Below are 922,746 nucleotides of genomic sequence, written 5' to 3'. Positions count from 1 at the left end.
GGATCGGGGCTCTGAGCGGGCGCGGCGGCGTCCGGCGGGCCGCCGTGGGTCCACGGAGTGCTCTCCGCGTCGGGCAGCTCCGGGCCGCCGCGCGGGGCGTGCTCGAACAGCGTCCAGCACACCCGGTCGCCCTTCTCGGGCACCGAGCCCGGCTCCGGCTGCTTGCCCCGGCCCATCCCGCCGGTCAGCCGCACCACCAGCGCGCGGGCCGGGTCCTCCGCGGCGCCCGAGGCGTCCGCCCCGTCGACTCCGCCAACCTCGTCATCTCCATCAGCCTCGTCGGTCTCCGCGAAACCCGCGAACTCCCCGCTCTGCGCCTTGCCGTCGGCCATGACCCGGTGCAGCTTGACCCGCTCGGCCAGATGCGGACGGTCCTCGGTGCGGACCGTGACCAGCGGGCGCGGGCGTGGCACCTTCGCGTCCGACCAGGCCATCTCCACATCGATCACCTCGCCCGCGAACGCCTCACCGGCCAGCCGCCGCCCCGCCATGACCAGCGGATCGTCCAGCGCCTCATGGGCGTCAAGCTGGGCCTGCGCGGTCTCGCGCGCGGCGAGCTTCTGCGCGGCTGTCACCGCGTCGTCCCGCTTGGGCTGCGGCGGCTCCCCGGCCCGGACCCGGTCCCGGTGGCCGGTGTAGGACCAGCGGTCCCGCTTCCAGCGGTCCGCCACCCGCGCACCCTCCGGGAGGGAGCGCAGCAGATCCACCCCGTGCCACAGCGCGTCCCAGGTGGGCCGCAACTGCGACTCGATCAGCCCGCGCAGCTCCGCCTCGGCGAGCCGCAGCCGCGCCTCGCCCCCGGCGATGCCCTGGGACGTCTCGGCACGCGCCGCGTCGTAGCGGGACATCGCCGGTGCCAGCAGCTTGTTGTCGAAGGCGGGGTCGGTGGCCGGTCCGGCGGGCGGGCAGCGCAACTGGCCGTCCTCGTCCCGCTCCGACTCCGCCCGCAGTGCCGCCTCCGCCCCCGGCACGCCCTCCGGGGGGTCGATCCAGGCCAGCAGCGAGCCCAGGTGCTGATCCTCCAGATTGCTCTGCCCGGTCGCCCAGTGACGGCTCAGCAGCTCGGTGAGCGACAGCAGCAGAGACGAGCCGGGCACCCGCGACCGCTCCCCGTAGTGGGTCAGCCAGCGGCCGAGCAGCGGCACCCGCGCGGGCGCCGGGAAGGGCGTCTCCGGGTCCTGCTCGGCGGTCCGCCGGAACCGCATCGACCGGCCCAGCAGCCGGACGAACGCCACGCCCGCGGCGCTGGGCACCAGGAGCTGCGGCGCGTCCTCGCACAGCTCGACCTGGACCGGCACCTTCTTACCGGTCTCCGGATCGGTCTCCTTGCGCTCCTCCAGCTCGACCTGGTCCGCGTACGAGTCCAGATACGGCTGGATCTCCTCCGCGAGCGCGGCGAGGAACGCGAACCGCAGGTCGCGGTCGCGCGGCTGGGCCACGATCAGCAGCCGCGGCGCGTCCCGGTCGGTGCCCACCAGCGCCCCGAGCGGCGCCCCCGCCTCACCGGCGGTGGTGAGCGGGACGAACGCCAGCGGACGCGTCGACAGATGGCGGTGGCGCACGGTGGTCAGGGGCTGGGCCCGTCCCTCCCGGACCGCCTCCATCCGGGCCAGGGTGGTGATCAGCGACATGCCACCGCCTCGGGGCGGGACGCGAGCGCCTCGGCGCGCAGGGCCGCCGCGCGGCGCAGGGCGTCCACGGTGGGGTCGCCGGTGGGGGCGTCGTCGGCGGGGTGTTCCATGGCGGCCGTAAGGACGGCGTCCATGGTGGTGAGCCCGCCCAGCTCGCCCCGGACGCCACGGCCCAGGGCCTCGACCCGGCCCGCCGCGCGGGACCGCGTCCGGCAGTGGGCGGCCAGCTCGCAGGTGGACAGGCACTCCGGGGCGTACGCCGCGTCCACCGCCTCGACGGCGGCCGTCAGCTCCTCGACCGGCCGGGTCGGGGTCCGGCCGTCGTCGGTGAGCCGGAGGTCGAAGGTGGTGCCCTCGGGGAGGGCGGCGGCGATCTCCTCGATCCGGGTCAGCCGGTTGAGCTGCCGCCGGGTGACCGCGAGTTGCTTGCGCACGTCGACCATTTCGGCGGTCGGCAGGTTGGAGAAGTCCTTGGGGCAGACGAGCAGCACGTGATGCCGCACCCGGGCCCGTACGGAAGCGGCCTCCGCCAGGGACACCGAGCCCTCCCGCGACGCCGTCCCGGCCGGGTCCGCCGAGGCTGCCGCCTCCGCCGTCCCGGCCGGGTCCGCCGAGGCTGCCGCCTCCGCCGTCCCAGCCGGGGCCGCCGCGCCCGCCGGGCCTGCCGTTTCGGGCGCCCCGGCCGCCTCAGCCGTGCTCGCCGTGCTCGCCGTGCTCGCCGCGTCCACCGCGTCCACCGCGTCCGCCGTGTCGCCCCCGCCCCCCGGCGGTTGGCCGATCATCGACGCCACCCGCTCCAGCGCCAGGGCGTAGACCGCGGATTGCCGGGCGGCCGCGCCCACCTTGGCCGGGTCGGCGGAGCCGTCCACCATGGGGAAGGACTTGATCTCGACGACCGTCCACGACCCGTCGGGGTGGACCACGACCGCGTCCGGCTCCAGGAAGGCGGGCGAGCCCGCGACATCAAGGCTCACCATCGGATGGTCCAGCAGCGCCCAGCGCCCCGCCTCCGTGGCCTCGCGCAGCGCGAGCGCCGTACGGGCCGTGCGGCCCTGCGGGCCGGGCGCGGTCAGATCGGGGGTCGCGACGGCGCCGGGACCAGGCGGCTCCGAGCCGTCACGCAGCCGCTCATGCAGCAGCCGCACCAGATCGGCGCCGCCGTCCGCCTTGACCCGGGCCTCGAAGGAGTTGCCGCGCTGATGCGCGAACTGCGACTGCCCGAAGTTCGCGGGAGCCCCCAGCGCCGACGCCAGCGCGCCCTTGTCGACCCCGGCCCCGTCCAGCAGCGCGCGGCGGCGGCAGCCCGGGTTGGCGGCCAGCGCCGCCAGCGCGCGGGCGTCCATCGGATGCGGAACGGTGGCCGGGCCGCGCAGCTCAGCGAGCCGCTGCCGCAGCCTCGTCACCTGCCGCGGGGGCCGGACCGCCCGCAGTGGCTCCCCGGCCGCTTCCGGCACCGGCACCGGCCCCCCGGCCGCTGGTACCGGCACCGGCTCCCCGGCCGCCGTCATCCGCGGCACCGTCGGTGCGTTGCCTGTCCGCGCCCCTGCTCTGCTGTCGGGGGATCCGTTCCCGTTCACGCGCCGAAGTCTCGCACTTGTCACCGACATTCGCGGGCACACCCGCGTTTCGGGAGGCGGCGACGGTCTCGCGGGCCGGGCGCAGGCGGGTGCGCAGCGACTCCGTGAGTCGCAGCGCGGGGACCGTCAGCAGCGCCCCGAGCCCCATGGTGGCGGCGCCGGCGGCAGCGTCCAGGAAGTAGTGGTTGGCGGTGCCCATCACCACGAACGTGATCGTCAGCGGATAGCCGACCGCAGCGATCTTGGTCCACGTCCAGCGTCCGTGCCGCCACAGGGCGACCCCGCACCACAGCGCCCATCCCACGTGGAGGCTGGGCATCGCCGCGAACTGGTTGGTCAGCCCGCCCAGGCCGCGCGGTGCGCTGGCGTCCGCGCCCCACCAGCCGTACGAGCGGTACTGCGCCATGGTGTCGACGAAGCCGTGGCCCCCCTCCAGAAGCCGCGGCGGGCAGGTCGGCAGCAGCGTGAAGCCGATGAGTCCGATGATCGTGGAGACCAGCAGCCAGGTGCGCAGAAAGCGGTAGTCCGACGCCTTACGGCGCTTCCACATCCACATCAGGATCGTGGGGGTCAGGACGTAGTGCAGCGAGGCGTAGGCGAAGTCCGCCGGTATGCCTATCACCGCGTGGGCCGTGAACAGATCGTTCAGCGGCGACTCGAAGTCGATGTTCAGACGCTGTTCGAAATGGAGGATCGCCAGACCATGATCGACGGCGCTGGACACGTCGCCGCGGGCCAGCAGCCGACCGGCCGAGTAGGCGGCGTACACCACCGCTATGAGCGGCAGTTCGGTCCACCAACGGGGCCGACTGCCCTGTGCTGGTCCGGCACGGGGCACCGTATGGGGCATTCGGACGCTCTCCAAAGTTCAGACGGCCACGAAAAGGCGCGCGGTCAACCGTACGGTGTAGGCGAAGCGACCAACGCACCGCCCCCGTCCGCGAGCGGCGTCCACTGACGGAACCCCCCGGCGGACCCGCGCGCAGCCTGGAAGACGCCAGGAGTGACCCGGAGGTTGCCTGCCGATCACATGCGCGATGATGGAGGGATGGCGATCGGCCATGTGCCGGTCCCGAAGAGTGCATGAAACCGCAGGCAGCGGCGTGTAATGGCGCACGGCGGCGCAGCGGTGCGAAACCGGTGAAAGAAGGCAGTGCCCATGCCCCCACGCATCCTCCTGGCCCGGCACGGACAGACGCGGTGGTCGCTCTCCGGGAAGCACACCGGCCGTACGGACATCCCGCTGCTGGACGAGGGGCGGCGCGGCGCCAAGCTGCTCGGCGAGCGGCTGCACCACGGCCCCTGGGCGGGCCTTCCGGACGTCGAGGTGCGCACCAGCCCGCTGTCGCGGGCGAAGGAGACCTGTGAGCTGGCGGGCTTCGGCGACCGGGCGCGGGAGTGGGACGCGCTTGTGGAGTGGGACTACGGCGCGTACGAGGGGATGACCCCCGCCGAGATCAAGGCCATCCGGCCCGACTGGCTCATCTGGCGCGACGGGGTGCCCGAGGGCGAGTCGATCGCCTCGATCGCGGCGCGGGCCGACGAGGTCGTGGAGTGGGCGCGCTCGGCCGACCGCGATGTGCTGGTCTTCGCACACGGCCACATCCTGCGGACGCTGGGCGCCCGTTGGCTCGGCCATGACGCCTCCTTCGCCGCCCGTATCCGGCTCGATCCGACGTCCCTGTCGGTGCTCGGCTGGGCCTACGGCGAACCTGCCATCGAGCGCTGGAACGACACCGGCCATCTCGACTGAGAGCCGAACCGGCGTCAGACCGGGCAGGCGCGGCCGGCCGCGTCAGGGCGGGTGACGGTCGCCTCGGGACGGGTGACGGTCGCCTCGGGGCGGGTGACGGCCGCGTCATGGCGGTCGAGGAAGTCCGCGACCGCCTCATCGCGACCGTAAGGACGCAGTATCCGGGCCGTGTCGTCGAGCATCCGGCGGATCCGCGACGACTTGACCCGGTCCAGCAGGCCCAGGGCCCGGCCGGCCGCGGCGGCGGCCGCGTCCGGCGCGCCCCCGGCCACCAGGTTGCTCGCCAACTCCGTGGTGAACAGGGCGATATTGCGAGTGAAGTGCGGGTTCTGGAGGGCGACCGCGCGCCGGGCGTGCTCGACGGCGCGCTTCCAGTCGCCGAGCGCCGACCAGCACTGCGCCTCCAGGCCCTCCAGTTCGGCCTCCCCGAAGAAGCTCATCCACTCGGGGTCGGCGTCGCAGGGGCCGCGCCCGAACTGCGTCCGGGCGCGCAGCAGCGACCGCTCACAGCCGCCCCGGTCGGGCAGCCAGGCGAGCGCACCGGCCTCGCGCAGCGCGAGCAGCGACAGCAGCCGTGGCGAGGCGAGCCGCTCGGCGACCCGCTGGGCCGCCTGCGCCGCCCGTACGGCCTCGCGGGGGCGCCCGGCGTCGCGGGCGAGGAAGGCGGTGTTGCAGAACGCGTGCGTCTCCAGGGCGGCGTCGCCGGAGACCCGCGCGGTGGCCAGGGCCTCGGCGTAGTGGGATCGCGCATCGGACAGCCGTCCGGAGTCATGGGCCAGCCAGCCCACCGAGATGGCCAGTTCACCGGCGCCCGCGAAGAGTCGCTCGGCGATCGAGCGGCTGTAGCCGCCCGCGTCCAGCAGCGCGTAGGCGGCGCTCAGCGGTTTGGCGGTGTGCGCATAGAGGGGATCGGCGCCGTGCTGGTCGTCCAGCACCCGGATCCGCCGTACGGCCTCCTCCACGGCGGCGGCCTCGGCCTCCCCCACCCGCCGCCCGGCCCGCCGGGGCGGCGTCCCGGCCCGGGGTGCGGCGGCCACGGCGGCGGCCGCCGCCCCACCGGCCATGAACGAGCGCCGTAGCAGTTCGCTCTCCTCGAAGATGTCGACGGTCCCCTTGCCCTGGGGCTCGGGAGGCCCGGGGCGCGGGCCGGGAACGGATACGGGGACCGATACCGGGACGGTCACGGGTACGCGAGGGCCCGCGGGGCCGCGGGCCTGGTGGCCGCGTACCGACTCACGGGAGGCGAAGCCGAGATCCGTAAGGGTGCGGCCGGGGAACATATGGCGGAAGACCCGCTCGTAGGCGTAGTTGGGGCAGCGGATCGCCCCCGACTCGACACGGCCGATATAGCGGGCGTCGCAGGAGACCTGCTCGCCGATCTCGAGGGCCGCGCGGCGCACGGACGCCGCGAACTCGGAGGGCGAGAGCTGTCCGCGCAGTCGGCGGAACGCGGTGTTCGGCCGGGGAGGCGGGGGCTCCGGAAGCGGCGTCATGCTGTGCCTCTCCCTTGGTGATGCCAGGTGGGCGGGGGAGAACCGTACCGGCTGCGAGATCTCCGACACTCGGAGATTTCCGGCAAACGTTATATATCGCCCATGATCTGCCATGAACTGCCATCCTTTACGGCGGCATTCGGCCGTAGCCGTTGACACCGCCGCGCGTTGAATCAGGTGCGACCCGATGAAGAGGGAGGCCGGAGTGGACATCAGCCGCTCGCGGACTACTGCCCAGCACCCCCAGCGCCAGGACTGCGATCTCGTCACCGTGCCCGCCCGCCAGGGGCTGGAGGCGGTGGACATCCTGCGTCGTGCGTGCGACGGCCTCGGTCCCGTCCTGCATGACAACGCCTGCGACACCCTCGGCTTCCTGGTGCCGCCCGGAACGGCGGACGGCTGGGATCTGCCGGGCTCGGCGTGCACCCAGACATCCGGGCGTGGAATCCGGATAAATATCGGCTCCGGCACCGGCACCCCCGCCGAAGCCGGAGACACCCAGTCCGCAGAGACCCGAGCCGAGGAGATCCGAGCCTGGGACATCCCGTCCGCAGACGCCGCCTACGGAGACAGCGGAGCCGGAGACACCGAATCCGGAGCGGCCGGGGACGACGCGCCGCCCGGCATCGGCACCGGCTGGCTGGTGCCGCCCGACGCGGCGTACACGGTCGCCACCGACCCCGCCGAGCTCCGGGCGGCGCTCGGCGAGGCGGCCCGCACGATCGAGGCCGTCGACCGCTGCCAGTGAGGCGGTGACCATCCGCCCCTTCCGGCCGGCGACCGGCTGTCAGTGGTCCGCCGCATACTGGGACACATGGCGAAAGGCACGAACAAGCGAGCCGCGCGCGGGCGCGGAGCGGCGCGGGGGCGCAACCCCGAGCCGGTCACCGCATCCGTCGACGGGGGGCTCGCCGAGCTCGTGCCGGACCGGGACCGGCCGCGCGGCTGGACGCTGCTGCTCGACGGCAAGCCGCAGTCGCATGTGGATCTCGACGACCCCGCGTATCTCGACTTCGAGTACCAGCGACGATTCGGCCACCTCGCCGATCTCGTCGCCCCTCCCGGCCGTCCGCTGCACGCGGTCCATCTGGGCGGCGGCGCCTTCACGCTCGCCCGCTATATCGCGGCGACCCGCCCCCGCTCCACCCAGCAGATCATCGAGATCGACGCCCCGCTCATCCAGTTCGTCCGCGGTGAGCTGCCGCTGGACCCCGGTGACCGGATACGGGTGCGCGGCGCCGACGCCCGGGCCGGGCTCGCCAAGGTGCCCGACGGCTGGGCGGATCTGATCGTCGCGGATGTTTTCAGCGGGGCCCGTACGCCCGCCCATCTCACCAGTGCGGAGTTCCTTGCCGAGGTGCGGCGCGCCCTGCGCCCGGACGGGTGGTACGCCGCGAATCTCGCCGACGGTCCGCCGCTGGCCCATCTGAAGGCCCAGATCGCCACCGCCCGCGCCGCGTTCGCCGAGGTGTGTCTGACCGCCGACCCCGCCCTGCTGCGCGGTCGCCGCTTCGGGAACGCCGTGCTGCTGGCCGCCGACCGCGACCTGCCGCTGGCCGAGCTCACCCGCCTGGCCGCCGGAGATCCGCACCCCGCCCGGGTCGAACACGGGCGCGGGCTCGCGGACTTCACCGGTGGCGCGGCCCCGGTCACCGACGCGACCGCGGCCCCCTCCCCGGCCCCGCCGCCCGCCGTCTTCACCTGAGCGGAGCCGAGCGGACCGGCAGGCAGCCCCCTAAGCGGCCTCGATGAGGTCCGGTGCGGTTCGGGTGAGCCCCGAAGGGGCGCGGGGCTGTGTCGATATGCGGCTCCGCCGCGGCTGTGTCGATATGCGGCTCCGCCGCGTGGGCGACCAGCCACGAAACAGCCGCGGATGAACGACCGCACCTCGCGGCACTTCCCGCGGAGCGCTTAGTGCTCGTCGATACGGACCTGCGGCGGGCCGTCATGCCAGGTGCAGAAGATCGTGGTGGTGTCGGCCCCGGAGACGAAGTCCACCCGGATCCACTCGCTCTGCTTCCACACCTGCATCTGCCATCCGCCGTCCGGTGTCGCCGAGACCAGATCCGCCGACGCCGCCCGGATGTCGAAGACCGCCCGGCCGCCCTTGGCCGGATAGCTGCGCACCTCTCCGCTCTCCTCCGGCCGCGCCGTCTCCCGCCGGGTCGGCGCCTGCGTCGGCTTCCGGGTGCGCCCGGCAGAACCGGACCCCGTGTCCTTATCCCCATCGGCCCCCGCGTCCGCCCCCGGAAGCGAAGGCGAGGACGAGGAAGAGGGTGAAGTCGCCGAGGGCGAGGGCGGTTTGGGCCGGTGCGTCGAGGAGGACCAGGCCCCGGTCGCGGAACGGGAGCCGTCCGCGATCGGCAGCGCGCGCGGCGGTTCGTAGGCCGTCCCGGTCAGCACGGTCCGCACGCCGTACCACGACAGCGTGACCGCGGCGCCGGTCGCCAGGACCCACGCCAGACATTGGACCAGACCTCTTCGCATCTTCCCCATCCTGCCTCACCCGAATGGCGTACGGTGCCGCTCATGGCAAGTGTGCTCGTCGTGGAGGACGACCAGTTCGTACGCTCAGCCCTCATACGGCAGTTGACCGAGGCGTCCCATACCGTGCGCAGCGTCGGCACCGCCCTGGAGGCATTGCGCGAGGTGGCACAGATCGGATTCGACGTCGTCATTCTGGACCTCGGTCTGCCCGATCTGGACGGGGCGGAGGCGCTCAAGATGCTGCGCGGCATCACCGATGTGCCGGTCATCGTGGCCACCGCCCGTGACGACGAGGGCGAGATCGTCCGGCTGCTCAACGACGGCGCCGACGACTACCTGGTCAAGCCCTTCTCCGTGGCGCATCTCTCCGCCCGGATGACCGCCGTGCTGCGCCGCGTCCGCGGCGGCGGGGCGGGCGAGCCGGGCCGTGCGGCGGCGCCCCCGGCGGTGCTCCGGGTCGGCGGGCTGGCCGTCGATCCGCTGCGCCGCCAGGCCCGGTTGGACGGGGTGACGCTCGATCTGACCCGGCGGGAATTCGATCTGCTGGCCTATCTCGCCGGGCGGCCCGGCGTCGTGGTGCCGCGCCGGGAGCTCCTCGCCGAGGTCTGGCGGCAGGCGTACGGGGACGACCAGACGATAGACGTCCATCTGTCCTGGCTGCGCCGCAAGCTGGGCGAGACGGCCGCCCGGCCGCGCTATCTCCATACGCTGCGCGGGGTCGGCGTCAAACTGGAGCCCCCGGCGGAGCCCACGTGAGATGGGCCCTGGTCAAGGTCTGCCTGGCGGTCACCGCGATGGTGGTGGTCGCCTTCGCCGTACCGCTCGGCCTCGTCGTCAAGGAGCTGGCCCGGGACCGGGCGTTCGCCGACGCCGAGCGGCAGGCCGCCACCATCGGCCCGGCGCTCGCCATCACCACCGAGCGGGCGCGGCTGCAGCGCGCGGTGGCCAGCACCCAGGCGGGCGGGGACGGCCGGATGGCGGTGCACGTCCCCGATGAGCCGGGCGAGCCGGGGAGCGGCTACGACCTCGGCAAGAGCCGTGCCGCCAAGGGCGAGCTGGCCACCGCGCGGCGGCTCGGCCGCGCCTCGGTGTCCGCCGCCCCCGGGGGCTACGCACTGCTCCAGCCGACCGCGCTGAGCAGCGGTCAGGTCGCGGTCGTGGAGGTGTATGTCCCGCGTGGCGTGGTCACCAGCGGGGTGACGACGTCCTGGCTGGTGCTGGCGGGCGTCGGCCTCGCGTTGATCGTCGGCGCGGTCGCCCCCGCCGACCGGCTCGGCACCCGGCTGGTGCGTCCGGCCGGGCGGCTCGCCGAAGCCGCCCACGACCTGGGCCATGGCGAGCTCGGGGTGCGGGTCCCGGAGGACGGCCCGGCCGAACTCCGGGCGGCCGCCGCGGCGTTCAACTCCATGGCCGACCAGGTGGTCCAGTTGCTGGCCGGTGAGCGCGAGCTGGCCGCCGACCTCTCGCACCGGCTCCGTACGCCGCTCACCGTGCTGCGCCTGAACGCCGCCTCGCTGGGCGAGGGACCGGCGGCCGACCAGACCCGGGCCGCCGTCGCCCAGTTGGAGGGCGAGGTCGACCAGATCATCCGCACCGCGCGCCAGCAGAAGACGCACACCCCTTCCGGCTGCGACGCCTCCGAGGTGATCCGGGACCGGATGGAGTTCTGGTCCGCGCTCGCCGAGGACGAGGACCGTACGGTGCGGCTGGCCGGGGTCGACCGGACCGTACGGGTGCCGGTCGCCCGCCCCGAACTCGGCGCCGCGCTGGACGCCCTGCTCGGCAATGTCTTCCGGCACACGCCCGAGGGGACGGCGCTCGCGGTCGATGTCCACGATGGTGGGGACGCCAGCAACTCAGTGATCATCCTGGTCTCCGACGCGGGCCCCGGCATCGCCGACCCGGACGCGGCGCTCCGCCGTGGCCACGGCGACGGCGGCCCCGGCTCGACCGGCCTCGGCCTGGACATCGTGCGCCGGGTCGCGGAGTCCACGGGCGGCGATCTGCGGATCGGGCGGTCGGTGCTGGGCGGCACCGAGGTACGGGTGTGGCTCTCGCTGAACGGCGGCGGCTCGGCGGACCCGGGGCAGCGGCGGCGCGGCCGTAAGCGGAAGACCCGCGGCCGCACCCGGCCCAAGGAGCCCGCTGAGCATTAATCGCCGCCGATGGGTTCCTTAAGGCAGCCATAAGATCCATGGCCGGTGCACGGATCCTGCCGTTTGTCCGACTTCCCCTCGCTAGCGTGGCGCCCGCACCATCACCCCCCACATCCGCACAGCGAAGGCAGGGACCTGATGAGCAGCACGCACCGTCGCAAGGCGAGCCGGACCACCAAGGCGATCGGCGTGACCGTCGCCGCCGTCGTGGCCGGCGGCACGGCGTTCGCGCTCAGCGGGGCGGCGAACGCGGGCACCGTCTCCGACAAGCCCGCCGCCTCCGAGAAGGCCGCCGCGGCGGCGAGCGGCGGCTTCGCCCCGTACATCGACACCTCGCTCTACCCCGCCTACGACATGGTGGGCACCGCCGAGAAGACCGGCGTCAAGCAGTTCAACCTCGCCTTCATCACCTCCGGTGGCGGCTGTACCCCCAAGTGGGGCGGCGTCACCGAGGTCGGCGACGACGCGGTGGCCAAGCAGACCGAGCAACTGCGGGCGGCCGGCGGCGACGTCCGGGTCTCCTTCGGCGGGGCGTCCGGCTCCGAGCTGGGCCTGGCCTGCACCTCGGCGGACGAGCTCGCCGCGGCCTACGGCAAGGTCGTGGACACCCTCAAGCTCACCAAGGTCGACTTCGACATCGAGGGCAGCGCGCTTCCGAACAAGGAGGCCAACACCCGCCGCGCCCAGGCCATCGCCAAGCTGCAGCAGAACAACCCCGACCTGGACGTCTCCTTCACCCTGCCGGTGCTCCCGACCGGCCTCACCCAGGACGGTGTCGACCTCGTCGCCGACGCCAAGAAGAACGGGGTGAAGATCTCCGCCGTCAACATCATGGCGATGGACTACGGAGCCTCCTTCGACGGCGACATGGGCCAGTACGCCATCGACGCCGCCACGGCGACCCAGGGCCAGATCAAGGGCGCCCTCGAGCTGAGCGACGACGAGGCGTGGAAGGCCGTCGCGGTCACCCCGATGATCGGCGTCAACGACGTCAAGAACGAGATATTCAAGGTCGACGACGCCTCCCAGTTGGTGGAGTTCGCCAAGTCCAAGGGGCTGGCCTGGCTGTCGATGTGGTCCGCGACCCGCGACAAGCAGTGCCCCAGCCCGCAGGACACCGCGTCGCCGACCTGCAGCTCGATCGACCAGGAGGAGTTCGCCTTCGCCAAGGCGTTCGGCGCCTACAACGGCTGAACGGCTGAACTGCTGAACGGCTGACGTCGGCTGACACCGGGCGGCCCCGCACCGCCCGTCGGCCGCATGAGCCGCGGGGCCTGACAGCCCCAAGGGAGCCCCAAGGGCCCCACCATCACCACCCCCCACGGCACCCCCCACACGGCGGGGCGCGGACGGATCCCCCACCCGCCGCGCCCCGCCGTTTCCGTCGCCCTAGGGGCGCTGGGGCTCCTCGGCCCGCTCCGCCTCCTCATGCTCCTCGTGCTCCGCCGCCTGCTCCTGCGTGGGCTTGGCGATCTGGCCGTTGATCCCGAAGTAGCTGCGGGACAGCGAGACGCGCAGCCGCTCCATGAAGGAGAGCTTGCGGGCGACCCCGGCCTCGTCGACCGTCGGTGGCAGCTCCAGCGGCTCGTACTGTTCGTACGCGGTCAGCGTGTACTTCTCCGCCGGCGACAGCGGCTCGTGCACTTCGACGTACTCGCCGTGTGGCAGCCGCTCGATGATGCCGGTCTCGCGGCCGTGCAGCAGCAGCTCCCGGTCCTTGCGCTGGAGGCCGAGACAGATCCGCTTGGAGATGATGAAGACCACGACCGGCACCACGAAGAAGCCGACCCGGCAGGCCCAGGTGATCGCGTTGATCGACAGATCGAAGTGGGTGGCGATGAGGTCGTTGCCGCCGCCCAGCAGCAGGACCCCGTAGAGGGCGACCCAGGCGTTTCCGAAGGCGGTGCGGGTCGGGGCATTGCGCGGGCGCTGGTTCAGATGGTGCTCGCGTCGGTCCCCGGTGATCCATGCCTCCAGGAAGGGATAGAGCCAGATCACCAGCAGCACCGTGGGGAAGACCAGGAAGGGGATCAGCACCCCGAGCACCAGGGTGTGGCCCCAGAGATTGATCTCCCAGCCCGGCATCAGCCGGATCAGCCCTTCGGAATAGCCCATGTACCAGTCGGGCTGGGCGTCGGTGGACACCTGGTCGGGCCGGTAGGGGCCATAGGCCCACACCGGGTTGATCTGGGCGATGGCCGACATCAGCGTGGTGACGCCGAAGACCAGGAAGAAGAAACCGCCGGACTTGGCCACATAGACCGGCCAAAGAGGCGGCCCCACGATATTCATGTTCTTTCTTCCGGGCCCCGGGAGATGCGTGTGCTTGTGGTAGACGAGCAGGATCATATGGAGCGCCAGCAGCCCGACCATGATGCCCGGAATCAGCAGTACGTGCACGGTGAACAGCCGTGGCACGATGTCGGTCCCCGGGAATTGGCCGCCGAAGAAGAAGAACGACAGATAGGTGCCGACGATCGGGATCGACAGGATCGCGCCCTCCATGAAGCGCAGACCGGTGCCGGACAGCAGATCGTCGGGCAGTGAATAGCCCATGAAGCCGTCGAACATCCCGAGAATCAGCAGACCGGCGCCGGAGAGCCAGTTGATCTCGCGGGGTTTGCGGAAGACGCCGTTGTAGAACGTCCGCATCATATGGGCGAGCATGCTGGCGATGAAGATGATCGCCGCCCAGTGGTGGACCTGCCGCATCAGCAGTCCACCGCGCACATCGAAGCTGATGTCCAGGGTGGATTTGTACGCCTGCGACATGCGGATGCCGCTCAGCGGCGTCCATCGGCCGGCGTAGACCACCTCGTTCATCGCCGGTTTGAAGAACAGGGTCAGATAGACGCCGGTCAGAATGATGATGACGAAGGTGTAGAGCGCGATCTCGCCGATCAGGAAGGACCAGTGGTCGGGGAAGACCTTGCGCAGATTGGCCTTGGCCATCTTGTAGAGGCCCACCCGACCGTCGAACCAGTCGGCGAGGGCCTCACCTTTTCCGGCGGGCGCGCGCCGACCGGATCCCTCATTGCGGAACCTCTGTCGGCGCTCCGGAAATGCTCTCATGTCTCAATGGGTTTACCAGGCATTCTTCACGGATGACGGCGCTCTTCGGCCGGGTGGGTCAGGGTGTAACCCCTTTGAAGGAAGAACACCTCGGCCCGGTTGCGCCCCTGTGCGCCGCCTCGACTGCCATCCGCGGCGCCGCCCGCCCCCCAGCGGGCGGCGCCGCGGACGCGGGTCCCCTACGCCGCCGGGAGCTCTCCGGTACGGGCCACCTGGGCATACCAGCGGGCGCTGGACTTCGGCACCCGGGCTTGCGTCTGATAGTCGACGTAGACCGCGCCGAAGCGCTTGCTGTAGCCGTACGCCCATTCGAAGTTGTCCATCAGCGACCACAGGAAATAGCCGCGCAGATCGGCGCCGTCCGCGATGGCCTGGTGAGCGACGGCCAGATGGTCACGGAGGTAGTCGATCCGCCGCGGGTCGTGGACCGCGCCCTCCGCGTCCGGCTTGTCGTCGAACGCGGCGCCGTTCTCGGTGATGTACAGCGGTACGCCGGGCGCCTCACGGGTGTAGCGCATCAGCAGGTCGTGCAGTCCGGTCGGGTCGATCGTCCAGCCCATCTCGGTGCGCTCGCCCGGCGTCTGGTGGAAGGCCACCTGCTCCGAGCCCGGCCAGGGGGAGTGGGTGCTGGCGCCGTGGCCGTCGTGGCGGGCGGGCGAGCCGTCGTTGTCGGTGCCGGCTGCTACCAATGACGGTGTGTAGTAGTTGATGCCCAGCGCGTCGAGGGGGTGCTTGATGACGGCCAGATCGCCGTCCCGGACGAACGACCAGTCGGTGATCGAGGCGGTGTCCTTGATCAGGTCGGTGGGGTACGCACCGCGCAGCAGCGGCCCGGTGAAGACGCGATTGGCCAGCGCGTCGATACGCCGCGATGCGTCCAGGTCCTCGGGCTTGTCGCTGAGCGGCCGGACCACGGCCGGGTTGAGGCTGATGGCGATCTGGGCGCGGGCGGGGAGCGCGGCGCGCAGCGCCTGGGCGCCGAGGCCATGGGCGAGGTTCAGATGGTGGGCGGCGCGCAGCGGGGCCAGCCGCTCGGTGCGGCCCGGGGCGTGCACCCCCGAGCCATAGCCAAGGAAGGCGGTGCACCAGGGCTCGTTGAGGGTGGTCCAGAACTCGACGCGGTCGCCGAGCGCCTCGGCCACGATGCCCGCGTACTCGGCGAACCGCTCGGCGGTCTCGCGCTCCGGCCACCCGCCGGCGTTCTCCAGCTCTTGGGGGAGGTCCCAGTGGTAGAGCGTGAGCACCGGCTGGATGCCCGCGCCCAGCAGCTCGTCCACCAGCGAGCGGTAGAAGTCGAGCCCACGCTGGACGGCCGGTCCCCGGCCGGTGGGCTGCACCCGTGACCAGGACACCGAGAAGCGGTACGCCGCCAGGTTCAGCTCCGCCATCACCCGGACGTCCTCGCGGAAGCGGTGGTAGTGGTCGATGGCCACATCACCGGTGTCACCGGCGAGCACCTTGCCGGGGGTGTGGCTGAAGGTGTCCCAGATGGACGGGGTGCGGCCGTCCTCCTGGGCGGCGCCCTCGACCTGGTAGGCGGCCGAGGCAGCGCCCCACAGGAATCCGGGCGGGAAGGTCAGCGTCATGGAAGCGCTCCCATTCGAGGTCGTGGGGGAGGGGAAACGGGGAGGGAGGACGGAGTGGTGGTGGCGGGCCGCTCAGCCCTTGACCGCGCCCTGCATGATGCCCCCCACAATCTGCTTGCCGAAGAGGACGAAGGCGAGCAGCAGCGGCAGGGTGCCCAGCAGCGCCCCCGCCATGATCAGTGATTGATCCGGGGTGTACCCCCGGCTCAGACCGGTCAATGCCACCTGCATGGTCGGGTTGCCGTTCTGCGTGAGCGCGATGAACGGCCAGAAGAAGTCGTTCCACGATTGGACGAAGGTGAGCATTCCCAGTACCGCCATCGCCGGACGCGCCGCCGGGAAGACGACATGCCAGATGATCCGCAAGCTGCTCGCGCCGTCCATCCGCGCCGCCTCGATCAGCTCGGTCGGCAGTGCCTGGGAGAGGTACTGCCGCATGAAGAAGACCCCGAAGGCGCTGACGAGTGTCGGCACGATGACCGCCTGGAGCTGGTCGGTCCACTCCAGCTTGGCCACCATCATGTACAGCGGCACCACGCTGAGCTGGGGCGGCACCATCATCGTCCCGATGGTGAGCATCAGCAGGATGTTCTTGAAGCGGAAGCGCAGCTTGGCGAAGGCGAAGCCCGCGATGGTCGAGAACAGCACAGTCGACGCCGCGACCGTGCCCGCCACCACCGTCGTGTTGAGCAGCGCGGTGCCCATGTTGGCGCCGTTCCACGCCTTGTCCAGGTTGTTGAAGAGGTTGCTGCCGAACCACAGGGGCGGGGGCGTCTGGGCCAGCCGGGTGTTGGTGCGGGAGGCGGCGATGGCGGTCCACACCAGCGGGAAGAGCGAGCCGATGGTGAACAGGATCAGCACGGCGTAGGTGATCTTGCCTCCGTGCAGTTGCCTGCCCGCTCGGCTGCGGCTCATTCCGCCCCGCCGAGTGGTGTGCGCGGGAGCTGCCGGATCGAGTGTCTGCCGGGAAGAGACAGTGGCGCTCATGGTTCTCCTCGTCTCCCTCACTGGCTCTTTCGCAGCCGTCGCGCGAACAGCGCGTTGGCCGCGGCGATCAGCAGCAGGATCAGGAACATCGTCCAGGCGATGGCGGAGGCCCGGCCGAGGTGCAGGTTCACCCAGCCCTGCTCGTACATGTACAGGCCGAGCGTCTGGTACTGGTGATCGGCGCCGCCGGTGGCCGTCCCCGCGGTGTTGAACAGCAGCGGCTCACCGAAGAGCTGGGTGGCCCCGATCGTGGAGACGACGACCGTGAAGAGGATGGTGGGCCGCAGCGACGGGACGGTGACATGCAGGAACTGCTTCCAGCGCGAGGCCCCGTCCAGCGCCGCCGACTCGTACAGATCGTTCGGCACGGCCTGCATGGCGGCCAGGTAGATCAGCGCGTTGTAACCGGTCCACCGCCAGATGACGATCGTGGAGACCGCGAGCTGCGAGGTCCAGGTGCCGTTCTGCCAGTCGATGCCGTCCAGTCCGACCAGCCCCAGAGACCAGTTGACCATGCCGTAGTCATGCCCGAAGAGCAGCGCGAACACCAGCGTGGCGGCAGCGACGGAGGTGGCGTACGGGGTGAGGATCGCCACCCGGAAGAACATCGAGGCGCGCAGCCGGTAGTTGAGCAGATGCGCGATCCCGAGAGCCATCATGAGCTGGGGAACGGTGGAGATCACCCCGATGGTGAAGGTGTTCCGCAGCGCTTTCCAGAAGAACTCGTCTTCCCACAGCCTGGAGTAGTTGTGCCACCCCGCCCACTCCATATGGGTGGGGTTGGTGAGCTCCACTTGGTGCAGCGAGGCCCACCCGGTGTAGAGCAGGGGGAAGAGGCCGAAGGCGGCGAAGAAGACGAAGAAGGGGGCGACGAAGGCGTACGGGCTCCATCGCACATCCCAGCGGTAGCGGCGGCTGCGCCGGTCGCGACGCCGCTGCTCGGCCGGGTCGGGCGCCGGCGCGGTCGCGGCGCGCGGGGCCGCGCCCCCCTGCCCTGCGGGGGGCGCGGCCGTATCAGGGGTAAAACCGGAAGGTGCGGTCATGTCCGGGTCACTGGTCCAGCGCGTTGTCGTTCGTCTTGATCGCGGCCTTCCAGCCTTCGCCTGCGGACTTGCCCTGCTGCTCGACCTGGAGCAGGCCGACATCGGTGAAGTTCTGCTTGATGACGGCGTCCTTCGGGCCCAGGACCTGCGTCGGACTGTCCTTCGCGGCCTGGGAGAAGATCTTGCCGATGGGCGCGTTGTTGAAGTAGGGGAGCTTGGCGTCGGCCACCTGCGGCAGGTCGTACGCGGCCTGGGCGCTGGGGAAGCTCGCCTGCTTCTCGAAGAGCTTGGCCTGCTGCTCGGGCGCGGTCAGCCAGGTGGCGAGCTTGACCGCCTCGTCCTTGTTCTTCGCCGCCTGCGGCACGGAGAGGAAGGAGCCGCCCCAGTTGGCGGGCTTGGGGGCGGCGGCGACGTCCCATTTGCCCGTGTACTTGTCCCCGGCGTACTCCTTGATCTGGCCGAGCATCCAGGCCGGGCAGGAGGCGGTGGCGAACTTGCCGTTGGCGAGCGCCTGCTGCCAGGGCTTGGTGAACTCCTGCAGTCCTGCGGAGAGTTTGGCCGCGGACGCGTCGGTCGCCAGCTTCCACGCCTTCTTGACGGCGGGGCTGTCCTTGTAGATGGGCTTCCCGCTCTTGTCGTAGTAGACCTCCGAGCTGCCGGAGACCGCCGCGTTGAACAGTCCGCCGGCCGAGTCCAGGAACGCGGCTCCGCCCGGCGCCTTCTTCGCGTAGTCCTTGCCGGCGTCGAGGTACTTCTGCCAGTCGCCCGCCCAGAGCTCGGAGACCGCGTCACGGTCGGCCGGGAGCCCGGCCTGCTGGAAGAGGTCCTTGCGGTAGCAGATCGCCATCGGGCCCACGTCCGTGCCGAGGCCGATCGTCTTTCCGTCCTTGGCGGTGGCCTGCGACCACTTCCAGTCGAGGAAGTTCTCTTTTTTGACGCCGTCCGCCTTCGAAAGATCAACGAACTTGTCGGCCTGGGTGGTGGTGACCTCATTGATGTTGCCCACCTCGACCGCCTGGATATCGGCGAGCCCGCTGCCCGAGCCGAGATGGGTGAGCAACTGCGGGTAGTAGTTCGAGGCCGGGTCGATCACATTCTCTTCGATCTTGATATCCGGGTGCAGCTTTGTGTACTCGTCATAGAGCCCGGCCTGTTTGAAACCCATGACGCCGTACGTGCCGACGGTCACGACCGTCTTGCCCTTGCTGTCGCCGCCGCCGGACGAGCCGGCGGATCCGTCGTCGCCGTCATCGGCGCAGCCGCTGAGCAGCCCGGCTCCTAAAGCGGCGACGGCCGCGAGGACCACGGCTGTGCTGCGGTGACTACCAGTGTCTCTGCGCATTCCGTCCTCCTAGCGTCCCGCCCAACGGCTTCCGGCCAATATGTAGCGATACATGGGCCTTTGAGATGCATCGAGCCGGGTGGACATCGTGCGGGTTGTGTATGGCTCAGGTACTGTGGGAGCGCTCCCAGCGGTGATGTGTTGAAGGGTCGCGGCTCCCCGCTGGGGTGTCAAGGGAGTGCGCGAGACAACTTCCCGAAACCACACTGCTGTTGAATGACTCCGCAGCCGCCCATTGGGGGGTTGGAGCTGCTGGGTACGGACGGCTGGAGGCGCGATATGGCAGGAACGCGGCGGCATGGCGCGGGGCGGGGACGGCCGACCCTCGAGGAAGTGGCGGCCCGTGCCGGAGTCGGCCGCGGTACCGTCTCGCGCGTGATCAACGGTTCGCCGCGGGTCAGCGACCGCACCCGGACAGCCGTCGAGCAGGCCGTCGCCGAACTCGGCTATGTGCCCAACCGGGTGGCCCGCGCGCTCGCCGCCAACCGTGCCGACGCCGTCGCCCTGGTCATCCCCGAGCCCGAGACCCGGCTCTTCGCCGAACCGTACTTCTCCGACATCATCCGCGGTGTCGGCGCCGAGCTCGCCGACACCGATCTGCAACTGCTGCTGACCCTCATCCGCACCCCCAAGGAACGGCAGCGGCTCGCGGACTACCTCTCCGCGCACCGGGTCGACGGGGTGCTGCTGGTCTCCGTGCACGCGGACGACCCGCTGCCGGACCTGCTGGAGCAGATCGAGATGCCCGCGGTGCTCAGCGGCCGCCGCTCGGCGCATGAATCGGTCCCGTATGTCGACTCGGACAACACGGGGGGCGCCCAGTCCGCCGTGGAACACCTCATCGGCCGCGGCCGCTCGACGGTCGCCACCATCACCGGACCGCTCGACATGTATGTCGCCCAGTGCCGCCTGGAGGGCTACGGCGCCGCGGTCCGGGCGGCGGGCCGGGAGGTGGAGCCGGAGCTGGTGGCGTCCGCGGACTTCACCGAGGAGGGCGGCCGCCGGGCCATGCGCGAACTGCTCGACCAGCGCCCGGACCTGGACGGGGTCTTCGCCGCCTCGGACGTGATGGCCGCGGGCGCCCGGCAGGTGCTGCGCGAGAGCGGGCGGCGCGTCCCGGACGACGTGGCGCTGGTCGGCTTCGAGGACTCGGCCGTCGCCCGCCATATGGACCCTCCGCTCACCAGCGTCCGGCAGGCCACGGAGGAGATGGGCCGGGCGATGGTGCGGGTGCTGCTGGAGGAGATCGCGGGGCTGTCGGACCGCACCTCCAAGCGGCCGCAGATGATACTTCCTACCCAACTGGTGCGGCGGGAGTCGTCCTGAGGGCAACGGCTTACGCATCCGGGCGCTGGGGTCTTCCGGCCGGGGGCACCTCCCAGCGGTAGCCGGGGGCGAGCCGAAGGGGCGCGTCGCTGTCGAAAGGGAGAGCGCGCGCAGGGAGCGAGGGCTGCGATCGATATGCGGCTCCGCCTCGTGAGCGACCGAGCACGGTCGACCGCCGACAGGGGGCACCTCCCAGCGGTAGCCGGGGGAGGCTGAGGCGCCCCGGAGGCGAACCGAGCCCCGAAAAAAGGGGGGCCGGTGGACAGTGTCCACCGGCCCCCCGATCAGGGGACGGGCCAGGTGCTTACAGCGCCGGATAGGCGTTCTTCAGCAGCTCCTGGAACTGGGCCGAGAACCAGTGGCCCGACAGCGGAGCGTTCGCCAGCGCACCCGACATGTTGTTGCCGTTGCGCGGGTTGCCGGTGTACGTCGGGTCGCACATCCGGTCGAAGCCCTTGCCCTCGTCGTTCGGGATCGAGGAGCTCGAGCCGTCCGACTCGCCCGGGGGCTTCATCCACACATACGCGTCGATCCCGGACGCCGGTGCCGCCTTGGGCCGCTCACCGAGCCCGGCACCGGACTGGTTGCACCAGTTGCCGATGTGGATCCGGCGGTCGTAGCGCCCGCCGTTGACGTACGTGTCCACGTCCGACTTCGCGCCGGGGCCGCTGGGCCGGGCCGAGCCGCCCCAGCCGTTGCGGGAGGTGTCGATCAGCGCGCCGACGTTGCTCGGGAAGCCGACGTTGACCAGCTCCTGGCGGAACGCCTGGGCGAAGGAGAGCTCGTCCACGTAGCGGTTCCAGTCCACCCACTTCGACTGGCGCACGGTGGTCCCGTTGACCGAGTCGTCGATGGTGTAGTTGTTCTCCTTCAGCGCGCTGTAGTTGGCCGTGTTGACGATGATGCCGGCCACCTTGTCGACCGTGCTGCCCTCGGCCGTCGCCGCCTGCTTGAGCACCTGGGCGGTGGCGTTGAAGTTGTCGTCCCAGCCGATCCAGCCGTGGTGCCCGGCGTCCACGTAGTTGTAGACGTTGCCGATGGCGCCCAGCTTGTTGAGGGCGTAGCCGACGCCCTTCACATAGTTGCCGTTCGCCTTCATGGTGTCGCACTGCGGGGTCGCGGTGGGACGGCCGTTGGTGTTGGTGACCAGGTTGGGCAGCGAGTCGATCTCGATCGTGGTGACGATCCGCAGACTCGAGTTGGCGTACTTCGACTCGGAGAGGATCGCTGCGATCGGGTCGATGAACTGCGTCTTGTACTTGTCGATCTCGGTCGGGCCGAGCTCGCCGTTGGACGCCAGCGCGGCGCAGTCACGGCCGGGCAGGTCGTAGACCACTAACTGGACGACGGTCGGGCTGCCGGCCGACTGCTGCAGCGCCTTGTCGAGGTGGGCGCGCAGCCCCATCGCGCCGTTGGCGCCGTTGATCGCGGCGATGCGGTCCAGCCAGACGCCGGTCGGCTGGTTGGAGATCTTGCTGCCGCCCGGTTCGGCGGCGGCCTTCGCCGACCAGTCGGGGTTCACGTACACCTTGGCGCCCGCGTACGGGTTGTCGACCTTCGCGGCGGCCGCCCTGCCGCTGTCCACCTGGGCGGACGCCACGCCGGTCAGCGCCCCCATGGTCAGCGCGGAGGCGGCGAGCAGAGTGCCCGCCATTCGGATTCTGCGGCTCATTGCATTCCCTTCAGGTGATCACGGAGTCCCACGCCGAAGTTGGTCGGCGTGCCGTTGTAATCGCTGATCAGAGACGGGCCCGAGGAACAGTCCCAGGTGTTCCAGGTCCAGCCCAGATACGAGGCGCCCTTGGCGTCCAGCCAGGCCATGACCCGGTCGATATAGCCGTGGGAGCAGGTGTTCTCGCCGATCTCGCCCGCCACGAACGGGACCTGGGCGATGACCGGGGCGAGCTGTTCGTTGAAACAGCTCTCGCTCGAGCAGGTGTTGAAGTTGTAGGTGTGCCAGGCGGCGGCGAGGTTGCCCGCCGGGTCGCTCGGCTTGTACGTCAGCCACTGGCGCAGATCGTTGGAGTAGGCGACCCCCGGGATCAGGACCAGATTCTTGGCACCCGCTGTCCTTACGGCGTTCAGCAGGGTCTGCATCCCGGCGACCTGGAAGTCGATTCCGGGGCAGCTCCCGCCGTCGCGCCAGCACTTCCACGCTGCCGTGAGGTCGGAGGTGGCGCGGTCCGGGAACGGCTCGTTGAACAGGTCGAAGACCACGGCCTGGTCGCTCTTGAAGGTCTGGGCGACCGAGGTCCAGAAGGCCGGGGTGTACTGCGCGTTCGGCATCGGCTTCTGGCAGGTGGCGTACTCGGTGCCGGGGCAGTGGCTGTCCCCTCCGGTGTATCTGCCGTGGGACCAGTGGAGTTCGACGATGGGCGTGATGCCATGGGCCTCCAGCCGGGCGACGAGCGCCTTGACCGCCGCGATGTAGTTGGGCCCTCCGTAGGCCGGGTCGATATGGGAAAGGCCCAGCCAGCACTCCTCGTTGAGCGGGATCCGGACCGCGTTGACCTTCCAGTCCGCGATGGCCTTGACGGAGGCGTCGTCCACGGGGCCGTCGAAGATGCCGTATCCCTGGACGCACATGAACTCACCGCCGGAGCGGTTGACGCCGAGCAGCCGCCGGGTGGCGCCGTTCTCGTCGACCAGCTTGTTGCCCGAGGCGCGCAGCTTCGGCGGTGCGGCGTTCGGGCGGAGCGGCTTGGACGGCATCGATGGCTTCGGCGGTGCGTCGGCGGGGGCGGCCGACGCGGTGGTCATGGCCGGGCCGTTCGCCGCCGACGCGGCGGTGGGCACCAGGGCGGTGCCCACCACGGATAAGACCGCGGCGGCCACCAAGGCATAAAGGCGCGGGGGTGCTCGCATGGAGCGACTCCTTGAGGTCCAAGCGCCGTTCGATACGGCGCAGACTGCTGGAACCGCTCCCACTGGTTGAAGTGAAGGTAGCGCTCGACGGGCTCATGTCAACAGTTCCCGTTCACGGAATTATCGGTAGAAGACCTCTGAGCACCCGGTGTTGTTCAAAGACTTGACACCTCATCAGGCTGACACGAACCTTGGGAGCGCTCCCACTGGTTCGCACTTTCCCCCGCCACCCGCACGAACCGCGAGGAGGTCCCCCCGATGCGCGTACAGCGTGGCTCGCCCTTATCAGGCGCCCGACTTTCAGGCGCACGACTTTCAGGGGCACGACGACGCATGAGACGGCTGGTGACCGCCCTGGCCGCCGCGCTCTCGCTCCCCGTGGCCATGACCGCGGCGGGCGGCGCCGCCCCCGCGCACGCCGCGGCGGTCCAGTGCGGGGTTGGGAACTGCTGGGGACTGACTGCGCACAGGCGTGTTGTGGCGCACATGAGTGAGTGTTCGGGCTGCGGCACGTGCGACCCCATGAGCAGGAACGAAGGTTCCTTGGTCGAATGTGTGACCTTTGCCGGTGATGGTCGTTGAGCGTGGTGAGGGGTTTTTCGGCCAGCGCGGGGGCGGGGGTGAGGGGATGGGCGGGCTACGGGAGGTGGCGGCACCGTTTGTCGCCCTTGGCCCGTCCGGAGTCGCGGTCCGGGACCGGCTCAAGCGCCTGAGTGTTGAGGATGAGAGGGTTCTTCGTCTGATCGGTGACCTGCTCGGTACGCTCGCCTCCCTGGACCTGAAAGCACGGTGCGCGGCCGGGCTGGTCCACGACACCGGCCAGTGGGCCGAGCGCAAGAGGACCCTGACGCAGGGGTCCTCCTCCCGATGGGCCGGGTCGATCACCAAGGGCACCCATGATCAGTGGGCGCTGGCCAGGCGCGGGCAGTTCGCACACGTCCAGAGTCTGGAAGCGGGTGTGCGCACGATCGCGCACCGGCTGTCCCTGCCGATCGGGGAGAAGGGCGGCAAGCGCGCTCCGGGCGGCTACCGCAGCAGGCAGGAGTGGCATGCGAAGGCCCGCCGCGTGCACGTGCTCGAAGACCGGCTTCAGGCGGCGCGGGCCGATCGTGAGGCCGGAGTCGTCCGTGTGGTGCGGGGCGGGAAGGGGCTGCTGAACACCCGCCACCACCTGCGGGCCGCCGGGCTCACCGAGGAGCAGTGGCGCACGCGGTGGCAGGCCGTGCGCCGGTTCCTCCAAGCCGATGGCGAGTCCGGCAAGCGGTTCGGCAACGAGACCATCCGCGTCACCCCCGACGGCGAGGTCTCCCTCAAACTCCCCGCCCCGCTGGCGCATCTGGCCAACGCCCCGCACGGCCGGTACGTGCTCGCCGCGCGGGTGGCGTTCGCGCACCGGGGTGAGCAGTGGCGCGACCGGGTCACCGCCAACCGCGCCATCGCCTACCGCATCCACGAAGACACATCATGTGGGCGCTGGTACCTCACCGCATCGTGGACAGTCCCCCCGGTGAAGACCGTGCCCCTGGCCGCGGCCCGCACGAACGGCCTGGTTGGCATCGACACCAACGCCGACCACCTCGCAGCCTGGCGCCTGGACACACACGGCAACCCCGTCGGAGAACCGCTCCGGTTCGGCTTCGACCTGTCCGGCCCCGCCCCACACCGTGACGCCCAGGTCCGGCACGCCCTGATCCGCCTGCTGCACTGGGCCAAACGCCACGGCCTCGCAATCGCGATCGAGAACCTCGACCTCACCGCAGAGAAGACCCGCGAGAAGCACGGCAGGCGCAAGAAGTTCCGCAACCTCATCTCCGGCATGCCCGTCAGCAGACTGCGGGCCCGGCTCGTGAGCATGGCGGCCGAACTCGGCATCACCGTCATCGCCGTCGACCCGGCCTACACCAGCAAGTGGGGCGCCCAGCACTGGCAGAAACCCCTCACCAGCACCAACCGCACCACCACCCGCCACGACGCAGCCGCCGTGGCGATCGGCAGGCGCGCCCTGGGACATCCGATCCGGCGACGGACGGCACCGCCCCCACACGACCAGAGCGATCGTGTGGGGCATCGGACCGTCCAGGCCCGACCGGGCGCCCCGAGGCGTGAGGAACCCCGCCCCCGCATCCCCGGACCACGGACACGATCCATGCGCGCCGGATGCGGAGCGAACGCGGCAGACCAGTGTGCCCAGCACCGTTCGGGGCACGCGACTGAGCATGATTCCTGGCAACAGGACTCACTTCCGCTCAGTCTTCAGGAACGGTCGACTACAAGACCAATGACCGGGGCTCCGGCTTCACCGCCGATCTCACCATCACCAACCCCGGCACCGACGCCATCGACGGCTGGACCCTCACCTACACTTACGCGGGCAACCAGAAGCTGGTCAACGGCTGGAACGGCAGCTGGTCGCAGTCCGGCAGGACCGTCACCGTCACCAACGCCGGGCACAAGCGAAGATCGCGGCCGGGGGCAATGTCACCACCGGCGCCCAGTTCACCTACAGCGGCACCAACGCCGCCCCACCTCCTTCGCCGTCAACGGCGTGGCCTGCCCGGGCGCCCATCAGCCGCCCATCGCGGTGCTGAGCAGCCCGTCCCCCGGCGCCGTCTTCACCTCCGGCGGCACCGTCCCGATGACGGCCACGGCCGCGGCGGCCGACGGGGCGACGATCAGCAAGGTGGAGTTCTACAGCGACACCAAGCTCCTCGGCACCGACACCACCTCTCCGTACGCCCTCGATTACCAGGACGTCCCGGCGGGCGACTACTCGCTCTACGCCAAGGCGTACGAATGCCGACGGGGGTGGACTTGGCGGCGGCGCCCTGGCTGCAGCGCCTGACAGGCGGGGCTCCCGGGCGCGGGAGCCCCGCCGCTCACGCGAATTCGGCGCGCGCCCCGGTCCCGTACACCGCGCGGACATTGTCCGCCGGCCGTGGCTTGTCCCGGCCGGCGGGCCCCGCCGCGAAGGCGCGCAGCAGATTCTCCGTGGTGCGGGTGACGAAGGCCCTGGTGCGTGCGTCCATCCCGTGATCGCGCCCGTTCTCATGGGTCCCCGCCATCAGGGCCTCCACCCAGCGCATCGTCCCCGAGGCGAAGACTCCCGCCCCGCTCGCCACGGTGTAGTACGCGGAGTCCGAGTGGCTGTGCCGCCCCCGGCAGACCAGGGGGGAGTGGGCGATGATCCGCAGCGGCGCCGGGGTGGGATAGCCCGGGGTGACCCGGTCGTACTCCACACCCACCAGATGGTCGAAGGAGTCGCCGTCGTCCACCCCGGTCCCGGCGAACAGCCAGTGGCCGCTGTCCAGGACGACGTACGGGGCGTCGGTCGGGTAGCCCTCGTAGAGAATGCCGGTCAGCGAGGACTCGGGATCGGGCGCGGGGGGCTGACGGAAGTCGGTGGTCCCCAGGTCGCGATGGTTCACCAGATACGGGTCGTCCCGGTAGGCGGTCTTGTAGCAGACCACGGTGCGCGCGGGGGCACCGCCGGGGCCGGGCTCCAGCCGGATCCGGCGGAAGCAGGTATTGGCGCCGAGGAAGGCCAGATTGGTGCCGTCGTCCCGGGCCCGGGTCACGTACCGCCGCTGCTGCGGGGTCCAGTACTCGTCGTGGCCGAGCGACAGGGCGGCCGAGGCGCCCTTCAGCACGGCCGGTCGCAGATGGACGTCCACGCCCGTGGTGTACGCGAGCGGAAGGCCCAGCCGTTCGGCGAGGACCACCATGGCCCGCTCGTAGACCAAGAACTTCTCCGCCCCGCTTTTCGCGTACGGCCGGTCGAAGCTGACGGCCAGCGAGCGGCTCCCGTACGCACCGTCCCGGCCCTGGTAGAGGCTGTAGCCGCCCCAGGTGTTGTACGCCTGCCAGGTGGCCGGTGCGTGCATCAGCAGCGTCCGGCCCCGCGCCTGCCGTGAGCGCACGATCAGCGGCACATAGCGCTGATGGCCATGTGAGGCGTCCAGCCGCAGCAGATACGCGCCCTCCGGCCAGTTCCGGGCGCGTATGCGCAGTGAACGGTCCCAGTCGGCCCGCACCGTGCGGGTGGCGTCGAGAAACAGGGGCGCGCCTTGCTTCTTGCCGTCCACCCGGCCCGACTGCCACACCAGGCGCGCCTGCGCCCCGCCGTACCAGCCGATCCGGTAGGCCGATACGCGGAAGGCGGGGGCGGTGGTCGACACGTAGAGGCCGACCTCCTCGTCGGGCAGCACGCTCACCCGGTCGGTATAGCCCTCGATGGCGTCGGGCGGCCCCGTCGAGCGGATGCGCCAGTCGGCACTGCCCGGCCGGGCCCGTTCCGCCTCCTCCGCCCGGCGCGCGGCGTCGGCGCGACGGGAGGGGCGGGCGCGGTGGCCATCGCGTCCGGCAGAGTCGCAGCCCGTCGCGGCCACCCCGGCGGCCCCGGCACCGGCCGCCGCCGTGGCCCCGAGGAAGCCCCGGCGGCCCAGCCCGCCGGCTATGCGGCCCTGTTCTCCGTCCACCGGATCATCGTGGGCCGCGCCGCGGAGCCGGGCGAGCCGGTGCGGTCCGACGGGGTATCCGGCCGCGCGGTCCGGCGCCTCCGAGGTGCGGTGAGAGGGCGTGGGGAGCAGCCTGGGGCATATGACCGAATCCCAGGCCCCGCGCATTCACCGGCCTCCGATCGTGGTGCTCGGCGTGCAGCAGAACGATCCCCCCTTCCGTCTGGTCGAGATCGCCGGTGAGCTGGCGGGCAAGGCGCACTCGGTCCTGGACGTCATCGAGATCGCCCGGGAGGTCGGACTGGACGACGTCGATCTGGACGATCCGGATGTGGTCCGGTGGGTGGGCGGCGACAAGTTCACGTGGACGTCGTTCTGGCCCCCGCACCGGCCGCGCCACGAGCACCGCGGCTAGGCGGGCACGCGGGGCCGGGCTCTCGCCACTTGAATTCACTGTCAACCTGGCATTGACGCCTGCAGGGTGTCAACCTATGGTTGACGCATGACGAAACCAGTCGGACTCAGTCATCCCGTACGCCTCGACGATCTGATCGAGGCCATCAAGAAGGTCCACACCGACGCCCTCGAGCAGCTCACCGACGCGGTGATCGCCGCCGAGCACCTCGATGAGGTGGCCGACCACCTCATCGGCCACTTCGTGGACCAGGCCCGCCGCTCCGGCGCCTCCTGGACCGATATCGGCAAGAGCATGGGGGTGACGCGGCAGGCGGCCCAGAAGCGCTTCGTCCCCAAGGCGCCCGGTGAACCGTCGGACCTCGACCCCAACCAGGGCTTCAGCCGCTACACCCCACGGGCGCGGAACACCGTGATGGCGGCGGCGAACGAGGCCCGCGCGGCCTCCAACGGCGAGGTGCGCCCCGAGCACCTGGTCCTTGGCCTCCTCCAGGAGCCGGAGGGCCTCGCCGCGAAGGCGATCCTCGCCCAGGGCGTCCTGCTGGACACCGTCCGCCAGGCGGCCACCGAGGCCCTCCCTCCGGCCGCCGAGGAGGTGCCCGAGCTCATCCCGTACGACGCGGGCGCCCGCAAGGTCCTGGAGCTCACCTTCCGCGAGGCCCTGCGGCTGGGCCACAACTACATCGGCACCGAGCACATCCTCCTCGCCCTCCTCGAACACGAGGACGGCGCGGGCCTGTTGACCGGCCTCGGCATCGACAAGGCCACCGCCGTGGACAACATCACCCAGGCGCTGACCCGAATCGCCGAGGCCATCAAGGACGAGAAGGAGGCGTGACCGAGCGGCCCTCGGCGGCCCGACGGCAGGGGCGCGGGGGCAAGAACAGCGGTGATGTGCCGGTCAGGGTGAGGACTCGCCTGACCATGCGACTCGGGGAGCGGACGGTGACCGTCTTGCCGTGCGCGAGCGCCTCTCGGCGAAGCCTCAGCAGCGCGTTGAGGCCCGAACAGTCCCAGAACGCCACCCCGCTCAGGTCCACGTCGACGCCCTCGGCGGAGGCGCGGAGGGCTTCGTGCAGGACGGCGGACAAGGCGGGGGCGGTCTCGTAGTCCACTTCGCCCCATACCACGACAACCTTTCGGGGCCCCTCCTGGTAGCTGTCGGTGATGAGGGTGGCCGAGGCTGCGGGGGAGGGGCGCGACGGCGTCGCCCCGGCTGATGCCCCGGGTGCGGCCTCATGTATGGGCCGGTACGGCAAGCGATGTCCGGGCTCGGGTGACGAGACCTCTCGTGCGTGCATCTGTCCGTCTCCCTCCGAGTCGCCGGGCTACAATTACACGACTTGTCTTACACGAAGCGGGATTCATGTTTACAGATGCATCATCGCTTTGGCAATATCATGAGGCCATGGGAGGAGTGCCTGAATCGCATACCGGATGGACGTTCCTGACGAACCATGCCCGCGTGCTGGCCACGATCGCCGACGATCCGAACGTGCGGATCCGCGACATCGCCGCGCACTGCAGGCTGACGGAGCGCGCCGTCCAAAAGATCATCGCTGACCTGGAACAGGACGGGTATCTGTCCCACACCCGTGAGGGGCGTACGAACACGTACCGCATCGAGCCGGGGAAGGTCCTGCGCCACCCGGCCGAGGCCGGCCTCCCCGTGGCCTCGCTCCTCTCCCTGCTCCTCGAGGACGAGGCCCGGCGCGGCCGCGCCGACGGGTCCGTCGGCGGTGGGAACCCGACAGCGCACTGACGCTCCCGCCCACCGAGATCCGACCCCGCCGCACCACACCTCGACTACGCTGAAACGACCCTTGACGTCAGAGGTAGGAGTCACGGTGCGCATTGGCGAACTCGCCGCCCGGACCGGCGTCAGTGTGCGAGCGCTGCGCTACTACGAAGAGCAGCACCTGCTCACCTCGGAGCGCAGCCCCAGCGGCCAGCGCCACTACCCGGATACCGCGGTCGCCCGCGTCCTGCTGATCCAGTGCTTCTACGCCGCGGGCCTGTCCAGCAAGACCATCCGCGAACTCCTCCCCTGCATGCACACCGGCGTCGCCACCCCCGCCATGCGCGCCCGCCTCACCTCCGAACGCGACCGCATCAACGCCCAGATCGCCGACCTGGCCATGGCCCGCGACCACCTGGAGGCCCTCATGACCGCGGCCGACAGCATGGTCGATGGCGAGACCCGGTGCGCCCCGCTAAGCGCGTGATTTACCGCAGCGGCCAGGGCAGGCGGCCGGTCAGCGGCGGGCGCCGCTCCCGCCGTGATAGCCGAGTTCGAGGTAGCGGGTGCGGTTGCTCCAGGAGGCGAGGTCGGGCGTATCGGCCAGAACGTCGTGCCAGCGCGAGCCGCCGGAGGCCGCCTTACCGGAAGGGTCCCCTGGGTCATGCGCGGGCAGCGGATAGCCGGGGCGCACGCCGGGACGCCCGGCCCAGAGCCGCACCCCCGACCGCGCCTCAAACTCGCGGACCGGCTCCCACAAGCCCACCGAGAACATGCCGGCGAGCTGGTGCATGGCGATGAAGCTGGCTATGCCGCCCTCGGGGTCCGTGGAGTCCGGGCGCTCGGTGAGGGCGTGCCACAGGAAGTACGGGTTCGGTAGCCGCACGTCGGGCTGGAAACGGTAGACGAGCCGGTTCAGCCTGATCGAGCCGATGCGCGGCAGCTTGACCCGGGTGAGCGGGATGACCTCGCGCTTGCCGCCGGTCCAGGTCAGCCTCTGGTTGCGGCCCATGTAGCCGGGCTCGCTGTAGACCGTGACGTGAAGGCGTTCCCTGCGATCAGGCCGCCGGTTGTGCAGCAGGCCCGCGCCCACGACGGCGCCGCCCACGGAGGCCAGGCCCGCCAGGAGGATTCCGGTCTTGCGCTTCATCGGGACGCGACACCTCGCTTCTGACGGGACGACCGCCTTCATCATGTGCCACGCCGCGGAGGACCTCCATGGTTTCCCGCATCCCGCCGCCCGGCCCAACCTCAGCCACCTCTCTCTCCGGTGAGACGATCACGAGGACCGGAAGAACGAATGCAGGGGCCGGGAACATGGCTGTTCTGGTGCTGCTGGGCGTCTTGGCGCTTGCCACCGGCGGATGCGCGTGTGTGGTGTGGGCCGAGCGCGGCGGGCCTCGTTGGGCCCGCGTGGTGGCGACCGTGACGCTTGCCGCGGGGGAACTCCTGCGGCGCTCCCGGAAGAACCGACGCCGAAGCCTGAACCGGACCAGCGGTGATGGTGGCAGTGGCGATGACTAGGGTGCGTTCAGAAGCGGATCTGGCCGGGCAGGCATCCGCCTGTGGTCCGGTCCGCACGCTGATCCCCGAGAGAAGCCCTGGGCGGCGGCATCCCGGAGCGCCCTGGCCGCCCCGCCCGCACGCCACGGGGGTGGCGCAGGAGCGGGGGCTGGACTCACGCGGTCTCGGTCCGGCCGCACTCCAGCAAGCGCCGGAAGCGGCTGTTGCTCGGTTCCGCGCTCTTGTCGCCGACGGTCGCCGTCCAGTGGCGGCATGTCGCGTCGACGAACGCGCGGATCGCGGACGGCCTCGCCCGCCGCCAGCTTGCGAACTGCCCGAGCCACGCCAGGGCGTCCTCGGGCGGCTGCCCGCATTCCATGAGCCGGACCGCGGTGCAGGCGGGATCCACCCAGGCCGGGCCGATCGCGGGCATGGCCCAGTCCACGAGGTACGCCTCCCCGCCGCCGTCGCCGATCATGATGTTGTGGGGGTTGGTGTCGGTGTGCAGCAGGTGGCTCCCCTGGAGAATCTGCGCCTCGCCCGGCCGCAGGAACGTCCGGAGCCTGTCCGCGAACTGAGGCAGGGGGAAGTCCGGGACCGGGAGGTCGTGGGTCCGCCGCAGGGTGGCGGCCACGGCTGCCAGGTCCTGGGAGCCGGGCCCCAGGTCCGCGTGCCGACCGCTGATGCAGCCGAACGCCAGGGCCGTCCAGCCGCCCGCGTCGAACCGGTGGCGGATCGCGGGGCTGACGCCGCCGATGCCGCCGACGGTCGCGTTGATTCGCTCCTCACACCGGAGCGCCGCCATGCCGGGCTCGTCGGTGCGGCGCACGCCCTTGAGGAACAGCGGGCCGTTGTACGCCGTCTCGATGATCAGGGCCGTGGAGCAATTGAGCCCGTCCGCGATGCCCTCGGCCGCGACCACCTTTCCCGTACGGGCCTCCACGGCGCTGCGCAGGTCGGCCGGAAGGTCGTCCCATTCCACGCGCTCACTCACGTCACATCTCCCCTGGATACGAGGTCGGGATACCGGTCTCCCGACACCCCTTCCGGCGTGGGCCCCAGCGGCGCGGAGATCGCGCTGACTCACCAGGGTCCAGGTGAACGGTGCGGAAGGCGAGCAGCGCGGCCCGTGCGGCGGGGCCCTGGTGACGGCGCCTCATCCGACGCCTCCTGACCGGGCCTTGCGCGTGGCCTCCTCATGGGCGCGCACCAGCCGCTCGCCCTCCGAGCAGACGGCGCCGGGTGTCCGGCACGTCAGGCAGCCCGCAGCGTGCTCGATCGCCGTTCGCCACGCTTCGGTGGCGAACGGCTCGGCGGTCTGCTCGCCGCTCGTCATTAGGAGTGCTCCCCTGACCTGGTCCCGAACGCCGTGGTGAGGTCACGCGGGCGGCCGTGCGGCGGGTGGTCGGCGGTGTGGATGATCAATCGCACTTCATCTCACCCCAGACCTGCTTGCCCCAGCGGTACCGGTCCGTCCCCCATCGGTCCGTGAGGGCGTCGACCAACAGCAGCCCCCGGCCTCGGGTGTTGTCGCCGTTGGAGTCCGTCCGCAGATAGGGAACGTTGCGGGACCGATCCACGACGCCGAGGCGGACGAACTTCTCGGACGGTCGGGTGACGACGACCCGGATCGACTCCAGACGGGCATGGTCGACGGCGTTGGAGACCAGCTCGGTGATCACCAGCGCGGCGTCCTCGATCAGGTCCTCCTGGCTCCAGGCGGCCAGTGCGGTCCGCACCAGCTTGCGGGCGACTTCCGCGCTCGCCGGTACGCGGCCCATGGTCTGGGAGTATCCGGGGTGCCCCGTGGGGCGAGGTGTAGCGGTCACGGTCATCAGCGCTCCCCCATGGAGATGTCTCCACGGTCCGTGAATGTGGTGGGACGACTGAAGCGTGAGACATGCTGTCTGTACCAACCGTGACCCGACCTGTGCATACGGTTATGCGCTGTGCGCATGCGCTTGGCGGAATCACTTCGCGGCGAGGTACCAAGGTGCCGGGGGGAAAGAAAAGCAATGAACCGGTCAACTCAAGCGGTACGAGAGGCATCGCGCAGCGGTGACTACGGGCGGGTGGTCAAGCTCGTCCGGGTCGATGCGCAACTCTCCCAGAAGCAGTTGGGGCAGGCGTGTGGCCTGAGTCAGTCAGCGATCTCGCGACTGGAAGCGCACGGCGCCGCGACCTACAACATGACCCTCTTGGCGAGGGTGGCCACCCACCTGAACATCCCATTCCGGCTGGTCGGCCTCGCCGATCAATCTGCGGTCCAGGCCGCCAATGTGGACGGATCAGACGTGGAAAGGCGCACCTTCCTTCACGGGACGGCGGCGATAGTCGCTGCTCCGATACTCACCCCGGCCTCCATGACACACCGTCATCAAGGCAACGACGGAGGCCAGGCAGCCAGCCTCAGGCTCGCCACGACGGCGTTCCGGCGTCTCGACGGCACAACGCCCTCCAGGCAGCTTCAGGAGCCCGTACTCGCCCACCTTCGCCTCGCGCAGACCATCACCAGCGAGGCGGACCACCAGGACGCCAGGTATCGCCTTGCCGCGGTCGGGAGCGAGGTCGCGAGCTTGGCCGGATGGCTGGCCTGGGACATGGGTGACTACGGTTCCGCCAGGACCTGGTACGGGAACGCCATCAAGGCGGCCCGCAGCTCCGGAGACCGCCTCCTGGCCGCCTACCAACTCGGCTCCCTCGCCCAGTTCGAGGCCCATGTCGGCAACGCCGTGCAAAGCCTGAACCTCCTCAACCAGGCCCGTAGTCGGCTCGAAGAGCGACCCATCGCCACGGCCACCGCGTGGCTGAGCGCCTCCGAGGCCCTGGCGCATGCCGTAGCGGGTGATGCCCGAATGTCGGACCGGGCCCTGGCCCAGGCGGCCAAGGCTGCCGAGCAGGTGTCCACCGAGGATCCCGCGCCCTGGCCTTGGATGTTCACGTTCAACGGCGCCAAGGTCGCGGCCATGCGCCTGACCTGCGGAGCGCGACTCGGGCTCCCTGAATGGGTCAGAGCGGCCCAGGACGAGGCGGGCGAGGCCATGACCTCCGGACATGAGAAGCAGCGGGCCCTGCTCATGCTCGATCTCGCCTCCGCGCACATGGTCGCGGGACGGCTTGACGGGGCATTCTCCCTGGCGACCAGGGCATTGGAGACGGGCGTGCGCTATCGATCCGGACGGATCGTGGAGCGGTCCCGCGCAGTGCGCCGATCCTTCACCTCGGCTAACAAGCCGCAGGTGGTAAGGGAGTTCGACGAGCGCTTGCACGGAATCTATCTGTGAGCATTGAGCGGAAGGATGAGGCCATGCGACTGGGGATCACCGGCCATCGGGGGCTGCCCAAGCACAGCGAGAACCTGGTTCGTACCGCTCTCGCGGAAGTGGTCCGGAAGTACGGCAGCGATGATCTGATCGCGGTCTCGTGCATCGCGGACGGTCCGGACTCCTGGTTCGCCCAGTTCGTTCTGGACCACAGAGGTCGGATCGAAGTGGTGATCCCGGCAGACGAGTACCGCGCCGGCCTCCCCACCTGGCACCACCCCACCTACGACGCCCTGCTCATACGCGCTTCCGAGATCCATTCGACCGGCCTCAAGGAGTCCACCTCGGAGGCCCACCAAGCGGGCAGCGAGATCCTCGTGGGCGTGGTGGACAGGCTGATCGCCGTCTGGGACGGACAACCCGCTCGCGGATACGGCGGCACCGCGGACGTCGTGTCCTACGCGGAGAGGACAGGTGTGCCCGTGGAGAGAGTCTGGCCAGAGGGCGCGACACGGGACTGACGCGAACGCACGGGCCCGTCGGGCCAGGTACAACGGTGGGCCGTGAAGCCGCCCACCGGTGACTGACTGCGCCCCGCAGTCAGTCACCGTACGCCGGTCGGTGACTCAATCGCGCTCTGTTGCCTGCCGGGCCCGTTTCGTAGCGTCGTCAGTACGGTCGCATGCGCCAGCGCGATCCCTGGCCGAATGCGCTCACTTCTCGGTGACTACTACCGCGACTTGATCACTCTCGCTCCTGACGCGGGCATCGCCCGAGAGTGGGGAGACCGCTACCGATCCGAATGGAGTCGATCTTGAGTGCCGCTGGTCTGGACGTCCGCCACTTCACCCACGCGGACCTCCCGGAGATCCGCCAGACGCTGATCGACGTACACGCAGACGCCTATGCGAACGCGATGGACGACGAGTTCAACCAGCGCTTCTCCTGGTTCGTGGACCACTGGGGCGGCAACCCGGAGTTCTCCTGCGTGATCGCGTTCGACGGCGACAAGGCAGTGGGCTTCGCGTACGGCGCCCCGGCCAGCCCCGGTCGTGAGTGGTGGCGCGAGTACCTCGACCCGGCGCCGGAGAAGGACTTGACCTTCGCGTACTCCGAGCTGGCCGTGATCCCGGAGTGGCGCAAGCAGGGACTGGCCGAGCGGCTGACCCGGACGCTGATGGCAGGGCGGGACGAGGTCCTTGCGGTCCTGCTCGTGGACACCGAACATCCCCGGGTACAGGCCCTGTACGAGTCCTGGGGCTTCCGGAAGGTGGGGGAGCGCCAGCCCTTCCCGGACTCTCCGCTCTTCGCCGTGATGCTCGCGGAGCTTCCGCTGCCGAGCTGACGCCGGACACACATGGGCGGGGCTTGGTGGGGTCGTCAGTGCGTATTTCCGAACCCCGAAATGGCAGGTCAGTGCGATGGGACGGCAGGAGCTGGAGAGGGGCGTCGTTCGCTGAACGGTCACGGTGACCGAAACGCGAACGGAACCATCGGGGCAGGGGACAACGCCGGAAGTTCGGAAGCACGCACTGAGCTTGCTCTTCAACCTTGGGTTGGGCACCGGCCGTTTGGCCCGCTCGCGGGCCAGTGGCAGAGTGAGCCGGATGATCGGACGCCTGTACACCGTTGTCATCGACTGCCCCGACCCGGATGAACTCGCTGGCTTCTACGAGAAGCTGCTGTCGCTCTCACGGCAGGCGGACACCGGCGAATTCGTCGTGCTCCAGAACGCGGCGGGCGCCCCGGTGGTCGCCTTCCAGCGGGTAGACGACTTTCGCGCGCCGCGCTGGACGGATTCCGCGCGCCCTCAGCAAATGCACATCGACGTGATGGTCGCGGACCTCGATACGGCTGAGGCCCAGGTGCTCTCCCTCGGTGCGACGCTGCTGGATGGTTCGGACAAGCCGATCGGTTACCGCGTCTACGAGGACCCCGTCGGCCATCCCTTCTGCCTGATCACTCCCGAGGGAGCCTGACCTGAGCGTCGCCAGCCGCTGAGCAGGGTCGGGGATCGTGTCGAGGGCCCGACGCCAGTCAGGCCCTCGACGAGGGAGTGAGGCTAGAGCACGGCGACGGTGAACGGCCTGTCCGCGGGTTCGCCGCTGCTGTTGCTGGTCACGACTGTGATGGCATCCGTGGCGCGGCCGCAGTATGCATGTGGTGCGCCGATGGCGGTGATCTCGCCCCGGAAGTTGTTGAGCGTGGCGACGATCGCCGCGTCGGCCAGGTCCTCGACGACGTTGGGATCCGAGACCTTGACGCAGTAGACGCCCGCGGCGGTCGTCCCGGACCCCCGGGTGACCGACGCGACGTTCTTGGATGCGAGGACGGTGGCGTCCTGCGCCACCTTCGCGGCGGCACGGGCGTACGGGGCGTCCATGCCGTCGGCCGAAGCACTGCCGGACAAGGCGGTCAGTGTCGTTACAGCGCCCAGGATGAGTACGAGGACGCGACTGGTGCGGCGTGCTGAGGTTCGCATTGCCTGCTCTTTCTCGGCCACAGGCGCTGTGGAGACAGCGACCGGCCGGGGAATCCGATGGGATGGCGGTGTCACCGCCAGGGCAGAGCAGAGCAGGGCAGGGAAGTGCGCTCCTCAAGGGCTGGAGGGGGCAAGCGTGGGCCTCCTGTGAGTTCGCCCGCCCCACGCCTCGTCGGCGAACGGGTCGGCGGTCTGCTCGGCGGTCGTCATCGGGTCCTGCCCTGCTGCAGCGCGCGGCGCATGGCGGCGGCCTGGGCCACGGCATCGGCCGGGCAGTCCCGGGCGTGGGTGGGGCAGGCGTAGACGGTGTGGCCGGCGACACTGCCGCTGTGCTCGATCGCGACCGGGACGGGCTCGTCGGTGGGCAGTTGGCAGCGATAGCAGAGCTGCCGACCGTCCGGTGCGGGGCCGAGGACTTCGTCAACGGCCTGGCGCAGGGCGTGGGCCAGGTGATTGGTGTCGGTCAGATACCGGTCCGGGCCGAGCGGGATCCGCCAGTGCGTCCGGTGCTCGGGCCCCCAGGCGGCGGGCGGTACGCCAAGGAGGGTGCCTTCGTCGGTGAGCGTGGTGAGGACGCGGACTTGGCGGATGCACCAACTGCGGGCGGTGTCGATGCCGATCAGCCAGTACGTCTTGCCGTAGAGGCCGTCCTGGATGACGGCGCCGGATCGGCCGCCGAGCAATTCCAGGGCGCGGTCGGCGATAGGGGTGGGCGCGTCGATGGCGTCCCACCATGTGCCCACCGGTAACGCCTCGATGTCCTGTTTGTTCGGCGGTGTCCACGGGAGGGCTTGGGTCGTAGAGGTGGCCATGCTGCGCTCCTTGTGGCGTTGGCCGCGCCCCGGGAGGCTCCGCCGCCTCGCCGGGGTTTCGTCGTACCCGCTGACGCTACGAACCTGGGCCTTGCAGGCGCCATGAACTTGCAGCAGCTTGCACCCGAGTTTTCTCACGAGCTCCGATGCCACTGCGCGCCCTTGACGGTTTCTCTCGAAGAGCCCACGGTGGTGCAAGTCCGTGTAAGCATCAGAGCGTTGGAGGGCATCGTGGCGCTACGGTTCATCGGCATTGATCCGGACACCGACGAGAAGAACTGTCCCCGCGTGTGGGTGGACGACGAGAAGAAGGAACTCGTCTTCCAGGGATGGAAGGCAGGCGAGGAACTGGAGGACGAGGTGCGGTCCACCGGGCCGCTGCCCGACTACGAGGCAGTCGTGCGGATCCCCGTGCGCATGGTGCACATTCTGAGGGAGGCATGTGATGCCATCGAGCATCCCGACGTCGTTCGATGAGCAGTTGGCCAACGCCAAGCGGTCCGCCGTCCACCTGGAGATGCGGGACACGTACTACAGCAACCCGCGCTTCGAGGGATGGCAGAAAGGCGAGCGCGTCAACTGGGACGACCGCACCTCCTGGTGGCGTCCGTTCCACCAGGACATCGCGGACGCCGTAGCCCGTGGCGTGGTGGTACGCCGTGCCCGGGTCGTCTCCGAACCGGTCAGCGACTACATCCGCTGGGAGCACTACCAGACGCGCGCCAACGTGGAAGCGGGCGAACAAGTGCGGTGGCTGCCCCGTCGCCGAACCGCCGACCTCCTGATGCCCGGCTGCGACTTCTGGATCTTCGACAACCAGGTGATCCGAGTCCACGACTTCTCAGGGAACGGCGACTGGCTCGGCGAGGAATTCTTCGACGACAGGGCACTCGTCGAGCGCAACGCGGCCGCCTTTGAGAGCATCTGGGAGCACGCCGTGCCGCACGACCAGTATGAGATCCGCTAAGTACGACGACGACAGAAGAGCATGCCACCCAGTTCCCCCTCGTCCAGCGTGCAGGCCGCGCGTGAAGCGCTCGCCGCGCGGCTCCGCGAGATCCGACTGGACGCGGGGCTTACCAAACGAGAATTGGCAGTCCGGTGCGGGTGGAGCGAGGCGAAATCCTCGCGAATAGAGAACGCCCGCACCGCGCCCTCCGACGACGATCTCCGGGCCTGGTGCCGTGCCTGTGAGACCGAGGAGCAGGCGCCCGCCCTGGTCGCGGCAAATCGCCAGGCCGATTCCATGTACGTCCAGTGGAAGCGCCTCCAGCGCACCGGGCTCAAGCAGCTCCAGAAGGCAAATCTGCCACTGTTCGGGCGCACCAGGCACTTCAAGGTGTACTGCTCCAACGTGGTTCCCGGCTTCTTGCAGACCCCCGGCTACGCCACCGCGCTCCTCCGCGCCATCGCCACCTTCCGTGGCCTACCCGACGATGTGGACGACGCGGTCACTGCCCGCATGGACCGTTCCGCCATCATCCGGAAATCCGGGCGCACCTTCGCCATCCTCTTGGAAGAGACGGTGCTCCGATACCGGCTCGGAGACGCGGGCGTGATGGCCGGACAACTGGGATCGCTGCTCTCGGCGATGGACCTGCCCTCGGTGTCGCTGGGGATCATCCCGGCCTCTGCGGAGCGGATCATGTGGCCCATTGAGTCGTTCACGGTCTTTGACGACGAACGCGTGGACCATGAGCCGCTGTCGGCTTCCGTGAAGATCACAGCGCCTGACGAGGTGGTGCAGTACCTCAAGGCGTTCGGAGAGTTGCACCGACATGCCGTGTACGGGGCCGAGGCGCGGGCGTTGATCCTTAAGGCCATCGAGGCCCTGCACTGACTCCGGGCGCGGCCACGGGGAGGGACGAAAGTGGCCGCTGCCCCGTTTTCACAGGTCAGCGGCCACTTCGTAGAGGGTGAGTAACGGGACTCGAACCCGCGACATCCTGGACCACAACCAGGTGCTCTACCATCTGAGCTATACCCACCATGACCGGCGCTTTCCGCACCGGCCGAGAAAAAGTGTACAGGGTCCGAAGGGGTGCTCGCTCCCGGCTTTCGGGGTGTCGGGAGCGAGCACCGGGTCGGGCCGGCCCGGGTCAGGTCTGCCGGGCGGGCAGGACGTGCTTGGCCGCGATGGTCTTCGCCGTGTCCGAGTCCGGGCCGGGCGCGGGGACGAAGATCGCTTCACGGTAGTAGCGCAGCTCGGCGATGGACTCGTGGATGTCCGCGAGCGCGCGGTGGTTGCCGTTCTTCTTGGGGCTGTTGAAGTAGGCCCGCGGATACCAGCGGCGGGCCAGCTCCTTGATCGAGGAGACGTCGACGATCCGGTAGTGGAGGTAGCTCTCGAGCGTCGGCATGTCCCGGAGGAGGAAGCCTCGGTCGGTGCCGACCGAGTTTCCGCACAGCGGGGCCTTGCCGGCCTCGGGGACGTGCTTGCGGATGTAGGCCAGGACCTGGTCCTGGGCGTCCTCGAGCGTGGTCCCGCCCTCGAGCTCGGCGAGCAGGCCGGAGGTGGTGTGCATGTCGCGCACCACCTCGGGCATGGTGACCAGCGCTTCCGCGGGGGGCCGGACAACGATGTCCACTCCCTCGCCCTGGATGTTCAGCTCGGAGTCCGTGACCAGCGCGGCCACCTCGATAAGCGCGTCGTTCGCCAGCGAGAGCCCGGTCATCTCGCAGTCGATCCACACCATGCGATCGTTCATACGTCTCACCCTACGGGGCGTTCCCGCTGGCCGGGCAGGGACGGGCGGCCCGGAGCGCGGCCTGCGGCCTGTTCGGGCAGGCGTGGGGCGTAGGAGTCCGACTCCGGTTTGCCAGGGTCCGGATGCGGAGCGTGATGGTGGTGCGGAGGATGCCCCGAGTGACCGGTGGGACCGCCGGGCGGGCCCTGTCGCCGCAGCGGCAGGGAGTGGTCGCCCGAGCGGGGCTCGATCACCTCGGCGCGGTCGGGCCGGTCGGCCCGCTCCAGCCGGTCGGGGCGGTCCGTACGCTCCGCCGGCCCGCCCTGGGGCCTGCGGGCGCGGTACGCGGCCCGGTAGGCGGCCGGGGAGGACCCGAGCTGCCGCCGGAAGTGCCCGCGCAGCGCGACCGGCGAACGGAAGCCGCAGCGGCCGGCGACCTCGTCGACCGAGTAGTCGGAGGTCTCCAGGAGCCGCTGCGCCTGCAGCACCCGCTGGGTGATCAGCCACTGCAGTGGAGCGCTCCCAGTGAGCGAGCGGAACCTGCGGTCGAAGGTTCTGCGGCTCATATAGGCACGCGCCGCCAGGGCCTCGACGTCGAACTGCTCGTGCAGATGCTCGAGCGCCCACGCCACCACCTCGGCGAGCGGATCCGCCCCGATCTCCTCTGGTAACGACCTGTCCAGATAGCGCTCCTGCCCTCCGCTGCGGCGTGGCGGGACGACCAGGCGCCGGGCGAGGGCGCCGGCGGCGTCCGCGCCGTGGTCGGTGCGCACGATGTGCAGGCACAGATCGATCCCGGCGGCGGTGCCCGCCGAGGTCAGTACGTCGCCGTCGTCGACGAAGAGCTCGCGGGGGTCCACATGGACCGACGGATAGCGCTTGGCGAGCGTCGGCGCGTACATCCAGTGGGTGGTCGCCGGGCGGCCGTCCAGCAGCCCGGCGGCGGCCAGTACGAAGGCCCCGGTGCACAGGCCCACGATCCGCGCGCCCTCCTCGTGCGCGCGGCGCAGCGCGTCGAGCGCGGCGGCCGGTGGCGGCTGGGTTATCGACCGCCAGGCCGGTACGACGACGGTGCCGGCCCGGGAGAGTGCCTCCAGGCCGTATGGTGCGGTCAGTTCCAGTCCGCCAGTCGTTCGCAGTGGCACATCTTCGCCCGCGCACACCAGCAATCGGTACCGAGGGACTCCGGCGTCCTGCCGGTCGATACCGAAGACGGAGAGCGGGATGGAGCTTTCGAAGATGGGGCCGCCGCTGAACAGCAGCACCGCGACGATTTCTCGTCGCCGGCGTCCGGAGAGCTTGCGCGAGGTCTCCGGTACGGTCGTGGAGTCCTGGCTCATGGCACTAAGCCCCCCTCGGTGGTCGCGTCCTCTCGGTCCTGCACGTTTCCCCTCGGTCCTGAACGGTTCCCCCGCCGGTCATGGCCAAGATCGAATCTACTGTGTCGCGTGTGGTCGCCGTGACCAGTTCACCACCCGCCACTATGTCGACATGGGAACTTGGCGCGAAGCATTCGATCACGAAGCGTTGCACTCGTAGCCCTCGCTGTGAAGTACGCCTTGTGCGGACACCCACTTCCCGTAGGGGGTACGTGCGCCGCTGACCCCTTTCCACGCTGGCCGGACGGGTGTTGAGCACGGCGTTTGCCAAGGGAAGAAGTGTGGCCGGAAGTTGGCTCAAAACAAGCGGGCGCATGCGTACGGATGCGTCATGCGACCGGCGTACGGCCGGCTCGTACATCCTCCGGGCTCGAGCGACGCTCCAGCGGCGCTCCATCAGCGCTGAGTGTACGGAGCGCTACGGACCGCGTCCCCGGCCCCGGTCCCTTCGCGCGTCCTTCAGACGCGGCGGCCGCCCCGGTGCGCGCCGATCCCCGTACGGCCGTGGCGGCCCCGGTGCGGGCTGGCGCCGTCCGCGTCCAGCCGGGCCGCGGTGCGCTCGGAATGGCGCAGCAGGGCGCGGCTGGCGGCCGTCACGGCGGCGAGGCCCGCACCGGCCCCCAGGGCGCCGCCGACGGGTAATCCGCACATGAGCAGGACGACGGGGACCACGGCACAGCCGAAGGCCGCCCAGCGGATCACCTCGCTCACCGCGTCGCTAGCGGTGGGCTGGACCGGGGCTCGAGCGAGGCTTGGAATATGGGGCCGTCCGGGTGTCCCGGCCGTGTCGCCGGGGATGCCGCCGGGGGCGTCGTACTCGCGGGCGACGGACACGGGCAAGGCTCCTCTCGAGCGGCCGGCGAGATGTCGGCAGGGCGCTCCGCGCGGGGGTGGGGAGGGGCGCCGGGCCGGGGATCCGGGCAGGTGAGCGGGTCGGGCCGGGGCCGCCGCACCGGCTGCCGCTACTACAACGCCCGGCCCGCCCCCAGGTCACTGCCGGGCGGCGGCGCGGCGTACCGAGGCGGTCCGGCCGGCCCGGGCACCAGGCCGTGGCCCGGGCGTGGCGGGGACCACTTGGGGCATTGCGTTACGGGCCGCCCTCCGGCATGCTCCGGGGAACGCTTCGGGCGGCTCCGCTCCCGTGGCTACCTCTGGGCAGGTGGTGAATGCCGCCGTACCCTTGGGGGTAAGGGCTTGGAAAGATGAATCCCGGACGGATTTCGACCCCTCGAGATCGTCCCCGAGCTCCAGCGGAGCTCAAGTCCCCCGACAACCCCCAACCTGAGCCCCCGCCGATCCCTCCGCACGAGGACATCCTTCGCCGAGACACCGATGGCCGGTCACGAAATCCCCGAACCCGCGGACCGCAAGCGGGTCGCCGATCACATGGCGACCCCCGAAGCGGCGGAAGAAACACGTCATTCCTGCGATCCAGCGTTCCAGCACGGTGTTGTGGTGGGATTCGATGGCTCCATGTCCAGCGAACGCGCCCTCGCCTACGCCATCGGCATGGCCCGGCGCTCAGGCTCAGGGCTGATCATCGTCCACGTGGCCAACCGGCTGCCGACGACGGTGTGGGCGGGCTGCGAGCCGCCGGTCTTCGTCGACGTCCCCGATCACCGCACCGAGGTGCTGGGGCTCGAGCTGGCCTGCGCCGATCATCTCTCCGAGGTGCCCTGGATCCTCGTCGAGCGAGGCGGGGACATCTGCCATGAGCTGGAGGAGGTCGGCCGGGAGTACGCGGCCGACGCCATTGTGGTGGGCTCCACGCACGGGCTGGTGGGGCGGATCTTCGGCTCGGTCGCGGGGCGGCTCGCCCGGCGGGCGCAGCGGCCCGTCATCGTCATCCCCTGAGCATCGGCTGAGCCTCCCTTGGGCGTCTCTTGGGCGTCCCCTGACGTCCGCTGGGCACCCCTGAGCGTCCGCTGGGCATTCCCTGGGCGCCCCCTGGGCGTCCGTTGAGCATCTCCTGAGTGTCACCGGGTGCCTCCGTGCCTCCTGGTGTCTCAGGGCGCTCCAAGGCGCTCCACGTGTCCCCGAGCGCCGCTGAGCGCCCCTGAGCGGCTTCTCCGGGCCTTCCCGGCCCCTCCAAGTCCCCGTGCCCCCGTGCGCCGTGCCCCGGCGCCTGTTTCGTCAAGCGCGGTTGTTCAGCCCAAAACCTCTGCCGTCGGTGCGACTTGGCGCGGACGCCTGGAACCGGACACCCTCAACTCCCCTTGACCGCAGGTGAGATGGCGTCAAGTTCATCTTGACAACGGACAAACCTACCCGCGCGTAGAGGTGGATTGTGCGTTTGTGAGGGGTACAAAAGGTTCGATCGTGCCGGCGCGCGGGAAGTGACGGTTCCCGCGCGCCGGCCAGCCGCCGGCGTAATAGGGCGACGCCGGCGAAGGGGAGGCGGCCCCCGCGTGCGTGGTGGCACACGCGGGGGACCGCCAAGGGGTGCGCGGAGGGATTCGCCGAGGTCGCGCGGGTGCGCGGGGCTATTCGACCGTCACCGACTTGGCGAGGTTGCGGGGCTTGTCGATGTCCCGGCCGAGCGCCAGCGCCGTGTGATAGGCGAGCAGTTGGAGCGGGATGCCCATGAGGATCGGGTCGAGTTCCACCTCGTTGCGGGGTACCACGATCGTGTGGTCCGCCTTCTCCTGCTCGCGGTGGGCGACGGCCAGGATCCGGCCGCTGCGGGCCTTGATCTCCTCCAGCGTCGCGCGGTTCTTCTCCAGCAGGTCGTCGTCCGGCAGGACCGCCACGGTCGGCACCTCGGGCTCGATCAGCGCGAGCGGCCCGTGCTTGAGCTCGGAGGCCGGGTACGCCTCGGCGTGGACGTAGGAGACCTCCTTCAGCTTCAGGGACGCCTCGCGCGCCACCGGGTAGCCGCGGACCCGTCCGACGAACATCATGCTCTTTGCATTCGCATATTCCGCGGCGAGCTTTTTGATCTCTTCCTCGCCGCTCAGCACCTCGGCGATCTGCTCGGGCAGCTTGCGCAGCCCGGCGATGATCCGCTTGCCGTCGGCGACCGAGAGATCGCGGATCCGGCCCAGGTGGAGGGCGAGCAGCGCGAAGGCGACGGCGGTGTTGGTGAAGCACTTGGTGGAGACGACGCACACCTCCGGGCCCGCGTGGACGTACACCCCGCCGTCGGTCTCCCGGGCGATGGCGCTGCCCACGACGTTGACGACGCCGAGCACCCGCGCGCCCTTGCGCTTGAGCTCCTGGACGGCTGCCAGGGTGTCGTAGGTCTCGCCGGACTGGCTGACCGCGATGTAGAGGGTGTCCGGGTCCACGACCGGGTTGCGGTAGCGGAACTCGCTCGCTGGCTCCGCGTCCGCCGGGATCCGGGCCAGCTCCTCGATGAGCTGGGCCCCGATCAGGCCCGTGTGGTACGCCGAACCACAGCCGAGGATTTTGACCCGGCGCACCCCGCGCGCCTCGCGGGCGTCCAGGTTGAGCCCGCCCAGCCGGACGGTGGAGAAGCGGTCGTCGATCCGGCCGCGCAGCACCCGGTCCACGGCGTCGACCTGCTCGTGGATCTCCTTGTGCATATAGGTGTCGTGGCCGCCCATGTCGTACGACTCGGCCTCCCACTCCACGGTGGTGGGGGAGGGGGCGGTGCGGCTGCCCTCGGTGGTGTAGGTGCGGTAGTCGTCGGCCTTGAGGGTGGCCATCTCGCCGTCGTCCAGGGTGACCACCTGGCGGGTGTGGCTGACCAGCGCGGCGACGTCGGAGGCGACGAACATCTCCTTCTCGCCGATGCCCAGCACCACCGGCGAGCCGTTGCGGGCGACGACGATGCGGTCCGGGAAGTCGGCGTGCAGCACGGCGATGCCGTAGGTGCCCTCGACCATCGAGAGCGCGTGGCGGACCTTCTCCTCCAGGGTGGGCGCCTGGGAGCGGCCGATGAGATGGGCGAGCGCCTCGGAGTCGGTGTCGGAGGCCAGCTCGACGCCGTCGGCGGCCAGCTTGGCGCGCAGATCGGCGGCGTTGTCGATGATGCCGTTGTGGACGACGGCGACCTTGCCGTCCGCGTCCAGATGGGGATGCGCGTTGGTGTCGTTGGGCGCGCCATGGGTGGCCCAGCGGGTGTGGGCGATCCCGGTGGTGCCCGCGAACCGCTTGGGAAGCCTGGCCTCCAGCTCGCGGACCCGGCCCTTGGCCTTGGCGGTCTTCAGCCCGGCGCTCTGGGCACCCTTGGCGGGCTTGCCCTGGATCGCGATGCCCGCGGAGTCATAGCCGCGGTACTCCAGGCGCTGCAGCCCCTCCAGCAGCAGTGGTGCCACGTCGCGCTTGCCGATGTATCCGACGATTCCGCACATGGTGTTCAGGCCCTCCCATTGATCGGTTGTGCATGCTCGTGCTCGTGTCCGGCGGTGGCGGCCGCCATCGTGGACCGGCGTCGTGGACCGGTGCCGTGGACCGGTGCCGTGGACCGGCGTCGTCAGCCGTAGACGATGCGGCGCAACTGGCGCAGCGAGAGTTCGGGCGGGGCCACCGCGCGGTACGGCAGCTCGGCCGTGATCCGCTCGAAGATGTCCGCGTTGGTCAGCCCGCCGGACTGCAGCTCGCGGTGGCGGCGCCGGACGAACTCCTCCGTCGTCTCGTCGAAGTACGCCAGTACGTCCAGCACCACCCGACCCGCCTCGCCGCGGCTGAGCGGCGTACTGCGGACCAGGTGGTCGATCAGGTCATCGTGGGACATTCGGCGGTCGAGCATCCGTTGATACTGCGATGCGGCGAAGTGTTTCGCAACATTCCTGCCCGATATCGGGCAGGGCTGGGCCTCAATGGCGAGAAAACCGCTCTTCGGTGGTGCGAGCCCGCGCGCTCAGGCGCCGGAAAAGCGGCGGAGTACGGCCTGTTTGGCGGTGGTGAACTCCGCCTCGGTGAGGATCCCGCTCTGGTGAAGATCGCCGAGTTCGCGCAGCCGTCGCAGCAGGGCGTCGTGATCCACGTCACCCTCATCGCTTCCGGCGGGCGGAGCGTCCGCGGGCGGCTCGGGGGTGGGCGGCTGGGCGGGGAGCGTCTCCGCCGGGGCGCCCGGATGCGGCATCCGCGCTATGACGGCCGCCGCGACCAGCGCCATCAGTGGATCCTTCTTGAAGCCGTAGAGCACCACGGCATGCGGGTCGTACTTGGGCGCGGCCGTCGCCGTGGCCTTCGCCACGACGAAGCGGAGGTGGCCGTTCTCCAGCCCGGCGGCCGGGACCCACTCCACCAGCTCCAGGTCCGGCAGGAGGATGGTGCGGGGGCCGCCGGACTTCTTCGAGTCCTCGGTCTTCCAGTTCCAGTCCAGCCGGATCCGCTCACCGTCGAACGAGGCCGTGGCGTCGCCCGCTGAAGCCGAGACCGGCACCGAGGGGCCGGGCAGCACATAGTGGTCGCAGGGGCCGGACGGCACCTGATCCAGGGCCAGGCCCTGGCGGACCTCGTCGACCAGATACTCGGCGAGATCCCTGCGCTCCGGTTCCACCGAGAGCTGATACGGATCGGCGGCGTCCGGCAGCTTGCCGCCGGTGATCTGCAGCAGCGGGTCCGCCCCCTCGCGCAGCCGCAGCCGCAGCCGGCCCGACTTGCGCCCCGGCTCGTAGGCGACACCGGCCAAGGCCACCAGGGGGACCGTCAGTTCGCCGAGCGCCTGCCGTACGGCGTGCACGCTGCGGTCCCGCCCCGGGACGATCCGGATCGCTTCCCCGTCAAAGCTCCAGGCACCATCGGGCTGGGTTATTTCCGCCATGCGGGGAATTCTGACAGGCCCACAGCGACACATTGGTCTACACCTTGACCGCAACTGGGCGTCGCGGTAACCAAGATGCCACGTTTCGTTGAAGGGACCCCCTGTGAGACGACGTCGTGCCCGACTTCTGTGTTCCCTGCTGCTGACCGTGGTGGCCGGGGCGGGGACCGCAGCCTCCTCCGCCTCAGCCGCTCCGGCTTCCCTCTCGTCCTCCGTTCCGGGCGCCGCGGCCGCCCCGACCCCCCTGGACCGGGTCGTGCCCGCGCCCGCGTCCGTACGGCCCGCGGCGGGCTCGTACGCGATCCACCCCGACACCCCCATCCGGGTCTCCGGCTCCGACGGCTCGGCGCGCTCGGCGCGCCGGGTGGCCGACTACCTCGAGACGGTGCTGCGGCCCGCCACCGGCTATCGGCTGCCCGTCACCGCGCGGGCGGGCGCCGACGGCATCCGGCTGCGGCTGACGCCCAAGGCCGCCGCGGTGTCGAAGCTCGGCGCCGAGGGATACCGGCTGGAGGTGACCGGCCGCGCGATCACCGTCACCGCGCGCGGCTCCGCGGGGCTGTTCCACGGCGTCCAGACGCTGCGGCAGCTCCTGCCCGCGTCCATCGAGCGCACCACCCGGCAGGCGGGCCCCTGGCGGATCTCCGCCGGCACCATCACCGATGAGCCGCGCTATGCCTGGCGGGGCGCGATGCTCGATGTCTCCCGGCACTTCTTCGGCGTGGACCAGGTCAAGCGCTATATCGACCAGCTCGCCCTCTACAAGATCAACACGCTGCATCTGCACCTGTCGGACGACCAGGGGTGGCGGATCGCCATCGACTCCTGGCCGCGGCTGGCCACGCACGGCGGCTCCACCCAGGTCGGCGGCGGCCCCGGCGGCTACTACACCAAGGACGACTACCGCGAGATCGTGAGCTACGCGGCCGGCCGTGAGCTGACCGTCGTCCCCGAGATCGACATGCCGGGCCACACCAACGCGGCGCTCGCCTCCTACGCGGAGCTCAACTGCGACGGCGTCGCCCCGCCGCTCTACACCGGCACCGAGGTCGGTTTCAGCTCGCTGTGCGCGCCGAAGGACGTCACGTACGACTTCGTGGACGACGTCATCCGCGAGCTCGCCGCGCTCACCCCCGGCCCCTACCTCCACATCGGCGGGGACGAGGCCCACTCCACCAGCCATGAGGACTATGTGGCCTTCATGGACCGGGTGCAGCCGGTGGTCGCCAAGTACGGCAAGACGGCGATCGGCTGGCACCAGTTGACCGGTGCGCATCCCGCGAAGGGCGCGATCGCCCAGTACTGGGGGACGGACGGGAGTGAGAAGGAGGTCGCGGATGCGGCCAAGGCGGGCACCCGGCTGATCCTCTCACCGGCCAACCGCGCCTACCTGGACATGAAGTACGACGCCAACACGCCGCTGGGGCAGAACTGGGCCGGGTACGTCGAGGCGAAGCAGTCCTACGACTGGGACCCGGGCACCTACATCAAGGACGCCCCGGCGTCCTCGGTGCTCGGTGTCGAGGCGCCGCTGTGGTCGGAGACCCTCGAGACCAGCGAGCACATCGAGTACATGGCCTTCCCCCGCCTCCCCGGCATCGCCGAACTCGGCTGGTCCCCCGCGAGCGCACATGACTGGGACGGCTACCGGGTCCGGGTGGCGGCGCAGGGCCCCCGCTGGGACGCCATGGGCATCACGTACTACCACTCCCCGCAGATCCCCTGGCCCACCGTCGGGTGAACCAAGGGCACCGGTGCTCAGTTGCTGGTGATGGAGGGGATCGCCGTCGGCGCGCGGACCGGATCGAAGCGGAAGATCTGGCCCGTGTCGTCGGCGGCGCACGGCAGTTGGAGCACCGGATCGCCCTTCCGGGGCGAACCACCCGGCACCGAAACGCACTGGCCCGAGTGCACCGCCTTGATCCGGTAGCCGCTCACCGGCTTCGTGACCCGCTGGATGCGGAACCACTCGGCCGTGCCCCGGTGCTCGCAGTAGTCGTCCATCATCTGCGTGCCTCCTTTGGAGCTGCCCTGGCCCACGCCGAGACACCCGTAGCCCATGACGGGATGGAGGGACCGGAGCCGTACGGTGGCATCCTCCGACTCCTGAAGGGCGTACACCGGAATGCTGCGACGGCAGTCCGCCTGGAAGATATTGCCCCCGCCCTTGCTCTCCAGCTCGGAGAAGCACAGCGAGGAGACGACCGACCGGATGCGGTAGGTGCCTGGCGGGGGCGTGGGCGGGGCGTGGACGTGGGAGGAGCGGACGGCGCGGCGGACGCGGTCGGGCCGGTGCCCCGCGTCTCCGGCTCGCCGTCGTCGTTCGTCATCGCCACCGCGAGGGAGGCCGCGCCCACGACCAGCAGCGCCAACATCGCGCCGACCAGCCGACCACGCGGAATGCCCCGGCGGCCTTCCGGCGGCTGTTCTCTCCGCTCCGGCTCGTATGCGGGCGGACTCTTCGGTTCATCGGAATCCGGCTCGGCGATTTCCGTGCGAACGTCTGTGCGGCCGGCGGCTAAGTTGTCCCGGACTGCCAGCCATTCATCGACGTGGCGTTCCTCCCCGCAGGCGCGGAGGAATGCCATCAGCGTTTCGATGCGCGGTAAAGCGTCTTGGCGTAACGCATCGGCCAAGGTGCTCCGTGCCAGCACGTCGCCGCGCTCGGCGGCACGCTCCTCAAGCTGCCGATAGGTCAGTCCTGACCTTTCTTTCAGCTCCCGCAGCAGCGCGACGAATTCAGCGGCATTACGCGCCGAGCGCGGCCCCCATTCCCCCTGGCTCCCCATGGTCGCCATGCTGACGGACAAGGTGCGGAGTGGCAACGGGCTTTCACGCCTTTGTTCATGCCCCGCACCTGCGCCCGGACGCGGTCGGGCGATGTCCCGGACACGGCTCTGAGCAGGCCGGACAGCGGAAGGCTGTCCGGGACACCCTGACCTTGTTGCCCTGGCTTCGCCGCGTCAGCAAGCTCTTGTGCAGCGCCGAATAGATGGATGAATACACGGCGCATCCTCAGACGAACCAACTGAAAAGGGAGCAAGGAAATGGCTCGTACTCGCAACTTTGTGATGCCCTTCGCCGTGGCGATTGCCGCCGGAACTCTCGCCGCGGCCGGAGTGACTCCCGCGGTGGCCGCCGCCCCTTCGGCGACCGGAACCACTCAGGCCAGGCCGTTCGTCGGCTGCGCATCGCTCTACAGCAACAAGCCCGGCCGGGCGCAGATCAAGAACATCTGTAGTAGCAAGATCCTCGCCACCGTTTCCGTCGACTGGTCGTGGGATCCCGACTGCATTCAGATCAACCCGGGTCGCGTCATCGCCGTCACATGGAACGCGACCAAGGGCAAGGCGGACTACGCCTACGAATGCTGATCCCGTACGGCCGGCCACCGCTGTGAGACCGGTGCCGTCGGGGGCACGGTTCGGCTCCGGTCCCGGGGGGAGGGGGAGACAGTCACATGGCTGTCTCCCCCTCCCCGTCCGGGAGGCTCAGCTCGCGAAGCCCAGCTCCCGCGCGATCAGCATCCGCTGGACCTCGCTGGTGCCCTCGCCGATCTCCAGGATCTTGGAGTCGCGCCACATCCGGGCCACCGGGTACTCGTTCATGAAGCCGTAGCCACCGTGGATCTGGGTGGCCTCGCGGGCGTTGTCCACCGCGATCTCGGAGGAGTAGAGCTTCGCGATCGACGCCTCCTTCTTGAACGGCTCGCCGAGGACGAGGCGGGAGGCCGCGTCCCGCCAGGCCACCCGGGCCATATGGGCGCGCACCTCCATATCGGCCAGCTTGAACTGGATGGCCTGGTTGGCGCCGATGGGGCGGCCGAACGCCTCGCGGGTCCTGGCGTACGCCACCGACTCGTCCACACAGCCCTGGGCGAGCCCGGTGGCCAGGGCGGAGATCGCGATCCGGCCCTCGTCCAGTATCCGCAGGAACTGGGCGTAGCCCCGGGCCTCCGCGCCCAGCAGATTCGCGGCCGGGACCCGGCAGTCGGCGAAGGACAGCTCGCGGGTGTCCGACGCGTTCCACCCCACCTTGGAGTAGGGGGCGGCCACGGTGAAGCCGGGGGTGCCGGACGGCACGATGATCGAGGAGATCTCGGGCCGGCCGTCCTCCTTTCGGCCGGTGACGGCGGTGACGGTGACCAGCGCGGTGATGTCCGTACCGGAGTTGGTGATGAAGCACTTGGTGCCGTTGATCACCCATTCGCCGGTGGTCTCGTCCAGCCGGGCCGTGGTGCGGGTGGCGCCCGCGTCCGAACCGCCGCCGGGCTCGGTCAGGCCGAACGCGCCCAGGGTCTCCCCGGAGCAGAGCCCCGGCAGCCAGGTGCGCTTCTGCTCCTCGGTGCCGTAGAGGAAGATCGGCATCCCGCCGAGCGAGACCCCGGCCTCCAGGGTGATCGCGACCGAGGAGTCCACCCGGGCCAGCTCCTCCAGGGCGAGGCAGAGCGCGAAGTAGTCCCCGCCCATGCCGCCGTACTCCTCCGGGAAGGGCAGGCCGAACAGGCCCATCCGGCCCATCTCGCGGACGATCTCGTACGGGAACTCATGGTGCTCCCAGTACTCCCCGATCTTGGGGGCGACCACATCATGCGCGAACGCCTCGACGGTGCGGCGCAGTTCCTCGTGTTCGGGGGAGAGTCGGTGGTCGATCGACATGGCTCAGGTCTCCTTCTGGGAGAGGGCGCGAACGGTGCGGGACGGGCTGGGCCGGCCCAGATGCCGGGCCATCCACACGCTGGTGGCGGTGAGACGGCCGATGTCGACCCCGGTCTCTATGCCGAGGCCGTCGAGCATCCACACGAGGTCTTCGGTGGCGAGATTGCCGGTGGCGCTCTTGGCGTACGGACAGCCGCCGAGGCCACCGGCGGAGGCGTCGACGGTGGTCACGCCGTGCTGGAGCGCGGCGAGGGTGTTGGCGAGTGCCTGGCCGTAGGTGTCGTGGAAGTGCACGGCCAGCCGGTCGTTCGTGACGCCCGCCTCGGTGAGCGTGGCCAGCAGCTCCCGCACATGGCCGGGGGTGGCCACGCCGATGGTGTCGCCGAGGCTCAGCTCGTCGCATCCCATGTCCAGCAGGCGGCGGCTGACCGAGACGGTCTGGGAGATCGGGACCTGCCCCTCCCACGGGTCGCCGAAGCACATCGACAGATAGCCGCGCACGGCCACGCCCGCGTCCCTGGCCTTCGCGACGACCGGCTCGAACATCTCCAGCGCGCCGTCCACCGTACGGTTGAGATTGGCCTTGGCGAAGGACTCCGTGGCGCTGGCGAAGACGGCGATGTCGCGCGCGCCCAGCGCGAGGGCGCGGTCGAGACCGCGCTCATTGGGCACGAGCACGGGGAGCCGGGCGGCCACGTCGTCGATCAGCGGCATCAGCTCCTCGGCGTCGGCCAGTTGGGGCACCCACTTCGGATGGACGAAGCTGGTGGCCTCGATGGTGGTGAGACCGGCCTCGGCGAGCCGCCGGATGAACTCGGCCTTGATGGCCACCGGGACCAGCGCCTTCTCGTTCTGCAGCCCGTCCCGCGGGCCCACCTCATGGATCAGGATCCGGGTGGGCAGCCCGGGGGCCGGGACGGTCATGGGGAGGGTCATCACTCACGCTCCTCGCTCTCGTGCGGGGTGACGACGGCCAGTAGCTGGTCCATGGCGACCGTGCTGCCGGGGGTCACATCGAGCTCGGTGACGGTGCCGTCGTGCGGGGCGGAGATGAGGTGCTCCATCTTCATCGCCTCGACCACCAGCAGGCCCTGACCCGCGGTGACCTCGTCGCCGACGGCCGCCTTCACGACGGTGACGGTGCCGGGCATGGGCGCGGTCAGCTCCCCGGCGTGGGCGGTGGCGGCGCCTCCGCGCAGCGCCTCCTCCACGGGGTCGTGTCCGACCACGCGCCAGGTGTCCCCGTCCCGCCCCAGCCAGTGGCTCGCGCCGTGCGCGGCATGGCGGAAGCGGTGGGTGACCCCGCCGAGGTCCAGCAGCACGGTGCCCTCGTCGAGGGCGATGAGCCGCGCCCGCGTGCCCTCGCCCGCGTCGGTACCGGGGACGGGGGCGGCGGTGTCGTCGGGCTGCTCGATGCGCACCTCCGCGTCGTGTGCGCGGCCGCGCACACGGACCGTCACCGGGGGGTGGCCCGCCACGCGCAGCCGGTGGACCGTCCAGGCGGGTGCGCCGCCGAGCCGCCAGCCGGTGGGGACGGAGAACGGGTCGACCCAGCCTCCGGCGGCGCGGCCGGACGGCGGGGCGTCGGGGCCCGGCCCCGCGGCGGCCGCTGGGCCGCCGACTCGCGGTCCGGCGGCGGAGCCGTCACCGGGGGCCCCGGCGGGCTCCAGCGCCGCCTGACGCAGCAAGGCCGCCGCCGCGTAGATCTCCTCCGGTATGGCCGGCGGGATCAGCGAGGCCGCCGCGCGCTCGACCAGGCCCGTGTCGAGCTCGCCCGAGGCGACCGAGGGGTGGGCGGCCAGCCGGCGCAGAAAGCCGGTGTTGGTGTCCACGCCGAGGACGGTCAGGGAGCCGAGGGCGGCGCGCAGCCGGCGCAGGGCGGTGGGGCGGTCGGGGCCGTGGGCGATGACCTTGGCGAGCATCGGGTCGTAGACCGTGCCGACCTCGGTTCCCGTGCTGAGCCCGGAGTCGACCCGCACCCCCTCGCCCGCCGGCTCGTCCAGCGCCAGCACGGTGCCGGCCGAGGGAAGGAAGTCCACCCGGCCGTCGGCCGCCGCGCGGGCGGTCTCGGCGCAGATACGGGCCTCCACCGCATGGCCGCTGAAGCCGATCTCGTCCTGCTTGAACGGCAGCGGCTCGCCCGCGGCGACGCGCAACTGCCACTCCACCAGGTCCAGACCGGCCTGCCCGCCGACCGACACCGTCAGCTCGGTGACCGGATGCTCCACCTGGAGCCGGGTGTTCATCTCCATGAAGCAGTACGCGGACGGATCGTCGCCCGGCACGATGAACTCGACCGTGCCCGCGCCCACATAGCCGCACGACCGCGCCGCGGCCACCGCGGCCTCGCCCATCCGCGCCCGGGTGGCCTCGTCCAGCAGTGGGCTGGGCGCCTCTTCGATGATCTTCTGATGGCGGCGCTGCAGCGAGCACTCGCGCTCCCCGAGGTGCACGGCGTGCCCCTGGCCGTCCGCCAGCACCTGGATCTCGATATGCCGGGGCCGGTCGATCCAGCGCTCCACCAGCAGCGTGTCATCGCCGAACGCCCCGCGCGCCTCGCGCCGGGCGGCCGCGATCTCGTCGGCCAGCAGCGCCTCGTCGCGGACCAGCCGCATGCCCTTGCCGCCGCCGCCCGCCGAGGGCTTCAGCAGCACGGGCATGCCGATCTCCCGGGCGGCGGCGGTGAGCTGATCGTCCGTCAGCCCGCTGCCCGAGGAGCCCGGCACCACCGGCACTCCGGCCGTGTGCACGGTCTCCTTGGCGCGGATCTTGTCGCCCATCAGCTCGATGGCCCCGGCGGGCGGCCCGATGAAGGCGAGGCCCGCGTCGGCGCAGGCGCGGGCGAACGCCCCGTTCTCCGCGAGGAAGCCGTAGCCGGGGTGGACGGCCTGGGCGCCGGTGCGGGCCGCGGCGTCCAGCAGCCGCTCGATGGACAGATAGCTCTCCGCGGCGGGGGCGGGGCCGATCCGCACCGCCGTATCCGCCTCGCGCACATGGCGGGCGTCCGCGTCCGCGTCGCTGTAGACGGCGACCGAGCGCACGCCCAGCCGCCGCAGGGTGCGGAGGACGCGCACGGCGATCTCACCGCGGTTGGCCACCAGCACGGTGTCGAACATCGCGGGCGACGGGCTCGCCGCACGCTGACCACTTGTTGAGCTCACTGGGCTCATCGGGCTCATCTGGTGCATCCCCCTCACATCCGGAAGACGCCGTAGCCGGGCGCCGCGGGCTCGGTGGCCGTACGGCCGGGCAGCGGTGCGTTGGCGCAGGCCGTAAGGGCGAGGCCGAGGACCGTGCGGGTCTCCAGGGGGTCGATCACACCGTCGTCCCACAGCCGGGCGGTGGCGTAATACGCGTTTCCCTGCGCCTCGTACTGCTCGCGGACCGGGGCCCGGAACATCTCCTCCTCCTCGGCGCTCCACTCCTCCCCGCGTGCCTCCATCTGGTCGCGCTTGACGGTGGCGAGCACGGAGGCGGCCTGCTCACCGCCCATCACCGAGATCTTGGCGTTGGGCCACATCCACAGGAAGCGCGGCGAATAGGCGCGGCCGCACATCGAGTAGTTGCCCGCGCCGTAGGAACCGCCGATCACGACCGTCAGCTTGGGGACGCGGGTGCAGGCCACCGCGGTGACCATCTTGGCGCCGTGCTTGGCGATGCCGCCCGCCTCATAGCTGCGGCCCACCATGAATCCCGAGATGTTCTGCAGGAAGACCAGGGGGATGCCGCGCTGGTCGCACAGCTCGATGAAATGGGCGCCCTTCTGGGCCGATTCGGAGAACAGGATGCCGTTGTTGGCGACGATGCCCACCGGGTGGCCCATGATCCGCGCGAAGCCCGTGACCAGCGTGGTGCCGAACTCGGCCTTGAACTCGGCGAACCGCGAGCCGTCCACCAGCCGCGCGATGACCTCCCGCACGTCGTACGGCGTGCGCGAGTCGACCGGAACCGCCCCGTAGAGCCCCGCCGGGTCGACCGCGGGCTCCTGGGAGGGCTCCAGCGCCCACGGCGGCGACCCCTGCCGCATCGCGGACGGCGGCAGGGTGGCGACGATGGAGCGGACGATCCGCAGCGCGTGGGCGTCGTCCTCCGCCAGATGGTCGGTCACGCCCGAGACCCGGGAGTGGACCTCGCCGCCGCCCAGCTCCTCTGCCGAGACGACCTCCCCGGTGGCCGCCTTCACCAGCGGCGGCCCGCCCAGGAAGATCGTGCCCTGCCCGCGCACGATCACGGCCTCGTCGCTCATCGCCGGGACATACGCCCCGCCCGCCGTGCAGGACCCCATCACTGCCGCGACCTGCGGAATCCCGGAGCCGGACAGCCGCGCCTGGTTGTAGAAGATCCGCCCGAAGTGGTCGCGGTCCGGGAAGACCTCGTCCTGCATGGGGAGGAAGGCGCCGCCGGAGTCGACCAGATAGACGCACGGCAGGTGGTTCTCCAGCGCGACCTCCTGGGCGCGCAGATGCTTCTTCACCGTCATCGGGTAGTACGTGCCGCCCTTGACGGTGGCGTCATTGGCGACCACGACCACCTCACGGCCGGCCACCCGGCCGATCCCGGCGATCACCCCCGCCGCCGGGGCCTGGCCCTCGTACATCCCCTCGGCGGCGAGCGGGGCCAGCTCCAGGAACGGGGAGCCCGGATCCAGCAGTGTGTCCACCCGGTCGCGCGGCAGCAGCTTGCCGCGCGCGGTGTGCCGCGCCCGCGCCCTCTCCCCGCCGCCCAGCCGCGCCACGGCCAGCTTCTCGCGCAGCCGCGCGGCCAGCTCGCGGTGCGCTGCCTCATTGGCCTTCCAGGCGTCGGACGCCGGGTCGGCGCCGCTGTGCAGCGCCGGTGCCTGCTCCATGGCTGCGAGCCCCCTCGCTCGGTACCGTTAGTGAACGTTAACTAGTTACCACCAGGTTAACGACCACTAACCCGGCTGTCTAGAATCGATTTCATGAGCACGCAAGCAGCCGCCCCGACCCGTCGCGAGCAGATCCTCAAGGAGGCCGCCCGCCTCTTCGCCGAGCGCGGCTTCCATGGCGTCGGCGTCGATGAGATAGGCGCCGCGGTCGGCATCAGCGGTCCCGGTCTCTACCGCCACTTCCCCGGCAAGGAGGCGATGCTCGCCGAGCTGCTCGTCGGCATCAGCGGCCGGCTGCTGACGGGCGGCAAGCGGCGCGCCGCCGAGGGGGAGGGGGCCGGGCTCGCCCCGGCCGAGGTGCTGGACTCGCTGATCGAGGGCCATATCGACTTCGCCATCGACGACCGCCCGTTGATCATCCTCCACGACCGCGAGCTGGACCGGCTCCGGGACACCGACCGCAAGCTGGTGCGCTCGCTCCAGCGGCAGTACGTGGAGCTGTGGGTCGAGGTGGTGCGCGAGGTCTACCCCCGGCTCGCCGAGGCCGAGGCCCGCGCGTGTGTCCATGCCGTCTTCGGGCTGCTCAACTCCACGCCCCACCTCGGCCGCCCCGGCGCCCTCCCGGGGCGCGCGGCCACCGCCGCTCTGCTGCACCGCCTGGCCCTCGGCGCCTTCGGCGGCGCCCACGGTGTGGATGGCGGGGCGAACCGGGCCTCATGAAGCGACCCGGGCCTCTTGAGGCGAGCCACGCCTCATGAAGAAGAAGGGCGGGCAGAATAAGGAGGCTGGACAGCCCTGGTGACTCACGGGTAGCTTTCACTGAGCAAGCGCTTAGGTGAGTGTTGCCAAGCTATCAGTTGAGGAATCACGACGGCGGTCGGCCGGTCCGCGCAGCGGCGGCGGCTCAGCCGTAAGGAGGGCCGCGCCAATGCGCCGCACGGTGTTCAACGAGGACCACGAGGCGTTCCGGGAGACCATCCGCGACTTCATCGCGGCCGAGGTCGTGCCGTACTACGACCAGTGGCGGGAGGCCGGCCAGGCCCCGCGCGACTTCTACAAGAAGCTCGGCGAGCTGGGTGTCTTCGGTATCGAGGTGCCCGAGGAGTACGGCGGGGCGGGGGAGACCAGCTTCAAGTTCAACGCCGTCATCACCGAGGAGACCGCCCGCGCCGGGGTCAGCTTCGGCGGCAGCAGCGTCCACACCGCGCTGTGCCTGCCGTACCTCCTCAAGTACGCCAACGAGGAGCAGAAGCGGCGCTGGCTGCCCTCCTTCGTCACCGGCGACCTGATGACCGCCATCGCCATGACCGAGCCCGGCACCGGCTCCGACCTGGCGGGCATGAAGACCACCGCCAAGCTCTCCGAGGACGGCACCCACTACGTCCTCAACGGCGCCAAGACCTTCATCACCGGCGGCGTCCTGGCCGACCGGGTGCTGGTCTGCGCCCGCACCGCCCCGGCCACCCCCGAGGACCGCCGCAGCGGCATATCCATCCTCGTGGTCGACACCAAGAGCGAGGGCTACGCCGTCGGCCGCAAGCTGGAGAAGCTCGGCCTGAAGACCTCCGACACCGCCGAGCTCTCCTTCACCGACGTCAAGGTGCCGGTGGAGGACCTGCTGGGCGAGGAGGGCAAGGCGTTCGGCTACCTCACCCACAATCTGCCGCAGGAGCGCCTGGGTATCGCCGTCGGGGCGTACGCACAGGCCGCGGCGGCCGTCCGGTTCGCCACCGAGTACGTCCGGGACCGCACGGTCTTCGGCCAGGCGGTGGCGTCGTTCCAGAACACCAAGTTCGTGCTCGCCGACTGCCAGTCCGAGGTGGACGCGATGCAGGCGGTCGTGGACCGGGCCCTGGACGCGCATGACGCCGATGAGCTGACCGCCGCCGACGCCGCCTCCGCCAAGCTCTTCACCACCGAGCGCGCCGCCGTCGTCATCGACAAGTGCCTGCAGCTCCACGGCGGTTACGGCTACATGATGGAGTACCCCATAGCCCGGCTGTACGCGGACACCCGCGTCAACCGGATCTACGGCGGCACCAGCGAGGTCATGCGGTCCATGGTCGCCAAGTCGATGGGGCTGTGACGACCGTCATGAGCAGCGGCAACAGGACCGCAATCCAGGTCTGCAAGACTGCTTGAACCATGAATGACGCACTTCAGAGCCTTCTCGATCTGCTCGATCTCGAGCAGATCGAGGAGGACATCTTCCGTGGCACCAGCGACGCCGCCCCCCTCGTACCGCGGGTCTTCGGCGGTCAGGTCGCCGCCCAGGCCCTGGTCGCGGCGGGCCGCACCGTTCCCGAGGACCGCTCGGCGCATTCGCTGCACGCGTACTTCCTGCGGCCCGGCGACCCCGGGGCGCCCATCGTCTACACCGTCGACCGGATCCGGGACGGCCACTCCTTCACCACCCGCCGGGTGGTCGCCGTACAGCACGGGCAGCCGATCTTCCATCTCTCGGCCTCCTTCCAGCTCTACGAGGACGGCCTGGAGCACCAGGAGCCGATGCCGGACGTACCGGACCCGCTGACCCTGCCCACCGCCGATGAGCTGCTGCCCCGCTATGAGCACCTCTTCGGCCCCGGGGTGACCGAGCGGATGCTCCAGGCGCGGGCCTCGATCGATCTGCGGTACGTGGACGAGCCGCCCTTCGGCAGCGTCGGACGGCCGCGCGAGCCCAAGTCGCAGGTTTGGTTCCGGACCAACGGCAAACTGGACGGCGTCGCCGACCACCCCCTGCTCCACGTCTGCCTGGCGACCTATGTGTCCGATATGACGCTGCTGGACTCCATCCTGCTCGCCCATGGGCGCGGCGGCTGGGCGGTCGGAGACATCGTCGGGGCCAGCCTGGATCACGCCATGTGGTTCCACCGGCCGTTCCGGGTGGACGACTGGCTGCTGTACGACCAGGAGAGCCCCTCCGCCTCCGGCGGACGCGGTCTGGCCAAGGGCCGTATCTTCACCGCCGACGGGCGGCTGGCCGTCTCCGTGATCCAGGAGGGGGTCATGCGGGTGCCGCGCGCGAAGAAGAAGTGAGCGCGGCGGGCGGCGGGGCCGCCCGGGCTCGTCGGAGCCCGCAGGGTCGGCCCGGATCCACCGGAAGCCCGCAGGGTCGGCCCGGGCCCACCAGACGTCCGTAACGTCCGTAAGGACGGCCTGGGCCCGCCGGGCGCGCGCGGGGGCGGTCAGGGCCCGCCGGGCGCCTGCCGCGGCGGCCCGGCGCCGTCAGAACTGGGCCGACAGCCCCGCCGCGTCCAGCAGGTACGCCGTCATCGGGTCGTAGAACCTCGGGTTGGTGACGTGGTCGTCCAGCGGGACCACCACCGACAGCGTGCCCTCGGACTCGCCGAGGAAGAGCGCCGGGTCGTTGCAGTCCGCGTAGCCGACCGAGTCGATGCCCCGCTGCCCCGCGTAGCCCGCCCAGCCGTGATCGGCGACCACCAGATCGGGCAGCGGCCGCCCCTCGTGGGCCAGCCCGTCGAGGATCGCCGCCATGGGCGCGGGGGAGTGGGTGTGCCACAGCGTGGCGCCCCGCTCCAGCATCGCCACATCGCAGAACTGGAAGACATACCCCTCGTCCGCCTGCAGCCCGCCCGGGATCTCCACGATCTCGCAGCCGGCGGCCCGCAGCGCCGCCGCCGTGGCCCGGTGGACCTCCAGCAGCCCGCCCGGATGCCCGGTGGCGAACAGCACCCGCTCGTCCGCCTCCGCCGCCTTCCGCAGCACCGAGGCCATCCGGTCCAGCGCGCCGACCGTCAGCTCCGGGTCGATCGTGTCCTGCCCCGAGCGGTACTCCGGGTCGTCCACCACGCCGCACCGCTCCGCCATGACCGCCAGCACGTCCTGCTCATCGGTCCAGCGGTCGCCCAGCTCCAGGCCGAGCCAGTAGTGGCGGTCGCCGTTCGCGAGCTTGCGGTAGTGGGAGAGGTTGTTCTCGCGAGGAGTGGCGACATCGCCCGCGATGCGCGTACGGATGAGGTGGTCGATCAGTTCGGCACGGCTGGGCACGGCGCTGGGTATCGGCATGTGGCCCATTGTCGCCTCTCCGACGGGGGAATGGGGACATCCGCCGCCGGTCGGGCGTGATGCGACCATGGCGAAATTCCGGATGTCGGCCCGGACGGCCGCCGCCCGGGCCCCCGTATCGGGCCTAACGGCCGGGGCGACGGCTCCGGCCGGAGCGACGGGGGGCGCCGGAACGGCGCGCACGCTGCGGTTGGGGCTGGGGCGCGCTGATGATCACGGGCACGCCGGAGGGTTCCTGGGCGCCGGTGATCCGGGTGAGTTCGGGGTCGGCGGAGTGGACCTGGGCGGTCTGCGGGGTGATGCCCGCGTCGGCCATGAGACGGCCCATCTCCCGGCGCTGGTCCGGGGTGACCAGCGTGATGACGCTGCCGGATCCGCCCGCACGGGCCGTACGGCCGCCACGGTGCAGATAGTCCTTGTGGTCCGCGGGCGGGTCGACATTGACCACGAGGTCGAGATCGTCCACATGGATGCCCCGGGCCGCGACGTTCGTGGCCACCAGCGCGGTGACATGGCCGGACTTGAACTGGTCCAGGGTCCGGGTGCGCTGCGGCTGGGACTTGCCGCCGTGCAGTGCCGCCGCCCGTACGCCGCTGGTCAGCAGATGCCGGGTGAGCCGGTCGACGGCGCGCTTGGTGTCCAGGAAGAGGAGGACGCGGCCGTCCCGGGCGGCCACCCGGGTGACGACGGAGCGCTTGTCGGTGTCCGCGATGTGCAGGACGTGGTGCTCCATCGTGGTGACGGCACCGGCGGACGGGTCGACCGAGTGCACGGCCGGGTCGTCGAGGAACTGGCGCGTCAGCTTGCTGATGTCATGGTCGAGGGTGGCGGAGAACAGCAGGCGCTGGCCGTCGGCGGGGACCTGCCGCAGCAGCCGGGTCACCTGGGGCAGGAAGCCCATGTCGGCCATCTGGTCGGCCTCGTCGAGGACGGTGGTGCGCACCTGGTCCAGCCGGCAGTCGCCGCGTTCGATCAGGTCGTAGAGGCGCCCGGGGGTCGCGATGACCACCTCCGAGCCATTGCGCAGGGCATCGGCCTGGCGGTTGATCGACATGCCGCCGACCACCGTGGCCGCACGCAGCCCCAGCCGCCGGGCATAGGGGGTGAGCGCCTCGGTGACCTGCTGGGCCAGCTCCCGGGTGGGGACCAGCACCAGCGCGAGGGGGCGGCGGGGCTCCGCGCGCTGCCCGGCGGTGCGGGCCAGCAGGGCGAGGCCGAAGGCGAGGGTCTTGCCGGAGCCGGTCCGGCCACGGCCCAGTACGTCCCGGCCGGCGAGCGCGTTCGGGAGGGTGGCCGCCTGAATGGGGAACGGTACGGTGACGCCCTGCTGGGTCAGCTCCGTGATCAGCTCCTTCGGCATGTCGAGCTCGGCGAAGGAGGTGACGGCGGGCAGCACCGGGGTGGAGCCGGGCGCCAGGGCGAATTCGCTTGCGCCGGATGAGCGGGGGCGCTCACTGACGGCGGAACGGGAGGATACGGGTTTTTTGCGGCGGTGCGAGCGGGTGGATCGGGTCAACGCGGTGCCTTTCGGCTGGGCGTGGTCTGTGGAAATGCGTACGAGCCGGGGCTCGCACCCCTTCAGGTGCGGGCCCCGGCTCGTGACAGGCGCTGCTATCAGGCGGGAACGATGTTCTCGGCCTGCGGGCCCTTCTGGCCCTGCGTGACGTCGAAGGTCACCTTCTGGCCTTCCTGCAGCTCACGGAAGCCCTGGGTGGCAATGTTCGAGTAGTGGGCGAAGACGTCGGCGCCGCCGCCATCCTGCTCGATGAAGCCGAAGCCCTTTTCCGCGTTGAACCACTTCACGGTGCCAGTAGCCATGTCATTCTCCTTTTACCTGGGATCGGTCCGGAACGCGCAGGAAACACGTCCCGAGTCGCCGAAATGACCCCATCCGGAAATGACCGGCAGAAACAAAAAATGCGCCGGACGCTACATATCGTCAGGCGCACACAAGTCCATGGGTACCAAAACTGCAACTAGTAAGGACCCTATCACGTGCCACCTCGGAGCGGCGGGAACCACGTGGGCGTTTTTTGCCGCCGGGCTGTGCCATCCCGCTTCGAGGTGTGACACGCTGGTCATCCCCGCTCCCTTCTCTCCCGTTGAGGCACTATGCGCTGCATCATCGCCAATTTCGCCTTCGACCTGACCCCGCGCGAGGTGACGGACGCGATGAGCGGCGTCAGTCCGGAACCGATCACCGGCCCATCGGTCCAGATCGGCCGCCGTGCCTACCCGGTCAAGCAGGTCGGCGCCGTGATCACCCGCCAGGACCGCCGCGACTTCACGGCGGGCGAGGTCATCCGCGCCATGACGCGCCTCGGCTTCACCTGTCACCCGGCGCCCGCGGTCGCGGCTGCCGACCCCATCGAGACCGCCTCCGACCTCCTGGGGAAGCCGCTTGAGGGCTGACACCCACCGGCGCGGCGGGGCACGGTAAGGGCGTCGAGTCCGTGCTGACCTCCTGTGCTTCCGCGAGTGGGCGGAATCACGCGGTCGCCCATGGCGGCCATGAGTGAATTTAAGCGTTGACTTATATAAGCGGCGACTGGCATAGTCCTGGGGTGCACGCACTCGATGTCCTCGGAGACCCCGTTCGGCGCCGGATATTGGAGCTGCTGGCCGCGGAGGAGCGATCCTCCGGCGAGGTCAGCACCGTGATCCGGTCCGAGTTCGGCATCTCGCAGCCCGCCGTGTCACAGCATCTGCGGGTGTTGCGGGAAGGCGGATTCGCCTCCGTACGGGCCGAGGGCACACGGCGGTTATACGCCGTCGAGGCCGCGCCCCTGCGGGAGGTCGACCGGTGGCTGGATCAGTTCCGGGGTTTCTGGGAGCAGCGGCTGGACGCGCTGGGGACCGAACTGGCGCGAGGCAAGCGGCAGCGGCGGCTCGAGCAGGGGCGCGGCGGCGACAGTCGAACCGGTGAGGAAACATAAGTCATGAGCGAGATCGTCGACCAGATCAACGACGTCCACCGCGAGGTCGGCACCCGTGAGGTGCCCGACGGCGAGGCCCGTACCGTCCTGCTGCGGCGCACCTACGACGCCGCGATCGAGGACGTATGGGACGCGTGCACCGACCCGCGGCGGATCAGCCGCTGGTTCCTGCCGGTGAGCGGCGACCTGAAGCTCGGTGGCCACTACCAGCTCGAGGGCAACGCGGGCGGTGAGATCCTGCGCTGCGAACCCCCGCGGCTGCTCGCGGTGAGCTGGCTGTTCGGCGAGAACCCCGGCTTCAGCGAGGTCGAGGTGCGGCTGAACGCCGAGGGCGAGGAGCGGACCGTCTTCGAGCTGGAGCATGTCGCCGTCGTACCGCCCGAGATGTGGGACCAGTTCGGCCCCGGCGCGGTCGGCGTCGGCTGGGACGGCGGACTGCTCGGCCTTGCCCTGCATCTGGCGGGCCGGACGCCCGCCGACCCGGAGGCATGGCAGACCTCGGACGAGGCGCGGGAGTTCATGACCCGCTCCAGCGTGGCCTGGGGCGCGGCGTACGAAGCCTCGGGGGCGCCGGCGGAGGTCGCGGCCGCCACGATGCGGGCGACCACGGAGTTCTACGTACCCCAGGGGTAGCCGCCTGGGCTCGCCGCGGGGGCCTGGCGCGAGGGCCCGCCGTGAGGGTGTTCCGGGGCGGGTCATTAGCTTCAGCCGTGCCGCCACCGGCAGGTGATCGCTGTCGGTGGCGGGCAGCGTCCAGGACGAGCGCGGTTCCACGCCGCGGACGAGGATGTGGTCGATCCTCGCCACGGGAAACGACGCGGGCCAGGTGAGGCCGAACCCCGCGCCCGCCTCGCTCTGGGCCGAACGCAGTGCGGAAGTGACGGCGGACAGCGCCCGGTCGTCGAGGGTGCCGTTGAGATCCCCTAGGAGGACGGTGCGCTGCCGTGGTTCGGCGCGCAGGGCGGCGCTGAGGCGGTGCGCGGCGGCGTCGCGAGCGGCGGCGGTGAAGCCCGCAACGGGGCTGAACCGCACCGACAGCAGATGGGCGACGAAGACGGTGACCGGCCCCTTGGGCGTCCGCACGACGGCGCGCAGGGCGCGCGGCCAGGGCGCGATGTCCACCGTCCGGGACGCGTCGACGGGGTACCTGCTCCACAGCCCCACCGTGCCCCGCACCGTGTGATACGGGTACGTGTCGGCCAGCGCGCTCTCGTACTCCGCTGTCGCGGCGCCCAGTTCCTCGAGAGCCAGCACATCGGCGCCGGAAGCCGCGAGGGCGCGGGCGGTTCGGGCGGGGTGCGGGTTGTGCTCATCCACGTTGTGGGTCACGACGGTCAGGTCTCCGCCCTCCGCCCGCTTGTCGAGCAGCATCCCGCCGAAGAGCGAACACCAGATGAGCGCGGGCAGGACGACCGCCACGGCGGCGGTCGCGGACCGGCGGACGAGGGCGCACAGCAGCAACAGGGGCACGGCCAGGCCCGTCCAGGGCAGGAAGGTCTCGACGAGACTGCCGAGATGCCCGACCTGGTTGGGGACAGCGGCGTGGCCCAGCATCACCAACGCGGCCACCAGCGTGAGCCCGGCGATGGCCCGTCCGCGACGCCAGACGCCGGGACCGGCGGCGGCATGCGTGTTGGGCTCGGCCGGGGCGCTCGTGGCGGGCTCAGGCGGGGGAGCCCCGTCGGGCTTGGGCGCGGCGCCCGCGTCGCGCTCGGGCGGGCGACTCGGGTCGGGTTCGGGCGTGGCACCCGTGTCGGGCTTGGGCGGGGGAGTCGCGTTGGGCTCGGGCGGGGTATGCGTGTTGGGCTTGGGCGGGCGACTCGGGTCGGGTTCGGGCGTGGCACCCGTGTCGGGTTCGGGCGTGGCACCCGTGTCGGGTTCGGGCGGGGGAGTCGCGTTGGGCTCGGGCGGGGTATGCGTGTTGGGCTCGGGCGGGCGAGCCGCGTCGGGTTCGGGCGCGGCGCCCGTGTCGGCGTCGGGCGGGGGAGTCCCGTCGGGCTCGGGTGGGGGACTCGCGTTGGGCTTAGGCGGGGCACCCGTGTTGGGCTCGGGCGGGCGACTCGGGTCGGGTTCGGGCGTGGCACCCGTGTCGGGCTTGGGCAGGGGAGTCGCGTCGGGCTCGGGTTGGGGCGTGGGGGCCTGGTGTGCGGAAGGGGTGTCGAGAGGGGTTGCCATGGTGGCCTCACCGGGTCCCGGGTGTGGTCGTCGGCCGCCACCGTCGTACGGCCTCGATCGGCTGCGGCGTCCTCGCCGTACGTGGGCCGGGTATGCGGGGTGCGCGGAGTACGGGGGGAGGGCGGTCGGGGAACATGCGCAAGACACCTCCAAGGTGGTTGACGTGCTGCGGTCGCACGTCAACCACCTTGGCCAGGGCGGATCTCCGCACGGCCGTGGCCGTGGATCCGGAACGGCTCGGCCGGTCATCAGTCGTGTATCGAGTCGGGTACCGACTCCGTCGCGTCAGCCCGTCGGCGGCAGCCGCAGCGTGACGACGGCCCCGCCGTCGGCCGCGTTCGAGAAGAGCAGGGACGCGCCGATGACCCGGGCCTGGCCGGAGGCGACGGTCAGTCCGAGGCCATGACCGCGGCCACGCTCGGCCGCGCCGGTGCGGAAGCGCTGTGGCCCTTCCGCGAGGAGGCTGTCGGGGAAACCGGAGCCGTGGTCGCGGACGACGACCGTCGTTCCCTCCACCGTGACCTCGACCGGCGCGGCGCCGTGCCGGTGGGCGTTGCCGAGCAGGTTGGCGAGGATCCGGTCGAGCCGGCGCGGGTCCGTCTCGACCACCACGGGCGCGGCGCCGACCGCGAGACGCGCGTCGAGGCCGGTGCGGGCCAGCGAGCCTCGGACCAGGTCGGGGAGGGCGACGGGCCGCAGGTCGGCGCGTTCCACACCGGCGTCGAGACGGGAGATCTCCAGCAGGTCCTCGACAAGGGTGCGCAGCACCCGGACCCGGTCCCTCACAAGATCGGTGGCTTCGCTCTCCGGGAGCAGCTCGGTGGAGGTGACCAGGCCCATCAGCGGGGTGCGCAACTCGTGCGCGACATCGGCGGTGAAGCGCTGTTCGCTGCGCAGCCGGTCCCGCAGGCTGTCGGCCATGGAGTCGACCGTGGCCGAGATCTCGGTGATCTCGTCGCCCGCCCGGCCGCCCACCTCGGTCCTGGCGGCCAGGTCGCCCGAGGCGATGCGCCGTGCGGTGCGTGCCACCCGCCGCAGCCGTCGGTTGGGGAGTTCGGCGGCGAGGGCGGACAGCGGCACGATGACGGCCAGCGCGGCCAGCGAGTACTTCCACATATGCCGGTCCAGCGCGCGGCGGCTGAGCTGGTCGGGCGTCATGTCGATCGCGATCGCCGCCAGGCGGCCATCGGACAGCCGCCGCCCGGCCCACATCCGCGGCCGGTACGGGTCGCTCTCGTCGTATAGGGCGGCGCTTCCCCGGGCGCGGACCATCCGCACCAGCTTCGGCGGCATCTCGCCAGGCGTGTGCACGAGGGCGTCGGACCCGCCTCCACCGCCCGGGGCGAGGGCGGTGTCCAGGGCGGTGTACGCCTTGCCGCTGCCCTCGTTCATGGACCGCTCGTACGTGCTGTGGTGCACCAGAAGGCCGACCGTCAGCGCGATGCCGCAGCATGCCGCGGCCACCAGCAGGGCGATCTTCCAGCGCAGCGAGCGCCAGTTGAGCAGGGCGCCTGGCCGGGTGAGCAGGGCGCGTGGCCGGGTGAGCAGGGCGCGTGACGTTCCCACGTCAGCGCCTCAGCTTGTAGCCGAAGCCGCGGACCGTCTCGATCCGCCCGGCGCCGATCTTCTTGCGCAGTCGCTGCACACACAGGTCGACGACGCGGGTGTCGCCGTCCCAGTCGTAGTCCCAGACGTCGCGCAGCAGCGTCTCCCGGTCGAGGACGATGCCGGGGTGCGCGGCGAACTCCAGCAGCAGCCGCAGTTCGGTGGGTGCCAGCGCGATCGGCTCACCGGCCAGGAACACCTCCAGGCCGCCCGTGTCGATGGCCAGATCCCCGAAGCGGAGCCGGGCGCCGTGATGGTGGCGCGGGCCGGGCTGGGCGCCCGCGGATGCCCCGGCCGGTGAAGAGGTGGCCGGATCCCCTGACCCCCCGGCCGGCGGATACGTGGCCCGCCGCAGCAGCGACCGGATCCGGGCCACCAGCACCGCGGTGTCGACCGGCTTGACGACGTAGTCGTCGGCGCCCGCCTCCAGGCCGGATATGACGTCCAGATCGTCGCCGCGCGCCGACATCATCAGGATCGGATCCATGCTGGTCTCCCGGATCCGGCGGCACAGCCCGATGCCGTCGAGCCCGGGCAGCATCACGTCCAGCAGCAGCAGATCATGCCCGCCCGCCCGGAACAGTGCGAGACCGGTCAGCCCGTCACCGGCCGTGGACACGCGGTAGCCGTAGCGCTCCAGAGCCATCCCGACCGACCTGCGGATCACCTCGTCGTCCTCCACGAGGAGGACCGTGACGGGCAGGGGACCACCGCCACCGGTGGCTATCTGCGACATTTTCACCAACCTGTGCGAAGGGGGAGCCCCCCATCATGCCGTTATGTCACGAGCTCTTCGGCGGCTCCGGGGCCACCCAGTCCGGGTGGCCCGCCATGGGCGGAGTCTTCTCGTCGTAGAGCCAGCCGTTGACGTACGCGGTGAAGTCCCGGCCGCTGATCTCGTTCGCCACCGCGATGTAGTCCCGGGTGTCGGCGTTCCTGCCCCGGTACCGGTCGAAGAAGGTCCGCTCGATCTTCTTGAAGGTGGCGTCACCGACCTGGTGGCGCAGCCCGGCGAGCATCAGCACACCCGCGTTGTTGCCGCCGACCAGCGCGTCGATGGCCTCCTTGGGCCGGTTCGGGGGGCCGCTCGCGGCACGGCTCTCGGGGTCGAACTCGTACCGCGCCTTCAGCACGGTGGCCAGGTCCCGCCAGCCCTGATCCACGGTGTAGAGCAACTGGTAGTAGTCGGCGTGGCCCTCGCTGATCCAGTTGGTGTCCCAGTTCGAGACGGCGAGCGCGTCCCCGAAGTACTGATGCACCATCTCGTGGACCATGGTCGGTTCGAGCTGCTCCGCCGGCCCCTGGAGGTTCTCGACGGCGAACGTGGACAGGGTCGCCGATTCGAAGGCCACCCCCAGATAGCCCTCGGGCACCCCGAGCACTCCGTAGGTCTCCAGCGGGAACGGCCGGCCGAGCTCCTTCTCGAACCAGGAGAGCTGGTCCGGTATCCGGTCGACCAGCGGCTTGGCCGCCTCGTACGCGTCGGTGTCGACATAGCTGCGCAGCGGCAGCCCGTGGGGGCCGCGACCCCGGATCTCCTTGTAGTGCCCGACACCGACCTGGACGACCTGGGTGGAGATCTCGTCTGCGGTCGAGAAGACGGTGGTGGCGTCGTCGCCCGAGGTCGTCCGTGAGCGCAGCGTCCCGATGCCCACGGCCTGGAGGTCCTTCGGCGCGGTGAGGCGGAAGGTGAACCGGGCCTTGTCGGTGGGGTAGTCGTTGGCGGGGAAGAACATGTGGGCCCGGTCCGGCTGGCCGAACACCACGAAGCCGACCTTCTTGTTCACCCACGGGGTCAGGCGCGGCGCCGGGCTGGTCGGGTCGCCGGGCCGGGTCCGGTTGTCGTTCCGGTCGACGCGGTAGGCGATGTTCACATCGAACGGCCGGCCCTTGCCGAGCGCCCGCCGCGGCGTGATGTCCAGCTTCTCGCCCGCCTTGTCCACGGCGAAGCGGACCGGCTCGCCCTGGACGGTGACCGTCTTGATCTCGTCCACGGCCGCGTCGAGGCTGAACCGGGACAGCGCCTGGGTGGCGGTCGCCCGGATCCGTACGGAGGAGTCCATCAGCGTGGTCCCGGGCCGGTAGGTGTAGCCGACGTCGTACGAGCGGACGTCGTAACCGCCGTTGCCCGGATACGGCACCAGCCGGTCCCCGGCGCTCCGGGCGCCCGGGGAGGCCGGGTCGCCCGCGGGGGCACCGGCCCAGCCGGGCGGACCGGCCGCTACGGTCGCCATCGCCGCCGTAGAGGCAGCCATCGCCATGAGCACGGTACGGCGGCGGCGCGCCCGGTGGGTGGGGGCAGGGGACATCGTGACCTCCTACGGTGAGACCGGTGCGCCGCGTCGGCGCACCGGCGTCACCTTGGGCGAGAGAGATCTCCGCCCCGGCGGAGCGGGGCCTCCGGGGCCGCTCAGCCGTGCATCAACCGCGTATCAGCCGTCACCACGTATCAGCCGTCACCACGTATCAGCCGTAGCCGCGTATCAGCCGTCACCACGCATCGGTCGTGGACCCGGGCCCCACCGCGGTGCGGATCGCGACCACCGCACCGGCCCGACCCCCTACCCGTAGTACCTGGGGACTACCCCGCGGATGCACTCCCCGGTGGGACGCCAACCACACGGCCGACTCCATAACTTCCGTACTCACACAAGCTGTCGGTACGGAAGGAACAGCCATGGCGTCCCGTCTTCGCCGCGCCCTGCTCGCGGCGCTCGTCACCACCTCGGTGGTGGTGCCCCTGATGGGGGCCGCAGGGCCGAGCGAGGTGCCGGCGCCCGCACCCGTGGCGCTGGGGCCCGTGAGCGTCCAGGGGCTGGAGCACCGGTACGAGGCCAATCGGGAGGGGATCGCGGCGGCCGAGGCGATGGCGACCCGGCACGGCGACCGAGCGCGGGAGCGGGCGCTGCGGAAGATGCGGAAGCCGTCGCGGCACTTCCTGTCCTTCGACGGGCGGGAGGGCGGTCGTGCCGTCGAGGTGTACGGGGACCTGGGCCGGGCCACGCGCGTCGCCGTGCTGGTGCCGGGGTCGGACACCAACCTGGAGACGTACGACCGGTTCCGGGCCGGGGCCCTCGCGCTGAGCCATCAACTCGGCAGCCGTACGGCCGTCGTCGGCTGGCTCGGGTACAAGACGCCGGGCACCGTGGGACCCGAGGTGCTGACCACGAACCGGGCCGCCGGTGCGGCTCCCCGACTGGCCACATTCGTACGGGAGTTGAACGCGGCCAAGCCCCGGGCCCGGATCTCGCTCCTCTGCCACTCCTACGGTTCGGTGGTGTGCGCCCGGGCCGCGCGGGGGCTGAAGGCCGCGGACATCGTCCTGTACGGCAGCCCCGGTACGGGATTCGACGACGCCCGGCAACTGCACACCCGGGCCACCGTCTGGGCCGGGCGGGGCGGGAACGACTGGATCGGCGGGGTGCCGCATGTGCGGATCCGGCTACTGGGCACGACCGTCGGCTTCGGGACCGATCCCGTCTCCGGGCGGTTCGGCGCACGGAAGTTCGACGCGGGGGACGTCGGGCACAGCGACTATCTCAAGCCCGGGTCCGCCGCTTTGGCGAGCATGGGCCGGATCGTGGAGGGCCGCGATGCGTAACATCGTTCGGACGCGTGGCACATTCCGTACGCCTGACACGGTTCGTAGGCGTGACACATTCCGCATACGTGACCTCGTCCGGCGGATCGAGGCCGCCACCCCGCCCGACCGCGACCGCGCCGTGGACGCCCTGCGGGCCATCGCCATCCTCGGTGTGGTGCTCGGCCACTGGCTGGTGACCGCCCTGGTCGCCGACAGCGGCACCCTGCGCGCGGCCAGCCCGCTGCTGTACCAGCCCGAACTCACCCCCGTCTCCTGGGCGTTCCAGACCCTCGCGGTGTTCTTCCTGGTCGGCGGGCAGATGGGCGCCAAGAGCCATGCCTGCGCCCACGCCCGGGGCATCGGCTACCGGCGGTGGCTGCGCGCCCGGCTGGCCCGGCTGTTCCGGCCCGTCGCCGCCGTGCTCGCCGTGTGGACCGTGGCGGCGGGGGCGATGCTCGGCTCCGGGGTGAGCCTGCTGACCGTGCACACGCTGCTCAAACTCGTCCTGTCCCCGCTGTGGTTCCTGCTGGTCTACGCGGTGCTCACGGCCGCGACCCCGCTGGTGGCGCGGCTGCATCCGCTGTGGCCGCTGGCCATCGTGCTCCATGTCGACCTGATCCGGTTCGGCTTCGGCGGCCCGGCCTGGCTCGGCTGGATCAATCTGGCGGCTGGCTGGCTGGTCCCGTACTGCCTGGGCGCCACCTGGGGCCGGGGCCTGCTGCGCGGCCGGACGGCCGGGTGGGTGCTGCTGATCGGGGGCGCGACGGTCACCGCCGGGCTCGTCCTGTTCGGCGGCTATCCGGCGGCGATGGTCGGGGTGCCCGGCGCCCCGATATCCAACCTCAACCCGCCCACCCTGGCCGCCGTCACCTTCGGTCTCACCCAGTGCGGCGCGGCCCTGCTGCTGCGCGGCCCCCTGCGCCGGGTGCTGGCGCGGCCCGCCGCGTGGGCGGTGGTGGCGCTGGTCAACCTCTCCGCGATGACCGTGTTCCTGTGGCACCAGACCGCGATGATGGCGGTCAGCGTGACCACGCTGCGGCTGTACGGGCCGCTGCCGGGGCTGCACACCGTGCCCGACGGCCCCGGCTGGGTGCTGGCGCGGCTGTGCTGGCTGCCGGTGTTCGCGGGGGCGCTGCTGATCTGCTGGGCGGCCTTCCACGGGTACGAGGCGGGGCGGCGGAAGGGCGGTGGCGGCGTCGTCCGCGGTGGCGGCGGTGCCGTACGCGGTGGTGGCGGTGCCGTCCGCGGTGGGAGCCGCGTCGTTCGCGAGGGACGTTCGGTCCGGGCGGCCCGGCAGGTGGAGAAGCCCAGTGTCTAAAGTCAAGGCCATGACGGGCGGGCGGATGGCGGACCGGCTGGCGGAGGGCGCACGCGCCCTGCCGCGCACGATGGGCGAGGGACTGCGCGCGGCGCCGGGCATCCTCCGCGCGGACCTGTGGACGATCGCGCGCGACCCGCTGCCGCGGATGCGCTGGCTGGGCCGGCTGCCCCATGGCCATGTGGTGTTGCTCGCGGTGCTCATGGCCTGGTTCAGCATGGCGCAGTTCCAGGAGCCCGCCCGGCCGGGGACGTCCCAGGACCCGGTGCCCATGATCGGTTTCGTGGTGCTCGAAGCGCTGGCCGTCCAGGTGGCGCTGACCCGCCCGATACCGGCGTGGTGGCTCTCGACCGCCATGCTGTTGGTGACGGCGCTGGAGGCGGATGGCCGCCTCCCCGATTACGTGCCCTACCCCTGGAACTACGGCCAGATCGCGCTGCACACCATCGTGCTGCTCCTCCTCGCGCTGCGGGTCCGCCCCCGGATCGCCGCCGAGGCGCTGATACTGACCCTGCTGGTGGGGACGGCCACCTCCGCCTTCGCCACCCGGCCCCATACGGACGGCCTTTACGAGGCGTTCGTGTCCTTCACCACCGCCGTGGTGGTGGGCACCGCGCTGCGCGGCCGCCGGGTGGCGCGGACCCGGCTGGTCGAGCAGGAGGAGCTCACCGCGGAGGAACGGGCCCGGCGCACCCTGCTGGAGGAGCGCAACCGCATCGCCCGCGAGCTGCACGACGTGGTCGCCCACCACATGTCGGTGATCTCCATCCAGGCGCAGGTCGCCCCGCATTTGGCCGAGAACCCCTCCGACGACCTGAAGGAGAACCTCGCGGGCATCCGCCAGAACGCGGTCGAGGCGCTGGCCGAACTCCGTCGCGTGCTGGGCGTGCTGCGCTCCGAGGACGCCCTGGCCGACGGCGCCCGGCACGCCCCGCAGCCCACTCTGGACCGGCTGGACGAGCTGGTGGGCACGGTGCGCGGGACCGGAATCACGATCCTTACGGATGTCACCGGGGAGCGGCGGCCGCTGCCGCCGGGCGTCGAGCTGTCGGCGTTCCGCATCGTGCAGGAGGCGCTGAGCAATGTGATGCGGCACGCGCCGGGCGCTCAGGCGCGGGTGGAGCTGGGGTACCAGCGGCGCGGGCTCACCGTCCGGATCGTCAACACGACCCCGGACCGGCCCGCCCCGCCCTCGCCGGGCGCCGGGCACGGGCTGCTCGGGATGCGGGAGCGCGCTGCGATGCTAGGGGGTGAGCTGACCACCGGCCCGACGCCGGACGGCGGTTACGAGGTGACCGCGGTGCTGCCCACGCACCACCCCGACCCGTCCGCCGCCGCGCCCGAAACCGCCGAGGACCCCGTATGACGACGACCATCCGCGTTTTGATCGCCGACGACCAGATGATGGTCCGCCAGGGCTTCACGGTGCTCCTCAACGCCGAACCGGACATCGAGGTCGTCGGCCAGGCCGTGGACGGGGCCGACGCCATCGACCAGGTCGCCGAGCTGGCCCCGGACGTGGTCCTGATGGACATACGGATGCCGGGAGTCGGCGGTATCGAGGCCACCCGGCGGCTCACCGAACCCGCCGGGGCCACCGTCAAGATCCTGGTCCTCACCACCTTCGACCTCGACGAGTACGTCTATGAGGCGCTGCGCGCGGGCGCGTCCGGGTTTCTGCTGAAGGACGCCTCGGCGGATGAACTGGCCCATGCGGTGCGGGTGGTGGCGGCCGGTGACGCACTGCTGGCGCCGAACATCACCAAGCGCCTGATCGGTGAGTTCTCCCGGGTGAGCGCCGCCGCCCCGCGCGGTCCCCTCCGGGACCGGGTGGGCGATCTGACCGAGCGCGAGACCGAGGTGCTCACCCTGATCGCCCAGGGGCTGTCGAACGCGGAGATCGCCGCACGGCTGGTGGTGGCCGAGCAGACCGTGAAGACCCATGTGAGCCGGATCCTGTTCAAGCTGGGGCTGCGCGACCGGACCCAGGCGGCGGTCTTCGCCTACGAGACGGGGCTGGTGCGCCCGTCCGCGTTCTGACGGGCCCGGGGCGCCTCATCCTGAACGCGCCCGGCACGCCTATTGATCTTGTTTTCTCATCCGAACTCTCGTTCAGATATTGAAGACATCACGCGATCCATTGACCTGTCGTGTTCACCTCTTTATCGTCACCGGGACCGTCACCGGCCCACCACGACGGAGAACAATGACGTACTCCCCCCTCCGGCTGCCCCGGCCTGCCCGGCTGCTCGCCCCGCTCCTCGTCTGCGGGCTGATCGCCGCCGTGCCCCCGGCGTCGGCCGCTCCCGAACCCGACCCCACCGCGGCGGCCGACGCCACCGCCGGCGGGGACTGCACGCGCGGGCCGTCCGACGGCTGGGCGCTCTCGTCCGGCCGTATCGATCCCCAGGACAGCTCCCACGCGTATGTGGGCAACGGCTATCTCGGGCAGCGGGTGCCGCCCCAGGGGACCGGCTACTCCGGAGGGGGCGACAAGACCGGCTGGCCGCTGTTCACCCCCCGCTACGACGGCGCGTTCGTCTCGGGTCTCTACGCGCACAACGCGAAGACCACCGAGAACCGGCAGGTCGCCGCGGCCATCCCCACATGGTCCACGCTGAACGTGGCCACCGGGGGCGCGGGTTCGGAGACCTTCGGCTCCCAGACGTCCGCCGGGCGGATCTCCCACTACCGGCAGACGGTCTTCATGCGCTGCGGGCTGGTGCGGACCTCGCTCACCTGGACCGCGTCCGACGGGCGCGCCACCGACCTCACCTATGACATCGTCGCCGACCGCGCCAACGCGCACGTGGGCGCCGTAAGGATGCGGATGACCCCGCACTGGGGCGGGGACGCGACCGTCACCGATCTCCTCGACGGACGCGGTGCGCGGCGGATGAGCGGGACCAGCGGTGGCGCCCATAAGGGCGGCACGGTCGATGTCGGCTTCCGTACGGACGGCACGAAGACCGACGGAGCCGTGGCCTCCACGCTGCGGCCGGGCCCGGGGGTCCGGGCGGGCAAGGCGACGACGGAGGGGCCGGAGGGATCGGAGGCCGCGCGGAAGCTGTCCGCGCGCCAGGCCCTCCGCTTCCCCGTCCGCCCGGGCCGTTCCTACGAGTTCACCAAGTACGTGGGCGTGGACACCGCGCTGACCTCCCGCACCCCGCGCGCCGATGCCCGCGCCGCCTCCCGCCGCGCGGCGGACCAGGGCTGGGACGGGCTGTTCGCCGCGCACAGCGCGGCCTGGCGGCGGCTGTGGCGCTCGGATATCGAGGTGGCCGGGCGCGGCCGGAACGACCTCCAGGACTGGGTGCGCTCGACGCAGTACGGACTGCTGTCCGCCACCCGCGCCGGCTCCCGGAACAGCATCTCGCCGACCGGGCTGAGCAGTGACAACTACGGCGGGCTGATCTTCTGGGACGCCGAGACCTGGATGTACCCCGGGCTGCTCGCCACCCATCCCGAACTCGCCAAGTCGGTGGTGGAGTACCGCTACAAGACCCGTGCGGGCGCCCGCGCCAACGCCCGCAAGCTGGGCTACGCCGGCCTGTTCTATCCCTGGACCAGTGCGAGCAAGGGCGGGCTGTGGACCGAATGCCATAGCTGGGACCCGCCGCACTGCCGCACCCAGAACCACCTCCAGAGCGATATCGCCGTGGCGGCCTGGCAGTACTACGAGGCGACGGGCGACACCCGGTGGCTGCGCGGACGCGGCTGGCCGGTGCTCAAGGGGATCGCCGAGTTCTGGGCCGGACGCGTCACGCACAACACCGACGGCAGCTACTCGATCAAGAACGTGGCCGGTCCCGACGAGTACAGCAACGGCGTCGACGACGGTGTCTTCACCAACGCCGGAGCCGCCACCGCCCTGCGCGACGCCGCCCGCGCCGCCCGCGTCCTCGGCCGTGAGGCGCCCGCCTCCTGGACCCGGATCGCGGACAAGCTGCGGATTCCGTACGACAAGAAGAAGCAGGTTTTCCAGCAGTACGACGGCTATAAGGGCTCGACCATCAAGCAGGCGGACACCGTACTGCTGATGTATCCGCTGGAGTGGCCGATGTCCGGCACGTCGGCGGCCAAGACCCTCGACTACTACGCGGCCCGCACCGACCCGGACGGCCCGGCCATGACGGACTCGGTGCACGCCATCGACGCCGCCGCCATCGGCGAGCCCGGCTGCTCCACGTACACCTACCTCCAGCGCTCCATCAAGCCGTTCGTGCGCGGCCCCTTCGACACGTTCTCGGAGGCGCGGGGCGAGAAGGCGGGCGCGCAGGACCCCCTGTCCGGCTCCCCGGCGCATGACTTCCTCACCGGTAAGGGCGGCTTTCTGCAGGTCTTCACCCACGGTCTGACCGGGCTGCGGATGGGCGAGGACGGCGTGCGGCTCGACCCGACGCTGCCGCCGCAGCTCCACGACGGCGTCACCCTGCGGGGGCTGCGCTGGCGGGGCCGCACCTACGACGTCGCCATCGGCCCGCACCAGACGACCGTAAGGCTGACCGGAGGCGCGCCGATGCGGATCGAGACCCCGCGGGGCGGAGCCCAGCTCGTGAGCCGGGGCGCGCCCGCGGTGCTCAAGACCCGCCGCCCCGACCTCGAGCCGACCGACAACGTCGCGCGCTGCGGAAAGGCGACGGCGAGCACGGAGGAGCCCGGGATGTACGCGGGCGCCGCCGTGGACGGCAACGCGGCCACCGCCTGGGTCCCCGACGCGGCCCAGGGCACGCTCACGGCCGACCTCGGTCGCACGGTGCGCCTGGCGAAGGTCAGCCCGGAGTGGACCCGCACCCGGCCCGCCTCCCATGAGGTGCGGACCTCGCTCGACGGCCGCCACTGGCGTGAGGGGACGAGCGGCCCGGCCCGCTACGTCCGCGTCACCCTGCGCTCGGCGGACGACAAGAAGCGCGCAGGCATCGAGGAGTTGCGGGTGACCCGGGCCAAGTGACGGCCTGGCAGGCGGGATAGTGCGGTCCGTGCACAGAGCATCAAGGCACTGTGCACAGCAGGCCAACGACATCCCGGCCCCGCCGGGCCCATGCTGATCAGTGACGGGTGAGCAGGGTTACCACGGGGGGAGCCCCGCTCACCTGTTCGTCCACAGCGCCGTATGGCGGAAGTCCCGTGGGGGCACGCCATAGGCGCCGCGGAAGGCACGGCTGAAGTCCGCGGCGTGGCTGAAACCCCAGCGGGCGGCGATGACATGGATGGGGGTGTCGCCCAGGGCGGGATCGGCGAGGTCGCGGCGGCAGCGTTCCAGGCGCTGGGCGCGGATCCACGCGGAGACCGGGTGCCCCTGCTCCTCGAAGAGGCGGTAGAGGTACCGGAGCGAGATGTGATGGGCCGCGGCGATCGACGCCGGGGTGAGCCCCGGGCTGTGCAGGTTCTGCCGGACGAATTCCTCGATGCGTAACCGCAGGGTGCGCCGACGGCTCTCGGGGGTGAGCCGGTTCTCGGCGCGCGCCTCGGCACCGGCGTCCAGCTCATGCGCGAGCAGCGCGTTGAGCAGATCGACGGCGACGGTGCCGAGGCGCGGTGCGTCGGCCGGGCCGTAGCGGTCGGATTCGGCGGCCAGCCGGATGAGGAAGTCGGCGAGCATGGCCCCGATCCCGGAGCGCCCGGACAGCCGCTGCCCGAGCAGCCGGTTGAGCTCGGCCGCCGGGAACGGCAGCAGCGAGGGGTCGAGGGTGATCGTCATCCCGTCGACCCTGCCGCGCTCGCACACCGCCAGATACGGCGTGGAGGTCGAGGTGAGCATGAGCTGCCGGGCGCCGACCGTGGCTTCGGTGTCCCCGTGGCGCACATCGCTCTCACCGCGCAGGGTGAGCCGCAGATGGTAGAGCTCCGGGTCGGAGCGGCGGATATGGGCCGCCGTCCGCTCGTTCCGCAGTGACGGTACGGAGGTGGAGGTCAGCATCACCTCGCCGAGGCTCACTCCGCCCCGTACGCTCGCGCGGAAGTCGTGCTCATGGTCGCTGCGGAGCTCCATCGGTATCGCCGTCAGCTCGCACAGGGCGCGCCAGGCCGCGAATCGCTCCGCGGGCGGGATGTCGTCGATCTGGAGTCCCGTCACGATCATCACCCTTTCGCCGTACGGTGGTGAGCTTTTCGGTGGACGCGACCTTAGACGGCACCGCTAAGTGTTTGATGAACGGTCCGGTATTGAACAGTCCGCTTTTGGGCGATTCCGCGAACGCGTATCCGGGCGGGGCGGAGCGGGCCGAGGCGGCGGCCCGGCCGGAGGTGACCCGGTCCGATTGTTGCTGAAGGATGAAATCCGCACATCAGTGTGTTGGTTCTGTCCGGAAGCGTGTGCGGATCGGGAGGTCAACGGGTGGCGGGCGTAGGGACGGACATAACGGATGAAACGGGCAAAAAGGATACGGGCGGACCGGATGTGGACGGGTCGGATACCGGGCAGGGCTGGGTAAGGCGGCTGTTCGGCTATAGCTGGCTGTACCGCAAGGATGTGCTGCTCGCCCTGGGTGCCTCGCTCGCCGGAATGGCCGTCATGGCGCTCGTCCCGCTGGTGCCGAAGCTGATCATCGACGATGTGATCGTCCAGCACGACCGGTCCCTCGCCCCCTGGGCCACCCTGCTGATCGTCGCCGCCCTCGTGGTCTACGTCCTCACCTACATCCGCCGCTTCTACGGCGGACGGCTCGCCCTCGACGTCCAGCACGCCCTGCGCACCGAGATGTACGCGTCCATCGCCCGCTTCGACGGCCGACGGCAGGACAACCTCTCCACCGGCCAGATCATCGGCCGGGCCACCAGCGACCTCCAGCTCATCCAGGGCCTGCTCTTCATGGTGCCGATGATGATCGGCAACGTCCTCCTCTTCCTGGTCTCGCTCGTCGTGATGGCGACGCTGTCACCGCTGCTCACCGTCGTCGCCCTCGCCGTCGCCCCCGCCCTGTGGATCCTCGCCTCGCGCAGCCGCATCCGGCTCTTCCCGGCCACCTGGTACGCCCAGGGGCAGGCGGCCGCCGTCGCGGGTGTCGTCGACGGGGCCGTGACCGGTGTCCGGGTGGTCAAGGGGTTCGGGCAGGAGGCGCAGGAGACCGACAAGCTGCGGGCGGTCGGCCGCCGGCTGTTCGCCGCCCGGCTGCGGACCGTACGGCTGAACTCCCGCTACGCCCCCGCCCTCCAGGCCGTCCCCGCCCTCGGCCAGGTGGCCATGCTGGCGCTCGGCGGCTGGATGGCCACCCGCGGCCAGATCACCCTCGGCACCTTCGTGGCCTTCTCGACGTATCTCGCCCAGCTCGTGGGCCCGGTGCGGATGCTCACGATGATCCTGACCATCGGGCAGCAGGCGCGGGCCGGGGTCGAGCGGGTCTTCGAGCTCATCGACACCGAGCCGGTCATCGACGAGCGCCCCGGCGCCCGGGAGCTTCCCGAGGACGCCCCCGCGACGGTCGAGTTCGACCGGGTGAGCTTCGGCTACGACCCCGAGCGCCCGGTGCTCTCCGAGGTGTCCCTGCGGATCGAACCGGGCGAGACCCTGGCCGTCGTGGGCGCCTCCGGAAGCGGCAAGTCGACGCTGTCCATGCTGCTGCCGCGCTTCTACGACGTGTCGTCGGGCGCGGTGCGGATCGGCGGCCACGATGTGCGGGAGCTGACGTACGACTCGCTGCGCGGGGCGGTCGGGATGGTGCCGGAGGACAGCTTCCTCTTCTCCGACACCGTGCGCGCCAACCTCGCCTACGGGCGGCCCGACGCGAGCGAGGAGCGGATCCGGGCCGCCGCCCGCGCCGCCCAGGCCGACGGCTTCATCTCCGCACTGCCGAACGGCTATGACACCGAGGTCGGCGAGCAGGGGCTGACCCTCTCCGGCGGCCAGCGCCAGCGGCTGGCCCTGGCCCGCGCGATCCTCACCGACCCCCGGCTGCTCGTCCTCGACGACGCGACCTCGGCGGTGGACGCGCGCGTCGAGCACGAGATCCACGAGGCGCTCCGGGGCGTCATGGCGGGCCGTACGACCCTGCTGATCGCCCACCGCCCCTCCACGCTCGCCCTCGCCGACCGCATCGCGGTCCTGGACCGGGGCCGGGTCGTGGACGTGGGCACCGACGAGGAGCTGCGGGCGCGCAGCGCCGTGTACCGGCGGCTGCTGGCGGACGGGTCCGAGGCCGTCGCCGCCCCAGGCGGCGACGGCCCGGCCCCGGCCCATGCCGAGCCGCGCGGCGGCGACGCCTCCGCGCACGCGGTGGGCCTCGCCGGGGCGTTCGGCGGGGAGTCCGCCGCGACGGGGTTGGCCGAGCCGGGTATCGACGGCGGGCCGTCCGCGGACGGCGACGGCGCGGCGCATGGCGGCGAGGAGTGCCCGTGCCTGGCGGTGGGCCTACAGGCGCGTGGTGGCGACGATCCCGGGCATGCCGCCGGTGAGACGGCTCGCGACGGGGTGGCGACCGAGCCGTGGGCACGGTCGGACGGCGGTAACGGGCGGGGCCGGCCGCGCGGCGGGGACGACCCCGAGCACGCCGACGGCTGCCCCCGGCCCGGCGGGGTGACCCCGGAGCTATGGGTGCGGCCCGATGGTGACGGCCGTAAGGACGACACGGGAGCGGGACCGGGAGCCGCGGCCGTGGCCGGGCCCGGGATCGCCGGGGCGCTGTCCGGGATGCCCGCCACCCCCGAGCTGCTCGCCAAGGTCGCCGCCCTGCCGCCCGCCACCGACACCCCCGATATCGACGAGGAGCAGGCCACCCGCCCCGAGGAGACCTACGGGCTGCGGCTGCTGCTGCGCGGCTTCGGGGCGCCGCTGGCGGTCGCGCTGCTGCTCGTCGCCGTGGACGCGGTCGCCGGGCTGCTGCTGCCCGTGCTCATCCGGCACGGGATCGACCAGGGCGTCCAGCGGCTCGCGCTCGGGGCGGTGTGGGCCGCCTCCGGGCTCGCGCTCCTCGTCGTCCTCGTGCAGTGGGCCGCCCAGATCGGCGAGACGCGGATGACCGGGCGGACCGGTGAACGGGTGCTCTACGCACTGCGCGTCAAGATCTTCGCGCAACTGCAGCGGCTCGGCCTCGACTACTACGAGCGCGAGCTGAGCGGCAAGATCATGACGCGGATGACCACCGACGTCGACGCGCTGTCCACGTTCCTCCAGACCGGCCTGGTCACCGCCGTCGTCAGTCTGCTGACCTTCTTCGGCATCCTGGTCGCGCTGCTCATCATCGACGTGGGCCTCGCGCTGGTGGTCTTCCTGACCCTCCCGCCGCTCATCATCGGCACCATCGTCTTCCGGCGCCTCAGCGTCAAGGCGTACGAACTGGCCCGCGAGCGCGTGAGCGTGGTCAACGCGGATCTGCAGGAGAGCGTGGCGGGGCTGCGGATCGTGCAGGCGTTCCGGCGCGAGCGGTCCGGCCGGGAGCGGTTCGCGGCGCGCAGCGACGCCTACCGCCAGGCGCGGTTGCGCGGTCAGCGGCTGATCTCGGTGTACTTCCCGTTCGTGCAACTGCTGTCGTCCGTGGCCTCCGCGCTGGTGCTCATCGTGGGCGCCGGGCGGGTCGGGGACAACACGCTGTCGGCCGGCGCGCTGGTGGCCTATCTCCTCTACATCGACCTGTTCTTCGCCCCCGTCCAGCAGCTCTCCCAGGTCTTCGACGGCTATCAGCAGGCATCGGTGTCCCTGGGCCGCATCCAGGAGCTGCTGCGCGAGCCCACCACCACACCGGTCGCCGACGATCCGCGCGAGGTGCGCACCACGCGCGGCGAGATCGCCTTCGACGATGTGCGGTTCCGGTACGGGGACGACGAGGAGGCGCTGGCGGGCATCTCGCTCACGATCCCCGCGGGGCAGACCGTGGCGTTCGTCGGGGAGACCGGGGCCGGTAAGTCCACCCTGGTCAAGCTGGTGGCCCGGTTCTACGACCCGACCGGGGGCGCGGTGCGGGTGGACGGCGCGGATCTGCGCGAGCTCGACCTCACCGGGTACCGCGGCCACCTCGGGGTGGTCCCGCAGGAGCCGTATCTCTTCCCCGGGACGGTGCGCGACGCCATCGCCTACGGACGGCCCGGCGCGAGCGACGCGGAGGTGGAGGCGGCCGCGCGGGCGGTCGGCGCCCATGCCATGGTGGCGTCGCTCGACGGTGGCTATCTGCACGAGGTCTCCGAGCGCGGGCGCAATCTCTCCGGCGGGCAGCGGCAGTTGATCGCGCTGGCGCGCGCCGAGCTGGTGAACCCGGACATCCTGCTGCTCGACGAGGCCACGGCCGCGCTCGATCTGGCCACCGAGGCCCTGGTCAACCAGGCCACGGACCGCCTGACGGGACGGCGCACCACGCTGGTCGTCGCGCACCGGCTGACCACCGCCGCTCGTGCGGACCGGGTGGTGGTCCTGGACCATGGCCGGGTCGTCGAGGACGGCACTCATGAGGAGCTGGTGGCGCGGGGCGGCCGGTACGCCGCGCTGTGGCGCACGTTCATGGGCGAGACGGCCCCCGCGGCCGTCTGAGCGCGCCGCTGGAAGTGCCCCGACCCGGCGTCGACCGTCTGCGGCGCCGTCGTGGCCGGTCGTGCCCACGCGGCGGTGCCGCACATCGACACAGCCCCGCGCCCTTCAGGGCCTCCTGAGCCGCGGCCGGCTTACGGCGATCCGCTGAGAGCGCCACGTGGAGCCCGGCGGGAGCTCGCCGGTGGCCCCGCCGTCGCGTGGGCCCTTCGTCGCGTGGCAGCGCGCCGGATGGGCCCGCGTCGCGGGGGCGGTGTGGGTGGTGCGGTGGGGTGTGCACCGGTCATCCGCCGTACGGCGGTGACGCTCAGCGTTCGCCCGCTGTTACGTACGGTAACGTCACGGTTCCATGCCGCTGGCCCTCGCTATGGCCTCCACCTCCCGCCGGTCCTGCTCCCGCTGCTCCGCCTCGGCCGCCACCCGCTGCTTGTGGCGGTGCAGGAAATCGGGGTCCCCCGCCCGCTCCTGAGGCACCAGCACCTTCATGCCCTTGGCGTGCGGGGTGTCGCCGAGGTCGACCACCACCCGCTCGTCCTGGGAAGTGAGCAGGCCGAACAGCACCAGCAGCTCGGCCTGGAGGGCGGGGGTGAACAGCTCTTTCTCCTCCGGCCCCATACCGAGCTCGTACGTCCCCCCGCGGACGGCCGGTGAGGTGCTCAACTCGCGCAGCAGCCGCATCAGCAGCTCGAGCGAGCGGGGGTCGATTCGTTCCTGCAATTCGTTCAGATACCGCGTCAGCCGCTCGGCCCGTTCACTCCGGTCGTGCCGTTCGTCTCGGTCCATACAGGCAGCATGAGCCATCACAGCCCGCTACGAAAGAGGGCGACGGTAACAACTCTCCGTATTCGGCGTCGTGTTGGAGGAACGACGACCTCTGGCGACCCGAGTGTGTGCCCGGATAGGTTCTCGGCGGCCTGTGGGAATTCTCGGGCCGTAAGGGTCATCACGGCAACAAGGGGAGGGCGCATGCGCAAGATGCTCAGATGGCTGTTGGCGCTCGCGATACTGATGGGGGCGGTCGGTGCGGGCGCCGGAGGCGCGTCCGCGGAGCCGGCCGCCCCCGCTCAGCCGGATATCAAGGAGCGTGTCCTGGCGATTCCCGGGATGCGTTTCGTGGCGGAGCAGCCCTACGAGGGCTATCGCTTCCTCGTCTTCACCTACGCCCAGCCGGTGGACCACCGGCATCCCTCCAAGGGCACCTATCCGCAGCGGTTCACCCTGCTGCACAAGGCCACCGACCGGCCCACGGTCTTCTACACCTCGGGCTACAACGTCACCACCGCACCGCGCCGCAGTGAGCCGACGCAACTGGTGGACGGCAACCAGGTGTCCATGGAGTACCGTTTCTTCACTCCCTCCCGGCCCCAGCCCGCCGACTGGTCCAAGCTGGACATCCGGCAGGCCGCCGGCGACCAGCACCGCCTCTACCGGGCCCTGAAGCCCATCTACGGCAAGAAGTGGCTGGCCACCGGCGGCAGCAAGGGCGGTATGACGGCCACCTACTACCGCCGCTTCTACCCGCACGACATGGACGGCACCGTCGCGTATGTCGCGCCCAACGACGTGGCCAACAACGAGGACTCCTCCTACGACCGCTTCTTCGCGGGCGTCGGCACGGCCGAATGCCGCACCAAGCTCAACGCGGTGCAGCGCGAGGCGCTGGTGCGGCGCGACGAGATCGTGCGGCGCTACCAGAAGTGGGCGGACGACGAGAAGCAGACCTTCACCGTCGTCGGCAGCGCCGACAAGGCGTACGAGAACGTCGTCCTGGACCTGGTGTGGACCTTCTGGCAGTACCACCTGCTGAAGGACTGCGCGGACGTCCCCGCCCCGACCGCGTCGACCGACGAGCTGTACGGCTTCATCGACGAGATCTCGGGCTTCTCCGCCTACACCGACCAGGGCCTGGAAACCTACACGCCGTACTACTACCAGGCGGGCACCGAGCTCGGCTCGCCCACCTTCGAGACCCCGCACCTGGACGGGCTGCTGCGCTACCCCGGCATCTACGCCCCGCGCAACTACGTGCCGCGCGACATCCCGATGCGGTTCAAGCAGGGCGTGATGCGGGACGTCGACAACTGGGTGCGGCATGACGCACGGCGGATGCTCTTCGTCTACGGCCAGAACGACCCGTGGGGCGCCGAGCGCTTCCGGGTCGGCAAGGGCGCCAAGGACTCTCACGTCTACACGGTCGCCGGTGGCAACCACGGCTCCAGCATCGCCCAGCTCACGGGCGAGGAGAAGGCCGAGGCCACGGCGGAGGTGCAGCGGTGGGCGGGCGTCAGCCCGACCAGCGAGCCGCTCGCCCGGCATGACGCCAAGCTGGACCGCCGCGAGGTCGAGCGCGAACCGGCCTTGCGGCCGTAAGCGAGCCCATTCGTGGGCGAAGAGGGTGTCCGCCCCGGCGGGCACCCTCTTCGCGGGCAAACTGGATCATGTCTCCATCCGTCTCCGTATCCGTCTCCGTATCCGTCTCCGTATCCGTCTCCGTATCCGTGGACATGATCGAAGGACGCCACGATGGACCTGAAGCTGACGGGCCGCCGGGCCCTCGTGACCGGTTCCAGCTCCGGGCTAGGCGCGGCGATCGCCCGGCTGCTCGCCGCCGAGGGCGCCGATGTCGTGGTGCACGGCCGGGACGAGGCCCGGACCCACGGGGTGGCGGAGGAGATCGGCGCGGCCGCCGTGGCGGTCGGCGACCTCGCCACGGACCAGGGCGCCGACGCGGTGGCCGCTGTCGCCGGTGCGGCCGACATCCTGGTCAACAACGCCGGTGCGTACGGCCACCCGCACCGCTGGGCCGAGGCCACCCCGGACATGTGGGCCCTGTTGTACGAGATCAACGTGATCTCCGCCGTACGCATGATCCAGCGGCTGGTGCCGGGGATGCGCGAGCGCGGCTGGGGCCGGGTGATCCAGATCGGCGGCGGCCTCGCCTCGCAGCCGATGTCCGAGCAACCCCACTACAACGCCACGCTCGCGGCGCGTCACAACCTCGCCGTCTCGCTGGCGCGCGAGCTGAAGGACACCGGGGTGACGTCCAACGTGGTCTCTCCCGGGGCGATCCTCGTCGACTCGGTGAAGGAGCTGGTGACCGATCTCGCGCCGGAGCACGGCTGGGGCGAGTCCTGGGAGGAGATCGAGCCCAACGCCGCGCGCGACTTCGTGCCCAACGACATCGGCCGATTCGGCCGCCCCGAGGAGATCGCGGGTGCCGTCGCCTATCTGGCCGGTCCGTACGGCGCCTACGTCAGCGGCGCCACGCTCCGCGTGGACGGCGGCACGATCCGCTCGGTGATCTGACCGACGCTCAATACCCCAGCCCGTGCCCGATCGGGTACAGCTCCCGGGACGGGTCGTCCGCGCGCCGCACCGCGACCGGCAGTTTGCCGCGCGGGGTGACCCGCCCCGCGATCACCCGGGCGGCGGCGCGCAGCTCCACATCCGTCCAGCAGTACGTGGCCAGCGACGCCCCGGGCTCCGTGCCGCGTCCGCCCAGCCGCGCGATGTCGTACGGATCGCGCAGCGCCAGATGCACCACCGGCACCCCGGTAGCCACCAGCCGTGCGACCAGGGTGCGCTGGGCGGACCCGGCCGCGATGTCGTACGTCGCCACGATCACCGCGTCCCGCCCCCGCGCCGCCGCGACCGCCGCCTCGATCCGCTCGGGCGAGGGGCCGGGCGAGTCGCCGGTGCCGGTGGGCAGCGCCTCCGCCTTGAAGCCGAGGCCGGACAGGGCGCGGGCCAGGACGGCCGTCGGCGGGCCGCCGGTGCCCGAGGGCGCGGCGGCGTCCACCCCCACCACCAGCAGGTCGTGCCGGCGGCGCGGCGACAGCGGCAGCAGCCCGCCACGGTTGGTGATCAGCGTGGTGGTGCGCTCGGCGATCCGGTCGGCGGTGGCACGGTGCTCCCGGGTGCCCACCGTGCGGTTGACCGCGCGGTCGCTGGTGTACGGATCGTCGAACAGCCCCCGGCGCACCTTGAGTTCCAGGATGCGCCGCAGCGAGCGGTCGATCCGGTCCTCGTCGAGCTCGCCCGCCCGCACGGCCTTGCGCACGCCCTCGAAGGCGCGGGACAGGCTCGGCGGGTTCAGCAACTGGTCCACCCCCGCCTTGAGCGCGAGCACCGGCACCCGGTCGTCGCCGTACTTCTCCCGCACCCCCTGCATGCCCAGCGAGTCGGTGACCACCACCCCGTCGTAGCCCAGCTCCTCGCGGAGCACACCGGTAAGGATGGGGCGGGAGAGCGTGGCGGGGTCGTCGGCCGGGTCGAGCGCGGGGAAGAGCAGATGCGCCGTCATGATCGAGTCGATCCCGGCCGCGATCGCGGCCCGGAACGGCGGCGCGTCCAGCCGCTCCCACTCCTTGCGGGAGTGGGTGATCCGCGGCAGGCCGACATGGCTGTCCACGGAGGTGTCGCCGTGCCCGGGGAAGTGCTTGGCGGTGGCCGCGACCCCGGCGCTCTGGTAGCCCTCCACCTGGGCCGCCACCAGCCGCGCCACGGCCTTCGGATCGGCCCCGAAGGAGCGCACGCCGATCACCGGATTGGCTGGGTTGACGTTGACGTCCGCGATCGGGGCGTAGTCCTGCCGGATGCCGAGCGCGGCCAGCTCCGCCCCCGCGGTGCGGGCGGCCGTACGGGCGTCGGCCGCGCTGCCGCCCGCGCCGAGCGCCATGGCGCCCGGGAACAGCGTGGCGGGCGCGCCGACCCGGGCGACGGTGCCGTACTCCTGGTCGGTGGAGAGCAGGACGGGGACGGGCACGGAGGCCGCCAGCGCGGCCTTCTGGATGCCGTTGGAGAGCGCGGCGACCTGGTGGGGGTCGCGGATGTTGTGCGCCCAGCGGATGTACATCACCCCGCCCACGTGGTACTTCGCGATCAGCTCGGCGGCGTTGTCGACGCCGATGTCCTTGACGTTGGCCGCTACATCGGCGGGGTCGGGGTGGGTGGCCGAATGGCCGTACACCCGCATCACGAAGAGCTGGCCGATCTTCTGGTCCAGCGTCATCCGGCCGATGAGCTCGTCGATCCGCCGGCGGTCGCGCTCCTGGTCCCGGCCGGGCTGTGCGGTGGCTCGTGAGGGCGTCGCGGAAGGGCCGCCGGAACCGGCGGTGGTGCGGCGTGCGGGGGCCGCGGGCGCTGGGGAGCTGTTCGTCGGCGCACTGCAGGCACCGGCCGCGGCGGCGGCCAGAGTGGCGGTGAGCAGGGCGCGGCGAGACGTCGTCGTGTGCACCCGCACTCCTTCCATGGGACGTTCGGAGGGGGTGGCCGAAGGTGGTGCAGGACACGCTGGGACACAAAGCGCCACCGGGTCAAGGAGAGTTGGACTTCCTGACGGCCCGGAAGCGTAAAGGAAAAGACTCGTTAAAGACAGGGATCTGGTGCTCGTGCAAAACCGGCGCTAGTGTATCGATCGGGTATGCGCATTATTTGTTTGAGGCATCCGTTCTCGCTTAGGTTCCGTTTTCATGACCCCATCGACGGGTGCCAAGCCCCCCACACATATCGCCATGTTCGGCATCGCGGCGCACGGGCACGTCAACCCGAGCCTGGAGGTGATCCGCGAGCTGGTGGCCCGCGGCCACCGGGTGACCTACGCCATCCCCGAGTCGTTCGCCGAGAAGGTCGCCGAGACCGGCGCCGAGCCGAAGACCTACACCTCGGTCCTCCACGGTGAGAATGTGCCGGGCGCCACAGGCTCCGAGCTGATCGACTACATCGAGCCGTTTCTCGCCGAGGCGGAGCAGGCGCTTCCGCAGCATCTGGCGGCCTACGAGGGCGATGAGCCGGATCTGGTGATGTACGACGTCACGGCCTACCCGGCGCATGTCCTCGCCCATCGCTGGGGCGTGTCCGCCGTCGAGCTCGCGCCCAGCTTCGTGCCCTGGGACGGGTACCGCGAAGAGGTCTTCGAGCCGATGTACGCGCAGCTTCGGTGCTCGGAGCGCGGCCGGGCCTACTACGCGCGCTACCGCGCCTGGCTGGAGGACAACGGACTGGCCGGTACCGACCCCGACCGGCTCATCGGCCGCCCCAGCCGCTGTGTCGCCCTCATCCCCGAGCTGCTCCAGCCCAACGCCGACCGCGTCGACCCGTCCGTCTACAGCTTCGTCGGCGGCTGCCAGAGCGCCCGCCGCGAAGTGGCGGAGTGGCGCCGCCCGGAGCGGGCCGCCCAGACCGACCGGATCCTGCTGGTCTCGCTCGGCTCGACCTGGACCAAGGAGCCCGGTTTCTACCGCGCGTGCGTCGCGGCGTTCGGCGACCTGCCGGGGTGGTACGTGGTGCTGCAGATCGGCGAGTTCGTCGACCGGGCCGACCTCGGCGAGATCCCCGCCAATGCCGAAGTGCACAGTTGGATACCGCAGTTGAGCATCCTGCGGAAGGCCGACGCCTTCGTCACCCACGCAGGGGCGGGCGGCGCCCAGGAGGGGCTGGCCTGCGGGGTGCCGATGGTCGCCGTACCGCAGGCCGTCGACCAGTTCAGCAACGCGGACACCCTCGAAGCGCTCGGGGTCGGCCGCCATCTGCCCAAGGAGGAGGCCACCGCGTCGGCGTTGCGCAAGGCGGTGCTCGACCTGGTGGACGACCCCGAGGTGGCCGCCCGCTGCGCCGCGCTGAAGGCGCGGATGGCCGCCGAGGGGGGACCGGACCGCGCCGCGGACCTGATCGAGGCGGAGCTGCCCGTCTGACGGCTCCCCGTCCGACGGCCGCCGTAAGAGGCGGACCGTGCCCCCTGGGGTGCCTCTTGGATGCCCCTCGGTGTGCCCCTTGGGCGCCGCCGACGCTCTGGGAGGGGTGTCGCGTCGGCGGCGGGGTGCTGCTGGCCGCGGGCGGCGGAGAGGTGGCCAGCGTCGCAGCCAGCGGCGAGGCCGATTACCGCCATGCGGAGACTCCCCATCAGCACACCGCTTCGACGCGTGGCGGCCCCCGCCGGTTCCACACCGGGCGGGCGGTGCGCGGATCGGTGAGGAGGGACATACGAGCCTCAAGTGGCGGCACTGGACAGCCAGTTGAGCCAATGCTCAGACCGTGCGCCGCGGCCAGAGGCCGCCCAGCAGCCGTACCGTCTCGGTGATGGCGGGGCGGCGGGCCGCGCCGGTGCGCCACAGGGCGTACAGGCGCCGTACCGGGACCGGCTCCAGGGGCAGCGCCAGCACCCCGTCCGGCAGCGGACCGCGCCCCAGACGGGGCATGAGGGCGACGCCGAGACCGGCCGCCACCAGGGCGATCTGGGTGTGGTTCTCGGCCGCCTGGTACGCCAGGTCCGGCTCATGGCCCGAGGCGCGCAGCGTACGGACCAGCCAGTCGTGGCACACCGACCCGGGCGGTTGGCAGATCCACCGCCGGCCCGGCAGGTCCTCACGGCGCAGCGGCCGCCGTGCGGCCTGCTCGGCCAGCGGATGTCCGGCCGGGACGAGCAGATCGCACAGATCGTCGCCGATGACCGCCCGTTCCTGCCCCTCCGGGGCGGGCAGCGGGGCGATGTCCCAGTCATGGGCCACCGCCAGGTCGATGACCCCCTGCGCCACCAGGTCCACCGACAGATGCGGATCCACTTCGAGCAGCCGGGCGTCCAGGGAGGGGTGCTCGGCCATGAGCGCGGCCAGCACCACGGGCATCAGCCCGCGCGCCGCCGAGGCGAAGGCGCCGATCACCAGCCGGCCCGTCGGCTGTCCGCGCCGCTCCTCCAGGGTGGTCTCGGCCTCCTCGACGATGGCGAGCAACTGCTGGGCGGTGGCGGCCAGATGGCGGGCCGCGTCGGTCAGCGTGATGCCGCGGCCCTGCCGCTCCAGAAGGGCGGTCCGGGTCTCCCGCTCCAACTTGGCGATCTGCTGCGATACGGCGGACGGGGTGTAGCCGAGCGCGGTCGCGGCGGCGCTGACCGAGCCGTGTACGGACACCGCGTGCAGCGCCCGCAGCCGGGCCAGATCGAGCATGGGCGCTCCCCCTCACACCTTTGGCCGGTACCGCGTCGTCGACCGGTCCCGCATCTTTAACCGTTCCTGCATCCAAGCATGAAGACATCCGCGCTGGTGCTACAAGGTCCCGGCACCTGATCCTCGATCCATGCGACCTGTGCACATAGCCCTCGCCGTGCTGGTCACGGCCCTGTGGGGGGTCAACTTCGTGGTCATCGAGGTGGGCCTCGACCACTTCCCGCCCCTGCTCTTCTGCGCCCTGCGATTCCTGGTGGCCGCGCTGCCCGCCGTCTTCCTGGTCGGCCCGCCGAAGGTCGCCTGGCGATGGATCCTGGGGGTGGGGCTGGCCCTGGGCGTGGCCAAGTTCGGGCTGCTGTTCATCGGGATGCACGAGGGGATGCCCGCCGGGCTGTCCTCGCTGGTGCTGCAGATCCAGGCGGTGTTCACCGCGCTGTTCGCGGCCGTCGTGCTCGGCGAACGCCCCGGCCGGCGGCGGCTGCTGGGCATGGCGGTCGCCCTCGCCGGGATCGCGGTGGCCGCCGTGGACGAGGGCACCTCGGGGCCGCTCATCGGCTTCGTCCTCGTCGTCGCGGCGGCCGCGTTCTGGGGTGTCTCCAACGTCCTCACCCGCAAGGCGGCGCCGCCCGACGCCCTGAACTTCATGGTGTGGGTGAGCCTGGTGCCCGTACTGCCACTGCTCGGGCTCTCGCTGATGTTCGAGGGCGCGCGGCCCGACCTCGACGCGCTGAGCAGGCTCGACTGGGCCGGAGTGGGCGCCATCGTCTACGTCGCCTGGGTCACCACCGTCTTCGGCTTCGGGGTCTGGGGCTTGCTGCTGCGCACCTACGACGCCTCGACGGTCGCCCCCTTCTCGCTGCTGGTGCCCGTCTTCGGGATGTCCTCGGCGGCGCTGGCGCTGGGGGAGGGGATCAGCACACCGCGCTGGCTGGCGGCGGCGCTGCTGGTGGGCGGCGTGGCCCTGACCTCGCTCCCGCGCCCACCGCGCCTCCGGCGCGGGGCGCGCCGTCGGCCTGAGGTGTCTGGGGCGGGCGCCCGGCCTGAGGTGCCTGGGGCGGGCCTCCGCCCTGAGGTGTCTGGGGTGGGCCTCCGCCCTGAGGTGTCTGGGGCGGGCGCCCGCCCTGAGGTGCCCGGGGCGCGCCGTCGGCCTGAGGTGCCCGGGGTGGGCCCCCGACCTGAGGTGCCTGGGGTGGCCCCCCAACCCGATGCGGCCGGGTCGGACCGCCGCCGCGAGGTACCCGGGTCGGGCCGCCGACCTGAGGTGCCTGGGGTGGGCCCCCGGTCCGAGGCGGCCGGGTCGGAACCTCGCCCCGAGGCGAACGGGTCGGACCGCCGCCCCGGGCCGCTTCTGCCGGAGCTGGACGGCTCCGAGTTGGACGGCTCCGAGCTGGTCGGCTCCGAGTCGGTTGGCTCCGAGTCGGTTGGCTCCGAGCTGGACGGCTCCCAGCTGGTTGGCTCCGAGTCGGTTGGCTCCGAGCTGGACGGCTCCGAGCTGGTCGGCTCCGAGTCGGTTGGCCCCGAGTCGGTCGGCCCCGAGCCGGGGTCTGCCGGGGCCCCGGCGTGGTCAGACCGCGTCGGTCAGCAGACGTAGGAGGTGCTCCCGGCCCGGGGCCAGCAGCTCCGGGAACTCCCGGGCCTGCGGGTACCACCGCTTCTCGTACTCCCAGCACAGCCAGCCGTCCCAGCCCTCGCGGCTGAGCAGCTCCACGCACTCGGTCAGCGGCAGCACCCCCTCGCCCAGCGGCAGCGGGGTGGTGTCCTCGGCCGAGGCGATGTCCTTGACCTGGACGTAGCCCAGATGCGGGAAGAGCGCCGGATAGCTGGTGGCCGGGTCCTCACCGCCCAGCCAGGTGTGCATCACATCCCAGATCGCCCCGACGCTGCCATGGCCCACCAGCCCGAGGACCCGGGCCGCGTCCGCGCCCGTCCGATGCGAGTCGTGGGTTTCCAGCAGCAGCCGTACGCCGAGGTCGGCGGCGCGGGGCGCGGCCGCCGCGAGCCGCCGGGCGGCCGTGGCGTCGGCCTCCTCGGGGCTCTGCTCCCCGCCGCCGGGGAAGACCCGGACATGGCGGGCGCCCAGGTCGTGGGCGAGCTCCAGCAGCTCCCGCAGCCCGGCCAGCACCGGCTCGTCCGGCCCGGCCTGGGCGGCGCGCACGTACCCGGCGACGGTGAGGATCTCGATCCCGGCGTCCCGGAACTCCGCCGCCGCCCGGGCGCGCTCGTCCGCCCCGATCCCCGGGTGCACCGGCTCCTCGGGGTGGGCGCGCAGCTCCACGCCGTGGTACCCGGCCCCGGCGGCGAGCCGGGCGACGTCGGACAGGGGCATACCGGGGACGCCGAGAGTGGAGAAGGCGAGCTTCATGCGGGGGCTCCCTTGATGGGGGTCGTGCGGTACGTGGGGATCTTCCTGCCCTTCATCCGGGACGCTAAGCAGGGGCACGAGTCGGGTCAATCCTGACCTCACGCCTACGGCGTGTCTTGGCGGGTCGCCAGGCCGTGGCCCCACCAGCCGGTTCTGCGAGCGCCTGGTGCCCCGTACCGGCCGCCGGGCCCGGCGGGGCCGTGGTTGCTCAGCCCGCAGCGTCCGGGAGACGCCTCCCCCGATGGCGGAGAAGCGTGCGAGTGCGCAGGCCCGTCCTCTGGGGCTGCCCGGGGTGGCGTGGGTGGGGGGCGGCGCAGATGGCACTCGATAGGTGGCCAAGCCGTGGTGGCCCCTTGCGTCGTGGCCCGCCACCCGGGCCTGTGCGCGCCCGGTGCCTCGTGCGAGCGGCCGGGCCCGGCCGGGCCGTGGTCGCCCGCGTCAGGGAGACGCTTCCCGGTGGCGGAGGAGTGTGCGTGCCGTCGGGGCTGCCCCGGGGCTGCCCGGGGTGGCGTGGCTGAGGGACGGCGCCGACGGCCTCGGTAGTTGGCCACCGGGGCGGCCTCCGCTTTCAGCCTCCGGTTCCGGCCTCCGGCCGACGCGGACCCGCAAGTCGGCAACCCGGCAATCCTCCGGGTCCGGGACGGTCACTCCACCGACCGGACCGCCGAAAATGCCCAGCCGGTGCCCCGTGGGCCGACCGCTTCACCGGATGGGCGTGTCCGTCGACCCCGTGGGGAATTCCTCGATGCCGAGTACCTGAAGGAGCTGCAGCCGCTCGCGGGTCTCGGCGTCCGCCGGGGTGAGGACCAGCAGTAGCTGGCCCTGGTCGGGAGTGACCAGGGTCTCGCAGTCCATCACCAGGCGGCCCACCCGCGGATGCAGCAGGGTCTTGCGGTCGGCGCGCCGGACCGCCACCTCGTGCTCGGCCCAGAGCCGGCGGAAGTCGGCGCTCGCGGCCCGCAACCGGTCGATGAGTCCGGTGACGGTGGGGTCGCCGGACCGGCGGCCGGCGGCCGCGCGCAGGTCGGCCACGAGCTGGCGGGCGTGGTGCTCCTGCTCCTCGGGCGGGGCGACGGCACGGTCGGCGGGGTCGGTGAACCATCGGTAGGCGACGTAGCGCCGGTCGCCGGAGAAGCCGGTGTGGTCGCCGGTCAGCAGGACGGCCGCACGGTTCTGGGCGAGGACCTCGCCCAGGTCGGACAGGACCAGGGCCGGGTTGTCGCCGAGCAGGTCGAGCATGCGGATCAGGCCGGCGCGCGCCAGGCCGGCCACGCCGTCCGCGGGCGGGGGCTGGTGGCCGGCCAGGTGGAACAGGTGGTCGCGCTCGTCCTCGGAGAGGCGCAACGCCCGGGCCAGCGCGCCGAGCAACTGGGGCGAGGGCTGGCTGCTGCGGCCCTGTTCCAGGCGTACGACGTAGTCCACCGACATGCCCGCGAGCATGGCCACTTCTTCCCGGCGCAGTCCGCTGGTCCGGCGCCGGGGGCCGTCGGTGATGCCGACCTCGGCCGGGCGGATCGCCTCGCGGCGGCGGCGCAGGAAGTCGGCGAGCTGGTCACGTTCCATCTCCCCAGGGTCCCTCGCGGCGGGCGAACCATCCAGGGAGCGGCTCTCCCCCGATGAACGCTCCGCTCCCATGGGCCGCGGCGCGGGCGCAGGGTGGGTGACAGTTCGACGACGAAGGAGAACGCGATGCAGACGCGAACCCTGGGCAGCACCGGCCCGGCCGTTTCCACCGTGGGCCTGGGCGCCATGAGCATGTCGGGCGCTTACGGCGCCGCCGACCGCACGGAAAGTATCGCCACCGTGCACGCCGCGCTGGAGGCCGGCGTCACGCTGATCGACACCGCCGACTTCTACGCCATGGGCCACAACGAGCTGCTCCTCGCCGAGGCGCTGCGCGGCCGCGATCGCGACGGCTACACGCTGAGCGTCAAGTTCGGCATGCTGCGGGGGCCGGGCCCCGGGGCCGGCGGGCATGACGGCCGTCCCGAGGCGGTGAAGAACTTCCTGGCCTACTCGCTGACCCGGCTGGGCACCGACCACATCGACATCTACCGTCCCGCCCGGTTGGACCCGGCGGTACCGATCGAGGAGACGGTGGGCGCGATCAAGGAGATGATCGACGCCGGGTATGTGCGGCACCTCGGCCTCTCGGAGGTCGACGCGGCGACGATCCGCCGGGCGCACGCCGTGCACCCGGTCGCCGACCTGCAGATCGAGTACTCGCTGATCTCCCGCGCGGTGGAGGCGGACGTCCTGCCCACGCTCCGTGAGCTCGGCATCGGACTGACCGCGTACGGCGTCCTGGGCCGCGGCCTCATCTCCGGGCACTGGACCGCCGGCCGCACCGCCGGCCCCGGCGACGCCCGCGCGTTCAGCCCGCGGTTCGCGAGCGAGAACGTGGCACACAACCTCGCCCTCGTGGACGCGCTGCGCCGGGTGGCCGAGGCGAAGGGGTGCACCGTCGCCCAGCTTGCCATCGCCTGGGTCTGTGCACAGGGCGAGGACATCGTGCCGCTGGTCGGCGCCCGCACCCGCGAGCGGCTGGCCGAGGCGCTGCCCGCGACGGAGCTGACCTTCACCGCCGACGACCTCGCCGAGATCGAGAAGGCGATGCCACGGGGCGCGGCGCGCGGCGACCGCTACCCGTCCGCGTTCATGTCCGGCCTCGGCGTGGGGAACTGAGTCGGGCTCTCCGGCGCACGCGCTCCGGACGTCGCGGGCTCGCTGCGGCGCTAAGCGCTCCGCGGGAAGTGCCGCGAAGTGCAGTCGTTCATCCGCGGCTGTGTCGTGGCTGGTCGCCCACGCGGCGGAGCCGCATATCGACACAGCCGCGGCGGAGCCGCACATCGACGCAGCCCCGCGCCCCTTCGGGGCGCACCCGAACCGCACCGGACTTCATCGAGGCCGCTTGGCTCAGTCCGCCTTCAGACGCCACAGCGATGTGACCTCCGCCGCGCGGGCCGTGTGGAGGGGGTCGGTGGGGTCGACGGCTCGGGGGTGGGTCGGGCGGATGTCCAGGCGGGCCGTGACCGTCAGGCCCGCCGTGGCGAAGGCGGTCAGGAGTTCGGCGCGTGGCCGCAGGCCGAGGTGTTCGGCGAGGTCGGAGAGGATCAGCCAGCCCTCGCCGTCGGGGGTCAGATGCCCGGCCAGCCCGTTCAGGAAGCCGCGCAGCATACGGCTGGACGGGTCGTAGACCGCGTATTCGAGCGGTGAGGAGGGCCGGGCCGGGACCCAGGGCGGGTTGCAGACCACCAGCGGGGCGCGGCCCGGCGGGTAGAGGTCGGCCTCGACCACCTCGATCCGGTCGGACAGGCCCAGGCGGGCCGCGTTCTCCCGGGCGCACCCCAGCGCCCGTGCGTCCTGGTCGGTGGCCACCACCCGCCGGATGCCGCGCCGGGCGAGCACGGCCGCCAGGACCCCCGTCCCGGTGCCGATGTCGAAGGCCAGCTCCTGCGTGGGCAGCGGGGCCTCGGCCACCAGATCGACGTACTCGCCGCGCACCGGCGAGAAGACCCCGTAGTGCGGATGGACGCGGTCCCCGCCCAGCGCCGGCACCTTGACGCCCTTACGGCGCCACTCATGCGCGCCGATCAGCCCGAGTAACTCCGGCAGCGAGGTCACCGACGGGCGCCCGCTCGCCGGGCCGTACGCCTCGGTGCACGCCTGCCGTACGTCCGGCGCCCGGCGCAGCGGAATGCCGAAGTCCGCGTCCAGCGGCACCAGCAGCATCCCCAGCAGCCGGGCCCGCCGGGACTGAGCCTGGCGGTGCCGGTGGAACGCCTCGGCCGGTGACGCCGCCGGGGCCCGCCGCTCCTTGGCCCGGCGCGGTCCGCGGTCGATCCGGCGCGCCATCGCCGTCAGCAACTGGCGGGCGCCCTGGTAGTCGCCGCGCCACAGCAGCGCGGTGCCCTCGCAGGCGAGGCGGTGGGCGGTGCCGGCGCGCATCCGGTCGTCCGCCACCTCGATCCGCCGGGGCGGTGGCGTGCCGTTCTCGGAGCGCCAGTGGGCGGTCCGGGTCCGGCCGTCCTCGGTCCACTCGATGACCTGCTGGGTACTCAGGGGTATGCCCTTTGCTCTTGTGCCGTTCCGACGCGCTGCACGGGTGCGTCGTGCGGACGTTCCCCGTGCGATGCCCGCGCCCTGTACGGACGTGTGCGTATGCGCCGATCCTTCCCGTACGGGGCCCGCCCGCGCGAGCGGATTTCCGGTCGAGGTGACGCCCCGTCATCTGTGCGACCGGGAAGGCCGACCGCCGGGCGGACGCCCTTCAACGGCTTGACGGTCGGCTGGGGGCGGCTCAGGATGCGCCGGCCGCCGTCACCTTGCCCTTCTCATCGATGACGGTGGCGTCCAGGAGCGCGCTCGTGTCCGTGCCGAGGTAGGCCAGGCTCTTCGAGTCGAAGACCCAGTACTCGCTCGGGGTCTCGGAAGGCTTCTTGTGATCGGCGTATGTGAGGCCGATACCGGTCCGGCCCGCGCCGTCCTTGACGTTCTCCACGACGCGGACGTCCGGCAGCTTGGCCACGGCACGGTAGAGCGCGGCATGGAGATCGGGCAGCAGGGTGGCCTGATCGAGGATGGCTCCGACGCTCTCGAAGATCGTCTCGGCCAGCCGGGATTTCACCACCCCGCTGCCGCTCTTGAGCTTCTTCAGCAACGCGTCGGGGTCGGTGGGGAGGGCCTTGAGCTGCCGGAAGGTCAAAAATCCCGGCGACATGGCGATGTCCTCGGTCTGGGTGGGGTCGGGTTCGCCGTTGGGGGACAGCGCGGTGAGGCGCCGGAGACCGTCCCGCTTGCCGGACACGGGCTGCCACTCCTCACTCCGGACGTTCCCCTCGTACGTCTTGGTGCCCGTGACCTTCCCCTTGGAGTCCCGTACGAGCTTCGACGGACCGCCCCACATGGACGAGGGTCCCTGGGACCTGGTGTAGATGAACTGGTCGTCGCGGGCCCTGACCGCCGGGCGGTCGGCCGCCACCACGGCGATGCGGTCCAGCAGCTCCACGGCCTGCCGGTGCTCGGCCCTGGGGTCACCGCTGACGCCGGTGGCGGTGGCGCCGCCCTCGCCGTTCCGTACGCCGTCGACCGCCACCGCTCCCACGACCACGGCGGTGGCCAGCGCCAGCGGCGCCGCGATGAGGACGAGGCGCCGTCGGGGGCGCCGGGGTGGGGGAGGCGCGGATGGGGTGTCCGGCGCGGACGAGGCGTCCGGCGTACCCGACAGCTCGTAGACGGTCTCGTTGCCGATCTGCTCCATCAGATGTTCCTTCAGGACGCGGTGGCGGTCCTGCCGGAGCACCGGACGGCCCGGGGCGGGCAGCAACTCGGCCGACTCCTGGGGGTCGACCGGCTGATCGGCTCGTCGCGGGTTGGTGTTCATCGCCTCTCCTGCGTGGACCGGGCCGCCTGATGGCGGCTGACCGGTATCTGTCCGACCATGGCCGCGCGTTGCACCGCGCCCTGCCCGGTGCCGCCGTCCGCGCCCCGCGTACCGCTGCCGCTGTCCGTGCCGTGGCTGCCGCCGTCGCCGCCCGTGTCGTCGCCGCCGCTGTCGCCGCCCGTGCCGTCGCCTCCCCTGCCCCCTGTGCCATAGCCGCCGCCCGTGCCGCGGACGAGTTCGAGCTCCGTGAGCTTGCGCAGGCGCTTCCTCGCGCGCGAGAGCCGGGCCCGTACGGTGCCGGTGGCCACGCCCAGGGCCTCAGCCACCGTAGCGGCGTCCAGGCCCTCCCACACGCAGAGCGTGAACACCTCGCGCTCCCCACGACGCATCGTGCGCAACGCCTTCTGCGCGGCGGCCAGCTCCTCGATGTCGGCCAGGCGCTGGGTCACCTCGTCGGCGAAGTCCGGAACGGGGTCCGGGGGTGGGAGGTTGGCGAGCGCGGCCTGGTGTCTTCGCGCCGCGCGCGTGGTGTTGCGCGTGACGTTCGTCGCGATCCCCAGCAGCCACGGGCGGAGGCTGCCGTCCCCCGGAAGCAGCCGCTCGCGCAGCCGCCACGCCTCCAGGAAGGTGAGCGACACGATGTCGTCGGCCATGCCCCAGTCGCCGGTCAGCCGGACGGCATGCCGGTAGACCACCGAGGCGCACTCGTCGAAGAGCTGCCCGAAGGCATCCGGGTCTCCGGCTCGCACGCGAGTGCGCAGTGATGTCTCCACACTCCCCCCTGTCCACCGCGCGGACCGCGTTGCGGTGATCTGCGTCACATCGTGGTGGCGCTCGGCGCTCTGCCGGATGAGCCGTGATGTGCCGTCGTTCGTCCGCGGCGCCGTCGTGGCTGGTCGCGCAGTTCCCCGCGCCCCTTGGCGGCGCTGCTGAACCGCTGCCGACTTCACCAGGTCCGCTGAGCCGCGCACGGCGCATCACCCGGACCGCAGGCGGACCGCAGGCGGACCGCAGTCCGTCAGCCGTGCGCCGAGCCCCGGAGCGCGAGCCGCCAGTCCTGCCCGACCAGGGGCGAGCCGTAACCGCGGTGCGGCTTCTCGGCGATCAGCTCGAACCCGGCCCCCTCGTAGATCCGGCGGGCGGAGGTCAGGACGTCATTGGTCCACAGCACGAGATCGCGGTAGCCCGCCTCGCGCGCGAAGTCGACACATGTGCCGACCAGCCGCTCGCCGAGTCGCCGCCCGCGCGCCTCCGGTTCGACGAGCAGCAGCCGCAGCCGGGCCGTATCGGGCCGCTCGTCCCGGACGCACATCACCGAGCCGACGGGGCGGCCGTCGAGCTCCGCGATCCACGCCCGCTCCTGGGCCGGGTCATGGCCCGCGCTGAACTCCCCGACGATCCGGGCCACCAGGCCCTCGAACTCGGCGTTCCACCCGAACTCCCGGGCGTACACGGCGCCGTGGCGCTGCACGATCCAGCCCAGGTCGCCCGGCTCCAACCCGCGCAGCCGCACCTCGGGCTCGGCCGGGCCGGTGAGCGCGTGCCGCGCGGTGGCCAGCGCCTCCCGCAGCCGCCCCAGCTCGTTCCGGGGGACCGTGGCCAGCAGCCCGGTCACCGCGTCCCGCGACCGCCGGTCCAGATCGTCCGCCGCCGCCCGGCCCTCGGCGGTCAGCAGCACCTCCTGGAAGCGGGCGTCGCGGTGGTGGCGCTCGCGCGTCACCAGCCCCCGCTCCTCGAACCGGCTCAGCGTCCGGCTCAGATGCGCGGCGGTGATCCCGAGGTGCTCCCGCAGCGCTGAGACATGGGTGCGCTCCCGCCGCGCCAGCTCGTAGAGGATGCGGGCCTCGCTCAGCGTGTACGGGGTGTTGAGCTGCCCGGGGTAGTCGAGGACGCCGATCAGGCGGGTGTACATCCGGTTGAAGTCGCGGACCTCGTCCACGGCCAGATCGAGATTGTCGCGCGGGCCCATTCGGCACCCCTCCGTACCCCTGTGTCGATTTTGCTTGATCTTATAGTTGCGCCAGATCAAGTATGTGGGAAGAGGGGGTCCCCTCCCGGGCCCCGGGAGAGGGAGATATCGGCGGCGACCGTAACGCCAACGCGCCTCGACTCCGTCCCGGCCTGCGGGGCGGGCGCGAGGCTCCTTCGTGTGCCCGATGCCTGCTGGGCTCCCACGGCTCCCCCTCCGGGCGTACCGTGGCCAAAAGACCTTCTGGCGGTGGTGTATCAGATGACTGATCTGTCCGTTGGCAAGCGACTGGCCCGACTTCGCGACATTCGCGACCTCACGCAAGAGCAACTCGCCGACCGCGCCGGGGTGTCCGTCGACACCATCCGCAGGTTGGAGCAGGGCACCCAACGGGGAGCGAGAATCGCCACGTACCAGAAGCTCGCGGGCGCACTCGATATCGAGCTCGCCCGCCTGCTGGGCCAGCCCACCATGACGCGATCCCTCGCGCCCGACGGTGGAGTCATCGCGTTGCGGGCCGCCATTCAGGCCCCGAGCGATCTGCCAGGGCTGGACCTGTGCGGCGCGGACAGTGACGCGCCCGGCCCGGACGATCTCCGCCCGGTCATGGAGCAGGCCCAGAGGCACTATCGGCTCGGCCAGTTCACCGACCTGGTCGGCATGCTGCCCGGGCTCGTGACCGATCTGAAGGCGGCCACCCGCGAGGCCGAGGGCGGCCCCGACCACGACACGGTGTGGTCGATGTCCGCTGCCGCGCACATCATCGTCGCCGACGTGGCCGCGCAGTTGGGGCAGACCGATCTGGCCTACACCGCGGTGGAGCGAGCCATGCATGCCACGGCGCGCGCCGGCGACGAGCTGCGGCATGCTCTCGCCGTCTCGACGCTTTCGCTTGTGCTCCTGCGGCAAGGCCGATGGAGCGACGCCCAGCAGGTCGCGACCCGCAGGGCGGCCGAGATCGAGCCGCGGTTCTCCGAGCGCAATCCCGAGAAGTTCGCGATGTTCGGGATCCTGCTGCTGTCCGGTGCCGTCTCGGCAGCACGGGCGAACCGCGATGAGTCCGACAGCACAAAAGATGACGCGCTCACCTTCCTCAGGCAGGCGGAGGCGGCGGCCGCGCTGTCCGGTGCGGTACGGGTGCGAGGCACCGCCTTCGGCCCGGCGAGCGTGGGCATGCAGGCCACCACCGTTCAGGTGTCGCTCGGCCATCCGGACAAGGCTTTGGCCACAGCCGGTGGCGTCAATCTGGATGAGCTGCCGTGGAAGATCTCGCGCGCCAGGCACCGGCTGGATCTGGCGTTCGCCCGCTACCAGACGCATGACGACGAGGGAGCCCGCGATGTGCTGCTCACCCTCGACGAGGAGCATCCCGAGTGGCTGACCCATCAGATGCTCGCCGCCTCCACAGTGGGCGGACTGCTGGAGACGGAGCGGCGCCGCGACCGAGACCTGCGAAAGCTCGCGGTGCGGCTGGGCGTGGACCCGGCAGCATGAACAAGTGCCGTAGTCCCGCCGAAAACTGAGGCGGGACTACGGCACTTCATCCCAGAGCCTTACGGTGGGCATCGCCGCCCGCCACACGACGGCAGCGGACCTTGCCCGCTCGGCGTACCGTGACCGAAAGACCTTCCGGTGGGGGGACAGATGATGAGCAGCAAGTCCATCGGCGACCGCCTCGGCGAACTCCGGCGCTACCGCGACATCACGCAGGAAGAGCTGGCGGAACGGTCGGGCGTCCACGTCGACACCATCCGGAAGCTGGAGCAGAACGTCCGGCAGTCGGCGCGCCTGGGCACTCTCCGGATGTTGGCGAGGGCCCTCGATACCGAGCTGGATCGACTACTGGGGCAGCCCACCGTGACCACAGAACTCCCTGACGACGACGGCGGGCTGATCGCCTTGCGCGACGCCATCCAGGACATCAGCGCCCTGCCGGGTGTACCTGCCGACGATTTCGACGAGGATCCGCCTGCGGCGGACGACTGGATGCGTCAAGTCCGGGCGGCCACCACGCTCTACTGGGAAGGCGGGTACGGCGAGCTCGCCGGCTCGCTGCCGCTTCTCCTCCGCGACGGGCGTGCCGTGGCCCGGGAGGCGACCGGCTCGCTCGCCGAACAGGTCTGGAACCAGCTCGCGCTCTCCTACCAGCTTGCGGCCAGCCTCTCGACGCAGGCTGGTCATCTCGACTGGGCTTTCGAGGCCGTGGCGAAGCAGTTGCAGGCAGCCCAGCGCGCGTCCGATCCGCTGATGGAGGGGATGGGCGTCTCCACGCTGTCGTGGGTGCTGCTGCGGCAGGGGCGGTGGGAGGAAGCGCAGTCGGTTGCCGAGCGGAAGGCGGACGCGCTGGAGCCGTCCATGCGGAGGGGCACGAGCGCTCACTACGCGGTGTACGGGAACCTGCTGGTGGCGGCGGCCACGCCGGCCGCGCGCCAGGATCGCAAGGCCGACGCCGACCAGTACCTCAACTTCGCCGAGGCTGCGGCCGTCCGGTCTGGTGCCGTGCGCACCTACGGCACTGCCTTCTCTCCGGTCGACGTCAAAACGCAGATCGTCAACGTCGTCATGGCGGGCAGCGAGCCCGAGCCGGAGAAGGCGCTGGCAGCTTCCGAGGAGGTGCGCCGCGATTTGATCAAGCGTCCGGTGCACCTGGCCCGCCACCGCTTGGACGTGGCTCAGGCTCAGTATCAGATGGGTGACAGCGAGGGAGCGCTGGACACGCTGCTGGAAGTGGAAGCTGACCAGCCCGAATGGATCCGGTATCAGATGCTCGCGCGGGCCACGGTCTTGGAGATGCGTGAGGAGGAGAGGCGGCGGAACACTCGGCTCCGGGGGCTGGCCGCCCGACTGGGGGTTGAGCCCGCTCTCTGACTAGGACGTGACGTCGTACTCGCTCCGTCATCGGGTCAGCGTCTGATGCGCTTCGTCACTGGGGCGTAATCGCACGCACACTTAGCGTGATCCTTAACGAGGCGGCGTCGGCCCTTGCTCCCGCCAGGAACTTGTTCGGCGCCGCCCCTCGCAGATCAGCAGGGGAGCCCGACGTGACGACCAGAGCCTTAGCGTGGACACCGCCGCCTGCCACGGATGTCCAGGCGTTACCCGCAGGCAAGTGGTGGGATGCCGTACGCGCCGCGCCCCTCGTCGGAGAGCGCGCCCTGCAGCTCCTCGGAGACGAGAACGGCGCCGTCATCCAGGACAAGCACGGCACCCTGTACTGGCTCGTCGAGGTGGGCTCCGCCGCGAGCTGGCAGCTGCGGCAGGTCCGTGTCCTGACCGAGCTGGCGGACGAGTGCACGTACCTCGGCGTGCCGCCCAGCTCCTGGACCACGCCGCCCGGCACCCACTGGCGCGTTCCGCTCTCGGTCGACCACTACTTGACCGACGCCTGGAAGCTGTGGGGGGCGCTGGCCGAGGCCGACCGCGTCGAATACGGCCGCGCCCCGGAGGGCCGCCAACTCTGCCACCACTGCGGGCTGCCCACCGACGAACCGATCCCGATCGAGGTGGAGAACGGCGGCAGCGGCAGCGGCAACGGCAGCGCCGTCGGCAAGACCACGTATGCCTGCCCCACGCACGCGCCGCTCCACTCGAAGCACTCGCGCTCACGCGGGCTCACCTCGGCGGCCGTCGCGAAGCACGAAGGGCAGCGCGGATGACGACCTGCCCCCAGCCCTCGCTCCTGCCCGGCGTCGAGCTGCCGGACGCCGACACCCTGACCGGGCCGCAACTGCAAGGCTGGCACTGCGCCCTGTGCGAGCGGCGGCTGTTCGCCGACCAGTTGCTCGGCACGGTCGGGTGGACCTGCGGCGGCACCACCGAGGTGGTCGAGCTGTGGGTGTGCCGACCGCTCTGCGAGAAGGCCGCCGATACCGCGTAGAGCCGTCCGGTACGCCTTTCGTCCCGCCCGCGCCGGTGTGGTCCTCGGTGCGGGCGAGGCGCTGCTGGTGGGCGTCGTCGCACTCTGCGCCGGCCCCGCCCGTCCAGGCACCGGAACCGCCCATTCATGTCGCGGGGGTTGACAGGGATCGCTGGGCGACACAGCCTATGGCAACGTTGTCATCCTGGCTCGGTGCGAGGGCGTGCGGAGCCGGTTCGGCTTGCGCTTTTCTGATGGGACGTCACATACATGACAGAACAGTCGGGTTCGTCACGCCTTCCGTCGCGACGGACCGTCGTCGCCACGGGGACCACCCTGCTGGCCTCGCTCGGCCTCGGATCCGTGCTCCCCGTGCCGCCTGCTGCTGCCGCAGCCCCCACCGGCGCATCGGCCGAACCCTCCAGCTCCGGCCGACTGTCCCTGTACCGCCCCGTCTCGGCCTCCTCGACGGCCTACGCGGCCACGCCCGGCACCTTCGTGGTCGACCGGCTGTCCTCCCCGGGCGTCAGGGGCAGCGGATGGCGCGCCGAAGGCGGTGACCCGCAGTGGGTGGCCGTCGACCTCCAGTCGGCCTGCGAGGTCACCCACATCCGTCTGACCTTCGAGGCGGATTCCTCGGATCCGGTCTACACGCCGCCCACCTCGGGCAATGTGCACAGCGGCACCACCGGCAAGGAGATCCAGTCGAGCTACGCGCTGGTCTTCGTCGTGGAGACGTCCTTGGACAACGAGTCCTGGACCACCGCGTACCGCAGCACCGCGGGCACCGGTGGCGTCGTGGACATCCGGCTCGCCCGGCCGGTGCGGGCCCGCCACGTACGCCTGACCTCCCAGAAGCGCTCCAGCCCGCTGCCGCTCGGCCTCAACGGCTTCGAGGTGTACGGCACTGCCCGGGGCCACCGCCCCTCGGCCACCGGCTGGACCGACTGGGGCACCCACAAGGGCGAGGCGCCCCCGCTCGCGGTCGCCGACGACGGCACCGTGCCCGTGGAGTCGGGCTGGCGGCTCACCATGGACGACTGGGCCGACGGCGACGGCGCCCGGCTGTCGAAGGCGTCCGTGGACACCAGCGCCTGGCTGCCGGCGATCGTCCCCGGCACGGTGCTCGGTTCGCTCGTGGAGCAGGGCAAGCTGCCCGACCCGGTGGCGGGCCTGAACAACCTCCGCGTTCCGGAGGCCCTGTCGCGCCACTCCTGGTGGTACAAGCGGGACTTCGCGCTGCCCCGCGCTCTGCGCACCGGCGCCGGCCGGCGTGTGTGGCTGGAGTTCGACGGCGTCAACCACAAGGCCGACGTGTGGCTGAACGGCGAGCGGGTCGGCGACCTGACGTACCCGTTCGCCCGCGCCGCGTTCGACGTCACGCGGCAGCTCACGGGGGACGGCGAGAACGCGCTCGCCGTGCGGATCACCCCGATGCCGGTGCCCGGCAGCCCGGGGGACAAGGGTCCGAAGGGCGAGTCGTGGGTGGACGCCGGCGCGTCGTCGATGAACCTCAACTCCGCGACGTACCTGGCCTCGTCGGGCTGGGACTGGATGCCCGCGGTGCGTGACCGCGCGGCCGGCATCTGGAACCACGTCCGGCTGCGGTCGACCGGGCACGTCGTCATCGGCGACGCGCGCGTGGACACCGTGCTGCCGGAGCTGCCGGACGTCTCGGTCGCCGAGCTGACGATCGTCGTCCCGGTCCGCAACGCCGACTCCGCCGACCGCCGTACGACGGTCACCGCGTCCTTCGGCGGCGTCCGGGTGTCCAAGGCCGTCACCGTGCCGGCCGGCAAGAGCGTCGACGTCGTCTTCGCGCCCGACGCCTTCGGGCGGCTGCGGCTGCGCAACCCCAAGCTGTGGTGGCCGAACGGTCTCGGCGAGCCCAACCTGCACGACCTCACCCTCACCGCCTCCGTCGAAGGGCAGGAGAGCGACCGGCGCACCACCCGCTTCGGCATCCGCCAGTTCGGCTACGAGTACAAGGTGCCGTTGCCGTTCGCGGCGTCCGGCGACTCGTACACCCAGACGGTCACCTTCGACCGGCAGCAGGCGCGGTACGTCCGGATCAAGTGCGGGACGCGGGCGACCTCCTGGGGCAGCTCGCTGTGGACCCTGGCCGTGCGGGACAGCACCCGGCCGGCCCTCGACCTCGCCCTGCACGCGCCCGCCGAGTCGTCGAGCACGGACGGCGACGACCACGGTCCGGGCAACGCGACCGACGGCGATCCGGGCACCCGCTGGTCCTCGGCGTTCGAGGACGACCAGTGGATCCGTGTCGACCTGGGCTCGGCGCGCTCCGTCGACCAGGTCGACCTCACCTGGGAGCAGGCGTACGCCAAGACCTTCGTCGTGCAGGTCTCCACGGACGACGCCGAGTGGACCGATGTGAAGTCGGTGGACAACGGGGCCGTGCCGCTGCCGTTCAACAACGGCAACGCCAGCCTCCAGGTCGAGGACTTCGACCAGCGGGCCGCCCGCTATGTCCGGATAAGCTGCGGTCTGCGCAACACCAGCTATGGCAACTCGCTGTGGTCCCTCGGAGTCATCGACCGGGCCGAGCCCGGGACCGACCTCGCCCTGCGCAAGACGGTGACGGCGTCGACGCAGGAATCCGATCACCCCGCCTCGAACGCCACCGACGGCGACGCGGGCACCCGCTGGTCGTCGCAGTACGAGGACCACCAGTGGGTCCAGGTGGACCTGGGATCCGCGCAGAAGTTCGACCGGGTGGCGATCCTCTGGGAGTCGGCGTACCCCAAGACCTATGTGATCCAGGTGTCCGACGACGGTGAGCAGTGGACCGACGTCAAAACCGTGTCCAACACCCCGGACCCGCTGAAGATCAGCGTCAACGGGGTGCGCGTGCTGGCCCGCGGCGGCAACTGGGGCTGGGACGAACTGCTGCGCCGCATGCCCGCCGACCGCATGGACGCGGCGGTGCGCATGCACCGCGACATGAACTTCACCATGATCCGCAACTGGGTGGGCAGCAGCGACCGGGAGGAGTTCTTCGCCGCCTGCGACCAGCACGGCATCCTGGTCTGGAACGACTTCCCCAACGCCTGGGGCATGGACCCGCCGGACCACGAGGCGTTCATCTCGCTCGCCCGCGACACGGTGCTGCGCTACCGCCTCCACCCGTCCGTCGTGATCTGGTGCGGCGCCAACGAGGGCAACCCGCCCGCCGCCATCGACAAGGGGATGCGCGAGGCGGTGGAGCAGCAGGTGCCCGGCCTGCTCTACCAGAACAACTCGGCCGGCGGCATCATCACGGGCGGTGGCCCCTACGGCTGGGTCGAACCGGAGAAGTACTTCGACCCCATGACGTACGGCAGCAGGGACTTCGGCTTCCACACCGAGATCGGCATGCCCGTCGTCTCCACCGCGGCGAGCCTCCGCGCCATGACGGGTGACGAGCCGGAGTGGCCGATCAAGGGCGCCTGGTACCACCACGACTGGAGCGAGCGCGGCAACCAGGCGCCCCAGGTGTACAAGGCCGCCATCGAGGCGCGCCTCGGCGAGGCGGGCGATCTGGACGACTTCGCCCGCAAGGCGCAGTTCGTCAACTACGAGAACGCCCGCGCCATGTTCGAGGCGTGGAACGCCAACCTGTGGGACAACGCCTCCGGGCTGATGCTGTGGATGTCCCACCCGGCCTGGCACAGCACGGTCTGGCAGACGTACGACTACGACTTCGACGTCAACGGCACCTACTTCGGCGCCCGTTCGGCCTGCGAGCCGCTGCACGTGCAGGCCGACCCGGCGCACTGGCAGGTCATCGCGGTGAACCACACCGCGACCGATGTGCACGGCGCGACCGTCACGGCCGAGCTGTACGACCTGTCCGGCCGTCTGCTCGGCAAGCCCGCGGCGACCCGTGTGAACGTCGCACGGTCGACCACCACGAAGGCGTTCACCGCACCCTGGTCGGACGACCTTCCGCCCCTGCACCTGCTGCGCCTCACCCTGAAGGACGCGAAGGGCGGGCAGCTTTCGCGGAACACCTACTGGCGCTACCGCGATCCCGCGGCACTGCGGCAGCTCAACCAGGCGAAGCAGGTGAAGCTGACCGGCGAGGTCACCGAGGTGACCCGCGCCGCGGACCGCCACGGCCTGACGGCGAGGATCCGCAACCGGGGCTCCTCCGTGGCCGCCATGGTCCGCCTGTCCCTGCTGGAGCGGCCCGACGGGCCCCGGGTGCTCCCCACGCTCTACAGCGACAACTACCTGTGGCTGCTCCCCGGCGAATCCCGCACGGTCGAGCTGTCCTGGCCGTCCGCGGCCGGCTCGCCCCGGCACCCGGTGCTGACGGCACAGGCGTACAACAGCCCGGTCGCGACGCTGCGCGGGTGAACGTCCGTGCCCCGGTTCCGGAACCCGGGCCGGAAACCGGGGCACCGCGTCGGGCGAAGAGATCTCCGCGAGTCGGCCGGAGTCGGTGGACACGAACAGGGCTCAGCCGCCCGGTGGGTGCGGGGACTGGGGTCTAACCTCGCGGCGGCGCCGTGGAGGCGCGGGCCATCAGTTCGGCGCGGACCATCGCCACCCCGCCCGGCGGCTGCGGCTCGCGGCCCAGGGCCAGGCGCCCGGCCCGGGCGCCCGCCTCGTGCAGGGGCAGCCGCATCGTGGTGAGGGCCGGGACCGCGTCCGCGCTGAACGGAAGGTCGTCGAAGCCCGCGACCGAGACGTCCTCGGGGATCCGCAGGCCCTGGTCGCGCAGGGCCGCGCAGACGCCGAGCGCGATGGTGTCGTTGGCGGCGACTATGGCCGTCAACCCCCGGTCGCGGCGCAGGAGTTCGAGGGTCGCGTCGTAGCCGGAGGCGCGGTCGTACAGGCCGTGCACGGTCAGCCGCTCCAGGTCGGCGTCGAAACTGTTCACTTCGGCGGCGCCGAGCGCCGCCCGGTGGCCCTCCAGCCGGTGGCGGGTCGTGGTGCGCTCGGCGGGGCCCGCCACATAGCCGATCCGGCGGTGGCCGAGGGTCAGCAGATGTTCGGTGAGGCGGCGGGCGCCGCCGCGGTTGTCGAAGGTGAGGGTGGTCGCGTCCGCGATCGGCGGGCGGCCGCACAGCACCACCCGGGTGCCGGACGCGGCCAGCCGGGACGCCTTGGTGGCCACGGCGGCGGCGTGGTCGGGGTGCTCGACCGCGCCGCCGGTGAGCACGACGGCGGCGGCGCGCTGCCGCTGCAGCAGGGTGAGGTAGTTCAGCTCGCGCTCGGGCGAACCACCGGTGTTGCAGATGACCGCGAGCTTCTCGGCGCCGCGGCCCGGTTCGCCCGTCGGCGCGCCCATCTCGGCCTGTACGGCGCCCGCCATGATGCCGAAGAAGGGGTCCGCGATGTCGTTGACGAGCACCCCGACCAGATCGGAGGTGGCGGCGGCGAGGGCGCTGGCCGGTCCGTTGACCACGTACTCCAGCTCATCGACGGCGCGCAGCACTCGCGTCCGGGTCGACTCGGCGACGGGGTAGTTGCCGCTCAGGACGCGCGACACGGTGGCCGCCGAGACCCGAGCCCGTGCCGCCACATCGGCCAGGGTCACTGCCATGTTTCCTCCGTTGGATGGTCACCCGATGGTCACCTTCTGGGACGCCGTGCGCACTTGTCGGCGCCCCCATGCTCTCACTCCATGAGCGGCGCGATTCTGCCGTCCAGGGTCTTGTCCTGTCATCCGGACCATGCCTAGGGTCCTCCCCAGCAAGCGCTTACCCCCGGCGAGGAGCCTCAGCCCATGGCCGCAGCAGCCACCGCCCGTATCCGTGCCGCAGTCGTCGGCACCGGAGCCATCGTCACCGGCAGCCATCTCACCGCACTACGTGATCACGCCGACCGCGTGGACCTCGTCGCAGCCGTCGACGTGGCCGCCGACCGGCTCGACGCCTTCCGCGCCACCGCGGCCGAGGGCGGCACCTTCGCCGTCACCGGCTATACCGATGTGGCGGCCATGCTGGAGGCCGAGCGCCCCGACCTGGTCCTCATCGGCACCCCGCCCTCCCTGCACCGCGAACAGACGGTGGCCGCGCTGAAGGCCGGCGCCTGGGTGCTGTGCGAGAAGCCGCTGTGCCTCACGCTCGCCGAGTACGACGAGATAGCCGCGGCCGAGCGGGAGGCGGGCGGCCCGTACGCCTCGGTGGTCTTCCAGCACCGCTACGGCTCGGGCGCCGTCCACGCCCGCGAGCTGCTGGCCGAGGGCGCCCTGGGGCAGCCGCTGGTGGCCCACTGCCAGACCACCTGGCACCGCGACACCGCCTATTACGCGGTGCCGTGGCGCGGCCGCTGGGAGACCGAGGGCGGCGGCCCCTCGATGGGCCACGGCATCCACCAGATGGATCTGCTGCTCCATCTCCTTGGCGACTGGACCGAGATCCGCGGCATGGCCGGACGGCTGATCCACGCGGTGGAGAGCGAGGACGTGTCCACCGCGCTGGTGCGGTTCGGATGCGGCGCCATGGCCACCGTCGTCAACAGCGTGCTCTCCCCGGACGAGGTCAGCCGGATCCGTATCGACTGCGCGGACGCCACCGTCGAGCTGACCCATCTCTACGGCCACCGCAACGACGACTGGGTCTACACCCCCGCCCCGCACGTCCGCGACGAACCCGCCCGGCAGCAGCGCTGGCGCACCCCGGCCGCCGATCTGCCCAGCTCGCACGGGGCCCAACTGACCGGGCTGCTGGACGCGATGCGCGACGGCGTACGGCCCCCGGGCAGCGGCCAGGACGCCCGCCGCACCCTCGAGTTCATCGCCGCGCTCTACAAGGCGGCCTTCACCGGACAGCCCGTGCGCGCGGGCGAGATCGTGCCCGGGGACCCGTACTACGACGCCATGCACGGCGACCACCCCGCATGGGCGCCGAAGGCAGCGACCGCCACCACCAAGGAGAGCTGAGGCCGCCATGACCCAGCGCATCACCGTCACCCACACCCACGGCGAGCGGATCTCGGTCGCCTCCGGCGGCGTCGAGCTGATGGCCTACGTCTACCGGCCCGACCCGGAAGCCTTCGAGGCCCGTAAGCCCTACGCCCACCCGCTGCGCACCCTCGCCGGAAACCCGGTCTCCGGCTACCGGCCCAGCGACCACCGCTGGCACAAGGGCCTGCAGATGACCTCCAGCCATCTGTCCGGCCAGAACTTCTGGGGCGGCAACTCCTACCTCGGCCCCGAGCAGGGCTACCAGCACGTCGAGGAGCGCGTCGGCTCGATGCGCCACGACGGCTTCGAGGAGTTCGCGGTCGCCGACGACCGGCTGCGCTTCGTGGAGACGCTCACGTGGGTCGCCAATCCTTCTGTACAACACAGCGGCGGCCAGGAGTGGGCGCGCGAGGTGCGCACCATCGAACTCCACTCGGTGGAACCGGAGGAGGGCACCTGGGCCCTGGACTGGTCCATCCGCCTCACCAACATCCGCGGCGAGGCCCTGCACTTCGGCTCCCCGACCACCGCCGGCCGGGAGATGGCCGGGTACACCGGGCTCAACTGGCGCGGCCCGCGCGACTTCACCGGCGGCGACGTGATCGGCCCGGACGGGCGCGGCGGCGAGGGCGAGAAGGGCGCCTCGGACCTGATGGGCACCCCGGCCGCCGAGGCCCCCTGGGTCGCGTTCACCGGTGAGCACGACGGCGTCGACGGGCACTCCACGCTGCTGTTCGCACACGCGCCGGAAAACCTCGACCACACCGACGCGATCCACGCCTCCCACTGGTTCGTACGCTCCGAGCCGATCCCCTCGGTCGCCCCCTCCTGGGCGTTCTTCGAGGAGTTCGAGCTTCCGCCGGGGGAGTCCTTCGGCTACCGCTACCGGGTGGTGGTCGCGGACGGCGCCTGGGACCGGGCGCGCGCCGAGGGCTACCTCGAGAACCACGGGTGGTGAGCCGCATGAGCGAGATGTTCGCCCCGCTGCCGGGCGGTGTGGGGATGTCCCACATCAGCGCGTACGAGTGGGAGGCGGCCGACGGGGTGTGCGGCGGCAGCCCCCATCTCCATCTGGCCTGCACCGAGGCGTATGTGGTCACCGCGGGACGCGGCGCCGTGCAGACCCTGACCGTCGGGGACGGCTTCACCGAGACCCCGCTGGAGCCGGGCGCGGTGGTGTGGTTCACCCCCGGCACGGTGCACCGGATGGTGCAGGGCGGCGGCCTCAAGGTGACCGTGCTGATGCAGAACAGCGGGCTGCCGGAGGCCGGGGACGCCGTCTTCACCTTCCCGCCCGAGGTGCTGGCCGACCCCGAGCGGTACGCGGCGGCCGCCGCGCTGCCCGCCAAGGAGGGGCCGGAGGCCGACGCGGCCGCCCGGCGCCGCCGGGACCTGGCGATCGAGGGCTATCTGACGCTGCGGGCCGCCGCCGAGAAGGGCGACGACGGACCGCTGCGCGCCTTCCACGAGGCGGCGGTGCGGATCGCCGCGCCCAAGGTGAAGGAGTGGGAGCCGCGCTGGCGGGACGGGGCGCTCGCCGCCGCGCGGCGCACCGGAGAGCAGCTCACCGCGCTCGCCGCGGGCGACCCCTCGCATCTGGCCGAGGCGCGGGTCACCGCGACCGGGCCCAGCCGCCGGGGCGGCTACGGCATGTGCGGCCGCCGGGACGAGTACGAACTGCCCGGTGTCACGCTCCCGTACTACGGCGAATAGCAGCCGTAGCACACCACCACGCACGCTCATACGCTGGGCGGACAATTCAGGAGGGAGGTCGGCTCCGGTATGCGCAGAAACAGGACAAAGGCGTCCTGCGCCCTGGCTCTCGTGCTCACGCTCGGGGGGACCCTCACGGGCTGCGGCGGCGATGGCGGCGGCGGCTCGGGCGGCAAGGTCAGCCTGCGGTTCACCTGGTGGGGAAACCCCGACCGGGCCGCCCGCACCGAAGAGGCCGTGGGGCTCTTCGAGGAGCGCCACCCCGACATCGACATCAGCACGTCCTTCGCGGGCTTCGACACCTACAAGGCGAAGCTGGCCACGCAGGCGGCGGGCGGCGACGCCCCCGATGTGATGCAGCTCGACTACCGGCAGATCAACCAGTACGCCACCTCCGGCATCCTGCTGAACCTCGGCAAACACCCCGAGCTGCGCACCTCGGAGATCGACAAGGGGCTGCTGGCCACCGGAGTGGTGGACGGCGAGCAGTACGCGCTCCCGGTGGCCCGCGGCACCGAGACGATGGCGTACGACGCCACGCTGTGGCGCAAGGCGGGCGTCCCCGCACCCACCCTGACCTGGACCTGGGACGACTGGGCCGATGCGATGCGCAAGCTGGCGGCGTCCCCGGCGACACAGGGGCGGGTCGGCTCCACCGACCCGGGCCAGAGCGAGGACGTCTTCGAGATCTGGCTGCGCAGCCGGGGCAAGTCCCTCTACGCCAAGGACGAGAAGCTCGGCTTCACCGCCGACGATCTGACGCGTTACTGGGAGTGGTGCACGAAGCTCCGTAAGGAGGGCGCGGTCTCGTCCGCCGAGCAGACCACCCAGATGGACGGCACGGTGGAGAACACTCCGCTGGGCCGGCTGAAGTCCGTCGCCGACTTCAACTGGGACGCCCCCGTCAGCGGCTATTCGGCCATCGTCGGCGAGGGGCTGAAGCTGGCACCGTTCCCGGTCGGCGAGGACGGCACCCCCGGGCAGTACTTCAAACCGTCGATGTTCTTCGGCGCCTCGGCCAAGACCGGACACCCCAAGCAGGCGGCCCAGTTCATCGACTTCCTGCTCAACGACAAGGAGGCGGGCGCCATCCTCGGCGCCTCCCGCGGCATCCCGGCCAACGACGCCATCCGGCAGGGCGTCCTGCCCAAGCTGGAGGGCTTCGACCAGGTCATCTCCACCTACCAGAAGCAGTTCGAGGGCAAGCTGAAGGACCCGCCGCCCGCGCCGCCCAAGGGTGACACCTCACTGCAGGGCACCTTCTCGCGCGACTACGACCAGGTCAGTTACGAGCGCCTGTCGCCGCGCGAGGCGGCAAAGAACTACATCACCGAGGCGAAGGCGGAGCTGAGGCAATGACCGCGACCGCGACCCGCCCCCAGGACGCCGCGCCCCCCGCCACCGGCGGCAGGCGGGCGCCGAAGCGCGAGCGGCAGGGGGCCGCCTGGGTGTTCCTGTCCCCATGGGTGCTCGGCGCCGCCGTGCTGACGCTGCTGCCCATGGCCGTGTCCCTGTATCTGTCGTTCACCGACTACGACATGTTCGACGCGCCCCAGTGGATCGGCTTCCGCAACTACACGCAGATGTTCACCGAGGACCCCCGCTACTGGCGGTCGGTCATCACGACCCTGACGTATGTCGTGATCGCGGTGCCGCTGCAGCTCGCCATGGCGCTCGCCGTCGCCATCGCGCTGAAGTCGGTCAAGCGCGGCAAGGGCTTCTACCGCTCGGCGTTCTACGCGCCCTCGCTGCTCGGTGCGTCGATGTCCATCGCCCTGGTCTGGCGGGCGATCTTCAACGACGGCGGCTCGGTGGACAACCTGCTCTCCGGCATGGGCATCGACATCGGCGGCTGGATCAACAAGCCGGGCTGGGCCATCCTGTCGGTCGCGCTGCTGACCATCTGGCAGTTCGGCGCCCCCATGGTGATCTTCCTGGCCGGGCTCCAGCAGATACCCGTCGAGCTGTACGAGGCGGCGGCGGTCGACGGGGCCTCCTGGTGGCGGCAGTTCCGCTCCATCACCATCCCGATGCTCTCCCCGGTGCTCTTCTTCAACCTGGTGCTCCAGATGATCCAGGCGTTCCAGGTCTTCACCCCCGCCTTCGCGGTCAGCGCGGGCAAGGGCGGACCCGCCGACTCCACGCTGGTCTACACGCTCTACCTCTACGACCGCGGCTTCACCGCCTCCCATATGGGCTACGCCTCCGCCATGGCCTGGGCGCTGCTGCTGGCCATCGGGGTCGTCACCGCGGTCCTCTTCCGCACCTCCCGGGCCTGGGTCTTCTACGCCAACGACAACAACGAGGGGGCCCGATGACCACCGCCCCGATCTCCACCGCCCCGGCCGCCCCGGCGGCGCGGCGGCGGCCCGCCGGCCGGATCGCGCTGCACGCCTGCCTGATCGCCGTGCTGCTGGTGATGCTCTATCCGCTGGCCTGGCTGCTGGCGACCTCGTTCAAGCCCGCCGACGAGGTCATCGCCAGCCTCAAGCTGCTGCCCAGCCACTTCGAATGGAGCAACTACTCCACCGCCCTGGACGGGGTGAACGAGGTCAGCGTCGGACGGCTGCTGTGGAACTCGCTGCTCATCGCGTGCGGCGCGGTGCTCGGCAACGTCATAAGCTGCTCGCTCGCCGCGTACGCCTTCGCGCGGCTGCGGTTCAGGATGCGCGGTCCGCTCTTCGCGTTCATGATCGCGACGATCATGCTGCCGCACCACGCCATCCTCATTCCGCAGTACATCATCTTCAACCAGCTCGGCATGGTGAACACCTACTGGCCGATGATCCTGCCGAAGTTCCTGGCCACCGACGCCTTCTTCGTCTTCCTCATCGTGCAGTTCATGCGCGGACTGCCGCGTGAGCTGGAGGAGGCTGCGCGGATCGACGGCTGCGGGCCCTTCCGCTCGTTCTTCAGCGTCATCCTGCCGCTGACCCGGCCCGCCCTGATCACCACCGCGATCTTCACCTTCATCTGGACCTGGAACGACTTCTTCACCCAGCTCATCTATCTCTTCGAGCCGGAGAAGTTCACCCTGACCCTGGCCCTGCGGTCCTTCGTGGACGCCTCCAGCCAGTCGGCCTTCGGCCCGATGTTCGCGATGTCCGTGTTCGCCCTGCTGCCCATCGTGCTCTTCTTCCTCGCGTTCCAGCGATTCCTGGTCGAGGGCATGGCCAGCTCCGGACTGAAGGGGTGACCGGCCATGGACACCGCCACCAGACGTGAACCCGGCGAGCTGTTCGGCCCGCGCTTCGCGCTCTTCGCCGACGTCCTGGCGGTGGGCCTGGCCACGGCCGCCGCCTCGCTGCCGCTGATCACCGCCCCGGCCGCCATGTCCACGGCCTGCGCCGTCCTGGACCGGCGGGTGCGCCAGGACGCGCCCACCACGGCGGGCGGCTATCTCCGCGCGCTGCGGAGGCGGCTGCGCACCGGCGATCTGCTGGCCGGGGCGGGGCTGCTGGCCGGCGGCGCCCTGCTGCTGTTCAACGCGCTCGCGGCGGGCGCGGGGCTGCCGGGCGCGGTGCTCTTCCGGCCCGCGCTGCTCGCCGTGGCCGGACTGCTCGCCGTCGTCTATCTGCGGGCCTGCGCCCGCCCCGAGTCGGCGACGAGCTGGCGTACCGCGCTGCGCTCGGCGGCGTACGACAGCGTGCGCGGGCCCCGGGCGAGCGGCGTGCTGCTGCTGGCCGTCGCCACCGCCGCCGTCTGCGCCTGGGCCTATCCGCCGCTGCTCTTCCTCGTCCCCGGCCCCCTCGCGATCGCCGCCAGAGCCACGGAGCACCACCTTTGAGAGCCACGGAGCACCACCGATGACGCCCCTGCCCCGCCGTCACTTTCTCGCCGGGACCGCCGTCGCGGGCGGGCTGCTGTCCGTCGGCGCTCCGGGTGCCGCCTCGGCCGAGGGCCGGGCCTCCGCCGCGGGCCGGGTCGACAAGCCGTTCCTGGCCCTGCTCACCGAGGCGGCCGACGCCCGGGTGGCCGAGGTCGTGGACGGGCTCGACGCGGTCCTCGACCAGCTCAACAACCTCGGCCAGGCCCGCCCCGCCGCCCGGAGCCTGCGGCTGCTCACCTCCGTGCATGTGTGGGGCGACGCCGCCCACCACCACGACGGCGCGCTGATCGCGCCGATGACCCGGCTCGTGGACGCCCTGGCCGCCGCCCAGTTCGACGACGGCCTGTACGACCAGGGTGCGGTCCACTCGCCCCCGGACACCGCCTTCTCGATCGTCGATCTGGGCCTGGTGTACGGCCTGCTGGACGCGGACGGCCACAGCGGCACCCGCGCGATCCGCGCCACCTTGAAGACGATTCTGCTCAAGGCGGGCAAGGGCCTGTCCACCGGCGGGGTGCACACCCCCAACCACCGCTGGAAGGTGTGCGCCGCGCTGGCCAGGATCAACTCCTTCTGGCCCGACGCCCGCTACGCCCGCCGTATCGACGCCTGGCTGGCCGAGGGCATCGACCAGTACGACAGCGGCCAGTACAGCGAGCGCAGCGCCACCTACGCGCCCATCGTCACCAACCCCTCGCTGCTGACCCTGGCCCGGCTCACCGAGCGCCCGCGGCTGTACGACCCCGTGCGCCGCAATCTGGAAGCCACCCTGCACCTCCTGGAGCCGGGCGGCGAGGTGGAGACGGTGCATTCGCGCCGCCAGGACCAGAAGTCCCTCAAGCATCTGTCCGAGTACTGGCTGCAGTTCCGGGCGCTGGCGCTGCGGGAGCGGGACGGGCGGTTCGCGGCCGTCGCCGCCACCATCCAGCGGCGCGGGGCGGACCAGACCTTCGACGAGACCCCGCTGGGGGACTTCCTGGCCGAGGTGCTGGACCATCCGGAGCTGGCCGCGCCGCTGCCCAAGGCCACCGGGGTGCCCGGGGAGTTCACCTTCCACGACCGGGACTGCGGGCTGGTGCGGATCGCGAAGGGGAGGACGCGGACCACGATCTTCGGCGGCACCGACTTCCCCGACGTGCACGCGATCTCCTCGGGTCTGTCCACCAACCCGACGTTCTTCAAATGGCGCAAGGGCGCGGCCATCCTGGACTCGCTCCGGCTGTCCCCGCAGTTCTTCTCGCTCGGCCACTTCCGGGCCGAGGACGTGGAAGCCACGGCGGACGGCTGGCGGCTGTGGGCCGAGGTGCGGGCCGGATACCATCTGCCGCTGCCGCCCCAGCACCGCCGCCCCGACGGGCGGTATCCGCTGACCGACGACGGCCGGTTCTGGTCCGCGATGGACTTTCCACACCGCCCCAAGGAGTGGCGCACCCTGCGCACCGAGATACGGATCGCGGAGGCCGACGGCGGCTGGAACCTGGACCTCCACATCGGCGAGTCCGAGGTCCCGTTCGCCCTCGAACTGTGCTTCCGCAGCGGCGGAAAGCTGACCGGGGCCGACCCCGTGCCCGGCCAGAAGGACACGTATGCGCTGGTCAAGGGGTACGGGACATATACGGCGGGCGATGACGTGATCACCTTTGGGCCCGGCAACGGCAGCGGCCCGCGCCAGCCCGCCGTCGTGGACTCCGGCGAGCGCTATAGCTGGATGGGCGGCGATCTGACCCCGGCGGGACAGCGGGTCCTGATCACCGGGCGTTCGCCCCTGCGCTATCGGCTGACGCTGCGCTGAAGCGCTGACCGGCCCCTTCCCGCCCCTGTGTTCGGTCTGTACAGGGGTGGGGCGGGGCAGCTAGCGTTGAGCATTAGAAAGCGCTTACTGTCACGTGAGGAGAAGAACCCACTTGAACCCTCCCCCCAGCTGAAGCAGGGGGATTCCTGGCTCAGGAAGCCCCGCAAGTCAGCGACCTGAAAGGTCTTACTCCCTCAGCGCCAGCCGGGACGGAACCTGCCCGGCTGCCCGAAAGCGTTGGGTTGCGCTGGCTTGGTTCTCGCTCAGCACGTTGTGCGTGCTTGGTTCTCGCAACGCACGACACATACCTTACCCGATCGTATGGGTGGGATTTCGCCCCTGGAGGCGAATTCCCCTTCCTTGCCCCGATCTGCAGGGGTTCGATTCCTCCTCCGCCTGAAGGCGGGGGCATCTCTCGAAGGAGACCAGGTGACACGCAAGACAGTGCGGATCGCCATGAACGGTGTGACCGGCCGGATGGGCTACCGCCAGCACCTCGTCCGCTCTCTCCTCGCCCTTCGCGAACAGGGCGGCCTGGACCTCGGCGACGGCACCGTGCTGTGGCCCGAGCCGCTGCTCGTCGGCCGCCGGGAGCACGTGCTCAAGGAGATGGCCGAGCGCCATGGCCTCGACCCGGTCGCGGATGTCTCGACCGACCTGGACGCCGTGCTCGCGGACGACCGCGTCGACATCTACTTCGACGCCCAGGTCACCGCCGCCCGCGAGGAGGCCATCAAGAAGGCCGTCGCGGCCGGCAAGCACATCTACACCGAGAAGCCGACCGCCACCGGTCTGGCGGGCGCCCTGGAGCTGGCCCGGCTCGCCGAGGCGGCGGGCGTCAAGCACGGGGTCGTCCAGGACAAGATCTTCCTGCCGGGGCTGCTGAAGCTCAAGCGCCTCATCGACGGCGGCTTCTTCGGCAGAATCCTTTCGGTGCGCGGGGAGTTCGGCTACTGGGTCTTCGAGGGCGACTGGCAGAGCGCCCAGCGGCCCTCCTGGAACTACCGGTCCGAGGACGGCGGCGGCATCGTTGTCGACATGTTCCCGCACTGGGAGTACGTGCTCCACGAGCTGTTCGGCGCCGTGCGCACCGTCCAGGCGCAGGCCACCACCCACATCCCGACCCGCTGGGACGAGCAGGGCAAGCCGTACGAGGCCACCGCCGACGACGCGGCCTACGGCGTCTTCCAGCTCGAGGGCGGCGCCATCGCCCAGATCAACTCCTCCTGGGCGGTTCGGGTGAACCGCGACGAGCTGGTCGAGTTCCAGGTCGACGGCACCGAGGGCTCGGCCGTCGCGGGGCTGCGCAACTGCCGCGCCCAGCACCGCTCGGCCACCCCCAAGCCGGTCTGGAACCCCGACCTGCCCGCCACCGAGTCCTTCCGCGAGCAGTGGCAGGAGGTGCCGGACAACGAGGAGTTCGACAACGGCTTCAAGGCGCAGTGGGAGCTCTTCCTGCGCCATGTCGCGCTCGACGAGCCCTGGCGCTGGGACCTGCTGGCCGGTGCGCGCGGCGTCCAGCTCGCCGAGCTGGGCCTGAAGTCGTCGGCCGAGGGCCGCCGTCTCGACGTACCGGAGCTGAGCCTGTGACTCTCCACCTCCCCGTGCCGGGCGGCACGACCCGCCCCTACGAACCCCGCACCGAGCCGCTGTCGCTCACCCCCGGGGCCCCCTTCACCTCCCGCGTCGTCTTCTCGGCCGCCCATGTGGTGGCCGACCCGTACGCCGATGTGACCCCCGACAGCCCGGCCGCCGTCGACTGGGACGCCACTCTGGCCTTCCGCCGCCATCTGTGGTCGCACGGGCTGGGCGTGGCCGAGGCCATGGACACCGCCCAGCGCGGCATGGGCCTGGACTGGGCGGCCGCCGCCGAGCTGATCCGCCGCTCGGCGGCCGAGGCCAAGGCGGTCGGCGGCCGGATCGCCTGCGGCGTCGGCACCGACCAGCTCTCCGCCACCGAGATCGGCTACCCCTACAGCGTGGCCGAGGTCCGGGCCGCCTACGAGGAACAGCTCGCCGTCTGCGAGGAGTCCGGCGCCCGGGCCATCCTGATGGCCTCGCGCGCCCTGTGCGCGGTGGCCAAGGGCCCCGAGGACTTTTCCGAGGTCTACGGCCATCTGCTGCGCCAGTCCGCCGAGCCGGTGATCCTGCACTGGCTGGGCCCGATGTTCGACCCGGCCCTGGAGGGCTACTGGGGCAGCACCGACCTGGACGCCGCCACCCGCACCTTCCTCGACGTCATCGCCGCCCACCCCGACAAGGTCGACGGCATCAAGGTCTCCCTGCTGGACGCCCAGCGAGAGATCGACCTGCGGCGCAAACTGCCGGACGGGGTGCGCTGCTACACGGGCGACGACTTCCACTACCCCGAGCTGATCGAGGGCGACGACCAGGGCTTCAGCCACGCCCTGCTCGGCATCTTCGACCCGCTGGGCCCGCTGGCGGCCGAGGCCGTGCGCAGGCTGGACACCGGCGACGCCACCGCCTTCCGGGCCCTGCTGGACCCGACGGTGGAGCTCTCCCGCCACCTCTTCCAGACCCCGACCCGCTACTACAAGACGGGCGTGGTGCTGCTGGCCTGGCTGGCGGGCCACCAGTCGCACTTCACGATGGTCGGCGGCCTCCAGTCGGCCCGCTCGCTGCCGCATCTGGCGCGGGCGTACGAACTGGCGGACGGTCTCGGCCTGTTCCCGGACCCGGCGCTGGCCGAATCCCGGATGAAAGACCTGCTGTCCGTGTACGGAGTCGCCCGATGAGCGCCGTGTCCCGGCTGAGCCTCAACCAGGAAACGATCAAGCAGTGGTCGCTGCCCGAACTGACGGAGGGCTGCGTCAAGGCGGGCGTCACGGACGTGGGCCTGTGGCGCGAGCCGGTCCAGAAGTACGGCGTGGCGGCCGCCGCCGAACTGGTGCGGAACGCGGGCCTGACCGTCACCAGCCTGTGCCGGGGCGGCTTCTTCACCGCGATCGACCCCGAGGCACGCGCCACGGCCCTGGCCGACAACCGTAAGGCCATCGACGAGGCCGCGACCCTGGGCACCGACACCCTCGTCCTGGTCTCCGGCGGCCTCCCGCCCGGCAGCCGCGACCTCTTCGCCGCCCGCGAGCGCATCGCCGACGCGCTGGGGGAGCTGGCCCCGTACGCCGCCGACCACGGCGTCCGCCTGGCCATCGAGCCCCTGCACCCCATGTACGCCGCCGACCGCTGTGTGGTCTCCACCCTCGCCCAGGCCCTCGACCTGGCCGAGCGCTTCCCGGCGGACCGGGTGGGCGTGATCGTGGACACCTACCACCTGTGGTGGGACGACACCGTGGCCACCCAGATCGCCCGCGCGGGCGCGGGCGGCCGCATCGCCGCCTTCCAGCTCGCCGACTGGATCACGCCCCTCCCGGAGGGCGTCCTCCTGGGCCGGGGCCAACTGGGCGACGGATCGGTGGACTTCCGTTGGTTCCGCGAACAGGTCGACGCCGCGGGCTACACCGGCCCGATCGAGGTGGAGATCTTCAACCCGGACCTCTGGGCCCGGGACGGCGCGGAGGTCCTGGCGGAGGTCGCCGACCGCTATCGGGCGCTGGTGCTCTGAGTCCATCGCGCGGGCCGCGGTGTGGCGAACGTCCCCGCTGCGAGGCGCGCTGACCCGGAGCCGGTCGTGCCCGGCTCCGGGCCCGCCGATGTCCGCTGGGGCGACAGGCGTGACGTCCCGGGTCAGACCGTGGCCTGGAGAACCACGTCGATGTTGCCTCGGGTGGCATTGGAGTACGGGCACACCTCGTGCGTGGTCCGCACCAGTTGGTCGGCCGTGGTCTGGTCCAGGCCGGGCAGGTGCGCCGTCAGCGTGACGGCCAGGTTGAACCCGCCGCTGTCGAGGGCGAACAGGCTCACCGTGGACTGGACCGCCGACTCGGTCAGCCGCACCTTCTGCTGGCCCGCGATCAGCCGGAGTCCGTTGTGGAAGCAGGCGGCGTACCCGGCGGCGAAAAGCTGCTCGGGGTTGGTCTTGCTGCCGCCGGGGCCGCCCATCTCCTCCGGGATGGCGAGCATCTCGTCGAGTACTCCGTCGATGGAGCGGACTTCCCCGTTTCGGCCGTCACCGGTCGAGACGGCCTCAGTGGTGTAGAGCGCGGACATGGTGATTCCTTTCGTGTGTGCCACAGATCGTGGGCGGTTTCCGGTCGCCTGCCGCATCGCTGTCGCGGAGGGTTCCGGCAGGCGGAGACTCAGGTGAGGTGAGGGGCCGGCGGGCGGGCCGGGGTCACTTGACGGTGACCGGGCGCAGGGTGAATCCGTCGTTGGGCTTGCCCATCAGCAGTGCGGCCAGGCCACCGCTGAGCGCGTACGTCGAGCCTCGCGGGCCGGCCGAGACGCCGCTGGTGACCGGGTCGGTGACGGTGTCGGTGACGGTCACAGCGGCCGACGTCCAGTGGTCAACGGGACGCACCCGTTGCACCACGGCGGCCTTCCCGCTGAGCAGCCCACTGCTGACCGCGGCGAGCGAGCCGTCCGGCAGGACCCGAAGGCCCGCGGTGAGAGCGGCGAGCTTGCCGGAAAGCCGGACCGCACCGGCCTGCTCGGGGTGACGGGTGGGCACCCGCACCAGGGAGCCGTCCGCCTTGGCGATGATCAGGACGTCCCCCGGCATCCATGCCACGGCGGTCTGGCCCACACCGGTCAGGAAGTCCGGAATGTCCACCGTCCCGGCCAGGAGATCGTTCCGCAGCAGGACGGAGGCCCGCCCATGGCGGTCGATCCGGAACACCGTCGGGGTCAACTGGTCGACGGCGTACGCCGTGCCGTCCGGAGCCACCGTCACATCGGCCAGCAGGTGCTGCTTGCCGTCGTCTGCGACCTTGTTCAGGTCGACGTACCAGTGCCGGCGCCCCGTGGTCGCGTCGTAGCTCGCGACACCGGCGACACTCAGCTTGGTGGACGGTGCGGAGCGGTCGGCGAGTCCGTAGTCCACGTTGGTGGCCAGTACGCGGTGTCGCCTGGAGTCGACGCGGACCGCCTGGACGGACACCAGGTCCTTGTCGTCGACGAGGGTGCGCACGGTCCCGTCCCGGCCGACCGTGGAGATGGTGCTGTGCGCCAGCGAACCCACCACGAACTTCCCCGTCCGCGCGTCGTAGTCCACGGAGTGGGGGAACACCCTCGGGCCCTTGGCGTCGATGGTGTGCACCGGGCATGGCTGGATGTCGCCGGACACCCGGATGTGCTGGTGGCGGGGGGCATGGGCCGCGGTGGTGGTGGTCAGGGCCGTGCCGGCCGTCGTCACCGCGGCAACGACCACGGCGATCGCGGAAAGCGTCAGTCTCATGGGTATCCCTCTCTCGAAAAAGCCCTGGCTGAACGGCGATTGACAGCACGTACAAGCGAAGGCGAGCGCCTCGTGGAAACGACGACGACCACGTCGTCGAACCGGGGTGGGTGCCGTATGACGCGGGTCGGCTCCCATCCGTGATGGGGCCGGGTGCCGGGCTCGTGGCTTCGAGTGTGGCGGCTGCCGGATCGTCCTGCCTGCCCCTGCCAGGGGCAGGCAGTTGCGTGGCACTGACAGCGTCAGGCTGCGCGGCGCCGGGGCCTTCATACTCGGCCGCATGGACAAGAAGCTGCGGTTGGGTGAGTTCCTGCAGATGCGTCGGGCGCAGTTGCGGCCGGCGGATGTGGGACTCCCCGATTTCGGAGAACGACGGCGCGTGCCCGGGCTGCGACGGGATGAGCTGGCCCAGTTGGCGGGGGTGAGCCTGTCCTACTACACCCGGCTGGAGCAGGGGGTGTCGCTCAACGCGTCGCCCGAGGTGCTGGACGCTCTTGCCCGTGCCCTCGGTCTGGATGAGGTGGAACAGGCCCACCTGCACGATCTGGCTCACGCCACGCGGCGCGGCGGAAAGCGCCGCAGGCTGGCGCCCGAGCACGCGGGCGACACGACCCGGCAGTTGCTCGCGGCGTTCGGTGACGCACCCGCGCTCGTGCTGGGACGCCGCAGCGACGTGCTGGCCTGGAACCGTACGGGACACGCCTTGTTCGCCGGGCATCTGGACGCGCACATCCCCGATCAGCCGGACCGGCGACCGAACATGGCGCGGCTGGTCTTCCTGGACGCCCACACCCGGGAGCTGTTCGTGGACTGGCCGAAGAAGGCCAGGGCGGTCGTGGGGAAGCTGCGGCTCGCTGTCGGCCAGTATCCGGACGACCCGATGCTGGCCACGCTGATCGGCGAACTGGCGATGAAGAGTACGGAGTTCGCCGGTCTGTGGTCCGAGAACCGGGTCAGGAGCTGGGATATCGCGGCCTACCGCATGCGTCATCCCCTTGTCGGCCAGATGCAGCTCAATCTGCAGAGCCTGGTGCTGCCCCAGGAGCCCGGGCAGCGCGCCGTCGTGGCCACCGCCGAGGCCGGTTCGGCCTCACAGGCGGCGCTGCACCTGCTCGCCCAGGCCGGCGCCCCGGCCACCCGGCAGGGGCGGCGCGGCTCCGAGACCGCCGGGTCGGCGCGGGACCGGCGCTCCGAGACCACCGGATCCGCGCGGGACCGGCACTCCGAGACCGCCGGGTCGGCGCAGGACCGGACCAGCGCGGTCTGACAATCCCTCCCCGCGAGAGAGCCGCGAGAGCGGCCCACACGAAGGACGACATGGATTCCATCACCCTGGGCGACGTGCACGTGACGCGTGTCGTGGAGTTCGAGACCCCCACCCGCCCTCCGGGCACCATGTTCGAGGACATCCCCCCTCAGGTGTGGGACGGCAATCGCTCCTGGCTCGCTCCCGACCACTGGGACCATCAGGCGGGACTGCTGATGACCCGGATGCAGACCTTCGTCCTGCGCAGCGAAGGCGCGACGATCCTGGTGGACACCGGGGTCGGCAACGACAAGGCCCGTCCGTCCATGCCCCTCTTCGACCATCGGAGCACCGACTACCTGGTCGGACTGGCGGCGGCCGGCGTCGCGCCCGAGGACGTCGACGTGGTGGTCAACACCCATCTGCACGCCGACCACGTGGGCTGGAACACCCGGCTGGTGGGCGGCGCGTGGGAACCCACGTTCCCCAACGCCAGGTACCTGATGCCGCGTGCCGACTACGAGTTCCTGCGGCCGGGCAGCTCCCATACCTCGCGGACGCGAGAGGTCAACGAGAAAGCCTTCGCCGACAGCGTCGCGCCGGTCCTGCGCAGCGGTCAGGCCGTGTTGTGGGAGGACAGCCATGACATCGACGGCGCCCTGCGGCTGGAGTACGCGCCCGGACACACTCCCGGATCCTCGGTGCTGACGCTGCGGTCGGGCGATGAGCGGGCGGTGTTCGTCGGCGATCTGCTGCACAACCCGGTGCAGATCATCGAGCCGGACGCCAATAGCTGCTTCTGTGAGGATCCGGCCGCGGCGCGCGCTTCCCGGCGACGCGTACTCGACCAGGCGGCCGATCAGAACGCGCTGGTCTTCCCCGCACATCTGCGCGGCCGGTCGGCGGTGCGGATATCGCGTCGAGGCTCGTCGTACGACATCCAGTCGTGGGCCCCGTTCGCGGAGCGGGCGTGAGCGTCGCGCCGGTGGTCCGCACCACGGGTGGCCTGGTGCGCGGCACACTCGACGCGGGTGTCCGGACTTTCACCGCCATCCCCTATGCCGCTGCCGTGACGGGGCCCGGGAGGTTCGCCGCGCCCGCTCCGGCACCGCGCTGGGACGGCGTACGCGAGGCGACCGCACCCGGTGAGACCGCGCCGGCCCCGGCACGTGCGGAGTTCGGCGGCATGGATCTGTCTCCTGTGCTCGGACGGGGCTGGGCGCCCCGGCGGCCAGGGTCGGGCCCGGCCCCTGACGCCGGATATCTCACGGTGACCGTCACCACCCCGGAGATTCCCGCGGGCGGGCTTCCGGTGCTGGTCTTCGTGCACGGCGGGGGGCTCACCTCCGGAACGGGACAGGCACCGCTCTACGACGGGTCGTCCTTCGCCCGTAACGGCGTCATCGTCGTCACCCTCAACTACCGCATCGGGATCGCGGGGTGGCTCGATATTCCCGGCGCACCGGCCAACCGGGGACTGCTCGGCGTCATCGCCGCGCTCCGCTGGGTGGGCGAGAACATCGGCGCCTTCGGCGGCGCCTCCGACAAAGTGACCGTCGCGGGGCAGTCCGCCGGGGCGATGATCGTCGCCGCGCTGCTGGCCAACCGGGAGGCCGAGCGCGAGCGGCTGTTCAGCCGGGCGATCATCCAGAGCGGCGGCGGTTCGGCCGCGATCACCGCTGAGCAGGCGGCGCTCACCACCCGGGCGGTGGCCGAAGCACTGCAGGTGCGGGCCACACCCGAGGAACTGGGCGCGGTCGACGACCGGCGCCTGACCGAGGCGCTCCGGACGATCGGCCCGGTCGCCGTCCGGCCGGGCGACCCCCGTGACACCTCGCTCGGCAACAGCCCCTTCAGGTGCGTCATCGACGGCCGGACGCTGGAGTGCCAACCCGTCGCCGCCGTACGCGAGGGCCGGGGGGCCACCGTGGATCTGCTGATCGGCACCAACCGGGAGGAAGCCAACCTGTACACCGTCCCGTCCGGTGCCATCGCCACGATGAGCGAGACCGAGCTGCTGGCGGTCGCCGAGCGGCGCCTCACCAACCCCCGGCAGCAGCTCGCCGCCTACCGGGCGGCGGAACCGGAGTCCCGGCCCGGCGACGTGGCCGGCGATCTCATCACCGGGACCTTGGCGAACGCCAGTGCGCTCCTCACCGACGCCCACGCCCGCCACCGGCGGGCCCGCACTTTCGCCTATCGGTTCGCCTGGCGGTCCACCGCCTTCGACGGCGCTCTCGGCGCATGCCACTGCGTAGAGCTGCCGTTCGTCTTCCACCAGACCGGTCTGCCGGAACTGTACGGCGAAAACGCCCTGCTCGGCACGGGCCGCCCGCCTCCCGGCCTGGCCGACAGCACGCACACCGCCTGGGCCGCTTTCCTCCGCGACGGCGATCCGGGCTGGACACCGTACGACACCGATACCCGCACCGCCGCGGTGATCGATGAGCAGTGGAGCGAGATCGACCTGAGCCCGCACGGCGCCACGGCGCTTGTCGAGTCAGCGCCCCGGGGAGACGGTCTCGGGCCGGGCGGGCGGTGAGGTGGGGGAGGGCTTGAACGTGGGGGAGGTGTTCGACGAGGGCGTCGAGGTGGCCGGGGAGGAGGTGCGGGGGTCGCGGGCGGGCGGGGCCGGGCGGTTGTCCTCCGGGGAGCCGGACAGCAGCAGGAAGGCCACGGCCGCCGCCGCTGCCGCCGCCACGGCGACGGCGGATGCGACCCGCCGGATCCGCCGGGTGCCCCAGGCCGGGCCGGTGGGCGGCCGGTACGGGGACAGCTCGTGGGCGTCGATGAGCCGCGCACGGGCGTCGAGCGCGGCGCGCAACCGTTCCTCGACGGGTGGGGGGGTGCTCATCGGGCCGCCTCCAGCAGCTTTTCCAGAGTGACGAGCGCACGGCTCGCGGTCGACTTCACGGTGCCTCGGGAGACGCCCAGCGTTTCGGCTATCTGGGCCTCGGTCAGCTCCGACCAGTAGCGCAGCACCAGCACCTCGCGCTGGCGCGCGGTGAGTTCGGCCAGCGCGTCGAGGACCTGCCGGTGTTCCTCGGCGAGCAGCAGCGGCTCGTCCACGGGCGCTCCCGGCCCCTGGTACGGCGGGGTGTAGGCGCGTGCCGTACGCCGTCGGCGCAGCACCGAGCGGGCGGCGTTGACCACGGCGGTGTGCAGATAGGCGTGCGCGTCCTGGAGGCTGTCCAGCCGTGAACCGTGCCGGCGGCAGACGGCGGCGAAGGCGTCCTGGACGACGTCCTCGGCGGTGTGCAGGTCGTCCACCAGGAAGACCGCCAGCCGGATCATGTCCAGCCGCCGGGCCTGGTACAGATCGGCCAGGGTGGGGCCGGGCTCGCCGTCACCCCGGCCGCCCACCGGCCTCAGCGCCCGCAGCCGCCGCCCGGCGCGCTCCGTCTCCACCGGCGGCGTCGAGGCGGTCGTCCGGGCGCGGCGGAGCAGCCGGGTCCACCAGGGCAGGACAAGAGTGAGCTGCATCGTCCTCGTTCACCTCATCGGTGGGGCGGGGCCGGCTCCGGAACCGGCCCCGCCCCATCCGTGGTTGCGGCTAGCGACCGGCCTTGGTGGGGGCGGGCTTGGTGGGCTCGGGCTTGCTGGTGGGCGGCTGGGTCGGTGCGGGCTTGGTGGGCTTGGGCTTGCTGCTGGGCGGCTGGGTGGGCGCCGGCTTGGTGGGCTCGGGCTTGCTGCTGGGCGGCTGAGTCGGCGCGGGCTTGGTCGGCGCGGGCTTCGAGGACGCCGCCGGGGCCGGCTTGGCCGGGCCGGAGTGGTCGCCGGTGGCCGCCTGGGCGGCGATGCCCCCGCCCACGATCAGGGCTATACCGGCGGCCGACCCCAGGATCCAGGGGCGCAGGCGGCGGTTGGGCTTCTTGGCGCGGTCGTGCTGCATACGGAACGACTCCCGAAAGGATTGAGCGAACGCTGATGGGGAGGCGCGCACCGAGGGCCCGAAGGACCCGTTCCGGAACCCGCCTTCACCCCACCAGACGTGCGGCCACACCCGAGGTTGTCGCGCCCCGGAAAAAATTCCGCGACCGCTCCCGGGGGCCGACGCCCCCGTGCCCCGAGCTGACGTCCGGCCGTGCCCTGAGCCGACCGTCCCCGTGCCCTGAGCCGACGTCACATAACGGATCGATAACTACCGGAAACCGTGCAACCGTTCCTGCACCTGGCGGGTCGTATCTGGCATCGGGCTCCCTGGGGAGGATCCGGGGGGATTGAGAGGGAGCCCTGTGGAGGGGGAGACGAGGGGCTCGGCCAAGGCCGGGCCCCTCGAAGCGTCCCGCCCCGCGCTCCGGGGACGACCGTGCGTCGCACGCGTCAGAACGGCACCCCGCACCGCAGCAGCACATTCGCGTACGGCCGTGCCTCCCCCGTACGCACCACCAGCCTCGCCCGTCCCGTCATCGTCTTCAGCTCCTCGTGCGGGACCAGATCCAGCGCGGGAGCCGGGAAGAGGCGGTCGAGCAGGGCGGTCGCCCCGGGGTTGTGGTCGCGTACCTCCCGCGCCGCCGTGGCCCGTTCGACCACCAGCTCGTCCAGCAGCCCGGTGAGCACCCGCTCGAACGACGGCACCCCGGCCGTGAAGGCGAGGTCCACCACGAACGGCCCGTCGGGTATCGGAAGGCCCGCGTCGCACACCATCACCGTGTCGGTGTGGCCCAACAGGGCGATGCCCGCGCTCAGATGGCGGTTGAGAATCCCGGACCGCTTCACAGCGCCGCCACCTCCTCGGCGCTCGGGAAGGACGCCTGCGCCCCGGCCCGTGTCACCGCGGCGGCGCCCACGCGCACCGCGAACCGCACCGCCGTCGGCAGGTCGTCGCCGACGCCGAGGCGCCAGGCGAGCGCGCCGGTGAAGGCGTCCCCGGCGCCCGTGGTGTCCACGGCCGTCACCGCGGGACTGGGCACCAGCACCGTGCGGTCGCCGTCGGCGACCAGCGCGCCCTCGGCGCCCAGGGTCACCACGACCGAGCGCGGACCGCGCGACAGCAGGGCGTCGGCCCACTCCTCGGGGTCGTCGGAGGACCCCACCGGGGCGTCGCTCAGCAGGAACCGCGCCTCGTGCTCGTTGACCACCAGCGGATCGCAGGCGGCCAGCACATCGGTGGGCAGCGGCGCGGTCGGCGAGGGGTTGAGCACCACCCGCGGCCCGGGGCGGCCGCCGAAGCCCGCGCCCGCCGCGCGGACCACCTCGGCGACCGTCTCCAGGGGGATCTCCAGTTGCAGCGAGACCACCCGCGCCGCGGCCAGCAGGCTCGCCGCGGCCCGGACGTCGCCGGGGGTCAGCCGGGCGTTGGCCCCCTGGGAGACCACGATGCTGTTGTCACCCGAGGGGTCCACCGTGATCAGCGCGACCCCGGTGGGCGCGCCGCCGACGAGGACGCCGACGGTGTCGACCCCGGCCTTCGCTTGCGAATCCAGCAGCAGCCGGCCGTAGTCGTCGTCGCCGACCCGGGCCAGCAGCGCCGTCCGGGCCCCCAGCCGGGCGGCGGCGACGGCCTGGTTGGCCCCCTTGCCGCCCGGGTGGACCGCGAGGTCGGACCCGAGGACGGTCTCGCCGGCCCCGGGGCGGCGGTCGACTCCGATCACCAGATCGGCGTTGGCCGACCCCACGACCAGCAGGTCGTAGTCGTGCATCCGCACGTCCTTTCGTTTGTCACTTCGCAGTGACGACCTTCACCGGCACCTTCACCGTGCCGTCGATCTTCTGCCCCTTGGCCGCCTTGACGGCATTCCGCACCACCATCCGGCCCAACTCCTTCGGCTGCTGGGCGACGGTCGCGGCGAGGCTGCGGTTCTCGACGGCCTTGAGCCCGTCCGGGGTGCCGTCGAAGCCGACGACGTCGACGGACTTGCCCGCCTTGGAGCCGAGCGCCTTGACCGCGCCGAGCGCCATCTCGTCGTTCTCGGCGAAGATCCCGTCGATGCCGGGATGGCCCTGGAGCAGATTGGTGGTCACATCCAGCCCCTTGGCCCGGTCGAAGTCGGCGGTCTGCTTGCCGACGACCTTGATGTCCGGGTACGCCTTGAGGCCCTCCGCGAAGCCCTTACCGCGCTCACGCGAGGCGGAGGTGCCGGGCGTGCCTTGCAGCACCAGGATCGTGCCCTTCTTTCCGAGCCGCTCGGCGAGCGTCTTGGCGGCCAGCTTGCCGCCCGTGATGTTGTCCGAGGCCACCAGGGTCGCGATCTTCGCCTTGTTGACGCCGCGGTCGGCGGCCAGCACGGGGATGCCCGCCTTGTCGGCGGCCCGGACGGACGGGCCCGCGGCATCGGAGTCGACCGGGTTGATGATGATCGACTTCATGTTCTGGCTGGTGAAGTTCTGAATCTGATTGGCCTGCTGGGAGGCGTCGTTCTGGGCGTCGGTGACCGTAAGGCTGACCCCGGCGCGCTTGGCCTCCTCCTGGGCGCCCGCCTTCAACTCCACGAAGAAGGGGTTGTTGAGGGTGGAGACCGACAGCCCGACCTTGGTGGACGCGCCCCCGGAGGAGCCGGAGCGCCAGACGGAGGCGCCGACGGCGATGGCGGCCACGACCACGGCGGCCAGCGCGAACTTGCCCGCGTTGACGGCCTTCTTACGGCCGCCACCGGACGATCCGCCCGCCGCGGCCCCGGGCGCGCCCGGGCCGGCCCCGGCGCGTCGGCGCAGCGTGTCCAGCAGCACCGCGAGCGCGATGACGACACCGATGACGACCTGCTGCCAGAAGGGGGAGACCTCCAGCAGGTTGAGCCCGTTGCGCAGCACCGCGAGGATCAGCGCGCCGATGAGCGTGCCGGACGCCTTACCGACGCCACCGGACAGGCTCGCGCCGCCGATGACCACCGCGGCGATCGCGTCGAGTTCGTAGCCGACGGCCGCCTGCGGCTGCGCGGAGGACAGCCGGGAGGCGAGCACGATGCCCGCGACGGCCGCGAAACCGCCGGAGAGCGCGTAGATGACCAGCTTCTGGCGGGTCACCCGGATACCGGAGAGCCGGGCGGCCTCCTCGTTGCCGCCGATCGCGTACATCGCGCGGCCCGCGTACGTACGGCCCAGCACACCCGCGGTGATCAGCCCCATGCCGATCATCACGAGCACCGGGATGGGCAGCCAGCCGCCGATGGTGTCGCCGAGGCCGGACATCGAGTCGGGGATGGCTATCGGGCTGCCCTGGGAGATCACCAGGGCCAGGCCGCGGCCGATCGACAGCATCGCGAGCGTGGCGATGAACGGCGGCAGCTTCCCGAAGGAGACCAGCGCCCCGCTGACCAGACCGCAGGCGACACCGGTGGCGACGGCCAGGAGCGCGGCGATCCACACCGGCAGCCCCTGTGAGGTCGCCGACCAGGCGAGCACGGTGGCGGAGAGCGCGGCCACCGAGCCGACCGACAGATCGATCCCCGCGGAGACGATGACGAAGGTGACGCCGAAGGCGAGGATCGCGGTGACCGCCGCCTGGACGCCGACGTTGAGGAGATTGCCGGTGGTGAGGAAGTCGCCGGACAGCAGCGACATGGCCGCCACCAGCAGCACCAGGGCGCTCAGGGCGCCGTTGTCGAGCAGCAGGCGGCGCAGCACCGCCGAGCCCCCGGGGTCCTTCGTAAGCGTGTCAGTGGCCACGGGAGCCCTCCTTTTCGTTGCCGCCGACTCCTTCGTCGGCGCCCTTGACGTCCTTCACTGCCAGGGCCATCACGGCGTCCTGGGTCGCTTCCCGCGCGGTCAGCTCGCCCGAGATCCGGCCCTGGGCCATGACCAGGACCCGGTCGCTCATCCCCAGCACCTCGGGCAGATCGCTGGAGATCATCAAAACGGCGTGGCCGGACGCGGTGAGTTCGTTGATGAGCTGGTAGATCTCGACCTTGGCGCCCACGTCGATACCGCGGGTCGGCTCGTCGAGGATCAGCACCTTGCTGTCGGCGAGCAGCCACTTGCCGATGACGACCTTCTGCTGGTTGCCGCCCGAGAGGGTGCGCACCCGCTGGTCGAGCCCGGCCATCCGGACGGCCAGCCGCTCGGCGACACCGGCCGCCGCGCTCCGCTGGGCGGCCCGGTCGACGAGCCCCGCGCGGGTGGCGGCGCGCAGCGTGACCAGGCCCAGGTTCTCCTGGACGCTGCCGTCCAGGACCAGGCCCTGGCCCTTACGGTCCTCGGGGACGAGGCCGATCCCGGCCCGCATGGCGGCCACCACGTCATGGCGGGCCAGCGGGCGGCCGAGCACCTCGACGGAGCCGGAGTCGTACGGGTCGGCGCCGAAGAGCGCCCGGACGACCTCCGTACGGCCCGCGCCGACCAGCCCGGCCAGGCCCACCACCTCCCCGGCGCGCACGTCGAAGCCGATGTCCTGGAAGCTGCCGTTCCGGGTGAGCCCCCGGACCTTCAGCAGGGGGTCACCGGCGTCCGTGCGCTCCCGTGGGTACTGCTGCTCGATGGAGCGGCCCACCATCAGCCGCACCAGCTCGTCCTGCTCGGTGGTGGCCGGGACCTGGGCGACGCTGCGGCCGTCGCGCAGCACGGTGACGCGGTCGCCCAGGGCGGCGATCTCCTCCAGGTGATGGGTGATGAAGACGACGCCCACCCCGTCCGCGCGCAGCGTGCGCACGATCCGGAAGAGCTTGTCGACCTCCTCGGTGGTGAGCACGGCGGTCGGCTCGTCCATGATCAGGACGCGGGCGTCCAGGCTCAGCGCCTTGGCGATCTCCACCATCTGCAGCCGGGCGATGCCGAGATCCCGGACGCGGGTCCGGGGCGCGACGTCCACTCCGACGCGGGCCAGCAGCTCGGCGGCGCGCTCGTCCATGGCCTTGCGGTCGATCATGCCGAAGCGGCGCGGCTGGCGGCCCAGGAAGATGTTCTCGGCCACGGTGAGGTCCGGGACGAGGTTGAACTCCTGGTAGATGGTGGCGATTCCGAGCCGCTCGGCGTCCTGCGCGCTGTTGATGCGCACCGGGCCGCCGTCGACCAGGATCCGGCCCCCGTCGGGGCGGTGCGCGCCGGAGACCATCTTGATCAGCGTGGACTTGCCCGCGCCGTTCTCGCCCAGGAGCACGTGCACTTCGCCTCGGCGCAGATCGAAGTCCACCCCGTCCAGGGCGATCACCCCGGGGAAGGTCTTACGGACGCCCTCCATGCGCAGCAGCTCCGCCCCGTCGGGGGAGGACCGCTCGGACTCGGCACTCATGGTGTGCTCCCTTCGGGCTCGCCGCACGAGCGGCGGGTGACCAGACGGGCGGACAGGGTCACCGACTCGGCGGGCCGCCCCTCGACGAGGTCGATCAGCGCGCGTACGGCGGCATGGCCGAGCGCTCCGGTCGGCTGGGCGACGGCGGTGATCGGTGGATCGGTGTGGACGAACCAGGGGATGTCGTCGAACGCGGCGAGCGCCACATCGTCCGGCACCCGCAGCCCCCGCGCGCGGATCTCGTCCATCGCGCCGAGCGCCATCAGGTTGTCCGCGGCGAAGATCGCGTCCGGGGGCTGCGGCAGATCGAGGAAGCGGGCGGTCACCCGGCGGCCGCTGTCCGCCTGGAAGTCCCCCTGGCCGATGTGGTCCTCGGACAGTGCCAGACCGAACTCGCGCAGGGCGGAGCGGAAGGCGTCCACCCGTTCGCGGCCGGTTGTGGTGGCCGCCGGGCCCGCGATGATCGCGAGTTGGCGGTGCCCCAGGGCGCACAGATGGTCCACCAGATCGCGGATGGCGCTCCGCCCGTCGGTGCGGATCACCGGCACCGCGTCCAGGCCCTCGCCCTCGATCCAGCGGTCGACGAAGACCATGGGGGTGCCGGCGCGGGCGGCGGCCAGCATCATCGGGGAGCCGCCGTCGGTGGGGCTGACCAGCAGTCCGTCTATGCGGCGGTCCATCAGGGTGCGCACATGGTGGTCCTGGAGTTCGGGCCGCTCGTCGGCGTTGCCGATGATCACGCTGTAGTCCAGCTCGCGGGCGGCGTCCTCGACCGAACGGGCCAGCTCGGTGAAGAAGGGATTCAGCACATCGCTGATGACCAGCCCCAGGGTCCGGGTCTGATCGGTGCGCAGCGAGCGGGCCACCGCGTTGGGGCGATAGCCGAGGTCGGCGACCGCGGCGAGCACCCGTTCACGGGTGTCCAGGCGAACGGAGGGGTGGTCATTGAGCACCCGTGAGACCGTCGCGACGGAGACCCCGGCACGCCGCGCCACGTCCTTGATGGCCGGCATCGTCCACCTCCTTGTGGAATCGATTACATGGATTGGAATCGATTACATCGAAGGAGGCAAGGGGTCGGCCGCCGGTGAAACCGGATCGTGATATTCCGCCACGGGGTCGACGGCCCCGTTCTTCCCCCGGGTGTTGTCCAGGGGTTGTCCATAGGCGTTGTCCACAGGCGTTGTCCACAGGCCCGAACCGCCTGTCGCCTCCCGGCGGTACGGTCGAGGCATGCTCAAACTCGCGGTGGTCGAAGGGGTCCTGGAGCGGATCACCTACGCCAATGAGGAGAACGGCTATACGGTCGCGCGGGTCGACACCGGCCGTGGCTCCGGCGATCTGCTGACCGTGGTCGGCTCGCTGCTGGGCGCCCAGCCGGGCGAGTCACTGCGGATGGAGGGCCGCTGGGGTTCCCATCCGCAATATGGCAAACAGTTCACGGTCGAGAACTACCAGACCGTCCTCCCCGCCACCGTCCAGGGCATCCGGCGCTATCTCGGCTCGGGGCTGATCAAGGGCATCGGCCCCCGGATCGCCGACCGGATCACCGAGCACTTCGGCGTCGACACCCTCGATGTCATCGAGGAGCGGCCCGAGCGGCTGGTCGAGGTCCCGGGCCTCGGCCCCAAGCGCACCAAGATGATCGCCGCCGCCTGGGAGGAGCAGAAGGCCATCAAGGAGGTGATGGTCTTCCTCCAGGGGGTGGGCGTCTCCACCTCCATCGCGGTGCGGATCTACAAGAAGTACGGTGACGCGTCGATTTCGGTTGTGAAGAACGAGCCGTACCGGCTGGCGGCCGACGTCTGGGGCATCGGCTTCCTCACCGCCGACAAGATCGCCCAGTCGGTGGGCATTCCGCATGACAGCCCCGACCGGGTGAAGGCCGGTCTGCAGTACGCGCTGTCCCAGTCCGCCGACCAGGGCCACTGCTATCTCCCCGAGGAGCAACTCATCGCGGACGCGGTGAAGTTGCTCCAGGTGGATACCGGTCTGGTCATCGACTGTCTGGGGGAGCTGGCGGCCGAGGACGAGGGCGTGGTGCGCGAGCCGGTCCCGGGCCCGGAGGCCGGCGAGCCGGTCTCCGCCGTCTATCTGGTGCCCTTCCATCGCGCCGAGATCTCCCTCGCCGGCCAGGTGCTGCGGCTGCTGCGCACCCAGGAGGACCGGCTGCCCGCCTTCGGGGATGTGGACTGGGACAAGGCGCTGGGCTGGCTGGCGAGCCGCACCGGGGCCGATCTGGCGCCCGAGCAGAGCCAGGCGGTGCGGCTCGCGCTGACCGAGAAGGTCGCGGTGCTCACCGGCGGGCCGGGCTGCGGCAAGTCCTTCACCGTGCGGTCCGTGGTGGAGCTGGCCCGCGCCAAGAAGGCGAAGGTGGTGCTCGCGGCGCCCACCGGCCGGGCCGCCAAGCGGCTGTCCGAGCTGACCGGCGCCGAGGCGTCCACCGTCCACCGGCTGCTGGAGCTGAGGCCCGGCGGGGACGCGGCGTACGACAGGGACCGCCCGCTCGACGCGGATCTGGTGGTGGTCGACGAGGCGTCGATGCTCGATCTGCTGCTGGCCAACAAGCTGGTCAAGGCGGTCCCGCCCGGTGCCCATCTGCTTTTCGTCGGGGATGTGGACCAGTTGCCCAGCGTGGGCGCCGGGGAGGTGCTGCGCGATCTGCTGGCCCCCGGCAGCCCCGTCCCCGCGGTGCGGCTGACCCGGATCTTCCGCCAGGCCCAGCAGTCCGGGGTGGTCACCAACGCCCACCGGATCAACGAGGGGGTGCCGCCGGTCACCCAGGGCCTGTCGGATTTCTTTCTCTTCGTCGAGGACGACACCGAGGAGGCCGGGCGGCTCACGGTCGATGTCGCGGCCCGCCGCATCCCCGCCAAGTTCGGCCTCGACCCCCGCCGTGACGTGCAGGTTCTGGCCCCGATGCACCGCGGCCCGGCGGGCGCGGGCACGCTCAACGGACTGCTTCAGCAGGCCATCACCCCGGCCCGCCCGGACCTCCCGGAGCGCCGCCTCGGCGGCCGGGTCTTTCGAGTCGGCGACAAGGTGACCCAGATCCGTAACAATTATGAGAAAGGGGCCAACGGGGTCTTCAACGGCACGGTTGGCGTCGTCACCTCACTCGACACCGATGAGCAGCGGCTGATCGTGCGGACGGACGAGGACGAGGAGGTACCGTACGACTTCGACGAGCTGGACGAGCTGGCTCATGCCTATGCGGTGACCATCCACCGGTCACAGGGCAGTGAGTACCCGGCCGTCGTGATTCCGGTGACCACCGGGGCCTGGATGATGCTGCAGCGCAACCTCCTGTACACGGCGGTGACCCGTGCCAAGCGCCTTGTGGTGCTGGTCGGCTCGCGCCGTGCGCTGGGGCAGGCGGTGCGCACCGTCTCGGCGGGGAGGCGCTGTACCGCGCTGGATCACCGACTCGGCGGCGATGTGACAGTCGAGCGTGTCAAGAGGGTTTCCGAACGATGACGATCGGGGCAGGATGGCCGTGAAGGCGGCACTGAGTGCCGCCAAAAGGCTCTTCAGCCGACCCCGAGTGCACGTTCTCTACCCGAGTAGGGGAAGGTGGGGGGAGTCAGGGCACCTCGAGGAAGAGAACCAGACGTCGGTGAGGGATGACGTGAGCGACAACTCTGTAGTACTGCGGTACGGGGACGGCGAATACACCTACCCGGTGGTCGACAGCACCGTCGGCGACAAGGGCTTCGATATCGGCAAGCTGCGCGCCCAGACCGGTCTGGTGACCCTGGATTCCGGTTACGGCAACACCGCCGCGTACAAATCCGCGATCACCTATCTGGACGGTGAGCAGGGCATCCTGCGATACCGCGGCTACCCGATCGAGCAGCTTGCGGAGCGTGCCTCCTTCCTGGAGACCGCCTTCCTGCTGATCAACGGGGAGCTGCCGACCGTCGATGAACTGGCGGCCTTCCGTGGGGAGATCACCCGCCACACGCTCCTGCATGAAGACGTCAAGCGGTTCTATGACGGTTTCCCGCGGGACGCCCATCCGATGGCGATGCTGTCCTCCGTGGTCAGCGCGCTGTCGACCTTCTACCAGGACAGCCATAACCCGTTCGACGAGAAGCAGCGCAACCTCTCGACGATCCGGCTGCTGGCCAAGCTGCCGACCATTGCCGCGTATGCGTACAAGAAGTCGGTCGGCCACCCCTTTGTCTACCCGCGCAATGACCTGGGCTATGTCGAGAACTTCCTCCGGATGACCTTCTCGGTCCCCGCGCAGGAGTACGACCTCGACCCGACCGTGGTCTCCGCGCTCGACAAGCTGCTGATTCTGCACGCCGACCACGAGCAGAACTGTTCGACCTCCACGGTCCGGCTGGTCGGCTCCTCGCAGGCCAACATGTTCGCCTCCATCTCGGCGGGCATCAACGCGCTGTGGGGCCCCCTGCACGGCGGCGCCAACCAGTCCGTGCTGGAGATGCTCGAGGGCATCCAGGCTTCGGGCGGCGACGTCGACACCTTCATCCGCAAGGTGAAGAACAAGGAAGACGGCGTGAAGCTCATGGGCTTCGGGCACCGCGTCTACAAGAACTTCGACCCCCGGGCGAAGATCATCAAGTCGGCGGCGCACGACGTCCTCTCCGCGCTCGGCAAGTCCGACGAGCTGCTCGACATCGCGCTCAAGCTGGAAGAGCACGCCCTCGCGGACGACTACTTCGTCGAGCGCAAGCTCTACCCGAACGTGGACTTCTACACCGGTCTGATCTACCGGGCGATGGGCTTCCCGACCGAGATGTTCACCGTGCTGTTCGCGCTCGGCCGGCTGCCGGGCTGGATCGCCCAGTGGCACGAGATGATCAAGGAGCCGGGCTCCCGCATCGGCCGCCCGCGCCAGATCTACACGGGCGTCGTCGAGCGCGACTTCGTGCCGGTCGAGGAGCGCTGACCTTCGCTTCTCCGGTGCCCCCGTCCTGATAGGTCGGGGGCACTTGTATTTGAGCCGGGCACCTTCGCGCATCCGCCCCATGGGGTCTTCCGGCCGGGGGCACCTCCCAGCGGTAGCTGGGGGCGAGCCGAAGGGGCGCGCCTGTGTCGAAAGGGAGACGCGCGCAGGGAGCGAGGAACGAGCGACCGAGCACGTCGACCGTCGACACAGGCTTTTGCGCCCCGGAGGCGAACCGAGCCCCAAAAATGGGGGTGCCAGAAGCGCCCCGCTTCCGATCCCCCCACGGGCCGGAGCGGGGCGCTTCCCTTGCCCCGGAGCGGATTCCCCCCACGGGATCCGGCCGGGTGTCCACGGGCCCTTGCGGGCCGTATGGTCCGCGATCCGCCGGGACGCGTACCTACGGGAGGGCCGCTCAAAGCTCCCCGAGTACGTCGTCCCGGCTACGCGTAGCGGGATACGTCCCCCAAGACGAATCCCCACCGTCCCATTAGACTCGCGACCCCCCTCGATGGTTACGTTGGGTTGTATGTGATCTGCGTCTCTTGCCATATGGGCCATAAAAGGGCAAGAGCCTCGATTTGAAGATCGAGGCTCTGCTGTATGGGTGTTGTGCGGCTTATGGGGACTTGGTGAATCTATGTGGACGCTGTGAAGGCCCGCAGTCGCAGACTGTTCGTCACCACGAACACGGACGAGAACGCCATGGCCGCTCCCGCGATCATAGGGTTCAGCAGTCCGGCCGCCGCGAGCGGCAGCGCGGCGACGTTGTAGCCGAAGGCCCAGAAAAGGTTGCCCTTGATGGTGCCGAGCGTCCGGCGCGCCAGCCGGATCGCGTCCGCCGCCACCCGCAGGTCGCCCCGGACCAGTGTCAGATCCCCGGACTCGATGGCCGCGTCCGTACCCGTGCCCATCGCGAGCCCGAGGTCGGCGGTGGCGAGGGCGGCCGCGTCGTTGACCCCGTCGCCCACCATGGCGACCGTACGGCCCTCGCCCTGGAGCCGCTTCACGACGTCCACCTTGTCCTGTGGCAGCACCTCGGCGATGACATCGTCGATGCCGACCTCGCGGGCCACCGCCTCGGCGACGAGCCTGTTGTCGCCGGTCAGCAGTACCGGGGTGAGGCCGAGCGCCCGCAACTGGGCGACCGCCTCGGCGCTGGTCTCCTTGATGGCGTCGGCCACCAGGAGGACGCCGCGCGCCTTACCGTCCCAGGCCACCGCGACCGCCGTCCGCCCCTCCGACTCGGCCGCCGCCTTGGCGGCCGCCAGCTCCTCGGGCAGTTCGATGGCCCATGCGCCGAGCAGCTTCTCGCGGCCGACCAGGACCGCGTGACCGTCCACCGTGCCCCGGACGCCGAGGCCGGGCTCGGACCGGAAGTCCGCGGGCGTCGGGAGGTCGCCGATCCGCTCGGCCGCGCCGTCCGCGATGGCGCGCGCGATCGGGTGCTCCGAGGCATGCTCCAGGGCGCCCGCGAGCCGCAGCAGCTCCTCCTCGTCCACACCGGGCGCCGTGACGGCCCCGCGCAGCCGCATCTGTCCGGCCGTCACCGTGCCGGTCTTGTCCAGGACGACGGTGTCCACCCGGCGGGTCGACTCCAGCACCTCGGGGCCTTTGATGAGGATGCCGAGCTGGGCGCCGCGGCCGGTGCCGACCATGAGCGCGGTCGGCGTGGCCAGGCCCAGGGCGCAGGGGCAGGCGATGATCAGGACGGCCACGGCCGCGGTGAAGGCGGCGGCCGTCTCACCCGTGGTGAGCAGCCAGCCCAGCAGGGTGCCGACGGCGATCAGCAGCACGATGGGCACGAAGATCCCCGAGACCCGGTCGGCGAGCCGCTGCACCTCGGCCTTGCCGTTCTGCGCGTCCTCGACCAGCTTGGCCATGCGGGAGAGCTGGGTGTCCGCGCCCACGCGGGTGGCCTCGACCACGATCCGGCCCGCCGTGTTGACGGTCGCGCCCGCCACCGTGTCGCCGGCCACCACGTCCACCGGCACCGATTCGCCGGTCAGCATCGAGACGTCCACGGCGGAGGAGCCCTCGACCACCGTGCCGTCGGTGGCGATCTTCTCGCCGGGGCGCACCACGAAGCGGTCGCCGACCGCCAGCTCGGCGACCGGGATGCGCACCTCATGCCCAGCCCGTCGCCCAGCACCGCCCTCAACCGGGAGCGCTTCGCGCTCGCCCCCCTCGTACCGCAGTACGGCCACGTCCTTGGCGCCGAGCTCCAGCAGCGCGCGCAGCGCCGCGCCCGCCCGCCGCTTGGACTTCGCCTCGAGGAAGCGGCCCAGCAGGATGAGGGTGGTCACCCCGGCGGCCGCCTCCAGGTAGATCGAGGACGACCCGTCGGCCCGGGAGACGGTGAGATCGAAGCCGTGGCGCATTCCCGGCATGCCCGCGTCGCCGAAGAACAGCGCCCACAGGGACCAGCCGAGGGCCGCGAGAGTGCCGATGGAGACCAGGGTGTCCATGGTGGCCGCGCCGTGCCGGACGCCCGTCCAGGCGGCCTTGTGGAAGGGCGCGCCGCCCCAGACGACGACCGGCGCGGCGAGGGTGAGCGAGAGCCACTGCCAGTTGTCGAACTGCAGCGACGGCACCATCGCCAGCACCACGACGGGCAGGGACAGGGCGAGGGAGACGAGCATGCGGTGGCGCAGGGGGTCCGGTCCGGCCTCACCGTGCCGGTCGGTCCCCGGTGCGCCGGCGTCCCCGGGGATGCGGGGCTCGGGCACGGCGGGGCGCGGTTCCTCGGCGGTGTACCCGGTTTTGACGACGGTGGCGATCAGGTCGGCGACCTCGATCCCCGCGCCGTAGGACACCTTGGCCTTCTCGGTGGCGAAGTTCACCGTGGCGGTGACGCCGTCGAGGCGGTTGAGCTTCTTCTCGATGCGCGCGGCGCAGGACGCACAGGTCATACCGCCGATGGCGAGCTGGACCTGTGAGGGCCCGCCGGTCGTCGCCGTGGTGTCGGGGGCGGTCCCGGCGGGGGGTGCCGTGCTGGTCATGTCTGGTCTCCTGGGAGGAGGGCCGGACCGTACGGCGACTGTATGAGCAGGGCGGTACGGTCCGGCGGAGGTTTGGTGGGGGCTGGCTCAGGCCGCCCGGCCGGTGAGCTCGTAGCCCGCCTCGTCCACGGCGGCGCGGACGGTCTCGTCGTCCAGCGGAGCGGCCGAGATCACGGTGACCTGCCCGGTGGACGCCACGGCCTTGACGGAGGTGACGCCGTCGAGGGCGCCGATCTCCTCGGAGACCGCGCCTTCGCAGTGGCCGCAGGTCATGCCGGTCACCTGGTAGACGGTGGTGACAGCCTCGGAGCTCATGGGGTTTCTCCTGTGTGGGGTGAGCGTGACGGTCGGTGCGCAGGAGGCGCCGGAATGCTTCAGCGTCTCCTGACGATCCCCACTTTATACCCCTAGGGGGTATCGATGGAAGCCGGTGGTGCGCCGGTCCGTGACGGGTGGGCCGCGCCCGCGCGCACTCTTCCCCGGTCCGGGCGGGGTGAGGGGCGGGGGAGGGGTGGGTGGAGAGGGTGTGGCGCGGGGGTCAGGGGCGGGCGCTGACTCCCTCGGTGCCGAGCACCGGGGCCAGATAGCCGTACAGGGCGGTCTTCAACTCCACGACGTACGCCTCCCGTTCCGCGCCCTCATGACCGAGGATCAGCGCCAGTCCGGCCTTGAACAGGGCGAACGCCATGGTGGTGGTGTGGGCGCGGCGCTCGGGGGAGAGGTCGGGGTTGCGGACGCCGATCAGCTCGCTGATGCGGTCCTGGATCGAGTCGTGCAGTTCGGCGTGTTCTTCGAGGAGCCGGCCCGGTGCGTCGGAGGACTGGATCAGGGCCAGGAAGGCCGGATTCGCGCAATTGAACTCGATCATCGGGTCGAGGATCGTGTCGAGCAGCTCGCCGAGGGGCAGTCCGACGTTTTCGGGCGTGAAGACCGTCCCGTGGGTCTCCAGCATCCGGCGGTTGAGGCGCTCGCCGAGCTCGACGGCGATGGCCTCCTTGTTCGGGAAGAACTGGTACAGCGTGCCGGGGGAGACCCCGGCCTCGCGGGCGATGGCGTTGGTGCTCGCCGAGGTGTAGCCGGTGCGGCAGAAGACATGGGCGGCCGCGTCGAGCAACTGCTGGATCCGGCGCTCACCGCGCGCCTGTCTGCGGCGCGGCTTCGCCGTTTCGTCGCGTTCGTCCGCCTTGCTCTCGCTCACCTGTTTTCCCCGGCTCTCCGTGTTCGATTGACAAACGCGAGCGCCCGCTCGCATTCTTGAGGAACGCGAGCGGTCGCTCGTGTTTACCGCCCATGGTAATCAGCGACCCGTGCTGCCTTCGGACATGTGGGGCGGCATGGGGCACAGATGAAGGGGACACCGCGCCATGACCGATGTCAACCGCCCACCCGGGGACCGGATCGGGGGGTGGACGCGCCTGGTCACCGCGCGGCCGCGGCTGTCCCTCCTGATCGCTCTGCTCTTCACGGCGCTGGCCGTCGTGGCGGGGAGCGGGGTCGCCGACCGGCTGGGAAGCGGCGGCTGGGAGGACCCGGCGGCCGAGTCCTCGTATGCCACCAAGGCACTGGAGAAGCGCTTCCCCGCCTCCCAGCCCAATCTGATCCTGCTTGTCGACAGCGGCCCGAAGACCGTGGACGATCCGGCCGTCGCCGCCGAGGCCCGGGCCCTCGCCAAAAAGCTCTCGGGCGAGCAGACGGTCACCGGTGTCACCTCGTACTGGGCCACCGGCGCGCCCTCGCTGCGGGCCCATGACCGGGGCGAGGCGATCATCGCCGCGCGGATCGTGGGCGACGAGTCCGCCGCCGGCAAGACGCTGGAGCGCATAGCGCCCCATTACCGCGGCGCCCATGGCCCGGTCGAGGTGTCGGTCGGCGGGACGGTCGCGGTCCGCCATGAGCTGCAGACCACCATCCAGGAGGATCTGCTGCGGGCCGAGATGATCGCCCTGCCCATCACCCTGGTGCTGCTCGTGATGGTCTTCGGCAGCGCCGTGGCCGCCCTGCTTCCGCTCGGCGTCGGCATCATCGCCATCCTCGGCACCGACGCGGTGCTGCGCGGGCTCACCGAGTTCACCGATGTCTCGGTCTTCGCGCAGAACCTGACCACCGCGCTCGGCCTCGGACTCGCCATCGACTACGCCCTGTTCATCGTGCGCCGCTTCCGGGAGGAGCTGGGCCGGGGCGCCGAGAAGCTGCCCGCCGTCGCGACCACGCTGCGCACCGCCGGGCGCACCGTGCTCTTCTCGGCGCTGACCGTCGCCGCCTCGCTCTCCGCCATGCTCGTCTTCCCGCAGTACTTCCTGCGCTCCTTCGCCTATGCGGGGATCGCGGTGGTGCTGATCGCCGCCACCGCCGCCCTGGTGGTCCTGCCCGCGGCGCTCATCCTTCTGGGGGACCGGGTCAACGCACTCGACCTCACCCGGCTGCTGCGCCGTGGCCGCCCGGCCCGCGAGGGTGAGCCCGGAGCGGGCTGGGCGCGGCTCGCCCGGCTGGTGATGCGGCGCGCCCCGCTGTTCGCGCTGGCCACCGTCGCCGGTCTGGTCGCGCTGGGACTGCCGTTCCTGAGGGTGGAGTTCGGCACCGCGGACGACCGTCAATTGCCGTCGAGCGCCGAGTCCCATGTGGTGCAGCAGCACATCCGGGAGGGGTTCCCCGGCGGTCCCGGGGGCGCGGTGGAGGTCCTCGCCGAGGGCGGCACCGGCACCAAGGCCCTCGCCGACTACAGCGCCAAGGTCTCCGCCCTCCCCCAGGTGCTGCGGGTGGACAGCCCGGCGGGCCGGTTCACGGACGGGCGGCGGGTGGCCGAGCCGGGGCCGGCGGAGGCCGCGCGTCGGGCCGGTGGCTCGGCCGGCATCACCGTGCTGCCCAAGGGGGAGGCCGTGGACGCCGCCAGCCAGGACCTGGTGCGGACGATCCGCGCCCAGGAGTCGTCGTTCACCACCTCGGTCACCGGCACCGCCGCCGTCCTGGTGGACACCAAGGACTCCATAGGCGACCGGCTGCCCTGGGCCGCCGCCATCATCGTCGCCGTCACTCTGTTGCTGGTCTTCCTGCTCACCGGAAGCGTGCTGATACCGATTCAGGCGGTGCTGCTCAACGCGCTCAGTCTGACCGCGATGTTCGGCGCGGTGGTGTGGGTCTTCCAGGACGGGCATCTGTCCGGGCCGCTCTCCTTCACCACCTCCGGCGATATCGAGACCACCCTGCCCGTCCTGATGTTCTGCGTCGCCTTCGGGCTCTCCATGGACTACGGGGTCTTTCTGCTCTCCCGGATCAAGGAGGAGTACGACCGCACCGGGGACCATCAGGCGGCGGTCGAGTTCGGATTGCGGCGCACCGGCGGCCTGATCACGGCGGCGGCACTGATCCTCGCCGTGGTGATGGTGGGCATCGGCACCTCGCGGGTCACCAACACCAAGATGCTGGGCCTGGGTATCGCCCTGGCCGTGCTGATGGACGCGATGGTGGTGCGCGGTCTGCTGGTGCCGGCGGTGATGAAGCTGACCGGCCGGGCCACCTGGTGGGCCCCTGGCCCGCTGCGCCGACTGCACACCCGGTTCGGGCTGAGCGAGGGGGAGTCCACTCCCGCCGGAAGCCGCACGGACGCCGGGACCGGCATAGGCATAGGCGCCGGGACCGGCACGGATGCCGCCAGTGGCAGCGAGGCCGACGGCCGGTGCGGGGGCAAGCGCGGGCCTCGCGGTGAGAAGGGGGCTCACGGCGAGGACGGGTCTCACGGCGAGGACGGGATGTGCGGAGAGGGGGAGATGGCGCGGGACCGGGTGAGGACGGGCCGCTAGCGGATCATGGGGGTTGGCGACTGCCCGCCGGAGAGCGTGCATGAGGGCGGTTTAACTCGATCGCGTGATGGTCTACTTCCGGGCTTGCGCTGGCCTGGGCCGTTCGGGCTACGGTGATCGTGCGATCTGGGATGCCGGGTGGGGCGCCAGCGTGCGGGGCCCCTGCTCCACCGGAGTGATGGTTCGGGGCCTCCCCGTCGCCTCTGGCCGTATCCACATGGCCAGGTCGTGAGGGAACCGGCCTCCCGGGATCGGACCACGGACAGGATCCGTGTCGCTGCCCCGGGGTCGAGTACGCCGGGGACCAGTGCGCCCAAGACCGTTCGGGGCGTGGGGCTGAACAGGCTCACTCCTGCTCAGTCCACAGGAACGGTACGGCACCACGGCGCCCGCGCCGCTAATCCTTGGCGTCCCGCCGGGCGCGGCGGTTGCCGGGTCTGCGGGCCACCCAGGAGCGGATCGTATCCGCGTACCAGTACGGCTTGCCGCCCTCCACCAGATCGGGGGGCGGCAGTAGGCCGTGCTTGCGGTAGGACCGCACGGTGTCGGTCTGCACACCGATATGTGCGGCGATCTCCTTGTAGGACCACAGCCTCCGGTCGGTCATCTCTTATGCCCTTCCGCAGGTCGTCGCGGCCACGGCCCAGTGGGCCGTCGGGGGAGCCGCGGCGCGCCTGCTCACGCTCCATCAGCCTGTGTCCGGGTCAACGACGCTGAGCGACGGGCGGCCAGTGGCTGTTGAGCACCTGTGACGTAGACGTGTGGAGATGTGACGGCTGTGACGTACGAGTGACGCACCGGACGATGACTCCGCTGCCCAGGCGACAGCGGACCGGCCGTGGGGAAACGGCCGGTCCGCTGTGGGTCAGTTGGTGGGGCGTCAGCTATAGAACGCGGGGCGTTCGATCATCTCGACGGCCGTGCGCTCACCCGTGGCCTGGGCCCGGACACCGGCCTCGCTGACGGCGGTCGCGGCATAGCCGTCCCAGACGCTGGGGCCCTCGACCTCCCCGCGCCGGGTGGCGTCGACCCACGCCTGCACCTCGCGGTCGTACGCCTCCTCGAAGCGGGCCACGAAGTCGGGGGCGATCTCCCCGCCCCAGGTGCCGGGCCGGTTGACCAGCATGCCGTGGGCGTCGCCGACGCGGGCGGTGCCCCGTTCGCAGACCGCCTCCGCCTGGACCTGGTAGCCGAAGCCGCAGGTGGCGAAGATCTCCACATCGACGATCGCTCCGCCGGTGGTCTCGAAGACCACCAGTTGGGGGTCGCTGAGCGGCTCGGGGGACAGCGAGCTGGGGGTCGGCTTGAGCACGGTGACCGCGGTGATCTCCTGCTCCAGCAGCCAGCGCGACTGGTCCATCTCATGCACCACCGAGTCGGTGATCATCATCTCGTTGGTGAAGTACGAGTGCACCGAGGCGTTGCGGTGGCGGCAGTGCAGCAGCAGCGGGCGGCCCAGTTCACCACCGGCCAGCAGCGCCTTGAGCTTCATGAACTCGGTGTCGTAGCGGCGCATGAAGCCCACCTGGACCCGGCGGTGGCCCAGCTTCTGCTCGGCCTCCAGCACCCGCAGCGCGGACGCGGAGTCCGGGGTGAGCGGCTTCTCGCACAGCACCGGCAGATCGCGCTCGAACGCGCTGAGCAGCGCGGCCTCGTGCGCGGGTCCCGGCGAGGCGATCAGCACCGCGTCCACGCCGGGTGCGGCCATCGCGGCGGCCGGGTCGGTGAACGCCTGACAGCCGTCGGCGGTGTCGGCGACCGCCTTCGCCCGCGCCTCGTCGATGTCGACCACGGCGGCCACCCGGGCGCCGCTGATCACCTCGTTGATGCGGCGGACATGGTCGGCGCCCATCTTGCCGGTCCCGATGACGGCGACCCCGAGCGTTCCCTGCTGCGTCATAGGCTGATCTCTCTTCTCTCTCTGCTCTCTGGACGGTTCGACGGCCCCCGTGGGGGCGAAAGCGGCCCGTGGGGGCGGAAGGGAGGTCAGGCGCCGCAGGAGTGCAGGAAGCGCCGGGTGCGCTCGGCGATGGGGAAGGGCTGGTCGGGCGGGCAGGGGTACATGTCCTGCTCGACGATGGCGAACAGGTCCACATCCAGCTTCTGGGCCGCGGTCAGGACCGGCCCCAGCTCGGGTACGCCGTTCGGGGGTTCGCACATGACGCCGCGCTGCACGGCGGGGCCGAACGGCACCTGGTTCTTGACCACATCGGCGAGGATCTCCGGGTCGACCTGCTTGAGGTGGAGATAGCCGATGCGCTCGCCGTAGGTCTCGATCAGCTTGACGCTGTCGCCGCCGCAGTAGGCGTAGTGGCCGGTGTCCAGGCAGAGGTTGACCAGGTCGGAGTCGGTGGCGTCCAGGAAGCGGGCCACGTTCTCCTCGGTGTCGATATGGGTGTCGGCATGCGGGTGGACGACGATGTCGAGCCCGAAGCGCTCCCGCACCTCACGGCCGAGCCGCTCCATCCCGGTGGACAGATGGCGCCACTGCTCGGCGGTGAGCGTCGGGGGCTCGATCAGCTCGGCGGTCTTGTCGTCCCGCCAGAAGGAGGGGATGACCACGAGGTGCTTGGCGTTCATCGCCCGGGTCAGCTCGGCCACCTGGGAGACATGCTCCCAGGTGGCGTCCCAGACCTCGGGGCCCCGGTGCAGTGAGGTGAAGATGGTGCCCGCGGAGACGGTGAGGCCACGCCGGGCGGTCTCCTCGGTGAGCCGGGCCGGGTCGGTCGGCAGATAGCCGTACGGACCCAGCTCGATCCACTGGTAGCCGGCCTGCGTGACCTCGTCGAGGAAGCGCTGCCAGGGGACCTGCTGGTCGTCGTCGGGGAACCAGACCCCCCAGGAGTCGGGGGCCGAGCCGACCCGGATGCGGTCCAGGGCGGGTGCGGGGGAGGCGTCGGCAGTCATGGCAGAGGGTCTCCTCGGTGTGCTGGGGTGCCCGCGTCGTACTGTTTTGGGCAGCTTCACCGGCCGGGCGGGCGGCCGTCAAGAGTTCGTCAGGACATTCGGACGTCTTGTCAGTGGAAAGGCATCCGGAGGATGGCGTCCTGTCAGGGCGAAGGCGTTCGGTCAGGCGGAAGGGGCGGTCACCTCCTCGGGCAGCTCATCCACATCGACCCCGCGGACCTGGGCCAGCTCATGCTTGAGCGCGGCCAGTTCGGCGCCGCCCGCCATGTGGTTGGTGAGCTCTTCGAGGCTGACGTCCTCGCGCGCCGCGTTCAGCTCCAGGGCGCCGAGCCTCAGCACCGCGAAGTGATCGCCGACCATATAGGCGTGGTGCGGGTTGTGGGTGATGAAGATGACCCCGAGCCCGCGCTCGCGCGCCGCAGCGATGTACTTGAGCACGACACCGGACTGCTTGACGCCGAGCGCCGCGGTCGGCTCGTCCAGGATCAGCACCCGGGCGCCGAAGTGGACCGCCCGGGCGATGGCCACGGACTGCCGCTGGCCGCCGGAGAGGGTGCCGATGGGCTGTTCGAGGTTGTCGAGGTGGATGCCCATGGCGGACAGCTCCTCGTCGGTGATCTTCTTCATCCGCTCGATGTCCAGCCGGCGCACCGGCCAGGGGCCGCGGGTCAGCTCCGAGCCGAGGAAGAAGTTCCGCCACACCGGCAGCAGGGGCACGGTGGCCAGGTCCTGGTAGACGGTGGCGATGCCCAGGTTCAGGGCGTCACGCGGATTGTTCAGCCGCACCGGCTTGCCGTCGACGAGGTACTCGCCCTCGTCGTGCTGGTGCAGCCCCGAGATGATCTTGATCAGGGTGGACTTACCGGCGCCGTTGTCGCCGAGTACGCAGGTCACCCGGCCCGGCCGGACGGCCAGGTCGATGCCCTCCAGGGCGCGTACGTTCCCGTAGAGCTTGCCCACGCCCCGCAGCCGGACCACCGGCTCATCGGCCGGTGCGGTGGCCTGCGCGGCGCCGGCCGGGCTGTTCTTGGGTTCCTTCGTTGCCATGACGGTCACCTCCTGGCGGCCTGACGGCGCACCCACAGATTGACGAGGGTCGCGAGCAGCAGCATCACGCCGACGAAGAACTTGAACCAGTCGGGGTTCCAGTTGGCGTAGACGATGCCCTGGTTGACCATGCCGAAGATGAAGGCGCCGAGGACCGCGCCGATCGCCGAGCCATAGCCGCCGGTGAGCAGGCAGCCGCCGATCACGGCCGCGATGATGTAGTAGAACTCGTTGCCGACGCCCTCGCCGGCCTGCACGGTGTTGTACTCGAAGAGCAGATGCATGCCGACGAACCAGGCCGCGAAGCCCACCGTCATAAAGAGGGCGATCTTGGTGAGGTTCACCGGTACGCCCACGGCCCGGGCGCTCTCCTTCGAACCACCGGCCGCGAAGATCCAGTTGCCGAACTTGGTGCGCAGCAGCACCCAGGTGGCGATGGCGGCGAAGATCAGCCACCACAGCACGGTGCTCTTCACCTCGACGCCGAAGACGTCGATCTCGGAGGCGAAGAGCGACTTGGCCTGGTCGAAGCCGTCCATGTCGGTGATGGAGTCGGTGGCGACATTGTCGGTCAGCAGCTTGGTGATGGCCAGGTTGGCGCCCTGCAGCATCAGGAAGCTGGCGAGGGTGACCAGGAAGCTGGGCAGCCCGGTCTTGATCAGCAGCAGTCCGTTGATCAGCCCCACGGCGAGCGAGACCAGCAGAGCGACGATCACGCCCACCCACACATTGGCGGTGAGCTGGAAGCTGAGCATGCTCGCGGTCAGCGCCGAGCTGGTGACCGCGACCCCGGCCGACAGGTCGAACTCACCGCCGATCATCAGCAGGGAGACGGCGAGCGCCATGATCCCCATGGTGGACGCCTGGTAGAGGACGGTGGCGAAGGAGTCGGCCTGGCGGAAGGTGGGGGCGGCGACGAAGAAGAAGAGATAGACGCCGATGGCCGCGACCAGCGCCCCGATCTCGGGGCGGGCCAGCGCCCGCCGGGCCAGCGAGCGCTCGGCGGTGCGGCTCTTCGGCGGGGCCGCGGGGGAGGCGGGCGGGGTGGCGGCCGCCGGGGTGGCGGTATGGGTCATGGCCGGGTCACCGCGTTCCGTTCTTGGCGAACGTGGCGATGGTGTCCACGTTCTCCTTGGTGACGAACGCGGGCCCGGTCAGCACGGGCTTCTCCCCGCCGCCGCTGAAGTTGCCGTTGTTCTTGAAGAGCCACAGGGAGTCGATGGACAGATAGCCCTGGAGATAGGGCTGCTGGTCGACGGCGAACTGGACATCGCCGCTCTGGACGGCGGAGACGAGGTCCTTGTTGAGGTCGAAGGTGGCGACCTTGGCCTTGCCGCCCGCGTCCTTGGCGGACTGGACGGCGGTCAGGGCGAACGGGGCGCCCAGGGTGACGACGTAGTCGATGCTCGAATCCTGCTTGAGCTTCGCGGCGATGGTCGACTTGACCGACGGCATGTCGGTGCCGTTGACGTAGAGGGTGTCCGTCTTGCCCTTGAAGGTCTTCTTCACACCCGCGCAGCGGGCTTCGAGGGCGACATGGCCCTGTTCCTGGATCACGCAGATGTTGTGCTTGGCGCCGATCTCGTTGAGATGCTTGCCGAATGCCTGGCCCGCGATGTTCTCGTCCTGGCCGAAGTACTCCAGCAGGCCGAGGTCCTTCCACTGCTCGAGTCCGGCGTTGAAGGCGACGACCGGGATCCCGGCCTTCTTCGCCTTGGCTATCGCGCCCTTCATGGCGTCGGGCTTGGCGAGGGTGACGGCGATGCCGTCGACCTTCTGGTTGATCGCGTTCTGGATCAGGTTGGCCTGGTCGGCTCCGTTGGGGTTGCTGGAGTAGACGAGGTCGACATTGTCCTTGGCCGCCGCGGACTTGGCGCCCTTGCGCACGGTGTCCCAGAAGGTGTCGCCGGGGGCCGCGTGAGTGATCATCGCGATCCTCAGCCGCGGGGTGTCGGCCTTGCCGGCCGCGATGCCGGAGCCGGCTTCCTGGGCCTTCTTGCCGCCCTGGCTGCTGCAGCCCGCTGCCAGCAGGACGGCGGCGGTGGCGAGTGCGGCGAGGCCCGCTCTGCGGTGTCGATTGAGTCTGAGGTCCATCCGTTCCAGCACCTCTCAAGGCAGGTCCGTCGAGTTGGCACGGCCGTTGCAGAACGGGAGCCAACTCCCCGCGACTGCCCTCTGTCAAGGCTTTGTCATGACAACATTTCATCTGGACGTAACGACGCGATAACATCCCCCGTGGCCCCGGATGATTACGTCAGTATGTAAGGACAAAGCCTTGACAGTGGCTGGGGGACACGTCTAGACCTGAAGGGCCGGGGCACCTCCCGGAGCTCTGTGCACCAGACCCTGAGCTGCGTCTTTCCCGAAGGGGCAGGCATGAGTGAGCCGTACGACCTGATCACGATGGGCCGCATCGGAGTGGACCTGTATCCGCTGCAGACCGGTGTGCCACTGCCGCAGGTCGAATCGTTCGGAAAGTTTCTCGGCGGCTCGGCGACCAATGTCGCGGTCTCCGCGGCCCGCTTCGGCCGCCGCTCCGCGGTGATCAGCCGCACCGGGGCGGATCCGTTCGGCGACTACATCCACCAGGAGCTGCGGGCCTTCGGGGTGGACGACCGTTTCGTCACCCCCGTCGAGGAGTACCCCACTCCGGTCACCTTCTGCGAGATCTTCCCGCCCGACGACTTCCCGCTGTACTTCTACCGCCGCCCCAAGGCACCCGATCTGGAGATCCACTCCGATGAGCTGGACCTCGACGCCATCCGCGCCACCCGGATCTTCTGGATGACCGGCACCGGGCTCAGCGAGGAGCCCAGCCGCACCAGCACCCTCGCCGCGCTCGCCGCCCGGGCCAAGAGCGGCACCACCGTCTTCGACCTCGACTGGCGGCCGATGTTCTGGGCCGACCCGGACACCGCGCGGCCCTTCTACGCCGAGGCGCTGCGCCATGCGACCGTCGCCGTCGGCAACGTGGACGAATGCGAGATCGCCACCGGTGCGCGCGAGCCCAAGGCGTGTGCGCAGGCGCTGCTGGACGCGGGCGTGGAGCTGGCCATCGTCAAACAGGGCCCGCGCGGGGTGCTCGCCGTGCACCGCGACGGCACCACCGCGGAGGTCCCGCCCGTCCCGGTCGAGGTGGTCAACGGACTCGGCGCGGGCGACGCGTTCGGCGGCGCCCTGTGCCACGGACTGCTCTCCGGCTGGCCGGTGGAGCGCGTCATGCGGTACGCCAACGCGGCGGGCGCCATCGTCGCGTCCCGCCTCGCCTGCTCCTCCGCGATGCCCACGGAAGCGGAAGTCGAGGCCCTGCTGGGTGGGGGCTGACCCAGGGCCCAGCGGTAAGGCCGTTGGGCGCCCATCGTTACGGGGTGTCCCCGTGAACCGGCCGGGGGTACCTCCCAGCGGTAGCTGGGGGCGAGCCGAAGGGGCGCGTCGCTGTCGAAAGGGAGAGCGCGCGCAGGGAGCGAGGAACGAGCGACCGAGCACGGTCGACCGTCGACAGCGACTGGAGCGCCCCGGAGGCGAACCGAGCCTCGAAAAGGAGGAGCAACACCTTGAGTATCAGCATTTCGGACCTTGTGACGGTGCGGAGCCGCCACCCGGAGGCCATCGCCGAGGCGGCCGACCGCCGGGTCCGCCGCCCCCTCATCGGTGACAGCGGCCGTCTGATGATCGTGGCCGCCGATCACCCGGCGCGCGGCGCCCTCGCCGTCGGTGGCCACAAGCTGGCCATGGCCAACCGGGTCGAGCTGCTGGAGCGGCTGTGCGTGGCGCTGTCCCGTCCCGGGGTCGACGGGGTGCTCGCCACCGCCGACATCCTTGAGGACCTGCTGCTGCTCGGCGCCCTCGAGGGCAAGGTCGTCATGGGCTCGATGAACCGTGGCGGTCTCGCCGGGGCCTCGTTCGAGCTCGACGACCGGTTCACCGGGCACCGCCCCCAGGACCTGACCCGGCTGCGCTTCGACGCCGGCAAGCTGCTGCTGCGCATCGACTACGACGACGCCGGTTCGCTGACCACCATGGTCACCACGGCCCGCGCCATCGACGAGATGGCCGAGCGGCGGCTGCCCGTCTTCGTCGAGCCGTTCATCTCCCGGCGCACGGGCGGAAAGGTCGTCAACGACCTGAGCGCCGAGGCCGTCACCAAGTCCATAGCCATCGCCTCCGGGCTCGCCGGAACCTCCGCCTACACCTGGCTGAAGGTGCCGGTCACCGCGGACGCCGACGAGATGGCGGCGGTGATGGAGACGAGCACCCTGCCGGCGGTGTTGCTCGGCGGCGACGTGGGCAAGTCTCCGCAGGACCAGGAGGAGGCGTACGAGAAGTGGCGCAAGGCGCTGGGTCTGCCCACCGTGCAGGGGCTGGTCGTCGGGCGCTCGCTGCTCTATCCGGCGGAGGGCAGCGTCGAGACCGCCGTGGACACCGCCGTCGGCCTGTTGTGACGCTACGCAACGTGAGCTACGAAACGTGAGCTACGCAACGTGACGCTACGAGACGTGACGCTACGGAAGGCAGAGACTTCACGCCATGACCACCACTGATCCGTTCCCCGGCTTCCATGTGCAGGCCGGCAAGGCGGCCGATGGCCCCTACGCCGTGGACATCACCCCCGAGCGGGCCGGCTGGGGCTACTCCAGCCTGCGGGTTCTCGAGCTGCCGCCCGGCGGTTCGCACTCCCTGGCCACCGGTGACAGCGAGTGGATCGTGCTGCCGCTGAGCGGCGGCTGCACCGTGATCGCCGAGGGCGAGGCCTTCGAACTGCACGGCCGCGAGAGCGTGTTCAGCGGGGTGAGCGACTTCGTCTACCTGCCGCGCGACTCCCACGCCCAGATCGCCAGCGGTGCGGGCGGCCGCTTCGCGCTCACCGGCGCCCGCTGCGAGCGGCGGCTGCCCGCGCGCTACGGACCGGCCTCCGCCGTCCCCGTCGAGCTGCGCGGCAGCGGCAACTGCTCGCGTCAGGTGAACAACTTCGCCGCGGCCGCCCCCGCCGGAGGCGGAAAATCAGGTGGCAGTTTCGAATGCGACAAGCTCATCGCCGTCGAGGTGCTCACCCCGGGCGGCAACTGGTCCTCGTACCCGCCGCACAAGCACGACCAGTGCCGCCCCGGCGAGGAGAGCGAGCTGGAGGAGATCTACTACTTCGAGATCGCCGAGGCCCACGGCAACGAGGGCATCGGCTATCAGCGGGTCTCCCCGTCGGGCCACGGCCGCGGCACCGACGTGCTCGCCGAGGTCCGCTCCGGGGACACCGTCCTGATCCCCGACGGCTGGCACGGCCCCTCCATCGCCGCCCCCGGCCATGACATGTACTACCTCAACGTCATGGCGGGCCCGGAGGAGGAGCGCGCCTGGCTCATCTGCGACCACCCCGACCACGGCTGGATCCGCTCCACCTGGCCGGACCAGCCCGTCGACCCCCGGCTGCCCCTCTATCAAGCACCCGATTCCGCACCCGCTGGAGACCCACGATGACCGCTTCGGCAGTGCGCCGCCTGACCGTCGCCCAGGCGCTGGTGGAGTTCCTCGCCCACCAGTACACCGAGCGGGACGGGCAGCGGCATCGCCTGATCAACGCGACCTGGGGCATCTTCGGCCATGGCAATGTGGCCGGGCTCGGCCAGGCGCTGCTGGAGTCCGGGCCGGACACCATGCCATATCTCCAGGGCCGTAACGAGCAGGCGATGGTGCACGCCGCGGTCGGCTACGCCCGCCAGAACAACCGGCTCGCCGCCCAGGCCGTCACCACCTCCATCGGCCCTGGCGCCACCAACCTCGTCACCGGCGCGGCGCTCGCCACCGTCAACCGGCTGCCGGTGCTGCTGCTGCCCGGCGACATCTTCGCCACCCGGCCCGCCGATCCGGTGCTGCAGCAGCTCGAAGTCCCGTACGCGGGCGACATCTCGGTGAACGACGCGCTGCGCCCGGTCTCCCGCTACTTCGACCGGGTGATGCGCCCCGAGGCGCTGATCCCGGCCGCGCTGCAGGCCATGCGGGTGCTGGCCGACCCGGCCGAGACCGGCGCCGTCACCCTGGCCCTGCCGCAGGACGTCCAGGCCGAGGCGTTCGACTGGCCGGAGGAGTTCTTCGCCGACCGGGTCTGGCATGTCCGCCGCCCCGCCCCCGAAGCGGCCGAGGTGGCCGCCGCCGCGCGGGCGGTCCGCGCCGCCCGCCGGCCGCTGATCGTCGCGGGCGGCGGGGTCCACCACAGCGAGGCCGAGGACGCGCTGCGCGCGCTCGTCGACGCGACCGGCATCCCGGTGGCCTCCACCCAGGCCGGCAAGGGCTCGCTGCGTTACGACCACCCCGCCGACATCGGCGGGGTCGGCCACACCGGCACCGCCGTCGCCGACGACCTCGCCCGCACCGCCGACCTGGTCATCGGCGTGGGCACCCGCTACAGCGACTTCACCACCGCCTCCGCGACCCTGTTCGCGGACCCGGCCGTGCGTTTCCTCAACCTCAACATCACGCCGTTCGACGCCAACAAGCTGGGCGCCACCACCGTGGTCGCCGACGCCCGCGCCGCGCTCGAAGCGCTCACCGCCGAGCTGACAGGGCACCGGGTCGAGGAGACGTACGAGGCCGAGTACCGCACCGGCAAGGCCGCGTGGGAGCGCCGGGTGGACGCCGCGTACGCCGCCGGGGACGAGAGTGCCCGGCCGTCCCAGACCCAGGTGCTGGGCGCGCTGGACGCGGTCGTGGGCGACGAGGACGTGGTGATCAACGCGGCGGGCTCGCTGCCGGGCGACCTCCACAAGCTGTGGCGCGCCCGCTCCCCGCGCCAGTACCACCTCGAATACGGCTACTCCTGCATGGGCTACGAGATCCCCGGCGCCATCGGCGTACGGCTCGCGGCGCCCGGCACCCCGGTCTGGGCGCTGGTCGGCGACGGTACGTATCTGATGATGCCCACCGAGATCGTCACCGCGGTCCAGGAGGGCATCAACATCAACATCGTGCTGCTCCAGAACCACGGCTACGCCTCGATCGGCGGTCTTTCGGAGACCACCGGCGCCGAGCGCTTCGGCACCGCCTATCGCTACCGGGCTGCCGACGGGCAGTACACCGGCGATCCGCTCCCGGTCGATCTGGCCGCCAACGCCGCCTCGCTGGGCATGGGCGTGCTGCGCGCGAAGAGCGTGGGCGAGCTGCGCGAGGCGCTGGCCGCGGCGCGCGCCTCGGACCGGCCCACATGTGTCTATGTGGAGACCGAAACGGCCGACACAGTGTCCGGCGCACCCGAGGCACAGGCGTGGTGGGATGTGCCTGTCGCCCAGACCGCGACCCGTCCGGCCGCCGTGAAGGCCCGCGAGGACTACGACCGGCAGGCCGCCGCACGCCGCCGCCACCTCTGACGTTTCTGACGTTTTTCGAGAGAAAGGCTCACGCACCCATGAAGACCGTCAACCACTGGATCGGCGGAAAGACCGTCGAGGGCGCGACCGGCGCGTACGGCCCGGTCTACAACCCCGCCACCGGCGCTCAGGACACCCAGGTCGCCCTGGCCTCCGTGGAAGAGGTCGATGTGGCCGTGGCCGCGGCCAAGGAGGCGTTCCGCTCCTGGGGCACGGTGTCCCTGTCCAAGCGCACCGCGATCCTCTACAAGTACCGCGAGCTGCTGGACGCCCACCGCGACGAGATCGCCGAGCTGATCACCGCCGAGCACGGCAAGGTCCACTCGGACGCGCTGGGTGAGGTGGCCCGTGGTCTGGAGATCGTGGAGCTGGCCTGCGGGATCGCCGAGAAGCTGAAGGGCGAGCTGTCCACCCAGGTCTCCACCGGGGTCGATGTGTCCTCGATCCGCCAGCCGCTCGGTGTGGTCGCCGGCATCACGCCGTTCAACTTCCCGGCGATGGTGCCGATGTGGATGTTCCCGGTGGCCGTCGCCTGCGGCAACACCTTCGTCCTCAAGCCGAGCGAGAAGGACCCATCGGCCTCCCGCCGGCTGGCCGAGCTGGCCACCGAGGCGGGGCTGCCGGACGGGGTGCTCAATGTCGTCAACGGCGACAAGGTGGCCGTCGACCGGCTGCTGGAGCACCCGGACATCGCGGCCGTCAGCTTCGTAGGCTCCACGCCGATCGCGAAGTACATCCAGTCCCGGGCCATCGAGCACGGCAAGCGGGTGCAGGCGCTCGGCGGCGCCAAGAACCACATGCTGGTGCTGCCCGACGCGGACCTGGACTTCGCCGCGGACAACGCCATCAACGCGGCCTATGGCTCGGCCGGTGAGCGCTGCATGGCGGTCTCCGTCGTCGTCGCGGTCGGCGACATCGGCGACGACCTGGTGAAGAAGATCGCCGACCGGGCCGCCAAGCTGCGCATCGGCCCCGGGAACGACCCGGCCTCCGAGATGGGCCCGCTCATCACCAAGGAGCACCGCGACAAGGTCGCCGGTTATGTGCACGGGGCCGCGGCCCAGGGCGCCGAGGTGGTCGTGGACGGCACGGGGTACAGCGTCGAAGGCCATGAGGACGGCTTCTTCATCGGCGTCTCGCTGCTGGACAAGGTTCCGCCGACGGCCGACGCCTACCGTGACGAGATCTTCGGCCCGGTGCTGTGCGTGGTGCGCGCCGAGAGCTACGACGAGGCCGTCGAGCTGATCAACAGCTCCAAGTGGGGTAATGGCACGGCCATCTTCACCCGCGACGGCGGCGCCGCCCGCCGCTTCCAGCTCGAGGTGGAGGCGGGCATGGTCGGCGTCAATGTGCCGATCCCCGTGCCGGTGGGCTACCACTCCTTCGGCGGCTGGAAGGACTCGCTCTTCGGCGACCACCACATCTACGGCAACGACGGGGTGCACTTCTACACCCGCGGCAAGGTCGTCACCACCCGCTGGCCGGAGCCGTCGGAGGAGGTCGGCATCAACCTCGGGTTCCCGAAGAACCACTGAGGCGCGGGCGACGAACCACTGAGGCGCGGGCGACGAACCACTGAGGCGTAGATGAAGAACCACTGAGGCGTATGTGACGTGTGATTCGCACGTTTGAGTGGTTTCCCCCGCCCCCTGCCGGACCCGGTCCGGCCGGGGGTTTCGCCGTCTCGGGGGCCGGGGATCCCAGGCCCACGGAGAAAACGGGGGAAATCGGGGGTGGCGGCATGCCGGGGTTCACGGAGGGAGAAGGGGCCGAGGAGTTCATCGAGGCGCTCAAGGGCGCCGTGGTGCCTCGGGACCGGAAGGCCAAGGGGCGGGATCTGCTCCCGCCGGTGCTGCTGCTCGCCGACGGCGAGCGGGCGGCGGCCCACGCCCATCAGGCGATGCGGGGGCTGCGCCGGATGCTCTATCCCGACGGCGCCAAGCGGGTGCCGTACGCGGTGCTCGGCCCCGATGAGATCCGCGACGCCGCCGGTCGGCGGCCGCTGACGCTCGACCTCGGCCGCGAGCTGTGCGTCGATGTGCCCCGCCGCACCGGCCGTCTGCGGCTCACCGACTTCTTCCTGACGCGGGACATCGTCGAGCTGGCGCTGGATCCGCGGGCCCCCGAGCCGGATGGCCGCGCGCTGCGCGACCACTGCTACGCACAGCGGATCGCCCGAGGGCCACTGCTGCGGGCGTTATGGACGCTCGGCGGCGACAGCGCGGAGGGCGGCACGACGGGGCCGGGGTGGGTCGCGGAGCTGCGCCGGCTGCTGATGCGCCCCCTCTGCCAACTGCTGCCGCGCTGGTGGTGGGGGCGGCGCCGCACCCGCCTGCTGCTGCGCTCCACCCGGCGCGGCTGGTACGCCGACTGGCGGCGCATCAACCATGGCCGCACCGCCGATGACTTCTTCGAGATCGCCGCGAGGCTGCTGCGCACCGAGCGCGGACGGGACCGGGAGGCGGCGGTCGGCCGGTGGGAGGAGCTGCTGTTGCACGCGCTGCTGGCGGATCTGCGGCGCGCGGCCCGGCCGGGCCGGATCTCGCCCTGGCGGCGCCGGCGGCGCACCCGGTGTGTCTTTCTGCTGGAGCTGCCGGAGGACGCCGCCGGTGCGGCGGCCGGGGAGCGCTTCCTGGAGCGGTACGGAGAGGCCGCCCGGGACACCCGGTGCGCGGCGGTCGTGGTGGTGGCCGTGTCCCCGGCGGGCGGGGCGGGCGTGTCCCGGGCGGACGGGGCGGCCTCGTCCCCGGCGGGCGGGGCGGCCGCGGGGGAGAGCGGCGGGCTGGGCCGTGCGGCCGCCAGGCTGCGCGGCGCGAGCGGGATGCCGTCGCGGGCGCCCCGGCCGCTGCGGGCCGCGCTGCCCGCGCCCGTGCCGGAGTCGGAGTCGGAGGGGCTGGACCTCGACCCCGTCTCGCCGCGCACCTTCCGGCTCGGCCCGGCCGCCGAGCTGACCCTGACCGGGGTGGTGGTGGCGGCCCTGCTGAGCGCGCCGGGGGTGTGGCTGCTGGACCGGGTCACGGACGAGCCGGACCGCGGCTGTCTGGGCGGGGCGTCCAGCGAGGTCGTCGCGGGCCGGCCCGAGCTGAGCACGGACTCGCCCCGGAAGCAGTACGAGGACGCCCGGCGGCTGATCCGCGAGGAGAACGCACGGGTGGACCGCGAGGTCGGGGACGGCGACGGCACCGCCCGTACGGTGGTGCACATCGGCTCGGACGTGGCCGCCGACCCGGAGGGGCAGCGGTACAACGCGGCGGTGCCCGAGCTGCGCGGTATCGCACTGGCCCAGCGCGCGCTGAACGACGAGGCGCGCAACGACTCCCAGAAGGTGTGGCTGCGCGTCGACAGCCGTAACGCGGGGGGCGACTTCGGACACGCGCCGAGCATCGCCCGCCAGGTCGCCGAGGACGCCCGGAAGAAGGGCTCCGGGATCATCGGGGTGGTGGGCTTCTCCAAGAGCCTGATGCAGACCCAGGAGGCCGTGCGGATCCTGGGCGGCGCGCGGATCCCGGTCGTGGGCACCACGGCCACGGCGGATCTGATGCAGGTGAACGGGTACTACCGCAGGGTCGCGCCCACCGACAGCCGTGAGGCCGCGATCGAGGCCGACTTCGCCCGCCGGGGCAACATCATGGACGACGGCACCGGGAGCTGCTCCCCGGCCCGCGCCGCCGTGGTCGTCAAGGACCCCCGGGATCTGTACAGCGATGAGATAGGGACGCTGTTCGCCGGGCGGTTCGGCGCCCGGCCGTTCACCCTGGAGTACACCCCCGGCGGCCGGTCCGGTGGTATCGCCGAGGGGCCGGGGCAGGACGGTGTCGCCCGTAAGGACAGCATCGGGGAGCTGGCCGACGCGGTGTGCGAGCGGGTCATCGCCAACCCCCGTACGGTCGTCTACTGGGCCTCCCGCGCCCTCCAGTTCAGCGCGTTCCTCGACGACTTCGGGGACAACACCGCGTGCGAGGGCAGAAAGCTGACGGTGCTCGGCGGCAATGACCTCACCACCGCCGCCCTCGCCGGTGAGTACGCGGACCGGCCCTGGCTGCGGCTGTACCACACCGTCCATGTGCTGCCCGCGGGCCATCCGCGGCTGAGCGATATCGCCAAGAAGTTCAACGCCGACTACGCCAGGGACTTCGGATCCCATGACCTGTGGCGCGACGACGGGCGGGCCGCCCTGGCGTACGACGCGATGCAGTTGCTGGCCGAGGCGGCCAACCGGGCCTTCCGCAGCACCGACAACGTGGAGCGCTCCAATGTGCAGATCGGTCTCGACAACGGCATCCGGAAGCAGGGTGCCAGCGGCTATCTGGACGTCGGGCGGGGCCGCTCGGTGCCCCGGGACAAGCCGCTGGTGATCCTGCACCACACCGACCGGGGCTCGGAGCCGGTGCTCTACTGCGGCGCCTTCACCCAGAATCCGGCCGGGCGGGCGACGCACTGGGGGCCGCAGGGGAAGTTCTCATGTCCCAGGGACAGTTGAGGCAACCATTCGCGGGGCTGAAGGGTCTTCTTGTGTGCTCGCCCGTATAAGGGGCGAATCATCAACGCAAGACTGTATACAGGGGGATTTGTCATGTCTGTTGTGATGCGCTCACTTCGCTCCCGTGCCGCGGTGGCCGGCGGCTGTGTGGCCGCGCTCGGCCTCGGATTCGCGCTGGCCGCCGGGTCGCCCGCCTCGGCCGCCGCGCAGACCGACCCGAACGGCCGCTACACCGCCGAGGAGATCCACCACTTCCTGGAGGGCTTCTACGGAAACCACGGCCCGCGCGCCTGGGAGCGGGAGCACCTGGTCTCGGACCAGCTCAAGGAGCAGGCCGCCCAGACGCCCGACTTCGACCTGCTGCTGTGCGCGCAGAACCAGCCGAGGGACATCGAGGTCGGCGAGGTGACCACGGCCCAGTCCGCGCGGGTCGGCTGGGCGACCATCACCACCCGCTGGGGCCAGGCGCCGAAGACCCGCACCTTCACCGCGTATGTGGACCTCGACGGCAGCCGGCCGCTCCAGCTCCTCAAGGTGGACTGCGAGCCCGGGGACTGATCCCCGCCAGAGGCCGGACCCGGGGGAATCCACAGCGGAACGGTTGGTTCAGTTCTCCCGGGGCCACCCCGTAGTCTCGCCGTATGACCTGGTCGCACGCGTTGAAGGAGACCGCCCGGACCGGCCTTGCGATCGAGCGCACCAGGACGGAGCCGCTGGTCGCGATCCGTGCCGCATGCGGGGTCGCGCTCGTCATCGGGATGGCGCTGTGGCTCGGCTCGCCGACGCTCGCCGTCTCGGCGGCCTTCGGCGCCTTCTCCGCCGGGGTCGCCACCTTCCAGCGCAGTTGGCGCCCCCGCCCCTGGCTGGCGCTGGCCGCCGCGACCGGTCTCGCGGTGAGCACCTTCCTCGGCTATCTGGCCGCCGCCCACACCTTCACCTTCGTCATCATGCTCGCCGTCTGGACGCTGATGTCGGGCATGGCGTGGGCGGTCGGCCCGGTCTCCGGGCTGGTCTCCACCCAGATGGTGGCCGTCATGCTGATCACGGTCACCCTCCCGACCTCGATCCTGGGCGCCCTGGGGCACGCCCTGCTGGTCGGCCTCGGCGGCGTGGTGCAGGCCGCGCTGATCGTGCTCTTTCCGGTACGCCCGTGGGGCGTGCAGCGCGACGCCCTCGCGGACGCGCTCGCCGCCGTCGCGGACTACGCCCGCAGACTGCGCTACGAGCCGGTGGCGCATTTCGACCCCAAGCCGCTGATGGAGGCCCGCAGCGCCGCCGCCCTCAGCCCACGTCAGGCCCGGCGGCGGCCCCGGCAGCTACGCGGCTACCGGCTGCTGGCCGAGCGGATCCGCCCGGTGCTCGCCTCGCTCGCCGACCCGGTGGTCGGCGCCCCCGAGGAGGGGCCCGAGCGCGACCGGGTGCGGGAACTGCTGGCCGCTACGGGCACCGTGCTGGACGCGGTGGCCCACGCCATCCGCCACGGCACACCGGTGCGGGTGCCCTCCGACGCCATGTCCGTCCTGCGGATGCCGGAGGACGGGCCGAAGCTGAGCGGTGCCGCCCAACGTGCCGCGCTGCGGCTCATGTCGCTGGTGGCGGACGTGGTGGAGGCGTCCGATGAGCCGGTGGAGGAGGTGTCCGCCGAAGGCCGCACGGTCCACCGCTTCCTGCCCCGCCCCGGTATCCCGGGCACCGTGGCCATGGCGCTGCGCTCCATCCGCCGCGAGGCCCGCTGGTCCTCGCCGGTGCTGCGCCACGCGGTGCGCCTGTGCGCGGTCGACGTCAGCGGCTATCTGCTGAGCACGGCCCTGCCGCTGGGGCACTCCTACTGGGCGCCGCTGACCTCCACGATGGTCCTGCGGCCGGACTTCGCCCAGACGTACTCCCGCGGCGTCGCCCGCTTCCTGGGCACTCTGGCGGGTGTGCTGGTCGGCGGCGGGGTGGTGGCACTGGTCCACCCCGGCTCCTACCTGAGCGCCGGGCTGGCCGTGGTGTGCGTCCTGGCGATGTACCTGCTGCTGCGCACCGGTTTCATCGTGACCTCCGCGTGCGTGAGCGCGTATGTGGTCTTCCTGCTCAGCATCGCGGGTGAGGCATGGGATCAGACCGTGCAGGCGCGGGTGGCGCTGACCCTGCTCGGCGGGGTGCTGGCGATGGTCGCGTACGCGGTCTTCCCCGCCTGGGAGACACCGCGGCTGCGGGACCGGCTCGCGGACTGGCTGACCGCGAACGGCGCCTTCGCCACCGCCGTCTTCGACGCCTACGCCCGCCCCGCCGACCGCCGCCCCCGCCAGGTGCGGGACGCCCTGCTGGACGCCCGCGCGGCGCGGGCGGCCTGGGAGCAGAGCGAGTCACAGGCCCACCGGGAACCGGTGCGCCATCGCGGACTGTCGCGGCGCGCGGCGCGGGCGGCGCAGACGGCGCTGTCCACGATGGGACGAGTCGTCATGCTGCTGGAGGCGCATCTGCCGGAGCGCGACGCGGCGCCGTCCGAAGGGGCCGGGGACTTCGCCGCGGCACTGCGGCAGGCGATGCCGAAGGCGGTCGAGGCGGTACGAGAGCGGCGGCCGCTGAACTGGGAGCCGGTGCACCGGTCGCTGGAGCGGTGGCGGCAGAAGGCGGGGGACCGTCCAGGGGTGGCGCTGCGCGACGCCGAGCAACTCGTCGACGCCCTGGACGATCTGGCGGAGGCGCTCAGCAAGAGCGCGAGACAGTCACGCACGCCCCGGGATCCCGGTCAAGGAGAATCCCCCTAGACTAGGGGTGCCCCCTACATCAATGGGCGTGTTAATCATGGAGGGGCAGTGCTGTGCCGAGGTGCCCTGGATGCACGCCCGGTAGGCTCTGCCGTCTGTCCGCACGGATTGCCTGACGAGTGAAAGAACTTCCCTACGCATGGGTGCACAGCGAGAAGACAGCGTCTGGATACGACGTTTCCATCCGGCGCCCGAGAGCCGCGCCCGTCTGATTTGTCTGCCGCACGCCGGTGGTTCGGCGTCGTTCTTCTTCCCGATGTCACAAACGCTTTCGTCGTCCGCGGATGTCCTGTGCGTGCAGTATCCGGGGCGTCAGGACCGGCGGCAGGACCCGCTGATCGAGAACATCGACGAGTACGCGGACGCCATCGCCGCGGAGTTGAAGCCGTGGCTCGATCTCCCGGTCGTCTTCTTCGGGCACAGCATGGGCGCCGTTCTCGCGTTCGAGGTGACCCGGCGGCTGGAGGAGGCCGACGTGGAGTTCTCCGCGCTCGCCCTCTTCGCGTCGGGCCGCCGGGCGCCCTCCCGTTACCGCGATGAGAATGTGCACCGGCGCGATGACGACGGCGTCGTACGCGAGATGAAGCTGCTGAGCGGCACCGATTCCCGCGTCCTCGGAAATGAGGAGATTCTGCGCATGGCGATGCCGGCGATCCGCGGTGACTACAAGGCGATCGAGGCCTACCGCTCCGTGCCCGGCGCCGCCGTCCGTTCGCCGATCACCGTGCTGACCGGCGACAACGACCCCAGGACCAGCCTTGAAGAGGCGGAGGCATGGCGGTCGCACACCACCGGCGCGTTCGACATCCGGGTGTTCCCTGGTGGTCACTTCTTCTTGGCCGGGCATCAAGAGCCGATTATGAGTCTCGTCGCGGAGCGGCTTTCGGGGTCGAGACCCTGACCCGGGCGCTTCAGGAACCTGGCCGACGTACTGGAAAACACCACTCGTCACGCTTGTTGTCCCCGGCGGTCCGTCGGGGGTACCAGGTGGCGTTCATCGGGGGATGAATTCTTTGCCTGCAAACCTCTTCGAATGGGAGAACCACCTCTCCGCCCTGCGCGAAATGCTGCGCGGCGCGACCCAGGGCAGGGGTCGGCTGGCTCTGGTCAGCGGCGCGGTGGCCAGTGGGAAGACCACGCTGCTGAACACCTTTGCCGAACAGGCCATCGAAAGCGGCGCGTTGCTCCTGGAAGCGACCGGTTCGAGAGCCGAGAGAGACCTTCCGTTCGGGATTATCCGGAAGATTTTCGACAACGGCGCGATGCCCTCCGAAGTGCGCTCCGAAGTGATCGCACTGCTTGACGGAAACGGGCTGGAAAGCACCGCCGCGGGACGCATGCACGTGATGTCCCAGATTTCCTCGGTACTGCTGCGGATGGTCGACGATCGCACGCTTGTCGTCCTCGTCGACGATGTGCACTGTGGTGACGATCAGTCCCTGCAATTCCTGCTCCACCTGGCCCGCCGGGTGCGTCAGGCGAAGGTTCTCATCGTCCTCACCGAATCCCCCCGGCTTCGTCAGGAACAGTTCACCTTCCACGCCGAGCTGCTCCGCCAGCCCAACTGCGTCCGCATGCGGACGCACATGCTCACCGAGTCGGGCGTGGCCGAGGCGCTGTCCGGCTCCCTGTCCGCCACCGTCGCCGCCCGCCTCGCCCCCGAGTGCCACCGCGTCTCCGGTGGCAACCCGATGCTGCTGCGGGCCCTGCTGGAGGACTGGCGGACCGTTGGTGAGCACGGCGAGGCCCAGCAGCGCCCCGCGCCCGGCGAGGCGTTCGCCCACGCCGTCCTCGGCTGTGTGCACCGGGGTGAGCCCGAGGTGCTGGAGGTGGCCCGCGGGGTCGCCGTCCTCGGCGACGCCCGCTCCCCACGGCTGCTCGGCCAGCTCCTCGACCTGAGCCTCAGCACGGTCCAGCAGGGCGTCCAGGACCTGCACCAGTGCGCCATCCTGGAGCACAACGCCTTCCGCGACGAGGTGGCCCGTACCGCGGTGCTCGACGCGACCCCCGCGACCGCCCGCGGCGCCCTGCACGCCCGCGCCGCCCGGCTGCTGCACGCCGACGGCGCCTCCGCCCTCGACGTCGCCCGCCAGTTGGTCTCCGCCCGGCAGGACGGCGAGCGCTGGACCGTCCCCGTCCTGCGCGAGGCCGCCGAATTCGCCCTGGTCGAAGAGGAGTTGGAGTTCGCTCTCCGCTGCCTGGAGCACGCCCACCACGCCTGCGGGCCCGGCCCCGAGCGCACCGCGCTCAAGGCCCGGCTGGTCAGCGTCGCCTGGCGGATCGGCCCGGCCGCCGCCGAGAGCCATCTGCCGGAGCTCATCGAGGACGCGGAGCGGGGCAGGCTCGCCCCGCGCGATGTCGCCCCGATCACCTCCTACCTCGTCTGGTCGGGGCGGCTGGGCGCGGCGGCCGACGCCGTCGCCGCGCTGGCCCGCTCGGCCGGCACCGGCGACGACCCCGCGATGACCGCCGCCGTCTCCGCCTCCGCCCAGTGGCTGACGATGCTCAGCCCCCCGCTGCGCGACCGCCTCCCCACCGTCGGGACCGGCATCACGGCGGCCACCGGCGCCCCCCGCGACATGGCCTACCTGGCCTACGCCCACGCCGCCGCCACCATGTCCGCCGCGCTCACCGAGGGCCAGGCCGACCGGGCCGTCATCGAGGCCGAACGGGTCCTGCAGCGCCACCACCTGAGCGACAGCACCCTCCAGCCGCTGGTCATCGCGCTGCTGGCGCTGGTCCTGGCCGGCCGGCTCGACCTCGCCCTGTCCTGGTGCGAGCGGCTGCTGGGCGAATGCTCCGCCCGCCGCGTCCCCACCTGGCAGGCGCTGCTGTCCGCCGTACGGGCCGAGATAGCGCTGCGCCAGGGCGATCTGCAGGTCGCCGCGCACCAGGCGCGCACCGCGATGTCGCGGATATCGGTCCAGGGCTGGGGCGTGGGCATCGGGCTGCTGCTGTCCACCCTGATCCAGGCCGAGACCGGGATGGGGCACTACGACGAGGCCATGGCGCTGCTCGAACAGCCCCTGCCCGACGAGCTCTTCCAGACCCTCCCCGGGCTGTTCTACCTGCGGGCCAGGGGCCGCTGCCATCTGGCCACCGGCCGCTACCAGGCCGCGCTCGGCGACTTCACGGCCGCCGGTGAGGTGATGGACGCCTGGCGGATGGACATGCCCCTGCTGACCCCCTGGCGGTTGGACGCCGCCGAGACCTGGCTGGCCCTCGGCGACCCCAAGCGCGCCCGCGCGCTGGCCGAGGAGCAGTTGCGGCTGGGCCCGGAGGACGCCCGGCTGCGCGGCGCCCTGCTGGTGGTCCTGGCCCGCACCGACGAGCTCAAGCGCCGGGTGCCCCGGCTCAAGGAGGCCGTCGAGATCCTGGAGGGCGGCGACGACCGCATCCAGCTCGCCATCGCCCTCGGCGAACTCGGCCGCGCCTACCGCTCGCTGGGCGACTTCAACCGGGGCCGGGTGTTCGTCCGCAAGGCGTGGCATGTGGCCAAGACCTGCGGCGCCGATCCGCTGTGCCGTGAGCTGATGCCCCGGCACGCGGACACCGGTGAGCTCGCGGCGGCCGCCGCCCAGCCGGGCCAGGGCGCCGAGCAGCAGCGCGATGTGGAGGCGCTGACCGAGGCGGAGGTGCGGATCGCGGTGCTGGCCGCGCACGGCAACACCAACCGGGAGATCGCCTCCAAGCTGTTCGTCACCGTCAGCACCGTGGAGCAGCACCTGACCCGCATCTACCGCAAGCTGAACGTCAAGCGGCGCCGTGACCTGCCCGCGAAGCTCTCGGACAGCAGCCTGACGGGGACGGTGTAGCGGGTTTCAGCCTGACGGGGACGGTGTAGCGGGGCCACCCGCGGTCGTCACCCCGCGGTGGTAAGCCCCGTCACGGCCGCGCTAGCTCAAGAACCCGCGCTCCATCGCCTTCATCACCGCGGCCGTGCGGTCGGAGACGCCGAGCTTCCGATACGACCGCAGGAGATGCGTCTTGACCGTGGCCTCGCTGACGAACAGCTCGGTGCCGATCTCGGAGTTGGTCAGCCCCCGGCCGACCAGCCGCAGCACCTCGCGCTCACGGCCGGAGAGCGGGGACGGCTCGACCGTCCGGGAGCGGAAGAGCTTGCCCGCCAGCGACGGGGTGAGCACCGTTTCGCCACGCGCCGCGGTCTGCACCGCGTCGATCAGCTCCTGGCGTGAACTGCCCTTCAGCAGATAGCCCGCGGCGCCCGCCTCCACCGCGCGCAGGATGTCGGAGTCGTCCTCGTACGTGGTCACGATGACCACCTTGCAGCCCGGCACCTGCCGCAGGATCTGCCCGGTGGCCTCGACCCCGTCCATCCCGCCCATGCGCAGATCCAGCAGGGTGATGTCCGGCCGCAGCGCGACCGCCTGGACCACCGCCTCCTCACCGGAACCGGCCTGCCCGACCACCGTGATCCCCTCGGCGGACTCCAGCATGGCGCTCAGCCCCTCCCGTACCACGGGATGGTCATCGGCCAGCAAGACCCTGATGGGGCCGCTCGGATCGCCCGTACCCTCAGCCACTCACTGCCTCCCCGGTCAGCGCCGTCACCGGCACGCTCACCTCCACGGTGGTGCCCCGTCCGGGGCTGCTCGTCACGGACGCCACCCCGTCGATCTCCTCCACCCGGGCCTGCATCCCGCGCAGCCCGTAGCCTTCCTGGGTGCCGTCCGGGGTGAAACCCTCGCCGTCGTCACGGACCAGCAGGCGGACGCCGCCCTGGTCGAAGACCACGATCACATCCACCGTACGGGCCTGATGGGCGTGCTTGCGCACATTGGCGATGGCCTCCTGCACCGTGCGCAGCAACACCACGCTCACCGCCATCGGCAGCGGCTTCTCCTCGCCCATCACCGAACACCGCACCTCCAGGCCGGTCTCGGCGATCAGCCCCTCCGCCTGCCGGCGCACCGCCTGGGAGAGCGAACCGCCGCGCAGCGCGGGCGGGGTGAGGGCGGCCACGAAGTCACGGGCCTCGGCGAGCGACTCCTTGGCCACCCGCCCGGCCAGCGACAGATGGTTCACCGCCTGGTCCGGGGCGTCGCGCACCTCCGACTCGGCCGCCTGCACCAGGCTGATGATGCTGGTCAGGCCCTGCGCCAGGGTGTCGTGGATCTCCCGGGCCAGCCGCTCGCGTTCGGCCGAGATACCGGCCTCGTGGGAGAGCCTGGCCACCCGCTCCCGGCTGCGCTGCAACTCCTCGATGAGCTGCCCGCGCCCCTTGCTCTGCCGCACCACCCGCTTGATCCACAGCCCCAGCAGCATCGACAGCGCGATGCTCAGCAGCGAGATGGGCAGGACGCCCAGGACGCTCAGCCCCAGGTCCTCCCCGATGAACGCCACCACCAGCACGGGGCAGAGATTGGCCACCGTGGCCAGCACCACCGCCGAGACCATCGGCAGGCTCATGATCAGCATCGGGATGACGGCGAACAGCGCGAACGCGCCGATGAGGTTGAACGCCGTGGTGACACAGAACAGCGCCACCAGACCCGCCGCGAACACCAGGTTCCGCGGGCCGTGGGTGTCCTCGATCATCAGCGTCCGGCCCACCGCCGCGTACCACGGCACGCACAGCGTCAGCGCGGCGATCGGGATGGAGTGGCCGGCCTGGGAGCCGCTGGAGAGGAAGAGCAGGATCGCGGTGACGAGATAGGAGACGGCGAAGAAGCCGTCCCACAGGCCGAACCAGCGGGTGCCGGACTCGGGACCGTAGTACGCCCCGGTCTGCGAGCCCTCCCCCGGAGAGTGATTGCGCACGGGCTCAGTACTACCACGCGTGTCCACCGTGTCCACCGGACGGTTGACAGCCAGAACCCACCGTTCGGTCGTCTCGCGGCGGCCGGTCCGCTTCTAGCGTTGAGTCAGGTGGGACGGAGAGTCGTCACACCGCCTGCACATCACCCTTTTTGGCTTGGAGAACGTCCCGTATGCCACAGATGAGCCAGTTCCTGTCCGCACTGATCGCCAGTGGCACGATCCTGATCATCATCCTGGCGACCGACATCGGCCGCCGCCGCATCACCACGATGCGGATGGTGCGCTCGGTCATCGCCGTGGCGATCGTCATCGCGATCTTCGTCGATTCCTTCCCGACCAAGGGCAACGACCTCTCCCTGCAGCTCGTGGGCGTCGGCACCGGTGTCATCTGCGGTCTGATCGCCGGAGTGCTGCTGCCCGCCTACAAGGACGCCACGTCCGGTGACCTCTACACCATCGGTGGCATCGGCTACGCCCTGGTGTGGATCGTCCTCTCCAGCGGACGCATCCTCTTCGCCTACGGCGCCGAGCACTGGTTCACCATGGACCTGGTCAAGTTCTCCATCGACTACAAGATCAGCGGTCAGGACACCTACGCCAACGCCTTCGTCTTCATGTCGCTGGCCATGGTGCTGACCCGTACCGCCGTGCTGCTGGCCAAGATGCGCAAGCTGAAGGGCCAGGACATCGCGAGCGGCCGGCTTCCGCAGCAGACCACCACCGGTGCGTCGGTCTGAACCGCCTGATTTCATAGTCCACCAACCCCGCCGGGCCCGCCCCGGCACCCGCCAGACGCAAGAGCAGGGTGAAGCAGTGGAACGCCATGACAACCTGAGGCTCCGACCGCCTCGGCACCGGGTCGACCGCCGTGCGATCGGCTGGTGGACCGTGCAGTCCGCCGTCTTCGCCCTGCCTCTGCCGCTCGTCTTCGGGATCCTGTGGGCTTCCATTCCCCCCACGCGTGAGTTCTTCATGTGGGCCACGCTGATCTCGCTGGTCCCCGGGCTGCTCTACATGGCCGTCATGCCGGCCTGGCGCTACCGGGTCCACCGCTGGGAGGCCACCGGCGAGGCGGTCTACGCGGCCTCCGGGTGGCTCTGGCAGCAGTGGCGGGTCGTTCCGCTCTCCCGGGTCCAGACCGTGGACACCCTGCGCGGCCCGATCCAGCAGATGTTCGGGCTCTCCGGCGTCACCGTGACCACCGCCTCCGCCGCGGGCGCGGTGAAGATCAAGGGCATCGACCACAAGATGGCTGCGGACCTGGTCGAGCACCTGGCCAAGTCCACCCAGGCCGTCCCGGGAGACGCCACATGACGTCGGACACCACCGTGCGGCCGCCCGCCCACGAGGCCGGCCATGACTGGGGGCGGCTCAACAGCCGGCTGCTCCTGGTCAACCTGTCCATCCTCGCCGCACCGGTGGCGATGTTCCTGGTCAGCCTCGCGGTCACCGGCGGCGACACCAACCTCCAGGTCATCATCACCCTCGGCTCGCTGTTCGTGACCTTCCTGGTCATCAGCGGCATCGGGCTGATGCGGCTGTTCACCACCCGCTACCGGCTCACCGACGACCGCTTCGAGCTCCACACCGGTCTGCTCTTCCGCAGCGAGCGCTCGGTCCCGATCGGCCGCATCCGCGGTGTCGACCTCACCGCCAACCCGGTCCACCGGATCTTCGGCCTCACCACGCTGCGGATCGACAGCGGGGACCAGAGCGACGCCGCCGCGCGCAGGCTCGCCCTCGACGGCATCACCAAGGCCGAGGCCCTGGAGCTGCGCGGCCGGATCATCGCCCTGCGCGACGCAGGGCAGGCCCGGCCGGTGGCCGACAGCGACGGTGTGCTCAGCCGGCTGGACTGGTCCTGGCTGCGCTACGGCCCGCTGACCCTGTGGGGCGTGGGCGGTGTCTTCATCGCCGTGGCCAGTGCGTACCGCACCCTGAGCGAGCTCCAGGTCAACCCGCTCGACCTCGGCATCATCAAGGACCTCGAGGACCGCTTCGGCACCATTCCGCTCTGGTACGGACTCCTGCTGGCCGCCGTTCTCATCGTCGTCCTCGGCATGATCGGCTCGACCGCCACCTTCATCGAGAACTGGGCCGGTTACGAACTGCGCCGCGAGGACGGCGGGATCTTCCGCATCCGCCGCGGACTGCTGGCCACCCGCTCCGTGAGCATCGAGGAACGCCATCTGCGCGGCCTCGAACTCGTCGAGCCCATCCCGCTGCGCTGGGCCAAGGGCGCCAAGCTCAACGCCGTCGCCAGCGGCCTGGGCAACCAGGAGGACAACCGCAGGCGCCGCGCCCTGACCCCGCCCACCCCGCGCGGCGAGGCGCTGCGGGTCGCCGCCGAGGCGCTGCCGACCGGCTCCGGTCTGATCGAGCGCAAGGGTCTTCTCCCGCACCCCCGGGCGGCCCTGCGCCGCCGGATCAACCGCGCCCTCATCTGGTCGGTCCTGATCGCGGCCGTCCCGGTGGGCCTGGGCCTGTGGCTCGGCTCCTGGCTCGTCATCACCGGCGTGATCACCGGTGTGGTGCTGGTGCCGGTCCTGGTGGCGTTCGCCGTGGGCGCCTACCACAGCCTCGGCCATCTCCTGCGCGGCCGCTTCCTGGTGATGTGCTCCGGGGCGTTCGCCCGTCGCACCGTCGCCCATCAGCGTGAGGCGATCATCGGCTGGAAGTTCTCCCGGACGCCGTTCCAGCGGCGGGTCGGGCTGATCACCCTCGGCGCCACCACCGCCGCCGGTGAAGGCGTCTACCACGTGCACGACCTGACCGAAGGCCAGGGAATCGCCCTCGCAGAGACCGCGGTACCGGGGCTGCTCGCTCCGTTCATCGAGAGAGCCCCCGACCGCGGCTGACACCACCCCGAGACCAACTGGCGATCCCCCGAGAGGTGGAGGGGCGGACCGAAAGGCCGCCCCTCCACCTCTGAACCCCCTCCACCTCCGAAAAAATTGAATACTGGGCGCATTATTTGCTCGAGATCCTTGTCGCCACCGGAATTCTCATGCACTCTGGTGAATTAAGCGTGGCCATTGCCCGCTGCCCCCCGGATACGGGACCCCAAAGGGATGATAGGGGTCCATAGGGGGTTTGAAGGGGTTTCTAGCCGCCCTGCCCTGTGTAAAGCTGACGTACGGTCTTGGTGTTATGTCTGCGAGGGTAATGGGGCGCGCGATGGTGAGTGAGTCCGTGGATTTCACGCCCGAGCACACCGAAATGGGGGGCACGAGCCCCGAAGGAGCGTCCCCGTGGCGGGACCGGCTCGCCGGGATCCCCGAGGCCGAGCGCGCCGAGGCCCTCACCGCCTGGGTCGGCGAGATCGTCGAGCAGGCCCTCAAGGACAAGGCCCCGGACCTCCTCGACCCCGAGCGCCCCTTCCTCGACCTGGGCTTCGACTCCCTCGCCACGGTCGATCTGCACGCCCGGCTGACCGCCGCCACCGGACTGCGACTGCCGGTAACCCTCGCCTTCGACCACCCCACCCCCGCCGACCTCGCCCGCCATGTGCGCGCCGAACTGCTCGGTGAGAACGACGGCTCCGACGCGTCCGCTGCCGACGCCACAATGGGCCCGATCGCCGCCGACGAGCCCATCGCCATTGTCGGAATGAGCTGTCGATTCCCCGGTTCGGTCGGCTCTCCCGAAGAACTGTGGGAAATCGTCGCGGGCGGAAAAGACGTCATCTCCGAATTCCCGGTGACCCGGGGCTGGGATCTCGCCGGGCTTTACGACCCCGACCCGGACAAGGCAGGCAGCAGCTATACCCGCGAAGGCGGATTCCTGCACGACGCCGATGAGTTCGATCCGGCGTTCTTCGGCATTTCGCCGCGCGAGGCCCTCGCGATGGACCCGCAGCAGCGGCTGCTGATGGAGACCTCCTGGGAGGTCTTCGAACGCGCCGGTATCGACCCCGCGACCCTCCGGGGCGGCCGGGCCGGTGTGTTCGTCGGCGCCGAGACCCAGGACTACGGCCCCCGGCTGCACGAGGCCGAGCAGGGCTTCGAGGGCTATCTGGTCACCGGCAACGCCGCCAGCGTCGCCTCCGGCCGGATCGCCTACACCTTCGGCTTCGAAGGCCCCACCGTCACCGTCGACACCGCGTGCTCCTCCTCCCTGGTCGCGCTCCACCTGGCCGTCCAGGCGCTGCGCGCGGGCGAGTGCACCATGGCGCTCGCCGGTGGCGCGGCCGTCATGGCCAACCCCGGCTCGTTCATCGCCTTCAGCCGCCAGCGCGGCCTCGCCGCCGACGGACGCTGCAAGCCGTTCGCCGCCGCCGCCGACGGCACCGCCTGGGGCGAGGGCGTCGGCATGCTGCTCGTCGAACGGCTCTCGGACGCCCGGAGATGCGGCCACCGGGTCCTCGCCGTCGTCCGCGGCACCGCCATCAACCAGGACGGCGCCAGCAACGGCCTCACCGCCCCGAGCGGCCCCGCCCAGCAGCGCGTCATCCGCCAAGCCCTCGCCAACGCCGGACTGTCCTCCGGTGAGGTCGACGCGGTGGAGGCCCACGGCACCGGTACGACGCTGGGCGACCCCATCGAGGCCCAGGCGCTGCTCGCCACCTACGGCCAGGAGCGCGCGGCGGACCGGCCATTGTGGCTCGGCTCGCTCAAGTCCAACATCGGCCACACCCAGTCCGCGGCCGGGGTCGGCGGCATCATCAAGATGGTCATGGCGATACGCCACGGCGTCCTGCCGCGCAGCCTGCACATCGACGAGCCGACCCCGCATGTCGACTGGACCGCCGGTGACATCGAGCTGCTGACCGAGGCGCGGCCGTGGCCGGAGAGCGACCGCCCGCGCCGCGCGGCCGTCTCCTCGTTCGGCATGAGCGGCACCAACGCCCACGCCATCATCGAACAGCCCCCGGCCGACGGCGAGGATCGGAACGAAGCCGAGGACTCCGACGGCGAGGGCTCCGCGGAACCCGCCGTACTGCCCTGGACCCTGTCCGCGAAGACCACCGACGCCCTCCGTGGCCAGGCCGAGCGGCTGCACACGCTGCTGGAGGCCGACCCCGGGCTCGCCCTCACCGACATCGGCCACTCCCTGGCCACCACCCGCGCCACCTTCGAACAGCGCGCCGTGCTCCTCGCCGGCGACCGCGACGGCTTCCTCGCCGCCCTGCGCACCCTCGCCGAGGACGGCGACGCACCGACCGTCGTACGCGGCGCCCCCGCCGCCGGAAAGCTCGCCCTGCTCTTCACCGGACAGGGCAGCCAGCGCCTCGACATGGGCCGCGAGCTCTACGACGCCTACCCCGTCTTCGCCGAAGCCCTCGACGACGCCTGCTGGTACCTCGAGGAACAGCTCGAACACCCGCTGCTCGACGTGCTCTTCGCCGAGGAGGGCAGCCCCGAGGCCGCCCTCCTCGACCGCACCGACTACACCCAGCCCGCCCTGTTCGCGGTTGAGGTGGCGCTGTTCCGGTTGGTCGAGTCCTGGGGACTGCGCCCCGACCTGCTCGCCGGACACTCCATCGGCGAACTCGCCGCCGCCCATGCGGCGGGTGTGCTGTCCCTGGAGGACGCCGCCGCGCTGGTGGCGGCCCGTGGCCGGTTGATGCAGGAGCTTCCGGCCGGTGGCGCGATGATCGCGGTGCAGGCGTCGGAGGACGAGGTGCTGCCGCTGCTCGCCGGACGCGAGGACCGGATCGGTATCGCCGCCGTCAACGGCCCCCACTCCGTCGTCGTCTCGGGAGATGAGGACGCGGCGCTGGAGATCGCGGCGTCCTTCGAGGAGCGGGGCCGTAAGACGAAGCGGCTCACTGTGAGCCACGCGTTCCACTCCCCGCTCATGGACGGCATGCTCGCCGAATTCCGGCGCGTCGCCCAGGTGCTGGACTACGCACCGCCGCGCATCCCCGTGGTCTCCACCGTCACCGGGCGCGTCGCCACCGCCGAGGAGCTGTGCTCGCCCGAGTACTGGGTGCGCCATGTCCGCGAGGCCGTCCGCTTCCTGGACGGTGTGCGGACACTGGCCGACAAGGGCGCCACCACCTTCCTGGAACTCGGCCCCGACGCCGTGCTCACCGCCATGGCGCAGGACTGTCTGCCCGACGCCGACGCCGACGCCGACGGCACCGCGTACGCCGCCACGCTGCGCGGCGGGCGCCCGGAGGCCGAAACCCTGACGGCGGCCGTGGCACTGGCGTACGTCCGGGGCAAGAAGGCGGACTGGGCCGCCCCGTACGCCACCACCGGCGCCCGCACGATCGACCTGCCCACCTACGCCTTCCAGCGCCAGCGGTACTGGCTCAACGCCCCGGCCCCGGCCCTGACTCTGGCCGGGTCGGCGGAGGCTGCCGCGTCGGGCTCGGCCGTCGATGGGCGGTTCTGGGATGTGGTGGAGCGCGGGGATGTGGCCGCGTTGGCTGCGGAGTTGGCGGTGGATCCGGGGGTTTCGCTGGGTGAGGTGCTGCCTGCGTTGTCGTCGTGGCGGCGGCAGGAGTCGGTGCGTTCGGCGGTGGATGGTTGGCGTTACCGGGTGTCGTGGAAGCCGGTGACGGAGCGGTCGGCGGCCGGGGTTTTGGGTGGCTGCTGGGTGGTTGTGGTTCCGGTGGATGGGGCCGGGGGTGTGTGGGCCACGGGTGTGGTGCGGATGCTGGCCGGGCGTGGTGTGGATGTGCGCGTGGTCGAGTCGGACGCGGCGGACCGGGCCGGGATCGCGGATGAGCTGCGTGCGGCGGTGGGCGACGCCTCGGTGACGGGTGTGGTGTCGCTTCTGGCGGTGGGCGACGCCTCGGTGACGGATGTGCTGCGGACGGCTGCGTTGGTGCAGGCGTTGGGTGATGCGGGTGTGGGTGCGCCGCTGTGGGTGGCGACGCGGGGTGCGGTGTCGGTGGGGCGTTCGGACGGTGTGGTGAGTCCGGGTCAGGCCCTGGTGTGGGGGCTTGGTCGGGTGGCGGCGTTGGAGCTGCCGGAGCGGTGGGGTGGTCTGGTCGACCTGCCGGAGTCGGTGGATGAGCGGGTGCTGGGGCGGTTGGCGGGTGTGCTGGCCGGGGTCGGTGGCGAGGATCAGGTCGCGGTGCGTGGCTCAGGTGTCTTCGGACGCCGGCTGGTGCGGGCGGCCTCGTCGGGGTCGGCAACGGGTTCGGCCTCCGAGGGCTCGTGGTCGCCGGGCGCCGGTTCGGTGCTGGTGACCGGCGGTACGGGCGCGTTGGGTGCGTATCTGGCTCGCTGGTTGGTGGAGAACGGTGCCGAGCATGTGGTGCTCACCAGCCGCCGGGGGCTCGATGCCCCGGGCGCGGTGGAGCTGCGGGATGAGCTGGCCGCGTCGGGTGCTCGGGTGACCGTTGCCGCCTGCGATGTGGCGGACCGGGACGCGCTCGCGGAGCTGCTGGCCGGGCTTCCGGAGGAGCTTCCGCTGACCGCCGTCGTCCATGCGGCCGGTGTGCTCGACGACGGCGTACTGGACTCGCTCACGCCTGAGCGGTTCGCCTCGGTGCTCCGGGCGAAGGCCGACGCCGCCCGCCATCTGGACGAGCTGACGCGCGACCTGGACCTCACGGCGTTCGTACTCTTCTCCTCGATCACCGGGTCGGTGGGTGCCGCAGGGCAGGGCAACTACGCGGCGGCCAACGCCTACTTGGACGCGCTGGCGGAGCTGCGCCGGGCCGAGGGCCTGCCCGCCACCTCGATCGCCTGGGGCCCGTGGGCCGGCTCCGGCATGGCCGGTGACGACGCCATGGAGCGGCGGATGCGCCGCGAGGGCATGCCGCCGATGGCGCCCGAATCCGCAGTTGCCGCCCTGCGGCAGGCGCTGGACGTCGATGACACCGCCGTGACGGTCGCGGACATCGACTGGGAGAACTTCACCCGCACCCTCACCGCCGTACGGCCGAGCCCGCTGATCGCCGAGCTGGCGGCGGCGGAGGCCGGGCCGCGCGCCGCGACCGGCGCCGAGTCCGGAAAGGTCGTCACCGACGCCGACTCCGCCACCCCGCTCGGCGAGCGGCTGAGCGGCCTTCCCAAGGGCGAACAGGACCGTGCGCTGCTGGAGTTGGTGCGTACGCAGGTGGCGTCGGTGCTGGGACACGGTGGGGCCGAGGCGGTCGAGGCCGGGCGCGCGTTCAAGGAGCTGGGCTTCGACTCGCTGGCCGCGATCGAGCTGCGCAACCGGCTGAACGCGGCGACGGGCCTGCGGCTGGCCGCCACGCTCATCTACGACTACCCGAACGCCACCGCTCTCGCCGACCATCTCCGCACGGAGCTGGTGGGCGCGGATGCTGCGGTGAGTGGCGGTGTGGTTGCGCCTGCGGTCGCGGTGGCCGATGATCCGATCGCGATCGTGGCGATGAGCTGCCGTTTCCCGGGTGGGGTGCGGTCGCCGGAGGAGCTGTGGGAGCTGCTGACGGCGGGCGGGGACGCCATCGCGGAGTTCCCGTCGGACCGTGGCTGGGATCTGGCGGGGCTGTACGACCCGGACCCGGATCGTCAGGGGACGTCGTACACGCGTGAGGGCGGTTTCCTCTACGACGCCGGGGACTTCGACGCCTCGTTCTTCGGGATCTCGCCGCGTGAGGCCCTTGCCATGGATCCGCAGCAGCGGTTGCTGCTGGAGACGTCGTGGGAGGCATTCGAGCGCGCGGGCATCGACCCGGCCACGCTGCGCGGCAGCCGTACCGGTGTCTTCGCGGGCACCAACGGACAGGACTACGCCGACCTCGTCTCCACCCCGCCCGAGGGCCTGGAGGGCCATCTGGGCACGGGCAATGCGGCGAGCGTGGTGTCGGGGCGGGTGGCGTACACCTTCGGTCTCGAGGGTCCGGCGGTGACGGTGGACACCGCGTGTTCGTCGTCGCTGGTGGCCCTGCACATGGCCGTTCAGGCGCTGCGCGGCGGCGAGTGCACGATGGCGCTCGCGGGTGGCGTCACGGTGATGTCCACGCCGGAGGCGTTCGTCGACTTCAGCCGTCAGCGCGGGCTGGCGGAGGACGGCCGGATCAAGGCGTTCGCGGCCGGTGCGGACGGCACCGGCTGGGGCGAGGGTGTCGGCATGCTGCTGGTCGAGCGGCTGTCGGACGCGGAGAAGAACGGTCACCCGGTGCTGGCGGTCGTGCGGGGCAGCGCGATCAACCAGGACGGTGCGTCGAACGGCCTGACGGCGCCCAACGGCCCGTCGCAGCAGCGCGTCATCCGGCAGGCGCTGGCCGGTGCGGGGCTGTCGGCCGGTGATGTGGACGTGGTCGAGGCGCACGGTACGGGTACGACGCTGGGTGACCCGATCGAGGCGCAGGCGCTGCTGGCCACGTACGGCCAGGACCGGGATGGGGAGCGGCCGTTGTGGCTGGGGTCCATCAAGTCCAACATCGGTCATACGCAGGCGGCGGCGGGTGTCGCGGGCATCATCAAGATGGTGTTGGCGATGCGGCATGGTGTGTTGCCGCAGACGTTGCATGTGGATGGGCCGTCGCCGCATGTGGACTGGTCGGCGGGTGCGGTCTCGCTGCTGACGGAGCAGGTGGAGTGGCCGGAGACCGGCCGCCCGCGCCGTGCGGGTGTGTCGTCCTTCGGGCTCAGTGGCACCAACGCGCACACCATCATCGAGCAGGCCCCGGCCCCGGCCCTTCCGGCCGCCCCGGCCGAGGAGCCCGCGCCGCGTGATCTGCCCGCGCTGCCGTGGCTGCTGTCCGCGAAGGACGGCCAGGCGCTGCACGCCCAGGCCGCACAGCTCGCCACCCACCTCCGCACCCACCCCGAACTGAGCGCGACCGACCTCGCCTTCTCGCTCGCCACCAGCCGCACCGCGCTGGAACAGCGCGCGGCGCTCATCACCACTGACCGTGAGACGTTCCTCGCGGGCCTGGACGCGGTGGCGCGTGGCGAGTCCGCCTCGGGGGTGGTCGAGGGGGCGGTGGCCGGTGGCAAGGTGGCGTTCCTGTTCACGGGGCAGGGGAGCCAGCGGCTGGAGATGGGGCGTGAGCTCTATGACGCCTATCCGGTGTTCGCGGATGCGTTGGATGAGGTGTGTGCGCATCTGGAGCTGTATCTGGAGCGGCCGCTGCGGGATGTGCTGTTCGGGGATGATGCCGAGGCGCTGGATCAGACGGGATTCACTCAGCCCGCCTTGTTCGCGGTTGAGGTGGCGTTGTTCCGGCTGGTCGAGGCGTGGGGGCTGACGCCGGACTTCCTCTCCGGGCATTCGATCGGTGAGTTGGCCGCGGTGCATGTGGCGGGTGTGTTGTCGCTCGCGGACGCGGCGCAGTTGGTGGCGGCTCGTGGGCGGTTGATGCAGGAGCTGCCCGCCGGTGGCGCGATGATCGCCGTCCAGGCGTCGGAGGACGAGGTCACGCCGCTGCTCAACGAGCGGGTGTCGATCGCCGCGCTCAACGGGCCGACGTCGGTCGTGATCGCGGGTGACGAGGATGCGGCGCTGGAGATCGCGGCGTCGTTCGAGGCGCAGGGTCGGAAGACCAAGCGGCTCACGGTCAGCCATGCGTTCCACTCGCCGCGTATGGACGGGATGCTGGAGGCGTTCCGTGAGGTGGCCGAGGGGCTGACGTACGAGGCCCCGCGCATCCCGATCGTCTCCAACCTCACCGGCGCCATCGTCTCCGCCGAGGAGATCACCAGCCCCGATTTCTGGGTGCGCCATGTCCGCGAGGCCGTTCGTTTCCTCGATGGTGTGCGGACGTTGGAAGCGGAGGGTGTGACGACCTTCGTCGAGCTCGGCCCCGATGGCGTTCTCTCCGCGATGGCGCAGGAGTGCGTGACCGGCGACGAGGCCGCCTTCGCCGCCGCGCTGCGGAAGGGGCGTGCGGAGGCCGAGTCGGTGACCGCCGCCCTCGCCCTGCTGCACGTCCGGGGCCAGTCCCTGGACTGGGGCGGCTACTTCGAGGGCACCGGGGCCCGGCGGGTCGAGCTGCCGACGTACGCCTTCCAGCGCACCCGGTACTGGTGGGAGGAGACCCCGGCGGCGGAGGCTGCCGCGTCGGGCTCGGCCGTCGATGGGCGGTTCTGGGATGTGGTGGAGCGCGGGGATGTGGCCGCGTTGGCTGCGGAGTTGGCGGTGGATCCGGGGGTTTCGCTGGGTGAGGTGCTGCCTGCGTTGTCGTCGTGGCGGCGGCAGGAGTCGGTGCGTTCGGCGGTGGATGGTTGGCGTTACCGGGTGTCGTGGAAGCCGGTGACGGAGCGGTCGGCGGCCGGGGTTTTGGGTGGCTGCTGGGTGGTTGTGGTTCCGGTGGATGGGGCCGGGGTGTGTGGGCCACGGGTGTGGTGCGGATGCTGGCCGGGCGTGGTGTGGATGTGCGCGTGGTCGAGTCGGCTGCGGTGGACCGGGCCGGGATCGCGGAGGAGCTGCGTGCGGCCGTCGTGGGCGGTTCGGTGGCGGGGGTGTTCTCCCTGCTGGCGACGGTCGACGATGAGACGGGTCTGCTGCGGACGGCTGCGTTGGTGCAGGCGTTGGGTGATGCGGGTGTGGGTGCGCCGCTGTGGGTGGCGACGCGGGGTGCGGTGTCGGTGGGGCGTTCGGATGGTGCCGTGAGCCCGCGTCAGGCGCTGGTGTGGGGTCTGGGCCGGGTGGCGGCGCTGGAGCTGCCCGAGCGGTGGGGTGGTCTGGTCGACCTTCCCGGGACGGCCGACGAGCGTGCGCTCGGACGGTTGGCGGGTGTGCTGGCCGGGGCCGGTGGCGAGGATCAGGTCGCGGTGCGTGGCTCGGGCGTCTTCGGACGCCGGCTGACGGAGGCTTCCGGGATCCGGACGTCGGACGACGAGGGCTGGCGGCCCTCGGGTTCGGTGCTGGTGACCGGCGGTACGGGCGCGTTGGGTGCGTATCTGGCTCGCTGGTTGGTGGAGAACGGTGCCGAGCATGTGGTGCTCACCAGCCGCCGGGGGCTCGATGCCCCGGGCGCGGTGGAGCTGCGGGATGAGCTGGCCGCGTCGGGTGCTCGGGTGACCGTTGCCGCCTGCGATGTGGCGGACCGGGACGCGCTCGGGGAGCTGCTGGCGTCCATACCGGCCGAGTTCCCGCTGACCGCCGTCGTGCACGCGGCCGGTGTGCTGGACGACGGCCTTGTGGACACGCTGGACGCCGAGCGCCTGGAGCGCGTGGTGCGCGCCAAGGCCACCTCCGCGCGGAACCTCCATGAACTGACGCGCGACCTGCCCCTCTCGGCCTTCGTGCTCTTCTCCTCGTTCGCCGGGTCGGTGGGTGCCGCCGGGCAGGGCAACTACGCTGCGGCCAACGCCTACTTGGACGCGCTGGCGGAGCTGCGCCGCGCCGAGGGCCTGCCCGCCACCTCGATCGCCTGGGGCCCGTGGGCCGAGGGCGGGATGGCCGCCGACGAGGCGCTGGAGCGGCGGATGCGCCGCGACGGTGTGCCGCCCATGGCGCCCGAGTCGGCGCTCACCGCGCTGCGGCAGGCGCTGGACCTCGATGACACCGCCGTGACGGTCGCGGACATCGACTGGGACCGGTTCCTGGCCGAGTTCACCGCCGTACGGCCGAGCGCGCTGTTCGGCGAGGTGCGGGCCGCACGTCCGGCGCCGGCCGCCGAGGGCTCGCCGCGCGTGGCCGCCACCGCCGGGACCGGCACACTGGCGGAGCGGCTGTCCGGTCTGACGGACAACGAGCGCGCACAGACGCTGCTGGAGCTGGTGCGTACGCAGGTCGCGTCGGTGCTGGGGCACGGCGGGGCCGAGGCGGTCGAGGCCGGACGCGCCTTCAAGGAGCTGGGCTTCGACTCGCTCACCGCCGTCGAACTCCGCAACCGGCTGAACGCGGCGACGGGCCTGCGGCTGGCCGCCACGCTCATCTATGACTACCCGAACGCCACCGCCCTCGCGGACCATCTGCGCACGGAGCTGCTGGGCGCGGATGCTGCGGTGACCGGTGGCGTGGCCGCGCCGACGGTCGCAGTGGCCGACGATCCGATCGCGATCGTGGCGATGAGCTGCCGTTTCCCGGGTGGGGTGCGGTCGCCGGAAGAGCTGTGGCAGTTGCTGACGGCGGGTGGGGACGCCATCGCGGAGTTCCCGTCGGACCGTGGCTGGGATCTGGCGGGGCTGTACGACCCGGACCCGGACCGTCCGGGCACGTCGTACGCACGCGAGGGCGGTTTCCTCTACGACGTCGCCGACTTCGACGCCTCGTTCTTCGGGATCTCGCCGCGTGAGGCGCTCGCCATGGATCCGCAGCAGCGGTTGCTGCTGGAGACGTCGTGGGAGGCGTTCGAGCGCGCGGGCATCGACCCGGGCGCGCTGCGCGGTCAGCAGATCGGTGTCTTCGCCGGGACCAACGGCCAGGACTATCTGTCACTGCTGATGCAGGCGCCCGAGGGCCTGGAGGGCCATCTGGGCACGGGCAACGCGGCGAGCGTGGTGTCCGGCCGGGTGGCGTACACCTTCGGTCTGGAGGGCCCGGCCGTCACGGTCGACACGGCCTGCTCGTCGTCGCTGGTCGCGCTGCATCTGGCGGTGCAGGCGCTGCGGCAGGGCGAGTGCACGATGGCGCTCGCGGGCGGCGTCACGGTGATGTCCACCCCCGAGAACTTCATCGACTTCAGCCGTCAGCGCGGACTGGCCGCCGACGGCCGCATCAAGGCGTTCGCGGCCGGGGCCGATGGCACCGGCTGGGGCGAGGGCGCGGGCATGCTGCTCGTGGAGCGGCTGTCGGATGCCCGGCGCAACGGCCACCCGGTGCTGGCGGTCGTGCGGGGCTCCGCGATCAACCAGGACGGTGCGTCGAACGGTCTGACGGCGCCGAACGGTCCGTCCCAGCAGCGCGTCATCCGGCAGGCGCTGACCAGCGCCGGGCTGACGACCGGTGATGTGGACGTCGTCGAGGCGCACGGCACGGGTACGACGCTGGGTGACCCGATCGAGGCGCAGGCGCTGTTGGCCACGTACGGCCAGCAGCGGGACGCGGAGCGGCCGTTGTGGCTCGGCTCCATCAAGTCCAACATCGGTCATACGCAGGCCGCCGCCGGTGTCGCGGGCATCATCAAGATGGTGCTGGCGATGCGGCATGGGGTGCTCCCGCAGACGTTGCATGTGGATGAGCCGTCGCCGCATGTGGACTGGTCGGCGGGTGCGGTCTCGCTGCTGACGGAGCGGGTGGAGTGGCCGGAGACCGGCCGTCCGCGCCGCGCCGGTATCTCCTCGTTCGGCATCAGTGGCACCAACGCGCACACCATCATCGAGCAGGCCCCGGCCCCGGCCCCGGCCCCGGCTCTTCCGGCCGCCCCGGCCCAGGCGCCCGAGCGGGATGGCCTCGGCGGCTTCCTGCCGTTCGTCCTGTCGGCCAAGAATGCCGAAGCGCTGCGGGAGCAGGCCGCGCGGCTGCACGCCCACCTCGCGTCGCGGCCGGAGTCGGCGCCGCTCGACGTCGCCCACGCCCTGGCCATCGGCCGCGCCGCCCTGGAGCGGCGTGCGGTGCTGACCGCCGGCGACCGGGACGAGCTGCTGCGGTCGCTCGACGCGGTGGCGCGTGGCGAGTCCGCCCCGTCCGTGGTCGAGGGGGCGGTTGCCGAGGGCAAGGTGGCGTTCCTGTTCACGGGGCAGGGCAGCCAGCGGCTCGGCATGGGCCGTGAGCTGTACGACGCCTATCCGGTGTTCGCGGATGCGTTGGATGAGGTGTGTGCGCATCTGGAGCTGTATCTGGAGCGGCCGCTTCGGGATGTGCTCTTCGGGGATGACGCGGCCGTACTGGACCAGACCGGGTTCACCCAGCCTGCGTTGTTCGCGGTTGAGGTGGCGTTGTTCCGGCTGGTCGAGGCGTGGGGGCTGACGCCGGACTTCCTCTCCGGGCATTCGATCGGTGAGCTGGCCGCCGCGCATGTGGCGGGTGTGTTGTCGCTTGCCGATGCGGCGCAGTTGGTGGCGGCGCGTGGGCAGTTGATGCAGGAGCTTCCGGCCGGTGGCGCGATGGTCGCAGTGCAGGCGTCGGAGGATGAGGTCACACCGCTGCTCAACGAGCGCGTCTCGATTGCCGCGCTCAACGGGCCCACCTCCGTGGTCATCGCGGGTGACGAGGATGCGGCGCTGGAGATCGCGGCGGGCTTCGAGGCCCAGGGGCGCAAGACCAAGCGGCTCACCGTCAGCCACGCCTTCCACTCGCCTCGCATGGACGGCATGTTGGACGCGTTCCGCGAGGTGGCCGAGGGGCTGACGTACGAGACCCCGCGCATCCCGATCGTCTCCAACCTCACCGGCGCCATCGTCTCCGCCGACGAGATCGCGACCCCCGACTTCTGGGTGCGCCACGTCCGCGAAACCGTCCGCTTCCTCGATGGCGTCCGCACGTTGGAAGCCCAGGGTGTGACGACCTTCGTCGAGCTCGGCCCCGATGGCGTTCTCTCCGCGATGGCGCAGGAGTGCGTGACCGGCGACGAGGCCGCCTTCGCCGCCGCGCTGCGCAAGGACCGTCCGGAGGCCGAGGCGCTGCTCTCCGCCGTCGCGCGGGCGCATGTCCGTGGGGTGACGCCGGACTGGGCGGCCGTCTTCGCCGGTGCGGGCGCCGCCCCGGTGGACCCGGCCGAGCTGCCCACCTACGCCTTCCAGCGCCAGCGCTACTGGCCCAGCGCCGCCGCCCTCGCGGCGGGCGACCCGGAGTCGATCGGGCTGGGCGACATCGACCATCCGCTCCTCGGCGCCGCCGTCGCGCTCGCGGACGCCGATGGGCTCCTGCTCACCGGGGTGCTCTCCATCCGTACGCACCCCTGGCTGGCCGACCACGCGGTCATGGACACCGTGCTGCTGCCCGGTACGGCCTTCGTCGAGCTGGCCGGCGCCGCAGGCGCCCAGGTGGGCTGCGAGCGGCTGGACGAACTGACCCTGGAAGCCCCGCTCGTGCTGCCCGAGCACACCGGGGTGCGGGTGCAGCTCGTCGTGGACGGGCCGGACGAGTCCGGCCGCCGTTCCTTCAGCCTGCATTCGCGTCGGCAGGACGCGCTCGGGACCGAGCCGTGGACGCGCCACGCCACCGGTGTGCTCGCACCCGGCGCCCGGATCGCCGAGTCCGGCGAGCCCGATGAGCTGGCCGTATGGCCGCCGCAGGGCGCGACACCGATCGCGGTCGAGGGGCTGTACGAGGAGCTGGCCGGGGCGGGTCTCGGATACGGGCCGGTGTTCCAGGGGCTCAAGGGCGCCTGGCGGCTCGGCGAGAACCTCTACGCCGAGGTGGGCTTCCCCGAGGACGCGCCGCTGACGTCGGGCGCCGAGGCCGAGCGGTTCGGGCTGCACCCGGCCCTGCTGGACGCCGCGCTGCACGTCATCGGCCTCGACAGCGCCGACCGTGAGACGGCCCTGGCCGAGGGCGCGCTGCTGCCGTTCGCGTGGAACGGCGTTCAGCTATATGCGGCCGGGGCCGGTGCGCTCCGGGTGCGGCTGTCCGAGCGGCCGTCGAACGCGGTCTCGCTGCTGGTGGCCGACGGTACGGGCCGTCCGGTGGCCACGGTCGAGTCGGTGGCGCTGCGGGCGGCCTCCGCCGATCAGGTCCGCGCGGCGCGCGGCGGGCTGCACGAGTCGCTGTTCCGGCTGGACTGGACGGCGGTTCCGGCGCCCGCGACGGGCGCGGCCACGGGCGACTGGGCGATGCTCGGCGCGGACGCCGGTCAACTGGCCCTGATGGAAGGCGCGTTCGGGCCCGGGATCCGGATCGCCGCGTATCGCGATCTGTCGGCGCTGCGGACGGCCGTGGCGGCCGGGGCATCCGCGCCCGACACCGTCCTGCTGGCCGGTGCCGGTGCCGGTGCCGGTGTCGGTGCTGGTGTCGGTGCCGGTGTTGGTGACGGCGCGGCGGCCGTGTACGAGGCCACCCAGACCACCCTCGCCCTGCTCCAGGAGTGGCTGGCCGATGAGCGGTTCGCCGCCTCGCGGCTGGTGCTGCTGACCCGGGGCGCGGTGGAGACCGAGCCGGGGGCGGGCGTGGCGGAGCTGCCGTACGCCGCCGTGCGCGGTCTGTTCCGCTCCGCGCAGTCGGAGAACCCCGGCCGTCTGGTGCTGCTGGACGTGGACGGCGAGGAGGGCTCGTACCGTACGGTGCCCGCCGCGCTCGGCGTGGACGAGGCGGAGCTGGCGCTGCGCGCGGGCGTGGCGCTCGCGCCCCGGCTGGCCCGGGTGCCGGTCACCGAGAACGCCGCTGACACCGACGCGGATACCGCCACCGCCCCGTCGTACGACCCCAACGGCACCGTACTGATCACCGGCGCCACCGGAACCCTCGGCGGCCTCTTCGCCCGCCACCTCGTCTCCGCCCACGGCGTACGGCAGCTTCTGCTGGTCAGCCGCCGTGGCGCCGACGCCGACGGCGCCGAGGAGCTGGCCGCCGATCTCACGGCGGCCGGTGCCACCGTGACCTGGGCGGCCTGCGATGTGGCCGACCGCGAGGCGCTCGCCGCGACCCTGGCCGCCATCCCGGCCGAGTATCCGCTGACCGCCGTGGTGCACACGGCGGGCGTCCTGGACGACGGCATCCTCGGCTCGCTGACGCCCGAGCGGGTGGCGCGGGTGCTGCGTCCCAAGGTGGACGCGGCGCTCAACCTGCACGAGCTGACCCGCGGCCACGAGCTGTCCGCGTTCGTGCTGTTCTCCGGTGCCGCCGCCGTGTTCGGTGCGCCCGGACAGGCGAGCTACGCCGCCGCCAACTCCTTCCTGGAGGCGCTCGCCCAGCACCGCGTGGCCCAGGGGCTTCCGGCCACCGCGCTGGCCTGGGGCCTGTGGGGCGACGCGGGCATGGGCAGCGGTCTTGACGAGGTGGACCGGCGACGCATCGCGCGTGGCGGGGTCGCCCCGATCGCCGCCGACGAGGGGCTCGCGCTCTTCGACGCGGCCCGCGCCGACGGTGCCGCCGTGCTGTTCCCGATGCGGCTCGACTACGCGGGGCTGCGCACCGAGGCCACGGCGACCGGCAGCGTCCCGGCGCTGTTCCGCGGCCTGGTGCGGACCCCGGTCCGGCGGGCCGCCGCCGCGGCCGCCACCGCCGACGGCTCCTCGCTCCCCCAGCGGCTGGCCGGGCTCGCCCGGCCCGAACAGGACCGTGAACTGCTGGAGTTGGTGTGCGGCCGGGTCGCCGCGGTGCTCGGATACGCGGGCCCGGAGGCGGTCGAGACCGGGCGGGCGTTCAAGGAGCTGGGCTTCGACTCGCTCACCGCCGTCGAACTCCGCAACGACCTCAAGACCGTCACCGGGCTGCGGCTCCCGGCCACGCTCGTCTTCGACTACCCGACCCCCACCGCCCTGGCCGGTCATCTGCGCGAGGAGCTGCTGGGCGCCGAGGAGACCACGGCGCCGCTCGTCCCCGTACGGACGGGTGCGGCCCCGGCGGTCGACGACGACCCGATCGTCATCGTCGGCATGAGCTGCCGCTACCCCGGCGGGGTGCGCACCCCCGAGGAGCTGTGGGAGCTCGTCGCCACCGGCGGCGACGGCATCTCCGGCTTCCCCGTGGACCGTGGCTGGGACCTCGACGGTCTGTACCACCCGGACCCCGACCACGCGGGCACCTCGTACACCCGCGAGGGCGGCTTCCTGCACGACGCCGCCGACTTCGACCCGGACTTCTTCGGCATCTCGCCGCGTGAGGCCCTTGCCATGGACCCGCAGCAGCGGCTGCTGCTGGAGACGTCGTGGGAGGCGTTCGAGCGGGCCGGGATCGACCCGGCGACCGTGCGCGGCAGCAAGACCGGTGTGTTCGCGGGCGTCATGTACCACGACTACGTGACCGGGCTCGACGGCATCCCCGACGGTGTCGAGGGCTACATCGGCACCGGCAACGCGGGCTCCATCGCGTCCGGCCGGGTGGCCTACACCTTCGGTCTTGAGGGCCCTGCGGTCACGGTCGACACGGCGTGCTCGTCGTCGCTGGTGGCGCTGCACTGGGCGATCCAGGCGCTGCGCGCGGGCGAGTGCACCATGGCGCTGGCCGGTGGTGTCGCGGTCATGGCCACCCCCGAGACGTTCATCGACTTCAGCCGTCAGCGCGGCCTGGCCACGGACGGCCGGTGCAAGTCCTTCGCGGCGTCGGCGGACGGCACCGGCTGGGGCGAGGGCGCGGGCATGCTGCTCGTGGAGCGGCTGTCGGACGCGCGGCGCAACGGCCACCCGGTGCTGGCGGTCGTGCGGGGCTCCGCGATCAACCAGGACGGTGCGTCGAACGGTCTGACGGCGCCGAACGGCCCGTCCCAGCAGCGCGTCATCCGGCAGGCGCTGGCCGCCGCCGGGCTGTCGGCGGGCGATGTGGACGCGGTCGAGGCGCACGGTACGGGCACGACGCTGGGTGACCCGATCGAGGCGCAGGCGCTGCTGGCCACGTATGGGCAGCAGCGGGACGCGGAGCGGCCGTTGTGGCTCGGCTCCATCAAGTCCAACATCGGTCATACGCAGGCCGCCGCCGGTGTCGCGGGCATCATCAAGATGGTGCTGGCGATGCGCCACGGTGTGCTGCCGCGGACATTGCACGTGGACGCGCCCTCGACCAACGTCGACTGGGAGGACGGCGCGGTCTCGCTGCTGACGGAGCGGGTGGAGTGGCCGGAGACCGGCCGTCCGCGCCGCGCCGGTGTGTCGTCGTTCGGCATCAGTGGCACCAACGCGCACACCATCATCGAGCAGCCGCCGGCCGCCGAGGACCACGAGGACGGGGCGGCGCGGCCCTCCGCCGTTCCGCCGGTGCTGCCGTGGCCGCTGTCGGCCGTGGGCCGGGACGCGCTGCGCGACCAGGCCCGCCACCTGCGCGACCGGCTGCGCGCCCACTCCACTGACGAGGACGTGGACCTGGCCGCCATCGGCTACACCCTGGCCGCCGGGCGCACCACCTTCGAGGACCGCGCGGTGCTGGTGGCCGACGGCCGCGACGGCTTCCTGCGCGCCCTGGAGGCACTGGCCTCCGGCGAACCGGCCACGGGCCTGGTGCAGGGCTCGCCGGTGGCCGGGAAGCTGGCCTTCCTGTTCACCGGGCAGGGCAGCCAGCGGCTGGGGATGGGGCGTGAGCTGTACGACGCCTATCCGGTGTTCGCGCAGGCGCTGGACGAGGTGTGCGCTCACCTGGACGCGCATCTCGAACGGCCGCTGCGGGATGTGCTGTTCGGGGACGACGCCACGACTCTGGACCGGACCGGATTCACCCAGCCCGCGCTGTTCGCGGTCGAGGTGGCGTTGTTCCGGCTGGTGGAGGCGTGGGGGCTGCGGCCCGACTTCCTCTCCGGGCATTCGATCGGTGAGCTGGCCGCCGCGCATGTGGCGGGGGTGCTCTCGCTCGCGGACGCGGCGAAGCTGGTGGCCGCGCGTGGCCGTCTGATGCAGGAGCTGCCTGCCGGTGGCGCGATGATCGCCGTCCAGGCGTCCGAGGATGAGGTCACACCGCTGCTCAACGAGCGCGTCTCGATTGCCGCGCTCAACGGGCCCACCTCCGTGGTCATCGCGGGTGATGAGGACGCGGCTGTCTCGATCGCGGCGACCTTCGAGGCACAGGGTCGGAAGACCAAGCGGCTCACCGTCAGCCACGCCTTCCACTCGCCGCGCATGGACGGCATGGTGGACGCGTTCCGCGAGGTCGCGGAGGGGTTGACCTACGAGGCCCCCCGCATCCCGATCGTCTCCAACCTCACCGGTGGCGTCGTCTCCGCCGAGGAGATCACGACCCCCGACTTCTGGGTGCGCCACGTGCGCGAGGCGGTCCGTTTCCTCGACGGCGTCCGGACGATGGAAGCCCACGGCGTCACCACTTACCTCGAACTCGGCCCCGACGGCGTCCTGTCCGCCATGGGCCAGGACTGCCTCGCCGAGGGCGACGCGGCGGCGGCCTTCGTCGCCGCCCTGCGCGGTGGCCGCCCCGAGGCCGAGACCGTCAGCTCCGCCCTCGCCGCGCTGCAGGTCCGGGGCGTGGCCCTGGACTGGGAGGCGTTCTACGCCGGAACCGGCGCGCGGCGCGTGGAGTTGCCGACGTACGCCTTCCAGCGGCGGCGCTACTGGCTGGACGTGCGGACCTCCGCCGCCACCCCCGACGCCATGGCTCAGGACACGGTCGACGCCCGCTTCTGGGAGGCCGTCGAGCGCGCGGACCTGGCCTCGCTCGCCGAGACCCTGAACCTCGGCACCGAGGACAACGGCGCGCTGGAGGCCCTGCTGCCCTCGCTGTCGTCGTGGCGGCGGCAGCAATCGAAGCGTTCGACGGTGGACGGCTGGCGCTACCGGGTGTCGTGGAAGCCGGTCACCGACCGCTCCGCGGCGTCCCCGAGCGGCCGTTGGCTCGTGGTGGTACCGGCCGAGGCGGCCAAGGACGCCTGGGTCGCGGGTGCCGTACGGATGCTGAACGAGCGCGGTGCCGACGTACGCCGCATCGAGCTGACCGCCGCCGACGACGACCGCGCCGCGGTGGTCGAACGGCTGGCCGGAGTCATCGGCGACGAGCCCGTGACCGGTGGCGTGCTGTCCCTGCTGGGCCTCGCGGACGGTCTGGCCGCCGCGGACGGTCTGGCCGCCGCGGATGGTCCGGCCGCCGCGGATGGTCCGGCACCCGTGGACGGTCCAGCACCCGCGGATGGTCCGGCCCTCGCGGACGGTCCGGCTTCCGCCGACGGCGACGCGCTGCTGCGGACGGCCGCGCTGACGCAGGCCCTGGGCGACGCGGGTATCGGCGCGCCGCTGTGGGTGGCCACGCGGGGCGCGGTGGCCGTGGGCCGTTCGGACGGAGCGGTCAGCCCGGACGGGGCGCGGCTGTGGGGTCTGGGCCGGGTGGCGGCGCTGGAGCTGCCCGAGCGCTGGGGCGGTCTGGTCGACCTCCCGGCGACGGCCGATGAGCGTGCGCTGGGGCGGCTGGCCGAGGTGCTGGCCGGTGCCGGTGGCGAGGACCAGGTCGCGGTGCGGGCGTCGGGCGTGTTCGGACGTCGGCTCGTACGGGCCACCGCGTCCTCCGGCGACACGTGGACGCCGGGCACCGGTACGACCCTGGTCACCGGCGGTACGGGCGCGCTGGGCGCGCAGGTGGCCCGCTGGCTGGTCGCGGGCGGCGCCGAGCATGTGGTGCTCACCAGCCGCCGCGGCCTGGACGCCCCCGGTGCCGTCGAGCTGCGCGACGAACTCGCCGCCTCGGGCGCCCGGGTGACCGTCGCCGCGTGCGATGTGTCCGACCGGGACGCGCTCGCGCGGCTCCTCGACGGTCTTCCCGCCGAGCTGCCGCTGACCGCCGTGGTGCACACGGCCGGGGTGCTGGACGACGGCGTACTGGACTCGCTCACCCCCGAGCGCTTCACATCCGTACTGCGTGCCAAGGCCGCCGCCGCGGCCCATCTCGACGAGCTGACGCGCGACCGGGAGCTGTCGGCCTTCGTTCTCTTCTCCTCGATCAGCGGCACGTTCGGCGCCGCGGGCCAGGGCAACTACGCCGCCGCCAACGCCTATCTGGACGCGCTGGCCGAGCGGCGCCGCGCCCAGGGCCTGCCCGCCACCTCGATCGCCTGGGGCCCGTGGGCCGAGGGCGGCATGGCCACGGACGGAACGCTGGAGCAGCGCCTGCGCCGGGGCGGACTGCCGCCGATGGACGCCGAGTTGGCGATCGGCGCGCTCCAGCGGGCGCTGGACCTCGATGACACCGTGGTCACCGTCGCGGACATCGCCTGGGACCGGTTCGCACCCGACTTCACCGCCGCACGGCCCAGCCGCCTGTTCGCGGACCTCCCGGAGACCCGCGCGGCGGCGGAGGACACCGCCACCGAGACCGCGGCCGACGGCTCCTCGCTCACCGCCCGGCTGGCCGGGCTGGGCGAGGCGGAGCGCGACCGGCTGCTGCTGGACCTGGTCCGTACGCAGGTGGCCGCGGTGCTCGGACACGACGGCTCGGGGTCCATCGGCGCCGACCGCGCCTTCGGCGAGCTGGGCTTCGACTCGCTGACCGCCGTCGAGCTGCGCAACCGGCTCGGCGCCGCCAGCGGTGTCCAACTGCCCGCGACCCTGGTCTTCGACTACCCGACGGCCGCCGCCCTCGCGGGCTATCTGCGCGGCGAACTCATCGGCGCCGGCACCGACATCGCCACCGCCGGGACCTTTCGGCCTGCGGTCGTGACGGCGCCGGCCGACGACGACCCGATCGCGATCGTCGCGATGAGCTGCCGCTTCCCGGGCGGGGTGCGTACGCCCGAGGAGCTGTGGCAACTGCTCACCGCGGGCGGGGACGCGATCGCCGAGTTCCCGGCCGACCGCGGCTGGGACCTGGACGCGCTCTACGACCCGGACCCCGACCGGCGGGGCACCTTCTACGCACGCGAGGGCGGTTTCCTCTACGACGCGGGCCACTTCGACGCCCCGTTCTTCGGGATCTCGCCCCGTGAGGCGCTCGCCATGGACCCGCAGCAGCGGCTGCTGCTGGAGACGTCGTGGGAGGCGTTCGAGCGCGCGGGCATCGACCCGGCGACGCTGCGCGGCACCTCCGCCGGTGTCTTCGTCGGCTCCAACGGACAGGACTACGACGCCTCGCTGCACACCGTCCCCGAGGAGGTCGAGGGCTACCTGGGCACGGGCAACGCGGCCAGCGTGGTCTCCGGCCGGCTCGCGTACACCTTCGGTCTGGAGGGCCCGGCGGTCACCGTCGACACGGCCTGCTCGTCCTCGCTGGTGGCGCTGCACTGGGCGATCCAGGCGCTGCGCCAGGGCGAGTGCTCGCTCGCGCTCGCGGGCGGTGTGACGGTCATGTCCAGCCCCGGCGCGTACATCGAGTTCAGCCGCCAGCGCGGGCTGGCTCCGGACGGCCGCTGCAAGGCGTTCGCGGCGGGTGCGGACGGCACCGGCTGGGGCGAGGGCGTCGGCATGCTGCTCGTGGAGCGGCTGGGGGACGCCCGGCGCCACGGCCACCCGGTGCTGGCGATCGTCCGTGGCTCGGCCATCAACCAGGACGGCGCCTCCAACGGTCTGACCGCGCCCAACGGCCCCGCCCAGCAGCGCGTCATCCGCCAGGCGCTGGCCGGTGCGGGCCTGTCCGCCGCCGAGGTGGACGCGGTCGAGGCCCACGGCACCGGCACCCGGCTCGGCGACCCGATCGAGGCGCAGGCGCTGCTGGCCACCTACGGCCAGGAGCGGGACGCGGACCGGCCGCTGTGGCTGGGCGCCATCAAGTCCAACATCGGCCACACCCAGGCCGCGGCCGGTGTCGCGGGCATCATCAAGATGGTGCTGGCCATGCGCCACGGTGTGCTGCCGCGCACCCTGCACGTGGACGACCCGTCGCCGCATGTGGACTGGTCGGCGGGCGCGGTGTCGCTGCTCACCGAGCAGGTGGAGTGGCCGGAGACCGGCCGTCCGCGCCGCGCGGGCGTCTCCTCGTTCGGCTTCAGCGGCACCAACGCCCATACGGTCCTGGAGCAGGCCCCCGTCCACGAGGAGCCGGCCGACAGCACACCGCAGAGCCCCCTCGTACGGCCCGATGTGGTGGCCTGGCCGCTGTCGGCCAAGGGCGAGGACGCGCTGCGGGCCCAGGCCGAGCGGCTGCGCGCCCACATCGAGGCCGACACCGGGCTCGGCGCCGTGGACGTGGCGTACTCCCTGGCCACCACCAGGTCCGCCCTGGAGCACCGCGCGGTGGTCCTCGGCCCGGACCGGGACCGGCTGCTCGCGGGCCTCACCGCCCTCACGCGCGGCGAGTCCGCCGCGCAGTTGGTCCGGGGCGTGCCCGCCGAGGGTCGTACGGCCGTGCTCTTCACCGGGCAGGGCAGCCAGCGGCTCGGTATGGGCCGTGAGCTGTACGAGGCCAGCCCCGTCTTCGCGGAGGCGCTGGACGCGGTCTGCGCCGAGCTGGACCGGCATCTCGAACGGCCGCTGTACGACGTGCTGTTCGGGGCCGACAAGGAGTCGCTGGACCGGACCGGCTTCACCCAGCCCGCGCTGTTCGCGATCGAGGTGGCGCTGTTCCGGCTGGCCGAGGCCGCTGGGCTGCGGCCGGACGTCCTGGCCGGGCACTCCATCGGCGAGCTGGCCGCGGCGCATGTGTCCGGGGTGCTGTCGCTGGAGGACGCCGCCACGCTGGTGGCCGCGCGCGGCCGGCTGATGCAGCAACTGCCCGCCCGTGGCGCGATGGTCGCGCTGCAGGCGGCGGAGGACGAGGTCGCGCCGCTGCTGACCGAGCGCGTCGGCATCGCCGCGCTCAACGGGCCGGCCTCGGTGGTCATCGCAGGCGACGAGGACGTGGCGCTGGAGATCGCGGCGTCGTTCGAGACGCGGGGCCGCAAGACCAAGCGGCTCACCGTGAGCCACGCGTTCCACTCCCCGCTGATGGAGGGCATGCTCGCCGACTTCCGCAAGGTCGCCGAGGGGCTGACGTACCGCGCGCCGCGCATCCCGATCGTCTCCACGGTCACCGGGCAGCCGGTCGCCGACGAGCTGGGCATGGCCGCCGACTACTGGGTGCGCCATGTCCGCCACGCCGTCCGCTTCCTCGACGGTGTCCGCGCCCTGGAGGCCCAAGGCGTCACCACCTACGTCGAACTCGGCCCGGACGGGGTGCTGTCCGCCATGGCGCAGGAGTGCGTCACCACCGGAGGCGAAGGCGCCGAAGAGGTGGCCTTCGTGCCCGTGCTGCGTGCCGGGCGCCCCGAGACGGAGACGCTGACCGGCGCCCTCGCCACGCTGCACGTCCGGGGCGCGGCCGTGGACTGGGAGGCGCTGTTCGCCGGGACCGGCGCCCACCGCGTCGAGCTGCCCACGTACGCCTTCCAGCGGCGGCGCTACTGGCTGGACGGCACCCCGCGGCAGACGTCCGGCGAGGCGGCCACGGCCGTCGACACGGCCGGTGCCCGGTTCTGGGAGGCCGTCGAGAGCGACGACCTCGCCTCGCTGTCGGAGGCGGTGGGCATCGACGTGGACCAGCCGCTCAGCGCGCTGCTCCCGGCGCTGTCCGCATGGCGGCGCCGCGAACGCGAGCAGTCCGCGCTCGACGGCCGGCGCTACCGCGTCACCTGGAAGCCGCTGGAGGAGCCGCGGCTCGCCGCCGCCCCCGGCGTCTGGCTGGTCGCCGAACCGGCCGCAGCCGCGGGCCATGCCGACACCGTGCGGCGCGTCGTGGCCGCGCTGGCCGACCGGGGCGCCGACATCCGGCGCGTCGGCATCACCCCGTCCGCAGACGGCGGGGACCTCGACCGGGACGCGCTGGCCGACCGGATCCGCAAGGCGGCGGCAGAGGAGCCCGTGCACGGTGTGCTGTCGCTGCTCGCGCTGGACGAGCGCCCGCACCCCGACCACCCCGCCGTGCCCACCGGGCTGCTGCGCACCGGAGTGCTGGTGCAGGCGCTCGGGGACGCGGGCCTGGACGCCCCGCTGTGGTGCGCCACCACCGGCGCCGTCTCCACCGCCGCCTCGGAACCGACCGGCAGCGCCGCACAGGCGCAGCTCTGGGGCCTGGGCCGGGTGGTCGCGCTGGAGCACCCCGAGCGCTGGGGCGGTCTGATCGACCTGCCCGCGACGCTCGACGAACGGGCCGCCGACCGCCTGGCCGGTGTGCTCGGCGGACACGGCGACGACCACGAGGACCAGTTGGCGATCCGTACGGCCGGAATCCTGGCCCGCCGCCTCGCCCACGCCGAGTCCACCCCGGCCACCGGCGCGCCCTGGCGGCCGCGTGGCACGGTCCTGGTCACCGGCGGCACCGGCGCGCTGGGCGCCCATGTGGCCCGCTGGCTGGCGGAGAACGGCGCCGAGCATCTGGTGCTCACCAGCCGCCGGGGCCCCGACGCCCCCGGCGCCGACGTACTCGCGGCCGAGCTGATCGCGAAGGGCGCCCGGGTGACCGTCGCCGCCTGCGATGTCACCGACCGGGACGCGGTCGCCGGGCTGCTGGCCCGGATCCGCGACGAACACCCGGGGCAGCCGCTCACCGCCGTCGTGCACACGGCGGGCGCCGGGCAGTTCGCACCGCTCGCGGAGACCACCCCGGCCGATGTCGCCGACGTGGTCGCCGCCAAGGTCGCGGGCGCCGCCCATCTGGACGCGCTGCTCGGCGACACCGAGCTGGACGCCTTCGTGCTCTTCTCCTCGATCGCCGGGGTGTGGGGCAGTGGTGGCCAGGGCGCCTACGCGGCCGGAAACGCCTTCCTCGACGCGCTGGCCGAACAGCGCCGGGCCCGCGGGCTCACCGCCACCTCCGTGGCCTGGGGCCCGTGGGCGGACGGCGGACTCGTCGCCGACGACGAGGCGGCCGAGCAACTGCGCCGCCTGGGCCTGCCGGTGATGGCCCCGCAGTCCGCCATCGCCGCCCTCCAGCAGGCGCTGGACCGGAACGAGACCGTGCTGACGGTGGCCGATGTCGACTGGGACCGCTTCGCCCCCACCTTCACGGCGGCCCGCCCCCGCCCGCTCATCGCCGATCTACCCGAGGTCCGCGCCGCCCTGGCACCGGACCCGGCGGAGGGCGCGGACGGCGGCACGGCCGAGGCATCGGCGGAGTCCCTGCGGCAGCGGCTCACCGGGCTCACCGGGTCCGAGGCCGACAAGGTCCTGCTCGACCTCGTCCGTACGGAGGTCGCCGCCGTCCTCGGACACGACGACACCACGGCCGTCCAGGCGGGCCGGGCCTTCAAGGAGCTGGGCTTCGACTCCCTCACCGCCGTCGAACTCCGCAACCGGCTCAATGCGGCCACCGGGCTCCAGCTCACCGCCACCCTGGTCTTCGACCACCCGACGCCCGGCGCGCTCGCCGATGTGCTGCGCGCCGACCTGCTCGGCGAGGACACCACCCCCGAACTTCCGGCCCTCGCCGAAATCGACAAGCTGGAATTCACCCTTTCCCACGTCTCCGACGACGCGACGGAACGCGAACGGGTCACGGCCCGACTCGAAGCGCTGCTGCGGACATGGAACGAGACCGAGAGCGCGGCGGGCGTCGACGGCGGCGAGGACGATGAACTCGCCCTCGACGCCGCCTCCGCCGAAGACATCTTCGACATCATCAACAATGAATTCGGAAGGTCCTGACGTGATGACCGCCCACAATTCAACTGACCTCAGGAGGTGACGTTTCCGTGGCTAGCGCGAACGAAGAGAAGCTTCTCGACAATCTGAAGTGGCTGACCACTGAGCTGCGCCGGGCCCGTCGCCGCCTGACCGAGGTGGAGGCGGACGCGCAGGAACCGATCGCGATCACCGCGATGAGCTGCCGGTTCCCCGGTGGCGTCGGTTCGCCCGAGGATCTGTGGCAATTGGTCGCGGAGGGCGGTGACGCCATTTCCGGATTCCCCGCCGACCGCGGCTGGGACATCGAGGGGCTGGCCGATCCGGACCCCGACCGCAAGGGCACCTTCTACAACAGCGGCGGCGGATTCCTCGACGGCGCCGCCGAATTCGACCCCGCGTTCTTCGGCATTTCACCGCGCGAGGCCCTCGCGATGGACCCGCAGCAGCGGCTGCTGCTGGAAACCTCCTGGGAGGTTTTCGAACGCGCGGGAATCGACCCGACCTCCGTCAAGGGCAGCCGCACCGGCGTTTACGTGGGCGCCTCGGCCATGGGCTATGGCTCGGACGTTTCGGGCGCGCCGGAGGAACTGGAGGGGCTGCTGCTCACCGGCGGCGCCACCAGCGTGCTGTCCGGCCGTATCGCCTACACCTTCGGCCTGGAAGGCCCGGCCGCGACGATCGACACGGCGTGCTCGTCGTCGCTGGTCGCCCTGCACTGGGCGGCCCAGGCGCTGCGGCAGCGCGAATGCTCGCTCGCCCTCGTCGGCGGCGTCACCGTGATGCCCAACCCGGACGTCTTCGTGGAGTTCAGCCGCCAGCGCGGCCTCGCCCCCGACGGCCGCTGCAAGTCCTTCGCCGCCTCGGCGGACGGCACCGGCTGGGCCGAGGGCGTCGGCGTGCTGCTGGTCGAGCGGCTGTCGGACGCGCGGAAGAACGGTCACCCGGTGCTGGCCGTGGTGCGCGGCAGCGCGGTGAACCAGGACGGCGCGTCCAACGGTCTGACGGCGCCGAACGGCCCGTCGCAGCGGCGCGTCATCCGCCAGGCCCTGGAGAACGCCCGGCTGTCCGCCGCCGAGATCGACGTCGTCGAGGCGCACGGTACGGGCACGACGCTGGGCGACCCGATCGAGGCGCAGGCGCTGCTGGCCACCTACGGCCAGGAGCGGCCCGAAGGCCGGCCGCTGTGGCTGGGCTCGCTCAAGTCCAACCTGGGCCACGCCCAGGCGGCGGCGGGTGTCGCGGGCGTCATCAAGATGGTCATGGCGATACGCCACGGCATCTTGCCCAAGACCCTCCACGTCGACCAGCCGTCCCCGACCGTCGACTGGTCGGCGGGCGAGGTGTCCCTGCTGACCGAGGCCCGCCCGTGGGACGAGACCGGCAGGCCGCGCCGGGCCGGTGTCTCGGCCTTCGGCGTGAGCGGCACCAACGCCCACACCATCCTGGAGCAGGCCCCCGAGCCGGAGGCCGAGGAGCCGTCGGCCACGGCCACGGACGAGGACGCCACCCCGGCTCCGGTGGTCACCGCCGCCGTGCTGCCGTGGCCCCTGTCCGCCGGGAACGCGGCGGCGCTGCGCGACAACGCCCGCCGCCTCGCCTCCCACCTCGACCGCGAACCCGCCCTCGGCACCGCCGATGTGGCCTACTCGCTGGCCACCGGCCGGGCGGCGCTGGAGCGCCGCGCGGTGGTCGTGGGCGAGGACCGCGCCGGGCTGCTGTCCGGGCTGGAGGCGCTGGCGCGGGGGGAGTCCGCGCCGGGGCTGGTCGAGGGCGTGGTCGGCGAGGGTGAGCTGGCGTTCCTGTTCACGGGGCAGGGGAGCCAGCGGCTGGGGCTGGGGCGTGAGCTCTACCAGGCGTTTCCGGTGTTCGCCGAGACGCTCGATGCGGTGTGTTCGGAGTTGGACCGGCATCTTGAGCGGCCGTTGAAGGGCGTCCTGTTCGGGGACGATGCTGAGGCGCTCGACCAGACCGGTTTCACCCAGCCCGCGTTGTTCGCGGTTGAGGTGGCGCTGTTCCGTCTCGTTGAGGCGTGGGGTCTGAAGCCCGACTATCTGTCGGGGCATTCGATCGGCGAGCTGGCCGCCGCGCATGCGGCGGGTGTGTTGTCGCTCGCGGATGCGGCGAAGCTGGTGGCGGCGCGTGGCCGTCTGATGCAGGAGCTTCCGGCCGGTGGCGCGATGATCGCGGTGCAGGCGTCGGAGGACGAGGTGCTGCCGCTGCTGACCGAGCGGGTCAGCATCGCCGCGCTGAACGGGCCCACTTCGGTCGTCATCGCGGGCGATGAGGACGAGGCTGTCGCGATTGCGGCGGGCTTCGAGGCGCAGGGTCGTAAGACCAAGCGGCTCACGGTCAGCCACGCGTTCCACTCGCCGCGTATGGACGGCATGTTGGACGCGTTCCGGCAGGTGGCGCAGGGGCTGACGTATGAGGCTCCGAAGATTCCGATCGTGTCGAACCTGACCGGCGGCGTGGTGGCCGCCGAGGAGATCACGACCGCCGACTTCTGGGTGCGCCACGTCCGCGCGGCCGTCCGCTTCCTCGACGGGGTACGGACCCTTGAGGCCAAGGGCGTCACCACGTTCGTCGAGCTGGGTCCGGACGGTGTGCTCACCGCGATGGCGCAGGAGTGTGTGACCGACTCCGCGTCGGACGCCGCGTTCATCTCCGCGCTGCGCAAGGACCGTCCCGAAGCCGAGGCGCTGACCACCGCTGTCGCCCGGGCGCATGTGCGTGGTGTGGCCGTGGACTGGGCCGGGTTCTTCGCCGGTCGGGGCGCGGACCAGGTGGATCTGCCGACGTATGCCTTCCAGCATGAGCGGTTCTGGCTGGAGCCGGGTGCGGCATCCGTGGGTGATGTGGCCTCCATCGGGCTGGAGTTGGCCGGGCATCCGCTGCTGGGCGCTGCGGTGCCGCTGGCGGAGACCGATGGGCTGGTGTTCACAGGTCGGCTGGGTGTGGATACGCATCCGTGGCTGGCCGACCATGTGGTGCGGGACACGGTGGTGCTGCCCGGCACGGCGTTCGTGGAGCTTGCCGTGCGCGCCGGTGACCAGGTCGGCTGCGATCTGCTCGACGAGCTGACCCTGCACGCGCCGCTGGTGCTGCCCGCACGCGGTGGCGTCCGGCTGCAGCTCACGGTGGGCTCGCCCGACGGCGCCGGACGGCGGTCCCTGACCGTGCTGTCCCGCGCGGAGGACGCCCCGGCCGAGGAGCCGTGGACGCGGCACGCCGACGGTGTGCTCGCCTCGGGCGCGCCCCGGCCGTCGTTCGCGCTGACCGCGTGGCCGCCGCAGGGCGCCGAGGCGGCCCGTACCGAGGAGCTGTACGCGGCCCTCGCCGACGGCGGTCTGCGGTACGGCCCGGTGTTCCAGGGGCTGACGGCCGCCTGGCGGCGCGGGGACGAACTCTTCGCCGAGGTGCGGCTGGACGAGTCCGCCGCCTCCGACGCGCAGGCGTACGGACTGCACCCGGCGCTGCTCGACTCGGCGCTGCACGCGCTCGGCATGGACGGCCTGGGCGACGGCGAGAGCCAGGGCGGGCGGCTGCCGTTCGCCTGGAGCGGTGTGTCGCTGTACGCGAGCGGCGCCTCGGCGCTGCGGGTGCGGCTGGTGCTGCGGGGCACGGACGGGGTCCGGCTGGAGATCGCGGACTCGGCCGGTGCGCCGGTCGCCGCCGTGGACTCGCTGGTCCTGCGCGCCGTGTCGGCGGAGCAGGTGCGGGCCGCGCGGGCGGCGTACCACGAGTCGCTGTTCCGCGTGGAGTGGACCGAACTCCCGGCCGGAGCGGGCGCCGGCGCGCCCGGCGGCAGCCAGTGGGCGGTGCTCGGCGCGGACGCCCTCGGGCTCGCCGCCGCCGGTGCCGGTGCGTACGCGGACTTCACGGCGCTGGGCGAGGCCGTGGCGTCCGGGGCGGCCGTACCGGAGCACGTGTTCGTGACGCCGTCCACGCAGGGCGGCGAGGGGGTACCTGACGCGGTGCGCCGGGCCACGGCCGAGGCGCTGGGCCTGGCCCAGGCGTGGCTGGCCGATGAGCGGTTCGCCACCTCGCGGCTGGTGTTCTTGACCCTCGGCGAGGGCGAGCCGGTGCGCGATCCGGCGCAGTCCGCGGTGTGGGGTCTGCTGCGCACGGCGCAGGCCGAGAACCCGGACCGCTTCGTCCTCCTGGACATCGACGGCCAGGACGCGTCGCTCGCGGCGCTTCCGGCCGCGCTGGCGGCGGGCGAGGAGCAGCTCACCGTCCGTACGGGCGTCGCCCGCATCCCGCGCCTGGCCAGGGTGCCGATCGCGGACGAGACGGCGGCCACCGAGGGCACCTTCGACTCCGAGGGCACCTTCGACTCCGAGGGCACGGTGCTGGTCACCGGCGCCTCCGGTTCGCTGGGCGGGCTCGTGGCCCGGCATCTGGTGGCCGAGCGCGGCGTACGGCAGCTCCTGCTGGTGAGCCGCCGTGGTGGCGAGGCCCCGGGTGCGGCCGAACTCACGGCTGAGCTGGGCGAGTTGGGTGCCGACGTGGCCTGGGCGGCGTGTGATGTGGCGGACCGGGACGCGCTCGCCGCGACCCTCGCCACCGTTCCCGCCGAGCATCCGCTGACCGCCGTCGTGCACACGGCCGGTGTGCTGGACGACGGTGTGATCGGCTCCCTCACCCCCGAGCGCGTCGACCACGTCATGCGCCCGAAGGTGGACGCGGCCTGGAACCTCCACGAGCTGACCCGCGACCTGGATCTGACGGCCTTCGTGCTGTTCTCCTCCGCCTCGGGCGTCTTCGGCACCCCCGGTCAGGGCAACTACGCGGCCGCCAACGCCTTCCTGGACGCCCTCGCCGCACACCGCCGCACCGAGGGCCTTCCGGCCGTCTCGCTGGCCTGGGGCCCCTGGGCGGGCGCCGGTATGGCCGGTGGCCTGGACGAGGCCGACATCAGCCGGATGCGGCGCGCCGGACTGCCGCCGCTCTCCCCGGCGGAGGGCCTTGCCCTCCTGGACGCCGCGCTCACCACGGACGAGGCGGTACCGGTCCCGATGCGCGTGGACGCCGTGGCGCTGCGCGCCCAGGCCGCGGCGGGCGCGCTCGCGCCGCTGCTGCGCGGGCTGGTGCGGGTCCCGGTGCGCCGCGCGGTGGACACGGCCGCGGGCGGCGGTTCCGCGCTGGCGGGGCGGCTGGCCGGGCTGAGCGCGGCCGAGCAGGACCGGCTGCTGCTGGACCTGGTCCGTACGCAGGTGGCGGCCGTCCTCGGCTATGCGGGCCCGCAGGCCGTCGAGGAGGGCCGGGCCTTCAAGGACCTGGGCTTCGACTCCCTGACCGCCGTCGAACTGCGCAATCTGCTGCGCGAGGCGACCGGGCTGCGGCTGCCGCCCACGCTCGTCTTCGACTACCCCACCTCGACCAGCCTGGCGGGCCATCTGCGCGAGGAGATCGTCGGGGACGTGGCCGGCGGAAACGTCCCCGACCGGGTGATCAGCGCGGTGGACCGCGACGACCCGATCGCGATCGTCGCGATGAGCTGCCGCTTCCCAGGCGGCGTGCGGTCGCCCGAGGAGTTGTGGCAGCTCCTGGCCGCCGGTGACGACGCCATCACCCCGTTCCCCGCCGACCGCGGCTGGGACCTCGCCACCCTCTACAGCGACGACCCCGACATCGAGGGCACCAGCTACACCCGCGAGGGCGGCTTCCTGCACGACGTGGCCGACTTCGACGCCTCGTTCTTCGGCATCTCGCCCCGCGAGGCCCTCGCCATGGACCCGCAGCAGCGGCTGCTGCTGGAGACCACCTGGGAGGCGTTCGAGCGGGCCGGGGTCGACCCCGCGTCCCTGCGCGGCAGCCGGACCGGTGTCTACATCGGCTCCAACGACCAGGACTATCTGACGCTGTGGCTGAACGAGCCGCAGGGCCTCGAAGGACACCTCGGCACCGGCAACTCCTCCAGCGTGGCCTCCGGCCGGCTCTCCTACGCCTTCGGGCTCGAAGGCCCGGCGGTCACCATCGACACGGCCTGCTCGTCGTCGGTGGTGGCGCTGCACCTGGCCGCGCAGGCGCTGCGCAACGGCGAATGCTCGCTCGCGCTGGCCGGAGCCGTCACGGTCATGTCGACCCCGGGCGCCTTCCTGGAGTTCAGCCGGCAGCGCGGACTGGCCGCCGACGGCCGGATCAAGGCGTTCTCGGATGACGCGGACGGCACCAACTGGGCCGAAGGCGTGGGCATCTTCCTGGTGGAGCGGCTCTCCGACGCGCGCGAGAACGGCCATCCGGTGCTCGCCGTCCTGCGCTCCACCGCCATCAACCAGGACGGCGCGTCGAACGGCCTGACGGCGCCCAACGGCCCGTCCCAGCAGCGCGTCATCCGGCAGGCCCTCGCCAACGCCGGGCTCGCGCCTACGGACATCGACGTCGTGGAGGCCCACGGCACCGGTACGACGCTGGGCGACCCGATCGAGGCGCAGGCGCTGCTCGCCACCTACGGCCAGGACCGGCCGGAGGACCGGCCGCTGTGGCTGGGCTCGGTGAAGTCCAACATCGGCCACACCCAGGCCGTGGCGGGCGCCGCCGGCATCATGAAGATGGTCATGGCGATGCGGCACGGTGTGCTGCCGCGGACCCTGCACGTCAGCGAGCCGACCCCGCATGTGGACTGGACCGCGGGTGACATCGAGCTGCTGACCGAGGCCCGGCCCTGGCCGGAGACCGGCCGCCCGCGCCGCGCGGGTGTGTCCTCGTTCGGCTTCAGCGGCACCAACTCGCACGCGATCATCGAGCAGGCCCCGGCCATGGACGCGGTCTCCGCGCCCGCTCCGGAGCGGTCCCTGCCCGTCCTCGCCTGGCCGGTCTCGGGCCGTACCGAGGACGCGCTACGGGCCCAGGCGGCGCGGCTGCGGACCGCCGTGGACGACTTCGCGGACACCTTCGTGGACGCCTCCCTGCACGGGTACGGCGAAGCCGACGGGCCGCGCCCGCTCGACCTCGCCTATTCCCTGGCCACCTCCCGCGCCGCCCTGGAACACCGGGCCGTGGCGCTCGGCCGGGACGGCGGCCTTCTCGGCGAGCAGCTCGCGGCACTGGCCGACGGGAGCGGCGCGACAGGGCTCGTCGAGGGCTCGGTGACCGGCGGCAAGCTGGCCTTCCTCTTCACCGGGCAGGGCAGCCAGCGGCTGGGGATGGGGCGTGAGCTGTACGACGCCTACCCGGTGTTCGCGGAGGCGCTGGACGCGGTGTGTGCGGAGCTGGACGCGCACCTCGAACGACCCCTGCGGGATGTGCTCTTCGGCGACGATGCCGAGGCGTTGGACCAGACCGGTTTCACTCAGCCTGCGTTGTTCGCGGTCGAGGTGGCGCTGTTCCGGCTGGTGGAGGCGTGGGGTCTGAAGGCGGACTTCCTGTCCGGTCACTCGATCGGTGAGCTGGCTGCCGTCCATGTGGCCGGTGTGCTGTCCCTCGCGGACGCGTGCACGCTGGTGGCCGCGCGGGGCCGGCTGATGCAGGAGCTGCCCGCCGGTGGCGCGATGATCGCCATCCAGGCGTCGGAGGACGAGGTGACACCGCTGCTCACCGAGCGCGTCTCGATCGCCGCGCTGAACGGGCCGACGTCGGTGGTCATCGCGGGTGACGAGGACGCGGCGCTGGAGATTGCGGCCTCGTTCGAGGCACAGGGTCGTAAGACCAAGCGGCTCACGGTCAGCCACGCGTTCCACTCGCCGCGTATGGACGGCATGTTGGACGCGTTCCGTGAGGTGGCGCAGGGGCTGTCGTACGAGGCCCCGCGCATTCCGCTCGTGTCCAACCTGACGGGCGAGCTGGTCTCCGCAGAGGAGATCACCAGCCCCGACTTCTGGGTGCGCCACGTCCGCGAGGCCGTCCGCTTCCTCGACGGCGTACGGGCGTTGGAAGCCCAGGGCGTCACCACCTACGTCGAGCTGGGCCCCGACGGCGTTCTGACCGCCATGGCCCAGGAGTGCGTCACCGACGCCGACGTGGCGGGCTTCACCGCCGCGCTGCGCAAGGACCGCCCCGAGGCCGAGACCGTCACCACCGCGCTCGCCCAGGCGTATGTCCGGGGCGCCCAGGTGGACTGGGGCGGGTACTTCGCCGGGACCGGCGCCCACCGCGTCGACCTGCCGACGTACGCGTTCCAGCGCCGCCGCTACTGGCCGGAGTTCGCCCTGGAGGCCGGGACCTCGGCCGAGGCCGCCGTGGACGCGGTGGACGCGCGGTTCTGGGAGGCCGTGGAGCGCGAGGACTGGGAGTCGCTCGCCACCGAGCTGCGGGTCGAGGGCGACCAGCCGCTCAGCGCGGTGCTGCCCGCCCTGTCGACGTGGCGCCGCGCCCAGCGCGAGCGATCCGCCGCCGATGGACACCTCTACAACGTGGTGTGGAAGCCGCGTCCGCAGGACCCGTCGGGCTCTCCGGCCCCGGCCGGCACCTGGCTGACCGTCGTCCCCGCGCACCACGCCGACGACCCGCGGATCACCGCGGTGGCCGACGACCTGACGCGGCGCGGGGTGCGGGTCGTCCGCGTCGAACTGGACGCCGCGGACACCGACCCAGCGGCCGTGGCCGACCGCCTCGCCCAGGCGTCGGCCGACGGCCCGGTGGCCGGAGTGCTGTCCCTGCTGGCGCTGGACGAGCGGCCGCACCCGGCGCATCCGGCGGTGCCGGTCGGCCTCGCGCTGACCGGTGCGCTGGCCGAGGCGCTGGCGCGGCCCGAGGCGCTCGCCCTGCGGGGCGAGGAGGCACCGGCGCGGCTGTGGTGCGCCACCCGGGGCGCGGTCGCGACCGGCGGCGCCGACCGGCTGGAGAGCGCCATCCAGGCCCAGATCTGGGGCTACGGCCGGGTCGTCGCCCTGGAGCAGCCCGAGCGCTGGGGCGGTCTGGTCGACCTGCCGGAGACCGTGGACGAGCGGGCGCTGGACCGGCTCGCGGCGGTGCTCGCCGGGGCCGACGACGAGGACCAGGTGGCGATCCGCGCCACCGGGGTCTTCGTACGCCGCCTCGTCCCGGCCCCGCGCGACGCGGCCACCGCCGCCGCCGAACCCTGGACGCCGCGCGGCACCGTGCTGGTGACCGGTGGCACCGGCGCCCTGGGGCGGCATGTCGCCCGCTGGCTGGCCCACAACGGCGCGGAGCGGCTGGTACTGCTCAGCCGCCGGGGCCCCGACGCGCCCGGCGCGGCCGAGATCGTGGCCGAACTCTCCGGCACCGACACCGCCGTGACCGTCGAGGCATGCGATGTGGCCGACCGCGACGCGCTCGCCGCGCTCGTGGAGAAGCTGGCCGTGGGCGGCACCCCGGTACGTGCCGTGGTGCACTCGGCCGGGATCTCGCAGGAGCCCGGCACCGGCACCGAACTCCCCGAGTTCGCCGGGATCGTGGCGGCCAAGACGACCGGGGCGGTCCACCTCGACGCCCTCTTCGGCGAGGACGCCGAGCTGGACGCCTTCGTGCTCTTCTCCTCGATCGCCGGGGTGTGGGGCAGCGGTGGCCAGGGGGCGTACGCGGCCGGAAACGCCTTCCTCGACGCGCTGGCCGAACAGCGCCGGGCGCGCGGTCTCGCCGCCACCTCCGTGGCCTGGGGCCCGTGGGCGGAGGGCGGTATGGCCGCCGAGGGCGACGCGGAGGAGCAGTTGCGCCGCCGTGGACTGCCGCCGATGGCACCGGAGCTGAACATGGTCGCCTTCCAGCGGGTGCTCTCCCGCGAGGAGACCGCCGTGACGGTGGCCGATGTCGACTGGAAGCGGTTCGCCCCGGCCTTCACCGCCGCCCGCCCCCGCCCGCTGATCGACGATCTGCCGCAGGTCGCCAAGGCCTTGCGGGGCGGCGGCGAGGGCGAATCGGCGGACCCGGCGGCGGCCGACGGCGCCTCCGCGCTGCGCGAGCGGCTGGCCCAACTGGCCGTGGCCGACCGTAAGGACGCGGTGCTGGAGGTGGTCCGCACCCATGTGGCCAGCGCCCTCGGCCATGCCTCAGCCGACGAGGTCGAGGCCGGACGCGCCTTCAGCGAGCTGGGCTTCGACTCGCTCACCGCGGTCGAACTGCGCACCCGGCTCGGCGCGACCACCGGCCTGAGGCTCCCCGCGAGCCTGGTCTACGACTACCCGACACCGGCCGCGCTCGCCGAGCATCTGCTGACCGAGCTGATCCCGGACGGACCGGGCCACGGCCCCGGCAACGCCCAGGCCCATGTGGACACCGATCCGCAGGACGCCGAGCTGCGCCGCACCCTGGCCACCATCCCGATGGGCCGGATCCGGGAGGCGGGGCTGTTGGACACGCTGCTCCGGCTGGCCGATCCACAAGCAGCCACTTCCGATCCCAGCCGCGTCGAGGACGAGGCGGAGTCCATCGACGAGATGGACGTCCAGCACCTCATCGACATGGCGCTCGACCTCGACAGCCTCGACGGCAACGATTCCTGACGCGGGCCCAAGCACGGAGTACACGATGACAACCCCCAACGAAAAGCTCGTTGACGCGCTGCGGGCCTCGCTGAAGGAAACCGAGCGGCTGCGGAAGCAGAACCAGCAGCTCACCGACGCGTCCCGGGAACCGATCGCGATCGTCGGCATGAGCTGCCGGTTCCCCGGCGGCGTCGGCAGCCCCGAGGAGCTGTGGCGGCTCGTCGCGGACGGCCAGGACGCCATCTCCGGCTTCCCCACCGACCGCGGCTGGGACATCGAGGCGCTGTACGACCCGGACCCGGAGCGCGAGGGCACGTTCTACGCCCGCGGGGGCGGCTTCCTGTACGACGCGAGCCGGTTCGACCCGGGCTTCTTCGGGATCTCGCCGCGTGAAGCGCTCGCGATGGACCCGCAGCAGCGGCTGCTGCTGGAGACCTCCTGGGAGGCGTTCGAGCGGGCCGGGATCGACCCGGACACGATGCGGGGCTCGCGCACCGGCGTGTTCGTCGGCGCGTCCACGCAGGCGTACGGGGCGGGGGAGTACGACCTCCCGGAGGGTGTCGAGGGCCATCTGCTCACCGGCACCGCCTCCAGCGTCGCGTCCGGTCGGCTCTCGTACGCCTTCGGCCTGGAGGGTCCGGCGGCCACCATCGACACCGCCTGCTCGTCCTCCTCGGTCGCGCTGCACCTGGCGGTCCAGGCGCTGCGCCAGAGCGAGTGCTCGCTGGCCCTTGCGGCGGGCGCGACCGTGCTGTCCTCCCCGGATGTGTTCGTGGAGTTCAGCCGTCAGCGCGGCCTCTCCGCCGACGGCCGCTGCAAGTCCTTCGCGGCCTCGGCGGACGGCACCGGCTGGTCCGAGGGTGTCGCGGTGCTGCTGGTCGAGCGGCTGTCGGACGCGCGGCGCAACGGCCACCCGGTGCTCGCGGTGGTGCGCGGCAGCGCCGTGAACCAGGACGGCGCGTCCAACGGCCTGACCGCGCCGAACGGCCCCTCACAGCGGCGCGTCATCCGGCAGGCCCTGGAGAACGCCCGTCTCACCCCCGCCGACGTGGACGCGGTGGAGGCCCATGGCACGGGCACCACGCTGGGCGACCCCATCGAGGCACAGGCCCTCCTGTCCACCTACGGCAAGGAGCGGCCGGACGGACGGCCGCTCTGGCTCGGCTCGCTGAAGTCGAACCTCGGTCACACCCAGAACGTCGCCGGTATCGGCGGCGTCATCAAGATGGTCATGGCGATGCGGCACGGGGTGCTGCCGCAGACGCTGCACGTGGACGAGCCCACCCCGCATGTCGACTGGTCGGCGGGAGAGGTGTCCCTGCTGACCGAGGCGCGGCCGTGGCCCGAGACCGGCCGGCCGCGCCGGGCGGGCGTCTCGTCCTTCGGGGTGAGCGGGACCAACGTCCACACCGTCATCGAGCAGGCGCCGGAGGCCGAAGCGGCGGAGGCTGCTTCGGCTCCTGTGACGGCTCCGGCTGTGGTGCCGTGGGTGCTGTCGGGGCGGGGTGCGGGCGCGCTGCGGGACCAGGCCGAGCGGCTGGTGGCGCATGTGGAGGCGCGTGGCGAGCTGCGTCCGGTGGATGTGGGGTTCTCGCTGGCGACCGGGCGGTCCGCCTTTGAACACCGTGCGGTGGTGGTGGCCGAGGACCGGGACGGGCTGCTGGCCTGTTTGGGTGCGTTGGTCGAGGGTCGTGGTGCGCCGGGTGTGGTCGAGGGCTCGGTGGCCGGTGGCAAGGTGGCGTTCCTGTTCACGGGGCAGGGCAGCCAGCGGCTGGGGCTGGGGCGTGAGCTCTGCCAGGCGTATCCGGTGTTCGCCGAGGCGCTGGACGCGGTGTGTGCGGAGCTGGACGGGCATCTGGAGCGGCCGCTGCGGGATGTGTTGTTCGGGGACGACGCTGCGGCGCTGGACCAGACGGGGGTCACTCAGCCCGCTTTGTTCGCGGTCGAGGTGGCGCTGTTCCGTCTCGTTGAGGCGTGGGGTCTGAAGCCGGACTTCCTGTCGGGTCACTCGATTGGTGAGTTGGCTGCGGCGCATGTGGCGGGTGTGTTGTCGCTGGCGGATGCGGCGAAGCTGGTGGCGGCTCGTGGGCGGTTGATGCAGGAGCTTCCGGCCGGTGGCGCGATGGTCGCGGTGCAGGCGTCGGAGGACGAGGTGACGCCGCTGCTCACCGAGCGGGTGTCGATTGCCGCACTCAACGGCCCGACGTCGGTGGTCATCGCTGGTGACGAGGACGCGGCGCTGGAGATTGCCGCCTCGTTCGAGGCGCAGGGTCGCAAGACCAAGCGGCTCACGGTCAGCCACGCGTTCCACTCGCCGCGTATGGACGGCATGGTGGACGCGTTCCGCGAGGTCGCGCAGGGGCTGACGTACGAGGCCCCGCGCATCCCGATCGTCTCCAACCTCACCGGGAACGTGGTCTCCCCCGAGGAGATCACGAGCCCCGACTTCTGGGTCCGCCACGTCCGCGAGGCCGTCCGCTTCCTCGATGGCATACGGACGCTCGAGGCGCAGAACGTCTCCACCTTCGTCGAGCTGGGCCCCGACGGTGTTCTCACCGCCATGGCCCAGGACTGCGCGACCGGCGAGGACGCCGCGTTCATCTCCGCGCTGCGCAAGGACCGCCCCGAGGCCGAGGCGCTGACCACGGCCATCGCCCGGGCCCACGTCCGTGGTGTGGCGCCGGACTGGGCCGCGTACTTCGCCGGGACCGGCGCGGTTCGGGTCGACCTGCCGACGTACGCCTTCCAGCATGAGCGGTTCTGGCTGGAGCCGGGTGCGGCATCCGTCGGTGATGTGGCCTCCGTGGGACTGGAGTTGGCCGGGCATCCGCTGCTGGGTGCGGCGGTGCCGCTGGCGGAGTCCGATGGACTCGTCTTCACGGGACGACTTGGCCTCGACACCCATCCGTGGCTGGCCGATCACACGGTCCGGGATGCGGTGGTGGTCCCGGGCCCGGCGTTCGTGGAGCTTGCCGTCCGGGCCGGTGACCAGGTCGGTTGCGATCTGCTCGACGAGCTGACCCTGCACGCCCCGCTGGTGCTGCCCGCACGCGGTGGCGTCCGGCTGCAGCTCACGGTCGGTGTCCCGGACGACGCCGGGCGTCGTTCGTTCACCGTCTCCTCCCGTCCGGAGGACGCCGCCGCCGACACGGCGTGGGTGCGGAACGCGAGCGGTGTGCTCGCCTCCGGCGCCCCCGGCCCGTCGTTCGACCTGGCCGAGTGGCCGCCGACCGCCGCCGAGGCCATCGAGCCCGAGGGGCTCTACGCCCGGCTGGCCGAGGCCGGGCTGCGGCACGGCCCGGGGTTCCAGGGGCTCACGGCCGCCTGGCGGCGCGGGGACGAACTCTTCGCCGAGGTCCGGCTGGACGACGACGTCAAGCCCGGCGCCGGAGAGTTCGCCGTACACCCGGCGCTGCTGGACGCCGCCCTGCACGCTCTCCACGGCCGCGAGGGTGCCCAACTGACCGATGTCTGGCAGGGCGTCCGCCTGTACGCGGAGGGCGCGTCCGCGCTGCGCGTACGGATCGCGCCCGCCGGAGCCGACACCGTGACCCTGGCGCTCGCCGACGCCACGGGCGAGCCGGTCGCCGCCATCGACGGACTGCGCTGCCGTCCACTCCCCGACGACCTCACCGGCGACGCGGACGTGGCGCGGCAGAGCCTGTTCCGGCTCGACTGGGTGGCCCCGCAGACCACCTCCGCCGGTCCGGATGCCGCCACCCGCCGTGTCGTCCTGGGCGAGGACCCGTTCGGTCTCGTCCCGGCCGCGGTGGCCGCCGCCTCCGTCGCCGAGCTGGCCGCGCTGGGTGCGTCCGTCGAGGTGGGCGACACCGCCGCCCCGGAACTCGTCCTCGCGTCCTTCGCTCCCGCACCCAGCGGCCCGGACGAGGACGTGGCCGGGGCCGCGCACCGGGAGGCACGGCGTGCGCTGGCCCTGGTGCAGGGCTGGCTGGCCGATGAGCGGTTCGCCGACGCGCGCCTGGTGGTCGTCACCCGGGGCGCGATGGCCGCCGACGCCGAGGAGGGCGTCACCGATCTGGTGCACGCGCCCCTGTGGGGTCTGGTGCGCTCCGCCGAGACCGAGAACCCCGGCCGCTTCGTCCTGGTCGACCTCGAAGAGACCGTCGACACCTCCGTCGACGCGCTCTCCGACGCCCTCGCCACCGGGGAGCCGGAGCTCGCCCTGCGCGCGGGCCGGGCCCTCGCGCCCCGGCTGGCCCGCGCCTCGGCGCCGGCCCCGGGCTCCGGTTCGGCCCCGGGCTCGGCCCTGACTCCGGGCTCCGGTTCGGCCCCGGGCTCGGCCCAGGCCCGGGACGACGGCTCCGTGGCCGCCGCCCCGGCGTTCGACGCCGACGGCACCGTGCTCATCACCGGCGGCACCGGCGCCCTGGGCCGTCTGCTCGCCCGCCACCTGGTCGCCGAGCACGGCGTACGCCACCTCCTGCTGACCAGCCGCCGTGGCGCGGACGCCGACGGCGCCACCGAGCTGGCCGCCGAACTCCGCGAGCACGGCGCCGAGATCACCCTCGCCGCCTGCGACGCCGCGGACCGCGACGCCCTCGCCGCGACCCTGGCCGCCATCCCGGCCGAGCATCCGCTGACGGCCGTCGTGCACACCGCCGGTGTGCTGGACGACGGCACGGCCGCCGCCCTGACGCCCGAGCAGCTCGAGCGGGTGCTGCGTCCGAAGGTGGACGCGGCCTGGAATCTGCACGAGCTGACCCGCGGTCTCGACCTGTCCGCGTTCGTGCTGTTCTCCGCCATCGCGGGCACGCTGGGCGGTGCGGGCCAGGCCAACTACGCCGCGGCCAACGTCTTCCTCGACGCGCTCGCCGCCCACCGCCACGCGACGGGCCTGCCCGCCACCTCGCTGGTGTGGGGCCTGTGGGCCCAGTCCGGCGGTATCACCGGCGAGCTGACCGAGACCGATCTGCTGCGGCTCGCCCGCAGCGGCATGGGCGCCCTCACCGACGACGAGGGCATGGCGCTCTTCGACGCCGCCCGCCGCACCGGCCGGACCCTGCTGATCCCGGCCCGGCTCGACCTCGCGGCGCTGCGTTCCGCCGCCGGATCCGGCCCGGTCCCGGCGCTGCTGCGCGGGCTGATCCGCACGACCGGCCGGCGCACCGCCGCGGGCGCGCCCGCCGCCGGTTCGTCCCTCGCCCAGCGGCTGCGCACGCTCTCCCCGAACGAGCGCCGCCGGACGCTGCTCGACCTCGTCCGCGGCCATGTGGCCACGGCCCTCGGCCACGCCTCCGCCGACGCCATCGAGGCCCGCCGCGCCTTCAAGGAGCTGGGCTTCGACTCGCTCACCGCCGTCGAACTGCGCAACCGGCTCTCCGCCGCCACCGGGCTCAAGCTGCCCTCCACGATCGTCTTCGACCACCCGAACCCCACCGTCCTCGCCGACCATCTGCGCGCCGAACTCCTCGGCCCGGACGACCACGAGGCCGCGGCCGAGCAGGCGGACCCGGCGTTCCCCGCGACCGCCGCCTCCCTCGCCGACGACCCGATCGCCATCGTCGCGATGGGCTGCCGCTACCCCGGCGACGTCCGCTCGCCCGAGGACCTGTGGCAGCTCGTGGCCACCGGCTCGGACGCCATCACCGGCTTCCCCGTCAACCGCAACTGGGAGAGCCAGTGGGCGGCGGAAGGCGACGAGGCCGACGCGGCCCCGTCCGACTACGCCCGCGCCGGTGGCTTCCTGCACGACGCGGACCTCTTCGACGCCTCGTTCTTCGGCATCTCGCCGCGTGAGGCGCTCGCGATGGACCCGCAGCAGCGGCTGCTGCTGGAGACGTCCTGGGAGGTGTTCGAGCGCGCCGGGATCGACCCGGACTCGCTCCGTGGCCGCTCGGTCGGCGTGTTCGTGGGCGCGGCCTACAGCGGCTACGACGCGGGCCTGGAGCAGGCCGGCGCGGAGGTCGCGGGCCATGTGATGACGGGCAACGCGGGCAGCGTCATGTCCGGCCGTATCGCCTACGCCCTCGGTCTGGAGGGCCCGGCGGTCACCGTCGACACGGCCTGCTCGTCGTCGCTGGTGGCGCTGCACTGGGCGATCCAGGCGCTGCGCCAGGGCGAGTGCACGATGGCGCTCGCGGGCGGTGTCACCGTGATGACGACGCCCGGCCACTTCACCGAGTTCGGCCGCCAGGGCGGCCTGGCCGCCGACGGCCGCTGCAAGGCGTTCGCGGCGGGTGCGGACGGCACCGGCTGGGGCGAGGGCGTCGGCATGCTGCTCGTGGAGCGGCTGTCGGACGCGCGGCGCCACGGCCACCAGGTGCTGGCCGTCGTGCGCGGCTCGGCCGTCAACCAGGATGGTGCGAGCAATGGACTGACGGCGCCGAACGGCCCGTCCCAGCAGCGCGTCATCCGCAAGGCGCTGACCAGCGCCGGGCTGACCAGCGGCGATGTGGATGTCGTCGAGGCGCACGGCACGGGTACGACGCTGGGCGATCCGATCGAGGCGCAGGCGCTGCTGGCCACCTACGGTCAGGAGCGGGACGCGGACCGGCCGTTGTGGCTCGGCTCCATCAAGTCCAACATCGGCCACTCCCAGGCGGCGGCCGGTGTCGCCGGAATCATCAAGATGGTGATGGCGATGCGGCACGGTGTGCTGCCGCAGACGCTGCATGTGGACGAGCCGTCGCCGCACGTCGACTGGACGGCCGGTGATATCGCGCTGCTGACGCGGGCGCAGGAGTGGCCCGAGACCGGCCGGGCGCGCCGCGCCGCCGTGTCCTCGTTCGGTATCAGCGGCACCAACGCCCACACCATCATCGAGCAGGCCCCGGCCGACACGGCCGAACCGGTGGCGGAGGCCGCGCCGGGCGGCTCCGATGTGCTGCCGTACGCGCTCTCCGCCAAGGGCAGCGACGCCCTGCGGGCCCAGGCCGAGCGGCTCTACGCCCATCTGACCGCGCACCCCGACCTCGCACCGGCCGACGTCGCCCACACCCTGGTCACCGGCCGCGCCGCGCTCGACCACCGCGCGGTGCTGGTCGCGGACGGTCGGGACGACCTGCTGCGCGGCCTCGACGCGCTGGCGCGGGGCGAGTCCGCGCCGGGGCTGGTCGAGGGGGCGGTCGCCGAGGGTGAGCTGGCGTTCCTGTTCACGGGGCAGGGGAGTCAGCGGCTGGGGATGGGGCGTGAGCTGTACGACGCCTATCCGGTGTTCGCGGAGGCGCTGGACGCGGTGTGCGCGGAGCTGGACGCGTATCTGGAACGGCCGTTGAAGACGGTGGTGTTCGGCGAGGACGCCGAGGCGCTGGATCAGACCGGCTTCACTCAGCCCGCTTTGTTCGCGGTCGAGGTGGCGTTGTTCCGGCTGGTCGAGGCGTGCGGACTGCGGCCCGGCTATCTGTCGGGACACTCGATCGGTGAGTTGGCCGCCGCGCATGTGGCGGGTGTGTTGTCGCTCGCGGATGCGGCGAAGCTGGTGGCGGCGCGTGGCCGTCTGATGCAGGAGCTGCCCGCTGGCGGCGCGATGATCGCTGTCCAGGCGTCGGAGGACGAGGTCACGCCGCTGCTGACCGAGCGGGTGTCGATCGCCGCGCTCAACGGGCCCACTTCGGTCGTCATCGCGGGTGATGAGGACGAGGCTGTCGCGATTGCGGCGGGCTTCGAGGCGCAGGGTCGTAAGACCAAGCGGCTCACGGTCAGCCACGCCTTCCATTCGCCGCGCATGGACGGGATGTTGGACGCGTTCCGCGAGGTTGCGGAGGGGCTGACGTACGAGGCCCCGCGTATCCCGATCGTCTCCAACCTCACCGGCGCGGTCGCCTCCGCCGAGGAGATCACCAGCGCCGACTTCTGGGTGCGCCACGTCCGCGAGGCCGTTCGCTTCCTCGATGGTGTGCGGACGTTGGAAGCCCGGGGCGTGACGACCTTCGTCGAGCTGGGCCCCGATGGCGTCCTCACCGCGATGGCGCAGGAGTGCGTCACCGGTGGCAATGCCGCGTTCGTCTCCGCGCTGCGCAAGGACCGGCCCGAGGCCGAGGCGCTGACCAAGGCCGTGGCCCGCGCGTATGTGCGGGGCGTGGCGCCGGACTGGGCCGCGTACTTCGCCGGGACCGGCGCCCACCGCGTCGACCTGCCGACGTACGCCTTCCAGCACCGTCGCTACTGGCCCGAGGAGCCGGTGGCGAGCCGGGCAGCCGCCGGTGTCGACGGCTGGCGCTACCAGGTGGCGTGGAAGCCGCTGTCGCTGGGCTCCGCGGCCCGGCTGTCCGGGGTGTGGCTGGTCGCCGCCCCCGCCGAGGACGCCGCCGCCGACGCGTGGACGGACGGTGTTGTCCGTACGCTGACCGAGCGGGGCGCCGAGGTGCGGCGGCTCGACCTGGCCGCCGAGGACCGCGCGGGCATCGCCGAGCGGCTGCGTACGGCGGCCGACGGTGGCGCCGTGTCCGGTGTGCTCTCGCTGCTGGCCACCGGGGACGCCGACGCCCTGCTGCCCACGGCCGCCCTCGTGCAGGCCATGGGCGACGCCGCGATCGACGCGCCGCTGTGGTGTGCCACCCGGGGCGCGGTCTCGACGGGGCGTCAGGGCGAGCTGGTGGAACCGGCCCGCGCCCAGGTGTGGGGTCTTGGCCGGGTGGCGGCCCTGGAGCTGCCCGACCGCTGGGGCGGTCTGATCGACCTCCCCGAGACCCTGACCGACCGGGTGCTGTCGCGGCTCGCGGTGGTGCTCGCCGGGGCCGGGGACGAGGACCAGATCGCCGTCCGCGCCTCCGGGGTGTTCGGCCGCCGGCTGGCGCGGGCGACCGCACGGCAGGTGGCGGAGGCCGAGGGCTGGAGCGCTCGCGGCACGGTGCTGGTGACGGGCGGTACGGGCGCGCTGGGCGGCCAGGTGGCCCGTTGGCTGATCGACAAGGGCGCCGAGCACGTGGTGCTCACGAGCCGCCGGGGCCTCGACGCCCCGGGCGCGGCCGAGCTGCGCGATGAACTCGCCGCCTCCGGCGCCCGGATCACGGTCGCCGCCTGCGATGTGGCCGACCGGGAGGCGCTGGCCGGGCTGCTGGCCGACCTCCCCGCCGAGCTGCCGTTGACGGCCGTGGTGCACGCGGCCGGGGTGCTGGACGACGGCATTCTGGAGTCGCTGACCCCCGAGCGCTTCGCCTCCGTGCTGCGTGCGAAGGCCGACGCCGCGCTCGCTCTGGACGAGCTGACGCGCGATCTTGACCTGTCCGCGTTCGTGCTGTTCTCCTCGACCAGCGGCACCGTGGGCGCCGCGGGCCAGGCCAACTACGCCGCCGCGAACGCCTTCCTGGACGCGCTCGCCCAGCGGCGGCGCGCCGAGGGGCTGCCCGCCACCTCGATCGCCTGGGGCCCGTGGGCCGCGGGCGGCATGGCCGCCGACGAGGCGCTGGAGCAGCGCATGCGCCGCGCCGGGATGCCGCCGATGGACGCCGATCTCGCGATCGACGCCCTGCAGCGCGCCCTCGACCTGGGCGACGCGGCCGTGACCGTGGCGGATGTCGACTGGGACCGGTTCGCCCCGGGCTTCACCGCGGGCCGCCCCAGCCCCCTGCTGGCCGACCTGCCCGAGGTGCGCCAGGCCGCCACGCGCGCCGCCGCCGCCACCGCGACCGGCGAGACCGCGCCGGTCGAGACGGCCTCCGCGCTCGCGCGACGGCTCCTCGGCCTGCCCGAGGCGGAGCGCCACCGGGCGCTGCTGGATCTCGTACGGACCCATGTGGCGGAGGTCCTCGGCCACGCCGATGTGTCCGACATCAGCGCCGAACGGGCCTTCCGTGAGATCGGCTTCGACTCCCTCACCGCCGTCGAACTGCGCAACGGCCTGGGCGCCGCCACCGATCTGCGGCTCCCCGCCACCCTCATCTACGACTACCCGACGCCGCTCGCCCTCGCCGACCACCTCTTCGCCGAACTGCTCGGCGGACAGGTGGCGGCCGTCACGGGCGGCGCGTCGCCGGTGGCGGGCGCGGCGGACGCCGACGATCCGATCGCGATCGTCGCGATGAGCTGCCGCTTCCCGGGCGGTGTCCGCACCCCCGAGGAGCTGTGGCAACTGCTGGTGTCCGGCACGGACGCCATCGTGGACATGCCCGCCGACCGCGGCTGGGACCTCCGGACGCTCTACAACCCGGACCCGGACGTCGAGGGCACCTCATACGCCCGCGAGGGCGGATTCCTGCGCGACGCGGCCGACTTCGACCCCGCGTTCTTCGGCATCTCGCCCCGCGAGGCACTTGCCATGGACCCGCAGCAGCGGCTGCTGCTGGAAACCTCCTGGGAGGCGTTCGAGCGGGCCGGGATCGACCCCGCTTCCCTGCGCGGCTCCACCGCCGGTGTCTTCGTCGGCACCAACGGCCAGGACTATCTGTCCCTCCTGCTGAGCGACTCGCAGGGCCTCGAAGGCCATATGGGCACGGGCAACGCGGCCAGCGTGATCTCGGGCCGGCTCGCCTACACCTTCGGTCTCGAAGGCCCCGCGGTCACCATCGACACCGCCTGCTCCTCCTCGCTGGTCGCCCTCCACTCGGCGATCCAGGCGCTGCGCGGCGGTGAGTGCTCGATCGCGCTCGCGGGCGGTGTGACCGTAATGTCGACGCCCGGTGTGTTCGTGGACTTCAGCCGTCAGCGCGGGCTCGCGGAGGACGGCCGGATCAAGGCGTTCGCGGCCGGTGCGGACGGCACCGGCTGGGGCGAGGGCGTCGGCATGCTGCTCGTGGAGCGGCTGTCGGATGCCCGGCGTAACGGCCACCCGGTGCTCGCGCTCGTGCGCGGCACGGCCGTCAACCAGGACGGTGCGTCGAACGGTCTGACGGCGCCGAACGGCCCGTCACAGCAGCGGGTGATCCGGCAGGCGCTGGCGGGTGCGGGTCTTTCGGCGTCCGAGGTGGACGCGGTCGAGGCACACGGCACGGGCACCCGGCTGGGCGACCCGATCGAGGCACAGGCGCTGCTCGCCACGTACGGCCAGGACCGGACGGAAGGGCAGCCACTGCTGCTCGGCTCCATCAAGTCCAACATCGGGCACACGCAGGCCGCGGCCGGTGTCGCCGGTGTGATGAAGATGGTCCTCGCCATGCGGCACGGGGTGCTCCCGCGCACACTGCACGTGGACGAGCCCACCCCGCATGTCGACTGGTCGGCGGGCGACATCAGCCTGCTGACGGAGCAGGTGGCATGGCCGGAGACCGGCCATCCGCGCCGCGCGGGCATCTCCTCCTTCGGCTTCAGCGGCACCAATGCCCACGCCGTGGTGGAAGAGGCCCCGGCGGCTGAGGTTGTTGAGACCGTTGAGTCCGCTGATGAGGGCGGGGCGGCCCTGCCGCTGCTGCTCTCGGCCCGGACGGCGGACGGGCTGCGCGAGCAGGCCCAGCAGCTCCACGGCCACCTGACCGAGCGGACCGAGCTGCGGACGGCTGACCTCGGCTATGCGCTCGCCGTGGGCCGCTCGGCGTTCGAGGAGCGCGCGGCGCTGGTCGCCGAGGACCGGGACGGGCTGCTGTCCGGCCTGGCGGCGCTCGCCGAGGGGCGGACGGCGGCGGGGCTCGTTCAGGGTTCGGTGGCCGGTGGCCGGGTGGCGTTCCTGTTCACGGGGCAGGGCAGCCAGCGGCTCGGCATGGGCCGTGAGCTGTACGACGCCTACCCGGCCTTCGCGGAGGCGCTGGACGCGGTCTGCGATGAGCTGGACGCGCATCTGGAACGGCCGTTGAAGACGGTGCTGTTCGGGGAGGACGCGGACGCGCTGGATCAGACGGGGTTCACTCAGCCTGCGTTGTTCGCGGTTGAGGTGGCGTTGTTCCGGTTGGTGGAGGCGTGGGGTCTGCGTGCGGACTTCGTGTCGGGGCATTCGATTGGTGAGTTGGCTGCCGCGCATGTGGCGGGTGTGTTGTCGCTGGCGGATGTGTCGAAGCTGGTGGCGGCGCGTGGGCGGTTGATGCAGGAGCTTCCGGCCGGTGGCGCGATGATCGCGGTGCAGGCTTCGGAGGACGAGGTCGCACCGCTGCTGACCGAGCGGGTGTCGATCGCCGCGCTCAACGGGCCGACGTCGGTCGTGATCGCCGGTGATGAGGATGCGGCGCTGGAGATCGCGGCCGGTTTCGAGGCGCAGGGTCGGAAGACCAAGCGGCTCACGGTCAGCCACGCGTTCCATTCCCCGCGTATGGACGGGATGCTGGAGGCGTTCCGCGAGGTGGCGGAGGGGCTGACGTACGAGGCCCCGCGCATCCCGATCGTCTCCAACCTGACCGGGAACGTGGTCTCCGCGGAGGAGATCACGACCGCCGACTTCTGGGTGCGCCACGTCCGCGAGGCCGTCCGCTTCCTGGACGGCATCCGCACTCTCGAAGCGCGCAACGTCACCACCTTCATCGAGCTGGGCCCCGACGGTGTCCTGACCGCGATGGCGCAGGAGTGTGTGACCGACGCCGCGTCGGACACCGCGTTCGTCTCCGTGCTGCGCAAGGACCGTCCCGAGGCCGAGGCGCTGACCACGGCCATCGCCCGGGCGCACGTGCGCGGTGTGGCGGTGGACTGGGCGGCCTTCTACGCCGGGACCGGCGCCACCCGACTGGCGCCGGACGAGCTGGCCGAGCTGCCCACGTATGCCTTCCAGCGGCAGCGCTACTGGCCGAAGGTCTCGTCGCTGTTCCTCGGCGATGTGGCCGCGGTCGGGCTGGGCGAGGCCGGGCATCCGCTGCTCGGCGCCAGTGCCGAACTGCCCAGCGCGGACGGGATGTTGTTCACCGGGCGGCTGGCGCTGTCCACGCACCCGTGGCTCGCCGATCACACGATCATGGACACCGTGCTGCTGCCGGGCACCGCGTTCGTGGAGCTGGCGGTCCGGGCCGGTGACCAGGTCGGCTGCGAGGTGCTGGAGGAGCTGACCCTCGAAGCGCCGCTGGTGCTGGCCGAGGACGGGGGCGTCCAGCTACGGCTGTGGGTCGGCGCGGCCGATGACACCGGCCGCCGCCCGCTGGAGCTGCACTCCCGGGCCGAGCATCTGCCGGCCGAGGAGCCGTGGACCCGGCATGCGTCCGGTGTCCTGGCGTCCGGCGATGCGCCGGAGGCGTCGTTCGAGCTGACCGCATGGCCTCCGGCGGACGCCGCCGAGGTGGAGGTCGGCGACCGTTACGCCGAGCTGCGGGACGTCGGCTTCGCGTACGGCCCCGCGTTCCAGGGGCTGCGCAAGGCATGGCGGCGCGGCGGCGAGGTGTTCGCCGAGGTGGCGCTGGACGAGGGCACGGCCGAGGAGGCCGCCGCGTTCGGGCTGCACCCGGCGCTGCTGGACGCCGCGCTGCACGCGCTCGGCCTGGCCGGGCTCGGCGGCACCGAGACCGAGGGGCGGCTGCCGTTCGCCTGGACCGGGGTGTCGCTGTACGCGAGCGGCGCGGCCACGCTGCGGGTGCGGATGGCCGCCGTGGGCGGCGACGGCGTCCGGCTGGAGATCGCGGACGCCACGGGCGCCCCGGTCGCGGCCGTGGACTCGCTGGTGCTGCGCCCGGTCTCGGCCGAGCAGTTGCAGAGCGCGCGGACGGCCTACCACGAGTCGCTGTACCGCGTGGAGTGGACGACGGCCGGGCTGGTGGACGCAGCCACGATCGACGGCCGCTGGGCGGCACTGGGCACGGACACCCTGGGCCTCGCCGCATACCCGGACCTGGCCGCGCTGAGCGAGGCCGTCGATTCCGGAACGGCGCTGCCGGAGTACGTCGTGGTCGACCTGGCAAATCAAGCCCATGTAGACGCGGCACTTGAAGGCCGAGGTGCGGCAAATCAAGCCCGTCCGGCGATTGAGGACACGCCCGAAGGGCGTCCGGGCGCGGCAGACCCAGCTCGTCCGGCGTTTGAGGACCGGGGTCCAGGGGCGGAGCCCATGGTTGCGGGAAGGGGCGGGATAGGGGAAACCCCCACCCGAGCCGCACACCACGCCACCACCCAAGCCCTCCACCTCCTCCAGTCCTGGCTGGCGGATGACCGCTTCATGGACTCACGTCTGGTCCTGCTGACCTCAGGGACCGTGGCCACCGAGGCCGCCGAACCGGTGACGGACCTCGCGGGCGCCGCCGTACGCGGTCTGGTGCGTTCCGCGCAGTCCGAGAACCCGGACAGGCTCCTCCTGATCGACGTCGACAGCCCCGACGACTCGCAGACCGCGCTGCCCGCACTGTCCGCAGCCCTCGCAAGCGGCGAGCCCGAGGTCGCGGTGCGCCAGGGCGTCCTCAAGACGCCACGCCTGGCCCGCGCCGCGTCGTCGGCCGACAGCGAGGCCCCGGAGTGGAACCCGGACGGCATGGTGCTGGTCACCGGTGCGTCCGGCTCGCTGGGCGGCCTGTTCGCCCGCCACCTGGTGGCAGAGCGTGGCGTGCGGCATCTGCTGCTGGTGAGCCGCCGTGGCGACCAGGCGCCGGGAGCGGCCGAACTCGGCGCCGAACTGGCCGAGTTGGGCGCGAGCGTGCGCTGGGCGGCGTGTGATGTGGCGGACCGGGACGCGCTCGCCGCGACCCTCGCCGCCATCCCCGCCGACCATCCGCTCACGGCCGTCGTGCATACCGCCGGTGTGCTGGACGACGGTGTGATCGGCTCGCTGACACCCGAGCGCGTCGAAAACGTCATGCGCCCGAAGGCGGACGCCGCCTGGAACCTGCACGAGCTGACCCGAGACCAGGACCTCTCGGCGTTCGTGCTCTTCTCCTCCGCCGCCGGCGTCTTCGGCGGCCCCGGCCAGGGCAACTACGCGGCGGCCAACGTCTTCCTGGACGCCCTTGCCCAGCACCGCGCCGCCCAGGGCCTGCCGGCCACCTCGCTGGCGTGGGGCCTGTGGGCCGGTGGCGGTATGGGCGACACCCTGGACGAGGCCGACCTCACCCGGATGCGGCGGGCCGGAGTGCCCCCGCTGCCGGTGGCGGAGGGGCTGCGGCTCTTCGACGCCGCGCTGACCGTCGACGAGGCGTCGCTGGTGCCGATGCGGCTGGACCTCGCGGCGCTGCGCAACCAGCCCGCGATCTCGCCGCTGCTGCGCGGTCTGGTGCGGGTCCCGGCGCGGCGCGCGGTGGACGCGGTCGCGGCGGGCGGCGAGACCGGTCTGGCCGGGCGGCTCGCCGGGCTGAGCACGGCGGAGCAGGAGCGGCTGCTGCTGGACCTGGTCCGGGCGCAGGTGGCGACCGTACTCGGCTACGCGGGTGCGGAGACCATCGGCTCCGGGCGGGCGTTCAAGGACCTGGGCTTCGACTCGCTCACGGCCGTGGAGCTGCGCAATCAGCTCAACTCCGTTACCGGGCTACGGCTGCCCGCGACCCTCATCTTCGACTATCCGGACCCGCAGGTCCTGGCCCGCCATCTGCGGACCGAGCTGGTGGGCGAGGAGCAGGCGGAGGTGCACACGCCGGTGCCGGTCACGGCCGCCACCGACGACGACCCGATCGTCATCGTCGGGATGAGCTGCCGTTACCCGGGCGGGGTCACCACCCCCGAGGAGTTGTGGCAGCTCGTCACGGGTGCCACCGACGCCATCTCCCCGTTCCCCGCCGACCGTGGCTGGGACCTCGACGCGCTCTACAGCGACGACCCCGACCAGGTGGGCACCAGCTACACCCGCGAGGGCGGCTTCCTGCACGACGCCGCCGACTTCGACCCGGACTTCTTCGGGATCAACCCGCGCGAGGCCATGGCGATGGATCCGCAGCAGCGGTTGCTGCTGGAGACGTCGTGGGAGGCGTTCGAGCGCGCGGGCATCGACCCGGCGGCCGTACGCGGCAGCAAGACCGGTGTCTTCGCGGGCGTCATGTACCACGACTATCTGACCCGGCTGACCGCCGTCCCCGAGGGACTCGAGGGCTACCTCGGCACGGGCGGCGCGGGGTCCATCGCCTCGGGCCGGGTGGCGTACACCTTCGGGCTCGAGGGCCCGGCGGTCACCATCGACACGGCGTGCTCGTCGTCGCTGGTGGCACTGCACCTGGCCGCGCAGGCGCTGCGCAACGGCGAGTGCTCGCTGGCGCTGGCCGGTGGTGTGACCGTCATGGCCACCCCGGACACGTTCATCGACTTCAGCCGCCAGCAGGGCCTGTCCACCGACGGCCGCTGCAAGTCCTTCGCGGCGTCGGCGGACGGCACCGGCTGGGGCGAGGGCGCGGGCATGCTGCTCGTCGAGCGGCTCTCGGACGCGCGGCGCAACGGACACCGCGTCCTGGCGATCGTGCGGGGCTCGGCCATCAACCAGGACGGTGCTTCCAACGGTCTGACGGCGCCCAACGGCCCGTCCCAGCAGCGCGTCATCCGCGACGCGCTGACCAGCGCCCGGCTCACCACCGCCGATGTCGATGTGGTGGAGGCGCACGGCACGGGCACGACGCTGGGCGACCCGATCGAGGCCCAGGCCCTGCTCGCCACCTACGGCCGCAGCCGGCCGGAGGGGCAGCCCCTGTGGCTCGGCTCGCTGAAGTCCAACATCGGCCACACCCAGGCCGCCGCGGGTGTCGCGGGCATCATCAAGATGATCATGGCGATGCGGCACGGCGTGCTCCCGCAGACGCTGCACATCGACGAGCCCACCCCGCATGTGGACTGGTCGGCGGGCGACCTCGAGCTGCTGACCGAGGCCCGGCCGTGGCCGGAGCTCGGCCGGCCGCGCCGGGCGGGCATCTCGTCGTTCGGCGTGAGCGGTACCAACGCGCACACGATCATCGAGCAGCCCCCGGCCCCCGAGGAGATCCCCGCGACCGGTCCGGTGGCGGAGCTGCCGACGGTGCCGTGGGTGCTCTCGGGCAAGTCCGAGGCCGCCCTCCGCGGCCAGGCCGAACGGCTCCTCGCCCACCTCGGCACCCACCCCGACCTGGACGCCACGGACGTCGGTCACGCCCTGGCGACGGGCCGGGCGGCGCTGGAGCGGCGCGCGGTCGTCGTCGGCGAGGACCGGGACGGGCTGCTGTCCGGCCTGGAGGCGCTGGCGCGCGGCGAGTCGGCCGCGGGGCTGGTCCAGGGGACGGTGGCCGAGGGCGGCAAGGTGGCGTTCCTGTTCACGGGGCAGGGGAGCCAGCGGCTGAGGATGGGGCGTGAGCTGTACGACGCCTATCCGGTGTTCGCGGAGGCGCTGGACGCGGTGTGCGCGGAGCTGGACGCGCACCTTGAGCGTCCTTTGAAGGACGTGCTGTTCGGGGCCGATGCGGAGGCGCTGGACCGGACGGGGTTCACTCAGCCCGCGTTGTTCGCGGTTGAGGTGGCGTTGTTCCGGCTGGTGGAGGCGTGGGGGCTGCGGCCCGACTTCCTCTCCGGGCATTCGATCGGTGAGCTGGCCGCCGCGCATGTGGCGGGGGTGCTCTCGCTCGCCGACGCGGCGAAGCTGGTGGCCGCGCGTGGCCGTTTGATGCAGGAGCTTCCGGCCGGTGGCGCGATGATCGCCGTCCAGGCGTCGGAGGAGGAGGTGCTGCCGCTGCTGACCGAGCGGGCCGGCATCGCCGCCCTCAATGGGCCCACTTCCGTGGTCATCGCGGGCGACGAGGACGCGGCCCTGGAGATCGCGGCGTCGTTCGAGGCGCAGGGCCGGAAGACCAGGCGCCTCACGGTCAGTCACGCGTTCCACTCGCCGCGTATGGACGGGATGCTGGAGGCGTTCCGTGAGGTTGTGGAGGGGCTGACCTACGAGGCCCCCCGCATCCCGATCGTCTCCAACCTCACCGGTGGCGTCGTCTCCGCCGAGGAGATCGCGACCGCCGGCTTCTGGGTGCGCCACGTCCGCGAAGCGGTCCGTTTCCTCAATGGCGTCCGGACGCTGGAAGCCCAGGGCGTCACCACCTACGTCGAGTTGGGCCCCGACGGTGTCCTCACCGCCATGGCCCAGGAGTGCGTCACCGGCGATGCCGCCGCCTTCGTCTCGGCGCTCCGTAAGGGACGTACCGAGCCGGGGGCGCTGACGGCGGCCCTCGCCGCGCTGCACACCCGGGGGCTCGCCCTGGACTGGTCGGCGTTCTTCGCCGGTACGGGAGCCCGCGCCATCGAGCTGCCGACCTACGCCTTCCAGCGGCAGCGCTTCTGGGTGGAGGACCCGGAGGAGGTCCGCGAGGCCGTCGCGGCCATGGATTCCGTGGACGCGCGGTTCTGGGAGGCCGTCGAGCGCGAGGACCTGGAGGCCCTGGCCGGGACGCTGCAGTCCGAGGACGCCGACGCGCTCTCCTCGCTGGGCGCCGTTCTGCCGATGCTGTCCTCGTGGCGCCGCCGCCAGGGCGAGCGGTCCACCGTGGACGCCTGGCGCTACCAGGTGACCTGGAAGCCGGTGGCCGCCCGTGCCGAGGGGGCGCTGACCGGCCGCTGGCTGGTCGTCACCACCGCTGACGAGGCGGACGGCACGCTGGCCGAGGGTGTCGTACGGACGCTGTCCGCACGCGGCGCCGAGGTTCAGCGGGTCGAGCTGGCCGCCACGGACCGTACGGGCATGGCCGAGCGGCTGCGTGAGGCGGTCGCCGACGCTCCGCCGGCCGGGGTGTTCGCACTCCCGGCCCTCGCCGAAGGCACCGAAAGCACCGAAAGCACCGAGGGCGCCGACGGGCTGGTCCGCACGGCCGCCCTGGCGCAGGCGCTGGGCGATCTGGGCGTGGACGCGCCGCTGTGGGTCGCCACGCGCGGCGCGGTCTCGACCGGCCGGGCGGACGGGCCGGTGGACCCGTGGCAGGCCCGGGTCTGGGGCCTGGGCCGGGTCGCGGCCCTGGAACTGGCCGAGCGGTGGGGCGGTCTCGTCGATCTGCCGGAGACGGTGGACGACCGGGCGCTGTCGCGGCTGGCGGGCGTGCTGGCCGGTGGCGCGGGCGAGGACCAGGTGGCGGTGCGCGCCTCCGGCGTCTTCGGCCGCCGGCTGACCCGGTCCGCCACCACCGAGCGTGGCCGCGACTGGCGGCCGGGCGCGGGCTCGGTCCTGGTGACCGGCGGTACGGGCGCGCTGGGCGCGCAGGTGGCCCGCTGGCTGATCGACAAGGGCGCCGAACACGTGGTGCTCACCAGTCGCCGGGGCCTCGACGCCCCCGGTGCGGCCGAGCTGCGGGACGAACTCGCCGCCTCGGGCGCCCGGGTCACCGTCGCGGCCTGCGACGCCGCCGACCGCGAGGCGATGGCCGCCCTGGTGGCGGGGCTTCCGGCCGAACTGCCGCTGACGGCGGTGGTGCACGCGGCCGGGGTGCTGGACGACGGCGTTCTGGAGTCGCTGACCCCCGAGCGCTTCGCCTCCGTCCTGCGCGCCAAGGCCGACGCCGCGGCCAACCTGCACGAGCTGACACGGGACCTGGACCTGACGGCCTTCATCCTGTTCTCCTCGTTCGCGGGCTCGATCGGCGCCGCCGGTCAGGCCAACTACGCGGCCGCGAACGCCTTCCTGGACGCGCTCGCCGAGCGCCGCCGGGCCGAGGGCCTGCCCGCCACCTCGGTGGCCTGGGGCCCGTGGGCCGAGGGCGGGATGGCCGCGGACGACGCGCTGGCGCAGCGCATGCGCCGCGCCGGTGTGCCGCCGATGGCGGCGGACCTGGCCATCGCCGCGCTGCAGCGCGCGCTGGATCTGGACGAGGCCGCGGTGACGGTCGCGGACATCGACTGGGAGCGGCTGGCCCCCGGTTTCACCGCCTCCCGGCCGAGCCCGCTGCTGCTGGAGCTGCCCGAGGTGCGTACCGCGCTGGAGGCCGAGGGCGGGCGGACGGCCCGTGCGGCCGGTGGCGGCGCGGACGAGTCCTCGCCGGCCCAGTGGCTCGCGGGGGTCCCGGCGGCCGAGCGCGAGCGGATGCTGCTGGACCTGGTGCGCTCGGCCGTGGCCGATGTGCTGGGCCACTCCGACGCGGAGGCGGTGGAGGCGGACCGGGCGTTCCGGGATCTGGGCTTCGACTCGCTGACGGCCGTCGAACTGCGCAACCGCATGAACACCGTGACCGGGCTGCGGCTGCCGCCCACGCTGGTGTACGACTACCCGTCGTCCTCGGCGCTCGCCGCCCACCTCCGTACGGAGATCCTGGGCGAGGAGAGCGCGGCCGAGACGGTCGCGGGTGTGCCGTCCACGACGGTGGCCGTAGCCGACGATCCGATCGCGATCGTCGGCATGAGCTGCCGCTTCCCGGGCGGCGTGCGCTCGCCGGAGGAGCTGTGGCGGCTGCTGGTCTCCGGGCAGGACGCGGTGACGGGCTTCCCGGCCGACCGTGGCTGGGACCTGGAGGCGCTGTACGACCCGGACTCCGCCACCGAGAACACCAGCTATGTCCGCGAGGGCGGATTCCTGGCGGACGCCGGGGACTTCGACGCCTCGTTCTTCGGCATCTCGCCGCGTGAGGCCCTCGCGATGGATCCGCAGCAGCGGTTGCTGCTGGAGACGTCGTGGGAGGCGTTCGAGCGGGCCGGGATCGACCCGACGACGCTGCGCGGCCGGCAGGTCGGCGTGTTCGCGGGCACCAACGGCCAGGACTACATGTCGCTCGTCCTCCACTCGCCGGACGGCGGCGATGGCTTCATGGGGACGGGTAACGCGGCCAGTGTGATGTCGGGTCGGGTGTCGTATGCGCTGGGTCTTGAGGGCCCGGCGGTGACGGTGGATACGGCCTGTTCGTCGTCGTTGGTGGCGTTGCACTGGGCGATTCAGGCGTTGCGGGCGGGTGAGTGCGCGTTGGCGTTGGCCGGTGGTGTGACGGTGATGTCGACGCCGGGTTCGTTCGTGGACTTCAGTCGTCAGCGTGGGCTGGCGGAGGACGGGCGGATCAAGGCGTTCGCGGCCGGTGCGGATGGCACCGGTTGGGGCGAGGGCGTGGGCATGCTGCTCGTGGAGCGGCTGTCGGACGCCCAGCGCCATGGCCATGAGGTGCTGGCGGTCGTCCGCGGCTCCGCGATCAACCAGGACGGTGCGTCCAACGGTCTGACGGCGCCGAATGGTCCCTCGCAGCAGCGGGTGATCCGGCAGGCGCTGGCCGGTGCGGGTCTGTCCGCCTCCGAGGTGGACGCGGTCGAGGCGCACGGCACCGGTACGACGCTGGGCGACCCGATCGAGGCGCAGGCGCTGCTGGCCACCTACGGGCAGGAGCGGGACCCCGAGCGGCCCCTGCTGCTCGGCTCCATCAAGTCCAACATCGGGCATACGCAGGCCGCGGCCGGTGTCGCCGGAGTGATGAAGATGGTGCTGGCGCTGCGGCACGGTGTGCTGCCGCCGACCCTGCACGTGGACGAGCCGACGCCGCATGTCGACTGGTCCGGCGGGGAGCTGGAGCTGCTGACCGAGGCGCGGGAGTGGCCGGAGACCGGCCGTCCGCGCCGGGCGGCGGTCTCCGCGTTCGGCATCAGCGGCACCAACGCGCACACCCTGCTGGAGCAGGCCCCGCAGCCTGCGGAGACCCCCGTCGTCGCTCCGGCGGTGGAGCTGCCGACGGTGCCGTGGGTGCTGTCGGCCAAGTCCCCGGCCGCCGTACGCGGCCAGGCCGAACGGCTCCTGGCCCACCTCCGCGGCGAGACCGCACCGGCCGCCACCGATGTGGCCTACTCGCTCGCCACGACCCGCGCCGCCCTGGACCACCGGGCCGTGCTCACCGCGGACAGCGGGGACGGGCTGTCGGCCGGTCTCGCGGCGCTGGCGCGGGGCGAGTCCGAGGTGCCGGGCCTGGTCGAGGGCTCGGTGGCCGGTGGCAAGGTGGCGTTCCTGTTCACCGGGCAGGGCAGCCAGCGGCTCGGCATGGGCCGTGAGCTGTATGACACCTTCCCGGTGTTCGCGGACGCGCTGGACGAGGTGTGCGCCCACCTGGACGCGCATCTGGAGCGGCCGCTGCGGGATGTGCTGTTCGGCGACGACGCCACCGCACTGGACCGGACCGGGTTCACCCAGCCCGCGCTGTTCGCCATCGAGGTGGCGCTGTTCCGGCTGGTGGAGACCTGGGGTCTGAAGGCGGACTTCCTGTCGGGCCATTCGATTGGTGAGCTGGCCGCCGCGCATGTGGCGGGCGTGTTCTCGCTCGCGGACGCGGCGAAGCTGGTGGCCGCCCGCGGACGGTTGATGCAGGAGCTTCCGGCCGGTGGCGTGATGATCGCAGTCCAGGCGTCCGAGGACGAGGTGGCGCCGCTGCTGACCGAGCGGGTGTCGATCGCCGCGCTCAACGGGCCGACGTCGGTCGTGGTCGCGGGTGATGAGGACGCGGCTCTGGAGATCGCCGCGGCGTTCGAGGCGCAGGGCCGTAAGACCAAGCGCCTCACCGTCAGCCACGCGTTCCACTCGCCGCGTATGGACGGCATGGTGGAGGCGTTCCGCGACATCGCGCAGGGGCTGACCTACGAGGCCCCGCGCATCCCCGTCGTGTCCAACCTGACGGGCGAGCTGGTCTCCGCCGAGGAGATCACCAGCCCCGACTTCTGGGTGCGCCACGTCCGGGAGGCCGTGCGCTTCCTCGATGGTGTCCGCACCCTCGAAGCCCGGGGCGTGACCACCTTCGTGGAGCTGGGCCCCGACGGTGTCCTCACCGCCATGGCGCAGGACTGCCTGGCCGAGCCCGACGCGGCCGAGCTGCTGCCCGCGCTGCGCAAGGGCAGGCCGGAGGCCGAGGCGCTGACCGGCGCGCTGGCCGGGCTGTACGTCCGTGGCCTGGCCCCGGACTGGGAGGCGTTCTTCGCCGGTACGGGCGCGCGGAAGGTCGCGCTGCCGACGTACGCCTTCCAGCGCAGCCGCTACTGGGTCGAGGCCCTGCTGAGCCTGGACGAGGTCGCCTCGGCGGGGCTCGGCTCGGCGGATCACCCGCTGCTGGGCGCGGCGGTGGAACTGCCCGACGCGGACGCCTATGTGTTCTCCGGGCGGCTGTCGCTCGCCTCGCACACGTGGCTGGCGGACCACACGGTCGCGGACACGGCCGTGCTGCCGGGCTCCGCGTTCGTGGAGCTGGCGGTGCGGGCCGGGGACCATGTGGGCTGTGCGCTGCTGGAGGAGCTGACCCTGGACGAGCCGCTGATCCTGCCGGAGCGCGGCGGGGTGCGGCTGCGGGTGTCGGTCGGCGAGCCGGACACCGACGGGCGTCGCCCGCTGGGCGTGTACGCGCGGGACGAGCGCGCGGAGGCCGACCGGCCGTGGACCCGGCACGCCGCCGGTGTGCTCGCCTCGGGCGAGGCCCTGGCGGGCGCTGCCCCGGCGGGTGAGGCCCTGGCGGGTGGCGGTGCCGAGGCGCTGTCCGTGTGGCCGCCCGCCGACGCGGAAGCGGTCGACACCGACGAGCTGTACGCGAGCATGGCGCGCGCCGGGCTGCTGCACGGTCCCGCGTTCCAGGGCCTGCGCCGCGTCTGGCGGCGTGGCGAGGAGTTGTTCGCCGAGGTCCGGGTCGCGGCGGAGCGGCAGCCCGAGGCCGCCCGCTTCGCCCTGCACCCGGCCCTGCTGGACGGTGCGCTGCAGCCGCTCGCGCTGGGCGCGGGCGGTGCCGCGGTGGCGCGCTCCTGGCGCGGGGTGAGCCTGTACGCGGTCGGCGCCGAGGCGCTGCGCGTACGGCTGGCGCTGACCGAGGACGGCGCGGTGTCGATGGTGGCGGCCGATGAGACGGGTGCGCTCGTCGCGTCGGTCGACGCGCTGGAGACCGGGGCGCTGGAGGTGGACCGGATCGCCGGTGCGACCGCCTCCGACCGCCATGAGTCGCTGTTCCGCATCGACTGGGCACCGGTGGCGGCACCCTCGAAGGAGCCCTCAACGGCGTCCTCGCAGACCGCGTCGGCGGGCTTCGCCGTCATCGGCGGCGATGAGCTCAAGCTGAGCGTGGCCTTGGAGACGGCCGGGTTCCGCGCCACGGTCCACGACGACCTCGTCTCGCTGAACGCGGCGGTCGAGGCGGGCGAGGCCGCGCCGGACACCGTGCTGGTGCCGTTCCCGCCGGAGCCGGGCGCCGAGGGCGGCCTCGCCGCCGGTGCGCACACGGCCACCCACCGCGTCCTGGGCCTGCTCCAGGAGTGGCTGAACGGCGGCCGGCCCGGCTCGGCCCGGCTGGTGGTGGTCACGCGTGGCGCGGTCGCGGCCGCCGCTGACCCGGCGGTGTCGGACCTGGTGCACGCGCCGGTGTGGGGTCTGCTGCGCTCGGCGCAGACGGAGAACCCGGGCCAGTTCGTGCTGCTGGACGTGGACGGCGAGGTGTCCTACCCGGCGCTCGCGGCGGCGCTGGACTCGGGCGAGCCCGAGCTGGCGCTGCGCGCCGGGGCGGCGTACGCGCCGCGCCTGGCCAGGGTCGAGACGCCCCAGGCAGCCGAGACGTCGGGGAAGAAGGCCATCGACCCGACCGGCACGGCCACCGACCCGACCCGCACGGCCACCGGGCCCACCGGCAAGGCCATCGACCCGGACGGCACGGTGCTGATCACCGGCGCCACCGGCGGTCTGGGCAGGCTGTTCGCCCGCCATCTGGCCACCGCCTACGGCGTCCGCCATCTGCTGCTGACCAGCCGCAGCGGCCCCGCCGCCGACGGTATGGCCGAACTGGTCGCGGAACTTGGCGAGTTGGGCGCAGAGGCCACCGTCGCCGCATGCGACGCGGCCGACCGGGAGGCGCTGGCCGGGCTGCTGGCCACGATTCCGGCCGACCGTCCGCTGACGGCCGTGGTACACACCGCGGGCGTCCTCGACGACGGTGTCATCGACATGCTGACGCCCGAGCGGGTGGACACGGCGCTGCGGCCCAAGGTCGACGCGGCGGTCAACCTGCACGAGCTGACCCGCGAGCTGGACCTGTCCGCCTTCGTGCTCTTCTCGGCCGCGGCCGGCACGCTGGGCGGCGCGGGTCAGGGTGGCTACGCGGCGGCGAACGTCTTCCTGGACGCCCTCGCCGGCCACCGCCGCGCCACCGGCCGTACCGCACTGTCCCTGGTGTGGGGCATGTGGGCCGAGGAGCGGGGCATGGGCGGCCGGCTCGGCGAGGCCGACCAGCAGCGGGCGGCGCGCGGCGGGGTGCTGCCGCTGTCCGCCGAGGAGGGGCTCGCCCTGTTCGACGCGGCCCACGCCGTGGCCGACGAGGCGGTACTCGTGCCCGTACGGCTGGAGATGGCGACGCTGCGCGCCGCCGCCGCCACCGGGGAGCTGCTGCCGCTCTACCGCGGCCTGGTGCGCACGCCCGTGCGCCGCGCCGCGACCGGCGGCCCCGCCGCCCCGGAGGCGGTGGCGGACACCGGGGACGGCACGCTGGCTCAGCGGCTGGCCGGACAGTCGGAGGCCCAGCAGCAGTTGACCGCGCTGGACCTGGTCCGCCGTCAGGTGGCGGCCGTGCTGGGCTACGCCTCGAAGGACCAGGTGGGCGCCGAGCAGGCGTTCAAGGAGCTGGGCTTCGACTCGCTGACGGCCGTGGAACTGCGGAACCGGCTGAACGCGGCCACCGGGCTGCGGCTGACGGCCACGCTGGTCTACGACTACCCGACACCGGTGGCGCTCGCGCGGCATCTGCGTCAGGAAGTGGCGCCGGAGGCCGACGGCCCCGGAGTGTCCGTACTGGAGGAACTGGAGCGGCTGGAGAACAGCCTGTCCTCGCTGACGCCGGAGGATCTGGCATCGGTGACGGAGGACGAGGCCGCGCATGCGAACATCGCGGTGCGCCTCCAGACGCTGCTCGCGAAGTGGAACGACGTGCGTCGCACCGCGGACGACGCCGGGGCGGACGCCGAGGCGGACGCGTTCGAAGAGGTCAGTGACGACGACCTCTTCGACTTCATCGACAAGAGGTTCGGCAACGGCTGAAGCGCGGCAGCACACCCATCCGAACCCCCCGACGAACCAGAGCATTGCGAATAGGTGAACGTCCATGGCGACTGCGAACGAAGCCAAGCTCCGCGAATATCTGAAGAAGGTCACCACCGACCTCACCGCCGCCCACCGGCGGCTGCAGGAGGTCGACGACCAGGCCCATGAGCCGATCGCCATCGTGGGCATGAGCTGCCGCTTTCCCGGGGGTGTGCGCACCCCCGAGGAGCTGTGGCAGCTCATGGCCTCCGGCGGTGAGGCGCAGACGGAGTTCCCGGCCGACCGCGGCTGGGACCTGGGGAACCTGTTCGACCCGGACCCGGACACCCCGGACACCACCTACACCCGCGAGGGCGGGTTCCTGGGCGATGCCACCCGGTTCGACGCGGCGTTCTTCGGGATCTCGCCGCGTGAGGCCATGGCGATGGACCCGCAGCAGCGGCTGCTGCTGGAGACGTCCTGGGAGGCGTTCGAGCGGGCCGGGATCGACCCCGCGTCCCTGCGCGGCAGCCGGACCGGTGTCTTCGCGGGCATGAACGCCTCCGACTATCTGTCGGTGGCGCTCGACGCCGAGGACGACTTCGGCGGACACCTCGGCACGGGCAACGCCGGCAGTGTCGTCTCCGGCCGGCTCTCCTACGTCTTCGGTCTCGAGGGCCCGGCCGTCACGGTGGACACGGCCTGCTCGGCGTCGCTGGTGGCGCTGCACCTGGCCGTCCAGTCGCTGCGGCTGGGCGAATGCTCGCTCGCCCTGGCGGGCGGCGTCCATGTGATGTCCACCCCCGGTCTGTTCATCGAGTTCAGCCGCCAGCGCGGGCTGTCGCAGGACGGCCGCTGCAGGGCGTTCGCGGCGGACGCCGACGGCTTCGGCCCGGCCGAGGGCGTGGGCGTCCTGCTGCTGGAGCGGCTCTCGGAGGCCCGTCGCCGGGGCCACAAGGTGCTGGCCGTGGTGCGCGGCTCCGCCGTCAACCAGGACGGCGCGTCCAACGGCCTGACCGCGCCCAACGGCCCTTCCCAGCGGCGCGTCATCCAGCAGGCGCTGGCCAACGCCCGGCTGTCCGGCGGCGATGTGGACGTCGTCGAGGCGCATGGCACGGGCACCTCGCTGGGCGACCCGATCGAGGCGCAGGCGCTGCTGGCCACCTACGGCCAGGAGCGGCCCGAGGAACTGCCCCTGCTGCTCGGATCGGTGAAGTCCAACATCGGCCACACCCAGGGCGCCGCGGGCATCGCCGGGGTGATGAAGATGGTGCTGGCGATGGAGCACGGGGTGGTGCCCGAGTCGCTGCACATCGCCGAGCCGTCCCCGCACATCGACTGGGCGGCGGGCAAGGTCGCGCTGGTCAGGTCGGCCACGCCGTGGCCCGAGACCGGCCGCCCGCGCCGTGCGGCCATCTCCTCCTTCGGCTTCAGCGGCACCAACGCGCACACCATCATCGAGCAGGCCCCCGCCGAGGAGCCGGGCCCGGTGGAGCTGGTGTCCAAGCAGCCGGGTGTGCTGCCGTGGGTGCTCTCCGGCAAGAGCGAGGCGGCGCTGCGCGCCCAGGCGCGGCGGCTGCTGGACCGGCTCCACGACGAACCGGCGCTGCGCCCGGTGGACATCGGCCTGTCGCTGGCCACCACCCGCTCCGCGCTGGACCACCGCGGCGTGGTCCAGGGCCGGGACCGCGAGGAGCTGATGGCCGGGCTGAACGCCCTCGCCGACGGTGGCATGGCGGCCGGTGTGGAGCGGGGCACGGTGGTCGCCGGGCAGACGGCGTTCGTCTTCCCCGGGCAGGGGTCCCAGTGGGTGCGGATGGGCGTGGGGCTGATGGACGCCTCGCCCGTCTTCGCGGCCCATATCGAGGAGTGCGCCGCGGCGCTCGCGGAGTTCACCGACTGGTCGCTGGTGGATGTGCTGCGCGGCGCCGAGGGCGCGCCGTCGCTGGACCGGGTGGATGTGGTCCAGCCGGTGCTGTTCGCGGTGATGGTGTCCCTCGCCGAGCTGTGGCGTTCGCTGGGGGTCGTTCCGGCCGCGGTGATCGGCCACTCGCAGGGCGAGATCGCCGCCGCGTATGTGGCGGGGATTCTGTCGCTGAAGGACGCGGCGCGTGTGGTGGCGCTGCGCAGCCAGGCGATCGGCCGGGTGCTGGCGGGCAAGGGCGGCATGGTGTCGGTGGCGCTGCCGGTGGCGGACGTGCGCGAGCGCATCGAGCCCTGGGGCGAGGAGCGCGTCTCCATCGCGGCGGTCAACGGGCCGTCCTCGGTGGTCGTCTCCGGTGAGCCGACCGCGCTGGACGAGCTGCTGGCGTCCTGCGAGGCCGATGAGGTGCGGGCGCGCCGGGTGCCGGTGGACTACGCCTCGCACTCCGCCCAGGTCGAGCTGCTCCGCGAGGAGCTGCTGGAGCTGCTGGCCCCCGTACAGCCGAAGAGCGCCCAGGTGCCGTTCCTGTCCACGGTGACGGGGGAGTGGGCCGAGGGTTCCGAGCTGGACGCCGAGTACTGGTTCACCAACCTGCGTCGCACGGTTGAGCTGGAGGGCGCGGTCCGGCGGTTGCTGGACGAGGGCTTCGGGGTGTTCATCGAATCCAGCGCCCACCCCGTGCTGACGATGGGAGTGCAGGAGACGGCCGAGGACGCCGGTGTGGACGCGGCCGCGATCGGGTCGCTGCGCCGTGACGAGGGCGGACAGGACCGCTTCTGGGCCTCGGTCGGCGAGGCGTGGTCGCGCGGGGTGAGCGTCGACTGGGAGGCCGTGTTCGACGGCACCGGCGCCCGCCGTATCGAGCTGCCCACGTACGCCTTCCAGCAGCAGCGCTACTGGCCCGAGGCCGCGCCCGAGCGGGCCGCCGGGGAGAGGGGGCACGACCCCGTGGAGGCGAAGTTCTGGGCCGCCGTGGAGGCCGAGGACTGGCAGACCCTGGCCACCGAGCTGACGGTCGACGGCGATCAGCCGATGAGCGCCGTGCTGCCCGCCCTGGCCACCTGGCGCAAGCAGGCCCGTGAGCAGTCCACGGTGGACGGCTGGCGCTACCGCGTGACGTGGAAGCCGCTCGCCGAGGAGCGGTCCGCGCGGCTGTCCGGCGGCTGGCTCGTCGTCGCCCCGGCCGCCGAGGACAGCTGGACCGAGGCCGTGGCCGGTGTGCTCGCCGAACGTGGCGCCGACGTACGGCGGATCGCCGTGGACACCGGCACCGTTGGCCGGGACGAACTGGCCGAGCGGCTGCGCACCGCACTCGCCGAAGCCGACGGCGGCTCGTTCGCCGGGGTCGTCTCGCTGCTGGCCCCGGCCGAGGGCGCGCGCCCCGGGCACGCCTCGCTGCCCGCCGGAACCGCCGCCCAGCTCGCGCTGATCCAGGCCCTCGGCGACGCCGGAATCGGCGCCCCGCTGTGGTGCCTGACGCACGGCGCCGTCTCCGTCGGCGGCACGGACCGGCCGGCCGCCCCCGAGCAGGCGCTCGTCTGGGGTCTTGGCCGGGTGGCCGCGCTGGAGCACCTGGAGCGCTGGGGCGGTCTGATCGACCTGCCCGCCACGCCCGACGAGCGCGCCCTGACCCGGCTGGTGGGCCTCCTCGCCTCCGACGGCGACGACGACCAGGCCGCGATCCGCGCCACCGGCGTCTTCGGGCCCCGCCTGGTGCGCGCCCCGCTGGCCGACACCTCCGCCGTACGGTCCTGGAAGCCGACCGGCACCACGCTGGTCACCGGCGGTACGGGACGGCTCGGCGCGCAGGTCGCCCGGTGGCTGGCCCGTAACGGCGCCGACCACCTGGTGCTGGCGAGCCTCAGGGGCCCGGACGCCCCCGGGGCGGTCGGGCTGGAGGCCGAGCTGACCGAGCTCGGCGCCAAGGTCACCCTCGCCGCCTGCGATGTGACCGACCGTGCCGCGCTCGCCGAGACCCTCGCGGCCATCCCGGCCGGCCAGCCGCTGACGGCCGTCGTGCACACCGCCGCGGTCATCGAGGACGGCGTGATCGAGGGGCTGACCCCGGATCAGGTCGAGCGGGTGCTGCGGCTCAAGGTGGACGCCACGCGCCATCTGCACGAGCTCACCCGGGACCTGGACCTGACCGCGTTCGTGCTCTGCTCGCACTTCTCCGCCACCTTCGGCGCACCCGGCCAGGGCAACCAGGCGCCCGGCAACGCCTTCCTGCACTCCTTCGCCGAACAGCGCCGCGCTGACGGACTGCCCGCCACCACGCTCACCTTCGGCCCGTGGGGCGACGGCGGCACGGTGGACGGCGCCGTCGGCGACCGGATGCGCCGCCACGGCATCAACGAGATGGCGCCGGAACCGGCCACCGCCACCCTCCAGCACGCGCTGGACCGGGACGAGACCGCGCTGACCGTCATCGACATGGACTGGCGGCGCTTCACCCTCGCCTTCACCGCCGACCGGTCGCGTCCACTGCTGCACGACCTGCCCGAGGCCCGCGAGGTCGTCGAGGAGATGGCCACCGCCGAGGCCGACGGCGGCGGCGCGGCCGCCGGGGCGGCCCTGGCCGGGCAGCTCGCGGCGCTGCCGGAGACCGAGCGGGAGCGGGTGCTGCTGGATCTGGTGCGCAGCGCGGTGGCCGCCGTGCTCGGCCACTCCGGCGCCCAGGCGATCGAGGCGGGCCGGGCCTTCAAGGAGCTGGGCTTCGACTCGCTGACCGCCGTCGAACTCCGCAACCGGCTCGGCGCCGCGAGCGGGCTGAAGCTGCCGCCGAGCCTGATCTTCGACCACCCGACCCCGGCCGCCGTGGCCGCCTATCTGCGGGCCGGGATCGCGCCCGACGAGGCGGCCGACGGCACCGCGGTGCTCGAAGAACTCGACAAGCTGGAGACCGCGCTCACCGGCACCGCGCCCGACAACATCACCCGGGCCCGGATCACCATGCGCCTGCAGTCGTTGATGGCGAAGTGGAACCAGTCGGACGGCACGGCGGTCACCGCCGAACCCGCCACCACGGCGGCGCCGGAGCGCCCGGCGAAGGAAACGGTCGACGCCGAGCAGCTCCAGTCGGCCAGTGACGAAGAGCTCTTCGCATTCATCAACAAGGGTCTCGGAAGGGCGTAACAGGAATTCTGCTATTGACGTCGTTCTCGATGTCGGCCAGGATTTTCCCTACCCTTCAATAGAGTTGCCGAATACCGGTTGCCCCCTATCGCTCCTTGGGTCTCCAGGGGGTCATAGGGGGCATCTAGGGGTTGTTGTGAGGGTTAGTTCGCATATAGCCTCTCAGCGAGAAGTCGACTGATTTGGTTGTTGGTTACCGGCTCCCCTGTTGAGGATCTGTGGAGCATTTCCGATGCCGTCTGCCGTAATTGGATTGCGTAAATGGCGAATGAAGAGACGCTGCGGGACTACCTCAAGCTGGTAACGGCGGATCTGCACCAGACTCGCCTCCGCCTGCAAGAGGCCGAGGCGAAGAACCACGACCCCATCGCGATCGTGGGGATCGGCTGCCGTTATCCCGGGGGCGTCTCGTCGCCCGAGGACCTGTGGCGCATCGTCAGCGAGGGCGTCGACGCGGTCAGCGAGTTCCCGCTGGACCGTGGGTGGAATGTCGACACGATGTACCACCCGGACCCGGACCACCCCGGCACCAGCTATGTGCACGAGGGTGGATTCGTCGACGGCATAGCCGATTTCGACCCGTCGCTGTTCGGCATCAGTCCGCGAGAAGCGCTCGGCATGGACCCGCAGCAGCGGATGCTGCTGGAGACGTCCTGGGAGGCGTTCGAGCGGGCCGGAATCGACCCGGTCGCGGTGCGCGGCCGGCAGATCGGCGTCTTCGTCGGCACCAGCAATCACGATTACCTGGGCGCGATCCTCAGTTCCAACGAGAACTTCGAGGGCTATTTCGGCACCGGTAACGCCGCGAGCGTCGCCTCCGGCCGCCTTTCCTACACCTTCGGTTTCGAAGGCCCGGCCGTCACCGTCGACACCGCCTGCTCCTCCTCGCTGGTGGCGCTCCACCTTGCCGTCCAGGCCCTGCGCAACGGCGAATGCTCGCTCGCGCTCGCGGGCGGCGCGACCCTGATGTGCGCGCCCGGCGTCTTCGTCGACTACAGCAAGATGCGCGGACTGGCCCTCGACGGCCGCTCCAAGCCCTTCGCCCCGGAGGCCGACGGCTTCTGCCTGGGCGAGGGCGTCGGCATGCTGCTCGTCGAGCGGCTGTCGGACGCCCAGCGCAAGGGCCACCCGGTCCTCGCCGTGGTGCGCGGCTCCGCCGTCAACCAGGACGGCGCCAGCAACGGCCTCACCTCGCCCAACGGCCCCTCGCAGCAGCGCGTCATCCTCCAGGCGCTGGCCAACGCCCGCCTCAGCCCCGACCAGGTCGACGCCGTCGAGGCCCATGGCACCGGCACCGCCCTCGGCGACCCCATCGAGGCCCAGGCGCTGCTCGCCACCTACGGCCAGGACCGGCCCGACGGCAAACCGCTGCTCATCGGCTCCATCAAGTCCAACATCGGCCACGCCCAGGCGGGCGCCGGTGTCGGCGGCGTCATCAAGATGGTCATGGCGATGCGGCACGGTGTGCTGCCCAAGACCCTCCACCTCACCGAGCCCACCCCGCATGTCGACTGGACGGCCGGGGACGTCGAACTGCTCACCGCCACCACCGAGTGGCCCCAGGACCCCGAGGGCGCGACCCCGCGCCGCGCGGGCGTCTCGTCGTTCGGCATGAGCGGCACCAATGTGCACACCATCCTCGAGGAGCCCCCGGCCCTCGCCGCCCCCGCCCAGAGCGGTGAGCCGGAGCCGGAGCGGGCCGAGGTGCCCCTGGTCCCGGTCGTGCTCTCCGGCAAGGACGAGCAGGCGCTGCGGGCCCAGGCCCTCCGGCTGCGGACCCATCTGACCGCCCGCCCCGGCCACCGCCTCGCCGACCTCGGCTACTCCCAGGCCGTCACCCGCGCCGCCCTCGACCGCCGCGCCGTGGTCCTCGCGGCCGATCACGACGAGCTTCTCGCGGGCCTCGACGCGCTCGCCGAAGGCCGCCACCACCCCGAACTGGCCGAGGGGCTGGCCGCCGAGGGCAAGGTCGCGTTCCTCTTCACCGGACAGGGCAGCCAGCGCCTCGGCATGGGCCGTGAGCTGTACGAGACCTACCCGGTGTTCGCCGAGGCGCTGGACGCGGTCTGCGCCCAGCTCGACCGCTTCCTCGACCGGCCGCTGAAGGACGTGCTGTTCGGCGACGATGCCGCCACGCTCGACCGGACCGGATTCACCCAGCCCGCGCTGTTCGCCGTCGAGGTGGCCCTCTTCCGCCTCGTCGAATCCTGGGGACTGCGCCCCGACTTCCTCGCCGGCCACTCCATCGGCGAGCTCACCGCCGCCCATGTCGCCGGAGTGCTGTCGCTCACCCACGCCTCCGCCCTGGTGGCCGCGCGCAGCCAGCTCATGCAGCAACTCCCCGCCGGTGGCGCGATGATCGCGGTGCAGGCGTCGGAGGACGAGGTGACGCCGCTGCTCACCGAGCGGGTCTCCATCGCCGCCCTCAACGGGCCCACCTCGGTCGTCATCGCGGGTGACGAGGACGCGGCGCTGGAGATCGCGGCGTCGTTCGAGGCGCAGGGTCGGAAGACCAAGCGGCTCACGGTCAGCCACGCGTTCCACTCCCCGCACATGGACGGGATGCTGGAGAACTTCCGTCAGGTCGCCGAGCGGCTGACCTACGAGGCTCCGAAGATCCCGATCGTCTCCAACCTCACCGGTGCCATCGTCTCCGCCGACGAGATCACCACGCCCGACTTCTGGGTGCGCCACGTCCGCGAGGCCGTCCGCTTCCTCGACGGCGTTCGCCGCCTCGAGGACCACGGCGTGACCACCTTCGTCGAACTGGGCCCCGACGGGGTGCTCTCCGCCATGGCCCAGGAGTGCGTGACCGGCGGCAGGAACCGCACGTTCGCGTTCCTGCCCGCCCTGCGCTCCGGCCGCCCCGAGGCCCGCACCCTCGGCCACGCGCTCGCCCAGGCCCAGGTCCGCGGCGTGCCCGTGGACTGGGCCACGTACTACGCGGGCACCGGCGCCCGCCGCGTCGAGCTGCCCACCTACGCCTTCCAGCGGCAGCGCTACTGGCCCGCCAACCCCTTCTCGTACGGCCCCGACCCCGCCGAAGCCGAAGCCGCCGCCCCGGCCGTGGCCGACGCCCGGTTCTGGGAGGTCGTGCACAGCGAGGACCTGGCCGCCCTGGTCGACGCCCTCGGCCTCGACGGCGACCAGCCCCTCAGCGAGGTGCTGCCCGTCCTGTCCGCGTGGCGCCGGCGCAGCCACGTCGACACCACCGTCGACGGCTGGCGCTACCGCATCACCTGGACACCGCTGCCGCAGACCCCGGACAAGCCGCTCACCGGCACCTGGCTCGTGGTCACCCCCGAGGGGCGCGCGGAGGACCCCTGGGTGGCCGAGTCGCTGCGGCTGCTGGCCGAACGCGGCGTCACGGTCCACGAGATCGCGGTCGACGGCACCACCGCCGACCGCGCCGCCCTCGCCGAGCGCATCCGCACGGCCCTGACGCAGGACCCGGCGCGGGAGACCGGCGGGGCCCCGCACGTCGACGGTGTGCTCTCCCTGCTCGGCCTGGACGAGCGCCCGCACGACCGGCACCCCTCCCTCACCGCCGGGCTCGCGGGGACCCTCACCCTCGTCCAGGCCCTCGGTGACGCCGAGGTCGACGCCCCGCTGTGGGCCGCCACCCGCGGCGCGGTCTCCGTCGGCCGCTCCGACCGGCTCACCAGCCCCGACCAGGCCCAGATCTGGGGCCTGGGCCGCACCGCCGCCCTCGAACACCCCGAGCGCTGGGGCGGTCTGATCGACCTGCCCGCGACCGCCGACGACCGCGCCCTCGGGCGGCTCGCCGACATCCTCGCCGGACCCGAGGGCATCAGCGGCGAGGACCACGTCGCGATCCGCCCGCAGGGCATCCACGTCCGCAGGCTGGCCCGCGCACCGCACCACGAGACCACCGGCGACGGCTGGAGCACCCACGGCACCGCGCTGATCACCGGCGGCACCGGAGCTCTCGGCGGCCACGTCGGCCGCTGGCTCGTGGCCCACGGCGCCCAGCACATCCTGCTGACCAGCCGCCGCGGCCCCGACGCCCCCGGCGCCGCCGAGCTGCGCGACGAACTCACCGCCCTCGGCGCCCAGGTGACCATCGCCGCCTGCGACGTCGCCGACCGCGACGCCCTCGCCGGGCTGCTGGCGACCGTCCCCGCGGACCTTCCGCTGACCACGGTCGTGCACGCCGCCGGAGTGCTGGACGACGGTGTCCTGGACGCCCAGACCCCGCGGCGGATGGCCGAGGTGCTGCGCGCCAAGGCCGACGCCGCCCGCCACCTGCACGAGCTCACCCGCGGCCTCGACCTGTCCGCCTTCGTGCTCTTCTCCTCCATGGCCGCCACCTTCGGCGCCGCCGGACAGGCCAACTACGTGGCCGCCAACGCCTACCTCGACGCGCTCGCCGAACAGCGCCGCGGCGAGGGGCTGCCCGCCACCTCGATGGCCTGGGGCGCCTGGGCCGACGGCGGCATGGCCACCGACGAGCTGGTGGCCGAGCGGCTCCGGCAGTCCGGGCTGCCCGCCCTCGCCCCCGAACCGGCGACCGCCGCCCTGGGCGCCGCGCTCGACCTGGACGAGACGTTCTCCCTCGTCGTCGACATCGAATGGGACCGCTTCGCGCCCGGCCTCTCCGGCCACCGCCCGAACCCGCTGCTCGCCGAGCTTTCCGAGGCGCGCCGCGCGATCGAGGCGGCGCGCACCGCCACCGGCGGCCCCGCCATCCCCGGCCAGCCCACCTCGCTGGCCCAGCGGCTGACCGATGCCGGGACGGACGAGGAACGCGACCAGATCGCCCTGGACTTCGTCCGCACCCAGGTGGCCGTCGTCCTCGGCCACCCCGGACCGGACTCGGTGGAGCCCAGCCGCGCCTTCCGCGACCTCGGCTTCGACTCCCTGACCGCCGTCGAGATCCGCAACCTGCTGTCCACCCTCACCGGGCTGAAGCTGCCCGCCACCATCATCTTCGACTACCCCACCCCGATCGCCCTCGCCGACCATCTGCAGGCCGAACTCATCGGCTCCCGCCCGGCGGTGACGGGTGCGTCGTCGGTGGGCGTGGCGCTGGACGACGACCCGATCGCGATCGTCGGCATGAGCTGCCGCTTCCCGGGTGGTGTGCGCTCGCCCGAGGAGCTGTGGCGGCTGCTGGCGTCCGGACAGGACGCGGTGGTCGACTTCCCCGCCGACCGCGGCTGGGACCTGGAGACGCTGTACGACCCGGAGGGCACGGGCGAGCACACCAGCTACGTCCGCGAGGGCGGATTCCTCGCCGACGCCGCCGAGTTCGACCCCGTCTTCTTCGGCATCTCGCCGCGCGAGGCCCTTGCCATGGATCCGCAGCAGCGGTTGCTGCTGGAGACGTCGTGGGAGGCGTTCGAGCGGGCCGGGATCGACCCGACGACGCTGCGCGGCCGGCAGGTCGGCGTGTTCGCCGGTACCAACGGCCAGGACTATCTGCCCGTCATCCTGTCCGCCCCCGATGGCTCCGAAGGCTTCATGGGGACGGGCAACGCGGCCAGTGTGATGTCGGGCCGGGTGTCGTATGCGCTGGGGCTTGAGGGCCCGGCGGTGACGGTGGATACGGCCTGTTCGTCGTCGTTGGTGGCGTTGCACTGGGCGATTCAGGCGTTGCGGGCGGGTGAGTGCTCGTTGGCGTTGGCCGGTGGTGTGACGGTGATGTCGACGCCGGGTTCGTTCGTGGACTTCAGTCGTCAGCGTGGGCTGGCGGAGGACGGGCGGATCAAGGCGTTCGCGGCGGGTGCGGATGGCACCGGCTGGGGCGAGGGCGTCGGCATGCTGCTCGTGGAGCGGCTGTCCGATGCCCGGAAGAACGGCCACCCGGTGCTGGCGGTCGTGCGCGGCTCCGCGATCAACCAGGACGGTGCGTCCAACGGTCTGACGGCGCCGAATGGTCCCTCGCAGCAGCGGGTGATCCGGCAGGCGCTGGCCGGTGCGGGTCTGTCCGCGTCCGAGGTGGACGCGGTCGAGGCCCACGGCACCGGCACCAAGCTGGGCGACCCGATCGAGGCCCAGGCCCTGCTGGCCACCTACGGCCAGGAGCGCGACGCCGACCAGCCGCTGTGGCTCGGCTCCATCAAGTCCAACTTCGGCCACACCCAGGCCGCCGCCGGTGTCGCCGGTGTGATGAAGATGGTGCTGGCCATCGAGCACGGACTGCTGCCGCAGACCCTCAACGTCGATGAGCCCACCCCGCATGTGGACTGGTCGGCGGGCGCGGTGTCGCTGCTGACCGAGGCGCGGGAGTGGCCGGAGACCGGCCGTCCGCGCCGGGCCGCGGTGTCCTCGTTCGGCATCAGTGGCACCAACGCGCACACCATCATCGAGCAGGCCCCCGCGTACGCGGACGAGACCGACGACCCGGCGCCCGCCGCCGCGCCCCGGTCCGGCGTCCCGGCCGCCTGGGTGCTCTCCGCCAAGTCCCCCGAGGGCCTGCGCGACCAGGCCGTACGGCTGCGCGCCCACCTGGACGAGCGCCCCGGGCTGGACCTCACCGACGTGGCGTTCACCCTCGCCACGCGCCGTACCGCCTTCGAGGAGCGCGCGGCGCTCGTTGCCGAGGACCGGCACGGGCTGCTGTCCGGCCTGGCGGCGCTCGCCGAGGGACGTACTGCGGCCGGGCTCGTTCAGGACGCGGTGGCCGGCGGCAAGGTGGCGTTCCTGTTCACCGGGCAGGGCAGCCAGCGGCTCGGCATGGGCCGTGAGCTGTACGACACCTTCCCGGTGTTCGCGGACGCGCTGGACGAGGTGTGCGCCCACCTGGACGCGCATCTCGAACGGCCGCTGCGGGACGTGCTGTTCGGCGAGGACGCCGAGGCGCTGGACCGGACCGGGTTCACCCAGCCCGCGCTGTTCGCGGTCGAGGTGGCGCTGTTCCGGCTGGTCGAGGCGTGGGGTCTGAAGGCGGACTTCCTGTCCGGTCACTCGATTGGTGAGCTGGCCGCCGCGCATGTGGCGGGTGTGTTCTCGCTCGCGGACGCGGCGAAGCTGGTGGCCGCGCGTGGCCGTCTGATGCAGGCGCTTCCGGCCGGTGGCGCGATGATCGCCGTCCAGGCGTCCGAGGACGAGGTGCTGCCGCTGCTGACCGAGCGGGTCAGCATCGCCGCGCTCAATGGGCCCACTTCGGTCGTCATCGCGGGTGATGAGGACGCGGCGGCGGAGATTGCGGCGGGCTTCGAGGCGCAGGGTCGTAAGACCAAGCGGCTCACGGTCAGCCACGCGTTCCACTCGCCTCGCATGGACGGCATGCTGGACGCGTTCCGCGAGGTCGCGCAGGGGCTGACCTACGAGGCCCCGCGCATTCCGATCGTCTCCAACCTGACCGGGAACGTCGTCTCCACCCAGGAGATCACCAGCCCCGACTTCTGGGTGCGCCACGTCCGCGAGGCCGTCCGTTTCCTCGACGGTGTCCGCACGTTGGAGGCCCAGGACGTCACCACGTACGTCGAACTCGGCCCCGACGGTGTCCTCACCGCCATGGCCCAGGACTGTGTGACCGGCGAGGACGCCGCCTTCGCCGCCGTGCTGCGCAAGGACCGCCCCGAGGCCGAGGCGCTGCTGTCCGCCGTCGCGCGGGCGCATGTGCGTGGGGCGGCGGTGGACTGGGCGGCGTACTACGCCCGAACGGGCGCCGCGCAGGTCGAGCTACCCACGTATGCCTTCCAGCGGCAGCGCTACTGGCCGAAGGTCTCCTCGCTGTTCCTCGGTGACGTGGCCGCGGTCGGGATGGGCGAGGCCGGGCATCCGCTGCTCGGCGCCAGCGCCGAACTGCCGGACGCGGACGGGATGTTGTTCACCGGGCGGCTGGCGCTCTCGACCCATCCGTGGCTCGCGGGCCACACCATCCTGGACACCGTGCTGCTGCCCGGCACCGCGTTCGTGGAGCTGGCGATCCGCGCCGGTGACCAGGTCGGCTGTGACTATCTCGAAGAGCTGACCCTCGAAGCGCCGCTGGTCCTGCCCGCGCAGGGCGGTGTCCAGCTCCGGCTGTCGGTCGGCGCGGCCGACGAGACGGGCCGCCGTCCGCTGTCGCTGCACTCCCGGCTGGAGAGCCTGCCCGCCGAGGAGCCGTGGACCCGGCACGCCGCCGGTGTCCTGGCGTCCGGCGGCCGTCCGGAGGCGTCGTTCGAGCTGACCGCATGGCCCCCGGCGGACGCGGCCGAGGTGGAGCTGGACGGCCGCTACGAGGGCCTGCTGGACATCGGTTTCGCCTACGGCCCCGCGTTCCAGGGGCTGCGCAAGGCGTGGCAGCGCGGCGGCGAGGTGTTCGCCGAGGTGGCGCTGGACGAGGACACGGCCGAGGAGGCCGCCGCGTTCGGGCTGCACCCGGCGCTGCTGGACGCCGCCCTGCACGCCATCGGCCTGGCCGGTCTGGGCAACACGGGCGGGGAAGGGCGGCTGCCGTTCGCCTGGACCGGTGTGTCGCTGTACGCGAGCGGCGCCTCGGCGCTGCGCGTGCGGCTGGCCCCCGCGGGCGCCGAGGGCGTCCGGCTGGAGATCGCCGACACCACCGGTGCGCCGGTCGCGGCCGTCGAGACGCTCGGGCTGCGCCCGGTCTCGGCCGAGCAGTTGCGAAGCGCGCGCACGTCCTACCACAAGTCGCTGTTCCACCTGGAGTGGACGACGCCGTCCGGGCTCGCCGACGCGGCCGGGGCGGAGGTGCCGGCCGACGGCCGGTGGGCGGTGCTGGGCGCCGATCCGCTCGGGCTCGGGGCCACGGCGTACGGGGACCTCGCGACGCTGGCCGATGCGGTCGCCGCGGGCACGGCGCCCGCGCCCGAGTACGTGGTCGTGTCGCCGTCCGCCGAGACCGGTGAGCAGGTGGCCCGCGCGGCGCACCGCGCCGCCGCCGCGGCGCTCGACGCCGTCCAGCGGTGGCTGGACGAGGAGCGGTTCGGGGACGCCCCGCTGGTCGTGGCGACCCGTGGCGCGGTGGCCGTCGAGGCCGACGAGCCGGTGGCGGATCTGGCCGGTGCGGCCGTGTGGGGTCTGCTGCGCTCGGCGCAGTCGGAGAACCCGGGCCGGTTCGTGCTGGTGGACACCGACGGCCGGGACGAGTCGCTGCGGGCGCTGCCCGCCGCCCTGGCCTCGGACGAGCCGCAGGTGGCGATCCGCGCGGGCGCGGTGTCCGTGCCCCGGCTGGCGCGGGTGGCCGTGGAGCCGGAGCGGGACGACGCCCGGGGCCTGGACCCCGAGGGCACGGTGCTGGTGACCGGTGCGTCCGGTTCGCTGGGCGGTCTGGTGGCCCGGCATCTGGTGGCGGAGCGTGGCGTACGGCAGCTCCTGCTGGTGAGCCGACGTGGCGACCAGGCGCCCGGTGCTGCCGAACTCGGCGCCGAACTGGCCGAGTTGGGCGCGAGCGTGGCCTGGGCGGCGTGTGATGTGGCGGACCGGGACGCGCTCGCCGCGACCCTCGCCACCGTTCCCGCCGAGCATCCGCTGACCGCCGTCGTGCACACGGCCGGTGTGCTGGACGACGGTGTGATCGGCTCCCTCACCCCCGAGCGCGTCGACCACGTCATGCGCCCGAAGGTGGACGCGGCGTGGAACCTCCACGAGCTGACCCGCGAGCTGGACCTGACGGCCTTCGTGCTGTTCTCGTCCTCCTCCGGCGTGTTCGGCGGCCCGGGCCAGGGCAACTACGCCGCGGCCAACGTCTTCCTGGACGCCCTCGCCCAGCACCGCGCCGCCCAGGGCCTGCCCGCCACCGCGCTGGCGTGGGGCCTGTGGGCCGGGGCCGGTATGGGCAGCACCCTGGACGAGGCCGACATCACCCGGATGCGGCGCGCCGGACTGCCGCCGCTGCCGGTGGCGGAGGGCCTCGCGCTGCTCGACACCGCGCTGACCGTCCGCGAGGCGTCGCTGGTGCCGATGCGGGTGGACATCGCGGCGCTGCGCACCCTGGCCAGCAGTGGCGCGGTCTCGCCCCTGTTCCGCGGTCTGGTGCGGATCCCGGCGCGGCGCGCGGTGGACGCGGTCGCGGCGGGCGGCGAGACCGGTCTTGCCGGGCGGCTCACCGGGCTGTCCGAGCCCGAGCAGGAGCGGCTGCTGCTGGACCTGGTCCGTGGCCAGGTGGCCACCGTGCTCGGCTACGCCGGTGCGGAGACCATCGGTTCGGGCCGGGCGTTCAAGGAGCTGGGCTTCGACTCGCTGACCGCCGTCGAGCTGCGCAACCAGCTCAACACGGTCACCGGGCTGCGGCTGCCCGCCACGCTCATCTTCGACTACCCGGACCCGCAGGTCCTGGCCCGCCATCTGCGCACCGAGCTCGTCGGCACGCGGACCCCGGCGGTGCACACCCCGGTGCCGGTCGTGGCCGCCACCGACGACGAGCCGATCGCCATTGTGGCGATGAGCTGCCGCTACCCCGGCGGGGTCACCACCCCCGAGGAGCTGTGGCAACTGCTCGCCGCGGGCGAGGACGGCATCTCCCGCTTCCCCGACAACCGAGGCTGGGACCTCGAGGCGCTCTACGACCCGGACCCGGAGACCCAGGGCACCTCCTACGCCCGCGAGGGCGGCTTCCTGCACGACGCCGCCGACTTCGACCCGGCGTTCTTCGGGATCTCGCCGCGTGAGGCGCTGGCCATGGACCCGCAGCAGCGGCTGCTGCTGGAGACCTCCTGGGAGGCGTTCGAGCGCGCCGGTATCGACCCGCTGTCCGTGCGCGGCAGCAGGACCGGTGTGTTCGCGGGCGTCATGTACCACGACTACGGGTCCCGGCTGCACGCCGTCCCGAACGAGGTCGAGGGCTATCTCGGCACCGGCAGCTCCAGCAGTGTGGTGTCCGGCCGGGTGGCGTACACCTTCGGTCTGGAGGGCCCGGCCGTCACGGTCGACACGGCCTGCTCGTCGTCGCTGGTCGCGCTGCACCTCGCGGCGCAGGCGCTGCGGCAGGGCGAATGCTCGCTGGCGCTGGCCGGCGGTGTCACGGTGATGTTCACCCCGGGTACGTTCATCGACTTCAGCCGCCAGCGCGGACTGGCCAGGGACGGCCGCTGCAAGTCCTTCGCGGCCGCCGCCGACGGCACCGGCTGGGGCGAGGGCGCGGGCATGCTGCTGCTGGAGCGGCTGTCGGACGCCCGCCGCAACGGCCATGAGGTGCTGGCGATCGTGCGCGGCTCGGCCGTCAACCAGGACGGCGCGTCCAACGGTCTGACCGCGCCCAACGGCCCGTCCCAGCAGCGCGTCATCCGCCAGGCGCTGGCCAACGCCCGTCTGACCACCGGTGAGGTGGACGTGGTCGAGGCGCACGGCACGGGCACGACGCTGGGCGACCCGATCGAGGCGCAGGCGCTGCTGGCCACCTACGGCCAGGAGCGGGACGCGGAGCGGCCGCTGTGGCTGGGCTCCGTCAAGTCCAACCTGGGCCACACCCAGGCGGCCTCCGGTGTCGCCGGAATCATCAAGATGGTGCTGTCGATGCGGCACGGTGTGCTGCCGCGCACCCTGCATGTGGACGAGCCGTCGCCGCACGTGGACTGGTCGGCGGGCGCGGTGTCGCTGCTCACCGAGCAGTTGGAGTGGCCGGAGACCGGCCGTCCGCGCCGGGCCGCGGTGTCCTCGTTCGGCATCAGCGGCACCAACGCCCACGCCATCATCGAGCAGCCGCCCGCCCCCGAGGCGAGCGAGCCCGCGCCGGAGCCCGAGGCCCTGCCGTATGTGCCCGTGCTGCTGTCGGCCCGCACCGAGGACGGTGTCCGGGCGCAGGCGCGGCGGCTGCGGTCGCGGATCGCCGCCGAACCCCGGGCCGCCCTCACCGACCTGGGCTTCTCGCTCGCGACCACCCGCGCCGCGCTCGAACACCGCGTGGCCCTGGTTGCCGAGGGCCACGACGACGCCCTGGGCGCACTCGACGCGCTGGCGCGCGGTGACCACCCGGCGCAGGCGCTGCGCGGTGTCGCCACCGAGGGAAAGGTGGCGTTCCTCTTCACCGGCCAGGGCAGCCAGCGGCTCGGCATGGGCCGCGAGCTGTACCGGACGTTCCCGCGCTTCGCGCAGGCGCTGGACGAGGTGTGCGCGCATCTGGACGGGCATCTCGAACGGCCGCTGCGGGACGTGCTGTTCGGCGACGACGCCGAGGCGCTGGACCGGACCGGTTTCACCCAGCCCGCGCTGTTCGCCATCGAGGTGGCGCTGTTCCGGCTGGTCGAGGCGTGGGGCCTGAAGGCGGACTACGTGTCCGGCCACTCCATCGGCGAACTGGCCGCCGCGCATGTGGCCGGTGTGTTCTCGCTCGCCGACGCCTCCGTGCTGGTCGCGGCCCGTGGCCGCCTCATGCAGGAGCTGCCCGCCGGTGGCGCGATGATCGCTCTCCAGGCGTCCGAGGACGAGGTGGCGCCGCTGCTCACCGACCGCGTGAGCATCGCCGCCCTCAACGGCCCGAACTCCGTGGTCATCGCGGGTGACGAGGACGCGGCGACGCAGATCGCGGCGGACTTCGAGGCGCGGGGTCGCAAGACCAAGCGGCTCACCGTCAGCCACGCCTTCCACTCGCCGCATATGGACCCGATGCTCGCGGACTTCCGCAAGCTGGCCGCGTGCCTGACCTACAACGCCCCGAAGATCCCGCTGGTGTCCTGCCTCACCGGCACCGTGGTCTCCGCCGACGAGATCCGCCTGCCGGAGTTCTGGGTGCGCCATGTCCGGGAGTCCGTGCGCTTCGCCGACGGGGTCCGCACCCTGCGCGACCGGGGCGTGACCACCTTCGTGGAGCTCGGCCCGGACGGGGTGCTCTCCGCGATGGGCGAGGACTGCCTTGCCGAGACGGAGACCGGGACCGGGACCGAAGGGGAGGCCGGCACCGACGCGGTGTTCGTCCCCACCCTGCGCAGTGGCCGCCCCGAGGCCCAGGCGCTCGCCACCGCCCTTTCCCACGCCCATGTCCGCGGCGCGGTCCCGGACTGGGCGGCGGTCTACGCCGGGCGCGGCGCCCGCCGCGTGGAGCTGCCCACCTACGCCTTCCAGCGCCAGCGCTACTGGCTCGACGTGGGCATCTCCGTCGAGGACGTGATCTCCGCGGGCCTCGACACGGCCGACCACCCGCTGCTGGGCGCGGCGGTGGAACTCCCCGACACCGGTGGCTTCGTGTTCACCGGGCGGCTGTCGCTGCTGACCCACCCATGGCTGGCCGACCACGCCGTCATGGACACCGTGCTGCTGCCCGGCACCGCCTTCGTCGAACTCGCGCTGCGGGCCGGCCATGAGGCGGGCTGCGACACGGTCGAGGAGCTGACCCTCCAGGCGCCGCTGGTCCTGCCCGAACAGGGCGCCGTCCAACTGCGGCTGGAGCTCGCGGCGGCCGACGAGACCGGGCGCCGTTCGCTGACCCTGCACTCCCGCCGGGAGGACGTCCCCGCCGGCGAGCCGTGGATCCGCCACGCCACCGGCTTCCTCGCCCCGGGCGAGCAGGCGACCGACGCCGAGCGGCTGGACCTGGGCGTATGGCCCCCGGCCGACGCGACGGCCCTCGCCACCGAGGAGTTCTACGAGGGCGCGGCCGCCGCCGGACTCGGCTACGGCCCGGTCTTCCAGGGGCTGCACACCGCCTGGCGGCGCGGCGACGAACTGTTCGCCGAGATCCGGCTGCCCCAGGGCTTCGAGCCCGAGGCCGCCGCGTACGGGGTGCATCCGGCGCTGCTGGACGCCGCCCTGCATACGCTCGGCCTCGACCCGGAGGGCGAGGAGAACGAAGGGGCGCGGCTGCCGTTCGCCTGGACCGGCGTACGGCTGTACGCCGAGGGCGCCGCATCGCTGCGCGTACGGCTGCGGCCCGGCGCCGACGGGGTGTCGCTGCACCTCGCCGACGGCACCGGCGCCGCCGTCGCCACCATCGACGGCCTGGTGCTGCGGCCGCTGTCGACCGAGCAGCTCGACGCCTCGCGCGCGGCACACCACGAGTCGCTGTTCCGCCCCGAGTGGACCGCCCTTACGACGTCCACCACCGACATCCCGCTCGGCGAGCGCTGGGTGACCCTCGGCGCCGCCACCGGCTTCCCGGCCACCGGCACCCCGGCCACCGGCTCCACGGCCACCGGCACCCCGGCCACCGGCTTCACCGTCGCGGGCGAGCGGCTGGACGACTACGCGGACCTCGCGGCACTCGCCACCTCCCTCGACGGCGGCGCCTCCGCCCCCGACGTGGTCGTGGCACCCCTCACCGCCACCGGCGGCGCGGCGTCCCTGCCCGCCGCCGCGCGGGCCGTCGCCCGGAACACCCTGGACCTGGTCCAGAACTGGCTGGCCGACCAGCGGTTCGCCGACACCCGCCTCGTCCTCGTCACCCGTGGCGCGGTCGCGGCGGCCCCCGGCGAGGACATCGCCGACCTGGCCCACACCACCGCCTGGGGCCTGGTCAAGTCCGCGCAGTCGGAGAACCCCGGCCGCTTCGTCCTGGTCGACCTCGACGGCACCGACGCCTCCCAGCGGGCCCTGCCGTCGGTGCTCGCCACCGACGAGCCGCAGCTCGCCCTGCGCTCCGGCACCGGCCACGCCTACCGGCTCGCCCGGGTCCCGGCCCGGCCGGAGACCCCCGAGCCGACTGGGCTCGGCGACCCGGACGGCACCGTGCTGCTGAGCGGCGCCACCGGCGCGCTCGGCGGACTCTTCGCCCGCCACCTGGTGGCGGAGCGCGGGGTGCGGCGTCTGCTGCTGGTGAGCCGCCGTGGTGGCGAGGCACCGGGCGCGGCCGAACTCGCCGCCGAACTGGGCGAGATGGGCGCCGAGGCCACCTGGGCGGCCTGTGACACCGCCGACCGGGACGCCCTGGCCGCCACCCTCTCGGCGATCCCGGCAGCACATCCGCTGACCGCCGTGGTGCACACCGCGGGCGTCCTGGACGACGGTGTGATCAGCTCGCTGACCGGTGAGCGGATCGACACCGTACTGCGCCCCAAGGTGGACGCGGCGTGGAACCTCCACGAGCTGACCCGCGAGCTGGACCTGGCCGCGTTCGTGCTCTTCTCGTCGGCCGCCGGTGCCTTCGGCAGCTCGGGACAGGGAAACTACGCCGCGGCCAACACCTTCCTGGACGCGCTAGCCCAGCACCGCCACGCCCAGGGCCTGCCCGCGAGCTCCCTCGCCTGGGGCCTGTGGGCGGCGGCCGACGGCATGGCCGGAAGTCTCGACGCCTCCGACGTGACCCGCATCTCGCGCGGTGGCTTCGCGGCGCTCCCGCAGGACGAGGGCCTGGCCCTGTTCGACCTGTCGGGCACCCTGCCCGAGGCCGTACTCGTCCCGATCCGCATCGACACCGGCGCACTGCGCGGCCAGGCCGCCGCAGGGCTGCTGCCGCCGCTGCTGCGCGGCCTGGTCCGCACCCCCGTACGGCGCTCCGCCGACACCGGGACCACCGGTGCCGGGGCCCTCGCCGACTCCGGTGCGGGCTCGCTCGCCGAACGGCTCTCCGGGCTCTCGGAGACCGAACGCGACCGGGAGCTGCTGGAGGTCGTCCGCAGCCATGTGGCGGCCGTCCTCGGCTACGCCACCCCGGACGACGTGGACGCCGGGCGCGGCTTCCTCGACCTCGGCTTCGACTCGCTCACCGCCGTGGATCTGCGCAACCGACTGGGCGCCGCAGCCGGGCTGCGCCTGCCGGTCACGCTGATCTTCGACTACCCGACGCCCACCGCGCTCGCCGGGTATCTGCGCGAAGAACTGGGTTTGGACGGCGCGGCCAGTGCGGCCGGACACCCGCCCGTACACGCGGAGCTCGACAAGCTCGAGGCGATCCTCGCCACGATCGCCCCGGACGACATCGATCGCCCCGGCATCACCACCCGCCTGCGCGACCTCCTGTCGAAGTGGAATGAAACGCAAAGTGCTACGGACAGCACCGCAGAAGACCGTGAAATCCAGTCCGCTACGGCAGACGAGATCTTCGATCTCCTCGACGACGAGCTCGGGCTCTCCTGACCTGCTCCACAAGAGCTCATCGACTCATCTCAGCACCGCGGGGACGGCGTAATGGCGACGGCGAACGAAGAGAAGTACCTCGATTACCTCAAGCGGGCCACCACCGACCTGCGCGAGGCGCGGCGGCGGCTGCGCGAGGTCGAGGAGCGTGAGCAGGAGCCGATCGCCATCGTGGCGATGAGCTGCCGCTACCCCGGCGGGGTCAGCACCCCCGAGGAGCTGTGGGAGCTCGTCGCCCGCGGCGGCGACGCGGCCACGCCGTACCCCACCAACCGTGGCTGGGCCACCGACGTCCTCTTCGAGCCGGACCCGGACAGCGGCCAGGAGCCGTACGTCCACGAGGGCGGCTTCCTGCACGACGCGGCCGACTTCGACCCCGCGTTCTTCGGCATCTCGCCGCGTGAGGCGCTGGCCATGGACCCGCAGCAGCGGCTGCTGCTGGAGACCTCCTGGGAGGCGTTCGAGCGCGCGGGCATCGACCCGACCTCGCTCCAGGGCAGCCAGACCGGCGTGTTCGCGGGCGTGATGTACCACGACTACGCCTCCCGGCTGTTCTCCGCGCCCGAGGACGTCGAGGGCTTCCTCGGCAACGGCAGCTCCGGCTCCATCGCCTCCGGCCGCGTCGCCTACACCTTCGGCCTGGAAGGGCCGGCCGTCACCATCGACACGGCCTGCTCCTCCTCCCTGGTCGCCCTGCACTTCGCCGCCCAGGCGCTGCGCCGCCGGGAGTGCTCGCTGGCCCTGGCCGGCGGTGTCACGGTGATGTCCACCCCCGGCACCTTCACCGAGTTCAGCCGCCAGCGCGGACTCGCCGCCGACGGCCGCTGCAAGTCCTTCGCGTCGGCCGCTGACGGCACCGGCTGGGGCGAAGGCGCCGGCATGCTGCTGCTGGAGCGGCTCTCCGACGCCCGCGCCAACGGCCACCAGGTGCTCGCCCTCGTCCGCGGCAGCGCCATCAACCAGGACGGCGCCAGCAGCGGGCTGACCGCGCCGAACGGCCCCTCGCAGCAGCGCGTCATCCGCCAGGCCCTGGCCTCCGCCCGGCTCTCCGCCGGGCAGATCGACGTGGTCGAGGCCCACGGCACCGGCACCACGCTCGGCGACCCCATCGAGGCGCAGGCCCTGCTCGCCACGTACGGGCGCAACCACACCGAGGACCAGCCGCTCTGGCTGGGCTCCATCAAGTCCAACATCGGCCACACCCAGGCCGCCGCGGGTGTCGCCGGCATCATCAAAATGGTCATGGCGATGCGCCACGGGACGCTTCCGCGGACCCTGCATGTCGACCAGCCCACCCCCAACGTCGACTGGTCGGCCGGGGCCGTCTCGCTGCTGACCGAGGGACGCGCCTGGCCCGACACCGACCAGCCGCGCCGGGCCGCGGTGTCCTCGTTCGGCATCAGCGGCACCAACGCGCACACCATCCTGGAGCAGGCGCCCGAGCCGGACGCCGAGGAGCCGCAGACCGCGAAGACGGCCGACGACGGCGCCCCCGCCGAGGCCCGCGCCGCCGCCGCGCTGCCGCTGTGGACCGTGGCGGCCAAGAGCCGCCCCGCGTTGCGCGCCCAGGCCGCGAACCTGCGCGCCCACCTCGACGCCCACCCCGAACTGCGCCTCACCGACGTCGGCTTCTCGCTGGCCATCGGCCGGGCGGCCTTCGACCACCGGGCGGCGATCGTCGCCGACGACCGCGAGGGCCTGATACGAGCCCTCGACGCACTCTCCCGCGAGGAGCCCGCGACCGGGCTGGTCGAGGGCAAGGTCACCGGTGGCAAGGTGGCGTTCCTGTTCACGGGGCAGGGGAGCCAGCGGCTGGGGATGGGGCGTGAGCTGTACGACGCCTATCCGGTGTTCGCGGAGGCGCTGGACGCGGTGTGCGCGGAGCTGGACGCGCACCTTGAGCGTCCTTTGAAGGACGTGCTGTTCGGGGCCGATGCGGAGGCGCTGGACCGGACGGGGTTCACTCAGCCCGCGTTGTTCGCGGTTGAGGTGGCGTTGTTCCGGCTGGTGGAGGCGTGGGGGCTGCGGCCCGACTTCCTCTCCGGGCATTCGATCGGTGAGCTGGCCGCCGCGCATGTGGCGGGTGTGTTGTCGCTCGCGGACGCGGCGAAGCTGGTGGCCGCGCGTGGCCGTCTGATGCAGGCGCTTCCGGCCGGTGGCGCGATGGTCGCGGTGCAGGCGTCGGAGGACGAGGTGACGCCGCTGCTCACCGAGCGCGTCTCGATCGCCGCCCTCAACGGCCCGACCTCGGTGGTCATCGCGGGCGATGAGGACGCGGCGCTGGAGATTGCGGCCTCGTTCGAGGCGCAGGGTCGGAAGACGAAGCGGCTCACGGTCAGCCACGCGTTCCACTCGCCGCGTATGGACGGCATGTTGGACGCGTTCCGTGAGGTGGCGCGGGGGCTGTCGTACGAGGCTCCGAAGATTCCGATCGTGTCGAACCTGACCGGTGGCGTGGTGTCCGCCGACGAGATCACGAGCCCCGACTTCTGGGTGCGCCACGTCCGCGAGGCCGTCCGCTTCCTCGACGGCGTACGGACGCTGGAGGAGCGCAACGTCACGAAGTTCGTGGAACTGGGCCCGGACGGTGTGCTCACCGCCATGGCCCAGGACTGCCTGACCCGCGACGACGCCACCCTTGTGTCCGCGCTGCGCTCCGGCCGCCCGGAGCTCCAGAGCCTGGCCGCCGCCGTCGCCGGGGCCCATGTCCACGGTGTCTCCCCGGACTGGGCCGCGGTGTTCGCCGGGGCGGACACGGCCCGCACGGACCTTCCGCTCTACCCCTTCCAGCGCGACACCTACTGGCTCGACACCGGCTACTGGGCGGGCGACATGGTGTCCGCCGGGCTCGGCGCGGCCGACCATCCGCTGCTCGGTGCCGCAGTGGCGCTCGCCGACTCCGACGGTTTCCTCTACACCGGCCGTCTCGCCCTGGACACCCATCCGTGGCTGGCCGATCACGCGGTGGCGGGCTCGGTGCTGCTGCCCGGCACGGCCTTCGTGGAGCTGGCGATCCGCGCCGGTGACCAGGTCGGTTGCGATCTGCTGGAGGAGCTGACGCTGGAGGCGCCGCTGGTGCTTCCCGAGGTGGGCGGTGTCCAGCTCCAACTGTCGGTGGGCGCGCCCGATGCTTCGGGACGCCGCTCGCTGACGGTGTACTCACGGTTCGAGGACGCGGCCGTCGACGAGCCGTGGGTGCGGCATGCGTCGGGTGTGCTGGGCTCGGGCGCGCGCGCGGCGTCGTTCGACCTGGCGGCCTGGCCTCCGGCGGGGGCCTCGGAGCTGCCCGTCGAGGGTCTGTACGAGGGTCTGGCCGAGGCGGGGTTGGCGTACGGCCCGGTGTTCCGGGGGCTGACGTCTGCGTGGCGGGTCGGTGGCGAGGTCTTCGCGGAGCTGGAGCTGCCGGAGGAGGCGCGGGCGGAGGCGGGTGCGTTCGGTCTGCATCCGGCGTTGCTGGATTCGGCGCTGCATGCGGTGGGTCTTGGTGGTCTGATCGAGGGTGCGGACGGGGCGCGGCTGCCGTTCGCGTGGGCTGGTGTGTCGTTGCACGCGGTGGGTGCTTCGGTGCTGCGGGTGCGGTTGTCGTCGGCTGGTGCGGATGCGGTGTCGTTGGCGGTGGCCGATGGCGCGGGGCGTGCGGTGCTGTCGGTGGATTCGCTGGTGCTGCGGCCGGTGTCCGTCGAGCAGATCCAGGGCGCGCGGGGTGGCCGTCAGGAGTCGCTGTTCCGGCTCGACTGGGCCGAGGTGTCCGCCCAGGGCCCGGCGGGACGCTGGGCGCTGCTGGGATCCGACGCGCTCGACCTGGCGTCGACCGGGCAGCGGTTCGACACCTACGCCGACCTGGACGCGCTGGCCACGGCGGTCGAGTCCGGCGCGGCGCTGCCGGATGACGTGGTGGTCGGCCTGCCCTTGAACCTTGCGGCACCGCACGCCGCCGCGGCTTCCCAAGCCGGTCCGACGGGTGCGGCAATTCAAGCCCGTCCGGCGTTTGAGGACACGCCCGAAGGGCGTCTGGGGTCCTGGGGCTTGCCCCGCCACGCGGCGGAGCCGCATATCGATGCTGCGGGAAGGGGCGGGACAGGGGAAAGCTCCTCACCCGCCGACGCGGTGCACCGCGCCACCGCCCAGGCGCTGAGCCTGCTGCAACAGTGGCTGAATGACGACCGCTTCACGAACTCGCGCCTGGTCCTGCTGACCTCGGGTGCCGTGGCCGCCGGTGCCGACGAGCCGGTGGCCGATCCGACCCATGCCGCCGTCTGGGGCCTGGTGCGCTCCGCCGAGTCGGAGAACCCCGGCCGGTTCGTCCTGGTCGACGTCGACGGCGTGGCCGATTCGCTGAGGGCGGTGCCGGACGCGCTGGCGTCGGGTGAACCGCAGGTGGCCGTACGGGACGGGGTGCTGCGGGCACCGCGGCTGGCGCGGGCCGCCGTCGCGAGCCCGGGCTCCGGGGACGACGCGCCGGAGTTCGACGCCGACGGCACGGTGCTGGTCACCGGTGCGAGCGGCACGCTGGGCGCTCTGTTCGCCCGCCACCTGGTGGCCGAGCGTGGCGTGCGGCGTCTGCTGCTGGTGAGCCGCCGTGGTGGCGAGGCTCCGGGCGCGGCCGAACTCGGCACGGAACTGGCCGAGTCGGGTGCCGAGGTGCGGTGGGCGGCGTGTGATGTCGCCGACCGTGGCGCGCTGGCCGAGGTGCTGGAGGCGATCCCGGCCGGACATCCGCTGACGGCCGTGGTGCACACGGCCGGTGTGCTGGATGACGGTGTGATCGGTTCGCTGACGCCGGAGCGGCTGGCGCGGGTGCTGCGCCCGAAGGTGGACGCGGCCTGGAACCTGCATGAGCTGACCCGCGACCTCGACCTGTCCGCGTTCGTTCTCTTCTCCTCCGCCGCCGGTGTCTTCGGCGCCGCCGGACAGGGCAACTACGCCGCCGCCAACGCCTATCTGGACGCACTCGCCCAGCACCGTACGGCGCTCGGCCTGCCCGGAACGTCCCTGGCCTGGGGCCTGTGGGCCACCGAATCCGGTGGTATGGCCGGTGAGCTGGACCAGGCCGATGTGTCCCGGATGAGCCGGGGCGGCGTCGCCGCGCTCGCCACCGATGAGGGCAAGGAACTGTTCGACGCGGCCGGACGGGCGGGCGAGGCCCTGCTCGTCCCGGTGCGGCTGGACCTGGCCGCGGCACGGGCCGAGGCGGCGTCCACCGGTGTGGTGGCCCCGCTGATGTCCGGGCTGGTGCGCGTCCCGGCACGGCGTACGGCGGAGGGCTCCGCCGGAACGGGCGCCCTGGCGCAGCGGCTGGCCCGCTTGAACGAGACCGAGCAGTTGGAGACGCTGCTGGAGCTGGTCCGTACCCAGGTCGCCGCTGTCCTGGGCTATGGCACCGCCGACTCCGTCGACCCCGACCGCGCCTTCCGCGACCTGGGCTTCGACTCGCTGACCGCCGTCGAACTGCGCAACCGCCTGAACGCGGTCACCGGGATGCGGCTCCCCGCCACCCTGGTCTTCGACTATCCGACCTCCCTCGTCCTGGCCGAACACCTCCGGGACGAACTGGCGGGCACCGGCGCCCAGTCGGGCCTGCCCGTCCGGGCCGTGGGCGCCATCGACGACGAGCCGATCGCCATCGTCGGCATGAGCTGCCGCTTCCCGGGCGGGGTGCGCACCCCCGACGACCTGTGGCGGCTGCTCTCCGCCGGCCAGGACGCGATCTCCGGCTTCCCCGTCGACCGTGGCTGGGACCTGGACGCGCTCTACCACCCGGACCCGGAGCACCCCGGCACCTCGTACACCCGCGAGGGCGGTTTCCTCCACGACGCCGCCGACTTCGACCCCACCTTCTTCGGGATCTCGCCCCGCGAGGCGCTGGCGACGGACCCGCAGCAGCGGCTGCTGCTGGAGACGTCGTGGGAGGCGTTCGAGCGCGCGGGCATCGACCCGGCCACGCTGCGCGGCAGCCGTACCGGTGTGTTCGCGGGCGTCATGTACCACGACTACGCCACGCTGGTGGAGCAGGCCCCGGACGGCGGCGGTGAGGGCGCGATCGGCTCCGGCAGCACGGGCTCCATCGCCTCTGGCCGCGTCGCCTACGCCCTCGGCCTGGAAGGCCCGGCCGTCACGGTCGACACGGCGTGCTCGTCGTCGCTGGTGGCGCTGCACTGGGCGATGCAGGCGCTGCGCTCGGGCGAGTGCACGATGGCGCTGGCCGGTGGCGTCACGGTGATGGCGACGCCCGGCACGTTCGTCGGCTTCAGCCGCCAGGGCGGCCTGTCCGCCGACGGCCGCTGCAAGGCGTTCTCGGCGGACGCGGACGGCACGGGCTGGGCCGAGGGCGCGGGCATGCTGCTGGTCGAGCGGCTGTCGGACGCGCGGAAGAACGGTCACCCGGTGCTGGCCGTGGTGCGCGGCAGCGCGGTGAACCAGGACGGTGCGTCCAATGGTCTGACGGCGCCGAACGGCCCGTCCCAGCAGCGCGTGATCCGGCAGGCGCTGGCCACCGCCGGGCTGTCGGTCGGCGATGTGGACGCGGTCGAGGCGCACGGTACGGGCACGACGCTGGGCGACCCGATCGAGGCGCAGGCGCTGCTCGCCACGTACGGCCAGGAGCGGGACGCGGAGCGGCCGTTGCTGCTCGGCTCCATCAAGTCCAACATGGGCCACACTCAGGCCGCCGCCGGTGTCGCGGGTGTGATGAAGATGATCCTCGCCATGCGGCACGGGGTGCTTCCCAAGACCCTGCACACGGCCGAGCCGTCGCCGCATGTGGACTGGTCGGCGGGCGCGGTCTCGCTGCTGACGGATGAGGTGGAATGGCCGGAGACCGGCCGCCCGCGTCGCGCGGGTGTGTCGTCGTTCGGCATCAGTGGCACCAATGTGCACACCATCATCGAGCAGGCGCCGGAGGTGGAGGCGGCGGAGGCTCCGGCGGCTCCCACTGTCCCGCCCGCCGTGGTGCCGTGGGTGCTGTCGGGGCGGGATGCGGCCGCCCTGCGGGATCAGGCCGGGCGGCTGGTGGCGCATGCGACGGACCGGCCCGAGCTGGACGCGGTCGACCTGGGCTACTCGCTGGCGACCGGCCGATCGGCGTTCGACCACCGTGCGGTGGTGGTGGCCGAGGACCGGGATGGGCTGCTGAAGGCTCTGGGGGCGCTGGCCGAGGGACGTCGCGCTGCGGCGCTCGTTCAGGGTTCGGTGGCCGGTGGCAAGGTGGCGTTCCTGTTCACGGGGCAGGGGAGTCAGCGGCTGGGGATGGGTCGTGAGCTGTATGACGCCTATCCGGTGTTCGCGGAGGCGCTGGATGCCGTCTGCGATGAGCTGGACCAGCACCTTGAACGGCCGCTGAAGGACGTCCTGTTCGGGGATGATGCTGACGCGCTGCATCAGACGGGGTTCACTCAGCCTGCGCTGTTCGCGGTTGAGGTGGCGCTGTTCCGGTTGGTGGAGGCGTGGGGGCTGCGTGCGGACTTCCTGTCGGGGCACTCGATCGGTGAGCTGGCCGCCGCGCATGTGGCAGGTGTGTTGTCGCTGGCGGACGCGTGCCGGTTGGTGGCTGCGCGTGGCCGTTTGATGCAGGAGCTTCCGGCCGGTGGCGCGATGATCGCGGTGCAGGCGTCGGAGGACGAGGTGACGCCGCTGCTGACCGAGCGGGTGTCGATCGCCGCGCTCAACGGGCCGACGGCGGTCGTGATCGCGGGTGATGAGGACGCGGCGGTGGGGATCGCGGCGTCGTTCGAGGCGCAGGGTCGGAAGACCAAGCGGCTCACGGTCAGCCATGCGTTCCACTCGCCTCGCATGGACGGGATGCTGGACGCGTTCCGTGAGGTGGCGCAGGGGCTGACGTACGAGGCTCCGCGCATCCCGATCGTGTCGAATCTGACCGGTGGCGTGGTGGCCGCCGAGGAGATCACGACGGCCGACTTCTGGGTGCGCCACGTCCGCGAGGCCGTCCGCTTCCTCGACGGTGTGCGGACCCTTGAGGCGCAGGGCGTGTCCACGTTCGTCGAGCTGGGTCCGGACGGTGTGCTCACCGCCATGGCCCAGCAGTGTGTGACCGGCGAGGACGCCGCGTTCGCCGCCGTGCTGCGCAAGGACCGTCCCGAGGCCAAGACGCTGACCACCGCCGTCGCCCGGGCGCATGTCCGTGGTGTGGCGGTCGACTGGGACGCCGTCTTCGGCGGTACCGGCGCGGCTCGGGTCGAGCTGCCGACGTACGCCTTCCAGTACGCGCGCTACTGGCCCGAGCTCCCGGCCGCTGCCCTCGGCGGTACGGCCGGGCTGGGGCTGGCGACCGTCGACCATCCGCTGGTCGGGGCCGCCGTGCCGCTGGCCGGTGGCGAGGGGCTGCTGCTCACGGGCCGACTGGGGCTCGACACGCATCCGTGGCTGGCGGACCACGCCGTGATGGGTTCGGTGCTGCTGCCGGGAACGGCCTTTGTGGAGCTTGCGGTTCGCGCGGGTGACCAGGTCGGTTGTGATCAGGTCGAGGAGTTGACGCTGGCGGCGCCGTTGGTGCTTCCGGAGGTGGGAGGCGTTCAGCTTCAGCTCTCGGTGGGTGCGCCGGATGGGTCCGGTCGTCGTGGGTTCGAGGTGTACTCGCGGTTGGAGGACGCGCCCGCCGATGAGCCGTGGCTGCGCCATGCCTCGGGTGCGCTCGTGGAGGGCGCCCCGACGCCGTCGTTCGACCTGAGCGCATGGCCGCCGGCGGGTGCGACGCCGGTTGCGCTCGATGGTCTGTATGAGGGCATGGCGGGCCTGGGGCTGGTGTACGGCCCGGTGTTCCGGGGGCTGACGTCCGCGTGGCGGGTCGGTGGCGAGGTCTTCGCGGAGCTGGAGCTGCCGGAGGAGGCGCGGGCGGAGGCGGGTGCGTTCGGTCTGCATCCGGCGTTGCTGGATTCGGCGCTGCATGCGGTGGGTCTTGGTGGTGTGATCGAGGGTGCGGACGGGGCGCGGCTGCCGTTCGCGTGGGCTGGTGTGTCGTTGCACGCGGTGGGTGCTTCGGTGCTGCGGGTGCGGTTGTCGTCGGCTGGTGCGGATGCGGTGTCGTTGGCGGTGGCCGATGGCGCGGGGCGTGCGGTGTTGTCGGTGGATTCGCTGGTGTTGCGTCCGGTGTCGGCCGAGCAGATCAGCGGTGCGCGGGGCGGTCGTCGGGACTCCCTCTTCCGCCTGGAGTGGGTCGGCCTGCCCGCGACCGTGTCCTCCGCCCCCGTGCCGACTGCCCGCTGGGCGGCGCTCGGTTCGGGCGACCTCGGGCTCGGGGCGGTTGGTGCCGAGATCGCGACGTACGCGGATCTGGCCGCGCTGACCGAGGCGGTCGCGGCGGGTGGTGAAGCGCCTGAGCTGGTGTTCGTCTCGCCGTCCGCCGAGGGCGGCGAGGGCGGCGAGGATGTGGCGGGTGCGGCGCACCGGGCCACCGCCGAGGCGCTGTCGCTGGTCCAGGCGTGGCTGGCCGATGAGCGGTTCGCGGATGCGCGTCTGGTGGTGCTGACCTCGGGCGCCGTGGCCGCCGGCGCGGAGGAGTCGCTGGACGATCCGGCCCGGGCGGCGGTGTGGGGTCTGCTGCGCTCGGCGCAGTCGGAGAACCCGGAACGCCTTGTGCTCGTCGACCTCGACGGCCAGGACGCGTCGTTCCGTACGCTGCCCGCCGCGCTCGCCTCGGGCGAGTCGCAGCTTGCGCTGCGTGCGGGCGAGGTGCGGGTGCCGCGCCTGGCGCGGGCCGACGCTGCGGGCTCGGGCTCCGGGGACGATGCGCCGGAGTTCGATGCCGAGGGCACGGTCCTGGTGACCGGTGCGAGTGGCACGCTGGGCGGTCTGCTGGCCCGCCACCTGGTCGTGGAGCGTGAGGTTCGGCATCTGGTGCTGGTGAGCCGCCGTGGCGGCGAGGCTCCGGGTGCGGCCGAACTCGGCACGGAATTGTTCGAGTTGGGTGCCGAGGTGCGGTGGGCGGCGTGTGATGTCGCCGACCGTGACCAGTTGGCCGAGGTGCTCGGGGCGATTCCGGCCGAGCGTCCGCTGACGGCCGTGGTGCATACGGCCGGTGTGCTGGATGACGGTGTGATCGGTTCGCTGACGCCGGAGCGGTTGGCGCGGGTGCTGCGTCCGAAGGTGGACGCGGCGTGGAATCTGCATGAGCTGACCCGCGATCTCGACCTGTCGGCGTTTGTGCTCTTCTCGTCCGCTGCTGGTGTCTTCGGCAATGCGGGGCAGGGCAACTACGCCGCCGCCAACGCCTTCCTGGACGCCCTCGCCCAGCACCGCCGGGCACACGGCCTGGCCGGTACCTCGCTGGCCTGGGGCCTGTGGGCCGACTCCAGCGGGATGACCGGTGAGTTGGACGACGCGGATGTGTCCCGGATGAGCCGGGGCGGTGTCCTCGCGCTGTCCGCCACCGAGGGTCTGGAGCTGTTCGACGTCGCGGGCCGCCTCGGTGAGGCGCTGCTGGTGCCGATGTCGCTGGACATGGCCGCGCTTCGGGCGCAGGCGGCCGGCGGTGCGCTGGCGCCGCTGTTCCGTGGGCTGGTGCGGGTTCCGGCGCGGCGTGCGGCGGAGGGTGCGGCGGCGTCGGGTGCGCTGGCGCGGCGGCTCGCCGGGCTGGACGCGGCCGAGCAGCTCGATGTGCTGCTGGACCTGGTCCGTACGAACGTCGCGACGGTGCTCGGATACGCCGGTCCGGAGACGGTTGACCCCGACCGCTCCTTCCGTGAGCTGGGCTTTGACTCGCTGACGGCGGTGGAGTTGCGGAATGCGCTGGGTGCGGTGAGTGAGCTGCGGCTGCCCGCGACGCTGGTCTTCGACTACCCGACGCCGATGGTGTTGGCGGAGTTCCTGCGTGCTGAGGTGGTCGGTGCGGCTGCCGCTGTGTCGGGGCCGGTTGTGGTGGCGGCTGCGGATGATGAGCCGATCGCGATTGTGGGGCTGGGCTGTCGTTATCCGGGTGGGGTGGAGACTCCGGAGGATCTGTGGCGGCTGGTCATGGAGGGCCGGGACGCGATCTCGGAATTTCCGACCGACCGTGGCTGGGACCTCGGGGCGCTCTACCACGCGGACCCGGACCACAGCGGTACGAGCTACGCCCGTGAGGGCGGCTTCGTGGAGGACGCCGGCCACTTCGACCCGAGCTTCTTCGGTATCTCGCCGCGTGAGGCCCTTGCGATGGATCCGCAGCAGCGGTTGCTGCTGGAGACGTCGTGGGAGGCGTTCGAGCGGGCCGGAATCGATCCGGGTGTGCTGCGCGGCAGCCGTACCGGTGTCTTCGCGGGCGTCATGTACCACGACTACGCCTCGCTGCTGGAGCGGGTGCCGGAGGGCGTCGAAGGCTTCCTCGGTACGGGTAATGCGGGGAGTGTGATTTCGGGGCGGTTGGCGTACACGTTCGGTCTTGAGGGGCCGACGATTACGGTGGATACGGCGTGTTCGTCGTCGTTGGTGGCGTTGCATCTGGCGGTTCAGGCGCTGCGGAACGGTGAGTGTTCGCTGGCGCTCGCGGGCGGTGTGACGGTGATGGCGACTCCGTCGCCGTTTGTGGAGTTCAGTCGTCAGCGTGGGCTTGCGGGGGATGGTCGGTGCAAGGCGTTCTCTGCTGATGCGGATGGCACGGGGTGGTCCGAGGGTGCGGGCATGCTGCTGGTGGAGCGGCTGTCGGATGCGCGGAAGAACGGGCATCCGGTGCTGGCGGTGGTGCGTGGTTCCGCGATCAACCAGGATGGTGCGTCCAATGGTCTGACGGCGCCGAACGGCCCGTCGCAGCAGCGGGTGATCCGTCAGGCGTTGGCGAATGCGGGTCTGTCGACTGGTGATGTGGACGCGGTGGAGGCGCACGGCACGGGTACGTCACTGGGTGATCCGATCGAGGCGCAGGCGCTGATGGCCACGTATGGCCAGGGGCGGGATGCGGAGCGGCCGTTGCTGCTCGGTTCCATCAAGTCGAACATGGGTCATACGCAGGCTGCTGCCGGTGTCGCGGGGATCATCAAGATCGTGATGGCGATGCGGCATGGTGTGTTGCCGCGGACGTTGCACGCGCAGGAGCCGTCGCCGCATATCGACTGGTCGGCGGGTGCGGTGTCGTTGTTGCAGGAGTCGGTGGAGTGGCCGGAGGCTGGTCGTCCCCGGCGGGCGGCGGTCTCGTCGTTCGGCTTCAGCGGCACCAACGCACACACGATCATCGAGCAGGCCCCGGCCATCGAGGACGAGGCCCCGGGCGAGGTGGCGACCGCGCCTGGCGTGACGTCGTGGCCGCTGTCGGCGAAGACGGCCGACGCGCTGCGTGCGCAGGCCGTGCGGCTCCGTTCCTACCTGGACGAGCGGCCGGAGATCGCACCGGCCGACCTCGGCTACTCGCTCGCGACCACGCGCGCCGCGCTGGACCACCGTGCGGTGCTGGTGGCCGACGACCGCGAGGGTTTCCTGCGCGGTCTGGACGCCCTGGCACGCGGCGAGTCCGGCGCGGAGGCGATCCAGGGCTCGGGCGCCGCTGTCGGCAAGGTGGCGTTCCTGTTCACCGGGCAGGGCAGCCAGCGGCTCGGCATGGGCCGTGAGCTGTACGACGCCTACCCGGCGTTCGCCGAGGCGTTGGACGCGGTCTGCGACGCGCTGGACGCGCATCTCGAGCAGCCGCTGAAGACGGTGCTGTTCGGCGACGATGCGGAGGCGCTGGACCAGACCGGGGTCACCCAGCCCGCGCTGTTCGCGGTCGAGGTGGCGCTGTTCCGGCTGGTGGAGACCTGGGGGCTGAAGGCGGACTTCCTCTCCGGTCACTCGATTGGTGAGTTGGCCGCCGCGCATGTGGCGGGTGTGTTCTCGCTCGCGGACGCGGCGAAGCTGGTGGCCGCGCGTGGTCGTCTGATGCAGGAGCTTCCGGCCGGTGGCGCGATGATCGCGGTGCAGGCTTCGGAGGACGAGGTCACGCCGCTGCTCACCGAGCGGGTCAGTATCGCCGCGCTCAACGGACCCACCTCCGTGGTCATCGCTGGTGACGAGGACGCGGCTCAGGAGATCGCCGCGTCGTTCGAGGCGCAGGGGCGTAAGACCAAGCGGCTCACGGTCAGCCATGCGTTCCACTCGCCGCGTATGGACGGCATGTTGGACGCGTTCCGCGAGGTCGCGGAGGGGCTGACCTACGAGGCCCCGCGCATCCCGATCGTCTCCAACCTCACCGGGACCGTCGTCTCCACCGAGGAGATCACGACCCCCGACTTCTGGGTGCGCCACGTCCGCGAGGCCGTCCGTTTCCTCGACGGTGTCCGCACGATGGAGGCCCAGGGCGTCACCACGTACGTCGAACTCGGCCCTGACGGTGTCCTCACCGCCATGGCCCAGGACTGTGTGACCGGCGAGGACGCCGGATTCGCCGCCGTGTTGCGGGCCGGCCGGCCCGAGGCGCGGGCGGTCCACGCCGCCATCGCCCGGGCGCATGTCCGTGGTGCGGCGGTGGACTGGGAGGCGGTCTTCGCCGGTACGGGTGCGGCTCGGGTCGAGCTGACCGACCTGCCGACGTACGCCTTCCAGCGCCGCCGGTACTGGCCCCAGGCGTCGGCGTACGGCGTCGGCGGCACGGCGGGGCTCGGACTGGCCGCCGCCGACCACCCGCTCGTGGGCGCCGTCGTACCGCTCGCGGGCGGCGATGGGCTGCTGCTGACCGGGCGGATCTCGGCGCAGACGCATCCGTGGCTGCTCGACCACGCCGTGATGGGTTCGGTGCTGCTGCCGGGAACGGCCTTTGTGGAGCTTGCGGTTCGCGCGGGTGACCAGGTCGGTTGTGATCAGGTCGAGGAGTTGACGCTGGCGGCGCCGTTGGTGCTTCCGGAGGTGGGAGGCGTTCAGCTTCAGCTCTCGGTGGGTGCGCCGGACGATTCCGGTCGTCGTGGGTTCGAGGTGTACTCGCGGTTGGAGGACGCGCCCGCCGATGAGCCGTGGCTGCGCCATGCCTCGGGTGCGCTCGTGGAGGGCGCCCCGACGCCGTCGTTCGACCTGAGCGCATGGCCGCCGGCCGGTGCGACGCCGGTTGCGCTCGATGGTCTGTATGAGGGCATGGCGGGCCTGGGGTTGGCGTACGGCCCGGTGTTCCGGGGGCTGACGTCCGCGTGGCGGGTCGGTGACGAGGTCTTCGCGGAGCTGGAGCTGCCGGAGGACGGGCAGTCCGAGGCGGGTGCGTTCGGTCTGCATCCGGCGTTGCTGGATTCGGCGCTGCATGCGGTGGGTCTTGGTGGTCTGATCGAGGGTGCGGACGGGGCGCGGCTGCCGTTCGCGTGGGCTGGTGTGTCGTTGCACGCGGTGGGTGCTTCGGTGCTGCGGGTGCGGTTGTCGTCGGCTGGTGCGGATGCGGTGTCGTTGGCGGTGGCCGATGGCGCGGGGCGTGCGGTGTTGTCGGTGGATTCGCTGGTGTTGCGTCCGGTGTCGGCCGAGCAGATCAGCGGTGCGCGGGGCGGCCGTCAGGACTCCCTCTTCCGCCTGGAGTGGACCGAGTTCGCGGCCGAGACGGATGCGCGGATCGGCAGCGGCTGGGTGGTGCTCGGCTCCGAGGCGCTGGAGCGCGGTCTCTCCGGCTCGGACGTGGCCGCGTACGCGGATCTGGCTGCGCTGGGCGCGGCGATCGAGTCGGACGCGGCAGTGGCCGATGAGGTGCTCGTCGACTTCTCGTCCGACGGGGACGGCGGCCCGGCCGCCGTGCACCAGGCCACGGCCAGGGCGCTGGAGCTGATCCAGACCTGGCTGGCCGATGAGCGGTTCGCGGATGCGCGGCTGGTCGTGCTGACCTCGGGCGCGGTGGCCACCGAGGCCGCCGAGCCGGTGGCGGACCTTGCGGGTGCCGCCGTATGGGGTCTGCTGCGCTCGGCGCAGTCGGAGAACCCGGGCCGGTTCGTCCTGGTCGACGTCGATGGTGCGGCCGATTCGCTGTCGGCGGTCGCGGGTGCGCTGGAGTCCGGCGAACCGCAGGTGGCCGTACGGGACGGGGCGCTGCGGGCGCCGCGTCTGGCGCGGGCCGCCGTGGACACCGAGCAGCCGCTCGATGTCGATGCCGAGGGCACGGTGCTGGTCACGGGTGCGAGTGGCACGCTGGGCGGTCTGCTGGCCCGCCACCTGGTGGCCGAGCGTGGCGTGCGGCGTCTGCTGCTGGTGAGCCGTCGTGGCGACCAGGCACCGGGCGCGGCCGAACTCAGCTCTGAGCTTGCCGAGTTGGGCGCGAGCGTGCGTTGGGCGGCGTGTGATGTGGCGGACCGGGACGCGCTCTCCGCGACCCTGGCCGCCATTCCCGCCGACCATCCGCTCACGGCGGTCGTCCACACGGCCGGTGTGCTGGATGACGGTGTGATCGGTTCGCTGACGCCGGAGCGGTTGGCGCGGGTGCTCCGTCCGAAGGTGGACGCGGCGTGGAACCTGCATGAGCTGACCCGCGAACTCGACCTGTCGGCGTTCCTGCTCTTCTCGTCCGCCGCCGGTGTCTTCGGCAACGCGGGGCAGGGCAACTACGCCGCCGCCAACGCCTACCTGGACGCCCTCGCCCAGCACCGCCGGGCACACAGCCTGGCCGGTACCTCGCTGGCCTGGGGCCTGTGGGCCGACTCCAGCGCGATGACCGGTGAGTTGGACGACGCGGATGTGTCCCGGATGAGCCGGGGTGGCGTCGTCGGGCTCTCCGCCACCGAGGGCCTGGAGCTGTTCGACGCCGCGTACCGCACGGACGAGGCGCTGCTCGTGCCCGTCCGGTTGGACCTGGCCGTGCTGCGTGCCGAGGCGGCGTCGGCCGGTGTGGTCGCGCCGCTGCTGCGTGGGCTGGTGCGGGTTCCGGCGCGGCGTGCGGCGGAGGGTGCGGCGGCGTCGGGTGCGCTGGCGCGGCGGCTGGCCGGTCTGAGCGAGGCCGAGCAACTCGACGCCCTGCTGGAGCTGGTCCGTACGCAGGTCGCCGCCGTACTCGGCCATGACTCGCTGGACACCGTCGAACCGCATCGCTCCTTCCGTGAGCTGGGCTTTGACTCGCTGACGGCGGTGGAGTTGCGGAATGCGCTGGGTGCGGTGAGTGAGCTGCGGCTGCCCGCGACGCTGGTCTTCGACTACCCGACGCCGATGGTGCTGGCGGAGTTCCTGCGCGCTGAGGTGGTGGGTGCGGCGGCTGCCGTGGCGGGGCCGGTTGTGGTGGCGGCTGCGGATGATGAGCCGATCGCGATTGTGGGGTTGGGTTGCCGTTATCCGGGTGGGGTGGAGACTCCGGAGGATCTGTGGCGGCTGGTCATGGAGGGCCGGGACGCGATCTCCGAGTTCCCCACCGACCGTGGCTGGGATCTGGATGGGCTCTACCACCCGGACCCCGACCACCCGGGCACCTCGTACTCCCGCGAGGGTGGGTTCGTCGACCGGGCGGGCCACTTCGACCCGGCGTTCTTCGGTATCTCGCCGCGTGAGGCCCTTGCGATGGATCCGCAGCAGCGGTTGCTGCTGGAGACATCGTGGGAGGCGTTCGAGCGAGCCGGAATCGCCCCGGGTGTGCTGCGCGGCAGCCGTACCGGTGTCTTCGCCGGTGTGATGTACCACGACTACGCCTCCTCGCTTCCGGCGCTTCCGGAGGGCGTGGAGGGATTCGTCGGTACGGGTAATGCGGGGAGTGTGATTTCGGGGCGGTTGGCGTACACGTTCGGTCTTGAGGGGCCGACGATTACGGTGGATACGGCGTGTTCGTCGTCGTTGGTGGCGTTGCATCTGGCGGTTCAGGCGCTGCGGAACGGTGAGTGTTCGCTGGCGCTCGCGGGCGGTGTGACGGTGATGGCGACTCCGTCGCCGTTTGTGGAGTTCAGTCGGCAGCGTGGGCTTGCGGGGGATGGTCGGTGCAAGGCGTTCTCGGCTGATGCGGATGGCACGGGGTGGTCCGAGGGTGCGGGCATGCTGCTGGTGGAGCGGCTGTCGGATGCGCGGAAGAACGGGCATCCGGTGCTGGCGGTGGTGCGTGGTTCCGCGATCAACCAGGATGGTGCGTCCAATGGTCTGACGGCGCCGAACGGCCCGTCGCAGCAGCGGGTGATCCGTCAGGCGTTGGCGAATGCGGGTCTGTCGACTGGTGATGTGGACGCGGTGGAGGCGCATGGCACGGGCACCAGTCTTGGTGATCCGATCGAGGCGCAGGCGCTGATGGCCACGTATGGCCAGGGGCGGGATGCGGAGCGGCCGTTGCTGCTCGGTTCCATCAAGTCGAACATGGGTCATACGCAGGCTGCTGCCGGTGTCGCGGGGATCATCAAGATCGTGATGGCGATGCGGCATGGTGTGTTGCCGCGGACGTTGCACGCGCAGGAGCCGTCGCCGCATATCGACTGGTCGGCGGGTGCGGTGTCGTTGTTGCAGGAGTCGGTGGAGTGGCCGGAGGCTGGTCGTCCCCGGCGGGCGGCGGTCTCCTCGTTCGGCTTCAGCGGCACCAACGCACACACGATCATCGAGCAGGCCCCTGGGCTCGAACCGGCCGAGGCTCCCACCGCCCCGGTCGCCCAGCCGTCCGTTCTGCCGTGGGTGCTCTCCGGAAAGAGCACCGACGCGCTGCGCGCCCAGGCCGGGCGGCTGCTCGCCGATGTCGAGGGGCGGCCGGAGCTGTCGCTGACCGACCTGGCGTACTCGCTCGCGACCACGCGCGCCGCGCTGGACCACCGTGCGGTGGTCGTCGGCGGGGACAGGGCCGGGCTGGTCTCGGGTCTGGAGGCGCTGGCACATGGCGAGTCGGCGCCCGGGCTCACCGAAGGCGCGGTGGCGGACGGCAAGGTGGCGTTCCTGTTCACCGGGCAGGGCAGCCAGCGGCTCGGCATGGGCCGTGAGCTGTACGACGCCTACCCGGTGTTCGCCGAGGCGTTCGACGCGGTCTGCGATGAGCTGGACGGGCACCTTGAACGGCCGCTGAAGACGGTGCTGTTCGGCGAGGACGCCGAGGCGCTCGACCAGACCGGGGTCACTCAGCCCGCGCTGTTCGCGATCGAGGTGGCACTGTTCCGGCTGGTCGCGACCTGGGGGCTGAAGGCGGACTTCCTCTCCGGCCACTCCATCGGTGAGCTGGCCGCCGCCCATGTGGCGGGTGTCCTCTCCCTCGCGGACGCGGCGAAGCTGGTGGCGGCGCGTGGCCGCCTGATGCAGGAACTGCCTGCCGGTGGCGCGATGATCGCCATCCAGGCGTCGGAGGACGAGGTCACACCGCTGCTCACCGACCGCGTGAGCGTCGCCGCGCTCAATGGGCCCACCTCCGTCGTCATCGCGGGCGACGAGGACGCGGCCGAGCGGATCGCGGCGGACTTCGAGGCGCAGGGGCGTAAGACCAAGCGCCTCACCGTCAGCCACGCGTTCCACTCCCCGCGCATGGACGGGATGCTGGACGCGTTCCGCGAGGTGGCCGAGGGCCTGACCTACGAGGCGCCCCGCATTCCGATCGTCTCCAACCTCACCGGGACCGTCGTCTCCGCCGAAGAGGTCACGACCCCCGACTTCTGGGTGCGCCACGTCCGGGAAGCCGTCCGCTTCCTCGACGGTGTCCGCACCCTCGAAGCCCAGGGCGTCACCACCTACCTCGAACTGGGCCCCGACGGTGTCCTTACCGCCATGGCCCAGGACTGTAGGACCGGCGAGGACGCCGCGTTCGCCGCCGCGCTGCGCAAGGACCGCACCGAGGCCGAGACCCTGACGGCCGCCATCGCCCGGGCCCATGTCCGTGGTGTGGCAGTCGACTGGGCTGCGTTCTTCGCGGGGACCGGCGCCCAGCGCACCGAGCTGCCGACGTACCCCTTCCAGCGCGAGCGCTACTGGCTGGAGGCTCCCGCCGGAGCCGTGGGCGACGTGGTCTCGGCCGGTCTCGGCGCGGCCGATCACCCGCTGCTGGGCGCGGCGGTGGATCTGCCCGACTCCGAGGGCTTCCTCTTCACGGGCCGGCTCTCGCTCCGTACGCACCCCTGGCTCGCCGACCACGCCGTCATGGACACCGTGATGCTGCCCGGTACGGCCCTGGTCGAGCTGGCGGTCCGCGCCGGTGACCAGGTCGGTTGCGATCTGCTGGACGAGCTGACCCTCGAAGCGCCGCTGATCCTTCCGGAGCGCGGCGGGGTGCAGCTTCGGGTCGCCGTGGACGAGCCCGACGGCCCCGACGGGCGGCGCGCGCTGACCGTCTACTCGCGGCTGGAGGACGCCGCCGACGAGCCGTGGATCCGGCATGCCTCCGGTGTGCTCACGGTCTCCGGCTCTTCCTCCGCCGACACCGTGGAATGGCCCCCGGCCGTCGCCACGACCACCGACCTCGAACCGCTCGACGTGGACGGGCTGTACGACGGCTTCGCCGCGCTCGGCCTTGCCTACGGGCCGGTGTTCCAGGGGCTGCGGGCCGCCTGGCGGCGCGGGGACGAGGTGTTCGCCGAGGTGGCGCTCGACGAGGACCGGCAGGGCGAGGCCCGTGCGTACGGGCTGCACCCGGCGCTGCTGGACGCCGCGCTGCACACGGTGGCGCTCGGCGGGTTCTTCCCGGCCGAGGAGGCGGGCCGGGCCCGGTTGCCGTTCTCGTGGGATGCCGTACGGCTGCACGCGGTCGGCGCGACCGCGCTGCGGGTGCGGGTCTCCCCGGCCGGGCAGGGCGCGGTGGCGCTGGAGATCACCGACGAGGCCGGTGCCCCCGTGGTGTCGGTCGGCTCGCTGGCGCTGCGGCCGCTGGACGCCGAGCAGTTCACGGCTGCCCGTACCGCACACCACGAGGCGCTGTTCCGTCTCGACTGGGCCGCGCTGCCCGCGCCCGCCGAGCCGCAGCGGCCGGAGGACACCGCCCTGTGGGCCGTCCTGGACGGCACCGGCGGCGATCTGAAGATCACGGCCGCGCTGACGGACGCGGACACCGGTATCGAGGCCGAGACCTACGCGGGGCTCTCCGCGCTCGCCGAGGCGGTCGAGGCCGAGGGGATCGCGCCCGACGTGGTCCTCGTGCCGTGCCTGCCCGACCTGGGCACGCCCGGGGACACCGCGGGCGCCGCGCACACCGTCGTCCGGCGGACGCTGGCGCTGGTCCAGGAGTGGATCGCCGACGAACGGTTCGCCGACTCCCGGCTGGTCCTCCTCACCCGTGGCGCCGTGGCCGTGACCACCGGCGACGGCACCGGAGCCGAAGGGGCACAAGGGCCCGAAGGGGCCGAGGGTGTGGACGACCTGACCCACGCCGCCGCCTGGGGCCTGGTGCGGTCGGCGCAGGCCGAGCACCCGGGCCGGTTCGTTCTGGCAGATGTCCACGGCGACCCGGCCACCGCCACCGGCACCGCCACCGGAGCCGCCAACGGCTGGCTCCCCGCCCTGGTGGCGGGATTGCGCACGGACGAGCCCCAGCTTGCCGTACGCGCCGGGACCGTCCACGCACCCCGCCTCGCGCGGGTGGCGGCCCTGGACGAGGCGGCCGTGCCCGGTCTCGACCCGACGGGCACCGTGCTGATCACCGGCGCGTCCGGCACCCTGGGCGGGCAGCTCGCCCGCCATCTGGTGACCGAGCGCGGCGCCCGTCACCTGCTGCTGACCAGCCGCCGTGGCGCGGAGGCGGCGGGCGCCGCCGAACTGGCCGCCGAGCTGGGCTCGTTGGGTGCCGAGGTCACCTGGGCGGCGTGCGACGCGGCCGACCGGGACGCGCTCGCCGGCCTCCTGGCGGACATCCCCGCCGACCACCCCCTCACCGCCGTGATCCACGCGGCGGGCGTCCTGGACGACGGGATCATCGAATCCCTCACCCCGGAGCGTGTCGAGCGGGTGCTGCGGCCCAAGGTGGACGCGGCGTGGAACCTCCACGAGCTGACCAGCGACAGCGACCTCTCCGCCTTCGTCCTGTTCTCCTCGGCGGCCGGAGTCTTCGGCAACCCGGGGCAGGGCAACTACGCGGCGGCCAACACCTTCCTGGACGCCCTCGCCCAGCACCGCCGCGCCCAGGGCCTGCCCGCGGTCTCCCTGGCCTTCGGCCTGTGGGAGGACGACGGCGGCATGGCCGCGACCCTCGCCGACGCCGACCGGCAGCGGATGAGCCGCGGCAGCATGGGCGCGCTGAGCAACGCCGAGGGCCTGGCCCTGTTCGACGTGGCCGCCCTCGCCGGACACGCGGTGCTGATCCCGGCCGCCCTGGACATCGCCGCCCTGCGCGCCCAGTCCACGGGCGGGGTCGCCCCGCTGCTGCGCGGGCTGATCCGCACCCCCGTACGGCGGGCCGCGGCCGGTGGCGGCGGGGCGGACGAGGCGGCGGGCATCGCCGAGCGGCTCGCGGGCATGTCCGCGGCCGAACGGGACCGCTTCCTGCTCAACCTGGTCTGCGGCCAGGTGGCCACCGTGCTCGGCTACGGCAGCGCGGCGGCGATCGAACCCGGCGCGGCCTTCAAGGAGCTGGGCTTCGACTCGCTCACCGCCGTCGAACTCCGCAACCGGCTGGGCGCGGCCACCGGGCTCCGGCTGCCCGCCACGCTGATCTTCGACTACCCGACCCCCGACGCCCTGACCGACCATCTGCGCGCGGAACTCCCGCATGGGGACGGCGGCGGCCCGTCGGTGTTCGGCGAACTCGACCGTCTGGAAGCCGCCCTGGCGGTGGCCGCCGACGACAGCGTCACCCGCTCCAGGATCACCATGCGTCTCCAGGCGCTCCTGGCGAAGTGGAACGACGCCCAGGAAGCGACCGCAGACGGCGACACCGACGACCACGACCTCGAATCCGCGACCGACGATGAGCTCTTCGATCTGCTCGACGACGAACTCGGCTCCTCCTGAACGGGAGCGTTCTGAACACATGAGCACCCCCTCCCTCTTCGCAAGGAGCCGACGCAATGGTGAATAACGAGGACAAGCTCCGGGATTACCTCAAGCGGGCCACCGCCGACCTGCGTCAGGCCCGCCGACAGCTTCGCGAGGTCGAGGAGCGGCACCAGGAGCCGATCGCGATCGTCGCGATGAGCTGCCGCTACCCGGGCGGTGTCCGCACCCCCGAGGAGCTGTGGCGGCTCGTCCTGGGCGGCGAGGACGCGATCTCCGGCTTCCCCACGGACCGCGGCTGGGACATCGAGTCGCTCTATGACGCCGACCCCGACCAGGCGGGCGCCAGCTATGTGAACGAGGGCGGATTCCTCTACGACGCGGGCGGCTTCGACCCCACGCTCTTCGGGATCTCGCCGCGCGAGGCCATGGCGATGGACCCGCAGCAGCGGCTGCTGCTGGAGACGTCCTGGGAGGCGTTCGAGCGGGCCGGGGTCGACCCGACCGGGCTGCGCGGCAGCCGGACCGGTGTCTTCGCGGGCGTGATGTACCACGACTACACCTCGCGGCTCGACTCCGTGCCCGAGGGCGTCGAGGGCTTCCTCGGCACCGGAAGCTCCGGCTCCATCGCCTCCGGCCGGGTCTCGTACACCTTCGGTCTTGAGGGCCCGGCGGTCACTGTCGACACGGCGTGCTCGTCGTCGCTGGTCACGCTGCACATGGCGGTGCAGGCGCTGCGCAGCGGCGAATGCTCGCTGGCGCTCGCGGGCGGTGTCACGGTGATGGCCACCCCCTCGACGTTCACCGAGTTCAGCCGGCAGCGCGGACTCGCCGCCGACGGCCGCTGCAAGCCCTTCGCCGCCGCCGCGGACGGCACCGGCTGGGGCGAGGGCGTCGGCATGCTGCTGGTCGAGCGGCTGTCGGACGCGCGCAAGAACGGCCATCCGGTGCTGGCGATCGTCCGGGGCTCGGCCATCAACCAGGACGGCGCGTCCAACGGTCTGACCGCGCCCAACGGCCCGTCCCAGCAGCGCGTCATCCACCAGGCGCTCACCAACGGCCGCCTCTCGGCGGCCGATGTCGACGCGGTCGAAGCACACGGCACCGGTACGACGCTGGGCGACCCCATCGAGGCACAGGCGCTGCTGGCCACCTACGGCCAGGAGCACACCGAGGACCAGCCGCTGCTGCTCGGCTCGATCAAGTCCAACATCGGGCACACCCAGGCGGCGGCCGGTGTCGCCGGAATCATCAAGATGGTCATGGCCATCCGCCATGGCGTCCTGCCCAGGACCCTGCACATCGACGAGCCGACCCCGCATGTCGACTGGTCGGCGGGCGCGGTGTCGCTGCTCGCCGAGACCACCCCCTGGCCGGAGACCGACCACCCGCGCCGGGCCGCCGTGTCCTCCTTCGGCTTCAGCGGCACCAACGCGCACACCATCCTGGAGCAGGCCCCCGCAGAGGAGGCCGAGGAGGCCGAGGAAGCCACCGAGCGACCGGCTCCGTCGTCCAAGCGGCTGGACGTGGTGCCGTGGGCGGTGTCGGGCAAGAGCGCGGCGGCACTGCGCGACCAGGCGCAGCGGCTGCTGGCGCACCTCGAGGCCGACCCCGGGCCGAGCCCGGTCGACGTGGGCCTCTCGCTGACCACCACCCGGGCCCAGCTCGACCACCGCGCCGTGGTGCGCGGCCACGACCGCGCCGACCTGCTGGCCGGGCTCACCGCCCTGGCCGAGGGCGGTATGGCGGCGGGCGTCTCACAGGGCTCCGTCGTCGGCGGCCGGACGGCGTTCGTGTTTCCGGGGCAGGGGTCGCAGTGGGCAGGTATGGCGGTGGGGCTGATGGACGCCTCGCCCGTGTTCGCCGCGCGGATCGAGGAGTGTGCCGCGGCGCTGGCGGAGTTCACCGACTGGTCGTTGGTGGAGGTGCTGCGCGGCGCCGAGGGTGCGCCGTCGCTGGAGCGCGTGGACGTGGTCCAGCCGGTGCTGTTCGCGGTGATGGTGTCTCTCGCCGAGCTGTGGCGTTCGCTGGGTGTCCGGCCGGCGGCTGTGGTCGGCCACTCGCAGGGTGAGATCGCCGCCGCCTGTGTGGCGGGGATTCTGTCGCTTCAGGATGCGGCGCGTGTGGTGGCGTTGCGGAGTCAGGCGATTGGCCGGGTGCTGGCGGGTGAGGGCGGCATGGTGTCGGTGGCGCTGCCGGTGGCGGATGTACGGGAGCGGATCGCGGCGTGGGGCGAGGAGCGCATCTCCGTCGCGGCCGTCAACGGTCCCTCCTCGGCGGTGGTTTCGGGTGAGCCGGAGGCGCTGGACGAGCTGTTGGCCTCCTGTGAGGCCGATGAGGTGCGGGCGCGCCGGGTGCCGGTGGATTACGCCTCGCACTCCGCGCAGGTCGAGTTGCTCCGTGAGGAGCTGCTGGAGTTGCTGGCTCCCGTGGAGCCCAGGACGGCCGAGGTGCCGTTCTTGTCGACGGTGACGGGGGAGTGGGTCGAGGGTCCGGAGCTGGACGCGGAGTACTGGTTCACCAACCTCCGCCGTACCGTCGAGCTGGAGGGTGCGGTCCGCCGTCTGCTGGACGAGGGCTTCGGTGCCTTCATCGAGTCCAGCGCCCACCCCGTGCTCACGATGGGTGTGCAGGAGACCGCCGAGAGCGCGGGCCGTGAGGCTGCCGCGATCGGTTCGCTGCGCCGTGACGAGGGCGGCCTGGACCGCTTCTGGGCCTCTCTGGGCGAGGCGTGGACGCGTGGCGTCGGCGTGGACTGGGAGGCGGTGTTCGACGGTACGGGCGCGGAGCGCGTCGAGCTGCCCACGTACGCCTTCCAGCACCAGCACTACTGGCTGGAGGCGGGCACCTCCGCCGCTGCCGCCACCGCCGCCGACCCCGTCGAGGCCCGTTTCTGGGAGGCCGTGGAGCGCGAGGACTGGCAGGCGCTCGCCGCCGAGCTGGACGTCGACGGCGATGAGCGGGTCAGCGCGCTGCTGCCCGCCCTGGCCACCTGGCGCAAGCAGAGCCGTGAGCAGTCCACGGTGGACGGCTGGCGCTACCGCGTGACGTGGAAACCGCTCGCCGATGGACAGCCCGCCCGGCTGTCCGGCGCGTGGCTCGTCGTCGCCCCGGCCGCCGAGGACATCTGGACCGACGCCGTGGCCGGGGTGCTCGCCGAACGCGGCGCCGACGTACGGCGGATCGCCGTGGACACCGACGCCGACGGCCGGGACGAGCTGATCGAGCGGCTGCGGGCCGCGCTCACCGAAACCGATGGCATCCCGTTCGCCGGAGTGCTGTCGCTGCTGGCCCTCGACGGCCACCCGCACCCCAGGCACCCCTCCGTCCCCGCCGGAGTGGCGGCGCAGCTCGCGCTGGTGCAGGCGCTGGGCGACGCGGAGATCGGCGCGCCGCTGTGGTCCGCCACCCGTGGCGCGGTCTCCGTCGGCCGTACGGACACCCTCGAATCCCCCGAGCAGGCGCTGGTCTGGGGGCTCGGCCGGGTGGCCGCGCTGGAGCACGGTGAGCGCTGGGGCGGTCTGGTCGACCTGCCCGGGGCGCCCGACGAGCGGGCGCTGGCCCGGCTGGTGACCGTGCTCGCCGGGGCCGAGGAGGACCAGGTCGCGATCCGCGCCACCGGGCTGCTCGTACGCCGTCTGGTGCGCGCCCCGCTGGCCGCCACGCCCGCCGTACGGTCCTGGGAGCCGGCCGGTACGACGCTGGTCACCGGCGGTACGGGGGCGCTGGGCGCCCATGTGGCGCGCTGGCTGGCCACCAACGGGGCCGAGCACCTGGTGCTCACCAGCCGCCGTGGCCTGGAGGCCCCGGGCGCGGCGGATCTGCGCTCCGAACTGACCGAACTGGGCGCGAAGGTCACCATCGCCGCATGCGATGTGGCCGACCGTGCCCAGGTCGAGGCGCTGCTCGCGGGCATCCCGGCCGAACATCCGCTGACGGCCGTCGTCCACACGGCCGCCGTGCTGGACGACGGGGTGATCGAGGGCCTGACCCCGGACCAGGTGGACCGGGTGCTGAAGGTCAAGGTCGACGCCACCCGCCATCTGCACGAGCTGACCCGGGAGCTGGACCTCTCGGCGTTCGTGCTGTTCTCGTCCTTCGCGGCCACCTTCGGCGCTCCCGGCCAGGGCAACTACGCCCCGGGCAACGCCTTCCTCGACGCCTTCGCCGAGCACCGGCGCGCCCAGGGCCTGCCCGCCACCTCGCTGGCCTGGGGGCCGTGGGGCGAGGGCGGGATGGCCGAGGGCGGCGTCGGTGACCGGATGCGCCGCCACGGCGTCATCGAGATGGCGCCGCGGTCGGCCGTCACCGCGCTCCAGCACGCGCTGGACCGCGACGAGTCGGTGCTCACCGTCGTCGACATGGAGTGGAAGCGCTTCGTTCTCGCCTTCACCTCCGGCCGCTCCCGTCCGCTGCTGTACGACCTGCCCGAGGCGCGGGACGTCATCCAGGACATGGCCGGGGACGCCGAGGCGGACGGCGCGGGCGCGGTCGCGCTGGCGCAGCAGCTCGCCGGGGTGCCGGAGGCCGAGCAGGAGCGGCTGGTGATGGAGCTGGTCCGCACCGCCGTCGCGGCCGTCCTCGGCTACGCCGGCGCGGACGACGTCGAGGCGGGCCGGGCCTTCAAGGATCTTGGCTTCGACTCGCTGACCGCCGTTGAGCTGCGCAACCGGCTCAGCGCCGCCAGCGGGCTGAAGCTGCCGCCGACGCTGATCTTCGACTACCCCACCCCGACGGTGCTCGCGCGCCATCTGCGCACCGAGATCGCGGGCGGGCAGCGGGCGGCCGTGGCCGCGCTGCCGACCGCGGCGGCGCTCGCCGACGACGAGCCCATCGCCATCGTCTCCATGAGCTGCCGCTTCCCGGGCGGTGTGCGCACCCCCGAGGAGCTGTGGCAGTTGCTCACCTCCGGCGGCGACGCGCTGTCGGAGTTCCCGGGCGACCGCGGCTGGGACATCGAGTCCCTGTACAACCCGGACCCGGACGCGCAGGGCACCAGCTACACCCGCGAGGGCGGATTCCTCACCGGGGCCGCCGACTTCGACCCCACCTTCTTCGGGATCTCGCCGCGTGAGGCCATGGCGATGGACCCGCAGCAGCGGCTGCTGCTGGAGACGTCGTGGGAGGCGTTCGAGCGGGCGGGCATCGACCCGGCCACGCTGCACGGCACCCCGTCCGGTGTCTTCGTCGGCACCAACGGCTCCGACTACTCCATCGTCATGCGCAGCAACACCGAGGGCTACGAGGGTCACCTGGCCACCGGCAGCGCCGCGAGCGTCGTCTCCGGCCGCCTCTCGTACACCTTCGGTCTGGAGGGCCCTGCGGTCACCGTCGACACCGCGTGCTCGGCGTCGCTGGTGGCGCTGCACCTGGCCGTCCAGTCGCTGCGCCAGGGCGAGTGCACGATCGCGCTCGCGGGCGGGGTGACCGTGATGGCCACCCCGGGCACCTTCATCGAGTTCAGCCGCCAGCGGGGACTGTCCTCCGACGGCCGCAGCAAGGCGTTCTCCTCGGACGCGGACGGCTTCAGCCCGGCCGAGGGTGTGGGCATGCTGCTGGTCGAGCGGCTGTCGGACGCCCGCGAGAAGGGTCACCCGGTGCTGGCGGTCGTGCGGGGTTCCGCGATCAACCAGGACGGTGCGTCCAACGGTCTGACGGCGCCCAACGGCCCGTCCCAGCAGCGCGTCATCCGGCAGGCCCTCGCCAACGCCCGGCTGTCGCCCGCCGAGGTGGACGTCGTCGAGGCACACGGCACCGGTACGACGCTGGGTGACCCGATCGAGGCGCAGGCGCTGCTGGCCACCTACGGCCAGGAGCGGCCCGAGGGGCAGCCCCTGCTGCTCGGCTCCATCAAGTCCAACATCGGCCACGCCCAGGCGGCCGCCGGTGTCGCGGGTGTGATGAAGCTCGTGCTCGCGCTGCGCCACGGCGTCCTGCCGGAGTCGCTGCACATCGTCGAGCCCACCCCGCATGTGGACTGGTCGGCGGGCGAGGTCGAGCTGCTGACGGAGGCGCGGGAGTGGCCGGAGACCGGCCGTCCGCGCCGGGCCGCGGTGTCCTCGTTCGGCTTCAGTGGCACCAACGCGCACGCCATCATCGAGCAGGCCCCGGCCGAGGAGCCGGACGAGACCGAGCCGGCGGCCCGGCGGCCCGGCGCGCTGCCGTGGACGGTGTCCGGCAAGAGCGAGGCGGCGCTGCGCGCCCAGGCCGCCAAGCTGCTGGCCCACCTCGACGCCGACCCGGCCCTGCGCCCCCTGGACATCGGCCACTCACTGGCCACCACCCGCGCCGCCTTCGAGCAGCGCGCGGTGCTGGTGGGCACGGACCGGGACGAATTCGCCGGTGGTTTGGACGCCCTCGCTAGGGGGCAGGTCCTGCCCAACCTGGTGCAGGGGGCCTCAATCGGGGGCAAGGCCGCATTCGTGTTCCCAGGACAGGGGTCACAATGGGTAGGCATGGCCGTGGAGCTGTTGGATGCTTCACCGGTGTTCGCTGCCCGTATTGATGAGTGTGCCGCCGCGCTCGCAGAGTTCACCGACTGGTCGTTGGTGGATGTGCTGCGCGAGGCGGAGGGCGCACCGTCACTGGAGCGGGTGGACGTTGTTCAGCCGGTGTTGTTCTCCGTGATGGTTTCGCTCGCGGAGCTGTGGCGTTCGCTGGGTGTCGTCCCGTCGGCTGTGGTCGGCCACTCGCAGGGTGAGATCGCCGCCGCGTGTGTGGCCGGTGCCCTGTCGCTTCAGGACGCGGCGCGTGTGGTGGCGCTGCGCAGCCAGGCGATCGGCCGGGTGCTGGCGGGCGAGGGCGGCATGGTGTCGGTGGCGCTGCCGGTGGCGGACGTACGGGAGCGGATCGCGCCCTGGGGCGAGGAGCGCATCTCGGTGGCGGCCGTCAACGGACCGTCCTCGGTGGTCGTCTCCGGCGAGCCGACCGCGCTCGATGAGCTGGTCGCCGCGTGCGAGGCCGATGAGGTGCGGGCGCGCCGGGTGCCGGTGGACTACGCCTCGCACTCCGCGCAGGTCGAACTGCTCCGTGACGAGCTGCTGGAGCTGCTGGCTCCCGTAGAGCCCAAGACGGCCGAGGTGCCGTTCCTGTCCACCGTCACGGGGGAGTGGGTCGACGGTTCCGAGCTGGACGCCGAGTACTGGTTCACCAACCTGCGTCGCACCGTCGAGCTGGAGGGCGCCATCCGCCGCCTGCTGGACGAGGGCTTCGGGGTCTTCATCGAGTCCAGCGCCCATCCGGTGCTGACGATGGGTGTGCAGGAGACCGCCGAGGACGCGGGCCGTGAGGCCGCCGCGATCGGGTCGCTGCGCCGTGACGAGGGTGGCCTGGACCGCTTCTGGATCTCTGTCGGCGAGGCGTGGACGCGTGGCGTGAGCGTGGACTGGGAGGCCGTGTACGAGGAGACGGGCGCGGAGCGCGTCGAGCTGCCCACGTACGCCTTCCAGCACCAGAGCTACTGGCCGCAGGCGGCCGACACCCCGGCCGACGAGTCGGGCGCGCCGTCCGACGCCGTCGACGCCCGCTTCTGGGAGGCCGTCGAGCGCGAGGACCTGGCGTCGCTGGCCGACACCCTCGCGTTCGAGGACGACGGTGAGCGGTCCTCGCTCGGCGCCGTCCTGCCCGCCCTGGCCACCTGGCGCAAGCAGGCCCGTGAGCAGTCCACGGTGGACGGCTGGCGCTACCGCGCGACCTGGACCTCCCTGACCGAGGCGCAGGCCCCGCGGCTGTCCGGGACCTGGCTGCTGGCCGTGCCCGAGTCCGCCGCCATCGACGACTGGACGCTCGGCGCGGTCCGGATGCTCACCGAACGCGGCGCCGAGGTACGGCAGATCACCCCGACCGTCGTGGAGTCGGACCGCGCGTCGCTGACCCGCCTGGTGCGCGAGGAGCTGGCCGACACCGCGACCGTCGCGGGTGTGCTGTCGCTGCTCGCCTTCGACCAGGGCACCGCGCCCGGCACCGATGGTGTCAACGCCGGGCTGACCGGCACCGCCGTGCTGATCCAGGCGCTGGGCGACGCCGGGGTGGACGCGCCGCTGTGGTGCGCCACCCGGGGCGCGGTCGCCGTCGGGCAGACGGACACCGTGGAATCCCCCGATCAGGCGCTCGTCTGGGGCCTGGGCCGGACCGCGGCGCTGGAGTACCCGGAGCGCTGGGGCGGTCTGGTCGACCTGCCCGGATCGCCCGACGAGCGGGCGCTGGCCCGGCTCGCCGGAGTGCTCGCCGGGACCGACGGCGAGGACCAGCTCGCGGTGCGCGCGGCCGGGGTGTTCGCCCGCAGGCTCGCGCACGCCCCGCTGGCCGGTGCCCCCGCCGTACGGACGTGGAAGCCGGCCGGTACGACGCTGGTCACCGGCGGTACGGGCGCCCTGGGCGCTCATGTGGCGCGCTGGCTTGCCACCAACGGTGCCGAGCATCTGGTGCTCACCAGCCGCCGTGGTCCGGAGGCGCCGGGCGCGGCCGAGCTGCGGGACGAGCTGGCCGAGCTGGGCACCAAGGTGACCGTCGCCGCGTGCGATGTGGCCGACCGCAAGGCCGTCGAGACGCTGCTGGCCGCCATCCCGGCCGACCAGCCGCTCACGGCGGTCATGCACGCCGCGGGCGTCCTGGACGACGGTGTCCTGGACGCGCTCACCCCGGAGCGGTTCGCCACCGTCCTCGGCCCCAAGGCCGACGCGGCGCGCCATCTGCACGAGCTGACCCGCGACCTGGAGCTGTCCGCGTTCGTGCTGTTCTCCGGTATCGCGGGCACCCTCGGCGACGCCGGACAGGGCAACTACGCGGCGGCCAACGCCTATCTCGACGCGCTGGCCGAACAGCGCCGCGCCCAGGGCCTGCCCGCCACCTCGGTGGCCTGGGGCCGCTGGGGCGAGACGGGTCTGGCCGCCGACGGTGCCATCGGCGAGCGGCTCGACCGGGGCGGTGTCCCGGCGATGGCGCCGCACGCCGCCATCACGGCGCTGCAGCGGGCCCTGGACCACGCCGACACGGTCGTGGCCGTCGCCGACATCCAGTGGGACCGCTTCGCCTACGGCTACACGGCGGTCCGCCCGAGCCCGCTCATCGGCGAACTGCCCGAGGTCCGGCGGCTGCGGGAGACCGGCGCCACGGCCGGTGAGCCCGGCACGGCCTCGGACGGATCCCCGGCGGACACGCTGCGCAAGCGGCTGGCCGGGATCTCCCGGGCCGAACAGTCCGTGGTCGTCCTGGAGGTCGTGCGCACCAACGCGGCCGCCGCGCTCGGCCACCTCTCGACCGACGAGGTCGGCGCGGGGCGGGCGTTCAAGGAGCTCGGCTTCGACTCGCTCATCGCGCTGGAGCTGCGCAACCGGCTGACCGCCGCCACCGGGCAGAAGCTGCCCGCCACGCTGGTCTTCGACTACCCGACCCCGGCGGTCCTCGCCGAGTTCCTGTGCGGCCGGATCGTGGGCGACGGCGGTACGGCCGCCGCCCCCGGGCTGGCGGAGCTCGAGGCGCTGGAGTCCGCGCTGTCCGTCCTCGACCCCGGCAGCGCGGCACGGGACGACATCGCGGCCCGGCTGCGGGATCTCGCGGCGAAGTGGGCGGAGCCCCGTACGGCCGAGGCCGAGGCGGCGGACGGCGAGAGCGGGACCGTGACGGAGAAGTTGCAGGAGGCGACGCCCGACGAGGTCTTCGCCTTCATCGACAAAGAACTCGGAATCTGAGGATCTGAAGGTCCCCGGGCGCAAGGTTTGTGACGAGAAGCATGGGTGAGACTCCAATGGCGGATCAGGACAAGATCCTCGACTACCTCAAGCGGGTAACTGCCGATCTGCACCAGACGCGGCAGCGTCTTCGCGAGGTCGAGTCGCAGGAGCCTGAGCCGATCGCGATCGTCGGCATGAGCTGCCGGTTCCCCGGAGGCGTCACGTCTCCGGAGCAGCTTTGGGAGCTCGTGGCCGCGGGCGGTGACGCCATCGTGGACTTCCCCACGGACCGCGGCTGGGACACCGACGCGCTCTTCGCCGACGACCCCGACCAGCAGGGCACCAGCTACACCGACAAGGGCGGATTCCTGGCGGGCGCGGGCGAGTTCGACGCCGCGTTCTTCGGGATCAGCCCGCGCGAGACCCTCGGCATGGACCCGCAGCAGCGGCTGCTGCTGGAGACGTCCTGGGAGGCGTTCGAGCGGGCGGGGATCGACCCGGCCACGCTCCGCGGCAGCAAGGCCGGTGTCTTCGTCGGCACCAACGGCCAGGACTACCCGGAGCTGATGCACACGCTGCCGCAGGGCGTCGAGCAGTATCTGCTCACCGGCAACGCGGCCAGCGTCATCTCCGGCCGGATCTCCTACACCTTCGGTCTGGAGGGCCCGGCGCTCACCGTCGACACCGCGTGCTCGGCGTCGCTGGTGGCGCTGCACCTGGCCATCCAGGCGCTGCGCAACGACGAGTGCTCGCTGGCGCTCACCGGTGGTGTCACGGTGATGAACAGCCCGCGCGCGTTCATCAACTTCAGCCGCCAGCGGGGCCTGGCACCCGACGGCCGCTGCAAGGCATTCGCCGACGGCGCGGACGGCACCGGCTGGGGCGAGGGCGTCGGCATGCTGCTCGTCGAGCGGCTGTCGGACGCCCGCAAGAACGGCCACCCGGTGCTGGCGATCGTCCGTGGCTCGGCCATCAACCAGGACGGCGCGTCCAACGGTCTGACCGCGCCCAACGGCCCGTCCCAGCAGCGCGTCATCCGCCAGGCGCTCACCGACGCCCGGCTCACCCCGGCCCAGGTGGACGCCGTCGAGGCACACGGCACCGGCACCAGCCTCGGCGACCCCATCGAGGCGCAGGCCCTGCTCGCCACGTACGGGCAGAACCGGGCCGAGGGCCGCCCGCTGTGGCTCGGCTCGATCAAGTCCAACTTCGGGCACACCCAGGCCGCGGCCGGTGTCGCGGGCATCATCAAGATGGTCAAGGCCATCGAGCACGGTGTGCTGCCCAGGACCCTGCATGTCGACGCGCCCTCCCGGGACGTGGACTGGACGGCCGGTGCCGTCTCCCTGCTCACCGAGAACACCCCGTGGCCGGAGACCGGCCAGCCGCGCCGCGCGGGCATCTCCTCCTTCGGCGTGAGCGGCACCAACGCGCACACCGTCATCGAGCAGGCGCCCGCCGAGGACCGCGAGACCCCCGGCGACGACGCGACGCCTTCGGAGTGGACCGGCGTCGGCGGTCTGGTGCCGGTGCTCGTCTCCGCGCAGAGCGCGGCGGCGCTGCGCGCCCAGGCCGAGCGGCTCACCGCCCATGTGCGGGACGAGCCGGGCCTCGGCCTGGTCGACCTGGCCCATTCGCTGGCCACCACCCGCGCCGCGCTGGACCACCGGGCCGTGGTCCTCGCGGGCGAGGGCGGCCGCGAGGAACTGCTGCGCGGGCTTACCGAGCTGGCCGAGGACGCCCCCGCGGGCGGCGTCGTGCGCGGCGAGGTCGGCGAGGGCAAGGTCGCGTTCCTCTTCACCGGCCAGGGCAGCCAGCGCACCGGAATGGGCCGTGAGCTGTACGCGGCCGTCCCGGCCTTCGCCCGCGCCCTGGACGAGGTGTGCGCCGAGCTCGACCAGCACCTTCAACGGCCGCTGCGCGAGGTGATGTTCGGCGACGACAGCGGACTGCTGGACCGCACCGGCTACACCCAGCCCGCGCTGTTCGCCCTCGAAGTGGCGCTGTTCCGGCTGCTGGAAACCTGGGGTGTGAAGCCCGACTTCCTCGTCGGCCACTCCATCGGCGAACTGGCCGCCGCCCATGTGGCGGGCGTGCTGTCGCTCGCGGACGCGGCGAAGCTGGTGGCCGCCCGTGGCCGACTGATGGAGGAACTGCCCGCCGGTGGCGCGATGATCGCGATCCAGGCGGCCGAGGACGAGGTGGCGCCGCTGCTCACCGAGCGCGTGTCGATCGCCGCGCTCAACGGGCCCACCTCGGTCGTCATCGCCGGTGACGAGGAGACGGCCCTCGCGATCGCCGCGTCGTTCGAGGCGGAGGGCCGCAAGACCAAGCGGCTCACCGTCAGCCACGCGTTCCACTCGCCCCGCATGGACGGCATGCTGGACGCCTTCCGCGAGGTCGCCCGGCAGGTGACCTACGCCCCGCCGGTCATCCCCCTCATCTCCAACCTGACCGGCGGCTCGGTCTCCGCCGACGAGATCTGCTCGCCCGACTACTGGGTCCGGCACGTCCGTGAGGCGGTCCGCTTCACCGACGGCATCCGCCGGCTCGAGGAGTACGACGTCGGCGCCTACGTGGAGCTCGGCCCCGACGGGGTGCTCTCCGCCATGGCGCAGGACTGCGTCACCTCCGACGGCGCCGTGTTCGTCCCCCTGCTGCGCGGCGACCGCCCCGAGGCCACCGCCCTGGCCGGTGCGCTCGCCCGCGCCCACGTCCACGGCGTGGCCGTCGACTGGGCCGCGGTCTTCGAGGGCTCCGGCGCCCGCCGCGTCGAACTGCCCACCTACGCCTTCCAGCGCGAGCTGTACTGGCCCGAGCCGCCCGGCCCCTGGACCGGCGACGTCACCGCCGCCGGACTCGGCTCCGCCGACCATCCGCTGCTCGGCGCCGCCGTGTCGCTCGCCGACGCCGCCGGATTCCTCTTCACCGGCCGGCTGTCCCTCCAGACCCACCCGTGGCTGGCCGACCACGCCGTCATGGACACCGTGCTGCTGCCCGGCACCGCCTTCGTGGAGCTGGCCATCCGCGCCGGTGACCACGTCGGCGCGGACGTCCTGGAGGAGCTCACCCTCGAAGCCCCGCTGGTCCTGCCCCCGCAGGGCGGCGTCCAGCTCCAGGTGTCCGTGGGCGCGCCGGACGAGACCGGCCGCCGCTCGCTGACCCTGCACTCCCGCCTGGAGGACGCCGCCGACGGCACCTGGGGCGAGGGCGAGTGGACCCGCCACGCCACCGGTGTGCTCGGCACCGGCGCCACCACCCCGGACGAGACCCTCACCGCCTGGCCGCCGGCCGGTGCCACCGAGGTCCCCGTGGACGGCCTCTACGACTGGCTCGCCGAGACCGGATTCGCCTACGGCCCGGTCTTCCAGGGTCTCCAGGGCGCCTGGCAGCACGAGGACCAGGTGTACGCCGAGGTGCGGCTGCCGGAGAGCGCCCGCGCCGAGGCCGAGCTGTTCGGACTGCACCCCGCGCTGCTGGACGCGGCCCTGCACGCCGTGGGCATCGGCTCCCTCCTGGAGGACACCGAACACGGCCGCCTCCCCTTCTCCTGGAGCGGCGTCCGGCTCCACGCCGTCGGCGCCGCCACGCTCCGCGTCCGGCTCTCGCCCGCCGGTCAGGACGCCGTGGCCGTGCTGGTCACGGACGAGAGCGGCGCACCCGTCGCCTCCGTCGACTCGCTGCTGCTGCGCCCCGTCTCGCCCGACCAGGTGCACGCCGCCCGCGCCGCCTTCCACGAGGCGCTGTTCCGCGTCGAGTGGACCCCCGCCCCGGTGCCCGCCGCCACCACCGTCGTGGCCGGGCAGTGGGCGCTGCTGGGCGCCGGGCACCCCGAGCTCGCCGCCGCGCTGCCCACCGCCGCCGGCTACGCCGACCTGGCCGCGCTCGGCGAGGCCGTGGACGCCGGGACACCGGTGCCGCAGGCCGTCGTCGCGCCGTTCTTCGCGGACGGCACGGACCGTCCCGTCGAGGCCGCCGTACGCGAGGCCCTGCACCGCGCGCTGGAGCTGGTCCAAAGCTGGCTCGCCGACGCCCGCTTCGAGGGCTCCCGGCTGGTCATCGCCACCCGTGGCGCCGTCGCCACCTCCGCCGACGCCGACACCGAGGACCTGGTCCACGCCCCGCTGTGGGGTCTGCTGCGCTCCGCGCAGTCCGAGAACCCGGACCGCTTCACCCTGGTCGACATCGAGGGCGGCGACGCCTCGTACCGCGCGCTCGCCCCTGCCCTGGCCACCGGCGAATCGCAGCTCGCGGTCCGCGCCGGGACCGTGGTCGTCCCGCGGCTGGCCAAGGTCGCCTCCGACCCCGACCGGACCGCGCCCGCGCTCGACCCCGAGGGCACCGCCCTGGTCACCGGCGCCACCGGCACCCTCGGCGGGCTCGTCGCCCGCCATCTGGTCACCGAGCACGGCGTGCGCCACCTGCTGCTGCTCAGCAGGCGCGGGGCCGACGCCCACGGCGCCGCCGAACTCGTCGCCGAACTGCGCGCGTCGGGCGCCGAGGTCACCCTCACCGCCTGCGACGTGGCCGACCGCACCGCCCTCGCCGGGGCGCTCGAAGCCATCCCGGCCGAGCACCCGCTGACCGCCGTGGTGCACACGGCGGGCGTGCTCGACGACGGTGTGATCGGCTCGCTGACCGCCGAGCGCGTCGACCGCGTCCTGCCGCCCAAGGTCGACGCCGCGTGGCATCTGCACGAGCTGACCCGCGACCTCGACCTGTCCGCGTTCGTGCTGTTCTCCGCCGCCGCCGGCACCCTCGGCGGCCCCGGCCAGGCCAACTACGCGGCCGCCAACGCCTTCCTGGACGCCCTCGCCCACCGGCGCCGCGCCCAGGGGCTGCCCGCCACCGCCCTCGCCTGGGGCCTGTGGGCCGAGCGCAGCGGGATGACCGGCGACCTGGACGACACCGACATCCAGCGCATCACCCGCGCCGGAGTGGCAGCGCTCTCCTCCGAGGAGGGCCTCGCCCTCCTGGACACCGCGCTCGCCGTGGGCGACCCCACGCTCGTCCCCATGCACCTGGACCTGGCGCCGCTGCGCCACGCCGACGCACGCCTGGTGCCCGCGCTGCTGCGCGGCCTGGTGCGGGCCCCCGGCCGCCGCGTGGTGGAATCGGGCGATGGCGCGGCCCCCGGCGGGCTCGCGGAGCGGCTCCTCGGGCTGTCCGTCCCCGAGCGTGACCGGCTGCTGCTGGAGATCGTCTGCGGTCAGGTCGCCGCCGTCCTCGGCTACGCGGGCCCCGAAGCCGTCGGCGCCGGGCGCGCGTTCAAGGAGCTGGGCTTCGACTCGCTCACCGCGGTCGAGCTGCGCAACCGCCTCGGCGCCGTGACGGGCGTACGGCTCCCGGCCACCCTTGTCTTCGACTACCCGACGCCCACCTCGCTCGCCGGTTTCCTGCGCACCGAGATCCTCGGCGACCAGGCCGACGAGGCCGCGGCGGCCCCCGCCGCCACCGTGGCCGTCGCCGACGACGAGCCCATCGCCATTGTCGGCATGAGCTGCCGTTACCCGGGCGGGGTCACCAGCCCCGAGGAGCTGTGGCAGCTCGTCACCGGCTCGGTGGACGCCATCTCCGGCTTCCCGACCGACCGCGGCTGGCAACTGGACGGGCTGCTGGGCGACGACCCCGAGCAGACCGGCACCAGCGCCACCATCGAGGGCGGATTCCTCTACGACGCGGGCGAGTTCGACCCCGACTTCTTCGGGATCAACCCGCGCGAGGCCCTTGCCATGGACCCGCACCAGCGGCTGCTGCTGGAGAGTTCCTGGGAGGCGTTCGAGCGGGCCGGGATCGACCCGGCGACCGTGCGCGGCAGCAAGACCGGCGTCTTCGCGGGCGTCATGTACCACGACTACCTCTCCCGGCTGACCGCCCTGCCGGAGGGCCTGGAGGGCTACCTCGGCACCGGCACGGCGGGCAGTGTCGCCTCCGGCCGGGTGGCGTACACCTTCGGTCTCGAAGGCCCCGCCGTCACCATCGACACGGCGTGTTCGTCGTCGCTGGTGGCGCTGCATCTGGCGGCGCAGGCGCTGCGCAGCGGCGAGTGCACCATGGCCCTCGCGGGCGGTGTCACCGTCATGTCCACCCCGGACACCTTCATCGACTTCAGCCGTCAGGGCGGGCTCTCGGCCAGCGGCCGCTGCAAGTCCTTCTCGGGCGACGCGGACGGCACCGGCTGGGCCGAGGGTGTCGGCATGCTGCTGGTGGAGCGGCTGTCGGACGCGGAGAAGAACGGTCACCGGGTGCTGGCGGTCGTGCGGGGCACGGCGGTCAACCAGGACGGTGCGTCCAACGGTCTGACGGCGCCGAACGGCCCCTCCCAGCAGCGGGTGATCCGTCAGGCGCTGGCCAACGCACGGCTGTCCGCGTCCGAGGTCGACGCGGTCGAGGCACACGGCACCGGTACGACGCTGGGCGACCCGATCGAGGCGCAGGCGCTGCTCGCCACCTATGGCAAGGAGAAGACCGAGGACCAGCCGCTGTGGCTGGGCTCCATCAAGTCCAACTTCGGCCACACGCAGGCGGCTGCCGGTGTCGCGGGCATCATCAAGATGGTGCAGGCGATGGACCACGGCGTCCTGCCCCCGTCGCTGCACATCAACGAGCCCTCGCCGCATGTGGACTGGGAGTCGGGTGCGGTCTCGCTGCTGAGCGAGGCGCGGGAGTGGCCGGAGACCGGGCGTCCGCGCCGGGCCGGTATCTCCTCCTTCGGCGTCAGCGGCACCAACGCGCACGCCATCATCGAGCAGGCGCCGGAGCCCGAACCGGCCGAGGGGTCCGCGCTTCCGGCCGCCCGGCCGTCCGTGCTGCCGTGGATCGTGTCCGGGAAGAGCGCCGTCGCGCTGCGGGCGCAGGCCGAGCGGCTGCTCGCCGACCTGGAGCGGCGGCCGGAGCTGTCGCCGACCGACCTGGCGTACTCGCTCGCGACCACCCGTGCCGCGCTGGACCACCGTGCCGTCGTGGTCGGCGGTGACCGCGCTGCGCTGGTCTCGGGCCTGGCGGCGCTGGCGCGCGGCGAGTCGGCGTCGGGGCTGGGCCAGGGCTCGGTGGCGGACGGCAAGGTGGCCTTCCTGTTCACCGGCCAGGGCAGCCAGCGGCTCGGCATGGGCCATGAGCTGTACGACGCCTATCCGGCGTTCGCCGAGGCGCTGGACGCGGTCTGCGACGAGCTGGACCGGTACCTCGAACGGCCGCTGAAGACCGTGATGTTCGGGAACGACGCGGCGGAGCTGGACCAGACCGGGTTCACCCAGCCCGCGCTGTTCGCCATCGAGGTCGCGCTGTTCCACCTGGCCAGGGCGTGGGGCCTGCGGCCCGACTTCCTCTCCGGCCACTCCATCGGTGAGCTGGCCGCCGCGCATGTGGCCGGTGTGCTCTCGCTGGCGGATGCGGCGAAGCTGGTGGCCGCCCGTGGCCGCCTGATGCAGGCGCTTCCGGCCGGTGGCGCGATGATCGCCGTCCAGGCGTCCGAGGACGAGGTGCTGCCGCTGCTCACCGAGCGGGTCAGCATCGCCGCGCTCAACGGCCCGACCTCGGTCGTGGTCGCGGGCGACGAGGACGCGGCGCTGGAGATCGCGGCGGCCTTCGAGGAGCGGGGCCGCAAGACCAAGCGGCTGACCGTCAGCCACGCGTTCCACTCGCCGCGCATGGACGAGATGCTGGAGGCGTTCCGCGAGGTGGCCGAGGGCCTCACGTACGAGGCCCCGCGCATCCCGATCGTCTCCAACCTGACCGGGACCGTCGTCTCCGCCGAGGAGATCACCAGCCCGGACTTCTGGGTGCGCCACGTCCGGGAGGCCGTGCGCTTCCTCGACGGTGTCCGCACCCTGGAGGCCCAGGGTGTCACCACGTACCTCGAACTCGGCCCCGACGGCGTGCTGTCCGCCATGGGCCAGGACTGCCTCACCGACGCCGACGCGGCCGGTTTCGCCGCCACCCTGCGCGGCGGCCGCCCCGAGGCCGAGACCGTCGCCACCGCTCTGGCCGCCCTCCAGGTCCGTGGGGTGACGCCGGACTGGTCCGCGTACTTCGCCGGGACCGGCGCCCACCGCGTCGACCTGCCGACCTACGCCTTCCAGCACCGCCGCTTCTGGCTGACGTCCCCCGCGGGCTTCGTGGGCGACGTGGAGTCGGCGGGCCTGGACCGGGCCGACCATCCGCTGCTGGGCGCGGCCGTGCCGCTGGCGGACTCCGACGGCTTCCTGTTCACCGGCAGGCTCTCCCTCGAAAGCCACCCGTGGCTGGCCGACCACGCCGTCATGGGCACCGTCCTGCTGCCCGGCACCGCCTTCGTGGAGCTGGCCATCCGCGCCGGTGACCAGGTGGGCTGCGACCGGCTGGACGAGCTGACCATCGAGGCGCCGCTGGTGCTGCCCGAGCGTGGCGCGGTCCAGTTGCAGATCCTCGTCGGCGCCCCGCAGCAGGCCGGGCACCGCACGCTGGAGCTGTACTCGCGGGCGCAGGACGCGCCCGCCGAGATGCCGTGGATCCGCCATGCGAGCGGTGTGCTGGTGGCCGCCGCCCCGCGGCCCTCGTTCGATCTGACCGCATGGCCGCCGCCGGGCGCCGAGCCCGCCGAGGTCGAGGGGCTCTACGAGCACCTGGCGCAGGGCGGCTTCGCGTACGGGCCGATGTTCCAGGGGCTGAGCGCGGCCTGGCTGCGCGGCGACGAGGTGTTCGCCGAGGTGCGGCTGCCGGAGGACCGCACGTCCGAGGCCACCGCGTTCGGGCTGCACCCGGCGCTGCTGGACGCCGCGCTGCACAGCACGTTCGCCCGTGCGGGCGGCGATGAGCAGGGGCGGCTGCCGTTCTCCTGGAGCGGGGTGTCGCTGCACGCGGTCGGCGCCGACGCGCTCCGGGTCCGGCTGACCCCGGCCGGGGCCGACGGGGTGGCGCTGGAGCTGGCCGACGGCACCGGTGCCCCGGTGGCCTCGGTCGAGCAGCTCGCGCTGCGGCCGGTCTCGGCCGGACAGCTCGCGGACGGCAGGTCCGCCGCGTACCACGAGTCGCTGTACCGGCTGGACTGGGCCACCGTGCCACTGGCCACCGAAGGGGCGGCCACCGCGGCCTGGACGGTGCTCGGCGAGGGCGCGCCCGCCGCGCTGACGTCGGGTGCGACGATCCACGCCGATCTGGACGCGCTGGCCGCGGCCGGGGACGCGCCCGAGTACGTCCTGACCTACCTCGACCCGCGCGGCGCCACCGATGACGAGGTGACCGCCGCCGTCCACACCGCGACCCGGCGGACACTGGCGCTCGTACGGGCGTGGCTGGCCGACGACCGGTTCGCGGCGTCCCAGCTCGTGCTCGTCACCCGGGGCGCGGTGGCCACCGCGGGCGACGCCGGTACCCACGACCTGGCCCACGCCCCCGCGTGGGGTCTGGTGCGCTCGGCGCAGTCGGAGAACCCGGACCGGCTGGTGCTGGTGGACCTCGACGGCACCGACGCCTCCTACGAGGCGCTGGGCACCGCGATCGCCTCCGGCGAGCCGCAGTTCGTGCTGCGCCGTGGCGCCGTACACGCCCCCCGGCTGGCGCGCACCGCCGCCAGTGGGCCCATGGTGCCGCCGCCCGGCGAGCCGGCCTGGCGCCTGGACATCCAGGACAAGGGCACCCTGGAGAACCTCACCCTGCTGCCCAGCCCGGAGGCCGCCGCGCCGCTGGAGACGGGGCAGGTGCGGGTGGCGGTCCGGGCCGCCGGTGTGAACTTCCGCGATGTGCTCAACGCGCTCGGCATGTACCCCGGTGACGCGGGCCTGATGGGCAGCGAGGGCGCCGGTGTCGTCCTCGAAACCGGCCCGGGCGTCACCGATCTGGCGCCCGGCGACCGGGTGATGGGCATGCTGCCCGGTGGCTTCGGGCCGCTGGTGGTCGTGGACCGCCGCATGATCGCGCCGATGCCCGAGGGCTGGTCGTTCGCCCAGGCCGCGTCCGTGCCGATCGTCTTCATGACGGCCTACTACGCGCTGCGCGACCTGGCCGACCTCCAGGGCGGCGAGTCGCTGCTGGTGCACGCCGCCGCCGGTGGTGTCGGCATGGCCGCCGTGCAACTCGCCCGCCACTGGGGCGTGGACGTCTATGCCACCGCCAGCCAGGGCAAGTGGGACACACTGCGCTCGCTGGGGCTGGCCGACGACCGCATCGCCTCCTCCCGCGACCTGGCCTTCGAGGAGACGTTCCGCGAGGCCAGCGGCGGTCGCGGCGTCGATGTGGTGCTGGACTCGCTGGCCCGGGAGTTCGTGGACGCCTCGCTGCGGCTGCTGCCGCGCGGCGGCCGGTTCGTCGAGATGGGCAAGACCGACGTCCGGCTGCCCGAGGAGGTCGCCGCCGCCTACCCCGGCGTCTCCTACCAGGCGTTCGACCTGACCGAGGCGGGCCTGGACCGCATCCAGGAGATGCTGTGCGAGCTGCTGGAGCTGTTCCGGCGGGGCGCGCTGCGGGCGCTGCCGATCACCGCATGGGATCTGCGGCAGGCCCCGGACGCGTTCCGCTACCTCAGCCAGGCCCGCCACATCGGCAAGGTAGTGCTCACCGTGCCCGCCCCGTGGAACCCGGACGGCACGGTGCTGATCACCGGCGGCACCGGCACCCTGGGCGGCCTGGTCGCCCGGCACGCGGTGACCGAACGCGGCGCCCGCCGTCTGGTGCTCACCAGCCGGCGCGGTGAGCAGGCCGCGGGCGCGGCCGAACTCGCCGCCGAACTGCGCGAGTTGGGCGCCGAAGTCACCATCGCCGCCTGCGACGCCGCCGACAGGGACGCGCTCGCCGCCGTCCTGGCCGACATCCCCGCCGGGCATCCGCTGACCGCAGTCGTGCACACCGCCGGTGTGCTGGACGACGGTGTGATCGACTCGCTGACACCGGAGCGGCTGGAGAAGGTGCTGCGCCCCAAGGTGGACGCGGCCGTGAACCTGCACGAGCTGACCCGCGACCAGGACCTCGCCGCCTTCGTCCTGTTCTCCTCCGCCGCCGGTACGTTCGGCGGCCCCGGGCAGGCCAACTACGCGGCGGCCAACTCCTTCCTGGACGCCCTGGCCCGACACCGCCAGGCCCAGGGCCTCGCCGCCACCTCGCTGGCCTGGGGCCTGTGGGCCGAGGCCAGCGGGATGACCGGTGAGCTGGAGGCCACCGACAAGTCGCGGATGACCCGCTCCGGTGTGCTCGGCCTGTCCTCCGACGAGGGCCTGGCGCTGTTCGACGCCGCCCAGGAGGTGGGCGACGCCTTCCTGGTGCCCATGCAGCTCGACCTGGCGCCGCTCACCGGGGCGCCCATCGAGATGGTGCCGCCGCTGCTGCGCGGTCTGGTGCGCGGCGGTACGACCCGCCGCACCGCCGAATCGGGCGCGGCCCAGGACGGCTCCTCGCTGGTGGAGCGGCTGGTCCGGCTGGACGCGGCCGAGCGCGAGCGGACCCTGCTCGACCTGGTGCGCGCCCAGGTGGCCGTGGTGCTCGGCCATGACTCGCCCGACGCGGTCGAGGCGAGCCGGGCCTTCAAGGACCTCGGCTTCGACTCGCTGACCGCGGTGGAGTTCCGCAACCGCCTCGGCGGCGCCGCCGGGCTGCGGCTGCCCGCCACACTGGTCTTCGACTACCCGACGCCGACCGCACTTGCCGGATATCTGCTGGAGGAGCTGCTCGGCTCCGAGGCGGCCGCGGCCGTCCCCGCACGGGCGGAAGGCCCGGCGGGTGGCGTGGCCGACGAGGACGACCCGATCGCGATCATCGCCATGAGCTGCCGCTTCCCCGGGGATGTGCGCACCCCCGAGGAGCTGTGGGAGCTGCTGGCCGAGGGCCGGGACGGTATCGCCCGGCTGCCGGAGGACCGCGGCTGGGACCTCGACGCGTTCTACGACCCGGACCCGGACCGGCCCGGCACCTCGTACGCCCGCGAGGGCGGCTTCTACTACGACGCCCACCACTTCGACCCGGCGTTCTTCGGCATCAACCCGCGCGAGGCGCTCGCCATGGACCCCCAGCAGCGGCTGCTGCTGGAGACCTCCTGGGAGTCCTTCGAGCGGGCGGGCCTCGACCCGGGCGCACTGCGCGGCAAGCAGGTCGGCGTGTTCGTCGGCCAGATGCACAACGACTACGTGTCGCGGCTGCACACCGTCCCGGAGGGCGTCGAGGGCTACCTCGGCACCGGCGGCTCCAGCAGCATCGCCTCCGGCCGGGTGTCGTACACCTTCGGCTTCGAGGGCCCGGCCGTCACCGTCGACACGGCGTGTTCGTCGTCGCTGGTGGCGCTGCATCTGGCGGCGCAGGCGCTGCGCAACGGCGAGTGCACCATGGCGCTCGCGGGCGGTGTCACCATCATCACCACCCCCGATGTGTTCACCGAGTTCAGCCGCCAGCGCGGACTGGCCAGCAACGGCCGCTGCAAGCCGTTCGCCGCCGCCGCCGACGGCACGGCCTGGGGTGAAGGCGTGGGCATGCTGCTGGTGGAGCGGCTGTCGGACGCGAAGAAGAACGGTCACCGGGTGCTGGCGGTCGTGCGGGGCACGGCGGTCAACCAGGACGGTGCGTCCAATGGTCTGACGGCGCCGAACGGTCCCTCGCAGCAGCGGGTGATCCGGCAGGCGCTGGCGAACGCCGGTCTGTCGGCTCGTGATGTGGACGCGGTCGAGGCACACGGCACAGGTACGACGCTGGGTGACCCGATCGAGGCGCAGGCGCTGCTGGCCACGTACGGCAAGGAGAAGACCGAGGACCAGCCGCTGTGGCTGGGGTCGATCAAGTCCAACTTCGGTCATACGCAGGCGGCTGCCGGTGTCGCGGGCATCATCAAGATGGTGCTGGCGATGCGGCATGGCGTTCTGCCGAAGTCGCTGCACATCGATGAGCCGTCGCCGCATGTGGACTGGGAGTCGGGTGCGGTCTCGCTGCTGAGCGAGGCGCGGGAGTGGCCGGAGTCCGGGCGTCCGCGCCGGGCCGGTATCTCCTCCTTCGGCATGAGCGGCACCAACGCGCACGCCATCATCGAGCAGATGCCGGAGCCCGAACCGGCGGAGGCGCCCGCGCTTCCGGCCGCTCAGCCGTCCGTGGAACCGTCCGCAGAGCCGTCCGTTCTGCCGTGGGCGATGTCCGCCAAGACCTCCGAGGCGCTGCGCGCCCAGGGAGCCCGGCTGCGGGCCCATGTGGCGAACCACCCCGAGCTGTCCCTCGCCGACATCGGCCACTCCCTGGCCACCTCCCGGGTGGCCTTCGAGCACCGGGCGACGCTCGTCGCCGCGGGCCGGGACGGCTTCCTGGCCGGTCTCGACGCCCTCGCCGAGGGCCGCACCGCGACCGGGCTGGTCGAGGGCACGGTGACCGAGGGCGGCAAGCTGGCCGTCCTGTTCACCGGTCAGGGCAGCCAGCGGCTCGGCATGGGCCGTGAGCTCTACGACGCCTACCCGGCGTTCGCCGAGGCGCTCGACGCGGTCTGCGAAGAACTGGACGCACACCTCGAACGGCCGCTTCGTGAGGTGCTGTTCGGGGACGACGCCGAGAAGCTGGACCAGACCGGCTTCACCCAGCCCGCGCTCTTCGCGGTCGAGGTGGCGCTGTTCCGCCTGGTCGAGACCTGGGGCGTGCAGCCCGACTACCTGTCCGGCCACTCCATCGGCGAACTGGCCGCCGCGCATGTGGCCGGTGTGCTCTCGCTCGCGGACGCGGCGAAGCTGGTGGCCGCCCGTGGGCGGTTGATGCAGCGGCTGCCTGCCGGTGGCGCGATGATCGCCGTCCAGGCGTCCGAGGACGAGGTGACCCCGCAGCTCGGCAAGCGGGTGAGCATCGCGGCCGTCAACGGCCCGACCTCGGTCGTGGTCGCGGGCGACGAGGACGCGGCGCTGGAGATCGCGGCGTCGTTCGAGGCGGAGGGCCGCAAGACCAAGCGCCTCACCGTCAGCCACGCGTTCCACTCGCCCCACATGGACGGCATGCTGGACGCCTTCCGCGAGGTCGCGCAGGGGCTGGCGTACCAGGCTCCGAAGATCCCGATCGTGTCGAATCTGACCGGTGGCGTGGTGGCCGCCGAGGAGATCACGACCGCGGACTTCTGGGTGCGCCACGTCCGGGAGGCCGTCCGCTTCCTCGACGGCGTCCGCACCCTGGAGGCCCAGGGCGTCACCACCTACCTCGAACTCGGCCCCGACGGGGTGCTGACCGCGATGGCGCAGGACTGCGTCACCGAGGACGGCGGCTCCTTCGCCGCCGGGTTGCGCGGCGGCCGGCCGGAGGCCGAGACGCTGCTCACGGCGGTCGGCACCGCCCAGGTCCGGGGCGCCGCCGTGGACTTCACCGCGCTGTACGCCCCGTACGGCCCGCACCAGGTCGACCTGCCGACGTACGCCTTCCAGCGCCGCTCGTTCTGGCTGAACGCCGGGCCGGTCGGCGGCGACGCCACCGCGATCGGCCTGCACGCGGCCGGCCATCCGCTGCTGGGCGCCGCAGTGGAGCTGCCCGACTCGGACGGCATCGCCTTCACCGGACGGCTCTCCCTGCAGACCCAGCCCTGGCTGGCCGACCACGCCGTGATGGGCACGGTGCTCCTGCCGGGCACCGCGTTCGTCGAGCTGGCGCTGCGCGCCGGGGACCACGCGGGCTGCGACCGCCTGGAAGAACTGACCCTGGAAGCCCCGCTGATCGTGCCCGACCAGGGCGCCGTCCAGCTCCGGCTCGCGCTCGCCGCACCCGACGACACCGGCCGCCGCGCGCTGACCCTGCACTCCCGCGCCGAGGGCGCCCCGGCCGACGAGCCGTGGCTGCGCCACGCCACGGGCGCCTTGACGGCGGGCATGGTGGAGGCCTCGTTCGACCTGACCGCATGGCCGCCCGCCGAGGCGGAGCGCATCGACACCGACGGCCTCTACGAGGGCCTGGCCGAGGCGGGCTTCGCCTACGGCCCGGTCTTCCAGGGCCTGACGGCCGCCTGGCGACGCGGCGACGAGGTGTTCGCCGAGGTGCGGCTGCCGGAGGACCGCACGTCCGACGCCGCCGCGTTCGGGCTCCACCCGGCGCTGCTCGACGCCGCCCTGCACGCGCTCGGCCTGAGCGCCGCCGAAAAGGGCGGCGGCCAGGGCCGCCTGCCGTTCTCCTGGACCGGAGTATCCCTGCACGCGGTGGGCGCCTCGGCCCTACGTGTGCGGCTGGACGGCACGGCCACAGGCACGGTGACCCTGGAACTGGCCGACACAACGGGCGCCCCGGTGGCATCGGTCGAGGCCCTGGCCCTCCGCACAATCTCCCCGGACCAGCTGGGTGCGGCCCGACAGGGCAGCCCGTCCGACTCCCTGTTCCGCCTGGACTGGACCCCGGTGGCGGCGTCGCCGTCCGCCGAGGTGACCCCCAACCACTGGGCAGCAGTAGGCCCCGACACTCTGGGCCTCCCGACCTACGCGGATCTGGATGCCCTGGCGGAGGCCATCGCCTCCGGCACGCAGCTCCCGGAATACGTCGTGGCCGACCTGGCAGCCCCGGGTCGGGCAAATCAAGCCCGTCCGGCGTTTGAGGACACGCCCGAAGGGCGCCCGGAGTCCTGGGGCTTGCCCCACGCCTCGACCGGTGCGGCATCTCCAGCCCGTCCGGTGCTCGAGGACCGGGGCTCGGGGGCGGAGCCTTCGGCCGATGCGGCACTTCAAGCCCGTCCGGCGTTTGAGGACCGGGGTCCAGGGGCGGAGCCCCTTGTTTCGGGAAGGGGCGGGATTGGGGAATCCCCCTCGCCCGCCGAAACGGCGCACCAGGCCACCGCCCACACCCTGGCCCTCCTCCAGAAGTGGCTGACCGAAGACCGCTTCGCGGACTCGCGTCTGGTCCTTCTGACCACGGGAGCCGTAAGCACCGGCACGGCCGAGCCGACGACCGACCCGGCCCAAGCCGCCATCTGGGGCCTGGCCCGCTCCGCCCAGGCGGAAAACCCGGACCGAATCGTCCTGGTCGACACCGACCGCAAGGGCAAGCCCCAAGACACCCTGGCCACTGCCCTGGCAACGGACGAACCCCAAATCGCCCTCCGCGACGGCGCCCCCCGGGCGCCAAGGCTGGCGCGCGCCGCCGTGGCGACGGCGACGGGGAACCAAGCGCCCGAGTGGAACGCCGACGGCACCGTCCTGATCACGGGTGCCACCGGCACCCTGGGCACCCTGCTGGCCAAGCACCTGGTCACCGACCACGGCGTACGCCACCTCCTCCTGCTCAGCCGCCGCGGCGAAAACGCCCCTGGCGCCGCCGAACTCACCACCGAACTCACCGAGCTGGGCGCCGAACCCCACTGGGCGGCTTGCGACGCGGCCGACCGAAACGCCCTCGCCGAGGCTTTCGCGGCCATCCCCGCCGACCACCCCCTTACCGCCGTGATCCACACGGCAGGTGTCCTGGACGACGGAGTGATCGGCTCGCTCACCCCCGAGCGCCTTGCCACCGTGGCCCGCCCGAAGGCACATGCGGCGTGGAACCTCCACGAGCTGACCCAGGACGCGGACCTGTCCGCATTCATCCTGTTCAGCTCGGCCGCAGGCGTCTTCGGCGGCCCCGGCCAGGGCAACTACGCGGCGGCCAACGCCTTCCTGGACGCCCTGGCCCAGCACCGCCGCGCCGGCGGCCTGCCCGCCACCTCCCTCGCCTGGGGCCTGTGGTCCGTGGCCGGCGGCGGCATGGGCGGCGGCATGGGCGGTGAGCTGGACGAGGCCGAAATCGCCCGCATCCGCCGCGGAGGCGTCGGCGTGCTCACGGCCGAGAGCGGCCTGGAGCTGTTCGACGCCGCGCAGGGCGTCGCGCGGGGTTCGGACGAGGCCCTCCTCGTACCGCTGCCGCTGGACATGCCGGCCCTCAGGGCACAGGCGGGAAGCGGCATGCTCCCCGCGCTCTTCCGCGGTCTCGTCCGGGCCCCCGCCCGCCGCGCCGCCGAGTCCGCGGCGGCCGCCGCGGCCGGTGCCGAGGCGCTGCGGGAGCGGCTCGGCGGGCTCTCCGAGCCCGAGCGGGAAGAGCTGCTGCTGGAGCTGGTGTGCACCCAGGTGGCGGCCGTGCTCGGCTACCCCGGTCCGGAGACGGTCGACCCGGCCCGCTCGTTCAGCGAGGTCGGCTTCGACTCGCTGACCGCCGTGGAGCTGCGCAACCGTCTGAACGCGACCACCGGAGTCCGGCTCCCGGCGACGCTGGTCTTCGACTACCCCACACCGAACGCACTGGTCGAGTACCTGCGCGGCGAGATCCTGCCGGACGACGCGACGGCGGTCACCTCGCTGCTCGCGGAGCTCGACGGGCTGGAGAAGTCCCTGTCCGGGGCCGCCCCGGACGACGAGGGCCGGAGCAGGATCACCGCGCGACTGCAGGCGCTGCTCGCGCAATGGAATGACGACCGAGGACCGGAAGACGGCGCCGGAGTCGCGGAGGAGCTGGAGTCCGCCACGGACGACGACCTCTTCGACTTCATCGGCAAGGAATTCGGGATCTCCTGAAATGACCATGGCCGGCGTGAAGTGACAAGGTCTTCCGGATTCCTCGAGAGGGAAACGCACGTATGAATGAGGAAAAGCTCCGCTACTTTCTCAAGCGGGTGACCGCCGACCTGCATGAGACCCGCCGCCGCCTCCAGGAGGTGGAGTCGGAGGACCAGGAGCCCATCGCGATCGTCGGCATGAGCTGCCGCTACCCGGGCGGCGTCGAGTCGCCCGAGGACCTGTGGCGGCTGGTGTCCGAGGGCGGGGACGGCATTTCCGAGTTCCCCACCGACCGCGGCTGGGACATCGGGCGGCTCTTCGACGACAATCCGGACGGCGCGGGCACGAGCTATGTCCGGGAGGGCGGTTTCCTCCACGACGCCAACTACTTCGACCCGGCGTTCTTCGGCATCAATCCGCGCGAGGCCCTCGCGATGGACCCCCAGCAGCGGCTGCTGCTGGAGACCACCTGGGAGGTGTTCGAGCGGGCGGGCATCGACGCCACCTCCGTACGCGGCACCCGTACCGGTGTCTTCGCGGGCGTCATGTACCACGACTACGCCTCGCGGCTGCGCGCCGTGCCGCCCGGTGTCGAGGGCTATCTCGGCACCGGCGGCTCCAGCAGCATCGCCTCCGGCCGGGTGGCGTACACCTTCGGCCTGGAGGGCCCCGCGCTCACCGTCGACACGGCGTGCTCCTCGTCGCTGGTGACCCTGCATCTGGCCATGCAGGCGCTGCGCAACGGCGAATGCTCACTGGCGCTCGCGGGCGGTGTGACCGTGATGTCGACGCCCGGCACCTTCACCGAGTTCAGCCGCCAGCGCGGGCTGTCCTTCGACGGCCGCTGCAAGTCCTTCGCGGCGTCGGCGGACGGCACCGGCTGGTCCGAGGGCGCGGGCATGCTGCTGGTGGAGCGGCTGTCGGACGCCCGCAGACACGGCCACCGGGTGCTGGCCGTCGTCCGTGGTTCCGCGATCAACCAGGACGGCGCGTCCAACGGCCTGACGGCGCCCAACGGCCCGTCCCAGCAGCGCGTCATCCGCCAGGCGCTCGCCAGCGCCCGGCTGACCGCCGACCAGATCGACGTGGTCGAGGCACACGGCACCGGCACGACACTCGGCGACCCGATCGAGGCGCAGGCGCTGCTGGCCACCTACGGCAAGGAGAAGAGCGAGGAGCGGCCGCTGCTGCTGGGCTCCATCAAGTCCAACGTCGGCCACACCCAGGCCGCCGCCGGTGTCGCCGGGATCATCAAGATGGTCAAGGCCATCGAGCACGGCTATGTGCCGAAGTCGCTGCACATCGACGAGCCGTCGCCGCATATCGACTGGTCGGCCGGGGCCGTCTCGCTGCTGACCGAGGGCCGGCCGTGGCCGGAGACCGACCGTCCGCGGCGCGCCGCCGTGTCCTCGTTCGGCATCAGCGGCACCAACGCCCACCTGATCATCGAGCAGGCGCCGGTGGCAGAGGAGGCGACCGACGGCGAGGAGGCCGACGAGGCCCCCGCGGAGGCCCCCGTCGAGGAGACGGCGGAGCCCCGCGACCTCCCGCTGCTGCCGTGGCTGGTCTCCGCCAAGGGCGAGGACGCCCTGCGCGCCCAGGCCGCCCGGCTCCACAGCTACGTGGCCGAACGCCCCGAGCTGGACCCGGTGTCCCTCGGCCACTCCCTGGCCACCACCCGCGCCGCCCTGGAGAACCGGGCCGCCGTCATCGCCGGTGACCGCGCGACCTTCCTCGACCGCCTCGCCGCGCTCGCCTCCGGTGAGCCCGCCGCCGGGGTGGTCCAGGGCGTGGAGACCCGGGGCAAGCTGGCGTTCCTCTTCACCGGCCAGGGCAGCCAGCGGCTCGGCATGGGGCGCGAGCTGTACGCGACCTACCCGGCGTTCGCCGAGGCGTTCGACGCGGTGTGCGCCGCACTCGACCCGCGCCTCGAACGGCCCCTGAAGGACGTGCTGTTCGGGGACTACGCCGCCGCGCTGGACCGGACCGGCTTCACCCAGCCCGCGCTGTTCGCCATCGAGGTGGCGCTGTTCCGCCTCGTCGAGTCGTGGGGCCTGAAGCCGGACGTGGTCTCCGGACACTCCATCGGCGAGATCGCCGCCGCCCATGTCGCGGGGGTGCTCTCGCTCGACGCCGCCGCACTGCTGGTGGCGGCCCGGGGCCGGCTGATGCAGCGGCTGCCGGGCGGCGGCGCGATGATCGCCGTCCAGGCGTCCGAGGACGAGGTGACGCCGCTGCTGACCGAGCGCGTCTCGATCGCCGCGCTCAACGGCCCGACGTCGGTCGTCATCGCCGGTGACGAGGACGCGGCCGTGGAGATCGCGGAAGGCTTCGAGGCCCAGGGCCGTAAGACCAGGCGGCTCACCGTCAGCCACGCCTTCCACTCGCCGCTGATGGACCCGATGCTGGAGGCGTTCCGCAAGGTCGCCGAGAGCCTGACGTACGAGGCCCCGAAGATCCCGGTGGTCTCCAACCTGACCGGCGGCACAGCGCCCGCCGCGGACATCGCCACCGCCGACTTCTGGGTCCGCCATGTCCGCGAGGCCGTGCGCTTCCTCGACGGCATGCGCGCGATGGAGGCGCAGGGCGTCACCACCTACCTCGAGCTCGGCCCGGACGGGGTGCTGTCCGCGCTCGGCCAGGAGTGCCTGGCGGGCGAATCCGAGCACGTGGCGTTCGCCGCCGCGCTGCGCAAGGACCGCCCCGAGGCCGAGACCCTGACCACCGCCCTGGCCACCCTGCACACCCGGGGCACGGCCCCCGACTGGGAGGCCTACTACGCGGGGACCGGCGCCGAGCGCGTCGAACTGCCCACCTACGCCTTCCAGCGCGAGCACTACTGGCTGGACGCGGGCACCGCCTACGGCGACGTGACCTCGTTCGGCCTCGGCACCGCCGACCACCCGCTGCTCGGCACGGCCGTGTCCCTGGCCGACGCGGAGGGCTTCCTGTTCACCGGGCGGCTTGCGCTGGACACCCACCCGTGGCTGGCCGACCACGCCGTCATGGGCGCGGTGCTGCTGCCCGGCACCGCGTTCGTGGAACTGGCCGTGCGCGCCGGTGAGCAGGCCGGCTGCGACCTGGTCGAGGAACTCACCCTGGAGGCCCCGCTGATCCTGCCCGAACGGGGCGGGGTCCGACTCCAGATCGCCGTGGGCGCCCAGGACGACACCGGCCGCCGCACCCTCGCCCTCCACTCCCGCCCCGACGAGGCCGGAGACGACGAGCCGTGGCTGCGGCACGCCACCGGTGTGCTCGCGGAGAGCGCGCCCGCGGCCCCGACGTTCGACCTGAGCGCCTGGCCGCCCGCGGGCACCGAGCGCATCGAGACTGACGGCCTCTACGACGGCCTGGCCGAGGCGGGCTTCGGCTACGGCCCCGTCTTCCAGGGGCTGCGAGCCGCCTGGCGAGGCGACGGCGAGGTCTACGCCGAGGTCGCCCTCCCCGAGGACGCCGAGCCCGGCGCCGCCGTCTTCGGCCTGCACCCGGCCCTGCTGGACGCCGTCCTGCACACCATCGGGCTCAGCGACCTGACCGAGAACCCGGGCCAGGGCGGACTGCCCTTCTCCTGGACCGGTGTCCGCGTCCACTCGGTGGGCGCGGACAGCGTACGGGTCCGGCTGTCCCCGGCCGGAAACGGCACGGTGTCCCTGCAACTCGCCGACGTCACCGGCGCCCCGGTGGCCGAGGTGGAACGCCTCGCACTGCGCACGGTCTCCCCGGACCAACTGAGCACAGACCGCTCCGACGGCAAGGCGGCAGACGCCTTGTTCCGCGTGGACTGGACGCCGGTCCCGACACCGTCCGGCCCGGTATCCACGGACGGCTGGGTGGCGGTGGGCCCCAATCCCCTGGGCCTTGAGATCTACCCGGACCTGGCCACCCTGACCGAGGCGGCGGGGAAGGCCCCGGAGTACATCGTGGTGTCGCTGGCGAATCAAGCCCGTCCGGCGATTGAGGACACGCCCGAAGGGCGTACGGGCGCGGCACCTGAAGGCCCGGGCGCGGCACACCCAGCCCGTCCGGCGCTTGAGGACCGGGGTCCAGGGGCGGAGCCCATGGTTGCGGGAAGGGGCGGGATAGGGGAAACCCCCACCGAAGCCGCACATCAAGCCACCGCCCAAACCCTCACCACCCTCCAGACCTACCTGGCCGAAGACCGCTTCGCGGACTCCTACCTGGTCGTCCTCATCTCCGGCGCCGACCTGGCCCACGCCGCAGCCCGCGGCCTCATCCGCTCCGCCCAGTCGGAGAACCCGGGCCGAATCCTGCTCGTGGACGTGGACGGCCACGCGGATTCGCTGGACGCACTGCCGACCGCTGTGGCATCCGGCGAACAGGAAGTCGCGGTGCGCAACGGCGAGGTCCGGGCCCCGCGCCTGGCACGGGCCGCCGTGGCGGCGGAGAACCAGGCGCCCGAGTGGAACCCGAATGGCACGGTCCTGATCACGGGCGCCACCGGCACCCTCGGCATGCTGTTCGCCAAGCACATGGTGACCGAGCGCGGCGTACGCCACCTCCTCCTGCTCAGCCGCCGAGGTGACCAGGCGCCGGGCGCACCCGAACTCGCCGCAGAACTCACCGGGTTGGGCGCAGAAGCACACTGGGCCGCCTGCGACGCGGCCGACCGCACCGCCCTCGCGGAGGTCATCGCGTCCATCCCCACCGCCCACCCCCTCACCGCCGTCATCCACACGGCAGGCGTCCTGGACGACGGAGTCATCGCCTCCCTCACCCCCGAGCGCATGGCCACCGTGGCGCGTCCGAAGGTGGACGCGGCGTGGAACCTCCACGAGCTGACCCAGGACGCGGACCTGTCCGCGTTCGTCCTGTTCTCCTCCGCCGCCGGTGTCTTCGGCGGTGCGGGCCAGGGCAACTACGCGGCGGCCAACGCCTTCCTGGACGCCCTCGCCCAGCACCGCACCGCGCAGGGCCTGCCCGCCACCTCCCTCGCGTGGGGCCTGTGGGCCGAGTCCGGCGGCATGGCCGGGGAGCTGGACGAGGCGGAGTTGGACCGGCTGCGGCGCGGTGGCGTCGCCGCCATCACCGCCGACCGGGGCCGCGAGCTGTTCGACCTCGCGGACACCGCCGACGAGGCCCTCCTCGTGCCGATGCCCCTCGACCTGACCGCGCTCCGCGCACAGGCGAGCGCCGGAATGCTGCCGCCCCTCTTCCGCGGTCTGGTCCGCGTCCCGCCCCGCCGCGCGGCCCAGGCCGCCGCCGCGGCGCGGTCCGGCGCGCTCGCCCAGCAGCTCGCCGGGGTGTCCGACGCCGAGGCCGAGGCGATCGTCCTCGGCGTGGTCCGTACGCAGGTGGCGGCCGTGCTCGGCTACGCCGGGCCCGACGCGGTCGAGCCGCAGCGCGCGTTCAGCGAGGTCGGCTTCGACTCGCTCACCGCCGTCGAGCTGCGCAACCGCCTGACCGGGGTCAGTGGCGTCCGGCTCCCCGCGACGCTGATCTTCGACTACCCGACCCCCGCCGCTCTCGCCGCGTATCTGCGGGCCGAGGCACAGGGCAGCCAGGAGGATGCCGCCGCACCCGTCGCCACCGCCACCGCAGGCGACGACGAGCCGATCGCCATCGTGGCGATGAGCTGCCGTTTCCCCGGCGGCGTGACCTCGCCCGAGGGCCTGTGGCGGCTCGTGACGGATGGCGAGGACGCCATCACCGACATGCCCACCGACCGCGGCTGGGACATCGAGTCGCTCTACGACGACGACCCCGACCAGCAGGGCACCAGCTACGCCCGCAACGGCGGATTCCTGCACGACGCCCACCACTTCGACCCCGTCTTCTTCGGGATCTCGCCGCGTGAGGCGCTCGCCATGGACCCGCAGCAGCGGCTGCTGCTGGAGACGTCCTGGGAGGCGTTCGAGCGGGCCGGGATCGACCCGGCGGCGGTGCGCGGCAGCCGGACCGGTGTCTACACCGGCGTCATGTACAACGACTACGGCACCCTGCTGCACCGCGCCCCCGACGGCCTCGAGGGCTATATGGGCACCGCCAGCTCCGGCAGTGTCGCCTCGGGCCGGGTGTCGTACACCTTCGGTCTTGAGGGCCCGGCGGTCACCGTCGACACGGCGTGCTCGTCGTCGCTGGTCACCCTGCACATGGCGGTGCAGGCGCTGCGCAGCGGCGAATGCTCGCTCGCGCTCGCGGGCGGTGTGACCGTGATGGCCACCCCCGGCACCTTCGTGGCCTTCAGCAAGCAGCGCGGCCTCGCGACCGACGGCCGCTGCAAGCCCTTCGCCGCCGCCGCTGACGGTACGGCCTGGGGCGAGGGTGTGGGCATGCTGTTGGTGGAGCGGCTGTCGGACGCCCGCAAGAACGGCCATCCGGTGCTGGCGATCGTCCGTGGCTCGGCCATCAACCAGGACGGCGCCTCCAACGGCCTCACCGCGCCCAACGGCCCGTCCCAGCAGCGCGTCATCCGCCAGGCCCTCGCCAACGCCCGGCTGTCCGCCGCAGAGGTGGACGTCGTCGAAGCACACGGCACCGGTACGACGCTGGGCGACCCGATCGAGGCCCAGGCACTGCTGGCCACCTACGGCCAGGAGCGGACCGAGGACGAGCCGCTCTGGCTCGGCTCGGTGAAGTCCAACTTCGGCCACACCCAGGCCGCGGCCGGTGTCGCCGGAATCATCAAGATGGTCAAGGCCATCGAGCACGGCGTCCTGCCCAGGACCCTGCATGTGGACGAGCCCTCGCCGCACGTGGACTGGACGGCGGGCGCGGTGTCGCTGCTCACCGAGCAGGTGGAGTGGCCGGAGACCGGCCGTCCGCGCCGGGCCGCGGTGTCCTCGTTCGGCATCAGCGGCACCAACGCGCACACCATCATCGAGCAGGCCCCGGCGGAGCGGCCCACGCCCGCCGACGCCCCGCCCGAGCCCGGTGTGCTGCCGTGGATCCTGTCCGGCAGGAGCGAGGCGGCGCTGGGCGCCCAGGCCGAGCGGCTGCTGGCACACCTCGACACGGACCCGGGCCTGCGCCCGGCCGACGTCGGCTACTCCCTGGCCACCACCCGCGCCGTCCACGACCAGCGCGCGGTGCTGCTCGGCACGGACCGCGACGACTTCATCCGCGCTCTGACGGCGCTCGCCCGGGGCGAGGCGGTGGCCGAGCTGGTCCAGGGCACCGGAACGGCCGGCCGGACGGCGTTCGTGTTTCCGGGGCAGGGGTCGCAGTGGACCGGTATGGCGGTGGGGCTGATGGACGCCTCGCCCGTCTTCGCGGCCCGTATCCACGAATGCGCCGCGGCGCTGGCGGAGTTCACCGACTGGTCGTTGGTGGAGGTGCTGCGGGGCGCCGAGGGTGCGCCGTCGCTGGAGCGCGTGGACGTGGTTCAGCCGGTGCTGTTCGCGGTGATGGTTTCGCTCGCGGAGCTGTGGCGTTCGCTGGGGGTTCGGCCGGCGGCTGTGGTCGGCCACTCGCAGGGTGAGATCGCCGCCGCCTGTGTGGCCGGAATCCTGTCGCTTCAGGATGCGGCGCGTGTGGTGGCGTTGCGGAGTCAGGCGATTGGCCGGGTGCTGGCGGGTGAGGGCGGCATGGTGTCGGTGGCGCTGCCGGTGGCGGATGTACGGGAGCGGATCGCGGCGTGGGGCGAGGAGCGCATCTCCGTCGCGGCCGTCAACGGTCCCTCCTCGGCGGTGGTTTCGGGTGAGCCGGAGGCGCTGGACGAGCTGTTGGCCTCCTGTGAGGCCGATGAGGTGCGGGCGCGCCGGGTGCCGGTGGATTACGCCTCGCACTCCGCGCAGGTCGAGTTGCTCCGTGAGGAGCTGCTGGAGTTGCTGGCTCCCGTGGAGCCCAGGACGGCCGAGGTGCCGTTCTTGTCGACGGTGACGGGGGAGTGGGTCGAGGGTCCGGAGCTGGACGCGGAGTACTGGTTCACCAACCTCCGCCGTACCGTCGAATTGGAGGGTGCGGTCCGCCGTCTGCTGGACGAGGGCTTCGGTGCCTTCATCGAGTCCAGCGCCCACCCCGTGCTCACGATGGGTGTGCAGGAGACCGCCGAGAGCGCGGGCCGTGAGGCTGCCGCGATCGGTTCGCTGCGCCGTGACGAGGGCGGTGTGGACCGCTTCTGGGCCTCTCTTGGCGAGGCATGGACACGTGGCGTCGGCGTGGACTGGGAGGCGGTGTTCGACGGTACGGGCGCGGAGCGCGTCGAGCTGCCCACGTACGCCTTCCAGCACGAGCGCTACTGGATCGAGGTCCCGCTCGCGGTGGGCGATGTCGCCTCCGCCGGGCTTGGCGCCGCCGGGCATCCGCTGCTGGGCGCCGCCGTCGAACTGCCCGACTCCGACGGCTTCCTGCTCACCGGGCGGCTCTCCCTCCAGACCCACCCCTGGCTCGCCGACCACGCCGTGTCCGGCACCGCGCTGCTGCCGGGGACGGCCTTCGTGGAACTGGCGATCCGCGCCGGTGACCAGGTCGGCTGCGATCTGCTGGAGGAGCTGACCCTCGAAGCGCCGCTGATCCTGCCCGGCCGGGGCGGGATCCAGCTCCGGCTGACCGTCGGCGCGCCCGACGCGAGCGGCCGCCGGACGCTGGAGGTCTACTCCCGCCCGGAGCCGGACGCGGACCGGGGCGACGCCTCGGACCAGCCCTGGATCCGTCACGCCGGCGGTGTCCTGGCCTCCGGTGACGCCACGGACGGCGGCGCCGACCTGTCCGTATGGCCGCCCGCCGAGGCCGTCGCCCTCGACGTGGACGACCTCTACGAGCGGTTCGCGGCGGGCGGCGTAGGCTACGGCCCGGCGTTCCAGGGGCTCAACGCCGCCTGGCGGCGCGGCGATGAGGTCTTCGCCGAGCTGCGCCTGGAGCAGCGGCAGCACGCCGACGCCGCGCTGTTCGGACTGCATCCGGCGCTGCTGGACGCCGCGCTGCACGGGGTCGCGCTCGGCGACTTCCTGGGCGCCGAGGCCGACGGGATCCGGCTGCCGTTCTCCTGGACCGGGGTCACCCTCCACGCGGCGGGCGCCACGGCGCTGCGCGTACGGATCGCCCCGGCCGGGCCGGACACGGTGGCCCTCACCGTCGCGGACGAGAACGGCGGCGCGGTCGCGTCGGTGGACTCCCTGGTGCTGCGGCGTATCGCCCCGGAGCAACTGCGCGCGGCCCAGGTGACCTACCACGACTCGCTGTTCCGGCTGGAGTGGGCGCCGGTCCCGGCGCCTTCGGCGGCGCCCGGGACCCTCCGCTGGGCCCTGGTCGGCCAGGATGCCGCGAACAGCACCGGCCTGGACACGGCGAACAGCACCGGCCTGGACACGGCGAACAGCGCCGGCCTGGACGCGGCGAACAGCGCCGGCCAGGACGCCGCGCAGGGCACGGACGCCCTCGGGCTCGTCGCCGCGCTGGAGTCCGCCGGTGCCGACTGCGCCGTCTTCGCCGACCTGGCCGAACTCGCGGCCGTGGTGGCCTCGGGCAGCCCCCGGCCGGACGTCGTCCTCCTCCCGCACACCGGCCCCGCCGGGGGCGGCGATGTGGCGGAGGGCGCCCGGCTGGCCACGCACGCCGCGCTGGACAGCGCGCTGTCGTGGCTCGCGGAGGAGGGCCTCGCCGGGGCGCGGCTGGCGTTCGTCACCCGGCGCGCGGTCGCCACGTCCCCGGAGGCCGAGGTGCACGACCTGCCGCGGTCGGCCGTATGGGGCCTGATCCGCACCGCCCAGACCGAGAACCCGGACCGTTTCCTGCTGCTCGACCTGGACGGTGAGGAGACCTCGGCCGATCTGCTGACGGCGGCCGTGACCGGCGGGGAGCCGCAGCTCGCCGTCCGCGCGGGCGCCCTGCACGCGCCCCGGCTGGCCCGGGTCGCCACCCAGGAGCAGAACGAGGAGCAGCAGAGCGAGGGCCGGGCGCCGCAGGGGCTCCCGGAATTCGACCCGGACGGCACGGTCCTGATCACCGGCGCCACCGGTGTCCTCGGCGGACAGCTCGCCCGCCATCTGGTGGCCGAGCGCGGGGTGCGGCAGCTGCTGCTCAACAGCCGCCGCGGACAGCGCGCCCCGGGGATGCCCGAGCTGGTCGGCGAACTGACCGCGCTGGGCGCCCGGGTGAGCGTCGCGGCCTGCGATGTGGCCGACCGCGAGGCGCTGTCGATGCTGCTGGCCGAGGTGGATCCGGAGCATCCGCTCACCGCCGTCGTGCACACCGCGGGTGTGCTGGACGACGGGCTGCTGCCCACGCTCACCCCGGACCGGATCGACACGGTCTTCCGGCCGAAGGTGGCCGCGGCGCACAATCTGCACGAGCTGACCCGCGATCTTGACCTCTCCGCGTTCGTACTGTTCTCGTCCGCCGCCGGTACCTTCGGCGCGCCGGGCCAGGCCAACTACGCGGCGGCCAACACCTTCCTGGACGCCCTGGCCGCGCACCGCCGCTCCGCCGGACTGCCCGCGCTCTCGCTGGCCTGGGGCCTGTGGGAGCAGCGCAGTGCGATGACCGGCGGGATGGCGGACGCGGACGTGGCCCGGATGGAGCGCTCCGGGATGGCGCCGCTGTCCTCGCGGGACGGTCTGGAGCTGTTCGACACGGCGTGCACGGTCGGCGGTGAGGCGGTGCTCGTACCGCTGCACCTGGACACCGCGCCGCTGCGCGAGCAGGCCGCCGAGGGTGGGCTGCCCGCCGTGTTCCGCGGGCTGGTCCGGGCTCCGGCCCGGCGGCGTACCGTCGCCGCCGGTGCGGCCGACACGGGCGGCCCCTCGCTGGCGCGGCGGCTGGCCGGGCTGGCCGAGGCGGAGCGCGAGAAGGCCGTGCTGGACCTGGTCCGCGGCCAGGCCGCCGCGGTCCTCGGCTTCCCGGACGCGGAGGCGGTGGGGGCCACGCGTGGCTTCCTGGAGCAGGGTTTCGACTCGCTGACCGCCGTCGAGCTGCGCAACCGGCTGAACGCCGCGAGCGGGCTGCGGCTGGCCCCGACGCTGCTGTTCGACCACCCGACGCCCGAGCTGGTCGGCCGGCAGTTGCTCGCGCAGCTCGCCGGTTCGGTGGCCGCCGAGGGCGGTGCGGTCTCGGACGCGGCGCGCGAGGAGGCGGCGGGCGCGGAGCCGTCGGCCGTGTTCGGCGCGATGATGCGGGAGGCCGGACAGCTCGGCAAGCAGGAGGAGTTCACCCGGCTGCTGATGGACGTCTCGCGGTTCCGGCCCTCGTTCGGACGCGCCACCGAGCTGGACAAGGCGCCCGCGCTGGTGCGGCTGTCGCGCGGGGAGACCGGGCCCGCGCTGGTGTGCTTCTCCTCGATCCTGTCGATCGGCGGCCCGCACCAGTACGCGCGGTTCGCCGCCGGATTCCGCGGCCACCGGGACGTCCTCGCGCTGGGCAACCCCGGCTTCGTCGCCGGGGAGCGGCTCCCGGCCAACCCGGAGGCGGTGATCGAGGCGCAGGCCGAGGCGGTGCTGCGGGAGACCGACGGGGCGCCGTTCGTGCTGCTGGGCCACTCCTCGGGCGGGCTGCTCGCCCATGAGGTGGCCGCGCGGCTGGAGAGCACCGGGGTCTTCCCGGACGCGGTCGTCCTGCTCGACATCTACTCGCACGACCGGGACGCGGCCGTGGCCCTCCAGCCCGGGCTGAGCGCCGGGATGGACGAGCGCAGCGCCGGCCAGGTGCCGGTGGACGACACCCGGCTGCTGGCCATGGGCGCCTACTTCCGGCTGTTCGGCCAGTGGCGGCCCAAGGAGGTCAAGACGCCGACGCTGCTGGTCCGGGCCGGGGAGCGGCTCTTCGACTGGTCCCGCGACGGCGACTGGCGGTCGTACTGGCAGCTCCCGCACACCGCGCTCGATGTGCCGGGGAACCACTTCACCATGATGGAGGAGCACGCCGGGACGACGGCCCGGGCCGTGGCGGACTGGCTGTCCTGACGGACGGTCGGACGGCCTGTTGGCACCCCACAGGGGTGCCAACAGGCCGTCGTCGTGTTCAGAGGAGCCTGAATCGGCCGGGGTTGTTGTGGTCGCGATGGCGGGGGCACTGGCATGGCGGCCACGCTTGTCCCAATGAGTAGGTGTCGCTCTGCTTCCCCTCGAGGACGGTCACCATCGCGCGCCGGGTGGTGACGATGCCGTTGCGCGCCACGGTGTAGACGCGCATCGTCATCTTCGGCCGTTCGTCTCGGTCAGGCTGGTTGTCGGCCATCAGCGGTCCTCCCCTCCCGGTACGGGGGCGAGGAGTTGGAGCAGGCTGCGCAGGCTTCGTTTCACCGCGCCGAGGTGGTAGGCCAGTTCTTCGGGCGTGGCATCGGCCAGGTCGAGGGTTTCGGCTCCCGTGAGGGTCTGTCCGGCGACGATCACCACGGCCTGTTCGAGGCCGTCGCGGGTGGGCTTTCCGGCCGCGACGCACGCGGGGCACAGGCCCGAGCGTGGCTCGGTGGGGGTGTGGGGCCCGAAGTCGCCGGGGGTGGTGCACAGTGCGCACCCTTTCTGGCACGCCGTGGTCTTGCTGGCCACCGGCCACTCCTCTCTGTAGTGATTCCACTACCAAGCGAGTTCAGCGTGGCCTACTGTGGAGAGCCGTTCAACGTGTCAGCACAGGATGGAAGGCTCGGGACGACCTGTGAACAAGAACGAGTTGAACCCGGACGCCTCGCCCGAGGCGGCCTACGGGGCGCGGTTACGGAGCCTGCGGGAGGCTCGTGGCTGGACTCAAGAGGACCTTGCCGCACGTGCGGAATACTCCAGTGTGCATGTATCAGCCGTCGAAAATGGTCGTAAACCTCCAACCCTCCGTTTCTCGCGCAGCGCAGACCGAGCCTTCGGTATCGAGGGTGAGGACACCTTTGAGCGCCAGTTCCGCGAGATCCGCCACGGCAGCCTGCTGGAAGGGTTCCCGGAGTTCGTCGACCATGAGGGGCGCGCAGCGGAGATCCGGCTGTACGAAGTGGGCGTCATCCCCGGTCTGCTCCAGACGCCGGACTACGCGGCGGTGTTGGCGGACAGCACCGTCAAGCGGGGGACCATCGCAACCGAGCAGGCGGAGGAGCGGGTCACGCTCGTCGCGGAGCGGCAGACCGCGCTTGTCCGGACGCCCCCGCCGCTGATCTCGGCGGTGCTGGATGAAAGCTGTCTGCGTCGGCCGGTCGGTGAACCCGCCGTCATGAATGCCCAGTTGGAGCGGCTGATCGAGTTCGCCGAGCTGCCGAACACCGTGCTCCAGGTCGCTCCGTTCAGCATGGGGGCTCGCCGTCCGTTCGACCTGCCGGTCACCATCCTCACGATGTCGGACCGGTCGCTCATGTCGTATGCCGAGTCCGCCCAGCGGGGGCATCTGGAACGTGACGGCAGGTTCGTCCTGCCCATGCTGGCGGCCTACCATCAGCTACAGGCCGAAGCGCCTTCTCAGGCTCAGTCTGTAGCCATAATCAGCCAGTTGCGGAAGGGCACTCCATGACGACCGAATCCCCCCGTTGGTTCAAGTCCTCCTACAGCAACAACGGCGGCCAGTGTATAGAGATCGCCGCCAACCTCGTCGCCTCGCGCGGCGTGGTCCCCGTCCGTGACAGCAAGGACCCGCACGGCCCGGCGCTCATGTTCGAGCCGACCGCCTGGTCGTCGTTCGTCTCCGCCGTCAGGCGCGGGGACTTCCCCACCACCTGACCCGGCCGGCAACCAGCCACCGAAGCGATCGGCCCCCGGACCGGGGGCCGATCCCTCTATTGTGTTTACCGTCGGTGAGCAATCGATGTGCCAACGGGGGTGCGAGATGGATCCGATATCGGGGAAAACGCTGCTGGTGGCGCCGGCTGGCGGCGCCGGTGGCGAGCTCGGGCGACAGACGTGGACGGGGCTGAGCCCGTCGCCACAGGGCTGAGCGGCATGGCCGAGGCAGATGCCATCGGGCGGGACGGCGCGAGCGGGGCGGCGTCGAACACAATCAATGGTGGTGTGTTCTTCCACGCCGTGATCCAGGGCCGGGACATCACCGTACAGTTGCCGCCACAGGTCACCCCGGCGCTGTCCGCGCTCCCTCCGGCGTCCGGCACTTTCACCGGTCGTGAGGAGCAGGTGGAGCGATTACTCGAGGGCCTCGCTCCCGGCAGGGAGCAGCGGAAAGCACCGCTGATGGCGGCGGTGGCGGGGATGGCCGGAGTCGGCAAGACCGAACTGGTCGTACAGACAGCCACCCGGGCGTTGAAGGAGCCGGGCTGGTTTCCCGGCGGCGTGCTGTTCGTCGACATGTTCGGCTACGACAGGGAACGCCGACTGCCTCCAGAGCACGCCCTGGACGGTCTGTTACGGGCTCTGGGAATGCCCGGCGAGCACATCCCCGACGGTCTGCAGGACCGCACGCGGCTGTATCGCAGTGTGCTGGCCGCCTTCGCGGAACAGGGACGGCGGATACTGGTCGTCATCGACAACGCCTCCGACGAGGAGCAAGCTCGGCCGCTACTGCCCACCGATGGCACCACCGCCGCTCTGCTCACCTCCCGTCACACTCTGGACGTCGACGCTCGTCTGCACGACCTCGACGTCCTTGACGAGCGATCCTCCATCGAGTTGCTGAACCAAGCCCTGCACAACCGCCTTGGCCCTGGCGACACCCGTGTGCGGGACGAGCCAGAGCACGCGAAAGCCATCGCCCGGCTCTGTGCCGGCCTGCCGCTGGCCCTGCGTATCGCGACCGCCCTACTGGCTGATGCTCCCAAGCGGCCGCTGGCCTCCCTGGCTCTGGCCCTTGATGCGGAGCACCGCCGGCTGGACCGGCTCCGCCGCGAGGAGCGCGCGGTACGCGCTGCCTTCGATCTCTCCCACCAGCACCTCGGCCACCAACAGGCCCGCCTGTTCCGGTTGCTGTCGCTCAACCCTGGCGACGACCTTGCCACCGAGAGCGCTGCCAACCTTGCCGACGACGACCTGTACGAGGTGGAGGGACTCCTGCAAGACCTGGCCCGCGCCCACCTGCTCGAACCTGCACACGTCTGGGGCCGCTGGCGGTTTCACGACCTCGTGCGCCTGTATGCCGACGAGAAGGGCCGCCTCCACGCCGCCAGCGACGAACGTGATGTGGCCCGCTCCCGTCTCTTCGCCTACTACCAGGCCACCGCGGAGGCCGCCGACTCCCATCTGGACACGCGACGCGGCGCCCCCTCGTCCCGTTTCCCCGACCGCGACGGCGCGCTGGCCTGGCTGGACGCCGAACGCCCCAACCTCGTCGCCACCGTCACCGCAGCTCCGCGATTCGGCCTCCAGAAAACCAGCTTCGACCTTGCGGACGCTCTTACCCGGTACCTCCACGACAGCCATGCCTTTGATGACTGGGTGACGGTCACGACGTCGGCCCTGGCCATGTGCCGTGAGTCCGGTGATCGCTGCGGTGAAGCGGTGGCGCTGAACCAGCTCGGTCTTGCCTTTGCCGGGCTGCGGCGGTTCGACGAGGCCGTCGACGCCCACGACAAGGCCGCAATCGTCTATCGCCACCTCGGGGACCGCGACGGTGAAGCGGGGGCGCTGACGAATCTCGGCAGCGCGCTGACCGAGCTGCGGCGGTTCGACGATGCCGTCACCGCGCATACCCGGGCGGTCACCATTTTCCACGAAGCCGGCGACGGCAAGAGGGAAGGGCATGCGCTCAGCAACCTCGGCATCACTCTCAATAAGCTGCAGCGGTTCGAGGATGCGCTCAACGCCTATACCCAGGCGGCCACCATTTTCCGTAAGACGGGCAACCGCCAGGATGCCGCCCATGCGCTGAACAACGCCGGCGGCGTCCTGACCGAGCTGCGGCAGTTCGAAAGCGCCGGCGAATACCATATGGTGGCCGCCACCATCTTTCGCACCTACGGTGACCGCTACGGTGAAGCACTGGCGTTCAACAACCTCGGCCGGGCTCTGGTCGGGCTGCGGCGGTTCGACCAGGCCATCGACGCTCACGCCAAGGCCGCCGCGATCTACGGTGAGGTCGGCGACCGCCACCGTGAAGGCATCGCGCTGAACAACCATGGCCTGGCTCTGGTCGAGGTAGGACGGTTCGGCGAGGCCATCGATGCTCACACCCAGGCCGCCGCCATTTTCCGTGAGACCAGTGACCGCCATGGTGAAAGCCAAGCGCTGAACAATCTCGGTCGGCCTCTGGGCGAGATGGGGCGGTTGAGTGAGGCGCTCGAGGCTCACACCCGGGCCGCGGCCATCTACCGCGAACTCGGCGACCACCACCGTGAAGGATTGGCGTTGCACAACCTCGGCGCCACTCTGTCGAAGGCGGGGCGATTCAAGGAAGCCGTCGACGTCCAGACGAAGGCGCTCGCCATCTTCCGGGAAACCGGCGACCGCCACCGTGAGGGTCTGGCCTTGCACAACCTCAGCAACGCTCTGCTGGCGAGGCGGCGATTCAAGAAGGCCATCGACGCCCGAACGAAGGCGCTCGCCATCTTCCGGGAAACCGGCAACCACCCCTGAGGTGCGGGGGCGAACGGCGCACCTCGGACATCCCGATCACGCCAACGCCCCGTGGACTCGGTTGAGTCACGGGGCGTTGGGCGGAGCATCGCCGCGCTGCGTGTTACGCCGTCATCAGCGCTTACGCGTGGGCCGCGAGCGCTTGCCCGGACCCACCGTCACCACCTCGAAGTTGGACTTGGTGCGGTCCAGCCGGTGGAAGAGGTTGTCCGGCCCGGTGATGTACATCTTCGACACCCCGGCGCCCTTGAGCGTGTCCACCACCTTCGGCCAGTGGATCGGCAGGTCGAAGGTGTCCAGAAGCATCGTGCGCAGCGCGTCGGCCGAGGTCACGATGGTGCCGTCCTGGTCGGTGACCACGGGCAGCTTGGGATCGAGGATGTCGTACTTCGGCAGGATCTCCTCGGCGGCCCGGCGCCGCAGCTCCGCGAACGCGGGCGCGTGCACCGCCGGGACCATGGTGTACATGGAGTAGCCGCCGGCCTGGCTGATCGCCTTCTTGAACCCCTCGAGCTCCTTCTCGCGCAGCGAGACCATGAAGAAGCCGTCGTCGAGATAGCCGGAGTAGTCGTACCACTCACCGCGCTCGCCGAGCTCGGTGAGAATCTCCGTCAGCTTCTCCTGCGGAGTGCGCACGAAGGTGTGGGTGACCGCGTCCTGGTGCTCCTCGGCGAAGTACGCGTGCTCACAGCGGGCCAGCTCAGCGGTGAGCCGCACCACCTCGGGGAACGGCAGCGAACTGCCGTACGCCGCGGCCGCCTTCTGCCCGAAGCTGGGGCCCACGCACAGGTCCGGGACCAGTCCGTGCTCCTGCTCCGCGCGGTCCGCCGAGGCCATCGAGTTCACCAGGAAGGCGATCTGGGTGGCCTCTGAGTAGTCGTCCTCGGAGTCGCGGAGCCGGTCGAAGACCGAGTAGCCCAGCGCCTCGTCGGCCTCGGCGAGCCGCTTGCGGGCGAACGGGTCGAGCGTCAGGAACCTGCCCACCTCGGAGAAGCCGGAGGGCCCCATACCGGGGAACACGATGGCCGTCTTCGTCTGCTCGGATGCCGTCATGGTGTGGTGCCTTACTCTCGATCCTGCCGTCGCTCAGTCCTGCGCCCGGCGGTTGAAGCCCCGGATGCCGATGAAGCCGAAGATCAGGATCGCCGCTCCGATGGCGGAGAAGCAGATCCACAGCGGAATCGACTCCGGTGTCTTGGGTCCTGGGGCCAGCAGCAGTCCGCGCATCGCCTCGGTGACATAGGTCAGCGGGTTGAAGCTGCACAGGATCTGGAACCAGCGGACGGTCTCCAGGCTCCGCCACGGGAACTGCGTGGCCCCGGTGAACATGATCGGGGTGAGCGTCATGGCGAAGACGATGGAGATATGACGCGCGGGCGCCAGGGTGCCCAGGGTGAGGCCGACGCAGCCGCCGACCAGTCCGCCCAGGCTCAGGATGCCCAGCGTCACCGGCATCTTCTCCAGCGGCCAGGAGACGTCGTCCAGCAGTGCCAGACCGATCGGGATCATGATCAGGGAGCCGATCAGACCGCGCATCGCGCCGAAGATCGCCTTCTCCACCGCCACCAGGGAGACCGGGATGGGTGCGAGCAATCGGTCCTCGATCTCCTTGGTCCAGGAGAAGTCGATAGCCAGGGGCAGCGCGGTGTTCTGCAGGGCGACCAGGAAGCTGTTGAGCGCCACCACACCGGGCAGCAGCACCTGCTGGAAGCCGGGCTGGGTGAAGCCGATCTCGCCGAGCACCTTGCCGAAGACGAACAGCATGAAGAACGGTTCCACGATGACCTGGCCCAGGAAGGGGCCCATCTCGCGGCCGGTGACGAAGATGTCCCGCCACAGTATGAAGAAGAACGTCCGCCACCGGTTGGCGCGGCGCCGGTGGCGCCCGCCGCGGGACTTGGAGTCGGGCAGCTCGAGCTCGAGCTCGGCGGGCTCCGGCTCGGGCTCCACGAGCGGCGAACGGGCGTCGGCCGCAGCGATGATGGCGTTCAGCGCCGCCTTCGCGTCCTGCGCGGCCTGGGACGCCGACGGGGCCGGAATGGGCTTGATGACGAGCGTCAGGGTGTCCCCGATGTCGCCGTGGGTGGTGCCCGCGCCCGCCCCGTGGTGCCGGTGCTCCTGCGGCCGGTTCTGCTGCTGCCGGGGGTCGGGCTGCCGGACATCCGGCGCCTTGCCCTCGTGCTTGACCGGCGCGTTCGGGGTGGCCTTCTGCACCTCGGCGCCCGGATGCGGGGCCGACGGCTTGGACCGGACGAGCACGGTCCGGGTGTCCTCGAAGCCGTCGTCCTCGGGGGACTTGGGCTCGGGGGACTTGGGCTCGGGGTTCCGCGGGTCGGTGGTGCCGTTCCCCTCCGGCCTGGCAGCGGGGGTCCTGGGGTCGGCGGGCCGGTGCTCACCGCCCCTGGCGGCGCCGCCCTGGTGCGTGGGTGCCCCGGCGCCGGCCGCGGGCTTCTCCTCCGCGGCCTTGCCACCCGTGGTCCCGTCCGTCGAGGACGTGGGTCGAGAGGAGGAGCTCATCGCATCTCCTTCCCCGTCAGGTCGACAAAGACGTCTTCCAGGCTCGCCTTGCTCACATTCAGGTCCTTGATTTCGCAACCGGTGTCGGTCAGGGCCTTGATGACCGTGGGCAGAAGTACGGAGGACGACGCGTTGCTGTAGACCTTCATCCGGAAGGTGCCGTCGTCGATCGCCCCGGCCCCGCCCATCTCGTCCTCGGCGCCGAGCACCTCGACCCGCTCGGCGACCCCGAGGCCCTGCACCATGTGGACCACGCCGTTCATCCCGCTGTGCGGCGGGCGCACCGAGACGGTCAGCGCGGTGTTGCTCATCCGGCTGGTCAGTGCCTCGGGGGTGTCCAGGGCGAGCAGCTTGCCGTGGTCGACGATGCCGATCCGGTCACACAGCTTGGAGGCTTCCTCCATGTCGTGGGTGGTGATCACCACCGTGACGCCACGGGTCTTCAGTTCGGCGACCCGGTCGCGTACGAAGATCTGTGACTGCGGGTCGAGGCCGGTGGCCGGCTCGTCCAGGAACAGCACTCGGGGGCGGTGCATCAGCGCCCGCGCGATCATCACGCGCTGTGCCTGACCACCGGAGACCTGGTCCGCCCGGGCCTTGGCGTGGTCGCCGAGGCCGACCCACTCCAGGCTCTCGTCCGCCAGGCGGTTCCGCTCCGAGCGGGGGAGACCGTGGTAGCCGGCGTGGAAGGTCAGGTTCTGACGGATCGTCAGTGACCGGTCCAGGTTGTTGCGCTGCGGCACGATGGCGAAGGACTGCCGGGCCACCGCCGGCCTGCGCACCACATCGACGCCCTGCACGAAGGCACGCCCACCGGTGGGGGCGACACGGGTGGTCAGGATGCCGATGGTGGTGGTCTTGCCCGCTCCGTTGGGTCCGAGGAAGCCGAAGACCTCACCGTGCCTGACGGTGAAGCTGAGATTGTCGACAGCCGGGGTGGGCCGGCCGGGATACTTCTTGACCAAGCCGTCGACAACGACGGCGAAGTCAATAGGACGTGTTGTGTTCATCGCTGTCGTCGCACCGATTTAATTGGCTTGAGGAGAACATTACTTTCCTCTTGTTTAACACGACGGCTTGACTCCTGACCCCTAACTGCCTGCAGATTAGGGGGTGGTGGCACGGGTGAGGGGGCCTTAGGGGGCGCCTGCTGTGTCCCGCTGTGTCCCGGGCCACGCCGGGATGGCGCGGTACCCGCATATAGCGCGTACCTCGAATAGCGGTTACTAGGGGTTGTGGGTCAGGAGAAGGGCTCATAGCCTCACGGAGTCAGCATCTCGGACGAGCGTGGTCGACGCGCCCCACCATCGCACTCGTGCCCGGCCCCTCAGTGCAATCGCGGGGATGTACTCCTTGAGCCAGATCAAGCCCGATGATGTGGGCCTTATTCGGATATTGCAAACGGAAACTCCGAGTAGTTTCCGGCTGATCTGTTTCCCGGAATCCGCCCACTCCACCGCGTACTACCTCTCGCTGTCCGAGCTTCTGCTGCCCACCGTCGAGGTGTTGGCGATCCAGTACCCCCTGTACGTGGGCGTCGACGACGACGAGCGGCTGACCGATTCGGCCGACCTCGCGGACCGGATCTTCGGTGCGCTGGGGGAGTGGATGGACCGCCCGCTGGCCTTCTTCGGCCACCGGGCCGGCGCCGACCTCGCCTACCGCGTCGCCGAGCGCCTGGAACGGGAGACCGGGACCGCGCTGCTGACCCTGTTCGTATCCGGCCGCACCGCGCACTGGGGCATGTCCCTGGGGCCCCCGGAGCTCGGCTGCCGGATCGTCGCCCTCGCCGGTGAGGGCGACCCCAAGACCCCGCTGCGCGGCGTACGGGCCTGGCGGCGGCGTACGAGCGGACGATTCGACCTCGAGGTGTTTCCCGGCGCCCGTTACTACCTCGACTCGAGCCGGAGAGAGGTCGTCAACCTGGTGCACGACCAGTTGCTCTCGTATGTCCCCGTCGACGCCGAGTGGGAGACCGGCTTCGAAGACCAGGGAGCCTAGGGGGGACCCGCCCAGGGCTGCCCGTATCTCCTGAGCGAACCCCTGAGCGAAAAGGAAAAGAGTACGTTCGATGACCGCGAAGATCTACGCGCTCGACTCGGTGCAGACCCTGGCCGACTTCGAGCTGGACGCGCTGCGCGTCGCCGATGTGATCCGCGAGCACGGGGTGACCCACGGCGACCGCGTCATCTTCAAGGCGGGCAACTCCGCCGCCTATGTGAGTGTGCTGTTCGCGCTCATGCACGTGGGAGCCTCCATCGTGCTGATCGACCAGCAGGAGCACCCGGACGAGACCCGGCGGATCGCCCAGCGCACCGGCGCCACGATCGCCTTCGTGGACGACGACGCCCCGATCCACGCCGACATCCGTACGGTGAACCTCTACGAACTGATCGCCCCGGCCGCCGGGCGCCCGCTTAACCCCCGGGAGCTGTCCTTCGACGCCTGGGCCGACCGCCGCGACGGCCTGATCATGTGGACCTCCGGCTCCACCGGCGAGCCCAAGGGCGCCGTCAAGTCCGGCCGTAAGTTCCTCACCAACCTGGAGCGCAACGCCGCCCAGGTCGGGCACCGGCCGGACGACGTGCTGCTGCCGCTGCTGCCCTTCGCCCACCAGTACGGGCTGTCCATGGTGCTCATCGCCTGGCTCACCCGCTGCTCGCTGGTGATCGCCCCGTACAAGCGCCTGGACCGGGCCGTGCAGATGGCCGGACGGACCGGCGCCACGGTGATCGACGCCACTCCGTCGAGCTACCGCACCATGCTCAACCTGGTCGGCCGGAAGCCGTCGCTGCGGGCGCAGTTGGAAGGCGTCCGGATGTTCTGCTCGGGCGCCGCGCCGCTCGACGGCGCGCTCTCCGAGCGCTATGTGGCCGAGTTCGGCCTGCCGTTGCTGGACAGCTACGGCAGCACCGAGCTGGGCAACATAGCCTTCGCCACCCTGGAGAACCCGGTCTCCTGCGGCCGGGCCATGGAGGGCATCAAGCTGCGCGTCATCGACGAGGACGGCCACCCGGCCGCCCCCGGCGAGGCCGGCGAGATCGAGGTCGACACCCCGGACGCGCTCGAGGGCCATCTCGCCGAGGACGGCACCATCGACGCCGTGCCCACCGGCTGGCAGACCACCGGCGACCTCGGTTACCTCGACGCCGACGACAACCTCTTCGTCCTCGGGCGGAAGTTCGCGGTGCACCGCTCCGGCTACACGCTCCACCCCGAGCTGATCGAGCGGAAGGCCGCCCTCGCCGAGATCTCCACCCGGATCGTGCCGCTCCCCGACGAGCGCCGGGCCGGCGACACCCAGTTGGTCTTCTTCGTGGAGGACGACGAGCTGCGGGACGCCAAGCACTGGCGGGAGCGGCTGTGCCAGGTGCTCCCGCTCTACGAACAGCCCAACCGGGTCGAGGTGCTGGAGAGCTTCCCGCTCAACCGCAACGGCAAGCCGGACAAGCGCCGGCTCGAGCAGATCGCCCAGGGCTGAGACATGACAGGGGGAGCCGACGGCGCGCGTCGGCTCCCCTTGTGTGCTGTATGCGTACGGCCGTGGCCGTCAGTCGTACGGAAGCTCCAGCGGCGCGAAGGTGTCGAAGAGATCACCGGGGCCCGGATTGTCCGGATGCGTGGTGCCGCCGAGGTGGTGGAGCACCCCCCACACCGCGTTCAGCGCCGTGGTCACCGCTCCCTCGGCGAACCCGGCCGTCCAGGAGACATCGTCCCCGCACAGGAAGAAGCCCTGCTGCGCCGGATCCATCCCGTCCTGCATGAACTGGGTGAACAGCCGCCGCTGATAGCGGTAGTGGCCGGGCAGATTGTTCTTGAAGGCCCCCATGAAACGGGGCTCGGTCTCCCAGGTGACGGTGAGCGGCCCCGCGATGATGTGCGACCGGATGTCCACATCCGGATAGATCGCGGCCAGCTTGGTCAGCAGCGTCTCCAGCCGCTCCTCGGCCGAGAGCGTGGCGACCTTCAGCGAGTCGTCGTTCCAGGTGTACGACAGGCACATGACCCCGGGCCGGTCGGGCCCGTCGTCGAACAGATAGACCCCGCGCGGCATCCGGTCGGTGAGCGTCATGCTCATCACGTCGTGGCCGGTCGCCGGGTCGGCGTCCCGCCAGAACGGCCGGTCGACCAGGACGAACAGCTTGGACGCGCCCATGTAGTGGGTGCGCTCCACCGCCGTCCACAGCGGAGTGGACAGCAGCGACGGATCGCAGTCGACCCGGTTCAGCAGCGTCCACACATGCGGGCTGTAGACCACCGCGGGGAACTCGCGCTCCTCGCCGCTCTCGTCCGTCACCCGGACGCCGTCGGCGGTCCGCCGCAGCCGGGTGACCGCGGGGCGGGGCCGGCCGCCGTGCAGCGAGGCCAGCGAGGTGCCTCGCGGCCAGTGGGCGAGCGTCTCGGGCTGGTGCTCCCACAGCCCGTTCGGCACCTGGGAGGAGCCGCCGACTATGCCCACCTGGTTGTCGTCGGCCTCGGTGACCACGACGCGCAGGATCTCCAGCACCGAGTTGGGGAAGTCGGTGTCCCAGCCGCCGGTGCCGAAGCCCACCTGGCCGAAGATCTCCCGGTGGCGGAACGACTGGAAGGCGGAAGAGGTGGCGAGGAAGCCGTAGAAGGACTGGTCGTCGAACTCCTTGACCAGCGCGTTCCATATGGTCTTCAGCGTGGTGGCGTCCCGCCGCTGGATGGCGTCCCGCAGCGTGGCCAGGTCGGCGCGCTCCTGGAGCGCCTTGTCCCACGCGTCGGCGACCTCCTGGTAGACCCCCGGAAGCTCGTCGGCGGTGCGCGCCCGGTCCTGGCCGCCGTTCAGGTCGATCAGCGTGCTCGCGGTGGCCGGTGCCAAAGGATTAGGGAAAGGATGAGTGGACAGGCCCAGCAGATCGATGTAATGGAACAGCGACCGGGCGGAGACCGGAAAGCGCATCGCGCCCATCTCCGCCTTGTATTCCGGATTCCCGGGGAAGGGCGTGGACCGCATCCGGCCGCCCAGTTGCTCCGCTTCATAAAGAACTGGGGAAAGCCCTAGTCGTAGAAGCTCATGGGCCGCGGTCAGTCCGGACATGCCGCCGCCGATGACGGCGACTTCGGTCCCGTGCATCGCAGCAGGCAGGGAGCCCAAACCGGCTGGATGGGACAGCCACCTGTCATAGGAATAGGGGAAATCCGGCACGAGCATGGTCGTGGCGGACGCGGTAGCGCACGTCATGGCATCAACCTCTTGGGGCCGAGTGGCATCGCGGGGATATCAGGCGGTGTAAGCGACATCGAAATCCAGGCTCGCGGGCAGTTCTCGGCGCTGGCTGATGTTGATCTTCCGGTAGACGCGGGTCAAGTGTTGTTCCACCGTGGAGATCGTGATGTAGAGCTTAGCGGCGATCTCCCGGTTGGTGTAGCCGGAAGCTGCTAGTGCTGCGACCCGGCTCTCGGCATCGGAGAGTTCGGAAAAGGCGGCCGTATCCTCTCCGGTTCGGGTCGCTTCCGACAGGGCCGAACGGGCCGGAGTGCGCTGCAGCGAACGGGACAACTCCTCGGCGCCGCAGCTATCCGCGAGCCGCAGGGCCCGGCGGGTCATCAGCCGGCTGGTGTCCAGATCGCCGAGCAGCTTGTGCGCCTCCGCCAGATCCGCCAGCGCCCGCGCCATCTCGTACCAGCCGCCGCTCGCCTGAAGCACCCCCACCGCCTGCTGCAGCAGCGCGATCCGCTCGTTCGGCGGCCGGGTGGCGGCCAGGACCCGCAGCGCGGCGCCCCGGGTGCGGGACGAGGACTCCCCGGCCAGCTCCAACTGCTCCTCCGCCAGCCGCGCCGCCCGCTCCTGGCCGCCCAGGGTCAGCCAGGTCTCGGCGGCGCCGAGCCGCCAGGTCAGGGTGGCGGGCGAGTCCAGGCCCCAGGCGGCCATCTTCTCGCCGCAGGCACGGAAGTCGGTGAGGGCCGCGTGCTGCCGGCCGGTGGCCAGTTGATGCCGGGCCCGTGCGTAGAGGTAGTGCAGCCCGAAGCGGTTCCGGTACATCTCCTCCGGCACCGGGCGGGCGAGCAGTTCGGCCGCCGCGTCGTGGTTGCCCATGGCGGTGTGCGCGTTGATCAGCATCCCGAGCGGCATGCCGACGGTGACCCCCCAGCCGCGCGCCGGAAGCTCCTCCAGTGCCCGCTCCGCGTACCGGACCGTGTCCCGCAACCGTCCGACGCGCAGCGAGATCTGGGCCCGCAGCACACAGAAGTAGGCCAGCAGCGCCTTGGCGCCGCGCTCCGAGGTCTCCTCGATCAGCCGGTCGCACCAACTGGTGGCGGTGGCGTGGCGGTCCGCGTACACCAGCGTCTGCAGCGCGGCGTGCACCGTCAGCATCGTCCGGTCGGAGAGCCGGACGGTCTCCAGCACCCGCTCGGCGGCCCGCACGGCGCGCTCGTCGACACCGCGGCTCAGCACGGTCCGCAGCGCCCGGAACGCGGTGAGCTGGGGCGACTCCGGGGACTGGCCAGGCGACAGCGGGCCGATGTCCCAGGGGCCGTCGCACTCCTCCTGGTCCAGGAAGGGCCGCAGTTCGGGGTGGTCGGGGTAGGTGGAGGACAGCGCGAGCCGGATGGCGCGCAGCGCGGTGTCGAGATCGGTGCCCGGGTGCTCGGCGGCGGCCCGGCTGACCTGCTCCAGCGCGGCGGCCGCCTCGCCCATCCGCCCCAGCCCCAGCAGCCCGATGATGACCGGGATGGTCTGCGGCGCGGGCAGCAGCCCGCTGCCGGCCGGACCGGCCAGCGCCTGCAGCCGCCGCATCTGGGACAGCGGGTTGAACGGCCACATGGCCTGCACCATCGTGGCCTGGAGCTGCAGCGCCTCGCGCTCGTCGGTGCTGTACCGGTCGGCCATCTGCAGGCAGTTCATGGCGAGTTCCCTGCGGTCCGCGGCGATGGCGTGCACGGCCGCGTCGCACAGTGCCTGCGAGATCCACTCCTCGACCGGCCCGGGCACCTCGTGGCTGAGCAGATGGCGGGCCACGTCGACGGGGTCGGCGCCCTCCTCGTACAGCAGCCGGGCGGCGCGCAGGTGCAGCGGGCCGAGCTCGTGCAGCTCCAGATCGTCCAGCAGCACGGTGCGCACCGCGTCGCTGCGGAACCGCCCGCCGTGCAGGATGCCCACCTCGGTGAGCAGCCCGACGGACTGCCGGACCAGCCGCTCCTCGACCTCGATCAGCCCGCTCAGCAGGGGAACGGACGTGGCGTCACCCAGCAGCGCGACCCCGTGGGCCACCCGGCGATGGGCCGGGCCGCCGCGGTACACGCAGGACAGCGCCGCCTGCCGGAACAGCTCCCCGGCCACCGGGGCGTCCGTTCCGGGCGCGGGGTCGAGGGGGCCGCGGGTGAGGCGGGAGAACCTGTCGTCCAGGAGACCGCGCAGCAGCAGCAGATTGCCGCCGGTCATCTCGTGGTACGCGGCGGCGTGGCGCCCGGCCTCCGCGGTGCCCAACTCCTGGGTCAGCAGCGTGGAGACGCCCGCGACGGTGAGCGGGGCGAGCCGGACATGGCACACCTTCGGCTCGTGCAGCAGCTCGTCCAGGGCCGTGGCGGCGGGGCCGGTCAGCGACCCGCGGCTGACCACGACGGACAGCGCCTCCGAGCGGCAGCGGCGGATGCCGTACGCCAGGCAGCGCAGCGACGCAAGGTCGGCGAACTGGACGTCGTCGATGGCGATCAGCAGGGGGGCGTCCCCGGTCAGCTCGTCGAGCGTGCGGTGGAAGTCCTGGAGCAGCGGGAGTTCGGCCTCGATGGGGCCGTGCGGGTTCCGGAGCGCTTCGAGGCCCGGCCGCGGCCGGGAGGGCTGCAGATGGGCCGGCATGCCCTGGTAGAGCTGCTCGAGCACGGCATACGGGAACTTCTGCTCCGAGGCGGAGGCGACCGCGGGCAGCACCCGGACGCCGCGTCCACCCGCCGTGTCCGCCATGGTGTGCAGCAGTGCGGTCTTTCCCGACGTAACGGCGCCGCTGATCACGGCGAGCCGGCTTCCCTCGCGGGCGCCCTCGAAGAGGAGCCGATTGAGCCGGGCTATCTCCTGATCGCGCTCCACCAACACGTACGAAACACCTTCCCCGATTTAACGTATGCGCAGGGGTCTTGAAAGCGAATCACCGTGCATGGCGCACCTGGTAATGCATCGTCCCCCGAGTCGAAAATACCGCGCCGCTGTTGTGCCCCAGGTCCCTTCCGTTGTTGACACCCTGTGCGGCGGTATGGCTGCTCTGTGTCATGTCGCGTCTTCTTCCGCCCCTCCCGGCCGGGTTGGGCATGCCAGCCCAGGATCAGGGGTATGGGGCGGATGCGCACTCTAGCAGTGCTGTTGGTAGGAAAAGATGACCGTCTCGTCACGGGAGAAACTGTTCGATTATGGTTTCGCCCCCGTAACCGAGTTGTGAAGCCGCACGTCGACTCTCACATCGCGGTTCGCCGCTGGTGGCTGGGGGTTGCCAGAGGTAACACCCCTGTCGGATGTGAAAGTTGCGCAAAAGTGTCGGAAACCAGCGAACCTTGAGTTCGTCCCCTCGCATCCCGTTGTGTGTGTTTCCCCTGTTCCATGGTCGTAGCCATCGTCGCCCCAGGCGTCCATTAGCATCGCCGCGGCCGCCGAATGGGCTGTGGTGTGTCATGGGCCACTATGGGAACGGCTACTAGGGGAACAGCTAGTTGTCCGAGAAAACGGGAGGAAGTGCGCGTGGTCAACCAGAAGTTGACATTTGTCGTCGGCACCGGCCGGTGCGGTTCGACGGCTCTGTCTCAGGTCATCAATATTCATCCGGATGTTCTCAGCATCAATGAATTGTTCGCCAGCATTCCCGATGCGGAGATGCTGGACGAGGCTCCGCTGAGCGGCCCGGAGTTCTGGGGATATCTGTCCCGGCCCAATGTGATCACCAATAGCATGATCAGAAATGGCGCCACTCCGCCCGAGTTCCTCTACCACAAGCTGCCCAAGCGGCGGTTCGACGCGGAGACCACCGGTATTCCGGCCATCAGCGTCATGGTGCTGCCCCATCTGACCGACGATCCCGACGCGCTCTTCGACGAGTTGGAGTCCGAGGTCACCTCCTGGCCCACCCGCCGTCCGGCAGATCACTGGACGGCCCTTTTCGCTTCCCTCGGCGCACGGTTCGGCAACCCCGGTGCCGTCGTCGAGCGGACCGGCCTGTCCATCGGCCGCGTGCCGGAGATGCACCGCGCCTTCCCCGAGGCGCGCTTCGTGCACCTCTACCGCGAGGGCCCCGACTGTGCCGTCTCCATGAGCCGCCACTTCAGCTTCCGGATGATCCCGATGCTGTGGGAGATGGCCATGCACCTCGGTCTGGAGACCCCGCAGCACCTGACGCCGCAGCACGCGGCCCAGCTCCCACCCGACCTGGCGCCGCTGCTGAGTGACCGCTACGACCCGGCACTGGTGATGGAGCGTCCCATCCCGCTCAGCGCGTTCGGCACTCTGTGGTCCGAGACCATCGTCGACGGTCTGCGGAAGCTGGACGACGTCCCGGCGGAGCAGCGCACCGCGCTGTCGTACGAGACCCTGCTGGAGGAGCCGGAGAAGGAACTGATCCGGCTCGCCGAGTTCATCGGGGTGGAAGCGCACCGCACCTGGCTGGACGCGTCCATCGCCCACCTCGACGGCGGCCGGCCCGGCGCGGCGCGGAAGCTGCCCGAGGCGGAGCTCACCCCGCTGCTCGAATCCTGTAGCCCGGGCACGCGGGCGCTGGCCGCCCACCAGTAGGGCGCGCGTCGTCACCCGGCGACGGCCGCTCACCCCGAGGCCGGTCGCCGGGTGGCGCCCTGCTGCCTTGTCCTGGTTCCCCGGGGACGGCTACGTGGCCTGGCCCATATGTCCTGGGCACGCTGTGGTCACGCGTCCATAGCCCGTCCATGGCCGGTGCCTATCATCGTGGTGTGCAGTTGCATCAGCTGCGTTATTTCGCCACCGTCGCGGAGACCCGGCACTTCACCCGCGCCGCGGAGCTTCTGCATGTCGCCCAGCCCTCGCTGTCCCAGCAGATCCGCGCCCTGGAGCGGGAGCTGGGGGCCGATCTCTTCCACCGGGCGCGCGGCAATATCGCGCTCACCGACGCCGGAGAGGCACTGCTCCCGCTGGCCCGCCAGATCCTCGCCGACGCCGAGACCGCGCACCGCGAGGTCCAGGAGGTCGCGCAGTTGCGCCGCGGCCGGGTGCGGCTGGGGGCCACGCCGAGCCTGTGCGCCAGCTTCGTCCCGGATGTGCTGCGCCGCTTCCATGACGAGTTCCCGGGCATCGAGCTGATCGTGGACGAGGGCGGTTCCCAGGACCTGGTCCGCACGCTCTCCGCGGGCGAGCTGGACCTCGCGCTGATCATCACCCCGCTGCCCGGACAGGCCTCCGCCCTCGCCGCCACCGAGCTGTTGCGGGAGGAGCTGGTGGTGGCCTCCTCGCCCGCGTCCCCACCCCCCACCCGGCGTCGGCGGATCCTGGTGGAGGATCTGCGGGACCGGCCGATGGTGATGTTCCGGCGCGGCTACGACCTGCGCGAATTCACCACGGCGGTCTGCCGGGCGGCCGGGTTCGAGCCGTCCTTCACGGTCGAGGGCGGCGAGATGGACGCGGTGCTGGGCTTCGTACGGGCCGGGCTCGGCATCGCCGTACTGCCGGGGATGGTGGCGGCCCGGTCCGGGCTGCGGATCACGCCGTTCGCGGGCCACGATATGCAGCGCACCATCGCCGTCGCCCACCGTAAGGACGTCGCGCCGCCCCGGGCCGCGCGGGAGCTGCGCCGGGTGATGCTGGAGCATCTGCGGACGGCGGCCGCGGGGGAGTTCGGCCTGCCGCCGAACACGACGCGACTGCTGCCGTAGCTGTGTCGGTGCGGGGGTGCGGGGGTGCGGGGGTGCGGGGGTGCGGGGGTGCGGGGGTGCGGACGGTAACGCCGGTGCGAACCGTAAGGCTGCTGCGAGCCGTGTGCCATGGGGCGGGGCGACCGTAAGGCCGCCGCGGGGGTCGTGCCGTCAGCCCCAGATCGCGTGGGCCAGCGCCGCACCCGCGAAGGCGGCGCCCACCCCGGCCGCCAGGCTCAGCACGACATTCGCCACGGCGAAGAGCCGGGCGCCCTCCTCGGTCAGCCGCAGGGTCTCGTACGTGAACGTCGAGTACGTCGTCAGCGCCCCGCACAGCCCCGTGCCCAGCAGCAGTTGCGCCCGCTGGGACGCCGCCCCCTCCGTCGCCGCGCCGGTCAGCAGGCCCAGCACCAGACAGCCCACCACATTGACCATGAACGTGCCCCAGGGGAACACCGAGTCGTGCCGTTCCTGCACCGCGCGGTCGGTCAGATAGCGCAGCGGGGCACCGACCATCCCGCCCGCGATCACCAGCAGCCAGTTCACCGGGCTCGGCCCCGTGGGTGCACGATCTCGACCGGATCGACCACCACGAGGCCGTCACCCACGATCTCCTCCAGCTCGGGCAGGAAGGACCGCACCCGCTCCGCCGTATCGATCATCACGATGGCCATGGGCAAATCCTCGCCGAGCGACAGCAGCCGCGAGGTGTGGATCAGGGACGAGGAGCCGTACCCCTCGATGCCGCGGAACACGCTCGCACCCGCGAGCCCCGCACGATGCGCGCGGTGCACGATCTCGGCGGACAGCGGTCTGCGATGCCAGGTGTCGTTCTCGCCGATGAAGACGGTCAGCCGCAGCGCGGGCTCGCCGGTCACCGGGCCGCCCTCCCGCCGGGCCCGCCGCCGTACGCGCCCAGCACGCGCCGGGTCGCTGCCACGGCCGCCCATATGGCCGCCATCGCCACCACGAGCGTCCCCGCCAGATAGGCGAAGGCGACGGCGAAACGGCCGTCCTGGACCAGCCGGGTGAAGTCCACGGCATACGTCGAGAAGGTGGTGAAGCCGCCGAGCACACCGGTGCCGAAGAAGGGCCGTACCAGCCGGTGGGCCGTCCACATCTCAATGATCAGCACCAGGAAGACGCCGATGACCGCGCAGCCGACGGCGTTGACCAGCAGGGTCGTCCAGGGGAAGGCGCCGGACGGGGTCGGCCACAGCAGCGACGCCCCGTAGCGTGCCGTCGCCCCGAGCGCGCCGCCCACCGCCACCACGCCCACCACGGGGCCCTGCCCCCGCCAGGGATGATGCCGGGCGGGCGGGGCCGGGCCGGTGTCGGGGTCGATGGGCTCGTCCACCACATCCGACCGTGAGCTGCCCATAGGGATCAGGCTACGTCGTGACGGCGACACCGGCCGACTGGGGAGGACGGTGGAAACGGCCCTGGGAGGACGGTGGAAACGGCCCTGGGAGGACGACGCGGACGTACGAGGACGGTACGGGAGCCGGTCAGTGATCCCGGCGCGCGACGAAGTCGCACAGCGCGTGCAGAACCCGCGTCGCCGGCCCGTCCGGCAGTCCGTTCACCGCGGTCCTGGCGCGCAGCAGCCGGGCGTGCATCACCGTCCGCGCCTCCGCCAGCGCCCCGCAGCGGTGCAGCAGCGCGACGGCCCTCGGCAGCCCGGCGCCCTCCGGGCCCGCGGCGGCGGCGGTCAGCAGGGTGCGCAACTCACCCGCCTCCGGCCGCTCGTCGGCCAGTGCCAGCAGCACCGGGAGGCTGGCCACGCCGATCGCGAGATCCTTGCCCTGTTCCTTGCCGGAGACCTCGGAGGTGGAGGTGATGTCGAGGATGTCGTCGGATATCTGGAAGGCGATTCCCAGATGTTCTCCGTATTCGGCGAGCGCCTGGACGGCAGGCTCCGGGGCGCCCGTCCGGACCGCCCCGAGCTGCAGCGCCATGGCGATGAGCGAGGCCGACTTCCCGGCCACCACGGTGAAGTAGTGGGAGAGCGGATCGTCGTCGTCCGAGGGGCCGACGAGTTCCCGTATCTGGCCCATGATCAGCCGATTGGTGACCTTGGACTGCAACCGGATGGCTTCCGGGCCGAGTTCCGCGGCGAGCTGGGCGGCCTTCGACAGCAGCCAATTGCCCGCGAGTACGGCGGTGGTGTTGCCCCAGCGGGCGTTGACGCTGGGAACCCCGCGCCGGGTGCGGGCCTGGTCCATGACGTCGTCGTGGTAGAGCGAGGCGACATGCACCAGCTCGGCCAGGGTGGCGGCCCGCACGGCGGCGGAGGGATCGCGGTCGCCGAACTCGGCGCCGACCAGCGCCAGAAGCGGGCGCAGCCGCTTTCCGCCGTTGCCGAAGAGATGTCCGGCGACTTCCGCGACCCAAGGGTCCCGGGCCTCGGTGGCGAGAGCGCGCAACTGCTCCTCCGAGGCGTCCATCCCGCGTTCCAGACGGGTCGTGAGCGCGGGGTCGCCGGTGGTGAGCTCCATGGCCATGGAGCCTCTGGACTCGGTTGTGGCGGACGCGACCATGCCGCGGACCGTAGGCGAGGGACACACCGGAACACCGAATTCCGTCAGGAAGGTGCCATTTCCGTATCCCAGGCTTTTTCCCAGGGCCCTCGGGAGCCCCTCGGCGGGTGCCCGCTCCGGCCGGTACCGTCAAGCCTGTCGACGCCGATCGCCAGCGAGGAGAACAGCGATGAGCAACCCCTTCGAGAACCCCGACGGCCGCTATTTGGTGCTCGTCAACGAGGAGGGGCAGCACTCCCTGTGGCCGGCCTTCGCCGAGGTCCCCGCGGGCTGGACGGTCGCCCACGGCGAGGACGACCGCCAGGCGTGCCTGGACTACGTCAACGAGCACTGGACCGATATGCGGCCCAAGAGCCTGATCACCGCGATGGACGGCACCTCGGCCTGACCGCACCCGCACTCGGTTGGCAGTTTCCGGCCGTATCTCTTCCCTTTTGGCGCCGCATGGCCTGAACGCGTGCCTTACGGTCGCGACGGGCCCCACGGCGTTACGTTGACGGTGTGACGACGGACGCGAACGCCGACCTCCCGGCGACCATGCGGGCATGGGTGGTCCCCGCCCCGGGCCGGATCGAGCAGGTGGAGCTGCCGGTGCCACGACCGGCGGAGGACGAACTGCTGATCCGGGTCCGGGCCTGCGGGGTGTGCCGCACCGATCTGCACGTCCGCGACGGCGATCTGCCCCCGCACCGCAGCCCCGTCGTCCCCGGCCACGAGGCCGTCGGCGAGGTCGTCGCGGCGGGCTCGCGGGCGCACGGCCCCGGCCCCGGAGTCCGGCTCGGCGTCCCCTGGCTGCGGCGCACCTGCGGCCACTGCCGCTACTGCCTCCGGGGCCAGGAGAACCTGTGCCCGTCCTCGGAGTACACCGGCTGGGACGCGGACGGCGGCTACGCCGAGTACGTCACCGTACCGGCGGCCTACGCCTATGAGCTGCCCTCCGGATACACCGACGAGGAGCTCGCCCCGCTGCTGTGCGCCGGCATCATCGGCTACCGCGCCCTGCGCCGGGCCGACCTGCCGCCGGGCGGCCGGCTCGGCATCTACGGCTTCGGCGGCTCCGCCCACCTCACCGCCCAGGTGGCCATCGACCAGGGCGCCGTCGTCCACGTCCTGACCCGCTCACCCGCCGCCCAGACCCTCGCCCTGGAACTCGGTGCCGCCTCCGCGAACGACTCCTACGACCGCCCGCCCGAGCCCCTCGACGCCGCCATCCTCTTCGCCCCGGTCGGCCAACTGGTCCCGGTCGCCCTGGAGGCCCTGGACGCCGGCGGCACGCTGAGCATCGCCGGGATCTACCTCTCGGACATCCCGTCCCTCGACTACGACCGCCATCTCTTCCGCGAACGCACCATGCGCAGCGTCACCGCCAACACCCGCGAGGACGGGCGCGAATTCCTTGCCGCGGCCGCCGAGGACCGCATCAGCGCCACGGTCACGCCCTACCCCTTCGACCGGGCGGACGCCGCCCTCGACGACCTCGCCGCCGACCGCGTCAACGGGGTGGCGGTCCTGACGATGCCGCAGTAGCGCGAGGGATCGGGCACTACGCCCCTGGGATCTCTACGACCATGGAACCGGTCGTCGCCTGGCGCCTGGCGCCTCTACGACCATGCACCGGTCGTTCGCTCACTCCGGCGGCCCCGGCCGGCGGCCGAGCGGGGAGATACGGCGGTATCCCGCCCGGGCGTTGACGATACGGGCGAGCGCGGTGCCCGCGACGGCCGCCGCCAGCAGGCAGGCGAGCCAGCCGGCGTCGCGGTCGCCCGTCCAGGAGAGCCGGCCCGCGGGCGGAATGGCGAAGCCGTTGAGGAACAGCCAGCACAGCGCCGCCGTACCGGGCGCGGCGACGAAACGCGCGCACAGCCCCAGCAGGGCGGCCAGCAGCGACAGCCCGATCAGGGCGAACACCGGGCGGCCGTGGCCGCCGAGGAAGTTCAGGGTCGCCACCAGCACCAGCGCACCGAGGAAGGCCCCACCCCAGATGACGGGCGTGGCGACCGGATCGGGAACCGGCCTGATGCCTGTGCTGAGCCGCCTCCACTCAATCATGGGCACCATCCTCCCCTGGGCGCCATCCTCCTCGCCTGTCGATGGCCACCCCACCTTTACGCGGTCGGCATCGTCCCATCGTGCCCTCGCCCACCGGCCCTCATTACCAATTCTTTGCCATTCGTTAGGGTGGCACGAGACTCGAGCGACGAGAGGGATGATTGTGGGCGCTCCGCGGATGAGCAGTACGCCATTGCCCGGCATCGGGGTTCGCTACGACCTGACGACACGAGAAAACGGGCTGCTGTCGGTCATCGCGCACCGCGACGGAGACCGGACGCTGAGTGCGTACCGGGAGGAGGATCCCGATGAGTGCGCCCTGTCCACCAGGCTGACCGCGGGGGAAGCGGAGGCGCTGGTCGGGGTCCTGATGCCGAGCCATCACAGCCCGAATCTGCTGTCCACGACCGAGCTGGGGCTGGTGGCCGAGCGGGTCGAGCTGTCGTCCACGTCGTACTGGAACGGGCGGGTGCTGGGCGAGACGCGGATGCGGACCGAGACCGGCGTCTCGATCGTGGCCGTGCTGCGCAGGGCGGAGGCGATCCCCTCCCCGACCCCCGACTTCCGGCTGGCCGGTGGGGACGAGCTGATCGTGATCGGTACCCGCGAGGGCGTGGAGTCGGCCGCGGCGATACTCGGACGGGTGTAAGCCCATGCATTCGTCTGCCGTCTTTCTGATCGAGTTCGGTGCGGTCATCCTGGGCCTCGGGCTGCTGGGGCGGCTGGCCGGACGGCTTCAGTTCTCCCCGATCCCGCTGTATCTGCTGGCCGGACTGGCCTTCGGCGAGGGCGGGCTGCTGCCGCTGGGGACGAGCGAGGAGTTCGTCGCGACCGGCGCCGAGATCGGCGTCATCCTGCTGCTGCTGATGCTCGGCCTGGAGTACACCGCCAGCGATCTGGTCAGCAACCTGAAGACCCAGTACCGGGCCGGGCTCGTCGACGCGGTGCTCAACGCACTGCCCGGCGCCGTCATGGCCCTGCTGCTGGGATGGGGACCGGTGGCCGCCGTGGTGCTGGCCGGTGTCACCTGGATCTCCTCCTCCGGTGTCATCGCCAAGGTCCTCGGCGATCTGGGCCGGCTCGGCAACCGCGAGACCCCGGTGATCCTGAGCATCCTGGTCCTCGAAGACCTGGCGATGGCCGTCTATCTGCCGATCGTCACCGCCCTGCTGGCCGGTGCGGGCCTGGCGGCGGGCAGCGTCACCCTGGCCATCGCCCTCGGTGCGGCCGGTCTGGTGCTGTTCCTGGCCGTCCGCTACGGCCGGCACATCTCCCGCTTCGTCTCCAGCGACGACCCCGAGAAGCTGCTGCTGGTGGTGCTCGGGCTGACGCTGCTGGTGGCGGGGATCGCCCAGCAGCTTCAGGTGTCGGCGGCCGTCGGCGCGTTCCTGGTGGGCATCGCCCTGTCCGGCGAGGTCGCCGAGGGCACCCATCATCTGCTCAGCCCGCTGCGGGATCTGTTCGCCGCCGTCTTCTTCGTCTTCTTCGGCCTGCACACGGATCCGGCCAGCATCCCCCCGGTGCTGCTGCCCGCCATGACGCTTGCCATCCTCACCGCCAGTACGAAGATCGCCACCGGCTACTGGGCGGCGCGGCGGGCCGGGATCTCCGAACGGGGCCGCTGGCGGGCCGGCGGCACGCTGGTGGCCCGGGGCGAGTTCTCGATCGTCATCGCGGGCCTCGCCGTCACCGCCGGTATCGAACCCTCGCTGGGCCCGCTGGCCACGGCGTACGTCCTGATCCTGGTCGTCCTCGGCCCGCTCACCGCCCGCTGGACGGAGCCCGTCGCCCGGCGGGTCACGGCCCGGCTGGCGGCGCGCCGCGAGGCCGCTGCGGCGAAGGCGGTCGAGGGCGGGGTCGAGGCCGGGGTCGAGAACGGGGGCGATCGCGTGGCGGAGGAGCCGCGGGAGACGTTGGACGACCCCGATGCCGTGGGGCGCCGTTCATAACCGTTCGCCGATGCGTACAGGGGGCCGCGGGGAGATCCGCGGCCCTTCCGTGCGTCTCAGCCCTGGTCCGCTTCCTCGTGCCCTGAGTCCCTCACGTCTTTCAAGCCCCCTGAGCCTTCTAAACCGGCTAAGTCTCCTAACCCCTCTAAGTTCCCTAACGCGTCGCCGAGACCGGCCGCGACCATGCCGCCGCCCGCGGCCCCGGCCGCCGTACCGGCCGAGATGCCCGAGGCGATCGCCCCGGGGCGGGGCGGGTGGGCGGCGCGGTCCTCGATGAGCGCCTGGATCCAGGAGTCGACCTCAGCGGTCCAGTCGCGATGATCAAGGCCCTCATGGCTCACGGTGTGACGTCCCATGGCGGCACGGCCACCGGGGAGGCGCTTGCCGGAGGAGGCCACGCCGGAGAAGGGCCCGCCGCGGGAGGCCACGCCGGAGAAGGGCCTGCCGCGCTTGTCGGCCTCCAGGACGACCTCCATGCCGTCCGGGCCGGTGAGAAGGGCCAGCGCGACTTCGTTCATGTCGTGGATGTACCGCGGGGCGGGGGTGAGCTCGATCTCCTGGTGGAAGGGGAGCGTCTGCCCGGCGCCGGCGATATGGCCGCGCCGCAGATCGGCGGCGACGAGGCCGAAGCCGAGCCGCCCCAGCGCCCCCAGCACGGCTTCCTGGACCGGCAGCGGGCGCACGATCAGCTCTTCCGGATCGCTGTGGTCCTTCGCGCCCGCCGACGCGAGCTCGATCCGGAAGCCCAGGACGACGCCCAGCGGCTGCCCGGACAGCTCGGTGAGCGGGGTTTCCCACGGTATGTGAAGGGTGAACGGAACGTCTCTGTGCTCTCGTGTGTCGAGCCGGAACCCCCCGCTGAGCCGGAGGCGGTCGAAGACCACGCCGCCCGCGCCCTCCTCGCCGCCGTCCCCGGCCTCGACCCTGGCGACCAGCTCCAGTGCGAGGTGCTCGATATCGCAGGCCCGGCCTCCGCCCCGGAGCCGCACATGCCCCCGTACCACCCCACCGGGGCGCACCGGCCTCCGGTCCAGGACCGTGTCCACGACGGGTCCGCCGACCCCGAGCGAGCCGAGCACTCGTTTGAACACCATCGCGGCGTCCACTCCTTCACTGTCACTGGGTTCGTTCTCTGTTCCGTGGGGGCATGCGTGGAACGAATGGGAAGGTAAAGGGATTCCCATGTATACCTTCTGGGATGGCAAAACCGGCCGGGGGTGGTGCGGCCCCGACCGTCAGCGTCCGCGACGGCCCAGCTCAGACGTCCTTCAGCGGGCCCCTCGTCCGGTCGAACACTTTTCGGGATGCGTTCGGCCGTACCCGACGCCACCCTTCCGGGTGACCCGGATCGGGCGGGGAAAACGGTCCGCTTCCACCAACGCCCGCCCAGGGAGAGCCAGCTGATTGGGTCCTCCGGTCACGGGTAACCGGGGCTGGACCCTGGGCGCACGCGGGCAGGTGCCGTGCGGAGAGTGGAGTATGTCCGCATAGGCGGGTGCCCGCGGGGCGCCTGCTCATCCTCACCCCGGAGGACGGGAGGAACCGATGTCACGTGTGCGACGGGTGCGATCGGCGCTGCTCAGCGCCGCGGCGATCGTCGTGAGCGCGGGGATCCGGCGTTGGCGGCACAGGCCGTCGCGGATGGCCCGGCTGGCCGACGCCCAGAACGGCGACCGATGGCAGACGGTCACCGTCAACCGGCCACCCACGGACGTATGGGCCGAGGCGCTGCCGGAGCCGCTGAAGCGCTACGGAGACCGGCTGGAGATCCGGATCCGCCCGGCGCCCGGGAACTGCGGGACCGAGCTGGCGGCGCGGACGAAGGAACAGCCCTCGCGGCTCGCCATCGCCCTGCCGGGCAGGCTGGCCGGTCAGGACCCCCGCCCGGAGGTACGCCGCGCCCTGCGCGAGGCGAAGTCCCAGTTGGAGGGCGGCACGGGCAAAGCCGTAAGGGCGGCACGTACAAAGCCACAGCCGTAAGAGTGGCACATATAAAACGAACGTAGCTGTGTCCGACGAAGGACCTCTACGGCGAGTCGGGTCCGAAACGCCGTCCCGCTTCGGGTAATGGTGGGCGAATCAATACAACGTATTCGTCGGCCGGTGCCGCCGGCCGCCCCCACATGCATCCTGCCGAGGAGCGGACACGGACATGGCGACGACAACCAAGCCCGAATTTCAGGCTCCCGCCGAACCCACCAAACTCGGCAGCGTCGTGGTCGACTGGCTCACCACCACGGACCATAAGAAAATCGGACACCTGTACTTGGTGACGGCGTTCGGTTTCTTTCTCATCGGCGGCCTGCTGGCCATGGTCATGCGGGCCGAACTCGCCCGGCCCGGACTGCAATTGGTCAGTCCCGAGCAGTACAACCAGGCTTTCACCCTGCACGGCACGCTGATGCTGCTGTTCTTCGCCACGCCGGTCTTCGCCGGATTCGCCAACGAGATCATGCCGCTGCAGATCGGCGCCCCGGATGTCGCCTTCCCCCGGCTGAACATGTTCTCGTACTGGCTCTTCGCCTTCGGCGGGCTGATCGTGATCGGCAGTCTGCTCACCCCCGGCGGCGCGGCCGACTTCGGCTGGACGGCCTATACGCCGCTCAGCAGCAAGGTACGCACACCGGGCGTGGGCGGCGACATGTGGGTGATGGGCCTCGCCCTCTCCGGCTTCGGGACGATCCTGGGGGCCGTCAACTTCATCACGACCATCGTGTGCATGCGCGCCCCGGGAATGACGATGTTCCGCCTCCCCATCTTCACCTGGAACATCCTCTTCACCTCGATCCTTGTGCTGCTCGCCTTCCCGGTCCTGGCCGCCGCCCTGCTGGTGCTGGAGGCGGACCGTAAATTCGGCGCGGTCGTCTTCGAGGGGGCCAACGGCGGGCCGGTGCTCTGGCAGCACCTCTTCTGGTTCTTCGGCCACCCCGAGGTCTACATCATCGCCCTGCCGTTCTTCGGCATCATCACCGACATCATTCCGGTCTTTTCCCGCAAGGTCATCTTCGGCTATATGGGTCTGGTGGGCGCCACCATCGCCATCACCGGCCTCTCCGCGACGGTGTGGGCCCACCATATGTTCGCCACCGGAGCGGTGCTCCTGCCGTTCTTCTCCTTTATGACGTTCCTCATCGCGGTGCCGACCGGGGTGAAGTTCTTCAACTGGATCGGAACCATGTGGCGTGGCTCCCTCTCCTTCGAGACGCCGATGCTGTGGGCCATCGGCTTCCTGGTCACCTTCCTGTTCGGCGGGCTGACCGGGGTGATCCTCGCCTCGCCTCCGATGGATTTCGAGGTCCACGACAGCTATTTCGTCGTCGCCCATTTCCACTACGTGGTCTTCGGCACGGTGGTCTTCGCGATGTTCGCCGGATTCTATTTCTGGTGGCCCAAGTTCACCGGCACGATGCTCGATGAACGCCTCGGCAAGATCCACTTCTGGACCCTGTTCGTCGGCTTCCACACGACCTTTCTGGTGCACCACTGGCTGGGCGCCATGGGCATGCCGCGCCGCTATGCCGACTATCTGGCCGCCGACGGCTTCACCGCGCTGAACACGGTCTCCACCATCGGCTCCTTCCTCCTGGGCCTGTCCACCCTGCCGTTCGTCTACAACGTGTGGAAAACCGGGAAGTACGGAAAGCGGGTCGAGGTCGACGACCCCTGGGGATGGGGCCGCTCCCTGGAATGGGCCACCTCATGCCCCCCGCCCCGGCACAACTTCCTCACCCTGCCGAAGATCCGCTCCGAATCCCCGGCCTTCGACCTCCACCACCCCGAGGTCGTTCCCCACGAGGTGCCCACGGCCAACAGGCCACCCCTCTCCGAGGCGATGGGCGCTCCGGTGGACCTCGGCACCAAGGAAGAGCGCACCGACGGCGGGCCCGGCCCCGAAACAGGCGGGGATACCGGGGACCGCAAGGACTGACCCCCTCTCGGGGCCGGGTCCGGGGCAAGTCGCGCAGTATCGCATCCAGCCGGAAACGCGTACTATCGCGTCTGGCCGCTCGTGGCTGCCCAACTTCCCCCGCATTCACCCGAGTTCCCCGAGGAGCACTCCCATGCCCACGCTGCTGGATCCGGTCCTGGACCTGCTGATGCTCCGCGGCACCGTCACCGAGGCCGAACCGATAGCCGCCCGCATGCGCCGGCTGCGCATCGAGGGCGACACCCTCGCCGGGCTCGACGTCCGCCCCGGCCGGCAGGTGCGCGTCCTGGTCGGCTCCGGGCTGACCCGCCGCACGTACTCCGTGTGGCGCTACGACCCCTCCGGCGCCGTCGAGTTGTGCGTGCTGGACCACGCCGAAGCGGGGCCGGGGGCGCGCTGGGGCAGGGGCGTCCAGGTCGGCGAGCGGGTGCGGCTGGGCAAACCCGAGGGGTCGTTCACGCTCCGCCCCGAGGCCGCCCACCACGTCTTCGTCGGGGAGGAGACGGCGTCCGTTCCCTTCGGCGCGATGCTGGCCGCACTGCCGCCCGGTGCGCGGGTCTCCGGCTGCGTGGAGACGGACACAGCCGCGGACCGCCTGCCGCTGCCCCACTCGGACCGCCTCAACTGGCTGACCAGGGGAGACGATTCACTTCCGGACGCGATACGACGCCTCGCCCCCGAACCGGGCGGGATCGCCTACGTCGCCGGCGAGGCCCGTACCGTGCAGCGGGTGCGGCAGGTGCTCGTCCGGGAGGCGGGCTGGGACCGGCGCGCGGTACTCACCAAGCCGTTCTGGACGCCGGGCAAGCGGGGCATGGAATAGGGCGGACGGTTCCCGCGCCCGCCCCTGATCGCTGGGGCGCGCCCGGGGCGGTGCCGTGCCCGGTGGAACCGGCTTCGAACGGCGAGAAGACCCCCTCCGCTACGTGCGTAGAGGAAAGGGTCCGGTGCGCCCCCGGCAGGACTCGAACCTGCGGCCAAGCGCTTAGAAGGCGCCTGCTCTATCCACTGAGCTACGGGGGCCGGTGGTGGTCGCGGAGCTGCTGAGCCCCCGGTGCCTGCGGGGCCGACGGGGCGGCCGTGACGCGGGTGGCCGGGCTCGACGGACCGTGACCTTGCCGGGACAAGGATAGGGCTCCTTGCGCCTCGCCCCGGTTGCTTCACCTCCGTGGCACGTTGTGGAGGTTCGGTGAAGCGGTCTGATAATCGCAGGCGAGTCTGAAACTTGCATCGTTTTTCACGCCTCAGGGAACGGGTGTTGTCTACTCGTTATGCCCGCGCCCCTGTCGTCACGTCCGCCTCATGCCCCTTTTAGAGTGATCCGGGTGGGTCTCTTTGACGCGCACGAGTGACTATACGCTTCAAAAAGGCATCAAAAGCGTGCATTCTTCACCACGTGGCGATCTTGGACGTACGGCCCCGGCTGCTCGACGCGCTGACCTCACTGCGTGACCGTGTCGACGCCGCTCGGTTTCCGCTCCCCCTTCCCGGCGCCGACCGCGCTCGCCGCAGCCGAGCCGAGCTGCTCGCTCAACTGGACGACTACCTCGTGCCCCGGTTGCGCGCCCCCGAAGCGCCCCTGCTGGCGGTAATCGGGGGATCGACGGGGGCGGGCAAGTCCACCCTCGTCAATTCGCTGGTCGGCCGACGGGTCACCGAGGCCGGTGTGTTGCGGCCCACGACGCGTACGCCGGTGCTGGTGTGCCACCCCGACGATCACCCCTGGTTCGCCGGGCAGCGGGTGCTGCCGCGGCTCACCCGGGTGTGGGTGCCGACGCAGGGGGAGCGGGCGGAGAGCGCGTACGACGAGGAGGGGCGGGCGCAGGAGGGGCCGGCGGCGCTGCGGGTGGAGACCGACCCGGGGCTGGCGCGGGGGCTCGCACTGCTCGACGCGCCCGACATCGACTCGCTCGTCGCGCGGAATCGCGATCTGGCCGCGGAATTGATCTGCGCCGCGGACATCTGGGTGCTCGTCACCACGGCCACCCGCTACGGCGACGCCGTCCCCTGGCATCTGCTGCGCACCGCGAAGGAGTACGACGTCACCCTCGTCACCGTCCTGGACCGGGTACCGCACCAGGTGGCCGCCGAGGTCTCCCGGCAGTACGCCGCGCTCCTTACGGCGGCCGGGCTCGGCGATGTCCCGCGCTTCACCATCCCCGAACTCCCCGAATCCGCGGGCGGCGGCAGCGGGCTGCTGCCGTCCACCGCCGTCGCCGCCCTGCGGTCCTGGCTCACCCAGCACGCACAGGATCCGTACGCCCGTACCGTCGCCGCCGCCCGTACGGCCGCCGGGACGCTCGCCTCGCTGAGCTCCCGGATGCCCGCGCTGGCCGGGGCCGCGGCGGCGCAGCACGCGGCCGCCGTGCGGCTGGTCCAGCGGGTCGAGGGCGCGTACGGGGAGGCGGTGGAGCGGGTGCGGCGCGAGATCGCGCAGGGCGCGGCGCTCGCGGGCGGTGCGCTCACCCACTGGCACGGCCTGCCGCATGACAGCACCCCCGATGAGCTCCTTACGGCTCTCACCGACTCCCTGGCCACCCTGCTGCGCGGCGCGGCCGCCACCGCCGACGAGCGGGTCGCTGAGGCCGGGAGGCAGGACCCGGTCGCGCGGGCCGGGCTCGCTCCGTGCGACGCGCCCGGCGCCGCCGAGCGGATCGGCGTGGCCGTACGGCACTGGCGGCGCTGTGCCGAGGAACTGGCCGAGGAGGAGGCCCGGGTCCGGATCGCCGAATACGGGGGCAGTTGCGCGCCCGAGGAGATCGCCGCCCTGCTCGCCGCGTCCCTGCTGGGCGGACGCCGTGCCCGTAAGGCGGGCGAGAAGCTCGCCGAGACCCTGGGCGCGCATGCGGCGCTGCGTCTGGGCGACCGCGGCGGACGGCTGCTCGAAAGCTGTGTCGCGCGCGCCATGCGGGCGGAGCGCGACGGCAGGCTGGCCCCGCTGGACGCCCTGGACATGTCCCCGGAGCACCAGGTCGAACTGATCGCCGCGCTGTCCGTACTGCAGAAGGAGAGGTGACCGACGGTGACGGCCACGGAGGGCAACGGCGGCAACGAGGGCGGCGGGGGAGACCGGGCGGCGGGGGGCCGCCACACATGGGACGACGGCCTGATCGCCCGGCGCGCGAACCGCTGGACCGGAGGACGTGCCGGGGCCCGGCCGGCCCGCGCGGTGGACGAGGGGAGGCCCCAGGAGGCCGCTGCGGGCGTTCCCCACGCCACGGCGGGCTACTTCCCGGGAGAGGAGACCGCCCGGCGGTCCTTCGGCGGCCCTCCCTACGCCGTCTACCAGGCGGGTGTCCGCAGCTTCGCGACAGGCACCCTGCGGCCCCGTCTCGAGGCCCTGCGCCAGTTGGTCGGGCTGTCCCGGTCCCGGCTCGAGGGGCGCACGCTCGCCGGGGCCGCGCGGGTGCTCGACGAGGCGGACGCGCGGGGACGGCATCCTTACGGGCACACGGTGGTCGCCGTCGCCGGGGCCACCGGAAGCGGTAAGTCGACACTTTTCAACGCCCTCGCCGGAGCCCCGCTCTCCGAGGCCGGGATCCGCCGTCCGACCACCGCCACGCCCCTCGCCTGTGCGTGGACCGACCACGCCGACGGCCTGCTGGACCGGCTCGGCATCCCGGCGGTGGACCGGCGCAATCCGGGCTATCCCTACGACCCCGCGCTGCGCGGACTCGTCCTCCTCGACCTGCCCGACCACGACTCGGCCGCCCCGGGCCACCGGGAGCGGGTGGACCGGCTGCTGGGTCTCGTCGACGCGGTGGTGTGGGTGGTGGACCCCGAGAAGTACGCGGACGCGGTCCTCCATGAGCGCTATCTGCGGCCGCTCGCCGGTTATGCCGAGGTGACCTTCGTCGTGCTCAACCAGGTGGACCGGCTTCCGGGCGAGGCCGCGGACCAGGTGCTGGACGATCTGCGGCGGCTGCTGGACGAGGACGGGCTCGCCCTCGGGGAGCACGGGGAGCCGGGGGCGGCCGTACTGGCGCTGTCCGCGCTGACCGGGGAAGGCGTCGGGGAGCTGCGGGAGACGCTCGGGCGGCTCACGGCCGAATGCGGGGCGGCCGAGCGCCGGCTGTCGGCGGACGTGGAGGGCACCATGACGCGGCTGCGGCCGCAGTACGTGGCGGACAACGGGCCCGTCGGGCTCACCGAACGGGCGCGGGCGGAGTTCGAGGACCGGCTGGCCGAGGCGGCGGGCGCGGCCGCGGCCGGACAGGCGGCGGAGCGCGCCTGGCTGAGGGACGCGGAGTGGCGGTGCGGAACGCCCTGGGGGCGGGTGCGGGGGAGGAAGGCCCGCGCCTCGGGGGGCTCCCGGGCCTCGCGAACCCCCGGAGCCGCGGAGCGGATGGAGATCCCGGGCGCGCGGGCGTGCACGGTGGCGGTGGAGGCGGTCACGGCGCGCCCCGCGGTGGAGGAGGCCGTACGGACGCTAGGGGACCAGGCGACGGCCGGGCTGCCCGGCCCCTGGGCGCAGGCCGTGCGGGAGGCGGCGGGGTGGGGCGGCAGAGGGCTGGCGGAGGCGGTCGACGAGGCGGTGGCGGCCGCGGCGGTGGACCGGCAGCCGATCCGGCCGGTGTGGTGGTCGATGGTGGCGGCGGCTCAGGTGACCTTGCTGGTGGTGCAAGTGGCGGGGGTGCTGTGGCTGCTGGGAGCCACCGCCGGGGTGTTCGGCGGACCGGTGTGGTGGATGCCGGCGCTGCTGGTGGGCGGTGCGGCGGTCGGCCCGGCGCTGGCGTGGGGCTCCCGGGTGGCGGCGCGGGGGCCCGCCCGGCGCCATGGCCGGTCGGTGGAGGGCCGGTTGCGGGAGGCGGCGGCCGAGTGCGGGGCCAGGCGGGTGCTGGAGCCGGTGGAGGCGGAGCTGGCGCGGTACGGGGAGGTACGGGCGCAGTACGTCATCGCGGCGGGCGGCGCATGACGTTTGGTCACCCGGGCGGGTGACCGAGTTGTCCACAACCGCGGGGTCGTGCACAGGGCCCGGCGGGGCCTCGCGTTCCCGGGCAGCATGGTCCACGAACAGCAGGGCAGAGCCGGGAATTGATGGGGGAGGCGTAGCCGGTGAATGAGAGCTGGGTGACCGTGGTGGGCAATGCCGCGACGCGGCCGGATTTCTGGGAGACGGCGGCGGGTGTCGCGGTGGCCCGGTTCCGGCTGGCGGTGACGGTGCGCCGGTGGGACCGGGGGCGGGACGCGTGGGCGGACGCGTACACGAGTTTCTATACGGTCTGGACGTGGCGCACGCTCGCCGCGAATGTCGCCGGGTCGGTATCGCTCGGTGAACCGCTCGTCGTCCATGGGACGTTGCGGGTGCGGGAGCGCGAATGGGACCGGGAGCGAGAGCGGGAGAGGGACCGGCCGCTTCAGGGAGAAGGGGGAGGCCCGGCCGCGGGCCCGGTCCCGGTTGCGGATTCCGGCGGCGGGCCGAATCAGCCCAGGCGCTGGGTCACCGCGGAGATCGACGCGATGGCGGTCGGACATGATCTTACGCGGGGTACATCCGCTTTTCGCCGAGTTTCACAGGCTAAACCGCTTCTAAACGTACCGACCGGGGCAACTTCCCCGTGAGTGACGGCGATCACGGGAGATTTGTCGATAATCCCAGGTCATAAGTGATCTGAGGATGAGATAACGATTCCGATTCGGATCGGTTGGGTCTAGGTATTCCCGGGGAGCGGCGGTTCTTTTCTCCCTAGGATCCCTGCGTGCCCAACGGGGGTTCCTGAGTTCTGAGTTCGCTGGCGAGGCGCACCAACAGACTGGCGCTCGCCCGGAGGGGAAACCATGATTTCTGTAAAGAGGCGGGGCGCTGCCCGCCTTGCGGCCGCCGTTCTGGCGTCCGGCCTGGTCGCGGCGGGTGCGATAGTCACCGTCGGCACCGCCGCCGCCGATGACGCGCCCCCGAGCCAGGGCGGCGCAACCGCCACGCTGGGCGGTCTCAAGACGTTCGACAAGGCCGTGATCCACGAGAACGGCAAGGACCAGCAGGTCGGCGCCGGCCTCTTCGAGATGTCGGTCGACAACGGCGGCTCCATCCAGACGTACTGCATTGATCTGCACAACCCGACGCAGAGCAAGGCGAAGTACGAGGAGAAGTCCTGGGCCGAGACGTCGCTGGCGAACAACTCCAACGCGGGCAAGATCAACTGGGTTCTGCAGAACTCCTACCCCCAGGTGAACGACCTCGGCGCGCTGGCGAAGACGGCCGGCACCGGTGCCCTCACCGAGAAGACCGCCGCCGCGGGTACGCAGGTCGCCATCTGGCGTTTCTCCGACAACGCGAAGGTCGACGCGATCGACCCGCAGGCCGAGAAGCTGGCCGACTACCTCGAGAAGAGCGCGCAGAACCTCGAGGAGCCCAAGGCGTCGCTGAGCCTGGACCCGCCGGCCGTCTCCGGCAAGGCCGGTGAGCGCCTCGGCCCGGTCAAGGTCCACACCAACGCCGATAGCGTCACCCTGACCCCGGGTACCGAGGCCGGGGGCAGCGGCGTCAAGCTCGTCGACAAGAGCGGCAAGAACCTCACCAGCGCCGCCGACGGCGGCGAGGTGTACTTCGACATCCCCGAGGGTGCGGCGGACGGCTCCGCCACGCTGACCGCCCAGGCCGCCACCAAGGTTCCGGTGGGTCGCGCGTTCGCCAGCGCCACCAAGAGCCAGACCCAGATCCTGGCCGGGTCCAGCGAGAGCACCGTCTCCGCCACCGCCACCGCGAACTGGGCGAAGAAGGGCGCGGTCCCGGCGGTCTCCGCCGAGAAGGACTGCGCCAAGGGCGGCGTGGACATCACGGCCAGCAACAAGGGCGACGAGGCGTTCACCTTCGAGCTGCTGGGCCAGAAGTACACCGTCGAGGCGGGTCAGTCGAAGACCGTCACCGCCCCGGTGAAGGAGGACCAGAGCTACAAGTTCAGCATCACCGGTCCGAACGGCTTCGAGAAGACCTTCTCCGGCGTTCTCGACTGCAAGACCGCCAGCAGCGGTGGCGGCAGCGACACCCCCTCCTCGCAGCCGAGCCCCGCGTCGGCCGGTGGCAGCACCGGTGGTGACACCTCCGGTGGCGACCTCGCCGAGACCGGTAGCAGCAGCAACACTCCGATGATCGCGGGCATCGCCGTGGCGCTGGTCGTCGTCGGCGGCGGCGCGGTCTTCTTCGTCCGCAAGAAGAAGGCGACCGCGGGCCAGTGAAACGCCTGGGCGGCGACGCCAGGGCAGCAGTGATCGCTGAGTGAAACGAAGGTCACCGAGTGTGGTGATCATCGAAAACGCGGTGATGGAGGGCCGGAGCCTCGCGGAGGTTCCGGCCCTTCGCGTCATGGGGGCGGTGGATACCGGGGTCGCGGGGCCGCGGATGCCGGACTCACGCCGCACGCCGGACCAAACGGGTTTCCGCCTCGGGCTCGGCGTACGGCAAGATGGCTGTATCTACCCTCATGCGGTGGAGCCGCCACGGATACGGACCCCGCGGCGGAGCCGCACCCCGATACCTACCAGATTGCCGGACGGTTTCTCTTGGCTGAGTTCATCTACACCATGCGCAAGACGCGCAAGGCGCACGGCGACAAGGTGATCCTCGACGACGTCACGCTGAGCTTTTACCCTGGCGCGAAGATCGGTGTCGTGGGCCCCAACGGCGCCGGTAAGTCGACGGTGCTGAAGATCATGGCGGGCCTGGAGCATCCGTCCAATGGTGACGCCTTCCTGTCGCCCGGCTACAGCGTCGGCATCCTGCTCCAGGAGCCCCCGCTCGACGAGTCCAAGACCGTGCTGGAGAACGTCCAGGACGGCGTGGCGGTGACCAAGGGCAAGCTGGACCGCTTCAACGAGATCGCCGAGCAGATGGCGACCGACTACAGCGACGAGCTGCTCGAGGAGATGGGCAAGCTCCAGGAGGACCTGGACCACGCCAACGCCTGGGACCTGGACGCCCAGCTCGAGCAGGCCATGGACGCCCTCGGCTGCCCGCCCGGCGACTGGCCGGTCACCACCCTCTCCGGCGGTGAGAAGCGCCGGGTCGCGCTCTGCAAGCTGCTGCTGGAGGCGCCCGACCTGCTGCTGCTGGACGAGCCCACCAACCACCTGGACGCCGAGTCCGTCAACTGGCTGGAGCAGCACCTCGCCAAGTACGCGGGCACCGTCGTGGCCATCACCCACGACCGGTACTTCCTGGACAACGTGGCCGAGTGGATCCTGGAGCTCGACCGCGGCCGCGCCATCGGCTACGAGGGCAACTACTCCACCTACCTGGAGAAGAAGCAGGCCCGGCTGAAGGTCGAGGGCCAGAAGGACGCCAAGCGCGCCAAGCGCCTCAAGGAGGAGCTGGACTGGGTCCGCTCCAACGCCAAGGGCCGTCAGGCCAAGTCCCGGGCCCGGCTGACCCGTTACGAGGAGATGGCCGCCGAGGCCGAGAAGACCCGGAAGCTGGACTTCGAGGAGATCCAGATCCCGCCGGGCCCGCGCCTGGGCAGCGTTGTGGTCGAGGTGGAGAACCTCTCCAAGGCGTTCGGCGAGAAGGTCCTCATCGACGACCTCTCCTTCACCCTCCCGCGCAACGGCATCGTCGGCATCATCGGCCCCAACGGCGCCGGTAAGACCACGCTCTTCAAGATGATCCAGGGCCTGGAGACCGCCGACGCGGGCAGCATCAAGGTCGGCGAGACCGTCAAGATCTCCTACGTCGACCAGAGCCGCGCCAACATCGACCCCAAGAAGACGCTGTGGGCGGTCGTCTCCGACGAGCTCGACTACATCAACGTCGGCCAGGTCGAGATGCCGTCCCGCGCCTATGTCTCCGCGTTCGGCTTCAAGGGCCCGGACCAGCAGAAGCCGGCCGGCATCCTCTCGGGCGGTGAGCGCAACCGCCTCAACCTCGCGCTCACCCTCAAGCAGGGCGGCAATCTGCTGCTCCTCGACGAGCCCACCAACGACCTTGACGTCGAGACCCTCTCCTCGCTGGAGAACGCGCTGCTCGACTTCCCCGGCTGCGCCGTGGTCGTCTCCCACGACCGCTGGTTCCTCGACCGCGTCGCCACGCACATCCTGGCGTACGAGGGCGACTCCAAGTGGTTCTGGTTCGAGGGCAACTACGACTCGTACGAGAAGAACAAGGTCGAGCGGCTCGGCCCGGACGCGGCCCGTCCGCACCGCGCCACCTACAAGAAGCTCACCCGGGGCTGAGTGGATGGCACGCCATATCTACCCCTGTCCCCTGCGCTGGTCCGACATGGACGCGTTCGGCCACGTCAACAACGTGACCTTCCTCCGCTACCTGGAGGAGGCCCGGGTCGATTTCATGTGGCGGCTGGCGCCGGGGAACGGGAGTGACGCGTTCACCGGCGGCGTGGTCGTGGCCCGGCATGAGATCGACTATCTGAAGCCCCTCGTCCACCGGCACAGCCCGGTGACGGTCGAGACCTGGGTGACGGAGATCAAGGCCGCGTATCTCACCCTGCGCTACGAGATCAAGGACGAGGACGCGCTGTATGTGCGTGCCGCCACCCGCATCGTGCCCTACGACCTCGATCAGAGCCGTCCGCGCCGGGTCTCCCCGGAAGAGGAGAAGTTCCTGACCGAGTACCTGGAGCCGGACCCGGTGAAGAAGAGCGCCGGTAAGGCGGCTGCGAAGTCCGGTGGATCCGCCGGTGGCGCCGGTGGCGCCGGGCGGCCGGAGGGGGCCGTCGCCGTATGACGGCCGCCGGCCAGGAGCTCCACTTCGCCGACGCCGGGGAGGCGGCCGATCTCGCCGCCTTCCTGGCCCGGCTGATCCACTACGACCGGGCGGCGGCGGTGCGGCTGCAGGCGGGCGGCGGTGTGCTCGCCGTCTTCGGCCAGCCGCCGTCCTTCGAGGTCCTCGCGATCCGTACGGCGCGGCTCGAGGCGATCATCGGCACCGACACCACGTCGGCCGGGGAGGCAGGGGCCGCCGGGGCGGCGAGCGTGCCCGGCGCGCTGGATACGACGGTCTCGGCAGGCGAGCTGGAGGACGCGCTGGACACGGCGCGGGCCGGGCGGAGTGCCGACGGGCCCGAGGTCCGTGACCGGGGCCTGGTGGTCACCGTGCCGCAGGCCGTCACCGGTCCGCCGTGGGCCGGGGTGCTGCCGCCGCGCGGCGGCTGGCGCCCGGTGAGCGGGCTGCCGGGCGTGGACGAGGTGCGCGGGGCGGTCGCCGCCGCCGTCGCCGAGTTCCGGGCCCGCGACGCGGAGCTCCCCGAGGAGCGCCGTACGCGCGCCGAGCGCGACCGCATCGGCCATGAGATCTGGTCCCGCACGCTCGGCGACACCGGGCTCCCGCTGCGTGCCGTGCATGCCGCCCAGTCGCTGGGCTTCCTGCGTTCGGTCCGGGCGGCGGCTCCGGCCGCCTCCGCCCCCGGTGCCGGTGGCGGTGTGGCCACGGCTGCGCCCGGCCCCACGGCCGAGCCTCTGGCACTGCTCGCCGCGGGCGGCTGGTTGCGGCTGCGCACCCCGTACGGCTCGATCGCGGTGCGTACGTCGGGCCTCTCCGGCCTGTCCGTCACACCCGCCTGAGCCCGCCGGGCCAGCCCGCTGAGCTCTCTGAGCCCGCCGGTCAGCCCTCCGTGTTGATCATGGAGGCGGCGGCGTACGTGAGGTACTGCCACAGCTGGCCCTCGAGCTCCGGGGCCAGCTCCAGCTCGTCGACCGCGTCGCGCATATGGCGCAGCCAGGCGTCATGGGCGGCGCGGTTCACGGTGAAGGGGGCATGCCGCATGCGCAGCCGCGGGTGGCCGCGGTTGTCGCTGTAGGTGCGGGGGCCGCCCCAGTACTGCATCAGGAAGAGAACGAGCCGTTCCTCGGCCGGTCCCAGGTCGTCCTCGGGGTACATCGGCCGGAGCAGCGGGTCCTCGGCGACCCCCTGGTAGAAGCGGTGGACCAGACGCCGGAAGGTCTGCTCGCCGCCGACCTGCTCGTAGAAGGTCTGCTCCTGAAGTGTGCCTCGCGGAATCTCTTTCACGCCTCCATGGTCTCAGACACCCCCGGCTGGAAAAGGGGGCGTGGGTCGCGGCCGGAGGGCGGGCGCAGGAGAGTGGAGTCATGGGCAGCACGGGCGGTGGCACACGCAGTGCGCCGGACGCCGTGGAGCGTGTGGCGCGGGGGAAGCGGATGGGCCGGGAGGCCGATGGATGCGCCGAGGAGGCCGCGGCGGTACGGGCCGGGCTGGTCCGGGAGATGGTGGCGGGCGGCGGACTCACGGACCCCGCCTGGCGGGCGGCCTTCGAGGAGGTGCCGCGCCATCTCTTCGTGCCCTACTACTACGAGGCGGGAGAGGCGGGCACGGCGGCGGCAGGCACGGCGGCACGTGCGCCCGGTGCGGCAGGCGTGGCAGGCGTGGCGGGTGCGCCGGGTGTGGCGGATGCGGCGGCACGTGCGGCGGGTGCGGCGGGTGCGGCGGGTGCGCCGGGTGCGGCAGGTGCCGCGGGTGCGGCGGCACGCGAGGCAGGCACCGCGGCACGTGCGGCGGATGCGGCAGGCGCGGCGGCACGTGCGCCGGGTGTGGCACATGCGCCGGGTGCGCCGGGTGCGGCAGGTGCCGCGGATGCGGCGGCACGCGAGGCAGGCACCGCGCCACGTGTGGCAGATGCGGCAGGCGCGGCGGCACGTGCGCCTGGTGCGGCGGGTGCGGCAGGCACGGCGGCACATGCGCCGGGTGCGCCGGGTGCGGCAGGTGCCGCGGATGCGGCGGCACGCGAGGCAGGCACCGCGGCACGTGCGGCGGGTACGGCAGGCGCCGCGGCACGTGCGCCTGGTGCGGCGGGCACGGCGGCTACGGCAGGCACACCCGCTACGGCAGGCACGCCGGCTACGGCAGGCACGCCGGCTACGGCAGGCACACCCGCTACGGCAGGCACGCCGGCTACGGCAGGCACACTCGCTACGGTAGGTGCGGCAGGTGCGGCAGGTGCGGCAGGCGCGGGCGCGGCAAGTGCGCCGGGCCGCGAGACAGCAGGGGCAGCGCGGGCCGGTGCGGCGCATGGGACGGTCGGTTACACCCGGCTGTGGCGCGACGATCCCCACCCGCTGCGGCGGGCCCGCTGGCTGGCCGGTGCGTACGCGGACGCCCCGCTCGCCACGCGGGTGCGCGACGGCGAGCTGATCACCTCCAGTAGCCAGCCGTCGCTCATGGCGCGGATGCTCCAGGCGCTCCAGGTGCGGGACGGGGACCGGGTGCTGGAGATCGGCGCGGGCACCGGCTACAACGCCGCGCTGCTGGCCCACCGGCTCGGCGACACCCACGTCACGACCCTCGACCTCGACCCGGAGATCACCGAGGCCGCCCGTAACCATCTGGCCGCCGCCGGGTTCCGCCCCGCGGTCGTCACGGGCGACGGGGCGCGCGGCTGTCCGCTGCACGCTCCCTACGACCGGATCATCGCCACCTGCGCCGTGGCGTCCATCCCGTCCGCATGGCTCGGCCAGTGCCGTCCGGGCGCGCTGATCCTGACGCCGCTCGCGACCGGGCTGATCGCCTTGAGGGTCGCCGACGCCCGCCATGCGGAGGGGCATTTTCTGGCCATGCCCGCGTACTTCGTTCCGTTGCGCGGCAGCGGCCCGCCGCCTCAGGTGCCCACGCACGGTCTGCCGTCCCGGCCGCTGCTGGACGACTCCTTCCGCTTCCTGTTGAACGTGGCCGCGGGTCATATGGAGCCGGTCGAGGCCCTCGCGTTGTGGGAGCACGAGGGCAGGCCGGGGCGGGAGCGTTACGGGGTGACGGTGCGGGGCGAGCGTCAATGGGCCTGGCTGGACGACCCGGAGGGTGCCTACGGCTGGCCGCTGGGCCCTCCCGGCGGCGTTCAGCCCCGGCTTCAGGCCTTCTAGGGCTTCAGTCCGTCCAGCCCGCCGGTCCCGCCCCGCCCGTCCCGGTCTCAGCCCCGGCGCACCGTGATCGTCGTCCAGGCGCCGACGTGGACGCGGTCGCCGTCCCGGAGCGGGACCGGCACGAACGGCTGGATCGGCTCCTCGCCGCCGTTGATCGTCGTCCCGTTCGTGGAGTCCTGGTCGACGACCGCCCAGACGCCGTCGGGCTGCTGGACGAGAAGCGCGTGCTGATGCGAGACGCCCGGGTCCTCGGGCGGGCGCCCGAGGTCGATGTCGGGGGCCTCACCGGTGCTGTGGCGGCGCCGGCCGATGGTGATCTGGCCGCCGTTGAGCGGCAGTTGCTGCTCGGGGGAGTAGGCCGGGAGGTTCAGCCCGGCGGCCTCGGGGCCGCTGCGGTTCATCATCGCCATGAAGTACTCACGGTCCGGGGCGACCACGGCTATCCAGTTCCCGGGCGCCGACGACGGAACTCCGCCCTGGCCGAACTGGGCGCCGCCGGGCGGCGTCGAGTGCTGCGGCGCGCCGGGGTGCTGCTGCTGCGGCGGCTGGTGGCCCGGCCCCTGCTGCTGGGGCGGGGCGTACCCCTCGTTCCCGTACGGTTGGGCGGGGGGCGCGGGGGCCTGGGGGTAGCCGTAGCCGTACTGCGGCACGGCCGGGGGCGCGCCCTGGCCATGGCCCGGGGCGCCCTGCTGCGGTGCGCCGTGCGGGGGCGTGCCCCCCTGCTGCGGCGGCGGAAGCGTCCAGTCGCTGTCGCCGCCGAACCCCGGAGCGGAGGGGTGACCGGCGCCGCCCTGCCCCGGGTGCGGGACATACGGCACCCCGGGCCCCGGCTGCTGCGGTGGTGCGTAACCGCCCTGCGGCGGACCGTACGGAGAAGGCGTATGCGTCTGGAAGTTGAACCGGCACTCCTCGCAGAACGGAGCCTGTGCCTCACGCGGCGTGCGGCACTGCGGGCACAGCTCCTGCTGCTGCGCCGGATAGCCGTAGCCCCCCGCACCGCCGGGCGGCGGTGGGCCGCCCGGCCCCGGACTCCCGTAGCCGCCCGGTGGTACGGGCACGCCGTGGCCACCCGGCGCGGGCTGTGGCGGAGGTGGCGAGACGGCACCGGAGGGCATGGGTGTCCCCGACATCCGGTGGCCACACACCTCGCACCAGTCGTCGGCCGCCGAGTGGTGGCCGTTGGGACAGGTCGGCATGTCGGATCCCCCTCTTGTGGCTTTCTCGGTGTTTCTGCCGAGAAGTGCTACGTGAGTGCTGGTTATGTGCTACTTCTTGACGCGAACTGTCTTGGTGGAGCGCGTTTCGAGTGTCATCTCGTCCGCCTCCGCGACCTTCGCCTTCAGTCGCACAGTACCTGCCGCCACATCGAGGACGTCCACCACCTTCGCAAGCAGTTTCGCCGTGTCCTCGTTCCCCGATGCGGTCGCCAGCTGTACGGCACGCCCCAGCTTCGCGGTCGCCTGTTCGGCATCGCCGGACTTGCGGGCAATCATGCCCTGTTGGATGACCTGGGCCAGTTCGGCTTGGCCCGTATAGTGCGCCACCTGCGGATTCATCGCGGTGGAGACGGCCAGGTCAGCCGTCCAGACCGCGCGCACCAGCCCCTGTGCCAGCGGGCTCGGCGGGCTGCCGACGCCGTCGGGCGGCGGCTGGACCAGGGACATCCTGGCCGCGAGCATCTCCTGGCCGACCTCCGCCGCCGGAACTCTCACACACAGGTGGTAGTCGCGGGACTCATCGCCCCAGGACCCGGTGGGATAGTCGCCCGCACGGGGACCGGCTTCGACGCGGCGGGCGGTCAGATCCTCGACCGTCGGTGCGACCTGTTTCACATACGCCACTTCGGCGCCCCTGGGTGTCCACAGCCGGAGGCTGACGTCGGCGATCTCCTTGCCCATCGCCGCCTCCATCATCCGCGTGAAGTCCGCGGAGAGCCCGGCGGGATCGGCGACGATATCGGCCGTTCCGAGCAGGGCGGAGGCGATCCCGGTGACCTCCTCGACCTCCCAGTCCGTGCCCACCCCGCGGGCGTCGCAGGTGAAGCGGCCCGCGCAGGCGTCGAGTACGGCCCGCAGCCGCTGCGGCTCCTCGTGCTCGTTCCGGCCGTCGGTGAGCAGAATGCCGTGCCGGATCGTGGCATCGGCGGAGCCGAGCAGCAGGTCGGCCAGCAGCAGCCAGGTGCCGATCGCGGTGCCGCCGCCCGGACTCAGGCTCCGCAGCGCGTCCTTGGCCTGGGCGCGGGTGAGCGGATCGGCGATGGCCAGCCGCCCGTTGCCCGGGAAGACCTCGACCGCCTTGTGGGTGCCCGCCACCACGGAGAAGGCGACGCCGTCGCGCACCGTGTCGATGGCGGCGGCGGTCGCCTCCCGCGCATGGCGCATCTTCGTGGGCGGATAGTCCATCGAGCCGGAGCAGTCCACCATGATCACCACGGCCGCGCGGGCGGCGGCACCGCCCCGGACGCCCCCGCCGTCGTGCGCGCCGGGGACACCGTCATACACGCCGGGGACACCGTCGTACGCCTCGGGGGCGGCGGCGGGAGCGGGGGCCGGCGGGCCTCCCGCGGCTCCGCCGCCGGACGAGGTGACGGTGATGATCGCGTTCACCTCGCTGCCTCCCTCGGGGAGGTACTCGTTCTGATAGACCTCGACCGAGAACCGCGGCGCGTCGGGCGTCGAGAAATGGGCCATGTCATCCGCTCCTTGGCGACCGTCAGGCGGATCCTGCCCGGCCCGGGGCCGCGGGGAACGGCACGACCGCCACTGTTACGTTGTCGTGGCCCCCGCCGTCGAGGGCGTGGCCGACCAGGATCTGGGCGCTGTTCAGCGGCCGGGAACGGGCGTCCGACGGCACCGCGCGGGCCATCTGCTCCGCCGATTCGGCGTAGTTCCACAGCCCGTCGGTGCACACCACCACGACGCCCGGCCGGTCCGGTTTGTAGGAGGCGGTGTGGGGCTCCAGCTCATAGGCGTCCGCCCCGAGCCAGCCGGTGATGGCGTGGGCGCGCTGGTCCGCGTACGCCTCCGCCTCCGACATCAGCCCCGCGGCCACCATCTGGGCCGCCCAGGAGTCGTCCTCGGTGAGCCGGGCCGGCGGGGCCGTACGGTCGTCGGGGACCCAGTAGGCGCGGCTGTCGCCGACCCAGCCGATGGTGAGGATGTCGCTGGTGACGACGGCGCTGACGATGGTGCAGGCCGGTGCGTTCTGATGGCGCTGGCCCTCGGGGTGGGCAGGGGCCGCGCCGGTCTCCATGGCCAGCGAGTTGACCGCCTCGGCGGCGGCGACGATCGCCTCGTTCATGGCCTGCTGGGGGTGGGCGCCGCGCGGCAGCGAGGCCCGCAGCGCCTCACCGGCCACATGGGCCGCGGCGGCCGAGGCTTCGTCGGGGCGGGTGGCCGAGGAGACGCCGTCGCACACCACGGCGACCATGACCGGTGAGCCGTCGGGCAGCGCGGCGGCGGACACCGCGAACGCGTCCTCATTGCGGTGATGGCGCAGCCCTCGGTCGGTGGCCGCGGCGATGCCCTCCAACTCGCTCTCCATATGGTCGCGTTCGCGTGCCTGGGCGTGTCCGCAGCGCTCGCAGTATCCGTCCTGGTCGATGGTGCCCTCCTGGCACGCGGTGCACCGGGCGCGGTGCTCGCCGCCGGGCAGCCGGGGGTCCGCCCCGGTGTCGGTGCCCGCCATGCTGCCCGTGCTGGTCGCCGCGCTGGTGTGCGTACTCGCGTTGGCCCCCGTGTCGATCTCCGGGGGGGTGCCGGTCTCGGTGGGTGGCGCCGCCTCGGGCGCGCCGAGCGCCTCCGCGGCCCGCGGATCGGCCGGCTGTCCGTACCCGTCGGGGACCGGGGCGGCCAGCTCGTAGTCGTCCGGCTCCGGCTCCGGGTGGGGGGACCGCGCCGCGCCGTTCGACTGCGGCGGCACCGGCCGGTCGCCGGGCGTCGGCGCCGCCGGCGCGGCCGCCGCCGTCAGATCGGCACCGCACTGATCGCAGTATCTGTCCCCCGCCTGCGGCGGCTCATCACAGGTCGGGCAGGCTGACAGCCGGGCCGGCTGCGGCATCTGCGACATCGATCACACCCACGTCCTGGGGCGGAAACGGTTGGCCCGCTCCACCAGTTCGATCCTCTCCTCGCCTCGCTGCGCGAGTCTGGCGAGTACCCGGTACGAGCGCTCCAATCCCAAGCGCAGCCCGCGCTCGTCGAGGCTGCTGCCGAGCAGAGGCGGCCGGTTGTGTCCCGGGGGCGCCCCGCTGCTGCCGGACAGTACCCAATCCAGGGCACTGCCCAGGACCTCCGTACGCAGCCGCTCGCGCCGCACCGCGTCCAGCCCGAACTCGCCCAGCCGCTCGACCTGGGCGGCCGAGGCCGCCAGATCGCCCAGCAGGGCGTCGTATGGGGCGCGCTGGCGCAGCCGGGCCCTTACGGCGGCGACCCGCGCCGCCGTGTAGTGGATCGAGGACTCCGGGACCGATTCCAGGGCCCGCACCGCGCCCGCCCGGTCCCCGGAGCACAGCAGGACCCGGGCGAGGCCGAAGGCGGCGCTCACAAAGCTCGGGTCGGTGGCCCACACCAGCCGGTAGTACTCCGCCGCGTTGTCCAACTGGCCGAGGACCTCGGCGCAGACGCCGAGCGCCAGCTTGGGCGCGGGCTCACCGGGGAACGCGTCGTAGACGCCGTCGAAGGAGAGCGCAGCCGTCTCGCGGTCGCCGGTGGCCAGCGCGTGCAGCCCCCGGTACCAGACGATCCGCCAGTCGTCGCTGTACGCGGCCTCCAGACCGGTGAGCGCGACGCCCGCGTCCTGCTCCTGGCTCAGCTCGAGCTGGGCGCGGACCCGGCGCAGCCGCAGCTCGACCGAGTCGACGGGCGCGGTCCGCAGCGCGGCGCTCATCTCGGCGGGCTCGGCGGCCAGCAGCCCGGCCAGGAACCCGGCGTTGGGGTCGTCCGGGTCCACCAGCGGCACCGGGAGCGCCAGCGCGGTGGCTCCCCCTTCCAACGTGGCGATGGCGGGCAGCGGCAGGGCCAGCGGGCCCGGCGGCCGCTGCGCGGGGACGGGCGCGGTGGCACCCCGGCCGATGGGCCGGGCGCCCAGCAGGGACGGATCCTGGCCGTCGTCGGCGAACAACTCGGTGTCCACGACGCGTGGTTCGGGTCCGAAGAGGGTGGACAGGGCCGGCCGGGGCCGCCCGGTCTGCAGCGCCACGACCTCTCGCAGCACCCCGGTGAGCTGGTCGGCCATTTCCCGCGCGGAGGCGAAGCGGCGCCCCGGGTCCGGGTCGGTGGCCCGCACCAGCAGCCGGTAGAAGGATTCATAGCGCCGGAAGACCTCGATGTGCTCGGGGTCCGGCAGGCTGTCCACGAAGACGTTGGTATAGCCCTGGAAGTCGAAGGTGAGCACGGCCAGGGTGCGCGCCACCGTGTAGAGATCGGAGGCGACCGACGGGCCGGTCTCGGCGATCTCGGGGGCCTGGTAGCCGACCGTTCCGTAGATGGGGCTGTCGTGGTCGTCCATCCGCCGGACCGCGCCCATGTCGATCAGTTTGAGCTGGTCCTGCTGCTGAATGGCGTTGTCGACCTTGAAGTCGCAGTAGAGCAGATTGCGGCTGTGCAGATGGCCGAGCGCCTCCAGGGCCTCGATGCCGTAGGCGCAGGCCTGCTCGACGGGCAGCGGATTGCGCCGGCCGTCGGTGGTGCGCAGGGCGTTGGCGATGTCCTTGAGGGACTTGCCGCCCACGTACTCCATGACGATGTAGCCGTCGAGGCTGCCGGTGCGCTGGTCGAGATGCTCGACGAAGTTGTAGATCCGGACGATGTTGGAGTGCTCGATCTCGGCGAGGAAGCGGCGCTCGGAGACGGCGGCCGCCAGGGCCTCCTCGTCGCCCGTGTCCAGCAGGCCCTTGAGGACCACCCAGCGGTCCGAGACCGCGCGGTCGATGGCCAGATAGATCCAGCCGAGCCCGCCGTGCGCCAGACAGCCCGCGACCTCGTACTGGCCGTGGACGATGTCACCGGGGTTCAGCTTCGGTACGAACGAGTACGGATGGCCGCATTTGGTGCAGAACCCCTCGGTGCGGCCCGGCCGCTCGCCGCGGGCGCGGCCCACCGGGGCACCGCAGTCCCCGCGGCTGCAGAACCGCTTCCGCTCGGGGACCTCGGGGTCCGCGAGCACCGCCGTCCGCGGATCGGGGCGCGGCACATCCGGGACGCTGACCAGACCGGCGCCCAGTGCGTTCCGCCCCGAGGAGGCCGAGGTGGAGGAGCGGGAGCTGCGCACCGAGACCGAACGCGACGAGGTCCGCCCGGACATGGAGCGGGACAGCCGCCCGGACACCGAGCGCCGGGACGAGGAGGAGCGTGCCGAACGCGACCGGCCCGAGGCGCCGGACGAGGAGTCCCGGCCGGACAACGGGGAGGATCCTTGGCCGGACGACAGGGAGGAGCCCCTGACCGACGACGAGGATCCGCCGCCCGATGACGAGCCTCCTCCCGAAGACGAGGAGCCCCCGACCGGTCCGCCCTGCCCGGTGATCCCGGTGGGCGGTGAGGCCACCAACCCCTGCGGTGAGACGACCGGGGCCATACCGCAGACATCGCAGTACAGCTCGCCTCCGCCCACGTCCTCGTAGGACCCGCCGCAGTCACGCCGCTGGCAGGCGGCGACCGCCGCAGTCATTTCGTGCCTCCCTCGATACCTTCGTCGGCCGGGCCCGTCTGGCGTGGCACCAGGGCCTCGGCCGCCGCCTGCTGATAGCGCAGCACGGCCTGCTCGGCCACCCGCAGATCACACGGGGCGCTCCACAGCATCCGGCGGGCCACGTCATACCGCTCCACCAGCATCGGATCCTCCGCCATGCCGTGGCGGGCGACCTTCGCCTTGTACGCGTCGAGACGGCCGCGCAGCTCGGCGCGGACCGCCAGCGGCGCGGTGACCGCGGTCAACGACTCGCGGGCCCGCAGCAATTCGTCGTCGGCGCGCTGCTCCAGGCTCTCCAGCAGCGGCGAGAGCCGGTGCCACTGGGAGCGCCTGCGGTAGTCGGCGGCGGCGACCAACTGCTCGTGCAGCGCGGTCGGCGGGCCGCTGACGGCCGGCACCTCCGACGCCGCGATCTTCGCGAGCACCTCACCGCGCGCCTGGCGCGCCTCCGCCAGGGTGCGATCGGCGCGGGAGAGCACATCCCGCAGCCGCATCAGCCGCCGCTCGGCGTCCTGCCGCACATCCAGGACCGCCTCGATCTCCCGTCGCACATCCTCCAGGGCGCGGGCGGAGCGGTCGTAGCGCTGGGTGTCGGGGCTGCCGCCGCCGGGCGCGGAGCTGCCGCGGGCCGGTTTCCAGAAGGCCAGCGGGTCGGAGACCACTTCGGCGCGCAGCGCGGTCAGCTCGGCGGTGATCTGCTCCAGATCGTCCCCCGAGGGGTGCTCACCGGGACGCACTCCGACGGAGTGGGCGAGCGAACGGGTGCGGTGCAGCTCGGCGGAGAGCATGTCGATCCGGGCGGGCAGCGCGGACCAGACGGCGTCGGCGCTGACGATGACGCCAAGAGCCTCGGCGTACCAGCGGTTCATCCGGTCGACCAGCCGGTCCAGGCTCAACTCCTCGCTGAGCAGGGGCGATCCGCCGAGGGTGGCGCTGCTGGGCAGGGTGATCGCGGTGCCGCACAGCAGCTCGGTGAGCTCGGTCAGCTCGTCCTGGGTTGGCCAGCGGTGACGGGATCGCAGCTCACGGGCGCGGGTGAGGGCCTCGGAGTACGCGTCGAAGTAGCTCCAGAGGAGAGAGATGGCCTGCTCGGTGGTGGACCACCGGTCCTTGGTGACGCCCGTGAGCTCGGCGCCCTCGAGAAGCCTTCTGCCCGCGTGGTCCTGGAGGGCGAGCAGCGAGGACTCGATCGCCTCGTGTTCGGCGGCGAGCTTCGCCAGCGCGCGGTCCACCTCCTCACGGCCCATGACCGGGCCGTCGGGTGCCCCCGCGAAGCTGGGGAAGGGTCCCGGGACCCCCATCGATCACCTCTCCATGTCCGTAACCGTTGTGTGATCCGTCTGCAGCGTCATCCCTACGCGTGTGAGGCGGGTGCTAATCCTTGCCGGTCCGTGATCCTTGCACGTACCCGATGTGTCCGGGTCCGGCGCTAGTCCTTGTACTCGGGGGCGGGTGGGACCGGATTCTCCTGTGCCGTGCTGAAATCCTTGGCGAGCCACTTCTGGTAGGCCTGCATCCAGGGGCTGCCGGCACCGCCCTGGCGGTAGTTCTCCAGAACCTTGTTGACCCGGCGTACCAGGTCGTCGTCGTCCTTGTTCATCGCCACGCCGTAGAACTCATCGGTGAATCGCGAGCCGACCAGCTTGACGGAGGGGTCCTGGGCCGCCTGGCCGGCCGCCAGCGCATTGTCGGTGATCACCGCGTCCACCTGGCCGAGTTGCAGCCTGACCAGACAATCGAGCTGGTTGGGAACGGGCTTGACCTTGATCGCGCCCAGATGCTCGGCCCCGGTGTCCGGCTTGTCCAGCTCGGCCTCGGCGGTGGAACCCTGCGCGGTGCAGACCCTCTTGCCGCGCAGGGTCTTGTTGTAGCCGGTGATGGACGAGTCGTCGGCGACCAGCACCTGCTGCCCGGCCTGGAAGTACGCGGTGGAGAACGCGACGTCCTTGATCCGGTCGCAGTTGATGGTCATGGTGCGCACCACGACGTCCACCTTGCCCTGCTGCAGGGCCTTGATGCGCTGACTGGTGGGGATGGTGCGGAAGATGACCGCGTCCGGATCGCCGAATATGTCCTCGGCTATGGCGCGCACCAGGTCGATGTCGAAGCCGGTGAGGTCGCCGGTGGCCGGATCGCGGTATCCCCAGCGGTAGCTGTTCTGGTCGACGCCGGCGATCAGCTTGTTGAGCTTATGGCCGTTGACCTCACGGTTCTTGATCCGCTTGATGGCCGGGCCGCTGGCGCTGGACGGGCGCAGGCTCGCCTCGGGGTCGCGGCAACCGTCCGCCGCGGCCTCGGCCTCGGCGTCGGCCTCGGCGTCGGCCCGCATCGTCTGCGGGCGCGGCGCACCGCCCTTGCTGTCGGCGTCGCCGCCGTCGTCCATCATCGCCGGCACCGCGATGGCCGTGGCCACGCCCAGGGCGCATACCGTCACCGCGGCGGCCGATCGCAGCGATCGCATGCTTCCGCCCCCCATCGTCCTCATCGGTACTCCGACAGTCTGCGGCCTATGCCCAGCACCGCGCCCGCGGCTCCCAGCACGGCCAGCACTCCGGCGCCCAGTGCCATGGCGGTGAACGCGCCGCGTCCGTCGTCGGCGGCCTGCTGGAACTCCCGCTGCTCGTGGTCGAGGGCCTCGGCCAGCTGGCTGTCCACCGCGTCGAAGGACTCGCCGGTGCTGTCCTTGGCGCCGATGACCTTGGTCAGCGCCGTCTTGTAGTCGCCCCCGTCATCGGCGGTGCGGGCGGCCTTGTGCCGCACCTGCCATTCCTTGACCCGGTCGGCGGCCTTCTCCAGCGGCTCGCGGCCCGCGTCGTCGTCCGCGAGGGCGCGCGCCTTGTCCAGCAGGCTGCCGTCCGCGGGGCGGCCGCCGGACGACTTCCCCACGAGCGCGGACATCTGCGAGCCGTAGCTGACGTCGTAGGCGTCCTTGCCCTTGTTGGCGCCGTCCTCGTCGACGACGACCGCGCCGCGCGCCACCAGGGTCAGATTCTCGTCGGCGCGGGCCCGCAGGGAGTCGATCCGCGCCTCGTTGAGCACCTGGAGGGACTTCGCCCCGTGGTCGTTGGAGTCGCTGAGCTCGGTGCTGGCGACCGCATGGCCGACCACCAGCCACAGCATCACCACCGTGGAGGCGGCCGTGGCGGCGAGCATGCCGTGGTTGAGCACCCGGTTCGTCCGCTGGTAGTGGCGGCGCTGGGCCCACCCCAGCGCGCCCAGGGCGACCAGGCCGGTGCCGATCGCCGCCCACGGCCATGCCTCGGCGTCCTCGTAGTCATCCCCGAGGCGGGCGGTCTCGGCCTGATAGAGCCTGCCTGCGGCGGGCAGCAGCCGGGTGCGCATGGTGTCGTTGGCATAGCGCAGATAGGCGCCGCCCAGCGGCAGCCCCTGGCGGTTGTTGGCGCGCGCGGAGTCGACCAGACCGGTGTAGACCGGCAATAGCTGGTTGATCTTCCGTATCTCTTCGCGGGCGGAGGCCGAGCCCCCGGTATTGGCGGCGGCGCTCACCAGCAGCTTGGAGGCGGTGTCGATGTCCCGCACATACCGCTGGCGGACCTGGGCGGGCTCCTGGCCGCCCGCCAGGAAGCCACGGGTCGCCGTGGTGTCCGCGTCGGCCAGGGAGTGGTAGATCTGCGCCGCGTCGGCGCTCAGCGGCTGGCTGCGCTCGGCCACGGCGTCCGCCGCGGTCTGCCGGTCGGAGACCTGCCAGGCCGTGACCGCGCCGAAGGCGACCACCAGCGCGGCCAGCACCGCCCCGATGAGGCGCAGCCGGCCGGGCTCGGTCGTCGCCGCCGCCCGCGCCCGGTCGAGCCCCTCACGCCACGCGGTCCGCGGCGGGGCCGCGGGCGCGGGTGGCGGCGCGGCTCTGCCGGTGGTCGGCGGGTATGACACAAGACCTCCCCCTTGGCCCGGATTCCGTAGTTGGTGTCGCGGTCGGTGTCGCAGCAGTATGGACCGCGGCGCCGGGAGAGGTCACCGGTCGAGCCTGGATCTTGTTCGGATCGCGATCTTCCCTCCCCTTTTCAATACGCTTCGGACGGGCTTTCGGTTCCACTTTCCGTGTCATCAGCCGGGGCGTAGTGCGCGCGCAGCCGGGCGTACGCCGCTTCCGGCGCGCCGGTGCGGTCCAGGCCCAGCAGCGCGGCGCCCAGCACCGGCGGTGCGGTGACCACGCGCGGCTCGGCCTTCGGGGCGCGCTCCGCCAGCAGTTCGCGGATCCGGTCGTCCAGCAGCGGATGGCGGGCCGCGAGCACCCCGCCGCCCAGCACCACCGGTGTCTCCTCGCCCAGCAGATCGAGGCGGCCGAGGGCGACCGTGGCCATGGTCACCACCTCCTCCGCCTGGCGGTCGACGATCGCCCGCGCGATCTCGTCGCCGGCGTCGGCCACCGCGAAGAGCACCGGCGTCAGCTCATGCCGCCTGGCCCCGTCCAGCCGGCCCAGATGCAGCGCCTCGATCAGCTCGTACATGGTGGTCAGGCCGAACTGCGCGGGCAGGGCGCGGGCCAGCTCGGTCGGCTCGCCGCGGCCGTCCTCCGCGCGCGCCGCCCACCACAGCGCCTCCTCCGACAGATAGCCCCCGCCGCCCCAGTCGCCGGAGATCCGGCCGATGGCGGGGAAGCGGGCCACCCGGCCGCCGTGGCCGATCCCGGCGCAGTTGATGCCCGCGCCGCAGACCACGGAGACGCCGGTCGGCTCGCCGTCGTCGGCGACCCCGGCCCGCAGCAGGGCGAAGGTGTCGTTGGCGACCGTGACGGTGGCGCCCCAGCCGCGATCGGCCAGTACGACCGTCAGCTCCTCCTCCTCGCTGGGCAGATCGGCGTTGGCCAGACACGCCGAGATATGCCCCGCGCGCGGTGGACCGGACCCGCCCGCCTGCCGCGCCGCCTCCTCCACCAGGGGCGCGAGCGAGCCGACCGCGGCCTCGGCGCCCACGACGGGGGGCTGGAAGCCGCCGCCGCGGGCCGCGCCGAGGACGGAGCCGTCCGGGCCGACGAGCGCGACATCGGTCTTGCTGTTGCCCGCGTCGATCGCCAGGACCGACCGGTCCGGCTCAGCCGCGGAGGAAGCGGCCGGAGGAGACGAAGGGGAAGGTGAGGGGGTCGATACGGACTGGGTCAGGCCCACGCCAGATGCTCCCGGTTGTGCGCGATGAGGTCGTCGGTCAGCTTCTCGGCGTATTCGATCTGGCCGATGAGGGGGTGGGACAGCAGCGCCTGGAAGACCCGCTCCCGGCCGCCCTTCAACGCCGCCTCCAGCGCCAGGTGTTCGTACGCCGTGACATTGGAGACCAGACCGGCGAACAGGGGCTCGAGGGGGCGCACGGGCAGTGGCTTCGCGCCCTGTGCGTTGACGGCCGCCGGGACCTCGATCACCGCGTCGTCGGGCAGGAAGGGCAGGGTGCCGTCGTTGAGCGTATTGACGATCCGCACCTCACCGGTGTCGCCCAGCAGGGACGAGGTGAGATCGACCGCCGCCTCCGAGTAGAACGCCCCGCCGCGCTTGCCGAGCAGCTCGGGCTTCTCGTCCAGCGTCGGATCGCCGTACATCTCCAGCAGCTCCCGCTCGATCGCCGCGACCTCCGCCGCCCGGGACGGCTTGCTGCGCAGCTCCCTGACCACCGCGTCGTGCTGGTAGAAGTAGCGCAGATAGTAGGAGGGGACGACGCCGAGCCGGTCCACCAGCGTGCGCGGCATCCGCAGATCCTCGGCGATCGCCTCGCCGTGCTCCGCGAGCAGCTTGGGCAGCACATCCTCGCCGTCGGTGCCGCCGATGCGCACCGCGCGCTCCCAGGTGAGGTGGTTCAGGCCCACATGCTCCAGCGTCACCTCGCCGGGGGTGACGCCCAGCAGCTTCGCGAACTTCCGCTGGAAGCCGATGGCGACATTGCACAGGCCGACCGCCCGGTGCCCGGAGGTGAGCAGCGCCCGGGTCACGATCCCGACCGGGTTGGTGAAGTCCACGATCCAGGCGTCGGGGTTGCGGCGGCGCACCCGCTCGGCGATGTCCAGCACCACCGGGACGGTGCGCAGCGCCTTGGCCAGCCCGCCCGCGCCGGTGGTCTCCTGTCCGACACAGCCGCACTCCAGCGGCCAGGTCTCGTCCTGATTCCGTGCGGCCTGACCGCCGACCCGTAGCTGCAGCAGGACCGCGTCCGCGCCGTCCACGCCCGCGTCCAGATCGTCGGTCCACGAGATGGTGCCCGGGTGGCCCTGCTTGGCGAAGATCCTGCGCGCCAGCCCGCCGACCAGCTCCAGCCGGTCGGCGGCCGGGTCGACCAGGACGAGCTCCTCCAGCGGGAGCGCGTCCCGCAACCGGGCGAATCCGTCGATGAGTTCGGGGGTGTAGGTGGATCCGCCCCCCACGACTGCGAGCTTCAACCCTTGACTCCTGTCAGTGTGACGCCTTCGACGAAGGCTTTCTGAGCGAAGAAGAAGACGATGATCACGGGGGCCATGACGAGCAGAGTCGCGGCCATCGTCAGATTCCAGTTGACGCTGTGCGCGCTCTTGAAGCTCTCCAGGCCGTAACTGAGCGTCCAGGCGCCCGGATTCTGCGCGGCGTAGATCTGCGGGCCGAAGTAGTCGTTCCAGCAGTAGAAGAACTGGAAGAGCGCGACGGCCGCGATCCCCGGCTTCGCCATCGGGACCACGATGCGCAGCAGCGTGCCGAGTTCACCGCTGCCGTCGACCTTCGCCGATTCCAGGTACTCCCGGGGAATCGTCAGCAGGAACTGGCGCAGCAGAAAGATGGAGTACGCGTCGCCGAACGCCATCGGAATGATCAGCGGCCACAGCGAACCCGAGAGATGAAGCTGCTGGGCCCAGACCAGATACATCGGGATCACGATCACCTGCGGCGGCAGCATCATCGTGGAGATGACCATGATCATGGCGGTGCGGCGGCCGCGGAAGCGGAATTTGGCGAGGGCGTAGGCCACCGGAATGGAGGAACAGACCGTGAACAGGGTGCCGAGCCCGGCGTACAACAGCGAATTGCGCCACCAGTCCACAAAGCCCGGAGTGTTGAAGACGTCGGCGTAATTCGACCAGTTCCATTCGGTGGGCCACAGATCGCCGCTCAGCGCCTGGTCGTCGCTCATCACCGAGGTCAGGAAGACGAAGACGAAAGGCAGGATGAAGAAGAGCGCGGCGGCGATGGCGACCGTGTGCACGGCGATCCAGTGCAGCGCGGCGCGGCGGCGGGCGGCGGGGGCGGGGGAGCGGCCGGCGGCGGGCCGCGCGGGCGCGGGTGGCGCCGAGAGGGCGGTGGTGGCGGGCATGGCGGATCGGTCCTCTCAGTCCTCGGCTCAGTCCTCGGCCGACAGCAGTCCGGCACGCTTGCGCATCAGCAGTGTCGTCACGGCCATCGCTATCGCGAACAGCACGAGCGAGAGCACGCAGGCGGCTCCGGTGTTGAAGTTCTGGAAGCCGAGCGAGTAGACGAGCTGCGGCACGGTGAGCGTGGAGTGGTCGGGATAGCCGGGCTGGATGACCGATCCGGGCCCGATGCTGACCCCGGAGGCGAGCTTTCCGGCGACCAGCGCCTGGGTGTAGTACTGCATGGTCTGAACGACGCCCGTCACGACCGCGAACATCACGATCGGGGTGATCGACGGCCAGGTCACATAGCGGAACTTGTGGAACGCCCCGGCGCCGTCGAGCTCGGCCGCCTCATACTGCTCCTTGGGCACATCCAGCAGGGCCGCCATGAAGATGACCATGAGATCCCCGATGCCCCACAGGGAGAGCAGCACGAGGGACGGCTTGGCCCAGGCCGGGTCGTTGAACCAATTCGGCGCGTGGATCCCGATATTCCCGAGGATGTCGTTCACCGGGCCGGTGCCGGGATTGAGCAGAAAGACGAAGGCGACGGTGGCCGCCACCGGAGGGGCGAGATACGGCAGATAGAAGGCGGTGCGGAAGAATCCCACCCCGGACTTGATCTTGGTGACCAGTAGTCCGATGCCCAGGCCGAAGACGACCCGCAGCGCCACCATGACCACGACCAGCCAGAGCGTATTCCACAGCGCCGGTCCGAACAGCGGCATCTGCTCCAGCACATAACGCCAGTTGCGCAGCCCCACGAAGGTCGGGGCCTCGATCTGGTTGTAGTGCATGAAGGAGAAGTAGACGGTGGCGATCAGCGGATAGCCGAAGAAGACGGTGAAGCCGACCAGCCAGGGGGAGAGAAAACCGAGGGTGCGCAGCCGCTCCCGCCGTGCTTTGCGGCGCAGAGCGGGGGCGTTTGTCAAGGTGGCCATATCGCACTCCGTCAGTTCTGTGCCTGGAGATTGTCGGCGTCTATCTCGTCATCGAGTTTCCGTAGCCCCGCGTCCAGATCGTGCACCTTGCCCGCCTCCACGCCGTAGGAGAAGTCCTGCTGCGAGGTGACGTACTGACCGCCGTTGATCGAGGGCGGCAGGGCGGTGCTGTAGCGGTTCTGCGCGATATCGAGGAAGGCCCGGAAGGTGGGATCCGAGTCCAGTTTCGGGGAGGTGAGCGCCGCCTTGGTGGACGGCACATTGTGAATGGCGTTGGCGAAGGCGACCACCTGATCGGTGTCGGCGGTCAGGAACTTCACCAGCTCCCAGGCGGCGTTCTGGTGGGTGCTGGAGTGCGCGATGCCGACCACGGTGCCGGTGAGATAGCCCCGGCCATAGGTTTCGGGCCGGTCGTCGGGCACCGGCAGCGGAGCGGTGCCCCACTTGAACTTCGCGCCTTTCATGAAGAGTCCGCGCCATTCGCCGTCCATATGCATGGCGAGCTTTCCGGTGAGAAAGGCGTTCTGGGACGACATCTCATCGCCGAAGGAGGTGCGGAACGTCTCCAGCGGGCCATAGCCGCCCTGGCTCCGGATCAGCTCCCGGGTGGTGGCGTAGAACTCCTTGGCCGCCTTCTCCTTCGCCAGCCGCGCCTTGCCGTCCTTGCCGAAATAGGACGGGCCCCACTGGGCGAAGAGCCGGTCCGGGCTGTTCTGGTAGAGCCGGAAATTGGGCATGAACCCGACCCGCTGATAGCCGCCGCTCTTGGTGCGCTTGGTCAGCTTGACGGCGTCGCGCCGCAGCTCCGACATGGTGCGGGGCGGCCGCTTGATGCCCACTTCGGCGAAGGCGTCCTTGTTGTAGTACATGCCGTACGCGTCGGCGAGCAGCGGGAGGGCGCACTGGTCGCCCTCGTAGCTCGTGTAGTCCAGCAGCGTTTTCGGGAAGACCTTGGCCTTGTCCAGCCCGGTCTTCTTCATGAACGGATTGAGGTCCACCCACATCCCGGACGAGCAGTACTGCCCCACATTGTTGGTGGTGAAGGAGGAGACGACATCGGGGGCATCGTTTCCGCCGGCCCGCAGCGCCTGGTTCACGGTGGCGTCGGTGACGTTCCCGGTCGCCTTCACCTTGATATTGGGGTGGAGCTTCTCGAACCGGGCGATACTGGCATCGATCGCCTTGACCTCGCTCTCCTCCGACCAGCCGTGCCAGAACTTCAGCGTGACGGGTTTGGAAGGATCGTCCTCGGCGCTGCCGGTGCTGGGATTGGCGCAGCCTGTCAGGAGGAGGGCGCCGGCGCTCAGCACCGACGCGAGAGCGGCCAGTTTTCGTGGCATGGGGGACTTCCTTTACTGCGGTACGGGGGGACGGCAGGGGGAAGCGGCGGTGCGGGCGCCGGATGATGAACGAGGAAGTACGGGGAGAATGGGGCGGTGAATCAGGCGTCGAATCGGGCGGTGTCGAAAACGGTCTGACGGGCATCGGCGACCGCCGTCCGCAGCGCACCGATGAGAATCGGATCCCCCTCGATCTCACTGATCCGCAACTGCGGGCGGGGCAGTGCGAGACCGGTCATCTCCGTCTCGACCAGCTCACGCAGGCGTTCCCCGCCGGCCTGGGCGACCTCACCCGAAAGGACGACCAGCTCCGGGTCGACCACGGCGACGACGGAGGCCAGCCCGGTGGCCAGCCGGCGGGCCAGCTCGGTCAGCACCTCGTCGCCCGCGCCGGGGGTGCGCAGCGCGGCGGCGAGCGCCTTGGTGGCCGTGGGCGCGTCGATCCCGTGGTCGCGGGCCAGTTCCACGACGGCGGGCGAGCCGACCAGCATCTGGAACCCCCCGCCCCCGTCCGGCCGGGCGGCGGCGTCCGGTCCGCCCTGGGCCAGCGGGGCACCCGGCAGCGGCATATAGCCGATCTCACCGGCCCCGCCGGTGGCGCCGCGCAGCAGGGTGCCGCCGAGCACGATGGCCGCGCCGACCCCCTCATCGGCCCAGACCAGCGCGAAGTCGTCGAAGTCCTGGGCGGTGCCGTGGTGCTGTTCGGCGATGGCGGCGAGATTGACGTCGTTCTCGATGACGATCGGGGTGTGCAGCACCTCGGCCAGCTCGTCCCGCAGGGTGCGGGACTGCCAGCCGGGCAGATGCGGGGCGTAGCGCAGCTTCCCGGTGCGCGGGTCGAGCGCGCCGGGGGTGCCGATCACGGTGGAGTGCAGATCGTCGCGGCCGAGTCCGGCGGCGGCCAGCGCGCCGTCCACCGCCTCGGCGACCAGCTCTCCGGTCCGGTTGGTCAGGCTCTCGTCGGTCGCCGGGGCCGTCACCCGGTGCTCACCGGCCACCTGGCCGGTGATGTCGGCGACGGCGGCGGTGATGCCCTCCTGGTCGACGGCGAGCGCGGCCACATGGGCGGCGGCCGGATCGATCTCGTAAAGCTGCGCGTTGGGCCCCGGCCGTCCGGTGACGTTTCCGGTCGTGCGGACCAGGCCGACGGACTCCAGGCGGGTCAGCAACTGGGAGGCGGTGGGCTTGGACAGCCCGGTCAGCTCCCCGAGCCGGGTCCGGGTGAGCGGCCCGTGCGCGGCCAGCAGATCCAGTGCGGCGCGGTCGTTCATGGCGCGGAGGACGCGGGGGGTCCCGGGCGTGCCGCCCTGCGTGCTGCTGCCGGGTGGTGCGGCCATGTGCTGCCCCCGTCCTCACTCTGTTAAGAAAGTTTCCTATTGATGAACAGCAAGCTAGGGGGCGGACCGGGGTGGCGTCAATGGGTCATGGGTGGGCTTTCCTTGGCGGGTTCTTGGCGAAGAGATGGATCTCGCATGTACCTGGCATGGACAAGTCACCGTAAGAGTGGCCCCCGGTGGGGTGGCTGTGATCGTCGGCCCCCACCGGAATGCGACTACTCGTATCGCAGGGGGTTTGGTGAGATCTTCTTCTTCCGGGAAGCGCGCGGACCGTTCCAGACAGCGCACGGCCTTGGGGCTGGCGGCGGCGCTGCCGTTGGTGGCCGGTGCGCTGGCACTGGGCATACCCACGGCCCAGGCCGACTCCACACCACAGGGCCGTGACACCCTGAGCGGCACCAAGCCCGCCTGGGCGACGGTGCGTTCGGACCGCGGCACCACCGATGACGGCAATAAGGTCACCGCCCGCGTCTACCTCGCCGGACGGGACGCCAAGGCGCTGGCCGACTACGCGAAGGCCGTGTCCGACCCCTCCTCGCCGGACTACGGCAGGTATCTCTCGGCCCGGCAGACCCAGGCACGTTTCGGAGCGACACGGCAACAGAAGGACGCCGTGACCGCCTGGTTGAAGGGCTCCGGCCTCGACGTCACCGGCGGCAACCAGCACTATCTGTCCGTCACCGGCGAAGTCGCCGCCGCCGAGCGGGCGTTCGGCACCGAGCTGCACAACTACACCAAGGACGGCACGGTCTACCGGGCGCCGTCGAACGCGGCCACCGTGCCCGCCTCGCTCCATGGCGCCGTGCTGACCGTCGTCGGCCTGGACAACGCGCCCAAGCGGGCCAAGCACGACGAGACCCTCCCGCCCCCCGGACCGGTCTTCAAGAACGCCGGGCCGTTCTCCACCTCCTACGGCTCCCGGACCAACCGGAGCCTGCCGTCGGCGTACGGCGCCAAGCAGCCGTACGCGATCAAGGGGTACACCGGCGAGGAGCTGCGCGCCGCCTACGGGGCCAAGAGCCGTAACACCGGTAAGGGCGTCACCGTCGCCATCACCGACGCCTTCGCCTCGCCGACCATCGCCGCGGACGCCGCCAAGTACGCCCAGCGCAACGGCGATGCGGCCTACCGCAAGGGGCAGCTGACGCAGGTCCTGCCGGCCGACTACCGGAACACCGAGGAGTGCGACGCGGGCGGCTGGTACGGCGAGGAGACCCTCGACGTCGAGGCGGTACACGCGGTGGCGCCCGCGGCCGACATCGTCTACGTCGGCGGAGCCTCCTGCACCGACAACGATCTGCTCGACTCGCTCGCCAAGGTCGTCGACAACCGGCTGGCCGACATCGTCTCCAACTCCTGGGGCGATGTGGAGGCCAACGAGACACCGGACGTGGCCGCCGCCTACGACCAGATCTTCCAGCAGGGCGCGGTCGAGGGCATCGGCTTCTACTTCTCCTCCGGTGACAACGGCGACAACGTGGCCTCCACCGGCACCAAGCAGGTCGACACCCCGGCCAACTCGGCGTGGGTGACGGCGGTCGGTGGTACCTCCCTGGCCGTCGGCAAGGGCGACAAGTACCAGTGGGAGACCGGCTGGGGCACCACCAAGGCCACCCTCTCGGCCGACGGCACCAACTGGGACGGGCTGCCCGGCGGGTACACCTCCGGCGCCGGAGGCGGCACCAGCAAGACCGTCGCCCAGCCCTTCTACCAGCGCGGAGTGGTGCCGGACTCGCTCGCCCTGGCCAACGGCGGCACGGCCAAGCAGCGGGTGACCCCGGACGTCGCGGCGGTGGCCGACCCCAACACCGGCTTCCTGGTGGGCCAGACGCAGACCTTCCCGGACGGATCGCTCCAGTACGGCGAGTACCGCATCGGCGGCACCTCGCTGGCCGCGCCCGTGATCGCCGGTGTCCAGGCGCTCGCCCAGCAGGCCCGCGGCGGCCAGCCGATCGGCTTCGCCAACCCGTCGCTGTACGACCGGTACGGCACCGCCTCGTACCACGATGTGACCGACCACCCGCTGGGCGCCGGTGTCTCGCTGGGCGTGGTCCGGGTCGACTACGTCAACAGCCACGACGACTCCGACGGGCTGGTGACCTCGCTGCGCAGCCTCGGCCGGGACAGCTCGCTGCACGCGGTCGTGGGCTACGACGATGTGACCGGCGTGGGCACGCCCGCGGCCGGCTACCTCACCTCGTTCGGCGGACACCACCGCCGCTGAGCCGGGCCTGAGCTCCTTACGGTTCTCATCGGGCTCCCGTCCCTTCCCGGGGCGGGAGCCCTGCCATGCCCCGGGGCGGGAGCCCTGCCATGTCCGCCGCGCCTACTGCCGCGTCTACTTCCGCGCGGGCGGCGCGTTCACTTCTGTGCGGGCGGCGGCACCGTCGCGGAGGGGGTGGCGGACGGAGCGGCGGGGGAGGAGAGCGGGCTGGCCGCCGTGGACTGCGGCGACTCCGGGTTGGACAGCTCCGACGGCGCCGCCGTGATGGCCGACGGATCGACGCCCTCGGTCTGCAGCTCCGGGTCCAGGGGCCGGCCGACGAGCTGAATACCCGCCTCGTTCAGCGCCTTCTTGATCCGCCAGCGCAGCTCCCGCTCGACACCGAGCGACTTGCCGGGCATGGTCCGCGCCGACACCCGGACGATCATCGAGTCCAGATAGACCGCGTCGAGCCCCAGGACCTCGATCGGCTCCCACAGCCGCTCGTTCCACGGCTCGTCCTTGGCCATGTCCACACCGACCTGCGTGATCACGGAGCGGACGTGGTCCAGATCCTCCTCGGCCCGGACCTGGACGTCGAGCGCGGCCGTCGCCCAGCCCTGGCTGAGGTTGCCGATCCGCTTGACCTCGCCGTTGCGCACGTACCAGATCTCGCCGTTGTCCCCGCGCAGCTTGGTGACGCGCAGTCCGACCTCGATCACCTCGCCCGAGGCCACCCCGGCGTCGACCGTGTCGCCGACCCCGTACTGATCCTCGAGGATCATGAAGACACCGGAGAGGAAGTCGGTGACCAGATTGCGGGCGCCGAAACCGATCGCCACACCCGCGACCCCGGCACTGGCCAGCAGCGGCGCCAGATTGATCTGCAGCGCGGAGAGGATCATCAGCGCCGCGGTGCCCATGATCATGAACGAGGCGACGGAGCGCAGCACCGAGCCGATCGCCGCGGAACGCTGTCGCCGTCGCTCCACATTGACCAGCAGCCCGCCGAGCGCGGTGCCGTCGACGGCCTGGGCCGTGCGGTTCATGCGCTCTATCAGCTTGGTGATCGCCCGCCGGATGACGGACCGGAGCACGAAGGCGATGATCAGGATCAGGGCTATGCGCAGGCCGATGCCGAGCCAGGTGGACCAGTTCTCCTCCACCCAGCCCGCGGCGTTCGTGGCGCTCCTATGCGCATCGTCGAGAGTCGTGGGACGAGGCGTCGAGTCTGCGGCCAGGGCAGCAGCGGACCAGAACACAGCAGAAACCCTTCGTATGCGACATGCCCGCACGGAACACTGCGCGCGCAACCGTCTGACACAGTAGCCGGGCGCGAGACGCACCGTTCCTGTGTTCGAGAGCGCGCGAGCGTGCTCAGGGGGCGCGTATGAGCGGGCCGGAGGCCGCAATTCCACCTTCTGCCCCGGTCGGGGGGCGGGCGGCGGCACCGCTTGGACGGCCCCGTGATTCTTGCCACTCCGCAGTGGTACCCCCTCGCCCGCCCACCCCGCGCGCGAGGGCGCCGGAAGGCCGTCGGAACGGTGGTCAAGGGGCCGCCGCCCCTACCGCGCGCGGGCGGTATACGCGCGGTACGCGGAAATGCCTCTCAACCGTTAACCCGGTGATAGTGGCGTTCCGGCCAGGGTTCAGGGGAAACTGGGGGAGATCGTCCCGGCGCGAGCCACGCGCCGCCGGCGTACAAGGAGGCCCCCGTGCCGCATGTCCTGGTCCTCAACGCGTCGTACGAGCCCCTCGGCGTCGTACCGCTCCGCCGCGCGCTCGTACTCGTCCTCAATGACAAGGCCATCAGCCTCGAGGACTCAGGCGCCCTGATGCACAGCGCTACCCGCGCGATCCCCGCACCCAGCGTCGTCCGGCTGAAGCGCTTTGTGAGGGTGCCCTTTCGCGGCCCCGTCCCGCTCACCCGCCGCGCGCTGTTCGCCCGCGACGGCGGCCGATGCGCGTATTGCGGTGGCGTCGCAACCAGCGTCGATCACGTCATCCCGCGCAGCCGTGGCGGGCAGCACACCTGGGAAAACGTGGTCGCCGCGTGCCGTCGCTGCAACCATGTCAAAGCAGACCGCCATGTCGCCGAGATCGGCTGGCGGCTGCGCCATCAACCCGCACCGCCTGCGGGGCTCGCGTGGCGGATCATCGGCACGGGGCACAGGGACCCCCGCTGGCTGCCATACCTGCAGGCATACGGCGCGGAAGACGCGATGGCCCGGATCGACGGCAAATCTGCCTGAGACCCGGGTCACCATTTTTTTGAGGCTCGGTTCGCCCCTGGCCGGTAGGACAGGGGCCCGAAGCTCCCGGTGCCCGGGCGGGGCGCCGGGGAGCCGAAACGGAGAGGGCTCTAATCCTTCTGGACCGCGTAGGCGGCGACCGACCAGAGGGAGTAGCCGAAGCGGGTGGCGCGCTCGACGCCCTGGACGCGGATGAAACGCGTGCCCGGGGCGTCCATGCCGATCGACTCCCGCCCGCCCTTCCCATGGGCGACCGTCGCCCCGTCGCGCCAGGTGCGGCCGTCCGCGGAGACCTGGACGCGGTAGCGGGAGGCGTAGGCGTCCTGCCAGTTCAGCTCAAGGCGGCCGATCCGGGCCGGGTGGGCCAGCTCAAGCTGGAGCCAGGCGCCGTCCTCGGGCCGGGAGGACCAGCGGGTGTCCGCCTTGCCGTCGATCGCGGCGGACGCCGGGAGGTCGGCGGTCTCGTCGCCGGACGAGGTCGCCTTCGTGCCCTCCGCACGGGCCAGGTCCGGGCCATCGGCGCGCGGGAACGCCCTTACGGTCAGCATGCGCTCCTCCGACCCGAAGCGGACGGGGAGGGAGTAGCTGCCCGCCTTGGTGCCCTGGGCCACCGATATCTCCAAACGGGCGGTCACCGCGCCGCCGCGCGGGGCCGTCACCCCGCCGGGGGCGCGGACGGTGATGCCGTGCGGCGCCTTCACCGTAAGGTCGCCGTTCACATCGCCGGGGCGGTGGGAGACCAACTGGGCCTCGACGACGGCCGCGCCGCCGCCTATCTCCGCGTCCGCCGTCTTGTGGGACAGCGTGAGCTCGGCGTCCGGGGTGTCTCCGAACCAGGGGGTGATCTCATGCACGGCGGGCGGGGTGGTGCCGGTCGGCCAACTGAGCCGGATCGCGTCCGCCAGCAGGTCCTTCTCCCCGTCCGCCGCCCTGACCTGGGTGAAGCCGCTGCCCGAGAGCGCGCCGAGGCTGCGCCAGCCCTTACCGGGGACATGCGCCTCCACGGTGCCCGGTGAGGTGTCCTGGACCCGGGTGGTGAGCGCGGAGACGGCGGAGAGCGGACGGCTGCGGCCGAAGCGCACCGTGACCGGGCGGCCGGGCGAGGCCACCTCCGTGGCCGCCTTACCGTCGGCCGCCGCGTGGTCGTCCTTGCCGGTCCGCAGCCCCTGCTTCGGGGTCCGGTCCACGCCGGACCAGGCGTCCGCCCGAGTCAGGGCCTTGGCGAGGAAGGGGTCGAGGACGCCCTTTCCGACCGTGACCCGGCTGTGCCCGATCTTCTCGCGCAGCGCCTCCACCGCGAGCCGGGCCTTCCAGGCCGCCGCTCCGTCGCCACGCGCCTGGGCGGTGAGCATGTCCACGGCCCGCACGCCCGCGTCGCCGTACCGGCCGAGCTGGTCGAGCCAGGGCCGCACATCGTCGCCCAGCGTGCGGGACAGCCGCTCGGGGGCGTCACGCATGGTCCGGAAGGCGTCGCGCAGCCGGTCCCCGGACCGCTCCAGCCGCCCCACGTCCGTACCGGCCAGGGCCGTCCAGAACGCGTCGAAGAGCGGGCGCAGATACGCGGACTCGTCGCCGCCGAGCATCGAGGAGGCGTCGTTCCCGGCGAGGGCGCGCAGGGCGGCGCGGGTCTTGGCGTCGGGGCCCGCGAGGTCGTCGATGGCCGCCTGCCAGGACTCCTGGGGGCGGTAGCCGCGCGGGTTCCAGGCGAAGTCGGCGGCGGTGAACAGCGGGATCCGGGAGGCGGTCGGCTGTTCCATGGCGTTGGCCAGCAGCGCCGCGGACTGGGTGGCCACCGCCGGGTCGCGGCCGGTGTACGGGCCGAGGAAGATCCGGTCCTGCGCCCAGTCGTTGACCGGATAGTTGTCCATGGTGACCAGGCGGTGGCCGAACGCCGACCGGGCACCGGCCAGCTCACCGCCGGTGATGGTCCTGGGCACCACTCCCACTCCGGTCCAGGCGACGTCCACGCCGTCGTCGAGCGCACCGGCCAGCGTGCGCCGGAACTCGGTGTCGCCGTCCTGGAAGTACTCGGTCGGCATCAGGGACAGCGGGGCCGAGCCGGGGTAGCGGCCGGCCAGATGGCGGGCGAGGGCGCCTGCCACCTTGGCCTGTGCGGTGGCGGCGGCTTCCGGGCCGGAGCCGAAGGTGTCGGCGTCGGCGTCGCAGTGCCACTCGCTGTAGCTGACATCCTGGAACTGCAGCTGGAAGGAGCGCACCCCGAGCGCCCACATGGCGTCGACCTTACGGAGCAGCGCCTTGAGGTCCTTCGAGGACGAGAAGCACATCTCCTGGCCGGGGGAGACCGCCCAGCCGAGGGTGACGTGGTTGGCCCGGGCGCGCGTGGCCAGCTCGCGGAACTCCTCGCGCCGCTCGGCGGGGTAGGGGTCGCGCCAGCGGGCCTGCCGGTAAGGGTCGTCGCCGGGCGCGTAGAGATAGCGGTTCTGCTTGGTGCGGCCCATGAAGTCGAGCTGGGCCAGCCGGTCGCGGTGCGACCACGGGGAGCCGTAGAAGCCCTCGGTCGTGCCCCTTACGGCCGTTCCGGGCCAGTCGCGGACGGTCACCCCGGCGACGGCGGAGCTCCGGCCCTCCCGCTTCACCAGTAGCTGGCGCAGGGTCTGGACGGCGTGGAAGAGACCGTCGGGGCCGACGCCGGACAGCGCGACCGTGGGCCGCCCCTCCACCGGGCCCGTGGCCAGGAGATAGCCGCCGGACGGGAGGTCGCCGCGCTCGGGCGCGCGCAGGGCGCGCAGCGCGCTGTTCGCGCCCCGGCCGCCCATCTGCACCACCAGTCCGCGCGTCGGGGCCTTGCCACCGGGCGTGGCCTCGTTGACGGTGCGCACCCCCGCGTCGTGCAGCAGGCCGCGCAGTGCGTCCAGGGCGTACGGATCGGCGTCGCCGTCGGCTATGAGCGTGGCCTCGTCCCCCAGGGCCAGCTCCGCCCCGTGTGCCCGCAGCGACTGAGGGCGCGGCCATACGGGCGGTATGCCGTCGCTGCTGTCGCGCTCCGGTGTGGAGGCGCCCGGGGAGCCGTGGTCCGCCGGTGCCGCGGTGGCCGCAGGGGCGCCGCCGAGCAGCCCGCCGATGACCGCGGCAGCCATGGCCGTCGCCCCCGCGGCCCTGGGCCTCTTCCCCCCGAACTGCACGGGCCTCTCCTCGATCCAGATAGCCGGTCCCCGTAGATATGGCGCCGATAGGCGTGAGCCCACCACCAGGCCGGTGAGGGTGTCAACGCGGACGACCGAACTGTCGGCATTGCCGTGTGCGTGGGGCATCGGGCGGACCGGGGCCGGGCGCGGCGCGCCCGGCGCAAGTCTGACGGATGAAGGGTGGTCCTGTTCGTAAACTCTGTGCTCCCGATCCCTTACAGCCGTGAAATCGCCGCCCAGAGGGCATGTGACCTACAGCACGTACGGGGTGTGTTTACGTCTGCGTCCGTCCGGAGTGGGTAGAGCTCGAGATGACCCACTGCCGACAACCCCACGGAGGTCCGTGTGGCCGCGTCAGCTCAGCTTCTGCTTTCCGCCCTGTCCAAACCCGGACCCGAGACGTCCAGTGAACCGGATCCCTTCGACGGGGTCTCCGACCCCGACTGTGGACTGTGCGGCCTGGACGGCTTCGGGTCCGGAAGCGCCACGGAGGCGCCCCTCACCAGCGAGCCCCCGCTCGCCGACAACGTTCCCCTGACCAGCGAGCCCCCGCTCGCCGCCGAACGTCCCCTGACAAGTGAGCCGACCGCCGCCCTCACCGGCGTGGGCGCGGGCTGCGAGCCGATGGAGTACTGATGGGCAGAGCGCGGCTCGCCGAGCTGCACGGTGTCGCCACCTCCTACGAGCCCGCCCCGGGCCGCACCGTCCAGGTGCCCGAGGACACAGTCGTCGCCGTACTGGCCGCGCTCGGCGTGGACGCCTCGACCCCCGAATCGGTACGCGAAGCGCTGGACCGGCATGAGCGCCGGCAGCGCGACCAACTGCTGCCCCCCTGCGTGGTGGTGCGCCCCGGCAAGGCGCCACGCCTGAGCCTGCCCGAGGGCACGGCGCTGCGGGTGCGCCCCGAAGACGGCGCACCGCACACGCGGGGGCGGGCGGCCGCGGGGACCCGGAGGGCCGATGGCCCCCTTACGGAGGTCCGCACAGACAGCGCCCATACCGGCGGCGTTCTTACGGGCGGCGCTCATGCGGGTGGCGTTCTTACGGAGGGCACCACCGCCGGCGGCCTCCTTACCGCGCTCGCCGCGCTGCCGCCCGGCGCCCACACCCTGCTCGCCGAGGCCCCCGACGGCCGCCGCGCCACCGCCCCCCTCATCGTGGCCCCCGACCGGATGCCGTTATCCCCGGTCCGCAGCCACGGCTTTCTGGTGCAGCTCTACTCGCTGCTCTCCGCACGCTCCTGGGGCATGGGCGACCTCGGCGACCTGGCCGATCTGGCCGCCTGGTCGGGGCGGGCGCTCGGCGCCGGCTTCGTCCAGATCAACCCGCTGCACGCCGCCGTGCCCGGCACCCCGGGCGCGCCCACCGACCCCTCGCCCTACCGCCCCTCCTCGCGCCGCTTCCCCGACCCGGTCCATCTGCGGATCGAGGACGTGCCCGAATACGTCCAGTTGCGCGGCCCCGCCCGCGAGCGGGCCGATCAGCTCCTGGAGGCCGCCGCCGCCCTCCGTACGTCCGTCCTGCGCGAGGGCGCCCTGATCGACCGGGACGCCGTCTTGGCCCTCAAGCGCGAGGCGCTGGAGCTGGTGCGGACGGTCCCCCTCAGCCCCGGCCGCCGCGCCGCCTACTGCGACTTCCTCGCCGAGCGCGGTCAGGCCCTGGAGGACCATGCCCTGTGGTGCGCGCTCGCCGAGACCCACGGCCCCGAATGGCGCACCTGGCCCGGTGGGCTGGCCGATCCGCGCTCGGCGGGCACCGCCCGGGCGCGGGCCGAGCATCTGGACCGCACCGACTTCCACTGCTGGCTGGCCTGGCTCACCGACACCCAGCTCGCCGCCGCCCAGCACGCCGCGCGCGACGCGGGCATGGGCATCGGCCTCGTGCACGATCTGGCGGTCGGGGTCCATCCCTCGGGCGCCGACGCCTGGGCGCTCCAGGACGTCTTCGCCTCCGGCATGTCGATCGGCGCGCCCCCGGACGCCTTCAACTCCCGGGGTCAGGACTGGGGCCTGCCGCCGTGGCGCCCGGACGCGCTCGCCGCCACCGGCTACGCCCCGTACCGCGATCTGCTGCGCGGCCTCTTACGGCACGCGGGCGCGCTCCGCATCGACCATGTGATGGGCCTCTTCCGGCTGTGGTGGGTCCCCGAGGGGCGTGAGCCGACCGAGGGCTGTTACGTCCGCTACGACGCGGAGGCGATGCTCGGCGTGCTCGCCCTGGAGGCGCACCGGGCCGGGACGGTCGTCATAGGGGAGGACCTGGGGACGGTCGAGCCCGGCGTGCGGGAGGAGCTGGAGCGGCGCGGGGTGCTGGGGACGTCGGTGATGTGGTTCGAGCGGAATTACAACGGGGCGGGCGCGGCCCGGCCGCTGTCCCCCGGGGAGTGGCGCGCGGACTGCCTGGCCACCGTGACGACCCACGATCTGCCGAGCACGGCCGCCCGGCTCACCGGCGACCATGTCGAGCTCCGGCACCGGCTGGGCCTGCTGACCCGGCCCCTCGCCGAGGAGCGCGCGACGGACGCGGTCGAGGTCGCCGAGTGGCTGGCGCTGCTGGGGCGGCTCGGGCTGCTGCCGGAGGGCCCGGGCGACGAGGAGGGGGCGGTCAAGGCGGTCCACCGCTTTCTGCTGCGCACCCCGGCGAGAATGGTGGGCGTATGGCTGCCGGACGCCGTGGGGGACCGCAGACCGCAGAATCTGCCGGGCACCTGGGATCAGTACCCCAACTGGCGGCTGCCGATCGCCGACGCCGAGGGGCGCCCGATGTCCCTGGAGGAGCTGGTCGCCTCGCCCCGGCTGCGGGCGCTGATGGACGAGGTGGCCCGGCTCGCCCCTCGTGGCCTTGCCCCGTAAGGCCGACCCCGCCCATGGCCGCCTGGCCGGACTTTGATGCCCCGGCCCGCCCATAGGTTGGATCTCTGCTTTGCGCAGTCTCCCCAGAACACTTCCCCTCTGGCACTCTGTCATGGACACCGCCATAGAGATCCGATCAATGACGACCGGAGAGCTGGAGGGGACCATGGCCCGACCCCTGGGCGGAACGCCCGGCACCCACCGACCACGCGGACGACGGCGCGCGCTGCTCGCGCTCCGCGCCTTCGCCCTGGCCGCCCTCGCGGCCGCCGCCGTCCCTCCCGCCCCCGCACAGGCCGCTCCCGCGAAAGCCGCCCCCGCACAGGCCGCGGCCGGATGCCAGGGGCCCGTCACCCCCGCCCCGCAGCAGACCGTCGAGGACTGCGACACCCCCGCCCGCATCATCGACAAGGCCGCCCACACCGTCCCCACCCCCGGACAGCGGGCCTGGCAGAAGCGCGAGATCACCGCGTTCACCCACTTCGGCATGAACACCATGACCGGCCGCCAGTGGGGCTCCGGAGCCGAGGACGAGAAGCTCTTCGACCCGCCCGAGCTCGACATGGACCAGTGGATGCGGGCGTACAAGGCCGCCGGCGCCCAGCAGGTCATGCTCACCGCCAAGCACCATGACGGCTTCGTGCTCTACCCGAGCCGCTACACGGACCACGACGTCGAGGCCAGCCCCTGGTGGACGAACGGCCCCGGCGGCAGGAATCCCGACGGCGATGTGCTGGGCGCGTACGTCAAGGCCGCCCGTAAGGCCGGACTCAAGGTCGGCGTCTACCTCTCGCCCGCCGACGGGGCCGAGCTGCCGCACGCCTGGCACGCCCAGTGGGTCGAGAAGATCCGCGAGAAGCAGCAGAACGGCGAGGAGCTGTCGCTGCCCGAGCGCATGGCCCTGGAGGACGGCGACCGCGCACCCGCCGGCCAGGGCCGCTACGGCAACGGCAGCAAGCCCACCGAACGCACCATCCCCACCCTGGTCCCCGGCGACGACCGGGCGGACAAGGTCGCCTCGGGCGCGCTGCCCACCTTCCGCTTCACCGCCGACGACTACGACGCGTACTACCTCAACCAGATCTACGAGATCCTGACGCAGTACGGCCCCATCGACGAGTTCTGGCTGGACGGCGCCAACCCCTGGGGCGGTGCGGGCGTCACCCAGAACTACAACGTCAGGAACTGGTTCGAGCTGATCCGCGCGCTCTCCCCGGATGCCGTGGTCTTCCAGGGCGCGCAGGGCGTGCGCTGGGTGGGCAACGAGGACGGCATCGCCAGGGAGACCGAATGGTCGGTGACCCCGTCCGCGGTCGACCCGTGGACGGTCGTGGGCGGCGGGCTGCCCAATGACTCCACCGACGCCGACATCGGCTCGCGCGCGAAGCTGACCGCGCCGGGCGTGCGCCATCTGCAGTGGTACCCGGCCGAGGCGGATGTCTCGATCCGCCCCGGCTGGTTCCACGACCCGGCGGAGCGGCCCAAGACCCCCGGCCGGCTGATGTCGCTGTACGAGCGCAGCGTGGGCCGCAACGCCTCGCTACTGCTCAACGTCCCGCCCGCGAAGAACGGCCGGATCGACGACACCGACTTCGCCTCCCTTACGGCCTTCGGCACAGCCGTAAGGACGACATACGGCACCGGAGCGCGGCCGGCCACCGGCCATCCGGTGACCTTCGACCGGATACGGCTCGGCGAGGACATCCGCCGGGGACAGCGGGTGGAGGAGTTCACCGTGCAGGCACGGGTGGCGGGGACATGGCGGGACATCGCCGCCGGTACGACCATCGGGGCCCGGCGCATCCTTCCGCTGGCCGCGCCCGTCACCGCCGACGGGCTGCGGGTACGGGTCCTCGCCTCCCGCGCCGCGCCACAGCTTCTGCCGCCCACCGTCCACCTCGGCGCGGCGGGCCGCCGCTGAGCCGACTTCCGAGGCCGCGGTCATGGCCATCTCAACACGGTGGTGAAGGCCACCCCGGGCACGCGGCGCCGGGGGGCATCGGATAACTTGAGTCCGTGAGCAACAAGGTCAAAAAGAACGCCGTGCGCGCCGGTGCAGTCATCGCCGCGACGACGGCGATGCTGCTGATGTCGTCCCCCGCGTTCGCGCTCACCCGCGACGACGGTGACGACCCGGGTCCGGGCCTGAGCGTCGCCGAGACGCTGGGCCTCTATGTCGCCGCTCCGATCATTCTCTTCCTGGTGATCGCGGGTCTGGTGATGGCGGGAGACAGGAAGTCCCGTAAGCAGACCGACTGAGGCGATCGATCGACGAAGCGCGCACGCCGCTGCGGAGCGCCCCGGCCACCCGGATGCTGTTGGCCCAACAGCATCCACCCGGCCGGGGCGCTCTTGTCGTGTACGGGGCGGGCCGTCTCCGGCCACGGGTGGGGCGGATCATCTCCGGCCACGGGTGGGGCGGGCCGTCTCCGGCCGCGCGCCAGGGTGGCCCGTCTCCGGCCGCCGGTCGGTACCGTGTAGGCCATCCGCGCCGCGCCGCGTTCCGCCGCCCGGATCCCCAAGTGCGACCGTGTCACGCCGAGTTCACCGTGTGCCATCCACAATCCCCGGGCCGTTTATTTTCGCTTTAACCTACGGTGTCGTAACCTACGGGTCCGTAGGTAAAGCCCGTCGCCCCCGTCCCCTGGAGCGCCACCGTGACACTCGCCCCTACCCACCGCAATGGTCAGGCCGTATGGAGCGATACCCAGCTCCTGTACGCGCTTGAAGAGGTGGTCGAGACCGAGCTCAACCGGCATCTGGCGGTCGCCAAGGAGTGGATGCCGCACGAGTACGTCCCGTGGAGCGACGGCCGGAACTTCGACGGTGTCATGGGCGGTGAGGCATGGGCGCCCGACCAGTCCAAGGTCAGCGACGTCGGCCGGATCGCGCTCGTGGTCAACCTCCTCACCGAGGACAACCTCCCCAGCTACCACCACGAGATCGCGACCCTCTTCGGCCGGGACGGCGCCTGGGGCACCTGGGTGCACCGCTGGACGGCGGAGGAGGGGCGCCACGGCACCGTGATGCGTGACTACCTGCTGACCAGCCGCGCCGTCGACCCGGTGGAGCTGGAGCGGTTCCGCATGGCGCACATGTCCGAGGGCTTCGAGTCGGACAACCAGCACAGCATGCTGCACACCGTGGCGTATGTCGCCTTCCAGGAGCTGGCCACCCGCATTTCGCACCGCAACACCGGCCATAACTCCGGCGACCCGGTCTGCGACCGGATGCTGGCGCGCATCGCCACCGACGAGAACCTGCACATGATCTTCTACCGGAACCTGCTCGGGAAGGCCTTCGAGCTGGCCCCCGACCAGACCATGGGCGCCGTCCGCGATGTGGTGGTCGACTTCCGCATGCCGGGTCATGGGATGCCCGGCTTCGAGCGCGCCGCTGCCCAGATGGCCATTGGCGGTATATACAATCTGCGTATCCACCATGACGACGTCCTGCAGCCCGTGCTGCGCTTCCTGAAGGTCCTGGAGATCGGCGGGCTCGGCCCGGAGGGGCTCAAGGCGCAGGAGGAACTGGGGCTCTACATGGGTGGATTGGACGATCAGGCCACCAAGTTCGACGAGCGGCGCGAGGCGCTGCTGGCCCGTCGCAGGGCCCGTGCCGAACGTTCGTGATCACTCTGGCACCATCGGGTGATGGTCGAACATTCATCGCAAGGGACGTCCGGCACGGCTCACGGTGAAATGCCCGCCATGGCGGACCGGATGGCGGCGGATCAGCAGGCGGATTCAGGAGTGGATCAGGAGCCGGATCCGGCGGCCGAGGCGGCCCGGCTGAGGGCCGCCGCGGCCGCCGGGAAGCCGGATGCGTACCGGGCCTACGCCGAACTCCTCACCGGCGAGGGCCGCTTGGACGAGGCCCTGCCGTGGTGGGCCAGGGCCGCCGACGCCGGGGACGCGGACGCCTCGCGCACGCTTGCGATCTGTCACAAGGACCGCGGCGAGTTCGCCGAGGCCGAGCGGTGGTACCGCACGGCCGCCGATCGTGACGGCGGCTGTGCGTTCGGTCTGGCCCGGCTGCTGCACGAGGCCGGTGACACGGCCGGTGCCGAGACGTGGTACGAGCACGGGGCCGCGCTCGGCAGTGTCGAGTGCACGACCAACGGTGCCGTGTTGCTGGCCGCCCGCGGCGAATGGGACACCGCCCTGGAACGGCTGGCCGAGGCGTCCGCCCAGGGCGACGACATCGCCACCCGCACTCGCGGGGCCATCCAGAACATGCTGAGCGACCTGGACGGCTGGCGCGAGGCCCTCGCCCGGGCCGAGGCCGAGGGCGACCCCGAGGAGGCGTACGAGGCGCTGCGCGACCTGCTCGACCCGGACCGCAGGGCGATGTTCGCGCGCTACCCCCGGATGGTCGCGGAGGCCGAGGCGCTGTACGCCCGGGCGGCCGCGGTCGGCAGCGCCAAGGCACTGGTGGACCAGGCCCTCTTCATCGCCCGCGACGACAGCCGCTGGGACGAGGCCCGCGCCCTCGTCGAACACGCCCATGAGCGGGGCTACGACGGCGCGGCGTACGTCCTCGGCGTCTGGGCGGAGGAGAACGGCGAACTGCGCACCGCCGAGGAGTGGTACCGCACGGCCGACGAGGCGGACGGCGGCCACATATGGGCCTGCTTCAACCTCGGCGTGCTGTGCGTACGGCAGCGGCGGCTGGACGAGGCGGAGCGGTGGCTGCGGGCCACGGGGCTCGACGGTGCCGAGCGTTTCGAGGCTGTCGAGGGTGCCGGCGGTGTCGATGCGGAGGGCCGGGGGCCGTTCGACGAGGGCGAGGAGCGGATCGTCAGGGCGCTGGAGGACATCGCCGCGATCCGTGCCGACCCGGAGCGGATGCCGCCTGCCGAGTGGGAGGAACGCCTGCCCGGGCTGCGGGCCCGCGCCGAGGAGGGCGGCCCGGACGCCTGGTGCGGGTACGCCGACGCGCTCGACCGGCTGTACCGGCTCCCGGAGGCCGCCGAGTGGTACCGCAGGGCGGGCACCCCGCGCGCCCTGCTCGCCCTCGGCAGGATGCTGTACGAAGTGGGCGGCGCCACGGGGCTGCGGATGGTGCCGTACTACGAGCCCGCGGCGGCGGAGGGCGACGCCGCGGCGGCGTACGACATCGGCCGCATCCACGACGAGGCCGGGGATCGGCGCACCGCGCAGATCTGGTTCCGCCGGGCGGCTGATCTCGGGCACGGGCGGGCCGCGTGGTGGCTCGGCTGGACGTCGGAGGAGCGGGGCGGCGACCCGCAGCACGCCGAGTGCTGGTACGTCCGCGCCGCCCGCAGCGGTCTGGTGCCGCCCGCGTTTCTCGCGGGGCGCAGCATGGTTCGGCGCGGTGCCTACGGTGAGGCCGAGCCGCTGCTCAGGGTGGCGTGCGAGGGGGAGCACGAGGAGGCGCCGTACTGGCTCGCGCAAGCCTTGCGGGGGCTGGGACGGGTGGAGGAGTCGGAACGGTGGCTTCGGGTGGCCGCCGAGGCGTACCCGGACCTCCTGCGCCAATACGGCACCATGGCCGGCCTGGCCATGCCCGATCCCCGCTGACGCGTTTGTGGGCAATCGTCCCGCCAGGGGGCACCTCCCAGCGGTAGCTGGGGGAGGGACAGGTGGGCACAAACCGCCCACCGGCCCGCACTCAGGAACGAAACCCCGGCTGGCGACGGGCCGACCCGGTGCGGCGCAGCGGGACCCTGGCTAAGCCATCGCTGCCGGTGCCGCCCGGTGGCCGGGTTGTGGCCACTCGCCCCGCCCCGCGGGACGAGTGCCCACAACTGGGCGGCGCCGTGCGGGGCGCTGGGCCCCGCACGGCGCCGCAACCCGGTCAGTTCGCCTTCGCGTCCGCGGCCTGGGCTCGGAGGGCGCGTTCGATGCCCGCTCGGGACTCCGTCATCAGACGCCTCAGCGCCGCCGTGGGCTCGGCCGACGCGAGCCACGCGTCCGTGGCGTCCAGGGTCTCCTGGGAGACCTGCAGCGCCGGGTAGAGCCCCACGACGATCTGCTGCGCCATCTCATGGCTGCGGCTGTTCCAGATGTCCTTCGCCGCCGCGAAGTACTTCTCCGTGTACGGCGCCAGCAGCTCCCGCTGATCGGTCTGGACGAAGCCGCCGATCACCGCCTCCTGCACCGCGTTCGGCAGGGTGTCGCTCTCCACGACCGACGCCCACGCCTCCGCCTTGGCCTGCGGCGTCGGCCGCGCGGCCCGCGCCATCGCGGCGTAGCGCTCGCCCGCGGAGGTCTTGTCGCGCTCCAGCTCCGCCGCGATGGCCCCCTCGTCCGCCCGCCCCGTGGCGGTGAGCCGCTGCAGCAGCGCCCAGCGCAGCTCGGTGTCGATGGCCAGGCCCCCGATCGTCTCGGTGCCCTCGAGCAGCCCGGCGACCAGGTCGAGCTGCGCGTCCGTACGGGCGGTCGCGGTGAAGGCCCGCGCCCAGGCCAACTGGTGGTCGCTGCCCGGTGCCGCCGCCCGCAGATGGTCGAGCGTGGCCTCGGTCCACTTGGCCAGGCCCGTCTCGCGCCAGGCCGGGGCGGCGTACAGGTCCAGGGCCAGCTTGACCTGGCGGTGCAGCGACTGGACGACGCCGATGTCGGACTCCTTGGCGATGCCCGAGAGCACCAGCGCCAGGTAGTCGCGGGTGGCCAGTTCGCCGTCGCGGACCATGTCCCAGGCCGAGGCCCAGCACAGCGCGCGCGGCAGGGACTCCGCGAAGTCGCCGAGGTGCTCGGTGACGACGGCCAGCGAGTCCGGGTCCAGCCGCACCTTCGCGTAGGTGAGGTCGTCGTCGTTGAGCAGGATCACCGCGGAGCGCTTCGCGCCGATGAGCTGCTCCACCTGGGTCAGCTCACCGTCCACGTCCAGCTCGATGCGCTCGGAGCGGATCAGCTTGCCGGTCGTGTTGAGGTTGTAGAGCCCGATGGCGATGCGGTGCGGCCGCAGGGTTGGCTCGCCCTTGGCGCCCGGCGGCAGCGCCGGGGCCTCCTGCCGCACCGCGAAGGAGGTCACGGTGCCGCTCGCGTCCGTCTCGATCTCCGGCCGCAGCACATTGATGCCCGCCGTCTCCAGCCACTTCTTCGACCAGGTCTTCAGGTCGCGCCCGCTGGTCTCCTCCAGCGCGCCGAGCAGATCCGACAGCCGGGTGTTCTTGTAGGCGTGGCGCTTGAAGTACGCCTGGACGCCGCTGAAGAACTCGTTCATCCCGACGTACGAGACCAGTTGCTTGAGCACCGAGGCGCCCTTGGCGTACGTGATCCCGTCGAAGTTGACCAGGACGTCGTCCAGGTCGTTGATCTCGGCCATGATCGGGTGGGTGGACGGAAGCTGGTCCTGCCGGTAGGCCCACGTCTTCATGGAGTTGGCGAAGCTGGTCCAGGCGTGCGGCCACCTGCTGCCCGGCGCGTGGGCCTGGCAGGCGACCGAGGTGTAGGTGGCGAACGACTCGTTCAGCCACAGGTCGTTCCACCACTCCATGGTGACGAGATCGCCGAACCACATATGGGCCAGCTCGTGGAGGATGGTCTCGGCCCGGGTCTCGTACGCCGCGTCGGTGACCTTGGAGCGGAAGACGTACTGGTCGCGGATGGTCACCGCGCCCGCGTTCTCCATCGCGCCCGCGTTGAACTCCGGCACGAAGAGCTGGTCGTACTTGGCGAACGGGTACGCGTAGTCGAACTTCTCCTCGAACCACTCGAAGCCCTGCCGCGTCACCTCGAAGATCGCGTCCGAGTCGAGGTACTCCGCGAGCGAGGGGCGGCAGTAGATGCCCAGCGGCACCGAGCGGCCGTCCTTCTCGTACGAGCTGTGCACGCTGTGGTACGGGCCCGTGATCAGCGCGGTGACATACGTCGACAGGCGCGGGGTCGGCTCGAACCGCCAGACGTTGTCCTTCGGCTCCGGCGCGGGCGAGTTCGAGATCACCGCCCAGCCCTCGGGCGCCGTCACGGTGAACTGGAACGTGGCCTTCAGATCGGGCTGCTCGAAGCTCGCGTACACCCGGCGGGCGTCGGGCACCTCGAACTGGGTGTAGAGGTACGCCTGCTGGTCGACCGGGTCGACAAAGCGATGCAGCCCCTCACCGGTGTTGGTGTACGCGCAGTCCGCGACCACCCGCAGCTCGTTGCGCCCGGCCAGCAGCCCCGGCAGAGCGATCCGCGAGTCCTTGAAGACCGCGTTCGGGTCGAGCGCGTCGCCGTTGAGCACCACCTCGTGCACCGTGGGCGCCACCAGGTCGATGAACGACTCCGCGCCCGACTCGGCGGCGTCGAACCGCACCGTGGTCACGGAGCGGTAGGTACCGCCCTCCTGGGCGCCGCTCAGGTCCAGTTCGATCTCGTACGCGTCCACCGTGAGGAGGCGCGCCCGCTGCTGCGCTTCCTCCCTTGTGAGGTTGGTGCCAGGCACGTCGGCCAACTCCCGTTCGTCATGTGCGGTACGCCATGCGTCAGGCGGATGGCCATCCTCGCACGTCGGCCGGTCGGTGCCGGTAGGCCGAAGGGCGAGGTGAACGGGAGGAACACCGAGGGGGAGCGACCGGCCGGCCGCTCCCCCTCGGACGAGGCGTGGGCGTCAGCTCAGGTCGGCCGCCACCAGCTCGGCGATCTGCACCGCGTTCAGCGCGGCGCCCTTGCGCAGGTTGTCGTTGGAGAGGAACAGCGCGAGACCGTGCTCGACCGTCTCGTCCACCCGGATCCGGCCCACATAGCTGGGATCCTGGCCCGCGGCCTGGAGCGGGGTCGGGATCTCCGAGAGCGCCACGCCCGGGGCCGCGGCCAGCAGCTCGGAGGCGCGCTCCACGCTGATCGGACGCTCGAAGCGGGCGTTCACCTGGAGCGAGTGGCCGCTGAAGACCGGCACCCGGACACAGGTGCCGGACACCTTCAGCTCCGGGATCTCCAGGATCTTGCGGCTCTCGTTACGGAGCTTCTGCTCCTCGTCGGTCTCGAACCGGCCGTCGTCGACGATCTTCCCGGCCAGCGGGAGCACATTGAACGCGATCGGGCGGGCGTACACCTCGGGCTCGGGGAAGTCCACCGCCGCGCCGTCGTGGGTGAGCTCGGCCGCACGGTCGGCGGTCTTGCGGATCTGGCCGTCGAGCTCGGCGACGCCGGACAGCCCGGAGCCGGAGACGGCCTGGTAGGTGGTGGCCACCAGGGCGGTGAGCACGGCCTCGGCGTGCAGCGGGCGCAGCACGGGCATGGCGGCCATGGTGGTGCAGTTCGGGTTGGCGATGATGCCCTTGGGGCGGTCCACCGCGGCGTGCGGATTGACCTCGGCGACGACCAGGGGCACCTGGGGGTCCATCCGCCAGGCCGAGGAGTTGTCGATCACGACGGGGCCCTGTGCGGCGACCTTCTCGGCCAGCGCCCTGGAGGTGGCGCCGCCCGCGGAGAACAGGACGATGTCCAGACCGGAGTAGTCGGCCGTGGCGGCGTCCTCGACGGTGATCTCGGTACCGCGCCACGGGAGCGTACGGCCGGCCGAGCGGGCGGAGGCGAACAGCCGCAGCCGCTCGGCCGGGAAGTCACGCTCGGCGAGCACCCTGCGCATCACTCCGCCGACCTGGCCGGTCGCTCCGACGATTCCGATCCTCATATCAGCCCTTTTCCTTGGTTGTGCCTGTTCGAGGCGCCTACCCTCCTGGCAAGTGTCTCAGGCGGGTCCGTTACCGTCCCGTGATTTATCCCACGGCGGGGGGCGCTTCCCAGCGTGGATGAACGCCGAGTGAGGAAAAGAATTCCTGTTCACAAGGGCGCGATGACCGTTTGCTACCGCCAAGATCCACGTGTGGAGATCGGCGACCTGCGTTGCCGCCTCGTTCACCGCCAGGCCATTCCCGATGCCAACGATCCGAGGTGAGGGCAGCGTCGCTGTCCGCCCGTTTCCGCGTGTCCACTCGGGGAGATCGCGCATGTCCCGCATACGGTCCGCCGCAGCAGCCGTCGCCCACCTCGATCGGCGCACCTTCCTCGCCGCAACCGCCGCCACCGGTGCCCCGGCCGGTCTGGGGCTCGCCTTCGGGCCCGGCAGCGGTTCGGCCGACGCCACGCAGCCCGCCACCGCGCGTGCCGCGGGCCGCCGGGTGGTGCAGGCCCCGGCGGCGCCCTCGACGGCCGGTACGACGCTGGAGACGTTCTCCGCCGCGCAGGGCGCCACCGGCTACCGGCGGCTCGCCGCCGGCCCCGCCTGGACCCGTGAGGTCCGCAGCGAGATCACCGGCGCCAAGGGCGGCCGCGAGGACCGGCGCACCGCGCTCGCCTCGTTCGTCCAGCTCACGGATCTGCACCTGACCGACGTCCAGCACCCGATGCGCTACGAGTTCCTGCGCAGCGGGCGGGCCGGGGCGTGGCGGCCGCACGAGGCGCTGACCATCGCCGGGGTCGCCTCGCTCATCGAGCGGATCAACGGGCTGCGCGGCGGACCCGCGACCGGGGCGCCGCTGTCGTTCGTCATGACCACGGGCGACAACACCGACAACAACGCCAAGATCGAACTGGACTGGTTCCTGGCCGCGATGAACGGCGGCCGGATCACCCCCAACACCGGCGATCCGCGCCACTACGAGGGCGTCCAGAACAGCGGGCTCAAGGAGTTCTGGCACCCCGAGGATGCGTTGCGCGACGCCGACAAGAAGCTCGGCTTCCCGCGCATCGACGGCTTCCTCAAGGCCGCGCTGCGCACCGTCAACAGCCCCGGGCTGCGGCTGCCGTGGTACTCCACCATCGGCAACCACGACGATCTGGCGGGCGGTGTCTACTCCCTCGGCCACGACTTCTACGCCGACTTCGCCACCGGGAAGCGCAAGCTGGAGATCATCCCGGCCGATGACGCCGAGCGGCTCTTCAAGGGCACGCGCGTCGGGGGCGACCCCAAGGGCGTCCAGATGAAGGCGCTGCTGGACGCGCACGCCAAGGACATGCGCACGGTCACCCCCGACGAGCGCCGCGCGCCCTTCACCCAGGCCGAGTACCTGGCCGCGCACCTCGACCCGGCCGCCACCGGCCCCGGCCCGGTCGGCCACGGCTACACCAAGGCCAACCTCGAGCAGGGCACCCTCTACTACTCGTTCCGGGTCTCCGAGAACGTGATCGGCATCAGCCTGGACACCACCGACCCGGGCGGCCACTACACCGGGTCGCTCGGCACCGCCCAACTGCGCTGGCTGGAGCGGACCCTGAAGGCCCACAAGGACGACTACGTGATCGTCTTCAGCCACCACTACAGCCGCAGCCTGGACAACATGAACCACGACCCGGGCCGGCCGGGCGAGGCCCGCCACGGCGGGGACGAGGTCGTCGCCCTGTTCCAGCGCCACCCCAAGGTGCTGGCCTGGATCAACGGCCACAGCCACAAGAACGAGATCACCCCGCGCGGCACCTTCTGGGAGATCACCACCGCCTCGCATGTGGACTTCCCCCAGTTGGCCCGGGTGTTCGAGGTCGTGGACAACCACGACGGCACGATCTCCCTGTTCACCACGCTCATCGAGTCGGCCGCGCCGCACCGCACGGACTTCTCGGACCTGTCCCAGACCGGGCTCGCGGCGCTCTACCGCGAGCTGTCCTTCAACGCGCCCGGCGCCAGCCAGAAGCTGGCCGGTGACGCGACGGACCGCAACACCGAGCTGCTGCTGCGCAAGCCCTGACCCCTGACCCCTGAGCCCTGGTCCTGAGCCGCCCGTACCGGGTGACCCGATGCCCCGCCTCCGCGCCGGGGCATCGGAACGTCAGCGCGGCAGAACCACGACATAGGAGGCCGGGTCGCGGTCGGCCGCCGCGATCAGGGCGGTACGGACCACCGCGGCCTGTTCCTCCGGGGTCTCCCGGAGCTTCTTCGGGGTGACGCGCACGACCGTGATCCCGAGCCGCTCCAGGTGCTCGCGCTTGCGGCCGAAACCGCCGGGCCGGACCTCCTCGTCCTCGCGCGGCGCCCGGGTGTCGATCTCCACCGCCACCGCCTGCTCACGCCAGTAGGCGTCCACGCCGCCGAGGGCGGGCCCGCCGGGCAGCCGCAGCTCCACATTCCACAGGGGCTCCGGCAGGTGGTGGCCGCGGATCATGTCGTACAGCCGCCCCTCGGCGATCGCCCGGCCCTCGGCGAGCAGCGCGTCCACGGCGTCCACGACATGCGGCCGGGACAGCAGCCGGGCCGAGTTCAGCTCCGCGACGACGGCCGTGGCCTCGCAGTGGCCGTGACGCACGGACTCGGTGAGCAGTCTGCGGACCAGGACGGCGTCGGTGAGCCGGGCGACCGCGTCGGCGAGGGCGCGGGCCACCGGGGCGGTGGGCACCCCCGCGACGTACTGGGGGCCGGGCAGGGTGCCGGCCCGGACGAAGCGGACGAAGCCGGTGGCGCGCAGTCGCCGGGTGCGCGGCACCAGGACGTCGACCCGCTCGAGGGAGGCCAGCGGGGGAGCGGAGGAGAAGTGGTGCAGGGCGAGCGCGGCAAGCCCGGTGATCATCGCCTCGCCGTGCGGCTCGCCGCCGCCCGGCGCGGAGCCGTCGGCGCCCTGGCCGCGGCTCGCGGTGAACAGCAGCGCGGCCAGCAGCCGCTCCTCGCTGGTCGCCGGGCCGGGGTGGAGCAGATGGACGCCCGGCAGGATCTGCTGCCAGGGCCCGCCGGCCCGGCTGCGCTCCGCGGCGACGGACGCGGTCACACCGTGCTCGCGGAGCTGACGTGTCGTCAACACCCGGCGCTGGACGTCCGAGAGGTGGTGGAGGGGGCGGGGGGACAGCGGCGTGTTGTGGCTCATGCCCCCGCCATTCCCGCCCCCGCCGCACCCGCTAACCCCTGTTACAGAGTCGTCGACAAAAACGGACAACCCCGCACTAAAGTACGGCAGTTCGAATGCCGAATAGGCTCCCCGTCCCGGTACCCGACCGCGCCTTGCCACCCCGACCGCGTCCCGCCGTCCCGGCCGTGCGGCCCGGCTGCGGGGCCCGGCTTGCTGGGCCCGGCTGCGAGGTCCGGCCGCAGGGTCCGGCCGCACGGCCCGGGCCGCGGGGTTCCGCTCTGCGGTGCCCGGGCTTGCGGGGTCCGGCCGCACGGCCGAGCCGTGAGGTCGCAGGGCCGGGTCGCGAGGTCCGGCTACGGGGTCCGGCTTGCGGGGCCCTGCTGCGGGGGCCCGGCCACGTGGTGCGCGGTCTGGCCACGCGGCGCGGCTACGGTGCCCGCCGCGAGGCCCCGCAGCGGTGCCCGGCTTGCTGGGCCCGGCTGCGAGGTCCGGCCGCAGGGTCCGGCCGCACGGCCCGGGCCGCGGGGTTCCGCTCTGCGGTGCCCGGGCTTGCGGGGTCCGGCCGCACGGCCGAGCCGCGAGGTCGCAGGGCCGGGTCGCGAGGTCCGGCTACGGGGTCCGGCTTGCGAGGCCTTGCTGCGGGGGTCCGGCTACGTGGTGCGAGGTCCGGCCGCGGTGCCCGGCCGCACGGCCCGGGGCCGCGAGGTCGCAGGGCCGGGTCGCGAGGCCCTGCTGCGGGGTCCGGCCACGTGGTGCGAGGTCTGGCCACGCGGCGCGGCTACGGTGCCCGGCTTGCCGGGACCTTGCGGCCGCGCGGCCGCAAGGTCCCGCCGCAGTGCCCGCCGCAGTGCCCGCGGGGCGTCCCCGGCGACCGCCGGGGACGCCCCGCGGGCGTCCGGCGATCGGCGTATGCCTTAGGCGGCTGCCCTCTCGTCGCACTGCTGCCCGCGCAGGGCGCGGGCGAGGTCGTCGCGTGCCTCCAGGACCAGTCGGCGCAGCGCGGGCGCCGCGTCCGGGTGGCCGTTCAGCCAGGTGTCGGCCGCCTCCAGGGCGTGGGTGTCGCCCTGGGCGGACGGGAACAGCCCGCGCACGATCGCCATCCCGATCTCGATCGACCGCTCCTGCCAGATCCGCTCGATCACCTCGAAGTAGCGCGGTGCGTACGGCGCCAGCAGATCCCGCTGGCCCGGCTGGTCGAAACCGGAGATGGTGGCCTCCACCAGGGCGTTGGAGAGGCGGTCGGACTCCACCACCGCGTCCCATGCCTCGGCCTTGACCGCGGCGGAGGGCCGGGCGGCCAGACACCGCACCTGGTGGCGCTTGCCGGAGGCGGTGTCGTCGCGCGCCAGCTCGGCGGTGATCATCGCCTCGTCGGCCTGGCCGCTCGCGGCCAGCGCGGCCAGGAACGTCCAGCGCAGCTCCTGGTCCACATCCAGCCCGTCGATCCGGGCCGTGCCGTCCAGCAGCCCGCTCAGCATCCGCAGCTCGGACTCGGCGACGGCGACCTGCGCGAAGAACCGCGCCCAGGCGAGCTGATGCCCGCTGCCCGGCTCGGCCAGCCGCAGCTCGCTCAGCGCGACCTCGGCGAGCTGGGCGCCGGCCGCCTCGCGCGCGTCCGGCGCCGAGTAGTGGTGCAGGGCGGACAGCGCCCACGCCTGGACCATCTGCAGCACGCCGATGTCGCTCTCGGCCCCGGCGAACCGCCGCACCAGCTCCAGATAGTCGCGGGCGGGCAGCAGTGCGTCACGGGTGAGGTTCCACAGCGCGGACCAGCTCAGCGCGCGGGCGAGGGGGTCGGTCAGCTCGCCCAGGTGCTGGCGCAGGGTGTCCAGCGACCCCTCGTCGAAGCGGATCTTGCAGTAGGTGAGGTCGTCGTCGTTGACCAGGATCAGATCGGGCCGGGCGGCGCCGGTCAGCTCGGGGATGACCGTACGGGGGCCGTCGACGTCCACCTCGGCGCGGGCGTAGCGCACCAGCGCCCCGGGGCGCTCACCGGCCGGGGCCTCCTTGCGGTACAGCCCCACCGCCACCCGGTGCGGCCGCAGCGTGCCACGCGGCAGAGCCGCATCATCGGAACCAGCGCCCTCGGCGGCCTCCTGCGCCACCGCCAGCTCGGTGATGTGCCCCTCGGCGTCATAGGTGGCCTGCGGGGTGAGCGCGTTGACCCCCGCGGTCTCCAGCCAGGCGCGCGACCAGGTGGCCATGTCCCGCCCCGAGGTCTCGCCGAGCACCGACAGCAGATCGGACAGCCGGGTGTTGCCGTACGCGTGCCGCTTGAAGTAGCGCCGCGCGCCCTCCAGGAAGGCGTCCTGCCCGACGTAGGCCACGAGCTGCTTGAGCACGGACGCGCCCTTGGCGTAGGTGATCCCGTCGAAGTTGAGCTTGGCGTCCTCCAGGTCACGGATGTCGGCCGTGACCGGGTGGGTGGACGGCAGTTGGTCGGCGCGGTAGGCCCAGGCCTTGCGGCGGTTGGCGAAGGTGATCCAGCCGTCGGTGAAGCGGGTCGCCCCGACCAGGGCGAAGGCCCCCATGAAGTCGGCGAACGACTCCTTGAGCCACAGGTCGTCCCACCACTCCATGGTCACCAGGTCGCCGAACCACATATGCGCCATCTCGTGCAGGATGACGTTGGCCCGGCTCTCGTACGACGCCTGGGTGACCTTGCCGCGGAAGACGAAATCCTCCCGGAAGGTCACACAGCCCGGGTTCTCCATCGCGCCGAGGTTGTACTCCGGCACGAACGCCTGGTCGTACTTGCCGAACGGGTACGGATAGTCGAAGTGGTCGTGGAAGAAGTCCAGACCCTGCTTGGTGACCGTGAAGATGTCGCCCGCGTCGAAGTGCTTGGCCAGCCCCTTGCGGCACAGCGCGCCCAGCGGGATCTCCAGCTCGGAGCCGTCCGGCAGCGTGCGGCGGTAGAGGTCGCTCTCGTGGTGGTACGGACCGGCGAGCACGGCCGTGATGTACGTCGAGATGGGCCGGGTCGGGACGAAGTGGCTGGTCGCGGCGCCATCGCCGGCACCGGACGGCTCGACCCGGTCCACCGTCCCGTTGCTCAGCACCGTCCAGCCCTCGGGGGCGGTCACCGAGAAGGTGAACGGGCCCTTGAGGTCCGGCTGTTCGAAGTTGGCGAAGACCCGGCGGGCGTCGGCCGGCTCGTACTGGGTGTAGAGGTAGACCTCGCCGTCCTCCGGGTCCACGAAGCGGTGCAGGCCCTCGCCGGTCCGGCTGTAGGCGCACTGCGCGTCCACCACCAGCTCGTTCTCGGCGGCGAGCCCGTCCAGCGCGATCCGGGAGCCGTCGAAGACCGCCGCCGGGTCCAGCTCCCGGCCGTTGAGCCGCACCGAGGTCACCGAGGGCGCCAGCAGATCGGCGAAGGTCGCCGCGCCCGGCTCGGCGCAGCGGAAGCGGATCGTGGTCGTGGAGCGGAAGGTGCGCGGCCCGGACCCGGTGTGCTCGCCGACCGCGGACCGCAGATCGAGCGCCACCTCGTAATGCTCGACGGCCAGCAGCTTCGCCCGCGCACGGGCCTCGTCACGGGTCAGGTTCTCACCGGGCACGACGCGGCTCCCTCGGCAATGTCTCGCATCTCGGATATCGACAGCGGAAATCATGTCACGGTGCACCGACAGCCGGTATTGGGGAATGGGCTCCCCTCCCGCCCGCGTTGGGTGAGGTAGCCAGCTCTCTATTCATTTGCGATGACGACGCACCCGCTCAAGGAGAAACCGTGACCGAGACTGCCAAGACTCCTGCTGATTTCTGGTTCGATCCGCTGTGTCCCTGGGCCTGGATGACCTCGCGCTGGATGCTCGAGGTGGAGAAGGTGCGCCCGGTCGAGGTGCGTTGGCACGTCATGAGCCTCGCCGTGCTCAACGAGCCCAAGCTGGACGAGCTGCCCGAGGAGTACCGCGAGCTGCTGAAGACCGCCTGGGGCCCGGTCCGGGTCTGCATCGCCGCCGAGCAGAAGCACGGCAGTGAGGTCCTCGGCCGGCTCTACACCGCCCTCGGCACCCGCTTCCACAACCAGGGCCTGGAGAAGAACCGCGAGACGATCGTGGCCGCCCTCGAGGAGGCCGGTCTCCCCGCCGACCTCGCCGACTACGCCGACTCCGACGCGTACGACACCGAGCTGCGCGCCTCCCACAAGGAGGGCATCGAGCTGGTCGGCCAGGACGTGGGCACCCCCGTCATCGCCGTCCCGGGCTCGAACGGTGAGCAGGTCGCCTTCTTCGGCCCGGTGGTCACCCCCGCCCCCAAGGGCGAGGACGCCGCCAAGCTGTGGGACGGCACGCTGCTGGTCGCCTCGATCCCCGGCTTCTACGAGATCAAGCGGACCCGTACGGTCGGCCCGATCTTCGACTGACCCCCCTGCGCCGCCGCCACGGCAGGGCCCCCGCGCGCTTCGACCGCGCGGGGGCCCTTTTCGCTTCCCGGCCGCCCATGCGTGAGCTCACGCATGGGCGGCCGAGTGGCCATGCCCGGGCGCTGGGCCCGGGGGCAGGGGGCTCAGCCCCGGCGGCCCACCAGCTTCCAGGCGGCCGGCAGCGCGCCCATCGCCAGCGCGGCCTTCAGCGCGTCCCCGATCAGGAACGGGGTGAGCCCGGCCGCGACCGCCTCGCCGAGGGAGGTGTGGGTGGCCAGCGCGAGATACGGGACGCCCACGGCGTAGGTGACCGCCGAGCCGACCGCCATGGTGCCCGCGGTGCGCAGCACCCCGCGGTCGCCGCCGCGCCGGGCCAGCGCGCCCACCACGGTCGCCGCCAGCAGCATGCCCAGTACATAGCCGAACGACGGCATGGCGGCGCCGGAGCTGCCCTCGGCGAACCACGGCACGCCCGCCATGCCGACCAGGGTGTACAGCGCCAGCGACAGGAAGCCGCGCCGGGCGCCCAGCGAGGTGCCCACCAGCAGGGCGGCGAACGTCTGCCCGGTCACCGGCACCGGCGAGCCGGGGACGGGCACCGAGAGCTGCGCGGCGAGACCGGTGAGCACGGCGCCCCCGATGACCAGCGCGGTGTCCCGGGCCAGGACGCGCCGGGCGGGAAAGACCGCGTCCGCGAGGACCGTACCGGGTGTGGCGGCGGCAGAAACCGTGCTCATCAGCGATGCTCCCAGGTCAGAGGGTGGATACCGCGACGCTAACCCAAGCGCGGGCCTCGGACACCGTCGGATGACCACAAAGCCGGACGCATCGGCTTGGCGGCTTCTGGCAGAGATACCCGATACGGAGCGTGACGCAGGTGTCCGATATCCAGAAAAGATTGGTCGTGATGTTGTCCTCATAGGACGCGCCCTTCACACTAGGGACGTTTTGCATCCGCCCGCCCGCCTCGTAAGGGACAGAGAAGAAGAATGAACCGGACATCCGCGTCCTCCGGGCCATCCGGCACCGCCGAGGCGACCGGAGCGGGCGCGACCGCCACGCCACCGCTCTCCCACGGCCTCAAGCAGCGCCATCTGTCGATGATCGCCCTCGGGGGCGTGATCGGCGCGGGGCTGTTCGTCGGCTCCGGCGCCGGAATCGCCGCCGCCGGTCCGTCGATCGTGGTGGCCTACGCGGTCTCCGGGCTGCTGGTGATGCTCGTGATGCGGATGCTCGGCGAGATGTCGGCGGCCAACCCGGCCTCCGGCTCGTTCTCCGTGCACGCCGAGCGGGCGATCGGCCCCTGGGCGGGGTTCACGGTCGGCTGGATGTTCTGGATCCTGCTGTGCGTGGGCATCGCCGCCGAGGCGATCGGCGCGGCCGGGATCATGGTCCAGTGGTTCCCGGGCACCGACTCCTGGATGTGGGTCGCCCTCTTCATGGCGATGTTCTGCGGCACGAACCTCGCGGCGGTCAGCAACTTCGGCGAGTTCGAGTTCTGGTTCGCCGCGCTGAAGATCGCCGCGATCACGATCTTCCTCGTGCTCGGCGTACTCGCGATCCTCGGCGTCCTGCCGGGCACCGACGCCCCCGGCGGCTCCCATCTCACCGGTGACGGCGGCTTCCTCCCCAACGGGGTGAACGGTCTGGTCGTCGGCCTGCTGGCCTCCGTCTTCGCCTACGGCGGACTGGAGACGGTGACGATCGCGGCGGCCGAGTCCGAGAACCCGGTCAAGAGCGTCGCGGGCGCGGTGCGCACCGCGATGTGGCGCATCGCCCTCTTCTACGTCGGCTCGATGGTGGTCGTGGTCACGCTCATCCCGTGGAACGACAAGGCGCTGGTCGCCGAGGGACCCTACGTGGCCGTGCTCAACCACCTCGACATCCCCGCGGCCGGCGACATCATGAACGTGATCGTGCTGATCGCGCTGCTCTCCGCGATGAACGCCAACATCTACGGCGCCTCCCGCATGTCCTACTCCCTGGTCACCCGCGGCGAGGGCCCCGCCTTCCTGGGCCGCGTCACCGGCGGCGTCCCCCGCCTCACCGTGCTCGCCTCCTCCTTCTTCGGCTTCGTCGCGGTGCTGCTCAGCTACTGGTGGCCGGAGACCATCTTCAAGTGGCTGCTCAACATGGTCGGCGCCGCGGTGCTGGTGGTCTGGGGCTTCATCGCCGCCGCCCAACTGCGCATGCGCAGCCGCCTGCAGCGCGAGGCCCCGGAAAAGCTCGTGGTGAAGATGTGGCTCTTCCCGTACCTGACCTGGGTGGCCCTGGCCGCCACGGTCGGAGTGCTGGTGCTGATGCTGCGCGAGAGCGACACCCGCAGCCAGCTCTACGCCACGGCCGTGATGGCGATCGCCCTCGCGATCATCGGATACGTACGCCAGCGGACGGCGGCGGCGCGGAGCTGATCCCCCATCCATCCCGCGCAAGGAGGCGGGGCGGTTCCTCAGTTGGAGGACCCGCCCCGCCTCCGTCTTTGGGCCCGGGCCTCCGATTCCGGTTGGCGGAACCTTCTTGCTGCTAGCGTGTACTTGCAAGTTAATTGCAATAACGCGGTCCGAAGGGCTTCGCATGGCCATCTACACACTTCCTGAACTTCCGTACGACTACTCGGAGCTGGCCCCGGTCATCAGCCCCGAGATCATCGAGCTGCACCACGACAAGCACCACGCCGCGTACGTCAAGGGCGCGAACGACACGATGGAGCAGCTCGCGGAGGCGCGGGACAAGGATCAGTGGGGCTCGATCAACGGGCTCGAGAAGAACTTGGCCTTCCATCTGTCCGGCCACATCCTGCACAGCATCTACTGGCACAACATGACCGGCGACGGCGGCGGCGAGCCGCTGGAGAGGGACGGGGTCGGAGAGCTGGCCGACGCCATCGCCGAGCACTTCGGATCCTTCGCGGGCTTCAAGGCCCAGCTTTCCAAGGCCGCCGCCACCACCCAGGGCTCGGGCTGGGGCGTGCTGGCGTACGAGCCGGTCAGCGGGCGGCTGGTGGTCGAGCAGGTCTACGACCACCAGGGGAACGTGGGGCAGGGCTCGGTGCCGATCCTGGTCTTCGACGCCTGGGAGCACGCCTTCTATCTGCAGTACAGGAACCAGAAGGTGGACTTCATCGAGGCCATGTGGAAGGTCGTCAACTGGCAGGATGTGGCGCGCCGTTACACGGCCGCCAAGGAGCGCGCCCACAACCTGCTGCTGGCCCCGTAACCCGGAGCGCCCGCCAGACCACCTGCTTGCGTGATCGTCTTCTCACCGAACACCGGGCAGGCGGAAAAGGGGCCCCCGCGCGGTCGACTCGCGCGGGGGCCCTGCCGTGGGTGGGAGTGGTGTCCTCGGGCGAGAGTTCAGCGCTGGTTCCGACCGGTGATCCGGACGCCGTCGGTGCCGGGGAGATCCTGGACGGTGATGGTGTCCGGGCCGCCGCTCAAGGTGACCGTATTGGCGCCCTTGGCCAGCGAGAGCAGGACGGAGACGGTGCGGCGGGCGGTGGCGGAGCCGGTGGGCGGCAGGGCGAGCGTGGTGGCGTACTGGCCGTCCACGCGGAGGGTGGCGGTGCCCGGGGTGGTGCCGCCGTTGGCGTAGGTGAGGTCGGCCAGTTTCAGCCCCGCCGTCTTGGCGGTGACGGTGAGGGAGCCGGTGCCCTGGTAGGTGGTGCCGGGGGCTTCCGTGCCCGAGACGGTCAGCAGCATGGCCTCACCGGCCGGGACGGTGGCGGTGTAGCCGCCGCTGTGGGTGCCCACCGGGGCGTGCTTCCAGACGTCGCGGACGGAGGCGGCGGCGCCGGTCAGCCCGAGGTCGGTCCAGCGGGCGGTGACGGGCTTGGCGGCGGAGGTGCGGTTGAGCAGCAGCACGGCGCGCTTCCCCGTGCCGGACAGCACCTTGGCGTACACCTGCAGCCCTGCGGCGTCCTCGGCGACCTTCACGCCCTGGAGCCCGCGCGGGTCCTGGTCGACGGCGATGACCTCGGGGTTGGTGAGGTTGGCGGCGGTCTCCCGGGTCATGGTGGTGAGGTCGTTCCCGGCGAGCAGCGGGGCGCCGGAGATCGCCCACAGGCTCATATGGGTGCGGTCGAGCGTGGCGTTGGAACCCTTCATGCCGACCGTGAGCATGTCCGGGTCGTTGTAGTAGCCGGTGTGCTGGGCGGTGGGGTGCAGGCCCTGGTCGAAGTTGGACAGCATCGCGGTGGCCGAGGGCGTCTGCCCCCAGTAGATGATGTCGGTGCTGGTACGCCACAGATCGCCGACGCCCGGGGCCCAGTTCCACGGCCGGCCCGAACCCCATTCGCACAGCGACAGCACGAGACGGCGGCCGGTGACGGCGGTAGCCGCCTTGTTCGCCTGGCTGAGGGACCGGTAGGTGGCCTCCTGGTCGAGCCCCTCGTCCTGGCCTCCGCACCAGTCGACCTTGACGTAGTCGAAGCCCCACTCCTGGAAGGCCCGCAGATCCTGCTCGTAGTGGCCTTCGCTGCCGCTGCCCGGGGCGGGCGGGGTGCCCGGCGGGGTGGGGTAGAAGTAGCCGCAGCCGTTCTTACCGGCGTCGGTGTAGATCCCGGCCTTGAGCCCCTTGCTGTGGATGTAGTCGGCGATGGCCTTCATCCCGCCGGGCCACTGCTGGGAGTCGACGGTGATGTTGCCCTTGCGGTCGCGGGTGCCCCACCACCAGCCTTCGTCGATGTTGACGTACTCGTACCCGGCCTGGGCCATGCCGGAGGACACCAGGGCGTCCACCTGGGCCTTGATCGTGCCGTAGTCGATCTGGCTGGCCAGGCTGTTCCACGAGGCCCAGCCCATGGGCGCGGCGGGTACGTCGATCTGCGGGGCGGGGGCCGAAGCGGCCGGGGGTGCCGCGTACGCCACGGAGCCCGGCCCGGTGAAGCCCACCCCCGTGGCGGTCAGCAGAACGGACAGCAGAACGGCCGGCAGCGCCCCGGTCAGGCGCCTGGGCCGTGATCGGGGCCGTGGCGGGGCGGGGCGGAATAAGCGGAGCGGGCCGCGGAGGACAAGGCGCATGAGGAAACCACTCCCATTCGATATGTCGAACCATGTTCGCGATATGGGTCGTAGCTGATCTGCGAAGGATTCTGTGGACTCGGCCGGTCGGTGACAAGAGGTGTGCGTGGGGAAACTGTCCCCCGACGCCACGGGGCCCCGCGCGGAACGCTCGCGCGGGGCCCCGGTGGTCCGTTGTGATCAGCCCGCCGTCTCCGGCGCCCGTCCCCGCGTCCGGCGGATCGCCCGTGCGGCCATCGGCCCGACCAGCGCGATCAGCGACAGGCACAGGATCGCCGCGGAGAGCGGGCGGGTGAAGAAGATCGTCCAGTCGCCCTCGCTGAAGGCCGGCGCGCGCCGGAACTGGGTCTCCGCCATCGGGCCCAGTACGGCGCCCAGGATCAGCGGGGCGACGGGATAGCCGGTGCGGCGCATGCCGAAGCCCAGGACGCCGAAGAGCACCGCGATGCCGAGGTCGACCGCGCTCTGCGACAGCGCGTACACCCCGAGGGCCGCGAAGACGAGGATGCCCGCGGTGAGCAGCGGGCGCGGCAGCCGGAGGAGCTTCACCCACAGCGGGATCAGCGGCACGCTTCGGGGTGCCGCTGCGGCTGGATGAGATCCGTAAGGTGCCCGTGCACATGGCGGTCGGGGCGGAGGACACCGAGACCTGGAAGATCAACAACCCCGGTGACTCCAACTGGATGGACGGCGCCGACGCCGTCGGCCGCACCCGCGTGGAGCGCATCACCGCGCTGCGGGACAACTACACCGCGCTGGGCATCGACGTCACCCTCGACATCGTGCCCGGCGTCGGGCACCGGGGCACGGGGGTGCTGGACGCGGTCCGGGCCTTCGCGGAGCGGGTCCTTCCGCGCGTCGTCTGAGCCCGGCACAGCTCCCGTACGCAGCCCACCGGACCCGGCCCCCGTACGCAGTCCCCCCGAGACAGCCCCCGGAGGCAGCCCACCGGACCCGGCCCCCGTACGCAGCCCTTGGACCCGGCCCCGGACACGGCTGTGCCCCCAGGCGGCGGCCGGTACACCGCCGCCCAGGGGCACAGGGGAATTCAGCAGAGCGCGCCTCTACGGGGCCGCCGTCTCCTTGGCGGAGGCGTCGGAGGAGGCGGCCGGGTCGATAGCGCGACCGGCCACGAGGCGGTCCCGGACCAGGGCGAAGGCCACCACGAGCGCGGCCACCAGCGCGGAGAGGAGCACCTGCTCGCGCCCGTCCTTGTCGGTGAGCATATAGACCAGGACGAACGAGATCATCGCGATCGTCGCCCAGGTCAGATACGGGAACAGCCACATCCGGACGATCAGCTTCTCGGGGTTCTCGCGCAGGATGATCCCGCGCATCCGCAACTGGCTGAAGCAGATCACCAGCCAGACGAAGAGCGCGACCGCACCCGAGGAGTTCAGCAGGAAGGTGAAGACCGTGTCCGGCCACTGGTAGTTGAACCAGACCGCGACGAAGCCGAAGACGACCGAGCCGAGGATCGCGGCCGCCGGCACGCCACGGGCGTTGGTGCGGGCGAAGGCGGCCGGGGCGTCGCCGCGCTGGCCGAGCGAGAAGGCCATGCGGGAGGCGGTGTACAGGCCGGAGTTCAGACACGAGAGCACGGCGGTCAGCACGATCACGTTCATGATGTCGCCGGCGTGCGGAATGCCGATCGAGTCCAGCGCCGCGACATAGCTGCCGTCGTCGGCGATCGCCTTGGAGTCCCAGGGCAGCAGCGTGACCACGACGAAGATCGAGCCCAGGTAGAAGACCGCGATACGCCAGATCACGCTGTTGGTGGCCTTGGTGACCGCCCGCTGCGGGTTCTCGGACTCACCGGCCGCGAGGGTGACGATCTCGCTGCCCATGAAGGAGAAGACCACGAGCAGCACACCGGTGAGGATGGCGCCCGGCCCGTTCGGCAGGAAGCCGCCGTGATCGGAGAGGTGGGCCAGGCCCGCGCCCTCGTTGTCCGAATGCGGCAGCACTCCGAAGACCGCGAGCCCGCCGACCACGATGAACGCGGCGATCGCCACGACCTTGATCCCGGCGAACCAGAACTCGAACTCACCGTAGGAGCCGACCGAGACCAGGTTGGTCGCGGTGAGCACCACCATGACGATCAGCGCCCAGCCCCACTGCGGGACCGCCGGCCACCAGCCCTCCAGGATCTTGGCGCCGGCGGTGGCCTCGACCGCCAGCACCACGACCCAGAAGAACCAGTACAGCCAGCCGATGGAGAAACCGGCCCAGCGGCCGAGCGCCCGGTCGGCGTAGGCGGAGAAGGAGCCGGAGGTGGGATTGGCGGCGGACATCTCGCCGAGCATCCGCATGACGAAGACGACCATGAGGCCGACCAGCGCATACGAGACAAGAATGCCGGGACCGGCCTTCGCGATACCCGCGCTGGAGCCGACGAACAGGCCGGCGCCGATCACCCCGCCGATCGCGATCATCGACAGATGGCGGTTCTTGAGCCCCGCCTTGAGGCCGTCGGGCGAGCCCGGATCGCCGGCAGCCTGCTGCTGCTCCGGCGTGGTCGCAGGTTGTGCGCTCATGTGCTGGATTCCTTTGCTCTCGCGTTACGAGCGACGCCAGTGAATCTCAGGAGGTCCGCCAGTTGAACCTTTGATTCCAGATTGTTACTTGAGGTTTTCATGAGGTTCCTTGGCACTACAGAGTTTTATGCGACGCCTACCCGGGGCCGCGGGGGCCACACGGCCATGACACACTCGGAATATGCGCGTGTACCTCGGCTCGGATCATGCCGGTTTCGAATTCAAGAACCACCTCGTGGAGTGGCTCAACGCGGCCGGCCATGAGCCCGTCGACTGCGGCCCGCACGTCTACGACTCGCAGGACGACTACCCGCCGTTCTGCCTGCGCGCCGCGGAGCGGACCGCCGCCGACCCCGAGAGCCTCGGCATCGTCATCGGCGGATCCGGCAATGGTGAGCAGATCGCGGCGAACAAGGTCAAGGGGGTGCGCGCGGCACTTGCCTGGAGCGAGCAGACCGCGGCCCTCGGCCGTGAGCACAACAACGCCAATGTGATCAGCGTCGGCGCCCGGATGCACACGCAGGACGAGGCGACCAAGTTCGTCGAGATCTTCCTGAACACCCCGTACTCGGGCGAGGAGCGGCACACCCGCCGCATCGAGATGCTCAGCGCCTACGAGACCACCGGCGAGCTGCCGCCCATCCCGGCCCATCATCCGCAAGGCGACTGATGCCCGAAGGGCACACGATCCACCGGCTGGCCGCCGACCACCTCGAGACCTTCGGCGGCCGGCCCGTCCGGGCCACCAGCCCACAGGGGAAGTTCGCCGACGGCGCCGGGCTGATCGACGGCCAGCCGCTGCATCACGCCGAGGCCCACGGCAAGCACTTGTTCCTGGACTTCGCGGCCACCGGCTGGGTCCACGTCCACCTCGGGCTCTTCGGTACGTACGCCTTCGGCCCGGCCCCCGCCCCGCCCGCCACCGACACCGTCCGGCTGCGGCTGGCGAACCCCGAGGGCTACGCGGATCTGCGCGGCCCGACCGCCTGTGCGCTGATCACCGACGGGGAGAAGCAGGCGATCCACGACCGGCTGGGCCCCGATCCGCTGCGCCCGGCGGACGACGGCGAGCGGGCCTGGACCCGGATCTCCCGCAGCCGGGTCAGCGTGGCCGCGCTGCTCATGGACCAGAAGGTGATCTCCGGCGTCGGGAACGTCTACCGTGCCGAGGTGCTCTTCCGGCACGGTATCGACCCCTACCGGCCCGGCCGGGCGCTGACCCGCGCCGAATGGGACGCGATCTGGGCCGACCTGGTGGCGCTGATGCGCGAGGGGGTGCGGAACAACCGGATCGACACGGTCCGCCCCGAGCACACCCCCGAGGCGATGGGCCGCCCGCCGCGCGTGGACGACCACGGCGGCGAGGTCTATGTCTACCGGCGCGCCGGACAGCCCTGCCATGTCTGCGGTGGCGAGATCCGTACCGCCGATCTCGCCGCCCGCAACCTCTTCTGGTGCCCTGACTGCCAGCGGCCCTGAGGCGGCGACCGTAAGGCAGCGACCGTAAGGCGGCGACCGTAAGGCGGCGACCGTAAGGCAGCGGCCATGAGGCAGCGCCCTTGAAACGGCCGCGGGCCGCTCACCCTCAGGGCCGCATCCGCCGCCCCGAAGCCGTCAGAAGCCGTGGGGCAACCATGGGGCGACCGGGGAGGCGAAGGCCGTCGCGGCCTCCGTAAGGGCGCCCTGACGGATCTCCCGGACGCGTCCCGCACCCGCCAGCGCGGTCAGCGAAACCCCGCCGAGATACGCCGCCCCCAGCTCCCGTACGCCCAGCCGGAGGTCGGGAGCGTCCTGTGTCCGCTCGCAGGAGGCGCCCTTGGCGTCGCCGCTCAGCCGCCAGCGCCCCTCGTTCCACGGGCAGAAGGGGTCCGTGACCTCCAGGACGGCGTCCACCGGGGTCGCGTACGTCCGCCTCTCGAGCGCGGTCCCCACGTCCACCAGGCGGACGTACAGCGAGTCGCGCAGCCTTACGGCGCACCGCCGGATGTCCGAGACCAGGTGCTGCCACGGATCGTCGACCGGGCGGGAGCCGGTCCGGATCACCGAGGTCAGGTCGAGTTCGAAGAGCAGGCGCCACAGGGCCGCGTAGGACGCCGGGTCCAGGGCCTCCAGATCGCGCAGGATGACCGTGCCCTTCGGCCCGGCCAGATCCCAGTCGGGCTTGACCGCGAAGCGTGCGTAGCCGCTGACCTCGCCGCCCGACTCGGCCAGCACACAGCGCAGCGGGGAGGCGCCTTCACGCTCGCCGGGCGGGTCCAGCAGCGGCAGCCGCTCCCAGCCGGGGCGCCGCTCCAGCATGCCCGGGCGGGCGGACACCCGCCGGGCGTAGACGGCCTCGCACGCCTCGACGGCCGACTCCGGGGGCACCACGCGCAGCCGCACGTCGTCGGTGCCCTCGGGGACGGTCAGTCGCACCTGGGTGGTGTCGATCTCGGCGCAGGCGTTCTGGGTGGCGGCGCCGTACCCGAACCGTCCGTAGATGTCCGGTTCCGATGCGGTCAGAACGGCCAGCGGCTCATCGCCCGCCGCACGTATGTCGTCCAACTGCCGCCGCATCATGCTCCGCAGCGTGCCGCGCCGCCGGTGCGTGGCCTGCACGCTCACCATCGTGACACCGGCCGCGGGGACGATCGCCCCGCCGGGAACCGACAGCCGGAAGCTGAACAGCCCCGCCGTGCCGACGATGTCGGCGCCGTCCCACACGCCGATCGAGCGCTCGCATTCGGTCAACTCCCTCCAGAGCGCGGATTCCTCCGGCGCTTCGGGAACTCCTCCGAATGCGAGTACCAGTTTTCCGTACCAATCATCCCAAATCGATGGGTCGAGCACACGCAGCTCAGTCCTCATATTCCCATCCCTAGCAACCGTTTCCCGTACACGCGAACGAATTTCGCTTACTATTGCCCCCCTGGCTGGGTGGTTCAACGCGCCACGAATCGACGCGCGTCCGAACGGGTGGGTAGGGTCCCGATGCAATGACTGGCGGCGTGGACACTCCGTGGGCCCGGATGCGCAGAGCTCTGCACCGGGCTCGCACAGGCATGCGCAAAGCCGGAGTGGACTATTTCCGCGGCGAGGGCTCCGACCGGCTCGCCCTGACGGCGCTGCTCCTCGGCATCCCCGCCATCGCCGGAGGCACCATCGCCCAGCCCGACTGGTGCTCCCCGTCCGCCCTCGTCCTGCCCATCGTCGCGGGCGGGCTGCTGCTGCGCCCCGCCAGCCTGCTCGCCCTCTACGCGGCGGCCGCCACGGCCCTGATCGTGGAGTCCGCCGTGCTCGGCCCGTACACCGAGGAGGACGCCTCGTCCCGGGTCACCCCCGGCACCATCCTGGTCGTCGCCGCCGTCGGCTTCTTCGGCCTGCTGATCGCCCAGTTCCGCAGCCGCGTCGGGGTGCCCTGGCGGCGCGGCGGCACCATGCTCTTCGACCTGCGCGAGCGCATCCGCGTCCAGAGCAAGCTGCCCGGTCTGCCGCGCGGCTGGCACCGCGAGATGGCGCTGCGCCCGGCCGGCGGACAGTCCTTCTCCGGTGACTTCGTCGTGGCCGCCCGCACCGGCGGCGGCCGCACCCTCGAGGTCGTCCTCACCGACGTCTCCGGCAAGGGCATGGACGCCGCCTCGCGCGCCCTGCTGCTCTCCGGCGCCTTCGGCGGCCTCCTCGGCTCCCTGCCCCCGCACGGCTTCCTCCCGGCCGCCAACGGCTATCTCCTGCGCCAGGACTGGGACGAGGGCTTCGCCACCTCCATCCATCTCGTCCTCGACCTCGACAGCGGCGACTTCGAGCTCTTCTCCGCCGGACATCTGCCCGCGCTCCAGTTGAGCGCGGGCACCGGCAAGTGGGAGGAGAAGTCCGCCGACGGCCCCCTGCTGGGTGTTTACGACGGCGCCCAGTTCGACTCCACCAAGGGCACCCTCCGCCCCGGCGACGTCCTGATGCTCTTCACCGACGGCCTCGTCGAGACCGCCGACCGGGACATCAGCGAAGGCATCGACCGCCTTACGGGCGAGGCGGACCGCTACGTGGGCTCCGGCTTCCACGGCGCGGCCTGGCACCTGATCGAGACGGTCGCGAAGGACGTCAACGACGACCGGGCCCTGCTGCTGATCTGCCGTCAGTAGCCGCGCCTTTCCCGCCCGACTGCCCGGTGGCGCCTGCCCGCGAGGTCCCGGCGGGGGTTAACCCCACCCCGGATACGCCGGTCGCCGTCATGGCTGCCAAGGGGCCGCGATCCGTACGTTCGAGGGGAATCGGGCGAACTCCTCGGAAGGGTCACCACCATGCGGCTGCGCAAGCGGCGAGAGACGGCGGCACCGGCGCCGCACCACGACGCCCATGCCATCGAACTCCACGGCATCCAGCGCCGCTACGGCCGTGGCCGCACCGCCGTCCACGCCCTGCGCGGCATCGACCTCGCCCTTCCGCGCGGCAGCTTCACCGCCGTCATGGGCCCCTCGGGCTGCGGCAAGTCGACGTTCCTGCAGTGCGCCGCCGGGCTCGACCGGCCGACCGCCGGGTCCGTGCGGCTCGGTGGCACCGAAATCACCGGAATGAGTGAGAACAAGCTCACCGCGCTGCGCCGCGCCCGCCTCGGGTTCGTCTTCCAGTCCTTCAACCTCCTCCCCTCCCTGACCGTCGAGCAGAACGTGCTGCTCCCGATGCGGCTCGCGGGCGCCCGCCCCGACCGCCACCGGGCCCGTGAGGTGCTCGCCCAGGTCGGGCTGGGGGAGCAGACCAGGCGGCCGGCCCGGTGAGCTCTCCGGCGGCCAGCAGCAGGGGGCACCTCCCGGCCGAAGGCTGGGGGAGGGTGGCCATCGCCCGCGCCCTGGTCACCCACCCCGATGTCGTCTTCGCCGACGAGCCGACCGGCGCCCTGGACACCAACACCGCCGCCGAGGTGCTCACCCTCCTGCGGCAGGCCGTGGACGCGATGGGCGCGACCGTCGTGATGGTCACGCACGACCCGGTCGCCGCGAGCTACGCCGACCGCGTGCTCTTCCTCGCCGACGGCGCGATCGCCGACCGGCTCCTCCGCGCCCCGGCCCACGAGATCGCCGAGCGGATGGCTGATCGGTCTGCCGCTGCGCGCGGGACCGGCGTCGGCCCATCTGGCCTCGGCCAACAGCCGGGCCAACGCCCGCCGCCTGGCCTCGGCGATCACCCCGATCGTGCTGGCCATGGCCTTCGCCTCGACCCTCGTGTTCATGCACACCAGCGAGGACCACGCGGGCGACCGCCAGCGGCGGGCGGGCATCGTCGCCGACCAGGTGATCTCCGCCCCGGACGGGCTCCCCTCCGGTACCGCGGCCCGCGCCGGCTCCGTACGGGGCGTGGCCGCGTCAGTGGGCCTGTTGCGCGCGGGGGTGCTGGTCCCGGTCGGCTCGGGCGACGGCCGCTGGCTGCGGACCGCGTCGACGCAGGGCGTCTCGGGGAGCGGCCGCGATCTGGCGGCCGTACAGGACCTGGACGTCCGTAAGGGGCGCCTGGACGCCCTGGGGCCGGGCCGGGTGGCCGTCGACGCGCTCCTGGCGAAGGCGGCTCACGTCCGGGTAGGCCATCGGCTCGCCCTCCACCTCCCGGACGGCACGAGGATCTCGCCCACCGTGGTCGCGATCTACGGGCGCGGACTGGGGATCGCCGAGCTCACCCTGCCCCGTACGGCGCTGGCCGGCCATGTGACGTCGTCGTTCGACAGCGATGTGCTGGTGCGGGACGCCGATGGGGCCGACCGTAAGGCCGTCGCGGCGGCGCTGGGCCCGCTCGGCGAGCAGGTCACCGACCGGGACGGCTACGCGGCGGCCCAGGACGAGGACCGGAAGCTGAACGCCTGGGCCAACACCGTCATGGCGGCCGTCCTCGGCGGCTTCGCCGCCGTCGCCGCCGTCAACACCCTGGTGATGACGGTGCTGGACCGCCGCCGCGAACTGGGCACCCTGCGGCTGATCGGCACCACCCGGCGGCAGGTGCTCGGGATGGTGCGCTGGGAGGCGCTGCTGGTGGCCACGGCGGGCATCGCCCTGGGCACGGCGATCGCGATGGCCACGCTGGCGCCGATGATGCGCGGCCTGACCGGCGAGGACCCGTATGTGCCGCCCCTCACCTACGCGGGCTTCGCGGGCGCCGCCGTGGCGCTGGGCCTCGCGGCGACGGCGCTCCCGGCCCGTGCGGCGCTGCGCCGCACGACGCCGAAGCCGTGAAAGGGCCGGCCCGTGGTGGGGTCCGCGGTCCAGCCCTTCGCGTCGTGCCCGGCGGCGCGCTAGGCGGCCGTCGTCGTGCGGCTGCGGGCCTGTTCGGCGGGGTCCTTACGGAAGGCCCAGGCCATCTTCGGTTCCATGGCGAAGCGGAAGGCGCGCTGGACGGGAGGCGTGCACAGCACGGTGACCACGGAGGCGGCGATGACCGTGACCGCGATCTCCCCCAGCGGCTTGTGCAGCCACTCGTTGTCGAACCAGCCCCAGAAGCGGGAGCCCTTGGCGAGGAAGCCGTGCAGCAGGTAGCCGTACAGCGTCCCGGCGCCCAGCACCGTGAACCACATGTGCCGCCGCGGCACCCAGGCGAAGAAGCAACTCACCAGCACGACCGAGCAGCCGAAGAGGGCGAGTGTCATCACCGGGCCGGTCCACGGCGGCGCGCCCAGTTCCTGGACGCTCTCGCGGTGGTAGAACCACACCGAGGTCATCCGCGGCGCCGCCCAGTAGGCGAAGACGAGGGCACACGCGAAGATCGGCACCGACGCGATCCGCACCGAGCGGTGGCGGACCATCTGGAAGTGCTCGGGCTTCATGCACAGGCCGAGGACGAAGAACGGCAGGAACTGCAGCAGGCGCTGCATGTCCAGGTCGTCGCCGATGTCGGGCGAGACCGCCGCGAGGGTGGCGACCGCGAGCGAGAGCGGGATCGGCCAGCGCACCAGCTTCCAGAGCGGAGTGGACAGCCGCCATACGAACAGCGCGATCAGGAACCAGGTGAGGTACCAGGGGTCGAGCAGGCTGAAGTCGTACGTCGGGTCGTCGTCCGCCCAGCGCTTGAACAGCGTGTACGCGATCTCGAAGATCACGTAGGGCACCGCTACGCCGGTGATCAGGCGCTTGAGCCGGTCCGGCCGCATGTCGAAGCTGCGCGAGAAATAGCCGGAGATCACGATGAAGGCCGGCATGTGGAAGGTGTACACGACCATGTACAGCGCTTCCGCGGTGCGGCTGGAGTCGGTCAGCGGCTCCCAGGAGTGGGCCATCGCGACCAGCACGATCGCGAGGTACTTCGCGTTGTCGAAGAACGCGTCCCGCTGTTTGGGCTTCTGCCCGGCGGGGACGCTGGGGGCGGGCGGGGTGGACGCCTGCTGCCCTGGTTCTTCGGCCCGCGGCGTAGGGGGAGTGGGCGCCGCCTCCTGGGGTAGGGGGGTCCGCTGATAACTGTGCGGGCGCAGGGAGTTGGTCACAGGCCCTCCCACCAGGAACTGGGGGAGACCACCCGGGACCTCACTGCGCGTGGGGGAGTCATGGCAGCGTGAAACATCTAAGGCACGATAGCGCTCAAACCTGTATTGCGTAAAACCTCGTTCTGTTTGCTTTCCGTTCATGGTCTTCGCTCGCGACTGATAGCCGGCCCGGGGAAGTCGGTGGGGAGTCGACAAAGCGATGCGGTCATTCGATATCTCGGCTCAGACCGTCCGTTCTGACCACTTTCATCCTACTTAATTGGGGCATATGCCCCGCAGGCGGCTCTGGCGGAATGTCTGATTCATTGATGTTTTGTCACCCTGTCGAGTGATCGCCGGACGAATTCCGAATTCCCGCCCGAGATCATCCGGGGCGGTCGGAATAAACCAGTCGGGCGCCCCGCCGAGTTGTGGGCAGCATCACCCGCGCCCCTTTGAATGAGTAGTTTCCGGACGGGTACCGAAGGGGTGGGTGGCGTGTGCACAGGTGACCGTATATCGCTCCATCCCGCTGCTGAGCGGGGGGAGTTGATGGCACGATGGTGACTGCGGGGGTGTGCGGGGTCGCGTGCTTCCGGGGCCTGTGAGACGTGTGCGACTGAGGGTGGGATGTTGTGGCCATTTCCCTGTCATTGGTGCTGCTGGTGGGCATCATCCTGGTGATAATGATCCGGAATGGCCGGGTCAAGTGGGGCCCTGCCCTCGTCGCGATCCTCTTCGGGTTCCTGCTCGCCTCGTCCAACGTCGCGCCGGACATCCAGAAGTTCCTCGACTCGGCCGCCCAGGCGATTGCCGACGTCAACCCCTGACGCCGGCCCTGGCTCAACCCTTGAGGCATCCGCGCCCCGCGTCACGGGGGCGCGGATGCCTGGGTGTGTATGCATACGCAAACGGCCCGGCTCCGGGGGTTCCCCGGGCCGGGCCGAAAGCAGTGGAGCGGGCGACGGGAATCGAACCCGCGTAGCCAGTTTGGAAGACTGGGGCTCTACCATTGAGCTACGCCCGCACACGCCGCGTACGCGGATGCACGGTCACCCGGACACCCCCGCCCAGGCATGATCACCCGGATCGCGGCACGAGATGCATCGTAGCGGTTCTCCACCGTTCCCCGCACACCCTTGCCCACCAGTCGAATAACCGGCAGCCGGGGGGTCCGCGGGCATGTACCCTACGTGTCGCACCGACGGGGTGTGGCGCAGCTTGGTAGCGCGTCCGCTTTGGGAGCGGAAGGTCGTCGGTTCGAATCCGGCCACCCCGACCATCCACAGGCGTCAAGATCGCGTTGTGGGGCCCGACATGCTTGCGGTTACTATGCAAGCTGCGTGTCTGTGTCTTTTTTAACCGGACGCGAATCCGCTGCGACGCGACAGCGCACCGCAGCTGAACACCACACGTCAGCCCCCAAGGAGACCCAACCGTGAAGAGCGCCGTGGAGAACCTGAACCCGACCCGGGTTCGGCTCACTGTCGAGGTGCCCTTCGAGGAGCTCAAGCCCAGCCTCGACGCGGCGTACAAGAAGATCAACCAGCAGGTCACGGTGCCTGGGTTCCGTAAGGGCAAGATCCCGGCCCGCATCATCGACCAGCGGTTCGGTCGTGGCGCCGTCCTGGAAGAGGCCGTCAACGAGGCGCTCCCGAAGTTCTACACCGACGCGGTGAACGAGGGCGAGCTGAACCCGCTCGGCCAGCCCGAGGTGGACATCACCGAGCTCAAGGACAACGAGCTCCTGACCTTCACCGCCGAGGTCGACATCCGCCCGACGATCGAGATCCCGGACTACTCCGGTATCGAGGTCACCGTCGACGCCGTCGAGGTCTCGGACGAGGACCTCGACAAGTCCGTCGAGCAGCTCCGCGAGCGGTTCGCCACCACCAGCCCGGTGGAGCGCGCCGCCGCCGAGGGCGACATCGTCGTGATCGACCTCGAGGCCAAGGTCGAGGGCGAGGTCCTGGAGGACGGTGTCGCCACCGGCGTCACCTACACCATCGGCTCGGGCGAGCTGCTGGACGGCATCGACGAGGCCGTGACCGGCCTGGAGGCGGGTGGCGAGGCCACCTTCGCCTCCGAGCTCAAGGGCGGCTCCGCCCAGGGCAAGGAGGCCGAGGTCTCGGTCAAGGTGTCCGAGGTCAAGGCCCGTGAGCTGCCCGAGCTCGACGACGACTTCGCCCAGCTGGCCAGCGAGTTCGACACCCTCGAGGAGCTGCGCGCGGACAGCCGTAAGCGCCTGGAGCGGTCGAAGAAGTTCGAGCAGGCCACCCAGGCCCAGGAGAAGGTGCTGGACGCCCTGCTGGAGCTGGTCGAGGTGCCGATCCCCGAGAAGCTCCTCGAGGAAGAGATCAACACCCGTAAGCACAACCTCGAGCACCACCAGCTCGGGCAGATGGGCCTGAACCTCGAGTCGTACCTGCAGATGCAGGACAAGACCGCCGAGGAGTTCGACGCCGAGCTCAAGGAGCAGGCCGAGAAGGGCATCCGGACCCAGTTCGTCCTCGACGAGCTGGTCAACAAGGAGCAGCTCTCCGTCGGCCAGGAGGAGCTCACCGAGCACCTCATGCGCCGTGCGCAGTCCTCCGGCATGAGCCCGGACCAGTTCGCCCAGGCCGTCGTCGAGGGCGGCCAGGTGCCGATGCTCGTCGGCGAGGTCGCCCGCGGCAAGGCGCTGGCCGTCGTGGTCGAGGCCGCCAAGGTCGTCGACGACAAGGGCGAGACCGTCGACCTGGACGACGAGGAGGACGAGACCGGCGAGACGGTCGAGGCCACCTCCGAGGCCGTCGAGGCGCCCGCCGGGGCCGAGGCCGCGACCGAGGCCGCCGAGGAGCCCGCGGAGTCCCAGGAGAAGCAGGACAAGGCCGAGAGCTGATCCCGGTCCGCTCCACAGCCCGTACGAACGGGCCCGAACGTCTGCACGCGTCCGGGCCCGTTCGTGTTCCGCGATGCCGGTCCGGTTCCGGAACATGCGCTCAGAGCGAACAGTTCCTGATGCGGGATGGCGCCCGCCGACCAGCGCGTTAGGGTCCGTAGATACGAGGGCAGGGGAGTCTCGCAAGCCCGCCGGGGCCGCACCGGCGGCCACACTCCCGCACCCCAGAAGAAGACGCTGAGACGGCCAGTCAGCCGTCAGAGACGAGCAGGTGGATACGTGACGAATACGATGCCTTCCGCCGCCGGCGAGCCGACCGTCGGTGGCCTCGGCGACCAGGTCTACAACCGGCTGCTCGGCGAGCGGATCATCTTCCTCGGCCAGCAGGTCGACGACGACATCGCCAACAAGATCACGGCTCAGCTGCTCCTGCTCGCCGCCGATCCGGACAAGGACATTTACCTCTACATCAACTCTCCGGGCGGCTCGATCTCGGCCGGCATGGCGATTTACGACACCATGCAGTACATCCAGAACGACGTGGTCACCATCGCCATGGGCCTCGCCGCCTCGATGGGGCAGTTCCTGCTGAGCGCGGGCACACCGGGCAAGCGTTTCGCGCTGCCCAATGCCGAGATCCTGATCCACCAGCCCTCCGCGGGCCTGGCCGGTTCCGCCTCGGACATCAAGATCCACGCCGAGCGGCTGCTGCACACCAAGAAGCGCATGGCCGAGCTGACCTCCTTCCACACCGGCCAGACGGTTGAGCAGATCGTCCGTGACTCCGACCGCGACCGCTGGTTCTCCGCCCAGGAGGCCAAGGAGTACGGCCTGGTCGACGACGTCATGACGTCCGCCTCCAGCGTTCCGGGCGGGGGCGGCACCGGGGCCTGAGTCCCGCCGTCCCGCTAGCCGACCTCCAGCCCCCAGATCGCCACAGGATGGTGAAGACCCAGATGAGCAACTTCCCCGGCAGCGGCCTGTACAACGGCCCGATGGCCGAATCCCGCTATGTCGTTCCGCGTTTCGTCGAGCGCACCTCCCAGGGCATCCGCGAGTACGACCCGTACGCGAAGCTCTTCGAGGAGCGCGTGATCTTCCTGGGCGTCCAGATCGACGACGCCTCGGCCAACGACGTCATGGCGCAGCTGCTGTGCCTGGAGTCGATGGACCCGGACCGTGACATTTCGGTCTACATCAACTCTCCCGGCGGCTCGTTCACGGCGCTGACCGCCATTTACGACACGATGGAGTTCGTCAAGCCCGACATCCAGACGGTCTGCATGGGCCAGGCGGCGTCCGCCGCGGCCGTGCTGCTCGCCGCCGGTACGCCGGGCAAGCGGATGGCCCTGCCCAATGCCCGGATCCTGATCCACCAGCCGTACAGTGAGACCGGGCGTGGTCAGGTCTCCGACCTGGAGATCGCGGCCAACGAGATCCTGCGGATGCGCTCGCAGCTCGAGGAGATGCTGGCCAAGCACTCCACCACGCCCATCGAGAAGATCCGCGACGATATCGAGCGGGACAAGATCCTCACGGCCGAGGAGTCCCTGGCGTACGGTCTTGTGGACCAGATCGTTTCCACCCGCAAGACGTCGGTCGGTCTCGGCTGAATCTTCGGTGGCGACACCTCCCTTGGACCGAGTAGGTCCAAGGGGGGCCCGAACCGGGGGCCCGGCAAGGTACCGTCGTAGAGGGCTGGGGGCCCCGGCCCACCGGAAAAGAAGCAGAAAGCGCAGCGCAAGCACCCGGTTCCGCGCAGCAAAGCGGATCCAAGGCGAAGGGGAAGCACCTCGTGGCACGCATCGGTGACGGCGGCGACCTGCTCAAGTGCTCGTTCTGCGGGAAGAGCCAGAAGCAGGTGAAGAAGCTCATCGCGGGCCCGGGTGTGTACATCTGCGATGAATGCATCGATCTCTGCAACGAGATCATCGAGGAGGAGCTCGCCGAGACCTCCGAAGTGCGCTGGGAGGAACTCCCCAAGCCGCGCGAGATCTATGAATTCCTCGAGGGCTATGTGGTCGGCCAGGAGGCCGCCAAGAAGGCCCTCTCGGTCGCCGTCTACAACCACTACAAGCGGGTCCAGGCGGGCGAGAACGGCGGCCACAGCCGGGACGACGGCATCGAGTTGGCGAAGTCCAACATTCTGCTGCTCGGCCCCACCGGCTCCGGCAAGACCCTGCTGGCACAGACCCTCGCCCGGATGCTCAACGTCCCCTTCGCCATCGCCGACGCCACCGCGCTCACCGAGGCGGGCTATGTCGGCGAGGACGTGGAGAACATCCTCCTCAAGCTGATCCAGGCCGCTGACTACGACGTCAAGAAGGCCGAGACGGGCATCATCTACATCGACGAGATCGACAAGGTGGCCCGTAAGAGCGAGAACCCCTCGATCACCCGCGATGTGTCCGGTGAGGGCGTTCAGCAGGCGCTGCTGAAGATCCTGGAAGGGACCACGGCGTCGGTGCCGCCGCAGGGCGGCCGGAAACATCCGCACCAGGAGTTCATCCAGATCGACACCACGAATGTGCTGTTCATCGTGGGCGGCGCCTTCGCCGGTCTGGAGAAGATCATCGAGTCGCGGGCGGGTGCCAAGGGCATCGGGTTCGGCGCCACGATCCGCTCCAAGCGCGAGATCGAGGCGAGCGACCAGTTCCAGGAGGTCATGCCCGAGGACCTGGTGAAGTTCGGGATGATCCCGGAATTCATCGGCCGTCTCCCGGTCATCACCTCCGTCCACAACCTCGACCGCGAGGCGCTGCTGCAGATCCTCGTCGAGCCGCGGAACGCGCTGGTGAAGCAGTACATGCGGCTGTTCGAACTCGACGGTGTGGAGCTGGACTTCGACCATCCGGCCCTGGAGGCCATCGCCGACCAGGCGATCCTGCGCGGCACCGGGGCCCGGGGCCTGCGCGCCATCATCGAGGAAGTGCTGATGTCGGCGATGTACGAGGTGCCGTCCCGCAAGGACGTGGCCCGCGTCGTCATCACCGAGGACGTCGTGCACTCCAATGTGAATCCCACGCTGGTGCCCCGCACCCGCGGCACCGAGCCGGGCGAGCGGCACGAGAAGAGCGCGTAGGCGCCCCGCACGCGTAGTCGCCCCGCAGAGGGCATACGAAGAGGGCCCCGGTCTCCCGGGGCCCTCTTCGTGTCGTACGCGCCCTGTGGGCGTCTTACGGGCGGTTCAGGCGGGCTTGCGGGTGTCCTGGTAGATGCCCGCGGTCACCTTGGCGAAGGACTCCATGTCGGCGTCCGACGCCGAGGTGTTCCCCGCGTTGACGTCGAGCACCATCGCCGCGTCCGTCTCCTCCGCCCAGACACAGGCCGGGGCGTAGATCCGGTCGTAGACCTTGACCACCTCGCACTCCACCGAGGGGCCGTCGGCGCCCTCCGGCTGGAACCGCTTGCGCTTCTCCTCCACCGTGGGGGAGCCGTCGCCGCCCGCGAAGCCCTTGAACATCTCGTCCCGGACCGCCTCGGGGTCCCTGATCTCGCCGTACATCCCGGAGAAGGCGAGCCCCGAGTTGTCGTCGTCCGACCGCTTGTACTGGGCCAGGACCGAGGTGGCGCCCTCGGGCATGCTGCCCTGCACGCTGGTGCCCTCGTTGTCGAGGTCGTCCGTGCCCTTGTCCAGCGTGTACGTGCCATCGTCGAGCGTCTTGGGGGTGACCAGCTTCATCGACTTCGGGCCGTCGTCGCCGCCGGACAGCACCACGGCGCCGGTGACGATCGCGCCCACCACCACGAGCCCGGCCACCGTCACCGCGATGATCTTGGTGCGGTTGCCGCCCCCGCCGGCCGCGGGCGGCGCGGGGTAGGGCGGCTGGCCGTAGGGACCCGCCTGCTGCGGGTAGCCGTAGCCCTGCGGGAGCGGCGCTTGCGGATAGCCGTAACCCTGCGGCTGCGCGTACGGGTTGGGCTCCGCGGGCTGCTGCTGCCCTCCGCTGTACGGATTGGGCTGAGCGCCCCCGTACGGGCTGGGTCCGCCGCCGTAGGGCCCCGGTGGCGGTGGCTGGTTGTGGCTCATGGCTGTGGGGGTCCCCCTCCGGATCGGCTGTGGCGGCCTGTGAACTGGGCGGCGCGCTCGGCTACTTGATCTCCACGCGCGCGTCGTTGCGGACCTTCGCGGTGACCTCACCGGCGTCGTCGAGCGACATGCCGTTGCCGGACAGCGCCGCGGCCGCGTCGGAGACGACCACATAGCCCACCGTGCTGTTGTCCCCCCACATGCAGATCGGGATCGTGAACCCCTTGCTGGGTATGCCGCTGGAGCTGGAGCCCTCGCCCGGGGTGAACTTGGTGTTCTGGCATTTCATCACGGCGTTCTCGAATCCGCTGGGCGACACCGACTCCGGGCTGCCCACGAGCTCGGCCTTCATCCCGCTGCTGGTCGAGGAGTCCTTCTCGGCCTCCTGAGCGATCTTCGCGAAGGCGCCGTCGACGACCGACTCCGGGTCCTTCACCTCGCCCCAGACCCCGTTGAGCTGGAGCTTCTTCACGCTCATGCCCTCGCCGGACTTGTACTCCGCGCTCACGGGCTCGGGGTTGGTGACGCCGAACTTCTCGAAGTCGTCCGCGTCCGAGGAGGTGAGCCCGCCGCCGGAGCCGGAGGACTCCTTGGTGTAGTCGCCGGCCACCGTCTGGGGGGTGGTGAGCTTGTACCGCTTGCCGTCGTCGGCGACCTTACCGCCGCCACCGCCGCCACCGCTGCCGTTGTCGTCCCCGTCCTGGATCACCAGGACGCCGCCGACGATCGCGGCCACCACGACCACCGCGCCGATCGCGAGCCACAGGCCCTTCTTCTTGCCGCCGCCCTGGCCCGGGTCCGGCTGGTACGGGCCCGGCATGCCCGGCTGGCCGTACGGCTGCTGCTGGCCGTACGGGTTCGGGGGCTGTCCGTAGGGGCCCGGCTGGCCCTGCGGCTGCCCGGGGTAGCCGTAACCCTGCTGGGGCGGCTGCGGCGGCTGTCCGTAGGGACCCGGCTGCTGCGGGTAGCCGTAGCCGGGCTGGCCGGCCGCACCACCCTGTCCGTAGGGACCCGGCTGTTGGGGCTGCTGGCCATAGGGGCCCGGCTGGTTGTAGCTCATCTGTATCCCTCGTTGGTGAAACCGCTGTTGTGTCGCTGTTCGCCGGTCGCGGGCTAGCCGCCGATCTCGACGCGCGCGTCCTTGCGTACCTTGGCCGTGAGACCGGCGGCGTCCTCAAGGGACATACCACCGCCGAGAACCGCGGCCGCCGGGTCGGCCATGACTGTGACGCCCAGGGTGTCCTTGTCGCCCCAGACGCACGCGGGGGCCTCCATGGATCCCTGATCCGACGTGAACTTCATGGACTGGCACTTCAGGACGTCCCCGTCGAAGCCGTCCGGGGAGAACGTCTGGGGGCTGCCCTTGGCCTGCGCGGTGCCGTTGTCCTGCAGCGTCTTGACGATGACCGCCAGTGCGAGGTCCGCGCCCCGCGCCGGGTCGGTCACCTCGCCCCAGACGCCGGTGAACTTCAGCATCTCCTTGCCGGAGGTCTGGTAATCGGCCGCCACCAGATGCGGGTCCTTGACGACCGGCACCTGCTGGAGGTCCTTCCTGCCCGCCGCGGACAGATCGCTGTCGTCCGTGCCCGAGCCCTGGCGCTCGTAGTCCGCGGCCACGGTCTTGGGCGTGGTCAGCTTGTACGGGCCGCCGCTGCCGCCGCCGAACAGCATGAACGCCCCCGCCCCCAGTGCCCCCACGACCACCACCGCGCCGACCGCGAGAGCCACCTTGCGGCCCTTACCGCGGCCACCGGCCGCCGGTCCCTGGGGCGGCGGCGCCTGCGGCCCGCCGTAGTAGCCCGGGCCCTGCTGGGGCACGGGGCCCGGCTGGGGAGGCTGGGGCGGCTGCCCGTAAGGGTTCGCGGGCTGAGGATGTCCATAGCCGCCGGTCCCGCCGTAGGGGCCCGGCTGACCGTAGCCGCCCTGCGGCTGCTGGCCGTAGCCCGGTGTCTGCGCATACGGATTGGGCACCGGCGGCCGGCCGGCGCCGTACGCCCCTGGCTGGCCCCCATAGGGGCCGGGCTGCGGCGGCGGCTGCTGATGGCTCATGTGCCTCTCCTTATGCGCATGACAGTTCCAAACATCCTTCCCGACGCCTCAGGGCGCCTTGGCCCTGGGGCCACAACGGGTTCGTAACGGAAGGCCGCGGCCCTTTAGACTGCGGAGGTGACCGAGAACTCTTCGCAGCGCCCCGCGAGCGGGCCGAACAGCCACCCCGAACTGCCGACCCAGTACGCGCCGGCCGATGTAGAGGGGCCGCTGTACGAGCGCTGGGTAGAGCGCGGTTACTTCGAGGCGGACGCGAAGAGCGACAAAGAGCCCTACGCCATCGTCATCCCGCCCCCCAACGTGACCGGCTCGCTCCACCTCGGCCATGCCTTCGAGCACACGATCATCGATGCGCTCACCCGGCGCAAGCGAATGCAGGGCTTTGAGACGCTCTGGCAGCCCGGTATGGACCACGCCGGTATCGCCACGCAGAACGTCGTCGAGCGCGAGCTGGCCAAGGAGGGCGTCTCCCGCCACGACCTGGGCCGCGAGGCGTTCGTCGAGCGCGTCTGGCAGTGGAAGGGCGAGTCCGGCGGCCAGATCTCCGGCCAGATGCGGCGCCTGGGCGACGGCGTCGCCTGGAACCGCGAGCGCTTCACCATGGACGAGGGGCTCTCCAAGGCCGTCCAGACGATCTTCAAGCGGCTCTACGAGGACGAGCTGATCTACCGCGCCGAGCGCATCATCAACTGGTGCCCGCGCTGCCTTACGGCCATCTCGGACATCGAGGTCGAGTACGACGACGATGACGGCGAACTCGTCTCGATCCGGTACGGCGAGGGCGACACCTCCATCATCGTGGCGACCACCCGGGCCGAGACGATGCTGGGCGACACAGCGGTCGCCGTCCACCCCGACGACGAGCGCTACCGCCATCTGGTCGGCACCGAGATCGAACTGCCGCTCACCGGCCGCCGGATCCCGATCGTCGCCGACGAGCATGTCGACCCCGAGTTCGGCACCGGCGCGGTCAAGGTCACCCCGGCCCACGACCCGAACGACTTCGAGATCGGGCAGCGGCACGGCCTGCCGAACCTGACCGTCATGGACGAGCACGCGGTCATCACCGCCCACGGCCCCTTCCAGGGCCTGGACCGGCTGGAGGCGCGCAGCGCCGTCGTCGGCGCGCTGCGCGCCGAGGGCCGGATCGTCGCCGAGAAGCGCCCGTACACCCACTCCGTGGGGCACTGCTCGCGCTGTAAGACGACCATCGAGCCGCGGCTGTCCATGCAGTGGTGGGTCAAGGTCGGCCCGCTGGCCAAGGCCGCGGGCGACGCGGTCCGCGACGGCCGGGTGAAGATCCACCCGGAGGACATGTCGAAGCGCTACTTCGACTGGGTCGACAACCTCCACGACTGGTGCATCTCGCGCCAGCTCTGGTGGGGCCACCGGATCCCGGTCTGGTACGGGCCGAACGGCGAGGTCGTCTGCGTCGGACCGAACGAGGAGCCGCCGAGCGGCGAGGGCTGGCACCAGGACAGCGATGTCCTGGACACCTGGTTCTCGTCCGGCCTGTGGCCGTTCTCCACGCTCGGCTGGCCCGAGCAGACCGAGAGCATGGAGAAGTTCTATCCGAACTCGGTCCTGGTCACCGGCTACGACATCCTCTTCTTCTGGGTCGCCCGGATGATGATGTTCGGCCTGTACGCGATGGACGGCACCCCGCCGTTCCACACCATCGCGCTGCACGGCATGGTGCGTGATCAGTTCGGCAAGAAGATGTCCAAGTCCTTTGGCAACGCGGTCAATCCGCTGGACTGGATGGACACCTATGGATCGGACGCGGTCCGCTTCACCCTGGCCCGGGGCGCCAACCCCGGGGTCGACGTCCCGATCGGCGAGGACTGGGTCCAGGCGTCCCGCAACTTCGCCAACAAGATCTGGAACGCGACGCGCTTCGCGCTGATGAACGGCGCGACGGTCGAGGGCGAACTCCCAGCCCCCGAGCGGCTGTCCGCCACCGACCGCTGGATCCTGTCCCGGCTGAACGAGGTCGTCGCCGAGGTCGACGCGTACTACGAGGACTACCAGTTCGCCAAGCTCTCCGACGTCCTCTACCACTTCGCGTGGGACGAGGTCTTCGACTGGTACGTCGAGCTGTCCAAGACCACCTTCGCCAAGGGCGGTGCGGAGGCCGACGCGGCGCGGCGCGTCCTCGGCGAGGTCCTGGACGTCACGCTGCGGCTGCTGCACCCGGTGGTCCCGTTCGTCACCGAGAAGCTGTGGACCTCGCTGACCGGCCAGGAGTCCGTCGTCATCGCGGAGTGGCCCGGCGACAGCGGCTTCCGGGACGAGGCGGCCGAGCGGGAGATCGAGAACCTCCAGCAGGTGGTCACCGAGGTCCGCAGGTTCCGCGCCGACCAGGGCCTTCAGCCCGGTCAGCGGGTCCCGGCGAAGCTGGAGCTGTCCGGCACCTCGCTCGCCGCCCACGAGGACGCGATGCGCTCCCTGCTGCGCCTCCAGCCGGCCGGTGAGGACTTCACGGCCACCGCCTCGCTGCCGGTCGCGGGCGCGACCGTGGCGCTGGACCTGTCCGGTGCGATCGACGTCGAGGCCGAGCGCAAGCGGCTGGCCAAGGATCTCGCCGCGGCCGAGAAGGACAAGGCGCAGACGACCGCGAAGCTGTCCAACGAGGGCTTCCTGGCCAAGGCCCCCGACCATGTCGTGGAGAAGATCCGCACCCGGCAGGCGACCGCCGAGGCCGATATCGCCCGGATCACCGCCCAGTTGGCGGCCCTCCCCAAGGGCTGACAAGGGCTGAACCAAGAGCTGACCCCAAGCCGGTCGGCACTGATCGCATGAGGCGCCCTCGCCGGATTCCGGCGGGGGCGCTTTGGTGTGTGCGATGTGCCACAGGCGCCCGGAGAAGCCTCACAAACGCCTCACAGGCCCCGCACAGCAAAGCCCCACCGGGAACCAAACACTGCCTTCCGGGAGTTCTCCGGCAGTACGTCCCGGAAGGAGCTCCACCCTCCATGAACCAGCCTCTGCGAAGGGCCTCCATTTTCTCGCTGCTGCTCGTGCTGGCCCTGCTCGCCTGGGCCACCTATGTGCAGTTGGCGAGAGGCGCCAGTCTCCGGGACAACTCGCACAACAGCCGTGTGGCCATCTCCCAGTACGCCGGCCCGCTGGGCGACATCCTGGCCGGCGGCAAGCCGATCACCGGCTCGGCCTCCACCGACGGCGCCCTGAAGTACAAGCGCACCTACACCGACGGCAAGCTCTGGGCCCCGGTCATCGGCTACGCCTCCCAGTCCTACGGCAGCACTCAGCTCGAGGCCCTGGACCGGCAGGTCCTCGACGGCTCCGACAGCCGGCTGAAGAACCCGCTCGAGGCGGTGACGCGGGAGCGGTCCAAGCCCGGCGACGTGATCACCACGATCAATCCGGCCGTGCAGAAGGCCGCCTACGAGGGCCTGGGCAACAAGACCGGCGCGGCCGTGGCGCTCGACCCCACGACCGGCGCCGTCCTGGGCCTGGCCAGCACGCCCTCGTACGACCCCGGCAGCTTCGCGGGCTCCTCCACCAAGGACCAGAAGGCGTGGCTCGCGCTGCAGAAGGACAAGAAGCAGCCGATGCTGAACCGCGCGCTGCGCCAGACGTACCCGCCGGGCTCGACCTTCAAGGTCCTGGTCGCCGCCGCGGCGCTGGAGAACGGGCTGTACTCCTCGGTGGACGAGCCGACCAAGAGCCCGGATCCGTACCGGCTGCCGGGCACGGTCACCGATATGCGCAACGAGAACCGGTCGGCGCCCTGTAAGAACGCGACGATACGCACCGCCCTGGAGTACTCGTGCAACACGGTCTTCGCGAAGATGGCCGTGGACCTGGGCCAGTCCAAGGTGTCGGCGCAGGCCGAGAAGCTGGGCTTCGACGACTCCAAGCTGGACATCCCGGTGCGCGCCGCGAAGAGTCTCTACCCGAGCGGGATGAACGACTCGCAGACGGCCCTGAGCGGAATGGGCCAGTTCGATGTGACGGCCACTCCGCTGCAGATGGCGATGGTCTCCTCGGCCATCGCGAACGACGGCAAGCTGATGACCCCGTACGAGGTCGACCGCAGCACGGACGGCACTGCCTCCGCCCTGGACCGTAACCAGGCCAAGACCTACGGCGAGGCGATGTCCAAGCACACCGCGTCCGAGCTGCAGTCCGCGATGCGGACGGTCGTGGACGAGGGCACCGGGACCAACGCGAAGATCCCCGGGGTGACGGTGGGCGGCAAGACCGGCACCGCCCAGCACGGTGAGAACAACAGCGCCAATCCCTACGCGTGGTTCATCAGCTACGCGGACGCCGGCGGCGGCCACAAGGTCGCGGTCGCGGTGGCGGTCGAGGACAGCGACGCGGCCCGCGCCGACATTTCTGGTGGCGGTCTCGCGGGGCCGATCGCCAAGTCGATGATGAAGGCTGCTCTCGCCGATAGCGGGTCGTGACCCCCTCGGTGATACCGGGTCGTGACCGCGGGGATGGCGCTGGCCCGGCTTGTCACCCCTGCCTCGTAGACTGGTCGGCGTGAGCGAGGAGCGTCCCCAGAACGAGTCCGACGAGTTCGAAGAGATCGTCGAAGCCGAGACCGACCGTGACCCCGATCTGGCGGTGATCGAGGCCGGTAGCCGGACACTGCGTGCGCAGTCCGGGCCACCGCAGGGGGACGGCATTCCGTCCCGCCCGGCCGACCCCGAGGTGGACCGCGCCCTGCGCGAGGTGGAGGGCGAGCTGGCCAAGCGCTGGCCGGAGACCAAGCTGGACCCGTCGCTGGTGCGCATCGAGTCGCTGATGGACATCCTCGGCTCGCCGCAGCGGTCCTATCCCTCGATCCACATCACCGGCACGAACGGCAAGACCAGCACCGCCCGCATGGTCGAGTCGCTGCTGGGCGCCTTCGAGCTGCGCACCGGCCGCTACACCAGCCCCCATGTCCAGTCGATCACCGAGCGGATCAGCCTGGACGGGGCGCCGATCTCCGCCGAGCGGTTCATCGAGACGTACCAGGACATCCAGCCGTACATCGAGATGGTCGACGCCCAGCAGGAGCACCGGCTGTCCTTCTTCGAGGTGCTCACCGGGATGGCGTACGCGGCCTTCGCGGACGCGCCCGTGGACATCGCGGTGGTCGAGGTCGGCATGGGCGGCTCCTGGGACGCCACCAATGTGGTCGACGCGGGCGTCGCGGTGATCATGCCGATCTCGCTGGACCACACCGACCGGCTCGGCACCACTCCTGAGCAGATCGCCACGGAGAAGGCCGGCATAGTCAAGCAGGACGCCACCGTGGTGCTCGCGCAGCAGCCGGTGGAGGCCGCCTCCGTGGTGCTCAAGCGCGCGGTCGAGGTGGACGCCACGGTCGCCCGCGAGGGCATGGAGTTCGGTGTGCTCTCCCGGGAGGTGGCGGTCGGCGGTCAGCTGCTGACCCTGCGCGGCCTCGGCGGAGAGTACCCCGATGTCTTCCTCCCGCTGCACGGCGCCCACCAGGCGCACAACGCGGCGATGGCACTGGCGGCCGTGGAGGCGTTCTTCGGCGTCGGCTCCCAGCACGCCCGCACGCTCGACATCGACGCGATCCGTTCCGCCTTCGCCTCGGTGACCTCGCCGGGCCGGATGGAGGTCGTGCGCCGCAGCCCCACCGTGGTGCTGGACGCCGCGCACAACCCCGCGGGCGCCCGTGCGGCGGCCGAGGCGGTCACCGAGTCCTTCGACTTCAGCCGGCTGATCGGCGTGGTCGGGGCGAGCGCCGACAAGGATGTGCGCGGTGTGCTGGAAGCCTTCGAGCCGATCTTCGCCGAGGTCGTGGTGACCCGCAATTCCAGCCATCGCTCGATGGACCCGGACGAGCTGGCCGCGATCGCCGTCGAGGTCTTCGGCTCCGACCGGGTCCAGGTAGAGCCCCGGCTGGACGACGCCCTGGAGGAAGCCATCACCCTGGCGGAGGAAGAGGGCGAATACGCCGGAGCGGGTGTGCTGGTGACCGGGTCGGTGATCACGGTCGGCGAGGCCCGGCTGCTTCTGGGAAGGGGCTGATATGCGGACACTGTGCGCTTCCACCCTCATCGGTGAGTTCTTTGTGATCGGCTTCGCCGGGCTGGTCGCGATGAAGACGTCCGGGCTGTCGACGGGCACCGTCTGGACGGTCAGCGGGATCGCCATGGTTCTGTGTGTGCTGCTGTGCGGGATGCTGAGCCGTCCGGGCGCGGTGCAGATCGGCTGGGCCCTGCAGATCGGCCTGGTGCTGAGCGGTTTCGTGGTGACCACCATGTTCGTCCTCGGGGTGGTCTTCGCCGCGCTGTGGTGGGCCTCGGTCCACTTCGGCCGTAAGGTCGACGAGGCGAAGGCGCGGTTCGCCGCGGCCTCGGCCGCCTCGCCTGACACTGCGTGACGTGGCCCTCGTTCACCCATGTAGCCTCTGCCTCACAGCGCCACCAGCACGCCATTTCCCAAAGGAGCCCGCACCGTGAGCCAGCGCACGCTCGTCCTTCTCAAGCCCGACGCCGTCCGACGCGGTCTGGTGGGCGAGATTCTGGGGCGGATCGAGAAGAAGGCGGGCTGGACGATCAGCGCCCTCGAGCTGCGTCGGCTGGACCGTGAGGTCCTGGAGCAGCACTACGCCGAGCATGTCGGCAAGCCCTTCTACGAGCCCCTGATGGAGTTCATGGCCTCCGCTCCGTCCGTGGCGCTGGTCGTCGAGGGCGAGCGGGTCATCGAGGGCGTCCGGGCGCTGGCCGGGCCGACCGACCCGATCGCCGCGGCGCCCGGGTCCATCCGTGGCGATTTCGGCACCATCGTTCGGGAAAATCTGATCCATGCCTCGGACTCCGAGGAGTCCGCCGAACGGGAAATCAAGATTTTCTTTCCCGGGCTCGCCTGATCCCGATCCGATCGGTACTGATCGGCCATCAGTTTGATCATCAGCTTGCCACACCCCTGCTGACCTGGGGGCGGCCGAATTACCCGGCCGCCCTTCGGCATATGCGAGCCGATCGGGGGAACGCATCTCCGCGACACGACGTCACCATTAGAGGAGGCGGGGTCGTGTTCTGCTGACAATGGCGGAGGACCCCCGCAGCGTGTTCGAGCGGGCGTGACTACGATGAAGCCTCAGCGCCTCGCAGCGCACACCCATCCTGCCGACCTCTAGCAAGCAATCGCTCCAGCAGGGAAGGCCTGACGTATCCTCATGGGGAACAACATGTCGTTCATCGGCCGTGACATGGCTGTCGACCTCGGGACCGCCAACACGCTGGTGTACGTCAGGGGCCGCGGGATCGTCCTCAACGAGCCATCCGTCGTCGCCATCAACACCAACACTGGCGGAATTCTCGCCGTGGGCGCCGAGGCGAAGAAGATGATCGGCCGCACCCCTGGCAACATCGTCGCTGTGCGTCCGCTCAAGGACGGCGTTATCGCCGACTTCGAGATCACCGAGCGGATGTTGCGGTACTTCATCCTGAAAATTCATAAGCGCCGCTATCTCGCCCGGCCCCGAGTGGTCGTCTGTGTGCCTTCCGGTATCACCGGAGTTGAGCGCCGTGCCGTAATCGAGGCGTCCACCCAGGCGGGCGCCCGCCAGGTGCATATCATCGAGGAGCCCATGGCCGCGGCCATCGGTTCCGGCCTTCCCGTCCACGAGGCCACCGGCAACATGGTCGTGGACATCGGCGGCGGCACCACCGAGGTCGCCGTCATCTCGCTGGGCGGCATCGTCACCGCGCAGTCCATCCGGGTGGCGGGCGATGAGCTGGACAACGCGATCATCCAGCACATCAAGAAGGAGTACAGCCTGCTGCTCGGCGAGCGCACCGCCGAGAACATCAAGATCACCATCGGCTCCGCGGCCGAGAGCGACGAAGAGGAACACACCGAGATCCGCGGCCGTGACCTCGTCAGCGGCCTCCCCAAGACCGTCGTGATCTCCGCCGCCGAGGTCCGCAAGGCCATGGAGGAGCCGGTCAACTCGATCGTCGACGCCGTCAAGACCACCCTCGACAAGTGCCCCCCGGAGCTCTCCGGCGACGTCATGGACCGCGGCATCGTGCTCACCGGCGGCGGTGCGCTGCTGCGCGGCCTGGATGAGCGGCTGCGCCAGGAGACCGGGATGCCGATCCATATCGCCGAGGACCCGCTGGACTCCGTCGCGCTCGGGTCCGGCAAGTGCGTGGAGGAGTTCGAGGCGCTCCAGCAGGTGCTGGACGCCCAGCCCCGCAGATGACAATCCGGCGAACCGGCCGTGTGGGTGGTTGGCTGCCCGTGCGGCGGAACGCTGATATACAGGCATAAGGCTCCCCAGGACCGGCCGGTCACCACATCACCGGCACCGGCACCGGTCCGACTTCGACGAGGAAGGCACGTCGCCGCACGTGAGGGACACACGAGAGAGCCGGCTGCTCCTGGTGCTGCTGGTCGCCATCGCGTTCGCGCTGATCACGGTGGATATCCGCGGCGGCGAGGACTCACCCCTCGACGGCGCCCGTCAGGCCGCCGCTTCCGTCTTCGGGCCTGTGGAGGACGGCGTCGCGACCGCCGTCGACCCGGTCGGCAACGCCGTCGCGGCCGTACGGGAATCCGGTGACCGGCACGACCGGGTCCGCCGCCTGGAGGAAGAGAACACCAAACTCAAGCAAAAGCTCGGCAACGACTCCCGTAACCGCGCCCGCTCGGCCGAGCTCGACAAGCTGCTCAAGACCGCGGGCGCCGGTCAATACGGCATCAAGGGCGCCCAGGTCATCGGCATCGGCGCCGCCCAGGGCTTCTCCTGGACCGTCACCCTCGACATCGGCAGCAACGACGGCGTCCGCCGCGACATGACCGTCATCAACGGCGACGGGCTGGTCGGCCGGGTCACCACCGTCGGCTCCTCGACGGCGACCGTGCTGCTCGCCATCGACCCGGACTTCACCGTCGGCACCCGTATGGAGGGGTCGGGCGAGCTCGGCTTCGCCACCGGGCGCGGCGACCGCTCGCTCCATGTGCAGCTCCTCAACGGCAAGGCCCGGATCAAGCCGGGCGACCGGATGGTCACCTTCGGCTCCCAGGCGGACAAGCCGTTCGTCCCCGGAGTCCCGGTCGGCAAGGTCGTGCGCGTCGACCCCACCGGAGGGGATCTCACCCGCACGCTTCAAGTGCGCCCGTACGTGCGGTTCAGCAAGCTGGACATCGTCGGGGTCGTCGTCCAGCCGCCGCGCGGCAACCCGCGTGACACCGTGCTGCCGCCCAAGCCCGCGAAGCCCAAGCCGACGCCCACGGTCACCGTCACGGCCAACCCCTCCGCCACCGCCACGAGCCCGGCCGCCAACAGGAGCTGACCGATGCTGCACCTCAACCGGATCGTCCTGTCGACCTGCCTGGTGGTCTTCGCCCTCGTCGTCCAGATCTGTGTGCTGGCCCGGCTCCAACTGCCCGGCGCCGTCCCGGACCTGCTGCTCCTCGTCGTGCTCGGCCTCGCGCTCGTCTACGGCCACACCGGCGGTGCGCTCATCGGCTTCGCCGCGGGGCTGCTCGCCGACCTCGCCCCGCCCGCCGACCACGCCGCCGGCCGCTATGCCCTGGTGCTGTGTGTCATCGGCTATCTGGCGGGGCTCGCCAAGCCGGAGTCCGGCCAGCTCAGGTCGGCCACCGGGCCGATGCTGGTGGTCGTGGCGGCGGCCATCGGCGCCACGCTGCTCTACGCCGGGGTCGGCATCCTCGTCGGCGACGACGCGGCCCGTCAGGTGGGCCTGGGCAAGCTGCTGTTCACCGCGGCCCTCTACGACCTGCTGCTGGCACCCTTCACGGTGCCGCTGATCATGGGGCTGGCCAGACGGAGTGAGAACGATCCGATGGCCGACAGCGCGGGCGGCGGCGGTGAGAGCCCGTCCCGCTGGATCAGCACGGCGGGCGGCGTCAGCACCGGCCGGGTCGGCCGGATGAGCCGGCTCAAGCGTCCGGGCCGGGCGGCCCGGATCGGCAGCCAGCGCGGCGGGCTGCTGGCCCGCACCGGGAAGAACAGGACGGCACGCATCAAGGGGGTCAAGCGCCTGTGAGCCCCGCCGCCCTCCCGCCTGTCGCCCTCCCCTTGCCCACCACCGCCCTCAGGGGATGCCATGAGTAATATCCCCGAGACCGGACGGACCTCCCGGGTCACCATCCGGCTCGTCGGCCTCCAGATCCTGGTCTTCTCGCTGCTGCTGACCCTCGGCGGGCGCCTGTGGTACCTGCAGATCCGCAACGGCGACGAGTACACCGCCGAAGCCGCCAACAACCACGTCCAGCAGGTCGTCCACCCCGCCGTGCGCGGCTCCATACTGGACGCCCGCGGTGTGCCGCTCGCCGACAACGAGACCCGTCTGGTCGTCTCCGCCAGCCGCACCGAGCTGATGAAGATGCCGGACGACGGCAAGGCCGCCCTCACCCGCCTGGCCGATGTCCTGGGCATGAAGCCCAAGGACGTCATGGACAAGGTCCGGCTGTGCGACGCCAAGACCCCGCAGCCCTGCTGGAACGGTTCCCCGTACCAGCCCATCCCGATCACGGACGAGGCCAGCGCCAAGCAGGCGCTGCAGATCCGCGAGCGCGAAGAGGACTTCCCCGGCATCAGTGCCGAGCCCACCGCCGTGCGCCGCTACGCCGCTCCCGCCGGTTCCAACGCCGCCCAGGTGCTCGGCTATCTCTCCCCGGTCACCGATGAGCAGGTGAAGGAGGCCGAGCACACCAAGTCGCCCCTGCTCCGCTCGGACCAGGTCGGCAGCAACGGCCTCGAGCGCCAGTACGACAGCGAGCTGCGCGGCAAGGCCGGGGTGACCCGCTATGAGGTCGACAACCTCGGCCGCGTCATCGGTCAGCGGGAGAGCCAGCGGGCCCGTCCCGGCGGCAACGTCGTCACCAGCATCGACTCGCGCGTCCAATCGGTCGCGGAGAAGGAGCTGGAGCAGGCGATGCGGGACGCCCGCAAGCAGCACGACCGGAACACCGGCACCAACTACAAGGCGGACTCCGGCGCGGTCGTGGTCATGGAGGCCAAGACCGGCCGGGTGGTGGCCATGGCGTCCAACCCGTCGTACGACCCCAACGCCTGGGTCGGCGGCATCTCCGGCAAGGACTACAAGCAGCTCACCGGCAAGAAGTCCAACTACCCGCTGCTCAACCGGGCGATCCAGGGCCAGGCGGCCCCCGGTTCGATCTTCAAGGTCGTCCCGACGACCGCCGCGATCAACGCCGGGTACTCCTTCAACGGGCCGTATCCCTGCACCAGCTCGTTCAACATCGGCAGCCAGGTCTTCAAGAACTTCGAGTCCGAGAACTACGGCGGGATCAGCCTCGGCCGCGCGCTGGAGGTCTCCTGCGACACCGTCTTCTACCACCTCGCCTACGAGCAGTGGAAGAAGGACGGCGGCAACAAGCCCAAGAAGAAGCCGGGGGACTGGTTCTACCGGACCGCCCACCAGTTCGGCCTCGGTAAGGAGACCGGCATCGACCTCCCCAACGAGGTCACCGGCCGGGTCCCGGACCGCCAGTGGAAGAAGGACTACTGGAAGGCCAACAAGGACGCCTGGTGCAAGACCGGCAAGAAGGACGGAAGCTACGGCCAGCGGATCGCCTACGAGAACTGCCTCGAGGGCATGAAGATGCGCGCCGGTGACTCCGTGAACTACTCCATCGGCCAGGGCGACACCCTCGTCACCCCGATCCAGATGGCCACCATCTACTCGGCCATCAGCAACGGCGGAACGCTCTACAACCCGACCGTCGGCAAGGCGATCGTCAGCCCCGACGGCAAGGACGTCCAGGAGATCAAGCCGGAGTCGCACGGCAAGCTGCCGATGAAGGGCCAGACCCGCGAGAAGATCGACAGCGCGCTCGCGGGCGTCGCCACCCGGGGCACCGCCGCCTGGCGGTTCCAGGGCTGGCCGCAGGACAAGATCCCGATGCACGCCAAGACCGGTACCGCGGAGGTCTACGGCAAGCAGACCACCTCGTGGTTCGCGACGTACACCAAGGACTACTCGATCGTCATGACGATCTCCCAGGGCGGTACCGGCTCCGGGGCCTCCGGCCCGGCGGTACGCAAGATCTACAACGCGCTGTACGGGGTCGACGCCAAGGGCGGCATCGACAAGAAGAAGGCGCTGCTGCCCCAGCCGCAGGCCAACCTGCCGAAGATCTCCTCGGACGGCTCCATCGAGCCCCAGCCCCTGGGCAAGCGGTTCGAGGCGGCTTCGCGTGAGCGGCGGCGGGGAGCGAATTCGTGAGCGACGCACGCGCGGCCGCCGGGCCGCGGATGACGATGCAAGCCGCGCCTCTGCGCCGCGCGGGCGGAGAAGTGAACAGGAGGCAGGCGTGAGCGACGCGCGCGCGGCCGCCGGGCCGCAGATGACGATGCAAGCCGCGCCTCTGTGCCGCGCGGGCGACAGTGGCATGAGCCGCTGCCGCGGCGGGGCGAACAGGAGGCAGGGGTGAGCGCGTCCACGCACGGATACTCCGTCCGGCGCTTCACCCCGGAGCGCGGTACCTGGAGCAAGCTCATGGCGCGCGACTCCGTCGTGCGCCGCCTCGACTGGGTGCTGCTGCTCACCGCGTTGGCCCTGTCCGCGATCGGCGGGGCGCTCGTCTACTCCGCCACCCGCAACCGCACCGAGCTGAACGGGGGCGACCCGTACTCCTTCCTGGTCCGGCACGCCCTCAACACCGGCATCGGGCTGGTGCTCGCCATCGGCACCGTCTGGCTGGGCCATCGCACCCTGCGCGGCGCGGTCCCGGTCCTCTACGGCCTGTCCGTCGTCCTCGTCCTCGCCGTGCTCACCCCGCTGGGCTCGACGATCAACGGGGCGCACGCGTGGATCGTGGTCGGCGGCGGATTCTCCCTGCAGCCGGGCGAGTTCGCCAAGATCACGATCATCCTGGGCATGGCGATGCTGCTGGCCGCGCGCGTGGACGCGGGTGACCGGCTCAACCCCGACCACCGGACCGTCGTCCAGTCGCTCGGCCTGGCCGCACTCCCCATCGCGATCGTGCTGCTGATGCCGGACCTCGGCTCGGTGATGGTCATGGCGGTGATCGTGCTCGCCGTGCTGCTCGCCTCCGGCGCGTCCAACCGCTGGATCGCCGGACTGATCCTCACGGCCGTGGTCGGCGCGCTGCTCATCTGGCAACTGCACGTCCTCGACCAGTACCAGATCGACCGCTTCGCCGCCTTCGCCAACCCCGCGCTCGACCCGGCCGGGGTCGGCTACAACACCAACCAGGCGCGGATCGCGATCGGCTCGGGCGGTCTCACCGGTAAGGGGCTCTTCCACGGCACCCAGACCACCGGTCAGTTCGTCCCCGAGCAGCAGACCGACTTCGTCTTCACGGTCGCGGGGGAGGAGCTCGGCTTCCTCGGCGCGGGCCTGATCATCGTGCTGCTGGGGGTCGTGCTGTGGCGCGCCTGCCGGATCGCGCGCGACACCACGGAGCTGTACGGGACCGTCGTCGCGGCGGGGATCATCGCCTGGTTCGCCTTCCAGTCGTTCGAGAACATCGGGATGACGCTGGGCATCATGCCGGTGGCCGGTCTGCCGCTGCCGTTCGTCTCCTACGGCGGAACCTCGATGTTCGCCGTATGGATCGCGATCGGGCTGCTGCAGTCCATCCGAGTGCAGAGGCCCGTCTCCGCTTAGGGCTGATTGGCCCGAGTTCGGGTACGTGACATCACATGGTGGACACGAAGCAGGAGATAGAACGCAAGTATGAGGCCACCGCCGAAGAAGCCGGTCCGTCCGGGCGGCCCGACCTGCCGGGTCTTCCCGAACTGACCGGGGCGGGTCCGGTCGCGACCGTGGTGAGCCGAGGTGTCGCGACCCTCGAGGCCACCTATTACGACACCCCCGGGCGAAGGCTGCTGGCCGACGGCATCACCTTGCGCCACCGCACCGGCGGCGCCGACGAGGGCTGGCATCTGAAGCTGCCCGTCGGCCCGGACACCCGGGAGGAGCTGCAGGCGCCGCTCGGCGTCGAGGTGCCGGCCGAGATGGCCGCGCTGCTGCGCTCGCGGGTCCGCCACGATCCGCTGCGCCCGCTCGCCCATCTGCACACCGAGCGGGACCGTAAGGATCTGGTGGACGCCGACGGCACCGTGCTCGCGGAGGTGTCCGTCGACCGCGTCACGGCCCGGCGGCTGGCGCCCGAGGAGAGCGAGCCGGTGCGGTGGACCGAGGTCGAGGTCGAGCTCGCCGAGGGCCGGGGCCACGATCAGCGGCTGCTCGACGCGGTCGAGGGGCGGCTGCGCGACGGCGGTCTGCACCGCGCCGACAGCCCCTCCAAGCTCGCCAAGGCCCTGGCCGAGACGGAGAAGGTCGCGGTCGCGGTCGAGACCGGCGGAGACGGGCCCGGCCGGTCCGGGAAGCCCGCGAAGAGCGCCCGTCAGGTCGAGCAGGCCGCGTCGGCGGTCCGGCGGCCGCTCGGCGCCGACGATGTCGTCCTGGACTACGTACGCCGTCAGATCGACGCCCTGGTGCGGCTCGACCCCGCCGTGCGCAGGGACCTGCCGGACGCGGTGCACCGGATGCGGGTCGCCACCCGCCGGCTGCGCAGCGCCTTCCGCTCCTACCGCAAGGTCCTGGACCGTACGGTGACCGATCCGATCGGCGACGAGCTGAAGTGGCTGGCCGGTGAGCTCGGCGTGGAACGCGACCGCGAGGTGCTCACCGAGCGGCTCGAAGGCCGTCTCGCCGAGCTGCCGGACGACCTCCGGCTCGGCCCGGTGCGGAACCGGCTGGACCACTGGTCGCAGGGGCGCCGCGACGGCGCCCGCGCGGCCGTCCTGGGCGCGCTGGACAGCGAGCGCTATCTCACGCTCCTGGACACCCTCGACGCCCTGGCGGCCGCTCCGCCGCTGCGCCCCGCCGCCGCCAAGCCGGCCGAGCAGGTGGTCGTGGGGGCCGTGCTGCGCGACTACGAGCGGCTCGCCACCCGTATGACCACCGCCCTGGAGACGCCCCCGGGGCCGGACCGCGACGTGGCCGTCCATCAGGCCCGTAAGGCCGCCAAGCGCGTCCGCTACGCCGCCGAGACGGCCCGGCCCGCGCTCGGCAAGCCCGCCAAGAAGTTCGCCCGCCGTATGCAGTCCGTACAGGACGTGCTCGGTGACCACCAGGACAGCGTCGTCGCGCGCGAGGCGCTGCGGGCGCTGGCCACCCAGGCCCACGGCGCGGGGGAGAGCGACTTCACCTTCGGGCTGCTGTACGGCAGGGAGGAGGCGCGGGCCGCCGCCCGCGTGCGTGAGCTGCCCGGCCTGTGGGCCGATGTCTCCCGTAAGAAGCACCGGGCGGCCCTGGAGGCGTAGATCCGTGGCGAGGGAGTCCGGCGCGGCAGGTAGGCTAGAGGGTCACCCTGTCAGCTTCACGAAAGTCCGCGATGTCTGTCGAGTCGGTCTTCCCACAGCTCGAGGCCCTGCTGCCGCATGTGCAGAAGCCTATCCAGTACGTAGGTGGCGAGCTCAATTCCACTGTCAAGTCGTGGGAGAGCTGCGACGTCCGCTGGTCGCTCATGTACCCGGACGCCTACGAGGTCGGTCTCCCCAACCAGGGCGTCATGATCCTTTATGAGGTCCTCAACGAGCGCGAGGGTGTGCTCGCCGAGCGCACCTACAGCGTGTGGCCGGACCTCGAGGAGCTGATGCGCGAGCACAAGGTGCCGCAGTTCACCGTGGATTCGCACCGCCCGGTGTCCGCGTTCGACTTCCTCGGCGTCTCCTTCTCCACCGAGCTGGGGTACACCAACCTGCTCACCGCACTCGACCTCGCCGGGGTCCCCCTGGACGCCGTGGACCGCACCGAGGACCACCCCGTCGTGGTCGCGGGCGGCCATGCCGCGTTCAACCCGGAGCCGATCGCCGACTTCATCGACTGCGCGGTGATCGGCGACGGTGAGCAGGCCGTGCTCGACATGACCGCGATCCTCCGCGCCTGGAAGGCCGAGGGCCGCCCGGGCGGCCGCGATGAGCTGCTCTTCCGTCTCGCGCGTACCGGCAGCGTCTACGTCCCGAAGTTCTACGACGTGGAGTACCTGGCCGACGGGCGGATCGCGCGCGTCGTGCCGAACCGCTCGGGCGTGCCGTGGCGGGTGTCCAAGCACACCGTCATGGACCTCGACGAGTGGCCCTACCCGAAGCAGCCGCTGGTGCCGCTGGCCGAGACCGTCCATGAGCGGATGTCGGTGGAGATCTTCCGCGGCTGCACCCGAGGCTGCCGCTTCTGCCAGGCGGGCATGATCACCCGCCCGGTGCGCGAGCGGTCGATCACCGGGATCGGCGAGATGGTCGAGAAGGGGCTGAAGGCCACCGGTTTCGAGGAGGTCGGCCTGCTGTCCCTCTCCTCCGCCGACCACACCGAGATCGGCGACGTCGCCAAGGGCCTCGCCGACCGGTACGAGAAGGACAAGATCGGCCTGTCCCTCCCGTCGACCCGGGTGGACGCCTTCAACATCGACCTCGCCAACGAGCTGACCCGCAACGGGCGCCGCTCGGGCCTCACCTTCGCCCCCGAGGGCGGCAGTGAGCGCATCCGTAAGGTCATCAACAAGATGGTCTCCGAAGAAGACCTCATCCGTACGGTGGCCACCGCGTACGGCAACGGCTGGCGGCAGGTGAAGCTGTACTTCATGTGCGGTCTGCCCACCGAGACCGACGACGATGTGCTGCAGATCGCCGACATGGCGACCAAGGTCATCGCCAAGGGCCGTGAGGTGTCCGGCAAGAACGACATCCGCTGCACCGTCTCGATCGGCGGTTTCGTCCCCAAGCCGCACACCCCCTTCCAGTGGGCCCCGCAGCTCAGCGCCGAGGAGACCGACGCCCGGCTGGAGAAGCTGCGCGAAAAGATCCGCGGCGACAAGAAGTACGGCCGCTCGATCGGCTTCCGGTACCACGACGGCAAGCCCGGCATCGTGGAGGGTCTGCTCTCGCGCGGCGACCGCCGGGTGGGCGCGGTCATCCGCGCCGTCTACGAGGACGGCGGCCGCTTCGACGGCTGGCGTGAACACTTCTCGTACGACCGGTGGATGGAGTGCGCCGAGCGGGCCCTGCCCCAGTTCGGCCTCGACCTCGACTGGTACACCACACGCGAGCGCACCTACGAGGAGGTCCTGCCCTGGGACCACCTCGACTCGGGCCTCGACAAGGACTGGCTGTGGGAGGACTGGCAGGACTCGCTCGACGAGACCGAGGTCGAGGACTGCCGCTGGACCCCCTGCTTCGACTGCGGCGTCTGCCCGCAGATGCAGACCGAGATCCAGATCGGCCCCACCGGCCGGAAGCTGCTGCCGCTGTCGGTGAAGTAGCCGTCCGGCGGCCTTCCGTCACCGGGGTGCCCACAAAGTAGGCTGGAAGAGACCGGGGTCCTGCGGCCCTGGTGCTCGACCGCAAGGAAGTACAAGGAGACAGTCCCCTGGGCAAGCGACAGCCCGAAGGCCCGCCGCCCGCTCCCGCGGTGCAGCGCATCCGTTTGCGTTACACCAAGCGCGGCCGCCTCCGGTTCACCAGCCACCGCGACTTCCAGCGCGCCTTCGAGCGGGCGCTGCGCCGCGCCGAGGTGCCGATGGCCTACTCGGCGGGCTTCACCCCGCATCCGAAGGTGTCCTACGCCAATGCCGCACCCACCGGCACCGGCAGCGAGGCGGAGTACCTGGAGATCCAGCTGACCGAGGCGCGCGACCCCGAGAAACTCCGGGCGCTGCTCAACGAGTCGCTGCCCGCGGGGCTCGATGTGATCGAGGCCGTGGAGGCCCGCACCTCGGGGCTCGCCGACCGGCTGCAGGCGTCCGTATGGGAGATCCGGCTCGACCAGGTCGCCCAGGCGGACGCCGAGCGTGCCGCCGCAGCCTTCCTCGAGGCCGACACGGTCGAGGTGGAGCGCCGGACGAAAAACGGGTTGCGAACCTTCGACGCCCGTGCGGCGGTGGCCCGGCTGGAGGTGCTTCCGCCTCGGGCCGATAGGCCCGGAGACGCTGGCTGTGCGATACTGCGGCTGGTGGTACGGCATCTGACACCTGCCGTGCGACCCGACGACGTCCTGTCCGGTCTCCGCGCTACGGCCGACCTGGCGCCGCCGGTCCCCGCAGCGGTGACCAGGCTGGCGCAGGGGCTGCTCGATGAGGAGTCCGGCACGGTGACCGACCCGCTCGCGCCCGATCGCGAGGCAGTTCAGGCCGCCCCAACCACGGCCGCCGAGCTGACCGCCGCGATGGCGCCGGGAGGTTCCGCGTAGGGCCGCCGTCGATGCGCCGCCGATGCACTTGGGAGCCACCCGGGTCCGGCTGGCGCACTGACCAGGAGACTTTCGCCGGTCCCGACATATTCGGTCCCGGTGAGCGAGACGACAGCTCCCGTGCGGCGACCGCGCCCCGGGCGGCGGCACACGCGCACAGTGCGCGGGTGGCCGGCCGGAGGCAGGCGCGGCGCCCGGGAGCGTGACGGGAGAAACGCCCGCATGCTCGAACCAATTGAGCCGACCCAACCTGTCCAGCCCCTTGAGCCGTCCGCGCCGCGTGCCGCGGCGCCCGGGGATCCCATCGAGAGCACGCCCAGCGACACCCTGCCGCCGCGCCGCCGCCGTGCGGCCTCCCGCCCGGCCGGTCCGCCGGTCGGCGGGGTGAGCGGCGCCGAGGTCACCACGCCCACTTCGCCGGCCATACCGGCTGATCAGATCGTTGCCATCGCCGCGTCCGAGGCCGCTTCCGAGCCCGTCGCCGCCGGTGCCGCCATGGTCACCGCGAGCGGATCCGCATCCGGGTCCGACACCGAATCCGCCGCTCCACCCGCCCGTACGCGGCGTCGGGTGGCGCGCAAGGCGACGGCTCCGGCGGGTTCGCCGGAGGCCGCGGAGACCGTGCTGACGGCCGATGCCGGCCGTGGTGGCGAGGAGCCCCAGGCCGCCGTCGAGCCCGTGGCGGAAGCCGCCCCCGAGGCCGCTCCGCCCGCCCGTGCGCGTCGCCGTGCGACCCGTAAGGCGACCGCTCCGGCGGGTGCGCCCGCGGAGGCGGAGGCCGTGGCGCCGGACCAGGGCATGGAGCCTGAGCAGGCCGAGGAGCCCGCTGCGGCTCCGGAGGCCGAGGCGGAGACCGCGCCCGCGGCCCCTGCCCGTACGCGCCGTCGTGCGAGCCGTAAGGCCACGGCCCCCGCGGGCTCGCCGCAGGCGGAGGCCGCCGACGCGGACGCGTCGTCTGCGGCGGCCGCTGGTGGCAGTGGTGACGAGGCCACGGCCCCAGCCGCAGTCGCAGCCGATGCCCCGGCCGATGAGGCCCCGCGTACCCGTGCGCGTCGTCGTGCGACCCGTAAGACCACCGCTCCGGCGGGTGCGCCCGCGGAGGCGGAGGCCGTGGCGCCGACGGAGCCGGACGAGGCCGCGGAGGCCGAGGCCGAGGCGGAGACCGTGCCCCCGGCGCCCGCCCGTACCCGTCGCCGTGCGAGCCGTAAGGCCACCGCCCCCGCCGGAACGCCCGCGGAGGCCGAGGCCGCCGAGGAGCCCGCCGCCGAGCAGCGGGGCGAGAGCGCCGAGGAGCCCGCCGGTGCGCAGGCCGAGGAGGCGCCGCGTGGCCGCACCCGCCGCCGCGCCACCCGAGGCACCGCCGCCGAGGAGCCGAGCAGCGCTCCGGAGCCGCAGACCGCCGAGGCCGAGGCCCCGGCCGCCGAGGCCGAGCCGGAGCCCGCGCCCCGTTCGCGGCGCCGGGCGGTCCGCCCGCCGACGGCCGTGTTCCAGGCACCCGTCTTCACCGAGCCGGTCTTCCAGACGCCGGAGAGCGCCGCCGCCGAGGCCGCCGCCGCGCTGGAGGAGACCGAGGAGGAGGAAGAGGAGCAGCCGACGGCCGAGGAGACCACCCAGGCCGTCGAGCCCGAGGCGCCCACCGGCCGCCGTCGGCGCCGCCGCCGTGGCGGTGAGCCCGCCGAGGAGCAGCCGGAGGCCGAGGAGACCGAGGCCGTCGAGGCCGAGTCCGGTCAGCCCGAGGGCGAGCACGGCGATGAGGAGCAGGGCGACCGTCCGGCCCGTCGCCGCCGCCGGGGCGGACGGCGTCGCCGCCGGGGCGAGACCGCCGAGGGCGAGGGCGCCGAGGGGCGTTCCGAGGCCGAGACCGGTGAGCGGTACGACGACGATTCGGCCGCCGAGGGCGAGGGCGCCGAGGAGCAGGGCGAGGGCCGGGACGAGGTGGACGCCGAGGCCGGTGAGCACGGTGGCGGCAGCGCCAGCAGCCGTCGTCGCCGGCGGCGCCGCCGGCGCAGCGGCGACGCGGTCGAGGCGGAGGCGGGCGGTGACGACCCGGAGCGTACGGTCGTCAAGGTCCGCGAGCCCCGGGAGCCCCGTGAGCGGCGCGGCAAGGAATCCGAGTCCAGCGCCGACGAGGTGCAGTCGATCAAGGGATCGACGCGTCTCGAGGCCAAGAAGCAGCGCCGTCGCGAGGGCCGTGAGCAGGGCCGCCGCCGCGTTCCGATCATCACCGAGGCCGAGTTCCTGGCCCGCCGCGAGGCGGTCGAGCGGGTCATGGTCGTCCGGCAGAACGGCGACCGTACCCAGATCGGCGTGCTGGAGGACGACGTCCTCGTCGAGCACTTCGTGAACAAGGAGCAGGCGACCAGCTACGTCGGCAACGTCTACCTGGGCAAGGTCCAGAACGTGCTGCCGTCGATGGAGGCCGCCTTCGTCGACATCGGCAAGGGCCGCAACGCCGTGCTGTACGCGGGCGAGGTGAACTTCGGGGCGCTGGGGCTCTCCAACGGGCCGCGCCGCATCGAGACCGCCCTGAAGTCCGGCCAGTCCGTCCTGGTGCAGGTCACCAAGGACCCGATCGGCCATAAGGGCGCCCGGTTGACCAGCCAGGTCTCCCTCCCGGGCCGCTATCTGGTCTATGTGCCCGAGGGCTCGATGACCGGCATCAGCCGCAAGCTGCCCGACACCGAGCGGGCGCGGCTGAAGCAGATCCTCAAGAAGATCGTCCCCGAGGACGCGGGCGTGATCGTCCGCACCGCCGCCGAGGGGGCGAGCGAGGACGAGCTGTCCCGCGACGTCGCCCGGCTGCAGGCGCAGTGGGAAGAGATCAAGAAGAAGTCGAAGAGCGGTAACGCCCCGTCGCTGCTCTACGGCGAGCCCGACATGACCGTCCGGGTCGTCCGCGACATCTTCAACGAGGACTTCTCCAAGGTCATCGTCAGCGGTGACGACGCCTGGGAGACCATCCACGGCTATGTCTCGCATGTGGCGCCCGACCTCGCGGACCGGCTCCAGAGGTGGACCTCGGACGTCGACGTCTTCGCCACCTACCGGATCGACGAGCAGCTGATGAAGGCGCTGGACCGCAAGGTCTGGCTGCCCAGCGGTGGCTCGCTGGTGATCGACCGGACCGAGGCGATGATCGTCATCGACGTCAACACCGGCAAGTTCACCGGCCAGGGCGGCAACCTGGAGGAGACGGTCACCAGGAACAACCTGGAGGCGGCCGAGGAGATCGTGCGCCAGCTTCGGCTGCGTGACCTCGGCGGCATCATCGTGATCGACTTCATCGACATGGTGCTGGAGTCCAACCGGGATCTGGTGCTGCGCAGGCTGCTGGAGTGCCTGGGCCGGGACCGTACGAAGCACCAGGTGGCGGAGGTCACCTCGCTCGGCCTGGTCCAGATGACCCGTAAGCGGGTCGGCCAGGGGCTGCTGGAGTCCTTCTCCGAGTCCTGTGTGCACTGCAACGGCCGCGGCGTGATCGTCCACATGGACCAGGCGTCGGCCGCCGGCGGCGGTGGCGGCAAGCGCAAGAAGAAGAAGTCGGCCGGTGGCGCCCAGCAGCCGGCCGAGCCGGAGCAGGCCGCCGTGGCCGAGCCCGAGGACGTCACCGAGGCGGCGGCCGAGATCGCGGCGGAGGCCACCCAGCCGAGGCCGGAGCCCGAGCCGGTCTTCGCGGCCGACGAGGAGCTGTACAGCAGCGCCGCGGAGGCCGAGGCCGCCGCGACCCGTGGGCGTACGCGCCGCCGTGCCACCCGTAAGGCGTCCGCCCCGGCGGGCGCGCCGAAGGCCGCCAAGGAGTCGGAGGGCTCGGTGGTCGTGGTGGCCGACGAGCCGAGGGAGGCGTCCAAGGCGGAGCCGGAGGCGGTCGCCGAGGCCCCCGCTTCCGCTCCCGTCGAGGAGCCGGAGTCGGCGGCGCCGCTGGAGGCCGTTCCCGCGCCGCGTACGCGTCGTCGGGTGACCCGTAAGGTGACCGCCCCCGCGGGCTCGCCGACGGGCTCCGAGGAGGCGGCCGTGGTGGTCGTGAGCGCGTCTTCGGCGGAGTCGGAGCCCGAGCCGAAGGCGGAGGCGGCGCCCGAGGGCGAGGCCGAGTCCGAGGCGCCGGCGAAGAAGACCGCCCGTAAGGCCGCCAAGAAGGCCCCCGCCAAGAAGACGGCGGCCAAGAAGACCGCCGAGAAGAAGACGGCGGCGAAGAAGACGGCGGCCAAGAAGACCACGGCGAAGAAGACGACCGCCAAGAAGACGGCGACGAAGAAGACCGCGGCGGCGGAGCAGCAGACTCCGCAGTCGGTCTCGGCCGCCGCCGACGACTGACCCGGCCGTACGGCCGACCGGGGGCACCCTGCCACGCGGCAGGGTGCCCCTCCGGGCTCTGGTAGCCTTAACCTTCGGCGTCTATACGCCAAACCCCTGAGCACATCCCTTCCGCTTCGCCGGAAGAGGCCGTTCGGCCGATGGTGAATCGCATGAATCACTCGGTTGTCACGACCCCCCGTGGGCCGTGTTGGGCGGCTGGCATCAGAGGTCCTGATTTCTAGCGAGAGAGTGAGAACCGCGTGTACGCAATCGTGCGCACCGGCGGCCGCCAGCAGAAGGTGGCCGTGGGCGATGTCATCGAGGTCGACCGTCTGGCCAGCAACAAGGTCGGCGACACCGTCGAGCTCTCGACTCTGCTCGTTGTCGACGGCGATGCCGTCACCAGCGACCCGTGGGTGCTGGCCGGCGTGACGGTTCACGCCGAGGTCGTTGATCACCACAAGGGTGAAAAGATCGACATCCTGAAGTACAAGAACAAGACCGGTTACCGGAAGCGGATCGGCCACCGCCAGCTGCACACCGCGCTGAAGATCACCGGCATCGACTCGGCTGCGAAGTAAGGGACTGAGGAGAGATGGCACATAAGAAGGGCGCATCGTCCACTCGGAACGGTCGCGACTCCAACGCCCAGCGGCTCGGCGTCAAGCGCTTCGGCGGCCAGACCGTCAACGCGGGCGAGATCCTGGTCCGCCAGCGCGGCACGCACTTCCACCCGGGCACGGGTGTCGGCCGCGGCGGCGATGACACGCTGTTCGCGCTGGCCGCCGGTGCGGTGCAGTTCGGCACCAGCCGGGGCCGCAAGGTCGTGAACATCGTCCCCGTCGCTGAGTAATCAGCCCGGGCGATATCGCACAGCCTTTCCGAGGGCGGACCGCTCTTCCCGTGACGGGAAGCGGGTCCGCCCTCGGCGCGTTACGAGCGTGAGGCACATCAGAACACCCCTGAATCTGCATTAACTGGAGGCACCCGTCATGACCACCTTCGTGGACCGCGTCGAACTGCACGTCGCCGCGGGTAACGGGGGCCACGGCTGCGCCTCCGTGCACCGCGAGAAGTTCAAGCCGCTCGGGGGGCCGGACGGGGGCAACGGCGGCCGTGGCGGCGATGTGATCCTGGTCGTGGACCAGTCGGTCACCACGCTCCTCGACTACCACCACAGCCCCCACCGCAAGGCCACCAACGGCAAGCCCGGCGAGGGCGGGAACCGCTCCGGCAAGGACGGCACCGATCTGATCCTGCCGGTCCCGGACGGCACCGTCGTCCTAGACAAGCAGGGCAACGTCCTGGCCGATCTGATCGGGCAGGGCACCACCTACATCGCCGCCCAGGGCGGCCGCGGCGGCCTCGGCAACGCCGCGCTCGCCTCGGCCCGCCGTAAGGCCCCCGGCTTCGCGCTGCTGGGTGAGCCGGGTCACGCCGGGGACGTCGTCCTCGAGCTCAAGACCGTCGCGGACGTGGCCCTCGTCGGCTACCCGAGCGCCGGCAAGTCGTCGCTGATCTCGGTGCTTTCGGCGGCCAAGCCGAAGATCGCCGACTATCCGTTCACCACGCTGGTGCCCAACCTCGGTGTGGTCACGGCCGGTTCGACCGTCTACACCATCGCGGACGTCCCCGGCCTGATCCCCGGCGCCAGCCAGGGCAAGGGCCTCGGCCTGGAGTTCCTGCGCCATGTCGAGCGCTGCTCGGTGCTGGTGCATGTGCTGGACACCGCGGCCCTGGAGTCCGAGCGCGATCCGCTGACCGACCTCGATGTCATCGAGGCGGAGCTGGCCCAGTACGGCGGTCTGGGCGACCGGCCGCGGGTCGTCGTGCTCAACAAGGTCGACATCCCCGACGGCCAGGACCTCGCCGACATCATCCGGCCCGAACTGGAGGCCCGCGGCTACCAGGTCCTCGAGGTCTCGGCGGTCGCCCATCTCGGCCTCAAGGAGCTGTCCTTCGCCCTGGCGCAGATCGTCGCGGAGGCGCGGGCGGCCAAGCCGCAGGAGGAGGCGACCCGGATCGTCATCCGGCCGAAGGCCGTGGACGACGCGGGCTTCAAGGTCGTCGCCGAGGAGGGCTTCTACCGCGTGCTGGGCGAGAAGCCCGAACGCTGGGTCCGCCAGACCGACTTCGCCAACGACGAGGCCGTCGGCTACCTCGCCGACCGCCTGGCCCGCCTCGGCGTCGAGGAAGAGCTGGTGAAGGCGGGCGCCCACTCGGGCGACGAGGTCGTCATCGGCCCCGTGGACGACGCGGTCGTCTTCGACTGGGAGCCGAGCCTCGCGACCGGCGCCGAGATGCTGGGCCGCCGTGGCGAGGACCACCGATTCGACGCCCCGCGTCCGGCCACTCAGCGGCGGCGCGAGCGGGATGTCGAGCGGGACGAGGCGGAGGAGGAGTACGACGCCTTCAAGCCGTTCTGAGGGGTGGCGGACCGTGCCGGGCGGGAGCCCCGCTCCCCGGACGGAGTCCGGGCGGCCTCCCGAAGCCTGTGAGGCCCGCCAGGGCCGAGCATCGCGAGGGGGCCATCGTGAGGCCGGCCCACCGCTTCGACGGCCCGCGTCCGGCCGCGCAGCGGCGTCGTGAGCGGGATGTCGAGCGGGACGAGGCGGAGCAGGAGTACGACGCGTTCAAAACCGTTCTGAGGGGCGTGTAGCCGCCCCCCCGGCCCCCACATGGGCTCTGAGCGGTCTGGGCGGGCGTCTCCGCGCCGCTTGGCAGGTGGCATGGCGAAGGGCCCGGGAGGGATCTCCCGGGCCCTTCGCCATGGCTCTCGGCGGTCGCGCTCAGCCGCGCGTCCGGCCGGTCTCAGACCGTCGCGGTCTCCTCCGGCTCCGGCGAGCCGGACTCCAGCTCCATCTCCTCCGCCGCGTCCCGGGCCTCACGCTGCGAGGGGATCTCGTCGGACAGCCGGGTGGCCATCCGGGCCCGGCGCTCGTCGGCCTTGTCGCACAGCTCCTGCGTGGCCTGGTTGAAGCGCACCAGCGACGGCGGGTCGGACGGGCCGAGCAGATGCACCTTCAGCTCGGCGCGGGCGGCCGCGAGGGTGTCCTTCTCGGGGTCGCGGACGGCTTCCAGCAGTCCGGCCATGCCCTTGGCCTTTGGCGTGAGGATCGTAGCGGCGCGCACCGTCGGGAAGCCCGCCCGGAACTCTTCCTCCGTCATCCCGCTGGTGTTCGCCACCGCGTACGGCTTCTCGCTCGTCAGGTAGTCCGAGACCACGCTGGAGACATCGCTGATCAGCACGTCGGCCTGGTTGAAGCAGGTGAAGATCGCCGGACGCGGACCGGTGATGATCTGGTGCTCCCAGGCCGGCAGCGAGGCCCAAAAGGCGCTCTCCCAGGCGGTCGTCGCCGCGGCGACGACCGCCGCGCGGTCGCCGTCCGGGGCACCCTGGAGCTTCATGCGCTCGATCTCGTCCGCGCTGGGGCGGAAGGCGGTGCTGGTGAGCCGGTTGAGCTCATCGGCGCGGCGGGCCAGCTCGGCGGCGGCCTCCGGGCCGGGGCGGTCGCCGGTGCGCTTGGTGTTCGCCTCGGCGATCATCGCCCTGATGCGGTCGTTGGCGCGGCCCGCGCGCGGGTCCACCGAGCCGGTCATCGGGTGCGGCTTGTACAGCAGGCGCACCTTGGGGTCGGTGAGCAGCTCGCGGACGATGTTCTCACCGGCCAGGATCACCGAGGTGTTGCCGGGGTTGCCGTCCCAGCCCTCCCAGGTCGGCGCGTACAGCACGGTGGTGAGGTGTTCCGTACCGGCTCCGCCGAGGGCGCCGGTGGGCACGCCCGCGTAGGGGCGGATGGGGGCCAGTTGCGGTCGGCCGACCTCCACGACGTCCTTGTCCTCGACGCCGATGTCGGCGAGCTGGTAGCGCTCGCGCGCCGCCGGACCCGCGACCCACACCTCGTCGTACGCCTTGGCGTACGGGTTGCAACTGGAGAGCTTGTCGCTCTCGCCGTGGTTGATGAAGGCGTGCTTGATCGAGGGGATGCGCAGCACCTGCGAGGTCTTGCCGGAGTTGGCCGGGTGCAGCAGCACCTTGAGCGTCGAGTGCTCCAGACGCATCAGATGCGCCACCTTGGGCAGGCAGACGACCGGCACGTCCGTCGCGTCGATCTTCTGCACCATGAACCGCTCACGGAGCACGATGATCGGCTTGCCGTCGAGCGCGGCGAGCGTGGAGAGCCACATGTTCGCCTGGTACGCCGAGGAGTTGCCGCCGGAGAAGTACATGCCCACGGTCGGCTGGTAGTCGGCCAGCCACTTGTCGAGCCACCGCAGGGCCGCGGCCTCGTTCGCCACGCGCTTGCGCGGCAGCATCCAGGTGCCCAGGTGTGCCGTGCCGCCGATGCCGATCAGCAGCGCGATCGCCAGACCGGCACCGCCCCAGACGGCGTCCTTGGTGCCGGCGGTGATCAGCAGACCGGCGGTGGCCGGCGCGGCCAGACGCAGCAGACGGCGCCCGTGCTGACGGGCGAACAGCCGCGGCGGTGCCTGGTTCAGGCGCAGCGCGGACGCGTCGATGTTGCGCGTGACGAACGGAAGCTGCCGGCTCCGGCGGACCAGGATGGCCGCCGCCTGGCAGGCGAAGTGCACCAGGTAGAACAGCAGCATCCCCACGGTCAGGGGCGCCTGCTCGTGCAGGGGATTGATGCCCTCCATGCGCAGCAGCCCGACCATGATGAGCATGTCGCGGAACAGCTGGCGCACCGTGACGTCAAGGCGGATCTTGCCCAGCAGCGACAGCAGACCGGGCTGCTTGTGCTGAAGGAAGAGATCGAGCGCGAGACCGCACGCCGAGGCGGCGATGAAAAGCGGTACGTTCGGAAGCACGGCGCCGACGAGCTGTGTGGCAAAGAACACGAGCATCGCGAGCAGCGCCGCCAGCTGTACGACCCGGCGTGGGGCGATTCCGGCAGAGGGCACGGGGTGGGCTCCTGGCAGGAGGGCGAGGGACTGACGGGGGGACCCCTGACCGTATGCCGACGCCCCGCCCGGTGACAATCCGCGCCGGTGCCAACCGGTCGCAATCGGTGTCAATGGTCACCCGAGGGGCCCGCCCGGGTGCTCGCGCCGGTGCGTGGGGCGGTGTGCGCGGATGGTGTCCGGGGGGTGAAATGCCGAGGCGGGCCGGGGCTCGTCTGTCGTAGATTGCCCACTTGTCATGATGAGTGTGTAGGGCATGCGTTTCTTCGGGACGTGTGGTGAGCCGGGGACGAGCAGGGGAGCGGCGTGGCGGAGCAGGACGGGTCGGCCGTACGGGACGAGGTGGCCGCCGCCCGGAGGATCGTGGTCAAGATCGGTTCGTCCTCCCTCACCACCGCGGCGGGGGGGCTGGACGCGGACCGTGTGGACGCGCTGGTCGATGTGCTCGCCAAGGTGCTCGACGGCGACGGTAAGGGCGACGGCGGCAGGGACGGCGACGGTAAGGGCGGCGACGGCAAGGGCGGCGCGAACGGCAAGGAGATAGTGCTGGTCTCCTCCGGTGCCATCGCGGCCGGGCTGGCGCCGCTGGGCCTGGACCGGCGCCCCCGCGACCTCGCCCGCCAGCAGGCGGCCGCGAGCGTCGGGCAGGGGCTCCTGGTGGCCCGCTACACCGCCTCCTTCGCGCGCTACGGGCGCCGGGTCGGCCAGGTGCTGCTCACCACGGACGACACCAGCCGCCGCGCCCACTACCGCAACGCCACCCGCACCCTGGACCAGCTACTGGCCATGGGCGCGCTGCCGATCGTCAACGAGAACGACACGGTGGCCACGGACGAGATCCGGTTCGGTGACAACGACCGGCTCGCGGCCCTGGTCGCCCATCTCGTACGGGCGGATCTGCTGGTGCTGCTCTCCGATGTGGACGGCCTGTACGACGGGGACCCCAGGACCCCCGGCACCTCCCGGATCGAGGAGGTCCGGGGCCCCGAGGACCTGGACGGTGTCTCCATCGGCAGCGCGGGCCGCTCCGGGGTGGGCACCGGCGGCATGGTCACCAAGGTCGAGGCGGCCCGGATCGCCACCGCGGCCGGGGTCCCGGTGGTGCTCACCTCCGCCAGCCGGGCCGGTGACGCCCTGCTCGGCCGCCGTACGGGCACGTTCTTCCACCGCACCGGCCGCCGCTCCGCGAACCGGCTGCTGTGGCTCGCCCACGCCTCCGCGCCGCGTGGCGCCCTGACCCTGGACGACGGCGCGGTACGGGCCGTCGTGGAGCGGCGCACCTCGCTGCTGCCGGCCGGGATCGCGGCCGTGGAGGGCGAATTCACCGCCGGTGACCCGGTCGAGCTGCGGGACGCCCAGGGCCGCCCCGTGGCCCGTGGGCTGGTGAACTTCGACGCCAAGGAGATTCCCCAGTTGATCGGCCGCTCGACCCGGGACCTGGCCCGGGAGCTCGGCCCGGCCTACGAGCGCGAAGTGGTCCACCGCGACGACCTCGTCCTCCTGGACTGAACCGCTCCGGCGGCCCGAGCGCCCCGGCGGGGCACCTCCCGGCGGTAGCCGGGGGAGAACCGAGCCCGCAAAAACAGCCACCTCCGAAAAACCTCAAAAGCGCCCCGCGGGCGGGCGAGGGCTGGTCAACTTTGTTCAACGGGGTCGCGCGGGGCAGCGCGCCGGCTGTGGGAGACGCGGCGGAGACCGAGCGGAACGCCGCGGCCATGGCACCGTCACGAGTGCTCCGCCCGCGCGTGAGCGGAGCAGCGAGTTACAGGAGGCCGCCGGTGAGACGAGGGCGCCCGGGGGCGTCGCCCAGAGGGGCGGCGGAGCGCACCCTGACCAGTGTCGGAGCGGGCGACGCCGCGACCGGCGACGCCGTGGCACACGCCGCCGAGCGTGGCGAGGCGTCCCGGCTGTGGTACATCACCCTCAGTGTCTCGGGGAGCGAGGCGCCGCTGCGGGAGGTCCGCAGGGCCCTGGAGCAGCTGGCCCATGACCATCCGTTCCTGCTGACCAGCCGCTATGCGGTCGATCACGCCGAGATCCGCTACTGGGAAGAGGCCCGTGATCTGCACGACGCCGCGGCGGTCGCGTTGCGGCTGTGGGGTGAGCACCGGGCCTCGGCCAAGCTGCCGCCCTGGGAGATCGTGGGGCTCGAGGTCATCGACCGTGATACGTACCACCAGCGGGTCGCGGAGGGGTACGGGCCGCCACCGGCCTCCCCGGTGGGCGTGCATCCGTTCTGAGGAAGGATGTGCGGCGCCGGGATATGAGAATGCCATCTCGAACTGCGGAACAGCGCGCGGCTTCGGCCCGTCGGCTCAGTACGCTTCGTGCATGACCAGCGCACCCACGTCGCCGCTCACCGACCCCTGGCCGAAGTCCCCGGTCCTCCAGGCCGCCTACCGGTCCCGGGCCGCGGCCGCCGATCTCGCGCCACTGCCGCGCGCCGTCAAGGACGACGCGCTGCTCGCGATGGCCGACGCCCTGGAGGTGCGCACCAAGGAGATCGTCGAGGCAAACGCGGCCGATGTGGAGCGGGCCCGCGAGGCCGGCACCAGCGACGCCATCGTCGACCGGCTGACGCTCACCCCCGAGCGGGTGCGGGCCATCGCCTCCGATGTCCGCGATGTGATCGCGCTGCCCGACCCGGTCGGCGAGGTGCTGCGCGGCTCCACGCTGCCCAATGGGATCGACCTGCGCCAGGTGCGCGTTCCGCTCGGTGTCGTCGGGATCATCTACGAGGCCCGGCCGAACGTGACGGTGGACGCCGCGGCGCTCTGCCTGAAGTCGGGCAACGCGGTGCTGCTGCGTGGCTCCTCGTCGGCGTCCCACTCCAACGCCGCGCTGGTGAGGGTCCTGCGCGACGCCGTCGGCGGCGCGGGGCTGCCCGCGGACGCGGTACAGCTGGTCCCGGGCGAGAGCCGGGAGTCGGTGCGTGAGCTGATGCGCGCCCGCGGCCTGGTGGACGTGCTGATCCCGCGCGGCGGCGCGTCCCTCATCCGTACGGTCGTCGAGGAGTCCACGGTCCCGGTCATCGAGACCGGCACCGGCAACTGCCATGTGTACGTGGACGCCGACGCCGACCTCGACATGGCGGTCGCGATCCTGGTGAACTCCAAGGCCCAGCGGCCGAGCGTGTGCAACGCGGCGGAGACGCTGCTGGTGCACCAGGACATCGCCCCCCGGTTCCTGCCCCGCGCCCTGGAGGCGCTGGCCGAGGCGGGGGTCACGGTCCACGCGGACGAGCGCGTCATGGCGCTCGCGGAGGGCTCCAAGGCCACGGTGGTCCCGGCGGTGATCGACGACTGGGAGACCGAGTACCTCTCGTACGACATCGCGGCGGGCGTCGTGGACTCCCTGGACGCCGCGGTGAGCCACATCCGCCTGTGGTCCTCCGGGCACACGGAGGCCATCGTCACCAACTCCCAGCAGGCCGCCCGCCGCTTCACCCAGCTCGTGGACTCCGCCACGGTCGCCGTGAACGCCTCCACGCGGTTCACCGACGGCGGGCAGTTCGGCTTCGGCGCCGAGATCGGCATCTCCACCCAGAAGCTGCACGCCCGGGGACCCATGGCGCTGCCCGAGCTGACATCGACGAAGTACATCGTCACCGGCGACGGCCACACCCGCTGACTCACCCGTTCGGGGGGTACCCGATTCCCGGCGGCGCTGGGGTGGATCTTCCCCCGAATACCATTTCACCCTGCCCAAAATGACCCGTCCGGTCTACTCTGAATGGGTGCCGGACGACGTGGGGGGCAAGCCGTTCCCGGACGGCGACGAGCCCGACGAGCGCAGCCACGGCGAGACGAACGACGAGTTCGCCGCCGTGGTCTTCGACGAGGACTTCGTGCGGTCGGCCCCGATCCATGAGCCCACCGCCATCGAGCGGATGCTGGCCGCCGCCGAGGCCCGTGCCGAGGCCGAGGCGTCCCGGCGCCGCAGGGCCGGTGTGCCTCCCGAGGACGAGCTCTTCGAGGACGGGTACGGCCAGGAGGCCGAGTTCTACGGCGTGGACGACCCCGACGGGCGCTTCGGCCCCGGGCGGGACGCGGACGACGCCTACGGCCCCTATGGGCGGTACGGCAGCGCGGGGCGTCCTTACCGTGGTCATGCCCGCTGGCATCGCCCAGTGGCCTGGCTGCTGGCCATCCTGATGGGCATCGGCGTGGTCGCCCTGGCCTTCACGGCCGTCTACCGGGGCGCCTCGGGCAACCGCCAGGACCCCGCTCCACCGCCCGCCACCAGCGGTGTCGACGGCTCGCCCAGCGGACAGCCGCGCCTGGAGCCGTCGGGGTCGGAGTCGGCCGCCCCGGAGCCGACCGGGTCCAAGGGCTCGCCCGCCTCCGCCGTACCGCCGTCGCGGTGACCACCTCGCGCATCGCTAGCACGTCGTGGCGTATGGGGCGTTTCCTCCCCACTCGCCTCCCAAGTTGTGGAGTACCACCGCGTTTACCGTCGCCCCTCGCGACCTACTCTTGAGATATGACCGGGCGTGGAGACCCTCCCGAGGGGACACCCGAGGGCGTCCCGGGAGGTGGTGAGGACGAGTACCGCTCCGTCGTGTTCGACGAGTCGTTCGTCCGTGCTGCCCGGCTCCAGGAATTCTCCGCCCAGGAGCGCATGGGCGAGCATGCGCGGGCGGTGCGCAGCCGGCACGCCTGGGCCAGGGCCGGGGCGTCGCGCCAGGCCGTCGCGCTGGTCCTGCTGATCGCCATCGCCTTCGCCGCGGCCGTCTACATGGGGGTGCGCCACCCGTACCAGACGCCGCAGCCGCAGACCGTGGAGCCGCTGCACAGCAGCGTGGTGCCGCTGGCACCGCGCGGTGAGGTGCCCGGAGGGCCGCCGGACCGGCTGTTCCGCAGCAGCCCGGCCGCCGAGTTCCGCACCGGCGCCGAGGGGGTCACGGTGCCCGGCGCCCGCCGCACCCAGAGCTTCTCCGAGAGCCAGGTGATGACGGCGCTCACCACCGCCAAGGAGTACCTGGTCAAGTCCGCCATCGACCCGGGTGTGCTCACCGGCGGCCCGGTGCAGGCCATAAGGCTCCTGCTGGACCCGGCCCAGCAGACCCAGTTCGACCAGAGCTTCGCCCACCCGGTCGACGACGGACGGCATGCGGCCACCGGCTGGCTGACCCGTTTCAACCCCGCAGAGGTGACGCTGGCCGACACCCCGGTGCGGGTCCGCGGCACCCTTACGGTCATCGAGCGCGGCCCCGCGACCCTGGAGGTCGCCGCCGACCACGTCTTCGTCTACGCGGTCCAGCGGGCCCATGATCGCGGACCGGACCATGCCTCGCTGTTCACGGTGCGCCGGGAGGCACGGTTCCGCTTCGACCGGAACGATCTGCGCGACCACCATCTGGAGCTGGTGCAGAGCACCGTGCTGGCGGGTCCGCAGGCATGTGCCGCGAACGCCTCCGGCTATCTGCGGCCGATGCTCGCCGGCCAGAGCGCCAAGGGCGACGCCCCCACGGGCACCGACCCGTACACCACGGGCCGCACCGCGGTATCGCTGTGCGGCGTCCTGGCCCCCGGAACCCAGCCCGCCCTCAACGGGCAGTCCTGAGGCCTCGGGCAGTCCTGAGGGCCTCCAGGGGCCGCCTCGGCCGGTCTCAGCGCTGCGGCGGGGTGTCCCCGTTCCCGGGCCCGTCGTCGTTCCCCGGCCGCTCGTTCCCCGGCCGCTCTTCCGGTCCGTCCCCGGGCCGGTGGTCCTGAGCACTCTCAGTCCCGCCCTGGGGCTCCTGGGGCCCGTCCCCGGGCGTGGCGCCCTCCTCGGGGGTCTCCCCGCCCTGCTTGCCCCCGCCACCCGTGAACCGGTCGCGCAGCTTGCCGCCCAGGTCCCCGGCGCCGCCCGCCACGTCCCTGACGAAGGCGAACAGCGGATCCTTGCTGTTGCGCACCGACTCCGCGTAGTGGCTCGCGGAATCCCGGATCGAGTCGCTGACCGACGCGTCCCTGTCCTCGTCGCGACGCGGGTAGTGGCCGTCCATGAGCCGCTGGTAGTCGCGGGTCGCGGCCCACTTCTTGAGCTCGGCCGCGCGCACGGTGGTGAACGGATGGCTGCGCGGCAGCATGTTCATGATCTTGAGGACGGAGTCCCGCAGATCGCCGCTCGACTCGTACTCCTCCGCCTGCTCCAGGAAGGCGTCCACGTTCATCTCATGGAGGTGGTGGCCGCCCGCGAGCTTCATCAGCCCGCGCATCGAGGCCCGCAGATCCTGCCCGACCAGCAGCCCCGCCCGGTCCGCCGACAGCTCCGACTTGCGGAACCACTCCCGCAGCGCCGTCACCAGCGCCAGCACCGCCACATTGCCGAGGGGGATCCAGGCGACCTTCAGCGCGAGGCTGGTGAGGAACAGCAGTATCGTCCGGTAGACCGAGTGTCCCGACAGCGCATGGCCCACCTCATGGCCGATGACCGCCCGCATCTCCTCCTCGTCGAGCAGCTCGACCAGACCGGTGGAGATCACGATGATCGGCGCGTCCATGCCGATGCACATCGCGGTCGGCTGCGGGTTCTGGGTGACGTACATGGCCGGGACCCGCTCCAGGTCCAGGATGTAGCAGGCGTCCCGCAGCATGTCGTGAAGATGGGCGAACTGCCGGTCGCTGACCCGCACCGAATCGGACAGGTAGAGCAGCCGCAGACTCCGCTCGGGCAGCAGACCGCTCATCGCCTTGAAGACCATGTCGAAGCCGGTCAGCTTGCGCAGCGCGACCAGCGCGGAGCGGTCCGCCGGATGTTCGTACGCCCGTGAGGAGATCCCGGGGAACCGCCGCTGCTCCCGGCTGGGCACATGCTCCCGGGCGTCTCCCGTCCCGCTTCCGCCGCCGGTCTCATGAGTGTCGCTCATCTGGCCCCCTCGGTCGATTGCCCGCTCGACGGGGCGCCCGGTCCGGGCCCCTCGTCCGGCGGCCCCCAGCCTAGGCCCTGACCGTCCGAGGGTTAGCGTGGAGACATGCCCGATATGACTGGCCTCACCGAAGCCCTCGCCGCCACCTCCCACAGCAACGACGGCCCGGGAGCGCTGCTGCGCACCGTCATCGTGGTCGGCGTGGTGGGCGCCGCCCTGCTCGCCTGGTTGCTGCTGCGCGGATACAAGCAGGACTGAGCGGAGACCAGCAGGACGGACAGCAGGACCGAAAACCGCCTCGCATACGATGTGGCCGACGTGTTGTGTCGCCTAGACCCGGATAGGTACTGCCTGCGATGACCGCTATCAGCACCGCACATGCTGCCCTGACCACGCTCGCGGCCGAGGGTGGTGAGCACACCGACACCCACCCGACGATCAGCCCCTACATGACCGGCGGTGGGGCCCTGGTGATCCTCTTCCTGCTGCTGTGGATCACCACGCGCTTCAACCGGGACCGCTGAGCTGGGCGATTGCCCCTATGGGCCCCGGCTCCGGGCCGGGCCCAGTAGGGTCTGCACGCATGGAAGAGGAGAAAGGGTCCGGCAAGCGGCGACTAGGCGTGATGGGCGGGACATTCGACCCGGTCCACCACGGTCACCTGGTCGCGGCGAGCGAGGTGGCCTCGCAGTTCCACCTCGATGAGGTGGTGTTCGTGCCCACCGGTCAGCCCTGGCAGAAGAGCCATAAGAAGGTCTCCCCGGCCGAGGACCGCTATCTGATGACGGTCATCGCGACCGCGTCGAATCCGCAATTCTCGGTCAGCCGTATCGACATCGACCGCGGCGGCCCCACCTACACCACCGACACGCTCCGGGACCTACGCGCGCTCAACGGTGACGCGGATCTGTTCTTCATCACCGGGGCCGACGCACTCGCCCAGATCCTCACCTGGCGTGACGCCGAAGAGCTCTTCTCGCTGGCCCACTTCATCGGGGTGACCAGACCGGGGCACATACTGGCCGACCCGGGGCTGCCGGAGGGCGGGGTGTCGCTGGTGGAGGTTCCGGCACTGGCGATCTCGTCATCGGACTGCCGGGCGCGGGTCGCTCATGGCGACCCCGTCTGGTACCTGGTGCCGGACGGCGTGGTGCGCTACATCGACAAGCGCGAGCTGTACCGGCACGACTGCTGAAGGGGTACCGGTGAACGACCGGCAGGATCCGTACGAGCCGTACGCACAGGACCCGTATGGCCAGGAGCCGCAGATCTACGGCTATGACGCCTATGGGCGTCCCGTCTACCAGCCGCAGGCGGCACAGCAGCAGAGTTACGACCCGTACGCCCAGCAACAGCCGCAGCAACAGCCGCAGCAACAGTACGGGGAGCAACAGCAGCAGGACGGGTACGGCTACGACCCCTACGCCCAGCCGCAGCATCACCAGCCCCAGCAGCCTCAGCAGCAGCACACCCAGACGCAGAGTTACGACCCGTACGCCCAGGAAGAGCAACAGCAGCATCAGCACCAACAACAGCAGTACCAACAGCAGCCGCAGCAGTACCACCAGCAACAGCAACAGCAACAGCAACAGCAACAGGGCTACGGCTATGGCTATCCACCGGCCGCCGCGCCTGCCGCCGTCCCCCCGCAGCGAGAGCCCAACCCCTACGAGGAGCTGAGCCCGGAGCAGTTGCGCGGCGGGCCCGAGGCGCCTCCGGCCGGGGAGCCCCGGTCCGCGCAGCCGAAGCGGCCTGGGGCGCCCGGGGGGCCAGGGGGCCCCGGGGATTCCGATGAGGAGGAGTACCACACCGAGCAGTTCTCCTTCGTCGAGGAGGAGGACGAGGAATCCGACGATGTCATCGACTGGCTGAAGTTCGCCGAGACCCGTTCCGAGCGCCGTGACGAGCGCCGCCGTAAGGGTCGCAACCGCGTCATCGCGCTCGTCGTGGTCCTGGTCATCGCCGCGGCGGGCGGTGTCGGCTACCTCTGGTACGCGGGCAAGCTCCCGGGGCTGTCCGACAGCGCCGAGGACCAGGCGGCCGCGGGGGGCCCGCAGAAGCGCGATGTGATCGTCGTCCATCTGCGCGAGACCAAGGGCGGCGGCACCTCCACGGCCCTGCTGGTGGACAACGAGACCACCAAGAAGGGCACCACCGTCCTGCTGCCGAACTCGCTGTCCGTCTCCACCGAGGACGGCGCCTCCACCACGCTCGGCAAGTCGGTGACCGGCGAGGGCTCCGACGCCACCCGGGACTCCCTGAGCACCCTGCTGGGTTCGAAGATCCAGGGCACCTGGCGGCTGGACACGCCCTATCTGGAGAACCTCGTGGAGTTGGTCGGCGGGATCACCCTCGACACCGACGCGACCGTCCCCAGCCCCCAGAAGGGCGAGGATCCCCTGGTCAAGCAGGGCAAGGACCAGATCCTGAGCGGCCAGGCGGCCGTGGCGTACGCCACTTACCGCGGGCCCGGCGAGGCACAGTCCAAGCAGCTCGCGCGGTTCGGGCAGGTCATGCAGGCGGCGTTGAAGAAGGTCTCCAGCGATACGAAGGGCGCCACCAGCACCGTGGAGTCGCTGGCCCAGATCCCCGACCCGTCGCTGTCCGAGCAGCAGCTCGGCGCGTCGCTGGCGAAGCTGGCCGGGCAGGCCAAGAGCGGTGCGTACGACACCGCCATGCTGCCGGTCCAGTCGGACGGGACGCTCAGCAGCCAGGCGACCGACCATGTGGTCAAGGACATCCTGGGCGGCACGGTCAAGAACACCGACAAGAACACCGCGCCCCGGGTCAGCGTGACCAACGCCGGAGGCCCCAAGGACGGGTCGGGCGCCGCGCGGGTCGCGCTGGTCAATGGCGGCTTTACGGTCGTCACGGCCACCGAGGGCGGCGGTACGCCGCAGTCGGCCTCGCGGGTGACCTACGCGGACGCCGCACAGGCGGGCCAGGCCAAGGAGGTCGCCAAGACGCTCGGGCTGCCGGAGACGGCGGTGCGGAAGGGCAAGGGCGCGGCCAACGCGGACATCACGGTCCTCCTCGGCTCGGACTACGACGCCAAGGGCTGAGCCGCACCGCCCGGGCGCCCCGTTTCCCCGGGCGCCCCGGGCGTTCCCCCGGGGTACTCCCGGCGTTCTCCCCGGGCACGCCGGGCGGCCGAGGAGCGGCACCCGGCGTGACGGTGGGGCGTGAGATCCTGGGGGAAGCCAGACCTTCGACGTACCACCGACCGAAAGCTTTGCCTGTGACCGCCACGGACCGCTCCCTCGAGCTCATCAACGCCGCCGCCCAGGCGGCCGCCGACAAGCTCGCGCACGACATCATCGCGTACGACGTCAGCGATGTGCTCTCCATCACCGACGCCTTCCTGCTGGCCTCGGCCCCCAACGACCGCCAGGTCAAGTCGATCGTCGACGAGATCGAGGAGCGGCTGAACAAGGACCTGGGCGCCAAGCCGGTGCGCCGCGAGGGCGACCGTGAGGCCCGCTGGGTGCTGCTGGACTACGTGGACATCGTGGTGCACGTCCAGCACAGCGAGGAGCGGGTGTTCTACGCCCTGGAGCGGCTCTGGAAGGACTGCCCGCAACTGGAGCTCCCGGCCGACGCCAAGGCCACCCGCGGCAAGGGGCAGGAGCACGCACAGGCGCAGGCCGCGGACGGCGGCGTGGGCGGTGAGCTGAGCTGAACGGCACGCAAGGCGGCCGTGGCCGCCGCATCGTCCTGTGGCGCCACGGCCAGACCGCCTGGAACATAGAGCGGCGCTTCCAGGGCTCTCTGGACATCGAGCTCACCGACACCGGTGTCGCGCAGGCGCACCGGGCGGCCCGGCTGCTGGCCGCCCTGAAGCCGGACGCGATCATCGCCTCCGATCTGAAGCGGGCGGCGGCCACGGCCGCCGAGCTGTCCGCCGTCACGGGGCTTTCGGTCACGCATGACGCGGGGCTGCGGGAGACCTACGCGGGCGCCTGGCAGGGGCTGACCCACGAGGAGATCATCGAGAGCTTCGGCGAGCAGTACGCGGCGTGGAAGCGCGGCGAGCCGGTCCGGCGCGGTGGCGGTGAGCTGGAGACCGAGGTCGCCGACCGGGCGGCGCCGGTGGTGCTGGAGAGCGCCGACAAGCTGCCGGACGACGGCACGCTCGTGGTGGTCAGCCACGGCGGCACGATCCGCACCACCATCGGCCGGCTGCTCGGTCTGGAGCCCCGGACCTGGGAGGCGCTGGGCGGCCTGTCCAACTGCTGCTGGTCCGTTCTGGGCGAGGGCGCGCGGGGCTGGCGGCTGCTGGAGCACAACGCCGGATCGCTGCCCGAGCCGGTGCTCGGCGACGACGACTGAGCGGATTTCCTTTTCCGGCAGGTCACCGGCTATGCTCCTTCTCGTTCGAAGCGCTTCGGCGCAGAGAAGAGCGGGGCTATAGCTCAGTTGGTAGAGCGCCTGCATGGCATGCAGGAGGTCAGGAGTTCAATTCTCCTTAGCTCCACAGATCCACGATCCCGTCTCTCCCACAGGGAGGCGGGATCGCTGCTTTCCGCGCCACTTCCGGCGGCTCTCTCCGCCGCTGATCTCCCCGCGGGCGGTGCGCGCACCGGGGATGCCGCTCGCGGTGATCCGTATCGCGCTGGGGGACGGATTCCCGTCGGCGGCAGCCTCGTTCGCCGGAACCGGTCCGGTACTGCGCGAGGGAACGGATGACGGCACCTGGCTCCTCGTCGCCCTTACGGCTTCCGGCGCGGGGCTCTCGTCCGCCTACAGCCCCCTGTTCACGCGGACGTTGGCGACCGTAAGGCGGCAGGACGCGGCGGACGCCGGCGGGGTTCTGGTGACAGCGGCTCAACTCGGCCTGCTCATCGGCGTCGCGGTCTTCGGGGCCGTGTTCCTGGGCATGTTCCTGGGCGCGGCGGACGGTACGGTGCCCAGTGCGGGTGCCTCCGCGGACGCCCTGTGGGTGACCTGCGTCGCCTTGGCCGGGGCCGCGCGGTGCGGACTACTGATGAGTCTGGTGAGACGAGTGGGGAATCTCCGCTGACCTGCGCGTCGTCCCGTGGCAGAATCGGACGGCCGGAGGGGGATGGGGCCGACACGTCCGATGGGGAGGGCAGGTGGGATGCGGACCAGCATCCTCGATGCGATCGAGGACCCGTCCCGCAGGGCACGAGCGGGCATCGTGTGCCCGTCCTGCGGCTCCGCGCATGTGGCCCAGGTCCTCGGTGACAACGGTGGTGTTTCCTACGTGTGTACGGCCTGTGGCCATAGCTGGAGCTGAGTGAGATGGGAGCCCACAGCCGGAAGTGCGACTGGTGCGGCGCCGGCACACCGATCGTCCGCGACATGGAGCCGCTCAACTCCGACTACCAGTATTGGTGTGCGGAGTGCGCGCGGGCGCTGATCATCAGGGGCGATCCCATCGAGACCTACCGCGAGCTCGAAGGCGAGCCGATCTATGGACGGCTCCTCGACGAGCACTGCACGCTGAAGCGTTTCTATTCGTTCGCGACGGCGTAACGGGGCTCTGCTCCGGCCCCCGGGTAATCGATTTGGCGGAAGGCCGGGACGTCCGTGTAATGTAGGCGTCGCCGCCGGGGAAGCCGGGCGGAGCAAGGCCTGGGGCTATAGCTCAGTTGGTAGAGCGCCTGCATGGCATGCAGGAGGTCAGGAGTTCAATTCTCCTTAGCTCCACATCAAAGAGGCGGGTCGTCCGGCAAGGACGGCCCGCTTTTCGTCGTGCGTGACGGGGGTCACCTCCGTGCGGGCCGTCAGTGCCCTGCGGTAACCTGACTCCATGCGTGCCGTACGCCTTCTGCTTAGCGGGCCGCGCTGACCAGTACCGACCGAGAGCAGCCCCGGTCGGCATCAGCGCGGCGTCCCCTCCTGTGCGAGGGGTCTTTTTGTTTCGGAAGCGTGAGGGATCCGCTGCGTTGCCGCAGGCAGAGACGACCGATGGAGCTTTGAGGACCATGAGCGAGACCAATGCCGCGGCCGAGGTGGCCGCGCCGCACCGCTACACGGCCGCCTTGGCCGCCGACATCGAAGCCCGCTGGCAGGACTTCTGGGACGCGCACGGCACGTATGAGGCGCCCAACCCGAGCGGCGACCTGGCCGGCGACGCCGAGGCCGTCGCCCGGCCCAAGAAGTTCGTCATGGACATGTTCCCGTATCCCTCGGGTGCGGGGCTGCACGTGGGCCATCCGCTGGGCTACATCGCCACCGATGTGTTCGCCCGCTACCACCGCATGACGGGCCACAACGTCCTGCACACGCTGGGCTTCGACGCCTTCGGCCTGCCCGCCGAGCAGTACGCGGTGCAGACCGGCACCCACCCGCGGGTCAGCACCGAGGCCAACATCGAGAACATGCGGCGGCAGCTGCGTCGGCTGGGCCTGGGCCACGACCAGCGCCGCTCCTTCGCGACGATCGACCCGGACTACTACCGGTGGACCCAGTGGATCTTCCTGCAGATCTTCAACTCCTGGTACGACCCCGAGGCGAAGACCGCGCGCCCCATCGACACCCTGCTCCAGCAGTTCGCCTCGGGTGAGCGCCCGACCCCCGACGGCCGCTCCTGGGCCGAGCTGACCGAGTCCGAGCGCGCCGACATCCTGGGCGAGTACCGCCTGGCCTACGCCTCGGACGCGCCCGTCAACTGGTGCCCCGGGCTGGGCACCGTGCTGGCCAACGAGGAGGTCACCGCGGACGGCCGCTCCGAGCGCGGCAACTTCCCGGTCTTCAAGGCCAAGCTGCGCCAGTGGAACATGCGCATCACCGCCTACGCCGACCGGCTGCTGGACGACCTGGACGAGCTGGACTGGCCCGAGGCCATCAAGCTGCAGCAGCGCAACTGGATCGGCCTCAGCGAGGGCGCCCGGGTCGACTTCCCGGTGACCGGCCACGCCGACGCCAAGATCACGATCTTCACCACCCGCCAGGACACCCTGTTCGGCGCCACCTATATGGTCCTGGCGCCCGAGCACGGCCTGGTGGACGAGATCGTCCCGGACGCCTGGCCCGAGGGCACCCGCGACGCCTGGACCGGCGGGCACGCCACCCCGGCCCAGGCCGTCGACGCCTACCGCAAACAGGCCGCGGCCAAGTCCGACGTCGAGCGGCAGGCCGAGGTCAAGGAGAAGACCGGCGTCTTCACCGGTGCGTACGCCATCAACCCGGTCAGCGGCGAGCAGGTGCCGGTCTTCATCGCCGACTACGTCCTGATGGGCTACGGGACCGGCGCGATCATGGCCGTTCCGGCGCACGACAGCCGCGACTTCGCCTTCGCCCGCGCCTTCGAGCTGCCCATGCGCTGCGTCGTGGAGCCGTCCGACGACCGCGGCACGGACCCGTCCACCTGGGACGACGCCTTCGCCTCGTACGACGCGAAGATCGTCAACTCGACGGGGGAGTCCGTATCGCTGGACGGGCTGGGCGTCGTCGAGGCCAAGGCGCGCATCACCGAATGGCTGGAGTCCCGCGCCATCGGCGAGGGCACCGTCAACTACCGGCTGCGCGACTGGCTGTTCAGCCGGCAGCGCTACTGGGGCGAGCCGTTCCCGATCGTCTACGACGAGGAGGGTGTGGCGCACGCCCTGCCCGAGTCGATGCTGCCCCTGAAGCTGCCCGAGGTCGAGGACTACTCGCCGCGCACCTTCGACCCGGACGACTCCGACACCTCCCCGGAGACCCCGCTGTCCCGGAACGAGGACTGGGTCAACGTGGTGCTGGACCTGGGCGACGGGCGCGGGCCGCGGCCGTTCCGCCGCGAGACCAACACCATGCCCAACTGGGCCGGATCCTGCTGGTACGAGCTGCGCTACCTGGACCCGCACAACAGCGAGCGGCTGGTCGACCCCGAGACCGAGCGCTACTGGATGGGGCCGCGCGAGGGTCAGCCGCACGGCGGTGTGGACCTGTACGTCGGCGGCGCCGAGCATGCGGTGCTCCATCTGCTGTACGCCCGGTTCTGGTCCAAGGTGCTGTTCGACCTGGGGCACGTCTCCTCGGTCGAGCCGTTCCACAAGCTGTACAACCAGGGCATGATCCAGGCGTATGTCTACCGGGACAGCCGCGGTATCGCCGTCCCGGCCGCCGAGGTCGAGGAGCGGGACGGGGCCTACTGGTACGAGGGCGAGCAGGTCACCCGGCTGCTGGGCAAGATGGGCAAGTCCCTGAAGAACGCGGTCACGCCGGACGAGATCTGCGCCGAGTACGGGGCCGACACCCTGCGGCTGTACGAGATGGCCATGGGTCCGCTGGATGTCTCGCGGCCCTGGGACACCCGTGCCGTGGTCGGCCAGTACCGGCTGCTGCAGCGGCTGTGGCGCAATGTCGTCGACGAGGGCACCGGTGAGGTCACCGTCGTGGACGCGGAGCCCGACGAGGCCACGCTGCGCGCCCTGCACAAGGCGATCGACGGCGTTCGGCAGGACATGGAGGGCCTGCGCTTCAACACCGCCATCGCCAAGATCACCGAGCTGAACAACCACGTCACCAAGGTGCGCGAGGTGCCCCGCTCGGTGGCCGAGGGGCTGGTGCTGCTGATCTCGCCGCTGGCCCCGCATGTCGCAGAGGAGCTGTGGCGCAGGCTGGGCCACTCCACGTCCGTCGTCCACGAGCCCTTCCCGGTCGCCGACCCGGCGTATGTCGTGGACGAGACCGTCACCTGTGTGGTCCAGGTCAAGGGCAAGGTCAAGGCCCGGCTGGAGGTCGCGCCCTCGGTCTCGGACGACGACCTGGAGGCGCTGGCGCTGGGTGACCCGGCGGTCGTGGCGGCGCTGAACGGCGCGGGCATCCGTAAGGTCATCGTGCGGGCGCCGAAGCTGGTCAACATCGTTCCGGCGTGATGCGGGGCGGGGACGGGGCCGCGCTGTAAGGGCCGTCCCATCCGCGGAGTGCCACATGTGGGCGGGTTGGGGGTTCGTCAGGAACCTCTGGCCCGCCCGGCGCGTTTACGCTGAGAGGACGACCGCCACCGTGCCGTGACCGCCGCCCCAAGGAGCGCACATGGAAGCCATCTGGATCCTGTTGCTGCTTTTCGTCCTGATCATGCTGGCGGGGGTCTATGCGGCCGTTCGCGCGGTCAGGGCGGCGAAGCGCGGTATCGACCGCACGGTGCACCAGGCCCGTCGCACGGTGGAGGACACCAGACTCCGGGCCCGGCAGCTCGCGCAGCCGGGCGCGGCCGGTGAGCTCGCCCAGCTTCGGCTCTCCCTGCGCGGCTCGATGCGCGCCACCAGTCAGGCGCTGCAGGCGGCCGCCCCGCAAGACCGGTCACTGTCGGAGTCGTTGGTCCTCTTCCAGCGGCTGAGCGCCCATGCCCAGGATCTGGAGGCGGATCTGAAGCGGCTGGAGCAGGAGCCCGACAGGGCCCGTCTCGCCGCCCTGCTGCCCGACCTGCGGCAGCGTACGGGGCGGATCACCCAGTCCGCCGACTCGCTGCGCTGGGCGGTGCAGGAGCGGACGCAGCGGTTTGCGCATGACGACCTGGACTCGCTGAACCGCGAGATCGAGATGGAGGCCGGGGCGCTGCGGCACTGGACGGCGGTGGAGCCGGAGGAGCCGCGGACGGATGCGGGGTCGTGGCCGGCGCCCGAGGCGGGGGCGCGGCCCGAGGCGGGGGCGCGATCGGGGCCCGAGGCGGGGCAGGAGCCGGAGCCGCCCCGGCCGTCGCTCGGGGCGAGGCCCCAGACGGAGCCCCAGGCGTGGCAGAAGCCCTGGCAGCAGTCCCGTCGTCCCGAGAACACGGCCTGAGTCCCATAATCCGGCCCGGGATCTCAGACCCCCGGCCTGAGACCCCGGGACCCGGCCCGAGAACAGGATCTGAGCCACGTCTGAACAGGGCATGATGGGTAAGGCAATTGATCATCCGCTGGGGTCGCGCTGTCGGCAGGCTCCATCCCCCGCTAACCTCCCAGTCATGTCCCGCCATGTCGCGATCGTGACCGATTCAACGGCTTACTTGCCGCAGGATGCGATGGAGCGGCATCGCATCACCGCGGTGCCGCTGACGGTCGTGCTCGGAGACCGGGCCCTGGAAGAAGGCACCGAGATCTCGGCCCGGTCCCTCGCGCAGGCGTTGCAGAAGCGGAAGCCGGTGACGACGTCCCGGCCCAGTCCGGCAATGTTCGCCGCCGCCTATCGGGCCGCCGCCGAGGAGGGCGCGACGGGCATCGTCTCCCTGCATCTGTCGGCCGAATTCTCCGGCACCTACGACGCGGCGGCGCTCGCGGCACAGGACGCGCCCGTTCCGGTGCGGGTGGTGGACAGCGGAATGGTCGCGATGGCGCTGGGCTTCTGCGCGCTGGCGGCGGCCGAGACGGCGGAGGGCGGCGGCACGCTGGACGAGGCCGTGGCGGCGGCGGAGAAACGGGCCGACGGCACCGCCGCCTACTTCTACGTCGACACCCTCGACTATTTGCGGCGCGGCGGCCGCATCGGCGCGGCCCAGGCCCTGCTCGGCTCGGCGCTCGCGGTCAAACCGCTGCTCCAGCTCGACGAGGGGCGGATCGAGTTGCGGGAGAAGGTCCGCACCGCCTCGAAGGCCATCGCCCGGCTGGAGGAGATCGTGGTGGAGCGGGCCGGCCGGAGCCCGGTGGACATCGCGGTGCAGCACCTGGCGGCGGGCGAACGGGCGGCGGCGCTCGCGGAGCGGCTGCGGGACCGGGTGCCGGGGCTGGCGGAGCTCTATGTGAGCGAGGTGGGCGCGGTGATCGGGGCCCACACCGGGCCGGGGCTGCTGGGAGCTGTGGTCTCTCCGCGATAGCGGAGGGTGGGCGGTACTTCGGCAACGCTCCTCACTCGGTGGGGTGGCGGAGTTATCCACAACCTGGGGGTTATCCCCGGGAATTGAAGCGGATCGGCGCGATCGGCCGCTTGTGCCTACCGTCGGGTGCATGAGGACACGATCACGCACAGTAACCACGGGTCCGGGGCGCGGCCGTCATCGCGACGGCGGGGCTGGCCGCCGCCCCCGCCCGCCGTCCGGCACCGGCCTCTCTGGCGCTGGAGGCCACGGCCGCAGGACCCACCGCCAGACCCAGCCCATCACCCCCTCACGCGCCAGCCGAGTGGCAGCGCTCTTCTCTACACCGTCGGCGCCCCCGATCGCGGTCGGGTCGATCGCCCTGGGCAGCCGGGATGGGCCGAGGGGCGTTGCGAAGGCCCGGGACGAGGGGGGCCTGGCCAGGGAAGCGTCGGCTGTGGAGGCGGAGGCGGAGGCGGAGGAGGTACGGAGCGGGGAGGTAAGGAACGAGGGGCTGTTCGGGGACGAGCCCGAGGAGCCGCCCCGAGAGGCGCGCGAGGGGTGGTTAGGAGACGCGAGGGAGGAGTTGCCTAGGGACGCGCGAGAGGGGCCGTCCAGGGACGAGCCCGAGGGGCCGCCCCGGGACGTACGCGAGGGGCCGCCCGGGGACGAGCCCGAGGGGCTGCCCCGAGACGCGTGCAAGGGGTCGTCCCGGGACGCGCGCGAAGGGCCATCCGAGGAGGCGTCCGAGGACGCGCCCGGGGGCGGGCCGCTGCGCCGACGCGACCGGGTAAGGCTCGCCCTGCGCGAGCGGCTGCCGGTCTGGCTTCAGTTGCGCTGCGGTATGGAGCTGAGAACGGTCGCCGCCCTGACGGTCGCCCTGCTCGCCGCGGTGGCCTTCGCGGCGTATCACTTCTGGACCGGCCGTCCCCAGACCGTGCGCGCACCGGATCCGGAGCCCCCGCGCGCCGCGCCCTCCGAACCCGGTTCGATGCCCAGGGGACGGCTCACCCCATCCGGTGGCGGTCGCACGGTCGTGGTGGATGTGACCGGCAAGGTCCGCCGTCCGGGGCTGCGGAAGCTGCCGCCCGGGGCGCGGGTCGCCGACGCCCTCGAAGCGGCGGGTGGAGTACGACCGGGCGCCGACCTGAGCGGGCTGAACCGAGCCCGGCCACTGGTGGACGGGGAGCAGATCGTCGTCGGCGCCCCCGCGGGCGGACCACCCGCAGCGGGTGCGGCAGCAGATCCGGCCGCTGGCGCACCGAACGCACCCAACGGCCCGAACGCACCCAGTGACCCGAACGTGGCCAACGGCGCGAACTCACCGGCCGGTCCCGGGGCGCCCGGTGGCTCGGTCAGCCTCAACTCCGCGACCGCCGAACAGCTCGACACCCTCCCGGGAGTCGGCCCCGTCCTGGCCCGGCACATCATCGACTACCGCACCCAGCACGGAGGTTTCCGCTCCATCGATGAACTCCGCGAGGTGAACGGCATCGGCGAGCGCCGGTTCGCCGATCTGCGCCCGCTGGTCCGGCCATGACGGTCGCGAGGCCCCGGCGGACCCGCGCCCCGGTCCATGCGGCGGCCGTGTCCCCGCGCGGTGCGTCACAGCCACGCCAGGAGGGCCCACCCGACCTCCGCCTCGTGCCCCCGGCCCTGGCCGCCTGGGCAGCGGCGGCGCTCGCCCTGGACGCACCGGCCCACATGGTGGCCCTCGCCTGCACGGTTGCCTCCCTCGTGGCGGCAGCGCTGCTCGTCCGGGCTCGCCGACGAGCAGCGGCATCGGGTGGACAACGACGCGGCGCACTGAGCCCCCGGCGCGGCCCGGACATGCTCTCGCCGGTGCCGCTCCAGGACGGCCGACGGGCGCTCGAACCCACCCCGTCGCGACCACGCGGCGCCGAGCCTCGCCGGCCGGAGCGGAAGGCACCGCCGTCGACGGCCGGTCGGTCGCCCGGTGCCGTGCCCAATGCCGCGCCTGATGCCGCACTCGGGGCCGGCAGGCGTCCGGGCACCGGCGAAGGCCACAACGTGACGCGGCAGCAAGACACTTCGCCACCGCCCCGCACCGTCGTGTGGCGTGGGCGACGTACGGCAGGGGCGGTGGCGGCCGTGCTGTTGTGCGGGGCCGCCGCGGGGGCGGTCGCCGGGCTGCACGGGGCGGACGTACGCCGTGGCCCGGTGCCCGCGCTGGCCCGGGAGTACGCCGAGGCCACCGCCGAGGTGACGGTCACGGGGGATCCACGGCTCACTCGGCCACGCGTGCGGGGCGCGGCGCTCGCGCCCGCGTCCGTGGTCCTGGAGGCCGAGACCGGCCGGGTCACCGGCTCGGACGGCACCACGACCACCACCCGCACACCCGTCCTGGTGACGGTCCACCCGAGGGCCGGTGAGGAGCGGGCGGCCTGGCTCGGGCTGCTGCCGTCCACCCGGCTGCGTGTCCACGGCCGCCTGGCGCCGCCCCTGCGCGACGGGGACCGTATAGCGGCCGTGGTGCGCGTGAACGGCGGCGGACCCCCGCGGGTCACGGGTCCGCCCAGCGCGGTCCAGCGGCTGGCCGGGCGGCTGCGCGCCGGGCTGCGCACCGCGACCGACGGACTCTCCCCGGACGCGCGGGCGTTGCTTCCGGCGCTGGTCGTGGGGGACACCTCACGGGTGCCGCCCGAACTGGACGAGGCGTTCCGGGCCACGGACATGCTCCACCTCATGGCCGTCTCCGGGAGCAATCTCACGCTGGTGCTCGCCCTGCTCACGGGTCCGCCGCGGCTGGCCGGGCGGGCCGAGCGGCGCGGTCTCGCGGGCGCGCTCGGCATCCGGCTGCGAACGACCGCCCTCCTCGGCGGCGGGCTCACGCTCGCCTTCGTCATCGTCTGCAGACCCGAGCCCAGTGTGCTGCGCGCCGCCGCCTGCGGGCTGATCACGCTGCTCGCCCTCGGCACCGGCCGCCGCCGCTCCCTGCTCCCGGCCCTGGCCGCCGCCGTCCTCGCGCTGGTGCTCTACGACCCCTGGCTGGCCCGGAGCTACGGCTTTCTGCTCTCCGCGCTGGCCACCGGCGCCCTGCTCACCATCGCACCGGGATGGAGCGCGGCCCTGCGGCGCCGTGGTGTACCGCCCCGGCTCGCCGAGGCGCTGGCGGCCGCCGCCGCGGCCCAGGCGGTCTGCGCACCGGTCGTGGTGGCGATGGCCGCGCGGGTGAGCCTGGTGGCGATTCCCTGCAATCTCATCGCGGAGGTGGCGGTAGCCCCCGCCACCGTCCTCGGGTTCGCCGCACTCGCGGTGGCCGCTGTCGCGCCGCCGGTCGCCGCGTGGATCGCCTGGCCGGCGGGCTGGCCCGCCGGGTGGATCGCTCAGGTGGCCCGCACCGGTGCGGCGCTGCCCGGGGCCGAGGCGGGCTGGCCGGACGGCTGGACCGGCGCGCTGCTGCTGGCCGTCGTCACCTTGGCCGTGGTCCTCGTCGGCCGTCGACTGCTGCGCCACCGCCTGCTGTGCGCCGTGTGCGCCCTGCTGGTGCTGCTGGCCGTCGTACGCCCGGTACCCCTGGCCCGGATCATCACCGGCTGGCCACCGCCCGGTTGGCGGATGGTGGCGTGTGATGTCGGCCAGGGCGACGCCCTCGTCCTGGCCGCGGGGCCCGGTACGGCCGTCGTCGTGGACACCGGGCCCGAGCCGCGGGCCGTCGACCGCTGTCTGCGCTCGCTGGGCGTCGTCCGGATTCCGCTGATGGTCCTGACCCACTTCCACGCCGACCATGTGGCCGGGCTGACCGGTGCGTTACGCGGGCGCGCGGTCGGCGCCATCGAGACGACCGGTCTGGAAGAGCCGCCCGGCCAGGCCGAGTTCGTACGGCGCAGGGCCCGGTCGGCGCATGTCCCGGTCGTCGCGGCGGTGCCGGGGGAGCGGCGGCGCTTCGGCCCGCTGGCCTGGGAGGTCCTGTGGCCTGCGCCCCCGCCCGCCCCGGCCGGGGCCGAGGGGCCGAACGACGCGAGCGTCACCCTCCTCGTCCGCACGGCGGGCCTGACCCTGCTCCTCCTCGGCGACCTGGAGCCCCCGGCCCAGCAGGCCCTGCAGACGGCGCACCCCACCCTCCCCGAGGTCGATGTCCTCAAGGTGGCCCACCACGGCTCGGCCTACCAGGACCCGCACCTGCTCCGCCGCCTCAGACCCCGCCTCGCCCTGATCTCCTGTGGCGCGGACAACCCCTACGGCCATCCGTCGCCCCGCACCATCGCCGCCCTGCGCGGCCAGGGAGCCGCCGTGTTGCGGACCGACACCGACGGGCCGATCGCGGTGCTGCGAGACCCGGGGCTGCGCGCGGTGCTCGGAGGCCACGGTGGGCCCTGAGCGCGGACACACCCGGGCGGGGTGCTCACGCTCTGCCGGTGAGTGGGCCCCCCGCCCGGGTGTGTTCCGGTGTTCAGCGCGTGGTGTTGCTGTTGAAGAGCGAGCGCGACCAGACGTAGCCGACCAGGGCGATACCGGCGCACCAGGCGAGCGAGATCCAGCCGTCGTTGCCGATCTCCGAGCCGGAGAGCAGACCGCGCAGTGTCTCGGTCATCGGTGTGAACGGCTGGTACTCGGCGAACCAGCGCAGGCCCGGGGACATCGACTCGGCCGGTACGAACGCCGAGCCGAGAAACGGCAGGAACTGGACCAGCAGCGGCTTGTTGCTCGCGGACTCCACCGTCTTGGAGATCAGGCCGAGCGCGCACGACAGCCACGTCACGGCGAACGCGATGGCTGTGAGGAGACCGGCGACGGCCAGCCACTCCAGCGGGTTGGCGTTCGGCCGGAAGCCGATGGCGAGGGCGACGCCCACCACCAGGACCAGGCTCACCATCGTCGTGAGGACGCTGCCGACGACATGGCCCGTCATGAACGACGAGCGCGTGATGTTCATGGTGCGGAAGCGGTTGATGATGCCCTCGGTCATGTCGGTGCAGACCGCGACCGAGGTCGACATCGAGCCGGAAGCCACCCCCATGATGATGATGCCGGGCGTCAGATAGTTCAGATACGCGTCCCGGCCGCCGCCTATGCCGGCGCCGATCGAGTCGCCGAAGGCGTACACGAACAGCAGCAGCATCATGATGGGCATCATGGAGGCGCCCAGCGAGACGCCTGGATAGCGCAGCGCGTGCTTGATATTGCGCCGCAGCATCGTCATCGAGTCGTGCACGGCGTAGGTGAGCGTGCTCATCGCAGGGTCTCCTTCACGTGGCGCGCGGTGTTGGTGCTGCCGTCGCCGGTCAGGGCGAGGAACACGTCGTCGAGGTCGGGGGTGTGCACGGAGAAGTCGACGGCGCGGATACGGGCGGCGTCGAGCCGGTCGAACAGGGCGCGCAGCGAGTCGAGATCGCCGTTGCCCGCGACGCGCAGGGCGAGCTGCTCATCGTCCCGGGCTGCGTCGGGGAAGGCGGCGGCCGCGCGCTCGTACTCGTCGGGGTCGGTGAACCGCAGGCGTACATGGCTGCCGGGGATCTGCGCCTTGAGCTCGTCGGCGGTGCCCTCGGCGACGATCCGGCCGCCGTCGAGCACGGCGATCCGGTCGGCCAACTGGTCGGCCTCTTCCAGGTATTGGGTGGTGAGGAAGACGGTGACACCACTGGCGACCAGTGAGCGCACGGTCTCCCACATGGTGCGGCGGCTGCGCGGGTCCAGCCCGGTCGTCGGCTCGTCGAGGAAGATCACCTGCGGGTCGCCGACCAGCGTCATGGCGAGGTCGAGCCGGCGCCGCATACCGCCGGAGAAGAACGCGGCGCGCTTGTGCGCGACGTCCGCGATGTCGAACCGCTCCAGCAGTTCCTTGGCCCGCCTGCGTCCTTCGCGCTTGCCGAGGCGCAGCAGGTCGGCCATGAGGAGCACGTTCTCCTCGGCGGTGAGCAGGTCGTCGAGTGCGGCGAACTGCCCGGTGACGCCGATCGCGGCGCGCACCCCTTCCGGTGAGGTGGCGACGTCGTGGCCCGCGACCTGGGCCTGGCCGCCGTCGGCCGCGATCAGCGTGGACAGGATCCGCACGGTGGTGGTCTTTCCGGCGCCGTTCGGCCCGAGCAGCGCGAACACGGAGCCGGACGGGATGCGCAGATCGATGCCGTCGAGGACGGTCTTGTCGCCGTACGACTTGCGCAGATCTGCGGTGGAGACGGCAGGCGGCTGCTGGCCGCCGTGCCTGGACGTGGGCATGACAGATGAAGGCACGGGGCCCTCCCCTTCGAAGGCGTGGTGAGCGGTGAAGTGATCTTGGTTACCGGGAGATGGAGCGGATCAGGCCCGGGCGCGGCGGATGTTGATGTTGCCGAAGCGGGTACGGGCCCTGACCTCGGCGGTGTCCTCGGACTTGTCCGGGCTCTCGGACGCGGTGAGCGCGTTGATCACCTGTCCGGCGCTCGAGCTGACGTCGAGCCAGGCGGCCGTGCCCTCGCGGATGCCGACATCGATGGCGCCGTAGGAGGTCTCCAACTGGACCGTGCCGCGCGCGACTTCGTCGAGACGGACGGCGCCGTGGGCGGTGGTGGCGGTGACCGAGCCCTCGGCGTGCTCGATGAAGATGTCGCCGTTGGCGCCGCTCACCCGCAGATCGCCCAGGGCGTCGCCGACGGTCGTGGTGCCGTGGGAGTTCTTCAGGACGGCCGCGCCGTCGATGGCACCGACGCGCAGGCTGCCGGAGCTCGTGGTGATCTCGGCGGGCCCCTCGACGCGGTCCACGGTGATGGTGCCGTGGGACGCGATCAGGTGCAGCGGCCCGGTGGTGTCGAGGCGCACATCGCCCGACGAGGTCTTCACCCGGACCTCGCCGAGCCGCCCCTCGCCGTGCACCTGGGCCCAGGCGCCGGTCATCTCCACCTGCGAGCCGGTGGGCAGTTCGACCGTCACATCGACGGTGCCGGTGCGCCCGATGAGATAGCGCTGCTTGGGCGTCCTGATGGTCAACAGGCCACTCGCGTACCGCACTTCGGACTGATCGGCCGCCCGTACGTCCTGGTCCTTCTTCGGGTCGCGGGGCCGCACGTCGACGAGGGTGTCGAGCCGGTCGGCGGCGATGAACCGGATGGATCCGGCCTCCACGTGGGCGGTGACCGAGATCGGTTCGGGAGTGTCGAAAGGAGCGTCGAAAGAAGGCATGGCTGTCCCGTCCTCTTGGGTCGTCGTGGCGTCCCTGCTGGTGGGACGTGGTGTGGGTGAGGTGGGGTGGGTGAGGTGGCGTAGCCGGGGCGCGGTCAGCGCACCCAGCCCGTGAAGCTCTGTCCGACGGTGCGGGTGGTGCGCGGCTGCTCCGTCGTACGTGACGGGGCGCCGCCGTCGACCGCGGCCGACACGGCTCGTACCAGCCATGCGTTGACCGACAGGCCCTCGCGGTTCGCGGCCTCCTCGGCGCGCGCCTTGAGGTGGGCGGGCAGGCGCAGATTGACGCGGGCGGTGCCGCCGCCGTCGTCGCCGTCGGCGGGTACCGGGGCCGGTGCCTTGAGCGGCTCGGCGGGTCCGCTCTTGTCCTCGTACGCCTCGCCGCCTGCCGGCCGTGTCACCACGAAGTCGGGGTCGAGCCCGCGTAGCCGTACGTCGACCGAGCCGGGGGCGAGTTCACGGGTGATCTCGTCCATCGCGGCGGAGAGCACATTGAGCATCGTCAGCCGGGTCGCCGACTCCAGGGGAGCGGTGAGCCGGTCGGCCAGCTCGCGGGCTTCTTCGCCGCCGGCTTCGGCGGCCACCGCGAGTTCGCGGCGGAGGTTGTCGACATACGGCGTGAGGTCCATGACGCCATAGTGGCACCACAATGGCGCCACGCGCAAGGCCGTAAGGGGTGCGGCCGTGGCCCGGGGTGCGTCAGGTGGCTCTGGTCTGCGGAAACGTGTTGGTGCCGAATTGCATCAATGCGGCGCCATGCGGCGCCATGCGGCGCCTCGGGTGCTCTGGTGCCTCTGGTGGTGCCACGTGGTGCCATGTGATGCCACTGTGGCGCGCTGCCCTGCCCCGCTCTGCCTGCCCGTGCCGTCAGTCGACCCGCCGGGCCAGCACCTGTCCGGGCCAGGCCCCGGACAGGAAGCGGTCGGTGGCGGTGAAACCGTTGCGCTCGTAGAACGCGACCAGTTCGCCCCCGCCGCCCGCCCAGCAGTCGACCCGCAGCAGCCCCACGCCGGCCCGCCGGGTCTCCTCGACGGCGTGTGCCAGCAGCGCCGCCCCGATGCCCAGGCCGGCGTGTCGTCGGTCGGAGACCAGCATCCGGACGTACCGCTCGGGTTCCTTGGCCGGTGCGATCGGCACCTGCGGGCTGGGCCCGGAGTCCAGCACCATGGCCCCGACGGGCGTTCCGTCCAACTCCGCGATATACGGGGCATTCTCGGTCGTGTACCGCTCGACCCGCGCCACCCCGCCGGTCTTCTGCGAATACGGCGTCGTGCCCCACTGCTCGGTGTTGCCGCGACCGTTCATCCAGGCCACCGCGGAGTCGAGCATGTCCAGGATGGCCGGCGCGTCGGCCAGGCCGCCCGGCCTGACGCGCATGCCAGGTGTCGTGTCGTCCACGGCGAGAGCTTAGCCTCACCGTTTCGTTTGAGATGAGGCCGCAAGCGGGAAGGAAATACGAAAGTTCCTTCTGAGCTGGGACGATGAACCTTTTCAAGGGGTTCTGTCGGTCTAAGCGGAAGGCACTTTCTGCGTGCAGGGCATCGAGAACACAAGCTGCGCGATCAACTCGATCCTCCGGCGAGCGTAGGGCGCGGCGGCGCGGGGACCCTTGCATAGGCTGGCCGTCTCATCCGACGCACCGCGACGAGGATCAGCCCATGCGCAGCAGCACCAGAATCCGCCTGATCGAGCCCACCGACGCCGGCCCGATAGCCGCGCATCGGGTGCGGGACTTCGAGGCTTTCCGGCCGTGGGAACCGGCCCAGCCGGCCGACTTCTTGACCCCGGAGGGCCAGGCGGAGCGGATCGACAGCCTGCTGGCCGGATACCGAGCCGGCTCGGTCTGGCCGGGCGTGGTGCTCGCCGACGACGAGGTGATCGGGCAGGTCACCGTCGGAGGCATCCTGCCGCAGCCGCACCTGCGTCGTGGCTCGGTCGGATATTGGATCGCCAGCGTCGCCCAGAATCAAGGGCACGCCGGGCACGCCGTCGGGCTTGTACTGCGGGTGATGACGGACGAACTCGGGTTGCACCGCGCCGAGGCGTCCACCAATCTGGAGAATCTGCCGTCGCAGCGGGTGCTGCGCCGCAACGGGTTCAGTCCGTACGGCGTCGCGCACTCCTCGATCTTTCTCGACGGGAGCTGGCGGGACGGGCTGCTGTGGGAGCGGGTCCTCGGCGACTGACCTCGCCGCTTCGGCTGAGATGAAGCCGGAAGCGGGGAGGAAATACGAAAGTCCCGCCGCTCTCCTCGCCACCCGTGACGCGAACGGCGACACACCGTTCGCCGACTACCGTCTGACGGGTTTCTGCAATGAAGAGGAGGCCGACGTCGGTCTCGCCGACAAAGCCGAGTGGCTGCTGGAGGACGAGCTGAAGACGCTGCCCACCCAATACTCGCGGGGTCCCGCCTGGGAGCCCTATACGGTCGTGGACCGCAACCTCTTCACCGGGCAGAATCCGGCTTCTTCGGGCCCTCTCGCGAAAGAACTCGTCAAGGCCCTGGCGCAGGACGAATGAAGGTCGTAGCGGGCTTCTCCGGCGTCAGAGTCATGCCCCAGACGCGTTGGATCGTCCGGTAGTCGATTACAAAGATGTCCTCCTGTTGGAGAATTTCACGGGCCTGAGGCGATATCAGGAACTCGTAGTCCGTCCGGCGCACGCGCCAGCCATCGTCGACGGCCTGCGAATCCTGGTTTCCCACACTCGGGTGCACCGCCCATTCATTGAGCCCGGCAGGCAGGTCGCGCAGCATCTGAACGTATCGGGCCGCCTTTCCCTCGATGGCGAGCGAGAAGCTGTCCAGGAAGTCGTTATCGGTGACCGGCAGCCCCCGGTGCCGCATCCTCTGGCGCGCGGGTTCGAGCCAGACCCGGACCGCGAGGCCGTACTCCGCGGCCAGCCCTACCGTCAGGTCGAGGATGTCTTCGCGGCCGCCATCGGCCAGGCAGTGGAAGTCCAGATGGGTCGGCGTGAGCCCGGCGTCGGCGACGGCATTGATCTGGGCGCGGAACTCGAACTCGATCTCATCGAGCCGGGCCTGGCCGAGCAGGGCCGCCCGTCCGGCGAGCGTCGGTGGGAACAGTTCACCCTCGGGGTCCAGCACTGAGGGAACTCGTTCCCTGGCGGCGATCGGCCCCCATCGGTAGTCGGGCATCTCGCACACCAGGGTGAGATGGATTCCGAACGGGATCCGCGGCCGTCGGCCGAGCAGTTTCATGGCCTGCGGCGCCGCGGGACACGGGACCATCAGACTGCATGAACTGGCGATGCCCTCTTCGATCGACTCGATCACCGCGGCGTTGATCGCCGGATACATGCCGAAGTCATCGCAGTTGACGATCAGCAGCCGCGCATCGGGCGGATGCCCCAGTAGCTCACTCGACTGCGGTGCGGGCGTGACGGCCCCGGGGCCGGAGGCTTCCTCCATGCGCGCAGTGTGGGGCCCGGCCGGATGTCGCGCACGGGAATTTGAGTGCCTCCGGAGCAGACGCCTCCGGAGCAGACGCCTCCGGAGCAGACGCCTCCGGAGCAGACGCCTCCGGAGCAGACGCCTCCGGAGCAGACGCCTCCGGAACGGACGCCTCCGGAAGAATGTGCCCCGGACGATCCCGCCCCGCCGGGAAGCCGTCAGACCCGGTCCAGGGGGTGGTGGGGGCCGGTGGGGAGCTCTGCTGTGACCGTGTCGCCCGGGCGCACCGTGCCGCCTTCCTTCACGATGCTCATGATTCCGGCCTTGCGCACGATGTTCCCGGCCTCATCGCGGCCGACGACCCGCTTCAGGAGCCCGTTCCGGAAGGTGTCGATCTGCAGACAGGGATTGCGGAGGCCGGTCACCTCCAGCACCGCGTCATCGCCGATGCGCAGCAGCGTGCCGACCGGCAGGCCGAGCAGATCGATGCCACGGGTGGTGATGTTCTCGCCGAGGTCACCGGGCAAAACCTTGAATCCCTCGGCACCGACCTCGGCGAAGAGCTCTTCATGGATGAGGTGGACTTGGCGCAGGTTCGGCTGGGTGGGGTCCTGGGCGACGCGTGAGCGGTGCTTGACCGTCACGCCGGCATGGACGTCGCCCTCGACACCGAGGCCGGCGAGCAGTGTGATGCCGTCCCGGTTCGGCTTGGTGAACGAGTACTCGCCATTGCTGCTGACTGCCGTCACAGTCCCACTCATCCTCGGAGCCCCCTCTTCAGCGACCGCCTTCAGCGACCGCCTTCAACGACGACCTTCAGTGACCACGATGAGCCATGACCCTGGCCAGGGGCCAGGCTATTCGGCCTCCAGCCAGCCGTCGTACTCGTCCGCGAGCGCGTCCAGCGCCGCCGGGTCCAGGCGCTTGGCCGGGTCCTCGATCACCACCAGCCACTGGGCGTCCTCGGCGTCGTCCTCGCCCGCCAGCGCTTCCCGCACCAACTGGGGCTCCTGGGCGATGCCGAAGCGCTCCGGCAGAGCCTCGGCCACCTCCTCCGCGGCGTCGCGGTCGGGCAGCACCAGGATGTGCCGGGCGCCGGTCGGTCCTTCATCGATCACCGGAACATTGTCGGACATCCGGACGGCAGTACGCGGCGGGGTTGTCGGTGGTCCGTGGGATGCTGGACCGCGATGGCCAGGAAGACGACGACCGACGATCCGCTCGCCCCCGTGACGCTCGCCGTGGGCCAGGAGGAGCTGCTGCTCGACCGCGCCGTGCAGCAGGTGGTGGCGGCTGCCCGCGCGGCCGACCCCGACACCGATGTGCGCGACCTGATGCCCGACGCGCTCCAGCCCGGCACCCTCGCCGAGCTCACCAGCCCCTCGCTCTTCGCCGAGCGCAAGGTGGTCGTGGTGCGGAACGCACAGGATCTGTCGGCCGACACGATCAAGGACGTGAAGGGCTATCTCGGCGCCCCCGCCGAGGAGATCACGCTGGTGCTGCTGCACGCGGGCGCGGCCAAGGGCAAGGGGCTGCTCGACGCCGCCCGTAAGGCCGGGGCGCGCGAGGTCGCCTGCCCCAAGATGACCAAGCCCGCCGACCGACTGGCGTTCGTGCGCTCGGAGTTCCGCGCCACCGGCCGGTCCGCCACCCCCGAGGCATGCCAGGCTCTGGTCGACGCCATCGGGAGCGATCTGCGCGAGCTGGCCAGCGCGGTCTCCCAGCTCGTGGCCGATGTCGAGGGCACGATCGACGAGGCCATCGTCGCCCGCTACTACACCGGCCGCGCCGAGGCGTCCAGCTTCACCGTCGCCGACCGCGCGGTCGAGGGCCGTGCGGCCGAGGCGCTGGAGGCGCTGCGCTGGGCGGTCTCCACCGGGGTGCCGCCGGTGCTGATCACCAGCGCCCTGGCCCAGGGCGTGCGCGCGATCGGCAAGCTGGCCTCGGCGCCGCGCAACGCCCGCCCCGGCGATCTCGCCCGTGAGCTGGGCATGCCGCCGTGGAAGATAGACCGGGTGCGGCAGCAGATGCGCGGCTGGTCGGCGGATGGAGTGGCGGTCGCGCTGCGCGCCGTCGCCGAGGCCGACGCGGGGGTCAAGGGCGGCGGAGACGATCCGGCGTATGCCCTGGAGAAGGCGGTCGTCACGATCGTCCGCGCCGCCCGGGCGGGCCGAGGTCAGCCGTAGGCCCTGGCCGAGGGGCCGCCTGCGGCAATCCGCATCCGATCCGAGCGGCGGCCCGGGATCGGCCCTCCGCATCCGATCGGAGCGGCGGCCCCGGCTCGGCCCCGCGAGTTACGCCTTCATCTTCTCCAGCGTCGACTCGGCGCTCTTCTTGAGCAGCTCGGTGGCTTCCTCGGGCGTCTTGGCCGAGCCGCTGGACGAGGACGACACATACTGCGACCAGGTCGACTGATAGGTCATCCAGCCGTCCCGCACGGCGAGGATCACATAGGCGCCGGTGTTGGAGCTGCTGCTGTTTTTCTGCTTCACCACATACGCTTCGTCGCCCAGCCCGCTGACCGGGCTCACCTCGTAGCTGTAGGCGGACGTCTTCTGGTCCTCGTACGACCGGTACTGGGCCTCGAACTCCGGCCCGGGGTTGGTCTTCTTGTGCAGCGACGCCGTGGTGTAGAGCCAGACCGAGGAGTAGTCGCTGCTGCTCGAGCCGCTCGGCTCGAAGTCGATATTGCAGGTCATCGAGTCCAGCGCGGCGTTCTCGGAGCTGCTGTGCTGCGGGTTCGACGTCGATGTCGACGACGACCCGCTCTGGTCCTTCTGCTCGTACCCGGCGTCCTCGAAGGGCTGGGTATCCGTCGGGGTGCACAGATTGGTCCGATAGCGGTAGCCCGCGAGATCGGCCTTCGTCCCGTCTTCGAACCCTCCCGTGGCGAACAGCACCCCGGCCCAGACCGCCGAGGCGACGACGGCCCCGCCCAGCCCCCACAGCCAGCCCTTGCCGCCGCCCCCGCCTCCGGAGCCCGTGGGCGGAGCCCCGGGTGGCATGCCCATCGGCCCGTACCCACCGCCCAGGGGGATGGACGGCATCGTCGGCTGGGCGTACGCGTACGGAGAGTGCTGGGGCGGCTGAGGCTGGGGCGGCACCTGACCGTACGGGCCGGGCGGCGGGCTCTGCGGCGGCCCCTGCGGTGACCCGTGGGGCCCCTGAGACAGAATCTCCGGCGGGCTCGGCGACGCACTCTGCGGAGGGCCCTGCGGCGAGCTCTGCTGAGGTGGCTGAGGGGGCTGAGGGGGTTGGGGCGGCTGCGGCGGGCCGTACGGATTGGGTGTTTCCCCCGGTGTCGACATGACGTGAACATACCCGAATTAAGCGCGAAAGCCCCGCGCTGTCCTTGGGGAAAGGACAGGCGCGGGGCCTTCGCGTCGATCGAGTGCGCCGCACCCGCGTGGCGAACGCAGGCCGCGTGCGGCGCGGTGCCGCTGAGAGAGCTGAAGAAGCTCTCGGCTGCCGGTCGGAGCGGGTGAGAGGGACCGCTGTGCCCAAACGGCGGCGGGGTGGGGCGGTGTGCCCCGGAAGGGTCAGCCTTCGAGATCGGCCGGGAGGGTGTCAGCCCTTGAGACCGGCGACCTGCTGGGCGATCGCCGACTTCTTGTTGGCGGCGTTGTTCTTGTGCAGAACACCCTTGCTGACGGCCTTGTCGAGCTTGCGCCCGGCGGCGCGGGCGGCTTCGGTGGCCTTCTCGGCGTCACCGGCGGCCACGGCCTCGCGGGTGCGGCGGATGGCGGTCTTCAGCTCGGACTTGACCGCCTTGTTGCGCTGGCGCGCCTTCTCGTTCGTCTTGTTCCGCTTGATCTGGGACTTGATGTTCGCCACGTAGAAAGCCTTCGCAGGTTCGTTGGGTTTCGCTTGCTTCGGTGTGCGTCCGTGCCCGCGGAGGTGTCCATGAGAGTCCATGGAGGTGTCCGTCAGCGAGGGGCACGAGACACAGTCGGCCAGGTTACCAGCAGGGTCCATGGCGTCCCAAACCCGGAAGAGGTCGCCATTCATGGGACCATGGACGGGACTGACCCATACCGATAACACCGAGTCCCGCCTAGACACAGGACCCTGCGTGCCCGCGACCCCTACCAATGTGCCGGAGCCTAGCCGTACCGATCCGGCTCTGATCCGTAACTTCTGCATCATCGCGCACATCGACCACGGCAAGTCGACGCTCGCCGACCGCATGCTCCAGCTGACCGGTGTGGTTGATCAGCGGCAGATGCGCGCGCAGTACCTCGACCGCATGGACATCGAGCGCGAGCGCGGCATCACGATCAAGTCCCAGGCGGTCCGGCTGCCCTGGGCGCCGACGAAGGACGAGGGCGGCGAGCCGGCCACCCACATCCTCAACATGATCGACACCCCCGGCCATGTGGACTTCACCTATGAGGTCTCGCGCTCCCTCGCTGCCTGTGAGGGCTGCCTCCTGCTGGTCGACGCGGCCCAGGGCATCGAGGCCCAGACCCTCGCCAACCTCTATCTGGCGATGGAGAACGACCTCACGATCATCCCGGTCCTCAACAAGATCGACCTGCCCGCCGCCCAGCCCGAGAAGTACGCCGCCGAGCTGGCGCATCTCATCGGCTGCGACACCTCCGACGTGCTCAGGGTCTCCGCGAAGACCGGTGAGGGCGTGGCCGAGCTGCTGGACCGGGTCGTCGAGCTCGTTCCGCCCCCGGTGGGCGTTTATGACGCCCCCGCCCGCGCGATGATCTTCGACTCCGTCTATGACGCCTACCGGGGCGTCGTGACCTATGTGAAGGTCGTCGACGGCACGCTCAGCAAGCGCGAGCGGATCAAGATGATGTCCACCGGCGCCGCCCATGAGCTACTGGAGATCGGCACCAACTCCCCGGAGATGACCCCCGCCGACGGGCTCTCCGTGGGCGAGGTGGGCTATCTGATCACCGGTGTGAAGGATGTCCGCCAGTCCAAGGTCGGGGACACGATCACCCAGGTCACCCGCGGTGCGCAGGAGGCTCTGGGCGGTTACAAGGACCCGAAGCCGATGGTGTTCTCGGGGCTGTATCCGCTGGACGGCTCCGACTACCCGGAGCTGCGCGAGGCCCTGGACAAGCTGCAGCTCAACGATGCCGCGCTGGTCTACGAACCGGAGACCTCGGCCGCCCTCGGCTTCGGCTTCCGCGTCGGCTTCCTCGGGCTGCTGCACCTGGAGGTCGTCCGTGAGCGCCTGGAGCGCGAATTCAATCTCGACCTGATCGCCACCGCACCCAACGTGGTCTACCGGGTGGAGATGGAGGACGGCAGCGAGCACACGGTGACCAACCCCAGCGAGTTCCCCGTGGGCAAGATCGACACGGTGCACGAGCCGGTCGTCCGGGGCACGATCCTCGCCCCGAGCGAGTTCATCGGCGCGATCATGGAGCTGTGCCAGAACCGCCGCGGGGTGCTGCTCGGCATGGACTACCTCTCCGAGGACCGGGTCGAGATCCGCTACACCCTGCCGCTGGCCGAGGTCGTCTTCGACTTCTTCGACCAGCTCAAGTCCAAGACCCGCGGCTATGCCTCGCTGGACTACGAGCCCACCGGTGAGCAGACCTCGGAGCTGGTCAAGGTCGACATCCTGCTGCACGGCGACAAGGTGGACGCGTTCTCGGCGATCACCCACAAGGACAAGGCGTACGCGTACGGCGTCCGGCTGGTCGCCAAGCTGCGCGAGCTCATCCCGCGGCAGAACTTCGAGGTGCCCATCCAGGCGGCCATCGGCTCCCGGGTCATCGCCCGTGAGACGGTCCGTGCCATCCGTAAGGACGTCCTCGCCAAGTGCTACGGCGGTGACATCTCCCGTAAGCGGAAGCTGCTGGAGAAGCAGAAGGAAGGCAAGAAGCGGATGAAGATGGTCGGCAACGTGGAGGTCCCGCAGGAGGCCTTCATCGCGGTGCTGTCCTCCGACTCCGACGGTAAGGACGCCAAGGCGAAGAAGTAGGGCCGCCCCGGGCGGGCGCGGAGCCCTGGCAAGGGTGAGGGGGCAGCCCACGGAACGAGTGTGGTCAGCGGGCCTGGCGTGATGGATGCGCCGGGCCTGCTGTGTGCGGGGGAACCTCTTGGGCATCTCGTGAGAACAACGTGACGCTCACCCCTTACGCGGTAAGGATTCGGCCCCTACTCTGATCATCACTCGAAGGTTACTCGCGAGTCACCAAGCAATGAGGCGGGCCCCGGAGGATGCCGTGACCGACACACAGATCTTGCTCGAGAACCGGCCGCCGTCCTTGGCGACGCACTTCCTCCAGCGCGTCGAGGCGACACCGGACGGGGAGGCGTACCGCTATCCGGTGCCTCCTGCCTCGGGCACCGGCCCCGACGACTGGCGGCCGCTGACCTGGCGGGAAAGCGCGGATCGGGTCTTCGCCATCGCCGCCGGGCTGATCGAACTGGGCATCCGCCCCGAGGAGCGGGTGGCGCTGGCCTCCTCGACCCGCGTCGAGTGGATCCTGGCCGACCTGGGCGTGCTGTGCGCGGGCGCGGCCACCACCACGGTCTACCCGACCACCAACGCCGACGAGACCTCCTTCATCCTCTCCGACTCCGGCAGTCGGGTGCTGATCGCCGAGGACGCGACACAGCTCGCCAAGGTGCGGGCGCAGCGCGATGAACTCCCCGAGCTGGCCCATGTGGTGGTGATCGAGGCCGGGGACGCGATCCCCGCCGCGGACGACCCCGAGGGCTGGGTGCTCTCGCTCGCCGAGCTGGAGAAGCGGGGCGCGGCCCGGCTGGAGCGCGAGCCGGGCGCCGTACGGGATCGGATGGACGCCCTGCGCGGCGATCAGCTTGCGACGCTCATCTACACCTCCGGTACCACCGGGCGCCCCAAGGGCGTACGGCTGGCGCATGACTCCTGGTCGTACATGGCCATTGTGATCGGCACCCAGGACGGGCTGCTCTACCCCGACGATGTGCAGTACCTGTGGCTGCCGCTCGCGCATGTCTTCGGTAAGGTGCTGACGGCGGGGCAGATCTACGTCGGCCACACCACGGCGGTGGACGGCCGGGTCGACAGGATCATCGACAATCTGCCGGTGGTCCGGCCGACCTATATGTGTGCCGTGCCGCGGATCTTCGAGAAGGTCTACAACGGGGTGGCCCAGCGGGCGCGCGAGGGCGGCGGGGCCAAGTACAAGATCTTCCAGTGGGCGGTCGAGATCTCCCGGGATTACGCCAGGACCTCGCAGGACGCCTTCCGCCGCACCGGCACCGCCTCCGTGCCCTTCGCCCTCAAGGCCCAGCACGCGGTGGCCGACAAGCTGGTCTACGGCAAGCTGCGCGAGGCGTTCGGCGGCCGGCTGCGGGCCGCGGTGTCCGGCTCCGCCGCGCTCGCGCCCGACATCGGTTACTTCTTCGCGGGCGCCGGGATCAACATCCTGGAGGGCTACGGCCTGACCGAGTCCAGCGCCGCCAGTTTCCTCAACCCTGCGGACTACCGCACGGGCACGGTCGGCAAGGCGTTCCCCGGCCTGGAGGTGCGGTTCGCCGACGACGGCGAGGTGCTGCTGCGCGGACCCGGCATCATGCAGGGCTACCACGGGCTGCCGGAGCTGACCGAGCAGGTGCTGGAGTCCGACGGCTGGTTCCACACCGGAGACATCGGCGAGCTGTCCCCCGACGGCTATCTGCGGATTACCGACCGCAAGAAGGACCTGATCAAGACCTCGGGCGGCAAGTACGTCGCCCCGGCGGAGGTCGAGGGCCAGTTCAAGGCGGTGTGCCCGTTCGTCTCCAACATCCTGGTGCACGGCGCCGACCGTAATTACTGCACCGCGCTGATCGCCCTCGACGAGCCGACGATCATGAAGTGGGCGGCCGAGCACGGCCTGGGGGGCAAGTCCTACGCGGAAGTCGTGGCCACCGATGAGACGCGGAAGCTGATCGAGAGCTACGTGCTCCGGCTCAACGAGGGGCTGCAGCGCTGGCAGACGATCAAGAAGTTCCGGCTGCTGCCGCGCGATCTCGACGTGGAACACGGGGAGTTGACGCCCAGTCTGAAGCTGAAGCGGCCGGTGGTCGAGCGTGAGTACAAGGCCCTGATCGAGGACATGTACACGGGAACGCGGGAGGTTTAACGGGCAAGGATACGACCCCGCACCGGATTTCAGGTCGACCGGCCCGCCGGACACATGAATTTTCCCCTTATCGCGGTTCACTTGCGTAACCAGGTGCATATGAGGGCGGTCCGTCTGTCACTCTGTCCGTGCCGGATACGGTTACGGATACGGCGTTATGACGGAGCTTCTTCAGGAGCCGCACAGTGGGGACGTCATCTTCTGCCACTTCTGGTGGGTCGGTTGAGGGCGGTGGGGTTGTACTACCGGTCGGGGGTGGGGTCGGCCCCGTTCGTACCAGTGCCTCGGCACGCGTCAGCCTGCCCTGCACTCCGCTCGCGGCCTCGGCCGCCCGCCGGTTCGTCCGCACCGCCCTCGCCGACTGGGCCGCGCTCGAGGTCCCGGCCGCCGACCGGGTCACCGACCGGGTCGCGGACGAGGCCATACTGCTGGTGAGCGAGCTGGTCACCAACGCGGTGGTGCACGCCGGCACCGCCGTCGAGGTGAGCTGTGCGCTTGATGTGTCGGACCGCGAGGGCGAACCGCCGTCCCTGGTCGTGGAGGTGACCGACCACCATCCCACCCGGGTGGTGCGCGGCGATCCGCCGGATCCGGACGAGCGGCCGGAGTACGCCGGTGGCCACGGGCTGCGGCTGGTGGCCGAGATCGCCGAGTCCTGGGGGACGACCTACCGGCGGGCGACCAAGTCGGTGTGGTTCCAGATGGCGGTGGCGCCCTCGGGCGCGGCCGCCGCGGGGGCGGGCGCCATGGGCTCGGGTTTCATGGACGCCGCGGCAGCCATGGACCCGGCGACCGGCACCGTGGCCGAGCCCGAGGGCGGGTTCGGGGCGGGGGCCGTCCGCGAGGGTTTGGGCTCCGTCCCCGAGGGCGCGGGAGTCGTTCGTGAAGGCCGTAAGGAGGCCGTCGAGATCGTCGCGCCCGCGCCGGGCCGCGCCCCCGTCCGCCTCGACCCCGACTGGATCCAGCGCGGCGCGCTCTCCTTCCTCGCCGAGGCGTCCGACCTGCTGGCCGGGCAGTTCGACGAGGACATGGTGACCTCGCTCGCCGGACAGCTCCTGGTGCCCCGGCTCGCCGACTGGTGCGCGATCTGGCTCGACTCCACGAGCGGCCCGCCCCGGCTGGCCCGGGTCTGGCACGCCAGCGAGGGGCGTATCGAGGGCCTGCGGCGGGTGCTGGAGAAGGAGCCGCCCCAGGTGCCCGCGGCCGTCCGCGGCAGCGCCGTGGAGTGGCCCTGGCCGGCCGACCCCGCCGCGTACGGGCCCGGCGGCGCGGCCCTCGCCTGCCGGCTGGTCGCGGGCGGCCGCGCGCTCGGCACGCTGCTGCTCGGGCGCGCCGGGCTGGTGCGGATGCCGGCCGAAGCGGTCGGTCTGGTCGAGGACTTCGCCCGCCGCGTCGCCCTGGCGCTCGCCTCCGCCCGCCGCTACACCCGGCAGGCGACCATCAGCCGGGTGCTGCAGCGCGGGCTGCTGCCGTCCGTCATCCCGCGCATCCCCGGTGTCGAGTCGGCGGTCGTGTACGAGCCCACCGGCGACATCTCGGCCGGAGGCGACTTCTACGACGTCTTCCCGGCCGGTGACGGCCGCTGGTGCTTCGTCCTGGGCGACGTCTGCGGAAACGGCCCGGAGGCGGCCGTGGTGACCGGCCTCGTCCGGCCCTGGCTGCGGCTGCTCGCCCGCGAGGGATACGGCGTGGGAGAGGTCCTGGACCGGCTCAACCAGCTCCTGGGCGAGGAGGCGGTGGAGCAGGCGGTCGAGGGCGCCGCGGAGGCCGTGGCGGCCGGTGTGGAGGCCGTGGGAGGCCCCGCCGGGGTCATGGAGCTGATGGACGGCGGCCTGGTCGGCACGGGGCTCCCGGCGGGCGGCGGGGTCGCGCGGTTCCTGTCGCTGCTGTACGGGGAGCTGGAGCCGCTGGGCGAGGGCCAGGGGGTGCGCTGCACGCTGGCCAGCGCGGGGCATCCGCTGCCGCTGGTGCTGCGGCCCGAAGGCGAGGTGCGGACCGTCGCGGCGCCGCAGATACTGCTGGGCGTTGTGGACGATGTGACGTACGAGAGTGAATCGTTCGATCTGGCGCCCGGGGAAACGCTGCTCTGTGTGACGGACGGGGTGACGGAGCACCGATCCGGCGACCGGCAGTTCGACGACGAGGACGGCCTGGCGGCGGCGTTCGCGCTGTGCGCGGGGCTGAGCGCGCGGGAGGTCGCGGAGCGGGTGCGGCAGGCGGTGGACGAGTTCGCGGCGGAGCCACCGGACGACGACCTGGCGATGCTGGTCCTCAAGGTGGTCTAGGCCCGCTCCGGCGAGGCCCGCTCCGGCGAGGCCCTGTCCGTCGATGCCCAGTCCGGCGACGTTCCGCCGGACGGGCCCAGGCGGGGGCCCCGGGCTCCAGGCTCTGGGGCCCCGCGCATCGTGGTCCCGGCGGCGCGGGCCGTGACGGACAATGGGGGCATGCCTTCCGTACTGCCAGATGGTGAGCCCATGCCCGAGGACGGCGCACTGCCCGCGACCGCTTTGGCGGGGGCGGAGCGGCGGCCGCTGGGGTTCTATCTGCATGTGCCGTACTGCGCCACCCGCTGCGGCTACTGCGACTTCAACACCTACACCGCCAGTGAGCTGCGCGGCTCCGGCGGTGTGCTCGCCTCGCGGGACAACTACGCCGAGCAGGTCGTCGAGGAGGTGCGGCTGGCGCGGAAGGTGCTGGGCGACGACCCACGGCCCGTGGAGACCGTCTTCGTCGGCGGCGGGACCCCGACCCTGCTCGCCGCGGCGGATCTCGGGCGGATGCTCGGGGCGATCCGGGAGGAGTTCGGCCTGGCCGCGGGGGTCGAGGTCACGACCGAGGCGAATCCGGAGTCGGTCGATCCGCGCTATCTGGCGGAGCTGCGGGAGGCGGGGTTCAACCGGATCTCCTTCGGGATGCAGAGCGCCCGGCAGCCCGTCCTGAAGGTGCTGGACCGTACGCATACCCCGGGGCGGCCGGAGGCGTGCGTGGCCGAGGCGCGGGCGGCCGGGTTCGACCATGTGAACCTGGACCTGATCTACGGGACGCCGGGGGAGAGCGACGCGGACTGGCGGGCCTCCCTGGAGGCGGCGCTCGGGGCGGGGCCGGACCATGTGTCGGCGTATGCGCTGATCGTGGAGGAGGGCACCCGGCTCGCGCGGCGGATCCGGCGCGGCGAGGTCCCGATGACCGACGACGATGTGCACGCGGACCGCTATCTGATCGCCGAGGAGATCCTTTCGGCCGCCGGGTTCACCTGGTACGAGGTCTCCAACTGGGCCACTTCGCCCGCCGGGCGCTGCCGGCACAACGAGCTGTACTGGCGCGGCGCCGACTGGTGGGGCGCCGGCCCCGGCGCGCACAGCCACGTGGGCGGCGTGCGGTGGTGGAACGTGAAGCACCCCGGGGCGTATGCGCAGGCCCTGGGCGAGGGCAGGTCGCCCGGCGCGGGCCGGGAGCTGCTGACCGCCGAGGAGCGCCGGGTGGAGCGGATCCTGCTGGAGCTGCGGCTGGCCGAGGGCTGCCCGCTGGAGCTGCTGCGCCCGGCCGGGGCGGCGGCCGCGGCACGGGCGCTGGAGGACGGCCTGCTGGACCCGGAGCCGTACGGACGGGGACAGGCCGTGCTCACGCTGCGCGGGCGGCTGCTGGCGGACGCGGTGGTGCGGGACCTGGTGGACTGACCTACCGCCCTGCGGTGACGTGATCGATCAGTTCCTCCACCCGCCCCAGGAGCTCCGGCTGGAGGTCCTTGTAGGTGTGGACCGTGGACAGGATCCGCTGCCAGGCGGCCCCGGTGTTCTCCGGCCAGCCCAGGGCGCGGCAGACGCCCTTCTTCCAGTCCTGGCCGTGCGGCACCGTCGGCCAGGCCGGGATGCCGACGGAGGACGGCTTCACGGCCTCCCAGATGTCGATGTAGGGGTGGCCGAGGACCAGCACATGCTCGCCGGTGACCTGCGCGGCGATACGGGACTCCTTGGAGCCCGGCACCAGATGATCGACGAGGACGCCGAGCCGGGCGTCCGGGCCGGGGGCGAAGTCATCGACGATGGCGGGCAGGTCGTCGACGCCCTCCAGGTACTCCACGACGACGCCCTCGATACGCAGATCGTCGCCCCAGACCCGCTCCACCAGCTCCGCGTCATGGCGCCCCTCGACATAGATGCGCCCCGCACGGGCGACCCTCGCGCGCGCTCCCGGAACGGCGATCGACCCCGAGGCCGTGCGCTGGGGCGCGCTGGGGGCCGCCGCGCGCGGGCGTACGAGGGTGACGGCACGCCCTTCGAGCAGAAAACCGCGCGGCTCCATGGGGAAGACGCGATGTTTGCCGAAGCGGTCCTCCAGAGTGACCGTGGGACCCTCGGCGGTCTTCTCGCAGCGGATCACGGCGCCGCAGAAGCCGGTGGTGACCTCCTCCACGACGAGGTCCGGTTCGGCGGGGACCTCGGGGGCGGGCCGCTGCCGCTTCCAGGGCGGGGTCAGGTCCGGGTCGTACTGTCGCATCCGGATGACGATAGCGCGCGACGACCGCCCGCTCCTGTAGTGCGGACAACTAGGTGGACGCCTAGGACTTGTCCGGGCGATCATGTGCGAAGCCAAATGACCAGCGCGGCTGTGGTGGCTGTGCCGAGGAAGACGTAGCCGCGTTTGTCGTAGCGAGTGGCCACGGCCCGGGACTGCTTCAACCTGTTGATCGCCCGCTCGACCGTGTTGCGCTTCTTGTACCGTTCCTCGTCGAAGCCGGGTGGCCGTCCGCCGCGTGAGCCTTTACGCAGGCGGGCGGCCTGACTGTCGGACTTCTCCGGGATGATGTGCCGGATGCCCCGTCGTCGCAGGTAGTCGCGGCAGGGCCCGTTGCTGTAGGCCTTGTCAGCGGCGAGGCTGTCGGGCTTTGTGCGCGGTCTGCCCGGCCCCGGCCGTGGAACGCGGATCTTCTCCAGCACCGGCTGGAACTGGGTGCAGTCCGCCCGCTGTCCACCGGTGACAATCAGGGACAGCGGGCGGCAGCGGCCGTCGGCGCTCAGGTGGAGCTTGCTCGTGAGTCCGCCGCGCGAGCGGCCCAGTCCCTCACCTCCTGCACCACCTCCACCAGCCGGGCGAGCAGGCTCTGCCACGGAGGCTCGTCCTGGTGTTCTGCTGTTTCGGCCCCCTTTGACGCGGCTGCCGGCGGCGGATCTGTGCGAGCACCGGCCGCGTGCTGATGAGCGCGCACGATGGTCGAGTCGACCGCCAGGTCCCAGTCGATGTCGCCCGCGGCGTCGGCCGCGGCTTGGACCTGCTGCAGCAGGCGTTCCCAGGTGCCGTCGGCCGACCATAGCCGGTGGCGTTCATAGACGGTCTTCCACGGTCCGAACCGTTCGGGCAGATCACGCCACTGCACCCCGGTGCGCACGCGGTGCAGGATCCCGTCGATCACCTGTCGATGATCCCGCCACCTGCCACAACGTCCATTGCTGACCGGCAGGAACGGCCGCAGTCGTTCCCACTCCGCATCCGTCAGATCACCCCGCCCCATGCCACATCAACGATTCAGACACGAGGCAGTCACATGATCGGCCGGACAAGTCCTAGTTGGGCGGCTGGGTGGGCGCCTGGGTGGGCGCCTGGAGAGACACGCCGAAGCGGGCCGCCAGTTCGTCGCGTTGGGCCCGGACGAACCCGGCGTCCACGACCGAGCCGTGCCCCGGGACGTACCGCGCGTCCGGGCCGCCGAGGGCGAGCAGTCGGTCGAGGGCGGCGGGCCAGCGGCCGGGGATCGCGTCGGGCCCGGCCTGGGGCGGGCCGGACTCCTCCACCAGATCGCCGCAGAAGACCACCTCGGGCCGGCCGGGCACCAGAACGGCCAGGTCATGGGCGGTGTGGCCGGGCCCCACATTGGCCAGCAGCACCGGCCGGTCGCCCAGGTCCAGGGTGAGCTCCCCGGAGACCAGGTGGTGCGGGCCGACCAGATGGTCCACGGCCTCGGTGGCGGCGTCCCGGTCCACTCCGTGGCGGATCGCGTCCTCGCGCAGCGTCTCCCGCTCACGGCGCAGCAGCTCGTCCATGCCCGTGGCCCCGTACACCTCGCAGCCCGCGAAGGCGGCCGAGCCCAGGACGTGGTCGAAGTGCGGATGGGTGAGCGCGATCCGGGTGGGGCGGCGGCCGGTCAGCCGGGTGATCAGGGCGCGCAGCTCGGCCCCGGCGCGCAGGGTCGCGCCGGTGTCCACGACGAGGATGTCGGTCCGGCCGACGACCACGCCGACCGTCTCGTCCCACTCCGGCAACCGACGGCGGGCCACACCGGGTGCGAGCCGCTCCCAGCCTGCCTCTTCCCAACACGTCTCCATACCGCGACGCTAGCTCAACGGGGATGGGGGAGAGTTGCTGCCAGCGGCGGCTCTTGCCCATGCCACCGCACCCCGCCGTACACTTGGCGAAGGGGTTCTGGCACTCGTGCCCGGTGAGTGCCAGGCGGACGACCTGATGAGACCGCTGGACTGGAGGTGCGCGGGGTGCTCAGCGAACGCAGACTCGAGGTGCTGCGTGCCATTGTCCAGGACTATGTGGGGACGGAGGAGCCGGTCGGCTCCAAGGCGCTCACCGAGCGGCACCGGCTGGGGGTCTCCCCGGCCACGGTGCGTAACGACATGGCCGCTCTGGAGGACGAGGGGTTCATCGCTCAGCCGCATACGAGCGCCGGGCGGATCCCCACGGACAAGGGCTATCGCCTCTTCGTGGACAAGCTGGCGGGCGTGAAGCCGCTGTCCAGCCCGGAGCGGCGGGCCATTCAGAACTTCCTGGACGGCGCGGTCGACCTCGATGACGTGGTGGGCCGCACGGTCCGGCTGCTGGCGCAGCTGACCCGGCAGGTGGCGGTGGTGCAGTATCCGTCGCTGACCCGTTCGACGGTGCGCCATGTGGAGCTGCTGCCGCTGGCCACGGCCCGGGTGATGCTGGTGCTGATCACGGACACCGGCCGGGTGGAGCAGCGCATGGTGGACTGCCCCACCCCGATCACCGAGGACTCGCTGGCCGATCTGCGCGCCCGGCTCAACAGCCGGGTCGTGGGTCGGCGTTTCGCGGATGTGCCGCAGTTGGTGCAGGATCTTCCGGAGTCCTTCGAACAGGAGGACCGGGGGACCGTCTCGATCGTGCTGTCGACCTTGCTCGAGACGCTTGTGGAGGAGACCGAGGAGCGGCTGATGATCGGCGGCACCGCGAACCTCACGCGTTTCGTGCATGATTTCCCCCTGACGATCCGGCCCGTCCTGGAGGCGCTCGAGGAGCATGTCGTCCTCCTCAAGTTGCTGGGCGAGGCCAAGGACTCGGGTATGACCGTGCGGATCGGGCATGAGAATGCTCACGAGGGGCTCAACGCCACCTCGGTCGTCGCGGTCGGCTACGGTTCCGGCGACGAGGCGGTCGCCAAACTCGGCGTGGTCGGACCGACCCGCATGGACTACCCCGGAACGATGGGAGCGGTACGCGCAGTGGCACGTTACGTCGGACAGATCCTGGCGGAGTCGTAAGTGGCGACGGACTACTACGCAGTCCTGGGCGTGCCGCGTGATGCCTCGCAGGACCAGATCAAGAAGGCATTCCGCCGGCTCGCACGCGAGCTGCATCCGGATGTGAACCCGGATCCGAAGACCCAGGAGCGGTTCAAGGAGATCAACGCCGCTTACGAGGTCTTGTCGGACCCACAGAAGAAGCAGGTCTACGACCTGGGCGGGGACCCGATGTCCGGGGCCGGCGGCGGTGGCGCCGGCGGGTTCGGAGGGGGCTTCGGCAACTTCTCCGACATCATGGACGCGTTCTTCGGGTCCGCCTCGCAGCGCGGTCCGCGCTCCAGGACCCGGCGCGGTCAGGACGCGATGATCCGGCTGGACGTGGAGCTCAGCGAGGCCGCGTTCGGGACCACCAAGGACATCCAGGTCGACACCGCGGTCGTCTGCACGACGTGCAGCGGCGAGGGCGCGGCGCCGGGCACCTCGGCGCAGACCTGTGACATGTGCCGTGGCCGTGGTGAGGTCTCGCAGGTGACGCGGTCCTTCCTGGGCCAGGTCATGACCTCGCGGCCGTGCCCCCAGTGCCAGGGCTTCGGCACCGTGGTGCCGACCCCGTGCCCGGAGTGCGCGGGCGACGGCCGGATCCGCTCGCGGCGCACCCTGACCGTGAAGATCCCCGCCGGCGTGGACAACGGCACCAGGATCCAGCTCGCCGGTGAGGGCGAGGTCGGACCGGGCGGCGGCCCGGCGGGCGACCTGTATGTGGAGATCCACGAGGTCCCGCATCCGGTCTTCCAGCGGCGCGGTGACGATATGCACTGCACCGTGACCATCCCGATGACGGCGGCGTCGCTGGGCACCAAGGTGCCGCTGGAGACGCTGGACGGCCTGGATGAGGTCGACATCCGGCCCGGTACCCAGTCCGGCCAGTCGATCCCGCTGCACCAGCGCGGCGTCACCCATCTGCGGGGCGGCGGCCGGGGCGATCTGATCGTGCATGTCGAGGTGACCACCCCGACCAAGCTCGACCCGGAGCAGGAGGAGCTGCTGCGGCGGCTGTCCAAGCTGCGCGGCGAGGAGCGCCCGATCGGCGAATTCAAGCCGGGGCAGCAGGGGCTGTTCTCGCGGCTGAAGGATGCGTTCAATGGGCGGTAGGCGCTCCGGCCGGGGGTACGGGGGTTGTCCCCCGGGGGTGCGGTAAGCCGGGGCAGCAGGGGCTGTTCTCGCGGCTGAAGGACGCGTTCAACGGACGGTAGGCGCTTATGGGCCGCGATACGGCCCGTAAGGGCGCCGCTGGCGCCCGCAGCGCCGCTGATCCGGTGGGGAGCCCGTGTGGAGGGCATGGCACGATGTGGCCATGTCCTCCGCGCTGACCGATCTTTACCGGTACCCGATCGTGCAGGCGCCGATGGCGGGTGGAGCCTCCTGCCCGCAGCTCGCCGCCACTGTCTCCGAGGCCGGTGGCCTCGGTTTCCTCGCTGCCGGCTACAAGACGCCGGAAGCGATGTATGAGGAGATCAAACAGCTTCGAGGGCTGACCGGACGGCACTTCGGTGTCAATCTGTTCATGCCGCAGCCGGCCAATGCCGACGCGGCTGCCGTCGGGGCCTACCGGGCGCGGCTCACGGGTGAGGCGGCCTGGTACGAGACTCCGCTGGGCGACCCGGACGCGGGCTCGGACGACGCGTACGACGCCAAGCTCGCGGTACTCCTCGACAACCCGGTTCCGGTCGTCTCGTTCACCTTCGGCTGCCCGACCCGCGCGGTCCTCGACGCCTTCGCCAAGGCCGGCACCCGCACGATCGTGACCGTGACCTCGCCCGTCGAGGCGCAGACCGCCCAGTGGGCGGGCGCCGACGCCGTCTGTGTGCAGGGCGTGGAGGCGGGTGGCCACCAGGGCACGTACAGCAATGACCCGGCCGTCGACGGGATGGGCGCCGGGCTCGGTCTGCTGTCGCTGATCACGCTGGTCCGTGAGTACGTCCAGGTCCCGATCATCGCGGCGGGCGGGATCATGCGCGGTTCGCAGATCGCCGCGGCGCTGGCCGCGGGCGCGGTCGCGGCCCAGATGGGGACCGCGTTCCTGGTGTGCCCCGAGTCCGGGGCGAACGCCCTGCACAAGCAGGCGATGACGGATCCGCTGTTCGGCCGGACCGAGCTGACCCGCGCCTTCTCCGGCCGCCCGGCCCGGGGCCTGGTCAACCGCTTCATGCGCGAGCACGGCCCGCACGCGCCCGCCGCCTACCCTCAGTTGCACCACATGACGTCGGGCCTCCGTAAGGCGGCCGCCAAGGCGGGCGACCCGCAGGGGATGGCGCTGTGGGCCGGGCAGGGGCACCGGCTGGCGCGCGAGCTGCCCGCCGCGCGGCTGGTGGAGATGCTCGCGGTGGAACTCGACGCCGCGCGGGCCGAGTTGGGCCTTCAGGTCCAGCGGGGTGCGGTGTCGTGACCGCCCCGGTGTTCGTGGCCGACTCCCTGGCGGGTGCGGCCGCGGGGGCCCGGGTCTGGCTGGAGGGCCCGGAGGGGCGCCACGCGGTGTCCGTAAGGCGGCTGCGCGTCGGTGAGCCCGTGGTGCTGACGGACGGCCACGGTACGGGCGTCCAGGGCACCGTGGCGGCCGTCGAGGGCAAGGACCGGCTGCAGATCGCGGTGGACGAGGTGCGCCAGGAGGCGGCCCCGGACCCGAGGATCACCGTCGTCCAGGCGCTGCCCAAGGGCGACCGGGGCGAGCTGGCGGTGGAGACCATGACGGAGACCGGTGTGGACGCCGTCGTTCCGTGGTCGGCGTCCCGCTGCATCACCCAGTGGAAGGGCGAGCGCGGCCTCAAGGCGCTCGGCAAGTGGCGGTCGACCGCGCGCGAGGCGGGCAAGCAGTCCCGTCGGCTGACCTTCCCCGAGGTCCCGGACGCGATGACGACCAAGCAGGTTGCCCTGCTTCTCGCCGAAGCCGCGTTCGCGGCCGTGCTCCACGAGGAGGGCGGCGAACCGCTCGCGAGCGCCCAACTGCCCGCGCGCGGCGAGATCGTGCTGGTCGTCGGGCCCGAAGGGGGCGTGTCCCCCGAGGAGTTGGCGGCCTTCGCGGAGGCGGGCGCGCGGCCGTACCGGCTGGGCCCGAGCGTGCTGCGCACCTCCACGGCCGGAACGGCGGCCGCCGCGCTGCTGCTCGGCCGCACCGGCCGCTGGGGATGAGAGAGGCCCCTCCGGGATGAGAGAGGGCCCCTCTGGGGTCTCTTCGCGCTTCAGTGCGCCCGTACCTGGCCGAGGACGGCCTTCCGATAGGCGTCGGCCGATGGGAACCTATCCCCTATGGGGGTATTGAGTCAGGCAAGGCGGGGACGGACGCTCTTGTCCGTCGCGGCGGTCGGCGCGGCGGTCGCGGTGACAGCGTGTGAGCCGACCGGCGGCGGCATCAGCTCCGTGACGGTCGCGATCACCACGGACCAGGTCGTCACGGAGGCGCTGGAGCGGGGCGGGGTCGGCGTCCGCTGGATGAGCTGCAACGCCGAGTTCAAGAACGGCCATACGGCCGGTGCTTCGCCCTCGCGGAGCGACCGGTCCGGGGAGACCGACGCGCGCGTGGACTGCCACGGCAGGACCGACAACGACAAGGACATCAGGATCAAGGGCCGGGTCACCTACGTACGCGCGGACCACTGCGTCCGGGGCGATGTGACCGGCGAGGTGGACGGCCGGAAGGTCTTCGAGGCGCAGGTGATCGGGGAGTGCCAGGGCGGCGGCCCGGACACCGACAGCCCCCGGCCGACCTTCAGCCACTCGTGGAACCGTCCGACCACGGAGAGCCCTCAGCCGACCCGTAGTCACCCGTGGGACCACCGGACCACCGAGGCCCCCCAGCCGACCCGGAGTCACCCGTGGGACCGCCCGACCACCGAGAGCCCCCAGCCGACCCGCAGCCACCCCTGGGACCACCCGACCACCGAGGGCGGCGCCGGTCGGACCGGTGCCGGGGACAGCGCCGGTAAGGACGGTACCGAGGGCGGTAGTCAGGGCCAATAGGCCGCGATCTCTCGCGTCGGCAGGGGCTCCCGGTACCATCCGGACCGTATGTGCCGACGATCCGTAAGGAGCCACCGGTGGCGGGAGAACCGCAGGCCGACTGCCTGTTCTGCAAGATTGTCTCGGGGGAGGTGCCGGCCACCGTCGTCCGCGAGACGGACACCATCGTCGCATTCCGTGACATAAACCCCCAGGCACCCACCCACATCCTGGTGATCCCCAAGGTGCACTACCCGGACGCGGCCTCCCTCGCCGCGGCCGAACCGCAGGCCGCCGCGGATGTGCTGCGCGAGGCGGGCGCGGTCGCCGCCGATGAGAAGCTCGTCGAGACGGGCTACCGCGTGGTGTTCAACACCGGCTCCGGCGCCGGCCAGACCGTCTTCCACGCCCATGCCCACGTCCTGGGCGGCCGCGGGCTCAACTGGCCCCCCGGATAACCCTTGTCCGCACGGGAACTGATCGTCCTCGGCACCGCCAGCCAGGTGCCGACCCGGCACCGCAACCACAACGGCTATCTGCTGCGCTGGGACGGCGAAGGCCTGCTGTTCGACCCCGGCGAGGGCACCCAGCGCCAGATGCTGCGGGCCGGGGTCGCCGCCCATGACATCGACCGGATCTGCGTCACGCACTTCCACGGGGATCACTCGCTGGGCCTGGCCGGGGTGATCCAGCGGATCAACCTCGACCGGGTGCCGCACCGGGTGACCGCCCACTACCCGGCGAGCGGACAGCGGTTCTTCGAGCGGCTGCGGTACGCGACCGCCTACCGCGAGACGGTGGCGCTGACCGAGGAGCCGGTCGCCGGTGACGGCGCGGTGCTGGCCCGCACCCCCGCGTACACGCTGGAGGCGGCCCGGCTCTCGCACCCCGTCGAGTCGTACGGCTATCGCCTGATCGAACCGGACGGCCGCAGGATGCTGCCCGAGCGGCTCGCCGCGTTCGGCGTCCGCGGCCCGGACATCGGCCGGCTGCAGCGGGAGCGGGCGCTGGAGATCGAGGGACGTACGGTCACGCTCGAAGAGGTCAGCGAGGTGCGCCGGGGGCAGCGCTTCGCGTTCATCATGGACACCCGGCTGTGCGACGGCGTCTCCGCACTGGCGCAGGGGTGCGATCTGCTGGTCATCGAGTCGACCTTCCTGGACGAGGAGGAGGCGCTGGCCGTCGAGTACGGGCATCTGACCGCCGGGCAGGCGGCCCGGGTCGCGGCCGGGGCGGGGGCGCGGCATCTGGTGCTGACGCACTTCTCGCAGCGCTACGGCGATCCGTCCGACTTCGAGCGCCAGGCGCGGGCCGCCGGGTTCGAGGGGCAGCTCACGGTCGCCGAGGACCTGATGACGGTGGCGCTGCCCAAACGGCGCTGAGGGCACCGCGGCGAGGGCGCCCGGGCCGCGGGGGTCGGTGCAGGCCGCGCCGCGGCGGGGCCGCCCTGCCGCGGGGGTCGGACGGATCGCCGCGCCGCGGCGCGCCGGCACGGCAGACGCCCCGAGGGGGTGACGCTTGCCGGTCCCCGGCCCGTTGTCCGTGCCATCGTGCACACTGTCCGCACCCGCATCCGACGATGGAGGCGGACCGGTCAGACCTGGGAGAGCGCGGTGACGACACACAAAGGCGACATGCTCACAGCGGGTTACCCCCTGCTCGACCCGCTCGAGGCCGTTCGCCGGCCCGGTGACCCGGCGTGCGACGTCTATCTCACCGGCACCGTCTTCCTCGACATCATCTTCACCGGTCTGGACACCGCCCCCGTCCGCGGCACCGAGTCCTGGGCCCGCGGTATGGGCTCGAGCCCCGGCGGCGTCGCCAATATGGCCACCGCCCTGGCCCGGCTCGGCCTGCGCACCTCGCTCGCCGCCGCCTTCGGCGACGACCATTACGGGGACTACTGCCAGGACGCCCTGGACCGCGGCGAGGGCATCGATCTCTCGCTCTCCCGCACGATCCCCGGCTGGCACTCCCCGGTGACCGTCTCGATGGCCTACGAGGGCGAGCGGACCATGGTCTCCCACGGCCATGAGGCCCCGCCGCCCGAGGAGCCCGCGCCCCGTTGCCCGCCCCCGGCCCGCGCCGCCGTGGCCTCCCTGGTGCCCGGCAGCGGCCAGGAGTGGGTCGCCGAGGCCGCCCGCCGCGGCAGCAGGGTCTTCGCGGACGTCGGCTGGGACGACACCGGCCGCTGGGATCCGGCCGACCTCGCCGAGCTGGAGCACTGCGAGGCGTTCCTGCCCAATGCCGAGGAGGCGATGCGCTACACCCGCACCGACTGCCCGCGTGCCGCCGCCCGGGCCCTCGCCGACCTGGTCCCGCTCGCCGTCGTCACGCTCGGCTCCGAGGGGGCGTACGCGGTCGACGGCCGCACCGGCGAGACCGCAGAGGTGCCCGCGATCTCCGTGGAGGCCCTGGACCCGACCGGCGCCGGGGACGTGTTCGTCGCCGGTTTCGTCACCGGCACGCTCGCCGACTGGCCGCTCGCCGATCGGCTGGCCTTCGCCGGGCTGACCGCCGCGCTGTCGGTGCAGGAGTTCGGCGGCTCGCTCTCCGCGCCCGGCTGGGTCGAGATCGCCGCCTGGTGGCAGCACGCCCGCTCCTACGACGACCAGCCCGGCCGCGCGCTGCGCCGCTACGCCTTCCTCGACCGGCTGCTCCCGGCCGCCGCCCGCCCCTGGCCGCTGCGCCGGGCCGTTCCGACGATCGGTTTCCGCCAGGCGTAGCGCGGGCCCCGGCCGAGGCCCCGGACCCTGGGGCGGCCGGGGTGCGGGAGCCCCAGGTGAGTGAGGTGATGAGTGGATGAGGAGTAAAAGTGCTCGGGGCTTGTCGGTGCTCCGTCGTAAGCTTGTAGCCAAGGTTGTCGAGCGGCGAGAACCCTTGTGCCAGGAGGTAGAAGCAGGCCAGAGAGCCGGCCCATGACGCAACCAACCACAGCACCGCAGGCGCATGCACAGTTCACGGTCCCGAACAAGCACCCCATGGTGATGGTCTTGGGATCCGGTGACGCGCTGTTGCGTGTGATCGAGAACGCGTTCCCGGCGACCGATATTCACGTACGGGGCAACCAAGTCAGCGCCACCGGGGATCCGAAGGAAGTCGCCCTGGTCCAGCGTCTGTTCGATGAGATGATGCTGGTGCTCCGCACCGGTCAACCGATGACGGAGGATGCGGTGGAGCGCTCGATCTCCATGTTGCGCGCGGCCGAAAATGGAGAGGGCGGAGGGGAGGAGACGCCTGCCGAGGTGCTCACCCAGAACATCCTCTCCAACCGTGGCCGCACCATCCGTCCCAAGACGCTCAACCAGAAGCGCTATGTCGACGCCATCGACAAGCACACGATCGTCTTCGGCATCGGGCCGGCGGGCACCGGCAAGACCTATCTGGCCATGGCCAAGGCGGTCCAGGCGCTGCAGTCCAAGCAGGTCACCCGGATCATCCTCACCCGGCCGGCGGTCGAGGCGGGGGAGCGGCTCGGCTTCCTGCCCGGCACCCTCTACGAGAAGATCGACCCGTATCTGCGGCCGCTCTACGACGCGCTGCACGACATGCTCGACCCCGACTCCATCCCGCGCCTGATGGCCGCGGGCACGATCGAGGTCGCGCCGCTGGCGTATATGCGCGGCCGGACGCTCAATGACGCGTTCATCATCCTCGACGAGGCCCAGAACACGAACCCCGAGCAGATGAAGATGTTCCTCACCCGGCTCGGCTTCGATTCCAAGATAGTGATCACGGGCGACATCACCCAGATCGACCTCCCCGGCGGGACCAAGAGTGGTCTGCGCCAGGTGCGGGAGATCCTGGATGGCGTCGAGGACGTTCACTTCTCCATGCTCACCAGCACCGACGTGGTCCGTCACAAGCTGGTCGGCCGTATCGTCGACGCATACGACCAGTACGACAGCCGCAACGGAAAGTAACCGCGAACCCTCATGGCGATCGACGTCAACAACGAGTCCGGTATCGATATCGACGAGCGGGCTGTGCTCGACGTCGCCCGCTACGCGCTGGCCCGGATGCGTATCCACCCGCTCTCCGAGCTCTCGGTGATCGTCGTCGACGCCGACGCCATGGAGCAGTTGCACATCCAGTGGATGGACCTGCCGGGGCCGACCGATGTCATGTCCTTCCCGATGGACGAGCTGCGCCCGCCGGCCAAGGACGACGAGGAGCCCCCGCAGGGCCTCCTCGGGGACATCGTGCTCTGCCCCGAAGTGGCCAAGAAGCAGGGGGAGGAGGCGCCGACCGAGCACTCCATGGACGAGGAGCTGCACCTGCTCACCGTCCACGGCGTCCTCCACCTCCTCGGCTATGACCACGAGGAGGCGGATGAGCGCGCCGAGATGTTCGGCCTGCAGGCCGCCATCGTCGACGGCTGGCGCGCGGAGCAGGGCCTGACCGGTCCCTCCCCGGCCCCCACCGTCCGATGAGCGCCCAGCTCGTCGCCGCGACCGTCCTGCTGGTCGTGGTGGCCTGGCTGGCGGCCTGCGCGGAGGCCGGTCTCGCCCGCACCACCCGGTTCCGGGCCGAGGAGGCCGTGCGCTCCGGGCGGCGTGGCAGCGCCAAGCTGATGCTCGTCGCCGAGGACCCCACCCGCTATCTCAATGTGGCGCTGCTGGTCAGGGTCGCCTGCGAGGTCGCGGCGGGCGCGGTCGTCACGTTCGCGAGTCTGCGCGAGTTCGACGAGACCTGGAAGGCGCTGACCGTCGCGATCGGCGTGATGGTCCTGGTGTCGTATGTGGCCGTCGGCGTCTCCCCGCGCACCATCGGCGCCCAGCATCCGCTCAACACCGCGACCGTCGCCGCCTATGTGCTGATCCCGCTGGCCCGGGTCATGGGCCCCATCCCGCCGCTGCTGATCCTCCTCGGTAACGCGCTCACGCCCGGCAAGGGCTTCCGTAAGGGCCCGTTCGCCTCCGAGGCCGAGCTGCGCGCCCTGGTGGACCTCGCCGAGCAGGAGTCGCTGATCGAGGACGAGGAGCGGCGCATGGTCCACTCCGTCTTCGAGCTCGGCGACACCCTGGTGCGCGAGGTGATGGTGCCGCGCACCGACCTCGTGGTCATCGAGCGCTTCAAGACCATCCGGCAGGCCCTCACCCTCGCGCTGCGCTCCGGCTTCTCCCGGATCCCGGTCACCGGGGAGAACGAGGACGACATCGTCGGGGTCGTCTACCTCAAGGATCTTGTCCGTAAGACGCATATCAACCGCGAGGCCGAGGCCGAGCTGGTCTCCACCACGATGCGGCCCGCCACCTTCGTCCCGGACACCAAGAACGCGGGCGATCTGCTGCGCGAGATGCAGCAGGAGCGCAACCATGTCGCCGTCGTGATCGACGAGTACGGCGGCACGGCCGGCATCGTCACCATCGAGGACATCCTCGAGGAGATCGTCGGCGAGATCACCGACGAGTACGACCGCGAGCTGCCGCCCATCGAGGACCTGAGCGACGGCACCCACCGGGTGACCGCCCGGCTCGCCCTCGGCGACCTGGGCGAGCTGTACGGCACGGACCTGGAGGACGAGGACGTCGAGACGGTGGGCGGGCTGCTCGCCAAGGCGCTGGGCCGGGTGCCGATCGCGGGCGCCACGGCCCAGGTCGACGTCCCCGAGGGCGGCATCGACCCCGCGCTCAAGGCGCTGCGGCTGACCGCCGAGTCCCCGGCGGGCCGCCGCAACCGCATTGTCACGGTGCTGGTCGAGCCGGTCCGCGAGACCGCCGCGGCCGAGCCGGAGTAGCCCTGTAGCAGCCCCCGCGCACCCGCGACGCGGCCCCGTCCACACCCCCGTGGGCGGGGCCGCGCCGTCATGCCGACAAACCGGGGCCGCGCCGTCATGCCGACAAACCGGGGCCGCGCCGTCATGCCGACAAACCGGGGCCGCGCCGTCATGCCGACAAACCGGGGCCGCGCCGTCATGCCGACAAACCGGGGCCGCGCCGTCATGCCGACAAACCGGGGCCGCGCCGTCATGCCGCGAAGTCCGCCCCTCCACGCTCCCGCGGCACGCGCCGGGGCGCGGCACCCGCCTGCGCGACAGCGGGCCGTCGCGCCAGCGCATCGGCAACGCGCGGCCCGCGCTGCGCCATACGAGTGGAATAGCCGTCCGCTCCCTGGTCCATCTGGCGTAGGCACCCGCTTACTTGCAGATACCGACTGGTGGGTCGCCCATACCTCTGTCGGGGGACAGCCGGCTTGTCTTGCTTGACGTAGACAGGTCGGCCGTATGGGCACCCCCGTGCAGAGGCCATGGCTCCGCGCGGCATGCGCCGCGCGGAGCCGGGCGGCTCATCTCCCTGAGATCAGGAAAGGGCGGCCGCTTCCATGTCCACCACTGTGGTGACCTCCACGCCGAATCCCTCTGTCTTCGGTCAAACCGTCACCTACACCGCCACCGTCACCGGCATCACCGCCGGGACCCCTCCGTGGGGCGACGTGACCTTCACCATCACCGGTGGCCCGACCATCGGACCCGTAACGCTCACTCAAACCGGGGCCGACTCGGGCACGGCCAGCGTGACCGACTCCACACCACTGACCGCCGGTCCCCATCAGGTCACGGCGAACTTCGTCAACATCGCCGATCCCACGGACAATTCGTCCGGCACGACCATCCAACTGGTCAACCAGTCGGCGACCGCCACCACCGTCACCTTCGTGCCGCCCGCGCCCGTCTGCGGGGAGACCGTGACGCTGACCGCCAATGTGGCGGCGGTGCCCCCGGGCACCGGCACACCCACCGGTACGGTCACCTTCATCGTCAGCGCGGACGGGCCCACGGTGACCGGGACCCTCGACGGAGCCGGGAACGCCTCCGTGACCGTCCCCGCCCTGAGCGTGGGCACGCACCAGGTCGCCGCGTTCTACAACGGCGACACTAACTTCGCCGCGTCCAACTCGGCCTTGACGCCGCTCACCGTCAACCCGGCGGACTCGACCACGACCCTCACCGTGTCCCCGGCCGCTCCGGTCTGCGGTGAGGAGGTGACCCTGTGCGCCCAGGTGACGGTCGTCGCGCCCGGCACCTGTACCCCGACGGGCACGGTGATGTTCGCCATCGACGGTGTTCCGTTCGTCGTCGCCGCGCTCGACGCGAGTGGCCAGGCGTGCGTGACGGCCGACATCCCGGTGGGGACACACACCGTGACGGCCACCTACAACGGCAACGGGAATGTCGCGGGCTCGACCGGCACCGGAACGGTGACGGTCGGCCAGGGAGCCTCGACCACCACGGTCACGGTGTCCCCGGCCGCTCCGGTCTGCGGCGAGGAGGTGACCCTGTGCGCCCAGGTGACGGTGACGCCGCCGAGCACCTGTACGCCTACGGGCACGGTGACCTTCGTGATCACCGGCGGCCCGGTTCTCACGGGCATGCTGGACGCGACCGGCCAGGCATGCGTCACCACCAGTGACCTGACCGCGGGGTCGTACACCGTGACGGCCACGTATGCGGGCGACACGGGTGTCGCGAGCTCCACCGGCTCGGCGTCGTTCACCGTGGGCCAGGGCACGTCGACCACCACGGTGAGCGTCTCGCCCAGCCCGACCGTCTGCGGTGAGCTGGTGACCATCTGCGCGAACGTGACCGTCGCGCCACCGAGCACATGCCTCCCCACCGGGAACGTGACGTTCGTCGTCTCGGGCGGTCCGACGCTGACCGGGACGCTCAACGCCAGCGGCCAGGCATGCGTGACCACCAATGCCATCCCGGTCGGCGCACACACCGTGACCGCCACCTACGCGGGCGACGGAGGTGTCACGGGCTCGACAGGGACCGGCTCCGTCACGGTGAACCAGGCGTCCTCGACGACCGTGCTGACCATCACGCCCAGCACGGCGTCGTGCGGCGAGACGGTCAGCCTCTGCGCCCAGGTCACCACGACGCCGCCCGGCACCTGCGTTCCGACCGGAACGGTCACCTTCACCATCGCGGGTGGTCCGACGCTGACCGGGGTGGTCGACGCGACCGGCCAGGCATGCGTGACGGCCAGCAACATCCCGGTCGGCACCCACGCGGTGACGGCCACCTACTCCGGCGACACCGGCGTCGCCGGGTCGAACACCACCGGGTCCGTCACGGTCAACCAGGGCGTCTCCACCACGACCCTGAGCTTCCTGCCCACCTCTCCGGTGTGCGGCCAGCCGGTGACCCTGTGCGCGCAGGTGACGGTCGCGGCGCCCAGCACCTGCGCTCCGACCGGAACGGTCACGTTCACGATCGCGGGCGGTCCGACCTTGACCGGAACGCTCAACGCCAGCGGCCAGGCGTGTGTGACGACCAGTGCCATTCCGGTGGGCACCCACGCGGTGACGGCCACGTACGGGGGCAACACGGGCGTCGCGGGCTCGTCGGCCTCCGGTTCCATCACCGTCGGCCAGGCCGCGTCCACGACCACGCTGACCATCCCGCCCGCCTCTCCGGTGTGCGGCCAGCCGGTGACCCTGTGCGCGCAGGTGACGACGAACGTGCCCGGCACCTGCGCTCCGACCGGAACCGTGACGTTCGTGATCGCGGGCGGTCCGACCTTGACCGGAACGCTCAACGCCAGCGGCCAGGCGTGTGTGACGACCAGTGCCATTCCGGTGGGCACCCACGCGGTGACGGCCACGTACGGGGGCAACACCGGCGTCGCGGGCTCGTCGGCCTCCGGTTCCATCACGGTCGGCCAGGCGAGCACCACGACCACGCTCACCTCCTCGCCGAACCCGTCCGCGCCCGGCCAGAACGTGACCTTCACCGCCACCGTGACCCCGGTGCCGCCGGCGACGGGCACGCCGACCGGGACCGTCACCTTCGTGATCAGCGGCGGGCCCACCCTCACCGGCACGCTCAACGCCTCCGGTGTGGCGACGGCCAGCACCAGCACCCTCACCACCGGAGCGCACACGGTCACCGCCACCTACAACGGCGACACCTGCTTCGGCCCTTCGACCTCACCGACGATCACCCAGAACGTGGTCTCGGCGACGGTCGGGACCACCGTGACCGCCACCCCGGCCACCATCCGGCTGCGGTTCAACGGCACGCTGATCATCCCGACCCTGAGCGCGACGCTGAGGGACGCGTCGAACAACCCGGTCCCCGGCCAGACCCTCACCTTCGTCGCCAACTCGGTGCTGGGCCCGCTCGCGCTGGGCAGCGCGGTCACCAACGCCGGCGGCACGGCGACGCTCAGCAATGTGACCGTCCCGCCGACCATCCTCACCGCTTCGACCTACACCGCCTCCTTCGGCGGCGCCCCGGGCCTGAGCCCGTCGTCGGGCTCGGCCTCGCTGACCTTCCAGCCGACGCCGATCCTCCCGTAAGGGCCTGAGCACACCCGCACAGCGCAAGTCGCCCGCGCCGGGCCGCCGCACAGCGGCCCGGCGCGGGTCGCTGTGTGCCCGGGTGCGGGCCCGGCTCCCCGCCCACCCCACCGGCGTCACCGCCGGTCAACGCCCCGCATATGCTCGTCCGCATGAGCGAAGCAGCGCAGCTGGACCCCGAAGACCGCAAGATCATCACGCTGGCCCGCTCCGCGCGGGCCCGTAACTCCGTGGTGGAGGGCGCCGCCGTACGCGATGAGACGGGGCGTACGTATGTCGCCGGGACCGTGGCCCTCGACTCGCTGAAGCTGAGCGCCCTGCGGACCGCCGTCGCCATGGCCGTGGCGAGCGGTGCCACGTCCCTGGAGGCCGCGGCCGTGGTGACCGAGGCGGAGAGCGTGTCGGACGAGGACCGCGCGGCCGTCCGGGACCTCGGCGGGGCCGGGACGCCGGTGCTGCTGGCGGGCCTCGACGGCACCCTGCGGGCCACGCTGCCTGCCTGACCGACTCACCGCCACCGGCGGTCGTACGGGGCCGGGACGGCTGGCTGTACGGGGCCAGGACAACTGGCCGTACGTGGCCCGGGACGACCGGCCGTACGTGGCCCGGGACGACTGGTCGCACCAGGCCCGGGACGACTGGTCCGAGCGGGCCGGGGCATCGGGGAGAATGGGGTCCATGACTGCCGGTACCCCCCCGTCCCCGACCGAGCAGCGGGAGACCCCGCACCGCTCGGGCTTCGCCTGCTTCGTCGGCCGCCCCAACGCGGGCAAGTCGACCCTGACCAATGCGCTGGTGGGGACGAAGGTCGCGATCACCTCGAACCGCCCGCAGACCACGCGCCACACCGTCCGCGGCATCGTGCACCGCCCCGACGCCCAGCTCGTGCTCGTCGACACCCCCGGTCTGCACAAGCCGCGCACCCTGCTCGGCGAGCGGCTCAACGATGTCGTGCGCACCACCTGGGCCGAGGTCGACGTCATCGGCTTCTGCCTGCCCGCCGACCAGAAGCTGGGCCCCGGCGACCGCTATATCGCCACCGAGCTGGCGGGGATCAAGAAGACCCCCAAGATCGCGATCGTCACCAAGACCGATCTGGTCGAGTCCAAGCAGCTCGCCGAGCAATTGATCGCCATCGACCGGCTCGGCACGGAGCTGGGCTTCGAATGGGCCGAGATCGTCCCGGTGTCGGCTGTCGGCGACAAGCAGGTGGGCCTGCTGGCGGATCTGCTGGTCCCGCTGCTGCCCGAGGGCCCGACGCTCTACCCCGAGGGCGACCTTACCGATGAGCCCGAGCAGGTCATGGTGGCCGAGCTGATCCGGGAGGCCGCGCTGGAGGGCGTACGGGACGAACTGCCGCACTCCATCGCGGTGGTCGTGGAGGAGATGCTGCCCCGCGAGGACCGCCCCGCGGACCGGCCGCTCCTCGACATCCACGCCAACCTCTACATCGAGCGGCCCAGCCAGAAGGGCATCATCATCGGCCCCAAGGGACGCCGCCTCAAGGAGGTCGGCACCAAGTCCCGCAAGCACATCGAGGCCCTACTCGGTACGCCGGTCTTTCTCGACCTTCATGTGAAGGTCGCCAAGGATTGGCAGCGTGACCCGAAGCAGCTACGGAAGCTGGGGTTCTGAGCCTGGCTCTCACTGCCGGTCGGAGGCCGGCGCGGCCGTGCGAAGCCCGGGAGGCCCCTGGGGCCGAGCGGTGCGAGGGCGGCAGAGGGAGGGGGCTCGAGGCCCTGCTGGGCACGCCGGTCTTTCTCGACCTTCATGTGAAGGTCGCCAAGGATTGGCAGCGCGACCCGAAGCAACTGCGGAAGCTGGGGTTCTGAGCCCCGGCCCACGCGGTTGCGGAGACGGGGGTTCTGAGCCCCCGTTGAGCGTCCCTACGCGCCTTCCTTCAGCACCGTGCGGATCAGTTCCCGCTGGGCGTCGCTCAGATGGGGGTCCGCGGCGTGGATGGTGCGGCCGTCGACGGTGATCTCGTACTGAAAGCCGTCGGGGACGCCGCGGGCGGCCGTGATGTGGCCGGTCTCGACGGCCTGGTGGGCCAGGGCGTCCAGATGCCTGGCGTCGGGCCGGCCGGTGGTGTCCAGCTCGGCCCGGCGCTCGATTCCGGCGAAACCGCCGGTGCGGGTGACGGAGATGCGCATGGCTCCATCACTACCCGATGGCGTGCTCTAGCGCGCGCCCACGCGGGCCCGCAGATCGGTGATGCCCACCCCGGCCCACGCCTCCTGCACCGCCGTCTGCTCCTCGCCCTCGCCGTAGCGGGCGTGCGCCGCGGCCACCGTAAGGTGGGCGAAGTCGGTGAACTCCGCGTCGGAGGCCAGATCGCCGCCGGTCAGCACGTCGAACCAGATCTGCCCGGCGCGCTCCCAGGCGTTGCCGCCCAGGGCGGTGGCGGCGAGGTAGAAGGCGTGGTTGGGGATGCCGGAGTTGATGTGGACGCCGCCGTTGTCGCGTGAGGTGCGGACGTAGTCGTCCATCGTGCCCGGCTGCGGGTCCTTGCCCAGCACATCGTCGTCGTACGCCGTGCCCGGGGCCTTCATCGAGCGCAGGGCCACTCCGGTGACCCGGTCCGTCAGCAGCCCCGCGCCGATCAGCCAGTCGGCCTGCTCGGCGCTGTGGCCGAGGACATGCTGCTTGACCAGTGAGCCGAAGACGTCGGACATCGACTCGTTGAGCGCCCCGGACTGGCCGAAGTACTCGAGGTTGGCGCTGTACTGCGTGACGCCGTGGGTGAGCTCGTGGGCCATGACGTCGACCGGGATGGTGAAGTCCAGGAAGACCTCGCCGTCCCCGTCGCCGAAGACCATCTGCTCGCCGTCCCAGAAGGCGTTGTTGTAGTCCTCGCTGTAGTGGACGCTCGCGTTCAGCGGCAGACCGGAGTCGTCGATCGAGCGCCTGCCGTACGCTTTGAGGAAGAGCTCGAAGGTCGCGCCGAGCCCGTCGTAGGCGCGGTTCACCGAGTCGTCCCCGCTCGCCTGGTCGCCCTCGCCGCGCACCTTCTTCCCCGGCAGCGAGGTCTTGCGGTGGGCGTCGTAGACGGTGCGCTCGGGCTTGTCGGAGGGCGCGGCGGCCCGCGCGGCGGGGACCCCGCGCACGGTGGTGATCCGGCGGCGGGTGCGCTGCAGGGCGTCGTGCTCCAGGGTGCGGCGGGCGAGATCGGCCAGCGAGGCGTCCTCGGCATGGGACAGCTTGTCGAGGACATGCGGCGGCACGATCGTGCAGAAGGTGCCACGGCGGTGACTGCGGGCCTGCGCGGGGGCATTGGCGTTGGCGTCCATGGCTGGCAATGTCGCACCGTGTGAGATGAGTGTCACGCCTTGCGGTCATGATTGCTGAAATCGAGTGGAAGATGTGTATTCCTCCGCAGGCCATGTTTCGGTCCGCATAGTGATACGGGTTCCGCCGCGCCGGTGCGTCTCGGTTAGGCTGCTCGGCATCATGCGTTTCGGGCTGCTTCTTCTTAGCTGCCGCGGCGAGGGCCTGTAGTCGTAGGCCGACCCCCTCCCCGCGGAGTTCGGCGTTGCAGTGATCACGCCCTGTCGGCCGCCCCAGGACCTCCGCGACAGCGGATTCGTCCCGTGGACAGCGGATTACCCAAGGAGCCCCGCGCACCATGACGACTCACTCCGATACGCCCGGCCATTCCCAGACCTCCCGTAGCGCCGTCGGGCGTCCCACGCCCCTCACGGCCGCGACCGTCACCCAGCGCCCCTCCGGTATGCCGATCCACAAGTACGGCCAGTACGAGGCCGTCGACATCCCGGACCGCACCTGGCCGGACAACCGGATCACCGTCGCCCCGCGCTGGCTGTCCACCGATCTGCGGGACGGCAACCAGGCGCTGATCGACCCGATGTCCCCGGCCCGCAAGCGCGAGATGTTCGACCTGCTGGTGCGCATGGGCTACAAGGAGATCGAGGTCGGCTTCCCCTCCTCAGGCCAGACCGACTTCGACTTCGTACGGTCGATCATCGAGGAGGGCGCGATCCCGGAGGACGTGACGATCTCCGTCCTCACCCAGGCGCGCGAGGAGCTGATCGAGCGCACCGTGGAGTCGCTGCGCGGGGCGCACAGGGCCACTGTGCACCTGTACAACGCCACCGCACCCACCTTCCGCCGCATCGTCTTCCGCGGCACCCGGGAGCAGGTCAAGCAGATCGCGGTGGACGGCACCCGGCTGGTGGTGGAGTACGCCGACAAGATCCTCGGCGATGAGACGGTCTTCGGCTACCAGTACAGCCCGGAGATTTTCACCGACACCGAGCTGGACTTCGCGCTGGAGGTCTGCGAGGGCGTCATGGACGTCTGGCAGCCCGAGGAGGGCCGCGAGATCATCCTCAATCTGCCGGCCACCGTCGAGCGCTCGACCCCGTCCACCCATGCGGACCGCTTCGAGTGGATGTCGCGCCAGCTGTCCCGGCGCGAGCACATCTGCCTGTCGGTGCATCCGCACAACGACCGGGGCACCGCCGTCGCCGCCGCCGAGCTGGCGATCATGGCCGGGGCGGACCGGATCGAGGGCTGTCTGTTCGGGCAGGGCGAGCGCACCGGCAATGTCGACCTGGTGACGCTGGGCATGAACCTGTTCTCCCAGGGCGTCGACCCGCAGATCGACTTCTCGCAGATCGACGAGATCCGCCGCACCGCCGAGTACTGCAATCAGATGGAGATCCACCCGCGCCACCCCTACGCGGGCGATCTGGTCTACACCTCCTTCTCCGGCTCCCACCAGGACGCCATCAAGAAGGGGTTCGACGCGCTGGAGGCGAGCGCCGCCGAACAGGGCAAGACGGTGGACGAGATCGAGTGGGCGGTCCCGTACCTGCCCATCGACCCCAAGGACGTCGGCCGCTCCTACGAAGCCGTGATCCGGGTGAACTCCCAGTCCGGCAAGGGCGGCATCGCCTATGTCCTGAAGAACGACCACAATCTGGACCTGCCGCGCAGGATGCAGATCGAGTTCTCCAAGACGATTCAGGCCAAGACCGATGCCGAGGGCGGCGAGGTCACCCCGGGCCAGATCTGGGCGGCCTTCCAGGACGAGTACCTGCCGACCGACGACAACCGGTGGGGCCGGATCGCGCTGAGCAGCGCGCAGACGTCCACCACCAGCGAGGGCACCGACGCGCTCACCGTCGAGGCGGTCGTGGACGGCGCCGAGGCGGTGCTGACCGGCACCGGCAACGGCCCGCTGGCGGCCTTCTTCGACGCTCTGGCCTCGATCGATGTGGACGTACGGCTGCTGGACTACTCCGAGCACACGCTGAGCGAGGGCGCCGCGTCCCAGGCCGCCGCGTACATCGAATGCGCGATCGACGGGCAGGTGCTGTGGGGTGTCGGGATCGACGCCAACATCGTGCGGGCCTCGCTCAAGGCGGTCGTCTCCGCGGTGAACCGGGCGCGTCGATGATTTTTTCGGTGCGTGGATGATCTCTCATCCGACGGATCCGACGGGTCCATCACCCCGTTGACCTTGTCACCCACACGGGCCCCGTTCACCATGCGAGGTGGGCGGGGCCTCGGGTTTGGCCTGTTGTCTCCGTTCGGGGTACTGACGTCACATCATGGATGTGGCTAGCATCACGTCAACGCGGCAACGTGGCCGAAGCGTTATGGAGGTGTGACGTGGTGCACCGGCGAGCCCGCCGTGACCGGGACCTGTGTGTGGTAGGCGTGCGCACTCTGTGGCGGACTGTCGGCGATGGTGAGTTCTTCTGCCCGGAATGCGGAGGTGACCGCAATTTCCGCCGCCGTACCGGCCGCCGTCGCATCGTGGTGCTCGGCGTGCCCGTGCTGCCGCGCGGACCGGTCGCGCCCATCGTGGAATGCGCGGCCTGCGACAGCCGCTACGGCACGGAGGTGCTCGACCACCCCACGACCATCCGCTTCTCCGCGATGCTCCGCGACGCGGTGCACACCGTGGCCCTCGCGGTCCTCGCCGCGGGCGGCACCGAGGCGACGGCGGTCCGGCAGGTCGCGGTCGGCGCGGTGCGCGCCGCCGGGTTCGCCGACTGCAGCGAGGACCAGCTCCTCGCGCTCATCGAGGCGCTCGCCGCCGACACCGGGCGGCTCCCGGGCGCGTGCGGCGAGCGCGACGGCCTGGACCCGTGCGGTACGGCGCTGGCCATCGAGCTGCATGAGGCCCTGGAGCCGCTGGCCCCGCATCTGGCCCCCACCGGCCGGGAGGCCATCCTCCTCCAGGGCGCCCGGATCGCCGTGGCCGACGGCCCGTACCGCCCGGCCGAGCGCGCGGTCCTGGAAACCGTCGGCCGGGCCCTGATGATCTGCCCCGACGACACGGCCCGGCTGCTGGCCGCCACAAGGGCGGCGTTCTGAACCGGCGATTCCGGGTCGCCTCCGTACTCCCCCGGGAGTAATCGGGCCCGTCCCGCCCCCGGCGCAGTAGCCGCCATCTCCGCCGCCGGCGCGACGTATCCGTGCCCCCGCGCCGGAAGCCTGGGGGCATGCAGACGACATCGTCAGGGATCCCGAGCGATCCCCATCAACCGGACGCGGCGCCGCCCTCCGCGGCCGGGCCGCCCTCCGGGCCCGGCGGCAACCGGCGCCGCTCACTGCCCTGGGCGCTCATCGCGGGGTGGGTGCTGTTGCTCCTCGTCGCCGTCCCCTTCGCGGGCAAGCTCGAGGGCGTCAAGCGGGACACGGCCGTCGACTACCTCCCGGCGGGCGCCGACTCCACCCAGGTGGCCCGGCTCCAGGAGCGGTTGCCCGGTGGCGACACCATCGACCTCGTCCTCGTCTACCACCGCGACGGCGGGCTGACCGACGCCGACCGTAAGGCGGCCGGCGGGAAGGTCGCCGAGGTGGCGGGGCGCCACGACATCGTCGGTGGGCAGGCGCCGCGCGCCATACCGTCCAAGGACGGCACGACCCTGATGTACCCCATGGCGCTCACCGGCGTGACGGACGAGAAGGAGCGGGCCGACGCCGTCAAGGACGTCCGCGCCGAGCTCGCCTCCCACCCCGAGGGTCTGAGCGTCCAGGTCGGCGGTCCCGGGGCGCTCAGCGCCGACTCCCAGGAGGTTTTCGCCTCCACCGACGGCACGCTGATGTTCGCCACCGCCGGGGTGGTCGCCCTGCTGCTGATCATCACCTATCGCAGCCCGCTGCTGTGGCTGGTGCCGCTGGGGGTGGTCGGGGTCGCCGCCATGGCCGCGATGGCGATCGTCTACGGCCTCGTCCAGGGCTTCGACCTCGTCGTCACCAGCATGAGCTCCTCGATCATGACGGTGCTGGTCTTCGGCGCGGGCACCGACTACGCCCTGTTGATCGTCTCCCGCTACCGCGAGGAGCTCCGCCGCCACCGCGCCCCGTACGACGCGATGCGCGAGGCCCTGCGCGGCTGCGGTCCGGCCGTGCTCGCCTCCAGCGGCACCGTCGCCGCCGGGCTGCTGTGCCTGCTCGCCGCGGACCTCAACAGCAGCAGCGGACTGGGCCCGGTCGGCGCGGTCGGGGTCGTCTGCGCGCTGGTGGCCATGATGACGCTGCTGCCCGCGGTGCTGGTGCTGCTGGGGCGGCGGATCTTCTGGCCGCTGATCCCGACCTACGGCAGCGAGCCGCGGGCGACCCGGCGCGGGTTCTTCGAGGCGATGGGCGGCTCGGCCCGCCGTCGGCCCGGAGCCGTTCTGCTCGGCGGTGCCGCGCTGCTGGGCGCCCTCGCCATCGGCGTGCTCAATCTGCCCGGCGACCTCAAGCAGGAGGACACCTTCACCGACAAGCCCGAGTCGGTGGCCGCGACCCGGACCCTCGCCCGCGCCTATCCGGACAGCAGCAGCCAGCCCATCAGCGTGATGGCGCGCACCGCGGGGGCGGACGAGGTGCTGCGGCGGGCGCGCGACACGGAGGGGGTCGCGCGGGCGGACAGCGGGCGCAGCGGCGGCGGCTGGACGGAGATCGACGTCTTCCCCCAGGGCGCCCCGCAATCGGCCGGGGAGACGGCCACCCTGCACGCCCTGCGCTCCGGTCTCGTACGGGTCGAGGACGCCGACGCGGTCGTCGGCGGGCCCAGCGCCCAGCAGCTCGATCTGAAGGACACCAACGCCCGCGACCGGATGCTGGTCATCCCGCTGGTGCTGATCGCCGTGCTGCTGATCCTCGCGGCCCTGCTGCGCAGCCTCGTCGCGCCGCTGGTCCTGGTCGTCGCCGTGGTCGCGGTGTGGGGCGCCGCGATGGGCGTCGGCGGGCTCTTCTTCGACCCGGTCTTCGGCTTCGCCGGGGTCGACCCCGGACTGCCGCTGCTCTCCTTCGTCTTCCTGGTCGCCCTCGGCGTCGACTACGGCATCTTCCTGATGCACCGGATGCGGGAGGAGTCGCTGCGCGGGGCGGACGTCCCGGACGCGGCCGTGACCGCGCTGCGCACGACGGCCGGGGTGATCGCCTCGGCCGGTCTGGTGCTGGCGGCGACCTTCGCGGTGCTGGCCTCGCTGCCGATGGTGATGCTGGTCGAGATGGGGTTCGTGGTGGCGGTCGGCGTGCTGCTCGACACCTTCCTCGTGCGGACGTATCTGGTGACGTCGGCGAGCCTGCTGCTGAAGCGGTGGGTGTGGTGGCCGGGTGCCCTCTTCCGCCGTACGCCCGCCTCGTCGGTCTCGCCCGGCTCGTCGGCCTCCTCGGCCTCCTCGGCCTCGGACGACCAGGGCGGCGCCTCCGGCCCCGAGGCCCGTCCCGAACCGGCCGTACGCGGCGGCTGAGGCCGCCTCTGAGCCCGGACCGGCCGCACAGGGGACGGCCGGTCCGGAACCCCCTTCGCATCGCCCTGTCACAACGCTTGTACGTACCGCTCGTTCATACCGCCCTATGGATCGGCCCGAGGCGGATCCCCGAGGATGGAGCCCGTGCCCGCACCTCCCGCGACCCACCCCGCGACCACGCCACCGGCGCCCCCCGCCGCGCGCTCCACCGTGCACTTCACCGCCCACCGCGCGCTCGCCTCCGTGCTGCGCGCCCTGCACAGCGGCTCCCGCCCCGCCGAGACCCGGGACGAGGCCCGCAGGCGGCGGCGGGTGGACGCCGGGATCGCCGGTGCGGTGCTGGTCCTGCAGATCACGCTGGCCCTGCTCAACCTCGATCGGAACGGCCACCGCCCCGACGCGATCGGCTGGGCGCTGCTCACCGCCAGCGCCGTGGCGCTCGTCGGGCGGCGGCACAGCCCGATGGCGGTCACCGCGGCCGTGGTGCTCATGGTCGGGCCGTACCACGCCATGGACAACGTCCATATCGCGGTCGTCCCGGCCGGGCTCCTCGCCGTCTACACCCTCGCCGTCATCGGCCCGCCGCTGCGGTCCTTCCTTACGGTCGGCATCCTGCTCGCGGGCATGGTGACGATGATGACCGTGGGCAGTAGCGTGCACGCCGGCGCCGACATGCTGCGCAGCTCCGGCTGGGTGCTGTCGGTCGTGGTGATCGGCGAGGCGGTCCGTATCCACCGTAAGTACATCGCCGCGATCCTGGAGCGGGCCGAACGCGCCGAGCGGACCCGCGAGGAGGAGGCGGCCCGGCGGGTCGCCGAGGAACGGCTGCGCATCGCGCGCGATCTGCACGATCTGCTCGCGCACAGCATCACCCTCATCGGCGTCCAGACCTCCGTCGCGGCGCATGTCCTGATCGCCGACCCCGAACGGCTGGACCGCGAGGCGATGGCCAAGGCGCTCGACGCGATGGCCGACACCTGCCGGGACGCCCGCGCCGAACTCCGGGCCACCCTCCAGGTGCTCCGCGGGGGCGCGGACGGCGACGCCGACCACGCGGACGAGGAGGACATCGGCCCACTGCCGGGGCTCGCCGGACTCGCCGACCTGGCCGCGGCGGCGGAGGCGGCGGGCGTACGCGTGGACCTTACGGTCGGCGTGGAGGGGGCCGAGCTGTCGCCCGCCGTGGGCGCCGCCGCGTACCGGATCGTGCAGGAGGCCCTGACCAACGCCGTCCGCCACGCGCCCGGCACACGGGTGCGGATCACGCTCGTACGGGACGAGGGGGAACTGTGCGTCGCCGCCGTGGACGACGGCCCCGGCGGCGACGGTGAGCCCCTTACCGCGCCCGCGGAACCGGGCTATGGCATCGTCGGCATGCGCGAGCGGGCCCGCAGCGTCGCGGGCACCCTGACCGCCGGACCACGCGAGGACGGCCCAGGCTTCGCGATCAGGGCCGCGCTGCCGTGGGGCAGGGGCGGCGCGCCCGGCGGCCGTACGGGCACCGGACAGACCGCCGCAGCGCCCAGGGAGGCCACCACATGACGACCGCACCGGACCCGGCGTCAGGGACTCGCTCGTCGGACCCGGCGCCGGGGGCCCGCCCGGCGGCCCCGGCGTCAGGCGCCGCCCCAGTGGATCCCGTCCCCGGGGCCACCTCGCCGGATCGCGCCTCCGGGACCGCCGCATCGGACCCTTCGTCCGGGCCCGCCGCACCGGATCCGACATCCAGAACGGCCGCACCGGATCCGTCATCCGGCAGCGCCGCGCCCATCAGGGTGCTGCTCGCCGACGACCAGAGGCTGGTCCGTTCCGCCTTCGCCATGCTGGTCTCCTCGGCCCGTGACATGGACGTGGTCGGGCAGGCGGGCACCGGCCGCGAGGCCGTCGAACTGGCCCGCACCGCCCGCGCCGACCTCGTCGTCATGGACATTCGGATGCCCGACCTCGACGGCATCGAGGCCACCCGCCGCATCGCCGCCGACGAGGACCTGGCCGGTGTCAAGGTCCTCGTCCTGACGACCTACGACACCGATGAGCACATCGTCGAGGCGCTGCGCGCGGGCGCGTCCGGCTTCCTGGTGAAGGACACCCGGCCCGCCGAACTCCTGGACGCCATACGGACCGTGGCGGCGGGGGAGTCCCTGCTCTCGCCCGGCCCCACCGCCCGCCTCATCGCCCGCGTCCTGCGGCTCCCCGACGCCCCGCCGCCCGGTGCCCCGGCCCCCGCCGCACTGGCCGCGCTCTCCGAGCGCGAACGCCAGGTGCTCGCCCTCGTCGCCCGCGGTCTCAACAACGCCGAGGCCGCCCAGACCCTCGGCCTCTCACCGCTCACCGCCAAGACCCATGTCAGCCGCATCATGGGCAAGCTGGGCGCCCGTGACCGCGCCCAACTGGTCATCGTGGCCTATGAGTCCGGCCTGGTCACCCCGTCCCGCTCCTGACCGGGCGCACTGCCCCGGACGCCCCCGCTCCACACGCTCCCCCCGTCAGTCCGCCTCGCGCCGCCCCCAGCCGTCCCGGTACGCCGCCCAGTCGTCGTCCGTCGCCGCGTAGTCCACGTACAGCGCCACCCCGAAGCGCTCACGCCGCCGGTCCTCGCGGCCGAGGCCGAGGCGGGCGCCGCGGACCGCCGCCGGGACGGTCTCGGCCCAGGCGTGGCGGCCGAAGTTGTTGGTGTGGTAGCCGGGGAGGCCCATCAGGAGATCCGTGGTCGGCGGGGTGACCTCGAGCGCGAGTTCCGTCTGCTGGGCCACATAGCCGCCGTAGAGGCTCTCCAGCGGCATCGAGGTGTCGTACGACATCACCGCGATCTGGTCGACCCGCCGTGCCACCTGCCCGAAGTACGACTGCGACCACCACTTGGGGTGGCCGGTGAGGAACCCCGCGACCGAGTGCAGGGCGGGCAGCGGGTCGATCTGGTGGGCCGCGACCGACAGCGGGGCGTGTCGGGGACGGGTGAGGGCGTGCAGCGCGTCGAGGAGGGCGAGATAGGCGCGGTCCTCGGAGTGCAGCGGCTCCAGGTCGAAGTGGACGCCGTCGAACCCCGCGTCCAGCACCTGCCGCGCCGAGCCCACGATCCGCGTGTGGTTGTCGCCGTCGGCCAGGCTGAGCCCGGTCGGGCCCTCCGTGTCCAGAACGTCGCCGAGCCACGCCTGGACGCGGACGCCGGGCAGTTCGCGGTGCACCGCCTTCAGCAGCCACCCCGCTTTCGGGTAGCGCCCTTCGGGCAGGGTGCCGTCATGCTCCAACGGGCCCGCGTGGACGTACAGCTCGCGGATCCCGGTGCCGCGCACCCGCCGCACCAGCCCTTGGAGTTCGGCCTCGCCCTTGCGGCCGTCCACCCAGGCATGTCCGAGCCATACGGCGTCCCGGCCCCGGGTCTGTGTACCGGGCCCGGGATCGCCCGCGTACAGCAGCCGCAGGGAGATCCCGGCGGCGAGTACGGCCAGCACCAGGCAGCCGACGAAGGCGGCCACGATCCGCTTGGGCCATTTCAGCCGCGGATGGCGCCAGCGGCGCAGGAACGCCTTGCGCAGACGCCGGAGCGATGCGCGCCCCTTGGCCAGCGGCTTCGATATATGAGGTTTGACCACGGAAGGGAGGGTAACCAGCGCCGTGCGAACGCGGTTGCCCGCACGAGGGCGTTGGACTCGTAGGCTTCGCCGACGGCGATGATCTCGCCGTTGCCCGCCTGCAGCAGGAAGCGAGGCCCTCAGGGTCCATCAGGCCCATCACGGAGCGCCGAACAGCGCGCGGCACGGCTCCAGTCCGGCCATCTCGACCGAGGTGGTGCGGTGCTCCTCCCAGGCCGCGCGGTCCAGCCGCAGCCGCTGAATGGTGCGGGCCTCGCCCCTTACGGCGACCACGGACAGCCCGTCGGGGCGGTAGCCCAGCCGCCGGGAGACCCCCAGCGAGCGGCCGTTCTCCACCATCGCGCCCGAGGTCAGCGACAGCGCGCCCAAGCCCTCGAACGCCAGGTGCGTCACCGCCGCCCGCATCTCCGTGCCCAGGCCCTTGCCCTGATGGGCGGTGCCCAGCCAAGAGCCCGTCTCGGCCTCCCGGGTGACCGCGAATTCGGTCGCGAACAGGTCCTGCCGCCCGATCACCGCGCCCTCGTGCAGCACCGCGAGGCTCAGCGCCCACTTCTCCGGCCGCCATTCGGCGATCGTGCCCAGCAGATGCTGGAAGGAGCTGCGTCCGCGCTCCTCCGGGGGTGAATCGGTCCAGGGGACGCTGAAGGGCATCTCGGCCGGGTCGTGCACCCCGTCCGCCGCGACCGCGGCGAGTTCGTCGAGGAGGGGGATGTCGGGAAGCCGCAGTTCCAGGCGCGGCGTACGAAGGCGAAGCCCGTACAGGGGCCAGCAATGGGGGTCCATGACGGGAGGCTGCCGGACGTACGGCCGCCGCGTCGAACCAATTACGGCCTCATTCGTCAACCCATGTTGACGGCGAGCCGGGCGTCAACCTACATTGACGCCATGACCGAAGCAACGGATCTCGCCGAGCGCGCGGGCGACCGGGACCCCCGGGTCGGACTGCGCGCCGTCGCCGCGCTGCGCCGGCTGCTGGAGCAACTGGAGGCCGTACAGGTGCGCAGCGCCCGCGCCCAGGGCTGGTCGTGGCAGGAAATCGCCGCCGAACTGGGCGTCAGCAGGCAGGCGGTCCACAAGAAGCACGGGAGGCGTTGATGTTCGAGAGGTTCACCACCAGTGCCCGCGAGGTCGTACGCGGCGCCGTCCGCCACGCGGAGGACACCGGGGCCGACACAGTCGGCGAGGCCGAGCTGCTGCTTGCGCTCCTGGACCGTACGGACAGCGGCCGTACGGACAGCGGCCGTACGGACAGCGGCCGTACGGGCGGCAGCGGTGCCGACAGCAGCCGTACGGAGGGTCCCGGCGGCCGTAAGGACGGCGGCCGTGCCCGCAGCGACCGTAAGGGCAGCCCCGCCGCCGAGGTCCTCACCGCCCTCGGCGCGCACGGCCGCCGCGCCTCGATCGAGCAGGCCCTGGCCGAGGTCCGCCGGCGCGGGGGCATCACCGGCGCCGATGTGGAGGCGCTGGCCGGGCTCGGCATCGACGTGGACGAGATCGTCGCGCGGGTGGAGGAGGCCCATGGCGTGGGCGCCCTCGCCACGGCCGGACCCACCCCTGGATCCACCCCCGAAGGCACTCCCGGATTCGCCTCCGCACGCGCTCCCCGCCGCGGCAGGCGCCCCCTGCGCCGCCCATTCTCCCGGGAGGCCAAGTCCGTGCTGGAGCGCTCGCTGCGGATCGCCCTCGCCCGCGGCGACAAGCACATCGGCGATGAGCATCTGCTGCTCGCCCTCACCGCCCGCCCCGGTGTGGCCGCGCATGTCCTGGCCGACCACGACGTGACGTACATCCAGGTCGAACGGGCCCTCACCGCCCGCGCCACGAAGGGCTGACCCGGGAGCCCGTCCTGCGCGGCGGCGCACAATTGGTTTGCTCCCGCACCGCGTTGGGACGCATCCTGACCCGATGTTGATCCGACGAGAGACCCGCTCCGACATCGACGCCATCCGGGCCGTCACCTCGGCCGCGTTCGCGAAGTCGGACACCTCGGATACCACGGGCACCCCGCACACCCCGGTCCCGGTCGAGACCGCGCTGCTGGACGAACTCCGGATCAGCGACGGCTGGTTGCCCGCCCTGTCGTTCGTCGCCACCGCCGACCGTGCCGAGGTGATCGGACATGTCGTCTGCACCCGCGGCCATGTCGGCTCCGACCTGGCCCTCGCCCTCGGTCTCGGACCGCTCAGCGTGCACCCCGCCCATCAGCGCCGCGGCGTCGGCCAGGCGCTCGTCCACGCGGTGCTCGGCGCCGCGGACGCCTTCGGCGAATCGCTGGTCGCCCTGCTGGGCAGCCCCGCGTATTACGGCCGGTTCGGCTTCCGCCCGTCGACCGACTACGGCATCACGGCCCCGGATCCGGCCTGGGGCGACTACTTCCAGGTCCGGACCCTGACCGCCTATCAGCCGACCCTCAAGGGGGCCTTCGCGTACGCCGAACCGTTCAACCACGTCTGAGCCCGCAGCCCGGAGCCCGGAACGCTGAGCCCGCACCCCGCAGCCCGGAACTCACCGGATCGGCGGGTCGGGCGGCGGCGGAAGCCGGACGATCTGTTCCCGGTCCACCGACTCGACGCCGTCCACCGCCGCCAGGACCGGGATCCGGTCCTCGGCGATGGTCCCGGACAGCGAGCCGAGGATCTGCTGCTCACCGGTGACCGTCAGCCCGACCCGCCGCGCGGCCTCCACGACCTGGGCGAACCGGTCCGGGTCGACCGAGAGGATGACCCCGACCGGCCCGGACCGCGCCGCCTGCCCCACAGCGTCCCCGCTCACGGGGCCTGGAGCAGACCCGAGCCGACGTCCGCGGCCGGCTGCGCCAGCGGATGGGCCCCGGACCGCAGTCGGGTGCCGAGGTCGGCCGCCGAGGCCTCCGGATGCGCCTGGGCCAGCAGCGTGACGACACCGGCGGCATGCGGCGCCGCCATACTCGTGCCGCTCATCGTCTGGTACGTCCCGCCGGGCGCGGCTGAGAAGATGTCGACCCCGGGCGCCGCGATATTGACTTCCCCGCCCTCGCCGTTGATGGCGCCGCAGGAGAAGAACGCGGTCCCCAGGTCCTTGCCGAGCGCCGCCACCGCCAGGATGGACGGGCAGTTGGCGGGCCGCCCCACCGGCGCCACGAAGCCGGGCCGCCGGCTCTCGTTGCCCGCCGCGGCCACGATCACGGTGCCGCGCCGCAGCGCTCGCCGCGCCACGTTCTCGTAGGTCTGCGGGAACAGTTCCCCGGGCTCCACCGGAGCCCCGAGCGACATGGAGATCACCCGGGCGCCCTGGGAGATCGCCCAGGCCATCCCCGCCAGGATCTGGCCGTCGGACCCCACGCCCTGGTCGCTGAGCACCTTGCCCACCAGCACTCCGGCCTCACCGGCCACGCCGTACCGCGGCGCGTGCCCGGGCTCGGCCGGACCGGCCACCGTGCCGACGCAGTGGGTGCCGTGGCCATGGCCGTCCTCGACACTCGCCCCGGACACGAAGGAGGCCGCCGCCTCGACGCATTCGGTCAGATCCGGGTGATCGGTGTCCACACCGGTGTCGAGCACGGCGACCTTCACCCCGCTGCCGGTCAGATGCGACCAGTTGGCGCGGATCCCCTGGAGCCCCCAGGTGGTGTTCTGCTCGTCCCAGGCCGGTCCCAGCGAGGTGGCGAGCTCGGCCCGGGTGTGCCGGGTCACCTCGTCCTCGTCGCTGCGGTACATCGGGAAGAAGCCGGTCAGCGTGTGGTGCGGCTCCGTGATCACCGACGCGTACACCACGCGCTCCGGCTCCGTCGCGATGATCGTCGGCTCCGCCTCCGCCGTGGTGACCAGCGCATGGCGCTGGTCCGGCTGCACATCGACGACGGCGACGCCGAGTTCGTCGAAGACCACCGACACATCGGGCCGCGCCAGCAGCTCCGCCGCACCGGGTTCCGCCCCGCGGACGCGTTCCACGGACGCGATCCCGACGGACGAGCGCAGCGCCTCCATTCCGCGCTCGGGTTCCCGCTGATCGAGCAGGACCACATACCGCCCGGTGTATTCCGTCGGCTGCGTCCCCAGCGGCATGCCGACCTGCGGCGGCCGCTCCCCGTTCGGGCCGTTACCCATGGGCCCCACGGGCCCGGGTCCGTTCGTCATTGCCTTCTCCGCTCCTGTGCGCGGTCGCGGTCAGTGCGTTCCCCCGGATCGCGGACACGCGCCACTGCGCGGAAGGCCAGGCCCCAAGGGCGACGGTCCGGTGCTCCCGTGTACCGGCGCGGTCCTGTGCGTCTTCTTCAGCCCCCACGTTCTGCCACGCCCCCGTGTCCCCCTCATGTCCACCGTCACCCCACGCGTGGGGGGCCGCAACTCGGGGTCCGGGGCCCACTGGAAACCGTTAATGCGAGGCAATTACCGGGGCAGGTGAATGCGTGCCGGTATGGCCGGTATACCGGTATAAGAGACGGCACGGGAACGGGGCACCGAGGGTTCGGGGGAGAACGGCGGCGGTCGGCAAAGGCAATGCGGAGGTGTTGACGCGGTTCGGGCTCGCCGTGGCGAGTCTGGTGCCGCCGGCGGTGCTGGGGGCGAGATTCTGGCCGTCGGTCAGCGCGCATCCGGTCGTCTCGCCGCTGCTCTTCCTCGGGTACGGGGCGCTGCCGGCGGGTCTGGGATTCCTTGGCAAGGTGTACGGCAAAGTCGCCGACCGGTGGGTCGAGCGGGTCGCCGACGCCGTGGACCGGCGGCTGCGGTGGCGGCTCTCCCGCTTCGAGCGGGACTATCGCGCGTACGTACTGGGCCACCACCGCTTCATCCGCGGTCACACCGCCGCCGGTGGCCCTGTTCCTGTCGATGCACACGCGCTCGCTCGACACCTCGACACCTCGACGCCGAACCGCGCCCACTGGTCCCGCGTGGACCAGTGGGTCGCGGCCCGGTAGTCGGGCTTTTCGGCAGGTTGTGCACGGGCCGTGGCATCAACCACGAGCGTTTCTGCCGAGTCGCCACGGATTCTCGCCAGTCGGCTGTCGGAGGCCTGGGCTACGGTGGGTTCGTTGTTGCGTTTGTTGCACCCCTTGAGCCTTTTCGGTCGAGTACGTCGAGTACGAGGAGAATCCGGAGTGACCCCCGAACAACTGCGGTCCTTCTGCCTCTCCTTCAACGCGGTGGTGGAGGAGTTCCCGTTCTCCCGTCACCCGGAGGTCGCGGCCTTCAAGGTGGTCGGCAAGATCTTCGCCCTGACGACACTGGACGCCCGCCCCCTCACGGTGAATCTGAAGTGCGACCCGGCGGACGCGGGCCGGCTCCGTGAGGGGCATCCGGAGTTGATCATCCCGGGGTGGCATATGAACAAGCGCCACTGGAACACGGTGACGGTCGACGGCGGCCTCCCGGACCGGCTGGTCCGGGAGCTCATCGAGGACTCCTACGACCTGGTGGTCGCGGGGCTGCCGAAGGCCGAGCGCCTCCGGCTCGACCGCCCATGAGGGTTTCCGACGGCGGACGCCGGGCTGGTCTCGGCCGAACTGGCCGGGCTGGTCTCGGCCGAACTGGCCGGGCCGGTCTCAGCCGAACTGGCCGGGCTGGTAGTCGCCGGCGGGCTGCTGGACGATGACGTTCAGGCGGTTGTAGGTGTTGATGATGGCGATGATGGCCACCAGGGCGGCGAGCTGTTCCTCGTCGTAGTGCTTCGCCGCGTTCGCCCACGCCTCGTCCGTGACACCACCGGCCGCGTCGGCGATGCGGGTGCCCTGCTCCGCCAGCTCCAGGGCGGCGCGCTCGGCGTCGGTGAACACCGTGGACTCCCGCCAGACCGCGACGAGGTTGAGGCGCGTCGAGGTCTCCCCGGCCTTCGCGGCGTCCTTGGTGTGCATGTCGGTGCAGAAGCCGCAGCCGTTGATCTGGCTGGCGCGGAGCTTCACCAGCTCCTGCGTCGCGGCCGGCAGCGCCGAGCCCGTGACCGCCTTGCCCGCGGAGTTGATGTGCTTCAGGAACGTGCCGAGGAGCGGGTTGCCGAAGAGATTCAAGCGAGCATCCATGATGGGCTCTCCTATGCCGTTGCTCTGCCTGTGGTGACACCTCCCTGACGGAACGGCTCGGGGAGATGTGACAGGACCGCATGTGACCTGCGTCTCCCTCCCGGCGGCGAGGGGGGCGGGTCAGCGGACGAGGCGGGGGAAGAGCGCCTCGGCGTTGCCGCGGTCGATGGCCTCGGCCTGGCCGGGGGCGTAGTCGGGGTAGGTCTCCAGGTAGTGGTTGTAGTAGGTCCCGGCGTTCTCGGGTGCGAAGGGCCAGTCGCTGCCGTAGAGGACGTGACCGGGCTCGGCGAAGGCCAGCAGCGCGGGCAGGGCGCTGGGGCTCGCGGACAGGGCGGTGTCGAAGTAGAACCGCTTCAGGTCGCGCAGGATGTCCTCGGCCTCGCGGTCGCGGTCGCGGTCGACGACGGTGGAGGTCAGGCCGGAGAAGCGGTACGCGGCGTAGGGCAGGAAGCCGCCGCCGTGGGAGAGGATCACGCGCATGTTCGGGTAGCGGCTCATGACGCCGTTCAGCACCAGGTTGAGGGCGGTGCGGGTGGTGTCGAAGACGTAGTCGGCGAGCGGGGCGGGGGTGCCGGGCAGCAGCGGCATCGGCGGCTGGGCGGGGTGGACGAAGACGGTGGCGCCGCGGCGGTCGATTTCGGCCCACAGCGGTTCGAAGTCGGGGTCGCCGAGGTAGCGGCCGTGGGCGTTGGACATCAGGACGACGCCGTCGGCGCCGAGGGTGTCCAGCGCGTGCGTGGTCTCGGCCAGGGCGGCGTCGACGTCGGGCAGCGGGACGCTGGCGAAGTGGCCGAAGCGGCCGGGGTGGTCCCTGACGACCTCGGCGCCGTACTCGTTGACGGCGCGGGCGAGGTCGCGCGCCTGTGCGTCGTTGCCCAGATGGACGCCGGGGGCGGTGACCGACAGGACGCCGGTGGCGATGCCCTGCCGGTCCATCATCGCGATGGCGTCGGTCGGGCTCCAGGCGGGGATGGCCCAGCCGCCGGAGTCGAGGCCGTGCGCGGCGAGGGTTTCGGCCCAGATGGGCGGAACGATGTGCTGGTGGACATCGATACGGGCGGGGAAGGTCATGATGATGAGCCTCCTAATGCTTAGCTTGCTAACCAACTTTATTTAGTAAGCTAACAATCATGCGAGAGGCAGGCAACCAAGAGGCGGGCGAACCAGCGGCCGGTCCCGCGCCGGAACCGGCCCCCGAGGCGGGCGTGGAAGACCTGGCCCAGGCCGCCGACCGGCTCTTCTACGCCATGCGGCGCTCGCGGGCCGCCACCGTCGGCCAGTCCGCCGTCGGCCTGTCCATGTCGCAGGTGGCCCTACTCGACCCCTTGGCGCAGGACGCCGAGGGGGACGGCCTGCCGGTCGGCCGCCTCGCGGCCGGTGCCGAGGTCAGCGTGCCCACCGCGACCCGCATGCTCCAGCAACTGGAGGCCAAGGGTGTGATCACGCGGCGTCGCTCCCCGCAGGACGAGCGCCAGGTCCTCGTCCGCCTCACCGAAGAAGGCGCCGAACGCCTCATGGCGATGCGGACGGAGCTGCGGGCGCGTCAGTACGAGGCGCTGTCGCAGTTCACCCCGCAGGAGCGCCGCGCCCTGACCGCGCAACTGCACCGCCTGACCGGCATGATCAGCGCAACCATCCCGGGCCCGGCGGGCACTCCATAGCGGCGGCGACCTAGGCGCCCCCACCGCCTCGGACCGCTTCGGCAACCGACCTTCACGTGGTGAGGAGTACTCAGTCCCGGAACGAACCGTCATCCCTGCGCGAGTGTCGTGACAGCAGGTGCTTGCACTGCGGGCAGTGCCGCCTGAACCCCTTCTTGATCAGATAGCTGATGCCGATCGTCACCACATGCATCAGCCCCACCGCCGCGTTCTGGAGCAGCCGCCCCAGCCACGACCTCGTACACGTCTCACAGTCCCGGCAACCGTCCGCCATGGCGCGTTCCCCCCACTCGTCATCCGTTGTGCCCGTGCTGACCTGCTCGGTAGAACCAGTGTGCGCAATGGAGAACGCCGCGCGGCGGCCAACTGCCGCCCCACCGCCGGGTTGTGACCGCCCCAGATCGCACCCAGCACACAGTTGTGACATCGCGGATCACTTCAGTTCGGAACGGTCCGTACATCCATGCCGCGCTCACCAAATCCGTGCCGTGCACACCAAATTCCGCACCATGCACGCCTCTTGACGTGGACGCGTCGCTACGCGTCACTGATAGGAACCTTTCCTATCAGTCTGTCCGGAGGAAACCCTGTGGCGCCCATCCCCCGCAGACCGCGCCGAGCGGTCGGTGCCTTCCTGGCCGCGGCCACCGCGGCCTTGACCATCACGCTGCCGAACATCAGCGCGGCCCAGCCCTCCGCCGCGAAGGCCGCCGCCGCACCCGTGCGGTACGAGGCCGAGTCCGCGGTCATCTCCGAGGGGACGGCCGAGTCCAACCACGCCGGCTACTCCGGCTCCGGATTCGTCAACTTCGACAACGCGGCCGGGACGTACGTCGAGTTCACGGTGAACGCCCCGGCCGCGGGCAGCGCCACCCTGACCCTCGGCTACACCAACGGCACAGCCGCCGACCGCCCGCTGGACATCGCCGTGGGCGGCGACCAGGCGGTGGACGACCTGGCGTTCCCGTCCACCGACACCTGGACCAACTGGGAGTCCGTGACCACCACGGTCACCCTCAAGGCCGGTGCCAACACCATCCGCACCACCTCGGCGGCGGCCGAGGGCGGCCCCAACCTCGACTACATCGACGTCACCACCGCCGACGGACCGGCCGGAACCGACTACGAGGCCGAATCCGCCAAGATCTCCCAGGGCGCCGTCGAGTCCAACCACGACGGCCACTCCGGCTCCGGATTCGTCAACTTCGACGTCGTCGCGGGCGCCTACGTCGAATTCACCGTCGACGCGGCACAGGCCGGTCCCGCCCGGCTCGACTTCCGTTACGCCAGCGCCTCCGCCGACCGCCCGCTCGACATCGCCGTGGGCGGCGGCACCGTCGCCGACGATCTCTCCTTCCCGGCGACCGGCGCCTGGACCACCTGGAAGACGGTCGGCGTGAACGCCACGCTCAAGGCCGGCGCCAACACGGTCCGCGCGACCACCTCCGGCGCCGACGGCCCCAACCTCGACAAGCTGACCGTCACCCCGACCGGCCCCGCCGACACCGAGCGGCCGACCGCCCCCGCGAATCTGCGCAAGGACAAGGAGCCGACGGCCACCACCGTCTCGCTGGCCTGGGACGCGGCCACCGACAATGTGGGCGTCACCGGCTACGACATCTACCAGCACGGCCAGTTGATGAAGAAGGTCGGCGCGGACGTCCTCGCGGCGACCGTCGAGAACCTCGACCCCGAGACCTCGTACGACTGGACCGTCTTCGCGCGGGACGCGGCCGGGAACGCCTCGGAGGCATCCAACGCCGTCACCATCGCGACCGAGCCCGCACCGCCCGACACCGAGCCGCCGACCGCCCCGGCCAACCTGGCCTCCCCCTCGAAGACGGCCACGACCGTCGATCTGGGCTGGTCCGCGTCGAGCGACAACGTCAAGGTCACGGGCTACGAGATCTACCGTGACGGCGTGCTGTCCGGCACCTCCGAGACCACCTCCACCAGCGTCGCGGGCCTGACCCCGAACACCGCGTACGCCTTCAAGGTCAGGGCGTACGACCTCAAGGGCAACAAGTCCCCCTTCACGGCCGAGATCACGGTGACCACCTCCGGAACCCAGCCGGGCGGCACCCCCGACCCCGGTACGGTCAGCACCATCGCCAGCGGCGTGGACGTGGCCTGGGGCCTGGGCTTCCTGCCCGACGGCACCGGCATCTTCACCGAGCGCAACACCTTCAACGTCTACAAGCTGACCAAGTCCGGCACGAAGACCCTGGTCGGCAAGGTGCCCAACTCCCAGACCACCGGCGGCGAGGGCGGTCTGCTGGGCCTCGAGATCTCCCCGACCTTCGCCACCGACCACTACCTCTACTTCGTGCACACCTCCAGTGAGGGCAACCGCATCGCCCGGATGACGCTGGAGAACAACACCCTCAGCGGCTACAAGGTGCTGCTCCAGGGCATGGAGAAGAGCCGCTTCCACAACGGCGGACGGCTGCGCTTCGGCCCCGACGGCAAGCTGTACGCCTCCATGGGCGACGCCCAGACCGAATCGCGGGCGCAGGACCGGAACTCGCTCAACGGCAAGATCCTCAGGATCAACCCCGACGGCTCGATCCCGTCCGACAACCCCTTCGGCAACGCCGTCTGGTCGCTGGGCCACCGCAATCCGCAGGGCCTGGACTTCGACTCCAAGGGCCGGCTGTGGGAGTCCGAGTTCGGCAACAGCGTCATGGACGAGGTCAACCTCATCCAGAAGGGCGGCAACTACGGCTGGCCCAACTGCGAGGGCACCGACGGCGACTGCTCGGACTCCAGCTACATCGCGCCGAAGAAGACCTGGTCCACCTCCTCGGCCTCGCCCAGCGGGCTGACGATCATCAATGACCATGTCTTCGTCGCCACCACCGTGGGGAAGCGCGTCTACCGGATGCGCATCGACTCCTCCGCGAACCTCGTCGAGCAGAAGACGTACTTCCAGGGCAGCTACGACCGGCTGCGTACGGTCGAGGTCGACCACGACGGCGACATCTGGCTCACCACCTCCACCGACAAGGACGGCACCGACGGCAACGACCGCATTCTGCGGATCGACATCGTCTACTCGGACGACGGCACCGCCGGTGAGTTCAAGCTGAGCAGCGGCGCCTTCAAGGACAACGCGACCATCCCGGACCGCCACACCTGCGCCGGCGACGGAACCGCGGGCCAGGACCCCTCGCCCCCGCTCGCCTGGGGCGCCGGAACCACCGGCGCACGCGGCTGGGCCATCGTCTTCGCCGATGTCGCGAACAGCGGCAACAAGCTCCACTGGGCGATCTGGGACATCCCGGCGGCCAAGCTCTCCCTGCCCGAGGCCCTGGCGTCCGGATTCAACGTTCCAGGCCAGGGCGGCGCCAAGCAAAAAGCCATGGGCAGCGGCGCCAACGCCCAGCAGTACTTCGGCCCCTGCCCCGGCGGTTCGACCCATCCGTACACCTTCACGCTCTACGCCCTGAACAGCGCGACCGTGCCCGGGATCAACTCCGGCTCGTCGATGGCCCAGATCGAGACGGCGATCAAGAACGCGAGCACGGCGAACGTGAAACTGCGCGGCAACTCGGACGCGGGAACGTAGCCGTTGAAGTGACGTAGGGGTGGCCGGAGGGCCGGACGCGATCCGGTCCCCTCCGGCCACCCCCCACTCACTTCGGAGCGCTCGCGCGCACCATGAGCGTGCCGACGTCCTCCGGGTTCGGTGCGGGGAGCACCGTCGCGTCGATGTCGACGAACCCGGTGCGCTTCAGCAGGTCGGCCCACCACTCGGGCGCGTACGACCAGCGCAGAAGGGTGAGCTTCCGGCTCCTCCGGGTGTCCGACAGGCTGGACACCGTACCTACGTCTCCCGTCCGTCACGGTGGGATCGGGACTCCGGCGGTGAACCATGCGTCGTCGCCGCTCGTTGGCGCCACGGTCATAGCATGCCTGACACGTCATGTGTCATCCTTGAGATGATGGACAGTCAGTGACGTTGGGATTACGGAGGCAGTTGATGGCTCGTCTCTGGGAAGCTGACCCGTCGGCGTTATTCGCCAAACGTCTGGGAAAGTCGGCGGCAGAGCTTGGGAACTCCGAGGACGAAGAAAAGTGCCCGGATATCTGGCAGCTTGACAACGGCGATGTCGCCGTAATCGGCCGAGACCTTACTGCCGTCTACGCCTCACATTTACCGACTGGCGTGTCCATCGGGCCCGATGAGCGGCTGGTTGTGATTCCCGGAAACATGCTCATTGCGGCAAAGGTAGATATTCTCGATGCTTGATCTTCGCGCCCCCGCGCTCCCGGTCGACCGAGGCGAACCACTCGATGACGACGCCTATGTCAGTGACTTCCGGACACGGCGCAGGGCCATCCGTCACGGCGAGTCCTGGAAGTTGGAACGGCTGCAACACTTCGAAGAGAAGGACAGCCCCACCCGGGACGCGCTCCGTCGAGGCGACTGGGACGAAGCGCTCCGGCTCTTCGAAGCGAGGCGTGAGGCCACACAGAAGGCGGCTGAAGAGGACCGGCGGAACGGCTCCCCATTCCATCGCTTGCGCGTGGTGGAAGAGCCGCTGACGCCATACATGCAATGGGAGCTGCACTCGCTCCACGTCCGCGCGGAGGCCGGGCACCCTACCCGTGTACTGCCCGCGAAGGAAGTTGCCGCCGCTGAGACCGATCGCCTTCTGCCCGAGTTCGTCATTCTCGACAATCTCACCTTTTATGAGATTCTCTACACTGAGACCGGAGCCTTCGAGAGTGCCCGTCGTTTCACCGACCCCGAGATCGTAAAACCTTGGGTGACTTACGTGAAGCAGGCCTGGGCTGTAGCGGAGGATATCCGATCCTACTTCGAGCGCGCGGTGGTGCACCTTCCGCCGCCCCCGGCGGCATGAGCGGAACAGAATCCAACGCTCCGGCCGGAGGCGAGGGAAGTCGCCCACAAGGCTCTCAGAATGACCTGTCAGGGTCGTCTCGGGACGTCGTGCAGGCCGGCAACGTCTCGGGCGGCATCAATTTTTACCAGCGGGTGCCGGGGGAGTCGGCCAGCCTCATACCACGCCAGCTTCCGGCTGATGTGCATGCCTTTGTCAACCGCAGCGACGAACTGAATCAGCTTGATGCGATCCTGACCAGCCAAAGCGGCGACCGACTGGTTGTCTCGATCCATGTAGTGGCCGGCACGGCAGGTGCGGGGAAAACCTCGCTGGTGCTGCACTGGGCTCACCAAGTCAAGGACCGCTTTCCCGACGGTCAGCTCTTCGTCAATCTGCGTGGCTACGACCCCGGCGAACCCGTCATCGCAGACCAGGCACTACGCCGATTCTTGCGCGCGCTCGGCGTGCCTGCCGACCAAATCCCCCAGGACGTCGATGATGCCGCCGCTTTGTACCGCTCTGAGGTTCCCCCGCTGTACGGGGGTGGCTGACTAGCTGGTCAGGGAGGGTTGACGTGGTTTCAGGTTCACTTGTTCGGCCGTTGCCTGGCTGGCGTAATGCTTCTCCTCGTACTCGATCGGGCTGAGGTAGCCGAGCCGTTTCTGGATGCGGCGGGGGTTATAGAAGCCGTCGATGTACTCGAAGAGCGTGAGGTTCGCTTCGGCTCTGGTGGGGAAGACGCGGCCGCGGATGCACTCGGTCTTGATGACCATCCACAGGTTCTCCGCCAGGGCATTGTCGAACGAGTCGCCGACCGAGCCCATGGACGCCTGGATACCGGCCCTGACCAGGCGTGTCGTGAGCTTCACGGACGTGTACTGACAGCCGTGGTCGGCATGGTGAATGAGCTCACCGGGGGCGACTTCGCGGCTGGCCAGGGCATACTCCAGCGTGGTCAGGACCAGATCGGCGTCTGCGCGGGCGGAGGTTTCCCAGGCCACCACCCGGCGGGAGAACGCGTCGCGGATCGCGGACAGCCACAGCGGGCCCTCCTCCGTCGCGATCATGGTCAGGTCCGTGACCCACAGCCGGTTCGGCACGTTCGCGGTGAAGTCGCGTTGCACCAGGTCAGGGGCCGGTTCCGCGTCCGGGTCACGTCGGGTGAAGCCCTTGCCCCGCCGGGGACTGATCCCGGCCAGGCCGGCTTGGCGCATGAGCCGTTCAATGCGTTTGCGGCCGACGTGGATGCCTTCACGCCGGAGGACGGCGTGCACGCGGGGTGAGCCGTAGATCCCGCCGGAGTCGGCGTGGACCTGCCGGATCTTCCCGGTGAGCTCGGCGTCCTGGCGGCGTCGCTTGCATGGCTCCTTCTCGGCCTGGCGCCAGCGGTAGTAGGTGGAGGAGGGGATGGAAAGTTCCCGGAGTACGGGCTCGACCCCCAGGTGCGGGTGCGCATCGACGAGCGCGGTCACCTGGGCCGGGTCGGGTCGAGCTGGGCCGCGAAAAAAGCTGAGGCCGTCCGCAGGACCTCGTTCGCCCGCTTGAGCTGGGCATTCTCCTTCCGCAGAGCAGCCAGCTCCTCACGCTCGGCGGTGGTGAGAATGTCGCCTCGCTCACCGGCATCAGCCTCGGCCTGACGGATCCAGTTGCGCAGAGCCTCGTGATGCACCCCGAGTTCCTCTGCCATACGGCGGATGACGGGCTTCGGCTCGGCGGCGCGATACATGCGGACCGCGCGGTCACGCAACTCCAGCGGGTATTTCCTCGGGGCAGGCATCGTCTGGGCTCCTCTCGTGAGACCCATCTGACCCTCTGTCACCCCTCCCCGCATCTCGGGGGAACCTCACTCCTTGCTCGCCGAGCGACGTGTCCTGATCCTGCTCGACAACGCCGCCACGGTCAGCCAGGTGCGGCCGCTCCTCCCCGGTACTGGCACCAGCCTGGTAGTGGTGACCAGCCGCAATCGGCTCTCCGGCCTCACCGTACGAGACGGGGCCCGCCGTCTGACGCTCGGCACGCTTCCCGAGCCTGAGGCGATCGCCTTACTGCGCGCGGTCACCAGCGGCTATCGGCCCGGAGACGACGGGGAAAAGCTGACCGAACTGGCCCGTCTGTGCGCTCGGCTGCCACTCGCCTTACGTATCGCGGCAGAGCGGGCCGCCAGCCATCCGCATATGAGGATCGACGATCTCATCTCTGACTTGCGGGACGAGTCGGCGCTGTGGGATGCGCTCAGCACCGGGATCGATGAGGAAGCAGAAGCGGTCCACTCGGTCTTCGCCTGGTCCTACCGCGCATTGCCGGAATCCTCCGCACGGCTTTTTCGCCTGCTGGGAATTCATCCGGGTCCCGAGTTCAGCCTCCACGCGGCCGCGGCCCTCTGCGAACTCAGCCTCAGTCGTACGAGGCAACTCCTGGATGACCTCGTGGGCGCCCACCTACTTGAACAGACGGCACCGGACCGATTCCAGTTCCATGACTTGCTGCGTGCCTTCGCCACCGGTCAGGCGCAGAGCGATGAACCTCCCGAGCAACGGAGCGCGGCCCTGCACCGTGTGCTGGACTGGTATCTGCATACTGCTGACGCGGCGCAGAGCTGGCTCAGACCCTCCGAGCAGCATTCTCTCCTGGCCGCGTCGACAGCTTCCGTGCCTCCCCTGGTCTTCGCCGACTACGACGCGGCGGCGGACTGGGCGGACCGTGAACACACGACTCTGCTCCGTTTGGTTCCGGCCGCCGTATCGGCCGGGATCGACACTCTCGCCTGGCGCTTGGCCGAGGTGCTGTGGATTGCCCGCTACCCGTCAGCGTCAGACAGTGACTGGATCGACCCGATGCGTGCCGGTCTGGCGGCAGCCGAACGGGCGGACGAACCGGGTGCCCAAATCCGATTGCTCAACTACCTCGGCATGGCCTACCGGAAATACCGCCGCCTCGACGAGGGCATGGAATGTCACCGACGCGCCAGGGAACTGGCGCACAGGACAGCCATGCCCCTTGAAGAGGCGCGCTCGCTGAATCTCATCGGCCTGATTCACCTTGAGAGCCGCCAACTCGACCCGGCCGCTGATCACTTCGAGCGTGCCGCTGCCATCTTCCGTGACGCGGATGAACCCCGCAGGGCGGCCATGGCCCTGTCCAACATCGCCAGCACCCGTCTCGATGCGGGCCGCCTGCCCGAGGCCGAGGAGGCCGCCCAACAGGCGCTCGCCGCCCACCGAGCCCTGAACAATGAAAGAAGCGTGGGCAATGCCTTGTATATCGTCGCCGAGCTCCGTCGAGAGCAAGGCGAGCTCACAGCGGCACGACGTGCGATCGACGAGGCCCTCGACATCGCGCTCAACGTCAGGAGTCACGTCCTGGAAGGCTTTTGGCTGCTCACACTGGGCGAAATCCAGCGTGTCGCTGGGCAATACGGCGACGCGCTGACCTCGTACCAGCGGTCCGCCAAGCTCCATCGCCGCCTCGGTGACCGCAGCCGCGAAGCCCTCGCCTGGCGAGGGACCGGACTGACCTTTGCGGCAATGGACCGCTACGACGAGGCCACCGCGTTCCATCGCAGGGCCGCCGCCGTGCACGACCAGCTCGGTGATACTTGGCAGCAGGCGTTGGAACTCGGCCACTTGGCTGCCGCCGTGGAGAGGGAAGACCTCCAAGCGGCTCGCGTCCACTGGGTCGAGGCCCTGTCCCACGTGGGTACGTACACCGACCCCCGGGCCGTGGCCGTGCGGTCCCGCATCGAGAGGTGTCTGGCCGATTCCCCTGCCGAGGAGCGGTGACCTTGTGGCGCGCCGCTGGGCCTGTTATTCGGTGACTGGGTCGCGCAGTTCGAACCAGATGTGCTTACTGGTGGGGCGCAGCCCGTATTCCCAGGTGACGCCCCACGCGTAGGCCAGCTCCTGCATGAGGAACAGCCCCCGGCCGCCCTCGTCGTCGGGGGCCGCGTCGCGGGGGTACGGGTGGCGGTCCGGGGAGCCGTCGCGTACGGCGATCGTCGCGATGCGGTCGCGGACGAGGGTGTCGATGTGGATCAGTTGGGTGTTGGTGTGCCGGTTGACGTTCGTCACGGCCTCGGAGACCAGGAGTTTCGCCGTGTCCGCGAGGTCGTGCAGGTCGTTGGCCTGGAGGAGGGCGGCGATGGCGTCTCGGCAGACCCTGGGGCTTTTGGGGGAGTTGGGGGCGCTGAGGCGGTAGGCGTACGGGGGTTTGGTGACTGCGGCGACTTCGGGCATGAGGGTGCTCCCAACGCGGTGCGTGATTGGTTCGATGCGCTGCGCTACAAGGACCATACGGCATTCGGATGCAGCAATGCAGCGGTGTTCGCTGTATTTATGCAGCCGCTCGTGGATTCGAGTAATGTCACAGGCGCACTGTGTGACGAAATGGGCAAGGGGAGGGTGTGCGCATGCCGCAGAAAGCAGCCCCAACCGCGCGACAGCGCCGCGTTGGCACGGAGTTGCGCAAGATGCGTGAGCACGCCGGGATGGCCGTGGCCCACGCGGCTCAGCAACTGGGTGCCGAGGGTGCACGGGTCAGCAACATGGAGTCGGGGCGCCTGGGCGTGAGTGAGGAACGCGTCAGGATGCTGGCCGCCGTCTACTCATGCGGCGACCAGGCGTATGTTGACGCTCTCGCGGCCATGGCCACCGAGCGCGGCCGAGGCTGGTGGGATGAGTATCAGGGCAAGATGGCTGCCAGCGCCCTTGACCTGGCCGAGCTCGAATTCCGAGCCGTGAGCTTGCGCGCCGTGCAGATCATGCACATCCCGGGTCTGCTGCAGACTGAGGACTATGCGAAGGCCGTGTTCTCGATCGCCGAGCCGGAACCCACCCCCGCGCAACTTCGGGTCAGCCTGTCCTTCCGGTTGCGCCGTCGCGATGTCCTGGATCGGGACGATCCGCCGCCGTGCACCTTCCTGATTCACGAAGCTGCGCTGAGGATGGGGTTCGGTGGGGCCAAGGTGGCCCGTGCTCAGCTTGAGCGTGTCCTTGAGGCATCGGAGCGGGACAATGTCACGGTGCGAGCCATCCCCTTCTCCGCCGGAGGGTTTCCCAACGCCGGGGTCTCGGCTGCCTATGTGTGTGGGGCGGTCCCGCAATTGGATACGGTGCAACTCGACGCGCCCACCGGTGTGATGTTCCTTGACGGAGAGACCCACCTCGCCAACTACCGGCGGATTCTCGATCGGACGGAAGAGCTGTCCCTCACACCCGAAGACACGCGCGATTTCATTCACGCCATCGCGCCCTGACTCTGAAGGCATGGAGATGTCCCACATACAGTGGCGGAAGTCCTCCTACTCGGCGGACGCCCCGGACAACGCCTGCGTGGAGCTGGCCCACGCCCCCGACGCCGCGATCCTCCTCCGGGAGAGCGACGAACCCCGGACCGTGATCGCCACCACCCCCGCCGCCCTCCGGGCGCTTACTCGGGCCGTGAAGGCTGGGCGGTTCGATCATCTGTCCCGCTAGGGGACAATGGGCGCCATGAGTCTGTTCCGCGACGACGGCATCGTGCTGCGCACCCAGAAGCTGGGTGAGGCGGACCGGATCATCAGCCTGCTCACCCGCAACAACGGCCGCGTCCGCGCCGTCGCGCGGGGGGTGCGGCGGACGAAGTCGAAGTTCGGGGCGCGGCTCGAACCGTTCAGCCACGTCGACGTGCAGTTCTTCTCGCGCGGTGGTGGCGAGCTGATCGGGCGCGGGCTGCCGCTGTGCACGCAGAGTGAGACGATCGCGCCGTACGGTGGGTCGATCGTCACCGATTACGCCCGCTACACCGCCGGTACGGCCATGCTGGAGACGGCCGAGCGGTTCACCGACCACGAGGGCGAGCCCGCTGTACAGCAGTATCTGCTCCTCGTCGGCGCCCTGCGCACCCTGGCCGCCGGGGAGCATCAGCCGCATCTCGTCCTGGACGCGTTTCTGCTCCGCTCGCTCGCGGTCAACGGTTACGCACCGAGTTTCAACGACTGCGCCAAGTGCGGGATGCCCGGTCCGAACCGGTTCTTCTCGGTCGGCGCGGGCGGGGTCATCTGCGGAGAGTGCCGGGTGCCCGGAAGCGTCGTACCCTCGGCGGAGTCGCTGACGCTGCTGGGCGCGCTGCTGACGGGCGACTGGGAGACGGCGGACGCGTGTGAGCTGCGGCACGCCCGGGAGGGCAGTGGCCTCGTGGCGGCGTATTTGAGCTGGCACCTGGAGCGGGGGCTTCGGTCGCTGCGGTACGTAGAGAAGTAGCAGCACAAGGCAGTAGCACAGAGAGCAAGAGCTGAGGGAGACGTGGCAGGCATGGCAGGACGCGGGTTTCTGGGCCGACAGCGGCGCGAGTACCGGATCCCGGAGCCGCACCCGTCCGGCGCCCGGCCGCCGAAGATCCCCGGTGAGCTGGTGCCGACCCACGTGGCGTGCGTGATGGACGGCAACGGCCGCTGGGCCAAGGAGCGCGGGCTGCCGCGCACCGAGGGGCACAAGGTCGGCGAGGGCGTCGTGCTGGACGTGCTCAAGGGCTGCCTCGAGATGGGCGTGAAGAACCTCTCCCTCTACGCCTTCTCGACCGAGAACTGGAAGCGCTCGCCCGACGAGGTGCGCTTCCTGATGAACTTCAACCGCGATGTCATCCGCCGCCGCCGCGACGAGATGGACGCGATGGGCGTACGGATCCGCTGGGCGGGCCGGATGCCGAAGCTGTGGAAGTCGGTGGCGCAGGAACTCCAGGTCGCTCAGGAGCAGACCAAGGACAACGACGCCATGACGATGTACTTCTGCATGAACTACGGCGGCCGGGCGGAGATCGCGGACGCGGCGAAGGCGCTGGCGGAGGACGTCCGGTCGGGGCGGCTCGATCCGTCGAAGGTGAACGAGAAGACGTTCGCGAAGTACCTCTACTACCCGGACATGCCGGATGTGGACCTCTTCCTGCGCCCGTCGGGCGAGCAGCGTACGTCCAACTACCTGATCTGGCAGAGCGCGTACGCCGAGATGGTGTACCAGGACGTGCTGTGGCCCGACTTCGACCGCCGCGACCTGTGGCGGGCGTGCCTGGAGTACGCCTCGCGGGACCGCCGCTTCGGCGGGGCGATCCCGAACGAGGACCAGCTCAAGAAGGACGACTCGTCGTCCGAGTAAGCGCGTAGGGCGCGTAGACAGCATGAGCGGCGGTCGCTTGGTCCGCCGCCACGCTCACCCCGCCGCCGCCACGGCTATTCCGCCGCCACGATGCGCTCCACCGCGGCCGCCACCAGTTGGTCACGCTCAGCCTCCGTGAAGACGTCCGGCAGGGTGAGCTGCTCGACGATCAGCCAGTTCAGAGCCAGTATCAGCAGCTTGACGGCCATGGCGTCGCCGGGAAGCCCCGACGCCTCGTGGTAGGCGACGTTGGCATCGACGTCGGCCCGCACCCGCTCGGTGAGGACCTTACGCAGCGCGGGGCGCCGGGTGGCCTCGAGGCGGAGTTCCAGCAGGGCCAGATAGCCGGTACGGAACGAGGCGACGCGGCCGACGAGTTCACGCATCAGCTCCACATAGGTCTCCCGGTCGCGGCCTGCCGCCCGCTGGCGGGCGATCGTGGCCTCGTCGGGCTGGAGCCGCTCATAGACGCGGGCGCCGGCCTGGGTGAGCAGATCGTCGCGGTTGGCGAAGTAGTTGGATGCCGTACCGGCGGGGACGGCGGCCTCAGTGTCCACCGCGCGGAAGGTCAGGCCGCGTGCGCCTTCCCTGGCCAACACCTCGATCGCAGCGTCGACGAGTGCGGCGCGCCGCTCGTCGTTCCGTCTCACCATTGACACCACTCCAGTTGTAGTACTACGTTCAAACCACTTCAGTCAGAGTACTACGGATGGAGCTGCCAACGATGCGAAAGCTCGTGTACTACGTCGCCGTCACGCTCGATGGCCGCATCGCGGGCCCCGGCGGCGAGTACGACTTCTTCCCCGCCGGTGACGAACAGCAGTCCGCCGCCTACTCGGCCTGGACCAACACGCTGTTTCCCGAGACGGTCCCGACCGCCCACCGCGCCATGGTCGGCCTGACCGACGCGCCCAACCGCCACTTCGACACCGTCATCATGGGCCTCGGCTCCTACCGCCCCGCCCTGGACGCGGGCATCGGCAGCCCGTACGCGCATCTGCGCCAGTACGTGGTGTCCAGCACCCTCAAGCCCGACATCGACCCGGCCGTCACCGTCGTCCCGGGCGACCCACTCGCCCTCGTACGCGAGCTCAAGCGGGAAGAAGACACGGGACTGAACGTGTGGCTCTGCGGCGGTGGCAAGCTGGCGGGTGCCCTCCTGCCCGAGGTCGACGAACTGGTGATCAAGAACTACCCGGTCGTCGCCGGAGCCGGAATCCCGGCCTTCGACGGCGCCTTCGATCCCACCGTCTTCGACGTCGCCGAACGCACCGCCTTCCCCGGCGGCGTCACCCTCACCCACTTCACCCGCCACTGATGCCGCAATGACCCATGGACTTGTCTCTCTTGCTGATCGGAATGTTGTCGCCGTCATGGGCATCTACTACCTCCCCGAAGAGAGCGATCCAACGGCGTCCCCCGAGGCCATCGAATTGATTTTCAAGGAATCCGGGTCGCTGGGCCTGGCCTCAGGGACGGATTGGACACTGCGTATTGAGAAAGGAACGTGGCCAGAGCTTCCTCAGTGGTGCCACCCTCGCGATGCATGGACCTATCGCGATATTTCTACTCTTCCCGAAGAAAGCCTCGGTAAAATCCTCTCGCTGAGGAAACAAGTCAATGAGCATGGGGATCTGGTCCAAGCTGAGCTCCAGTTTGAAGGAGGATCCCGCATCGCTGTCACGTCCGGCGAATCGCTCGAGCTGAGGTCGACGAGTACGCGAGATGATTCGCGCCTGCCTCCAGAAGAAGAGTTCAAGTATTTGCTGGAATATGCGCATGACGACTGGTTGGGCTTTTCTGTGATCAGTGGTGCGGTGGCGAGCATTCTCGGCAAGGGCGCGAGCCAGTCGCAGCTGAGGGAAATGACGGTCCGTCTCATCGGTGACCTGTACGACCGAGGCGTCCGTGCTGGAGACCTCACCTCGTCGGACGCGCACCCCTTCGCGCCCTGGAGCACTACGAAGGGGGAAACCCTCGACAGGATCCGCTCGGAGATGGCGAAGCTCCCGGGGTTGCCGGACTCGGGGGACATCTGCTGGTTCACGGTGCCGTGAACGGCCTGGGGGTCTAGCGCCAAGTGACTGGCGAGGTCGATGAGAGCAAATGGCTTGAGGTCAAGTCGCGCATTCCTGTCGGAGTGCGCGTAAGTGGCATCGTCGAGAAGCGTCTACCCTTCGGAATATTTGTGAAGTTGGACAATTTTCCCGATGTTCCCGCTGTTGTGGACGCTATCTCGTATCTCCCTGGTGATGTTCCGATAGATCCGGAAGATTGGCCTGTTGAGGGCGGGGTTCTGACGGCTACGGTCGTGGATCACGCAGAACACAACCGCCAAATCAAGCTTCGCGTTGGGGGCTAGGCTGCCTCAGAGTTGGCCGAAGAGTTTGGTCAGTGGTCAGAGAACGACTCGGCGCCGAGCGACCGGCGGCTTCGTTCTGTCTGATTCAGGGCTCGCCACGTCGGGCACCGTATTCACAGCCCCGAAGAGATCAATCGGAACAGGGCGGGGGTTACTCCTGCACAGTCTTCGCCGTCGAGCAGTCGCTGCAGGTGCCGAAGATCTCGATCGTATGGGCCACGTCCATGAAGCCATGAGCTTGAGCGGGGGTGCCAACCTGCTGTGTCTCTGAGTCGTACCGGGTCGGCACTCTTTGCTCGTTGCAGAGACCACATTGAACGGCTCATGATGATCGCCGCCCTAGCCTGGAAGCTTTGTACGACAAACGCTCAACGGGGGGAGGCGTCGCATGGGGAGCGGCAGCGGCAGTGGCGGCAGCAGCGGCGGCGGCAAGGTTCTGGACATCAAGGTGGCGGACATCAAGTCCGTCGCGCCGACGTTCCATCACCAGTCGGTGAAGCTGAGTGAGGCGCTGACCAAGCTGATCTCGGCGCTGGACGGCTATGGGGAGCCGTGGGGGGATGACAAGCCGGGGAAGGACTTCGGCAAGCAGTACAAGCCGAACCAGAAGCACATCGAGTCGGCGGCCGGCATTCTCGTTCTCGGGCTGACCAGCATCTATGAGGCGATGAACGATATGGCCGACGGTCATGTCGACAACGACAAGCTCATTGAGGGCATGTTCACCAAGGCCAAGCACGGCTCGGGTCATGACCAGGGTCCGGGTGCGGGCGGTCATCGGTGAGTTTCGGGAGCGAGATCGAGGAGAAGGCCAAGGCCCTCCTCATGAAGCTCGGCATGTGGTGGCCGGATGCCAACTCCGGCACTCTGCGCCACGCGGCCGACGCCTGGCGGACGTTCGCCGACAGTGTGGACGATGTGCGGGTCGCGACCGACAAGGCGGCCACGACGCTCATCCATCACAACAAGGGTGAGGCGATCGATGCCTTTGAGACGTTCTGGGGGCGTTACGCCAAGGGGAAGGACGAGGGCTGGCTGAGCAACCTCGCCAAGTCCGCCCGGAACATGGCGAAGTTCCTGGAGAAGTTCGCCGACAAGGTCGATGACGCCATCGACACGCTGAAGGCGCAGATCGCGATCGACGCGGCTGCGCTGGTCGGTGGTCTCCTGCTGACGCCGTTCACCGGGGGTGCCTCGGACGAGGTGGCCGCGGAGGTCATCGCGATGGCCAGCGGGCTGGGCATCGCGGTGGAGGAGGCCGTGGCGACGCTGGCGGCGGAGATCTTCACTGGTGCGGTCTTCACGAGCGTGCTGTCGGTGACGATCGACGCGGCGGTGGCGCAGCCGGTGAAGATCGCGCTGGGGCAGCAGAAGGGTTTCAGCCTGGATGAGGTCAACCAGGCCGCCAAGGACGGCATGATCGACGGTGGGATCTTCGGCGCCGGGCTGGGTGTGCTCAAGCCCGGTGTGATGCCGAAGCTCACTGGTGTCCCGGACTTGCTCAGGCCGCCGAAGGTGCCCTCGCTGCGGCCGAATCTCGTCGAGGAGGGCCCGGCTGCCCGCCCGGCCAAGAAGTGCCCGTGCACGGGTGAGCCGATCGACATCGCGACGGGTGCGATGTTGATGGAGCACACCGACCTGATGCTGCCCGGTTCGCTGCCGCTGGTTTTCGAGCGCACCCATGTGTCCTCGTACCGGGGCGGGGTGTGGTTCGGCCCGACCTGGACCAGCCTGCTGGACGAGCGGATCCAACTGGACCCGGAGGGCGTGGTGTTCGCCGCCGCGGACGGGATGCGGCTGGTGTATCCGGTGCCGGAGCCGGGGTTGCCGACGCTGCCGGTGAAGGGTGCGCGGTGGCCGCTGGAGTGGGACGGCAAGCCGGACGGTGTCATGACGGTGACCGACCCGGAGGCGGGTGTGGTGCGGACGTTCGTCCGTCCCGCCGCCACGGAGGAGCCGGGCGCGGTCTACCTGGCCCTGGAGAGCCTCCAGGACCGCAACGGTGCCCGCATTGAGATCGAACGGGCCCTGAGCGGCGTCCCGTTGGCCGTCCGCCACTCCGGGGGCTACTACCTGGCCGTCGACACCGAGGGCCAGCGGGTCACCGCGCTCCGGCTCCTCGACGAACCGCCGTCGGTCTATGCCCCCGGGCAGAGCCGCGAGGGCGGCACGGTGGTGATGCGCTACGGCTACGACGAAGCGGGCAACCTTACGGGGGTCACCAACTCCAGCGGCGAGCCGCTGCGCTTCACCTACGACGCCCAGGGGCGGGTGACGTCCTGGACGGACCGCAACGGCACGTCGTTCCGGTATGTGTACGGGCCGGACGGGAAGGTGGTGCGCACCGAGGGCAGCGACGGCGTCTACAACGGCGGCCTGGAGTATGACGACGCGGCGCGGACGACGGTCTACACGGACTCGCTCGGCCACCGCACGACGTATCGCTATAACGCCGACGGTCAGTTGATCGAGGAGACCGATCCGCTGGGCCACACCACGCTGACGGAGTGGGACGCGCGCGGCGACCGTAAGGTCGCGGTGACGGATCCCCTGGGGCGTACGACGCGCTACGGGTACGACGAGGACGGCAACCTGACGGGCGTCACCCTCCCGGACGGGGCGCGAGCGGAGGCCACGTACAACGCGCTGTGCCTGCCGCTGGAGGTAACGGAGCCGGGCGGCGGGAGTTGGCGCCACACGTACGACGACACGGGGAACCTGACCGCCACCACGGACCCGACGGGGTCGACCACGACCTACGCCTACACCGAGCGGGGCCACCTGGCCGAGGTGACGGACGCGCTGGGCAACACCACGCGTCTGATCCCGGACAGGGCCGGACTCCCCATCGCCGTGACGGACCCACTGGGCCACACCACGAGCGTCCGCCGGGACATCTTCGGCCGGGTGGTCGAGGCGACGGATCCGCTGGGCCACACCACCCGTATGGGCTGGACGACCGAGGGCAAACCGGCGTGGCGCGAGGAGCCGGACGGGTCCCGGGAGAGCTGGACCTGGGACGGCGAGGGCAACCTCCTCACCCACACGGACCCGGCGGGACACACCACCCACCAGACCTCCACCCACTTCGACGTCCCCGCCACCCGCACGGAGCCGGACGGCGCGGCGTACGCCTTCGCGTACGACACCGAGCTGCGCCTGACCGAGGTCACCAACCCCCAGGGCCTGACGTGGACCTACACCTACGACCCGGCGGGCCGCCTCACCACCGAGACCGACTTCAACGGCCGCACCCTCACCTACACCCACGATGCGGCCGGCGACCTGCTGACCCGCACCAACGGCGCGGGCGAGACCCTGTACCTCACCCGGGACGCGCTGGGCCGCACGACGGAACAACGCGACGAGGCGGGCGCACGGACGACGTATGCCTACGACGCGCAGAGTGCCCTGGCCCAAGCGAGCAATCCGGACGTTGAACTGACCCTCGAACGGGACGCCTTGGGCCGCGTCCTGTCAGAAACGGTCAACGGCCGCACGACGAGGTACTTGTATGACGCGGTGGGGCGCCGCACCGAACGCACGACTCCGTCCGGCCTGACGAGCGCCTGGACCTACGACGAGGCGGGCCGCCCCACCGCACTGCGGACCGGTACGGCCGGCACTCTGACCTTCGTGTACGACGCGGCGGGCCGGGAGACAGAACGCCGCGTGGGCGAGGCGGTGAGACTGACCCAGACGTGGGATACGGCAGACCGCCTCACGACGCAAACGATCGGCGAGGGCCGCGCCAGCGAAGCGAACCGGATCCTCCAGCACCGTTCGTACGCCTACCGTGCGGACGGCTACCTGACCGAGATCCGCGAACTCACCTCCGGCACCCGCCGCTTCGACCTGGACCCGGTAGGCCGTGTGACGGGGGTCCACGCCCACGGCTGGACCGAAACCTACGCCTACGACTCGGCGGGCAACCTCACCCACGCCTCCGCCCCCGCACACGCGTCACCCGGCGACCGGGAGTTCTCGGGGACGATCGTCCACCGAGCGGGCCGCACCACCTACGAACACGACACCCAGGGCCGCCTGACCCGCCGCACCCGCAAACTCCTCAACGGCCAGACCCGCACCTGGGCCTACACCTGGAACGCCGAAGACCGCCTGACCGACGCGATGACCCCGGACGGCGACCACTGGCATTACATATACGACCCCCTCGGCCGCCGCATATCGAAACAGCGCCTGGCGGATGACGGCACGATCGCCGAATCGATCGACTTCACGTGGGAAGACACCCGCCTGGCCGAGCAATCCACTCCCGAGGGCGTACACACCACCTGGGACTACGCCCCAGGCACCCACCGTCCCCTCGCCCAAACCGACCACACCCCGCTGATCCGGAAGCCCGGCGCATCCCTCATCGAGAAGTTCACGGGCGCCGAGGACGAGACGCCACCCGGCTTCCATGCCATCATCACCGACCTGGTCGGCACGCCAACAGAACTGGTCACCCCTGACGGAGACCTGTCCTGGCAGTACCGCACCACCCTCTGGGGAACCCACTTCCCCTCCCGAGCGAGCACCTCAAAGGTCGACTGCCCCCTCCGCTTCCCCGGCCAATACGCCGACCCCGAAACGGGCCTGCACTACAACTACTTCCGCCACTACGACCCGGAAACGGCCCGCTACGTCACCCCGGACCCCCTGGGCCTCGAGCCTGCTCCCAATCACCACGCGTACGTCACGAATCCCCACAGATTCATCGACCCTGTGGGCCGGGAGGCATGCGAGACAGCAAAAAATATCGCACAACACTCCCGTGACCGAGCGAAGGATCAGGGTGGTCTCGATCATTATGTTAAAGATGTCAAGCCCAACGATCTGGATGATTATGTGGATAAGGTGATCAACCAGGATGTGCCGGGTATTGAAGTTCGTTACCTCTCCAGGGAGAGGATAGCCTACTGGGATCCGGACAAGGGCGCGGTGGTGGTTGAGCAAGGAGATGGGGGAACGGTATTTACGCCGAAGGAAGGGAAAACCTATTTCGAAGATCTCGAGTAGCGGTAGATGGGGAGTTTGATTGTGCAGCGAGTTCAAATTGCCTTCGATAAGTTTAAGATCATCTTTCAGGTGACGAAAGAGATTCCGAATTTGCCTGAGGGGAGTGATCGGTCGGAGGATGCTCACCTGCGGGATGAGCTGCTCCGTTGTGTTCGCCTGGCCAGGCAAATCGCTAGGGCGGTGAAGCCGGATCCCATCTCGGTCGACGTGTTGGAAGCCGAATCCTCTGCCGTTTCGCTACTCGAAGGGTCAAGCCCCGGCGCGGACGGGACGGGTATCGTCAAGTTGGAGTTGCCGGGGGAGGTCATCGGGATTTGGCGACCGTTCGCTGAAAGGGTGCTCGCGGAGATGAACGGCCGGGAACTCTTTCTGCGCACCGGGTATGAGGTCGCCGAGATGCGCAAGGCGATCGAGCTTCTGCCGCGCCTGCAGCCGTGAGGCGAACGTGATGATGGTGATCGGATATTCACCCAGGTATGCACAAGCGGCTGAAATTGGCGTGGTGAACAAGCTGCTTTATGGGGGGCGATTCCCCTAGCGTGGACCTCAAAGTGGTGGAGCCTTTCCCGCGGGCGGAGATCTCCGACGGGGTGATCCCCGCCACCGGCCTAGTGAAGGGCTCCTCCGGAGAGTCCGGTCCCGCGTCGGTGGCCGCCCGACCGTCCATCGTCGCCGCGACCGGCACCTCACTCGACGGCCAGACGGGCCCGCTCATAGGCCCCGAGGCCACCCCCGTCCCCGACTACCGGGGAAGCACTGACCCCCGGACGGTCAGCGAGGTGCTCAAGCTCAGCCGAAAACTGGCACCCCTCGGCGACGGCCGATAATCGTGCGAGCCTTCAGCCGCCACGCCGCATCCGCGCTGCGGAAGTCCAGCTCCCGCAGCGCGGATTGACATTCAGCGGCGAGGATGCGGCCGGTACGTCACCCCGAATCGCGGACGTCAGTACCCGGCTTCCTCGACCCCCACGCGGGCACCCCATGCCCGGGAAGCGGCGACAGCACCCACCGCCGTCGCGGCCAGCGCGGCGCTGACCCACACCGCGCCCCGGTAGTCGCCCGTCGTCTCCGTCACGAGGCCCGCGACCAACGGGCCCAAGAAGGCACCCGCGTTCAGGGCGACCGTGGCGAACGAGCCGCCCAGCGAGGGAGCCTGGGAGGCCGTACGCATGACGCGGGTGACGAGGGTCGAGCCGATGCCGAACGACAGGCCGCCTTGCAGGACGGTCACGATGAAGAGCGGGGCCGCGTAGGGGCTGGTCGCGGCCAGTACCGCCCAGCCGACCGGCAGGGCACACACGGCCAGGAGCAGGCCCCTCCCGAACCCGCCGTTGGCCCTACGGCCGGCCGTGGTCACCCCCACGAAGGCGCCCACCCCGAACGCGGCGAGAAGAGCGGGGACGGCGGCGTCGGGGAGGTGGGTGATGTCCGTGGCGATGACGGCCAGGTAGGCGAAGGTCGCGAACGTCGCCCCGTTGACCACGGCCGCCAGGACCATGGCCCACTGCACCGGGCGCGACGCCACCACACGCGCTTCCCGCCTGATCGAGACTTCCTCCCGACCGGCCGCGTCGGCGGGCGCCTGGCGGAAGACCAGAGTCAGCGCGGGCAGGCACAGGGCGGCCACGGCCCAGAACGCGGAGCGCCAGCCGGACCACTCCCCGAGCAACGCCCCCGCGGGGACACCCGCGACGCACGACAGCGTGACCCCGGACAGCAGAACGGCGGTGGCCCTGGCGTGCTGCGACGCCGGGACGAGAGCCGTCGCGACGGACATCGCGACCGCCAGGAAACCGGCATTGACGATCGCGGCGACGATACGAGTACCGAAGAGCACGGCGAAGTCCGTCGTCACCGCGCCGATCACATGCACGACGACGAACGCCGCCAAGAACCCCGCCAGCGCCCTCCGCCGCGGCCATCGCGCGCTCAGCGCGGCCATCACCGGTGCGCCGACGATCATTCCGATCGCGTACGCGGACGTCAGACTCGCCGCGGCTCCCACCGACACGGAGAGGTCGCGGGCGATGCCCGGTACGAGACCGGACAGCATGAACTCGGATGTTCCTTGCGCGAAGACGGCGAGCGCGAGGACGTAAAGGAAAACAGGCAAGACGACTCCAGCGATGAGCGGATGCGGGCAAGAACAGCCGCGTGCTGGATGTCGGACTACGCCACGACGAGCCATGAATACGTCATGACTACGACGAGCCCGAGACGGAACCAGACACACGGAGTCGTGTCCGGTCGCTGGAAGCGAGATCGACCCAAAAGTCAGGTCAGCGGTTCAGACAACTGCTCGCCGCCGAACGACCGGCGGCTCCGTTCTGTCTGATTCAGGGCTCGTCACGTCGGGCACCGTATCCACAATCCCCGACAGAGATCAATCGGAGCGGGGCGGGGGCCAACCCCGCGAAGGGGAGATCAACCCTGCGCGGCCTTCGCCGCCGCGCAGTCGCCGCAGGTGCCGAAGATCTCGATCGTGTGGGCCACGTCCACGAAGCCGTGCTCGGCGGCGATCGCGTCGGCCCACTTTTCGACGGCGGGGCCCTCCACCTCCACCGCCTTGCCGCAGGCGCGGCAGACCAGGTGGTGGTGGTGCTCCTCGCTGTTGCAGCGGCGGTAGACCGCCTCGCCCTCCGTAGTGCGGAGGACGTCGACCTCGCCGGCGTCGGCCAGGGACTGGAGGGTGCGGTAGACGGTGGTCAGGCCCACCGAGTCGCCCCGGTGCTTGAGCATGTCGTGGAGCTCCTGCGCACTGCGGAACTCGTCCACCTCGTCCAGTGCTGCCGCCACCGCGGCGCGCTGCCTGGTGGACCGGCCGCGTACTGGGGGACCCGCGGTTACCACGGCTGCCTCCTCAACCTCACATGCTCCGTCGCTCTCGCGGCTACTCTCCGCGCCCACTGCGTCTTCTGCCCGGCCATTGTGCCAGTTATCGCTCGGGGGACGGACGAGAGCGACAGACTGAGGGACGGACCGAGCGGTGGACCGAGCGGTGGACCGTGCGAGTACGTGGACTATACGAGTACATCGTCCCTCACCGTGCACCGTTCCTCGGCCTCGGCCACCCGTTGAGCGCGTCTTTTCGCCAGGGGCGCGGCCAGGGCCGTGATCACGGCGAAGACGCCGATGGCGAGGACGACGATGCTCGCGCCGGGCGGGACGTTCTTGTAGAAGGAGAAGACCGTGCCGGACAGGGTCACCACGACGCCGATGGTGATCGCCAGCGCGAGCGTCATCGCGAAGCCCCGGGTGGCCTGCTGGGCGGCGGCGACCGGGACCACCATCAGGGCGCTGACCAGGAGCAGGCCCACGACGCGCATGGCGACGGTGACCGTGACGGCCGCGGTGATGGCCAGCAGCAGGTTGAGCGTGCGCACCGGGAGGCCGGTCACCCGGGCGAACTCCTCGTCCTGGCACACCGCGAACAACTGGCGGCGCAGCCCCAGAGTGATCACTACGACGAAGGCGGCGAGGAGGGAGATCGCGACGACGTCCTCGGGGGAGACCGTGGTGATCGAGCCGAAGAGATAGGTGGTGAGGTTGGCGTTGGAGCCGGTCGGCGAGAGGTTGATCAGCAGCACACCGCCCGCCATCCCGCCGTAGAAGAGCATCGCGAGCGCGAGATCGCCACGGGTCTTGCCATACCAGCGGATCAGCTCCATGGCGATCGCGCCGAGGGCGGAGACGGCGACGGCGGTCCACACGGGGTTGGCGCCGGTCAGGAAGCCGAGGGCGACGCCGGTAAGGGCGACATGGCCGATCCCGTCGCCCATGATCGCCTGGCGGCGCTGGACGAGGTAGATGCCGACGGCGGGCGCGGTGATGCCCACCAGGACGGCGGCGAGCAGGGCCCGCTGCATGAAGGCGTAGTCGAGGATCTCGAGCATCTCAGGTCAGCAACCCTGTCCGGATCGGTTCGGCGTCGGACGCCGCATGGGGATGGACGTGATCGTGGCCGGGCAGCGCGTGCTGGCCCACGGCCTTGGGCGGCGGTCCGTCGTGGACCACGCAGCCGTCGCGGAGCACCACCGCGCGGTCGATCAGCGGCTCCAGCGGGCCGAGCTCATGGAGGACGAGGAGGACCGTGGCACCGGTGGCGACCTGCTCGCGGAGGGTGCCCGCAAGGATCTCCTGGCTGGCGAGGTCGACCCCGGCCATCGGCTCGTCCATGATCAGCAGTTCCGGTTCGCCCGCGAGCGCGCGGGCGATCAGCACGCGCTGGTGCTGACCGCCGGAGAGGGCGCTCACCGGGTCCCGGGCGCGGTCGGCCATGCCGACGAGCTCCAGGGCCCGCTGAACGGCCGCCCGGTCCGCCTTGCGCGGCGGGCCGAACCGGCGGCGGGCCAGCCGGCCCGCCGAGACGACCTCGCGCACGGTGGCGGGGACGCCGCTGGCGGCGGTGGTGCGCTGCGGTACGTAACCGATCCGGGCCCAGTCGCGGAAACGGCGGCGGGGGGTGCCGAAGAGGGCCAGCTCACCGCCGCTGAGCGGCACCTGGCCGACGATGGACCGTACGGCGGTGGACTTGCCCGAGCCGTTGGCGCCGAGCAGCGCCACGACCTCGCCGCGGCGGACGGTCAGATCGATGCCGCGCAGCACGGGGCGGCCACCGAGGGTGGCGGTGGCGCCGCGCAGGGATATGGGGTCGGCGGCCGGGTCCACGGTCGGGGCCGGATGAGTGGCCGGTGCCGGATGCGTGGGTGCGTCCGTGGCCGGTCCCGGATGCGGGGGCGCGGTCGGGGCTATGTCCGGCTCCTCGGTTTCCATGGGTTCCTCGGTCGCCATCGTTTCCTCGACCTCCGTGGGGTGGTCCGTCACTTGGTGCCCAGCGCCTTCTGCAGGGCCTTCAGGTTGGATCGCATGACCTGGATGTAGTCGTCGCCCTTGGACTTGTCGCCGATGCCCTCGATGGGATCGAGCACATCGGTCCGCAGATGGAGGTCGCCCGCCAGCGTCTTCGCCGTCCGGTCGCTCACGAGGGTCTCGAAGAAGACGGTGTTGACCTTGTCCTTCTTGGCGACGCTGTGCAGCCCCTTGATCCGGGCCGGGCTGGGCTCGGATTCGGGGTCGAGGCCGGAGATCGCCTCCTGCCGCAGGCCGTAGCGCTCGGCGAGATAGCCGAAGGCGGCGTGGGTTGTGATGAAGGTGTCCGAAGAACGGTCCTTCAAACCGCTCCGGAAGTCCTGATCAAGCGTGGTCAGCTCCTTGACCAGGGCGGTGGTGTTCTTCTTGTACGTCGTGGCGTGATCGGGGTCGGCCTTCTCCAGCGCCTTGCCGACGCCCTTGGCGACCTGGGCGTAGCGCACCGGGTCCAGCCAGATGTGGGGGTCGGCGGCGGCGTCGCCGGAGTGGGCGTGGCCCTCGTGCCCTTTCTCGCCCTCGCCCCCGTGACCGCCTTCGCCCCCGTGACCGCCCGCGTCCGCGCCCCCGTGGTCGCCCTCGACCTCGGTGCCGTGGTCCTCCAGCGTGGTGTACGAGGCGGCGTCGGCGACGTGCTTCGGCTCGGCCTGTCCGATGGCCCGGTCGACCGAGGGCTGGAGCCCCTTGAGGTAGACCACCAGGCCCGCCTTGCTGAGATCGGCGGTCTGCCGGGGGCTGATCTCCAGATCGTGCGGTTCGACGCCGGGCTTGGTCAGGGAGGACACATGGATGGCGTTCCCGCCGATCCGCTGGGCGAGGAACTGCAGGGGATAGAACGACGCCACCACGTCCAGCTTGCCGTCCGTCCTTCCGTCGCCGACGTCGGAGGAGCAGGCTGTGAGGGTGGTCAGACCGAGTGCGGCGGCTCCGACGAGGGCGGTCGTGGGCCTGAGGCGGCGTATGTTCATGACTCTCATTTTCAACAAAGATGGAAACGATTGTCAACAACTGTCCTCTTGTTGATCGCTTCGACTACCGATTTGATCCGGGGGGTGCCGCCGCCGGTAACCTGAAGCATTCGCTTCGTCGTCAATGTCGTCATCAATGAAGAGAGCACCGTGGCCGCCGACAAGATCGACACCATCGTCAGCCTCAGCAAGCGCCGTGGCTTCGTCTACCCGTGCAGCGAGATCTACGGCGGCCAGCGAGCCGCCTGGGACTACGGACCGCTCGGTGTGGAGCTGAAGGAGAACATCAAGCGGCAGTGGTGGCGTTCGATGGTCACCTCTCGTGACGACGTCGTCGGACTCGACTCGTCCGTGATCCTGGCCCGTGAGGTGTGGGAGGCGTCCGGCCACGTCGCCACCTTCACGGACCCGCTCACCGAGTGCACCTCCTGTCACAAGCGGTTCCGCGCGGACCACCTGGAGGAGGCGTACGAGGCCAAGCACGGCCGGCTCCCCGAGAACGGCCTGGCCGACGTCAACTGCCCGCACTGCGGCAACAAGGGCAGCTTCACCGAGCCCAAGCAGTTCTCCGGGCTGCTCGCCACCCACCTCGGCCCGACCCAGGACTCCGGCTCGATCGCGTATCTGCGCCCCGAGACCGCCCAGGGCATCTTCACCAACTTCCTCGCCGTCCAGCAGACCTCGCGCCGGAAGCCGCCGTTCGGTATCGCGCAGGTCGGCAAGTCGTTCCGCAACGAGATCACGCCGGGAAACTTCATCTTCCGCACGCGTGAATTCGAGCAGATGGAGATGGAGTTCTTCGTCAAGCCGGGCGAGGACGAGACGTGGCACGAGTACTGGATGGAGCAGCGCTGGAACTGGTACCGGGACCTCGGTCTCCAGGAGGCGAACATCCGGTGGTACGAGCACCCGAAGGAGAAGCTCTCCCACTACTCCAAGCGCACCGCTGACATCGAGTACCGCTTCAGCTTCGGCGGCTCGGAGTGGGGCGAGCTGGAGGGCCTGGCCAACCGCACCGACTTCGACCTGAAGGCGCATTCGGCGGCGTCCGGCCAGGACCTGTCGTACTTCGACCAGGAGGCCGGCGAGCGCTGGACCCCCTACGTCATCGAGCCGGCGGCGGGCGTGGGCCGCGCGATGCTGGCCTTCATGCTCGACGCGTACGTCGAGGACGAGGCGCCCAACGCCAAGGGCAAGATGGAGAAGCGCACCGTGATGCGGCTCGACCCGCGCCTGGCGCCGGTCAAGGTCGCGGTGCTGCCCCTGTCCCGCAACCCGCAGCTCTCGCCGAAGGCCAAGGGGCTCGCGGCGGACCTGCGCAAGCACTGGAACATCGAGTTCGACGACGCGGGCGCGATCGGCCGCCGCTACCGTCGCCAGGACGAGATCGGCACGCCCTTCTGCGTCACCGTGGACTTCGACACCCTCGACGACAACGCCGTGACCGTGCGTGAGCGCGACACGATGAAGCAGGAGCGGGTCTCCCTCGACCAGATCCAGTCCTACCTGGGCGGCCGTCTGATCGGCTGCTGACCTGGCCCGGGCCATCGCGCCCGGACCACGGGCACCGGACACATACCCGACGACGGGCTCCGGCGCCGCGGACGCGATGTCCGTGGCACCGGGGCCCGTCGGCTCGGCAGAACGGGGGGTTCACCAATCGTGCGAGGCGTGACACATCGCATCACCGCCACTCGCGAGGACGGCACGGTCTTCGAGGTGAGCTACGGCTACGGTCCGGGGCAGCGGCGGCTGCTCGGCTGCCGGCACTGCGACTGGCAGGAGCGGATCACCTCCGGTGGCGCCCGCCACAAGGGACTCGACCACCTCGCCCAGGCGCACGGAGCCCTCGGCTCCCCGCGGATGACCGCCGACGCGGCGGCGCGGCGGCAGGTCCTCCTGATCATGCTGGCCTGTTTCGCGGCGGCGGCGCTCATTCTGTGGTGGGCCGCCTCGCAGGGGTGACGGGCGGTCCAGGGGTGGTCGGCGGTCCAGGGGTGGTCGGCGGTCCAGGGCTGACCGGCGTCCCAAGTGGCCCAGGCGGCCCGGGCGGCCCAGGTGTCCCAAGCGGCTCAGGCGTCCCAAGCGGCTCGGGTGTCCCAAGCGGCTCAGGCGTCCCCGGTGTCGCGGCGGTGCCGGTCGCGGTCCGTCGCCCCCGGCGGCCGAGCGCCAGCGCCGTGCACAGCGCCGCCAGCGGCAGCTCCGCGCAGGCCGCCATCGCGACCGCCACCGCCAGTTCCCCGCCCGGCGCGGCGGTCACCGTGTCGAACCACGCGTCCACCACGAGCAGCGCTCCCGTCGCCGCCGCGGTCAGGCGATGGCGGTCGTCGCCGCGTCTGCGCAGCGCGGCGGTGGAGAGCAGCCCGAGCGCCTCGAGGGCGTCCAGGCCCACCCAGACGGTGTTCCAGTGGCCGACCTGGGCCGTGGACGGCACCGTCCGGGCCAGTACGTACAGCCAGGGGACCAGCGCCGCCCCCGAGGCCAGCAGCACCGACTCCGGCCGTATGCGCCGCCGCAGAAGCGCACACCGCGCCTTCCGTGCCTTCCGCGCGGCCCGCGCGTCGGTGGCCGGGACGGTGGCGGGGGCGGTGGCCGGGACGGTGGCGGGAGTGGGGGCGTACTGAGCGGTCATGGGCGGATCTCCTTCCGGGCCCGCTCGTTGCCGGGCATGCCCTCAGCCTTGTCACCGCCGCCTCCGGTGTCGGTCACACCAGTTGCCGACTTGGGGTGGCACCAGTTGCACCCCCGATCCGGGTACGAGCGTGAACGACCGGCCCGGGGCGCCCGGAATAAGGTCGGCGCATGAGACTCCCCACCGCGCCACGGCGGGCGTTCGCCCGGCTGCGGCGCGACGCGGTATTCGGGCTCGTCGGCATATCCGTGCAGCTCTTGGCCCTGCTGGTGATGGGGGTGCCCTGGCTGGCGGACGGCGATCTGTCGTCTCTGCCCGCCGTTCTGCTCGCCGTCGCGCTTCCGCTCGGTGCCCTGGCCGCTCTCACCCCCGGGTTCACCCGCGTGCAGCGGCGCCGCTTCACGTCCCTGCTTGCCATCGACATCCCCGGGCCGACGCGCTGGGGGCGGCAGGTGCGATACAACCTGCTGGTCGCACCGGCCATCGCGGGCGGCGGGGTACTCGCCTGGAGCTTCGCCCTCGTGGGCGTGGCGGCCGCGACCGTGTTCCTCTGGAGGCAGCAGGCCGGGCGGCTGAAGTTCCTGCCCGACGCCATGGCCGCCGCGTATCTCACCGCGGGCGGCATCGCCCTGCTGGCCCTCGCGTACTGGCTCACCGGCGCCCTCGCACGGCTCGACCTGCGCGCCGCCACCGCACTGCTGGGTCCCGACCCGGCCAAGAAGCTGGAACGGCGGGTCGAGGACCTGACCGAGAGCCGTGCGGGGGCGATCGACGTGGCGGACGCCGAACGCCGCCGTATCGAACGCGATCTGCACGACGGCGCACAGCAGCGACTGGTGTCCATGGCGGTCAACCTGGGCCTGGCGAAGGCCACTCTCAAGGATCTGCCGGACGAGGCGCGGCAGGTCATCGAGGAGGCGCACCGGGAGGCCAAGGGCGCCATCGAGGAGCTGAGCAGTCTGGTGCGCGGGCTGCACCCGGCCGTTCTCGACGAACTCGGCCTGGATGCCGCCCTCTCCGGTATCGCGGCGCGCGCCCCGCTGCCGGTTCGGCTGCATGTCCACGTGCCGGAGCGAGCCTCCCCGACCGTCGAGGCCGTCGCGTACTTCGTCGTATCCGAGGCCCTCACCAACGTCGCCAAGCACGCCCGGGCGGAGCGGGCCGACGTCACGGTCGTCCGCACCGGGGACACGCTCCGGGTCGTCATCGCCGACGACGGGGAGGGCGGGGCCGACGCCGCCCGGGGCAGCGGTCTCACCGGGCTCGCCAAGCGGGCGGGCTCGGTGGACGGCAGCTTCGCGATCAGCAGCCCCCGCGGGGGCCCGACCGTCATCACCGTGGAGCTGCCGTGCGTGCTGTGATCGCCGAGGACTCGGTTCTGCTGCGGATCGGCCTGGTCAAGGTGTTGCAGATGGCGGGCTTCGAGGTGACCGCGGAGGCGGCGGACGCGGAGGGCCTGCTGACGGCGGTGGAGGAGCACCGTCCGGACATCGCCGTGGTGGACGTGCGGATGCCGCCGGGCTTCACGGACGAGGGCGTCCGGGCGGCCCTGCTGATCCGGCGGCAGTGGCCGGACACGGCGGTGCTGCTGCTCTCGCAGTACGTGGAGGAGCGCTACGCGGCCGATCTGCTCACCGCGCACACGAGCGGGATCGGCTACCTGCTGAAGCAACGCGTCGCGGACGTGGAGGAGTTCATCGACGCGGTGCGGCGGGTGGCGGGCGGTGGCACCGTGCTGGACCCGCAGGTCGTCTCCCAGCTCCTCGTCCGCCGCCACAGCGACCCGCTGGACCGGCTGACGCGGCGGGAGCGGGAGGTGCTGGAGCTGATGGCGGGCGGGCGGTCGAACGCGGGGATCGCCGGGGCGCTGGTGATCAGCGAGAGCGCGGTGGCCAAGCACATCAACTCCATCTTCGTGAAGCTGGACCTGCCGGTCGCCGACGCGGACCACCGCCGGGTGCTGGCGGTGCTGCGGTTCCTGGGCGTGGGCTGAGGGACCCCGGCCGAGATGCCTCGTCAGGGCTCGCCACCAGAGCCCCTCACCAGGCTCCTCGGCAGGGCCCCTCGCCGGGATCCCGAGGCCCTCGGGATCCCGGCGACGGCCCCAACCCCCGGGCGGGCCTCGGGTCTCAGCGGGTCGGAGGAAGTCCGCTACGGTTCGGCAGCGCCCCGTAGGGGCGCGGGGAACTGCGCGACCAGCCACCACGGCGTCGCAGATGGCCGACGAGGCATCGCGGCACTTCCAGCGGAGCGCTTAGTGGGCTCGCAGGCCGTCCAGGAGGAGTTCGCAGACGGCCGCGAAGGCCAGGTCCATGTCCGGGTCCGACCACCGTGGCGCGTAGACGGGGTCGTGGAATTGAGCCGTCGCGTCCCATAGCGCACGGGCCGTGGCGCGGGCGTCCCGCATGGTGAACTCCCCGCCGGCGATGCCGCTTTCGACGATCGTGGTGAGATGGTCGAGCATCGTCCCGACATGGCGTGCGACGGTCTCGCTGTTCTCGGAGGCCAGCGCCACGTACGTGGCGAAGAGCTCCGGATCGGCGCCCGCCTTACGGCGCTTGGCGGCGAACAGGGTGCGCAGCCAGCCCTCCAGCCGCTCGGCCGCGGGGGCCTTGGCGTGGGCTATGCGGGACAGGCTGTCGTGCTCCTGGTCGAGCCATCGATCGGTGACCGCCTCGCGCAGTGCCGTCTTCGAGCGGAAGTGGCGGTAGACGCTGCCGTGGCTGACCCCCAGCGCCCGGGCCACGTCCACCACCGTGGCCTTCGCGGGGCCGTAGCGGCGCAGCACGTCCTCGGTGGCTTCGAGGATGCGGGCGGGCGTCAGGGGGGTCTCGGGCGGCGGCATCGGGTCCCTTACTTCTTCTCGCTGTCGAGGGTGGCCATCTGGGCCTCCGGGTAGCGGGTGCCCGCGGCGGCGTTCGCCGGGACGGCCTCCTCGATGGCGGCCATATCGTCGGCGTCGAGCGTAACGTCAAGCGCCCCCAGGGTCTCGGTGAGCTGGTCGCGGCGGCGGGACCCGATGAGCGGGACGATGGCGGTGGCGTGCCGGATGCCCTGCGCCAGCACCCAGGCGATGGCGATCTGGGCGACGCTGACGCCCTTACCGTCGGCGATCTTGCGGAGGGCCTCCACGAGGTCGAGGTTGCGGTCGAGGTTCTCGGCCCGGAACCGCGGGGCCACGCTGCGGAAGTCCTGTGCGTCCGTGGTGCGCTCCCGGCTCCAGTGGCCGCTGATCAGGCCGCGCGAGAGCACCCCGTACGGAGTGATCCCGATGCCCAGCTCACGGCAGACGGGCAGGATCTCGTCCTCGATGCCGCGGTCGAGCAGCGAGTACTCGATCTGCAGATCCGAGATCGGGGCGACGGCGGCGGCCCGCCGGATGGTCTCGGGGCCCACCTCCGAGAGGCCGATGTGCCGTACGTAGCCCGCCTGTACGGCCTCGGCGATGGCCCCGACCGTCTCCTCGATCGGGACGGCCGGGTCGAGGCGGGCGATCCGGTAGATGTCGATGTGGTCGGTGCCCAGCCGCTGGAGCGAGTACGCGAGGAAGTTCTTGACCGCGGCGGGACGGCCGTCATGGCCGAGCCAGGCGCCGTCCGGGCCGCGCAGGGCGCCGAACTTCACGCTGGTCAGGGCTCGTTCGCGGTGGGCGGCGGGGGCGGTGTGCAGGGCCTCGTTGATGAGCAGTTCGTTATGGCCCATGGCGTAGAAGTCGCCGGTGTCGAGCAGGGTGATCCCGGCGTCGAGCGCGGCGTGGAGGGTGGCGATGGACTCGGCGCGGTCGACGTTGGCGCCGTACATGGGGGACATGCCCATACAGCCGAGGCCGATCGCGGAGACCTGGGGGCCGGCGGTGCCGAGCTGACGGTTCTGCACGGGGGTGCTCCTTGGGATGGCGAGGTGGGGGCCGAGGTGGGGGCGTTCCCAAGGAAAGCGTGGCATGTGCGATGACAGATTTCAATATCTGTCATCGCCTACCAGTCATCACCCCTCTACGTCACCGCGCGCGGCAGGCGCAGGCTCAGCAGCAGGGTCAGCGCGATCGCCGCCAGTTGGGCCGCGAGCGTGATGACCAGCGCGTCACCCATGCCCATCGACGGCTCCAGGGACAGGAAGAGAGTGCCGAGCGTCGCCACGCCCAGCGCCAGCGCGGACTGCTGGGTGGTGACCATCACGCCACTCCCCACCCCGGCCCGATCGTTCGGCACATCGGCCAGCACGATCCGGATCAGCACCGGAAGCTGCAGCCCCTGCCCGAGCCCGGCCAGCGCGACCCCCGGCAGCAGCCCGGCCAGCGACAGACCCTGCCAGTCGCGCCATACGGCCAGCATCAGCACCGCGATGCCCACGGCCTGGAGCAGCCCGCCCGCGGTCACCACACGGCTGCCGTACCGGCCCACCAGGCGCGGACCCATCAGCGAGGCCACGAAGAACGTCGTGGCCATCGGCGCCAGCGCCAGCCCGGCCTCGACCGGCCCGTACCGCAGCCCCTGCTGCAGGGCGACCGCGATGACGAACATGAAGCCACCGAAGCCGATCGAGAACGGCACCACCATCGGCAGCCCGCGCCGCAGCCCGTTCAGCGCGAACAGGCTCGGCGGCAGCAGCGGCGTCCGGCCGGTCCGGTCGGCGCGCCGCTCCACGACGTAGAACGCGGCGGCCACCAGCGGGAACGCGCCCAGCGTCAGCCAGGTCCACAGCGGCCAGCCCGCCGCCCGGCCCTCGGTCAGCGGCACCATCAGCGTGATCAGCGACAGCGCCAGCAGTACGGTGCCCGGCACGTCCACCGGCGCGGGCCGCTCCGAGCGGGTCTCGGGGACCGTACGGACCGCGAGGATCAGGCCGATCACCGCGACCGGCACATTGACCAGGAAGACCGCGCGCCACCCGGTGCCCGCGATGTCCGCGGCCACCAGCACACCGCCCAGGATCTGGCCCGCCACCATGGACAGACCGGCCGTCGCGCCGTACATGCTGAGCGCGCGGGCGCGGCGCGTACCGCTGGTCGAGGAGTGGATCGTGGCCAGCACCTGGGGCAGCATCAGCGCGGCCGAGGCGCCCTGCGCCACCCGGGCGCCCACCAGGCTCCAGGCGTCCGGCGCGAGCCCGCAGGCCAGCGAGGTCAGCCCGAAGGCCGCCATCCCGGCGAGGAAGAGCCTGCGCCGTCCGAAGGTGTCGCCCAGCCGGCCGCCGAGGACCAGCAGCACCGCGTAGGCCACGCCGTATCCGGCGACGACGAGTTCCAGTACGGCCGGACCGGCGTGGAGATCGTGGTCCATGGTGGGCAGGGCCACGTTGACGATGAAGAAGTCGATCAGCGGCAGCGCCGCGCCCAGCAGCACGGTGAACAGCCCGAGGGGGCTCAGCGCGGGGCCGGAGGAGGTGTGGGTCCGCCCGGCGGCCTTTCCGCCGGTGCTCTTCCCGCCGCTGGTCTTCGTGCCGGTCGTCTTCGCTGCGTCCGGGGCGGGGGTTCTCGTTCGTATCGTGGAGATCTGCGTTTCGGTCACGCTTACAAAGATCCGTGGTCGCTCAGGCTGGTACCAGAGTGTCTTTATCCTGGTACAAGAAGTACCTGGCAACCGGCTGAGCCCTTCAGGCACCCTGGAGCCATGACCACGATGGTGCAGGAAGCCATGGCCGGTGCCACGACGGGTGCCACGGCCGGGAGCAGGAGTGCGGGGGCCGAGATACGGCGCCGGGAGCGAGCCGTAGGGCGCGCCGGTGTCGAAAGCGACGAGGAGCAGGGAGCGAGGAACGAGCGACCGTCGACGAGGAGTGTCGACACCGGATCAAAGCGCTTGGAGGCGAGCGACCCAAGAAGGGGAGAGCTGGCCGCGTTTCTGCGGAGCCGGCGGGAGCGGATCACCCCTGAGCAGGTGGGGCTGCCCCGGGGCCGCCGCCGGCGCACCCCCGGACTGCGCCGCGAGGAGGTCGCGCAGCTCTCGACCGTCGGCGTGACCTGGTACACGTGGCTGGAGCAGGGCCGCGACATCCATGTCTCGGCGCAGGTCCTCGACGCCATCGCCCGCGCGCTGATCCTGGACCGCAGCGAGCGGGCCCATCTCTTCGCGCTCGCCGGGACCGTCGACCCGAGCCCGGCGAGCGAGTGCACGGGCGTTCCGCAGTCGCTGCGGCGCATGCTGGAGCAGCTCGAGCCGTTCCCCGCCTGCGTCCAGAACAGCCGCTTCGACCTGCTCGCCTACAACCGCACCTACCGGCTGATGATGTGCGACCTCGACAAGGTGCCGCCGGAGGACCGCAATTGCCTGTGGCTGGCCTTCACCCATGACGAGTGGCGCTCCAGCCTGGTGGACCGGGACGAGACGATCCGGCTCATGGCGGCCAAGTTCCGTGCCGTCATGGCCGAGCATGTCGCCGAGCCCGCCTGGAAGGCGATGGTGAAGCGGCTGGAGGACGCCTCGGCGGAGTTCCGGGAGATCTGGGCGCGGCATGAGGTGCTCCGGCCCGGCGACAAGATCAAGGTCTACCGCCAGTCGCAGGTGGGCATCCTCCGGATGGCCTCCACCAGCCTGTGGACCGGCCCGAGGCAGGGCCCCAAGCTGCTCACCTACACCCCGGCGGACACGGAGACGCATGAGCGCCTGGAGCGGCTGCACGCGCTGGCGCTCGCGGCGGAGGCCGCGACGGCCGAGGCCGCCCCGGCGGCGGTCTGACTCGCCGGGCCCCGGGCCCGCCGTGCGGCGGATCTTTCCCCTCCTGCCCCTTCCCGTAACCAGGGGCTGCGCCCCTGGACCCCCTCCGGGTCGTCCGGCCCGGGGGCTGGGGCGGGGCCCCACCACGCGGCGGAGCCGCATATCGCTGCCGCGGGAAGGGGCGGGGAGGGGAACAGCCCGCCGCAGGCGGCACCGTGCGCCGGACGCCCGCCCCCCTCGCGCCAACTACGCCTTCGCGCTCGCCGATGCCCGTCCCGTAGGCGCGCTCTCCTCAAGCAGGGAGGCCGTGCGCCGGGTCGTCTTCTCGGCCCAGCGGCCCGTGGTCACCATCCCCAGCAGCAGGATGACGGCACCGCATCCGGCGATGATCCACCAGGCCGGACGGGCGGCGTCCACGAACGCGGCAGCGGCCGCGGGCGAGGCGGCGTGCCCCATCCGGCCCGCCGCCGCCGAGGCGGCGCCCGCCGCCAGCACCGCGCCGATGACCGCGACACCGAGCGACTGGCCCACCTGGCGGCTCGTGGAGGCGACGGCCGCGGCGACTCCGGCCTGGGAGCGGGGCATACCGGAGACCGCCGTGTTGGTGATGGGCGCGTTGACCATGCCGAAGCCGAGGCCGAACATCGCATAGCCGAGCAGCAGCCCGATGTCGGTCGTCTGGACGTCGAAAACGGCGAACATCACCCCGCTGGCCGTTATGGCCACCCCGGCCACCAGCATCGACGGCCGGGGCCCGCGGGCGCCCACCAGGCGTCCGGACAGCGGCGCGCAGACGAAGCACATGAACGCCATGGGCAGCATCCACAGCCCGGCGTGCAGCGCGTCGAGCCCTCGTACGTCCTGCAGATAGAGCGTGTTCATGAAGAGATAGCCGCTGAGCGCCGCGAAGGCGCACACCGCGACGACCGTCGCCCCGCTGAACGGCGCGCTGTGGAAGAACCGCAGATCGATCAGCGGTTCCTCACGCCGCAGCTCGTAGCGGATCAGCGCGATGAGCCCCACGGCGGCGATGGCCGCGAAGGTCACGATCAGCGGCGAGTCCCAGCCGCGGTCCGGCGCCTCGATGATCGCGTACGTGAGGGTGCCCAGCACCGCGACGACGAGCAACTGGCCGACGGGGTCGGCCCGGCGCGGCTTGGGGGCACGCGACTCCGGTACGTAGCGGGCGGTGAGGAGCAGCGCCGCCACCCCGACCGGAAGGTTTATCCAGAAGATCGAACGCCAGCCGACGGACTCCACCAGCACGCCGCCCACGATCGGCCCGGCCGCCATGCTGATGCCGACGACCCCGCCCCAGACGCCGATGGCGCGGGCCCGCTCCTTGGGTTCGGTGAAGACATTGGTGATGATCGACATGGCGACGGGGTTCAGCATCGAACCGCCGATCGCCTGCACCATGCGGAAGATGACCAGCGTCTCGAGGTTGGGCGCCAGGCTGCACAGCCCCGACCCGAGGGTGAAGATCACCAGCCCGGTCTGGAAGGTGCGCTTGCGTCCCACCCGGTCGGCCGTCGACCCCGAGAGCATCAAAAGCGCGGCGAGGACCAGGGTGTACGCGTCGATCGTCCACTGCATCCCGGAGACGGAGGCGTGCAGATCGCTTCGGATCGAGGGCAGGGCGACGTTGAGGACGGTGTTGTCGAGGCTGACGAGCAGCAGGCTCATGCAGCAAATCGCCAGCACGAGCATGCGCCGCCGATGGCTGAGCTCACGCATGGTTGAACGCTACATCGATACTGTCGGTGCGGCGGTCATCACCGCCCTGTCGGTCCCTCTGGCGGGTGCGGGACAATAAGAGATCGGCCCGTTCTCTCCACCGTAGTACGCACAAGGAAGCTGACCCCATGACGCAGACGCCGCAGCCGCCGCAGACTCCGCATCAGCCGCGGACGCGGCTGCGGATCGGACCGCATATGGTCCAGCCGCCGGTCGTTCTCGCACCGATGGCCGGGATCACCAACGCTCCGTTCCGCACCCTGTGCCGGGAGTTCTCGGGCGGTAAAGGGTTGTTCGTCAGCGAGATGATCACCACCCGGGCGCTGGTGGAGCGGGACGCCAAGACGATGCGGCTGATCCACTTCGACGGCAGCGAGAAGCCGCGCTCCATCCAGCTCTACGGGGTGGACCCGATGACCGTCGGCAAGGCCGTCCAGATGATCGTGGACGAGAACCTCGCCGACCATATCGACCTCAACTTCGGCTGCCCGGTGCCCAAGGTGACCCGTAAGGGCGGCGGCTCGGCGCTTCCGTACAAGCGGCATCTGCTGCGCTCGATCCTGCGCGAGGCCGTGACCGCGGCGGGCCCGCTGCCGGTCACCATGAAGATGCGCAAGGGCATCGACGACGACCACATCACCTTCCTCGACGCGGGCCGGATCGCGGTCGAGGAGGGCGTGACCGCGATCGCCCTGCACGGCCGCACCGCGGCGCAGCACTACGGCGGCACCGCCGACTGGGAGGCCATCGCCCGCCTGAAGGAGGCCGTCCCGGAGATCCCGGTACTGGGCAACGGCGACATCTGGTCCGCCGACGACGCGGTCCGGATGATGCGTGAGACGGGCTGTGACGGCGTGGTCGTGGGGCGCGGCTGCCTCGGGCGGCCCTGGCTCTTCGGCGACCTGGTGGCCGCGTTCGAGCCCGGCCAGGAGGCGCCGGTGGACGGCTCCGAGGTGCCGGTGTCCGGCTCCGAGGCGCCCGGCTACCCGCGGCCGACGCTCAAGGAGGTCGCGGCCGTGATGCGCCGCCACGCCGAGCTGCTCGCCGAGTGGCTGGAGGACGAGGAGCGCGGCGTGATCGACTTCCGTAAGCACGTCGCCTGGTACACCAAGGGCTTCTCGGTCGGCTCGGAGATGCGCAAGCGGCTGGCGATCACCTCGTCCCTCGCCGAGCTGGACGCCCTGCTGGCCGAGCTGGACCTGGACCAGGAGTGGCCCCCCGGCGCCGACGGCCCGCGCGGCCGCACCTCGGGCCGCAACCGCGTGGTGCTGCCCGACGGCTGGCTGGACGACCCGTACGACTGCGCGGGGATCGGCGCGGACGCGGAGCTGGACACCTCGGGCGGCTGAGCCGGGCGTAGGACCATCACGACCGCCAATGCGAGCCCACACGACCAGCACCAGTCACCTAGTCTCCCTCGAAGAGTGCCCACTCACCTGCTTGGGCGGCGGCGACGCGCTGGACGATGCCGGGAGGAGCGGGCGGGACGTCGATCTCGTCATCGCCGCGACGATCACAGCCGACCGTCCGTCACCGTCGCCGGCCTCGCAACTGGCAGCGGGCCTGGGGACCAAACAGGTCGGAGCGGAATGCTGCGTGTGCTGGCTTCGTCTATGCCCTGGACTACGCTTTCGCCGCGGTGGAGTCCGGCCGCCAGAGCTGTGTGCTGGTCTGTGCCGCGGAGGCGGTCTCACGGATCTCGGACATGACGGACCGTGCGACGGCACCGCTATTCGGCGATGCCGCGGGAGCCGTTGTCGTGACGGGTTCCTCGGCTTGCGACCGCAGGAAGTGCGCTCCCGTGATACGGCTTGGGTCGAACGGCGGCCTCGGAGACATCCTGTACGTCGATCCGACCGACCGCGTGATCCGGATGGACGGCGCCGAGGTCTACGTCAATGCGACCGACACCGTGGCCAACGGAACGCGTGACGTTTGTACCGCACGCGGTCTCGATCTCGCGGACGTGGATCTGTTCGTGCCGCACCAGGCGAACGCCCGGATCATTCGGTCCGTGGTGCACGAGCCGGATCTACCGCCCGAGCGTGTTGTGCTGACCGTCGGCCACGTCGGCAACACCTCCTCCTCGTCGATTCCACTGGCGCTCAGCCAAGCCCGGCAGGAGGGCCGTCTCGTACCGGGAACCAGAGTCGCCATGACCGCGGTAGGAGCAGGTGTCACCTGGGGCTCGGCACTGGTCGACTGGAAGGGATGCGCCCATCAGCGGGAGGCGTCCGGGCCGGAAGCCACCGCACCTCATGGATCGTGACCCTTGTGATCCAGGCTGAGGACGACCGTGGTGTCACCCTTGTCCATGCTGCGATCGCTCGTGTTGACGAGGGCTCTCGAGTGGCTCGGTCATACCGCAGGATGAAGCGCGGGAGCCGGGTAATACCACAGGGTGACGGAAAGGTGGCGCAGAGTCTGACGGCCTGGCGCCGGGGTCTCAGGACTATGGATTCCTGTTGTACTTGCCAGCATTCGACGGGAGTGCCCCCCTGTGGTCCACTTACATGATTCGCGTGAGACGTCCGCCTCTGCCAGAGGCCCCGCCGAGGCTGCCCGTGCAGTGCACCTGACAAAGGTTTACGGCGAGGGCGAGACGAAGGTAGTTGCCCTGGACGCGGTGTCGGTGGCCTTCCGCCAGTCGGAGTTCACGGCGATCATGGGACCTTCAGGCTCCGGTAAGTCGACCCTGATGCACTGCGTGGCCGGCCTCGACGCGGTGACGCACGGTTCGGCCTACATCGGCGACACGGATCTGACCAAGCTCGGCGACAAGGAGCTCACGCACCTGCGCCGCGACAAGGTCGGCTTTGTGTTCCAGGCGTTCAACCTGCTGCCTACGTTGAACGCGTTGGAGAACATCACGTTGCCGATGGACATCGCCGGTCGTACACCTGACCGGCGATGGATGGAGGCAGTCATCGAATCGGTCGGCCTGTCCGGACGGCTGCATCACCGGCCCGGTCAGCTCTCCGGCGGCCAGCAGCAGCGCGTGGCCGTCGCTCGGGCGCTGGCCGCCAGGCCTGAGGTGGTGTTCGCCGACGAACCCACGGGCAATCTCGACTCCCGCGCCGGCGCAGAGGTGCTGGGATTCCTCCGCAACTCGGTGCGAGATCTGGGACAGACCGTCGTCATGGTCACCCACGATCCGGTCGCCGCCTCCTACGCGTCTCGCGTCATCTTCCTCGCGGACGGTCGCATAGCCGATGAGATGCACCAGCCCACTGCCGAAGCCGTGCTTGATCGTATGAAGCGGTTCGATGCCGCGGGCAGGACGAGCTGACCGGCCTCTGCCCCCACCTCACGACGAAGCTTTCACCTAGGACTCGCCATGTTCCGCACTGCTTTACGCAATGTGCTCTCCCACAAGGGCCGCCTGCTGATGACGGTGCTTGCCGTGATGCTCGGTGTGGCCTTCACCTCCGGCACGCTGATCTTCACTTCGACGATCTCCAACGCGTACCGCAAAGGCTCTGAGAAGGGGTTCTCCGATGTAGACGTCGCCATCCAGCCGCACAAGAAGTCGGGCCAGGGAAAACCCGGCGACCCTCCCGACCTTTCGCAGCGGCTCCTCGGCACAGCCGCCGGGCTGCCGCACGTGGCCTCGGTCACCGGTACCGTGACCGGGGAGGCGGCGGTGGCCGACAAGAACGGCGATCTCATCGGGCGCGGCTTTTCGACGTTGGGAGCCAACTACTACCCGGGCGCGAACGGGCAGGATGCCCGCTATCCGATGAAGCGCGGACGTCCTCCGACGGCCGCCAACGAGGTAGCCCTCGACGCCAGGACCGCCGAGCGCGCGCACTACAAGATCGGTGACAAAGTCCGGATGTCCGTCGACGGCCCGGTCCTGGATCAGATGGTCGTCGGCATCTTCACCACGGACGACGGCACCGTCGCCGCCGGCGGGACGCTCGTCCTCCTCGACACCTCCACCTCGCAGAGGCTGTTCACCCGGCAGGGGGAGTTCAGCGAGATCCATATCAAGGCCGATCCAGGCACCAGCCAGAGCGCGCTCAAGCGGGAGATCGAGTCCATCCTGCCCGCACACACGCGTGCCGTCACCGGCGAAAAACTCGCCCATGACCAGGCCGAGTCGGTGAAGAAGGACATGGAGAGCATGCGGACGGCATTGCTCTTCTTCGCCGTCATCGCACTTTTCGTCGGCAGCTTCACCATCGCCAACACCTTCACCGTGCTGGTCTCACAGCGGATCAAGGAAATCGCCCTGCTCCGTGCGGTCGGCGCGAGTCGTCATCAGGTCATCCGATCCGTCCTTGCGGAGGCGGCCGTCGTCGGCGCCGTTGCGGCATCGGTCGGCTTCGTGCTGGGGGTGGGGATCGGTGTCCTCCTCCAGCCTCTGATGCGTTCCAGTGGTGTGCTCATCCCAAGTGGCCCACTGACGATCCCCCCTACCGCGGTCATCGCCTCGCTGCTCGTCGGCGTCGGCGTCACCGTGGTCGCGGCCTGGCTGCCCAGCCGCCGTGCTGCCAAGGTCCCGCCGGTCGCGGCCATGGCAAGCGTGCACACCACGCCCGGCAGTCGCTCCTTGGCGCTGCGCAACAGCGTCGGCGCAATGGTGACCTTGGGCGGTCTCGCACTGTTGCTCTTCGCGCGGTCCGGCAGCCAACCGGCCAGCGCCCCCTTGGCCTTGGGTGCGGTTCTGCTACTGGCCGGCGTGATCGTGCTGACTCCGGTACTCTCGCGTGCTCTGATCACCGCCGTGGCGCCCGCGCTGCGCCTCTTCGGCATCGCTGGCAAGCTCGCACGGCAGAACGCGGTTCGCAACCCCCGCCGAACCGCCACCACGGGGGCAGCGCTGATGATCGGCCTCACCTTGACAACAGGGATGACGGTGGTCGCCGTCGGCCTCCAACGCGGCTTGGACAAGATGGCCACCGATGGCCTGCGCGCCGACTACGTCGTCTCCATGGTCACCAAGACGCCGCTCTCACTGCAGGTGGAGAAGACCCTGCATCGATCGCCGGAAGTGACGCGGATGAGCCCGGTGCGCAACTCCCCGGCCCGGATCGAGGGGAAGTCCAGGAGCCTGTCGGGTGTCGATGGCCGAACGATGGATGCGCTGACACGACTGGACTTCTCCGAGGGCTCTTTCAGCAGACTCGGTGGGAACCATGTCGTCGTCGACCACAAGACCGCCGACGCCTTCGGCTGGCACACAGGTTCTGTTTTCACCGTCACCTATGAGGATGGTGAGAAGGGCAGGATGACCGTCAGCGGTCTCTTCGAGGGCAACAACCTGCTGAGCGGGATCATGGTCGACACCGCGACACTCGCTCCGCATCAGCGACAGGTCAGCGACGTGCTGCTCCTAATGAAGACCAAGAACGGCGCCTCCGATGCCGTCAAGGATTCCATGACGAATGCGCTCGGTGACAACCCCGCTCTGCGCATACAGGACAAAGAAGATGTTTCGAAGTCAATCTCGAACATGGCCAATCTGCTGTTGTCCATGTTGTACGCGTTGCTGGGCGTAGCGGTGGTGGTCGCGGTGTTCGGAGTCATCAACACGCTGGCCCTGTCGGTGTTCGAACGGACCAGGGAGATCGGGGTTCTGGGGGCGATCGGCATGGACCGTAGTGCCATCAGGCGCATGATCCAACTGGAATCGGTTGCCATCGCGGTTTTTGGTGGAGGGCTGGGGATCGCGCTCGGCATCTTCCTGAGCTGGGCGGCCGGATCGCTGATCACCGAGCGAATGGCGACTTACGAACTGGTCCTGCCATGGGGTCGGATGGGTGTTTTCCTCGGGCTCGCCATCCTGGTGGGGATGCTGGCGGCTCAGTGGCCGGCCCGCTTGGCTGTGAAGATCAATTCACTTGACGCCGTCAAGGCGGAGTAGCGGGTGCCAGGGCAGTGCGCGAGCTTCCGCGTGGCTGTCGCGCCGACTGCGGACATGTTCTCCAGCCGACTGTACGCGGCGGCGATCAGGGGTGCTACCGAGCGGCTACCTGCTGACTACAAGCGGGTGCGCAGACTTAGGAACGAGGCCGCTGGCTCGAACGAAAGTTTGAGTGCCTGGGCGGCCAACGCCAACAATTACGGAGGACGTAATGAGCACCGAGGCGAAGAACTGGAAGGAAGCCGAGTCCACCACCAGCCCGGCCGGCGCCGGTTTCGGTGAGCTGTCCCTGGCGGAGCTCCGCGAGGACCAGTCCGCTCACGCCCCGCTGAGCAGCGGTTGGGTCTGCACCCTCACCACCGAGTGCGGCTGCTGAAGTAAGGGCTGAACTCACGCACTTCGTGTAGCACGGACGGTGGGCAGAGATTTGTCTGAGCCCACCGTCCTGTGCTGCATGAGAATTGTCGCAGATGGAAGCCCGAGGCTTACGGGGAGAGATGCATGACCGGCGACCGCGGAACTATCCAGAGGAATGCCAAGAATGCCGCCTACAGTTATGAACGCATTCCGCAGGGCAGGCCTACTCCGGAAGAGTCGTCCGCGAAGCTGAGGGCGTGGCGCGATTCTGCCTATCTATCTCGATCGATGTTCCGCAATCGCTTGGATTTCTCCGGAATCACTGAAGAGACCTTCAGTGCGCTGCTCGACGGAGCAGTAACGTTCTCAGCCCTGCCGGAGGCGACAGACTGGGCGAATGAGCTCACCGAGGTGCTGCGATGTTCTGGAGCCGACCACTATGGGCTTTCGACCAGGCTATACGGTTACGATTTTCCCCGGCTCCCCTTCGAGGCGCTGCTGGGAAGCTTCCTGACATATTACGAACAGCGTCTGCGTGATCGACTGGGTCACTCGCAGTCCTCTCTTTGGAGATTCGAGGAGCGACTCCGGGAACGACTTCTTGCGGCGCTGGCGAATCGGTTGCTCAAGATCTCTGCCCGTACTCTCATTCTGGAACTCAACGTCGCCCGTGTTGACGGGAAACTGCGGGGCGACAGCCCCGAACATCGCTACAGCTTCTATGCACAGGGACTCCTGGCCGACGATGGTTACCTCGCTGGACTGTTTGCCGAGTACCCGGTCCTCGGTCGGTCCATGGTTGAGTGCGCCCGACGATGGGTTGTTCACGTATCCGAAGTGCTCTCGCGTCTGGTGACGGATGCCACCGAATTGCGCGCACAGGGTCTCATCGGACCCGACGCTCGCTCACTCGTCGACATCGACCTGGATCTTGGCGACAACCATGAACAGGGCCGCTCCGTTGCCATGCTGACCTTCGATGACGGCGGGCGCTTGATCTACAAGCCCCGATCGGTCGCGACGGAAGCGCTCTACAGTGCCCTTAGCGCGGCCGTCAACGACTATGGGCCACGTCACCGCTCCGGAAATATATCAGTCGTCGAGGGAGATGGGTACGGCTGGTGCGAATTCATTGAGTACCGGCCCTGTGAATCACCCGAGGACGTCGGTGCGTTCTACTGGAGGATAGGAGGCTCGTTGGCGAACCTCCTGTACCTGGGAGCCATCGACTTCCACATGGAGAACGTCATCGCGGCCGGTGCCTGTCCCATGCTCGTCGACATGGAGACCATTTTTCAGCATCCGCCGCTGTATGGCCACGGAGACACGGCCCATCAGAAGGCGATGAGCCGCCTCTTCGGCGGTGTGCTGGCTACCGGGATCCTTCCTGCCCGTGTTTTTGGCGATCGCAGGGCCGGTGGGGTGGATCTCAGCGCAATCAACGGCGGAGTCGCCCAGGAAACCTCCCGGCCGGTTCCGACAATGGTCGACAGCTATACGGACGTGATGCGCATCGAAGCGCGTACCGCGACGTTGGGCAAGGCTAAGAACAGACCCTTCTGCCATGGTACTGAGGTTCGTCCCGAGGATTACATAGAAGAGGTCATCTCGGGCTTTGAAGAGGTCTATGACATTATCGCCCAGAATCAACACGTCTTTCGCGCAATGCTCGACGCCGCAACTGGCATCGAGATTCGTCACCTTCCCCGACAGACTCGCCGATATTCGCTGTTTCTGACGGAGAGCTCGCATCCGGATTACCTGAGAAACGCTCTCGACCGGGAGCGATTGCTGGACAAACTCTGGGCCGCCGCGGAAACGCGCCCTGACCTGGTGCCCATCATCGAGTTTGAAAAGCGCCAGCTCATGCATGGCGACATCCCCTGCTTCCGCACCAACTCTGGCAGCACCGACCTTCATGCGCCGGGATGCGGAACGGTGCATGACTACTTCACCGAACCGAGCATTGCCGCGATGGGCAAGCGCTTGGCGGGCTTCTCACCAGAACATCGTGAGACGCAGGTACGGATCATTCGGGAAACCATGAGCACCCTGCTCGTAGGGGAAGGGCGCAAAGGCCGGAAGCTTGATCAGGACGCACCGCCGTATGCGGCACAAGATGCCGCGGCCGCCGCCAGGCAGCTCGCGACCAGGCTGGCGGACCAGGCCATACTCGGTGCCGACGATTGCAGTTGGCTCGGAGTGACCTTGGACGGAGGGCAGGAGGACTCCCTCACCTACAAGCCTGTCGGCACCGCGCTGTACGACGGACTCGCCGGCCTTGCCGTGGTGTTCGCGCGCGCCGCCGAGTTGTTCGCCGACGACCGGTACCTCGACATCGCGCGGCGCTGTGCTGTCCCCGTTGTGGCGCACCTCAAAGATGCGGCGAAAGACACGTCGCATGAGCTGGCTGGGGCCTTCGACGGCATCGCAGGTCTGCTGTACGCACTTCATCACATGGGTTCGGTCACCGGCGACCTCGTCTACCGTGCGCATATCGAGGAGTCCGCAAGCCTGTTGCTACGAGTGGTCAAAGATGAGACGTCCCCTGACGTCATCAATGGACTCGCCGGCAGCGCGATCGTCGCGCTGGGCCTCGAGCGACGGTACGCCAACTCCGCTTTCCGCGAAGCTGCGGAGGTGTGCGCACAGCGGCTCCAGGAGATGAGCGTCGATCTGGATGGTGCCGCGGGCTGGAAGCCCGCGCCGAAATCCGCGCCCATGGGGGGCCTCTCCCATGGATCAGCTGGTATCGCCTGGGCGCTGTTCGAACTCGCAGCCGGGCTCGGCGTACCCGAACTCGAAGAGCTGGGGTGGAAGGCGGTGGAGTTCGACCGGCGGCTCTTCGTGCCGGAGGAGGGGCGCTGGCGCGATCTGCGGCAGGAGCAGGGGATCGTCTCTCGGCCGCTCAAACCCGCGGGGTGGTGGTGCAATGGCGGCGCGGGCATCGGTCTGTCCCGGTTGTTGATCGCGGGGCGCCGAGCCGACACGGGGGTGCTCGCCGAGGCGGAGGCGGCGCTACACGCCGTGTATGAGGGAGGGTTCGGGGAAAATCATAGTCTCTGTCACGGAGACTTCGGCAACATCGAGCTCTTCACGCTCGCCGGGGAGTTGTTGCCGGACCGTGCGCGGGCGCACCATTGGAGCCGGATGGGTGCCCGCGCTGCGCACGGGATCCTCTCGGATTTGCAAGACTCAGGACCTATGTGCGGGATTCCGGCGGGCCGCGTCGATGTACCAGGCATGATGATCGGAACTGCTGGTATCTGCCTCGGCTTGATGCGGCTGGCCGCTCCTGAGCGGGTCCCCAGTGTTCTGTCTCTGCAATTTGATCCCCGCTGACCGGGCTGCCGGCACCCCAGAGCCGTCCACGAACGTTTGACGGCCGGGGGACGGGCTCGGCGTGAGCAATTCCGGCTCCAGCCACTGACCTGGTCGAAGCCGGGGTCCGTGGCCGGGAGACGGCCCGACGCTCCAGGATGTCCGGGACATCGGCGAACCGCCGGCGGCGGGCGTTGGCTTCAGGCGGTCGGCAAACCCTGGCCTGGAAGAGTCCCGGGCCGTGCCAGACGCGGTACGGCTCTGCGTGCTCGTTGGACGCCGGATCGGGCGCCTCCGGCCGGCCCCCCCGTCGCGATCGAGACCTCCCGGAGCCTGCTGGGTCAAGAACGTGGGCCTGGGCCCGGCCCACCCGGAGGTTCGCGCTGCCCTCGCCGCAGCCCCCATCCGTGTTGACGAAACCCATAGAGGCACCCCCGCCTCATCGAGGGTCTCATCGCCGAGACCGGGTTCGACCCCGGCCGCGCTCGTTCGTCCGAGCCTGGAAACGAGGCCTCCGGTCCGGCTCCGGCGGCTGGTGAGTGACCAGCTCAGCTGCCACGGCGAGGTCTCAATCATAGGTCAGCCTATTGCAATTCGTGTACGTGAAGCCGGACGGTTCACGCCGCCAACGCCGGTGAATGGTAGTCACTTTTCTTCGGCTCCGGGGGGCGCGATCCGGCCACCGATGGCACGCGGCTCAGGTCGCTCGGCACCCTGGACGTGGGCCTTTCTGTTCTGATCGGAACCGCGCGTAAATGCTCAGGCGTGCAGTCGGAATTGACGTATGATGTTAAACAACGGGGCTGGATGCCCGAGGGGAATGCGAAATTATGGATTCCGTTTTCCGTCTCTGACGACATGGAGGAATCTTTTGCAGGTGCGACTCTTGGGGACGATGGAGATCTTGGACGACAGGGGGAGCATGGTGTCGATCGGAGCCCCCATGCTGAGGGCCACTCTGGCTGCTCTTGCGCTGAGGGCGAGACATGTTGTCCCCTCAAGTGAGCTGGTCGATCAGCTATGGGGAAGCTGTCCGCCTCCTACGGCTGGCCCGACGATGCGTAATTACATAAAACGATTACGCCGAGTACTGCCCGGCAACCATATCCGCACGGAAGCCGGTGGCTACCGTTTGGAAGTCGACCGCAACGAGATCGACGTAGAGCGGTTTCGGGACCTGCTCCTGCGCTCACGGCGAGCGAACCCGGAAGACCTCGCCTATGCCGCTGAAACGCTCGATGAGGCTCTCGCCCTATGGCGTGGTACTCCGCTGACTGATATCAGCGACAGTCCGTTGCGCTCCTTCGAGCAGACGCGGTTGGAGGAGCTCCACCTCACCGCAGCGGAGGAACGCTTCGCCATTGGGCTCCAACTCGGAGAGCACGCAGAGCTGCTGGAAGAGATCATAGTGATGGGGCAGTCGCATTGGGCGCGCGAGCGGCTGGTCCACCACTGGATGACCGCGCTCTACCGCTGTGGACGCACCGCAGACGCACTCACCGTGTACCGGTCGACCCGGAAGCGCATGGTTGAGGAGCTGGGGATCGAGCCCGGAGCCGAGCTGCGTGAGCTGGAACAGGCGATTCTCCGGGCTGATCCGGCCCTGACGGTACGGAGGATCAGCCTGGAGTGCGAGACGGCGGTCTGAAGTTCATTCTCGGTACCGAGACACCTGAAGGGTGTCTCTCTTGCCGCGCGGTGGTTGACCTGGGGCTTTGGGATCGCCCACGCATGGGAATGATCACGCTGGAAGTGGCGTCCAGGCGGCGTCCAGGCGGTGGCCGACCCGGTCGGACCCGGTCGGCCACCGCCGGCGGAAGAGGCAGTCGCGCTGCGGTGCGGGCGGCGGGCCGGAGCGGCGCGGAACGCGCCGGACCGTGGCCCACGCCATCGCCCACGAATATGGCGCGATTCGTTCGCGGGGAACGGCGGGCCCGATCCCCTGATGCGAAGAGAGGTCGTATCAGGGGACCGCGGAGGAGCTGCCCCTCGGCATCCGCAGAGGTGGTCGGTCACCCCTTCCGGCGTTTCGCTCATCTGAGCATGCCCCCTCTCGTTGTATCCAAAACGCGAGACAATGGGCCCTGACAAGGCGTGATTCTCGCCACTCTGATCAGGGTGTCGCTCATATGAGCAGTGATCGAGGGGTGGTCCGGCGGTCCTCCGCTGTGCTCACCTCTCCAATGCGTGGCACTCAGTGCCACGCACTTGATGTTCGACACCTCGAACCAACGGTTACGTATAGTGAAATTCCAAGCGTCCACCACGGGCGGAGGGTGGGTGTGTGTTCGAGGCTTGAAGGCACTTCAAGCGAGCCTCGATCGGGCGCCGTACTTTCGAACACGTGGCAGGCGGGTGGTTACGGCCGTATGACGGTGGAGTGGACCTGCTCAGGGGCCTTTGATCTGGGTACGCTCCCCGCCGTCAGGGCAGCCGAGCCGAGGAGATCGAGTCCCGTGCCGGAAACACAAGATCAGCAGAAGTTCGTTTACGACTTCACCGAGGGCAACAAGGATCTCAAAGACCTGCTCGGCGGTAAGGGAGCCAATCTCGCCGAGATGACCAATCTCGGTCTCCCCGTGCCACCGGGCTTCACCATCACCACCGAGGCATGCAAGGTCTACCTCGACAGCGGTGAGGAACCCGCGGCCCTGCGCGACGAGGTGAGTGCGCACCTCGACGCCCTCGAAGCGAAGATGGGCAAGAAACTCGGCCAGGCGGACGACCCCCTCCTCGTATCCGTACGCTCCGGCGCCAAGTTCTCGATGCCCGGCATGATGGACACCGTCCTCAACATCGGCCTCTCGGACCAGTCCGTGGCCGGGCTCGCCGCGCAGGCGGGTGACGACCGGTTCGCCTGGGACTCCTACCGGCGCCTCATCCAGATGTTCGGCAAGACCGTGCTAGGCGTGGACGGCGACCTCTTCGAGGAGGCCATCGACGACGCCAAGCAGGCCAAGGGCGTCACCGTGGACGTCGACCTCGACGCCGCGGACCTGAAGAAGCTGGTCGGCGAGTTCAAGAACATCGTCGCCAAGGAGACCGGCCGCGGCTTCCCGCAGGAGCCGCGCGAGCAGATGGACCTCGCCGTACGGGCCGTGTTCGACTCCTGGAACGGCGACCGCGCCAAGCTCTACCGCCGCCAGGAGCGCATCCCCCACGACCTCGGCACCGCGGTCAACATCTGCTCCATGGTCTTCGGCAACCTCGGCCCCGACTCGGGCACCGGCGTCGCCTTCACCCGCGACCCGGCCAGCGGCCACCAGGGCGTCTACGGCGACTACCTGCAGAACGCCCAGGGCGAGGATGTGGTCGCGGGCATCCGCAACACGGTCCCGCTGGCCGACCTCGAGCGGATCGACCAGCAGTCCTACGACCAGCTCATGCAGATCATGGAAACCCTCGAGACGCACTACAAGGACCTGTGCGACATCGAGTTCACCATCGAGCGCGGCAGGCTGTGGATGCTGCAGACCCGGGTCGGCAAGCGCACCGCCGGTGCCGCCTTCCGCATCGCCACCCAGCTCGTCGACCAGGGGCTCATCGACGAGGCCGAGGCGCTGCGCCGGGTCACCGGGGCGCAGCTCGCCCAGCTCATGTTCCCGCGCTTCGACGACGAGGTGACCTCCGGCGACACCGTCCAGAAGATCGGGCGGGGCATCGCCGCCTCCCCGGGCGCCGCCGTCGGCAAGGCCGTCTTCGACTCGTACACCGCCGTCAAGTGGTCGCGCTCGGGCGAGAAGGTCATCCTGATCCGCCGGGAGACCAACCCCGACGACCTCGACGGCATGATCGCCGCGGAGGGCATTCTGACCTCGCGCGGCGGTAAGACCTCGCACGCCGCCGTCGTCGCCCGCGGCATGGGCAAGACCTGTGTGTGCGGTGCCGAGGAGCTCGAAGTCGACACCAAGCGGCGCCGGATGACGGCCCCCGGCCGGGACGGCAAGGACGGCGTCGTCATCGAGGAGGGCGACGTCGTCTCGATCGACGGCTCCTCCGGCAAGGTCTACCTCGGCGAGGTCCCCGTGGTGCCCTCGCCGGTCGTGGAGTACTTCGAGGGCCGCGTGCACGCGGGCGCCGACGACGCGGACGAACTGGTCGGCGCGGTGCACCGGATCATGGCGTACGCGGACCGGGTGCGCCGGCTGCGCGTACGGGCCAACGCGGACAACGCCGAGGACGCCGCGCGCGCCCGGCGGTTCGGCGCCCAGGGCATCGGGCTGTGCCGCACCGAGCACATGTTCCTCGGCGAGCGCCGCGAGATGGTCGAGCGGCTGATCCTCGCCCACACCGACGAGGAGCGGGACACGGCGCTCGAGGGGCTGCTGCCCCTGCAGCGGGCCGACTTCGTCGAGCTCTTCGAGGCGATGGACGGGCTGCCGGTCACCGTCCGGCTGCTCGACCCGCCACTGCACGAGTTCCTGCCCGACATCACCGAGCTGTCGGTGCGCGTCGCGCTCGCCGAGTCCCGCAAGGACCACAACGAGAACGATCTGCGGCTGCTGCAGGCCGTGCACCGGCTCCATGAGCAGAACCCGATGCTGGGCCTGCGCGGCGTACGGCTCGGCCTGGTCATCCCCGGCCTGTTCGCCATGCAGGTACGGGCCATCGCCGAGGCCGCCGCCGAGCGCCGCAACGCCAAGGCCGACCCGCGCGCCGAGATCATGATTCCGCTGGTCGGCACGGTCCAGGAGCTGGAGATCGTCCGTGAGGAGGCCGAGCGGGTCATCGCCGAGGTCGAGCAGGCCCGCGGCGTGGACCTCAAGCTCACCCTCGGCACCATGATCGAGCTGCCGCGCGCCGCGCTGACCGCCGCCCAGATCGCCGAGTCCGCCGACTTCTTCTCCTTCGGCACCAACGACCTCACCCAGACCGTCTGGGGCTTCTCCCGCGACGATGTCGAGGCCAGCTTCTTCACCGCCTACCTGGAGAAGGGCATCTTCGGCGTCAGCCCGTTCGAGACCATCGACAAGGACGGCGTCGGCGCCCTCGTCCGCGACGCCGCCCAAGCCGGCCGCGCCACCCGCCCCGACCTCAAGCTGGGCGTCTGCGGTGAGCACGGCGGCGACCCGGAGTCCGTCCACTTCTTCCACGAGGTGGGCCTGGACTACGTCTCCTGCTCCCCGTTCCGCATCCCCGTGGCCCGCCTGGAGGCCGGCCGAGCGGCGGCGAAGGGGCGGTAGGCCACCAGCCGAAAAGGCCACCGGAGCCGGCGCCGGGAAACATCCACCCTCATCCCCGGCAGCGGCTCCGGATCTCGAAGGGGGCGGCACCTTGTGCGGAGGTGCCGCCCCCTCATTCGTGGCCTGGTGCTTCTGTATGAATAGTCGCTCTGACCTGCTAAAACGCTCCCATCGCTTGTCGCTGTTTGCCGCCAATGGTCACTGCCAGGTGCCCTAGTTGTGCCCTGAGGGGCTGTGCCCCCTTGGTGATTGCACCGAGTGACAGAGCCGGAGATACGCGGAAGCGCCCCCTCTCCGGACAGAGCCAGGGGAGGGGGCGCTTCATCACATGCGTCTCCGGTCGGGGGCGAGTGCGGCGGGTGTCTGTGGACTGGTGCCCGGATCCGGCGCAGGGTCGGGCGCCCCGTTGCGGCGGCAGACCAGCGCGTCGGGATCGTCTGGCGGTGGCTGGAGGCTGTACCCGTCCGGGCACGTCTGGCCGTCTCTGCCGTCCTTGCCGTCCGTACCGGGTGCTCCGTCCTGCCCGTCCTTCCCGGGTGGTCCTGCCGGGCCCTGGGGTCCTTCTGGTCCTGCTGGCCCGGCGGGGCCGGGGACGGTGGAGTCGGCGCCCGGGGTGCCGGGGGCTCCGTCCTTGCCGTCCTGGCCGTTCTTTCCATTGGCTCCGTCGGTGCCGTCGTCGGCCTTGCCTGGCGGTCCGCTCGGGCCTCGAGGCCCGGGGATGGGCACGGGTACCTCGGCCCGGTCGGGCAGGTCCTTGACCGCCTCGGAGGGGTCGGGGGCCACGGGGGTCTTGCCCTCGGCTTTGACCTGGGACCTGAGCTGTCGCACATCCGTCGCGAGCGTCGAGACCGCGGCGCCGCGCCGGTCTGCCTCCGTGCGTAGTTGGTCGCCGCGGTGGTCGGCAGCCGAGATGCGCGCCCACACCAGCAGCACCACGCCCGTCATCGCGACCAGCCAGCACGCGAGCGCGATCGTGCGCCAGCGGTGGGCGAGCACTGCGTGCGTGCGGGTCACGGCGTTCCTCCCATCTCTACGATCTTCACGCGGAGCCGTGCGTTCTCGACCTGGTCGTTGACCCGCTGCTCCAGCAGCTCGTTGATCCGCTTGTCCCGGTCGGCGACCTGGGCGCGGAGCCCGTCGCGCTCTTCTTGGATCTGGTCCATCTCGCTGTTCATGCGGGCGTTGGCGTTCTCGCCGCGCTTCCCGAGGTACGCCACCACCGCGCCGATCACCACAGCCGCTCCGGTGATGAGAGCGCCCCAGGTGGTGGCGTCCACGGGGCCCCCTACAGCGAGCGGGGCCCGGCGGCCGGGTCCTTGTCCGCAGGGAGCCAGGCGGCGGTCCCGGCCCGGCCGAGCAGAGAGCCGACCGCAGCCTTCGCGACGGCCAGTGCTGCGGGCAAGGCAGCCACCGCGGCAGCCTTGGCGGCCGACAGGTCCACCAGGTCAGTGGCACCGGAGGCGAGGAGCAGGCCGAGGAATGTCTCCACGTAGGTGAGGACAGTGCGCTCGGCGAGGTCGTACAGGAATCTGGGCATGGCGGATCCGTTCTACGAGGGGGGGTTCCTGGGATCGCAGGAAAGGCAGGTCAGAATGCTTACGGGATCCCGTAAGCCTCACTTCTTGGGGAGCTTGAGTTCCTGGCCGGGGGTGAGCTTGTCGGCGTCCTTGAGGCCGTTGAGCTTGGCGATCTCCTTGTAGCGGGCGCCGTTGCCGAGCTTCGAGGCGGCGATGGACCACAGGGTGTCGCCGCGGCCGACCTTGTAGACGGTGGTCGAGCTGCCGCTGCCGGGCTTGGTCTTCAGCCGCGTGGCGATCCGGCTGTGCATGCTCGTCCAGTCGACTCCGCGGGGGTCGACCTTGCCGGGCTGCCAGTCCAGGTGCCGGATGACGGAGGCGGCCGTCCAGCCGTGCGCACGGCAGATGGCGGCCGACACCTTCTCGATCGCCTCGAGCTGCTCGGCCGGCCACGGGTCTTTGCCGTCGCCGAGGTTCTCGCATTCGAAGCCGTAGAAGGCGCGGTTGCCGTCGGTGTTCGCCTCGTTGTCCGGCGGCAGGGCCTTCTCGGCGATGACCGCCCGCAGGACGTCGTCGTCGCCGAGCCCGGCGTGGTTGGCGCGGCCGTAGCCGATCAGGTGCACGACGCCGTTCTTGGCGATCATTCCGTGGCAGAGGGGTCCGGGCAGGTCCGCGTATCCGTCTCGCACGATCTTGACGGTGTTGTCCGTGCCCTTGGTGACGGTGTGGTGGATCATCACGCCGTGGACGGGGCCCCAGGGTCCCTTGTGGTTGCGGTTGTGGTGGGGCCAGTCGCCGTGTTCCTGCACCCGCACGCCCTCGGCTCGGAGCGCGGCGAGGAACTTGGCGGCGGTGAGTGGTGTGGCCATGCTCGGTTCTCCTGGGCATGAGAAAGCCCCGGCCGGGCGGCACGGGGCGTAGGTGTCGAGTGATCAGGCCGAGCCAGAGACGTTGGTCTGCGTGATCTCGCTGCGGGCGGCGGTGATGTACTCCAAGCCCTGGATCGTCTGGAGATAGTCGCGAATCAGGTTGGTGATGGCATCGGGTGTCACCCGTGTTGTCTCCGACCGGACGCTCACGGCGATGTTGACCAGCATCTCGCCGTCGTTGGCGCCTATCGTGTCGAACGGGTAGTCCATGGCCGACCTCCTAGCTTGCGGTCTCGTAGGTCGCGGTGATGCGTAGCTGGTGCCCGGAGGCCAGAGTGACCGGGGCGGTGGCCTGCATGAACGCGACGGTGGTGGTGGTCGAGTTGGCAGGGAAGAACGGCGACGCGGTGGCGGCGGCCGGGCTGATGACGAACTGGCCGGCCCAGCGGGTGCTGCCGGAGAGCAGGTGGGCATTCCCGATGTACGTGCAGCCCGAGTTGGCCGCAGCGGCGGGCAGCGCCCACGAGTAGTTCCCGGAGCCGTAGGTGGTGGTGCTGCCGGTCACGAGGTTGATTTGGGCCGTGCAGGTGAGGCCCACCTTCATGTACCGGCCGACCAGGGTTCCGTTGCCCAGTGACGGGTTGGTGGTCGCGGCTGTCCAGGTGGGGGTGTAGTTGGTCCAGGCGCCGAAGAACGAGGAGAACTGGTCGCGGATCTCCTGGTTCATGATTGCGGCGGTGACCGTTTCTCCGACGACCCAGGTACGCGGCGCGAAGGTCATCGGGACTCCTCCTCTGTCGGCAGGCTCGGCGGCCGCTCCGGCTCGGCGGTCTCGGCCGGAGGGGCGTCCTCGTGCGGGCTGGGCCGGCCCCAGGCGCGATCGTCATCGGGGTGCCACCAGTTCCGCTCCCGCACCGGCAGGCCGCCGATCTCCTGCTCGACGGCGGCCGGGTCCTCGGGAAAACGGACCCGACGCCATGCGGGGGTCAGGCACTCCACGCAGAAGAACCGCGGGTCCTCGGGGCTCACGAGCTGGGCGCTGGTGCACTGGTCGCATGTGGCGACCCACCGGCCGTGGTTGATCTGCGCGAACAGGGGAGGCCCGCCGAGGTCGACGCCGTCGGGCGGGCGCGGCAGGCGCCGTTGGGCCTGCTGCTCGAACCAGATGACGGCCCGTTCGGCCGGGGGCACCAGGGCCCACGCGCCGGCCGGCTGAGTGGGCGGGGGCTGGTAGAAGTCCTCGGCGCGGACGACCCGCCGCCGCGGTGTGGGGTCCGGTCGTGGGGGCATGGCCGAGCCTCCTTTCAGTAGGCGAGGCGGGTGGTGGCGCCCAGTTGGGAGTAGCTGGCCGAGTCCAGCGCCCACACGGTGTCTGTCAGTCCCCGTGAGGTGTGGAAGTCCAGGTGGTGCTGGTTCTCCTGGATGGTCTCGGCGTAGCCCTCGACCGTGACGGTGAGGGTGGGTACGGGCGCCTGGCCGGTGGGCAGGTTGGTGACGTCGAAGGTGGTGGAGACGTCGGCGGCCAGCAGCGCACGGTAGGTAGCGAGCGGCATGGTGGATGCCTCGACGGGTACCTGCCGCAGTTCCAGCGGAGGGTCGGCGTACCGGCTCACCATCCAGTTCGCGGCGTCGGCGACTTTCAGATCGCTGGACTTGAGCAGGTCAAGCTGTTCCTCATACGGGCCGTAGGTGTCGCGCGCGGTCTGGTCGAGCACGCGCTGTGTGGCGCCGCCCGGTCTGCTGGCGATCACGGTGTTGACCATCTTCTGGTCGTCGTCGGACATCTCGACCTCGTCGGTGTCCAAGTCGGCGAAGTCCAGCGACACCGATGCGACCGGGTTGTATCGCACGTCTCTGCTCTGGAAGATCAGCCCGTTGCCGCTCCGGGAGGCCAGCAGCCGTCCGGACTCGGTGTCCGCGATCTCTTGGAGGTGCTCCAGCGGGGTGCGGCCGAGCGCGGCCTGGGAGGCCATGCCGTCGAACACCGACCCGGAGGTGGTGACGGTCAGCGGCAGGTAGGAGGCGATGCGGGCCATGCGCGCGGCGGCGCTCTCGCCGACGTGCTGCGTGCTGCCGGTGATGTAGTGCGGGATCAGGTCGGCCGAGGTCGCCGTCGTCAGGTAGATGCCCAGGTTGGAGATCGAGCCGGACCACATCTGGGCGCCTACGTAGCCGCCGAGGGACAGCATCCGCATGCCCGGCATGAACGCGGCGTTGGTCACGTTGTACGCGGTGCCGTCGACGTAGGCCACGCCTTCGAGCTCGTGGTACATCAGGTAGTGCACGGCCCCGTCGGCGAGGTTGGGCGTGGGGTCGACGGCCGCGGCGATCAGCGGCCCACCGGCGCCGGCGCTTTCGATTTTCAGAAGGCCGGTGCCGGACTCCAGGCTGATGATGACCCGGCTGCTCGCGTCGACCGTCGCCACGGCGAGGAGGATGCGCCCGGTCGTGGTGGTCGAGAACCAGCAGTCCAGGCGCAGCCGGCGCAGCGCGTTCGCGTTGAGGAACTCCTGCCCGAGGTCAGCGGTGAGGTACTTGCCCGCGTTCACGCTGGCCGGGGTGAAGGTCGGAGCGCTTGCCCCGGCGGGGCCGGTGCCGTCGCCGAAGGTGAGCGTGCCGCCCGTCCCGGCCTGGGTGACCGCCAGCGTGCCCACGCCCGGCGTGCCGGACAGGTCGCCCGCGCTGGTCGAGTCGGACGGCTCGCTGAGCGGGAAGAGCACGGTGGGCGAGTCCAGCATCATCTCCTCGATGAGCATCGGGGAGAGGGCAGGCTGGCGGGCCAGCCATTTGAAGATGTCCGTGCAGGTGATGCTGGCGGTCGCGTACAGGCCGGACCATTTCAGCGGCCAGTCGTTGACCATGCCCCAGAACCGGTCATGGGTCTGCGGCGGGGTCGGGTCGAAGGTGGTGGCGGTGCTGCCTTCCTCGAGCTGGACTGCGTCGATCCATGCCTGGCTTCCGGCGGTGGGGGTGCCCGAGGTCTGGATGGTGTAGAGGTGTTGGGTGGCGGTCGCGGTGAACGTGAAGGTCAGCCGCTGCCAGTCGCCGAAAACGGTGTTGGGCGCGCTGGTGCCGCCCACTCCCTGGATGTAGGAGAACAGCGTCCCCGCGGCGGATTGGACCCACACCCAGGCGCTGGCGGTGTAGGTCTGCCCGATGTCCAGGCCGGTGGCGTCGATCCAGACGGCCTGCCCGGAGGATCCGCCCCAGGTGACGCGCATGGCCTGGCTGCCGCTCTGCACATGCGCGTTGTCCTGGACGATCGTGGGGCTGAACGTCTTCTGCCAGCCGTCCAGCCCCGTCTCGAACGACGGATTGCTGATCCAGTTCTTCCCGGCCGAGATCACCCGCACCCGGATGGGCACGTTCTTCTTGACGTTCGGGTAGTACGGGCTGCCAGCCCGGCCGGAAGTGAAACGGCCGTCCGAGTTGTCCAGGGTCATGGAGCAGGTGCCTGCCTGTACCTGGGACAGCTCGTCAGACGAACCGTGGTTGATGGTCACCCCCGTGCCGATGTCGACGAACTCGGTGACGTCCGTCCACACCGGCGCCGGGTCGGTCACCGAATACCCGAAGGCCACCTCCACCAGAAGCCGCGTCACGCCGCCCCCTTCCCTATGCCAGGCCCAGGCCCGCGCCGCCGCGGTTTCTCTTGAACCGCAGCAGCGCCTCATGGATCCGCCGAGCCATCGCGTCCGGGTTCTCCGCCGTACCGTCCACGTGGATGTGGAACGTGTCGCCCCCCGCCCGCACCACGGTGCCGCCGCCCGGGACGGCCTTGCCGATGACGGGCTGAACCGATGAGACCTTGCCCGCCACGGCATCCATGGCCGACTGCACGGCCGGAAGCCCATCGACCAGGCCACGGGCCAGGCCCTCCGTGCTGTACTGGCCGATCTCCGCCATCACCGTGGACGGGCTCTTGATGCCCAGCGCCCGCTTGATGGACTTCTGCATGCCCTTGGCGATGGACATCATCAGCAGCTCGATCTTCTTCTGATCGTTCCGCAGCCCGGCCAGGAATCCGGCGGACGCCATCTTGCCCGCGTCGTACAGCCGGTCCGCGCCCAGCGTGCCCAGGGTCGTTGATGCGGTGTCGATGCTGGACTGGATGCTGCTGATGGACTTCAGTGTGCTGTTGTCCGCCCCGGCCAGCGCCGAGGCGTAGGCGTACCCGGCCTCGGGGCCCATGTTGAGGATCTGCCGCAGCAGTCCCTTGTTCAGCCCCCGCTTGGCCAGCATGTCGATGTACCGGGTGAACTGCTTGATCTTGGCGAGCTTGTCGGACAGGGCGCCCTTGATGCTGCCCGCCGTGATCTCGTTCTCGTCCAGCCCCAGGCTGGACAACTGCGCGGAGCTCTTCGCGGTGGCCGTGGTGTCCGTCGCGAATTGCTTGGCCTCGGCGATCTTCTTGACGAGGGCGTCCCGCTTGGCTGCCAGATCCTGGAGTCGCTTGGTCGTCTTGTTGAGCTGGGCCACCAGGCGGTTGTCCTTGGTGCCAGAGAACGCGTCCCAGATGTCCTTGGCCAGCGCCTTGGACGTCGAGGCGATCTGGTCCTTGCTGCCGGTCAAGCCCTTGATCAGCCCGGCCCCGGCATCCTTGGCCAGCTTCTGCATCTTCTTCGACGGCGAGGCGATCTCCAGCTCATCCCGCACGCCCCGGGTCACCGCGGCCGCCATGCTGCGCGCCGCGGTCGCGACCGCTCCGACACCCCCGGCGAGGCCGGCGGCCAGACCCCGGGCGGAGTCCCCGCCCGCCCCGACCATGCCGCCCGAGGCGAGCCCCTTGAGGTTCAGACGTCCCGCGTTGAGGGCGTTGAGGAACGCGACGCCGTACTTCTTCACGGCGGCCGAGCGCACGATGAACTCGGTGTTCGACACGCGGGCCATGGCGCCCGAGGCGAACATCGCCAGGATGCTGTCCGACGTGCCTGTGCCGGGCCCGGAGATGAGCCCGCCGCTGGGGAACGCCTGCAGCTCGCCGCCGCCCGCGTAGCCCCGCACGTGGCCACCCCGTGCGAAGGCGGGGATACCGCCGGGACCCGCGTGACCGGGAGGCTTGCCCACCTGCCGGTAGTGGGTCGTGACGGTGATCGTGGCGCTCTTGCTGCGGATCGAGTCGCGGAGCCGCTTAAGCTCGGCGAGCCGCGCGGCCGCGGTCCCTGTGTTCGCGGTCACCGAGAACTTCCCGTTCGGCAGCCGCTTGACCTTGTAGCCGAGGTTCTCCAGCAGCTTGACCGCGTCCGCGGTGAGCGCCTTGACCGTGACGCTCTTGCTGCCGGGCGTCCGCCGGATGGCCGCCATCACGGAGTTCAGGCCGTCGATCGCGTCCTCGGCCCGCATCTTGATGAGGGTGGACTTTTCCTTGGGGATCTTGAGCAGGGAGTCCGCATACTGCTTGGCGGCCTCCCTGCCCAGACCGGCGGCGTGGGCGTTCTTGATGAGCTCGGCCCGCCCGCGCTGGTAGATCCCATTGACCTCTTCCCATGAGGCGCCGTTCTCACGGGCCGACGTGGCAGCGGCGTCCGTCGCGGCAGCCGCATTACGCATGGCTGTGTCGACGTCTCGGGCCGCCTGAGAATTCAGGTTGATCTTCCCGTTGGTCATGTCCAGGGCGCCGGCGTTCTTCTTGGCTGCGGCAGCCATGTCGTCGATGCCCTGCTCGAAGGCGTTCATGTCGCCGCCCGCCTTGCGGGAGACGTCGTTCAGCGCCTGGATGCTCTGCCTCAACCCGTCCGCGCTGGCCTTCTGGTCGGCCAGTGCCTTCTGGGTCTTCTGCGCCTGGGTACCGAACAGGCCCTGTGCCTCGGCCGCCAGACGCTCCTCGAACTTCGCGTCGGCCAGCGCCGACTTGTAGTCGTTCAGCTTGCCCTTGAACTTGTCGAGCTCATCCGAGCTCATCCCCTTGGTGATGCTCTTCAGGGCCTCCGCGGCCAGCTCGGCCTTCCCGCCCCTGACCAGGTTCGTGAGCGCCTTGTCGGTCGAGTCGGCGACCTTGTTGAACTTGTCGGTGGCGTCACCGGCTTTGAGTAGTCCACCGCTCCACTTGTGGCCCCAGTTGTTGACGCTCTCGGCCACGCTGGGGTTGATCACCTTGTCGATCGTCGACCGCAGCTTGTCGAACTTGCTGCCGAACACCTCGGCGCTGTAGCCCGTGTTCTTGCCCGTGCGCCCGAGGTTGCCCAGCGCTGTGGTCAGCCGGTCCACATTCGGCGGTGCTTCCCTGCCCAAGCTCGACAGCTTGGCCAGGCCGAGAGCCAGCAGCCCGATACCGGTGGTCGCCACGGCGAATTTCGCCTTGCTGGACAGGGCGCCGAACGCCGCTGTCATCGTCCGGATCGGGCCGTTGGCTCCGATGATCGCGTGGCTCACCGCGATGATCTGCGGGCGCAGTGCCGCGAAGGCGCCTGCCACCAGCTGGATGCCGGCGCCTGCCAGCCGGATCGCCTTGATGGCGACCGCGGCCTGGAGGAGCGTGGTGAGGAATCCGGTGGGCAGCGAGGCCACGACGGAGGCGAACGCGTTGGCGATCTGGAGCAGCCCGATGCCCACGCCCTGTGCGGCGTCCAGCAGGTGGATTGCGGCCAGGGCTACGTTCTTCAGGGTGTCGGCGAGCAGCGGGCCGTTTGCCCTGGCGTCGGCCATGAACTGGGACAGGGCTCCGCCGATCTGCCCGGTGTTCATGGTGCGCAGGAAGTGGACCAGGGCGTCGTTCGCCCGCTTGAGCGAGTTGGTGGCGAAGTCGGAGAACTTGTCCATCACCCGGTCGAACCCGGATGAGGCCACCCCGCCCGCGAGGATGGTCATGAACCGGTTGAGCTCGGTCGACGCACCCCGCACCAGCCCGCTCATCTTCGGCAGCGACGCCGAGGCGATGGCCAGCCCCTTGGTGAAGACCGGCATCGTGTCCTTGGCGAGGCTGTCGGACCACGCCCGGTACTCGTCCTTGAGCTGCGACAGCCCGGCGGCCGCGGTCTTCGTCGCCGGGGGCATCTTGGCCAGTTGCTGCTGGTACGCCACCTGCGCCTTGACGGCCTCCTCGGACCGGGCGCCGGACTTGGCGACCGCATCCTGGTACTTCTGCTGCGCCTCGGACGCGTCCGAGAGCGCACCGATCTGCGGGATGACCGCGGCGCCGAACGCGGCCATCGCCGCCCCGGCAGCCCCGGCCTGGGCTGCCAGCGGGGCCAGCGCGGCTGCCGCCGGAACCGCCGCGCTGACCAGGGCCAGCCTCTTAGCCAACCGGTTTGCGGAATCGCCCGCCTTGTCCATGACGCGCGAGAGCCGGTCGCGTCCCTCGAGGACGAACGTCATCCGGTCGGCCATCACTCACCCCCTGCTGACTGGGCCTGGGCGGCCAGATGCTGGTCGATCCATGCGATGGCGGATGCGAGGTCGTCTCGGGAGAGCCGGTTCAGCTCCCAGGGCCGGATGTGCAGCAGGTGAGCCAGTAGCCACCGGTAGCTCAGGACATCGGCTCCGATGCCGAATCCGCCGGGACGACGACGGGCTCGGCCTGCACGGGAGGAGCCGCGGCCGGCGCCGGTGCTTTTGGGTCCAGCTCCTTCAGCGCCCGGTCAACGTCGGCCGGCTCGTGCGCGAGGGTCCGCATGTAGCCGCACATCTGGTCCAGCTCTTCCGGCTCGCGGGTCTCGCGGTACAGCACCTCGACCATGTCGCAGATCTCCGGGTACTCCAGGCGGGCCTTGGTGCGCCGCTTCCACCCGGCCAGGTCGAAGTCGCTGAACTTGAGGGTGGGCACGCTGCGCTTGCGGTTCACCCACAGCACCGCGCGCATGGCCGTGGGGTTCTGGGAGCGCAGCGCGGTGTCGACGGCGTCCCACTCCATGCCGGTGGCCGACTCGATGACGGCGGACTCGATCGCCGACAGGTCGTCCGTGGAGACGGACTCGACCGTGCCGTCGGCGTGCGTGTACGAGACGATCATGGGGGTTGCTCCTATTCGAGGCGGCGCCGCACGTCGTCCAGGACGTGCGCGACTTCGCGTTCCATGCGGCCGCGGTGCGCGCGGACCGTGTTGTCCCACCACAGCGGGGTGGCGTTCTGCTGGACCCATCGGCGCTTGTTGCCGAACACGGGGTGCCGGATCCGGCCAGTGTTGATCACTGTCGCCATATCTGACTTAGCGGTTCTCAGGTCTGGCGGCAGTGCGCCCTTGTCGACCCACACCCGCGCCCCGGGATTCCCGGCCACCCGGACGCTGATCCGGATCGCCCCAGCGATCGTCGCGCGCAGCGGCCGCGACGTCGGGGACGGTCCGCCCGGCCGGGTACGGCGCCCGCCCGAGGTGATGGGCAGCGACCGGATCGTGTTCTGCAGGTCGTCCTTCAGCGGCTCGGCCGCGCGACGGATACGGCGCTGCATGGACGCGCGGATGTTCTCGTGACCGGCAGCCCGCAGGCGCCGCTGCAACTCGAGCAGGCTGCCGGTGTTGGTGATGCGGACGTCGGCGACCATCAGGTCACCTCACAGCGTGGCGTCCGTCGAGATGTACTCGATCTTGGGCTGATTCGTTCCGTCGTACAACGCGGTGAAGTTGTACGACGGCTTGACCACGTCGAAGCCATCCACCACCGGGGGGCCCTCGTCCAGCCGGATCGCGGGCAGTGTGACCCGGAACGTGTCGTAGTACGTGCTGGCGATGTTCGCCCCGGTGAACTCCCACACCAGGGACGTCGCGGCGTCGGAGGTGTGGAGGTCGTCCAGCGTGGTGGCCACGTAGTCCGATTCCAGCGTCCCGGTGATCTTCACCTGGTCGTTGGAGATCGGCTCCTTCTTCAGCCCCGCCTGACCGGCATAGAACCGCTCGACTGCCTGCGGCCGCTCGATCTTCACGCTGACCTTGCGGACGCCATCCAGCGCGGTCTCCGTGCCGAAGCTCCCCGCCTTGATGCTCATCTGCCCGAAGTGGAACGGCGACATCGACGGATAGGACGCGGTGGCCAGGGTCTGCGTCTCGTCACAGTCCTTGCCGTCGAACTCGAACGAGCCGGTGAGCATGCCGCCCACCTCGCACGAGAACTCACCGCTGGTGACCTTGCAGCCCAGGAACGACTTGTCGGTCACCGCCCCGGTCGTGAGGGGAACGCCCTTCTGGATCGTCAACGACTTCCCCGCGGTGTCGGCTAGGACGTGCGCCTGAAGGTACGCGGTCGAGGTGGCCTGCTGCACCGGCGTGACGCTCGTGCCCATAAGCGCCTGGAGGAACAGGCCCATGGCCTTGTTGGTGACCTCCAGTTCGATGCTGCCGGAGACCTCCCGGCGGGTCAGCACCCGCCGCGACGACAGTGCCAGCAGCCGCCCGGCCGCGATCCCCGCGGACTGAGCCGTGGTCTTCTTGAGGACCAGCGACTCCTTGGTGAACTCGATGAACTGCGTCGGCGCGACGAACGTGCCGTAGGCGGACTCGGCGCTGATGCCGAGCTGGGCGCCGAGCCCGGATCCGATCGCCATGGATCAGTCCTCCTTCTGCGGCGGCTTGGCCGCGGTCTTCTTCGCCGCGGCCGCCTTCGCGCCGGGCTCCTCCACGGACTCCCAGTTGGTGGGCTGGCAGACGTAGCCTTCGTGCCGGGCGTCCGGCACCTCGATGACCTCGTCCGGCTGGACCAGCCGGTCGCCGAGCTCGGGCACCGTCACCGGCTCCGGGCCGATGAAGCGCACACGCGACATGACGTACTCCTTGCGAATGGGGGTGGGGATGGGTCAGATGCGGGCGCGGCAGGTGACGACGAACGGGATCGCGGCGCGCACGCCCTTGTCGGTGCTGGCCTGTATGAGCGACCCGGATGCGATCTCCGCCCACAGCACCGCGCCGTTGAGGGTCGGTGCTGTCGGGTTGGAGCCCGACGCGCGGACCGTCTCCTCGCACACGGCGAGGAGCTCGAACGCCCGGGTCCTGCGGGCGGCCACATCGCTGTCGCCGGTCCAGGTTTCGAGGTAGCAGAGGATGCTGAACTCCTCATCCCGGGTGCGGGCGCCGGCCGCGTTGAAGTCCTGGGTGAACTCCACCGACAGCTCGGTGTTGGGCGACCAGCCCACCAACAGGTAGTCGGCGGCGGCCTGGTCGACGACCGGCGGCCCGTCGAGGATCTGCACCCCGGCCAGGTCAGGCGCTGCCCGCCAGATGGCCAGCAGCGCCTCGATCGCCGCGGGCACGCGGGAGGTCGCCATCTACGCCACCCCCGGCGGGAGCCGGTACGGCTGGAGCAGCTGCAGCACGCGGTTGGGCACCGCGTAGCCGAAGCCGGGCACGGGCTGGGTGACGTCGAAGTCATCCGCGCCGCCCAGGCCCGGGCGCCCCGGTCCCTGCTGGGTGCGCCACAGGTGCTGAATCAGCATGCGGGCGGCGAGGTTAAGCGTGGGCGGGACAGCGTCCCGCCCGGCCGTGTAGGCGGCCGTCCAAGGGCCACCGCAGAACGTCCCGCCGTCCTTCCGCCGGACCACGCCCGTCAGGGGATCCACCGTCACGTCAGCGACCGTCAAGGCTGTCCCGCCGGTGAGAATCGGGGTGAACGAAGTCAGAGACACGACCGGGATGCGCGTAAGGCACAGGGTGCCCCGCCGCCCGTTCACTGTCTCGGTGACCGACTGGGGCTCCACCGGGCCCACGTACCACTCGACCATCGCGGTGATCGAGTCGACGTATGCCTGCAGCTCCACGTCATGCGTGACCGTGGTGAGGTTCAACTGGGCTTTCGCCTCGTCCAGGGTCAGCAGCGCCATGCGACCCTCCCTACTTGGCGGACCGGCCGCGCTTCGGCGTAGCCGTCTCCGGGGCCGCCTTGACTGTGGCGGTCTCCTCGACCAGCTCACCGTTCGCGGCGTTCTCGGCCAGGCCAGCACCGATCAGGTGCTCGGCCTCCTCCTTGGGCAGGTCGACGACTCCGCCCCGCTGGGGCCACGGCTCGCCATCGCGCGTACCGGAGATGGTCGCCTTCATCCGGACCTTCATCGCTCCTCCTTCGAGCAGGGGGCGGCCCCCTGATACGAGGGCCGCCCCGGTGGGATCAGGTGCCAGCGCCGGCGAAGACCTTCAGCGCGCCGGTCTGGTCGACGGTCAGGCCGTCCGCGCGGATGATCGCCCGGAACGTGGTCAGGTCGGAGTTGAACGCGAAGTCGTCCGACCGCTCGAACCGCACCCCGCCCGCCATGCGGACGAAGTACGCGGAGAAGTCACCGAAGACCACGGACTTGGCCGAGGTGGCGACGGCGGCCACGTTCGGGTCGGTGTACACCGGCTTGCCCAGCAGGGTGTCCGGGACACCGAGCTGCAGAGACGGCTGCCACAGATACTGACCCTGGCCGTCCTTCAGCTTCCGGGCGGCACCCATGGTGGCGTCCCGCATCATCCAGCCGCACGCGGGGCTGTTCCGGTACGGGGCGATGACGCTGTAGAACAGGTCGATCAGGTCGTCCGCGGTGAACGCGCCCACCACCCCGGTGCCGCCGGTCTTGCCGGTGGACGCCGAGGTGACGACGCCAGTCGGCTTGGAGGATCCGTCGCCGGTCACCAGGTGGGCGCCCAGGGCGTTGCCGAGCGCTCGGCCGGCCTGCATGGACAGGTAGCCCTCCAGGTCGACACCGGTGTCGGTCAGGAGCTCGCTGGACGCCTGGATCAGGACGCCGTACTTGTAGGCGCCCAGGGTCCGCTTGGCGAACGCCGGGTCCGACTCGGTGATCGTCCCGCCCTCGGAGGTGATCGCCGCGGTGGAGTGGGCGGTCGTGACCGGCACCTCCATGCTCTCGCCCGAGGCGGTGTTGAGCACGGTCGGGTTGGCCATCAGGACGCCGGACACCTCGATCAGGTGCGCGACCAACTGGCCATAGAAGGTGGTGGGCACGGTGTTGCCGCCCGCCGTCGCGGTGCCCTTGACCAGGTCACGGAAGTTGACCGGGCCCTCGGGGCGGATATCGATGGACCGGAGCTCACCGCGGGCGAAGCGGCGAAGCTCGGAGTCCTCCTCCCGCGGCTGCTGCCGTGCGCCGGCCGGCCTGTCGAGCAGGGCGGCGAACGCCGCGTCGGCGTCCTTGCTCCGCTGCTCGGCCTCGACCATGTCCTTGACCCGGGCGTCGATGGCGTCCAGGTCGCCGTTCAGCTTCTGGTAGGTGGTCTCTTCCTCGGCGGTGAGGTCGCGGTTCTCGCCCTCGGCCTTGTCGAGCAGGGCCTTGGCCTGCTCCCAGACGTTCGCGCGGCGTTCCTGCAGCCGCTTGACGACGTTGCTCACTGTTGCCCTCCGGGCATGACGACGACACCCGCGCGGCTCGTGCCGAGGGGTGTCTGGTGGATGTGGTGTCGAGGTGGGTGTCGCCCTGCCTCAGAAGGTGCGGCGCTGGTAGAGCGCGGCGCGCCGCTGCCGCACAGCAACGAGCGGGTGGGGGTCGCCCTGCCCGTTCGGCGCTGAAGTCCTCTTGACCTCCAGGATTGCTCCCCGGAGCATGTGCGCGATCTCTGTCGGCTCGCCCTTGAGATCGATGACGACGGTCTCCTTGGGCTTGGCCAGGAACTTCGTCAGGTCGTCCTCTGCGGCCGCCGCGCGCACTTCCTCCAGCTCGGCGCCCACCTGCTCGGCCAGCGACCGCAGCCCCGTCGAGGTGTCCAGGTACGCGGGGGTGTTCACCGGGGCCACGTCGACCAGCTGGCCGGACAGCAGCGTCCGCACCGCGAAGCCCTGCTCGGTCATGCCCCAGTCGTCCTCGAAGGTGTAGAACGCGAAGCTGGAGCGGCGCACGTCGCCGCGCTGGACGAGCTCGTACACGTCCCCGCGGGCCTGCGGCACGTCCACGCTGTAGTCCAGCCCGGTGCTGTCCACGGCCAGCCGCAGCGTCCCGCCCTCGGTGGTGCCCAGCAGCATGTTGTCGTCGTGGTTGTAGCGGGCCATGGCCTCGGGCCAGCCGTCCCCCTCGGACTTCGCGAAGAACCCGGGGTCGATCCGCTCGACGAATCCGCCCAGGTTCCGCGACAGGGCATTGAACTTCGCGGCGTAGCCGCCGATGGTGCGTGTCTCGCCGGCGGCGCGGACCTCGACCAGGCCGCGCGTGAACCGGCGCTCTGAGGCGCCGCTCATGGGTTCTCGCTTCCGTCCGGGGGCAGTCCGCCCAGTGGGGTGTAGTCCTGGCCCTGCCCGTCCGGCAGGGGCTGTTCGTCTTCAAGAGCCCGTAGCTCGTCGATGCTGTTCAGCCCGATCCGGCGGGCGATCGAGTGCGCCCGGTAACGGGTGAGGGTGTCGGTGCGGAGCATGGCGTCCGCGTTGAACTTCACCGACTCATCCGGCGGGCGCAGCAGGGACAGTGCCTCTTCCAGCCGGGCCAGCCACGGGCGCAGCGTCCACGTCAGCAGGTCGAGGCTGTTCTGCTCGACCGTCGAGTAGGTCAGGCTGTTGCCGGTCGTACCACCGATCTTCTCGGGTGGGACCCCGTAGATCGCGGCGATCTGGTTCGCCGACGCCTTGATGGTCTCCAGGAACTGCGACTCTTCCGCCGGGACGGAGATGGGCTTGTACTTCGTGCCCAGCCCCAGCACTGCGACGCCCCGCCCCTCGGCGGCCTGCTCGAAGCGGGCCTTCAGGATGGTCGCCGCCTCGGCCTGGACCTCACGGTCGGTCTCCAGCACGGCGGCCGGGGTCGACCCGTTGGCGAACCAGTCCCGCCCGAACTGCTGCGCCAGCAATCCGGTGTCCGTGGTGAGCGCGAACTGCTGGATCGGTGACAGCCCCAGGGTCTGGCCGGGCAGCGTGTAGGCCGGGACGTGAAACATCTGCCCCTCGTCCAGGCGCCGCCCCTTGTAGTACCAGACCGGATGCGGTGCGAAGTTGTCCTCGATACTCACGTCATCGGGATGCAGCCACTCGATCTGAGAGGGCCAGCCCGTGCGGTCCCACGCCACGATCAGCCCGTAGGCGTTACCCCGCAGCGTCAGCGACGTCATCGCCCGGTGCAACCAGTCGTACCGCGTGCCGATCGCTGCGGGCCGCACGAACAGGGATGGCGTCGAAATGGGCCTACGTGCCTCCCCGGCGGCCGCGTAGGACCGGATGGGCAGGGAGGCCACCGAGTCCGCCAGTAGCCGCGTAGCGGCGTACACAGGGGCCAGGCGCAGCGCCCGTTCCTGGGATCCTCCGCGCAGCACGGCCGGGTCGCCCCCGGATCCCCACACGTCCTGATACGTGATCGCCCGCTGCTGTTCCCTGCGGCGGAATGGCCACCACCAGCTCATGCGCCCACTCCTCACCACACTGCGTTCAGGATGTCGCCGGGCTCTTCGTCGTCCAGCTCGGCCTCAAGGCCCCACTTGGCCAGCGTCACGGCCACCAGCGGGCTGATATCCACGGACACGCCCCGCCGGGCCCACGCCCAAGCGTCGCCCAGGGGACGCTGCTGCGCGCCCGCCAGAGCAGCCGCCAGGGGCGCGTTGTCGATGTGCACGATGGACTGCTCGGCCACCGCGTCGTAGAACTGACCGCACGCCTGCGCGATCTGCCGCGTCTTGGGAGAGATCACGTTCAGTCCCCGTTTACGCAACTCCGGTATCAGGGAGCCAGCCGGACCGCCCTCGTCCACCACCCAGCAGCGGGGGTTGTGGCGTTCCTGCAGCTCGCAGGCCCGCTCAAACACCCACCCGGTACCCGGCTGATGGTCGACCACTTCCACATGCGTTACGACCCCAGAGACTCCGGCTACGCCGATCGCGCTGTGAGACCGCTCGGGGGTCATGTCGATGGCGAACGCCAGGGGATCCGACGGCGCGCTCTCAGCCGCCGCCAGCGCCCGCCAGGCGTCCTCCCCGATGACCTGCCAGGTATCGGCCACGTCGGACGGGTACACCCCGACACCGAGCCGCTCACGGGCGAACAGCGTGTCGCCCAGCGTCAGCCGCTCGTTCGCGCACTTCTCCAACGTCAGCCGGTACCCGACCGCCGGGTTGGCCTTCAGCACCGACTCGGGCGCCGCCACGTCGTCATGCTCCGTACAGCCCTGCCCGCACTCGTCCCGGTGCTCGTCGATCGACCACTCGAAGTAGGCCAGCGTCGGATCCGGGTCGCCCGACTCCAGCGCGGCCAAGGCCCGGCGGCGTAGCCTGCCGAGCTGCACCGACTGATGCCCGATCCCGGCCGACCCGAGATACCAGGTCTGCGGGTTGTCGACAGCGGCCAGCGTCGGCGCCAGCGCGGCCATCGCGTCGTCGCCAAGGATCATGTCCTCGTCGAGCACGATGCAGTCCGCAGTGAAGCCCCGCCCCGAGCCGCCCGAGCGGGCAATGAAACGCAGCAGCTGCCCGGTGTGCAGCTCGATGCCTTCTTCCCCGACGGTTTGCCAGTACCGTTTGACGCGTTTGTGCAGGTCAGGAGTTGATCGGATCAGGCGCTCGATCCGCTTGAACGCGTTCTTCGCCGTCTTGAACTCATGGGCGCTGTGCAGGATCAACTGCTCGCCGCCGACGTACAGCCCCCATAGCTCCCTGGCTTCGATGATCCCGCCCTTGCCGCACTGCCGCGGGACGTTGACGCACACCTCGGGCGAGGACCAGTTGCCGTCCGCCTTCTCGCCCATGCCCTCATCGAGGACGAACCGCTGCCACGGATCGAGCATCAGCCCGGCCCGTGCCGCCAGGTCGACGGCTTCCTGACCGGCGCTGGTCAGGGCACGCCCGGGCACGGTCAGGAGACGCGGCCGCTGGTGCCCGTAGACCGGACCGTCACTCACCTGAGGCTTGCTCCCGGGCTTCGGCTCGGCGCTTCTCTCGCTGACGAGTGATGTCATTGACCGAGTCCTCCCCCTCATCGACGGGTGCGAGTTTCCGCAGGTCAGCTAGGATCCCGCGCAGCTCGCGGGCCACCACGGCGGCGCTGGTCGGCTTGTCGGCCTCGTCCAGTTGACGGGCCAGCTTCAGCGCGACCTCGGAGAGGCCAGGGGCTTCGGTCTCCACGCGCATCTGCTGCAGCTCAGCTCGGGTAGCGTCCTCTACGAGGCCCACCCCGCCACCCCCTCGTAGCCAGACGTAGCCGGACACTTCGTCACATGCAGTGACCAACCGGGGCGTTACGCATCGTAATGGTGCGAAGGTTGCAGAGCGTGACGTTCCCTAATGACTCGGAACTAGGTTCACGGTCAAGATCGCCTTTCAGATCGGCCGCGCAAAAAATCGGGCGACAAGGGCGTTTGGGTCGCCCGGGAAGCCCTCTAAAGAAGGGCTCCGCTCGGCCGGATGATCTCCGTTCGGCTCGCCGCCTCATGGTCATTCGAGCTGCTGTGGTCGCGCTCGGTGATGCCGGCCGCCGAGGTCACGATCCGTGAGCTGACGCTGTGTGCGGTGGGTTACCAGTCCCTCGACCGCTGGGGCATCACGCCTTGTGACGTCTTCGGGCGTTGCCTGTACCAGCGGGTGGCGACCGCCTTCATGGTGGGCTGGCGCATGGCCTCGATGCGTCGCATCACCACGTCCCGGCCGGGGTCGACCGTCACCACCTTGGCCTTGAGCCGCTTGTACTTGGCCAGGTTCTTGGGGCTGGGCATGGTGTGGATCAGGTAGACGTCGACCTGGTCGAGGTGCTGGCATGCCTCGTCGATCGCCGCGTAGCGGGCGCGTAGTGCGACCTTGGCGAGTACGACGCCGTGGTTGTGGTCGGGTGCGCCTGGCCCGGCGAGGGCGAGGGCGAGCAGGTCCATGTCGATGACGATGTCCGTCGGCTTGGCGCGTGCTCGGATCCACGAGCTCTTGCCTGCGCCGGGCGGCCCGGTGACGACGTACAGCACGCGCTCACCACCTGCGGGACGCTCGGGCCTGCGGGACGGTGAGCCGGTTGCCGCGGGCGCTGTTGCACCGTCGGTGTGCTGACCGGGCGTTGGCGGGGTCGAGGAGGCTGCCGCCCTTGGACAGCGGCACGGCGTGGTCGAGGGTGAACGACCAGGCGTGCCGGGCGTTGAGCTCGGGGTCGATCCAGTGGCCGCAGATCCAGCAGGGCATGCCCTGGGCTTTCACTGCGGCCACGAGACGCCGGTACGGGCGGCCGTTGCGGGGGTTCCCTGCCACGGTCACCCCCTTGCAGTCAGGAGCCGCCGAGGCTGTCCAGGTTCTTCTGGTTCCGCTGGTGGAGTCCGTCCATGTAGGCGTCGAGCCAGTCACTGTCGGCGATGCTCTTGCACTCGGCGGGCCGGTCGCCGGTCTCTTCGGGGTCGTTGTCGTCCTGGATGGCCTTGGCGATGGCGTCCACGCATGCTGCGCGGGCCTCGGTGGGGTCGAGGGTGGGCGTGGGCTTGGCCGGCTGGCTGGTTGGCGCCTTGGCCGGTTTGTCGTCGCTGGTGTTGCTGGAGCAGCCGACGGCGGCCGCGGCGAGCATGAGCGCGGCGGCGGTGATGGCGATGGTGCGCATGGTCCCCCCTGGGCTGGTTTGCGCTGGAGGGGAATGGTGCGCCTGGGATGTCGGCGTCGTCTACTGGTTGGCCGTTTCGTGACATGACGAAGGCCCCGACCTCGGGTCAGGGCCTTGGGTGCCCCCGCGTGTGCGGGGCGGGCTGGGGGCTCGTCAACGGCTTGTGGGCACGCTGAGTACGCCTTGAGTGTTACACCCGTCAACTAACCGGGTCAAGCGGCCTTGGCGGTTAGCTGGGGGGCGAGTTCTTCGAGGTCGACGAGGGCGCGGCCGTCGGGGTCGTAGCCGTGGTGGGTGAGCTTGCCGCGGCGTAGCCATTGGCGGATGGTGCCGGGCTTCACCTGGGCCTGTATGGCGGCGGCGTAGACGTCGATCAGGCGTGGCTCGTGGTGCATGTGAACCAGTGTGCCCCGAACGCACGAAAGGCCCGGTTGGTCGGCGGCCCGCTGGCGGGTCACGGGCGGGGTCACACCCGCCGTGACCCCTGTGACCATCCTGGTCAGACCCGTGACCCGGTACCCCGGGGTACTGTCCGTTTCACCCCGGACAGTACCCCGGACGTGATCCGGCTTTGCCCCTGTATGTCACCCGGACAGTGCCCGGACATGGCCCGGGTCGTGTCCACCCTCTGTCCGGGTAGGCGTCCGGGGTGCAAAACGGCATGAACCTACTGCTCTCGCCCCTGCTCGATGATCAAGCCTGCTGCTCGGTTGCAGGTCGCAGCGGTGCGTCTTCCTGCTCGGTGCCTGCTCGGCCACTGCTCGGCAAGATCGGCGAGCACCCCGCGAGCACCCCTCCGAGCACCCTCCGACCTGCAGCGGAGCAGGGCCGAGCACCCCGCGAGCACCCCATTCCGTGACCGTAATGCCCTGATCATCCCCCTGCTCAAGCCTGCTCAAGGCGACGTTTCCGCAGGCCAGCCCTGCTCAACCCCCTGCTCAAGCCCTGCTCAGAGCTGAGGTTGAGCAGGCGCTGAGCAGCGCCTTGAGCAGGCGCGACCTGCGACGGAGCAGCTTTGAGCAGGGCTGAGCAGGGGCCTGAGCACCCGGAATGCCCCGTCTTGTCACCCGTCTACAGCCCGGCTAACGGCCGACTATGACCCGTCTAGATCATGGTGGGCCGCTCGCTCGTAGACGGGCCCAAGACGGGTCCCAGGCGGGCCATAGCCGGGGTCTAGACGGGTGGCAGAACCCCGGCGGCTGCCCGGTTTGCACCCGGCAGAACCCCGGCGAGCACCCGGCGGCGAACTGTTCCAGATGGAACAGTTGCCGGGGTCGCGCCGGGTAGTTGCCGGGGTCGCGCCGGGCCTGTACCGGGTCCCTGCCGGGCTGCCTGGCGGCGTTCATTCACTCGTTCACTCGCCCCGTGACAGGTGAACGTTCGGCGTGCTACGCGCGCACGTGCGCGCACGGGACAGTCCTTGTTTCTAACAGAAACGAGGTGACGCGCACGAGGCGGGCGCCGTCGACAGGTGGTCAGCCTGACCATCTGTCCGCGCGCCAGCACGCCGAAGGGCCGCCGGCCGGTACCGTCCCCGGTGGAGTCGGGGGCGGGCCCGAACGGCGGCCCTTGGGTGGTCAAGGTCAGCCTCGGCGGCGGGACTTCTTGCCGCCGGCGGTGGATCCCTTGATGTGCGGGGGCACCAGGCCCTGCTGCGCCAGCTGGGCGCCGAGCCGGTACTGCTCGGCCGTCTCCGGGTCGTCGGTGCCGCTGGCGGCCCTCTCGCAGACGTCGGCGACATCCTCGGTCGAGGTGCGCTTGAACGGGTTCTTCACGGTGCTCTCCATCCCGGGTCGGACTGTCCGGCCCCACCGCTCCCCCACGGGCTCCCCGTGGGGGACGGAAGGGCCGGGTCAGATCACGGTGTTGTGCCCGACTCCGCGGGCGATGCGGTACAGCTCCTTGTTGACCGCGCGGAGAGCACTCAGGATGCGGGCCGTGTCCTCCTTGCCGACGCTGTCGGCGGCGGCCCGCAGGTGCCGCAGCGCGGCGTCCAGATGCCCGGCGGTGGGGGTGGTGTCGACCACGGCGAGCTGATAGCCGGCGCAGATCTCGACCCGGGCGAGCTGGAAGGCGGCGGTCGGCCAGTTGGTGGACTGCTCGGCGGTGACGGCAGGGGCGGGGGTCTGGGTGTCGGTCATGGGTGTCCCTTCGATGGGTGGTGTCGGGTGGGTGGTGCGTGCCTCGGGCCGCGGTCGATGCGGCGCCCTCACGGCGTGGTCGCCGAGGCTGGTTGAGCCGTCGTTCCCGGGACGGCTGCGGCCCTTTCCCCCCAAGGGCCGTGAGGGTGTCGGAGCCCTTTACCGTCAACGGTTCCGGGCCCTCCCACGGGCCCCCGGAACGAGGGGATAGATCGGTAGCACGCTGCCGCGATGCGGGCCTCGCGGACCCCTCTCGCAGACGGGGGGGCATTAGGGATTCGCGCTGCAACAACGACCCTCCCAACGGCCCTCTCGCGGGGCGGTGATGCACCCCGCTCCGGGGTGTGCCGGGCCCCATGGAAGGAGGGTCCGGACCACCCCGCGAAGCAGAGGGGTCGTTGGGATGCGACCTGCTACGACACAGCCCGCGACAGCCGGGCCACCTGCTGCTGCAGAACGTCCACGCGGGCCTGCAGCATGGTCATCTCGCCAGCCATCGCCGACACGATCCGATCGGCTTCCTTCGACATCGCCGGGGCCGGCTGCTCGACCGGAGCGAAGTTCCGCGCGAACCGCGACCGCGTCGTCTCGTCCGCCTTCTCGTAGGCGGTGTCGAGCAGCCGCTGCATCTCCGACCGCGGCTTGATGTGCGGGCCCACGTTCCAGGCGGCAACCGTGCGAACGGCCACCCCCAGGTACTCCGCGAAGCCCTCGTTCGTCATGCGGAACGCGGCCTGCAAGAGGCTGGCCGTGCGCCCCGTCCACTGATCGATGACCACGCCACTCACGACGCGCCTCCCGTTACCTCAGCCAGCCGGGACAGGCTCTCCATGCGGACCCGCAGCAGCGTCATCTCCCGCTGCGCCGCGGCGAGCTGGTCGAGCTGGGTCTGCAGCTGCTCCATGCGGGTCTGCAGAACGGCCAGCTCCACGACCACGTTGGGCACCGAGGCGGGGGGCGGCGGGGGCTCGACCGGGGGCGGGAAGTTCAACGCGAACCGGGCGCGCGCCTTCTCGGGAGCCCGCTCGTAAGCGGTCTCGAGGATCTCCTGCGTCTCCTTCTTCAGCACCAAGTCGGGCTGTACGTTCCACCGGGAGACCGTGCGGACGGAGACGCCGAGGTGCTCGGCGAACCGGTCGTTCGTCATGCGCAGGGCGGCCTGCAGCATGGACGCCGTGCGGCTCGTCCACTCGTCGATCAGAATGCCGCTCATGCCGTCACCGCCCGCATCCCAGCCTTGGGGCGGACGAGGACAGCGGAGGGCATCGAGTGGTTCGCCGCCGCGCCGGGGCCCTGGCAGGGCTCGTGCGCCTCGTCCTTGAACGAGGGCGTTCCGCACGTCACGCAGAACGAGCACGAGTCGCCCCAGAACGGGTCGTCGCCCCATTCGTGCGTGGACCAAGGGCTACCCGGGGCGTACCGCTCCGGGTTCGGGACCTTCTCCTGCCAGCTCATGCCGTCACCGCCGGGGCCAGCTCGGGGTAGGCGCGGTCGATGGCCCGGAACGCCGACTCGACGTAGGCCCGCAGGGACGGATCACACTCGGTGTCCCGCCACACCAGATGCGAGTACTGATCCAGCATCAGCATCCCGCGGCCCGCGAGGGTCACCCCGACGTAGTCGCGGATGAACTCCACCGGCAAGCCGTCCAGGGGGCCCCAGCTGCCGTCGTCGGTGTCGGCGAGGGCATAGGCGAGCATGTCGCGGTTGACCGGCACCGGCACGTTGATATGGACCATGCCCGGCTCGCTCAGAGCGGGCTTTTCGAGGATGATGCTCATGGTTCCTCTCCTCAGCAGAGGTGGTTCCGGCCCGCCCCGGGGGTGCCTCCCTGGGGCGGGGCTAGAGGTTGTCGGCTGGCGGTACCGTCCCCGCTAGGCCCCGGGGGCGGGCCCGCCAGTCGGCGGTGGGGTCTGAAAGCCCCCCTCACCGCCCGGAGTGCAAGGTCGGGCGGATCGGGTAACCGTCAGGCCGCGGGGGCGTACAGGGCTTGGTCGGCGGTCAGCAGCAGCCACGCCAGCGTCAGCGGCAGCGCATCGGCCTTGGCGTTGTTGCACGGGGCGCAGGCGAGCACGAGGTTCCGTGGCTTGCTCATCGGCCACAGGCTGTACGGGACGTAGTGGTCGAGCGTCGCCCCGACCAGATCCTCGGGGAACGGGGTCCGGCAGTAGTGGCAGCGGGCCCCGTCCCGCTCGGCGACGTAGACGCGGACCATCGCCCGTGCCTTGCTGTGCAGCCAGTCCTTCTTGCCGGTCACCGGATGCCGCCGCGCCCCGCTCACCGGGCACCGCCCATCGTCCGGCCCACGGACCGCTGGATGGCTGCCTGGAAGAGGCGGACGCCGTAGCGGTCGTGCATGGCCCGGGCGGTCTTCAGGCCCTCGAACAGGGTGGGCAGCGGGGGCAAGGGGCGGGCGTACTTGCCGCCCGCCATGGCCGCCCCCTCGGTCGGGCGCCGCACCGTCGTAGCCGTGCCGCTCACCGCTCGACCTCCGGCCGGCCGAGGTGGGTGATGACCGTCAGGGCCGTGGAGATGCCGCGCTCCAGCTCCCCGATGCGGCGGTAGGTGTGCCGCACGTAGGTGCCGTTCTCCTCGGCCTTCAGCACGTCGGCGAGGATCTGCACGACCAGGTCGACCGCATCCGCATCCAGCGCCACCGGGGTCTTGTCGGGGGTACTCATCCCTGGCCCCCGTTCTTCGACTCGACCATGCCGGTCAGTGCCTGCTCGAACGCGTCCAGCCGCCTGAGGCTGCCCATGGCCGCGTGGATCTCCATGCGGGCCGCACGGGCGAGGTTGAGGAACTCCTCGTCGTGCTGGACCTTCAGGCGGGCCGACTTCGGCTGCGCCTCGACCAGGCCGAGCAGCGACCTCACGACGACCTCAAGCCTGCCCACCATCTGAGCAACAGCCCGGTCATCCCCCATGTCGAGCAGCTCGGCGTCCTCCAACGCCGCCTTGGCCGACTCCACGGCCCTCCCATGCGGATTCACCGGGCACCCTCGGCGGCCTCGATGGCGATCAGCTGCTGCACGAGGCTCTTCAGCTTCTCGCCGTGCGCCATGTACTGGTCGAGGAACGCCAGCGCCTGCGTGCCGTCCAGCTCCGCGCTCTCGCCATCACCCATGCCATCCAGCGCGAACACCGTGCGGCACTCCCCGGAGTGGTCAACGGTCATGAGCCGGGCATCCAGGACCTTCTCGACCTCACCCGAGTACGTCGGAACGGCCAGGACCACGGGCATGGTGCCGTGGTCGATGTCGCCGATGAACGCGATGTCCTCGGCCATGTGGTCGGCCTGGCAGTAGTCGGGGCACTCGATGTAGATCGTCTGGCCCTGGACGAGCGCCGGGCTCAGGGTCGGAGCGTCGCTCCGGTCGGCCGCTTCGCGGGCCGGCTGCTGGGGGATGCCCGGCAGTGCGGCACGCACCTTCGCGGCAGTGACCTGGCTGAGGTGGTTGGGTACGGTAGAGCTCACGGTTGGACTCCTTGTGACAGAAGGGTCTGACCTAGGCCCTCGTTTGGTGTTGGTAGCACCAGCGGGGGCCGCCTTGTAGCAACGAAGCTAGACCTGCTTGTTGCTACAGCGCAAGTCATGCGGCAAAGAATCTTGTAGCAACGAGAGTGGCTGACCGAACATTGCTGGTTGTGGCCACAAGTCAGTATCCTCAGGGCATGACGCCCGAGACCACTGACGACAACAAGTACGACACGCCACGCAGATTCCGAGCCCCTGACGACGAGTGGTTCCCGTTCGGTGATGCCGCTCGCGCCGCCCATCCCGAGGCGGGGCGTAGCCCACGTGCGCAAGTCCTCCGCGAGTTCATGCGCTGGTACATGCGACGACCGGGCGCCAAGATGCCCGACCGGCCAGCTGCTGGCCCTTGGTCGACTCCGACCCCGGATCGCGAGCCGTCGTGATGCACGCACGGCGCCCTCCGTTCCTGATCGCTGGAACTGATCCATTCGAGGAAAGCGCCGTGCAGGGGTGTGCCGACATGATGAGAGCCGCTCACTCACAGCTCATTCGTATTCACAGGCGGGAGTCGCACGATGCCCACCGATCAGCACCCGGCCGAAGGCTTCATCGCGGAGCTGAAGCGCTGGCGCGACGTCCGAGGGGTGTCACAGTCCGCCCTGGCCAAGCCGGTCGGATACACGCCCTCCTACGTGTCCAAGGTGGAGAGCGGCCAGCAGCGGCCCTCTGCAGCCTTCGCTGACGCGGCGGACACGGCGCTCCGAGCCGGGGGCGCCATCCGCCGGGCCTTCGCCGACCTCGAGACCCATCACCGCCGAGACCCGGTGACGCACCACCAGCCCGCCGACGGCTCGGCAGGCGAGCCCCACGCGGCCAACCTCACCGTCGAGCACGAAGACACCTCGCTGTACTACGACGGGCACACCTACCGGGCCACCCAGCGCCGGCGCCTCTACAACGACAGCCCGGACCCGGTGACCCGCTACCTCGTCCGCGTGTCCGTCGACCGCTACCCGGGCAACCCGGAACGATCGAACCAGCACTACCGCGAGAACCCGCTCACCTGGGAAGAGATCAACCTGAGTGCCAGCGTCAGCGGTGAGCCGATCGGCTGGCGCGTCCAGCACGACCGCGACGCGTTCAAGGAACTCTGGCTGTTGTTCGAGAACGAGCACGGCCGCTACCCGCTCTATCCGGGCGAGTCTGTCTGGCTGGAGTACAGCTATACCGTCGGCGACGACAAGTGGGGCAGTTGGTTTCAGCGCGCGGTACGGCTGCCGACACAGCGGCTCTCGGTGCGCCTCGACTTCCCGGCCGCCCTTGACCCCGTGGTGTGGGGCACCGAGACCACGATGACCGCCGCGGCCCTCCCGTTCCGAACAGCCATACGGCAGACGGAGGAGGACGGGCGGCGCGTCTTCGCGTGGAGTACCGAGGATCCGCCCCTGCACGCCCGCTATCGGCTCGAATGGAAGTTCCGCAACGACCCAAGGACCAAGGAGACCAAGCAGGCCATGACCGCCACAGCCAGCGAGAGGATGCGCGACATCGGCATGGTCCAGGAAGGTGACCCCATCCTGACCAAGACCGCCCGCCCATTCGCCCTGCCCGACGAAGCCGAGGACGCACGCCGCGTCGTCGCCGAGCTCATCTCGGCAGCCGAACGCGCCGCCACCGTGCACGTCTTCGGCAAGGGCATGGGGGTAGCCGCCCCTCAGATCGGCATCGACCGGGCCGCCGCGATCGTCCGCACCCCCGAAGGCGAGACGCTGACGCTGCTCAACCCCCGGATTGTCGAGGAATCCCCCGAGGCTGACGAGCAGTACGAGGGGTGCCTGTCGTTCTTCGACGTGCGCGGCAAGGTGCCCCGCCCGCTGGCGATCAGCGTCGAGCATCAGGACATCGACGGCCAGCAGCGCATCACCATCTTCGAGCGGGGCATGGCGCGGCTCGTCGCCCACGAGGTCGACCACCTGCACGGCCTGCTGTACCGGGCCCGCATGCGAGAAGGCGTCGACCCGATCCCGGTTTCGGAGTACCGCGGCACCGGCAGCAGCTGGCAGTACAACGGAGGCTGACCCCAGGCACGAAGTAGGCCCCACCCGTGAGGGTGGGGCCTACCGTGTTGTGCCGTCAGTGTGCGACCGCTGACGCGGCTTCGGCGGCGAGGGCCTGGTGGCGGGCATTGGACGATGCTGCATCCGCGGGGCCGATGCGAGCTTCCCACGCCCGGCAGCAGACATCAGCCCACACAGTGACGGCTGCGGGGTCGGCGTCCCGCCAGGCCGGGATGCGGGAGGCCCAGGCGTGCGCGTCCCGCGCCGTGTGCTCCTCCTCCATCAGCCGGATCGCAGCCTCGGCGACGTCCGCCCAGGCGGGCCCTCGGCAGGCAGCCGCCCAATCGACGAGCCACGCCCGGCCGGCGGAGAGGAGCACGTTGTGCGGGTTGATGTCCCCGTGCACCAGCGTGCGGCCGTCGAGCAGGGCGGCCTCGCTGGGTGTGGCGTGCTCGGCCCAGCGGCTGGTCCATGGGGGCACGTTGCCGGGGGCCGTTCGGGTGGTGCTGGCCTGGAGTAGCCCGGCGAGCACGGCGCAGTCCGCCGAGCCCGGGGCGAGGTGGGCATGCCGTGCGGCCGGAACAGCGTCGAAGGCGAGCACATCCCACGCCCCGCGACGGGCACGCTGACGGAGCCGGGGGCCAATGCCTGCGGTGAAGGGCGCGGCCACCTCCTCCCGGTCGTGGAAGGCGGCAGCCTCGGCAGCGGGCGCCGCTTTGACGAAGACGTCCCCGGCGGCTGTGGTCAGGATGCTGGCGTGGGTGCAGTTGTAGCCGTGCGGCACGTCGAGCGCCGCCGTGACGGGCCCGGTGTGGGCAGTGACGGCGGCGCGAACATCGACGGGCAGCTCGGCCCAGAGCGTGCGAGTCACTGAGTGGCGCCGCACTTCCGGCAGCGGAGCTTGCCACTCCATCCAACCCACTGGTGATCGCATTCGGACAGAATCACGGTGCGCCTCCTCGTCGTGGTGCCCGTAGGGTCCCGCCGTTGGGCGGCCAACTGCAAGGGCGCACGGACGCACAAAGAGGCCCCACCCGGCGGACCGGGTGGGGCCTCTTCCTGCGACATCCGTCAGGATGCCCGTTGCTCTGCCTGGTCCGCACGCACGATCGCGTACCAGGTGTGGAGGGGATGCGTGGGGCGACACCAAGGGCAGCTGACCTGGGTGACGCCGTGCGGGGCGCGGAGGACGGCGCCGCAGCGGGTGCCGTCGCTCTGCAGGGTCGGGCACTGGCCGATCCGGCGGGTCTTCTCGGGCGGGCTGACGATCGACAGCGCCGACCGTTCGAGATCGCGGAGTTCTTCGGCGAAGGCGCCGGCCAGTGGCCAGCTGGACGCGATCCACAGGACGTTGTCGGTCAGCCGGGCTGCCGCCTCTGCCACCCGCTCGTGGATGGCGCCGCGGGGCTCGGGCTCGGTCCAGCCGAGATCGGCATGCAGGACGCTGCGCCAGTCCTCCAGGACGCCGACGATGCCGCCGGGGCCCCGAAGGGTCAGCACGGGCTCAGAGACTGGCAGAGGTGCCTCTACGGCCCGCACGCGGCGCCCCTGCCCTCTGCCCGCAGAGGGCTGCAGGAACGCGGCGAGCGCCCCGTACAGGCTCGGCATGCGGCCGAGGCGCTCGGCTGTCCCCCGCGTACAGCCGGGGCACAGTCGGCCGTCTCGGTACGGTCTCTCGCACAGCAGGCACTCACTCATGCTGGTCACCGCCAGGGGTACGCACCAGTGCGTACCTCGTCTCGGCTGCCCGGAGGGCCTTCCGGTCGCGGCGGTCGTCGAGCATGCCGCCGAGGATCTGCGCCGCCAGCATCACGTACAGGCCGAGCGTGAAGCCCAACGCCAGCCACCGGATCTCGTTCTCGGTCATGACGGGTCCTTCCTGCCGGTGAGGTGGTCAGGCTGACCACCTCACGGTGCTTGATCAGAACGGGGGCTCGGAGTCGCCATTGCTGGCGGGCGCGGGCTGCTGCTGGGTGGTTGACCACCCGCCGCCCTGGGCCTGGCCGTTGGGCGCGGCGGGCTTGGCGCCGGCCCACGGGTCGGCCTGGCCCTGCTGCTGGCTACCGTTGCCGGTGGCCTTGGTGACCTTCGCCGTGGCGTTGCGCAGGGACGGGCCGACCTCGTCGACGTCGAGCTCGTACACGGTGCGCTTCACGCCCTCGCGGTCCTCGTAGGACCGCTGCTTCAGGCGTCCCTGCACGATGACGCGCATGCCGCGGGCGAGGGACTCGGCCACATGCTCGGCCGCCTGCCGCCACACCGAGCACGTGAGGAAGAGGCTCTCGCCGTCCTCCCAAGCATTCGTCGTCTTGTTGAAGGTGCGGGGTGTCGACGCCACGCGGAACTTCGCGACCGCCGCACCGGACGGGGTGAAACGCAACTCGGGATCGTCGACCAGGTTGCCGATCAGGGTGATGACGGTCTCGCCAGACATCAGGCGGTCTCCTTCAATTCGGTTTGGGGGGACAGGGGTTTGATCAGGCGGTGCGGGCTAGGACTTCAGCCATGTGGCGGGCGTTGTCGACGTCGGCCTGCGTGGGGGGCACGTACATGACCAGGCCGGTGTCGAGTTCGGTGATGGCGTGGCCGGTGCGGACGTGGGCGAGGCACAGGGCGATGTAGCCGACAGGGCCCGTGGCCTCGGCTTCGGTGAGGTCGTTGGTGGCCATGGCGGGCTCCTTCGGGTTTGTTAGGTCCCGCGGGGACCTCGCAACTGCGGGATGCTGGGTGGGTGGCCGGGCCCGATGTCCGCGGGCCCGGCCGTTGTTGTGCGGGTCAGCCGCTGCGCCGTGCAGCCAGCTCGCGCTGCCGGGCGTCGGAGGTGCGGGAAAGGATGGCGGCCAGCTCGTACACGGCGGCGAGGTCGCGGTCGTTGATGGAGGTGGCGATGAGGACGTCTCGCACCGCCCAGTAGGCGTGAATGGCGCTGAAGCCTCCGGGACTGCGGGTGCATCCGCGGTAGGTGCCGCGGTCGAGCTGGCCAAGGCTGCACCGCAGGTTCTCCAGCCGCGCGACCTTGGCGCCGAGGTCGCGGTCGGATCCCCCGTCGGAGTTGAGCAGGTTGTCCTGGGCCCATCCCTCGCGGCGGATCCTGTCGCGGAGTTCGTTGATGGAGGCGGTGAGGATCGTTCGCATGGTGGGGTAGGCGGCGTTCCACAGGTTGGCGATGTCGGCCGCGGTGATGTCGTCGAGCTGGCCGGTGTCTCGGACGGTGGCAACGGTGGTCACTGGTTCTCCTCGGTGGGTTGGGAAGCTTCCCGCTGCCGGGAGGCTTCGAGGTTGCGGAGCTTGGCGGCGTGCCGTTGGGCGAGGCCGCGTTGGCGGGCGGCGGCGAGGGTGGCCCGCCGCTGCCTGGCCGCCTCGATGCGGCGACGGGCGGCGGCTATCCGCTCGGCCACCACGTCATTCACGTTCACCGGACTCGACCTCCTCGTCGGGGTGGAAGAGGCGGGTGAAGTTGCCGGCCGTAGTGGGGTCAGTGATCAAGCCGTCCCTGTCGACGGTCGCCGGCTCGCATTCGCCGTCGTCTCGGACGAGCCACGCGGCGATGGGCCAGGAGTGCAGGGAGCCCTCGAAGGTGAACTCGGATCGCCAGCCGTCTCCGGGGAGGGCGGCGACGACAGGTCCCTTGGCAGGCGCCACATGGTGGAAGTTGGACCAGTCGTAGGCGGGTCGGAGTCGACCACTTTCGTCGGCGACGAGTGCAGCGCCGTCGCCGTCCCAGGCGATGACGGGCTTGGTGGAGTAGTGGACCTGGGGTTTGCCGTCGGGGCCGTCGGTCTGGTGCTTGTAGTGGGCCTTGTGGGGCTGCGTCGCGGGGATCATGCGGCTCTCCTTCAATATGCGTCCAGTGCGAATCGCGTCCCAGAACTCCCAGAACTGCGGAAGCATCTCGGACAGTGGGCTCACGGGTGGGTTGTGGGATTTGTGGGATGCACTGGCGGGCTTGCGACCCAGGGGTGCACGTCGAAGCGCGAGGACGGCTTGCGGCCAGGCTTGCCCGAGTCGGGCATGGGGCGGTAGGCGATCCATCCGTGCTGCTCCATGTCCTTCAGCACGCCGTTCATGGTGTCCATGTCTTCCGCCCACTCGCGGCCCTTGAGGGCCTGCCAGGCGTCACGCGCGGAGAAGTCGGCGCCCGGGTCCGGGCGGCTGCGAAGCCAGGAGAGGAGGTCGCGGAGCGGCCTGAGGGCGCCTTCCCGGTCCTTGCCCATGAGGTCGAACACGGCTCGGGCGTGCGAGATGAAGTAGGGGGCCATGGAGATAGCGGCCTGGACGCGGTCGAGGCTGATCTCCTGCGCCTGCGGGTCCTCGAACAGCGTGATGCAGGCGGCGATGCGGATGAGCTGCCCGCGGAGCTTGCCCGCCCAGTCGGCAATGTCGTGCAGATCACCGCCAGGCTTCCGGCGCTGAGCGAAGGCGTCATAGAAGCGGCCGAACTCGGCGCGGGCCTCGGGCGACAGCCGCATCATCACGACGTCCTTGGTGTTCCACACCTTGCCGACGAGGGCGCGGATGCGCTGGGCGTACTCGTCCGCCACGGCGAACGGCACCTCGGGAGTGTCGAAGGTGTCGTACTCGGTGGGCGCCGGCTTGGCGTACAGGAAGCGGCCAAGGAACCCGGACTGCCGGAACTCGGGGTTCTTCTTCTCCAGCCCGGCGACCATGCCCGGCTGAATGATCATCCCGAGGGACAGGAACGTGGAGGGCATGCGCCGATCGGGGCGGCCGATGCGCTCGATGCTGTACGGGCCGCCCGTGTACGCCTCCAGCAGGAGGTCAGTGTTGGCCTTGCCGTTGTTGCCGTACAGACCGGCCGCGATCTTGAACAGTCCCCCCTCGGAAGCGAGGGAACCGAGGCGCCCGCCTTGCTCCGCCATACGCAGCGCGAGGGCCTCAAGCGTGATGTCCCGGACCAGGATCAGGGGAAGAGCCGGGTTCTCGCCCAGCTCCAGCAGCTTCTCCCGGGCCGCCTCGGCGTCGGCCTTGGCCTCCTCGCGATCGGCCGACTTGCCGCCACCACCACCCGCGATCTTCTCGGCGGCCTCCATCGCCCGCTCGGTGATGCGGATCTCCTGCCGCGTCTCCTCCACCTCTGGCCGAGCGGCCTCGATCAGCTCGGTCTCAATGTCGCGCAGCGGATCGCATGCGGCGTTGAGCGCGGGCGTCTTCTTCTCGGACGAGTCGGCGAGCGCGGTGAGGTAGAGGGCGGTCGACTCGCTCCATCCGTGCTTCACCTGGATTTTGCGGCGCCCGCCCGTCGCGGTGGAGATCGTCGCCAGGCAGGCGAACGCCACCATGTCGGGAGGGACCTGGAGGCTCTCGGCGGTCGCGTTGACGAACGGGGCGAGCGGGCCGAGGGCGTCCAGGGGGAACGGCGGCAGGGCCCGCCTGTCGAGGGAGACGGGTTCCTCCCAAGCGGGCGTCCCGGAATGCGTCCCAGAACTCCCAGAACCATCCTCCGAGTCCGCATCTTGGGACGCGCTCTGAGTTCCGGGATTTGTGGGATGCCATTCGGGGGTGCGCAGTGCGTCATAGTCCAGCCCTGCGGCGAGGTGGTCGGACACGTCCTTGCCCTTGGCGGCCTCGAGGATCTGCACCGGGATGCCTGCTGCCATGACGGACCGGTAGACGGTCTCGGCGTGCTTGCGGCCGGGCTCGTCGCGGTCGGCGATGACGATGACGTTGGACGCGCCGCGGAGGCTCGCCGTGTAGTTGTCGCTCCACTTCCCCGCGCCGCCCACATTGCAGGTGGCGACCACGTGGAGATGGGCAAGGGTGTCGACATCCTTCTCGCCTTCCACGACGAGGACGGTTCCGCCAGCCGCCGCTTCGGCGAGGACTTGGGGGAGCCGGTAGAGGACGCGCCGGATGCCCTTGGTGCCCGGGGTCCCGTCCGGCCGGAACTGCCGGAACGTCTTCCGGTCGCCGTCGTATCCGGGCTCCAGCCGTCGCACGACGAAGAGGACTTCGCCCTGCTCGTCGGTGTACGGATACTCGGCCACGACCTGCGGGCGCTGGCGATTCTCCAGGGGCTCATCGAAGAGGTCCGCCATGGTGAGACCCAGTGCGCTGACCACGTCTTCGGTGGCGCATCCTGCATGGCACTTGAGCGCCACACCCTTCTCGCCCTCACGCAGGGACAGTGAGGGGCTCCGGTCTTCGTGGGCGATGCATTGCCAGGAGGTACCGCGTCCCTTGCTGCCGTGTTCCTCCAGCGCCGAAGCAACGCGCAGGTAGGCATTTCTCATGCGGCGCTCCTTCCGGCGACACAAGCGAGCTGACGGTGGCGGACCACGCGAATCGATTGGGGCTTCAGCCCGGTTGTGCTCTTCACGAACGGCTCTCTTCGTCGAGCTGGATCAGGTGTTCGCGTGGGGGGAGAGGGGCACTCTGGGCACCCTTGCGCTGTGCAGCCCTGGCCGCCTCGTCGGTCATCTGCGCGATGGCTTCGATCCAGCGGCGGCTCGCCGCGCGGACTTGGCTGGGGCTGGGCTGCTCTTCGAGGTCGGCGCGTATGGCGCCGAGGGTGAGGTGGAAGCGTGCGCGCTCGTGGTTGTAGCGGGCGCGGATGTCGTCTTCCTGTGAGGGGAGTTCGGTGCGGGGGATGGGCCACTGGCCAAGTGGGCTGCGGGGGACTCGGCCGGTGGTGCCTTCCTCGTTGTGTGTGGCTGTCATGGCTGGCTCGTTTCTGCGAGGGCCGTGGGCTGCGGCTTCTACTCGGTCGGGCGCTGCCCCCAGCAGCTCCCTGAGTGGTTCAGGCTCGGGTCTTCTGCTCCACCTGCTGCTGCAGCCAGGCGTCGACGTCGGTCCAGCGGGCGCGGAGGTGGCGGCCGACGCGGATCAGCGGCACTCCGCCGCCTCGCGAGGACCACTGGTAGATGGTCGCTTTCGAAACGCCCAGGTAGACGGCCAGTTCGTCCGGTGTGGCGAGGGGGCGCCTGCTGTTCTGGGCAGCTTGGGTAGACCCCATGCTGTTTCCTTTCTGGAAACATAACGTTGGAAGATGGGAACAGACTGCGGCAAGCGTTGCGTGTTCGTCAAGTAGCAACTACCGTTCCCGTTATGGAAACATCATCAAGGCTCGGCGTAGTAGGCCAGCGCGTAGCGAAGGAGGTGGCCAGGCTTAGGGGCCGCATCCCAGTGCGGGAGCTGTCCCAGCGTCTGTCCAAGCTCGGCCGGCCGATCCTCCCGTCGGGCATCACCAAACTTGAGCAAGCTCAGCGGCGGATCGATGTCGATGACCTCATGGCCCTGGCCGTGGCGCTGGAGGTGACGCCGACCAGGCTGCTGCTTGGCCCGCCTCCAGGAGCTGTCGAGCGCCCCGACAATGACGAGCTCTACGAGGTAGAGGAGGTCTCCGGCTCGGACGTCCGGTTCCTGCGTTTGTTGCCAGAGCTCGCCCTGGAGCCGTGGGAAGTCTGGAGCTGGGCGCTCGGAGAGTTTCCCCTCGGGGAGATCTGGCGACTGTCGGATGAAAACTCCGTTCGCTTTGGTGATCACCAAGAAGCGGAAGCCAGGTTCCGGGCGGAGAATGCATTGCCTCCAAATCGGCTGACGCTCGGGCATGCCGAGGGTGTGCAGGAGGCGATGACGGACGTTGACCACGCGGTGAAGGACGCACTGGATGAGGGGCTCACCGAGGAGCAGATCCAGCAATTGGTGACGCGCGCCGTTACCAGTTGGCGTCGCGAGAAGCGGGTGGACCAGGAGAACCAGAAGCGATACCGCCGGCTTGAGCGTGGGGCGGAGCGAGCCCACGAACGGTTCGACCGGGAGGACTGACTTCCTTCAGGGAACTGAGTGCAGCGAAGGCCGGACCCGCTCGAATCAGGTCCGGCCTTCGTCCTTGAAGGGTACGTATGCGTGCCCGTTACCTGCACACTTGGGGCAGAACGCGAGATGCGCCGGGTATGGCGCACCTGAGGACGGAGGGCAGGGTGGCGAAGGTAGTCGATCGGTGGCATCTGGCTCGGCCGCCAGCTGGTGCCGAGCCGTGCGGCGAGCATCAGGCCGCCGGGCAACTGCTGGTGCCGAGCGCCGAGCACGGTATGGGGAAGCGCTGGCAGGTGCGCTATCGGACGCCGACTGGCAAGCAGGAGAAAGAGAACTTCGAGAAGCAGGCGAACGCGAAGAAGCGCGCGAACCAGGTAGCGCACGCCCTGGACACCGGCACGTTCGTCGAGCGGGCGACACAGCGCGAGGACTTCCGGTCGGTTGCCGAGCGGTGGCGAGAGTCGTCGATCCATCGGGAGCGCACCGACTCGAACGTCGAGCGGGCGCTGCGGCTGCACGTCTATCCGATCCTGGGGAAGATGCCGATCGGGAGCATCAAGCGGTCGGACATCCGGGCCTGGGTGAAGAACCGCTCACAGGTGCTGGAGCCGATCAGTCTGCGGACTCCGTACAACGCGCTCGCGGGCATCATGGCGGACGCGGCGATCGACGGAATCATCACGGCCAATCCGTGCCGCGGCATCGATCTGCCGGAGATTCGGCACGACGAGATCGTGCCCCTTGAACCGTTGGTGGTGCAGGCGCTCATTGAGGCGGCGGGCGGATGCTACCGGGCACCGATCCACCTGGACGCCTCGACGGGGCTGCGCGGCGGTGAGGTGTTCGGACTGGAGGACCATCACGTCAACCTGGACACCATGACGGTGACGATCGACCAGCAGTTGGTGGGCCCGGACAAGGGTGTGCCGTACCTCGGCCTCCCGAAGACTGACAAGAGCTACCGCACCCAGCCGCTGCCGCCGTCGACCGTCGCCGCCATCAAGGTGCACCGGGAGCTGCGCCCGCCCCGCGAGGTGTGGATCGAGGACCGCACGGATCCGCGTAAGCCTGTGTGGCGTTACGCCAAGCTGCTGTTCCTGAGCGAGGCCGGCGCTCCGGTCCGCCGGGGATCCTGGGCGAAGCTATGGGCCCGCATCGTGAAGCGCGCGGACCGGCTGCTGGAGGAGTGGGGGTCGCCGCTGCGTGTCCCTCCGGGTACGACACTGCACGACCTTCGCCACTTCTATGCTTCCGTCCTCATCCGGAACGGGGCCACGGTGAAGAAGGTGCAGCGGCTCCTCGGTCACGCTAAGCCATCGATCACGTTGGACTACTACGTCCATCTGTGGGAGGACGACGAGGACAACACGGCCGACCTGATGGAGGGAATCCTGGCGCCTGTGCCCTCAAAGTGCCCTATCGGTCCGTAGCTTCGGGCTCGATGCAGGTCAGCCCAAAGGGGGCGGCACCTTGTGCGGAGGTGCCGCCCCCTCATTCGTCCGTCAGCATTCGTCCGTCAGCCGACGGGTGCGTCAGGTGAGCGGAGCCAGAGCCGCTGTCCGCCGGGGGACACGGTCAGCCCGAACTCGCCGGAGTCCGGGCTGCCGTCGTTCACGTATGCCGTGTGCACGGCGGTGGCCTCCTCCCACAACTGGCGTGGGCCGTACTGCCACACCTCCTCGTCGGTGACCGTGGCCGCCGACCCGTTTCGATCGTGCAGCCAGATCCGATACCTGCTCTCCGGTGCTCCGTCGGCCATGACCACGCCCGGCAGTTTCGCGCCTGCGTAGAGCGCGAAGCCGAGGCCGGTCATGGTGTCGGCGGGAAGCGGGCCGGTGCTGCCGCGCCGCCCGGTTCCACTGTCCACCGGGAGGTCCGGGCCGGGGCGCTCCGAGCGCATCGGCATGAACCGGGCGCCGCCGACGAACCGGCCGGTGGCCAACCCGTCGCCCCCGACGTCGAGCCGTACCAACGTCCCGGACCAGAAGTCCCCCGCCAGCGGGGCGAGGATGAGCCCGCCCGGCGTGGTCTGCCGCACCCATGCGTGGGGGATGCGGCGCACCGAACAGGTCGCGATGATCCGGTCGTACGGCGCCCCGGATTCCCACCCCTGTGCGCCGTCGCCCCACACGACGTCAGGGCTGTATCCCGCCTCCTTGATGGCCTTCGCGGCCTTCTCCGCCAGCACCGGATCGACTTCGACGGTGGTGACGTTCCCGCTCCCCAGACGCGCGGCGAGGAGTGCGGCGTTCCAGCCGCTGCCGGTGCCGATCTCCAACACCCGCTGCCCGTCCGCGACCTCGAGCGCGGTGAGCATGCGCGCCACCATCGTGGGCATGGAGTTGGACGAGGTCGCGATTCCCGGGCCGTCGCTCTGCCCGTCGTCCACCTGCGTCACGATCGGCACATCCCGGTGGACGAGGTCCCACCAGGCCGCGTCCGTGGTGACGGGGACGCAGGTGCCCCGCTGTTCCCAGATGTCGCCGGGGATGAAGTGGTGGCGCGGGACAGCGTCAAAGGCCGAGTGCCATGCGTGCGGCAGTTCACCGGACGCGGCGAGGGCTTCCAGCAGTGCCGTGTGACGTGGTCGCCAGTCCTCGTGCATGGGCCCTCACTTCCCTTTCGGGGGTGGTGTGCCGTCCGGCGGGGGCGGCGGCGGGGGCGTCCACGGCTTGATCGGGGCGGGATCACCCTTGTGCTTGTTCTCGACAGTCACGGTTTTACCTCCTGAGTACGGGCGCCTGGGCGTCCGTCCGTGTGAAGTCCCGCCCCGGCCGGGGCGCAGGGCTTTTCTGTGCGGGTCGGCGGTGGCTCACATGGCTTCCGCCGACCGGGCCTGCCGCGTGGCCGCCTCGTAGGCGCGTAGCAGCCGCTCGCCTGTCTCGCATTCGGCGCTGGGTGTGCGGCAGGCCGGGCAGCCTGCGGCGTGTTCGATGGCGGCGCGCCAGGCTTGGTCGGCGAAGGGGTCGGTGGTCTGCTCGGGGGTGTGTTCGGCGGCTGTCATCGGGTTGTGCTCTGGTCGAGGGCTCGGCGCATGGCGGCGGCCTGGGTTAGCGCGTCGCGCGGGTAGTCCCGGGCGTGGGTGGGGCAGGCGTAGATGGTGGCGCTGGCGACGCTGCCGCTGTGCTCCATCGTGACCGGGACCGGTTCGTCGGTGGGTAACTGGCAGCGGTAGCAGAGCTGGCGGCCTTCTGGGACGGGGCCGAGTACGTCGTCGATGGCCTGGCGCAGGGCGGGGGCCAGGTGGTCGGGGTCGGTGAGATACCGGGCGGGGCCGAGCGGGATCCGCCAGTGTGTCCGGTGTTCGGGCCCCCATGCGGCGGGTGGTACGCCGAGGAGGGTGCTTTCGTCGGCGAGTTCGGTGAGTACGCGGATCTGGCGCAGGCACCAGCTACGGGCGGTGCCGGTGCCGATCAGCCAGTAGGTCTTGCCGTAGGTGCCGTCCTGGATCACCGCGCCCGAGTCCCGCCCGAGCAGCTCCAGTGCGCGGTCCGCGACGTTGGTGGGCGCGGAGACGGCGTCCCACCATCTGCCCACCGGTAAGGGCTCGATGTCCTCGGTGTTCGGCGGTGTCCACGGCAGGTTTCTGGTCGTCGTCATGGTCGGCTCCGTGCACGGTCTGTGTTCTGACCGTCACATCGTGCCGACCTGGCGAGGTGTCACGTTGCACTGAACTGTGCAACTTGATGGCGATTGTCCGTGCTACGGGCCGATCCAGGCGGCGAACTCGGCAAGTTCGCTGCTGCGCGACCGCTCACGTGACCGCAGGGCGATGACCGCCTCGCGGGTCGTGGGGTGGTACCGCGTCTGCTGCGGTGCCGTCCGGCGCGCCTTCTGCAGGCAGTCGAGTGCCTGCGCCGAATCCCCGGTCCATACGTTGGCCCTGCTCAGGTCCAGCCAGTGATGCCCTGCCCGGGACCGGTCCCAGCGCTTGGGGAACCGTACGTCGTCCGCCAGTTGGACCGCCTGGTCGTACTCCTCCAGGTCGCAGGCGATCGCGATGGCGTGGACGCCGACGTTCGTCGGACCCCAGCCCACGCCGTAGGCCGAGGTCTCGCCGGTTCGTTGGGCCAGTTCGCGGGCCTCAGTTACGCGGGCCTCGACCTGATCGGGGTCCTTCATGCGGCCAGCGATCACAGCCGCCCGGAGCTGAAGGACGCCAGCCATCGCGGCGAGACCCTCCGCACTCCGTGAAGCTTGACCTTCCAGGTCCCGGAGGGTGCTGTCCACGATGCGCATGCCCAGGTCGTACCGGCTGGAGGAGAGGGTGGTCTGGGCGCGCAGATAGCCGTACATGGCGGCAAGGCCCGGTTCGTCGGCGCGTGGCGCCGCCCAGTCCAGCCGTTGCAGGGCAACGGTGGCCAGGTCCACGTATCCGAAGGACCAGGCCAGCGTGAAGACGCATCGGAACGCCCAGGCCAGGCATTCATGGGCCTGGCGGCGCTCCTCGCCGCTGGTGGTGTGTATGGCCTGCACGCATTCGTCGATGAGCGCTGGGAGGTCGACAGCCATGGGCAGGTACTCGGCCTGCCGCCGCTGCACCAGGACTTTCTCCATGTCGGCACGGATAAGCGTGACCGGGCGGGCCGGCACCTGCCAGTCGAGGGGGATGTCCCAGTTCTCCATGCTGACCCGGATGGGCTGTATGACCTCGTCCAGCCGCTCGCGCCGAAGCTCCTGGGTGTACGGCTGGCCGAGGAGGTCCGAGGTGGTCACGCTGAGCGCGCGGGCGCAGGCCGCGATGAGTGAGGGCGAGGCGGGCCGCTGGCCGCATTCGACCTTCGACAGCAGGGACTTCGAGACGTTGGCGCGCATGGCCAGACCTTGCTGGGTCAGGTCGCGTTCGCGGCGGGTGCGAGCGATGCGTGCGCCGGTGTGTTCCTCGATGCTCTGCGGCATGCTGAACTCCGTTCTGGCCTCGACACTCAGAACGGTACCCGCGACCCGCTCCGCCGGTACGGCTGATCGCCCCCCATTTCGGTGAGGGCCGTCGCGCCTCCTTGACACGACGAACGCTCCCTCCGGTCCGCAGGCCCGCTCCCGCTTCCGGGGCGTCGCCGTCGCCGAGGGCGACGCACTCGAAGCCGTAGCGGACCGGCAGAGCGCATGGGTGAGCAGCCCCGCCTACGCGTCAGGGCCGGTGGAACTGTTCGGTCGGCCACCATGGTTCGGGCAGTGGGGGCAGCTTGTTGAATGACGGGAGGGGGACCCGCTCGGCCCGGGACGTCGCGTCATCGCTGATCTCGTCGACGGCAGCCGTGAGGTCATCGGCGACCCCGGCCGGGACCCACTGGTGCCCGTCCCACTCCTGGATGCCGCGAGGAGCGTCAGGGTTGACGTGGGAACCCTGCTCCGGCTGGTCGCCGAGCGGGGTGATCCGCCGCTCCCCGCGCGTGGGGCGACGTCGGTCACGGCGTGCCGCCCACTCCTCAAGGGACTCGTCGTCCATGCGGGACGCTCCGTTCTCGTCGGCTCCGCCCAGTCTGCCGCGTCGGCACGGTGGCCGGGAACCGGCCGCCTGACTTACAGCGTTGTCGCCCAGCCTCCGCGCGACAGGGTGGTCCCGCCGTCGGGCGTGATGGTGACCTTGGCTCCGTACACCGGGAGTTCGCCGTGGTCCAGCCATCGCCAGCGGATCTGCTCGAGCAGGTCGTACAGGCGGCGCGGGCCGCCCTGGTGGACAGTCGCGGTGCGCTCGCCCGCCCCCATGTGGGCGCGGGCCCAGGAGCCGTCAGCGTGCAGCATCCACGTCATGCGGCTGCCGTCATCCCCGGTGCCCGTGCGGTGCTCGATACCGGGCGCGGCCAGCGAGAGCATCGACCAGACTTCCCATGCCTGCATGACGTCGAGGACGGGGAACGGCGACAAGGTGACCGTCCCTTCGTCTGTGCGGGCCGTGGCGAACACGTCGTTCAGCGCGGGCGGGTAGTCCTCCCCGGCGCGGGTGGCCATGAACGACGCCCTGTCCCACTCGACGCGTCCGGTCGCGCCGCCGTCGTCGGTCTTGTCGGCGGTGATGATCAGGCCGGTGCCCGTGATGGTGGTGACGAGGCGCCCGCCGGGTGCGAGGGCGGTCAGCCACGGGGTGGGGATGCGGGGCACGGACACCATGGACACGATCCGGTCGTAGACGCCGGGCAGTTCACGGTCGGCGTCGGCGGTGACGGCTTTGGGGTGCCGGCCGATCCGTGCGAGTCGTTCGGCGGCGGCCTGCGTCAGGTACGGGTCGATGTCCAGCGTCGTCACGAGGCCGTCGCCGAGCCGGTGGCAGGCCAGCGCTGCGCTGTAGCCGGACCCGGTGGCCAGATCCAGCAGCCGCACACCGGGGGTGAGACGGCCGTGCCGCAGCATCGTGACGACCAGGCCCGGAAGCGTGGAGGATGAGGTGGGAAGCCCGGTGACGGTCCGGCCGGGCGCAGCATGGTCGGCGTGCACGGGGCCGATGCGCGTGACCAGTGTGGTGTCCGAGTAGGCGGCCGTCGCCCACACCTCCTCTTGGGACGGGCCGTCGACGGCGGTCCATCCGCACGGGCCGGGAGTGAACCAGCGCTCGACCAGCAGGTGCCGGGGTGTCTCCCTGATCGGGGCCCACCAGTCCGATCCCGGGTGCGCGGCCTTGGCCGCGAGCGCGGCGGCGTGGGGTTTCCAGTCCATCAGGTGACTCCTTGAAGGTCGTCGGCAATCGCTTCGGCGATCGGCAGGCCGGTCGCGCCTTGGATCCAGTCCCATTGGCCACACGGGTTGACCTCGAGGAACGTCCACCGCCCATCGGGGCCCACGATGAAGTCTGCCGCGCCGTAGCGCAGTTCCAGCCGCTGCATCAGGCGCCGCATTCCGGCGGCGACGGGCTCGGGCACCGAGGTCCTGGTATAGGTCAGGGACCGGTAATCGCTGCGCCAGTCCTCATGCGCGGCCTCGCTACCGGCATGGATCGCGACGGCGAACATCCGCTCGCCGACCACCGTGAGACGCACCTCGTGTTCCTTGCTGACCCAGTTCTGGAAAAGGTGCGCGGTGGTGTCGATCCCCCGAAGGTCGGCGAGATCTTCCGGGCGCAGGCGCCGCGTATACACGGACTTGAGCTGACCGTCCTCGATGAGCACAGGGGAGGCGACCGGCTTGCACACGATCTGCCCGCCGACCTCGGTGGCGAAGACCAGCACGTCCTCGGGACGATTGGTGATGAGGGTGGGCGGGATGATCAGCCCGCACGCGCGGGCGGCGGCGAGTTGCACGGGCTTGTACTCGGCGCGCGCCATGGCGGTCGGGTGGTTCACCCACCGGCACTCCAGCGCGGACAGCACACCGCCGAGGCCGGCGCGGGCCTGAGCGGCGGCGAATCTCTCCTCCGGGCCGGACATGCCTTCCGGGAGACGGAACGCCCCGGGGGCGCGGTAGTACACCGCGCCTACCCGGGACAGGTCCACCGTCCGCTGCTCGGTGGCGAGTTCGCCCGTCCACTCAGATGCCTGGTCGATCCGTCCGGCCAGGACGACCCGCTGCGGGAAGTCGGCGGTGTCCATACGGAACACCTCGATACCGCGGCCCTCCAATGCGACGACGACCCGGTCTGTGGGCCAGTCGTCGGACGCAGCGACGATCAGGACGGGCCCTGGCATCAGTCCTTCGGCCCCTCGTCCAGCGGCGGGGGGTTCGTTGTCGAGCCGTCCGGCACGGTCGGCATGTGGGTGTTCGCCATACACGTCAGCAGGCCGCCGTCGTCGGACACATTGACCTGGCGGTCGTGGTCGTAGACGTGCGCCGGTACGCGGGCGGCCTGGGTCGAGTCGGGGACGCGGGCGAACCGCAGCGCCCACGGCCGGGTCAGCGGACACGACGGCGCCTCCGTGCTGTAGGGGGTACGGCCTCCGGGCGGGGTGAGGGGGAACGCATCGCGGTCCAGAGCTGTTGTCACTGTCTTCTCCCATCGGTTGGGGTACGGGGGGGCGCGGGGCGCGACCTGGTCGTGGGGGAGCGGTGAGGCCCGCACAGCGGGGGCCGACGGCGCCTCATGCCGCCCCTGCTGACCGGGCCTGTCGCGTGGCCGCCTCGTAGGCGCGTAGCAGCCGCTCGCCGGTTTCGCATGCGGCGCCCGGTGTGCGGCAGGCCGGGCAGCCTGCGGCGTGTTCGATGGCGGCGCGCCAGGCTTGGTCGGCGAAGGGGTCGGTGGTCTGCTCGGGGGTGTGTTCGGCGGCTGTCATCGGGTTGTGCTCTGGTCGAGGGCTCGGCGCATGGCGGCGGCCTGGGTTAGCGCGTCGCGCGGGTAGTCCCGGGCGTGGGTGGGGCAGGCGTAGATGGTGGCGCTGGCGACGCTGCCGCTGTGCTCCATCGTGACCGGGACCGGTTCGTCGGTGGGTAACTGGCAGCGGTAGCAGAGCTGGCGGCCTTCTGGGACGGGGCCGAGTACGTCGTCGATGGCCTGGCGCAGGGCGGGGGCCAGGTGGTCGGGGTCGGTGAGATACCGGGCGGGGCCGAGCGGGATCCGCCAGTGTGTCCGGTGTTCGGGCCCCCATGCGGCGGGTGGTACGCCGAGGAGGGTGCTTTCGTCGGCGAGTTCGGTGAGTACGCGGATCTGGCGCAGGCACCAGCTACGGGCGGTGCCGGTGCCGATCAGCCAGTAGGTCTTGCCGTAGGTGCCGTCCTGGATCACCGCGCCCGAGTCCTGCCCGAGCAGCTCCAGTGCGCGGTCCGCGACGTTGGTGGGCGCGGAGACGGCGTCCCACCATCTGCCCACCGGTAAGGGCTCGATGTCCTCGGTGTTCGGGGGTGTCCACGGCAGGTTTCTGGTCGTCGTCATGGTCGGCTCCGTGCACGGTCTGTGTTCTGACCGTCACATGCTGCCTACGCAGCAAGGCCCTGGTGTCCACAGACTGTGAACGCCAGGGGCCTTGACTTAGGGTGATCGACCCGCTACACGCCGCACCACAGGGAGAACTCGCGCAACGGATCGGGCACTCGCGCCCGCGCCCTCCGCAACGCCGCCGCCGTCTCATGCACCTGCGGGTGATGCCGCGTCATCTGCGGCGCCGTCTCCCGCGCCTTGAGAAGGGACTCGAATGCCTCGTCGTGGCGGGCGGTCCACACCTGGGCCCTCGCCAGATCGATGTAGAAGTGCCCGGCCCGGCCCGGTGGATAGTCCTGCGGGATCTCTACCTTGGCCGCACGCTTCAGCGCCAGCCCGTGCTTGTCCTGGTCCGCCGCCGCAGCAACCGCGTGCAGTTCCACGTTCGTCGGCCCGAATGTCAGCTCGTAGACGCGCGTCTCGCCCGTCTCTTGCGCCATCCCGCGCGCTTCCTCCAGCCACGCGTCGGAACCGTCCTTGTCTCCCTGGCGGGAGGCGAGGATGGAGCCCTTCAAGTGCAGCGCCCCGCGTACCGCCCGGGTCTCCGAGGAGCCGTCGTCTTCCAGTTCCTTGAGTGCCTGGTTCACCAGACGGAGCCCGGTATCGACTCCCGGGCGCCCACCCTCGACGCTGGTCTGCGCACGCATCCATCGTTCGACCGCCGCCTGCCGCGGGTCACCTGACTGGGCCGCGGCCTGCGCCATACGTGACAGTGCCAGGCGGGCAAGGTGCATCTCACCGACCCGGTACGCCACACGCCAAACGCCGCGTGCCGCCTCGGTCTGGAGGCCGTACAACTCCTCGCGCGCATGACCCGGGTCGTCCTGGACGTGGATGGCGTGAAGGATCTCGGCGATGAGTGAGGTTCCCCCGCTGTACGGGGGTGGCTGACTAGCTGGTCAGGGAGGGTTGACGTGGTTTCAGGTTCACTTGTTCGGCCGTTGCCTGGCTGGCGTAATGCTTCTCCTCGTACTCGATCGGGCTGAGGTAGCCGAGCCGTTTCTGGATGCGGCGGGGGTTATAGAAGCCGTCGATGTACTCGAAGAGCGTGAGGTTCGCTTCGGCTCTGGTGGGGAAGACGCGGCCGCGGATGCACTCGGTCTTGATGACCATCCACAGGTTCTCCGCCAGGGCATTGTCGAACGAGTCGCCGACCGAGCCCATGGACGCCTGGATACCGGCCCTGACCAGGCGTGTCGTGAGCTTCACGGACGTGTACTGACAGCCGTGGTCGGCATGGTGAATGAGCTCACCGGGGGCGACTTCGCGGCTGGCCAGGGCATACTCCAGCGTGGTCAGGACCAGATCGGCGTCTGCGCGGGCGGAGGTTTCCCAGGCCACCACCCGGCGGGAGAACGCGTCGCGGATCGCGGACAGCCACAGCGGGCCCTCCTCCGTCGCGATCATGGTCAGGTCCGTGACCCACAGCCGGTTCGGCACGTTCGCGGTGAAGTCGCGTTGCACCAGGTCAGGGGCCGGTTCCGCGTCCGGGTCACGTCGGGTGAAGCCCTTGCCCCGCCGGGGACTGATCCCGGCCAGGCCGGCTTGGCGCATGAGCCGTTCAATGCGTTTGCGGCCGACGTGGATGCCTTCACGCCGGAGGACGGCGTGCACGCGGGGTGAGCCGTAGATCCCGCCGGAGTCGGCGTGGACCTGCCGGATCTTCCCGGTGAGCTCGGCGTCCTGGCGGCGTCGCTTGCATGGCTCCTTCTCGGCCTGGCGCCAGCGGTAGTAGGTGGAGGAGGGGATGGAAAGTTCCCGGAGTACGGGCTCGACCCCCAGGTGCGGGTGCGCATCGACGAGCGCGGTCACCTGGGCCGGGTCGGGTCGAGCTGGGCCGCGAAAAAAGCTGAGGCCGTCCGCAGGACCTCGTTCGCCCGCTTGAGCTGGGCATTCTCCTTCCGCAGAGCAGCCAGCTCCTCACGCTCGGCGGTGGTGAGAATGTCGCCTCGCTCACCGGCATCAGCCTCGGCCTGACGGATCCAGTTGCGCAGAGCCTCGTGATGCACCCCGAGTTCCTCTGCCATACGGCGGATGACGGGCTTCGGCTCGGCGGCGCGATACATGCGGACCGCGCGGTCACGCAACTCCAGCGGGTATTTCCTCGGGGCAGGCATCGTCTGGGCTCCTCTCGTGAGACCCATCTGACCCTCTGTCACCCCTCCCCGCATCTCGGGGGAACCTCAGAGGGAGGGCAGTTTCTCGGCGAGCCCGCCCAAGTTGGCTGCGGCGCGCATCTGGATCGTGCGCGCCACGTCGGCGCGTAGGTCAGCGAGCGGGCGCGGTGGGGGTGCGGCCGGGTCGGGGTCGAGGTCCCAGTTGTCGAGGGCCCCGCCGAGAGGCTCGATCATGCGGTCGATACGGTCCTGCTGAAGCTGCTGGCGGTAGGGCTGGCCGCGCAGGTTGGAGACGCCTACGTCGAGGGCGCGGGCGACAGCCGCCACGATCTCCTCACTGGCGTTCCGGTCCCCCTTCTCGATCATCGAGAGCATGGACGCGGAGACGTGCGAGCGTTGCCCTAGCTGTCGTAGTGAGTAGCCACGGACAGCGCGCAGTTCGGCGATGCGCTGCCCGATTCCGCCGGTATGTTCGTCGTTGCCGTATGGCATGCTGAACTCCGTTCTGACTCCGACACTCAGAACGGTACCCGCGACCCGCTCCACCGGTACGGCTGATCGGCCCCCATTTCGGTGAGAGCCGTCGCGCCTCCTTGACATGACGGGACCGGCGCGGGCGCGGGTCGCCCGTCACCGACGTCCCCGCGCCGCGCAGCGTCATCGCACAGCGCAGCGTCATCGTGGCGCCGGAACTTAAAGGGGGCGGCACCCTTGTGCGGAGGTGCCGCCCCCTCTCACTCCCCCCACGGGAGCTGTTGCCGCGCGCATCGGCTACGTGCGGCAACACAAGTGCCCAGTCGCCGTAACGTACTCGTCACCCCCCACGGGAACGAGCAAACTGGCTCTGAGCACCGCCTGTTGAATTCCGGACGGCCCCTGGAAGTGTTTACCGGCGGCCCCCGGTTTTCCTGGGGAACAGCTTTCCTCTTCCGGCCTCCGCGCCGCTCCCCGTTTCACATCTGGCCAAAAGGGCGTGGTGACTGACCGTGCCAGCGTGCATACTCATCGGTGATCGGGGGGCGGTCGTAATGTCACGTGTGGGGGTCTGGTGCTCCGTGTTCATTTCAGTGAACTCGATCTGGCCCGGCTGCGGATGGCGGCCCGACCGGACGCGCTCTGGGAAACCGTTTTAAGTTTCCATCGGCTGCGGGAGAACCGGGCGGAGTCCGTATACGGAAAATGGCGTTCGGAGGCGCGAAACCGACTCAACGGCGAAGCGCGGCTGCTCGCGCCGCTCATTCCCTCGCGCGGCTATTTCCCGGACTTCCTGACCCCCGCCGAAGGGGTAATCGGTTGCGACGCCGCGATGTCCGCGCTGCGCGCCATACCGGGGGAGCGGTTGAACGCGGAGCTTGCCGGGCTTCCGGCGGCCCGGGCGCTTCCAGGGTGGATACGGGATCTGGGGGAGGGCGAACGAAAGCCGCTGGACCGGCTGATCAGCACGCTACGCGCTTACCACCAGGCCGCCGTCGCGCCGTACTGGCCGCATATACAGGCCCGGATCGAGGCCGACCGGGTGGCCCGGGGCCGCGCCCTGCTGGACGGGGGCGCCGATGGGCTGCTGGCCTCGCTGCCGGCGACGATGCGGTGGCGGGCGCCCGTGCTGGAGGTCGACTATCCGGTGGACCGCGATCTGCGGCTGCGCGGGCGGGGGTTGCTGCTCCTGCCGTCGTTCTTCTGCCGGGGGACGCCGGTGACCTTCCGGAACCCGGATCTGACGCCCGTACTGGTCTACCCCGTCGAACACGCCCCGTGCGGCCTGCCACTGCGCCCCGGGCAGCGGCCCGCCCTCGCGTCGGGGGTCGGGCCCGGGGCGGGGACTGGAGCGGCATCCGCGTCCGGCGTCGGGTCCGCCCGGTCGCTCGGCAAGCTGGTCGGGCAGACCCGCTCGGCGGTGCTGCTGGAGGTCGGCGGCGGCTGTACGACCAGTGAACTCGCCCGCCGGGTGGGCGTATCGCTGGCCTCGGCCAGTCAGCACGCCAGTGTGCTGCGCGAGGCGGGCCTGGTGCACACCCTGCGTCAGGGCAGCGCCGTTCTGCACACGCTGACACCGCTGGGGGCGGCGTTGCTGCGCGGCGGGGCGCCGGGAGAGCGCGTCTTCGGCTCACCGGCGCAGCTCCCGCCGGTGGCCACGAGCGGGCGGTGGCCGTCCGGGCGCGGATGAGGCTTTTCGGCCCGACCGTACTGCCCGGCCGTACAGCGGGTTCCGCTCGGTGGGCTCAGGGATAGAGGCCGGCCCGGAAGGTGAACGAGACGAGTTGCGCCCGATCACGTGCGCCGACCTTCGTCATGGCCCGCACCGCATGCGTCTTCACGGTGAACGGCGACACGGACATCTGGGCCGCGATCTCCTCGTTGCCGAGACCGCTTGCGACGAGAACGACCACGTCCCGTTCCCTGGGTGTCAGCGCGTCGAAGCGTCGCAGCAGTTCCCGGTCGATCACCGGGGGCGGACTGTCGGTCATATGACCGATGAGCGCGGCCGTCGCGGCGGCCGACAGCGCACCGCCACCGCGGACGACCTCACTGATTCCGGCGACGAGTTCAGCGGGGCTCACGGTCTTGCTCAGGAAGCCGTTGGCGCCCGCGCGAAGGGCGGCGAGAACGATGTCGTCCTGGTCGAAAGTGGTCAGCACGATCACCCGCAGCTCTTCGGGCGGGTGCTCCTTGCGGATCCGGCGGGTGGCTTCGACACCGTCGATGCCGGGCATCCGGATGTCCATCAAGACCAGGTCGACGGGGTGGTCCCGGAGGAAGGGGACGACCTGGAGTCCATCGGAGAGATCACCCGTGACGACCAGACTCGGGTCGAGCGCAAGCATCGTTCGGATGCCGGCCCGCATGTCGTCCTGGTCGTCGACGATCAGAATCCGCGTCATCAGAGGACAGCTCCCAGGGGGCTGAACTCCGCGTGGACCCGGAATCGTCCGTCGTCGCTGTCGATCGTCAGCCGCCCGCTGGAAGACTCGACGCGCTCGCGCATCCCGACGAGTCCGAGTCCGCTGCCGGAGCCGGAGCCGCTGCCGGAGCCGGAGCCGGAGCCCGAGCCGCGGAGCGCATGACCGACCCGGTTCTCCACGGTGACGCAGATCCTGCCCTCGCGCTCGCGCACCTCCACCGTTGCCGTCCCCTCCCCATGCCGGTAGGCATTGGTGAGTGCTTCTTGAACGACCCGGTAGACCGTCACGCCGACGCTGGGCTCCACGAAACCGGTGGGGATGTCGATGGAGGGTCGGACGTCGAGGCCGATGCTCTCGAAAGAAGCGATCAGTCCTTCCAGGCCGCTCAGCGACGGAGTCGGCCGGAGCGCCTCGCCGTCGGAAGTGTCGTCCCCGACGCGGAGGAGCGCGAGGATCCGTTGCGTCTCGACGACGACGGTGCGAGCGCTGGACCTGGCCGAGACGAGGGCCTGCCGGGACGATTCGGCGTCCTCGGGCAGCCCGATTTCCGCGGCACCGAGATGCAGGCTCAGCATCGCCACTTGGTGGCCGATGACGTCGTGGAGGTCTCGTGCGATGCGGAGTCGTTCTTCGGTCACTCGTCGAGTGGCTTCGATCTCGCGGGTGGCGATGGCGCTTTCGGCCCGCTCCTCCAAGATCCACCAGTGGTCCCGATGGATGCGGAGCGCGGCCCCTGTCGCACCTCCCGCTATGGCCGAGAAGAGGGCGGCGGCTCCCACGATCGCGCCGCCACGAAATCCTCCCAACGTCATGAACGCCCCCAGGAAGAACGCCGCCACGATGCCGGTTCCGGCCAGCGGCTGCTTTCCCCTGAGAGTGACCGAGAACAGCACGAGCACGGCCATCATCCACACCGACAGGGGGTCGTGGCCCACCGCTGTGACGGCGAAGGACGCCCCGCTCGTCACGGCCAGCCCTGCCCACGGCTGCCACCATGAGAGGGCGACACCGCCACCGGCGAGGAGGACCGAGAGGGCCGTCGGCCCATCCGAGCCCCTCAGCACCACTGCCACGATCTGACCGGTGAACACCAGCGCGGCCACTGCATAGGCGGCTCGGTGCAGCGCCTCGGGGCGGCGGACCCACAGCGGTGCCGCGGGCCCGTCCGGACTGTTCTGCGCCTTGACCATGCCCCGATTCTCGTTCACGTGTGCCGCGGCCGTGTACTTCGAATGATGTAGACGGCGGACCTGATTCCGCCGGTGGAGACGGCAGAACTCATTCGATCGAAGCGGATGGCAGAACTACTTCGTTCGAAGTACGTCGCGCCTGCCGAGACCGCTGAGACTCCTCATCGAGGCGACCGTCTCACACCATCACGATCACAACGGGACACCCGATGACTCAGACCACCGTAACTTCGGCCACGACCACGACCACGACCACGACCACGACCACGACGGCGCCCTCCGGCCTCCGATCGCTCTACCTGATCCGAGTCGCCTTCTCCCTGATCTGGGTGGCACTCGTCCTCACGACCTCCGCCTCGCTCGTGTCGAAGGACAGGCCCACAGTGATCGCGGCCGTGCTGCTCGTCGTCTACCCCCTGTGGGACGTCATCGCCACGCTCCTCGAACGGCGGATGGCCGCCACCGGCTCCACGAACCGCGTCAGTACGATCAACATGGCTCTCGGCCTCGCCACCACCGCCGGAATGCTCATCGCCGTCTTCTCCACCGTCGGGACGGCCCTTCTCGTGTTCGGCATCTGGGCCCTCCTTTCCGGAGCGATCCAGCTCGTCGTGGCGATCCGGCGCCGGCGCACCGTCGGCGCCCAGTGGCCCATGGTCATCAGCGGCGGACAGTCCGTCCTCGCCGGTGCCGCCACCGCCGCCATGTCCGCCTCGGCGACGAGCGGCCTGTCCACCGTCGCCGGATACTCGGCCTTCGGTGCCTTCTGGTTCCTTGTCTCCGTCATCGCCCTGAGCGTCCGCGGCCGACGCGACGCCGCCGCTCGCAGCCGCCTGGCGTAGCCCGACTGCTGAGGGAGGCAGCGGAACACGCCGTTCCAGGTCAGCTAGGCCTTTCGGCCCTCGGCCATCGCGTGGTCCTCCGCCGTCCCCGGCGTGGCCCCGGTGGCGAGTTCGCCCGTGGCCACCTTGCTGTGCCGACGGCCCCAGCACAGGTAGATCAGCAGTCCGGCCGCCATCCAGCCCAGGAACCGGGCCCAGGTGATCAGCGGCAGGTTGCCCACCAGCACCAGGCACAGCAGCACCGCGATCGCGGGCACGACCGGCACCCACGGGGTGCGGAAGCCGCGCCGCAGGTCGGGGCGGGAGCGGCGCAGGTACACCACGCCGACGCAGACGACGATGAAGGAGGTCAGCATGCCGATGTTGCCCAGCTCGGCGAGGTCCCCGATGGGCAGTACCGCCGTCATGAACGCGACCAGCAGCCCGAGGGTCCAGGTGATCCGGCGCGGGCTGCGGGTGACCGGGTGGACGTGGGAGAACCACTCGGGCAGCAGCCGGTCGCGGCTCATCGCCAGGAACACCCGGCTCTGCCCCAGCAGCATGATCATCACGACCGTGGTCAGCCCGCAGATCGCGCCGATGCCCACGATCCGCACCGCCCAGTCCGCGCCCGCCGCCTTGAGGGCGCCGGTGATGGGGGCGGCGTTGTCCAGCTTGGAGTAGTGCTGCATCCCGGTCACGGTCAGGGCGACGGCGACGTACAGCACGGCGCAGACGGCGACGGTGGACAGCAGCGCGATGGGCAGGGTGCGCTGCGGGCGCTTGGCCTCCTCGGCGTTGCTGGCCATGATGTCGAAGCCGGAGTACGCGCCGAAGATGATCGCGCCACCGGTCAGGATCCCGGCCATGCCGAACGTGGCGTCCGCGCCAAGACCGGCCCACCCCAGCAGCGGCTGCTCCCACATGTCGCCGTTGCCGCCCACCGGTTGGGACGCCGGGATGAACGGCGACCAGTTGGCCGCGTCGATATGCGTCACCCCGATCGCCAGGAAGATGACGATGGCCACGAGCTTCACCATCGTCATCACCGTGTTGATCCGGGAGGTGGTGCGCACCCCGGAGGCCAGGATGGCGGTGAGCACCAGGATGACCAGCACGGCCGGGATGTTGACGGCGGCGTCCGGGCCGGAGACGGAGGCCGGGAGGTGGATGTCGAAGGTCGCCAGGAAGTCGGTGACGTACTGCGACCAGCCACTGGCCACCGCGCCCGCGCCCATCGTCATGTCGAGGATGAGGTCCCAGCCGATGAGCCAGGCCACCAGCTCCCCGAGCGAGACATAGGCGAAGGTGTAGGCGCTGCCCGCCACCGGGACGGTGCTGGCGAATTCCATGTAGCACAGCGCGACCAGGGCCGTGGTCACCGCGCCGATGCTGTAGGAGATCGCGATGCTCGGCCCCGCGTAGTTCGCGGCCGCGGTGCCGGTCAGTACGAAGATGCCCGCGCCGATGGTGACGCCGATGCCCATGAGGGTGAGCTGGAGCGGGCCCAGGGCGCGGGCCAGCCGCGTCTCGGGGCTCGCGGCGTCCTCGATGGTCGCTTCGATAGATTTGTTGCGCATGGCGGTGGTCACTCCTTCGCTGGGCCCTTGCGTAAGCGCTCCGCGGGAAGTGCCGCGAGGTGCGGTCGTTCATCCGCGGCTGTGTCGTGGCTGGTCGCGCAGTTCCCCGCGCCCCTTCGGGGTGCACCCGAACCGCACCGGACTTCATCGAGGCCGCTTAGGCCCTGAGCACTCCGGGGAGGCGCTCGGCCAGTCGCTCGTAGTCGGAGACGGTGTTGTAGAGATGGGCCGAGAGCCGCAGGAAGCCCCGCCCGTCCCAGGAGGTGATCGCGGTCTCGCAGCCGGTGTCGGCCGCGATCGCGCGCTGCAGCACATGGGAGGCCTCGTGGTCGGCGGCGAGACCGGCGGGCAGCGGGACCAGCCGCATCGCCGGGGCCTCACTGCCCCCGACGGCGGTCAGGTCCGCGCCCAGGGCGTCGGCCAGCAGCCCCTGGGCCACCTCGGCCAGCTTGGACATCCGCTCGCGGGCGGCGTCCCAGCCGTACGTCTCCTCGATGAACTCCAGCGAGCGCGGCGCCGCGAGCCAGGCGGTGAAGTCCAAGGTGCCCTGGACGTCGAAGCGTCGCGGGAACGGGTCCGGGGTGCCCCAGGAGTCGGTGAGCGGCCACAGGTCCTGGGCGTCGGGCCCGCGCGCGACCAGCGCCGCCGTACCGCGCGGCGCACAGCACCACTTGTGCAGATTGCCGACCCAGAAGTCGGCCGCCCCGGCCAGGCCGACCGGATCGGCCAGCATGCCGGGCGCGTGCGCGCCGTCGACCAGGACCTTCGCCCCGACGGCGTGGGCGAGCCGGGCGATCTCCGCCACGGGGAAGAGCCGGGCGGTGGCCGAGGTGATCTGGTCCACGACCACCAGCGCGGTCGCCTCGCTCAGCGCCCCCTCGACCACGGCCGCGATCTCCTCGGCGGAGGCCTCCAGCGGGATGTGCAGCGTCCGCACCCGGGCCCCGGCCCGCTCGGCGGCCCGTGCCGTGCCCATCGCCACCGCGCCGTAGGTGTGATCGGTCAGCAGCACCTCGGCGTCGGGCGGAAGCGCCAGGGAGCCGAGTACGGTGCTCACCCCGGCGCTGGCGTTGGGCACCAGGGCGGTGTGATCCGCCGGGACCCGCAGAAACCGCGCCACGGCGGCCCGCGCCCGGCCCACCCGCTCGGGCAGCTCGCGGAACCACGCGTCCGGGTTGGTCTCCATCTCCTCGCGCAACGCCCGCTGGGCGTCCTGAACGGTGCGCGGCACGGCGCCGAACGAGCCGTGGTTGAGATGGGCGACGGAGGGATCGAGCGTCCAGTGCGACGGGGCGGCGGTCATGGGTCCCTTCCTGGTTGACTGAGGGAGGTGCGTGAGTTGTCCGATGACTTGTCCGACGAGTTGTCCGATGACTTCGTCGAGCTTCGGGAACCGTAGAGGGATCGCGCCGGTCTGAACAGGCCCTTGACGTAAAATGGGCGTAACGAAGCCGACCGGTAGCATGGAGTCATCTAATGACTTGAGCCGGGCGGCCGGGAACGGGTGGGCAGGAAGGGGTGGCCGGATGGCCGCGACCGATGGGGCGGCGGACGGGCTGCGCGCCATGATCGCCAAGGGTGAGCTGGCGCCCGGCCGGCAGCTCCCCGCCGAGCCCGAGCTCTGCGCGCGGCTCGGCGTCTCGCGCGGCTCGCTGCGCGAGGCCGTGCGCTCGCTCGCCGCCCTCGGGATGCTGGAGTCCCGTCACGGCGCCGGCACCTTCGTATCGGCGCTGCGCCCCGGGCAGATGCTGGCCGGGTTCGCCGCCACCGTGGACGTCCTGCCGTTGGACGGGCTGCTGGAGCTGTTCGACGTACGCCGCCCCCTGGAGGCCCAGGCCGCCGCGCTGGCCGCCGCCCGTGCCGACGAGCAGGTTCTCGCCCGGCTGCGCGAGGTGCAGAAGCGGCTGGCCGCCTCCGAGGACGAGGCGGAACGGCATGCGCTGGACCGGGAGTTCCACTCCACCCTGTGCCAGGCGAGCGGCAATGAGGCGCTGGCCGCCCTCGCCGATGTGCTGCGCGCCCGGGGCAGTCACTACAGCATCTACGGCGCCCCCGAGGCCGACACCATCCGGCTGGCCAGCGACCTCGGCCATGAGGCGCTGATCAACGCCGTGGCCGCCCGCGATCCGGCGGCCGCCGCCGCGGCCGCCACCTCGCATCTGTCCCAGACCGAGGTCTGGCTGCGGCGGTACGGCCCGGCCCCGGATGGCGGCCCGGCCCCGGATGGCGGCCCGGCCCCGGATGGCGGCCCGCCCCCGGACGGCGGCCCGGCCACCGGATGAGCCGTCTCAGTCGTCGATGCCGCTGCGCTCGACGCCCGCGACGATATGACGCTGGAGGACGAGGAAGACCACCAGCAGCGGCACGATCGACACCGCCGCCGCCACGAACAGCTCATGGATGTTGACGGTCTGGGCGGTGGTGAACGTCGACAGCGCCACCTGCACCGTCCACGCGTCCCGGTCCTGCCCGATGACCAGCGGCCACAGGAAGGAGTTCCAGGCGCCGATGAAGACGATCGTGCCGACCGCCGCGAAGACCGGCCGGGAGTTCGGCACCACGACCCGCCAGTACGTACGCCAGTAGCCAAGACCGTCCACCCGCGCCGCGTCCTCCAACTCCCTCGGAAAGCCCAGGAAGTACTGGCGGAAGATGAACGCCGCGACCGCGCTGAACAGCGTCGGCACCACAAGACCGCGCAGGGTGGACACCCAGCCGAGCGAGCTGACCAGCACAAAGCTGGGCACGAAGGTGACCGCCGCCGGGACCATCAGGGTGCCCAGGATCCAGTAGAAGACCACATTGGCGTAGGCGTACGGGATGCGGGCCAGGCCGTATCCGGCGAGCGAGGCCAGCAGCAGGGTGCCCACGGTGGTGAGGACCGCGATCAGCGAGGAGTTGAGCAGCGCGTGCGCCATCGGCACAGTGGGGTCGTCGAACAACTCGCGGACGTTGGACCAGTGCAGCTCGCTCGGGAAGAACCGCCACTGCGGCGAGGTGATGTCCGCCTCGCTCGACAGACCGTTGCGCACCAGGAGATAGAAGGGGATCACGAAGAGCAGCGCCAGCGCGAGCAGCAGCACCAGCCGCACGGCGCGCCCCACGCCGACGAGGGCGTCCCGGACATCGCGCGTGTTCGGGGGGACGCCCGGGCGAGTGCTCGGGGGATTGCTCGCGCGCGTGCTCCGGCGAGTGCTCGGGGAAGCGCTACGGGAAGTGCGCATCAGTCCTCCTTCCGGCCCAGGCCGAACCACCGCGCCTGCACCACCGTCACCACGGCGATGATCAGCGCCAGGATCACCGCACCCGCACTGCCCAGGCCCAGGTTCTGCCCCTGGCCCAGCGCCGTGTAGTAGAGGTAGACCAGCGGCGGACGGGCATACGGCGGATAGCCGCGCGAGTCCGACAGCAGGTTGTAGAACTCGTCGAACGCCTGGAACGCGTTGATCACCAGCAGCAGCACCACCGCGACCGACGTCGCCCGCAATTGCGGAAAGGTGATGTAGCGGAACACCTGCCACCCCGGCCGCGCCCCGTCCACGGCCGCCGCCTCGTAGAGCCGGGGCGAGATGCGCTGCAGCCCGGCCAGGAACAGCACCATGTAGAACCCCGCCTGCAGCCACAGCCGTACGGTCACGATGACCAGCCAGTACCAGGGCGGATCGGTGGTCGACAGCCAGGCGATCTGATCGGCGCCGAACCAGTCCAGCACGGTGTTGGCCAGTCCGAAGCGCACCCCGTTGAAGATCGACATCTTCCAGATCAGCGCCGCCACCACATACGAGCACGCCACCGGCAGGAAGAACACCGACCGGAAGAACCCCTGCGCCCAGCGCAGCCGGTTGACCATCAGCGCGAGCGCGAGCGAGAGCACATAGGTCGCCGGGACGATGAACGCCGTGAAGACCAGGAAGGTCACCAGGCTGCCGGTGAACGCGTCGTCGCCCAGCATCGCCGTGTAGTCGTCGAAGCCGACGAAGTCCGTGGGCGAGACGGTGTTGTGCGCGTCGAAGAAGCTGAGGTACACGCTCCAGGCGAGCGGGACATAGGTGAAGAGGGTCAGCCCCAGGACGAAGGGGCCGACGAATATCCAGAACCACAGATGGCGGTTCTGCGGGCCCAGCAGCTTGCGTGTCAGTGTGGTGGTCAGCGGCCCCCGCATCAGTTCTTCTTCTGCACGCGCCGCAGCTCGGCCTTGGTCTTGCGGACCACCGACCGCAGCTCGCCGTCCGGGTCGGCGCCGCCCTTGATGATCCGGCTGAGCGCGTCCTGGTAGGCCGTCCTGCTCGCCGAGGTCCACAGCAGCGGCTCGGCATGGCCGTGGTCGGTGACGTGGCGCACCGCCTCACCGGCCGCGCCCTGCCGCAGCTTGGCCGCCTTCGTGGCCAGCGAGATCCGGGCGGGAATGTGGAAGCCGTAGCGGAGCGCGAAGTCCTCCTGGTAGTCGGTCCGCTCCACCCACAGCCACTTCACATACGCCTTCGCCACCGCCTTGTGCCGGGACCGGGCGCTGACCGCCGCCCCGTACGCGCCGACCGGCACCGCGGGCGCGCCGTGCGCCCCGTCCTGCGGGAACGGCAGGACCCCGAAGTCGTCCCCCAGCGCCTTCTTCACCTGCGGCAGCGCCCACAGCCCGGACCACTGCATGGCGGTGAGCCCCTGGGTGAACGCGGCCGGGTCCGACCAGTCGGAGGGCGCCCCGAGCAGCAGCGACTTCTCGGCGTAGAGCTGACGCAGCTTGCCGAGCGTCCGGGCGGCGGCCGGGTCGTCGAAGCCGACCTCGCCGTCCTCGGTGACCAGCGTGAGCCCGGCGGCGTTGAGCGGGGTGCCGCCGAGGACGCCGGGGCCGCCGTCATTGCCCAGGAAGAGCCCCTTGACGTCCCTGGTGGTGAGCTTCTTCGCCGCGTCGATCAGCGCGTCGAGAGTGCGCGGCGGCTCCACCCCGGCGTCCTCCAGCATGCTCTTGCGGTAGTAGAGCAACTGGGTGTCGATGACCTGCGGAATGGCCCAGATCTTGCCCTGATACGTCTTCGGGGCGAGCACGGCCGGGTTGAAGTCGTCCTTGGCCTCGCTGAGGAGATCGGTGAGGTCGACCACCTGACCGCCCTGGATCTGGTCCAGCGTCGGGCCGTTGACCTCGAAGACGTCCGGACCGGACGTGGTGAGCAGTGCGGCGGCGGTCTGTTGGTCGTAGGCGCCCGGCCGCCACTGCACCTGGACGTTGGCCTGGTCGAACGCGTCGGCGTAGCGCCTGACGGCCTGTTCGGTGCCGGGTTCGCCGTACTGGTGGTACCACTGCTCGAGCACGGGCTGGCCGGCGTGGTCATCGCCGTCCCGCCCGGTGTTCGACCCGCAGGCGGAGGCCAGCGCCCCCGTCAGGGCCAGCCCTCCACCCGCACCCAGCAGCCTTCGGCGGCTCATGGACATTGGCGTGCGCCCCCTCGTCTCCCGGTCTCCGTTCCCGGTCTCCGTACGACCCAACGATCAACGATGCAGGCGGATTACGACAGAGGTGTTGCGAAGGGATGTCACTTTTCGGTACCGGAATGTGACGCTGAGTCGACGTGGGGGGTGGGGACGGCCGGCCGTCGGCGCCGGTCTGGGTCAGCGCGGCGATCGCGTTGCTGCTCTCCGGGGCCGTCTGCCGACCGCCTTGGCCGATGAGACCGGTGAGGCAGGTAGGGGTGTAGCCGAGATCGGCGGCGGTGACGTGGAAGCGGGGCAGTGCTCGCGTGTCCTGCCTGATGGGTATCGTCACCGCCGCTTTCGACGAAGCAGCTCAGATCTGGCCGTGGCCGCCGTCGGCGAACAGCTCGGCGCCGGTGATGAACGAGGCGGCGTCCGAGGCCAGGAACAGGGCCGCCGAGGCTATCTCCTCGGGTTCGGCCAGCCGGCCCAGGGGCACGATGGCGTCGACGACCTGCTCGATGATCGGCCCCGCGGCCCCCATCAAGCCGGGCGTTCTCGTGGCCCCCGGGCTGAGCACGTTGACCCGGAACTTGCGCTCTCGCGACTGCCGGGCCCAGTTCCGTACCAGATTGCGTAGCGCCGCCTTCGACGCGCTGTAGACCTCGAGCCCCTCGCTGGGGCGCACGCTGTTGCTCGAACCGATGACCACGATCGAGGCGCCCGCCGCGAGCAGCGGGAGGGCTTTCTGGACCGTGAACAGGGTGCCCTTGACGTTGACGGCCAGGGTCAGATCGACATTCTCCTCGGTGTGCGCACCGAGCGCGGCGTCTGCGACGATCCCGGCGTTGGCGACCAACACGTCGATGCGCCCGGCCCGCTCACGCACCTGGGCGTAGAGCGCGTCCAGATCGGACAGGTCCGTGACATCGCCCCGTACGCCGGTTGCCGCCGGACCGATTTCCTTCACCGCCGCTTCGAGGCGGTCGGCGTCGCGGCCGGTCAGGAAGACCCGCGCGCCTTCCTGAGCGAAACGATGGGCGATGGCCAGCCCGATCCCGCTGTTTCCCCCGGTGATCACGGCCACCTTCTCCTGCAGTGCACCCGGCTGACGAATCCTTCAGTTGTGGAATGCATCGTCCAGAACCTACTCGGTTATGGACGATCAAGTCAAGAAAGGTAGCCTGAAGCCATGCCGCGACCACGAGAATTCGACGAGCGCCGCGTCCTTGAGCAGGCCCGAGAGCAGTTCTGGGCGACCGGCTACGCGGGCACGCGGATGGACGAGATCGCCAAGGCGACCGGCCTCGGCAAGGGCAGTCTCTACGGCGCATTCGGCGACAAGAGCGCCCTGTTCCATCGCGTCTTCGATGAGTGGTGCACCGCGATCGTTGAACAGGCCGAGCAGAGGCTGCCCGGCGCCCCGGACGGAGAAGCCTTCGCCCGGTTGTCGGCGTACGTGCAGTTCATCGCGGCGAACATCGCCGCCGACACCGACCACCGCGGGTGTCTGCTGGCCAAGGGCACGGCCGAGCTGGCCCAACACGACCCGACGGTCGGCAGCCGGTCCGCCGAAACCATGACGGCACTCCTGGCGCTGCTCCGGAGAGAGATTGCCGCCGCTCAACGCAACGGCGACATTGACGACGGCGCGGACCCGGAGCATCTGGCGGCACTGCTGTTGGCGGTGCTCCGCGGCATCGAGGCGGTGGGCAAAGCCGGCCTGGACCCCAAGGCCCTGCACGGCATCGCGGACACCGCGCTGGCAGTCCTGCCCCGGCCCGAGGGCCGGGATCGGCCCACGATCACGTGTGGGCCCCCGGCGAACAAAGGCTGAGCCCGCAGGCGGCCCGTGACGTTTCCTGATCCGGGCAAGATCAGTTCGAAGACGGACCTTAGTTGTCGGAGTCGGGGTCGGGGTCGGAGTCGGAGTCGGGGTCGGGGCCGGGGTCGGGGTCGGGGGCGGGGCCGGGGTCGGAGTCGGCGGCGCGCTCGGCGTCGAGCTCGTCGAAGACGCGCTGGGCGGCGGCGAAGGCCGAGTTGGCCGCCGGGACACCGCAGTAGATCGCCGACTGCAGCAGCACCTCGCCGATCTCCTCCCGGGTCAGCCCGTTGGTGAGCGCGGCCCGGATGTGCATGGCCAGCTCGGCGTCATGGCCGTGGGCGATCAGCGCGGTGAGGGTGATGCAGCTCCGGGTCCGCCGGTCCAGACCGTCGCCGGTCCAGATCTCGCCCCATGCGTAGCGGGTGATGAAGTCCTGGAAGCGGGCGGTGAACGGGGTCGTCCGGGCCACCGCGCGATCCACATGCGCGTCCCCGAGGACGGCCCGGCGCACCGCCATCCCGGTGGTGTGGCGGGAGGCGTCGTCACCCGGCCGCGGCTGCGCCGTGCTGGTGAGGTGGGCGAGCAGCGCCGCCGTCACCGCCTCCGGCCGCTCCACGCCCGCCAGATGGGCCGCCCCGGCGATCTCCAGCAGACTCGCGCCGGGCACCGCGTCCGCGATCCGGCGGGCGTGCGCGGGCGGGGTCGCGGGGTCGTCGCGACCGGCCACGACGAGGGTGGGCGCCGCGATCCTCTCCAGGTCGGCCGTCATGTCGTACGCGGCGAGAACGTCGCAGCAGGCGGCGTAGCCCGCACGGTCCGTGGCGCGCAGATCCTCGATCAGCGCAGCGCCGACGGGGGATTGGGCGAAGCGGTGCGAGAACCACGTGCCCGGACGGCTCGCCACCATCGCCTCCGTCCCCTCGGCCCGCACCAGCGCGGCCCGCTCACGCCAGACGGCGGGGTCCCCGAAACGGGCCGAGGAGCAGACGACGGAGAGACAGCTCACCCGGTCGGGGTGGTGGGCGGCGAGGTACAGCCCGACCGCGCCGCCGATCGAGATGCCCGCGTACGCGAACCGCTCCCACCCCTGATCGTCGGCGAGGCGGAGGACGAGGGCGGCGAGCTCGTCGATGGTGGCCGAGCCGTCGGCGGGCAGCAGCGCGGCGGGGGAGCGGCCGTGGCCGGGCAGATCCCAGCGCAGCACGCGGTGTGCGCGGGCTAGCGCGGGAAGCTGGGGCTCCCAGACGGCGAGGGAGGTGCCGATGGAGGGGCCGAGGATGAGGGGCGGGGCGGTGGTGGTGGGACCGGTGAGGTCGTGGTGCGGTCGGTTGTCGGTCACTGGGGTGCTCCGGTTGGTGGGTGTATGCGGGTGCGTAGGCGGCTGCGGCGGGTTGTTCTCCCCCACCCCGCCCCTTCCCGAAACTGGGGGCTGCGCCCCCAGCCCCCGCCTCAGGGGCTCCGCCCCCCGGCCCCTGGGGCTTCGCCGCCCAGAGCCACGGGTTCTGCCCTCGGACCCCTGGGGCAACGGGAGTTCGCCCCCGACGCCCCTGAGGCGCGGGTCGGAGGGCATCTTCCAGCCCCTCCGGCGATTGAGGAGCGGGGGTCCGGGGGCGGAGCCCCCGAAGTGGGGGGCTGGGGGCGCGGCCCCCAGTTTCGGGAAGGGGCGGGGTGGGGAACTTGCCGCCCGGGGACGTTACGCATCGCGCCCCAGCGCACGGTCGACCAGGGCCGGGGCCGAACCCACATACGTGCCCGGGTCCGTCAGCTCGCGCAGCCGGTCCGGCGGCAGCGCACCCGCCAGCGCCTCCGCCAGCCCCACACCCCCCTCCGCGACGCGCCGCGACGCCTCCGTCAGCAGTTCCTTCGCACGGGCACGTCCGACCACCCCCGCCAACTCCGCCGCGATCCGCTCGCTCACGATCAAGCCCCCCGTCAGCCGCAGATGATCGGCCATCCGCTCGGGAAACACCTTCAGCCCGGACGTCAGCTCCGCCGCGTCCCGGGCGGAGCCCCCCGCGAGCCGCAGCAGTTCCCGTAGTGGCTGCCACTCGGCGTGCCAGGCGCCGCCCGGCCGTTCGTCCTCCGCGGCCAGCGCGCCCAGCAGGGTCGCGGCGAGCTGCGGGGCCTGACGGGCCGCGGCGGCCATCAGCGTGGCGCGTACGGGGTTCGACTTGTGCGGCATCGCGGACGATCCGCCACCCGCCCCCTCGGCCACCTCGCCGATCTCCGTCCGCGAGAGCACCAGCACATCCGCCGCCACCTTCCCCAGCGCCCCCACGGTGAAGGCGAGCGCGCAGCCCAGGTCGGCGACGGGGGTGCGCAGGGTGTGCCACGGGAGGTCGGGCTCGGCCAGCCCGGTCGCCTCGGCGAAGCGCGCCAGCAGCTCAGCTCCCGCCCCGAAGGCGGCCAACGTGCCTGCCGCGCCGCCCAGTTGGGCGGGTGGCCGCAGCGCCGCGAGCCGGTCACGGGCGTCCAGGACGAGCGCCCGCCAGCCCGCCGCCTTCAGCCCGAAGGTGGTGGGCACGGCGTGCTGGGTGAGGGTGCGGCCGGGCATCGGGGTGTCGCGGTGCGCGGCGGCGAGCCGCGCCAGCTCCGTCGCCGTACGGTCCAGATCGGCCACGATCAGCGGCAGCGCGCGGGCGGCCACCAGCATCGTGGCCGTGTCCACGATGTCCTGGCTGGTCGCGCCCCGGTGGACATACGGCGCGGCCTCGCCGTCCGTATAGGCCACCGCCGCCGTGAGATCGGTGACCAGCGGGATGACCGGGTTGCCCCCGGAGCGGGCGCGCAGCGCCAGATCGCGTACGTCGTACAGCTCGACGTGGGCCGCGCCCGCCACCGCCTCCGCCACCCCGGCCGGTGCCACCACTCGCGCCAGCGCGGCCTCCGCGTCCAGCATGGCCTGCACAAACGCGGTGTCGCCCGTGGCGGCCTCCACCGCCGACCCGGCCCGCACCGGGGACAGCAGCCCCACGTCGTGGCCGTCCGAGGGACGAGAACTACCGGAACTCAAGGAAGACCGTCTCCCCTTCGCCCTGCAAGCGGATGTCGAAGCGATACGTCCCGGGCGGGGACCCCGCCGTCGCCACCAGCGTCTCGCGGCGCGCCGGATCGAGCGAGGCGAGCAGCGGGTCGGCGGCGTTGGCCTCGGCGTTCCCGGGGAAGTACACGCGGGTGAAAAGGTGGTGCAGCAGCCCCCGGGCGAGGACGCACACGCTGATGTACGGGGCGGCGGGCGCGGCCACGCCGCCCGGCGGCAGCGTACGGGCCGGCGGCAGCGTACGGGCCGTCCAGTGGCCGTCCGCGTCGGTGGCGATCCGGCCGAAACCGGTGAAGTCCACGCCGTTGCGCCCGAGGTAGCCGCCGGTCACCGGGTCGCGCCGGATGGACCCGCCCGCGCCGGTGAGGGAGCCGTCCGGGCCCGCCTGCCACAGCTCGATCAGCGCGTCCGGGACGGGGGCGCCCTCGCCGTCGTAGACGTAGCCGTGGAGCGTGATGGCACCGGGGTGGCCCGCGGGGGCCATCTCGCCGCCGTCGGGGAAGGGCAGGGCGTAGCCGTAGAAGGGGCCCACGGTGTGGGAGGGGGTGGGCGCGAGCTTCTCGCCCGGTAGGAGCTTCTCGCCGGGTACGGGCTTCTCGCCGGGTGCGAGCCTCTCGGCCATCAGCGGCCCTCCTCGATCCAGGTGGCGGACGGCCCGTCCAGCACGATGTCCCAGTGGTAGCCCAGCGACCACTCCGGCTGCGACAGCGCGTGGTCGTACGCCGCGACCAGCCGCTGCCGCGCCGACGGATCCGTCACCGACTGCAGGATCGGGTCGTAGCCGAAGAGCGGATCGCCGGGGAAGTACATCTGGGTGACCAGGCGCTGGGTGAACGCCGAGCCGAAGACGGAGAAGTGCAGATGCGCGGGGCGCCACGCGTTCTCGTGGTTGCGCCACGGATAGGCGCCCGGCTTGATGGTGGTGAAGCGATACGAGCCGTCGTCGCCGGTCAACGTCCGCCCCACACCGGTGAAGTTGGGGTCGAGCGGCGCGGGGTGCTGATCGCGTAGATGGGCGTAGCGGCCCGACGCGTTGGCCTGCCACAGCTCGATGAGCTGCCCCCGGACGGGGCGGCCCCGGCTGTCCAGGAGCCGTCCGGAGACGGTGATGCGCTCGCCGAGTGGTTCGCCCTGGTGCTGTGCCGTGAGGTCGTTGTCGATCGCGGTGATGTCGGTGTGGCCGAAGACGGGGGTGTGCAGCTCCACGGTCTCCGGGTCGCCGCGGACCGCGACCAGTGGCTGTTCGGGGTGGCGCAGCACACTGCTGCGGTACGGGGGGAAGTCGCGCGGCGGATGGTCGGCGGCGGGAGCCCCTTCGGCGCGCGCCTTGTCGTATGCGTCACGTATGTGGGCGAGTTCGCTGTCGATGTCGGACTGGGTGAGAGTCATGTCTGCTTTCAGCCTTACCTTTCAGCCTTTCCAGCCATTACCAGCCGTGCCGTTCCGGTCCGGATTACCTCTCCAGGACGAGGGCCAGGCCCTGTCCGACGCCGATGCACAAGGTGGCCAGGCCCGTCCCCGAGCCGCGGGCGGCGAGCTGGTGGGCGAGGGCCCCGGCGAGCCGGGCCCCGGAGGCGCCGAGCGGATGGCCGATGGCGATGGCGCCGCCGCGCGGGTTGACGATCGCGGGGTCGAAGCCGGGGTCCTGGGCGGACCATTCGGCGAGGCAGCCCAGCACCTGCGCGGCGAACGCCTCGTTGAGTTCGAGCGTGGCCAGATCGGCGAAGGAGCGGCCCGCCTTGGCGAGGGCGCGGCGTACGGCCTCGACCGGGCCGAGCCCGAAGTACTGCGGCTCGATACCGGTGACGGCGGAGGCGCCGATCCGGGCCAGGGGTTCGCGCCCGGTGGCCTTCAGCCCCTCCTCGTCGACGAGCAGCAGCGCGGCGGCGCCGTCGTTGAGGGGCGAGGAGTTGCCCGCGGTGACGGTGCCGTCCGGCTTGCGGAAGGCGGGCTTGAGCTTGGCCAGGGCCTCGGTCGAGGTGGTGTCGCGGATGGACTCGTCACGGACGAGCTCGGTGTCCGGATACGGCAGCACCTCGGCGTCGTACGCCCCGTCCTGCCACGCCCGCGCCGCCTTCTCATGGCTGCCGAACGCGAACGCGTCCTGCGCCTCGCGGGTGATGCCGTGCTTGTCGGCGATCAGTTCGGCGCCCTCGCCGAGGGCGACGGTCCACTCCGGCGGCATGTCCGGGTTGGTCATCCGCCAGCCCAGCGTCGTGGAGTAGAGCTGCTGATGCCCGGCGGGGAAGGCGCGTTCGGGCTTGGGCAGCACCCAGGGGGCGCGGCTCATCGACTCCACCCCGCCCGCCAGGGCGATATGCGCGTCACCGACCGCGATCGCGCGGGCGGCCTGCAGCACTGCCTCCAGGCCGGAGGCGCACAGCCGGTTGACGGTCGCGCCGGGGACGGTGACGGGCAGCCCGGCCAGCAGCACGGCCATGCGGGCGACATCGCGGTTGTCCTCGCCCGCGCCGTTGGCGTTGCCGAAGCAGACGTCGTCGATGCGTGCCGGGTCGAGGTCGGGGGTGCGGGCGAGCAGGCCGCGCACCACATGGGCGGCCAGGTCGTCGGGACGCACTCCGGCCAGCGCGCCGCCGTATTTGCCGACGGGGGTGCGGACGGCGTCGACGATATAGACGTCACGCAGGGGAGTGGGGCTCATCGGTCTCCTTCCCGGGCTCTTCGGCTGCCGCGGGCTCTCCGGCGGCGCCGGGCTTCTCGGCTGCTCCGGGCTCTCCGGGCTCTCCGGCCGCTCCGGGCTCTTCGGCTGCCGCGGGCTTCCCAGCGGCCTTGAGGGCGCGCAGCGCCGCCAGCTCATCGGGGGTGGGCGGCTCGGTGGTGCCCACGGTGTCGGCGACGGTCAGCTCCCAGCCGGTCGCGGCCCGCACCTGCGCCACGGTGACGCCCGGGTGCAGTTCGGTGAGCACCAGCTCGGCGGTGGCCGGGTCGGGGCGGAGCACTCCGAGGTCGGTGATCACGGCGACGGGGCCGGCCCCCGGCATGCCGAGCTTCTTACGGTCGCCGGGGCCGCTGCCGTGGCCCAGGGTCGTCACGAAGTCCAGCCGCTTGACGAAGTTGCGGGTGGAGTGGCGCAGCACCATCAGCACCTTGCCGCAGTTGGAGGCGATCTCGGGGGCGCCGCCCGCGCCGGGGAGGCGGCCCTCGGGCCTGTCCGGGCCGCGGTCGACGATGGTGGTGTTGATGTTGGCGTAGCGGTCGACCTGGGCGGCGCCGAGGAAGCCGACGTCGATCCGGCCGCCCTGCAGCCAGTAGTTGAACACCTCCGGCACCGAGATCACCGTGTCGGCGGTGTCGGCGAGTTCGCCGTCGCCGATGGACAGCGGGAGCCGGGTGGGCTTGGAGCCGATCGTGCCGGACTCGTAGATGAGGACGAGACCGGGGTTGACGGTGGCGCGGGCGAGGTTGGCGGCGGTGCTGGGGAGGCCGATGCCGACGAAGCAGGTGGTGGCGTCGGCGAGCGCGCGGGCGGCGTTGACCTCCATCAGCTCGTCGCTGGTGAACCCGGTCGGGCCGGCGGGGGTCGCGTTCATCGGGTGAGGGCTCCCTCGGTGGTGCGCACGTGTCCGTCGATCCACTTGGTGAACGCCTCGCGGTCGCGGGCGATCGGATCCCATGCCTGGTAGAAGGCGTTGTCGCGGGTCGAATACCCGGCGGCGTAGGAGGGGTGGGCACCGCCGGGGACGACGGAGACGGCGTCGATCACCCAGGTCGGCAGGACGATCCCGCCGGGGCGTGGCGTCAGCTCCTCGACGATCTCCTCCACGGTCACCAGCACCCGCTCCGCCGCGAGCGCCGCCTCCTTCTGCACCCCGGTCAACCCCCACAACTGCACATTGCCGGCGCGGTCGGCCTGCTGGGCGTGGATGACGGTGACGTCGGGGTTGAGCGCCGCGACGGCGGCCAGCTCCTCCCCGGTGAAGGGGCAGACGACGGTGGAGACGGTGTCCGTACGGGTCGGGATGTCGCTTCCCCGATAGCCGCGCAACACGGCGAACGGCAGCTTGGAGGCGCCCGCCACATAGCGGTTCGCCATGCCCGCGTGGCTGTGCTCGTCCAGCTCCAGCGGCCGCGGCCAGCCGTTCTCGACGGCGTCACGGAAGCGGTGCAGCGAGCCGACGCCGGGATTGCCACCCCAGGAGAACACCAGCTTGCGGACGAGTCCGGCGCCGATGAGCTGGTCGTAGATGACGTCCGGAGTCATCCGGGCGAGGGTCAGATCGGTGATGCCCTGGCGGATGACCTCGTGCGCGGCGGCGTACGGGATCAGGTGGGTGAAGCCCTCCATCGCGATGGTGTCCCCGTCGTGGACGAGGTCCGCCACGGCGTCCTGCAGGTTTCGGATGTCGGCCATCGTCACTCCGCTCAGTCCGCGGTCAGGATGCTCAGATACTCAGTGTGCTGACTAATGTGGTGTCGGTTCCGCACGCTGTCATTGGCTGGTGCGCTCGTCAAGAGAGTCTAGGGCGAATGTCGGCCTCTCGACATGGGGTCTTCCACAGGGCAGAATCACTCAGTGCACGGACTAATGGCGTAGTGGGAAGGCCGGGAGGGCACGGCATGGGCGGCGCGGTGGATCTGAACACGCACCCCGGGCATCTGGCCCGCCGCTTCCAGCAGGCGCACTCCCTGCTGTGGGGTGCGATGGTCTCCGAGGAGATCACCTCGCCGCAGTTCGCGGTGGTCAACGCGCTGACGGAGAGGCCGGAGATCGACCAGCGGACGTTGAGCGAACACGTCCACCTCGACCGCTCCACCATCGCCGACCTGGTGGCCCGCCTGGCCCGCCGCGGCCTCCTGGAGCGGGTCCGCGACCCGAACGACGGCCGCCGCAATGTCCTGCGCCTGACGGAGGAGGGGGCCAGGGTCCACCAGAAGCTGGTCACGCGGACGGCCCGGATGAACCGGGTCTTCCTGTCCCCGCTGGACGAGACGGAGCGGGAGACGCTGCTGCGGCTGATCGCCCGGGTCACGGACGCGGCGGAGGAGCTGCGGGCGTAGGTGCGTAGGTGCGTGGGCGCGTGGGGTGCGAGGGGGCGGCGCGCTGCCGCTCCAGCCGGGTCCTCCTGGGTGTCCGGCGGATCCTTCCCCTCCCCGCCCCTTCCCGAAGCCGGGGCTTCGCCCCAGACCCCGCCGGGGCTTCGTCCCTGGGCCCCGCTCTTCAAACGCCGGAGGGGCTGGGTTGGCTCCCCGCCTCGGGCGTCAAGGTGCGTCGGACATCCCCTGAGGCGCCGACGGCCTCGTCCAGATGATCACTGTCGCCTCCAGCTCCCCGCACTCGGCCAGCCGAGGCTCCAGCCCGTCCCCGGCAACGATGTCCATGGCCGAGGCCGCCTGCCGCCCGCTCGTCTCGAACAGCAGCGAGCCCCCCGGGGTCAGCCACCGGCCCGCTCCGGCGGTCACCCGGCGCAGGACGTCGAGCCCGTCCACACCGCCGTCCAGCGCCACCCGCGCCTCGTGCACCCGGGCCTCCGGCGGCAACAGCCCGACCTCCTCGGTCGGCACATACGGGACGTTGGCCAGCAGGACATCGACCCGGCCGCGCAGCGCGGCGGGCAGCGGCTCGTAGAGATCGCCCTCGTACACCGTGCCACCCGCAGGCTCGACGTTGCGGCGCGCGCAGGCCACCGCGACGGGGTCGATATCGGCCGCGTACAGCTCCACCTCGCTCAGGGCGGAGGCCAGTGCGGCGCCCAGCGCGCCCGAGCCACAGCACAGATCGACCACGACGGCCCCGGGCCGAGCCAGCGCCACGGCCTGCTCGACCAGAAATTCGGTACGCCGACGCGGCACGAAGACTCCGGCATCGACGGATATCCGAAGCCCCCGGAACTCCGCCCAGCCGAGCACATGCTCCAGCGGAAGCCCGGCAGCACGCCGGTCCACCATGGCGAGGAGCCCGGCCGGGGTACGAGCCGTGGCGAGGATCAACCGCGCCTCGTCCTCGGCGAACACACACCCGGCGGCGCGGAGCCTGGAGACGACGGTGGGGAAGGTAATGAGTGAAGGTGAAGCCGACATGAGAGCCTGGAAGCCTTTCGGAATCCCCGAGGGCGCTCCCGGCAGTCAGCTATCCCGTGTATCCCTGCGGCGAGAGCACCCAGCCTGAACTGGCATTGATGGGTCTCACCTCCTCGGTGCGTACGGGCGACGGCCACGCTACCCGATCAGCGCCCGCCGGGCCTCGTTGATCAAGCGCTGGGCATCGGCCCCGAAGACGGCGGATTCGCGGAGGGTGTTCCAGGCGCGCAGATAGAGGGCGATGCTGTCGGCGTCGTTGATCCAGAGTTCCGCGTGCCAGTCCTCGACGAGCACCAGCCGCTCGTCGTGGACCCAGAATCCGTTGGCGGGCTGGATCTTCAAAGGCGCGGCGAAGGGCACGATGCCCAGCTCGACCGTGTCCAGGCCGACGACGCTCATGAGCCGGTCGAGCTGTGCGGCGAGCACCGACGGCGGGCAGACGAGGGCGCGGAGCGCCCCCTCCCACATGATGATGTGGTACCGCTTGCGCGAGTCGTACAACCCTTCCTGGCGCCGTAGCCGACCGCGTACCGCAGCCTCGGTGTCTCGTGGAGACTTGTGTAGGTCTGCGTTCCGGGTGAAGACCGCTCGTGCGTAGTCAGCCGTCTGGAGCATGCCCACCACGAGACAGTTTTCCCAGCCGCGCAGTGTGATCGAGCGCTGGTGCTCGGCGTTGATCGTGTCCTGAACGGGTTTGTGCCCGGCGGCCAGTTGGCGGCGCCACGACCGGATCTGGGACTCAAGGCCGCTCAGCCGAGACAGTAGTTCCTCGGCAGCTTCCGGCTGGTCTGTTGCCGTGGCCCAGGCGCGCAGATCCTTGGCTGTCGCGGTCTGGCGACCGTTCTCCAGCTTGTAGATCTTGGAGTGCGGCCAGCCCAGCCGTTCGGCGAGTTGTGGACCGGTGAGCCGACCTCCAGGGCATGCCGTACGCAGTTCCCGAAGCCGCGCTCCTAGGGCCACCCGCGCCTGTTGAAAGTCAGTGCTCACCGGTCACACGGTACTGGCAACCTACGTAGTCAGTCCTGCTGCGAACGTGTCGTACCGGACGGCGTAGTGCCATGCTGCATCGCGAACCTGGACATAGCGGTTGACCGCCACCGGCTCCGTGATCAGCTCGACGTTGAGCAGATTGTCGTCGTCATCGAAGTTGAGCAGTGCGACGAACTTGGAGTCGAAGATCCAGAAGTCCTCTGCGGGCAGCCGCAGTCGATCGGCGTCCGCTCGCCACAGGTTGCGGATGTCCTCTCCCATGTCACAGTTGCGCTTGGCGTTATTGAGCAGATAGAGCTGCCCGGTGGTCGGCGGGTTGTCAACGATGCGGACGCGCTCCAACCGCTTGCCTTCATCCGTCTGTGCTCGGACGCTGGTGCACCACGGGTGTTCGTAATCCCATTGAACCGGCTCGCCCGCGACGAACTGTGCGTAGGTGTCCGTGGCCTCGTCCGAGGCGAACCTGCGGCGGGTCTCCAACCGCCATGCGGTGTGGTCGAACTTTTTGAAGAGGTCGTTGAAGGCGTCCAGATCGATGGTGCGGGGCACCCGCATGACTTCCTTGGGGCCGAAGTCGACGAGCAGTTCGCGCGGCACCACGATCGGTACTTCGCCTTCGCCCAGGTGTTGAAGCTGGTCGACCTCCTCCGGGTCGGTGAGCGGTGCGCCGTGAATAACGATCTCCCCGGTGTCCAGGTCCTCGTGCACAGCGGGGCAGCCATTATCGCCGCTGCCCGTGCCGTTGAAGCGCAGTCGTCGCGCCATGATCACGTCCTCCCTTGTTGATCTGGACACCCTGAGCATGGCGCACTCGTGAGTGCGCTCGGTATGCCTTCACTAACCCTGCGTGAGATCAATCAAGAACATTCAACAGAGAGGCGAGAACATTCGAGAACATCGCATGGCACCCGCCGGCTACCCCTCCCTAGCGTCCGGTTCATGCAGAACACGGCGGAAGTGGGAGCGATGAGAATCCGCGAACAGGACATCGAGGCGCTGGGTGCCAATGGCCACGCGACGGCCAGAGCCGAGGCCCAAGCCGTGGCCGATCTGCTGCGCCAGGCCCTGCACCGCCTCGGCTTCACCCCGGACGTGCCGCATGGCGTCGAAGGCGGGGAGCTGTACTGGCCGACCCTGCGCGGCGAGCTCACGGTGTCCGGCTATCCGCTGGTGGCCCTTGGCCGCATCCCTCTCGACAGCGCGAATCGGCTCGCGGATGTCCTGATGCGGGCCGCGCTGGAGGAGCAGACGAAGAACGCCGCCTCGGCGTAGGCGGTACGCATCCCGCCTCCCCCTTGAACCCCCGTACCGACTGGACCGGAGCCCTGGCAGGTCGAGCCCAGCTGCAACGGGTGCAGGTGCACGACGGCGCGAGGAGAGCCCCCGTGCCGACAGCACAGAAGGTAGTGACATCAGCGGCTGCCGCCGCGGGCATCCCGATGCGGCTGGCAGGACACAAGGCCGTCTTACGGCAGGACCCGGACGACGGCGACACCATGCCCGACTCCGACGCACCGTCGCCCGCTTCGGGCGGCGACTGCGGTGGCGGTGACGGCTGCGGCCGTCGATAACCCCGGTAGGCAGGGCAGTCCCGGCCATCGCGGGGGCTGCCCTCTTCGGTCAGTGAAGGCGGCACATTGCGGCACCACCACGGCTACACCTGGCTCGGCTCGGGCCACGAACTTCTCAAGGACGGCCCCAGACGACCCATCCACCCCGAGTTCAGGAGCGCCAAGGTCGTCCCTCTCGAACTCGCCCATTGGCTGCTCAAGCCCCCCAGCTTCGTCCAGGGGACCTGGACGGATCCCACCCAAGCCGCCGACTGGTTCGGCACCCGGGCCCGCGAACACGCCGACTCCTTCGCCTCCGTCCACGACCGCGCGCCCGAAACGCTGTCCGCGAGGGGCCAAAGCGCCGCCAAGGCGGTCGCCGGCGGGGAGGACGTCGCCGGTGGGTGGTATCTCACCGGGCAGCGGTTTCTCTCCGTATGCCTGATCGCCTGCGGTCCCCACCGCGTACGCCCCGAGCTCGGCTGTCCGCAGCCGCCGCCGTGAATCAGCTCGCGAGCGCCTCGTACCGTACGCCCGTCAGCCGCTCGGACGCGGCCCACAGCCCCCGGCCAGCCGTGTCGCTGCGTGTCCACTTGGCGCGGGCCGAGCGGACGGGGGAGCCGTGCCAGAGGCCCTGGAGTGGCGGGCCGAAGAAGTCGTTCTGGCGGACGTCCGGGGCGGTGGCCGCGTACAGGATGGGGAGGGCGCCCTGGTCCGGGCTCTGGGCGAAGTAGCGGTTGCCGATTTCCATGAATCGCTTGGCTGCCCGGCGGCCCTCCATTTTGGGGGCGGCGGTCTGGAGGTTGGTCGAGGCGTAGCCGGGGTGTGCGGCGGCCGCGACCAGGTGGGCGTTCGTCGCGCGCAGGCGGCGGGACAGTTCGTGGATGAAGAGGAGATTGGCGGACTTGGAGCGGGAGTAGGCGGTCCAACGGCGGTATCCGCGCTCCATGTGCAGGTCGCGCGGGTCGACCGTCCCCAGCATGTGCATAAAGCTGGACACGCTGACCACCCGCGCCCCCGGGCCCGCCTCCAGCAGCTTGGGCAGCAGCAGGCCGGTCAGCGCGAAGTGTCCCAGGTGGTTGACGCCGAACTGCATCTCGAAGCCATCGGCGGTGCTGCGGCGCGGGAGGGCCATCACGCCCGCGTTGTTGATGAGCAGATCGAGCCGGTCGCCCTGGTGCTCGGCCGCGAAGGTGCGTACGGACTTCAGATCCGCGAGGTCCAGCGGCGCGACCCGGACATACGCGCCCGGCGCCTGCGCCCGGATCCGCTGCGCGGCCTCGGCCCCGCGCGCCTCGTTGCGGCAGGCGAGCACCACCTGCCCGCCGCGCCGTGCCAGCTCCCGCGCGGTGATGAAGCCGAGGCCGCTGTTGGCGCCGGTCACCACGGCGGTGCGGCCGGTCTGATCGGGGATGTCGCTCGCGGTCCAGCCCTTCATCACGCGCTCCTTCGCGGTGTGCCCTACGCGCCGGTAGCCCCAGTGTCCGGCGACAGCCTAAGGGTGGAGTGGTGAAGGTGCGAGGCGTGTGGATCGGGATTCGAATCGGCGGGATTCATGCGGGTGTCACGTCCATGTCCATGAGCGGGGCGTACTGCTGCCCGGCGTAGCAGTCGGTGTCGCGGAGGTCGCCTTGGACGGTGGGGCGGGGGAGGGAGACCTTCACGGCCAGGGCGAGGGGATGGTTGACGACGAGGATCTGGCCGGGGTCGGCGTCGTAGAGGGTGGCGAAGAGGGTGGGGTTGAGGAAGCCGGTGGCGACGAGGGCGTCGTAGGCGGCCTGGTCGTGGCACATGAAGTCGAAGGTGAGGGTGAAGGGGCCGGCGTTCTTGGAGCGGACCAGGGAGCAGTAGTCGAGCAGGGTGGTCAAGGGGTTCACAGCTCCTCGGTGGTGGTGCGGAAGAGTTCGGTGGGGGTGACGCCCGTGGCGACGTGGTTGAGGGTGAAGCGGTAGAGCGGGCCCCGGTCCGTCTCGGGCGGGGAGTAGGGGTAGGCGAGGGTGGAGACCAGGCCGTCGTACTCGGCGATGGGCAGGTGGCTGCTGGCGTGGGCGACGAAGGTGGCGATGGCGTGGGCGGTCGCCTGGTCGGGCGCGGTGACGGTGATGAGCACGCCGAGCTCGCGGGGGGCGAGCGGGGCGGGTTCGCGGGAGGTGAGCGGCCTGGGTTCGCGACGGGCGAGCAGGTCGGGTTCGCTGCCGCCGAGGACCGCGCCGGCGCCGTAGAGGCGGTAGTCGATGTCGACGTCGGCGGGGTCGACCGCACCGCCGAAGACGTCGAGGATCTTCGCCTCGAAGTACTCCTTGGCCAGCGGCACCAGCTTGGGCAGGGCGTCGATGACGACGCGGTCGCGTACCCCGCCGAAGATGACGGTCTGGTAGCCGATGAGTTCGGCGCCCTCGAGCTTGTTGGTGTAGCCGTCGGCCGGCAGGTAGCGGGCGCCGCGGACGCGGACGGTCCGCTCGTCGATCGCCTCGTAGGTGGCCTCGGTGGTGTCGAGTACGCCCGAGGGTTCGGTGACACGGTACGGGTCGGCGTTCTCGTACAGCGTGTGGGCGGCGACGGAGCGGGGAGTCAGACGGGTGCCGTCGGCGAGGGTGGTGACGTCGAAGTGGTCCTCGCGCAACGTGACGAGCAGCCCGTTGGCGGACGGGGGGATCGCGCAGGCTGCGCCGCATTCGATGGTCTTGGCCAGGTGCCAGGTCAGGCCCGGGTCGGCGCCCCGCAGGTGCGGGACGGCGGCGAACAGGGCGGTGTCGCTGGCGCGTCCGGCGAGGATCACCTCGCAGCCGTCGCGCAGGGCGTCCTGGATGGGTTCGACGCCCATCATGGCGACGGTGTGGCTGCGGTCGAACAGCTCGCGGTCGATGGCGGGCGCGTGGGGAAGCGGCCGGATCCGGTCCGCGTCGTGCAGGTCCCGCAGGCGCTGGGCGGGCTGGTCGGAGTAGATCAGGCCGAGCTTGAAGCTCAGGTTCTCCTCCGCGGCGATGGAGCGGGCGATGTCGGCGACCCAGTCGACACCGTCGTCGCGGCCCGAGGTGCCGCAGGAGCCGATGATCAGCGGTACGCCGAGCTGGTCGCGGGCCCTGAGCAGCAGGCGCAGATCGCGGGTGACGGCCTGGGCGGACAGCTTCGGGGTGCCCGAGCCCAGGGCGGCGGGGCCGGAGTCGGTGGAGCCGGCGTCGCAGGCGATCACATCCGGCAGGGCGGCGACACCGCGAGCGAAGGCGTCGGCGTCGAACCCGGCGCCGAGCGCGCCGGTCGGAGCCAGGATGCGGAGTTCCATGAGGCTGGTGCCTTTCATCGTGCGGGTCATCGTGCGGGAAGAGGGAATCCCGGCCGGTCAGGCGGCGGCGCGGTCGGTGGCGCGGTCGGTGGCGCGATCGGGTGCGCGGCGGACCAGGCGGGTGAAGACGAGGAAGGTGACGGCGGCGAACACCGCGGCGTTCAGGTGCATATAGCGCCAGCGGGTCAGGTCGATCGTGGTGCCGAGGATCGCCGGGCCCAGCGCCATCCCGGACGCCGAGGCGATCGTGTACAGCGTGGTGTAGGTGCCCAGCACCTTCTGGGTCGGTGCCAGGTTCCACAGCGCGACCAGCGCGTTGACCGCGAACGAGGTGTACCCGAGCGAGCAGAGCACCATCGAGGTGATCGTGCCGGGCACGGTCGGCATCGTGAACCCGAGGAGCAGGCCCGCGATGAACAGCCCGACGCCGTACCGCATCGCGCGCAACTGCCCGAACCGGTTGGAGGCGTAGGCGATCGGCAGCACGCAGACGAGGAACGCGACCGCGCCCGGCAGCGCCAGACCGGCCGCCTCGCCGCGGGTCAGGCCGAGCACCTGCGTGCCGTACGGCGTCATGAGCGAGCGCAGCGCGGACCACATGCCGGCGAAGCAGAAGATGCCGACCATCAGCAGCAGGGTCGGGCTGGACGGCGAACGCAGCGCGCCCTTCAGCACCGCCCACGGGGAGGCGAACTCCTGCTCGGGGGCAGCCTTCGCCCCCTCCCCCTCCTCGTCCGGCAGCAGCACGTCCGTGTGATGGCGGCCGAGGAACGCCCAGGACAGCCCCAGCATGATCAGCATCAGCAGCGGCGGGATGGCGAACGCGAGGCGCAGTGACCGGTCGGCGACGAGAAGGCTGATCAGGGAGGACACGACGATGGTCAGGCTGACGCCGGCCTTGATGAAGCCCTGTGCCTTGCTGCGGTTGGACGGCGCGACGTAGTCGGACACCAGGGTCTCGGTAACGCCCTTGAACGCGTTGGCGATCGCGGCGAAACCGACCACGCACACCAGCAGGGTGGGAAGGTTCGTCGCCCAGGGGATGAGGACGAACGGCACGGCCGCGACCGCGGCGCCGATCAGTACGATCGGCCACCGGCCGGTGCGGCGGCGGGCGAGCTTGTCGGAGAGGAACCCGACCGACGGCTGCGTGAAGATGCCCCAGGAGTGGTCCAACCCCATGATCAGGCCGACCACGCCCGCGGAGCTGAAGTAATGCCGCAACTGCTCGGGGACCTGGGCGTCGTAGAAGTTCCACACCGCTTCCTGTGCGAAGACGGCGAGGGTCACCCACAGCACGGCGCCGCGGTTCATGCGGTCGCCGGGTGCCGGGCGGGGAAGGGTGCTCATGCTCACCGCGCCGGGCGGGGATATGGGGGGAGTGTCAGGCATGGCGATGGCTCCTGTGCTACATGCTATAGCAAGTGGGGGAGGGGTTTGCCTGCCCGTCGGAGCGCACACTGTGCGCCCAGTGGCGGGCAGGTGGTGTTGGGGGGGCAGGCGTCGGAGCTTGGGGTTCGCCGCCGGAGCTCGGGGTCAGCCGCCGGAGAGCTGGACGAGCGCGGCGCGGTGGTGCCGCGCCGCGAGTTCCTCGGCGCGCTCCTCGTCCCGTTCGAGGAGCGCGTCCAGGAGTTGGCGGTGCTCGGAGTAGCGGGCCCGGAACGCCTCGGCGTGCTCGGGCGCGAGCTTCATGGTGAGGTCGAGCCGCTCCTCGTAGCTGAAGGCCCTCGCCTGGCCGAGCAGCCCCTCCAGGACGGGGTTGCCCACACACGACTCGACCTGCCGATGGAAGAGCCGCAGCTTGTGGAAGACGGCCGCGAGCTGCTCGGACACGTCGGCGCCCAACCCCTCCTCGGCGACGGTCCGTTCGATGCCGGCGGTGATCTGGTCGGCCTCGGCCAGCAAGGCGACCAGGTCGGTGAGCTGCTGGGCGGTGGCGTTACGGGCGGCGAGGCGGGCCATCAGGGCGGACAGCCGGACCTCGGCCTCGACGATCTCGGAACGGGCGGCCGAGGAGTGGTCGGCGATCCGCAGGGCCCGGGGGCCGACGCGCTCGACGACCTTCTCGTGCACGAGCTGGCGCAGCGCCTCCCGGACGGGGGTGGGGCTCACGCCGAGCCGGGCGGCGAGATCGCGCTCGGTGATCTTCTCGCCCGGCCGCAGGACGCCCTCGCGGATCGCGTCCCTCAGTCGCCGGTATGCCTGGTCGGCCAGCGACACGGTCTCCATGGGGCCGAGGGCGTCAGTGCTCATGACCGTAAGAGTGCTTCTGCTATAGCAAATAGTCAAGCGGGCGAGCGGTAGACCGTCGGGCCCATGAGCGATGATCTCCCCGTGGCGTATGCGACCCCTGGCGTATTCGACGGGGGAGGACGGGGGACGTCCGATGGCGACTGGTGCGTGGACGGCTGTGGATGACCGGCGCGTGGTGCCCGCGCTGGGCGGGCTCATCGACGGCACGGGGATGTGGCGGCCCGGGGCGCCGGCCTGTATCGAGCGGACCGGCAGCTTTCTGGCCGGGACGTGGGCCCCCCAGGGCGCCCATGGAGGCGTGGAAGGCGGAGCTGATCGGGGTGCCGCGCTCCTGCAACCGACGGCTGGAGACCCCCCTTCCGCCGCCCACCCGCACCCTGCCCGAACCGTTCGCCGACGCCTGGGCGCTGGTGGACAAGGGGGAAGGGCCGGTCTGAACCGACCCCGCCCCGCCTGCTACTTCACCCGCCCCTACTTCACCCGCGCCTCGCACACCATCCGCCGCCGGTGGTCCACCGTGCGCTCGGGTCCGGTGAGCGTCAGCGGGACCGTGTGCCGTACGCCGGAGTCGGCGCTGGAGGAGGCCAGCCGCAGCTCCAGCGCGCCCGGTTCCACCACCCTCGTGCCATCGGCCCGCAGCGGATACGAGGCGAGGTCGGCGTGGAAGGCGAAGTGGACCTCGGCCGACTCGCCCGGCCGCAGCGGCACCCGTGCGTAGCCGATCAGCCGGGACACCGGCCGGGCGATACGCGCCACCGGGTCATGGAGATAGAGCTGTACGACCTCCGTCCCGGCCCGGTCCCCGGTGTTGCGCACGGTCAGCCGGACCGTGGTCTCCCCGTCGGTCGGCACCTCGGCCGCGTCGGACTCCGGGCGCTCCCAGGCGAACGAGGTGTACGACAGCCCGTGGCCGAAGGGGAACAGCGGGGTCGGGTCGATCGAGCTGGAGTCGCCCCGCAGCCCGAGCGGCGGCTGTGCGTACGTCCAGGGCTGGCCGCCGGACGTGTACGGGACGCTCACCGGCAGCCGGCCCGAGGGGTTGACGCGGCCGCTCAGCGCCCCGGCCACCGCCGGGCCGCCCTCCTCACCGGGGAAGAAAGCCTGCACGGCGGCGGCAAGCAGCCTCGACCAGCGGCCGAGAGCGTACGGCCGACCCGTGAACAGCACCAGCACCACCGGGGTGCCGGTGGCCACCAGGGTGTCCAGCAACGCCCCCTGATCACCGGGAAGTTCGAGGTCGGCGGCGTCGCAGCCCTCGCCCGAGGTGCCCCGGCCGAACAGGCCCGAGCGGTCGCCCAGCACCGCGACGCACACATCCGCGTCCGCCGCCGTCCTGGCCGCCTGCGCCAGCCTGCTCTCGGCGGTGAGCGCCGCCGCACCGGCCGAGGTCGCCGCGCCCGGTTCCCCGGCGAACCCGCCCGGGCCGGGCGCGGCGCACCCCTCCGCGTGGGTGATCCGCGCACCGGGCAGTTCGGCGCGCAGCGCGGCGAACAGCGTCGGCACCTCGATGCCCAGGGGCAGTTCGGGGTGTTCCACCCCCACATGGCGGGGGAAGGTGTAGCAGCCGAGCATGGCGGCGGGGTCGTCGGCGAGCGGGCCGACCACCGCGATCCGGGCGTCCGGCGCGAGCGGCAGCACATCGCCGTCGTCGGCGAGCAGCACCACCGACTCCTCGGCCAGCTCGCGTGCCACGGCCCGCATCCCGGGCGGATCGAGATCGAGGCCGGGGGTTCCCGTGGGTCCTGAGGGGACGGCGGATTCCGTGGGCTCCGCGAGCGCCGACGGCATCGGCGACCAGTCCGCGTCCAGCAGCCCCAGCTCGCACTTCTGCCGCAGCACCCGCAGCGCCGCCCGGTCCACCAGCGCCTCGTCCACCTCCCCGGCCCGCACCGCGTCCCGCAGCGGGGTGCCGAAGCAGCGCACCGCGGGCAGCTCCACGTCCACCCCCGCCGCCAGGGCGAGCCCCGCCGCGTCGCCCCGGGTGGCGGCGACCCGGTGGGCCAGCTCCAGGAAGGACACCCCGAAGTAGTCGGCGACGACGGTGCCGGTGAAGCCCCAGGTGTCGCGGAGCAGTTCGGTCAGCAACCAGGGGTTGGCGGCCGAGGGCACACCGTCGATGTCGTTGTAGGAGTGCATGACCGACCGCGCGCCCCCGTCCCGCACCGCCAGCTCGAAGGGCGGCAGGATCACATCGGCGAGTTCCCGCGGGCCGATGGAGACCGGTGCGTGGTTGCGGCCGCCCCGGGAGGCGGAGTAGCCCGCGAAATGCTTGAGGGTGGCGACGATCCCGGCGGACTCCAGGCCGCGGACATAGGCGGTGCCGATGGTCGCGACCAGATAGGGGTCCTCGCCGATGGACTCCTCCGTACGGCCCCAGCGCGCGTCCCGCACCACGTCCAGCACCGGGGCCAGCCCCTGGTGGATACCGGCCGACCGCAGCGAACCGCCGATCAGCTCGGCGGCCCGTCCCACCAGCGCCGGGTCGAAGGACGCGCCCCAGGCGAGCGGGGTGGGGAAGACGGTGGCGCGCCAGGCGAAGAAGCCGGTCAGACACTCCTCATGGGCCAGCGCCGGGATCCCGAAGCGGTTTCCGGCGGCGATCCGGGTCTGGAGGCGCGCCAGCGCGGCGGCGCCCTCGGCGGGTTCGACGGGGGAGGTGCCGAAGGGGCGGGTGAGCTGGCCGACGCCATGGGGGAGGAGGCCGTCGAGGTCCACGGCCTCGGACACCTCGTGCTGGAGCGGGGCGACATCCTCGCCCTCCTCGGCCTCCGATCCCGGCCATACGCCGGCGAGTTGGGCGAGCTTCTCCTCCAGCGTCATCGAGGAGAGCAGGGCCGCCGCGCGGTCCTCGGCGGAGAGGGAGGTGTCCTGCCAGGGCTGAGGCATGAAGCTCCTTGTCGAGGTGGGGGAACGGCTTGCCTGCCGCCGGAGGCGGCCTGCGCGCGCGCCGGGGTCGGCCTATTTGCCGCCCATGCCCATCAGCCCGTTGATGAGCTGACGGCGGGCGAAGAGATAGACCAGGAAGATCGGGAGGATGGAGAGCACCACGGCGGTGAGCAGCGCCGGGGTGTCCACCCGGAACTCGCCCACGTAGTCGTACAGCCCCAGGGTCAGCAGCCGGTTGCTCTTGGACTGGGTGAGCAGCAGCGGGAAGAGGAAGCCGTTCCAGGCGTGCAGGGCCGACATCACCCCGACCGTGGAGATCCCGGACCGCGACAGCGGCACGACGAGCTGGAACAGGACCCGGGTCGGGCTCGCCCCGTCCAGCGCCATCGACTCGTACAGCTCCTCGTCGATATCGCGCAGCGTGCCGACCAGGATCAGCACGCTGACCGGGAGGGAGAAGGCGGCCGTCGGCAGGATCACCGCGAGCAGGGTGTCGTACAGATGGAGCTTGGTGATCACCAGATAGACCGGGATCACCACCGCCTGGGAGGGGATCGCCAGCCCCAGCAGGAAGATCTGGAAGATCCGGCGGGAGGTCCGGCCGCGGGCGCGTACGACGGTGTAGCCGACGGTCACCGACAGAGTGATCACGATCGCCGCGCATACGGCCGTGACCAGGGCGGTGTTGAGGAGGTAGGAGAGGAAGTCGGAGCGCAGCACCCGCCGGTAGTTGGCGAGCGTGGGGTGGTCGGGCAGGGCCAGCGGACCGTCGTCGATATAGCCGTCGCGGGTCTGGAAGGTGGCGGCCACCAGGACGTACAGCGGCAGTCCGACGATGCCGAGCCAGATCAGGGAGCCGAGCCCGGCCGGGTAGTTGGGGGTCCGGGAACCGCGCCCGAGAAGGCGCGGGCGGCGGGGCAGCCCCCGGCGGCGGAAGCGGGGGCCAGGGGCCGCCGGGGTCTTGTTCGGCGTACGGACGCCGTCCGGGGGGTGGTTCGGCGAGCGGTTCGGGTGGCCGGGCAGGACGTCGGTCACATCCCCTCCCGGGTGCTGCGCATCGCGGCGAAGCCGGTGAGCCGCACCAGCAGCAGCGAGACGGTGGTGGCGACGACGACGAGGATGGTGGCGACCGCGCTGGCGTAGCCGAGGTCGAACGCCTGGAAGCCATTCTTGTACATCAGGTAGGGCACGATCGTGGTGTCCGTGCCCGGGCCGCCCTTGGTGAGGATCAGGACGGTGTCGAAGAAGGTCAGCGCGCCCACCACCATGATCACCGAGGAGGTGACGATGGTGTTGCGCAGTTGGGGCAGGGTGATCGAGAAGAACTGCCGTACGGTCCCGGCGCCGTCGATCGCCGCCGCGTCGTAGAGCGAGCGCGGGATGGCGCGGGCACCGCCCTGGTAGATCAGTGTGTGCAGCGGGATGAACTGCCAGGCGGTGACGAAGAGGACCGCCCCGAAGGCGCCCTTGGAGCTGCCGAGCAGATCGCCGTCCGCGAAGCCCAGAGCGGGCCCGATATCGGCGATCAGACCGAAGTTGGGGTCCAGCAGCGACTTCCAGACCAGCGCGAGCGCGACGGAGGAGCCCAGCAGCGGCAGGAAGAAGATCGCCGACAGCACGGCCCGGTTGCGCTGCCGCCCGGCCGCCCATACGCCCAGCAGCAGGGCGAGCGGGGTCTGGAACACCCAGGTCAGCACGGTCAGCACCAGGCTGAGCCAGATGGCCTGATGGGTTTCCGGGTCGTCCCACAGCCGGGACCAGTTGCTCATCCCGGTCCAGCTCGGGGTGCCGATGCCGTCCCAGTCGGTGAAGGCGAGGGCACCGACCAGGACCATCGGCGCCACCGCGAAGAAGACGAAGAACAGCGCCCCGGGCAGGGCCCAGACGACGCCGGGCCGGCCGACCCCCGGCCGGCCGACCTCCGACCGGCCACCCCCTGGTCGGCCGACGCTCCGGCGCCGCTCGCGCGTCGCGGCGTCCGCCATCACATGCCCTTCAGGGCATCGACGAACTCGGCCGGGCCGAGCTGCCCGTTGAACAGCTTCTGCACGGTGGTGTGCAGCGGCGGGGTGTACTTGGCGGGCAGCGCCTGGTCCCAGGAGAGCGTGAAGTCGGGGGCCTGCTTGACCAGGTCGTACTGGAACCGCGCGTAGTCGGGGTTCTCGTGCTTCCCGAGCTGGGAGGTGGCGTCGGAGGTGGCGGGCACGTCCCCGTTGGCGATGAGGTCGCCGGAGTAGTCCTGCTGGGCCGCGAACTTCACGAATTCGAGCGCGGCCTTCTGCTTGTCGCCCTTGACCTTGGCATTGATCGACCAGTAGTTGGCCGGGTTGCCGACGACGCTCTTGGGGTCACCGCTGCCACCGGGGACCGCCGGGAAGGTGGTCCAGCCCAGCCCCGACTTGGCGAACGCGGGCTGGTTGGCCTTCTGGTTCGCGTACTCCCAGCTACCCATCAGATGCATGGCCGCCTTGCCCTTGGCGAAGAGCGTGGAGGCCCCGTCGGCGGTGTAGTTGACCGACTTGTAGTTCTTGCCGAACGCGCCCCGGTCCACCAGATCCTTGACCGTCTGCGCGGCCTTGAGCACCGCCGGGTCGTCCCACGCCGCCATGCCCTGGCTCTGGATCTTCTGGAACACCCCGGCCCCGCCGTACCGGTCCACCAGGTACTCCACCCACATCAGCTCGGTCCAGGCATCGGTGCCGGCCAGCGCGAACGGGGTGACGCCCTTGCCCTTGAAGGTGTCGATGAGCTTCAGCAGATCGTCCCAGGACTTCGGGGGCTTCGCCCCGGCGTCCGTGAAGACGTCCTTGTTGTAGAAGAGGATCACCGGCTGCATCCCGCGCATGGGGATGCCGTAGTGCTTCCCGTCGATCGCGCCCGCGTCGAGGATCGTGGGGATGAACGCCTTCTTCAGCTCCGGGTCCTTGGCCATGGCCGGGTCGAGGTCGAGCAGCATGTCCTTCTTGACGAAGTCGCTGATGCTGCCGCCGCCCCAGTTGAAGAAGACATCCGGTGCGTTGGGCGTGCCCATGGAGGTGCGCATCTTGTCCGAGTAGCCCTCACCGGGCACCTGGGTGAGCTTCGCCTTGATGTCGGAGGTCTCGTTGAACCGCTTGACGACCTCGCGCTGCACCTTGGTCGAGGCGTCCTGATAGACCCAGACGTCGAGGGACCCGCCATCCGAACCCCCGGGCCCGCCGCTCCCGCAGCCGGCGAGTGCCGTCCCGGCGAGCAGCAGGGCCGCCGCGAGGGTGGACGCACGAAGGGTGGACCTTGACCATGACCTTGACCTTGACCGAGGTATGCGCATCGTGTGCCTTCCGGAAGTAGCCCGATAATTCTCGGAAGCGGTTGCGTGGAAGGTATGGGGGTGCTGATGCGGTGTCAAGGGTTGCGGCGGCGGGCGGCTTTGTTCCCCACCCCACCCCGCCCCTTCCCGAACGGGGGCAAGCCCCTCGCCCCGTCGAGGCCGCACGGCCCCGCCCGACCGGCCGGAGGCTGAACTCCCGGACGCCCTTCGGACGTGTCCTCAAACGCCGGACGGGCTGGATTTTCCAGCCCGTCAGGGGGCACCTCCCAGCGGTAGCTGGGGGAGCTTGAGGACCGGGGTCCTGGGCGGAGCCCCGGCGGGGGGTCGGGGGCGCGGCCCCCGGTTCGGGAAGGGGTGTGGGTGGGGTGGGGTGGGGAATCAGCCCGCCGCAGGCGCGGCCGTGCTGGAGCGCACAACCAACTGCGTAGCCAACTCCACCCTCGGCGACTCGATCTCCTCCCCCCGCGCCTGCCGCAACACCGTACGGGCAGCCAACTTCCCCATGTCCGCCAGCGGCTGACGAACCGTCGTCAACGGCGGCGCCGACCACCGCACCTCGGGCAAGTCGTCGAAGCCGACAATGCTCACATCCTCCGGAACCCGCAGCCCCCGCCGCCGCAGAGCCTCGATCGCACCCAGAGCCATCTGGTCGCTGGAGGCGAAGACGGCGGTGGGCGGGGAGCCGGCGTCCATTAGCTGATCGCAACCGTGGAAACCCGACTCGTGGTAGAAGTCCCCCTGCACCACCAGCGCCGGATCGAACGGCACGCCCGCCGCCTCCAGCGCCGCCCGGTGGCCGTCCAGCCGGGCGCGGCTGCACAACAGCCGCGGCGGACCGGCGATCAGACCGATCCGGCGGTGGCCGAGGCTCAGCAGATGTTCGGTGGCGGCCATGCCGCCCGCCCAGTTGGTCGCCCCCACGGTGGGCGCGTCCAGCGCCGGGGAGCCGGCCGGGTCGACGACCACGATCGGCACGTTCAGCCGCCGCAGCTCCTCGTGGACCACCGGCTCCAGCACGGACGTCACCAGGATCACCCCGTCCGAGGCGCGGGCCCGCAGGTTCTTCAGCCACTGCCGGGCCGAGCCCGCGCGGCCGTGGATCGCCGAGACCACCGTGCCCACCCCGTCCTGGTGGGCGACCTCCTCCACGCCGCGGATGATCTCCACCGCCCAAGGGCTGTCCAGGTCGTTGAAGACCAGGTCCACCAGGGCGGCGCGGTCGCCGGGCACCCGCTGGCGGCGGCGGTAGCCGTGGACCCGCAGCAGGTCCTCGACCCGGGCCCGGGTCTCGGGCGAGACATCCGAACGGCCGTTGACCACCCGGGAGACCGTGGGCACCGACACCCCGGCCTCCTGCGCGATGGCCGTGATCGTCACCTTGGGCCGGGCGCCGCCCTCGGTGCCCCTGCTCTCCGTAGCCATTCCGCCTCCTCGGTTGACGGGAGCCACCCCCGCCTCTCACTTTCCGGGGCGCACCCTCGGAACCTTGCAGAAGTCTTCCGGAAAACCGGATCGGACGTGAAGAGACGAGAGAGGGACGTCCCCATAAGCTCCTGAGCTTACGCAGCGCCACGGGGGCGGCCTCCGCCGCCGTCACACCACCGTGCCCGTCGGCTACGGCCCTCAGCAGGGCCGCCCGCGCGCCCGGCTGAGCGCCGTGGTCCGCGTGGAGTTGGCGCCGCCCGGTCGGCTGGGCGCCGTCGCCCACCTAGCGGTTGGCCCCGTACGACCGGCTGAGCGCCGTGGTCTGCGTGGTCGTGGGCCCCGCGCGCTCGGCTGGGCGCCGTGGTCTGCGTGGCCGTTGGCCCCGGTCGGCTGGCTGGGCGGCGTGGTCTGCTTGGCCGTTGGCCGTTGGCCGTTGGCCGTTGGCCTCGGTCGACCGGCTGAGCGCCCTCGTCCGCCTGGCCGTTGGCTCCGTACCACCGGCTGAGCGCCGCCCCTCTGCCTAGCCGGTCACCCCGCACCACTTGGCCGGTGACCCCGCTCCAGCGGCCAGGCACCTCGCCGCTCAAACTTTCCTCTCCCCGGGTGTAAGAAAGCGCGGCCCTCGACCACTGCATGGTGAGAGAGCCCAGATGAGGAGACGGCGTGACCGACGCCCAACGCTTTCGGGACCTATACGAGGAGTGCCAACCCCGTGTGCTGGCCTATGCGGCCAGCCTGGTGGGTCGGCAGGTCGGTGAGGACATCACCAGCGAGACCTTCACGGTCGCCTGGCGGCGGATGCGGGATATCCCGACGCCGCCGCTGCCGTGGCTGCTCGGCGTGGCCCGCAATCTGACCCGCGAGCTGCGGCGCCACGACGGCAGGCAGTACGCCCTGGCCGCCCAGGAGGCCCAGCGCGTCATCACCTCCGGCGCCCAGGTCGAGGACGTGGCCGCGGGGGTGACCGAGCGCGCGGTGGCGCTGCAGGCGCTGGCGGGGCTGTCCGCCGCCGACCGCGAGTTGCTGACGCTGGTCGCCTGGCACGGGCTCGGCCCGAGACAGGCGGCGCGCGTCCTCGGCTGTTCCGGCGCCACGTTCGCGGTGCGGCTGCACCGGGCCAGACGGCGGCTGGAGCGGGCCGTGGACGCGGTCGGCCCCTCCCCGGGCCCCGAGCCCGAGCCCGGCCCCGGACCCGAGCCCGGCCTTGACCCTCGCCCTCGCGCCCCTCGCGCGAACGTGACAGTGAAGGAGACCTGAGATGGCACGCAAGCGGCACGATGTGATGAAGACCCTGGCGGACGCACGGCCCCCGGAGCTCGATCCGGACCACCTGGCCGGTTCCGCACGCGCCCGCCGCGACCTGGAGACCATCCTGGCGGGGAGGGCCAGCACGGCCGAGGCGCCGGAACTCCGCCGGTCCCCGCGGATGTTCACCTGGCGCTGGGCGCTGCCCGTCGCGGCGACGGCGGCCGTCGCCGGAGTGCTCGTCGCCACCCTGCCCCAAGGCGGCTCGGACGCCGAGGGGTCCCGGGCGTCCGCCGGCCCCACCGCGGACGGCGCCCGGCACATCCCCGCCAACGGCCGTCTGGCGCTGCAACACGTCGCCGACCGGCTGGACCGGACGGCGGCGGACGAGGGCACCTACTGGCAGGTGACCACGCGGTCGGGCTGGACCGCCGTCATCGACGCGTCCGGGAAGACCTTCGCGGTGTCCACCTCCGAGAAGCAGCAGCGGTCCTTCGGGGTACGGCCCGGCACGGAAAGCCTCAACGTCATGGGGCTCGACGCCACCACCAAGCCCCGCACCGAGCGCGATACGGCGCGCTGGCGGGCCGCCGGCTCGCCGAAGGACCTGACGCTCGCCGACACCGGACAGGGCGGCAGGCTCGGTCTGCGGATCGAGACCGGGGCCGGGAAGCGGCCGACGGTGGACCGCATCAACTCGGGCGACCGGATCGCCGCCCTCGGCGCGCGCAATGTCACCTACGAGGACCTGCGGAAACTCCCGGGCGACAGCGCGAAGCTGAAGGAGGTGCTGGCGGACCTCTACCGGGAGGACGGCGGGAGCGAGGTCCGCGGCCGCACCGAGTGGATGTGGCAGCAGGCGGCCGGGCTGATCGGCCTGCCGGTGAAGGCCGAGGTACGGGCCGCCGCGTACCGCGTCATCGCGGGGCTGCCGGGCATCCGTGCGCTCGGCGAGGTGACCGATCCGCTGGGCCGCGAGGGCGTCGGCTTCGCCCTGCCCGCGTCCGACCGGCCCGGGTACGGGACCGGACGGTCCGAGCTGATCGTGGACCCGGCGACCGGGGCCCTGCTGTCCGAGCAGGAGGTGCTGACCGAGCCGGACGCGAAGGCCGCGAAGGCGGGGCTCACATCGGGCACGGTGGTGAACTACACCGCCACCGTCAGGTCGGAGTGGACCGACCGGCAACTGAAGACCTCGGAAATCCCCGAATGACTGGCCGGGGTGGGCTGTAAGAACGGCCGGGCGGCGGCCATTTCCTTCTGAGAACCCCACCCGAGCAGAAGGAAGGTCATGGACAGAACCACAGGACGGCCCGGAACCCGCCCGCTCTGGCTGCGCAACGCGGTCACGGTGTGCGCGGTGGCACTCGGCACACTCGGTACCTTCGGCACCCTCGCCGCCCCTGCGAACGCCGCGCCCGCGAACGCCGCGCCCGCGAACGCCGCGCCCGCGAACGTCGCGAACGCCGCGACCGGCGGCGCGTCCGGCCCGGCGGCCCGCGCCGCCACCCCGTGGACGCTGCGGACGCCGCTGAGCGAGACCGTCTCGACGGAGTTCTGGGACGTCGCCGCGACCGGCGCCAAGGACGCCTGGGCGGTGGGCCGGAAGACCGACGGCGCCGACGGGCCCACCCCCGCGATCAAGCACTGGAACGGCACCACCTGGACGGACGTGCCCGCCGCCGGGGCCGGAGACAAGCCCGGGCAACTGGAAAAGGTCAGCGCCGCCGCACCCGACGACGTCTGGGCGGCCGGAGTCCAGTTCGGCGACACCACCTCACCGATCGTGGTGCGGCACTGGGACGGCGAGAAGTGGGCCGATACCGCCCACGCCACGCCCCCGGAGGGGCAGATGAGCTTCGTCGGCGACATTGCCGCGTTCGGCGAGAAGTCGGCTTGGCTGACGAGCTTCGACTGGGACCAGAACAGCGGCGCTTCCACGTCCCGCCTGGAGCGCTGGACCGGCTCCGCGTGGCAGGAAGTGTCACTCCCCGCCGCCCCCGGTGGCGGTGAGGTGCGGCCGTGGGACATCACCGGCACCGGTCCTGACGACGTGTGGGTCACCGCCGAGGCCGCGACCGGCGATGTGTCCGTCCCGCTGCTCTACCACTGGAACGGCCGCGCCTGGACGGTCCGCGAGGTGCCGACCCCGGCCGAGCACCCGACCGGCTGGGTCGCCAACCACGCCGTGGCCACCGGCCGCGGTTCGGTCTACGTGGTCGGCAAGACCAACGACGCGGAGGCGCCCGAGGCCACTATGGCCACCCGCTGGACCGGCAGCCGCTGGCAGTCGCTGCCCACGCTGCCCGTGGACGAGGCCAACGCCGCGGGCGCGGACGGCGCCGGACGGCTGTGGATCGCCGGCTGGTCCGCCGGCGGCCGCCACTCCGTACTGTCCCGCTGGACCGGTACGGAATGGTCGACCGAGGAGCTGCCCGCCGACGTCACCGAGCACAGCGAGATGTCCACGGTGTCGGGCATCGCCGCGGTCCCCGGGACGAACGGAGTGCTCGCCGCGGGGACGGCGGGCTGCCAGAGCGACCCTGTGCTGTGCGGGGTGGTGGTCTCACGCGACGTGGGCTGACCTTTCGCGGGGCGGGTGCCGACTCCTGAGGCGGAGAGCGCTGCCCCGCGCAAGGGGCCGCGCCCCTCGCGGGGCGTGCGCTGCTCGCCTCACGGGGCGTGCGGTGACCCCTCGCGGGGGCGTGCGCTGACTCCCCCAGGCGGAGGGCACTGCCCCCTCAAGGACCGCCCCTCAAGGGGCGTGCGCTGCTCCCCTCACGGGGCGGGTGCTGACCTCCTCAGGCGGCCTGCGCTGACCCCTTCAGGCGACGGCATTGGCTCCTCAGGTGGCATGCGCCTACCTCTCACGAGGCGTGCACTGGCCCCCTCGGGCGACAGCGCTGACTGCTTAGGCGGACGGCGCTGCTCGCCTCACGGGACGTGCACTGCTCCCTCGCGGGCGTGCGGTGACTCCTCACGGGACGTGCACTGCCTCGCGGGCGTGCGGTGACTCCTCGCGGGGCGCGCGCTGACCCTGGGCGGGGGGTGCACTGCGCGCCTTACGGGACCTGCGCGGACCTCCTCGCGGGGCGTGCGGTGACCCCTCACGGGACGGGCACCGCCCCCTCAGGCGACGCGCGCCGTCCTGTCCCGCGTGCGTGTGACATACGCCTGGACGGCGACCGTCTCGTCGTCCAGGCATCGCCCCGTCTCCAGGTCGAAGCGCTGCTTCAGCAGCGGGGAGGCGGCGAACGGCCGTCCGCCCGACGAGCCCAGCAACCCCCGGGAGAGGACGTACGCCCCGGTGAACGGGTCGCGGTTGGCGATCGCGTACGCGCGTCCCGACCGGTCCAGGAAGACCGCCACCTGGGTGCCGTCCGGCAGCAGGGCGGCCACGCCGCGCCCGGGGGTGAGGTCGGTCAGCTCGCAGACCGCGAACCACCGCTGGTCGATGAGGAGTTCCACGCGGACGGCGGTCCGCTCGGGTGCCATGGTCATCGGCTGGCAGTCCCTTCGAGAGTACGGACGGGGAGGGTGGGGCCGGACAGGATCGTCAGGTCCGGCTTGACCTGATCGCGCTCGGGCACGAACTTCACCGTCGGGTCCGGCGCGTCGGGCGCGTTGACGAAGGAGACGAAGCGGCGCAGCCGCTCGGGGTCGCCCAGGGTCTCGGCCCACTCGTCGCGGTAGCCGGTCACATGGTCGGCCATCATCGCCTCCAGCTCGGCGCACAGCCCCAGCGAGTCGTCGACCACCACATCGCGCACATGGTCCAGGCCGCCCTCGATCCGCTCCAGCCAGGCCGAGGTGCGCTCCAGACGGTCCGCGGTGCGGATGTAGAACATCAGGAACCGGTCGATGAGCCGGATCAGCTCCTCGTCGTCCAGGTCCTGGGCGAGCAGATCGGCGTGGCGCGGATCGGCTCCGCCGTTGCCGCCCACGTACAGGTTCCAGCCGGTGGAGGTGGCGATCACGCCGAAGTCCTTGCCGCGCGCCTCGGCGCATTCGCGGGCGCACCCCGAGACGGCCGACTTCAGCTTGTGCGGTGAGCGCAGCCCCCGGTAGCGCAGTTCCAGGTCGATGGCCATCCGGACCGAGTCCTGCACTCCGTAGCGGCACCAGGTCTGCCCCACACACGACTTCACGGTGCGCAGCGCCTTGCCGTACGCGTGCCCCGACTCGAATCCGGCGTCCACCAGCCGCGCCCAGATCGGCGGAAGCTGGTCCACCCGGGCGCCGAAGAGGTCGATCCGCTGACCGCCGGTGATCTTCGTATAGAGCCCGAAGTCCCGGGCCACTTCGCCGATCACGATCAGCTTCTCCGGGCTGATCTCCCCGCCGGGGATCCGGGGCACGATCGAATACGACCCGTTGCGCTGCAGATTCGCCAGGAAGTGGTCGTTGGTGTCTTGCAGCGCGGCCTGCTCGCCGTCCAGGACATAGCCGCTCGCGCCCAGGGTCGGGGCCAGCGAGGCGATGATCGAGCCGACGGCGGGTTTGCACACCTCACAGCCGTCGCCCTGCCGGGCCTCGGTCCGGCCGTGGCTGTCCAGCAGTTGGGCGTAGGTGGTGATGCGCAGGGTGCGGACGATCTCGTACAGCTCGGCGCGGGTGTACGCGAAGCAGCCGCACAGCCCCTTGTCGACGCTGACGCCGCCCGCCTCCAGCTCGTCGTTGACGAGTGCGGTGAGCGCCTTGACGCAACTGCCGCAGCCCGTACCCGCCTTGGTGCACTTCTTCACCTCGGGGACGGTGGTGCAGTGGTGGTCGGTGACGGCCGAACGGATCGCGCCCTTGGTGACGTTGTGGCAGTTGCAGACGACCGCCTCGTCCGGCAGCGCCGACGGCCCGAGCGCGGCGGGCGCGCCCAGCCCCGCCGGGAGCACGAGCTGTTCGGGGGCGACGGGCGGTACGGAGCCGGTGAGCGGGCGCAGCATGCCGTACGCCTCGGCGTCGCCGACCAGCACCCCACCGAGGAGGGCGCCGTCGGCGCCGACCACCAGCTTCTTGTAGACGCCCGCGCGGGAGTCGGAGTAGACGACGTCCAGGCAGCCGTCGGCGGTGCCGTGGGCATCGCCGAAGCTGGCCACGTCGACGCCGAGGAGCTTGAGCTTGGTGGAGGTGTCGGCGCCGGTGAAGCGCGTCGCGGTGGCTTGGGCGGTGGCTTGGCCGGTGATGGTGCCGGCCGCGACCTCGGCCATCTCATAGCCGGGCGCGACCAGCCCGTACACCCGGCCGTCGGCGGCCAGCGCGCATTCGCCGATCGCGTACACCGCCGGATCGCTGGTGCGGCACCGCTCGTCCACGGCGATCCCGCCGCGCTCGCCGACCTCCAGACCGCAGTCGCGGGCGAGCTGATCGCGGGGGCGTACGCCCGCCGAGAAGATGACGAGGTCGGTGTCGATGGACGAACCGTCGGACAGCGCCATGGCGGTGACCGCGCCCGCGTCGTCCGCCGTGATCTCCTTACCGCCGACGCCGGTGTGCACGATCAGGCCCATGTCCTCGACCGTGCGGCGTAGCGCCGCGCCACCGCCCTCGTCCACCTGGATGGCCATCAGCCGCGGGTTGAACTCCACGATGTGCGTGGCCAGCCCGAGCCCCTTCAGCGCCCCCGCCGCCTCCAGGCCCAGCAGCCCCCCGCCCACGACGACGCCGGTGGTGCGGTGTTGGGCGTACTCCTCGATCGCGAGCAGATCCTCGACGGTGCGGTAGACGAAGCAGCCGTCGCTGTCCTTGCCGGGCACGGGCGGGACGAACGGATACGAGCCGGTGGCCAGCACGAGCGTGTCGTACGCCACGGTCAGCCCGGAGCGGGCGGTCACGGTGCGGGCGGCGCGGTCGATGGACTCGGCCGGGTCGCCGAGATGCAACTCGATGCCGTGCCGCGCCATGAAGCCGTCCTCGACGAGGGAGAGTTCGTCGGGGGTGCGGCCGGAGAAGTACGAGGTCAACTGGACGCGGTCGTAGGCGGGCCGGGGCTCCTCGCAGAACACGACGACGCGGGCGGCGGTCTCGGTGACGTTCCGCTCGACGAGCGCTTCGAGAAACCGCTGGCCGACCATTCCGTGGCCGACCAGCACGATGGTGGGGGCGGCGGCGGTCTCGGGCTTCGGTGTGCTCGTCGTCGTCATCGGTGCGCTCATCGTCAGGAGCCTCCATCGTTGGTCAGCAGGTGGAGCAGGGGGGTGGCCGGGAGCGGCTCGTCGCCCTCCCAGGCGCGGGCGAGCGCGCCGACGGTGCCGAGATCGCCGAGAAGGATGCCGCCGAGGAGGCGGTCGCCGCGGACCACGACTTTGCGGTACGTGTTGCGGGTGGCGTCGGTGAGGTGGATGACGTCGTCGCCGGCGGCGGGGGTGGGGTTGCCGAAGGCAGCGAGGTCGAGGGGGCCATCGGTGCCCGACGCGCTCGCTCCGGCGGAGCCGGGTGCTGCGGTGAGGGTGAGGCGGGTGAGCGTACGGGTGCCGTGGTACCGGGGCGCGGTCTCGTTGCCGGGTGCGGCCCGGTGGCCGGGTTGTGCCCACCCGTCCCTCCCCCAGCTACCGCTGGGAGGTGCCCCCTCCGCGGGACGATTGCCCACAACCTGGTCCCCAGGTGCGGGGTCGGGGGCGGAGCCCGGGTGAGGGTCCGGGCCGGCGCCCTCGCGGGGTTCAGGCGCGGTGCCCTGGTGGGGCCCAGGGGTGGTGACCCGGTGGGGGCCCGGGGTGGTTCCCTGGTGGGGTTCAGGCGCGGTGCCCTGGTGGGGCCCAGGGGCGGTGACCCGGTGGGGGCCCGGGGTGGTTCCCTGGTGGGGTTCAGGCGCGGAGCCCTGGTCAGGTTCTGGGGCCCTGCCCTGGTGGGGGTCCAGGGGGCGGAGTGCCCTTGTTTCGGGAAGGGGCGGGGTGGGGGACAGCAACTGCGCCAGGACGTCCGCTTGCTCCTGGGCGGGGCCCGCCAGGCCGTACACGACGCCGTCGTGTTCCGCGCAGTCGCCGATTGCGAATACCCACGGGTCACTCGTCCGCAGCTCGTCGTCGACGACGATGCCGCGTGCCACCTCCACTCCGGCCGCCCGGGCCAGCCCGACCCGGGGTCGGACCCCGCACGCGAGCACGACCAGATCGGTCTTCAGGGCGTATCCGTCGGCCAGTTCGACGGCCTGAACCGTTCGCACCGGCCGCCCGCCGGTGCGCAGGCCCCGGACGCGGCATTCGGTGTGGACCTCCACGCCCAGCGCCGCCATATGCCGCCGCAGCAGCCGTGACGCGCCCGGGTCCAACTGGCGCTCCATCAGGTGTTCGCCCTGGTGCGCCAGGACCACCTGGGCACCTCGCTGGGCCAGCGCACGGGCGGCGGAGACGCCGAGGAGTCCGCCGCCGATGACGACGGCCCGTGTCCCGGACCGTACGGCCGCGCCGAGGGCCAGGCAGTCTTCCATGGTGCGGAAGGCGTGGACGCCCTCCGGTAGGGCGTGCGGGCCGCGGCCGTCCGGCTCGAACAGGCCGCGCAGCGGCGGCAGCACCGGGTTGGAGCCGGTGGCCAGCACCAGCGCGTCGTACGGCACGCGGCGGCCGTCGTCGCACAGCACCTCCGCCGTGGGGCGGTCGACGCGGACCACCCGCACCCCGCTGAGCCGCCGCACCCCGGCCCCGGCCCCGGGGGCGGGGCGGGGCGGGGCGGGGAGGGCGATGACCTCCGGGGCGTACCGCCCGGCGAGGACCTCGGCGAGCAGCACCCGGTTGTACGCGGGGTGCGGCTCCTCGCCGATGATCGTGACGTCGAGGGCGACCGGGCCAGCACCCACACCCGCACTTACGACGAGCTGCTGCGCCAGCCTCGTGCCCGCCATCCCGCCGCCGACGATCACCACCCGCCGCTGCTGCGGGCTCCCCGGCTCCCTGTTCGACTCCATGCCAGGAAGCGTGCGGGGCGCCTGTTACCCGACCGCATCACCCCCGTTTCCCGGAGGCAACGCTGCCCTCAGCGCACCGGCTCAGGCGCTGTGAGCCGCCCCGAGCCGGATGGGGAGCCGCTGCGGGCTGTTGCCGACGAAGCTGGGGTGCGGGATCAGCTCCTCGTCCGGGACGGCCAGATCGAGGTCGGGGAAGCGGGTGAAGAGCGCATCGAGGGCGACCACGGCCTCCATCCGGGCCAGCGGTGCGCCCAGGCAGAAGTGGGCGCCGTGGCCGAAGGACAGATGGCGGGCGCCCCGGGTGACGTCGAAGCGACCCGCGTCCGGGCCGTACGCCCGCTCGTCGCGTCCGGCCGCGGTGTACGAGACGAGCACGGGCGCGCCCTTGGGGATGACCGTGTCGCCGACCGGGAGGTCCCTGGTGGGGTAGCGGAACGGGAAGTAGCTCACCGGGCCGTCGTACCGCAGCGTCTCCTCGACCACATCGCCCCAGGTCGCGGCACCGTCGCGAACAAGGTCCAACTGGTCGCGGTGGTTGCACAGCGCCCGTACCGCGTTGGTGATCAGGTTGAGCGTGGTCTCGTGCCCGGCGATGATCGTCAGCATCAGGGTGCCGATCAGCTCCTCCTCGGCGAGCCGGTCGCCGTCCTCCTCACGGGCCGCTATCAGCGCGCTGGTCAGATCGTCGCCGGGGTCCTTCGCCCGGGCCGCCGCCACCTGGCCGAGGATCGCGACCATCTCGCGGTTGGCGGCCGGGACCCGCTCCGGGGCGGTGTGGGTGGAGACGATCTCGTTGGACAGCTCGTGCAGCCGGTCCTGGTACTGGTCGTCGACGCCCAGGAGCCGGCAGATCACGCTCATCGGCAGCGGCAGCGCGAAGTGGCGGCGCAGGTCGGCCACCCCGTCCGGGTCGGCGGCGGCGGCCCCGGCCAGCCGGTCCAGCAGCGTGCCGGTCAGCTCGTGGACCACTGGGTGCAGCGCCTCCACCCGGCGCGGGGTGAACGCCCGGGTCACCAGGGACCGCAGCCGCTTGTGGTCCTCGCCGTCCGCGGTGATCATGCCCCGGACGGTGGCGAAGGTCCGCATCGGCCAGCCGGGCGGGAGCTCGTCCCGCTGCAGGGCGGCGAAGTGGCAGGCGTTCTTGGCCACGTCGGGGTGGGTGACGAAGTCCTTCAGCTCCTCGTGCCGGGTGATGGCGTACCCCGGTACGTCACCGGGCAGCAGGACCGGGACCGCGGCCCCGCGGGCGCGCAGCTCTTCGTTGACCGCGTGCTGGTGTGCCCCGGTGGGGTCCAGGCGGTGCGGTGCGAGGTCGGCGTGCGACACGGGGCATCGGCCTTCGGTCATCGGGGCTCCTTCGTGGATACCCCGGCCTTCAGGCCGGGGAGGAAACCAAGCTCCTGCGGAGCGGGGCAGGGAATGGCGAATCGACGCCAGGGCGATTCGGTGTCTGCGGTCACCGGCCGGGCGTTCAAGTACCGCTTTTACCCCACGGACGAGCAGGCGGCTGAGCTGTCGCGCACGTTCGGCTGTGTCCGCCTCGTGTACAACAAGGCGTTGGAGGAGCGCACGCGGGCCTGGTACGGCGAGCAGCGCCGCATCTCCTACGTGCAGTCCTCCGCCGCGCTGACGCAGTGGAAGAAGAACGAGGAACTGGCCTTCCTGGCGGAGGTGTCCTCCGTCCCCCTCCAGCAGGCGCTGCGCCATCTTCAGACGGCGTTCGGGAACTTCTTCGCCAAGCGGGCCAAGTACCCGCGCTACACGTCGCGGAAGAAGTCCCGGGCGTCGGCCGAGTACACCCGCAGCGCCTTCACGTGGCGCGACGGGCGCCTGACGCTGGCGAAGACGGCCGACCCGCTGGACATCCGCTGGTCCCGTCCTCTCCCGGAGGGTGCGGAGCCGACGACGGTGACGGTGTCCCGCGACAGCGCGGGCCGCTGGTTCGTCTCGATGCTCGTCGAGGACACCGTCGCCCCTGCCCCCGCCACGAACGCGGCGGTCGGCCTGGACGCCGGGATCACCTCCCTGGTGACCCTGTCCACCGGGGAGAAGATCGCCAACCCCCGGCATGAGCGGCGCGACCGGGCCCGCCTGGCGAAGGCGCAGCGGGAGCTGTCCCGCAAAGCCAAGGGGTCCGCGAACCGGGAAAAGGCGTGCCGGAAGGTCGCCCGCGTGCACGCGCGGATCACCGACCGGCGCCGGGACTTCCTGCACAAGCTGACCACTCGGCTCGTCCGTGAGAACCAAACGGTCGTGATCGAGGACCTGGCCGTCCGTAACCTGCTGAAGAACGGCCGTCTCGCGCGCGCCATCTCGGATGCGGCCTGGACGGATCTGCGCATGATGCTGGAGTACAAGTGCGCCTGGTACGGGCGTGAACTCGTGACGGTCGACCGCTGGTTCCCCAGCTCGAAGCTGTGCGGGGCCTGCGGCACGGTTCGCGAGAAGCTGCGGCTGAACGTCCGTGAGTGGACGTGTGACTGCGGCGCTGTGCATGACCGCGACGTGAACGCGGCACGCAATATCCTGGCCGCCGGGCTGGCGGTGTCTGCCTGTGGAGACGGTGTGAGACCTCAACGGGAGTCCTCCCGGACGGGGCGGTCGTCGGTGAAGCAGGAACCTCAGCGGGCGACCGCTGGAATCCCCCGCCTTTAGGCGGAGGAGGAAGTCAACTGCGTTCTCCTGCGGGGGAGTGTGAGGTCGGAGGAGCCGTGGAGCCGGAGGACCGGGCCGGGCAGTCGGACGTCCGGGCCGGGGAATCGGAGACCCGGTCCGTGGAGCCGGACGTCCGGCCCGGGGAGTCGGCCGCGAGCTGCGGCGCCGAGAACCGCACCGGCAGCTTCGCCAGCCCCTTGGACCACGGCGAGGTGATCCACGGAAGCTGCTCCTCCGGCACCGCGATCTCCAGATCGGGCAGCCGGTGGCGCAGGGTGTCCACGGCGGTACGGGTGATCAGCCGGGCCGGATCCCGTGCCGGGCAGGTGTGCGGGCCCGCGCCGAAGGCGAGGTAGGAGCGGTTGCCGACCACCGGCCGTCCGTCCTCGGGCAGCACCTCCGGGTCGGCGTTGGCGCCCGCCAGGCCCAGGATGAGCATGTCCCCGGCGCGGATGTCCTGGCCGCCGAAGCGCAGATCGCGGGTGGCGTAGCGGCCGGGGAAGTTCTGGGTGGGCGGCTGGCGCCACAGCACCAGGTCCAGGGCGTCGTCGACGGTGAGATGGCCGTGGGTCAGCGAGGAGCGGAACGCGGGGTCGGTGAGCAGGATCTGGATCGTGGAGGCGATCCAGTTCACGGTGGTGTTGTTCCCCGCGACGATGATCACCACGAGGTTGTGCAACACCTCCTCGTCGCTGAGCCCTACGGGGTGCTCCAGCAGCCAGGACGTCAGATCCGCGCCCGGCCGCCGCTTCTTCCCGGCGATCAGCTCCAGCAGGATCTGGCCCATCCGCTTGTTGGCGCCGGTGGCGGCCACGGTCGGGGCGACGATCGTGGTGAGCGTCTCGACCAGCCGCGCCCCGTTCTCCTCGTCGAGCCCCAGCAGTTCGGTGACGACCTGCAGCGGCAGGAGACGCGCGTAGCTCTCCACCAGATCCGCCGCGTGCCGGTCGGCGAACCCGGCGACCAGCCGCTCCGCGGTGGCCCGCACCGTACGGATCAGCTCATGGCCGTTGACCCGCCCCAGCGCGTCGGCCACCGCCGAGCGCATCCGGCGGTGCGCCGCGCCGTCGGCGAACAGCAGCGCCGGGCGCCAGCCCACCAGCGGCATCAGCGGTGAGTCGGCGGCCAACCGGCCCTCGCGCAGCGGGCTCCAGCGGCGCGGGTCATGGGAGAAGTACTGCTCGTCGCGGGTGAGATGGAGCAGCTCGCGGTGGCCGATGACCAGCCATGCCTCGACCCGGGGCGCGATCTCCACCGGGACCACCGGACCGTGGTCGCGCCGCATCCGCTCGTACAGGTCGGTCAGCGGACCGTCGAGCGTGGTTCCGTACAGCGGCACCCGGGTAGGGGCCGGGGCGGTCATGACGCCTCCGTGAGCGTCTCGATCAGATGCGAGACGAGCGAGATCAGCGCCTTGACCGAGGACTGGTGCTCCCGGGCGTCACAGATGACCAGCGGGGTGTGCGGGAGCAGATCGAGCGCGGAGCGCAGATCGTCCTCGCTGTGCGGCGTGCTGTCCGGGAAGGCGTTGACCGCGACCGAGAACGGCACATCCAGGTCCTCCAGATGCCCGATCGCGTCGAAGGAGCCCTCCAGATCGCGGGTGTCGACCAGTGCGAGCGCGCCCAGCGCGCCGCGCGCCAAGTCCTTCCAGGCGGGGAGGAACCGCTGTTGGCCGGGGGTGCCGAAGAGATACAGCACCAGCTCGCCGCCGAGCGTGATCCGCCCGAAGTCCAGCGCGACGGTGGTCGTCGTCTTCGACGGCCGCACCTTGGTGTCGAGCCGGGCCCCGGCCTGGCTCATCGTCGCCTCGGTGGAGAGCGGCTTGATCTCCGACACCGTGCCGATCAGCGTGGTCTTGCCGACGCCCATCGGGCCGACCACCAGGATCTTGGCGGCCCCGGCCACGCTGGGCTGCACGTACATGACGGGGGTGTCGTCCATGTCGTCCATGTCGTCCGTATCGCCCGTCTCGTCCGTCTCGCCTGTCTCGTTGGTGTGGTCTGTGCGGGTCGTGCGGTCCGCGTCGCCCTGGCGGGCCGTGGGGTTCGTCTGCGTTGTGCCGTCCGTACCGGCCATCGAGATCTCAGAGCTTGCTCTCAAGCCCATCGAGCACCTTCCTCAGCAAGTCCAAATCGGCACGTTTTCGCTTGACCACCCGGATCGGCGGACGCGCCACGATGTGCCCCCAGTCGATGAGATCCGCGAGCAGCACCTGCACCACGGCCGGCGGCTGACCGAGATGGGCGGCGACCTCCGCCACCGACAGCAGCCCCTGGCAGTGGTCGGCGATCCGCCGGTACTCGGGCTGCATATGCGGCGGCAGCGCGCTCCCGGACGCCATGACGAGCGTTTCCAGCGGCAGAGCATCCCGTGAGGAACCGGCGCGCCCCCGTGTGATCACATAGGGGCGCACCGCGGCCGTCGTGCGTTCCTCGCCGGGCGAGCTCATGACGCCGGGCGGCCCATCGGGTCCCGCGGCTGACTGCTCAGATGGGCACCGATCTTCGCGACCAGTAACTGCATCTGCTGGGCCACCAGGCCGACATCCGTCTCGGTGTCGGTGGCCACCCCCAGCGAGGCGCCCTGACCGGCAGAGGTGAACAGCACGAACCCGCTGTCGGATTCGATCATGAGCTGCCGCACCCCCGCCTTCTCGCCGAACAGCAGCGACACGGTGGACTGGCTGGTCACCGTCAGCGCGGCACAGGCGGCGGCCAGCGACTCGGCCTCGTCCACGCCGAGCCGGGACACCTCGCCGGACAGCCCCTCGGCGGAGTCGTGGCCCATGCGCAGACCGTCCTCCGAGACGACGACGGCATGCCGCACCCCGGGGATCCCTGTCAGCGGACGCAGCATCCATCCAACATCGGGCAATTTGGATATGGTTCCGGCCACTACCGGCCTCCTTCTCGGTCTTCTCGGTCCGGACTCTTTTCCTCCGTCAGCGGTACGGCTCCGGCTCCGGCTCCGTCCTCCGCCTCCGCTTCCACCCGTCCGCGGCGGGTGCCGGAGACGACGCTGGTGATGGAGGCGCGGGCGGCCTCGGGCGTCCAGGAGGCGCCGGCCCGTGAGGTGGGCTCGGCGCGGGCCGGGGCGCCGGAGGCGGTGGCCACATCGGCCGTGTCGGCCGTGGCGGTTCCGGCGGCCGGGCGGCGGCGGTTGCGGCGCCGGGGCAGCCCGGTGCCGAGCGGCGCGGGGGCCTCGGGCGCGTCGTCCGCGGACAGGCCGTTGAGCGAGCCGCTCCCGGCCGGGTCGGCGGCGGCCGGGCCGAGGCCGGTGCCGCCCGCGTCGTGGCTCACCGTGCCGACGGTCACGGGCTCCACGACCACCGGCTTGTGGTCCGCCGCCCGGACCGCGCTCGTCGGCTCGGTCAGCAGCCGGTGCGGTACGAAGACCACCACCCGGGTACCGCCGTACGCCGAGGCCGTGGACAGCTCCACCCCGAAGCCCAGCTCCCGCGACCAGCGCCCGACACAGGCGAGCCCCAGCCGCGGCACGGCGCCCAGTTGAGCCAGGTCCAGACCGTCCCGCAGTTGGCCCACGGCCTTTTCCAGCACGTCCGGCGGCATGCCGAGCCCGGCGTCGTCGATCTCGATGACCGCGCCCGCCGCGACCTCCCGGACGGCGACCGCCACCTGGGTGCGGGAGGGGGAGAAGACCGTGGCGTTCTCCAGGAGTTCGGCCACCGCGTGCATCAGGCCCTCCACGGCGGGTGCCACCGCGTAGAGGGTCTGGCCGCCGTGGACGTCCACCCGGCCGAACTCCACGATGCGCGACTGCGCGCCGCGCACACAGTCGAAGAGCGACACCGGCCGGGTCTCCCGCCGCGCCGGCCAGATCCCGCACATCACCAGCAGCGTCTGGGCCTTGCGGGTCATCTGGGCGGCCGCGTGGTCCGCCTTCATCACCTCGCCCATCAGCCGCGCGTCCTCGACATGCTGCTCGAGGCCGTCGAGGACCTGCTGCTGCACCATCGACATGGCGTGCATATTGCGGGCCACGGACTCGAACGACGCCTGGACGGAGTCGCGCAGCCGCCGCTCCCGGCGCGCCGCCTCGTCCAGATCGCTCTGTACGGCGGCCAGCCGCGTGACCTCTTCGCCGCGCTCGGCCGCCAGCGCGCGCTCGCGCGCGGTATTGGCTCGTTCCCGTTCGGAAACGGCTCGTTCTCGCTCGGTCGCCGTACGCGCGTCAGCAAGCGCGCGACGGAGTCTGACCACCCAGGTGAGGCACAGCGACAGCACCAGTACCAGCACCGCGGACGCGGCCACGACGACGGCCTCCGTCCCCGACAGCACCTTTGACACCTCCATCTGGGACACGGCCAGGAAAGGGCAGATACTACTGACCAACTGATCAGTCTGGTCCGGTAGTTGCCAAACTCTCACGAGTGAGACGTCGCGTCCGCACCGGGGTCAGGGTTGGGCGACGTCCGTCCGCGGCAGACACAACAGCAGGCGAGCCCCGCCCCGCGGGCTGGTGAGCACCGTAAGGGTGCCGCCGTGGGCGTGAGCGATGTCATTGGCGATGGCGAGCCCGAGACCGGTGCCGCCGTCCTGACGGGCCCGCGCGTCATCCAGCCGGGTGAACCGCTCGAACACGCGCTCGCGGTCGGCTTCCGGGATGCCCGAACCGTCGTCGTCCACGGCCAGTTCGACCCGGCCACCGCGGACCGCCACGGTGATCGAGACGGTGGTACGGGTGTGCCGCCGGGCGTTGTCGGCGAGGTTGGTGAGCAGCCGGGACAACTGCACCCGGCTGCCGGTCACGACGGCCGCCCGCTCCTGCTCCCCGGCCAACGTGAGCGCGCCCGGGTGGCGCCGTACCTCTTCTTCCGCCAGCGCGCCGAGATCCACCGCCGCGGTGCGCGGCGCCTCCTGCGCGTCGAGCCGGGCGAGCAGCAGCAGATCGGAGGCGACGGCCTGGAGCCGGTCGGTGTCGCGCAGCGCCTTGTGCACGGCGGCCGGCCAGTCGGTACGCGACGGGCGGGCCAGGACCAGTTCGAGCTGGGCGCGCACGGCCGCGATGGGGCTGCGCAGCTCATGCGAGGCGTCGGCCACGAACTGCCGCTGCCGGGTCATGGCCCGGTGCAGCCGGTCCAGTGTGGCGTTCATGGTCCGGGCCAGCCGGTGGATCTCGTCCCGCGCCCGGGGCACCGGCACCCGGCGATGCAGATCGCGCTCGGTGATCTCGGTGAACTCCTGCCGCATCGCGGCGACCGGGCGCAGGGCGCGCCCCACGAGCAGCCACGTGAGCCCCGCCACGAACAGCACCAGACCGGCGGCCGCGGGGGCGGCCTGGCGCAGCAGCAGACCGGTGGCGTTGTCGACGGCGGTGGTCGAGGGGCTCACCTTCACGCTGTAACGCTGCCCGGCCTGGACGGGCTCGAGGGGCTTGGCCGGAAGCATCGTGGAACCGGCCGCGTCCTGCGGGGTGGCCTCTGTCTGCTGCGAGCCGGTCTCTGTCGGCATGGTGGGGGTGACCGTCCGGCCGGAGACGTCCTTGATCGTCACCGCGCCGGGGGCGACGATGAGCGCCCGCTGTGGCGCGGGGCGGGTCTGCGCCAACTGACCCTTGATCGCGACGGCGGCGTTCCTGGCGTCCAGGTCGGCGCTGGCGCGGAGGTTGTGCTGCAGGGCCAGCACCAGGGCCAGCATGCACAGCCCGATCGCGAAGGCGACGGTTCCGGCGGCCGCCAGCACGGCCTTGGCGCGCACGGTCAACCCGGACGTCAGGCGCGGGCGGCGGCGTCCGGTGTCCCCCGGGACCTCGCCGTCGGCCGTGTGCCCGATGTCCTGCCGGACGTCCTGCCCGACGTCCTGTCCTCCGACATCCGCGCTGATGTGCCCCACCGTCTCACCCTCCGTCGCGGGCCAGCAGATAGCCCGCGCCCCGTATCGTGCGGATCGACTGCCGGCCGTACGGCACATCGATCTTCCGGCGCAGGCTCCGGATGTAGACCTCGACGAGATTGGCCCCGCCGTCGTACGCGGTGTCCCACACGCTCTGCACGATCTCGGACTTGGAGACCACCTGGCCTGCGCGCCGGGCGAGGTACTCCAGCACGGCGAACTCCTTGGCCGTCAGCGTGACCTCCTCCTTCCCCCGCGCACAGGCCAACGCCGCGGGCTCCAGCCGCAGATCGCCCAGCTCCAGTACGTCGGGCCGGTCCAGCCCGCCGCGCCGCACCAGGGCCCGCACCCGTGCGATCAGGACGACGAAGGAGAACGGCTTGGTCAGATAGTCGTCCGCGCCCACGTCGAGCCCATCGGCCTCGTCGTACTCGCCGTCCTTGGCGGTGAGCATCAGGATCGGCGTCCAGTCGCCCTTCTCGCGCAGCCGCGAGCAGAGCTGATAGCCGGAGCACCCGGGGAGCATCACATCCAGCACGATCGCCGCGTATCCGCCGGAGCGGGCGAGCGCCAGGCCGCTGAGCCCGTCCGCCGCCGTCTCGATGGTGAAACCCTCCTGCTCCAAGCCCTCGGTGAGCAGTTCGCGGAGCCGGGCGTCGTCTTCCACCACCAGTATGCGCACGCGGTCAGGATGGCATGGGCAAGCTGAGGCCCCGCTGAACCGGGCACCGGCTTCAGCGGGGCCTCAGGCGGTTCAGCGAGGACTCAGCATCGGTGCGCCACGGTGAGTGCGCCGACGGATCAAGGGTCCTTCGGCAGCCAGTTCCACTCCCCGAATGAAGGAGAGCTGTGCCCATGTCTCGTTTCCTGCCTCGTGCCACGTCCGCGAAGCGGCGCGGTGTCGTGCTGGCCATGGCGGCCGGTGCCCTGGCGCTGGGTGCCTCGGTCCCCGCCTCGGCGTCGTCCTCGTCCCACTCCTCGGCGTCGGCCTCCGCCTCCAACGCGAAGTCGAAGCCCGGTGACACGGTCATCTGCCGGGTGGTGCACGGCAAGGCCGTCAAGCGGGCCAACGCCAAGCCCGCCAAGTCCACCAAGTCGGTCGAGCTGACCGAGGTGGGCAAGGCCACCGCGGCGGTCAAGGCCGACGGCAAGAAGGCCACCGTGGCGCCGAAGGGCGGCGCCCGCGGGCACGGCGACATCTGCGCCATCCCCACCATCCCCACTATCCCGGGCAAGCCCGGCAAGGTGTGCACGATCGTCATCGTCAAGGGCAAGGCTGGGAGCAAGGACGACGTCTCCGCCGTCCCCGCCCACCCCACGACGCCGACCAAGCCGGTCAAGCCGGGTAAGCCCAGTGAGCCGGCCAAGCCCGGTAAGCCGGCCGAGACCTGCAAGGTCGTGGTGGTCAAGAAGGCGCACCGCACCGACGACCGGTCCGCGACCGCGACGAGCGCGGCGGTCGGGGCGACCCGCTCCTGAACCACTGGCCGGCCCGTGGGGGGATCGGCCGGCGGCCCGGCGCGCACGGCGCGCCGGGCCCTCGCGCGTTCCGTGGGAAGCACACGCCGGGGCACGGCGTTCTCCCGTCATGTCGATCATTCACAGGACCACGATGAGTCCGACCAAGACGGAACTGCTCACGGCCTGGCTGCCCGGGCAGCCGTGGTACGCCGCCGCCCAGCGCGCGCCGGAGCTGTCCCGGGCCGGTGGCTTCCGGCTGGACGACCCGGAGGGCGAGGTGGGCATCGAGTTCATGGTGGTGCGGGACGACGCCGGTGATCGGCCCGCCTGGTACCACGTACCGATGACCTACCGTGCGGCGCCGCTGGATGGAGCCGAGCAGGCCCTCGTCGGCACGACCGAGCACGGGGTGCTGGGGCAGCGGTGGATCTACGACGGGGCGCACGACCCGGTACTCGTGGGCCAGTTGCTCGCGCTGCTCCAGGGGCGCGCCGAGCCGCAGGCGCAGAGCCTGTCCGACACCCCCGACCCCTCAGTCACCGCCGAGGTGACCGGAGCCGGGTTCGAGATCCCGGCCGGGGCCGCCGAGGCGTCGGCCGTCGCGAACGGGCCGGACGGCACCCGCCTGCTGCTGGGTGACGGGGTCGCCCTCCAGGTGACGCGCGTTCTGCGTCCGGAGTCCGGTGCGGAGACCGCCGGGGTCCGGGGTCATGTCAGCGCGGGCTGGCGGCTGTCGGAGGACGACGAGGCCCGCGGCCGGTTCGCCATCCTCTACGACACGGTGTCCTGACGCACCATTGGTCGGGGTCGGGGTCGGAGTCGGGGTCGGGGCCGGGGGCAGGAGCGGGAGCGTCGGCGGTGGCCGGTGCTCCCGCCGCGCTTATGAGGCCAGCACCAGGCCGATAGATCCAATGAATTGACGTCTTAGGGGCGAAGCTAGCCGGATTCTGCCGTCTATATTGACGTGTTCCTCTTATAGATCCTACCTTTCCCGGGGCCACTCCACGAGTTCCAGCAGGGTTCCAGCAAGGTTCCGCAGGGAGGGACATGTCGGAGTACGTACGCCCACGCACCCGGACCGCCCGCAAAGCCCCCGCATTCGCCGCAGTTGCGGCCGTCCTCGCCACCCTCGGCGCCGCCTTCGGCGGCACCGCCGACGCCGTCGCGCGGGCGCCCCGCCCCGCCCCCGATGTGTATGTCGCGCCGAGCGGCGACGACCGCGCGCCCGGCACCCGCACCGCCCCCGTCCGCACCCCCGAGCGCGCCCGCGACCTCGTACGGCAGCGCACCGACCGTCTCGCCGCCGACCTCACGGTGCACCTCGCGCCGGGTACGTACCGCCTCGCCCGCCCGCTCGTCCTCGACTCCCGTGACTCCGGGGGCAACGGACACCGCGTCGTCTGGCAGGGCAGCAAGGGCACCGTGTTCAGCGGCGGCCGGGCCGTCCAGCACTGGAAGCCGGTCAAGGGCAGGTCCGGGCTGTGGTCGGCCCCCGCGCCCGCCGGGCTGGACAACACCCGGCAGTTGTACGTGAACGGCGTGCGCGCCCAGCGGGCGCGCGGGCCGATACCGGTGACGCTCAAGTCCACCGCCACCGGCTACACCGCGTCCGCCGACACCCTCGCCCGCTGGCGCAACCCGTCGGACATCGAGTTCGTCTACCCCAGCGGTGAGGCGCTGTGGAACATCCAGCAGTACGGCCTCGGCCCCTGGACCGAACCGCGCTGCCCGATCGGCTCGATGAGCGGCACCACCGTCACCATGGCCCAGCCGTGCTGGGACAACTCCACCAAGCGCGTGGAGTTTCCCGACATCCCCGGCCGCAGCATCAACATGGTCGGCCCCGGCAGGCTCACCGGTGACGCACTGCCCGGCTATGTCGAGAACGCCTACGAGGTGCTCGACCAGCCCGGAGAGTGGTACCTCGACCGGCACACCCGCACCGTCTACTACCGCCCGCGCGCCGGGGAGAACCCGCGCACCGCGGATGTGGAGGCACCGGTCCTGGAGAAGCTGGTCGACGGGCGGGGCACCGGGAGCGCGCCGCTGCACGACATCGCCCTGCGGGGCATCCAGTTCTCGTACGCCACCTGGCTCACCCCCTCCTCGTCCGAGGGCTTCTCCGAGGTGCAGGCGGGCTACACGGTGACCGGCGCGGAGGGCTGGAGGACCCAGGGGCTGTGCGAATACACCCCGGGCGGCACCTGCCCGTACGCGTCCTGGACCAGGATGCCCGGCAACGTGGCCATCAGCCACGGCCGCGACCTGGAGTTCTCCGACAACGCCTTCGTCCACCTCGGCGCCGCCGGGCTCGAACTCGGCACCGGAACACAGAACACCACCGTGCGCGGCAACGTCTTCACCGATATCTCCGGCAACGGCATGGAGATCGGCGGGGTCGACGCCCCCCGGCCCGGCAGCGACGCCGACCTCACCCGCAAGGTGTCGGTGACCGACAACCACCTCTACGCGCTGCCCCGCGAGTACCACGGCGGTGTCGCCATCCTCAACGGCTACACCCAGAACAACACCATCGCCCACAACCAGATCGACCATGTCGGCTACTCGGCGATCTCCCTGGGCTGGGGCGGCTGGCCCGACAAGATCGGCAAACCGGCCACCGCCAATGTGTCGCACGACAACTCGGTGGCCGACAACCTCATCCACGACTACATGCAGGCCCTCGACGACGGCGCGGGCGTCTACACCCAGGGCCTCACCGGCAGTTCCCTCGACAACGGCGAAAAGATCACCGGCAATGTCATCCACGACGGGTGGGGGCTGGGCCGGACCATCTACACCGACAACGGCTGCACCTACGTCACGGTCGAGGGCAACGTCCTCTACGGCGCCCAGGCCAACGTCCTCAGCGCACACGTCGACTACCGCGACAACCTCGGCAACAACGACCCGACCCGCATCGTCGGCAACTACTGGGAGCAGGGCGACCGCGACGGGAACGACAAGGGCGTGGTGACCAGCGGCAACCACATCCTGGCCGACCCCTCGAAGGCACCGGCCGGCATCGTGGCCGCGGCCGGTCTCGAACCCCGTTACCGAGGGCTGCTCGGCCGCACGTTCGCCACTCGCTCCGTACCCGAAGCACCCACCCGCGTGGGCGACTTCGCGGCGGACGGCTCGGCGTACGTCACCTGGAACCCGTCGTACGTCGATGGCGGGTCGCCGGTCACCTCGTACACCGTCACCGTCACCGCCACCAACGGCGCCCACACCGTCTCCACCACCGTCCCGGCGGCGCGCTTCAAGCGCACCGCGTACGCGGTGGTCGACGGGCTCACCAACGGCACGCCGTACACGGTGACCGTCGCGGCCCGCAACCGGGTGGGGCAGAGCGAGCGGTCGCTGGCCGCCGCCCCCGTCACGCCCACCGCCGACGGCTCCGGCGCCCTGCCCGCCGTCTCCACCGGCGTGAAGGTCAACGCGGAGGCCACGGCCGCCAGGCTGTCCTGGACCCCGCCCAAGACCACCGGCGACACCCCGGTCATCGGCTACCGGATCACCGTCTCCGACGGCCGCACCGTCACCGTGACCGGCCGCGACGTCCTGGTCGCCCAGCCCCGGGCCAAGGGCATGCTGCGGGTGATCGGCAAGCTGCGCCCATCCACCGCGTACACCTTCTCGATCGCGGCCCTGACGGCCACCGGAACCGGCCCGTCCGCCGAGGCGTCCGTCACGACCCCGTCCGGATAAGGGCGGGAAAGCTCAAATCCCGCTCTGAAACCATGTCGATCCGGGTTCATCACCGTTCAGAAGGACAAAACTGACGGTAAGTGAGTAGTTCGGATGGACTCGGATGGACATGGATGGACGGGGGCATTCCGATGTGGGCCATATCCAGACGCCCCGCCTCGGCGGAGCCACAGAAGGCGGCGGGCCAGCCACTGGACCTCTATGACATCGCCTATCTGGTGGGCGGGCGGCGGTGGGTGATCCAGACCCTCCTGATAGCGCTTCAGGAGCGGGACGCGATCACCCTCCGGCGCTCCCGGATACACGCCAAGGCGGGGGAGGCCGGACACCCGGTCGAACGCGCGCTCATCGCGCTGTGCCCCCGCCCGAAGCCGGTGGACCATGTGGTTCCCACGCTGCTCCACGGACCCGAGCTGAAGGCGATCCGGGACCGGCTCGCCTCCGGCGGTCTGCTCACCCGTCTCCGGGGCCGCCCCACCCGCACGGGCCGACGCCGCGTGGAGGCGGCCGTGCGGGAGGGAGCGCTCCCCTCGTACGTCTTCCACGGCCCCGTCGTCCTCCCGGAGCCGGTGCGGCGCAAGGCCGTCAGCGCGGCGATACCGATCCCGAACGGCGATCCGGCCTACTGGGAGCGGCACGTCCTCATCGCCTACGACCCCGGCTACCCCGACTACGAGTCCTTCTACGAGACGCACTCGTGGGGCGACGACCGCAGCGGAGGCCATGGCGGAGGCCACGGCGGTGGATACGGCGACCACGGCGGTGGTTACGGTGGCGGCCACGATGGTGGCCACGGCGGCGGCCACCACTCCTGCGGCGGCGGTGGTGGCGGGGGCGGCAGCGACTAGGCCGCCGTCAGGCGGTGGCCGCGTCCTCGTAGGGGGTGGGACAGCCGTGCGTGGCGGTCACGGCGGTCAGCAGCACCACCGAGTCCTCCAACGCCCGCAGCCCATGCCGCTCATGCGGGATCTCCTGCACCTGGCCCGCGATGAGATCCATCCGGTCACCGCCGCCGGTCAGCCGTACATGCCCGTGCAGCACCTGGAGACTGGCCGCCGGAGGAGCGTTGTGCTCATCGAGCTCGCAGCCGGAGACCATGGCGATCACGCTCTGCCGCAGCGGACCGTCGTGCAGGAACAGATGTGCGCTGCGCCCGTGCGGATCGGCCTTGGCCTGGTCCAGATGGTGGCGCGCGAGCGTGGTGAGGTCATCCATGAGAGCCCCTCGATCGGTCCGGTCTGATCGTCGGCGGGTTCCCTCAATCCTCACCGGCTAGCGTGGTGGGCGCCAGTTCGCAGCCGCGCAGTACGACCGCGCCGTGGAGAGAGGTACCGCAGCAGTGGCCGACTACCTGACCGTACTGACCACCACCGACACCCCCGAGAAGGCCGAGGTGCTGGCCCGCGGGGCGATCGAGGCCCGGCTGGCGGCCTGTGCGCAGATCAGCCAGCCCGTGACATCCGTGTACCGGTGGGAGGGGGAGGTCGAGACGGCGGCCGAGTGGCAGGTGCTGTTCAAGACGACCGCCGCGCGCTACGACGAGCTGGAGGCCCATATCCGCGAGGCGCACGACTACGAGACGCCCGAGGTCATCGCGATGCCCATCGTGAACGGCAGCGAGGACTACCTGGCGTGGGTGGTGTCGGAGACGACGATCGGCTGACGGCGACCGGCGACCCGGCGACCGGCGACCGGCGACAGGGGCGAGGGCCGCGGCCGACCGCTCAGCGGGAGCCGGAGGACCCCCGCCCCGCCAGCGCCCGCTCGATCCCCCGCTCCCGCGGCCCCAGGAAGTGCGGGTCCGGCTCGAACGTCGCGTCCAGAGCCGCCTTGCCCGCCGCCACGACCTCCCGCGTCCCACCGAAGTACCAGGTCACATCGTGCGGCTCGGCGACCGCGACCCCGTACGCGTCGATCCCCGCCGCCCCGCACAGCGCCAGCGCCCGCCGGACATGGAACCCCTGGCTCACCAGCACCGCCTTGTGCACCCCGAAGACCCGCCGGGCCCGGCTGCAGGAGTCCCAGGTGTCGAACCCCGCGAAGTCGCTCACGATCCGCCGGTCCGGCACCCCGCGCTTGACGAGATACGCGCGCATCGCGTCCGGTTCGTCGTAGTCATGGCGGCTGTTGTCCCCGGTGACCAGCAGCGCATGGACCCTGCCGTCCTTGTAGAGCCGTACGGCGGCGTCCAGCCGGTGCGCCAGATACGGCGACGGCTCCCCGTTCCACAGCCCCGCCCCGAAGACCACCCCCACCGGGGCCGAGGGCACATCGGCGACCGTACGGATCCGGTCGTCCGTGCTCAGCCGCAGCCAGGTCGCGGGGAGCAGGGCCAGTACGCAGACGAGAACGCCCCCCTGCACCAGCCGCCGCCACCCCCGCCGCGTCCGCGGCAACCGCCTCCGCACCCACCCCAGCATGCGCTCCCCCTCTTCGCATCACCGATCCGGTCGCGCTGTGGGACGCGGGAGAGGGGGTGGCGGTTGCCTCACCCGGCCCAGGTGACGTTAACCACCGCGATCAGTTGCTGGCTGGGCACCGGCAGGAAGTACAGCAGCCCCACATCCAGGAAGGCCAGATTGCGCAGCCGGTGGCCGGCACCCACCTCTGTGGCGTCTCTCCCCAGCACGGCCAGTTCATGGGCGAGTCATTCCACTTCAGTGACGACATGCGGCGGAAGACCACCCACGACGTGTTCCGCGTCCGGGTCGTACTCCCACCTCCACGCATCGCTCATGCGCCGATCTCCTCGCCCGCGGCCCGGAGGATGCGGCCGATCTCACTCGCCGCCGCGCGAGCCTCCTCCGGGTCGGCCAGCGGATCCGCGGCCAGGTCCTCACAGGCATGGAAGCGGGCGGCGCGCTGTGGCCAGCGTTCGATATTGACGACGGTTCCCCAATGCGCGGTGAAGGCTCTCAGCGGCCCCACACTGCTGGTGCGCTGCGCGCTGGTTGCCGCGCTCGTCAGGTGTTCGTTCAGTTCTGGGAGGCGACTCGGAACGATCTGGGCGACTGCCGCCCGAAGCGCGTCCGGAGTCAGCGACGGCATGGGGATCAGCGGAGCGCTCGCCTCGGTCGGCTGACTGCTCACGGTGACCTTCTGTGTCCCTGAGTGCACTGCTGGCGACGCCGAGCCTAGCGCTCGGGGCGGGTCTGCCGCCCGGATAGGCTGAGTGACTCACTCCCCCCGTCAGCGAAACCAGCAGGTGATCCCCTCCATGCCCCCGATCCCCACCGCAGAGCTCCATCTCCACATCGAGGGCACCCTGGAGCCCGATCTGGCCTTCGCACTCGCCGAGCGCAACGGGGTCGAGCTGCCGTACGCCACCCAGGAGGAGCTGAAGGCCGCGTACTCCTTCAGCGACCTCCAGGACTTCCTGAACCTCTACTACGCGCTGATGACCGTGCTGCGCACCGAGGACGACTTCGCCGACCTCACCAACGCGTATCTTGCCCGCGCCCGTGCGCAGGGTGTGCGCCATGCCGAGATCTTCTTCGACCCGCAGGCGCACACCGCGCGCGGCGTCGAGATAGACACGGTCATCCGCGGGATCACCCGCGCGCTGGACGCGGCGCCGGAGACGTACGGCATCACCACGCGCCTGATCATGTGCTTCCTGCGCGACGAGAGCGCCGAATCGGCCCTGGAGACCTTCGAGGCGGCCCGCCCCCACCTGGACCGGATCGCCGCGGTCGGCCTGGACTCGGCGGAGGTAGGGAATCCGCCGTCGAAGTTCCGCGAGGTGTACGCGCTCGCGCGGGAGGCCGGGCTGAAGTGCGTCGCGCACGCGGGGGAGGAGGGGCCGCCCGCGTATGTGTGGGAGGCGCTGGACATCCTCGGTGTGGACCGCGTCGACCACGGGGTGCGCTGCCTGGAGGACGAGGCGCTGGTGGCCCGGCTGGTCGCGGACCGGACCCCGCTGACCGTCTGCCCCCTGTCGAACGTCCGGCTGCGCGTCGTGGACCGCCTGGAGGACCATCCGCTGCCCGCGATGCTGGACGCCGGTCTGCTGGTGACGGTCAACTCCGACGACCCCGCCTACTTCGGCGGCTACGTCGGCGACAACTTCACCGCCGTACGGGACGCGCTCGGCCTCGACGAGACGACCCTGCGCACCCTGGCCCGCAACTCCTTCGAGGCCGCCTTCCTGGACGAGGGGACGCGGGCGGCGTACCTGAAGGAGGTCGAGGGCTGGACCCGCTGAGCCCCGCTGAGCCCTGGGGCGATCAGCGCTCGGCCCTCAGCCCTCGGCCAGCTCCAGCCGCACCGCGCACACCTTGAACTCCGGCATCCGCGACACCGGATCCAGCGCCGGGTTCGTCACCGTGTTGGCCCGCCCCGGCCCCGCCCAGTGGAACGGCATGAACACCGTGTCCGGCCGGATGTCCCGGCTGATGCGGGCCGGGGCCACGGCGCGGCCGCGCCGGGAGACCACCGCGATCGGCACCCCCTCGGCCGCCCCCAGCCGCTCGGCGAGCAGCGGGTGGAGCTGGACGTAGGGGCCGGGTGCGGCCTCGTTGAGCTCGGTGACCCGCCGGGTCTGGGCGCCGGACTGGTACTGGGCCAGCACCCGGCCCGTCGTCAGCAGCACCGGATACGCCGCGTCCGGCTCCTCCGCGGCCGGGCGATGGCTCACGGGGGCGAAGCGGGCCCGCCCGTCGTCGGTGGCGAACCGGTCGAGGAACAGCCGCGGCGTACCGGGATGCGGACCGGGATGCCTACTGGGCGGACTGGGCCTCTCCCCGCCCTCGGGGTCGGCCTCCGCGCCCCCAGGGTCGGCCCCGTGCGCGCCCTGGGGGCGGGCGCCCTCCGGGTCGGCCCACGCACGCTCGGGGTCGGCCCCCGCGCCCGCCGAGCCGGTTCGCTGCGCCCTCTCGGAGGCCCCCTCCACACTCTCCCAGCCGGTCCCCGCCGCGCCCTTACGGGCGGTCCCCGCCGCGCTCTTACGGGCGGTCTCCTCCGCGCGCTCCGGACAGGGCCAGAACACCCCGTCCTCCTCCGCGATCCTCCGATAGGTGATGCCCGAGTAGTCCGCCGGGCCGCCGGCCGAGGCCCGCCGCAGCTCCTCGAAGACCTCCTCCGCGTCGGCCGGGAACCCCTTCTCCCAGCCGAGCCGGGCCGCGAGCCCGCTCAGCACCCACAGATCCGTCCGGACGCCCGGCGGCGGGGTCAGCGCCGCCCGGCGGAGGATGACCCGGCCCTCCAGGTTGGTCATGGTCCCGGTCTCCTCGGCCCACTGCGCCACCGGCAGGACCACATCGGCGAGCGCGGCGGTCTCCGAGAGCACGACATCGGCGACCGCCAGGAAGTCCAGTGACCGCAGCCGGGACTCCACATGGGCCGCACGCGGGGCGGAGACCAGCGGGTTGGAGCCCATCAGCAGCAGTGCCCGGACGTCCCGCCCGAGCGCGTCCAGGAGTTCGTACGCGCTGCGCCCCGGCCCGGGGAGGGCGTCGGGTTCGACGCCCCATACGGCCGCCACATGGGCGCGCGCGGCGGGGTCGGTCAGCTTGCGGTAGCCGGGTAGCTGGTCGGCCTTCTGGCCGTGTTCGCGGCCGCCCTGGCCGTTGCCCTGGCCGGTCAGGCAGCCGTAGCCGGACAGCGGGCGGCCCGCGCGGCCGGTGGCCAGGCACAGGTTGATCCACGCGCCGACGGTGTCGGTGCCCTTGGACTGCTGCTCGGGGCCCCGGGCGGTCAGCACCATCGAGTTCTCGGCGTCGCAGAACATCGTGACCGCCTTACGGAGGTCAGGGAGGGGGACGCCCGTGATCCGCTCCACCAGCTCCGGCCAGTGGGCCATCGCGGCGGCCCGCGCCTCGGGCCAGCCGCTGGTGCGCCGTTCGACGAACTCCTCGTCCACCCGGCCCTCCGCGACCACCAGGTGCAGCAGCCCCAGCGCGAGCGCGAGATCGGTACCGGGCCGCGGCGCCAGATGCAGATCCGCCTGCTCCGCCGTACGGGTGCGCCGGGGATCGACCACGATCAGCCGGCCGCCCGCCTCCTTCAGCTCGGTCAGATAGCGCAGCGCGGGCGGCATGGTCTCGGCCAGGTTCGAGCCGACGAGGACGACGCATCCGGTGCGGGCCACGTCCGCCAGCGGGAACGGCAGCCCGCGGTCCAGCCCGAAGGCCCGCTGATGGGCGGCGGCGGCCGAGGACATGCAGAACCGGCCGTTGTAGTCGATCTGCGGGGTGCCGAGCACCACGCGGGCGAACTTCCCCAGCGCGTACGCCTTCTCGTTCGTCAGCCCGCCGCCGCCGAAGACCCCCACGGCGTCGCGGCCGTACGCCCGGCCGGCGGCCTCCAGGCCCTCGGCGATCCGGTCGAGGGCCTCCTCCCAGGTGGCCGGTTCGAGCCGACCGGAGTCAGGGCGGCGAACCAGCGGCTCGGTCAGACGCACCCGGGAGGAGAGCACGGCGGGCGCGGTGCGGCCCTTACCGCAGAGCGCGCCGCGGTTGACGGGGAAGGCGGTGCGCTCGATGACCTCGACACCACCCGGCTTCTCGTCCGATCCGCCGCCCGGTGGCACCGGGCGCAGCGTCATCCCGCACTGGAGCGAACAGTAAGGGCAGTGCGTGTCGACGGGGGCGGGGTCGGGGGCGGGGTCGGGGGAGTGCTCCCCGGGAACGTGCGCCATGCCAAGGAGCGTGCTACGGCCGTGTTACGGCCCGCGTCGCCGCGGATTACGCCTGCGGGAAGCGGACCTCAGCACGGGGCCCGGCGGCCGGTGAAATCGACGCAATCACCCGTCACGGCCGCGCAACGGCGATGCAATCTGCCGCTGCCAGGCTCTGGCCATGACGCCCCACGCCGGTTCTCCTGGCCCCGACGGCACGGCCGATATCAACGGCACGGCGGATATCGACGGCACGGCGGACTTCGACAGTGCCCAGCGGCTCATGACCCGGTTCACCGCACAGCTCACCACCCAGCTCGACCGGCTGGGCCACGGCAACCGCCCTGGCGGCCACCCCGGCAGCCGCCACGACGTCCGCCGGGGTGGCCGCGACCGCCCGCCGACGCTCGTCGCCGTCGCCCACGGCAGCCGGGACCCCGAGGCGCTGCGCACCGTGACCGCGCTCCTGGACCGCGTCCGCGCGCTCCGCCCCGGACTGCCCGTACGTCTCGGCCATATCGAGCTCAACCAGCCGCTGCTGACCGACACGCTGGCCGCGCTGCGCGGTGAGGCCGTGCTCGTCCCACTGCTCCTGAGCCGCGGCTACCACACCAAACAAGACATCCCGGACGCCGTCGCCGCCGCACCCCACCTCGCTGCCCGGATCGCCGCCCCGCTCGGCCCGGACCCGCTGCTCGCCGAGGCGCTGCACGCCCGGCTGGCCGAGGCAGGCCACCGGGCCGGGGCTCCGTACGGCGCGGGCGCGGCGGCTCCGTACGGGGCAGGCGTCGCGGGCGTCGCGGCTCCGCACGGGGCAGGCGTACCGGCTCCGCACCGGGCGGGCGTCGTTCTGGCCGCGGCGGGCTCCCGCGACCCGGACGCGGCCGTCGACGTGGCCCGGACCGCCGCCCTGCTCAGCGCCCGGCTCGGCGGTGTGCCCGTCCTGCCCGGCTACGCCTCCGGCTCCGGGCCCACCGTGCCCGAGGCCGTACGGGCCCTGGCCGCGCTCGGCCATGACCGGATCGCCGTCGCCTCCTACTTCACCGCACCCGGCCGCTTCGCCACGCAGTGCGCGAACGCCGCCCAGGGCGCAAGCGCCACGCAGTGCGCAAGCGTCGCCCCGGGCGTGCACGCTGCCCCGGGCGTGCACGCCGCCCAGTGCGCGAACGCCGCCCAGTGCGCGAACGCCGCCCCGGGCGTGCACGCTGCCCAGTGCGTGCACGCTGCCCAGTGCGCGAACGCCGCCCAGTGCGCAAGCGTCGCCCCGGGCGTGCACGCTGCCCAGTGCGCGAACGCTGCCCAGTGCGTGCACGCTGCCCAGTGCGTGCACGCCGCCCCGAGCGTGCACGCCGCCCCGGGCGCGAACGCTGCCCAGTGCGCGAATACCGCCCAGTGCGCAAGCGTCGCCCCGGGCGTGCACGCTGCCCAGTGCGCGAACGCTGCCCCGGCCGCGAACGCTGCCCAGCGCGCGAACGCCGCCCAGCGCGCGAATACCGCCCAAGGCGCAAGCGTCATCCAGTGCGCGCACGCCGCCCCCAGGATCGCGGCCGCCCCGCTCGGCGCCCATCCGGCGGTGGCGCGTCTCATACTGCGCCGGTACGAACAGACCCTCGCCTTTGCGCCCTTGTCACCACCGGCGGCTACCGTCGGTGTATGAGTCGCAGCGCACCCCCTGAACCGGATCCGGCCCCTCCGACCGGTGCCCCCGAGGCCGACACCGGCCACGTCCCCGGCTATGCCCCGGCGGACCTCGAGCGCTGGGCGCCGGAGCCCGACAAGCGGCCGGGCCGGACCGCCTTCCAGCGGGACCGGGCGCGGGTGCTGCACTCCGCCGCGCTGCGCAGACTGGCCGGGAAGACCCAGGTGGTGCCCGCCACACCGGCCGCCGACCCCGGGCCGGCCGGGCGCGCCCTGGCCTACGACGCCACGCCCCGCACCCGGCTGACCCACTCCCTGGAGTGCGCCCAGGTGGGCCGTGAGCTGGGGGCCGCCCTCGGCTGCGACCCGGATCTGGTGGAGACGGCCTGCCTCGCTCATGACCTCGGCCATCCGCCGTTCGGGCACAACGGCGAGCGGGTGCTCAACGAGATCGCCGAGCCCTGCGGCGGCTTCGAGGGAAACGCGCAGTCGCTGCGGCTGCTGGCCCGGCTCGAGCCGAAGCGGTTCGTGCCCGGCCCGGAGGCCGGTGAGCCGGTGAGCGTCGGCCTCAACCTCACCCGCGCCGCGCTGGACGCCGCCACCAAGTACCCCTGGCCGCGCGGCGGCCATCCGTACAGCCCCCGCTCCCCGAAGTTCGGGGTCTACGAGGACGACCTCCCGATCTTCGCGTGGTACCGGCAGGGTGCCCCCGAGGGCCGTACGACCTTCGAGGCGCAGGTCATGGACTGGGCCGACGATGTCGCCTACTCCGTCCACGACGTCGAGGACGGGCTGCACGCGGGCCATCTCGACCCCGCGAGCCTGCTCTCCGAGCCCGAGCGCCGCGAGGTCTTCGCCGTCGCCGCCGACCGGTACGCCCCGGGGGCCGAGCCCGGGGAGCTGGCCGAGGCGCTGGACCGGCTACTGGGCCAGGAGTGGTGGCCGCACCGCTACGCCGGCTCGTCCGTCGCCCAGGCCCGCCTCAAGGACGCCACCAGCCAGCTCATCGGCCGCTTCTGCCTGGCCGCCGAGGGCGCCACCCGCGCGGCGTACGGCGCGGGCCGCTTCACCCGCTACCACGCCGAGCTGGTCGTCCCCCGCGCCGCGCGCCTGGAGTGCGCGGTCCTCAAGGCGGTCGCCGACCGGTATGTCATCCAGCGCCCCGACCAGGAGCTGGTCCGGGCCGATCAGCGGGTCGTCATCGCCGAGCTGGGCGATGCCCTGATCGCCCGCGCCCCCGAGGGCCTGGACCCCCAGTTCCGCGCGCTCTTCGACGCGGCCGGGGACGACCGGGGCCGGCTGCGGGCGATCGTCGACCAGATCGCCTCCCTGACCGACACCTCGGCCCGATGGCTCCACGCCCGGCTCACCGCGTGAACCGCCGCCCGCCGGATCCGGCTCGCGTGCACACGTCCGGCGTACGTGCCCTTCCGAACGCACTCGCCGTGCGGGAGGCTCCCCTGTGACACAGCTTTCGGCACAGCTTTCGACACAGGTTGCCGCAGAGCTTTCGGCACAGCTTTCGACACAGGTTGCCGCAGAGCTTTCGGTACAGCTTTCGGCACAGGTTTCGGGCACGGATTTTCGGCACAGCCTCTGGCACAGCCATGGGCTCAGCATTTGGCACCGCTTTCGGAGAGCACGACCTGACGCGACCGGGGTAAGGCACTCATAGAGGCATAGAGGCACTGCTCGGCAGCGAGGAGGACACAAGTGGTCGACGCACACCAGACATTCGTCATCGTCGGAGGGGGGCTGGCCGGGGCGAAAGCCGCGGAAACCCTGCGAGCGGAGGGCTTCACCGGGCGGGTGATCCTCATCGGTGACGAGCGCGACCACCCCTATGAGCGGCCACCGCTGTCCAAGGGCTTCCTCACCGGCAGCCAGGAGCGCGACAGCGTCTTCGTCCACGAGCCCGCCTGGTACGCCCAGGCCGATATCGAGCTCCACCTCGGCCTGCCCGCCGTCCACCTGGACCGCGCCGCCAAGGCCGTGACCCTGGGCGACGGCACCCGGGTCCACTACGACCGGCTGCTGCTGGCCACCGGCGCCGAGCCGCGCCGCCTCGACATCCCCGGCACCGATCTGGCCGGGGTCCACCATCTGCGCCGGCTCGCCCACGCCGAGCGGCTCAAGGGCGTCCTCACCACCCTCGGCCGGGACAACGGCCAACTGGTCATCGCGGGCGCGGGCTGGATCGGCCTCGAAGTCGCGGCCGCCGCGCGCGGCTACGGCGCCGAGGTGACCATCGTCGAGCCCGAGCCCACCCCGCTCCACCCCGTCCTCGGCCCCGAGCTGGGCGCCCTCTTCGCCGACCTCCACAGCGAGCACGGCGTCCGCTTCCACTTCGGTGCCCGCCTTACCGAGATCACCGGCCAGGACGGCATGGTGCTGGCCGCCCTCACCGACGACGGCGAGGAGCACCCCGCCCACAGCGTTCTGGCCGCCATCGGCGCCGCCCCGCGCGCCGCCCTCGCCGAGGCCGCGGGCCTGGAGGTGGTGGACCGCGCGGCGGGCGGCGGCATCGCGGTCGACACCTCGCTGCGCACCAGCGACCCGGACATCTTCGCGGCGGGCGACGTCGCCTCCGCCCCGCTCGGCTTCCTCGAGGGCACCCCCGCACGGGCCGCCCTCCCGCAGAGCGCCCGGCTGCGCGTCGAGCACTGGGCCAACGCCCTGAACGGCGGCCCGGCGGCGGCCCGCGCCATGCTCGGCCAGGACGTCGCGTACGACCGGGTGCCGTACTTCTTCTCCGACCAGTACGACGTCGGCCTGGAGTACTCCGGTTACGCCCCGCCCGGCTCGTACGACCAGGTGCTGGTGCGCGGCGACGTCGGCAAGCGGCAGTTCATCGCCTTCTGGCTGAACGACGGCCGGCTGCTCGCGGGCATGAACGTCAACGTCTGGGACGTCACCGAATCGATCCAACGGCTCATCCGCGGCGGCCACCAGCTCGACACGGCGGCCCTGGCCGACCCGTCCGTCCCGCTGACCTCGCTGCTCCCGTAGGCCCTGGGGCGCGCTCCCACCGGGGTCCGGCAGGCGACGGACAGCCGTGTCGGACCCCGGCCGTAGAATTCGGGCGTGGCAGGCAGGATCAACGATGACGACGTGAAGGCGGTCCGGGCAGCGGTCCCGATCGACGCCGTCGTGTCCGAATACCTCCAGCTTCGCAATGGAGGGGGTGGCAATCTCAAGGGCCTGTGCCCCTTCCATGACGAGAAATCCCCGTCCTTCCAGGTCAGCCCCAGCAAGGGGCTCTATTACTGCTTCGGCTGCCAGGAGGGCGGCGACACCGTCGACTTCGTCATGAAGATCGACCACCTCTCCTTCGCCGAGACCATCGAGCGGCTGGCCTCCCAGGCCGGCATCACCCTGCGCTATGAGGAGGGCGGCTACACGCCCGGCCGCCAGCAGGGCGAGCGCACCCGGCTGGTCGAGGCCCATAAGGCGGCCGCGCAGTTCTACGTGGAGCAGTTGGAGCGCCCCGAGGCGGAGATCGGCCGCACCTTCCTGGCCGAGCGCGGCTTCGACCAGGCCGCCGCGCAGCACTTCGGCGTCGGCTACAGCCCGGCCGGCTGGGACCACCTCGTCCGCTATCTGCGCGGCCGCGGATTCACCGACAAGGAGCTGATCCTCTCCGGGCTCGTCCAGGAGGGTCGGCGCGGCCCCATCGACCGCTTCCGGGGCCGGCTGATGTGGCCGATCCGGGACATCTCCGGCGAGGTCGTCGGCTTCGGCGCCCGCAAGCTGCGCGACGACGACAACGGCCCGAAGTACCTCAACACCCCCGAGACCCCGCTCTACCGCAAGTCCCAGGTCCTCTACGGCATCGACCTCGCCAAGAAGGACATCGCCAAGGCCAGCCGGGCGGTGGTGGTCGAGGGCTATACGGACGTCATGGCCTGCCATCTCGCGGGGGTCACCACCGCCATCGCCACCTGCGGAACCGCCTTCGGCGGTGACCACATCAAGATCCTCCGACGGTTGCTGATGGACAACTCGGGCGCGGAGGTCGTCTTCACCTTCGACGGCGACGCGGCCGGGCAGAAGGCGGCCCTGCGCGCCTTCGAGGACGACCAGAAGTTCGCAGCCGAGACCTATATTGCGATCACGCCGGGCGGCATGGACCCGTGCGAACTGCGGCTTGCGGAGGGCGACGAGGCCGTCAGGACATTGGTCGAGACCCGCACCCAGCTGTTCGAGTTCGCCATCCGGCAGATCCTCGCGCGCCACAACCTCGACACGGCGGTGGGGCGCGCCGCCGCGCTGGAGGAGGCAGCGCCCGTCGTCGCCGGGATCAAGAACGGCTCCATTCAGCACGAGTCCGCGGTGCATCTCGCGGGTCTGCTCGGCATCCTCGACACTCAATTCGTCGTACGGCGCGTCTCGCAGCTGGCCCGCTGGGCCCGTGAGCGCGGCCGCGGCTCGGGCGGCGAGCAGCGTGGCCGTCCGGGCGGCGTTCCTGCCGGAGATGGCCCGCAGTACCGCCATCGGCGTGAGCCGGAGGCGCAGGGCGACCCGGGAGCCCCGGCGCCGCCACGCGGCCCCCGCCTGGACCTCCGCAGCCCCGCGCATCTGGCCGAGCGCGAGTTGCTCAAGTGCGCGCTCCAGTACCCCCAACTCGTCTCTCCCACCTTCGATGCCTTCGGTGCCGACGAGTTCACGGCGGCGCCGTACGCCCGAGTCCGTATGGCGATCGCCGAGGCAGGGGGCACGGCGGGGGCTGACGCCGACTACCTTGTTCGGGTCCGTGACGTTGCGCCGGATGACACCGTCCGCGGACTGATCCTGGAGCTCACGGTGGAGCCGTTGTCGCTGCCCAGACGCCGACAGCGCGAGATCGATCGCACGTACGTCGGGCAGTGGCTCGCCGCCGTCAGGCTCCAGGCCGTGGACCGACGGATCGGTGAGGTCCACGCGGGGGTGCAGCGACTGGGGCCATACGCTGATGCGGCGAGCCTCAGCGCCTTCCAGGAAGAGCTGAAGGCGTTGCAGGTATACCGGGAAGGGCTCCGAGTGCGTGGGGCGGAGGCGCTGTAGGTGCGACGCTCACCAGCGCGGCTTCGCACCCACCCCAACGGCTCCGGTGGGGCCCTCTGTCCGGGCGCGGCAGTGCTATGCGGGGCTCGGAGCGGGTTCGGCCAGTCCCTCCGGGACCGGTGCGCGGCGGCGCTGTAGGGCGACAATCCCTCCGGGATCGGGATCGGGATCGGGATCGGGATCGGGATCGGGACCGGGACCGGGGGCGTGGCGGCGCTGTAGGCCGAGCCCGCCGCACCATCGGCATCCCTGTGGGACGTGGGCACCTTCTGGCCGCGCGGCGCGGGGCGGCGGGCGGTCAGGGCCGGTGGACGGGTTCCGGTCAGCCCGTTCGTGCCTCGGCGGGCGGGCGGTTGGGGGCGCTGTAGCCGCCGGGTAGTCGTACGGTCACGGGCCGCTGAGCAAAAAATGCCCGCACGCCCCTCGTGGCGGGCCTGTGTCGTACCCCACACTGGGGTGCGGTGCCTGAGTCCTCGGAGCGCGGCGGTGTTGGTCAGCTAGGGCCGGAATCCCCCGCAGATCCGCTCATGATGTACGGGACGGACGGCGGCGCGGCCGCCGTGCCGTGCCCGATCGTTCTGCCCCCTCAGCAGCGATCACCCTGGAGGTCGCCCCCGTGCAGACCCAGACCCTCACCGACGCGGCCCTCGCGGCGTCGCCGCACCCCGTGTCCGCCCGCCCGCCCGGCGCCGCACCGGTAGCGCCGGCCGTGCCCGAGGACCCGGCGGACCTCGCCCCGGAGGGTGTACCGGAGACCGACCAGGACGCCGCACCGGACGCCATGGCCGACGTGGCTGCCGACCCCGACCCCGACGGCGCCCCCGAGGCGGAATCCGCCGAGCCCGCCGAGCCCGCCGAGCCCGCCGAGCCGGTCGAGCCCGTCGAGAGCGTGGATACCGTCGTAGAGCCCGTAGAACCGATCGAGCCGCCCGCCCGCGCCGACACCAGCGGCCCCTCCGCCGATCTCTTCCGCCAGTACCTCCGCGAGATCGGGCGGATACCGCTGCTCTCCGCGGTCGAGGAGGTCGAGCTGGCCCGCCGGGTCGAGGCGGGTCTCTTCGCCGAGGAGAAGCTCGGCAACACCCCCGACCTCGACTCCCAACTCGCCGTGGACCTCGACCGGTTGGTGGTCCTGGGCCGGGTGGCCAAGCGCCGGCTGATCGAGGCCAACCTCCGCCTCGTCGTCTCCGTCGCCAAGCGCTATATCGGCCGCGGCCTGACCATGCTCGACCTGGTCCAGGAGGGCAACCTCGGCCTGATCCGCGCGGTCGAGAAGTTCGACTACGCCCGCGGGTACAAGTTCTCGACGTACGCGACCTGGTGGATCCGCCAGGCCATGTCCCGCGCCCTGGCCGACCAGGCCCGGACGATCCGGGTCCCGGTGCATGTCGTCGAACTGATCAACCGGGTGGTCCGGGTCCAGCGCCGGATGCTCCAGGAGCGCGGCTACGAACCCACCCCCGAGGAGGTCGCCGCCCATCTCGACCTCCTCCCGGAGCGGGTGAGCGAGGTGCTGCGGCTGGCCCAGGAGCCGGTGTCGCTCCACGCCCCGGTGGGCGAGGAGGACGATGTGGCCCTCGGCGACCTCATCGAGGACGGCGACGCGGCCTCACCCGTGGAGTCCGCGGCCTTCCTGCTGCTCCGCGAGCACCTGGAGGCCGTGCTGTCGACGCTCGGCGAGCGCGAACGCAAGGTGGTGCAGTTGCGGTACGGACTGGCCGACGGCCGCCCCCGCACGCTGGAGGAGATCGGCCGGATCTTCGGGGTGACGCGGGAGCGGATCCGCCAGATCGAGTCGAAGACGCTCAACAAGCTCCGCGACCACGCCTTCGCCGATCAGCTCCGCGGCTACCTGGACTAGCGATCCGGGCACCGACCCCGCCCCAGGCAGACCGAGCCGAGCCCCACCCCGCCCAAAACCCACGGCTCACGCCTGGCCCAAACTCGGGGCTCACGCCTGGCCCAAAACCCACGGTTCACGCCCGGCCCAAAACACTCCAGGGCGGCTCATGCCTGGCCAAAACCCCAGGGGCCCTCACGCCCGCCCCGAGACCCCAGGGCCTCACATGGCTCCGTACCCTCCGGACGCCCCATGATCATGACCGCCACCGGTCTCGTACCCCCCGGCCTCGTACCCACCGCCCGCCGCATGCCCCACGGTCTCCTGGGCTCCCGGCTCGACGGTCCCGGGCTCGACGGTCCCGGGCTCGAAGGCTTCGGGCTCGAAGGCCCCGGGGTGGGTCTGCTCCCGCACCGCCACGTACTGCTGCCGCACCGCCTGCCCCACCGGCAACTCCTCGCCCGGCTCGAAGACCTGGCTCGCCGCGGCCGGCCAGCGCGGCGGCTCGTGCGGCGACTGGGTGCCGTGCGAGACGCCCAGCGCCCACGCGGCCTGACGGGCCGCGCCCAGGGCGGCGTAGTCGGCGGGCTGGGGCACCACGACCTGCACCCCCAGCAGCGCGGGCGCGATCGCGCGGACGGCCTGCAGATCGGCCGCGGGCCCGAGCAGGAAGACGCGCCGCACCTGGACGCCCCGCCCGCGCAGCACGTCCAGCGCGTCCGCGAGCCCGCACAGCATCCCCTCGAACGCGGCCCGCGCCAGATGTTCGGGCTTCATCGACTCGCGCCGCAGCCCGGTCAGCGTGCCGGCCGTATGCGGCAGATGAGGGGTCCGCTCACCCTCCAAATAGGGCAGCAGTACCAGCCCGTACGACCCCGGGGTGGACTTCATCGCGAGTGCGGAGAGCCCGTCGAGATCCGTACCGAGCAGCTCCGCCGTACCGCGCAGCGTCCGTACCGCGTTGAGCGTATGCACCACCGGCAGATGCATCCCGGTGGCGTCCGCGTACGAGAGGATGGTGCCGGTCGGGTCGGCCAGCGCCTCGTGGTGGACGGAGAAGACCGAGCCGGAGGCGCCCAGGGAGATCACCGCGTCGCCGACCCCGACCCCGAGCCCGAAGGCGGCGGCCATGGTCTCGCCCGTACCGGCGGAGATCAGCAGCCCCTCGGGGGTGTGCCCGGCGGCGTCGGCAGGGCCGATGACCTCGGGCAGCCGCACCTGGTGACCGAGGGCGAGCTGGACCAGGTCGGGGCGCCAGGACCCGTTCGCCGCCGACCAGTAGCCGCTGCTGGAGGCCGTGCCGCGGTCGGTCGTACGCCGCACCGGCCGCCCCAGCAACTGCCAGACCAGCCAGTCGTGCGGCTGCATCAGCTCGGCCACGCGGTGCGCCGAGTCCGGCTCGCTCCGCGCCAGCCAGCGCAGCTTGGCCACCGGCTGCGAGGCGGTCGGCACGGCGCCGACCGCCTGGGCCCACGCGGTGCGGCCGCCGAGCGCCTCGGTGAGGTCGGCGGCCGCGGACTGTGCGCGCTTGTCGTTGCCCATCAGCGCGGGGCGCACCAGCACCCCGCCCGCGTCCAGCGCCAGCAGCCCGTGCTGCTGCGCCGAGACGCCGATGGCCTGGACCCCTTCGAGCAGCCCGCCCTCGGCGGCCTCGCCGAGGGACATCAGCCACGCCTGCGGATCCACATCGCCGCTGCCGCCGACCGGGTGCGGGGCGTACCCCTGTTTGATCACGGCACCCGTATCGGTGTCACAGACGACGATTCGTGTGCTCTCGGACGAACTGTCCAACCCGGCGGCTATCCCCATGGATCAGATCATGCCACCGCCGCGGTCAGGTGTTGCTGGTGCCCCAGTCGTCCTCGCCCACCGCGCGGGCGTCGCGCTGCCCGATCTTCTCGCGCAGCGGCCGGACCTTGTCCAGCGCCCGCACGGCGGCCAGCCGGCCTCCTTGCGCGGCCGACTCGGCGGTATTGCGGACGGCCGGATTCCGCGCGAACTTCTGCGCACAGGCGCGCAACTGCTCGTACCGCTCATGGCCCGCTCGCGTGCCCAGCACGTAACCCACAGCCATCCCAGTGATGAACGTCAGCCGGTAGCGCATCGACCTGCCCTTCTCGCTGTCCTTCACGTCCGGACCCCGGGGTCGTGCTGCGCGCCTACCCGCCCGCGCCGCAGATCACCCACGATCACGTAGAAGATCATCCCTGGAACGGCCGAGGATCGCCCGAGGGCGGACGCGGCGAACCGATTGGCGGAGCACCCCCCTGCTTGCGCTAATGTATGTGTCGCAGCGAGCGCACGCCGTCCGGGAGCCCCGGGCGGGGTCACGGTCGCGGCACACGGAGCAATCCCCTGTAGCTCAATTGGCAGAGCAGCCGGCTGTTAACCGGCAGGTTACTGGTTCGAGTCCAGTCGGGGGAGCTCGGTCCCCTGTAGCTCAATTGGCAGAGCATTCGGCTGTTAACCGGAGGGTTACTGGTTCGAGTCCAGTCGGGGGAGCAGTGAGGAGGACCCCTTGAGGGGTCCTTTTTCATTTCCGGGCCCCCGCGGACGTGATCTACGCCATGATCGAAGCCAGGGGGGCTCCATCACCGGCCCTTCGAAGCAGCAGATCGTATGAGCGGCTATGCTGCGGCAGACGGCGCGCGCGGATGTGCACGACGCGCCGTTACGGGGCGGTAGCTCAGCCGGTTAGAGCAGCGGACTCATAATCCGTCGGCCGTGGGTTCGAGTCCCACCCGCCCCACCAGGGCACTACGCGGGCAGACCCATCCTGACCTGCGCAGACGCAGAAACGGGAGTCGCCGCGCCGACGCGGTGGCTCCCGTTCATCCGTTCAGACGAAGATCCAGGGGACACACAGGGGACACGGGGCCGCTTCAGGGGACAAGAGGGCCTTCACGCCGTCTCCCGGCGCCCCTTCGAGGACCGGCGGGTGGTCCGGGCCGCTATGGATGGCAAGCCTGTCGGCAGCGCCCAGTCATCGAGGCCCGGGGACTGGGAGCGGGCAACCGTGAAGCGCGTGAGCGAGAACTCGGCTCGTTGCTCCTCGGGGTTGTGGTCGTTGAAGTTCTCAACCCGGACCAGCTCCAGGTCGTTCGTGGCGCAGCGGTCACGTATCCACTTCACGGCCGCGTTGGCGGCGTCGTCCTGACCTCGGCCGCTGAGGGTGATCATGCCGAGGAGATCGGAGCCGGGTTGAGTCTGCGCACCAACGGCCCAGGCGTCACCTGACTGCCGTGCGCCGTGGACGAAGAAGACGGCGATGTCACCCTGCCAGGCCCTTTCGGGGATCGTCAGTGGGGTGCGGACCTGGAAGGGGACGACGGCCATGACCGACTCGGCCTCGGCTCGCATCATCTCGGGCAGCACGCTTGTGTAGGTGTCGGAGGTGATCTGGCGCGAGGAGTGCCCCAACTTCTCCTGGACCACCTTGATGTCGGTCCCGGCGAGGAGGGACAGAGTGGCTGCGAGGTGACGGAGGTCGTGCAGGCGGACCGGCGGTAGGCCGGACAGCTCCACGAGGCGGGTGAAGCGGCGGGAGATCCAGTCGGGGTGCAGCCCCTCGCCGTTCTCGTGTGTCCACACGCGGCCGGTCTCGACGTAGGCGTCGCCCCACATCTGGCGCTTCTGCTCCTGCTTCGCGCGGAAGCTGACCAGGTTGTCGGCGGACTCCAGGCTCAGGGACAGGGTGCGAACGCTGTCGGCCTTCGGTGCCTCGCCGTAGAGCTCGTACGCCACCTCCACGATCTGCTGGGAGATCCGCAGCCAGAGGGCATCGGTGCTGACCTCCGTCCAGGGCAGCGCGGCCATTTCGCCGCGGCGGGGACCGAGGAAGATGAGGCTGTGCCACAGCTCGTAGAGCCAGTCGTCCTTGACGAAGTCGAGGAACTGACCGGTCAGCTCCGGCGTCCAGACCATGACCGGGCCGGGCTTCTCGCCGGTGCGCTTCCAGTGCTCGATGCGCTCGGGTGTCCAGACGAGCGGCTTGGGCCGGGTGACCGGCGGCAGCTCCACGAGCTGTGCCCAGTTCTTGGCGAACGCCTGCTCGCGCTTGATGCCCCAGGACAGCGCCGAGCTGAGGGTGTCGTTGTGCGGTGCATGGTGGCGGCGGAGGTGACCTTCCGCAGCCCTTGCTTCCCCTCGCGGAGGGCCGCGTTCGCGTCCAGGAAGGCTCGGCGGGTGAAGCGGCGCTCCTCCCTCTTGGCGTAACCCGCTGTCCTCACCCAGGTTTGGTGTGCGTCGTCGCGGTCCTTCTGGAGCTGATCGACGCGGAGTCGGTGGAGGATCCGCGCGGAGTTCTCCTTCTCGATCGCGTCGTACATCTTGTCGAGGTGCCGGACCTTGAGGTCACGGCGCTTGATGTGCCCGAGGTGAGGGAGAAGGTAGAGGTTGATGTGCTCCTCGTAGCCGTGGCGGGTGGTGCGGGCCAGAGACTTCTTCGCCTTGATCCACCGGAGGAAGAAGTCGCCGCACGTCTCGTCGGAGAGCACGTCGGTGCCGGCGGTCGCGGCGTCGTAGAGTTCCTTCGCCTTCGCCTTGGCGTCATCCAGCTTGGCGAAGCCGCCGCGGCGCACTCGTGCACGCTTGTTGCCCTCGCCGCGCTCGGCCTCGAAGTAGAAGTACCAGGTGCCGTGGCCCTTACCGAGCTTCGGGCACGTCAGCCCGATGTCCCCGATCTTCGGTGCACCTTCGGCATCGAGGATCGGGTTGCCTGCCTCGTCCTTGAGCGGCCCCTTGCACTGGCATCGCCGGTAGTAGCTCGGCGAGAACATCTGACCCCCTGCTACTGACTGTCCACAGTCAGCTTTGCTTGTGCGTACGTGTCCGTACGGGTCCTGTGTGATCTTTCTTCATCTTGCTGGGGCTGTCGGACACTGCTGTAAAGTCGTGGGCAAGTTGGCGCGGGGGAGGATGCGACCAACGACATGGCTGCTCGGGAAGCATGCGACCAGGCTCCGTCCGGAGCGATGGGACTGGAGGAGCTGCTGGCCCTCCCGGCCACAGTGAACGTGACAACTGCTGGCCGAGCCCTCGGGATCGGCCGCGACAAGGCGTATGAACTGATCCGGTCAGGACAGTTCCCGGTTCGGACGCTCCCGCTGGGTGGCACGATCCGTGTGCCGACGGCAGAGCTGTGGAAGATCCTCGGCGTGAACGCGCGGGCTGAGCGTGAGTGACGAGCAGATTTGAGGAGTGTTGTTGCTTTGCAACAGTGTGACCTATCTCCGGTAAACTTGGTGTGGTAAGGGGGTCGGCGAGGTCAAGGAGTACAGCGCATGCCTCGGCTATATGGGTTCGACGACATGGCGCACGAGAGGGTGCGCGAGAGCGAGGCCGCGCCTTTGCGGCAGGCCGCTAGCCGCCGCATTCAGCAGCAGACCTACGAAGCGATCACGACATGGATGAACGCTGAGGGCTACCGGACAACCCGGGGAGGCCGTTGGCGGCCGTCTGTCCTGGCGAACGTCCTCGACCACCCAGCGATCGCTGGGCTCGCTGAGGACGCGGACGGCAACCTGGTGGACTCAGGGGGGCCGCGAATTATCCAGCCCGAGGAGTTCAAAGCCATTCGGGCGGTGCGGCGGTTGAACGATCCAACCTACCGCCGGGCTGAACAGCGCGAATACCTCATGACGGGCGAGCTCACCGATTGCGGCCTGTGCGGCGGCATCTTCGGCGCATCGCCTGCGAACAGCGGGAGCCGTGGGTACCGCTGCCTTCCGAACAGGCCGCAGCATCCGGGTGGCTGCGGCAGGGTTCGTATCAGTGCTGACCCGTTTGAGACCTACGTCGCCGAACACGTAGTGGCTGAGCTGGCCAAGCCGGAGGTCAGTGCCCTGATCGGGCAGGCGCGTGAGGAGATCCTGGCAGAGGCGGCGAAGCTTCGTGCGCAGGTGAAGGCGGACAAGGCACGGCAGAAGGAGCTCGGTGAGAGCTACGCTCGCTCGCCGGACCTCTCCTTGAGCGCCTTTCGCGCCGCCGACAAGCAGTTGACCGACCAGATCCGGGAAAACGCCGCTCAGGCGCGCTTCCTGGAGCAGGTTCGGCACGTGCCGGTGGGGGCCGTGCCGGATCTCGTCCGGTGGTGGAGGCATGCTCCGCTGGCATCGAAGCAGGGCGTGCTGACCCTCATGCTGGAGCGGGTAACGGTCTATCCGGCTGCCGCACGAGGGTCGCGCACCGTGGATGGCGATCGCGTTCAGCTGACGTGGCGGAAGTGGAACCCCTCTCAAAGGGACAGCGCCGTCACCGCAGGGTGACGGGAACCGCCTTGAGAGCGCGTGAGCGGAACGAGGTACGCCACTGCAACTGCTGAGGCGGGACGACGAGATCCAACTGGGGGAACCGGTGAAGCAGCGTATGGAGGGCGATCTGGATCTCCATACGCGCGAGTGGTGCGCCGAGGCAGTAGTACATTCCCTGGCCGAGGGCCAGGTGTGAGCAATGCTCAGGACCTGTGGATCGGGGCTCGGGAGGCGCGCGAGGGCGTACCTTCCCGAGTGATCGATTGATGGTCACCGAGTAGGCCGACGCTGCGAACGTCGGTCGGGAAGGCACGCCCGTGCTCAGCGTAGTCAACGCCAATGGCTCCACCCCGAACGGCTCCCTGATCGACGAGATCGTCCGCGAGGGCGCACGGCGGATGCTGGCCGCCGCCCTGGAGGCGGAAGTCAACGCCTACATAGCCGAGGTGGCCGAGGAGCGCGACGAGTCCGGTCGCCGCCTGGTGGTGCGCAACGGCTACCACCAGCCGCGGAAGGTCACCACCGCCGCCGGGTCGGTCGAGGTGAAGGCGCCGCGCGTCAACGACAAGCGCGTCGATGAGGCGAATGGCGAGCGTCGGCAGTTCTCCTCGGCAATCCTGCCGCCATGGTGCCGCAAGTCCCCGAAGGTCAGCGAGGTGCTGCCGCTGCTTTACCTGCATGGCCTGTCCTCTGGTGACTTCGTGCCCGCGCTCGAGCAGTTCCTGGGCTCCTCGGCCGGTCTGTCCCCGGCGACAGTGACGCGGCTGACCGCGCAGTGGCAGGCCGATCACACCGCCTTCCAGGATCGCGACCTGTCGGCCACCGACTACGTCTACGTCTGGGCCGACGGCGTCCACCTGCGCATCCGCCTGGAGGAGGCGAAGGCCGCCGTGCTGGTGCTGATGGGCGTGCGCGCCGATGGCACCAAGGAGCTGATCGCGATGAGCGACGGCTACCGCGAGTCGTCAGAGGCACGGGCTGGTCTGCTCCGCGACTGCGCCCGCCGCGGCATGCGCGCCCCGGTGCTGGCCGTCGGCGACGGTGCACTCGGCTTCTGGAACGCTTTGAGCGAGGTCTTCCCCATGACCCGCCACCAGCGGTGTTGGGTTCACAAAACCGCCAACTGTCTGGACGCGCTGCCGAAGTCCGCGCAGCCGACGGCCAAGCGCGCGATCCAGGAGATCTACAACGCCGAGGACAAGGAGCACGCGGCGCGGGCGGTGGCCGCCTTCGCCAAGCAGTACGGCGCGAAGTACCCCAAGGTCGTCAGGCGGATCACCGACGACGAGGACGAGCTGCTGGCGTTCTTCGACTACCCGGCCGAGCATTGGATCCACCTACGTACGACGAATCCTATCGAATCGACCTTCGCCACCGTGCGACTTCGAACGAGGGTCACCAAGGGTGCCGGGAGCCGGGCCGCCGCCCTGGCCATGGTCTTCAAGCTCATCGAGTCCGCCCAGGCCCGCTGGCGAGCCGTGAACGCACCCCACCTCGTCGCCCTCGTCCGTGCCGGCGCCCGCTTCGAACGCGGCCAGTTGGTCGAACGGCCCGAAGGAAGGGCCGCATGACCGACCCCCAGCACGACCGTGAAATCGCCGAGCACCAGCGTTACGCGCACTACCCTCGTCTGAGTACGGTCCGGTGAACGCGGGGCGCGCATCAAGGGAGAGCAACGAAGATGAGACCACTTCGATACTCGATCAACGGCACGCTCGACGGCTGCTGCCATCACGAGGCAGGGCTCCCCCCGGACGAGGAGTCGATGCGCTACTGGACCGCTGAGATGGAGCGAGCCGATGCCCTGCTATTCGGCCGGGTGACCTACGAGATGATGGAGTCGGCGTGGCGGAAGCCGGCCACGGGCACGTGGCCTGACTGGATGGATGAGTGGCAGATCCCGTTCGCTGAGACCATCGACCGGGCGAAGAAGTACGTCGTGTCGAGCACGCTGAGTGGGGTCGATTGGAATGCCGACCTGGTGCAAGGCGACTTGGGGCAAGCGGTTCAGCGGCTCAAGCAGGAGCCAGGCGAGGGCTTGTGGGTGGGTGGCGTGACGCTCCCCCTGGCGTTGGCAGAACTGGGACTGATCGACGAATACGAGTTCCTTGTTCAGCCGGTCGTTGCCGGACACGGGCCGACGTTGCTCGCCGGTCTGGGCGAGCGCATCCAGCTCGAGCTCGTGGACCGCCATGAGTTCCGGTCGGGGGCGGTAGCCCTGCGATACCGGCCCACGCGAGTTACGGCTTGACATGATTTGTCCGGGCGCGTTGGCCGCTCCCTCGCGACGGAACGACAGCTCGGGGTCGCGTTGCCCCGCGCTGGCCGTGCCCCCGAACGGCGGACATATCGAGGGGGGACATCGCCCAGAAGTGCCGGTAGCGGACAGGGCAAACGTTGCCTGACGTGGCACTAGATCCACAGGTCTTGACTATTCCTCCACGCGGCGTGCGCGAATCGGCAACAACCCTGCGCGGAATGAAAAGGACGACTGCTATGGGTCCGGGCATCCTGAGTGCCGAAAGCGCAATCAGCCCGCACAAGGAGACCCATGAACATCTCGCGCATCCTGAAGACCGCTGTTCCCGTGGCCGCAGCAGTCAGCCTCATGGCCGCATCCCCCGCGGTCGCCGCCGACTACACCGGGTGCACTTCCAAGGCCTGTGGCAGCGTCTACGGCTACCGGTACAAGGCCATACCTGGATGGGACACGTACGAAATCTGGATCGACAACATGATAGTCAGCGACAAAGTAAAAGACGACGGATACTTCCCTGGCATAAGGATCGTGTTCAACAACAGCAACGGAGCTCAGGACACTTACGTCTGGGGCAACGACAACGGCACTAGCCAGCAGCTCGGCGGCAAATACATGTACGACCTGAAGGACGTCTGGTTCCAGGTCTGCCACAATGGCGGGCCCTGTACGAAGCTCTCGAGGTTCTGAGCAGGGTCGGGAAGGCGGCCTGCGCTTCATCTCCAGTGCTCGCCGCTTCAAACCCTGGCGGCGGTCCGAGAGGCCCCGGGTCGGCTGGCCAGGTGTAGTTGTGGCCCGGCCTCCACCTGTTGCGCGATAGCGGTAATTGGTACTCGCTAAGGTTGCTCGGGGAGTGGGGCTGACTCCTTGGAGTGGACGTGGGCCTGCGCCAGTTCGTGATCGATGCGTGATCGTGGCTGAATTACAAGCCGGTGATGGCCGAGGTCGGCAGGCCGGGGAACCAGTCGTTCCCTGAGCTGGCGGCTACGTGGTTGCCGCCGGAGGAACTGCGGCGGCTGGCCGCGTACAAGGTGCTGTTGGCTTACGACAACAACCAAGCCGGTCAGCTCGCGGCGGCCTCGGGTGATGAGGCGGGGATCGAGCGGCGGGAGCTGGGCGACGCCGCGAAGCTCGTGGACACCGCGCTCGGGTACCTGCTCGGCTCGGAGCAGAAGGTCACCGTGGAGGGCGCGGAGCACGCCGAGGGCGAGGTGCCGAAGCCCGGAGCGACGGAGGCCGCCGGGCTGCAGGAGTGGCTGCGCACCTGGGCCGATAAGGAGCTGTTGACGCTCCGCATCCAACAGGCGGAGCGCGCGGCCGTGTTGCTGGGTGACAGCGTGTACGTGCTGGCGTGGAATCCGGAGAAGCAGCGGCCGACGCTGAGGGTCTACGATCCGGGGTTCTTCTTCCCGCAGTGGGACGACGAGGACGCCGACTTCCCCTCGAGGGTGCACCTGGCGTGGGAGTTGCCGGAGGACCGTGAGGCGGGGCTGAAGGCCCGGGTGCGGCGGGTGACGTACGAGCTCGGGTCCCGTTTCCGAGGACGACGAGAGCCTGGTGCGGCAGTACCCGTGGAACCCTGGGCGTCCGTCGAGGATGACGTGCTACCTGACGGACGCGGAGTGGTTGCTGGAGGACATCAAGCGGGGGCAGACGCTGGACCGGCTGCCGATGGACAAGGCCAGTTTCCGGGTGCGGCCGGACGGCACGGAGCTGGACCGGCTGGATCTGATGATCGACTTCTTGCCGGTCATACACATCACGAACACGATTCCTGATGGCGGGGAGCACTGGGGCCGCTCCGCGATCGCACGGGTGCTTCAGGGCCTGGATGAGCTGGCGGCCACCGACTCGGATGCTTCAGCGGCGTCGGCAACGACGGGGACGCCGATCATCGGGCTGGCCGGGGCGCGGTTGCCGGTGGACCGGGCGACGGGCAAGCCGGAGAAGTTGACGGTTCAGGCCGGCGCGGTCTGGCAGCTCGGTGAGACGGGGCGGATGGACGCGCTGGACACCTCGCCACAGTTGGCGGAGCTGCGCTCCCGGGTGGAGCACCTGCTGGACGGGATCGCGGCGAACAGCCGGGTCACGGCGGCCGGGCTGGGGACGCTGGACGCCTCGAGGTGCCCTCGGGGTACGCGCTGAAGCTGGCGCTCGGGCCTCTGGATGCGCTGGTGGGCATGATGCGGCTGGCCCGGGAGCACAAGTACCGGTTGCTGTTCAAGATGGTGCAGCGGCTGTACCAGGCGGGCCGGGCCGAGGGCTGGACGGGCGGGGACTCGCTCCCGGCGCGGTTGTCGTGGGCGCCGCACACACCGACTGACCGGGCTGCGGTGCTTGAGGAGGTAGTCCAGGCGTACGGGGCCGGGGTCATCTCGCTGGAGACAGCGGTGGCGATGCTGGTTGAGGCGGGCTACCCGATCAAGGATGCGGCGGAGGAAGTGGAGCGCATCCGCGCGAAGGCCCAGGAGGAGGCAGCAGCACGGATGGCGGAGGCAGTGGCCCGCCGCGGGGATGTGGATGAAGAGTCGGAGAACGAGGAGGACCCGGAGCGCGACGCCGGTGGAGGCGCAGAGCCGTCGAGGAGCAGCGGCGGGCGGCCTGTGCCATTCGGATTCGCGTCTGCCAGCGGGCCGAAGCAGTTGGCGGGACGGTAACGGGCTGACCCGCGACGGATCTTGAGGTGTGTTGGAGCAGAAGCGATGTCGAAGCGATGGATGGCTCTTGACTTCACCCGGAAGCGATGAAACGCTTAGGCATCCCTTCCGGGTCGCTTCGGCCGGAGGTGAAGCCAGAGGAGACACACCTTGATCATTATCAATCTCGAATCCGGTATGGCGCTGAGCATGTCCCCGCCGCAGGCTGAGGACATCTTCGAACAGCTCCAGAATCAACTCCGCAACCGCCAGGAAACCAGCCCGCCAGCAGCGGGGCCCGCCCCCAAGTCCTTGCAGCTCAGCGACGGCCACCCGATGTGGGATAAAAGCTCAGGGGGCGGCCGGGACGGCAAGGAATGGGACTTGTCGAACGACCTTGAGAGGGCCGAGACGCTTTACCACTCAGTGACGCCCAATGTGCGGTTCTTCCTGGACTTCCTGATGGACCGCCCTGGCCAGCTCCTCGACGCCGACGAGATCTGCGAGCACAGCGAAGGACGCTTCACGAAGCGCAGCTCCCTGGCCGGATCGCTCAACGGCATTGCCAAGCCGTACCGCGAGTCCCAGCGCAACTACCCCTTCTACTGGTGGGAGGGCGACCCGTCCCAGTACGCAATGAAGCCAGTGGTCGCCGAACTCTTTCGACGGGCCCGCACGCGCGGCTGAATGGGAGGCACCCTCCCGCTGCCGCCCGCACCTCGGCCGGGGACAAAGGGGAGACCGCGCGAGTTGCCTGGGGTATGAAGATCAACCTGGCCCGCGAGGTCATGTCCCCATCCTGTCTTTTGCGGGCTGTCACGCCAGCATCTCGGCGAACTGGCCGCCGAACTCGCACCACGCTGGGAGGCGTGGTGCGAGTCTGGTCGCCGTGAGCGGCGCGAGGGTGGCCGTCAGCGGGAGGCGGGGGCCGGGCCTAAGTACGAACTCCAGGCCGGGAGTTCGGCTTGCCCGGCCGGTCGCCGGTGGGGGATCACCAGTCCGGTGCCCTGGTAGCCGCCATCGGCGATCGTAGTGGTGGTGCCCACGGCGGCCTTGGCGCCGGATTCCTCCCAGCCGCGGGAGTCATGACGATTGCCGGGCAGCGGTCGGCCGACCACGACGACCAAGCGGGTGACGGCGTCGATCACGACCTGATGGGCAGGCACCAGGGTGCCGTCCACGATGAGCACGGTGTCCTTGCGGAACCGCCGACGAGGCTGGAGCGCGAGCCGAGGGCCGAGGTGGTCAATGATGCGGTCGGCCGCGGACTTCGAGATGCCGAAGAGCGGGGCAAGCTGGCGCATCGTCAAGTTTGTGCGCCAGTACGTTGTCACGAGCAGTACGCGGTCTTCCAGCGGCAGACTCCACGGACGGCCCCGCCGCACTGCATCCGCGCCCTCCCGTCGCAACGCGGCCACCAACCTGCCGAAGCAGCGCGGGCTCAGCCCAGTGAATGGAGCTATCCAGGACGGCTCGGACGCCGTGATCACAACTGCCACAGCCCGTCATCATCGCAAGGCAAGATCGCTTCGCCTTGCACAAGATGGGCGCCCGCGACTGCACGCTCCGTACTGCAATGCCAGCTCAAGCTGCGATGTCGGATTCGGGTTGGAGTGCAGGGCCGAGCAGCAGGCCCCCGTCCAGGACGAATTCCGAGCCCGTAGCGAAAGATGCGTCCTGGGAGGTGACGAAGAGCAACAGGCGGGTGATGTCAGAGGGTTCGGCGAGGCGGGGGATGGCGAAGGGATCGGGCGAGTAGAAGTCGGCGATGGCCGGCTGGCCTGCGACGGTGGGTTCGTTGATCAGCGGTGTGGAGACGACGCCGGGGTGGATGGAGTTGACCCGGATGTTGTCCCGCCCCAGCTCCAGCGCGGCCGTCTTGGTCAGCCCGCGCACGGCCCACTTGCTGGCGGTGTAGGGGGCGTAGAAGGCGGTGCCGACGTGGGCCATGGTCGAGGCGATGTTGACGATGGTTCCACCACCGCCCCTGTGCATCGACGGAGCCACGGCCCTGATGCCGAGGAACTGGCCGGTGACGTTGACGCTGAAGGTGTGCTCCCAGGTGCGGAGTTCGGTGTGCTCGATAGGGGCCGCCGGGTTCTGGACTCCCGCGTTGTTCACCAGGATGGTGACCGGCCCGAAGTGGCCTTCAACTTCTCGCACCAGTGCCGCCCAGTCGTCCTCGCTGGCGACATCCAGGCGAACGGACAGAGCCCGATGACCGAGCTGAGCAGCGAGATCACGGCCGGCGTCGTCGTCGCGGCCGGCGATGACGACGTTCGCCCCCTCGGCGTGGTAGCCCCGCACATGACTGCTGCCCATACCCCCGCTGCCGCCCGTGACGACGACGGTCTGACCCTCAAAGCGTCCCATGATGCATCCTTCCAGGCTCACATTGATGGTGAGCCGAGTGACTCACCACCCTTCTCAAGGTAGGAGCAGGACTAGAGGTGAGTCAAGTGACTCACCTCGCAGTGAGGGGCATACTGGAGGGCATGACGGCACAGCCTTCGGAATACCACCGGCGCGTGGCAGCGCAGAAGCGGACGTCCATCATCGAGGCAGCGACGAAGCTGTTCCTCGACTCCGGCTACGACGGCACCTCGCTGGCCCGCATCGCGGAGGCGGCCGGAGTGTCGAGGGCGACTCTGTTCAAGCAGTTCACCACCAAGGCGGCCCTGTTCGAGGCGATCGTCACCGAATACTGGAAGCTTGACGACGGGGAGGCGCCCCTCCCCGAGCCAGGGAACCTCTGCGCAGGGCTTGAGACCATCGGACGCCGATACGTGGCCCTTCTCACCCAGCCCGGCATGGCCGCCCTCTTCCGCATCGTCATCGCCGAGGTACCGCGCTTCCCCGAGCTCGGCGAGACCCAGTTCAAGCTCGGCAAGATGCCCTACTTCGAATCGGTCCGCCGCTACCTGGCAGCGGAGAACGCCGCTGGTACAGCCCGGCTCGACGATGCGGAGATGGCGGCGACCCAATTCCTCGGGATGATCTCCAACTACGTGTTCTGGCCGCGGATGCTGCTCGCACGCTGGGAGCCCGACGACACCGCCATCACCAACGCGGTCGACCAAGCGGTGCTGACCATGCTCGCCCGATACGGCGCGCCGGGGACCCACGGCGCCTGAGACACCAGGCCCCACCGCTCTGCGTAACTACCTCATACCTCCCGCACAGGCAGGCCCTCGATCCCGTAGAGTACGCAATCGCTCACACACAGTGCCGGAGCTCCTTGGAACTGCCGCCCTCGCGATTGAGGCGCGCCCGATAGCCCGCGGCCCTGCAGTCGATCGAAGCCAAAGGCCGATTGCGGGACAGCCCTTAGGTGTGCCATCTCATGAGGTTGGTGCCACGACCACGACCACGGCCACGGCCACGGCCACAGTCGTTGGGCGGCCGGGACACAGCGCGCAGAAGCCCCGCGCTCAATCGAGCGCGGGGGCCCCCTTCCTCAGCCTCAGTGACATACGGAGCTGAGATTCCAGCGGAGTCAGATCAAGATGTAGAGGTTGTACTTGCCGTTTGACCCATGGGAGCACGTTGCCTTGAGGTAGCGCGAGGGGTTTGACTGGATGACGTGGTAACCGGCAGCCGTGCAGTCGGCCAAGCTGTAATAGCTGGCCCAGAAGTGATAGGCCGACTGAATGCTGGCCTCACCCTCTGTCTGATCCGTATTGCTGGGCGCTGCGGTCGTCGCGACGTCAGCGTCTATGGCAGCGGCCTGGGCCGGCACGGCCAAAGCGCCGAATGAAAGCGCGGCGCCAACGGCAGTGGTTGCGAGGACATGACGAATGCGCATGATTCTCCCTTACAGGGTAGGCTCGCCGTTTCCGCGCTGTGCGCGTGCACGGCCAGGCGAGCTCGATCCAATTCGCCTTCGGGCCCTGATGGACGCCGACGGTGATCGGCTCAGGCAGAAGCGTCCAGGTAATTCGCCGCCGTCGCCAGGCATAGCAGCCAAATTGGGACGTCCCGGGACGCCCCTGCCCCTGACCTGGGGCGCAGACAGCCGTCGTGAGTATGCTCCGGGACGAAGATGGGGCCCCGATCCATGCCGGTTGCGCCCAAGCCCGCAGAGGCGAGAAGCCGGACTGGTGTCAAGCGGTACACCACGAGCGGCCGCATGCCGCGCTCGGAGGCCGACCGCCGATCAGTCGGACCTCGGCAGCGACTACCGGATTGTCTTCGGCCAGCCGCCGGAACCACTCAACCCGCAGCAGCTCACGATCGAGGACTTCGTGGAACCAACCTCATGAGACACCACAGCTAGGCTCCTCGACTCCAGGTCGCCGTGGGGAAATGAGGGACTGTGTATCTCCGCAACGGGCGCATAGATAGATGCTGGGCATAGTCTGCTTGGAGTTGGCCAACGCCGTCCTGCTCTGTGGTCCAAGCATGGCTGGGCTTTAGCGTCCCGCGCAGTCACTGATCTCAGACTCTTTCCGCGGCCAATCCAACAGCTTTTGCCAGTCTGTAAAAATCACAGATTTGCCGCGCATCTTGTTTCGGTATTCGTTATCGATGTTCGTAAGCGGTAGCCCTCCTCCGGTCGCCCAATCGCGTCCTTCCCAGTCCCTGTAAGCCACCTGGTGCATCGACAAGTGGGCCGGCGCTGGCTTCCCTTTCGGAGAATATCGAAAGCTATAGACCACCGCCTTGCAGGGCCCGACGTTACTCACTGGAAACAGTATGCGCTTCTTTGTTTCAAGGTGGTGCATGTACACCTCTACGCTTCGGACAGTGTGGCGCGAATAGTTCATGAGATAGAGCTTGCCGGCCTTGGACCGCACATCGAAAAGGGCTGCTTCTTCCTTCTTGCGTTCCTCTCGTGCTTCGATGCTCTGCGACAGTTGATCCCTGGTCGCCATCCACTGCAAAAAGGCGCCAACTCCAGCGAAGAGCAGACTTATCGCCGCCACGACGGCGATGACTACATTGCTTCCCGTATCGAGTGGACGGCGTACGCAACGGCCGCCTGCGCCTGGAGTACCGGCTGGAGACCAGCGAGAAGAACGAGGCCAAGCTGAAGCAGCGGACCCGCCGCGAGCGGCTGGCCCGCCAGGTCCTTCCCCCCTGACCAAGCTGGAGATCATCGATCACCCGGCAGCTCCGGTCCACGCGCTGCGCATCGGGGACGACGTACGGGTCCGCCTGTTCGAGCCCCACACCGAGTTCGACGGCTGGTGCCGGATCGTGGGGTGGACGGTCCGGCCCGGCGAAGGCGAGACCGCCGAACGCGTGACGCTGAAGCTGGAGCGCACCAACAAGCCCGAGGACGAGGCGGGCGCCGAGGCGGGCGAGGGAGAGGAGCTCTAGATGCCGGACACGATCGCCACCCTCGGCCGCCCACTGGCCAGGTTGGAAAGGCGGGTCGCCACGCTGGAGCGCGCCCGCCGCGCCCCGTACCCGGAATGGCGGGACCTCCCGCTCACCGGCGACACCACTGTCCCCGACGAGGAGCAGCCACCACAGTTCCGCGCCAACCCCTGGGACACGACGGAGTTCTGCGGCCGAATCGGACTGGCCAGCAGCCGTGCCACCGACGAGCAGTTGATTGCCCTGCTGCCCGAGGGGTACTGGCCCGAGGCTCCGCGGACGGTTGACGTCGCCTCCGACGCGGCGCGCCGCGCCCTCCAGCTCGACATCGACCCGAAGGGCCTGGTGCGGCTGCGCGTCCAGGGCGGCGGCAGCGTCCGCGCAACCTGGATCAGCATCGACGGCACGACGTTTCGCGCCGACCGCGACGACACCTGACCGGCGGCGCACTGGCGAGCAGCCGGTGCACCGCCGATAGCATGACGCGTGGGTGACCCTCCACCCGCTTCGCACTCCCGAGGGACCGAACCGCCACGGCGGCCACGGCCGACTGCCTTCCGGCGCAGGGGAGAAGGACGAAGCGCGTGGCTACACCGCTGAGCGCGGACAAATTCCTGTCCGTGTTGAAAGGCGCCGGGCTCGGCGTGGTCGAGCACGGCAAATGGCGCACCCACAACCGCAACACCCACGGCAACTGGGGCCCCGCGAACGGGGTCATGATCCACCACACGGGCTCGTACAGCTCCGAGAAGGACATGGTGGAGCTGTACCGGACCGGCTACCACGATCTTCCGGGACCGCTCTGCCACGGCGTGATCGACCGATCCGGCACCGTGCACCTCGTCGGATACGGGCGCTGCAATCACGCCGGGATGGGGGACACGGACGTCCTGCTCGCGGTCATCGCCGAGAAGACGAGCCTCCCGCGCAACAACGAAGCGGATACCGACGGGAATAGGCACTTCTACGGCTTCGAGTGCATCAACACCGGGAGCCAGCCCTGGCCGGTGGCTCAGCTCGACGCGATGGCGCGGGCGGCGGCGGCCATCTGCCGTGCGCACGGCTGGAACGAGCACTCCGTCATAGGCCATAAGGAGTGGCGACCAGGGAAGCCGGACCCGGGCGGCATCGACATGGACGCCTTCCGCGCCCGGGTCGCCCGGCACCTGAGGGACGGCAGTAAGCCGAAGCCCGACCCCAAGCCGAAGCCGGCCCCGAAGCCGCGCCCGAAGCCGGAGCCGACGCCGAAGTATGCGGCGTACCCAGGTAGGCAGTTCTTCCGCGTCGGGCGCTCCTCGCCGGTGATCTCCGCGGTGGCGAAGCGGCTGATCGCAGAGGGTTGCGACAGCTACGACACGCCGCCCGGCCAGGTGTGGAACGACGCGCACCGCCGCTCGTACGCCGCCTACCAGATCAAGCGCGGCCACCACGGTGCGGACGCGGACGGCATCCCAGGGCCTGAGACCTGGGCAGATCTCCGCGTCCCGCACCAGGCCGGTGCCCCCGAACCGAATCCGACCACCCCGAACCAGGAGCACGACTCCATGCCGCAGGCCCTCGCCGACATCGCTGAGCGCACCGTTGCCACCTACCTCCAGTCGCTGCTGGGCCTGATGGTTGCCGCCAGCACGACGGACATGGTGTCCCTGTCGGCATGGCAGGCCGCTGCGGTCTCCGCGATACCCGCCGCGCTCAGCGCGCTGAAGTCCACACTCGGCACTGCCCTGGGCAGGCCCGGAACGGCGTCGTGGCTGCCGTGAAGCGCGACCCCGCCACCCCGAAGCCGTGACCGGCCGGTGACGAGAGAGGAGGAGGAAGCCGTGCCCGAAGGGCAGATCGCTCTCGCCCTGGCCGAGCTCCGTTCGGCGCTGGAGGTCGGGTTGGCTCGCATCGACGGCCAGTTGGCTCTGCTCGTCCAGCGCAGCGACCAGACGGACAAGGCCCTGGCCGAGCCGGAGGAACGGGTAAGCGCGCTGGAAAAGACCAGATGGCCTCTGCCGACCGTCGCCGTCCTAGCCAGCATCACCGCCGTGGTGCTCACCATCGTCAGCCTGGCGCGCTGAGGCGAAGTTCGCCCACAGGGAGTTCATGAGCGTCAGCCAGTCCGTTGCGACCGGCCAGCGTCGCCTGAGCGCAGATCACATCGGACGGGATCCCTGATAGGCATGCGCGTAGGTGCGAGCGAGCAGTGGTCCACTCGGCAGCATCCGTCGAGTGGACCACTGCTCGCTCTGCGCCGGTTGGTGCCCTACGCCAATAGGTCGATGGTGAATACCGCGGAGTTCGCCGTGTCCACTCGCCAGCCGCCGCCGGGGTTGCCGCACTGCACGGAGGTGGCTTCGGTGTTTGAGACGTTGGTGCCGGTGTTGAAGTCGGTGTTGCGCGTGTTGGGCAGCAGGTTCGTGTAGAGGATCTGCCCGTTGTTGTACACGCACTGGTGCAGGTTCAGATACCGGCCGCTCCTGCCGGTCAGGTCAAGGCTGTACTCGGCGGAGTTCCACGTTTCCTCTTGCCAGCCGCCGCCCGGGTTGCCGCACCGCGAAGCCGTTTCGGCCGAGGAGGCGACGTTGGTGCCGGTGTTGAAGTCGGTGTTGCGCGTGTTGGGCAGCAGGTTCGTGTAGAGGATCTGCCCGTTGCTGTACACGCACTGGTGCAGGTTCAGATACCTGTCGACCTGGCCGAACCGGTCGAAGTTGTACTCGGCGCTGTTCCACGTCTCCTCTCGCCAGCCGCCGCCCGGGTTGCCGCACTTGGCCGACGTCTCGACGCTGCCTGAGACCTGCGTGCCGGTGTTGAAGGTGGGGTTGGCGGTGTTGGGCAGCAGGTTCGTGTAGAGGATCCGGCCGTTGCTGTACACGCACTGGTGCAGGTTCAGGTAGAAGTTCCTGGCTGCGGCGGCGGCCACATGCGGGGCTCGTGGGGCCGCCGGAGCCGGTGCCGACATGAATGCCGTCATTGCGCACGCACCCATGACGGCCAGGACGGCGGTCTTCCAGGCACTCCGCACCCTCAAGTGCTTCATTTCGCCTCTCTTCCCTCCCCGTTACCGCTCCGGCGGCACCGGGCAGCAGAGGAGATAGTCACAGCGAAGCAGGAGTCACCACGCTCAGTAGCGGAGCTGACAGATAAACCACCTAATAGCTGGATCTCTGCTGGTGGGTAGCTGACCCCTGGGGGGCGGCACTGCGGGCGCCTCCGCCACCCCAATCACAGCGGCCCCGGCCGAGAGCCTGGCCCGCAGCGCGGGCGGCGCCTGACCAAGGCCGAGGTGGTGGTGGCGTTTCACTGGGTAACCGGTGGGCGCACCATCCATGCTCTGCGATTCACGCGGCAGCTGAAGGAGCGGGGCACGGCCCGGCGCAGCGCCGCTGTTGGGCAGTCGGAGGAGAAGACCGCCTGGAGCGCGCGACGCACACGGCCCCCGCCGAGGCGGGGGGCGTAGGTCCTCTTGGAAAGACCGCCGCCACCATAGCAGCGACTGCCGCGCACGCTGGCGTCCGCGTGCGGCTACGCTGCCGTCGGCATCCAGGAGACAGCGGAGGATGGGGATGAGCCAGCGCAGGCCGTATCTGGTCGGGCACCAGGAGTTCGCCGCGCTGTACCGCGTCGACCCGAAGCAGGTGGCGCAGTGGCTGGCGCCGAGCCGCGGCGTGCTGGACCCTTCGACCGCCCTGGTCGTCAGCGGGGTGCGGTACTGGCCGCTCGGCTTCGCGGCCCGGTGGGGTGCGACGACTGCGCGGTTCCGTCAAGTGGATCTCGACGCCAAGGCTCGGATCATCGCGGACCAGGGCGAGGGCTGGGAGCCGGGTCTCGGGGACGAGCTGCCGCCGATCGTCGGCCAGCAGGAGATCATCGAGCTGTTCCATCTGCCTGCGCAGGGCAACCTGGCCACGACGATCGCAACCGGGCGGTTCGCGGAGCACGACTGGCTGCTGTCCGGATCGAAGCTCTGGATGCTGGAGACCGTCCTCGACGCCGTACCGACGCTGCGCAAGAGCGCGCGGAGCCTGCCCTGGGACGTGGACGAGGCGGTCGTCACCGCCTTGCGTGACGGCACCTACGACGGTCCGGGCAGCCGCGTCCTCACTCGGGGCCGCCATGCCCGAAAGGCCCCCTGACCTGCGCAAAACTGTACTAGGTCCCGAATTGCGAATAAGATATCGGCCGGTCAGCCTGTGGCCCGCCGCTCACGCGGCGGACGCGCGCCGCCCCCGCTCCCAGCAGACCAAGCTCGGCGCCAGCGACACCGTGTGCGCACGGCGAGCCGGATACCTCCTGCACGGCCGCACCCCGACCGACACCGGCGAGAAGCGCAAGGCGATCCTCGGGACCTGGCTGCACACCGGGATACTCGACGCCGCCCGCGAGGAGTACGGCTGGCTCGTCGAGCGCCGCGTGGAGGACGAGACCGTCCGGGGCCACATCGACGCCGTCCAGCTCGACAGCACGACCGCCGCCCGGCTCCCGAAGCGGCTGCGCCCCACGCTCCCCGCGGAGGAGACGACTGTCGAGGACGTGAAGTCCAAGAGCACGTACCAGTGGGACAGCGTCGTGCGGTACGGCGCGAGCGAGGCCGAGCTTCGGCAGGTGTACCTGTACGCCGACCTGCTCGGTACCGAGGGCTTCGCCAGCGTCCGGGGACAGCGCCAGCTCGCCCGCCTCGGCCCCGTGCCGGTGGCCCGCATCCGCTTCCGGTTCATGAACCGCGACAACGGCGACGACCACATCCAGGAGATCGCCTACGAGGCCGACCGTGCCCGTCGCGCCCGATGGTGGGTCCAGCAGGTCCGGGCGGCGGCCTCGCCCGAGGAGCTGCCGCGCACCTTCCAGGGGCCGGGCATCTCCGTGATCTGCGACCACTGCCCGTTCCGCACCGCGTGCTGGGGTCCGCTCGTCGCCGGGCGCTCCCCGCAGAGCCAGCTCATTCACGACGACGAGGAACGCGCGAAGGCACTGGCCGAGTATGCCGAGGTATCCGAGCAGATCAAGCCGCTCAAGGACCGGCAGAAGTTGCTCCGAGCCAAGCTCGACGGCTCCGAGCCGGGCGTCTACGGCGACAACGTCCTGAAGTGGAGCGGAGGCAACCCGACCAAGGTCGATGACGTCGGGGCGATGGTCTCGCTGTACCGCCGCGCCGGACTGGCGGTGCCGATGGCACCGGACGCGGCGGCGATGAAGGCCACGCTTGAGGGGGCGGGCATCCCGGTGCCTACACGCCTCGACCACGACCGGCGGACCGCGGTGAGCATCAACGTCACCGCCAGGAAGAAGCCCTGAGCGTGGCACATGGCGGGGCCGGGGCCGGTGTGCCCCTGTCCCCGGCCCCGGAGCGGCGCGAACGGGACGCGACACGGAGAGTGCCGGTGAGCATTCAACTGATGGTGGTGGCCGCGTACTTGCCGAAGGAGGTGATCAACACGACGCAGAAGCTGGTCCTCATGAAGATCGCGGACTCGGCCGATGACCAGACCAGGCTGGCTCGGTCCGGCCTGGAGCGGATGATGGCCTGGGCCGGCGTGGGGGAGAAGCAGGTCATCACGGTGGTGACGCAACTCGTCGGGCTCGGTCTGGTCGAGCGGGTCACGATCGGCCGCGTCGGGCGCCGTGCCGAGTACCGGGTGTTCCCCCACGGTGTGCCGCCGATCCCGTCAACGGAGGAACTGATCGAGCGGCGCCGGGCGGCGCAGCGTGCCCCGACGAACCCCCGGCTGGCCCGGAGGACGTCGCGGCGCAAGCCGTCGTCGGCGGCTCGCACACAACCTCCAGCACGCCGTCCAAGTCGCCAGCGAGTACCGCCCCACCGACACCAATCCGGCGCGCTACCGCGAAGCCCTCGACGTAGCCACCGCCAACTACATGCCCCAGGGCCTCACCGAAGACAGGAAGATCCCCGCCCGGCACGGCACCGTCGAGATCATCGACGGACCGCACGCCCGACGCCTGTGGGCCTGCCTCGCCCGGCACTGCGCCGCCCCCTTCACGCAAGAGGCCGTCCCCATCCTGACGCTCTTCGCCTTCGTCGCGTGGCGGCAAGGCGACCTCATCGCCGCCCGGCTCGCCCTGCGTGACGCCATCACCACCGACCCGCCGGGCCGACCACAGGGCTGTGAAGGCCGAGGTCAAGGACTCGTCGAAGGCCCGGCGGTAGCCCGGACTACCGGGAGCCCGCCACAGGCCGCGACTTGTAGAAGGACTCCTCCAGGTAGGCGGCCTCGTGCGGCTGGTAGGGCTCCTCCAAGTAGGCGGCCTCGTCTTCGTCGAGTTCGACGTCCACCGCGGTGATCGCGTCGGCCAGCTGGGCCGGCTTGGTGACCCCGACGATGGGCGAGGTCACCGCCGGGTTGCGCATGACCCAGGCCAGGGCGACCTGGGCCGGAGACAGACCCCGCTTGCCCGCGATCTCGTGGACGCGCTCAGCCACCGCCTGGTCCCCGTCGCGGTAGAGGATCTTGCCGCCCTCGTCGGTCTCGGCACGCGCTGTGGCGGTGTCCCGGGCCCGCGTCAGCCTGCCCCGTGCCAGCGGGCTCCACGGGATTACGCCGATGCCCTGGTCGGCGCAGAGCGGGAGCATCTCCCGCTCTGCTTCTCGGTGGATGAGGTTGTAGTGGTCCTGCATCGACACGAACCGGGTCCAGCCGTTCAGGTCAGCCAGGTACAGGGCCTTGGTGAACTGCCAGGCGTACATGGAAGAGGCTCCGATGTAGCGGACCTTCCCGGACTTGACCGCGTCGTGCAGCGCCTCGAGGGTTTCCTCGATCGGGGTGTCGTAGTCCCAGCGGTGGATCTGGTACAGGTCGATGTAGTCGGTCCCCAGTCGCTTCAGGGAGGCGTCGAGCTCGGCGAAGATCGCCTTGCGGGACAGCCCGGCGCCGTTCGGGCCGGGGCGCATCCGCATCCAGACCTTGGTGGAGAGAACGACCTCCTCGCGCCGGGTGAAGTCCTTGACCGCCTGGCCGACGATCTCCTCGCTGCTTCCGGCGCTGTACCCATTGGCCGTGTCGAGGAAGTTGACGCCGCTCTCGAGGGCCTGCTTGATGATGTCCCGGCTGGCGTCCGCGCCCAGCGACCAGGGCTCGCCGCCCCGGTCCGGCTCGCCGAAGCTCATGCAGCCGAGGGTGATGGCGGAGACTTCCAGTCCGGTCGTTCCGAGTTTGATGTATCGCATGCTTCCGAACCTAGGAATTAGAGTGCGCTCTAACGCAATACGTCTCGGTCCGGAATTCGGAGGCGTGGGGCATGTGCGCCCTGTCAGGTTTCGGCCGTTTCGGCCAGACGTACCGAGCGCGTGGGGCACTACTCAGCCCCCTCGACGGCAAACCGCCCTCGCGGGTCCGTCGCCACGACCGATCATCGCTCGATCACTAAGAGATTCCGCTGGTCGGGCCGCGGTATCGCGGCGCTCGCGACGGCGCCCCTACCCGCGGCATCTCTAAGAAGACCGCACCTGTGACTGCGCTCCAGCCGCGTGACTTCACGTTTACGGGCAAGCGGTCCACGCTTCGAGTACAACGTGCGTGGAAACGTCGAGCCGAGGGCGGCATGTACCTCGGGGCCCCCAAGACGAAGAAGTCCCGACGCACCCTGGTCCTCACGCCTGACCAGGTGGAGCTGTTCAAACGCGCATGTCTGGGCAAGCAGCCGCAGGATCTGATCTTCACCGCTCCCGGCGGAGGGTCATGGCACTCGGGCTTCGTCTTCGCCCATCGATGGAAGCCTGCTCTGGACGCTGCCAACGCCGGCGGCCTGACGAAGAGGCCGCGTGTCCACGACCTCCGTCACACGCACGCCTCGTGGCTGATCGCCGGGAAGGTTCCGCTGCCCGTGATGCAGGGGAGGCTCGGGCACGAGTCCATCACCACCACGGTTGATCGGTACGGCCACCTCCCACGCCCAGTGCTGATGCTGCTATCGGGGATACGCGCGAGGCCCGTGGCGGGGCGAGCGCACGCACCGCCACGGCAACGGTCCGTCGAGCGGGCGGGGCTCGAACTCGCTGAGGGCCGCGGGGCGGTGGGCGCCCGCATTCACCGGGCGATGACGCCGAACGCGCAGGTCGCCAGCAGAGCCATACCTGCAATGGTGACGGTGAGGGGGGTGGTGCCAGACGCGGGTGGGTGTGGACCAGATAGAACAAGGCCCCGCCCAGCAACGTGGTGAGGAGTGCGAGTACCTGCACGGCCTGTCGTCCGGCGACTTCGTGCCCGCTCTGGAGCAGTTCCTCGGCTCGACGGCCGGGCTCTCCCCGGCCACGGTCACCCGGCTCACCGTGCAGTGGCAGGCCGACCACACCGCGTTCGGTGAGCGCGACCTGTCCGCCACCGACTACGTCTATATCTGGGCGGACGGCATCCACCTGCGGATCCGCCTCGACCAGGCCAAGGCCGCGGTCCTGGTGCTCATGGGCGTATGGGCGGACGGCACCAAGGAACTGATCGCGATGACCGATGGCTACCGCGAATCGTCCGCATCCTGGGCCGATCTGCTGCGGGACTGCCAGCGGCGCGGTATGCGCGCCCCGGTCCAGGCCGTCGGCGATGGGGCGCTCGGCTTCTGGCACGCGCTGGGCGAGGTGTTTCCCGAAACCCGTCATACCGACACGCGGCGAAGACCAAGCGCGGCAGAAGAAGCTCAGATTCCGGTTTGCGGGACGGCGGGAGCCAGGCTGGCGTTGACGATGGACTCGACGTGCAGGGCCGTCGAGTCCAGCAAGGGCAGCGAAGGGAAGTCCTGCGGGCCGATCAGCTGTGTGATCTCGGTGCAGCCGAGGATGATCGCATCCGCTCCCCGGGCGGCCAACTGTTCCATGACCCGCAGGTACTGGGCGCGTGAGTCGTCGGTGAAGATGTTGCGGGTCAGCTCGTCGAAGATGATCCGGTCGACGAGGGTGCGGTCGTCCTGCTCCGGGACGACGGCGGACAGGCCGTGGTCGGCGAGCCGGTCACGGTAGAAGTTCGCTTCCATTACCGGCAGGGTTCCCAGGAGGCCCAGGGTGCGGGCCCGTGTCTGATGGGCGGCGTGCGCGATGACGTCGGCGATGTGCAGGAAGGGTATGGAGACGGCCGCCTCGATGGCGGGGGCCACGCGGTGCATGGTGTTGCTGCCGCAGGCGATGAAGTCGGCTCCAGCGCGCTCCAGGCCGCGGGCCTTGCCCGCGAGGTAGTCGGCTGCCTTGTCCCATGCCTGGGTGCGGACGCAGCGTTCGATGACGCCGAAGTTGACGCTGCAGAGCAGCAGCTCGGCACGTTCGTGTCCGCCCAGGCGCTGGTTGGTGAGATCGTTGATGCGCTGGTAGTAGTCGGCGGTAGCGACGCTGCTCATGCCGTGAAGGAGTCCGATGGTCCGCATGCTCACACCCCGGGTTCGGTAGAATGAACTTCATATCACTCTAGCGAACCTGGAGGTGGGTGGCGAATGCCGTCCGGAGTGACAGTGGTGGCTGGCAATCTGCAGCGGCTTCGGGGCGAGCGGGGGCTGACTCTGGCGGCCTTGGCCGCCCGGTCCGGGGTGGCCAAGGGAACTATCAGTGAACTGGAGCGGGGGCGCGGCAACCCCACTATCGAGACCCTGTTCGCCCTCGCCTACGCGCTGGAGGCGACCCTGGCCGACCTGGTCGAGGAGGAGCAGGCCCCCGCCATCGAGGTAGTCCGAGCCGCCGAGCGGCCACCCATCACGGGGCGACCGCTGGACGCCCGCTTGCTGCACCGCTCCCGCCATCCCGACATGACCGTCGAGACCTACGAACTGTTCCTCCACCCCGGAGCCGACCACCGTGCGAAGGCGCACCGCCCCGGCACCCGCGAACACATGTACGTGATCAGCGGCGAGGTCGACACCGGCCCCCCGGAGGCGCCCATCCGTCTGGAGCCCGGCGACTACGCCAGTTTCCCAGCCGACACTTCGCATGTGTATCGCAGCCGCACCGACTCTCGTGCCCTACTCATCATGACGGTCCCGAAATCCGCCCTGCCTCATTGAGCTTCTTCGAGCTGACCACTGATCGGGTAACGGTTCACGAATGCGCAACGAGCGAAGCCCCTGAGCTGTTGATCGAGATGTCTGACGGCTCAACCATGCTGCTCGGGAGCCTCGTTGGTCATCTATCCTGCCGCACGCGCTTGTGGAGTGAGTCTCAATGATGGTGTTAAGCCGATTGGGGTCCGGGGGGGCATCATGGCGGTTGGGCGGCCATATAGAAGACGTGGCGCAGGCGGCGGTGGTATCGCTTGGGCCGGTGGTGGTACCGGTCCGGCGGCCGGCGCACCCACGACCACCTGCGGCACGGCATCACCAGCTTGTTCGCCGCGTTCAACATCGCCGACGGCACCGTCATCGGCGAACTGCACCGCCGCCACCGGGCAATCGAGTTCAAGAAGTTCCTGGTCACGATAGACAAGGCGGTTCCCGCGGGACTCGATGTGCACCTGGTGTGTGACAACGACGCCACTCACGACACCCCCGAGATCAAGGCATGGCTCGGCAAGCACCCCCGTTGCCGGCTCTTCCTGGGCCAACCAGGTCGAGCGGTGGTTCGGCCTGTTGACCGACAAGCTCATCCGCCGCGGCGTTCACACCTCGGTGAAGGCGCTGAAGGGCAACATCAGGGCCTGGACCGACTCGTGGAACGAGAACCCCAGGCGGTGCCGGATCTCGTCCGGTGGTGGAGGCATGCTCCGCTGGCATCGAAGCAGGGTGTGCTGACCCTCATGCTGGAGCGGGTAACGGTCTATCCGGCTGCCGCACGAGGGTCGCGGACCGTGGACGGTGATCGCGTTCAGCTGACGTGGCGGAAGTGGAACCCCTCTCAAAGGGACAGCGCCGTCACCGCAGGGTGACGGGGACCGCCTTGAGAGCGCGTGAGCGGAACGAGGCACGCCACTGCAACTGCTGAGGCGGGACGACGAGATCCAACTGGGGGAACCGGTGAAGCAGCGTATGGAGGGCGATCTGGATCTCCATACGCGCCAGTGGTGCGCCGAGGCAGTAGTACATTCCCTGGCCGAGGGCCAGGTGTCCCTTGTCCTCGCGGTGGATGTCGAACTCGTCCGGTGAGGGGTATCGCTCAGGATCCCTGTGGGCTGAGGCCAAGCAGAGCACGACGGTGGTGGCCAGCAGGGAGGGAGCAGCACCGACGAGAAAATTGCAGTGCGTGAGGAATCAGCCGCTTGTGAAGAGTTGCCCCTTTTCTGCGTGAATCAGTGTGGCAATAGCTGTCTTAACGCTGTTCTGGCCCGCCCATAGCGCACGCTGACCATGGCGTCTTCGTTGGGCGCATCCAGGTCGTAGCCGGAGCGGCACTGCAGGGCCTGGGCCTCGGCCGTCGACGTGAGCAGCCGCTTCCATGCCTTTCCGCCCGCGCCGGAGTCCGGAAAGACCGGCAATTCCAGCGCGTCGCTCACCGCCGCACCCAAGGCGGCACAGCGGGCGCCGGCGGCATCGGATCCCGCGACCCCATCCGGAAGGTATTTGTCGAACCGTCCGAGCACCGCAGAGCCTCCCCGCTCGTACCAGCCGACGGCCCGGTCCTTGACTGCGGCGCTCACCGCGGGTCCGTCGCGCCACTCGTTCATCTCGTCGGCCATCTCGCCCAGATGGGCACTTGCCTGCGTCGCCCAGTCGTCCTCCGCCTGCGCCAAATTCGCGAACGGATTCATCGTGAAGGCGCTGATCAGCCAGATGACACCGAACATCCAGGCGCGGGCCGCACTCGCCTCGTCCGCGCTCCGCACCTTGCGACGCGGGAATACCGCAAAGCCGGTGGCGATGATGAGCGGCCCCAGAAGATACGCGAGATAGATCACCGTCTGCGCCGGGACCGCGTCGAGCTTGAGCCAGGAGCTCACCGAGTAAATGATGGCCACGTACGCGACGAGGAAGACCGCGAGCTGCAACTTCGTGCCGCCCTTGTCCTCGGAGCGGGGGTTGTCGATTTCAGCCAGGCGCTCCCTCCAGGTCGGGTGGTTGCGCAGAAAGCGGGGGAGCCGAAGCCGGGGTAGCGCGGCTGACCGCGATTCCGCCTGCTTTCTCCACACCTCCCGGTCGCTTCCGAACTCGAATACAGCATCTCGGTCGGCGACCAGCTCACGATGGCGCAGGATGTCGGCCCTGGCCACGTAGACCAGCGCGGTGAGCACCACCGCGAGCAGCGCGGTCTTCGCTCCGGGCTCGTATCCGTCCCAGTACGCCCGCTCGGCGCCGTGAAATCGGTCGCGGAGCACCAGGGCCGCGTTCAGGGCCAGGCAGGGCAGCAGCTCGGCGATCAAAAAGACCCGCCACAGCGCGATGGCGAGATAGGCCAGGTCGACGTCCCGGTTACGCACATGGGCGAGCTCATGCAGCACGACCGCGTCGAAATGCGACCTGTCCTTGGTCGTCCGTTTGGGCAGCAGCCCCACGTTCAGGCAGACGGTGTAGCGGCCGACGCTGCCGAAAGTCACTGCGCCGGCGGACAGCGCCCGGGGATTGCACACGAAGCCGGGCAACCGGTCCCGGGGCAGCTCGGCGCGCTGCACCAGCCGGGCCAGATGCGCCAACCGCTCGTCGTTCCCGCTGCCGCCCTCGACGGCTGCCACGATCCGCTGCGCGGAATACAGCTCCGGGAGCCGGTCCTTGCGCTGCCGCCACCGCGGCAGCCACCGGGACAGCAGCACGGCCGCCACCGCGACGCCGGCGGTGCACAGTATGGTCGCGTACAGCGCGGTCCGAGCACCGTCCGCCCGGCAGGCGACCAGGTTTTGGTGGAAACGCAACCCCAACTCGGTGCGCCACTTCGGCCCTTGGAGATCCATGCCGGCTGCGGAGGCACAGTGCGGGAGCGAGGTCGCGGAGTGATACGTGAGCACCGCTTCGCCGAGGAGCGCGGTTCCGGACGCGAGCAGCACCGTGACCAGCATCAGCATCCGCCGGGTGGTCGCACGCGCAGTGAGCGCACGCGCGGTGAGCGCTCGTGACTGCGCCGTCGTCATTGCCCGGACGGCCCCATGGCCAGCCGGGCGACGACGGCTTCTCCGAGCTGCTTCGCGGCCGCCTCCTCGAGGCCCCGCAGGCACGCCTCGCCGTAGACCCGCTGGTAGACCGCCTTCTGCTGCTCGGAGGTCAGCGGCACCAGGTCGGCGGCAACACCTGCGTCGCGGGCGGGAGTCCGGGAGAAGCGCGCCCGGATCCGGGCGAAGAAGCCGTCCGCCGCGACGCCTGCCCCCCGGGTGACGAACTCGTTCACCACCAGCCATACGACGGGGGTGATCAGGCTGGCGACTTCCGCCACGCCGAAGCCGAGCAGCTCGTCGCTATCGGGCCGGGTGAACAGCCGAGTGATGCCGTCGTCGTCGAGTGGCTGCAAATATTCGAGCAACTCTCGTTCATGCGGCACATGTTCGGCAATGAGCGGCGTGACGATCCCCCGTACGGACGCGGCCATGGCGGACATTATAATAGATGGCAGCTCGTCCTTGACTAGATGGCGCCATACCCGGCGTATGTGTCGAACCTGTGGTGGGACATCGTCGCCCACAATCAGCCGGCAGCCCCATCTCTGGCGTAAATCCGCTACGCCATCGCTATACACCCCGACTGCGGAGAGCTGCTCCAGCTTCGTGACGACATCCTCGTGGGGAGCGCGGAGGCTCGGGAGATGTGGGGAGCGAACCAGACCCGGGCACACTGAGACGGGGACAGCCGCTTCCTCCATCTCCAGTATCACGGAGACCAGGAGGTCTGCGTGCGCATCACTGCTTTCGCTCCGCTGCGTAACCATGATCTACGATTCGTGATCCTCTTGCCTGTATGAGGTCGTGCCGTCTCCAACGGGCCGTACTCCCGCCACTCCCTGCCAGCCGAGAAGGTTCACGCTGCCTGAGCGGCGCGAGATCGTCTGATCACGTGCACTGATCAGGACGAAGGCCGTAAGGGTGAGGGCAAACGCTCGCACGCCTCCGTGCCCGAAAGGCACGGAGGCGTGCGAGCGTTGCCCGGCTGAGGGGAGTTTGAAGAAACGGCCTGTGATCAGGTGGCCTCCTGCCCCTCATTGCGCCTCAGGTCTTCAGTAGTCGATCAAGCCTGTGGCGCGGCTCGTTCCTGCGAACTGCAAGTAGAACTGAGTGCCGTCAACCACGTCACTGGCGGCCAACCCCCAGCTGCCGGCCCTCAGTGACCGCCAGCTGTTACAGCCCGTTGTCCTGAAGCAGGTCCTCACGCTGCGGGCCCCGTCCAGCTTCAGGTTGATGTCTTTACACCTGCTGGTGGTGGTTGCGTAGGTTCCCCTCGCGGGCCAGAACGCGGGGTCGCTGCTGCTGGTACCCGGCGAACTGGTGAACCGCGGCGCGGCCTCCGTGCAGGCTCGCGCTGCGCTGATGGGTGTGTCCGAGGCTGCGGCCGGTCCTGCCGTCGCGGCGGTCATGCCGCTTCCGAGCAGCAAGGCAGATGCCGCCAAGGATACGATCTTGAGGTTTCGCAAGGTGTTCCCCTGTCTCATCACGGGTGGTGTGGTCAGCACAGGAAGCTACGGACAGAGCTACAGGGCCGCAGTCGCGATGGCCGCCGCCGTTAGCGCAGTCGGCATTGCGCTTCGTAGACGCATTACTCGTTCCCCTGATTCGTGATTCCTCCGTTGGTGGATGCGTCCAGGCCGGCTATGGCTCGGTCCGTGCTGTGCGTCATCGAGTTCACCGCCCGCACCGTTGTTCAGCAGGCCCCTCCCGCCGCAGTGAACAATCACGGCGGTGTCGGTTCGCGCCCCTCCGGCAGGGGCTGGATCGGTTCTTGCCAGGCATGTGGCGGGCTTTTAGCGTGGTTGGGGCGCGGGTGACTTCTGCGTAGCGGGGCTGCCGGGGTATGAGGGGGAATCGGGCCGGTGGGGCGTCGTGAGAGGCCGGTGGACCCGAGCGCGGGGCCGGTGCAGTGGTTCGCTCATGAGCTGCGCAAGCTGCGGAAGAAGGCGGGCGGTCTCACATACCGGGAGATGGCGCGCCGGGCCCATTACTCGGTGACCGCGCTCTCCCAGGCCGCCGCCGGTGAGCAACTCCCGTCCCTGGACCTCGCCCTGGCCTATGTCCGGGCCTGTGACGGCGATGCGCAGGAGTGGGAGCGGCGCTGGCGCGAGACCGCCGAGGAGTCGGCGGTCCGAGACCGCGAGGACGGTGGCACCGAGTCGCCGTACCTAGGGCTGGTACGTTTCGAGCCCGGCGATCACGAGCGGTTCTTCGGACGGAACCAACTGGTCGCCGATGTGCAGGAACTGGTGCTACGGCGGCGCTTCGTAGCCGTCGTGGGCCCGTCCGGAAGCGGTAAGTCGTCGCTGCTGCGGGCCGGGCTGATTCCCGCGCTGCGAGCCGAGAGCACATCCTTAGCGGCGATCCGCATCCTCACCCCGGGCGGGCACCCGCTGCGCACTCACGCCGAGGCGTTGCGGCCGAAGGACGCCGTCGGCGACACCGTCCTCGTCGTGGACCAGTTCGAGGAAGTCTTCACCCTCGGCCGCGACCCGCACGAGCGCGCCGCCTTCATCGACGCCCTGCTCGCTGCCCAGCACCCGGACAGCAGGTTGCGCGTCGTCATCGCCATACGCGCCGACTTCTACGGACGCTGCGCCGAGTACCGCGATCTCGCCGACGCCTTGCGGGAGGCCAACCTTCTGGTGGGGCCCATGAGTCCGGCCGAGTTACGCGAAGCCGTTGTCAGGCCCGCACAGACGGCCGGGCTGATCGTCGAGCGCGACCTGACCGCTCGCCTGATGGAGGAAGTGCACGGCGCGCCAGGTGGCCTGCCGCTGCTCTCGCATGCCCTACAGGAGACCTGGCGGCGGCGCCGCGGCAGGGCGCTGACCTTGCAGGCGTACGAGGCGGCGGGCGGCGTGCACGGTGCGATCGCGCAGAGCGCCGACGAGGTCTATACCCGGCTCTCTCCCAGCCACGCGGAGCTGGCCCGGCTGATCCTGCTGCGGTTGATCGCCCCCGGCGAGGGCTCCCAGGACACCCGGCGCCCGGTCGACCGCAGCGAACTCGACCTCGGCGCCGCCTCCCAGGACGACATCGCCCTGGTCCTGGACCGCCTGGCTACCGCCCGGCTACTCACCCTCGCTGATGGCACCGTCGATCTCGCCCACGAGACGCTCATCACTGGTTGGCCCAGGCTGCATCAATGGATCGACGACGCCCGCGCCCGCTTGCGCCTTCACCGTCAGCTCACTGAAGCCGCGTGTGCGTGGAATGCCCTCGACCGCGACCACGGAGCCCTATACCGCGGGGTGCGGCTCGCCGCCGCCGAGGAAGCCTTCAGCGACCTCGACACTGTCAAGGAGCTGACCTGCTTGGAACGGGACTTCCTCACCAGCAGCACAGCTGCTCGCGAGCGGGAACAACGCGCCGCTGTCCGCACGACCCGCCACCGACGCCAGCTCACCGCCGCGCTGTCCGTCCTGCTCGTCATCGCCGTGACCGCGGGCTCGATCGCATGGAGCCAGTCCCGGATCAGTGAACACCGCCGACAGCAAGCCGTCGCTGCGCAGAAGGCCGCCCTGTCCCGACAGCTGGCCGCGCAGTCAGCCTCTCTGCTGGGCTACAACCCCGATCTCGCCTCGCTCCTGGCCGTCCAGGCGTACCAAGCCAGCCCCACGGCAGAGGCCACCTCGAGTCTCTACGCGGCGGCAGCCCTTCCGCTGCGAAACCGCTTGACCGGACATGCTCGTCCTGTGGAGGCGGTGGCCTTCAGTCCCGACGGCCGGACCGTGGCCGCCGCTAGCTCAGACGGCACGATTCAACGATGGGACGCGGGCACAGGCGCGGCCCGTACACCCTTGCGCAGCCCCGCCGGCGGAGTGAAAACGATCACCTACAGCGTGGCCGGCCAGCTTCTGGCGGCCAGCGACACCAGCAAAACCCTACGCGTGAGCAACCTCGTGACCGGGAAAGCCTGGACCGCAACGGACCACGTCGAGACGGGACAGCTGGCCTTCAGCCCCGATGACCGGACCCTGGCCGTCGGCTACTCCGACGGCAGGGTCAGGTTGAGGGACGTCGCCACCGGCGCCATCCAGACCACCTTGCCCGTCTCCGCCAGCAGAACAACTGCGATTGCCTACAGCCCAGATGGCAGCCTGCTCTCGGTCGGCGGCGCCGACAGCGTGATCAGAGTGCGTGACCTGTCCAACGGTGCAACCCGGTCTATCAAGTTCACGAGCCCTGGTGCCCTGACATCGATGGCCTTCAGCCCGAACGGCAACCTGCTCGCAGTCGGCAGTGATCTGGGCGAGGTGCAGCTTTCGGACACGGAGACGGGCGCATCGCGCGCCCGCTTCACCGATCACAAGGGGCCGATACGGGCTGTGAAGTTCAGCCCCGACGGGCGCCTACTGGCCACGGGCAGTGACGACAACACGGCGCGGCTGTATGACGTGACCACCGGCGAAAGCCGTGCCGTCTTCACTGGACACACCGAAGGTGTGGCCTCTCTGTCGTTCAACCCTGACGGAACCGTGCTGGCCACCGGCAGCAGCGACCGCACGGTCCGCCTGTGGGACACCTCGCGTGGAGCGGCCCGTGTCACGGAGAAGACCGAGAACACCGCGACCTCCATGGTCTTCACCACAGACGGCCGCGCACTGGAAACAGGCGACGCCGCTGGAAGAATCAGCACTTGGGATACGGTCAGCCGACAGACCCACAGCACCCGCACCGTCGTCTTCGGCGGCCTGACCACATCGGTGAGCCTGCCCCCGGACGGTCACGTGATAGCCACCGTGACCAGCGACGACGGCCGCACCGCACAAGTCTGGGACACGACCGGCCACATACACCGAACGACGGTGCACGGCCCCTCTCGGTCTGTCGCTTTTGTCACGACGGCCCTCAGTCCCGACGGCCGCGTCCTTGCCACCGGCGACACCGGTGCGACCGTACGACTGTGGGACGTGACCACTGGCAAGAGCCGTACAGTCCTCACCGGGCATACAGACGTCGTAGCGGCACTCGCTTTCAGTGGTGATGGGCACACGCTTGCCTCCGCTGATGCCTCTGGAACCATCAGGTTGTGGGACGTGGCCACCGGCAGGAGCCGTGCCGCCCTCACCGACAATGCCACGTCGGTCGCATTGAGCTTCGACGGCCGTACCCTCGCCGTCGGCCATGACGATGGAACGGTGCGCCTGTGGGACGTATCCACGCTCACCGTCCGCAGCACCCTGAGGGGGCGTCAGCTTCCCGTGAGTTCAGTGGTCATGAGCCCCGACCAACACACGCTGGCCGCTGGCAGCGAAGACGGGACGATTCAGTTGTGGAAGCTGACCGTGCCCGGCCCGACCAGAGTGATGGACAGGATTTGCCGCGCTCTGCACCGGGGTTTGAGTCAGCAGGAGCGAGCCCAGTATCTCCCCGGCCAGCCACAGGTTCGAGTGTGCACGGACCGCTCGTAGGGACGGCAGCTCAAGTGAGGCGGCGGTATTCGGCACCCCGCTCAGGGCATTCCTGCGCCGCCACCGCTGAGTTTTACAGAAATCGAGGTGCCGCGTATTCCATGGGCACGCGCCTCGAAGGTCACGGTGGGTGGTCGCTGTGCTGCGGGCTTATAAGGTACGTGCTTTCGAGGCAGACTGAGTGCTGTGGTTGATGCGACGGCGGTGTTCAGCATGATCAGCGGCCTCGGTGAGGCAGCCTTGGGAGCGCTTGCCGGAGTGTATGGACCGGTCTTGTTGGAGAAGCGCTGGAACAGCACGCAGCAAAGCGGCGACGCCCATACGACGGTAGCCAAGGCACGGCAGGCCGGGCAGGCGTGGCTTCGCGCGGTACACCGCGCCACTCAGGATCTCCAGGCGGGCAGGGCAGTCGACATCGCTGCCTTCCGAGGCAGCTATGGAGACGGTGACCGCTGCGGTGACCGATCTTGCGCGACCTGGCGTCGAGCTTCACCGCGTGCCGTCCGGCGCCGCGGACTTGAGCGGTCCCACCGTCACGAGAATGTGGGAGCAGCGTGATGGTGTGAACTCGGCGACGCCTCCAAGCTGGTCGACCCCGTGCTCGGCTACCTCCTCGGCTCCGGTGAGGCAATTGCCTCACCGCGCCGGATCGAGCCGGATCGAGGCAGACGCGGCAAGGATCGAATCGGATGGAGATGTCCGGTTCTCCGGCAAAACCGCAGGTTAGATGGGTCACCGGTTTAGGTTCGAGTCCCACCCGCCCCACCAGGGCACTAGGCGGGCAGACCCATCCTGACCTGCGCAGACGCAGATACGGGAGTCGCCGCGCCGACGCGGTGGCTCCCGTTCATCCGTTCAGACGAAGATCCGGTGGGACGCGTAGTGGACGCGGGGCGCGGGGACGCGCCACCAATGGCCCAGGTGTCACCTGACTGCTGTGCGCCGTGGGCGAAGCAGACGGCGATGTCGCTGTGGAACCTACTTCCGCAGGAAGGACTGCAGCATGGCCGTCACTTCCCGCGGCTTCTCCTCGGTCACCCAGTGACCCGAACCCTTCAGGACCCGGCCGTGGACGTTCAGGGCGTAGTCACGCCATTGGTCGGCGATTTTGCCACCGAACGACGCCTGGCCGCCGCTCGCCAGGATGGGCATCCTCAGTTTGCCTTCGGCCAGGAACTTCTTGTTCTGCCGGACGTCTTCGCGGAGCTGGCGGTACATGCGCATCCAGGCCAGCGTGCGGCCCGGCTCCTTCAGGTAGTGGGCGTAGAAGTCGTAGTCGGACGGCGTGAACGCGGACTTGTTGACCAGAAGCTCCCCGATGAAGCCGTGGACGAAGACGCGCTCATGACCGGAGATGAGCTGCTCGGCGAGCGGCAACTGGAACAGGCCGAAGTGCCACATCGACGGGGTCTTCGGGTTGGCCGACAGAGCCGGGAAGCGGTACAGGCTGTCGTCCGGGATGGGAGCTTCCATCACGGCCATGCGGCGCACCTCCGACGGCCACTGGGCCGCGTAGGCGTAACTGACCCACAGACCCACGTCGTGCCCGACGACCTGGACGCCGTCGTTCAGTTTCAGCCGCTTCAGCAGCTCATGCACGTCCCTGGCCATCTGCGCCTTCTGGTAACCGCTCTTGGTGACTTCGGAGTTGCCGGCGCCACGGAGGTCGACGGCGATCACGGTGTGGTTCTTGGAGAGCGGTCCCATCTGGTCCCGCCACTCGGCCCACGACTGGGGGAATCCGTGGATCAGCACGACCGGTGAACCTTTGCCGCCTCGCAGGTAATGCATGCGGAAGCCGTTTACGTTCGCGTACTTCGACTGAAAGCCGGGGGGCGGTTTCGCCTGCGGGTAAGGCGACGGCGATTGCGCTGTCGCGGTGCCATGCCCGCGACTCTCGCCCCATGCTCCAGAACTCGTGCTGAGGGAGACCACCAGGACAGTCACCAGCGCCGCGACGAGTGCGGCGAACGTGTTGGTCTTTCCTATTCGGGTACCCATGATTCACCTACCTGAAGTGATTCACCGAGTCAGGAACGCTTCCAGCAGCAATAGTGATAGTGCGGGGCAAAACGAAGCATTGCCTGCCCCTCCTGGCTGTAGAGGGTGCCGAAGGCAGGGCTGAACGGTGGCCCTGCCCCACCATCGTGTGCACAGCACGCGGGGATACGCCATTGGGAGGTGACGTTCGGGGAGGGCGCCTACGCTTCAGTGGACGGCAGCGGCCGTCACGCCGACTACGGACGACCCTTCGGAGCTCGGCGGGCGGTCCGGGCCGCTCCCGGTCGCTCTGCCAGGCCCTCTCGGGGACGCCGCAGCGCGATTCGCCGCGAGCCGAGCGGATCTCGACACCCTCTGATGACCACCACGGTGGCCCCGGCAGCCTCGCCGGGCCGCCCCGGCTCGGACGCTGTCGCTTGCCATACCGCCTACCTGCCCCAGTTCTGGGACACGGCATCTTCCTCTGGTCCGCCCAGTGATCCGAACGAACTTCCAAGGCCAACTGAGATGCGCACGGCCGCGCTGTCTGAAAGGGGATCACTCGTTTGTGGGACTTCGGCATACAAAGCCCATTTCATGACGAGTGTCCTGTCGGCCGTCGACGACGGCCGAGCAACCAGGCTGCCAACGAAGGAAGTTGACGATGAGCTTCATCCAGACCGGCAAGATCGACCTGAACTCGGACAACGCGGTCGAGACGAATGGCGGTAACACCTCGACCTTCACGCGCGTGACCTTCCCCACCCCGTTTCCGGCGGGTTCCAACGTCGTCGTCCTCCCGCTGACCCAGACCTTCAACGGCCCAGAGACGCCGGGCATCCGCATTCATGACGTCACCAACACGGGCTTCCTCATCCGCCTGAACGAGGTGTACGCCGGCGCCGCCAAGAGCGATGGCAAGCACACCACCGAAACCATCGGCTGGCTGGCCGCGACCGTCTGATGCGCGCGCACCGACCGGGTGCCGGCGGCTCCCTCCCTTGAGGAGCGCCCGGTCGGAGCGCCGCTGCGCACTCGCGCTCGACAGCGAGCCACCGAGCCACCGAGGACCGCTCAGTGCTCCCCGAACTCGACGGCACGGAGGCGACATGAACGGGGAACCGCGTGGGCAAGAATCCGCTCTGCTCCACCCCGGGCACCAGGGGCGGGAACCCCGCTTCGCCGGTAAGGCACCCTCTGACCTGCGCGGGCGCTTCGACACTTCGAGGGATGTGGGTCTTCGGACCGGGAGCGGGGGCCGATGAGCGACGCACCACTGCCGGGTGCCCTTCGGCTCCCGGATGGCTCCTGGGTCCGTGGCCGGGGCCTGCGGCACCCACGACCGGACGGGCCGCTGCCCGGCTTCGGTCTCTATCTCGGGTCCACCCGGCTGCGCCGACGGCATGACCGGGAGCTGGAGTGGGAGCGCGCGTGGATCGAGTGGCCCGATTTCCTGCTGCCGCGTGACCGCGACCTGGCCGTGCGGCAGATCCGCGCGCTGCACCAGCGGGCACGGGCGGGCACGCCCGTCGAAGTCGCCTGCGGAGGCGGCGTCGGGCGTACCGGAACCGTCATCGCCTGCCTGGCCGTCATGGCGGGGGTGTCGCCCGCGGACGCGGTGGCCTGGACGCGCGCGCACCATCACCCCCGGGCCGTCGAGACCCCTTGGCAGCGGCGCTGGGTGGTTCGGTTCCCGGGCGGCTGACTCCGGCGATCCGACGACCCGGCGATCCGGCGATCCGACGACCCGGCGGCCCCCTTGACCGCCGGGTCTCAGGCGCTCAGCCGTGGGAGACGGTCAGGCCGTAGAAGCCGACGCGCGCTCCGTTCGTGGTGCTGTCGGAGGACGACTGGTTGTAGGAGCCGGCCTTGAAGTACTGCTTGTACTGGAAGAAGGACGACGGGATGTCGTAGTGCGTCGTGCTGCCGTTGACCGTCAGGTCGATGGTGTCGCCGCCGGAGACGCCGATCGTGTAGTTCCACGTCTTGCCGACCGACACATTGGCCACGTTGTGCAGCGTCTGGCCGCCCTCGGGCGAGTTCTCCGTTCCGAGGACGATGTCGCCGTTGGCGCGGTAGTACAGCTCCACCAGCGGCTTCGTGGAGGACCCGCCCGAGCCGAGGTGGATCTGCCCGACGCAGACGTTCTTCGTCACCGACACCACGCGCAGCGTCGCCTGCAACGTGTGGGAGCCGCTCAGGGACCAGTCCGCGGCGCCGCCGTTGCGGTTCATCTCGCGCAGCTCGGAGCGGGCGTAGTTGGAGTTCGGTGTGGTGACGCCCTTCTCCGGCGCCCAGAACGTCATCGCCCCGTCGCGCTTGTCGGTGTAGAAGTAGTCGTCCTGGAATCCGTTCGAGCCCTGAAGCCGGGACGAGGGGATGGTCGTCGGCTTGCCGGGGGAGCCGACCGGTTCCTGGAGTTGCCACACCGACAGGTCGAAGTTGCCGCCCGGCGCCTTCGACGGGTCGGCGAAGGGGGTGGCCGCGGTGGTGGCGCCGGCGGGCATCGCGAGGGCCAGGCCACCGATGACGGCGGTCACGGTCGCCAGCGAGGCGAGCAGCGTACGGATGCGCATGGGAATGCCTTCCCGTGGGGGGTGGGAGTAGGCGCGCGTCCACATACATGAAGGGCATGTTTCTTTGTGAACGACGAGACCTGTCGAGAAGGTAGAGTCGTGGCGTGCCCGCGTCAATCCTCTGCGCGGAGGAATGGGGAAGGCCAGGGGCGCCGGGGCCCGGGCCGGCGAAAAGGCCGCGCGGCTGGCTCCTGACCGTTCACCCCACCCGGCGCCGCCGTGCGGCTCGTGTCCTCGAGCGGAGTGTTCAGGCCGGCGATGCGGTGCGGGGCCCAGTAGGCGCGGAGGCGCCGCTCGTCCTGGTCCGTCGGCGCCATCGCATGGCCGGGCGCGGGAACGGCCCGGCCGGCGGTGCGGCGACGGGGATTGCCCGGTCCGTGGGTGATGCGGCTCGTGTGTGGGTGTGCGCGGCGCCACAGGGACGAGGGGCGCCGAGTGGACAGGGCTGGTTGTGGAACTTTCCCTACGTGACCGGATACGGGCCGGTGATCAGGCGGCCTTCGCCGAGCTGTTCGGTGCGCATGCGCGGGCCGTGTACAGCCATGCCGCCCGGCTGACTGGAGACCGGGGCGCCGCGGAGGACGTGGTGTCCCTGACCTTCCTGGAGGCGTGGCGGCTGCGGGAGAAGCTGAGACCCGATGCCGCGCCCTTCGAAGGATTCGAAGGAGAGGCCGGGAGCCTCGACGGCGAGGGCCTGCGGCCCTGGCTCTACGGCATCGCCACCAACGTCCTGCGCAACACCCGCCGCACCGCTCGCCGTCACAGCGCCGCACTCGCCCGGCTCCCGGACCGCCCGGCGGACCACGACACCGTGCCCGACTTCGCGGACGAACTCGTCGGCCGTATGGAGGACGCCGAACGGCTCGCCGCCGCCCGCACCGCGCTGGGCCGGCTCCGCAGATCCGAGCGCGAGGTGTTCGCCCTGTGCGTCTGGTCGGGGCTGAGTTACGCGGCGGCGGGCGAGGCCCTGGGCGTACCGGCCAGCACCGTACGGTCGCGGCTCGCCCGGGCCAGGCAGCGCCTGCGGCGCTTGGCGGAGGCGGAGTTGGCCCGGCGTACGTCCGGCGGGCGCGCGCCGGGCCAACGGCGTACGTCCGGCGGGCGGCCACCCCCCGAGGGCCGAGGAGTGCCGTTTACCGGACGGCCTTCCGAGAGCCCGGGAGCGCCATGTGCCCCCGGACCACCGGATGTTCCACCCAGCCCAGAAACGCCGAGACTCGCTCCTCGCACCGGACAGGTACCGGGTGGCCGCCCCGAAGCGGCCCGGTCGACACAGGAGAAGCACCGATGAGCCCCGAAGAGCGCGAAGCACTGGCCAGGCTGCTGCCGAGCCCGGGTGAGCCGGTCCTGCCGAATGACCGCCATGACCTGCTGCAGGAGCATCTGATGCGAGAGCTCGCCCAGGACGTAACCGCCACCTCGGACGTATCCGCCACCCAGGAGACCGGGACGGCGCCCGGGCCGCGAGAGCCCGCCCGCCGTCGCCGGTTCGCCCTGATCGCCGTACCCCTTGCCACAGCCGCCGCGGTCGCCGCCGTGGCCGTCCTCGGCATGGCCGGATCCGACACTCCTCCGACCGACCAGGAGGCGGTCGACCTCCTGAACCGCATCGCCACGGTCGCCGCCGAGAAGAAGGCCGTGACCGTACGCGACGACCAGTACGTCTACATCAGCACCCAGGGCTCCGAGAAGGTCGAGGACGTCCAGAACAGCGGCACCCAGACCTTCCGCCGCGCGAACTGGACCGCCGTCAACGGCAAGCGCCCCGGGCTGGCCCGGATCACCAGGCTGTCGGGCCCGGCCCTCCCGGGGCATGACGTCCCCAAGGGCACCCCGGAGGACCTGACGCTGTACTCCGACCCGAACGTCACCACGTACCGCGAGCTGGAGGCACTGCCCACCGACCCCGACGCGCTGCTGAAGAAGATCTACGCCGACACGAAGGACGACGGCTCGATCAACCGGGGCCAGGCGCTGGAGAGGATCGGCGAGATGCTCGCCGACGCGAAGCTCCTTCCCGAGCTGAACGCCGCGCTCTATCGCGCCGCGGCGAAGATCCCGGGCGTCTCGGTGGTCCGGAACGCCAAGGACTTCGCCGGCCGTCCGGGCATCGGCCTGAGCTTCAAGGACCGTGACGACCGCGACACATGGGTCTTCGACAAGAAGTCTCTCAACTACCTGGGCTCGGACGAGGTGGCCGTGCTCGGCGCCGGAGTCGTGGACAAGGTCGGTGAGACACCGGGCACCTGATACCGCATCAGGCGGCGGCGGCGGCGCTCGCGAGCGAGGGGGCGCCGCCTCTCTCATGCGCCGCCCGGCGAAAACGAACTGTCACTCGGTCACGCCGTGCGATACGTTCCGGGTGGCAATTCTTCCTGCCTGCTATCTGCCAAAGGACTGAAGCCCATGGACTCGGCGTCCCCCAGCGGCCGCCGTCGGCACTGAATGATCGGTGCCACACGCGTCTCCTCACGGCGGCCCCACGTATCCGCACGCCATTCCTTTCGCGGCGCCTTCCGTCGCGCTTCTTCGTGAGGTCACATCACCATGGGCACCGACGTCCAGAGCTTTGCCGTAGCCAACCTCCGCCGCCGCCCAGTGCTTGTCGAAACCGCAGGCTTTGTGGCGGGGTTCGATCCCGGCACCACCAGCCCGTACATCAACTACGCGACCCCTCTCCCGGGCACCCGGCCCACCGCCCGGGACATCAAGGAGCTGGTCGAGGCGTTCCGGGTACGCGAGCTCAAGCCCAGGCTCGAGTTCGCGCCGGACGCCGCGCCCGCCGTGGAGCCCGCGCTGCGGGAAGCGGGGTTCAGTGTGGAGGCGGTGCACGCGTATCTGGTGTGCACCCCGGACACGCTCACCCTTCCCCCGGACACGGAGGCCGGCCCGGTGGCGGCCTCGGCGGCGGTCCCGGTGGCGGTCCCGTCCACGGACGAGGACTACCGGGCGATCGACGCCGCGCTGTCCGAGGCGTTCGTCGGTGAGTTCGCCTCCTCCCTGGAGGGGGCGGCCCGGCTGCGTCGCATCCAGGAGGACGGGGGAGCGGTCCGGTTCGTCCGGGCACCCGACGGGGGCTGCGCCGGCGGGGCCACCTGCTCGGCACCCGCCGTGGGCACCGCGGAACTGGCGGGCGTGGGCACCCGGCCCGCCTTCCGCGGCCGGGGCATCGCCGCCGTGGTCACCGCCGCGCTGACCGAGACGATGTTCGCCCGAGGAGCCCAGTCGGTATGGCTGGAGTACTCGGGTGAGGGCTCCCGCCGCGTGTACGAACGCGTCGGCTACCAGCCCCGGGGCACCCGTCTGTACATGAGTCTCGAGCGCTGAGAGAAGGGGGCCTGCTCTGCGGCCGAGACCGTAGAGCAGGCCCCTCCGCCGGACAGGGGTCAGCGCGGGGCCGCCGCCGCCAGCTCGTCCACGCTTCCGGACATGATCGTGCGGACATGGGCGGTCAGGTGCTCGATCGGCCAGTCCCACCAGGCCAGGGCCAGCAGCCGGGCGATGTCCTCGTCGTCGTAGCGGCGGCGGATGAGCTTGGCCGGATTGCCGCCGACGATGCCGTAGTCGGGGACGTCGTCCACCACCACGGAACCGGAGGCGATGACCGCGCCGTGGCCGATGCGGACGCCGGGCATCACCATCGTCCGGTATCCGAACCAGACGTCGTGGCCGACCACGGTGTCGCCCCGGCCCGGCAGCCCGGTGATCAGGTCGAAGTGGTCGGCCCACGAACCGCCCATGATGGGGAAGGGGAAGGTGGAGGGGCCGTCCATGCGGTGGTTGGCGCCGTTCATGATGAACCGCACCCCTTCGCCCAGCGCGCAGAACTTCCCGATGACCAGCCGCTCGGGCCCGTAGTGGTACAGCACATTACGGGTTTCGAACGCGGTGGGGTCATCCGGGTCGTCGTAGTACGAGAACTCCCCGGCCTCGATCAGCGGCGAGGTGATCAGCGGCTTCAGCAGCACCACCCGTGGCTGCTCGGGCATCGGGTGCAGCACTGTCGGGTCGGCGGGTATGGCCGGCATCGGGCATCGCCCTTCCTCGTCCGGGGAGGTTTTCTCGCCATGATCGCAACCTCGGCGCCCGGTGTCGCGCGCATTCCGCGGGGGCATCGGCGGGGCGTCGGCGGGGACGTCCGTGAGGCAACCCGATCGTGCTTCCTGGAGTCCTTGAGCGGTGGAGCCTTCGTTCGCATCCGCGTTCGTGTCCGTAGCTGTGCCCGTTGTCCGTGCCCGTTGTCCGTGTCTCTTGTCCGTGACCGCTCGATCCGCCTCGCGAGGTGCCGCCGTGCGTTCGTCCGTTCCCGTCCCCGTCGCCGCCGTGACCGTGTCCGTGCTGCTGCTCGCCGGGTGCAGCGAGGGCGGCCACGGGGGCCCGAAGCCGGTGGAGGGCGCCACGAAGGGGACGGCCGGTGTCTCGCTCGGGGACTTCAACGGCGACGGTTACGACGACTTCGCCACCGCCATCCGCCCCGCCAGCGCCTCCCGGGGGCCGCTGCCCGCCCGGCTGGCGGTGGTCTACGGCTCGGCGCACGGCCTCGACCCGCGGCACCGCCTCGTCGTCGACGGCGCCGAGGACGACTACGTCGGGCCCCTGCTGCGCACCGATCTCGACGGCGACGGTTTCACCGACCTGGTGACGGCGCGCTTCCGGCACGGGAGTTCGCCGCGGGGCGAGCGGACGGGGGAGACGGTGATATTGCGCGGCGGCCCCCGCGGGCTGGCCGCGCCGCGCCCCCTCCGGGGTGGCGCGGCCGGATTTCTGGCGCTGGCCGTGGGGGACTTCGACGGGGACGGCGCGGCCGACCTGCTGGCCTCGGCGGCCGACGGCCGGGGTGCGGTACGGGTGCTGTACGGGCCGTTCGGCACCAAGGCGGGCCCCGCCCGTACCACCCCGCTCCCCACCGGCCGGTCCCACCGCGCGGCGCCCGCGCCCGCACCTGCCACCGCCACCGCCGGGGACTTCGACGGCGACCGTCGCACCGATGTGGTGCTGACCTACCGCTACGACGCGGTTCAGCCGGAACGGGCGGATCAGCCGGACAAGTCCGACCAGCCGGACGAGCCCGATCAGCCCGACCAGCCGAATCACCCGGAAGCCGACGACACCACCCCCCTCGACACCCCCGTCGCCCACTACCGCGGCGGCCCCAAGGGCCTGGTCCGGGACAAGCGGCCCGAGGCGCGCCTGGCCCACGCCCTCGGCACGGAGGACGGCCCGCGCGAGCCCGCGGCCGGGGACGCCGACCACGACGGGATCGACGATCTGCTCGCGCCCGGCCAGGGCACCCTCGGCCCCGGGCGGCACCGCGGCTCCGGGCGGCTGACCGTCGTCCACGGCGCGAGGTCCGGTCTGGGCCGGGGGCGTCCGGATCTCACGGTCGACCCGTCCGGGCCGGGCCTGCCCGGCGACGCATGCCGCGGCGATGGTTTCGGCGGCTCCCCGGCCGTCGGCGACATCACCGGTGACGGCCGTCCCGACCTGGTGGTGGCCACCCCGGAGAAGAACTACGGCAACGGTCGGCTCACCCTGCTGCCCGGTTCACGGCGTGGGCACGGCGGCGAGTACGACCCGGCCGCGAGCGCGCACGAGGGGAACGGCGGGGAGCAGACCCTGGACCTCGACACCCCGGGGGTGCCCGGCCGGCACACTCCCTACGGCTTCGACGCCTTCGCCCCCCAGCCCCCACTCCTCGACGTCGACGGGGACGGACACGACGATGTGATCGCCGCCGCGCCCGGCTACGGCCACGGCCGGACGGGTGGCTTCTGGGTCTTCCGGGGCACCGATCGCGGGCTGTCCACCAGGGTCGTACGCCGTTTCACCCCCGCCGACCTGGGCATACGCTTCCGGACGGCCTGACCCGTGGAGCAGCCGTAAGGCGCCACGGCCCCGGAATAACGGCGGGCGGTGGCGGGGTTACCGTGCATGTGGCATCTGCCGACGTACGGAAGCGGGTAACGCAGGCATGAGCACTAGCACCGTCGAACTCACCAAGGACAACTTCGACGAGATCGTGTCCGGGAGCGAATTCGTTCTGATCGATTTCTGGGCCTCCTGGTGCGGGCCGTGCCGGATGTTCGCGCCCATCTACGAGAAGGCCGCCGAGCGCCATCAGGATCTGCTGTTCGCCAAGGTCGACACCGAGGCCCAGCCCGAGCTGGCCGCCGCCTTCGACATCCAGTCCATCCCCACGCTGATGATCGTGCGGGAGAACATCGCGGTCTTCGCCCAGCCCGGCGCCCTCCCCGAGCCGGCCCTGGAGGACCTCATCGGCCAGGCCCGCGGCCTCGACATGGACAGCGTGCGGGCCTCCATCGCCGCCGCGTCGAACGAGAAGCGGGCCATCGACGAGGAGAAGGAGCAGGCCGCCGCCGGCGACGAGAAGGCGTCCGGCAACCGTGGCTGAGCTGGTGCTGATCCGGCACGGTGAAACCGACTGGAGCCGGTCGCGCAAGCACACAAGCTGGACCGATGTGCCCCTGACACCGCGCGGTGAGGAGCAGGCCCGCGCCCTGCGCCCGCCGCTCGCCGCGCGGAAGATCGGGCTGACCCTGGTCAGCCCGATGGCCCGGGCCATGCGCACTGCCCGGCTCGCCGGGCTGGAGGACCTCACGGTCGAGCCCGATCTGCACGAATGGGACTACGGCGGCTACGAGGGCATCACCACCACCGAGATCCACCGCACCCGCCCCGACTGGAACCTGTGGACCGACGGCGTCCCGCCGGGCGGCCCGGACCACCCGGGGGAGTCGCCCGAGCGGATCGGAGCCCGTGTGGACCGGGTGCTCGCCCGGATCGCCGCCGAGCTGGAGGCGGCGGACGGCGCCGATGTGGTGCTGGTGGCACACGCCCACGTCCTGCGGGTGCTCACCGCCCGCCGGCTGGGCCTGCCCCCGTCCGCCGGCGCGCTCTTCCGGCTGGACACCGCGACCGTGAGTCGACTCGGAACTGAGCATGGTCGCCCGGCCGTGGTCGCCTGGAACGTAGGCTCGGAGTCGATCTCCGGGCAGGGGGCGACCGGAAGCGGTGGCACCCCCGCCGGGTGATCACCTCCGACCGTCCGCGTAGACGTCTCGGTCCACGTGGACGTCTCGGAATACGCATACGCATCACGCATCACCCATACGCATTACGCATACGTCTCGTCCGGCGCTCCACCACCGACGGGTGGACGTCACCGACAGGAAGCAGGGAACAGCGAGCATGGCTACGACGCGTACCGCGCACACCGTCTGGCAGGGCAATCTGGCCCAGGGACAGGGGACCGTCACCTTCGACTCCTCCGGCATCGGCGAGCAGCCGGTCTCCTGGCCGTCCCGCGCCGAGCAGGCCAACGGCAAGACCAGCCCCGAGGAGCTGATCGCGGCGGCCCACTCGAGCTGCTTCTCGATGGCGCTCTCGCACGGCCTCACCCAGGCGGGCAACCCGCCCACCCAGCTCACCACCCAGGCCGACGTCACCTTCCAGCCCGGCACCGGGATCACCGGCATCCACCTCACCGTCGAGGGCACGGTGGACGGCCTGGACGAGGCCGCGTTCACCGCGGCGGCCGAGGACGCCAAGAAGAACTGCCCGGTGAGCCAGGCGCTCGCCGGTACGGAGATCACGCTGTCGGCGAAGCTGGCCTGACGTTCTCCAAACGCTGCAGCAGACCCCAGGTGAACTCCGCCACGTAGTGGCGGAGTTCACCGTTCTCCGCCTCCGGTGCGTCGAAGGCCAGCCGCCAGCGGGTGGGCGCCGAGCCCTCCATGGGCCGCGCGGGCGCGAAGGCACGCGCCACCTCGTCCACCGTGCAGGACCAGGGCACGAGGTCGGCGGCCGTACGCAGCCGCGGCCCGGGCGCGCCCGGAGCGCGCACCAGCCACTCGTTCCACACCGCCCCGTTCGGCGCGGTGAGCACCTCGAACCGCAGATCCGGCCAGAGCGGCACGGACCAGCTCAGCGCCTCGCAGGTCAGATCGCCGATCCGGCGGGTGGAGGTGGACTCGGGCGCCCCCAGCACGGAGCGGTAGCGGGCCACCGCCGAGCGCCGCCGGGGCGAGCGCTGCATGGCCTGCCAGCGGCGGTTGGCCTCGCGCATCACCGCACGCCCGAAGCCCAGCTCGCGCAGCGCGTCCTCGACCAGCCCCGGCTGATGGTCGGCCATCCGCCGCAGCAGCACGAGGACGAAGGGGAAGGGGGTGGGGAACGAGTCGGGCCGGGGGAACGAGCCGGGTGCGGAATCCATGGCTCCCACTTTGCCGGACCATTGCCGGGGGAAGTCCCCTGTGCATAACCTGTGTTCGCGATACCGGCCACCGGCCGGAATCTCGAACGCTTGCCATCTGACCAGAAGGGGAGGGCGAGCACTATGGGACGCCTGGTGCCCGCGGTGACACGGGCTCTGGACATACTCGAGCTCTTCCTGGACGGAGACGGCACCCTCTCCGCACCCGAGATCACCCGTCGGCTCGGCCTGCCCCGTACGACCGTCCATGAGCTGGTGACCACCCTGGCCGCCCGTTCCTATCTGGTCCAGGTACCCGACCAGCCCGGCCGCTATCGGCTCGGGGTGCGGCCGTATCAGCTCGCCAGCCGCTACGCCGAGCAGCTCGACCTGGCCGCCGAGGGCCGGCAGGTGGCCCGGAGCGTCGCGGAGACCTGCGACGAGACCGTGCATGTCGCGATTCTCGAGGGCATGGACGTCATCTATATCGCCAAGGTCGACTCCACCCACGCCGTCCGCATGGTCTCCGCCGCCGGCCGCCGGCTGCCCGCCCACTGCACCTCGGTCGGCAAGATGCTGCTCGCCTCCCTGCCGGACGACGCCCTGGACGCGCGGCTGTCGAACGAGCAGCCGCTGGCCGCGATGACGGACAACAGCATCACCTCCCCCATCGAACTGCGCCGCCATCTCGTCACCGTGCGCGAGCGCGGCATCGCGGTCGAACAGCGGGAGTCCAACCCCGATGTGAGCTGCGTGGCGGCTCCCGTACGGGACTCCACGGGCAAGGTGGTCGCGGCGCTGTCGATCTCGGTGCCGACGATCCGCTGGAGCGAGGAGCGCCAGGCCGAGCTGGCGGAGCTGGCGGCCAAGGGCGCGGGAGAGCTGTCGGTGCGGCTGGGACATCGGAGGCGGGACATATGAGCACACGGCCGTCGCTCGAGATCGCGGTGCGCGCGAGCGCCGTGCTCGGTGAGGGACCCACCTGGGACGCCGCCGCCCGGCGGCTGATCTGGGTGGACATCCTCTCCTCCCGCGTCCACACCTACGACCCCGCCACCGGCCGCCGCACCACCCTGGCCACCGAGCAGCACGTCGGCGCGGCCAAGCCCCGCGCGGGCGGCGGTCTGGTGGTCAACCTCCGTGACGGCATCGGGATGTACGGGGCCGACGGCGGCTTCGACTGGCTGCTGCGCGAGGCGGTCCCCGGCCGCCGTGGCAACGACGCCGCGGTGGCGCCGGACGGCGCGCTCTGGGCGGGCACCATGCGCTACGACGAGACGGCCGGCGGCGGCACGCTCTCCCGGATCGGGGCCGACGGCTCCCCTGCGGAGTTCCTGCCGGGGGTGACGGTCAGCAACGGCATCGGCTGGAGCCCGGACGGCCGCCTCATGTACTACACCGACACCCCCACCCGCCGTATCGACGTCTTCGACGTGGACGACGCCGATGGTCCGGTGGTCGCGAGCCGGAGGCCGTTCGCCGAGGTCGAGAAGGGTGCGGGCTTCCCGGACGGGCTGTGCGTGGACGCCGACGGCGCGGTGTGGGTCGCCCTGTGGGACGGCGCCGCGATCCGTCGCTACGCCCCCGACGGGACACTCGATCGGGTGGTGGAGCTTCCCTTCCCGCGCCCCACCGCGTGTGCCTTCGGCGGTGCGGACCTCACCGATCTGTATCTGACCTCGGCACGGGTCGGACTGGGCGCCGGAGCGCCGCCGCTCGCCGGGTCGCTGCTGGTCATCGAGGGTGCGGGGCAGGGTCTGGCGCAGCCCGCCTTCGCCGGCTGAGCGGGGCCGGGCGGGCACCGGCCGCCGGTGGGACAGGGCCTGACGAGGGCTTTCGTACGGTTCTTTGCACAGGATCCTCACACCCCGCGTCCTGCTGACCTACCCGTTGGTCACATAACCTGCCCGGCGAAATGGATTACTGCTCTCCCTGCCGCCGCCATCTCAACGGTGCCGTCTCCTGCCCCGGTTGCGGGACGCCCGCCGGGGATCTCGGCCTGCCCTCCGCCGCATCGGACACCGCGCACGAGGGCGGGGCCGACACGCCCGCGCCCCGTGCGGAGCGGAGAGCCGACCGGCGTGCGGACCGGCGTACGGGCGGACGTGCCGATCGGCGTACGGACGAGCACGCGGACCGGCATACGGATCGACGTACGGATCGACGTACGGACGAGCCCGAGGACGGACGTACGGGCGGGCGCGCGGAGCGGCGTGCGGCGCAGGCGTCCGCCGCCTCCGGGGCCACCCGTGCCTCGCGCCGGAAGCCCAAGCCCCGCCTCTTCGGCAGCCGCGCCCGTCGGGCCCGCCGGGGGCGTGGCCGCCGGGTGACGATCATGGCGGCGGTGCTCGGCCCGGTGCTGGCCGCGGTGTTCGTGGCCGAGCTGGCCACCGAGGGGCACTGGCGGGAGTCCTCCCCGTCGCCCAGTCGGCAGGAGCCGGTGGCCGACCGCAGTGGCGGGGTGTCGGACTCCGACGAGCCGGTCACCCAGGACACGACCGGCCCGAGTGAGCTCCCCTCGGCGTCGGACAGCGGCCAGGCATTGGACGACGCGTCCAAGGGCAAGGGCAAGGACGACGGGAAGTCCAAGGACGGGAAGGACGACACCTCGCCCGATCCGGACGGAGGCTCGTCCTCGGACCCGTCGGACGCCACCTCCTCGGCCCCGGGCGGCCCCGGTACGACCCAGCGGCCCACCACGCCGTCGCATCCGGGGCCCACCGCCCCGGCGACCGTCGCACCGACGCCGACCCCGTCGCCCTCGGAGACCTGCAATCGCTTCCTGTGGTGGTGCACCTAGCCGGGCGTCCCGGCGCGCTACGGCTCCGTCTTCGCTACGGCGTGACGCCCAGCATCCGCTTGAGCAGATCGCGCAGCACCGTACGCTCCTCGTCCGAGAGCTCCGCCAGCGGTTCGCGCGCGAAGTCGAGCGAGCCCCGGAGCCGCTCGGCGGTCTCCCGGCCCGCGTCGGTGGCGGCGGCCAGCTTGACCCGTCGGTCGGCGGGGTCGAGGCGGCGCTCGGCGAAGCCGCGCGACTCCAGGCGGTCCACGATCCCGGTGACGTTCGACGGCTCGCACTTGAGCTGCTGGGCGAGCCGGCGCATCGGCGTCGGGCCGCCGGACAGCAGGCCCAGCACCCGGGCCTGTGCTCCGGTCAGGGAGTGCTTGGCCGCGGCCTCCTCGTATTCCTCGTGATACCGGGCCACGATGGTGCCGATGAGCTCGACGACCTCGAGGGTCAGCGGGTCGATGCGGGACGTCATGGCAACCAGAGTACCCATTTACTTGACAACGTAAAATATCCAGCAGCATGATTGTTTCATCTGCTGAAGCGTATGAGAGGCACCTTCCATGTCCGTCATCCCCACCACCGGCCGTGAATGGCACCTGGTTGCCCGCCCCCAGGGGTGGCCGAAGCCGGAGGACTTCGCGCTGCGCGAGGCCTCGATCTCCGAGCCGGGCCCCGGGCAGGCGCTGGTCCGCAATCTCTACATGTCGGTGGACCCGTATATGCGCGGGCGCATGAACGACGTGAAGTCGTACACGCCGCCGTTCCAGCTCGACCAGCCGATGGACGGCGGCGCGGTCGGCAAGGTCATCGCCTCCAACGCGGAGGGGCTCTCCGTCGGCGACCACGTGCTGCACTTCGGCGGCTGGCGTGAGTACGCGACGGTGAGCGCCAAGAGCGCCGTCAAGGTCGACCCCGAGGTCGCCCCCCTCCCCGCCTACCTCGGCGTGCTCGGCATGCCCGGCCTCACCGCGTACGCGGGGCTGCTGGAGGTCGCGTCCTTCAAGGAGGGCGACGCGGTCTTCGTCTCGGGCGCGGCGGGCGCGGTCGGCAGCGAGGTCGGCCAGATCGCCAAGCTCAAGGGCGCCTCGCGGGTGATCGGCAGCGCCGGTTCGGACGAGAAGGTCCGGGTGCTGCTCGACGAGTACGGCTTCGACGCGGCCTTCAACTACAAGAAGGGCCCGGTCGCCGAGCAGCTCAAGGAGGCCGCGCCCGACGGGATCGACGTCTACTTCGACAACGTCGGCGGTGAGCACCTTGAGGCCGCCATCGGCCGCCTCAAGGTGCACGGCCGGATCACCGTCTGCGGCATGATCTCGCAGTACAACGTCACCGAGCCGCCCGCCGCCCCGCGCAACCTCGCGATGGTCATCGGCAAGCGGCTGCGGATGCAGGGCATGCTGGTCGGGGACCACCAGGCGCTGCAGGGGCAGTTCTTCGAGGAGGTCGGCGGCTGGATCCGCGAGGGCAAGCTGCACTACCGCGAGACCGTCATCAAGGGTGTGGAGAACGGGGTGGACGCCTTCCTCGGCATGCTCCGTGGGGAGAACACCGGCAAGATGATCGTCGCGTTCGAGGACTGACGAACCGAGGACCGGCGAGGACCTGGGCCACGGAGCCGACGCCCCCTGCCACCCGTTGGCAGGGGGCGTCGGCGGGTCGACTACCGCAGCACCACCGTCGTCAGCGAACGCCCCGGCAGCGCGACCGCCAGCCGTCCGTCGCGCACCCGCGCCGGCCAGACCCGGCTGAGCGCATGGGTGTCATCCGTCCGGTGGACCGCGCCCCGCGCATCCCCGGCGCCAGCGTCGGCGTCGGCTCCGCGCAGCGCGTAATCCGTCCGCACCGCGCCCTCACCGGTGTTGAGGATCTCCAGGGACCCGCTGTCCGTCCCGGTTCCGGAAGGCCGTCGTCTTCACCCCGTCCGCCCCGGAGTTCCGAATCAAGGGATCGCTCATGAGGTGATGGGCCGGGGACGGTGGGTACCCGAAGAGTTCCGGCGTTCGCCGGAACCGTAAGAACCGGAACAGCTGGAAGAGACCGAACGGAAAGGTGGCCCCATGTCCACGATGGCCGGTCCGGAACAGCCTCGGTCCGCCTCGCAGGTGCTGGTGGCGGTGAGCGGAATCTCGCGCTACGACGCCGAGGCCGTCTTCGGTGTGCTGCGCTCGTGCTACGAGTCCGACGAGGCGACCACGAACCTTCCGCAGGACGCGGCGGAGGGGCGGCCCACGGTGTGGACCTCCGTCTTCGAGGTGGCCGACCCCCGCGAAAGGCCCCGCCCCGCCTCCCTGACGGCCCCCGTCACCGCCGACCTCCAGGGCGGCCCCCGCCAGGTGCAACAGATGGCGGACGTCCTGGCCCACGCCTTCGAGGTGCGGGAGCAGGGTGCGGTGGCGGGCGACCAGGAGCGGGAACTCCGGCTGAGGCTGTCCAGCACGGGGATCCGCCCGGAGTAGCGAGCGGATGGCGCGGCTGAGCGGCGCTCGGCCGGGCGGTGTGGTTGTCTGCGGCGCCGTCTCGCGCCTTCGGCGCAATTGAGCAGCGGGGCAGGGGGTGCCGGGCCGGGTCCCCGCCGTCGGCCGGTGGGGCCGAGGGCCGGTGGCGGCTTCCCGGGCCGGGGGCCGAGGCCGATGCCGGACAGCGGGGGGGGTGCCTTCTGGAAATTGCTTGTCAAATTAGTTGCAACACGTTGTCGAATGCAGTTTCTCTCCCGTGCACGTCTCAGGCGCAAGGGCGAGCCGCCTGATGCGAGGTGTCGAAACCTGTCTTCACTTCCTCAAGGGCGCGCCTGCGGCGCGCCGGGTGGCCGGGGCGCCCCGCCGGGCTGCGGCCTGGCGGCCGGTCCCGTCGGCCCACCCACCTCCACACCCGCGGACAGCCCGCGAACGCTTCCCCGACAACCACCCGCCATCAGGGGCGGGGGCGTCGCGGCTGGGGCGGACGGCCACCGAGTCTTGAGCCGCCTCCCCGGACGGGGCCCCTCGCCGGGTACGCCCAAGAGGGTCCGTCGGCCGCAAACGCGGGCAGGCCAACAGACCCGCCCGATTCGCCGGGCCAGCGTAAGGCCCCGGTGGCACTGCCCGGCCCCCATCCGGGCAGGCCACCGGCCCAACACTCTCCACCCCCCGCGTGCCTATCGAGCACCACTCCGGCACCGCGCGCATCACGACGTCGCCATCCGTTGATTCCCTCTACGCCACCACGTCACCGCCGACTTAGAGGTCGTTTCATCCTGTTGTTTCACCCCGGGATGCGGCTTTAATGTGCTGGTGTCGGGTCTCGCCAGGAGGCGGTGTTCTCTCCGGTGAGACGGCGGGTCATGAGGTCGGTCATGGCGATGTGGATCATGGCTTCGGAACGGTGTGGGTGGTTTCGGAGTCGCGGGCCAGGCGGCGGTGGAGCATCAGCCAGCCGTAGGTCCGCTCCACCGCCCATGGTTTCGGGATTGGAGTGAAACCCCTCGCCCCGGGAGTGCGTTGGGCGATTTCGAGGTCGATGCCGAGGGTCGCTGCGTGCTCGACGAAGTGCTTGCGCTAGCCGCCATCGACTTAGACCTAGCGCAGGCCGGGGTGGTCGGCGGCAGCCTGTTCCAGGAGGGGTGCGGCCAGCTGTGGAGTCCTGGACGCCGGCCGCGGTGACCCAGCACCGCCAGCAGCAGGCCGAGGGGGTCGGTGATGATGCTGCGCTTGCGTCCCACCATTTTCTTGCTGGCGTCGATGCCCTGCGTTGCGGTGGGGACGGATGTCGACTCTGGGCGTCGATCACGCAGGCCGAAGGGTGGAGGTGTTTGCCTTCCTGTTGGCGCACCAACTCCCGCAGCAGCCCGTTGAGCTGGGTGAAGATGCCGTCGTTCTGCCTTTGGCGAAGTAGCCGTAAACCGTTTGACAGCCAGCGCCGCGGGTGAGCGTAGTCGTACCCCTTGTCGTGGCCAGGCTTGCGTCGCCGTGGTCCCAGGCGGGAGCGTACCGGCGGTATGCCCTTCACGAGAGGCATCAGGGTCTGGCTGTCATGCATGTTGGCGCCCGAGATTCCGACGGACGGGGGCAAGCGAGTTTGCTTGGTGATCAAGTGTATCTTCGGGCCGTATTTGTCCCGGTCCACGGGCTTCGGACCCGTCAGGTCCCCCCTTTTCAGGGTTCCATGTTCGCCAAGTTGATCGCACAGCGACCAGTCCAGCTCGCCGCAGGATCCACGGGAAGCGAAGGGGTCGATTTCCGTCGCGTGTCCGCATCGGCTTCGCTACGCTCCATACTTCAGCGTCCGGTAGTAGACAGGAGTCCTGTGGCGGCCCAAGTAACAATCAATGAGGGTGTGTTGTGGGTAGGAGGCGAGGCGTATCCACTGCGCAACATCTCCCACGTCGGCCAAAGACGACTGACCGTCGACCAGGGCGCCGTGTGGAAGAAGTTCATCCTCCGGACCATCGGCTGGTTGATCCTGGGCGGCATTTTCGCCGCTGTGGCCGGCACCGTGGGAACAATCGTCTTTCTCGCCGTCGAGGCGCTTCTGATCTGGAAGTTGGTCTCCGCCCTGCAGAAGCCCCCGGTTTACGGCCTGGTCCTCAACACCTCCGGCACCCAGCGTGAGGCCATCTGGTCCACGAGGCAGGAGGAGATCCAGCGGCTGATCTACGAGATCACCAACGCGATCGGCAACCCTGGCGTCGCGCAGACAATCATCAACGTGGAACACGCGGTGCAGGGCGACCTCGTCCAGCAGTATGGCGCGGGCAGCATCGGCAAGGCCCGTCACAGCGGCAGCGGGAGCATCGGGGGATCATGAACGGCGACCATATTCAGCAGTACGGCTCGGGCAGCATCGGCAAGGCCGAGCACACCGGTTCCGGTGACATCGTGGCCGGCGGCAAGACCGTCGGCGCGACCGCAGGAGGGCCTGCGGTGGAGGCCCTCCTGCGGGAGATCGAGAAGCTACGCCCACACCTGGATGAGAACGACCGGGCAGAGGTGGACACGGCGGCTGACTCGATCGCCGAGGAGATGTCTCCGGAGCGCCGGCGCGGCCTGGTACAGCGCATTTCCGGCATCGCGGCGCTGGTCGGCGAGGTGGGCCTGCCGGTGATCACGGCCGCGAAGGCGCTGCTGGCGGGCTGAGGCCGCCGATCGGCGGCGATGCAAGTGAAGGCAATGGGCGTGTCCCGGGTGTGCCTGGGACACGCCTTGGCCGCGCTGTGAACAGCCATGGTACGTGCTGGGGACACGCCTAACTGATCGTTCAGAATGAGTTCGCTGCGGGTCTTGTGTTCGATGATCTTGGTCGGCAGGGTATTCGGGGTGGGTGCTGATCTTGTTCCTGACGACCTGTAGGAGCGGGTGCCCGCGCTGCTGCCATCCGCTCCCGAACGGCGCCGCGGCTATCCGGGTCGGCTGCGTGTTTCAGACCGAACGGCGCTCGCCAGCGTCGTGTATGTGCTGCGGGCCAGGGGCGCCTGGTGTGACGAGCGTAATGCTCAGTACCTGTGGATCACTCCTGACGGAAGGAGGCGTACCTTCCCGATGGATCGATCGATGGGTCATCGCGCAAGGCCGACGTTGCCGCGTCGGCCGGGAGGGCACGCCCGTGCTTACGGTAGTCAACGAGGACGGCACCACACCAAGCGGCAGTTCGCTGCTGGATGGTCGAGGTGAAGGCGCCGCGGGTGAACGACAAACGCGTCGACGAGTAGACCGGCGAGTCCACCATCTTCTGTGACGCCGGAGCAGCACTCGCCTACGCCCGAACGATCGACATTGACGCCATCGACGCCGCGAACCCCGGGCAATCCTCTGGGTAGACGTCGCCAGGGCCTGCGAGCACTGGAACAAATACCCCTAGGCATACGCCGCCCTGCGCACTGCCGAGGATCGCGCCCTCGAAGACATCCACTGGTCGGACGAATCCACCACCAGGACGTACCCGGTGAGCTGCGGGGCCTGCCCGAGGTGGCCGTCCGAGTCGGAGCCCGCCCATGACCACACCGCCCCCCACGGACCCTCTACGTCATCGTCTGCGCTGCCGGACCCGAACACGTGGGCAAGCTCGTCCGGCAAGTCCGGTACCGGTCCTGGGGCGTGTAGATCATCACAACCCCAGCGGGACGAACCTTCGTAGATGGCTCAGGGCTCGAAGCCCAGACCGGACGCCCCATCCGCAGCGAATACCGACAACCCGGCGACGGCACCCGCTCAGTCCCGCAGGCGGATGCGATCAACGTCGCCCCCGTTACCTACCATCAAGAAATGCAGCACTGGGCATCAGCGACACCTATGCGCTAGGCATCCTCGCAGAGCCCATCGGGCTAGGCATCCCCGTAGCCGTGCTCCCGTTCATCAACGCAGCATTGGCCGCATCCCCCGCCTGCCGGCGCAACATCGCAGACCTGCGATCAGCAGGCGTCAGCATCCTGCATGGGGAGACGGCCCAGAACCCTACGCCTCCGGCACCGGTAGCGAATCCGCGCCCAACCGAGTCGCGCACTCCAAACAACGCACCCCCGCCCCGCCATTGACGCACGTGGCGGCGAGATCTTACGGTCGCGTTCGAAGAAACGAGCGCTGGTCGACATGCCGAATAGCCGCGAAACCGCGAAACCGCGACGTCGCGTAGTCGCGGCACCCGAAGAGATGGGCCGCCATGCCGCAGATCCCTTCCGCTTCCGCCCCCGCCTCCGCCCGGTTCACCCTCGACCCCGCCTTCGCCGTCGGCGAGGTCAACCCACGCCTCTTCGGCTCGTTCGTCGAGCATCTCGGCCGTTGCGTCTACACCGGCATCCATGAGCCGGGCCACCCGGCCGCCGATGAGGCCGGGCTGCGGACAGACGTCCTCGCGCTGATCCGCGAGCTGGGCGTCAGCGTGATCCGGTATCCCGGTGGCAACTTCGTCTCCGGCTACAAGTGGGAGGACGGCGTCGGGCCGGTCGAGTCGCGGCCGCGCCGGCTCGATCTCGCGTGGCGTTCCACGGAGACCAATCGGTTCGGTCTCTCCGAGTACATCGACTTCGTCCGCAAGGTCGACGGCGAGCCCATGATGGCGCTCAACCTCGGCACACGTGGTGTCGCGGAGGCTCTTGAGCTGCAGGAGTACGCGAACCATCCGTCCGGCACCGCCCTCGCCGACCTCCGGATCGGCCACGGTGACAAGGATCCGTACGGCATCGGGCTGTGGTGTCTGGGCAATGAGATGGACGGCCCCTGGCAGACCGGGCACAAGACGGCCGAGGAGTACGGACGGCTCGCCGCCGAGACCGCCCGCGCGATGCGGCAGATCGACCCGGACGTGGAGCTCGTGGCCTGCGGCAGTTCCAACCAGTCGATGCCGACGTTCGCCACCTGGGAGGCGACGGTCCTGCAGGAGACCTACGACCTCGTGGACCACATCTCCCTGCACGCCTACTACGAGGAGCGCGACGGCGACCGCGGCTCCTTCCTCGCCTCGGCCGTGGACATGGAGTCCTTCATCGAGAACGTCGTGGCCACCTGCGATCACATCGGCGCCCGGCTGAAGTCGAAGAAGAAGATCAACCTCTCCTTCGACGAGTGGAACGTCTGGTACCAGACCCACTACCACAACGCCGAGCCGCTCAACTGGGAGGAGGCCCCGCGCCTCCTGGAGGACAACTACTCCGTCACCGACGCCGTCGTGGTCGGCTCGCTGCTGATCGCCCTGCTTCGCCACGCCGACCGCGTCACCGTCGCCTGCCTCGCCCAACTGGTCAACGTCATCGCCCCGATCATGACCGAACCCGGCGGCCCCGCCTGGCGGCAGACCACCTTCTACCCCTTCGCGCAGGCATCGGCCCATGGGCGGGGGAGGGTGCTGCAGGTCAACGTGGACAGCCCGGCGTACGAGACGGCCGTCTACGGCGAGGTCCCGCTGCTGCACGCCACCGCCGTCCTCGACGAGTCCACCGGCGCGGTGACGGTCTTCGCGGTCAACCGCGACCAGCACCGCCCCCTCCCGCTGGAGATCGCCTTGCACGCCCTGCCGGTGACCCGCGTGGTCGAGCACACCGTCCTCGCCGACGCCGACCCCGAGGCCCGCAACACCCTCACGGACCCCGAGCGCGTCACCCCGCACCCCGGCGAGGGCACGGCGCTCGCGGACGGCGCCCTGCGCACCACGCTCGAGCCGATGTCCTGGAACGTCATCCGCCTGGCCTGAGCGCCTGGGCACGGACGAGGTCCGGGAAGGGCCCCGCCCGGGGATGCCGGGCGGGGCGGACGGGGAGTCGGGTCAGGCGTCCGGGTCGACGCCGACCGTGAGCGTGCCGCGGTAACCGGCGGACGGGGTGCTGCCCAGCGCCGTCACGGTGAGCAGCCCGGCGGCGGTGCCGCCGTTGCCGTAGATGCCGTCGGCGGACAGGGGAGTGCGGGGGACGGTGTTGGTGGAGTACGGGGAGAGCTTGGCCACCGCCTCGGTGATCTTCTCGTCGAAGAAGAGCTGTCCGGTGTGGATCTCGTTGCCGCCGGTGAACGAGCCGTCCGAGGTGAGCGTGACGTCCGTGTGCACCTTGAGGTGGACATGGATGCAGCGGCCGCGGTACCAGCCGGGATAGATGCCGGTGAGGTTGGCCACCCCGTCGGTGCCGGTGAGCACGGCACCGCGCAGGAACTTGCCGTTGTCCGGCTCCTGGTGGCCGTTGTTGCCGACGAAGCCGGAGTACTCGCCGAGCGCGTCGCAGTACCAGATCTCCGCCAGCGCCTTGTTGAGCGGTGCGCAGGTGGCGGTGTCCACGACGGTGAGGGCGAGCTGGAGCGGGACTCCCTTCTTGTCCTCGGTGACGTTGGCGCGGACGAGGGCGTGGTCGAGGTAGTACGGGCCCTCGGTGAGCTCCTTGGTGAGCGTGCAGATGGCGGCGGCGTCGCGGGCCGCTGCGGCACCGGTGTTTCTGGTGGCCGTGGAGGCCGTCTCGGGGCGGGCGGCGGCTGTGCCCGCGCCGATTCCGATGGCCGCGGCGGCCGCGCTTCCGGCGACCAGTACGCGTCGGCGCCCCATGGGGGCGGAGGAGAGATCTGTCATGAGCATGGAAAGGTAGGGGCGGTAACTGTGGGACGCCTGTGGATTCTGCAAAGTCCGTCCCCGTCAACTCTGCTTATGGCCAACTCCGTTGCCGGTAAGGGGTGTTGACAGTGTCACAAGCGCTTACTAGCTTCTTCCGGGATGGCTGCTGTCCGCCGGGGCGGTCTTGACCGCACCGCCCGGCGTCAGGGCCCCGTACCCGTCAGAGCCGCACCTTTGGCGATCTCCACCGGCCTTTGTGATCAGCGTGCTTGCCCGCTCAGCCGCGCTCATCCCGCAAGCGATTACCCCTCCCGTGTGGAGATCCTCCGAATGAGAGGACTCCCCCATGCGCTCGACGCACGACCACGGCACCACGGACAACATCGGTGACGTCACCGACGCCACCCGTGCCACCAGCGCCTTGAGTACTCCTGTCACCGCCCGCAACCGGCGCCGGCTGACCGCGGTCGCCGCGGGCGTCACCGCGGCGCTCGCCCTCGGCGGCCTCTCCACGGTCTCCGCCCATGACGCGGACTCGACCGACTCCGCACGCTCCGAGAGCACACGCACCGCCGCCGCGGGCTCCGCCACCGCCGCGCGTCTCGCCGTCGAGACCACCCCCATCGGCTTCGGCGCCGGCACCACGGGCGGTGGAAACGCCACCGCCACCACCGTGATCTCCCTGGATGCCTTCAAGACCGCCGTCACCGGCGACAAGGCCAAGGTGGTCAAGGTCTCGGGGCTGTTCTCCCTCACCGGCCAGGTGGACATCGGCTCCAACACCACCGTGCTGGGCGTGGGTTCGGGCTCCGGCTTCACCGGCGGCGGACTGCGGCTGAAGGAGGCGACGAACGTCATCGTCCGCAACCTCAACCTCGGCAAGCCCCGGAAGCCGTCCGACGCCATCACCGTGCAGAAGTCCACGAGGGTGTGGATCGACCACAACACCCTCTCGGCCGACCGCGACCACGACAAGGACTACTACGACGGTCTGCTGGACATCAGCCACGGCTCCGACAACATCACCGTCTCCTGGAACAGATTCGCCGACCACTTCAAGGGCAGCCTGGTAGGCCACAGCGACAACAACGCGAGCGAGGACACCGGCCACCTCAAGGTGACGTACCACCACAACTGGTTCGCGAACGTCTACTCCCGCATCCCCAGCCTGCGCTTCGGCACCGGCCACTTCTACGACAACTACGTGCAGGGCGCGGAAACCGGTGTGCACTCCCGGATGGGCGCGCAGACGCTGGTGGAGAACAACGTCTTCCGCGACACCGAGGTGGCCGTGACCACCAGCCGGGACAGCGACATCGACGGCTATGCGGTGCTGCGCGGCAACGACCTGGGCGGGGCGGCCACGGAGGTGTCCCAGACCGGCGGCTTCACCACCCCGCCGTACGCGTACACGGCGGAACCGGCGTCCTCCGTCGTGGCGAGCGTCACCGCCCAGGCGGGCGCGGGCAAGCTCTGAGGCGCGGATGAACCCGGTCCGGTCGTCAGGACGGATGCACCCGGCCCCGTCGTCAGAGCGGACGCACCCGGCTCCGTCGTCAGGAGGGCAGCACCCACATGGGGTTGGCGTAGAACCACAGATCGCGCCAGGGATCCGCATCGCCCGGCACATCCATCGCCGGGCCGTGCGGATCCACCGCCGCGCCCCGCGCGCCCACCGCCGCCCGGTTGCCGTCGGTCCCGCGCAGCCGTACGTACAGCGGACGGTCCACGGCGCCGAGGTCGTAGGAGAGCCGCACCGACCCCGACGTGCGGCTGATCTCGAACGACTTCACCACGCGGGTGCGCGGCGTCGTGAACGTGTCGCGGTCGCCCACCGCCCCCGTGACCTCGCCCTGAATGACGTCCACACGTGCCAACGTGGGTATGAAACCGGCCCAGTTGGGACCGTTCGCCAGGGCGATGTCCATATCGAGCCGCACCCGGGTGCCCCGCTCCACCTGCAGAGTGCCGCCGAGGGTGACCGAGCGGCCCCCGCCGCCGCTCCCGCTGCGACGTTCGCCGCCACTCCCACCGCCGCTGAGCCGCGCGTCGAGGCCGCTGATCAGGCCGCCGTGGTCCACCCAGACCCGGCCCGCCCGGATGCCGTCCATGACGGCGGCGTACGAGAAGTCCTCGGCCCCCACATGGGTGCGGCTGTACTGGCCCGGCCAGTAGTCGTTCTCCTCCAGGTCGAGCCCGCCCCGGTACACCGGGTCGTCCTGCCGCCCGTTGGTCTCGTAGTCGCTGCCGGGGCGGCGCATCGCGGTGTCGGCGTAGACGTTGTGGGAGTCGGAGTTGGCGGTGATCCACCACGGCTTGCCCTCGGCGAGCAGGCTGTCCCACAGCCCGCCCACCGTCGCCGTCATCCAGTCGAAGCCGCCCCAGGTGCGGTACGACTCGGCCGGGTACGCGGTGAAGGACTGGGGGCCGGGGGCGTTCTCGTACAGCCCGCGCGCACCGCCCGGGCCGTGTGCGGAGGCCGGGATCCCGGCGGCCTGGTGGCCCGGCGCGCCCTCCATGCCGACGGCGATGTGCGGCTGGGCGTCCCGCCAGCCGCGGATCTCGTGCGGGGAGTCGAGGCCCTTGCGGGCGGGGTGGTTGGCGAGCATCAGCGCGGCCTTGACGCGCCGTCGGCGCACCGCGTCGGAGAGGAAGTCAAGACCGGCGATGGCCAGGGCCTCGTTCCGCGGGGTGGAGTCGCCGGCGTTCTTGACCGACCCGTCGAAGGAGGTCTCGAACTCCTTGAGCACCGCCACCTCGTCACGGCCGGGGTGGACGAAGACCGTGCCGTGTTCGGCGCCGGGGATGTTCCACTCCAGCCCCTGGAAGACGAGTGCGTCCCGGTGGGTCTCGCGCGCCTCGCGGATGTCGGGGTTGACCTTCTCGACCCCGATCCGGGCGTGGGTGATGTTCCCGTGGTCGGTGATCACCATCCAGTCCAGGCCGTGCCGGGCACCCTGCCGCACCTGGTCGATGACCCGGTACTTGCCGTCGTTGCTGTACTGGGTGTGGATGTGATGGTCCCCGGCCAGCCACAGATAGCCGCCGCCGTGCTGCCGGGAGCCGGGCGCCGCGCGGGTCGCCGCGACGGCGCGCGTGGCGCCGCCGTCCAGCACGCTCACCGCACCGAGCCCCGCGCCCAGCAGGCCCGCGCGGCGCAGCATCGAGCGCCGGGAGAGCTGGTCGGGGGTCAGCTCCTCGTCCCGTACGGACGGGTCGAGAGCCGGGGGAAGGCTGTGCACCGCGTGTTCATCATGAGGGTGGTGATGTCCGGGGGCCATGAGCGCGAAGGTAAGGAACGCGGTTGAACGCCAGTCGAACACCGCACGCCCAACAGCCCCTCATCACCGGTCATCAGCCGAGAGGATGCCTCCTTGAGAATCATCGGACGCTTAGCCGTCGCGGCCGCGGCGGCGCTCACGCTCTGTGCGGCCACATCCGGCGCCACGCCCGCGGCGGCGGTAGCGGATGCCAACGTGCCCCGCGCCGCCACCGGCACGTTCAATGTGCTCACCTACAACGTGGCCGGGCTCCCCGAGGGCCTGTCCTCCGGCCACCCCGCCAAGAACACCCCGCTGATATCGCCCCGGCTCGGCGCGTACGACATCGTCAACGTCCAGGAGGACTTCAACTACCACGCCGCGCTCTACGCCGGTGACGATCACCCGTACCGCACCCCCACCAGCGGTGGCGCCGGTCTCGGCGATGGCCTCAACACCCTCTCCGGCCTGCCGTACGACGACTTCGAGCGGGTGAAGTGGAACCGGTGCAACGGCACCGACTGCCTCACCCCGAAGGGCTTCACCCTCGCCCGGGTGCGGCCGGCCGAAGGCGCGTATCTCGACCTGTACAACGTGCACACCAACGCGGGGACGACGGACGCCGACCTCGCCGCGCGCCGCGCCAACGTCACCCAGCTCTCCGACTACATCACCGCCAACTCCGCCGGCAACGCGGTGCTCGTCATGGGCGACACCAACACCCGCTACACCCGCGCCGCCGACAACATCCGCGACCTGGCCACCCGCAACGGCCTCACCGACGCCTGGGTGGACCTCGTCCGTGGCGGCTCGGCCCCGCCCGCGGGTTCCGACGCCCTCGTCTGCGACCCCGAGAACGTCACCGACACCTGCGAGGTCGTGGACAAGGTCCTCTACCGCTCCGGTCCGCTGCTCTCGCTCGCCGCCACCCGCTATCACAACGAGCACACGTCGTTCCTCGACGCCGAGGGCAAGCCGCTGTCCGACCACTACCCGCACACCGTGGACCTTTCCTGGCGCACCTCCGGGGCCCTGCGCGCCGGCGACCAGTTCGGCGGTCCGCACGGCACCGCCTTCAACGACGCCGACGACCTGTCCGCCGCACCGCCCGCGCCCCGCACCCTCACCCTGCGCGGCGGCTCCCGGCTGGACGCGGTGTCCCTGGCCATGGACGGCGGGGCGACGCTCACCCACGGCGGCACGGGCGGCACCCCGGTCTCCCTCACCCTCGGCCCGCCGAGCACCTCACCTCCGTGACCCTCACCCGGGGCCAGAAGGACGGCCGTACCCGTGTCTTCTCGGCGGCGTTCACCACCGACACGGGCCGTACGGTGACGGCCGGATCGCCCACGTCGGACGCCGCCACCTATACCGCTCCCGCGGGCTGGCGGATCGTGGGCTTCACCGGCCGCGCCGGTGACGAGATCGATAAACTCGGCGTCCTTTTCGCGCCACGCTAGGCCAGTAGGCTTCGGCCCATGCGTGATCTTGTGAATGGCTTCGGTTATCTGATGAAGGGGCAGCGCTGGGCGGCCCGGCACGGGAGATGGTGGGGGTTCGGGATGATTCCCGCCCTGATCACCCTCGTCGGCTACGCGGCGGCCCTCGTTGCCCTCTTCTTCTGGACCGATGACGTCATCGCATGGGCCACGCCCTTCGCCGACGACTGGTCCTCACCCTGGCTCGGCATCTTCCGCGGCGCGCTCACGATCCTCTTCGCCGCCACCTGCCTCTTCCTCGCCGTCCTGACCTTCACCGCGGTCACGCTCCTGGTCGGCCAGCCCTTCTACGAGTCGCTCTCCGAGCAGGTCGACCGCTCCGAGGGCGGCGCGGTCCCCGACTCCGGCCTGTCGATCTGGGCGGAGCTGTGGATAGGGCTGCGCGAGGCCATCGGCCTGCTCATCCGCGTCACCCTCTGGAGCGTGCTCCTCTTCGCGCTCGGCTTCATCCCGGGCGTCGGCCAGACCGTGATCCCCGCGCTGGCCTTCTGCGTGACCGGCTTCTTCCTCACCGAGGAGCTGACCTCGATCGCCCTGCTGCGCCGCGGGATCCTGCTGAAGGAACGCCGCCGCATGCTCCGCTCCCGCCGCCTCCTCGCCCTCGGCTTCGGCGTCCCCCTGTCCCTCCTCTTCCTCCTCCCGCTGGTCGCGGTCTTCCTGATGCCGGGCGCCGTCGCGGGCGCGACCCTGCTGGTCCGCGACCTGACGGGCGAGAACGAGGACGCGGCGCCGCAGGGCGAGACGGCGGCGGGCCCGGCGGGCGCCTTCAACGGCGCGTCGTAAGGGCGCGTCGTAAGGGCGCGTCGTAAGGGCGTGTCGTAAGGGCCTGCAGCGCAGTGGCTACCAGGCCGTCTTGGGCGCGGGCCACCAGCCGGCCCGCTCGACCGGGGTCGCGGACGAGCCGGTGATCCGCGGGACGACATCGGTCACCGCGGACAGCTCGCCTTTCGCGATGGCCTGGTACCACGAGATCCAGCTCTCGATCTGCACTCCGCTGATGCCCATCCGCCACCGCCGCGCGAACGCTTCCTCCACGGTCTCGGGGACATAGCGGTAGGGACGGCCGGTGGCCGAGGCGATCCGGGCGACCACTTCCTCAAGGGTGAGCGCCTCGGGCCCGGTGACCTCCAGCGTCGCCCCGTCGTGCTCGGAGCGGGGCCCCTCGTCGAGGGCGACGGCCGCGATCACATCGGCGATGTCGTCGTGGGTGACGAAGGCGGCCCGGCCATCTCCCCCGGGCCCGCTCACCACGAGTTCGTCGTCGGCGAGTGCGGCCGGCGTCGACGCGTAGAAGCCCGCCCTGAACACCGTGTGCCGGACCCCGGCCAGCGCCAGGAACTGCTCGGTCAGCCAGTGGTCGCGTGCGTTGCGATAGGTGGCCGTGGGCGCCGCCCCGAGGAGGGACACGTACAGCACCCGCTCCACCCCGACCGCCATCCCGGCCTCGACCGCGCCGGCGTGCTCCTCCAGCCGCCGCCCCGTGGGGTGCCCCGAGATCAGCACGAGGGTCGACGCCCCCGTGAGCGCGGTACGCATCGCGGCCGCGTCGGCATACTCGGCCGGACCGCGCCGCTGGGCCCCCGGCAGCTCGGGGATGCGGCTGGGGTCGCGCCCCACGAGGAGTTGCGGAACGCCGCGCTCGGCGAGCCTGGCCGCGATCCGACTGCCCAGCGCCCCGGTGACGCCCGTGACCGCCACTGTGGCGTGTGCCTGCTCAGACATGGGCCTTCCTTCCGCCGTTCGAGGTACGATGTCTCTCGTACATGGCAGTGGATCACGCATGAAGGTACGATGCAAGCCGTACGTGGGGGTGGTGGCGCATGACCAGAGAATCCGACGGCCCGGCGGTCGCCCAACTGGAGCTGGGCGCCGTACTCTCCGCACTCGCCGACCCCCACCGGCGCCGCATCGTCACGGAACTCGTCATCGCACCCGAAGACGTCGAGCGCTCCTGCTCCTCGTTCCAGGCCCCGGTCAGCAAGTCCACGATGACCCACCACTTCAAGGTCCTGTCCGACTCCGGCCTCATCCGCACCACCGACTACGGCAACCGCAAGGGCGTGACCCTCCGCCGCACCGACCTGAACACCCGCTTCCCCGGCCTCCTCGACCTCCTGGCCTCCGAAGCGACTCCATAGTCCTGCGGCGTCATCGTCCTGGGACCGGTCCGCTCGGACACGGTGCCGTACGCGGCGATGGTGCGGTGATGGCCGCTACGCTCGCCGGCCATGAGCGACGATATCCAGGGCCATGGGCCGGTGCGTGACGCCTCTGTCGTGGTGGCCCGCGACGCCGATGGACTGGTGGCCGTGTTGAGCGCGGATTTCCCCCGCCATGGTGGTGAGTATCTGTTCCTAACTGGAGTACGAGCGGGTTCCTATGAGAGCTGAAGCGGTACGTCGTTCCATCTCAGCTGGTAGGAGGCTCGCTGGGCCCGATGAGCGGACCTCCCGGATTTTGGGCTGTTCTCCTGAATTTCAGGAGTTGCTGCTGTAATTTCCCTGTCCATGGCAGATCTCAGGACACGCGTGCTCTCCCTCGTACCGCCGCTCAGCGAACCGTCCTCCGCAGACGGGGAGTTGCCGGGTGACGAGCCGGGGCTGAGTGATGTCCTGTCGCTGCAGCGCAGGTATGCCGGCGGGGCCGACCGGGAGGACGAGCAGCTGTTCTTCATGGACACGCTGGTCGAGTACCAGTGGGCGCGAGATGTGGCGGGCCTAGCGTCCTCGACGCTGGACGGGCTGACGAAGCCGGTGATCGAGGTGTGCGACCACTACGGTGTGGTGCCATGGCGGTTGTCGCCTCGTCATGTTGATGCCTACTTCGCCGGGGTCGGCAAGCGCCAGGCGCCGACGGTCCGATCGAAGCTGAATCGGATCGATCACTTCTTCGCGTTCCTGGAGCAGCGCTATGCGCACGAGATCTTCCGGCGGTTCGGGGCGGCGGTCGAGTCACCGATCGATCCGTTCAACCGGCACGCACACCGCGGCGACTTTGGCCTGCGGGTGCCGCCGTCGGCGCGAGCGGTTGGCGGCGGGAGTTGGCGCACGCCCGCAAGGAGGCGGTGGCGTGCAGGGACTACGTGATGGCAAAGTTGATCTACATCTCCGGGGTACGCGCTTCGGAGCTGTGCCAGATGCGTATGAAGGACCTGCACTGGGAGGCGGGCGACTTCGGGCGGTTCGTCGTCCAGGGCAAGGGTGCCCGAGGATCGGGGCCGCGGCAGCGCGAGGCGTTCCTGTTCGCCGAGGGCCGTGAGCTGCTGTGGTGGTACGTGGAGGAGGTGCGAGGGTTGTTCTCGGACGACCCGGAGCACCCCGAGTCGCCAGTTTGGCCCTCGGAGCGCCTGGCCCGGGACCTCGGGGGCGGGCCGAGTCCGGTGGGGCCGGCGGTGACGACATCGACGCTGCGGAAGGCGCTGGTGCGGGCCTCGGCGGCTCACCTGTCGGGGCCGGTCGAGCGGATCTTTCCGCATCTGCTTCGGCACGCTTGTGCCACGCACCGCTACGAGGCGGGGATGTCGCTGTGGGAGGTGCAGAAGTTGCTTGGTCATGATTGGACGACGACCACGGTTCGGTACCTTTTGTCTGCTCAGGGTGATCCGGAGATGGCGAGCCGGCGCTCGTCGGCTCGGGCTGCACAACGGTTGCGCGTGGACGCGGGGGGTCTGTCGTGAAGTGGAACTTGCGGTGGGCGGCGGCCAACCGGGGCATCTGGCGGCCAAGCGAGCTGATGCCCGTGTTCGAAGAAGTCGGGTTCACTCCGTCGCTCTCGAAGGTCTCCGCGCTGTGGTCGGGTACACCGGTGACGGTGCGGCTGGAGGACCTCGACCTGATCTGCGCCGCGCTGGACTGCACGGTCGCGGACCTTCTGGTCGCCGAGCCCGTGGCCCGGAGGACTCCGGCAGTCCAAGGCGAGGAACTGGCGAAAGCCGCGGGAGAACTGCCGCGGCCGGTGCCACGTCGGCCAAGCGGAGCGGGGCGGCCGAGGTCGCTCCCGCCGAACTGAGATGGCTCGATCACGCATACGCGTTCCTTCGCTGGGGCAATGCACGGGGTGTCTCGGCTGGGGACCGCGAGCGCAACCGCCGTTCTGTTCCCCGTGCCACCAGTGGCGCTCCAAGCGTTATCACCCGGCAGCCGAGTGCAGACGCTGCAAGCGGTCGTGGCGGGTCAACAAGGAAGGCTTCTGCCGCGCATGCGTCGTGGCGATCACCGAGTACGACGCGGCCTGGTACTACGAGCCTGTCCGGGCCGCACGCCTGCCGGTGTGGACCCAGCTGTCGTTCTGCCTGCCGGCATCCATCCGGCGGCCTGCGGCGCCCACCGGCACCTACCGGCTGCAGACCGACGGCCGCTACCACGCACCTGGCTGGGCGCGCGCCCAGCGCCCGGCCGCTGTCCTGGACGATGGGCGTGTCTGCCCGCCGGCAGTGCGCGGACAGATGGCCATGTTCCCCGCGCCCTACCGACTGCTGGACCACCACGCCGTCTTGCTCCGAGACCGGTTCCAGGGAGATCTGGAACGATTGAAGCCGCTGATCAACGAAGTTCAGACCGAACACCGCCTGAGCCGCACCTGGCGCGTCACTGCTACGGATGCCTTGGCTCTTGCTCTGGCGGCCCGCGACGCCGCAGGCCAGGACCTGGTCGATGCCACCATCCTTGACGCCCTGCCTCACCGGCCCTCCGGAGTCGCTGCGGTCCTGCACAAGTCCGGGCTGCTGGCGCCTGATATCGAGCACGGGGTGGTCGTGCTGCCGCACGCCCAGCGGGCCCGCCCTCAATCTCAGCCACGAAGTTGCGATCACTGCCTCTCGTGGGGACGAAACCAGGTGTGCGAAGCCTGTAGAGGCTGGCGTCGCATATACGCTGACCAGCGAGGATGTTGCAGTCGGTGTGGCGCCGGGCTGCTTCCCCTGCGGAACGGTCGATGCCGCGACTGCACTCGACAGCGCCGTCAGCTGGGACCTGACACCGACACCTCTACCTGGCGGCAACTACGTTTTGCCGGGCGGTTCTTGGCAAGAGAAGGCCCGGCCCGTCGCGAGCTCCTCGCGGATCGTTCGGAGTTCAGTCCGCCAGCCGTACTTGAAGGTCAGGCGACGATCTTTGAGATCGAGCGGGACTGGCGCCCGCTGGCTGGAGCTCTGCTGCCAGCCCCGCTGCCGCCGGTGAAGTCCCTGCTGGCGGACTTCGCCCGGTACACCACCGAGAACCGCTGGGACCGGTCAGTCCACGAGTCCAGTGCTCGAGTTCTACGAGTGGCCGCCACCTGGCTGGGCGCCGACACCGTCTTCCGCGAGGAAGATATTCGGGCGATGCACCGCGCGTTCGGCGGCATGGGGCGCATCCGCGGCCTCGTCGCCTTCCTGGATCAACGCGAACAGCTCGTCCACTCGCCCCCGCGGCGCAACCGCCACGAGGCTTTCGTCCGGCGCACCATCGCCGCCTTCCCCCCACGGATCAGCGACGAACTCGGCACGTGGGTCGGGGTCCTGCGTGGCACTGGCAGGTCCCACCACCGCGTCACCGACTACGCCACCCTGCGCCGCTACCTCATCTACCTGGCCACAGCACTCGCTGACTGGACCACCCGCTACACCACCTTGCGCCAGGTAACGGAGCCTGACGTCAAGGCTGCTGTCACCGCAGTCAAGGGCCCGCGCGCCCACGAGCGTGCTGTGGCGGCCCGGTCGCTCTTTCGAGCCCTGAAACACGCCAAGCTCGTCTTCGTCGACCCCACCCGTGGACTCCGCGTCACCCGCCAGGAACTGCTACCGACAACTCTCGCCCCCGACCGACTGGCCGGGCTCTTGGAGACCAGCTCCAACCCCGCTACCCGCCTGGTTCTCGCCCTGGTCGCCCTCCACGCAACCAGCGGCACCGACCTGCGCAACCTCGTCCTCTCCGACGTGCTGCTCACCCGACGGCAACTTCTGATCCGCCGCCCCCACGGCCGTCACGTCGTCCACCTCGACAACACCACAGCTGACCTACTGCACGCCTGGCTCCGCTACCGCCATCAGCGTTGGCCACGCACCGTCAACGCGCACCTCCTGGTCACTCAACAGACCGCCAGCGCGACCGATCCTGTCTCCGCGGACTACGTCTACAGGCGCTTCGATCCCGCCGGTCTGACTCTGCGCGCAGTTCGCGCCGACAGAATCCTGGATGAGGCCCGCGAGACCGAAGATCCCGTCCACCTCGTCCGTGTCTTCGGAATCTCCATCACCACTGCCATGAAGTACATCCACGCTGCCCACCCCCACCGCGCCGGCCCTGTTCCTCACTGAGGCGACGGCCGCCCCCGGGAAGCACGTGCACCCCCAAATAGCGTCACTCCAGGACCCTGACCTGCCTTCACGATGGCGACAGCTCAGTGTTGAGTCTCTCGGCAGGCACTCGCTCGATGCGGGTCCAGCCCCTCCAGCCCCGCTCCTCCAGAATCGCCAACAGCCGCGCGGCGTGCGGTGAGGACTCGACCATGGTTGAGTCCAGCAGGTCGACAAACTGATCGTCGATGCCGTCATCGGCACCCACCTCGCCGGCCTCCACAGCGCGAACCATCAAGCGCTCCATGATGTCGGCGACCTCGACGATCCGCGGATCGTCGGCCGGCCAGTCGAGTGCCCCACCGAGAAGGCTGTAGAGCTTCACCATCTCGGGGTCGTCCAGCTCCTCGTGCTTCTTGGCGATCACGGAGTCGATCGAATGCGGCACCTGGGCGGCGATCATGATCCAGGCGTCCCGCTCCATCTCAATGTACCGCTCCTCAACGCCGAGACCGCGCAGCCGGTCGAGGTAGTCCACAACGCTCTGCGGAAGCGCCAGGTGCTCTCCGGCGGCGAGCCTGGCGAGTCGGCTGCGAGTGTCCTGCAGCCGCCGGATCTCGGCACGCAGGGCCTTGTCGATCTCCTGGACGCCGCCGGCGAACTCCTCCGGGCCGGCGGCGAGGAGTTCCTGCACCCGGGCCAGCGGCACGCCGGCATCTGCCAGAGTGCGGATCCGGATCAGTCGCACGACCGCGACAGCGTCGTAGGTCCGGTATCCGGACCGGTCGCGCTCAGGCTCCGGCAGCAACCCGATCCGGTGGTAGTGACGTACCGCCCGTACTGTCACCCCGGCGTACGCCGCAAGCTGGCTGATGGTGAGCATGGGTCTCAGCCTGCCTCAGGCGATCTTCCGGCGATAGGCGGCCATCGCGAAGACGTACGCCACGACGAGGATGCCGACACACCAGGCGAGGGCGGTCCAGATGTCGTCGCCGACCGGCCGCTGGGCAAACAGGTCGCGGATCGTGTTGACGATCGACGTGACCGGCTGGTTCTCGGCGAACCAGCGCACCGGGCCGGGCATCGTCTTTGTGGGCACGAACGCCGAGCTGACGAACGGCAGGAAGATGAGCGGGTAGGCAAACGCGCCCGCTCCCTCGACCGACGACGCGGAGAGCCCGGGGATCACGGCGAGCCAGGTCAGCGCCAGGGTGAACAAGAGCAGGATGCCGGCGACCCCGAGCCATGCCGACACTCCTGCCCCCGTGCGGAAGCCCATGAGCACAGCGACGCCCACGACGAGCACGAGCGCGATCAGGTTGGCGACCAGAGAGGTGACGACGTGGGCCCACAGCACACCCGACCGAGCGATCGGCATGGACTGGAATCGCTCGAAGATCCCGCTCTTCACATCGGTGAACAGCCGGTACGCGGTGTAGGAGATGCCCGAGGCGATGGTCATGAGCAGGATGCCGGGCAGCATGTAGTTCACATACGAAACCGACCCGGTATCAATTGCGCCGCCGAACACGTAGACGAACATCAACATCATGGCGACCGGCGTGATGGCGGTCGTGATGATGGTGTCCATGCTGCGTGTGACATGGCGCAGGGTCCGCCCCGTGAGCGCGGCAGTGTCGTGGAAGAAGTACGCGGTCATCCTCGTCCCCCAGTTGTTGTCTCAGTGGCGTCGCTCTTGTCGCCGCCGCCGATGACTGCGAGGAAGATCTCCTCGAGAGTCGGCTGCTTCTCGACGTACTCGACCTTGGCGGGAGGGAAGAGCTGCTTGAGCTCGGCGAGGGTGCCGTTCACGATGATCCGCCCCTGGTGGAGGATCGCGATCCGGTCGGCCAGCTGCTCGGCCTCGTTCAGATACTGCGTGGTGAGCAGCACCGTCGTTCCGTAGCCGGCGAGCTCCTTCACCGCATCCCACACCTCGATGCGCGCCTCGGGGTCAAGACCGGCCGTCGGCTCGTCCAGGAAAATCACCGGCGAATTCCCGATGAGGCTCATCGCGATGTCCAGCCGGCGGCGCATCCCACCCGAATACGTGGACACTCGGCGCGCGCCCGCCTCGCTCAGCGAAAAACGCCTCAGCAGGTCATCCGCGATCGCGTCCGGGTCCTTGACGTGGCGCAGCCTGGCGACGAGGGCGAGGTTCTCCCGACCGCTGAGGATCTCGTCGACGGCCGCGAACTGCCCGGTGAGACTGATGGACTCCCGCACGTTCGCCGGTTGCGTGGCAACGTCGAAGCCATTGACGCTCGCCGCCCCCGCGTCGGCTTTCAGGAGCGTGGCGAGGATCCTCACGGTCGTGGTCTTGCCCGCCCCATTGGAACCGAGCAGGGCGAAGATGCTGCCCGGCGCCACGTCGAAGTCCACACTGCGCAGGACTTCGAGCTTCCCGTACGCCTTTTTGAGACCTTGCACGCGAATCGCCGGACCGGCGATCGATTGGGCTGTCATGGTCATCTGCCTCCTTCGCGAAGCTGTTCCAGGCGACTGCGCGGAAGCTCCTCCGGAAGGATGGAGGGTTGACCCAGCGTCAAGGTCAAGCCCGTTCCGACCATGGCATCCAGATCGCCGGTGGATCAGACGCATCGCAGCAATGACGGACCTGCTCGCCCCGAGCCCGGTAGGCCGCGAACCCGCCATACTCATAGCTGTCGGTGAACCACTCACGCGTCGGTTCCTGCGACTCACCGGCCAGAAATCAACGAACCCGCCTGCTTCGCCGGGCGGGCGCAGGGAGGCGGGGGAAACGGCGGAGGAGTGTGCGCGGCGGGAGTTGCGGGAGGAGGGGGGCATGGCTGAGACGTGGCGTTCGCTGGGGTCGTATGCGATGACCCTCGGCTCCACGGCGCGTGTGCATCTTTTCGAGGCCCGGCGGCTGAGCGTCGGACCTCAGGAACTCACCCCTACTGAGCAGGACTTCAAGCTTTCGTGGTGGTCGATGGGCGATGCGATCGACGCGGTCGCGCAGGGCCGCTTTCTGCTTCCGGCTGGGCCCTTGGCTCTGTTGCTCGCCGATTCAAGGGTTCGTGTTGGCGACCACCGTGAGGATTGAGCGGACCTGGGCGGTGATGGCTTCGCGGTTGTGGACGAAGTCGGGGTCGGTGATCTGGCCCGTGGTGGGGTCGGTGTTGTCGGGGCCGAACTGCAGGACCGGGGTGTGGAGATGGCCGCCCGGGGCCTTCAGGGCGACCGCGTCGCGCAGCAGGGTGGCGCGGTAGGCGATCTCGTTGGAGAGGTAGTCGCCGCCACCGCCCGCGCGGGCCGTCGCCGTTCGGCTGCACCACCGGGGTAGTGGCGCCCGCCGGGATCTCGGTGACCTCGGTGTGGTCGTAGACGGGGGTGGGGCCGGTGTGCGCCGCCACGATCTTGTCGTAGGGAAGGGTGGTCGTCGTCCACTGCGGCTGGGGGTGCTGGGTCGGCACATCGGAGGGGATGGGCACGGTCTCGGTCCGGGAGATGTTCGCGTTGTCGGGGTAGCCGCCCCGCCAGGCGCCGTTGGTGCGTTCGACGTCGAAGCGGCCCACCCGGCCCTGGCTCACCGTCATGAACGCGTCCACCCGGCGCGGGCCCGACCGGAAGGCGGGCAGCAGGGTCCGCTCGACCGTGCCGTCCGCGAAGTCCGTCCAGCGGACGGGGAAGACGGCGGTCTCGACGCGGGCCGGGCCGTTGTCCGTACGGATCGTTGTGCCATCGAGGGCGAGCGCCGCCGCGCCCGACGGGTTGGAGCGGCGTACGTCGGCGTCGAGCTGGAACGGGTCGAAGCCGGTGACCACGATGCGCTTGAGGTGCTTACCGGCGGGGAGGTCGAGCGAGTCCTCTCCGCGTGAGGTGCGCTCCAGCGTGGTGAGGAGCGCGGCGCGGCGGGCGTCGGGGAGCGGGAAGCCCGGCCGCCACTGGCCGAGTGCGCGGGTCATGCCGAGCCGCGCCCAGTACAGCGGCCGGTCGTCGTCCCTGCTGAGGTCGCCGCCCGCGGGGCCCCGGCCCTGTACGCGGTCCACCGCCCGCTGCCATAGGGCCCGGCCCTCGCGGGTGATCACACGCTCGGCTTCCGTCGCGGACTGCGTCTCCGCGAGGGCCCGGGCGAAGTCGGGTGCCACCTTGTCGAACCCGCTGCGTCGCAGGATCTCCTGCGGCATGGCCGCCTCGAGCCGTTGCTCCTCCACGGTGGGGGTGGCGGTGGTGTCGGCTGCGGCCGTCGCCGGCACGGCGAGGCTCAGGGGAGCGGCGGCGAGCAGGGCGGCGCCGAGCAGGGCGAGCCGGGGGCGTATCGGTCTCATGCGGGGGTCCTCTCGGGTGAGGGGTGACGGACGACGGGGGCGCCGGGGCCGGGGCCGGGCGCCGGGGGCCCGGGGGCCCGGGGGAAACGACAACCCCTCCCGTACCGTGCTCTTGAGCACGGTACGGGAGGGGAACCGATGAGCTACAGGGCCGCGCGCGGCGGAGCCGCTCAGCGCGTCGAGAACGAGTGCACGGTCGTCGACCGGTACGTCTGCCCCGGCCGCAGCACCGTCGACGGGAACGACGGCTGGTTCGGCGAGTCCGGGAAGTGCTGGGTCTCCAGGGCGAAGGCGTCGCCCTGCCGGTAGACCTTCCCCGACGTGCCCGCGAACGTGCCGGTCAGGAAGTTGCCGGTGTAGAACTGCGCACCGGGCTCGGTCGTCGCGATCCGCATCACCCGGCCGGACTCCGGCTCGGTCACCGTCAGGAAGTGCTCGGGACGGCTGGTGATGCCCTTGTCCAGCACGAAGTTGTGGTCGATCCCCTGCCCGTACAGCACCTGCTGGTGCGCCTCCCGGATGTCCCGGCCGATCTCCTTGGTGCGGCGGAAGTCGAACGGGGTCCCGGCCACCCTGGCGAGCTCGCCGGTGGGGATGAGGGTCTTGTCGACCGGGGTGTAGCGGGCGGCGGCGATCTCCAGCCGGTGGTTGTAGATGGAGCCGCTGCCCTCCCCGGCCAGGTTGTAGTACGTGTGGTTGGTGAGGTTCACGACCGTGGCCTTGTCGGTCGTGGCCTCGTAGTCGATGCGGAAGTCGCCCTCCGCCGTGAGCGTGTAGTCCACGCGCACGGTGAGGGTGCCGGGGTAGCCCATCTCGCCGTCGGGGCTGACCCGGCGCAGGGTGAGCCCCACGTCCGCGCCCTTGCGGAACGCCTCCACGGACCAGACGTGCTTGTCGAATCCCTTGTCGCCGCCGTGCAGGCTGTTCGGCCCGTCGTTGATCGGGAGCTGGTACTTCTTGCCGTCCAGCGTGAACGTGCCGCGGGCGATGCGGTTGCCGTAGCGGCCGATGAGGGCGCCGAAGTACGGGCTGTTGGCGACGTAGGAGTCCAGGTCGTCGAAGCCGAGCGACACATTGGCGCGGCGGCCGTGCCGGTCGGGGATCTCCAGGCTCTGGACGATGCCGCCGTAGCTGAGCACGCGCAGCCGGGTGCGGCCGTTCTCGATCGTCCAGCGGTCGACGTCCGTGCCGTCCGCGAGCGTGCCGAAGTGTTCCTTCACCGCGCCTCCCTTGCCCGCGGAGTCTCCCCCGCTGCCCGCGGAGTCTCCTCCGCTCTTCGCGTGGGCGGTGCCGGTCGTGGCGGCCGATGCCGCCAGTCCGGCCGCCGCCGCAGCCGTGATCACCGTGCGTCTGCTCGTGGTCATATGCGGCTCCCTAAGGCTAGATCCAAGAGGGACAGCTGACGGGGTCCGACCCGGCAGCCGACGGGCCATGACCCCGCGGTCGAGGGGGCGTCACCCCGCGGTCGAGGGGTGACGATCCCGCGGTCGAGGGGTTACGACCCGACCTTGCGCTTGTTCCAGACATCGAAGCCGACCGCGGCCAGCAGCACCAGACCCTTGATCACCTGCTGGTAGTCGGTGCCGATGCCGACCAGCGACATGCCGTTGTTGAGCACGCCGAGCACCAGACCACCGATGATCGCGCCGAGCACCGTGCCCACACCGCCGCTGGCCGAGGCGCCGCCGATGAACGCGGCGGCGATGGCCTCGAGCTCGAAGTTGAGGCCCGCGCTGGGGGTGGCGGCGCCCAGCCGGGCGGCGAAGACCAGACCGGCGAGGGCGGCCAGCACACCCATGTTGACGAAGACCAGGAAGGTGACGCGCTTGTCCCGGACACCCGACAGCTTGGCCGCCGGCTGGTTGCCGCCGAGGGCGTACACATGCCGGCCGATCACGGTGTTGCGCATCACGAAGCTGAAGATGACGAAGAGGCAGGCCAGGATCAGCAGCCCGTACGGCGCCCCGTGCCAGCTCGACAGCGTCATGGTGAACGCCATCACGGCGGCCACGATCGCCGCGCACTTGACGAAGAAGAGACCGAGCGGCACCACGTCGAGCTCATAGGCGGCCCGCTGCTGCCGGGCGCGCCACTCCTGCCAGACGGCGGCGGCGCAGACGACGAGGCCGATCACCATCGTGGGGTTGTGGTATTCGGTGTACGGGCCCATCTCCGGGATGAAGCCGGTGCTCATCTTCTCGAAGCCGTCGGGGAACGGCGACAGGGACTGACCGTCCAGCAGGATCTGGGTGCCGCCGCGGAAGGCCAGCATTCCGGCCAGGGTGACGATGAAGGACGGAATGCCTATGTAGGCGATCCAGAAGCCCTGCCAGGCCCCGGCCACCGCGCCGAGCAGCAGACAGAGGACGACCGCGAGGCCCCACGGCATATCGTGTTTGATCATCATGACGCCGGCTGCCGCGCCGATGAAGGCGACCAGCGAGCCGACCGACAGATCGATATGCCCCGCGATGATCACGATCATCATGCCGATCGCGAGGATGAGGATGTAGCCGTTCTGCTGCACCAGGTTGGTGACGTTCAGCGGGCGCAGCAGGATGTCGTCCGACCAGATCTGGAAGATGACGATGATCAGGGCGAGCGCGACCAGCATTCCGTACTGCCGCATATTGGACCGCAGGCCCTGCAGCAGCAGCGTCCCGACGCTGGGCGAGCCCTCGGCCGGCGGTGGGGCCGGGCTCTCGGTCTTCTGGGTGGCCGTGCTCATCCTTCGTCTCCTCTGTCCCTCGTCATGTGGCGCATCAGAACTTCCTGGGTCGCCTCGTCCCGGGGAACCTCCCCGGTCAGCCGCCCGGCCGCCATGGTGTAGATCCGGTCGCACATCCCCAGCAGCTCGCCCAGCTCGGAGGAGATGAAGATGACGGCCTTGCCCTGAGCCGCAAGGTCGTTGATGACCGTGTAGATCTCGTACTTGGCCCCGACGTCGATGCCACGGGTGGGCTCGTCGAGGATGAGCACCTCGGGACCGGCGAAGATCCACTTGCTGAGGACGACCTTCTGCTGGTTGCCGCCGCTGAGCCGGCCGACCCGCTCGAAGACCGTGGGGGCCTTGATGTTCATGGTCCTGCGGAACCGCTCGGCGACCCGTGACTCCTCGTGCTCGTTGACCACGCCGCGGCGTGCCACCTTCGTCAGCGAGGAGAGCGAGACATTGCGGCTGATGGTGTCGTCGAGGTTGAGCCCGTACGTCTTGCGGTCCTCGGTGACATACGCGATGCCGTGGTCGATCGCCTCCGGCACGGTGCGGGTACGGACCTCCTGGCCGTCCCGGAACACCCGGCCGCCCGCGTAGCGCCCGTACGCCCGGCCGAAGACGTTCATGGCGAGTTCGGTGCGGCCGGCGCCCATCAGCCCGGCGATGCCGACGATCTCGCCGCGCCGCACATTGAGCGACACCGCGTCCACGACCTTGCGCTGCTGGTCGATGGGGTGGTGGACGGTCCAGTCCTCGATGGCCAGGGCCACTTCGGAGGAGTCCTCGCCCTCGTACGCGGTGCGGTCGGGGAAGCGGTGGTCCAGGTCGCGGCCGACCATGCCGCGGATGATGCGGTCCTCGGAGACCTCGGGATCGGCCTCGGGGGTCTCCCGGACGGTCAGGGCTTCGATGGTCTGGCCGTCGCGCAGGATGGTGACGGAGTCGGCGACGCGGCGGATCTCATTGAGCTTGTGGGAGATCAGGATGCAGGAGATGCCCTGCGCCTTGAACTCCAGCAGCAGATCGAGGAGTTTTCCACTGTCCTCGTCGTTGAGCGCCGCGGTCGGCTCGTCCAGGATGAGCAGCTTGACTTCCTTGGAAAGCGCCTTGGCGATTTCCACGAGCTGCTGTTTGCCCACGCCGATATCGGTGACGCGGGTCTGCGGCGAATCCGTCAGACCGACCCGCTTCAGCAGCGCGGTGGCGTGTCGAAGAGTTTCGTTCCAGCTTATGAGGCCCCGCCGGGAGTGCTCATTGCCGAGGAAGATGTTCTCGGCGATGGACAGATAGGGGATCAGGGCCAGTTCCTGATGGATGATGACGATGCCGCGCTGCTCGCTCGCGCGGATGTCCTTGAAGGCGCATGCCTCGCCCTCGAAGAGGATCTCGCCGTCGTAGCTGCCGTGCGGATGGACGCCGCTGACCACCTTCATCAGGGTGGACTTTCCCGCGCCGTTCTCCCCGCACAGGGCGTGGATCTCGCCCTCGCGGATATGGAGATTGACATCGGAGAGCGCTTTGACACCGGGGAAGGTCTTGGTGATGGAGCGCAATTCGAGAATGGTGCTCATAGCCCGGAACCGCCCTACTTCAGCTGCGACGCGGTGTAGTAACCCTGGTCGACCAGCACCTGTGTGTTGGACTTGTCGACGCTGACCGGGTTGAGCAGAAAGGTCGGCACGACCTTTTCGCCGTTGTCGTACGACTTGGTGTCGTTGACCGGGGGCTTGCCGCCGGTCAGCTCCGCCTTGGCCATGTCCACCGTGGCCTTCGCCAGCTTGCGGGTGTCCTTGTAGATGGTCTGCGTCTGCTGGCCCCGGATGATGGACTTCACGGAGGCGAGCTCGGCGTCCTGACCGGTCACCACCGGATAGGGCTTGGCCTTGGTGCCGTAGCCGACGCCCTTGAGCGCCGAGAGGATGCCGATGGACATGCCGTCGTACGGCGAGAGCACGGCGTCGACATCGCGGCTGCTGTACGCCTTGTTGAGCAGGTCCTCCATGCGGTCCTGGGCGGCGCTTCCGCTCCACTTCTCGGTGTAGAGCTGGTTGAGACTGGTCTGCTTGGAGCGGACGACCAGCTCGCCCTTGTCCATGTACGGCTTGAGGACGCTCATCGCGCCGTTGAAGAAGTACTTGGTGTTGTTGTCGTCCGAGGACCCGGCGAACAGCTCCATGGAGAACGGGCCCTTGCGGCCCTTGGACAGCCCCAGCTTGTCGGCGATGTACTGGCCCTGGAGCCGGCCGACCTTCTCGTTGTCGAAGGTCGCGTAGTAGTCGACGTTCTTGGTGCCCAGGAGCAGCCGGTCGTAGGAGATGACCGGGATGTTGGCCTCATGGGCCTGCTTCAGGACGTCGGAGAGCGCCCCGCCGTTGATCGGCGCGACCACCAGCAGCCGGTGGCCCTTGGTGATCATGTTTTCGAGCTGGGCCACCTGGGTGCGTACGTCGTCCTCGCCGTACTGCAGGTCCGTCTTGTAGCCCGCCGCCTGGAACTGCTTGGCCATGTTCCGGCCGTCGGCGATCCATCGCTCGGAGGACTTCGTCGGCATCGCGAGGCCGATCGTTCCTCCCTGTTCCTTGCTCTTGTACCGGCTGCCGCCGACCGCCTCCTGGCCGCAGGCCGTGGCCGTCAGCGAGAGCGCGAGGAGGCCGGCGCCTATCGCCGCGGCTCGTGCTCCTCTTACCGTGCGCATGGTGTGGGGTCCTTCCCTGGGGCGTCGTTGCGTCAGGAATTCAAGGGGGCCGCGTCGGCGGTGAAACGCCGCAGCGGACCCGGCAGCCGGGAGCCGAGCGGGGACATCCCGCCGTCCGCGCCCAGCCGGCCCAGCAGGTCGAGCACGAGCCGCCCGCGGCGCACCCGCTCACGGGCGCTGCCCAGTGCCACGTCCCGTAGCTGGGCGCCGTACGGGTAGATCCCCGGGGATTTGCTGAGCCCGAACTTCAGATAGATGGGGGCGCCGCGCCGGATCAGCTCCGCCGCGTCATAGAGCCGGACATAGCCACCGAGGTCGTCCGGGGCCTCGACATAGAAGTCCATCGGGGCGCGGGAGACCCGGCGGATCTCGGTGAGGTGTTCCAGCGTGAGGTCCGACGGGATGTTGATGGAGTCGGCCCCGAGCTGCTCGTACACCGCGAACGAGGCCGGGTTGACCGGGCCGACCAGCGCGGACAGCTTGAAGGTGGTGTCCGCGGGCAGCTCACCGCGCTCCCGCAGCCCGTTCAGCAGCCACAGCACCCCCTCGTCGGCGACCAGCAGGCACTTCACGCCCAGCGAGACGGCGCGCAGCGCGTCCTCCACACATCCGGCCACCGCGTCATGGCCACGGGCGCGCAGGCCGCCGCCGCCGGAGTCGGAGCGGGTGGCGGCGCCGATGTCCCAGGTGCCGCGGGGGCCGGTGAACAGGCACAGCTCGGCGTTCCGCTCGGCGCAGGACTCCACCATCTCGGTGATCTCGGCATCGGTGAGCATCCACACGCCGCTGCCCTGGCTGATCCGGTGGATCGGCACATCGAGCCGCCCGGCCTCCTTGAACACGGTGGCCAGCGCCTCCGGACCCTCGACGGACGGGATCTCGGTGCGCCAGGTGCCGCCGTCGGGGAAGGCGTGCGCGGAGGCGTCGGCGGGGTCGGGGGCGGGCGTGGCGTGGCCGAGCGAGGCGAGGGCCGCGTCGGCGGGGCGGCGGGGGCCGGGAGTGGTGGGTGAGGCGGCGGTCACGGTGCTCCCTGTGGAGTGATGGCCGGTGGTTCGGTGTCCGGCTGGTGCTGCCCAGGACATCGTTGTCCGGGTGGGGCTGGGTGGATGACTAGAAACGGTCCGGGAGGCTGGTGGGATGACGGGAGACGGGTGCGGGAGGCGTGCCACATGTGCTAACCGAGGCCCTTGCTAGTCGAGGCCCTGCGGACGCAGCAGCACCTTGCCGACGGCCGGATCGCCGCTGCCGACCAGCTCGATCGCGGAGGCGAAGTCGGTCAGCGGCAGCTCATGGGTGATCAGCGGTCGCAGGGTCAGCAGCCCCGCGTCGAAGACGCGTACGGCGTGCGACCAGGCGGCGGGCGGGGCCCCGAAGACGGTCTGCACCTCGATCTGGCGGACCACCAGGTCGGTGGGGTCCAGCCCGTCGGCGCACGCCGCCGGGATGCCGGTGAGCACCAGCCGGCCGCCCCGGCGCAGCAGCGAGGCGGAGTTACGGGCGGCGGAGGCCGATCCGGCGGTCTCGATGACCACGTCGTAGCCCGAGAGCTGGTCGGAGAGCTGCTCGCGGGTGCGGAAGTCGGTGGCGCCGAAGTCCAGCGACAGTTGCTTCCGGTCCGGGCGGGTGCCCACCACCAGCAGCCGCGCGGGGGAGACGGCGGCGAGGAACTGTACGGCGATCATGCCGAGCGTGCCGGTGCCGACCACCGCGACCCGCTCACCGGGCCGGGCCTGGGCCTTGAGCGCGGCGGCGGCGATACAGGCGGCGGGCTCCAGCAGGGCGGCCGCGCCCAGGTCGGCGTCGTCGGACAGCGGGTGCAGCAGCCGGGCCGGCAGGGTCAGGGTGTCGGCCATCGCCCCGGGCTGGGTGAAGCCGGTCTCCTCGTACCCGGCCGTGCACAAGGTGGTGTCCCCGGCGTGACAGCGGTCGCACACCTGGCAGTTGCGGAATCCCTCGCCGACGACCTTACGGCCGACGAGCGCCTCCGGGACGCCCGCGCCGACCGCCTCGACCGTCCCGGACCACTCATGGCCGGGGGTGACGGGATAGCGGACGTACCCCTCGGGCCGGTTCCCCTGGTACAGCTCTCGGTCGCTGCCGCAGATTCCGGAGGCGTGGACGCGCACCCGCGCGTCACCGGCGCCGGGTGCGGGCTGTTCGGGCGCGGTGCCGGTTTCTACCAGACGGAACGCGCCGGGGGCGTCGAGGACGAGCGCGGTCACTTCGCCCCGCCCTTCGGGTCCCTCTTCTCCCAGCCCTCGGCCCACAGGTCGAAACGGGCCTGCTGCTGGGGGAATTCGGCCGCCGCGTCGGTGTCCAGCTCCACGCCGAGACCCGGCTCGTGGGAGAGCTGGAAGTAGCCGTCCACGACCTGCGGGGCCCCCTTGACCACCTTCTTGATCTCCGCGTCGGCGAAGTCGTTGAAGTGCTCAAGGATCTTGAAGTTCGGGGTGCAGCCGGCGAGCTGTAGCGATGCGGCGGTCAGTACCGAGCCGCCCACGTTGTGCGGCGCGATCAGTACGTAGTGCGTCTCGGCCGTCGCGGCCAGCTTGCGCGCCTCGCCGATGCCGCCGATGTGGCCGACGTCGGGCTGGATGATGTCGGCGGCCTGCGACTCGAACAGCTCGCGGAACTCGATGCGGTCGTGGATGCGCTCACCCGTCGCGATCGGCAGGCGCGTCTTCTCCGCGACCTTCGCCAGCGCCTTGAGGTTCTCCGGCGGCACCGGCTCCTCCAGCCACGACGGATGGAACCGCTCCAGCTCCCCGGCGATGCGGACGGCGGTCGCCGGGCTGAACCGCCCGTGCATCTCCACCAGCAGCTCGGCCTCCGGTCCGATCGCGTCCCTTACGGCCTCCACGAGGGAGATCGAATGCAGGGTCTCCGCGTGGTCCAGCTCGAAGTGGCCGGTGCCGAAGGGGTCCAGCTTCAGCGCCCGGTAGCCGCGCTCGACCACGGTGGAGGCCGCCTTGTGGAACGCCTCGGGGGTGCGCTCGACGGTGTACCAGCCGTTGGCGTACGCCTTGACCTTGTCCGTCACCTTCCCGCCGAGCAACTGCCAGACGGGCACCCCGAGCGCCTTGCCCTTGATGTCCCAGCAGGCCATCTCCACACAGGCGATCCCGGACATCACGATCTCGCCCGCCCGGCCGTAGTCGCCGTACTTCATCCGCCGGACCAGGTCCTCCACCGCGAACGGGTCCGACCCGGCGAGGTGGTTGAGCTCGGCCTCGCGCAGATAGCCCAGCAGCGCATCGGTCCGCCCGAGCATGCGGGTCTCGCCGACGCCGGTGATCCCCTCGTCCGTGTGGACCTGCACATAGGTGAGGTTCCGCCAGGGGGTGCCGACGACATGCGTACTGATACCGGTGATGCGCACAGCAATCGACCCTTCGCGATGTTCGATATTTCGTCACACGTTCGAAATCTTGGCGTGACCGTAGTCAGCCCCCGTCAGGGGTGTCAATGGTCGCGCGTCGAATGACATTCGAACGTGACGAACCATCATGACCGATCAAGAACCATCATGACCGATCATCTCACTGGACAACATGGGTCCAGGGATGTTCGTTACTGTGCTGGTGCGAGGACTAGGCGGTTCGCTGGGCCTCGACCAGCACCTCGCCCGCCGTCGTCCGGTCGTACAGAACCGACCGTCCCGCCCGTCGCCGCCGCACCAGGCGGGCCTCGCGCAGGACGCGCAGATGGCGGCCGACCGAGCCCAGGGTCTGGCCGGTCAGGGCCACCAGATGGGTGGTGCTCTTCGGAGTGTCGAGCAGGACCAGGACGCTCGCCCGGGCCGGACCGAGAAGGCGGGCCAGGGAGTCCGGGGCCGGGGGAGGGCCGGGGGCGGTCAGGGCGCCGGCGCAGGGGTAGATCACGGCGTAGCGGTGCGGCGCGTCCCAGGAGACCCATCCGGTGGCGGGGGTGACCGGGACGAGGAGCAACTGGGCGCCGTGGACCGCGCGGGGCGGGTTGTCGTGGGCGTTGATCTGCAGCCGGCTGCCGCCCAGCCACCGCATCCCCGGCCGCAGGTCGTCCAGCGTCGCCGCCCAGCCGCCCTGGCTCACCCGGCCGGTGCGCGCCACCACATCGGCCTCGATGATCCGGCGGCGGCGCGGCCAGGAGGGCCTTACGGCTTCCGTCCACACCCACTCCAGCAGATCCGCGAGCCGCCCCGGCAGATCGTCGCGGCACAGCGCGGCCGGGAGCGGGGAGCGGCCGAGGGAGACGGCGAGGTCGCGGCGCGCGGCGGCGGGGGACGTCGCGCGCATCCGGGCCAGCTCCTCCTCGAAGGACGGCTCGCCCTCGCCCGGCGTCTGGGTGAGGAAGTCCGCGAGCCAGGTCCGGCCCAGCGCGGCCCGGACGAGCAGCGCGGTGACCGGGTCGTCGGCCAACCGCGCCCGGTGGGCGGGCAGATGGGCGTCGAGCCAGGCCCGCTCGCCCGGGTGCGCGGCGCGCGCCCGCTCCAGGGTGACCAGGGCCGCGATGGTCTCGGCCAGGGCGGAGCGGACGAACCGGCTGCGCGCGAGCGTATCCGCGTCGACCAGCCACAGCCCCATCGGCCACCCCCGCCGCCACCGCGTCGTTTCGCGTGGTTTCGCGTCCGCGCGAAACAATAACGCCACCGCGCGGAGACTCCCGAGCCTGAGGGCCATGCGCACCTATCGAGAAGTATTCCGGACCCCGGAGTTCACCCCGCTGTTCCTGATCTCCGCCACGCAGGTGGCCGCCTCGACGGCGAGCGGGCTCGCCCTCGGCACCCTGGTCTACGCGGCGACCGGCTCACCGCTGCTCTCGGCGCTCAGCATGTTCGGCCCCTCGCTCGCGCAAGTGGCGGGCGCGCTGGCGCTGCTGTCGGCGGCCGACCGGCTGCCGCCGCGCGCCGCGCTGTCCGGCCTGGCGGTGCTCTTCGCCCTGGGGACCGCCGCGTTGGCCCTCCCCGCGCTGCCCGTGGCGGCCGTCTTCGCCCTCGTGTTCGGGTTGGGCGCCGCGGCGGCCCTCGGCGGCGCCGTCCGCTACGGACTGCTCACCGAGATCCTGCCCAAGGAGGGCTATCTGCTGGGCCGTTCGGTGATCAACATGTCGGGCGGCACCATGCAGATCGGCGGTTACGCGGCCGGTGGCCTCCTCGTGACCGCCCTCTCGGCACGCGGCACCCTGCTCACCGCCGCCGCGCTGTATCTGCTGGCCGCGGCCGTCGCCCGGTTCGCCCTGAGCGGTCGTCCGGCCCGGACCGGCGGACGGCCCTCGGTCACCGAGACCTGGCGGGTCAACACACGGCTGTGGTCCTCCGCGCCCCGCCGCCACGTCTATTACGCGCTGTGGGTGCCCAACGGGCTCATCGTCGGCTGTGAATCCCTCTTCGTGCCCTACGCGCCCCGGCACGCCGGACTGCTCTTCGCCGCCGGTTCCCTGGGCATGCTGATGGGGGACCTGCTCACCGGACGGCTGCTGCCACCGCACCGGCGGGAGCGGCTCGCGGCGCCCCTGCGGCTGCTGCTCGCCGTGCCGTATCTGGTCTACGCCCTGCATCCGCCGCTGCCCCTCGCCCTGGCCGCCGTCGCCCTCGCCTCGATCGGCTTCTCGGCCACGCTGCCGCTCCAGCAGCGGCTGATGGCCCTGACCCCGGACGCGATGAGCGGCCAGGCCCTGGGGCTGCACTCCTCCGGGATGCTCACCATGCAGGGCGTGTCCGCCGCCCTCGCGGGGGCGCTGGCCCAGCCCACCTCGCCGGCCGTGGCGATGGCCACGATGGCGGCGGTCTCGGTCGCCGTCACGCTGGCCCTGGCCCCGGGGCTGCGGGGCGATCCGGCGGCGTCGCGCCAAGTGGTCGCGTCGGCGGGAAGATTCGAGGAGGCGGCCCCGGAGGAACGAGCACCGTAAGGGCGTTCCCGGAGGGCGGTATGGGCGCCGCGCGAGCACGGTAAGGGCGCTGCGCGACCGTAGGCGCGCTTCATGAGCACCGTGAGGGCGCTCCCACGAGCACCGTGAGGGCGCTCCCACGAGCACCGTGAGGGCGCTCCCACGAGCACCGTGAGGGCGCTCCCACGAGCACCGTAAGGGCGCTCCCACGAGCACCGTAAGGGCGCCACGAGCACCCTAAGGGCGCTCCCACGAGGGCGGTAAGGGCGCGCTGCGCGAACACCGTAGGCGCGCTTCACGAGCACCGTAAGGGCGCCGCGGGGTCAACCGGGCGCCCGGTTGCCACCCGTTGGGCGGTGCCGGACACGCCGCCCGGGGGTGAGGTTCCCCCGGGCGGGTTCGGGCGCCCGGTAGCTGTACGGGGAAATGAGCACCCGCTCACGGGCATCCGTCCGGCGACTCCGCTCGGGAGGACGCGACGGAGTCCGTGGCGGGCCTCCGTTCCCCGCCCCAGGAGGTATGTACGTCCATGCGCAACCGCCGCGCCCTCGGCGCCCTCACCGTTCTCCTCATGGCGACCCCGGCCGCCCATGCCGCGCCCGCCGGGCCCGACCGCCCGGAGCTGCGCCCCGGCTCGGGCCTGGCCGGCCGGGGGGAGCGGTTCGACCGGCCGCGTCTGCCCCTGCCCTGGACCGACGATCTGGCCATCGACCGCACCGGGGACGTCACCCCGGACGGGTCCGTCACGCTGTACGGCAGCTACCGGTGTGTCCGGGGAGAGTCGGAGAACCCTCGGGCCAGCGTGCTCGTCACCCTCACCCAGGGCCGGGAGCGGCATGGCCTCGGCGGCCACAGCGCGGTCTGTGACGGACAGCGGCACCGCTGGGTGATCGACGCGGCGGACGTGGGGTCGTACGAGCCGGGATCGGCGCAGGCCGAGGGTACGCTGCTGAGGTTCGACGCCGTCGGCGCCTCCGCCGCCGACACCGCCTTCGTGTCGCTGCCGAGGAACGCGGTCGGGGTCGAGCAGGACGTCAGGCTGGTGGCGGACCACGGCTGAGCCGCCGTCACGAGACGGCCCGCACACCACGTCCGCATCGCCGCATCACCCCTCGGCCGCTTCGTCTCCCTGTCCCAGCAGGGAGACGAAGGCCCGGAAGAGGGCGGGCATGTCCACCGCGTCCCGGTCGTGCAGCCACTGGAACTGCAGTCCGTCCATCACCGCCACCACCAGCGGCGCGGCGGCCTCGGGGGTGAGCCCACTGGGAAGCCGGTCGCCGAACTCGCCGCGCAGGGTGGCCGCCATGTCGGCGCGCACGTTCTCATAGCGCTGGGTGAAGAAGCCGCGTGCGGGGTGCTCGTCGGTCACGCTCTCGCCGAGGAGTGCGGAGAAGGTCTGGACGATGCCGGGCCGCATCGCGTTGTACTCCACCAGCGAGGCGAGCAGGTCCAGCGGCCATACGTCCCCGCCGTCGTGCCGCGCGGAGCCGGTGTCCCACTGGTCGCGCTCCTTGAGCACGGCGATGAGCAGGGAGTCCTTGGTGGGGAAGTAGTGGAGCAGCCCCTGTTGGGTGAGCCCCACCCGCTCGGCGACCGCCCCGAGGGTCGCGCCCCGGTAGCCGCGCTCGGCGATCACTTCGAGCGCGGAACGGACGATCTCCGCCCGTCGTTCCGCACCGCGTCGCGTACCGCGCTCCATCGCCCTGTCCATGCTCGTACGGTAGAGCATGTTCGATAACGAAATGATAACGGTACCTACCTGGTGACAGGTAATCGGGTCCAGGATGGCCCCGGACGAGGACCGGGCAGGACCCGCACCGGGAGGGGCGAGCGATGGCGGACGCGATCGACGACGAGGGCACGGCCGAGGCCGTGGAGAAGGCCCTCGGCCTGCTGGATCTGGACACCAAGGCGCGGCTGTTGTCCGGGCAGGACATGTGGAGCCTGCCCGCCGTTCCGGCGATCGGGCTGCGTTCGCTGGTGATGTCGGACGGCCCGATCGGCGTCCGCGGCGTCCACTGGACCGCCGACGACCCCTCCATCGCCCTGCCCAGCCCCACCGCGCTCGCCGCCACCTGGGATCCGGAGCTGGCCCGGCGCGCGGGGCGGCTGCTCGCGCAGGAGGCGCGGCGCAAGGGCGTCCATGTGCTGCTCGCGCCCACGGTCAATCTGCACCGCTCCCCGCTGGGCGGGCGGCACTTCGAGGCGTACAGCGAGGATCCGTATCTCACCGGCGAGATCGGCACCGGCTATGTGACGGGCGTGCAGGACGGCGGAGTGGGCACCACCGTCAAGCACTTCGTGGCCAACGACGCGGAGACCGAGCGCTTCACCGTCGACAACGAGGTCGGTGCGCGGGCGCTGCGCGAGCTGTATCTCGCGCCCTTCGAAGCCATCGTCAAGAACGCGCGCCCCTGGGGCATCATGGCCGCCTACAACGGGGTCAACGGCTCGACCATGACCGAGCACCGCGAGCTGCAGCAGGGAGTGCTGCGCGAGGAGTGGGGCTTCGACGGCTTCATCGTCTCCGACTGGCTGGCGGCCCGCGACACCGTGCGCGGGCTCAAGGGCGGGCTCGATGTCGCGATGCCCGGCCCGCGGACCGTCTACGGCGAGGCGCTGGCCGCCGCGGTGCGCGACGGCCGGGTGACCGAGACGGAGCTGGACGACGCGGTGCGGCGGCTGCTCACCCTGGCCGCCCGGGTCGGCGTGCTGGACGGCGCGGCCCCGGCCGTCGCCCCCGCCGACCGGCCCGGCCCGATCGACGGGGACGCGCTGGCCCGCGAGATCGCCCGGCGGTCCTTCGTGCTGCTGCGGAACGAGGGCGCGGGCGGCCGGGGCGCGGTGCTGCCCCTCGACGCCGGCGCCCCCGGCGGGGTGCGGTCGCTGGCCCTGATCGGGGCGGCGGCGCGCGACGCCCGGGTGCTGGGCGGCGGCTCGGCGGTGGTCTTCCCCGACCACGTGGTCTCACCGCTCGACGGACTCCGGGCCGCCCTGCCGCCGGAGGTCGAGTTCAGCTACGCGGTGGGCGCCGACCCCACCGACGAACTCACCCCCGCCGCCCAGGGGTTCGAGCTGCGGGCCGTGGTCCGGGCCGCCGACGGACGGGTGCTCGGCGAATCCCGGCTGCCCGGCGGACAGGTGCAGTGGATCAGCGACTTCCCCGAGGGCGTGAGCTACGAGGAGCTGCACACCGTCGAGACGGTCGGCACCTTCACCCCGCGCGAGAGCGGCGCGCACTCCTTCGGCACCAGGGGGCTGGGCGGCCTCCGGCTGGTCGTGGACGGAAAGGTGCTCTTCGAGGGGGAGCAGCTCCCGCCGGACGTCGACGACCCCTTCGAGGCGTTCATGGGCTCGCCGGTGCCCCGGGGCCAGGTCGAGCTCACGGCGGGCGCACCGGTGGAGGTCAGCCTCACCTGTGCGGTGGCCCGCCCCGAGGAGGCCCTTCTCGACGCCGTCTGCTTCAGCCTGCTGCACCGGGCCCCGGAGCGGGACGCGGAGGAGCTGCTCCAGGAGGCCGTGGCCGCGGCCTCGGCGGCCGAGGTGGCCGTGGTGGTGGTCGCCACCACCGAGAGGGTCGAGAGCGAGGGGTTCGACCGCGGGCATCTGCGGCTGCCGGGCCGTCAGGACGAGCTCGTGCGGCGGGTCGCCGCCACCGGCACCCCCACCGTGGTGGTGGTCAACGCGGGCTCGCCCGTCGAGATGGCCTGGCGGGAGGAGGTCGCCGCGGTGCTGCTGGGCTGGTTCCCGGGCCAGGAGGCGGGCGCCGCGCTCGCCGATGTCCTGCTGGGCGCGGAGGAACCCGGCGGACGGCTGCCCACGACCTGGCCCGAGCGGCTCGAGGACGCCCCGGTCAGCGCGGTGACGCCGAGCGAGGGCCGACTGGTCTACGACGAGGGCGTGTTCATCGGCTACCGCGCGTGGGAGCGGCGGGAGGGGGCCGCTCCGGCGTACTGGTTCGGGCATGGCCTCGGCTACACCGACTGGGCCTACGAGGCGATGGACTTCACCCCAGGGGAGACCCTCGCGGAGGCCGCTGCGGAGGCCGCCGACGGCGCACTGGGAACGGTGACCGTGCGGGTCCGCAACACCGGGTCCCGGGCGGGGCGCGAGGTCGTGCAGCTCTATCTCACCGTGCCCGAGGGCGACGGCGAGGAGCGGCCGGTGCGGCGCCTGGCGGGCTTCGCCTCGGTCACGGCGGGCCCGGGGGAGACGGCGGAGGTGTCCATCCCCCTGCCCCGCCGGGCGGCGGAGATCTGGGACGAGACGCAGAGCAACTGGCGCCTGATCCCCGGCACCTACGCGGCAGAGGCAGCCCACAGCGCCGCCGACCGCCGCCTGTCGACCCCGGTACCGGTCCCGACGACAGCCTGAACCCGCCCAGCACAACGCCGCCGCGGCGGCCCGGCCACCATGAGGTCGCGTGCCGCAGCTGCCCGTGTGACCGGCCGTCCGCGCTGACCCACAGCCCACTCACGCCCTCCGGCCCTGGTGGGGCCGTGCTCACTCGATGGGGTGGCGCCACCCCGCGCGCGGGCCCCGCCCGGTGCGGCCGCTCCCGCCCGGAGGGCGTGGCGAGGCTGCTCGCGGGTGCTCGATGGGGCTGCTGGCGGGGGGCCCGGGGCCGGTGGGGTCGCTCCGGCGCGGCGTGCGGTGAGGTTGCTCGCGCGTGGCTTGGTGGGGCCGTCTCGCCCGGGGCGTGGGCCCGTGTCCCATCCGGTGGGGCTGCTCCGGTCCAGGGCGTGGGGCCGCGCTCCGCCCGGTGGGGCCGTTCCGGCCCAGGACGTGGCGAGGCTGCTCGCGCGTGCTCGGTGGGGCCGCCGGCCTCCGTGGGCAGTCCACCTCGCCCGGTCCGGGCGAGGCTCGCCCGTTTGGTCAGGCCGCCCGGCCCGGTGGGGGCGCACCTCGTCCGAGCCGGTCAGGGTCTCTCGGTCACCCGGCCCCCGGCCGAAAGCGTCGGGGCCGGGGAGGGATCAGGACGTGGCGGCGGTGATGCGGCGGTAGGCCATTTCCGCGAGTTGCTGCTGGCCTGCCTTGCTGGGGTGGAACCAGTCCCACTTGCTGAGCTGGGACGTGGTGAAGCGGTATTCGTGCACCGCCGGGTCGTACCGGCACAGCACATCGCGCCCGCAGACGTCCTTCAGCACCTTGTTGTACTCCGTCACCCGGTCCGCCACCCGCTGCCGGCGGTCGTTGGAGGCGGCGTCCAGGTGCTCGGAGTTCTTCAGCATCGACGGGCAGATGCCCAGCTTCCAGATCTGCCTGCCGAAGACGTTCTTCCGCCCCTCCGACCACAGCCGCTTCAGGTCCGGCACGCTGGCCACATACACCTGGGTCTTCGGCAGGTCACGGCGGAGCCGGGTGAGCGCCGAGGTGAAGGTGGAGCGGAACTGCTCGGTGGCGGTCATCTCGTCGACCGAGTCCCGGCAGGCGTCATTGGCGCCGATCATCACGGTGATCAGCTTCGGCTTGCGGGCCGCGGCCGCCTCGATCTGGCCGGGAAGGTCGGCCACGACCGCGCCGGTCTTGGCGAAGTTCCAGCTATGGGTGCCCGAACGGGCGGTGGTGGCGGGCAGCAGCCGCTGGGCGAGGCTCTGCACATCGGTGCCGGTGGACCAGGACACCTCGGGGCAGTCGGAGAGCACCGAACAGGCGTCGAAGCCGCGGGTGATGGAGTCGCCCAGGGAGGCGATCGAGCTCGGCCGGGTGTTCCAGACGACCGTCCGCTTGGCGCCGGGGGTCTTCCCGGCGCGGGTCGGACCGTGCCGGGAGGGGTCGTCCGAACTGCCGAAGCAGCCCGCCGAACTCAGCACGGCGGCGGTGGTGAACAGCACCACGCCGGCGCGCCCGGCAGTGCGCCCGGCCGTGCGGCGGCCAGTGTGCGAAGTGGTGCGCGGGGTCGGGCGCACGACCGTACGCGTGGTCGAGGAAGCGGCCGCCGATCGCTTCCGGCGTGTCGCGCTGACCCGCATGGCTGTTCCCCCTCCGGCTGTTGGGTGATATCTGTCCGGACCGACGGTACGTCACTCCTCCGGCTGGCTCGCACGGTACGTTTTTCTTGTGCCTGATGAGCGTCGTCCCGGCGAACATGGCGCGCTATGCGGTACCAGCACATTACGCCCCGTCACATCCTGTCCACTTTCTAGAGAATTCTGCACGATAAATTTCACTGAAGGTGACGTCGAGACTGGTGTGGGAGTGATCACTAGGGCAGAATGTGATCCGATGTCCCGGGCGGGACCGGTACGGGCGCGAGGCCGCTGGGGAAGGCGCACCTCGAACCGCACAGGAGGCCCCGGTGACGACACGTGGAGTTCTGTATGTGCACTCCGCTCCGCGCGCGCTGTGCCCGCATGTCGAATGGGCCATCGCGGGCGTCCTCGGCGTGCGTGTCACCCTCGACTGGATCAAGCAGCCCGCCGCGAACGGCACCTGGCGGGCCGAGTTCTCCTGGCAGGGTGAGGTCGGCACGGCCTCCAAAATGGCGTCCGCCCTTCGCGGCTGGCATCTGCTGCGCTTCGAGGTGACCGCCGAGCCCTGCGCCACCGCCGAGGGCGAGCGCTACAGCTCCACCCCCGAGCTGGGCATCTTCCACGCCGTCACCGGAATGCACGGCGACATCCTGATCCCCGAGGACCGGCTGCGTGCCGCCCTCGCCCGTTCCGTCCGCGGCGAGGGCGACCTCGAGGCGGAGATCGCCAAGCTGCTCGGCAAGCCCTGGGACGACGAACTGGAGCCGTTCCGCTACGCGGGTGAGGGCGCCCCCGTCCGATGGCTGCACCAGGTGGTCTGAGCGCCTGACGCGCCGCCACCCCTTTGACCTGGAGCACGCTTCAGGTCTTAGCGTGGCGGCATGACCGAACAACTCCCGGCAACGTCCGTCGCGGTCCTCGGCACCGGCATCATGGGCTCCGGCATGGCCCGCAACCTCGCCCGCTCCGGGCTCGACGTCCGTGCGTGGAACCGCACCCGGTCCAAGGCCGAGCCGCTCGGCCAGGACGGCGTACGCGTCACCGACACCCCGGCCGAGGCCGTGGACGGCGCCGATGTCGTCCTGACGATCCTCTACGACGGCGCCGCGGCCCTTGAGACGATGCGGCAGGCCGCCCCCGCGCTGCGCCCCGGGACCGTATGGGCCCAGGCCACCACGGCGGGGCTGGAGGCGATGGAATCGCTCGCCGCGTTCGCCCGTGAGAAGGATCTCGTCCTCATCGACTCGCCCGTCCTCGGCACCAAGCAGCCCGCGGAGAGCGGACAGCTTCTGGTGCTGGCCGCGGGCCCGCACGCCGTCCGCCCGGTCGTCTGGCCGGTCTTCGACGCCATCGGCAGCCGTACGGTGTGGGTCGGCGACAGTGCGGAGGGCGCCGCCGCCACCCGGCTCAAGCTGGTGCTCAATAGCTGGGTCCTCAATGTCACCCACGCCACCGCCGAGGCGGTCGCCCTCGCCAAGGGGCTGGGCGTGGACTTTCAGGGCTTCCTGGACGCCGTGGAGGGCGGACCGCTGGACAACGGCTATATGCGGGTCAAGGCGGGCCAGCTTTTCCGGGGCGACCTCGAACCCAGCTTCGCGACCAGGACCGCGGAGAAGGACGCCCGGCTGATCGTGGAGGCCGGGGAGCGCGTCGGAGTGCGGCTGGACCTGGCGGCGGCGGGCCAGGAGCGGTTCCGCCGCGCCATCGAGGCGGGCCACGGCGACGAGGACATGGTGGCCTCGTACTTCGCCAGCTTCGACGGCGAGGCCACCTGACACACGAACGCGAAGGGCCCGCCCCCGGCCGGAGCCGGAGGCGGGCCACACCCGCGTATCAGCGCGTTGGGCAATGCATCAAACGTCAAGGCCGTCAGGCCGTCCGCGCGTCAGACCGTACGGAAGGCCAGCACCACATTGTGGCCGCCGAAGCCGAACGAGTCGTTCAGCGCGACGATCGGGCCCTGACCCGGCAGCGACCGGGGCTCGCCGGTCACGAAGTCCGCGTCCGCCTCCGGGTCCGGGGAGACGAGGTTGATCGTCGGCGGGGCGATCCGGTGGTACAGCGCGAGCACGCTGGCCACCGTCTCCACACCGCCGGCGCCGCCCAGCAGATGCCCCGTCATGGACTTGGTGGCGGAGATCGCCATCTGGTCCACATCGTCGCCGAAGACCTTGCGCAGCGCCTTGATCTCGGCCACGTCGCCCTGCGGCGTCGAGGTCGCGTGCGCGTTGACATGCGCGATCTCGGTGCCGCTCAGGCCGGTGTTCTGCACCAGGTTCTGCAGCGCGTGCGCGATGCCGTTGCCGGACGGCTCCGGCTGGGTGATGTGGTGGGCGTCGGCCGAGATGCCCTGGCCGACCGCCTGCGCGTACACCCGGGCGCCGCGTGCGGCGGCGTGCTCCGCCGACTCCAGGACGATGGCGCCCGAGCCCTCGCCCATCACGAAGCCGTTGCGGTCGACGTCGAACGGGCGCGAGGCGCCCTGTGGGTCGTCGTTGTTCTTGGACATCGCCATCATGTTGCCGAAGGCGACCATGGGGAGCGGGTGGATGGACGCCTCGGTGCCGCCCGCGACGACCACATCGGCGCGGCCGGTGCGGATCATCTCGATGGCGTAGCCGATGGCCTCCGCGCCGGACGCGCACGCGCTGACCGGCGTATGGACGCCGGCGCGGGCGCCGACCTCCAGGCCCACATTGGCCGCCGGGCCGTTGGGCATCAGCATCGGCACGGTGTGCGGGGAGACCTTGCGGACGCCCTTCTCGCGCAGCACGTCGTACTGGTCGAGCAGGGTGGTCACCCCGCCGATGCCGGAGGCCACGACCGCGCCGAGGCGGTCGGGGTCGACCGACGGGTCCTCGCCCGCCTTGGCGGTGAAGCCCGCGTCCGCCCATGCCTCACGGGCCGCGATCAGGGCGAACTGCGCCGACCTGTCGAGCCTGCGGGCCTGCGGGCGAGGGATGATGGTGCCCGGTTCCACCGCGATCTTCGCGGCGATGCGGACCGGCAACTCGGCCGACCATTCCTCCTCCAGGAGGTTCACGCCGGACCGGCCGGCCAGCAGGGCCTCCCAGGTCGTTGAGGCGTCGCCACCCAGCGGCGTCGTGGCACCAACACCGGTGACGACCACGGTGCGATTGGTCGAGTTCACAGGAATTCCTACTCCACGTGTAGAAGGTGCTGGACCCGCCACCGCATGGGTGGCGACAACGGCCTTGAGGGGCTCAGCCCTGGTGCTTGAGGATGTACTCGACGGCGTCGCCGACGGTCTTGAGGTTCTTGACGTCGTCGTCCGGGATCTTCACGTCGAAGCGCTCCTCGGCGGCGACGACCACCTCGACCATGGACAGCGAGTCGACGTCCAGATCGTCGGTGAAGGACTTGTCCAGCAGGACGTCCTCGGTCGGGATACCGGCGATCTCGTTGACGATCTCGGCGAGACCTTCGAGGATCTCTTCCTGAGTGGCGGCCATTGCGGCGCTCCTTCTTCGGTGTGTTGCGGTGGTGGCGCAGCGTCCGACTTCTGCCGAGCTGCGTGGATATGGACTATGGAGCCTAAGGGAGGGTAACGACCGTCGCTGCGTAGACGAGACCCGCTCCGAATCCGATGACGAGCGCGGTGTCGCCGCTCTTCGCCTGCCCCGTCGCCAACAGCCGCTCCATGGCGAGCGGAATGGAGGCGGCCGAGGTGTTGCCGGTGGTCTCCACATCACGGGCGACCGTGACGTGCTCCGGCAGCTTGAGGGTTTTGATCATCGAGTCGATGATCCGCATATTGGCCTGGTGGGGGATGAACGCGTCGAGGTCGTCCGGGGCGACCCCGGCCTCGTCCAGGGCCTGCTGGGCGACCTTCGCCATCTCGTAGACGGCCCAGCGGAAGACCGCCTGGCCCTCCTGGCGCAGCGCCGGGTAGCGCACCTCGGCGGAGTCCTGGTCGCGGTAGACGTCCCAGGGCAGCGTCTGGGTGATGGTCTCGGACTTGTCGCCCTCCGAGCCCCAGACGGTCGGGCCGATCGCGGGCTCCTTGGAGGGGCCGACCACCACGGCGCCGGCGCCGTCGCCGAACAGGAAGGCCGTCGCGCGGTCCTCCAGGTCGGTCAGGTCCGAAAGCCGCTCGACGCCGATGACCAGCACATGCTCCGCGGTGCCGTCGGTGATCATGCCCTTGGCGAGGGTCAGCCCGTAGCCGAAGCCGGCACAGCCCGCCGAGATGTCGAACGCGGCCGGCTTGCCGGTGCCCAGCAGATGCGCGATCTCGGTCGCGATCGCCGGGGTCTGCTTGAAGTGCGAGACCGTCGAGACGATCACGGCGCCGATCTGTTCCGGGCTCAGGCCGGCGTCGGCGATGGCCTTGCCGCCCGCCTCCACGGACATGGCGGCGACCGTCTCATCCGGACCGGCCCAGTGCCGGGTGGCGATGCCCGAGCGGGAACGGATCCACTCGTCGGAGGAGTCGATGTGCTTGAGGATCTCCTCGTTCGGCACCACCCGGGTCGGACGGTAGCCACCGACGCCGAGAATGCGCGCGTACGGGGCGCCCTTACTGGGCCTGATCTTCGCGGTCATGCTTCTCGGAGCTCCTCTTCGGCCGGTGTGGCGAGGGCGGGAATGGCGTGCTCCTCGATCAGCGCACGGGCCGCGTCGAGATCGTCCGGAGTCTTCAGCGCCAGGTTGGTGACGCCCGGCAGGGCACGCTTGGCGAGGCCGGTGAGCGTGCCGCCCGGGGCCACCTCGATCAGCGCGGTGACGCCCAGCTCCCGGAAGGTCTCCATGCACAGGTCCCAGCGCACCGGGTTGGACACCTGGGCGACCATGCGCTCGATCACCCCGGCCCCGGACGTCACGACCCCGCCGTCACGGTTGGAGACGTAAGCGGTGCGCGGATCGGCCACCGGAACCCCCGCGACCAGGGCCTCGAGGGCGGCGACCGCCGGGGCCATATGGTCGGTGTGGAACGCGCCGGCGACCTTGAGCGGTACGACGCGGCGCACCCCCTCGGGCTTGTCCTCGGCCAGCGCCGCCAACTGCTCGGCGGTGCCCGCGGCCACGATCTGCCCGGCCCCGTTGACGTTCGCCGGGGTCAGCCCGTGCTTGTCGAGATGGGCGACGACCTCGTCCTGCTCACCACCCAGTATGGCGGCCATTCCGGTCTCGGTGCGGCTCGCGGCCTCCGCCATGGCGAGCCCGCGCCTGCGGACCAGCACCATGGCCGCCTCGTCGGTGAGCACTCCGGCGGCCACGGCCGCGGTGATCTCGCCGACGCTGTGGCCCGCGACCGCGCCGATACGGCTCGGCAGCCCCGCGAGACCGGTCGTGCCCCCGATGCCCTCGCCGAACAGCGCGTGGGCGGAGACCAGACCGGCGGCCACCAGCAGCGGCTGGGCCACCGCGGTGTCGCGGATCTCCTCCTCGTCGGCCTTGGTGCCGTAGTGGATGAGGTCCAGGCCGGACACGGCCGACCACCACGTCAGACGTTCGGTGACGCCGGGCAGGTCGAGCCAGGGGGTGAGGAAGCCGGGCTTTTGAGCGCCCTGGCCGGGAGCGACGAGTACGAGCACTCTCACACTCTCTCTTGCGGACGGTCCGACTCGCCCGTGAGGACAAGGACGAAGAACCGTCAGGGGAATTGTGGAGGTCCAACAAACGGTCAGGGCAATATGTTCGCGTCGGCGAGACGGCCCAGGATCAGGGCTATGCGCAGAGTAAACGCCGACCTGACGTCGGAAGGTGACCATCCGGTGACGTCCGTCACACGTCGTAGCCGGTAGCGGACGGTGTTCGGGTGAACGAAGAGCATCCGGGCCGCCCCCTCCAGACTGCTCGCCTGTTCGAGGTACACACTCAGTGTCTCGAGCAGCGCCGAACCGGCTTCCTCCAGCGGTCTGTAGATCTCCTCCACCAACTGCTCACGGGCAGCGGGGTCACCGGCCATCGCGCGCTCGGGCAGCAGATCGTCCGCGATCACCGGACGGGGCGCGTCCGGCCAGGCGGTGCACGCCTTCAGCCCGGCCGCCGCCGCCCCCGCCGAGCGGGTCGCGGCCAGCAGGTCGGAGACCACCGGACCGGCCACCACCGGGCCCGGGGCGTACGGCCCGATCAGCGCCTTCGCCGCCTGCAGCGGATTGTCCGAGCCGCCCGCGACCACCACCAGCCGGTCGCCCAGCACCCCGGTGAGGACCTGCAGCTTGGCGTGGCGGGCGGCCCGCCGGATCGCCTCGACCGTCAGCTCGCTGTCCCCGTCGGGGGCGGTGCCCAGCACCACGCACACATGCTCGGGGGAGTTCCAGCCGAGCGCCGCGGCGCGGGACAGCGCCCCCTCGTCGGCCTCCCCGGACAGCACCGCGTTGACGACCAGCGACTCCAGCCGGGCGTCCCAGGCGCCGCGCGCCTCGGCGGCCTGCGCGTACACCTGGGCGGTGGCGAAGGCGATCTCCCGCGCGTACACCAGCAGCGCCTCGCGCAGCACCGACTCATCGCCCGGGGCCGCCACGTCGTCGATCGCCGACTCCATGACCTCGATGGTCGTGCGGACCATCTCCACGGTCTGCCGCAGGGTGATCGCCCGGGTCAGCTCGCGCGGGGCGGTGCCGAACACATCGGTGCTGATCGCCTGGGGCGCCTCGGGGTGGCGAAACCATTCGGTGAAGGCCGCGATGCCCGCCTGTGCCACCAGCCCGATCCAGGAGCGGTTCTCGGGCGGCATCGCGCGGTACCACGGCAACTGCTCGTCCATGCGCGCGATGGCGTTGGCGGCGAGCTTCCCGGAGGACTTCTCCAGGCGGCGCAGGGTGGCACTGTGCGGATGCGGGGTGTTCGAGGCTGGTTCAGGCACGAGGACAAGACTGCCTTATCGGGTGGTGAGCGCTGGGGGCGGGAGGCTACGCCGGGGTAGGGACGGGGCCGGGGCGGACGGGTCGGGGCGCACTACCGTGGACCGGGTGATGTGGATACAGCGGTCCGGTGCACGGTATCCGGGTGGGGAGGGCGCGGGCATCGAGACGCGCCACGCCTTTTCCTTCTCTGGGTACTACGACCCCGGCAACGTGCGGTTCGGGTCCCTCGTCGCCTGCAACGAGGAGCGGCTCGCCCCCGGTGCGGGCTTCGCCGAGCATCCGCACCGCGATATGGAGATCGTCACCTGGGTCGTCGGGGGCGAGCTCACCCACGAGGACTCCACCGGCGCGCGGACCGTGGTGCGCCCCGGCGATGTGCAGCGGCTCAGCGCCGGAAGCGGAGTGCGTCACACCGAGCGCAACGCGGGCGCGGAACCCCTCACCTTCGTCCAGATGTGGCTGGTGCCGGGGCCCGGCGCCGCCATGGACCCCGGGTACGAGGTGGTGCGCGGCGTCGCCGACGGCACCCCGTACGCACTGGAGCGCACCGAGGCGGTGCTGCATGTGCGGCGGCTGGCGGACGGCGAGCGCACCGCGCTGCCGGACGCGCCGTGGGTGTACGCGCATACGGTGCGCGGCGCGGCGCGGATCGAGGGGGAGACCCTCCGGCCCGGCGACGCGGCCCGGATCACGGGTGCGGAGGGTCTGGAGGCATGCGCCGAGGGCCCCGCCGAGCTGCTGATCTGGGAGCTGCACGCGGAGCCGGTCTACGGCTGAGGGGTAGCGCCCTGGCATGCCGTCGATCGTCTGCGGCGCCGTCGTGGCTGGTCGCCCACGCGGCGGAGCCGCATATCCACACAGCCGCGGCGGAGCCGCACATCGACACAGCCCCGCGCCCCTTCAGGGCGCCTTCGAACCGCGGCCGACTTCCGCCGATCCGCCGAGCCCCTCAGCTTGCCGCCGGGCGCTCAGCCCAGTTCGGCCAGGATCGCGTCGGTGAGCGTCGGCCAGGCCTCGACCGCCCAGGGGCCGAAGGCCCGGTCGGCCAGGGCGACGCAGGCGGCGCGGGCGTCCGGGTCGACCCACAGGAACGTTCCGGACTGGCCGAAATGCCCGAAGGTGCGGGGCGAGGAGGAGGCGCCGGTCCAGTGCGGCGACTTGCCGTCGCGTATCTCGAAGCCGAGCCCCCAGTCGTTGGGCCGCTGATGGCCGTAGCCGGGCAGCACACCCGTGAGGCCCGGGTGGACCACGGAGCTGGCCTCGGCCAGCGTCTCGGCCGCCAGCAGTCGCGGGGCCTGCAGCTCCGCGGCGAAGCGCACCAGGTCGTCCACGGTCGAGACGCCGTCCTTGGCGGGCGAGCCGGCCAGCTCGGTGGCGGTCATGCCGAGCGGCTCCAGCACCGCCTGGCGCAGATACTCCGGGAACGGGATGTCCGTGGCCTTGGCGATGTGATCGCCCAGCACCTCGAACCCGGCGTTGGAGTAGAGCCGGCGGTTGCCGGGCGCGGCGACCGAGCGGTGCTCGTCGAAGGCGAGCCCGGAGGTGTGCGCCAGCAGATGGCGCACCGTGGAGCCCTCGGGCCCGGCCGGTTCGTCGAGCTCCACCGCGCCCTCTTCGACGGCGAGCAGCGCGGCGTACGCGGCGAGCGGCTTGGTGACCGAGGCGAGGGGGAAACGATGGCCGGTCGGGCCGTACGATCCGGCCAGGGTGCCGTCCGCGCGTACGACGGCGGCCGCCGCCGTCGGAACCGGCCAGTTCTCGATCATCCGCAGGCTCTCCATGTCACAGAGCCTAGTGGCGAGGGCCGCGCGGACTCACGGCACCCAAGGTTCCGCCAATCTTCCCTTGCTTGGAGTGCACTCCAAGTCAATAGCGTTGAAGACGTCGATGAGCGTTGCGGATCGGCGACCTGCGAGAGGTGAATGGGCATGACCCTGATGGAGAGCGCCCCGGTGAAGGTCCGCGCCTGCGCGGGGAGGGGCGGGCGCCCCCGGCCCAGCGGGCGGGACGGCTACACGATCAGTGAGGTGGTCGCCCATACCGGGCTGACGGCGCACACTCTGCGCTGGTACGAGCGGATCGGGCTGATGCCGCATGTGGACCGTACGCACACCGGCCAGCGTCGCTTCACCAACCGCGACCTGGACTGGCTCGACCTCGTCGGCAAGCTGCGGCTGACCGGGATGCCGGTCGCGGACATGGTCCGCTACGCCGAGCTGGTGCGCGAGGGCGAGCACACCTTCGCCGAGCGCGAGGAGCTGCTGACCACCCACCGCGCGAATGTGCGGGAGCGGATCGCCGAGCTCCAGAGCACGCTCGAAGTCCTCGACTACAAGATCGACGTCTACGCTGACGCCCGACGGGCGTCGGAGAGGTTTGACCCCGTATGAGTAACAGCACCAATGAGACCATCGCGACCGTCGGCCTGGGGGCCGGCGGACCGGAGGTCGGCGTCCAGGGCCTGGGCTGCATGGGCATGAGCTGGGGCTACGGACCGACCCATGACGAGGCGGAGGCGCGGGCCACGCTGGAGCGGGCCCTGGAGCTGGGCGTCACGCTTTTCGACACCGCCGATGTCTACGGCTTCGGGCGGAACGAGGAGTTCATCTCCCCCTTCGTCCGGGCCCACCGCGACCGGATCACCCTGGCCACCAAGTTCGCCATCGAGCGCGACGAGAGCGATCCGTTCGGCAAGACGCAAATCCACAACGACCGCCCGTACATCCGCCAGGCCATCGAGGGCAGTCTGCGGCGGCTGGCGGTCGACCATGTCGACCTGTACTACATGCACCGGCGCAACCCCGAGGTGCCAATGGAGGAGAGCGTCGGCGCCATGGCCGAGCTGGTGGCCGAGGGGAAGGTCAAGCACCTCGGGCTGAGCGAGGTCACGGCCAAGGAGCTGCGCGCGGCGCACGCGGTGCATCCGATCGCGGCGGTGCAGTCGGAGTGGTCGCTGTTCACCCGCGATGTGGAGGGCGGCGGAGCGAACAGCGTCGCGGCCACCGCCGCCGAGCTGGGCGTCGCCCTCGTCCCGTTCTCGCCGCTCGGCCGCGGCTTCCTCACCGGCTCCTTCGTCCAGGCCGAGCAGGAGCTGAGCGAGGGCGACTCCCGCCGCCTGCAGCCCCGCTTCACCGGCGACAACGCGGCCACCAACGCCGCGCTGCTGGAGCCGATCCGCAAGATCGCCGAGGCGCGCGGGGCCACGCTCGCCCAGATCGCGCTGGCCTGGGTGCAGCAGCAGGCCCAGGTGCACGGGCTCGCCGTGGTGCCGATCCCCGGCACCCGCACCCGCGCCCGGATCGAGCAGAACACCGGCGCGACCCGGATCGAGCTGAGCGCGGACGAGCTGGCCGCGCTGGAGCCGATCGCGGGACAGGTGGCGGGCGCCCGCTACGCCGATATGAGCCTGACGAGCGCGGGCCGCGAATAGCTGCGCTCGGCTCAGCGGCGCGGGTTCGGCGGCAGCGCGTCGCGGGCGTGGTCGTCACACACCGCGTGACGACCACGGCGGCGGGTCGCAGCACGCGGCGGCGGCCACCGTCTCCAGGGTCGCGGAGACCACGGCGGTCGCGTCGGACGAGCCGACCTCGCTTCAGCAGCGCTCATCGGCGGCCAGAGCGTCCACGAAACGCACATCCGCGCTGTGGGCGTCCCGCAGCGGCACCCCCGCGCAGGCGGGCACGCCGCGTAGGCGGGCACCCCCGCGTAGGCGGGCACGCCCACCGTGGCGGCCACACCGGGCCCGGCGGGTCGCGCCCGTCGCCTCGTCCGCGCCTCGTCCGGGCCCTCGTCCGGGCCCTCGTCCGGGCGGTCCGGTGTGCGAAGAAGCACGCGCACAGCGCGGTCCGTGCGCGATGGCCGCGGTCAGATGAGACCTTGGCGGCAGTCCGGCCCCGTGCCCGGACTGCCGCCGTCCTCCTCGGCGCATCGCACATCGTCGAAGTCCCCGAGCGCGATCCGCGAGAAGTTGCGCAGTGAGTCGGTCCCCGGCGCGAAGTAGCCGGTGTGGCCCTGGGCGCTTTCGGAGGAGACCACCCGGGCACCGAAGGACGGATCGGTCGGGTCCTCGCCATGGCCCAGGCCCAGGAAGTCATAGCCGGTGACCCGCCGGATCCAGTCGGTGCGGTCCCGTGCCGCCCAGACCCGGGCCCCGGTGCGCAAGGCCCCGGCGCTGTCCGCGCGCATCCCCGGGCTGCCCAGCACCACCAGGTCGGAGACGCGGGCGCGGTCCATCGCGGAGGCGGCAAGACCGCAGACCACCGAGCCGTAGCTGTGGCAGAAGACGGCGGGCGGGGCGTCGGCGGTGGCCGCGGTGGTCACGGCGAGCCCCGCGAGGAACCGGTCCAGGCGGGGCGCGCCCGCCTTGGCCAGTCGGCTGGTGGCGGCGTCCGGGCCCAGCCCGACCGGGGTCGTGTAGCCGACCCAGGCGATGACGGCGGTCGGGGTGGCGGGCGCGTCCTTCGCCATCTGCGCCCGCAGCGACCGCGCCATCCCGGCCGGGGCGCCGTACGGGTCGCCCGTGCGGTCGAAGGCGTCCAGGTCGATGTCCGAGCCCGGCACGATCACGGCCGTGCGCCGGGCCGTCGCCAAGTCCCCGTACACCTCCGCCACTTGGCCGCGTCCGCGTGGATCGAAGGCGAGGACCCGGCGGCCGGGTGCGAGCAGCGCCGCGTACCGCTCGGCGAGCGGGCTCGCGGGGTCGGCCTTCCGTTCCTTGTGCCAGGCGGCCCGGATCGCCCGGGAGTTGGCCTCGTAGCGCAGGCTCAGCGGTGCGCCGTCCAGATTGCCCACCACCTCGGGATGCCGGATGACCAGCGCCTTTCGTTGGACGTCGGTGAGCCGGTCGAAGAACCGGGCGATCTCGGCGGGCGAGGTGGTGGCCGGATCGGGCAGTTCGCGCCCGGCCCCGCCCAGCGAATGGTCCGACAGCCATGCGGCGGTGCCGGGCGGCGGGCCGGTGATGGCCTGCTCCTCGTGGGCCACGGTCCAGCCGGCCGTCCCCGCCATGACGGTGATGGTGAGCGCCGCGGTGATCAGGCGTCGCGCGTAGTGCCCGGTGCGTAGCGTCTGGGACATGGCCGGGGCTTCCCTCTTCCGTCGGTGACGGGGGAGAAGCTAGAGAGCCGTCGGGTGGCGGTACGTCACCCCCCGGTGCCAAGTGGGATGTCATACCCCAGTAGGGGGTCGCGGCCCGGCCCGGGTCACTGACCCGGCGTCACCAGGCCCGACTCGTAGGCGAAGATCACCGCCTGGGCGCGGTCGCGGAGCCCCAGCTTGGCCAGCACCCGGCCGATATGCGTCTTCACCGTCTGCTCCGCGAGCACCAGCGACTCGGCGATCTCCTGGTTGGACAGGCCCCGCGCGATCAGCTCCAGCACCTCGGTCTCACGCGGCGTCAGCCCGCTGCGCCGCGCGGACGGGCCGTCGCGGCGCGGGGCGGGGCGCTGGCGGGCGAAGTCGGCGATCAGCCGGCGGGTGACGGACGGGGCGAGCAGCGCCTCGCCCGCCGCCACCACCCGGACCGCGGAGATCAGATCGGCCGGTGGGGCGTCCTTGAGCAGAAAGCCGCTGGCCCCGGCGCGCAGCGCCTCGTAGACGTAGTCGTCCACATCGAAGGTGGTGAGCATCAGGACCTTGGGCCGGTGGATGACCCCGCGCGGCGGGTCCAGGAGCTGCCGGGCAGCTTCGAGCCCGTCCATCTCGGGCATCCGGACGTCCATCAGCACCACATCGGGGTGGGCGCGACGGCTGACCTCCACGCCCTGACGCCCGTCGGGCGCCTCGCCGACGACGTCGATATCGCTCTGCGCGGCGAGCAGGGCGGCGAACCCGGCCCGCACCATCGCCTGGTCGTCGACGATGATCACCTTGATGGTCATGACGGGTCCGTCTCTTCGAGGTCTACCAGGGGGAGCCGGGCCGCGACGCGGAAGCCGCCGTCGGGGAGCGGGCCGGTGTCGAGCATGCCGCCGACGAGCCGTACGCGCTCGACCATACCGACGAGGCCATGGCCGGTGCCGCTGGTCTCCAGGGGCTTGGTGGGCGCGCTGACCGGCGGGCCGTTGACCACCAGCAGGGTCAGCGCCGAGCGGTCGTCGGCCGCCGAGATGGCCACCCGGGTGGCGGCGCCCGGCGCGTGCCGCACCACATTGGCCAGCGCCTCCTGCACGATGCGGTACGCCGACAGCCCCACGGCCTGCGGCAGCGGTTCGAGCTCGGCCACCTCGTCAGCGATGGTCAGCGTGGTCGGTATGCCGGCCCGTACCGTCGCCTCGACCAACTGCGGCACCTGCCGCAGCCCCGGCTGCGGCGCCCGCTCACCGCGGGTCTCCTCGCTGCGCAACACGCCCAGCAGCCGCCGCATTTCGGCGAGGGACTCCCGGGCGGTGGCGGCGATGGTGGAGAACTCCCGCTCCGCCTCGGCCGGCAGCCCGCCGATCCGGTACGGGGCGCTGTCGGCCTGCACGGTGATCACGGACATGTGGTGGGCGACCACATCGTGCAGCTCGCGGGCGATCCGGGTGCGCTCCTCCAGCAGGGTGCGATGGGCCCGTTCGGCCTCGCTGATCGTCTCCTGCTCGGCCAGCCGTCGCTGGGCGTCGCCGCGCTCCCGCAGCGCCCCGGCGACCAGCAGCACCACTCCGCCGAGCACGAACAGCACCACATTGCTGCCGTTGCTCTTGTCCGGGAAGGCCATGCCGAGCGACAGTCCGGCGGTGCCGGTGACCAGCCACACCGCCACCAGGGTGCGGCGCGGTTCGCGCAGCGCGAGGGCGAGCAGCAGGAAGAGGTAGCCGATGATGGGGCCCGGCAGCCAGGGCCACACCCGGTTCTCCAGGTGCTCGGCGGTGCCGAGCACCACCAGGGCGCAGACGATGTCGGAGAGGAAGACGATCCACCACGCCTGCAGGGGACGGGTGACGGACAGCAGCAGCGGGGTGGTCTGGACGATGGCGATCAGCGTGGCCACGCCGCCGCCCACCCCGTAGTCGTGGGAGAGGACCTGGGCGGAGGTGGGGACCAGGATCGTGGTGAGGATCATCGCCACGCCGTACGGCACCCGGCGCAGCCAGCGCCGGGGCGACCGGGCGAACAGCGGTGTCGCCGGATAGCTGGGGGTGATCAGGGCCCGGGCGAGGGCGCCCGCCTGCCGCCGGGCGGCCTTGGGCAGGCTCTCATGCGCGGTGGAGGAGGCGGTGGACGCCGGGCCGGAGGAGGGGCCGGCCGATGCGGAGGAGGGACCGGACACTTACAGCTCCGCCAGCAGCTCGGCCTTCTTCGCGCTGAACTCGTCGTCGGTCAGCAGCCCGGCCGTGTGCAGCTCGCCCAGATGACGGATGCGCTCGGCGATGTCGGCGGGGTCGCGGCGTGAGGCCCCGGCCCGGTTCGAGGACGGGGCGCCCTCGGTGCACGGCACCGGGGAGGAGGCCCGTATCGCCTCCAGGACGGCCGCGGCGAACGGCAGCGACTGGTGGACGAGGCCGTAGCCCATCCCGAACACGACGGCCGCCGGGTCCTGGTCGGGGCGGCCGAGGGGCTCGTCCTCGGCGGAGCGCCGCAACAGCCGCAGATAGCCGTGGCCACCGCCCTTGGGGGCGGCTTTGCCGGTGCCGTTCCTGGCCGTGCCGTCCTTGGCGGAACCGCCTTTGGCCGAAGTGCCCTTGGCGGAAGCGCCTTTGGCGGAGCCCTCCTTGGGGGCGGTGCCCGCCGAGCCCCGGCTCTCCGGGGACCGCCACTCCACCCCGGTCAGCTCGTCGATCCGGAACCGCTGGTCCCCGACCTTCCACTTCTCCGAGGAGGCGCCGGTCCAGAACCAGCGGAAGGAGATCGCCTTGCCGTCGAAGGACGCCTTGCCGTCGTACGCCTTGAAGGACAGCGGCGCCGGGGGCACGGTCACCAGATGCGCCTCGGCGGGGACGTCCGCGTCGGGGCAGAGGGACTCGCGTATCCGCTCGGCGTAGTAGTCCGCGAGCGTCTCCCGCTCGGCGGGCAGCACCAGGCGGTATGGGTCGTACGCCTCCTTGAGCTGGCCGTCCGCGGCGTCCATCAGGGGGTCGGCGCCTGGTCTGGGCACGGCGCGCAGCACCACCGTTCCTCGTTTGCCGACAGCGAGCTCCACTCCGGACAGCGCCTCGAAGGGGATGCGGCGTTCGCCGAGCGCCTGAAGCAGCTTCGGCGTGCGGATCCCCCGTTCGAAGCGGATGAGCATGGAGTCGGTGTCGAACTCCCAGACGGTCTGAAAACCGGCCAGCACATCACCCATGCGGCTCATCGTATGCGGCGGTGGCCCGCCCGTCCCCCCTCTGAGGCTACGCGCGTCACTAGAGTTTCCGGTGTTTGCGCCGGCCGTCAGCGTAGCCCCGCGGTGCAGTCGTCGCCGTTGCCGCAGCTCACGGACTGGACAGCACCGATTCCCACCCGGGCGAAGTTGTCCAGGCTGGTCGTGCCCGGTTCGAAGTATCCGGCGTGTCCATCCGCCCCGTCCGCGGACAGCAGCCGGGCGCCGAAGCCCGAGGAGACCGGGTCCGCGCCATGGCCGAGCCCGCCGACCTCCAGATGCGGAATGTCCCCGATCCAGTCGCCGGAGTCCCGCATCGCCCACACCCGGGCGCTGGTGCCCAGGTCGGAGACGTGGTCGGCGCGCATCCCGGGGCTGCCGGCCACCGCGATATCGGTAACCTTGGGCGGCAGATCGCGGGCCGCGACCCCGCACACCACCGAGCCGTAGCTGTGGCACATCAGGGAGACCCGGGAGAGCGCGGGCAGCGCGTCGACCAGCGCGCGCAGCCGCACCGCGCCCTGGGCGGCCAGCTTGCCGGTGGCCGCGTCCATGCCGATCCCGGCGGGGGAGGTGTAGTCGGCCCAGGCGATGACGGCGGTCTTGGTGTCCGGGGCGTCGGCCCGCTCGTTCTCGTAGAGCGCGTGGGCCATCCCGACCGTGGCGGTGTACGGGCGCCCGGACTTCTGGAACGTCAGGATGTCGGTGTCCACACCCGGCACCACGATCGAGACCCGGTTGGCGTGGGCGAGGTCGCCGAAGACCTCGGCGGCCCGTCCGGCGCCCGACGGATCGAAGGAGAGGATCTGCCGCCCCCGGCCCAGCAGGTCCTGGTAGCGGTTCATCCGGCGGGTCGCGTCCGAGTGGCCCATCGGGGTGAGCCGGGCGTCGTGCATCCGCTTGCGCTCGTCGCTGCGCGCCTGGGTCAGGGCGACGCGGTTGGCCCGGAATCGCAGGTCCACCGGCGCGCCGTTGAGATTGCCCACGGCCAGCGGATAGCGCCGCACCAGGCGGTCGGTCTGGGCCTTGGTGAGCGAGTCGAACCAGCGGCCGAGGGCGCGCGGCGAGCCGTACGGATCGGGCAGCGCGCGGCCGCCGAGCGATCCGTGGCGCCAGGCGCTGATCGACGCGGAGAGCGCGTCCGGGGCTCCTCTGTGGCTCCGTACGGCCGTCCACCCGGTGGTGGCGAGGAGAACGAACACCACCGCCAGCGCGAGCAGGGCGCGCCAAGCGGTGGAACCGGGGGAGGGGGAGCCGAGCTCCGAGAAGGAAGTCACCGCGGCACACCCTAGGAGAAGCGTGGTGCCAGGTGCCAAATGCCGTGATTCATCTCACGTTTGACAGCGGGAATCCTTGGGAGCTATGTCGGAATTGATGCTATTTATCCCATTGTCCGGCGAGGGTGGGGCCCACGTAATCAAGATGGAACGCGGTGAGGTCTCGCAAAGTGACCATGCTGTCCTCCTCGCCCTCGCCCCACAGCTTCCCCGACACCCGGATCACTCCACTGAACATCGCGACCACCAGCCGCGGCCGCGGGTCGGCGTCGATGTCCAGCCCCTCGCGGCGCGCGATCTCGCTCGCCAGCCGCTCCTCCATCTCGGCGGTGCGGCGCAGATGCACGGCGAGCAGGCTCGGCGTCGACTCGATCACCCGGTACATCCGCATATGGAGCTCGGGCGGCACCATCTGCTCGATCGCGTCCCCGATGCTGCCCCAGGCGTCGAGCACCGCGCCGCGCAGCGCCGCCAACGGCGCCTCGTCCGCGGGGCGCCCGCACAGGGCGGCGAAGAAGTGGCACTCGGCCGACTCCTGGCTGGCGAAGGCGACCTCCTCCTTGTTGGCGAAGTACCGGAAGAAGGTGCGCTGGGAGACCTCGACCGCCTCGGCGATCTCGTCGACCGTCGTGTGCTCGTATCCCTGACGGGTGAACAACTCCAGCGCGGAGCGCACCAGGGCGTTCCGCGTCCGCTGCTTCTTGCGCTCGCGCAGCCCGGGCGGTGGTGGCGTCTTCGAGTCCGCCACTGCCTCGTCCGTTGTCACCTATCGGCTCGCTTCCTGTCGGCTCGGGGCCGCGTTGCGGCTGCTCAGGATACCTGTGACAGAAACGTCAGTTACCGGCGGATGAATCGGTTTGTCAATTGTCAGACGCTGACATTAGCCTCCGGTCATGACCTCTTCGACCACCGTCGCCGATTCGGCGCCGGAACCTCCCATAACCGAGGCCCCGAAGGGGCTTCGCGGTCATCCATGGCTGACGCTCCTCACCGTCGCCCTCGGCGTGACGATGGTCGCCCTCGACGGCACGATCGTCGCCATCGCCAACCCGGCCATCCAGAAGGACCTCGGCGCCTCGCTCGCCGATGTTCAGTGGATCACCAACGGCTATCTGCTGGCCCTCGCCGTCGCGCTGATCACGGCGGGCAAGCTGGGTGACCGCTTCGGCCACCGCCAGACCTTCCTGATCGGCGTCATCGGCTTCGCCATCTCCTCGGCCGCCATCGGCTTCTCCGGCGAGGTGTCGCTCGTCGTGGTGTTCCGGGTGCTGCAGGGCCTGTGCGGCGCGCTGCTGATGCCCGCGGCGCTCGGACTGCTGCGCGCCACCTTCCCCGCCGAGAAGCTCAACATGGCGATCGGCATCTGGGGCGCGGTGATCGGCGCCTCCACCGCCGCCGGCCCCATCGTCGGCGGACTGCTCGTCGAGCACGTCAACTGGCAGTCGGTCTTCTTCATCAACGCCCCCGTCGGCGTGCTGGCGCTGGTCCTCGGCCTGCTGCTGCTGGTCGACCACCGAGCCGAGAAGGCCCCGCGCTCCTTCGACCTCCCCGGCATCGTGCTGCTCTCCGGTGCGATGTTCTGCCTCATCTGGGCGCTGATCAACGCCGCCGACTGGCACTGGACCGACCAGCGCACGCTGCTCTTCCTGGGCCTGTCGGTGGTCTGCTTCGTCGCCTTCGTCTTCTGGGAGAGCCGGACGCGGGAGCCGCTGCTGCCGCTCAGCATGTTCCGTTCGGTGGCGCTGAGCGCGGGCACCGTGCTGATGGTGCTGATGGCCTTCGGCTTCATGGGCGGGCTGTTCTTCGTCACCTTCTATCTGCAGAACGTGCACGGGCTGAGCCCCGTCGACAGCGGGCTGCGGCTGCTGCCGCTCACCGCGATGATGATCGTCGCCTCGCCGCTGGCCGGTGCGCTGATCACCAAGTTCGGGCCGCGGATGCCGCTGGTGACCTCCATGGTGATCACCGCCGTCTCGATGTTCGGCCTCTCCCGGCTGGACGTGAACAGCGGCGCCCTCGAGATGTCCATCTGGTTCGCCCTGCTGGGCCTCGGCCTCGGCCCGGTGATGGTCGGCGCCACCGAGGTCATCGTCGGCAACGCCCCGATCCAGCACGCCGGTGTCGCCGGCGGCCTCCAGCAGGCCGCGATGCAGGTCGGCGGCAGCCTCGGTACGGCCGTCCTGGGCGCGATCATGGCGGGCAGGGTGGACAACACGCTGCCGCAGAAGTGGGCCGACGCCGGGCTGCCGCCGATGCCCGAGGGCGCGGAGTCCAAGGCGTCGGACGCCGTCGAGGTCGGCATCGCCCCCATCACCAAGAGCACTCCGCCGGAAATCGCGGGGAAGATCACGGCCGTCGCGCATGACACTTTCGTGTCAGGGATGGGCCTCGCCTTCACCGTGGCCGCTGTCGTCTCGGTGGTCGCGGCGCTGGTCGCGAGCTTCACCAAGCGCGGCGAGAACGCGGACGCGGCCGGTGGGAGCGTCCACATCTGACCCCTCGGGGTCAACCCCCTATCAGGGTGGACCTTGATCGACCCCATGGTGGCGAACGGGAGCCGGCGGACACGCTGGCTCCCGTTCTGTTCTTTCCACCTGTTCTTTCCACACGGGGAGCGAAGCGCTATGCGCAAGATCATTAAGGCCGCGGTCTCGGCTGTGGCCCTCACTGCCACTCTCGCCGCCACCCTCGCCCCGGCGGCGACGGCGACGGCGGCGACGGCGACGGCGACGGCGACGGGGACGTCGGCGACGGGCCGGGCCGCCGCCGCGCCACCGCGTCTGGGGAACTGCGCCGCCGGTCAGTTGTGCCTGTGGCGGAGCGGCGGCTTCACGGGGGCGCGCCAGACCCATGAACTGGCCGGTGTCGACATCGAAAGCTGTGTCCCCCTGCCGTCCGGCACGACCGCGGCCTCGCTGGCGAACCGGACGGGCCGTCCGGTGACGGCGTATCAGAGCGGCGAGTGCGCGGAGACGGCCGAGTTCCGCACCTACCCCACGGGCTCCTGGGCCCCCGAAACCCCGTACCAGGTACGGGCCTTCAAAATCTGGGAACGCTGAGCGGGCAGGGGCCCGCACCGGGCCCCGGGCCCGAGTCCTGAATGTTCCCCTACCCGCCCCTTCCCGAACCGGGGGCTTCGCCCCTGGACCCCCGGTGTCCTGCGGGTGTGTGCCACATGCGTTGCGGACGGCGGTGGGTGGTCCGGCCGCCGTGCGTGGGGCGGCCACCCCCGCCTGGCACTGGTCGGGTGGGGCGGCTCAGCGCGCCCGCCGGGCGTCGGTCCGGGCCTGGGTGTTTCCCCTACCCGCCCCTTCCCGAACCAGGGGCTTCGCCCCTGGACCCCGGGGGCCCTGCGGGTGTGTGTTCATGTGCGTTGCGGACGGCGGTGGGTGGTCCGGCCGCCGTGCGTGGGGCGGCCACGATCGGGGGCGGCTCCGCTGCCCCCTGACACTGGTCGGGCGCGTTGGCTCAGCGCGCCCGCCGGGCGTCGGTCGGGGGCCGTGGCCGGTCCGGGGCCAGGGTTGTTTCCCCTACCCGTCCCTTCCCGAACCGGGGCTTCGGCACGTGCCGTGCGGACGGCGGTGGGTGGTCCGGCCGCCGTGCGTGGGGCGGCCACCCCCGCCTGGCACTGGTCGGGTGGGGCGGCTCAGCGCGCCCGCCGGGCGTCGGTCCGGGCCTGGGTGTTTCCCCTACCCGCCCCTTCCCGAACCAGGGGCTTCGCCCCTGGACCCCGGGGGCCCTGCGGGTGTGTGTTCATGTGCGTTGCGGACGGCGGTGGGTGGTCCGGCCGCCGTGCGTGGGGCGGCCACGATCGGGGGCGGCTCCGCTGCCCCCTGACACTGGTCGGGCGCGTTGGCTCAGCGCGCCCGCCGGGCGTCGGTCGGGGGCCGTGGCCGGTCCGGGGCCAGGGTTGTTTCCCCTACCCGTCCCTTCCCGAACCGGGGCTTCGGCACGTGCCGTGCGGACGGCGGTGGGTGGTCCGGCCGCCGTGCGTGGGGCGGTCACCCCCGCCTGGCACTGGTCGGGTGGGGCGGCTCAGCGCGTCCGCTGGGCGTCGGTCCGGGCCTGGGTGTTTCCCCTACCCGCCCCTTCCCGAACCGGGGGCTTCGCCCTTGGACCCCGGGGGCCCTGCGGGCGTGTGCCACATGCGTTGCGAACGGCGGCGGGTGGTCCCACCGCCGTCCGTGGGGCGGCCGCTCCGGTGCGGCTCCGCCGCCTCCGGGGTCGGGCCGGAGTGCCCAGGCCCAGGCCCGGCGCCGGGGCCGAGGTCTGGGGCGGAGCGTCTGGGGCCGGGGGTGCGGGGCGGAGCCCCTGACCCGTGTGGGGTGCGGGGGCGCTGCCCTTGCGCTCAACCGCCCGCACCGCCCGGGGCGCCGGGCGGTGCGGGGGCGCCGCGCTCAACCGCCCCGTCCGCCCAACGCGGACAGAGGCGCCGGGGCACACGAAAACGCGGGGGCGGGCTGGGAAACCAGCCCGCCCCCGCGTCGGGGTCGCTGCCGTCGTGGACGGCTTGCGCGTCGGGGTCGCTGCCGTCGTGGACGGCTACCGCGTCACGGCTCCCCGCCGTCGCAGACGGCTACGCGTCGCCGCCCGCCGGGCCAGGGTCGGCCGCGGCTACGTCCAGGAGCTGGTAGCGGTCGATCGCCTGCTTCAGGGCCGAGCGGTCGATCTTGCCGTCACGGGCCAGCTCCGTCAGCACACCGAGCACGATCGACTCGGCGTCGATGTGGAAGAAGCGCCGGGCCGCGCCGCGCGTGTCGGCGAAGCCGAAGCCGTCCGCGCCCAGGGACTGGTACGTGCCGGGCACCCAGCGCGCGATCTGGTCGGGAACCGCACGCATCCAGTCGGAGACGGCCACCTTCGGGCCCTCCGCGTCCGCCAGCTTCCGGGTGACGTATGGAACGCGCTGCTCCTCCTCCGGGTGGAGCAGGTTGTGCTCCTCCGCCTCGACGGCGTCGCGGCGCAGCTCGTTCCAGGACGTGGCCGACCAGACGTCCGCCTTGACGTTCCAGTCCTCGGCCAGGATGCGCTGGGCCTCGATGGCCCACGGCACCGCGACACCGGAGGCGAGGATCTGCGCCGGGATGGCGCCCTCCTCGCTCTGCCGGTAGCGGTAGAGGCCCTTGAGGATGCCCTCGCGGTCCACGTTCTCGGGCTCGGCCGGGTGCTGGATCGGCTCGTTGTAGACGGTGAGGTAGTAGAAGACGTCCTCACTGTTCTCGCCGTACATCCGGCGCAGACCGTCCTGGACGATATGGGCGATCTCGAAGCCGTACGCCGGGTCGTACGCGACGACCGCCGGGTTGGTCGAGGCCAGGAGCTGGGAGTGGCCGTCCGCGTGCTGCAGACCCTCACCGGTCAGGGTCGTACGACCGGCGGTCGCGCCCAGGACGAACCCGCGCGCGAGCTGGTCGGCCATCTGCCAGAACTGGTCGCCGGTGCGCTGGAAACCGAACATCGAGTAGAAGACGTAGACCGGGATCAGCGGCTCGCCATGCGTGGCGTACGCGGAGCCCGCCGCGATCAGCGAGGCCGTACAGCCCGCCTCGGAGATGCCGTCGTGCAGCATCTGCCCGGTCGGCGACTCCTTGTAGGCCAGCAGCAGCTCACGGTCGACCGACTCGTAGGTCTGGCCCAGCGGGGAGTAGATCTTCGCCGAGGGGAAGAGCGAGTCCATGCCGAAGGTGCGGTACTCGTCGGGCGCGATCGGCACGAACCGCTTGCCGATCTCCTTGTCCCGCATCAGGTCCTTCAGCAGCCGCACGAACGCCATGGTGGTGGCGATCGACTGCTGGCCGGTGCCCTTCTTGAGCGTGGCGTAGGTCTTGTCGCCCGGAAGCTGCAGCGGCTTGGCGCGCACGACACGGGTCGGCGCGTAGCCGCCCAGCGCCTTGCGGCGGTCGTGCATGTACTGGATCTCCTCCGAGTCCCGGCCCGGGTGGTAGTACGGCGGCAGGCCGGACTCCAGCTCCTGGTCCGGGATCGGCAGGTGCAGCCGGTCGCGGAAGCGCTTGAGGTCGTCGACCGTCAGCTTCTTCATCTGGTGGGTCGCGTTGCGGCCCTCGAAGTTCGGGCCGAGCGTCCAGCCCTTGACGGTCTGCGCGAGGATCACGGTCGGCTGGCCCTTGTGGGCCTTGGCCGCCGCGTACGCCGCGTAGATCTTCTTGTGGTCGTGACCGCCGCGGCCCAGGTGCAGGATCTGGTCGTCGGTCATGCCCTCGACCATCTTGCGCAGCCGCTGGTCCTCGCCGAAGAAGTGGTCGCGGATGTAGCCACCGGTCTCGGTCGCGTACGTCTGGAACTGACCGTCCGGCGTGGTGTTCAGCTTGTTGACCAGGATCCCGTCCCGGTCCTGCGCCAGCAGCGGGTCCCAGGTGCGGTCCCACACCAGCTTGATCACATTCCAGCCGGCGCCGCGGAACTGCGACTCCAGCTCCTGGATGATCTTGCCGTTGCCGCGCACCGGGCCGTCGAGCCGCTGCAGGTTGCAGTTGACCACGAAGGTCAGGTTGTCCAGGCCCTCACGCGCGGCCAGGGAGAGCTGGCCGAGCGACTCCGGCTCGTCCATCTCGCCGTCGCCCAGGAACGCCCAGACGTGGGAGTTGGAGGTGTCGGCGACGCCGCGCGCCTCCATATAGCGGTTCATCCGCGCCTGGAAGATCGCGCCGAGCGGGCCCAGGCCCATGGAGACCGTGGGGAACTCCCAGAAGTCCGGCATCGACCGCGGGTGCGGATAGCTGGACAGCGCGTGACCGAGCTTGGACTTCTCCTGACGGAACCCGTCCAGATGGTCCTCGCTCAGGCGGTCCAGCAGGAAGGCCCGGGCGTAGATGCCGGGGGAGGCATGGCCCTGGAAGAAGATCTGGTCGCCACTGTCGTGGTCCTTGCCGCGGAAGAAGTGGTTGAAGCCCACGTCGTACAGCGAGGCGGAGGAGGCGAAGGTGGCGATGTGGCCACCGACCCCGATCCCCGGACGCTGCGCCCGGGAGACCATCACCGCCGCGTTCCAGCGGGTCGCGTTGAGGACCTTGCGCTCGATCTCCTCGTTGCCGGGGAAGAACGGCTCGCTCTTGGTGGCGATGGTGTTGACGTAGTCCGTGCTGCGCATCTCGGGCACGGCGACACGCTTCTCGCGGGCGCGCTCGATCAGGCGAAGCATCAGGTAGCGGGCACGTTCCCGGCCTCGCTCATCGACGGCTGCGTCGAGCGAGTCGAGCCATTCCTGGGTCTCTTCGGGATCGAAGTCCGGGACCTGGCTGGGAAGGCCGCCAATGATGATCGGGTTGCGATCGGATCCGGAAGCCACGCTATTCCTTCGCTTTTCGGTCGTGCTGTGCACGCACATGGATTCGTGCTCTGCTGCTGTAGCGCCGTTGTCCATCGTGTACCTCGGGTACGGGATACGTCACCTCTACCGAGTGGTAACCATCACCAGGTGAGACGGGCGCTCCGGCGGCCGTTCGGCGTGCGACGGCCGAATCGCAACCTTACGCCCACGACCGGGGTCGTCTGCGTACGGCCGTTCGGCGCCGGGGCGGCGTAAGGTGGCTAGACACACACGTAAGCCGGACATCCTCGGGCAATCCGGTCGACCGCGCGCCGTTGCGTGTCGTTCCTCCATGATGGGAGTTGCGGCGACACGTCAACGTTTGGGCGGGATCGCTGGCCGGGTACTTGCGCGATCCGCCCGGCCCGTGTGGACTACGCCCAAGCCCTCGCGTACGCGCGCGGGGCCCCACAGACTCGAAGAGTGAATGCAAGATGACAGGAGGCAATCCGTGAGCGCGACCGCGGACCACGCGGAGGAGCGGACCAACCCTGCCGCGAGGCTGGGTTTTCAGCCCGAACAGGTGGTCCAGGAGATCGGCTACGACGACGATGTCGACCAGGAGCTCCGCGAGTCCATCGAGGAGATCACCGGCCAGGAGCTCGTCGACGAGGAGTACGACGATGTGGCCGATGCCGTTGTGCTGTGGTTCCGAGAGGACGACGGCGATCTGACGGACGCGCTGGTGGACGCCATCCAGATGATCGACGACGGCGCACCGGTCTGGCTGCTGACGCCAAAGACCGGCCGTGACGGCTATGTCGAGCCGAGCGACATCAATGAGGCCGCGACCACCGCAGGCCTGTCCCAGACCAAGAGCTTCAACGCGGGCAAGGACTGGACGGGCAGCCGGCTGGTCACGCCGAAGGCCGCTCGCAGCGGCAAGCGCTGAGGCCCTGCGGATCCACACCTCAGAGCCCCCCTCCGTGCCCTTTCGGAGGGGGGCTCTGCACATAGGGTGGACGCGCACCACATGATCATTCGAACGTGATCTTTCGAACGTGAGCGAAGGGATGTCCCCATGTCGATAGAGGTCGGTACGAAGGCCCCCGACTTTCAGCTGAAGAACCAGCACGGCGAGTCGGTCAAGCTCTCCGACTTCCGGGGCGAGAAGAACGTCGTGCTCCTCTTCTACCCGTTCGCCTTCACCGGCGTCTGCACCGGCGAGCTGTGCGCGCTCCGCGACGAGCTGCCGACGTTCGTCAACGACGAGGTCCAGCTGCTGGCGGTCTCCAATGACTCGCCCTTCAGCCTGCGGGTCTTCGCCGAGCAGGAGGGGCTGGAGTACCCCCTGCTGTCGGACTTCTGGCCGCACGGCGAGACCAGCCGCGCCTACGGCGTCTTCGACGAGGACAAGGGCTGCGCGGTGCGCGGCACCTTCGTGATCGACAAGGAGGGCGTGGTGCGCTGGACGATCGTCAACGGTCTGCCCGACGCCCGGGACCTGAACGACTACGTCAAGGCCCTCGAAACTCTGTAGTAGCTGGGAACCGCTCACTAGGATCGACGCGTTGATCCTGATGGGAAACCTTTGATGAAGGGGCACGCAGTGCTCCTGACGAACCTTTTTGGGAGGACTCGTGGGAGTCAGCCTCAGCAAGGGCGGCAATGTCTCGCTGACCAAGGAAGCCCCGAACCTGACCGCGGTCGTCGTGGGTCTGGGCTGGGACGCCCGCACCACCACGGGCACGGACTTCGACCTCGACGCCAGCGCTCTGCTGACGAACACCGAGGGCAAGGTCGGCAACGACCAGAACTTCGTCTTCTTCAACAACCTCAAGAGCCCCGACGGCTCCGTGGAGCACACCGGTGACAACATTACCGGTGAGGGCGAGGGCGACGACGAGCAGATCAAGGTGAACCTGGCGGGCGTCCCCGCCGATGTCGCCAAGATCGTCTTCCCGGTGTCGATCTACGACGCCGAGACCCGGCAGCAGAGCTTCGGCCAGGTGCGCAACGCCTTCATCCGCGTGGTGAACCAGGCCGACGGCCAGGAGCTGGCCCGCTACGACCTCTCCGAGGACGCCTCGACCGAGACCGCCATGGTCTTCGGCGAGCTGTACCGGAACGGGGCGGAGTGGAAGTTCCGCGCCATCGGTCAGGGGTACGCCTCGGGTCTGCGCGGTATCGCGCAGGACTTCGGCGTCAACGTCTGAGCGAGCCGTCGAGCGCCATCGAGGGCCGTCACCGGCCCTCCAAGGCCGTTCAGCGGCCTGTACGAGGTCGCATTCGGCCTCCGCGCGAGGCCATTCCGGCGCCGCACCCCCGCGCCCCAGAGGCAGGGGTGCGGCGCCGGACGCGCATCACCCACGCACCACCCCGGGGAGGAATCAGCATCATGGGCGTCACACTCGCCAAGGGGGGCAATGTCTCCCTCTCCAAAGCCGCTCCGAATCTCACACACGTGCTCATCGGCCTGGGCTGGGACGCGCGCTCCACCACCGGAGCGCCGTTCGACCTCGACGCCAGCGCGCTGCTGTGCCAGTCGGGGCGGGTGCTCGGCGATGAGTACTTCATCTTCTACAACAACCTCAAGAGCCCCGAGGGCTCCGTCGAGCACACCGGCGACAACCTCACCGGTGAGGGCGAGGGCGACGACGAGTCCCTGCTGATCGATCTGGTCAAGGTCCCGGCCGAGGTCGACAAGATCGCCTTCCCGGTCTCGATCCATGACGCCGATACCAGGCGCCAGACGTTCGGGCAGGTCAGCAACGCCTTCATCCGGGTGGTGAACCAGGCGGACGGCCAGGAGCTGGCCCGCTACGACCTCTCCGAGGACGCCTCCGGCGAGACCGCGATGATCTTTGGCGAGGTTTATCGCTATGGGGGCGAGTGGAAGTTCAGGGCCGTGGGGCAAGGGTACGCGTCGGGTCTGCGCGGCATCGCTCTAGACTTCGGAGTCAACGTTTCGTAAAGCCGCGTAATAGCGCGCGGGGGAGACCTTACGACGAAGGATTGGGTAGGCAGTGCTCCTCAAAACCTTTGGTTGGTCGTTCGCCATCACGGTGATCGGTCTGGCCCTGGCCGGCGTCCTCTGGGGGTGGAAGGGGCTCGCGATCGTCGGGATCCTCTCGATCCTGGAGATCTCGCTCTCATTCGACAATGCGGTCATCAACGCGGGCATTCTGCGCAAGATGAACGCCTTCTGGCAGAAGATCTTCCTGACGGTCGGCGTCCTGATCGCCGTCTTCGGCATGCGTCTGGTCTTCCCGGTGATCATCGTCGCCATCACGGCGAAGCTGAGTCCCCTCCAGGCCGTCGATCTCGCGATCAACAACAAGGACAAGTACGAGCACCTGGTCACGGCGGCGCATCCGGCGATCGCGGCCTTCGGCGGGATGTTCCTGCTGATGATCTTCCTCGACTTCATCTTCGAGGAGCGGGACATCAGGTGGCTGGGGTGGCTGGAGAAGCCGCTCGCCAAGCTGGGCCGGCTGGACACGTTCTCGGTCGTCGTCGCCCTGGTCGTGCTGCTGATCTCCGCCACCACCGTGGCCACCGACGTGGCCCACGGCGGCGGTGACAAGAGCTCCACCGTCCTGCTGGCCGGGGTCGCCGGTCTGGTCACCTACTTGATCGTCGGCGGCATCTCCAGCTACTTCGAGGACAAGCTCGAAGAGGAGGAGGAAGACGACGAGGATGAGGAGGCTGCCAAGGGCGCGGACGAGAGCGGCGAGGAGACGAAGAGCGCCGCGAACGCCCAGCTCAACGGCAGCGGCGGCCGTGGCTCCAGCGGTGCCACCGTGGTCGGCCTCGCCGGTAAGGCCGCGTTCTTCCTGTTCCTCTACCTCGAGGTCATCGACGCGTCCTTCTCCTTCGACGGGGTCATCGGCGCCTTCGCGATCACCAACGACATCTTCGAGATGGCGCTGGGTCTGGGCATCGGCGCGATGTACATCCGGTCGCTGACCGTCTTCCTGGTCCGCAGGGGCACCCTGGACGACTACGTCTACCTGGAGCACGGCGCGCACTACGCGATCGGCGCGCTCGCCGGCATCCTGCTGGTCACGATCAAGTACGAGATCAACGAGGTCATCACCGGCCTGGTGGGCGTGGTGCTGATCGGCGCCTCGTACTGGTCCTCGGTGGTGCGTAACCGCCGGGTGGCGGCCGAGGGCGAGGGCTCGGAGACCAAGACGGAAGTCACGTCGGGAGTCTGAGCCCGGAGTCCTGGCCCGGAGTCCGAGCCCGGGCCCGGAGTCTGAGCCCGGAGCCCGAGGCCGGAGTGCGGGGCCGGAGTACGAGGCCGACCGAAGTCACCTCCGGAGTCCGACCTCCGGGAGTGTGACGCGGCGGCGTTTGAGGAACGCTCTGAGCGGGGCGGCCGAGGTCTTCCGACCTCCCGGCCGCCCCGCGGCAGTTGATCGGCTTTGAGGCAGCGGAGCCACGAAGGGTGGGGGTGCGCACCATGGCGTTCTGGAGCAACTGGGGACGGTCCGCGTGGCGTGAGTTCGAGAGCGGCGACGCGTCCGGTGTGGTCGAGCTGACCAAGCGGCAATCGACGATCTCGCTGACCAAGCAGGGGGCCGCCAGCGGCAATCTGCGGATCAATCTCTCCTGGCAGATGCGCACCTCGGACTTCAACAGCAGGGCGGCGCGCGGCTCGCTGCGCCACCCCCTGCGGATGTTCAAGCCCGAGCCGGTGCAGGCCCAGGGGCCCGCGATGGTCAATGTCGACCTCGACCTCGCGGTGATGTACGAGCTGAAGAGCGGCTCCAAGGGCGTGGTGCAGCCGCTCGGCGAGTTCTTCGGCAATCTCAACGAGGCGCCGTACGTCAAGCTCAGCGGGGACGACCGGTTCGGCTCCGGATCCGGCGAGACGGTCTACGTCAACATGGACCACAAGGACGACATCAAGCGACTGCTCGTCTTCGTCTACATCTACGACGGCACCCCCGCCTTCGACCGCACCCACGGCCTGGTCACGCTCTATCCGAGCAATGGGCCGCGGGTGGAGATAGCGCTCGACGAGCGGGCCCCGCAGGCCCGCTCCTGCGCCGTCGTGCTGATCGAGAACGTCAAGGGCGAGATGATGGTCCGCCGCGAGGTGAAGTACGTCTACGGCTTCCAGGCGGAGCTGGACCGGCTGTACGGCTGGGGCCTCCAGTGGGGCCGGGGCTACAAGTCGAAGGTTTGACGACGGGGGCAGGGTGCGGGCGGGTCACGGTGTGACCCGCCCGTCCCGCGGCCCCGCCCCCCATCCGTTCCGGAGCTATCTGTTCTGGAGCTATCTGTTCTGGAACTGCGGCCCCTGCGGCGGCAGGACGAACTGCGGGTCCGGGACCTGGACGGGGATCGGCAGCGGGGGCGGCGCCACCGGCCCCGTCGGCTGCACCTGCTGCGGATAGCCGTACGCGGGCGACTGCGGATAGCCGTACGTCTGCTGCTGGGGCGGATAGCCGTAGCCGGGCTGCGCCGGCGCCTGGCCGGGCGGCTGCGGATACCCCGCGGCCGGGGCCTGCGGCGGCGGTGGCGGGGCCTGTGGCGGCACATAGCCGAAGCCGCTGTCGCCGTGCGCCGTGGGGGGCTGCATGGGCTGGGTGCGGTGCGGATCCCAGGGGTCGGGCGACGCCGCGTGCGGATAGCCGTACGCCGGGGACGGGGAGTGGGGCCGGGTCGGCGCATCGGACGACGACGGGGGCGGCGTGCCGGGGGCCGCAGGGGGTGCGTGAGTGGCGGCGGACGGGGGCGCCGCGGGTGTCGCGGTGGCCGGGGGCTCGGGAGCGGTCAGCGGCTCGGGGGCGGCGGCCAGAGGCTCCGGAGCGTCGACGGTCAGCGGCTCGGGGGCGGGGGCGGGGGCGACCGGGGGCTCCGGAGCGGTGCCGCCTTCCCGCCCGGCCGGGGCCGCGGCCCCGTCGCCGTCCGAGCCGCCCGCGGCCTCGCCGTCCTCCACCGAGATCCCGTACTGCGTGGCCAGCCCGACCAGCCCCGTCTCATAGCCCTGCCCCAGGGCCCGGAACTTCCAGGTGTCGCCGCGCCGGTAGAGCTCACCGCAGATCAGCGCGGCCTCCTTACCGGTCTCCGGCAGCACCGCGAAGATCGCGAGCGGCTCGGCGTCCGCCTCGCGCGGCGCACCGGACGAGGCGTCGTAGAGCAGCAGGCTCAGATCCCTCACCTGTCCGAAGGTGCCGCCGTCGGCGGACGCGGCGAGCACCACCCGGCGCACTCCGGGCTCCAGCCCGGAGAACTCGGCCTCGATGGTGTCCGTCAGCGTGCCCTGATTCGGCTTCTTGGGGAGATGCCGGACCAGACCCGAGGGGTGGTTCGGCTGGTTGTAGAAGACGAAGTCCTCGTCCGAGCGCACCCGGTCGTCCGCGTCCAGCAGCAGCGCCGAGGCGTCCACGTCGGGTACGTCCGTGCCGGGGGTCCAGCGCAACACCGCGCGTATGGCCGTGGCCTCCAGCGGGATGTTCGATCCCTTCAGCATCGCCTGCGTCATGGCGGCAATCCTGCCTTCCCAGTGGGTCCTGGGACAACGCAGGGTGCGGGGCGGGTGGCAGCGGGGAGGTGGTACGGGGCAGCAGGGCGGGTATGCCGGACACCATGCGGACGCACATGGGTTACGTGATTTTCACGCCCTTGGGGAACTTTTGACCCAGGGCCGCACGTACGATTATCGGCCAACCGCGGGTCAGCGTGGCCGAGGCGGCGTACCGGCAGTACGGGGAGTTAGATGCGGCATTTCGGACATCTGACGGATGAGGTGCGGGCGAACGTCTTTCATCAGGAGCCCGGTGAATTCAGCGTGGACTCGCCCGCCCGGACGCTGGCCGTCGCGCTCGGCGCGACCCTGTACTGCCCGGCGACCCGGCCCAAGCTCGCCGAGGACATCGTCAAACAGGCAGGTCGCGGCGTGGTGTCCATGGTGCTGTGCCTGGAGGACTCCATCGACGACGCCGAGGTGCCGGGGGCGGAGGAGAACCTCATACGGCAGTTCGCGGAGCTGTCCGGGCTCGGTCCCGGCACCACCCCGCTGCCGCTGCTCTTCATCCGGGTCCGCACCCCCGAGCAGATCGTCGATCTTCTCAACCGGTTCGGATCGGGGGTGCGGCTGCTGTCCGGATTCGTACTGCCGAAGTTCACCGAGGAGCGCGGCGGGGCCTTTCTCGAGGCGCTGATGTCGGCCGAAAACGCCCAGGTGACCGAGGCATTGGGCGGACGACGGCTCTTCGCGATGCCGGTCCTCGAATCGCCCGAGCTGATGCACCGCGAGACGCGCACCGACACCCTGAGCGGCATCAGCCGGATTGTCGACAAGTACCGCGAGCGGGTGCTGGCGCTGCGCCTCGGGGTCACCGATCTGTGCTCGGCGTACGGGCTGCGCAGGGCGCCGGACATGACCGCCTACGACGTCCAGCTCATCGCGTCCGTGATCGCGGACGTGGTGAACATGCTGGGCCGGGCCGACGGCACCGGCTTCACGATCACCGGACCGGTGTGGGAGTACTTCAAACCCCATGAGCGGATGTTCAAACCGCAGCTACGGATCAGCCCCTTCAGCAGCGGCCGCGCCGAGGCCCTGCGCACCGCGCTGATCGAGCACCACATGGACGGGCTGCTGCGCGAGATCGAACTGGACCGCGCCAACGGGCTGCAGGGCAAGACCTGTATCCACCCCACCCACGTGGCCCCCGTGCACGCGCTGTCCGTCGTCAGCCACGAGGAGTTCAGCGACGCGGTGGACATCCTGGAGCCCCAGCGCTGCGGGGGCGGTGTGGTGCGTTCCTCGTACACCAACAAAATGAACGAGGTGAAGCCGCACCGGGCGTGGGCCGAGCGGACCCTGCGGCGCGCGGAGGTCTTCGGGGTGGCCCGGGAGGATGTGAGCTTCGTGGAACTGCTGGCGGCAAGCCTGCGGACGTAGAGCGAACTGGGCCCGGGGAGAGCGAACCGGGCCCGGGACGGAACCCGGACGAGCGACGATGGAAACGAGGCGCAGGGCGGCGTGAGCGTGGGCAACGTGTGGTCGGGACAGTGGGTCGCGGACCGGCTGGGGGTACGGCTGGACGGCGGCTGGGGCGATGAGGTGCGCCGGGACGGCGAGGTGCGCCGGGACGGGGGCCGGGGCGGCGACGACGCGCGGGGTGGCGGCGACGTGCGGGGTGGCGGGGGTGCGCGAGGCGGCGAGGTAGTCCGCGACGGCGAGGGCGGCGGGGGCGGCGGCGGCGCGCGGGGCGGCGGCCGGGACGGCGGCGACGCGCGGGATGGCGGGGGTGCCCAGGGCGGCGAGGTAGTCCGCGACGGCGGCCGGGGCGGTGGCGATGCGCGGGGCGGCGAGGGCGTCAGCGGTGGGAACGGCGACGGTCGTCGGGACCGCGAGGGCGTCAGCGGCGGGGACCGCGTCAGCGGCCGAGGCGACGGCGGTCAGGGCGGCGATGGCATCGGCGGCCGGAACGGCGTCGGCCTGGGCGGCGACAGCGTCAGCGGCCCGGGCGGCGACGGCGGCGCCGAGCTGCGCGAGCTGTTGGGGCTGGCCCTGCGGCGCAACCCCAAGCGGGCACATCTGCTGGTCTCCAACGTGCTCGGCAAGCATGTCCCGCAGCGCCCCGCCATCGTCCACGACGCGGGCGTGCGGCTCGGCCGCCGGGTGCGGGAGCTGCTGGGCGACGAGGCGGCGGCGCGCGCGGTGGTGCTCGGGTACGCGGAGACCGCCACCGGCCTCGGCCACAGCGTCGCCGACGGGCTCGCCCTGGCCCCGTACCTCCACTCCACCCGCCGCCCGGTCCCGGGCGTCGCCACGGTGGGCGGCTTCCAGGAGGAGCACAGCCACGCCACCTCCCATCTGCTGCTCCCCGAGGACCCCGGCCTCCTGGCCTCGACAGGCCCCCTGGTCCTCGTGGACGACGAGTTCTCCACGGGCCGTACGGTCCTGAACACCATCGCCGCCCTCCACCGCCGCTTCCCCCGCGACCACTATGTGGTGGTGGCGCTGGTGGACATGCGCTCGCCCGAGGACCGCGCCCGCCTGGACGCCTTCGCGGCCGACCTCGGCGCCCGCGTCGACCTGGTCGCCGCCGCGACCGGAGCGGTGCACCTTCCGGACGACGTCCTGGAGCGCGGCGCGAAACTGGTGGCCGCACACGAGGCGTCCGCCCCGGACCACGAGGCCGCGCCCGCCTCCACGGCACCCCCGGCAGATGCCGCATCCACGGCATCCCCGGCAGATGCCTCCACGGCACCTCCGGCAGGTGCCACCCCCGACGCGGGTCCGGCCGCGGTCCGCGTAGACCTCGGCTGGCCCGAAGGGCTCCCGGACGGCGGCCGCCACGGCTTCACCCCCGCCCACCGCGCCCGCCTGGAAGCGGCTCTCCCCACCATGGCCACCCGCCTCGCGAACGCGCTGGCGCAAGCGCCGAACCCCGCGAACGCGCTGGCGAAGGCGCCGGAGGACCCGGCCACGCCCGCCGGGGACCACCCGACCCCGCCCGCCGACGGCACCCCGGCGGCTCCCGGGGGACATGCCGCACCGGACCACCCGGCCCCGCCCGCCGGTGGCGCCCCCGCGTCCCCCGGAGGCCACACCGCGCCGGAGGCGCCTGCCAACGACACCGCGGCGCCCTCCGACGACCCCACCGCCCCCGCCCCTGCCGACAACCCCGCCACGGGGCCGCACCGGACCGCCCCCGCCGTGCCCGCCCCCGCCGGGCCGCGCGGCGGTGGCGCTGGTGCCACCGACCGGCCCCTGCACCCCCGCCCCTCCCCCCACCGCGTCCTCGTCCTCGGGTTCGAGGAGCTGATGTACGCGCCGCTGCGTATCGCGAAGGCGCTCGACGACGTCCTCGACGGCGTCGAGGTGCGGTATTCGACGACCACCCGCTCACCCGTGCTCGCCGTCGACGACCCCGGGTACGCCATCCGCACCCGGCTGACCTTCCCCGCGCACGACGAGCCCGCCGACGGCCCCGGGCCGCGCTACGCCTACAACGTGGCGCCCGGTGCCGATCCGGACCGCCGCTTCGACGCCGTCGTCGCCGTCGTCGACTCGACCGCCGACACGCCCGCGCTGCACGCCCCCGGCGGGCTGCTCGCCGCGCTGAGCGCGCATACGGACCGGCTGGTCCTGGCCGTCGTGCCGGCGTATCGCCCCCAGATCCCATCCACCCCCCGCACCGTCCCCGAACGACAGGCCCCGCCCATGCACCAACCGTCGTACGAGCCCCTGCGCGGACCGGACTTCTCGTCCTATGCGCCCGAAGAGGTCGGCTGGCTGCTCCAGGACTTCTCCCACGTCACCCTTGAAGCGCCCACCGAGGAGCGGGAGGAGGCGATCCAGAGCGGGGGCGCGCACTACGCCGAGTCGCTGCCCGTGGAGTACCAGCCGAACGAGCGCTACCAGGAGCTCTTCCGGGCCGCCCTCGACGCCTCCGCCGCCCGGATCGCCCGTGCCGTCGGCGCGGTCACCGAGACCGTGCTCGCCGAGCGCTCCCCGCGCCCCGTCCTCGTCTCGCTCGCCCGCGCCGGCACCCCCGTCGGGGTGCTGATGCGCCGCTGGGCGCACCACGCCCATGGGCTCGACCTCCCGCACTACGCGGTCTCCATCGTGCGCGGCCGCGGTATCGACACCGCCGCGCTGCGCTGGCTGGCGGACCACCACGACCCGTCCGACGTCGTCTTCGTCGACGGCTGGACCGGTAAGGGCGCCATCACCCGCGAGCTGTCGGACGCCCTCGCCCCGTACCCGGACTTCGACCCGCGGATCGCGGTCCTCGCCGACCCCGGCCGCTGCGTGGACACCTACGGCACCCGGGACGACTTCCTCGTCCCCTCCGCATGCCTCAACTCGACCGTCTCCGGGCTGATATCGCGCACCGTGCTCCGCGCCGACCTTGTCGGCCCGAACGACTTCCACGGCGCGAAGTACTACCGCGAACTCGCCGGCTCCGATGTCTCCGGATACTTCCTCGACACCGTCGCGGGCCGCTTCGCGGAGGTCGCCGAGGCGGCCATGGCCGACGCCAGGCAGCTCGCGGCCACCGACCGCAGCCCCACCTGGGAGGGATGGGCCGCGGTCGAGCGGATCAGCCAGGAGTACGGCATCCACGACGTCAACCTCGTCAAGCCGGGCGTCGGCGAGACTACCCGGGTGCTGCTGCGGCGCGTCCCGTGGAAGATCCTCGCCCAGCGCGGTGCGGGCGCCGACCTGGACCATGTGCGGCTGCTCGCCGAGCAGCGCGGAGTGCCGGTCGAGGAGACCGACGGGCTTCCGTACACCTGCGTCGGGCTGATCCACCCGCGCTACACCCGGGGCGCCACCGGGGCCGACGGAAAAGCAGTAACCACGGCAGGCACGGCAGGCACAGCAGACACGACAGGCACAGCAGGCACGGCAGGCACGGCAGGCACAGCAGACACGGCAGACACGGCAGACACCACAGACACCGCAGGCACGGCACACGAGGCGAACACGGCGGGCATCGCCAACAGCGACGAGAGAACGGTGGCCGCACGATGAGCGTCCTGGTGGCAAGCGATCTCGACCGCACCCTGATCTACTCCGCGGCCGCGCTCGGCCTCGACATGCCGGACGCCGAGGCCCCGCGGCTGCTGTGCGTCGAGACGTACGAGGGCCGACCGCTGTCGTACATGACCGAGACCGCCGCCGGGCTGCTCGCCGAGCTGGTCCGCACCTCCGTCTTCGTCCCCACGACCACCCGCACCGTCGAGCAGTACCGCCGCATCCGCCTCCCCGGCCCCGCCTCCCGCTTCGCGATCTGCGCCAACGGCGGCCAGCTCCTGGTGAACGGCGAGCCCGACGCCGACTGGCACCAGCGGGTCCGTACCGCCCTCGGTGACCAGTGCGCCCCCCTGGAGGAGGTGCGCGCCCACCTCAGCGCCACCGCCGACCCCGCCTGGCTGCTCAAGGAGCGGGTGGCCGAGGAGCTGTTCGCCTATCTCGTGGTCGAACGGGAGCTGCTGCCCCAGGGGTACGTCAAGGAGCTCACGCAGTGGGCCGAGCCGCGCGGCTGGACGGTTTCCCTGCAGGGCCGCAAGATCTACGCCGTGCCCAAGCCGCTCACCAAGAGCGCGGCCGTCGCCGAGATCAGGAACCGCACCGGAGCGGACGAGGTGCTCGCCGCGGGCGATTCGCTGCTCGACACCGATCTGCTGCTCGCGGCCGACCGCGCCTGGCGCCCCGGCCACGGCGAACTGGCCGACGCCGGCTGGACGGCGCCCCGGGTGACCGTGGTCGAGGAGACGGGCGTCGCGGCGGGCGAGGCCATCGTCCGCGCCTTGGGCGAACGTTCCTCCGTCACCTGGGCGCGCGCCCGCAGCCAGGTCATCCGCGCCGTCTCCCGCGGCCGGGACTGATCCGTCCCCCCCCGCCCGCCCAGGGTCCCCTTCGGAACCTCTCGAGCTGTCGTGACGTCGGGTTACAGTCACCACAGGCAGCACAGTCACCACAGTCACCGCAGTCGGCATGTGCGACATCGCCCGGGAAGCCGAGCAGACCGAAGGGGGCCGCGATGGCCGAGAGCAAGAGCACACCGATCACGGCCGAGCTGTACGACTACGTCCTGCGGCACAATCCGCCGCTCGACCCCGTACTGCGCGAGCTGGTCGAGGTCACCCACCGCAGCCTCCCCCAGCAGGCCGGGATGCAGTCCGCCGAGGAGCAGGCCCCACTGCTGGCCTTCCTGGTCCGGCTGACCGGCGCCCGCCACATCGTCGAGGTCGGCACCTTCACCGGCTTCTCCGCGCTGGCCATGGCCCAGGCGCTGCCCGCCGACGGCAGGCTGATCGCCTGCGATGTGTCGGAGGAGTGGACGGCGTACGGGCGGAAGGCGTGGGCCAAGGCCGGTGTCGAGGCCCGCATCGATCTGCGGATCGCGCCCGCGCTGGACACCCTGCGCGCGATGCCCGCCGAGCCCCATATCGATCTCGCCTATCTCGACGCGGACAAGCCGAACTACATCCCGTACTGGGAGGAGCTGGTCCCGCGGATGAACCCCGGCGGTCTGATCGTCGCGGACAACGTGTTCTACCACGGGGCCGTCACGGCCCCGGAGCCGTCGACCGCGGGCGCCGCGATCCAGGCGTTCAACGATCATGTGGCGGCGGACGTCCGGATGGAGGCGGTCATGCTGACCGTCGCCGACGGCCTGACGCTCGCGCGCCGACTCGGCTGAGGCGGCCGGGCCGAGCGCGGTCACGGGGGCTGGGCCGAGCGGGGTCACGGGGGCTGGGCCGAGCGCGGTCACGGGGGCTGGGAGAAGCGCCGTCACGGGCGTTACGGGGCCGGGCCGACCGTGTCACGAGGGCCGGGCCGACCGCGTCACCGAGAGCGGGGGCGCCGCAAGAACCGGGCCCAGCGGCGGCTCCCGGGCTTGTCGGTGGGCTCGGCGCCGCCGGGCTGATCCAGCTTGCCCCACTTACCGGGCGGCTGACCGCGCCGTTCACCCGACTCCTCAGCGGGCCCACGGCGCTCCGCGGACTCACGTCGCTCGGCCGACTCACGGCCGCCCTCTGCTGCCCCCGCACCAGCCGTAACGGGCCCGCCCGGGGCTCCAGGCGTGAGCGGCGTGCCCGGCGGGGCGGCCGTCCCGGTCTGTTCGGCGGCACGCCCGCGCGCGGCGATCAGCTCCCGGGCGTGGACGGCCTCGCGTTCGGCCTGCTCGGGGTGGCGGGTCACCCAGTACGGATTGTCATGCGGCAGCCCGCCGCTGACCCGTCCGTACATGCCGAACCACATCAGCAGCAGCCCCACCACAAAGCTGAACAGCACGTTCTGCATCCGGAACGCCAGGAAGTTGAACGTGGTCTCCAGCACCGCCAGATTGATGAAGCCGCTCAGCAGGAAGAGGATCCCGAGCACCAGGTTGAGCGTCGAGGCGAAGTTGCCGCCGATGACCATGCCGACGAACAGCAGCAGCCCGATGACGATGGAGAGCACGCTGAGCGAGCCGTTGGTGTTGAGCCCGGCGACCGTGGCACCGCCGATGTCGAAGAAGCCGACCTGATCGATCAGGCCCAGGATGCCGAAGACGACGAGCACCAGCCCCATGATCCCGGCGCCGACGCGATAGAACTTGCTGAGCCGGTGATCGACCGGCAGATGCTCATCGAGCGAGGTGTGCGCGCCGATCCGCTCCGGGAAGTGCCGTGCGACTCCGGCGGGGTGAGGACCGATGGGGGAGGGGCGGCCCATAGCCATCTCCGGCCTCCTTCTGCTGGCGCCGGACCTCGGCTTCGCGCTCTGCGCGGTCGAGGCGGTACCCGCGGACGCCACGCCACCGTCGCGTACACGACGTACGCGCGCACATCCGGGTGCGTCGCGTACGTCCGGAGGCGCGGCGCGGGTACGTACCTCCCAGGATCCGCCCCCGCCCCCGTCGGCTCAACCGCAGCTCAACCCCGGCTGACCCGCAGCTCAACACCGGCTCACCCTCAGCCGCAGCAGCCGCCCCCACAGCAGCCGCCGCCACCGCCACCACCGCCACCACCGCCGCCGGACGGCGGCCGGGCGGAGGAGGACGAGGCGCCGGTGACGGCCACGGTGGACAGCAGCTTCACCGTGTCGTCGTGCCCGTCCGGGCAGGACGCGGGAGCGGAGGACTCGGCCATGGGCCGGTTCAGCTCAAAGGTGGTGCCGCAGGCGCGGCAGCGGTACTCATAGCGAGGCATGGCAGGAGCATAACCACCGAACCGCAGGTCAGCCCCCCGAACGACAGGGCTGCCGACGCGCGGGCTCAGTGCCCGCCGCCCCGCTCCTCCCGAATCCCCTGGACGACCCGGGCGGCGGTCTGCCGTACGGCCTCCGTCTCGGAGAGGAAGTGCCACCAGTCCGGATGCCGCCCCTCCAGCCCCGCGATGGCCCGCTCCAGGCGCTCCACGGCGTCGTCCAGCGGGCGCGCGTGGCGCGGATCGGGCGTGGAGCGCCCGGCCATGGCCAGCCGCTGCGCGTCGCGGATCGCGAACCGGGTGCGCTCGATCTCCTTCTGCTGGTCGAACGACACCTCGTCCAGCCGCCGCAGCCGGTCCCCGGCCGCCGAGACGGCCTCGTCCGTACTGTTCAGCAGCGCCCTTACGGTGGCCAGCAGGGCGGTGGCGTCCGGCCAGCGCTGCTCCTCGCGCGCCGCCTGCGCCTCCTTGAGCTTCTCCTCGGCCTGCGCCACATCCCGCGCCGCCTGCGCGGGGACCGTCTGCAGATCCTGCCAGCAGGCCGCGCTGTAGCGGCGGCGCAGCTCGCTGAGGACGGGCTCGACCCCGGCGGCCCGCGTGGTGATCGCCTGCGCGCGGGTGCGCAGCGACACCAGCCGCTTGTCGATCTCCGCCGACCGCTCCGGCAGCCGCTCGGCCTCCCCGCGCACCGCCTCCGCCCCGCGCAGCACATCGTCGGCGCGCCGCAGGGTCTCCTGCACACCGTGCTGCCCGGCCCCCTGGTTGAGCTTGGTCAACTCGGGCGACAGCGCCGCCAGCCGGGCCGCCAGATCGTCCGCCCGCAGCCCCGACGCACGCACCGCGTCCAGCGCGTTACTCGCCGCGAGCAGCGCCTGCCGCGCCCGCTCCACCGCCGGCGCCAGCCGCGCCAGCCGCGTCTCGGCCTGCTCCAGCAGCGGCCCCAGCCCCTGCGCGAACCGGTCCAGATCCGCCTTGGTGCGCTCCAGCGCGTCCTTCGCCCTGGTCAGATCGGTGCGGGCCCGGGAGGCCGTCGCCGAGTCCAGATCGTCCCGATCCAGATCATGCGCGTCCACCGCCGTGATGTAGTCCCGGCTGACCTGGTCGATCCGCTGCCCCAGCGCCGAGAAGTCGGCCGCCGTCCGGCGCGCGGCGGGCGAATCGTCCACGGCGGTGATCGTCTCGATGGAGATCCGCAGATCCCGCTGCGCCGTGTCCAGCTCGTAGAACGCCGCCGCCGCGGCGTCCTTGGCCGCCTGCGCCTCGGCCCGCTGACTCTCCCCCCGCCCCCCGAACCACCGCCGCCCCCCGCTCCCACCAGCGAACGAAAGCGCCCCCACCACCGCCAACAACGGCACCGGCAGCAACATCAGCCCGAGCACAGAGGGACGGCCCGAACGACGCCCCCGGGCTCCCGGACGCGCAGACTCCCGCGATGGACGCGCAGACTCTGCAGATGTCGCCGCCACTACCCGCTCCCGATGGATCGCCCAGGTCCGAATGTCATTCTCCCACCCGACACTGACGAACACAGCGCTCGGTTCGGTTCGCGATCTGCGGACTTCTCTCGCCCGAACCCCGGATACGGGCCCCTCCCCGGCCCCCTTCACGATTGCGGCACCACCCCAGGGACCCTGTAGGCTGACAGCTCCCCCAGGGCGCATAGCTCAGCGGTAGAGCGCTGCCCTTACAAGGCAGATGTCGGCGGTTCGAACCCGTCTGCGCCCACAGTGACTGACCGCAGGTGAGAGCCTGAATCGGCCCCCCAACCCGCGTGGGATGGGGGATCGTTCGCTGCCTGGTTGCCACCTAGCTGCCACATCCCAGGGCCATCGGGTCCGGGATACCTACGGTCGCCAGTCCGGCAGTCGCCACCCCACACCATCCGGCTCGTCCAGCCACAGCGTGTGCACGCCTTCCGAGGAGACCGTCAGGCCGTAGCGCTGATGGCCCGGCCGCCCGGCGTCCCGCCACTGGGTGAGCAGCGGTTCCCGCTCGGCCCACAGATCACGGGGCCCGCCGTGATCGAGCCGAGCGGCCATGACCCCGGTCATGGTGATCCGCGCCCACGACGAGGTGACCGGGTCGAAGAGACACCGGATCTGCCGGCCTTCGTCGTCGACCAGCGCGAAGTCGTTGACCTGCGGGTGCAGCAGTGAGGCGAGGAACTGCGCTCCGGGGGCGTCCAGAACCACCGGGGCAGTGATCTCCCGGGTCTGGCCGGACCACGTCAGCATCGGTTGTACGAGCCGCTTCGCGGTGGTGCCCGTGGCGTCGGGGGTCGGCCGGGCGGTCATGAAGGTGGCCAGGCCGGGGAGGAACTTGCCGCCGGCGGAGTGGTCGGCCGCGATTGCCAGGCGCGCGATGCCGAAGCCGATGTTGGCCACGACCACCCCGCCGGCGTGGACCTGCTGCCGCCACGCATCCGGGATCCGGCCGACTCCGCACGTGGCCAGCAGCCGATCGTATGGGGCGCGCTCGGGGTGGCCGGCCGTCCCGTCCCCGGCGACGAGAGTGGGCTCGTACCCGGCCTGCCGCAGGCGGGCCGCCGCCGCGGCCACCAGCTCGGGGTCCACGTCCACGGTCACGACGTGGTCGGGCCCGAGGCGGTGGGAGAGCAACGCCGCGTTATAGCCGGTGCCCGCGCCGATCTCCAGCACGGTGTCGCCGTCCCGCACGCCCAGGGACTCGAGCATCTGGGCCATGAGGGAGGGCTGGGTGGACGAACTGGTCGCGGTGCCGTCCTGGTCGAACTGGGTCAGTAGGGACACGTCGCTGTAGGCCGCGGCCAGCCATGCGGGGTCGCCCTGGCTGTATTCGTGGAGGCGTCCTTGCGATCGGAGGGTGAAGTCGGGGACGAATGTGTGGCGGGGGACGTTCAGGAACGCGGCACGCCACACTGCGGACCGGATGGAGCCGGTGGACTCCAGTTGTTCGGTCATGTGTCGGCGCAGCTCGTCGGCGGTTGGTACTTCGGTGATCACGGATTGGCCCTCTCCAACAGGTCAGCGAGTGCTCGGGTGATGGGCGCGCGCAGATCCGGGATGAATCCCCACTGCCCGTTCGGGTTGACGTCGATCAGGTACCAGCGCCCCTGTGGGTTAACGAGGAAGTCGAGGGCGACGTATCGCAGGCCGAACGTGAACGTCAGCGCGTGGACGCCCTGGGCGATGTGCTCGGGCACTTGGCAGGGCTTGTAGGTGAGGCTGTCGTAGTCCGCCCGGAAATCGAGGCGGGAGGCGTCTGAACCGGCGTGGATCTCGGCGGCGAACAGGCTGTGCGCGATGGCGGTGAGCCGTACCTCGTATGCCTTGTCCACCCACTCCTGGAACTGGTGGGCGGTACGCCTGACGGACTCACCGATTTCGCCGGGCCGGACCTGCGTCGTCCACAGGGCCTGCGGCCGGTCGTCGTGGTCGCTGGGGTGGGTGGTGCCGATTGCCTTGTACGCGGCGACTTGGCCGGGCAGTGCGGAGACGAACTCCCGGGCCTCGCCTGGGTCGTTGGTGATCAATGAGAGAGGGACGGAGAGCCCGCCGCGGGCTGCCGTGGCCAGCGCGACGGGCGGCCAAGCGGCGAGGGCGTTGCGGTGGGGATGGTTCACCCACAGGCAGGGCAGCGAGTACAGCAGGCCGCCGAACCCGGCTTGTGCCTCGGCCTGGGCCCATCGTGCGTCCTGCTCGGACATATCCGGATGGAGGCGGAACGCCGCGGGGCGGCGGTAGTACACGGACCGGATATCGCCGAGGGACACGTCCCGGTGCTGACCATGTAAGACGCCCTCCCACGGTGTGCGGCCGGGGCCGATCCGGGCCGCCATCGTCAGGGCCTCCGGGAAGTCTCCGGGATCGAGACGACACACGGGTACGGATCGCTCGTTGAGCTCCGCGATGACCAGGTCAGCGGTCGCATCTTGGGGCCGGGTCAGCACCAGGACGGTCATGATTCAGATCCTCCGGTCGCCGACGTCAGTCGGTGTCGTTCTCGGTGTCGGTCGCCAGCTGGCTGTCCTCCCTGGTCTGCGTCGTGGTGGTGATCTGGGACTTCATCGACGGCTCATGGATGAACGGCACCCCGGCCGCGGTCACGCTCATCTGCCGCTCGGGGCAGAGGTGCAGGGCCGGGAGGGTGAGCTTCTCGTCGGCGACGGGGACGGCCTTGGACAGCCCGAACGGCCTCACGGCCGGGTGGGTCTGCGTGCGTTCCATGGTCAGTGTCACGGCGTTCTCCATTCGCGTGTGTGGATCTTCCCTGTGTGGGGACTCCGGCTCCGTGGTCCCACTTCGGGGCCGGAGTCCCTGCCCTGCGGTCGGCGGCCGCGCCTCGGCATGCCGACCGGCAGGGGGGTTTGGAGGGTGGGCCGCCGGCGGCCGTCGTCCGGTACGGGGCCCGGAACACCAGCGACCCACCCGGTCTATCGGTACGGATCGCCCGCGATGCACAGGTAGATCGCGAGCACCAGCAGCGCGGGGATCACGCTCAGCAGCAGGCCCAGGCGGACGGCACGATAGGCGAGCAGCGCGGCCCGTACGGCGGGGTCCTGGCGGCGGTGCCTCATCCGGCACCTCCTGACCGGGCCTGCCGAGTGGCCTCCTCGTGGACGCGCAACAGCCACTCACCCTCCGAGCAGACGTCGCCGGGCGTCCGGCAAGCCGGGCAGCCCGCAGCGTGATTGATGGCCGCACGCCACGCCTCGTCGGCGAACGGGTCGGCGGTCTGCTCGGCGGCCGTCATCGGGCCCTGCCCCGATTGAGAGCGCGGCGCATGGCGGCGGCTTCGGCGACCACGTCACGCTGGTAGGCCCGGGCATGGGGAGGGCAGGCGTACACGGTGCGGCCGGCGCCGCTGCCGCCGTGCTGGACGTCGACGATGACCGGTTCGTCGGTGGGGAGTTCGCAGCGATAGCAGGTCTGGCGGCCCTGTGGGACCGGGCCGAGCGCGGCGCGGTCGGCTTCGGCCAGTGCCCCCCATAGCTTGAATGCGTCGGTCAGGTAGTGGTCGGCCGAGAGTGGGACGCGCCAGTGGGTGCTGGGGCCTTCCGTCCAGGAGACGGGGGGCACACCGAGGTAGGTGCACTCATCCGTCAGCTTGGTGAGGACTCGGACTTGCCGTAGGTGGCAGCTCGTGGCCGAGCCCACCTGGACGAGCCAGTAGAGGGGGCCGTGCTTGTCCTGGATGACGGCGCCGGTCTCGTCGCCGAGCAGCTGCACTGCGCGTTCGCCGACGGTCGGCTGTGCCCGCACGGCGTCCCACCATTTGCCCGCGGGTAACGCCTCGACGTCCTCGTTGTTCGGCGGTGTCCACGGCAGGACTTGGGGATTCATCGGCATAGTCGCCCCCGGGCGTCATCAGTGATCAGGTGATGACTGACCGTAAGAGCGCCGGGGGCGGAGAAAGGGCAGGGATTCTGCCCCTCGAACATTCAGGCTGTCAATACGCCGATCTTCACCGCCAACTCGGCAGCACGACGGCGATGCGTCGGAGACTTCGACTCGGTCTCCTCCAAGATGATGCGGCGCGCGTAGCCGTTGTACCGAATCGTCTCAGGCGCAGCCTCGTACGCCTTATCCAGGGTCGCCAGCGCGGTCTCCGACTGCCCGTCCAGCTGGTAGCCCCGAGCCTCCTCGATCCGATGCCGGGCGCGCCGCGGCCGCGAACGGATTGTCCTCGCGTCCGCGTTGGCGGCCTGCCGCACGGACTCCCCACCGGCGTGCAGCTCGACGGCCACTGTGACCGCGTGCGCGCCCATGATGGCTCGGGAGAACGACGTCATGGGGTGGTAGTAGTCGGCAGGCAGCTTCTCGGCCATCTTGCGGGCAGTGTCCCAGAAGCCCCACGCGGTTCCGGTATCTCCGCGACGAGCGGCGGTGTATCCGGCCTCGAACTGCAAGGCACCCGCGATGGCGCATACGTCCTCCGGCCCGTCCGGCAGCAGCGGCGTGAGGTAGCGCAGTGTCTCCAAGGTGACTGCGTCGGCTGCGTCGAAGTGGGCGTGGCCGCTGTCGCGGTGCGCCTGGGCGGTGAGCCATGCAGCCATGCCGATGGCGTGTGGGTCTTCGCTTTCCTGGGCTGCGACCATGCCGCGCTCGGCAACGCGCCACAGGAGGGCGGAGTCGGGCTGGTAGGCGATGAAGAACTGGCTGAGGCTGTAGACCTCGGCAAGGACCGCTTGCGCTACTCGGCGTTCGGGGGCGCGGTCCGCCTGACGTACAGCGAGTTGCGCATCTCGGATGAGGTCCGGCAGGAGTCCGCCGATCACTTCGCGATGGTTGGGTGAGGAGTGGCGGGCGGCCCAGGCGCTTTCGAGACGTGCGCTCAGATGCGCGGCCGACGGTGCCTCGCGATCGGTGGCGAGCGGGAAGGCGTCGATCGCGGCTCGTACGGCGGGCAGCTTGGCGTGGCCGGGGCCGATGAAGAGGTCGATGGGCATGGTCTGGTCGCCGGTGAGCTCGGCGAGGTCGCGGACGCGTAGCACCTCGGCGATGCGCAAGATCATGGGAAGCCCGGGAGTATGCAGGACGCCGTTCTCGATCTGCTTCACCCAGCTTGGCGACTTACCGAGGAGACCGGCGAGGACGGTACGGCTCATGCCCCGGCGTGTACGGAGGACTTGCATGCGCTGGCCGAAGACCAGCGGGTGGTCCAATGGGTCCGGGGGAGCATCAGATGACATGGCCTTGCCCCTCTCTGTCCAGCTCGTCACTGCCAGGGTATGGGGCAGGGCCGTTGTCGTGTGAAGCAGTTCACTCGGCAGGCATAGTGAGGCCGCGGCCTCGGACTGTCCCTCGGCGAGGATCCGCTGGAGGCCCTGCTACCGATGTGGAGGCACGAATTGGACCGGCGCCGCTTCCTCAGCACGTCCGCCTACTCGGTCGCCGCCGCCGGTCTGCCGCTGTCGTACGTCCGGGAGATCGCCGACCGCACCGCGGCCGCCCGCGCCGGTCGGACCATCGGCATGGGCGAAGTCGCCGCGGTCCGCGACATGGTGCGACTCTTCTCCGAGATGGACGAACGCCACGGCGGGCAGCACGGCCGCAGCGCCCTGGTCCAATACCTGCGCGACGACGTCGCCCCGCTGTGCCGAGGCCGCTTCCATAGCGACGAGATTCGCCGGCAGATGCTCTCCGCCGCCGGCCGGGGCGTGCACCTGCTCGGCTGGAAGTCCTACGACGCGGGGCAGCAGGGCCTGGCCCAGCGTTACTACCTGCAGTCCTACGCGCTCGCCGTCGAGTCCGGCTTCCCGGGCACGACGGGTTCGTGATGCGCACGATGGCCATGCAAGGGCTCAAGCTGCACCGGCCCGAGCACTGCCAGGCCCTTGCCGAGACCGGGCTCAACCGGGCCAAGGGCAAGGTGGACGTGCAGACCGAATCCCTCTTCCGCGTCGTGCACGCCCACACCCTGGCCAAGTCCCGGCAGCGGCGAGCGGCCGTCGCCGAGGCCGAGCGGGCGCGCACGCTCCTGGCCGCAGACTGTGGGGACCAGGTGCCGTTCTGGGCTCTTGCCTGGGGCCCGCCCGCAGCGTCCGTCTACTCGCGCAATGCGAAGGTCTACGAGACGTTGGGCGATCGGAAGACGGCAGCGGAGCAGTACGCGCGCGCCGCCGCGTCTCGCCCGGAAGGCTATGCGCGAATCGTCGCCCTCGATCTGGTGGCGAGCGCCGAGATGCAGCTCAGGAGCGGCAGCATCGAGCAGGCGTGTGCCACCTGGAACAGGGCGATGGACCATATGGACGGGGTGCGGTCCGTCCGCACCCGCAAGGCCGTGAAGCGCATGCGCGGCGACCTCGCTCGCTTCCGGGCCCGAGGTGCCCGCTGCGCGGCCGAGCTGGATGAGCGGGCTGTCGAGTTCCTCGCCGCGACGTGATCCTCATCCCGCCCCGCCGTCGAGCAGCCAGTGGTAACGCAGCCGCAGCGCCCGCTCCGTGCTGGCCGCCACGGTGCAGAGCCCGACCACGGTGTTGCCCCAGGCCGGTAGATCGATGGGCGAGGTGAGGGTCCCGACGTATTGGGCGACGCCCTCCGGCGCCCGGGTGACCTGTTCGGCGAGTTGCAGGATCAGGAGCACCAGGCCGATGGCGAGCACGATCACCGAGAGGAGACCGAGCCGGCGGCTCAGTGCGGGGTGCGATCGGTTGAGGCGGGCGCGGCGGCCTTCGGCGGAGGCGGGGTCCGGGATGAGCTGGTGTTCGGCCCGCTCGGTGGTGACGTAGTGGCAGCGCTTGAGCCCGAAGTTGCTTGCCCTTACTTCGACGGTGCCGCCCTGGACGGGGAAGACGGCGGGGACTTTGGACTCGGCGTGATGCCTGCCATCGAGGTACAGGTGAGCTATGACCTTGCCGGACGACTGATTCTGATGCCTGACGTCGACGGCGTAGACCGTCTGCCGGCCGTCGTCGTTCTTCAGCCGGAGGTAGAACAGTGCCCGGGAAAGCATCTGCCACCAGCGGAAAGGCTTCAGTGCGCGACCGTCCCCGGGCTTGACCCGCTGGACCGCCCGACGATGCCGCAAGTCCTTGAACATGCCTCGACTCCCGTTACTTGCTCGGCTCCGCCGCGCAGGCGAGGTCCTGCGTCGGGCGCTGCCCGGTGGTCAGGAATGCCGTCACCGCGTCCTTCGCGCACGTGTTGGGGCCGAACGGATAGACGCCGTGTCCGCCCTGGTCGGCCGTCACCATCGTGGCCCGCTTCCCGAATGCCCGCCGCAGCTTCTGGGCGCCGACCAGCGGGGTCCCCGGGTCGCGCTCGTTCTGCACCATGAGCACGTTCGACGGGCCCCGGTCACCGATGCGCACCGGCGGCTCGACCCGCTTGTCCGGCCAGAACGCGCACGGTCCGATGCCGGCCGAGGATCCGCCCAGCATCGGATGCCTCAGCCGGTCGACGGCGACATTCCGCTGGTACTCCCGGACCGTTTCCGGCCAGCGATTGTCGCCGCATATCACCGAGAAGCGGGCGGACATGAAGTTTTCCATGTTCGGCAACGGCGGGTTGGGCGGCGTCGGCCGGTCCGTGTCGAGCGTCTGCCAGGTCTTGGCCAACTGGGGCATGTTCGCATCGCTGTAGAGGGCGTCGAACGTGATCCCGCGGAACAACGTCCCGTCGTAGCCCTGGACCGGTTTCGTCTCCAACCGCTTCGCGAGGTCGAAGAATTTCGCGGTCACCTGCTCCGGTGTGGTGCCCAGACCATATTCGGGGTGCGCGGCCACGAACGCCGCGAAGTCCGGGAACCGGTCGTCCAGCCCGCGGGCGAACAGCCGCGTGGCCGTGACGTCGTAACCGCCGGGGCCCAGGTTGCTGTCGAGCACGATCCGGTCGCTGCGCCCCGGGAACATCGTCGTGTACACCGCACCGAGGTAGGTGCCGTAGGAGGCGCCGAGGTACGAGAGCTTCGGCTGGCCCAGCGCCGCGCGGATCCGGTCCATGTCGCGCGCGGTGTTCGCGGTGGTGAGGTACGGGTGCATCCACGCCGTCCGGGAGGTGGCGCACTTCTCGGCGATGGTCCGCGCGTTCCCCGCCTCCCGCGTGACATCGGCCGCGGTGTGCGCGTACGGCGGGAGGTTGCCGCGTTCCTGCTGTTCCGGCGTCAGATCGCAGGTCACCGGCGTGCTGCGGCCGACGCCGCGCGGGTCGAAGCCGATCACGTCATAGGAGTCCAGCACCTTCCGCGGCAGCCCTGAGGCAGCGAGAGCGGCCGGGTAGCCCAGTCCCGTGATGCCGGGGCCGCCTGGATTGGTCAGCAGTACGCCGCGGCGCTGCGACGGTTTCTCGCTCGCCAGCCGGGAGATCGCGATCTCGATCTGCCGGCCGTCCGGATCCCGGTAGTCCAGCGGGACTTCGAGCGTCGCGCATTCGAGGCGGGATGAGGCGGCCTTCTCCAGGCGGGATGAGGCGGCCTTCTCCGAGCATGGGCCCCACCGCACGGTGTCCGGCGTCGCCGTCGCCACTGATGCTCCCGGGATCGCGGTCGCCGCCATTGCGGATGCCACCACCGCGGTGGTGGCGAGGGCGAGGGGCAGGGTTCTGCGCATGTGAAGGTCCTCCTGAGGGGGCGCACGGGGTGCATGGGGCACACAGGGCGCACGGGGTGTGTGGGTGTGTGGGGTATACGGGGCGGGTGGGGTGCACGAGACGCACACGGGCGCCGGAACGGGCGGGCTTGGTACGGCCCTGCCGCGGCCATTCACATGCCGCAGGGGCGAGCCGGGGCGTCCCGGATACCGTCAGAGCTTTCCTCGGCCGCGGCTTCCCGCGGAATCACCGGCCCGCCCGATGTTCGGTCTCTGGCGGGTGTGCGCCCAGCCACCGGCCACCATTCCGACGAGCGCGATGCATCCGAGGGCGATCAGCTGGCCGGTAAGGCCCCCAGGGACCCAGTTGAGGATGCCCCACAGCACCTCGGAGCGGTCGAGCACACCGCGGATCACCGTCTGGGCGGCCAGGGCTGTGATCACCAACCCGGCCGCCTCAAGGGCCACATAGCCACCCCTGCGCATCGCGTTTCTCCGTCTCGTGTCCGGTTGTCTCGGCACATGAACGAGTCTGTTCGGGCGGCGCAGTCGGCACATCGGCCCAGCGGCTCGAACCGTCTGCGACCACAGGCGAGGTGGTGATTCGACTCTGGTCGAGGTCGCCCCCACCTCTGGTCTGATTCACCGGCCGCACGGTCTCGCGATAATGACCAGGTGAATACGGACGTCGCGCCACGGCTCGGGTGGTGGCAGCAGACCTGGCGGCTGGCGGCGGCAGCGGCAGCGGGCATACCGATCTGGCTCTCCATGGGTGTGCTGCTGCGGGGGCAGACGGGCGAAACGGGCTCGTGGTTCCTCATCGGTGATCCGCTGGTGGCTCTCGGCTGCCTGACGGCGCTGGTGTGGCGGCGGCGGTTCCCGCTCGCCGTCGCCATGGCGGTCGCGATCGCCTCGACCGCGTCGGCACTCGCCTCCGGCGCCGCGTTCCTGGCGCTGGTTTCGATCTCCACTCGTCGCCGTCCGGTGGAGAGCGGGGTCGTCGGGCTGGCCTTCGTGACCGCGTCACAGTTCTCCGGCGGGCTCTACCCGGTCCAGCGCACATCCGACTCGTGGTGGCTCCAACTCACCTTCCCGGCGCTGATCGCGGGCATCGCGGTGGCCGTGGGCATGGCCGTCGGCGCGCGCCGTGTCGAAGTGTGGTCCTTGCGGGACCGGGCGGAGAGCGCGGAACGGGAACAGACCGCGCGGGCGGCGCAGGCGCGGGCCCTGGAACGCAACCGGATCGCCCGCGAGATGCATGACGTGCTCGCGCACCGGATCTCCCTGGTCGCCATGCAGGCCGGAGTGCTGGGCCACCGCGGCGACCTCACCGCCGAGGAGAACCGTGTGCTGGTCCGCGGCATCGCCGACGGCTCCCACCAAGCGCTGGAAGAACTACGGGACGTCCTCGGTGTGCTCCGGGCCGACCCGGGCCGCCCGGAACCGCCACAACCCTCCCTCGACCGAATCCCCGACCTGGTGGCCGACGCCCGCACCTCGGGACTGGACGTCACGCTCACCACCACCGTGGCGGGCGTTCCGTCCGACGTCGTCGGACGCACCTGCTACCGGATCGTCCAAGAAGGACTGACCAACGCCGCCAAACACGCCCCCGGCGCCTCCGTACGCATCGCCCTCGAAGGAAGAGCGGGCGGCACGCTCAACGTCAGCGTGCACAACTCCGCGGCCACCAGGGCCACCGCACAGCCGCCGGCATCGGGATTCGGCCTGCTCGGTCTGACCGAACGCATCGACCTGGCCGGCGGAAAACTCAACCACCACCGCACAGCCGGCAACGGATATCTCCTCACCGCACAACTACCCTGGCCACACCCCACCCACGAAAAGAGAACATGAGTGGACAGCGAGCGGGAACCGGTGCGTGTCGTCGTCGTTGACGACGAACAACTGGTGCGCATGGCGCTGCGCCTCGTCATCGACGGCGAACCGGACCTGACCGTCGTCGCGGAGGCGGCCGACGGGGACGCGGCGATCGCCGTGGTGGAGGAGCAGCGGCCGGACGTCGTGCTGATGGACGTGCGGATGCCCGGCCGCGACGGTCTCAGCACGACCCGGGAACTCCTCACCCGGCGGCCGGCGCCACGGGTGCTCATGCTGACCACCTTCGACTCCGACGATCTCGTGCTCGGCGCCCTGCGCGCCGGAGCACTCGGGTTCGTCCTCAAGGACACCCAACCGCCGCAGATCCTCGACGCGGTGCGGACCGTCGCGGACGGCAACCCCGTGCTGTCTCCGGCGGCCACGGCACGGGTGATCGCCGCGGCAACCGGGCCGCAGTCCGCCCACGCTCGCCGCTCATCCCGCGAAGCCGCGCGGAAACAGCTGTCGGCCCTGACCGAACGCGAACGCGAAACCGCTCGGGCCATCGCGGACGGACTGGGCAACCCGGAGATCGCCCAGCGGCTGCACATCAGTGTCGCGACCGTCAAGGCCCACACGAGCAGCCTGTTCGCCAAGCTGGCGGTCGAGAACCGGGTACAGATCGCACTCCTGGTCCGCGACGCGGAGGAATGACCGTGCAACGAGTACGCAACTCGGTGGCGTCCGGCGTGGAGATCAGGAAAGCTCGCGCACATGGTCTCGGTGGTGCAGAACGTGGCGATCGACTGTGCGGATGCCTATGAGCTGGCTCGGTTCTGGAGCAAGGTGACAGGCCGACCGCTGCATCCGGAGGACAGACCGGGTGAACGGGAGACTCAGGTGCTGCTGGCGGAGGGCCCGGTGCTGCACTTCAACCAGGTGCCCGAGGCTAAGACGATCAAGAACCGGATCCATCTGTGTTTGCGCCCCGAGACCTCGCGCGATCAGGAGGTGGACCGGCTGCTGGGCCTCGGTGCCACCTTTGTCGCCGACCACCGGAATCCGGATGGTTCGGGCTGGGCAATCCTCGCTGATCCCGAAGGCAACGAATTCTGCGTCCTGCGCAGCGAGTCCGACCGAGCGGCCATGCATTCCTGACGCCCATGCGCCGCCCTGGTCGGTTCCGTATGACGGCTTGTCACAACCACGGCACGGCCTAGTTGTGCTGTCCGGGGACGTTGGTGACGGGCGACTCGCCGTGAGGGGTGCTTGAACGGGGCGAGGGCCTTCTGGTTTCGGTGGAGATTGCGACACCTACCGCCGACGCCCAGGAGGCCCTCGTTGATCCACCGTAACGCCCCGATGGCTCCGACCGGCAGGCTGCGTCCGGCCCGGTGCGTCGTCGAGGACGGCTGGCCGCTGCGGCGGGCCGCTGAACGGTTCCAGGTCAGCCACACCACCGTCGAGCGGGTGCTGACGGACAACGCCTGGGCCTACAGCAAGAACACCTGGCGGCAGACCTGCCGTGATCTGGGCATCAGCCCTCGCTGGACCCGCCCCTGGCGCCCGCAGACAAACGGCAAAGTCGAACGCTTCCACCGCGCCCTGCTGGACGAATGGGCCTACCAGCAGCCCTACACCTCAGAAAGCGAACGCCAGGCAGCGTTTCCCGACTGGCTGGACTGGTACAACTACCACCGACCCCACACCGGAATCAGCGGCCACACCCCAGCCAGCCGCGTCGCCAACCTCTCCGGACAGCACACCTAGTGCCCAGTGCCCAGGCCTAGTAGGCAAGCTCCCCGATGCCGCCATCGACGCGCAGCACGGTGCCGGCGGTGTAGGCGGACTCGTCCGAGGCGAGATAGACGGCTGCCTTCGCCATCTCGGTGGCGGTCCCTAGGCGATGGAGGGGCACGGTCCGCCGAAGTTCCTCGTAGATGGCGGCTTGGCGCTCGGAACCAAGCGGCTTGAACGCATTGGTGACAGTCGGCCCCGGGCTCAGTCCGTTGACACGGACACCCCGATCTTTCAACTCATAGGTCAGCCCGCGAGTATAGGACAGCAGGCCCGCCTTGGCCGCACCGTAGACCGTCGCATTCTCGTGTCCGATGAAAGCGGAAACCGAACCGACGAGAATGATCGAGGATTGCTGCGAGAAGAGCGGCAACAGATCTCTGATCAGGAAAAACGGCGATTTGAGATTGGTTGCGAGGAGCCTGTCGAATGCCTCCTCGGTCCATTCCTCGATCGGGAGATGGGTGATGTCGGCGGCGTTGCTCATCAGGATGTCGAGCTTTGGCCATTCCGCCTGCAGCCGCGATGCGAGCGCCGCCTGGCCGGGTACGCCGCCGGCGTCGCTGACGATGGGCAGCAGCGGACCCTCCAATTGCCGGGCGGCCTCGTCCAATCTTTCCTGCGAGCGGCCGGTGATCGCGACAGACGCTCCCTCGGCGAGGAACTCACGGGCCGTCTCAAGGCCAATGCCGCTCGTTCCCCCTGTGATCAGTGCGTGCTTTCCCTCAAGACGACCCATGAACTGATTCTCCTTACTTGGCGCCGAGGCGCGAGATTGACAACGCTGACGGACTGTCCCGTCAGCACGAGGCAGGCACCATTCGGCCGCCAGCCGACCTCGATGGAGAAATCCGTCGACTTCTGTGCGGCCGTTCCAAAAGTCATGTGATGGCGAAGCTATGACTTCTTGAACGCCCTGTCAAGAAGTTGTAGTCTCGGCCAGGTGGCACGAACCGGACGCCCCCGCGAGTTCGACAAGGACCAGACGCTGGCGCGCGCACTTGAGCTGTTCTGGTCCCGGGGATACGGGGCGACATCGATCCAGGACCTGGTCGACGCGCTGGCCGTCGAGCGCGGCAGCCTCTACGGAACGTTCGGCGACAAGCGCCGCTTCTACCTCGATGCCGTCAGGCTCTACTGGGATGTGTACGAGCGGCACCTGATCACCGCGCTCGACACCGCCCCACTCCTGCCGGCGCTGCGCGAGATCCTGACCCACCCAGCACGCCTGGACGAACTGATCTCCGACGTGGGCGTACCGCACGGCTGTCTGGTCGGCAACACCACCGCCGAACTCGTACCCCACGACAGCGAAGCCACGGAAATCGTCACCCGCTCATATCGCCGGTTCACCGACATCGTCACCGACGCACTCCGCCGCGCGCAGGCCACCGGAGAAGTCACTGACAGCACCCACCCCGAGGCCCAGGCCCAGCTACTGCTGTACATCGTCCAAGGGCTCTCGCTCGTATCGAGGGCAGGTCTCGACAGGACGGCGGCCCTGGCCGCCATCGACACCGCGGTCGACGCATTGCGGGCGTGACCGAAACCATCGACGGCCGGGGCCGCCCCGGGCCCGGGCGGAAGCCGTAGGGTTCCCCCATGGTGACTGCGACGGTCCGTGAGTGGAGCGATGAGGAAGGCTGGGGCGTGCTCGACTCGCCCGAGACGCCGGGCGGCTGCTTCGGCCACTTCTCCGATATCCAGGTGACCGGCTTCCGCACGCTGTCGCCCGGACAGCAGGTGGACCTCGAGTGGGAAGCCCCCGGCTTCAAACAGGACGGGTACGACTACCGCGCGGTGAGTATGGTGCCTCTATCCGCCTGACCTCCACAGCACCGTCGTGGTCACTTCGGGCTGACGGCGAGCATTGACGGGCCACGGCCAGAGGAGCTTCAGTGGGGCCCGCCGGAAGGGCACGTCGTGCGGGCACGATTCGTCCGTCCGGTCGGGGCCGCTTCCTCGTTCGCGGCCTGTCCGGGCCACCGCCGCGGGCCGCGCTTGACTTCGAGCGCACTCGAATCCGTAGCGTGCGGCCATGAGCGACAGCACCACACCCCAGCACAAGATCGGTTCGGGTTTCGGCGCCCGGAGCACCGCCGACGACGTCCTCGCGGGCATCGACCTCACCGGTCGGCTCGCCCTGGTGACGGGCGGCTACTCGGGCATCGGCGTCGAGACCACGCGCGCACTGACGAAGGCCGGCGCCCGTGTCGTGGTCCCGGCCCGCCGGGTCGGCGCGGCGCAGGAGGGCCTGGCCGGGATCGACGGTGTCGAGGTGGACGAACTCGACCTCGGCGACCTGGACAGCGTGCGCGGCTTCGCCGAGCGGTTCCTCGCCTCGGGCCGGACCCTGGACATCGTCATCGACAGCGCGGGAATCATGGCCTGCCCCGAGACCCGGGTCGGGCCGGGCTGGGAGGCCCAGTTCGCCACCAACCACCTCGGCCACTTCGCCCTCGTCAACCGACTGTGGCCGGCGATCGAGCCGGGCGGCGCCCGCGTCGTCTCGGTCTCCTCCACCGGCCACCATGCCTCCCCCGTCCGCTGGGACGACGTCCACTGGCGCCACGGCTACGACAAGTGGGAGGCGTACGGCCAGGCCAAGACAGCCAACGCGCTGTTCGCCGTGCACCTCGACCGCCTCGGCCGGGAGCGGGGCGTGCGGGCCTTCTCGCTGCACCCCGGTGGCATCCTCACTCCGCTTCAGCGGCATCTGCCGAAGGAGGAGATGGTGGAGCGGGGCTGGATCGACGCGGACGGCAACCTGCTCCACCCCGAGGCGTTCAAGACACCGGAGCAGGGTGCGGCCACGCAGGTGTGGGCGGCGACCTCCCCCCAGCTCAACGGCATGGGCGGCGTCTACCTGGACGACTGCGATATCGCCGAGCCCGCCCCGGCGGACGGCTCCCGGGTCGGCGTCAAGGAGTGGGCCATGGACCCGGAGCAGGCCGCCCGCCTGTGGGCACTGTCCGCCGAGCTGACCGGCGTGGACGCGTTCGCCGCCTGAGAGGTGTGTGGTCGGCGGGGGCGCGGGCGCGGGTGCCGGTGAGGACACCGCGCCGTCGTACGCGCCGCCCGTACCGGCCGCGGCGCATGCTTCGGCGCCGCACTTCCCCGGGCGCGGGTCCGGGTGCGGCTGCGGGTCCGGGTGCGGGTGCGGGTGCGGCTGCGGGTCCCGGTGCGGGTACGGGCGCCGCCTCCGGCGTCACACCGCTCGATCCGTAAGGATCGCGCTCACCACCACCCCGAAGAGGTGCTCGGCGCGCGCCTCGAGCCCGGGCTGGTCGCCGAGCCAGGCGAGCGACGAGGCCAGGGCGAAGAGGTCGGCGCCGTCGATGTCGGTCCGCGCCACGCCCGCGGCCTGGGCGCGGTTGAGGAGCCGGGTGCCGGCCCCGCGCATCGTGACGCAGGAGGTGTGGAGCGCGGATTCGGGGTCCTCGATCGCTTTCACCATCGCCGTCACCACGCCGCGGTAGTTCTTCGTGCACGCGACGAAGTCGCGCAGCCACAACATCACCGCGTCCTGGGGCGAGCTCGTGGTCTCGACCTCGGCCGCCCGCGCCGTCAGCTCGTCGAAGCTCGTGCGGAGCAGGGCCTCGAGCAGCGCCTCCCGGGTCGGGAAGTGGCGCAACAGCGTCGCCAGCCCCACCCCGGCCCGGCGGGCGATATCGCGCATCGACGCGTCGACGCCCTGCTCGGTGATGACGGCGCCGGCGACGGCCAGCAGACGGTCATGGTTGGCCTGGGCATCCGCCCTCATCTGCCCTCCCTTGAATATCCGGATCACTGACCCGTATAATCGGATCACTGGTCCGGAAAAACGGATCTGTGGTTCACTTAGTTTACCCCTCGGGGAGACGCAGGAGAGAGCTGTGCCCACACAGACCGCACAGACCATGAAGGCGATCCGGCTGCACGAGTTCGGCGGCCCCCAGGTGCTGCGTCACGAGGAGGTGCCCGTTCCCGGACCGGGGCCGGGCGAGGTGCTCGTCCGCGTCCACGCGGTCGGCGTCAACCCGCCTGACTGGTACGCCCGCGAGGGAATGCCCGACGTACCGGCCGAGCTGAAGCCCCCGATGAATCTCCCCCTGATTCCGGGGACCGACGTCTCGGGCGTCGTGGAAGCCGTCGCCGCCGATGTCGCCGACGGCGAGGGCTTCGCGGCCGGAGACGAGGTGTTCGGCCTGCTGCGCTTCCCCACCGCGCTCCAGGCCGGCGCCTACGCCGAGTACGTCACCGCACCGGCATCCGACTTCGCCCCCAAGCCGGCCGGCGTCGACCACGCGCACGCCGCCGCCCTGGCCATGTCGGGGCTGACGGCGTGGCAGTTCCTGATCGAGCTCGGGCACGACCACCCCTCGCCGTTCCAGGCGGCCCAGCACCGCCCGATGGCACTCGACAGCGAGAAGACGGTGCTCGTCAACGGCGCCGCCGGTGGCGTGGGGCACCTCGCTCTCCAGCTCGCCAAGTGGAAGGGAGCCCGCGTCATCGCCGTGGCCTCCGGCGCCCACGAGACGGTCCTGCGCGAGCTCGGCGCCGACGAGTTCATCGACTACACCAAGAAGCGGCCCGAGGACGTCGTCCGTGACGTCGATCTCGTGCTGGACACCGTCGGGGGCCCCGACAGCAGGCGCTTCCTGCGCACCCTCAAGCGCGGCGGGTCCCTCTACCCGGTGTACTTCGGCGAGTTCGACGACGAGGAGAACGCGAAGCTGGGTGTCACGGTCACGGCCGCCCAGGTCCGCTCGAACGGCGCGCAGCTCGCCGAGATCGGGCGCCTGCTCGCGGACGGCACGATCCGCGTGGCGATCGACAGCACCTTCCCGCTCGAGGACGCCCGTGCGGCGCACGAGCGAGCTGCCCAGGGACATCTCCAGGGCAAGATCGTCCTGACGGCCGCATGAGCGCGAAGGCCGCGCCCGGCTGGGGAAGCGCCCACCTCGCCGCGATCCGCCCGGGAAAGGTGGCCCTCGACCCGGCCGAGCAGCTCGCCGTCCACCAGACGCTGGCCCGCTACGCCTTCGCCCTGGACCAGCAGGACCTGGCGGCGCTGGGGGCCGTCCTGACCGAGGACGCCACCTGGGCGTTCAAGATCGCTGGCGAGACCGGCCTCGGGCCCGTCGCCGGACGCGAGGCAATCCTCGCGTTCGTACGAGAGGCGATGGACGCGGAGACCGACCAGCGACGGCACAATCTGGTCAACGTCGTCTTCCACAGCGCGGACGCCGATACGGCGCTGGTGCACGCCTACCTCATGCTCACGTGGAACGCGGGCGGGAGTGGGAACGGGAGCGGGGGCGTGGTCGCGACCGGCTTCTACACCTTCAGGCTCGACCACGCCGGGGGCGAGTGGCGGATCGCCGAGCTGTTCCTCGGCACGGACAACGCCTGGTAGCAACGACGACCCCAAGCCAACGGCTACAGATACTCGCTGTAGAAGGCTGTCAGGCGTGCAATTGCCTGGTCGACGTATCGGGGCTCGTCGTACATCTCGTAGTGTCCGGCGCCTTCGACGATGAGCAGATCGATGGGGTTGGGGGCCAGCTTCCACAGTTTCATGCCCGCCTCGTACTGGCCGGTGTTCCCCCGGCGCCCTGCGACGATCACCTGGAGCGGTTGGGTGAGCAGCCGGTCGACGAGGTGGAAGGCGTCGTAGCCGAGGAGCAGCGAGTCGCTGCGGCGAAGGCGACGGTTGGTCGAGTGCTCGCTGCCGCCTCGTGGTGTTCGGTAGTACGTGATCGCCTGAGTGGTGTCGATGTCGGTGAATCCGGCCGCCGCCGCGTCCTCGAGGGTGTCCGGCAGCCAGTTGACCCGCTGAAGGTCTTGCCCGATGACCTCCCGCGTCCGCGCCGCGGCAAGATCGTCGAGTGTTGCGGCGGGGCCGCTGGGGGAGAAGCCGGGCCCGCGCCAGGACTCGCCCATGTTGCCGGCGACGACGGTGGCGATCGCCTTGATGCGGTGATCCGTGCGAGCCGTGTGCACGGCGTAGCCGCCGCCGGCGCAGATGCCGAGCGCGCCGATCCGCTGGGGATCGATGCCTGGAATGGTGCTCAGTTCGTCGATCGCGTAGGAGATGTCTTCGCCGCGACGATAAGGATCTTCGAGGTCACGAGGCTGTCCACCGCTCTGCCCTTGATGGGCCGGGTCGAACGTGAGCGCGGCGAAGCCGTTCTTGGCGAGTCGGGACGCGTAGTTCGCACCTATCTGCTCCTTGACGCTGCTCCCTGGCGTGGCGAGCACGACCGCGGCCCGAGGTTCCGCGGCGTCGAAGCCCTCGGGGAGGTGGAGATCGGCGGCGAGATCGATGGCGCCGCGAGGGATGGAGATGTGCTGTGGCACGAGGGGTCAGCGCCTTCCGCGTAGAATCCTTCGAAGCTGTTCGGTTTCCAGCTAGTTCCAAACCGAACTAGCGCAAGGCCGTACCATACCTCAAGGAATGCCATGCCGACGGATGACGCTGCTGAGCTGTGGAAGTTGAACCAACGACTTCTGACCAGGGTCATGAACGCCGCCGCCCCGCAGCTCGAAGAGCTGGGGCTCGAGACGAAGGAGTTCTTCGTCCTCGACGAGGTGGACGCATGCAAGTACCCGGCCGAGCTCACCCGGAAGCTGATGCTTCCGAAGGCGAGCGTCACGACGTACTTGCGGAACCTCGTTGACCGCGGGCTGGTGCGCAGAGAGATCGACGAGAGCGACTTGCGCCGCCATCGCCTCACGACCACTTCCGAGGGGCGGCGCGTGCGCGCCAAGGCCCTCGAGGCTCTTGCCTCGGAGTTCTCCACGATGATGGCGCGGCTCGACGAACGAGACCAGTCCGAACTGCGTCGGATGCTGCTGAGTCTCCTCGAGACCGAATAGGGGCTGCGTCCCTGGCGTTCGACGCCTCGATAGAGCTGTCGTCAGTGCCGAGGTAAAGGGTCGTTATCGAGCAGAACAACTCATGCCCCTGGCCGACCCATACCGATGCCGAGCAGACCGCCGTCCGGCAGGCTGTCCTCGAGAGATCTACGGGCATATGCGCACCCAGACGGTGAGCCCGGACACACTCTTCCGCGAGGAGCTGACCCAACTCGTACGCGCATTGAGCATCACCTCCTCATCGACGACCTGTCGCTCGCCGAGCCCCCAGCCCGTTGCGCACCGGACGGAGTGGGGTGAGGAGTGTCCCTGGTCGTTTTCAGGGCTCTGACCGCGATTCCGTGAACGATCTTGGTGCTGCGGCAGGCCGCCACCGATCCGTTTCACCTCTCGACCGCGCTGCCGAAGTGGCACGTCATCTGCCCGGCCGTCGGCCCGATGTTTCACCCGTCACAGTGTGCGGTGCAGGCGGCTCGGCTTGATGCCTTGCGTCCCGGAGCGGCAGCACGGGCGAGCGCCGGATTACCGATGCGGCCGTCGCCTTCGGCAGGATGGGCGCCATGACCGAGATTCGCACACCCCGCCTCCTCCTCCGTCGCTGGCATGAGGACGACCTCGCGCCGATGGCGGACATCAACGCGGACCCGCGGGTCATGCGCTGGATTGACGACGGCTCGGTGCGCGACCTGGACCATACGGCAGAGGCCATCGAGCGGTGGGAGGAGGAATGGGACGAGGAGGGCTTCGGACTCTTCGCCGTCGAGCTGCTGGCCTCGGGTGAACTGGCAGGCTTCACGGGTCTGTCCGTGCCCGAGTTCCTGCCGGAGGTACTGCCCGCCGTGGCCATCAGCTGGCGGCTCGGCTCACAGTTCTGGGACCAGGGATACGCATCCGAAGCCGCCCACGCCACGCTGGAGTTCGCGCTCCAGGACCGCGGCCTCGACCGCATCATCAGCATCAACCGAATGGGTGACGACGCCTCCGAGAACGTCATCCGAAAGCTCGGCATGGTGCCCGAGCGAGAGACGGCGCACCCGGTGTATGCCTATCCGCTGCGCGTTCGCGCCATCGATCTCACCGAGTTCCAGGCGTGAACCGGCCGCGTCATCGATCATCACGAGACAGCCGACCGCTGTCCATACGTCCCCGAGTGATCGCCACGGAGCGGACACCCAGGTGAAGGGTGTTACCTTTCCGTCTCTGACCTGCGCTTTCACGGAATTGCGGCCAGAGCCGTTTTCAGGAATCGCCATCACGGGGCGACTCCCGTGCCGCCGCACCGATTGCACGGCACGGCGTAGAGCGCCCCTTCAGCGCCAACGAACACGGTGGCCGCGAGCCGTCGAGGGCGCTGAGCCGCGCCCCATCGCCGTCGACGGCCGGCCCAGCATCGGCAGGCGTCATCCGGGAGTTCGTCAGGCGCCTGGAACTGGCCCGCGAATCGCACGATCTCGACCGCCCGAGGGTTTACCCATTGCGACACGGTGGTCACCTCCTGCAGTCGAGAGTACGGGCGATGTGTACGGGAGTCAGCGCTTTCCGACGGGTTGCCAAGCGGCCGGAACGGGACTTCGGGGCGGGCCCCGGCCCGGGGTCCCAGTCCGGGCCGGAGTCCCTTCATCCCCTGTCTTGTCGGCGGCCGCGCCTCGGCTGGGCCGACCGGCAGGGGGTCTTGAAGGTGGGCCGCTGGTCGCGCGCTCCGGCGGGGGTCCGGAGCCCAGCGGCCCACCCGGTCTATCGGGCCGGATCGCCCGCGATGCAGAGGTAGGCGGCGATCGCCAGTAGCGCGGGGATCGCGCTGAGCAGCAGGCCCGGCCGGGCGGTACGGAAGGCGCACAGCGCGGCCCTACGTATCGGCGGCCTCCTTGCACAGCGGTCGGCACACCCACAGCTCGACCACCTCGGTGGTGCCGCCGCAGGTCCACTCGACCATGCCGAGCCGCTGGTCGGCGAAGAGCCGCCGCTCGCACAGGGCGCAGTGCCAGCCCTGGAGTTGGGGCCCGGTCAGGGTGTCCGGGTTCGGCAGCTCTACGCCCGGGAGCGCAGAGGGCGTGACCGCTGTCATGGCCGCCCCTCGTGGTCGGCCGCCACCGTGCTGGTGAGGCTCCTTGGGCGCGGGCGCTTCGGGTAGAGCGGCGCGTGGGTGGGACAGGCGTACGTGGCCTTGCCGGCGGCGCTGCCGCTGCCGCCGTTCTCCACGTCGACCGGGATCGGTTCGCTGGTGGGCAGTTGGCAGCGGTCGCAGAGCTGTCGGCCGTCCGGTACGTGTCCGTACTCGGCGCGGTCGGCCTCGGTCAGCGCCTTCCACAGCTTCCCGGCCTCGGTCAGGTAGCGGTCGGCGATGAGCGGGACGCGCCAGTGGGTGCGGGGGCCCTTGGTCCAGGTGACGGGCGGCACGCCGAGGTAGGTGCTCTCATCCGCCAGCTTGGTGAGGACTCGGACTTGCCGCAGATGCCAGCTCGTGGCCGAGCCCACCTGGACGAGCCAGTAGAGGGTGCCGTACTTGTCCTGGATGACGGCGCCGGTCTCGTTGCCGATCATGTCCAGGGCGCGTTCGCCTACAGCGGGCGCGGCCCGCACGGCGTCCCACCATGTGCCTGCGGGTAACGCCTCGATGTCCATGGAGGACGGTGGTGTCCACAGAGGATCTGCGGCTTTCATAAGGATGCCTCCGGCAGTGCGTCTCGCCTCATGCATCCAGACAAACGCGCACGCCACACCGCTGTCCCCGCCGCATGCATCACACGCTGCGCCTATGCAGGACCTGCATGCGTATGCGACCGGACCGCTACTGTGGGTATCTCCTTATCGAGCCACGCCACCGCAGACCGGGACCGTGTATGGGGCAGTTAGGGCAGCACTCCAGCGCAGGCGAAGCCATCTCGGCTGCCCGTCGGGCACGCGGGTGGACCCAGCAGCAGCTGGCCGATATATGCGGGTACAGCCAAAGCACCATCAGCCGTCTGGAACGCGGCCGCCAGTCGGCGCGCGATGTCGATGTGCTCGCGCTCGTCGCCGACCGGCTCGGCATGGACCCCTCCGACGTCGGGCTGGCCGGGGACGCGCCACGCCATGCCGACGTGAATCGTCGTGACTTCCTGGGCACCACCGCAGCGGCGGTCGGCCTCGGCATCCTTCCCACCCCGGCCGGCGCCGCGGACCGCCGCCCGGTCAATCCAGCAGTTGTCGCCCACCTCCAGCGGCTGCGCGCCACCCTGGTCCAATCGGACGGGCTTTACGGACCGCACGCCGCGATCAGCGCCGTCCACGACCACCTCACGGTCATCGAGCAGCAGTTGCTTCCCGGAGCACATGGCCCTCTCCGCCGGGCGATCCTCCAAACCGGTGCGGAGTGGGCCGAGTTCGCCGGCTGGTTGTACGAGGACCTCGGCCGCCCCGAGCAGGCCCTGTGGTGGTCCGACCGTGCGATGGAATGGGCGCAGGAAGCCGATGATCCCGTGCGGCAAGCCTTCATTCTGATGCGCAAGGCACAGCAGTCCGTCGGGCTCAGGCAGCAACAGCGGGCAGTTGGCCTGGCGTCGGCGGCCCTGCGCGTTCGCGGCGACGTGCCCGCACGTATCTTCGCCTCCGCCCACCTCCAGGCAGCACATGGACATGCCCTCATCGGAGGCGAACTGCCGGCCCTCCGCGCGCTCGACGCTGCCCAAGCCCTCGTCGAGGGCGACGAGGCGGTAAACGATCAGCTCGGCGGCTACTGCAACCGCGCGTACGTCCACGCTCAGCGGGCAACGTGCTACCTCCGGCTGGGCAAGCCGACGGACGCGGTGACCACCTACCGGCAAGCCCTCGACCGCTGGCCGGCCATATACCAGCGCGAGCGGGGCCTCCATCTGGCCCGGCTCGCCAGCGCGCACGCCGCCGACCGTGCCCCCGACGCAGCCTGTGCCACCGCCATGGAAGCACTGGAGATCAGCCGTGAGACCGAGTCGCGTCGCACCACGGCAGAACTCCGGCGGGTTGTCACCGGCTTGGCTCCGTGGCGACGCACAGCGATGGTGCAAGACCTGGCGGAGGCAGTCGCCGCCGCGTGACTAGGCTGCGCGGAACCAAGATCTGTCTGGAGGAGCCCATGCACGTCAGCGAGCTGGTAGGCACGGACGAGTGGCACACAGTCGATGGGCGGCCATTCGTCGTCTACAAGTACGCGGCCACGCTGGACGGCCGGATCGCCGCGGCGGACAGCACCAGCCAGTGGATCACCAGCGCGGAGTCCCGTGCGGAAGTCCACGCGCTACGCGCAGCTTGCCAGGCGACCGTCGTCGGTTCCGGCACCCAGCAGGCCGACAATCCCCACCTTGCCGTGCGTTCGGTCAAGGACGACCCCAAGCTGAAGGTGGCCGTGCCGGTTGATCAGCAGCCGTGGCGCGTGATCGTCGACACCAACGCCCGGACCCCGGCCGATGCCCGGGTCCTCGACGATGCCGCGCCCACCATGATCGCCGTTGCCGACGACGCTGACGCATCCCACCTGGAGGGTGTGGCCACCGTCGTACGGTTGCCCCGCGCGAAGGTCGGCTTGGACGTGGAGGCACTTCTCCGTGCACTGCACCGGCGCGGCGTGCGCGGGATGTTCCTCGAGGGCGGCCCCACGCTCGCCGCGTCGTTCGTCTCGGCCGGCCTGGTCGACCGCATCGTTGCCTACATCGCGCCCGCGCTCCTCGGCCGCGGGAAGAGCGGACTCGAAGGCGGCACCATCGAGACGATTGACGACATCCTCCGGTGTGAGCTGGTGGACGTGGCGCGGTCCGGCCCAGATGTCCGGCTGATCGCCCGCCCGCAGCGCTGAGCAGCATCTACCGAGACAGACGACAGCCCTCTCGCCGAGCCGAGGGCCGGACGAGGGGGCTGAGAGGAGTTGACGGTGGCTGACGACCTGCATGCGGTGGCACGTTTTCTGTTCGAAGCCGGTGCGCTGAAGCAGAACCGCAGGACGGGCTGGTGGATGGCCGGTGTGCGTGACCCGGAATCCGTCGCCGAGCATTCCTGGCGCACGTCGTTGATCGCCTCGGTCATCGCCCAGCTCGAAGGCGCCGATCCGGCGCGAGCGGCTCTTATGGCCGTCTGGCACGACTCTCAGGAGACGCGTACCGGCGACATGAACCATCTGGGCAAGAAGTACGCGCCCGGCCCCGACCCGCAGGCGGTGACCGCGGACCAGACCGCCGATATGCCCGAGGTGCTCGCCTCCGCTGTACGGGCATGGGTCGGTGAGTACGAAGCGAAGGAGTCGCCCGAGGCGGTATGTGCTCGGGACGCGGACAAGCTTGAGTGCCTGCTGCAGGGACTCGAATATCTGTCCCAGGGGTACGAAAACGCTCAGCGATGGGTCGACAACAGCCGTGGCCGGTTGGTGACGGAGAGCGGCAGGCGTCTCGCTGACGAACTCCTGAGTCAGGGGTCTCTCGACTGGCTCCGGGTGGCGCTGGGGGAGAAGTCGTAGCGGGCGCGGAAGCCTCGTCGCCGGATTTGGTTTCAAGTGAAACCGTATCGAACGGATGAATGGCTGTAATGTGGCCTCATGACCGCCGATGTTCCGCCCCAGCCCACCGCCTCGCGTGCGACCGGTCGCGTCGGGGATGCCTCGCCGTTCGCTCTCGGGTTGCTGCTGCGCCGGGCGCACTGGCGGGCGGCTGCGGTGATGGCGGAGGCGCTTCGGCCGCTCGGCATCGAGTTGCGGCATTTTGCCGTGTTGATCGTGCTGGTCGACTACGGGCCCACGGTGCAGCGGGATCTGGCGGCGGCGACGGGGTCGGACAAGGCGGGGATCATGCGGGTCGTGGACGACCTGGAGCGTAAGGGGCTGGTCGTACGGAAGGCCGTTCCGGGGGATCGGCGGGTGCGGGCGGTGGAGATCACGCCTCAGGGTATGGAGCTTTTCGACGCGGCTCATGTGGCGGCGGAGCCGCTGGCTGAGCGGCTGGTTGCCGAGCTGGGGGCCGGTGAGCCCGAGCGGCTGATGGATCTGCTGAACCGGTTCGCCTATCCGGCGGAGGGTTAGGCGTAGGCGCGTCCGCGTGACGGTTGCCCGCTGTGTGGGTGTGTTTCGCCGAGGCCCGCATCGCAGAGTGTCTTGAGGCTGTCCTCGGCGCCTCTCTGTCCTTGCGCGGCGGACGAGGGCGCCGCGTGACCGGCCCGGGGGCTCGGCGTCGCGCGGCGTCCAGCGTCCGGCACGGGCTACGCGGCGAGGCGCTTCGCGAGGTCCATGGCCTTGGTGGTCGCGTCCTCGAAGGCGCGCTCGCGGGATGCCTCGTAGAGGGGGATCAGGTCGGACATGGCCGGGTTGCGGGGGGCCATGGTGAGCTCCGGGACGATGAAGTCGAGGTCCAGGCCCAGGGTGCGCTTGAGGACGGCCTCCAGGTAGTTCTGCACGAAGTCGAAGCCCTCGCGCGGGGTGCCCGGTGCGTAGGAGCCGCCGCGGCTGGCGACGACGACGGTCGGCGTGCCCTCGGCGGAGGGGGACTCGCCCGCGGTGCGGCCGAGCAGGAGCACGTTGTCGAGCCATGCCTTGAGGGTCGAGGGGATCGAGAAGTTGTGCATGGGGGCGGCGATCAGGACGGCGTCCGCCTGCTCCAGTTCCTCCATGAGCTTCTCGCGCACGGCGAACGCCGTGGACTGCTCCGTGGTGCGCTCGGACGGGGCGGTGTAACCGGCGGACCAGGCGGCGGCGGTCATGTACGGGACGGGGTTGGCGGCGAGGTCGCGGTAGATCACCGTGCCCTCCGGGTGCTGCTCCTCCCATGTCGTGCGGAAGGCGGCCGTGACCGAACGGGACGAGGAAGCCTTGCCCGGAAGCACGGACGTGTCGATGTGCAGCAGCGTGACCATGAACTTTCTCCAAGAGTGACGCCCGAGGCGGGGAGCCCGGGGGCAGGGGCTGAGCATTGACGCTCGAGATAGTTAAACACGAGATAGTATTGAATGATACTGTAGTGAGTGTAACGGAGAGAGTCCCGTAGCGGCGGGTTGAGCAGAGGGGAGATGGACGATCTTGGACGTCTATGAGGCGGTCGCGAGTCGACGGGCAGTGCGTGGGTTCACCGACCAGCCCGTCCCGAGAGAGGTGCTGGAGCGTGTGCTGTCCGCAGCGGCGTGGGCACCGTCCGGATCGAACATTCAGCCGTGGAACATCTACGTGGTGACTGGCGGCCCGCTCGCCGAGCTCAAAAAGCGGGCCGGCGAGCGCCTGGACGCGGGCGAACCCTGGGACGAGGCGGAGTATGTGCAGTACCCGCCCCATTTGAAGTCCCCGTACAGCGATCGCCGATCCGCCTTCGGCGCGCAGCGCTACGGGGCACTCGGTGTTGCGCGCGAGGACACGGAGGCGCGCCAGCGGGCCGCCTCCGCGAACTGGCAGTGTTTCGGCGCGCCCGCCGCCCTGTTCTGCTACATCGACCGCGACCTGGGCCCGGCCCAGTGGTCCGACGTCGGCATGTATCTGCAGACCGTCATGCTGCTGCTTCGCGCCGAGGGGCTGCACAGTTGCCCGCAGATGGCATGGGCGAAGTTCCGCAAGAGCGTCGCGGAGATCGTTTCGCCCCCGGACGAGCTCATGCTCTTCTGCGGCATGTCGATCGGGTACGAAGACGTCACGCAGAGTCTTGAGCGTACGGGGCGGGCGCCGCTCGACGAGACGGTCAGCTTCATCGACGGTTACTGAGGGTCCGCGGGGTCCCCGGGGTCCGCAGGGTCCTCAGGGGTTCCCGGGGCCCGCAGGGTCCGCAGGGTTCCCGGCGACCCCGGGGTCCTCAGGGTTCCCGGGGTCCTCGGGGTTCGAGGGGCCTCGGTGCGGCCCTCACCCCTGCGGCGTCGTCAGCCACGCGCTGACGCGCGTCATCGCCGAGGGGCCCGAGGTCTCTGCGACGTCCTGCGCCAGATCGGCGATCGAGACGGCGCGCAGCGCTGCTCGCCAGGCCGCGTCCGCCCCGGACATCGCGCGGGCGATCGGACACGGTGTCGTGCACGACTCGGCCGGGGTGGCCAGTGGGCCCCGCTGGCGGATCTCCGTGCAGGTGAACGCCGCGGCGGGGCCGTCGACCGCTTCGACCACGTCGAGCAGCGTGATCGAGGCGGGTTCCCGGGTGAGTATGTAGCCGCCCGCCTTGCCCTGGACCGAGCGCACGAGCCCGGCCCGGGAGAGCGCCTGTAGCTGTTTGGCCAGGTAGCTGGCCGAGACGTCGTGGAACTCCGCCAGCTTGGTCGCGGGGACGGGCTCCTCGACGGACGTGAGCACGACGCAGCAGTGCAGGGCCCACTCGACTCCGCCGGACATCTTCACGGGACCACTGTAATCAGCCTGTCTACTCGGACAACTTGTGTCCGCGTATTTTCTCGGACAAGATGTGTCCGAGTTTGATGGATGCCCGCTCACGCGGGTATCCATATGCCGTATTTCGGACGCAATCCCGACGAAGGGCATGTCATGAAGTTCGCAGTCATCGGCGGTACCGGGCTGATCGGATCGCAGGTCGTCAAGAATCTGAACGCCGCCGGGCACGAGGCCGTACCGCACTCGCAGTCCACCGGAGTCGACGTCATCACCGGCCAGGGGCTGGACGAGGCGGTGGCGGGAGCCGATGTCCTCGTCAACCTGACCAACTCCCCGACCTTCGACGACGCCTCCCCGGCCTTCTTCCGGACCTCGATGGACAATCTGCTGGCCGCGGCCCAGCGGGGCGGCGTCGGCCACTTCGTCATCCTCTCGATCGTCGGCGTGGACCAGGTGCCGGAGCTGGACTACTACCGGGCCAAGGCGCTCCAGGAGGAGATCCTCGCGGCCGGGCCGGTCCCGTACTCGATCGTCCGGGCGACGCAGTTCATGGAGTTCATCGACGACGTCATGACCTGGACCGCCGACGATGACACCGTCCGGCTGCCCGCCACGCCGATCCAGCCGATCGCCGCCAAGGACGTGGCCGCCGCGGTGGCGGAGGTCGCCGCGGGCGCCCCGGTGCGTGGCATTCACAACATCGCGGGCCCCGAGGTCTTCCCCCTGGACGAGCTGGGCCGGATCACCCTGTCCCACAAGGGCGACGACCGCACCGTCGTCACCGACCCCACCGCCGGCATGTTCGCCGCCGTCAAGGGCGACGTTCTCACCGACAAGAGCGCCCACCTCGCCCCCACCCGCTACACCGACTGGCTCTCCTGACGACGACCCGCCCGCGCCCGCTCAGGCGCGCGGACCGCGGAGCGTAAATCACAGAGAGAGTGACGAGCCCTGGCCCGCCGTGGCGGGAGCGGACACGACGCCGGCCCGTCCGGCGTCACCGCCCCGCCGGGCGGGGCTCGCAGGTCGAACGCCGACGGGGGGCGCCGCTCAACCGAACGCCGCCAGGGAGACCGGCTGCCACTCCCGCCACGTCTTCAGACGCTCCTCGTAGAGATCGGCGACGTCGGTGAAGGACTTGCCGAGGAAGATCCTCAGCGGGGGCCGCTCCGCGTCGACGATCCGGAGAATCGCGTCGCGGGTCGCGCGCGGGTCGCCGACCTCGAAATCCACCGCGGTGGCCTCGTGGACTTCGGCGTAGTCCGGGTGCCGCTCACTGTGCCGTGCCCCGCGCGCCAGCCAGTCGGTGGCATAGGGGCCGGGCTCGACGTTGGTGATATGGATGCCGAAGGCCGCCACTTCTTGTGCCAGGGACTCCGACAATCCCTCAAGGGCCCATTTGGAGGCGTGGTACGCGCCGATGCCGGGGAAAGCCCGTACGCCGCCCTCGCTGGTCACCTGCAGGATCCGTCCCGATCGCTGCGCCCGCATGAGGGGCAGAACGGCCTGTGTGACCCACACCGCACCCAGGAAGTTCGTCTCCATCTGAGCCCGGAGCTCGTCCTCGGTCAGCTCCTCGACCATGCCGAAATGCCCATAGCCGGCGTTGTTCACCGCGATGTCCAGCGAACCGAAATGCGCATGGGTGCGCTGCGCTGCCGCATGCACCGCGGCCCGGTCGGTGACGTCGAGGCGCAACGGCAGCACCGCATCCCCGTACCGCTCGACCAGGGGGTTCAGGTGGCTGATATCCCGGGCCGTCGCCGCGACATGATCGCCGCGTTCGAGCGCGGCGTCCGCCCACTCGCGGCCGAACCCTCTCGAGCTGCCCGTGATGAACCACGTCTTCGCCATGATGATTGGTGCTCCCTTTGGGATGGCTTGCCTGCTGTCGCTCCTCCAGCGTGCGGCTGGTCAAGGCATTCCACCAGCGAGGGTCTGGCATAGGAGACATGCCCTTTCGGAATGTGTCAGTCGGAATGTGTGAGGATGACGGCATGGCCGACCTGTCCCTCACCGGTCTCCGTGTCGTCCAGGCCGTGGTCGACACCGGATCGTTCACCGCCGCGGCCGACGCACTCGGATACACCCAGTCGGCGGTGTCCCGTCAGGTGGCGGCGATGGAAGCCGCCGCGGGCGCACCGCTGTTCGTCCGGGGCGCCCGCGGGGTGACCCCCTCACCTGCGGGTATGGTGCTCGCCCGCCGAGCCGCGACGATCCTCAGCGAGATCGACGCCGTCGGCGCGGACCTCGCCGGGCTGACGGACCACGTCACCGGACGAGTCTCCATCGCGGCCTTCCCCTCGGCCGCCGCCGTGCTCGTCCCCAGGACACTGGCCCGGCTGCGCGACGACCACCCGGCGCTGATCGTCGAGTTCGGCGAGGCGTCCTCGCCCACGCAGCTTCGCCAACTCCGCGCCCATCGCATCGACGTCGCGGTGATCGGCGTGGGACCGGACCTGCCCGCCTACGCATTCGAGGGGCTGCGCCGCGATCTGCTCCTCGACGGCGGTCTCCTGCTCGCCGTCCCCGCGAACCACCGGTTCGCCGGTCGCGGAACCATCCCGGTGACCGAGCTGAGGGACGAGCCCTGGATCGTCGGCAAGGGCCTCCGCGACGACCCCCAGTTCGGCGCCTGGCCCACCCTCGACCACCCGCGGATCGCCTATGCCGCCCGTGAATGGCCCACTCGGCTCGGCCTTGTCGCCACCGGTCTCGGCATCGCCGTACTCCCCGAAGTGGCCGCGGCCGCGATCCCCGCCGGCGTCCGCACCGTCCGAGTCGACGACCCCGCCTGGCTCGGCCGGGCGATGGTCGCCGTCACATTCCGCGACCGCTCTCCCGAGGTGACGGCCACCGTGGAGGCGCTGCGCCACGAGGCCGCACAGCTCCGTGCGGCACGCTGACGCCGGGGTGCGACCACGCGGGCACATGCCAGCGCCCCCGGGGTTGGCGCGGGGGCGCGAGCGGGCTCGACCGCAGCGAGAGGCCACACCTGGGGAGAGGGGGCTCGCGCTCGGCATGGGTCGAACCTGCTTGTGACGGTAGGCCCGTGATGCTGTGTGTGTCACGGGTCGCGCACAAGACCGCCCGTATGAGGTCCTGACCCGCATCGCCCGCCGGACCGTGACCGGCATGGGCCGGTCGGCTGGGGCGGGAGCTCATCGAGGGCGGGGGTGGCCCGGGCCGGGTGTGTCGGGTGGGGCCGATGCGCCGGGTCGGCCCTGCGGTCGCGGGCCCGTCGCGGGGCGGGCGGCTGTGCCCCGGCCGTCCCTGGCGCTTCGTGGCCTACGGCCGTTGCCCGCCCCGTTGAGCGGGATCAGCGACTCCAAGGTGGAGCCCCGCACCCAGGCGCCGAGGAGGTTCCGGTGCATGGCGAAGATCTCGTGCTTCACGGCGAGCTTCTCCGCCTCCCGGGTGAAGTCGCAGGTGGCGACGAACACCGCTACGTCCGCGGCGTGTTCGGCCTTCGCGGTGCCGAGGAACTTCTGCATATCGCCGCTCGGCACGGTGCGATGGGGTGCGTAGTGCTTGCACTGGATCACCAGCCGGCGCCCGTCCGGCATCCGGCCGACGACGTCGGCGCCCAGGTCACCCGACTTGCCGGAGACGACGACCTGGGTGCAGCCGTCCCGGCGGCACAGCTCCGCGACGTACCGTTCGAACCGCTGCCAGGTCATGGCGTCGACCTCGGCCATGGACCGCTCGCGTGCCGCGTTCTCCTCCTCGGTCTGCCAGGCGCGGTGTTCCGCCACGGTGCGCAGATGCGTTCGCCGCAACCACCAGCCGATGCCGCCGAGCAGCCCCACGAGGGCCACCCCGACGACGTACGGCCACACCGTCTTCCAGGCCACGGCCAGCGCGAGGGCCATGACCGCGCCGCCGCTCCAGGCCGTGCGGCGCTGCCGTGCCTTGGCTCGCCGTAACGCCGCTTTACGTCGCTGTCGCCCTCGCCGTTGCCCTTGTCGCCGCACGGTCATCGCGCCCGCCCCCCTGTCGGCTCGTTTCCCGGCAGTCTCCGGAATGGCGGGACCGCCCCGCAAGACCGCCTTATGGGCCGCCGGACCGGGTCTGCCATGGGCGAATCTGCTGCGGGCCGAGATTCCTTACCGCGCAAGCGAATTGGGCCGATGGTGAAAGGACCGCGGCGGTGTGGGTCGCGGTACTCACAGACGGCACTCACAGGGAGGTCCGATGGGAACATTCGGAGCGTGCGCCACCGGCTGGGATCCGGGATCGCATCCGCGAGCCGCGGAGGGGGAAACGGCTCCCACGCGGTTCGACGATCATCTCGCCTCGCAACTGCTGACACAGCGCATCGTCTTTCTCGGCACGCAGGTGGACGAGGTGTCCGCGAACCGGGTGTGCGCGCAGATGCTGCTGCTGTCGGCCGAGGACCCGCGGTCGGACATCAGCCTCTACATCAACAGCCCGGGCGGTTCGGTGACGGCGGGGCTGGCGATCTACGACACGATGCGGCTGATTCCGAACGACGTGTCCACGCTCACCATGGGATTCGCCGCGAGTATGGGGCAGTTTCTGCTCACCGTCGGAGCGACGGGAAAGCGCTACGCACTGCCGAATTCCCGCATCATGATGCATCAGCCGTCCGCCGGTATCGGCGGGAGCACGGCCGATATCGCGATTCAGGCCGAGAACCTCGAATTCATGAAGCGGTCGATCGAGCGCATCACGGCGGAACACACCGGACAGAGCGTGGAGACCATTTCGCGCGACGGCGACCGCGACCGGTGGTTCACGGCGGAGCAGGCGAAGGAGTACGGAATGGTCGACCGGGTCCTGGAGTCCCTCGCGGACGTACGGCCGGCCGGTGCGCGACGCAGGATGGGGATCTGACATGGGGCAGTACACGATTCCGACGGTCGTCGAGCGCACCACGCAGGGGGAGCGGGCGTACGACATCTACAGCCGGCTGCTGTCCGAGCGGATCATCTTTCTCGGCACGGAGATCGACGACGGTGTGGCCAACGTCGTCATCGCGCAACTGCTCCACCTCGAATCGTCGAGCTCGGAGCAGGAGATCGCGATCTACATCAACTCACCGGGCGGCTCGTTCACCTCGCTGATGGCGATCTACGACACGATGACGTTCGTGTCCGCGCCCATCTCGACGTTCTGCGTAGGGCAGGCGGCCTCGACCGCGGCGGTGCTGCTGGCCGGGGGAGACCCCGGGCGGCGGTTCGTGCTGGAGCACGCCCGGGTGCTGCTGGGGCAGCCGGTGAGCGGAGGGCAGCAGGGCACCGTCTCGGACCTCAGTCTGCAGGCCAAGGAGATGCTCCGGATCCGCTCGCAGGTCGAGGAGGTGCTCGCCCGCCATACGCCCCACGACGCCGCCACGCTCCGCGCCGACATGGACCGCGACAAGGTCTTCACGGCGCGGGAGGCGGTGACGTACGGGCTCGCCGACGAGGTGCTGAGCCGGCGGGCGGGCAGGGGGTTCTGAGGGGCGGACAGCCGGTGACCCGGAAGCGGAGCGTCGGGCGGCGGTATCTCAGGCGGCGAGCCGTACCTCGCCCTGCCGCCCCGCGTGCCGGGACCCACGGTCCGTGACGGAGGTGGCGGACGTGGCAGAGGCGACGGACGTGAGGGACGCGACCGACACCGCCGCACCGTCGCGCCGCCGCCGCGGACCGGAGACCAGACGGATCAGCTCGCCCTGGGCCATGGCGAGGAGGTCGGCGAGGCTGAGGCCGAGCGCGCGGGCGGCGGCCGCGAGAACCTCGGACGACGCCTCCTTGCGGCCCCGTTCGAGTTCGGAGAGATACGGCATCGAGATCCGCGCCGCCTCGGCCACGTCCTTGAGCGTGCGCTGCTGAGCGAGCCGCTCGCGCCGCAGCACGCCTCCGACGAGATCCCGCAGCAGGGGCTCCTTCACCGGCTCCCGGCCGGACTGCTCCCGTCGGACCGGGGCGCCCGGGGCGCCCGGGGCAGTCGGGGCGGCCGGAAGGGCAGGGCCCGCCGCGGGGGCTCCGGCGGCCCCGGCGGTGGCTCCCGCCTGGGAAGCCGGGTCCGCGGTGGCCGGACGCAGGGGAATGACGCGGGCTCGGTTCGACGCGTGGCTGCTCACCCCCTCAGGGTAGGAGCGTCACGCCCGACGGGAAGGGGGCGGCGCTCTGCCCTTGGCGAACCGCTCACGCGTTCGACCCGCGGTGGCCGCCGCAAGCCCGCCCGCCGTAGTCGGCGACGTTTCCACGGGCCGGTATCCGGTCGTGACCATCGCACCGATAATGCGAACACAAAGCCCGGTCGTATCCACTCGGCTGGGCTAATTCCTGCCCGCCCGGAAATATTCATCTTCAGTAAGCTGTCAGTGCCTCAATTAGCGTGTCGGGTAACCCTGATTCGATCACTCCTGTTACTGTGCGGCCCCCAGAGATCGTACACAAGGAATTGAACTCGCCAGCAGGCGCACACTATTCGCCTTGGCCGAATGCTGGCGTAGCTCGGTCGAGAGGATACGAACCATGCACGACTTTTCTCGCCGCCGCCTGCTCAGGACATCGGCGGCCGCTGGCGCCGCCGCGGTTGTTCTCCCGGGCATCGTGGCCGCGGAAGCCCCGGGCGCGAGCGCCGCGAGCGCATTGTCGGGAAGCGCGAAGAGCCGGCCGGCGAAGCTGACCGGCCGCATCGTCACCCCCAACGACCCCGGGTACGCGGATGCGAGCCTCGGCTGGGACGAACTCTTCGTTCACTATCCACTCGTCATCGTCTATGCCCAGAACACCCAGGACGTGGTCAACGCCCTCACGTGGGCGCGGCAGCACGACGTCGCGCTGCGGGTACGCAGCGGAGGCCACAGCCTTGAGGGCTGGTCGAATGTGGACAACGGCATCGTGATCGACGTCAGCGAGTTGAAGTCGGTCCACATCGACACCGCCTCGCGTACCGCGACGGTCGGCGCCGGGCTCAACCAGTTGGAAGCGGTGACCACGCTCGCGGAGAAGGACCTCGCGGTCACGACCGGAACGGAGGGCAGCGTAGGTCTGTCCGGTGCCACGCTCGGCGGCGGCTTCGGCTTCCTCACCCGCTACCTCGGCATGGCCTGCGACAGTCTGACGGCGGCCGAGATCGTCGTCGCGTCGGACCCCGACTGCGCCAAGGTGGTCACGGCAGACCTGAAGAACAACTCGGACCTGCTCTGGGCGCTCCGCGGGGCGGGAAACGGCAACTTCGGGATCGTCACCTCACTCACCTACAAGGCGGCTCCGCTCAAGAGCGTCGCTTATCTGCAGGCGACCTGGGACGGCATCAGGGACCTGCAGAGAGTCTTCGACGCATGGCAGCGTACGGGACCGAGCGCCGACAACCGCCTCGGAACCCAGCTCGAGGTCCACCGGAACGAGATCCTGCTGTTCGGGGTTCTCGCGGAAGGGACGGCGGCAGAGGCGAAGAAGCTGCTGGCCCCGATTCTGTCGATCGGCAAGCCCGAGGTCTCGGTGCAGATCGGTAACTGGGGCGACGTATACGCGGGATTCCAGATTCCGATCGAGGACGAGCCCGCGAACTGGAAATTCTTCTCGCAGTTCACCACCGAGCCGTTCCCGAAGAAGGCGATCAGCCTGATCGCCTCATTCATGCGCGACGCCCCCACGGATGCAAGCAACTTCTTCACCCAGGCGTTCGGCGGGGCGGTGCGGAGAGAGCCACGTGGCGGCACGGCGTTCCCGCATCGCAACGCGCTTTTCTATTCCGAGCCCGGGGCCGGCTGGGGGACTCGTGGGGTACCGGGCAGCGGCGACGAGCTGACCCCAGTGGCCCAGGCCTGGATCGCCGAGTTCAGCCAGGCGCTGCGGCCTTACGTGAACGGCGCCTACGTCAATGTGCCGAACATCGGAATGCAGGATTGGGAAACCGCCTACTGGGAGTCCAACTTCGACCGGCTGCGCAAGATCAAGGCGAAGTACGACCCCCACAACGTCTTCCAGTACGAGCAGAGCATCCCGCCCGCGTCATGCTGACCGGCATTCGCCTTCGGGACCCCTGCCGCTCAAGCCCTTGGTCCAGACGACCACTTGGCCGTCAGGAGGGTGACCCGGATCGCTTCGACGCGAGGGTCACCCGCGGCCTCCTGCGGTGAGGTCGCTGACGAGGCTTTGGACGCGGGAACGGATGTCGTCGCGGATCGGCCGGACAGCGGTAACGCCCTGCCCGGCCGGATCGTCCAGCTTCCAGTCGAGGTAGGTCTTGCCGGGGAAGTAGGGGCAGGCGTCGCCGCAGCCCATGGTGATGACGACGTCCGAGGCTTGCACGGCTTCGGCGGTCAGCACCTTGGGGATCTCTGTCGCGATGTCGATGCCGACTTCCGCCATGGCTTCCACCACGGCGGGGTTGACGTGCTCGGCGGGTGCCGAACCGGCGGAGCGGACCTCGACGCGGTCGCCCGCGAGGTGGGTGAGGAAGGCGGCGGCCATCTGGGAACGGCCCGCGTTGTGGACGCAGACGAACAGCACGGATGGCGTCTCGGGGGTCTGGGGGTCAGACACGGGCGGAACCTTCCTGGGCGGGAGCCTGTTCGGCGGCCATGGTGGTGGGCCGGGGGAAGTAGCGGCGGGCGGCGAGGGCCACGTAGACGAGGCCGATCAGGACCGGGACCTCGATGAGTGGGCCGACGACTCCGGCCAGGGCCTGCCCGGAGGAGGCGCCGAAGGTCGCGATGGCGACGGCGATGGCGAGTTCGAAGTTGTTGCCCGCAGCGGTGAACGCCAATGTCGTGGAGCGTGGGTAGTCCAGTCCCACGGCCTTGCCCAGTGCCATGGACCCGGCCCACATCACGGCGAAGTAGACCAGCAGCGGCAGCGCGATCCGCGCCACGTCCATCGGCTGTGAGGTGATCGCTTCGCCTTGGAGGGCGAACAGGACGACGATCGTGAACAGCAGCCCGTACAGGGCGAACGGGCCGATGCGCGGGATGAGCTTGGTCTCGTACCAGGTCCGGCCCTTGGCCCTCTCGCCGAGGCGCCGGGTGAGGAAGCCTGCCACCAGGGGGATGCCGAGGAAGATCAGCACGCTGCGGGCGATCTCCCACACGCTGATGTCGAGACCGGTCTGTTCCAGGCCGAGCCGGCCGGGCAGCACGGTGAGGTAGAACCAGCCGAGCGCGGAGAAGGCGATCACCTGGAAGACGGAGTTCAGGGCGACGAGGACGGCGGCGGTTTCCCGGTCGCCGCAGGCCAGGTCGTTCCAGATGATGACCATGGCGATACAGCGGGCCAGGCCGACGATGATCAGGCCCGTCCGGTACTCCGGCAGGTCCGGCAGGAGCAGCCAGGCGAGCGCGAACATGACGGCCGGGCCCAGGATCCAGTTCAGCGCGAGCGAGGGGAGCAGCAGGCGCCGATCCCGGATGACGGTGTCGAGGCGGTCGTAGCGGACCTTGGCCAGGACGGGGTACATCATGACCAGCAGGCCCAGCGCGATGGGCAGGGAGACGCCGGTGACGGTCACCTTCGCCAGCGCGTCGCCGAGGCCGGGGACGAGCCGCCCCAGGCCGAGGCCGGCCGCCATCGCCAGCAGGATCCACACCGCAAGGAACCGGTCCAGGAACGACAGCCGGGCCGCCACCGGTCCGGCCTGGGGTGCTCCGGTGGTCATGAGGCCGCCCCGGCGGTGGTCTTCCCGGTCTGCTCGGGGAGCGGCCGGCCCGCGGGGCGGGTGAGGACCCCGGCGAGCCGGTCGGTCATCTCCGGCAGCAGCCAGTAGTAGACCCAGGTGCCCCGGCGCTCGCAGTCGATCAGGCCGGCCTGCCGCAGCAGCTTGAGGTGGTGGGAGATCGTCGGCTGCGACAGATCGAAAGCGGGCGTGAGGTCGCATACGCACACCTCGCCTCCGGCCCGCGAGGCGATCATCGACAGCAGCCGCAGCCGTATCGGATCGCCCAGGGCCTTGAACACCTTCGCCAGCTCCTCCGCCTGGTTCTCATCCAGCGGGGCGGCCAGCAGTCCCGGGCAGCAGCCCTCGACTCCGTCCTGGCCGAGGACCTCAAGCTCTTGTTTCGACATGCTTCTATGTTGACGTTCTTCGATTCAGGACGCAAGGTTGCATCGACAGGCATCGATGCAACGAGATCAGGGGGATCGCCATGTCCCGCGTACAGCTCGCCCTCAACGTCGCCGACCTTGAGGGATCCATCGCGTTCTACTCCCGGCTCTTCGGAGTCGAGCCGGCCAAGCGCCGCCCGGGGTACGCCAATTTCGCCATCAGTGAGCCGCCGCTCAAGCTCGTCCTGATCGAGGGCGAACCCGGCCAGGACACCCGCCTGGACCACCTCGGTGTCGAGGTCACCTCCACCGATCAGGTCACCGCGGCGGCCGGCCGCCTGAAGGACGCGGGGCTCGCCACCTTCGAGGAGAACGACACCACCTGCTGCTACGCGCTGCAGGACAAGGTCTGGGTGCACGGCCCCGGCAAGGAGCCCTGGGAGGTCTACACCGTCAAGGCCGACGCCGGGCAGATGGGCAAGAGCCCCGCCCTGGACACCGGCTCCGGCGGCTGTTGCGGTGGGCAGGTAGGCGATGAGCCTGCTGGCTCCGGTACGGACTGTGGATGTGGCAGCTGAGAAACGGCCCTCCGTCCGCAGCGGGTGGGCAGTTGGTGGGTGGCCCGGCCGACGTCGCGGACGTCATCTCCGCGGCGACTGAAGACCGTCCGCTCGTCACCGTGCTGACGACGACAGGAGTGGTACACGAGGGCAGTTGCGTCTCGACGCTGCCGCTCACGGTGCCGTGCACCTTCACGCAACGGCGCACACCTCGGTGATCTGACCGGCACCAAAGCTGAATGTCAGTGCCGGGCCCTAGCGTGTGGCTGTCCTTATTCACGCTTGCTGGGCTGCTTGCGTACTCGGACACGGCGGTGGCCGGGCCCAACAGCGCGGGCCCGGCCCCCGGCGGAAGGCCAGGGGCCGGGGGCCGGTTCCCCGGCTCAGGAAGTGATCCGCAGCTCCGGCGGATAGCCGGTCCAACCCGCTTCCAGTCGCCCGGCGCCCGGTGCCCCTTCCCTGCGGCGCCGTCGGACGACCGGCCCGCTATCGCCGGTCCGTGGACTTCCGGTCGCCTTCGGGCGGGCGGGGCTCGTCCGGGGCGAGGCGGAAGACGGCTTCGGCCAGTTGGGCGCAGACGTGTTCGATCTGGCGGCGGGTGGCGTTCCGTTCGGCGATGATCGCCGACAGCAGCAGGGCCGTCAGGGCCGTCGAGCCGTTGAACGCCTGGAGGGTGACCATCCGGGCCGGCAGCGAATGGTGGGAGAACGGACCGGTGCCCTCCGCCGTCGCGGCGATCGCGAGGACCGAGACGATGAGCGAGCACGGGGCGGCGCCCGCGAGTTGGAAGCGCAGGGCGGCCCAGATCAGGAAGGGGAAGACGAGGAAGAGCAGGCTGACCTCCGCCCGCGTGGCGACCAGGGTGACGGCCGCCGTGCCCAGCAGCAGGGCCGCCGCCTCCAACAGGCGGTACGCGCTGACGCCACGGGGCAGCCGGGCGCGGTGAAGCAGATGGTGGAGCAGGCGGTGGAGCACCAGCAGCAGAGGGGTGATCACCAGCACGCCCATCGCGTCGCCCGTCCACCACACCGACCAGGCGGTCCAGAAGTCACCCACCGGGAGCGCGCCCGACACGACGAGCGCGGCGGTCCCCACCGTGGCGCTGATCAGCATGCCCGCCAGGGCGCCGAGGAAGACCAGGACCAGCGCGTCCCGCAGCCGGTCCAGGGCGGGCCGGAAGCCCACGCGTCGCAGCAGCAGATACGAGCAGATCGGGGCCAGGGTGTTGCCCACGACGATCGCGAGGACCGCCAGGGGCGACGGGCCGATGGGGGCGTTGACCGCGACGGCGCCGAGGGCGATGCCCGGCCAGGCCATGGGGCCGAACGTCAGCAGACAGGCCAGGGCGATTCCGGTCGGCGGCCACAGCGGGGTGACCTGATCGCGCACCAGCTCCTGCAGCAGTCCGATCCAGGCGCCCGCGTAGTAGAGGGTGGCGACGGCCACGAGCCGCAGCGCCGTGGCACCGTGGCGCCGGAAACCGTTGTTCCGCCGGATCCCCATATCGCGCGCCACAGCGGCCATCCCACTACGTGCGCCCCGGGCCGACGCGGCTGACACGCGGCCACCGGGTCGGGCTCGCCCGTACGCAGCACAGCCCTGCCCGTACGCAGCACGGCCCGCACAAATTCACGGCTTGGCTTAAGGCTCGTATTGACACCGGAATCCCATGGTCATACCGTCCTCAAAGCCGCGGTACAGACCAACCAACCAGCCGGTGACGAGGACTCGTTGGAACGCGCCGCGACCGCCCTGTGACCGCACCGGGGCGCTCTTCCCCCACCCCATGAGGAGAGGCTTCCGTGATGCGAGAACCGGCACGATTCGCAAGACGCTCCAGACCCCCAAGACCTCCCGGACCGCCAAGACCCCCCAGGTCCCCCAGATCCCCGAGACCAGCTCTGCTGGCCGTCGTCGCCATGCTCACCGCGCTGTGCGGCTCGCTGGCGACGGCGCCCGGGGCGAGTGCCAAGGCCGCGGCGCTGCCGACGGGCTGGGCCACTGCCGTCAACAAGGGCAGCGGCAAGTGCGTGGACGCGCGGGGTGCGGCGACGGCGAACGGCACCGCCGTCCAGCAGTACGCCTGCAACAACTCCGCCGCCCAGCTCTGGAAGTTCGAGGACACGGGCGACGGCTATGTCCGCGTCGACAACCGCAATGACGCCGCCCAGGCGTGGGATGTGGCGGATGTGTCCACGGCCGACGGCGCCGCCGTCCAGCTCTGGACCTACAGCGGCGGCGACAACCAGCAGTGGCGCGCCGTGGACGAGGGCGGCGGGGCGTATCACTTCGTCAACCGGCACAGCGGCAAATGCCTCGACGTGCCCAGCGCCTCCACCCAGGACGGGGCGCAGCTCACGCAGTACACCTGCAACGGCAGCGCCGCCCAGTCCTTCCAGGTGGCCGCCGCGCCCGAGCAGCCGGGTGACGGCCCGGACCTCGGCCCGAACGTCGCCGTCTTCGATCCGACGATGCCCGCGTCGGCCATTCAGAGTCGTCTGAACTCCATCTTCCAGCAGCAGGAGCGGAACCAGTTCGGCTCCAACCGCTATGCGGTGCTCTTCAAGCCGGGCACGTACAGCGCCGACGTCAATGTGGGCTTCTATACGCAGGTGCTGGGCCTGGGGATGTCACCGGACGATGTGACCATCAATGGCGCGGTGCACGCCGAGGCCGACTGGTTCCAGGGGAACGCGACCCAGAACTTCTGGCGCGGCGCGGAGAATCTGTCGGTCAATCCCTCCTCGGGCACCGACCGATGGGCGGTGTCCCAGGCCGCGCCGTACCGCCGGATGCATGTCCGCGGTTCGCTGCAGCTCGATGACGGGGGCTGGTCGAGCGGCGGGTTCATGGCCGATTCGAAGATCGACGGCCAGGTGCGCTCCGGATCGCAGCAGCAGTGGCTCTCCCGGAACACCCAGTGGGGAAGCTGGTCCGGATCCAACTGGAACATGGTGTTCGTCGGGGCCCTCAACGCGCCCTCGGGGAACTTCCCGAACCCGCCCTACACGGTGGTGAACCAGACCCCGACCGTCCGGGAGAAGCCCTTCCTCTACGTCGACCAGGCGGGCGCCTACAAGGTCTTCGTGCCCTCGCTGCGGTCGAATTCCCAGGGCACCACCTGGGCCGGTGGCGCTCCGGCGGGATCGTCGCTGCCCATCGACCAGTTCTTCATCGCCAAGCCGGGGGTCTCCGCGTCGGCCATCAACGCCGCGCTCGCCCAGGGCAAGCATCTGCTGTTCACCCCGGGGGTCTACCACCTCGGCGAGACCTTGAAGGTGACCCGGCCCGACACGGTCGTCCTCGGCCTCGGGCTCGCCACCCTCGTCCCCGACAACGGTGTGACCGCGATGTCGGTCGCCGATGTCGACGGGGTCAAGGTGGCGGGGCTGCTGTTCGACGCCGGTACGGTGAATTCCGCCGCCCTGATGGAGGTGGGACCGAGCGGCGCGAGCGGCAAGCACGCGGCGAACCCGACCTCCCTGCACGATGTGTTCTTCCGGGTCGGCGGGGCCGGGGTCGGCAAGGCGTCCAAGAGCTTGGTGGTCAACAGCTCGAATGTGATCGGCGACCATCTGTGGATCTGGCGGGCCGACCACGGTGACGGCGTCGGCTGGAATGCCAACACCGCCGCCAACGGCCTGACCGTGAACGGTGCCGACGTCACCATGTACGGCCTGTTCGTCGAGCACTATCAGCAGTACCAGACGATTTGGAACGGCAACGGCGGCCGGACCTACTTCTACCAGAACGAAATGCCCTACGACCCGCCCGACCAGGGCGCCTGGATGAACGGGAACACCCAGGGCTACGCGGCCTACAAGGTGGGGCCGAACGTCACCAGCCATGAGGCGTGGGGGCTGGGCAGCTACTGCTACTTCAACGTCAATCCCGGTGTCGTCGCGGCCCGCGCCTTCGAGGTCCCCGACACCCCGGGCGTCCGCTTCCATCACATGGTCACCGTGTCGCTCGGTGGCACCGGCACCATCAGCCACGTCATCAACAACACGGGCGGGCCGTCCAATTCCGGCAACAATGTGGCGAATCTCGTGAACTACCCCTAGAGCCCCCCGCCCCACGGACGGCCATGTGCCCGCGATACGGCCCCTCCACGGGTCGTATCGCGGGCACGCATATGCGCATCGGGCTTGCCCACCTCTGCGGGAGACGTCACGGTTGAGCCCCACGGGCACGCGCCGCGTCGCCCGTATTCGACTGGGACCGGAGGTGCCATGGGACCGATCGTTCCACCCCTCGTTCCACCGTATGAGACCGTCGGCGACGGGCCGCACCATGTGATGGCGGTGCACGGCTGGTTCTCGGACCGTGCCGCGTACGCCGCGATGCTGCCGCATGTCGACCGCCGCGGGTTCACCTATGTTCTGCCCGATCTGCGCGGCTACGGCGAGGCGCGCGACATCCCCGGCGCGTACACCACCGGCGAGGCCGGGGGCGATCTGCTCGCGCTCGCCGATCACCTTGGCTGGGAGCGGTTCTCGCTCGTCGGCCACTCGATGGGCGGGGCCGTCGTCCAGCGTGTCCTGGCGGCCGCCCCGCAGCGGGTCCGCCGGCTGGTCGGGGTCGCGCCGGTGCCGGCCAGCGGAGTGCCGATGGAGGGCGAGCAGTGGCAGCTTTTCGCGGCCGCCGCCGACCATCCGGAGAACCGGCGGACCATCATCGACCTCACCACCGGCGGCCGTCACCCGGCCGCCTGGCTGGATCTGATGGTGCGCCACTCGCTGGAGCACAGCGAGCCCAAGGCGCTCCGCGCCTGGCTGGACTCGTGGGCGCTGGAGGACTTCCACGAGGACATAGCCGGCGCCCAGGTGCCGGTCCGGATCGTGGTCGGCGCCCACGACCCGGCGCTCACGGCGGAGGTGATGCGGCAGACCTGGCTGCGCTGGTACGTCAACGCCGAGTTGGTGGAGCTGGAGTATGCCGGGCACTACCCCGCCGACGAGACTCCACAGGAACTCGTGCGGGCGGTGGAGGACTTCATCACGGCCGACGCGTAGCCGACGGTGAGGCGCCGGAGGCGGTCGCGGACGGATCGGGGGAGGGCGAGGTGGAAGACGAGACGGACGGTGAGGCGGAGGCACTGCTGGTGTGCTTCGCCTCGCTCCGCTGGTACTTCTCCTCGCTCTCCTGGTACTTGGGCAGCAGATCCTTCAAGATCTTGTCGACATAGTCCTGCGTCTCGAGGATCTTCGGGATGCCGCGGGCCCGAAGCACCGCGTTCGGCCCCGCGTTGTAGGCCGCGAGCGCGAGCCGGGTCGCCCCGACTGTGGTTTTGCTGCCCGGAACCATCTTGACCACCTCGTACAGATGGCACATGTAGCGGGCCTGCGAGGGGATGGCGTCGCGGGGCTCCCAGACATTGGCCTTGCCGTCGCCGTCGCCGTCCTGGCCCCATTCCTTCCAGGTGACCGGGGAGAACTGCGAAATGCCCTGGGCGTGCCCGGAGTCCGCGTCCGGACGCCAGCCGCTCTCCGCGTCGATCTGGGCGGCCAGCAGCGGCACGCTCAGCGGGCTGCAGGTGTGCACCGCCGACTCCACGATGGGGCGCCGGGCCTCGGGTACCACCGGAAGCTCCGGTTCCGAGGGCGCGGTGAGATGCCGTACGACGAGCACCGCGGCGACGACCAGTGCGAGCCCGGCGAGGAACGCCGCGACCAGCCCGGCGGCGCGGGTCAGCATGCCAGAGGCGGTACGGAGGGGGTGCGCATGCAGGGACGGTAGCGGGTCTCGCGGGCTGATCCGTAATCGGTCGCCGACACGGGCCTATCGGGCCTGGTGGACCGGGGGCATGGGCTGCCCGGCGGGTGCCGCGGGGAGCGGACCGGCCGCCTCCGCGCCCGGACGTTTCATCACATACGCCGCACCGGCGCCCGCCGCGAACAGCGCGAGCACCGAGACCGCCGTGCCCAGCCAGGTGGCGCCGAGCCACTGGCCGCCGATATAGCCGAGGGCCACGCTGTACGCCGCCCAGGCGAGCCCGGCCACCGCGGACCACGGCAGGAATTCCTTCACTCTCCGGTGGGCCGCGCCCGCGCTCAGGCTGACGACCGAGCGCCCCGCGGGCGCGAAGCGGGCTATCACCACGAGCGGACCGCCACCGCGCACCAGCGCGGTGCCCAACTTCTCCTGTGCGGAGGTGAGTCGGCGGGAGCGGGCGATGGCGCGGTCGAGCCGGTCGCTGCCGCGCCAGGCCAGCCGGTAGGCGACCATGTCCCCGAGGACGGAGGCGGTCGCGGCGCACAGGATCAGCCCGAACATGGCGGGGAAGTCGGCGGCGTCGGCCTGGCGCACCACGCCGACGGCGTCAACGGTGGTGCCGGCGGCGGCGGTGGCGGCGGTGATGACCAGAACTCCGCTGGGCAGCACGGGCAGAAAGACATCGAGCAGGACGGATGCCCCGATCACCGCATAGATCCATGGGGTGTTGGTCAGCGACCCCAGATGTTCCAACAACGTTCTACTCCCGATCCCGGTCCCCCCGCTGCGCATGTCGCCGGGAAGCGGCAGGCGTCAGCCTGTAACAGCCATACAGCGTACGCCTGCGACTGACGAGGATAACGGTAAGGGGTGTGATGATGTTGTTCGAATCACGCCATGCAGGGCGTTCGGCCCCGCATGGCGTGATCGGTCAGGTGATGCTGAATGTCGGTCGAATGCGGAGAAGTGGCGCCTATCCGACAGTCGACGGCTGGCGTTGCGTTTCGGGCGCCGCTTCGCTTGCGCGGGCCGAGCCGAATATCCGGTCAAGTGCCCAGGGGCCGGGGCCGGTGAAGACGAGCAGCAGCAGCGTCCAGCAGAACATCGCGGCGGGCTCGCCGCCGTTCTGAATGGGCCACAGCTTCTCGGGCTGGTGCTCGTGGAAGTACGCGTAGGCCATCGAGCCCGAGGAGATGAAGGCCGCGCTGCGGCTGCCGACGCCGAGCATCACGAGGGCGCCGCCGACGAGCTGGATCACCGCCGCGTACCAGCCCGGCCAGGTGCCGGCCTCGATGGTCTTGCCGGTGCCCATCATGCCGCCGAACCAGCCGAGCAGCGACGAGGCGCCGTGGCAGAAGAAGAGCAGTCCGACGACGATGCGGAAGAGGGAGAGAACGTACGGCCTGGCGCTATCGAGCGCCTCGCCGAGGGTGCGGGGGGTGGGGGAAGAAGGCATGGGAGGGGAGCTCCTTGCTCCTGGGGACAGGGAACAGCGGAATGCCAGGTTAGGTTCCCCTCACCTTTTGTTGCAAGTTCAAGTTCATGCCAATGTGCGTGCCCCGGGGGCCCCTTCATGGCGCCCGATAAGTCGCTCTTCAGAGCCCCGCCGCGCACATCGGGACACCTTCCTGCGGGATCTCTCCCGTATGCGTCACGCGCAGCGCCGCGCGTGCTACCGCGTCCGTATCGCAGAGGGTGACGGAGTTCACGCCCGGCCGCGCGCCCGCGGCCGTCACCCAGTGGACCCCCTCGGTCGGCACGCCGATGGCGAACCGCCGTGGATGCGGGCGGCCATGGGCGTCCACCACCCGGTAGGGGGCGGTGGTGACATCGAGTCCGCCGGTCTCGTGGCCCTCCACCCGATGCGGACGCCCCTGCCCGGTCTCCAGTAGCCGGATCAGCAACTCATCGGCGGTCCGGCGCACATCAGGCTCCGGCAGCCGCGCCTCGATCAGGGTCGTGGCCACCACCGGCGGACCCGGCACCTCGGCCGACCGCGCGGCGAAACCAGCCCCTTCGGCCCCCGTGTCCGGGCTTTCCAAGGTCACTTCGAGCCGTGGGCCGAGGACCTCCAGGACGCCCGCCTCGATCAGCGCGGCCATCTCCTCGATCCGGCGGCGCGGCGGGCCGATCGAGAGAAAGGCGTTGAGCGGGGTGTACCAGCGGTCCAGATGGGCCCGGCGGGACGCCCCCGTCAGCCCGCCGTGGTCGACGATCTGCCGCAGTTCGTTGCGGAGGTCGCGCAGAACGTCGAGGGCCGCCTTGACCGGGCCCTCGACATTGCCCAGCCGGGCGTGCGCCACATCCTGGTGGGCGTAGGTCAGCAGCCACCGCCGGAACTCGTCACGCCCCGTGAACCGGCGTCCGCGATGCGGCTGGGACACCGCGTCCCAGGACCAGCGCTCCGCGTTCGGTATGCCGTACTCCGTGAGCACGGTGGCCTCTTCGGGGCTGCCGTGCCCGGTGGCCAAAAAGTGACTCCTGAAGCGTGCTGAGGTGAACGGGACGGGGGCGCCGGGCTCGGTCCCGGAGGCTTCCGGGGCCTTCGGGGCGCGGGTATCGGGTGCGCGGAGGGCCAGCAGGGTCTCGTAGTAGACCGTTTCGGCCTCCTTGGCGACCAGCGGCCATATCTCGGCGAGGAAGTCCGGCGGATCGCCGGAGTCCGCGCGCTTGCGGAAGTGGCCGAGTACATCGGGGGTCAGCAGCAGCGGGGTGTGCCGGCCGCACGGCCCCTTCGCGTTGTCGCCCCGCGCGTGGTACGGGATGCCGCGCCGCGACCCCGCGTACAGCCGTGGCTCGCGCCCCGAGGGCCGGTAGACCAGACCGCCGCGCGGATGCGGTGCGAACGTGCCGCCCCGGCCCGCTGTCAGCAGCGCCATATGGTCGAAGAAGTTGAGGCCGAGACCGCGCAGCAGCACCGGTTCCCCCGGCGCGATGGGCGACAAGTCGACATCGGCGGGGTTGGCGGGCCGGTAGTAGCGCAGCCCGTGCCGCTCCGCGTGGGCCGCGTGCCGCCGCTCCGTGGCGTCGGTGGCCGCCGGCAGATGGCCCTGCGCCAGGACGACCGCGCGCAGCCCCTCCAGACGGCTCCCGTCGTCCAGTGTCAGCACCTGCTCGCCGTCGGCCCGTTCCTCCAGCCGTACGGCGCGGGCCCGGTGCGTCCGGACGGTCACGGTCTCCGGCGCGCCCCGCACCACCTCGCCGAAGACCCACTCCAGATAGCGGCCGTAGAGCGCGCGGCTCGGATAGTCGTCGGGGCCGAGACCGGGCGCCAGACCGCGCGCCGCGACCCATTCGTACAGGCTCGGCCCGGTCCGTACCGGTCCGCCGCATTCGACGCTGGCGTCGGTGAACAGGGTCACCTGCGAGGCCACGGTGTTCATCAGCAACTCGGCCGGCTGGGCGGTGCGCCACACCCGTCCCGCACCGGGCGGTGAGGGGTCCACCAGGTGCACCGTCAGCGGGGTGCCGGGCGTCAGTTCCGGGGCCGAGGCGCACAGGCGCTCCAGCACGCTGGTGCCGCGCGGCCCGGCGCCGACGACGGCTATCGCGTGAGAGTCTCCGGCCAAGGTCGTGTCTCCCGGGGCAGATGTGACGCAGGATGCGCGCCCATCATGCCGCTCGCTCCAGGTGAATCGAGCCGCTCTCCGGAACCTACGGCTCCGTTGTGGGCTGTATCACGTGACGTACGGCACGGAACGGTACCCAAGGGACCGACTACCCGGCCCAGTCCGTCTCCAGCGCCGTCACCAGCCGGGCCCCGCCGCCCGAGGCGTCCGACCGCGCCTGGTCCAGCCGCAGATGGGCGCTACGGCCCTGGAGGGTCAGCGTCATGAGCTGGTTGCCGAACCAGGGCCCGCCCGTCTTGTGCCAGGTCAAGCGGGAGCCCGGCACCCGCCCATGGCGCCGGAAGAGCCGGCCCAGGGCGCGGCCCGCCGCGCTCCAGCCGAAGCGGAAGCCGAGCCGGATCGAGGCGTAGATGCTGTTGTGGACCGGCGAGCAGGTCAACTGCCGCACCTGGCTGCGGGGCGGCGGGGACGACCACCGCGACCAGTCCGGGGCGGCGACATAGGCGTGGTGCACATCGCCGGAGAGCACACTGATCGTGGCCGGTGCCCCCGGTGCGCCGCCCACCTCGGCGATGGTGTCGGTGAGCGCGTCGAAGGACTCGGGGAACGCCGCCCAGTGCTCCAGATCGCCGCGCTGCCGCAGGTCCTCGGCGATCCGCGCCCAGCGCCCACCGCGTCTGCCGCCGCACACCGAGGCGTTCCACGCCTCCACGTCATGCACGAAATGCGGCAGCAGCCAGGGCAGCGAGGTGCCGAGCAGCAGATGGTCGTAGCCGCCGAAGGCCCCGGGCTGTTCCTGGCCGGGGGTCCCGGGCTCTTCCCGACCGGGGCGGCCCCCTGGCGTACCGCCCGCGCCCTCCATGGCCTGCTCACGCACCCAGGCGAACTCCTTCTCGCTCAGCATCGCCCGCCGGCCCTCCTCCAGCACCCGCGCCGCGCGGGTGTCGACCATCAGCAGCCGGGTGCGGCCGAAGTCGCGGCGGTAGCTCCAGCGGGTGTACGACGGATCGGCGTCGGCGCGGGTGGCGAACTCCCGCAGTGCCTCGGTGCCGTCGTCGGCCGTGCGCACCTGCGCGTAGAGCGGGTCGGCGGCCAGTTCGGTGGGGGAGAGGTTGCCCAGGTGCTGATGGACCCAGTAGGACATCAGGCCGCTCAGTATCCGCTCCCGCCACCACGGGGTGGCGCGCATCCGGCGCTGCCATGCCTCGCTGGTGTTCCAGTCGTCGATGACATCGTGGTCGTCGAAGATCATGCAGCTCGGGACGGTGGAGAGCAGCCAGCGCACCTCGGGGTCCAGCCAGGACTCGTAGTAGAGGCGGGTGTACTCCTCGTAGTCCGCGACCTCCTCGCCCGGCGGCTCGCTCAGATCGCGGCGGGTGGCCAGCCAGCGGCGGGTCTCGGCGGAGGTCTCGTCCGCGTACACCTGGTCGCCCAGCAGCACCAGCACATCGGGGCGCGGGCGCTCGGGGGCGCCGGCCAGCGCCTGCGCGAGGGTGTCGAGCGCGTCGGGCCCGACGGGGTCGTGGGAGGCGTCGGAGGGCGGCGCGGCCCACCGGCAGGAGCCGAAGGCCACGCGCACGGGCGCGTCCGTCCCCGGGGCGGGGGTGCGGATGGTGCTGTCGGGGAAGGGGGAGTCGGGCAGCGGCCAGACCTGCTCACCGTCGAGCAGCACCCGGTAGGCGGTCTCCGCGTCCGGCCGCAGCCCGGTGACCGGGATCAGGGCGTAGTGGTGGCCCGCGATCTGCCAGGTGCGGGCGGTGCCGCCCGCACCGTCGGCGCACCGCACCTGGGCCTCACAGGGCCGGTCGGCCTCGACCCAGACGGTCGCGCCGGTGCCGGTCTCCCAGTCGACCTGGCGCAGTAGTGGTCCCAGGCGCAGCCCGGCCATCCGGACCTCCTCCGTCGTTCTGTGATGTGCTGGTCATGCGTACGGTACGGAACGACGGAGAAGGTGCGGCGGTTCCACCCGGCGATGTGCCGGTCGGTGTGCCGTCTCAGCAGCCGTTGAGGATGCCGCTGAGCGCGGACTTCTCGGCCGAGTCGAGGCTGAGGTCGTAGGTGTACTTCACCGAGACCCACATGCGGGCGTACATGCAGTGGTAAGCGGTCCGGGGCGGCAGCCACTCGCCGGGGTCCTGGTCGCTCTTGGACTGGTTGACGTTGTCCGTCACGGCGATGAGCTGGGAGTGCGTCAGGTCGTTGGCGAAGGCCTGGCGCTGGGCGGTGGTCCAGCTATTGGCGCCGGACTTCCATGCCTCGGCGAGCGGGACCATGTGGTCGATGTCCACGTCGCTGGAGGCGGTCCAGGTCGCGCCGTCGTACTCGGAGTACCAGGAGCCGCTGGTGGCCTTGCAGCTCGAGTCGGTCTGCACGTTGGTGCCGTCGCGCTTGAGGACTTCCTCGCGGGTGTCGCAGGAGCCGCTCTGGGTGATCCAGTGCGGGAACTTGTCGCGGCTGTAACCGTCGGTGGTGCCCTCGGTCTTGACGGTCAGCGAGGCGAGCTGGGTGCGGGCGGTGGCGGCGCTCGGCGGGGTGGGCGGGGAAGCCTGGGCGGTGGGCCCGCTCATGACGATCGTGCCCAGCAGGGCGACGAACCCGCCGAAGACGGAGGCGCGACGCGCGTAGACGCGACGGCGAGTGGGATGACGGTGCATGTCTGACATGCGAACTCCCTTGAGGGTGGGGGTCGTTGGCCGCTGTGCCCGGCCATGCTTGCGACGCCGGGTTTACGTGGGGTGGGCGCCAGGTAACAGAGTGACGACGCGGTCATGTCAACGCAAGGGGTTCCGGGAGGCGGTTGGGGCCACGTATGCGATCCGGCGCGGGCATCGCGCGCCGCGCGGTGGCGGCGTGTTGGCCGCGTGGTTCATGCGCCCGCCCACGCGGCGGTGGGCGTTTGCCGCCGGTCGACGCGGCGGGCGGGGTGGGGTGCTTGCCGCTCTGCTGTCGGCTGCCGTCGGCCGCTGTCGGCATCGCGGCTCGCGCCCGAGCGCTGCGGCGAGGAGGGGACTGGGCTCGCCCTCGGGCTGCCGGACCGGGCGCCCGGCGAGAGAGCGTCCGCCCGGCGACCTCGGAGTGTGGGGCTGGTCACACTTCCCGGCGGCTTCGGCGGCAGGGTGCCGGGCGGCGCCTCAACCGTGCCGGCAGGCGCGGGGCGGCTGTTCGTGCCGATCGCGGAGGACGCGGTGCGGCTGTTCGTGCCGATCGCGGAGGACGCGGTGCGGGTGGGGCAGGTGGCCCGGGCGGCGGGCGGGCCGGAGGTTTCCCGTATCCTTGTCGGCAGCAGAAGGGGAGTAGCTCCTCGCCGGACCGTCGACATACTGCCCGCCCCTCGAGGTGCGGGCCGGCGCCCGGAGCGTACGGGACCACCGCGTGAGGCGGAGGCCGTGCGCCAGCGAGACCTTCGGCCGCAGTGTCCGACGCTGCCGTGCCGAAGCGATCCCTCCCCGGGGCCCTTGGGTGCGGCCCGATCTACGAGGTATCCATTCCGTGTTCAGCATCACCGTCGCCGCCGTGGTCTTCGGCGTCGTCTTCCTCGCCGAACTTCCCGACAAGACCGCCCTGGCCGGGCTGATGCTCGGCACCCGCTACCGCGCCTCGTACGTCTTCGTCGGCGTGGCCGCGGCCTTCGCCCTCCACGTCGGGCTCGCCATCGCGGCGGGCAGTGTGCTCACCCTGCTGCCGCACCGGCTGCTGCAGGCGATCGTGGGGGTGCTCTTCCTCGGAGGAGCGGCGATCCTGCTCTTCAAGAAGGACGACGGGGAGGAGGAGGTCCGCAAGCCCGCCGACCAGAGCTTCTGGAAGGTGTCGGGGGCGGGCTTCATGCTGATCCTGGTCGCCGAGTTCGGCGATCTGACCCAGATCATGACCGCGAACCTCGCCGCCCGCTACGACGACCCGCTGTCGGTGGGCGTGGGCGCGGTGCTGGCGCTGTGGGCCGTCGCGGGTCTGGGCATCGTGGGCGGCCGCACCCTGATGCGGTACGTACCGCTCCGGCTGATCACCAAGGTCGCGGCCCTGGTGATGCTGGCGCTGGGCGGATTCAGCCTGTACGAGGCCATCGCGGCCTGAGCGGCCCGCACGCCCGGGCGTCCCGGGGCGCGCCCGGCTGTCCGGGGCGTGCTCCTGGGGCGCCTGGGGCGCCTGGGGCGCCTGGGCGCGTGTGGGCGCTGTGGGCGTGGCGCGGGGCTGAGCGTGGGTGCGGGCGTGGCGTGGCGCTGAGCCCGGAAGCCGGGGGCGTGGCGCGGCGCTCAGCCCGAGATGCCGGGGGCGTGAGGCGCGACGCTCAGCCCAAGACGCCCGCGGAGTGTGGGGGCATGGGGTCCGGGAGTCGGGTGATGGGCCGTGGTGCTCAGCCCGAGAAGCCCGGCGGGGGTGGGGGCATGGGGCCCGAGATTTCCGGGGGAGCGTGGGTGGTGGCGCTGAGCCCGAGACGCCGGGGGAGTGTGAATCCCGGCGCTCAGCCCGAGATGCCGGGGGCGTGAGGCACGGCGCTCAGCCCAAGACGCCCGCGGAGTGTGGGGGCATGGGGTCCGGGAGTCGGGTGATGGGCCGTGGTGCTCAGCCCGAGAAGCCCGGCGGGGGTGGGGGCATGGGGCCCGAGATTTCCGGGGGAGCGTGGGTGGTGGCGCTGAGCCCGAGACGCCCAGGGGAGTGTGAATCCCGGCGCTCAGCCCGAGATGCCGGGGCGTGAGGCGCGACGCTCAGCCCGGGAAGCCCGGGGGCATGGGACCCGAGAAGTCCAGGGAAGCGAGGATCCCGGCGCTCAGCCGGAGATGTGCAGGCGCAGGGTGCCGTCGGGCAGTGCCTCGACCCGTACCTGCTCCAGGTCCCGCACATGGGCGTCCGGGGCGTGCGCGGCGGCGCGCGGGCCGACGCCGACCACCCGCATCCCGGCCGCCCGGCCCGCCGCGATGCCGACCTCGGAGTCCTCGAAGACGACACAGTCGGCGGGGGCGAAGCCCAGCTCGGCCGCGCCCTTGAGGAAGCCCTCCGGGTCCGGCTTGCTCGCGCCGACGCACTCCGCGGTGACCCGCACCTCCGGCATCGTGAGCCCGGCGGCGCCCATCCGCGCGCCGGCGAGCCCCTTGTCGGCGGAGGTCACCAGGGCGTGCGGAAGGCCGGCCAGCGAGGCCATGAAGGCGGGCGCGCCGGGCACCGGCACGACGCCGTCGAGATCCGTGGTCTCCCACTCCAGCATCCGCTGGTTGTCGGCCAGGTTCTGCTCGACCGGACGGTCGGGGAGGAGTACCGCCATCGTCGCGTGGCCCTGCCGCCCGTGGACGATCTGGAGCACGCTCTCCGCGTCCAGCCCCTGCTCGGCCGCCCACCGCCGCCAGCAGCGCTCGACGACGGCGTCGGAGTTGACCAGGGTGCCGTCCATGTCGAGGAGGAGTGCGCGGGCGGTGAGCGACATCGGGACTCCTGGGCGCGAGCGCGGAAAGAAACACAAGCGGCTCCGCCCGCCGGTCAGGGGAAACGGGCGGAACCACTTTGTTCCTTCACGATACAAAGCGAGGCCCATATGCGCCAGGGGGGGTCCCGCCATGGCTCGTCTCTGGGGCTCGTCTCTACGGCTCCTTGGTCCTGGATTCGAGGTCGCGGCGGGTGTTCTCGCCGTAGACACCGTCCGGATCGCCCGTGATGTCGTGCTGGTCCTGGTAGCTGGACACCACCCTCCGCACCCCGCCGTCGTAGTCCCCGTCCGCCGCGCCGATGTAGAGCAGCAACTGGGACAGCCGCTTCTGCAGCTCGGCCACCTCGGGCCCGCTGTCGCCCTCGCGCAGCGCGGGCGGGCCGGTGGGCCCGGGGGGATCGGACGGGGCGGAGGTCGGACCGCCGGAGGCGGTCGGCCCGGGCTTCGTCGCCGAGTCGGTCGCGGAGCCCGACGCCGAGGGGTGGGCGGTGGCCGAGGGGCCGGTCTCGCTCGGGGACGCGCTCGCTCGCGTCGAGCCGGACGCGGACGGGCGGGGCGTGGCGCTCGACGACGGGGCGCCGGACGACGGGCCGTCCCCCGCGGCCGGCAGCTCCTCCTCGACCGGGGCGCTGGCGGTGCTGTCGGCCAGCGCGCGGTCGCTCGCGCCCCCGCCGCCGCCGTCCTCCTTGTGGTCACCGCCGAGCAGACCGGTGCCGACCGCCAGCGAACCGGCCACGGCCACGGCCGCCGCCCCCGCGAGCACGGCCGCCACGACCTTGCGCTTGTTCTTGCGGTGCCGGGCGGGGCCGGGTCCCTCCCCCGGCGCGTCTCCGTCGGCCTCTCCGCCGACGCCTCCGACGGCGGCGCCTCCGACGCCTCCGACGCCGACGGCAGCGCCGTCCGTCACCCCGTCCCCGCCGGGTCTCTCCTCGACGCGGTCGATCAACCGCGTCTCGTCGGTGTCCCCCTTCTCCGCCTCCTCCTTCTCCGCCTTCTTCCTCTCCGCCTCTTCGAAGAGACGCAGATCACGCGGATCGGGCCCGCCCGGGCGCTCCTCCGAGAGCGCCAGAACGGGGTGCGGACGGGTCTGGTCTTCGGTCTCGCCTGGCGCCGCGGTGGACGCGGCGGCGCGTTCGGCACACGTACAGCCGGGGCGCCCGTTGGCGCGCGCCGGTGCGAAGCAGTGCGGGCAGGATTCTGCCGTCACGGAACTTTCCCTCCCTGGAGTTCGCAGCGATTATGCGCATCCGATCCCCTTCCGCGCAGGTGTTCGCCCGCCGTGCGGACCGGCACGGCGGGCCGTAACAGGGCATAAAGGTGAGGATGGGGTGAGGATGAAGAGGGAACGGAGGAGCGAGGAGGAGTCGCCATGGCGCGGGACGGCGGCAGCCCGGCTCCGGCCCCAGGAGCCCCCGACGCCGTGGACCTGGGCCCGCGAGAGGGCCGGCCGCGGCGCACGGTCATGGTGGCCATCGGCGCGCTGCTGCTCGGCATGCTGCTCGCCGCGCTCGATCAGACGATCGTCTCCACCGCGCTGCCCACGATCGTCAGCGACCTCGGCGGCCTGGAGCATCTGTCCTGGGTCGTCACCGCGTATCTCCTCGCCTCGACCGCGGCCACCCCGCTGTGGGGCAAGCTCGGCGACCAGTACGGCCGTAAGAGGCTCTTCCAGACCGCGATCGTCATCTTCCTGATCGGCTCCGCGCTGTGCGGGCTCGCCGGGAACATGGCGGAACTCATCGCCTTCCGCGCGCTGCAGGGGCTGGGCGGCGGCGGCCTCATGGTCCTGTCGATGGCGATCGTCGGCGATATCGTCCCGCCCCGTGACCGCGGCCGCTACCAGGGTCTCTTCGGCGCCGTCTTCAGCGCCGCCAGTGTGCTGGGGCCGCTGCTGGGCGGGGTGTTCGTCGACCATCTGAGCTGGCGCTGGGTCTTCTACATCAATCTGCCGGTCGGCATCGTCGCCCTCCTCGTCGTCGCCTCCGCGCTGCAGATCCCGGTGCGCCGCACCTCGCACACCATCGACTATCTCGGCACCTTCCTGATCGCCGCGGTCGCCGCCGCCCTGGTGCTGATGACCTCCCTCGGCGGGGTCACCTACGGCTGGGGGTCCTGGCAGATCATCGGGCTCGCGGTGGTCGGCATGGCGCTGCTGGCGGCCTTCGTACGGGTGGAGTTCCGCGCGGCCGAGCCGGTGCTGCCGCTCACCCTCTTCCGCAGCCGCACCTTCACGCTGTGCGCGGTCATCGGCTTCATCGTCGGTTTCGCGATGTTCGGCAGCATGACCTATCTGCCGACCTTCCTCCAGATCGTGCAGGGCGTCTCGCCGACCACCTCGGGCCTCCACCTCCTGCCGCTGGTCCTCGGCACGCTTGTCTCCTCCACCGTCTCCGGCCATCTGGTCAGCCGCACCGGCCGCTACAAGGTCTTCCCGGTCCTGGGCACCGCGATCACCGCCGTCGGCCTGCTGCTTCTGCACCAGTTGCGGGAGTCCAGCGGGGTGGCGGAGATGAGCGCGTACTTCTTCGTCTTCGGCTGCGGTCTCGGCCTGGTCATCCAGGTGCTGGTGCTGATCGTGCAGAACTCCGTCAGCTATCGGGACCTGGGCGTCGCCACCTCCGGCGCGACCTTCTTCCGCTCGATCGGCGCCTCGTTCGGCGTCTCCGTCTTCGGCACGATCTTCGCCAACAACCTCGGCCCCCATATCGCCGACGCCCTCGCCGGGCGACGCCTGCCACCCGGGATCACCCCCGGCGCCCTCACCTCCGACCCCCGGAGCCTCGGCCGGCTGTCCCCGGTGGACCGGGCGGCGGTGCGGCACGCGTTCTCCGTCTCCATCACCGACGTCTTCCTCTACGCGGTGCCGGTCGTGCTGCTCGCCTTCGTCCTCGCCTGGTACCTCCGGGAGGAGCCGCTGCGCGGCAGCGTCACCGCGCCCGACGGCAGCGAAATACTCGCCAGCAACCCCGTCCAACGCTCCTCGCACGAGGAGTGCGCCCGGGCGCTGTCCCTGCTCGGCAGCCGGGAGGGCCGCCGGAAGATCTACGTCGACATCACCCGGCGCGCCGGGCTCGACCTCAGACCGGCCGCGAGCTGGATGCTGCTGCGCATCCACCACTACGGCTCGGTCGAACCCGCGATGCTCGCGGAGCGCTCGCCCGTACCGCTGCGGGTCATCACCGAGGCGGCCCGGCAGATCGAGGAGCGCGGCCTCGGCCGCCGCTACGGACTGGACCTGATCCTCACGGACGACGGCCGCGAGGTCGCGACCAGGCTCTACCGGGCCCGCGAGGCGTCCCTCGCGGAACTCCTGGGCGACTGGTGGTCACCCGACCGCCCGACCGACCTGAGCGAGCTGGTGGACGAGCTGACGCACGAGCTGTGCGGCTCGGACGCGGAACAGCCGGGAGACGGCACCCCCCGCCCCGACCACCGCCGCCCCCCGCCACCGCGCACGCCCTGACCGCGGGGGCCCTCAGCCCAGCTCCTTGACCATCCAGACCTCGGCGTACGGCCCCGCCGTGAAGGGAGGGACCTCCCGGTATCCATGCCGCGCGTACAGCGCGCGGGCCTCGACCAGGTCGAGGCGGGTGTCGAGCGCGATCCGCTCGGCGCCCAGTTCGCCCGCCGCCGTCTCGACGGCCGCGAGCAGCACGGCGCCGCCGCCCAGCCCCCGCTTGGCGGGCCGTACGTACACCCGCTTCAGCTCCGCCGCCCGCGTCAGCTCCGGCGTACGCTCGTCCAGCAGCCGCATCCCCGCACATCCGGCGAGTTCGCCATCGTGATGCGCCAGCAGGAAGATCCCCCGCGGCGGGGCGAGATCGTCGCTGGGCATCTCCGCGAGCGCCTGCTCGATCTCCTCCGGGGTCGAGTCCCGCTCCTCGTGGAGCTGGTAGTAGCGGTCCGCGACATCGACGAGGTACTCGCGCAGCAGCATGGCCGAGACCGGATCGTCGACGGGCCGCGCGGCGATCGTCCAGCCCCTCGTCGGCTCCGTCGCGGGGGAGGCCGGGGCGCGCGAACCGGCCTGGGCACGTGGCGTACTCGTCATGCTCGGCATCCTGGCACCCACCACCGGCCTTACGCAGCGCAGTTTGAGGGCCGAAGACCGGGCTACCCGAATAGAGGAGCCCCCCGAACGCGGAGGGGGAAGCGAGCGGGAAGGCAGAAACAGACCATGTCAACTGCTGTAATCAGCATCGTGGTTGTCGTCGCGGTCGTCCTCGCGGCCGCGCTCATCATCCGCGTCGTCCGTGCGGGCGCCAGCCGTAGGGAACGCGCTCTGCGACGCCGCTTCGGGCCCGAGTACGAACTGAACGTCGCCCAGCACGCGGGCGACACCAAGGCGGCGGAGCGGGAGCTGGACGAACGGCTGCGGCTGTACGGCGATCTGAGGTCCCAGCCCCTGCCCGGTGAGCTGCGCGAGCGGTACGTGGCCGAGTGGGCGGCCGTGCAGGAGATGTTCATCGAGTCTCCGGAACGCGCGGTGACCAGCGCCGATCGGCTGCTGGCCCGCCTCGCCCACGACCGCGGCTATCCGTCGGACCGTTACGAGGAGCAGGTGGCGGCGCTGTCCGTGCACCACGCCGAGCACGTCCAGGGCTACCGGCAGATCCATGACACGGCCGGCCTCGCCCGCGAGGGGCGCGCGGACACCGAGGAGCTGCGCGAGGCCGTGGTGCACGCCCGGCCGTTCTTCGAGGACCTGGTCAGGCCCCCGCACCACGGCGCCACGACCGGCGCCACGACCGGCCCCGAGACCGCGCGGCAGCCCTACGGCGAGCGGCGGAGCGGGAGCGGACTGCGCCGGTGGCTGCCCGGGACCGGAACCGGATCCGGAACCAGGGCCGGGACGGGCCACACGCGGTTCGGCCACACCAGGAAGGGCGGCGCGTGGTGACGGATCCGACCGACCCGGCGGAGCCGGCGGAGCACGACGGCCGACGGCGCCATGGATGGGAGAAGCATGAAGTGGCGCCGCTGTCCCAGGCGGTGGGCAACAGGGACACCAGGGAAGCGGCGGATCCGATGACGTCCTGGCACTCGCCGATGCCGACGAACGGAACACGGCCGTCGAACGGATCGCGGCCGTCGAACGGAACGAAGCCGACGACACAGCAGCCGTCCGGGTCGTCCGGACCGTCCGTGTCGCCCGCCGAGCAGCCGAACACCCCGAACGGCCCCAGCTTCCCCGTGCTGCCGACAAGCGAGCACGACATGCTGGCCCAGCGGCTGCGGTACGCGGTCAGCGGCTTCGTGGACTCCCCACGCGGCGCCGTCGAGGAGGCCGATGCCCTGCTCGCGGAGGTGGCCACCCGGCTCGCCGATCTCCTGGCCGAGCGCCGCGGCACGCTCCGTGCCGCCTGGCACGAGGATGACGCGGTCATCTCGGAGACGGAGGAGCTGCGCCTGGCGATGCGGGGCTACCGCAATGTGCTGGAGCGCCTCATCAGCATCTGATTGCCCAACACCGCCAACATCGCCAACACCGGCAAAACGGCCAGAACCACCAGGACCTCCCCTTGGTCACCGCCCGGCTTCCCTCCGGGTGGTGACCATCTCCCATTTCTGGGATACCTTCTCGAATATGAGAGATTCGGGGATCGTCGAACCGCTGGAGGCCCGTCTGGCCACCCGCCTCGGCGACTTGCGCAGGGAACGAGGCTGGTCGCTGGACGAGTTGGCGCGGCGGACGGGCATCAGCCGTTCGACGCTGTCACGTCTCGAACGCGGCGAGATCAGCCCGACCGCCGCCCTGCTCAACACGTTGTGCGCGGCCTACGAGCGCACGATGTCGCGACTGCTGGCCGAGGTGGAGGCGGAGCCGCCCCAGGTGGTACGCGCCGCCGCGCAGCCGGTGTGGCGGGACGAGACCTCGGGGTTCGCCCGCCGCTCGGTGTCCCCGCCGCATGCGGGGCTGCGCGGTGAGGTGGTCGAGGGCACGCTGCGCCCGGGCGCGGACATCGCGTACGACGGACCACCGGTCCCGGGCGTCGAGCAGCACATCTGGGTTCTGGAGGGCGCGGTGGAGATCACGGCCAACGGTCAGGCATACGCGCTCGGGGCGGGGGACTGCCTGCGGTTCCGGCTGTGGGGAAGCTCGCGATTCCGCTGCGTGGGCCCCGATCCGGTGCGCTACGCGCTGATGGTCGTCCTGCCGTAGCGGCACCGCAGTACCGCAGCACCGCGCCCCCCCCCAAGCCCACCCCGCAGAAAGATGAAGCACCGCGTGTCCGCACCACACCGAATCGACCGCCTGACCGCCGCCGACTTCCCCGACACCGTCAAGAGCCTGGCCGAGCTCCTGGTCGACGCCGTCGACGACGGTGCCTCCATGGGTTTCCTGGCCCCCTTCGACCATGAGACCGCCGTGACCTGGTGGCAGACGCAGACCCCGGTGGTGGCCGACGGCACCCTGGCCGTCTGGGTCTGCCACGACACCGACGGCATAACCGGCACCGTCAGCCTGGCCTTCTCCCAGAAGCCCAACGGCCGTCACCGGGCCGAGCTCCTCAAACTGATCGTCCATCGCGAGGCCCGGGGCCAGGGCATCGCCCGCGCCCTCCTGGCCACCGCCGAAGCCGCCGCCACCGCCGCCGGGGTCACCCTCCTGCTCCTGGACACCCGCACCGGCAGCCCCGCCGAGTGGGTCTACAGCGCCGAGGGCTGGACCCGCTACGGCATCGTCCCCGCCTACGCCGCCGACCCGGACGGCTCCCTGGAGGACTGCAGCTTCTTCTACAAACACCTCACGACGCCGACCGGGTCGTAAATCGGTCGTACCGGGGGCGGGCCACGGCCTACCGTGGCGCGGTTGTGATCAGGCAGGTTCGGGCAGAGCCGGCCAGGGGCCGTGAAGGGGCGGGGCGCGATGGAGCGGTACAGCGGGTGGGCCGATGAGGGGTTCGGCGGTGTCGCCGAGGAGTTCGCGCGGAACTTCGAGGAGTTTCCCGAACTCGGGGCGGCGGTCACCGTCTTCACCGGTGGACGCAAGGTCGTGGAGCTGTGGGGCGGGGTCGCGGACCAGGGGAGCGGGCGGGCGTGGGAGAGGGACACCGCCGTGCCGGTGTTCTCGTGCGCCAAGGGCATCGTGAGCGTCTGCGCCCACCTCCTCGCGCAGGAGGGGCGGCTGGACCTCGATGCCCCGGTGAGCCGGTACTGGCCGGAGTTCGGCCGGTACGGCAAGGAGGCCATCACCTGCCGGATGGTCCTCGGGCACCGGGCGGGGGTCCCCGTGCTCGACCGGATGCTGACGTTCGAGGAGATCGCCGACTGGGCGCCGGTGATCCGCGCCGTCGAGGGGCAGACGCCGTTGTGGGAGCCGGGCGCGTCGTACGAGTACCACGGCCATGTCTTCGGCTTCCTCATCGGTGAGGTGATCCGGCGGATCACCGGCCACACCCCGGGCGCGTACTTCCGTCAGGCCGTGGGGGATCCGCTGGGGCTGCGGGCCTGGATCGGGCTGCCGACGGCGGAGCTGGCCGGGCGGGCCCGGCTGGTCGAGGCCGAGGGGCGGCCCGGGATGCCGGGGCCCGAAAATCTGCTGACCCGCATCGTGACCATGAACGGCGCGCTGGTCTTCCCCGGCCTCGACGAGCCGCACGGCTGGAACGACCCCGCGTTGCTCGGCACGGAGCTGCCCGGCGCGGGTGCCACCGCGTCGGCGAGCGGGCTCGCCGGGCTGTACGCGGCGGCCGTGACCGGTATCGACGGCCATCGGCGGCTGCTGAGCCCCGAGACCGTGACGGACGCGGTCCGCGAGATCTCGTCCGGCAAGGGATGGCTGGGCTTCGACATGGGAGCGCGCTGGGGCTCGGGCTTTCTGCTCGACTCGCCGTCCTTCCGGCCGATGCTGGGGGAGCGCAGCTTCGGCAACGACGGGGCGGGCGGTCAGTTCGCCTTCGGCGACGACGAGTTCGGCGTGGGCTTCGCCTATGTGGCCAACCGCATGATCGGCCACGGCGACGCCCGCGCCACCCGCCTCGTCGCCGCCCTGCGGGAGTCTTTGGGCGGCTGATCCGCCCCCACCCCGCCCTTTCCCGAAACGGGGGCTCCGCCCCGGACCCCGGCGGGGCTCTGCCCCGGTTCCCGGCGGGGCTCTGCCCCGGACCCCGGCGGGGCTCTGCCCCGGACCCGCTCCTCAATCGCCGGAGGGGCTGGGGCGGGGGGCCCACAGCTCGTTGCTGTGTGCCTTCACCAGTGCGTTGATCCGGGACAGCGCCTCCCCGACCGGTAGCGGGTCCAGCCGGCGGCCGTCCCGCAGCCGCAGGGCCACCCGGTCGTCCCCGGCCTCCCTGGCGCCCACGACGGCCTGGTAGGGCACCAGGCGGGCCTCCCGGATCCGGGCGCCCAGGCTGCCGCGCTCCGGTCCGGCGAGCTCCGCGCGCAGCCCGAGGTCCACGCACCGCCGGACGAGCGCCTCGGCGTGCGGCAGTTCGGCCTCGGAGATCGGCAGGACCACGAGCTGAGTGGGGGCGAGCCAGGCGGGGAAGGCCCCGCCGTGCTCCTCGATGAGATGGGCCACGGCCCGTTCCACACTGCCGATGATGCTGCGGTGGACCATGACCGGACGGTGCCGGGCGCCGTCCGGCCCGATGTAGTGCAGATCGAACTGCTCGGGCTGGTGGAAGTCGACCTGGACGGTGGACAGGGTGGACTCCCGGCCCGCCCCGTCGGCGACCTGTACATCGATCTTGGGGCCGTAGAACGCGGCCTCGCCCTCCACCGCCTCGTACGGCAGACCGGAGCCGTCCAGGACGTCGGTCAGCAGGGCGGTCGAACGACGCCACATCTCGGGGGCGGCGACGTACTTGCCGCCGGGGCCCGGGAGGGAGAGCCGATAGCGGGCCGGGGTCATGCCGAGCGCCTCGTACGCCCGGCGGATCATCTCCAGGGCCGCCCCCGCCTCGTCGGCGACCTGGTCCAGGGTGCAGAAGATATGGGCGTCGTTGAGCTGGATGGCCCGGACCCGGGTCAGCCCGCCGAGCACCCCCGACAGCTCCGAACGGTACATCCCGCCCAACTCGGCCATCCGCAGCGGCAGTTCGCGGTAGCTGTGGCCGCGGGAGCGGTAGATGACCGCATGGTGGGGGCACAGACTCGGACGCAGGACGACCTGCTCCGCGCCCAGCTCCATCGGGGGAAACATGTCGTCGCTGTAGTGCGACCAGTGCCCCGACAGCTCGTACAGCTCCCGTTTGCCGAGCACCGGCGAGTACACATGCCGGTAGCCCGCCCGCCGCTCGGCGTCGCGGATGTACTCCTCCAGGGTGTGCCGTACGGTCGCGCCGTCGGGCAGCCAGTACGGCAGCCCCGCGCCGATCAGCGGGTCGGTGTCGAACAGGCCCAGCTCACGGCCCAGTTTGCGGTGGTCGGACATCGCGGTCTCCTCGTCGACGTGGCGGACGTCGGTGGCTATCGGGCGAGTGACCGCACGGCGAAGCCCCGGGGCACTCGCCCCGGGGCTTCGGATCAGAACATCGATCAGCGCGCCGGGACACTCTCCGGCGTCGTCGTCATGGCGACGATGGCAGCGATGGCAGCGCGCTTCATGCCGCTGACCGTAGCAAGCCCCGACGCGGCCCGTCCGGCATTTTCTCCGGGCACGGGTTCCGCCGGGCCACGGCTGCGGCGGAGCCGCCGGGCTACGGCCCGCAGCCACGCCGCAGCGGCGCGGCCTGTAGCTGGTCGCCGGGGCCACGGCCCGCACCCGGGCCCCCGCGCTACGGCCCGGCACTGGGCCGTTGGGTTACGGCCTGTTGCCGGGCCGCCGGGTCGCGGACCGTAGCCGCGCCGGGAGGCCACGGCCCGCAGCTACGGGTTGCTACGCCCTCTCCGGCACCAGCTCGGGTACGGGTCCCGCCGGGCCACGGCCTGCCAGCGGGCCGCCGAGCCACGGCCCGCAGCCACGCCGCAGCGGCGCGGCCTGTAGCTGGTCGCCGCGGTTATGGCCCGCAGCCGGGCCGCCGTGCCAGGGCCCGCACTGGGCCGTTGTGCTACGGCCTACCGCCGGGCCGCCGGGTCGCGGACCGTAGCCGCCCTGCAGTGGCGAGGCCTGCAACTGGTCGCCAGGGCCACGGCCTGCGGCCAGGCCGCCGCGCCACGGCCTGCACTGGGCCGTTGGGCTACGGCCTGCCGTTGGGCCACGGCCCGCAGCCGCGCCGTCGGGGCCACGGCCGCCAGCCGGGCCGCGGGCCACGGCCCGCTACGCCCCCTCCGGCACCAGCTCTCCCACCGCGTCCCGCCACGCGGCCCGTGTCGCGACCGCCTGTCGCCAGGTGCGGATCGCCTTCGGGGGCATGCCGACGGCCAGTACACCGGCCACCCGGTCCCCGGAGCGGTAGACGGCCAGGAACTTCCGTTCCTCCAGGGCGCCCTCCACGATCGCGACCTCTTCGTGGCCGCGCAGGTGGCCGTGGGCCTGGATCCGGAGGTCGTACTGGTCCGACCAGAAGTACGGCACCGGGGCGAACGGCCGCCGCTCGTCCGGGCGGAGGAGGTTGCGGGCCACGGCCATGCCCTGTTCGGTGGCGTTGGTCCGGTGCTCGATCCGCATCGCCGTGCCGAACAGCGGGTTGTGCCAGCGGGCCACATCCCCCGCGCCGTACACATCCGGCGCGGCGGCGCTGTACTCATCGCACTCCAGGCCGTCGCCCAGGGTGAGGCCACTGCCCTCCAGCCAGCCGGTGTTGGGCACCGAGCCGATCGCGACCAGTACCTCATCGGCCTCGACCAGCGTGCCGTCCGCCAGCCGCACCCCGCCGTCGGCCACCTCGGCCACCATGACGCCGGTGCGCAGATCGACGCCGTGGTCGTGGTGGGCCTGGGCGAGCACCCGGCCGACCCGTTCGCCGACCGCCGGGGCCAGTGGCACCGGCACCGGTTCCAGCAGGGTCACCTCCGTACCGAGCCCCCGGGCGACGGCGGCCGCCTCGGCGCCGAGGAACCCGGCGCCGACCACCGCCAGCCGCCGCCCCGGGCCCAGCCGGTCCCGCAGGGCCAGGGCGTCGTCCAGGGTGCGCAGCACATGCGCGCGCTTCCCACGGTCACCACGGTCACCGGGGTTGCCGTTGCCGTCGCCGTCGCCGTCGCCTTCCCCGTCGCCGGGCAGTCGGCGGGGGCGGACGCCGGTGGCGATGACCAGGCCCTCGTACGGCACCCGCTCCCCGTCGGCCAGCGCGACCGTACGGCCCGCGAGGTCGAGGCCGGTCGCGGCGACCCCGAGGCGCAGATCGAGGCCGAGCGCGTCCAGATCGGCGGGCGCGCGCAGCGGCACCCGGTCGGGCTCCCACTGCCCGCCGAGGATCTGCTTGGACAGCGGTGGCCGGTCGTACGGGTGGTACGGCTCATCGCCGATGAGCGTGATCGTGCCCTCGTACCCCTCCCGGCGCAGCGTCTCCGCCGCCGCCAGACCGGCGGCGGATCCACCGACCACCACCACGTGCTTCACTGCTCGACCACCCGTATCGCCGCCGCCGGGCAGACCACCGCGGACTCACGCACATCGGCGTGGAGTTCGGGCGCGGGCTGCTCGTCCAGCAGGATCACGATGCCGTCCTCCTCCCGCTGGTCGAACACATCGGGTGCGATCATCACGCACTGACCCGACGCCACACACTTGGGAACATCGACTTCCACACGCATGGTGACTCCTTGCCTCCGCTGCTCAAGACGCCCAGGTGACGGGCAGTTCGTAGACGCCGTAGACCAAACCGTCGTCTTTGAACGGTAGTTGGTCGACCCCGGTCGCCAGTCGCAGAGTGGGTATACGGCGGTAGAGCGTGCCGTAGACCACCTGCAGCTCCATCCGGGCCAGCGGCTGGCCCAGGCACTGGTGGACGCCGAAGCCGAACGCCATGTGGCGGCGGGCGTCGCGGCCGATGTCCAGCCGCTCGGGCTCGGGGAAGACCTCCGCGTCCCAGTTGCCGGTGCCGGTGTAGACGATGATCCCGTCCCCGGCGCGGATGGTCTCGCCGCCGATCTCGATGTCCTCCCGTGCGACCCGGCGCCGGCCGTTGTGCACGATGGACAGATAGCGCAGGAGTTCCTCGACGGCCCTGGCGACCGCCTTCGGGTCGTCGGTCTCCCGCAGGACGGCGAGCTGGTCGGGGTTCTCCAGCAGGGCGGCGGTGCCGAGGGCGATCATGTTGGCGGTGGTCTCGTGACCGGCGATCAGCAGCAGCACGCCCATGTTGGCGGCCTCGCGCTGGGTCAGCTCACCGGCCCTGACCCGGGCGGCCAGCTCGGAGAGCATGTCGTCGGCGGGGGCGGCGAGTTTGGCGGCGACCAGGTCGTCCAGATAGTCGGTCAGCGCCTCGTTGGCACCGACGACCTCCTCGGCCGTGGAGTTACGGTTGATCATGAGCGAGCTGTTGCGCTGGAAGAAGTCGTGGTCCGCGTACGGCACTCCGAGCAGCTTGCAGATCACCAGCGACGGCAGCGGCAGCGCGAACGCCTGCACCAGGTCGACCGGGGTCGGCCCGGCCAGCATGGAGTCGATCAGATCGTCGGTGATCCGCTGGATCTCGGGCCGCATCGCCTCGACCCGCTTGATGGCGAACGGTGCGGTGACCATCCGGCGGATCCGGGCGTGCTCGGGGTCGTCCATGGTGATGAAGGAGCGCCGCCGCCCGGCGTTCTCGCGGAAGCCGGCGCTCGCATGCGGAAAGCCGGGCCGGGTGGCCTCGGAGCTGACCCGCGGGTCGCCGAGCAGGGCGCGCTGGTCGGCGTACCGGGTCACCAGCCAGGGGGCGCTGCCGTCCCACAACCGCACCCGGGCGACCGGCCGTTCGGTGTGCAGGGCCTGTGCGGTCGGGGGCGGGGCGAAGGGGCAGCCGGTCGCCCGCGGCATCGGGAACTCCGGAAGCGGCTCTTCCGCCTCGGCCGTGGTCTCTGCCAGCGTCTCGGTCATGTCTCTCCTCGGGAGGGGGGATTCCGATGGGAGCGGAGCGTGAACCTTCGCGTCAGGGGGGACGTGAACCTTCGCGTTACGGGGACGATGACCAGCGAACCCGCTGGACCTGACGCCCTCCGGTCAGTTTCCTGACGAAACGCTGACTGTGGGCAAGGTCACAGTGACCGTGGTGCCGCGGTCCGGTGCGCTGCGCACGCTCACCTCGCCGCCGTGCCGCTCGACCACCCGCCGCACGATGGAGAGGCCGAGGCCGCCGCCCAGCTCGATCCGGCCGTCCGCGGAGCGGGGGGCGGTGAGCCGGGCGATGTCGTGCGGGCTCATGCCCGGCCCCTGGTCGCTGACCGACAGCTCGACGTGCGGCTGCCCACCGGACCCGGCCACCGGGCCGCGCACCGCCACGGTCACCGGGGACCCGGCGGGGGTGTGCCGCAGCGCGTTGCCCAGCAGATTGCGGATGGCGTGCCGCAGCATGCGGTTGTCGGCGACGAGGGTCGCCCGGCCGGAGTTCTCGCGGGCGATGGGGCGTTCGGGGTCGAGCAGCCCCAGATCCGCCACCGCCTCGTCGGCCACGTCCCGCAGATCCACCGGCTCCGCGTCCAGCGGCCGTACCCAGGAGACGTCCGCACGCGGAAACACCTGCTGGACCGCCTGGTGCATATGGTCGGCCTCGTCCTGGATCCGGCGCAGGGCGCGCACCATCAGCTCGGGGTCGTCGCTGAGCCCCTGCAGCGGGAGTTCGGCCCAGCCGCGGATGGTGGTCAAGGAGGTGCGCAGCTCATGCAGCAGGACCTCCAGCCGCTGCTGGCGCTCGTACGCGTCCTCGCCATGGCGCCGGCCGTCCCCGCAGTGCTCATCCATGCTTATCCATGCTTATCCATACGGGCGCTCGTTCCTGTTCATGGGGAGGCGAGCCGGCCGAGCCAGTAGCCGAAGCCACGGCGGGTGTGGATCAGGGCGGGGGCGGTCTCGTCGACCTTGTGGCGGAGCCGGGAGACCAGCTTCTCGATGGCGTTGTCCCCGTAACGCCGGTGGTCCGCCACCCACAGATGCTCGCCGATCTGCTCCTTGGACAGCACCTGCCCCGCGTTGACCAGCAGATAGCGCAGCAGCCGGAACTCGGCGGGGGTCAGCTCCAGCGCCCGCCGACCGCGCCGCGCCTGACGGGTCGTATCGTCCAGCAGCAGATCCGCGTAGCGCGGCGGGGGCTCCTCGCGGCGCCGGGTGCGGGTGCGCAGCAGGGCCTGCACCCGGGCCAGCACCTCGGCGATCCGGAACGGCTTGGTCACGTAGTCGTTTCCGCCGATGCCGAGGCCGGTGACCAGCGAGTCCAGCGAGTCGCGGGCGGTGAGGAAGAGCACCGGCGGATGGTTCTCGTCGGCCGCGACCAGGCGGCGGCACACCGTGAAGCCGTCCAGGTCGGGCAGCATCACATCGAGGATCACCAGGTCGGGCCGCTCCCGTCCGACCCGATCGAGCGCCTCTCCGCCGGTGGCCGCGGTGCCGACCCGGTAACCGGCCAGCTCGAGGGTGGTCGAGAGCAGTTCGGCGATTCTCGATTCATCGTCGACGACGAGGATGTGCTGCCCGCTGCCACGGGCGGGCGCTGGTTTGTCGCTGACACTCCCGTACACGCCATGACACTACGTGAACCGACCGTTCCGGGGCACGGGGCCCTGACCGGGACCGATGAGATCCGGACAGGGCGGGCGGACAGGCCGGACAGGGCGGGGCCCATCCGGGCCGTGGGGGCGTTCGGCCCCCACGGCCCAGGGTCTTCCGCTTTCCTCGGCTTTCGGTTTCCTCGGCTTTCGGTTTTGTCACCCGCCGGCTTTGGGCGATCCGACAGTCAGCGCGGATGCCTCGCCGGAATCCGCGTAACAGTGGAACCGGTCGGTCCAGGACTGTTCCTGAAGGGTCTGGACCAATGTGCGGGGCACTGCCATATGCACATCGCGGCCACCGGGCTCGTCCGCCGGAGTCGGCGCTATGAGTACGGTCCAGGGAGTGGGAAGCGCCGGGACGTCGTACCAGAAGGGCGTGCCCGCTCCGAAGTCGAGGTCGTAGAAGGGGAGTTTCGACCAGTTTGTTGATCACGATGGTGTTCTCGGACTTGTCGAGCGTCATGGTGGGCAGGACGCGCTTGAGGCGGCCCGCCTCGTATTCGGCACGGAGGAACGCCGTTTCCTGGCGGATTTTCTCCTCCGTGTTCTCGGCATAGCCCGCGCGGACCGCCGTGGCGACCTCGCCGACAGGGCGGGAGCGCAGTTCGGCCGCGGTCATCCCGGGCCGGGTGTTGGTGACGGTGTTGCCCCAGTAGCCGTCCGGTACGGCCCCGCCGCCGAAAGCACGGAAGTCGGCGAGGAGGCCCAGCTTTTCCTCGCTCGCGTCGGGGCGGTCCCGCAATGCGCCGAGGACTTTCCACAGATGGGCGGTCAGCGCGTCATTGGTCGACACCCATCGCTCCGTGCCCGCGAGGTCGGCCATCGCGGCGTCCTTCATGGCGGCCAGTTCGGCGGCGGTGAAGCGGGTGGTCACCATCGTCGTCACCTTGGCGACGGCGCTCAGCAGGATACGGGCCACATAGGCGGACTTCCGGCCGCGCTTGGTGACCGTGAAGTGGTCGTTGTCCGGCCGGGCGTCATCCGCGACCGGCGCCGCGAGGGCGTCGATGATGCCGCGGTCGTGGCCGGGTGTGGGGTACCCGAGCCCTCGATGCTCCTTCGACCAGCTCTCCATGAACCGCATATAGGCGGATCCATCGGCCACGGCGTGGTTCATGGTGACACCGAGAACGGAGCCGCCGCCTTTCATATGGGTGAGCTTCACCGTGAATAGCGGTGTGTCGCCGTCGACCACCTGGAGCGGGTTGATCTGACTCAGATAGCGATTGATGCCCTTTTTCGCCGTGTGGTGGGGCCCGTGATCCGGCATGGGCTGGGATACGTAAGTCTCGATGAAGCGCACACCGCTGTCGTCGCAGAGCACGCTGAGGCGGCCGTCGGGATCCTTCTTCATGCGGCCTGAAACCATCGGGAAGTTGCGCAGTGTTCTGCTGAGGGAGGCGCGAAGCGCTTCGCCGTCGAGCGTCTCGCGGAAGAAAAGGTACGTGGGGTGTAGACCAATCCGATGAGCATGTCGTAGACGCTCAAACGTATGCGGTCACCGCTCGCCTCTCCGGCGCACACGGTGGTCGATCGTTTGGTGTCGCTCTCGGTGGCAGTGGGGGATGCCATCATTCGCGCACGTTCTTTCGTTCTGTCCGAGTGTGTTTCTGGGTCGGTGTATTGACCCTACCCCCGGGTCGAGCGCTGTCTCATGACGAGAACTTGTTTCAGGCAATGTTGAAATACGGGCGAGCGCGGTCGGCTCACGGCGACGCACACCGACCCCCGAGGGAGCCTCGTGACCGACTGGGGGCTGCGGCGCCGCGACGGCACTCGCCCGCAGTGCTCCGTTAACATGATCGGACCCCACGACGAGAACCCCCATCGTCCGCCCTTCGCCGGAAAACGGCGCTATCCGGTACGAAGGGTGACCAATACCCAACATCTAGCAAATCGGCCAAAGCATTGATACCTATAGCATCGCGGGTGATTTCCCGGATGAGCCGCAGTACCGCGTTCACCACGTGGCGTCGACCACGGGTGCTGCTGTACGCCGCGGCGAGTGTGGTGGCCCTCGGATTCTTCATCACGCTGGAGATCACCGCGCGCCGCTACGGTCTGCCGGGGCCGGTCACCAATCAGGTGCAAGAGGTGGTATTGCCCCCCAAGTCGGGCTTCCTGTTGTACGCCGGTATGGCCTTGATGATGGTGGTGCTCACCTGGCGGCAACGGTTCATCGCGGTCGGCACCGCGATCGGCATCGACATCGTCTTCTTCCTGGTGCGGTGGGCGGTCGGCGCGAAGGTGACCGACGGCCACCCCTTCGGCAACGGCGCGTTGTGGGTGATGTTGGGCTGTGTGGTCATCGCGCTCACCCGCCGCACCGGCCGGGAACGTGCCCTGCTGCTCAAGGGCGTCGGGCTGGGCCTGGTGCTGGTGGCCGGCCGTAAGACGGGCGATACCTGGCTGCTCATCACGTCCAGGACCCGCCCGATGGTGCTCGACCAGTACGTGGCCACCGCCGATCACGCGCTGGGCAACCCTTCGTGGCTGGTCGGCCGGATCGTCAAGGCCACCGGCCCTATCGGCGCCCATGTCCTCGACTACGTCTACATCCAGCTTGCCGTGGCCGCGGTCGTCGTCACGATGTACCAGCTACGTCATGTGGCGGCCGAGCGCCGCTTCCCGCGCCACCATCTGGTGCGCACCTTCCTGGTCATCGGCCTCGTCGGGCCGGCCGTCTACATGATCTTCCCGGTGGTCGGGCCGGTCTTCGCCTACGGCGCCGACGGCGGGCACTGGGCGCTGGCCAACATGTGGCCGAACACCCTGCCACCGATCAACCCCCCGCACCCGATGCCCTTCGACGAGATCACCCCGCGCAACTGCATGCCCAGCCTGCACACGGCCTGGGCCACCGCGATCTTCATCCATTCCCGCCAGGGCCCACGTCTGCTGCGCTTCGCCGGCACGTTCTGGCTGATCGCGACGCTCGGCGCGACGCTGGGATTCGGCTACCACTACGGCGTGGATCTCATCGCGGGCGTGGTGTTCACCCTCACGATCGAGACCGCGCTGCGCGCGCTCGCACGCGGCTGGGACCGGTCGGGGATCCAACTGGTCGCCCACGGCACGACGGTCTTCGCCGCGCTCCTGGTGTCCTATCGCTTTCTGCCGATGGAGATGGCCGGACATCCGTGGCTGTTCGGACCGCTTCTCCTGCTGGCCATGGGGTCAGTGATCCACGGCTACGTACGGACCACCAGGCTGTGGGAACCGAAGGCCGCACCCGCGCTGCAACCGGAACCGCAGCCCGAGCTGGTGTGAGCGGGTTAGTGAGGCGTTAGCCGATCAGCAGAGGATCATCAGCGACGGCGGAGAGGATGGTGGTCACAGGGCCCGAAGGGCGGGACCACCTGCTGACAAGAGGGGGAGACCCATGTCCCACCGCACCGCACCTCGCACCGCACGTCATCACGCTCGTAAAGTCGCCGCCGTCGCGGTGGCCGCCGTCGCCGCGTTCGGGCTGAGCGCCTGCCAGGACGGTGACTCCAGCGGTGACACCAAGGCCGCGTCCTCGGACAGCGGCTCCCCCGACGCCTCCGCGAAGAGCGGGGCGGGCGACGCGGAGTCCTTGCGCAAGACCGCCCCCACTCCGCTGCGCGACGGCGGGGCCCTCTACCCCCGGGCGATCCGCTTGCAGCACAGCGGCGAGGACAACGGACGCGTGCTCGCCTCGACCGTCGTCCACGACGGCGGCAACGGCATCGGCGCCGTCCAGGAGAGCACCGACGGCGGAGCCGGCTTCAGTCAGGTGGGCACCGTGACCGACCCCAAGTCCGCCGCCGGCCGGGGGCTGTGCTGCGCGACCCTCTACGAGCTGCCGCAACAGGTCGGCGACATGCCGGCCGGCACGCTGCTGTGGGCCGCCTCCTTCGGCCAGGACGCGCCCGGCCGCCGGATGACGATCGAGGTGTTCAAGAGCACCGACGTGGGCCGGAAGTGGTCCCATCTGTCCACGGTCGCGACCGCCGAGGACACCAAGGGGCTGTGGGAGCCGGAGTTCTCCATCGACGCGGAGGGGAACCTGGTCTGCCACTACTCCGACGAGACCGATCCGCGCCACAGCCAGAAGCTCGTCGCCGTACGCTCGCGGGACGGCGTTTCATGGAGCGGCCTCCACGACACCGTCGCCGGCACCCCGGCCTCCGACCGCCCCGGGATGGCGGTCGTACGGAAGCTGCCGACCGGCACGTACGTCATGACGTACGAGATCTGCTCCCAGGACCCCAAGTTCTCCTGCGTCGTGCACTACCGCACCTCTCCCGACGGATGGGACTGGGGCGACCCCACCAACCTCGGCATCCGGCCCGAGACGGCCGACGGCAAGTACTTCAAGCACGCGCCGAACCTGGCCTGGGCACCGGAGGCGGGGAATCCGCAGGGCAAGCTGCTGCTGATCGGACAGGCGATGTACAACGCGGACGGCAGCAGGGCCGAGGGCAGCGGCCGCACGATCTGGACCAACAGCAAGGGCGGCGACGGCGCCTGGCGCGAGATCCCGGCCCCCGTCACCGTGAAATCCGACAAGCTCGACTCCTGCCCCAACTACAGCTCCAGCCTGCTGCCCTCGTCCGACGGGCGCGAGGTACTGGAGATCGCGACCGACTACGACGGCGGAGTGTGCCGGCCGTACCACGCCACGAATGGCACATGACCCGGGCCACTGGCGTCACCAACGCCCTGCGCCACAGCGAGGGAACCTTCACGCTGCGCCTGACCGGCCACCTCGATGCCATCGAGGGCCTGGCCGGCGCGGTCGTCACCAGCGGTGCTCACCATCATCAGGATTCGCTGGCCCGTTGGAGTGTGCGCGACCAAGGCTTCCGGTGCCAGGACGATGACGACGGTCAGCTTCTCGCCGAAGCGGCATCCTCAATCTCTGATCGCGCCGACCTGGTCGCGGATGACGGTGTCAAGGTCGGTGGCGGAAAGGCCGAAGGTATCAGCCGTCTCCGTCGCATCCATGTAGAACGGCGCGTACCACTGGTAGTCCATCTCGGCCACCTCCCGGGCGATCGGCACGACCAGCCCCGCTGTACGCATCACGAAGCGCGGCATCTGGATCAGCTTGGCCGGTGGCCGGCCCGCAGCCTCGGTGCAACGCCGGGCCAGCTCGCGAATGGAGAGGGCGGGCGGGGACGGAACGTGCCAGGCCCGGCCCCACGCGCGTTCATCCTGGGCGAGCGCCACCAGGGCCCGCGCCATGTCGCCGTTGAAGGTGAAGGTGTGCGGCATGTCCAGGTGGCCGGTGATCCAGGCAGCGCGGCCCTTCTGCAGAGCCGGCTCGATGAAAATGGAGTAGATGCCTGTCGCGTCCTTACCGATGTAGTCGGCGCCGCGGACTTCGACGGTACGGATACCGGCGGCGAGGGCCTGTTCCCACATCCGTTTACGCAGGCGGCCCTTGCGCCCGGTGGCGGCCATGGGGGTGTGCTCGTTCATCCGGCCGCCGGGCTGCCGGCCGTAGGCGTAGAGGCTGCCGGTGAGCGCCAGGACGGCGTCATTCGCCTTGGCGGCGGCGATCGCCGCCGTCTGCAACGGCGGCAACAGGCGTTCCCACATGGTGTACGAGGGCGGATTGGCACAGTGGTAGATCACCTTTGCGCCGCGGGACAGCTCGGTCAGGCGGGCCGGGTCGGAGGCGTCCGCGGCGACCCGCACGATCAGCGGGTGCTCAGGGCCTGAGCCACTGCGCGTGACGATGCGAACGCTCTCGCCGCGCTCGGCGAGCAGGCGGGCGACGTTCGAACCGATCGAGCCGGCGCCGATGACAACATGATCGGCCATGACAGGCACGTCTCCTGGATAGGGATGATCTTTGGCGGACGTCCTGGGGGCACTGCCGCGCCCAGCACGAGGGGTTGGATCTCGGTCAGTCATTCACGCCGGAGCCGGAGTAGGCGGGCACGTCGGCGAGCATTCCCGCGACCTCAGGGGCGAGTTCGTTGCGGCGCCGGTGCAGTTCCTGGATCTTCGCGTCCAGCTCGGGATCGTCGTCGTCGCTGACGTCGAAAATTTCGAGTCGCTCGACCAGGTTCAGGCCGAGGTGGTCGGTCTGGTAGGTGGTCGGGTGAGTGAGATACGCGAAGAGTCCGTCGAGGTCCTCGACGACGAACACCGCGCTGTACTCGTAGTCGCCGCCGTGGTCGCGGCCGACGATGAAGGACTTGATCGCGGGATTCGAGCGGCCCTGCTCGCGCCAGCTCTCCAGCGCTGCCTCGATCTGCTCGGGCGTCGCGGTGGCCTTCATCGTGGCCCGGTTGATGTGGTAAAGCATGCCGAGTACCCCTTTCCTAACGACGTTAGATTTCCTAACGCCGTTAAGATAGCTGCGCCGTGACGGCGTCGTCAAGGACGGCAGATACTGTTCGAGGACACCGACGGAGTGAAGAGACGGGGCATGCCCACCAGCACAAGACGGGCCCGTGAACGGGCGAGCACCCGCGAGCGGATCATCGAGGCCGCGCTGCATGTCCTTGAGACTGACGGCGCCGCAGCGCTCACGATCCGGCGCATCGCGACCGACATCGAATACTCCGCACCTGTCGTCTATCAGCACTTCGCCAACAAGGACGCACTCGTACTGGAGCTGGTCGCCTACGGCCACCGCCTGATGCTGGCCGAGTTCCGGCAGGCCGCCGAGGAGTCCGGTATCGACCGGCGCATGATGCGGATCGCGTCCGAGTACATCCGGTTCGCCGGCGAGCATCCGCACCTCTACGAAGTCATGAACGGCACCGCGGTCGGCGCGGACGAACGCCGCCGCGCCGCGGAACCGGCCATCGGCGTCCTCAAGGAACTGCTCACCACCTGGTCCGACACCCACGACGTGGTCCTGGCCGACCCCGACGAGGCATGCGAAATCATCTGGGGCACCCTGTACGGCATCGCATCGCTCGGCTCCCTCGGCACCATCAGCAACGAGCGCGCCCGGCGACTCGCCGAGCAAGGGCTCCGCGCGATCCTCCTCGGCTGGCGGACCGAGGCGCCGGGGAACGGGTAGTCCGTGCACCGAAGCACCCAGACCGCCAACGACCGCTCGATGCGCCTCGTGACGAAGCTGGGGTTCACCGAGGTGGGGCGGTGCGAGGAGTACGGCGCCGAGCAGTGGTTCGGCGTGTGGTCCGCGGTCACGCCGTCCGGTTGAGCGGTCAATGGTCCTTGTGGCGTGGGGGAAGGTAGCGGTTGACCAGTTCCGCCGCCGTTTGCGCGTCGTCGATCGTGATGACGAAGCGGGTTCCGCGGGTGAGTTCGAGCCAGAGCGCGTCGCCCTTCCGGAGCGAGACCGCCCGCACGCCCGGCTTCCATCGGTAGCCCCAGCCGCCGATCTCCATGGGGCGGGTCCGGCGGGCCGTGGCAGCCTTGATCCGGTCCATCGGGATGTGCTGCCGCAGGAGGGGGAGGAGAGCCGAGGCCACCGTGACGCCGCGTGGGGAAACGGTGACCTTGATGGCCCCCGTGACGAGGAACGCGGCCGCCGCGAGCAGTAGGCCCAGGCTGACGGACCGATGTGTCTCGTCGACGACGGCGAAGGCGATCAGTCCCAGAGCCAGGATCGCGCCGACGGCGAGCATCCAACCGCTGGACTGGGACCGGTTCCAGACCGCTCGCGTGCTGTCGTCATCATGCCGATCCATCGACGCCTCCGTGAGAGTGTGCGCCCCACAGCAACGATCGCAGCGTCGACGGCCGAGGTCGACATCACCGTGCGCACAACCGGTCCAATGCCGACTGGCTCTTATCATCTGCGGGGCGGAAGATCACCAATCGCTGATCCGGATCTTGAAGCGGTATCAGCACTTCGAAATCCACTGCGATCACACCGACGTCAGGATGCCGCATCACCTTGTGCCCGCGGCCGTTTACCTGAATCTCCCGCTCGGCCCACAGTCGCGCGAATTCCTCGTCATGAGTGACGAATTCGGAAATGAGGTCGGTCAGCGTCTGATCCTCCGGATGCGTGGCCCACGCGGCGCGCAGGTGGGCGATCCCCTCTCGTACGACGCGTTCCCGGTCGACGTAGAACTCGCGTATCTCCGGATGCCTCAGGCACAGCCACATCGCATTGCGCTGAGACGGCGGCAGGGTGTCGAAATCCAGTAGCAGCCTCGTCATTTCGTGGTTCCAGGCCAGGATGTCGTAGCGGTGGTTCATCAGCATGGCGGGCAGCGGCGACAAGTCGGTGACCAAATGGGCCAGCGGCGGCGCCGCGGTGGTGGCGGGCTTGTCGGCGTTGCGGGGGCGCTGCTGGGCCAGGTTGAAGAGGTAGGCGCGTTCGACGGGGGGCAGGCGCAGCGCTCGGGCCAGCGCGTCCACCACGTCCGCCGAGGGCCGCAGCCCGCGCCCCTGTTCCAGCCGCACGACGTAGTCGACGCTGACCCCGGCCAGTTCGGCGACCTCTTCGCGGCGCAGTCCCGGGGTCCGCCGGGCCTGCCGACGCGACGGCAGACCGAGCTCGCGCGGGTCCAGCCGCTCGCGCCGGGCCCGCAGGAACGCGGCCAGCTCCTGTGTGGTGTCCACGGTGTGGGTCGTCATATGCGTTTCAACAGCCAGGGTGGGACTGGCCTTCCCAGGAAACTCCTTCCCTTATCCCCGGCTCGCGGCGGTCACAGGCTTGTGCTCGACAACGGATCACGAGCAAGCACAGGAGGACACGATGTCCCTCACCCTCGACACCTACCGGCTGCTGGGCCGCTCCGGGCTGCGGGTCTCACCGCTGGCGCTGGGCGCGGCGACCTTCGGTACCGAGTCGGGCTGGGGAGCCGAGCAGGACGAGGCGCGCAAGCTGTTCGACCTCTACGTCGAGCGCGGCGGCAATTTCATCGACACCGCCAACACCTACAGCAATGGCAGTTCCGAGCGCATGCTGGGCGAATTCACCCGCGACAACCGTGAAAGCCTGGTGCTGGCGACGAAATACACGACGTTGCGCCGCTCCGGCGACCCGAATTCCGCGGGCAGCCACCGCAAGAGCCTGTTCACCTCGGTGGAAGCGAGTCTGCGACAGCTCAATACGGACTACATCGATCTGCTCTACCTGCACGTGTGGGATTTCACGACACCGGTCGAGGAGATCCTTCGCGGCATGGACGATCTCGTCCGGCAGGGCAAGATCTTGTACGTGGCGATCTGCAACGCCCCGGCCTGGCAGATTTCGCGTATGCAGACGATCGCCGACCTGCGCGGCTGGTCGCCACTGGTCGCGCTCCAGATCGAATACAACCTGATCGAGCGTTCCGGGGAACGTGACCTGATCCCCATGGCACGCGAGCTGGGGCTGGGTGTGCTCCCGTATTCACCCCTGGCGGGCGGGGTGCTCACCGGCAAGTACAGCCGCGACGACCTGACCGCGACGAACGTCGCATCCGGCGACGGCACCCGCAAGAGCTTCAACCTCGCCTTGGGCACGCTCACCGAACGTAACCTTGCCATTGCCGATGTCGTGAAGGAGGTCGCCACGGAGCTGGGCTTCACACCCGCCCAGGTCGGGCTGGCTTGGACCCTGCGGAATCCGAGCGTGACAGCACCGATCATCGGCGCCCGCACCCCCGCGCAGTTGGAGGACAACCTGGGCGCCTTGGAGGTCGACTTCACCGCCGCCCAACTGGCCCGCCTCGACGAGGCCAGCGCGATGGAACTCGGCTTCCCGCACGACATGCTCGCCAGTGACCACATCCGCAAGGTGACCGCAGGTGACCTGAAGATCGAAACCCGCCGCTGATACCCGATCGCCCCGAGGGCGGCACCAGCGCCGCCCTCGGGGCGATCTCGGCATGGCCCAGGGTTCGCGTATCACAGCGTGAATGGATCCTCGTCGAGCTTTTCTGACAAGTGCTCAAGAGTATCCGTAAGGCTTGTCGGTGCACCGTTCAGCCTTTCGCGCTGCTCGGCGACATGACCGATGAGGCGGAGGGTCCGCCCCGAGGAGATTCCGGGTGCGGCGGTGACCAGGGAACTGACGATGTCTTCCGCATCGCGCCAGGCATTGACGTCCAGTAGGCATTGTGCGAGCCGTGCGGAGGACATACCTGCGTAGCCGGTCGCGACGCCACGCCCTGGCTGTGCGGACTGCAGTAGCCGCTCGATGGCTTCCTGTACGTCACCGGCGATCTGAAGTGCGTGACCCCAGTGGCCGTCAATTTCCCTGTGGGTCACCCACCATGCCCAGTCCGGCTCGCCGACATCGTTCCCGTCCTCGATGAGCGACCGGGCGCGTTGAAGCGACTCGATGGCATCCGACGTACGTCCCGTGCCGACCAGTCCCTTCGCTTCACGGATGCGGAACATCGCCTCGACGCGCGGGGACAGCCGTCCACGGTTGAGCACCGACCGGGCGATGGACAGCGCCTCCTGGTTCCGTCCACGCCATTCACTGTGCATCGCCATGTTCTGCAGCGTCAGTAATGCGATGGAGCGGTCCCCCGAGAGATTCGCGAGGAACAGTGCCTGATGGTTGAAGCGTTGGGCGGCGCCGTTTCTTTCCGCGTCAAAAAGAGCCCAGCCGGCGATCTCGGCGAGTTCTGCGGCGGCCGACTGAATGTCGCGCTCGTACTGGAGATCGTAGTCTCCGACTCCGAGCCGCCGATGCACGACCTTGAACGCGCGGCCTGCGGGCTCTGCGATGGATACTCCGCTGAGTTCGTTGTCCAGGACGACCAGGCGATGGGAGGTCTCCCGGATGGCCTGTACGAAGTCGGCTCCGCGTGCCTCGTTGAGGCTGAGTATCCGATCAGTGATGGCCGGTGATTCAGCGGCTTCCGGCGAAACTGTCGGCGGTGCTACTCGTACCGCGATTTCGGCGAGTTCCCCATCTGTCTTGAGCAGGTTGTCCAGTGCCGTGACGAGTTGCCTCGACGGCTGCTGTTTCCCGGAGAGTACGCGGGACAGATAGGCGTGGTCGTAGTTCAGGTGGCGGGCGACCGCCCGAACACTCATGTCCCGGTCACGGAGCAGGTCGCGGACCCTCTGGCTGAACTCCCCGCTGTTCATGGTGACCAGGGTACGGCTGTCACCACGTAGTCACCAGGCGATCACCAACCGCGACCACGCATTCGCGGTTGTCTTGGGCGTACGCAAGGACCCCCGCGACCGTGCGACCGGCCCGGGGGCATGGCCATCGCTAACGGGAGCGACAACGTGTCGGACACTAGCCCAGCCACCCCACCCGCGAACACGCCCGACGACGACTGCGATGTGTGCGGGGCACTGTTACGACAGCAAGCCGAAGCAAGGCGTAACGGGGATCAAAAGTGGGCGACCACGTGTCTCATCGAACTCCAGCGGCACCACAACGGCCCGCTGCACAGCGAGGCAGCCCGGTGAAGGGCCGCCCGATGATGACGCTGCGAGTGTCGCGCGACAGCGGGAAGACCTACGGGCCGACGCGCGTGATCAGGTCCACCGAGCCCCTGATGCCGCTGGAGACTTCGGTGTGGCCGCCGTGCCAGTGCCCCCGATGCGTATCGGCGCTAGTGGCCAGCCGCCAACCGGGCATGCGATAAGTTGCCCGCCATGACTGGACTCGGGCCCGTCGCCTGGCCACCTGCCCCGATAGGGACCGAACGGCTCGTGCTCCGGGAGTCCGAGGCCCGGGACCGGGCGGCGTTCATCGAGCTGTTCGCGTCGCCGGAGGTACGCACCTATCTGGGTGGCCCTCGATCGCGTGAGGAACTCGAAGCCGCGGTGCCTGAGGTGCCCGGGCGGCGTCCTGGCCTGTTCGTGGTCGATCTCGACGGAGCGATGATCGGCATGATCACGCTCGATCGGCGCGACGCGGAGCGTCCGGGCCATGTCCGTCCGGATGCCGGGGAGGCCGAACTCGGTTATGTGTTCCTGCCGGAGGCGTGGGGACGCGGGTACGCCGCCGAGGGGTGCGCGGCGGCACTCGGCTGGTTCGCCGGCGCGCTTCCCGGGGAGCCGGTGGTGCTCTGCACCCAGACCGCCAACGACCGCTCGATGCGCCTCGCGGCGAAGCTGGGGTTCACCGAGGTGGAGCGGTTCGAGGAGTACGGCGCCGAGCAGTGGTTCGGTGTGTGGTCCATGGTGACGGCGTCCCGTTGAGCCAGGTCGTTGTTTCAGGGGCGAGCAGCGGGGTCAATGGCCCTCAGGGCCTGGGGGGAAGGTCGCCATCGCCGGCCCCCGGGCCTGGGCCAGGGGGCCGACGATGTTCGTGAGGGGCCCGTCTCAGCCTTGTTTGGGCGCGGCCTGCTGGACGACCTCGAAGGACCACAGGGTGGAGCCGGCCGCGGCGGGCTTCTGCTTCGGGGCGTCTTCGCCGCCGTGTTGGTGGGCCGCCTTCATGGGGCCCTCCATCCACGCCTGGAAGTCCGCCTCGCTGCGCCAGCGCGTATAGACGAGGTACTGGTCGGTCCCTTCGACCGGGCGCAGCAGCTCGAACCACTCGAAACCGTCGGAGCCCTCCACGGCTCCGGCGCGTGACGCGAAGCGCTTCTCCAGCACCTCGCGCTGTTCCTCCGGCACGGACAGCACATTGATCTTGACTACGCTCATGGCCCCATCTTGCCGTAGCCGATGTCGCGCGTCGGCGGTGCCTCACCCTCAGCCGTGCAGCTTCAGGCCCTTGGTCACCTTGTCCACCTGGCCGCGCGGCCCGTGGACCGCGAGGCCGACCAGGTTCAGCGCGTCGGCGTCGACCCGGCACAGCGGCACAATGGGGGCGTGGGTGTGGCGGGAGAAGGGGAGCGGGGGCCTGCGGACTGGGCCCGGTACTGGCGTGATCCCGACCGGGCCGTGGAGGCCATGCACGCCCACTTCTTCAGCCATCGCTTCCATCCCCACAGCCATGACGCCTACTCCTTCGCCGTCACCGAGATCGGCGCCCAGCGCTTCCGGTGCCGGGGTGCGCTGCGCACCAGCGGGGCGGGGATGGTGATGGTCTTCAATCCAGACGATCCGCATGACGGGGAGGCGGCCGCCGAACTCGGCTACAAGTACCGCATCGTCCATATGGGTCCCGATGTGATGCGGAATGTCCTCGCCGATGTGACCGCCAGCGCGGCCGACCGGGCGGCGTTGCCACTGTTCGACCGGCCGGTGGTCTCCGATCCCGTACTCGTCCCCGCCCTGCTGCGGCTGCACACCGCCCTGGTCGGCGGCGCCGGTCCACTGGTGCGGGACGAGCGGCTGACAGCGGCCGTCGGGGCGTTGGTGCGGCGCGGGGCCACCGGGCCGCTGCGCGCCCGGGAGCTGCCGGGCGGGAGCGGTGAGCAGGCGCGGGCCGCGCGGCGGGCCCGGGCGCTGCTGGAGGGGGCGTACTTGGAGGAGATCCCGGCGGCGCGGCTCGCGGAGGCCGCCGGGTGCAGCCGCTTCGCGCTCTACCGGGCGTTCCGCGCCGCCTACGGGATGGCGCCGAGCGACTTCCAGCGGCAGCTCCGGCTGCGCCGGGCGCGCGGGCTGCTGGTGGCGGGCCGTAGCGCGGCAGAGGCCGCGGCCCAGGCGGGGTTCGCCGGCCAGAGCCATTTCCACCGGTGGTTCGTGCGGTGCTTCGGAGTGACGCCGGGAACATTTCAGCGCGCCGCGGGTCCCGATTCGCGGCGCACCCCGCAGCCCTGGTGAAATTGGGCCGGACCGTACGGACTCACGCGGAGCGCAAGCACCCTGCCACAGCCTGACATCTTTCGGACAACCTCGGACGACGGTCAGGTGAAGTGGGGGTGTTCGGCGTCTGAGTAGTGGGCTCAGTAGGGTCTCCAAACATCCAGGACAGGTGAAAAGGGCGAGTGGGGGAGCGGCACGGCGTGGCGAACGTGGAGCGGAGCGGACTGGGGAGAACCCCGGACAGGGGGCCGGGCCCCGGTGCCGTCGGGGCGCGGACGTCACGGACCAGAATGGGGCTCGCGGCCCTGTGGCTCCTGGCCGGGGTGCTGGCGCTCCGTCAGGCGGCGGCGGTGCTGCGGCTGCCCCCCGATGAGCGGCTGACCGATCTGGAGACCTGGATCGGCGAACACGGTGTGCTGCATGTCAGAGGGTCGCTGTACGACGGGGACTCCTTCACCGGCACACCGTTCTCCGGGCTCGTCCTCAAGCCCCTGACCCGGGCCGCCGAGCAGAGCCTCGGGGTCGCCTGGACCTTCGGCACCCTGCTGCTGGTCGTGATCCTCGGGCTGGTCGTGGCCCGGTCGCTGCCCGGCCCGGTCTCCCGCCGCACCTCGCTGATCGCCGCACCGCTGGCCATCAGCCTGCTGGTGCTCTCGCTTCCGGTGCGCAACACCTTCACCCTCGGCCAGACCAGCATCATCCCGGTGCTCCTGGTCGTCCTCACCGTGCTGCCCAGAACCTCCGGGCGGCAGGCCGGTGTGCTCATCGGGGTGGCCGCGGCGCTGCAGCCCGCGCTGCTGCTGTTCGGCGTCGTGCTGTGGCTGATCGGACGGCGCCGGGCCGCGACGCTCGCGGGCGCCACGTTCGCCGTGTGCACCGCGCTCGCCTGGGCGGCCATGCCGCACGACTCGTGGACGTACTGGGGCCACCACATCGGCGGTGCCGGGCTCGGCGCGCCCGCCGACAGCCTGGCCAACCAGTCGCTGCACGGGCTGCTGCTGCGCATCGGTCTCGAGGGCCCGGTCGAGCTGGCGCTGCTGGCCGTGCTCGCGGTCGCCGTCGCGGTGATCGGCCTGCGGCGCGCGGTGCACTACGCGAAGGACGGGCAACTGCTGCTCGCCGCCGCCATCACCGGCAGCGTCGCGCTCGCGGTCTCGCCCACCTCCTGGCAGCACCAGCAACTATGGATCCTGCTGGCCGTGGTCGGCCGGGTGGGGCGGCGCGGCTCCGACCGGCTGGTGTGGCCGGTTCTGGTGGTGCTGACGATGTCGCTCAGCCGCACCGCGCTGCTGCCCGACATCGAGATCCTGGGCCATATCGGCTACAATGCCCCGCTTCTCGCCGCGCTCGCCGCCGCCTGTGTGGTGCCGTTCCACTCCCGCACCTCGCCGCGCTGGAACGACCCCGAGCCGACGCCGGTCGCCGACCCGGCCAAGAGCCGCTTCGCCTGGGTGCCGCTGCTGCGCTTCCTCAAGCGGCCGCTGTCCCGCCCGAACCTGATGCTCGAGCTGATGGTGATCCGGGTCGGCTACTTCGCCTACTCCTGGATCCGCGCCCATGCCCCGGACGAGCGCAGCGTGGCCGAGGGCCACGGAGACCAGGTGCTCACCCTCGAGGGCTGGCTGCACATCGACATCGAGCACTGGTTCAACGCCATCGTGGCGGACACCTCATGGCTCAAAGACTTCATGAACTGGTACTACAGCACCTTCCACTTCCTGATCCCGCTGTCCCTGCTGGCCTGGCTGTATCTGCGCCGCCCGGCGACCTACCGCTGGGCCCGTACGCCGCTGGCCTTCGCCACGATGCTCGCCCTCGTCGGCTTCTGGCTCTACCCGCTGGCCCCGCCGCGGCTGATGGGGCTCGGGTACGTGGACACCGCGCACGGCCCGCAGGACCTGAACAACCCGGACTTCGGCGCGCTCACCAAGCTGTCCAACCAGTACGCGGCCATGCCGTCGCTGCATGTGGGGTGGTCGCTGTGGTGCGGGGTGGTCATCGCGATCGTGGCGCCGTACGTATGGGCGAAGGTGCTCGGCCTCCTGTACCCGCTGCTGACGACGGCGGTCATCGTGGGCACCGCCAACCACTATGTGCTGGACGCGATCGGCGGCGCGGCCATCGTCTCGGCCGGGTTCGGGCTGCAGTACGTGCTACTCGGTGTGGGCAAGCGCCCGCGCGAGGAGGCGCCACCGCTGTCGGCGTCGATGGGCACCGCGCTCGCCCGGGCCAGAGGGCTGGTGCCGGGGCTGGTGCGGCAGCGCAGCGGTGAGCATGACGACGCCGAGCCCGCCGGGAAGGATCAATCCGATGCCGCGGACGAGCCCCCGAAAGAGGGACAGGCTCGCGTTGAGCGGCATGACCAGCGGGTCTAGCGTGGTGAAAAGGGGCGGAAAAGCTTGAAACGGGGGGATCCGGGAATCGAGACGGGGAGCGGGGACCCCGACCGAGGAGGGTTCAACGATGTCCCTGGTGAAGGCAGTAACCGCGGCGGTCGCGATGGGTGCTTCGATGGCCATAGCGACCCCCGCGGCCGCCGCGCCGCCGCACCCCTTCGTCTTCGTCCACGACACGTTCCAACCGGCGTCGCAGGCGGACAAGGCCGGTGCGGTGACGTACGACAAGTCCCTGGTGCCGACGTCCGCCTCGGTGTTCATCGCCGAGCTGCGCGTGGGCGGCAAGGGCATGGAGCACCATGAGGGCAGGGAAGACCATGGCCACCACATGATGCACAAGGGCACGTTCGTGTTCATCAGCGTGCGCGGCCTGGCTCCCCACCACCACTACGGAATCCATGTCCATACGAAGGCGTGTGGCACCAAGCCCGACTCATCGGGGCCGCACTACCAGAACAAGAAGGATCCCAAGCAGCCCTCGACCAATCCGAAGTACGCCAACCCGCACAACGAGGTCTGGCTGGATGTGACCACCAACGGAGCCGGCAAGGGCTGGGCCAAGTCCTGGGAGAAGTGGCAGTTCAGGTCCGGTGAGGCCCGTTCCGTGGTGATCCACAAGCATGCGACGGGCACCACGCAGGGCAAGGCCGGGGATGCCGGCGCCCGGGTGGCGTGCGTCAACGTGCCGTTCAAGTAGGGGCGTTGCCGTTCACGTAGCGGCGTTCCGGGGCGCCCGGTGGGGCGGCGGGGCTCAGGGCGAAGCGGCCCGGGGCTCAGGGTGGCAGCAGCCCGCCCTCCACCGAGGCGTTCCTGATCTCCTCGTACAGCGCGCGCAGCGTCTCGCTCACGGCGACCCGTGGCAGATGCAGCCCGTCCAGCGCCCCCGCGTCCACGGGGGCGTGGCTGTCGGTGGCCATATCGCCCCAGCCCTGGCCGGTCAGACAGCGCATCAGGGTGGGGTTGAGCCGGTCCACCCCGCGCACCAGACACGCCTCGGGCGTACGGCCCTCCTCGTACTCCCGCCACAGCGCCGGCAGTTCGGTGCCGAGCGGCGCGGGGAGCGCGGCGAAGCGCGGGGGCTCACCGCCCCCGGCGCCCCGCTCCACCGCGTCCATCTCGACGAGGTCGTGCATCAGGCACAGCTTGAGCATCTTGGTGAGGTCGAGCCGCTGCCCGGCCTCGCGTTCGAACTCGCCGTGCAGTATCCAGCTCACCATCGCCAGATGCCAGGAGTGCTCCGCGACGCTTTCCTTGCGCTCCGGGGTGGCGTTGTTGGCGCGCTCGATGTCACGAAGGCGGGCGGTCAGCGCTATGAAGTCGAAGAGTCTTCGCCGATCGCCCGCCGCGCCGTGCGGACCGTACATCTCGCTCATGGCGGTCAGTGTGCCCGCGTCCGGGGGGCTGTGGCGAGCAATGTACGTGCGGCGTCTTCCAGCGATCCGAGCAGCGGGTCGGGGTCGTCGGCGCGCGTGACGAGCACGACCTCGCAGGGATCGATGTCGATGACGGGCACCAGGGCGATGTCCTCGCGCACAGCGGCGCGTCGATCGCCGGCAGGGAAGATCGCGACACAGTGGCCGGTGGCGATGAGCTCCAGCTTGTCCTCGTAAGCGTCGTCGATCGCGGGCGGGGGTGGTGCCGGCCGGTCGCCGACCGGCTTGGGCGTGCTCCAGACAACCGGAGTGCTGACGCAGGTCACCAGTTCCTCGTCCGACAGAGCCCGCAGGCTGACGGCTTTCTCGTGCGCCAGATGATGACTCGCCGACGTGAGAAGTACCCGCGATTCCTCATGGAGCTTTGTCACCCGGAAGCCGTCCGTGGGGAAGGGCAGGGGCCGGTACGCGACGAGGGCCTCGATCCGCCCCTCGGCGAGGGCGCGGGTGTCCCGCCAGTCGAGGTGCCGGGTGCGGATCTGGTCGTCAGGGTGCCGGCGGCGCAGTTCCTGTACCCAGGCGGTGATGACCAGTCCTTCGGCGCAGCCGACGGTGACGGTGCGGGGCTGGACGGCGGCTCTGGCCGTGCGAGCGGCTTGCTCGGCCTCGTGGAGCAGTATCCGGGCCCTGGGCAGGAACGCCCGACCGGCGTCGGTGAGGCTGCTGCCCTGCGGCGTGCGGTCGAAAAGCCGGACACCGAGCTGAGCCTCCAGTCGCTGGATCTGGCGGCTCAGCGACGGCTGCGCCAGGTGCAGCCTGGTGGCGGCCCGGCCGAAGTTGCCGTACTCCGCCACGACCGTGAAATAGCGCACGAGCCGCAGATCGACGTCCATTCGCCCAGCGTACGTCGCCTGCCGTCATACGCCTGGGACATGGCGGCATGCGGAACAGGTCTTGGACAGGGGGTGCCGGTGGATATTTGGCTTACGGGCATGACCACTTATGACGGCAAGAAGATCGTGATCACGGGCGGAAGCAGCGGTATCGGCCTGGCCGCGGCCCGGTTGTTCGCGGATGGTGGGGCGCACGTGCTGATCACCGGCCGCACCCGGTCCACCCTGGACACCGCGCTGGAGCAATTGGGGGGCAAGGCGATCGCCGTCCGCAGCGACGCCGCGTCCCTGACGGACATCAAGGCGCTGGCCGGCACGGTCCAGGAGCGGTTCGGCGCGGTGGACGCGCTGTTCGTCAACGCCGGCGTCACCGCGTCCGCGCCGTTCGACTCGACGACGGAGGAGATGTACGACGCGCTGTTCGGCGTCAACACCAAGGGCCCCTACTTCACGGTGCAGGCGTTGGCGCCGCTGTTGCGCGAGGGCAGCGGCGTGGTCCTCACCACGTCGGTGGTGAACGTCCTGGGCGTCGACGCGCTCAGTGTCTACTCGGCGAGCAAGGCAGCCCTGCGGTCGATGACGCGCACGCTGGCCCGCGAGCTGCTGCCGCGCAAGGTGCGGGTCAATGCCGTGAGCCCCGGTCCGATCGACACGGGCATCCTGGACCGCTCCGTCCCCGCCGACGTCCTCGAGACGATGAAGGACACCTACCGGAGCACCATCCCGATGCAGCGGCTGGGGTCGTCCGAGGAAGTGGCCGCCGCGGTGGCCTACTTGGCGTTCGGCGCGACCTTCTCGACGGGAACGGAGTTCCCTGTCGACGGCGGGGGTTCGCAGCTCTAGGTGGGGAATCCCCGGACTTCGGGCCGGGGAGCACGTCATGTGTAGGTCACCCTCAGCTCCTTGATCCCGTTCAGCCAGGCCGAGCGCAGCCGCCGGG

At 71.0% G+C, this 922,746-nt stretch carries 715 protein-coding genes, 10 tRNA genes and 23 pseudogenes (2 of these 748 only partly in view); 380 read left to right on the top strand and 368 right to left on the bottom strand.

What is annotated here, in order from left to right; translation table 11 throughout:
• The 3 genes in view from STRVI_RS38300 to STRVI_RS38290 are tightly spaced (at most 31 nt apart) and all read right to left on the bottom strand, a layout consistent with a single transcriptional unit that may run on beyond the window.
• On the bottom strand, window positions 1–1,631 hold the 5' portion of the coding sequence (locus STRVI_RS38300) for a hypothetical protein (protein WP_014060937.1). It extends 31 nt beyond the left edge of the window; only the first 1,631 of its 1,662 coding nucleotides appear in the window; it begins with the start codon at window positions 1,629–1,631; its stop codon lies off the left edge, out of view.
• Window positions 1,622–2,974 carry a hypothetical protein gene (locus STRVI_RS49335; protein WP_014060936.1) on the bottom strand — a complete coding sequence of 451 codons (1,353 nt, stop codon included), beginning with the start codon at window positions 2,972–2,974 and terminating at the stop codon, window positions 1,622–1,624. The genes STRVI_RS38300 and STRVI_RS49335 overlap by 10 nt, the downstream gene beginning before the upstream one ends.
• Before the next feature lie 31 nt (window positions 2,975–3,005).
• Window positions 3,006–4,058: a phosphatase PAP2 family protein gene (locus tag STRVI_RS38290; RefSeq protein WP_014060935.1), complete on the bottom strand. Its 1,053-nt coding sequence runs from the start codon at window positions 4,056–4,058 to the stop codon at window positions 3,006–3,008.
• A gap of 309 nt (window positions 4,059–4,367) precedes the next feature.
• Between STRVI_RS38290 and STRVI_RS38285 the strand changes: the two genes are divergently transcribed.
• A complete protein-coding gene (locus STRVI_RS38285; RefSeq protein ID WP_014060934.1) occupies window positions 4,368–4,961 on the top strand; it encodes a histidine phosphatase family protein in 594 nt (197 codons plus the stop codon).
• Between the two features lie 14 nt (window positions 4,962–4,975).
• Here STRVI_RS38285 and STRVI_RS38280 read toward each other — a convergent pair whose 3' ends face one another.
• Entirely contained in the window at window positions 4,976–6,454 is a 1,479-nt protein-coding gene (locus STRVI_RS38280; RefSeq protein ID WP_014060933.1) for a hypothetical protein, read from the bottom strand.
• Window positions 6,455–6,641: 187 nt separating this feature from the next.
• Between STRVI_RS38280 and STRVI_RS46780 the strand changes: the two genes are divergently transcribed.
• Window positions 6,642–7,202, top strand: coding sequence for a hypothetical protein (locus STRVI_RS46780; RefSeq protein WP_014060932.1), 561 nt, complete (start codon window positions 6,642–6,644; stop codon window positions 7,200–7,202).
• Between the two features lie 66 nt (window positions 7,203–7,268).
• Window positions 7,269–8,159 (top strand): spermidine synthase, encoded by an 891-nt coding sequence (locus tag STRVI_RS38270; RefSeq protein WP_014060931.1) that lies wholly within the window; start codon window positions 7,269–7,271, stop codon window positions 8,157–8,159.
• Window positions 8,160–8,365: 206 nt separating this feature from the next.
• Here STRVI_RS38270 and STRVI_RS38265 read toward each other — a convergent pair whose 3' ends face one another.
• Window positions 8,366–8,941, bottom strand: coding sequence for a hypothetical protein (locus STRVI_RS38265; RefSeq protein WP_014060930.1), 576 nt, complete (start codon window positions 8,939–8,941; stop codon window positions 8,366–8,368).
• Between the two features lie 42 nt (window positions 8,942–8,983).
• Between STRVI_RS38265 and STRVI_RS38260 the strand changes: the two genes are divergently transcribed.
• From STRVI_RS38260 to STRVI_RS38250, 3 genes are all read left to right on the top strand, one after another.
• The gene (locus STRVI_RS38260; RefSeq protein WP_014060929.1) at window positions 8,984–9,697 is read left to right on the top strand and encodes a response regulator transcription factor; all 714 of its coding nucleotides are present in this window, start codon (window positions 8,984–8,986) and stop codon (window positions 9,695–9,697) included.
• The gene (locus STRVI_RS38255; RefSeq protein ID WP_014060928.1) at window positions 9,694–11,097 is read left to right on the top strand and encodes a sensor histidine kinase; all 1,404 of its coding nucleotides are present in this window, start codon (window positions 9,694–9,696) and stop codon (window positions 11,095–11,097) included. Before STRVI_RS38260 ends, STRVI_RS38255 begins: the two co-directional genes overlap by 4 nt.
• Before the next feature lie 138 nt (window positions 11,098–11,235).
• Complete coding sequence (locus STRVI_RS38250; RefSeq protein ID WP_014060927.1) at window positions 11,236–12,291, top strand: chitinase; 1,056 nt, start codon at window positions 11,236–11,238, stop codon at window positions 12,289–12,291.
• Between the two features lie 195 nt (window positions 12,292–12,486).
• On the opposite strand, the gene qcrB is transcribed toward STRVI_RS38250, so the two are convergent.
• The 5 genes from qcrB to STRVI_RS38225 all read right to left on the bottom strand — a co-directional run bounded on the left by qcrB (window position 12,487) and on the right by STRVI_RS38225 (window position 19,127).
• On the bottom strand, window positions 12,487–14,169 hold the full coding sequence (qcrB, locus tag STRVI_RS38245; protein WP_014060926.1) for a cytochrome bc1 complex cytochrome b subunit: 1,683 nt from the start codon (window positions 14,167–14,169) through the stop codon (window positions 12,487–12,489).
• Between the two features lie 179 nt (window positions 14,170–14,348).
• Window positions 14,349–15,755: a glycoside hydrolase family 1 protein gene (locus tag STRVI_RS38240; protein WP_014060925.1), complete on the bottom strand. Its 1,407-nt coding sequence runs from the start codon at window positions 15,753–15,755 to the stop codon at window positions 14,349–14,351.
• A 72-nt stretch (window positions 15,756–15,827) separates the two neighbouring features.
• Entirely contained in the window at window positions 15,828–16,670 is an 843-nt protein-coding gene (locus tag STRVI_RS38235; protein ID WP_251982996.1) for a carbohydrate ABC transporter permease, read from the bottom strand.
• A gap of 89 nt (window positions 16,671–16,759) precedes the next feature.
• Window positions 16,760–17,785, bottom strand: a complete 1,026-nt coding sequence (locus STRVI_RS38230; RefSeq protein WP_014060923.1) for a carbohydrate ABC transporter permease — start codon at window positions 17,783–17,785, stop codon at window positions 16,760–16,762.
• 7 nt (window positions 17,786–17,792) lie between these two features.
• Entirely contained in the window at window positions 17,793–19,127 is a 1,335-nt protein-coding gene (locus tag STRVI_RS38225; protein ID WP_014060922.1) for an ABC transporter substrate-binding protein, read from the bottom strand.
• Window positions 19,128–19,406: 279 nt separating this feature from the next.
• On the opposite strand from STRVI_RS38225, the gene STRVI_RS38220 reads away from it, so the two are divergent.
• Entirely contained in the window at window positions 19,407–20,453 is a 1,047-nt protein-coding gene (locus tag STRVI_RS38220) for a LacI family DNA-binding transcriptional regulator (RefSeq protein ID WP_014060921.1), read from the top strand.
• A 304-nt stretch (window positions 20,454–20,757) separates the two neighbouring features.
• On the opposite strand, the gene STRVI_RS38215 is transcribed toward STRVI_RS38220, so the two are convergent.
• Together STRVI_RS38215 and STRVI_RS38210 are read right to left on the bottom strand one after the other, a co-directional pair.
• Window positions 20,758–22,125, bottom strand: a complete 1,368-nt coding sequence (locus STRVI_RS38215) for a glycoside hydrolase family 6 protein (RefSeq protein ID WP_014060920.1) — start codon at window positions 22,123–22,125, stop codon at window positions 20,758–20,760.
• Window positions 22,122–23,318: a glycoside hydrolase family 5 protein gene (locus STRVI_RS38210; protein WP_014060919.1), complete on the bottom strand. Its 1,197-nt coding sequence runs from the start codon at window positions 23,316–23,318 to the stop codon at window positions 22,122–22,124. The genes STRVI_RS38215 and STRVI_RS38210 overlap by 4 nt, the downstream gene beginning before the upstream one ends.
• 628 nt (window positions 23,319–23,946) lie before the next feature.
• Here STRVI_RS38210 and STRVI_RS38205 point away from each other — a divergent pair.
• Window positions 23,947–25,572: pseudogene (locus STRVI_RS38205) on the top strand (IS200/IS605 family accessory protein TnpB-related protein); the annotation flags it as partial.
• Window positions 25,542–26,112, top strand: a pseudogene (locus STRVI_RS49330) (cellulose binding domain-containing protein); the annotation flags it as partial. The pseudogenes STRVI_RS38205 and STRVI_RS49330, both read left to right, overlap by 31 nt.
• A gap of 82 nt (window positions 26,113–26,194) precedes the next feature.
• On the opposite strand, the gene STRVI_RS38200 reads toward STRVI_RS49330, so the two are convergent.
• Complete coding sequence (locus STRVI_RS38200; protein ID WP_106686012.1) at window positions 26,195–27,793, bottom strand: N,N-dimethylformamidase beta subunit family domain-containing protein; 1,599 nt, start codon at window positions 27,791–27,793, stop codon at window positions 26,195–26,197.
• 121 nt (window positions 27,794–27,914) lie between these two features.
• Between STRVI_RS38200 and STRVI_RS38195 the strand changes: the two genes are divergently transcribed.
• Both STRVI_RS38195 and STRVI_RS38190 read left to right on the top strand, forming a co-directional pair.
• Window positions 27,915–28,187, top strand: a complete 273-nt coding sequence (locus STRVI_RS38195) for a hypothetical protein (RefSeq protein WP_014060916.1) — start codon at window positions 27,915–27,917, stop codon at window positions 28,185–28,187.
• Between the two features lie 87 nt (window positions 28,188–28,274).
• Entirely contained in the window at window positions 28,275–29,024 is a 750-nt protein-coding gene (locus tag STRVI_RS38190) for a Clp protease N-terminal domain-containing protein (protein WP_014060915.1), read from the top strand.
• Here the strand turns inward: STRVI_RS38190 and STRVI_RS55780 are convergent.
• Complete coding sequence (locus STRVI_RS55780) at window positions 29,002–29,487, bottom strand: STAS domain-containing protein (RefSeq protein ID WP_014060914.1); 486 nt, start codon at window positions 29,485–29,487, stop codon at window positions 29,002–29,004. The genes STRVI_RS38190 and STRVI_RS55780 overlap by 23 nt on opposite strands.
• 107 nt (window positions 29,488–29,594) lie before the next feature.
• On the opposite strand from STRVI_RS55780, the gene STRVI_RS38180 reads away from it, so the two are divergent.
• The gene (locus tag STRVI_RS38180) at window positions 29,595–29,948 is read left to right on the top strand and encodes a helix-turn-helix transcriptional regulator (RefSeq protein WP_014060913.1); all 354 of its coding nucleotides are present in this window, start codon (window positions 29,595–29,597) and stop codon (window positions 29,946–29,948) included.
• A gap of 85 nt (window positions 29,949–30,033) precedes the next feature.
• Window positions 30,034–30,411, top strand: coding sequence for a MerR family transcriptional regulator (locus tag STRVI_RS38175; protein WP_014060912.1), 378 nt, complete (start codon window positions 30,034–30,036; stop codon window positions 30,409–30,411).
• A 30-nt stretch (window positions 30,412–30,441) separates the two neighbouring features.
• Here the strand turns inward: STRVI_RS38175 and STRVI_RS38170 are convergent, their stop codons facing one another.
• On the bottom strand, window positions 30,442–31,074 hold the full coding sequence (locus STRVI_RS38170) for a hypothetical protein (RefSeq protein WP_014060911.1): 633 nt from the start codon (window positions 31,072–31,074) through the stop codon (window positions 30,442–30,444).
• Between the two features lie 167 nt (window positions 31,075–31,241).
• On the opposite strand from STRVI_RS38170, the gene STRVI_RS49320 reads away from it, so the two are divergent.
• On the top strand, window positions 31,242–31,448 hold the full coding sequence (locus STRVI_RS49320; protein WP_078505545.1) for a hypothetical protein: 207 nt from the start codon (window positions 31,242–31,244) through the stop codon (window positions 31,446–31,448).
• 154 nt (window positions 31,449–31,602) lie between these two features.
• On the opposite strand, the gene STRVI_RS38165 is transcribed toward STRVI_RS49320, so the two are convergent.
• The 3 genes from STRVI_RS38165 to STRVI_RS38155 all read right to left on the bottom strand — a co-directional run bounded on the left by STRVI_RS38165 (window position 31,603) and on the right by STRVI_RS38155 (window position 33,262).
• On the bottom strand, window positions 31,603–32,421 hold the full coding sequence (locus tag STRVI_RS38165; RefSeq protein ID WP_014060909.1) for a phosphotransferase family protein: 819 nt from the start codon (window positions 32,419–32,421) through the stop codon (window positions 31,603–31,605).
• 162 nt (window positions 32,422–32,583) lie between these two features.
• On the bottom strand, window positions 32,584–32,763 hold the full coding sequence (locus tag STRVI_RS38160) for a hypothetical protein (protein ID WP_014060908.1): 180 nt from the start codon (window positions 32,761–32,763) through the stop codon (window positions 32,584–32,586).
• Between the two features lie 85 nt (window positions 32,764–32,848).
• Complete coding sequence (locus STRVI_RS38155) at window positions 32,849–33,262, bottom strand: ATP-binding protein (protein WP_014060907.1); 414 nt, start codon at window positions 33,260–33,262, stop codon at window positions 32,849–32,851.
• A 180-nt stretch (window positions 33,263–33,442) separates the two neighbouring features.
• Between STRVI_RS38155 and STRVI_RS38150 the strand changes: the two genes are divergently transcribed.
• The 4 genes from STRVI_RS38150 to STRVI_RS38135 all read left to right on the top strand — a co-directional run bounded on the left by STRVI_RS38150 (window position 33,443) and on the right by STRVI_RS38135 (window position 36,669).
• Window positions 33,443–34,711, top strand: a complete 1,269-nt coding sequence (locus STRVI_RS38150; protein WP_014060906.1) for a helix-turn-helix domain-containing protein — start codon at window positions 33,443–33,445, stop codon at window positions 34,709–34,711.
• Between the two features lie 23 nt (window positions 34,712–34,734).
• A complete protein-coding gene (locus tag STRVI_RS38145) occupies window positions 34,735–35,211 on the top strand; it encodes a hypothetical protein (RefSeq protein WP_014060905.1) in 477 nt (158 codons plus the stop codon).
• Window positions 35,212–35,504: 293 nt separating this feature from the next.
• Window positions 35,505–36,035, top strand: a complete 531-nt coding sequence (locus STRVI_RS38140) for a GNAT family N-acetyltransferase (protein WP_014060904.1) — start codon at window positions 35,505–35,507, stop codon at window positions 36,033–36,035.
• A gap of 262 nt (window positions 36,036–36,297) precedes the next feature.
• The gene (locus tag STRVI_RS38135) at window positions 36,298–36,669 is read left to right on the top strand and encodes a VOC family protein (RefSeq protein WP_014060903.1); all 372 of its coding nucleotides are present in this window, start codon (window positions 36,298–36,300) and stop codon (window positions 36,667–36,669) included.
• Between the two features lie 83 nt (window positions 36,670–36,752).
• On the opposite strand, the gene STRVI_RS38130 is transcribed toward STRVI_RS38135, so the two are convergent.
• Window positions 36,753–37,172 (bottom strand): hypothetical protein, encoded by a 420-nt coding sequence (locus tag STRVI_RS38130; protein ID WP_167543257.1) that lies wholly within the window; start codon window positions 37,170–37,172, stop codon window positions 36,753–36,755.
• A 206-nt stretch (window positions 37,173–37,378) separates the two neighbouring features.
• Window positions 37,379–37,984: a hypothetical protein gene (locus STRVI_RS38125; RefSeq protein WP_014060900.1), complete on the bottom strand. Its 606-nt coding sequence runs from the start codon at window positions 37,982–37,984 to the stop codon at window positions 37,379–37,381.
• A 231-nt stretch (window positions 37,985–38,215) separates the two neighbouring features.
• Here STRVI_RS38125 and STRVI_RS38120 point away from each other — a divergent pair, with 231 nt between their 5' ends.
• The 3 genes from STRVI_RS38120 to STRVI_RS38110 are packed head-to-tail and all read left to right on the top strand — an operon-like array spanning window position 38,216 to window position 39,824.
• Window positions 38,216–38,461 carry a hypothetical protein gene (locus STRVI_RS38120; RefSeq protein ID WP_014060899.1) on the top strand — a complete coding sequence of 82 codons (246 nt, stop codon included), beginning with the start codon at window positions 38,216–38,218 and terminating at the stop codon, window positions 38,459–38,461.
• Entirely contained in the window at window positions 38,430–38,951 is a 522-nt protein-coding gene (locus STRVI_RS38115) for a DUF6879 family protein (RefSeq protein ID WP_014060898.1), read from the top strand. The genes STRVI_RS38120 and STRVI_RS38115 overlap by 32 nt, the downstream gene beginning before the upstream one ends.
• A 21-nt stretch (window positions 38,952–38,972) precedes the next feature.
• On the top strand, window positions 38,973–39,824 hold the full coding sequence (locus tag STRVI_RS38110) for a helix-turn-helix domain-containing protein (protein ID WP_014060897.1): 852 nt from the start codon (window positions 38,973–38,975) through the stop codon (window positions 39,822–39,824).
• A gap of 75 nt (window positions 39,825–39,899) precedes the next feature.
• Here STRVI_RS38110 and STRVI_RS38105 read toward each other — a convergent pair.
• The 4 genes from STRVI_RS38105 to STRVI_RS38090 all read right to left on the bottom strand — a co-directional run bounded on the left by STRVI_RS38105 (window position 39,900) and on the right by STRVI_RS38090 (window position 42,884).
• Window positions 39,900–39,972 (bottom strand) — tRNA-His (locus STRVI_RS38105).
• Window positions 39,973–40,083: 111 nt separating this feature from the next.
• Window positions 40,084–40,692: an oligoribonuclease gene (orn, locus tag STRVI_RS38100; RefSeq protein ID WP_014060896.1), complete on the bottom strand. Its 609-nt coding sequence runs from the start codon at window positions 40,690–40,692 to the stop codon at window positions 40,084–40,086.
• 5 nt (window positions 40,693–40,697) lie between these two features.
• Window positions 40,698–42,011, bottom strand: coding sequence for a helix-turn-helix domain-containing protein (locus STRVI_RS38095; protein ID WP_014060895.1), 1,314 nt, complete (start codon window positions 42,009–42,011; stop codon window positions 40,698–40,700).
• A 498-nt stretch (window positions 42,012–42,509) separates the two neighbouring features.
• Window positions 42,510–42,884, bottom strand: coding sequence for a hypothetical protein (locus tag STRVI_RS38090; protein ID WP_014060894.1), 375 nt, complete (start codon window positions 42,882–42,884; stop codon window positions 42,510–42,512).
• A 498-nt stretch (window positions 42,885–43,382) separates the two neighbouring features.
• Here STRVI_RS38090 and STRVI_RS38085 point away from each other — a divergent pair, with 498 nt between their 5' ends.
• The gene (locus STRVI_RS38085) at window positions 43,383–43,904 is read left to right on the top strand and encodes a universal stress protein (RefSeq protein WP_014060893.1); all 522 of its coding nucleotides are present in this window, start codon (window positions 43,383–43,385) and stop codon (window positions 43,902–43,904) included.
• Between the two features lie 629 nt (window positions 43,905–44,533).
• Here the strand turns inward: STRVI_RS38085 and glmS are convergent.
• The 3 genes from glmS to STRVI_RS38070 form a co-directional block, all read right to left on the bottom strand.
• Window positions 44,534–46,366, bottom strand: a complete 1,833-nt coding sequence (gene glmS / locus STRVI_RS38080; protein ID WP_014060892.1) for a glutamine--fructose-6-phosphate transaminase (isomerizing) — start codon at window positions 46,364–46,366, stop codon at window positions 44,534–44,536.
• Window positions 46,367–46,488: 122 nt separating this feature from the next.
• Window positions 46,489–46,764, bottom strand: coding sequence for a hypothetical protein (locus tag STRVI_RS38075; protein ID WP_037953108.1), 276 nt, complete (start codon window positions 46,762–46,764; stop codon window positions 46,489–46,491).
• Between the two features lie 111 nt (window positions 46,765–46,875).
• Window positions 46,876–47,784 (bottom strand): DUF4429 domain-containing protein, encoded by a 909-nt coding sequence (locus tag STRVI_RS38070; protein ID WP_043237188.1) that lies wholly within the window; start codon window positions 47,782–47,784, stop codon window positions 46,876–46,878.
• A gap of 103 nt (window positions 47,785–47,887) precedes the next feature.
• On the opposite strand from STRVI_RS38070, the gene STRVI_RS38065 reads away from it, so the two are divergent.
• On the top strand, window positions 47,888–49,525 hold the full coding sequence (locus tag STRVI_RS38065) for a beta-N-acetylhexosaminidase (RefSeq protein ID WP_014060889.1): 1,638 nt from the start codon (window positions 47,888–47,890) through the stop codon (window positions 49,523–49,525).
• A gap of 17 nt (window positions 49,526–49,542) precedes the next feature.
• On the opposite strand, the gene STRVI_RS38060 is transcribed toward STRVI_RS38065, so the two are convergent.
• Window positions 49,543–49,791: an RICIN domain-containing protein gene (locus tag STRVI_RS38060; protein WP_014060888.1), complete on the bottom strand. Its 249-nt coding sequence runs from the start codon at window positions 49,789–49,791 to the stop codon at window positions 49,543–49,545.
• Between the two features lie 1,040 nt (window positions 49,792–50,831).
• Between STRVI_RS38060 and STRVI_RS38055 the strand changes: the two genes are divergently transcribed.
• The gene (locus STRVI_RS38055; RefSeq protein WP_014060886.1) at window positions 50,832–51,158 is read left to right on the top strand and encodes a hypothetical protein; all 327 of its coding nucleotides are present in this window, start codon (window positions 50,832–50,834) and stop codon (window positions 51,156–51,158) included.
• A gap of 117 nt (window positions 51,159–51,275) precedes the next feature.
• Here the strand turns inward: STRVI_RS38055 and STRVI_RS38050 are convergent, their stop codons facing one another.
• The 4 genes from STRVI_RS38050 to STRVI_RS38035 all read right to left on the bottom strand — a co-directional run bounded on the left by STRVI_RS38050 (window position 51,276) and on the right by STRVI_RS38035 (window position 57,288).
• Window positions 51,276–52,442, bottom strand: a complete 1,167-nt coding sequence (locus tag STRVI_RS38050; RefSeq protein WP_014060885.1) for an acyl-CoA dehydrogenase family protein — start codon at window positions 52,440–52,442, stop codon at window positions 51,276–51,278.
• A gap of 3 nt (window positions 52,443–52,445) precedes the next feature.
• Window positions 52,446–53,378: a hydroxymethylglutaryl-CoA lyase gene (locus tag STRVI_RS38045; protein WP_014060884.1), complete on the bottom strand. Its 933-nt coding sequence runs from the start codon at window positions 53,376–53,378 to the stop codon at window positions 52,446–52,448.
• On the bottom strand, window positions 53,378–55,558 hold the full coding sequence (locus STRVI_RS38040) for an acetyl/propionyl/methylcrotonyl-CoA carboxylase subunit alpha (RefSeq protein ID WP_043237183.1): 2,181 nt from the start codon (window positions 55,556–55,558) through the stop codon (window positions 53,378–53,380). The genes STRVI_RS38045 and STRVI_RS38040 overlap by 1 nt, the downstream gene beginning before the upstream one ends.
• Window positions 55,559–55,635: 77 nt before the next feature.
• Window positions 55,636–57,288: a carboxyl transferase domain-containing protein gene (locus tag STRVI_RS38035; protein WP_014060882.1), complete on the bottom strand. Its 1,653-nt coding sequence runs from the start codon at window positions 57,286–57,288 to the stop codon at window positions 55,636–55,638.
• 93 nt (window positions 57,289–57,381) lie between these two features.
• Here STRVI_RS38035 and STRVI_RS38030 point away from each other — a divergent pair, with 93 nt between their 5' ends.
• The 3 genes from STRVI_RS38030 (at window position 57,382) to STRVI_RS38020 (ending at window position 60,327) form a co-directional block, all read left to right on the top strand.
• Window positions 57,382–58,008, top strand: coding sequence for an SACE_7040 family transcriptional regulator (locus STRVI_RS38030; protein WP_014060881.1), 627 nt, complete (start codon window positions 57,382–57,384; stop codon window positions 58,006–58,008).
• Between the two features lie 208 nt (window positions 58,009–58,216).
• Window positions 58,217–59,374, top strand: coding sequence for an acyl-CoA dehydrogenase family protein (locus tag STRVI_RS38025; RefSeq protein WP_014060880.1), 1,158 nt, complete (start codon window positions 58,217–58,219; stop codon window positions 59,372–59,374).
• Between the two features lie 59 nt (window positions 59,375–59,433).
• The gene (locus tag STRVI_RS38020) at window positions 59,434–60,327 is read left to right on the top strand and encodes an acyl-CoA thioesterase (RefSeq protein WP_014060879.1); all 894 of its coding nucleotides are present in this window, start codon (window positions 59,434–59,436) and stop codon (window positions 60,325–60,327) included.
• A 189-nt stretch (window positions 60,328–60,516) separates the two neighbouring features.
• On the opposite strand, the gene STRVI_RS38015 is transcribed toward STRVI_RS38020, so the two are convergent.
• The 3 genes from STRVI_RS38015 to STRVI_RS38005 all read right to left on the bottom strand — a co-directional run bounded on the left by STRVI_RS38015 (window position 60,517) and on the right by STRVI_RS38005 (window position 63,135).
• Window positions 60,517–61,326, bottom strand: coding sequence for a phosphatase (locus STRVI_RS38015; protein WP_014060878.1), 810 nt, complete (start codon window positions 61,324–61,326; stop codon window positions 60,517–60,519).
• A 115-nt stretch (window positions 61,327–61,441) separates the two neighbouring features.
• Window positions 61,442–62,833 (bottom strand): DEAD/DEAH box helicase, encoded by a 1,392-nt coding sequence (locus tag STRVI_RS38010; protein ID WP_014060877.1) that lies wholly within the window; start codon window positions 62,831–62,833, stop codon window positions 61,442–61,444.
• A gap of 98 nt (window positions 62,834–62,931) precedes the next feature.
• Window positions 62,932–63,135: a cold-shock protein gene (locus STRVI_RS38005; RefSeq protein ID WP_010986199.1), complete on the bottom strand. Its 204-nt coding sequence runs from the start codon at window positions 63,133–63,135 to the stop codon at window positions 62,932–62,934.
• Between the two features lie 294 nt (window positions 63,136–63,429).
• Here STRVI_RS38005 and STRVI_RS38000 point away from each other — a divergent pair, with 294 nt between their 5' ends.
• From STRVI_RS38000 to STRVI_RS37990, 3 genes are all read left to right on the top strand, one after another.
• Window positions 63,430–63,729, top strand: a complete 300-nt coding sequence (locus STRVI_RS38000; RefSeq protein WP_014060876.1) for an SCO5918 family protein — start codon at window positions 63,430–63,432, stop codon at window positions 63,727–63,729.
• Window positions 63,730–63,881: 152 nt separating this feature from the next.
• Entirely contained in the window at window positions 63,882–64,253 is a 372-nt protein-coding gene (locus STRVI_RS37995) for an ArsR/SmtB family transcription factor (protein WP_014060875.1), read from the top strand.
• A gap of 3 nt (window positions 64,254–64,256) precedes the next feature.
• The gene (locus STRVI_RS37990) at window positions 64,257–64,886 is read left to right on the top strand and encodes an SRPBCC family protein (protein WP_043237180.1); all 630 of its coding nucleotides are present in this window, start codon (window positions 64,257–64,259) and stop codon (window positions 64,884–64,886) included.
• A 78-nt stretch (window positions 64,887–64,964) separates the two neighbouring features.
• On the opposite strand, the pseudogene STRVI_RS49315 reads toward STRVI_RS37990, so the two are convergent.
• The 4 genes and pseudogenes from STRVI_RS49315 to STRVI_RS37970 form a co-directional block, all read right to left on the bottom strand.
• Window positions 64,965–65,840, bottom strand: a pseudogene (locus STRVI_RS49315) (endonuclease/exonuclease/phosphatase family protein); the annotation flags it as partial.
• Between the two features lie 873 nt (window positions 65,841–66,713).
• Window positions 66,714–67,994 carry a sensor histidine kinase gene (locus tag STRVI_RS37980; RefSeq protein ID WP_014060873.1) on the bottom strand — a complete coding sequence of 427 codons (1,281 nt, stop codon included), beginning with the start codon at window positions 67,992–67,994 and terminating at the stop codon, window positions 66,714–66,716.
• Between the two features lies 1 nt (window position 67,995).
• Complete coding sequence (gene cseB / locus STRVI_RS37975; RefSeq protein WP_014060872.1) at window positions 67,996–68,769, bottom strand: two-component system response regulator CseB; 774 nt, start codon at window positions 68,767–68,769, stop codon at window positions 67,996–67,998.
• Window positions 68,770–68,815: 46 nt separating this feature from the next.
• Window positions 68,816–70,342 (bottom strand): M1 family metallopeptidase, encoded by a 1,527-nt coding sequence (locus STRVI_RS37970; protein ID WP_014060871.1) that lies wholly within the window; start codon window positions 70,340–70,342, stop codon window positions 68,816–68,818.
• 368 nt (window positions 70,343–70,710) lie between these two features.
• Between STRVI_RS37970 and STRVI_RS37965 the strand changes: the two genes are divergently transcribed.
• From STRVI_RS37965 to STRVI_RS37945, 5 genes are all read left to right on the top strand, one after another.
• Entirely contained in the window at window positions 70,711–71,634 is a 924-nt protein-coding gene (locus STRVI_RS37965; RefSeq protein WP_014060870.1) for an alpha/beta hydrolase, read from the top strand.
• Between the two features lie 64 nt (window positions 71,635–71,698).
• Window positions 71,699–72,934 carry an acyltransferase family protein gene (locus STRVI_RS37960; RefSeq protein ID WP_251982994.1) on the top strand — a complete coding sequence of 412 codons (1,236 nt, stop codon included), beginning with the start codon at window positions 71,699–71,701 and terminating at the stop codon, window positions 72,932–72,934.
• Window positions 72,927–74,300 carry a sensor histidine kinase gene (locus STRVI_RS37955; RefSeq protein ID WP_014060868.1) on the top strand — a complete coding sequence of 458 codons (1,374 nt, stop codon included), beginning with the start codon at window positions 72,927–72,929 and terminating at the stop codon, window positions 74,298–74,300. The genes STRVI_RS37960 and STRVI_RS37955 overlap by 8 nt, the downstream gene beginning before the upstream one ends.
• Window positions 74,297–74,974 (top strand): response regulator, encoded by a 678-nt coding sequence (locus STRVI_RS37950; protein WP_014060867.1) that lies wholly within the window; start codon window positions 74,297–74,299, stop codon window positions 74,972–74,974. The genes STRVI_RS37955 and STRVI_RS37950 overlap by 4 nt, the downstream gene beginning before the upstream one ends.
• A gap of 166 nt (window positions 74,975–75,140) precedes the next feature.
• Window positions 75,141–77,885, top strand: a complete 2,745-nt coding sequence (locus STRVI_RS37945) for a discoidin domain-containing protein (protein WP_014060866.1) — start codon at window positions 75,141–75,143, stop codon at window positions 77,883–77,885.
• Window positions 77,886–78,023: 138 nt separating this feature from the next.
• Here the strand turns inward: STRVI_RS37945 and STRVI_RS37940 are convergent, their stop codons facing one another.
• Entirely contained in the window at window positions 78,024–79,016 is a 993-nt protein-coding gene (locus STRVI_RS37940) for a helix-turn-helix domain-containing protein (RefSeq protein WP_014060865.1), read from the bottom strand.
• Window positions 79,017–79,334: 318 nt separating this feature from the next.
• Here STRVI_RS37940 and STRVI_RS37935 point away from each other — a divergent pair, with 318 nt between their 5' ends.
• Window positions 79,335–83,390, top strand: a complete 4,056-nt coding sequence (locus STRVI_RS37935) for an ABC transporter transmembrane domain-containing protein (RefSeq protein WP_043237175.1) — start codon at window positions 79,335–79,337, stop codon at window positions 83,388–83,390.
• Between the two features lie 336 nt (window positions 83,391–83,726).
• Here STRVI_RS37935 and STRVI_RS37930 read toward each other — a convergent pair whose 3' ends face one another.
• Complete coding sequence (locus STRVI_RS37930) at window positions 83,727–84,170, bottom strand: hypothetical protein (RefSeq protein ID WP_014060863.1); 444 nt, start codon at window positions 84,168–84,170, stop codon at window positions 83,727–83,729.
• 183 nt (window positions 84,171–84,353) lie between these two features.
• Between STRVI_RS37930 and STRVI_RS37925 the strand changes: the two genes are divergently transcribed.
• Window positions 84,354–85,757 carry a S28 family serine protease gene (locus STRVI_RS37925; protein WP_014060862.1) on the top strand — a complete coding sequence of 468 codons (1,404 nt, stop codon included), beginning with the start codon at window positions 84,354–84,356 and terminating at the stop codon, window positions 85,755–85,757.
• A 153-nt stretch (window positions 85,758–85,910) separates the two neighbouring features.
• Window positions 85,911–86,693, top strand: a complete 783-nt coding sequence (locus STRVI_RS37920) for an SDR family NAD(P)-dependent oxidoreductase (RefSeq protein WP_014060861.1) — start codon at window positions 85,911–85,913, stop codon at window positions 86,691–86,693.
• Between the two features lie 7 nt (window positions 86,694–86,700).
• On the opposite strand, the gene STRVI_RS37915 is transcribed toward STRVI_RS37920, so the two are convergent.
• Window positions 86,701–88,623 carry a glycoside hydrolase family 3 protein gene (locus tag STRVI_RS37915; protein ID WP_014060860.1) on the bottom strand — a complete coding sequence of 641 codons (1,923 nt, stop codon included), beginning with the start codon at window positions 88,621–88,623 and terminating at the stop codon, window positions 86,701–86,703.
• A 235-nt stretch (window positions 88,624–88,858) separates the two neighbouring features.
• Here STRVI_RS37915 and STRVI_RS37910 point away from each other — a divergent pair, with 235 nt between their 5' ends.
• Window positions 88,859–90,079, top strand: coding sequence for a macrolide family glycosyltransferase (locus tag STRVI_RS37910; RefSeq protein WP_014060859.1), 1,221 nt, complete (start codon window positions 88,859–88,861; stop codon window positions 90,077–90,079).
• A gap of 333 nt (window positions 90,080–90,412) precedes the next feature.
• Here STRVI_RS37910 and STRVI_RS37905 read toward each other — a convergent pair whose 3' ends face one another.
• Window positions 90,413–91,327, bottom strand: coding sequence for a LysR family transcriptional regulator (locus STRVI_RS37905; RefSeq protein WP_014060858.1), 915 nt, complete (start codon window positions 91,325–91,327; stop codon window positions 90,413–90,415).
• Window positions 91,328–91,457: 130 nt separating this feature from the next.
• Between STRVI_RS37905 and STRVI_RS37900 the strand changes: the two are divergent.
• Window positions 91,458–92,315: pseudogene (locus STRVI_RS37900) on the top strand (EamA family transporter); the annotation flags it as partial.
• Between the two features lie 576 nt (window positions 92,316–92,891).
• Here the strand turns inward: STRVI_RS37900 and STRVI_RS37895 are convergent.
• Together STRVI_RS37895 and STRVI_RS37885 are read right to left on the bottom strand one after the other, a co-directional pair.
• The gene (locus tag STRVI_RS37895; RefSeq protein WP_014060856.1) at window positions 92,892–93,689 is read right to left on the bottom strand and encodes a sugar phosphate isomerase/epimerase family protein; all 798 of its coding nucleotides are present in this window, start codon (window positions 93,687–93,689) and stop codon (window positions 92,892–92,894) included.
• Window positions 93,690–94,391: 702 nt separating this feature from the next.
• The gene (locus STRVI_RS37885) at window positions 94,392–95,252 is read right to left on the bottom strand and encodes a helix-turn-helix transcriptional regulator (protein ID WP_014060855.1); all 861 of its coding nucleotides are present in this window, start codon (window positions 95,250–95,252) and stop codon (window positions 94,392–94,394) included.
• 126 nt (window positions 95,253–95,378) lie between these two features.
• Here STRVI_RS37885 and STRVI_RS37880 point away from each other — a divergent pair, with 126 nt between their 5' ends.
• Window positions 95,379–96,374 (top strand): aldo/keto reductase, encoded by a 996-nt coding sequence (locus tag STRVI_RS37880; protein WP_014060854.1) that lies wholly within the window; start codon window positions 95,379–95,381, stop codon window positions 96,372–96,374.
• A 231-nt stretch (window positions 96,375–96,605) separates the two neighbouring features.
• Here the strand turns inward: STRVI_RS37880 and STRVI_RS37875 are convergent, their stop codons facing one another.
• From STRVI_RS37875 to STRVI_RS37860, 4 genes are all read right to left on the bottom strand, one after another.
• Window positions 96,606–97,751, bottom strand: coding sequence for a methyltransferase (locus STRVI_RS37875; protein WP_043237168.1), 1,146 nt, complete (start codon window positions 97,749–97,751; stop codon window positions 96,606–96,608).
• A 238-nt stretch (window positions 97,752–97,989) separates the two neighbouring features.
• A complete protein-coding gene (locus STRVI_RS37870; protein ID WP_014060852.1) occupies window positions 97,990–99,072 on the bottom strand; it encodes a CU044_5270 family protein in 1,083 nt (360 codons plus the stop codon).
• Complete coding sequence (locus STRVI_RS37865) at window positions 99,069–99,845, bottom strand: RNA polymerase sigma factor (RefSeq protein ID WP_014060851.1); 777 nt, start codon at window positions 99,843–99,845, stop codon at window positions 99,069–99,071. The genes STRVI_RS37870 and STRVI_RS37865 overlap by 4 nt, the downstream gene beginning before the upstream one ends.
• Before the next feature lie 245 nt (window positions 99,846–100,090).
• Window positions 100,091–101,041 carry a bifunctional helix-turn-helix transcriptional regulator/GNAT family N-acetyltransferase gene (locus tag STRVI_RS37860; RefSeq protein WP_014060850.1) on the bottom strand — a complete coding sequence of 317 codons (951 nt, stop codon included), beginning with the start codon at window positions 101,039–101,041 and terminating at the stop codon, window positions 100,091–100,093.
• Between the two features lie 261 nt (window positions 101,042–101,302).
• On the opposite strand from STRVI_RS37860, the gene STRVI_RS37855 reads away from it, so the two are divergent.
• The 5 genes from STRVI_RS37855 (at window position 101,303) to STRVI_RS37835 (ending at window position 109,256) form a co-directional block, all read left to right on the top strand.
• Window positions 101,303–102,535 carry a helix-turn-helix domain-containing protein gene (locus STRVI_RS37855; RefSeq protein ID WP_014060849.1) on the top strand — a complete coding sequence of 411 codons (1,233 nt, stop codon included), beginning with the start codon at window positions 101,303–101,305 and terminating at the stop codon, window positions 102,533–102,535.
• A gap of 153 nt (window positions 102,536–102,688) precedes the next feature.
• Window positions 102,689–103,909, top strand: a complete 1,221-nt coding sequence (locus STRVI_RS37850) for a helix-turn-helix domain-containing protein (RefSeq protein WP_014060848.1) — start codon at window positions 102,689–102,691, stop codon at window positions 103,907–103,909.
• A gap of 173 nt (window positions 103,910–104,082) precedes the next feature.
• Window positions 104,083–104,697, top strand: a complete 615-nt coding sequence (locus STRVI_RS46775) for a hypothetical protein (protein ID WP_014060847.1) — start codon at window positions 104,083–104,085, stop codon at window positions 104,695–104,697.
• Window positions 104,694–104,918, top strand: a complete 225-nt coding sequence (locus STRVI_RS37840; RefSeq protein WP_014060846.1) for a hypothetical protein — start codon at window positions 104,694–104,696, stop codon at window positions 104,916–104,918. Before STRVI_RS46775 ends, STRVI_RS37840 begins: the two co-directional genes overlap by 4 nt.
• A gap of 249 nt (window positions 104,919–105,167) precedes the next feature.
• Window positions 105,168–109,256, top strand: coding sequence for a discoidin domain-containing protein (locus tag STRVI_RS37835; protein WP_014060845.1), 4,089 nt, complete (start codon window positions 105,168–105,170; stop codon window positions 109,254–109,256).
• A 133-nt stretch (window positions 109,257–109,389) separates the two neighbouring features.
• Here the strand turns inward: STRVI_RS37835 and STRVI_RS37830 are convergent, their stop codons facing one another.
• Window positions 109,390–110,448 carry a LacI family DNA-binding transcriptional regulator gene (locus STRVI_RS37830; protein WP_014060844.1) on the bottom strand — a complete coding sequence of 353 codons (1,059 nt, stop codon included), beginning with the start codon at window positions 110,446–110,448 and terminating at the stop codon, window positions 109,390–109,392.
• A 183-nt stretch (window positions 110,449–110,631) separates the two neighbouring features.
• On the opposite strand from STRVI_RS37830, the gene STRVI_RS37825 reads away from it, so the two are divergent.
• The 11 genes from STRVI_RS37825 (at window position 110,632) to STRVI_RS37775 (ending at window position 122,730) form a co-directional block, all read left to right on the top strand.
• A complete protein-coding gene (locus STRVI_RS37825; protein ID WP_014060843.1) occupies window positions 110,632–111,789 on the top strand; it encodes a Gfo/Idh/MocA family protein in 1,158 nt (385 codons plus the stop codon).
• 7 nt (window positions 111,790–111,796) lie between these two features.
• Window positions 111,797–112,771: a PmoA family protein gene (locus STRVI_RS37820; RefSeq protein WP_014060842.1), complete on the top strand. Its 975-nt coding sequence runs from the start codon at window positions 111,797–111,799 to the stop codon at window positions 112,769–112,771.
• 5 nt (window positions 112,772–112,776) lie between these two features.
• Entirely contained in the window at window positions 112,777–113,526 is a 750-nt protein-coding gene (locus STRVI_RS37815; RefSeq protein ID WP_014060841.1) for a cupin, read from the top strand.
• 69 nt (window positions 113,527–113,595) lie between these two features.
• Window positions 113,596–114,885 carry an ABC transporter substrate-binding protein gene (locus STRVI_RS37810; protein WP_014060840.1) on the top strand — a complete coding sequence of 430 codons (1,290 nt, stop codon included), beginning with the start codon at window positions 113,596–113,598 and terminating at the stop codon, window positions 114,883–114,885.
• On the top strand, window positions 114,882–115,844 hold the full coding sequence (locus tag STRVI_RS37805) for a carbohydrate ABC transporter permease (RefSeq protein ID WP_014060839.1): 963 nt from the start codon (window positions 114,882–114,884) through the stop codon (window positions 115,842–115,844). Before STRVI_RS37810 ends, STRVI_RS37805 begins: the two co-directional genes overlap by 4 nt.
• On the top strand, window positions 115,841–116,722 hold the full coding sequence (locus STRVI_RS37800; RefSeq protein WP_014060838.1) for a carbohydrate ABC transporter permease: 882 nt from the start codon (window positions 115,841–115,843) through the stop codon (window positions 116,720–116,722). Before STRVI_RS37805 ends, STRVI_RS37800 begins: the two co-directional genes overlap by 4 nt.
• A 6-nt stretch (window positions 116,723–116,728) precedes the next feature.
• A complete protein-coding gene (locus STRVI_RS37795; RefSeq protein WP_014060837.1) occupies window positions 116,729–117,313 on the top strand; it encodes a hypothetical protein in 585 nt (194 codons plus the stop codon).
• Window positions 117,314–117,332: 19 nt separating this feature from the next.
• A complete protein-coding gene (locus tag STRVI_RS37790; protein WP_014060836.1) occupies window positions 117,333–119,147 on the top strand; it encodes a hypothetical protein in 1,815 nt (604 codons plus the stop codon).
• Window positions 119,148–119,576: 429 nt separating this feature from the next.
• Window positions 119,577–120,737, top strand: a complete 1,161-nt coding sequence (locus STRVI_RS37785) for a Gfo/Idh/MocA family protein (RefSeq protein ID WP_014060835.1) — start codon at window positions 119,577–119,579, stop codon at window positions 120,735–120,737.
• On the top strand, window positions 120,734–121,903 hold the full coding sequence (locus STRVI_RS37780; RefSeq protein ID WP_014060834.1) for a dihydrodipicolinate synthase family protein: 1,170 nt from the start codon (window positions 120,734–120,736) through the stop codon (window positions 121,901–121,903). Before STRVI_RS37785 ends, STRVI_RS37780 begins: the two co-directional genes overlap by 4 nt.
• A complete protein-coding gene (locus tag STRVI_RS37775; RefSeq protein WP_014060833.1) occupies window positions 121,900–122,730 on the top strand; it encodes a sugar phosphate isomerase/epimerase family protein in 831 nt (276 codons plus the stop codon). Before STRVI_RS37780 ends, STRVI_RS37775 begins: the two co-directional genes overlap by 4 nt.
• 122 nt (window positions 122,731–122,852) lie before the next feature.
• Here the strand turns inward: STRVI_RS37775 and STRVI_RS37770 are convergent, their stop codons facing one another.
• Window positions 122,853–123,275, bottom strand: coding sequence for an organic hydroperoxide resistance protein (locus STRVI_RS37770; protein WP_014060832.1), 423 nt, complete (start codon window positions 123,273–123,275; stop codon window positions 122,853–122,855).
• A gap of 124 nt (window positions 123,276–123,399) precedes the next feature.
• Complete coding sequence (locus STRVI_RS37765; protein ID WP_014060831.1) at window positions 123,400–124,461, bottom strand: hypothetical protein; 1,062 nt, start codon at window positions 124,459–124,461, stop codon at window positions 123,400–123,402.
• 280 nt (window positions 124,462–124,741) lie between these two features.
• On the opposite strand from STRVI_RS37765, the gene STRVI_RS37760 reads away from it, so the two are divergent.
• The 3 genes from STRVI_RS37760 to STRVI_RS37750 are packed head-to-tail and all read left to right on the top strand — an operon-like array spanning window position 124,742 to window position 128,249.
• Complete coding sequence (locus tag STRVI_RS37760) at window positions 124,742–125,728, top strand: helix-turn-helix domain-containing protein (protein ID WP_050994081.1); 987 nt, start codon at window positions 124,742–124,744, stop codon at window positions 125,726–125,728.
• Between the two features lie 50 nt (window positions 125,729–125,778).
• Window positions 125,779–126,681, top strand: coding sequence for an MBL fold metallo-hydrolase (locus tag STRVI_RS37755; RefSeq protein ID WP_014060829.1), 903 nt, complete (start codon window positions 125,779–125,781; stop codon window positions 126,679–126,681).
• Window positions 126,678–128,249 (top strand): carboxylesterase/lipase family protein, encoded by a 1,572-nt coding sequence (locus tag STRVI_RS37750; protein WP_014060828.1) that lies wholly within the window; start codon window positions 126,678–126,680, stop codon window positions 128,247–128,249. Before STRVI_RS37755 ends, STRVI_RS37750 begins: the two co-directional genes overlap by 4 nt.
• On the opposite strand, the gene STRVI_RS37745 is transcribed toward STRVI_RS37750, so the two are convergent.
• From STRVI_RS37745 to STRVI_RS37710, 8 genes are all read right to left on the bottom strand, one after another.
• The gene (locus STRVI_RS37745) at window positions 128,208–128,561 is read right to left on the bottom strand and encodes a hypothetical protein (RefSeq protein ID WP_014060827.1); all 354 of its coding nucleotides are present in this window, start codon (window positions 128,559–128,561) and stop codon (window positions 128,208–128,210) included. The two genes, STRVI_RS37750 and STRVI_RS37745, sit on opposite strands and share 42 nt — an antisense overlap.
• Window positions 128,558–129,190: a SigE family RNA polymerase sigma factor gene (locus tag STRVI_RS37740; RefSeq protein WP_014060826.1), complete on the bottom strand. Its 633-nt coding sequence runs from the start codon at window positions 129,188–129,190 to the stop codon at window positions 128,558–128,560. Before STRVI_RS37740 ends, STRVI_RS37745 begins: the two co-directional genes overlap by 4 nt.
• Window positions 129,191–129,260: 70 nt before the next feature.
• Window positions 129,261–129,599, bottom strand: coding sequence for a hypothetical protein (locus STRVI_RS37735; protein ID WP_014060825.1), 339 nt, complete (start codon window positions 129,597–129,599; stop codon window positions 129,261–129,263).
• A gap of 431 nt (window positions 129,600–130,030) precedes the next feature.
• Window positions 130,031–130,426 (bottom strand): D-ribose pyranase, encoded by a 396-nt coding sequence (rbsD, locus tag STRVI_RS37730; protein ID WP_014060824.1) that lies wholly within the window; start codon window positions 130,424–130,426, stop codon window positions 130,031–130,033.
• Window positions 130,423–131,349, bottom strand: coding sequence for a ribokinase (gene rbsK / locus STRVI_RS37725; RefSeq protein ID WP_014060823.1), 927 nt, complete (start codon window positions 131,347–131,349; stop codon window positions 130,423–130,425). The genes rbsD and rbsK overlap by 4 nt, the downstream gene beginning before the upstream one ends.
• Window positions 131,350–131,368: 19 nt before the next feature.
• Entirely contained in the window at window positions 131,369–133,312 is a 1,944-nt protein-coding gene (locus STRVI_RS37720) for an ABC transporter permease/substrate-binding protein (RefSeq protein ID WP_014060822.1), read from the bottom strand.
• On the bottom strand, window positions 133,302–134,870 hold the full coding sequence (locus tag STRVI_RS37715) for a sugar ABC transporter ATP-binding protein (RefSeq protein ID WP_014060821.1): 1,569 nt from the start codon (window positions 134,868–134,870) through the stop codon (window positions 133,302–133,304). The genes STRVI_RS37720 and STRVI_RS37715 overlap by 11 nt, the downstream gene beginning before the upstream one ends.
• Window positions 134,867–135,883, bottom strand: coding sequence for a LacI family DNA-binding transcriptional regulator (locus STRVI_RS37710; protein ID WP_014060820.1), 1,017 nt, complete (start codon window positions 135,881–135,883; stop codon window positions 134,867–134,869). The genes STRVI_RS37715 and STRVI_RS37710 overlap by 4 nt, the downstream gene beginning before the upstream one ends.
• A 220-nt stretch (window positions 135,884–136,103) precedes the next feature.
• Here STRVI_RS37710 and recD2 point away from each other — a divergent pair, with 220 nt between their 5' ends.
• Both recD2 and STRVI_RS37700 read left to right on the top strand, forming a co-directional pair.
• Window positions 136,104–138,347 (top strand): SF1B family DNA helicase RecD2, encoded by a 2,244-nt coding sequence (gene recD2, locus STRVI_RS37705; protein WP_014060819.1) that lies wholly within the window; start codon window positions 136,104–136,106, stop codon window positions 138,345–138,347.
• 151 nt (window positions 138,348–138,498) lie between these two features.
• Window positions 138,499–139,788, top strand: a complete 1,290-nt coding sequence (locus STRVI_RS37700) for a citrate synthase (RefSeq protein WP_043237162.1) — start codon at window positions 138,499–138,501, stop codon at window positions 139,786–139,788.
• Window positions 139,789–140,423: 635 nt separating this feature from the next.
• Here the strand turns inward: STRVI_RS37700 and STRVI_RS37695 are convergent.
• The 3 genes from STRVI_RS37695 to STRVI_RS37685 all read right to left on the bottom strand — a co-directional run bounded on the left by STRVI_RS37695 (window position 140,424) and on the right by STRVI_RS37685 (window position 143,985).
• Entirely contained in the window at window positions 140,424–142,787 is a 2,364-nt protein-coding gene (locus STRVI_RS37695) for a heavy metal translocating P-type ATPase (protein ID WP_014060817.1), read from the bottom strand.
• Window positions 142,788–142,874: 87 nt separating this feature from the next.
• Window positions 142,875–143,102, bottom strand: coding sequence for a heavy-metal-associated domain-containing protein (locus STRVI_RS37690; protein WP_014060816.1), 228 nt, complete (start codon window positions 143,100–143,102; stop codon window positions 142,875–142,877).
• Window positions 143,103–143,325: 223 nt separating this feature from the next.
• On the bottom strand, window positions 143,326–143,985 hold the full coding sequence (locus STRVI_RS37685; protein WP_014060815.1) for a TetR/AcrR family transcriptional regulator: 660 nt from the start codon (window positions 143,983–143,985) through the stop codon (window positions 143,326–143,328).
• Between the two features lie 166 nt (window positions 143,986–144,151).
• Between STRVI_RS37685 and STRVI_RS37680 the strand changes: the two genes are divergently transcribed.
• Window positions 144,152–146,584 carry an MMPL family transporter gene (locus STRVI_RS37680; protein ID WP_014060814.1) on the top strand — a complete coding sequence of 811 codons (2,433 nt, stop codon included), beginning with the start codon at window positions 144,152–144,154 and terminating at the stop codon, window positions 146,582–146,584.
• A 397-nt stretch (window positions 146,585–146,981) separates the two neighbouring features.
• Here the strand turns inward: STRVI_RS37680 and STRVI_RS37675 are convergent, their stop codons facing one another.
• The 6 genes from STRVI_RS37675 to STRVI_RS37650 all read right to left on the bottom strand — a co-directional run bounded on the left by STRVI_RS37675 (window position 146,982) and on the right by STRVI_RS37650 (window position 152,632).
• Entirely contained in the window at window positions 146,982–147,191 is a 210-nt protein-coding gene (locus STRVI_RS37675; RefSeq protein ID WP_014060813.1) for a helix-turn-helix transcriptional regulator, read from the bottom strand.
• Between the two features lie 273 nt (window positions 147,192–147,464).
• Window positions 147,465–148,484: a Gfo/Idh/MocA family protein gene (locus tag STRVI_RS37670; protein WP_014060812.1), complete on the bottom strand. Its 1,020-nt coding sequence runs from the start codon at window positions 148,482–148,484 to the stop codon at window positions 147,465–147,467.
• A gap of 86 nt (window positions 148,485–148,570) precedes the next feature.
• Window positions 148,571–149,491, bottom strand: a complete 921-nt coding sequence (locus STRVI_RS37665) for a sugar phosphate isomerase/epimerase family protein (protein ID WP_014060811.1) — start codon at window positions 149,489–149,491, stop codon at window positions 148,571–148,573.
• A 162-nt stretch (window positions 149,492–149,653) separates the two neighbouring features.
• Complete coding sequence (locus STRVI_RS37660; protein WP_014060810.1) at window positions 149,654–150,538, bottom strand: ATP-binding cassette domain-containing protein; 885 nt, start codon at window positions 150,536–150,538, stop codon at window positions 149,654–149,656.
• A gap of 5 nt (window positions 150,539–150,543) precedes the next feature.
• Window positions 150,544–151,614, bottom strand: coding sequence for an ABC transporter permease (locus tag STRVI_RS37655; protein ID WP_014060809.1), 1,071 nt, complete (start codon window positions 151,612–151,614; stop codon window positions 150,544–150,546).
• Between the two features lie 7 nt (window positions 151,615–151,621).
• Window positions 151,622–152,632, bottom strand: coding sequence for a sugar ABC transporter substrate-binding protein (locus STRVI_RS37650; RefSeq protein ID WP_014060808.1), 1,011 nt, complete (start codon window positions 152,630–152,632; stop codon window positions 151,622–151,624).
• A gap of 282 nt (window positions 152,633–152,914) precedes the next feature.
• On the opposite strand from STRVI_RS37650, the gene iolC reads away from it, so the two are divergent.
• The 10 genes from iolC to STRVI_RS37600 all read left to right on the top strand — a co-directional run bounded on the left by iolC (window position 152,915) and on the right by STRVI_RS37600 (window position 168,944).
• The gene (iolC, locus tag STRVI_RS37645) at window positions 152,915–153,862 is read left to right on the top strand and encodes a 5-dehydro-2-deoxygluconokinase (protein WP_014060807.1); all 948 of its coding nucleotides are present in this window, start codon (window positions 152,915–152,917) and stop codon (window positions 153,860–153,862) included.
• Window positions 153,863–154,092: 230 nt separating this feature from the next.
• The gene (locus STRVI_RS37640) at window positions 154,093–154,980 is read left to right on the top strand and encodes a Cgl0159 family (beta/alpha)8-fold protein (protein ID WP_014060806.1); all 888 of its coding nucleotides are present in this window, start codon (window positions 154,093–154,095) and stop codon (window positions 154,978–154,980) included.
• A gap of 85 nt (window positions 154,981–155,065) precedes the next feature.
• Complete coding sequence (gene iolB / locus STRVI_RS37635; protein WP_014060805.1) at window positions 155,066–156,010, top strand: 5-deoxy-glucuronate isomerase; 945 nt, start codon at window positions 155,066–155,068, stop codon at window positions 156,008–156,010.
• Entirely contained in the window at window positions 156,007–157,893 is a 1,887-nt protein-coding gene (gene iolD, locus STRVI_RS37630) for a 3D-(3,5/4)-trihydroxycyclohexane-1,2-dione acylhydrolase (decyclizing) (protein ID WP_014060804.1), read from the top strand. Before iolB ends, iolD begins: the two co-directional genes overlap by 4 nt.
• Window positions 157,894–157,931: 38 nt before the next feature.
• On the top strand, window positions 157,932–159,428 hold the full coding sequence (locus STRVI_RS37625; protein ID WP_014060803.1) for a CoA-acylating methylmalonate-semialdehyde dehydrogenase: 1,497 nt from the start codon (window positions 157,932–157,934) through the stop codon (window positions 159,426–159,428).
• A 206-nt stretch (window positions 159,429–159,634) separates the two neighbouring features.
• The gene (locus STRVI_RS53160; protein ID WP_014060802.1) at window positions 159,635–162,373 is read left to right on the top strand and encodes a hypothetical protein; all 2,739 of its coding nucleotides are present in this window, start codon (window positions 159,635–159,637) and stop codon (window positions 162,371–162,373) included.
• A 93-nt stretch (window positions 162,374–162,466) separates the two neighbouring features.
• The gene (locus tag STRVI_RS37615) at window positions 162,467–162,931 is read left to right on the top strand and encodes a hypothetical protein (RefSeq protein WP_014060801.1); all 465 of its coding nucleotides are present in this window, start codon (window positions 162,467–162,469) and stop codon (window positions 162,929–162,931) included.
• Between the two features lie 83 nt (window positions 162,932–163,014).
• Window positions 163,015–165,129: an FUSC family protein gene (locus tag STRVI_RS37610; protein WP_014060800.1), complete on the top strand. Its 2,115-nt coding sequence runs from the start codon at window positions 163,015–163,017 to the stop codon at window positions 165,127–165,129.
• A 139-nt stretch (window positions 165,130–165,268) separates the two neighbouring features.
• Window positions 165,269–166,030 carry a thioesterase II family protein gene (locus STRVI_RS37605; protein ID WP_014060799.1) on the top strand — a complete coding sequence of 254 codons (762 nt, stop codon included), beginning with the start codon at window positions 165,269–165,271 and terminating at the stop codon, window positions 166,028–166,030.
• Window positions 166,031–166,133: 103 nt separating this feature from the next.
• The gene (locus STRVI_RS37600; RefSeq protein ID WP_014060798.1) at window positions 166,134–168,944 is read left to right on the top strand and encodes a helix-turn-helix transcriptional regulator; all 2,811 of its coding nucleotides are present in this window, start codon (window positions 166,134–166,136) and stop codon (window positions 168,942–168,944) included.
• An 81-nt stretch (window positions 168,945–169,025) separates the two neighbouring features.
• Here STRVI_RS37600 and STRVI_RS37595 read toward each other — a convergent pair whose 3' ends face one another.
• Together STRVI_RS37595 and STRVI_RS37590 are read right to left on the bottom strand one after the other, a co-directional pair.
• A complete protein-coding gene (locus STRVI_RS37595; protein WP_014060797.1) occupies window positions 169,026–169,673 on the bottom strand; it encodes a response regulator transcription factor in 648 nt (215 codons plus the stop codon).
• Window positions 169,666–170,910, bottom strand: coding sequence for a sensor histidine kinase (locus STRVI_RS37590; protein WP_014060796.1), 1,245 nt, complete (start codon window positions 170,908–170,910; stop codon window positions 169,666–169,668). Before STRVI_RS37590 ends, STRVI_RS37595 begins: the two co-directional genes overlap by 8 nt.
• A gap of 170 nt (window positions 170,911–171,080) precedes the next feature.
• Here STRVI_RS37590 and STRVI_RS37585 point away from each other — a divergent pair, with 170 nt between their 5' ends.
• The 13 genes from STRVI_RS37585 to STRVI_RS37525 all read left to right on the top strand — a co-directional run bounded on the left by STRVI_RS37585 (window position 171,081) and on the right by STRVI_RS37525 (window position 316,437).
• Complete coding sequence (locus STRVI_RS37585; protein WP_014060795.1) at window positions 171,081–171,647, top strand: hypothetical protein; 567 nt, start codon at window positions 171,081–171,083, stop codon at window positions 171,645–171,647.
• A gap of 76 nt (window positions 171,648–171,723) precedes the next feature.
• On the top strand, window positions 171,724–172,224 hold the full coding sequence (locus STRVI_RS37580) for a PH domain-containing protein (protein WP_014060794.1): 501 nt from the start codon (window positions 171,724–171,726) through the stop codon (window positions 172,222–172,224).
• Window positions 172,221–173,768, top strand: coding sequence for a PH domain-containing protein (locus STRVI_RS37575; protein WP_014060793.1), 1,548 nt, complete (start codon window positions 172,221–172,223; stop codon window positions 173,766–173,768). The genes STRVI_RS37580 and STRVI_RS37575 overlap by 4 nt, the downstream gene beginning before the upstream one ends.
• 334 nt (window positions 173,769–174,102) lie before the next feature.
• On the top strand, window positions 174,103–182,397 hold the full coding sequence (locus STRVI_RS56250) for a type I polyketide synthase (RefSeq protein ID WP_353477065.1): 8,295 nt from the start codon (window positions 174,103–174,105) through the stop codon (window positions 182,395–182,397).
• The gene (locus STRVI_RS37565; RefSeq protein WP_014060791.1) at window positions 182,394–198,803 is read left to right on the top strand and encodes a type I polyketide synthase; all 16,410 of its coding nucleotides are present in this window, start codon (window positions 182,394–182,396) and stop codon (window positions 198,801–198,803) included. The genes STRVI_RS56250 and STRVI_RS37565 overlap by 4 nt, the downstream gene beginning before the upstream one ends.
• Before the next feature lie 23 nt (window positions 198,804–198,826).
• A complete protein-coding gene (locus STRVI_RS37560; RefSeq protein WP_435532639.1) occupies window positions 198,827–209,185 on the top strand; it encodes a type I polyketide synthase in 10,359 nt (3,452 codons plus the stop codon).
• A gap of 25 nt (window positions 209,186–209,210) precedes the next feature.
• Window positions 209,211–234,827, top strand: a complete 25,617-nt coding sequence (locus tag STRVI_RS53845) for a type I polyketide synthase (protein ID WP_014060789.1) — start codon at window positions 209,211–209,213, stop codon at window positions 234,825–234,827.
• Between the two features lie 64 nt (window positions 234,828–234,891).
• Window positions 234,892–239,868, top strand: a complete 4,977-nt coding sequence (locus tag STRVI_RS55760; RefSeq protein WP_014060788.1) for a type I polyketide synthase — start codon at window positions 234,892–234,894, stop codon at window positions 239,866–239,868.
• 279 nt (window positions 239,869–240,147) lie between these two features.
• Complete coding sequence (locus STRVI_RS37545) at window positions 240,148–255,786, top strand: type I polyketide synthase (protein ID WP_435532638.1); 15,639 nt, start codon at window positions 240,148–240,150, stop codon at window positions 255,784–255,786.
• Window positions 255,787–255,837: 51 nt separating this feature from the next.
• Window positions 255,838–277,512: a type I polyketide synthase gene (locus tag STRVI_RS37540; RefSeq protein ID WP_014060786.1), complete on the top strand. Its 21,675-nt coding sequence runs from the start codon at window positions 255,838–255,840 to the stop codon at window positions 277,510–277,512.
• Window positions 277,513–277,568: 56 nt separating this feature from the next.
• A complete protein-coding gene (locus tag STRVI_RS37535) occupies window positions 277,569–287,183 on the top strand; it encodes a type I polyketide synthase (RefSeq protein WP_014060785.1) in 9,615 nt (3,204 codons plus the stop codon).
• A 56-nt stretch (window positions 287,184–287,239) separates the two neighbouring features.
• Window positions 287,240–304,600, top strand: a complete 17,361-nt coding sequence (locus STRVI_RS53150) for a type I polyketide synthase (RefSeq protein WP_014060784.1) — start codon at window positions 287,240–287,242, stop codon at window positions 304,598–304,600.
• Between the two features lie 62 nt (window positions 304,601–304,662).
• Window positions 304,663–316,437, top strand: a complete 11,775-nt coding sequence (locus STRVI_RS37525) for a type I polyketide synthase (protein WP_014060783.1) — start codon at window positions 304,663–304,665, stop codon at window positions 316,435–316,437.
• Window positions 316,438–316,495: 58 nt separating this feature from the next.
• Here the strand turns inward: STRVI_RS37525 and STRVI_RS37520 are convergent, their stop codons facing one another.
• The gene (locus STRVI_RS37520) at window positions 316,496–316,711 is read right to left on the bottom strand and encodes a hypothetical protein (protein ID WP_014060782.1); all 216 of its coding nucleotides are present in this window, start codon (window positions 316,709–316,711) and stop codon (window positions 316,496–316,498) included.
• Window positions 316,711–317,022 (bottom strand): hypothetical protein, encoded by a 312-nt coding sequence (locus STRVI_RS37515; protein ID WP_014060781.1) that lies wholly within the window; start codon window positions 317,020–317,022, stop codon window positions 316,711–316,713. The genes STRVI_RS37520 and STRVI_RS37515 overlap by 1 nt, the downstream gene beginning before the upstream one ends.
• 106 nt (window positions 317,023–317,128) lie before the next feature.
• Here STRVI_RS37515 and STRVI_RS37510 point away from each other — a divergent pair, with 106 nt between their 5' ends.
• The 3 genes from STRVI_RS37510 (at window position 317,129) to STRVI_RS37500 (ending at window position 320,967) form a co-directional block, all read left to right on the top strand.
• Complete coding sequence (locus STRVI_RS37510) at window positions 317,129–317,962, top strand: helix-turn-helix domain-containing protein (RefSeq protein WP_014060780.1); 834 nt, start codon at window positions 317,129–317,131, stop codon at window positions 317,960–317,962.
• Window positions 317,959–318,168 (top strand): DUF397 domain-containing protein, encoded by a 210-nt coding sequence (locus tag STRVI_RS37505; RefSeq protein WP_014060779.1) that lies wholly within the window; start codon window positions 317,959–317,961, stop codon window positions 318,166–318,168. The genes STRVI_RS37510 and STRVI_RS37505 overlap by 4 nt, the downstream gene beginning before the upstream one ends.
• 219 nt (window positions 318,169–318,387) lie before the next feature.
• A complete protein-coding gene (locus STRVI_RS37500) occupies window positions 318,388–320,967 on the top strand; it encodes a tetratricopeptide repeat protein (protein WP_014060778.1) in 2,580 nt (859 codons plus the stop codon).
• Window positions 320,968–321,081: 114 nt separating this feature from the next.
• On the opposite strand, the gene STRVI_RS37495 is transcribed toward STRVI_RS37500, so the two are convergent.
• From STRVI_RS37495 to STRVI_RS37485, 3 genes are read right to left on the bottom strand one after another with little or no spacing between them, the layout of a single operon-like run.
• A complete protein-coding gene (locus STRVI_RS37495; RefSeq protein WP_014060777.1) occupies window positions 321,082–322,020 on the bottom strand; it encodes an ACP S-malonyltransferase in 939 nt (312 codons plus the stop codon).
• A gap of 33 nt (window positions 322,021–322,053) precedes the next feature.
• Window positions 322,054–323,484, bottom strand: coding sequence for an ABC transporter permease (locus tag STRVI_RS55180; protein WP_014060776.1), 1,431 nt, complete (start codon window positions 323,482–323,484; stop codon window positions 322,054–322,056).
• On the bottom strand, window positions 323,481–324,494 hold the full coding sequence (locus STRVI_RS37485) for an ABC transporter ATP-binding protein (protein ID WP_014060775.1): 1,014 nt from the start codon (window positions 324,492–324,494) through the stop codon (window positions 323,481–323,483). The genes STRVI_RS55180 and STRVI_RS37485 overlap by 4 nt, the downstream gene beginning before the upstream one ends.
• Window positions 324,495–324,879: 385 nt before the next feature.
• On the opposite strand from STRVI_RS37485, the gene STRVI_RS37480 reads away from it, so the two are divergent.
• Both STRVI_RS37480 and STRVI_RS37475 read left to right on the top strand, forming a co-directional pair.
• The gene (locus STRVI_RS37480; RefSeq protein WP_251982818.1) at window positions 324,880–325,485 is read left to right on the top strand and encodes a thioesterase II family protein; all 606 of its coding nucleotides are present in this window, start codon (window positions 324,880–324,882) and stop codon (window positions 325,483–325,485) included.
• A 70-nt stretch (window positions 325,486–325,555) separates the two neighbouring features.
• Window positions 325,556–326,965 carry a class I adenylate-forming enzyme family protein gene (locus STRVI_RS37475; RefSeq protein ID WP_014060773.1) on the top strand — a complete coding sequence of 470 codons (1,410 nt, stop codon included), beginning with the start codon at window positions 325,556–325,558 and terminating at the stop codon, window positions 326,963–326,965.
• Window positions 326,966–327,034: 69 nt separating this feature from the next.
• Here STRVI_RS37475 and STRVI_RS37470 read toward each other — a convergent pair whose 3' ends face one another.
• Together STRVI_RS37470 and STRVI_RS37465 are read right to left on the bottom strand one after the other, a co-directional pair.
• A complete protein-coding gene (locus tag STRVI_RS37470; protein WP_014060772.1) occupies window positions 327,035–328,693 on the bottom strand; it encodes a flavin monoamine oxidase family protein in 1,659 nt (552 codons plus the stop codon).
• A gap of 39 nt (window positions 328,694–328,732) precedes the next feature.
• Window positions 328,733–331,543, bottom strand: a complete 2,811-nt coding sequence (locus STRVI_RS37465) for a helix-turn-helix transcriptional regulator (RefSeq protein WP_014060771.1) — start codon at window positions 331,541–331,543, stop codon at window positions 328,733–328,735.
• 579 nt (window positions 331,544–332,122) lie between these two features.
• Between STRVI_RS37465 and STRVI_RS37460 the strand changes: the two genes are divergently transcribed.
• Window positions 332,123–333,223, top strand: a complete 1,101-nt coding sequence (locus tag STRVI_RS37460) for a sulfotransferase (protein WP_078505540.1) — start codon at window positions 332,123–332,125, stop codon at window positions 333,221–333,223.
• Between the two features lie 173 nt (window positions 333,224–333,396).
• Complete coding sequence (locus STRVI_RS37455) at window positions 333,397–334,332, top strand: LysR family transcriptional regulator (RefSeq protein WP_043241119.1); 936 nt, start codon at window positions 333,397–333,399, stop codon at window positions 334,330–334,332.
• Window positions 334,333–334,482: 150 nt separating this feature from the next.
• Here STRVI_RS37455 and crcB (STRVI_RS37450) read toward each other — a convergent pair whose 3' ends face one another.
• The 4 genes from crcB (STRVI_RS37450) to STRVI_RS37435 all read right to left on the bottom strand — a co-directional run bounded on the left by crcB (STRVI_RS37450) (window position 334,483) and on the right by STRVI_RS37435 (window position 336,851).
• A complete protein-coding gene (crcB, locus tag STRVI_RS37450; protein ID WP_014060768.1) occupies window positions 334,483–334,857 on the bottom strand; it encodes a fluoride efflux transporter CrcB in 375 nt (124 codons plus the stop codon).
• Window positions 334,854–335,189, bottom strand: coding sequence for a DUF190 domain-containing protein (locus tag STRVI_RS37445; RefSeq protein WP_014060767.1), 336 nt, complete (start codon window positions 335,187–335,189; stop codon window positions 334,854–334,856). Before STRVI_RS37445 ends, crcB (STRVI_RS37450) begins: the two co-directional genes overlap by 4 nt.
• Window positions 335,186–335,692 (bottom strand): fluoride efflux transporter CrcB, encoded by a 507-nt coding sequence (crcB, locus tag STRVI_RS37440; protein ID WP_014060766.1) that lies wholly within the window; start codon window positions 335,690–335,692, stop codon window positions 335,186–335,188. The genes STRVI_RS37445 and crcB (STRVI_RS37440) overlap by 4 nt, the downstream gene beginning before the upstream one ends.
• Window positions 335,693–335,819: 127 nt before the next feature.
• Entirely contained in the window at window positions 335,820–336,851 is a 1,032-nt protein-coding gene (locus STRVI_RS37435; protein ID WP_014060765.1) for a polyprenyl synthetase family protein, read from the bottom strand.
• A 169-nt stretch (window positions 336,852–337,020) separates the two neighbouring features.
• On the opposite strand from STRVI_RS37435, the gene STRVI_RS37430 reads away from it, so the two are divergent.
• Together STRVI_RS37430 and STRVI_RS37425 are read left to right on the top strand one after the other, a co-directional pair.
• Window positions 337,021–337,239 (top strand): MbtH family protein, encoded by a 219-nt coding sequence (locus STRVI_RS37430; protein WP_014060764.1) that lies wholly within the window; start codon window positions 337,021–337,023, stop codon window positions 337,237–337,239.
• Window positions 337,240–337,388: 149 nt separating this feature from the next.
• Window positions 337,389–338,378 carry a zinc-dependent alcohol dehydrogenase family protein gene (locus STRVI_RS37425; RefSeq protein WP_043241116.1) on the top strand — a complete coding sequence of 330 codons (990 nt, stop codon included), beginning with the start codon at window positions 337,389–337,391 and terminating at the stop codon, window positions 338,376–338,378.
• 99 nt (window positions 338,379–338,477) lie between these two features.
• Here STRVI_RS37425 and STRVI_RS37420 read toward each other — a convergent pair whose 3' ends face one another.
• The gene (locus tag STRVI_RS37420) at window positions 338,478–338,900 is read right to left on the bottom strand and encodes a hypothetical protein (protein ID WP_014060762.1); all 423 of its coding nucleotides are present in this window, start codon (window positions 338,898–338,900) and stop codon (window positions 338,478–338,480) included.
• Window positions 338,901–339,078: 178 nt separating this feature from the next.
• Between STRVI_RS37420 and STRVI_RS37415 the strand changes: the two genes are divergently transcribed.
• Both STRVI_RS37415 and STRVI_RS37410 read left to right on the top strand, forming a co-directional pair.
• The gene (locus STRVI_RS37415; RefSeq protein WP_043237153.1) at window positions 339,079–339,549 is read left to right on the top strand and encodes a cation:proton antiporter regulatory subunit; all 471 of its coding nucleotides are present in this window, start codon (window positions 339,079–339,081) and stop codon (window positions 339,547–339,549) included.
• A gap of 4 nt (window positions 339,550–339,553) precedes the next feature.
• Complete coding sequence (locus tag STRVI_RS37410) at window positions 339,554–340,849, top strand: cation:proton antiporter (protein ID WP_014060760.1); 1,296 nt, start codon at window positions 339,554–339,556, stop codon at window positions 340,847–340,849.
• 56 nt (window positions 340,850–340,905) lie between these two features.
• Here STRVI_RS37410 and STRVI_RS37405 read toward each other — a convergent pair whose 3' ends face one another.
• Window positions 340,906–341,943: a sporulation protein gene (locus STRVI_RS37405; RefSeq protein WP_014060759.1), complete on the bottom strand. Its 1,038-nt coding sequence runs from the start codon at window positions 341,941–341,943 to the stop codon at window positions 340,906–340,908.
• Between the two features lie 451 nt (window positions 341,944–342,394).
• On the opposite strand from STRVI_RS37405, the gene STRVI_RS37400 reads away from it, so the two are divergent.
• From STRVI_RS37400 to STRVI_RS37390, 3 genes are all read left to right on the top strand, one after another.
• The gene (locus tag STRVI_RS37400) at window positions 342,395–342,829 is read left to right on the top strand and encodes a hypothetical protein (RefSeq protein WP_014060758.1); all 435 of its coding nucleotides are present in this window, start codon (window positions 342,395–342,397) and stop codon (window positions 342,827–342,829) included.
• 172 nt (window positions 342,830–343,001) lie between these two features.
• Window positions 343,002–344,777: an aa3-type cytochrome oxidase subunit I gene (gene ctaD, locus STRVI_RS37395; protein WP_014060757.1), complete on the top strand. Its 1,776-nt coding sequence runs from the start codon at window positions 343,002–343,004 to the stop codon at window positions 344,775–344,777.
• A 133-nt stretch (window positions 344,778–344,910) separates the two neighbouring features.
• Window positions 344,911–345,600, top strand: coding sequence for a siderophore-interacting protein (locus STRVI_RS37390; protein WP_014060756.1), 690 nt, complete (start codon window positions 344,911–344,913; stop codon window positions 345,598–345,600).
• 127 nt (window positions 345,601–345,727) lie between these two features.
• On the opposite strand, the gene STRVI_RS37385 is transcribed toward STRVI_RS37390, so the two are convergent.
• Window positions 345,728–345,800 (bottom strand) — tRNA-Arg (locus STRVI_RS37385).
• Between the two features lie 382 nt (window positions 345,801–346,182).
• Between STRVI_RS37385 and STRVI_RS37380 the strand changes: the two genes are divergently transcribed.
• From STRVI_RS37380 to STRVI_RS37355, 7 genes are all read left to right on the top strand, one after another.
• Window positions 346,183–347,793, top strand: coding sequence for a dynamin family protein (locus tag STRVI_RS37380; protein ID WP_043241108.1), 1,611 nt, complete (start codon window positions 346,183–346,185; stop codon window positions 347,791–347,793).
• Window positions 347,794–347,799: 6 nt separating this feature from the next.
• A complete protein-coding gene (locus STRVI_RS37375) occupies window positions 347,800–349,692 on the top strand; it encodes a GTPase (protein WP_014060754.1) in 1,893 nt (630 codons plus the stop codon).
• A gap of 140 nt (window positions 349,693–349,832) precedes the next feature.
• Complete coding sequence (locus STRVI_RS49300) at window positions 349,833–350,339, top strand: single-stranded DNA-binding protein (protein WP_014060753.1); 507 nt, start codon at window positions 349,833–349,835, stop codon at window positions 350,337–350,339.
• A 216-nt stretch (window positions 350,340–350,555) separates the two neighbouring features.
• A complete protein-coding gene (locus tag STRVI_RS37370) occupies window positions 350,556–351,953 on the top strand; it encodes an LAETG motif-containing sortase-dependent surface protein (RefSeq protein ID WP_014060752.1) in 1,398 nt (465 codons plus the stop codon).
• Window positions 351,954–352,277: 324 nt separating this feature from the next.
• The gene (ettA, locus tag STRVI_RS37365) at window positions 352,278–353,942 is read left to right on the top strand and encodes an energy-dependent translational throttle protein EttA (protein ID WP_014060751.1); all 1,665 of its coding nucleotides are present in this window, start codon (window positions 352,278–352,280) and stop codon (window positions 353,940–353,942) included.
• Between the two features lie 4 nt (window positions 353,943–353,946).
• Entirely contained in the window at window positions 353,947–354,453 is a 507-nt protein-coding gene (locus STRVI_RS37360) for an acyl-CoA thioesterase (protein WP_014060750.1), read from the top strand.
• Window positions 354,450–355,289 (top strand): hypothetical protein, encoded by an 840-nt coding sequence (locus STRVI_RS37355; RefSeq protein ID WP_014060749.1) that lies wholly within the window; start codon window positions 354,450–354,452, stop codon window positions 355,287–355,289. Before STRVI_RS37360 ends, STRVI_RS37355 begins: the two co-directional genes overlap by 4 nt.
• Window positions 355,290–355,329: 40 nt before the next feature.
• On the opposite strand, the gene STRVI_RS37350 is transcribed toward STRVI_RS37355, so the two are convergent.
• The gene (locus tag STRVI_RS37350; RefSeq protein ID WP_014060748.1) at window positions 355,330–355,734 is read right to left on the bottom strand and encodes a globin; all 405 of its coding nucleotides are present in this window, start codon (window positions 355,732–355,734) and stop codon (window positions 355,330–355,332) included.
• Between the two features lie 1,019 nt (window positions 355,735–356,753).
• Here STRVI_RS37350 and STRVI_RS37345 point away from each other — a divergent pair.
• A pseudogene (locus STRVI_RS37345) lies at window positions 356,754–357,596 on the top strand (methyltransferase domain-containing protein); the annotation flags it as partial.
• Between the two features lie 47 nt (window positions 357,597–357,643).
• Here the strand turns inward: STRVI_RS37345 and STRVI_RS37340 are convergent.
• From STRVI_RS37340 to STRVI_RS37280, 13 genes are all read right to left on the bottom strand, one after another.
• Window positions 357,644–358,792 carry an FHA domain-containing protein gene (locus tag STRVI_RS37340; protein WP_014060746.1) on the bottom strand — a complete coding sequence of 383 codons (1,149 nt, stop codon included), beginning with the start codon at window positions 358,790–358,792 and terminating at the stop codon, window positions 357,644–357,646.
• 69 nt (window positions 358,793–358,861) lie between these two features.
• Window positions 358,862–360,286, bottom strand: a complete 1,425-nt coding sequence (locus STRVI_RS37335; RefSeq protein WP_014060745.1) for a vWA domain-containing protein — start codon at window positions 360,284–360,286, stop codon at window positions 358,862–358,864.
• Between the two features lie 22 nt (window positions 360,287–360,308).
• Complete coding sequence (locus STRVI_RS37330) at window positions 360,309–361,664, bottom strand: PP2C family protein-serine/threonine phosphatase (RefSeq protein ID WP_014060744.1); 1,356 nt, start codon at window positions 361,662–361,664, stop codon at window positions 360,309–360,311.
• Between the two features lie 3 nt (window positions 361,665–361,667).
• The gene (locus STRVI_RS37325; RefSeq protein ID WP_014060743.1) at window positions 361,668–364,265 is read right to left on the bottom strand and encodes a serine/threonine-protein kinase; all 2,598 of its coding nucleotides are present in this window, start codon (window positions 364,263–364,265) and stop codon (window positions 361,668–361,670) included.
• On the bottom strand, window positions 364,262–365,587 hold the full coding sequence (locus tag STRVI_RS37320) for a hypothetical protein (protein ID WP_014060742.1): 1,326 nt from the start codon (window positions 365,585–365,587) through the stop codon (window positions 364,262–364,264). Before STRVI_RS37320 ends, STRVI_RS37325 begins: the two co-directional genes overlap by 4 nt.
• A gap of 128 nt (window positions 365,588–365,715) precedes the next feature.
• Window positions 365,716–366,747: a glutamate ABC transporter substrate-binding protein gene (locus tag STRVI_RS37315; protein WP_106685781.1), complete on the bottom strand. Its 1,032-nt coding sequence runs from the start codon at window positions 366,745–366,747 to the stop codon at window positions 365,716–365,718.
• 20 nt (window positions 366,748–366,767) lie between these two features.
• Window positions 366,768–368,177, bottom strand: a complete 1,410-nt coding sequence (locus STRVI_RS37310; protein WP_014060740.1) for a hypothetical protein — start codon at window positions 368,175–368,177, stop codon at window positions 366,768–366,770.
• Between the two features lie 131 nt (window positions 368,178–368,308).
• Complete coding sequence (locus tag STRVI_RS37305; protein WP_050994073.1) at window positions 368,309–369,322, bottom strand: N-acetylglucosamine kinase; 1,014 nt, start codon at window positions 369,320–369,322, stop codon at window positions 368,309–368,311.
• A gap of 80 nt (window positions 369,323–369,402) precedes the next feature.
• Window positions 369,403–370,665: a 6-phospho-beta-glucosidase gene (locus tag STRVI_RS37300; protein WP_014060738.1), complete on the bottom strand. Its 1,263-nt coding sequence runs from the start codon at window positions 370,663–370,665 to the stop codon at window positions 369,403–369,405.
• Window positions 370,662–371,567: a carbohydrate ABC transporter permease gene (locus STRVI_RS37295; RefSeq protein WP_014060737.1), complete on the bottom strand. Its 906-nt coding sequence runs from the start codon at window positions 371,565–371,567 to the stop codon at window positions 370,662–370,664. Before STRVI_RS37295 ends, STRVI_RS37300 begins: the two co-directional genes overlap by 4 nt.
• Window positions 371,568–371,594: 27 nt before the next feature.
• Window positions 371,595–372,548, bottom strand: coding sequence for a carbohydrate ABC transporter permease (locus STRVI_RS37290; protein WP_014060736.1), 954 nt, complete (start codon window positions 372,546–372,548; stop codon window positions 371,595–371,597).
• An 11-nt stretch (window positions 372,549–372,559) separates the two neighbouring features.
• Entirely contained in the window at window positions 372,560–373,888 is a 1,329-nt protein-coding gene (locus STRVI_RS37285; RefSeq protein WP_014060735.1) for an extracellular solute-binding protein, read from the bottom strand.
• A gap of 101 nt (window positions 373,889–373,989) precedes the next feature.
• Window positions 373,990–375,225 (bottom strand): ROK family transcriptional regulator, encoded by a 1,236-nt coding sequence (locus STRVI_RS37280; protein ID WP_014060734.1) that lies wholly within the window; start codon window positions 375,223–375,225, stop codon window positions 373,990–373,992.
• A 298-nt stretch (window positions 375,226–375,523) separates the two neighbouring features.
• Here STRVI_RS37280 and STRVI_RS37275 point away from each other — a divergent pair, with 298 nt between their 5' ends.
• Window positions 375,524–377,449 carry a S53 family peptidase gene (locus tag STRVI_RS37275; RefSeq protein ID WP_050994071.1) on the top strand — a complete coding sequence of 642 codons (1,926 nt, stop codon included), beginning with the start codon at window positions 375,524–375,526 and terminating at the stop codon, window positions 377,447–377,449.
• Window positions 377,450–377,586: 137 nt separating this feature from the next.
• Here the strand turns inward: STRVI_RS37275 and STRVI_RS37270 are convergent, their stop codons facing one another.
• Window positions 377,587–378,690, bottom strand: coding sequence for a mechanosensitive ion channel family protein (locus tag STRVI_RS37270; protein ID WP_014060732.1), 1,104 nt, complete (start codon window positions 378,688–378,690; stop codon window positions 377,587–377,589).
• A 453-nt stretch (window positions 378,691–379,143) separates the two neighbouring features.
• Between STRVI_RS37270 and STRVI_RS37265 the strand changes: the two genes are divergently transcribed.
• Complete coding sequence (locus STRVI_RS37265) at window positions 379,144–379,680, top strand: HNH endonuclease (RefSeq protein ID WP_014060731.1); 537 nt, start codon at window positions 379,144–379,146, stop codon at window positions 379,678–379,680.
• Window positions 379,681–379,790: 110 nt separating this feature from the next.
• On the opposite strand, the gene STRVI_RS37260 is transcribed toward STRVI_RS37265, so the two are convergent.
• Window positions 379,791–382,778 carry a beta-N-acetylglucosaminidase domain-containing protein gene (locus STRVI_RS37260; RefSeq protein WP_043237146.1) on the bottom strand — a complete coding sequence of 996 codons (2,988 nt, stop codon included), beginning with the start codon at window positions 382,776–382,778 and terminating at the stop codon, window positions 379,791–379,793.
• A 393-nt stretch (window positions 382,779–383,171) separates the two neighbouring features.
• On the opposite strand from STRVI_RS37260, the gene STRVI_RS37255 reads away from it, so the two are divergent.
• From STRVI_RS37255 to STRVI_RS37230, 6 genes are all read left to right on the top strand, one after another.
• Window positions 383,172–383,462, top strand: a complete 291-nt coding sequence (locus STRVI_RS37255; RefSeq protein WP_014060729.1) for a hypothetical protein — start codon at window positions 383,172–383,174, stop codon at window positions 383,460–383,462.
• A complete protein-coding gene (malQ, locus tag STRVI_RS37250) occupies window positions 383,462–385,678 on the top strand; it encodes a 4-alpha-glucanotransferase (RefSeq protein ID WP_014060728.1) in 2,217 nt (738 codons plus the stop codon). The genes STRVI_RS37255 and malQ overlap by 1 nt, the downstream gene beginning before the upstream one ends.
• 166 nt (window positions 385,679–385,844) lie before the next feature.
• Window positions 385,845–387,599, top strand: coding sequence for an alpha-L-fucosidase (locus STRVI_RS37245; protein ID WP_014060727.1), 1,755 nt, complete (start codon window positions 385,845–385,847; stop codon window positions 387,597–387,599).
• A gap of 95 nt (window positions 387,600–387,694) precedes the next feature.
• Complete coding sequence (locus tag STRVI_RS37240) at window positions 387,695–387,937, top strand: hypothetical protein (RefSeq protein WP_014060726.1); 243 nt, start codon at window positions 387,695–387,697, stop codon at window positions 387,935–387,937.
• 398 nt (window positions 387,938–388,335) lie between these two features.
• The gene (locus STRVI_RS37235) at window positions 388,336–389,310 is read left to right on the top strand and encodes an acyl-ACP desaturase (protein WP_014060725.1); all 975 of its coding nucleotides are present in this window, start codon (window positions 388,336–388,338) and stop codon (window positions 389,308–389,310) included.
• Between the two features lie 78 nt (window positions 389,311–389,388).
• Window positions 389,389–391,221, top strand: a complete 1,833-nt coding sequence (locus STRVI_RS37230; protein WP_251982817.1) for a tetratricopeptide repeat protein — start codon at window positions 389,389–389,391, stop codon at window positions 391,219–391,221.
• Between the two features lie 277 nt (window positions 391,222–391,498).
• On the opposite strand, the gene pepN (STRVI_RS37225) is transcribed toward STRVI_RS37230, so the two are convergent.
• Window positions 391,499–394,069: an aminopeptidase N gene (gene pepN / locus STRVI_RS37225; protein ID WP_014060723.1), complete on the bottom strand. Its 2,571-nt coding sequence runs from the start codon at window positions 394,067–394,069 to the stop codon at window positions 391,499–391,501.
• A gap of 165 nt (window positions 394,070–394,234) precedes the next feature.
• Window positions 394,235–395,260: an aspartate-semialdehyde dehydrogenase gene (locus STRVI_RS37220; RefSeq protein ID WP_014060722.1), complete on the bottom strand. Its 1,026-nt coding sequence runs from the start codon at window positions 395,258–395,260 to the stop codon at window positions 394,235–394,237.
• Window positions 395,261–395,576: 316 nt separating this feature from the next.
• On the opposite strand from STRVI_RS37220, the gene STRVI_RS37215 reads away from it, so the two are divergent.
• Entirely contained in the window at window positions 395,577–397,310 is a 1,734-nt protein-coding gene (locus STRVI_RS37215; RefSeq protein WP_014060721.1) for a TIGR03767 family metallophosphoesterase, read from the top strand.
• Between the two features lie 81 nt (window positions 397,311–397,391).
• Here STRVI_RS37215 and STRVI_RS37210 read toward each other — a convergent pair whose 3' ends face one another.
• On the bottom strand, window positions 397,392–398,417 hold the full coding sequence (locus tag STRVI_RS37210; protein ID WP_014060720.1) for a hypothetical protein: 1,026 nt from the start codon (window positions 398,415–398,417) through the stop codon (window positions 397,392–397,394).
• 896 nt (window positions 398,418–399,313) lie between these two features.
• On the bottom strand, window positions 399,314–401,959 hold the full coding sequence (gene pepN / locus STRVI_RS37205) for an aminopeptidase N (protein WP_014060719.1): 2,646 nt from the start codon (window positions 401,957–401,959) through the stop codon (window positions 399,314–399,316).
• A gap of 170 nt (window positions 401,960–402,129) precedes the next feature.
• On the opposite strand from pepN (STRVI_RS37205), the gene STRVI_RS37200 reads away from it, so the two are divergent.
• Complete coding sequence (locus tag STRVI_RS37200; RefSeq protein ID WP_014060718.1) at window positions 402,130–402,765, top strand: mycothiol-dependent nitroreductase Rv2466c family protein; 636 nt, start codon at window positions 402,130–402,132, stop codon at window positions 402,763–402,765.
• Between the two features lie 143 nt (window positions 402,766–402,908).
• Here STRVI_RS37200 and STRVI_RS37195 read toward each other — a convergent pair whose 3' ends face one another.
• Window positions 402,909–403,502, bottom strand: coding sequence for a biotin transporter BioY (locus tag STRVI_RS37195; RefSeq protein WP_014060717.1), 594 nt, complete (start codon window positions 403,500–403,502; stop codon window positions 402,909–402,911).
• 252 nt (window positions 403,503–403,754) lie between these two features.
• Here STRVI_RS37195 and STRVI_RS37190 point away from each other — a divergent pair, with 252 nt between their 5' ends.
• Both STRVI_RS37190 and STRVI_RS37185 read left to right on the top strand, forming a co-directional pair.
• Entirely contained in the window at window positions 403,755–405,176 is a 1,422-nt protein-coding gene (locus STRVI_RS37190) for an amino acid permease (RefSeq protein ID WP_014060715.1), read from the top strand.
• A gap of 163 nt (window positions 405,177–405,339) precedes the next feature.
• Window positions 405,340–405,981: a superoxide dismutase gene (locus tag STRVI_RS37185; RefSeq protein ID WP_014060714.1), complete on the top strand. Its 642-nt coding sequence runs from the start codon at window positions 405,340–405,342 to the stop codon at window positions 405,979–405,981.
• A gap of 137 nt (window positions 405,982–406,118) precedes the next feature.
• On the opposite strand, the gene STRVI_RS37180 is transcribed toward STRVI_RS37185, so the two are convergent.
• Window positions 406,119–407,783 (bottom strand): alpha-galactosidase, encoded by a 1,665-nt coding sequence (locus STRVI_RS37180; protein WP_014060713.1) that lies wholly within the window; start codon window positions 407,781–407,783, stop codon window positions 406,119–406,121.
• Between the two features lie 180 nt (window positions 407,784–407,963).
• Window positions 407,964–408,353, bottom strand: coding sequence for a tripartite tricarboxylate transporter permease (locus tag STRVI_RS37175; protein WP_043237142.1), 390 nt, complete (start codon window positions 408,351–408,353; stop codon window positions 407,964–407,966).
• Window positions 408,354–408,403: 50 nt separating this feature from the next.
• Between STRVI_RS37175 and STRVI_RS37170 the strand changes: the two genes are divergently transcribed.
• Window positions 408,404–408,649, top strand: coding sequence for a hypothetical protein (locus STRVI_RS37170; RefSeq protein WP_251982816.1), 246 nt, complete (start codon window positions 408,404–408,406; stop codon window positions 408,647–408,649).
• A gap of 198 nt (window positions 408,650–408,847) precedes the next feature.
• On the opposite strand, the gene STRVI_RS37165 is transcribed toward STRVI_RS37170, so the two are convergent.
• Complete coding sequence (locus tag STRVI_RS37165; RefSeq protein ID WP_014060712.1) at window positions 408,848–410,320, bottom strand: amino acid permease; 1,473 nt, start codon at window positions 410,318–410,320, stop codon at window positions 408,848–408,850.
• A 181-nt stretch (window positions 410,321–410,501) separates the two neighbouring features.
• Between STRVI_RS37165 and STRVI_RS37160 the strand changes: the two genes are divergently transcribed.
• Window positions 410,502–410,990, top strand: a complete 489-nt coding sequence (locus tag STRVI_RS37160; protein ID WP_014060711.1) for a ribose-5-phosphate isomerase — start codon at window positions 410,502–410,504, stop codon at window positions 410,988–410,990.
• Window positions 410,990–411,799, top strand: coding sequence for an Fpg/Nei family DNA glycosylase (locus tag STRVI_RS37155; RefSeq protein WP_014060710.1), 810 nt, complete (start codon window positions 410,990–410,992; stop codon window positions 411,797–411,799). The genes STRVI_RS37160 and STRVI_RS37155 overlap by 1 nt, the downstream gene beginning before the upstream one ends.
• 135 nt (window positions 411,800–411,934) lie before the next feature.
• Here the strand turns inward: STRVI_RS37155 and STRVI_RS37150 are convergent, their stop codons facing one another.
• Complete coding sequence (locus STRVI_RS37150; RefSeq protein WP_014060709.1) at window positions 411,935–413,167, bottom strand: GNAT family N-acetyltransferase; 1,233 nt, start codon at window positions 413,165–413,167, stop codon at window positions 411,935–411,937.
• Window positions 413,168–413,295: 128 nt separating this feature from the next.
• On the opposite strand from STRVI_RS37150, the gene STRVI_RS37145 reads away from it, so the two are divergent.
• The 3 genes and pseudogenes from STRVI_RS37145 to STRVI_RS37135 form a co-directional block, all read left to right on the top strand.
• Window positions 413,296–414,438 carry a PP2C family protein-serine/threonine phosphatase gene (locus tag STRVI_RS37145; protein WP_014060708.1) on the top strand — a complete coding sequence of 381 codons (1,143 nt, stop codon included), beginning with the start codon at window positions 413,296–413,298 and terminating at the stop codon, window positions 414,436–414,438.
• 159 nt (window positions 414,439–414,597) lie between these two features.
• Window positions 414,598–415,397 (top strand): annotated as a pseudogene (locus tag STRVI_RS37140) (ABC transporter ATP-binding protein); the annotation flags it as partial.
• Window positions 415,384–416,514, top strand: a pseudogene (locus STRVI_RS37135) (ABC transporter permease); the annotation flags it as partial. The pseudogenes STRVI_RS37140 and STRVI_RS37135, both read left to right, overlap by 14 nt.
• Window positions 416,515–416,573: 59 nt before the next feature.
• Here the strand turns inward: STRVI_RS37135 and STRVI_RS37130 are convergent.
• Window positions 416,574–417,755 (bottom strand): acyltransferase family protein, encoded by a 1,182-nt coding sequence (locus STRVI_RS37130; RefSeq protein WP_014060707.1) that lies wholly within the window; start codon window positions 417,753–417,755, stop codon window positions 416,574–416,576.
• 614 nt (window positions 417,756–418,369) lie between these two features.
• Here STRVI_RS37130 and STRVI_RS37125 point away from each other — a divergent pair.
• Window positions 418,370–418,564, top strand: coding sequence for a hypothetical protein (locus STRVI_RS37125; RefSeq protein WP_014060706.1), 195 nt, complete (start codon window positions 418,370–418,372; stop codon window positions 418,562–418,564).
• Window positions 418,565–418,687: 123 nt separating this feature from the next.
• Here STRVI_RS37125 and STRVI_RS37120 read toward each other — a convergent pair.
• Window positions 418,688–418,761: transfer RNA gene (locus STRVI_RS37120), tRNA-Gly, on the bottom strand.
• Window positions 418,762–418,939: 178 nt separating this feature from the next.
• Between STRVI_RS37120 and STRVI_RS37115 the strand changes: the two genes are divergently transcribed.
• The 5 genes from STRVI_RS37115 (at window position 418,940) to clpX (ending at window position 423,697) form a co-directional block, all read left to right on the top strand.
• Window positions 418,940–419,016 (top strand) — tRNA-Pro (locus STRVI_RS37115).
• Between the two features lie 156 nt (window positions 419,017–419,172).
• A complete protein-coding gene (gene tig, locus STRVI_RS37110; RefSeq protein ID WP_014060705.1) occupies window positions 419,173–420,615 on the top strand; it encodes a trigger factor in 1,443 nt (480 codons plus the stop codon).
• A gap of 279 nt (window positions 420,616–420,894) precedes the next feature.
• Entirely contained in the window at window positions 420,895–421,509 is a 615-nt protein-coding gene (locus STRVI_RS37105; protein WP_014060704.1) for an ATP-dependent Clp protease proteolytic subunit, read from the top strand.
• A 62-nt stretch (window positions 421,510–421,571) separates the two neighbouring features.
• The gene (locus STRVI_RS37100; RefSeq protein WP_014060703.1) at window positions 421,572–422,228 is read left to right on the top strand and encodes an ATP-dependent Clp protease proteolytic subunit; all 657 of its coding nucleotides are present in this window, start codon (window positions 421,572–421,574) and stop codon (window positions 422,226–422,228) included.
• A gap of 182 nt (window positions 422,229–422,410) precedes the next feature.
• The gene (clpX, locus tag STRVI_RS37095) at window positions 422,411–423,697 is read left to right on the top strand and encodes an ATP-dependent Clp protease ATP-binding subunit ClpX (protein WP_014060702.1); all 1,287 of its coding nucleotides are present in this window, start codon (window positions 422,411–422,413) and stop codon (window positions 423,695–423,697) included.
• Window positions 423,698–423,802: 105 nt separating this feature from the next.
• Here the strand turns inward: clpX and STRVI_RS37090 are convergent, their stop codons facing one another.
• From STRVI_RS37090 to STRVI_RS37080, 3 genes are all read right to left on the bottom strand, one after another.
• On the bottom strand, window positions 423,803–424,645 hold the full coding sequence (locus tag STRVI_RS37090) for a hypothetical protein (protein ID WP_014060701.1): 843 nt from the start codon (window positions 424,643–424,645) through the stop codon (window positions 423,803–423,805).
• A 61-nt stretch (window positions 424,646–424,706) separates the two neighbouring features.
• Entirely contained in the window at window positions 424,707–425,705 is a 999-nt protein-coding gene (locus STRVI_RS37085) for a hypothetical protein (protein WP_014060700.1), read from the bottom strand.
• Window positions 425,706–425,758: 53 nt separating this feature from the next.
• Entirely contained in the window at window positions 425,759–426,694 is a 936-nt protein-coding gene (locus STRVI_RS37080) for a hypothetical protein (RefSeq protein WP_014060699.1), read from the bottom strand.
• Between the two features lie 117 nt (window positions 426,695–426,811).
• On the opposite strand from STRVI_RS37080, the gene STRVI_RS37075 reads away from it, so the two are divergent.
• From STRVI_RS37075 to STRVI_RS55755, 18 genes are all read left to right on the top strand, one after another.
• The gene (locus tag STRVI_RS37075; protein ID WP_014060698.1) at window positions 426,812–429,445 is read left to right on the top strand and encodes a valine--tRNA ligase; all 2,634 of its coding nucleotides are present in this window, start codon (window positions 426,812–426,814) and stop codon (window positions 429,443–429,445) included.
• 224 nt (window positions 429,446–429,669) lie between these two features.
• Window positions 429,670–431,130, top strand: coding sequence for a peptidoglycan D,D-transpeptidase FtsI family protein (locus tag STRVI_RS37070; protein WP_014060697.1), 1,461 nt, complete (start codon window positions 429,670–429,672; stop codon window positions 431,128–431,130).
• A 79-nt stretch (window positions 431,131–431,209) separates the two neighbouring features.
• Complete coding sequence (gene folC / locus STRVI_RS37065; RefSeq protein WP_014060696.1) at window positions 431,210–432,715, top strand: bifunctional tetrahydrofolate synthase/dihydrofolate synthase; 1,506 nt, start codon at window positions 431,210–431,212, stop codon at window positions 432,713–432,715.
• A 1-nt stretch (window position 432,716) separates the two neighbouring features.
• Entirely contained in the window at window positions 432,717–433,070 is a 354-nt protein-coding gene (locus STRVI_RS37060; RefSeq protein ID WP_014060695.1) for a DUF4233 domain-containing protein, read from the top strand.
• 75 nt (window positions 433,071–433,145) lie between these two features.
• Window positions 433,146–433,559: a nucleoside-diphosphate kinase gene (ndk, locus tag STRVI_RS37055; RefSeq protein WP_014060694.1), complete on the top strand. Its 414-nt coding sequence runs from the start codon at window positions 433,146–433,148 to the stop codon at window positions 433,557–433,559.
• 321 nt (window positions 433,560–433,880) lie between these two features.
• Complete coding sequence (locus STRVI_RS37050; protein ID WP_014060693.1) at window positions 433,881–434,900, top strand: rod shape-determining protein; 1,020 nt, start codon at window positions 433,881–433,883, stop codon at window positions 434,898–434,900.
• Window positions 434,901–435,048: 148 nt separating this feature from the next.
• A complete protein-coding gene (mreC, locus tag STRVI_RS37045) occupies window positions 435,049–435,993 on the top strand; it encodes a rod shape-determining protein MreC (RefSeq protein WP_014060692.1) in 945 nt (314 codons plus the stop codon).
• 6 nt (window positions 435,994–435,999) lie between these two features.
• Window positions 436,000–436,710 (top strand): rod shape-determining protein MreD, encoded by a 711-nt coding sequence (gene mreD / locus STRVI_RS37040; protein WP_043241082.1) that lies wholly within the window; start codon window positions 436,000–436,002, stop codon window positions 436,708–436,710.
• 60 nt (window positions 436,711–436,770) lie between these two features.
• Window positions 436,771–438,915 carry a penicillin-binding protein 2 gene (gene mrdA, locus STRVI_RS37035; protein ID WP_014060690.1) on the top strand — a complete coding sequence of 715 codons (2,145 nt, stop codon included), beginning with the start codon at window positions 436,771–436,773 and terminating at the stop codon, window positions 438,913–438,915.
• Between the two features lie 273 nt (window positions 438,916–439,188).
• A complete protein-coding gene (rodA, locus tag STRVI_RS37030; protein ID WP_251982988.1) occupies window positions 439,189–440,322 on the top strand; it encodes a rod shape-determining protein RodA in 1,134 nt (377 codons plus the stop codon).
• Between the two features lie 35 nt (window positions 440,323–440,357).
• Window positions 440,358–441,986, top strand: a complete 1,629-nt coding sequence (locus tag STRVI_RS37025) for a CYTH and CHAD domain-containing protein (RefSeq protein WP_014060688.1) — start codon at window positions 440,358–440,360, stop codon at window positions 441,984–441,986.
• Between the two features lie 71 nt (window positions 441,987–442,057).
• Entirely contained in the window at window positions 442,058–443,980 is a 1,923-nt protein-coding gene (locus tag STRVI_RS37020) for a TIGR03960 family B12-binding radical SAM protein (protein WP_014060687.1), read from the top strand.
• Between the two features lie 149 nt (window positions 443,981–444,129).
• On the top strand, window positions 444,130–444,906 hold the full coding sequence (locus STRVI_RS37015) for a TIGR03936 family radical SAM-associated protein (RefSeq protein WP_043237134.1): 777 nt from the start codon (window positions 444,130–444,132) through the stop codon (window positions 444,904–444,906).
• A gap of 222 nt (window positions 444,907–445,128) precedes the next feature.
• A complete protein-coding gene (locus STRVI_RS37010; RefSeq protein ID WP_014060685.1) occupies window positions 445,129–449,217 on the top strand; it encodes an Rne/Rng family ribonuclease in 4,089 nt (1,362 codons plus the stop codon).
• Between the two features lie 242 nt (window positions 449,218–449,459).
• Window positions 449,460–449,780 carry a 50S ribosomal protein L21 gene (rplU, locus tag STRVI_RS37005; protein WP_014060684.1) on the top strand — a complete coding sequence of 107 codons (321 nt, stop codon included), beginning with the start codon at window positions 449,460–449,462 and terminating at the stop codon, window positions 449,778–449,780.
• 14 nt (window positions 449,781–449,794) lie between these two features.
• Window positions 449,795–450,052, top strand: coding sequence for a 50S ribosomal protein L27 (gene rpmA / locus STRVI_RS37000; RefSeq protein WP_014060683.1), 258 nt, complete (start codon window positions 449,795–449,797; stop codon window positions 450,050–450,052).
• 139 nt (window positions 450,053–450,191) lie between these two features.
• Window positions 450,192–451,625, top strand: a complete 1,434-nt coding sequence (obgE, locus tag STRVI_RS36995; RefSeq protein ID WP_014060682.1) for a GTPase ObgE — start codon at window positions 450,192–450,194, stop codon at window positions 451,623–451,625.
• Between the two features lie 107 nt (window positions 451,626–451,732).
• Window positions 451,733–451,858, top strand: coding sequence for a hypothetical protein (locus STRVI_RS55755; RefSeq protein ID WP_286012070.1), 126 nt, complete (start codon window positions 451,733–451,735; stop codon window positions 451,856–451,858).
• A 152-nt stretch (window positions 451,859–452,010) separates the two neighbouring features.
• On the opposite strand, the gene STRVI_RS36990 is transcribed toward STRVI_RS55755, so the two are convergent.
• Window positions 452,011–454,122, bottom strand: coding sequence for a hypothetical protein (locus STRVI_RS36990; RefSeq protein ID WP_014060681.1), 2,112 nt, complete (start codon window positions 454,120–454,122; stop codon window positions 452,011–452,013).
• Between the two features lie 306 nt (window positions 454,123–454,428).
• On the opposite strand from STRVI_RS36990, the gene proB reads away from it, so the two are divergent.
• The 5 genes from proB (at window position 454,429) to STRVI_RS36965 (ending at window position 459,687) form a co-directional block, all read left to right on the top strand.
• Window positions 454,429–455,631, top strand: coding sequence for a glutamate 5-kinase (gene proB / locus STRVI_RS36985; protein ID WP_014060680.1), 1,203 nt, complete (start codon window positions 454,429–454,431; stop codon window positions 455,629–455,631).
• A gap of 269 nt (window positions 455,632–455,900) precedes the next feature.
• A complete protein-coding gene (locus STRVI_RS36980) occupies window positions 455,901–456,362 on the top strand; it encodes a hypothetical protein (protein ID WP_014060679.1) in 462 nt (153 codons plus the stop codon).
• Window positions 456,363–456,453: 91 nt separating this feature from the next.
• The gene (locus STRVI_RS36975; protein ID WP_014060678.1) at window positions 456,454–457,752 is read left to right on the top strand and encodes a glutamate-5-semialdehyde dehydrogenase; all 1,299 of its coding nucleotides are present in this window, start codon (window positions 456,454–456,456) and stop codon (window positions 457,750–457,752) included.
• Between the two features lie 79 nt (window positions 457,753–457,831).
• Window positions 457,832–458,488: a hypothetical protein gene (locus STRVI_RS36970; protein WP_014060677.1), complete on the top strand. Its 657-nt coding sequence runs from the start codon at window positions 457,832–457,834 to the stop codon at window positions 458,486–458,488.
• A 116-nt stretch (window positions 458,489–458,604) separates the two neighbouring features.
• Window positions 458,605–459,687 carry a hypothetical protein gene (locus STRVI_RS36965; RefSeq protein WP_014060676.1) on the top strand — a complete coding sequence of 361 codons (1,083 nt, stop codon included), beginning with the start codon at window positions 458,605–458,607 and terminating at the stop codon, window positions 459,685–459,687.
• Between the two features lie 46 nt (window positions 459,688–459,733).
• Here the strand turns inward: STRVI_RS36965 and STRVI_RS36960 are convergent, their stop codons facing one another.
• A complete protein-coding gene (locus STRVI_RS36960; protein ID WP_014060675.1) occupies window positions 459,734–460,975 on the bottom strand; it encodes a M48 family metallopeptidase in 1,242 nt (413 codons plus the stop codon).
• 105 nt (window positions 460,976–461,080) lie between these two features.
• On the opposite strand from STRVI_RS36960, the gene STRVI_RS53145 reads away from it, so the two are divergent.
• The 16 genes from STRVI_RS53145 (at window position 461,081) to STRVI_RS36885 (ending at window position 476,039) form a co-directional block, all read left to right on the top strand.
• The gene (locus tag STRVI_RS53145; protein WP_043237130.1) at window positions 461,081–461,233 is read left to right on the top strand and encodes a hypothetical protein; all 153 of its coding nucleotides are present in this window, start codon (window positions 461,081–461,083) and stop codon (window positions 461,231–461,233) included.
• Window positions 461,234–461,331: 98 nt separating this feature from the next.
• A complete protein-coding gene (locus tag STRVI_RS53140; protein ID WP_014060673.1) occupies window positions 461,332–461,499 on the top strand; it encodes a hypothetical protein in 168 nt (55 codons plus the stop codon).
• A 59-nt stretch (window positions 461,500–461,558) separates the two neighbouring features.
• Window positions 461,559–462,170 carry a nicotinate-nucleotide adenylyltransferase gene (gene nadD, locus STRVI_RS36945; protein WP_014060672.1) on the top strand — a complete coding sequence of 204 codons (612 nt, stop codon included), beginning with the start codon at window positions 461,559–461,561 and terminating at the stop codon, window positions 462,168–462,170.
• A 10-nt stretch (window positions 462,171–462,180) separates the two neighbouring features.
• Complete coding sequence (locus tag STRVI_RS36940; protein WP_014060671.1) at window positions 462,181–464,037, top strand: LCP family protein; 1,857 nt, start codon at window positions 462,181–462,183, stop codon at window positions 464,035–464,037.
• A gap of 176 nt (window positions 464,038–464,213) precedes the next feature.
• A complete protein-coding gene (gene rsfS, locus STRVI_RS36935; RefSeq protein WP_043237128.1) occupies window positions 464,214–464,654 on the top strand; it encodes a ribosome silencing factor in 441 nt (146 codons plus the stop codon).
• Window positions 464,651–465,304 (top strand): histidine phosphatase family protein, encoded by a 654-nt coding sequence (locus tag STRVI_RS36930; protein ID WP_014060669.1) that lies wholly within the window; start codon window positions 464,651–464,653, stop codon window positions 465,302–465,304. Before rsfS ends, STRVI_RS36930 begins: the two co-directional genes overlap by 4 nt.
• Before the next feature lie 72 nt (window positions 465,305–465,376).
• Window positions 465,377–465,449: transfer RNA gene (locus tag STRVI_RS36925), tRNA-Ala, on the top strand.
• Window positions 465,450–465,560: 111 nt separating this feature from the next.
• Window positions 465,561–465,995 carry a hypothetical protein gene (locus STRVI_RS36920; protein ID WP_043237126.1) on the top strand — a complete coding sequence of 145 codons (435 nt, stop codon included), beginning with the start codon at window positions 465,561–465,563 and terminating at the stop codon, window positions 465,993–465,995.
• A gap of 78 nt (window positions 465,996–466,073) precedes the next feature.
• On the top strand, window positions 466,074–466,232 hold the full coding sequence (locus STRVI_RS53135; RefSeq protein ID WP_014060668.1) for a hypothetical protein: 159 nt from the start codon (window positions 466,074–466,076) through the stop codon (window positions 466,230–466,232).
• A gap of 5 nt (window positions 466,233–466,237) precedes the next feature.
• A complete protein-coding gene (locus STRVI_RS36915) occupies window positions 466,238–466,471 on the top strand; it encodes a hypothetical protein (protein WP_014060667.1) in 234 nt (77 codons plus the stop codon).
• 101 nt (window positions 466,472–466,572) lie between these two features.
• Window positions 466,573–466,645 (top strand) — tRNA-Ala (locus tag STRVI_RS36910).
• 278 nt (window positions 466,646–466,923) lie between these two features.
• Window positions 466,924–469,800 (top strand): leucine--tRNA ligase, encoded by a 2,877-nt coding sequence (gene leuS / locus STRVI_RS36905; protein ID WP_014060666.1) that lies wholly within the window; start codon window positions 466,924–466,926, stop codon window positions 469,798–469,800.
• Between the two features lie 160 nt (window positions 469,801–469,960).
• Entirely contained in the window at window positions 469,961–470,707 is a 747-nt protein-coding gene (locus STRVI_RS36900; protein ID WP_014060665.1) for a hypothetical protein, read from the top strand.
• A gap of 166 nt (window positions 470,708–470,873) precedes the next feature.
• Window positions 470,874–471,719 carry a DegV family protein gene (locus tag STRVI_RS36895; protein ID WP_014060664.1) on the top strand — a complete coding sequence of 282 codons (846 nt, stop codon included), beginning with the start codon at window positions 470,874–470,876 and terminating at the stop codon, window positions 471,717–471,719.
• Between the two features lie 436 nt (window positions 471,720–472,155).
• Window positions 472,156–473,238 carry a ComEA family DNA-binding protein gene (locus tag STRVI_RS36890; protein ID WP_014060663.1) on the top strand — a complete coding sequence of 361 codons (1,083 nt, stop codon included), beginning with the start codon at window positions 472,156–472,158 and terminating at the stop codon, window positions 473,236–473,238.
• Window positions 473,235–476,039 (top strand): ComEC/Rec2 family competence protein, encoded by a 2,805-nt coding sequence (locus tag STRVI_RS36885; RefSeq protein WP_078505534.1) that lies wholly within the window; start codon window positions 473,235–473,237, stop codon window positions 476,037–476,039. Before STRVI_RS36890 ends, STRVI_RS36885 begins: the two co-directional genes overlap by 4 nt.
• Window positions 476,040–476,112: 73 nt before the next feature.
• Here the strand turns inward: STRVI_RS36885 and STRVI_RS36880 are convergent, their stop codons facing one another.
• The 5 genes from STRVI_RS36880 to STRVI_RS36860 form a co-directional block, all read right to left on the bottom strand.
• Window positions 476,113–476,895, bottom strand: a complete 783-nt coding sequence (locus STRVI_RS36880) for an ABC transporter permease (RefSeq protein ID WP_014060661.1) — start codon at window positions 476,893–476,895, stop codon at window positions 476,113–476,115.
• Entirely contained in the window at window positions 476,892–477,878 is a 987-nt protein-coding gene (locus STRVI_RS36875; RefSeq protein ID WP_043237121.1) for a daunorubicin resistance protein DrrA family ABC transporter ATP-binding protein, read from the bottom strand. The genes STRVI_RS36880 and STRVI_RS36875 overlap by 4 nt, the downstream gene beginning before the upstream one ends.
• 81 nt (window positions 477,879–477,959) lie before the next feature.
• Window positions 477,960–478,817 (bottom strand): DUF4097 family beta strand repeat-containing protein, encoded by an 858-nt coding sequence (locus STRVI_RS36870; RefSeq protein ID WP_014060659.1) that lies wholly within the window; start codon window positions 478,815–478,817, stop codon window positions 477,960–477,962.
• A gap of 95 nt (window positions 478,818–478,912) precedes the next feature.
• Window positions 478,913–479,446: a toxin-antitoxin system HicB family antitoxin gene (locus STRVI_RS36865; RefSeq protein ID WP_014060658.1), complete on the bottom strand. Its 534-nt coding sequence runs from the start codon at window positions 479,444–479,446 to the stop codon at window positions 478,913–478,915.
• Between the two features lie 238 nt (window positions 479,447–479,684).
• Window positions 479,685–480,194 carry a GNAT family N-acetyltransferase gene (locus tag STRVI_RS36860; RefSeq protein ID WP_014060657.1) on the bottom strand — a complete coding sequence of 170 codons (510 nt, stop codon included), beginning with the start codon at window positions 480,192–480,194 and terminating at the stop codon, window positions 479,685–479,687.
• Between the two features lie 281 nt (window positions 480,195–480,475).
• On the opposite strand from STRVI_RS36860, the gene STRVI_RS36855 reads away from it, so the two are divergent.
• Complete coding sequence (locus STRVI_RS36855; protein ID WP_014060656.1) at window positions 480,476–481,003, top strand: GNAT family N-acetyltransferase; 528 nt, start codon at window positions 480,476–480,478, stop codon at window positions 481,001–481,003.
• A 19-nt stretch (window positions 481,004–481,022) separates the two neighbouring features.
• Window positions 481,023–481,337, top strand: a complete 315-nt coding sequence (locus STRVI_RS36850) for a hypothetical protein (RefSeq protein ID WP_208949200.1) — start codon at window positions 481,023–481,025, stop codon at window positions 481,335–481,337.
• On the opposite strand, the gene STRVI_RS36845 is transcribed toward STRVI_RS36850, so the two are convergent.
• Window positions 481,312–482,247 carry a polysaccharide deacetylase family protein gene (locus STRVI_RS36845; protein ID WP_014060655.1) on the bottom strand — a complete coding sequence of 312 codons (936 nt, stop codon included), beginning with the start codon at window positions 482,245–482,247 and terminating at the stop codon, window positions 481,312–481,314. The two genes, STRVI_RS36850 and STRVI_RS36845, sit on opposite strands and share 26 nt — an antisense overlap.
• A 41-nt stretch (window positions 482,248–482,288) precedes the next feature.
• On the opposite strand from STRVI_RS36845, the pseudogene STRVI_RS56245 reads away from it, so the two are divergent.
• Window positions 482,289–482,387: pseudogene (locus tag STRVI_RS56245) on the top strand (pentapeptide repeat-containing protein); the annotation flags it as partial.
• 60 nt (window positions 482,388–482,447) lie between these two features.
• Here the strand turns inward: STRVI_RS56245 and STRVI_RS36840 are convergent.
• Together STRVI_RS36840 and STRVI_RS36835 are read right to left on the bottom strand one after the other, a co-directional pair.
• Window positions 482,448–482,990: an MOSC domain-containing protein gene (locus tag STRVI_RS36840; protein WP_014060654.1), complete on the bottom strand. Its 543-nt coding sequence runs from the start codon at window positions 482,988–482,990 to the stop codon at window positions 482,448–482,450.
• 96 nt (window positions 482,991–483,086) lie between these two features.
• On the bottom strand, window positions 483,087–483,365 hold the full coding sequence (locus tag STRVI_RS36835; RefSeq protein ID WP_014060653.1) for a hypothetical protein: 279 nt from the start codon (window positions 483,363–483,365) through the stop codon (window positions 483,087–483,089).
• Between the two features lie 54 nt (window positions 483,366–483,419).
• Between STRVI_RS36835 and holA the strand changes: the two genes are divergently transcribed.
• Window positions 483,420–484,415 (top strand): DNA polymerase III subunit delta, encoded by a 996-nt coding sequence (holA, locus tag STRVI_RS36830; RefSeq protein WP_014060652.1) that lies wholly within the window; start codon window positions 483,420–483,422, stop codon window positions 484,413–484,415.
• Between the two features lie 108 nt (window positions 484,416–484,523).
• Here the strand turns inward: holA and STRVI_RS36825 are convergent, their stop codons facing one another.
• Both STRVI_RS36825 and rpsT read right to left on the bottom strand, forming a co-directional pair.
• Window positions 484,524–485,276 (bottom strand): hypothetical protein, encoded by a 753-nt coding sequence (locus STRVI_RS36825; protein ID WP_014060651.1) that lies wholly within the window; start codon window positions 485,274–485,276, stop codon window positions 484,524–484,526.
• 520 nt (window positions 485,277–485,796) lie between these two features.
• A complete protein-coding gene (gene rpsT / locus STRVI_RS36820) occupies window positions 485,797–486,063 on the bottom strand; it encodes a 30S ribosomal protein S20 (RefSeq protein WP_043237112.1) in 267 nt (88 codons plus the stop codon).
• Window positions 486,064–486,301: 238 nt separating this feature from the next.
• Between rpsT and lepA the strand changes: the two genes are divergently transcribed.
• The 4 genes from lepA to hemW all read left to right on the top strand — a co-directional run bounded on the left by lepA (window position 486,302) and on the right by hemW (window position 493,990).
• Window positions 486,302–488,179: a translation elongation factor 4 gene (lepA, locus tag STRVI_RS36815; RefSeq protein WP_014060649.1), complete on the top strand. Its 1,878-nt coding sequence runs from the start codon at window positions 486,302–486,304 to the stop codon at window positions 488,177–488,179.
• Window positions 488,180–488,423: 244 nt separating this feature from the next.
• Window positions 488,424–490,313, top strand: a complete 1,890-nt coding sequence (locus STRVI_RS36810) for an AMP-dependent synthetase/ligase (RefSeq protein ID WP_014060648.1) — start codon at window positions 488,424–488,426, stop codon at window positions 490,311–490,313.
• Between the two features lie 185 nt (window positions 490,314–490,498).
• Window positions 490,499–492,598: an ATP-binding SpoIIE family protein phosphatase gene (locus STRVI_RS36805; RefSeq protein WP_014060647.1), complete on the top strand. Its 2,100-nt coding sequence runs from the start codon at window positions 490,499–490,501 to the stop codon at window positions 492,596–492,598.
• A 159-nt stretch (window positions 492,599–492,757) separates the two neighbouring features.
• Window positions 492,758–493,990, top strand: a complete 1,233-nt coding sequence (gene hemW / locus STRVI_RS36800) for a radical SAM family heme chaperone HemW (protein ID WP_014060646.1) — start codon at window positions 492,758–492,760, stop codon at window positions 493,988–493,990.
• A 1-nt stretch (window position 493,991) separates the two neighbouring features.
• Here hemW and STRVI_RS36795 read toward each other — a convergent pair whose 3' ends face one another.
• From STRVI_RS36795 to STRVI_RS36780, 3 genes are all read right to left on the bottom strand, one after another.
• Window positions 493,992–494,810, bottom strand: coding sequence for a DUF3097 domain-containing protein (locus STRVI_RS36795; protein WP_014060645.1), 819 nt, complete (start codon window positions 494,808–494,810; stop codon window positions 493,992–493,994).
• 80 nt (window positions 494,811–494,890) lie between these two features.
• Window positions 494,891–495,822 (bottom strand): IS5 family transposase gene (locus STRVI_RS49290; protein WP_435532578.1). Its coding sequence is split into 2 segments (ribosomal slippage): window positions 494,891–495,442 and window positions 495,445–495,822, totalling 930 coding nucleotides; the frame shifts between segments, so codons are not numbered across the junction.
• 52 nt (window positions 495,823–495,874) lie between these two features.
• Complete coding sequence (locus STRVI_RS36780; protein WP_014060644.1) at window positions 495,875–496,633, bottom strand: MBL fold metallo-hydrolase; 759 nt, start codon at window positions 496,631–496,633, stop codon at window positions 495,875–495,877.
• A gap of 165 nt (window positions 496,634–496,798) precedes the next feature.
• On the opposite strand from STRVI_RS36780, the gene hrcA reads away from it, so the two are divergent.
• The 15 genes and pseudogenes from hrcA to STRVI_RS51365 form a co-directional block, all read left to right on the top strand.
• Complete coding sequence (hrcA, locus tag STRVI_RS36775; RefSeq protein ID WP_014060643.1) at window positions 496,799–497,815, top strand: heat-inducible transcriptional repressor HrcA; 1,017 nt, start codon at window positions 496,799–496,801, stop codon at window positions 497,813–497,815.
• Window positions 497,816–498,949, top strand: coding sequence for a molecular chaperone DnaJ (gene dnaJ / locus STRVI_RS36770; protein ID WP_014060642.1), 1,134 nt, complete (start codon window positions 497,816–497,818; stop codon window positions 498,947–498,949).
• 202 nt (window positions 498,950–499,151) lie between these two features.
• Window positions 499,152–500,243 (top strand): nitronate monooxygenase, encoded by a 1,092-nt coding sequence (locus tag STRVI_RS36765; protein ID WP_043237106.1) that lies wholly within the window; start codon window positions 499,152–499,154, stop codon window positions 500,241–500,243.
• A complete protein-coding gene (locus STRVI_RS36760; protein ID WP_014060640.1) occupies window positions 500,240–500,983 on the top strand; it encodes a 16S rRNA (uracil(1498)-N(3))-methyltransferase in 744 nt (247 codons plus the stop codon). The genes STRVI_RS36765 and STRVI_RS36760 overlap by 4 nt, the downstream gene beginning before the upstream one ends.
• 156 nt (window positions 500,984–501,139) lie before the next feature.
• On the top strand, window positions 501,140–501,811 hold the full coding sequence (locus tag STRVI_RS46765; RefSeq protein WP_014060639.1) for a hypothetical protein: 672 nt from the start codon (window positions 501,140–501,142) through the stop codon (window positions 501,809–501,811).
• Window positions 501,812–501,888: 77 nt separating this feature from the next.
• Entirely contained in the window at window positions 501,889–502,248 is a 360-nt protein-coding gene (locus STRVI_RS36750; protein WP_014060638.1) for a histidine triad nucleotide-binding protein, read from the top strand.
• A 3-nt stretch (window positions 502,249–502,251) separates the two neighbouring features.
• Window positions 502,252–503,172 (top strand): ribonuclease Z, encoded by a 921-nt coding sequence (locus STRVI_RS36745; protein ID WP_014060637.1) that lies wholly within the window; start codon window positions 502,252–502,254, stop codon window positions 503,170–503,172.
• Window positions 503,173–503,424: 252 nt separating this feature from the next.
• Complete coding sequence (locus tag STRVI_RS36740; protein ID WP_086019715.1) at window positions 503,425–504,516, top strand: PfkB family carbohydrate kinase; 1,092 nt, start codon at window positions 503,425–503,427, stop codon at window positions 504,514–504,516.
• Window positions 504,517–504,708: 192 nt separating this feature from the next.
• Window positions 504,709–505,713 (top strand): PhoH family protein, encoded by a 1,005-nt coding sequence (locus STRVI_RS36735; protein WP_014060635.1) that lies wholly within the window; start codon window positions 504,709–504,711, stop codon window positions 505,711–505,713.
• A 12-nt stretch (window positions 505,714–505,725) separates the two neighbouring features.
• On the top strand, window positions 505,726–506,223 hold the full coding sequence (gene ybeY / locus STRVI_RS36730; protein ID WP_014060634.1) for an rRNA maturation RNase YbeY: 498 nt from the start codon (window positions 505,726–505,728) through the stop codon (window positions 506,221–506,223).
• Complete coding sequence (locus STRVI_RS36725; protein WP_014060633.1) at window positions 506,220–507,530, top strand: hemolysin family protein; 1,311 nt, start codon at window positions 506,220–506,222, stop codon at window positions 507,528–507,530. The genes ybeY and STRVI_RS36725 overlap by 4 nt, the downstream gene beginning before the upstream one ends.
• Window positions 507,531–508,114: 584 nt before the next feature.
• Window positions 508,115–511,096 carry a beta strand repeat-containing protein gene (locus STRVI_RS36720; RefSeq protein ID WP_014060632.1) on the top strand — a complete coding sequence of 994 codons (2,982 nt, stop codon included), beginning with the start codon at window positions 508,115–508,117 and terminating at the stop codon, window positions 511,094–511,096.
• 152 nt (window positions 511,097–511,248) lie between these two features.
• Entirely contained in the window at window positions 511,249–511,599 is a 351-nt protein-coding gene (locus tag STRVI_RS36715; protein ID WP_043241052.1) for a hypothetical protein, read from the top strand.
• Between the two features lie 175 nt (window positions 511,600–511,774).
• Window positions 511,775–512,731: a GTPase Era gene (gene era, locus STRVI_RS36710; RefSeq protein WP_086019714.1), complete on the top strand. Its 957-nt coding sequence runs from the start codon at window positions 511,775–511,777 to the stop codon at window positions 512,729–512,731.
• A gap of 95 nt (window positions 512,732–512,826) precedes the next feature.
• Window positions 512,827–512,928 (top strand): annotated as a pseudogene (locus STRVI_RS51365) (GTPase Era); the annotation flags it as partial.
• A gap of 54 nt (window positions 512,929–512,982) precedes the next feature.
• Here the strand turns inward: STRVI_RS51365 and STRVI_RS36705 are convergent.
• Both STRVI_RS36705 and STRVI_RS36700 read right to left on the bottom strand, forming a co-directional pair.
• Window positions 512,983–513,249: a protealysin inhibitor emfourin gene (locus STRVI_RS36705; RefSeq protein WP_014060629.1), complete on the bottom strand. Its 267-nt coding sequence runs from the start codon at window positions 513,247–513,249 to the stop codon at window positions 512,983–512,985.
• A 27-nt stretch (window positions 513,250–513,276) separates the two neighbouring features.
• Entirely contained in the window at window positions 513,277–514,386 is a 1,110-nt protein-coding gene (locus tag STRVI_RS36700) for a M4 family metallopeptidase (protein ID WP_014060628.1), read from the bottom strand.
• A 335-nt stretch (window positions 514,387–514,721) separates the two neighbouring features.
• On the opposite strand from STRVI_RS36700, the gene leuA reads away from it, so the two are divergent.
• From leuA to STRVI_RS36675, 5 genes are all read left to right on the top strand, one after another.
• The gene (leuA, locus tag STRVI_RS36695) at window positions 514,722–516,518 is read left to right on the top strand and encodes a 2-isopropylmalate synthase (RefSeq protein WP_014060627.1); all 1,797 of its coding nucleotides are present in this window, start codon (window positions 514,722–514,724) and stop codon (window positions 516,516–516,518) included.
• A 215-nt stretch (window positions 516,519–516,733) separates the two neighbouring features.
• On the top strand, window positions 516,734–517,444 hold the full coding sequence (locus tag STRVI_RS36690; protein WP_014060626.1) for a TerB family tellurite resistance protein: 711 nt from the start codon (window positions 516,734–516,736) through the stop codon (window positions 517,442–517,444).
• Window positions 517,445–517,572: 128 nt separating this feature from the next.
• On the top strand, window positions 517,573–519,816 hold the full coding sequence (locus tag STRVI_RS36685; RefSeq protein WP_014060625.1) for an MMPL family transporter: 2,244 nt from the start codon (window positions 517,573–517,575) through the stop codon (window positions 519,814–519,816).
• Window positions 519,817–519,951: 135 nt separating this feature from the next.
• On the top strand, window positions 519,952–521,358 hold the full coding sequence (locus STRVI_RS36680; protein ID WP_014060624.1) for a sensor histidine kinase: 1,407 nt from the start codon (window positions 519,952–519,954) through the stop codon (window positions 521,356–521,358).
• Window positions 521,359–521,585: 227 nt separating this feature from the next.
• Window positions 521,586–522,257 carry a response regulator transcription factor gene (locus STRVI_RS36675; protein ID WP_043241041.1) on the top strand — a complete coding sequence of 224 codons (672 nt, stop codon included), beginning with the start codon at window positions 521,586–521,588 and terminating at the stop codon, window positions 522,255–522,257.
• Window positions 522,258–522,302: 45 nt separating this feature from the next.
• Here STRVI_RS36675 and STRVI_RS36670 read toward each other — a convergent pair whose 3' ends face one another.
• From STRVI_RS36670 to STRVI_RS36665, 3 genes are read right to left on the bottom strand one after another with little or no spacing between them, the layout of a single operon-like run.
• On the bottom strand, window positions 522,303–523,409 hold the full coding sequence (locus STRVI_RS36670; RefSeq protein WP_014060622.1) for a membrane protein: 1,107 nt from the start codon (window positions 523,407–523,409) through the stop codon (window positions 522,303–522,305).
• On the bottom strand, window positions 523,310–523,516 hold the full coding sequence (locus tag STRVI_RS56240; RefSeq protein ID WP_078505874.1) for a hypothetical protein: 207 nt from the start codon (window positions 523,514–523,516) through the stop codon (window positions 523,310–523,312). The genes STRVI_RS36670 and STRVI_RS56240 overlap by 100 nt, the downstream gene beginning before the upstream one ends.
• A gap of 31 nt (window positions 523,517–523,547) precedes the next feature.
• Window positions 523,548–524,192 (bottom strand): GNAT family N-acetyltransferase, encoded by a 645-nt coding sequence (locus STRVI_RS36665; RefSeq protein ID WP_014060621.1) that lies wholly within the window; start codon window positions 524,190–524,192, stop codon window positions 523,548–523,550.
• A 102-nt stretch (window positions 524,193–524,294) separates the two neighbouring features.
• On the opposite strand from STRVI_RS36665, the gene STRVI_RS36660 reads away from it, so the two are divergent.
• From STRVI_RS36660 to STRVI_RS36650, 3 genes are all read left to right on the top strand, one after another.
• On the top strand, window positions 524,295–524,504 hold the full coding sequence (locus STRVI_RS36660; RefSeq protein WP_018087470.1) for a helix-turn-helix domain-containing protein: 210 nt from the start codon (window positions 524,295–524,297) through the stop codon (window positions 524,502–524,504).
• Window positions 524,504–525,241: a Clp protease N-terminal domain-containing protein gene (locus tag STRVI_RS51355; protein ID WP_014060619.1), complete on the top strand. Its 738-nt coding sequence runs from the start codon at window positions 524,504–524,506 to the stop codon at window positions 525,239–525,241. Before STRVI_RS36660 ends, STRVI_RS51355 begins: the two co-directional genes overlap by 1 nt.
• A 73-nt stretch (window positions 525,242–525,314) precedes the next feature.
• The gene (locus STRVI_RS36650) at window positions 525,315–525,863 is read left to right on the top strand and encodes a GNAT family N-acetyltransferase (protein ID WP_014060618.1); all 549 of its coding nucleotides are present in this window, start codon (window positions 525,315–525,317) and stop codon (window positions 525,861–525,863) included.
• A gap of 51 nt (window positions 525,864–525,914) precedes the next feature.
• Here the strand turns inward: STRVI_RS36650 and STRVI_RS36645 are convergent, their stop codons facing one another.
• Window positions 525,915–526,181: a hypothetical protein gene (locus tag STRVI_RS36645; RefSeq protein ID WP_251982815.1), complete on the bottom strand. Its 267-nt coding sequence runs from the start codon at window positions 526,179–526,181 to the stop codon at window positions 525,915–525,917.
• Entirely contained in the window at window positions 526,178–527,524 is a 1,347-nt protein-coding gene (locus tag STRVI_RS36640; protein ID WP_014060616.1) for a S8 family peptidase, read from the bottom strand. Before STRVI_RS36640 ends, STRVI_RS36645 begins: the two co-directional genes overlap by 4 nt.
• 371 nt (window positions 527,525–527,895) lie before the next feature.
• Here STRVI_RS36640 and STRVI_RS53130 point away from each other — a divergent pair, with 371 nt between their 5' ends.
• Complete coding sequence (locus STRVI_RS53130; RefSeq protein ID WP_167543254.1) at window positions 527,896–528,306, top strand: hypothetical protein; 411 nt, start codon at window positions 527,896–527,898, stop codon at window positions 528,304–528,306.
• A gap of 180 nt (window positions 528,307–528,486) precedes the next feature.
• Window positions 528,487–528,852 (top strand): MmcQ/YjbR family DNA-binding protein, encoded by a 366-nt coding sequence (locus STRVI_RS36630; RefSeq protein WP_014060615.1) that lies wholly within the window; start codon window positions 528,487–528,489, stop codon window positions 528,850–528,852.
• Window positions 528,853–528,930: 78 nt separating this feature from the next.
• On the opposite strand, the gene STRVI_RS36625 is transcribed toward STRVI_RS36630, so the two are convergent.
• Together STRVI_RS36625 and STRVI_RS36620 are read right to left on the bottom strand one after the other, a co-directional pair.
• Window positions 528,931–529,404, bottom strand: a complete 474-nt coding sequence (locus STRVI_RS36625) for a carboxymuconolactone decarboxylase family protein (RefSeq protein ID WP_014060614.1) — start codon at window positions 529,402–529,404, stop codon at window positions 528,931–528,933.
• Between the two features lie 120 nt (window positions 529,405–529,524).
• On the bottom strand, window positions 529,525–530,475 hold the full coding sequence (locus tag STRVI_RS36620) for an amidohydrolase family protein (RefSeq protein WP_014060613.1): 951 nt from the start codon (window positions 530,473–530,475) through the stop codon (window positions 529,525–529,527).
• 59 nt (window positions 530,476–530,534) lie between these two features.
• Between STRVI_RS36620 and STRVI_RS36615 the strand changes: the two genes are divergently transcribed.
• Window positions 530,535–531,065, top strand: coding sequence for a MarR family winged helix-turn-helix transcriptional regulator (locus STRVI_RS36615; RefSeq protein WP_014060612.1), 531 nt, complete (start codon window positions 530,535–530,537; stop codon window positions 531,063–531,065).
• A gap of 70 nt (window positions 531,066–531,135) precedes the next feature.
• Here STRVI_RS36615 and STRVI_RS36610 read toward each other — a convergent pair whose 3' ends face one another.
• On the bottom strand, window positions 531,136–531,339 hold the full coding sequence (locus tag STRVI_RS36610) for a hypothetical protein (protein ID WP_014060611.1): 204 nt from the start codon (window positions 531,337–531,339) through the stop codon (window positions 531,136–531,138).
• A gap of 315 nt (window positions 531,340–531,654) precedes the next feature.
• Between STRVI_RS36610 and STRVI_RS36605 the strand changes: the two genes are divergently transcribed.
• A complete protein-coding gene (locus STRVI_RS36605; RefSeq protein ID WP_014060610.1) occupies window positions 531,655–534,633 on the top strand; it encodes a PQQ-dependent sugar dehydrogenase in 2,979 nt (992 codons plus the stop codon).
• Between the two features lie 67 nt (window positions 534,634–534,700).
• Here STRVI_RS36605 and STRVI_RS36600 read toward each other — a convergent pair whose 3' ends face one another.
• Window positions 534,701–534,886: a hypothetical protein gene (locus STRVI_RS36600; RefSeq protein ID WP_043237097.1), complete on the bottom strand. Its 186-nt coding sequence runs from the start codon at window positions 534,884–534,886 to the stop codon at window positions 534,701–534,703.
• A gap of 161 nt (window positions 534,887–535,047) precedes the next feature.
• On the opposite strand from STRVI_RS36600, the gene STRVI_RS49280 reads away from it, so the two are divergent.
• The 3 genes from STRVI_RS49280 (at window position 535,048) to STRVI_RS36590 (ending at window position 536,466) form a co-directional block, all read left to right on the top strand.
• Window positions 535,048–535,317, top strand: a complete 270-nt coding sequence (locus STRVI_RS49280; RefSeq protein ID WP_014060609.1) for a hypothetical protein — start codon at window positions 535,048–535,050, stop codon at window positions 535,315–535,317.
• Window positions 535,310–535,933 (top strand): DUF6879 family protein, encoded by a 624-nt coding sequence (locus tag STRVI_RS36595; RefSeq protein ID WP_014060608.1) that lies wholly within the window; start codon window positions 535,310–535,312, stop codon window positions 535,931–535,933. Before STRVI_RS49280 ends, STRVI_RS36595 begins: the two co-directional genes overlap by 8 nt.
• Window positions 535,934–536,022: 89 nt before the next feature.
• Window positions 536,023–536,466, top strand: coding sequence for an ATP-binding protein (locus STRVI_RS36590; protein WP_043237094.1), 444 nt, complete (start codon window positions 536,023–536,025; stop codon window positions 536,464–536,466).
• Here the strand turns inward: STRVI_RS36590 and STRVI_RS36585 are convergent, their stop codons facing one another.
• Together STRVI_RS36585 and STRVI_RS36580 are read right to left on the bottom strand one after the other, a co-directional pair.
• On the bottom strand, window positions 536,467–537,387 hold the full coding sequence (locus STRVI_RS36585; protein WP_014043694.1) for an IS3 family transposase: 921 nt from the start codon (window positions 537,385–537,387) through the stop codon (window positions 536,467–536,469).
• Entirely contained in the window at window positions 537,384–537,692 is a 309-nt protein-coding gene (locus STRVI_RS36580; protein WP_014043695.1) for a transposase, read from the bottom strand. The genes STRVI_RS36585 and STRVI_RS36580 overlap by 4 nt, the downstream gene beginning before the upstream one ends.
• 73 nt (window positions 537,693–537,765) lie before the next feature.
• Here STRVI_RS36580 and STRVI_RS36575 point away from each other — a divergent pair, with 73 nt between their 5' ends.
• Entirely contained in the window at window positions 537,766–539,694 is a 1,929-nt protein-coding gene (locus STRVI_RS36575; protein ID WP_014060606.1) for a tetratricopeptide repeat protein, read from the top strand.
• Window positions 539,695–539,718: 24 nt separating this feature from the next.
• Here the strand turns inward: STRVI_RS36575 and STRVI_RS36570 are convergent, their stop codons facing one another.
• A complete protein-coding gene (locus STRVI_RS36570; RefSeq protein ID WP_014060605.1) occupies window positions 539,719–540,147 on the bottom strand; it encodes an ATP-binding protein in 429 nt (142 codons plus the stop codon).
• A gap of 173 nt (window positions 540,148–540,320) precedes the next feature.
• Here STRVI_RS36570 and STRVI_RS36565 point away from each other — a divergent pair, with 173 nt between their 5' ends.
• The 4 genes from STRVI_RS36565 to STRVI_RS36550 are packed head-to-tail and all read left to right on the top strand — an operon-like array spanning window position 540,321 to window position 543,039.
• Window positions 540,321–541,166, top strand: coding sequence for a helix-turn-helix domain-containing protein (locus STRVI_RS36565; protein ID WP_014060604.1), 846 nt, complete (start codon window positions 540,321–540,323; stop codon window positions 541,164–541,166).
• Between the two features lie 16 nt (window positions 541,167–541,182).
• The gene (locus STRVI_RS36560) at window positions 541,183–541,386 is read left to right on the top strand and encodes a DUF397 domain-containing protein (RefSeq protein WP_014060603.1); all 204 of its coding nucleotides are present in this window, start codon (window positions 541,183–541,185) and stop codon (window positions 541,384–541,386) included.
• 15 nt (window positions 541,387–541,401) lie between these two features.
• On the top strand, window positions 541,402–542,151 hold the full coding sequence (gene recO, locus STRVI_RS36555) for a DNA repair protein RecO (protein WP_043237091.1): 750 nt from the start codon (window positions 541,402–541,404) through the stop codon (window positions 542,149–542,151).
• 51 nt (window positions 542,152–542,202) lie between these two features.
• Window positions 542,203–543,039: an isoprenyl transferase gene (locus tag STRVI_RS36550; RefSeq protein WP_014060601.1), complete on the top strand. Its 837-nt coding sequence runs from the start codon at window positions 542,203–542,205 to the stop codon at window positions 543,037–543,039.
• A gap of 74 nt (window positions 543,040–543,113) precedes the next feature.
• Here the strand turns inward: STRVI_RS36550 and STRVI_RS36545 are convergent, their stop codons facing one another.
• A complete protein-coding gene (locus tag STRVI_RS36545) occupies window positions 543,114–543,692 on the bottom strand; it encodes a TetR/AcrR family transcriptional regulator (protein WP_014060600.1) in 579 nt (192 codons plus the stop codon).
• Between the two features lie 71 nt (window positions 543,693–543,763).
• On the opposite strand from STRVI_RS36545, the gene STRVI_RS36540 reads away from it, so the two are divergent.
• From STRVI_RS36540 to STRVI_RS36515, 6 genes are all read left to right on the top strand, one after another.
• Window positions 543,764–544,357, top strand: a complete 594-nt coding sequence (locus STRVI_RS36540; RefSeq protein ID WP_014060599.1) for a dihydrofolate reductase family protein — start codon at window positions 543,764–543,766, stop codon at window positions 544,355–544,357.
• A 55-nt stretch (window positions 544,358–544,412) separates the two neighbouring features.
• Window positions 544,413–545,096: a hypothetical protein gene (locus tag STRVI_RS52260; RefSeq protein WP_014060598.1), complete on the top strand. Its 684-nt coding sequence runs from the start codon at window positions 544,413–544,415 to the stop codon at window positions 545,094–545,096.
• Window positions 545,097–545,789: 693 nt separating this feature from the next.
• The gene (locus STRVI_RS36530; RefSeq protein ID WP_014060596.1) at window positions 545,790–546,185 is read left to right on the top strand and encodes a hypothetical protein; all 396 of its coding nucleotides are present in this window, start codon (window positions 545,790–545,792) and stop codon (window positions 546,183–546,185) included.
• A gap of 41 nt (window positions 546,186–546,226) precedes the next feature.
• Window positions 546,227–550,423, top strand: coding sequence for a DUF6531 domain-containing protein (locus STRVI_RS36525; RefSeq protein ID WP_251982985.1), 4,197 nt, complete (start codon window positions 546,227–546,229; stop codon window positions 550,421–550,423).
• Window positions 550,424–550,429: 6 nt separating this feature from the next.
• Window positions 550,430–550,861 carry a hypothetical protein gene (locus STRVI_RS36520; protein ID WP_014060594.1) on the top strand — a complete coding sequence of 144 codons (432 nt, stop codon included), beginning with the start codon at window positions 550,430–550,432 and terminating at the stop codon, window positions 550,859–550,861.
• Between the two features lie 113 nt (window positions 550,862–550,974).
• Window positions 550,975–551,250: a hypothetical protein gene (locus STRVI_RS36515; RefSeq protein WP_150112952.1), complete on the top strand. Its 276-nt coding sequence runs from the start codon at window positions 550,975–550,977 to the stop codon at window positions 551,248–551,250.
• A gap of 116 nt (window positions 551,251–551,366) precedes the next feature.
• On the opposite strand, the gene STRVI_RS36510 is transcribed toward STRVI_RS36515, so the two are convergent.
• The 5 genes from STRVI_RS36510 to STRVI_RS36490 all read right to left on the bottom strand — a co-directional run bounded on the left by STRVI_RS36510 (window position 551,367) and on the right by STRVI_RS36490 (window position 556,257).
• Complete coding sequence (locus STRVI_RS36510) at window positions 551,367–552,536, bottom strand: Cmx/CmrA family chloramphenicol efflux MFS transporter (RefSeq protein WP_014060592.1); 1,170 nt, start codon at window positions 552,534–552,536, stop codon at window positions 551,367–551,369.
• Between the two features lie 311 nt (window positions 552,537–552,847).
• On the bottom strand, window positions 552,848–553,273 hold the full coding sequence (locus tag STRVI_RS36505) for a Fur family transcriptional regulator (protein WP_014060591.1): 426 nt from the start codon (window positions 553,271–553,273) through the stop codon (window positions 552,848–552,850).
• 170 nt (window positions 553,274–553,443) lie between these two features.
• On the bottom strand, window positions 553,444–554,316 hold the full coding sequence (locus tag STRVI_RS36500; RefSeq protein ID WP_014060590.1) for a metal ABC transporter permease: 873 nt from the start codon (window positions 554,314–554,316) through the stop codon (window positions 553,444–553,446).
• A gap of 1 nt (window position 554,317) precedes the next feature.
• Complete coding sequence (locus tag STRVI_RS36495) at window positions 554,318–555,196, bottom strand: metal ABC transporter ATP-binding protein (RefSeq protein WP_435532637.1); 879 nt, start codon at window positions 555,194–555,196, stop codon at window positions 554,318–554,320.
• A gap of 47 nt (window positions 555,197–555,243) precedes the next feature.
• Window positions 555,244–556,257 (bottom strand): metal ABC transporter substrate-binding protein, encoded by a 1,014-nt coding sequence (locus STRVI_RS36490; protein ID WP_014060588.1) that lies wholly within the window; start codon window positions 556,255–556,257, stop codon window positions 555,244–555,246.
• 150 nt (window positions 556,258–556,407) lie between these two features.
• On the opposite strand from STRVI_RS36490, the gene STRVI_RS36485 reads away from it, so the two are divergent.
• Both STRVI_RS36485 and STRVI_RS36480 read left to right on the top strand, forming a co-directional pair.
• Window positions 556,408–557,790, top strand: coding sequence for a glycine--tRNA ligase (locus STRVI_RS36485; protein ID WP_014060587.1), 1,383 nt, complete (start codon window positions 556,408–556,410; stop codon window positions 557,788–557,790).
• Between the two features lie 138 nt (window positions 557,791–557,928).
• Complete coding sequence (locus STRVI_RS36480; protein ID WP_251982813.1) at window positions 557,929–558,222, top strand: hypothetical protein; 294 nt, start codon at window positions 557,929–557,931, stop codon at window positions 558,220–558,222.
• Here the strand turns inward: STRVI_RS36480 and STRVI_RS55175 are convergent.
• Window positions 558,191–558,889: a hypothetical protein gene (locus tag STRVI_RS55175; RefSeq protein WP_014060585.1), complete on the bottom strand. Its 699-nt coding sequence runs from the start codon at window positions 558,887–558,889 to the stop codon at window positions 558,191–558,193. The genes STRVI_RS36480 and STRVI_RS55175 overlap by 32 nt on opposite strands.
• A 170-nt stretch (window positions 558,890–559,059) precedes the next feature.
• On the opposite strand from STRVI_RS55175, the gene STRVI_RS36470 reads away from it, so the two are divergent.
• Together STRVI_RS36470 and STRVI_RS36465 are read left to right on the top strand one after the other, a co-directional pair.
• Complete coding sequence (locus tag STRVI_RS36470; protein ID WP_014060584.1) at window positions 559,060–560,250, top strand: sensor histidine kinase; 1,191 nt, start codon at window positions 559,060–559,062, stop codon at window positions 560,248–560,250.
• A complete protein-coding gene (locus STRVI_RS36465; RefSeq protein WP_014060583.1) occupies window positions 560,238–560,882 on the top strand; it encodes a response regulator transcription factor in 645 nt (214 codons plus the stop codon). Before STRVI_RS36470 ends, STRVI_RS36465 begins: the two co-directional genes overlap by 13 nt.
• Before the next feature lie 261 nt (window positions 560,883–561,143).
• On the opposite strand, the gene STRVI_RS36460 is transcribed toward STRVI_RS36465, so the two are convergent.
• The 3 genes from STRVI_RS36460 to STRVI_RS36450 all read right to left on the bottom strand — a co-directional run bounded on the left by STRVI_RS36460 (window position 561,144) and on the right by STRVI_RS36450 (window position 564,396).
• On the bottom strand, window positions 561,144–561,734 hold the full coding sequence (locus STRVI_RS36460; protein ID WP_014060582.1) for a TetR family transcriptional regulator: 591 nt from the start codon (window positions 561,732–561,734) through the stop codon (window positions 561,144–561,146).
• Window positions 561,735–561,742: 8 nt separating this feature from the next.
• Window positions 561,743–562,765, bottom strand: coding sequence for an aldo/keto reductase (locus STRVI_RS36455; protein ID WP_014060581.1), 1,023 nt, complete (start codon window positions 562,763–562,765; stop codon window positions 561,743–561,745).
• Window positions 562,766–562,881: 116 nt separating this feature from the next.
• Window positions 562,882–564,396: an MFS transporter gene (locus STRVI_RS36450; protein WP_014060580.1), complete on the bottom strand. Its 1,515-nt coding sequence runs from the start codon at window positions 564,394–564,396 to the stop codon at window positions 562,882–562,884.
• Between the two features lie 111 nt (window positions 564,397–564,507).
• Between STRVI_RS36450 and STRVI_RS36445 the strand changes: the two genes are divergently transcribed.
• Window positions 564,508–565,563, top strand: a complete 1,056-nt coding sequence (locus STRVI_RS36445) for a helix-turn-helix transcriptional regulator (protein ID WP_014060579.1) — start codon at window positions 564,508–564,510, stop codon at window positions 565,561–565,563.
• Window positions 565,564–565,788: 225 nt separating this feature from the next.
• Here STRVI_RS36445 and STRVI_RS36440 read toward each other — a convergent pair whose 3' ends face one another.
• Entirely contained in the window at window positions 565,789–567,279 is a 1,491-nt protein-coding gene (locus STRVI_RS36440) for an MFS transporter (RefSeq protein ID WP_014060578.1), read from the bottom strand.
• A 128-nt stretch (window positions 567,280–567,407) separates the two neighbouring features.
• On the opposite strand from STRVI_RS36440, the gene dusB reads away from it, so the two are divergent.
• The 10 genes and pseudogenes from dusB to ppdK all read left to right on the top strand — a co-directional run bounded on the left by dusB (window position 567,408) and on the right by ppdK (window position 582,009).
• Complete coding sequence (dusB, locus tag STRVI_RS36435; protein WP_014060577.1) at window positions 567,408–568,628, top strand: tRNA dihydrouridine synthase DusB; 1,221 nt, start codon at window positions 567,408–567,410, stop codon at window positions 568,626–568,628.
• A gap of 116 nt (window positions 568,629–568,744) precedes the next feature.
• A pseudogene (locus STRVI_RS56235) lies at window positions 568,745–569,038 on the top strand (hypothetical protein); the annotation flags it as partial.
• 42 nt (window positions 569,039–569,080) lie between these two features.
• On the top strand, window positions 569,081–569,548 hold the full coding sequence (locus STRVI_RS55170) for a 3-oxoacyl-[acyl-carrier-protein] synthase III C-terminal domain-containing protein (RefSeq protein WP_014060576.1): 468 nt from the start codon (window positions 569,081–569,083) through the stop codon (window positions 569,546–569,548).
• Between the two features lie 231 nt (window positions 569,549–569,779).
• The gene (locus STRVI_RS36425) at window positions 569,780–570,568 is read left to right on the top strand and encodes an ABC transporter ATP-binding protein (protein WP_014060575.1); all 789 of its coding nucleotides are present in this window, start codon (window positions 569,780–569,782) and stop codon (window positions 570,566–570,568) included.
• A gap of 48 nt (window positions 570,569–570,616) precedes the next feature.
• Window positions 570,617–573,148, top strand: coding sequence for an FtsX-like permease family protein (locus STRVI_RS36420; RefSeq protein WP_014060574.1), 2,532 nt, complete (start codon window positions 570,617–570,619; stop codon window positions 573,146–573,148).
• 211 nt (window positions 573,149–573,359) lie between these two features.
• A complete protein-coding gene (locus STRVI_RS53125) occupies window positions 573,360–573,524 on the top strand; it encodes a hypothetical protein (protein WP_014060573.1) in 165 nt (54 codons plus the stop codon).
• 125 nt (window positions 573,525–573,649) lie between these two features.
• Window positions 573,650–576,847, top strand: a complete 3,198-nt coding sequence (locus STRVI_RS36410; protein WP_014060572.1) for a type 2 lanthipeptide synthetase LanM family protein — start codon at window positions 573,650–573,652, stop codon at window positions 576,845–576,847.
• Window positions 576,848–576,883: 36 nt separating this feature from the next.
• Window positions 576,884–577,048, top strand: a pseudogene (locus tag STRVI_RS56555) (IS630 family transposase); the annotation flags it as partial.
• Window positions 577,049–577,610: 562 nt separating this feature from the next.
• Entirely contained in the window at window positions 577,611–578,474 is an 864-nt protein-coding gene (locus STRVI_RS47170; protein ID WP_078505530.1) for an AfsR/SARP family transcriptional regulator, read from the top strand.
• 808 nt (window positions 578,475–579,282) lie between these two features.
• The gene (gene ppdK, locus STRVI_RS36400; RefSeq protein ID WP_014060570.1) at window positions 579,283–582,009 is read left to right on the top strand and encodes a pyruvate, phosphate dikinase; all 2,727 of its coding nucleotides are present in this window, start codon (window positions 579,283–579,285) and stop codon (window positions 582,007–582,009) included.
• Between the two features lie 324 nt (window positions 582,010–582,333).
• Here ppdK and STRVI_RS36395 read toward each other — a convergent pair whose 3' ends face one another.
• From STRVI_RS36395 to STRVI_RS36220, 36 genes are all read right to left on the bottom strand, one after another.
• Window positions 582,334–583,023, bottom strand: a complete 690-nt coding sequence (locus STRVI_RS36395) for a hypothetical protein (RefSeq protein WP_014060569.1) — start codon at window positions 583,021–583,023, stop codon at window positions 582,334–582,336.
• A complete protein-coding gene (locus tag STRVI_RS36390) occupies window positions 583,020–583,286 on the bottom strand; it encodes a hypothetical protein (RefSeq protein ID WP_014060568.1) in 267 nt (88 codons plus the stop codon). The genes STRVI_RS36395 and STRVI_RS36390 overlap by 4 nt, the downstream gene beginning before the upstream one ends.
• 8 nt (window positions 583,287–583,294) lie before the next feature.
• A complete protein-coding gene (locus STRVI_RS36385; RefSeq protein WP_014060567.1) occupies window positions 583,295–583,546 on the bottom strand; it encodes a hypothetical protein in 252 nt (83 codons plus the stop codon).
• Window positions 583,547–583,624: 78 nt separating this feature from the next.
• A complete protein-coding gene (locus STRVI_RS36380; RefSeq protein ID WP_014060566.1) occupies window positions 583,625–584,395 on the bottom strand; it encodes a LysM peptidoglycan-binding domain-containing protein in 771 nt (256 codons plus the stop codon).
• A gap of 63 nt (window positions 584,396–584,458) precedes the next feature.
• Window positions 584,459–584,665 (bottom strand): hypothetical protein, encoded by a 207-nt coding sequence (locus tag STRVI_RS36375; protein WP_014060565.1) that lies wholly within the window; start codon window positions 584,663–584,665, stop codon window positions 584,459–584,461.
• 10 nt (window positions 584,666–584,675) lie between these two features.
• Window positions 584,676–585,176, bottom strand: a complete 501-nt coding sequence (locus STRVI_RS36370; protein WP_014060564.1) for a hypothetical protein — start codon at window positions 585,174–585,176, stop codon at window positions 584,676–584,678.
• The gene (locus STRVI_RS36365) at window positions 585,173–585,685 is read right to left on the bottom strand and encodes a hypothetical protein (protein WP_014060563.1); all 513 of its coding nucleotides are present in this window, start codon (window positions 585,683–585,685) and stop codon (window positions 585,173–585,175) included. The genes STRVI_RS36370 and STRVI_RS36365 overlap by 4 nt, the downstream gene beginning before the upstream one ends.
• Window positions 585,686–585,699: 14 nt before the next feature.
• Window positions 585,700–587,997: a phage head spike fiber domain-containing protein gene (locus tag STRVI_RS36360; RefSeq protein WP_014060562.1), complete on the bottom strand. Its 2,298-nt coding sequence runs from the start codon at window positions 587,995–587,997 to the stop codon at window positions 585,700–585,702.
• A 13-nt stretch (window positions 587,998–588,010) separates the two neighbouring features.
• Complete coding sequence (locus STRVI_RS53120; protein ID WP_014060561.1) at window positions 588,011–591,721, bottom strand: hypothetical protein; 3,711 nt, start codon at window positions 591,719–591,721, stop codon at window positions 588,011–588,013.
• A gap of 139 nt (window positions 591,722–591,860) precedes the next feature.
• Entirely contained in the window at window positions 591,861–592,343 is a 483-nt protein-coding gene (locus STRVI_RS36350) for a hypothetical protein (protein ID WP_014060560.1), read from the bottom strand.
• Between the two features lie 11 nt (window positions 592,344–592,354).
• On the bottom strand, window positions 592,355–592,873 hold the full coding sequence (locus STRVI_RS36345; protein WP_014060559.1) for a hypothetical protein: 519 nt from the start codon (window positions 592,871–592,873) through the stop codon (window positions 592,355–592,357).
• A gap of 9 nt (window positions 592,874–592,882) precedes the next feature.
• Entirely contained in the window at window positions 592,883–593,869 is a 987-nt protein-coding gene (locus STRVI_RS36340) for a phage tail tube protein (RefSeq protein ID WP_014060558.1), read from the bottom strand.
• Between the two features lie 3 nt (window positions 593,870–593,872).
• Window positions 593,873–594,085, bottom strand: a complete 213-nt coding sequence (locus tag STRVI_RS36335; RefSeq protein WP_014060557.1) for a hypothetical protein — start codon at window positions 594,083–594,085, stop codon at window positions 593,873–593,875.
• 33 nt (window positions 594,086–594,118) lie between these two features.
• Entirely contained in the window at window positions 594,119–594,586 is a 468-nt protein-coding gene (locus tag STRVI_RS36330; RefSeq protein ID WP_014060556.1) for a hypothetical protein, read from the bottom strand.
• Entirely contained in the window at window positions 594,587–595,138 is a 552-nt protein-coding gene (locus tag STRVI_RS36325) for a head-tail connector protein (protein WP_014060555.1), read from the bottom strand.
• A 10-nt stretch (window positions 595,139–595,148) separates the two neighbouring features.
• Window positions 595,149–595,367, bottom strand: coding sequence for a hypothetical protein (locus STRVI_RS36320; protein WP_014060554.1), 219 nt, complete (start codon window positions 595,365–595,367; stop codon window positions 595,149–595,151).
• A gap of 55 nt (window positions 595,368–595,422) precedes the next feature.
• Window positions 595,423–596,640 carry a phage major capsid protein gene (locus tag STRVI_RS36315; RefSeq protein ID WP_014060553.1) on the bottom strand — a complete coding sequence of 406 codons (1,218 nt, stop codon included), beginning with the start codon at window positions 596,638–596,640 and terminating at the stop codon, window positions 595,423–595,425.
• Window positions 596,641–596,730: 90 nt separating this feature from the next.
• Complete coding sequence (locus tag STRVI_RS36310) at window positions 596,731–597,480, bottom strand: HK97 family phage prohead protease (protein ID WP_014060552.1); 750 nt, start codon at window positions 597,478–597,480, stop codon at window positions 596,731–596,733.
• Window positions 597,477–598,628 carry a phage portal protein gene (locus STRVI_RS36305; RefSeq protein ID WP_014060551.1) on the bottom strand — a complete coding sequence of 384 codons (1,152 nt, stop codon included), beginning with the start codon at window positions 598,626–598,628 and terminating at the stop codon, window positions 597,477–597,479. Before STRVI_RS36305 ends, STRVI_RS36310 begins: the two co-directional genes overlap by 4 nt.
• An 11-nt stretch (window positions 598,629–598,639) precedes the next feature.
• A complete protein-coding gene (locus STRVI_RS36300; protein ID WP_251982810.1) occupies window positions 598,640–600,001 on the bottom strand; it encodes a phage terminase family protein in 1,362 nt (453 codons plus the stop codon).
• A 106-nt stretch (window positions 600,002–600,107) separates the two neighbouring features.
• Complete coding sequence (locus tag STRVI_RS36295) at window positions 600,108–600,344, bottom strand: hypothetical protein (protein WP_014060549.1); 237 nt, start codon at window positions 600,342–600,344, stop codon at window positions 600,108–600,110.
• 383 nt (window positions 600,345–600,727) lie between these two features.
• A complete protein-coding gene (locus STRVI_RS36290; protein ID WP_014060548.1) occupies window positions 600,728–601,165 on the bottom strand; it encodes a hypothetical protein in 438 nt (145 codons plus the stop codon).
• Between the two features lie 4 nt (window positions 601,166–601,169).
• Window positions 601,170–601,442: an HNH endonuclease gene (locus STRVI_RS36285; RefSeq protein ID WP_014060547.1), complete on the bottom strand. Its 273-nt coding sequence runs from the start codon at window positions 601,440–601,442 to the stop codon at window positions 601,170–601,172.
• Window positions 601,443–601,458: 16 nt separating this feature from the next.
• A complete protein-coding gene (locus STRVI_RS36280) occupies window positions 601,459–601,782 on the bottom strand; it encodes a hypothetical protein (protein WP_014060546.1) in 324 nt (107 codons plus the stop codon).
• A gap of 212 nt (window positions 601,783–601,994) precedes the next feature.
• A complete protein-coding gene (locus tag STRVI_RS36275; protein ID WP_043237080.1) occupies window positions 601,995–602,177 on the bottom strand; it encodes a hypothetical protein in 183 nt (60 codons plus the stop codon).
• Between the two features lie 1,188 nt (window positions 602,178–603,365).
• Window positions 603,366–603,557, bottom strand: coding sequence for a hypothetical protein (locus STRVI_RS36270; protein WP_014060544.1), 192 nt, complete (start codon window positions 603,555–603,557; stop codon window positions 603,366–603,368).
• Between the two features lie 78 nt (window positions 603,558–603,635).
• Entirely contained in the window at window positions 603,636–603,923 is a 288-nt protein-coding gene (locus STRVI_RS36265) for a hypothetical protein (protein ID WP_014060543.1), read from the bottom strand.
• A 413-nt stretch (window positions 603,924–604,336) separates the two neighbouring features.
• On the bottom strand, window positions 604,337–604,711 hold the full coding sequence (locus STRVI_RS36260; RefSeq protein WP_014060542.1) for a hypothetical protein: 375 nt from the start codon (window positions 604,709–604,711) through the stop codon (window positions 604,337–604,339).
• Window positions 604,708–605,136, bottom strand: coding sequence for a hypothetical protein (locus STRVI_RS46755; RefSeq protein ID WP_014060541.1), 429 nt, complete (start codon window positions 605,134–605,136; stop codon window positions 604,708–604,710). Before STRVI_RS46755 ends, STRVI_RS36260 begins: the two co-directional genes overlap by 4 nt.
• Window positions 605,133–605,378 carry a hypothetical protein gene (locus STRVI_RS36250; protein ID WP_014060540.1) on the bottom strand — a complete coding sequence of 82 codons (246 nt, stop codon included), beginning with the start codon at window positions 605,376–605,378 and terminating at the stop codon, window positions 605,133–605,135. Before STRVI_RS36250 ends, STRVI_RS46755 begins: the two co-directional genes overlap by 4 nt.
• Window positions 605,375–605,704, bottom strand: a complete 330-nt coding sequence (locus STRVI_RS36245; protein ID WP_014060539.1) for a hypothetical protein — start codon at window positions 605,702–605,704, stop codon at window positions 605,375–605,377. The genes STRVI_RS36250 and STRVI_RS36245 overlap by 4 nt, the downstream gene beginning before the upstream one ends.
• Window positions 605,705–605,889: 185 nt before the next feature.
• Window positions 605,890–606,204 (bottom strand): HNH endonuclease, encoded by a 315-nt coding sequence (locus tag STRVI_RS36240; protein ID WP_014060538.1) that lies wholly within the window; start codon window positions 606,202–606,204, stop codon window positions 605,890–605,892.
• The gene (locus STRVI_RS36235) at window positions 606,201–606,404 is read right to left on the bottom strand and encodes a hypothetical protein (RefSeq protein WP_014060537.1); all 204 of its coding nucleotides are present in this window, start codon (window positions 606,402–606,404) and stop codon (window positions 606,201–606,203) included. Before STRVI_RS36235 ends, STRVI_RS36240 begins: the two co-directional genes overlap by 4 nt.
• On the bottom strand, window positions 606,401–606,604 hold the full coding sequence (locus STRVI_RS36230; RefSeq protein ID WP_014060536.1) for a hypothetical protein: 204 nt from the start codon (window positions 606,602–606,604) through the stop codon (window positions 606,401–606,403). The genes STRVI_RS36235 and STRVI_RS36230 overlap by 4 nt, the downstream gene beginning before the upstream one ends.
• Window positions 606,601–606,915 carry a hypothetical protein gene (locus tag STRVI_RS36225; protein WP_014060535.1) on the bottom strand — a complete coding sequence of 105 codons (315 nt, stop codon included), beginning with the start codon at window positions 606,913–606,915 and terminating at the stop codon, window positions 606,601–606,603. Before STRVI_RS36225 ends, STRVI_RS36230 begins: the two co-directional genes overlap by 4 nt.
• Window positions 606,912–607,400, bottom strand: a complete 489-nt coding sequence (locus tag STRVI_RS36220) for a DUF6907 domain-containing protein (protein ID WP_014060534.1) — start codon at window positions 607,398–607,400, stop codon at window positions 606,912–606,914. The genes STRVI_RS36225 and STRVI_RS36220 overlap by 4 nt, the downstream gene beginning before the upstream one ends.
• Window positions 607,401–607,975: 575 nt before the next feature.
• Here STRVI_RS36220 and STRVI_RS36215 point away from each other — a divergent pair.
• Window positions 607,976–609,478: a peptide deformylase gene (locus STRVI_RS36215; protein ID WP_014060533.1), complete on the top strand. Its 1,503-nt coding sequence runs from the start codon at window positions 607,976–607,978 to the stop codon at window positions 609,476–609,478.
• A 55-nt stretch (window positions 609,479–609,533) separates the two neighbouring features.
• Here the strand turns inward: STRVI_RS36215 and STRVI_RS36210 are convergent, their stop codons facing one another.
• From STRVI_RS36210 to STRVI_RS36165, 11 genes are all read right to left on the bottom strand, one after another.
• Window positions 609,534–610,328 (bottom strand): phosphotransferase family protein, encoded by a 795-nt coding sequence (locus tag STRVI_RS36210; RefSeq protein ID WP_043237074.1) that lies wholly within the window; start codon window positions 610,326–610,328, stop codon window positions 609,534–609,536.
• A 200-nt stretch (window positions 610,329–610,528) separates the two neighbouring features.
• Window positions 610,529–610,957, bottom strand: a complete 429-nt coding sequence (locus STRVI_RS36205; protein WP_106685779.1) for a hypothetical protein — start codon at window positions 610,955–610,957, stop codon at window positions 610,529–610,531.
• A gap of 190 nt (window positions 610,958–611,147) precedes the next feature.
• Window positions 611,148–611,324: a hypothetical protein gene (locus STRVI_RS53115; RefSeq protein ID WP_014060530.1), complete on the bottom strand. Its 177-nt coding sequence runs from the start codon at window positions 611,322–611,324 to the stop codon at window positions 611,148–611,150.
• 54 nt (window positions 611,325–611,378) lie between these two features.
• Complete coding sequence (locus STRVI_RS36200; protein WP_014060529.1) at window positions 611,379–611,891, bottom strand: single-stranded DNA-binding protein; 513 nt, start codon at window positions 611,889–611,891, stop codon at window positions 611,379–611,381.
• Between the two features lie 43 nt (window positions 611,892–611,934).
• On the bottom strand, window positions 611,935–612,126 hold the full coding sequence (locus STRVI_RS36195; RefSeq protein ID WP_014060528.1) for a hypothetical protein: 192 nt from the start codon (window positions 612,124–612,126) through the stop codon (window positions 611,935–611,937).
• Window positions 612,127–612,232: 106 nt separating this feature from the next.
• A complete protein-coding gene (locus STRVI_RS36190; protein ID WP_014060527.1) occupies window positions 612,233–612,685 on the bottom strand; it encodes a hypothetical protein in 453 nt (150 codons plus the stop codon).
• Complete coding sequence (locus STRVI_RS36185) at window positions 612,682–612,873, bottom strand: hypothetical protein (RefSeq protein ID WP_014060526.1); 192 nt, start codon at window positions 612,871–612,873, stop codon at window positions 612,682–612,684. The genes STRVI_RS36190 and STRVI_RS36185 overlap by 4 nt, the downstream gene beginning before the upstream one ends.
• Window positions 612,860–613,282: a hypothetical protein gene (locus tag STRVI_RS36180; protein ID WP_014060525.1), complete on the bottom strand. Its 423-nt coding sequence runs from the start codon at window positions 613,280–613,282 to the stop codon at window positions 612,860–612,862. The genes STRVI_RS36185 and STRVI_RS36180 overlap by 14 nt, the downstream gene beginning before the upstream one ends.
• Window positions 613,283–613,362: 80 nt before the next feature.
• Window positions 613,363–615,708, bottom strand: coding sequence for a DUF3987 domain-containing protein (locus STRVI_RS36175; RefSeq protein WP_014060524.1), 2,346 nt, complete (start codon window positions 615,706–615,708; stop codon window positions 613,363–613,365).
• Between the two features lie 82 nt (window positions 615,709–615,790).
• Window positions 615,791–616,135 (bottom strand): hypothetical protein, encoded by a 345-nt coding sequence (locus tag STRVI_RS36170; protein ID WP_014060523.1) that lies wholly within the window; start codon window positions 616,133–616,135, stop codon window positions 615,791–615,793.
• A gap of 79 nt (window positions 616,136–616,214) precedes the next feature.
• Entirely contained in the window at window positions 616,215–616,430 is a 216-nt protein-coding gene (locus tag STRVI_RS36165) for an excisionase family DNA-binding protein (protein ID WP_014060522.1), read from the bottom strand.
• A 92-nt stretch (window positions 616,431–616,522) separates the two neighbouring features.
• Between STRVI_RS36165 and STRVI_RS53835 the strand changes: the two genes are divergently transcribed.
• Together STRVI_RS53835 and STRVI_RS36155 are read left to right on the top strand one after the other, a co-directional pair.
• Window positions 616,523–617,242: a hypothetical protein gene (locus tag STRVI_RS53835; RefSeq protein ID WP_208949199.1), complete on the top strand. Its 720-nt coding sequence runs from the start codon at window positions 616,523–616,525 to the stop codon at window positions 617,240–617,242.
• 155 nt (window positions 617,243–617,397) lie between these two features.
• Window positions 617,398–618,663 carry a tyrosine-type recombinase/integrase gene (locus STRVI_RS36155; RefSeq protein WP_014060520.1) on the top strand — a complete coding sequence of 422 codons (1,266 nt, stop codon included), beginning with the start codon at window positions 617,398–617,400 and terminating at the stop codon, window positions 618,661–618,663.
• Between the two features lie 86 nt (window positions 618,664–618,749).
• Here STRVI_RS36155 and STRVI_RS36150 read toward each other — a convergent pair whose 3' ends face one another.
• From STRVI_RS36150 to STRVI_RS36105, 11 genes are all read right to left on the bottom strand, one after another.
• Complete coding sequence (locus STRVI_RS36150; protein WP_014060519.1) at window positions 618,750–619,838, bottom strand: methyltransferase domain-containing protein; 1,089 nt, start codon at window positions 619,836–619,838, stop codon at window positions 618,750–618,752.
• Window positions 619,839–620,045: 207 nt separating this feature from the next.
• A complete protein-coding gene (locus tag STRVI_RS36145; RefSeq protein ID WP_014060518.1) occupies window positions 620,046–620,237 on the bottom strand; it encodes a hypothetical protein in 192 nt (63 codons plus the stop codon).
• Window positions 620,234–620,833 carry a hypothetical protein gene (locus STRVI_RS36140; RefSeq protein ID WP_014060517.1) on the bottom strand — a complete coding sequence of 200 codons (600 nt, stop codon included), beginning with the start codon at window positions 620,831–620,833 and terminating at the stop codon, window positions 620,234–620,236. The genes STRVI_RS36145 and STRVI_RS36140 overlap by 4 nt, the downstream gene beginning before the upstream one ends.
• A gap of 102 nt (window positions 620,834–620,935) precedes the next feature.
• Complete coding sequence (locus STRVI_RS36135; protein WP_014060516.1) at window positions 620,936–622,132, bottom strand: helix-turn-helix domain-containing protein; 1,197 nt, start codon at window positions 622,130–622,132, stop codon at window positions 620,936–620,938.
• A 232-nt stretch (window positions 622,133–622,364) separates the two neighbouring features.
• Window positions 622,365–622,682, bottom strand: a complete 318-nt coding sequence (locus STRVI_RS46745; RefSeq protein ID WP_014060515.1) for a DUF6087 family protein — start codon at window positions 622,680–622,682, stop codon at window positions 622,365–622,367.
• A 74-nt stretch (window positions 622,683–622,756) separates the two neighbouring features.
• The gene (locus STRVI_RS36125) at window positions 622,757–623,887 is read right to left on the bottom strand and encodes a protein-L-isoaspartate O-methyltransferase (RefSeq protein WP_014060514.1); all 1,131 of its coding nucleotides are present in this window, start codon (window positions 623,885–623,887) and stop codon (window positions 622,757–622,759) included.
• The gene (gene tgmB / locus STRVI_RS36120; protein WP_014060513.1) at window positions 623,887–624,852 is read right to left on the bottom strand and encodes an ATP-grasp ribosomal peptide maturase; all 966 of its coding nucleotides are present in this window, start codon (window positions 624,850–624,852) and stop codon (window positions 623,887–623,889) included. Before tgmB (STRVI_RS36120) ends, STRVI_RS36125 begins: the two co-directional genes overlap by 1 nt.
• Window positions 624,852–625,148, bottom strand: coding sequence for a putative ATP-grasp-modified RiPP (gene tgmA / locus STRVI_RS36115; protein WP_014060512.1), 297 nt, complete (start codon window positions 625,146–625,148; stop codon window positions 624,852–624,854). The genes tgmB (STRVI_RS36120) and tgmA (STRVI_RS36115) overlap by 1 nt, the downstream gene beginning before the upstream one ends.
• A 94-nt stretch (window positions 625,149–625,242) precedes the next feature.
• The gene (locus STRVI_RS49255; protein WP_014060511.1) at window positions 625,243–625,434 is read right to left on the bottom strand and encodes a hypothetical protein; all 192 of its coding nucleotides are present in this window, start codon (window positions 625,432–625,434) and stop codon (window positions 625,243–625,245) included.
• On the bottom strand, window positions 625,431–626,030 hold the full coding sequence (locus tag STRVI_RS36110; RefSeq protein ID WP_014060510.1) for a hypothetical protein: 600 nt from the start codon (window positions 626,028–626,030) through the stop codon (window positions 625,431–625,433). Before STRVI_RS36110 ends, STRVI_RS49255 begins: the two co-directional genes overlap by 4 nt.
• A gap of 113 nt (window positions 626,031–626,143) precedes the next feature.
• Window positions 626,144–626,779, bottom strand: a complete 636-nt coding sequence (locus tag STRVI_RS36105) for a hypothetical protein (protein WP_050993834.1) — start codon at window positions 626,777–626,779, stop codon at window positions 626,144–626,146.
• Window positions 626,780–626,803: 24 nt separating this feature from the next.
• Between STRVI_RS36105 and STRVI_RS55750 the strand changes: the two genes are divergently transcribed.
• A complete protein-coding gene (locus STRVI_RS55750) occupies window positions 626,804–626,938 on the top strand; it encodes a hypothetical protein (protein ID WP_286012068.1) in 135 nt (44 codons plus the stop codon).
• A gap of 28 nt (window positions 626,939–626,966) precedes the next feature.
• On the opposite strand, the gene STRVI_RS36100 is transcribed toward STRVI_RS55750, so the two are convergent.
• From STRVI_RS36100 to STRVI_RS36090, 3 genes are all read right to left on the bottom strand, one after another.
• Window positions 626,967–627,887, bottom strand: coding sequence for an IS3 family transposase (locus STRVI_RS36100; protein ID WP_014043694.1), 921 nt, complete (start codon window positions 627,885–627,887; stop codon window positions 626,967–626,969).
• Window positions 627,884–628,192: a transposase gene (locus STRVI_RS36095; RefSeq protein WP_014043695.1), complete on the bottom strand. Its 309-nt coding sequence runs from the start codon at window positions 628,190–628,192 to the stop codon at window positions 627,884–627,886. The genes STRVI_RS36100 and STRVI_RS36095 overlap by 4 nt, the downstream gene beginning before the upstream one ends.
• Window positions 628,193–628,258: 66 nt before the next feature.
• Window positions 628,259–628,684 (bottom strand): helix-turn-helix domain-containing protein, encoded by a 426-nt coding sequence (locus STRVI_RS36090; RefSeq protein ID WP_043240971.1) that lies wholly within the window; start codon window positions 628,682–628,684, stop codon window positions 628,259–628,261.
• 556 nt (window positions 628,685–629,240) lie between these two features.
• On the opposite strand from STRVI_RS36090, the gene STRVI_RS36085 reads away from it, so the two are divergent.
• Window positions 629,241–630,356 carry an ArsR/SmtB family transcription factor gene (locus STRVI_RS36085; protein ID WP_014060509.1) on the top strand — a complete coding sequence of 372 codons (1,116 nt, stop codon included), beginning with the start codon at window positions 629,241–629,243 and terminating at the stop codon, window positions 630,354–630,356.
• Between the two features lie 55 nt (window positions 630,357–630,411).
• Here STRVI_RS36085 and STRVI_RS36080 read toward each other — a convergent pair whose 3' ends face one another.
• The gene (locus tag STRVI_RS36080; protein WP_014060508.1) at window positions 630,412–631,071 is read right to left on the bottom strand and encodes a response regulator transcription factor; all 660 of its coding nucleotides are present in this window, start codon (window positions 631,069–631,071) and stop codon (window positions 630,412–630,414) included.
• Window positions 631,071–632,282: a sensor histidine kinase gene (locus tag STRVI_RS36075; protein ID WP_014060507.1), complete on the bottom strand. Its 1,212-nt coding sequence runs from the start codon at window positions 632,280–632,282 to the stop codon at window positions 631,071–631,073. The genes STRVI_RS36080 and STRVI_RS36075 overlap by 1 nt, the downstream gene beginning before the upstream one ends.
• A 209-nt stretch (window positions 632,283–632,491) precedes the next feature.
• On the opposite strand from STRVI_RS36075, the gene STRVI_RS36070 reads away from it, so the two are divergent.
• Entirely contained in the window at window positions 632,492–633,124 is a 633-nt protein-coding gene (locus tag STRVI_RS36070; RefSeq protein WP_014060506.1) for a DUF308 domain-containing protein, read from the top strand.
• 44 nt (window positions 633,125–633,168) lie between these two features.
• Here STRVI_RS36070 and STRVI_RS36065 read toward each other — a convergent pair whose 3' ends face one another.
• The gene (locus STRVI_RS36065; RefSeq protein ID WP_014060505.1) at window positions 633,169–634,683 is read right to left on the bottom strand and encodes an APC family permease; all 1,515 of its coding nucleotides are present in this window, start codon (window positions 634,681–634,683) and stop codon (window positions 633,169–633,171) included.
• Window positions 634,684–634,840: 157 nt separating this feature from the next.
• Window positions 634,841–635,986 carry an aminotransferase class V-fold PLP-dependent enzyme gene (locus tag STRVI_RS36060; protein ID WP_014060504.1) on the bottom strand — a complete coding sequence of 382 codons (1,146 nt, stop codon included), beginning with the start codon at window positions 635,984–635,986 and terminating at the stop codon, window positions 634,841–634,843.
• Between the two features lie 223 nt (window positions 635,987–636,209).
• Here STRVI_RS36060 and STRVI_RS36055 point away from each other — a divergent pair, with 223 nt between their 5' ends.
• Window positions 636,210–636,965 (top strand): FadR/GntR family transcriptional regulator, encoded by a 756-nt coding sequence (locus STRVI_RS36055; RefSeq protein ID WP_014060503.1) that lies wholly within the window; start codon window positions 636,210–636,212, stop codon window positions 636,963–636,965.
• A gap of 6 nt (window positions 636,966–636,971) precedes the next feature.
• On the opposite strand, the gene STRVI_RS36050 is transcribed toward STRVI_RS36055, so the two are convergent.
• The 4 genes from STRVI_RS36050 to STRVI_RS36035 all read right to left on the bottom strand — a co-directional run bounded on the left by STRVI_RS36050 (window position 636,972) and on the right by STRVI_RS36035 (window position 641,170).
• The gene (locus STRVI_RS36050) at window positions 636,972–637,907 is read right to left on the bottom strand and encodes a carbohydrate ABC transporter permease (protein ID WP_014060502.1); all 936 of its coding nucleotides are present in this window, start codon (window positions 637,905–637,907) and stop codon (window positions 636,972–636,974) included.
• Window positions 637,907–638,845, bottom strand: a complete 939-nt coding sequence (locus tag STRVI_RS36045) for a carbohydrate ABC transporter permease (RefSeq protein WP_014060501.1) — start codon at window positions 638,843–638,845, stop codon at window positions 637,907–637,909. Before STRVI_RS36045 ends, STRVI_RS36050 begins: the two co-directional genes overlap by 1 nt.
• Complete coding sequence (locus STRVI_RS36040; protein WP_014060500.1) at window positions 638,845–640,110, bottom strand: ABC transporter substrate-binding protein; 1,266 nt, start codon at window positions 640,108–640,110, stop codon at window positions 638,845–638,847. The genes STRVI_RS36045 and STRVI_RS36040 overlap by 1 nt, the downstream gene beginning before the upstream one ends.
• Window positions 640,111–640,462: 352 nt before the next feature.
• Window positions 640,463–641,170 carry an SDR family NAD(P)-dependent oxidoreductase gene (locus STRVI_RS36035; RefSeq protein WP_014060499.1) on the bottom strand — a complete coding sequence of 236 codons (708 nt, stop codon included), beginning with the start codon at window positions 641,168–641,170 and terminating at the stop codon, window positions 640,463–640,465.
• A gap of 111 nt (window positions 641,171–641,281) precedes the next feature.
• On the opposite strand from STRVI_RS36035, the gene STRVI_RS36030 reads away from it, so the two are divergent.
• A complete protein-coding gene (locus STRVI_RS36030) occupies window positions 641,282–641,926 on the top strand; it encodes a TetR/AcrR family transcriptional regulator (RefSeq protein WP_014060498.1) in 645 nt (214 codons plus the stop codon).
• A gap of 58 nt (window positions 641,927–641,984) precedes the next feature.
• Here the strand turns inward: STRVI_RS36030 and pcaDC are convergent, their stop codons facing one another.
• The 7 genes from pcaDC to STRVI_RS35995 form a co-directional block, all read right to left on the bottom strand.
• On the bottom strand, window positions 641,985–643,253 hold the full coding sequence (pcaDC, locus tag STRVI_RS36025; protein ID WP_014060497.1) for a bifunctional 3-oxoadipate enol-lactonase/4-carboxymuconolactone decarboxylase PcaDC: 1,269 nt from the start codon (window positions 643,251–643,253) through the stop codon (window positions 641,985–641,987).
• 354 nt (window positions 643,254–643,607) lie between these two features.
• Entirely contained in the window at window positions 643,608–644,927 is a 1,320-nt protein-coding gene (gene pcaB / locus STRVI_RS36020; RefSeq protein WP_050993833.1) for a 3-carboxy-cis,cis-muconate cycloisomerase, read from the bottom strand.
• Entirely contained in the window at window positions 644,914–645,576 is a 663-nt protein-coding gene (pcaG, locus tag STRVI_RS36015) for a protocatechuate 3,4-dioxygenase subunit alpha (RefSeq protein ID WP_014060495.1), read from the bottom strand. The genes pcaB and pcaG overlap by 14 nt, the downstream gene beginning before the upstream one ends.
• The gene (gene pcaH, locus STRVI_RS36010; protein ID WP_014060494.1) at window positions 645,576–646,343 is read right to left on the bottom strand and encodes a protocatechuate 3,4-dioxygenase subunit beta; all 768 of its coding nucleotides are present in this window, start codon (window positions 646,341–646,343) and stop codon (window positions 645,576–645,578) included. Before pcaH ends, pcaG begins: the two co-directional genes overlap by 1 nt.
• Before the next feature lie 64 nt (window positions 646,344–646,407).
• Window positions 646,408–647,616 carry a thiolase family protein gene (locus STRVI_RS36005; RefSeq protein WP_014060493.1) on the bottom strand — a complete coding sequence of 403 codons (1,209 nt, stop codon included), beginning with the start codon at window positions 647,614–647,616 and terminating at the stop codon, window positions 646,408–646,410.
• The gene (locus STRVI_RS36000; protein ID WP_014060492.1) at window positions 647,594–648,505 is read right to left on the bottom strand and encodes a CoA-transferase subunit beta; all 912 of its coding nucleotides are present in this window, start codon (window positions 648,503–648,505) and stop codon (window positions 647,594–647,596) included. Before STRVI_RS36000 ends, STRVI_RS36005 begins: the two co-directional genes overlap by 23 nt.
• Window positions 648,502–649,326 carry a CoA transferase subunit A gene (locus STRVI_RS35995; RefSeq protein ID WP_014060491.1) on the bottom strand — a complete coding sequence of 275 codons (825 nt, stop codon included), beginning with the start codon at window positions 649,324–649,326 and terminating at the stop codon, window positions 648,502–648,504. The genes STRVI_RS36000 and STRVI_RS35995 overlap by 4 nt, the downstream gene beginning before the upstream one ends.
• A 206-nt stretch (window positions 649,327–649,532) precedes the next feature.
• On the opposite strand from STRVI_RS35995, the gene STRVI_RS35990 reads away from it, so the two are divergent.
• Window positions 649,533–649,973 (top strand): MarR family winged helix-turn-helix transcriptional regulator, encoded by a 441-nt coding sequence (locus STRVI_RS35990; protein ID WP_014060490.1) that lies wholly within the window; start codon window positions 649,533–649,535, stop codon window positions 649,971–649,973.
• A gap of 201 nt (window positions 649,974–650,174) precedes the next feature.
• On the opposite strand, the gene STRVI_RS35985 is transcribed toward STRVI_RS35990, so the two are convergent.
• From STRVI_RS35985 to STRVI_RS35975, 3 genes are all read right to left on the bottom strand, one after another.
• Entirely contained in the window at window positions 650,175–650,993 is an 819-nt protein-coding gene (locus tag STRVI_RS35985) for a putative protein N(5)-glutamine methyltransferase (RefSeq protein ID WP_014060489.1), read from the bottom strand.
• 138 nt (window positions 650,994–651,131) lie between these two features.
• Window positions 651,132–651,980 carry a helix-turn-helix domain-containing protein gene (locus tag STRVI_RS35980; protein WP_014060488.1) on the bottom strand — a complete coding sequence of 283 codons (849 nt, stop codon included), beginning with the start codon at window positions 651,978–651,980 and terminating at the stop codon, window positions 651,132–651,134.
• Between the two features lie 21 nt (window positions 651,981–652,001).
• Window positions 652,002–652,748, bottom strand: a complete 747-nt coding sequence (locus STRVI_RS35975) for a DUF6879 family protein (RefSeq protein WP_014060487.1) — start codon at window positions 652,746–652,748, stop codon at window positions 652,002–652,004.
• A 174-nt stretch (window positions 652,749–652,922) separates the two neighbouring features.
• Here STRVI_RS35975 and STRVI_RS35970 point away from each other — a divergent pair, with 174 nt between their 5' ends.
• The 3 genes from STRVI_RS35970 (at window position 652,923) to STRVI_RS35965 (ending at window position 654,037) form a co-directional block, all read left to right on the top strand.
• A complete protein-coding gene (locus STRVI_RS35970; protein ID WP_150112950.1) occupies window positions 652,923–653,255 on the top strand; it encodes a hypothetical protein in 333 nt (110 codons plus the stop codon).
• Between the two features lie 113 nt (window positions 653,256–653,368).
• Window positions 653,369–653,554 carry a hypothetical protein gene (locus STRVI_RS52255; protein WP_150112949.1) on the top strand — a complete coding sequence of 62 codons (186 nt, stop codon included), beginning with the start codon at window positions 653,369–653,371 and terminating at the stop codon, window positions 653,552–653,554.
• A gap of 66 nt (window positions 653,555–653,620) precedes the next feature.
• Complete coding sequence (locus tag STRVI_RS35965) at window positions 653,621–654,037, top strand: hypothetical protein (RefSeq protein WP_014060485.1); 417 nt, start codon at window positions 653,621–653,623, stop codon at window positions 654,035–654,037.
• Between the two features lies 1 nt (window position 654,038).
• Here STRVI_RS35965 and STRVI_RS35960 read toward each other — a convergent pair whose 3' ends face one another.
• From STRVI_RS35960 to STRVI_RS46740, 5 genes are all read right to left on the bottom strand, one after another.
• Entirely contained in the window at window positions 654,039–654,971 is a 933-nt protein-coding gene (locus STRVI_RS35960; protein ID WP_014060484.1) for an oxidoreductase, read from the bottom strand.
• A gap of 115 nt (window positions 654,972–655,086) precedes the next feature.
• Window positions 655,087–655,410 carry a DUF4387 domain-containing protein gene (locus STRVI_RS35955; protein ID WP_435532599.1) on the bottom strand — a complete coding sequence of 108 codons (324 nt, stop codon included), beginning with the start codon at window positions 655,408–655,410 and terminating at the stop codon, window positions 655,087–655,089.
• Window positions 655,407–656,834, bottom strand: coding sequence for an acyclic terpene utilization AtuA family protein (locus STRVI_RS35950; protein WP_251982809.1), 1,428 nt, complete (start codon window positions 656,832–656,834; stop codon window positions 655,407–655,409). Before STRVI_RS35950 ends, STRVI_RS35955 begins: the two co-directional genes overlap by 4 nt.
• A gap of 39 nt (window positions 656,835–656,873) precedes the next feature.
• A complete protein-coding gene (locus STRVI_RS35945; RefSeq protein ID WP_014060481.1) occupies window positions 656,874–658,208 on the bottom strand; it encodes an MFS transporter in 1,335 nt (444 codons plus the stop codon).
• A gap of 144 nt (window positions 658,209–658,352) precedes the next feature.
• Window positions 658,353–659,069 carry a GntR family transcriptional regulator gene (locus STRVI_RS46740; protein ID WP_014060480.1) on the bottom strand — a complete coding sequence of 239 codons (717 nt, stop codon included), beginning with the start codon at window positions 659,067–659,069 and terminating at the stop codon, window positions 658,353–658,355.
• 290 nt (window positions 659,070–659,359) lie between these two features.
• On the opposite strand from STRVI_RS46740, the gene STRVI_RS53110 reads away from it, so the two are divergent.
• Entirely contained in the window at window positions 659,360–659,506 is a 147-nt protein-coding gene (locus STRVI_RS53110; RefSeq protein WP_014060479.1) for a hypothetical protein, read from the top strand.
• A gap of 34 nt (window positions 659,507–659,540) precedes the next feature.
• Here the strand turns inward: STRVI_RS53110 and STRVI_RS35935 are convergent, their stop codons facing one another.
• From STRVI_RS35935 to STRVI_RS35915, 5 genes are all read right to left on the bottom strand, one after another.
• The gene (locus STRVI_RS35935) at window positions 659,541–661,955 is read right to left on the bottom strand and encodes a glycoside hydrolase family 3 N-terminal domain-containing protein (protein ID WP_014060478.1); all 2,415 of its coding nucleotides are present in this window, start codon (window positions 661,953–661,955) and stop codon (window positions 659,541–659,543) included.
• A gap of 72 nt (window positions 661,956–662,027) precedes the next feature.
• Complete coding sequence (locus STRVI_RS35930; RefSeq protein ID WP_050994064.1) at window positions 662,028–662,876, bottom strand: carbohydrate ABC transporter permease; 849 nt, start codon at window positions 662,874–662,876, stop codon at window positions 662,028–662,030.
• Window positions 662,877–662,986: 110 nt separating this feature from the next.
• Window positions 662,987–663,940 carry a carbohydrate ABC transporter permease gene (locus tag STRVI_RS35925; RefSeq protein WP_014060476.1) on the bottom strand — a complete coding sequence of 318 codons (954 nt, stop codon included), beginning with the start codon at window positions 663,938–663,940 and terminating at the stop codon, window positions 662,987–662,989.
• Window positions 663,940–665,265, bottom strand: coding sequence for an extracellular solute-binding protein (locus tag STRVI_RS35920; RefSeq protein WP_014060475.1), 1,326 nt, complete (start codon window positions 665,263–665,265; stop codon window positions 663,940–663,942). Before STRVI_RS35920 ends, STRVI_RS35925 begins: the two co-directional genes overlap by 1 nt.
• A gap of 378 nt (window positions 665,266–665,643) precedes the next feature.
• Window positions 665,644–666,687, bottom strand: coding sequence for a LacI family DNA-binding transcriptional regulator (locus STRVI_RS35915; protein WP_014060474.1), 1,044 nt, complete (start codon window positions 666,685–666,687; stop codon window positions 665,644–665,646).
• Window positions 666,688–667,353: 666 nt separating this feature from the next.
• On the opposite strand from STRVI_RS35915, the gene STRVI_RS35910 reads away from it, so the two are divergent.
• The 3 genes from STRVI_RS35910 to STRVI_RS35900 all read left to right on the top strand — a co-directional run bounded on the left by STRVI_RS35910 (window position 667,354) and on the right by STRVI_RS35900 (window position 670,519).
• The gene (locus STRVI_RS35910) at window positions 667,354–667,947 is read left to right on the top strand and encodes an RNA polymerase sigma factor (RefSeq protein ID WP_014060473.1); all 594 of its coding nucleotides are present in this window, start codon (window positions 667,354–667,356) and stop codon (window positions 667,945–667,947) included.
• 1 nt (window position 667,948) lies between these two features.
• Window positions 667,949–669,148, top strand: coding sequence for a CU044_5270 family protein (locus STRVI_RS35905; protein ID WP_014060472.1), 1,200 nt, complete (start codon window positions 667,949–667,951; stop codon window positions 669,146–669,148).
• A 78-nt stretch (window positions 669,149–669,226) separates the two neighbouring features.
• A complete protein-coding gene (locus tag STRVI_RS35900) occupies window positions 669,227–670,519 on the top strand; it encodes a hypothetical protein (protein WP_014060471.1) in 1,293 nt (430 codons plus the stop codon).
• A gap of 545 nt (window positions 670,520–671,064) precedes the next feature.
• Here the strand turns inward: STRVI_RS35900 and nirD are convergent.
• The 4 genes from nirD to STRVI_RS35880 form a co-directional block, all read right to left on the bottom strand.
• Window positions 671,065–671,436 (bottom strand): nitrite reductase small subunit NirD, encoded by a 372-nt coding sequence (nirD, locus tag STRVI_RS35895; protein ID WP_014060470.1) that lies wholly within the window; start codon window positions 671,434–671,436, stop codon window positions 671,065–671,067.
• Entirely contained in the window at window positions 671,433–674,084 is a 2,652-nt protein-coding gene (gene nirB / locus STRVI_RS35890; RefSeq protein WP_014060469.1) for a nitrite reductase large subunit NirB, read from the bottom strand. The genes nirD and nirB overlap by 4 nt, the downstream gene beginning before the upstream one ends.
• A 2-nt stretch (window positions 674,085–674,086) precedes the next feature.
• Window positions 674,087–675,787 carry an FAD-dependent oxidoreductase gene (locus STRVI_RS46735; protein ID WP_435532636.1) on the bottom strand — a complete coding sequence of 567 codons (1,701 nt, stop codon included), beginning with the start codon at window positions 675,785–675,787 and terminating at the stop codon, window positions 674,087–674,089.
• 123 nt (window positions 675,788–675,910) lie between these two features.
• A complete protein-coding gene (locus STRVI_RS35880) occupies window positions 675,911–677,176 on the bottom strand; it encodes a cytochrome P450 family protein (RefSeq protein ID WP_014060467.1) in 1,266 nt (421 codons plus the stop codon).
• A gap of 72 nt (window positions 677,177–677,248) precedes the next feature.
• Between STRVI_RS35880 and STRVI_RS35875 the strand changes: the two genes are divergently transcribed.
• Complete coding sequence (locus tag STRVI_RS35875) at window positions 677,249–678,484, top strand: RNA-guided endonuclease InsQ/TnpB family protein (protein WP_014060466.1); 1,236 nt, start codon at window positions 677,249–677,251, stop codon at window positions 678,482–678,484.
• A 13-nt stretch (window positions 678,485–678,497) separates the two neighbouring features.
• Here STRVI_RS35875 and STRVI_RS35870 read toward each other — a convergent pair whose 3' ends face one another.
• From STRVI_RS35870 to STRVI_RS35840, 7 genes are all read right to left on the bottom strand, one after another.
• Window positions 678,498–679,847, bottom strand: a complete 1,350-nt coding sequence (locus tag STRVI_RS35870) for a cytochrome P450 (RefSeq protein WP_014060465.1) — start codon at window positions 679,845–679,847, stop codon at window positions 678,498–678,500.
• Entirely contained in the window at window positions 679,844–680,587 is a 744-nt protein-coding gene (locus tag STRVI_RS35865; RefSeq protein ID WP_251982808.1) for a GTP-binding protein, read from the bottom strand. The genes STRVI_RS35870 and STRVI_RS35865 overlap by 4 nt, the downstream gene beginning before the upstream one ends.
• Window positions 680,571–680,936 (bottom strand): DUF742 domain-containing protein, encoded by a 366-nt coding sequence (locus STRVI_RS35860; RefSeq protein WP_014060463.1) that lies wholly within the window; start codon window positions 680,934–680,936, stop codon window positions 680,571–680,573. Before STRVI_RS35860 ends, STRVI_RS35865 begins: the two co-directional genes overlap by 17 nt.
• The gene (locus STRVI_RS35855; RefSeq protein WP_014060462.1) at window positions 680,933–681,382 is read right to left on the bottom strand and encodes a roadblock/LC7 domain-containing protein; all 450 of its coding nucleotides are present in this window, start codon (window positions 681,380–681,382) and stop codon (window positions 680,933–680,935) included. Before STRVI_RS35855 ends, STRVI_RS35860 begins: the two co-directional genes overlap by 4 nt.
• Window positions 681,382–682,800: an ATP-binding protein gene (locus tag STRVI_RS35850; RefSeq protein WP_043240922.1), complete on the bottom strand. Its 1,419-nt coding sequence runs from the start codon at window positions 682,798–682,800 to the stop codon at window positions 681,382–681,384. Before STRVI_RS35850 ends, STRVI_RS35855 begins: the two co-directional genes overlap by 1 nt.
• A 102-nt stretch (window positions 682,801–682,902) precedes the next feature.
• On the bottom strand, window positions 682,903–684,339 hold the full coding sequence (locus tag STRVI_RS35845; protein ID WP_014060460.1) for a sensor histidine kinase: 1,437 nt from the start codon (window positions 684,337–684,339) through the stop codon (window positions 682,903–682,905).
• A 4-nt stretch (window positions 684,340–684,343) separates the two neighbouring features.
• The gene (locus STRVI_RS35840) at window positions 684,344–685,021 is read right to left on the bottom strand and encodes a response regulator transcription factor (RefSeq protein ID WP_014060459.1); all 678 of its coding nucleotides are present in this window, start codon (window positions 685,019–685,021) and stop codon (window positions 684,344–684,346) included.
• 173 nt (window positions 685,022–685,194) lie between these two features.
• Between STRVI_RS35840 and STRVI_RS35835 the strand changes: the two genes are divergently transcribed.
• The 4 genes from STRVI_RS35835 to STRVI_RS55745 all read left to right on the top strand — a co-directional run bounded on the left by STRVI_RS35835 (window position 685,195) and on the right by STRVI_RS55745 (window position 690,359).
• On the top strand, window positions 685,195–685,818 hold the full coding sequence (locus STRVI_RS35835) for a hypothetical protein (protein ID WP_014060458.1): 624 nt from the start codon (window positions 685,195–685,197) through the stop codon (window positions 685,816–685,818).
• A 109-nt stretch (window positions 685,819–685,927) separates the two neighbouring features.
• On the top strand, window positions 685,928–686,590 hold the full coding sequence (locus STRVI_RS35830) for a maltokinase N-terminal cap-like domain-containing protein (protein WP_043237060.1): 663 nt from the start codon (window positions 685,928–685,930) through the stop codon (window positions 686,588–686,590).
• 257 nt (window positions 686,591–686,847) lie between these two features.
• Window positions 686,848–689,511, top strand: coding sequence for a fibronectin type III domain-containing protein (locus STRVI_RS35825; protein ID WP_014060456.1), 2,664 nt, complete (start codon window positions 686,848–686,850; stop codon window positions 689,509–689,511).
• A gap of 113 nt (window positions 689,512–689,624) precedes the next feature.
• Window positions 689,625–690,359, top strand: coding sequence for a TIGR04222 domain-containing membrane protein (locus STRVI_RS55745; protein WP_014060455.1), 735 nt, complete (start codon window positions 689,625–689,627; stop codon window positions 690,357–690,359).
• A gap of 7 nt (window positions 690,360–690,366) precedes the next feature.
• On the opposite strand, the gene STRVI_RS35815 is transcribed toward STRVI_RS55745, so the two are convergent.
• Window positions 690,367–690,726, bottom strand: a complete 360-nt coding sequence (locus STRVI_RS35815; protein ID WP_014060454.1) for a cupin — start codon at window positions 690,724–690,726, stop codon at window positions 690,367–690,369.
• 124 nt (window positions 690,727–690,850) lie between these two features.
• Between STRVI_RS35815 and cutA the strand changes: the two genes are divergently transcribed.
• Window positions 690,851–691,174, top strand: a complete 324-nt coding sequence (gene cutA / locus STRVI_RS35810; RefSeq protein ID WP_014060453.1) for a divalent-cation tolerance protein CutA — start codon at window positions 690,851–690,853, stop codon at window positions 691,172–691,174.
• A gap of 61 nt (window positions 691,175–691,235) precedes the next feature.
• Here the strand turns inward: cutA and STRVI_RS35805 are convergent, their stop codons facing one another.
• From STRVI_RS35805 to STRVI_RS35800, 3 genes are all read right to left on the bottom strand, one after another.
• A complete protein-coding gene (locus STRVI_RS35805) occupies window positions 691,236–691,931 on the bottom strand; it encodes a SanA/YdcF family protein (protein ID WP_014060452.1) in 696 nt (231 codons plus the stop codon).
• A 68-nt stretch (window positions 691,932–691,999) separates the two neighbouring features.
• The gene (locus STRVI_RS55160; RefSeq protein WP_251982807.1) at window positions 692,000–692,140 is read right to left on the bottom strand and encodes a hypothetical protein; all 141 of its coding nucleotides are present in this window, start codon (window positions 692,138–692,140) and stop codon (window positions 692,000–692,002) included.
• Between the two features lie 104 nt (window positions 692,141–692,244).
• Window positions 692,245–692,601: a hypothetical protein gene (locus STRVI_RS35800; protein WP_014060450.1), complete on the bottom strand. Its 357-nt coding sequence runs from the start codon at window positions 692,599–692,601 to the stop codon at window positions 692,245–692,247.
• A 127-nt stretch (window positions 692,602–692,728) separates the two neighbouring features.
• On the opposite strand from STRVI_RS35800, the gene STRVI_RS35795 reads away from it, so the two are divergent.
• On the top strand, window positions 692,729–693,715 hold the full coding sequence (locus STRVI_RS35795) for an adenosine deaminase (protein ID WP_014060449.1): 987 nt from the start codon (window positions 692,729–692,731) through the stop codon (window positions 693,713–693,715).
• A gap of 36 nt (window positions 693,716–693,751) precedes the next feature.
• On the opposite strand, the gene STRVI_RS35790 is transcribed toward STRVI_RS35795, so the two are convergent.
• Window positions 693,752–696,148, bottom strand: a complete 2,397-nt coding sequence (locus STRVI_RS35790; protein WP_014060448.1) for a molybdopterin-dependent oxidoreductase — start codon at window positions 696,146–696,148, stop codon at window positions 693,752–693,754.
• 262 nt (window positions 696,149–696,410) lie between these two features.
• Between STRVI_RS35790 and STRVI_RS49245 the strand changes: the two are divergent.
• From STRVI_RS49245 to STRVI_RS35765, 5 genes and pseudogenes are all read left to right on the top strand, one after another.
• Window positions 696,411–697,265: pseudogene (locus STRVI_RS49245) on the top strand (sirohydrochlorin chelatase); the annotation flags it as partial.
• Between the two features lie 515 nt (window positions 697,266–697,780).
• The gene (locus tag STRVI_RS35780) at window positions 697,781–699,142 is read left to right on the top strand and encodes a deoxyguanosinetriphosphate triphosphohydrolase (protein ID WP_014060446.1); all 1,362 of its coding nucleotides are present in this window, start codon (window positions 697,781–697,783) and stop codon (window positions 699,140–699,142) included.
• A gap of 336 nt (window positions 699,143–699,478) precedes the next feature.
• On the top strand, window positions 699,479–700,774 hold the full coding sequence (locus tag STRVI_RS35775) for an NAD(P)/FAD-dependent oxidoreductase (RefSeq protein ID WP_014060445.1): 1,296 nt from the start codon (window positions 699,479–699,481) through the stop codon (window positions 700,772–700,774).
• 75 nt (window positions 700,775–700,849) lie between these two features.
• Complete coding sequence (gene dnaG, locus STRVI_RS35770; RefSeq protein ID WP_014060444.1) at window positions 700,850–702,808, top strand: DNA primase; 1,959 nt, start codon at window positions 700,850–700,852, stop codon at window positions 702,806–702,808.
• 616 nt (window positions 702,809–703,424) lie between these two features.
• Window positions 703,425–704,669 (top strand): RNA polymerase sigma factor, encoded by a 1,245-nt coding sequence (locus tag STRVI_RS35765; protein WP_014060443.1) that lies wholly within the window; start codon window positions 703,425–703,427, stop codon window positions 704,667–704,669.
• Window positions 704,670–704,870: 201 nt separating this feature from the next.
• Here the strand turns inward: STRVI_RS35765 and STRVI_RS35760 are convergent, their stop codons facing one another.
• Together STRVI_RS35760 and STRVI_RS35755 are read right to left on the bottom strand one after the other, a co-directional pair.
• Complete coding sequence (locus STRVI_RS35760) at window positions 704,871–706,457, bottom strand: FGGY family carbohydrate kinase (protein ID WP_014060442.1); 1,587 nt, start codon at window positions 706,455–706,457, stop codon at window positions 704,871–704,873.
• Window positions 706,458–706,482: 25 nt separating this feature from the next.
• Window positions 706,483–706,752, bottom strand: coding sequence for a hypothetical protein (locus STRVI_RS35755; protein ID WP_014060441.1), 270 nt, complete (start codon window positions 706,750–706,752; stop codon window positions 706,483–706,485).
• Between the two features lie 247 nt (window positions 706,753–706,999).
• On the opposite strand from STRVI_RS35755, the gene STRVI_RS35750 reads away from it, so the two are divergent.
• From STRVI_RS35750 to STRVI_RS35740, 3 genes are all read left to right on the top strand, one after another.
• Window positions 707,000–707,072 (top strand) — tRNA-Asn (locus STRVI_RS35750).
• A gap of 5 nt (window positions 707,073–707,077) precedes the next feature.
• Window positions 707,078–707,150: transfer RNA gene (locus tag STRVI_RS35745), tRNA-Asn, on the top strand.
• Window positions 707,151–707,323: 173 nt separating this feature from the next.
• Window positions 707,324–707,400, top strand: a tRNA-Ile gene (locus STRVI_RS35740).
• A gap of 149 nt (window positions 707,401–707,549) precedes the next feature.
• On the opposite strand, the gene STRVI_RS46725 is transcribed toward STRVI_RS35740, so the two are convergent.
• Together STRVI_RS46725 and STRVI_RS49235 are read right to left on the bottom strand one after the other, a co-directional pair.
• Entirely contained in the window at window positions 707,550–708,668 is a 1,119-nt protein-coding gene (locus STRVI_RS46725; protein ID WP_050993831.1) for a tyrosine-type recombinase/integrase, read from the bottom strand.
• On the bottom strand, window positions 708,551–709,426 hold the full coding sequence (locus STRVI_RS49235) for a hypothetical protein (RefSeq protein WP_078505518.1): 876 nt from the start codon (window positions 709,424–709,426) through the stop codon (window positions 708,551–708,553). Before STRVI_RS49235 ends, STRVI_RS46725 begins: the two co-directional genes overlap by 118 nt.
• A 153-nt stretch (window positions 709,427–709,579) precedes the next feature.
• On the opposite strand from STRVI_RS49235, the gene STRVI_RS35730 reads away from it, so the two are divergent.
• Entirely contained in the window at window positions 709,580–709,831 is a 252-nt protein-coding gene (locus STRVI_RS35730; protein WP_251982806.1) for a helix-turn-helix domain-containing protein, read from the top strand.
• 126 nt (window positions 709,832–709,957) lie between these two features.
• A complete protein-coding gene (locus tag STRVI_RS35725) occupies window positions 709,958–710,914 on the top strand; it encodes a recombinase family protein (protein ID WP_167543252.1) in 957 nt (318 codons plus the stop codon).
• On the opposite strand, the gene STRVI_RS51875 is transcribed toward STRVI_RS35725, so the two are convergent.
• Window positions 710,901–711,173 (bottom strand): cytochrome P450, encoded by a 273-nt coding sequence (locus tag STRVI_RS51875; RefSeq protein ID WP_353477090.1) that lies wholly within the window; start codon window positions 711,171–711,173, stop codon window positions 710,901–710,903. The two genes, STRVI_RS35725 and STRVI_RS51875, sit on opposite strands and share 14 nt — an antisense overlap.
• A 43-nt stretch (window positions 711,174–711,216) precedes the next feature.
• On the opposite strand from STRVI_RS51875, the gene STRVI_RS35720 reads away from it, so the two are divergent.
• The 7 genes from STRVI_RS35720 to STRVI_RS35695 all read left to right on the top strand — a co-directional run bounded on the left by STRVI_RS35720 (window position 711,217) and on the right by STRVI_RS35695 (window position 716,479).
• Window positions 711,217–712,470, top strand: coding sequence for an IS256 family transposase (locus STRVI_RS35720; RefSeq protein ID WP_014060439.1), 1,254 nt, complete (start codon window positions 711,217–711,219; stop codon window positions 712,468–712,470).
• Between the two features lie 110 nt (window positions 712,471–712,580).
• Window positions 712,581–713,150 carry a dihydrofolate reductase family protein gene (locus tag STRVI_RS35715; protein WP_014060438.1) on the top strand — a complete coding sequence of 190 codons (570 nt, stop codon included), beginning with the start codon at window positions 712,581–712,583 and terminating at the stop codon, window positions 713,148–713,150.
• 300 nt (window positions 713,151–713,450) lie between these two features.
• On the top strand, window positions 713,451–713,846 hold the full coding sequence (locus STRVI_RS35710) for a hypothetical protein (RefSeq protein WP_014060437.1): 396 nt from the start codon (window positions 713,451–713,453) through the stop codon (window positions 713,844–713,846).
• Window positions 713,847–714,091: 245 nt separating this feature from the next.
• Entirely contained in the window at window positions 714,092–714,934 is an 843-nt protein-coding gene (locus STRVI_RS52250; protein ID WP_150112948.1) for a toprim domain-containing protein, read from the top strand.
• A complete protein-coding gene (locus tag STRVI_RS35705; protein WP_167543251.1) occupies window positions 714,900–715,301 on the top strand; it encodes a hypothetical protein in 402 nt (133 codons plus the stop codon). Before STRVI_RS52250 ends, STRVI_RS35705 begins: the two co-directional genes overlap by 35 nt.
• Window positions 715,280–715,813 carry a hypothetical protein gene (locus STRVI_RS50255; RefSeq protein ID WP_043237051.1) on the top strand — a complete coding sequence of 178 codons (534 nt, stop codon included), beginning with the start codon at window positions 715,280–715,282 and terminating at the stop codon, window positions 715,811–715,813. The genes STRVI_RS35705 and STRVI_RS50255 overlap by 22 nt, the downstream gene beginning before the upstream one ends.
• A 150-nt stretch (window positions 715,814–715,963) precedes the next feature.
• On the top strand, window positions 715,964–716,479 hold the full coding sequence (locus STRVI_RS35695) for a DUF6416 domain-containing protein (protein WP_014060436.1): 516 nt from the start codon (window positions 715,964–715,966) through the stop codon (window positions 716,477–716,479).
• Window positions 716,480–716,739: 260 nt separating this feature from the next.
• Here STRVI_RS35695 and STRVI_RS35690 read toward each other — a convergent pair.
• Both STRVI_RS35690 and STRVI_RS35685 read right to left on the bottom strand, forming a co-directional pair.
• A pseudogene (locus STRVI_RS35690) lies at window positions 716,740–717,291 on the bottom strand (IS5/IS1182 family transposase); the annotation flags it as partial.
• A gap of 85 nt (window positions 717,292–717,376) precedes the next feature.
• On the bottom strand, window positions 717,377–718,165 hold the full coding sequence (locus STRVI_RS35685; RefSeq protein WP_014060435.1) for an SDR family NAD(P)-dependent oxidoreductase: 789 nt from the start codon (window positions 718,163–718,165) through the stop codon (window positions 717,377–717,379).
• A 122-nt stretch (window positions 718,166–718,287) separates the two neighbouring features.
• Here STRVI_RS35685 and STRVI_RS35680 point away from each other — a divergent pair, with 122 nt between their 5' ends.
• Window positions 718,288–718,926 carry a TetR/AcrR family transcriptional regulator gene (locus STRVI_RS35680; RefSeq protein ID WP_050993830.1) on the top strand — a complete coding sequence of 213 codons (639 nt, stop codon included), beginning with the start codon at window positions 718,288–718,290 and terminating at the stop codon, window positions 718,924–718,926.
• A 362-nt stretch (window positions 718,927–719,288) separates the two neighbouring features.
• Here the strand turns inward: STRVI_RS35680 and STRVI_RS35675 are convergent, their stop codons facing one another.
• Together STRVI_RS35675 and STRVI_RS52245 are read right to left on the bottom strand one after the other, a co-directional pair.
• Complete coding sequence (locus STRVI_RS35675; RefSeq protein WP_014060433.1) at window positions 719,289–719,597, bottom strand: hypothetical protein; 309 nt, start codon at window positions 719,595–719,597, stop codon at window positions 719,289–719,291.
• A 607-nt stretch (window positions 719,598–720,204) separates the two neighbouring features.
• A complete protein-coding gene (locus STRVI_RS52245; RefSeq protein ID WP_150112946.1) occupies window positions 720,205–720,717 on the bottom strand; it encodes a hypothetical protein in 513 nt (170 codons plus the stop codon).
• 32 nt (window positions 720,718–720,749) lie between these two features.
• On the opposite strand from STRVI_RS52245, the gene STRVI_RS55740 reads away from it, so the two are divergent.
• The 5 genes and pseudogenes from STRVI_RS55740 to STRVI_RS35660 all read left to right on the top strand — a co-directional run bounded on the left by STRVI_RS55740 (window position 720,750) and on the right by STRVI_RS35660 (window position 723,177).
• A complete protein-coding gene (locus STRVI_RS55740) occupies window positions 720,750–720,875 on the top strand; it encodes a hypothetical protein (RefSeq protein WP_014060432.1) in 126 nt (41 codons plus the stop codon).
• 116 nt (window positions 720,876–720,991) lie between these two features.
• Window positions 720,992–721,114 carry a hypothetical protein gene (locus STRVI_RS55735; protein ID WP_286012067.1) on the top strand — a complete coding sequence of 41 codons (123 nt, stop codon included), beginning with the start codon at window positions 720,992–720,994 and terminating at the stop codon, window positions 721,112–721,114.
• Window positions 721,115–721,552, top strand: coding sequence for a hypothetical protein (locus STRVI_RS35670; RefSeq protein ID WP_014060431.1), 438 nt, complete (start codon window positions 721,115–721,117; stop codon window positions 721,550–721,552).
• Between the two features lie 146 nt (window positions 721,553–721,698).
• Window positions 721,699–722,607, top strand: a pseudogene (locus tag STRVI_RS35665) (peptidoglycan-binding protein); the annotation flags it as partial.
• Between the two features lie 327 nt (window positions 722,608–722,934).
• Window positions 722,935–723,177, top strand: a complete 243-nt coding sequence (locus STRVI_RS35660; protein WP_014060429.1) for a hypothetical protein — start codon at window positions 722,935–722,937, stop codon at window positions 723,175–723,177.
• A gap of 185 nt (window positions 723,178–723,362) precedes the next feature.
• Here the strand turns inward: STRVI_RS35660 and STRVI_RS35655 are convergent, their stop codons facing one another.
• Entirely contained in the window at window positions 723,363–724,019 is a 657-nt protein-coding gene (locus STRVI_RS35655) for a hypothetical protein (protein WP_043237046.1), read from the bottom strand.
• Between the two features lie 643 nt (window positions 724,020–724,662).
• Here STRVI_RS35655 and STRVI_RS35650 point away from each other — a divergent pair.
• Window positions 724,663–725,232, top strand: a complete 570-nt coding sequence (locus STRVI_RS35650) for a hypothetical protein (RefSeq protein WP_150112945.1) — start codon at window positions 724,663–724,665, stop codon at window positions 725,230–725,232.
• A 28-nt stretch (window positions 725,233–725,260) separates the two neighbouring features.
• Window positions 725,261–726,391, top strand: a complete 1,131-nt coding sequence (locus STRVI_RS35645) for a PD-(D/E)XK nuclease family protein (RefSeq protein ID WP_014060426.1) — start codon at window positions 725,261–725,263, stop codon at window positions 726,389–726,391.
• 94 nt (window positions 726,392–726,485) lie between these two features.
• On the opposite strand, the gene STRVI_RS56550 is transcribed toward STRVI_RS35645, so the two are convergent.
• Window positions 726,486–726,869, bottom strand: coding sequence for a hypothetical protein (locus tag STRVI_RS56550; RefSeq protein WP_014060425.1), 384 nt, complete (start codon window positions 726,867–726,869; stop codon window positions 726,486–726,488).
• Here STRVI_RS56550 and STRVI_RS56225 point away from each other — a divergent pair.
• A pseudogene (locus tag STRVI_RS56225) lies at window positions 726,803–727,141 on the top strand (hypothetical protein); the annotation flags it as partial. The gene STRVI_RS56550 and the pseudogene STRVI_RS56225 sit on opposite strands and share 67 nt — an antisense overlap.
• A 127-nt stretch (window positions 727,142–727,268) precedes the next feature.
• Here the strand turns inward: STRVI_RS56225 and STRVI_RS35635 are convergent.
• The gene (locus tag STRVI_RS35635; protein WP_014060424.1) at window positions 727,269–728,279 is read right to left on the bottom strand and encodes an aldo/keto reductase; all 1,011 of its coding nucleotides are present in this window, start codon (window positions 728,277–728,279) and stop codon (window positions 727,269–727,271) included.
• A 374-nt stretch (window positions 728,280–728,653) separates the two neighbouring features.
• On the opposite strand from STRVI_RS35635, the gene STRVI_RS56220 reads away from it, so the two are divergent.
• A complete protein-coding gene (locus STRVI_RS56220) occupies window positions 728,654–729,271 on the top strand; it encodes a site-specific integrase (protein ID WP_078505512.1) in 618 nt (205 codons plus the stop codon).
• Window positions 729,272–729,281: 10 nt separating this feature from the next.
• Window positions 729,282–729,702, top strand: a pseudogene (locus STRVI_RS49215) (transposase); the annotation flags it as partial.
• Window positions 729,703–729,742: 40 nt separating this feature from the next.
• On the opposite strand, the gene STRVI_RS35630 reads toward STRVI_RS49215, so the two are convergent.
• Window positions 729,743–730,459, bottom strand: a complete 717-nt coding sequence (locus STRVI_RS35630) for an aspartate/glutamate racemase family protein (RefSeq protein ID WP_014060422.1) — start codon at window positions 730,457–730,459, stop codon at window positions 729,743–729,745.
• A gap of 87 nt (window positions 730,460–730,546) precedes the next feature.
• Here STRVI_RS35630 and STRVI_RS35625 point away from each other — a divergent pair, with 87 nt between their 5' ends.
• Together STRVI_RS35625 and STRVI_RS51335 are read left to right on the top strand one after the other, a co-directional pair.
• Window positions 730,547–731,089: a helix-turn-helix domain-containing protein gene (locus STRVI_RS35625; protein ID WP_167543250.1), complete on the top strand. Its 543-nt coding sequence runs from the start codon at window positions 730,547–730,549 to the stop codon at window positions 731,087–731,089.
• 278 nt (window positions 731,090–731,367) lie between these two features.
• Window positions 731,368–731,749, top strand: a pseudogene (locus STRVI_RS51335) (IS630 family transposase); the annotation flags it as partial.
• A 183-nt stretch (window positions 731,750–731,932) separates the two neighbouring features.
• Here the strand turns inward: STRVI_RS51335 and STRVI_RS35615 are convergent.
• The 3 genes from STRVI_RS35615 to STRVI_RS35600 form a co-directional block, all read right to left on the bottom strand.
• Complete coding sequence (locus tag STRVI_RS35615) at window positions 731,933–732,208, bottom strand: cytochrome P450 (protein WP_043237044.1); 276 nt, start codon at window positions 732,206–732,208, stop codon at window positions 731,933–731,935.
• Window positions 732,209–732,306: 98 nt separating this feature from the next.
• Entirely contained in the window at window positions 732,307–734,076 is a 1,770-nt protein-coding gene (locus tag STRVI_RS35610) for a M48 family metalloprotease (protein WP_014060420.1), read from the bottom strand.
• The gene (locus STRVI_RS35600) at window positions 734,073–734,528 is read right to left on the bottom strand and encodes a hypothetical protein (RefSeq protein ID WP_150112942.1); all 456 of its coding nucleotides are present in this window, start codon (window positions 734,526–734,528) and stop codon (window positions 734,073–734,075) included. The genes STRVI_RS35610 and STRVI_RS35600 overlap by 4 nt, the downstream gene beginning before the upstream one ends.
• Before the next feature lie 1,431 nt (window positions 734,529–735,959).
• Here STRVI_RS35600 and STRVI_RS35595 point away from each other — a divergent pair.
• The gene (locus STRVI_RS35595; protein WP_014060418.1) at window positions 735,960–739,514 is read left to right on the top strand and encodes an nSTAND1 domain-containing NTPase; all 3,555 of its coding nucleotides are present in this window, start codon (window positions 735,960–735,962) and stop codon (window positions 739,512–739,514) included.
• Between the two features lie 978 nt (window positions 739,515–740,492).
• Here the strand turns inward: STRVI_RS35595 and STRVI_RS35590 are convergent.
• The gene (locus STRVI_RS35590; protein ID WP_167543249.1) at window positions 740,493–741,269 is read right to left on the bottom strand and encodes an alpha/beta fold hydrolase; all 777 of its coding nucleotides are present in this window, start codon (window positions 741,267–741,269) and stop codon (window positions 740,493–740,495) included.
• An 889-nt stretch (window positions 741,270–742,158) separates the two neighbouring features.
• Here STRVI_RS35590 and STRVI_RS35585 point away from each other — a divergent pair.
• Window positions 742,159–742,458 (top strand): hypothetical protein, encoded by a 300-nt coding sequence (locus STRVI_RS35585; protein ID WP_014060416.1) that lies wholly within the window; start codon window positions 742,159–742,161, stop codon window positions 742,456–742,458.
• A 297-nt stretch (window positions 742,459–742,755) separates the two neighbouring features.
• Window positions 742,756–743,199 carry a protein-tyrosine phosphatase family protein gene (locus STRVI_RS35580; RefSeq protein WP_014060415.1) on the top strand — a complete coding sequence of 148 codons (444 nt, stop codon included), beginning with the start codon at window positions 742,756–742,758 and terminating at the stop codon, window positions 743,197–743,199.
• 76 nt (window positions 743,200–743,275) lie between these two features.
• Here STRVI_RS35580 and STRVI_RS35575 read toward each other — a convergent pair whose 3' ends face one another.
• On the bottom strand, window positions 743,276–744,070 hold the full coding sequence (locus STRVI_RS35575; RefSeq protein WP_014060414.1) for a polysaccharide lyase family 7 protein: 795 nt from the start codon (window positions 744,068–744,070) through the stop codon (window positions 743,276–743,278).
• Window positions 744,071–744,521: 451 nt separating this feature from the next.
• Here STRVI_RS35575 and STRVI_RS35570 point away from each other — a divergent pair, with 451 nt between their 5' ends.
• From STRVI_RS35570 to STRVI_RS35560, 3 genes are all read left to right on the top strand, one after another.
• On the top strand, window positions 744,522–745,361 hold the full coding sequence (locus STRVI_RS35570) for an RNA polymerase sigma factor (protein WP_014060413.1): 840 nt from the start codon (window positions 744,522–744,524) through the stop codon (window positions 745,359–745,361).
• Complete coding sequence (locus STRVI_RS35565) at window positions 745,358–746,320, top strand: CU044_5270 family protein (protein ID WP_014060412.1); 963 nt, start codon at window positions 745,358–745,360, stop codon at window positions 746,318–746,320. Before STRVI_RS35570 ends, STRVI_RS35565 begins: the two co-directional genes overlap by 4 nt.
• Before the next feature lie 297 nt (window positions 746,321–746,617).
• A complete protein-coding gene (locus STRVI_RS35560; protein ID WP_014060411.1) occupies window positions 746,618–747,397 on the top strand; it encodes a GNAT family N-acetyltransferase in 780 nt (259 codons plus the stop codon).
• Window positions 747,398–747,456: 59 nt separating this feature from the next.
• On the opposite strand, the gene STRVI_RS35555 is transcribed toward STRVI_RS35560, so the two are convergent.
• Window positions 747,457–748,098 (bottom strand): CatB-related O-acetyltransferase, encoded by a 642-nt coding sequence (locus STRVI_RS35555; protein ID WP_014060410.1) that lies wholly within the window; start codon window positions 748,096–748,098, stop codon window positions 747,457–747,459.
• A 262-nt stretch (window positions 748,099–748,360) separates the two neighbouring features.
• Here STRVI_RS35555 and STRVI_RS35550 point away from each other — a divergent pair, with 262 nt between their 5' ends.
• The 4 genes from STRVI_RS35550 to STRVI_RS35535 all read left to right on the top strand — a co-directional run bounded on the left by STRVI_RS35550 (window position 748,361) and on the right by STRVI_RS35535 (window position 751,705).
• Window positions 748,361–749,935 (top strand): FG-GAP and VCBS repeat-containing protein, encoded by a 1,575-nt coding sequence (locus STRVI_RS35550; RefSeq protein ID WP_014060409.1) that lies wholly within the window; start codon window positions 748,361–748,363, stop codon window positions 749,933–749,935.
• Between the two features lie 106 nt (window positions 749,936–750,041).
• Window positions 750,042–750,482, top strand: coding sequence for a thioredoxin (trxA, locus tag STRVI_RS35545; protein ID WP_014060408.1), 441 nt, complete (start codon window positions 750,042–750,044; stop codon window positions 750,480–750,482).
• Entirely contained in the window at window positions 750,475–751,122 is a 648-nt protein-coding gene (locus tag STRVI_RS35540; protein ID WP_014060407.1) for a histidine phosphatase family protein, read from the top strand. The genes trxA and STRVI_RS35540 overlap by 8 nt, the downstream gene beginning before the upstream one ends.
• Window positions 751,123–751,279: 157 nt before the next feature.
• Window positions 751,280–751,705 (top strand): OsmC family peroxiredoxin, encoded by a 426-nt coding sequence (locus STRVI_RS35535; RefSeq protein ID WP_014060406.1) that lies wholly within the window; start codon window positions 751,280–751,282, stop codon window positions 751,703–751,705.
• Here STRVI_RS35535 and STRVI_RS35530 read toward each other — a convergent pair.
• Window positions 751,680–752,303, bottom strand: coding sequence for a hypothetical protein (locus tag STRVI_RS35530; protein ID WP_014060405.1), 624 nt, complete (start codon window positions 752,301–752,303; stop codon window positions 751,680–751,682). The two genes, STRVI_RS35535 and STRVI_RS35530, sit on opposite strands and share 26 nt — an antisense overlap.
• Window positions 752,304–752,426: 123 nt before the next feature.
• Between STRVI_RS35530 and STRVI_RS35525 the strand changes: the two genes are divergently transcribed.
• From STRVI_RS35525 to STRVI_RS51330, 3 genes are all read left to right on the top strand, one after another.
• Window positions 752,427–753,203, top strand: coding sequence for an IclR family transcriptional regulator (locus STRVI_RS35525; RefSeq protein ID WP_014060404.1), 777 nt, complete (start codon window positions 752,427–752,429; stop codon window positions 753,201–753,203).
• Window positions 753,200–754,066, top strand: coding sequence for an SMP-30/gluconolactonase/LRE family protein (locus STRVI_RS35520; protein WP_014060403.1), 867 nt, complete (start codon window positions 753,200–753,202; stop codon window positions 754,064–754,066). Before STRVI_RS35525 ends, STRVI_RS35520 begins: the two co-directional genes overlap by 4 nt.
• Before the next feature lie 131 nt (window positions 754,067–754,197).
• A complete protein-coding gene (locus tag STRVI_RS51330) occupies window positions 754,198–755,082 on the top strand; it encodes an SCO2400 family protein (protein ID WP_014060402.1) in 885 nt (294 codons plus the stop codon).
• 34 nt (window positions 755,083–755,116) lie between these two features.
• Here STRVI_RS51330 and STRVI_RS35510 read toward each other — a convergent pair whose 3' ends face one another.
• Window positions 755,117–755,545, bottom strand: coding sequence for a MarR family winged helix-turn-helix transcriptional regulator (locus STRVI_RS35510; protein WP_014060401.1), 429 nt, complete (start codon window positions 755,543–755,545; stop codon window positions 755,117–755,119).
• A gap of 88 nt (window positions 755,546–755,633) precedes the next feature.
• Here STRVI_RS35510 and STRVI_RS35505 point away from each other — a divergent pair, with 88 nt between their 5' ends.
• A complete protein-coding gene (locus STRVI_RS35505; RefSeq protein ID WP_014060400.1) occupies window positions 755,634–756,653 on the top strand; it encodes an NADP-dependent oxidoreductase in 1,020 nt (339 codons plus the stop codon).
• Between the two features lie 80 nt (window positions 756,654–756,733).
• Here the strand turns inward: STRVI_RS35505 and STRVI_RS35500 are convergent, their stop codons facing one another.
• The gene (locus STRVI_RS35500) at window positions 756,734–756,916 is read right to left on the bottom strand and encodes a hypothetical protein (protein WP_014060399.1); all 183 of its coding nucleotides are present in this window, start codon (window positions 756,914–756,916) and stop codon (window positions 756,734–756,736) included.
• A 214-nt stretch (window positions 756,917–757,130) separates the two neighbouring features.
• Between STRVI_RS35500 and STRVI_RS35495 the strand changes: the two genes are divergently transcribed.
• On the top strand, window positions 757,131–757,529 hold the full coding sequence (locus STRVI_RS35495) for a hypothetical protein (protein WP_014060398.1): 399 nt from the start codon (window positions 757,131–757,133) through the stop codon (window positions 757,527–757,529).
• Window positions 757,530–758,331: 802 nt separating this feature from the next.
• Here the strand turns inward: STRVI_RS35495 and STRVI_RS49195 are convergent.
• Both STRVI_RS49195 and STRVI_RS55155 read right to left on the bottom strand, forming a co-directional pair.
• Window positions 758,332–758,954: pseudogene (locus STRVI_RS49195) on the bottom strand (transposase); the annotation flags it as partial.
• Window positions 758,953–759,264: pseudogene (locus STRVI_RS55155) on the bottom strand (IS5/IS1182 family transposase); the annotation flags it as partial. The pseudogenes STRVI_RS49195 and STRVI_RS55155, both read right to left, overlap by 2 nt.
• 30 nt (window positions 759,265–759,294) lie before the next feature.
• Between STRVI_RS55155 and STRVI_RS35485 the strand changes: the two are divergent.
• The 3 genes from STRVI_RS35485 (at window position 759,295) to STRVI_RS35470 (ending at window position 763,230) form a co-directional block, all read left to right on the top strand.
• Window positions 759,295–759,855 carry a DUF6232 family protein gene (locus STRVI_RS35485; protein ID WP_435532635.1) on the top strand — a complete coding sequence of 187 codons (561 nt, stop codon included), beginning with the start codon at window positions 759,295–759,297 and terminating at the stop codon, window positions 759,853–759,855.
• Window positions 759,852–760,184: a hypothetical protein gene (locus STRVI_RS35480; RefSeq protein ID WP_014060396.1), complete on the top strand. Its 333-nt coding sequence runs from the start codon at window positions 759,852–759,854 to the stop codon at window positions 760,182–760,184. Before STRVI_RS35485 ends, STRVI_RS35480 begins: the two co-directional genes overlap by 4 nt.
• 1,519 nt (window positions 760,185–761,703) lie before the next feature.
• Window positions 761,704–763,230, top strand: coding sequence for an alpha-N-arabinofuranosidase (locus tag STRVI_RS35470; RefSeq protein WP_014060395.1), 1,527 nt, complete (start codon window positions 761,704–761,706; stop codon window positions 763,228–763,230).
• A gap of 72 nt (window positions 763,231–763,302) precedes the next feature.
• On the opposite strand, the gene STRVI_RS35465 is transcribed toward STRVI_RS35470, so the two are convergent.
• On the bottom strand, window positions 763,303–764,088 hold the full coding sequence (locus STRVI_RS35465; RefSeq protein ID WP_043237035.1) for an intradiol ring-cleavage dioxygenase: 786 nt from the start codon (window positions 764,086–764,088) through the stop codon (window positions 763,303–763,305).
• A gap of 328 nt (window positions 764,089–764,416) precedes the next feature.
• On the opposite strand from STRVI_RS35465, the gene STRVI_RS35460 reads away from it, so the two are divergent.
• The gene (locus STRVI_RS35460) at window positions 764,417–765,547 is read left to right on the top strand and encodes a pectate lyase family protein (RefSeq protein ID WP_014060393.1); all 1,131 of its coding nucleotides are present in this window, start codon (window positions 764,417–764,419) and stop codon (window positions 765,545–765,547) included.
• Between the two features lie 79 nt (window positions 765,548–765,626).
• On the opposite strand, the gene STRVI_RS35455 is transcribed toward STRVI_RS35460, so the two are convergent.
• Complete coding sequence (locus STRVI_RS35455) at window positions 765,627–767,351, bottom strand: PHP domain-containing protein (protein WP_043240874.1); 1,725 nt, start codon at window positions 767,349–767,351, stop codon at window positions 765,627–765,629.
• A gap of 93 nt (window positions 767,352–767,444) precedes the next feature.
• On the opposite strand from STRVI_RS35455, the pseudogene STRVI_RS35450 reads away from it, so the two are divergent.
• Both STRVI_RS35450 and STRVI_RS35445 read left to right on the top strand, forming a co-directional pair.
• Window positions 767,445–768,790: pseudogene (locus STRVI_RS35450) on the top strand (jacalin-like lectin).
• A gap of 18 nt (window positions 768,791–768,808) precedes the next feature.
• A complete protein-coding gene (locus STRVI_RS35445) occupies window positions 768,809–769,612 on the top strand; it encodes an EI24 domain-containing protein (RefSeq protein WP_014060391.1) in 804 nt (267 codons plus the stop codon).
• Window positions 769,613–769,669: 57 nt separating this feature from the next.
• Here the strand turns inward: STRVI_RS35445 and STRVI_RS35440 are convergent, their stop codons facing one another.
• The gene (locus tag STRVI_RS35440; RefSeq protein ID WP_014060390.1) at window positions 769,670–770,551 is read right to left on the bottom strand and encodes an NAD(P)H-binding protein; all 882 of its coding nucleotides are present in this window, start codon (window positions 770,549–770,551) and stop codon (window positions 769,670–769,672) included.
• Window positions 770,552–770,649: 98 nt separating this feature from the next.
• Here STRVI_RS35440 and STRVI_RS35435 point away from each other — a divergent pair, with 98 nt between their 5' ends.
• The 6 genes from STRVI_RS35435 (at window position 770,650) to STRVI_RS52235 (ending at window position 775,124) form a co-directional block, all read left to right on the top strand.
• Entirely contained in the window at window positions 770,650–770,967 is a 318-nt protein-coding gene (locus tag STRVI_RS35435) for an ArsR/SmtB family transcription factor (protein WP_014060389.1), read from the top strand.
• A 90-nt stretch (window positions 770,968–771,057) separates the two neighbouring features.
• Window positions 771,058–771,219: a hypothetical protein gene (locus STRVI_RS50250; RefSeq protein WP_353477063.1), complete on the top strand. Its 162-nt coding sequence runs from the start codon at window positions 771,058–771,060 to the stop codon at window positions 771,217–771,219.
• Between the two features lie 117 nt (window positions 771,220–771,336).
• On the top strand, window positions 771,337–771,915 hold the full coding sequence (locus STRVI_RS55150) for a hypothetical protein (protein ID WP_251982802.1): 579 nt from the start codon (window positions 771,337–771,339) through the stop codon (window positions 771,913–771,915).
• An 8-nt stretch (window positions 771,916–771,923) separates the two neighbouring features.
• The gene (locus tag STRVI_RS55145) at window positions 771,924–772,505 is read left to right on the top strand and encodes a site-specific integrase (protein ID WP_251982801.1); all 582 of its coding nucleotides are present in this window, start codon (window positions 771,924–771,926) and stop codon (window positions 772,503–772,505) included.
• Complete coding sequence (locus tag STRVI_RS35425) at window positions 772,502–772,837, top strand: helix-turn-helix domain-containing protein (protein WP_014060388.1); 336 nt, start codon at window positions 772,502–772,504, stop codon at window positions 772,835–772,837. The genes STRVI_RS55145 and STRVI_RS35425 overlap by 4 nt, the downstream gene beginning before the upstream one ends.
• 196 nt (window positions 772,838–773,033) lie before the next feature.
• Window positions 773,034–775,124 carry a hypothetical protein gene (locus STRVI_RS52235; RefSeq protein WP_150112941.1) on the top strand — a complete coding sequence of 697 codons (2,091 nt, stop codon included), beginning with the start codon at window positions 773,034–773,036 and terminating at the stop codon, window positions 775,122–775,124.
• A gap of 67 nt (window positions 775,125–775,191) precedes the next feature.
• Here STRVI_RS52235 and STRVI_RS35415 read toward each other — a convergent pair whose 3' ends face one another.
• The 3 genes from STRVI_RS35415 to STRVI_RS35405 are packed head-to-tail and all read right to left on the bottom strand — an operon-like array spanning window position 775,192 to window position 777,569.
• Window positions 775,192–775,986 (bottom strand): MerR family transcriptional regulator, encoded by a 795-nt coding sequence (locus STRVI_RS35415; protein WP_014060386.1) that lies wholly within the window; start codon window positions 775,984–775,986, stop codon window positions 775,192–775,194.
• Between the two features lie 15 nt (window positions 775,987–776,001).
• Window positions 776,002–776,763 carry an ABC transporter permease gene (locus STRVI_RS35410; protein ID WP_014060385.1) on the bottom strand — a complete coding sequence of 254 codons (762 nt, stop codon included), beginning with the start codon at window positions 776,761–776,763 and terminating at the stop codon, window positions 776,002–776,004.
• Window positions 776,760–777,569 (bottom strand): ABC transporter ATP-binding protein, encoded by an 810-nt coding sequence (locus tag STRVI_RS35405; protein ID WP_014060384.1) that lies wholly within the window; start codon window positions 777,567–777,569, stop codon window positions 776,760–776,762. Before STRVI_RS35405 ends, STRVI_RS35410 begins: the two co-directional genes overlap by 4 nt.
• Between STRVI_RS35405 and STRVI_RS56545 the strand changes: the two genes are divergently transcribed.
• Complete coding sequence (locus tag STRVI_RS56545) at window positions 777,457–778,170, top strand: NUDIX domain-containing protein (protein ID WP_435532598.1); 714 nt, start codon at window positions 777,457–777,459, stop codon at window positions 778,168–778,170. The genes STRVI_RS35405 and STRVI_RS56545 overlap by 113 nt on opposite strands.
• Here STRVI_RS56545 and STRVI_RS35400 read toward each other — a convergent pair.
• The 9 genes and pseudogenes from STRVI_RS35400 to STRVI_RS35360 form a co-directional block, all read right to left on the bottom strand.
• Window positions 778,135–779,395, bottom strand: a pseudogene (locus tag STRVI_RS35400) (pyroglutamyl peptidase). The gene STRVI_RS56545 and the pseudogene STRVI_RS35400 sit on opposite strands and share 36 nt — an antisense overlap.
• Window positions 779,396–779,565: 170 nt before the next feature.
• The gene (locus STRVI_RS35395; RefSeq protein ID WP_014060381.1) at window positions 779,566–780,759 is read right to left on the bottom strand and encodes an aldose epimerase family protein; all 1,194 of its coding nucleotides are present in this window, start codon (window positions 780,757–780,759) and stop codon (window positions 779,566–779,568) included.
• Between the two features lie 131 nt (window positions 780,760–780,890).
• Window positions 780,891–782,123, bottom strand: a complete 1,233-nt coding sequence (gene mmsB, locus STRVI_RS35390; protein ID WP_014060380.1) for a multiple monosaccharide ABC transporter permease — start codon at window positions 782,121–782,123, stop codon at window positions 780,891–780,893.
• Window positions 782,120–783,682, bottom strand: a complete 1,563-nt coding sequence (gene mmsA, locus STRVI_RS35385) for a multiple monosaccharide ABC transporter ATP-binding protein (protein ID WP_014060379.1) — start codon at window positions 783,680–783,682, stop codon at window positions 782,120–782,122. The genes mmsB and mmsA overlap by 4 nt, the downstream gene beginning before the upstream one ends.
• A 14-nt stretch (window positions 783,683–783,696) precedes the next feature.
• Window positions 783,697–784,806 carry a multiple monosaccharide ABC transporter substrate-binding protein gene (gene chvE, locus STRVI_RS35380; RefSeq protein ID WP_014060378.1) on the bottom strand — a complete coding sequence of 370 codons (1,110 nt, stop codon included), beginning with the start codon at window positions 784,804–784,806 and terminating at the stop codon, window positions 783,697–783,699.
• A 32-nt stretch (window positions 784,807–784,838) separates the two neighbouring features.
• On the bottom strand, window positions 784,839–785,828 hold the full coding sequence (locus STRVI_RS35375; protein ID WP_014060377.1) for a hypothetical protein: 990 nt from the start codon (window positions 785,826–785,828) through the stop codon (window positions 784,839–784,841).
• 168 nt (window positions 785,829–785,996) lie between these two features.
• On the bottom strand, window positions 785,997–787,028 hold the full coding sequence (locus tag STRVI_RS35370; RefSeq protein ID WP_014060376.1) for a zinc-dependent alcohol dehydrogenase: 1,032 nt from the start codon (window positions 787,026–787,028) through the stop codon (window positions 785,997–785,999).
• The gene (locus tag STRVI_RS35365; protein ID WP_014060375.1) at window positions 787,025–788,185 is read right to left on the bottom strand and encodes a mandelate racemase/muconate lactonizing enzyme family protein; all 1,161 of its coding nucleotides are present in this window, start codon (window positions 788,183–788,185) and stop codon (window positions 787,025–787,027) included. Before STRVI_RS35365 ends, STRVI_RS35370 begins: the two co-directional genes overlap by 4 nt.
• Window positions 788,186–788,396: 211 nt before the next feature.
• Window positions 788,397–789,368 (bottom strand): ArsR family transcriptional regulator, encoded by a 972-nt coding sequence (locus STRVI_RS35360; RefSeq protein WP_014060374.1) that lies wholly within the window; start codon window positions 789,366–789,368, stop codon window positions 788,397–788,399.
• Between the two features lie 94 nt (window positions 789,369–789,462).
• Here STRVI_RS35360 and STRVI_RS35355 point away from each other — a divergent pair, with 94 nt between their 5' ends.
• Window positions 789,463–790,692 (top strand): MFS transporter, encoded by a 1,230-nt coding sequence (locus tag STRVI_RS35355; protein WP_014060373.1) that lies wholly within the window; start codon window positions 789,463–789,465, stop codon window positions 790,690–790,692.
• Window positions 790,693–791,200: 508 nt separating this feature from the next.
• The gene (locus tag STRVI_RS46710; protein ID WP_014060372.1) at window positions 791,201–791,731 is read left to right on the top strand and encodes a DUF6299 family protein; all 531 of its coding nucleotides are present in this window, start codon (window positions 791,201–791,203) and stop codon (window positions 791,729–791,731) included.
• Window positions 791,732–791,776: 45 nt separating this feature from the next.
• On the opposite strand, the gene STRVI_RS35345 is transcribed toward STRVI_RS46710, so the two are convergent.
• Window positions 791,777–792,382, bottom strand: coding sequence for a TetR/AcrR family transcriptional regulator (locus tag STRVI_RS35345; protein ID WP_106685998.1), 606 nt, complete (start codon window positions 792,380–792,382; stop codon window positions 791,777–791,779).
• 122 nt (window positions 792,383–792,504) lie between these two features.
• On the opposite strand from STRVI_RS35345, the gene STRVI_RS35340 reads away from it, so the two are divergent.
• Complete coding sequence (locus tag STRVI_RS35340) at window positions 792,505–795,045, top strand: glycoside hydrolase family 3 protein (protein ID WP_014060370.1); 2,541 nt, start codon at window positions 792,505–792,507, stop codon at window positions 795,043–795,045.
• Window positions 795,046–795,644: 599 nt separating this feature from the next.
• Here the strand turns inward: STRVI_RS35340 and STRVI_RS35335 are convergent.
• On the bottom strand, window positions 795,645–796,643 hold the full coding sequence (locus tag STRVI_RS35335; protein WP_014060369.1) for an SGNH/GDSL hydrolase family protein: 999 nt from the start codon (window positions 796,641–796,643) through the stop codon (window positions 795,645–795,647).
• A gap of 326 nt (window positions 796,644–796,969) precedes the next feature.
• On the opposite strand from STRVI_RS35335, the gene STRVI_RS35330 reads away from it, so the two are divergent.
• Both STRVI_RS35330 and STRVI_RS35325 read left to right on the top strand, forming a co-directional pair.
• A complete protein-coding gene (locus STRVI_RS35330; protein WP_014060368.1) occupies window positions 796,970–797,464 on the top strand; it encodes a DUF3145 domain-containing protein in 495 nt (164 codons plus the stop codon).
• Between the two features lie 60 nt (window positions 797,465–797,524).
• Complete coding sequence (locus STRVI_RS35325; protein ID WP_014060367.1) at window positions 797,525–798,418, top strand: NAD(P)-dependent oxidoreductase; 894 nt, start codon at window positions 797,525–797,527, stop codon at window positions 798,416–798,418.
• 110 nt (window positions 798,419–798,528) lie between these two features.
• Here STRVI_RS35325 and fabF read toward each other — a convergent pair whose 3' ends face one another.
• The 5 genes from fabF to STRVI_RS35300 form a co-directional block, all read right to left on the bottom strand.
• Complete coding sequence (fabF, locus tag STRVI_RS35320) at window positions 798,529–799,794, bottom strand: beta-ketoacyl-ACP synthase II (protein ID WP_014060366.1); 1,266 nt, start codon at window positions 799,792–799,794, stop codon at window positions 798,529–798,531.
• Window positions 799,795–799,867: 73 nt separating this feature from the next.
• Window positions 799,868–800,116 (bottom strand): acyl carrier protein, encoded by a 249-nt coding sequence (locus STRVI_RS35315; RefSeq protein WP_014060365.1) that lies wholly within the window; start codon window positions 800,114–800,116, stop codon window positions 799,868–799,870.
• Window positions 800,117–800,198: 82 nt separating this feature from the next.
• On the bottom strand, window positions 800,199–801,209 hold the full coding sequence (locus STRVI_RS35310) for a ketoacyl-ACP synthase III (protein WP_014060364.1): 1,011 nt from the start codon (window positions 801,207–801,209) through the stop codon (window positions 800,199–800,201).
• Window positions 801,206–802,201: an ACP S-malonyltransferase gene (locus STRVI_RS35305; protein WP_014060363.1), complete on the bottom strand. Its 996-nt coding sequence runs from the start codon at window positions 802,199–802,201 to the stop codon at window positions 801,206–801,208. The genes STRVI_RS35310 and STRVI_RS35305 overlap by 4 nt, the downstream gene beginning before the upstream one ends.
• Before the next feature lie 89 nt (window positions 802,202–802,290).
• Window positions 802,291–803,475, bottom strand: coding sequence for a PucR family transcriptional regulator (locus tag STRVI_RS35300; protein ID WP_014060362.1), 1,185 nt, complete (start codon window positions 803,473–803,475; stop codon window positions 802,291–802,293).
• 109 nt (window positions 803,476–803,584) lie between these two features.
• Between STRVI_RS35300 and STRVI_RS35295 the strand changes: the two genes are divergently transcribed.
• Window positions 803,585–804,253 carry a pirin family protein gene (locus STRVI_RS35295; RefSeq protein ID WP_014060361.1) on the top strand — a complete coding sequence of 223 codons (669 nt, stop codon included), beginning with the start codon at window positions 803,585–803,587 and terminating at the stop codon, window positions 804,251–804,253.
• A gap of 191 nt (window positions 804,254–804,444) precedes the next feature.
• Here STRVI_RS35295 and STRVI_RS35290 read toward each other — a convergent pair whose 3' ends face one another.
• Window positions 804,445–805,257, bottom strand: a complete 813-nt coding sequence (locus STRVI_RS35290; RefSeq protein ID WP_043237030.1) for a serine hydrolase domain-containing protein — start codon at window positions 805,255–805,257, stop codon at window positions 804,445–804,447.
• A 147-nt stretch (window positions 805,258–805,404) separates the two neighbouring features.
• Here STRVI_RS35290 and STRVI_RS35285 point away from each other — a divergent pair, with 147 nt between their 5' ends.
• Both STRVI_RS35285 and STRVI_RS35280 read left to right on the top strand, forming a co-directional pair.
• Window positions 805,405–805,866, top strand: coding sequence for a MerR family transcriptional regulator (locus STRVI_RS35285; RefSeq protein ID WP_014060359.1), 462 nt, complete (start codon window positions 805,405–805,407; stop codon window positions 805,864–805,866).
• A complete protein-coding gene (locus STRVI_RS35280; RefSeq protein ID WP_014060358.1) occupies window positions 805,863–806,906 on the top strand; it encodes an aldo/keto reductase in 1,044 nt (347 codons plus the stop codon). Before STRVI_RS35285 ends, STRVI_RS35280 begins: the two co-directional genes overlap by 4 nt.
• Window positions 806,907–806,999: 93 nt before the next feature.
• Here STRVI_RS35280 and STRVI_RS51325 read toward each other — a convergent pair.
• From STRVI_RS51325 to STRVI_RS35250, 7 genes and pseudogenes are all read right to left on the bottom strand, one after another.
• Window positions 807,000–807,179 (bottom strand): annotated as a pseudogene (locus STRVI_RS51325) (bifunctional uroporphyrinogen-III C-methyltransferase/uroporphyrinogen-III synthase); the annotation flags it as partial.
• 161 nt (window positions 807,180–807,340) lie between these two features.
• A complete protein-coding gene (locus tag STRVI_RS35275; protein WP_014060357.1) occupies window positions 807,341–808,552 on the bottom strand; it encodes an alpha/beta hydrolase in 1,212 nt (403 codons plus the stop codon).
• A gap of 125 nt (window positions 808,553–808,677) precedes the next feature.
• Window positions 808,678–809,355 carry a response regulator gene (locus tag STRVI_RS35270; RefSeq protein WP_014060356.1) on the bottom strand — a complete coding sequence of 226 codons (678 nt, stop codon included), beginning with the start codon at window positions 809,353–809,355 and terminating at the stop codon, window positions 808,678–808,680.
• Entirely contained in the window at window positions 809,352–810,725 is a 1,374-nt protein-coding gene (locus STRVI_RS35265; RefSeq protein ID WP_014060355.1) for a sensor histidine kinase, read from the bottom strand. Before STRVI_RS35265 ends, STRVI_RS35270 begins: the two co-directional genes overlap by 4 nt.
• Window positions 810,726–811,739, bottom strand: coding sequence for a DUF4429 domain-containing protein (locus STRVI_RS35260; protein ID WP_043237027.1), 1,014 nt, complete (start codon window positions 811,737–811,739; stop codon window positions 810,726–810,728).
• Window positions 811,740–811,825: 86 nt separating this feature from the next.
• The gene (locus STRVI_RS35255) at window positions 811,826–813,031 is read right to left on the bottom strand and encodes an alpha/beta hydrolase (protein WP_014060353.1); all 1,206 of its coding nucleotides are present in this window, start codon (window positions 813,029–813,031) and stop codon (window positions 811,826–811,828) included.
• A 100-nt stretch (window positions 813,032–813,131) separates the two neighbouring features.
• Window positions 813,132–813,797 carry a TetR family transcriptional regulator gene (locus tag STRVI_RS35250; protein ID WP_014060352.1) on the bottom strand — a complete coding sequence of 222 codons (666 nt, stop codon included), beginning with the start codon at window positions 813,795–813,797 and terminating at the stop codon, window positions 813,132–813,134.
• A 127-nt stretch (window positions 813,798–813,924) separates the two neighbouring features.
• Between STRVI_RS35250 and STRVI_RS35245 the strand changes: the two genes are divergently transcribed.
• Window positions 813,925–815,526 (top strand): MFS transporter, encoded by a 1,602-nt coding sequence (locus tag STRVI_RS35245; protein ID WP_014060351.1) that lies wholly within the window; start codon window positions 813,925–813,927, stop codon window positions 815,524–815,526.
• Window positions 815,527–815,655: 129 nt separating this feature from the next.
• The gene (locus STRVI_RS35240; RefSeq protein WP_014060350.1) at window positions 815,656–816,090 is read left to right on the top strand and encodes a peptidase inhibitor family I36 protein; all 435 of its coding nucleotides are present in this window, start codon (window positions 815,656–815,658) and stop codon (window positions 816,088–816,090) included.
• Between the two features lie 1,517 nt (window positions 816,091–817,607).
• Here the strand turns inward: STRVI_RS35240 and aceE are convergent.
• A complete protein-coding gene (gene aceE / locus STRVI_RS35235) occupies window positions 817,608–820,337 on the bottom strand; it encodes a pyruvate dehydrogenase (acetyl-transferring), homodimeric type (RefSeq protein WP_014060348.1) in 2,730 nt (909 codons plus the stop codon).
• Window positions 820,338–820,809: 472 nt separating this feature from the next.
• Here aceE and STRVI_RS35230 point away from each other — a divergent pair, with 472 nt between their 5' ends.
• The 6 genes from STRVI_RS35230 (at window position 820,810) to STRVI_RS35205 (ending at window position 825,495) form a co-directional block, all read left to right on the top strand.
• Window positions 820,810–821,250: a DUF3052 domain-containing protein gene (locus STRVI_RS35230; RefSeq protein WP_014060347.1), complete on the top strand. Its 441-nt coding sequence runs from the start codon at window positions 820,810–820,812 to the stop codon at window positions 821,248–821,250.
• Between the two features lie 129 nt (window positions 821,251–821,379).
• Window positions 821,380–821,838 (top strand): peroxiredoxin, encoded by a 459-nt coding sequence (locus STRVI_RS35225; protein ID WP_014060346.1) that lies wholly within the window; start codon window positions 821,380–821,382, stop codon window positions 821,836–821,838.
• Between the two features lie 100 nt (window positions 821,839–821,938).
• A complete protein-coding gene (locus tag STRVI_RS35220) occupies window positions 821,939–822,514 on the top strand; it encodes a TerD family protein (protein ID WP_014060345.1) in 576 nt (191 codons plus the stop codon).
• A gap of 182 nt (window positions 822,515–822,696) precedes the next feature.
• Entirely contained in the window at window positions 822,697–823,272 is a 576-nt protein-coding gene (locus STRVI_RS35215) for a TerD family protein (protein WP_014060344.1), read from the top strand.
• A 52-nt stretch (window positions 823,273–823,324) separates the two neighbouring features.
• Window positions 823,325–824,518 (top strand): DUF475 domain-containing protein, encoded by a 1,194-nt coding sequence (locus tag STRVI_RS35210; RefSeq protein WP_014060343.1) that lies wholly within the window; start codon window positions 823,325–823,327, stop codon window positions 824,516–824,518.
• Between the two features lie 248 nt (window positions 824,519–824,766).
• Entirely contained in the window at window positions 824,767–825,495 is a 729-nt protein-coding gene (locus STRVI_RS35205; protein ID WP_014060342.1) for a TerD family protein, read from the top strand.
• A gap of 90 nt (window positions 825,496–825,585) precedes the next feature.
• On the opposite strand, the gene STRVI_RS35200 is transcribed toward STRVI_RS35205, so the two are convergent.
• Window positions 825,586–826,797, bottom strand: coding sequence for a TerD family protein (locus STRVI_RS35200; RefSeq protein WP_014060341.1), 1,212 nt, complete (start codon window positions 826,795–826,797; stop codon window positions 825,586–825,588).
• 234 nt (window positions 826,798–827,031) lie between these two features.
• Here STRVI_RS35200 and STRVI_RS35195 point away from each other — a divergent pair, with 234 nt between their 5' ends.
• The 4 genes from STRVI_RS35195 (at window position 827,032) to STRVI_RS35180 (ending at window position 833,485) form a co-directional block, all read left to right on the top strand.
• Window positions 827,032–828,222 carry an HpcH/HpaI aldolase/citrate lyase family protein gene (locus STRVI_RS35195; protein WP_014060340.1) on the top strand — a complete coding sequence of 397 codons (1,191 nt, stop codon included), beginning with the start codon at window positions 827,032–827,034 and terminating at the stop codon, window positions 828,220–828,222.
• A gap of 516 nt (window positions 828,223–828,738) precedes the next feature.
• The gene (locus STRVI_RS49180; RefSeq protein ID WP_106685997.1) at window positions 828,739–831,810 is read left to right on the top strand and encodes a phosphoribosyltransferase; all 3,072 of its coding nucleotides are present in this window, start codon (window positions 828,739–828,741) and stop codon (window positions 831,808–831,810) included.
• The gene (locus tag STRVI_RS35185) at window positions 831,807–832,667 is read left to right on the top strand and encodes a hypothetical protein (RefSeq protein WP_014060338.1); all 861 of its coding nucleotides are present in this window, start codon (window positions 831,807–831,809) and stop codon (window positions 832,665–832,667) included. The genes STRVI_RS49180 and STRVI_RS35185 overlap by 4 nt, the downstream gene beginning before the upstream one ends.
• A gap of 155 nt (window positions 832,668–832,822) precedes the next feature.
• On the top strand, window positions 832,823–833,485 hold the full coding sequence (locus STRVI_RS35180) for an O-methyltransferase (protein WP_014060337.1): 663 nt from the start codon (window positions 832,823–832,825) through the stop codon (window positions 833,483–833,485).
• 146 nt (window positions 833,486–833,631) lie between these two features.
• Here STRVI_RS35180 and STRVI_RS55140 read toward each other — a convergent pair whose 3' ends face one another.
• The 3 genes from STRVI_RS55140 to STRVI_RS35165 form a co-directional block, all read right to left on the bottom strand.
• Window positions 833,632–834,504 (bottom strand): DUF4383 domain-containing protein, encoded by an 873-nt coding sequence (locus STRVI_RS55140; RefSeq protein ID WP_435532634.1) that lies wholly within the window; start codon window positions 834,502–834,504, stop codon window positions 833,632–833,634.
• A gap of 239 nt (window positions 834,505–834,743) precedes the next feature.
• Window positions 834,744–834,980: an FmdB family zinc ribbon protein gene (locus tag STRVI_RS35170; RefSeq protein WP_014060335.1), complete on the bottom strand. Its 237-nt coding sequence runs from the start codon at window positions 834,978–834,980 to the stop codon at window positions 834,744–834,746.
• Between the two features lie 65 nt (window positions 834,981–835,045).
• Entirely contained in the window at window positions 835,046–836,344 is a 1,299-nt protein-coding gene (locus STRVI_RS35165) for a hypothetical protein (RefSeq protein ID WP_014060334.1), read from the bottom strand.
• Between the two features lie 286 nt (window positions 836,345–836,630).
• On the opposite strand from STRVI_RS35165, the gene STRVI_RS35160 reads away from it, so the two are divergent.
• Window positions 836,631–836,702 (top strand) — tRNA-Val (locus STRVI_RS35160).
• 119 nt (window positions 836,703–836,821) lie between these two features.
• Here STRVI_RS35160 and STRVI_RS35155 read toward each other — a convergent pair.
• The 6 genes from STRVI_RS35155 to STRVI_RS35135 form a co-directional block, all read right to left on the bottom strand.
• Window positions 836,822–837,958, bottom strand: coding sequence for a methyltransferase domain-containing protein (locus tag STRVI_RS35155; protein ID WP_014060333.1), 1,137 nt, complete (start codon window positions 837,956–837,958; stop codon window positions 836,822–836,824).
• The gene (gene tgmB / locus STRVI_RS35150) at window positions 837,955–838,917 is read right to left on the bottom strand and encodes an ATP-grasp ribosomal peptide maturase (protein WP_014060332.1); all 963 of its coding nucleotides are present in this window, start codon (window positions 838,915–838,917) and stop codon (window positions 837,955–837,957) included. The genes STRVI_RS35155 and tgmB (STRVI_RS35150) overlap by 4 nt, the downstream gene beginning before the upstream one ends.
• Before the next feature lie 25 nt (window positions 838,918–838,942).
• Entirely contained in the window at window positions 838,943–839,194 is a 252-nt protein-coding gene (gene tgmA / locus STRVI_RS35145; RefSeq protein ID WP_014060331.1) for a putative ATP-grasp-modified RiPP, read from the bottom strand.
• 194 nt (window positions 839,195–839,388) lie between these two features.
• On the bottom strand, window positions 839,389–839,532 hold the full coding sequence (locus STRVI_RS53095) for a hypothetical protein (RefSeq protein WP_014060330.1): 144 nt from the start codon (window positions 839,530–839,532) through the stop codon (window positions 839,389–839,391).
• 172 nt (window positions 839,533–839,704) lie between these two features.
• Window positions 839,705–840,304 (bottom strand): hypothetical protein, encoded by a 600-nt coding sequence (locus STRVI_RS35140; protein ID WP_014060328.1) that lies wholly within the window; start codon window positions 840,302–840,304, stop codon window positions 839,705–839,707.
• Between the two features lie 92 nt (window positions 840,305–840,396).
• Entirely contained in the window at window positions 840,397–841,647 is a 1,251-nt protein-coding gene (locus STRVI_RS35135; protein ID WP_014060327.1) for a helix-turn-helix domain-containing protein, read from the bottom strand.
• 144 nt (window positions 841,648–841,791) lie between these two features.
• Here STRVI_RS35135 and STRVI_RS55135 point away from each other — a divergent pair, with 144 nt between their 5' ends.
• A complete protein-coding gene (locus STRVI_RS55135; protein ID WP_251982799.1) occupies window positions 841,792–842,235 on the top strand; it encodes a hypothetical protein in 444 nt (147 codons plus the stop codon).
• Between the two features lie 8 nt (window positions 842,236–842,243).
• Window positions 842,244–842,840 (top strand): hypothetical protein, encoded by a 597-nt coding sequence (locus STRVI_RS55130; RefSeq protein WP_251982798.1) that lies wholly within the window; start codon window positions 842,244–842,246, stop codon window positions 842,838–842,840.
• A 3-nt stretch (window positions 842,841–842,843) separates the two neighbouring features.
• Here STRVI_RS55130 and STRVI_RS35125 read toward each other — a convergent pair whose 3' ends face one another.
• The 3 genes from STRVI_RS35125 to STRVI_RS35115 all read right to left on the bottom strand — a co-directional run bounded on the left by STRVI_RS35125 (window position 842,844) and on the right by STRVI_RS35115 (window position 845,469).
• Window positions 842,844–843,497, bottom strand: coding sequence for a hypothetical protein (locus STRVI_RS35125; RefSeq protein ID WP_014060326.1), 654 nt, complete (start codon window positions 843,495–843,497; stop codon window positions 842,844–842,846).
• Between the two features lie 13 nt (window positions 843,498–843,510).
• Window positions 843,511–845,004 (bottom strand): alpha/beta hydrolase, encoded by a 1,494-nt coding sequence (locus STRVI_RS35120; protein WP_014060325.1) that lies wholly within the window; start codon window positions 845,002–845,004, stop codon window positions 843,511–843,513.
• 192 nt (window positions 845,005–845,196) lie between these two features.
• Complete coding sequence (locus STRVI_RS35115) at window positions 845,197–845,469, bottom strand: hypothetical protein (RefSeq protein ID WP_014060324.1); 273 nt, start codon at window positions 845,467–845,469, stop codon at window positions 845,197–845,199.
• 189 nt (window positions 845,470–845,658) lie between these two features.
• Here STRVI_RS35115 and STRVI_RS35110 point away from each other — a divergent pair, with 189 nt between their 5' ends.
• The 4 genes from STRVI_RS35110 to STRVI_RS56540 all read left to right on the top strand — a co-directional run bounded on the left by STRVI_RS35110 (window position 845,659) and on the right by STRVI_RS56540 (window position 848,574).
• On the top strand, window positions 845,659–846,840 hold the full coding sequence (locus tag STRVI_RS35110; protein WP_043237021.1) for a sensor histidine kinase: 1,182 nt from the start codon (window positions 845,659–845,661) through the stop codon (window positions 846,838–846,840).
• Complete coding sequence (locus STRVI_RS35105) at window positions 846,841–847,518, top strand: response regulator (protein ID WP_014060322.1); 678 nt, start codon at window positions 846,841–846,843, stop codon at window positions 847,516–847,518.
• A 60-nt stretch (window positions 847,519–847,578) separates the two neighbouring features.
• Window positions 847,579–847,962, top strand: coding sequence for a VOC family protein (locus tag STRVI_RS35100; protein ID WP_014060321.1), 384 nt, complete (start codon window positions 847,579–847,581; stop codon window positions 847,960–847,962).
• A 183-nt stretch (window positions 847,963–848,145) separates the two neighbouring features.
• Window positions 848,146–848,574, top strand: coding sequence for an IS481 family transposase (locus tag STRVI_RS56540; RefSeq protein WP_014060320.1), 429 nt, complete (start codon window positions 848,146–848,148; stop codon window positions 848,572–848,574).
• A 16-nt stretch (window positions 848,575–848,590) separates the two neighbouring features.
• Here STRVI_RS56540 and STRVI_RS35090 read toward each other — a convergent pair whose 3' ends face one another.
• Window positions 848,591–849,340, bottom strand: a complete 750-nt coding sequence (locus STRVI_RS35090) for an SDR family oxidoreductase (RefSeq protein ID WP_014060319.1) — start codon at window positions 849,338–849,340, stop codon at window positions 848,591–848,593.
• 204 nt (window positions 849,341–849,544) lie between these two features.
• Here STRVI_RS35090 and STRVI_RS35085 point away from each other — a divergent pair, with 204 nt between their 5' ends.
• From STRVI_RS35085 to STRVI_RS35075, 3 genes are all read left to right on the top strand, one after another.
• Window positions 849,545–850,144, top strand: coding sequence for a TetR/AcrR family transcriptional regulator (locus tag STRVI_RS35085; RefSeq protein ID WP_014060318.1), 600 nt, complete (start codon window positions 849,545–849,547; stop codon window positions 850,142–850,144).
• Between the two features lie 59 nt (window positions 850,145–850,203).
• On the top strand, window positions 850,204–850,428 hold the full coding sequence (locus STRVI_RS35080; protein ID WP_014060317.1) for a cold-shock protein: 225 nt from the start codon (window positions 850,204–850,206) through the stop codon (window positions 850,426–850,428).
• 211 nt (window positions 850,429–850,639) lie between these two features.
• Window positions 850,640–851,611 (top strand): SDR family NAD(P)-dependent oxidoreductase, encoded by a 972-nt coding sequence (locus STRVI_RS35075; RefSeq protein WP_014060316.1) that lies wholly within the window; start codon window positions 850,640–850,642, stop codon window positions 851,609–851,611.
• Between the two features lie 198 nt (window positions 851,612–851,809).
• On the opposite strand, the gene STRVI_RS35070 is transcribed toward STRVI_RS35075, so the two are convergent.
• Window positions 851,810–852,364, bottom strand: coding sequence for a TetR/AcrR family transcriptional regulator (locus tag STRVI_RS35070; RefSeq protein WP_014060315.1), 555 nt, complete (start codon window positions 852,362–852,364; stop codon window positions 851,810–851,812).
• A 136-nt stretch (window positions 852,365–852,500) separates the two neighbouring features.
• Between STRVI_RS35070 and STRVI_RS35065 the strand changes: the two genes are divergently transcribed.
• Window positions 852,501–853,508, top strand: a complete 1,008-nt coding sequence (locus STRVI_RS35065; RefSeq protein ID WP_043240845.1) for an NADP-dependent oxidoreductase — start codon at window positions 852,501–852,503, stop codon at window positions 853,506–853,508.
• Window positions 853,505–853,999, top strand: a complete 495-nt coding sequence (locus STRVI_RS35060; RefSeq protein ID WP_014060313.1) for a nuclear transport factor 2 family protein — start codon at window positions 853,505–853,507, stop codon at window positions 853,997–853,999. Before STRVI_RS35065 ends, STRVI_RS35060 begins: the two co-directional genes overlap by 4 nt.
• Window positions 854,000–854,022: 23 nt before the next feature.
• Here STRVI_RS35060 and STRVI_RS35055 read toward each other — a convergent pair whose 3' ends face one another.
• A complete protein-coding gene (locus tag STRVI_RS35055) occupies window positions 854,023–854,943 on the bottom strand; it encodes an alpha/beta hydrolase (RefSeq protein WP_014060312.1) in 921 nt (306 codons plus the stop codon).
• Window positions 854,944–855,045: 102 nt separating this feature from the next.
• Between STRVI_RS35055 and STRVI_RS35050 the strand changes: the two genes are divergently transcribed.
• Together STRVI_RS35050 and STRVI_RS35045 are read left to right on the top strand one after the other, a co-directional pair.
• Window positions 855,046–855,462: a MarR family winged helix-turn-helix transcriptional regulator gene (locus STRVI_RS35050; RefSeq protein WP_014060311.1), complete on the top strand. Its 417-nt coding sequence runs from the start codon at window positions 855,046–855,048 to the stop codon at window positions 855,460–855,462.
• Window positions 855,463–856,022: 560 nt separating this feature from the next.
• Window positions 856,023–856,556, top strand: a complete 534-nt coding sequence (locus STRVI_RS35045; RefSeq protein WP_014060310.1) for a GNAT family N-acetyltransferase — start codon at window positions 856,023–856,025, stop codon at window positions 856,554–856,556.
• A 752-nt stretch (window positions 856,557–857,308) separates the two neighbouring features.
• On the opposite strand, the gene STRVI_RS35040 is transcribed toward STRVI_RS35045, so the two are convergent.
• Together STRVI_RS35040 and STRVI_RS35035 are read right to left on the bottom strand one after the other, a co-directional pair.
• Complete coding sequence (locus STRVI_RS35040; RefSeq protein ID WP_014060309.1) at window positions 857,309–857,527, bottom strand: hypothetical protein; 219 nt, start codon at window positions 857,525–857,527, stop codon at window positions 857,309–857,311.
• A complete protein-coding gene (locus STRVI_RS35035) occupies window positions 857,524–858,123 on the bottom strand; it encodes a hypothetical protein (RefSeq protein WP_014060308.1) in 600 nt (199 codons plus the stop codon). The genes STRVI_RS35040 and STRVI_RS35035 overlap by 4 nt, the downstream gene beginning before the upstream one ends.
• Before the next feature lie 179 nt (window positions 858,124–858,302).
• Between STRVI_RS35035 and STRVI_RS35030 the strand changes: the two genes are divergently transcribed.
• The 4 genes from STRVI_RS35030 (at window position 858,303) to STRVI_RS35015 (ending at window position 861,481) form a co-directional block, all read left to right on the top strand.
• Window positions 858,303–859,514, top strand: a complete 1,212-nt coding sequence (locus tag STRVI_RS35030) for a helix-turn-helix domain-containing protein (RefSeq protein WP_014060307.1) — start codon at window positions 858,303–858,305, stop codon at window positions 859,512–859,514.
• A 38-nt stretch (window positions 859,515–859,552) separates the two neighbouring features.
• Window positions 859,553–860,269 carry a RibD family protein gene (locus STRVI_RS35025; RefSeq protein ID WP_014060306.1) on the top strand — a complete coding sequence of 239 codons (717 nt, stop codon included), beginning with the start codon at window positions 859,553–859,555 and terminating at the stop codon, window positions 860,267–860,269.
• Window positions 860,270–860,344: 75 nt separating this feature from the next.
• Window positions 860,345–860,923: an HD domain-containing protein gene (locus tag STRVI_RS35020; protein WP_014060305.1), complete on the top strand. Its 579-nt coding sequence runs from the start codon at window positions 860,345–860,347 to the stop codon at window positions 860,921–860,923.
• A 78-nt stretch (window positions 860,924–861,001) separates the two neighbouring features.
• A complete protein-coding gene (locus STRVI_RS35015) occupies window positions 861,002–861,481 on the top strand; it encodes a MarR family winged helix-turn-helix transcriptional regulator (RefSeq protein ID WP_014060304.1) in 480 nt (159 codons plus the stop codon).
• 176 nt (window positions 861,482–861,657) lie between these two features.
• Here STRVI_RS35015 and STRVI_RS35010 read toward each other — a convergent pair whose 3' ends face one another.
• The gene (locus STRVI_RS35010) at window positions 861,658–862,308 is read right to left on the bottom strand and encodes an FMN-dependent NADH-azoreductase (protein WP_014060303.1); all 651 of its coding nucleotides are present in this window, start codon (window positions 862,306–862,308) and stop codon (window positions 861,658–861,660) included.
• 163 nt (window positions 862,309–862,471) lie between these two features.
• Between STRVI_RS35010 and STRVI_RS35005 the strand changes: the two genes are divergently transcribed.
• On the top strand, window positions 862,472–863,140 hold the full coding sequence (locus tag STRVI_RS35005) for a nitroreductase (RefSeq protein ID WP_014060302.1): 669 nt from the start codon (window positions 862,472–862,474) through the stop codon (window positions 863,138–863,140).
• A 135-nt stretch (window positions 863,141–863,275) separates the two neighbouring features.
• Here STRVI_RS35005 and STRVI_RS35000 read toward each other — a convergent pair whose 3' ends face one another.
• Window positions 863,276–863,752 carry an RrF2 family transcriptional regulator gene (locus STRVI_RS35000; protein WP_014060301.1) on the bottom strand — a complete coding sequence of 159 codons (477 nt, stop codon included), beginning with the start codon at window positions 863,750–863,752 and terminating at the stop codon, window positions 863,276–863,278.
• Between the two features lie 150 nt (window positions 863,753–863,902).
• On the opposite strand from STRVI_RS35000, the gene STRVI_RS34995 reads away from it, so the two are divergent.
• Complete coding sequence (locus STRVI_RS34995) at window positions 863,903–864,631, top strand: SDR family oxidoreductase (protein ID WP_043240843.1); 729 nt, start codon at window positions 863,903–863,905, stop codon at window positions 864,629–864,631.
• A gap of 168 nt (window positions 864,632–864,799) precedes the next feature.
• On the opposite strand, the gene STRVI_RS34990 is transcribed toward STRVI_RS34995, so the two are convergent.
• The gene (locus tag STRVI_RS34990) at window positions 864,800–865,603 is read right to left on the bottom strand and encodes an SDR family NAD(P)-dependent oxidoreductase (RefSeq protein ID WP_014060299.1); all 804 of its coding nucleotides are present in this window, start codon (window positions 865,601–865,603) and stop codon (window positions 864,800–864,802) included.
• Window positions 865,604–865,746: 143 nt separating this feature from the next.
• Between STRVI_RS34990 and STRVI_RS34985 the strand changes: the two genes are divergently transcribed.
• Window positions 865,747–866,655 carry a LysR family transcriptional regulator gene (locus STRVI_RS34985; protein WP_014060298.1) on the top strand — a complete coding sequence of 303 codons (909 nt, stop codon included), beginning with the start codon at window positions 865,747–865,749 and terminating at the stop codon, window positions 866,653–866,655.
• 255 nt (window positions 866,656–866,910) lie between these two features.
• Here the strand turns inward: STRVI_RS34985 and STRVI_RS34980 are convergent, their stop codons facing one another.
• Window positions 866,911–867,621, bottom strand: a complete 711-nt coding sequence (locus tag STRVI_RS34980) for a restriction endonuclease (RefSeq protein WP_014060297.1) — start codon at window positions 867,619–867,621, stop codon at window positions 866,911–866,913.
• Between the two features lie 322 nt (window positions 867,622–867,943).
• Here STRVI_RS34980 and STRVI_RS34975 point away from each other — a divergent pair, with 322 nt between their 5' ends.
• Entirely contained in the window at window positions 867,944–868,606 is a 663-nt protein-coding gene (locus tag STRVI_RS34975) for an ATP-dependent Clp protease proteolytic subunit (protein ID WP_014060296.1), read from the top strand.
• A gap of 1 nt (window position 868,607) precedes the next feature.
• On the top strand, window positions 868,608–869,213 hold the full coding sequence (locus tag STRVI_RS34970) for a ClpP family protease (protein ID WP_014060295.1): 606 nt from the start codon (window positions 868,608–868,610) through the stop codon (window positions 869,211–869,213).
• Window positions 869,214–869,261: 48 nt separating this feature from the next.
• Here STRVI_RS34970 and STRVI_RS49155 read toward each other — a convergent pair whose 3' ends face one another.
• A complete protein-coding gene (locus STRVI_RS49155) occupies window positions 869,262–869,837 on the bottom strand; it encodes a helix-turn-helix domain-containing protein (RefSeq protein WP_014060294.1) in 576 nt (191 codons plus the stop codon).
• Between the two features lie 355 nt (window positions 869,838–870,192).
• Between STRVI_RS49155 and STRVI_RS34960 the strand changes: the two genes are divergently transcribed.
• A complete protein-coding gene (locus STRVI_RS34960) occupies window positions 870,193–871,728 on the top strand; it encodes an FAD-binding oxidoreductase (RefSeq protein ID WP_251982797.1) in 1,536 nt (511 codons plus the stop codon).
• 96 nt (window positions 871,729–871,824) lie between these two features.
• Here STRVI_RS34960 and STRVI_RS34955 read toward each other — a convergent pair whose 3' ends face one another.
• Genes STRVI_RS34955 through STRVI_RS34945 form a run of 3 tightly spaced genes read right to left on the bottom strand, consistent with a single transcriptional unit; the run spans window position 871,825 to window position 873,768 of the window.
• Window positions 871,825–872,253 carry an arsenate reductase ArsC gene (locus tag STRVI_RS34955; RefSeq protein ID WP_014060292.1) on the bottom strand — a complete coding sequence of 143 codons (429 nt, stop codon included), beginning with the start codon at window positions 872,251–872,253 and terminating at the stop codon, window positions 871,825–871,827.
• Complete coding sequence (gene arsB / locus STRVI_RS34950; RefSeq protein ID WP_014060291.1) at window positions 872,246–873,361, bottom strand: ACR3 family arsenite efflux transporter; 1,116 nt, start codon at window positions 873,359–873,361, stop codon at window positions 872,246–872,248. Before arsB ends, STRVI_RS34955 begins: the two co-directional genes overlap by 8 nt.
• The gene (locus tag STRVI_RS34945; RefSeq protein ID WP_014060290.1) at window positions 873,358–873,768 is read right to left on the bottom strand and encodes an ArsR/SmtB family transcription factor; all 411 of its coding nucleotides are present in this window, start codon (window positions 873,766–873,768) and stop codon (window positions 873,358–873,360) included. The genes arsB and STRVI_RS34945 overlap by 4 nt, the downstream gene beginning before the upstream one ends.
• Window positions 873,769–873,848: 80 nt before the next feature.
• Between STRVI_RS34945 and STRVI_RS34940 the strand changes: the two genes are divergently transcribed.
• On the top strand, window positions 873,849–874,325 hold the full coding sequence (locus tag STRVI_RS34940) for an ArsI/CadI family heavy metal resistance metalloenzyme (protein ID WP_014060289.1): 477 nt from the start codon (window positions 873,849–873,851) through the stop codon (window positions 874,323–874,325).
• A 468-nt stretch (window positions 874,326–874,793) separates the two neighbouring features.
• Here the strand turns inward: STRVI_RS34940 and STRVI_RS34935 are convergent, their stop codons facing one another.
• Window positions 874,794–875,831, bottom strand: coding sequence for an MASE1 domain-containing protein (locus STRVI_RS34935; protein ID WP_106685773.1), 1,038 nt, complete (start codon window positions 875,829–875,831; stop codon window positions 874,794–874,796).
• 395 nt (window positions 875,832–876,226) lie between these two features.
• On the opposite strand from STRVI_RS34935, the gene STRVI_RS34930 reads away from it, so the two are divergent.
• Window positions 876,227–878,371, top strand: a complete 2,145-nt coding sequence (locus STRVI_RS34930; RefSeq protein ID WP_014060287.1) for an RICIN domain-containing protein — start codon at window positions 876,227–876,229, stop codon at window positions 878,369–878,371.
• A 168-nt stretch (window positions 878,372–878,539) separates the two neighbouring features.
• Window positions 878,540–879,322, top strand: a complete 783-nt coding sequence (locus STRVI_RS34925; protein WP_014060286.1) for an alpha/beta fold hydrolase — start codon at window positions 878,540–878,542, stop codon at window positions 879,320–879,322.
• Here the strand turns inward: STRVI_RS34925 and STRVI_RS34920 are convergent.
• The 6 genes from STRVI_RS34920 to STRVI_RS34895 form a co-directional block, all read right to left on the bottom strand.
• Entirely contained in the window at window positions 879,306–880,004 is a 699-nt protein-coding gene (locus STRVI_RS34920; protein WP_014060285.1) for a lytic transglycosylase domain-containing protein, read from the bottom strand. The two genes, STRVI_RS34925 and STRVI_RS34920, sit on opposite strands and share 17 nt — an antisense overlap.
• 84 nt (window positions 880,005–880,088) lie before the next feature.
• Window positions 880,089–880,778: a DedA family protein gene (locus STRVI_RS34915; protein WP_014060284.1), complete on the bottom strand. Its 690-nt coding sequence runs from the start codon at window positions 880,776–880,778 to the stop codon at window positions 880,089–880,091.
• Between the two features lie 217 nt (window positions 880,779–880,995).
• A complete protein-coding gene (locus STRVI_RS34910) occupies window positions 880,996–881,478 on the bottom strand; it encodes a DoxX family protein (protein WP_014060283.1) in 483 nt (160 codons plus the stop codon).
• A 139-nt stretch (window positions 881,479–881,617) separates the two neighbouring features.
• A complete protein-coding gene (locus STRVI_RS34905; RefSeq protein ID WP_014060282.1) occupies window positions 881,618–883,591 on the bottom strand; it encodes an FAD/NAD(P)-binding protein in 1,974 nt (657 codons plus the stop codon).
• A 148-nt stretch (window positions 883,592–883,739) separates the two neighbouring features.
• Window positions 883,740–885,479, bottom strand: a complete 1,740-nt coding sequence (locus tag STRVI_RS34900) for an alkaline phosphatase D family protein (RefSeq protein WP_014060281.1) — start codon at window positions 885,477–885,479, stop codon at window positions 883,740–883,742.
• A 106-nt stretch (window positions 885,480–885,585) separates the two neighbouring features.
• Entirely contained in the window at window positions 885,586–886,254 is a 669-nt protein-coding gene (locus STRVI_RS34895; protein WP_014060280.1) for an HNH endonuclease family protein, read from the bottom strand.
• 826 nt (window positions 886,255–887,080) lie between these two features.
• Between STRVI_RS34895 and STRVI_RS34890 the strand changes: the two genes are divergently transcribed.
• The gene (locus STRVI_RS34890; RefSeq protein WP_014060279.1) at window positions 887,081–887,662 is read left to right on the top strand and encodes a TMEM165/GDT1 family protein; all 582 of its coding nucleotides are present in this window, start codon (window positions 887,081–887,083) and stop codon (window positions 887,660–887,662) included.
• 694 nt (window positions 887,663–888,356) lie between these two features.
• Here the strand turns inward: STRVI_RS34890 and STRVI_RS34885 are convergent.
• Window positions 888,357–889,007: an HAD-IA family hydrolase gene (locus STRVI_RS34885; RefSeq protein ID WP_014060278.1), complete on the bottom strand. Its 651-nt coding sequence runs from the start codon at window positions 889,005–889,007 to the stop codon at window positions 888,357–888,359.
• 154 nt (window positions 889,008–889,161) lie between these two features.
• Window positions 889,162–890,214: a peptidoglycan-binding protein gene (locus STRVI_RS46695; RefSeq protein WP_014060277.1), complete on the bottom strand. Its 1,053-nt coding sequence runs from the start codon at window positions 890,212–890,214 to the stop codon at window positions 889,162–889,164.
• A 162-nt stretch (window positions 890,215–890,376) separates the two neighbouring features.
• On the opposite strand from STRVI_RS46695, the gene STRVI_RS34875 reads away from it, so the two are divergent.
• Window positions 890,377–892,470: an MDR family MFS transporter gene (locus STRVI_RS34875; RefSeq protein WP_014060276.1), complete on the top strand. Its 2,094-nt coding sequence runs from the start codon at window positions 890,377–890,379 to the stop codon at window positions 892,468–892,470.
• Window positions 892,471–892,482: 12 nt separating this feature from the next.
• On the opposite strand, the gene STRVI_RS34870 is transcribed toward STRVI_RS34875, so the two are convergent.
• Window positions 892,483–893,058 (bottom strand): GNAT family N-acetyltransferase, encoded by a 576-nt coding sequence (locus tag STRVI_RS34870; RefSeq protein ID WP_014060275.1) that lies wholly within the window; start codon window positions 893,056–893,058, stop codon window positions 892,483–892,485.
• A gap of 126 nt (window positions 893,059–893,184) precedes the next feature.
• Between STRVI_RS34870 and STRVI_RS34865 the strand changes: the two genes are divergently transcribed.
• The 5 genes from STRVI_RS34865 to STRVI_RS34845 all read left to right on the top strand — a co-directional run bounded on the left by STRVI_RS34865 (window position 893,185) and on the right by STRVI_RS34845 (window position 897,024).
• Window positions 893,185–893,907 carry a hypothetical protein gene (locus STRVI_RS34865; RefSeq protein ID WP_014060274.1) on the top strand — a complete coding sequence of 241 codons (723 nt, stop codon included), beginning with the start codon at window positions 893,185–893,187 and terminating at the stop codon, window positions 893,905–893,907.
• Complete coding sequence (locus STRVI_RS53825; RefSeq protein WP_208949198.1) at window positions 893,904–894,467, top strand: hypothetical protein; 564 nt, start codon at window positions 893,904–893,906, stop codon at window positions 894,465–894,467. Before STRVI_RS34865 ends, STRVI_RS53825 begins: the two co-directional genes overlap by 4 nt.
• A gap of 127 nt (window positions 894,468–894,594) precedes the next feature.
• Window positions 894,595–895,170 (top strand): helix-turn-helix domain-containing protein, encoded by a 576-nt coding sequence (locus STRVI_RS34855; RefSeq protein WP_043240816.1) that lies wholly within the window; start codon window positions 894,595–894,597, stop codon window positions 895,168–895,170.
• A 66-nt stretch (window positions 895,171–895,236) separates the two neighbouring features.
• The gene (locus STRVI_RS34850) at window positions 895,237–895,779 is read left to right on the top strand and encodes a GNAT family N-acetyltransferase (RefSeq protein WP_251982796.1); all 543 of its coding nucleotides are present in this window, start codon (window positions 895,237–895,239) and stop codon (window positions 895,777–895,779) included.
• A gap of 99 nt (window positions 895,780–895,878) precedes the next feature.
• Window positions 895,879–897,024: a serine hydrolase domain-containing protein gene (locus STRVI_RS34845; protein WP_014060270.1), complete on the top strand. Its 1,146-nt coding sequence runs from the start codon at window positions 895,879–895,881 to the stop codon at window positions 897,022–897,024.
• A gap of 123 nt (window positions 897,025–897,147) precedes the next feature.
• Here STRVI_RS34845 and thrS read toward each other — a convergent pair whose 3' ends face one another.
• From thrS to STRVI_RS34810, 7 genes are all read right to left on the bottom strand, one after another.
• On the bottom strand, window positions 897,148–898,425 hold the full coding sequence (gene thrS, locus STRVI_RS34840; protein ID WP_353477089.1) for a threonine--tRNA ligase: 1,278 nt from the start codon (window positions 898,423–898,425) through the stop codon (window positions 897,148–897,150).
• A 786-nt stretch (window positions 898,426–899,211) separates the two neighbouring features.
• Window positions 899,212–900,456, bottom strand: coding sequence for an NAD(P)/FAD-dependent oxidoreductase (locus tag STRVI_RS34835; protein WP_014060268.1), 1,245 nt, complete (start codon window positions 900,454–900,456; stop codon window positions 899,212–899,214).
• Complete coding sequence (locus tag STRVI_RS34830) at window positions 900,453–900,650, bottom strand: ferredoxin (protein WP_014060267.1); 198 nt, start codon at window positions 900,648–900,650, stop codon at window positions 900,453–900,455. Before STRVI_RS34830 ends, STRVI_RS34835 begins: the two co-directional genes overlap by 4 nt.
• Window positions 900,651–900,672: 22 nt before the next feature.
• Window positions 900,673–901,917 carry a cytochrome P450 gene (locus STRVI_RS34825; protein WP_014060266.1) on the bottom strand — a complete coding sequence of 415 codons (1,245 nt, stop codon included), beginning with the start codon at window positions 901,915–901,917 and terminating at the stop codon, window positions 900,673–900,675.
• 123 nt (window positions 901,918–902,040) lie between these two features.
• Window positions 902,041–902,778, bottom strand: a complete 738-nt coding sequence (locus tag STRVI_RS34820) for a sensor histidine kinase (protein WP_014060265.1) — start codon at window positions 902,776–902,778, stop codon at window positions 902,041–902,043.
• Window positions 902,779–902,816: 38 nt separating this feature from the next.
• Window positions 902,817–903,551, bottom strand: coding sequence for a response regulator transcription factor (locus STRVI_RS34815; protein WP_014060264.1), 735 nt, complete (start codon window positions 903,549–903,551; stop codon window positions 902,817–902,819).
• Window positions 903,478–905,043 carry an acyltransferase gene (locus STRVI_RS34810; RefSeq protein ID WP_078505498.1) on the bottom strand — a complete coding sequence of 522 codons (1,566 nt, stop codon included), beginning with the start codon at window positions 905,041–905,043 and terminating at the stop codon, window positions 903,478–903,480. Before STRVI_RS34810 ends, STRVI_RS34815 begins: the two co-directional genes overlap by 74 nt.
• A gap of 479 nt (window positions 905,044–905,522) precedes the next feature.
• On the opposite strand from STRVI_RS34810, the gene STRVI_RS34805 reads away from it, so the two are divergent.
• Window positions 905,523–906,851, top strand: coding sequence for a phosphatase PAP2 family protein (locus STRVI_RS34805; protein ID WP_014060262.1), 1,329 nt, complete (start codon window positions 905,523–905,525; stop codon window positions 906,849–906,851).
• Window positions 906,852–906,963: 112 nt separating this feature from the next.
• On the top strand, window positions 906,964–908,241 hold the full coding sequence (locus STRVI_RS34800) for an exo-alpha-sialidase (protein ID WP_014060261.1): 1,278 nt from the start codon (window positions 906,964–906,966) through the stop codon (window positions 908,239–908,241).
• A 218-nt stretch (window positions 908,242–908,459) separates the two neighbouring features.
• Here the strand turns inward: STRVI_RS34800 and STRVI_RS34795 are convergent, their stop codons facing one another.
• Together STRVI_RS34795 and STRVI_RS34790 are read right to left on the bottom strand one after the other, a co-directional pair.
• Window positions 908,460–909,374 carry an NAD-dependent epimerase/dehydratase family protein gene (locus STRVI_RS34795; protein WP_014060260.1) on the bottom strand — a complete coding sequence of 305 codons (915 nt, stop codon included), beginning with the start codon at window positions 909,372–909,374 and terminating at the stop codon, window positions 908,460–908,462.
• Between the two features lie 85 nt (window positions 909,375–909,459).
• Window positions 909,460–909,864: a Dabb family protein gene (locus STRVI_RS34790; RefSeq protein WP_014060259.1), complete on the bottom strand. Its 405-nt coding sequence runs from the start codon at window positions 909,862–909,864 to the stop codon at window positions 909,460–909,462.
• A gap of 123 nt (window positions 909,865–909,987) precedes the next feature.
• Here STRVI_RS34790 and STRVI_RS34785 point away from each other — a divergent pair, with 123 nt between their 5' ends.
• Complete coding sequence (locus tag STRVI_RS34785; protein WP_014060258.1) at window positions 909,988–910,590, top strand: TetR/AcrR family transcriptional regulator; 603 nt, start codon at window positions 909,988–909,990, stop codon at window positions 910,588–910,590.
• Window positions 910,591–910,605: 15 nt separating this feature from the next.
• Window positions 910,606–910,734, top strand: a pseudogene (locus tag STRVI_RS53090) (GNAT family N-acetyltransferase); the annotation flags it as partial.
• Between the two features lie 4 nt (window positions 910,735–910,738).
• Here STRVI_RS53090 and STRVI_RS34780 read toward each other — a convergent pair.
• Both STRVI_RS34780 and STRVI_RS34775 read right to left on the bottom strand, forming a co-directional pair.
• The gene (locus STRVI_RS34780; protein ID WP_014060257.1) at window positions 910,739–911,224 is read right to left on the bottom strand and encodes a hypothetical protein; all 486 of its coding nucleotides are present in this window, start codon (window positions 911,222–911,224) and stop codon (window positions 910,739–910,741) included.
• A 64-nt stretch (window positions 911,225–911,288) separates the two neighbouring features.
• Complete coding sequence (locus STRVI_RS34775) at window positions 911,289–912,107, bottom strand: helix-turn-helix transcriptional regulator (protein WP_251982794.1); 819 nt, start codon at window positions 912,105–912,107, stop codon at window positions 911,289–911,291.
• 136 nt (window positions 912,108–912,243) lie between these two features.
• On the opposite strand from STRVI_RS34775, the gene STRVI_RS34770 reads away from it, so the two are divergent.
• Window positions 912,244–913,308: an aldo/keto reductase gene (locus STRVI_RS34770; protein ID WP_014060255.1), complete on the top strand. Its 1,065-nt coding sequence runs from the start codon at window positions 912,244–912,246 to the stop codon at window positions 913,306–913,308.
• Between the two features lie 71 nt (window positions 913,309–913,379).
• Here the strand turns inward: STRVI_RS34770 and STRVI_RS34765 are convergent, their stop codons facing one another.
• Window positions 913,380–914,576: a helix-turn-helix domain-containing protein gene (locus STRVI_RS34765; protein WP_014060254.1), complete on the bottom strand. Its 1,197-nt coding sequence runs from the start codon at window positions 914,574–914,576 to the stop codon at window positions 913,380–913,382.
• Window positions 914,577–915,098: 522 nt separating this feature from the next.
• Here STRVI_RS34765 and STRVI_RS34760 point away from each other — a divergent pair.
• Window positions 915,099–915,647: a GNAT family N-acetyltransferase gene (locus STRVI_RS34760; protein ID WP_014060252.1), complete on the top strand. Its 549-nt coding sequence runs from the start codon at window positions 915,099–915,101 to the stop codon at window positions 915,645–915,647.
• A gap of 123 nt (window positions 915,648–915,770) precedes the next feature.
• Here STRVI_RS34760 and STRVI_RS34755 read toward each other — a convergent pair whose 3' ends face one another.
• Complete coding sequence (locus tag STRVI_RS34755) at window positions 915,771–916,097, bottom strand: antibiotic biosynthesis monooxygenase family protein (RefSeq protein ID WP_014060251.1); 327 nt, start codon at window positions 916,095–916,097, stop codon at window positions 915,771–915,773.
• Between the two features lie 48 nt (window positions 916,098–916,145).
• On the bottom strand, window positions 916,146–916,256 hold the full coding sequence (locus tag STRVI_RS51300; RefSeq protein WP_251982793.1) for a DUF2000 family protein: 111 nt from the start codon (window positions 916,254–916,256) through the stop codon (window positions 916,146–916,148).
• A gap of 90 nt (window positions 916,257–916,346) precedes the next feature.
• Here STRVI_RS51300 and STRVI_RS34750 point away from each other — a divergent pair, with 90 nt between their 5' ends.
• The 3 genes from STRVI_RS34750 to STRVI_RS34740 all read left to right on the top strand — a co-directional run bounded on the left by STRVI_RS34750 (window position 916,347) and on the right by STRVI_RS34740 (window position 920,237).
• Window positions 916,347–917,162 carry an AraC family transcriptional regulator gene (locus STRVI_RS34750; protein WP_106685770.1) on the top strand — a complete coding sequence of 272 codons (816 nt, stop codon included), beginning with the start codon at window positions 916,347–916,349 and terminating at the stop codon, window positions 917,160–917,162.
• 272 nt (window positions 917,163–917,434) lie between these two features.
• Entirely contained in the window at window positions 917,435–919,519 is a 2,085-nt protein-coding gene (locus tag STRVI_RS34745) for a bifunctional glycosyltransferase 87/phosphatase PAP2 family protein (protein ID WP_014060249.1), read from the top strand.
• 88 nt (window positions 919,520–919,607) lie between these two features.
• Window positions 919,608–920,237: a superoxide dismutase family protein gene (locus STRVI_RS34740; protein ID WP_014060248.1), complete on the top strand. Its 630-nt coding sequence runs from the start codon at window positions 919,608–919,610 to the stop codon at window positions 920,235–920,237.
• Window positions 920,238–920,313: 76 nt separating this feature from the next.
• Here the strand turns inward: STRVI_RS34740 and STRVI_RS34735 are convergent, their stop codons facing one another.
• Window positions 920,314–920,913, bottom strand: a complete 600-nt coding sequence (locus STRVI_RS34735) for an HD domain-containing protein (RefSeq protein ID WP_014060247.1) — start codon at window positions 920,911–920,913, stop codon at window positions 920,314–920,316.
• A gap of 5 nt (window positions 920,914–920,918) precedes the next feature.
• Complete coding sequence (locus STRVI_RS34730) at window positions 920,919–921,806, bottom strand: LysR family transcriptional regulator (RefSeq protein ID WP_014060246.1); 888 nt, start codon at window positions 921,804–921,806, stop codon at window positions 920,919–920,921.
• A 99-nt stretch (window positions 921,807–921,905) separates the two neighbouring features.
• Here STRVI_RS34730 and STRVI_RS34725 point away from each other — a divergent pair, with 99 nt between their 5' ends.
• Complete coding sequence (locus STRVI_RS34725; RefSeq protein ID WP_043237010.1) at window positions 921,906–922,649, top strand: SDR family oxidoreductase; 744 nt, start codon at window positions 921,906–921,908, stop codon at window positions 922,647–922,649.
• A 35-nt stretch (window positions 922,650–922,684) separates the two neighbouring features.
• Here STRVI_RS34725 and STRVI_RS34720 read toward each other — a convergent pair whose 3' ends face one another.
• On the bottom strand, window positions 922,685–922,746 hold the final stretch of the coding sequence (locus tag STRVI_RS34720; RefSeq protein WP_014060244.1) for a cytochrome P450. 1,171 nt of this gene lie beyond the right edge of the window; the window shows 62 of its 1,233 coding nt (coding positions 1,172–1,233); the start codon falls outside the window, past its right edge; the stop codon is at window positions 922,685–922,687.

Source organism: Streptomyces violaceusniger Tu 4113 (assembly GCF_000147815.2).
GTDB classification, from domain to species: domain Bacteria; phylum Actinomycetota; class Actinomycetes; order Streptomycetales; family Streptomycetaceae; genus Streptomyces; species Streptomyces violaceusniger_A.
This window is presented reverse-complemented; position numbering and strand designations above follow the sequence as displayed.

Bases quoted from the DNA above. Each gene is read 5' to 3' on its own strand.
- STRVI_RS37925 (WP_014060862.1), top strand. From the start codon at position 84,354: ATGCGCAAGATGCTCAGATGGCTGTTGGCGCTCGCGATACTGATGGGG.
- STRVI_RS35060 (WP_014060313.1), top strand. From the start codon at position 853,505: ATGAGCGCGAAGGCCGCGCCCGGCTGGGGAAGCGCCCACCTCGCCGCG.
- STRVI_RS36975 (WP_014060678.1), top strand. From the start codon at position 456,454: ATGACCAGCGCACCCACGTCGCCGCTCACCGACCCCTGGCCGAAGTCC.
- STRVI_RS36525 (WP_251982985.1), top strand. From the start codon at position 546,227: ATGAAGCTCGGCATGTGGTGGCCGGATGCCAACTCCGGCACTCTGCGC.
- STRVI_RS34900 (WP_014060281.1), bottom strand. From the start codon at position 885,479: ATGGCCGGGCTGCGCCTGGGACCACTACTGCGCCAGGTCGACTGGGAG.
- STRVI_RS37410 (WP_014060760.1), top strand. From the start codon at position 339,554: ATGCATTCGTCTGCCGTCTTTCTGATCGAGTTCGGTGCGGTCATCCTG.
- STRVI_RS38115 (WP_014060898.1), top strand. From the start codon at position 38,430: ATGCCATCGAGCATCCCGACGTCGTTCGATGAGCAGTTGGCCAACGCC.
- STRVI_RS35325 (WP_014060367.1), top strand. From the start codon at position 797,525: ATGACCGAACAACTCCCGGCAACGTCCGTCGCGGTCCTCGGCACCGGC.
- STRVI_RS36170 (WP_014060523.1), bottom strand. From the start codon at position 616,135: ATGACAGCCACACACAACGAGGAAGGCACCACCGGCCGAGTCCCCCGC.
- STRVI_RS37025 (WP_014060688.1), top strand. From the start codon at position 440,358: ATGGTGGACACGAAGCAGGAGATAGAACGCAAGTATGAGGCCACCGCC.
- STRVI_RS38050 (WP_014060885.1), bottom strand. From the start codon at position 52,442: ATGTCGATCGACCACCGACTCTCCCCCGAACACGAGGAACTGCGCCGC.
- STRVI_RS37330 (WP_014060744.1), bottom strand. From the start codon at position 361,664: ATGTCGCAGATGCCGCAGCCGGCCCGGCTGTCAGCCTGCCCGACCTGT.
- arsB (WP_014060291.1), bottom strand. From the start codon at position 873,361: ATGACCACCGGAGCACCCCAGGCCGGACCGGTGGCGGCCCGGCTGTCG.
- STRVI_RS35995 (WP_014060491.1), bottom strand. From the start codon at position 649,326: ATGGCCGACATCCGAAACCTGCAGGACGCCGTGGCGGACCTCGTCCAC.
- STRVI_RS38045 (WP_014060884.1), bottom strand. From the start codon at position 53,378: ATGACCCTCCCCATGACCGTCCCGGCCCCCGGGCTGCCCACCCGGATC.
- STRVI_RS52250 (WP_150112948.1), top strand. From the start codon at position 714,092: ATGGCCGAGGTCGGCAGGCCGGGGAACCAGTCGTTCCCTGAGCTGGCG.
- STRVI_RS37765 (WP_014060831.1), bottom strand. From the start codon at position 124,461: ATGAGACTGACGCTTTCCGCGATCGCCGTGGTCGTTGCCGCGGTGACG.
- STRVI_RS36055 (WP_014060503.1), top strand. From the start codon at position 636,210: ATGGCCGCGACCGATGGGGCGGCGGACGGGCTGCGCGCCATGATCGCC.
- STRVI_RS34985 (WP_014060298.1), top strand. From the start codon at position 865,747: ATGGCCGACCTGTCCCTCACCGGTCTCCGTGTCGTCCAGGCCGTGGTC.
- STRVI_RS37470 (WP_014060772.1), bottom strand. From the start codon at position 328,693: ATGACGTGCGCTACCGCGTCCGCCACGACCATGCTCGTGCCGGATTTC.
- STRVI_RS34800 (WP_014060261.1), top strand. From the start codon at position 906,964: ATGTCCCACCGCACCGCACCTCGCACCGCACGTCATCACGCTCGTAAA.
- STRVI_RS35270 (WP_014060356.1), bottom strand. From the start codon at position 809,355: ATGACCATCAAGGTGATCATCGTCGACGACCAGGCGATGGTGCGGGCC.
- STRVI_RS35860 (WP_014060463.1), bottom strand. From the start codon at position 680,936: ATGAGCTCGCCCGGCGAGGAACGCACGACGGCCGCGGTGCGCCCCTAT.
- STRVI_RS37940 (WP_014060865.1), bottom strand. From the start codon at position 79,016: ATGATCGTGACGGGACTCCAGATCGACGACATCCCGCCCGCGGAGCGA.
- STRVI_RS37400 (WP_014060758.1), top strand. From the start codon at position 342,395: ATGTCACGTGTGCGACGGGTGCGATCGGCGCTGCTCAGCGCCGCGGCG.
- STRVI_RS56220 (WP_078505512.1), top strand. From the start codon at position 728,654: ATGTACCTCGGGGCCCCCAAGACGAAGAAGTCCCGACGCACCCTGGTC.
- STRVI_RS34845 (WP_014060270.1), top strand. From the start codon at position 895,879: ATGGAGCGGTACAGCGGGTGGGCCGATGAGGGGTTCGGCGGTGTCGCC.
- STRVI_RS36580 (WP_014043695.1), bottom strand. From the start codon at position 537,692: ATGCCTGCCCCGAGGAAATACCCGCTGGAGTTGCGTGACCGCGCGGTC.
- STRVI_RS37290 (WP_014060736.1), bottom strand. From the start codon at position 372,548: ATGGCCACCTTGACAAACGCCCCCGCTCTGCGCCGCAAAGCACGGCGG.
- STRVI_RS38240 (WP_014060925.1), bottom strand. From the start codon at position 15,755: ATGACGCTGACCTTCCCGCCCGGATTCCTGTGGGGCGCTGCCTCGGCC.
- STRVI_RS46710 (WP_014060372.1), top strand. From the start codon at position 791,201: ATGCGCAACCGCCGCGCCCTCGGCGCCCTCACCGTTCTCCTCATGGCG.
- STRVI_RS37355 (WP_014060749.1), top strand. From the start codon at position 354,450: ATGACGGCCGCCGGCCAGGAGCTCCACTTCGCCGACGCCGGGGAGGCG.
- STRVI_RS37150 (WP_014060709.1), bottom strand. From the start codon at position 413,167: ATGAGGACTGAGCTGCGTGTGCTCGACCCATCGATTTGGGATGATTGG.
- STRVI_RS35985 (WP_014060489.1), bottom strand. From the start codon at position 650,993: ATGTCGGCTTCACCTTCACTCATTACCTTCCCCACCGTCGTCTCCAGG.
- STRVI_RS38265 (WP_014060930.1), bottom strand. From the start codon at position 8,941: ATGCGAAGAGGTCTGGTCCAATGTCTGGCGTGGGTCCTGGCGACCGGC.
- STRVI_RS35345 (WP_106685998.1), bottom strand. From the start codon at position 792,382: ATGGACAGGGCGATGGAGCGCGGTACGCGACGCGGTGCGGAACGACGG.
- rodA (WP_251982988.1), top strand. From the start codon at position 439,189: ATGGCGCGCGACTCCGTCGTGCGCCGCCTCGACTGGGTGCTGCTGCTC.
- STRVI_RS36375 (WP_014060565.1), bottom strand. From the start codon at position 584,665: ATGGACTACCCGTTCGACACGATAGGCGCCAACGACGGCGAGATGCTG.
- STRVI_RS37575 (WP_014060793.1), top strand. From the start codon at position 172,221: ATGACGTCGGACACCACCGTGCGGCCGCCCGCCCACGAGGCCGGCCAT.
- STRVI_RS36195 (WP_014060528.1), bottom strand. From the start codon at position 612,126: ATGGCCACCAACGACCTCACCGAAGCCGAGGCCACGGGCCCTGTCGGC.
- qcrB (WP_014060926.1), bottom strand. From the start codon at position 14,169: ATGAGAGCATTTCCGGAGCGCCGACAGAGGTTCCGCAATGAGGGATCC.
- STRVI_RS53110 (WP_014060479.1), top strand. From the start codon at position 659,360: ATGGAGGCGTGGAAGGCGGAGCTGATCGGGGTGCCGCGCTCCTGCAAC.
- STRVI_RS36845 (WP_014060655.1), bottom strand. From the start codon at position 482,247: ATGGAGGAAGCCTCCGGCCCCGGGGCCGTCACGCCCGCACCGCAGTCG.
- STRVI_RS35180 (WP_014060337.1), top strand. From the start codon at position 832,823: ATGGCCGAGAGCAAGAGCACACCGATCACGGCCGAGCTGTACGACTAC.
- STRVI_RS36855 (WP_014060656.1), top strand. From the start codon at position 480,476: ATGCGCAGCAGCACCAGAATCCGCCTGATCGAGCCCACCGACGCCGGC.
- STRVI_RS37810 (WP_014060840.1), top strand. From the start codon at position 113,596: ATGCGCAGAAACAGGACAAAGGCGTCCTGCGCCCTGGCTCTCGTGCTC.
- STRVI_RS36065 (WP_014060505.1), bottom strand. From the start codon at position 634,683: ATGCGCAACAAATCTATCGAAGCGACCATCGAGGACGCCGCGAGCCCC.
- STRVI_RS34735 (WP_014060247.1), bottom strand. From the start codon at position 920,913: ATGAGCGAGATGTACGGTCCGCACGGCGCGGCGGGCGATCGGCGAAGA.
- STRVI_RS36700 (WP_014060628.1), bottom strand. From the start codon at position 514,386: ATGGACGCCAACGCCAATGCCCCCGCGCAGGCCCGCAGTCACCGCCGT.
- STRVI_RS38015 (WP_014060878.1), bottom strand. From the start codon at position 61,326: ATGGGCCACATGCCGATACCCAGCGCCGTGCCCAGCCGTGCCGAACTG.
- STRVI_RS35000 (WP_014060301.1), bottom strand. From the start codon at position 863,752: ATGTCCGGCGGAGTCGAGTGGGCCCTGCACTGCTGCGTCGTGCTCACG.
- STRVI_RS37145 (WP_014060708.1), top strand. From the start codon at position 413,296: ATGACTGGCGGCGTGGACACTCCGTGGGCCCGGATGCGCAGAGCTCTG.
- STRVI_RS37210 (WP_014060720.1), bottom strand. From the start codon at position 398,417: ATGAGCCACAACACGCCGCTGTCCCCCCGCCCCCTCCACCACCTCTCG.
- STRVI_RS36105 (WP_050993834.1), bottom strand. From the start codon at position 626,779: ATGGCGCAGGCCGCGGCCCAGTCAGGTGACCCGCGGCAGGCGGCGGTC.
- STRVI_RS49255 (WP_014060511.1), bottom strand. From the start codon at position 625,434: ATGACAGCCGCCGAACACACCCCCGAGCAGACCACCGACCCCTTCGCC.
- STRVI_RS53160 (WP_014060802.1), top strand. From the start codon at position 159,635: ATGCCGGGGTTCACGGAGGGAGAAGGGGCCGAGGAGTTCATCGAGGCG.
- STRVI_RS38270 (WP_014060931.1), top strand. From the start codon at position 7,269: ATGGCGAAAGGCACGAACAAGCGAGCCGCGCGCGGGCGCGGAGCGGCG.
- STRVI_RS36045 (WP_014060501.1), bottom strand. From the start codon at position 638,845: ATGCGGGGGCCGCTGACCACCACACTGACACGCAAGCTGCTGGGCCCG.
- STRVI_RS38145 (WP_014060905.1), top strand. From the start codon at position 34,735: ATGCGACTGGGGATCACCGGCCATCGGGGGCTGCCCAAGCACAGCGAG.
- STRVI_RS34920 (WP_014060285.1), bottom strand. From the start codon at position 880,004: ATGCTGACCCGCGCCGCCGGGCTGGTCGCGGCGTTCCTCGCCGGGCTC.
- STRVI_RS46745 (WP_014060515.1), bottom strand. From the start codon at position 622,682: ATGGACGACGAGTCCCTTGAGGAGTGGGCGGCACGCCGTGACCGACGT.
- STRVI_RS37840 (WP_014060846.1), top strand. From the start codon at position 104,694: ATGACGACCTGCCCCCAGCCCTCGCTCCTGCCCGGCGTCGAGCTGCCG.
- STRVI_RS37340 (WP_014060746.1), bottom strand. From the start codon at position 358,792: ATGCCGACCTGTCCCAACGGCCACCACTCGGCGGCCGACGACTGGTGC.
- STRVI_RS35945 (WP_014060481.1), bottom strand. From the start codon at position 658,208: ATGCCTGACACTCCCCCCATATCCCCGCCCGGCGCGGTGAGCATGAGC.
- STRVI_RS53095 (WP_014060330.1), bottom strand. From the start codon at position 839,532: ATGAGGCACCGCCGCCAGGACCCCGCCGTACGGGCCGCGCTGCTCGCC.
- STRVI_RS36365 (WP_014060563.1), bottom strand. From the start codon at position 585,685: ATGCCCCCACGACCGGACCCCACACCGCGGCGGCGGGTCGTCCGCGCC.
- STRVI_RS37390 (WP_014060756.1), top strand. From the start codon at position 344,911: ATGCCCACGCTGCTGGATCCGGTCCTGGACCTGCTGATGCTCCGCGGC.
- STRVI_RS37190 (WP_014060715.1), top strand. From the start codon at position 403,755: ATGAACCGGACATCCGCGTCCTCCGGGCCATCCGGCACCGCCGAGGCG.
- STRVI_RS35395 (WP_014060381.1), bottom strand. From the start codon at position 780,759: ATGACCACGAGCAGACGCACGGTGATCACGGCTGCGGCGGCGGCCGGA.
- STRVI_RS38075 (WP_037953108.1), bottom strand. From the start codon at position 46,764: ATGCTCGACCGCCGAATGTCCCACGATGACCTGATCGACCACCTGGTC.
- STRVI_RS37790 (WP_014060836.1), top strand. From the start codon at position 117,333: ATGACGCCCCTGCCCCGCCGTCACTTTCTCGCCGGGACCGCCGTCGCG.
- STRVI_RS37670 (WP_014060812.1), bottom strand. From the start codon at position 148,484: ATGACGCAGCAGGGAACGCTCGGGGTCGCCGTCATCGGGACCGGCAAG.
- STRVI_RS36705 (WP_014060629.1), bottom strand. From the start codon at position 513,249: ATGCGCATCTCCGTCACCCGCACCGGCGGTTTCGCCGGAATCGAGCGC.
- STRVI_RS37755 (WP_014060829.1), top strand. From the start codon at position 125,779: ATGGATTCCATCACCCTGGGCGACGTGCACGTGACGCGTGTCGTGGAG.
- STRVI_RS35135 (WP_014060327.1), bottom strand. From the start codon at position 841,647: ATGTCATCTGATGCTCCCCCGGACCCATTGGACCACCCGCTGGTCTTC.
- STRVI_RS38150 (WP_014060906.1), top strand. From the start codon at position 33,443: ATGAACCGGTCAACTCAAGCGGTACGAGAGGCATCGCGCAGCGGTGAC.
- era (WP_086019714.1), top strand. From the start codon at position 511,775: ATGACTGCCGGTACCCCCCCGTCCCCGACCGAGCAGCGGGAGACCCCG.
- STRVI_RS36735 (WP_014060635.1), top strand. From the start codon at position 504,709: ATGACGCAACCAACCACAGCACCGCAGGCGCATGCACAGTTCACGGTC.
- STRVI_RS37425 (WP_043241116.1), top strand. From the start codon at position 337,389: ATGCGGGCATGGGTGGTCCCCGCCCCGGGCCGGATCGAGCAGGTGGAG.
- STRVI_RS38235 (WP_251982996.1), bottom strand. From the start codon at position 16,670: ATGAGCCGCAGCCGAGCGGGCAGGCAACTGCACGGAGGCAAGATCACC.
- STRVI_RS53135 (WP_014060668.1), top strand. From the start codon at position 466,074: ATGCGGACCAGCATCCTCGATGCGATCGAGGACCCGTCCCGCAGGGCA.
- STRVI_RS36490 (WP_014060588.1), bottom strand. From the start codon at position 556,257: ATGAACATACGCCGCCTCAGGCCCACGACCGCCCTCGTCGGAGCCGCC.
- STRVI_RS37905 (WP_014060858.1), bottom strand. From the start codon at position 91,327: ATGCTCGATCTGGCCCGGCTGCGGGCGCTGCACGCGGTGTCCGTACAC.
- STRVI_RS52260 (WP_014060598.1), top strand. From the start codon at position 544,413: ATGGGCATCTACTACCTCCCCGAAGAGAGCGATCCAACGGCGTCCCCC.
- STRVI_RS36970 (WP_014060677.1), top strand. From the start codon at position 457,832: ATGACCCGTCCGGTCTACTCTGAATGGGTGCCGGACGACGTGGGGGGC.
- STRVI_RS35875 (WP_014060466.1), top strand. From the start codon at position 677,249: ATGGCGAATCGACGCCAGGGCGATTCGGTGTCTGCGGTCACCGGCCGG.
- STRVI_RS35465 (WP_043237035.1), bottom strand. From the start codon at position 764,088: ATGACAGATCTCTCCTCCGCCCCCATGGGGCGCCGACGCGTACTGGTC.
- tgmB (WP_014060332.1), bottom strand. From the start codon at position 838,917: ATGACCGTCCTGGTGCTGACCCGGCCCCAAGATGCGACCGCTGACCTG.
- STRVI_RS35335 (WP_014060369.1), bottom strand. From the start codon at position 796,643: ATGCGGGTCAGCGCGACACGCCGGAAGCGATCGGCGGCCGCTTCCTCG.
- STRVI_RS36640 (WP_014060616.1), bottom strand. From the start codon at position 527,524: ATGACGAACGGACCCGGGCCCGTGGGGCCCATGGGTAACGGCCCGAAC.
- STRVI_RS35970 (WP_150112950.1), top strand. From the start codon at position 652,923: ATGCAGAACACGGCGGAAGTGGGAGCGATGAGAATCCGCGAACAGGAC.
- STRVI_RS35215 (WP_014060344.1), top strand. From the start codon at position 822,697: ATGGGCGTCACACTCGCCAAGGGGGGCAATGTCTCCCTCTCCAAAGCC.
- pcaG (WP_014060495.1), bottom strand. From the start codon at position 645,576: ATGGCCGAGAGGCTCGCACCCGGCGAGAAGCCCGTACCCGGCGAGAAG.
- STRVI_RS34975 (WP_014060296.1), top strand. From the start codon at position 867,944: ATGGGAACATTCGGAGCGTGCGCCACCGGCTGGGATCCGGGATCGCAT.
- STRVI_RS55130 (WP_251982798.1), top strand. From the start codon at position 842,244: ATGGCCATGCAAGGGCTCAAGCTGCACCGGCCCGAGCACTGCCAGGCC.
- STRVI_RS36495 (WP_435532637.1), bottom strand. From the start codon at position 555,196: ATGGAAACCGAGGAGCCGGACATAGCCCCGACCGCGCCCCCGCATCCG.
- STRVI_RS37220 (WP_014060722.1), bottom strand. From the start codon at position 395,260: ATGAGGATCGGAATCGTCGGAGCGACCGGCCAGGTCGGCGGAGTGATG.
- STRVI_RS37910 (WP_014060859.1), top strand. From the start codon at position 88,859: ATGACCCCATCGACGGGTGCCAAGCCCCCCACACATATCGCCATGTTC.
- recD2 (WP_014060819.1), top strand. From the start codon at position 136,104: ATGCTCAAACTCGCGGTGGTCGAAGGGGTCCTGGAGCGGATCACCTAC.
- STRVI_RS35650 (WP_150112945.1), top strand. From the start codon at position 724,663: ATGAGCCAGCGCAGGCCGTATCTGGTCGGGCACCAGGAGTTCGCCGCG.
- STRVI_RS37825 (WP_014060843.1), top strand. From the start codon at position 110,632: ATGGCCGCAGCAGCCACCGCCCGTATCCGTGCCGCAGTCGTCGGCACC.
- STRVI_RS36165 (WP_014060522.1), bottom strand. From the start codon at position 616,430: ATGGGGTCTACCCAAGCTGCCCAGAACAGCAGGCGCCCCCTCGCCACA.
- STRVI_RS36310 (WP_014060552.1), bottom strand. From the start codon at position 597,480: ATGAGCGGCGCCTCAGAGCGCCGGTTCACGCGCGGCCTGGTCGAGGTC.
- STRVI_RS38030 (WP_014060881.1), top strand. From the start codon at position 57,382: ATGAGCACGCAAGCAGCCGCCCCGACCCGTCGCGAGCAGATCCTCAAG.
- STRVI_RS35685 (WP_014060435.1), bottom strand. From the start codon at position 718,165: ATGGGACGCTTTGAGGGTCAGACCGTCGTCGTCACGGGCGGCAGCGGG.
- ybeY (WP_014060634.1), top strand. From the start codon at position 505,726: ATGGCGATCGACGTCAACAACGAGTCCGGTATCGATATCGACGAGCGG.
- STRVI_RS35730 (WP_251982806.1), top strand. From the start codon at position 709,580: ATGGCTGCTCGGGAAGCATGCGACCAGGCTCCGTCCGGAGCGATGGGA.
- STRVI_RS37370 (WP_014060752.1), top strand. From the start codon at position 350,556: ATGATTTCTGTAAAGAGGCGGGGCGCTGCCCGCCTTGCGGCCGCCGTT.
- STRVI_RS37605 (WP_014060799.1), top strand. From the start codon at position 165,269: ATGGGTGCACAGCGAGAAGACAGCGTCTGGATACGACGTTTCCATCCG.
- STRVI_RS36550 (WP_014060601.1), top strand. From the start codon at position 542,203: ATGGCAGGACGCGGGTTTCTGGGCCGACAGCGGCGCGAGTACCGGATC.
- rpmA (WP_014060683.1), top strand. From the start codon at position 449,795: ATGGCACATAAGAAGGGCGCATCGTCCACTCGGAACGGTCGCGACTCC.
- STRVI_RS37430 (WP_014060764.1), top strand. From the start codon at position 337,021: ATGAGCAACCCCTTCGAGAACCCCGACGGCCGCTATTTGGTGCTCGTC.
- STRVI_RS35530 (WP_014060405.1), bottom strand. From the start codon at position 752,303: ATGGATTCCGCACCCGGCTCGTTCCCCCGGCCCGACTCGTTCCCCACC.
- STRVI_RS37010 (WP_014060685.1), top strand. From the start codon at position 445,129: ATGCTCGAACCAATTGAGCCGACCCAACCTGTCCAGCCCCTTGAGCCG.
- STRVI_RS38125 (WP_014060900.1), bottom strand. From the start codon at position 37,984: ATGGCCACCTCTACGACCCAAGCCCTCCCGTGGACACCGCCGAACAAA.
- STRVI_RS35990 (WP_014060490.1), top strand. From the start codon at position 649,533: ATGGGCGGCGCGGTGGATCTGAACACGCACCCCGGGCATCTGGCCCGC.
- STRVI_RS38260 (WP_014060929.1), top strand. From the start codon at position 8,984: ATGGCAAGTGTGCTCGTCGTGGAGGACGACCAGTTCGTACGCTCAGCC.
- STRVI_RS37795 (WP_014060837.1), top strand. From the start codon at position 116,729: ATGGACACCGCCACCAGACGTGAACCCGGCGAGCTGTTCGGCCCGCGC.
- STRVI_RS37625 (WP_014060803.1), top strand. From the start codon at position 157,932: ATGAAGACCGTCAACCACTGGATCGGCGGAAAGACCGTCGAGGGCGCG.
- STRVI_RS37665 (WP_014060811.1), bottom strand. From the start codon at position 149,491: ATGACTGCCGACGCCTCCCCCGCACCCGCCCTGGACCGCATCCGGGTC.
- STRVI_RS53845 (WP_014060789.1), top strand. From the start codon at position 209,211: ATGACAACCCCCAACGAAAAGCTCGTTGACGCGCTGCGGGCCTCGCTG.
- STRVI_RS37820 (WP_014060842.1), top strand. From the start codon at position 111,797: ATGACCCAGCGCATCACCGTCACCCACACCCACGGCGAGCGGATCTCG.
- STRVI_RS35415 (WP_014060386.1), bottom strand. From the start codon at position 775,986: ATGCTCACCATCAGCCAGCTTGCGGCGTACGCCGGGGTGACAGTACGG.
- STRVI_RS34925 (WP_014060286.1), top strand. From the start codon at position 878,540: ATGGGACCGATCGTTCCACCCCTCGTTCCACCGTATGAGACCGTCGGC.
- STRVI_RS35015 (WP_014060304.1), top strand. From the start codon at position 861,002: ATGACCGCCGATGTTCCGCCCCAGCCCACCGCCTCGCGTGCGACCGGT.
- STRVI_RS37885 (WP_014060855.1), bottom strand. From the start codon at position 95,252: ATGGAACGTGACCAGCTCGCCGACTTCCTGCGCCGCCGCCGCGAGGCG.
- STRVI_RS35205 (WP_014060342.1), top strand. From the start codon at position 824,767: ATGGCGTTCTGGAGCAACTGGGGACGGTCCGCGTGGCGTGAGTTCGAG.
- STRVI_RS35440 (WP_014060390.1), bottom strand. From the start codon at position 770,551: ATGTCTGAGCAGGCACACGCCACAGTGGCGGTCACGGGCGTCACCGGG.
- STRVI_RS34750 (WP_106685770.1), top strand. From the start codon at position 916,347: ATGCACGCCCACTTCTTCAGCCATCGCTTCCATCCCCACAGCCATGAC.
- STRVI_RS34930 (WP_014060287.1), top strand. From the start codon at position 876,227: ATGCTCACCGCGCTGTGCGGCTCGCTGGCGACGGCGCCCGGGGCGAGT.
- STRVI_RS36895 (WP_014060664.1), top strand. From the start codon at position 470,874: ATGTCCCGCCATGTCGCGATCGTGACCGATTCAACGGCTTACTTGCCG.
- STRVI_RS37090 (WP_014060701.1), bottom strand. From the start codon at position 424,645: ATGAGCCACAACCAGCCACCGCCACCGGGGCCCTACGGCGGCGGACCC.
- STRVI_RS35315 (WP_014060365.1), bottom strand. From the start codon at position 800,116: ATGGCCGCCACTCAGGAAGAGATCCTCGAAGGTCTCGCCGAGATCGTC.
- STRVI_RS35870 (WP_014060465.1), bottom strand. From the start codon at position 679,847: ATGACCGCCCCGGCCCCTACCCGGGTGCCGCTGTACGGAACCACGCTC.
- STRVI_RS53150 (WP_014060784.1), top strand. From the start codon at position 287,240: ATGGCGGATCAGGACAAGATCCTCGACTACCTCAAGCGGGTAACTGCC.
- STRVI_RS35240 (WP_014060350.1), top strand. From the start codon at position 815,656: ATGCGCAAGATCATTAAGGCCGCGGTCTCGGCTGTGGCCCTCACTGCC.
- STRVI_RS38070 (WP_043237188.1), bottom strand. From the start codon at position 47,784: ATGGCGGAAATAACCCAGCCCGATGGTGCCTGGAGCTTTGACGGGGAA.
- STRVI_RS34805 (WP_014060262.1), top strand. From the start codon at position 905,523: ATGAGCCGCAGTACCGCGTTCACCACGTGGCGTCGACCACGGGTGCTG.
- STRVI_RS36795 (WP_014060645.1), bottom strand. From the start codon at position 494,810: ATGCGACAGTACGACCCGGACCTGACCCCGCCCTGGAAGCGGCAGCGG.
- STRVI_RS36300 (WP_251982810.1), bottom strand. From the start codon at position 600,001: ATGCTCGATCCGTGGCAGCGGTTCGTCCTCGATGAGGGCATGGGCGAG.
- STRVI_RS35960 (WP_014060484.1), bottom strand. From the start codon at position 654,971: ATGAAGGGCTGGACCGCGAGCGACATCCCCGATCAGACCGGCCGCACC.
- STRVI_RS35070 (WP_014060315.1), bottom strand. From the start codon at position 852,364: ATGAGGGCGGATGCCCAGGCCAACCATGACCGTCTGCTGGCCGTCGCC.
- STRVI_RS36865 (WP_014060658.1), bottom strand. From the start codon at position 479,446: ATGGACCTCACGCCGTATGTCGACAACCTCCGCCGCGAACTCGCGGTG.
- STRVI_RS35505 (WP_014060400.1), top strand. From the start codon at position 755,634: ATGTCCGTCATCCCCACCACCGGCCGTGAATGGCACCTGGTTGCCCGC.
- STRVI_RS35805 (WP_014060452.1), bottom strand. From the start codon at position 691,931: ATGCTGGGGTGGGTGCGGAGGCGGTTGCCGCGGACGCGGCGGGGGTGG.
- STRVI_RS38025 (WP_014060880.1), top strand. From the start codon at position 58,217: ATGCGCCGCACGGTGTTCAACGAGGACCACGAGGCGTTCCGGGAGACC.
- STRVI_RS36765 (WP_043237106.1), top strand. From the start codon at position 499,152: ATGTCCTCCGCGCTGACCGATCTTTACCGGTACCCGATCGTGCAGGCG.
- nirD (WP_014060470.1), bottom strand. From the start codon at position 671,436: ATGACCATGGCACCCGAGCGGACCGCCGTCCGCGTGGAACTCCTCATC.
- STRVI_RS35280 (WP_014060358.1), top strand. From the start codon at position 805,863: ATGAGTAACAGCACCAATGAGACCATCGCGACCGTCGGCCTGGGGGCC.
- cseB (WP_014060872.1), bottom strand. From the start codon at position 68,769: ATGTCGCAGATAGCCACCGGTGGCGGTGGTCCCCTGCCCGTCACGGTC.
- STRVI_RS36175 (WP_014060524.1), bottom strand. From the start codon at position 615,708: ATGAGAAATGCCTACCTGCGCGTTGCTTCGGCGCTGGAGGAACACGGC.
- STRVI_RS37895 (WP_014060856.1), bottom strand. From the start codon at position 93,689: ATGAAGCTCGCCTTCTCCACTCTCGGCGTCCCCGGTATGCCCCTGTCC.
- STRVI_RS36110 (WP_014060510.1), bottom strand. From the start codon at position 626,030: ATGACGACGACCAGAAACCTGCCGTGGACACCCCCGAACACCGAGGAC.
- nadD (WP_014060672.1), top strand. From the start codon at position 461,559: ATGGAAGAGGAGAAAGGGTCCGGCAAGCGGCGACTAGGCGTGATGGGC.
- STRVI_RS35445 (WP_014060391.1), top strand. From the start codon at position 768,809: ATGCGTGATCTTGTGAATGGCTTCGGTTATCTGATGAAGGGGCAGCGC.
- STRVI_RS35075 (WP_014060316.1), top strand. From the start codon at position 850,640: ATGAGCGACAGCACCACACCCCAGCACAAGATCGGTTCGGGTTTCGGC.
- STRVI_RS35755 (WP_014060441.1), bottom strand. From the start codon at position 706,752: ATGCGCTACCGGCTGACGTTCATCACTGGGATGGCTGTGGGTTACGTG.
- STRVI_RS35795 (WP_014060449.1), top strand. From the start codon at position 692,729: ATGCCCCCGATCCCCACCGCAGAGCTCCATCTCCACATCGAGGGCACC.
- STRVI_RS36875 (WP_043237121.1), bottom strand. From the start codon at position 477,878: ATGCCCACGTCCAGGCACGGCGGCCAGCAGCCGCCTGCCGTCTCCACC.
- STRVI_RS35760 (WP_014060442.1), bottom strand. From the start codon at position 706,457: ATGGGGATAGCCGCCGGGTTGGACAGTTCGTCCGAGAGCACACGAATC.
- STRVI_RS35360 (WP_014060374.1), bottom strand. From the start codon at position 789,368: ATGGGGCTGTGGCTGGTCGACGCGGATACGCTCGCGCGCAGCCGGTTC.
- STRVI_RS35900 (WP_014060471.1), top strand. From the start codon at position 669,227: ATGGACAGAACCACAGGACGGCCCGGAACCCGCCCGCTCTGGCTGCGC.
- STRVI_RS35165 (WP_014060334.1), bottom strand. From the start codon at position 836,344: ATGTTGCTGCCGGTGCCGTTGTTGGCGGTGGTGGGGGCGCTTTCGTTC.
- STRVI_RS35050 (WP_014060311.1), top strand. From the start codon at position 855,046: ATGCCGACGGATGACGCTGCTGAGCTGTGGAAGTTGAACCAACGACTT.
- STRVI_RS35010 (WP_014060303.1), bottom strand. From the start codon at position 862,308: ATGGTCACGCTGCTGCACATCGACACGTCCGTGCTTCCGGGCAAGGCT.
- STRVI_RS35780 (WP_014060446.1), top strand. From the start codon at position 697,781: ATGAGTCGCAGCGCACCCCCTGAACCGGATCCGGCCCCTCCGACCGGT.
- STRVI_RS49320 (WP_078505545.1), top strand. From the start codon at position 31,242: ATGGCTGTTCTGGTGCTGCTGGGCGTCTTGGCGCTTGCCACCGGCGGA.
- STRVI_RS38210 (WP_014060919.1), bottom strand. From the start codon at position 23,318: ATGCGAGCACCCCCGCGCCTTTATGCCTTGGTGGCCGCCGCGGTCTTA.
- STRVI_RS36920 (WP_043237126.1), top strand. From the start codon at position 465,561: ATGCCGCTCGCGGTGATCCGTATCGCGCTGGGGGACGGATTCCCGTCG.
- STRVI_RS36230 (WP_014060536.1), bottom strand. From the start codon at position 606,604: ATGAGTACCCCCGACAAGACCCCGGTGGCGCTGGATGCGGATGCGGTC.
- STRVI_RS38155 (WP_014060907.1), bottom strand. From the start codon at position 33,262: ATGACCGTGACCGCTACACCTCGCCCCACGGGGCACCCCGGATACTCC.
- STRVI_RS37600 (WP_014060798.1), top strand. From the start codon at position 166,134: ATGAATTCTTTGCCTGCAAACCTCTTCGAATGGGAGAACCACCTCTCC.
- STRVI_RS34995 (WP_043240843.1), top strand. From the start codon at position 863,903: ATGAAGTTCGCAGTCATCGGCGGTACCGGGCTGATCGGATCGCAGGTC.
- STRVI_RS36840 (WP_014060654.1), bottom strand. From the start codon at position 482,990: ATGAGTGGGACTGTGACGGCAGTCAGCAGCAATGGCGAGTACTCGTTC.
- STRVI_RS37695 (WP_014060817.1), bottom strand. From the start codon at position 142,787: ATGACCAGCACGGCACCCCCCGCCGGGACCGCCCCCGACACCACGGCG.
- STRVI_RS37660 (WP_014060810.1), bottom strand. From the start codon at position 150,538: ATGGCAACGAAGGAACCCAAGAACAGCCCGGCCGGCGCCGCGCAGGCC.
- STRVI_RS34755 (WP_014060251.1), bottom strand. From the start codon at position 916,097: ATGAGCGTAGTCAAGATCAATGTGCTGTCCGTGCCGGAGGAACAGCGC.
- STRVI_RS37165 (WP_014060712.1), bottom strand. From the start codon at position 410,320: ATGAGCGCACAACCTGCGACCACGCCGGAGCAGCAGCAGGCTGCCGGC.
- STRVI_RS51330 (WP_014060402.1), top strand. From the start codon at position 754,198: ATGGATTACTGCTCTCCCTGCCGCCGCCATCTCAACGGTGCCGTCTCC.
- STRVI_RS35045 (WP_014060310.1), top strand. From the start codon at position 856,023: ATGACCGAGATTCGCACACCCCGCCTCCTCCTCCGTCGCTGGCATGAG.
- STRVI_RS36780 (WP_014060644.1), bottom strand. From the start codon at position 496,633: ATGGAGACGTGTTGGGAAGAGGCAGGCTGGGAGCGGCTCGCACCCGGT.
- STRVI_RS35225 (WP_014060346.1), top strand. From the start codon at position 821,380: ATGTCGATAGAGGTCGGTACGAAGGCCCCCGACTTTCAGCTGAAGAAC.
- STRVI_RS37245 (WP_014060727.1), top strand. From the start codon at position 385,845: ATGGCCCGACCCCTGGGCGGAACGCCCGGCACCCACCGACCACGCGGA.
- STRVI_RS36335 (WP_014060557.1), bottom strand. From the start codon at position 594,085: ATGTCGCGTGTGCGCTTCATCGGCCCGGAGCCGGTGACGGTGCCCGAG.
- STRVI_RS36280 (WP_014060546.1), bottom strand. From the start codon at position 601,782: ATGCGCACCATCGCCATCACCGCCGCCGCGCTCATGCTCGCCGCGGCC.
- STRVI_RS37970 (WP_014060871.1), bottom strand. From the start codon at position 70,342: ATGTCCCCTGCCCCCACCCACCGGGCGCGCCGCCGCCGTACCGTGCTC.
- STRVI_RS34730 (WP_014060246.1), bottom strand. From the start codon at position 921,806: ATGGACGTCGATCTGCGGCTCGTGCGCTATTTCACGGTCGTGGCGGAG.
- STRVI_RS38290 (WP_014060935.1), bottom strand. From the start codon at position 4,058: ATGCCCCATACGGTGCCCCGTGCCGGACCAGCACAGGGCAGTCGGCCC.
- STRVI_RS36070 (WP_014060506.1), top strand. From the start codon at position 632,492: ATGACTCAGACCACCGTAACTTCGGCCACGACCACGACCACGACCACG.
- STRVI_RS36040 (WP_014060500.1), bottom strand. From the start codon at position 640,110: ATGTCCATGAGCCGCCGAAGGCTGCTGGGTGCGGGTGGAGGGCTGGCC.
- STRVI_RS34745 (WP_014060249.1), top strand. From the start codon at position 917,435: ATGGGGCTCGCGGCCCTGTGGCTCCTGGCCGGGGTGCTGGCGCTCCGT.
- STRVI_RS36595 (WP_014060608.1), top strand. From the start codon at position 535,310: ATGCTTGATCTTCGCGCCCCCGCGCTCCCGGTCGACCGAGGCGAACCA.
- STRVI_RS37835 (WP_014060845.1), top strand. From the start codon at position 105,168: ATGACAGAACAGTCGGGTTCGTCACGCCTTCCGTCGCGACGGACCGTC.
- STRVI_RS35040 (WP_014060309.1), bottom strand. From the start codon at position 857,527: ATGACAGCGGTCACGCCCTCTGCGCTCCCGGGCGTAGAGCTGCCGAAC.
- STRVI_RS37870 (WP_014060852.1), bottom strand. From the start codon at position 99,072: ATGAACACCAACCCGCGACGAGCCGATCAGCCGGTCGACCCCCAGGAG.
- STRVI_RS38195 (WP_014060916.1), top strand. From the start codon at position 27,915: ATGACCGAATCCCAGGCCCCGCGCATTCACCGGCCTCCGATCGTGGTG.
- STRVI_RS55140 (WP_435532634.1), bottom strand. From the start codon at position 834,504: ATGGGCCGCCCCTCCCCCATCGGTCCTCACCCCGCCGGAGTCGCACGG.
- STRVI_RS34785 (WP_014060258.1), top strand. From the start codon at position 909,988: ATGCCCACCAGCACAAGACGGGCCCGTGAACGGGCGAGCACCCGCGAG.
- STRVI_RS37170 (WP_251982816.1), top strand. From the start codon at position 408,404: ATGGCGGTCGGGGCGGAGGACACCGAGACCTGGAAGATCAACAACCCC.
- STRVI_RS55150 (WP_251982802.1), top strand. From the start codon at position 771,337: ATGGCAGATCTCAGGACACGCGTGCTCTCCCTCGTACCGCCGCTCAGC.
- STRVI_RS38220 (WP_014060921.1), top strand. From the start codon at position 19,407: ATGGCAGGAACGCGGCGGCATGGCGCGGGGCGGGGACGGCCGACCCTC.
- STRVI_RS35790 (WP_014060448.1), bottom strand. From the start codon at position 696,148: ATGGCGCACGTTCCCGGGGAGCACTCCCCCGACCCCGCCCCCGACCCC.
- STRVI_RS34935 (WP_106685773.1), bottom strand. From the start codon at position 875,831: ATGGCCGCTGTGGCGCGCGATATGGGGATCCGGCGGAACAACGGTTTC.
- STRVI_RS38280 (WP_014060933.1), bottom strand. From the start codon at position 6,454: ATGACGCCGCTTCCGGAGCCCCCGCCTCCCCGGCCGAACACCGCGTTC.
- STRVI_RS36275 (WP_043237080.1), bottom strand. From the start codon at position 602,177: ATGCACCACGAGCCACGCCTGATCGACGTCTACGCCGCCGCCATACAG.
- STRVI_RS36445 (WP_014060579.1), top strand. From the start codon at position 564,508: ATGGTGCAGGAAGCCATGGCCGGTGCCACGACGGGTGCCACGGCCGGG.
- STRVI_RS36135 (WP_014060516.1), bottom strand. From the start codon at position 622,132: ATGCCGCAGAGCATCGAGGAACACACCGGCGCACGCATCGCTCGCACC.
- STRVI_RS35975 (WP_014060487.1), bottom strand. From the start codon at position 652,748: ATGGCGCGACGACTGCGCTTCAACGGCACGGGCAGCGGCGATAATGGC.
- obgE (WP_014060682.1), top strand. From the start codon at position 450,192: ATGACCACCTTCGTGGACCGCGTCGAACTGCACGTCGCCGCGGGTAAC.
- STRVI_RS35310 (WP_014060364.1), bottom strand. From the start codon at position 801,209: ATGACCGCGAAGATCAGGCCCAGTAAGGGCGCCCCGTACGCGCGCATT.
- STRVI_RS38160 (WP_014060908.1), bottom strand. From the start codon at position 32,763: ATGACGAGCGGCGAGCAGACCGCCGAGCCGTTCGCCACCGAAGCGTGG.
- STRVI_RS34725 (WP_043237010.1), top strand. From the start codon at position 921,906: ATGACCACTTATGACGGCAAGAAGATCGTGATCACGGGCGGAAGCAGC.
- STRVI_RS38130 (WP_167543257.1), bottom strand. From the start codon at position 37,172: ATGCGAACCTCAGCACGCCGCACCAGTCGCGTCCTCGTACTCATCCTG.
- holA (WP_014060652.1), top strand. From the start codon at position 483,420: ATGGCCAGGAAGACGACGACCGACGATCCGCTCGCCCCCGTGACGCTC.
- STRVI_RS35555 (WP_014060410.1), bottom strand. From the start codon at position 748,098: ATGCCGGCCATACCCGCCGACCCGACAGTGCTGCACCCGATGCCCGAG.
- STRVI_RS36180 (WP_014060525.1), bottom strand. From the start codon at position 613,282: ATGATCCCCGCGACGCAGCCCCACAAGGCCCACTACAAGCACCAGACC.
- leuS (WP_014060666.1), top strand. From the start codon at position 466,924: ATGAGCGAGACCAATGCCGCGGCCGAGGTGGCCGCGCCGCACCGCTAC.
- STRVI_RS37655 (WP_014060809.1), bottom strand. From the start codon at position 151,614: ATGACCCATACCGCCACCCCGGCGGCCGCCACCCCGCCCGCCTCCCCC.
- STRVI_RS35245 (WP_014060351.1), top strand. From the start codon at position 813,925: ATGACCTCTTCGACCACCGTCGCCGATTCGGCGCCGGAACCTCCCATA.
- STRVI_RS35585 (WP_014060416.1), top strand. From the start codon at position 742,159: ATGAGCTTCATCCAGACCGGCAAGATCGACCTGAACTCGGACAACGCG.
- STRVI_RS34980 (WP_014060297.1), bottom strand. From the start codon at position 867,621: ATGGCCCTCGCGCTGGCCGTGGCCTGGAAGACGGTGTGGCCGTACGTC.
- STRVI_RS35275 (WP_014060357.1), bottom strand. From the start codon at position 808,552: ATGTCCCAGACGCTACGCACCGGGCACTACGCGCGACGCCTGATCACC.
- STRVI_RS36680 (WP_014060624.1), top strand. From the start codon at position 519,952: ATGGAGCCCGTGCCCGCACCTCCCGCGACCCACCCCGCGACCACGCCA.
- STRVI_RS35100 (WP_014060321.1), top strand. From the start codon at position 847,579: ATGGTCTCGGTGGTGCAGAACGTGGCGATCGACTGTGCGGATGCCTAT.
- STRVI_RS38020 (WP_014060879.1), top strand. From the start codon at position 59,434: ATGAATGACGCACTTCAGAGCCTTCTCGATCTGCTCGATCTCGAGCAG.
- STRVI_RS37675 (WP_014060813.1), bottom strand. From the start codon at position 147,191: ATGACCGACCGGAGGCTGTGGTCCTACAAGGAGATCGCCGCACATATC.
- STRVI_RS37930 (WP_014060863.1), bottom strand. From the start codon at position 84,170: ATGGACCGAGACGAACGGCACGACCGGAGTGAACGGGCCGAGCGGCTG.
- STRVI_RS36915 (WP_014060667.1), top strand. From the start codon at position 466,238: ATGGGAGCCCACAGCCGGAAGTGCGACTGGTGCGGCGCCGGCACACCG.
- STRVI_RS36215 (WP_014060533.1), top strand. From the start codon at position 607,976: ATGCCCACCGATCAGCACCCGGCCGAAGGCTTCATCGCGGAGCTGAAG.
- STRVI_RS37965 (WP_014060870.1), top strand. From the start codon at position 70,711: ATGGCGTCCCGTCTTCGCCGCGCCCTGCTCGCGGCGCTCGTCACCACC.
- STRVI_RS35675 (WP_014060433.1), bottom strand. From the start codon at position 719,597: ATGCGCATTCGTCATGTCCTCGCAACCACTGCCGTTGGCGCCGCGCTT.
- STRVI_RS36965 (WP_014060676.1), top strand. From the start codon at position 458,605: ATGACCGGGCGTGGAGACCCTCCCGAGGGGACACCCGAGGGCGTCCCG.
- STRVI_RS34885 (WP_014060278.1), bottom strand. From the start codon at position 889,007: ATGTCGCTCACCGCCCGCGCACTCCTCCTCGACATGGACGGCACCCTG.
- STRVI_RS35355 (WP_014060373.1), top strand. From the start codon at position 789,463: ATGCGCACCTATCGAGAAGTATTCCGGACCCCGGAGTTCACCCCGCTG.
- STRVI_RS37325 (WP_014060743.1), bottom strand. From the start codon at position 364,265: ATGACTGCGGCGGTCGCCGCCTGCCAGCGGCGTGACTGCGGCGGGTCC.
- STRVI_RS36860 (WP_014060657.1), bottom strand. From the start codon at position 480,194: ATGCGCGTCAGGCCGGGCGGCCTGGCCGACGCGCCGGCCATCCTGGAC.
- STRVI_RS36850 (WP_208949200.1), top strand. From the start codon at position 481,023: ATGAAGCCGGAAGCGGGGAGGAAATACGAAAGTCCCGCCGCTCTCCTC.
- STRVI_RS35935 (WP_014060478.1), bottom strand. From the start codon at position 661,955: ATGCCTCAGCCCTGGCAGGACACCTCCCTCTCCGCCGAGGACCGCGCG.
- STRVI_RS55175 (WP_014060585.1), bottom strand. From the start codon at position 558,889: ATGACCGCTCAGTACGCCCCCACTCCCGCCACCGTCCCGGCCACCGCC.
- STRVI_RS36305 (WP_014060551.1), bottom strand. From the start codon at position 598,628: ATGAGCTGGTGGTGGCCATTCCGCCGCAGGGAACAGCAGCGGGCGATC.
- STRVI_RS37690 (WP_014060816.1), bottom strand. From the start codon at position 143,102: ATGAGCTCCGAGGCTGTCACCACCGTCTACCAGGTGACCGGCATGACC.
- STRVI_RS35410 (WP_014060385.1), bottom strand. From the start codon at position 776,763: ATGACCGCGTACTTCTTCCACGACACTGCCGCGCTCACGGGGCGGACC.
- STRVI_RS35120 (WP_014060325.1), bottom strand. From the start codon at position 845,004: ATGCGCAGAACCCTGCCCCTCGCCCTCGCCACCACCGCGGTGGTGGCA.
- STRVI_RS35710 (WP_014060437.1), top strand. From the start codon at position 713,451: ATGAACATCTCGCGCATCCTGAAGACCGCTGTTCCCGTGGCCGCAGCA.
- STRVI_RS53145 (WP_043237130.1), top strand. From the start codon at position 461,081: ATGCCCGATATGACTGGCCTCACCGAAGCCCTCGCCGCCACCTCCCAC.
- STRVI_RS36825 (WP_014060651.1), bottom strand. From the start codon at position 485,276: ATGCCGTCCATCCCCCTGGGCGGTGGGTACGGGCCGATGGGCATGCCA.
- STRVI_RS37710 (WP_014060820.1), bottom strand. From the start codon at position 135,883: ATGCCGGCCATCAAGGACGTGGCGCGGCGTGCCGGGGTCTCCGTCGCG.
- STRVI_RS38215 (WP_014060920.1), bottom strand. From the start codon at position 22,125: ATGAGCCGCAGAATCCGAATGGCGGGCACTCTGCTCGCCGCCTCCGCG.
- STRVI_RS36330 (WP_014060556.1), bottom strand. From the start codon at position 594,586: ATGGCGACCTCCCGCGTGCCCGCGGCGATCGAGGCGCTGCTGGCCATC.
- STRVI_RS36060 (WP_014060504.1), bottom strand. From the start codon at position 635,986: ATGACCGCCGCCCCGTCGCACTGGACGCTCGATCCCTCCGTCGCCCAT.
- STRVI_RS34875 (WP_014060276.1), top strand. From the start codon at position 890,377: ATGGCGCGGGACGGCGGCAGCCCGGCTCCGGCCCCAGGAGCCCCCGAC.
- STRVI_RS36245 (WP_014060539.1), bottom strand. From the start codon at position 605,704: ATGAGCATCATCCTCGAAAAGCCCGCTCTGAGCGAGCCGGGCATGGTC.
- STRVI_RS34765 (WP_014060254.1), bottom strand. From the start codon at position 914,576: ATGAACAGCGGGGAGTTCAGCCAGAGGGTCCGCGACCTGCTCCGTGAC.
- STRVI_RS34820 (WP_014060265.1), bottom strand. From the start codon at position 902,778: ATGGATGAGCACTGCGGGGACGGCCGGCGCCATGGCGAGGACGCGTAC.
- STRVI_RS47170 (WP_078505530.1), top strand. From the start codon at position 577,611: ATGATGTTAAACAACGGGGCTGGATGCCCGAGGGGAATGCGAAATTAT.
- STRVI_RS38000 (WP_014060876.1), top strand. From the start codon at position 63,430: ATGCGCTGCATCATCGCCAATTTCGCCTTCGACCTGACCCCGCGCGAG.
- STRVI_RS36095 (WP_014043695.1), bottom strand. From the start codon at position 628,192: ATGCCTGCCCCGAGGAAATACCCGCTGGAGTTGCGTGACCGCGCGGTC.
- STRVI_RS35915 (WP_014060474.1), bottom strand. From the start codon at position 666,687: ATGGCTACGGAGAGCAGGGGCACCGAGGGCGGCGCCCGGCCCAAGGTG.
- STRVI_RS53140 (WP_014060673.1), top strand. From the start codon at position 461,332: ATGACCGCTATCAGCACCGCACATGCTGCCCTGACCACGCTCGCGGCC.
- STRVI_RS35680 (WP_050993830.1), top strand. From the start codon at position 718,288: ATGACGGCACAGCCTTCGGAATACCACCGGCGCGTGGCAGCGCAGAAG.
- STRVI_RS37950 (WP_014060867.1), top strand. From the start codon at position 74,297: ATGACGACGACCATCCGCGTTTTGATCGCCGACGACCAGATGATGGTC.
- STRVI_RS38250 (WP_014060927.1), top strand. From the start codon at position 11,236: ATGAGCAGCACGCACCGTCGCAAGGCGAGCCGGACCACCAAGGCGATC.
- STRVI_RS36150 (WP_014060519.1), bottom strand. From the start codon at position 619,838: ATGCACGAGGACTGGCGACCACGTCACACGGCACTGCTGGAAGCCCTC.
- STRVI_RS36000 (WP_014060492.1), bottom strand. From the start codon at position 648,505: ATGAACGCGACCCCCGCCGGCCCGACCGGGTTCACCAGCGACGAGCTG.
- STRVI_RS36725 (WP_014060633.1), top strand. From the start codon at position 506,220: ATGAGCGCCCAGCTCGTCGCCGCGACCGTCCTGCTGGTCGTGGTGGCC.
- STRVI_RS37735 (WP_014060825.1), bottom strand. From the start codon at position 129,599: ATGCAGCACGACCGCGCCAAGAAGCCCAACCGCCGCCTGCGCCCCTGG.
- rbsK (WP_014060823.1), bottom strand. From the start codon at position 131,349: ATGCACGACTACGACCTGCTGGTCGTGGGGTCGGCCAACGCCGATCTG.
- STRVI_RS36370 (WP_014060564.1), bottom strand. From the start codon at position 585,176: ATGACCTTCGCGCCGCGTACCTGGGTCGTCGGAGAAACGGTCACCGCC.
- STRVI_RS37160 (WP_014060711.1), top strand. From the start codon at position 410,502: ATGCGCGTGTACCTCGGCTCGGATCATGCCGGTTTCGAATTCAAGAAC.
- STRVI_RS35435 (WP_014060389.1), top strand. From the start codon at position 770,650: ATGACCAGAGAATCCGACGGCCCGGCGGTCGCCCAACTGGAGCTGGGC.
- STRVI_RS37745 (WP_014060827.1), bottom strand. From the start codon at position 128,561: ATGAGCACCCCCCCACCCGTCGAGGAACGGTTGCGCGCCGCGCTCGAC.
- STRVI_RS37280 (WP_014060734.1), bottom strand. From the start codon at position 375,225: ATGGCCGCACCACCCGGCAGCAGCACGCAGGGCGGCACGCCCGGGACC.
- STRVI_RS35140 (WP_014060328.1), bottom strand. From the start codon at position 840,304: ATGCCGATGAATCCCCAAGTCCTGCCGTGGACACCGCCGAACAACGAG.
- STRVI_RS37500 (WP_014060778.1), top strand. From the start codon at position 318,388: ATGGCCGAGGCAGATGCCATCGGGCGGGACGGCGCGAGCGGGGCGGCG.
- STRVI_RS35950 (WP_251982809.1), bottom strand. From the start codon at position 656,834: ATGAAAGGCACCAGCCTCATGGAACTCCGCATCCTGGCTCCGACCGGC.
- STRVI_RS35725 (WP_167543252.1), top strand. From the start codon at position 709,958: ATGGCGCACGAGAGGGTGCGCGAGAGCGAGGCCGCGCCTTTGCGGCAG.
- STRVI_RS37070 (WP_014060697.1), top strand. From the start codon at position 429,670: ATGAACCAGCCTCTGCGAAGGGCCTCCATTTTCTCGCTGCTGCTCGTG.
- STRVI_RS36145 (WP_014060518.1), bottom strand. From the start codon at position 620,237: ATGACAGCCGCCGAACACACCCCCGAGCAGACCACCGACCCCTTCGCC.
- STRVI_RS37415 (WP_043237153.1), top strand. From the start codon at position 339,079: ATGAGCAGTACGCCATTGCCCGGCATCGGGGTTCGCTACGACCTGACG.
- STRVI_RS37880 (WP_014060854.1), top strand. From the start codon at position 95,379: ATGCAGACGCGAACCCTGGGCAGCACCGGCCCGGCCGTTTCCACCGTG.
- STRVI_RS55135 (WP_251982799.1), top strand. From the start codon at position 841,792: ATGTGGAGGCACGAATTGGACCGGCGCCGCTTCCTCAGCACGTCCGCC.
- STRVI_RS35580 (WP_014060415.1), top strand. From the start codon at position 742,756: ATGAGCGACGCACCACTGCCGGGTGCCCTTCGGCTCCCGGATGGCTCC.
- STRVI_RS37420 (WP_014060762.1), bottom strand. From the start codon at position 338,900: ATGATTGAGTGGAGGCGGCTCAGCACAGGCATCAGGCCGGTTCCCGAT.
- STRVI_RS37680 (WP_014060814.1), top strand. From the start codon at position 144,152: ATGACCGATGTCAACCGCCCACCCGGGGACCGGATCGGGGGGTGGACG.
- STRVI_RS36380 (WP_014060566.1), bottom strand. From the start codon at position 584,395: ATGGCCACACCACTCACCGCCGCCAAGTTCCTCGCCGCGCTCCGAGCC.
- ctaD (WP_014060757.1), top strand. From the start codon at position 343,002: ATGGCGACGACAACCAAGCCCGAATTTCAGGCTCCCGCCGAACCCACC.
- STRVI_RS36625 (WP_014060614.1), bottom strand. From the start codon at position 529,404: ATGGATGCTCGCTTGAATCTCTTCGGCAACCCGCTCCTCGGCACGTTC.
- STRVI_RS35405 (WP_014060384.1), bottom strand. From the start codon at position 777,569: ATGACAGCCCAATCGATCGCCGGTCCGGCGATTCGCGTGCAAGGTCTC.
- STRVI_RS55780 (WP_014060914.1), bottom strand. From the start codon at position 29,487: ATGCACGCACGAGAGGTCTCGTCACCCGAGCCCGGACATCGCTTGCCG.
- STRVI_RS37185 (WP_014060714.1), top strand. From the start codon at position 405,340: ATGGCCATCTACACACTTCCTGAACTTCCGTACGACTACTCGGAGCTG.
- STRVI_RS35025 (WP_014060306.1), top strand. From the start codon at position 859,553: ATGCACGTCAGCGAGCTGGTAGGCACGGACGAGTGGCACACAGTCGAT.
- STRVI_RS35285 (WP_014060359.1), top strand. From the start codon at position 805,405: ATGACCCTGATGGAGAGCGCCCCGGTGAAGGTCCGCGCCTGCGCGGGG.
- STRVI_RS37060 (WP_014060695.1), top strand. From the start codon at position 432,717: ATGCGGACACTGTGCGCTTCCACCCTCATCGGTGAGTTCTTTGTGATC.
- STRVI_RS35295 (WP_014060361.1), top strand. From the start codon at position 803,585: ATGTGGATACAGCGGTCCGGTGCACGGTATCCGGGTGGGGAGGGCGCG.
- STRVI_RS34865 (WP_014060274.1), top strand. From the start codon at position 893,185: ATGTCAACTGCTGTAATCAGCATCGTGGTTGTCGTCGCGGTCGTCCTC.
- STRVI_RS36345 (WP_014060559.1), bottom strand. From the start codon at position 592,873: ATGGTCGCCGACGTCCGCATCACCAACACCGGCAGCCTGCTCGAGTTG.
- STRVI_RS36885 (WP_078505534.1), top strand. From the start codon at position 473,235: ATGACGGTCGCGAGGCCCCGGCGGACCCGCGCCCCGGTCCATGCGGCG.
- STRVI_RS35600 (WP_150112942.1), bottom strand. From the start codon at position 734,528: ATGGCCGCGTCCGTACGGGGGATCGTCACGCCGCTCATTGCCGAACAT.
- dusB (WP_014060577.1), top strand. From the start codon at position 567,408: ATGACGCAGACGCCGCAGCCGCCGCAGACTCCGCATCAGCCGCGGACG.
- STRVI_RS36570 (WP_014060605.1), bottom strand. From the start codon at position 540,147: ATGCCCGAAGTCGCCGCAGTCACCAAACCCCCGTACGCCTACCGCCTC.
- STRVI_RS37850 (WP_014060848.1), top strand. From the start codon at position 102,689: ATGAGCAGCAAGTCCATCGGCGACCGCCTCGGCGAACTCCGGCGCTAC.
- STRVI_RS37615 (WP_014060801.1), top strand. From the start codon at position 162,467: ATGTCTGTTGTGATGCGCTCACTTCGCTCCCGTGCCGCGGTGGCCGGC.
- STRVI_RS36685 (WP_014060625.1), top strand. From the start codon at position 517,573: ATGCAGACGACATCGTCAGGGATCCCGAGCGATCCCCATCAACCGGAC.
- STRVI_RS34770 (WP_014060255.1), top strand. From the start codon at position 912,244: ATGTCCCTCACCCTCGACACCTACCGGCTGCTGGGCCGCTCCGGGCTG.
- STRVI_RS37180 (WP_014060713.1), bottom strand. From the start codon at position 407,783: ATGCGCCTTGTCCTCCGCGGCCCGCTCCGCTTATTCCGCCCCGCCCCG.
- STRVI_RS36440 (WP_014060578.1), bottom strand. From the start codon at position 567,279: ATGCGTGAGCTCAGCCATCGGCGGCGCATGCTCGTGCTGGCGATTTGC.
- STRVI_RS35340 (WP_014060370.1), top strand. From the start codon at position 792,505: ATGGCGGACGCGATCGACGACGAGGGCACGGCCGAGGCCGTGGAGAAG.
- STRVI_RS35170 (WP_014060335.1), bottom strand. From the start codon at position 834,980: ATGCCTCGCTATGAGTACCGCTGCCGCGCCTGCGGCACCACCTTTGAG.
- STRVI_RS35815 (WP_014060454.1), bottom strand. From the start codon at position 690,726: ATGGATGACCTCACCACGCTCGCGCGCCACCATCTGGACCAGGCCAAG.
- STRVI_RS35850 (WP_043240922.1), bottom strand. From the start codon at position 682,800: ATGGAGGTGTCAAAGGTGCTGTCGGGGACGGAGGCCGTCGTCGTGGCC.
- STRVI_RS53835 (WP_208949199.1), top strand. From the start codon at position 616,523: ATGGAAACATCATCAAGGCTCGGCGTAGTAGGCCAGCGCGTAGCGAAG.
- glmS (WP_014060892.1), bottom strand. From the start codon at position 46,366: ATGTGCGGAATCGTCGGATACATCGGCAAGCGCGACGTGGCACCACTG.
- STRVI_RS36565 (WP_014060604.1), top strand. From the start codon at position 540,321: ATGCCGCAGAAAGCAGCCCCAACCGCGCGACAGCGCCGCGTTGGCACG.
- STRVI_RS34940 (WP_014060289.1), top strand. From the start codon at position 873,849: ATGTCCCGCGTACAGCTCGCCCTCAACGTCGCCGACCTTGAGGGATCC.
- STRVI_RS35535 (WP_014060406.1), top strand. From the start codon at position 751,280: ATGGCTACGACGCGTACCGCGCACACCGTCTGGCAGGGCAATCTGGCC.
- STRVI_RS37405 (WP_014060759.1), bottom strand. From the start codon at position 341,943: ATGGTGTTCAAACGAGTGCTCGGCTCGCTCGGGGTCGGCGGACCCGTC.
- STRVI_RS37505 (WP_014060779.1), top strand. From the start codon at position 317,959: ATGACGACCGAATCCCCCCGTTGGTTCAAGTCCTCCTACAGCAACAAC.
- STRVI_RS36960 (WP_014060675.1), bottom strand. From the start codon at position 460,975: ATGAGCGACACTCATGAGACCGGCGGCGGAAGCGGGACGGGAGACGCC.
- STRVI_RS35715 (WP_014060438.1), top strand. From the start codon at position 712,581: ATGAGACCACTTCGATACTCGATCAACGGCACGCTCGACGGCTGCTGC.
- STRVI_RS34855 (WP_043240816.1), top strand. From the start codon at position 894,595: ATGAGAGATTCGGGGATCGTCGAACCGCTGGAGGCCCGTCTGGCCACC.
- STRVI_RS36560 (WP_014060603.1), top strand. From the start codon at position 541,183: ATGTCCCACATACAGTGGCGGAAGTCCTCCTACTCGGCGGACGCCCCG.
- STRVI_RS49335 (WP_014060936.1), bottom strand. From the start codon at position 2,974: ATGGACGCCCGCGCGCTGGCGGCGCTGGCCGCCAACCCGGGCTGCCGC.
- mmsB (WP_014060380.1), bottom strand. From the start codon at position 782,123: ATGAGCACGGCCACCCAGAAGACCGAGAGCCCGGCCCCACCGCCGGCC.
- STRVI_RS37815 (WP_014060841.1), top strand. From the start codon at position 112,777: ATGAGCGAGATGTTCGCCCCGCTGCCGGGCGGTGTGGGGATGTCCCAC.
- STRVI_RS37990 (WP_043237180.1), top strand. From the start codon at position 64,257: ATGAGCGAGATCGTCGACCAGATCAACGACGTCCACCGCGAGGTCGGC.
- STRVI_RS36460 (WP_014060582.1), bottom strand. From the start codon at position 561,734: ATGCCGCCGCCCGAGACCCCCCTGACGCCCGCCCGCATCCTCGAAGCC.
- STRVI_RS37770 (WP_014060832.1), bottom strand. From the start codon at position 123,275: ATGTCCGCGCTCTACACCACTGAGGCCGTCTCGACCGGTGACGGCCGA.
- crcB (WP_014060766.1), bottom strand. From the start codon at position 335,692: ATGGGCAGCTCACGGTCGGATGTGGTGGACGAGCCCATCGACCCCGAC.
- STRVI_RS46740 (WP_014060480.1), bottom strand. From the start codon at position 659,069: ATGAGCACTGACGCCCTCGGCCCCATGGAGACCGTGTCGCTGGCCGAC.
- STRVI_RS37860 (WP_014060850.1), bottom strand. From the start codon at position 101,041: ATGGGCCCGCGCGACAATCTCGATCTGGCCGTGGACGAGGTCCGCGAC.
- STRVI_RS36880 (WP_014060661.1), bottom strand. From the start codon at position 476,895: ATGAGCACGCTCACCTACGCCGTGCACGACTCGATGACGATGCTGCGG.
- STRVI_RS37080 (WP_014060699.1), bottom strand. From the start codon at position 426,694: ATGAGCCATCAGCAGCCGCCGCCGCAGCCCGGCCCCTATGGGGGCCAG.
- STRVI_RS37285 (WP_014060735.1), bottom strand. From the start codon at position 373,888: ATGCCACGAAAACTGGCCGCTCTCGCGTCGGTGCTGAGCGCCGGCGCC.
- STRVI_RS35525 (WP_014060404.1), top strand. From the start codon at position 752,427: ATGGGACGCCTGGTGCCCGCGGTGACACGGGCTCTGGACATACTCGAG.
- STRVI_RS34825 (WP_014060266.1), bottom strand. From the start codon at position 901,917: ATGACCGAGACGCTGGCAGAGACCACGGCCGAGGCGGAAGAGCCGCTT.
- STRVI_RS36530 (WP_014060596.1), top strand. From the start codon at position 545,790: ATGGGGAGCGGCAGCGGCAGTGGCGGCAGCAGCGGCGGCGGCAAGGTT.
- STRVI_RS34895 (WP_014060280.1), bottom strand. From the start codon at position 886,254: ATGTCAGACATGCACCGTCATCCCACTCGCCGTCGCGTCTACGCGCGT.
- STRVI_RS55745 (WP_014060455.1), top strand. From the start codon at position 689,625: ATGGACGGGGGCATTCCGATGTGGGCCATATCCAGACGCCCCGCCTCG.
- STRVI_RS37740 (WP_014060826.1), bottom strand. From the start codon at position 129,190: ATGCAGCTCACTCTTGTCCTGCCCTGGTGGACCCGGCTGCTCCGCCGC.
- STRVI_RS35830 (WP_043237060.1), top strand. From the start codon at position 685,928: ATGTCGATCATTCACAGGACCACGATGAGTCCGACCAAGACGGAACTG.
- STRVI_RS36610 (WP_014060611.1), bottom strand. From the start codon at position 531,339: ATGGCGGACGGTTGCCGGGACTGTGAGACGTGTACGAGGTCGTGGCTG.
- STRVI_RS38095 (WP_014060895.1), bottom strand. From the start codon at position 42,011: ATGAGCCAGGACTCCACGACCGTACCGGAGACCTCGCGCAAGCTCTCC.
- STRVI_RS36320 (WP_014060554.1), bottom strand. From the start codon at position 595,367: ATGAAGGTCCGGATGAAGGCGACCATCTCCGGTACGCGCGATGGCGAG.
- STRVI_RS35470 (WP_014060395.1), top strand. From the start codon at position 761,704: ATGCCGCAGATCCCTTCCGCTTCCGCCCCCGCCTCCGCCCGGTTCACC.
- STRVI_RS37335 (WP_014060745.1), bottom strand. From the start codon at position 360,286: ATGGCCCATTTCTCGACGCCCGACGCGCCGCGGTTCTCGGTCGAGGTC.
- STRVI_RS36200 (WP_014060529.1), bottom strand. From the start codon at position 611,891: ATGTCTGGCGAGACCGTCATCACCCTGATCGGCAACCTGGTCGACGAT.
- STRVI_RS36005 (WP_014060493.1), bottom strand. From the start codon at position 647,616: ATGAGCCCCACTCCCCTGCGTGACGTCTATATCGTCGACGCCGTCCGC.
- STRVI_RS36350 (WP_014060560.1), bottom strand. From the start codon at position 592,343: ATGATCGTCTCGTACACGCACGCCGACGGCACGGTCGAGTCCGTCTCC.
- STRVI_RS37260 (WP_043237146.1), bottom strand. From the start codon at position 382,778: ATGGCTGCCGCGGTCATCGGCGGGCTGCTCGGCGGCGCCCCTGCGGCC.
- mmsA (WP_014060379.1), bottom strand. From the start codon at position 783,682: ATGAGCACCATTCTCGAATTGCGCTCCATCACCAAGACCTTCCCCGGT.
- STRVI_RS37830 (WP_014060844.1), bottom strand. From the start codon at position 110,448: ATGGCAGTGACCCTGGCCGATGTGGCGGCACGGGCTCGGGTCTCGGCG.
- STRVI_RS35065 (WP_043240845.1), top strand. From the start codon at position 852,501: ATGAAGGCGATCCGGCTGCACGAGTTCGGCGGCCCCCAGGTGCTGCGT.
- STRVI_RS38230 (WP_014060923.1), bottom strand. From the start codon at position 17,785: ATGACCGCACCTTCCGGTTTTACCCCTGATACGGCCGCGCCCCCCGCA.
- STRVI_RS35920 (WP_014060475.1), bottom strand. From the start codon at position 665,265: ATGCGCATACCTCGGTCAAGGTCAAGGTCATGGTCAAGGTCCACCCTT.
- STRVI_RS37855 (WP_014060849.1), top strand. From the start codon at position 101,303: ATGACTGATCTGTCCGTTGGCAAGCGACTGGCCCGACTTCGCGACATT.
- STRVI_RS35185 (WP_014060338.1), top strand. From the start codon at position 831,807: ATGAGCGTCCTGGTGGCAAGCGATCTCGACCGCACCCTGATCTACTCC.
- STRVI_RS34795 (WP_014060260.1), bottom strand. From the start codon at position 909,374: ATGGCCGATCATGTTGTCATCGGCGCCGGCTCGATCGGTTCGAACGTC.
- STRVI_RS34970 (WP_014060295.1), top strand. From the start codon at position 868,608: ATGGGGCAGTACACGATTCCGACGGTCGTCGAGCGCACCACGCAGGGG.
- STRVI_RS38285 (WP_014060934.1), top strand. From the start codon at position 4,368: ATGCCCCCACGCATCCTCCTGGCCCGGCACGGACAGACGCGGTGGTCG.
- STRVI_RS36615 (WP_014060612.1), top strand. From the start codon at position 530,535: ATGCGAGAGGCAGGCAACCAAGAGGCGGGCGAACCAGCGGCCGGTCCC.
- STRVI_RS37050 (WP_014060693.1), top strand. From the start codon at position 433,881: ATGTCGTTCATCGGCCGTGACATGGCTGTCGACCTCGGGACCGCCAAC.
- STRVI_RS37155 (WP_014060710.1), top strand. From the start codon at position 410,990: ATGCCCGAAGGGCACACGATCCACCGGCTGGCCGCCGACCACCTCGAG.
- trxA (WP_014060408.1), top strand. From the start codon at position 750,042: ATGAGCACTAGCACCGTCGAACTCACCAAGGACAACTTCGACGAGATC.
- orn (WP_014060896.1), bottom strand. From the start codon at position 40,692: ATGAACGATCGCATGGTGTGGATCGACTGCGAGATGACCGGGCTCTCG.
- STRVI_RS34740 (WP_014060248.1), top strand. From the start codon at position 919,608: ATGTCCCTGGTGAAGGCAGTAACCGCGGCGGTCGCGATGGGTGCTTCG.
- STRVI_RS46780 (WP_014060932.1), top strand. From the start codon at position 6,642: ATGAAGAGGGAGGCCGGAGTGGACATCAGCCGCTCGCGGACTACTGCC.
- STRVI_RS34990 (WP_014060299.1), bottom strand. From the start codon at position 865,603: ATGGCGAAGACGTGGTTCATCACGGGCAGCTCGAGAGGGTTCGGCCGC.
- STRVI_RS37230 (WP_251982817.1), top strand. From the start codon at position 389,389: ATGGCGGACCGGATGGCGGCGGATCAGCAGGCGGATTCAGGAGTGGAT.
- STRVI_RS34945 (WP_014060290.1), bottom strand. From the start codon at position 873,768: ATGTCGAAACAAGAGCTTGAGGTCCTCGGCCAGGACGGAGTCGAGGGC.
- STRVI_RS35575 (WP_014060414.1), bottom strand. From the start codon at position 744,070: ATGCGCATCCGTACGCTGCTCGCCTCGCTGGCGACCGTGACCGCCGTC.
- STRVI_RS49235 (WP_078505518.1), bottom strand. From the start codon at position 709,426: ATGTTCTCGCCGAGCTACTACCGGCGATGCCAGTGCAAGGGGCCGCTC.
- STRVI_RS55760 (WP_014060788.1), top strand. From the start codon at position 234,892: ATGGCGACTGCGAACGAAGCCAAGCTCCGCGAATATCTGAAGAAGGTC.
- STRVI_RS35495 (WP_014060398.1), top strand. From the start codon at position 757,131: ATGTCCACGATGGCCGGTCCGGAACAGCCTCGGTCCGCCTCGCAGGTG.
- STRVI_RS49280 (WP_014060609.1), top strand. From the start codon at position 535,048: ATGGCTCGTCTCTGGGAAGCTGACCCGTCGGCGTTATTCGCCAAACGT.
- chvE (WP_014060378.1), bottom strand. From the start codon at position 784,806: ATGCGCACGGTAAGAGGAGCACGAGCCGCGGCGATAGGCGCCGGCCTC.
- STRVI_RS36835 (WP_014060653.1), bottom strand. From the start codon at position 483,365: ATGTCCGACAATGTTCCGGTGATCGATGAAGGACCGACCGGCGCCCGG.
- nirB (WP_014060469.1), bottom strand. From the start codon at position 674,084: ATGAGCGCACCGATGACGACGACGAGCACACCGAAGCCCGAGACCGCC.
- iolC (WP_014060807.1), top strand. From the start codon at position 152,915: ATGAGTGAGCCGTACGACCTGATCACGATGGGCCGCATCGGAGTGGAC.
- STRVI_RS35030 (WP_014060307.1), top strand. From the start codon at position 858,303: ATGGGGCAGTTAGGGCAGCACTCCAGCGCAGGCGAAGCCATCTCGGCT.
- STRVI_RS37610 (WP_014060800.1), top strand. From the start codon at position 163,015: ATGACCTGGTCGCACGCGTTGAAGGAGACCGCCCGGACCGGCCTTGCG.
- STRVI_RS36090 (WP_043240971.1), bottom strand. From the start codon at position 628,684: ATGCCATACGGCAACGACGAACATACCGGCGGAATCGGGCAGCGCATC.
- STRVI_RS35630 (WP_014060422.1), bottom strand. From the start codon at position 730,459: ATGCGGACCATCGGACTCCTTCACGGCATGAGCAGCGTCGCTACCGCC.
- hemW (WP_014060646.1), top strand. From the start codon at position 492,758: ATGCCTTCCGTACTGCCAGATGGTGAGCCCATGCCCGAGGACGGCGCA.
- STRVI_RS36125 (WP_014060514.1), bottom strand. From the start codon at position 623,887: ATGGACTGGAAACCCCACGCCGCCGCGCTCGCGGCCAAGGCCGCGCAC.
- STRVI_RS37535 (WP_014060785.1), top strand. From the start codon at position 277,569: ATGGTGAATAACGAGGACAAGCTCCGGGATTACCTCAAGCGGGCCACC.
- STRVI_RS35480 (WP_014060396.1), top strand. From the start codon at position 759,852: ATGAACGGCGACCATATTCAGCAGTACGGCTCGGGCAGCATCGGCAAG.
- STRVI_RS36075 (WP_014060507.1), bottom strand. From the start codon at position 632,282: ATGGTCAAGGCGCAGAACAGTCCGGACGGGCCCGCGGCACCGCTGTGG.
- STRVI_RS35825 (WP_014060456.1), top strand. From the start codon at position 686,848: ATGTCGGAGTACGTACGCCCACGCACCCGGACCGCCCGCAAAGCCCCC.
- STRVI_RS36540 (WP_014060599.1), top strand. From the start codon at position 543,764: ATGCGAAAGCTCGTGTACTACGTCGCCGTCACGCTCGATGGCCGCATC.
- STRVI_RS37085 (WP_014060700.1), bottom strand. From the start codon at position 425,705: ATGAGCTACAACCAGCCGGGCCCCTATGGCCAGCAGCCCCAACAGCCG.
- STRVI_RS35460 (WP_014060393.1), top strand. From the start codon at position 764,417: ATGCGCTCGACGCACGACCACGGCACCACGGACAACATCGGTGACGTC.
- STRVI_RS35610 (WP_014060420.1), bottom strand. From the start codon at position 734,076: ATGACGACGGCGCAGTCACGAGCGCTCACCGCGCGTGCGCTCACTGCG.
- malQ (WP_014060728.1), top strand. From the start codon at position 383,462: ATGGGCAGAGCGCGGCTCGCCGAGCTGCACGGTGTCGCCACCTCCTAC.
- STRVI_RS37495 (WP_014060777.1), bottom strand. From the start codon at position 322,020: ATGACGGCATCCGAGCAGACGAAGACGGCCATCGTGTTCCCCGGTATG.
- STRVI_RS36715 (WP_043241052.1), top strand. From the start codon at position 511,249: ATGAGCGAAGCAGCGCAGCTGGACCCCGAAGACCGCAAGATCATCACG.
- pcaH (WP_014060494.1), bottom strand. From the start codon at position 646,343: ATGACTCTCACCCAGTCCGACATCGACAGCGAACTCGCCCACATACGT.
- STRVI_RS34790 (WP_014060259.1), bottom strand. From the start codon at position 909,864: ATGCTTTACCACATCAACCGGGCCACGATGAAGGCCACCGCGACGCCC.
- STRVI_RS36030 (WP_014060498.1), top strand. From the start codon at position 641,282: ATGCCGCGACCACGAGAATTCGACGAGCGCCGCGTCCTTGAGCAGGCC.
- STRVI_RS35520 (WP_014060403.1), top strand. From the start codon at position 753,200: ATGAGCACACGGCCGTCGCTCGAGATCGCGGTGCGCGCGAGCGCCGTG.
- STRVI_RS38180 (WP_014060913.1), top strand. From the start codon at position 29,595: ATGGGAGGAGTGCCTGAATCGCATACCGGATGGACGTTCCTGACGAAC.
- STRVI_RS37485 (WP_014060775.1), bottom strand. From the start codon at position 324,494: ATGAACACAACACGTCCTATTGACTTCGCCGTCGTTGTCGACGGCTTG.
- STRVI_RS37585 (WP_014060795.1), top strand. From the start codon at position 171,081: ATGCCACAGATGAGCCAGTTCCTGTCCGCACTGATCGCCAGTGGCACG.
- STRVI_RS36650 (WP_014060618.1), top strand. From the start codon at position 525,315: ATGTTGATCCGACGAGAGACCCGCTCCGACATCGACGCCATCCGGGCC.
- tgmB (WP_014060513.1), bottom strand. From the start codon at position 624,852: ATGCCAGGGCCCGTCCTGATCGTCGCTGCGTCCGACGACTGGCCCACA.
- STRVI_RS34870 (WP_014060275.1), bottom strand. From the start codon at position 893,058: ATGACGAGTACGCCACGTGCCCAGGCCGGTTCGCGCGCCCCGGCCTCC.
- STRVI_RS37775 (WP_014060833.1), top strand. From the start codon at position 121,900: ATGAGCGCCGTGTCCCGGCTGAGCCTCAACCAGGAAACGATCAAGCAG.
- STRVI_RS35290 (WP_043237030.1), bottom strand. From the start codon at position 805,257: ATGGAGAGCCTGCGGATGATCGAGAACTGGCCGGTTCCGACGGCGGCG.
- STRVI_RS35200 (WP_014060341.1), bottom strand. From the start codon at position 826,797: ATGACGCAGGCGATGCTGAAGGGATCGAACATCCCGCTGGAGGCCACG.
- STRVI_RS37360 (WP_014060750.1), top strand. From the start codon at position 353,947: ATGGCACGCCATATCTACCCCTGTCCCCTGCGCTGGTCCGACATGGAC.
- STRVI_RS36340 (WP_014060558.1), bottom strand. From the start codon at position 593,869: ATGGCGATCGGATCCGGGCTCGGCGCCCAGCTCGGCATCAGCGCCGAG.
- STRVI_RS38170 (WP_014060911.1), bottom strand. From the start codon at position 31,074: ATGAAGCGCAAGACCGGAATCCTCCTGGCGGGCCTGGCCTCCGTGGGC.
- STRVI_RS37435 (WP_014060765.1), bottom strand. From the start codon at position 336,851: ATGGTCGCGTCCGCCACAACCGAGTCCAGAGGCTCCATGGCCATGGAG.
- STRVI_RS37520 (WP_014060782.1), bottom strand. From the start codon at position 316,711: ATGGCCGACAACCAGCCTGACCGAGACGAACGGCCGAAGATGACGATG.
- STRVI_RS35880 (WP_014060467.1), bottom strand. From the start codon at position 677,176: ATGACCGAAGGCCGATGCCCCGTGTCGCACGCCGACCTCGCACCGCAC.
- STRVI_RS35510 (WP_014060401.1), bottom strand. From the start codon at position 755,545: ATGACGTCCCGCATCGACCCGCTGACCCTCGAGGTCGTCGAGCTCATC.
- recO (WP_043237091.1), top strand. From the start codon at position 541,402: ATGAGTCTGTTCCGCGACGACGGCATCGTGCTGCGCACCCAGAAGCTG.
- STRVI_RS37460 (WP_078505540.1), top strand. From the start codon at position 332,123: ATGGGAACGGCTACTAGGGGAACAGCTAGTTGTCCGAGAAAACGGGAG.
- STRVI_RS38055 (WP_014060886.1), top strand. From the start codon at position 50,832: ATGGCTCGTACTCGCAACTTTGTGATGCCCTTCGCCGTGGCGATTGCC.
- STRVI_RS36740 (WP_086019715.1), top strand. From the start codon at position 503,425: ATGCTCACAGCGGGTTACCCCCTGCTCGACCCGCTCGAGGCCGTTCGC.
- STRVI_RS37945 (WP_014060866.1), top strand. From the start codon at position 75,141: ATGACGTACTCCCCCCTCCGGCTGCCCCGGCCTGCCCGGCTGCTCGCC.
- STRVI_RS53120 (WP_014060561.1), bottom strand. From the start codon at position 591,721: ATGGCCGACCGGATGACGTTCGTCCTCGAGGGACGCGACCGGCTCTCG.
- STRVI_RS38110 (WP_014060897.1), top strand. From the start codon at position 38,973: ATGCCACCCAGTTCCCCCTCGTCCAGCGTGCAGGCCGCGCGTGAAGCG.
- STRVI_RS36080 (WP_014060508.1), bottom strand. From the start codon at position 631,071: ATGACGCGGATTCTGATCGTCGACGACCAGGACGACATGCGGGCCGGC.
- STRVI_RS35125 (WP_014060326.1), bottom strand. From the start codon at position 843,497: ATGTTCAAGGACTTGCGGCATCGTCGGGCGGTCCAGCGGGTCAAGCCC.
- STRVI_RS35905 (WP_014060472.1), top strand. From the start codon at position 667,949: ATGGCACGCAAGCGGCACGATGTGATGAAGACCCTGGCGGACGCACGG.
- STRVI_RS35195 (WP_014060340.1), top strand. From the start codon at position 827,032: ATGCGGCATTTCGGACATCTGACGGATGAGGTGCGGGCGAACGTCTTT.
- STRVI_RS37020 (WP_014060687.1), top strand. From the start codon at position 442,058: ATGTCTGTCGAGTCGGTCTTCCCACAGCTCGAGGCCCTGCTGCCGCAT.
- STRVI_RS34780 (WP_014060257.1), bottom strand. From the start codon at position 911,224: ATGGATCGGCATGATGACGACAGCACGCGAGCGGTCTGGAACCGGTCC.
- STRVI_RS38040 (WP_043237183.1), bottom strand. From the start codon at position 55,558: ATGTTCGACACCGTGCTGGTGGCCAACCGCGGTGAGATCGCCGTGCGC.
- STRVI_RS37215 (WP_014060721.1), top strand. From the start codon at position 395,577: ATGTCCCGCATACGGTCCGCCGCAGCAGCCGTCGCCCACCTCGATCGG.
- STRVI_RS38190 (WP_014060915.1), top strand. From the start codon at position 28,275: ATGACGAAACCAGTCGGACTCAGTCATCCCGTACGCCTCGACGATCTG.
- mrdA (WP_014060690.1), top strand. From the start codon at position 436,771: ATGAGTAATATCCCCGAGACCGGACGGACCTCCCGGGTCACCATCCGG.
- STRVI_RS36050 (WP_014060502.1), bottom strand. From the start codon at position 637,907: ATGCGCACTTCCCGTAGCGCTTCCCCGAGCACTCGCCGGAGCACGCGC.
- STRVI_RS37195 (WP_014060717.1), bottom strand. From the start codon at position 403,502: ATGAGCACGGTTTCTGCCGCCGCCACACCCGGTACGGTCCTCGCGGAC.
- STRVI_RS56545 (WP_435532598.1), top strand. From the start codon at position 777,457: ATGCTGCCCGGCGCCACGTCGAAGTCCACACTGCGCAGGACTTCGAGC.
- STRVI_RS36470 (WP_014060584.1), top strand. From the start codon at position 559,060: ATGAGACTCCCCACCGCGCCACGGCGGGCGTTCGCCCGGCTGCGGCGC.
- STRVI_RS36870 (WP_014060659.1), bottom strand. From the start codon at position 478,817: ATGCCTTCTTTCGACGCTCCTTTCGACACTCCCGAACCGATCTCGGTC.
- STRVI_RS37295 (WP_014060737.1), bottom strand. From the start codon at position 371,567: ATGCCCGCCACCACCGCCCTCTCGGCGCCACCCGCGCCCGCGCGGCCC.
- STRVI_RS55180 (WP_014060776.1), bottom strand. From the start codon at position 323,484: ATGAGCTCCTCCTCTCGACCCACGTCCTCGACGGACGGGACCACGGGT.
- STRVI_RS35080 (WP_014060317.1), top strand. From the start codon at position 850,204: ATGGTGACTGCGACGGTCCGTGAGTGGAGCGATGAGGAAGGCTGGGGC.
- STRVI_RS35560 (WP_014060411.1), top strand. From the start codon at position 746,618: ATGGGCACCGACGTCCAGAGCTTTGCCGTAGCCAACCTCCGCCGCCGC.
- STRVI_RS35115 (WP_014060324.1), bottom strand. From the start codon at position 845,469: ATGCGCAGGGGTGGCTATGTGGCCCTTGAGGCGGCCGGGTTGGTGATC.
- STRVI_RS35670 (WP_014060431.1), top strand. From the start codon at position 721,115: ATGCCGGACACGATCGCCACCCTCGGCCGCCCACTGGCCAGGTTGGAA.
- iolB (WP_014060805.1), top strand. From the start codon at position 155,066: ATGACCACCACTGATCCGTTCCCCGGCTTCCATGTGCAGGCCGGCAAG.
- STRVI_RS35455 (WP_043240874.1), bottom strand. From the start codon at position 767,351: ATGGCCCCCGGACATCACCACCCTCATGATGAACACGCGGTGCACAGC.
- STRVI_RS36665 (WP_014060621.1), bottom strand. From the start codon at position 524,192: ATGGACCCCCATTGCTGGCCCCTGTACGGGCTTCGCCTTCGTACGCCG.
- STRVI_RS51355 (WP_014060619.1), top strand. From the start codon at position 524,504: ATGTTCGAGAGGTTCACCACCAGTGCCCGCGAGGTCGTACGCGGCGCC.
- STRVI_RS35925 (WP_014060476.1), bottom strand. From the start codon at position 663,940: ATGGCGGACGCCGCGACGCGCGAGCGGCGCCGGAGCGTCGGCCGACCA.
- STRVI_RS37525 (WP_014060783.1), top strand. From the start codon at position 304,663: ATGAATGAGGAAAAGCTCCGCTACTTTCTCAAGCGGGTGACCGCCGAC.
- STRVI_RS36900 (WP_014060665.1), top strand. From the start codon at position 469,961: ATGGAAGCCATCTGGATCCTGTTGCTGCTTTTCGTCCTGATCATGCTG.
- STRVI_RS36410 (WP_014060572.1), top strand. From the start codon at position 573,650: ATGACCGGCGACCGCGGAACTATCCAGAGGAATGCCAAGAATGCCGCC.
- STRVI_RS35260 (WP_043237027.1), bottom strand. From the start codon at position 811,739: ATGGGTGATGTGCTGGCCGGTTTTCAGACCGTCTGGGAGTTCGACACC.
- STRVI_RS36620 (WP_014060613.1), bottom strand. From the start codon at position 530,475: ATGACCTTCCCCGCCCGTATCGATGTCCACCAGCACATCGTTCCGCCC.
- STRVI_RS38135 (WP_014060903.1), top strand. From the start codon at position 36,298: ATGATCGGACGCCTGTACACCGTTGTCATCGACTGCCCCGACCCGGAT.
- STRVI_RS38035 (WP_014060882.1), bottom strand. From the start codon at position 57,288: ATGGAGCAGGCACCGGCGCTGCACAGCGGCGCCGACCCGGCGTCCGAC.
- STRVI_RS37650 (WP_014060808.1), bottom strand. From the start codon at position 152,632: ATGGACCTCAGACTCAATCGACACCGCAGAGCGGGCCTCGCCGCACTC.
- STRVI_RS36325 (WP_014060555.1), bottom strand. From the start codon at position 595,138: ATGGCGCTGCTGACCCTGGACGAGGCGAAAGCCCAGTTGAACCTCACC.
- STRVI_RS36265 (WP_014060543.1), bottom strand. From the start codon at position 603,923: ATGACCGACACCCAGACCCCCGCCCCTGCCGTCACCGCCGAGCAGTCC.
- STRVI_RS36420 (WP_014060574.1), top strand. From the start codon at position 570,617: ATGTTCCGCACTGCTTTACGCAATGTGCTCTCCCACAAGGGCCGCCTG.
- STRVI_RS35565 (WP_014060412.1), top strand. From the start codon at position 745,358: ATGAGCCCCGAAGAGCGCGAAGCACTGGCCAGGCTGCTGCCGAGCCCG.
- leuA (WP_014060627.1), top strand. From the start codon at position 514,722: ATGACGACTCACTCCGATACGCCCGGCCATTCCCAGACCTCCCGTAGC.
- STRVI_RS34830 (WP_014060267.1), bottom strand. From the start codon at position 900,650: ATGCGTGTGGAAGTCGATGTTCCCAAGTGTGTGGCGTCGGGTCAGTGC.
- STRVI_RS38085 (WP_014060893.1), top strand. From the start codon at position 43,383: ATGGCCGGTCACGAAATCCCCGAACCCGCGGACCGCAAGCGGGTCGCC.
- STRVI_RS37100 (WP_014060703.1), top strand. From the start codon at position 421,572: ATGAGCAACTTCCCCGGCAGCGGCCTGTACAACGGCCCGATGGCCGAA.
- STRVI_RS50250 (WP_353477063.1), top strand. From the start codon at position 771,058: ATGAGCGACGATATCCAGGGCCATGGGCCGGTGCGTGACGCCTCTGTC.
- STRVI_RS36295 (WP_014060549.1), bottom strand. From the start codon at position 600,344: ATGCGCGTGGAGACCGAAGCCCCTGGCCTCTCCGAGGTCGCGCTGAAG.
- STRVI_RS35635 (WP_014060424.1), bottom strand. From the start codon at position 728,279: ATGCGATACATCAAACTCGGAACGACCGGACTGGAAGTCTCCGCCATC.
- STRVI_RS53125 (WP_014060573.1), top strand. From the start codon at position 573,360: ATGAGCACCGAGGCGAAGAACTGGAAGGAAGCCGAGTCCACCACCAGC.
- STRVI_RS36500 (WP_014060590.1), bottom strand. From the start codon at position 554,316: ATGCTCGAGATCCTCGACTACGCCTTCATGCAGCGGGCCCTGCTCGCC.
- STRVI_RS37475 (WP_014060773.1), top strand. From the start codon at position 325,556: ATGACCGCGAAGATCTACGCGCTCGACTCGGTGCAGACCCTGGCCGAC.
- STRVI_RS37800 (WP_014060838.1), top strand. From the start codon at position 115,841: ATGACCACCGCCCCGATCTCCACCGCCCCGGCCGCCCCGGCGGCGCGG.
- STRVI_RS36545 (WP_014060600.1), bottom strand. From the start codon at position 543,692: ATGGTGAGACGGAACGACGAGCGGCGCGCCGCACTCGTCGACGCTGCG.
- STRVI_RS37715 (WP_014060821.1), bottom strand. From the start codon at position 134,870: ATGAGTGCCGAGTCCGAGCGGTCCTCCCCCGACGGGGCGGAGCTGCTG.
- STRVI_RS36660 (WP_018087470.1), top strand. From the start codon at position 524,295: ATGACCGAAGCAACGGATCTCGCCGAGCGCGCGGGCGACCGGGACCCC.
- STRVI_RS37540 (WP_014060786.1), top strand. From the start codon at position 255,838: ATGGCGACGGCGAACGAAGAGAAGTACCTCGATTACCTCAAGCGGGCC.
- STRVI_RS36720 (WP_014060632.1), top strand. From the start codon at position 508,115: ATGTCCACCACTGTGGTGACCTCCACGCCGAATCCCTCTGTCTTCGGT.
- STRVI_RS34910 (WP_014060283.1), bottom strand. From the start codon at position 881,478: ATGCCTTCTTCCCCCACCCCCCGCACCCTCGGCGAGGCGCTCGATAGC.
- STRVI_RS36250 (WP_014060540.1), bottom strand. From the start codon at position 605,378: ATGAGCTGGCAGGAGAAGGTCCCGAACCCGGAGCGGTACGCCCCGGGT.
- STRVI_RS38005 (WP_010986199.1), bottom strand. From the start codon at position 63,135: ATGGCTACTGGCACCGTGAAGTGGTTCAACGCGGAAAAGGGCTTCGGC.
- STRVI_RS35090 (WP_014060319.1), bottom strand. From the start codon at position 849,340: ATGGGTCGTCTTGAGGGAAAGCACGCACTGATCACAGGGGGAACGAGC.
- STRVI_RS37760 (WP_050994081.1), top strand. From the start codon at position 124,742: ATGGACAAGAAGCTGCGGTTGGGTGAGTTCCTGCAGATGCGTCGGGCG.
- STRVI_RS38060 (WP_014060888.1), bottom strand. From the start codon at position 49,791: ATGATGGACGACTACTGCGAGCACCGGGGCACGGCCGAGTGGTTCCGC.
- STRVI_RS38225 (WP_014060922.1), bottom strand. From the start codon at position 19,127: ATGCGCAGAGACACTGGTAGTCACCGCAGCACAGCCGTGGTCCTCGCG.
- STRVI_RS37805 (WP_014060839.1), top strand. From the start codon at position 114,882: ATGACCGCGACCGCGACCCGCCCCCAGGACGCCGCGCCCCCCGCCACC.
- STRVI_RS36385 (WP_014060567.1), bottom strand. From the start codon at position 583,546: ATGCCCAGATTCCTGTACGACCTCGCCGAGCGCACTGTCCTCACCTAC.
- STRVI_RS35035 (WP_014060308.1), bottom strand. From the start codon at position 858,123: ATGAAAGCCGCAGATCCTCTGTGGACACCACCGTCCTCCATGGACATC.
- STRVI_RS37320 (WP_014060742.1), bottom strand. From the start codon at position 365,587: ATGGGGGTCCCGGGACCCTTCCCCAGCTTCGCGGGGGCACCCGACGGC.
- STRVI_RS46755 (WP_014060541.1), bottom strand. From the start codon at position 605,136: ATGAGCGGCATTCTGATCGACGAGTGGACGAGCCGCACGGCGTCCATG.
- iolD (WP_014060804.1), top strand. From the start codon at position 156,007: ATGACCGCTTCGGCAGTGCGCCGCCTGACCGTCGCCCAGGCGCTGGTG.
- STRVI_RS37920 (WP_014060861.1), top strand. From the start codon at position 85,911: ATGGACCTGAAGCTGACGGGCCGCCGGGCCCTCGTGACCGGTTCCAGC.
- STRVI_RS34760 (WP_014060252.1), top strand. From the start codon at position 915,099: ATGACTGGACTCGGGCCCGTCGCCTGGCCACCTGCCCCGATAGGGACC.
- STRVI_RS36520 (WP_014060594.1), top strand. From the start codon at position 550,430: ATGGGGAGTTTGATTGTGCAGCGAGTTCAAATTGCCTTCGATAAGTTT.
- STRVI_RS35835 (WP_014060458.1), top strand. From the start codon at position 685,195: ATGTCTCGTTTCCTGCCTCGTGCCACGTCCGCGAAGCGGCGCGGTGTC.
- STRVI_RS53115 (WP_014060530.1), bottom strand. From the start codon at position 611,324: ATGACCGAGAACGAGATCCGGTGGCTGGCGTTGGGCTTCACGCTCGGC.
- STRVI_RS37315 (WP_106685781.1), bottom strand. From the start codon at position 366,747: ATGCGATCGCTGCGATCGGCCGCCGCGGTGACGGTATGCGCCCTGGGC.
- STRVI_RS36140 (WP_014060517.1), bottom strand. From the start codon at position 620,833: ATGACGACGACCAGAAACCTGCCGTGGACACCGCCGAACACCGAGGAC.